The sequence below is a fragment of the Sphingomonas phyllosphaerae genome, assembly GCA_036946405.1.
Taxonomy (GTDB): domain Bacteria; phylum Pseudomonadota; class Alphaproteobacteria; order Sphingomonadales; family Sphingomonadaceae; genus Sphingomonas; species Sphingomonas phyllosphaerae_D.
Genome location: JAQIJC010000001.1, coordinates 1921202 through 2612500, shown reverse-complemented (window position 1 = coordinate 2612500; position 691299 = coordinate 1921202). Strand labels below are relative to the sequence as shown.

Genomic DNA, 691299 nt, shown 5'->3' with positions numbered 1-691299 from the left:
AACAGCTCACTGGTCTAGCTAAGGGTTCCTGCGGCGAAGATGTAACGGGGCTCAAGACGTGCACCGAAGCTTAGGGTGTGTCGCAAGACACGCGGTAGCGGAGCGTTCCGTAAGCCTGCGAAGCGATCTGGTAATGGGTCGTGGAGGTATCGGAAGTGCGAATGCAGACATGAGTAGCGATAAAGAGGGTGAGATGCCCTCTCGCCGAAAGACCAAGGGTTCCTGCGCAAGGCTAATCCGCGCAGGGTGAGCCGGCCCCTAAGACGAGCCCGAAGGGGGTAGTCGATGGGAATGCGGTTAATATTCCGCAGCCTGGTGGTGTGTGACGGATGGTGTGTGTTGTCTGACCTTAACGGATTGGTCAGGCTTCGAAACTGTCCCGGGAAATAGCCCCACCGTATAGACCGTACCCGAAACCGACACAGGTGGTCTGGTAGAGTATACCAAGGCGCTTGAGAGAAGTGTCCTGAAGGAACTCGGCAAATTGCCTCCGTACCTTCGGAAGAAGGAGGCCCCATGTCAGCGCAAGCTCTCATGGGGGGCACAGGCCAGGGGGGTAGCGACTGTTTAGCAAAAACACAGGGCTCTGCTAAGTCGGCTTCAAGACGACGTATAGGGCCTGACGCCTGCCCGGTGCCTGAAGGTTAAGTGGAGGGGTGCAAGCTCTGAAATGAAGCCCAGGTAAACGGCGGCCGTAACTATAACGGTCCTAAGGTAGCGAAATTCCTTGTCGGGTAAGTTCCGACCTGCACGAATGGCGTAACGACTTCCCCACTGTCTCCAGGACATGCTCAGCGAAATTGAATTCTCCGTGAAGATGCGGAGTACCCGCGGTTAGACGGAAAGACCCCGTGCACCTTTACTGCAGCTTCAGAGTGGCAGTGGACAAGAACTGTGTAGCATAGGTGGGAGGCTTTGAAGCATTGGCGCCAGCCGGTGTGGAGCCATAGGTGAAATACCACCCTGTTGTTGTCTATTGTCTAACCTCGATCCATGAAACTGGATCAGGGACCCTCTGTGGCGGGTAGTTTGACTGGGGCGGTCGCCTCCTAAAGAGTAACGGAGGCGCGCGAAGGTGGGCTCAGGCCGGTTGGAAACCGGCTGTTAGAGTGCAATGGCATAAGCCCGCCTGACTGCGAGACTGACAAGTCGAGCAGAGACGAAAGTCGGTCATAGTGATCCGGTGGTCCCTCGTGGAAGGGCCATCGCTCAACGGATAAAAGGTACGCCGGGGATAACAGGCTGATAACCCCCAAGAGCTCATATCGACGGGGTTGTTTGGCACCTCGATGTCGGCTCATCACATCCTGGGGCTGGAGCAGGTCCCAAGGGTTTGGCTGTTCGCCAATTAAAGTGGTACGTGAGCTGGGTTCAGAACGTCGCGAGACAGTTTGGTCCCTATCTGCCGTGGGCGTCGAAATTTGAGAGGAGTTGACCCTAGTACGAGAGGACCGGGTTGAACGTACCTCTGGTGTACCTGTCGTCGTGCCAACGGCGCAGCAGGGTAGCTATGTACGGACGGGATAACCGCTGAAAGCATCTAAGCGGGAAGCCTCCCTCGAGATAAGATTTCTCAGGACGGTCGAAGACCACGACCTTGATAGATCGGATGTGGAAGCGCGGTAACGCGTGAAGCTAACCGATACTAATCGTCCTATTCGCGCTTGAGAGCACACACCCCCAACAACAGCGTTGGAACAGGTGATCGACCCTCAACCAGATAACAGTGCATCGATTTGAACCCGTCTCCCCCGCCTTACCCGGCCGGGGAAGACACATGTGCAGGCTCCATTGCCTGGTGGCCATAGCGTCGGTGAACCACCCGATCCCATCCCGAACTCGGACGTGAAACCCCTCTGCGCCAATGGTACTATCGCTCAAGCGATGGAAGAGTAGGTCGCCGCCAGGCATTGCAGCTTCGCACATCCCATGAACCCATTCACTCACTCACCTCGGCGCGGGGTGGAGCAGCCCGGTAGCTCGTCAGGCTCATAACCTGAAGGTCACAGGTTCAAATCCTGTCCCCGCAACCATCTATACCACGACAGCCCCGTCTCCCATGAGACGGGGCTGTCGTGCTTTGCGCCGATGGCGCCGTGCCATCGAGGCAGGCACGTCAGGCACAAACATCGGTATCGAGGCCGGCACGGCTTACCCGTACACATTGTCGCGAAGCTCGAGCGTGATCCATCAAAGCTGAATTGGAGCCGCCACCCGTCACGCCGGATCCGTTCCGGCATCCACCTTTCCGCCAGCACACCGGCGGATGCTCTTGCGGGACGGTAGACCCCGGAACAAGGCTCTTCTGAGCTTGTCGAAGGGGCCGGGGTGACGGCGGACGCTGGCTCAGGCCGGGTGGATCAAACACTAAAAGCCGGGATGCCGGATCTGCCCGTCACCGACATCGCCCGCAGCTCTGTCACGGCTGTCCGATCGGCGAACTGTCGCGACAGGCGCTGCTCTACCGCCGGCTCAGCGGACGTGCTCCCCGGAAATCATACCATTGAATAGGTTAGTTCGTCAGATGGAGACGAGCGATGCGGCAACGCCTTGCGAGCACGAGGCTGGCGTGAAGATCGCGCAATTGTCTCGCAAGCGCGGCAACAGCGATAACGTTCGACCATTGACCAGCAATCGACAGGATGCCCGTGTCGGGACCGGTGCGGTTGCGGTTGTAGGCGCACGAAGCGACCATCGAGGGTGTCGAGCAGCGCGAACCGACCACACTGGCCTGCGTCCACATAGCAACCTCGGCGGCATCGCGCCCGCCAGCTAGCTGTCAGCGGAGCCGGAAGAGGGGGGCAGGTCAGTAGCTACCAGGAAACACCCGCGAGCGCCTCGCGGCAAGATAGCGACGAGGCGCGCCGCCTACAGCCGCCCACGGATGCCGAAAAAGAACGCCCGGCCCGAATATTCGTAGAAGTTCGGCACGTTCCGGAAATCGTTGAACCGCTTGATCGCTTGCCCCAACAGGTTCGATCCCTGCACATAGGCGGTCAGGTGGCTTGTCACATCATAGGACAGCGTCGCCGACACTTCGTGATACGGATCTTCCTTGACCGGGAGATAGGCGAGATTGCCCGATTGCGCATAGGTGAAGCGCGACTGGAACGTGTAAGATAGCTGCGCCCCGACGCCGTGATTCTCATAGAACAGCTTGCCATTGGCGGAGAAGGGGATCGCGCCGGGAAGGTCGGTGGTGACGTCCCCCGACGTGGCGCGCGAGTGATTGTACGTCAGGTTTGCCTGCACGCCCAGGCCATTGTCGAGGAAATACTGTCCGCCGACTTCGATGCCATAGACGTCGGCGCTGTCGCCGTTACGCACCTGATATTCGACGAAATTGAAGTTCTGGACCTGATTGGCCGGCTGCGCGGTCGGTGTGACGACGACATCGACCGGCACCGTCGCGACGAAGTTGGTGATGTGCTTGTAGAAGGCCGCCGCGGTCAGCGCGAGGCGGTTCGACGGATAATATTCGATCGAGGCATCGAACTGGTTGGCCTCGGTCGGTTTCAGGTTCGGATTGCCCGCGTCATAGATGATGTACGTCCCCGATTGCGCCGACGTCGCATCCTTGGCCGGGGACAGCTCGGCGAAGGTCGGCCGTGAGATCGCCTGCGACGCCGCCAGCCGCAGCCGCAGGCCGTCGCTGAGATCATAGGCGAAATTGGCCGCGGGCAGCAGCCGCAGATAGTCGCCACCGCCGGTGATCGGCTCGACCGGGTTGAAGCTGACCGCATTGTCCTGCGTGCCGGCGCGCGGGATGATCGTCGCGATCGACGCGCCATAGCCGACCGACGAAACCTTGGTCGCGACCAGCCGTCCGCCGATATCGGCGCGCCAGCGCGCACCCTCGAGATTGAATTGGACGTAGCCGGCCCAGGTCCGCTCCCCGATCCGGTAGGAGGCGGGCAGGTCGTCCTGGATGATCTGCGTCGAATAGCCGGCCGGATAGGGCGTCAGCGAACACCCGGGGATCGTCGCGCCGCTCGCGTCGAGGCAGCTGTTCGGGTTGAGGATCGCGGGATTGTTGTCGGCGCGCGGCAAGGCGGCCAGATAGGTGTCGATGTCGAAGTAAGGGAAGTTTCGCGGAAAATTGCCGCGACGCTTCTGCAGGATGTCCGCACGTCCCGGCTTCACCACGTCCGCGCCGATCGCGCCGAAGGTGAACGGATAGCCGCAATAGTTGCACGACGTCGTATATTGGTTGTCGACGGTCGTCACATCCTTGTTGCGGTCGGTCCATGCGACGCCGAAGCTGATCGCCTTGAACACGCCATTGTCGACGCGATACTCGCCGTCGATCTTCGCGCTCTTGATATCGTCGCTGATATCCTGGCCCTGGATGCCGATGTAATGCGCGCGGAAATCGTCGTTGGTCGCCTGGTCGAGCGTGCGGCCACCGGGCAGCGTGATCGCGAGGTCCGGCAACCCGTTGTCGCGCGCCGCGAAGGTCGCGGAGGCGCCGGGGATGCCGGCGACGACGAAGCGATTGCGTCCGCCGGTGTTGTTGGTCGCCTTCCCGTAATAGCCGTCGAACGCCAGCTTCAACTGCTCGACCGGCCGCCAATCGACACGGCCGCCGATCTGCCACGTCTGGCTCTGCCGCGGTTCGTCGGTGGTCAGCACCTCCGCGACCATGTCGGTCTTGGTGAAGCCAGTGACGACGTTGTTCGCATCGACCGAGATCGACGCCGGGTCCCAGCGCGGCGTGCCGTCGTCGCCGAGCGGGTTGAGGTAATTGGAGGAGCGGTAATTGTGCTGGCTCACGTCGAAATGGCTGTAGATGCCGTCGATCGTCACCTCGAAGTTGCTCGACGGCTTCCATTGGAACGCGCCGGCCGCGCCGATCCGCTCGCGCTCGCCGCTGACATAGCCGACGCTGTAATAATCGGGCCAGATATAGGCCGGGCCGTTCGGGTCGGCGTCGACGCGCCCGTCGCGGTTGAAATCGATGCCATAGCCCGCCTCGGTCCCGTCGGTGATCGAATATTCGCCGAGATTGTCGGTGCGAAACTTGTACTTGTTGTAACTGGCGCCGAGCAGGATTCCCATCGTGTCGTCGGCGAAGGTCGTGCTGACGACGCCACTCAGCTTGTAACCGCCCTTGTCGACCAGGTCGTTATACTGGCCCTCGACCGCTGCCGAGGCGTGGAAGCCCGATCGGTCGAGCGGACGGGCGGTGCGCAGGTCGACGTTGCCGCCGATGCTGCCTTCCAGCTCGGAGGCGCGCACCGCTTTTTTCACCTCGGCGCCCGAAATGATCTCCGACGGCAGCACGTCGAACTGGAACGAGCGGTCGGTGCCGTCGGTCGGCAGGATGCGGCCGTTGAGCGTGGTGATCGCGAAATTCGAACCGAGCCCGCGCACGGTGATGTCGCGCCCTTCGCCGCGCCCGTCGCGCCCTACCGTCACGCCGGGGATGTTGGCCAGCGCCTCGGCGACGTTGCGGTTCGGGAACTTGCCGAGTTCCTCGGCGGAGATCGCATCGACGATCGTGTCCGCGTTGCGCTTGGCCTGGATCGATCGCAACAGGCTGCCGCGGACGCCGCGCACGACCACCTCGGTCGGGGCGGCGGGTTCGCCGGTTTCGCCGGGCTGCTGGCCGGGATCGGACAGGATCGCCTGCGGATCGGGCGAGGCGGTCGAGGAGCGCTGCGCCGGATCGACCGACGGGCGCGCGTCCTGCGCGGCGGCCTGACCCGCCACCAGCAAGGCGATGAGGCTGACCCCCGTCAGGGTGGTCGCGTGCCAGCGGTTCGGATGCATCATGGCCACTCTCCCGATCTATCGCAATTAATGCGAAACATTGCGGACAGGTATCTTTCGCTTCGCATCGCTGTCAAATGGAAAAGAAACGAAAGCGGGAGTGATATTGTGGCGGGGCGGGCGCGCTGATAAGGATGCTGTTCCACGGAGGGGTGACATGTCCACGGTTCGGGACACCAGCGGCAGACGGCAGCAGATCAGTGTCATGGTGCGTGAACGCGGCAGTGTTCAGGTGGCACCGTTGGCGGAGCGGTTCGGCGTTTCGATGCAGACAATCCGCAAGGATTTGCATTTCCTCGCAAAACGCGGCGTTGCGGAGCGTTCCTACGGCGGCGCGATCGTCGCCGATGCCGTCAACGTTATCGCCGAGCCGCCGGTCGAGGCCAAGCGTGCCAGCCATGTCGATGAGAAGGCGCGGATCGGCGCGCTGGCGGCGGCGATGGTGCAGCCGGGTGATTCGGTTGTGCTCGATTCCGGCACCACGACGTTGCAGATCGCGCATCATCTGCCCGATCACGAGGAGATCACCGTCCTCACCAACGATCTCGATATCCTGTCCGCGCTCGCACGCAAGGAGCGGATCCGGGTGGTGATGCTGGGGGGTACGCTGCGCCGGCGCAATCGCGCCTTCTACGGCGCGCAGACCGAAAGCGCGCTCGACGATCTGCACGTCGACAAGCTGTTCCTCGGCGTCGACGGCTTCGATATCGAGCGCGGCATCACCACGCATTACGAACCCGAAGCGATGCTCAACCGCAAGATGGTGAAGGCGGCGCGGCAGGTCATCGCGGTCACCGACCGTTCGAAGTTCGGCCGCGTCTGCCTCCACCGCATCCTCAACGTCGCGGAGATCGACGACCTCGTCATCGACGATACCGCGCCCGAGGGAATGCAGGCGGCCGCCGACCGCCTCGGCTTCCGCCTTCACATTGCCTGACCCGGACTGACGCCCGATGTCGCTCGGGCCCCGGAATCAATCGGCCCCCCTTGTCACCCACGGCGAAACGTAGGCGGGAGATCAGGACCTGATAGCTTCAACTTATTTCGTCATTGCGAGCGTAGCGAAGCAATCCAGGGCCGGATAAGGACGCCCTGAATTGCTTCGCTACGCTCGCAATGACGGCTGAAGTGGATGTCCTCTCATCCTAACCCTTCAGACGAAAGAAGCGTCGCGCATTCTGCCAGTAGATCTTGTCGATCACCGCGCGCGGCAGGTTCAGCCCGACCGCATCGGCGTTGATCGCCTCGACGCGCTGCGAAAGCGGGGTCGCCAGATATCGCCAGTCGGCACGCCAGACCCGATCCGCCTCCTTGGCGAAGTCGTTGGTCGCGGGCGGATTTTGTGCGCGTGCCGCCGGATCGGGCGGGCTGTCGGTCAGGTCGGTGCCATACAGGATCCGATCCTGATATTTGACGAAGAACGCGCGCACCTTCGCAGGGTTGGCGTTCGACTGGACCTGCAGGTTCGATAGCCGCGCGGCCAGGTCGACGACGGTGTTGGGATAGGCGTCGAAGAAGCGCGCCAGCTCGTCGACGCTCCATTCGAGACTCGCCATGTGCGCACCGTCGAACGCCAGCTTCGGATGTCGCGCGACGAACCGATCGCGCGCCGCCATCAACGTTTCGTAACGCGGCTCCTCGGGGTGCAGGTACATGTAATATTCGGGATGCGCCTTAAAATAGGCGCGGTCGTTGTCTGTGGTCATCTGGTCGAGCGGCAGCCAGCAATTCTTCGGCTCGGCCTGGTGCGCGATCAGCGGAATGTTGCGCCGTTCGAGATGCGCCATCACGCCATCGAAGCGCGGATCGTCGAGGAAGACGCGCTTCCCGCTTGGATCGGTCGCGACCATTCCGATATTCTTCCACACCTTCACCGCGATCGCGCCGCGCGCGAAGGCGGCGTCCAGATGTGCGATGGTGCGCTCGGTCCAGCCCGGCGTGCCGAAGCCGTCCATCGAGAAGGTCGTGGCGTAGCGGAAGTCGATCGGATCGGCGGCGCGCATGGTGTGCGCGATCGCGGCCTGCTGCGCGAGCGGCGGGAAGTCGGGATAATCGACGTTGATCGCCAGCACCTCGAACCGGTCGCGCTTCGCCAGCGCCAGAAAGCGTCGGTCGTCGACATTGGCGTGGAAATGCGCGTCGAACTTCGCGACGCGGGCGAAGTCCGCTTCGGTATAATGCGCGCTCGTCGATGCCGCGCCGGCCAACAGCAAGGCCGCGATCATCCCCATGTCACTCTCCTCTATCGATCATAACGAAAGAAAACGCGCTTTCGCATTGCGCTTTTTGTTTGCGCGCCCGCTCCGGTTGGTGCAAGTTCTTTCTCATCGAGCCAGCGGCGCGCAGCGTCGACGGCCCGCAAAGGAGAGAGTCCGTCATGTCGTCCAGCCCCGTTACGCGCCGCTCGCTGCTCGCCCGCCTGATGATGGGCGGCGCGACGCTGGCGCTGCCTGACTGGGGCGACGCGGTCTGGGCCGCGGCGCCGTCGGGCGTCCACCTGACCGACGGCACGCTGACGATCGACTATGATCGTGCGATGCGGGCGCAACTGTCGTTCGGGGGCAAGGCGATCACGACGCGTGGCACGTCGGAGGCGCTGTTCGTCAGCGGCCGGCCGCTCGGCACGTTCCTCCTGCTCGATCATACCGAGGCGCCGGTGTCCGGCGCGCATGGCAAGGGACGGCGGCACCTCCTGCGCGCGACCGCGGGCGGGCAGGTCGAGCAGTCGACCGCGGTGACCTTCCTCGACGCCTATCCTGGACTCGCGCTTTACGAGGTCAGCTATCGCAACACCGGCACCGCGCCGTTGGCAGTGTCGGGCTGGCGGGTCGCAACCCACGATCTGCGCGCGCATCGCGATGGCGCATGGACCTTCGCCGGCGCCTCTTATCCCGATCGGCGCGACTGGATCCAGAAGGTCGCGCCCGGTTTCGAGCAGCGAAACTTCATGGGGATGAACGCGTCCGATTATGGCGGCGGCACGCCGGTGGCGGTGGTGTGGCGGCGCGACGTCGGTCTGGCGGTTGGCCATGTCGAGACCAGCCCGCGGCAGGTCGCTCTGCCCGTCTCGATGCAACCGGACGCGACCCGGCTCGGTCTGAGCGGCGATCAGACCGCCCTGCTTGCGCCCGGGGCGACGATCACGCTGCCATTTTCGTTCCTGATGGCGCACGAGGGCGATCATTACCGTCCCCTCGATGCCTATCGCCGCCTGATGGCGGAGCGCGGCATGGCAGCGCCGTCGATCCCCGAATCGAGCTACGGTCCGATCTGGTGCGCCTGGGGCTATGAGCGGGATTTCACGCTCGATCAGGTATATGGCACGCTCCCCAAGGCAAAGGCGCTCGGGTTCGAATGGGCGGTGCTCGACGACGGCTGGCAGACCGCGGAGGGCGACTGGAAGCTCAATCCGGCAAAATTCCCGCGCGGTGACAAGGACATGCGCGCCTTCACCGATCGCATCAAGGCGGATGGGATGCGTCCGCGGCTCTGGCTCGCGCCGCTCGCGGTCGACCCGGGCACCGATCTGCTCCGCGACCACGCCGACATGCTGCTGCTCGATCGCAACGGCGCGTCGCAGAACGTAACCTTCTGGAATGCCTTCACGCTTTGCCCAGCCTACCAGCCGACGGTCGATTATTTCCGTGCCTTGGTGCGGCGGATTATGGTCGATTGGGGCTATGAGGGACTGAAGCTCGACGGCCAGCATCTGAACGGCGTCGCGCCCTGCTACAATCCCGCGCATCGTCACCAACGCCCTGAAGAATCGAGCGAAAAGCTCCAGGATTTCTGGAAGGCGATCCACGACGAGGCGATCGCCGCCAATCCGCAGGCGGTGGTGGAATTGTGTCCGTGCGGCGACAGCTTCGCGTTCCACAACCTGCCCGCCACCAACAACACCCCGGCCTCGGACCCGCTGTCGTCATGGCAGATCCGCTTGAAAGGCAAGACGTTCAAGGCGCTGATGGGGCCGTCCGCGCCCTATGCCGGCGACCATGTCGAGCTGAGCGACGGCGGCGCCGATTTCGCTTCCACCTATGGCATTGGCGCGATCCCCTCGACCAAGTTCACCTGGCCGAAGGACACGCCCAAGCCCATGGAAAAGCTGCCCCCCGGCGGTTTCGTCCTGACCCCGGCCAAGGAAGCGCTCTGGGGCAAATGGGTCGCGCTCTATCGCGAGCACATGCTGCCCAAGGGCCGCTATCTCGGCGGGCTCTACGACATCGGCTTCGACAAGCCCGAGGCTCATGCCATTGAGAAGGAAGGCGTCCTTCATTACGCTTTCTACGCCGATCATTGGTCGGGCCCGATCGCGCTGCGTGGGCTGGGCGAGGGCGATTACACGCTCGTCGACGGCTTCAGCGGACAGCCGCTCGGCACCGCCTCACGCGCGAAGCCGACGATCGCCGCGACCTTCGACCATGCGCTACTGGTACGCGCAACGCCGGTGACGGCATGACCGGGCGCGCGTGGCTGTTCAACGCGCTTGTCACCGTCGCGCTATGGGGTGTTTGGGGCGCGTTTTCAGGGCTTTCGCCGCAGCACGGTTTTCCTGAGACGCTCGTCTATTGCGTGTGGGCGCTGACGATGGTGCCCCCGGCGCTGGTGGTGCTGGCGCAGTCCGGCTGGCGGCTCGATCGCTCGCCGCGTGCCATCGCCTACGGGCTCGCGGTCGGTCTGCTCGGCGCGGGCGGGCAGATGCTGCTATTCTACGCGGTCGCACGTGGGCCGGCCTATCTGATCTTCCCGATCATCTCGCTGTCGCCGGTGGTAACGATCGCGATGTCGTTCCTGCTGATGGGGGAGCGTACCGGGCGGCTCGGCGCGCTGGGGATCGTGCTCGCCCTGCTGGCGCTACCGACCTTCGACTTCGCGCCCGGCGCGTCAGGGGCGTCGGCGGCATGGCTGCTGCCCGCGGTGCTGGTGATGCTGTGCTGGGGCGTGCAGGCGTTCTTCATGAAGGCGGCGAACCACGTCATGTCGGCGGAAAGCATCTTCGTCTACATGACGATCGCGGCGCTGGCGCTCGCGCCGGTCGCCTGGGCGATGACCGATACCACGCGGCCGATCAACTGGGGGCTCGACGGGCCGGGGCTCGCCGCGGCGATCCAGCTGCTCAACGCGATCGGCGCGCTGACGCTCGTCTTCGCGTTCCGCTATGGCAAGGCGATCATCGTCGCGCCGCTCGCCAATGCCGGCGCGCCGCTGGTCACCGCATTGATCTCGCTGGCGGTGCTGCACGTCATGCCGGGCCCGCTCAAGGCATTCGGGATCGTGCTGGCGCTGACCGCCTCGCTGTTGCTGGCGATCGAGCCCGACAGCGCCGATCCCGATACCGAGCCGGAGCCGGCCACCGCCTAGGCTCGGCGGACTTCGTTCAATTCTTGTGTGCGGACGACGGACGGTCGTTCGCGAAAGGAGCGGCGCGTGCATATTCTTCTGGATTTGGTGAGGCGGCACAAGGCGGGTGAGCGCGTCGGCGTGACCTCGGTCTGCTCCGCACATCCGCTGGTGATCGAGGCGGCGCTACGCCATGCGCTCGCGGTCGATCAGCCGTTCGCGCTGGTCGAGGCGACCTCGAACCAGGTCAATCAGGACGGCGGGTACACGGGCATGAAGCCCGCCGATTTCCGCGGATTCGTCGAGGCGATCGCGGCGAGGGTCGGCTTTCCGGTCGCGCGGCTGGTGCTCGGCGGCGACCACCTCGGCCCGAACGCCTGGACCGCTTTGCCGGCGGCCGAGGCGATGGCGAAGGCGCAGGTGATGGTCGCGGATTATGTCCGCGCCGGCTTCTCCAAGATCCATCTGGATTGTTCGATGAGCTGTGCCGACGACCCGGTGCCGCTGCCGGAGCAGACGATCGCCGAGCGTGCCGCGCAGCTCTGCCGCGCCGCCGAGGACGCCTTCGACGGCGCGGAGGCGGACGCACCGGTCTATATCATCGGCACCGAGGTGCCGGTGCCGGGCGGCGCGGCGGAGGATCTCGACGAGCTGGCGGTCACCACGCCGGAGGCGGCGATCGCCACGGTCGACATGCACCGCACGCTGTTCAGGACGGCGGGTCTCGATGCCGCGTGGTCGCGGGTGATCGCCACGGTCGTCCAACCGGGCGTCGAGTTCGATCACGACAAGGTCGTCGATTACCGACCCGAACGGGCGGTCGCGCTGAGCCGCGCGATCGAGCCGGTCGATCATCTGGTCTACGAAGCACATTCGACGGATTACCAAACGCCTGCCGCGCTCGCGGCATTGGTGCGCGACCATTTCGCGATCCTGAAGGTCGGCCCGGGCGTCACCTTCGCGCTGCGCGAGGCATTGTGGGCGCTGGATGCGATCGAACGAGAAACCGTCACCGCCAAGGCGCGCGCCGAGCTTCGCGCCGTGACGCTGGACCGGCTGCGCGCCGAGCCGAAGAACTGGGCCAAATATTACCATGCGACCGGGCCCGCGCTCGACCTCCAGCTTCAATACAGCCTCTCCGATCGCATCCGCTATTACTGGCCCGACCCGGTGATCGCGGCAGCGCAGGCGCGGCTGTTTGCCAATCTGCGCGACACGCCGCCGCCGCTCCCACTGCTCAGTCAGTATCTGCCGACCGCCTATGCCGCGGTGCGCGGCGGCGGCACCACGCTCGATCCCGCCGAACTGGTGATGGCGCACGTCGCCGCCACGCTCGATGCCTATCACGGAGCCTGTTTTCCCCATGACTGACACCTTGATCGCCGCGCCCCACCCGGATGAAAGCGTCAGCTGGACGCGGCGCGAGATCGCGCAACAGCCCGCGACCTTGCGTGCGACGCAGGCGCTGTTGCAGGCCGCGCGCGCCGAAATCGACGCGTTTCTGGCGCCGTTGCTGGGGCAACCGAAGCTGCGCGTCATCCTGACGGGCGCCGGAACGTCGGCGTTCATCGGCGAATGTCTCGCACCCTGCCTGTCGCATCACCTCGGCCGTACGGTCGAGGCGATCGCCACCACCGACATCGTCAGCGCGCCGCATCTCTACCTGCGCGGCGACGTGCCGACGCTGCTGGTGTCGTTCGGTCGCTCGGGCAGCAGCCCGGAAAGCGTCGCCGCGGTCGATCTCGTCGATCGCATGGTCGACGATGCGCATCACCTGATCGTGACCTGCAACGCGGCAGGCGAACTCGCGCAGCGTGGTGGCGCAAGCACGCACGTGATCGTCCTGCCAGAAGAAACCCACGACCGCAGCTTCGCGATGACCTCGAGCTTCAGCGCGATGATGCTGGCGGCGCTTTCGATCCTCGGCGGCGTCGCGGCGCTCGACGCACGCGTTCCGGCGATCGCGGCGGGTGTCGCCGACATGCTGACGCGCGCGGAGCCGGTGGTTGCCGATCTGGCGACGCGCGGTTTCGAACGCGTCGTCTATCTGGGCAGCGGCGTGTTCCGCGGGCTGGCGCGCGAAGCCGCGCTCAAGCTGATGGAGTTGAGCGACGGTGCGGTGGTCACCGCGTTCGACAGCCCGCTCGGCTTCCGCCACGGACCGAAGACGATCATCACCGACCGGACGCTCGCAGTGGTGTTCGTCTCCAACGATCCGCTGACGCGTCGCTACGATCTCGATATCGTCGCGGAACTGCGCGGCGATGCGCAGGCGGGGGCGGTGATCGTGATCTCGGCCGGAAAGGGCGATGACGCGACGATTGCGGTCGACGGCCTGTCCGACGCCGCGGACGCCGATCTCCTGTTCCCCTTCATCGTGCCCGCGCAACTGTTTGCATTGCATGTCTCGGAAGCGCTCGGCTTGACCCCCGATCGCCCGAATGCGAGCGGCACCGTCAATCGCGTGGTGCAAGGCGTGCGGATCCACGCCGTCGAGGCATGAGCACGGCCTGGTACCTGGGCGTCGATGGCGGCGGCACCAAGACCGAATTCGTCTGCATCGACGCCGCGGGCGAGGTGAGCGCCCGCGCGGTGACCGGCACGACCTATCATCTTGAGGTCGGCGTCGCCGAAGCGCTGCGGCGCATCGAGCAGGGTGTCAGGGATATCGGCAGCCAATTGGCTGTCGAACCCGGCGACCTGACCTACGTCTTTCTCGGCCTTCCCGCTTATGGCGAGGATCGTCTTGCCGATCCGCGGCTGGATGCGGGGGTCGGCGCGCTGCTCGGTCACGCCCGCTACCGCTGCGACAACGACATGGTATGCGGCTGGGCCGGATCGCTGGCGTGTGCGGACGGAATCAACGTCGTCGCGGGCACCGGCTCGATCGCTTATGGCGAGCGTGGCGGTCGCGGCGCACGGACGGGCGGATGGGGCGAGGTCTTCGGCGACGAGGGATCGGCCTATTGGATCGCGCAACGCGGCCTCGGTGCCTTCGCGCGGATGAGCGACGGGCGGCTTCCGCGCGGGCCGCTCCACGGCCTGTTCCGCGAGGAACTGGCGCTCGCTACCGACCTTGAACTGTGCGAGCGCGTCATGGGTGCCGACGGCATGGCGCGTGGGCAGATCGCCGCGCTGGCCGCGCTGGTATCCCGCGCAGCCGATGTTGGCGATGTTGCCGCACAGGCGATCCTTCATCGCGCCGCGGACGAGCTGGTGCTGCTCGCGACCAGTCTGCGCGAACGCCTCGGCTTCACCTCGCAGGAGCCTGTGCCGGTGTCGTGGTCGGGCGGGGTGCTCGCCAACCAACCGCTCGTCCGCGCAGCCTTCACAGCCGGGTTGACGAGTGCCGGGCTGACGCCGGTCACACCTCTGCACGCGCCGGGATATGGCGCAGCGCTCTATGCGCGGCATCTCGATCACCAAAGGCTCACAACTCGATCATTGTGGCACGATTAAAATGTTTCGCTTTCGCGCGAAATAATAAAATCATATCTTTATCGCTTGCGAATCTTTGTATTTCGTTCATTCTAAGCATCATCATCGAGCGATCTGGAAAGCGGACGCCGAAAAAAGGGGAGATAGGGGGATGAAGCGAACGCATCTTCGTGCCGGACTGGCGGCAGGGACCGCGCTGGCAATGGTGGCCGCGTGCGGTGCGGCGGCGGCGCAGGAAAGTGGCGCCATAGCCGGGCCGATGGGCGCCGGCGCCGATGCAGGCGACACGGTCGGCGACACCGATGTCGTGGTGACCGGTGTGCGGCGGGCGCTAGAAACGGCCGCGCGCAAGAAGCGCAACGCCGATACCGTCGTCGATTCGATCACCGCCACCGATATCGGTGCCTTCCCCGACAAATCGGTCGCCGAGGCGCTGCAGCGCGTGCCCGGCGTGACCGTCATCCGCTCGGCCGCCAAGGACGACGTGATGCATTATTCCGCGGAGCCATCGGGGATCGTGATCCGCGGCCTCCAGCAGGTCCGCTCCGAATTCAACGGTCGCGATACCTTCTCCGCGACGTCCGGTTACGGCCTCTCGTGGAACGACATCTCACCCGAGCTGATGGCGGGGGTCGACACCTACAAGAACCAGACCGCCGAAATGATCGAGGGCGGGATCGCCGGGACGGTCAACTTGCGCACGCGCCTGCCGTTCGACCAGAGCGGTCAGGTCTTCGCGCTGAGCGCCACGCAGAATTACGGCGACAAGTCGCAGCGCGCCACCCCCGACCTGTCGGGCCTCTATTCCAATCGCTTCGTCACCGGGATCGGCGAGTTCGGCATCCTCGCCAACGTCGCCTATTCGCACGTCATCACCAATTCGCGCGGTGTGACGCTGCCGCGGATGATGCCGTTCGCGCCGGGCACGTACGAGGCGGGAAAGACCACCTACATCCCGTCCGGGATCGGCTTCTCCGACACCAATTACGATCGCGAACGCTTCGGCGTGTCGCTCGCGGGGCAGTGGAAGAGCAACGACGGGCGGCTGGTCGCGACCGGGCAGTTCAATCGCTCGCAATATGACACGACCTGGGTCGAGCATCAGGCGCTCAGCTATTGGGCGTGGGTCGATCCGGCGAGCACCAACCATTCGACCGTCTGGACCGACGCCAGCATCCTCCAGCCGCCCGACGCACCGGGGCTCGGGTTCAACGAGGCCGGGGGCGGGACGCCCTTCACCTTCCGCGACGACGGGCTGTTCCAGAAGGGCGTCATCACGGGATCGCGCGGCGGCTGGGGCTATGGGGCGATCGACTGGGCGACCGGCGACCGCTACGTGCCGGGGTCGACCGACCAATATGGCGTCCTGCCCAACGGCCTGCCGCTGTTTCAGCCGTGCCTCAACTCGGACGTCAGTCACGCCAACCAGCCGTGCCGTGCCGGTGCGCCGATCGACGTCGCCACCCGTTATTCGAGCGAGAAGCGCGTCGTGGAGGACGCCGCCTTCAACCTGTCGTGGCAGGCGGGTGACCGGCTGACCTTCACCGCCGACTATCAGCATGTGAAGGCGACCAACTACAATTACGACATCACCTTCAACCAGCGCACCTATGCCGATGTCGCGCTCGACCTGACCGGCCGCTATCCGAAGATGACGTTGCTGTCGCCATCGGGCTACAACCAGATCGGCGACCAGCCGTTCGCCGATCCGCGCAACTACCAGCCGGCCTCGGCGATGGACCATATCACCGACAGCGAGGGGCAACTGGATGCCTTCCGGCTCGACGGTGTCTATGCGCTGGGCTCGCCGTGGCTGTCGGAGATCCATTTCGGCGGACGGTTTGCCAACCGTCGGCAGGAGCATCGCTGGTCGCTCTACAATTGGGCCAGCATCACCTCCGACTGGGGCGTCAACCCGGCGGACTCGGCGTTCCTGACCAGTGGTCCGACCTATAATGCCGATGGCTCGGTGCGTTTCCGCGGTTATGAACCCGGCTATTGGGAAGCGCTGAGCTACGGTCAGGACCTGCTCGGCGGCGGCTTGCTCGGCACCTCGCCGCTGGTGTTCATGCGTTCGGATATCCTCGCCGATCCCAGCCAGACCTTCAGCCGCTTCAGCGCCACCGCGCAGAGTCAGGGCGGCGCGATCGCCTCCTCGTCGTGGAACCCGATCTGCTCGCGTCCCGACGAGATCGAAGGTTCGTGCTTCACGCCCGGCGAATTGCTGTCGGTGCGCGAGCGGACGAAGTCGGCCTATGTCATGGCGAAGTTCGGGGGCGAGAGCGCCGACATCGCGGGGATCAACATCACCGGCAACGTCGGCGTCCGCTGGGTGAACATCCGCAACCAGAGCGCGGGTGCGCTCAACTATGCGGTGGCGTTCACCGAGGCCGACCTCAACTGCGTGCCCCTGACCCCTGAGGCGATTGCCGCGCTCCAGCCCGGGCAATATGCGGTCACGCCCGGATGCCTGGCCGCGGGCTCGACCGAGGACCGTGCCTTTGCGAGCGGCGGCAGCACACCGTCGACGGTGCGCGTCGACCATAATTACTGGCTGCCCAGCTTCAACCTGCGCGCCGGGTTGGGCAACGAATGGTTCGTCCGCTTCGCCGCCTCGCGCGCGATCTCGAAGCCGGACATCGGGTTGCTCAAGAACTTCACCGTGCTCAAGCGGTCGTTCGTTCCGCAGAGCGAAATCCGGCAGGGCAATCCCAATCTGATCCTCGGGCCGGACGGACAACCGACCGGGTTGCGCTACGGCTATACCGCGACCGCCGGCAACCCGCGCCTCAAGCCGATCAGCGCCGACCAGCTCGACCTGTCGATCGAAAAATATGACGGCAGCATCGGTTCGTTGAGCGCCGCCGCCTTCTACAAGAAGTTTCACGACTATATTCAGAACGGCATCTTCTCGGTGCCGATCGAGAACAATGGCGTGACGCGCGATGTGGTGGTGACCGGGCCGACCAACGGCGACGGCGCGTCGATCTACGGCTTCGAACTGGCGTTCCAGCGCTATTTCGACTTTCTGCCCAAGCCCTTCGACGGACTGGGCGTCCAGACCAACTATACCCGCATCTTCAACAAGGGCGTGAAGAACGCCAACCTCGTCGTCGATACCGTAGGTGGCGACAGCACGGTCGCGCGTTCCGCGCTGGCGGGGCAGATCCAGGTCGACCGGCTGGAAAACATGTCGGATCACGCGCTCAACGCGATCCTCTTCTATGAAAAGGGACCGCTCGGTGCGCGCGTCGCGTACAACTGGCGGTCGCGCTATCTTAACTCGGTCAACGATTGCTGCCTGGGCTTCCCGGTGTGGAACAAGTCGGAAGGCTTCCTCGACGCCTCGCTGCGCTTCGCGATCACGCCGAACCTCGAGTTCAACCTGCAGGGTTCGAACCTGCTCAACACCAAGATCCGCATGGAGGCGCAGGTTAGCGGGCCGACCAACGAAGACCCGAGCCGTCCGGTCAAATATCTGCCCGGCGGCTGGTTCGAGCAGGACCGTCGTTTCCAGTTCGGCGTCCGCGCGAAGTTCTGAACGATGCGCGCCCCGCTCCCGCACGATGAGACGCCGTGATGCAGCGGATCGTGATCCTCGGCGGGGGCACCGCCGGCTGGATGGCGGCGGCATGCGTGGCGCGCGTCCTGGGCGCGCCGGGCCGCACGATCACGCTGGTGGAATCGGCGGCGATCGGCACCGTCGGGGTGGGCGAGGCGACCATCCCGATGATCGAGAGCTTTCATCGCATCCTTGGGCTGTCGGCGGTGGACGTGCTGCGCGCGACCGAGGCGACGTTCAAGCTGGGGATCGAATTCGTCGACTGGACGCGGCTGGGCGACCGCTACTTCCACCCGTTCGGCGCGATCGGTAGCGATCTCAACGGTATCGGCTTCGTCCAGCATTGGCTCCGACATCGCGCCGACGGCGGCACCAGCGCGCTGCTCGCTTACAGCGCCGAGGCGCAGGCAGCGGCGGCCGGCAAGTTCGGGATGATCCAGCCGACAGGGCAGGTGACTGCCCCGCCGCTCCAATTCGCCTATCATTTCGATGCCACGCTCTATGCCGCGATGTTGCGTCGCTATGCCGAGCGGTTGGATGTCGTGCGCGTCGAGGGCGAGGTCGCGGCGGCGCGCCGGGACGCGGAGAGCGGCGACATCGCCGCGCTGCGACTGGCCGACGGACGCGAGATCGAGGGTGACTTCTTCCTCGATTGTTCGGGATTTGCCGGCGTCCTGATCGAAGGTGCGCTGGCGACGGGCTATGACGACTGGAGCCACTGGCTGCCCTGCAATCGTGCGCTGGCCCTGCCGAGCCCGGCCTTGTCGCCGCTGCCACCGTTCACCCGCGCCACGGCGCGCACCGCCGGCTGGCAATGGCGCATTCCGCTGCGTCATCGCACCGGCAACGGCCATGTCTTCTGCGACGCTTTCCTCGATGAGGATGAAGCGACGACGCAGCTTTGCGACGCGGTCGGCCATCACGATGCGACGCCGCGCGCGTTGCGCTTCACCACCGGGCGGCGGCGGCGCGCTTGGGTGCGCAACGTCGTCGCGCTCGGGCTGGCCGGCGGCTTCGTCGAGCCGCTGGAGAGCACCTCGATCTTCATGATCCAGTCCGCGCTCGCCAAGCTGATGACGTTGTTCCCGCGCGACGGGCGGATCAGCGCGCGTGTCGTCGATCAGTATAACGCCATGATCGCGACGGAGTGGGAGCGCGTCCGCGATTTCATCGTCGCGCATTACAAGGTCACCGCGCGCGACGACACGCCGTTCTGGCAGCATTGCCGCGCGATGACCGTGCCGGACTCGCTCGCCGAACGGCTCGCGCTGTTCGAGGAAGAGGGCGTGTTCGTCGAACAGCCGCACGATCTGTTCAAGGAAGCCAATTGGGTCGCGGTGCTGGCAGGGCAGGGGATGATCCCGCGCCGCCATCACCCGGTCGCCGATACGGCACCGCTGCCGGCGCTTGACGCGCAACTGACCCGGATGCGCGACGCGATCATTGCCCAGGTCGCCGCGCTGCCCGATCACGATAGCTATCTGGCGCGCTGCGTCGCCTGACCGTTCGAGGAAAATCGCGATGCGCCTTCCGCGCCTGACCCTGCCTGCGCTGGCCCTGCTGGCCGCTTCGACCCCCGCCTGTGCCGCGCCCGACCCGCTCGCCCCCGCCGGACGCTGGACGTTGCCCGAGCGCACGGCGGCGCGAACCCCGCCGATGGGCTGGAGTTCGTGGAACGCGTTCCGCACCGAGGTCGACGAGGCGAAGGTGCTCGGCGCGGCGCAGACGCTGGTCGACAGCGGGTTGGCACGGCTCGGCTATCGCTACGTCAACGTCGACGATGGCTGGTGGCTCAAGCGGCGCACCGCCGACGGACGGCTGCTGATCCGCACGCGCATCTTCCCCTCGGCAGAGGTGAAGGGCGGCGACAGCAGCTTCCGCCCGTTCACCGACCGGCTGCACGCGATGGGGCTGAAGGCCGGGCTCTACAGCGATATCGGCCGTAACGCCTGCTCGCAGGCCTATGACCTTCATTCCCCCAACCTGCCCGAGGGCACCACCGCGGAACGGGAGATCGGGCTGTACGGGCATGTCGATCAGGACATCGCCTTGTTCTTCCGCGACTGGGGCTTCGATTATCTCAAGGTCGATGCGTGCGGGATCAATGTCTATGCGCCCGGCGCGCCGGTGGTGGTGCAGAACGGCTATCGCGCCTTCCCGCCCCTGATCGATCAGGCATCGATCAATCGCACCGACGTGCCGCAGATCCGGTCGCTGTACGCGAAGGTCGCCGATGCGATACGGCGCTATGCCCCCGATGGCGATGCGATCCTGTCGCTATGCACCTGGGGCAGCGCCGATGTGCGCCGCTGGGGCAAGGACGTCGGCCATATGTGGCGGACCAGCCAGGACATCACGCCCGACTGGACGCGGATGCTCCACAATTTCGACAGCGCCTCGACCCGCGCGCTCTATGCGAAGCCGGGCGCGTGGAACGATCCCGACATGTTGTTCATCGGGCATGGCGACTTCGATGCCCGGCACCTGACCGAGGCGCGATCGCATTTCGCGCTATGGGCGATCATCAACGCGCCGTTGTTCATCGGCTACGATCTGCGCGATGCACCCAAGGGGCTGATGGACATCTGGGGCAACGCCGATATCGTCCGCATCAATCAGGATCCCGGCGGGCATCAGGGCGTCATCGCCTATGCGTCCGATGACGTGCAGACGATCGTCAAGACGCTCGGCAACGGGCACAAGGCGGTCGCGCTCTTCAATCGCGGCCTCGGGACCGCGACGATGGACTTGACCGCGGCGCAGATGAAGCTGGCCGCCGACGCGCCGGTCACGCTGCGCGATCTGTGGACGGGCAAGACGCTGCCGCCCTTCACCGGCGAAACCCGGTTCACGCTCGCCCCGCGCGAAACCCGCATCTTCGAGGTGTCGGGGACGCGGCGTCTGCGGGACGGCATGTACCTTTCCGAACTCCCCGGCGACGTGAACGTCGCGGTAGACGGCATCACCGCGCCCGAGCCGGACCCGATCGTGCATCGCATGAAGAGCCCGTGGAGCGGCACGCACGACACCGGGGAACGGCCGATCTATGCCGGCTGGGGCGGGGCGCAGGCCGATGCGACGCCCTACGACCAGACGTTGCAGATCGCCGGGCGGTCGTTCGACACCGGGCTCGGCGTGCTGGCGGGATCGCGGCTGGAGGTGCGCAACACGCGTGGTGCGGCGCGGATCGAGGCGCTGGTCGGGGTCGATGACTCGACCCGCAACACGCGCGATTCGGTCGAGTTCTTCATCTACGGCGACGGCCGCCTGCTCGCGCGCAGCGGGCCGCAGCGGTTTGGCGCCGGCGCGAAGGCGCTTTCGGCCGATGTGCGGGGTGTGAAGGTGATCGAACTGATCACGCGCGCGCCCCGACGCAGCAGCGATCTTCCGATCGTCACCACCTGGGCGGAGGCGGCGCTGCGCGGCGGGATCGCTCGATGATCGCGGTGGCCGCGATGCTGCTGGCGGCGATGCAGACCCTTACCTTCGCGCCGAGCGATGCGGAAATCGCCAACCCCGAACGCGGCTTCTACCGCGCCGGTGAGCGCGATCTCGCCGCGCTCGATCAGGCATCGCTCGCACGCGTCCATGCGGGGGGTGAGCGGCTGGTCTATGCGCGCATCGATCTTTCCCGCTATCGCAAGGGGCGGATCGCGGACGGCACGCTCACCGGGCTGGATCGTGGCTTCGCGGCGGCGCGCAAGGCGGGGATCAAGCTGATCGTACGCGCGGTCTACAATTATCCGCGCGGCGAAACCGATTATCACGCCGCGCAGGACGCGGCATTGCCGGTCGTGCGTGCGCATCTCGAACAGCTTCGGCCGGTGCTCGCCGCCAACGCCGACGTGATCGCTTTCTTTCAGGCCGGCTTCATCGGCGCCTGGGGTGAGTGGCATTCGTCTTCGAACGGGTTGACCGAAGCGCCCGTGCGTCGTGCCGTCCGCGATGCGTTGCTCGATGCGCTGCCACGCGACCGCTCGGTCCAGTTCCGCTACCCGCCGGATCTGATCGCCTGGGGGCCGCTGCCACGCGTCGGCTTCCACAATGATTGCTTCATGGCGAGCCAGACCGACGTCGGCACCTTTTCGGAAGACCCTGCGGAACGGGCGCGCGAGCAGGCGGCGATGGCGGCGCTCACCGCCGATGCGCCGTTCGGCGGCGAGACATGCAACCCCGCCGACGATCCCGGCGCAATGCCACGCACCGGCTGCGCGGCTATTCTCGCCGAAGGGGCACGCTATCACCTGACCTACCTGAATGCGGATTATTACCGCCGTCTCTTCCACGATCGCTGGACCGCGGGCGGCTGCATGGCGGAGGTGCGGCGGCGGCTCGGCTATCGCTTCGCGTTGATCGACGCCTCGCTCGCGCCGCAGGGCAAGGCGGGGCGGACATGGCGGGCGACCGTGACGGTCCGCAACCATGGCTGGGCGCGGCTGACCAACGCCCGCCCGCTGGAGATCGTGCTGATCGGGGGCGATCGCGGAACGGTGCGGCGCATCCCGGTCGCGGCGGTCGATCCCCGCACCTGGCTGCCCGGCGAGACCACCATTGTCGATCTGACCACGCGCCTGCCGGACGATCTCGCCAACGGTCGCTACGACGTCGCGCTGGCGCTTCCCGATGGTGCGCCGACCCTCCGCAACGATCCGCGCTATGCAATCCGCTTCGCCAACGCGGACCGCCCCGGTAGCGAGCAGGGCTGGGACGCCGGCGCGGGTATTTTCCGGCTGGGCGCCAGCGTGACGATCGGCCCAGCGCGGCAGGATTGACGCTTGCCGATCAGGCATCAGGCATAGCGGGGCATCGCTGCCCGAGCGGGGCAGACTTTGCGTCCGGATGCGTGTAGCCCCGCCCGATGATCGCTTTCGACGATGCTGCTGGCGGTGCCCAACCGACGCGCGCTGCCGTTCTCGTGGTGTATTGAGTTCGGTCGGGCATGTCTTTGCGGACATTTCTCATCGTTTCGGCGACGCTCGCCGTGCTCGTCGTATCCGGGATCGCGCTCCGTCACCTGCTCGCCGGGATCGTCTGGGCCGATGTCGTGACCGCCGTTCACGCCATTCCGAAGCCGGCGCTGATCGCTTCGGCGGTGCTGACCGGGATCAGCTACTTCATCCTCACCGGCTTCGACGTGCTGGCATTGCGGCTGGTCGGACGCCGCGTCCCGTACCGGGTGACGGCGCTGGCGGCATTCACCAGCTACATCTTCAGCCACAATCTGGGATTCGCCGCGCTGACCGGTGGCGCGGCACGCTACCGCATCTACGGCCGGCACGGCGTGCCGCTGGGCGACGTCGGGCAGATCATGATCGTCGCGGGCGTGACCTTCTGGCTCGGCGCCTTCCTCCTCCTCGGGGTGGCGTTCGTCGTCCTGCCCGATCTGCCCGCAATCGGCGACCGCGCCGTGCCTCCGGCGTTCCAGACCTGGGCGGGGCTCGCGACGCTCGCGCTTCTGGGCGGCTATATGGTCGCGCTCGCCTTCCTCGACGGGCGGTCGGTGCGGCTGTGGCGGTGGGAGGTGCGGCTGCCGACGTGGCGCATGGCGGTCGCGCAATTCGCGCTCGGCACGCTCGATCTGCTCGCGGCGACGGCGGTGCTGTTCGTGCTGCTGCCGGCGCCCGACATCGCACTCTATCCGACGGTGCTGGTCGGCTATCTGCTGGCGATCATCTCCAGCCTGCTCATCCACGCGCCCGGCGGGCTCGGCGTGTTCGAGGTGGTGATGATCGCGGCGTTGCCGCAGGTCGAACGCACCGGCCTCGTCGCGGCGCTGCTGACGTTCCGGCTCGTCTATTATCTGATCCCGCTGGTGATCGGAGCGATGCTGTTCGCCGTGCACGAGCTTCTGGCCTTGCGCGACCTGCGCGCCGCGCAGAGGCGTTCGGCGTGACCGGGGCCCGGTGCCTTTCCGTGCCGCGTGTCGTTGTGCGAGCGAAGATCGGAAGGCGGGCGATATGAAGGTGACGTTGAGGAGCATCGCGGCATTCGCCGTCGGCGCCGCGATGGCGGCGACCGCCGCGCTTGCCACCCCGGCCTCGCCACCCCGCGGCGGCACGATCGCGGTGGTCGCCGCGGAAGGCGACGAAGCCGACTCCGCGCTGGCGGCGATCGCCCGCGAGGCGGTGATGACGGCGCTCGGCGACAAGGGGTTCACGATCCTCGATGATCGCGATCACGCCGCCTATATCGCCGACGTCGTCGCCGGGCGGAGCAAGATCGGCACGTCGGTCGCGCGGCGGCGCGGTGCAGCGCCGTCCGTGATGGGAGCGGGGGTCAACATCCCGCTGGCGGCGAACGGCACGACGTTGGTGGCGATGCAGCGCGTCGTGATCGAGATACGCATCCACAAACGTGGCGATACCGCCAGCCTGTGGCACGGCGCCGCGGTGACGGTACGCTCCGGAGAGGCGTCGCCGGCCGTGGCCGAGCGGCTGGCGGTGCAACTGAGCCAGGCCGCGCTCGGCGCCTATCCGGTCATCGTCGGGTCCGCGATCAGCGTGCCCTGACGCGGCTCACCCACCAACGCCGCGCCGGACGCGCACGATCGCCGCATCCAGCGCCGACAGGAAGCGCGAGCGGTCTTCCTTTGCGAACGGCGGCGGTCCGCCGACGCGGTCGCCACCCGCGCGCAGGTCGCTCATGATCGCGCGCACCGCCACGGCATTGCCGATCGAACTGGACGTGAACGGTCGCCCGTTGGGGGCGATCACCGAAGCCGCCCCCGCCTTCAGGCAACGGTCCGCCAACAGGATGTCGGCCGTCACGACCAGCGCCGCGGCATCGACCTGTGCCGCGATCCAGTCGTCGGCCGCATCGAAACCATCGTCGACGACCACGCGTGAGATCAGCGGATGGACGGGAATGCGCAGGTGCGCGTTGCTGACCACCACCACGGGCACCGACACCCTGTACGCGACACGATAGATTTCCTCCTTCACCGGACAGGCATCGGCGTCGACGAGGATACGGGGGGCGGGCTTCATCGATTGCGCCATGCCATGCCGCGGCTGCGGCGACCAGCCGCGCTTCGTCGCCGACAGGGGACCCGTCGTGAGTTATTCTTAACTGGCAGCAAGTCGCTGTCAGGAAAGAGGAAATCGCATGACCATCCATCAGACCACGATCGCGGCGACCGCCGCGGGCACGCGTGCCCTGTTCGCCTTCGACCAATTGGAGGCGACGTTCGACCCGGCGCTCGATACCTTGTGGACCTATATGCGCCCGCGGGTGCGGCCGAGCTTCAACCCCGCGCTGCTGCATGACTTCATGCAATGGCAGGAGGACATCGACCTCGCGCATGGCAGCGGAGCGATGCCGATCCGCTATCTCGTGCTCGGTTCGCACTTCCCCGGCGTCTTCTCGCTGGGCGGCGACCTCGATCTGTTCGCGCAGCTGATCCGCGCGCGCGACCGTCATGCACTGGTGGCATATGGCAAGGCGTGCGTGCGGATCCTCCATCGCAACATGCTGGGGCTGGATCGCTCGATCATCACGATTGGGCTGGTGCAGGGCGACGCATTGGGTGGCGGGTTCGAGGCGCTGATGTCCTTCAACGTCGTCGTCGCCGAGCGCGGCGCGGGGTTCGGGCTACCCGAAACCCTGTTCGGGCTGTTCCCGGGCATGGGCGCGCACTGCTTCCTGTCGCGCCGGTTGGGTGCGGCACGCGCCGAGCAGATGATCATGAGCGGACGCACCTATCGCGCCGAGGAATTGTACGAGATGGGGTTGGTCCATGCACTGGCCGAGCCGGGCGAGGGACGGCGGGTCGTGGAGGATTATATCCGCGCCAATCGCCGCCGGCACAGCGCGCACGCCGCAATCTATCAGGCGTCGCGCGCGGTGAACCCGTTGCCGCTCGCCGAACTGGAGGCGGTGGTCGACCTGTGGGCCGATGCCGCGCTGCGGCTGGGAGAGGGCGATCTCAAGCTGATGCGGCGGCTGGTCGGCGCGCAGGAACGTCTGCTGGAGAAGGCCCGCTGACGCATCGCCGGCTACCTCCACCCATCGCGGGGGAGGTGGTCGGCATGCGCATCATCCGGTGGCCTGCCTCCCTTCGCCGGTCAGCATGGCGGAAACCATCGCGGCCGGCATCGGGCGGGCAAGCAGATAGCCCTGCACCGCGTCGCAGCGCGTGCGGCGCAACTGGTCGAGCTGCGCCTGCGTCTCGACCCCTTCGGCGATCGTCCGCATTCCCAGCTGCGCGCCGAGATCGACGATGGTCTGCACGATCGCGATCGACGCCGGGCTGCGTTCGAGATCGGTGACGAACGACCGGTCGATCTTGAGCGTCTGGAACGGAAAGCGCGTCAGATAGCTGAGCGACGAATAGCCCGTGCCGAAATCGTCCAGCGTCGTGCGCACCGCCAGCCGGTTCAGCGCCTCCAGCGCCGCAAGCGATGCCTCGACATCCTCCAGCAGCACGGTTTCGGTCACTTCGAGGTTGAGCCGTTCCGGCGGCAGCCCGCTGGTGTTCAGCGCGTCGAGCACCACCGCGGGCAGATGCGTCGCCCGAAGCTGGATCGGCGACAGGTTGACCGCGATCGACACGTCGGCGGGCCAGCGGCGCGCCACGTCGCACGCCTGATACAGCACCCAATGGCCGATCGCGTCGATCGTGCCATTGTCCTCGGCGATCGGGATGAACTCGACCGGCGACACCGCACCGTGATGGCGGTTGGTCCAGCGCAGCAGCACCTCGCACGACAGCACCCGCGCTGCGGCCAGATCGAAGATCGGCTGGAACAACAGATGGAATTCACCACGTTCCAGAGCACCGTGCAGCTCATAGTCGAGCTGACGGCGCCGCTCGATCTTCTCGTCCATCACCGGTTCGTAGAAATAGAGCTGCCCACGCCCGCTCTCCTTCGCGCGATACAGTGCAAGGTCGGCGTTCTTGAGCAACGTGTCGGCCTCGCGCCCGTTTTCCGGCGCGATCGCCACGCCAATCGACACGCTGGACCGCAGGCTATGCCCGTCATGCGCGATCGGGCGGCGAACCAGCGCCAGGATCGCGGCACCGATCGTCGCGGCCTCCTGCCGGTCGCCGACCGGGCACAGGATCGCGAATTCGTCGCCGCCCAGCCGCGCGACGACGCTCTCGCTGTCGAAGTGCGCGCGCAGCCGTCCGGCGACCGCCGCGAGCAGGGCGTTGCCCGCCAGATGCCCGAACGTGTCGTTGATTTCCTTGAAACGGTCGAGATCGAGCCAGTAGAGCGCCAGCTTGCTCCCGCCGGCTGGCAGCATCCGCAGTCGCTCCTCGAACTGCTCGCGGAACGCCGTGCGGTTGGCGATGCCCGTCAGGTCGTCGCGACGCGCCTGCGCGGCATGGTGCGCGGCGAGCGCGGCATTCTCGTGGCTGACCAGCGTGGCCTTCAGCAGCGCGCCATAGGTTTGCAGCGTGATATCGATCATCGCGACGACGAACAGCACGATCACCGCCGCGAGCACGAGCTTGAGCGGTTCGAGTCCGATCGACAGTCCTGCCGACAGCGGCAGCGACGCGAGGCACAATTGCGCCAGCGCGATCCGCGGCCGCCCCGCGTTGCGCCCCGCGATCCCGGCCGCATAGCCGATCGCGGTAGTAACCGCGAGCAGCTGGACCACGCCATCGCTGCTGCGCGTCAGCGTCATGAACCCGAACAGCCCGAGCAGACCGGAATAGGTGAGCGCCCCGGCGCGATAGCCGAGTTCCTGCCGCGCCGCTGCGTGGGTGTCGTCGGCGATCCCGCGTGGACGCAGCGCGTCGGCGATCCGCAGCGCACCGACGACGCCGATCGCCGTTGCGCCCGCCGCCAGGCACGCATCGCGCGTCGTCCACGCGACCACCGCCGCGATGGTCGTGCTGGTCAGCGCACCGATCACCAGCGATTGCGTGGAGGCATAGAGCGATTCCACAAGCACCGCCCGCACCTGAGTGGTGATGCGATGATCGGAATGCCGAAGCTCCCGCAGCCGGGTGACAAGTCGCGTCATGACATATCCATGCAGCGACAATTACTTGATTTTGGCTAAGGTGTCACAATTGCAGGTGAGGAAGAATGTGGTTTTTTCCTTACGGTTTCCGGCATTTTCGATCAGCGCGCCGCGGGGACGACGCCACGCGGCGCGCTGCTGAGTTGCCGGATCAGATCGGTTTCCGCGCGCCGATAGGGGGTGCCGTCACCCCGGAACACCTCGTGGAACCAGATCGTCGGCTCCTCGAGGACATACGGCTTCTTCCAGCTATCCCACGGCAGCCGCGTCTGCGTCTTGCCGTCGACGAACCCCCAGTTGATCATCGCCACGTCATAGCGCTTGCCGATCGGCAGTGATCCGTCGAACGTCGAGCCGTTGCCGCGCGCCATATATTCGGTGCACAGGATCGGCCGGTCATAGGGCAGCAGCTGCTTCACCCGCGCCTCGAACGTCTCGGGCCAGCTATAGTCGTGGAACGAGATGACGTCCGATTGACGCAGCTGGAGCGTTTCCATCGGCGTCAGCTTGCCGCCGGTCGGCGACCAGTCGTCATGCTGCCACACGCCCGAGGTCAGCGGTTGCGACGGCTCGGCGTCGCGTGCCCAGACGAACACCTGCGCGAGCAGCGCGCGGACCAGCGGCTCCTTGCCGTCCTGGCCCTTATACTGGTCGGCGCCGTTGTCGGGCTCGTTCCACAGGTCCCAGCCGAGGATACGCGGATCGTTGCGGAACGCGCCGATGACGCCTTGCACATAGCTTTTGTAGTTCGGATAGCGGCGCTTGTCGCGCAGGCCCGGCAGACCCGGTCCTTGCACCCAGCCCGAATTGTGGACCCCCGGGATCGGTGGATGTTGCGGGCCGAGCTTCGGATCGGGGTCCCAGCAACTGTCGAACAACACGAACAGCGGCTTGATCCTGTGGCGCGCGGCGATCGTCAGGAATTCATCGATCCGCCGCTGGAAACCGGCCGGGTCCTGCTGCCACAATTGATCGTGGAGGAAGACGCGCATCGTGTTCATGCCGATGCCCTGCGCCCAGCCGAGTTCGCGGTCGATCGCCTGCGGGTCCCACGTCTCGCGCTGCCACATTTCCAGCTGGTTAATCGCGGAAGCGGGGGTGTAGTTCGCGCCGACCAGCCACGGCTGCGCGCGATACCAGGCCTTGGCCTGTGCCTCGCTCCAGCGTGCGCGCGCGTCGGCGGGCAGCGCAACGGCCGTCGTCGTGACGGTCAGCAGGGCCGCCAGCAGTCGCCTGTTCATCGCTTCCTCTCCTCTCTTATCGGGGTTCCCGCACCGGACATACAACTCAACTATCGGCAAAGGCGAGGAATTATCCTATGATTTGACGATGAACCTTCACCACGCCCTCGCCGCCGCGCTGTTGCTCACCGCCTCCGCCGCGTTCGCCGACAATCCGCAGTTTCAGGGGGCGGATCCTCATGCGACGATGATCGATGGCGAGCTGTGGGTGTTTCCGACGGGCGGTCCGGGCGGCAGCTGGGCGGCGGATCGCTTCGGCGCTTTTTCGTCGCGCGACCTCAAGACCTGGCGACCGCGCGGCGAGCTGATCCGCCGCGACCAGATCGCGTGGATCGGCGCGGACGGCGCGCGCGACCACTTCCTGTGGGCGCCCGGCGTCGCATCGCGCGACGGCAAATGGTATCTCTATTATTCGGTCGGGCCGCAGAACCCGACGCCCAGCCGGATCGGTGTCGCGGTCGCGGACCGGCCCGAAGGACCCTATCGCGACAGCGGCCGCCCGCTGGTAACCGGCGGGCAGGGGTTCGAGGCGATCGATCCGATGGTGTTCGTCGATCCCCGGGACGACAAGGCCTATCTCTACGCCGGCGGCAGCGCGGGCGCGAAGCTGCGAGTCTGGGAGTTGAGCCGCGACATGACCGGGCTGGCGCGCGAAGTTCCGGTCGAAACGCCGCCGCAGTTCACCGAAGGCGCCTTCATGCACGAACGCGGGGGTATTTACTATCTTTCCTATAGCCACGGCCGCTTCAATGGGCCCGATTATTCGGTCCATTATGCCACCGCGCCGTCCCCGATCGGCCCGTGGCGCTACCGCGGCGCGATCCTGACCAGCGATTGCCGGCACAAGGGACCGGGGCATCACAGCTTCGTCGAGACGCCCGCTGGCGAGTGGCTAATCGTCTATCATCGCTGGGAAAACCCGAAGGGTTCGGCGCCATTCTCGGGGGAGCGGCAAGTGGCGATCGACCGGCTGCGCTATGCCGCGGATGGTCGTATCGTGCCGGTACGAATGACCGACGGCCCCGCGGCACCCACGCTTCCCCCAAGATAAACCGTTGCTTGCACCTTGTTTATAATACTGCATGGTAGCGGCAACGACGGGGAGGGGCGGGATGGACGACGCGGAAGCGGCACGCGTGGCGGCGGACCCACGATATCGCGAACTGGTGCGGCGTCGCGGGCGGATCAGCTGGACGCTGACTGGGGTCATGCTGGTCGCGTACCTCAGCTTCATCCTGCTGATCGCGTTCGATAAAGCCCTGCTCGCCCGCCCGATCGGCGCGGGTGTCACCTCGGTCGGGATCGTCGCAGGCTTTGCGGTGATCGTGCTCGCGATCCTGCTCACCGGCCTTTACGTCCGCCGCGCCGCCCGCGACTTCGATCCGCTGACCAACGCCTTACGCGCGGAGCATGACGCGTGAGGCGCCGCGCCGCGTCACTCGCGATCGCCGCCGCGCTGATCCCACTGCCAGCCTCGGGCGATGCGCTGTCGGGCCAGAGCGTCCAGCAACCGACCAACTGGACCGCGATCCTGATGTTCGCCGCCTTCGCGTTGCTGACGCTCGGCATTACGCGCTGGGCGGCGCGGCGGACGCGGACGGTCGGCGATTTCTACACCGCCGGCGGCGGGATCACCGGTTTCCAGAACGGGCTCGCGATCGCGGGCGACTTCATGTCGGCGGCCTCGTTCCTCGGCATCTCGGCGCAGATCTTCGCGGACGGCTACGACGGGCTGATCTATTCGATCGGCTTCCTCGTCGGCTGGCCAATCATCCTGTTCCTGATGGCGGAGCGGCTGCGCAACCTCGGCCGCTATACCTTTGCCGATGTCGCCAGCTTCCGCTTCGCACAGACGCCGGTGCGCAGCTTCGCGGCGATCAGCACGCTGACCGTGGTGCTGTTCTATCTGATCGCGCAGATGGTCGGGGCAGGGCAGCTCATCAAGCTGCTGTTCGGGGTCCGCTACGAATATGCGGTGGTGATCGTCGGTGTGCTGATGACGCTGTACGTGCTGTTCGGCGGCATGACCGCGACGACCTGGGTGCAGATCGTCAAGGCGGTGCTGCTGCTCGGCAGCGCGACGTTCATGGCGCTGGTGGTGCTTTGGCAGTTCGGTTTCTCGTTCGAGGCGCTGTTCGCGCGCGCGGTCGCGGTGAAGACCGGGCTCGCCGCTGCGGCCGGCGCTGACCCGGCAGCGGCGGCCACCAAGGGCCGGTCGATCATGGGGCCGGGCAATTTCATCAAGGACCCGATCTCGGCGGTGTCGTTCGGGCTCGCGCTGATGTTCGGGACCGCCGGGTTGCCGCATATCCTCATGCGCTTCTTCACGGTGCCCGATGCGCAGGCGGCGCGGAAGTCGGTGCTGTGGGCGACGGGGTGGATCGGCTATTTCTACCTGCTGACCTTCATCATCGGCTTCGGCGCGATCGTGCTGGTCGCGACCGCGCCGCGTTACCTCGATCCGGCGGGCGGATTGCTGGGCGGCGGGAACATGGCAGCGATCCATCTCGCGCACGCGGTAGGCGGCAACCTGTTCCTCGGCTTCATCTCGGCGGTGGCCTTCGCGACCATCCTTGCGGTCGTCGCCGGCCTGACCCTGTCGGGCGCGTCCGCGGTCAGCCACGATCTCTACGCCACCGTGCTGCGCAAGGGGGCGGCCGATCCGGCGGCGGAGTTGCGCGTCTCCCGGCGTACCGTGCTGGTGCTGGCGGTGGTCGCGATCCTGCTCGGTATCATCTTCGAGAAGCAGAACGTCGCCTTCATGGTCAGCCTCGCCTTCGCCGTGGCGGCGTCGGGCAATTTCCCGGTGCTGCTGCTATCGTTGTTCTGGAAAGGCTGCACCACGCGCGGCGTGGTGGCGGGCGGGGCGCTCGGGCTGGTGATGGCGGTCGCGCTGACGGTGCTGTCGCCCGCGGTATGGGAGAAGGTGCTCGGCTATCCCGCCGCGATCTTCCCCTATTCGTCACCGGCGATCTTCTCGATGCCCGCGGCCTTTCTTACGATCTGGCTCGTGTCGCTGTTCGATCGCAGCGGCAGGGCGGCGATCGATCGCGGTGGCTATGCCGCGCAGCATGTCCGCGCGGAAACCGGGATCGGCGCGGCCGGCGCCTCGTCACACTGAGGGTGCCGCCGCCGCTCCCGCGCTAGCGGTCGTCGTTGCCATCGACATAGGAGCCGCGATCTCCCTGCGCGCGGTGGATCGCCGCCCGCCCGCGGGAGGCGACCGCCTCCGCCTTTCGCGCGGCTTTGGAGGCGGTGTGGAGCACGCGGGTATGCCCGTGCATCGCCAGATTGTAGCTGACGAACCAGATCGCGCCCGACACCAGCAACGCCGTCGCGACCCAGTTGCGCTTGCGCTGTCGGGAACGATGATTGTGCAGCACCAGCCGCCTGCCGCACGCCGCGCACCGATAGACGGTCGTGCCCGGACGTGCGGTCGACTTTCCGGCCCAACGATGGAGCCCGAGATTGCAAAGGAAGCCCATGCGCGAAAGGCCTAACGTCAATCAGTCTAGCGCGCCAGCCGTCCGTCTTCCAGCGCGGCACGCTCGAACGCGAACAGCACGTCGGGATCGGCGACCGGCACTTGCCTGGCGACCTGCGCCGGGGCGATCTGGTGGACCAGATGCCGCAGGATCGCGATCCGGGCCGCCTTCTTGTGATCGGCATAGACGCAATACCATGGCGCCAGCGGTATATGGGTGCGCACCAGCATCGTATCGCGCGCTGCGGAATAATCGTCCCAGCGCGCTTGCGCCACCTTGTCCATGTCCGACGTCTTCAGTTGCTTGAGCGGATCGGTACGGCGGGCCTTGAGCCGCTTTTCCTGCTCGTCCTTGTCGATGTCGAGCCACAGCTTGACCAGCCGGATGCCGCTTTCGACCAGCATCCGCTCGAAATCGGGCGCGTCGCGCAGGAACTCGGCCTGTTCCGCGGTGGTCGAGAAGCCCATCACCACCTCGACCCCCGCGCGATTGTACCAGGAACGATTGAAGATCACGATCTCGCCCGCCGCGGGCAGATGCGCGACATAGCGCTGGAAATACCATTGCGTTCGCTCGCGGTCGGACGGCTTGGGCAGCGCGACGACGCGTGTGTAGCGGATCGAGAGATGCTCGACGATTCGCTTGATCGCGCCGTCCTTGCCCGCGCTGTCGCGGCCCTCCAGTACGATCACGACGCGCTCGCCGGTTTCCACCGCAGCAAGTTGCGCTTCGACCAGCGCGAGTTGCGCCTGCTCCAGATCGTGCTCGTACCGGTCGTCGCCCATCGCCTGCTCCTTGTCGTTCGCAGGGGAACCAAGCCCGAACATTCCGGTTCCTGCGATATACGGCGCACCGCGCGCCGCCCACCCGAGGATGGACATGACCCGCACGACCCTGAGCCTGTTCGGCACCGCCAAGACCGCCGCGACCCCGAAGCGCCGCATCAACGACGATCCGCTCGCTGGGCTGACCCCGGTCGAGCGCGCGATGGCGCAGCGCCTGACCACGACGCGCGGCTGACCCGCACGTCGCGGCTCAGATTTGTGAGTAGGCCGTCGGGCTCAGAATACGGTTGTCGATCCCGGTGGTGATCTCCGGATCGGTGAGTCCCGGCGTCGCGATCAGCGCCTTCCACGCCGGGTCCGACCCGAACGTGCGCCAGTTGCGTTCGCGTGTCGCCAGGTCGGGGAAGGTGAGCATATAGGTCAGGCTGGGCAGGCGCTCGCCCGTCAGATCCTGGGCGAAGAACACCGGGGTCAGGCCGGTCCGACGGAAGATCTCGATCTCGCCGCCGGTATCGAACATGGCGATCTTCGTCGCCCCGGCCTTGTCGCTGGGGCCGAAATAGGTGCGTAGTTCGAACAACCGCGCGGCACTGGTCGTGGGCACTTCGACCCGCGGCATGTGCGGGAAGGCGCGCATCAACTTCACGTCCATCGACGCGAAGCCGGGAGCGTCAGGCGTCGCGTCGAGAAAGGCCGCACCGCTCTGGGCGTGGCGGGCGTCGGCCGAGAGCCGGCCGGGCAACGCCGCGAAGTCCGCGAGAGTCGGGTGTGGGATCAGCACCAGCACGCCCGGACTGCTCTGCCCGATGCTGACCGTGAACACTCCGATCGGGCCGCAGCCCGCGCGCCGCGCCGCCGGAATGAACGCGTCGCGCAGATACGCGTCGAGCCGCGCGCGCATCGGGCCGTTGACGAGGTGATAGGTGCGAAGCTCGTAGATTTCCGGGGTCTTCGTCGCGCCACGCGACTGAGCCCGTGCGCTCCCGGCGGCAAGCGTCATGCCGCCCAATGTGGCGCCCGCCACCAGCGAGCGGCGGTCGATCCGATAAGACATTGATACCTCGCGAAGTCGTCTGCGCGCACGATGCCGATGCAAGCCGCACGGTCAAGCCGCGACCTTCGGCTATCGCGGGCAAACGCCGATCGGTGTTGAGCGATCGGCTCCGATCGCGCGTTATGCCTGCGAGGGGAGACGAATATGGCCGATCGGAACGATCACGAAGCGACCGAGGAGGAGGAGGAAGCCGAGGAGCGCAGCGCCCCCGCCGCGCGCGTCGTCCACGCCGCGGTCGTCGAACAGGGCGAGGACGAACTCGCCCGTCCCACCGCGTCGTTGTTCTGGTCGGGGTTCGCCGCCGGGATCGCGATCATGGCGTCGTTGTGGGTGACCGGTGCGCTGCACCATTATCTGCCCGACGCGCAATGGGCGGAGGCGGTGATCGCGCTCGGCTATCCGGCCGGGTTCCTGATCGTCATCCTCGGGCGCCTGCAACTCTTTACCGAGCATACCGCCGTGGCGGTGCTGCCGGTCGTCCGTCAGCCGACACGCGCGAACCTATTGTCGCTGGCACGATTGTGGAGCGTCATCTTCATCGCGAACATGCTCGGCGCCGCGGTTGCCACCGCGCTGGCGGTTCACGCGCATCTTCAGCCTTCCGACACCCTCCAGGGGATGCTGGCGGTGTCGGCCAAGCTGCTCGATCGGGCACCGGTCGACACGCTGATGCAGGCGATCCCGGCCGGGTTCCTGATCGCTTCGATCGCGTGGATCCGCTCGGCGGTGAACAGCGGCGACTTCTGGATCGTGTTCGCGGTGACCTACGCGATCTCGCTGGCCGGATTCGCGCACGTCGTCGCGGGCGCGTCGGAGGCGTTCCTGCTGGTCTGGGCGGGGCAGGCGAGTGTCGGTTGGGGAATCGGCAGCTTCGTGCTGCCCGCCCTGCTCGGTAATATCGTCGGCGGCACCGGCTTGTTCGCGCTGCTCGCCCATGCGCAGGTCAAGAACGAGATCCGGTGATCGTTCGTGTCGTGCGCTTAGGCGAAGGTCGCGATTGACGGGCGCACCGAAAGTGCGTTGTCTGCATCGATGAACGACCTTCGTCTCGCCGGCACCGGCCGCGCATGATCCTGTTCTCGATCGTCGCGGCGCTGGTCATATTGATCGTGATGGTGTCGCTGCGCGCGCCGCCGTTTCTCGCCTTCGTCGTCGCCGCCTTATGCGCCGCGTTGCTGCTCGGCGTGCCGCTGGCGCGCGTACCCGGCGCAATCGAGAAGGGCATCGGCGACACGATCGGCCCGGTGGTCATCACGATCGTGCTCGGCGCATTCCTCGGCAAGCTGATCGCCGACAGCGGCGCGGCGCAACGGATCGCCGACACGCTGATCGGATGGTGCGGACCGGCGCGGATGCCGATCGCGATGGCGGCAACGGGCTTTCTGGTCGGCATTCCGCTGTTCTACAACGTCGGCTTCGTGCTGATGGTGCCGCTGATCTTCTCGATCGTCCTGCGTTCGGGATTGCCGGCGGTGCATGTCGGCATTCCATTGCTGGCCGGGCTTTCGATCGCGCACGGCTTCCTGCCGCCGCATCCCTCGCCGACCGCGGTGGTGGCGCAACTCGGTGCCGATCTCGGCGTGACGCTGATCTACGGATTGATCGTCGGACTGCCGACGCTTGCGATCGCCGGCCCGCTCTTCGCGACGACGCTGAAGGGCATCGTCACCCCGCCGTCGCCGATGTTCGAGGCGGCGACGGCGACACGCGAGCGCAGGCTGCCGGGGATATTCGCGAGCTTCACCTGTGCGCTGCTGCCCGTGATCCTCATCGCCAGTGCGACCGCGCTCCATTATGCGCCGCTGTCGCAGCAAGCCGCGACCGCGATCGCCTTCGCCGGCCATCCCACCAACGTGCTGCTCCTGTCGATTGCGATCGGCATCGTCGCGCTGGGACGCAGCGCCGGGCTCACGCGGGTCGAGATCATGGACGGCTTCACGGTCGCGATCCGCGACATCGCGCCGATCCTGCTCATCATCGCCGGCGCGGGCGCGTTGAAGCAGGTGCTGGTCGAAAGCGGCGCGGACAAGATCATGGCCGCGCAACTCGCCGGCCTGCCGCTCCCGCCGCTCGCGCTGGGATGGCTGCTGGCGTGCGTGATCCGGATCGCGGTCGGATCCGCGACCGTCGCCGGGTTGACGGCGGGTGGCTTGATCCAACCGGTGATCGTCGCCACCGGCGCGGATGCCAATCTGATGGTGCTCGCGATCGGCGCGGGCAGCCTGATGTGCAGCCACGTCAATGATTCCGGCTTCTGGATGTTCAAGGAATATTTCGGATTGTCGCTGCGCGACACGTTCCGATCATGGTCGCTGATGGAGACGTTGGTCGGGGTGTTCGGCCTGATCTTCGTGCTGTTGCTCGACACCTTGCTGCGCTTCGTATGAACAAGCAGCAATCCTTCCGGGAATATTCGGTTGAGGCGAACGGCATCCGCCAGCACGTGACCGAGGCGGGCGAGGGTCCCGCCGTCCTGCTGTGCCACGGCTTTCCCGAACTCGGGATGTCGTGGCGGCATCAACTGCGCGCGCTGGCCGACGCCGGTTATCGCGCGATCGCGCCGGACATGCGCGGTTACGGGCAGACCGACGCGCCGGTGGCGATCGATCGCTACACGATCTTCCACCTGACCGGCGACATGGTCGCGCTGCTCGGCGCGCTCGGCATCGCGAAAGCCGCGATCGTCGGTCATGACTGGGGCGCGCCGGTCGCGTGGAGCGCCGCGCAAATGCGCCCGGACCTGTTCGAGGCCGTCGTCGGCATGTCGGTGCCCTACGCGCGCCGCGGGTCGATCAGCAGCCTCGCCAAGTTGCGACGCGCCGGGCTCGACGACTTCTACCAGCTCTACTTCCAGACGCCCGGGATTGCCGAGCGCGATCTGGACGCGGATGCGGATGCCGCCATTCGCCGCATGATGTGGACGCTCTCCGCCGGTCCGCCCGTGCCTTGGAGCGGGATGATCCGGGAAGGGGGCGCACTCGCCTCGTTTCAGGAGCCGGCTGGCGCGATCCCTTGGCTCGGCGACGAAGAGCTGGCGCGTTACGGTGCCGCGTTCCGGGCGAACGGCTTCGCGGGACCGCTCAACTGGTATCGCAACATCGACCGCAACTGGGAGTTGACCGCCGCACTCGATGGCGTGCCGATCGCGCAGCCGGCATGGTTCATCATCGGCGACCGTGATCCGATCCTCCCCTTCGTCAAGCCCGCGATCGAGGCGCTGCCGCAGACCGTCGCGGGGCTGCGCGGTACGACGACGCTTCCCGGCGTCGGTCACTGGCTCCAGCAGGAAGCCAGCGAAGCGGTGAACGCGGTCCTGCTCGCGTTCCTTGCAGGGGCCTATCCCGCCACATCGACCTGATCGGCGCGCCGGGCTGGACTTTATTCCAGCGCGCGCAGATCGCGACCGCGGGTCTCGCGTCCGAACCATGCCACCAGCACGAACGACAGCGCGGTCGGCACCATGATGAGCAGCGCGGACCTTCCCATCGACAGCGCCACGCCGCTGATCGTCAGCCCCTGTGCGATCAGTCCGCCCGCCTTGGTACAGGCCGCCACCCAGCCGGTGGCCCGGCCGCGCACGCGCATCGGAAAACTCTCCGCGGCATAGGGCAGGACGATGGCGATGATCCCGTTCGTCCCGACGATCAGCAACGCGACCGGCAGCACCGGGCTTCCGCTCTGCGCGAGTTCGAGCCGCAAGACCAGCAACAGCCCCGCCAGCGTGACCGCAATCATCGTCGCCAGCGCCCATTTGGTACTCCACCGGCTGTAGAGCAGCGCGGCGACGAACACGGTCGGAAAGGCGATCAGCGCGCTCTCGGCGAGCAGGCGGCTCGACACGCCGACGGAATAGCCCTTCGCGACGAGATCGGCCGGCAGCCAGAGCAGCAACCCGAAGTTGATCAGCCCCCACGAGAGGGCGCAGATGCTGAGTGCCGAAAGCTTGCCGTACAGATGGATGCCCTGAAGCGGTTGCGAGGACAGCGCTGCCGCCGTGGCCGCGGGCGAGGTGGTGCGAGCGGTCGCGCCGAAGCGGCGCATCACGACCTCGGCCTCCGAAACCCGGCCGCGCGCCAGCAGGAATTTCGCCGATTCCGGGATCAGCGCGCCGAGCAGCACCAGCGTCAGCCCGGTCGGCAGGTTCGCGAGCCACAGGATCCGCCAGCCGAACAGGGGCTGCAGCACTGCCGACATGCCGCTCGCCGCGAAATAGCCGCCGACCGCGCCCATCCCGCCGACCAGCACCAGGCTCCAGCCGCGATGCCGGTTCGGCATCATCTCGGCGAGCAGCGCATAGGTGACCGGCAGCATCCCGCCCGCCGCCGCGCCCATCATGAAGCACATCGCGATGTTCCACGCGAGGCTGGGCATCGCCCCGCAGATCGAGGTGCCGACGAACATCACCGCCGAGAGCAGGATCGACGCCTTGCGCCCATAGACGTCGGCGATCCAGCCCCACAGCACCGATCCGGTGACGGTCCCCGCCAGCGCGAAGAACGGCACCAGCGACACCGTCTTCTTCGCGACGCCATATTCGGCGACCATTCCCGGTACCGTGAAGCCCAGTGAGGCGGGCTTCATGACATCGATGACCAGCGCGATGACCAGCACCGCCATCAACCCCCAATGCGCCGGCCCCAGCGGCGCATCTTCGGGCGCGGCCACGACGATGTCGGCGGCGGCGGCGCGCTGCGCGGCAAGATCGCGCGGAAGCAGCCCGTATGCCGCGACCAGCGTGCCTAGCACGATCAGCGCCATTCCGCCGATCATCATGCCGTCCATGGGCATCCCGGCGAGCCGATAGTGCATCGCCCGCGCCATCGCGAACATCGGCAGGTGCGCGACGACGCCGATCGTCACCGCCACGCAGCCGAGCACGAACGCCCAGACCGCCTGCCGGTCCGACAACGTGCTCTTGATCGAACCCATAGCCCCCCCCCTGCGCCACCGCGGCGATAGCCGGGTTGCGCCGGGCGGGAAAGCCGCGTCGGTCGGGTCAGTATCGGGAGATCGTTGCTTCTTGTACCCCGGCGAATCGCGCTCTGAATCGAGCATCCCGCCCGGTGGTCACGATCGCCCTGTGGACGGGAGCGCCCGGTCATCACGCGTTTAGCGCCCCGTTAACCCGGCGGCCGCTATCATCCTCCGCATAAGCCGAGGGGATATCATGACTTTTCGTAATCTTTCCATTCCTCGAAAGCTTGCGCTCGCCTTCGCCTCGCTTATCGCCACCTTTACCGCGGTCAGCGTGGTCGTGTTCGTGAACGTCACGCGGCTGCATGAAGTCGCGATGCAGCGCGATCAGGCGAAGCTCGGTTCGGATCATGCCGACGACATGCTCACCGGCGTCGTCGAGGGCCAGAGCGCGATCCGTGGCTACGTGTTGCTCGGCAAGCAGGCGTTCCTCGACACCCACGAAGAAAATCGCGCCGCGATCGACGCCTCCGCTGCCCGGCTGAAGCAGGTCGCACCCCGCCCGGATCAGGTCCGTCGCGTCGACGCCTTCCTCGGCGAGGTGGCGAAGTGGCAGGCCCAGAAGGTCGCGCCGACGCTCGCCGCCTTCGAAAATCCGGCGACCCGCGAAACCGCGCGCGAACTGGCCGGCGCCAAGCAGCTGGGCGGCATCCGCAAGGTGCACAAGGAAATTCAGGCAGCGCAGGCCGAATGGATCGCCCGTCAGGATATCGAACAGCGGCACGCCGAACGGATGGTCGAACTGGCGCTGGCGCTGGGCGGATTGTTCGCGATCACGCTCGCGGGGGCGCTCGGCTGGCTGCTGTCGCGTTCGATGGCCACGCCGGTCGTCGACATGGCGGCGATCATGGTGGAGATGGCGTCGGGCCGCACCGACATCGCCGTGCCGAGCACCGATCGCGGCGACGAGATCGGCAGCATCGCCAAGGCGGTGCTTGTGTTCCGCGATGCCGCGGTCGAGAAGCAGCGCGCCGACCACGAGCGCCAGCTGGTCATGGACGACATGGCGTCGGGGCTGCAGCGGCTGGCGAACGCCGATCTCGGCGCGCGGCTTTCCGGCTTCCCGCCTGCGTTCGCGCGGCTCGAAACCGACTTCAATCGCGCGATCGAGGCGATGGCGCAGGTGATGTCGGCGGTGATGCGCGCCTCCAGCGATATCAAGAGCGGCGCGGCGGACATCCGCTCCGCCTCCGACGATCTGTCGCAGCGCACCGAGCAGCAGGCGGCCAGCCTCGAGGAGACGGCCGCGGCGATGGAGGAAATCACCAGCACCGTGCAACAGACGGCCAAGGACGCCGCGCAGGCGGACAAGATCGTGGCGGCCGCGCGGCACGAGGCGGCCGTCTCCGGTGACGTCGTGCGACGCGCAGTCGACGCGATGGGCGGCATCGAGCGCTCGTCGAGCGAGATCAGCGACATCATCAGCGTCATCGACGCAATCGCCTTCCAGACCAACTTGCTGGCGCTCAACGCTGGGGTCGAGGCGGCGCGGGCCGGGGACGCGGGCAAGGGCTTCGCGGTGGTCGCGCAGGAAGTGCGCGCGCTGGCGCAACGTTCCGCCGATGCGGCAAAGGACGTGAAAGCGAAGATCACCAGCTCGTCCGAACAGGTCGATCTGGGCGTCGGGTTGGTGGCCGAGGCGGGCACGGCCTTGCAGACGATCAACGCGCGGATCAGCGATATCAGCGCCTTGATGTCGGCGATCAGCGCCGCCGCCGAGCAGCAGGCGGTCGGGCTCCAGCAGGTCAACACCGCCGTCTCCGAAATGGACGGCGTCACGCAGCAGAATGCCGCCATGGTCGAGCAGGCGACCGCGGCGGCGCGTAGTCTGGCGAGCGAAGCCGACGAGCTGTCCCGACAGGTGTCGCGCTTTGCGATCGAGGAGCCCGGAGCGCGACGTTCGGCGGCCGACAGCGCCGTTCGTCTGGCTGCCTGAATTCCGCACCAGCATGGTCGACCGAGGATGGTCACGCTATCATCAGACCAATTGCGAACCAACTCGCTGAAATAGAGTCCTTTTTCATTGTTAAATCATCTTGGCAGTGACAAACCCGCCCGGCTGAGGTCGGAGGGTCAGCCGTTCACGATCCGCTGAAAAGGCGGGCGAGGGCCGATCACTCCGGACGCTTCAGGGAGCGTTAGGGGAATGAAGATGATGACGATGAGGACGATGCTGGCCGGCGGATGTTGCGCGGCCGCGCTCGTGGCAATGCCGTCGGTGGCGGCCGCACAGACCGACACGACGCCGGCGACGTCGATCGGCGATCCGGTCGCCTCGGCCAAGCTGGCCGCCGACGTGGGTCGCGCCGACGGTGCCACCAGTCCGCAGGATGTGGTCGTCACCGGGACGCGCATCGTCCGCCCGAACAATCGCTCGGCCGCGCCGATCGTGACCACCACCGCGTTCGACATCGCCGCACAGGGCGCAACGACGATCGAGGAAGTCGTCAACCGCTTGCCGCAGGTGCAGGTCAATTCGGAGCAGAACTTCAGCGATTCCGAGGGTCGCCAGCGCATCAAGCTGCGCAGCCTCGGTTATGAGCGTACGCTGATGCTCATCGACGGGCTGCGGATCGGCCTGCCGAACACCGTCGACGTCGGGATCATTCCCAATGCTTTGGTCGAGCGCATCGACGTGCTGACCGGCGGCGCGTCGTCGGTCTATGGTTCGGACGCGGTTTCGGGTGTCGTCAACTTCATCCTGAAGAAGAACTTCTCGGGCATCCGCATCGACGCCAACTACAGCTTCTTCAACCACGACAATTCCGCCAACGCCGTTACCGAGGCGGCGTCGCGCGCCGGCTTCGCCTCGCCGAACGGCCTGACCAACGACGGCGGGCGCAGCGACATCAGCCTTGCGGCGGGCACCAACCTGTTCGACGGCCGCGTAAATTTCAGCAGCTTCATCAACTATCGCCAGTCCAGTCTCGTGAAGCTCGGCGATCGTTCGACCGCGGTGTGCGAGGTGACGCAATCGGCGAACAACGCGCCGCTCGGCTGCAACCGCGCCAGCTTCACCCCCGCCGGCACGATCATCCCGCAGTCGGGCCCGCGCGCCGGGCAGCAGCTCGTCAACAATCCGAACGGCGACGGCACGTTCATTCCGATCAACAGCGGACCGTCGGGCGCGTCGGCGAACCCGTATGACGATCACGCGTTCCAGCGCCCGTTCGAGCGCGTCAATGTCGGCGGCTTCCTGACCGCCGAGATCACCAGTGACATCGAACTTTATGCCAATGCGCTGTTCTATCGCGACAAGTCATACAACACGGTTCTGAACCGCACCTTCAACTTTGGCGCCTATGGCACCGATCCTTATCAGGTGAATTGCGACAATCCGTTCCTGTCGGCCTCGCAGGCAAGCGACCTGTGCGGCGCCAACGCCGGGGTGGCGGGGCAATATGCGCCGATCGACGTCCGCTATCGTTTCGATGGCCTGCCGCTGGTCCGGTCGAAGTTCACCAACGAGGGTTACCGCATCGTCGCGGGTCTGCGCGGCAAGGGGCTCAACGACGTATGGACCTATGACGTCGCCGCGATGATCTCGCGTGCGCGGCTCGACACGATCGACCAGCCGTTCGCGCAATTCGCCAACGTCAACCGCTCGCTCGACGTCGTGAACGTGGGCGGCGTACCGACCTGTCGCTCGGTCGTGAACGGCAGCGATCCGAACTGCGTCCCGTTCAACGCCTTCGCACCGTTCAACAAGGATCAGGCGCTCAACAACTATCTGTACGGCGCGGCGTCGGGCGGGATCAGCACGCGCATTCCGCGGTTGCTGCAGATCCTCGCCACCACCAGCGGCGATCTCGGCAAGTACGGCATCACCTCGCCGTTCGCCGAACAGGGCGTCGCGGTCGCGCTCGGCGCGGAATATCGCGAGGAGATGGAGCGGACGGTCGTCAACCAGATCTTCATCGACAACAACGGCGGTCAGAACCAGCGCGTCACGCAGAACATCTTCGAGGCCAATGCCGAGATCCAGGCGCCGCTGGTCGAGAACCAGTCATGGACGCGGCTGCTGCAATTCAACGGCGGTTACCGTGTGTCGAAGTACAACCGCCTCGAAAACCGCTTCACCACGTGGAAGATCGAGGGGCTGTGGTCGCCGATCGAGGACATCACGTTCCGCGCCTCCTATAACAAGGCGCAGGCCGCGCCGGGCGTCGGTGCCGCGGCGGGTGCGTCGAACATCTTCTGGAACCAGGGCTTCTACGCCGATCCGTGCGCGCCGCGCGTCGACAGCAGCAACCCCAACGGTCCGCGTCTCGCCCCGCTGTATAGCGCGGCACAATGCGCCAACACCGGGCTGCCCGCCAACCTCTACGGCAGCACGACGTTGATCTGCCCCGACGATCGCTGCACGGTGCGCGAAGGCGGGTTCAACCTGAAGCCGGAAACCGCCTATACCAAGACGTTCGGCGTGGTCCTTCGCCCGCGCTTCATCCCCGGCCTGACGGTGTCGGTCGATCGCTGGCTGATCGATCTCGAGGATCAGCTGACCTTCCTCCAGCCGCAGGACATCATCAACGAATGCCTGACGACCGGGCTCGACTATTTCTGTCGCGGCATCATCCGCAATCCGGGCACCGGCACGCTGTCCAGCTCGCCGGCGACCAGCCCGGCGACCGGCTGGGTCGCGCGCGGCTCGTCGAACGGCTATAAGGAACAGTCCTACGGGTGGGACTTCCAGGGCCAGTACAATGTCGGCCTCGGCGGCGTCGGTCTGCTCGATGTCAGCTTCAACGGCACGCTGATGACGCGCAACGGCGGGCAGGCGTCGCCGGCCGCGGTCCGCCGCAACTGCACCGGCTATTTCAGCAGCGGCTGCGGCGAGAGTATGCCGCGCTGGTCGCACCAGATGCGCGTGACGTGGTTCGCGCCGGAACGCGTCGCCAACGTCTCGGTCAACTGGCGTCACCGCAGCGGGATGCCGACGACCTTCTACGCGCCGGCCAGCACCGGCATCCCGCAGCAGGACGAAAGCCAGCGTCGCGACCAGTATCCGGGCATCGCCACCTATGACTGGATCGATCTCGCGGTCGGCTTCGACATCAGCAAGCGCATGACGTTCCGCATCGCCGCGAACAATCTGTTCGACCGCGACCCGCCGATCGTTCCGGACAGCCGCTCGAAGATCGGGCTGCTGCGCGGCAATACGATCATGGGCTATGATCTGCTCGGCCGGCAGATCGTCGCGGGCGTCTCGCTCAGGCTCTGACCTGCGTCGCCGCCCGTCCCTGCCGGGGCGGGCGGCGCATCGTCAGGTCACGGGATCAGCCGCGCGTCGCGCAGCCGTTCGAACAACGCGTAGAACGCATCGTCGGTCGGCCGGTAGCCGGTGAAACCGAGCCGCCGGCTCTTGCCCATGTCGGTCACCACCTCGATCGGACGGCCGAGATCGGTGTCGGTGTGCCACGGCGAGGCGAGGCGATCGAGATCGGGCTCGGCCAATCGCTCGCGCACCGCGATCTCACGCCAGAGCGCGGCATCGTCCGCCATCTGCTGCTCGAGCGGTTGCACAACGCCATCGAACGCCGCCGCCTCGACCCCGAACCATTCGGCGATCCGTCCCCACATCCATTGCCAGCGGAAGACGTCGCCATTGACGACATTGAAGGCCTGATCGTGCGCCCCCGGCGTCTCGGTCGCCCACAGGAGGTGCGTGGCAAGCTGCCCGGCGTCGGTCATGTCGGTCAGCCCCGACCATTGCGCCGCCGAGCCCGGAAAGGTGAAGGCACGCCCCGTCTCGCGACATAGCGTCGCATAGACCGCCAGCGTCGTCCCCATGTTCATGGCATTGCCGACCGCCAGCCCGATCACTGTATGCGGGCGATGCACGCTCCACGTGAACCCGTCGCGCGCGGCGGCGGCGAACACCTCGTCTTCCTGCGCATAATAGAAGTTCTCGACGTCGAGCCGGCCCTGTTCCTCGCGGAACGGCGTCTGCGCCAGCACGCCCTTTCCATAGGCCTCGAACGGCCCGAGATAATGCTTCAGCCCGGTGACCAAGGCGACGTGCCGCGGGCCGGAAGCGCGCGGCAGAGCATCAAGCAGGTTGCGCACCATCGCGCCATTGACGCGGATATTCTCCGCCTCGCTGTCCTGCCGCGCCCATGTCGTGATGTACACCGCATCCGGGTTCACGTCGCGCAGCGCCGCAACCGTCGCCGCCGCATCCTGCAGGTCTGCCGCGACCGGAATCACGCCATGCTGCGCGACCGGACGCCGCGCGAGCCCGTGCACGGTCCAACCGCGCTCGACCAGCAGCGCCGCCGTCGCCGCGCCGACGATCCCGCTCGCGCCCACCACCAATGCCGTCTTCGCCATAAATACTCCTTTGTGGTCCGATAGCTAGGCAGCGCACGGCAGCGCTTCTAGACGGCACCATCCACGTCCCCAGGCACCCGAAGGTAACCACATGCAGCCCGGCTCACGCGATCACGAATGGCGCGAGGATTGCGCGCCGCGCCGCGTGCTGGAGCTGTTCGCCACCAAATGGACCAGCATGGTGCTCCACACGCTCCACGCCCGCCACGGCGGCGCGGCGCGCACCGGCGTGCTTCAGCGCAGTCTGCCCGGCATCTCAAGGAAGATGCTGACCCAGACCGTCCGCGACATGGAGGGGAGCGGACTGCTCAGCCGGCATGTGCATAGCGTCATGCCGCCGATGGTCGAATACCGGCTGACGCCGCTCGGCCGGCGCTTCGTCGAACCGATCGAGTTGCTCTACGACTGGGCGCGCAACAACGCCGACGCGCTCGACTCGCTGCGCCCACGCGCCCGCTCGCGTCGCAATTGATCGCGAAACCCTATCGCAGCGCAGCGCCGGCCAGATCGAAGACGATGCCAAAAAAGCATTTCAACGCAGTATCTTAGCCTGCGGCAGTATGACCGGAACAACCCTGATGTCGTTTAATAAAGCAAATTGACAGATTGAACAAAACACGCTTAATTGGCCTTACCAACAGGACAGGCCAATGAGCCATCGCGAGAGCGAGCGATCCTGTGCGGTGAGCCGGTGCAAAGGCACCGTAGGGGAGGGGAAGTTTGATGAGGTTCGCCGCACGCCGGCATCGGTCGTTCGATGCCATGCTACTCGCCGCCACGATGCTGGCCGGCACGCCCGCGCTCGCACAACAGGCTGAGCCGGCGGCCAATCCGCCGACGCCCACCGTCGCCACCCCCGCCAACCCGGACCAGAGCACCGCCGCCGATCCGCAGTCGCAGCCGGAGGCGATCCCACAGCCCGAGGGCGACATCGTCGTCACCGGGTTCCGCCAGAGCTACGCCGACGCGATCCGGTCGAAGCGCAACGATATCGCGATCACCGACGGTATCTCGTCGGATGGCCTCGGCCGCTTTCCCGACCTCAATGTCGGCGAGGCATTGCAGCGCGTCCCCGGCGTCCAGATCAACCGCGAGGCGGAGGGTCGCAACGCCACGATCAACCTGCGCGGCCTGCCCGGCGAATATGCTAGGCTGACGCTCAACGGGGTCGCCTTCGCCGAACCGATCCTGACCGAGGCCGCGCCGCTCGGCGCGTTCAATGCCGATATCTTCAGCGCGATCGTCATCGACAAGTCGCCGCTCGCCAACGCGCAATCCGGCGGGTTGTCAGGCAACGTCGACCTGCAGATCGCACCCGCGCTCAGCCGCAAGGAAGGCGGCTTCACCAAGGCGGCGCTGGAATACAACCAGCTCGGTGACAAGTTCGCGCCGGCCGCCACCGTCGGCTACAATCACCTCTTCTCCGACAGCTTCGGCGTGTTCGCGGTGCTCGCGTACAAGAAAGAGAATTTCCGCCGCGACACCGTCCAGTTCAACAGCTACTCCAGCTTCTCCGCGGCACAGGCGCAGGCCAATGCCAGCACGCTCGGCAGCTATTACGCGAAGTCGACGGCGTGCCCGTCGTGCACCGGCACGACCTCGACGAGCGGCGTGCTCTACAATTCGCAGCTCCGCCAATATTCGCGGCTCAACCCCGGCGACCTCTATACCGGCGCGGCGGGTGCCGAATGGAAGCCCGACGATCGCACGCGCGTCAGCCTGACCGGTTTCTACACCGACCGTCGTCTGCCGAAGACGATGCAATATATCTCGATCATAAGCCAGAACGACGCCAGCTTCCTGACCCCGACCTCGGCGCCGGTGAAGCTCGACGACGGCCGCTACGTCGTCACCGATTACGACTTCACCAACCCCGACGCGCGCTCATCGACACGCCGGCTCGGCATCCGCCAGAGCAGCTGGGGGATCAACGGCAAGGCCGAGTGGAGCGACGATTCCTGGCGGCTCTCGACCATCCTGACCGCCTCGCGTGCGAACAACCGGTCGGAAGAAACCTCGATCGACTTCGACCGGCTCCAGACCGCGACCGGCAACGGCGCGAGCGGGACCTTGCGCACCGGCGCGGGCGATGTCGGCGACATGTATTATGCGCTCGCGCCGCAGCCGCTCATCACCAGTGCGGTGCCGACATGGATCTGGGGCGGTGTCTCCGACCCGACCCAATATTACAACTCTTCGACCGCCTCGGCGCGCACCAATCGCTTTCAGCTCACCGGCACGCAAAGCTACGCCGAGAACCAGTTGCTCGCCTATCAATGGGACGTCGAACGCACCTTCCAGGACAGCGTCATCAGCGGCATCCAGACCGGCTTCCGCTTCGAGCACAACAAGTTCATCTCGCAGGGCTATCGCACCTCGGGCTTCGGGCTCCAGACGCAGAACATCGACGGCTCGTTCGTGAACACCGCGCCGGTCGCGGATGACTTCTTCGGCGGCAAGCTCGGCACCTACAGCACCAATTGGCAGGCGACGCGCTTCGACTATGCGCTGTCGAAGCTGCTGCCGGTCACGCTCTATCCGGGTGGTGCGCTGTCGCCGGCGGGGTTCAACATCCGCTACAACGACAACAATTACGCGCTCTACAATTTCACCAACCAGACCGATATCGCCTCGGGCTATGCGCAGGTGAAATATGCGATCGACGTGGCCGGCATCCGCATTCGTGGCAACGGCGGGCTGCGCTACGAATATGCGCGTAACACCATCGACGCGCTCGACCGGCTGTCGCTGACCGGCACGATCGGCTCGCCCGCCGACTTCCGCACGAACACCTATACGCAACGCTATGGCAAGCTGCTGCCGTCTTTCATTCTCGTTGCCGATCTGACCGACAAGTTGCTGCTGCGCGGTGCCGCCTACCGCACCTATGTCCGGCCGCAGCCGCGTCAGTTCACGCCCTCGACGATCGTCGGCAATCCGATCAACGGCGTCTATTCGCTGACGCTCGGCAACCCCGATCTGAAGCCGTATGAATCGACCTCGTTCGACGCCTCGCTCGAATGGTACAATCGCCCGAACGGCATCATCTCGGTCGCGGCCTTCCAGAAGCGTATCACCGGCCTGATCGCGCAGATCACCGATCCGACCCGGCTGTGCCCCGCCGATGGCGCGGCGCTTGGCCTTGGCAACCTGCGGGTGAACGGCGATCGCTGCGAAAGCGACCAGATCTACACCGGGGGGGCGGTACCGACGCCGTTCCTCGTCACCGCCGCCGGCTTCGTCAATCAGGACAATCCGGTCACCGTGCGCGGGGTGGAGTTCAACCTCCAGCAGTCGCTCGACTTCCTGCCCGGCGCGCTTCGCCATCTCGGTGGCGGCTTCAATTATGCCTTCACCGGGATCAGCGGCAAGACCGCGACCGGCGCGGCCGCGACGCTGCCCGGCGTGTCGAAGCACAATGCCAATGTCATCGGCTATTACGAAACCGATGCCGGCGGCATCCGCCTCGTCTACAACATCCGCAGCAAATACGATCTCGCCTCGGCCGGCACCTTCACCGGCGCGGCGCGGCAGGTGAAGGCGCGCGGGCAGCTCGACCTGTCGGCGTCGGCGAACCTCAGCGACACCGTCTCGCTGTCGTTCGACGCCTACAACCTGACCAACGCGATCCGCATCGAATATGAGAACGATCCGCGCCTGATCCGTCGCGCCGACTATGACGGTAGCACCTTCACCGTCACCGCCCGCGCCACCTTCTGAGTCCCTTCCCTGAGGGCGACTGCGGCGCTTCCCGTTCATGGAAGCGCCGCTTTTTTTGGGGACGACGGTCATGCGGGGAAGTGGATCAACAAACGGTTCGTCACCCCGGACTTGTTCCGGGGTCCACTGTTCCGCAAGCTCGGCACCTGATGCATTCGTCGACAGGTGGATGCCGGAACACATCCGGCATGACGGGCCGACGGCCGGACAGTTTTTCAAGATAAGGAACGCGCATGAAGATCAGCACCGGCGTCGTCCTCGGCCTCCTGCTCGCGGCGACCTCGTCGATGGCCGTTTCGGGCGACGGTCCGGGCCTGTTCCGCTACGTCGACCCGCGCGTCGGCAACGGCAATGACGATCAGGGCGATACCGTCCCCGGCCCGACGCGTCCGGCGGGATCGATCCACCCCAGCCCGCAGACATTGGTCGGCAGCAACGCCGGCTACGATCGCGACGCACCGCTCAGCGGCTTCGCGCAACTGCATACGCAGGGGTCGGGTGGGCGCACCACCTACGGCACCTTCCTGATCTCGCCGCAGACCGGCGCACCGGTGTTCGACGAGGCGCGCCACCTCTCGCCCAAAGCGGACGAGCGCGTCGCCGCCGACGCCTATGCCGTCACGCTGACCCGCTACGGCATCCGCGCCGAGGTGACGCCGGCGCCCTATGCCGCGATTTATCGCTTCACCTATCCCGCCGGTCGGCCGGCGACGATGGTCTTCGACCTCACGCGCAAGATCCGCGGCGAACTGGCGAGCGCCGGCTCCGACGTGACGATCGATCCCGCGCGCGGCCGGATCACCGGGCGGGTGCGGACCCGCAATTACTGGAACCCGGCCGAGGTCGACATCTGGTTCGTTGCGCAGCTCGATCGCACGCCGACCCGCTGGGGCGTCCACGTCGGTGAGGCGGATCGCGAGGGCGCGACGCAGGCGAGTGCACCGGGCGACACCCAACTCGCGGGCTGGTGGCAGTTCGACACCAAAGCCGCCACGCCAGTGCAGTTGAAGGTGGCAATTTCGTTCAGCAGCGCGTCCCGCGCCGCCGAATTGCTCGACGAAGACATCCCCGGCTGGAACTTCGAGGCGGTCCGCCGCGGCACGCAGGCGGCCTGGAACCGCGAACTCGCCCGCGCCACGATCGACGGCGTCGAAGATGCTGAAAAACGTCGCTTTTACACCGCCTTATACCATAGCGCGGTGCAACCACGCGACCGCACCCGCGATCAACCGCTCGCCGAGCGTAAGACCCAGTATTGGGACGATTATTACACGCTCTGGGATACATATCGCACCGGCTTTCCGCTGATGTCGCTGCTCCGCCCCGACGTGTATCGCGACAACGTCGCCTCGATCGTGCGCACCTACCGTCGCTTCGGCGCGGCGCATACCGCCTTCATTGCAGGGCGGAATTACCACGTCGGGCAGGGCGGGGACGAGGTCGACAATGTGCTCGGCGAGGCGCTGATCCGCGGCGTTCCCGGCATCGACTGGCGCAGCGTCGCCCCGGTCGCACTGCATAACGCGTTGAAAGAACGAAGCTCCCGCTATCGCGAACACGGCTGGTTCGCGGTCGGCGACCGCAGTCCCGAACCCGACAACCAGCGCGCCCGCTCCGGCTCGTCGACGCCCGCCTTTGCGCTCAACGACTTCTACGCCGCGCGCCTCGCCGATGCCGCGGGTGAGACCACGCAGGCCGCGATGCTCCGCACGCGATCGCTAGGCTGGCGAAATGTCTGGGATCCGGAGGCGACCAGCGACGGCTATCGCGGTTTCATCATCCCGCGCTACGCCGATGGCCGTTTCCAGCCGCTCGATCCCAAGATCGGCTGGGACGGAAAAAAGTACGAGAACGTCGGCTTCTACGAAGGCACGGCGTGGGTCTATTCCTATGCGATGCTCCACGACGTGCCGGGCATGATCGATGCGATGGGCGGCCGCGCGCTGTTCACCGAACGCCTGCGCCACGCGCTCGACGCCGGGCTGATCGACATCACCAACGAACCGAGCTTCGCGACTCCGTGGCTGTTCAGCGAGGTCGGCCGACCCGACCTGTCGAGCTATTGGGCGGACCGCATTTTCCGCCGCTTCACCGCCGACGCCTATCCGGGTGACGAGGACAATGGCGCGATGAGTTCGCACTATGTTTTCAATCGCCTGGGCTTGTTTCCAAAGCTGACGACCGACCTCTACTACCTTCACGCACCCCACCAGCCACGCGGCACGATCACCGGCACCGGCGGCAAGCGCTTCACGATCGTCGCCGACAATTGGCAGCCGGGCCGGATCTACATCGCCTCGGCGACGCTCGATGGCCGCCGTCTCGATACGCCGTGCATCCGTCAGCGCGACATCACTCGCGGCGGCACGCTGCGGCTCGTGCTCTCCGACACGCCGACCCGCTGGGCGCAAGGGAACTCAGGCGCGGTCCAGCCACGCCGCTAGCGACAGCGTGTCGCTCGCGGCGGTTTCGGCGCACATGCTGTGCCGCATCAGCTCCAGCGCCCATCGCTCATGCTCCTGCTGTTCGCTCGCCACGGTGTCCTCGGGCACCCACAAGTCATAATCGCGCATATGCGCATCGGCGGCGGTGAACAGCACGCAAATGTCGGCGGCGATCCCGGTCAGGATCAACCGACTGACGCCCAGTTGGGGCAGCAGCACCGGGAGGTTGGTGGCGTAGAACCCCGAGAACTGGGGCTTTACGACGAAATAATCGTCGTCGCGCGGGCGAAGCAGATCGATCAGCGGCTTGCCGCGGCTCGCTTCCGCACGGCAATGGTCGACGATCGCACCGCGCTCCGACAGCCAATGGCCGAAATTGTCGTTGACGTAGATCACCGGCACATCCGCCGCTTCGGCGGCATCGCGCAACGCGCGGATCCGCTCCGCCGCCGCGATCGCGGCGGGCGCAAGCTGCTCGCCGCCATCGAACGCCAGATCGTTGATCATGTCGATGATGAGCAGCGCGGTGGCGCCGGGCGAGGGTGTCTGGGCATCAGCCATGGCGCGCTTCCTTCTCGTAAGGCCGTGCACCGGAGGCATGGCGATGCCGCGCTCCGCTGTCATTGATCGCCATCAGCGGCGGTCAGACAAGCTCCTTCAACGGCTTGTCGATGTCGGCGAGCAGCGCGGGGTCGACCTGCGCGCCGGCGACGACCAGCGCGCGTCCCTGCACATAGTCCTTCACCACATTGACCGCATCCACCGCGATCACCCGTCCGCCGCGCAAGTAGATCACCGAGAACGATCGCGCGGCAGGATCACCGCGCAGCACGGCGACATCATACCCGATGGACAGGCCGATGGTCTGGAGCTTGAGGTCATATTGGTTCGACCAGAACCAGGGGACCGCTTCATAGCGTGCCTCCCGGCCGACGATCGTCCGCGCGGCGACCACCGCCTGATCATTGGCATTCTGCACCGATTCCAGTCGGATCACTGCGCCATCGGCGAAGCCGTTGGCATGGGCGGCGATGTCGCCGATCGCGAAAACATGCGGCAGGGTCGTGCGGCATTGTGCATCCACGAGCACGCCGTCGCCGGCCGACGCACCAGCGGCGACCAGCGGCGCGATTGCGGGCACGATCCCGATCCCGACGATGACGATCTCGGCGGGCAGCACTTCGCCGTCGGCAAGCCGCACGCCTTCGACCTTGTCCGTGCCCTCGACGCAGACCACGCGCGCGTTCAGCAGTACCCGTACGCCTCGCGCGCGATGCTCCGCCTCGTAGAAGCGCGACAGCGGCTCGCCCGCGACGCGCGCCAGCACGCGATCGCGTGTCTCGACGACCGTCACCGGCTTGCCGAGCTTGGTCAACGCCGCGGCCGCCTCCAGCCCGATGTAGCCGCCGCCGATCACCACGACATGGCGCGCCTCGGGCAATTCGGCGAGCAGCCGGTCGACATCGGCACGCGTGCGGACCGCATGAACCCCGCGCAGCGCATGGCCGTCGCACGTCAGCCGCCGCGGCGCGCCGCCAGTCGCCCAGATCAGCTCGCCATAGTTGATCGTTCGGCCGCTCTCGGTACGCAGCACCCGCCGGCCGGCATCGACCGCGATCACCGTCTCCGCGCGCAGGATCTCGATCTCCCGCTCGGCCCAAAAGGATGCTGGCCGGATCAGCAGCCGTTCGAACGGTTTGTCGCCGGCCAGATACTCTTTCGATAGCGGCGGGCGCTCGTACGGAAGCTCCGGCTCCGCCGCGACGATCGCGATCGTGCCGGTGAACTTCTCCTGCCGCAAGGCGATCGCGGCCTGCGCCCCGGCATGACCTCCGCCGACGATCACGACATCGTAGCGTGCGGCGGTCATCGCCGCGCTCCACGATGGCAATGGCACGGGCGAAGGCGAGGGGCGTCGATCATACGCACCTCCTATGCCAGGCCGGGCGGATTGTTGATCCGGAAAACGCCGTTAATAGATGTCGCGACGGTAGCGGCCTTCTTCCAGCATCCGCTCCAGCACGTCCTCGCCGAGAATGCCGGCGAGCGCGGCATGCACCCCGGGCGCCATGCCCGCGATGCTGCCGCAGACGTAGATCGAAGCGCCAGCCGCCACCGCCGCCGCGATGCGCTCCGCCTCGACGGTCACCGCGTCCTGTACGTAGCGCGGCCCATCACCATGGCGCGACCAGGCCGCGAAGGTTTGCGACAGGGCGCCCTGCGCGGTGAGCGCCGCGCGCACATCGGCAAGAAAATCGTCGTGCGCCGGATGGCGCTCGCCGAAGAACAACCACGACGGCGCACCTCCGTTCGCGGTGCGTTGACGCAGATGGGCTAGCAGGCCGGCGATCCCCGTGCCGTTGCCGATCAGGATCAGCGGAGTCGCCGGGTCGGCAGGCGCGTGGAAGGCGGGATTGCTGCGGATGCGCGCGCGCACCACGCCGCCGAGCGCAGCGCCGTCGGTCAACCAGCCGGAGCCCAGTCCCGCAAAGCCGTCCGCCGCCGTGCAGGCGCGGACGATCAACTCCACGCGACCGTCACCCGGCACCGATGCGATCGAATAGTCGCGATGCGGAAGCGGGTCGAGCGCATCCGGATCGAACCGTTCGTCCAGGGCTTTCGGCAGAAGCCGGGTCATCAGCGTGGCGCGTAGCGCCTGTGTCTCGGTGAGCCCGTGCCTTTGCAGGAACGCCTCGACCCGCGCCGCGTCCTGCTGCGGCAGCACCTCCAATATGTCACCGGCCTGCCATGTCGCAGCGCCATCGACCGGCACCAATGCGACAAGCCACGCGGCGCCGCCGTGACTGCCGGGATTGAGCAGCCGACGCTCGACGAGCCGCCAATCGCTCATCGGCGCGGGTGCCCAATCCGGCTGATCGGTGTGCGCGCCCAGCCCGGCGAGCTGTTGCTGCCATTGCCGCTGTGCGTCCGCGTCCTCGCCATCGGCCTCGATCACGTCGAACAGCCGCGCCGCGCCCGCGCCGTGCAGCCAGCGATCGACCCGATGACCGAAGGCGCAATAGTCGCGATATTGGCGGTCGCCCAGCGCCAGCACCGCATAGGACAGATGGGTCAGGTCGGGCGGGCTCCCGCCGATCGTCCGCGGGAAGCCACGCGCGGCATCGGGCGGCTCGCCTTCGCCATAGGTGCTCGCGACCACGAACAGCCGCTCGGCGCGCGCGAGCGTCGGCGCATCCAGCGCCGCGATCGGTAGCGCGGCGGCATCGGGTAGCGCCCGGGCGGTGAGCCGCGCGATCCGCTCGGCCGCGCCGGTCTGGCTGGCGAAGGCGACCAGCGTACCCGCCGCGCCCGCCGTTGCCGTGACGGGCGCGACCTGCGCCAGCGCGCGCTTGCGCCGCCGTCGCCCGAAATAGAGCAACAAGCCGGTGATCGTGAACAACGGCATCGTCAGGCTCGTCAGCATCATCACGATCCGGCCGGGAAGGCCGAAATAGGCGCCCCGGTGGATCTCGAGAACGCTGGCGACGATATCCTCGCCGACCGCCCGATCCGCATAGCGCGCGTCGGAGACGACCTTTCCACCCGCGCTGTCGATGGTGAAGTCATCGGACACGCGATCATGCCGCGCGCCGGGCAGGGTGGCGCGAAACTGCACCGCAGCACCGTCGCGATTGCTGGCGGTGACGCTGTCGTAGCGCTGCCCGTCGGTGGCGCGCGCAAACGTCTCCCATGCGCGCGACCAGTCGACGGGCGCCCCCTTGCCGGCCCGTCCGCGCGCTTCGTGCGGGCGCTCCACCGCCAGCAGATGCTGGACGCCGCTGCGGTACCAGCCATACGACCACCACAGACCCGTCGCCGCGCTGATGAGGTAGAACACCAGCACCCACCCGCCGATCACTGCATGCAGGGCCCGGTACAAATTCCGTCCGGTCATGCGCAGATCGAGAACCAGCCAGTTGCGCCAGTCGAGCGGTCGTCGCGGCCAGCGCAGGTACAGGCCCGAGAGCGCAAAATAGATCAGCGACAATGCCGCAAAGCCAGTGATCTGCCGACCCCAGCCGTTGCCATGCCCGGGCAGCGCCAGCCAGCGATGCAGATCCTCGATCACGCCGAAGAACCCGTCCCCACGCGCCACCCCGAGCAGCGCGCCGGTCGCGGGGTCGAGATAGATGCGGTGGCGCTCCTTCGAGCCCTTCGCAGTGAAGGTGAGCGCTGCCGCGCGGCCCGGATCGCGCTCCACCACCAGCCGCGTGATGCGGGCGCCGGGGCGCTGCGCCTCGAAACGGGCAATCAGCGCCGGGGCAGGAAGGGGAGTGCCTCCGGTGCGCGACACCGTGACGATGCCCGGGTTGAGCGCGGCGACGATCTCCGGCTCGAAGCTCATCAACCCGCCGGTCACCCCCATCACTGCCAGAACGAGCCCGGCGGTGATCCCGAGAAACCAGTGAAGTTGAAATAGAATCGCGCGCGTCATGTACCGGCACTTTCCCCGCTAGTGCGAATAAGTCGCGTTAACGGGCGAGTGCGAGCTGGTCAATGACGCTGGCGTCCCGGTGGCACCAGCGCCGCGTTGGTCAGGCGGGACGTCCCATGTAGCGTGCGACGTTGTCGGCGAGCACGTTGAGCGGCACGTTGCCGCCGTCGACGACCGCCTGATCGAAGTCGCGGAGATCATAGCGCGCACCCAGCGCCTTTTGCGCCCGCGTTCGCTGCGCGACGATTTCCGCGCGCCCGACCTCATAGCCGCACGCCTGGCCGGGCCACGCGCAATAGCGGTCGACCTCGCTTTCGGCGTTGCTGCGCGGCAATCCGGTCGCGGCGATGAACTCGGCCAGCGCCTTGTCGCGCGACCAGCCGATCGCATGGATGCCGGTGTCGACGATCAGCCGCACCGCACGCCATGCCAGACCCATCAAATAGCCCAGCCGCCCGGCGGGATCGCCTTCGTACATCCCCAGCTCGTCCGCGAGTTGCTCGGCATAGAGCGCCCAGCCTTCCGAATAGGCGTTGAACGCGAGGATCGACCGGATCAGCGGCAGCCGCTGCGCATATTCGCCCTGCCAGACATGGCCGGGGATCCCTTCGTGATAGACGAGGTCAGGGATGGTGACGCGATTGTGGATCGAGGGGTCGCCGAGATTGATCCATACCTTGCCCGGCTCGCGTCCGTCGATCGTACCGGGGCCGCCATAAGCGGCCGGCGCGCCCGCTTCCTGCGCGAGCGGCATCCGGCGGATCTCGAGGTTGCCGCGCGCCAGCCGCCGGAACGCCTGCGGCAGTTTTGGCCGGATCGCATCGATACGTCCCTGCATATACGCGATGATCTGGCGTCGCCCCTCGTCACCGTCCGGGAAGCCGATCCCCGGTCGTTGCTGATAGGCGATCGTGCGCTCGGCGATGCTGCCCTGCGTCAGCCCTTCCTTGCGCAGGATCACATCCATCTGCGCCTGCAAATCGGTCAGCCGTGCGCGCCCCATCGCATGGAGATCGGCGGCGCTGCGCCGCGTCGTGGTACCGGCGCGTAGCCCCCAGGCATACCATTGCTCGCCATGCGGGCGTGCGTTCATCCCCGGCGCCGTGGTGGCGATCGCGCGTTGTGCCCGTATCTCGTTCAACTGCCGGTCGAGCGCGGGCACGATCGCCCCGCGCACGATCGCGGCGGCGCGCTTGCTCCAGTCGCCCGGCACCGCGGCGCCCTTGCGCACCAGCGGCGCGATCAGCGGACCGTCCTCGCTCGCCGCCTCCGCCAACGTGCGCGTCATCCCGGTGATCGTCTTGTCGAGCAGAAAGGAGGGCGGCACCACACCCATCGCGCGTGTCTCACGAATGCGCACCGTCTCGCCGTCGAGCTGGGCGGGCATCGCCGCAAGACGCGCCAGATACGCCTCGGCATCCGCGGCGGTACGGACCGGCTGATCGCCGTCGAGCATCTGCGGCACATCGAGCCACGCGCCGACGTTCTGGACGACACCATAAGGCGTGTTGCGCCAGTCACCGATCGTCGCCACGCCATAAGGCAGCGCCATGCCGTCGAGGGCGGTGCGAAACGCACTCTCGATCACCGCAAGGCTGGTCGCGGTCGCGCTATCGATGCCATTGCGCGGCAGCTTCGTCAGATCGGCCAGCGCATCGGTCAGAAAGCGTCGCCGTGCCGCCACACCGGCCGGCGAGCGATCCTCCAGCCGGCGGCGCAATCCGGCATGGGCGCCTTCGTCGACGCCCAGCGTCGTCGCTCGCTCCGGCTGGAGGTCGAGCAACTGCCATGCAACGCGGTCGAGATAAGCTTGTGCGGTCTCGGTAGGCGTCGCAGCGCCACTGGCGCTGGCGGCGGTAACGGCGGTCAGGCCGATCAGGGTGTCACGGCGGGAAATGGACTGGTTCATGCGCCCGTGATGACCCGCGCGACCCGCCAGGTCAAACGGGGGCGGGCGGGCACGTGGCCCGCCCGTCCGACCGTCACGCCGCCGGGCAGGTCGCCCCGGCCGGATCGGTGGCGAGCCGAACATCCGAGATCGACACGCTGAACGGCGCATCGGCGTCGAGCGTCATCGGCGTCGCCACCTTCTCGACGGTCGCGCCGCGCTCGCGGAAGCATTTCAGCGGCACGCGCAGCACCTGCCATCCTGGCTTTCCGAGTAGCGGTGCGACGTTGACCCGGCCGCCGCCAAGCGCCAGGCCGACAGCCCCGGCTGCGGGCGCATCGACGCGATAGGTCACCTGCAGGTTCAGATCCGCATTGGTCTCGCGCACCAGCGACAGCTCCGGCCCGGCGATCCGCGCTGCGCCTTTACCCTTCCATGTCAGCCGTACCGCGCCTTCCTGCGCGGTCGCGCTGTCGACCGCTTCGCGCGTCACCGCCGCGTCGAGATCGAGCCGGAACGGGGCGGGGACTCGCCCGCGCGCGAAGAACAGGCTGGTGTTCGCGAGGCTCGCATCCACGCCCGCCACCTCGCTGAGCGCGCCGACCTTGCCGGGCCTGGCGTAGCTCAGCCCGTAGCCGAACGGGAACAGCGGGTCGTACCCGGGCGCGCCGCGGTTGAGCGTGAACTGCCCCGCCGTCTTCGGCCAGCTGAACGACAGGGTTCCGGCGAAATCGCGCTTGCCGCCGATCAGCACGTCGGCGACGCCTTCGCCTTCCGAGCCGGGGAACCACGAAGCGACGAACGCATCCGACTGGTTCAGCTCCGGGTTCACCCACAACGGCCGCCCGGACAGGAACACCGAAACAGTCGGAATGCCTGCCGCCTTCAATTTCTTCAGCAGCGCCATCGCCTGCTTGTCACCCGCCTCGAATTCCAGCGTGCGGACATCGCCGCGCATCTCGGCATAGGGCTGTTCGCCGAAGACGACGATCGCGACATCGGGCTTGGTCGTGAACCGGCCATCGGGCGACAACGTCGCGCTGCCGCCGCCCGCCTTGGCGGCCGCGGCAATCCCGGCGTAGATCGAGGTCGCGCCGGGGAAGTCGGCATTGGTGTTGCCGTCGCCCTGCCACGACAAGGTCCAGCCACCCGACTGGCGACCGATATCGTCGGCAGCGTCGCCGGCGACGAGGATATTGGCGCTCGCCTTCACCGGCAGCACGCCATTGTTCTTGAGCAGCACCAAGCTCTTGGCCACGGCTTCCCGCGCGACCGCGCGGTGCGCCGCCGACCCGACCTGCTGCGGCTGCGCCTCATAGGGACGCGCGGCGTCGAACAACCCCAGCTTCATCTTGACGCGCAGGATACGCCGCACCGCATCGTCGATCCGCGCCATCGGGATCTTGCCCGAGCGCGCGGCGGCGAGCGTCGTGTCGAAGAGGCCTTTCCAGCTATCCGGCGCCATCGCCATGTCGAGCCCGGCATTGAACGTCGCCGGGCAATCGGTGTTGGTGCAGCCGGGGATCTGGCCATGGCCGTTCCAGTCGCCGACCACGAACCCCTCGAACCCCATGCGGCCCTTGAGCACGTCGGTCAGCAGCGAGCGGTTGCCGTGCATCTTCTGCCCGTTCCAGCTTGAAAAGCTCGACATGACCGTCATCGCGCCGGCCTTGATCGCGGGCGGATAGCCGGCGGCGTGGACGCGGATCAGCGTCGCTTCGTCGACTTGCGTGTCGCCCTGATCGACCCCGTCCCTGGTGCCGCCGTCGCCGAGGAAGTGCTTGACGCTCGCGGCGACATGCCCGTGCTGGATGCCGCGGTCGCCGCCGACGCCCTGCAACCCCTCGACCATCGCGCCGGCATAGGAGGCGACCACCGCCGGGTCCTCCGAATAGCCCTCGTAGCTGCGCCCCCAGCGATCGTCCTGCGGCACCGCCACGGTCGGCCCAAACGCCCAGTCGATGCCGGCCGCCGCGGTTTCGGCGGCGGTCGCCGCGCCGATCTGCCGGATCAGCGCCGGATCGCGCATCGCGCCGAGCGCGATATTGTGCGGGAAGATCGTCGCGCCGACGACATTGTTGTTGCCGTGCACCGCATCGACCCCGAACATCAGCGGGATCGCGACGTGCCCGGCGCGCTGCTCCATCGCCACCGCATTGAACGCGCGCGAGGTCGCCACCCAGGGCGCGGCGGGCGAGCGGTCGGGGCTGCCGAGCGGCGGCGAGCTGCCCCCGGCGAGGATCGAGCCGAGCGGATAGGTGCGCAGATCCTCCGGCTTGATCGCGCCGATATCGGCCTGGATCATCTGTCCGATCTTCTCTTCGAGCGACAGCCGCGCGAGCAGGGCGGTGACCTTCGCCTCTGTCGCTGCATCGACCAGCCCGGTGCTCTTCCCGGCCGGCCAGCGATCGGGCTTCGCGACCTGCGCGACCGCCCCGCTTGCCGCGACCGTCATCAACGCCACCGCCAGATAGCTCACACCCCGCATCGTCATCCCCGCCTGCCTTGTTTCTAGATTGTGCTTCAACGATGCTGATATCGCTATCCAGCGACTCACGCCACTGCGGATCGTTAGGTATGCGACATCAAACGCTTGGTGGCGTCGATACTGGTATCAAGTCATGGCAGAGGTGTTGTTGGCGATGGCTCATCACATAGATTGACAAGCCAATGGTATACCATAAGCTTTACAGCCGTGAGACAAACGCTGCTTCTGCTGTCCGCTATGAGCGCCATGCCGGCTCTTGCGCAAACGCCTCCACAATTGGCTGCCACGGTAGCCGCGTGGCATGCCGCCGCCGAACCCGCAGTGGTCGACGGCATACCGGACTATTCACCCGCCGCGTTGACGCGTCGAACACAGGCGCTCGCGACGGCCCGTTCGACGCTGGCGAAGATCGACCGCGCGCGCATCGCCCCGGCGGCGGCGATCGACGCCGATCTGCTTGAGGCCGAGATGAACGGGCTCGACTTTCAGCTACGCGTGCTGCGACCGTGGGCGCGCGATCCGGGCTTTTATGCGACGGTCTGGTCCGAACAGAGCGACGTCCCCGCGCATGAAGGGCCGAACGCCCCGGTGATCGACCTGTGGCGATACAGCTACCCGCTGTCCGCCGCCGACGCGACGATCCTTGCGGCACAGCTGGCGAAGATCCCCGCGCTGCTCGACGCCGCCCGCGTCAATCTCGCCGCCAGTCAGGCGCACGATCTGTTCGCTTATGGCGCACGCGCGTTCCACGATCAGGCCGAGCTGCTCGCGCAGCTAGAGGCTGGCACGCTCGACCTGCGCTCGCTCGCCGGGCATCGCCGCGCTGATCTGTCGGGCGAGGGACAGCGCCTGTTGCCGGCGATCCGCGCCGCACGCGTGGCATCGGAACGTTTCGCCGATTGGATCGAGGCCGAGACGCCGCGCCGCACCGGCCCATCGGGGGTCGGTCGCGCCGACTACGACTGGGCGGCACGCCACGTCTATCTCTCCCCATACGATTGGGCCGCGCAGGAGGTGCTGCTCAAGCGCGAGCTGTCGCGCGCCTGGGCCGGGCTCGCGCTGGAGGAAGTCCGCAACCGCGCCTTGCCGCCGCTGGCGATGCCGGACGAGGCCGCCGCCTTCGACCGGCTGTCGCTGCAAAAAGCCAAGCGTTTCACGCAATTCCTGATCGACCGCGGCATGGTCGCCGACCGGCCATGGTATCGCGCCGCGATCCCCGCCCAACTGATCAGATACCGCGCGCCGTCGCAGCGCGACTTCTTCGGCCATGTCGTCGCGCAGGACCCGCTCCCGCTCTACAGCCATTTCTATCACTGGATCGAACTGGCCCGGATGGCGCATGAGCCGCACGCCGATCCGATCCGTCAAGGTCCGCTGCCGTTCAACATCTGGCAGGACCGGTCGGAAGGCGTCGCCACCGCGATGGAGGAACTGGCGATGCAGGCCGGCCTCTACGACGATCTGCCGCGCGGGCGCGAATTGGTGTGGATCATGCTGGCCAATCGCGCCGCGCGCGGGCTCGCCTCGCTCTACGTGCAGGACAATCGCATGACGCTGGCAGAGGCCGGGCGCTTCCACGCACGCTGGACGCCGCGCGGCTGGTCCGATCCCGAGAGCCGGCTCGTCGGCTTCGAGCAGCTCCTCTATCTTCGCCAGCCCGGCTACGGCGCCAGCTACATCGTCGGCAAGATCCAGCTCGACGATCTGCTCGCGCGTCAGGCGGAACGCGCCTCCCGCGCGGGCAAGCCCTTCGACGCCGCCGCCACCATCGCGACGCTCGCGCAGCCCGGCATCATGCCGCTGGCGCTGGTCGAGCGCGCCCTCGAGGCCGGCGCGGCCGCACACTGAATTCGGGGGAGAGCGGCCCGGACAGAGGCGCGCGCCCGGATACCCGCAGCAGGGACAGGGAACAAACGAAGAAGGGGAAAGCCGTCATGAAGAGAGTGAACCGAAACGTATGGCGACGCGCGATCGTCGGCGTCGCCTGGAGCGCGATGCTCTCCGCCGTACCGGCCAACGCACAGACCAGCGCCGATCCCGCCACCGACCCCGGCGAGGGCGATACGGTGGTCGTCACCGGCTCGCGCATCCGGCAAAATCCGCTGGCGCAGGCCGCGCCGATCACCTCGATCGAGGGAGCGGATATCGCCCGCACCGGCCTGTCCTCGATCGCCGACGTGCTGCAACGGCTGCCCGGCGCAGCGGGCGGGCTCAACTCGCGCTTCAATCGTTCGGGCAACAACGGCAACCCGCCCGATGGCGGCGGCGTCGGCGCGGGCTCGTCCGAAATCGACCTGCGCTATCTCGGCAGCCGCCGGACCCTCGTGCTGGTCGATGGCCTGCGCTTCATCAATGGCAGCGCCGCGAGCGGCGTCCCCGGCGCGGTCGACCTCAATGCTATTCCCGACAGCATGATCGATCGGGTCGAGGTGCTGCGCGACGGTGCCTCGACGATCTACGGCTCGGATGCGATCGCCGGCGTCGTCAACATCATCACCAAGAAACGTCAGAACGGCTTCGTCGCCTCGGCACAGGGCGGCGCCTATCCACAGGGCGACGGCGTCACGCAGAATTACCAGCTCAGCTGGGGGCATCGCGACGAAGAGGCCGGCGTCTCGTTCGTGGCCGGCGTGAACTACATCAAGCAGGGCTCGGTCTTTGCGGGTGACCGCAGCTATTATGCCTTCCCCGATCCCGGTGCGACCGCCTGTACCACCAGCTGCAGCTCGGGCACGCCGAACGGCCGATTCCTCATCAACAATCCGGTCACCGGCGCCGGCATGAACCTCACGCTCAAGTCGAACCCGCTCGGGCGTCCGCGCTTCGACCCGGCCGACCCGACCGGCGCCAACAGCGACTTCAAGCAATTCACCGTCGCCGACCGCTTCAACTTTCGTCCGTACAATTATCTGCTGACCCCGCAGGAGCGGTTCGGCGCGTTCGTCAACTTCCAGGGCGATCTCGGCGAAGACGTCCGGCTGACGACGCGGATGATCTATAACCGCCGTACCTCGGACAATCAGGCCGCGCCGCTGCCGCTGTTCGTCGGCCCCGACGCGGGCAACGGCAATCTGCTCGATACGATCTCGATCGACGCGACCAACCCGTACAATCCGTTCGGCGTCACGCTGGCGACCGGCAACGCCGGCCTCCCGCGCAACTACGACTTCATCGGTCGGCGCTTCGTCGAAAACGGCCCGCGGCACTACAGCCAGAAGGTCGAGACCATGTATCTCGGCGGCACGCTCGACGGGAAATTCGCGGTCGGTAGCGGGACGTGGTATTGGGACGCCAACGTCATCTACGCCTCCAACACCGCCAAACAGGTGGTGCAGGGGAACGTCAACGCCGCCAACCTCGCCCGCGCGCTCGGCCCGGTCGCCGATTGCACCGGCGAGTGCGTGCCGTTCAACATCTTCGGCGGCGAAGGCTCGATCACGCAGGCGATGATCGACTACGTCACGTTCCAGCAGCGTGACCGCAGCGAACAGTCGATGGTCGACGCGACCTTCAACGTCACCGGTACGTTGTTCGAGCTGCCCGCGGGGCCGCTCGGTCTGGCGGCCGGCTATGAATATCGTCGCCAATCGGGCTCGTTCTCGCCCGATCCGCTCGTCGCTGCCGGGCTTGGCTCCGACATCCCGGCGCAGGCGACGAGGGGCAGCTTCGACGTCAACGAAGTCTATGGCGAGCTGAGCATTCCGGTGCTCAAGGACGTGCCGTTCTTCCAGCTGCTCGAAGGGTCGTTCGCGGCGCGCTACTCGGATTATTCGACGAGCGGCAGCCGCACGACCATGAAGGCGGGGGTCAGCTGGAAGCCGATCGACGATCTGCGGTTGCGCGGCACCTGGGCGCAGGGCTTCCGTGCGCCATCGATCGGCGAGCTGTTCGGCACGCCATCGCGGTTCGACGGTGGCGTGATCGATCCGTGTTCCGCGGACGCGACCGGCACGTCGGCGACGGTACGGCAGAATTGCGCGGCGCAGGGTGTTCCCACCGGTTATGTGCAAACCAACCAGCAATTGCCGATCCTCACCGGCGGCAATCGCGCGCTGAAGGCGGAAACCTCGGAAAGCTGGATCGTCGGCGGCGTCTACAGCCCGTCATGGGCCAGCGGCGTCGGTCGCCTGTCGCTCGAGGTCGATTACTACACGATCAAGGTCGACAATGCGATCTCGTCGATCGGTGCCGACGTGCTGCTCGCCAACTGCACGCAGACCAACGATCCGGTGGCCTGCGGCGCGATCACCCGTTCCACTTCCGGAGCGATCACGCAAATCCGCGGGCTGCTCCAGAACATCGCCTCGCTCAAGAGCGAGGGGCTGGACGCGATTCTGACATGGCGCTCGCCGTCGGTCGGGGCAGGGACGTTCGGCCTATTGTGGTCGAACAACTTCCTGTTCGAATATTCGACCACGCTGCCGACCGCCACCGGCAGCCAGACCGTCCGCCGGCAGGGCACCGAGCGCGGCGATCAGGCGTATCCGCGTTTCAAGAGCAACGCGACGATCGACTGGTCGAGCCCCAACTTCACGGCGTCGATCACCGGCCGTTACATCGGACGCGTCGTCGAGCCGGCGTATGACGATCACGTCATGCGCCCGACGCTCTACCTCGACGCGCAGGTCGGCTGGACGCCGGGGATGTGGGACGATCGCCTGACGCTGACGCTGGGGGTCAACAACATCCTCGGCAAGCGGGCACCGGACTGTCTCAGCTGCGGCGGGTTCGATCCCACCACCTACGATCTGCCCGATCAGTTCGGCTATGCGCGGATCGCGGTGAAGTTCTGAACCAGAAGGGGCGGGGGGCTTCCGGCTCCCCGCCCCGACCGGTTTCACCACCAGGTCGCGTAGAGCGCGATCAGGATCAGCACGATGCCTAGGCACGCGACGTTGAACCCGGTCGTGGTGCGAAAGTCGACGTCCTGCACCGTCACGCGATTGGCGTCGGCGCGCGATTTCACCACCAGCGACAGCACCACCGCCAGCGCGAGGCTGAGCAGGAACACGAGGCTCATGCGGTTGAGGAACGGCAGGTCCGGCAGCGCCGCGCGCAGCACGTAGGACAGCACCACCGACGCCACCGCCGCGCCGATCGCCCCCGCTTCGTTCGCACGCTTCCAGAACAGACCCAGCAGGAAGATCACCGTGATCCCCGGCGTGAAGAAGCCGGAGAATTCCTGGATGAACTGGAACGCCTGATCCGATTGCCCGATCAGCGGGCGCGCGGTCAGCATCGCGATCACGATCGACACGCACGCCGCGACGCGCCCGACCAGCACCAGCCGCCGCTCCTGCGTCGGGTCGGCGCGGCCATCCTCGGCAACGGTCTTGCGGCCGAACTGCTTGGCATACAGGTCGAGCGTGAAGATCGTCGCGATCGCGTTGATCTTGGAGGCGGTGGAGGCGATGATCGCCGCGATCAAAGCCGCGAACACCAGCCCGAGCAGCCCGGGCGGCAGCAGCCGCAGCATCGCCGGATAGGCTTCGTCCGGCTTGGCGAGGTCTGGCGCCAGCACCACCGCCGCAATGCCGGGCAGAACGATGACCAGCGGCATGAGCAGCTTCAGGAAGGCAGCGAACACGATGCCCTTCTGGGCTTCCGGCAGGCTCTTCGCCGCGAGTGCGCGCTGGATGATGTACTGATTGAATCCCCAATAGCTCAAATTCGCGATCCACATGCCACCGATCAGCACCGCCAGCCCCGGGAGCTCCTTATAATGGGGGTTGTCGGAGGACAGGATCATGTCGAAGTGATCCGGAACGCGACGCGTCAGTTCGCCGAAGCCGCCGATGATCCCGGCGTCCCCCCCGATCGTCCGCAGCGTCAACGCGGAGACGAGCAGCCCACCGAACACCAGCAGCGTCACCTGCACGATATCGGTCAACGCCACCGCCTTCAGCCCGCCACGCAGCTGATAAAGCACGGCAAAAGCCCCAAGCCCGACCAGCGCCAGATCCTGATTGATCCCCGCCACCTGCGTTACCGCGATCGATCCCAGCCAGATGATCGAGGTCAGGTTGACGAAGATATACAGCGCCAGCCAGAATACCGCCATGATCGTACGGATCGACGTACCGTACCGCTGCTCAAGGAACTGGGGCATTGTGTAGATGCGGTTGTGGAGGAAGATCGGCAGGAAGAACTTGCCGACAATCAACAATGTAGCGCCCGCCATCCACTCGTAGGAGGCGATTGCCAACCCGATCGCATAGCCCGACCCGGCCATGCCGACGATCTGCTCGGCCGATATGTTCGCCGCGATCAGCGACGCGCCGACCGCCCACCACGGCAGGGCCTTGGAGGCGAGGAAATAGTCCGACGTGTCCTTGCTCTCGCCGGCTTTGTCGCGACTAACCCATTGGGCAAGCACGAAGATGCCGATCGCATAGCCGATCACCACGACCAGATCGATCGTCTGCAACGTCATAGAATTCCCTCCCCACGATTGTCAGCGACGCCCGATCCTTGCTCCCCTGTTTAGCGCGAACGACGATGGCGTCCACGACTCCCGCTTCGCAAACCTGTCCTCATCCGCGACGCGACGACCAAGGTCGCTGGTTTTTCGCGAGATTACAGCATTCTCCACGTGGACGCGGCTGACCCACTCCCGACCGCCGCGTCCGGTAACGGCGGCCCGAACACCAACAGCCGGTGCGACATGGTCGTCGTCAGCCTTGGATGGCCAACGCGAACGGTTTTGCTATAGCGTCCGCGCCATAATGGGGGTGTACGTGTCCGGATTTCGCTGCGCAGCCTTGCTGTCAGGTGCGTTGCTGTTCGCGACGCCTGCGTCGGCGCAGGTGGAGGACGAGCAGTTTTGGGAACAGGTCAACGTCAACGTGCCGCTGACGCCCGAGGTGCGGGTCACGCTCGAACAAATCGGACGATGGGGCGATCGTGCCGATGGGATCAGCCAGACCGAATATGGCGCGCTATTGGGCTGGAAAGTCAGCAAGCCGATCGAGTTAGGCTTTGGCTATCGGCGCGTTGGGCTCTTCACGGCGACCGGCCCGTCGGTGCATGAAAATCGCCTGCGCCAACAGGTCGTCTTCACCCACGGTAACCTGTTCGGGCGCTTTCGGGTCGACGAACGCTTCAATCCCGGCGGCGATCAGGTCGGGGTGCGAATCCGTCCGCTGCTCCGTCACAATTTCCCGCTGAAAAGCGGAAAGCTGGCGTTCTTCGCGTCGCATGAGAGCTTCATTCTTCCCAATTCGACGCGGTGGGGGCAGCGATCCGGCTATGAACGGATGCGCAACATGCTCGGGATCACGGTGCCGCTGATCGCGCGCAAGGCGATCCTCGACATCGGCTATCTCAACCAATTCCGCTTTGGTCGCGCCAGCGCGCGGCCCGTGATGGAACATGCGTTGAGCCTGCAACTGACGATCAACGCGATCGGGCCGATCCTGCACGATTGAACCCGACGCGCATCGTCGCCGGGGACGCTAGACCGTGCAGGTTCGAACCGCCTGCGCCAGCGCGGTCAGCGGATCGCCCGTCGGCACGAACTCGTGTGCGAAATAACCGTCGAACCCGAGATCGGCGACGCTCCGCGCCACTGCATGCCAGTTGACCTCCTGCGTGTCGTCGAGATTGTGGCGACCGGGCACACCACCGGTGTGGAAGTGGCCGAGCCACTTGATGTTCTTCTTGATGGTGGCGATCAGGTCGCCTTCCATGATCTGCATGTGGTAGATGTCGTAGAGCAGCTTGACCCGCGGCGATCCGACCTCTTCCGCCACGCGCACGCCCCAGGCCGTATGATCGGCCATGTAATCGGCGTGATCGACCTTGCTGTTGAGCAACTCGATGCAGATCGTCACGCCGTGGTCTTCGGCGATCCGCTTGACGCGATTCAGACCGATGACCGAGTTTGCGGCCCCTTCTTCATCGGACATGCCCTTGCGATTGCCCGAAAAGGCGATGACGTTGGGCACGCCGGCCTTGGCCGCTTGCGGGATGCCGACCCGGAACGCCTTCTCGACCGCATCATGATTCTCCCGTCGGTTGAGGCCGTTGGGGATCGTCATGATATCGGCGGCATAGCCCATCGTGCAGCGCAGCCCATACCGGCGCGGGATCTCATACTCTGCGGGTTGCAACAGGTCGATGCCCTGCAAGCCCATTTTCGCCGCGGCAGCGCAAAGCTTGTCCAGCGGAATGTTCTGATAACACCAGCGGCTGACCGACTGTTTCAGCCGACCGGCGCGCGGCGGCGCGGCTGCCGACCCTGCGGTTGCCGAGAGGGCCAGAGACGAGGCGACGATTTGGCGGCGGGTCATCATGCCGCATCAATACGTGAGATGACGCCTTCGTCAAATGGGCAAGGTGAGGCGGTCATTGTCCCGCCAGCGCGATCCGTGCGCCGACGTAGAAGAAGCGTCCCAGCGGCGAGATGGGGACATTGGTGCCGTAGGCGGCCGGGTCCGGCTTCTGGTCGGTCAGGTTGGTGATGCCGCCGTAGAACCCGAAGCCGTCGGGCACTTGATATGCGATCTGAAGATCATGCTGCCACAGCGCCGCGTTCCGCAGATATTCGGCGGCGGCGATGTCGGGGTTGGCGGCGGTTTCGTTGCGCGTGAAGGCGCGGGTGGCGTTCAGCCAGCGCAGATTATAGTTCACCGAAACGCGGTCGAGCGTCCACGTGGGGGCGAAATTGGCATTCCATTGCGGTGCGCCGAGCGTGTCGAGCCTGTTGGTGGGCGGCGCGCCGGGGCTCGCGATGATCGACAGCCGATTGAGGTAGCCGCCGATCAGCCGCAGGTCGAACGTCCCGATCCGCGCGGTCGGCAGGCGGTAAGTGACGTTGAGGTCGAGCCCCGCGGTACGGAAGCTCGCGACGTTCTGGGGGCCGACCGTGAAACCGTTGATCCGCCCGGTGCCGGACGCGCGCGTGTACGATCGGCAGAAGGCGTTATCGAGAGTGGGCTGGTCGACGCACAGGTTGATGACATCGCCAGCTTCAACGGTGTTGATCGCATCGGTCAGATTGATGTCGTACCAGTCCGCCGAGGCGGTCAGCCCGGGGAGGAAACGCGGGCGCAGGACGACGCCGGCGGTCCAGGTACGCGCCCGTTCCGGACGAAGCGCCAGATTGCCTTGCGATACCCCGTTGAGGACGAAGCCGGTATCGCTCTCTCCGAGCAGGGTCGTGCGGCCCGCGGCGGCGAGTTGCGCCCGGCAGTTCGCCTCGCGGAATTGCGTCCCATTCCCGACCGAGCGCGTAGTGCAGGGATCGTCGAGGAAGCCTTGCGCCGTGCTGCGTGGCTGGAACAATTCGCCGATGTTCGGCGCGCGTACCGCCTGGCCGTAGGAGCCACGGAAGGAGATGTCCCGGATCGGCGCATAGATGCCGGTGAACTGCCACGTCTCGGTGCGGCCGACCGTCGAGTAGCGCGAATATCGACCCGCGGCGCCGACCGACAGCAATTCGGCGAACGGACGATCGCGCATGATCGGGAGGTTAAGCTCGCCGAACGCTTCCCACACGTCGAAGCTGCCGCGGCTGGGCAGCACGACGGTTGGTTCGTCGCTGCCGAAATACGCGGCGGCGACGAGATTCGGGTTGGGATCGAACCGGCTGCTTTCACGACGATATTCGCCGCCGAAGGAGAATTGTACCGGGCCGCCGGGGAGGCTGAAGAACTGGCCGAAGTCTCCACTGACCGACGCGCTGGCCACATGCTGGTCGATACGCACGAAGCTCCGGTCGTTGCGCTGGAAATAGGCGAGTTGCGCCTCGCTGGTCGGCCCGGCCCCGAACGGATTGATCGGAAGGCAGCCGTTGTTCGGGTTGCTCAGCGTCGAGCGACAGATCGTAGAGCCGTTGGGTCCCGCTACGGCGTCGAGCGCCTCGAGATACGGCGCGGCAAGACGGCTGCCGAGCCGGGTGATGCGCACGTCGGTGCGACCATATTGATAGTATGCGTCATAGGTCGCATGATCGGACAGGCGCCCGGTGGCGGCGACAACCCCGCGATAGGTCTGACGAAGATCGTTCTCGCCAAGCCGCCCGAAATCGATGTTGTGACGATTGAAGAACAGGCCATCGGCCCCCGCGGCCGATGCCGCCGCGCGAATGCTCTGGGGAATGAACGGGTTGTCGAGTGCGATCGGCAGGTAATAGGTTTCGGGATACTGCCCGAAGGTGGTGGCGTCGGATCGCGCGTATTTGGCATCGACCGACAGCTTCAGCGCGTCCGATACCTCGAACGACGAGAGAAGGTTGACGACATGGCGCTCGATGCCCGGCGACAGGTCGCCCTGATAGAAGCCGGGCACGTCGGTGCTGACGCCACCTTGCCAGTAATAAGCGATCGGCTGACCCGGATCGTAGGGTCGGCCAAGTCCGTCGAAGCTGGGGTTCGACTCGCCACCCACGAAGATCGCGCCCAAGGGTGAGACATAGGTGTAGTGCAGATTGCCGGCGAGCACCTGATCGGGCACGTTGGGATCGTCGGGCTGGTCGGCCGGGTTCGGCACGAGATACCGGCGCCGGCCCTGCTGAAGGAACTTGCGCGCCTCATACGGCACGCGTTCCTCGCCGCTATATTCGTAGGCGAGCGTGACATTGCCGCGTCCGTCCGCGAAATTCCGTCCGGCGAGCAACGACGCGAAGCGGGTCGCGCCATCACCATATTGCGATACGCCCATCTGCGCCCGCGCACTCACACCCTGAAAATCGCGGCGCAGGATGAAATTGACCACGCCGGTGACGCCATCGGCGCCATAGATCGCGGACACCGCACCGGTCAGGACGTCGACCCGGCTGATGAGGTCGGTAGGAATGGCGTTGATGTCGACCGCGGCGTTGCTCGCCTCGGCGGCGACGTGGCGACGACCATCCACCAGGGTCAGCGTCCGGTTCGCGCCGAGATTGCGCAGGTTCAGCTGATTGAGCCCCGACTGGCCCAGCTGGGCGCTGGACACGGCATCGCCGCCGCCCGCGCGCGTGCTGTCACGCGAATTGACCAGCGCAGGGACGCGAACCAGGAAGTTGGTGAGATTGGTGTTCCCCGACTCCCGGATGTCCGCGGCATCGCTCGAGATGATCGGGCTGGGCGCTTCATAGTCCAAACGCTGGATACGCGATCCGGTCACGACGATATCGCCGGAGGCATTGTCGCTTCCCGACGGGGTGGCCGCAGGCGCAGGCGCTGCAGACTGTGTCGCCTGCCCAAGTGCCGGTTGCGCCAGCATCGTCGTGCTCATCAGCAAGGCAGCGATCGTTGTGTTGGTCATGTTGTGTTAGCCCCCTCCGCGTGCGGGCGGCCAGTTCGGGCGACTGCGCCTGTCCCGCGACATCTATCGATACGAATGAACCCGTCGACGGCTCCCGCGCAAATAATTTAAATATGCGATGTAGATAACAGTGCCTTTTCGCTGTTCGTCGTGGTCGGGCGCTGTCACAACGGTCGCAGATGAACGAACGGACAGTGGAGGGATGGACGCGGCGCTGCACGCTGCGCGCGATATCGGCCGCGGGTGCGACGATGCTGCTTCCCGGCTGCATGACGCGCCGCGACCCCGATGCGCTCACCTTCTGGGCGACCGGATACGAAGGCGACTATGCACCGCATCTGATGACGGCCTTCACCGCGCGCACCGGGATCGCGGTCGAAACCCAGTCTCTGCCCGGCACCGCCGCGCACGAGAAATTGCTGACCGCTCGCGCCGGAGGGGCGCTGCCCGACGTGATGATGCTTCCCTCGGGATGGGTCGGCGAGTTCGCGATGATCGGCGCCATCGCGCCGCTGCCGGACCCCACCTTTGGCGAGGACACGTTTCCCGACGTCATGCGCGCACTCACCTACGACGGGCGCGGTTATGCGATGCCGTGGTCGGTCGGGAGCCAGGTGCAATTTTACCGCCGGGATCTGCTTGGCGAACTCGGCTATGACAGGGCGCCTGCCGATTGGGACGGCTGGCGGGAGCTGGGTGCCAAACTGAAGCGCCGCCATCCCGATCGCTACGCGATGTTGATGCTTCTCAACTGGTGGGACACGCTGATCACCTTTGCAGGGCAGGCGGGTGCCTATCCGCTACGCGACAACGACACGCGGGGGAATTTCCGCACGCCCGCCTATCGCCGCGCGCTGGCCTTCTACGTCTCGCTCTTTGCCGACGGCTACGCGCCGTGCGTGGCGTCGAACGAGGTGCAGGATCCGGTGGCGGCGTTCGCGCAAGGGTGGTTCGCGATCTATCCCAGCGGGCCGACACTGTTGACCGACCTGCACCGTCGCACCGCGGAGATCGCGCCGGAACAATGGGGTGTGATGCGGATGCCCGGCCCCGACGGTCCGGGCGCGGTTTCGGCGATCAACAACAGCATCGCGGTGTCGGCGACGACGCGGCGCCCGGCCGCGGCATGGGCGTTGGCGCAGCATCTGACCTCCGCGGCGAGCGAGTTGCGGTTCCAGCGGATGATCGGCGTGCTGCCGGCGCGGCGCAGCGCGTGGAACAGCCCGCAACTCGCCGATCCGGTCCTTCGCCCGTTCGCCGAGCAGGTCGAGCAACCCGCACGCCAGCCGACGATCGTCGAATGGGAGCGCATCCGGCTCGAGGTGCAGATCATCGCCGAGCGGGTGGTGCGTGGCGGATTGACGATCGATGAGGGGCTGGTCGCAATGGACGCGCGCGTCGATGTCCTGCTCGCCCAACGGCGGCGACTGGTCGCCGCGGGGAAGATCGCATGACCCGGCAAGAGCGTTCCGCCTGGCTGTTCACGACCCCGGTGCTCGCGGTGATCGCACTCGTCTTCGTGCTGCCGACCGTCCTCGCGCTGGGGCTGAGCGTCACCGACTATAGCATCTATGCGCTGGCGGACTGGTCCAATCTGCGCTTCGTCGGCATTGGCAATTTCACGGATTTGCTCGCCACACCGCTGTTCTGGCGCGCCTTGGGGAACACCGCGATCTTCGCCGTGATCGGCGTGCCGATGGCGATCGGCACCTCGCTGTTCACCGCCTTGCTGCTCAACGATGCGACGGTGCGCTGGAAGCCGCTGTGGCGGGTGGCGCTGTTCGCCCCCTATGTCACCGGCATCGTCGCGACGGCAGTGGTGTGGCGCTTCCTGCTCAACACGCGTTTCGGCCTGCTCAACTGGCTGCTGGGGCAGGTCGGGGTCGCGCCGGTGGACTGGCTGGGCGATCCGCGCTGGTCGATCCCGGCGATCCTGCTGTTCGTGACGTGGAAGGTCTTCGGCTACAATATGATCGTGTTCACGGCCGCGCTGGCGGCGGTGCCGGAGGAGTTGATGGAGGCGGCGCGGCTCGACGGCGCGGGTCCGTGGACGCGCTTTCGGCACGTCACGCTCCCGGCGATCGGGCCGACCCTGTTGCTCGCCGCGGTGCTGAGCGTCGCGGGGTTCCTGCAACTCTTCGCGGAGCCCTATGTCATGACGCTGGGCGGGCCGTCGCAATCGACGGTCACGATCCTCTATTTCATGTTCGACGAGGGTTTCAAATGGTGGAACCTCGGGCAGGCCTCGGCGGTGGCGTTCGTGCTGCTGATCTTGATCCTGTCGCTGACGCTGATCCAGACGCGCATCGGGCGGCGGTACGAATGGCTTTGAACCCGCGTCGTCTGCGTGCGATCGTCCTGAACGCCGCTGTCGCCTGCGTGACGTTGGTGACGCTGCTGCCGTTCGTGTGGATGGTCATCGTCTCGTTCATGCCGCGGTATGAATCGAGCCGCTATCCGCCGCCGCTCTGGCCGAGCCGCTGGACCCTCGGCAATTATTACGAACTACTCGTGCGGCGGCAGTATGACGGCGCGTGGTTCGATTATCGCATCCTGCCGGCGATGGGAAACAGCCTGCTGGTTGCCGCGATCTCCACGTTGCTCGGGCTCCTGTTGACGGTGCCGGCCGGTTACGCCTTTGCCAAGCTGCACTTTCGTGGGCGCGAGCGGTTGCTGAAGATGCTGATCGCCAGCCTTGTGATACCGGGGCAGGTGGCGATGCTGCCGCTGTTCCTCATCTTCCGCGAACTGGGGCTGGTCGACAGTTACGCCGGGGTGATCCTGCCCAGCCTCGCCGGCATCTTCGCGATCCTGTTCGTCCGGCAGGCGACATTGGGCATCCCCGACGAGATGATCGACGCGGCGCGGCTCGACGGGGCTGGGGAGACCCGCATCTTCGTGTCGATCGTGCTTCCGCTGCTGATGCCGATTACCGTAACGCTGGCGCTGTTCCTGTTCCTCGGGAGCTGGAACGACTTTCTCTGGCCGTTGATCGTCCTGTCCGATCAGCACCATTACACGCTGCCCGTCGCGGTCGCGGCGATCTCGCGCGAACACGCCGCGGACGGTGAACTGATGATGGCAGCGGCGGTGGTGACGACGCTGCCCGTGCTGGCATTGTTCCTGGCGTTGCAGCGCTATTACATCGGCGGGCTGCTGGGTGGCAGCATCAAGGGGTAAGGCGGGGAAGCGCGCGCCCATCCGCTGCAAAGACGTGCAGATGCGCCGCATCGCCGCGGAATCGCAGCGTTTCGCCAAGGACGATCCGCCGGTCGCCGGGCAATTGCGCGACGATCGTCGTGCCCAGGCCCGGCGAGCCAAGATGCGCGAAGGATAACGGGCCAAGCCGCTCGAACAACTCGACCGCGCCGCCGAACGCCCCGTCATCGTCGGGGACCAGATGCTCGGGCCGGATACCCAGCGTGACCGGCTGTCCCGCTTCGCCCGCGGCCGCGACCGGCACGAGCGCGCCGCTCGGCAGCCGGACATCCACGCCATCGCTGTGCGCCGCTGCGATCGTCGCCGGTAACAGGTTCATGCGCGGCGCGCCGATCGCGCGTGCCACCGCCAGCGTCGCGGGCTTGGCGTACAGCGCCAGCGGAGCGCCGACCTGCTCGATCCTGCCCGCATTCATCACGACGATCCGGTTCGCCAGCGTCATAGCCTCGACCTGATCGTGCGTCACATAGATCATCGTCGCCGCGAGCTGCCCATGCAATCGTGCGAACTCGTGTCGCATCCTCACGCGCAAATCGACGTCGAGGTTGGACAGAGGCTCGTCGAGCAGCAACACCTTGGGCTCGCGAACGATCGCACGCGCGATCGACACACGCTGCCGTTGTCCACCCGACAGCGCGCGTGGTCGGCGCGACAGGAAGGCGGTGAGGCCAAGCGTCTCGGCAACCGCGCCGACGCGCTCGGCCACCTCCGACTTCGGTTTCCTGGCAACCCGCAGTGGGAAGGCGATGTTTTCGGCGACGGTAAGATGCGGGTAGAGCGCATAGGATTGAAAGACCATCGCCAGCCCGCGATCGGCCGGCGCGGCATCGGTGACATCGCGGCCATCGATCAGGATACGACCGGCGCTCGGCTCCTCCAGCCCGGCGATCAGCCGCAGTAAAGTCGACTTCCCGCACCCGGACGGCCCGACGATCGCGACGAACTCCCCGTCGTCGATCGAGAGAGTGCTGGGCTCCAGCGCGGTGATCGCGCCGAACTTCTTGGTCAGTTCGTTGAGGACGACGTCTGCCACCTGCAAATCCCATCAGCCGATCGCCGGCGTGTCGCTGCCGGGGATCGGCATCGCGCCATCTCAACGACGGGAGTGCGCCTATCGCCGCGTTCGACAGGAGGAAATCTCATTTACCCTAATGATAGGAAGTCTTACCGGGTAGTTCTGACGAGCGCCTTCTCGAACCCGACAACCCGGACCTTGTCTGGCGCACGGCCCTGGGTGTCGACTATGGCGACTGGCTGGCGCTCGACGCAAAAACCTCCGCGGATCAGACCACCTCTAAGGACCTGATCAGCACGGGCTTCTGGAAAGGCACCGCCGATCAGATGGCCGACATGCCGCGGGCCAGCGGGCCAGCGGCCGACGCGGCGCGCTATGCGGCATTGTCGACGAAGGTGGGAGACGCCTTCAACCGCACCTTCGTCAAGGCGGACGGGACAGTCGGCAACGGCTCGCCGACCGGCTATATCGTCGCGCTTCACTTCGACTTGTTGCCGCCCCCTGCGCGCGCCGACCGCGCATGTCGTCGGCGGGGGCGCGCTACGATTCGCGGCTCGGGCGGATCAGCACGCGGTGGAAGCAGGAGCAGAACCGGTTCACGCTTGACGTGACCGTCCCGTCGGCAGCGTGGCACGCGTCCACCTGCCCGCAGCAAACGGCGCGCGCATTCTCGAAGGCGGGAAGCCCGTGACCGTCGAACAACGCACCGCGCAGGAAGCGGTAATCGCGGTTCGTTCGGGGACGTACCGCTTTCAGGTCGGCTGACCGGATGCGGTTTGCGATATGATCAATAAGGCTGCGATACACGGCATCCGCAGCCACACAGCCGTTCGCTATCGTTTAGTACAGGAACTACCGCAGCAAAGCTGGCGAGCCGCAAGAAGGGCGATCGCTGGTGACCCCTACGAGAATCGAACTCGTGTTTTCGCCGTGAGAGGGCGACGTCCTAACCGCTAGACGAAGGGGCCGTGCGCGGTGTGAGGCGCGTCGTTAGGAGGCAGGGGCGGGCGCGTCAAGCGACTTTCGCGTCGCCCCTGCATTTATCTCCTCCAACGCGTTGACGCGATCACGCGGCCTTGCGGCGCTCCGCCATTTCGCTGTTCAGCATCTCGGCCAGCAGGAACGCCAGCTCGAGACTCTGCCCGGCGTTGAGGCGCGGATCGCAATGCGTGTGATAACGATCGGCAAGGCTCTGCTCCGTGACGTCGATCGCCCCGCCGGTGCATTCGGTGACGTTCTGCCCGGTCATCTCGGCATGAATGCCGCCGGCGTGCGTGCCTTCCGCGCGATGGACCGCGAAGAAGCCGCGCACCTCGGACAGGATGCGATCGAACGGCCGCGTCTTGTACCCGCTGGTCGCCTTGACGGTGTTGCCGTGCATCGGGTCGCAACTCCATACGACCGGATGCCCCTCGCGCTTCACCGCGCGCACCAGGCGCGGCAGATGCGCCTCGATCTGGTCGTAGCCATAGCGCGTGATGAGCGTCATCCGCCCCGCGACGCGCCCCGGATTGAGCGTGTCGAGCATCCGCAGCAGCGCATCCGGGTCGAGCGACGGCCCGCACTTCACGCCGATCGGATTGCCGATCCCACGCAGGAACTCGACATGCGCCGATCCTTCGAAGCGGGTGCGATCACCGATCCACAGGAAGTGCGCCGACGTATCGTACCAGTCACCGGTCAGCGAGTCCTGGCGGGTAAGCGCCTCCTCGAACGGCAGCAGCAGCGCCTCATGGCTGGTGTAGAACGTCGTCTGCGATAGCTGCGGCACGGTATCCGGGCTGATCCCGCACGCCTCCATGAAATCGAGCGCCTCACCGATCCGGTCGGCGGTTTCGGCGTACTTCTTGGCCCACGGGCTGCGGCCCATGAAGTCATGCGTCCAGCGATGCACCTGATGCAGATTGGCATAGCCGCCCTGCGCAAACGCGCGCAGCAGGTTCAGCGTCGCCGCCGATTGCGCGTAGGAGCGGATCATCCGTTCCGGGTCGGGGATCCGCGACTCCGCGGTGAACGCGATGTCGTTGACGTTGTCGCCGCGATAGCTCGGCAGCTCGACGCCATCGATCGTCTCGGTATTGGCGGAGCGCGGCTTGGCGAACTGCCCCGCCATGCGACCCACCTTCACCACCGGCAGCTTCGAGGCGAAGGTCAGCACCACCGCCATCTGCAGGATGACGCGAAACGTGTCGCGGATATTGTTGGGATGAAATTCGGCAAAGCTTTCGGCACAGTCGCCGCCCTGTAGAAGGAACGCCTTTCCTTCCGCGACCTTGGCAAGATCCGCCGTCAAGTTCCGCGCTTCACCCGCGAAGACCAGCGGGGGAAACGACGCCAGCCGCCGCGTCGCATCATCCAGCGCGGCGGCGTCGGGGTAGACGGGGAGCTGGCGCGCTTCGGCATTGGTCCAGCTATGCGGGGCCCAGGTGGCCATGGTATTCATCCTTCCAACTAACGCCCGCGCCTTGAACCAACCGCGCGCGGGCCGCAATCAACTTCCTCTTTACAGCACGCCGGGATAGGTGCCCCCATCGATCAGCAGACTTTGCCCGGTGATAAAGCCCGACGAGGCCGCACACAGGAACGCACAGGCGTCGCCGAACTCACGCGGATCGCCGAAGCGTCGGGCCGGAATACGTTGCCGCGCGTTGTTCTCGGCTTGCTCGACCGATATGCCGTTCGACTCCGCGTTGAAGGCGTGGACGCCGGCGAGCCGGCGCGTCTCGAACAGTCCGGGAAGCAGGAAGTTGATCGTCACGTTTGCGTGCGCGACCTGCCGTGCCACCCCGGCCAGGAAGCCGGTCAGCCCGACCCGCGCGCCGCTCGACAGATCGAGACCGGGTACCGGCGCCTTGACCGAGCCGGAGGTGATGCAGACGATCCGCCCGAACCGGCGCTCGATCATGCCATCGATCACCTTTTGCACCAGCCGGATCGGGGTGACCATATTGGCGTCGATCCCGGCATGGATCGCCTCGCCATCCAGCGCGCGAAAGTCGCGAAGCGGCGGTCCACCATTGTTGTTGATCAGAATATCGACCCGGCCGTCCGCGGCATCGAGCAACGCCTGCTGCACGCGCTCGTCACCGACGTCGCCGGCGACCGTCCGCACTTCTCCACCAGCCGCCCGCAAGGCTGATGCTGTCTCTTCCAACGCGGCGGCGTCACGTCCGTTCACGACCACCACGCAGCCGGCCTGCGCCAGCGCGGTGGCGCAGGCGCGCCCGAGCCCCTGGCTTGATGCGCAGACGATCGCCAAGCGTCCTGTCAGCCCAAGATCCATCACGAACGTCCTTCCCCTTGCCGTCAGATCGGCAGTTTCCAGTCCCAGCCGAGCGGATCGCCGTCCATCACCTCGACCCCGGCGGCGACGAGATCGTCGCGGATCGCGTCCGATCGCGCGAATTCCTTTGCCGCGCGTGCCGCCTTACGCTCTTCGAGCCGCGCTTCGATCGCGGCTTCGTCGATCCGTGCTTCCTGCGGGCGCACCCGCAAGGCCGCCCGTTCGAGCCGGCCGAGGTCGAGACCCAACATGTCGTCGAAGGCGGCGAGCGTCGCTAGCCGATCCGCGGCCGGCACCTTCTTGTCGCCCAGCAATGCGTCGAGAACGGGAAGCGCACGCGGCGTGGCCAGATCGTCGCTGAGCGCGGCGTCGAGCTGGTCGATATACGCCGCGACCGGCGACCCTTCGCCCTCCGCGCGCGCGCGCACTGTCTCTACGGCATGAACCCAACGCTTCAGCCGCACCTGCGCCGCCGCGAGGTTCTCCCACGAGAATTCCAGCTCGCTGCGATAATGCGCCTGAAGGCACATCAGCCGGTAGGAGAGGGGATGGAACCCGCGCTCCACCACACGCGACAGGGTCAGGAACTCGCCAGAGGATTTGCTCATCTTTCCCGTGCGATCGACGAGGAAGTTGTTGTGCAGCCAGAAGGTCGCGCCGGTGTCGGCACATCCGCAATGCGCCTGGTTCTGCGCGATTTCATTGGGGTGGTGGATCTCGCGATGGTCGATCCCGCCCGTATGGATGTCGAACGCCACGCCCAGATATTTCGCCGCCATCACCGAGCATTCGAGGTGCCAGCCCGGCGCGCCGCGTCCCCACGGCGAGTCCCACTCCATCTGGCGCGCTTCGCCGGGCGGGGTGGTCCGCCAGATCGCAAAGTCCTGCGGATGGCGCTTGCCGGCCACGGTTTCAATTCGCCCCTGCGCGGCATCGTCGGCCGCCCCCGCCAGTCGCCCGTAATTCGGCACGGTGGTGGTATCGAAGTAGAGGCCGTCATCCAGCAGGTAGCAATGCTTTGCCGCGATCCGCTCGCCCCAGGCGATCATCTCGGCGACATGATCGGTGGCCAGCGGCATGTGTGTCGGCGTGCGGATGTTGAGGTCGCTCAGATTTTGTTTGAAGGCGTCGGTATAATGTCGCGCGATCGCCCAGATATCCCGCCCGCTGGCGCGCGCCGCCGCCTCCATCTTGTCGTCGCCTGCATCCGCGTCGGACGTCAGATGCCCGACGTCGGTGATGTTGATGACATGGGTCAGCGGCCAGCCTTTCGCCGTGATCGTGCGGCTGAGTGTGTCGGTGAAGACATAAGCGCGCAGGTTGCCGAGGTGCGCATAATGATAAACGGTCGGCCCGCACGAATAGATGCGGACGTTGTCGGGATCGAGCGGGCTGAACGTCTCGTGCTGCCGCGAGAGGCTGTTATAAAGCGTGAGGGGGGCACCGGTCATGCAGCGCTCTTAATCCGCCGACCGCATCGCGCCAACCATTTGCGGCCCGTGCGGCGGTGCAACGCTTGCGCCGATGATGCGCTTGCTGTTCGAGGCAACGCAGCAACGAGGAGCCATGCGTGACGAAGATTGCCGTCGTACAGACCACGACCGGGATCGATCCTGCCCAGAATGCCGCGACGCTGGTCGCTGCGATCGAAGAGGCGGGCAAGCAAGGTGCCGCCATGGTCTTCACGCCGGAGATGTCGGGGCTGCTCGACCGCGATCGCGCGCGTGCGGCGGCGTCGATCGTGCGCGAGGCGGACGACGGGGTGCTGGTGGCCGTGCGCGAGGCGGCGGCGCGCGCCGGCATCTGGGTGCATCTCGGCTCGCTGGCGCTTCGGCGGCCTGACGGGCGGTTTGCCAACCGGAGCTTCGTGATCGACGCGATCGGCAACATCCGCGCACGCTATGACAAGATGCATCTCTTCGATGTTGATCTCCCGACCGGCGAAAGCTGGCGCGAGTCGGCAAGCTATGCCGCGGGCGATCGTCCGGTGGTGGTCGGCACGCCGCTGGGACCGATGGGGCTGTCGATCTGTTACGACATGCGCTTTCCCGACCTTTTTCGCGCGCTGACCGACGCGGGCGCGCAGGTGCTGTCGGTTCCCGCCAGCTTCACGCGCCCGACCGGCGCGGCGCATTGGCACATCCTGTTGCGCGCCCGCGCGATCGAGGCGGGCGTCCATTTGGTCGCGGCGGCGCAGACCGGGGTGCATCCCGACGGTCGCGCTACTTACGGTCACTCGCTCGTCGTCGATCCCTGGGGTGAGATGTTGCTCGACATGGGCGAGACGCCGGGGATCGGCTATGCCGACATCGCGCCGGCGCGGACGGAAGATGTGCGCGCGCGTATTCCGGCGCTGAAGCATCGCCGGGTGGTGACCGCACCGATCGTGATCGCCTGAACGCTTGCGAGGCCCGGCACTTGCTGCTAGGGGCGGTGCGTTCGGCGCGAGCCTCGCTCGCCGCCGCATTACTTGTTTGATCCGGAGTTGAAGGTTCCAATGCAGATCATCGTTCGCGACAACAATGTTGACCAGGCCCTTCGCGCGCTCAAGAAGAAGCTGCAGCGTGAGGGCGTGTATCGCGAAATGAAGCTGCGCCGCCACTACGAGAAGCCCTCGGAGAAGCGTGCGCGTGAGCGTGCTGCTGCGGTGCGTCGGGCGCGCAAGCTGGAGCGCAAGCGTGCGGAGCGTGACGGCGCGCGGTAAGACGCTGCGTCGATCGTGGCGCTGCGCGATGCGGCGCTGCGATCACCCCGTTTCTGCCAGCGCGTCGTACCGATGACGCGTGCAAGCCTGAGGTTGCCCGCCGATGTCGACTGTCACTGCCGTCCCGATCGCCCCCGTCCGACGCGCTTATGTGTTCTGGCTGGTGGCGGGGCTGCTGATCGCTCTGGTGGCCGGCATCGCGTTGGCGCGCGCAGGCGACACCGGCATCGTGACGACGCCCTCCGGGCTTCGATATCAGGTGCTCAAGGCGGGTGACGTCAAGGGCGCACGGCCGACCGATACCGACGTGTCGCTCGTGAACTACGAGGGGCGGCTGGTGGACGGCACGGTCTTCGACAAGTCGCAGCAGCCGACGCCGTTGCCCGTCGCCGGCGTCGTTCCGGGCTTTTCCGAAGGCCTGAAGTTGATGCACAAGGGCTCCAAGTACCGGCTCTGGATCAAGCCGGAACTCGGCTACGGCGAACGCGCCAACGGCCCGATCCCCGCCAATTCGACGCTGGTCTTCGACGTCGAGCTTCAGGATTTTCTGCCCGAGGCGACCGTGCGTCAGCTGCAGATGCAGCAGAGCATGATGGGCGGATTGCCGGGCATGGGCGGTCCGGGTGGACCTGCACCCTCGGGGCGCTGAGCGGCGACACGAATGGACTGATAAAGGGCGGCCGAAAGGTCGCCCTTTTGTTTATGGTCGATGGCTCGAACACCTCCGAAATCGAGGCCCTGACAAACAGGCACTCCTGTTCGGAGCGTGATCCGTCGAAGCTGAATTTGAGCCGCCCCCGTCATGCCGGACTCGTTCCGGCATCCACCGATCCGCCAGCACAAGGGCGGTTGCTCTTGCGGGACGGTGGACCCCGGAACCAGTCCGGGGTGACGGCGGTAGATGGTTCAAGCGGGGTGCCGTTCACCGCCGTGTCGAGCGACGAACCTGCGCACGCCGCTATGGCAGCGCAGCCGGTGTTGCGGCAGCGAGCGGCTCTTCACGGCGCCGCACCCCGTCCAACGCACCGGGCCCACGCAGCACCGGCGTTGTGCTTGGGGAGGGAGCAGGCACCACCTGCCGTCGCATGCACAGCCCGGGGCCGGTGCGCGGAAACTCCCGGCAATTCCACAGCTCGCGCTCCAGCCCGGCGTCCTTGTCGCGCAGATAGCTGAACGACATGCCCGCCATCTGCGTCGCCGTCATCGGCGTACCGCCGGGCAGCATCGCGCGATCCGTCCAGCCGAGGAACTTGCACTTCGTACGCGCGCCGCAAGCGGATTTCGCGATCGCCGAATATCCCTCGGGCGCGATTGCCGGCAACAGCGCGGTGAAGCTATCCGGCTCGCCGGGCACAATGCTGGTTGCCACCGGCGCAACCAGCGTCCCCGGTTCGGCCGCCGCAGCGACCGCGGCGGCAGCCTCGTCGAGCGCACCGCCAAGCCGATGCGCCGCCGAAATCGTGCCGAGCTTGGCGATGACCGGCTCGTCGCTCGATACCACCCGCCGGAACGCGGCGGGCGTGCCCCACCAGCCGGTCCAGCGGAAGAACAGGTGCGTGTTCACCTCGGCAAGCTTGTCGAGGCTGGCGCTCCAATACGGCACCACCCAGTCGGTATGGTAGTGGGTGGCATAGCCGACCTTGGCGAACACCGCGCCGTTCAACGCCTTGGTCGCGATCTGTCGCGCGCGCTCCCATGCGGGCTCGGACGGCCGCCGGGTCAGCGCGCCATCGCACGTGAAGGTGAACTGGCAGCCGGTCGTGCGTTCCTGCCCCTGGAACACGACACCGCACACCGTCTTTGGGAAGGCGGGGTGCCGCAGCCGGTTGAGCACGACCTGTACCACCGCGCGCTCGCCGACCGGATCATCCCCGGCTTCGTACCAGGCGGCCGCGGCGAGACAATCGGTCGCTCGCCCGCGCTGCGTCTCGTCGCCTGCGAAGAGGAAAGGCCGCGCCGCCGGGCGCGGGCCCCGCACGAACGGGATCGCCGCGTTGAAGAGCCGGGCGTCGGCAGGGGTAAGGTCCTGAAGCTCCACCGGTTCGACCGTCGGAACCTCGCTCGCCGCCACCACGCGCTGCGGGCGCACGACCTTGGCCGCGATCGCCCGCGGCACCTCGGGTGTGTGACGGGCAATGAGGGCGGGCGCGACGAGCGCCGATGTCGCGATCCCGCCGAGGATCGCGCGCATCTTCCAGCTCAGACCGGACAGATCAATTCTCCGGCAGGAAATCCGGCACCGACAGATATCGCTCGCCGGTATCGTAATTGAAGCCGAGCACCCGCACGTTGTCGGGCAGATCGGGCAACTTCTGGAGGATCGCCGCCAGCGTCGCACCTGACGAGATGCCGACCAGCAATCCTTCCTCCCGCGCCGAGCGTCGCGCCATGTCCTTCGCGACCGCGGCGTCGACTTCGATCACGCCGTCGAGAACCTGCGTATGCAGGTTCGACGGGATGAAGCCCGCGCCGATCCCCTGGATCGGGTGCGGTCCGGCCTGTCCGCCCGAGATCACCGGCGACGCCTGCGGTTCGACCGCGAAGACCTTGAGGTTCGGCCACTCCTTCTTCAGCACCTCGGCGACGCCGGTGATGTGCCCACCGGTGCCCACGCCGGTGATGATGACGTCGACCGGGGTTTCGCGGAAATCGTTCAGGATTTCCTGCGCGGTCGTCCGGACATGCACGTCGATGTTCGCCGGGTTCTCGAACTGCTGCGGCATCCACGCGCCGGGGGTCTGCTCGACCAGCTCGAGCGCGCGCTCGATCGCGCCCTTCATGCCCTTCTCGCGCGGGGTCAGGTCGAACTCGGCGCCATAGGCCAGCATCAGTCGGCGCCGCTCGATGCTCATGCTCTCCGGCATCACGAGCACCAGCTTGTACCCCTTGACCGCCGCGACCATCGCCAGCCCGATCCCGGTATTGCCGCTGGTCGGTTCGATGATCGTCCCGCCGGGCTGCAACGCGCCTGACGCCTCTGCCGCCTCGATCATCGCGAGCGCGATGCGATCCTTGATCGAGCCGCCGGGGTTCGCCCGCTCCGACTTGATCCACACTTCCGAGCCGGGAAACAGCTTCTGGATACGGATATGCGGCGTGTTGCCGATCGTCGCGAGGACGTTCTGGGCCTTCATGGCTGCGCTACTCCATGTTGTGGTGGGATATCGATGATGTCGGGCGGATCAAAGGTTCGCGCGCGGCGGAGTTCCGGGAACAGCCGCGACCACAGCAAGGTCACCGCGATCGCGCCGACGCCCCCGAACACCACCGCGCCGACCGGGCCGAGCAGCGAAGCGAGCAGCCCGCTCTCCGCCTCTCCCAACTCGTTCGATGCCGAGATCGTCAGCTGCGACACCGCGCTGACCCGGCCGCGCATCGCGTCGGGCGTGTGGAGCTGGATCAGCGAGGTCCGGACATAGACCGACACCATGTCCGCGCCGCCCGCGACGATCAGCGCAAGCAGGCTGATGACGAAATCGACCCGGATGGCGCCGCCCGCGCCGACGCGTGTGACGCCCAGCAGCTCGGTCAGCTGCGTCGCGATGCCGAAGCTCAGGATCGCAAGACCGAAAACGACGACGGCCGCCAGCATCTTGACGCCGACGTTCGACGTCAACGGGCGAAACGAGAACCAGACCGCGGTCGTGCCCGCGCCGATTCCCATTCCCGCGGCAAGGAAGCCGAGGCCGCTGGCACCGACATGCAGGATGTCGCGCGCGTAGATCGGGAGCAACGCCGTTGCCCCCGCCAGCAGGACCGCGAAAAGGTCGAGGGTAATTGCCGCCAGAACCAGTCGGTTACGGCGCACATAGGAGAAGCCGTCGAGGATGCGCTGGATCGGCCGGCGATCCTTCTGCGCGGCCGGCTGCGGCACCTTGCCGATCATGAACATCGTCGCGAGCGCGAGCAGGAGCAGGCCGGAGATCACACCGTACGCAAAATCCGGGTGGATCGCATAAAGCAGGCCGCCAATGCTCGGCCCCGCCACCGTCCCGAATTGCCATGCGATCGACGAGATCGCGATCGCGGTCGGCAGGCTCTCCTTGGGAACGAGGTTGGGCGCCAGCGCCGAATAGGCCGGCCCGGAGAAGGCGCGCGCGATCCCGATCAGCACCGCCGCACCGAACAGCGCCGGCAACGAAAGATTACCTGACCAGGTCAGCACCCCGAGCACGCCGGCGTTGATGCACAGCAGCGCCGTCGTTCCGCGCACGATCCACCGCCGGTCGACACTGTCCGCGACGAGGCCGACGACCGGGGTTAGCAGGAACAAAGGGATAAATTGTACCAGCCCGATCATGCCGAGCATGAACGCGGCCTGCCGGATGTCCATCGTCTCGCGGGCAAGACCGTATACTTGCCAGCCGATGATGATCGCCTGCGCGCTGACCGCGATCGTGCCGGCGAAGCGGGAGAGCCAATATGCGCGGAAATTGGCGATCCGCAGCGGATGTCGCGGGGCAGGCGAGGGGTCCGGCACATTCATCGCCCTTCGCCTAGACCGCGCCCCAATCCCTTGCAAGTCGGTGGGGTTTGCAGTCTGTGCCGTGCCGTGGCTATAGGCCGCTACGTCTTTCAAGAAACGAGGTAGTGTCCATCGTGGCAAAAGCCCCAGCAGCACGCAGCGAAGCACCGGCTGCCGACCCGCAGAAAACGAATCGCGAGCGTCCCGCCGAGCCGCGCCCCTATGAGGCGAGCAAGGACGAACTCCTTAAATTCTACGAGGACATGCTGCTGATCCGCCGTTTCGAGGAAAAGGCCGGCCAGCTGTACGGCCTGGGCCTGATCGGCGGCTTTTGCCACCTGTATATCGGGCAGGAAGCCGTGGCGGTCGGGCTCCAGTCGGCGCTGACCGAGAAGGACTCGGTCATCACCGGCTATCGCGACCACGGCCATATGCTGTTGTGCGGCATCCCACCCAAGGACGTCATGGCGGAGCTGACCGGACGTCAGGCCGGCATCTCGAAGGGCAAGGGCGGCTCGATGCACATGTTCAGCGTCGAGCATAAATTCTACGGCGGGCACGGCATCGTCGGCGCGCAGGTCTCGCTCGGCGCGGGCCTCGCGTTCAGCCACAAATACACCAACGACGGTGGCGTGTGCCTTGCCTATTTCGGTGACGGCGCCGCCAATCAGGGTCAGGTGTACGAAAGCTTCAACATGGCCGAGCTGTGGAAGCTTCCGATCATCTTCGTGATCGAGAACAACCAATATGCGATGGGCACCAGCGTCAATCGCGCCTCGTCCGAGGACCAGCTGTATCGCCGTGGCGAGAGCTTCCGCATCCCGGGTCTGCAGATCGACGGCATGGACGTGCTGGCGGCGCGTGGCGCGGCCGAAGAGGCGCTGGCGTGGGTGCGCGCGGGCAAGGGGCCGATCATCCTTGAGATGAAGACGTATCGCTATCGCGGCCACTCGATGTCCGATCCGGCCAAGTACCGCTCGCGCGACGAAGTGCAGGCGGTGCGCGACAAGTCCGACCCGATCGAGCACGTCAAGAAGCTGCTGACCGAAGGCCACGGGGTCAAGGAAGAGGACTTCAAGGCGGTCGAGCAGCGCATCCGCAAGCAGGTCGCCGAGTCGGCCGATTTCGCCGAAAGCACGCCGGAGCCGGATCCGGCCGAACTGTATACCGACGTTCTGGTGGAGAAGTACTGAGATGGCGATCGACATCAAGATGCCGGCGCTGTCGCCCACCATGGAGGAGGGCACGCTCGCCAAGTGGCTCGTCAAGGAAGGCGACACGGTGAAGTCCGGCGACATCATGGCCGAGATCGAGACCGACAAGGCCACCATGGAGTTCGAGGCGGTCGACGAAGGCACCGTCGCGAAGATCCTCGTTGCCGAGGGCACCGACGGCGTGAAGGTCGGCACCGTCATCATGCAGCTCGCCGGCGAGGGCGAGGAAGCCGGTGCGGCGACCAAGGACGATTCGCCCAAGGCCGAAGCGGCGGCGGACGAGAAGAAGGCCGATACGGTCGAGGATTCGGCGCACCCGGCGCAGGAGAAGGTCGACACCGGCGCGCGCCAGCTGTTCGAGGCGGCGAGTCACAAGGCGGAGGTCACCGATCCGGCGATCCCGGCGGGCACCGAGATGGTGAAGGTCACGGTCCGCGAAGCGCTGCGCGACGCGATGGCCGAGGAAATGCGCACCGACGAGCGCGTGTTCGTGCTGGGCGAGGAAGTCGCCCAATATCAGGGCGCGTACAAGGTCACCCAGGGCCTGCTCGACGAGTTCGGCGACAAGCGCGTCATCGACACGCCGATCACCGAATACGGCTTTGCCGGCGTCGGTACGGGCGCGGCGATGGGCGGGCTGAAGCCGATCGTCGAGTTCATGACCTTCAACTTCGCGATGCAGGCGATCGATCACATCATCAACTCCGCCGCGAAGACCAACTACATGTCGGGCGGGCAGATGCGCTGCCCGATCGTGTTCCGTGGTCCGAACGGCGCGGCGAGCCGCGTCGGCGCGCAGCACTCCCAGAACTACGGTCCGTGGTACGCCTCGGTGCCGGGGCTGATCGTGATCGCGCCCTATGACGCGGCCGATGCCAAGGGGCTGCTGAAGGCCGCGATCCGCAGCCAGGACCCGGTCGTGTTTCTCGAGAACGAGCTGCTCTACGGTCGCTCGTTCGAGATCCCGAAGCTTGACGATTGGGTGCTCCCGATCGGCAAGGCGCGGATCATGCGTGAGGGCAAGGACGTGACGATCGTCAGCTATTCGATCGGCGTCGGGCTCGCGCTCGAAGCCGCGGAGACGCTGGCGGGCGAGGGCATCGAGGCGGAGGTCGTCGACCTGCGCACGCTGCGCCCGCTCGACAAGCAGACCGTGCTCAAGTCACTCGCCAAGACCAACCGGCTGGTGGTCGTGGAGGAAGGCTGGCCGACCTGCTCGATCGCTTCGGAAATCGCCGCGATCGCAATGGAGGAAGGCTTCGACGACCTCGACGCCCCGGTGCTGCGCGTCACCAACGAGGACGTGCCGCTTCCCTATGCGGCGAACCTCGAAAAGCTCGCGCTGATCTCGACCGACAAGATCGTCAAGACGGTCAAGAAGGTCTGCTACCGCGGCTAACCGATCGTCCGACCTCTCCGTCGCCGCTCAGGTGGCGGAGAGGTGGGCGGCGTCGCACAGGCGGCGTTTCGCGTCGGGCATGTTGGTGGTGTTGGTCAGCGTCTGTGACGCGCGATCGCGGACCGTGAAGGACTGGAGCGACGTCATCTCACGCGCGGCCAGGAAGCCGGCGCCGACGATCGGCCGATAGGTGTAGCGCAGCTCTGCGAAGATCAGCGCCGTATTGTTGACCGGCTTGACCTTGTTCGCTGCCGGTCCGATGCCGTTCGCCAGCGTCGCGTCGCTGGATCCTGCGCCTTCGAGGCCGTAGGACGACGCAACGTTCATCGCGCCGAAGCAACGCTGCCAGCTGATCTTGTAGCCGGCCTGGGTGCCGGTTTGCCCGTTGCTTTCGACGGTCGAGACGATCACTCGACCTTGCTGGCCGAAGTCGATCCCGCGACCTGCGAAGGCAACCCCCGTCATCACTTCGTCGACCTGCGCTTCGTCGATGCCGCCGCGATATCGCGCGACATTGTCGGACACCATCATCGCAAGCTGGTTCAGCCGCAACGTCACCACCGCGAAATTGGCCAGTTCGATTCCGGTCAGCGCGATCGGCAGCAGGAACATCAGCGACAGCGCGAACTCGATCATCGCGACTCCGGAGCGCTCGCGGCGCAGCCGCCGCCACCGATCAGCCGATCCCTCCGCCCCGCTCACGAACATCTCACCCGGATCTGCTGGTCGCCATAAGGCTGGTTGCGGACCAATGTTCGCGCCCCCACGACGGTGAACGGATCCAGTCCGATCGCGGCGGCGAACGGAAACAGCCGCGGCACCTTCACGAGTACGTCGTAATAGATGACGTCGTCCGCGGTCCCCATGTCGTCGCCACCGCCGAACGTGGCGTCATAGCGGCCGTTGTGGTTGCGATCCTCGTAGCAGTCGGTCGCATTATACTGGCCGACCGGCGCGGTATCGGCGACGATCCGCTCGCCTTTGCCGACCGAGGCGAAATTGGTGTAGCTGAGCGGGGTCACCGTCACCGCCGCGGGATCGTCACGGCTGCCCCGGGGCAGGATCGTGCGGATCTCCGCACGGATCGCCGCCACGACCTGATCCTTGCTGATGCTGCCGACCGTCGCGCGACGTGCCGCGCGCTCCATCGCGCCGTTGGTGAGTGCGCTGAGATAGACCTGAAAGCCGACGTCGAGCGCACCCATCAGCAGCGTCAGGAACGGCATGACCACCAGCCCGAACTCGACCAGCGTCGCGCCATCCGACGCCCGCATCAGCCGCGCGAAGGAGCGCCGCCCGCGCTTCACGACGACAACCGCAAGCCGCCGATCGTCTGCGCGATCTTGGCGAAGGACTGCCGAAGGGCCGCGGTGTCGGTGGCAATCGACCAATGATCCGGGTCGGTCGCACATTCCTTGAGCTCCTGCGACAGCCCTTGATTGCCGAAGCCGACGATCCAGATGATGAAACCGCGCTTCTTCATTTCGTTACAGATGATCTGCGTACGACGCAGATGGCTCGCGTAAATGCGATCCTCGCCGGCCGAAGCCGGCGCGACGGCATTGTCCGCCTGTACCTTGTCCATCAGGGCATTGACTCCCCACGCGTCGGCCAGTTTGGCGTCGGTGTCCAACTGGCCGTCGGTCATGAAGACGATGTGGCGAGACACTTGATAGCCACCCGGCGCGACGGAGTCGGCGTTCGTTGCGCCATAGATGCCGTCGGGCGCGAGAAGGCGCGCTCCCCAGATCAGGCCGATGTCATGGTAGGTCTGCCCCGTCGGCTGAAGGGCGTTGACATAGGTATTCAGGCTCGGAGAGCTTTTCGACGTTGCGTTATAGTCGCTCGTGTACTGCCGTAGCGGGCCGGCCTCCTTTGGGCAGCTATAGCCAATCGTCTGTAACTTGTCGTTCGGCCAAGGATATTGCTGATATTGAAGTTGCGACAAAGCCGGCTTCCAGCGCGTGGCTGCACTGTTCGGCTTCAGATCGATCTGAAGATCATATGCACCTGACGGCGGTTCGAGCGAGGATGTCGAAGTTATGTTCTGTACCGTACTCGCTTCACGGATACAGCCGTCCCATGCAAAGGAAGAAGGCGCATAATCGTCTGGGTCTTTAGGGTTGCTCTGCATATATGCTGGATTGGCGACTTTGCCGCTTGCTTGAACCCACGGTCTCACGTTGACCGACAGGTTCGCCCACGACCAATCGACGTCGAAGCAATTGGAGTTGCTGCGGTCCGCGCAGGTTTTCGCCACGGCCTTGCCTCGACGCGAAGGATAATTGACGTTCTCGTCCCCCGACCCGCCGGCGATATAAGCGGGATTGAGCGCATAGAGCACGCGCCCGACGTTGACGTTCGAGGAATAGGGCACGAAGCCGTAGCGGATGCGGCCGGCGCCCGTCGACGGGCCGGGGCCCAGCGCCGCGTAGAAGTCCTTCACCGCCTGCTTTAGCCCATCCATCTTGCTCGGGTTCTGGCTGGTTGCCGCGCCACCCGCCGGATTGGCCGACATCGATCCCGTGACGTCCAGCACGAACATGATGTCAGTATTCGGAATATGCAGTTCCGCCTTGCACGTCGTGCTGACCGGAATCGCGCCGAAGCCGAACATCCGCATCAGCGTCGTCGGCATCGACAGCGACGCGCGGCCGACCACGACACCGTTCGCGCCTTTGTCGAAGACGGCGGTGACCTTCTCGGCCGAATAGGTGCCGGCGGGAAAGTTGAAGCGGAAGAATTCGCTCGCCTTGGCCTTTTCGGCATCGGTCAGGGTGGTGACGTTCGCCATCGCCTTGCGCCCGGCGAGCGCGCCGGCGTCACATGCCTGTTGCAGGCGCGTCGCGGCCATGTAGGTACGGCTCGCATCGATCGCGCCACCGATCATCGCCAGCAGCGGGATCACCGCAAACGCCGCCATGATCGCGACGTTGCCGGCGACGTCACGTAACAGGTGAGGCAGGGGACGTGGTAGGGTAAACGGCACGCGAAGATCTCGTCACGGTCGATCGGCGGAGGCACGAAGCCATGCGGCAGGAACGGGTAAGGATGGCTGAAGCGGGATGGTTAATGGACAAGTGACCCAGAGCGTCGGCGACCCGGAACGAGCGTTGGCGATGACCTACGCCGCGCCCGCACATCGCGCGGCGCTGGATGCGCTGTGGCAGCTCGACGATCGGCTGGCCGCGATCCTGCGCACCACGCGCGAGCCGATCGTCGGCCAGATGCGACTGACGTGGTGGCACGAGGCGTTATCGGCGCTGGACAACGCCCCGCCGCCCGCCGAACCGGTGCTTCAGGCACTTGCACGCGACGTCGTGCCGCACGTTCCCGGCCATCGCCTCGCCGATCTCGTCGAGGGGTGGGAGGCGCTGCTCGAACCGACGCTCGATCGGGAAGCGATACAGGCTCATGGCACGCATCGCGGCGGTGGGATGTTCGCGGCGATGGCGACGATCGTCGGAAGCGACGATTCCGCGATCGTCGTGTCGGGAACGGGTTGGGCGCTGGCCGATCTGTCGCGGCATCTCGAAGCGCCGACAGCCGCCGCCCTGGCGCGCGACATGGCACGCGACGCCTTTGCAACGGCCGCCGCCCATCGCTGGCCGGTCGCCGCGCGCGCGATCGGCGCGGTGGCACGATCCGCCCGCCTCGACCTCGCGCGCTATTCCAAACCCCGCGGTCATCCTGCGCGTGCGGCACGCCTGTTGTGGTTTCGGGTCACTGGCCGCTGAACGCCATCTTGCCCCGGCTAGAGCGCGCGCTAGCCTGCGCGTGGGTCAAAACGGGGGGGGCAACGGTAGATGTGGCGTTATCTGGTCGGCGGCGTCGCAGCGCTGGCGCTGGTCGGGGCGGGATGGCTGATCTTCGACGGGTCGGCGCGCCCCGATGCTCGCTCGGTGCCGGCGGCCCCCGCGCGCCAGGCCGCCGATGCCGTAGTGGACGATCCACAAGCGCTCACGCTCCCCGAAGCACCGGCGCGGGACCGCGAGCAGAAGCGCTTTGACCGCTACGACAAGGATCGGGACGGCAAGGTCACCCGCGACGAATATCTCGTTCCTCGTCGCAAGGCTTTTGCCAAGCTCGATGCGAACGGCGACGGGCGATTGTCGTTCGACGAATGGGCGATCAAGACCACCACCCGCTTTGCCGATGCCGATCACGATCGCTCGGGCGCGATGGATGCCAGGGAGTTTGCGACCACCGCCCCGAAGCGCAAGACGCCACGCCCGTCCAGCCGCTGCGACGATGCCGGCAAAGCGGAGGAGTGACGCCGACGATCAGACCGGCGCCTCGATCTCGAACCGCGCACCCGATGGAGGATAGCTCATTGCCGCCTTGCCGCTGACGTGACCGGCCAGCACGCGTTCGATCATCCGCGTGCCGAAGCCGGTTCGCGTCGGCGGCTCGACCACCGGCCCGTCGCGCTCGATCCAAGAAAAGCGAAACCGCCGCTGCCCCGCGCAATCCGCCAGCGCCCAGCGGATCTGCACCGATCCGTCGGGAACGGACAAGGCACCATATTTGATCGCGTTGGTCGCAAGCTCGTGCAAGGCCATCGACAGCGCCAGCGTGATCTCGGGCGACAGGCGGATCGACGGCCCCTCGATCGAAAAGCGGCTGCCCCCGGAATCGATGAACGGTGCCAGCACGCGCTCGACGATCTCGCTGATCGCCGCTCCCTCGACCTCATCACGCACCAGCAATTCATGCGCGGTGCCGAGGCTGGCGATCCGGCCCGCGACCGCTCGCCGTCCTTCGTCCAACGAGCCGGCATCACGAAGCGTCTGGCTGACCACCGCGCCGACCGTCGCGAGCGTATTCTTGACCCGGTGCGTCAGTTCGCGTGCGAGCACCGCGCGATGCTCCTCCGCGAACTTGCGCACCGAGATGTTCGACGAAAAGCCGGACAGGACCAAGGGCGATCCATCCGCGCGACGTTGCAACGCTCCCTGCGCATGGACCCAGCGTTGCTCGCCAGCCGGAGTCAGCACGCGATATTCGATGTCGTACGAGGCACCGTTTTCGACGGTCTCGGTCAACGCTGCGCAGACGCGTTGATAATCCTCGGGATGCAGGCGCCGCTCGAAATCCGCGAAACTGAACGGCTCGCCGGCCGACTGACCGAAAATGTCGAGATAGGCGGGGGAAACCGTCAGATGGAGATCGGGCAGCGCCAGCGACCATGTTCCGAGCCCGCCCGCCTTCAGCGCCATGGCCAGCCGCGCCTCACGCTCCACCAGCGCCGCCTCGCGACGTTCCACTTCGGCGTTCAGCGCGTCGCGATCTTCTTGCAACTGGCGCAGGCGATGGCGTTCGATCGTCACATCGAGTTGCGTGGCGACGAAATAGCGCAATTCGCCGGCCGGATCGAAGACCGGCGCGACCATCAAGCGGTTCCAGAACGGCGTCCCGTCGCGGCGGTGGTTGAGCAGGTCGATATCGATCCGCTCGCGCCGCGCGATCGCCGCTCGCAAGCGCCGGATATCCGCTTCCTCGGTCAGCGGCCCTTGCATGAAGCGGCAATTGCGGCCGATCACCTCGCTGGCGGTAAAGCCGGTCAGCGCCTCGAACGCATGGTTGACGAAGATCAGCGGATTGTCGGGCAGTCGTGGATCGCTGACGACCATCGGCGTGATCGAGTGGGTCACGGCGGCCAGGAACGGGTCACCGGGGTCCAGCGAGGCGGCGAACGCAGTGATCGCTGCGCCGATCTCGGGCGGCGCAACATATGGCGTGACGGGCTGGGGGGCGAGCGGGGAACGATCCAAGGTGTGCCCAACCTAAATCAGTAAGCATTGCGATACAATGTCATGCCCGGTTGTTGGCGCGTTTTATTACGTTGCTGCCGATCAACCGCCGGTCTGCCGGCCGTCAATCTGCCTCGCCGCGCTCCACAACATGACGTAGCCGAACAGCCCGGCGATCAGCGAGGCGGTCAGGATCGCCAATGCAGCGATCTCGGTGCGTTCCGCGCCGGCAAAGGCCAGTTCGGCGATGAACAGCGAGATCGTGAAACCGATCCCCGCAACGCCGCCGATGCCGACGATCATCCGCCACGTCACGCCCTCCGGCAACTTGCCGATTCCGACCGCTGCGGCCGCCCAGGTCGCCGCAAAGAAGCCCACGGGCTTTCCGATCACCAGCCCGACGACAATCCCCAGCGCCAGCGGCGAACGCAGGGCGTCGCCGATCAGGTCGGCCGACAGATGGATGCGGACGTTCGACAGCGCGAAGAGCGGCAGGACGAAGTACGACACCCACGGCGTCAGGATGCGAACCAGCCGTTCCGCAGGCTCGTCGGTCGCCGCCGCCATTTCATGGATGTAGCCGAGCTGACTTTGCGCCTCCTCGCGCCCGCGTTCGGCCGTCTCGTCGTCGGTGGCGGTGCTCGCCACGCGTTGCGCACGGCGCAGCCGGTCGACCGGACGCTGCACGCGCTCGACGAAGCGTTGCTCCGACAGCCGCGAACTGGTCGGCAACAGCAAGCCGATCGCGACCCCTGCGATCGTCGGGTGCACGCCGGACCCGAGCACCCCGATCCACACCGCACCGCCCAGCAGTACATAGGCCACCGACGCGACCCATCCGAGCCGTAGCAGAAGCAGGATGCCGATATAGCCCGCCGCCGCCAACAGCAGGTAGCTGGCCTGCAACGTTTCGGTATAGGCGAAGGCGATCACCAGCAGGCCGAAGACATCGTCGATCGCCGCAAATGCCAGCAACACCGCGCGTACTGCCGGGGGCAGGCGGGTGGTGAACATCGCCACGATCGCAAGGCTGAACGCCGTGTCCATTGCCGCGACGACACCCCAGCCGTGCTGCGTGTCCGTCCCGTGATTGAACGCGAGATAGATACCGATCGGGACGATCAGCCCGCCGATCGCGCCGGCGACCGGCAGGACGGCGGTCTTGACCGACGAGAGCGACCCCTTGCTGAACTCGCGCTTCACTTCGGTGCCGATGATGAGGAAGAACAACGGCATCAGCGCGTCGTTGACCCATTCGGCCAGCGGCAGCGCGATCGACTGCCCGCCGTAGCTCAGTCGCAACGGTGTGTCCCAGATGTGCTCATAGCCGCCGCCCAATGGCGAATTGACGAGGACGAGTGCGATCAGCGAGGCGATCAGCAGCGGACCACCCGAAACCTCCCCGATCGCAAAGAACGGCGCGGCGCGCTTCAGCAGGCGTGCCGCACCGGAATGATGCGCCCGGGCGGCAACCTGCCCGGAAAGGCGCGGGGTGAGCGCCATCAAGTCCCTCTATGATGTGTCGGGACTATACGGCTCACCACCGACGCCGTTCCGGCCAGCACGCGCCCGCTTTACTCACATCAACGTCAATTCAGGCTCATCAGGCTGGCATTGCCGCCGGCGGCGGTGGTGTTGATCGACGTCGAGACTTCCTCGACCAGCCAATCGAGCCGATAGCCTGCGCTCGCCGCCTGCGGGAGCACGATCGGCCCCGGCAGCGCCGCGAGCGTCGCCAATGCCGTTCCCACCCGTGCGGCATCGCCCTCGATCAACGCACCCGCGAATGCGGGCTCGTTGCGCCAGTCGTCGGCGACGCGCACCCGCGCCGCCGCTGTCTCCGGGAGCAACGCCAGCGCATCGCGCACATCGTCGGCGTCGCCGATCACCACGTCGTTGCCGGTCGCCAGCGCGACACCCAATTGCTCCAGCAAGCCGTCGCGCGTCTCGGGCAGTGCCAGCACCCGCCCGCGCGGATGCAGCGCGTACAGGTTGCGCTCGCCGACCGGCCCGCCAAGCTCGACCTCTGCGCCCAGCATCGACGCCGCGATCGCCGCACGCACCCGCGCTGCCGCCGCGTGCTCGCCGCGCTCTTCCAGCCGCATCGCCAGATCGCGCGCCGCCGGATCGGCATGGTCGCACACGACCGCGGGGGGCAGGGCCGCACCGCCGACGAGCCGTCCCAGATACAACGGCCCGCCCGCCTTGGGGCCGGTTCCGGAAAGCCCGCGGCCGCCGAACGGCTGGACGCCGACGACCGCACCGATGACGTTGCGGTTGATATAGAGGTTGCCCGCTTTCACCCGGCTGGTGACATGCGCGATCGTCTCGTCGAGCCGGGTGTGCAGCCCGAAGGTCAGGCCATAACCGGTGGCGTTGATCCGGTCGATCAGCCGGTCCAGATCGGCGCGCCGGAAACGGACGACATGAAGCACCGGGCCGAAGATCTCGCGCTCCAGCTCCGCAATGTCACTCAACTCTATGATCGTCGGCGGAACGAAGGTGCCGTTCGCGATATCGCCCGACAGCGCCACCTGCTCGACGCGATGCCCCGCCGCGCGCATCCTGGAGATATGCGCCTCGATCGTCGCCTGCGCCTCCGCTGAGATCACCGGACCGATATCGACCGCCAGCCGGTCGGTACGGCCGATCGACAGCTCGTGGAGCGCGCCGCGGATCATCGTCAGCGTACGATCCGCGACCTCTTCCTGAAGGCACAGGATCCGCAATGCCGAGCAGCGCTGCCCGGCGCTGTCGAACGCGGAGGCGATCACGTCAGCGACCACCTGTTCGGCGAGCGCGGACGAGTCGACGATCATCGCATTCTGCCCGCCGGTTTCCGCGATGAACGGGATCGGCGCGCCATCCGGAAGCAGCCGCGTCGCCAGTTCGCGCTGGATCAGCCGCGCGACCTCGGTCGAGCCGGTGAACATCACGGCCGACGTCCCGGGTGCCGCGACCAGCGCCGCACCGATCGCGCCGTCGCCAGGGACGAGGTGCAGCACGTCGCGCGGCACGCCGGCCTCGTGCAGGATCGCGACTCCCTGCGCGGCGATCAGCGGCGTCTCCTCCGCGGGCTTGGCGAGCACCGCGTTGCCCGCGACCAGCGCCGCCGCGACCTGACCGGTGAAGATCGCGAGCGGGAAGTTCCACGGGCTGATGCACGTCACCACCCCGAGCGCGCGGTGCCCGGTGCCCAGAGTCGAGCGCGCCTGTTCGGCATAATAACGCAGGAAGTCGATCGCCTCGCGCACTTCGGCGATCGCATTGGGCAGCGACTTGCCCGCCTCGCGGACGATCAGCGCCAGCAACTGCGGCATCCGCGCCTGCATCGTATCGGCAGCGCGGTCGAGCGTCGCGGCGCGCTCGGCAGGAAGGCGTGCCGCCCAGCCTGCCGCAGCGCCGACAGCACTCTTCGCCGCGTCGAGCGCCTGTTCGACCGACATGTCGCACACCACGCCCACCTGATCGCGATCGTCCGCCGGGTTCAGCACCGCCCGCCCGGTCCCGACCGCGCCGGCCTGCCACGGCCCCTCTGCCGTCAGCGTCGCGCTCAGCGACGCCAGCACCGTCTCGTCGCTGAGGTCGAGACCCGCGGAATTGAGCCGCGCGCCGTAAAGCTCGCGGGGCAAAGCGATCTGCGGGTTCTTCTGCCCCGGCGCCGCCATCCGGCGCACCGTCTCGACCGGGTCGGCGACCAAATCCGCGACCGCCACGTCGGGATCGGCGATGCGATTGACGAACGACGAATTCGCGCCGTTTTCGAGCAGCCGTCGGACGAGATAGGCCAGCAGCGTCTCATACGTCCCGACCGGCGCATAGATGCGGCACGGCCGGTCGAGCTTCGCCGCACCCACGACTTCGTCGTACAGCGGCTCGCCCATGCCGTGCAGGCACTGGAACTCGTAGTCGCCGATCGTGAAGGCCGGACCGGCGAGGTGGTAGATCGCACTCAGCGTCTGCGCATTGTGCGTCGCGAATTGCGGGAACACCGCATCGCGCGCCGCCAGCAGCTTGCGCGCGCAGGCGGTGTAGGCGACGTCGGTATGGACCTTGCGCGTATAGACCGGGAAGTCGGCAAGCCCGTCGACCTGCGCACGCTTGATCTCCGCATCCCAATAGGCGCCCTTGACCAGCCGGACCATGATCCGCCGCCCCGCGCGCCGCGCGAGGTCGACGATCCAGTCGATGACGAACGGGCAACGCTTGCCATAGGCCTGCACCACGAAGCCGAGCCCGTTCCAGCCGGCAAGATCGGGATCGGTCGCGAGGCTTTCGAGCAGGTCCAGCGACAGCTCGAGCCGATCGGCCTCTTCGGCATCGATGTTGAAGCCGATGTCATGCCCTTTGGCGAGCAAGGCCAGCGCCTTCACGCGCGGCAGCAATTCGCCCATCACCCGCTCGGCCTGCGCCCGCACGTACCGCGGGTGGAGCGCGGAAAGCTTGATCGAGATGCCGGGGCCTTCGTAGATCCCTCGCCCCGCCGATGCCGCGCCGATCGCGTTCACGGCCGTCTCGTAATCGCGATAATAACGATCGGCATCCGCTGCCGTGGTCGCGGCCTCGCCTAGCATGTCGTAGCTATAGCCGAAGCCGCGCGCCTCCAGCGGCCGCGCGCGCTTCAGCGCCTCGCCGATCGTCTCGCCTGTGACGAACTGTTCGCCCATCATCCGCATCGCCATGTCGACGCCGCGACGAATGACCGGCTCTCCGGCGCGCGCGATCAACCGGGTCAGCGCCGCGCTCAATCCGCTATCGTTGACGCTGCCCGTCAGCTTTCCGGTGACGACCAGCCCCCACGTCGCGGCGTTGACGAACAGCGAGCGTCCATCGCCGACGTGGCTTCGCCAGTCGCCACCGGAAATCTTGTCGCGGATCAAGGCGTCGCGCGTCGCGACGTCCGGAATGCGCAGCAACGCCTCGGCGAGACACATCAATGCCACGCCCTCCTGGCTCGACAGCGCATATTCCTGGACCAGGCCTTCGACGCCTGTTCCCTTGTGCTTGGCGCGCAGCGCGGTGACGAGCGCGGTCGCCGTCGCCGCGGTCGCCGCCCGAACGTCGTCGGGGAGCGTCGCTGCGTCGAGCAGCGGCGCGAGGCATTCGGGCTCATTGCGGCGATAGGCGGCCGTGATCGCCTGCCGCAGCGCGCTTTGCGCACGAATCGGCGGAGCGAAGTCGGCGAACGGGGGCAAAGCGGCGCGCATCGCGGAATATCCTCTCGTGGTCAGCGCTCCATAGCGGATGATGTCGTGGCGATCCGCCCGGTTTTCGCGGACCAATGCGCCGAATGATGCTATTTGGGCGGTCATGACGAACCGAACGGACCAGAAAACGCCAGCAGTCGGGCCGATCGACGCGTTCGACCGACGGATCATCGAGACGCTGCGCGCGGAAGGGCGGCTGTCGGTCACCGAGCTGGCGAAACGGGTCGGGCTGTCGAAGACGCCCTGTCAGGTCCGGCTCCGGCGCTTGATCGACGGCGGCTACATCCTCGGCTTCCGCGCGATCGTCGATCCGGCGCGGCTCGGGCTCGACCACATCGCCTTCACCGAGGTAAAATTGTCCGACACCCGCGAAACCGCACTCGAGGAATTTCGTCGCGCGGTGCTGCGCATTCCGGAGGTGGAGGAATGCCACATGATCGCCAGCAGTTTCGATTATCTGCTCAAGGTGCGCACCGCCGACATCCGCCGCTACCGCGAAGTGCTCGGCGAGCGCATCTCCTCGCTCCCACATGTCGCGAGCACCTCGACGTTCGTCGCGATGGAGACGATCCGCGACGCCGCGGTCTGAACGGCGGTGCTCAGCTTCGCAGTGCGAACAGGCACAGCCCCGCACCGGCAAGTCCGATACCGATCAGGACGATCATGAACACGAACGCCTTGGTCTGTCGACGCAGGCGCCGGGGACGACGATACCGGCTATAGATGGCGCAACCTCGATCTCTTTTTATTCGTCATCCTACCGCGACGCAGCTTGACCGTCGATGAAGCGCGCGGCCTGACCCGGTCATCGGCCGCAGCCACCGTTGGTGACGATGGCATCATGCGCGGATCGCTGCAGCGCGACGGTTTCCGCTTCCGAAAAGCCCAGCTCACCCGCCGCCGCCTCGCGTCCGCCAAGGGTGAGCGGATCGACACCGGTCACGCGCGCGAACACGACCAGCGCTTCCAGATAATAGCCATAGCTGCTGGCATGATAGTGATCGTAGGACCACAGCGGCACGCGGGTATAATCGATCCCGTCATAGGGGTTCGCATCCGCGACGCCGTCTCGGATCGCGCACGTGAACGCCTGTCCGACGGGCGCGACATCCGCTTTCGCGCGCCGGGCCGCGGTGTCGATCACGCGCCGCACGTCGTTGGCCATCCGCTCGACCGGGGTCCCCGACCAGCGCCTGTCAGGCAGGAAGACGAGGTCGGGTCGCGTCCACGTCGCCGTCATCGTAATCGCGACGTTGGGGTTCCGCGCGCGCAGCAGTTCGGCGATACGCCCCGCGTCCGCGATCGTTGCCGCACCGTCACCGGGGCGTGCCGGATCGAGCGTGCTATATTCCTGCAGGACGACATGATCCCACGCCCGGTCGATCACCGCGCGCCGCTCGGTCAAATGCCAGCCCAGCGTCTTGCCGCCCGACGTTTCGAGCGAAACCTGCCAATCGAGCCCGGCCTGCTCGGTGAAGCGTTTGAAGAGCCCGGGAACGCCGCCGATCCGTTCGTTGTTCAAATCGGTGACGCGGTCGGCGTTCAGCACCCGCACCGGCGTATTGGCGCCGAAGGTGAAGCTGTTACCGACAAACAGGATCGTCTCCGCCCGGGCCTGCGGGATGGTGGAGAGAAGAGCGGCCAGCCCGAGGAAGATCGTTCGCATGGCGCTTCTGATAGCGCCGCCGCCGCGATCCGTGAACCGCGACGGCGTGCGGGCTTTACCAGGTCAGGTTGAGCCGGCCGTAGATCTGCCGGCCGTTGAACCCGAACGGCGAATAATAAGGGAAGGCAGTCACGCCGTTGTTGTTGAGAGCCGTCGGCGTGGTGTTCGGGTAGACGTCGAACAGATTTTCCGCGCCGAGCGCCAGCGTGACATTGTCGTTGAAGCGATAGCGCCCCTCGAGGTCGATGATCGTGCGCCGCCCGGTGTAGACGTCGTTCGCGACCACGGTGCCGGGCTGCAGCACGTTGCCGTAATGCACCGCGCGAAGCGTCGCGCCGAGCGCCTCGCCGCGCCAGTCGACCGCGCCGACGATCTTGGTCCGCGGCGTGCCCTGTTCGATCGTCAGGATGCGGTTGCGGCCGAACAGGCTTGGGGCCGGGTTGAGCGACGCGGTCGAGGTCGGCACGCGATCGACCGAGATATCGTTCAGGTTCGCTGCCGCGCTCAGGTTGAAGCTGCCGAGGTTCTGCGTGCGCAGCGTATAGGCGGCGACGATGTCCAATCCCTTGGTAGTGGTCTGGATGCCGTTGATGAAGAACCGTGCCGCCTGCACCCGGAACGGCGCGAGCAGGTTGGCGACCTGCGTGCTCGCCATAGCCTGGATGTTCTCCGACAGCGCGATCTGGTCGCGGATACGGATGTGATAGCCGTCCACCGTCAGGCTGAACCCGCCGAACCGCACCACCGTACCGGCCGAATAGTTGCGCGACTTCTCGGGATCGAGCGGCAAGGCGCCCAGCGCCCGCGCGATATCGCTCGACACCGGGTAGAGGCCCGTTTCCTGGAGAACGTTCCCGTTCACCAGCGATTGGGTCGAGGTATAATATTGCTGCTGGAGCGACGGCGCGCGGAAGCCGGTCGACACCGAACCCCGGAACGCCAGCCACGGCGCGACGTCATAGCGTGCCGAAAGCTTGGCGGTCGCGGTCTCGCCGAAGTCCGAATAGCTCTCGCCCCGCGCCGCCGCGCCGAACGTCAACTTGTCCCACAGCCGCGCCTCGACATCGAGGTACAGGCTGCCGTTGCTGCGGTGGACGTCGACCTCGTTCTCGGGCCGGAAACCGACGAAACCCTGCGCCCCCGACGCCAGTCGCGTGTCGGCTCCCGCCGCGCGATTGTAGCTCTCCGCCTGTCCGGCGCCGATCGCAAAGCCCTCGCGGCGATATTCGCCACCCGCCGCGATGTTGATGACCGCCGCGCCCAGCGAATATTCGCGTGCGAGGTCGAGCCCCGCGGTCAGCTGGTCGTAGCGAAGCCGGCCGCTGTCGAAGTCGCGCGGCGAGGCGTTGCCATAGGTCGCGTTGCCCGAGTTGCGCGTCTCGAAATCTATCGTGTTGCGACCATAGCTGACGGTCAGGTCGGCGTTCCAGCCGCCCAGCTCCCCGCGCACGCCGGCGGTCGCGTTATAGTCCTTCGAGCGCGATCCGATCAGCGGCAGGAAGCCGTCGGGATACAGGCCGATCAGCGCATCCGCGTTCAGATTGTTGGCATTGACCACGCGCGGGAAGGCGCCGCTCTCGCTGTCACGCTGCTGGAACCCGCCGTTGGCATAGGCCGTCCAGTTGCCGTCGCCGAGCGGCACCGCGGCATTGACGTAGACCGTGCCCTGTTCGACCTCCGGATCGCCGAAGCGCGCACGGATCCGCTTGGTGCTCGTCCCGCGCGGATCGATATCGGCGCGATTGGTCGGCTGACGCGAGACATATTCGCCCGACACCGTCAGAAAGCCCTCGCTGCCGAGCGCAAAGCCCTTCCACCCGCTGAACGTCGCCGTCTCGCCGTCGCGCACCGATCGCGACGTCCGCGCCGCGTCGTACCTGGTCGCATAGGTGCCGAAAGTGACGTTCGCACCGCCACCCTCGCGCGCTTCGCGCAGCCGGAGGTTGATGACCCCCGCGATCGCATCCGAGCCATATTGCGCCGACGCACCCTCGCGCAGCACTTCGACGCGGTCGAGCGCGACGGTCGGGATCGTGTTCAGATCGACCGCCGCCGATCCGCGCCCGATCGAGCCGTTGATGTTGAGCAGCGCCGACGTATGCGCGCGCGTGCCGTTGATGAGCACCAGCGTCTGGTCGGGCGACAGCCCGCGCAGCGTTGCGGGACGGATCGCATCGGTGCCGTCGACCGCCGCTTGCCGTGGGAAGTCGATCGACGGCGCGACCGTCGACAGCGCATCGGCCAGCTCGGTCGTGCCCTGCGCGCGCAGCGCGTCACCGGTCAGCACGTCAACCGGTGACACCGTGTCGAGCCGGCTGCGCCCCGGCGCGCGCGTCCCGGTGACGACCACCTCGTTGGCGGCACCGGCCTCGGCATCCCCGGACACGTCAGCGGCGGTCTGCGCGACGGCCGGCGTGAACAGCGCCGGCATCAACAGCGCGGCGCCAGCGAGCAGCGCGGCTCGAGTGGTGCTCATGCGAATTCCCCTTATGGTTATCATGCGACGGTCTTTGATCCGCCATTCCCTACCGCCTGGCGGGTGATTGCGCGTCCAATGCTTGCTTTCCGGCGCCTAAGCGCGGCTTGGCGCAGGGGAGGGGATGGCGGAAGAGGTGGGATTCGAACCCACGGAGAGCTTGCACCCTCGCTGGTTTTCAAGACCAGTGCCTTAAACCGCTCGGCCACTCTTCCCGTCGCGCGGTGGGCAGTGCCTATGGCAGCAAGGCTCGGCCGGGTTCAAGCCCCTGCGCGACGCTGCGGCCATCCGTGCGCGTCCCGCGACGATTTGCGGTACCGCCGCCGCACGCGCTGTGTCAGAACCGCGCGATCATGAAAGCGGTAACAACTCTCTCGCGCGGACTGGCGGCGGCCATGTGCCTGATCGCGCCAACGGCGGCATCGGCGCAGGACGACAGCGGATTCCGCACCTATCTGGCGCAGGTGCGCGGGCGTGCGGCTGCGGCGGGCGTGACGACCGCCACGCTGGACAGCGTGCTCTCCGCGCTGACCTTCAACCCCCGGGTCGTCGCGCTGGACCAGCAGCAACCGGAGGCGCGGCCCAACGCGCCGGTTCCCCGCTTCGCGCCCTACCGCACCACGCACGTCGACACCGCCCGCATCTCGCGCGGGCGCACCACCTACGAAGCGCAGCGCGCCCGGCTCGCGCGCGTCGAGGCGGCGACCGGCGTGCCCGAGCAGGTCATGGTCGCGATCTGGGGCCACGAAACCAATTACGGTTCGTACACCGGCAATTTCGACACGGTGCGCAGCCTCGCCAGCCTCGCCTATGAGGGCCGGCGCCGCCCGCTGTTCGAGGGCGAGCTGATCGCGGCGCTCAAGATGATCGACCGCGGCGTGTCGCGCACGCAGCTCACCGGAAGCTGGGCCGGCGCGATGGGCAATCCGCAATTCCTCCCCTCCGTCTACCTGCGGCTCGCCCGCGACGGCGATGGCGACGGGCGCGCCGACATCTGGAACTCCGCGGCGGACACGCTGGCATCGATCGGCAATTACTTCGTTCAGGCCGGCTGGCGGCGCGGCCAGCCATGGGGCGTCGCGGTCAACGTGCCCGCCAGCTTTGACCGCAGCGAAGTCCGCAACCGGCTCGTCTCGCCGCGCTGCCCGCGCGTGTTCGAGCGGCACAGCGCGTGGCGCTCGATGGGCGAGTGGCGCGCGCTCGGCGTGTCGGCGCAGGGCCGCACGCTCGCCGACGACGTGCAGGCGACGCTGATCGAGCCCGACGGCCCCGGCCAGACCGCCTATCTGCTGACCGGCAATTACCGCGTGATCCTCGACTACAATTGCTCGAATTTCTACGCGCTGTCGGTCGGTCTGCTCGCCGATGCGATTGCGTCATAGCGGCGGTGCGCTATGGCATGACGCCGATCAATTCCCATCGCCTCGACACACGGAACCATCAATGACCAAGCTGCTGACCGTCCTCGCGCTTCCCGCTGCCGTCGTCGCGCTGGCGATGCCCGCCGTCGCCGCCGCGCCGCAGTTCGACACGCCCGCGCCGGTCGCGTTCCTCGAGGATCTGTCGTCGGGCGCGGTGCTGTTCGCGCGTGATGCCGATCGCCGGATGCCGCCGGCATCGATGGCGAAGATGATGACGGTCTACACCGCGTTCGAGATGATCAAGCGCGGCGACCTGAAGCTCGATACCGAGTTCGAGGTCCGGCCGGAGACGTGGCAGAAGTGGCACGGCCCCAAGGCGGGGTCGACGATGTTCCTGTCGTCGGGCGAGCGCGTGTCGGTCGCCAACCTGCTCTACGGCATCGTCACGCTGTCGGGGAACGACGCGTGCATCGTGCTGGCGGAGGGCATCTCGGGCACCGAACAGGCGTTCGTCGAGCGGATGAACGAGGATGCCGCGAAGCTCGGGCTGAAGAACAGCCATTTCGGCACCGCGAACGGCTGGCCGGACGGCGGGGTCACCTATGTCACCGCGCGCGATCTCGCCACGCTGGCCGCCGCGACGATCCAGCAGCACCCGAAACTTTACAAGCAATTCTATTCGCGCCGTGATTTCACCTGGGGCAAGACGATGGGCGCCGGGCAGGCGATCACTCAGGCGAACCGCGACCCGTTGCTCGGCCGCGTCGCCGGCGCCGACGGTCTCAAGACCGGGCATACCGAGGAGGCCGGCTATGGCTTCACCGGCTCGGCGGAGCAGAACGGCCGCCGGCTGGTGATGGTGCTCGCCGGGCTGACCAGCTTCAACCAGCGCGCGAGTGAATCGGTGCGCTTCATGGAATGGGGCTTTCGCGCGTGGCAGGCCAAGCCGGTCGTGAAGGCCGGGCGCGAGGTCGGCACCGCCACGGTCCAGCTCGGCAGCGCGCGCGAGGTGAAGCTCGTCGCGCCGAAGGACCTGACCGTCACGATCCCGTCGGGCAGCCGCCCGAAGCTCGCCGCCAAGATCGTCTATGACGGCCCGATCAAGGCCCCGATCAAGCAGGGCGCCCATATCGCCGATCTCGTCGTGTCGTCGCCCGGCCTGCCCGAGCAACGGATGCCGCTGGTCGCCGGTGGCGATGTGGGCGAGGCGGGCTTCTTCGGTCGTGCGTGGCAGGGCCTGTTCGGCTGACCGGCAGCAGGGGGATGACGAGCGGTCGGTTCCTCAGCCTCGAAGGCGGGGAGGGGGCGGGCAAGTCGACGCAGGTCCGCGCGCTCGCCGCCGCCCTCGCCGAACGCGGCATCGACACCGTCGTGACCCGCGAACCGGGGGGCAGCGAGGGTGCGGAGGCGATCCGCGCCTTGCTGATGCACGGCGATGCAACCCGCTGGAGCGCACGCGCCGAGGCGCTGCTGTTCGCCGCCGCGCGCGCCGATCATGTCGAGAAAGTGATCCGCCCCGCGCTCGACGCGGGGCGCTGGGTGATCTGCGATCGCTACATCGACTCGACGCGTGCGTATCAGGGGGCTGCGGGCGAGATCGACGATGCCGCGATCGTCGCGCTTCATGCGTTCGGCGCGGCGGGGCTGCTCCCCGATCGCACTTTCCTGCTCACGCTCCCGGCGGAGATGGGTGCCGCGCGCGCCGCCGCACGCGATGGCGTCGCCGCCGATCGCTTCGCACGCCGCGATCCACGCTTCCACGCCACGGTCGCCGCGGCCTTTGACGCCTTCGCTGCCGATGACCCGGCGCGATTCCGCCGGATCGACGCGGCCTTGCCCGCCGCTGCGGTGACCGCTGCGATGCTCGACGCGCTGACGGATTTGCTGCCGTGACGGCGCTGCGCGGCCACCGTGCCGCGATCGAGGCGTTTCTGGCGGCCAGCACCGGCGGCGCGCTGCACCATGCCTGGCTGCTCGCCGGACCGCTCGGGGTCGGCAAGGCCACCTTCGCACAGGCCGCGGCGCTGCGGCTGCTCGCCGATGCGATGACGCCCGGCGCGCTACCGCCCGGCCTCGACGTCCCGGACGATCACCCCGCGGCCAAGCTGATGGCGGCGGGCTCGCACCCCGATCTGCGCGTGCTGCGGCGGCTCGCCAAGAAGGACAAGGAAGACGAACTCGCGCGGTCGATCACGGTCGACCAGATTCGCAGCCTGGGCCCGTTCCTCGGCACGATGCCGTCGCTGTCGCCGCGCCGCGTGATCGTGATCGACGCCGCCGACGATCTCGAACGTCCCGGCGCATCGAATGCGCTGCTGAAGAGCCTCGAGGAGCCGCCCGCCGGAACGATCTTCCTGCTGGTCAGCCACGCGCCGGGCCGGCTGCTCCCGACGATCCGCTCGCGCTGCCGATTGCTGCGGTTCGACCCGCTCGACGACGCCGACATGGCCGGGGTGCTCGCGGAAGCGTTGCCCGAAGCGGACGCCGACGAGCGCGCGGCGTTGGTGCGGATCGGGGAGGGCGCGCCCGGCCGTGCGATCGGCTATGCCGGGCTCGATCTCGGCGCGCTCGATACGGCGGTGGAGGCGATCGGGCGCGATGGCGATCCGATGCTCACCCGCCGCGCCGCGCTTGCGCGTGCCCTGTCGCCCAAGGCCGCGCAGCCCCGCTACGAAGCGTTCCTCGATCGCGTCCCCACCGTCATCGCGCGCATGACCACCTTGCGCGTCGGTGCCGATCTGCGTGCCGCGCTCGATGCCTATGACGAGGCGCGCTCGGTGGCAGCCGCCGCCCGCAGCCTGTCACTGGACACGCAGGGCACCGTCTACGAACTGACCGGCATCGTCGCGCGCCTCGCCCCGTCAATCCGCTAACCTCGGCAATACCGCCGTCGCCCCTGCGAAGGCAGGGGCCCATATCTGCTCAATCTGCCACGAAGCGTCCCGCACGGGCCGAACGGCATGTGTCGACATGCCCTTCGCACGCGTAGCCCGACGACGGTCCTTGTTGCCGCCGATCTCACGCCCTAGTGAAGCGCCATGGCCGAGCCCTTCTACATCACCACCGCGATCAGCTACCCCAACGGCCGTCCGCATATCGGCCATGCCTATGAAGCGATCGCCGCCGACGCGATCGCACGCTTCCAGCGGCAGGCCGGGCGCGACGTCCGCTTCCAGACCGGCACAGACGAACACGGGCTGAAGATGGTCCAGACCGCCCGCGACAAGGGCGTCGAGGTCCGCACGCTCGCCGACGAAATGTCAGGACATTTCAAAGTGATGTGCGACGCGCTAAATATCAGCTATGATCGCTTCATCCGCACCACCGACCCCGATCATCACGTCGCCAGCCAGGCGTTGTGGCGCGCCATGGCGGCGGCGGGCGACCTGTACCTCGATCGCTACGAGGGCTGGTATTCCGTGCGCGACGAGGCGTTCTACGACGAGAAGGAGCTGGTGGAGGGGGGAGGGGGCGCCAAGCTCTCGCCGCAGGGCACGCCGGTGACCTGGACCGCGGAGGAGACATGGTTCTTCCGGCTGTCCAAATACCAGCAGCCGTTGCTCGACTTCTACGCCGCCAATCCCGACTTCATCCGCCCGGAATCGCGCCGCAACGAGATCCTGCGCTTCGTCGAAGGCGGCCTGTCCGACCTCTCGGTGTCGCGGACCAGCTTCGACTGGGGCGTGCCGGTTCCCGGCAGCCCCGGGCACGTCATGTACGTGTGGGTCGATGCGCTGACCAATTATCTGACCGGTGCCGGATACCCCGATGGCCCGATGCCGCATTGGCCTGCCGACATCCACCTGATCGGCAAGGACATCGTCCGCTTCCACGCGGTCTACTGGCCGGCGTTCCTGATGTCGGCCGGCGTCCCGCTGCCGAAAACGGTCTTCGGACACGGCTTTCTGCTCCACCGCGGCGAGAAGATGTCGAAAAGCCTCGGCAATGTCGTCGATCCGCTCGATCTGGCGAACGCCTTCGGTGTCGACGGGCTGCGCTATTTCCTGCTTCGCGAAGTGAGCTTCGGACAGGACGGAAGCTACGCCGCCGACGCGATCGTGACGCGCGTCAACGCCGAGTTGGCGAACGCCTTCGGCAATCTCGCGCAGCGCACGTTGTCGTTCATCGCCAAGAACCTCGGCGGCGCGCTTCCCGAGCCAGGCCGTGCGGACGTGGCCGACGCGCAGTTGATCGAGGAAGTCGTCGTCGCCTGCGCCGGCTTCAAGGCCGCGTTCGGCGACCTGCTGCTCAGCCAGGGCATCGAGGCGTGGATGCGCGGCGTCTTCGCCTGCAACCAATATATCGACGCGCAGGCGCCATGGGCGCTGCGCAAGACCGATCCCGAGCGGATGCACGCCGTGCTTGGCACGCTCGTCCGCGCGATCCGGATGCTCGCGATCACGATCCTGCCGGTGGTGCCCGCTGGGGCGGGGCGGGTGCTCGATCTGCTCGGCGCCAACGATCGGACCCACGCCGCGGTCGACGACGACGGCTGGTATGCGCGGCAGGCGGCGGCCGGCTTCGTGCTCGCCGCCCCGAACCCGGCCTTCCCGCGGCTCGAGATGCCCATCGAAGCGGAGCCGGCCTGATGCTGGCGGACAGCCATTGCCACCTCAACTATAAGGGGTTGGTCGAGGATCAGCAGGCGGTGCTCGAACGCGCCCGCGCGCGCGGCGTGACCGCGATGCTCAACATCGCCACACGCGAGAGCGAGTGGGATGACGTGCTCGCCACCGCCGAACGCGAGCCGGACGTCTGGGCGACGGTCGGCATCCACCCCAACGAGGCCGACGCCCATCCGCACGTCGACACCGCCAGGCTGGTGGCGCGCGGTCGGCACCCGCGTGTGGTCGGCGTCGGCGAGAGCGGGCTCGATTATCATTACGAGCATTCCGACCGCGCGCGCCAGCAGGCCAGCTTCCGAGCGCACATCGCCGCCGCACGCGCGTTGCAGGTTCCGATCGTCGTTCACACGCGCGACGCGGAAGATGACACCCTTGCGATCCTGCGCGAGGAAATGGAGCAGGGGACGTACACCGGGGTCATCCATTGCTTCACGGGCACTGGTATTTTCGCGGACGCTGCGGTCCAGCTCGGATTCTACATCTCGATTTCCGGCATCGTCACGTTCCGTAATGCCACCGACCTTCAGGAAACCGCGGCGCGATTGCCTCGCGAGCGGCTCCTGATCGAGACCGATGCGCCGTTTCTTGCTCCCGTTCCGAACCGCGGCAAGCCGGGGGAGCCGTCCTTCGTCGCCGACACCGCGGCGTTCCTCGCAAAGTTGCGCGGTGAAGAAGTTAAGGAATTACAGGAATATACAGCGGATAACTTTCACAAACTCTTCAGCAAGACGCTGCCCCGGTGAAGGTCCGCATCCTCGGGTCGGGCACGTCCTCCGGCGTCCCCCGGATCGGCAACGACTGGGGCGACTGCGACCCAACAGAGCCTCGTAACCGACGGAAAAGATCGTCGATTTTGATCGAGCACGACGGAACGCGCATCCTCGTCGACACCAGCCCCGACATGCGTCAGCAATTGCTCGACGCCGACGTGAACAGGCTCGACGCGGTAATTTGGACGCACGAACACGCCGACCATGTCTTTGGAATTGATGATCTTCGTCAGGTTTACCACGCGCTCGGAAAGCCCGTGGAGGGCTACGCCCGTCCGCGGACCGCGTCAGCACTTCGACGTCAGTTCGGCTACGTGTTCGAAGGCAACCGTGGCTATCCGCCGACCGTCAATCTCAATGACTTGCCGGATAAACTTCGCATCGGCACGATCGACATCAGCATCGTAGACCAGCCACACGGCGGCATCACCTCGGCAGGACTACGCTTCGAAGCCGGTGGCCACGTCATCGGCTATGCGACTGATATCAGTGCGATGACCGCGGAGATGCGGCAACATTACCAGAACCTCGATGTCTGGATCGTCGACGCCTTGCGCCGCCGTCCGCATCCCACGCATCCCGACCTCGCGACGGTGCTCGGCTGGACCGAGGAATTGCAACCACGCCGAACCGCGCTCGTACACATGGACCAGTCCATGGATTTCGCCACGCTTTCCGCTGAGTTACCCGCGAATGTTGAGCCCGGGTTTGATGGCTGGGAATGGTCGGCGTGAACGATGTACCGATACAGGCTGCCATCCTGTTGCTGGTGCTGATCCTGCCACTCTCGGCGCTAGTCGCGCGGCGAGTGCCATTTGCTACCACGCTGAAATACGGCGCTATCTGGCTTGCCATCCTAGCAATTCTCGGAGCTGCGATGCTGGTATTTACATAACGTGGCTTATCAGGATCGAGACTGTGCCGGCGAGCTGCCTCTATTAACCCGGCGTAGCGCGGGTCGCCTTTGCCTCTGCGGTCAGCACCAGCTCCGCTGCCAACAAGGCGCCGGCCTGATCCTGGGCTACCGACGTTCCTTCAACCAAGTCGTTGATAAACTGGGGTCCGAACGGCAACGGCACCTTCGAGCAATCGATGTAGCGCGTGCCTTTGCGGTCCGCGATAAAGAGGTGGTTTCCGCCGGGTTTTCCAGCGATATCAACGTATTTGCGTAGTTCGATATATCCCTCGGTGCCGAGAATGAAGAGCCGGCCGTCGCCCCAGGTCGGCAGACCGTCCGGGGTGAACCAATCGACGCGAATATAGCCCGCTCCGCCATCGCCGTGGAGCATCATATCGCCGAAATCCTCGAACTTCGGGTGCTCCGGGTGCGCGAAATTGCCGGTTTGCGACGCGAGCACCTGTGCGCGCGTGGTGCCGGTCAGATAGACGAACTGATCGGCCTGATGGCTGCCGACATCGGTGAGGATGCCACCGTTGCGCGCCGGGTCCCAGAACCACGCCGGGCGGTTGGGCGCCGACAACCGGTGCGGCGCGAGGTTGATGGTCTGGATCACGCGGCCGACCGCACCGTCATGCACCATCTGCCCGGCCATCACCGCGGCTGGCACCTCGAGCCGCTCCGAATACATGATCCCGTACTTCCGCCCGGTCTCCTTGATCGCACGACGAACGTCCGCGAGCTGCGCGAGCGTCGTCACCGCCGCCTTGTCGCTGAGATAATCCTTGCCCGCGCGCATCACGCGAATGCCGAGCGGCGCCCGCAGGCTGGGGATCGCGGCGCTGCACACCAGCTTGATCGTGCGATCCTGCAGGATCTCATCCTCGCTCCGCGCCAGCTTCGCGGCGGGATAGCGTTTGCGGAACGCCGCGATCTGCTGCGGATCGGTCGCGTAGAAGCTGGTGAGTACCCCACCCCCACGGATCATCGCATCGGTGATCCCGTAGATATGATTGTGATCCATCCCGATCACCGCGAACGGCACACGATACTTCGCCTCCGGTGCCGGCTTGGCGACGGCGGTTTCGGTCGGGGCGTCGCCGCGGGTCACGGATTGCGCCAGCGCATCGCCGGCCAGCCCCATCAGCCCCGCACTCAACCCCAGCCCCAGCACCGAACGGCGATCGGTATGCGTCATCGTCATTACCCCCTCAAATCGTAACCAGCGAGGTCGGCCAGGTCATCGCCTCCCCGCGGTCCATCGCCTGTTCGCCGAGCAGCGAGGCCACGCTGGCGTAATAGGCCTGTTGCAACAAGCCGGGCAGCGGCTTGCCCGAGCGCACCGCCTCGCCGAAGCCTTCGAACTGGAGCATCGTCTCGTCATACTCGCCCCAGCCGAGCGACTCGCCCGGGGTCGTCACCGGCAGTTCGGGGAACCACGTCGCGCCGCCGATCGGGATGGTGCGTTTGTGCCCGCGCTTCACGTCGGCCTGCATCCGCTGCAACGCCAACGCGCGCGCCGGCACTTCCTGATAGATACGGCCAAGCTCCGGTTCGATCGTGCCCTTGCTGCCCTGGATCTGCTCCTCGCATCCGTATCGCGCATTGTTGAGGAGCGACGTGTAGATGAGCTTCCGGCCACCGGCATATTCGTAGATCAGCGCGACATGATCGTAGACCTCGCGCCCATCCTTCCAGAAGCAGATGCTGCCCGAGCCGATCACCCGCGTCGGCACGCCATCGAGAAACCAGTTGCCGACCTGTAGCTGGTGTGTCGCCAGCTCGGTCATCAATCCGGCCGAGCTTTCGCGATACAACCGCCAGTTGATGCGGCGATCGTCGCTGTCAGCCGGGACCTTGCGGCGCCAGGCGTTGTTGCGGTGCCAGCTCGCGCGGATCTGCGTGATCGAGCCGATCTCCCCGGCCTTCACGCGGCGCAATGCGTTGAGATAGGTAGGGTGGAACATGCGCTGGTGGCCGATCTGCAGCACCTTGCCACGCGCACGCGCGCGTTCGACCATCCGCCCGCAATCCGCGATCGTTCGCGCCATCGCCTTCTCGCACCAGACGTGCAGCCCGGCGTCCATGGCATCGAACGTATGTTGCGCGTGCCGGTGGAGCGGCGTCGCGATCACCACCGCGTCCAGCCCGCGAGCGTCGAGCATCGCGCGATGATCGCTGAACTCCGGCGTGCCCGCCGCGACCCATTGCCGCGCCTTGCCGAGATTGGGCGCGTAATTGTCGCAGAGCGCGGCGACCATGCAATTGCGGGTCTTGGCGATGTTCTGGATCAGCGCGCGCCCGCGATCGCCGGTGCCGATGACGCCGAGCCGCACCTTGCCCGCCCCGGCGGTTTCGGCGCCGGCGGCGATCGCCGCCCATGGCGTCGCACCGGCCATCACGCTGCCGGCGGTGGCCATCAGCACACGGTCGAGGAAGGTACGACGCGTCACATCGAAAGTCTTTTCGGTCATCAAACGAACATCCTGGTCGGTGCGTCAGGCTCAAGCTCGAAGAGCATCCGCCTGGCGCCATCATGCAGCCGTCGCGCGGCGGCGTCATCCGCCACGATCAAGGCGGTACTCAACATTTCGGCCAGCGCGCCGCTGCGGTCGATCACGACCGCGGTGCGCGGCGCGACGATCGGCGTGGCATCGCCCGGTCGCAGCATCGCCCCCCGCTCGGGCGCAGCAATCCCGGCGCCGATCGTTGCCGACACCGACAGCGCCTCGTCGACCAGCGCGACCTCGATCAATGGCCGTCCGGCATCGCGCGGGTCCGGGATCGCGAACGACCATTCGCCTCCGAGGGGATGCTCGCCGATCACGGCGATCGAGCTCTCGCCCGCCGACAGCAACGCGCATCCGACCCCGGCATCACGCAACGCCGTTGCCGCGCGGTCGAGCGCATAACCCTTGCCGAAACCACCGAAATCAAGCGCGATCGGCGCGGCACAGGCGATCGTCGCCGCACGACGATCCAGCCGGATGTCGCGCCATCCGAACGACGCGTGCCGCGCATCGACGCTCGGGTCGAACAGCCCGGCCGTCACGTCGCGCGCGTCGTCGATCTGGATCAGCGCGTCGAACAGGATCGGATCCTCGATCGCGGCGGTCCGGCCATGGCGCAGCGCTTCGTTCATCGCCGTCGCGGACGAAGGCCGGTGAATGGTCAGTGCGTCGTCGACCAGCTCGATCGCCCGCTGCGCCATTGCCAGCGCCTCCGGTGCGCCGCCACCGAAGCGGTGCAGCTCGACGCGCGTTCCCATGGCGGCAAAGCACAGCTCGCCGGTCGCCGGGAGCGCGCGGGTCGAGACGGCCGCTTGTGTCAGGCCCTCACCTCCCAGCCCGGCTGATAGTCGACCGCCCACAATTTCATCGCCTCGGCGTTGCCGGGCTTGCCGGTCGCCGGGTCGATCGTCAGCACGCTATTGGTGCGATAGGCGATATTGCCGAGGTGGCAGAGCGTGGTGCTGATGTGCCCCTCCGCGATCGGCGACGCCAGGGCATTGGCCTTGCCGCGGATCACGTCGACGAAGTTGCGCGCGTGATAGACGTCGAGCACGCCCTCCCCGACCGTCCCGGTCGTCTCCGACGTCGCCGCCGCCTTGACCTGACGGGTCTGCTTGCCGGCCAGATCATAGAGTTCGAAGCCGTTGCGATCGACGATCGCCGATCCCTTGGTGCCGAGCAATAGCACCCCGCGCCCACGGCCGTACATCTGCTGTCCGTTGCAGCTTTCGCCCTTCCAGCGGATCACGCGATTATCGTCATAGGTGAGGTCGAGCGCGAGCGAGTCGTACATCTCCCAATCATCACCGGCGTGGAAGCGCTTCGCGCCGCGGGCGGCGACCGTCTTCGGATAGGTCAGCCCCATCAGCCAGCGCGCGACATCCAGCTCGTGCATCGCGTTGTTGCAGATCTCGCCGGTGCCGTACTTCCAGAACCAGTGCCAGTTGTAGTGGACGAGGTTCGAGCGATAGTCGCCGCGCGGGCGCGGCCCCTGCCACAAATCCCAGTTGAGGTTGGCCGGCGGCGCGACGACGTTGCCTTTTCCGATCGAGCCGCGATTATTGGCGTACCAGGTTTGCGCCTCGTAGATGTCGCCCAGCTCACCGGCGCGGATCAACGCGCCGAGCTGCTGCGTTTCCGGGCTCGAGCGCTGCTGGTTGCCGACCTGCAACGCACGTCCGGTCCGCTTCTGCATCGCGACCAGTGCCTCACCCTCGGCGGGCGCGATCCCGATCGGCTTTTCCAGATAGCAATGCCGCCCCGCATCCATCGCGTCGATCGCCAGCTTGGCGTGCCAGTGATCCGGAGTCGCGACCGTGATGACGTCGACGGCCTTGCGATCGAGCAACCGGCGATAGTCGCCCTCGGTCTTCACCGCGCTATTGCCCTTGGCTGCAAAGGCGGCGGCGCGCTTGGCGAGCACGTCCGAGTCCACGTCCACGAGGTGCGTGATCGTGACGTTCGGCTGCTTGCTGAAGGCGCTCATATGCGCCTGTCCGCGGCCGTTGACGCCGACCACCGCAACGCGCAGCCGGTCGTTGGCGCCCTTGATCTGGGCATAGCTTCGCGCGCTGATCGCGACTCCCAGCGCCGCGCCAGCCCCGGTCAACATCGTGCGACGATCGATCATCGGTGCATTCCCCTCAATATTCGCGGATCTTGATCGATCGGAAGTCGACCCGATCGCCATGGTCCTGCAACAGGATCGGGCCTTGCGCCCGTTCGCCGAACGACGGCCATTTGGCGTATTTGCTCTGCGCCACCAGCGCGCGGAACGCGGGCGAGCCGCGCTCATATTCGACCACCTTGAAGCCGTTGAGCCAGTGTTCGACATGTCGCCCGCGCGAGACGATCACCGCACGGTTCCACTCGCCCGGCGGATTGACCCGCTTGCCGGGGCTGCTCGGATCGGACAGGTTGCGCGCGGCGATCAGGTCGTAGAGCGAGCCGATCGTGCGGTTGCCGTCGCGCCCGCGCTTCGCATCGGGGTGGCGCGCGTCGTCCAGCAATTGATATTCCAGTCCGATCGCGGACCCCTCCCCCTTCGACAGGTCCGGGTCGACGAAATATTTCACGCCGCTGTTCGCGCCTTCGGTCAGGCGGAAGTCCACCGACAACTCGAAGTCCTTGTAGTCGCGCGTCGTGATGATGTCGCCGCCATTGGTCGATTCCGCGCCGTTGGCGCCTTCGACGGTCAACAGGCCGTTGCCGATCGCCCAGCCCTTCGTCGGGAAGCCGTTCGTCTTCGCGGCCTTCCACCCGGTGCTGGTACGGCCGTCCCACAACAGCTTCCAGCCCGCGCGTCGCTCGCCATCCGATAGGCGGTTCGACAGCCAACCCTGCTGCTCCAGTCCGGTTTCGGGCAGGGCGAAGCGTGCGGGGCGATCGGTAATCATGCGGACGTTGCGGAAGCGCGCCTCGGGATGCCGGGCGGCGTCGGCATCGGGAATGGCATGGACCTGAAAGGCGATGAAGCCGCGCGCGTCCATGTCGTCGACGACATCCGCCGCCGGCACGCCGTTGATCCAGGTGCGCAGCCGGTTGCCGATCGCCTCGACACGATAGTGGTTCCAGTCGCCCGAGCGGAAGGTCTTCCTCGCCGCCTCGTTGCGACCGAGCGTATAGAGCCACTGCCGGCGCTGCTCGTCATACAGCCCACCGCTCCACGCACGCTTCGATGGATCGATCTCGGCCTGGTAGCCGAAGACGACACCATTGCGATAATCCGGGCGGCTCTGCCCGCGGATCATCATGCCGGAGTTGAGCGCGGGATCGGTCTTCGCATCGAACTCGATGATGAAGTCGCCATATTGCGCGTCCGACACCAGCCAGCTGTTGGTCTTGCCCGGCTCGGCGCGCCCGACCAGCTCGCCGCCCGCAACATCGTACGTCGCATTCCCGCCGACCTTGTGCCAGCCGGCCAGCCCGGCGCGCGGCGTCACGTCGCGCCACGGTGCATTCTGCTGACGCGCTTGCGGCGGCCGCGCCGTTCCCGCGGTCGAGAGCGTCGTGGCGAGCAGTGCCGCCGCTGCGATTGTACGGACCTTCATCGACTATCCTGCCCTATTGCCGCGGTCGCGCCTTCGGCGGGGACCGTCCTGTTTCCGGATGCTTGTGCACCTCTTCCACTGCCGAGCCTAGGTCGCGGCCCGACCACTTGCAAGAGAGATGTCAGACATTGGCGTCTGCTTCGTGTTAGGCTAGGGTCGATTTTTCCGGCGCCGTCGCGGTCGATGCGCCCTGCTGATTAACGAGACCTTCGATGCGCAAGACAGAAAGTGGCGGCAAGCTGTATCGCGGGATCGTCGATGCGATCATGAGCGACATTGCCGACGGCATCTATCCCGTCGGCGCGCGCCTCCCCGCCGAGCGCGACCTCACCGAGCGGTTCAAGGTGAGCCGCCCCACGGTGCGGGAAGCGATGATCGCTTTGGAAATGCAGGGTATCGTCGAGGCGCGCAAAGGGTCGGGCGTCTTCGTGCTCGCGACCGGTGCGGTCGACGCGACTCGAGAACTCGACATCGGCGCGTTCGAGATCACCGAGGCGCGACGGCTGCTCGAAGGCGAAGTTGCCGCGGTCGCCGCCACCGAGATCGACGCCGCGCAACTCGCCGAACTGCGCGCCCTGCTGGCGCAGATGGAGCAGAGCGACGTCACGGTCGCCGAGGACGCCGACCGCCGTTTCCACATTGCCATTGCCGAGGCGACCGGCAATGCGGTCATCATCGCCGCGGTCACCGATTTCTGGGACATGCGGTTTCGCTCGCCGCTCGCGCGCGAAGTGCTCGTCAAGGCGGGTAGTCTCGGGACCGAGAGCCGCATGGCGGAACATGGCCGCATCCTCGCCGCGCTCGAGGCACGCTCGCCGGTCGACGCACGCAACGCGATGCGCGACCATCTGAGCCGGGTCATCGACCATTTGCTCGACGTCACCGAAACCGAAGCGGTCGAGCGCGCGCGGGCCGAGGCGACGCAACGTCGCCACGCGCTCGCCCGTCGCGCGGTTTAGGCCCATCGAATGCATTGTCAGCATGGACTGACAATGCTACCTGACAACTCGGGCAGGACACGCTCGGGCGACTGGCACAAGGCAGCGACCGAATTGCATGACGCAGCGTGCCGGCCGCCAGGGAGAGGGCCTTTGACCAGTCAGCACCGCTATAAGCGCCATCTGTATGTCTCGATCAGCCTGATGAGCATGGTCGCCGCCGCGCCGCTCGCCGCGCAGACGACCGCCGGCCAGGCGCCCTCACCCACCGCAGCCAGCGCCGATCAGGACCTGCCCGAGGGCCAAGTCGCCGACATCGTCGTCACCGGGTTCCGCGCCGCGCTGAACAACGCGCTCAATCAAAAGCGCAACGAAACCGCGGCGATCGACAGCATCGTCGCCGAGGATATCGGCAAATTCCCCGATTCCAACCTCGCCGAATCGATGCAGCGCATTCCGGGCGTCGCCTTGTCGCGCGGTGACGGCGGCGAGGGGCGCAACATCTCGGTGCGTGGGCTTGGCGCGCAATTCACGCGTGTCCGCATCAACGGCATGGAAGGCGTGTCGCAGGTCAGCGGCAGCGATATCCGCGGCGGCGTCGCGACCGGGCGGTCGTTCGACTTCGTCACCTTCCCGACCGAAATCTTCTCCGCGCTGTCGGTCCGCAAGACGATGTCCGCCGATGTCGAGGAAGGCTCGCTGGGCGCGACCGTCGACCTGCGCGCGCCGCGGCCATTCGACCAGAAGAAGGATTTCGTCCTCTCCGGCACCGCGCGCGGGATCTACAACGATATCAGGAAAGACGTCGACCCGCGCCTTTCCGCGATCGTGTCGAAGAAGTTCGGCGACACGTTCGGCATCCTCGGCAGCATCGCCTATTCGAAGCGGCACATCGACGAATATGCTTATTCGGCGGTCGATGTCGTGCCGACCTATGTCTACGGCCAGGCGGCGCCGACCGGCGCGGCGAACGCCGGGGTGATCTTCCCGTTCTGCACGCCGGTCGGCTACAGCTACCGCGGGCTCGCCACCAACAGTCCGGTGCCCGGCTATACGCAGCCCAACGGCGTGCCGATCGGTGCCGACGCCAACAATTGCAGCACCAACAACCCGCGCACCAGCACCGCCGCGGCGTACGACTACATCATGAGCCGCACCGGCGTTAGCGGGCGGCCGGGCGGTGGGGTCTACCTGCCGCGCCTCCCCCGCCCCGTGAAGAGCAGCCAGGACCAGCAACGTCTCGCCGGGACGCTGACCCTGCAATGGAAGCCGAGCGATAACACCGACATCTCGCTCGACGGCCTCTACTCGCGCTTCAAGGTCAATCGCCTCGACGCCTATTTCGATGCCCGCTCGTTCGGCCGCGCGATCTCGAACAATGGTCAGCCGCTGACGTCGGTGCGCGAGATCGAGGTCGACGACAACGGTTCGCTGATCCACGGCCTGTTCGACGGCGTCGACCTGCGATCGGAGATGCAGGAGGAGCGCTTCACGTCCGAATACCGGCAGGCGAACCTCAACTTCGACCATCGGTTCTCCGATACGGTCCGGCTGTTCGGCCTCGTCGGCATCAACGAGTCGCGGCTCGACGTGAACCGGCTTCAGGTCGCGATCGACTCGAACGACACACGCAACTGGTCGATCGACTTCCGCGACAATCCCGACATCCCGAAGATCGAATACGGGATCGACACCACCAACCCCGCGCTGTTCCGTTACGGCCCGCCGCTCACCAACGGCGACCAGCAGGGCCAGCTGTCCAACTTCATCCGCCGCAACGTCATCCTCAGCAAGACGTTCGAGCTGAACGGCGAGTGGGAGGCGGCACAGGGCTTTACCGTCGTGGCGGGCGGCCAGTACCGCACCAACAAATATACGGCGCGCGAACGCCAGCTCGGCACCACCACGCCGCTGACCCTGCCGACCGGCGTCTCGATCGCCGACTTCACCTACACCACATCGGGTATCGGCAAGAACCTCGACGGACAGTTGCAGGACTTCGTCTCCGTCGACCCGACCAAGTTCCGCAACGCCGTCGGGCTCGACAATTACGCCTATTGCAGCATCGAGTGCGCGCGCGGCACGTACGGCGGCGTCGACGAGAAATACAAGTCGGGCTATCTGATGGTCCGCTTCGACACCAAGGATGTGCTGCCCTTCGGGCTGCGCGGCGACGCGGGCGTCCGCTACGTCCACACCGATCTCGACACCTACGGCCCGATCACCACCGCCGCGCCGGCCGGATCGACCTATTCGTCGCGGTTCGTGATCTCGGAAGTGAGCCGGTCGTACGAGGATTGGTTGCCCGCGGTAAACCTCGCCCTCGACATCACGCCGCAACTGATCGCACGCTTCTCGGCCGCACGCGTGATGTCGCGACCGTCTTATGGTCAGCTCATTCCGGCAGGCTCGGCGAACCTCGTCATCCAGACCGCCTCGTTCAGCAACCCGTTCCTCGACCCGATCCGTGCCAACACGATCGACGCCGCGCTCGAATGGTATTTCTCGCCCGGCTCGCTGATTTCGGTCGGCTATTTCTACAAGAACATCGAAACCTACATCCAGGCGCTGCCGCAGCTGGTGCCGTTCCAGGATATCGGCCTCCCGCTGTCGCTGCTGTCGGGTACCCAATTGCGCCCGACCGATTTGTTCAGCGTGCAGCGTAACGTCAACACGCCGGGCGGGCCGCTGCGCGGGTTCGAGGTCAACGTCCAGTTGCCGTTCCGCTTCCTGCCCGGCGCGCTCAGCAACTTCGGCGCGCTCGGCAACTTCACGCGCGTCCGCTCGAACATCACCTATCTGCTCGGCAATGGCCGAACCCGCGTCGCGCCGCTGGTCGGACTGTCGGGCGAAACCGCGAGCGGCACGCTCTATTACGAAGACAGCAAGTTCAGCATCCGCTCGACGCTCAACTATCGTTCCTCGTTCCTGACGGCCGTGCCCAGCGGCTCGATCGACGCGGATTCCTCCTCGAATGCCAGCTCGATCTTCGTCGACGCCTCGGCCTCGTACAATCTTACCGAAAACATCAAGCTGATCGCGGAGGTTTCGAACATCACCAACGAAACCAATCGGCTTACCGTCGATACCGTCCGACAGGATCCGCTCTACACGGCCTATTTCGGGCGTACCTACGCGCTCGCGATCAACTTCCAGCTCTGACCTGACGGATGCCGATGACCGATCAACGACCTGCTCCACTCAAGGCCGGTGGCAACATCCGCTGGGTGATCTGCGCCCTGCTGTTCTTCGCCACCACGATCAATTACATCGATCGGCAGGTCATCGGCATCCTCAAACCGACGCTACAGTCGGAGCTCGGCTGGTCCGAGATCGATTACGGCACGATCGTCTTCTGGTTTCAGGCCGCTTATGCGATCGGGCTGCTGGCGTGCGGCCCGATCATCGACAAGGTCGGCTCGAAGCTCGGCTATGCCGCGGCGATCACCTTGTGGAGCGTCGCAGCCATGGTTCACGCGCTGGTGCGCAGCCCCGGTGGGTTCGCGATGGCACGTTTTGCTCTGGGACTGGGCGAGGCGGCCAATTTCCCGGCGGCCATCAAGTCGGTGGCGGAGTGGTTCCCCAAAAAGGAACGCGCACTGGCGGCGGGCATCCTCAACGCCGGTGCCAATGTCGGTGCGATCGCGACACCGATCGTCGTGCCGATGATCGCGCTTAGCTACGGCTGGCAGGCGGCATTCCTCATCACCGGTGGCTTGGGTTTTCTGTGGCTGGCGGCGTGGCTGCTCTTCTATCGAGCCCCCGCACAGCATCCACGGGTCGGCGCGCAGGAGCTGGCCTATATCACCGCCGATCAGGACAATGACGCTGGCACGGCGCCGATCCCGTGGGGGCAATTGTTTCGCCGCCGCGCGACCTGGGCGTTCGTGATCGCCAAGTTCCTGACCGATCCGGTCTGGTATCTGTTCCTCTTCTGGCTGCCCGACTTCTTCGCCAAGCGCCACGGGCTGGACCTCAAGACGTTCGGCCCGCCACTGATCGCCGTCTATCTGCTTGCCGACGTCGGCAGCATCGGCGGCGGCTGGCTCTCGTCGGCGCTCATCAAGCGCGGCTTCAGCGTCAACGCCGGGCGAAAGCTCGCCTTGCTCGCCTCCGCGATCTTGGTGACGCCGATCGTGTTCGCCAGCAGCGTATCGAGCCTGACGGCGGCGGTGGCGATCATCGGTCTGGCAGCCGCTGCGCATCAGGGCTGGTCCTCGAACCTCTACACGATGGTGTCGGACACCTTCCCGCGCACCTCGATCGCCTCGGTGATGGGGATCGGCGGCGCGGCCGGCGCGGTTGGCGGCATGATCATGGCCAAATACGTCGGCCAGGTGCTGGAAACGGTGGGCACCTATGTTCCGGTGTTCCTGTGGGCCGGCAGCGCTTATCTGATCGCGCTGTTGCTCGTGCACCTGCTGGTGCCGCGGCTGGATAATAAGGCAGCCCGCTGAATCGGCGTCGCCGCGGACCCTATCCGGGGCGACGACCCTCCCTTCGCTAGTTCCGTACCGACAGCGTCTTGGCCAGCGCCGCGTGCCAGCCTTCCGCCAGCGTCCGGCGCGCTTCCCCGGTCATCCTCGGCTCGAAGCACGCGCCACGCGCCCAGGTCGCCGCCAATGCGTCCTGATCCTTCCACACGCCCGTCGCCAGCCCGGCATGGAACGCCGCGCCCAGCGCGGTCGTCTCGAGATGCTGCGGGCGCTCGACCGGCACCTGCAACATGTCGGCGAGGAACTGGCACAGCCAGTCGTTGGCCGCCATCCCGCCATCGACGCGGATCGTCGCCGGCGGATCGCCGCCGTCGGCGACCATCGCATCGGCGAGATCCATCGTCTGATATCCGACCGCCTCCAGTGCCGCGCGCGCCAGATGCGCCTGCGTCGATCCCAGTGTCAGCCCGAAGATCGCGCCGCGTGCGTCCGGGTCCCAATGCGGCGCCCCCAGCCCGACGAACGCCGGGACCATATAGACGCCGTGGCTGTCGGGCACCTGTGTCGCCATATCATCGGTATCGCGCGCATGGGTGATGACCCCGATCCCGTCGCGCAGCCATTTCACCGCCGCCCCGGCGATGAAGATCGAGCCTTCGAGGGCGTAGGTCACCTTCCCGTCCAGCCGATAGGCGGGCGTGGTCAGCAGTCGATGCTCGGAGGTCACCGCCTCTTCGCCGGTGTTGAGCAGCATGAAACAACCGGTGCCATAGGTCGATTTGACCATGCCCGTCGCGAAACACGCCTGCCCGAACAGCGCCGCCTGCTGGTCGCCCGCCACGCCTGCGATCGGGATCGCCGTGTCGAACAGCCCGTCTGCGGTATGGCCGAAGATATGGCTGTTGTCGTGCACCTCGGGCAACAACGCCATGGGTACGTCGAACAACGCACACAGCGCCTCGTCCCAGCGTTGCGCATGGATGTCGTAGAGCAACGTGCGGCTGGCGTTGGTGATGTCGGTCGCATGGACCGCGCCGCCGGTCAGCCGCCACAACAGGAAGCTGTCGATCGTCCCAAACGCCAGTTCGCCCTGCTCCGCGCGCGCCCGCGCACCATCGACATGGTCGAGGATCCACGCCAGCTTGGTCGCCGAGAAATAGGGGTCGAGCAACAATCCGGTCTTCGCGCGCACGTCGCTTTCGTGCCCGGCTTCCTTCAATCGCGCGCACAGTTCGGCGGTGCGGCGGTCCTGCCAGACGATCGCGTTGTGAATCGCTTTGCCGGTGGCGCGGTCCCAGACCACCACCGTTTCGCGCTGGTTGGTGATGCCGATACCGGCGATGCCGGCCGCGCCGACGCCGCTGTCCGCCACCGCCTCGCGTGCAGTCGCCAGCGTGTCGCGCCAGATGTCTTCCGGATCGTGCTCGACCCAGCCCGGCTGCGGATAATGTTGCGCGAACTCGCGTTGCGCGGTCGAAACCGGATTGGTGCCGGCGTCGAAGACGATCGCCCGCGTCGAGGTGGTTCCCTGATCGATCGCCAGAATATGTTGCGGACCCGCCACCTTCTTCTCCTCGTCGGTCACGCGCGTGCGCGCGGCGGCAGATAGGGCCGCACCAGATATTGATAGATCGCCGCGCCGGTCACCCCACCCGCCAGCGGCCCGGCGATCGGCACCCACCAATAATTACCGGGCCCGGGCAGCGCGCTGTCTCCCCAGCCCATCAGCCAGCAGAACAGCCGCGGTCCGAAGTCGCGAGCCGGATTGATCGGCCAGCCCTCCAGATATCCCGCCGACGCCCCGATGCACGCGACGAGCAGCCCGATGATGAGCGCGCTGGCATTCGCCATCGGCGCCTGCGTGTTGAACTCGTCGGTGATCGCGAAGATGCCCAGCAGTAGGATCGCGGTCAGCACCACTTCGTCCCAGAAGGCATGGACCGGGGTGATATGCGCGCCCGGCGCGGTGAAGAACACGCCGGCCGCCCCTCCGCCGGCTCGGGTGAGGCCGTGCGCGGTGTTGAACGCCTCGATCACCGGGCCGAACAATTGATAGACCAGCGCCGCGCCGATCATCGCGCCGACCACCTGCGCCGCGACATAGGGCAGCACCTTGCGCTTGGGAAAGTCGCGGAAGATCGCCAGCGCCAGCGTCACCGCCGGATTGGCGTGCGTGCCCGACACCGCCCCGGTCACGTAGATCGCCAGCGTCACCGCCAGTCCCCAGGCGATGCACACGCCCCAATAAGCGGTCGCATAGGGACTGGGATCGTAGAGGATCAGCATCGCCGCCGCGGAATCGCCCAGCGTGATGATGATCGCCACCGCCAGCGCCTCCGCGATCAACTCGCCCCTGAAGCCATGCTGCCCCGTCACGCCTGTCCTCCCCTTGCGCCTCATGCGGGCGCTCCGCGATACCTTCCTGTGTTTGCGGCCAAGGTCAATGCAGGTTTGAAGCATCGAACCATCTTGCCGTATGTTATCGTTTATCAACCGTTATGAGGCGCCGTTCGTGCAGCATCCGACCCCACCCACCGTCACCGACGTCGACCTGCTGATCGTCGGCGGCGGGATCAACGGCACCGGCATCGCGCGCGACGCCGCGGGTCGCGGGCTGTCGGTGATGCTGGTGGAGCAGGACGATCTCGCCAGCCACACGTCGTCCGCCTCCACCAAGCTGATCCACGGCGGGCTGCGCTATCTCGAATATCGCGAATTCCGCCTGGTGCGCGAGGCGTTGATCGAGCGCGAGCGGCTGTGGCGGATGGCGCCGCACATCATCTGGCCGCTCGAGTTCGTGCTCCCGCAAAGCAACTCTCCGCGTCCGGCTTGGCTGGTGCGGCTCGGCCTGTTCCTCTACGATCACCTCGGCGGCCGTGAGCGCCTGCCCGCGACGCGCACCGTGGCGCTCGATCGCGACGTGGTCGGCAAGGGGTTGAAGCCGGGCGATCCCAAGGCGTTCGTCTATTCCGATTGCTGGGTGGAGGACAGCCGGCTGGTCGTGCTCAACGCGCGCGATGCCGCCGATCGTGGCGCGACCATCCTGACGCACATGCGGCTGATCAATGCCCGACGCGACGGAAAGGGCTGGACGGCGACGATCGCCGACGCCGGGGGGCGTCGCGAGGTGCGCGCTCGCGCGCTGGTCAACGCCGCCGGGCCGTGGGTGGCGGATGTGCTCGGCACGGTCCCAGACGCGCGTCGCGATCGCGGGGTTCGGCTGGTCAAGGGCAGTCATATCGTCGTGCCGCGCCTGTACGACGGCGACCACGCCTTCCTGCTGCAGAACCCCGACCGCCGGGTGGTGTTCGCGATCCCCTATGAGCAGCATTACACGCTGGTCGGCACCACCGACGAGGCATGGCAGGGCAAACCCGGCCGCGCCGCGATCGACCAGCAGGAAACCGATTATCTGCTCACCACGATCGCCCGCTATTTCGAGCGGCCTGTGGCCGAGGATGACATCGTGTGGAGCTATTCCGGCATCCGCCCGCTCTATGACGATCACGCCAGCAACGCCTCGGCGGTGACCCGCGATTATGTGCTCGATCTGGATACAGGTGCCGACGGCGCACCGATGCTGAGCATCTTCGGCGGCAAGATCACCACCTATCGCAAGCTCGCCGAGCACGCGCTTCAGGAACTCGCCGGCTTCTTCCCCGCCGCGGGACCGGCATGGACCGCAGGCGCGGCACTACCCGGTGGCGACATGCCCGACGCCGATTTCGGTCGTTACCTCGCAGCGCTGCAACACCGCTACCCCGCTCTTCCTCCCGACCTGCTCCGCCGACTGGCACGCGCGTACGGCACCAGGACGGAACACCTGCTTGGCGATGCGCAGAGTCTCGCGGACCTCGGCGAAGATCTTGGCGGCGGCCTGTCCAGCCGCGAAGTCGACTATTTGCGCGCGGAAGAATGGGCCAGCAGCGCCGAAGACATCCTCTATCGACGCAGCAAGCTCGCGCTGCACGTCCCGCCCGGCACCGCCGAACGCGTCGACGCCTATCTAGGGTGCGGTCAGTGAAGCAGCCCGTGGCGGCTCACCAGCGCGTTGAAGGCGTCGGCGGATAGCGGGGAGGCGAAGACGCAGCCGGCGACGAGATCGTCTGCCCACACCACCATCGCAGCGATCATGCCCAGCCCGGGCAGGTTGAGCCAGATCGGCTGGTTGCGATCCATGCTGGAGAAGGTGAGCAGCCGACACCCATGTTCGGAAAGGTCGACGACCTTGCAAAGCGTGCGGGCCATGCCGCTCTGCTCTGCGGGTGTTTCGAGCTCCAGTCGCGCACGCTTGCTGCGGCGGAACGGGCGGACGGCAGGGGTATATTCGGCTGCGAACATGGCGGCGAGCCTACGCCGCCATGCTTAACGCGAAGTTAAGGCTATCGCGATTACTTGCGCAGCGTGAGCCCGCCACCGAAGCGCTTGTTGAAGCGCGCGACCTGGCCGCCCGAGTCAAGCAGCTGACCACGACCACCGGTCCAAGCCGGGTGCGCCAGCGGATCGATTTCCAGCGTCATCGTGTCGCCTTCCTTGCCCCAGGTGGAGCGCGTCTCGTACACGGTGCCGTCGGTCATCTGGACCTTGATCATGTGGTAGTCGGGATGCGTGTCTTTCTTCATGGTCGTGCTCCGAAATGGCTGGTTCCGACCAGCCTGAAAGGAAGGCGCGCGCCTAATCGAAACGCGCGCCGAAGTCAAAGCCTGTTGTGGCGGGCCAAGGTGTGATCCATCCCGGCTGAAGTAGGGTCGCCACCCGTCATGCCGGACTCGTTCCGGCATCCACCGTTCCGCCAGCACACGGGCGGTTGCTCTTGCGGGACGGTGGACCCCGGAACCAGTCCGGGGTGACGGCGGGAGATGGTTCAAGCGGGGTGGATCACACCCTAGGCGCGCTTGGGCGGGTCTGCGATCATCGCCGTGAAATTGGCCTCCGCCGCCACCTGTCCGTCGATCCTGGCGACGCCGGCGAACTTGCACACCGACGAACGCTTCTGGACGAACTCGACCTCGAGCGACAGCAGCACGCCCGGTTCGACGGGCTTGCGGAACTTCGCACCGTCGATCGCCATGAAATAGACCAGCTTGCCCGATCCGGCCAGACCGAGGCTCTCGACCGCGAGCACGCCTGCCGCTTGCGCCAGCGCCTCGACGATCAACACGCCCGGCATGATCGGACGTCCGGGGAAATGGCCCTGGAAGAAGCCTTCGTTGATCGTCACCGCCTTGATCGCACGGATCGAGCGATCGCGCACGATCTCCTCGACCCGGTCGACCAGCAGCATCGGATAGCGATGCGGCAGCGCCTTCATGACGTCCACGATGTCGAGCGGGCCGATCGGCCCGCCCGTCGTGTCGGTGGTGTTCTCGCTCACCGGCCGGTGGGCGCGCGCGTCGTCGCCGCCGGGGCGGCAGGAGCGGTCGCCGCTGCGGCGGGAGCGCCCTCGCCCTGCTGGCCCGGCTGCCAGTTGGCGGGCGGGGTGATCCCTACGGTGGGGACCAGACGATCAAGCTCGGCGGTGATTGCCGAGGTGATGTCGGTGGTCGGCTGCGCGAACAAGGCCGCGTTCGGGCGCAGCAGCAGGCTGACGTTCTTGGCGCGCACCGCGCCGTTCACCGCGTCGGGCAGCTTGGCCGAGATCTGCTCGATCGCATAGGCCTGCGCACGGCTCGCCGGGGCGGTCAGCCGCTGCAGTTCGGCATTGGCGCTCTGCTCGCGGGTCTGGATCGCCTGGGCCTGCGTCCGCAGCGACGCCTCGGTCGCACCCGGAGCGGCGGCGGCCTTCTGATATGCGGCGACGAGCGGCTGCAGCTCGGTCGTGATCGCCTGCCGGCGCGTGTTCGCCTGATCGAGCTGCGCCTTGTAGGTGGTCTGGATCTGCGTGCGCGCGGTCGCCCAAGCCTTCGAGTTGGCGACGGCTGCCTCGGGATCACCGACCGCGATACCGGCGACCTGCGCGGTCGCGGTGGCGGCGGTGAACGCGGCCGGCGTCACGAGCGCGGCGGCGAGCAGGATATGCTTGAAGTTGGTCATCAGAACTGAGTCCCTACGTTGAAGGTGATGAGCTTGCGGTCGTCGCCTGCCTGCGACACCAGTGCCTTGGCGAGATCGATGCGCAGCGGCCCGAACGGCGAATTCCAGTTCACGCCGATACCGACCGACACGCGCGGCCGTGCCGAATTGCCGAGGAAGCGCTCCTCGAACGGCTGCGACGCGATCTGCGGAGAGTTGGGGACGATACCGTTACATCCGCCGTTGCCGTTTGGAATACCGGCGGCGCACGTCGTCGGCACCAGCACGCCCGCGGCATTGACGTACGAGTAGAGCGGATTGCCCGCGGTGTCCTTGACCGGCAGCGGCAGCACCACCGTGTTGCCACTGGCGTCGGTCGTGGTCGGGAACACCGCCGTCGGCAGCGGCCGGGTGATGTTGAACAGGCTGCCGAACTGCGCATAGATCGAAGGCCGCAGCCCCATCTCGCGCGCGCCTGAGCCGAGCGGAATCTCGACCTCGAACCGGCCGAGGTAATAAGCCGTGCCGCCCAGCGCGTCGTCGACCAGCTGGTCGCGATCGGTGATCAGCACCTGCTTGCCCGCGGCATCGGTCGTGTAATAACGCCGCTGCACGCGTGGACCGACGCCGCGAATGTCGAAGCCACGGAACTGCGGCTCGCCGAGATAGAAGCGGTCGTTGATGCGGATCCGGTCGACCCCCTCGCCCCGCGACTTCTCAAGCGACTTGATATAGCCGCCCTCGCCGACGAACGAGCCGATGAACCCGCCACCGATGTTCACGAACTTGGAGAAGTCGAGCTTCGAGCGAATGTACTTCACATCCCCGCCCAGCCCGGCAAAGTCCTGGCTGAACACGAACCGCTGACCGGCGGTCGGGCGCAAGCGACTGTTGAGGCTGTCGAAAATCAACGAATAGCCGACCGAGGACGTCAGGCGATTGCCCAGCGAATCGCAGAGATATCGCCCGGCCTTGAGCGGGTCGCACTTGCCGTTGGTATAGAAGCTGTTCTGGTCCAAACCGACTTCATCATATGAGAAGCCGTATCGGCCGGCAAGCTGCCAATATTCGGTCAGCGGCACGCCGGTCCGCACCTGAAAACCGGTCGAAACCTGGCTGTAGGTGGTGTTGCGGTTGGTCCCGATGAAATTGAACGCGTTGTAATCGCGACGAAAAACGTCGACGCCCAGCGCGATGTTCTTGTCGAACACATATGGCTCGGTGAAGCCGAGCTGGATCGACTTCGAATAGGTGGAATAGTTGACGCCCGCGCTGAGCGTCTGCCCCTTGCCGCGGAAGTTGTTCTGCGTGATGTTCGCCTGAATGATGAACCGCTCGAGGCTCGAGAAGCCGGCCGAGAGCTGCAACTGCCCGGTCGAGCGTTCCTCGACATTGGCGTCGAGTACGACGCGGTCCGGCGCCGAACCCGGGGTCTGCTTGATCTCGAACTTGTCCTGGAAAAAGCCCAGCGAGTTGATGCGGTCCTGCGAGCGCTTTACCTGGAAGCTGTTGAACGCATCGCCCTCGCCCAGACGCACTTCGCGGCGGATCACCTTGTCCTGCGTCTGCGTGTTGCCGGTGATGTCGACGCGCTCGACATAGGTACGCTGCGCCTGGCCGATGTGGAAGTTGATCGACATGGTCAGCGTTTCGCGGTCCCGCTGGAACTCGGGCTGCGTGTTGCTGAAGGCATAGCCGAACAGCCCGGCGGTCTCGCTCAGATTGTCGACCGTGTCCTCGACCGCCTTGGCGTTATACCAGTCGCCCTTCTTGATCGGCAGCCCGGCGGCGAGCTTCTTGCCGTCGAAATCGCGGATGTCGCTGTCGACGGTGACGTCGCCGAACTTATAGCGCGGCCCTTCTTCCACCACATAGGTGATGATGAAGTCCTTGCGGTCCGGGGTCAGCTCGGCCACCGCCGAGGTCACGCGGAAATCGGCATAGCCTTCGGTCAGGTAGAATTGCCGTAGCTTCTGCTGGTCGTAGGCGAGCCGGTCCTGATCGTAGGACGTGCCCGACGACAACAGGCGATAGAAGCGCGCTTCCTTGGTCGCCATCTGCGCGCGCAGCTTGCCATCGTCGAACACCTGGTTGCCGATGATGTTGATCTGGCGAACCTTGGACTTCGGTCCCTCGGTGACTTCGAAGATCACGTCGACGCGGTTCTGGTCGAGGCTGACCATCTTCGGCTGCACCGTCGCGGCGAAGCGGCCCTGCCGACGGTACAGTTCGATGATCCGCGCGACGTCGGCGCGCACCGCCGAACGGGTGAAGATCTGGCGCGGCTTGAGGCGGACCTCCTTGCCGATCTTGTCTTCCTTCAGGCGCTTGTTGCCTTCGAAGATCACGCGGTTGATGATCGGGTTCTCGCGCACGCGGATCACGATGTTACCGGTCGCCGCACCGTCGATCTGCACGTCGGCGAACAGGTCGCTGGCATACAGGTCCTTGATCGCCTGATCGAGCGTCTCGTTGGTGTAGCTGTCGCCCTGCCGCAGCTTGGTATAGCTGAGCGCCGTCTCGGGCTCGATGCGCTGCGTGCCCTCGACGCGCAACGTCGTGATCGTGCGCGCGGCGGGCTGCGCGATCGCCGGCGCCTGTGCGGCGTCGGCCGGAGCAGCGGCGGGGGTCGTGGCCGCGGCGCGTGCCGGCGCCTGGGCGGCCGGGCGCGTCTGGGCGGTCGCGGCCAGCGGCACACCGGCCAGCATGGTGCAGCCCAGCAAGGTCGCCGAGGCACGCGCCCGCGAAGTCGAAGTGTTCAACACCGTCACTGCAATCCTACCCGAGAGTAAACGCCGTCCAACCCAGCGCGGTCGACGGCGCGTGCGCCGCCCTGCCTTACCTTGCTCACCCGATCAACCCGGCCAGATGCCGCCACAGGCCGTAGTTGCCGAGATCGTTGAAGGTCACCAGCAGCATCAGCGCCAGCACCGCCACCAGCCCGCCGCGATATGCCCATTCCACCGCCTCCGGCGCCACCGGCCGACGCCGCACCGCTTCGATCGCGTAGAAGAGCAGATGCCCGCCATCGAGCATCGGCACTGGCAGCAGGTTGATGAACCCGAGATTGATCGACACCAACGCGATCAGGAAAACGAACGCGTCTGGCCCCAGCGTCATCTGCTCGCCGGACACCTTGGCGATCGACAGTGGCCCGCCGAGTTCCTTGACCGAGCGGCGTCCCGAGATGATCTGTCCGATCGTCTCCACCATCATCTCGACGATCTGGCCGGTGCGCCGCACCGCGATCACCGGTGCCTCGAGCACGCCGACCGGCTCGATCACAGGGGCGGCGGGCGCGATGCCGAGCAATCCGACCTTGTAGCTGTTGCCGAAACGGTCGCGCTGTTCCTGCGTCCCGATCACCGCCTCGACGCTGCGCGCGGTGGTGCCGCGCACGTAATCGACGCGCACCCGCTCACCGGCGCGGATCTTCACGAAGCGGACCATGTCCTCGAACGTCTCGACCGGCCGTCCGCCGAGCGCCGTCACGCGGTCGCCCGACTGCAGGCCGGCGGCCGCCGCGGCCGTGCCGGGGATCGCCTGCCCGACCAGACTCGGCGTGCGCGCATCGCCATAAGCGATCGCGAAGCCGGCGAGGATCAGGATCGCGAGCACGAAATTCACGAACGGCCCGGCGGCGACGATGATCGCGCGCTGCCACACCGGCTTGGCCTGGAACGTCTGCGCGCGCTCCGCGGCGGGAAGCGCCAGCCATTCGCCGGTCGGCTGGCTGGCGGGGTTCATGTCGCCCGCGAACTTGACGTATCCGCCCAGCGGCAGCCACGCCAGCTTCCAGCGCGTGCCCCGCTTGTCGGTCCAGCCCGCCACCTCTCGACCGAAGCCGATCGAAAAGGCGTCCGCCTTCACGCCGAACCAGCGTCCGGCGAGATAATGACCCATTTCGTGGATGAAGACGAGCGGACCGATCACCAGAACGAAGGCGAAGACGGTCAGCAATAGTCCGGGTGTCTGGATCAAGCCACGCAATCCTTCACGCGCTCGCCCGCCAATCGCCGCGCCTGCGCGTCGACGTGGAGCACCGCGTCGAGCGTTTCCGGCGCGGCCGGGTCGTAGCGCTGCAACGTATCGTCGACGATTGCGGCGATTTCAAGAAAGCCGATCGCTCCCTTAAGGAACGCGGCCACCGCCACTTCATTGGCGGCGTTCAGGATCGCCGGTCGCGCGCCCCCGGCCTCGACCGCGGCGCGCGCCAGCGCCAGCGAACGGAAGCGCATTTGGTCAGGTGCTTCGAAATCCAGCCTGCCAATCTTCACGAGATCGAGCGGGGCCATCGGCGTCGCCATCCGCTCCGGCCAGGCGAGGCAATGCGCGATCGGCACGCGCATATCGCTCGGCCCCAGTTGCGCGAGCATCGAGCCGTCGACGTAATCGACGAGGCTGTGAATTACCGACTGGCGATGGATGACGATCTCGATCCGGTCGGCGTCGATCGGGAACAGCGCCGCCGCCTCGATCAACTCCAGCCCCTTGTTCATCATCGTTGCGCTGTCGACCGAAATCTTCGCGCCCATCGACCAATTGGGATGTGCGACCGCCTGCGCCGGCGTCACCGCCGCCATGTCTTCCAGCGACCAGTCGCGGAACGGTCCGCCGCTCGCGGTCAGGATGATCCGCCGCACGCGATCGACCTGCGTACGATCGAGACACTGAAAGATTGCATTATGCTCGCTGTCGGCCGGCAGCAGCGTCGCACCGTGGCGTGCCGCGGCCGCGGTGATGATCGCGCCCGCCGACACCAGCGGCTCCTTGTTGGCGAGCACCACCGTCCCGCCCTGTTCGATCGCGGCCAGCGTCGGCCGCAAGCCGGCACAGCCGACGATCGCGCCCATCGTCAGGTCCGCGCCGTTCGCCGCCGCGTCGCAGACCGCCTGCGCACCCCCCGCGCTGGCAATGCCGGTGCCCGCCAACGCGCCACGCAGCGCGTCGAGGCACGATTCGTCGGCGACGACCGCCAGTTCGGCGCGGGTGCGGATCGCTGCTGCCGCCAGCCCGGCGACATCGCAATTCGCCGTGAGCGCACGCACCCGGAACCCCTCCGGCGCGCGTTCGACGAGGTCGAGCGTCGACGTGCCGACCGATCCGGTCGCGCCGAGGATATTGACCGTCTTCATCCCGATACGCCCGTCAAAACCAGCACCAGTGCCGCAGCGACCGGCGCCACCGGCACCAGCCCATCGAGCCGATCGAGCACACCTCCATGGCCGGGCAGGATATTGCCCGAATCCTTGACGCCCGCACGACGCTTGAGCCAGCTTTCGTAAAGGTCGCCGAGCTGCGCCAGCACCGCCAACGGCGGCGAACAAAGCGCGAGTCCGAGCGGCAAGCCCGCCGTGGCATGGAGCAACAGGCCCAACGCTCCGGCGGCGATCGTCCCGCCGATCAGCCCGGCCCAGGTCTTGTTCGGCGACAGCTTCGGCGCCAGCTTCGGCCCGCCGATCGACCGCCCCGCGAAGAACGCGCCGATGTCGCACGCCCATACCAGCGCCATCGCCCAAAAGGCATAGAGCAGTCCGTTCTCATCGTGCCGGCGCAGCACCACCAGCGCCAACACCGGCACCCCGCAATACAGGACGCCCAGCGCCAGTTTCGGCAGCCTGGTGACGATCACCACGAAGAACGCGGCCCCGCCGATCAGCCCAAGCGTGAAGAAATCATGCGGCTCGATGATGAGCCATGCCGGGGCCATCGTCGCCAGCGGCACGCTCAGCGCCATCTGCGCCAGCCGTTTGGTGCGCGCGTCGACATGATGCAGGTCCGACCATTCGGCCATCATGAACAGCGCGATGACGACCGCCAGCAGCCAGAAGGCGATATCGCCCACCACCAGCGCGATCGAGGCGACCGCGATCATGCCCACGCTGGCGATCATTCGCAGCCGCAGGTTCGACGGCGTCCGCAACTTGGCGTCCGGTGTCGGCGGAAGCGGAGCGTCGTCGCTCATGCCGGTCGGATCACAGCCCGCCGTAGCGGCGCTGGCGGCGACCGAACGCATCGACCGCCGCCGCGAGCGCGTCGGCATCGAAGTCCGGCCAGAGGGTGTCGACGAACAGCAGCTCGGCGTACGCGGCCTGCCAGAGCAGGAAGTTCGACAGCCGCTGTTCGCCGGAGGTGCGGATCAGCAGGTCGAGCGGCGGCAGGTCATGCGTTTCCAGCTGCGCCTCGATCGCCTCGGCGTCGATCGCCGCCGGATCGAGCGTACCGTTCGCCGCCCTCTCCGCCAACGATCGCGCCGCGGCGACCAGTTCGGCCTGCGCGCCATAGTTGAGCGCGATCGCGAGGATCGGACCGCGATTGTTCGCGGTGCGCGCCAGCGCGTCGTCGATCAGCGTGACGACATCCTCGGGGAAGCGGCGGTAATCGCCCAGCACGCGCAACCGCACGTCCTCACGCACCAGCTCGGCCAGATCGTTGCGGATGAAGAGCTTCAGCAGCTTCATCAGCCCGCCGATCTCATCCGCCGGCCGTCGCCAGTTCTCCGAGGAAAAGGCATAAAGCGTCAGCGCCTCGATCCCCATCGACCGCGCCGCGCGCGTCACCGCGCGCACCGCCTCTACTCCTGCGCGATGCCCCATCGCGCGCGGCAGCCGCCGGGCGGCGGCCCAGCGCCCGTTGCCGTCCATGATGATCGCCACATGACGCGGCAGGACGGCGGGATCGGCCTGCGGGATCGCCGCGGTCGCCATCAAAACCGTCCCCAAAGCGCGCGCGCCGTCACTTGTTGAGGATTTCCTTCTCCTTCGCCGCCGATACCGCATCGATCTCGGTGATCGTCGCATCGGTCAGCTTCTGGACTTCGGTTTCCAGGCGCTTGCGATCGTCCTCCGAGATGACGTTCTTCTTCTCGTCGGTCTTGAGCGCATCCATGCCGTCGCGACGCACGTTGCGCACCGCGACCTTGGCCTTCTCCGAATATTGCCCCGCCAGCTTCGCCAGCTCCTTGCGGCGTTCCTCGGTCAGGTCCGGGATCGGCAGACGCAGCGTCTGGCCGTCGTTGATCGGGTTGAGCCCGAGCCCGGCGGAACGGATCGCCTTCTCCACCGGCCCGACGTTGCTCTTGTCCCACACCTGCACCGACAGCATCCGCGGCTCGGGCACCGAAACGGTCGCCACCTGGTTGAGCGGCATGTGCGCGCCATAGACCTCGACCGCCACCGGATCGAGCAGCGAGGTCGAGGCGCGGCCGGTGCGCAATCCGCCCAGATCGCCCTTCAGCGCTTCGACCGCGCCGTTCATGCGGCGCTCGAGATCGGCCTTGTCATACGCGGGCATCGATAGTCTCCATCTTCTTCTGCACGACCGTCGACACGCCCTTCCCGTCCAGCACGGCGGCGAAATTGCCGTGCTCGCGGATGTTGAACACGACGATCGGGATATCCGAATCACGGCACAGCGCCACGGCGCTGGCATCCATCACCTTCAAATTCTTTGCCAGCACCATGTCGTAACTGACCGTGTCATAACGCTTCGCATCGGCGACCTTCTTCGGATCGGCATCATAGACGCCGTCGACCGAGGTGCCCTTGAACAAGGCGTCGCAATTCATCTCCGCCGCGCGCAGCGCCGCGCCACTGTCGGTGGTGAAGAACGGCGATCCCACGCCCGCCGCGAAGATCACGACGCGGCCCTTCTCCAGATGCCGCTCGGCACGGCGGCGGATGAACGGCTCGCAGACCGAATGCATCGGGATCGCGGATTGCACGCGCGTGTCGACGCCGATCGTCTCCAGCGCATTCTGCACCGCCAGCGCATTCATGACCGTCGCCAGCATCCCCATGTAATCGGCGGTCGCACGCTCCATGCCGTTCGCCGCGCCGGAGATGCCGCGGAAGATGTTGCCGCCGCCCACGACGACGCACAGCTCGTAACCCTTCGCGCGCACGTCGGCGATTTCCTCGGCGACGCGCGCGGTGACCGCGGTGTCGATCGCCAGTCCGCCCTGCCCCATCAGGACCTCGCCCGACAGCTTGAGCAGGATGCGTTTATAGGGAGAAGTGGTCATTTTGGTCCGTCGGCTCAGTGTCTGCGCGGCACAGGGCTTAGGCGGGGCGTGGCGGAGCCGCAAGGTTCGTTTCCATGTCGATAGCGGCACATCGGACTTTGCCGGTGTCGTGCCCACGATCATGGCTGCGCCTGGTCACCGACCCAGGTTGGTTAATCGTCTCATAACGATACAGGAACGATCTTGCCCTCCGAACCGCGGCGCTGCGAACCCTCGCGCCGGAAGTAAAAAAAGTCTGAAATATCCGAAAAGTAAGCTCCTGGGCTAGATGCGCGAAGTATCCGACTCCCCAGCCATGCGTCTCGGCAGTTTATACGTTGACCACTCCAAGTAGCGGTCACTAGTTGAACGGCAACGCAGCGTTACATACAAACAAGGGAGATTTCTGAAATGACGAAGAACTATATCGCGGTTGCTGTCATTGCCGCCCTCGCACCCGTTCCCGCGCTGGCCGCGCCGAATGCCGCTGATGTCTCGGGCTCGACCGAAGCAGTGTTCAAGAACTCGGCGCCGGGCACCGCAGTGACCACCGGCATCGGCACCAGCAGCATCACCTGGGGTGAAGCCATCGACAACGTCGGCGTGAACAAGCTGAAGTTCGACGCGACGACCTTTTCGAGCGGCTACAACTCGCCTTTCAAGGTCGGCCGGCTGACCTACTTCAACGGCACCGTCAAGAACGGCACAGAGATCAACGCCGTCGACCTCGCGCTTGACCTGACCTTCGCCAATCCGAACATCGGCAAGTTCTCGAGCCTGTTCTCGTTCGGCATCGTCAGCACGTCGAACACCGGCACGGCTGACGACAACGCCGATTATCTGACGCTTCCGTCGAATTTCTCGACCGGCACGTTCGTTGCCAACGGCACCACTTACGGCGTGAAGCTGACCGGCTTCGGCAACATCGACGGCGACGGCTTCGTTTCGAAGAGCGACACCGAATTCCGGGTCCGCGAGGGCAAGACCGCCTCGGCCGACCTGTTCGCGATCGTCACGCCGGCGGTGCCCGAGCCCGCCACCTGGGCGATGATGCTGGCCGGCTTCGGCGTGATCGGCATGGCGATGCGCCGCCGCAAGGTGCGCTTCCACACCGCGCAGATCGCCTGAGACGACACGACGAGCGACCGCTCGATCGTTGGGGGTGTCGGCACAAGCCGGCGCCCCCTTTTCGTTCGCGACGCAGGACCGCGGAGATCATCGTGTCGTGAGAAGGAGATCGTTGCGAAAGTCGCCTTCTTGTACCCCGGCGAAGGCCGGGGCCCAGTTGAGAGGCGATTGTTATTAGCTGGAATACCTTGTCCAACTGGACCCCGGCCTCCGCCGGGGTACGGCTTGAAAAGGGCGCGGTCCCAACCTTTCGCAACGATCCCGAGAAGGAGACGCGCTCGCGACGACGATCCGGGCGGTGAGTCGTTTTCGGGCAGTCGTGGGGAAGCGATTTGGGCTGCATACCATCACGCCGCCGCGACCAATCACGCGACCACACGACGATCCAAAAAAAATGCCCCGGCTTTCACCGGGGCACTTTATGTTCGGATGGCCAACCCAAAGGGTCGACCGGAGCCGATCAGCCCTGCGGCACGCCCGAAGCGGCGGCGACTTCGGCCGCGAAGTCCGACACTTCCTTCTCGATGCCCTCACCGAGCTGGAAGCGGACATAGTCCTTCAGCACGATCTCGGCACCGGCGTCCTTGCCGGCCTTGGCGACAACGTCGCTGATTTTGGTCTTGCCGTCCATGACGAACAGCTGGCTGACCAATGCGTGCTCCTTGCGGTACTTGGCGATCGAGCCCTCGACCATCTTGGCGATGATGTCGGCCGGCTTGCCCGACTCGGACGCCTTCTCGGTCGCGATCGCGCGCTCACGCTCGATCTCGGCCTCGTCGAGGTCGTTCTCGTTCAGCGCCTTGGGGAAGGCGGCGGCGATGTGCATCGCCAGCTGCTTGCCCAGACCCTGCAGAACCTCGTCGGAAGCCGTGCTCTCCAGCGCGACCAGCACGCCGATCTTGCCGAGCCCCGGCGCCTGCTGGTTGTGGACGTACGCCACGACCGCGCCCTGCTCGACGCTCAGCTGACGCGCGCGGCGGATCGACTGGTTCTCACCGATCGTCGCGATGTTGTTGGTCAGCGCTTCGGCGACAGTGGTGCCCGACGGCATCGCTTCGGCCTTGATCGCCTCGACGTCGCCGCCGGTCGCCAGCGCGATCTGCGTCACGTCGCGGACGAAGCTCTGGAACTGCTCGTTCTTGGCGACGAAGTCGGTTTCCGAGTTGACCTCGACCGCTGCGCCCTTGGTGCCGGCGACGGCGACGCCGACCAGACCCTCGGCGGCGGTGCGGCTCGACTTCTTCTGCGCCGCGGCCAGGCCCTTGGTACGCAGCCAGTCAAGCGCCGCGTCGGTGTCGCCACCGGTCTCGTTGAGCGCCTTCTTGCAGTCCATCATGCCCGCGCCGCTCTTCTCGCGCAGGTCCTTGACCATCGCTGCCGTAATATCGGCCATTTGACTGTCCTCAGCTTTGATTGCGTCGACGCGCGACGATCGGGTCGATCGCCGCGCGCCGAACGGGAAACAGGGAGGCCCCGGCCCTTACGGAGCCTCCATGACATTCGCGCGTCGCTTACGCGGCGGCGGGTTCGCCCTCGGCAGCGGCCGGCTCGGCGGCCAGCGCCTCTTCGGCCGGCGGCTCGCTCATCGCGCCCAGATCGACGCCACGGCTCGCCTGCTGCTGCTGGTTGCCGCGGGTCGAGGCGATCGCGATCGCCTCGCAATACAGACGGATCGCGCGCGCGGCGTCGTCGTTGGCGGGCACCGGGAACGCGATGCCGTCCGGCGACACGTTCGAATCGAGGATCGCGACGACCGGGATGCCCAGCGTGTTGGCTTCCTTGATCGCCAGCTCTTCCTTGTTGGCGTCGATCACGAACATCACGTCCGGAATGCCGCCCATGTCGCGGATGCCGCCCAGCGACAGCTCGAGCTTGTCGCGCTCGCGGGTGAGCTGCAGGACTTCCTTCTTGGTGAGACCGGCGGTGTTGCCCGACAGCTGCTCCTCAAGGCTCTTCAGACGCTTGATCGAGTTCGAGATCGTCTTCCAGTTGGTGAGCATCCCGCCCAGCCAGCGGTGGTTGACGAAATGCTGGCCCGCGCGGCGCGCCGCCTCGGCGACGGGTTCCTGCGCCTGGCGCTTGGTGCCGACGAACAGCACCTTGCCACCGGCGGCGACCGACTGGCTGACGAAGTCGAGCGCGCGCGCGAACAGCGGCACAGTCTGCGACAGGTCGATGATGTGGACGCCGTTACGCTCGCCGAAGATGTAGGGCTTCATCTTCGGGTTCCAGCGGTGAGTCTGGTGGCCGAAGTGCGCGCCGGTTTCGATGAGCTGCTGCATGGAGACGACAGGAGCCGCCATGATGTGTTTTCCTTCCGGTTGAGCCTCTGGGGAGCGAGTGACGCGACCTCGAAGGCCGGCGCACCGGTTGATGATGCTCCCCATGCGGGGTTGAGGCGCGCGCCTTAGCCGAAGCGGCCGGACGGTGCAACCCGCGATAGACCGTTGACAGCCGCGAACAAAGTTGGAACAAGGAACAGGAACGGAGCGCGAACCTTGCTGTTAAACGTCCGCTCTGAGGTTGATTCAGGAACCATGCCGCTGTGCAGGAATTTACAGCGGCACGGTTCGCACGATGTGCGAGGAGACGATCATGGCGACCTTTATGGCGGTAATGGTGTTTGGCGGCGCAGCGGCGCTCGCAGTCTTTGTGCTGGCCGCGACGGTGCTGCCGCAGGCGGCGCGGATCGCCGCCATCTTGCGTGGTCGCCCGTCCGCCGCGCGCTTCGAACCGTTGTCGACGCTGGTGCGGGCCGAGCGGCGGATCGCGGTCAGGCGCTGGGCGGCAGGTCCGACGCTGGTACCGATGACGCTGCGCTCGCGCGAAGCCGCTTGACACGCGCATAGCTCGCGACGCTGAACGGGAGCGCCAGAAGATAAGCGATCCCCGCCGCGGCGGCGGTCTGCCACGGCGCGCTGACCGCCGCGGCACCGACCGCAACCACCACCACGATCGCCTCGAAGCGGATGTTCGGCCGCAGCTTGAGCGAGCCGGTCGAGAAGGTGGCGAGGCTCGACACCATCAACAGCGCGACACCGATCGTCCACGGTGCCACCAATCGTGGATCGCGCAGCAACGGGGCCTCGGTCACGAACCACAGAAAGAGCGGTAGCAATGCGAGCGCCGCGCCCGCGGGCGCCGGGACGCCGGTGAGGAACCCCGCCGACTTGTGCGGCTGGTCGTCGGCATCGATATTGGCGTTGAAGCGCGCCAGTCGCAGCGCGCAGAAGACCGCCAGCACCAACGCCGCCATCCAGCCGAACCGCGGCAGCGCGTGGAGCGACCAGAGATAGAGGATCAACGCGGGCGAAACGCCGAACGAGATCGCGTCGGAAAGCGAATCGAGTTCCGCCCCGAACCGGCTCTCGCCGTGCAGCATACGGGCGACGCGCCCGTCCAGCCCGTCGAGCACGCCCGCGATCAGCACCATCACCACCGCCAGCTCCCATTGCCCGGAAATCGCAAAGCGGATTCCCGACAAGCCAGAGCAAAGCGCCAGTGCGGTAACGGCGTTCGGCGCGACCGCGCGCAACGGCAGCCCGCCGGGCGGGCGACGAAGCGGACGACGGATCGGTGCTCTCATGCCCGCGCGCCTATTGCGACTTGCCGGTGATGCGCGGCACGCCGAGGCGACCGAGCACCGTCTCGCCCGCCACTGCGCGTTGTCCGAGCGCGACCTGCGGCTCGTAACCCTCGGGCAGATAGACGTCGACCCGGCTGCCGAAGCGGATCAGCCCGATCCGCTGCCCGGCCGCCACGATGTCGCCGATCTTGGCGAACCCGACGATCCGCCGCGCGACCAGCCCGGCGATCTGCGTGAAGCCGACGCGTCGCCCGTCGAAACCCTCGACGACGAAATGCTGGCGCTCATTCTCCTCGGACGCCTTGTCGAGGTCGGCGTTGAGGAACTTGCCGGAGATATAGACCACCTGCCGCACTGTTCCCGCGATCGGCGAGCGATTGATGTGGACGTCGAACACCGACATGAACACCGACACGCGCACCATCGTCCCCTCGCCGAGATCACCGATCAACTCGCGCGGCACCGGCACGCGCTCGATCATCGTGATCAGCCCGTCGGCGGGCGAGACGATCAGGTCGTCGCCGGTCGGCGTGGTCCGCACCGGATCGCGGAAGAACGCAGCCACCCACAGCGTCAGTCCGAGGAACGGCCAGAAGAAGACTTTGGAGACGATCGTCATCAACAAGGTGATGCCGAATGCGATAGCGGTGAACTTCTGCCCCTCGGGATGGACGGCAGGAAAGCGCCACTTGACGGTGGTCGTGACGACCGGTGGCTTGTCGAGCGAAGTCATCGCTTCGTCCTATCTGCGTAAGCGCGTGGTGACAACGCCGTAGGTTGATCCCCGCCCCCCTTCCCCCTATCGCCGCACCAAACCACCCACTCGAAGGACAAGCGAGCATGGCGAAGATCAAGGTAAAGACGCCCGTCGTGGAGATCGACGGCGACGAGATGACGCGGATCATCTGGGAATGGATCCGCGAGCGCCTGATCAAGCCGTACCTCGACATCGATCTCGATTATTACGACCTCGGCGTGCAGGAGCGTGACCGCACCGACGATCAGGTGACGGTCGACAGCGCCAAGGCGATCCAGAAGTACGGTGTCGGCGTGAAGTGCGCGACGATCACCCCCGACGAGCAGCGCGTTGAGGAATTCGGCCTCAAGAAGATGTGGCGTTCACCGAACGGCACGATCCGCAACATCCTGGGCGGCGTGGTCTTCCGCGAGCCGATCGTGATGAAGAACGTCCCGCGCCTGATCCCGGGCTGGACGCACCCGATCGTCGTCGGCCGTCACGCGTTCGGCGACCAGTACAAGGCCACCGACTTCAAGGTGCCCGGCAAGGGCAAGCTGACCATGAAGTGGGAAGGCGAGAATGGCGAGACGATCGAGCACGAGGTGTTCGACTTCCCGTCGGCCGGTGTCGCGATGGGCATGTACAACCTTGACGAGTCGATCCGCGACTTCGCGCGTGCCTCGCTCAACTACGGGCTCGGCCGCAACTGGCCGGTGTACCTGTCGACCAAGAACACGATCCTCAAGGCCTATGACGGCCGCTTCAAGGACATCTTCGCCGAAGTGTTCGAAAGCGAGTTCGCCGAGCAGTTCAAGGCGGCGGGCATCGTCTACGAGCATCGCCTGATCGACGACATGGTCGCCTCGGCGCTCAAGTGGAACGGCGAGTTCGTCTGGGCCTGCAAGAATTACGACGGCGACGTCCAGTCGGATCAGGTCGCGCAGGGCTTCGGTTCGCTCGGGCTGATGACCTCGGTGCTGATGACGCCGGACGGCAAGACGATCGAGGCCGAGGCGGCGCACGGCACCGTCACGCGCCACTATCGCCAGCACCAGCAGGGCAAGGCGACCTCGACCAATCCGATCGCGTCGATCTTCGCGTGGACCGGCGGCCTGAAGTATCGCGGCAAGTTCGACGGCACGCCCGACGTGACGCGCTTCGCCGAGACGCTGGAGCAGGTCTGCGTCGAGACCGTCGAGAGCGGCGACATGACCAAGGACCTCGCGATCCTGATCGGCCCGGACCAGCGCTGGATGACGACCGAGCAGTTCTTCGAGGCGGTGCGCGTCAACCTCGAGAAGAAGATGGCCAACTGGGCCTGATCCGACGACGGGCGGCGGACGAACGATCCGCCGCCCTTTGTTGATTTTCAACGCTGGCGCAGAAGCGGCCGTCATTGCGAGCGTAGCGAAGCAATCCAGGGCGTCCTGATGCGGCCCTGGATTGCTTCGCTACGCTCGCAATGACCTGACGCTACGCCGCGCTGACGCCCTCGGCGGCGACGCGCCCCTCCCCACAGACGACGCCCTGCACCCGCACGCGCTTCTGGACATGGTCGACGGGCACGCGCGGCAGTTCCAGCACATAGCGGCCACCGCGGTCGCATTGCAGCACGAATGCGCCATGCTCGCGCACCAACAGGCCGGTTTCGTCGATGGGGGTGCCGATGCTGCTCATCCGTCGCACATGGCAACGTCATCGATGACGCGCAATGCGCGCCGCAGCGCGGTGGTGGGCCCGGCAGGACTCGAACCCGCAACCTAGCCGTTATGAGCGGCCAGCTCTAACCATTGAGCTACAGGCCCCGACCCCGCGCCGCCCGTTAGCGCCGCTGCCCGCCCGCTGGCAAGCGTCTACGTCGCCCCGCCCGTCGCGTGACCGGCCGCATCGGTTTCGACCGCGGGAAGCAACAGCGTGAACAGCCCCGGCGCGATCACGAACCGGCCGCCCAGCTGATGGGCGAGATTGCGCACCAGCCGGAGCGCGAATCCTACCCCAAGCAGCGGCGCGCCCTCGTCGCGAGAGGCATCCTCGTCGTCGAGCGCCAGCAGGCTCGCCTCGTCGCGCTCCGCGAAGGCGATCGGCGGCACCAGCGCGAGTGCCAGCGTCCCTACACCGCCGACCAGCGCGGTCGTCAATTGCTCGCCCGGTGCCGCGGCCGACAGCGCGGCCGACAACAGGCGCGCGATCAATCGCTCGGCATCGTACGGGTCGACCGCCCAGGTCGCGTCGCGCACCGTCGGCAGCGTCAGCTCCGCGCGGCGCAACGCGGCGAGCGGCGCAAGGTCTTCCGCGATCCGCTGCAACAAGGGTGACGCGGGGGTCACGCCCTCCCGGCGCTCCAGCGCACGGCCATCGATCCGGGCGGCGAGATCGAGGTCCTCGATCGCGCCGATCAGATCGGTGACGCGGTGCCGGATCTCGGTCGCACGATCGCGATACGGCGTGGCGACCGGCCCCAGCAATTGCTGCTCGATCAATTCCGAGAATCCTGCGATCGCGTTGGCCGGCGTGCGCAGTTCGTGCACCAGCCGCCGCAGTCCCTCGGCGCCGGCCGCACGCTCGCGCGCCACGCCGCGTTCGGCGCGCTCGTCCGCGCGTGGGCGACGCGCCTGCCCGCGCATCCCGGTGAAGGCGCCGGTCGCCTGGTCGAACATCGGGATGCCGGCGATCCGCCATTCGCCACCGATCGCCGATCCGCCCGGCACGCGTAGCCGCGCGCCGGAAAAGGGCGCGCGCTTGCGGAACGCGCCCGATGCGACGCCATCCACCGCCGCCCCCGCCCATACGCCGGCGCGATGGTCGAGCGTCAGCCCGATGACCGCCCCGCGCGGCCCGGCATCCAGCCAGCGGATCACCCCCGCCGCGTCGGTTTCGAACCGGAAGCCGTCCAGCGGGCGGATCGGGTCGGCTCCGTCGCGTTGATGCGCGGCGATCCGCTCGACCAGATCGGCGATCTCGAAGCGGACCACCGTTGTGCTCCCCTCCTCGCGCGGCGTCGCTTCACTCGGTGCATAGCCGAGCCGGAAGTCGGCCGGGCCGAAGCTGTCGAGCGCGCGTTCGACCGACGGCGGCAAGTCATGCCGCTGCCGCAGCACGCTCCGTCCGACCGGGTGCAATCGCGGGAGCAGGGTCTCCCACTCCGACGCATCCAGCCGCACGCCGCGCAAGGTCGCCACCGCCACGTCGCGAGTGTCGGTCGCGAACAGCGTCACGAGCGGCAGCGGCGCATCGAACAGCGCCAGCCCGCGCGCGCATGCGATCCGCACGTCCTCCGGCACGCGCTCGCGCAGCTTCGCCAGCCGCGTCAGGAGCAGGTCGTCCGCGGGCGCGCGGCGGCGCGCGATCAGGTCGACGAGCTGGCGATAGGTCGCGCGCGCTCCCAGCGCGGAGCGCGCCTCGGCTGCCAGCACGGTTCTCAGGCTGTCGTTGAAGCGCACGGAAACGATCGACCTCTTGTCTTTTGCGTTGTTATCCCACCGCGTTCGTAGAGATGCGCCCGGTTCGGAGCCATCGTCGAGTTTCGCGCACCATCCCGTATTGACGCAGCTTTCTACAATTGCGTTTCGACGCAACAATCCTATAGCCGTGCGAAAGGCAGCTATCGCGAAGATGCGCGGCCGTTGAGTGAGATATGATGACCCTGGACCGGATCGACCGTGAAATTCTCGCGCTCTTGCAGGAGGACGGCCGGATGACCAACGTCGAGCTGGCCGAGCGCGTCGGCCTGACCGCGCCGCCGTGCCTGCGCCGCGTCCGCGCGCTTGAACAGGCGGGCGTGATTCGGGGCTATCACGCCGAGTGCGACGCGACCAAATTGGGCTTCCCGATCACGGTCTTCGCCATGGTGAGCCTGCGCAGTCAGGCCGAGCAGGACCTCGCCGCCTTCGAGGCGCATGTCGCCGCGATCCCCGAAGTGCGCGAATGCCATATGCTCAATGGCGAGATCGACTTCATCCTGAAGATCGTCGCGCAGGATCTGGAGAGCTTCCAGCGCATCCTCACCACCAAGCTGACCTCGGCGCCGAACGTCACCAGCGTCAAGTCGTCGCTGACGATCCGCACCTTCAAGGCGCAGGCCGGCGTCCCGATCAGCTGATCGCGCCGCGCCGCCGACATGGAAAAAGGGGCGACCCGCAGGCCGCCCCGTTCGCTTTCGATCCGATCCGATGCGGCTTACGCGACCGGCGGGTGATCGAGGAAGTCGATCCACCATGCGGCGATGTCCGCGCGCGGCGTACCGGTCACCGCCTGGAACGCGGTCTTCGCGCCTGCCTTGTCGCCCGAGTTGGTCAGCGCGATGCCGAGCCGAGTGTTGACGACGTTGGCGTCGACACCACCCTTTTGCAGCGCGGCGCGGTACAGCGCGATCGCCTTGGGATATTCGCCGGTGCCGAGATAGGCGTCGGCGGTGCTGGCGGCGAGCTTGCCGTCCGCCGCCTTCATCGCGCGCGCCTCGACCGCCGCCATCGAGCCCTCGTTCGAGATCGACTTGTTCGCCGCCGCCAGCAGACTGCCCGCATCCGGGCTGTTCGCCGGGATCTTGCCCGCGGCCTTGCCCTCGGTCAGCACCGCCTTCGATTCCCACGGCAGGCCCTGATCGAAGGTCCACTGCGCGTAGATCTCGTAATCATACTGATCCGCGAGCGCCTTGCCCGAGCGCAGCAGGCGATACAGATCGACCTTCTGCGCCTTGTCGAGCGTCGCGATCGACTGCGGCTGGATGCCCCAGACCACCAGCATGTCGCGCCAGTTCTTCGCGGTCGGATAGGAGGTCAGGTAACGACGCATCCACGCGCGCGTCTCGGCGGCATTCTTCGCCTGGTTGTTGCGCGCGATCGCATAGCGGAAGATGTCCTCCGACGGCTTCTGCCCCGCGGCCATCTGCTCGTCGACCATCTTGGCCAGCGCCGCGGACCCGCCGGCGATATCGCCCGAGTCCATCTTCAGCTTGACGAGCTGCAACGGCAGGTTGGGATCGTTGTAGCCGAGCTGCTGCGCCTGCTCGAAGAAGCGCATCGCGCCCGCCGCATCCTTGGCATTCGCCTGGATCACGCCGCGCTGGTACGCATATTTCGCCTTGTCGGCCTGCGCGGTGCGCGGGCTGGCGATCAGCGCATCGAGCGGCGCGACGAGATTGGTGTTGTTCGGGCCACCCGGCTGGATCACCTCCAGATTGAGGCGCAGCGCGGCGGCGATATACTTCTCGTCGTCGGTCTTGGCGGCGGCCTCGACCGCGGCGACCAGCGGCGCGGCGGTCGCGACATCCTTGGCGGCGAGCGCGGTCTGCGCCTGCGCGGCCGGGCCGCGGACTTCGTTGCTGAGCTTGAGCTGATCGCCCTTCTGCTCTTCCTTCTTCTTCTGCGCCATTGCCGGCTGCGACAGCGCGACCGTCGCACCACCAGCCAGAAGCACAGCCATCACGGCGTTCGAAAGGGTCTTCATCGACACGTCTCTCCAGAATTCGCGGGCGTAACGCTCGGTCGCTGCTCTAGTGCCCAGCGCGCGCGTGTACAAGGAATGTACCGTTGCAATGCATTGCCGCCGCTGAACCGCGATTGAACGCAGGCCATCGCGCGCGTACGGCGCGACGATGATCGCCGTTCTCTCGCCGGCCAAGACGCTGGACCTCGACACCCCACCGCCCTTCCCCGCCACCCCCGCGCGGTTCGCGCCCGAGGCGGCGACGCTCGCGAAGGCCGCCTCGCACCTGACGCAGAAGCGACTGTCGGAGCTGATGAAGATCTCGCCCGCGCTCGCCAAGCTCAACGCCGATCGCTTCCGCGACTTCCCGGAAGCGGCGGAGCGCCCCGCGCTCTACACCTTCGCGGGCGACGTCTACACCGGGCTCGACGCGCCGACGCTCGACGAACCCGCGGTGCGCTTCGCACAGGATCATCTGCGGCTTTTGTCCGGCCTCTACGGCCTGCTGCGCCCGCTCGACGGGATGCGCCCCTATCGGCTGGAGATGGGCACGCGCTGGGCGCCGCGCCGCGACCGGCTCACCGACTGGTGGGGCCCGCGCATCGCCGACGCGCTCGCCGCCGACGTCGCGGCCGAGGGCTCGGGCATCGTCCTGAACCTCGCCAGCAACGAATATTGGGAGGCGGTCGCGGGCAAGCTTCCCGCCGACATCCGCGTCGTCGCGGTCGACTTCCGCGAGGCCGACAACCGCTTCGTCAGCTTCCACGCCAAGAAGGCGCGAGGCATGATGGCGCGCTATCTGGTCGAGCATCACGTCGCCGATCTGGACGGGATGAAGGCGTTCGACACCGCCGATTACCGTTTCGACTCCGACGCCAGCGACGAGGCGCGCTGGACCTTCCGGCGCGCGGCGTGATGCGCGCGGTCGTGATCGGGGCCGGCGGCGGCATCGGTGCCGCGCTCGCCGACGCGCTGGCGGAGGAAGAGAATGACGTCGTCCGCCTGACCCGCGCCGATCTCGACCTGCTGGAAGAGCCGACCATCGCCGCCGCAGCCGCCCGCGTCGGCAAGGCCGATCTGGTGATTGTCGCCACCGGACTGCTCCACGATGCCGGGCACGGGCCGGAGAAGGCGTTGCGCGATCTCGATCCCGCATGGCTGGCGCAGCAATATGCGGTGAACGCGATCGGCCCCGCGCTGGTCGCCAAGCATTTCCTCCCGATCCTGCCGCGTGCCGGGCGCTCAATATTCGCGGCGCTATCGGCGCGGGTCGGCAGTATTTCCGACAACCGGCTCGGCGGCTGGTACGGCTATCGCGCGAGCAAGGCCGCGCTTAACCAGCTGATCCGCACGCTGGCCGTCGAGGACAAGCGCCGCAACGATCGCGGCATCGTCGTCGCCCTCCACCCCGGCACCGTCGATACGCGCCTGTCGAAACCGTTCCAGCAGAGCGGTCGCGACCTTTTCCAGCCCGACCGCGCCGCGGTGCAGTTGCTCGACGTGCTCGACGCTCTCAAGCCGACCGACAGCGGCAAGCTGCTCGCGTGGGACGGGGCGGAGATAGCACCGTAGTGGTAAGCACCGTCCGCCCATCAACCGCCGTTCGCCCTGAGCTTGTCGAAGGGCGTGTTCCGGGCACGTGCTTCGACAGGCTCAGCACGAACGGTTTGGGTACGGGCAGTCCTTCGATGTGCCGCCCCGCAACGGCCTGACGGCTACGCGACCCAAACGGACGGCAGATGACCGCCCCGGGCGTGACTTTGCGCCTCATGCCGCCTAGACACGCGCCTGAAACGAATCCGTAAAAAGAAAGTACGTCCAGTTGGCCGACGACACCGTCCTCGCCGATCCTTCCGCTATCGCCCCCATCTCCATCGTCGAGGAGATGAAGACCAGCTACCTCGACTATGCGATGAGCGTCATCGTGGCGCGCGCGCTGCCCGATGTTCGCGACGGGCTGAAGCCGGTGCACCGCCGTATCCTGTTCTCGGCGAACGAAAGCGGCTTCCTCTACAACCGCCCGTATCGCAAGTCGGCGCGCATCGTCGGCGACGTGATCGGTAAATATCACCCGCACGGCGACAGCTCGATCTACGAAGCCCTGGTCCGCATGACGCAGGACTGGTCGATGCGCGTGCCGCTGATCGACGGTCAGGGCAATTTCGGCTCGATGGACCCCGATCCCGCCGCCGCGATGCGGTATACCGAGGCGCGGCTGGCGAAGTCCGCCAATTACCTGATGGACGACCTCGACAAGGACACGGTCGACTTCCAGCCCAATTACGACGGATCGGAGCGCGAGCCGCAGGTGCTGCCCGCGCGCTTCCCCAATCTGCTGGTCAACGGCGCCGGCGGCATCGCGGTCGGCATGGCCACCAACATCCCGCCGCACAATCTCGGCGAAGTCGTCGACGCCTGCCTCGCCTATATCGACAATGGCGCGATCACCACCGAGGAGCTGATGGAGATCGTCCCCGGTCCGGACTTCCCGACCGGTGCGATCATCCTCGGCCGCGCCGGCGCGCGCTCGGCCTATGAGACCGGGCGCGGCTCGGTGATCGTGCGCAGCCGCCACAAGATCGAGACCGGCCGCGGCGACCGCACCTCGATCGTCCTGACCGAAATCCCGTTCCAGCAGGGCAAGAATGCGCTGGTCGAGAAGATCGCCGAGGCCGCCAAGGACAAGCGTATCGAGGGCGTCAGCGACATTCGCGACGAATCGAACCGCGAAGGCGTCCGCATCGTCATCGACCTCAAGCGTGACGCGACCCCCGAGGTGGTGCTCAACCAGCTGTGGCGGCATACGCCGGCGCAGGGCTCGTTCCCCGCGAACATGCTCGCGATCCGCGGCGGCCGCCCCGAACTGCTCAACCTGCGCGACATCATCAGCGCGTTCGTGCAGTTCCGCGAACAGGTCATCACGCGCCGCGCCAAGTTCGAGCTGAACAAGGCCCGCGAGCGCGCGCACATCTTGCTCGGCCTCGTCATCGCCGTCACCAACCTCGACGAGGTGGTGCGGATCATTCGCGGCTCGTCGAGCCCGGCCGAGGCACGCGCCAAATTGCTCGCGCGCGAATGGCCGATCGCCGAGATCGCGCCGTATCTGCGGCTGGTCGAGGCACTCGAAACCGATGTCGCGGGCGACACCTACCGCCTGTCCGAAGTGCAGGTCCGCGCGATCCTCGACCTGCGCCTGCACCGCCTCACCGCTTTGGGCCGTGACGAGATCGGCGACGAGCTGAAGGCGCTGGCCGATTCGATCGCTGAGCTGCTCGCGATCCTCTCGGACCGCGTGAAGCTCTACGAGGTGATGCGCGAGGAATTCCGCGACGTGCGGGCGCAATTCGCGACGCCGCGCCGCACCGAGATCGCCGCCGCCGCCGACGGGATCGACGACGAGGACCTGATCGAGCGCGAGGACATGGTGGTGACCGTCACCATGGCCGGCTACATCAAGCGTACTCCGCTCGACGCCTTCCGGGCGCAGGCGCGCGGCGGCAAGGGCCGCGCCGGCATGGCGACCAAGGACGAGGATGTCGTCACCAAGCTGTTCGTCACCTCGACGCACACCCCGGTGCTGTTCTTCTCGACGCTCGGTCGCGTCTACCGGATGAAGGTCTGGCGCCTGCCCGAGGGGGGCCCGGCAACGCGCGGTCGCCCGATGATCAACCTCCTCCCGCTCGAGCAAGGCGAGACGATCTCGACGGTGCTGCCGCTGCCCGAGGACGAGGCGGAATGGGGCAAGCTCCACGTCATGTTCGCGACCGCAAAGGGGTCGGTGCGTCGCAACTCGATGGACGCCTTCACCAACGTGCCGTCGAACGGCAAGATCGCGATGAAGTTCGAGGGCGAGGATGCCGACGACCGGCTGATCGGCGTGGCGTTGCTCGACGAGGGCGACGACGTGCTGCTCGCCACCCGTGCGGGCAAGGCGATCCGCTTCGCCGCTGACGAGGTGCGCGAGTTCCAGAGCCGTAACTCGACCGGCGTGCGTGGCATCGCGCTCAAGGGCGACGATCAGGTCATCTCGCTGTCGGTGCTGCACCGCGTCGGGGTCCGCGATCAGGAAGAGCGCGACGAGTATCTCCGGAACGCGCCGTGGAAGGAACGCGAGGGCGAGTTGACGATGCCGCTCGACCGGTTCGAGGAGCTGCGCGCGCGCGAGCAGTTCGTGCTCACGGTCTGCGCCAACGGTTATGGCAAGATCAGCTCGGCCTATGAATATCGCCGCACCGGCCGCGGTGGGCAGGGCATCACCAATATCGACAATATCGCGCGCAACGGCCCCGTCGTCGCCAGCTTCCCGTCTACCAAGGCCGAGCAGCTGATGCTCGTCACCGATCAGGCGAAGATGATCCGTATGCCGCTCGGCTCGCTGCGCGTCATCGGCCGCGGCTCGGCGGGCGTGCGGCTGTTCAACGTGGCGAAGGACGAGCATGTCGTTTCCGCCGCTCGGATCGACGAGGAGCCCGAGCCCGAGGATGCCGCCGAGGCGCTGGTCGCCGGGGAACTGGCCGGCGACACGGCGGTTGCGCCGGTGGATGATGCGACGATCGGCGACGATGCCGCCGCCGGCCCGGAGGATGGTGAATGACCGACACGCCGCTGACCGCCTATAAGGTCCTGACCGCCGAACAGATGGCGACGCTGGAGCGGGACGGGCGGTTCTGGGGCGCGCCGGTCGACGTGGCGGACGGCTACATTCATCTGTCGACCGCCGAACAGCTTGCCGAAACGATCGACAAGCATTTCGCCGGGCAGGCCGATTTGCACATCGCCGCGGTCGACCTCGCCGCGCATGGCGACAAGGTGAAGTGGGAGGAGTCGCGCGGCGGACAGCTCTTCCCGCATCTCTACGGCGAGATGCTGCTCGAAACGGTGATCGCCTACGCCCCGCTCGACCACCGTCCCGACGGTACGATCAAGCTCCCCACCACCGGCTGACCAAAACTCCTGCGCGGGCAGGAGCGACGATCAGACGTAGAGATCCACCGCCTCGCGCCCCTCGCCCACCGCCTGCAACAACAACGTCCGGTGGCAATGGCACGGATCGCGCTCGAAACAGAGCAGCGCGCTCGGCATCTCATCCGCCAGCGCCAGCATCTGCGCCGCCTGCGCCTGCGCCTCGGGCAAGTCGAGCTGCACGTCATACACCGCAGTCAGCGTCGCGACGTCGCCCTTCTTCGCCGCATCGCGCCCGCGCTTCGGCGTCCCGAGCGCCTTCAGGTGTATATAATCGATCCCCGCCTCGCGCAGCGACGCTGCCAACGGCGACTTGGAGAACCCCGGCCGCCGCGACAGCGGGAGTGCCCGCACATCGATCACCCGCCGTACGCCTGCCGCCCGCAACGCCGCGATGAACCCGGCCATCGTCGCGCCTTCATACCCGATGGTATAGATCGTCATGCCCGCCGAGGTGGTCGCGCGGCGCTGACAAGACAAGGCGCACCCGCTATCCGCGCGGAATGACGTACGACATTCATATCGTGGGCGGCGGGCTCGCCGGGTCGGAAGCCGCGTGGCAATTGGCCGAGGCCGGCTTCAAGGTCCGCCTGTCGGAGATGCGCGGCGGCGGCGACACCACCCCCGCTCACCACACCGAAGACCTCGCCGAGCTGGTCTGCTCGAACAGCTTCCGCAGCGACGATGCCGACAGCAATGCGGTCGGCCTGCTTCATCAGGAGTTGCGCGCGCTCGGCTCGCTGATCCTGCGCGAAGGCGACCGGCATCGCGTGCCCGCGGGCTCGGCACTGGCGGTCGACCGCGACGGCTTCTCGGCCGGCGTGACGGCGGCGGTGGCGGCCCACGCCAACATTACGGTCATCCGCGAGCGCATCGACACGCTCCCCGACACCCCCGCGATCATCGCCACCGGCCCGCTCACCGCGCCGGGTCTGTCCGAGCAAATCGCCGCCGAGACCGGCCGCGACTCGCTCGCCTTCTTCGACGCGATCGCCCCAATCGTCCACCGCGACTCGATCGACATGGACACGGCATGGTTCCAGTCGCGCTGGAACAAGGGTGAAGGCACCGATTACATCAACTGCCCGCTCGACAAGGACCAGTATCACGCCTTTGTCGCCGCGCTGATCGATGGCGAGAAGACCGAATATCGCGAGTGGGAGAACGTCCCCTATTTCGAAGGCTGTATGCCGATCGAGGTGATGGCGGAGCGCGGGCCTGAGACCTTGCGCTTCGGCCCGATGAAGGGGGTCGGTCTCGACGATCCGCGCACCGGTCGCTGGCCCTATGCCTGCGTCCAGCTCCGCCAGGACAATGCGCTCGGCACGCTCTGGAACATCGTCGGTTTCCAGACCAAGCTCAAGCACGCCGAGCAGGTCCGGCTGTTCCGCACCATCCCTGGCCTCGAGAACGCCGAGTTCGCTCGACTCGGCGGGCTGCACCGCAACACCTTCCTGCGCTCGCCCGAGCTGCTCGACGAAACGCTGCGGCTCCACTCGCGCCCGAACATCCGCTTCGCCGGGCAGATCACCGGCTGTGAGGGCTATATCGAGAGCGCCTCGATCGGCCTGCTCGCCGGCCGTTTCGCGATCGCGGAGCTACGCGGCGAGACGCTCGCGCCGCCCCCGGTCGAAACTGCGCTCGGCGCATTGCTGTCGCACATCACCGGCGGCGCGGAGGCGGACAGCTATCAGCCGATGAACGTCAATTTCGGCCTCTTCCCGCCGATCCCGGGCCGCACCAAGAAGGCCGATCGCAAGAAGATGTACACCGACCGCGCGCGCTCGGCGCTGGCGGAATGGCTGGCGGCGTAAGCCGCCCCCCGGCCTCGAACCACCCCGTTCGTGCTGAGCTTGTCGAAGCACGTGCCAGAAACACGCCCTTCGACAAGCTCAGGGCGAACGGTGATGTGGCCCGATCTACACCGGAATCGCCGTCGTATATTTCGTCATCGACAGCGCGAAATGTGACGACGCCCCCGCCACCGACGGATGCCCCAGCATCACCTGCATCAGGAAGTGATTGTAGTCGCTGACATCCGCCACGACGATCCGCAGCAGATAATCCCATTCCCCCGACATCGAGAAGCTCTCGACGATCTCCGGACGCCCGTCGACGAATGCCTCGAACGCCTGCCGCGCCTCGACCGCATGGCTGCGCATCCGCACGTTGCACAGCACGTTGACCCCGCGCCCGACCGCCGCCGGATCGACCAGCCGCACCGTCCGCGTCAGCACCCCCGCCGCCTCCAGCGCCTTGACCCGGCGCCAGCACGATGCCGACGACGCCCCGACGCGCTGCGCCAGATCGGCGTTGCTTAGCGTCCCATCCTCCTGCAACGCCGAAACGATCCGGCGGTCGATGGCATCGAGTTGATCGATCTGGTTCATGAAACGGCATCCTAACGCCTCATCCGTTTCACCGAAAGCCTTGGACGCCGTCATTCTGATAAGCATTGATCGCGCCCATATGCGATCGTGCCGTCATGGCAGACACAGCGCTGATCCGGCCCGAGGGCGCCGCCGCCGACTGGACGATCCCGCAAGGCTGGGACGCGTACACCGCCGAGGAACACGCCACCTGGGACACGTTGTTCGCGCGCCAGATCGCGATGCTCCCCGGTCGCGTCACCCCTGAATTCACCGCCGGCCTCGACGTGCTCCGCCTGTCGAAGCCCGGCATCCCCGATTTCGACGAACTCTCCGAGCGGCTGATGAAGGCGACCGGGTGGCAGGTCGTCGCGGTCCCCGGCCTCGTCCCCGACGATGTCTTCTTCGACCATCTCGCCAATCGCCGTTTCGTCTCGGGCAATTTCATCCGCCGCCCCGACCAGCTCGACTATCTTCAGGAGCCCGACGTCTTCCACGACGTGTTCGGCCACGTCCCGTTGCTCGCCAATCCGGTCTTCGCAGACTATATGCAGGCTTACGGGCAAGGCGGGCAGCGCGCCGCGGCGATGGGCGCGATCGATCGCCTGTCGCGGCTCTACTGGTACACCGTCGAATTCGGGCTGGTGCGCGCCGGCGACGGCCTCGCGCTCTACGGCGCCGGCATCGTCTCCTCGCGGTCCGAATCGATCTTCGCGCTCGACGACGCCTCGCCCAACCGCATCGGCTTCGACCTGAAGCGCGTCATGCGCACCCGCTACCGGATCGACGATTTCCAGCAGAGCTACTTCGTCATCGACAGCTTCGAGGACCTGCTCGACCAGACGCTCAACACCGATTTCGCGCCGCTTTACGCCGAGCTGGAAGGCCAGCCGGATCACGATCCGGAGACGATCCTGCCCGATGACCGCGTCTACACGCGCGGCACGCAAGCGCACGCGCGCCGTTAATCCCTTCACCTGAAAGGCCCGACCATGACCGATCCCGCCAATCCGCTCGGCCTCGCCGGTTTCGAATTCTGCGAATTCACCTCGCCCGATCCCGACACGCTCGCCGGCCAGTTCGAACAGATGGGCTTCGTCGCCGCGCACCGGCACCCGAGCAAGCAGGTGACGCGCTACGTCCAGGGCCGCATCAACCTGTTGCTCAACCGCGAACCGACCGGTCAGGCCGCCGATTTCCGCGCGCTCCACGGCCCCTCGGCCAGCGGCATGGCGTTCCGCGTCGCCGATCCGCAGGCCGCCTATGACCATGCGCTCGCCGAGGGCGCGACCGCGGTCGACGCATCGGCCGGCACGCTCGGCGACGGCAGCTTCCCGATCGAGGGGATCGGCGGCAGCTACCTCTATCTCGTCAAGGCCGGCGAAGACCTCTACGCCGATTGGGAGGAAGTCCCCGGCTGGCGCGAGGCCGCCGAGCAGAACAATGTCGGGCTCGATATTCTCGACCACCTCACCCACAACGTCCGCCGCGGCGAGATGCGGACGTGGTCGAGCTTCTACGGTCGGCTGTTCGGGTTCGAGGAGCAGAAGTTCTTCGACATCAAGGGCAAGGCCACCGGCCTGTTCAGCCAGGCGATGATCGCCCCGGACCTCGCGATCCGCATCCCGCTCAACGAGAGCAAGGACGAGACCTCGCAGATCGAGGAATTCATCCGCGAGTATAATGGCGAAGGCATCCAGCACCTCGCGCTGACCACCGACGATATCTACGAGACGGTCGAGAAGCTGCGCGCGCGCGGCGTGCGGCTGCAGGACACGATCGAGACCTATTACGAGCTGGTCGACAAGCGCGTCCCCGGCCATGGCGAGGACCTCGAACGCCTGAAGCGCAACCGCATCCTGATCGACGGCAACGTCGGCGACGAGGGCATCCTGCTCCAGATCTTCACCGAGAATATGGTCGGCCCGATCTTCTTCGAGATCATCCAGCGCAAGGGCAATCAGGGCTTCGGCAACGGCAACTTCCAGGCATTGTTCGAGAGCATCGAACTCGATCAAATTCGGCGCGGCGTGGTCAAGGTCGACGCATAGGCGTCGACCGCGACGCGCAGGTATCTGCGCCCGCGCCCGGCCGCTACGGCCAGCCGGGGCATAGGGCCCGGCTTGGCCGGGTCCGACGCTCCGGCGGGTTGATAAAAGGAGAGAGCCATGACCGAAACGCCCCGCTACCACCCCGGCTTCGGCAACAACGTCTCGACCGAGGCTGTCCCCGGCGCGCTCCCGGTCGGTCGCAACTCGCCGCAGCACGTCCCGTTCGGCCTCTATACCGAACAACTCTCCGGCACCGCCTTCACAGCCCCACGCCACGAGAACCGCCGCAGCTGGCTCTACCGCCTCCGCCCGACCGCGCAGCACCCCGCCTTCACCCGCTACGATGGCGCACCGCATCTGCGCGCCGCGCCCTTCGACACGCCCCCCTCGCCCAACCGGATGCGCTGGGACCCATTGCCATGGCCCGATGCAGCGACCGACTGGCTCGACGGCCTCGTCACCTACGGCGGCAACGGCAGCGTCGCCGAGCAGACCGGCGTCGCGATCCATCTCTATGTCGCGACCGCCGACATGGATCGCGCCTTCTTTTCGGCGGATGGCGAGCTGCTGATCGTGCCGCAGGAGGGCGCGCTGACGATCGACACCGAACTGGGGCGGCTCGACCTCGCGCCGCTCCAGATCGCGGTAATCCCGCGCGGGGTACGCTTCCGCGTCCGCCTCGCCAACAACGGGCGTGCACGCGGCTATGTTCTCGAAAACTACGGCGCGCCTTTCCGTCTCCCCGACCTCGGCCCGATCGGCGCAAACGGACTCGCCAACCCGCGCGACTTCGAGACACCCACGGCGTGGTTCGAGGACCACGACAAGCCCTGCGCGGTCATCCAGAAATTTCAGGGCGGGCTGTGGCAAACCAAGCTCGACCACTCGCCATTCGACGTGGTGGCATGGCACGGCAACCTCGTGCCGTATCGCTATGATCTAAAACGATTCAACGCGATCAACACCGTGTCGTTCGACCACCCCGACCCCTCGATCTTCACCGTGCTGACATCGCCGAGCGACACCCCGGGCACCGCCAATTGCGACTTCGTGATCTTCCCGCCGCGTTGGATGGTCGCAGAGGGCACGTTCCGCCCGCCGTGGTTCCACCGCAACGTCATGAGCGAGTTCATGGGCCTGATCGCCGGCGCCTATGACGCCAAGGAAGGCGGCGGTTTCGTCCCCGGCGGCGCCAGCCTGCACAACCAGATGAACGGCCATGGCCCAGATCAGGCGAGCTATGAGAAAGCCGTCGCAAGCGACTTGAAGCCGGTAAAAATCGACGGAACGATGGCGTTCATGTTCGAAAGCCGCCACGTCGTGCGCACCACCGCCTGGGCCCAAACTTCGCCAACCATGCAGCTCGACTATGACGACGTGTGGCGCGGCTTTCCCAAGGCGACACTGCCGCGGTGACCGGTCGGACTGGAAAATACCGCCGACCCTGCTAGCGTACCGGTCATGCAGTTTCTCAAGATCCTGTTCTGGTCGCTGCTGGCGTTCGTCGCCGCGGTGTTCACGTTCGGCAACTGGACCAATGTCACCATCCAGCTGTTCGGCGGGCTGGTCGCGGAGGTGAATCTGCCGCTGCTGCTGCTGGTCACCTTCCTGCTCGGCTTCGTGCCGACGCTGATCTACCAGCATTGGGTGCGCTTCCGCCTGCGCCAGCGGCTGACCGCCGCGGAGCGCGCGACGGAGAGCGCGCTCGCCGCCGTGCGCGGGATCGAAACGCCGACCCCTTACATGCCGCCCGCGGCCCCCCCGACCGGAGCCGAATGATGGCCAACCGCATCTTCGTCGCCCTCGACACGCCCGATCTCGATCGTGCCCGCGCGCTGGCGCAAAAGGTCCGCCACCATGTCGGCGGCATCAAGCTGGGGCTGGAGTTCTTCTGCGCACACGGGCCCTCGGGCGTCCGCGCGATGGAGGAGATTGGCCTGCCCGTCTTCCTCGACCTCAAGCTCCACGACATCCCCAATACCGTCGCCAAGGCGGTGCAGTCGCTTGCGGGGCTCGCCCCGGCGGTGCTGACCGTTCACGCCAGCGGCGGGCGTGCGATGCTGGAGGATGCCAAGGCCGCCGCGCATCCCTCGACCAAGGTCGTCGCGGTGACGATGCTCACCAGTCTCGACGAGGACGATCTCGCCGCAACCGGCGTTGCCGGCAGCGCGCACGACCATGTCCTGCGCCTCGCCGAACTGGCGCGCGAAGCGGGGCTCGACGGCATCGTCTGCTCGGGCGCCGAGGTGAAGGCCGCGCACGCCGCGTGGCCGAAGGGCTATTTCGTCGTCCCCGGCGTCCGCCCCGCCGACGGTGAGGTCGGCGACCAGAAGCGCGTCGTCACCCCGCGGATGGCGATCGACCGCGGCGCATCGATGCTGGTGATCGGTCGCCCGATCACGCAGGCCGAAGACCCCGACGCCGCCGCCCGCGCGATCGCCGCCACGCTCTAACGCGATATTGGCAGGGTGCGGGCAAGCGCCTAAAGCCGCGCGATGCCCGTCACCGCCAAGATCTGCGGCCTCTCGACTCCCGAGACGCTCGACGCCGCGCTGAAGGGCGGCGCGAGCCACGTCGGCTTCGTCGTCTTCCCGCCCTCGCCGCGCCACCTGACGCTCGACCGCCTCGCCGAGCTGGCGACGCGCGTCCCGGCGCACGTCCGCAAGGTCGGCGTGTTCGTCGACCCGGACGACGAGCTGCTCGCCGCGACCATCGCGGCCGGCAAGCTCGACGCGATCCAGCTCCACAAGACCACGCCCGCCCGCGTCGCCGCGCTGCGCCGCCTGTCAGCACGCGAGACATGGGCGGCAATCGCGGTAAAGACCCGCGCCGACCTCGCCGCCGCATCCGCCTACAGCGATGCCGCCGACCGCCTGCTCTACGACGCCAAGACCCCGGAGGGCGCCACGCTGCCCGGCGGCATGGGCGTCCGCTTCGACTGGCAATTGCTCGACGGCTTCCGCCACGCGCTTCCCTGGGCGCTGTCCGGCGGGCTCGACCCCGCCAACGTCGCCGAGGCGATCGCGCGGACCCGCGCGCCGCTGGTCGACGTTTCGTCGGGCGTCGAGTCCGCGCCCGGCGTCAAGGACGTGGACAAAATCGCCGCCTTCCTGCAACGGGTTTCCGCATCATGAACGCACCCAATTCCTTCCGCGCGCAGCCGGACGAGCGCGGGCATTTCGGCCCCTATGGCGGCCGTTATGTCTCCGAAACGCTGATGCCGCTGATCCTCGACCTCGAGCGCGAGTATCGCGCCGCCAAGGAGGATCCGGCCTTCGCCGCGCAGTTCGACGATTTGCTGGAACATTATGTCGGCCGCCCCTCGCCGCTCTACTACGCCGAGCGGCTGACCGACACGCTGCGCGACAGCGCGCCCGACGGGATGGGCGCACAGGTCTGGTTCAAGCGCGACGAGCTGAACCACACCGGCGCGCACAAGATCAACAATTGCATCGGCCAGATCCTGCTCGCGATCCGCATGGGCAAGACGCGGATCATCGCCGAAACCGGCGCCGGCCAGCACGGCGTCGCCACCGCCACGGTCTGCGCGCGCTTCGGGCTGCCGTGCGTGATCTACATGGGCGCCAAGGACGTCGAGCGGCAGCAGCCGAACGTCTTCCGCATGAAGCTGCTCGGTGCCGAAGTGCGCGCGGTCGAAAGCGGCGCGCGCACGCTGAAGGATGCGATGAACGAGGCGCTGCGCGACTGGGTCGCCAACGTCCACGACACCTTCTACATCATCGGCACCGCCGCCGGCCCGCATCCCTATCCGGAGCTGGTGCGCGACTTCCAGAGCGTGATCGGTCGCGAGGCGCGCACGCAACTGCTCGATCGCACCGGTCGCCTCCCCGACCTGCTCGTCGCGGCGATCGGCGGCGGATCGAACGCGATCGGGCTGTTCCACCCGTTCCTCGACGATGCCGATGTGAAGATGCTCGGCGTGGAAGCGGCGGGCGAAGGGCTGGAGGCCAAGCACGCCGCCAGCCTCGCCGGCGGCTTCCCGGGCGTGCTCCACGGCAACAAGACCTATCTGTTGCAGGACGACGACGGCCAGATCACCGAGGGGCATTCGATCTCGGCTGGCCTCGACTATCCCGGCATCGGCCCCGAACATGCGTGGCTGAAGGACAGCGGCCGCGTCGACTATACCGCCGTCACCGACCGCGAGGCGCTCGACGCCTTCCAGCTGCTGTGCCGGACCGAAGGCATCATCCCCGCGCTCGAACCGTCGCACGCGATCGCCGCCGTCGCGCGCAAAGCCAAGGAAATGCCGGCAGATTCGATCATCCTCGCCAACCTCTGCGGCCGCGGCGACAAGGACATCTTCACCGTCGCCGAAGCGCTGGGAGTGCAGATTTGACCCGCCTCGCCGACGCCTTCATCGCCGATCGTCCCGCGCTGATCTGCTTCGTCACCGCGGGCGATCCGTCGGTCGCCGCGACGCCCGCGATCCTCAATGCGCTGGTCGAGGGCGGCGCGGACGTGATCGAGCTGGGCATGCCGTTCACCGATCCGATGGCGGACGGCCCCGCGATCCAGGCGGCGAACATCCGCGCGCTCGATGGCGGAGTCACCACCGCCGACATCCTGCGGATCGCCAAGGACTTCCGCGCCCGCCATCCGCTCACCCCGCTGGTGCTGATGGGCTATGCCAATCCGATGCTGCGCCGGGGGCCGGAGTGGTTCGCCACCGCGCTGCACGACGCGGGCGTCGATGGCGTGATCTGCGTCGACGTGCCCCCGGAGGAGGACGATGCACTCGGGCCGGCGTTGCGCGCGATGGGCATCGACCTGATCCGGCTCGCCACGCCCACCACGCGCGACAAGCGGATCGGCGAGGTCCTGAACGGCGCCAGCGGCTTCATCTATTACGTCTCGGTCGCCGGCATCACCGGCAAGCAACAGGCGCAACAGGCGTCGATCGAGGAAGCGGTCGCACGGCTGAAGCACGCCACCGACCTGCCGGTCGCGGTCGGCTTCGGCGTCCGCACCCCCGAACAGGCACGCGCGATCGGTCGCGTTGCCGACGGCGTCGTCGTCGGCTCGGCGATCGTCGAGATCGTCGCGGAGCACGGCCCTGCTGCCGCCGCGCCGGTCGCCGCCTATATCAAGACGCTGTCGGCCGCGCTCGCCGACGCACGAAAGGTTTCCGCATGAGCTGGCTCAGCAACGTCCGCAACGCTTTGTCCGGGATCGTCCCGGGCGGTGCCAGGGCGCAAACCCCCGATCACCTCTGGCACAAGTGCAAGGGCTGCGGGACGATGGTCTTCACCAAGGAGCTGGAGGAGAACCTCTACGTCTGCCCGACCTGCGACCATCACGAACGGATCGGCCCCAGCGAGCGCTTCGAGCATCTGCTCGATCCGGCCAGCATCGACGTGCTGCCCGCGCCGCGTTCGCCCGAGGATCCGCTCAAGTTCCGCGATTCGAAGCGCTACGCCGATCGCCTCAAGGCCGCGCGCGCCAGCACCGGCGAGCAGGACGCCTTCGTCAACGCGCGTGGCACGATCGACGGCCACCGTGTCGTGATCGGCGTGCAGGATTTCGCGTTCATGGGCGGATCGATGGGCCAGGCGGTCGGCGAGGCGTTCATCCAGGGCGTCGAAACTGCTGTAAAGGACCGCGCACCCTTCATCGTCTTCACCGCCTCGGGCGGCGCGCGGATGCAGGAGGGCATTCTCAGCCTGATGCAGATGCCGCGCAGCACCGTCGCGATCCAGATGCTCCACGATGCCGGGCTGCCCTATATCGTCGTGCTGACCGACCCGACCTCGGGCGGCGTGATGGCAGCCTATGCGATGCTCGGCGACGTCCACATCGCCGAGCCGAAGGCGACGCTCGCCTTCACCGGACGCCGCGTGATCGAGAGCACGATCCGCGAAAAGCTGCCCGACGACTTCCAGACCAGCGAATATTATCTGGAGCACGGCATGATCGACATGGTCGTGCATCGCCGCGAGCTGCGCGCCAAGTTGGCGACCGTGATCGGCTATCTCTGCGGCGAACGAAAGGCCGCCTGACTCCCCTCCCCTTCAGGGGAGGGGCCGGGGGTGGGGAATCCAACGAGGGCGGCGTTCGTGGAAGTGCTCGCCCCGCCCCCTCTCCCAAGGAGGAGGGGCTTCGATCCGACTTGAACCATCTCCCATCGTCACCCCGGCGAAGGCCGGGGTCCAGGTGGGAAGGCCTGCGACATGAGGCGCGACGTACATCATCAGCGTCCCGCAACTGGGCCCCGGCCTTCGCCGGGGTGACGCTTCAGATTGGATGCATCACACTCTAGAGCCGGATGAATCAAGCTGTGACGACGCCCCCGACCCCTGCCGATCACGCCGTCTCCAGCGATCCCGCCGTGCAGGCACAGCTCGACCGCCTCTGGTCGCTGTCGCCGGGCGCGGACGTGCTCGGGCTCGACCGGATCACGCGCCTGCTCGCACGGCTCGGCGATCCGCACCTTGCGCTCCCGCCGGTTTTCCACGTCGCCGGCACCAACGGCAAAGGCTCGACCTGTGCTTTCCTGCGCAGCGCGCTGGAGGCGTCGGGCTACCGCGTCCACGTCTACACCAGCCCGCATCTGGTCCGCTTCAACGAACGCATCCGCCTCGCCGGTCAGTTGATCGACGACGCCGCGCTGGCCGCGCTGCTGGCGGAGGTGCTCGACCGGGCCGACGGCATCGGTGCGAGCTTCTTCGAGATCACGACCGCCGCCGCCTTCCTCGCCTTCGCGCGCACGCCGGCAGATGCCTGTGTGATCGAGGTCGGACTCGGCGGACGGCTCGACGCGACCAACGTGCTGCCCGCGCCGGTCGCGTGCGGGATCGCGGCGCTGGGGATCGATCATCAGGCGTTTCTCGGCGATTCGCTCGAACGCATCGCGGCCGAAAAGGCCGGGATCGCCAAGCCCGGCGTGCCGCTGGTGACGATGGCCTATCCGCCTGCGATCGCCGCGCCTGTCGCGCAGGCGGCGCAGGCGTGCGGTGCACGCTGGTATCCAGAGGAGACGACGTGGCGCTACACCGCCGACGATCGGCTTCGCTATCAGGACGCCGCGGGCACCCTCGCCCTGCCGCTGCCGTCGATGCCCGGCGCGCACCAGGACGCCAATCTCGCGCTGGCGGTGGCGATGATCCGTCATCAATCGCGCCTGTCGGTGCCGATCGACGAACTCGCTGTCGCCGCCACGAAGACCCGCTGGCCCGCTCGGCTCCAGCGCCTGTCGACCGGTCCGCTGACCGCACCGCTGGGCGACAGGCCCGTTTGGCTCGATGGTGGGCATAATGTCTCGGCGGGAGACGCCATCGCCGCGGCGCTCCCGCACGTGATCGGCAGCAACGGCGCGCGCGTGCTGGTCGTGGTGCTCGGGATGCTCGCCAACAAGGACGCCGCCGGGTTCCTCGCGCCGTTCGCCGACATGATCGACACGCTGGTCGCCGTGCCGGTGCCCGGCCACGCCTGCCATGCGCCGGTCGAGCTGATCGCGGTCGCCGCTGGCCTCGGCATTCCCGCTCGCCATGCCGCTCGCGACATCCCGGCGGCACTTGCGCAGGTCGCCGGTGCGGAGCGCCCGGGTCAGCCGGTGCTGATCGCCGGATCGCTTTATCTCGCCGGTGAAGTGTTGAGGGCGAACGACGAAAGCCCGACCTGACGTAAATTCTGCGATTGACTTGCAATAGCGTACAGGCGACCTTGCGCGGGCAAGAGGAGTCGCCTGTTCCATGACCCAGCTTCCCGCCCCCGTTCTGACCGCCAACGCCTTGCCGCATCCGCTGCCCGACTGCCCCAATGCGCGCATCATCCTGTTTGCGATGCGCCGCATGGGGGCGCACGGCCTGTCGGACGCGCGCGCGGCGCACGGCTTCTTCACGGCATTCGGCGAGGCGTTCCGGCGCCCGTTGCTGTTGATGCGCGCGTTGATGGCCGATCTGGCCGGCAACGCGACGGTGCCGATCGCCATCGCCCCGTGCTGCTGCGCGCGGATGACCGCTTCGGAGCAGGTGTTGCTCGCCATCCTCGCGCGGGTCGAGACGCGCACCGATGGCGCGCGCCTGCTGATGCAGGACCTGCTGGGCCAGCGTCACGTCGACGGCGTGCTGGCCAGCGCCGCCGCGCTCGCTGCCGCCTTTGCCGACGAGGGCCGGCCGGTCAGCGTCTAGGGTGCGGTGCCATCGCGTGCGTCGCCCGGCCCTTCGGTGCCGGCGCTCCCGACCGATCGGTCGACCAGCCCCGACCGGCTCATCCACCAGAACAGCGCCACCCCCGGCAGCGCCAGCACGACCGTCAGCAGGTAGAAATTGACGTAGCCGACCCGCTCGACCAGCGCGCCCGCGCTCGCCCCGGTCACGATCCGCCCGACGACGCTCGCCGCCGCCGAGATCAGCGCATATTGCGCGGCGGTGAAGCGCAGGTCGCACAGCGCCGAGAAATAGGCGACCACCGTCACCCCGCCGATCCCGGACGCGATGTTCTCGAACGTCATCGCACCGGCGAGTCCGAGGTTGCTATGGCCCGCTGCCGCAAGCGCGGCGAAGCTGGCGTTGGAAACCGCCATCAGCACCAGGCTGATCAGCACCGCCCGCTTCAGACCCAGCCGGGCGTACATGACCCCGCCCAGGAAAATCCCGATCAGATAGGCCCAGAAACCCACACCGACGTCGTACAAAGCGATCTCGTCGTTGGTAAATCCGGTATCATTGAGCAACAGGCGCAGCACCAGCTGTCCCAATGTGTCGCCGATTTTGTGGATCAGGATGAACAACAGCACCACGAACGCGCCGGGACGCGCAAAGAATTGCAGGAACGGCCGCCAGATCGCAGCCAGGGCCGCCCCGACCCCGCGCCGCGGCTCGACGTCGCGATGCCGCCGCGGCTCTCCGAGGACCAGACCCGCTACCATCGCCGGCAAGGCGAGCACCGCGGTCGACAGATAGGCGAAAGTCCAGCCGTGCCGGGCCGCGACCAACAGCGCCAGCGATGCCGCCCCCGCCGATCCGATCCGCCAGCCGTACTGGCTCATCCCGGACCCGACACCCAATTGACGCGGCTCGAGAATTTCGATGCGAAAGGCGTCGATGACGACGTCGAACGTCGATCCGGCCACCGCGACCAGGATCGCTGCGGTGACGGTCGCGCCGATGCTCGCTCCGGGATCGACGAGCGCCAGATTGGCCACGGCCGCGATCACCAGCACCCCCGCCGCGATCAGCCACGATACCCTCTGCCCCAGCGCGCCGAGCACCGGCAACCGCACGCCATCGACGACCCACGCCCACAAGAACTTGATGTTATAGACGAGAAACGCGAGGCTGAACGCCGTCACCGTCTTCTTGTCGATCCCGCTCTGCGCCAGCCGCGTCGTCAGCGTCGCGGCGATCATCGCATAGGGAAAACCCGACGACACGCCCAGCGCGAAGGCAGCGAGCGGCCCGCGCTCCAGATAGGGGCGCACACCATCCACCCAGGTTCGTCCGTCCACCCGCGCCGCCATCCACATCGCCCTCATCCGTCAGGCGCACGGCTTAGCGCGAAATCGCGGTCAGGTAAGCCCGGTCATCGACGTTCCGCCTCCGAACAGCCGCAATCCGCCGGGAACGCGCGGCGGCGATCGCCCCTCCGCGGCCGTCTCGATCGCGTCGATCGAGCCGACAAGATCCCGTTGCGTATAGGGTTTCGAAAGACAACCGACCGCCACGACCTCGGCATCGACCGGGCAGGCGCCGGTCACGAACAGCACCCGGATCCCGCGCGCCGCTGCCGACCGGGCGACGTCGATGCCGCTGCCATCGGCGAGGTTGATGTCGACCAGCACCAGATCGATCGCCGCGCCGGCCTCGATCACCCGCACCGCGTCGGCGACCCGGTCGACGGTCGCGACGATGGTGAAGCCTTGATCGCTCAGCATCCGCTCGGTGTCGAACGCCACCAGCGGCTCGTCCTCGACGACGAGCAACTTTTCGATCGACCGCTGCCGCCGTCCGAACAACATCGCCTGTTCCGCCCCCGCTAATCTGCCATCCGCTCAACCCCGCTGGGCGGTTTTCTTTCCCGCGTGCTTCGCGCGATCAGAATCCTTGTTGCCGGCGCGCGCAGCCCGTAAGCGACCGGGATGGCCGACGAACGTTCCCCGCACCGCATCGCCAAGCTGCTCGCCCGCGCCGGCGTGGCCTCCCGGCGCGAGGTCGAGCGGATGATCGCCGAGGGGCGCGTCGCGAAGGACGGTGTCGTGCTCGACACGCCGGCCACGGTGCTGCCGTCGCTCGACGGCGTTACGGTAGACGGGGAGCCGGTCGCCGCGGCCGAGCCTACCCGGCTGTTTCTCTTCCACAAACCGACCGGTGTCTTGACCGCCGAGCGCGATCCGGCCGGTCGCGCGACGATCTACGACCGCTTGCCCGCCGATCTGCCGCGGCTCGTGCCCATCGGCCGGCTGGATCTCAATACCGAGGGGCTGTTGCTCCTGACCACCGATGGCGAATTCAAGCGACAACTCGAACTGCCCGCGACCGGCGTCGAGCGCAGCTATCGCGCGCGCGCCTACGGGCAGATCAGCCAGGCACAGCTCGAGGATCTGATCCACGGCATCGAGATCGACGGCATCCGCTACGGCGCGATCGACGCCAATCTCGAGCGCCGCACCGGTGCCAACGTCTGGATCGAGATGACGCTCAGCGAGGGCAAGAACCGCGAGGTCCGTCGCGTGCTCGAACATCTGGGGCTGCGCGTCAGCCGCCTGATCCGCACGCGGTATGGCCCGTTCGTGCTCGGCGACCTGCCGGCCGGCGACATCGGAGAGGTTCGCGTCGCGGACCTGATCGCTTTCCGCCAAACCCTGAAGGCCGCCGCCAAGCTGCGCCCAAAGGTAGCGGATGTCGCCGTGCCCGGCACCCGCCGTGCGCCTGCCTCGCGTCAGCCGACCGGCGCGCGCGCTCCCGCTGGGCCACGGCCCGCGCCCGGCGTGGCGCGAGCGGCTGCGCCCCATCGCGGCACCAGTGCGCCGCAGCCTCCGCGCACCGGCGAGCGCGCGCCCGTGAAAGCCGTCGCCACCACGTCACGCCCGCCGCGCGCCGCGCCGCGGCCGACAGCACCGAAGGCCGAGGAACAGCCGGTCACGCCGCAGCGGCCCGCCCGGATCAAGCGCCAACCCGGCTGGGCCAAGCCGAAGCCCAAGCCGGGCGCGCGTCCGCGGGGGCGCAAGTGAGGATCATCGCCGGCCAGTGGCGCGGTCGTCCGCTCGCCGCGCCCAAGGGCGACGCCACCCGCCCCACCGCCGATCGTACGCGCGAGGCATTGTTCTCGATGCTCGCCAGCCGCGTCGGCAGCTTCGAGGGGCTGGCGTGCGCCGACCTCTTCGCGGGCTCCGGAGCGCTCGGACTGGAGGCCCTGTCGCGCGGCGCCGCAAGTTGCCTGTTCGTGGAGCAGGACAAGCCGGCGCTCGACGTGCTGCGCGCCAATGTCGCGAAGCTGGGGGCGACGGGCGCCGACATCCGGGCCGCGTCGGTGATGGCGCTCGGCCCGGCGCGTGCGCCGCTCGACATCGTGATGATGGACCCGCCCTATGCGACCGGCGCGGGTGCGGTGGCTGCCGACAAGCTGACCCGGCTCGGCTGGATCGGTCCGGCGACATGGGTCTCGATCGAAACCGCGAAGGGTGAGGGCGAGATACCGGCGGGCTTTGTCGTCGACGCCGATCGCACGCACGGCCGCGCGCGCCTGATGCTGTTACGGCTTGGCTGAACGTCAGGCGGCGGGGTCGCGCGGTCGCATCGCCAGCAGCGCGACCAGACTGACCAGCGACATTCCCGCAAGATAGCCGCTGACCAGCGACAGGCCGCCGTGCCGCGCCAGCGTTTCCGCGGCGACCGGGGTCAGCCCGCCGCCGATGATGCCGGCCATGTTGAAGGCAAGGCTCACCCCCGTGTAGCGCACCCGCGCCGGGAACAATCCGGGCAGCCACGCACCCAGCGGTCCGTACACGAACCCCATCGCGAACAGCGCCACCGACAGGCTGGCGAAGATCAGCGGCGGCGATCCCGACCCCAGCCCCGGCGCCAGCACGAATCCGGCGATCACCGCGAAGACGCATCCCCAGGTCAGCACATGCCGTGCGTCGCGGCGATCGGCCCAGATGCCCGACAGGACGATCCCGACCGCCATGAACAGGATCGCGCCGAGTTGCATCGACAGGATCGTCGGCCGCGCAATCCCCAGCCGCGTCGTCGCATAGCCAAGCGCGAACGCCGTCGCGATATAATAGACCGCGAAACAGGCGATCGCCCCCGCGGTGCCGCCCAGCGCCGCACGCCAGTGATCGTGCAGCAACTCACCCATCGGCACTGCTGGCGGCGGCCCTTCCTCCAGCACACGTGCGAACGCCGGTGTCTCGGCGATCTTCAGCCGCACCCACAGGCCGAGCCCGACCAGCACGACCGACAGCACGAACGGAATACGCCATCCCCAGGCCACGAAGTCCTCGGCACTCATCAGCAGGCCGAGCAGCAGGAACAGCCCGTTGGCGGCGATGAATCCGACCGGCGCACCGAGCTGCGGCACCATGCCATAGCGCCCGCGCCAGCCCGGCGGCGCATTCTCGACCGCGAGCAACGCCGCCCCGCCCCATTCGCCGCCCAGCCCGAAGCCCTGGCCGAACCGCAACAAACACAGCAACACCGGTGCGAGGTAACCGGCCTGCGCGTAGGTCGGCAGGAATGCGATCGCGAGCGTCGATCCGCCCATCAGCATCAGGCTGACGACCAGCGTCGACTTGCGCCCGATCCGGTCGCCGTAATGACCGAACGCCCAGGCACCGACCGGCCGTGCGAAGAACGCCACCGCCAGGCTCGCATAAGCGGCGAGCAATTGCGCGGACGGATCGCCAGCGGGAAAGAACAATGGCCCGAACACCAGCGAAGCAGCGGTCGCATAGATATAGAAGTCGTAGAACTCCACCGACGTGCCGACGAGGCTGGCGAGCAGGATACGGCGATGCGAGGCGGCCGGAAGAGCGGAAGAGGACATGCTCCCTTTCCCCGCAGCCGGCTTCCCGCGTCAACGCACAAAATTATGTCGTTGCAGTCACGAAAACGGGTTCCAAAGACACACGACAGCAATGTTGACGCGTTATATGATGCCTGTGCGACGCCGCCTTCGGGTGCGTGACGCATATTGCCGGGCAATTCCCCCTCGCCCGGCCATTCCCTGAACTACGGGGCGGTCCTTCCGGGCCGCCCCGATTTTTCTCGCTCATCCCGCAAGGGCGGCGCGAAGCTGCGCCTTGTTCATCTTCGATCGTCCCGCGATCCCGCGCCTGCGCGCTTCGGCATAGAGCGCCTCGCGGGTGCGATGATCGCGGGCGCTCGCCGTCTTCGTGGCGACATCCCGGGGTTGTGCCGAGAACTGCCGGCCCTTGCGAGTGTCGGCGCGCTTCTTGTCCGACGTTCGCGCATATTCCTTGTCGGTCAGTGCGTCGCGCGCGTCTTTGGGCAGATAGCGCTCGCCCGTCTCGCCGCTCGGCTTCCCGGACTTCGTCGCCCAATCTTCTTCGGTCCATTGGTGGAGCGAATTGTCGTCGTCCTTGCCGCCCTTATACCCGCCGCCGCGCTTCTTGTACGCGGCGACCGCCAATTGCGCCTTCCGCGCCGACCATTGGCCCTTCTTGCCGCCCTTCGCACCGGCGATGACCTCTTCCTTCACCTTCTCCCACAACGCAGGATCGGACTTTTCGGCGGTTTCGGACATGGAAGCACCTCCGGTGCCTCAACCAGCGCAACCGACGAAAGTCGCACGATCAACCGGCGGTGACGAAGCTGTCCATCACGCGCTTGCGTCCGGCCTGCTCGAAATCGATCTCCAGCTTGTTGCCCTCGATCTCCGCGATCGCGCCATAGCCGAACTTCTGATGGAACACGCGCTGGCCCACCGACAGGTCGCCGCGGCCCTTGTTTCCCAGGCTCACAGCCGAGGATCGACTTTCGACGACTCGCGCCGGTTCGCGCGTGAACGTGCGGCTCGACCACTCGCCGCCCGGCTTGGTGCCAAGCGTCCCGGCGGCGCGCTGCCACCCGGGCCCGCGGCCGGTGCCGCGCGCGACATCCGCAAACGGATCGGCGCGCTCCGACCAATTGGCGCGCCACAGGCTCTCGCCGCCCGACATGCTCGTCTCGCTCTCGACATGCTGCGGCGGCAACTCGCCGACGAAGCGCGACGGGATCGAACTGGTCCACTGGCCATAGATGCGGCGGTTGGCGGCATGGAGGATCGTCGCCAGCCGCCGCGCCCGCGTGATCGCGACATAGGCCAGCCGGCGCTCTTCCTCCAGCGAGCGCGTGCCGCCCTCATCAAGCGACCGTTGCGACGGGAACAGCCCCTCTTCCCAGCCGGCGAGGAAGACGGTGTCGAACTCCAGCCCCTTGGCGGCATGGATCGTCATGATCGTCACCTTGGGATCGTCGCGCGTCGCCTCATTGTCCATGACGAGGCTGACATGTTCGAGGAACGCGCCGAGGTTCTCATATTCCTCCATCGCGCGGACCAGCTCGGTGAGGTTTTCCAGCCGCCCCGCTGCCTCGGTCGACTTCTCCGCCTGATACATCGCGGTATAGCCGCTCTCGTCGAGGATCTGTCGCGCCAGCTCCGGATGCGGCAGGTCGCGCGCCATGTCCCGCCATCGCGCGACATCGCCGACGAACCGCCCGAGTGCTTTCCGCGCCTGTGGAGTCAATTCGTCGGTGTCGAGGATCCGGGCCGCCGCGATCGACAGCGGCACGCCCTCCGCCCGCGCGAGCTGGTGCAGTTTCGCGATCGCCTTGTCGCCCAGCCCGCGCTTCGGCGTGTTGACGATCCGTTCGAACGCCAGATCGTCGGCGGGTTGGTTGACGACGCGCAGATACGCCAAAGCGTCGCGGATCTCGGCGCGTTCGTAGAAGCGGAATCCGCCAACGATCCGGTACGGCAGCCCGATCGCGATGAAGCGGTCCTCGAACTCGCGGGTCTGGTGCTGCGCGCGAACGAGGATCGCGATCTCGTCGAGGCTCTTGCCGCTACGCTGCACCGATTCGATCTCGTCGCCGACGCGACGCGCTTCCTCGGGACCATCCCAGACGCCGAGCACGCGCACCTTCTCGCCGGCATCAAGCTCGGTCCACAGCTCCTTGCCAAGCCGCCCGCCGTTGTTCGCGATCACGCCCGACGCCGCGGCGAGGATATGCGGGGTCGAGCGATAGTTCTGCTCGAGCCGGATCACCCTGGCGCCGGGAAAGTCCTTCTCGAACTTCAGGATATTCTCGACCTGCGCGCCGCGCCACGAATAGATCGACTGATCGTCGTCGCCGACGCAGCAGATGTTGCGCCGCTCCTGCGCGAGCAGCCGCAGCCACAGGTACTGGACCGAATTGGTGTCCTGATATTCGTCGACCATGATGTAGCGGAAGCGCTGCTGATAGTGTTCCAGCACCCCGCGGTCGCGCTTCAGGATCGTGAGGACGTGCAGCAGCAGGTCACCGAAGTCGCAGGCGTTCACCGCCTTCAGCCGGTCCTGATATTGCTGGTACAGCTCGCCGCCGCGCCCGTTGGCGTAGCGTTCGCTTTCGCCGGCATCGATCTCGGCGGGCACGAGCCCCTTGTTCTTCCACTCGTCGATCAGCCCGGCCAGCGATCGCGCCGGGAAACGCTTTTCGTCGATGTCCGCGGCCAGGACGAGTTGCTTGAGCAGGCGCAGCTGATCGTCGGTGTCGAGGATCGTGAAGTTGCTCTGCAATCCGACCAGCTCGGCGTGACGGCGCAGCATCTTCGCGCCGATCGCGTGGAAGGTGCCGAGCCACGGCATCCCCTCGACCGCGTCGCCGACCAGCCGCCCGACCCGCTCGCGCATTTCGCGTGCGGCCTTGTTGGTGAAGGTCACCGACAGGATCTCCGACGGATAGGCGCGCCGCGTCCACAGCAGATGCGCCAGTCGCGCGGTCAGCGCCGCGGTCTTCCCGGTGCCCGCGCCCGCCAGCACCAGAACCGGGCCGTCGGTGGTCAGCACCGCCTCGCGTTGCGGGGAGTTGAGCCCGGCCAGATACGGCGGGTCCTGCGTAGCGGCGGAGCGTTCGGTCACTTCGAACAGTTAGGGAACGGGAGCGTCCCGGGCAAGCGAAACGGCGACGTTCTGGCGTCATCGAAGCGACGCGGTCCCGACGCGATGCGGTAAATTGCCGCGTCTAGGCGCACCGCATCGGCAATTCGCCGCACCGGACAGTCACTCGCCTGCGGGGCAGAAGCGACATCCGGCCAGGCTGCCGATATCCTCCAGGAGTAACGTCGATGAACCGCTTCGATCGCGCCGCGCTTACGGCCTTGCTGACGCTCGCTTTTTCCTCCTCGCCCGCCCTGGCCCAACCGGATCGCGTAACGTTCACCGCACGAGTCGCGGTCAACGATCTCAATCTCGCCACCGTCGCCGGCCAATACCATTTCCGCCAACGCGCCCGCCGCGCAGCCATCAAGGTCTGCGGTCATCCCTTTGATATCCGTGACCGTTTTGACGTGCTCCGCTGCCAGGCCGAGATGGGCAAGGACGCGCAGCTACGGCTCGCCGCGCTGACGCACGCACGCGGCGTTGAACTGGCGGCGATCACCCGCCGCTGATCGGCAAGCAAGGGGCCGGATGTTCTCCGAAGTATCCGGCCGCGGCTTGCCCGGCGGCGGGACTGGTCGTTCGACGCACAAGTTACGCGAAACAAACGACTTTCCCCACCTCTACCGGGACGGGCTGACCTCCTTAATTCGCGAGCTTCGCATTAAGACAGTGCGTCGGTCATCAAACTGTCACGGTATACGCCGAGAGCGAGACTCGTCATGGCATCCAATGTCCTAGAGGCGTCGCCTTCGTCACCGCCCGCGGCGACGCGCTCGTTCGACGGTCCGGTTCATCCCGTGGCCCGTGTCGCCTTTCTGGCCATTGTCCTGATCGGCTTCGGCTATGCAGGGGTCAGCGTGTTGATCGACACGCAGCAGGTCGGGGAGCAACTCGCGCTCGGCGTGTTCGCGTTTCTCGGTCTCGCGTTGCTGATCGCACTCGGATTCGAGTTCGTGAACGGCTTCCACGACACGGCCAATGCCGTCGCGACCGTCATCTACACCAACGCATTGCCCGCGCATTTCGCGGTCGTCTGGTCGGGCTTCTTCAACTTTCTCGGCGTGATGCTCTCCTCGGGGGCGGTCGCCTATTCGATCATCACCCTGTTGCCGGTAGATCTGATCCTGAATGTCGGATCGGGCGCGGGCTTCGCGATGATCTTCGCGCTGCTGTTCGCGGCGGTGCTCTGGAACCTCGCGACCTGGTATGTCGGTCTTCCCAACAGTTCCAGCCATACGCTGATCGGTTCGGTGCTCGGTGTCGGGCTCGCGAACCAATTGCTGACCAGTGACACCGGCGGAACGTCGGGGGTCGACTGGTCGCAGGCCACGAAGGTGCTAACCGGATTGTGGATGGCGCCATTGATCGGGTTCGGCGCGGCCGCGCTGCTGCTGCTCGTCATCCGACACATGACCCGCAATCCACAACTGATGACCCCGCCGGAGGGCGACACGCCTCCGCCGCGCGGCATCCGGGCGCTGCTCATCTTCACCTGCACGGCGGTGTCGTTCAGCCACGGGTCCAATGACGGTCAGAAGGGCATGGGGCTCATCATGCTGATCCTGATCGGCTGCGCGCCCACCGCCTATGCGCTCAATCGTACCCTGCCGGCCAGCGAAACGCCCGCCTTCGTGCAGAGTGCGGCGGACGCCCGTGCGATGCTGGTCGCCCATGGTGCGACGCCGGTCGATCCCGATCGTGCACGCGCCGTCCTCAAGACGTCGCTGAAGAAGCGCGAGGTGCTGAACGGCCAGACTTATGGGGCGGCAATTACCGTTTCGGACCAACTCGCCCGCCGCGTCGCCAGCTATGGTTCGCTCGGCCAGGTCCCTGCGAGCGCCGCGCCCAACATCCGCAACGACATGTATCTCGTCATGGATACGACGCGGATGATCGCCGCCGCCAAAGACAACGGCTTCAACGACGGCGAGAAGACCGTGCTCACCGATTATCGCACGCGGCTGGAGCGGGGAACCCGCTACATCCCACTCTGGGTGAAGGTGGCGGTCGCGCTCGCGCTCGGACTTGGGACGATGGTCGGCTGGAAACGGATCGTCGTCACGGTCGGTGAGCGGATCGGCAAGCAGCACATGACATATGGGATGGGCGCATCCGCCGAACTCGTGGCCGCGGCGACGATCCTCGCCGCCGATCGCTTCGGCCTGCCGGTGTCGACGACGCACATCCTCTCGTCGGGCGTCGCTGGCGCATCGGTAGCGAGCGGGCACGGCCTGCAGCGTCGCACCTTGCTGCAGCTCGCCGCGGCATGGGTGATGACCTTGCCGGTAGCAATGCTGCTTGCCGGCGGGCTCTATTGGTTGTTGCTATCGATCGTCAGGACGGGCGGGCTCTAAAAACCGCCCGTCAAAGTGAGCCGGATCGGCCGTTTCAGGCCTCTACGGACAGCAGGGTGACCCCGACGTAGCGTTCCTCGCCCGGGACGAACAGCTCACTAGGCTTGAAGCGGCGCGGCGTGATCCGGAGCGCCGAAAGACCCGCCAATTTGAACGCGCCGATCTTGGGCTCCTTGGGTGGCACACCGTCGCGCTCGAGCGTCAGGGCGTCGAGGTAGATTTCGCCGTGCTTGGTATAGAGGATATGCGGGGCCAGTGTGACGCTGCCCCGGTTGTACATCGCGGCGATCGCCTGCAATTTGACGATCGCCTCGAAGACGACGGGAACGCTATCGGGCACCACCGGCGCAGGCCGGCTTTCGGTTTCAGCAGTCATCGCGCGCCTCTTAGCCGATCATGCCGCATCGCAGCAAGATCGACGAGAGAAACGCTGCGTTCCCATCCTCAGGGTTGTCGCGACCCGATCAACTTTTGCGCGAAATAGGTCATCTGCAACGCCTGCAAACGCGCTCCTTGCTCGATATCGGCATCGCCCGAGTGGCCGCCCGCCGTATCCTCGTAGAAAAGGTACGGCAGCTCATACTCCTTGAGCCGGGCCGCGAATTTCCGGGCATGCTGCGGGCCGACACGATCGTCCTTGGTCGTGGTCCAGATGTACGGCTCGGGATAGGACACGCCACGCTTGATGTTGTGGTACGGCGAGATCGTCCGCAGGAACGCCCGCTCCGCCGGCACCGAAACCGAGCCATATTCGTCGACCCATGACGCACCGGCCGCGATCTGCTCGTAGCGCAACATGTCGAGCAGCGGCACCTGGATCGTCACCGCCTTCCAGAGATCCGGATGCTGGTTGAACTCCACCCCCATCAGTAGGCCGCCGTTGGATCCACCGTAAATCCCAAGCTTGGCGGGGCTGGTGAGCCGCCGGGCGATGAGGTCGCGGGCAACCGCCGCGAAGTCGTCGTAGATGATCTGGCGCTTGGTCTTGCGACCGGCATCATGCCACGCCGGCCCGAACTCGCCCCCGCCGCGGATGTTGGCAAGGACATAAGCGCCACCGCGCTCCAGCCACAATTTGCCGGTGATCGCCGAATAGCTCGGCAACATCGGCAGCTCGAACCCGCCATAGGCGGTCATGATCGTCGGCGTGCTGCCGTCGCGCGGTGCGTTGCGCGGATGGACGATGAAATACGGAACCTTGGTGCCGTCGCTGGACGTCGCCTCGAACTGGTCCACGACCAGTCCGGATGCATCGAACTTGGCGGGGAGCGCCTTGACCTGCACCGGCGCGGCATCGCTGCCCGCAGTAAACCGCGCCAGGGTCGTGGGCGTCAGGAAGCCGGTTGTCGCCAAGAACGCGGTGTCGTTCCGGTCCGATGTGCCGACGATGCCAAAGCTCGCATTGTCCGGCAGCGCCATGGCCTTAGCGGTCCAGCCGGTCGCCGACGGCGTATAGACATTGACCCGCCCCCGAACATTGTCGGTATAGTCGACGATCAGGTGATGACGGGTCGCATCGACACCGCCGACGGCCTGGCGCGGCGTCGGCGCGAAGATCAGCGTCGGCGTGATCCGGCCCGCCTCGAGCGCCTTCAGCGGCACGGCGGCCACCGCGCCGGTCGGGATCGCGCCCCACGGCTCGCTGGTCGTGAAGACGACCTGACCGTCCACCATCGCCGCAGGCGCGGTGCGCGCGGGCAGATCGAGTTTCGTGACACCGGAGGCGGTCAGAAGCAGCCGGTCCGCCCCGAAGAAGGTCTTCTGCCGCTCGATGAACACCGCGCGGTTGCCCGCGCCATCGGTCATGACGCTCGCATAGGTGCCGAGCTGATCGTCGGGCGCGCCGCGATAGACCTCCACGGCCTGAGTCAACGGAGCGCCCCGCGTGACCTTCTTGACGACGAACGGATAGCTCGACGTGGTCATCGTCCCCGCGCCCCAATCGCGGCTGACCAGCAGATGGTCCTCGTCGAGCCACGCCGCTCCCTGCTTCGACGTCGGCAGCACGAAGCCGTTTGCGACGAACTGGCCGGTCGATAGATCGAATTCACGATAGGTGACGGCATCCTCGCCGCCTTCCGACAGCGCCACCAGGCACAGCCGCTCGTCAGGCGAGAGGCAGTTCAGCCCCTTGTAGACCCACTTGCGTCCTTCCGCCTGGCTGAGCGCGTCGACGTCGAGCAACGTACGCCATTCGGGTTGCGGCGCGACGTAATTCTCGGGAGTCGTCCAACGAAGAATGCCCTGCGGATGATCGGCGTCGCGCCAGAAGTTGACGATCCGCCCCATCACCTGCTGGGGCATCGGAATGCGATCCTTGGCCGCAGCGATCGCCAGCGCTTCGGCATGGAATTGCGTGTAGCGCGGATCGCGTTGCAGGCGCGGCAAGGTGCGGGCATTCTCCGCCGCGACCCAGCGTTGCGCGCGCGCGCCGTCTTTGTCCTCGAGCCAGATATAGGGATCGGTTTCCGCCGCGCGCTGCGCCCATGCCGCCCCCGCGGCCACCGTCAACGCCACACCCGCGAGCCACCATCCGATACGCTTACTTTTCATTCTGCTCGCTCCACTCGTCATCCCGGCACTCTGCGGCACCGGCCTTGCGGGAACAACCCCGACCGCGGCGCGTCGTCGCGCGCACATGAGCGATCTGCCACAGGCCGGCGACGGTCTCCCTCTTCCACGCCGCTACGCAGCGATCGGTGCCCTTTCATTCGGCACCGCATTGGTCATCATCGATGGCGGCGTGGCGAACGTCGCGTTGCCGACGATCGCGCGCGACCTGAACGTCGGATCGGCATCGGTGGTGGCGATCGTCACCGTCTATCAGTTGATGCTCGTGATGCTGATGTTGCCGTTCGCCGGGCTGGGGGACAGGATCGGGCTTAAACGCATGTATCAGCTCGGCCAGATGATCTTCACGGTCGCAACCTTGCTGTGCTTCTTCGCGAAGAGCTTGCCATTTCTGCTCGTCGTTCGGGCCGTTCAAGCGGTGGGGGCAGCCGGGGCGCTTGCGGTGGCGTCGGCGCTGATCCGGCAAACCTACCCCGCCGCGCAGCTCGGCCGCGGGCTGGGCATCAATTCGGTTGTCGTCGCATCGTCGGCCGCCGCGGCGCCGACGATCGGCGGGCTGGTGCTGTCGATCGCACCCTGGCCATGGGTCTTCGCAAGTGCGATCCCGTTCGCCATCGCCTCGCTGTTGCTCGGGCGCGCGCTGCCCGATTCGGCCCCGCGGGACCGGCCGTTCGACGTGGTAAGCGCGGTGATGTGCGCGGCGATGTTCGGACTCGTCATTGGCGGCGCGGAAAGTGCGGTACATGGCGACAGCCCGGTCGTGTCGCTCGCGATCGTCGCGCTCGGAATCATGGTGGGGCGGTTCTACATCCACCGCGAGCGGGCGGCGGCGCAGCCGATCCTGCCGATCGATCTCCTTTCGCGTCCGGTGATCGCTCTGTCGACGATCGGCGGCTTCACCGCCTTCACCGCGTCGATGACATTGTTACTGTCGACGCCGTTCCGGTTGACGCACAGCTATGGGATGAGCGCGGCCGCGGTCGGCGCGGTGATCGCGCCATGGCCGCTGACCAACATGGTCGTCGCGCCGCTGATGGGCTGGCTCTCCGATCGCGTGCCGGCGGGATTGCTGGGCGGGATCGGCATGGCGATCTCGACCACGGCGCTGCTCTTGCTCGCCTTCATGCCCGCCGATCCGTCATGGTTCGACATCGCGTGGCGCATGTCGCTGTGCGGAGCGGGGTTCGGCACCTTCCTCCCGCCCAATGCCCGCCTCATCATCGGCTCGGCCCCGCGCGAGCGCGCCGCGGCGGCGGGCGGGCTGGTCAGCACGGTGCGGCTGGTCGGGCAAACGACTGGCGCCACGCTGGTCGCTGGTCTGCTCGCGCTGGGTGTCGGTGCAGGCGCGACTGCGCCGCTGGTCGCCGCCGGGCTGGCCGTGGTTGCGGGAATGTGCAGCCTTGCACGGCTGCGGCCGTCGATCCGCGATCCCGAGCGCGGCGAGGTCGAGGAGGTGCAGCCCGCCGCCGCTACCCGATGATGCGTCAGCCGCGTGCGCCGATCCACGCCAGCCACAACCAGCCCGCGATCAGCAGTGCTCCGCCGATCGGCGTCACTGCCCCCAGCCAGCGCGGCAGCCCGATCGCCATCAGGTAGAGCGTACCGGCGAAGATCGCGCCGCCTGCGACGAACAACCACGCTGGCCCGCGGGCCTCGAAACGCAAGGCGACCAGTGTGGCGACCGCGTGGACCAGCTGATAGTGCGCACCGGTCTTCAGCCATTCGACCGCCGCGCCTGACGCGCCATGCGCGCCGAACGCGCCTGCCCCGACCGCAGTCGCGCCCGACAGCGCCGCCAGCAACAGGATGGCGTTCACGGTCGTTCTCCCCCGCCCCACGGATGCTGTTCCGCGATCATGGCCCGCGCGGTATGCGGATCGCTGGCCTCGATCTGGATGCGCAGCCGCTCCTTGTCGCTGGCGCGATACATCTGTTCGGCGCGCTCGATCTCACCGGGGGCGATGCCGAGCCCGTTCATCGCCAACCGCGCCATCTTCACCGCCGACTCGAGGACCTCCCGCACCACGGCGCGCGCCGGACCGTTCTTGAGCTTGACCAAAGCACGGCGGTCATAGGCGCGGACGTAGAGCGCGGCATTCGGGAAGGCTTCGTGGACCGCCTCCAACTGCTCGAGCGTCAATTGGTCGCCGTCCATGCAAAAAAGGATCAGCTCCGCCTCAGCCGCCCCCGCCTGCCGCAACAGGTCGAGCCGCGTGCCGTCACCATAATAGACCTTCGATCCCAGCTCGCCCGCGATGTCGATCATCTCAATGTCGGTGTCGATCAAGGTCACGGGAATATCCTGCGCCATCAGCATCTGCCCGACGGTTTGCCCGAAGCGGCCATAGCCGACGATGATCGCGTTCGCGCCGTCCGCGCGCGGCCCGTCGCGGTCGGTCTGCGCGGCGATCGGCTCCTCGCGGAAGCGGCGGGTGAACATCATGAGGAACGGGGTCGTCGCCATCGATAGCGTGATGATCGCGCCGAACAGGCTGGCGGCATCGGGCGCGATCAGCAGCGCCTGCTGCGCCTGCGCGAGCAGCACGAACCCGAACTCGCCACCCTGGCTGAGCAGCAGGCCCAGCGCGAGTGCCGGACGCCAGCCCATCCGGAACACGAGTCCGAGCGCGGTGATGATCCCCGCCTTGGTCGCGATCAGCGCTGCGGCCATGGCGATGACGAAGAACGGGCGCTCGGCGATCGCATCGAGGTTGAGCATCATGCCGACCGCAAGGAAGAACAATCCGAGCAGGATCGCACGGAACGGCTCGACATCCGCTTCGAGTTCATGCCGGTACGGACTGTCGGCCAGCATCACGCCGGCGACAAACGCACCGAGCGCGGTCGACAATCCCAGCCGCTCCATCACCGCGGCGGCGGCGATGACGGTGAATAGCGCGGCGAACACGAACATCTCGCGCTCGCCCAGATGCCCGATCAGCCGGAACAACGGTCGGAGCACGAAGCGTCCCGCCGCGACCAGTCCGGCGATCGCGAGGACCGTGTATAGCCCGAGCACCCAGCCTTCCGGTCCGCTGGTCGCAGCCGGGTTGCGGCTCATCGCGGCGATGATCGTAATCATCGGGATGATCGACAGATCCTGGAACAGCAGGATCGAAAAGGCGCGTTCGCCGAAGGGCGTCCGCAGCCGTCCCGAGGATTGCAGCATCGGGAGGACCTGCGCGGTCGAGGATAGCGCGAGCGGCATTCCGACCGCGAGCGCCGCCGCCAGCGAGAAGCGTGCGGCGAGCGCGAGGATCGCGGCCAGCGCGATCCCGCACGCCACGACCTGGATCAGCCCCAGACCGAAGATATCCTCCTTGAGCCGCCACAGCCGCTGCGGGCTGAGTTCCAAGCCGACGATGAACAGGAGCAACGTGATGCCGAGTTCGGCGAAGCCCAGCTTCGCCTCGGCATCGCCGACGAGCCCGAGCAGGTGCGGGCCGACGACCGCGCCGGCGACGAGGAAGCCCAGGGTGGCACCGAGACCGAGGCGGCGGAACACCAGCACGAACACGAGCCCGCTGCCGAGCAGGATCGTGCCGTCGCGAATCATCGAAAGATCAGCGTGTTCCATCAATCGCCCCGTGCGGCACGCGCCTGCGACGCGGCCTCGGCCGCCGCCTCGAACGCGAGGCGGATCGAGGGATGACGTGCGGTCAACTTCAGCCCGGGCGTGAAGATGTCGAGCCCCGGCCAGTCGGGCAGGTCGCCGTCGCCGGCCAGCCAGTGCGTCAAGGCATCGCGCGCGGTGGCGAGCTCCTCGACCGAACGGCCGACCGCGTGGCGCGCCAGCAACGTCGAGGACGCCTGACCGAGCAGGCAGGCGCGGACCTGCGTGCCGAGTGCGGCGACCCGCCCGTCATCGTCCAGCCGGACATCGACCGTCACCCGGCTGCCGCAGATCGGCGACCGGCGCTCGGCCGAGCCGTGCGCGTCGGCGAGACGATCCGGGAAGGGGTTGCCGATCGCCAGCGCGCTGATGTTCGGGGTATAAAGGTCGAGGCTCATGACCGTCCGTCGCTGTTGCCGGCAGGGATTCGCGGACCAAATACCGGTTGCCCCTTTCGGCGGCGATCGACGAAGTCGGCCACCGCGCCGCTGGTCGCCACCAGCAGCGGGAAGGTGCGCGCGTCCTTCAGCCACGTTGGCCGACGCGTCGGCCCGCCGCCAGTGAGGTCGAGCATCAACACGAGGAACAGGAAGGCGAGGCTGGCAAGGATCAATCCCTTGAGCGCACCGAAGCCGAAACCGAGCGCGCGATCGATCGGCCCAAGCACCGACGTGCGGGTCCGCGCCGCGATCGCGTTGATAATCAAGCGGCTGACCAGATAGGTGCCCCCGGTCAACAGCACGAACGCCAGCACTGCCGCGCCTGAGACGCTGGCGATCGAACCTGCCAGCACCTTAGACAGCGGCAGATGGAAGATCTTGAGCGCGAAGATCATCGCCACCCAGGCGAACAGCGCCAGCACCTCCCCCACGAATCCGCGTCGCGCGCCGCCGATCGCGGTCAGCGCGACGAGCACGAGGACGACGATGTCGAGCGGCTCCAGGTTCATGCCCCCTCCTTTATGGCGCGATCCCGCGGTCGGCTAGGGCCGGATGTTGGCGAAGGTTGCGCAAAACGGTGGTTGCGCGCGGGTCTTCGCCGAAGACGCCGCTGCACCGTACCGCCAGCCTAGCTGATGTTGGACGGTGTAGGACAGCCCCACTTACCCGCGACCGAGCAGATGATCGACGAACTGACCCAAGGTCCGGAACGCCGACTGCCGCATCGCACCGCGATCGACCGCCGCGGGCAGCAACGCGCGCTCGAAGCCGAGCTTCGCGGCTTCCTTCAGCCGTAGCGGTGCGTGCGCGACGGGGCGCAACTCCCCCGACAACGCGATCTCGCCGAACGCCACTGCCTCCGCGGCGATCGGGCGTTCGCTGAGCGCGGAAACGAGCGCCGCCGCGACGGCGAGATCGGCAGCGGGATCCTGAATGCGATAGCCGCCAGCGACGTTGAGATAGACCTCGCAGGTCGAGAAGCTGAGCCCGCACCGCGCCTCCAGCACCGCGAGGATCATCGCCAGCCGCGCCGAATCCCACCCGACCACCGAACGACGCGGGGTCGCACCGCTCGCCACGCGGACGACCAGCGCCTGGATCTCGACCAGCACCGGCCGCGTACCCTCCAGCGCCGGGAAGACCGTCGCGCCGGTCACGCCCTCGTCACGTTGGGTCAGGAACAGGGCGGAAGGGTTTGAAACCTCGACCAATCCGTCCCCGGCCATCGCGAAGACGCCGATCTCATCGGTGCCGCCGAAGCGGTTCTTGAGGCTGCGCAATATGCGATATTGGTGGCTGCGCTCACCCTCGAAGCTGAGCACGGTGTCGACCATGTGTTCGAGCACGCGCGGCCCCGCGATCGAGCCGTCCTTGGTGACGTGCCCGACCAGCACCACCGCGGTCCCGCGCTCCTTGGCGAAGCGGATCAGCTCCTGCGCGGTGGCGCGCACCTGGCTGACGGTGCCGGGTGCCCCTTCGATCAGGTCCGAATGCATCGTCTGGATCGAGTCGATCACCAGCAGGCGCGGCGGCGTGCCGTGCCCCAACGTCGTCAGGATATCGCGCGTGGATGTTGCCGCCGCGAGCCGCACCGGTGCATCGCCAAGCCCCAGTCGTTGCGCGCGCAGCCGCACCTGATCCGCCGCTTCCTCGCCGGAGACATAGGCGACGTCATGCCCGGCGCGCGCCAGCGCCGCCGCCGCCTGCAATAGCAAGGTCGATTTGCCGATGCCGGGATCGCCCCCGATCAGCGTCGCCGATCCGGCGACCAACCCGCCGCCCAGCGCGCGGTCCAGCTCCGCAAGCCCGAACGGCAACCGATCGGGCAGGACCGCCTGTGTATCGAGCGCGGTCATCGCGATCATGCGGCCGCCGCCCTGCAGATTGTGCTTCGCCTGAAACGGCGTCGCGTTGAGCGGCGCTTCCTCGACCAGCGTGTTCCATTCCGAACAATCGCCGCATTGCCCCTGCCAGCGATGACTGACCGAGCCGCACGACTGGCACACAAATCTCTTCTGAACCTTCGCCATTGTTCACACCTAGCGCATCAGGAACGATCAGGGAACACGCATAAGGTGAACAAGACGTTCATCGCAGGGCAAGGCGGATTGTTACAGGTTCGGAACCCTGCCGGGCCCGAACCGTTTGGACCCGACCCAGATTTTTGCCAACGAGTATAGGAGTTCCTCGTGAAGCATTTCGCCATTCTCGCCCTTGCTTCGGCCGCACTGATCCCGGGCGCCGCCGCGGCGCAGGCCCCGGCCCAGGCGCCCGCTGCCGGGCAGGCCGCACCGGCGGCGGGCGGCGCCGTCACCACGGGCGCAACCGTTTATGACACGTCGGGCGGCGTGGTCGGCACGGTCGAGTCGACCGACGGCACCAACGCCGTCGTCAACACCGGCACCGTGAAGGCTGCGATCCCGCTGACCTCGCTGGGCAGCGGCGCGCAGGGCCCGGTGCTGGCGATGACCAAGGCACAGCTCGAGGCGGCCGCCGGCCAGCAGCAGGCGCAGGCTTCGGCCGACTTCAAGGCCAAGCTGGTGCCGGGCGCGACCGTCTACGGGACGGGTGGCGCGCAGCTTGGCACGATCAAGTCGGTCGACGCCAGCGGCGTAACGCTGACCACCGCCGACGGTGATGCGGTGTTGCCGGTCACCGGCTTCGGGCCGGGGCCGCAGGGCATTCTGCTCGGCATGACCGCGGCGCAGCTCAAGGCGGCGATGGCGGGAGCGGCGCCGTCGGGCGGCGCGACCGCCGCAGCGGGAGCCACGGCGGATGCGACGGCGGCAACCGCCGACACCGCGACCGCGGCGACGACCGAAACCACGGCGCCGGCGAAGTCGAAGCGCAAGCCGCGCTGAGTTAGAAGGCAGCGGGGTTTCGGCCCCGCCGCTTTCTTGGCGAGACGCCGTCCGTGCGGTCAGGCACGGGCGGCGTTTCGTTTATCGGGGTGCGGCCTTCCGGGCCGAACCGAGGATGACAGCTTCCGGGTCTTCGCCACGAGATAGTCTATCGTCATTGCTTCGCTGACAATGACGGAGAAAGCGGGACCCCGGATCAAGTCCGGGGCGACGAAGAGCTAGGCGACTTGGCCTTATGCCGTAACCGTGCGCGCTTCCAGCGCGATGCGGATTGCGGCGACGGCGTCGGTGGCCTTGTCGCCATCGGGACCACCACCCTGCGCCATGTCGGGGCGGCCGCCCCCGCCCTGCCCGCCGAGCACCGCCACCGCCTGACGCAGCAGCTCGACCGCGCTGATCTCGCCAGCCAGATCGGCGGTGACGCCGACCGCCACCGAGGCCCGGCCATCGTTGACGGCGACCAGCGCCGCCACACCCGAGCCGACGCGCGCCTTGGCATCGTCGACCGCGCCGCGCAGCCCCTTGGCCTCGAACCCGTCGAGCACCTGGCCGACGAAGCCGACGCCGCCGACCGTTTCCGGGCCAGCAGGCGCACCGCCGCTGCCGCCGCCGAGCGCCAGCGCCTTCTTCGCCTCCGCCAGCTCGCGCTCGAGCCGGCGACGGTCCTCGACCAACGCGGCGACGCGGGCGGGGACTTCATCAGGTGACGCCTTGAGCGTTGCCGCCGCCTCGCGCAGCTTTTCGTCGCGGGCGTTGAGCCATTGCCGCGCCGCCTCGCCGGTCAGCGCCTCGACGCGGCGCACACCCGACGACACCGCGCTCTCGCCGACGATCTTGAACACGCCGATGTCGCCGAGCGCGCGGACATGCGTGCCGCCGCACAATTCGATCGAATAGGTCTTGCCGTCTTCCTCGGTGCCCATCGACACGACGCGTACCTCGTCGCCGTATTTCTCACCGAACAACGCCATCGCGCCTTCGGCGATCGCCTCGTCGGGGGTCATCAGCCGCGTCTCGACGCTGCCGTTGCGGCGGATCTGCGCGTTGACCGCGCGTTCGGCCTCGGCGAGTTCCTCCGGGGTCATCGCGCTGTTGTGCGAGACGTCGAAGCGCAACCGCTCGGGCGCGACCAGCGAGCCCTTCTGCGCGACATGCGTGCCGATCTTCTGGCGCAGCGCCTCGTGGAGCAGGTGCGTCGCCGAGTGATTGGCGCGGATCGCGGCGCGGCGCGCGACGTCGATCGCGAGCTTGACAGTGTCACCGACCTTCAGCGCGCCCGCGGCGATCGTCGCATGGTGGACGAACAGCTTGCCGAGCTGCTTCGAGGTTTCGGCAACATCGGCACGCAACCCATTGTCGCTACTGATAATCCCTGCATCGCCGACCTGCCCGCCACTCTCGCCGTAGAAGGGGGTCTGGTTGACGATCACGTCGACCGTGTCGCCGGTCTCGGCATGGTCGACGCGCGTGCCGTCCTTGACCAGCGCGAGCACCACGCCTTCGCCGACATCGCTGCTATAGCCGGTGAATTCGGTCGCGCCGACTTCCTCGACCAGATCGAACCACAGATCGTCCGACGCCTTCGCACCCGAGCCCTTCCATGCGGCGCGGGCGGCGCGCTTCTGCTCGGCCATCGCGGCATCGAAGCCGGCACGGTCGACCTTGAAGTCCTGCGCGCGCAACGCGTCTTCGGTGAGATCGTAGGGGAAGCCGTAAGTGTCGTAGAGACGGAAGGCGGTGTCGCCCGCCAGCGTGTCGCCAGGCTTCATTCCCGCGGTGGCGTCGTCGAGCAACCGCAGCCCCTTGTCGAGCGTCTGGCGGAAGCGCGTCTCTTCCTGACGCAGCGTCGCCTCGATCAAGGACTGCGCGCGGATCAGTTCGGGATACGCCACCCCCATCTCGGCGATCAGCGCCGGGACCAGCCGGTGCATCAACGGCTCCTTCGCGCCGAGTAGATGCGCGTGGCGCATCGCGCGGCGCATGATCCGGCGCAGCACGTAGCCGCGACCTTCGTTGGCGGGCAGCACGCCGTCGGCGACGAGGAAGCCCGAGCAGCGCAGGTGATCGGCGATCACGCGGTGGCTCGCCTGATTGTCGCCGGTGGTCGCGGTGTGGGTCAGCGCGCCCGAGGCGGCGATCAGCGCCTTGAAGGTGTCGGTGTCGTAATTGTCGGTGACGCCCTGCATCACCGCCGCGATTCGCTCCAACCCCATCCCGGTGTCGATCGACGGACGCGGCAGGTCGCCGACGATCGCATCGGCCTCCTGCACATGCTGCATGAACACGAGATTCCAGATTTCGACGAAGCGATCGCCGTCCTCATCCGGGCTGCCCGGAGGCCCCCCGAAGATGTGCTCGCCATGGTCGTAGAAGATCTCCGAGCACGGGCCGCACGGCCCGTCCGATCCCATCGCCCAGAAATTGTCCTTGGTCGCGATGCGGATGATGCGGTGATCGGGAAGCCCGGCGATCTTCTTCCACAGATCGAACGCCTGATCATCGGTGTGGAAGACGGTCGCGGTCAGACGATCCGGGTCGAGCCCCCACTCCCGTGTGAGCAAGGTCCAGGCGTGGGTGATCGCCTGTTCCTTGAAATAGTCGCCGAAGCTGAAATTGCCCAGCATCTCGAAGAACGTATGGTGGCGTGCGGTATAGCCGACATTGTCGAGATCGTTGTGCTTGCCGCCCGCGCGCACGCACTTCTGCGACGACGTGGCGGTAGAATAGTGTCGCGATTCCAGCCCGGTGAACACGTTCTTGAACGGCACCATCCCGGCGTTGACGAACATCAGCGTCGGATCGTTCTGCGGCACCAGCGGGGCCGAGGGCACGATCTGGTGCCCGGCCGAACCGAAATAGTCGAGGAACGAGCGGCGAATGTCGTTGGTAGCGGTCATGGCGTCGACTTAATCCGCGAAGGCCGCGCTGCCTAGAGCCTCGCGACGGCTGCCGACACGAGATGCGTAGTTGCCTGAATTAACCATGTATGCAAAGCCCGCCGGCGAAGATTCGGGGGAAGATCAATGAAGTTTGTGCTGGCGCTGGCCGCGATCGCCACGGTGTCGACCGTGTCTGTCGCCGATGCGGCAACGATCGTGCAGACGGATTCGGAACAGGGCGCGCTGACCGGCTTTAAGGGTTTCGATACCCGGCTCGGCACGCTCGACAGCGTGACGCTGGCGGTCGATCTGGCGAAATGGCGCGGATGGCGAGTCACCGCCCCGGCCGGCGAAACGACCGCCAATCTGTCGTGGACGATCGACGGACGGTGGCAGCTCCGCTCGGCCAATACCGCGCTACCGCAGCCGTTCGTCGCGCTGACCGGGGCGGGCACCAGCGTCGTCTCGCTCGACCGGCGCAGCGGGCAGACCAATTTCGGCTTCTTCGAGGTCCTCGCGACCGGCTCGGCCAGTTTCTCGCTCGACCCCAGTCAATTCCTCAATCGCGACGTGCTCTTCAATGGCTATGATTACGGGCAGACGATCGGATCGGGCGACACCCTCTTCAGCGGCGTGCCGGTCGGCGGCACGGTGACCCAGCTTCAGGGCGGGTGCATCGTCGTCAACGGCACCCCGCTCTCGCCGGGTGAGGATTTCTGCGGCAGCGCGAATTACAAGCTGACCTACACCTATACGGCGGCGTCGGCGGCGGTGCCCGAGCCGGCGAGCTGGGCGTTGATGATCGCGGGGTTTGCGACCACCGGCGCGGCGCTGCGGCGTCGCCGTCGGGTCGCAGCGGTGGCCTGACGCTTTAGACCGGACGGTCGAGCGAGGCCGGCGGGGTGCTGAACCACGCCGGCCCGCCCGGCGTCATGTAGAAGCAATCCTCCAGCCGCACCCCGAACTTGCCCGGCAGGTACAGGCCGGGCTCGTCCGAGAAACACATGCCGGCCGCCAGCCGCGTCGTCTCGCCATGAACGAGGTTGACGGGTTCGTGGCCGTCCATGCCGATCCCGTGCCCCGTGCGATGCGACAATCCGGGCAGGCGGTAGCCCGGGCCATAGCCAAGCGCCTCGTACGAGCGGCGTACCGCATCGTCGATCGCGCCCGCCGCCACGCCGATCCGTGCGGTGCGGAATGCCAGCGCCTGTCCGGCCTTCACCTGATCCCAGACCTTCCGCTGCTCGATGGTCGCGCGACCGTGGACCCAGGTACGCGAGACGTCGGATTGATAGCCCTGCACGGTGCAGCCGCAATCCATCAACACGACCTGCCCGTCGGCGACGCGCGTCACCTCGCGGCTGCCGTGAGGGAGTGCGGCGGCGGGGCCGATCAGCGCCAGCGCGAATTCGGGATCGCCGCCCAGCTTCCGCGTCGCGGCGTTCATGAGCGCGCCGATCTGCGCGCCGGTCATCCCCGCCTCGACGCGCGGATAGGTCCAGCGATAGGCGGCGATCGTCACGTCGGTCGCGCGTTGCATCAGCGCGATCTCGGCCGGCGTCTTGATCATCCGGCAGCCGCGCACGACCGAGTTGGCGCTGACCAACCTTGCGTCAGGCAGTGCCCGCGCCAGACCATCGAAGGCGAAGAAGCGCGCGCTTTCCTCGATCCCGATCGTGCGCCCGGCCAGCTTGTGATCGCGCAGGAAGCCGGCGACGACCTTGAGCGGATCCTCATCCTCCTGCCACACGCGAACCTCGGCCGGGACGGCAAGCGTCTGACGAACCGAGGGTTCCTCGAAGAACGGCGTGACGATGCACGGCTCCCCCTCGACCGGGATCACCGCCGCGGTCAGCCGCTCGCTACGGTGCCAGACGACCCCGGTGAAATAAATGAGGCTCGACCCGGGCTCGATCAGCACCGCGCCGATGCCGCTGGCGCGCATCAGCGCCTGCGCACGCGCCAGCCGCGCCTGTCGTTCCGCCAGACCGATCGGCACCACGTCCGCGGTCATGTCGGTCAGCCCGGCGAGATCGGGCTCGGCGGCGCGGACCACCGACGCGGCGAGCAGCGCGGCACCGCCGCCCAGAAGGGCGCGGCGCGATGGGCGGAAGGTCGAGGAGAACATGGTTGCGAACGATACGGTGCTTGACCGCGCGACCGCAATCCCCTTCCCTGTACGCACATACGGGAGCGATGAATGGCCAAGCGGCTGACCCTTTATATTCTTGGCGGGCTGGTGCTCGGGCTGATCGTCGGGCTGGTGCTCAACACCTGGCTGGACGACGGCAGCGCGGCGGCACAGGCCCGGACGACCGAGATCGCCGGCTATTTCTCGATCCTGACCAGCATCTTCCTGCGTCTCATCAAGATGATCATCGCGCCGCTCGTCTTCGCGACGTTGGTCTCTGGGATCGCGCAAATGGGCGACACCGCCGCGCTCGGCCGGATCGGCGCGCGGAGCCTCGCGTGGTTCATCTCCGCCAGCCTGTTGTCGCTGACGCTGGGGCTGGTGATGGTCAACCTGCTCCAGCCCGGCGTCGGAATCGGGCTGGCGCTGCCACCCGCCGGCCAGTCGAGCGGGCTGGAGACCGCCGCATTCAACCTCAAGGACTTCTTCACGCATATCGTCCCCGCCTCGATGGTCGATGCGATGGCGAAGAACGAGATCTTGCAGATCGTCGTAATGTCCGTCTTCGTTGGGGTCGCGATCACTGCGGTCGGCGAGAAGGCGGCGCCGCTGGTCAAAGCGATCGACGCGCTGGTGCACGTCATGTTGCAGGTCACCGATTACGTGATGCGCGTCGCGCCGGTTGCGGTCTTCGCGGCGGTGGCGGGGACGCTGACCGAGCGCGGCCCGGCGGTGATTGGACAGCTCGCCTATTTCATGGGCAGCTTCTATTTGACGCTGCTGGTGCTGTGGGCGGTGCTGCTCGGGATCGGCTTCCTGTTCATCGGCGCGCGGATCCGCGAGCTGATCCGCTACGTCCGCGAGCCGTTGCTGGTCGCCTTTTCGACCGCCTCGTCGGAGGCGGCGTACCCGCGGATGCTGGAAGCGCTCGACCGGTTCGGAGTGCCACCGCGCATCGCCAGCTTCGTGCTACCGCTCGGCTATTCGTTCAACCTCGACGGGTCGATGATCTACATGACCTTCGCGTCGATCTTCATCGCACAGGCCTATGGCATCGACATGTCGCTGGGGCAGATGGTGACGATGCTGCTGGTGCTGATGGTCACGTCCAAGGGGATCGCGGGGGTGCCGCGCGCGAGCCTGGTGGTGATCGCGGCGACCTTGCCGATGTTCAACCTGCCCGAGGCGGGGTTGCTGCTGGTGCTGGCGATCGACCATTTCCTCGACATGGGCCGCACCGCGACCAACGTGATCGGCAATGCGGTGGCGAGCGCGGTCATCGCGAAATGGGAGGGCGGGCTCGACCCGCGCGAATCGCCGGTGATCGCCGGGGCCGCGGCGCCGTCGGGAGACGGGCCGGCGCGCGAGGTGGAGAGTTTTCGGGAGGTATGAGGGTTTGGTCGCTTACTCGCGACCGCCCCGTCATTCCCGCGCAGGCGGGAATCCAGAACCTCTGACGTTCAGCTTCTATCGACGGACCTGCGCGTCTGGATTTCCGCCTTCGCGAGACCTCTGCGAAAGTGCGGGCCACATCCGTCGTAAGCCGTTCCCCGGCGGAGGCCGGGTTCCGGTGGGAAGGTGTTTCAATTAGTTACAAGCCTCCCCCAACTAGGCCCCGGCCTTCGCCGGGGAACGGAAAGCGGGTTTCGCAGAGGTCTCGCCTTCGCGCGAATGACGGCAATGGTTTTGCGGCAATCAGCGAGTCAATTCCGTGGTGGTTGCCGCCGGTAGCTCAGCGCCTCAGCGATATGGATGCGACCGACCGAGTCGGACCCGGCGAGATCGGCGATGGTGCGTGAGACGCGCAGGATGCGGGTGTAGCCCCGCGCCGACAGCTTCATTGCCACCGCCGCCTGCGCCAGCAGCTCGCGGCCTGTGGCGTCGGGTGAGGCGAAGCGTTCGAGGCTGTCCCCATCGAGTTCGGCGTTCGTCCGCATCCCGCTGTCCGCCAGCCGCGCCGTCTGGATCGCGCGCGCCGCCGCTACACGGGCCGCGACCTCTGCCGAGCCTTCGGCGGGCGGCGGAAGGGTGAGGTCGACCGCGCTCACCGCCGCGACGTCGACGTGCAGGTCGATCCGGTCGAGCAGCGGGCCGGAAACCTTTGCCTGATAGTCCGCCGCGCATTTGGGGGCGCGGGCGCAGGCCAGCGACGCATCGCCGAGGTGCCCGCAGCGGCAGGGGTTCATCGCCGCGATCAGCTGCACCTGCGCCGGATAGGTGACGTGCGCATTGGCGCGTGCGACGCTGACGATCCCGCTCTCCAGCGGCTGGCGGAGCGAATCGAGCACGGCGCGCTGAAATTCGGGGAGTTCGTCGAGAAACAGCACCCCGTGATGCGCAAGGCTCACCTCGCCCGGTTTCACCTTCAACCCGCCGCCGGTCAGCGCCGCCATGCTCGCCGAATGATGCGGTGCGCGGAACGGCCGCGTGCGGGTCAGCATGCCGCCGGGCAAGATGCCGGCGACCGACTGTACCATCGACACCTCCAGTGCCTCGGCTGGGTCGAGCGGGGGCAGGATGCCGGGCAGGCACGCGGCCATCAGCGACTTGCCCGCGCCCGGCGGGCCGACGAACAGCAAATTGTGCGCGCCGGCCGCGGCGATCTCCAGCGCTCGCTTGGCGACCTCCTGTCCCTTCACCTGCCGCAGATCGGGGCCGGCGCGCGCCTCCTGCACGTCGCCGGGCTTCGGCAACGCGAGCAGGCCATGGCCCTTCAGATGATTGAGCAGCGCGAGCAGATCGGGCGCGGCGACCACCTCGATGCTGCCGCTCCACGCCGCCTCGCTGCCCTGCGCGGCGGGGCAGATCAGCCCCCTGCCCGTCTCCGCAGCGTGGAGCGCTGCGAGGAGCACGCCGGGCGACGGCGCGAGCCGCCCGTCGAGCCCCAATTCGCCGACGATCACATAGTCCGCCAGCGCCTCGGCATCGACCACGCCCATCGCCGCGAGCAGGCCGAGCGCGATCGGCAGGTCGAAGTGCGAGCCTTCCTTGGGCAGATCGGCGGGCGAGAGGTTCACCGCGATCCGCTTCGGCGGCAGCGACAAACCCATTGCCGCGATCGCGCCACGCACCCGCTCGCGGCTTTCGCCGACCGCCTTGTCGGCCAGCCCGACGACGTTGAACGCGGGCAGGCCCGGGATCAACTGGACCTGTACCTCGACGCTGCGCGCCTCCAGCCCCAGATAGGCTACCGTCGATACGATCGCGACCATTCTCACCCCAGCCAAGCGCGCGCCATCGCCGCCTCGCGACGGCGTGAGAGGGGTGAGAGTGACTTGCAACTGCAATACACCTGCGCCACATCACCGACATGACCCGCCGCCATCCGGCCCTGCGATATGCGCAATTGCTGCTCGGCGGGCTGTTGCTGTTACTCGCGGCGGTGATTGCGCCGCTGCCCGGCCCCGGCGGCGTGTTCCCGATGGCGGCGGGGCTGGTGCTGATCCTGCGCAACTCGCCACGGGCGCGCAGCTGGTTCGCGCGCGCCAAGCGACGCTGGCCACGAGTCGGCGGGATGGTGGATGTCGCGCTGCGACGGCGCAGCGCATTGCGGCGTCGCGCGCGCGATCGTGCCGCGGCGCGTTGACTTTGGCAGCAGCCTCCCCTAACGGCGTCCTTCTTTCGGGCCGTCCGCGTGGGCGGCCCTTCGACATTCGATTTCGGGACATGAACGATGAAGCGGACCTTTCAGCCGAGCAATCTGGTGCGCGCCCGCCGTCACGGCTTCCGCGCGCGGATGGCCACGGTCGGCGGCCGAGCGGTGATCCGGGCGCGTCGCGCACGCGGTCGCAAGAAGCTGTCGGCGTAAGCACGACGGATACCTGCCCCTCCGCGGCTTCGGCCGCGGTCGGGCGGATGACCAGACGGCCAGACTATCTGGCCGCGAACGCCGGGCGTCGGGTGCCGATGCCCGGCTTCGTGCTTCTGGTGCACCCGCGTGGCGACGATGACCCGGCGATGCGGATCGGCATCACGGTCACCAAGAAGGTCGGCAACGCAGTCGTGCGCAATCGCATCAAGCGACGATTTCGCGCGCTGGCGCGCGAGATCCTGCCCGACCATGGCTGGCCCGGTGCCGATCACGTGCTGATCGGGCGCGAGGCGGCGCTCACCTCCGATTTCGCGGAATTACGCGCGCATTTGGCCAAGGCGCTGGCGAAGAGCCGCAGCGTCGCGCCGGGCGGCAACCGGTCACGGCCGAAACGGTGATCGCACGCGTGCTGATCCTGCTCGCACGCGGGTGGCAGCTGGGGCCGTCGGTCCTGCTGCCGCCGTCGTGCCGGTTTCAGCCGTCATGTTCAGCCTATGCAATCGAGGCGCTTCGCCGCTATGGCGCGGGCAAAGGTAGTTGGCTGGCAATACGCCGGATTGCGCGGTGCCATCCCTGGGGCGGGCACGGCCATGATCCGGTGCCATAAGGAAAGCGTGGGACGCTGGTGAAGGACGAGAGCAAGAACTTCGTGCTGTTCGCGGTGATCGCGGCGCTGATCCTGTTCGGATGGCCGCTGATCCAGAGCCGCGTCTTCCCGACGGCGAACCCGCCCGCGACCAAGATGGTCGATGGCAAGAACAAGCCGCTGCCCAACCCCGCCGCGGACCCGACCGCCGATTCGCCCGCCGCGATCCGTGATCGCGCCGTCGTGCTGGCGGAGAGCCCGCGCGTGCGGATCGACACGCCCGCGTTGAAGGGCTCGATCAACCTGAAGGGCGCGCGGATCGATGATCTGGTGCTGACCCGCTACAAGGAATCGCTCGCCAAGGACTCGCCGCCGATCCGGCTGTTCTCGCCCGCCGGGACGCAGGACGCTTACTTCGCCGGCTTCGGCTGGCGCGCCGACAGACTGACCCCGCCCGCCGCCGACGCGGTGTGGAGCGCCTCGGCACCGGTGCTGACCCCGGGCAAGCCGGTGACGCTGACCGCCAGCAACCCGCAGGGGCAGCGCTTCGCGATCGAGATCGCGGTCGACAACGACTATCTGTTCACCGTCAAGCAGACCGTCGCCAATGGCGGCGGTGCGGCGGTGCCGGTGGCGGCCTATGGCCTCGTCAGCCGGGTCGGCGTGTCGAAGGACCCGGACAGCTGGACGATCCACACCGGGCCGATGTCGGTCAACAACGGCGCGGCGCATTACAATCCGAACTTCAAGGACGTCGACAAGGAGCCGACCCGCTTCACGACGACCGGCGGCTGGCTGGGCTTCACCGACAAATATTGGCTGGCGGCGCTCGTCCCCGATCAGGGGCGGGCGTTCGACGGGCAGTTCCGCGCCGGGGCTAACAGCGCCTATCAGGCGGACTTCACCACCGCGCCGCAGCTGCTGCCGCCCGGCCGTCAACTGACGCAGACCGCCAAGCTGTTCGCGGGCGCCAAGGAAGTGAAGCTGCTCGACCGCTACACCGATACCGGTGCGGTGACGAAGCTCGACTATGCGATCGACTGGGGCTGGTTCCGGTTGGTCGAGAAGCCGATCTTCTATTATCTCGACTGGCTGTTCCGCATCGTCGGCAATTTCGGCGTGGCGATCATCATCCTGACGCTGACGATCCGTTTGCTGGTCTTCCCGATCGCGCAGCGCCAGTTCGCGAGCATGGCGGCGATGCGCGCGCTCCAGCCGAAGATGAAGGCGATCCAGGAGCGCTTCAAGGACGACAAGCAGCGCCAGCAGCAGGAGATCATGGCGCTCTACAAGGCGGAGAAGGTCAATCCGCTCGCCGGCTGCGTCCCGTCGCTCATCCAGATTCCGATCTTCTACGCGCTCTACAAGGCGCTGATGCTGACGATCGAGATGCGTCACCAACCGTTCGCGCTGTGGATCAAGGATCTGTCCGCGCCCGATCCCGCGACGATCCTCAACCTGTTCGGCTATATTCCGATCGCGCTGCCGCACTTCCTCGCGATCGGCGTGGTGCCGGTGCTGCTGGGCATTTCGATGTTCTTCCAGTTCCGCCTCAACCCGACGCAGATGGACCCGGCGCAGCAACAGGTGTTCGCGATCCTGCCGTGGGTGCTCATGTTCGTGATGGCGCCGTTTGCGGTCGGGCTGCAGATCTACTGGATCACCACCAACTGCATTTCGATCCTGCAGCAGAAGTGGCTCTACAGCCGCCATCCGCAGCTGAAGAACGCGCCGGCCAAGTGAGCGACATCAATCCCAGCTTCGACGAGGAGGCGATTGAGACGGCCCGCAAGCGCTTCGCCGGACCGATCGAATTCCTGAAGTCGGCGCCTGCGCTCACCTTCCTGCCCGCCGACGAGGTGCCGGAGGTGGCGTTCGCAGGGCGGTCGAACGTCGGCAAGTCGTCGCTGCTCAACGCACTGACCGGGCGCAAGGCGCTCGCGCGCACCTCGGTGACGCCGGGGCGGACGCAGGAGCTGAACTTCTTCGACGTCGGCGATCCGCTGGCGTTCCGGCTGGTCGACATGCCCGGCTATGGGTTCGCGAAGGCGCCCAAGGATATCGTCAAGAAGTGGCGCTTCCTGGTGAACGATTATCTGCGCGGGCGGCAGGTGCTGAAGCGCGCGCTGGTGCTGATCGACAGCCGGCACGGGATCAAGGACGTCGATCGCGAGATCCTCGAGATGCTCGACCGCGCGGCGGTCAGCTATCGGCTGGTGATGACCAAGGCGGACAAGGTGAAGGCCAGCGATCTGGCGGTGACGGTCGCCGCGACCGAGGCCGAGGCACGCAAGCGGGCGGCGGCGCATCCGGAGATCATCGTTACCTCCAGCGAGGGCGGCATGGGGATCGCGGAACTGCGTGCGGCGGTGGTCGAGGCGATCGGCTGAGTCTTACCCCGCTGTCCTCCCGGACTTGATGCGGGATCCCGCTAGCGCAGAGGCGGCGGCGAAGAAGCGAGGCCCCGGATCAAGTCCGGGGCGACGCTGAGTTGGCGGCGAGTTCCTACCAGATCGTCGCGCGGCGGGCCGTGCGGGCGGCTTCGATCTGCTGGCGGAGCAGTTCCGAGCGGCTCGGGGCCGGCGCATCGGCCGCGAACACGAAGGTCGGCGCCTGGACGAACGCTGGCGTCGAGGCGCTCAGGGCGGCGTCGGTCGGGGGAATGCTGGCCATGGCAATGCTCCTTCGGTGACGATCCTTCTCTTCTGTCCGGGATAGGCGCACATTCCTGCCAACCGGTGGACGAGCCCGGTTAACGTGCCGCTCGCCAAAATTCCGCGCAGCGTTGCCCTCGCCGTGATTGCCGCCTACGCCGAGTGCCATGAAGCTCATCATCGGTAACAAGGCCTATTCCTCCTGGTCGCTGCGTGGCTGGCTCGCGTGCCGGCAGTCCGGCCTTCCGTTCGAGGAAGTGGTCGTGCCGCTCTATGACGACGAATGGGATCGCCGCCGCGAGGGTGACGAGTTCGCGCCCTCGTCGGGCAAGGTGCCGATCCTGTGGGATGGCGAGGCGGTGGTGTGGGACAGCCTGGCGATCGTCGACTATCTCGCCGACAAGGTCGGGCGCGATCTGTTCTGGCCGGCCGACGAGGCGGCGCGCGCGATGGCGCGGTCGATGGCGGCCGAAATGCACTCCAGCTTCGCCGCGCTGCGCCGCAAGCACACGATGAACATCCGTCAGGTCTATCAACCCGTACCGCCCGACGACGATGTGCGCGCCGACCTGACGCGGATTTTCGAGCTATGGGCGCAGGCCCGCGCACGGTTCGGCAGCGGGGGCGACTTTCTGTTCGGCGCATTCGGTGCCGCCGACATCATGTTCGCGCCGGTCTGCACCCGGATCGTCACCTATTCGCTCCCCACCCCGCGCTTCGCCGCCGCCTATGTGCTGGCGGTGCTCCAGCATCCGTTCATGCAGGACTGGATCGCGGGCGCGCAGGAAGAAGAATGGGTGATCGAGAAGTTCGAGCAGCCCGTCGCCTGATATGTCAGTCGCGTGCGTAGCCGGCGTCGGGCGACCAGCGCATGGCGATATCGGGATAATGGACCGTCGACCGTTCGGGCAAACTGACCGCGAACAGCACGCATGGTGCATCGCCGTCGTTGCGCAGGTGGTGCGCGTTGGCGTCACCCTTGCGGAATACCGCCACGTCGCCGGGGTGCAGGACGGTCGCGCCAGAATCGTCGACCAGCGTCGCGGTGCCGGCGAGCACGACGAGGATCTCGTCCTCGCCCTCATGCCAGTGCCGCTGCGACGACCAGCCGCCCGGCGGGACCGTCACATGCGTCGCGACGAAATCCGTGAGTCCGGCCGCCGCCGCCAGATCGCGCACCAGCCGGCCAGACGCCGCGGCGGCGAACGGCGGCGGATAATCGCTGCCGGTGGCAGGCGGTATGGCGTCGACGTCCAGCTTCGGCATCGGGAGTGCTCCTTGTGATCGATGTCGTTCACCTCGCCAGTCTATTGATCGGGGCGGAGAGCGTCACCCCCGCGCGCGGCCCGGTGTTCGACGTGCTGGAGACGGCGCTGGCGCCGCTCGGCTTCGCGGTCGAGCGGCGGATCAGCGGCGATGCGCCCGATGGCCCGGTCGAGAACCTGCTCGCCACGCGCGGTACGCGGGGAGCGCACCTCGCCTTTGCCGGGCATGTCGATGTCGTGCCGCCCGGCGAAGGGTGGAGTGCCGATGCCTTCACGCCGCAGCAGCGCGACGGCCTGCTGGTCGGGCGCGGTGCGGTCGACATGAAGGGCGCGGTCGCCGCGTTCATCGCCGCCGCGGCGCGCGTCCCGGCCGATGCGGGGCGGTTGACGCTCATCATCACCGGCGACGAAGAAGGTCCGGCGACGTTCGGGACCGTGTCGCTGATCGAGCGGATGCGCGAGCGCGCGCTGCTACCCGACCTGTGCCTCGCCGGCGAGCCGACCTCGGTCGCCGCACTTGGCGACATGGTCAAGATCGGGCGGCGCGGCTCGGTGAATATCTGGATCGAGGTGCCGGGGCGGCAGGGGCATGTCGCCTATCCGCACCTTGCCGACAATCCGATCCCGCGGCTGGTCGCGATCCTCGCCGAGCTGGACGCCCTCGTGCTCGATCAGGGCAGCGACTGGTTCCAGCCGTCCAACCTCGAGATTACCGATGTTTCGGTCGGCAACCCGGCGACGAACGTGATCCCGTCGCGCGCCACCGCGCGGATCAGCATCCGCTTCAACGATCTCCAGAGCGGACAGGCACTTGCCGAGCGCGTTGCGGCGATCGTCCATGCCCATGCGCCGGAGGCGATCGTCACGCCGCGCATCTCCGGCGAGGCGTTCCTGACCGAGCCGGGGCAGCTCTCCGCGTTGGTGTCCGCGGCCGTGCTGGAGGTGACCGGGCGGACGCCGGAGCTGTCGACCACCGGCGGCACCTCGGACGCGCGGTTCCTGCGGGCGCTGTGTCCGGTGGTGGAGTTCGGGCTGCTCAATGCGACGATGCACAAGGCCGACGAGGCGGTGTCGATCGAAGACCTGCACCAGCTGACCGACATCTACACGCACATCATCCAGCGCGCCTTTTCAGCGCCGACGGCGTAGCACCACGTACAAGGCCCCCGCCCCGCCGTGGCGCGGATGCGCGTTGCGGACGGCGGCGATCGCACCGGAGAAGGCCGAAAGCCGCAGCCAGTCGGGGATCGCGGCGCGGATCGCCCCGCGGGCATGCGGGCGCTGGCTCTCGGGGCGCGGCGGCTTGCCGGTGACGAGCAGGATGACGCGGTCGCCGTGCATCAACGCCTGACCCAGCCCCATCTCGAGCGCGGCATGGGCGCTCGCCAGCGTATGGCCGTGCAGGTCGATCGTGCGATCGGGCGCGACCACACCGCTCGCGAGCCGACGATCCCAGCCGCCATCGAGCGTGTGACCCGGCTCGCGGCGCGGGTGCGAGGGCGGCGGGGTCGGAACGCCGGAGACCTGCATCGCCTTCATGGGCGCGGGAAGCGGGAGCCGCTCCGGCGCGGGTGCGGCGACCTTCCGGCCCGGCATTGCGCGCACGGTCGCGCGCACCCGCGCCCACAGCGCCTCTTCGTCAGGGCCGAGGCGTCGTGCCGCCACTCGCCGCCTGCCCTGCCCGCCAGCGCGCATAGCTGCCACGCGGCAACAGCACGAACGCCGTGCCGCGCGCGCTCATCCCGCCGGCGATCGCGCGCGCTTCTTCACCCGCGCCCCAGAAGGTGTCGAAGCGGTTGCTGCCCTTGATCGCGCCGCCGGTGTCCTGCGCGATCCAGATGCCGTTGGCATCGGTACGGTCCATCGACAGCAGCACCGGCGCGCCGAGCGGTACGAACTTCGGATCGGCCGCGACGGTCGCGCCGCCGTTGACCGGAAGGCCGAGCGCCCCCTGCGGCGCGCCGGTCAGTTCGCGGAAGAAGACGTAGCTCTTGTTCTCGCGCATGATCGCGCGACCTTCGTCGGGATGCGCGTGCAGCCAGGCGACGATGCCCTGCATCGACGACTGGCCGGGGCCGAGCAGCCCGCGGCTTTTCATCAGCGCGCCGATCCCGGTGTAGTCGCGGCCGTTCTGCGTGTCATAGCCGATGCGGAGCACGCCGCCTTCGTCGAGCCGGATGAAGCCCGAGCCCTGCACCTGCAGGAAGAACAGCTCGACCGCATCCGCGGCATAGCCGAGAATCGGCGCGCGGCCGTTCAGCGCGCCTTCCTCGATCGCAGTCCGGTCGAAATACGGCACCAGCGCCTGGCCCTGCACGCGCCCGCGGATCTTCTTGCCCGCCCAGGTCGGGGAGAACGCGCCGAGATCGACCTCAATCAGGTCGGTGGGACGTCCGTAGATCGGCACATAGCCGGCACGCGGGCGGCGCGATCCGGCGATCTCGGGAATGTAATAGCCGGTGGCGAAGGCGCGCCCGTCGCCGACCTGCACGGCTTCGAACCAGCGCTGGAAGAACGCCGCGGCACGGGCCGGATCGGTGCGCACCGCTTCGGTACAGGCGGCCTGCCAGTCGGTTGCGATCGTCAGCCCGGACGTATCGGTGCGGCGCACGAGACTGGGGCATGAGATGCGGAACGCGTCGAGCGCTGCGGCGGCCTGCGCCGCGTCGAGCGGCACGGTCGCCAAATCGATCGCGGGCGTGAGTCCGGCCATCGCCGCACTCGTTGCGCCGGGCACGACCGCGGTCGCGATGGCGGGAAGCGGGACCGACGCTATTGGCTGGCGCACCGCCAGTGGTCGCGACGGGAGCGTCGTCGGCCGCGGCGCCGCAGCGACGGGACGTGGGGGCGACGGCGGCGGCGTCGGCGTCGGCACCGAACGGCCGCCCGGACCGACGCAGCCAGCCATCAACAGGGCGCCCGCCACCGCGAGCGTCGCTTTGCTCCGCAACCCGTCCCCCTCTTCTACTTTATTCGGTCAGGCTTCGTCGGTGTCGGCGAGGATCCAGTTCGGATCCGAGGCACGGACGGTGCGCACGAACGTCCATACATCGTGCGTCTGCACCGCATCGCTGGTCGAGCCGGCGATGACGTTGCCGTCCGCATCGCGTGTCACCGCTGCGATATCGGCATCGAACCGCACCGCGACCCGCGCCTCGCCGTTCGCCACGCCGGCCGAGACGATCGTCGTGCGCTCGATCGCGATCAGCCGATTGTCGAGCACCTGCCCCTGTGCGTTGCGCGCCTCGATCGCCTCCGCGAAGGCGGCGTGGACATCGTCGCTGACCAGATCGCGCAGGGCCGCCTCGTCACCGCGCCAGAACGCCTCGAGGATCATGCGATACGCCGACTTCGCGCCTTCGAGAAAGCGGGAGACGTCGAAACCCGGCTCGGCCGAGACGATCGCGCGCAGCCCGGGCTCGGTCGCGCTGTCGAACGGGCGTGCGGCCGGCTCGCGGATCTCCGCCGTGGTTTCGACCGCGCGCGGGACCGCCGCCGTCACCACCCGCTCCTCCGCGGGCTTGGGAAGCGGCTGTTCGTGGCCGGAGCGCTTGCCCAGAACCGAATAGAGTCGCAGCGCCAGAAAGCCGGCGACCATGGCGAGCAGGACAACGTAGAACACGGCAACTCCAGTAAGCTGGTGTGCGTACATAGGCGCGTGGGCACCGAACATCAAATCGCCAAGTCCCGCATTGTATCCGCCGCGTGCCGCATCCGCGATTGTCACATCGGCGGGGCGCTGCTAACCGCCCGACACTTTCCCGCGCAGCGCCGCACCGGCGCGCGCCTGGCCTGACGATAGGGGTAGGACGATGGACGAATTTGGCAATGCCGGCGGCGAACCGCTCGCCAACGGTGCCGACACGGCGCCGGCCGCGGGGCTGATCTCGCAATATGTGAAGGACCTGTCGTTCGAGAACCCGAACGCGCCGGCGATCTATCAGGAGCCGCAGGCCCCCGAGATCAACGTCCAGTTCGACATCGGCGCGGCACAGGTCGCCGACGAGGTCCACGAGGTCACGCTCAAGATCGAAGTGCGTGCGACGACCGGCGGCAAGACCGCGTTCATCGCCGAGCTTTCCTATGCCGGGCTGTTCGGGCTGCGCAACGTGCCGGCCGATCACGTCCAGCCGTTCCTGCTCGGCGAAGGGCCGCGCCTGCTTTTCCCGTTCGCGCGCCGCGTCGTCGCCGATGCGATCCGTGACGGCGGCTTTCCGCCGCTGCTGCTGGAGCCGATCGACTTCAACGCGCTGTTCCTCCAGCAGGCGCAGGCGCAGGGCGTGTCGTTCGGCGCCGAAGACGCCGGTCAGGCGTAAGCCACACGCGCGGGTGAGGATCGGCGGATGAACCTCGCCCGCGCTTTGGGGTCGATCGGCGGGCTGACGTTGGTCAGCCGCGTGCTGGCGCTGGTCCGCGACACGTTGCAGGCGAGCTATGTCGGCGCGAGTTTCGCGTCGGACGCCTTCTTCGTCGCGTTCCGGCTGCCGAACATGTTCCGCGCACTGTTCGCGGAAGGTGCCTTCTCCGCGGCGTTCATCCCGTTGTTCAACCGCAAGGTCGCGGAAGGCGGTGGGACCGCGGCCGGGGTCGACTTCGCCGAGCGCGCGCTGGCGCTGCTGTTCCCGGTGCTGCTGGCGATGACCGCGCTGATGCTGGCAGCGGCATGGCCGTTGACCTGGGCGCTGTCCGGCGGGTTCGACCGCCAGCACCCGACCGCCGAGCAATTCGCCTTTGCGGTGACGCTGTCGCGCTTCACCATCCCTTATCTGCTGCTGATCTCGCTGGTGTCGCTGCTCGGCGGCATCCTGAACTCGCTGCATCGCTTCTGGGTCAATGCCGCCGCGCCGATCCTGCTCAACATCGCGATGGTCGGCGCGCTGATCTTCTTTCACGGCGGCGACCCCTATGCGACCGCGCGGGCGCAGGCGATCTCGGTGACGGTCGGAGGTGCATTGCAGCTCGCTTGGCTCTGGTGGGCGTGCCAGCGCGCGGGCGTGAGCCTGAAGCTGCGCCGACCGCGTATCGACGACGACGTCAAGCAGATGCTGAAGCTGATCGTCCCCGCGGCGACCGGCGCGGGCGCGGCGCAGATCAATCTCGCGATCTCGACCGCGCTGGCCGGCGGGCTGCTGTCGGCGGGGTCGATTTCGGCGATCTATTATGCCGACCGGCTCAACCAGTTGCCGCTGGGCCTGATCGGGATTGGGCTCGGCACGATCCTGTTGCCGGTCGTCTCGCGCTTGCTGTCGCAGGGACGCGAGGCGGAGGCGATGGAGACGCAGAACCGCGGGCTCGAACTCGCGCTGTTCCTTACCCTGCCCGCCACCGCCGCGTTCGTGTTCGCCGCCGAGCCGATCGTCCGTGGGCTGTTTCAGCATGGCGCCTTCGATGGCGGCGACACAGTGCGCGCGGCACAGGCACTCGCCGCCTTCTCGCTGGGACTGCCGAGCTATGTGCTGGTCAAGGTGCTGACGCCGGGCTTCTACGCGCGCGCCGACACGAAGACGCCGGTGCGGCTCGCGCTCTATTCGGTCGCGATCAACCTCGTCGGCAATCTGATCCTGATCCCGACGCTGGCGCACTGGAACATCGGGCAGATCGGCCCGCCGCTGGCGACCGCGCTCGCCTCGACGGTCAACGTCGTGTCGCTCTATGTCGTTCTGGCAAGGCGTGGGCATTTCGCGCTCGATCCGCAGGTCAGGCGCAAGGTGCCGCGGCTGGCACTGGCGGCCTTGTCGATGGGCGCGGCGCTGCTGCTCGTGACGCCGTATGTCGATCCCTATCTCACCGGCACGCTGGCGGTCCGGGTGACCGGGCTGATCGTGCTCGTCGGCGCGGGCGTCGCCATCTATGCGCTGGCATGCGTCGTCACCGGCGCGTATCGCCTCGCCGATCTGAAAACCGTTCTTCGTCGCAGAGCTTCCACCTGATGACCAATATGCGCGTCCTTTCCGGCATCAAGCCGACCGGCAATCTTCACCTCGGCAATTACCTCGGCGCGGTGAAGCAATGGGTGGCGATGCAGGACGATATCCAGGCGTCGGGCGGCGAGACGATGTACTTCATCGCCGACCTTCACGGCCTGACCGAGTTCATCGCCCCCGCCGAGATGACCGCCAACACCGTCGAGATGACCGCGACGCTGATCGCTGCCGGGATCGATCCGGCGCGCTCGATCGTGTTCAACCAGGCGCGCGTCCCCGCCCATGCCGAATTGGCGTGGCTGCTCAACAACGTCGCGCGGGTCGGCTGGCTCAATCGCATGACGCAATTCAAGGACAAGGCGGGCAAGAACCGCGAAGGCGCGTCGGTCGGGCTGTACGATTATCCGGTGCTGATGGCGGCCGACGTGCTGCTGTACAATTCGACCCACGTTCCGGTCGGCGAGGACCAGAAGCAGCATCTGGAGCTGACCCGCGACATCGCGACGAAATTCAACACCGATTACGCGACCGAGCTGTTCACGCTGCCCGAACCGTTGGTCAGCAAGGCCGCGCCGCGCATCATGTCGCTGCGCGATGCGAGCGCGAAGATGTCGAAGTCGAACCCGTCCGAGCAATCGGTGGTCAAGCTGATCGACAGTGACGAGGTGATCGCCGACAAGTTCCGCAAGGCCAAGACCGACCCCGACCTGTTGCCGGCGACGATCGCCGAGCTGGAAGGGCGGGCGGAAGCGCGCAATCTGCTGACGATCTTCGCGGCGCTCGCCGACCGCACCCCGGACGCGGTGCTGTCGGACTATGCGGGCAAGGGCTTCGGACAGTTCAAGCCCGATCTCGCCGATCTGGCGGTCGCGAAGCTCGGCCCGATCCGCGACGAGATGCTGCGGCTGCTGAACGACCGCGGTGCGATCGACGCGATCCTGCGCGACGGCGCCCGACGTGCGGCCGCGCTGGCGGCGCCGACCTTGCGCCGGGCGCAGGAGGCCATGGGGCTGTTGATCTGACCATCTGGCGCGCGACGCCATGTCGCGCGCCAACCTTCGGCAATCCACGCCACGGCGTGGCGGAAAAGTGCGCCGAAAACAGCGCTTTTTTCCATTTGGCATCGGTCTTGCTGAGCATCCCGTAACAACGGAGCGAGACATGACCGACCACATCGACACCCCCGCCGCTGCCCCCCGCGACAATTTGTTCGGCGTGTGCGCCGCGCTCGGCGAGGATTTCGGCTTCAACCCGCTGTGGCTTCGGCTCGGCTTCGCGGTGGCGTTGCTGTTCTCGCTGGAGAAGGTGCTGCTGACCTATGCCGCGCTTGGGGTGCTGGTGCTCGTCAGCCGGCTGCTGTTCCCCAATCGCGTCCGCACGGCGACGACACAGGCCCCTGTGGCAGCGGCAAACGAGGTCGGGGAGGATGAGTATCGGCAGGCCGCCTGACCGCTTGACGGGGGTGGCGTTGCGAAGAAGCGTCACCCGGGTTCACGCCCGGGTCGTCATCAAAAGGCTCAAGCCTCAAGCTGCCCCAGCAACATATGTACCGCCTGATCGACCTCACGGTCGCTGTCGCGCAACGCCTCGATGCGGCGGACGGCGTGGATTACCGTCGAGTGATCGCGGCCGCCGAACTTGCGCCCGATCTCAGGCAGCGACCGCGTGGTGAGCCGCTTGGCAAGATACATGGCAATCTGCCGCGGGCGCGCCACCGCACGCGCGCGGCGGGCGGAGAGCAGATCGAGCGGCTTCAGCTCGAAATGCTCGCAGACCAGCTTCTGGATCTGGTCGATCGTCACGCGCCGCTGGTGCCCGCGGAGCATGTCGCCCAGCGTCTGCGTCGCGAAGTCGAGGTCGATCGCCTGGCCGGTCAGCATCGCATAGGCGGTGACGCGGGTCAGCGCGCCCTCCAGCTCGCGAATGCTGGAGCTGATACGTGCGGCCAGCAGGTCGAGCACGTCGCCGGGCACCCGTGTGTCGGGCATTTCGGCGACCCGCCGGGCGAGCACGGCGTGGCGTAGCTCGGGCGATGACGGACGGATATCGACCACCAGCCCCGATCCGAGCCGGCCGAGGATGCGCGGCTCGATGCCGTCCAGCGTTTGCGGTGCGCGGTCAGCGGCGATCACCAGCCGCTTGCCCGCCGCCATGATCTCGTTGACGGTGTGGAAGAACTCGTCCTGCGTGACGTCCTTGCCGGCGATGAACTGCAGGTCGTCGATCAGCAGCAGGTCGCAGCTGCGCAGCTTGGCCTTGAACGCGAACGTGTCGCGCGCGCGCATCGCGGCGACGAACTCGAACATGAAGCGCTCGGCCGACATCAGCATCACGCGTGCTTGCGGGTGATCCGCGAGGAAGCGATGCGCGATTGCGTTGAGCAGGTGGGTTTTGCCCTGGCCGGTGCCGCCATGGAGGAACAACGGGCTGAAGCGTACCGCGCCCGGCGCTGCCAGCGCCTGCGCGGCGTTCAGCGCCACCATGTTCGATGCGTCCGCGACGAAACGCTCGAAGGTCAGCCGCGGATCGAGCGACGGCCGCTCGGCGGTGACCGTATGGGCGACAGGCTCAGCGGTCGGCAGGGCTGTCACGGCGGCGACGGGCGCGGCAAGCACCACCGGTGCAGCAGGCCGCACCGCGGTGTCGATCGCGACGCTGCGCACGCCCGGCAACACGGTGCGGAACTCGTGCACCAGCCGATCCGCATAGTGGCTCTTGACCCAGTTGGTCATGAACGCCGAGGGCGCGGTGAGCCGCACGTCCAGCGCGTCGTCGCCATCCGCCAGCGCAATCGGAGCAAGCCATTGATCGAACACGCGTGCACCGGCCGAGCGGCGCAGGTTGGCGCGGACCCGGGCCCAGGCCCGGGCCAGTTCGCTCAACCCGTCATCGGCTTCGACCATCGGCGCCACGCACAATTCTCCTGTTGCCGCAACCACATGGTTCGCGGCCCGCGCATTCAAAAAGTCAAACGTCCCCCCGCCCGCGGCCCCTAGCGCGTAGGCTTCCAGACATTGTCCTTGTGCCGCGCAGCACGGACGGCGGCGCGGTTCGAGAGGATTAGGAACAGGCGGGTGAGTCGATCAAGCCCGCGAACGGGTACGATCCCGAAATAAAGCGGATTGACTCGTCGCCAGCGGCACAAATGCGTCATAAATCTCGTAAGCCATTGATATCTCTAGGGTATTTTGGAGATCATCGAAAGTCGCCATACGCGAATCGCAGGAATTCCAAGCCTTTTGGAGAGGTGCTGTTTTGTTCCTGAGGCGGCTGATCGCACACGCAAAAACGCCCGCCGGGCAAACCCGACGGGCGTCGATGTCGTCCGTGTTGTCGCCGGCGATCAGGCCAGCGCGGCAACCCGCTTGGTCAGACGCGAGAACTTGCGCGAGGCGGTGTTGCGGTGAAGGACACCCTTCGCCACGCCGCGCTGCATCTCCGGCTGCGCCGCTGCCAGCGCGGTCGTCGCCGCGGTCTTGTCACCCGCTGCCAGCGCGGCCTCGACCTTCTTCACGAAGGTACGGATACGGCCCACACGGGCACCGTTGATCTCGGCCCGGCGCTGGTTGCGGCGGATGCGCTTCTTGGCTTGCGGCGTGTTCGCCATGAACGTCCTCTGATAAGTTTCGAATCGATGGAAAAAGGCGCTGGGTAAGCCCTGCACCCTCGTAAGGCGCGGCCCATAGCCCGGCCACGCACCAGCGTCAACTCCGCTGGCAGCGCGGACACCAGAAGGTCGAGCGTCCGCCCTCGGCATAGCGCTCCACCGTACCGCCGCACGCGCACGGCTCGCCGGCACGACCGTAGACCGCGAATTGCTTCGAGAAATAGCCCAGATCGCCGTCCGGCCGCGCATAATCGCGCAGCGTCGAGCCGCCCGCCTTGATCGCCGCCTCCAGCACCAGCTGGACCGCAGGCACCAACCGCGCGAGCGCCGGCGCGTCGAGCGACCCGGCGGGGGTGTGCGGATCGATGCGCGCGTCGTACAGCGCCTCGCACACGTAGATGTTGCCGAGCCCGGCGACGATCCGCTGGTCGAGCAGCGCGAGCTTGATCGACAGCCGTCGCCCGGCCAGCGCGAGCCGCAGGTGCTCGGCCGTGAAATCCGCGCCCAGCGGCTCGGGGCCGAGCAGGCGGAACGCCGGAAAGTCCGCTATCTCGGCGGTAGGCAGCAGGTCGACCGAGCCGAAGCGCCGCGGGTCGTTGAGCGCCAGCACCCGCCCCGCTCCGGTCGCGAGCACGAGATGGTCGTGTGGCAACAACTCGGTCGGATCGACGCGCCAGCGTCCGGACATGCCGAGGTGGAAGATCAGCGAATCATCGCGATCGGTGTCGATCACGCCATATTTGGCGCGCCGCCGCAGCCCAGTGACGCGCGCCCCGGTCAGCCGCTGGCGCAGGTCGGCGGGAAAGGCGCGGCGTAGATCGTCGCGGCGCGGCTCGACACGGGTCAGCACCTCGCCTTCCAGCACCGGGCGCAGGCCCCGCACGGTGGTTTCAACCTCTGGCAATTCCGGCATGTCTGCCCTCTAGCCGCTCGCTATCATGGCGGCTAGAGCGAGCGCCATGAGCGAAACCGTCTCCTTCGGCTACGAAGACGTCACCCCGACCGAGAAGACCGCCCGCGTACGCGGGGTCTTCTCCAATGTCGCCAGCCGCTACGACCTGATGAACGACGCCATGTCCGGGGGCATGCACCGGCTGTGGAAGGACCGCTTCGTGCGGCGCGTGAAGCCGCGTGCGGGCGAGCAGATCCTCGACATGGCCGGCGGCACCGGCGACATCGCCTTTCGCCTCGCCGAAGGCGGCGCCTCTGTGACGGTCGCGGACATCAATCCGGAGATGCTGGAGGTCGGGATCGGCCGCGCGCAGCAGCGCGGGATCGACGGGCTGGTGTGGACCGAGGCCAATGCCGAGACGCTGACCTTTCCGGATCGCTTCTTCGACGCCTATACGATCGCGTTCGGGATCCGGAACGTCACCGATATCCCCAAGGCGCTCCGCGAGGCGCATCGCGTGCTGCGCCGCGGGGGACGGTTCTTCTGCCTCGAATTCTCGACCAACGTCTGGCCGGGGTTCGCCGAGGTCTATGACGCCTATTCGCACCATCTGGTGCCGAAGCTTGGGCAGCTGCTGGCCAACGATGCCGACAGCTACCGCTACCTGATCGAGTCGATCCGCCGCTTCCCGGACATGCCGACGTTCGAGCGAATGGTCGCCGACGCCGGGTTCGTTCAGACGAAGGTCGAGCCGATCATGGGTGGGCTGGTCGCGATCCACAGCGGCTGGAAGATTTGACCTCCTCGCTCGTCCACACCTGGCGGCTCCTGAAATGGGGGCGGACGCTGGCGCGCCATGGTGCGCTGCGCGGGCTGGAGCGCGACCTCAATACGCCGCCGCGGTTGCGCCGTCTGCTGCGGGTGGCGCGGCTGGGTGCGCGCGTGCCCGAGGTGCCGCGCTATGCCGATGCGTTCGAGGCGCTGGGGCCGGCGGCAATCAAGTTCGGCCAGACGCTCGCCACCCGCCCCGATCTGGTCGGCGAGGCGGCGGCGGCAGACCTGTTGCGGTTGCAGGACGCGGTGCCACCCGTCCCCTATGCGACGATCGCGCAGACGATGCGCGGCAGCTTCGGCCGCCCGCTGGAAACGTTGTTCAGCGAGATCGACGAGGTGCCGGTCGGCGCGGCGTCGATCGCGCAGGTACATCGCGCGGTCACCACCGACGGGCGGCGAGTCGCAGTCAAGGTGCTGCGCCCCGGCGTCGAAGACGATTTCGCGCGCGCGATCGAAACCTATGAATGGGCGGCGGCGCAGATCGAGCCGATGGGCGGCGAGATCGCCCGGCTCCAGCCGCGTCTGGTCATCGAGACGTTCAAGCGCTGGACCGCGCGCGAACTGAACTTCACCCGCGAGGCGGCGTCGGCGTCCGAGCTGGCCGAGACGATGACCTCGGAGCGCAACTTCTTCGTCCCCGCGGTCGATTGGGCGCGCACCACCGGCGAGGTGCTGACGATCGAATGGATCGACGGCATCAAATTGTCCGACCGCAAAGCGCTGGTCGCGGCAGGCTATGACCTGCCCGAGCTGGCGCGCGTGCTGGTCCATGCCTTCCTGCGGCAGGCGATCGCCGACGGCTTCTTCCATGCCGACATGCACCAGGGCAATCTGTTCGCATTGCCGGGCAATTGCGTCGCCGCGATCGACTTCGGGATCATGGGGCGGATCGACCGACGTGCACGGGTCTGGCTCGCCGAGATCCTCTACGGCCTGATCACCGGCAATTACCGCCGCGTCGCCGAGATCCATTTCGAGGCGCAATATGTCCCTTCGCACCACAGCGTCGAGGAATTCGCGACCGCGCTGCGGGCGGTCGGCGAGCCGATGCGCGGGCTGCCGGTCAAGGACATGTCGATCGGGATGATGCTCGACGGGCTGTTCGGGATCACCCGCGATTTCGATATGGTGACGCAGCCGCACCTGCTGCTGCTGCAAAAGACGATGGTGATGGTGGAGGGTGTCGCGACCGGGCTCGATCCCGACATCAATCTGTGGGTGACCGCCGCGCCGCTGGTCGAGGACTGGATCCGGACCGAACTCGGCCCCGAAGCGGCGATCGCCGACCGGCTGGTCGCGGACGTGCGGACGCTGGCGCGGCTGCCCGAGCTGGTGCGGCGGATCGAGGCGCGCTTCCCTGCCCCCGGCGGCGCACCGCCGCGCCCGCCGCTGCGCGAGATCGAACGCGTCCGTGTCGGTGGCGGGTGGCGCTATGCGCTGGTCGGCACGCTCGGCATGCTGGCAGGCGTCGCGGGCATGATGCTCGCGGGCGGATGGTAGCCGCGCCGGGGCGATCCGGACCGGCGGGGCGCTGGCTGGTGACCCCGGACCGGCTGACCGGACTCGGCTACAGCTCGGCCCGCGCGCTTCTGGCGTCCCTGCTGTCGGCGCTGGTCGTCGCGGCGTTGCTGCTGCGCGGGGCCACCACGCCACCGGAGTTCCTGCACGACGCGATCGTCGCGACACTGCGTCATGGCGGCGACTATTACGACGCCGCGCGCGACCTGCTGCGCACCGAACCGGACGCACGCGCCGCCCGGATGCTGCCATCGACGCTGGCGGTGGTCGCAGGGGCGATGCCACCCTGGGCGCTGACCGCGCTGGTCGCGACCGGGCTGACGATCTTGCTGTGGCTCGGCGGGTTGCGGCTCGGCGCGCTGCTGGCGCGTAGCGGCGGGGCGCTGTTGATCGTCAGCCTGCTCGCCTTCGGGATCGTGGCGACGGCGGCGCTATGGCTGACGGCACCGCACGCCGGCGCCGCGGCCTTGCTGTCGGCCATCGCATTGGTCGCACGAGACCGCAAACGGGTGGCCACATCGGTCGCCGTCGCCTGCGCCGCGGCGCTGATCGATCCAGCAGCGTTGGTGACCTTGATGGCGATGGGTGCGCTGGCGCTGCTTGACGGCGACCGTGGCGAGCCGCTGCATTGGCTGGCCGCGCTGATCGTCGCGGCGTGCGCGCTCGGCCTGCATCTTCATACGCTGGGAACACCCCATGCTCCGGCCGTGACATTGGCGCCCGAGGGTGCGCTGGCGCGGCTGGTCGGGGCCGCCTTCCCCGATGCGCCCGGCGGGATCGGCGCGCTGCTGCTGGTGCTCGCGGTCTTCGGCTGGGCGGTACTTGCCGATCCGCTGGGCCCACGCGTGCTGGCGCTGCTGGTGGCGGGCGTGGCGCTGGACGGCGTGCTGGGGATTCGATCGGCGACCCTCGCGACGGCGCTGGTTGCGCCCGGTCTGGCGCTCGCCCCCGCCGGTCTGGTGACGCTGGTTCGCCGCACGGTCGTGCGGCGACGAATAACGGTGACGAGGATGACGCGATGAGCAGGATCCTGTTGATCGTCGGCGGCGGAATCGCCGCGTACAAGGCGTGTGAGCTGATCCGCGGTTTGCGCGCCGCGGGACATGACGTTTGTTGTGTCCTGACCGACGGCGGAGCGCATTTCGTCACCGCCATGACCCTTGCGGCGCTGAGCGAGAACAAGGTCCATACGACATTGTGGGACCTGAAGGACGAAGCGGAGATGGGGCATATCCGCCTCAGCCGCGAGGCCGATCTGGTCGTCGTCTGCCCCGCCACCGCCGATCTGATCGCCCGCATGGCGGGCGGATTCGCGAACGATCTGGCCACGACCTTGCTGCTGGCGACCGACAAGCCGGTACTGATCGCGCCGGCCATGAATGTCCGGATGTGGCTGCACCCGGCGACACAGCGCAATGTCGCCCAACTCCGCGCCGACGGCATTACGGTGATCGAGCCCGACGAGGGCGCGATGGCATGCGGCGAATTCGGACCGGGTCGCCTGCCGGAGGTCCCGGCGATCGTCGCGCGAATCACGTCTGCGCTGGCACCGCCGGTTCGTTCGCTGGCGGGACGACACGTCATCGTCACCGCCGGCCCGACCCACGAACCGATCGATCCGGTACGCTACATCGCCAACCGCTCGTCGGGGAAGCAGGGGTTCGCGATCGCGGCGGCGCTGGCGCGGCGGGGCGCGCGGGTCACGTTGATCGCCGGTCCGGTCGACGTGCCGACCCCCCTGAACGTCATCCGGCAGGATGTTCAAACGGCGTCGGAAATGGCAGATGCGGTTGCGACGGCGCTGCCCGCCGATGCAGCGGTGATGGTCGCCGCCGTGGCGGATTGGCGGGTCGAGCAGATCGCCCCGCAGAAGCTGAAGAAGGGCGAAGAGGCGCCCGCGCCGCTTCGTCTCGCGCGCAACGTGGACATTCTGGCCACGCTGGCGCATGATCCGCGTCGGCCGCGATTGCTGATCGGGTTCGCGGCCGAAACTGAGCAGGTGCTCGACCATGCGCAGGCCAAGCGGCGGCGCAAGGGTGCCGACTGGATCGTCGCCAACGACGTATCCGGCGATGTGATGGGTGGCGATGCCAATACCGTCCACCTCGTCACCGCCGAGGGCATCGAAAGCTGGGAACGCCTTCCCAAAACCGCTGTAGCCGAACGACTTGCCGACAGGATTGCCGATGCGCTCTGAACCGATCAGCATTGCGCTGCGCCGCTTGCCGCATGGTGAGGGACTGCCGTTGCCCGTCTACGCGACAGCGGGCGCGGCCGGGATGGACGTGGTCGCCGCCGAGGACGTGACGTTGGCACCTGGCGCGCGTGGCGCGATCGCCACCGGCTTCGCGATCGCCATTCCGGCCGGGTTCGAGGTTCAAGTGCGCCCGAGGTCGGGGCTGGCGTTGAAGCACGGCATCACCTGCCTCAACACGCCCGGCACGATCGACGCCGACTATCGTGGGGAAATCAAGGTGATCCTCGCCAATCTTGGCAACGAGCCTTTCGAGATCCGTCGCGGCGAACGCATTGCGCAGCTCGTCCCGGCCACCGTCACGCTTGCCAGCATGATCGAAGTCGATGCGCTCGACCCGACCGATCGCGGTGCGGGCGGGTTCGGGTCGACAGGTCGATGATCCTCGCCGCGCTGTTGCTGCTCGGGCAGCTTTCCTCGCTTAACCCGCCGACCGAGTGGACGTCGCTGCCGCGGCTGCAACTTGGCCTTGCCGCTGCGCCGCCGGCACGACTGACCGAGTTCGTCCGGCGAGAGGTAGCGGCGGCGCGCTGCACGTTGCCGTCGGAAGCGCGGATGCTCGATCTGGTGGTGTTGATCGCGCAGAGCGGCCAAGTGCGCCGGATCGTGCCACGCGCGATCGGTTGCCCGGTAGTGGAACAGTTCGCCGCCGGTATTGTTCTGAGTGCCGCGCGGGACAAGATGCCCCCGCCCTCTTCCGACACATGGTATGTCACGACGGTCGCCCTGAGCGAGCCATGACGCTCGGCCCCGACGAACTCGCACGCTATGCGCGCCATATCGTGCTGCCTGAGATCGGCGGCGCCGGGCAGCTGCGGCTGTCGCGCGCGCATGTCCTGGTGATCGGGGCCGGTGGGATCGGATCGCCGGTGATCCAGTATCTGGCGGCGGCGGGGGTCGGTCGTCTGACGATCGTCGACGACGATCGGGTCGAGTTGAGCAACCTGCAACGCCAGACGCTGTTCACGACCGCGGATGTCGGACGTGCCAAGGCCGAGCTCGCCGCCGAGGCGGTGGCGCGGCTCAACCCGCACGTCTCCGCGCAGGCGATCGTTGCGCGAGTGGCCGCGGAAACCATCGGATCGATGCTGCACGATGCACCGGCCGTCATCGCCGATGGTTGCGACAATTTCGACACCCGGCTGCTGGTCGCCGATGCCGCACTGACGCGTCGCATCCCGCTCGTCTCGGCGGCGGTCGGGCGGTTCGAGGGACAGCTCGGCGTCTATCGCGGCTGGGAGGCAGGCAAGCCGTGCTACCGCTGCTTCGTCGGCGATGCGCCGGCGCGCGATGCACTGACCTGTGCGGAGGAAGGCGTGCTGGGACCGGTGACCGGGATCGTCGGCAGCATGGCGGCGCTGGAGGCGATCCGCCAGATCGCGCCGTTCGGCGATGACAGCGCCGGACGGTTGATGCTGCTCGACTTCCTGTCGCTGCGCTTTCGTACGCTGGTCTTGCCGCCCGATCCCGCGTGCCGCGCGTGCGGCGCGACACGCGGGTAAGGATCAGCCGAGCCGCGCTTCGGCGAAGCTGCGCACCGCCGGGCCGATATCGCCACGCGCCATCGCCAGCGCGAGGTTGGCGGTGACGAAGCCGGTCTTGTCGCCGCAATCGAACCGCTCACCGTTGAAGGTGAAGCCGTGGAACGGCTGCTGCCCGATCAGCTTGGCCATCGCGTCGGTCAGCTGGATCTCGCCGCCAGCGCCCTTTTCCTTGGCGTCGAGGATCTTCATCACCTCGGGCTGGAGGATGTAGCGGCCGGGGATCATCAGGTTCGACGGCGCGCTGCCCTTGGCGGGCTTCTCGACCAGCGCGGTCACCTCGGTCAGCGCACCGTCGCGCGCGCCCGGCGAGATGATGCCGTATTTGTCGGTTTCTTCCGGCGCGACTTCGAGCGCGCCGATGACGTTGCCGCCGACCTTGTCATAGGCCTGCACCATCTGCGCCATGAAGTTCGGCGTGCCGACCATCAGCTCGTCGGGGAGCAACACCGCGAACGGCTCATCGCCGACGATGTCGCGCGCGCACCACACCGCATGGCCGAGCCCGAGCGGCTCTTGCTGGCGGACATAGACCGGCGAGCCGGGCTGCTGGCGGATGTTCTCGATCACCGACAGGCTCTTGCCGCGCGCGCGCATCGTCGTCTCGAGCTCGAACGAGATGTCGAAATGATCCTCGAGCGCGCCCTTGCCGCGCCCGGTGACGAAGATGATCTGCTCGATCCCCGCCTCCAGCGCTTCCTCGACGGCATATTGGATCAGCGGCTTGTCGACCACCGTCAGCATTTCCTTGGGCATCGCCTTGGTGGCGGGCAGGAAACGGGTGCCGAGCCCCGCTACGGGGAAAATCGCCTTGCGTACCGGCTTGATGGTCATTCGGTCCTCCTGTTGGCGCGGGCTCTCTACCGGGGGCCGATCGCGTAAGCAATTCGATAGCATAGCGATCAGGCGTCCCGCGCCTCACAAGTGCCGCGCTTGCGATCGCCGGGCGTTTCGCCTAAGCACCCGCTCCATCCCGACATCGCCGGTTTTTGCGTTCTCCATGCTCAAGAAGCTGTTTCGTTCGTCCCGCGTCGCTCCCGGCCCTGCCTTCGCGCCAGAAGCGGGAAGCCGAATTTATGCGATCGGCGATATCCACGGCTGCCGTTTCGAGCTGGACCAATTGCTGGAGATGATCGACGCCGACGACGCAGCGCGCGGCGCCGCTGAAACAACGTTGATCTTCCTCGGCGACCTGGTCGATCGCGGCCCCGACTCAGCGGGCGTGATCGCGCGGCTGATGGCGCTGGCGGAGCAGCGACCCCGTATCCGGTTCCTGAAGGGCAACCACGAGGAGTTGTTCCTGCACGCACTGGACGGCGCCAAGGACGCGCTACGAATGTTCTGTCGCGTCGGCGGCAAGGAAACGGTGCTCAGTTACGGCATCGACAGCGCCGAATATGATTCGCTCGATTACCCACAGCTTGCCGAACGGCTGTCGATGGTGGTGCCGGCCGAGCATCGCGCGTTTCTCGACGGGTTCGAGGACCTGATCGTCTCTGGCGACTATGCGTTCGTCCATGCCGGGGTGCGGCCGGACGTACCGCTCGACGAACAGAAACCCAGCGACCTGCGCTGGATTCGCGACAGCTTTCTCGAACATCGCGGGGCGCATTCGAAAATGATCGTGCACGGTCACACGATTACCGCGGAGGTCGATCGTCGACCCAACCGGATCGGCGTGGATACGGGCGCTTATGCCTCGGGCAAGCTCACGGCGCTGGGCATCGAGGATCGTGAAACATGGATCCTGAACACATGATGCACCGCGGCAATCGACGCTTGCATTTCGCGCACGCGTAGTTATGAGATGCCCTGCACGCAAAGGGAGTTCATCATGCGTATTGCCAAGTATATGCTCGCTGCTGCCGCCGCCACGATGGCGGTTGCTCCGGCGATGGCCGCGCCTGCCAACTCGGCAGCCAGCCTGTCGGTCGCCAAGTCGGTCCGCGCTTCGGCTCCGTCGGCCAAGAAGAACGAGCTCGCCGGTGGCGGCGTGATCGTTGCCGTTCTGGCAGCTGCGGCCGTTGTGGCCGGTATCGTCGTCGTCGCTGACGAAGACGATAGCTCGGACAGCAACTAAGCTGACCTGCTCCTCCGGGGGTAAGGAATAGCGGCCTTCGGGCCGCTATTTTTTTGCCCGTTGTTCCGGCTAAGACGACGAGCTGCACGCCACGCTGTACATCGGCGACGGATTGTCGCCGAAGCCCCGCCTGTCGTTTGTTATTGCGGGCGCAGCGAAGCAACCCGGAGCCGGATCAGGACGCTCTGGATTGCTGCGCTACGCTCGCAATGACAGCAGGGTGGGCCACAGCCATGCAGCCCCGCCCACTCGCGACAAATCACGCCGCGGCAAACATCTCCGGCGGCAGCGCCATGATCGCCTCCGACCCACCTTCGATCTGCCGGCGCAGCGAACCCGCTTCAGGCAGCACACGCTCGGCGAAGTAGCGCGCGGTGACCAGCTTGGCGTCGAGGAACGCGGCATCGCCCTGCCCCTCGTCCTTCAGCTTCGCCGCCGCGGTCGCCATGCGCAGCCACATCAGCCCGGTCGCGACCGCGCCGACCAGATGCATGTACGGCACCGCGCCCGCACCGACGTTGTTCGGGTCCTTCATGCCGTTGGCGAGGAACCACATCGTCGCCGCCTGCAACTCGCCCGCAGCCTTCTCAAGCCGCTGCGCGAGATCGGCAACCGCGGGGTTGTTCTTGCCCTCCACGATCTCTTCCATCACCAGCCGCCCGAACGCCTGCACCGCGCGGCCGCCGTTCTGCGCCAGCTTGCGGCCGACCAAGTCCATCGCCTGCACGCCGTTCGTGCCTTCGTAAATCATCGCGATCCGCGCATCGCGGACGTACTGCTCCATCCCCCATTCGCGGATGTAGCCGTGGCCGCCGTAAACCTGCTGCGCGTTGGTCGCGATCTGATAGCCGCGATCGGTGCCGACGCCCTTGATGACCGGGGTGAGCAGCCCGAGCAGATCGCCTGCCAGCTGACGATCCTCCTCGGCAGCGGCATTGTGCTCGAGATCGGCCTGAAGTGCGCCCCACAGACACAAGGCGCGCAGCCCCTCGGTCCACGCCTTCGCATCCATCAGCATTCGGCGCACGTCGGGATGAACGAACAGCGTGTCGGCCTTCTCGCCCGGCTCGGCCGGACCGGTCAGCGCGCGCCCCTGCCGGCGATCCTGCGCGTACTGCACGGCGTTCTGGTACGCGGTTTCCGCCACACCGAGGCCCTGCAAGCCGACGCCCAGTCGCGCCGCGTTCATCATGATGAACATCGCGGCGAGCCCCTTCATCTCCTCGCCGACCAGCCAGCCGGTCGCGCCGTCATAGTTCATGACGCAGGTCGAATTGCCGTGAATGCCCATCTTGTGCTCGATCGAGCCGCACGACACCGCGTTGCGCTCGCCCAACGATCCATCGTCGTTGACCAGCACCTTGGGCACCACGAACAGCGAGATACCCTTCGAGCTGTCCGGCGCGCCCGGCGTCTTGGCGAGCACGAGGTGGATGATGTTGTCAGTCAGATCGTGCTCGCCCGCCGAAATGAAGATCTTGGTGCCGGTGATCTTGTAGCTGCCGTCGGCCTGCGGCTCGGCGCGGGTGCGGATCAGCCCGAGATCGGTGCCGCATTGCGGCTCGGTCAGGTTCATCGTGCCGCCCCATTCGCCCGACACCATTCGCGGCAGATACTTCTGCTGCTGCTCGGGGCTGCCCTTCACGACGAGCGCGGCGATCGCACCGTGCGCGAGGCCGGGATACATGGCGAACGCCATATTGGCGGAGATCATATATTCCTGGAATGCGGTCGAGACGACATGCGGCATCCCCTGCCCACCGAACGCCTCTGGCGCGCTGAGCGTGCCCCAGCCCGACTCGACGAACTTGGCATAGGCTTCCTTGAAGCCCTTCGGCGTCGTCACGCTACCGTCCTCGTGGCGGGTGCAGCCTTCCTGATCGCCCGACTGGTTGAGCGGGAACAGCACTTCGGCAACGAACCGACCGCCTTCCTCCAGCACCGCCTCGACCGTGTCGGGAGTCGCCGCAGCGAAGCCGGCGACGTTGGCGTAGCGGTCCAGCCCGACGACATGTTCGAGCACGAAGCGGGTGTCGCGGATCGGCGGCGTGTACTGCGGCATCGTCTCACTCTTTCTTGCTTGCGCCACCATCGAGCACGCCGACGAATTCGGTCAGCTCGGTGATGGCGGCGTCGAGGTCGTGCTTCTGCTGTTCGAGCGCCGCGATCCGGTCGCGACAGCGCTGGATCGCCACCGCACGCTGCGTCTGGCGGCCGTCGCCGAGATCGTAGAGGTCGATCATCTCACGAATATCGGCGAGGCTGAACCCGACGCGCTTGCCGCGCAGGATCCACGCCAGCCGCGCACGATCACGGTGCGAATAGATGCGGACCAGCCCGCGCCGCTCCGGCGCGATCAGCCCCTCGTCTTCGTAGAAACGCAGCGCACGCGGCGTAACGCCGAACTCCGCCGACAGATCGGTAATCGTGAAGCTGTCGCGGTCGGGCCGCGGGGAAACAACGGCATAGGCAGCAGAAGCGCTCATGGAACCCGACATACCTTCCCCTTACGTGAACGTCAATCAGCGCACAGTAACTTGCCGTCCGCCCCGCGCAACCGCGTCGCCTCGCCACTTGCCTCGCTCAGCCGGTCGAGCGCGAGCGTGTCGAGCGTCGCGCGACCTTGGCAATATCGCGCGCAGCCGGCCGGGGCGCGGACCGGGAACAGCAAGCGATCGCCATTGTGGGTTGCCGTAAGGCGGCAGCCGTCACCGAGGTCGATCGCCAGCGCGCCCCTTCCCTGTGCCGTGCCGTGCGCGATACAGCGCTGTCCGTCGCCGAAGTCGACGCTGACGCCGATCCGGTAGCGCGGCGCTGCGCCGGTCATGCAAAGCCGGTCCTCACCAACCGCGTAGACGCCGGTCGCATCGGCGATGTCGCCGACGATCCCCGCCTTGTGCGCCGCCGCCTCCAGCGCCCTGCCCGCCGCGTCGTCGTCGACCGGTTCGGGGGCGGACGAGCAGCCTACGAGCAACAGCGACAGGACGATCGCCGCACGCATCATCAGCCGACGCGCTCCAGCCCCGAATCGGTCAGGCGCCGATAGAAGCAGCTCGGTGCGCCGGTGTGGCAAGCTGGGCCGGTCGGATCGGCGATGATCCACAGCGCATCCTGGTCGCAATCGACGCGTATCTCGACCACCCGCAGGATATTGCCGGAGGTTTCACCCTTCTTCCAAAGCCTTCCGCGGCTGCGAGAGAAGAAGGTGGCCTCTCCGCTCGCGCGTGTGGCTTCGATCGCTGCGGCGTTCATGTGCGCGACCATCAGCAATCCGCCACTGGCCCGATCGGTCACGACCGCCGTCACCAGTCCGGCGGCATCGAATTTGGGCAGGAAATCACTGCCATCTTCACGCGGATCGCTCATGCGGAAACCGCGTAGAACAGGCGAAGGCGCGTCACAACGCACGATATCGTCGACCGATCCCCGGCAATTGATGACATTTGCGCGACCGTCGCTATATGCGGCCCCGCACAACGCGAGCCCCCACCGCTTATGCTGACGACACATCCGTTCGACGACGATCATCTCCACGAGGAATGCGGCATCTTCGGTGCCTCCGGCTCGGAGGGCGCGGCCGCGCTCGTCGCGCTGGGCCTCCATGCGCTCCAGCATCGCGGCCAGGAGGCCGCGGGCATCACCAGCTTCGACGGCCACCTCTTCCATACGCATCGCGCGATGGGCCATGTCGCCGGGAATTTCGACCGCGACGAGGTCATCCGCGCCCTTGCCGGCGACGTCGCCTGCGGACACGTCCGCTATTCGACGACCGGCGAAACCGCGCTGCGCAACGTCCAGCCGCTCTACGCCGAATTGCAATCGGGCGGGTTCGCGATCGCGCACAACGGCAACATTTCGAATGCGATGCGCCTGCGTCGTGAGCTGGTGCGGCGTGGATCGATCTTCCAGTCGACCTCCGATACCGAGACGATCATCCATTTGGTCGCGACCAGCCAGTATCGGACGTTGCTCGACAAGTTCATCGACGCGCTGAAGCAGGTCGAGGGCGCCTATGCGCTGATCGTGATGACGCCGGACGGCATGATCGCGTGCCGCGATCCGCTGGGCATTCGTCCGCTGGTGATGGGCAAGCTGGGCGACACGTACATCTTCGCCAGCGAGACGGTCGCGCTCGACGTGGTCGGTGCGACCTTCGAGCGCTCGGTCGAACCGGGTGAGCTGGTAATCGTCCAGAACGGCGAAGTGCGTTCGATCCGCCCGTTTGAGCAGGTCGCGGCGCGTCCGTGCATCTTCGAGTGGGTGTATTTCTCGCGACCTGATTCGATCGTCGACGATCACTCGATCTATTCGGTGCGCAAGAACATCGGCGCGCAGCTGGCAATCGAAGCGCCGGTCGACGCCGATCTCGTGATCCCGGTGCCCGATTCGGGCGTCCCCGCCGCGATCGGTTATGCGCAGGAATCGGGTATCCCGTTCGAACTCGGCATCATCCGCTCGCACTATGTCGGGCGCACCTTCATCCAGCCGGGCGACAAGGTTCGTCACCTCGGCGTCAAGCTGAAGCACAACGCCAATCGCGCGCTGATCCAGGGCAAGAAGGTCGTGCTGATCGACGATTCGATCGTGCGCGGCACCACTTCGCTGAAGATCGTGCAGATGATGCGCGAGGCCGGCGCGGCGGAGGTGCACATGCGCATCGCCTCACCGCCGACGCGGCACAGCTGCTTCTACGGCGTCGACACGCCGGAGCGCGCCAAGCTGCTCGCGGCGAAGCTGGATCTGGGGGGAATGACCGACTTCATCCACGCCGACAGTCTCGCGTTCGTCTCGATCGACGGGCTCTACAAGGCGTTGGGCGAAGCGCAGCGCGCCGACGGACGGCCGCGTTATTGCGATGCATGCTTCACCGGCGACTATCCGAGCACGCTGACCGACCACGACGAGTCGAGCGCGGTCGACCAATTCGCGATGCTCGCCGAACGGGTGAACTAGGCTTCTGCCATCATGCTGGGCCCGTCCCGGCATCCACCGTGCCGCAAGAGTGGCGATCAACAGGTTCGCGGGACGGTGGATCCCGGAACGAGTCCGGGATGACGTCCATGAACAAGCAGCTTGCCGACAAACTGGCGCTGGTGACCGGCGCCAGCCGTGGGATCGGCGCGGCGACCGCGATCGCCCTGGCGGAACTGGGCGCGCATGTCGTGCTGACCGCGCGCACCGCCAGCGGGCTGGAAGAGGTCGAGCAGCGGATCTTCGACGCGGGCGGATCGGCGACGATCGCGCCGCTCGATCTCGCGCAGAGCGACTCGATCGCCCGGCTGGCGACCGCGATCGGCGAGCGCTGGCAGGCGCTGGACGTGATGGTGCTCAACGCCGGGATGCTCGGATCGCTCGCGGCGGTGCCGGCGATCGACGCCAAGGAACTCGCGCAGGTGCTGACGCTCAACGTCTCGGCACAGGTGGCGCTGATCCAGGCGTTCGATCCGATGCTGCGCCGCTCGGCCGGCGCGCGCGTGATCGGCGTTACGTCATCGGTCGGGCGTACGCCGCGGGCCTATTGGGGCGCCTATGGCGCGTCGAAGGCGGCGTTCGAAACGCTGCTGGAGGCATATGGCGATGAAACCGCCGAGGTGAGCAAGATCCGCGTGGCGGTGCTCGATCCGGGGGCCACGCGCACCAAGATGCGCGCGCGCGCCTATCCGGGTGAGGACCCCAATTCTGTCAAGCCGCCCGAGACGGTCGCGGCGCGGATCGTGGCGTTGGCGGCCGAGGGGTTCCCGGTGAACCATCGCGAACGGGTCGGCTAGGCTGGGCTCGCCTTCACCAGCGTCACTTGCATGACGTCGATCCCGCCGCCGCGGAAGCCGCCTTCGCAATACATCAGGTAATAGCGCCAGAGCTGCTGGAAGCGCGCGTCGAAGCGTGGCGGAAGCCGGCCATCGGCCGCGGCGCGGTCGAAGCGGCGGCGCCAGTCGAGCAGCGTTTCGGCATAGTCGATCCCGAAGCGATGTTCGTCCTGCCACAAAAGCCCGTGCGCCTCGGCAAGCGCGCGAAAGCGGCTTGCGGAAAGCAGCGACCCACCCGGAAAGACATAGCGCTGGATGAAGTCGGCGCTGCCATTATAGGCATCCCAGATATCGTCGGCGATCGTGATGAACTGCAAGGCGGCGCGGGCGCCCGGCTTCAGCACACGCGCGATCGTCGACAGATAGGCAGGCCAATATTCGGGTCCGACCGCCTCGACCATTTCGATGCTGGCGACCGCGTCATAGCGGCCGGTGACGTCGCGATAATCGGTCAGCGCGACCGTCACCCCCTCCAGCCCACGCGCGAGCACATGGTCGCGCTGCTCGGTGGAGAGCGTCAGCCCGTGCACCGCGACGCCGGCCGCAGACGCGGTCGCTGCGAACGATCCCCAGCCGCAGCCGATCTCGAGGATCGATTGCCCGGCGCTGGTTGCGGTGCGCGTCAGAATCGCATCGAGCTTGCGCTGCTGCGCTGCTTCCAGTGGCTCGCCTTCGACCACATCGAGCGCACTCGAATAGGTCAGCGTCGCATCGAGCCACTCGCGATAGAAGTCGTTCCCCAGATCGTAGTGCGCGGCGATGTTGCGTCGCGCCCCGCTGCGGTGATTGCGGCGCAGGCGATGGCCGAGCCACACCGCAAGCCGCGCGACATGCTTGGCGCGCGCGACATTGCCGAGCGCGGCGCGGTTGCGCACGAACAGATCGAAGATCGGCACCAGATCGGGGCTGGTCCAGTCGCCGGCCGCCCAGCCTTCGTACCAGCCGATCGACCCGGCGGTGACCAGCCGCCACAGCGCCCGCCACCGCACCAGCCGCACCACCGCGACCGGCCCCGGCGCATGGCCACCGAGCAACCGCTGCGTTCCATCGGGTAGCTGCGCCTCGATCGCGCCCTCCCGCAGTCCGCGACCGATCCGATCGAGGATGCGGCGCCAGATCGGCGCAAATAGCCGCGCACGACCCCGGGCAGGCGAAGGATGAGAGGTGGCCGCGTCCATGGCGGACGCGCCCTAACGCACCTTCTTGCCCGCCGCCAGCGCGCGTTCACGCGCTTCGCGATGCCCGATCAGCTTGGCCGGGTAAGAGTCGGGACGACAGCCGGCGGCATCGGGATCGTGGATCGCCTCGTCCGGCACATCCTTCAGCTCGGGAACCCACCGGCGGATGTAGTCGCCCGCGTCGAACTTCTCGGACTGGGTCAGCGGCGCCATGATCCGCCCGAACATGTTGGCGTCGATCCCGGTGCCGGCGACCCATTGCCAGTTCACCGAATTGTTCCCGTAGTCGGCGTCGACGAGGCAGTCCCAGAACCAGCGTTCGCCCTCGCGCCAGTCGATCAGCAGATGCTTGATCAGGAAGGAGGCGGTAATCATCCGCACGCGATTGTGCATCCAGCCGCTCTGCCAAAGCTGTCGCATTCCGGCATCGACGATCGGATAGCCGGTCTGCCCGGTCTGCCAGGCGCGCAAATCGGTTCTGGCACCCTTGCCGGTACGCCATGGCAGCTTGTCGAAGGCCGAACGACCGTTCTTGTCGGCATAATCCGGCAAGGCGAGCACGACGCCATCGGTGAAATCGCGCCACGCCAGTTCCTTGCGAAACGTCACGTCGTGCGCGCCGCTGGCATGCCAGACCGCGCGGGGCGATACCTCGCCGAAGTGCAGATGCGGCGAAAAGCGCGACGTGCCTTCCACGGCGGGCATGTTGCGCCGATCGTCATAGCCCTTGAGGTCGAGGGAAGCGATCTTCCGACATGCCGCGTCCTCGCCCGGCGTCCAGTCGAAACCGCCCGACCAATCCGGCTTCGACGGCAACAGGCGCCAGTCGGCGAGCTTGTCGCTTTTCGGCCACTTCTTGGGCGGTGGGATCTCGTCCGGCGCGGCGAGCGGCTTCTCGGGCGGCAAATGCTCCTGCAACCCTTTCCAGAACGCGGAATAGATGCGGAACTGACCGCCGGACCCCGTCGTGACCTGCTCCGGCGGGGCGAGATGATTGCCGTCGTGGAGGCATAGCCGCTCGCCGAGCGCCGCCTCCGCCTTGCGCCACCACGGTTCGTAGTGACGGATCGCGTGGATCGCCTCGGCCCCGGTCGTCTCCACCAATTCGTCGAGGATCGACACCGCATTCCCGCGCCGCAGGATCAGCCGACTGCCCTTCTCGCGTAGCGCCTTGTCGAGTGCGGCGAGGCTGTGATGAAGCCACCACCGCTGCGCCCCACCGATCCGCCAATCGCCCGGCGCGTCGTCGTCGAGGATATAGACCGGGATCACCGCGCCCTGCTGCGCGGCGGCGACGAGCGCCGGTTGATCGTGAAGGCGCAGGTCCTGTCGCAGCCAAAGCAAAGTAGTCATCGTTCGCGCTACGTACAATTCCCCCGCGCGGTTCCGGCGAATGCTTCGCCGAGCGTCGAAATCACGCGAACATGGCGCGCCGCAATCGCCATCACGTCGTCGCCGTAGCCGCCACCGACCGTACAGGCGAGCGGGATGCCGGCGGCGTTCGCCAGTCGCGCGACGAGCCGGTCGCGCCGGACGAGTCCATCCTCACTGAGCGCCAGCCGGCCGAGACGGTCGCCTGCAAACGGATCGACACCGCCCTGATAGAGGATCAAGGTCGGCTGCCAGTCGGCGATCATCGGCGCGAGCGTCTCTTCGAGCACCGCCAGATAGGCGTCATCGCCGATCGCATCGGCGAGCGGCACGTCGAGCGTCGATCGCGCCTTCCGCACCGGGAAGTTCTTCTCGGCATGGATCGAATAGGTGGCGATCTGCGGATGCCCGGCGGTCAGCGCCGCGGTACCGTCGCCCTGGTGAACGTCGACATCGACGATCAGTATGCGCGCGGTCGTCCCCTCCTCCACCAGCCGAAGCGCGGCCACTGCCAGATCGTTGAACACGCAATAGCCTGCGCCGGTGTCCGACAAGGCATGATGGCTGCCCCCGGCGGTGTTGGCAGCGAAACCTTGTTCCAGCGCGAGCACGGCGGCGAGATAGGTCCCGCCGGGCACCATCTGCGCGCGGCGCGCCACGACCGGCGTCACGGGAAAGCCGATCCGCCGTTCCTTGACGGCAGGCACCCGTGCGGCGAGCACTTCGGCCACATATTCGGGATCATGCGCGGCCTCCAGCCAGCGCTGCGGCATCGGCTCGGGCTCGTGCCACACGATCCGTTCGCCCTCGGCGCGGAGCAGATCGCGGATCGCGCCATTCTTACCCCATCGATAGCTGCTGCGGGCCGGCGCCTCGGTGACATAATCGGGATGGTGGACGATGGCGATCATCGACCTAAGATAGGCATTGGCACGCCCGCGCAGGAGTAGCGAATGACCGAACCGACCATCGCCGCACAACCGTTCGTCCGCCCGGACGTGGCGAGCTTCCTCGGCTATCTCAACAACCTCCCCGGCCCACGCACGCATGAGATGAGCGTCGCGGACGCGCGCGCGGCGATGATCGCGATGAAGGACGTCACCGACTCGCCACTCGGCGAGTTGGGATTGGTGCGGGAATTGACGATTCCCGGTCCATCCGGCGCGTTACCCGCGCGGCTGTTCGATGCGCGCGCGACGCGATCGGCCGGACCGGCGGTAGTGTTCTACCATGGCGGCGGCTGGGTGGCCGGGAATGTCGCCAGCCACGCCAGTCTCGCCGCGGAGATGGCCCGGCAGCTGGACCTGCCCGTGATCTCGGTCGAATATCGGCTGGCCCCCGAAGCGCCCTTCCCCGCCGCGGCCGACGACGCCGAAGCGGCAGCGCGATGGGTGGCGGGAAGCCCCGCCGAACTGGGTCAAGCCGTCACTGGTCTGGTACTGAGTGGCGACAGCGCAGGCGGCAATCTGGCGATCGTCGCCAGCGTGGCGTTGCGCGACATGCCCGCTGACGCACCTGTGCTCGTCCAAGCACCGATCTATCCGGCGACCGACGCGACGCGCCGCTACCCATCGTTCGACGCCTTCTCCGAAGGCTATCTGCTGACGCGCGAGATGATGAGGTGGTTCGGCGACCATTATCGACCCGACCCGCACGACGCGCGCTACTCGCCGATCATCAACGACCTTCGCGACCTGCCGCCCGCCGTGATCGTCGCGGCCGGGCTCGATCCGTTGCGCGATCAGGCGCGCGCCTATGCCGCCGCGCTCGCGCTGGCGGGCGTACCGGTCACCTATCAGGAGGCGCGCGGCAACATCCACGGCTTCGCGACGCTACGCCGCGCGATCCCCTCCAGCCAACGGGATCTCACCGCGTATCTGACGGCCGTGCGCGCAGCGGTCGCGACCGCGACTCACGATATCGCAAATGCGAAGGCACCGGGTTGAAGCACTTCGAGACGCAGCCTATTCGACCGGCATGACTGCGCCAGACTCCCTGCCCTATCGCCCTTGTGCGGGCGTGATGCTCATCAATCGCGACGGACAGGTGTTCGTCGGTCAGCGCATCGATAACGTGCTGGAAGCATGGCAGATGCCGCAGGGCGGGATCGATCCGGGCGAAGATGCACAGGCCGCGGCGACGCGAGAGTTGTGGGAAGAAACCGGGGTCACCGCCGACAAGGTGACGTTGCTCGCAGAGGCACCCGACGACTTCTTCTACGACCTTCCACCCGAAATGGTCGGCAAGGTCTGGAAGGGCAAGTATCGCGGACAGCGGCAACGCTGGTTCCTGTTCCGCTTCGACGGCGAGGACAGCGATATTCATATCGACACGCCGCACCCGGAGTTTCGCGCGTGGCGGTGGGCCGCGCCCGCCGATCTCCCGCAGCTGATCGTGCCGTTCAAGGCGCAATTGTACCGCGACGTGCTCGCCGCCTTTGCCCCGCATCTGCCGGGTAACGACGCTACGCCGCCGCGCTGATCGGCAGGCCGTACGATGCTGTCGGTGTTGATCGGGACGGTGTGTCTCGCCGCGTTGCCGGAGCCGGCGGTCGCCCAGACGCGCCGCCGCGGCCCGACGACCCGGCGTGTGCGGCGCCAGACGACACTCGAGCGGCCCGAGCTGGAGGTAGAGCCGGTTTTCATCACCGCGCCGCCGCTCGACGTGTCGGAGCCGGTGCTCAACGATGTCGGCGTCGTGCTGGGCAGGATCCCCGGGCCGGAGATCTCGCCGGAAATGCGCGCGATGCTGGATGCCGCGATGCAGGCGGGCGACGAGGCCGGCGTCGACACGCTCGTCAAATATGCGCGCAACGGCGATCCGGGGGCGCGCGATCTGGTGCTGCGCCGTGCGACCGAGTGGAAGGAAGCGCGTGCCCGCGCCCGCAACGAGCGGGTGCGACAGGCCAGCGCGTTCCAGCTTTGGAGCGGACGGGTCGAGGCGGGCGGGTTCGTCTCGACCGGCAATTCCGACGTCACCGGCCTCACCGGAGTCGCCGACCTCACCCGCGAGGGCCTGCGCTGGCGGCATCGCGTCATGGCGCAGGCGGATTTCCAGCGCACGGCCGGCGTGACCAGCCGCGAACGGTACGCGCTCGGCTATCAGCCGAACTACAAGCTCAACGACCGCGGCTATATCTACGGAAACGGGCAATATGAGTCCGACCGCTTTCTCGGCTATTTCAACCGCTACTCGGCCTCGGTAGGCGCCGGCTACAGCGTGTTCCGCCGCAACGGCCTGACGCTCGACATTGAGGTGGGGCCGGCCTTCCGGCAGACCGACTTCACCGACCGCACGATGCAGGGCAGCATCGCGGCGCGCGGAAGCATGGAGCTGAACTGGACGCTGTTCAGCGGGCTCACCGCGACGCAAAGCGCCTCGGCGTACTGGGAACGCTATAACAGCACGATCCGCAGCGTCTCCGCGATCGAAGCGAAGCTGCTCGGGCCATTGTCGGCGCGGCTGTCGTACACGCTGCAATATGAAAGCGAGCCGCCAGCCGGGCGGGTGACGACCGACACGACCAGCCGCGCGTCACTGGTCTACGCCTTTTAGGCACCGACCGCCCGCGACCGGGGGCGATCAGCCCTGTGTTTCGTTTCGGCCATCGTCCCGCTACGATGCCGGAATGAACAAGCTTTCGCCCGTCGAACGGGCATCTCTGGAGAGGATCGACGCCGCCGCGATGCTGTTGCGCGTCGAGCGATGGGCAGCGATCAACAGCGGGACGCGCAACGTCGCGGGCTGCGCGGCGATGGCGGCGGATTTGGCCGATGCCTTTGCGGCGCTGCCGGGGGAGATCGAGCTGATCGAGCCGACCGCGACCGAGAGCGTCGGGGCGGACGGGCAGGTCGTGCCGCTGGCGCATGGCCGCCATCTGCGTCTGTCGGTCCGCCCCGACGCGCCGGTCCGGCTGCTGCTGACCGGGCATATGGACACGGTCTATCCTGCCGATCACCCCTTCCAGACGTCGCGCTGGCGTGAGCCCGGCATCCTCAATGGCCCCGGTGTGGCGGACATGAAGGGGGGATTGTCGCTGATGCTCGAAGCGCTGCTCGCGATCGAGGCGGGCAAGCCGCAGCTCGGTTATGATGTGGTCATCAACGCGGACGAGGAAACCGGATCGCTGTCGTCCACTGCGTTGCTGGCCGAGGCGGCACGGGGCAAGATCGCGGCGCTGACCTACGAACCCGCGCTACCCGACGGGACGCTGGCCGGCGCTCGTGGGGGCACGGGAAACTTCTCGATCGTGATCCGCGGTCGGTCCGCCCATGCCGGGCGCAATCCGGAGGACGGCCGCAATGCGATCGTCGCCGCGAGCGCGCTGGCCGTGCGGCTGCACGAAGAACGCTCGCCGCGGCTGGCGGTCAATCCGGCGCGGATGGAGGGCGGCGGTCCCAACAATGTCGTCCCCGATCTCGCGGTGCTCCGCGTCAACTTTCGCCCGGCCGACGCCGCCGAAATCGTGCGCGCGCGCACCGCGATCGATGCCGCGGTCGCCGCGGTCCGGACCGCGTATGACGTCGGCATCGAGGTCCATGGCAGCTTCAACCGTCCGCCCAAGCCGATCGACCATGGCGCGGCGCGGCTGTTCGCGCTGGTCCGCGACGCAGGGGCCGACCTCGGCCAGCCGATCGCGTGGCGCGACACCGGCGGCGTCTGCGACGGCAACAATATCGCCGCCTTTGGCGTGCCGGTGGTCGATACGATGGGCGCACGCGGCGGCGCGATCCACTCCGCCGACGAATTTCTGATCGTCGACAGCCTTGCCGAGCGCGCCGCGCTCTCGGCGGTGACGATGCTGCGACTGGCCGAGGGAGCGCTGGCATGACGTTCGTGATCCGCGCCGCCGATGCGCACGATCTGGCGCACCTCTACGAGATGGCGAAGCTGACCGGCGGCGGTTTCACCAACCTGCCCCCGGATCGCAATGCGCTGACCGCGAAGCTCGAGCGCAGCGCACGCGCGTTCGGACATGACGACACCTCGCTGACCGACGAATTGTTCGTGCTGATGCTCGAGAACAACGTCACCGGCGAGGTGCGCGGTACGTGCCAGTTGTTCACGCATGTCGGGCAGCAACATCCCTTCTACAGCTATCGGCTCGGCACGCTGACCCAGCACAGCCGCGAGCTGGCGCGGACATTCCGGGCCGAGATGCTGTCGCTGACCACCGACCTTGAGGGCGCGAGCGAGGTCGGCGGGCTGTTCCTGCATCCCGGTGAACGCGCCGGCGGGCTGGGGCTGTTGCTGGCGCGCAGCCGCTACCTGTTCATTCGCGCGCATCGGCCGCGCTTCGCGGATCGGACGCTTGCAGAGCTGCGGGGCGTGATCGACGAGGCGGGCGGGTCGCCGTTCTGGGACGGGCTCGCCGGGCGGTTCTTCGGCATGGGGTTTCAGGAGGCCGACGAATTTAACGCGGTACACGGTCACCAGTTCATCGCCGATCTGATGCCCAAGCATCCGATCTATACCGCGATGCTCTCCGACCATGCCCGCGCGTCGATCGGCCTCCCGCATCCTTCCGGCCGCGCGGCGATGCGGATGCTGGAGAACGAGGGGTTTGCCTACGAGAATTACATCGACATCTTCGATGGTGGCCCGACGATGACGGTCAAGACCGACCAGATCCGCACCGTCCGCGACGCAAAGGATGCGACGGTCGTGGCGGTGCGCGAGGGCGGCAAGAACGAAGCGCTCGTCGCGACCGGACGGCTCGCCGATTTCCGCTGCGCCTACGCCCGCATCGGGACGGTCGACGGGGGTGTGACGCTGGACCCGGCCGCGGCCACGGCGCTACGGCTGCGCGAGGGCGACCGCGTGAGCTGGATCGGACGGATATGATACGCGAGATCAACTTCGACGGGATCGTCGGCCCCAGCCACAATTATGCAGGGCTGAGCCTCGGCAATCTCGCCGCCACCGCCAATGCCGGACAAGTCGCGCATCCGCGCGCCGCGGCGTTGCAGGGCGTGGCGAAGATGCGCGCCAATCTCGCGCTCGGGCTGGTGCAGGGCGTGCTGATCCCCCCGCCCCGCCCCGATCACGCATGGCTGGCGCGGCTGGCGATCGATTATGATGACGCCCCGGCGCACCTGAAGGCGCAGGCCCTGTCCGCCTCGTCGATGTGGGCCGCCAATGCGGCGACCGTCTCTCCCGCGCCCGACACCGCGGACGGGCGCTGCCACCTGACCATCGCCAATCTGGTGACGATGCCGCATCGCAGTCACGAATGGCGCGCGACGCTGGAGCAGTTGCACGTCGCGTTTGCGGATGTCGCGCATTTCGTCGTGCAACCGCCCGTCCTCCCACCGTTCGGCGATGAGGGCGCGGCGAACCACATGCGGCTGTGTACCGCGCATGATGCGCCGGGCGTGGAGGTGTTCGTCTACGGCGTCGCCGGTGGCGCGTTTCCGGCGCGGCAGCATGTCGAGGCCAGTCGCGCGATCGCGCGGCATCATGGGCTCGACCCCGCGCGGACGCTGTTCGTCCAGCAGTCGGTCGAGGCGATTGCCGCCGGCGCCTTCCACAACGACGTGGTCGCGGTCGCCAACGAGCGGATTTTGCTGGCGCACGAGCAGGCATTCGCGGATCGCGATGGCTTTTACGCCGATCTCCGCCGCTTGCTGCCCGAGGTCGAAATCGTCGAGGTGCGGGCGGCGGAAGTGAGCCTGAGCGATGCGATCGGCTCCTACCTCTTCAACGCGCAACTCGTGACTCCGCCCGATGGCGTGCCGACGCTGATCGTGCCCGAAGAAGCACGCGCCAACCCACGCGTATGGCAATGGATCGGGGCGCATCTCGCCGGCAACGGGCCGATTCGCCGCGTCGAGGTGGTCGATGTCCGCGAGTCGATGGCGAACGGTGGCGGCCCGGCGTGCCTGCGGCTGCGCGTCGTCTGCGATCCGGCGACCGTCGACCCGCGGTTCCTCGTCGACGACCGTCGGCTCGATCGCATCGCGATGGTGATCGAGCGTCATTGGCCCGAGACGATCGCGCCCGACGACCTCGGCAACCAGGCGTTGCTCGGACAGATCGCGACCGCCCGCACTGCGCTGGTCGACGAACTTGGCCTGATGGAGCTTCGCGCATGACCGCGCGGGTGCAACGCTGGTGGCGCGGGTTCGCGCGGCTGTTCGTCGTCAAGACCAAATTCGAGGCGTTCATGCTGATCTACGCGATCGCCACCGGCGCGGTCGAGCGGGGAATGACCTATCTCCACCGCTTCCCCGGCACGCCGGGCTGGATCATGTTCGTCGCATGCACGATCGTCGTGTTCATGGCGGGCGGCAAGATCATCGACGGGGTCGAACGCGACGCGAACGGCTGATTCTATCGGCTATTGATATGTTGTAACATGGCGCTATGGGGGACTCATGATGGAGTCGCCAATGAAGACCATGTTGTTTGCCGCCGTCGCGCTTGCACCGCTTGCCCTGCCCGCTGCCGCCCAGACGGCCGGTTCCGCGCGGCAGTCCGATCCGCACCGTTCCGACGAGGTGATCGTCACCGCGCCGATCCAGACCAGCGAGGCCGACGTCCTGCAGGGCACGTCGGTGCTGACCGGTGCGAATCTGACCCGCGAACTTCGCCCGACGATCGGCGAGACGCTTGCACGATTGCCCGGCGTGTCGGCGACCTCCTTCGGCCCGAACGCGTCGCGGCCGATCCTGCGCGGTTTCCAGGGTGATCGGATCCGCGTCCTGACCGACGGCATCGGGTCCATCGACGTCTCGAATACCTCGGTCGACCATGCGGTGGTGATCGACCCGCTGCTTGCCGAGCGCGTCGAGGTGCTGCGCGGTCCGGCGGCGCTGCTGTACGGCTCGTCGGCGGTCGGCGGCGTGGTCAACGTCGTCGACCGGCGCATCCCCCGTGCGCTGCCCGAGAACGGCTATCGGGTCGATGCGATCGGCACCTATGGCAGCGCGGCGAACGAGCGCTCGATCGGCGGCGCGGCGGACGTGACCGCGGCCGGTCCGCTCGTGTTGCACGTCGACGGATCATATCTGAAGGCGGACGACCTGCGCACTGGCGGGTTCATCCTGTCGCGCGCCGCGCGCCGCGCTTCGCTGGCGCTGGCGGGCGCACCGCAGGACGGTGACGAGCCGATCGACTTCGCCGGCAACGCCGCGCTGAGCGGCAAGCTGCCCAACAGCGGAGCGGAGACGTGGACCGCCGGTGCCGGCGCGTCGATCATTACCGATGGCGGGATGCTTGGCGTCTCCTACGGCCATTACGACAGCCTCTACGGCGTGCCGGTGCGCTATGCGACCGCGCTCGGGCAGGAGCAGGAAGCGCCGCGGCTCGATGTCGTGCAGAACCGCTACGACCTGCGCGCCGAGGTGACGCCGCACGGTTCGCTGATCGACGCGATCCGCATCCGCGCCGCGCATGCCGATTACCGGCATTTCGAGCTGGAGGAAGACGGCTCGGTCGGCACCGCCTTCTACAACAAGGGGCTCGAGGCGCGGCTCGAAGTCGTGCAGGCGAAGCGCGGCGCGTGGCAGGGTGCCAGCGGCGTGCAATATTTCAGCCGTGCGTTCGACGTGGTCGGCGACGAGGCGTTCCTGCCGCGCAACCAGACCGAACAGACCGGGCTCTTCACCCTCCAGCAATTCGAGGACGGCCGCTTCAAGGCGGAGGGCGGGCTGCGCTATGAACAGACGCGGCTCACGGCCGATCCCGGCTTTCGCGAAGGAACCGAGCGGTTCACGGGTGCAGATCGTAGCTTCGAAACGTGGTCGGGGTCGCTGGGTGCGGCCTACACGATCGCGGACGGGGTACGCGTCGGGTTGAACGGGTCGCGCACGGCGCGCGCGCCCTCCGCCGAGGAATTGTTCGCCAACGGACCGCATGCCGGCACGCAGGCCTATGAGCTGGGCAACCCCAACTTCCGCGCGGAAACCTCGTGGGGACTGGAAGCGACGCTCCACGCGCACAACCAGATCTTTAGCCTCGATGCGTCGGCCTATTACAATTGGTTCGACAACTACATCTATGAGTCGCAAGTCGACGAGGCAGCGTGCGTAACGGCGGCGCAGGGTGAGGTCGAGCTGCCGTGCTTCCGCTACGATCAGGCGAAGGCACGCTATTACGGCTTCGAGGCGGATGCGTCGGCACGGCTGGCGACGATCGGCACGCATGTCATCACCGCCGATCTGCTCGGCGATTACGTCCATGCCGAGGTCGTGGACCGCAGCCCGGTGCCGCGGATTCCGCCGCTGCGTCTGCTTGGCGGGATCGAAGCGCGCAACGACACCAGCGGCGCGCGTGTCGAGGTGGAGCGCGCCTTCTCGCAGAACCGCACCGCCCCGTTCGAAACGCGGACCGATGGCTATACGATGGTCAACGCCTCGCTCTCCTTCCATCCTTGGGGCGGAAGCGACCGGCGCAGCATCCTCTTGGCGGCGAACAACATCTTCGACGTCGAGGCACGTCGCGCCGCGAGCGTGCTCAAGGACTTTGCGCCATTGGCCGGTCGCGACGTGCGCGTGACGTTCCGCATGGGGATTTGATCGTCGATGCCTTCGGCGGCTTCGGACGAAGCCGTCGATTGCCTCGTGGCTGATGAGCCTGCGCCCGGTGCGGGGCGCAGGCGGCGCGCGATCTGCCCCCGCGCCGAGCCGGCGGCCGGACCAACGGCGTGCGCCAGCGTAGCTTGGCGTCACACGCCGGTTAACTGCCGCCTCTATCGGGGCAGGCTTGTTGACGATTCAGTGCGGGGCCAATCGTCCGGCTTCATGACCCCGCGCAACGCCGCATCCGGCGCGCGCCATCTTCAGCCGCTTGTCGACCGCGTGCGGAGCGATGCCCTCTTCGGCGATCTGCGGCAGCCAGCAGCGACGAGGGCGCTCCTTCCCGCTTTCCGTCAGCCGCGCGAGCGCCTCGGTCGTTCGCTCATCACTGTCGATCGCGACGACCTTGATCCGCCGCCACGAGCATAGCTATTCCGCCGCATCCTCTACCGCGACCAGCTTGGTCAGCGGGCGGGCGGCCTGTTCGCCGACCGGCAATGTATCGATCGTCTTGTTGCCGGTGTCGATGTTGAGCGATTCGAAGCGGCGCGCGCTGGTCAGCACCTGACTCTCCAAACTGCCGACGAAGCTGTTGTACGCGCCCATCGCGGTGTCGAGATTCTTGCCGAGCCGCGCGACATGCCCGCCCATCACCGCGAGCCGCTGGTACAGTTCCTTGCCGAGCGCGCCGATCTCCTGCGCTTCGCGCGCCAGTTTCTCCTGACGCCACACCGCCGAAACGGTGCGGGCGATCGCGATCAGGTTGGTCGGGGTGGCGAGCAGCACGCGGCGCTCGAACGCGTAATCCCACAGCCCGGCGTCATGTTCGAGCGCGGCGGAGAGGAAATGCTCGCCAGGGACGAACATCACGACATATTCGGGCGCGTCGTCGAACTGTGTCCAATAAGCCTTGGCGCCCAGCGCGTTGACGTGCGTGCGCATCGATGCGGCATGCGCGGCGAGCCCCAGCTGCCGCTCCGCCTCGTCCACCGCGCCGAACGCGTCCTGATAGGCGTTGAGCGACACCTTGGCGTCGATGATCAGCGACTTGCCGCCCGGCACGCGGACGATCGCGTCGGGACGGAGACGCGCGCCTTCCTCGCCGGTGACGCTCACCTCCATGCGGAAGTCGGTGTGCTCGGCGAGTCCGCACGATTCGAGCACGTTGCGGAGTTGCTGCTCACCCCAGCGCCCGCGCGCCTTCGGGGCGTTGCGGAGCACATTGACCAACTTGGCGGCCTCGCCCGAGACACGCTCCTGCCCGACGCGCATCGCCTCGATCTGGCCGCGCAGCTCGCCGAACGCGTCGCGGCGCTCGGCCTCGATCTTCGCGACGCCCTCTTCGTAGCGGAGCAGTCGATCGTTGACCGGCTGAAGCAGCGCGCGCAGCCCCTGCCCCGATTGCTCCTCGGCCTGCCGAAAGCGCGCCTCGGCACGTTCGAGGAACTGCTTCTGCGCCTCGCCGAGCGCGTTTTGCGCGACCTCGCGGAAGCGCAGGCTCATCTCGTCGGCGGCGGCGCGCAGGTCGGCGATGCGCTGCTCGGCGGCGCGGCCCTCCGCCTCCAGCCGCGACACCTGCAAGCGCGCGGTCTCGCGCTCGTCGCGCGCCTGGGTCAGTTCCGTGCGGAGCGTCTCGGCGGCGCGAGCGCGTTCCTCCGCGCTGGCGAGGTCGGTGATCGCGCGCTTGAACTGCTCGACCTGTGCGTCGCGCTCCTGACGGAAGCCGGCCGCCTCGCGCTTGCCCGCGAGCCAGCCGAGCAGAGCACCAAGGGCGAGCGCCAAGAGAGCGACGAGGACATATTCAAGCATTGCCGGAACATAGATCGAACGAGGCGCCGGCGACAACCGTTAATTGCCGCCACGCGCGGCCAGAGGATCAGCCCCGGCGGAGCTTGTCGAGCTTCTTGAGCAACATCCCGCGCTTCAGCCGCGAGATGTGATCGATGAACAGCACCCCGTTCAGGTGATCGATCTCGTGCTGCATACATGTCGACAGCAGCCCGTCGAACTCCGCCTCCTGCGTTGCACCGGTGGTGTCGAGCCACTTGACCCGGCAGCGCGTCGGCCGGGTAACCTCGGCATATTGCTCCGGGATCGAGAGACAGCCTTCGTTGTAGCTCGAGGTTTCCTCGCTAAGCCACGTGAGTTCCGGGTTGATGAACGCGCGTGGATCGCGCGCCGCCTCACGCGGCTCGCCTTCTTCCAGTTCTCGTTCCTGCAGATCGATCACGACGATCCGCTGCATGATGCCGACCTGCACCGCCGCCAGCCCGATGCCATGCGCGTCATACATAGTGTCGAACATATCGGCGACGATCGCGCGCACGGCATCGTTCACGTCCGCGACGGGCTCGGCGGTTTCGCGCAGGCGCGCGTCGGGGACTTCTACGATCGGGAGAATGGCCATGGCGCGGGGCTAGAAGCGCGTCGCCCGCCCGTCAAGCGACCGGGCGGCGCGCGCGCAGCGCCTGCGCGAGCGTACCTTCGTCGAGATAATCCAACTCGCCACCGACCGGCAGCCCGTGCGCAAGCTGCGTGAGCCGAACCGGAAAGCGCTCCAGCCGCTCAACCAGATAATGCGCGGTGGTCTGGCCTTCGAGCGTGGCGTTCATCGCGAGCACGACCTCGTCGACCGCGCCATCGGCGACCCGCGTGATCAGACCCTCAATTGCGAGATCCTCCGGCCGGACGCCCTCCAGCGCCGACAGCCGCCCGCCCAGCACGTGGAAACGGCCGGGGAACAGCCGCCCGCGCTCCAGCGCCCACAGGTCGCTGACATCCTCGACCACGCACAGGCTGCGCGGATCGCGGCGCGGATCGGCGCAGATCTGGCACGGGTCGCTAGTGTCGACGTTTCCGCAAATTCCGCAGGTTGCAAGGCGTTCCTCCACCGCCGTCAACGCCGCGCGCAACGGCACCAGTGATGCCTCGCGGCGCTTGAGCAGATGAAGCACCGCGCGCCGCGCCGAGCGGGGGCCGAAACCGGGGAGCCGCGCCAGCGCGCTCGTCAGCGCCTCGATCTCGGGGGATGCCATGCGGAACAGATAGGGGGTTGCGCGGCGCGCCGCCAGCGTGTCGAGAGAAGCGATGCGGATCATCTTCATGGGAACTCCGGCGTTCGCGGTGCCGACGCTGGAGGCGCTGGTGGCGGACGGGCATGACGTCGTGGCGGCGTATAGCCAGCCACCGCGGCCGGGCGGGCGGCGCGGCCGCGAGCTGGTGCGCTCACCGGTGCATGCCCGGGCGGAGGAACTGGGCGTACCGGTGCGAACGCCGGTGACGTTGCGCGACGCCGAGGCGCAGGCGGCGTTCGCGGCGCACGACGCCGATGTCGCGGTCGTCGCGGCGTATGGGCTGATCCTGCCACGGGCTGTGCTGGACGCACCGCGGCTGGGATGCCTCAACGTTCATGGCTCGCTGCTGCCGCGCTGGCGGGGCGCGGCGCCGGTACAGCGCGCGATCCTCGCCGGCGATGCCGAGACCGGAGTCGGGATCATGCAGATGGAAGCCGGGCTGGACACCGGGCCGGTGCGGCTGGAGGGGCGGACGTCGATCGATGGCAAGAACGCCGGACAACTGACGGAAGAACTAGCAATAATGGGCGCGCATCTGATGGCGGAGGTGTTGCGCGACCCCGATGCCTACCCGCCCGTTGTGCAGCCGGAGGACGGCATCACCTACGCCGAAAAGATCCGCAAGGACGAGGCGCGGATCGATTTCGGAGCGGGTGCCGCGCAGGTGGTGCGGCAGGTTGCGGCCTTTTGTCCGGTGCCGGGCGCGTTCTTCGAGCATCAGGGCGAACGGATGAAGGTGCTCGAAGCCGAAATGGCGGCGGGGGACGGGCCGCCGGGTGAGGTGCTCGACGACATGTTGACGATCGCGTGCGGCAATAGGGCGATCCGGCCCACGCGGGTGCAGCGCGCCGGACGCGGGGTGATGAGCGTGGCGGAGTTGTTGCGCGGCTTTCCGATCCCGGTCGGTACGCAGCTGTGACGCGTTATGCGCTGACCGTCGAGTTCGACGGCCGGCCGTTCATGGGCTGGCAGCGGCAGGCGCATGGGCCCAGCGTTCAGCAGACGATCGAGGAAGCGGCGCTCGCGGTCACCGGCGAGCAGGTCGTGGTGCATTGCGCGGGGCGCACCGATGCCGGCGTCCACGGGCTGGGGATGCGCGCGCATCTGGACATCGCCAAGCCGATCGGTGCGTTCCGGCTGGGCGAGGCGCTCAACGCGCGGCTGCGGCCGGCGCCGATCGCCATCCTCGACTGCGTCGAGGTGGACGAAGAATTTCACGCGCGATTCTCGTGCCTTGCGCGCGCTTATGAATATCGGATCGTCAATCGTCGCTCCCCGCTGACCTTCCAGAAGGGGCTCGCGTGGCAGATCCCTCAGCCGCTCGACGCCACCGCGATGCACGCGGGCGCGCAGGTGCTGGTTGGCGCGCATGACTTCACTACCTTCCGTTCGGCGCATTGTCAGGCGGCGAGCCCGCTCAAGTCGATCGACTGGTTCGAGGTGGTGCGCGACGGCGACCGGGTGATCGCCCGGGTCGAGGCGCGGTCGTTCCTCCACCATCAGGTGCGCTCGATGGTCGGCTGCCTCGCGCTGGTCGGGATGGGCCGATGGTCGGTCGACGATCTTGGCGACGCGCTGCGCGCCGCAGATCGCGGGCGGCTGGGGCTGAACGCGCCGCCCGACGGGCTATTCTTCGTGAAGGCGCTCTACCCCGGCGACCGGCTGAAGCGCGACGCCAGTTCGACGTGCGTCGACCAGCGGAACTGACCAACCGGCTGCACCCAGTCGAGCGTGTAGCCGCCCTTACACAACTCCTGCGCATCACGCGCGAAGCTGCCGGGATTGCAGGAAATATAGCCAATCCTCGCGACCTTTGACGCGGCGAGTTGCAGCACCTGCTCGCGTGCTCCGGCGCGCGGCGGGTCGAGGACGATCGCGTCGAAACGGTCGAGTTCGGCCGTGGTCAACGGGCGGCGAAACAGGTCGCGGTGCTCGGTGAACACTGGCCGCTGCGCACGCCCCGCCGCGGCCTTGAGCGCCATGATCGCGTCGCGCGCGCCCTCTGCCGCATAAACGCGCGCGTCGAGCGATAGCGCGAAGGTGCCGAGGCCGGCGAACAGATCGGCGACGACCCGCGCGCCCTGCACGGCTTCGCGCGCGGCCGCGACCAGCGCCGCCTCGCCTTCGACGGTCGCTTGCAGGAACGCGCCCGGCGGTAGCGGCACCGCGACGCCGCCGAGCGTGATCGTCACCGGCTCGGGCTCCCAACGCACCTCCGGTCCCATGCCGTCGTCGAAGGCGATGCGGGCGACGCCGTGCGCCTGCGCGAAAGCGGTGAGCGCATCGTGATGCGCCAACCCCTCCGGCGCGACGCCCTTCACCAGCACGTCGACGCCCTGGTCGGCGAGCGTCAGATGGACGTCGAGCCGCCGTTTCGCCTTGAAAGTCGGGAGCAAGCGCTTGAGCGGGCGGACCAAGGCGAACAGCTCGGGCGCGAGCACATGGCATTCGTGAAGATCGACGATCTGGTGGCTGCGCTCGGCGGTGAAGCCGATCCGGCCCGACGGCTCGACGTGCAGCGAGGCGCGGCGACGCGTGCGCGGCGGCGAGAGCGCTGGCGCGCGGATCGGTGCGCGCACGCCCTGCGCCTCGAGCGCGGAAGCGATGCGATCGACGATGAATCCGGACCAGGCGACATCGTCGAGATGCTGGAGCTGGCAGCCGCCACATTCGGGATAATGCCGGCACGGCGGGTCGAGATGGTGCGGGCCACGAACGACCGTGCCATCGGCGGCAAGCGAGTCGCCCGGCGCGGCGAACGCTACATGCCGGCCATCGTCAGCAATGCCCTCGCCGCGCGCGGCGACGCGAACGATCGTGGTCATGCGCGCGCTCCCGACAGGGCCGTTACGAGGTCGTCGGCAATGAACGCGGGGCCGAGCCGGCGGGCCGCCGCGGCGTGCAGCCAGACTCCGGCCGCCGCAGCGTCGAGCGGCGCGCGTCCCCCCGCCAGCATCGCCGCGATCGCGCCGGCGAGCACGTCGCCGCTGCCCGCCGTCGACAGCCATGAGGTCGCCTCACCGGCCATGATCGCACTACCATCGGGCGCGGCGATGACGGTATCGGGTCCCTTGAAGACCACGATGGCCTGTGCCCGCATCGCTGCGTCGCGGGCGGCGGCAAGCTTGCTGCCGGTCGGCGCGCCGAACAAGGCGGTGAATTCGCCGGCGTGCGGGGTGAGGATCAGCGGCGCGCTACGCTCGCAAAGCCGCTCGGGGCTGACCAGATGAAGCGCGTCGCCGTCGATCACCAGCGGGTGATCGGTAGCGAGCGCCTGATCGAGCAGCACGCGCGCCGCGTCGTCCCGGCCGAGCCCGGGACCGATCAGCAGCGCCGCGATGCGTGGATCGGCGAGCGCCTCCGCATCGCAGCGGCGGCGGACCAGCGCATGCGGCGCGCCGGGGATCGTCGCACCAAGCAGTTCGACATACCCTGCGCCGGCGTGCATCGCCGCGCGCGCCGCCAGTTGTGCGGCGCCGGCCATCCGCCCCCGAACGACCGCGACCATCCCGCGCGTGAATTTATGCGCGTTGACCGCCGGAGCGCGAAGATCGGGTCGCGCGAGGATGTGCGTGGCGCTTCTGGCTGCGACGCCGATCGGGATCACGCGCACCGCGCCGCAGCGCGCGGCGGCGGGCTGGAGCAGGTGCGCGGGCTTGGCCGCGCCGAGCGCGAGCGTGACGTGGAAGGTCGGAACGTCGCCGAGCAGCGCGCCATCGTCGGTGGCGACGCCGCTCGGCACGTCAACCGCGATGGCCAAATTAGTCTGTTCAACCAAACGTTTGAGCGACGAACCTGTGTCTTCTTCTAGCGCGCGCGACAGGCCGGTGCCGAACAGCGCATCGACCAGCACGGGTGCGGGGGCGACCGTCGCGAGCGGCTCGACCGCGCCCGTCCACAAGGCGCGGGCGGCGATCGCGGCGGGCGTGCGAGGTTCGGCGGAGGCGGCGACGCGAACCGTGCGCCCCGCGGCGTGCAACCGCGCGGCGGCGACATAGCCGTCGCCGCCGTTGTTGCCGGGACCGCACAGGACCAGCACCTCGTTGACACCGGCCAGCCGCCGGACGGCGTCGGCGATGCCTGCGCCGGCACGCTGCATCAGTGTATCGACGCTGGTGCCGCTGGTGATGACGGCGGCTTCCGCCGCGCGCATCTCGGCGGCGGTAAGCACGGGGGTTCCGGCGATCGGGATCATCACCGCCGCCTACCCGCTGGCGGCGGCGGAGTGAAGCGGTTCGTTCGCCAACACTCGTCGCCCCGGACTTGATCCGAGACCCCGCTTCATTGCGTCAGAAGTAAGAAGCGGGATCCCGGATTAAGTCCGGGATGACGAATTGAGAGACATGTGCGCCCCTCAGATATCCGCGAAGACGTGCCGCTCCGCCTTGGCGCCGGGGTGCGTCACCGCGCCCTTGTACGCCGGGCCGACGTTCTGCGCATAGCGCCACAGCGCGCCCGCGCCATAGTCGTTCTCGCGCCCCTGCCAGCGGGCCCGCCGCTCGGCGAGCAGGCCCTCGTCGACGAGCAGGTCGATCGTCCCGGCCTCGGCGTCGATGCGGATCGGGTCGCCGTCCTCGACCAGCGCGATCGGGCCACCCTCGGCCGCCTCCGGCCCGACATGGCCGATGCAGAAGCCGCGCGTACCGCCCGAAAAGCGCCCGTCGGTGATGAGCGCGACCTTCTCGCCCATCCCGAGCCCGTAGAGCGCGGCGGTGGTGGAGAGCATCTCGCGCATCCCCGGCCCGCCCTTGGGGCCTTCGTAGCGGATGATGATGACCTCGCCCTCGGCGATCTGCCGCGCCTCGACCGCGGCGAAGGCGTCCTCCTCGCAATCGAAGCAGCGCGCCGGCCCCTCGAATTGCAGGCGGTGCATCCCCGCGACCTTGACGATCGCGCCGTCGGGGGCGAGCGAGCCGCGCAGCCCGACGACGCCGCCGGTCGGGGTAATCGGGGTCGCGACGTCGTAGATGACCTTCTGGTCGGGGTTCCACGTCACCTCGTCGATGTTCTCGCCGAGCGTCTTGCCGGTGACGGTCAGGCACTCGCCATCGAGCAGCCCGCCGGCCAGCATCGTCTTCATCAACATATAGACGCCGCCGGCCTCGTACATGTCCTTGGCGACATACTTGCCACCCGGTTTTAGGTCAGCGATGTAAGGCGTTGATTTAAATGCCTCGGCAACGTCGAACAGGTCGAAGTCGATCCCGGCCTCGCTGGCCATCGCGGGCAGATGCAGCGCGGCGTTGGTCGAGCCGCCGGTCGCCGCGACGACGCGCGCGGCGTTGACGAACGCGCTGCGCGTGCAGATGTCGCGGGGCCGCAGGTTGCGTGCGACCAGCTCCATCACCTGCGCGCCGGCCGCGACCGCGATCTGTTCGCGGGTCGTGAACGGCGCCGGGACCATGTTGCTGTTGGGCAGCGACAAGCCGATCGCCTCGCCGACGCACGCCATCGTGTTGGCGGTGAACTGCCCGCCGCACGCGCCGTGCCCCGGGCACGCGACCTTCTCCAGCTCGTGCACCTCGGACAAGGGGCAGGCGCCGGCCGCGTACTTGCCGACGACCTCGAAGACGTCGACGACGGTCACGTCGCGATCGTGGAAGCGGCCGGGGAGGATCGAGCCGCCGTAGACGAAGATCGACGGCACGTTGAGCCGCAGCATCGCCATCATCATGCCGGGCAGCGACTTGTCGCAACCCGCGAAGCCGACCAGCGCGTCGTAGCAGTGGCCGCGTACCGACAGCTCGACCGAATCGGCGATCACCTCGCGGCTGACCAGCGAGGATTTCATCCCTTGGTGCCCCATCGCGATCCCGTCGGTGACCGTAATCGTGTTGAAGCGGCGCGGCATCCCGCCGCCCTGCTCGACGCCGCGCCGCGCGGCATCGGCCTGCGCGTTGAGCGTGGTGTTGCACGGCGCGCTGTCGTTGCCCGCGGAGGCGAGCGCGACGAACGGGCGCGCGATCTCCTCCTCGGTCAGCCCCATCGCATAATAATAGCTGCGGTGCGGTGCGCGTTCGGGGCCGACCGACACGTGGCGGCTCGGCAGGCGGGACTTGTCGAAGGTCTGGGTCATGATGCGCACGCCTATGTCGCCGAAGGCGGGCGTTGCGCAAGTATTATGCGTCAGGCGAGTTCGCTGAGCGCCTTGTCGACACCGTCGATCGTGAACGGCTTGGCCAAACGCGGGCGCTGACGATGCGTCACGGCGATCTCGTCACCGCCGCCGCCGGTCGCAAAGACGAACGGGATGTTGCGCTCGGCGAGGGCGTCGGCGATCGCGAAACTCTTCTCCCCGCCACGCAGGTTGACGTCGAGGATCGCGGCGTCGAAACCGCCCGCCTCGACCATCGGCAGCGCGGCGGCGACGCTGTCGGCCGTACCGGCATGGGTCTTGTCGAGTGCGTCGAGAAAATCCTCGAGCATCATCGCAATTAACGGTTCGTCTTCGACCAAAAGCACACGCATCGTCATGGCGGAATGCCATAGCGCGCTCTCGCGCACACGCAACCGCTGTCAGATGGCCAGTACGATACGAAAGATCACCAATTTCAGGCAGCTGTTTACGCCTCGGGCCGCGATGCCCCATCCTGCGCGACCAGCACGTCGCGGGTCGCCTCCGCAAGCTGCTGCACCGAAAAGGGCTTGGGGAGGAAGGCGACGTTGTCGAGATCGATCGAGCGCCGCAATTGCTCCTCGGCATAGCCGGACATGAACAGGATCGGGATTCCGGGATGGATCTTGCGCAGCTGCCGCGCGAGTGTCGGACCATCCATCAACGGCATCATCACGTCGGAAATGACCAGCGTCGGCCGGTCGACGCCCTGCATCAACTCCATCGCCGCCTCGCCATTTTCCGCGGCGAGCACGGTATAGCCCTGCCGCGCCAGCGCGCGCTCGGCGACCGCGCGGACCATGTCCTCGTCCTCGACCAGCAGGATCGTGCCGCTGCCCCACAGGTCCCCCGAACGGTGGCGCGCGGCCTGCTTGGCTTGCGCAGCGACGGTCACCGCATCCGGAACGCCGGCGGTGTGGACCGGCAGATAGATGGTGAAGGTCGCGCCGCGTCCCGGACGCGAATCGGCGAAGATGAATCCGCCGGATTGCTTGACGATGCCGTAAACGGTCGAGAGCCCGAGCCCGGTGCCCTTGCCCACTTCCTTGGTGGTGAAGAACGGCTCGAAGATCTTGGGCAACACTTCCGGCGGGATGCCGGTGCCGGTGTCGGAGATTTCCAGCGCGGTGTAATCGCCCGCCGGAATGATATCGCCGCGACGGCGGATCTCACCGATCGGCACCGAACGGGTCTGGATCGTCAGCTTGCCGCTGGTGCCGGTGCTGAGCATCGCGTCGCGCGCGTTGACCGCCAGATTGACGACCACCTGCTCGAGCTGCCCCGGATCGGCACGTACCGCACCGAGATCGCGCCCGTGCTTGACCTCCATCGTCACGGTTTCGCCCATCAGCCGGCGCAACAGGTTCGACACCTCGGAAACGACGTCGGGCAGTTGCAACACCTGCGGCCGCAGTGTCTGCTGGCGCGAAAAGGCGAGCAACTGCCGGGTCAGGCTGGCGGCGCGGTTCGAATTGGCGCGAATCTGCTGGATGTCGTCGTAATCGCTGTCGCCAGGCGAATGGCGCATCAGCATCAGGTCGCAATGCCCGATGATTGCGGTCAGGATGTTGTTGAAGTCGTGTGCGACACCGCCCGCCAATTGGCCGACCGCCTGCATCTTGGTCGCCTGCGCCACCTCGCGCTTCAGACGGTTTTCCTCGCCATTGTCCTTGAGGCTCAGCAATACCGCAGCGTCGCCCAGCCCGCGCGCGGCGGCGATCGACAGCGCGACCGGCTCGTCGGGATGCCCCTTCAGGCGCACCGCCAGATCGGTCGAGCGCGCCGCGGTGCTCGCGAAGCGGCGGATCGCATCGGCAACCGCGCTCTTGTCCTCGCGCACGACGAGATCGCCGGGGTAGATCGGCGGCGCACCGGCATTGACGTTGGCCGCGCGCGCGAACGCGCTGTTCATCTGGAGAAAGCGCCCCTCGCGATCGACCAGCGCGACACCGAACGGCATCAGCATCAGCAGCGCCTCGATCCCGTCGCCCGACGCGCCGGCGATCGATGGATCGCTATCGATCAGCGCGACGAGGATCGTCGCTTCCGGATCGTCGGCAAGCGGAATCTGCACGAGCCGCAACGGCGTCGCGGCGCTTCCCTCCGCGACGAAACGGACCAGCCCGGCCTCGTCCTCGGCCAGGAAACCGGCGAGATCCTCGCCGATGATCCGCCGATCCGCGGACGGCGCGGCGCGTATCTGCAGCACCGCGTTTGCCGAGATGACATAGCCCTCGGCCGTTATGAGCGCGGCCATGACGCCCGCCGCACCGAGCTGCGCGCCGAGCACCCCGTCCAGCGCCTCCATCAATCGTGCCGGCAGCCCCGGCGACACGGTGCGGCTCGCGAAGCGCCAGATCAGCACATCCTGCTGCTGCCCCGCCCGGACGATCGTCGCCTCGATCATCCCGACCGCGCCCTTCAGCGTGACATGCGCCTTTCCGTCGCGCCAGGCGGTGCGCCCCGCCACCTCCAGCTCGCCCGCGCCATCGCCGGCCAGCGGTAGCGACGGCGGGGTCGGAAAGCCCGCGAAGAGCTGCTCATATTGATCGTTCGCGCACACCAGCCGCCCGCTGCGGTCGGTAATCGCGACGCCGTCCGGGCTCGCCTCCGCCATGACCCGCAGCAATTCCCAGTCATAACTGACCAGAACCGCCGCGTCGGTGGCGCGTCGCAGCCGCACGACCGCTGCGCCCGCGCCTGCCAGCACCAAAGCCGCCGCGAGGAAGCCGCCCGCGACCAGCGCATCGCCCACCAGCCACAGGATCAGCGCGGCCGCGGCCATCCCGGCGACGCCGGCGATCGCCAGCGCGGCGACTCCGCCGTCGAGCCACCGGCGTTCCTTCTCGATCGTGGCGAGCCGCATCACCGTCGGTCAGCCGATCACCAGATCCGCACCCGCGCATCGGGCGCGAGATACAGTTTCTGGCCGGGCTGCGGATTATAGGCCGAGTACCATGGATCCATGTTGCGCACGATATTGCCGCGCTGCTCCGACGGCGCGTGCGGGTCGGTGAGCAGGCGCTGGCGCAGGTTCGCCTCGCGATAGTTGCGCCGCCACACCTGCGCCCAGCCGAGATAGAAGCGCTGGTCGCCGGTGAAGCCATCAATCACCGGCGCGGGCTTGCCGCCAAGCGTCGCGACATAGGCATCGTGCGCGGCGGCGAGACCGGCGAGGTCGGCCGAATTCTCGCCAAGCGTCAGCTCACCCTTCACATGCATCCCCGGCAGCGGCTCATAGGCGTCATATTGCCGGGCCAGCCGCTCGCTGAGCGCCTTGAACTTTTGGACATCGCCATCGGTCCACCATTGCGTCAGCCGCCCCTTGCTGTCGTACTTGGCACCCTGATCGTCGAAATGATGGCTGATCTCGTGCCCGATCACCGCACCGATCCCGCCGTAGTTGACCGCCGGGTCGGCCTTTGGATCGAAGAACGGCGGCTGGAGGATCGCCGCCGGGAAGGTGATTGCGACCAGCCCGAAATTGGCCTGCGCATTCACCGTCATCGGCGCCATGCCCCATTCCCAGCGATAGATCGGCTTGCCGAGCTTGGTGACGTTATAGTCATGCCGCCACTGGTTGGCGCGCAACATGTTGCCGAACGCGTCATTGGCGCGAACCTCGAGGTTCGAATAATCGCGCCATTGGTCCGGATAGCCGATCCGCGGCGTGAAGGCGGCCAGCTTGGCCAGCGCCTTCTGCTTGGTTTCGGGCGCCATCCAGTCGAGCTTCTCGACGCGGTGGCCGAGCGCGGCGAGCACGTTCCTGACCATCTCGTCCGCCGCCGCCTTGGTTTCGGGCGGAAAATAGCGCGCGACATAGACCTTGCCGACCTCGTCGGTCAGCGCCTCCGAGGTGAAGCTGACGCCACGCTTCCAGCGCTCGCGCTGCTGCGGCGTGCCGCTCAGCACCGTACCGTTGAACGCGAAGCTCTCGGCATCGATCGCCTTGGGCAGCACGTCGGCGAAACCGTCGAGGCTGCGCACCAGCAACTGGTCGCGCAGCACCGCGATCGGCGTGGCGGCGATCAGCCTGGCGGTGCCGGTGATCGCGGTCGGCTGCGCGACGATCAGCGTCGGCGCGCTCGCCTTCTCGGCCTTGAGGAAGGTCGCGAAGTCGAAGCCCGGCGCGCTCTGGCGCAATTGCTCCAGCGTCATCTTGTTGTACGTCTTGTCGGCGTCGCGGCTGTCGATGCGCGTCCAGTGGACACGCGCCAGCTCGGTCTCGAACGCCACCAACGCGGCGGCGCGCGCCTCGCCGTTCGGCTCGCCCGCCAGCGTCAGCAGCTTCGCAAGGTGCGCCTGATAGGCGGCCTTGGTCTGCATCAGCTTGGCGTCGGTCGACAGATAATAATCACGGTCGGGCATCCCCAGCCCGTTCTGCATCAAATTGACCGCATAGGTGTCCGGGTCCTTGTCGTCCTGCCCGACGTACAGGCCGAACGGAATGTCGACGCCGTTGCGGTCGGCCTCGGCGAGCAGCGCGGGATAGCCGGCCTTGTCGACCTTGCGGATCTTCGCCAGCCACGGCTGAATCGGTCTCAGCCCTGCGCTTTCGATGCCGGCGGTGTCGAGAAAAGCCGCATAGGCGGTGCCGATCTTCGAGCGCGGATCGCCCTTCGCGCCTTCGAGGATCGTGCGGGTCCGTTCGCGCGACAGGTCCTGCAGCACGTTGAACGCGCCGTAGTTCGACTCGTCGGCGGGGATCGCGGTGTTCTTCGCCCAGGTGCCGTTGACGAAGCCGTAGAAATCGTCGCCCGGCTGCACGCCCCGGTCCATCCCCGCGGCGTCGAACCCGAAGGTGCCATAGGTGGGGCGATCGGCGGCAGCGGCTGGCGTGGCCGTGGGCTGTTGCGCGGCTTGAGCGAGCAGGGCCGCGGGGACGAGCGCCAGAAGCGACGAAACGGTGATGGTGACCAAACGCATTTACCAGGCATCCTTCGGGAAAGCCGCTGAATGCCGGGTTTGTAACCAGCCGTGACCGCCTGCGCTAGTTACCGTGGTGACGGTGTCGCCACTTGCGCGCGATCCACAGCCGCCACAACAATGCCGTCAAACCGTAACCGAGCAGCGCGCCGATCACCGAGCAGACGACCATCCCGACCGCCGTCGCCGGCCCGACGTCCTGCAACAGCCAGTCGATCCAGCCCGGCGCCGCCTGCACCGCATCGCCCAGCGGCTGCCCGGGCACCGAGCGATCGAGGTGCAGCAACCAGTCGCCGACCTTGTAATACATCACGAACAGCAATGGCGTGGTCAGCGGATTGGTGAAGAAGGTGGTGAGCGCCGCCGCCGGCACGTTGGCACGCAGCGGCAGCGCGAGCACCGCCGAGGCCGGGATCTGCCCGAGCGGGATCAGGATGCCGGTGAACATCCCCAGCGCCACCCCGCGCGGCACCGATCGACGCGTGAAGCGCCACAGCTCGGGCGCGAGCACGCGATGCGCGACCGGCCGCAGCACGCGGCTGTTCGCCATCGACTCGCGTGTCGGCAGGTTGCGGCGGCTCCACGCCGCGAGACGTTCCCACAGGGTCACGGGCCGGGTCGCCATGGTCAGCCGTGATCGCGCAGGATGCGCCCGGCCTCGCGCTTCCAGTCGCGTTCCTTGATATGTTCCCGCTTGTCATGCGCTTTGCGGCCCCTGGCGAGTGCCAGTTCCACCTTCGCGCGTCCTTGCCCGTTGAAGTAGACGGTCAGCGGAACCAGCGTCATGCCCTCCCGCGCGACCGCACCGTGCAGCTTGTTTATCTCGCGCTCGTGAAGCAGCAGTTTACGCGGGCGCTTGGGTTCGTGGTTGAAGCGATTGCCGTGGCTGAATTCGGGAATGTTCGAATTGACCAGCCACACCTCGTCGCCCTTCACCTCGGCATAGCTCTCCGCGATCGAGCCTTCGCCGAAGCGCAGCGACTTCACCTCGGTGCCGGTGAGCACGATCCCCGCCTCATAGGTGGTGTCGACCGCATAATCGAAGCGGGCGCGGCGGTTCTCGGCGACGATCTTCTTCTTGTCGAAGGTGGCGGGTTTGGGACGCGACATGCGCGCGATGTAGGCGCGACCGGCGTGAGGGGCAAACGGCTAGCGCCGAGATTTTCCGAGCGGGATCTTGAGCCGGATCATCGCGCGGTTGCTCTGCACGCCGCCGACCGTCGCGGCCTCGGCCTCCGCCGCCAACGCAGCGCGACCGCCGAGAATGCCGGTTTCGGCTTTCGGGATGGCCGCGGCATCCGGGTCGTAGCGATCGGAGAGCGGGCGAAGGCGGTAGCGTTCAGGATCGGGACGCCGACCGCAGACGACCACGTCGTTGCCGGTCGGCGCGCGGCACGGGTCGGGCGCCACAGGCTTGTCGAGCAGCGGGCCGGCGACGGCGGACTGGAGGATCAACCAGAACGCCGTCATTTGTTATCGCCGGAAAGAGTTTGTCATTGCGAGCGCAGCGAAGCAATCCAGTGCCGGACCAAGACACCCTGGATTGCTTTGCTGCGCTCGCAATGACGGAAGTGTCATGTCAGAGCCCCGCGCGCTCCAGACCGGCGTCCACCGCCGCGCGGCTCGCCTCGGACGGCCAGGTCATCGGCAGGCGCAAGCCATCCGGGAAACCGGAGCGAACCCTAGTCATCGCGTACTTGACCGGGCCGGGCGAGGCGTCGGTGAACAACGACGTATGAAGCGCGAACAGCCGGTCGTGGAGGTCACGCGCGGTGGCATAATCGCCGGCGGCACAGGCGCGCTGGAAATCGGCACACAGCCGCGGCGCGACATTGGCGGTCACCGAGATGCACCCCGTCCCGCCATTGGCGTTGAAGGCGAGCCCGAGGTCGTCATTCCCCGACAGCTGGCAGAAGTCCGCTCCCAGCCCGGTGCGGTGCTGCGTCACGCGGGTCAGCACGCCCGAAGCGTCCTTGACCGCGACGAACACCTTCGGAAAGGCCGCGACGATGCGGATCAGCGTGTCCGGCTGGATATCGGTGACGGTTCGCGCGGGCACGTTGTACAGAACGATCGGCAGCGGCGCGGCGGCGGCGAGCGCCTCGAAATGGCGATAGATGCCTTCCTGCGACGGACGATTGTAATAAGGTGGCACCATCAGCGCGGCATCCGCCCCCGCCTCGCGCGCGGCGTGCAGGTTCGCGGCGGCGACGCGCGTGTCGTTCGATCCCGCCCCGGCGATCACCGGCACGCGGCCCTTCGCCTGATCGACGCAGACGCGGACGATCGCGAACTGCTCCTCCTTGGTCAGCGTCGCCGCCTCGCCGGTGGTGCCACACGGCACGAGCGCGGACGAACCCTCGGCGATCTGCCACTCGACCAGATCGCGGTACGCCGACTCGACGAAATCGCCCTGCGCATCGAACGGCGTGACCAATGCCGGGATGGAACCTGAGAACATGAGACGAATTTGCTCCTGACACGCGTTTGGGGGACGCCGTTCAGCGCAGATACGGCTAGGGCTGCTATGCTGTCCACCACGGGCGTCGGTCAAAAACAGTGAAGGCGGGTGCGTTGATCCTTTTCGTTGCAGCAGCAGGAACCCTGGCGGTCGTCGCCGGGCAATATGGCGCGGTGCCCGCGACCCAGCCGGCGCAGCCGCCGGTCGCGACGGCCCCGCTCCCCGGCATGGCGCAGCCGGTCGCGCAGTGGAAGGCACTGCAGCAGACCGACGCCTTGCCGTTCGACAGCTATTTCTCGTTCATCAGCGCCCACCCCGGCTGGCCGGGCGAGGCCGGGTTCCGGCGCACGCTGGAGCGCAAGGCCGCGACCGACCCGAACACGCCGGTGACCAGCATCGCGGCGTTCTGCCGCCGTTGGAAGCCGTTGACGGCGGCCGGCTGGATCGCCTGCGCGCGCGCCTATCAGGCGACCGGCGCGACGGTGGACGCGCAGGTGGCGGCGCGCACCGGCTGGCGGCTCGGCAACCTGTCGCCGCAGGACGAATCGACCGTGCTGACCCAGTTCGCCAGCGCGCTGTCCCCCGCCGACCATGACGCGCGCCTCGACGCCTTGCTGTGGCAGGGCGCGACGAGCAGCGCGCAGCGGATGCTGGCTTATACCAGCGCGGCGGCACGCCCGCTGTTCACCGCACGGCTGGCGTTCCGCAGCAATGCGGAGAACGCCTCGGCCCTCGCCGCCAGCTATGACGCGATCGGCGCCAGCGATGCCGGTTACATTGCCGACAAGGCGATGTGGCTGCGCAACTCGGGCGCGAGCCCCAGCGCGCGCGGCTGGCTGGCGCGCACCCGCAGCGGCATGACGCGGCCCGGCAATGTCGAGAAATTCTACGAGGCGTTGCTGGTCAACGCGCGTGCGGCGGCGGCGGACGGCCAATGGCAGACCGCCTATGACATCGCGCGGCAGATCGACGACGCCTATCCGGCGGGCACCGACGTCTCGACCAAGCCCTATGGCGAGCGCGACGATTACACCTCGCTGGCGTGGCTGGCAGGTCAGGCGGCGCTCAAGCTCGGCCGCCCCGCCGATGCGCGCGCGATGTTCGAACGCTACGGGCTCGGCAGCCAGTCGCCGCAAACCCGCGCCAAGGGGCTGTACTGGGCGGCGCGCACCGCCGAGCAGGCGCGCCAGCCCGACGCCAACGCCTTGTTCGAACGCACCGCCGGCTATCGCGACCAATATTACGGGCAATTGGCGATCGAGCATCTCCGCCGCCCGCTGACCGCGCCCCCCGCCCCGCCGACGCCGGTGATCGCCGCGACCGCACGCTCGGCTTTCTACGGGCGCGAGGTAGTGCGCGCGGCGCAGTTCCTCGGACAGGCCGGGCAATATCAGGACCAGACCGCGTTCGTGAAGCAGATCGCCGCCGACGCGACCAGCGACACCGACCATTATCTCGCCGACGAATTGTCGCGCGCGCTCGGCCGCCCCGATCTCGGCGTGCTGCTGGGACGCAGCGCGATGCAGAACGGGTTGACCGAATATAGCGCCAACGGCTTCCCGACCGTCGCGGTGCCGAGCGGATACGAGGCGGAATGGCCGATGATCCACGCGGTCGCACGACAGGAGAGCCAGTTCGACCGCATGGCGCGCAGCCCGGTCGGCGCGAGCGGGCTGATGCAGCTGATGCCCGGCACCGCGCGCGAACAGGCCGGCAAGCTCGGGCTCGGCTACGATCCGGTGCGGCTGACCAGCGATACCAATTACAACATCCAGCTCGGCTCGAGCTATTTCCAGCGGATCTTCGCACTCTACGGCAGCTACCCACTGGCGATCGCCGCCTATAACGCCGGGCCGGGGAACGTGAACAAGTGGCTGCGCGCCAACGGCGATCCGCGCACCGGCGCGGTCGACGCGGTCGACTGGGTCGAGGCGATCCCCTACGGCGAAACGCGCAACTACGTGCAGCGGGTGCTGGAGAATGCGGTCGTCTACGACCTGATGAACCCGGCGCGCGCCAAGAGCCGCGGACCGAACAATCTCAGCTGGTATCTCGGGCGGTCGCGCGGCGGATGACCGATCGACCCAATTACATGACGCCCGCCGGCTATGCGAAGCTGCGCGCCGAATATGAGCAGCTCTTCGCCACCGATCGCCCGGCACTGGTCGAGACGATCAGCTGGGCGGCGGGCAATGGCGACCGCTCCGAGAACGGCGACTATATCTACGGCCGCAAGAAGCTGCGCGAGATCGATCGGCGGCTCGGCTGGCTGTCGAAGCGGATGAAGGCCGCCAGGGTCGTCGATCCCGCGCAGCAGCAGGACCGCACCCGCGTGTGGTTCGGCGCGTCGGTGACGATCGCGGACGAGGACGACAACGAACGCGTGCTGACGCTGGTCGGCGACGACGAGGCCGAGGCGGGCGCCGGTCGCGTCGGCTGGAACGCGCCGCTCGCGCGCGCCTTGCGCGGCGCGGCGGTCGGCGACCTGCGGCGGGTCATGCTGCCGGCGGGCGAGCGGGAGTATGAGATTGTGGCGATCGGCTATCCCGAGCCGGAACGAAGGTGACGTCGCTGCGCCCGCCGACAAAGATTCGTCATTCCCGCGCAGGCGGGAATCCAGAACCTATGACCTTCCGACTCCATCGACGAACCCGCGCGTCTGGATTTCCGCCTGCGCGGAAATGACGACGTGGAGGAGAATCACGACGACATTGACCCAGCCCGTCCCGCAGTCGATGCAGCGGAGATGGCTGCCGACGACAATCCCAATCGCAACATCGCGCTGCTGATCGACGCCGACAATGCGTCGTGGCAGGCGCTCGACCCCGTGCTAACCGCGCTCGCCGAGTTCGGGCGCGTCAACGTGCGCCGCGTCTACGGCAATTGGTCCAAGGAAGGGCTGAAGGGCTGGCGCGACATGAGCGTCAAGCACGGCATCGAACCGCAGCAGCAGTTCGACCTGACGCGCGGCAAGAACGCGACCGACATGAAGATGACGATCGACGCGATGGACCTGCTCCACCGCGGGCGCGTCGATGCGTTCGGGATCATGTCGTCCGACAGCGACTTCATGCCGCTCGCCACCCGCATCCGGCAGGACGGGCTCGACGTCTATGGCTTCGGCAACAGCAACACGCCGGCGGGTTTCCGCAACGCCTGCACGCGCTTCATCGACGTCAACGCGCTGATGGAAACGACCAAGCCGAAGCGCGCGCGGCGCGTCGAGGTCCCGATCGGCGAGTCGGTACCGCCGCCGATCGGCGTGCCGGCGAGTGCATCGCCCCCTGCCCCCGCCCCGGCGGCGACGCGGCCGGCGGACGATCCCGAATTGCTGCAATTGCTTCACGACGCCTATGACTCGCTGAAGCCCGATGCCAAGGGCTTCGTGCGGCTGTCGGCGCTGGGGCAGCGCGCCGCCAACCGGTCGAGCTTCGACGTGCGCAATTATGGCTACAAGCGGCTGTCCGACCTGGTCGATGCGATCGGGTCGATTGATGTCGATCGCCGCGAAAATCACGTGCTGGTACGTTGGAAGGATTGATGATGCGGCTTTCTCTTGCGCTGGCGCTGGCCGCGACGATCGCCACTCCGTTGCTGGCCGAGAATGCCGCGCCGCAGCGGTTGTCCGATGACGTGCGTGTGCTGGCCTCTCCGGAATATGGCGGGCGCGCGCCGGGGACGGCGGGGGAGAAGAAGACGCTCGACTGGCTGGTCGCGCGCTTCACGGCATTGGAGCTCCAGCCCGGCGGGCCGGACGGACAATGGCTGCAGAAGGTGCCGCTGATCCATACCCGCGTCGCGCCCGACGCCCGGATGACGATCGGGCGCACGACGCTGACGCAGGGCAAGGAGATTGCGGTCACGACGGTGCGCGATGCCGCGACGATCGCGATCAAGGACTCGCCGATGGTGTTCGTCGGCTATGGCGTGTCCGCGCCGGAGGCCAGCTGGGACGATTTCAAGGGCATCGACCTGCGCGGCAAGACCTTGGTCTTCCTCGTCAACGATCCCGATTTCGAAGCGGCGGCCGGCGACGACGCCAAGGGCAAGTTCGGCGACCGTCGCATGACCTATTACGGGCGCTGGACCTACAAGTTCGAGGAAGCCGCGCGACGCGGGGCGGCGGCGGCGCTGATCGTTCACGATACCGGCGGCGCGGGCTATCCATGGTCAACAGTCAACGCCTCAAACGGCGAGAATTACGACATCGTCCGTGCGGCGAGCGATCGCCGCGTGCCGTTACAGGGCTGGATCGACCATGACATGGCCGACCGGCTGTTCGCCGACGCCGGGCTCGATCTCGCGAAGCTGCGCGTGGCGGCGCGGTCGAAGGCATTCCGGCCGGTCGCGATGACGCCGCGCTTCTCGGCGGCGGCGACGGTCGCGGTCGAGCGGATCGAGAGTGCCAACGTACTGGCGAAGATCCCCGGCACGAAGCGCCCCGACGAAACCGTGATGTTTGCGGCGCATTGGGACGCTTACGGCGAAGGACCGGCGGATGCCGCGGGCAAGACGTTGCGCCCTGGCGCCAACGACGATGCGCTGGGCACGGCCGGCGTGGTCGAGCTGGCGCGGCTGTTCAAGGCGGCGCCGGCGCCGGACCGGACGTTGGTGTTCGCGCTGTGGACCGGCGAGGAGCGTGGGCTGCTGGGCTCCGAACATTATGCCGCGCATCCGGTTTACCCGCTCGCCAGGACCGCGGCGAACCTGACGCTCGACATCCTCCAGACCGCCGGCCCGGCGAAGGACGTGGTGCTGGTCGGTCAGGGGCAATCGTCGCTCGACGGATTGCTGGCGGACGCGGCGCGCGCACAGGGGCGCACGGTGACGCCGGAGACGTTCAGCGAGCGCGGGCTGTTCTACCGCGCCGATCATTTCTCGGTGGTGCGGCGCGGGGTGCCCTCGCTGCTGCTGATGGCGCTGGGCGGCGCGGCCGACCTGCGCGACGGCGGGCGTGCGGGCGGGCAGAAGTGGCTCGACGAGTACATGGCCTGCTACCACAAGACCTGCGACGCTTGGGATGCCGGGTGGAAGCTGGACGGCGCAGCGGCGGACGTCGACCTGTTCCACGCGATGGGGGCGCGGCTGTCGAAGGCGGGCGTGTGGCCGACGTGGAGCGCGGGCAGCGAGTTTCTCGCGCTGCGCGACAAGAGCGCGGGGGAGCGGAAGTAGCCGCGGCTTGTCGCAAGACAATTCGATGATAATCTACCCACGATGACGGTGCAGGAACGCCTCCGCCCCGGGAAATACCGACTGACGGTCGAGGACTATCTTCGATTGGCAGCGGACGGAACGTTCGGCGATCGACGGACCGAATTGATCGAGGGGGACATCTGGATCATGAGTCCGGCGTACACGCCGCATGCCCGGATACAGGCCGCACTTGCGTTGGCGATCGGGCACGCCTTGCGGCGCGATCCCGGGCTGATGCTGCTGATCGCGCCGTCGGTCAAACTGTTCGACGACACGATGCCCGAGCCAGACCTTGTGGTGGCAGCCGACCATGGCGACGGTATGTTGCCGGGTGAGAAGGTCCGTCTGGTAATCGAGGTCGCCGATAGCACGCTTGCTAGCGATCTGACGCTGAAACGGGCGCTTTACGCCCGTGCCGGGATCGCCGAATATTGGACCGTCGACGTCAAGGGCGGCGTTATCCACCAGCTATGGCAACCGTCGGGTGAGGACTATGCCGAACGTCGCGTCGTGCGGTTCGGCGACGTCCTTACCGCCTCGACTTTACCCTGGCTAACCGTGGCGACGACTGACCTTTAGGGCGGTTGTTCGCCAACCCGGCGAGAAGCGGAAACTGCTCCGGCTCACGTCCGGAGCCCCACCATCATGACCATGGGCGCAAGCAAGCCGGACGGAGCGCCCCTGCGCCCCGCCCTGCCCCGATCAGCGCGTCAGCTTCTTGTACGCCAGCCGCGTCGGGCGGTCGGCGGCGTCGCCGAGCCGGCGGCGCTTGTCTTCCTCGTAGCTTTCGTAATTGCCCTCGAACCACTCGACGTGGCTGTCGCCCTCGAACGCGAGGATATGCGTGCACAGCCGATCGAGGAAGAAGCGATCGTGGCTGATGACCACCGCACAGCCCGCGAACGTCTCCAGCGCCTCTTCCAACGCGCGCAGCGTCTCGACGTCGAGGTCGTTGGTCGGTTCGTCGAGCAGCAGGACGTTGCCGCCCTCCTTCAGCATCTTGGCCATGTGGACGCGGTTGCGCTCACCGCCCGAGAGCTGGCCGACCTTCTTCTGCTGGTCCGGCCCGCGGAAGTTGAACGCGCCGACATAGGCGCGCGTCCCCATCTCCTGCTTGCCGAAACGGAAGACTTCCAGCTCGTCGGAGATTTCCTGCCAGACGTTCTTGTTCGGATCGAGGTCGTCGCGGCTCTGGTCGACATAGCCGAGCTTGACCGTCGAGCCGACCTCGATCGTCCCCGCATCCGGCGATTCCTGCCCGGTGATGAGCTTGAACAGCGTCGACTTGCCCGCGCCGTTCGGCCCGATCACGCCGACGATCCCGCCCGGCGGCAGCGTGAAGTCGAGGTTGTCGAACAGCAATTTGTCGCCGTACGCCTTGGTCAGCCCCTTGGCCTCGATCACCTTGCCGCCCAGTCGCGAGGGAAGCTGGATCAGGATCGCGGCCTTGCCGGCGACGCGATTCTCCTGCTTCTCCATCAGCTCGTCGAATGCGCGGATACGGGCCTTGCTCTTGGTCTGGCGCGCCTTGGGCGTCTGGCGCATCCACGCCAGCTCGTCGGCGATCGCCTTCTGCTTGCCGGCTTCCTCGCGCTCTTCCTGCTCGAGCCGCTTCGCCTTCTTCTCGAGATAGCCCGAATAGTTCGACTCGTAGGTGTAATAGCGCCCGCGATCCAGCTCGAGCACCCAGTTCACGACATTGTCGAGGAAGTAGCGATCGTGGGTGACGAGAATGACGTTGCCGGTATATTCCTTGAGGTAGTTCTCCAGCCACGACACGCTTTCGGCGTCGAGGTGGTTGGTCGGCTCGTCGAGCAGCAGGATGTCGGGCTTCTCCAGCAACAGCTTGCACAGCGCGACGCGGCGCTTCTCACCGCCGGACAGGTTGGTGACCGCGGAGTCGCCGGGCGGGCAGCGGAGCGCCTCCATCGCCTGTTCGAGCTGGCTGTCGAGTGCCCAGCCGTCGACCGCGTCGATCCTCGCCTGAAGATCGCCCATCTCCTCCATCAGCGCGTCGAAATCGGTGTCGTCCTGCGGATCGCCCATCTCCGCCGAGATCGCGTTGAAGCGATCGACGAGGTCTGCGACCGGGCGCACGCCGTCCTTGACGTTGCCCATCACGTCCTTGGTCGGATCGAGCAGCGGCTCCTGCGCGAGATAGCCGACGCGAATGCCGTCCGCCGCCCAGGCCTCGCCGACGAAATCGGGGTCCATGCCGGCCATGATCTTCATCAGCGTCGACTTGCCCGAGCCGTTCGGCCCGATGATCGCGATCTTGGCCGACGGCAGGAACTGCAGGTGAATGTTGTTGAGGACGGGCTTGTTCGCGCCCGGGAAGGTCTTGGTCAGACCCTTCATGACATAGGTATACTGGACGGCCATCTGGCGCGCGGCTCCGTAAAAGAGAGGGTGCGGCGAAAAAATCGTTGGCGCGCATGTAAGCGCAGCCCGCGCCGTTGGCAAACCGCAGCGCGCCGGTTACGCCGCGCTCCATGAAGCATCTTCGCCCGCTGACGCTCGCCCTGCTCCTCGCCACCCCCGCCGCCGCGCAGCGCAGCGCGCCGCCGACGCCGCCCGCGGTCGATCCACAGGTCGCCGCGCTGCGTGATGCCGCGCTGAAGGACGACGTCGCCTATGACATCGTCGAGGGGCTGACGACTGAGGTCGGGCAGCGACTGGCGGGCACCGAGGCTGAGGCGCGCGCGCGCGACTGGGCAGTCAGGAAGCTGACCGCGCTCGGCTTCAGCAACGTTCGCGCCGAGCCGTACCGGATGCCGGTATGGGTGCGCGGCGACGAAACCGCCGAGATCGTCGCGCCGGTGCCGCAGAAGCTGGCGCTCGCCGCGCTCGGCAATTCGGCGAGCACCGGCCCGCGCGGGGTGACCGCCGAGCTGGTGGTCTTCCCCTCCTACACCGAATTCGCCAACGCCCCCGCCGCCGCGATCCGCGACAAGATCGTCTATATCGGCAATGCGATGCAGCCGACGCAGGACGGGTCGAGCTATGGCAGCAGCGGCACCGCGCGCTTCACCGGGCCGGCGACGGCATCGCAGAGGGGCGCCGCGGCGATCGTGATCCGCTCGATCGGCACCGACACGCACCGGCTGCCGCATACCGGCACCACCACCTTCCCCGCAGGCGTCAAGCCGATCCCGGCCGCCGCGCTCTCCGCGCCCGACGCGATGCTGATTGAGCGGCTGGCAAAGCGCGGGCAGCCGATCCGCCTCAAGCTGCTGCTGACCCCGAAGATGATCGGCGAGCGCGAATCGGGCAACGTCATCGCCGAGGTGCCGGGCACCGATCCCGCGGCCGGCGTGGTGCTGGTCGGCGGGCATCTCGACAGCTGGGATCTCGGCACCGGCGCGATCGACGACGCGAGCGGCATCGCGATCACCGCCGCTGCCGCGAAGCGGATCATGGACAGCGGACAGCGTCCGCGCCGCACGATCCGCGTCGTGTGGTTCGGCGCCGAGGAAGTCGGCGGCTTCGGCGGTGCCGCCTATGCCAAACGGCATGGGACCGAACGCCATGCCACCGCCTCCGAAAGCGATTTCGGCGCCGATCGCGTCTGGCGGTTCGAGACGCAGCTGCCCGACTCCGCCAGCGCGGTGACCGCGCGGCTGGCCAGCGCCCTCGCCCCGCTCGGCATCGTCGCCGGCAGCGGGCGCGCGGGCGATGGCACCGATATCGCACCGACGATCGCGACCGGCGTGGCCGGTGTCGACCTCAACCAGTCCGGGCAGCGCTATTTCGATACGCACCACACGCCCGACGACACGCTCGACCGCGTCGATCCCGAACAATTGCGCCAGAATGTCGCGGCTTGGACGACGATGCTCGCGATCGTCGCCAACGCACCCGAAGAGATCGGCGCAGTACCGCGACCGTGAAAGGCGCGTGAAAAGGGAGCCTGAACGGGTCACCATTCGTCGCAAGCTTTCGCCAAGGTGAATTTTGCTTATTGACCCCCCCGGTTGGTAGGGTATTGCGAGCGTTCGCGACGGCGCTGGGGTCGGGCGCGAGTTTTTTTATGTAATGCTTGGGAGCATTCCGATGAAGAAGATCCTGCTCGTTGCCGCCGCCGCTGGCCTGATGTCGGTCGCTGCCTGCTCGAAGTCGCCTGAAGCTTCGGCGGTCGAGAACAACGCCGACATGATGGCGGACAACATGGACGCGATGGCGGCCAACGTTGCCGACATGTCGAACACCACCGCGAACCCGTTCGCCGAGGACAACGCCGAGGCGGTTGCCGAGAACATCCACTCGGCCGCGGACAACGTTCGTGACGCCGGCGAGGACGCCGCGAAGAACATGTAATCGACGGGAGCCGTGCCGGTGGTCATGCGGAAGCGCCTTCCCCTGCTCGCGATCGCGCTTTGCGGCGTGACGGCGTGCAGCGACCGATCCGGCACGGCTTCGATCGGTAACAATGCCGAGGCGATGGCCGATGCGCTGGAGCGCAAGGCCAACGATCTCGATGCGATGGCTGAAGCCACCGCCAACGACAGCGCCGCCGCCATGCTGGAAGGTGCTGCCGACAATCTCGCGGATCAGGCGGACAATGTCCGCGACATGGCCGAGGATGGTACTGCGAAGCGCTGAGCGCTTGGTGGTTTGGCGAAGGTGATCCCGTTGCGAGGCGCCCCCGGGCGCCTCTTCTTTTTGCGAGGGAGCGATCCGACGCTTGCACGCGGCGGATGCCCGGCCTAGGCCGATCCCCTCACCCGCGTCGGGGAGTGGCGCAGTCTGGTAGCGCGCCTGCTTTGGGAGCAGGATGTCGCAGGTTCGAATCCTGTCTCCCCGACCATCCGCATCTAAGTCGCTGATTTCACGTCGCCTAACTGGCGATCGAGAACCGTTGTACCCACGGCTGTACCCCTTGGGGGTGACGGAATGGGATTACGGACCCTGCAGCTACGTGGCGGCACTGTCATTAGCGACGCAAGATCGCGGTGGCGGGCATCCACGTGCCCCTGTGCTTTTCCCTTCGAACGGGAATTATAAACATGGGCGGTGTATGGCCGATCGCCTGAAGGTGGCGGTCTAGGGGGTGCGCATCGCCTATGGCCGATCGACGGGGATGAGGCGGATCAACTGAAGAAGGTGTTCAGCGATGCGCTGCGCAGGCAGACACAGCGCATCCTGGAAGATCAGGCGGGCACCACCGCGCCAGCCGATGATCACGCGTCGATCAACACCCTCTACCGCGATGCACGACCGCGCCGATGCGGACGGCGTCCAAACCGAGCCATGCCGCCATCCGCTCGAGCTCGACCTCAAGCCGGGGCAGCGTATCGGCGGGCGCTCCCGGTTCCAGCGTGATGCGGTGCGCGAGCAGCAGCCCGGCCTGCCGATCCGCCTTGAGATCGACCCGGGCGACCAGCGCCTCGTCCATCAGGAAGGGCAGCACGTAATAGCCGTGCGTGCGCCGATCCTGCGGCACATAGATTTCGATGCGATAGTGGAAGCCGAACAGGCGTTCGGCGCGGGCCCGCTCCCAGATCAACGGGTCGAACGGCGCGAGCAAGGCAGCGCTGCACACCCGACGCGCCATGGTCGCGTCGCGATGCATCCATGCCTTCTGACTCCAGCTCTCGACCCGGACCGGCACCAGCACGCCATGCTCCGCCAGATCGGCGATGGCGTGATCGGCTTCGGCGGGCTTCAACCGGAAATAGTCGCGCAGATCACTGGCGGTAGCGACGCCCAGCGCACGGGCACTCCGTTCGATCAAGGCGCGTTGCGCCGCCTCAACCGATGGCGTTGGGAGCGCCAGTACCGCTGGCGGAATGACCCGTTCGGTCAGGTCGTACAGGCGCGCGAAGCTGCCCCGCCGGGTCGCGGTGGTGATCTGCCCGGACCAGAACAGCCATTCGAGCGCGTGCTTGACGTGGCTCCATTCCCACCATCCACTGCGGCTGGCCCCGTTCTCGAAGTCGGCCGCCGCCAGCGGGCCTTCGCCGGTGATGCGTTCGAGCACGGCATCCGCCTCGGCCCGGCGCTCGGTCGCGAACCGCCGCAGCGCCTGATAGCCGATCTCGCCACGCTCGGCCCGCGCCATGCGCCAGCGGAGCAGCGGGTGGAGGTCGAGCGGCAGCAGCGATGCCTCATGCGCCCAATATTCGAACATGCGCCGCTGGCGTTTCGGCCCCCACGCATCGCCCTCCAGAAACGCACGGTCATAGCTGCCGAGACGTGAGAATGCCGGCAGATAGTGCGCCCGCGTCAGCACGTTGACGCTATCGATCTGGAACAGGTTAAGCCGCTCGGCGGTGCTGCGCAGGTGGCGAACGGACGGACGGTCGGGACGCGCGCGACCAAAGCCCTGAGCTGCCAAGGCGATCCTGCGGGCTTCGCGGAGGGAAACGCTCATAGTGGGGAGAAGGACTGTAATTGGGCGGCCGTCAATCCAGCGGGCCGGCAGCGTGTGAGCCCCTGCCCTGCATGGCGTTTTGAAGGATCGTCTGCCAAATTCCGCCCGGACGCCGCGTGTGTCCGCCGAGGAGGAAGCATTGAAGATCGGGGTTATTGCCGACGCCCATGGAAATCTGGCCGCTCTGGAGGCCGTCCAGGACGCGATGACCGCCGCCGCGCCGGACCTGATCGTCAATCTGGGGGACCTTGTGTCCGGCCCGTTCGATCCGGCGGGAAGTGCTGAGCTTCAGATGCGTTCCGGCTATCACACCATCGCAGGGAACCACGAACGGCAGTTGCAGGATGACAGCCAAGGAGCCTTCGACGTTCTGGCGCGGCCGCTCCTGACCCAAGAGCATTGGGCATGGATCGAGCGCCTGCCCGCGACGCTCACGCTTTGCGACGGCGACGTCTTCGCCTGCCATGGCAGCCCGGCCGGCGGAGATCTGGAATATCTGCTCGAGGACGTGACATCGGGCCGCGCGACGCTGGATGCTGACGTCGTCATCCGGCCGCGCTTGCAGGGGATCGGGTCGGCCAGTCTGGTGCTGTGCGGGCACACGCATACGCCGCGCATGGTGGCGGTCGATGGCGTGCTGATCGTCAATCCCGGTAGTGTCGGGATGCCGTGCTACCGGGATCGGGGCGCGACCCCACACGTCATGGAGGCGGGCAGCCCGCTGGCGCGCTACGCCATCGTCGAACGTCGTCACGCCGGATGGGCCGCCCAACTGCACGGCGTACCCTATGACTATGAGATCGCGGCGCGTCAGGCGGAGGCTTTCGGCTTTTCGGCCTTTGCCCATACCGCCCGGACCGGTCGTATCCCGCCCGGCTGATCCGCCGCCTGTTCGAACGCTAGGTCGGAGCGGTGAGACGGTCGAGAAGCCATCCCACCGATCCTGCGACCGTCAGGCGCGATAGCCGCCTTGGCGCTCCAGCATCCAGCCAGGATATTCCGCTGGCAGCTTGGTCACCGCATCGAGCGCGGCGAGATCGTCCGCGTCGAGCGAAAGCTGGGTCGCCGCGATATTGTCGGTAAGCTGGTCGACCCGCTTGGCCCCGACGATCACGCTCGTCACCACCGGCTGCTGGAGCAGCCAGGCGAGCGCGACCTGCGCGACGGTGCAGCCCTTCGCCTCGGCGATGCGGCGCATCTCCGGGATCACCATCGAACCACGGGTACGATCGACCGGCGGAAAGTCGAAGTTGGCGCGCCGGCCATCCGCCGCCTGACCTTCGCCATCGTACTTGCCCGACAGATAGCCGCCCGCCAGCGGACTCCACACCATCAGCCCGATCTTCTCGGACCGCAGCATCGGGACGATATCTCGCTCCAGATCGCGCCCGACCAGCGTGTAATAGGCCTGGAGCGACAGGATCGGCGCAAGCCGCCGCGCCTCGGCGATGCCGACCGCCTTCACCACCTGCCACGCCGCCCAGTTGGACAGGCCGAGATAGCGGACGTGACCATGGCGGACGAGCGTGTCGAGCGCCTCCAGCGTCTCCTCGATCGGCGTGGCAGGGTCGAAGCCGTGGATCTGGTAGAGGTCAATATGATCGAGCCCCAGCCGCGAGAGGCTCTGCTTGCACTGGCTGAGGATGTGGCCGCGCGAGGCGCCGCGCGCATTGGGTCCGTCGCCCATCGGTCCCAGCACCTTAGTCGCGATCACGACATCATCGCGAGCGACGCCGATATTCTTGAGCGACTGGCCGAGGATGCGCTCGCTCTCGCCGCCGGCATAGACATTGGCGGTGTCGATGAAGTTGATGCCCGCATCGAGCGCGGTCCGGACCAACGCATCGGCTTCGTCCTGGCGAAGCTGGCCGATCTGGCCCCAGATGCCCTCGCTGCCGCCGAAGGTCATGGTGCCCAGGCAAAGTTCGGACACGAACAGGCCGCTATGGCCAAGCTGGCGCATACGCATGGGATGATACTCCTGGTGGAATGGATGAGCCGGAGATACGCCGCGAACGTTCGGCGCCGCGACGCCGATCCGATCAAAGTCCTGCCCGATCCTATCAAAGTAACGCGGCCGCCGGTGCTTTCTGCGCGCGGCGAAGCTACGATCTCTGCCATGACGACGCTATCAGACCTTGCCCGACTGATCGAGCGCCATTGGTTCGCCCATGGTCGCGAAACGCCGATCCCGGGCCTGCTCATCACTCGCGCGGAGGAGCCGACCGGCATTATCCGCACGGTCTATCGGCCGTCCTTCTGCCTCGTTGTGCAGGGCGCGAAGATGTCGATGCTGGGGCCGATGCCCTATCATTATGCCGAGGGCCAATGCCTGCTCGCCTCGGTCCACCTGCCAGTCACGTCACGCATCGTGCGGGCGAGCGCCGACGCGCCCTATCTGGCACTATCGCTGGCGATCGAGCCGGTGACCGTGGCTGAACTGGTGGCGGAGCAGGCAAGCGCGCCGGGGCCGGCCCCCGCGTTCAACGCGCTGGCGACCAGCGACCATGACCCGGCGCTGCGCGATCCTCTCAGGCGGCTGCTCGATCTGCTCGACCATCCGGCCGACCAGGCGGTGCTCGCTCCCCTGATCCGGCGCGAGATCGTCTGGCGGCTGCTCGGCGGCACGCTGGGGCCGGCGTTGCGCCAGATGGGTCTGGTCGACACCCAAGCCGCGCGCATCGGGCGCGCGACGGCGTTCATCCGCGATCATTATGCCGAGACGCTGCGCGTGGCCGACCTCGCCGCGCTGGCGGGCATGAGCGTCCCCGGCTTCCACCGCCATTTCTAGGCGGTGACGACGATGACGCCGGTGCAGTTCCAGAAGCAGGTCCGCTTGCAGGAAGCACGCCGCCGCCTGGTCGCCGCCGAGGAGGTCGCGAGCGTCGGCTTCGCGATCGGTTACGAAAGCCTGTCGCAGTTCAGCCGCGACTATCGCCGCCTGTTCGGGGCACCGCCGGGGCGCGATGCGGCAGCGATGCGCGCGCAACTGGTGCCGGAGCCGGCTCTCCCCTGATACTTGACTCCGTCAAGTAAACTGATCCAGCATGGTGGACATGGAAGATGCAGACGTCACCGCCATCCGCCGGTTCAACCGCTTCTACACCCAGACGATCGGCGCGCTCGATGCACGTTTCCTCGGCACCGAGGCGAGCCTGCCCGAAGCCCGCTTGCTGTTCGAGATCGCCACGCGCGAACCCGTCACCGCCAGTGGGTTGCAGGATGCGCTGGGCATCGACGCGGGCTATCTCAGCCGCCTGGTCGCACGCTTCGAGAAGCGCGGCTGGATCGTGCGCGTGCGCCGCGACAATGACGCCCGTGCGCGTGACCTGCGGCTGACCGAGGCCGGACGTGACGCTTTCGCCATCATCGACCACCGCCAGAGTCATGCCGTCGGCGATCTGCTCGCGGCGGTCGACGGACAAGCGCGGCGCGATTTGGTCGAAGCCCTGACGCGCGCGCGGCTGCTGCTGGATCCCGCATCGGGTGGGCCGTTCGTGATCCGGCCCTTCCGCACCGGCGAGCCCGCGCTGATCGCCGCGCGCCAGTCGCTCCTCTATGCGGAGAGCCATGGTTGGGGTCGCGAGCTGGAGGTGATCGAAAGCGAGGTGACGGCGGCGTTCCTGCGCGACTTCAACCCCGAGCGCGAGCAATGCTGGGTCGCCGAAATCGATGGGGTGATGGCAGGCGCGGTGTTCGTGACGGACGAAGGGGACAGCGTCGCCCGGCTGCGTCTCCTCCATGTCGAACCCTTTGCCCGCCGCCGGGGCATCGGCGATGCGATGGTCGGCGCTTGCGTCACCTTCGCACGGGAAACGGGCTATCGCGCGGTGACGCTATGGACCCACACCGTGCTGGAATCCGCGCGCCGCCTCTATGCCGCGCATGGTTTCGTGTGTGTCGAGACGGCGATGCATGAGCGGTTCGGCATTCCACTTCAGGGCGAGACCTGGCGGCTGGAGTTGGCGGCGTGACCGGCGGCCTGACAATCCGCCTTGCGACCGAAGCCGACCTCGCGGCGCTGCGCGACCTGATGACGTTGTCGATCGATTGCGGACAGGCGGCGGTGCTGACCCCGGCGCAGATCGTCGCCAGCCGGGCGGTGATGGGGCTCGACACGCAATTGGTGCGCGACGGCACGTACTTCGTCGTCGAGGATCATGGCGTGCCGGTCGGCTGCGGCGGATGGAGTCGGCGTGCGACCCTCTATGGTGGCGACCATAGCGCCAAGTTACGCGACCCGGCGCTGCTCGATCCGGCCAGGGACGCTGCCCGCATCCGCGCCATGTACACCCACCCGGACCAAGTCCGGCGGGGGATCGGCCGGATGATCCTCGACCGCTGCGAACAGGCAGCACGGGCTGAGGGGTTCGCCGCCGTAGAACTGATGGGCACGGCTGGCGGCGTGCCGCTCTACGCGGCCTGCGGTTACGTGCTGGTCGAGCGCGCCGATACCCATGTCGACGAAGTCGTCGTACCGCTGACCCGGATGCGCAAGCGGCTGTGACCCAAGGTTTACGTCGCCCGCCCGTCAGGCCGGGCAGGCCTTGACGCTCGGCCGACGCTGGAACGCCAGCAGCATCGCCAGCGCCACCGCCGCCATCGCCGCGCCCGCCAGCGATACGGCGGGCAAGCCCAGCCCGGCCCCGATCACACCCCCGCCGAGCGCCGCGCCGATCGCGTTGCCGAGGTTGAAGGCACCGATATTCATCGCGGAGGCGAGGTTCGGCGCGTCCGCGGCCGCATCCATCACCCACATCTGCAAGGGCGGCACGATTGCGAAGCTGGCGATGCCCCAGACCAGGATGGCGAAGGCGGCGGTCACCGGCCATGGCATCAGCACCGTGAACGCAAGCAGCGTCAGCGCCATGATCGCCAGCATCGTCAGCAGCGCCCGGTCGACCGAACGGTCCGCCAGCCGCCCGCCGACGCCATTGCCGATCGTCGCGCCGACACCGAACAGCATCAGCATCGCGGTGACATAGCCGGTCGAACCATGCGTCACATCGCGCAGGATCGGCACGATATAAGTGAACATGGTGAAGACACCGCCAAAGCCGATCGTGGTCAGGGCCAGCGCCATCACCACCGGCCCGCGCGTCAGCACCCGCAGCTCGGCGCGCATGTCCCTCCCCGGCCGCGGGGCCGATCTCAACGATGCCGAGCAGCAGATCGCCGACCAGGGCGCACCGCGCGGACGGCTGCGGATCAGTGCGGCGCTGGCGCATGGCCGGTTGTGCGTCGTGCCGCTGTTCGGCGACTTCGCGCGCGCCTATCCGCACATCCTGATCGATATCGCGCTGACCGACACGCTGGTCGACATCGCTGGCGGACAGGCCGATGTCGCGATCCGCTTCGGCCCCCTCGCCGATAGCGGACTCACCGCCCGCAAATTGTCCGAGGCGCGGCGCGTGATCGTGGCGTCGCCCGACTATCTGGCGCGGGCGGGCATGCCGACGGTGCCGGAGGACCTGCACGCGCGCAATTGCCTCAACTTCAACTTTCGCCGCGCCGAGCCGATCTGGCCGTTCCGCCGCGACGGCCGGGATTTCGCACTGTCTGTGGACGGCGGCATCGTCGCCAATAATGGCGAGACGCTGGGTCAGCTCGCCGCTGCCGGGGTTGGCATCACGCGGGTCGGCCGCTTCAGCGTCGCGGCCGAGATCGCGGACGGGCGGCTCGTGCTGCTGCTGGAAGAATACAATCCAGGCGACGTCGAGCTGATCCACGCGGTCTTCGTCGAGGGCTCCACCACCCCTGCACGAGTGCGGGTGTTCGTCGACTTTCTGGTCGAGCGCTTAGCCAGCCGGTTCGAGTAGCGGGCACGACACGGTCTTTTCCAGAAAGGCGTACAGTCGATCATCGTCGCTCATGGCGACGTTGAAGCGCATGTGATCCCGCCAGCCTCCCGTGGTGCTGAACACCGGGCCCGGCGCCAGGACGATCCCTTCGGCGATCGCCCTGCGCGCAAGATCGACGGCATCGACCCCATTTGGTAATCGCGCCCAAAGAAAGATCCCTGCCGCCGGATCGGTCCACGGCTCGATACCGACAGCCCGCAGACGTTTCGCCACCCGGGCCGTCGCTCGGGCCAGCCGGGTCCGGACACCGTCGACGTGGCAACGCTAGCCATCCGACGATCCCGGCGACGCCCGACATGCGCCACGCTCGCTGTGCGTCCGAACCGCTCCCGGACGCGACCGCGTGCCCTGCCCCGCCCCGCCCCGGCGCGACACCCGATCGGGCCATCAGCCGGGCGCAAGACGCGAAGAACCCGACCAGCCGGAAGGCTGACCGGGTTCTTCCGTCGCGACATCGGACGGCCGCTGCGGAAACGACTTACAGCATCGCGCGCGCGTAATTCCCACTCCGCCGACGCGAGCGGGCGGTGTAGCCGATCACCCCGAATCCGGCGACCAGCATCATCCAAGTGGCCGGCTCGGGCACGGCTGCGGTGCTCGCGGTCTCGAATCGGAATCCCGACGGGTTGATGTTGGCGTTCTGCCCCGGCGCATTGTTCGAGATCACAAACGTCAGGGTGTTCAACCCGGCGGTCAGCCCCGAAATGCTGCCCGACGAGAACGAGCGGTACGAGTTCGACAACACCGCGCCGACCTCGACGCCGTTCAGAAGCACGCGCGACAGTTTGTCGTCGGCGGCGAAGTTGAAGTTCAGCACGTCGTCGGCCGCGGCGCTGAACGTGTTGCTATACGAATACCAGCCGGGGCTGCTCGCCGCATTGGCTGCGGTCGAAACCCACTTCGACATGCTGTCGCCGACGAGCCAGTTCTTGACGTTCGCGGTCACCACCACGGCGGTCTTCGCGCCATCGGTCGACAGCGCCTGCGCGTTGCTCGGGCTGTTCAACGTGTCGCCCAGGAAATTGACCGTCCAGTTCGAATCGACCCCAGTGTTCCCGATCGTCGGCATCGCCAGCGCAGGTGCCGCGACGAACGATGTCGCCGCCGCGATAGTCAAAACGAATGAACGCATACTCTATCCTCCACATCTCTCCGCAAAACCCCCGACTTCGGGTTGCAGCACCATCGGGATAGACCGCGACTCGCTGAATTGGGACGTTTTTCTTCGTTCCACAACGAGATATCAAAGCAGGGAACCAACCCGGATCATGCCGGTTTATCTACCCCTTCGCGGATCGGCACGGTGAACGTTCAGTCATCGCGCCAACGCAGCGCGAGCGACCTCGACCGTCGGAACAGCATGATCATCCCGCCGACGATCCGTATTGCGGCCAAGGCGGACCTCGCGGTGCTCATGACGTCAAATTGATCCGCCATTGCGAGCCTAGCGAAGCGATCCAGAGCGTCCTGGTCCGGCCCGGGTTTGCTTCGCTAGGCTCGCAATGACGAACCGTCATATGCAACGTCACGTCATCACACTCCAAGGCGCAGCTTGGGTGTGACGCACCGAAACTTGGTCAATCACCATCGTCACCCCGGATTTGTTCCGGGGCTACCGCCCCGCAAGAGCAACCGCCTTTGTGCTGGCGGACGGGTGGATGCCAGAACGAGGCCGGCATGATGTCCCCCGTTTCGAAGCGGCCGCAACCGGATCTAGGCCGGCACGCCCGGCATCTGCTCCTCGTCCCCCGCGACCACCTTGGCCTGCTTTTTGGCGAGGCGCTTGGCGCGCCGCTCCGCCTCGGCGTCGGCCGCGACGTTCTCGGCCAGTCCCAGCCCCAGCCCCAGCAAGACGAAGATCAGGTGCTGGACCGGATACATGACGAACGCCCACTCATATTTCAGGTGCAGCCCGGCCGTCAGCAGCGACATGCCGATCCCGATCAGATACTCGCCCCGCTTGTCCTTTCGGTTCCTGAACGCGGTCCGAAGGATCGTCACGATGCCGCTGCCGATGAAGAACACCAGCAGGATCGTGCTCACCATCCCGGTCTCGGCGGTGATGAGCAGGTAGCTGTCATGCACGTTGGTCGAGCGGCTGCCCGATGTCGCATTGACCCCGGCGCGCGACGCGTAATTGCCGATGTTGGTGATGACGACATAGCAATTGGCCCCGACCCCGGCCGGATAATCCCTGATCATCATCCACGCCGCCTTTTTGAACGCGGCGCGCTCGGCATTGCTGCTCTCGACGTTGTTCGAATGCGCGCGCTTGCTGATCGTCGCGATCGCGACCGGCGTGATGATGACCGCCGCCACGGTCGCCAGCGCGAGGATCTGGCGCTTTTGCGGTGTCCAGCGCCAGATGCTCGACAGCACCAGCAGCGCGCCCATGCCCGCGGCACCGAAGGCGAGCGTCGCGCGCGACGCCGTCAGCACATCGATGCCGAGCGCCATGACCGGGCCGAGCTTCGCATACCAGCCACGGGTCTTTGCCATCGCCAGCGACAGCGCAGGAATGCCGACGAGATTGGTCACCAGACCGAGCAGGTTCTGCGCGCCCATGCTCCCGGTCGCCTGCAACACCCCCGAGAAATGCTGTTGCAGCGCGAGGACGAACTGGATGCACAAGGCCGCCACGCCGCCGGCGACGATCGCCTTGAACGCGTGCGGATTGCTCGACAGCCGTCGCGCTGCGAGCAGGATCAGCAGCATCCGGACGAGCTGCGCCGCATAGCCGAGCGCCGCCAGCTTGTCGATCGCCCAGCCCGCGCTCGCTGCGGCGATGACGATATAGGCGATGAACAGCCAGACCCACGGCACGCGCTTCTTGCGACGCGGCGTGGCGACGAGCACCGCGATCGCCAGTGCATCGACGATCGAAACCTCGATCCCCTTCGTGTGCCCGGGCCAGTAGGGAAACGAAACCGGCGCGACATAGAGGTGAAGCGGCGCGAGCAGGAACGGCAGCGCGCCCAGCGCGAACATGATCGCCGGCTGGTAACGCGGTTGGCGGGCATAGGTGACCAGCAGGGGGCACAGGCCCATCAGGAGTAAGAGAAAGACCCACTTCAAGGCGACGCGACTCCAGCACTCGACGGGCGCCACGGCGCGACGACCCCGCCGTCGCCGTCATCGTCGGTCACCATGGAGTGGCCGATACAGGCCCGAAAGCCCGATACAACCGAAAACTCCACCGCCGGCGTCATGGCGCCAACAGGCAGAATATCCGGTTAACGGGGCGGCGGCGATCCATCCGGCGCCGGTCGGCCGGCACGGCCGGCGTGGATCGTGCCACGCCGACCGCCATGAAGGTCAGATCACGCCGGCCTTCATCTGCTTGACCGCATGATCGGCCGCGCGCGCTGTCATCGCCATGAAGGTCAGCGATGGGTTGACGCACGATACCGACGCCATCTGCGCGCCGTCGGTGACGAACAGGTTCGCGGCGTCATGCGCCTGGTTCCAGCCGTTGAGCACCGAGCTGTTGGGATCGCGCCCCATCCGTGCGCCGCCCATCTCGTGGATCGCCTCACCCGGAACATGCTTGCCGCGGCCACCGGTGACGTTGACCAGCCCGGCGCGGCGCAGCATCAGCTGCCCCTGCTCCAGCGCGTCGTCCATCATCTTGATCTCATTGTCGCGGAACGTCACGTCGAAGCGCAGCAACGGGGTGCCGAAACGATCGGTCTTGCCGAAGTTCAGCATCACCTTGTTGTCGTCATAGGGCAGGCACTCGCCGAACGCGCCCATCGAGAAGCGCCACGGACCGTATTCGCGCATCCCGTGCTTCATGTCGGCGCCGAAGCCCTCGACCATCGCAGGCTGACGGAACGCCTGTCCCTGATAGCCATAGCCGCGCTTGAACGGCAGCTGCTCGGACACGAGGTTGCGGAAGCGCGGGACATAGACCCCGCCGGGCCGCCGGCCATATTCGATCAGGTCGGTCATGCCGGGAATCTCGCCCTGCACGCCGACGCGGAAGATATGGTCCATCACCTGGCTGCCCAGCGCGCCGTTCGAATGGAACCAGCTCCGCTCGCTGTCCTTCGGGCGCGAGTTGAGCAGGACATGGAGCGAGCTCATCGCCGAGGCGCACAGGAACACCATCCGTGCCTGCACGACTTCGGCGCGGCCGGTCTTGGCGTCGACCATCCGCACGCCGGTGACGCGCTTCTTCGCCGGATCGTATTCGAGGTTGGTCACCCACGTATCCGACCGCAGCGTCAATCGCCCCGTCGCGCGCGCCGCCGGCAACGTCACAGCCTGCGTCGAGAAATACGCGCCGAAGCTGCACCCATGGCTGCACTGCGAGCGCTTCTGGCAGCGCGTGCGGTTCTGCTCGGGCTTGTCCTCGGTAATGTTGCTCAGGCGCGCGTTGATGAGCTTGCGGCCGGGGAACTCGCCTTCCAGCCGACCCTTCAGCCACTTCTCCGCCACGTTCATCGGGAACGGCGGCATGAACTCGCTGTCGGGCAGATAGTCGAGGTTCTCCTTGCCCCCCGACACGCCGATATATTTCTCGACATAGCTGTACCACGGCGCGACGTCGTCATAGCGGATCGGCCAGTCGACCCCGACGCCCTCGCGCTTGTTCGCCTCGTAATCGGTCGGCGCCCAGCGGAAGCTCCACCGCCCCCAAGTCAGCGACTTGCCGCCGACCACCGATGGCCGCACCCAGTTGAACTTGTTCGGGGCGTCATAGTCATAGGGGTTGAGCCGGTCGTTGATGAAAAACGGCTGCGTGCTCGGCGATACCCAGCCGTTGAGCGCGAAATAATCGCGCTTGGCCAGCGCGGCGGGCATCTTGTCGCGCGCCGGAATCTCATAGGCGGGCTTGCCGTCGAACGGATAATCCTCGCCATGTTCGACCATCCGGCCGCGATCGACCATCAGGACGCGCAGGCCCTTTTCGGTAAGCTCCTTCGCCGCCCAGCCGCCGCTGATGCCGGAGCCGATGACGATTGCGTCGAAACGATCTGTTGCTGCCATGATCTGTATGCCCGCCATAGGAAGGTTCGGGAGGAAAGGCGGCGTCCGGCCGGACGCCCGCGTCGGTCAGGCCGAGAAGATGCGCTTGACCTTCGCATAGGGGTAGGCGCCGTCATATTCGCCGGGCACCGGCAAATATTCGCGCTCCTGCGTGATCCCGACCTCGGACGTGTAATAGCCGGTGATTACCAGCTGCTTGAACGCCGGGAAGAAGTCCGTCGCGCTTGGCAGCTTGTCGTTCATCGCCAGCGTCAGCAACGCGTCCTGCTGCGCCGCGCTCGCCTTCACCGCCGGCACGCGGTAATCCGCCATGCTCCGCGCATCGATCGCGGCAAGCCCGCCGAGGATCGTCGCCCGATCGTCGTCGACTGCCCAGTCGCCCATCATGTGCTCGATATAGTCGGGGACACCCGCGGTGATCGCGCCCGGTGTATCGGTGGTCGGCATCACCCGCTCGCTGAGCGCTGCCACCAAAGCGCGTTGCGCGGCGGTGAAGACCGGCGCGGGCGGCCCGGTATTGATGACGGGATCGGGCTGGTAAGCGACCGCCCGCGCGAGCGGCGCGAACGCGCTCGCTCCAAACGCCGCGACCATCGCGGCCAGCGTCTCGCGCCGGCCGATCATCGCGACGCCTCGCGCCCGCGACATGCGTGAGCCTGGCTCATATCTCTCCCCAACCCGCAATTTGTTAGCGCAATCTTTTCACGCTCCGGCCGCCCCGTCAATGCGGCGAACGTCTGAGCCAGATCAGCGGCACACGCCGTCGTTAACCTTATTTCAGCAAGCATTTGTCATTGACGAGCTACACCCGGCTCGTTCGCGGGCGCTACATCCCGACAGGCCGGTCGCTCCCGACCCGCCATCTGCCCGATCCGGGAAGGAGGTTCTTGATGACGACACGCGGCCTATCGGCATGGTTCGGCTTGGGTTCCAGCCTCCTGGCGATCCTCGTCGCGGTCGAGCGCCCGCACTGGTTCGGTCTGACCTCCAGCGCCCAGGCACCGACCACCACCGCAGCGGCGGCCGCGCCCGACGCGCGCACCGCCCCGTGGCTCATCAAGCGCGACGTCGTCCGGGCACGCTGACCCGGCCGGTCACTGTCCCGCCGCGCGTTGCTGTGCGGCGCGTTCGGTCAGCGTCTTCAACGTCTCGTCGAACCGCCCTTCCCGCTCGGCCTGCCGCAGGAACTGCACCTCATCAACAAGGATTTCGCGCGGGGTCGGCTGCTGCAGGAACTGCGCGGCGACGGCATCGGCGAACGCCTCCAGCGGCATATAGCCCGGTCGCTGCGCCTGTCCCGGCGTCAGGTCGGTCTGCACCCCCGGCGGCGCCAGCTCGATCACCTCGACCTTGCCCTCCAGCTGCGTGCGCAGCGACACCGTGTATGAATGGATTGCCGCCTTCGTCGCCGAATAGGTCGGCGCAGCGACCAGCGGCACATAGGCCAGTCCGGAAGTAACGGTGACGATGGCGGCATCGGGCTGTGCGACGAGATGGTCGGTCAGGGCATTGGTCAGCCGGATCGGGCCGAGGATGTTGATCTCCACCGTCGCCTCGGCATCGCGCAGGTCGCGGCGTGCGGTCAGGTCTTCGAACTTCATGATCCCGGCGTTGTTGAACAGCACGTTCAGCGCCGGAAAGTCGGCCACGATCGCCGCGGCGAACGCCTCGACAGCCTTCACGTCCTCGACATCGAGCGTCCGGACATGGATGCGCTCGCGACCCGCCGCAGCCTTCTCCAGCGCCTCGCGCCGCCGCCCGGCGATGATGACGGTATCGCCGCGATCGTGGAAGCGGTGCGCCAGCGCCTCGCCGATACCGCTGCCGCCGCCCGTCATCAGGATCGTATTGCCACTGGTCTTCATCGTCGCTCGCTCCGCCTGCACCGGCGCGCCACGCGACCGGCGGACGGCATAACGTCATGAAGATAAGGGTTGTTTCCATCCGCCACGCGGCTCGCCGCGCCGTGGAGCCGGGTCGACGACCGGGTGCGGCCGCCCTTCCTCATCCCGGATCATCAGGCTAGGTCGCGCGTTGATTTTGCCCGAGCATCACCGGAAACAATGACCGATCCCTCCCCGACCATGGCCGACGATCTTCCACCGGAGCTTGGCTTCCTGGCCGGGGGTGGTGCGGCGACGGCGTTGATCCTCGCGCGCGACTGGCGCGATCACCCGCTCGGTCCGCCGCAGAGTTGGCCGTCAACCTTCAAGACCGCGCTCAGCCTGCTGCTTAACTCGCCCGAATCGATGATCCTGTGCTGGGATGCGGACGAGCTGTTCTTCTTCTTCAACGAAACCTATTTCCCGCTGCTCGGCCCGCGGCTCGACTGGGCGATGGGCACCCCGATGCGCGAGGTCTGGGCGGATGCGTGGGAACAGGCGCGCCCGATCGTCGATGATGCCTTTGCGGGGCGAAGCCAGCGGTTCGTCGACCTGCCGTGGAAACTCGCCACCGATCGCGGCGCGGCGGATACGTGGTGGAGCTTCTCCTATTCGCGCGTCCTCGACGATCATGGCGGCAGGGCCGGGCTGTTCATCTTCACCAACGAGACGACGCAGCGCGTGCTCGCGGACCGCGCGCTGTCGGAAAGCCGTGCCGAGCTGGTCCGCCTCAACGCCGATCTCGCCCGCCAGGTGGCGGAACGCACCGCCGAGCGCGACCGGATGTGGAACGCGTCGCCCGATCTGATGGTCGTGGTCGCGCCGGACGGGCGCTATCGCTCGGTCAATCCGGCATGGACCGACATCCTCGGCTACAGCGCGCAGGAGTTGATCGGGATCGACGCGGTATCGCTGGTCCACCCCGACGATCTGCCCGCTGCGGTCGAGGCGCTCGCCGCGGCGCAGGCCGGTACGATGCCGACGTTCGAAACCCGCTTCCGCCACCGCGACGGCAGCTATCGCTGGCTGCAATGGGTCGCCGCGCCCGGCGAAACCGAAGTGTTCGCGGTCGGCCGCCACATTACCGACGCAAAGGAAGCGGCAGAGCAGCTCAGGCGCACCACCGAACAGCTCAGCCAGGCGCAGAAGATGGAGGCGATCGGACAGCTGACCGGCGGGGTCGCGCACGATTTCAACAATCTGCTGACGATCATTCGCGGATCGGTCGAGCTGCTGCGTCGCCCCGCCCTGTCGCTGGAGAAACGTGATCGCTACATCGAGGCGATCGGCAACACCGCGGCGCGCGCCGCCAAGCTGACCGGGCAATTGCTCGCCTTCGCCCGGCGCCAGGCGCTGACCCCGGAGTTGCTCGACATCGGCGCCGCGGTCGGCGAGATCGCCGAGATGGTGCAGACGCTGATCGGCGCGCGCGTCATGCTGCACGTCGATGCGCCATCGACCCCGTGCCTCGCAGAGGTCGATCGCAGCCAGTTCGAAACCGCGCTGGTCAATCTCGCGATCAACGCGCGGGATGCGATGGATGGTCAGGGTACGCTGCGGATCACCGTGTCGCCGGCCGTGGAGATTCCGTCACTGCGCGGGCATCACGGGATCAGCGGCGATTTCCTGTCCGTGGCGGTGATCGACGATGGCGCGGGCATCGCGCCCGAGGCACTGCCGCACATCTTCGAACCGTTCTTCACCACGAAGGGCGTCGGCCGGGGCACCGGGCTGGGGCTGAGCCAGGTGATCGGCTTCGCCAAGCAATCCGGCGGCGACGTCAGCGTCGCCAGCGAGCCCGGTCGCGGCACCACCTTCGCCCTCTATCTGCCACGCGTCGCCGAGGGACGCGCCGCCGCCACCCGGATCGAGGACGATGGTCCCGCCGATGGTCAGGGCGCCTATGTGCTGCTGATCGAGGACAATGAGGAGGTCGGACGGTTCGCCACCACCGCGCTCAACGAACTCGGCTATCGCAGCCTGCTCGCCACGAACGCGATCGATGCGCTGGCGCTGCTCGAAACCGACGCCGCGCGCTTCGATGTCGTCTTTTCCGATGTCGTGATGCCGGGAATGAACGGCGTCGAATGTGCGACGCGCATCCGTGCGAACCATCCCGCCCTGCCGATCGTGCTGACCAGCGGCTATGCGCATGTGCTTGCCGAGAACTGGCAGCATGGCTTCGAGCTGCTCCACAAACCGTATTCGATGGAGCAATTGTCGCGCGTGCTGCGTCGCGCCGTCGCGCGCGGCACGCGCTTTCGGCGCGAATAAGGAACCCTTGCCCTCACCTCGCGTCTCGCACCCAACGAAGGAGACGGCGTGGGCGAGACGGACAAAAAGGGGTGGCGCGACAATATCGTGCTGTTCGGCGCGCTCGCCGCCAATCTGGGGATCGCAGTGGCCAAGTTCGTCGCGGCGGCGATCACCGGTTCGTCGTCGATGCTGACCGAGGGCGTGCACTCGGTCGTCGACAGCGGCAATCAGGTGCTGTTGCTCTACGGACAGCGCCGCGCACGACGGCCCGCCGATGCCGCCCATCCGTTCGGCTACGGACGCGAGCTGTATTTCTGGGCGTTCGTCGTGGCGATCCTGATCTTCGCGATCGGCGCGGGCGTCTCGATCTACGAGGGCTATCTCCACATCATCGAGCCCGAGCCGCTTACCGACCCGCTGGTCAACTATATCGTGCTTGGTGTCGCTATGCTGATGGAGGGTGCCTCCTGGACGATCGCAATGCGCGAATTCAACCAGACGCGTGGGGACATGGGCTGGTGGCAGGCGATCCACGAATCGAAGGACCCCGCCGGCTTCATGGTGCTGTTCGAGGATAGCGCGGCATTGATCGGGCTGGTCGTGGCGGCGATCGGCGTGTGGTGCAGCCATTATCTCGACGATCCGCGGCTCGACGGTGTCGCCTCGATCGTGATCGGCGCGATCCTCGCCGCGGTGGCGGTGCTGCTGGCGCGCGAGGCGAAGGGGTTGCTGATCGGCGAGCGCGCCGATCCGGCGGTGATCGCCCGCGCGCGCGCGATCGTGGCGGCGCATCCGGAGATCGTCGCGGTCAACCACGTCCGCACGGTGCATACCGCGCCCGAGATGGTGTTCGCGGCGATCAGCGCCGATTTCGACGACGACCTGTCGATGGGCGCCGCCGAAACGCTGATCGAGACGATCGAAACCGAACTGCGCACCGCCTTGCCGCAACTCAAGTCGATCTACATCCGCCCGGAAAAGCGCGACGACGCCGTGACGTTCTGACTCCCCTCCCCTTCAGGGGAGGGGCTGGGGGTGGGGCAGTGTCTCACCAAGACCAGCGCTCATGCCTCAGGCTCGCCCCGGAACATGATGAGTCGCGTCTACCCGTCATCGCAAGCGCCCCGAAGCAATCCAGAGCGTCCTGGCGGTGGTCCCGGACAGCTTCGCTACGCTGCCAACGACGATGCGGCAAACGTGATGTCATCACGCTCCAAACCGCATCTCTCACACTCCGACCGATCCCGCTCGCCGCGCCGCCGCGAACAACCGCGCAAACGCCGCCGCGTCGATCGCGCCGACCGCGAGCAAAGATCCCGCGAGATAGCCCGGCGTGCCCGGCAGCGCGATCGATGCCGCCTCCGCCGCGTGCCGCGCGAGCTGCGCGTCGATCTCCGCCGCGTGCGCCGCCAGGTCGGCGACGACGCGCGTCCAGTCACCACCCGCCGCGGCCACCGCCTTGCGCAGGTGCGCCGTGTCGAGCGGACCTGCCTCGGTCATCAGCATGTGGTGCAGCCTCGGGTAAATGCCCTGCCGCGCGGCGCCCAGCGCCACCCGCGCCGCACGCTGCGACGGCGCACCGAAGATCGGCCAGTCCTTGAACAGCATCCGCACGTCGCCATCCCTCGCCACCGCCGCGGTCAGCGCGGCGTACCCATGGCGACACGCCGGGCAGCGGTAATCGCTGAACACCGCCATCCGCAGCGACGCCGCCGCTGACCCGGTCGCCGGCGCGCGCGGATCGTCGAGGATTTCCGCCACCGCGCCTGACGCACGCACGTCGCGCCCGACCGGCGCGCTGCGCGCCAGCACGCGCCCGACCGCCCAGCCGCCGACACCCGCCGCGCCCAGCGTCAGCAGCGCGCGGCGGTCGATGCGCCGTGGGTGGTGTGCGGCCGGCTTCATGGGCGCGAATGGTCGCGCAAGCCGCGCTCCCGGACAAGCCCACGAAGCGTTCCGGGCCGTCCCGACACCACGCCGCGCTTATGGCGCCGCGGCGATGCCGTAGAAATCGAGCGCATGGCCACCGAAAATCCCCTCGGCGGCTTCGGGACAATGCCGCTCCACATAGGCGGCGATCACGTCGTGCACCGCACCGTAATCGGCCGCGAGCAGGGACACCGGCCAGTCCGATCCCCACATCAGCCGCTCCGGCCCGAACGACGCGAAGACATGGTCGAGATAGCGTTCGAGATCGTCCGGCGTCCAGCGCGCGTGGTCGGCCTCGGTGACCAGCCCCGACACCTTGCACATGACGCCCGGGCAGGCCGCGACCGCCGCCAGCCGCTCGGCCCACGGCTGCCACCCGCGCGTTGCGATCGCGGGCTTGGCGGCGTGGTCGAGCACGAAGCGCCCTTCCCCGACCCGGTCGAGGAACGCCGGCACCGTCGCGAGCTGCCGATGATCGACGAGCAGGTCGTAGCTGAGTCCCTGCGCCGCCACGGCGCGCACCCCGCGGACGAAGGCGTCGCCCAGCAGGAAGTCGGCATCGGGCTCGTCCTGCACGATATGGCGGTAACCGACCAGCGACGGCGCGATGCTGACCGCCAGCCGCTCGGCGATATCGTCGGCGCGCAGGTCGATCCAGCCGACCACGCCGACGATCGCGGCACAACGCGCCACCGCAGCCAGCAGCATCTGCGTTTCCTGGGGCACCTGCCGCGCCTGCACCGCAATGGCGCCTGCTATTTTCCGCGATGCGAGCGCACCGGCGAGCGCATCGGTGTCATAATCGCGCGCGATCGCGCTACCGGGATCGATCCAGCCGAACGCCGCCGGATCGTAGCGCCACAGGTGGTGATGCGCATCGATGCGCGGTGTCCGGGTCATCGCCTGTCCTTCATGCCGCGGGATGATGCCCCAGCGTCAATGAGATACGCGCCGCGGCCGCCTGCAACAGCCCGTCGACCGCGTCCAGCTTCACCCGCTGCGATCCGTCGATCAGTTCGAGGTACGGCACGGTCAGCGCTCCCACGATCTCACCACTGAACGCGAACACCGGATAACTAACGTCGGTAACTCCGTGGGTTACCGGGCTTTGCCGCCGGTCGAACCCTTGCCGCCGGACAGTCGCAAGCCGCTCCTCGAGCCAGTCCGGATCGACCGGCTGGCCCTGCGTCGCCGCCGCCGCCGCGACGATCCGCGCCACGCGCTGCGGTGACGAAAAGGCGAGCAGCACCTGCCCCGAACAGCTGCGGATCATGTCGATCGCCGCGCCGAGCCGCAGCGAAAAGCCCCGCATTCCAGGATTTTCCTCACGCGCGATCACCAGCCCATAGGCGCCGTTCGGCACCACGAAATGGCACGATTGCTCGGTCTCCGCGGCGAGCTGCTGCATCTCCGGGGTCGCAGCACGCGTCAGATTTTGCGCCGGCGTGGCGCGATAGGCAAGGTCGAGGATCTTGTACGACACGGTATAGCGATCGTTGACCGGCGACCGTTGCAGATACCCGATCTGCTCCATCACCACGACGATCCGGAACAACTCGCCCACCGAGCGGCCGAGCGCCGCCGCCATGTCGGTCACCAGCGCACCCTGCGGATAGGCGGAGAGCAGGTCGAGGATTTCGAACGCCTTTTCCAGCGCAGGCGCGGCATAGGTGGTCTGCTTAGGTCGCACGTCGGCCTGTTTGCGCCCCACCGGCATCAGCCCTGTGCGCGGGCGCGGACCGCATAGGTCAGCACCACGAGGAAGCACGCTGCCGGGACCAGCATCGCCGCAGCGATCCCGGCGCGGTCCGAGACGAAGCCGATCACCCCGGTCAGCACTGCGCCGCCGATGATCGCCATGATGATCAGCGACGAACCGAGCCGGCGCAGCGGTCCGAGCGTCTCCACCCCAAGCGCGAAGATCGTCGGAAACTGGATCGACATGAAAAAGCTGGTCGCCACCAAGGCGTAAAGACCGATCGTCCCACCGACCAGCGCCGCGGTGGTGGCGAGCAACGCGGACACGCCCGCGAAGGTCGCGAGCAGCCGCGCCGGCGCGATCCACGTCATCAGCGTCGTGCCGACGAACCGCCCGCCCGCGAACAGCAGCAGCGAAACGAACAGCATGTCCGCTCCCTGCCGCTCGTTCCAGCCGAGCGCACCCTGCGCATAGCGGATCGTATAGCTCCACAACCCGACCTGCGCGCCGACGTAGAAGAATTGCGCGATCACCGCCCCGATCAGCCGTGGATGACGCAACAGGTCGGCGAAGCGCTGCGTCTTCGCCGCTTCGGGCACGTCCCGCGCCGCGGTATTGCGCGGAAAAGCGGTGAGCGCGGCGGCGAAGGCGAACAGCAGCACGATTGCCGCAATCGCCAGATATGGGGTCGCGACCGCCTGCACCTCGTTGCGATAGAAGGCTTCGCGTGCCGCGGCGTTCATCCCGGCGAGCGTCGCCTCGTCATGCTCGATCCCCGACAGGATGAAGTTGCGCCCGATCAGGATACCGGTGATCGCGCCGAAGGGATTGGCGGCCTGCGCCCAGTTGAGCCGCCGCGTCGCGGTCGAAGGATCGCCCAGCTCGGTCATCAGCGGATTGGCCGAGGTCTCGAGGAACGCCAGCCCGGCCGCGATCACGAACAAGGCGAACAGGAACAATTGATAGGCGCTGATCGCCGCGGCTGGATAGAAGAGCAACGCACCGACGCCGTAGAGCAGCAGGCCGGTGACGATCGCCGCCTTGTACCCGAACCGCCGCAGCACGATCGACGCCGGAATCGCGAACACGAAATAGCCGAGATAGAACACCTGCTGTACGAAACTGGTGCCGAAATCCGACAGCGTGAACGCCTTCTTGAACTGCGCGATCAGGATATCGTTGAGGTTGTTCGCCATCCCCCACAGGAAGAACAGCGAGGTGGTGATGACGAGCGCCGGCACCCAGCGCCCTGCCCCGCCGGGCGCGGGTGCGCTGGCGGCACGGGGATGATCCTCCAGCGGGGGGGAGCCTTGCCACGCCATGTGCCGTCATCCTCTTTTATTTTCGCCGAGCCGGGTCGTTGCGCCCGGGGTTCGTCAGAACGTTACGATCGCCTTCAGAACATGGTCCGCCTCGGCGATCAACTGCGGCATGCGCACGGGCAGGTCGTCGGCGTCGACGCTGTGGGTGTTTAGCGCGTCGGTCGGAATGTCGCCGCTGCGGATCGCGGCGAGCACACGTGCGAAGTCGCACGACAAGGCATTGCGGCTGGCGATCAGCGTCGTCTCGCGGCGGTGGAATTCGGGATCGGCGAAGATCAGGTCGTCGGGGACGACGCTGACCAGCACGTAACTGCCCCCGTTCGCGACATAGTGGAGTCCGGCGCGCATCGCCTGGATGTTGCCCGTCGCGTCGAACACGCAGTCGAAGAAGTCGCCGTCGGTGCGCGCCGCCAGCGCGTCGCGGATCGTGTCGTCGACCGTCACCACATCCTCGAACCCCAGCCGGGTGCGCGCATAGTCGAGACGCGACACGCGCGTGTCGATGATCGTCACCTGCGCGCCGTCGAGCCGCGCGAACAGCGACACCGCAATCCCGATCGGCCCGGCACCTGCGACCAGCACCCGGCCGCCCGCCGACAGCCCGGCGCGTGCCACCGCATGCGCACCGATCGCGAGAAACTCGACCATCGCCGCCTGTTCGAGCGTCAGGTCGTCGGCGGGGATCACCGCGCGTTCGGGCACCGCAATCACGTCCTGCATCCCGCCGTCGGTATGGACGCCGAGCACCGCGATCCGCGCGCAGCAATTGGGCTTGCCCTTGCGACATGCCACACATGTGCCGCACGCCAGATACGGATTGATCGTCACCCGCTGACCGACGCGCAGCGCCGATCCCTCCGGCACCGCCGCGATCTCGCCCGCCAATTCGTGCCCCATCACGCGCGGGTAGGAGAGGAACGGCTGATTGCCCGCGAAGATATGATAGTCGGTGCCGCACAGACCGACGCGCCGCATCCGTATCAGGACCTCACCCACTGCCGCGACCGGCGCCTCCCGCTCGACGCGTTCGAGCGCAAATGGCTCGCGGCACACAATCGCGCGCATCGGTAAAGTCCTCTTCCTACTTCGCTTTCATATATGAGACCTTATTTACCGACAGGCAACATGCGCCTGCGTCATTGATCGACCGGCGGCGAAAGCGGGCCAGCTCCTATCCCATCCGCTCGCGCACGACCTGCTCCAGCACGGTCAGCGGCATTGCGCCCAGCGTCAGCACGCGGTGAAAGTCCTTCGGATCCCATTTCGCGCCCGCCTTGCGCTTCGCCTCGTCGCGCAGCCGCGTCCAGACGGTGTGGCCGATCTTGTAGCTGCACGCCTGCCCGGGCCAGACGGTGTAGCGGTCGATCTCGCCCTGGCTCCGTCCGCGCGCGATCCCGGTGGCGGCGATCAGGTAATCGGTCGCCTTCTCGCGGCTCCAGCGCTTGGCGTGCATCCCCGAGTCGACCACCAGCCGCGTCGCGCGGAACAGCAAGGATTGCAAATAGCCGACCTGCCCGAGCGGATCGCCGTCGTACATCCCCATCTCGTCGGCAAGCTGCTCCGAATAAAGCGCCCAGCCCTCCGAATAGCCCGAGTAGAAGCCGCGCCGCCGGATCAGCGGAATGTCCTGGCTTTCCAGCGCCGACATCACCTGCAGATGATGCCCCGGCACCGCCTCGTGATAGCTGAGCGTCGCCAGCCCGAACTTCGGCCGGTCGAACGTATCGCGCAGGTTGATGAAGTAGATCGCCGGCCGCGACCCGTCGAGCGATGCCGACTGATAATAGCCCCCCGGCGCCCCGGCCTGGATCGCCTCGGGCACGCGACGCACCTCGACTGGCGCGCGTGGCAGGATCGCGAATTGCTCGGGCAGCCGCTTCGTCATCGCCGCGACCTGTGCGCGGAGCTGTTCGAGCAGCGCCTCGCGCCCCGGATCGGTGTTCGGGTACAGCTGGTCGGGACGCTTGTTGAGCGCGACCAGCCGCTCGCCGACCGTGCCCTGCGCCATGCCCTGTTTTCGCAGGATGCCGTCGATCCGCGCGCCGATCTCCGCGACCTGCGCGAGCCCGAGCCGGTGAATCTCGTCGCCGGTCATGTCGGTCGTCGTCGCCGCGCTCGCCGCCGCCGCATAATAGGCTTCGCCATCGGGCAGCCGCCATACGCCGGCATCGTGCACCGCGCGCCCGCGCAGCTCGGTCACCAGCGCGCGCTGACGGTCGAGCGCGGGGAAGACGCGTTCGGTCATCAGCTTCGTCACCGCCGCGGCGCGATCGGCGGGCAGGTTCGCCGCCTTCAGCTTGGCGGCGAGATCGGTGGCCGGGCCGGTCGCATCGGCGGCCTTGTCGCGCACCGCGGCGAGCTGCTTCAGCGTCGTGTCGAGGATGTAGTCGGGCGCGAACACGCCCTTGCGCGCATCGGCGCGCTGGCGTTCGGTTTCCGCGTCGATCACCGGCCCCCAGGCGGCGACGCGCGCGACATAGGCGTCGGCGTCGGCGGCGTCGCGCACGCGGTGCTGGTTGGCGAGGAAATCGGGCACGTCGCGGTATGCGCCGGTCAATTGCGTCAGCACGTAAGGCGCGTAGCGACCTGCGCTCGCGCCATAATCATAGCGTTCGCCCGCCAGCATCCGGTCGAGGCTGTAGGCGACGATGTCATAGTCGAGCCGCGCCGCGTCGCCGAGCGCGTCGCGCGGGATCGCGCGCAGTGCCGCACGTTCGGCGCGCGCACGGGCGAAGTCGCGCTGCTCCCCGGCGCGGCTCGCATCCGACAGCCGCGACTTGAGCAACGCACGCGCACCGGTATCGAGCCCCAGCGAGGTCGCCTGCTCGGGACTTTCGTCGAGCCGCGCGTAGAAGAAGCGATCGAGCAACGCGCGCAGCTCCGCGTCGCGCGCCCCGGTCTTGGCGGCCGCAGCGGGCGCGCCCGGCAGGACGGCGAGCGCGGCGGTGGCGCTGGCGGAGGCGAGGAACTGGCGACGACGCATGCGAACTCCCGATCTGGTTATGGCAGCCAGACTGACGTTCGCACCCGGCTTTGTCGAGCATCGGCAGCCACTTGACCGGCAATCCGCATTTTTCGGGTCACGAAGGGCGACAAACCACATTTCGCCTGCGTACAGTCCCTTCCATGGCGATCGGACTGCACAACGAAGGCTTCTCGGACGCATTGGTGGTGCTGGGTGCCGCAGGGCTGGTGATCCCGGCGTTCGCACGTTTCCGGATCAGCCCGGTGATCGGCTTCATCCTCGTCGGCGCGCTGGTCGGCCCCGCCGGGCTCGGCGCACTCGTGCCGCGCGCGCCGTGGCTCTATTACTTCACGATCTCCGACCCGGAATCGATCGAGCCGTTCGCCGAGTTCGGCATCGTGCTGCTGCTATTTTCGATCGGACTGGAGCTGTCGTTCCGACGACTATGGGCGATGCGGCAATTGGTGTTCGGCACCGGACCCGCGGCGCTGGTCGGCTGTGCCGCGCTGGTCGGGGTCGCCTTGCACCTGATGGGGCAGAGCTGGGGCGGCTCGGCCGGGCTTGGGCTCGCGCTCGCGCTGTCGTCGACCGCGTTGGTGCTGCCTTTGGTCGGGACGACCAGCCCGGTCGGACGCGGTGCCTTCGCGATCCTGCTGTTCCAGGACCTCGCGCTTGTCCCGATCATCTTCGCACTGGGGGCGATGGCGCCGACCGCCAGCGACGAGGGCTGGGTCGGGATCGCCGGGGTGGCGCTGCGCGGCGGGCTGACCGTGGTCGCGATGTACGTCGGCGGTCGGCTGGTGCTGCCGCGGCTGTTCGCACAGGCGGCGCGCACCAAGAGCCCTGAGCTGTTCCTCGCCGCCTCTTTGCTGGTCGTGATCGTCGCCAGCGTCGCGACCACTGCGGCGGGGCTGTCGCCGATCGTCGGCGCGCTGCTCGCCGGGCTGCTGATCGCCGAAACCGAATACCACACCGAGGTCGAGGTAATGACCGCGCCGTTCAAGGGGCTCGCGCTCGGCGTGTTCCTCATCACGGTCGGCATGAGCCTCGATCTCGGCGCGATCGCGCGCAACTGGATGCCGCTGCTCGCCGCGGTGCTCGGCGTCGTTACGGTCAAGGCGGTGGTCACCTATCTGCTGCTGCGCGTCGCCAATGCGCGCCCCGGTATCGCTGCGGAAACGGGGATGCTGATGGGCAGCCCGTCGGAAACGACGCTGATCGTGCTTGCTACCGCGGCGCAGGCGCAGCTCATCACCGCCGCCACCGCCAGCTTCTGGCAGACCGTCACCGCGATCGGGCTGACGATCACACCCTTGCTGGCGCTGCTCGGCCGCCTGATCGCGCGACGGATCGAGAAGCGCGACGGCTTGCGCCCCGATACGCTCGATCACGTCGAGGGGCAGCGTGCGGTGGTGTTCGGGTTCGGCCGTGTCGGGCGGATGGTCGCCGACATGCTGGCACGCCACGAACAACGCTATGTCGCGGTCGAGGCCGACATCGACGCGGTGACGCAGGCGCGCGCCGGCGGCTACCCGATCATCTTCGGCGACGTCGCGCGCGCCGAATTGCTCGATCGTCTCGATCTGGCGAGCGCGCGCGTGCTGATCCTGACGATGGACGATCCAGTATTGACGGTGCGACTGACAAAGCGATTGCGCGCCGCTTTCCCGGCGTTGCCGATCATCGCCCGCGCGCGCGACACCGCGCATGCCGCCGAACTCTACAAGGCCGGGGTGACCGACGCGGTCCCGGAAACGCTCGAAAGCTCGCTGCAATTGTCGGAGGCGGTGCTCGTCGATCTCGGCGTCGCGATGGGGCCGGTGATCGCCTCGATCCACGAAAAGCGTGAGGAATTGCGCGAGACGATCCGCCGCACCGCGATGCTGGAGCGGCAACCGCGGATCCGGCGCATCCGGCGCAGCGACGAAATCCGACCCGCTTGAGGACAAACGGTCGCGATTTTGCCGCACATCGCGGCTAGCGGGCGGATCATGAACCCGTCCGACCTGCGTGTCGCCTTCGTCAGCGGCAATTACAATTACGTGCGCGACGGCGCGAACCAGGCGCAGAACCTGCTGGTCGGCTACCTCCTCGATCAGGGGGTGCAGGTACGCGTCTACTCGCCGACCACGCCGACCCCGGCGTTCGAAGCGCGTGGCACGGTTGTCGACGTCCCCGCGATCCCGATGCCGGGCGGGCGCGGCGAGTATAAGCTGGGGCGCGGACTTCCCGCCAGGCCACGCCGCGACATGGAAGCGTTCGACCCGCATCTGGTGCATGTCTCGGCGCCCGAGTTCCTGGGCCATGCGGCGGTCACCTGGGCGCGACGGCGCGGCGTACCGGTGGTCGCGACGGTCCACACCCGCTTCGAAACCTATTTTCAATATTACGGCCTGTCGTTGGTCCAGCCGCTGATCGTCGCGATCCTGCGCCGCTTCTACAATCGCGCCGACCGCGTGCTGGTGCCGACGCCATCGATGGCGCAGGTGGTGCGCGACCTGGGAGTCACCTCGCCGATCTCGATCTGGGGTCGCGGGGTCAACCATCGCCGCTTTCACCCCGATGCGCGCGATCTCGCCTGGCGACGGTCGCTGGGGATCGCGGATGACGAGGTGACGATCGGCTTTCTCGGCCGGCTGGTACTCGAAAAGGGGCTCGGCGTGTTCGCTGACGTGCTCGCCCGGCTCGACGCGCTCGGCGTTCGTCACCGCGTACTGGTGGTCGGCAAGGGACCGGCGCGCGACTGGTTCGCCGAGCGCGTCCCGCAGGCAGCGTTCGCCGGCTTCCAAAGCGGCGACGATCTCGGCCGCGCGGTCGCGTCGATGGACCTGCTGTTCAATCCCAGCGTCACCGAGACCTGGGGACAGGTGACCTCGGAGGCGATGGCAGCCGGCGTCCCGGTGGTGGCAGCACGCGCGACCGGCGCGGTCGACCTGCTGGAGGACGGGCGCACCGGCTTCCTCGTACCGCCGGAGGACCTCGACGGCTATGCCGCCGCGATCGCGCGGTTGATCTCCGACCCGCTGTTGCGGGCGGCGATGGGACGGGCCGCACACGACCGCGCGCAAGACTTCCGCTGGGACACCGCCAATGGTGCGGTGTTGCAGGCGTATCAAGAGGTGCTTTCGTCTCCCCGGACGTGATTGCTCCCAACCGTTCGTGCTCAGCCTGTCGAAGCGCGTGCTCCGCAACACGCCCTTCGACAAGCTGAGGGCAGACGGTCGGGAGGCGGGGCTTACATCACACCGCCCGCCAGTCGAAGGTCAGCGGCGCCTCGCGAAACGCGAAGCGGTCAAGGTGGCTCGCCACCACCTCCTCCATCCGCGCCACCACGCCCTCTTCCGGCACCGCCAGCCGCACGTCGAGCGTCTCGCTGTCGGCACGCAGCTCGAGCGTCGCGCCATTCGGAAAGGCGATCGTCGCCGCCTGTTCGGAGAAGCTGACCTCCATCTTGTGGCTCCAATGCTTGGCGAGCTGCTGGAGATAGCGGCTCGCCGAATGCGTCGGCACGCGCGCCACGCGCACCGTCACTTCAGCCGCTCCACCTTCTGCGCCACCTCGTCGATCAGCGCGGCGATCTCGTGGAGCAATTCCGGCGAGGCGTCATCGCGCTTCACGCGATCCATGACCGCGTGGCGGAGGTTGTGCATCGCGCGGCGGACCGGCGCGCCCTCACCTTCGCCCTGCGCGCGCTGTGCCGCTAGCGCCTCCAGCCGCGCCATCAACGTCGCGACCACCTCTGCCTGTTCGTCGAGATGCGCACGCCCGGCGTCGGTGACGGCGAAGCGCTTGCGCGACCCCTCGCTGGCCTGCTCCGCGATCAACTCCATTTCGTCGAGCAAGGTCAGCGTCGGATAGACTACCCCCGGGCTCGGCGCATAGGCACCGCCGGTCAACGTCTCGATCGCCTTGATGAGTTCATAGCCATGGCGCGGCGTGTCGGCGATCAGCTTGAGGAGCACCAGCCGCAGCTCCGAGCCATCGAACATCCGCCGGCTGCGCCCGCCGCCTCCGCCGCCGCCACGACGATGCTCACCGTCGTTGAGGCGCTCGATCCAGTGGAAGAACCGCTCGGGATCGAACCCGCCACCGCCGCCGCGCGGTCCGAAATGATGATGGCGGCCGCGGCCACCGTGCGAAAAACCGAACATCCGATCGACTCCATTCTGTGTCATGATGCAGCAAGATATATCTTGAAGCATTTAGCACAAGAGCATCCAAGATATATTTTCGCTTTCTCGCATGACGCGGCCCCGCGCGCACCTTACATGAGCGTACATGGCCGACCTGTTTGCCGGGTTCGATCCCGTCGATCCCCCCAGCCCCGCTCCGTCCGACGCCCATGCCCCGCTCGCCGACCAGCTGCGCCCGCGCGCGCTCGCCGACGTGATCGGCCAGCGCCACCTGCTCGGCCCCGACGCGCCGCTGGCGATGATGATCCGCTCACGGCGGCTGTCGTCGTTCGTGCTGTGGGGGCCGCCGGGCGTCGGCAAGACGACGATCGCGCGGCTGATCGCGGCCGAGGCGGGCTATGCCTTCGTCCAGCTCTCCGCGGTGTCGACCGGGATCGCCGATCTGCGCCGCACGCTCGCCACCGCGCGCGACCTGCGCGCCGCCGGCAAGTCGACCGCCTTGTTCATCGACGAGCTGCACCGCTTCTCGCGCCCGGTGCAGGATGCGCTGCTGCCCGCGGTCGAGGACGGCACGATCGTGCTGATCGGCGCGACCACCGAGAACCCGAGCTTCAGCCTCGTCGCGGCCTTGCTGTCGCGCGCCAAGGTCTTCACGCTCGACCGGCTGTCCGCCGCCGACCTCGACACCGTTATCACGCGTGGCGAAGCGCAGCAGGGACGGACATTGCCGCTCGATCCCGATGCGCGCGCCGCGCTGATTGCAATGGCCGATGGTGACGCGCGCTATCTGCTCGGCCTCTGCGAGACGCTGTTCCTGATCGAGTCCGACGTGTCGATCGACACCGCCGCGCTGGCGGCGATCGTCCAGAAGCGCGCGCCGCTCTACGATCGCGGGCAGGAAGAACATTTCAACCTGCTGAGCTGCTTCCACAAGAGCCTGCGCGGCAGCGACGCCGATGCCGCGCTTTATTGGGCGGCGCGGATGGTGCGCGGCGGCGAGGATGCCGGGGTGATCTTCCGCCGGCTCTGCTGCGCGGCGTCGGAAGATGTCGGCATGGCCGATCCGCAGGCGCTGGTGCAGGTGATGACCGCCTGGCAGGCGTTCGAGCGCGTCGGGATGCCGGAAGGCAGGCTGTTCCTCGCACAGGCGATCAATTACGTCGCGACCGCGCCGAAGTCGAATGCCTCCTACGTCGCGTTCGATCGCGCGAGCGCGCTGGCACGCGACACCGGCTCGCTGCCGCCGCCGAAGCATATCCTCAACGCGCCGACGAAGCTGATGAAGGAACTCGGCTATCACGAGGGCTATCGCTACGACCACGATTACCCCGATGCCTATGCCGCCCAGGATTTCTTTCCGGCGGAGATCGGCGACGACCATCGCTTCTACGAGCCCAGCGAGCGCGGCTACGAGCGCGAGATCCGCAAGCGGCTCGCCTTCTGGACGACCGCGCGCGACCGACGCGCGGATTGAACGCGCAAGCGATTGCGTCACGACAAGAAGCAGATAAGCCGCGGCGCGTGAATCGCATCCGTCTTGTCGCCGCAACCCTGCAATCGCCGGGCCGAAATCACTGCACAGGCGTTGAGCGCGGGTAATGCGTGTCACGCCCCATATCGCCGCGATCGGCACCGCCGTGCCCGAACACGACATCCACACCGCCTTCGTCGACTGGGCCGCGCAGCGCTTGCCCGATCGCGAGGCGCGCGTGTTCGCGCGCATGGCGGCGCGCGCCGGGATCGCGCAGCGCTGGTCGGTGCTCCCCGCCGAGCAGGGCTCGCCGGTCGGCGCCACCGGCTTCTACGCCGCCGAGCCGCATCCCGGCACCGGCGCGCGCATGGCGCTCTATGCGAAGGCGGCACCTGCATTGGCGCTGGCGGCGATCGCCGACCTGCGTGCACAGGTCGAGCTCGACGGCATTACGCATCTGGTGGTCGCGAGCTGCACCGGCTTCGTCGCGCCCGGCGTCGACCAGATCCTCGCGCGTGCGCTCGACCTGCCGGGCAGCGTCGAGCGCACGCTGATCGGCTTCATGGGCTGCTATGCCGCGGTCGCCGCTCTGCGGACCGCGCGGCACATCATCCGCTCCGAACCGGCGGCGCGCGTGCTGGTCGTCACCGTCGAACTTTCGACACTTCACCTTCAACCCGAACGCACGCTCGAGCCGCTGCTCGCCATGCTGCAATTTGGCGATGGCGCGGCAGCCGCTTTGGTCACCGCAACGCCGCAGGGGCTGGCGATCGGCGCGCCATTCAGCGCCACCCTGCCCGCAGCGGCCGGGCTGATCCGCTGGGACATCACCGACCACGGCTTTGCGATGCATCTGTCGGGCGAGGTGCCGGGGCGGATCGGCGCCGCGTTGCGCGACCCGGCGCTGGTCACCACGCTGACCGGCGGACGCGCGGTCGATCGCTGGGCGGTCCATGCCGGCGGCCGCTCGATCCTCGACGCGGTCGAGCACGCGCTGGCGCTGCCCGCGGACGCGCTGAAGGACTCCCGCGCGGTGCTCGCCGCCAACGGCAACATGTCGTCGGCGACGCTGATGTTCGTGCTGGCGCGCGTTCTGGCTGGTCGGCCAGTCGAGCATGGCATCGCGCTCGCCTTTGGTCCCGGCCTCGCCGCCGAAGGGCTGGCGTTTGAAAGCGCGGCGTGATGCTCGACCAGCGCGCCACCGCCGAGGAACTGATGGACGCCGATGACCTGCCGGCGGACGTCTATACCGCGGTCGTTGCCGATCTGGCGCGGGTCAATGTCGTGACGATGGCGGCGCGACCGACGCTGGCATTCCTCGAGCGTCTGACGAAGCCCGGCGAGCGCTACCGGCTGCTCGATGTTGGCTATGGCGACGGCGACATGCTGCGGCGGATCGCGCGCTGGGGCGAACGACGCGGGGTCGGCTTCGATCTGGTCGGCGTCGACCTCAACCCGCGCAGCGAGGCCGCGGCGCGCGCGCATACACCGGCGGACCTCGCGATCGACTGGCGCACCGGCGACTATGCCGATCTCGCCGGCGACGGCTGGGATTTCATCATCTCCAGCCTCGTCGCGCACCATATGACGCAGCAGCAGTTGGTCTCCTTCCTGCGCTTCATGGCGCACGAAGCGCGCGTTGGCTGGCTGCTCAACGACCTGCACCGCCACGGCTTCGCCTATCACGGCTGGCCGCTGCTCGCCGCGCTGTTCGGCTGGCATCCGATCGTGCGGCATGACGGACGGCTGTCGATCGCGCGCAGCTACCGCCCCGATGAATGGCCGTCGTTGCTCAATGAAGCCAAGGTGAGCGACGCCCGCGTGTTCCGCACCTTTCCGTTCCGGCTATGCGTCGCGAGCCGCTGATCCTCGGCGGCGGCCCGGCGGGCAGCGCCGCGGCGATCACGCTGGCACGGGGCGGCGCGCGACCGCTGGTGATCGAGCGTACACGCGACACCGGCGACGCACTGTGTGGCGGGTTCCTGAGCTGGCGGACGCTGGAGACGCTCGCGCGGCTCGGCATCGCCGCCGATGCGCTCAACCGTGCGCGGGTGACACGGGTGCGCATCTTCGCGCGCGCCCGGATGGTCGAAACGGCGCTCCCCGCCCCCGCGATCGGCGTGTCGCGCGCGCGTCTCGACGCGCTGTTGCTGGCGCAGGCGGAGGCGCGCGGCGCCGCCATCGAACGCGGCGTCGTCGCGCGCGCGATCGAGGATGGGGCGCTCCGCACCGGAGATGGCGCACGGCTGGCGAGCGACGCGCTGTTCCTCGCCAGCGGCAAGCATGACGTGCGCGGCGCAGCCCGCCCCGCCGCGGCGCGTGGGTCCGATCCGACGCTCGGCCTGCGCACCCGCCGCCGGGGTGCCGCCGTCGCACGATACGTTGGGGATGCGATCGAGCTGCACCTGTTCGACCGCGGCTATGCCGGCATCGTGCTACAGGAGGATGGCAGCGCCAACATTTGTCTCGCCATCCGCCGCTCGCGACTGACCGAGGCGGGCAGCGCCGATGCCCTTCTCGCCGCGCTGGCCAAGGAGCTGCCCGCGTTCGGCGATCGGCTCGCGGGCGACGCCACCGCAATCGAGGCGATCGCCAACGTGCCCTATGGCTGGCGGGCACATGACGGGACGGACGGCTGTTACCGGCTCGGCGATCAGGCCGCGGTAATCCCATCACTGGCGGGCGAAGGCATGGGCATCGCGCTGGCGAGCGGCGTGTCGGCGGCGCAGGCATGGCTGGCCGCCGAGCCGTCTACGGCATGGCAGAGGCGCTTCGCCCGCCAGGCAGCCCGCCCCGTTACGATCGCCACCACGATCCGCGCCGCGGCCGAATGCCCCTCGATGATCGCGCCGTTGCTCCCGATCGCGGTCTGCCTCGGCCTGATCGGCGCGGCAGCCGCCGCGACGCGGATAGCACCGGCCTGAGCCGGCTCTCCGCATCACCCCGCCGTCATCCCGGACTTGATCCGGGATCCCGCTTCTTCCTTCCATCGCCTGGCCGCGGGGCTCTGGATCACGTCCACTGTGACAGGGCTGGGGGTGTTTGGTTAGAAAGCCAGCGATCCAACGAAAAAAGGCGCGGCGGTCGCCCGCCACGCCTCTTGGCAATACCCCAACGGGGCCGGACCGATTACTCGGCCGCGGCGGCCGGGCGCGTGTCGCGACGCTCGGCGATACGCGCCGACTTGCCGGTGCGGCCACGCAGGTAATACAGCTTGGCGCGACGCACCGCGCCCTTGCGCACCACCTCGATCGAATCGACGTTCGGCGAATACAGCGGGAAGACGCGCTCCACGCCCTCGCCGAAGCTGATCTTGCGGACGGTGAACGACGAGCCCATGCCCTTGTTCGAGCGCGCGATGCACACGCCCTCGTAATTCTGGACGCGGGTGCGCTCACCCTCGACCACCTTTACGCCGACCTTCAGCGTGTCGCCGGGGCGGAAATCAGGGATCTTCTTGGTTTCGTTGAACTTGGCGATCTGCTCGGCTTCGAGCGTCTGGATCAGGTTCATGGTCAGTCCTCAGTCCGTTGCCGCGCGCCAGAGGGCGAGCCGACCCGAGCGCCCTCATGACGCTCCCAAAGGTCTGGCCGCCGTAGCCGTGTGTCGATCTCCGCCTGGCGTTGCCGCCAGGCCGCGATCTTCGCATGATCCCCCGATCGCAGCACTTCGGGGATCGTGCGCCCCTCCCATTCGACCGGTCGGGTATAATGCGGATATTCGAGGAGGCCGCTTTCGAAGCTTTCCTCGACTCCGCTGGAAGCCGCGCCCATTACGCCGGGAAGCAGCCGAACGCAAGCGTCGAGCAGCACCAGCGTCGCCATCTCGCCGCCGGACAGGATATAGTCGCCGATCGAGACCTGTTCGATCCCGCGTGCCTCCAGCAGCCGCTCATCGAAGCCCTCGAACCGCCCGCACAGGATCACCGCGCCCGGCCCCGCCGCCAGCTCGCGTACCCGCGCCTGCCGGAGCGGCGTACCCCGCGGCGTCATCGCGAGCAGCGGCCGGCCATCGGCCTGCGCATCGACCGCGCGCGCGAGGATATCGGCGCGCAGCACCATCCCCGCCCCGCCCCCCGCCGGCGTGTCGTCGACGGTGCGGTGCCGGTCGGTGGTGAAGTCGCGAATATTGACCGCGTCGAGCGACCATTTCCCCTCCACCAGCGCCCGCCCGGCGAGCGAGGTGCCGAGCGGGCCGGGAAACATCTCGGGATAGAGCGTCAGGATCGTGGCGCGGAAGGTCATCGACGTCCCAATGAAGTGACGATGCCGGCCGCCGCCGCCGCACCGAGGAGAAACGCACCGGCCGCATAGGCCAGCCCGAAGATCGCGAATGCCATCGCCATCCCGCACGCATCGACGCCGCACCGCGCCGGCGGGGACAGTGCGGCGTCGACGAACAACCCGATACACAGCAGCGCGCCGAGCAGCGGCAGCGGCACGGACGCGGTCAGGATGACCCGGCGCCGCGACCAGCCGCGGTCGAGGCGCACCAGCAACACGCCGGCCAGCACCGCCGCTAACGCCGCGGGGAAGCCGACCAGCCACAGCAGGTCGCTTGCAGTCATCACGGCTGGGTCCAGTTCTCGATCCTGAGATCGGGAATGTCGGCGAAGTCGCGTTCGTTGTTCGTGACGAGGGTCAGATCGACCGACAGCGCGTGCGCTGCGATCAGCATGTCGAAACTGCGCCGCCGAAATTTCAGCTGCGCATAGATCCGAGCGGCCTGCAGATCGAACGGCACAATCTCGAACAATCTTGGCAGCTGATCCAGCACGATGAGGGATGGCCGCTTGCCGTTCCAGCTCCCCAGTGCGACTTCGGCGAAAGCGATCGAGGAGATTGCAATGTCGCCGGGCCGACACGCTTCGACCCGCTCGCGCAACACATCGGGGCCGCCACCGAGAAGTGCAATGACGATATTGGCGTCGAGCATGAACGTCACGCGGCCGGGTCCTCACCCCAACCCTGCCAATTCGGATCGTCCCAAACACGCGGAGAGTGATCGAATTCGCGCTCCTCCGGCGTCAACGGTTTGAGATCAGGGCAGGAACCCCAAAGTCCGGTGAGATCGATCCGCCCCTTGTCATCCACCGACTCGAACGAGAACTTGCCGGCTTCCTCGCGGACCCGGACCTCCTGCCCCGCCTCAAAGCCGAGAGCCTTGGGCAGCCGCAACGCGACAGAATTGCCAGACTTGAACACCTTGGCGCGATATTCGTTACCCATCGCCGGCCTCCTGTATGTACGGCATGTATATACGGGCAGCGAGGCGTGCAAGGCGGAGGGTTCGTGGACGATTGCATCATCATCGGCGCCGGGCCGGCCGGGTTGACCGCCGCCATCTATCTGGCGCGCTATCACCTCGACATCCGCCTGTTCGACAGCGGATCGAGCCGCGCGGCGATGATCCCGTGCACCCACAATCATGCCGGCTATCCCGACGGGATCGCCGGCAAGGACCTGCTCGCACTGATGCAGGCGCAGGCCGAAAAATATGGCGCACGACGCGAACAGGTTAAAGTGACCGGCCTCGCCCGCGACGGCGGCGACTTCGTCGTCCGCACCGATAACGGCACGCACCGCGCGCGCACCGTGCTGCTCGCCACCGGTGTCGTCAACCATCGCCCCGCGCATCTGCTCCCCGAGGTTCACGATCCGGCGCTGGCGCGCGGGCTGCTCCGCTACTGCCCGATCTGCGACGGCTATGAGGTCACGGATCGCCGCGTCGCCGTCATCGGCACCGGCGATCACGGAATGCGCGAGGCGCTGTTCCTGCGTGGCTTCACCCGCGACGTGACGCTGGTGTCGCCCGAAGCCGAACACGCGCTCGATCCGGCGTGCGCACGAGCGCTCGACGAGGCGGGAATAGTGCGGATCGAGGGACCGTGCGGCGGCTATGCGATCGAGGGCGAACAACTCGCGTTCGACACCGCGCGCGGACGGATGGCATTCGACAGCGTCTACCCGGCACTCGGCTCACGCATCCGCTCGCGGCTCGCGGTCGAGGCCGGCGCGCGCGCCAGCGACGAAGGCTGTCTCGAGGTCGACGACCACCAGCGCACCAGCGTGCCCGGCCTGTTCGCGGCGGGCGATGTCGTGAAGGGTCTCGACCAGATCAGCCACGCGATGGGCGAAGCCGGAGTGGCGGCGACCGCGATCCGCAACCTGTTGGCGGAGCGCGGGCCGATCAGGAGATAGTGAGCCGCGTCTTCCCTCCCCGTTCGTACTGAGGAGGCATTGAGCTGGCCGAAATGCCGTCTCGAAGTACATGCCCTTCGAGACGAGGCTTCGACAAGCTCAGCCTCTCCTCAGGACGAACGGCGGGAAGAAGCGAGGTTTACGGCTCGACGAAATCGGCCTCGATCACAAGCCGCACGTCATTCCATTCCGGCACCGCCGAGATCGGCACCATGAAGGTCTTGCCGTTCGCCCGCCGCACCTCGACCACGTCGCCGGCACCGAAATTCTCGACCGCCGCGACGACGCCCAGTTCCTCGCCGGTCGTCGAAACAGCAGCGAGCCCCAGCAGATCGGCGTGATAATATTCGCCCTCGCCCAGCGGCGGCAGCGCATCGCGCGGGACGGTCAGCACCGTCCCGCGCAACGCCTCCGCCGCGGTACGATCCGCGACTTCGGCGAAGCGCGCGATCGTACCGTCACGCAGCTTCACCAGATTGAGCGCGCCGTCGTTGAACGAGCGGTGCGCCGCCAGATCGTCGGCAAAGACCTTTAGCCGCACCTCCCCTGCCACGCCATGCGCGCCGGTGACCGCGGCGAGCACGATCGCGCCGGCCGGTACCTCATTCGCGGTCGGGCGAGTCGCCGTCGCCGCCGGGGGCGTCGTCGCGCCCTTCGGCGGGGTCGTTGGCGGAGACGCCTTGGTTGGTCGCGTCTTCATGGTCCTCGGGTGCGGTGCGCGGATCGGGATCGGCGGTCATCATGCGCTCTCCTGTTCGAGTGAACGGGGCCAACGCACGACGACCGCGATCGGATGCTTATTCGGCGGTCGCCTCGGCCTCGGCCGCAGGAGCTTCCGCCTCGGCCGCAGGCGCCTTGGCCGCCTCTGCCGCGGCTTCCTCGGCCGCCTTCTGCTTCTCGGCACGCTCCTCGGCGCGCTCCTTGGCCTTCTCGCCCGGCTCGGCCTTCTTCGGGTTGTTGCGCGCCGCGCGCTCCTTTACGCCGGCCGCGTCGAGGAAGCGGGCCACGCGGTCGGTCGGCTGCGCGCCCATCGCCAGCCAGTGCTTGGCGCGCTCACCGTCGAGCACGATGCGCTTCTCGTCGTCCTTCGCGAGCAGCGGGTTGTAGTTGCCAAGCTTCTCGATGAACTTGCCGTCACGCGGGCTGCGCGCATCGGCAACGACGATGCGGTAATACGGACGCTTCTTCGAGCCGCCACGCGACAGGCGAATGCTGAGTGCCATTGTTCTTCCTTGCCTTCTAATCCGTCGCCCCTGCGGAGGCAGGGGCCCATTTCTGCTTCAACGACCGGCGCCCCTCGTCAGGGAGAGACCTCAAGCCCCTGCCTCCGCAGGAGCGACGATCGCTATCTCTTGAACTTGAACCCGCCGGGCCCGCCCGGAAGGTTGCCGGGCAGCCCGGGAAACCCCGGGCCGCCACCCAATCCGCCACCGGGCCCGCCCAGCTTGCCCATCATGTCGCCCATGTCGGCGCCACCGATCGCATTGCCGAGCCCGCCGAGCCCGCCCTTGCCGAGCATCGCCATCATGCCCTTCAGACCGCCCATCTTCTTGATCTTCTTCATGGCGGTCGACATTTCGAGGTGCATCTTCAGGAGCTTGTTGACCTCCTGCACCGTGGTGCCGGAACCCTTGGCGATGCGGATCTTGCGCTTGGCGTTGATCAGCTCGGGCTTGGCGCGCTCCTTGACGGTCATCGAGCCGATCATCGCGTCGAGATGCACCAACATCTTGTCGCTGCCCGGCGTCGCGTCCATCGCGGCCTGCGCCTTCTTCATCCCCGGCAGCATCCCCGCCAGCGCGCCGAGCCCGCCCATCCGCTTCATCTGCGCGAGCTGGCTACGCAGGTCGTTCATGTCGAACTGGCCCTTGGCGAGCCGGCTCGCCATCCGCTCGGCGTCTTCCTGCTGGATCGACTCCGCCGCGCGCTCGACCAGCGAGACGACGTCGCCCATCCCGAGGATGCGCCCGGCGACCCGCGACGGGTGGAAGGCTTCGAGCTGATCCAGCTTCTCGCCGACGCCCGCGAACTTGATCGGCTTGCCGGTGACCGCGCGCATCGACAGTGCCGCGCCGCCGCGCGCATCGCCGTCCATCCGGGTCAGCACGACGCCGGTCAGCGGCACCTGCTCGGAGAAGTTGGTCGCGACGTTGACCGCGTCCTGGCCGGTCAGCGAGTCGACGACCAGCAGGATTTCCTGCGGCTTCGCGACCTCGGCGACCGCCTTCATCTCGTCCATCAGCGCCTGATCGACGTGCAGGCGGCCGGCGGTGTCGAGCATCAGCACGTCGAAGCCCTGCAGCTTCGCGGCCTGCACCGCGCGCCGCGCGATCTCGACCGGCTGCTGCCCGGCGATGATCGGCAGCGTCGCGACCTCGACCTGCGTGCCGAGCGTCGCCAACTGCTCCTGCGCCGCCGGGCGATTGACGTCGAGCGACGCCATTAGCACCTTCTTCGCGGAGCGGCCGGTCATCGAGCTGCTCGACAGCCGCTTGGCGATCTTCGCGGTGGTGGTGGTCTTGCCCGAGCCTTGCAGGCCGACCATCATCACGATCGCCGGCGGCGTGACCGCAAGGTTCAGCTCGGCGGCCTCGGGATCGTCGCCGCCCAGCATCCGCACCAGCGCGTCGTTGACGATCTTGACGACCTGCTGCCCCGGCGTGACCGAGCGAAGCACGTTCTGCCCGATCGCCTCTTCGGTGACCTCGTCGACGAACTGCCGCGCGACCGGCAGCGCCACGTCGGCTTCGAGCAGCGCGACGCGCACCTCGCGCATCGCCTGACGCACGTCGGCTTCGGTGAGCGCACCACGCCCCCGCAGCCGGTCGAAGACGCCGCCAAGACGATCGCTGAGGCTATCGAACATCGAAACTCCTTTCACCCGCCGCAAAACGCAAAATACGCCGGCGGGCGAAACCTCGCCGGCCAGCGTGCGCCACAGGAGCGCTTGATCCTTCGCGTCCCACCACGGAACTTGGGTGAGCCGATAGCCGAATGCGGTAGCGGAGGCAAGTTGGTTCGGACGTTGCCTCCCGCCCCTACCGTCATCCCCGCCTCTCCACCCAGCCGTCATCCCCGCGAAGGCGGGGATCCAGAACCTCTGACGGTCGTGACTCTTGCGAAGACCTGCGCGTCTGGATTCCCGCCTACGCGGGAATGACGGTTGGTCATCCTACCAGCCCCCACCCGCCTCCAGATACGCCCGCTCCGCCTCGGTCGTCTCGCGCCCCAGCGCCGCATTGCGCGAGGGAAACCGCCCGAAGCGCGCCAGCACCTCGGCATGATCGCGAGCGAACCGGATATTCTCCTCGATCCCCAGTGCCTCGAACATCGCGACGCTCTTCTCCTGCCCTTCCGCATTTTCGGCATGCATCAGCGGCATGTAGAGGAACACCCGTTCCTCCTTCGACAGCTCAGCATCCCACCCGCGCGCGATCGCCAGCTCCGTCAGCTCACGCGCCAGCGGATCGGCCCTGAACGCCTCCGCCTCTCCCCGGAAAAGGTTGCGCGAAAACTGGTCCAACACGATCACCGCCGCCAGCAGCGTGTGCGGATCGTCCCGCCACCCCGCCGCTCCACTCGCCAGCACCCGATCGCGCAACGCCCCGAACCGCGCGCGGATCGCCGCATCCAGCGCATCGTCCTTCGCGAAGTGCTGCTCCGTGGTCAGCCCTAACCAGAAGTCGCGCACTTCGCGCGCCGCGGAGTCGACTTCATCCCTCGTCATAACTAGATCGCCCGCCATGTCCTTCTCCACCCAGCCAGAGGTCGTGACGCTCGGCTGCCGCCTCAACATCGCCGAAAGCGCGGCGATCCGCCAGCTCGCGGGTCGCGGGCAGGTGGTGGTGAACGGCTGCGGCGTCACCAACCAGGCGGTCAAGGACACCCGCGCCGCGATCCGCCGGCTGCGCCGCGCGCGCCCCGACGCCGAGCTGATCGTCACCGGCTGCGCCTCCGACATGGACCGCGACGGCTTCGCGGCGATGCCGGAAGTCGACCGCGTGATCGGCAACGCCGCCAAGCTGCTCCCCGCCACCTGGGGCGCGCGCCCGAACGCGCCGCGCCCGCTCCCGCAGACCCGCGCGTTTGTCGGCGTCCAGAACGGCTGCGACCATCATTGCACCTTCTGCGCGATCCCGCAGGGTCGCGGCCGCAACCGCGCCGAGCCGATCGCGGCGGTGATCCCGCAGATCGCCGCGCTGGTCGAGGGAGGCCAGCGCGAGGTGGTGCTGAGCGGCGTCGATCTCGCCAGCTACGACGATCGCGGCGCGCGGCTGGGCGCGCTGGTCGAGCGGTTGCTTGCCGAGGTGCCGACGCTCGAACGCCTGCGTCTCTCCTCGCTCGATCCCGCCGCGATCGACGATCAGCTACTCGCCTTGCTCACGCAGGAGCCGCGCGTGATGCCGCACGTTCATTTGTCCGTGCAGGCCGGCGACGACATGATCCTCAAGCGGATGCGCCGCCGGCACACGCGCGGCGACGTGCTGCGGCTGGTCGAGCGGCTCAGGGCGGCGCGCGACATCGCGATCGGCGCCGACCTGATCGCCGGCTTCCCGACCGAGGACGAGGCGATGTTCGCCAACACGCGTGCCCTGATCGACGAGGCCGACATCACCCACGCACACGTCTTCCCCTATTCACCCCGCAGCGGCACCCCGGCGGCGCGGATGCCGCAGGTTGCCCCCGCCGTCGCCCGCGATCGCGCGGCGCAGCTACGCACCGCCGCCGCTGCGCGGCTCGTCCGCCGCCTCGCCGCGCAGGTCGGCACCGTCCAGCCGGTGCTGGTCGAGAGGCCCGGCGACCGCGGCCATGCGCCGGATTTCACCGCGGTGCGCCTGCCCGCCCCTTCTCCCATCGGCGGCATCGTCGCGGTAAAAATCACCGCCGCCGCCCCCGACCATCTGACCGGAATCTTCGCATGAGCACGAGCTGGCACGACAAGCTGCTGGGCGGTTTTCGCCGCACCTCCGACCGGCTGGTCGGCAACCTCGCCGGGCTGGGCGGCGCGCGGCTCGACGAGGCAACGCTCGACACCGTCGAGGAAGCGCTGATCGCCTCCGACCTCGGCCCCGCCACCGCCGCCAAGGTCCGCAACCGGCTGGCCGAGGGCACGTTCGAGCGCAACATGGAGGAACTCGGCATCCGGCTCGTCGTCGCCGAGGAGGTCGAGAAGGTGCTGCGCGACGTCGCCAAGCCGATCGGGATCGACGCCTTCCCGCGCCCGCAGGTGATCCTCGTCATCGGCGTCAACGGCTCGGGCAAGACCACTACGATCGCCAAGCTCGCGCATCTGTTCCTCGAACAGGATTATGCGGTGATGCTCGCGGCCGGCGACACGTTCCGCGCCGCCGCGATCGGCCAGCTCAAGACCTGGGCGGAGCGGATCGGCGTCCCGATCGTCACCGGGCCGGAGGGCGGCGATGCCGCCGGGATCGTCTGGGACGCAGTGAAGCAGGCGACCGCGATCGGCACCGACGTGCTGATCGTCGACACCGCCGGACGGCTCCAGAACAAGCGCGAGTTGATGGACGAGCTGGCGAAGATCCGCCGCGTGCTCGGACGCCTCAACCCCGCCGCGCCACACGACGTGCTGCTGGTGCTCGACGCGACCACCGGACAGAATGCGCTCAGCCAGATCGAGGTGTTCAAGGAGGTCGCGGGCGTCACCGGCCTCGTCATGACCAAGCTCGACGGCACCGCGCGCGGCGGCGTGCTGGTCGCCGCGGCCGAGCGCTACGGCCTGCCCATTCATGCGATCGGAGTCGGCGAGCAGATGGACGACCTGCGCCCGTTCGACGCGCGCGAGGTCAGCCGGATCATCGCCGGCATCGACGGGGGCAAGCAACGATGAGCACGCCGCAGAACGACGGCCACGGCGGCGTCCGCGCGCTGGTCGATTACGGCCCGCTCGCCTTGTTCTTCGCCGCCAACTTCCTCGTCCCCGCCGAGACGGCGCGCGGGATCGTCGCGCATTTCACCCCGATGCTCTCGACGCTCAAGCAGGTCGAGGCGCTGTTGCTCGCGCGCGTGATCCTCGCCACCGCGGTGTTCGTGCTCGCCAGCGTCGTCGCTTTGGTGATCGCGCGCGTGAAGCTCGGGCGCGTGCCGCCGATGCTGCTGATCTCGGCCGGTCTGGTGATCGTGTTCGGCGGATTGACGATGTATTTCCGTGACCCGCGCTTCATCCAGATGAAGCCGACGATCGTCTACGCCCTGCTGGCCGCGGTGCTCGGCTTCGGGGTCGCGACCGGCCGGCCGTTGCTCCAGCAATTGATGGGCAGCAGCTATCCCGGCCTGCGCGAAAGCGGCTGGCGGCGGCTGACGATCAACTGGGTGTGGTTCTTCGTGGTGATGGCGTTCCTCAACGAGGCGGTCTGGCGCGGCGCGGCGGTCGCGGTCGGCGCGCAGCGCGGCTGGGATTTGTGGGCGATCTACAAGGTGTGGGTGGTGATCCCCGCGACGATGCTGTTCGCGATCGCCAACGTACCGATGCTGATGCGCCACGGCCTGACGCTCGGCGACGACGCCCCGCCGGTCCCGCCGGAGGGATAACACCCCGTCGCCCCGGACTTGATCCGGGGCCCCGCTTCTTGCCCGCGGGTTGAAAGAAAGCGGGACCCCGGATCAAGTCCGGGGCGACGGACTCAACCCGGCGTCAACCGCGCGCCCGGCCGCTCCCCACCGCCGCGCTGGTCACCGCCGGCGTCACCCGCCACACCGTGTTCGACAGATCGTCCGCGATGAACAACGCCCGCCGCGGCGCGTCGTAGAGCACGCCCACCGGCCGACCGCGCGCCTTGCCGTCCGCCCCGATGAACCCGGTCACCAGATCGCGCGGCTCACCCGCCGGGCGCCCGCCGGCGAACGGCACCCAAACGACCTTGTAACCCGCCAGATCCTGCCGGTTCCAGCTGCCATGCTCGCCGACGAACGCGCCCTCGCTGAACGCCCCGCCCCAGCCGCCGCCGGTCACGAACGACAGCCCCAGCGCCGCGACATGCGAGCCGAGCGCATAGTCCGGCGCCACCGCGGTCGCGACCAGATCGGGTCGCTGCGGATGCGCGCGCGGATCGACGTTGCGTCCATAGTAACTGTACGGCCAGCCGTAGAAGGCCCCGTCGCGCACCTGCGTCAGATAATCGGGCACCAGCCGCGGCCCCAATTCGTCACGCTCGTTGACGACGCTCCACAAGGCATTGGTGGTCGGCTCGATCGCCAGCGCGGTGGGATTGCGGATGCCGGTCGCGATCGCGCGGTGCGCGCCGGTCTGGCGGTCGATCTCCCATACCACGGCGCGATCCTGCTCGACCTCCATCCCGCGCTCGCCGACGTTGCTGTTCGAGCCGATCCCGACGTAGAGTTTCGACCCGTCGGCACTCGCCGCCAGCGACTTGGTCCAATGATGGTTGATCCGCGACGGCAGCTCGGTCACCACCGACGCCGGCGTGGTGATGCTGGTCGCCCCCGGCACATAGGCGAAGCGCTTGAGCGCGCCCTGTTCTGCGACGAACAATTCATTGCCGACCAGCGCCATGCCATACGGCGCATCCAGCTTGTCGATGAACGTGGTGCGCAGCTCCGGCCGCCCGTCGCCATCGGCGTCGCGCAGCAACGTGATGCGGTCCCCGCCCTTGACGCTCGTCGTACCGAGGCTCTTGATATAGCCGGCGATCAGGTCCTTGGGCCGCAGCTTCGGCGCATGGCCGCCCTTGCCCTCCGCCACCAGCAGGTCGCCGTTGGGCAGCACCAGCATCTGCCGCGGCACCTTCAGGTCGGTCGCGACCGCGGTGATCGCAAAGCCCTTCGGCACGGTCGGGCGGGTATCGCCCCAGCCGGTCGGCTTGGCGATCTTCATCGCCGGGATCAGCGAGGGTTGCTGCGCAGGCAGCTGCGGGTTCGGCCCGGTCTGGCGAACATCGTCCGGCTGGCTCCCGCAGGCTGTGAGCAGAGTCAGCGTGGCGACGGTGGCGACGACGCGGCTCATCGCACCGTCTCCCGCACCACCACGCGGCGCGCGCCGAGTGCCAGCCATCCCGCCGCCAGTATCGCGCCGCTCGACACCAGCGACAGCAACAACCCGCCGACCCCAACCGATGCCCACGCGTCCTGACTATGCTGGAAGGCGTTGACCAACCCGGCCACCCACGCCAGCCCCAGCAGCAGCGGATACAGCCATGACGCACGCCGCCGCAGCGCCGCGAACACGCTCAACGCCAGCGCCGGCGCGCCGAACACGAGCGCGCCGGTGATCGCCCAGGCGGCCATGTTCGACCATTGCATCTCGGCGCTGCCCAGATAGGTCACGTCCGCCGCCAGCGCCGCCGGAAACAATGCCACGGGGAAGGCGAGCAGGATGCCGTGGAGCGGGTGGATGCGCCACGGCGCGGCGGTGGGTGCGAGCATGGGGGCCTCCGCACGCCCGAACGCGGGCGCTCGAAGCGACAATGATTTCACGCTCGCATGGTTGCCCGTCTTGCGATCGCCAGAGAATACCTCGCCCCGCCCACGCCGTTCGTGCTGAGCCTGTCGAAGCACGGGCCTCGCTGTACTGCTCGACCGAGAAAAAGCGTTTCCCTCGCCTCGCGCGGCCCTCGTTGTGATCCATCCCGCCCGAACCATCGCCCTCCGTCACCCCGGACTGGTTCCGGGGTCCACCATCCCGCAAGAGCAACGGCCTGTGTGCTGGCGGAACGGTGGATGCCGGAACAAGGCTCTCCTGAGCTTGTCGAAGGGTCCGGCATGACGGATGACGGATGACGGATGACGCTCCACTTCGCGACTCGCCCCTAGAACCGCGCGCGAACCCCCACCGTCGCGGTCCGCGGCGCGCCCGGCTGCACCCACACCGGAGCATAGCTATTCGCATACCATTGCGCGTCGAACAGATTGCTGACCGACGCGAACAGCGCCGCATCGGGCGTCAGATCGACCTCGCCGAACACGCGCGCCACCGTATGCGCGGGCAAGGTGAACGCGGTTCCGGTCTGCCCGCTCCGCTCACCGACATATTGCACCCCCGCCCCCAGCAACGCCTCGCGAGCGCCGAATGTCACATGCCTGGCGATCTGCGCGTTGGCATTGTGCCTGGGGATGTTGATGAGCGGATCGCCCGGCAGGAGCTGGAACGAGAAATTGGGATCGCGCACCCGCGACCGCGCCTCGGCATCGGTATAGGCGTAGCTCAACAACAGGTCCACGCGCCCCGGCAACTGCCCGTTGACGTCCAGCTCGATCCCGCGGCTGCGCGCCTTGCCGATCGCGACCGAGAAGCCGGGATTGGCGGTATCGGTCGCCAGCACGTTCGCCTTGTCGAGCTGATAGACTGCCAGCGTCCCGCTCAATCGGCCGCCGAGCGCCGCCAGCTTCACGCCCGCCTCGATCGATCTGCTGGTTTCGGGCTCGAAGACGTCGCCGCGCGCATCGGTGCCGATATTGGCGCGATAGCCTTCGCCATAGGCGGCATAGAGCGACAGCGGCGCGGCCACTTCATAGACGATGCCGGCCTGCGGGCTGAACCGTGCGCGGCTGCGCCGGCCTTCGGTGTTCAGCAACCGGTTGTCGACGCGCAGCAGGAAGCTGTCGACACGCCCGCCGACGCGGACCTGCAAGCGCTCGGTGAGACTGATCTGGTCCTGAACATAACCGCCCAGCGTGCGCTGCACGTCGAGCCGGTCGGTGGTCGGGGTGCCGGTCGGCACCGGCCAGCGGCCATAGACCGGGTTCCGGATATCGATCGCATAGCTCTGCCGGTCGGTGGTCGACGCAGTGACGACGGGGCCGCGGAAGCGCGTGAAATACTGGTCGGTATCAAAATGATCGATATCGCCGCCGATCAGCACCCGGTGCCGCACCCCGCCCGTCGCGAACTCCCCCGCCACTTCGGCACGGAACACGTCATGCGTCGAGGTATAGCGGCGCGTGCGGCGCTGTCGCGACAAGGTATGGCCGTCGACGAACAGCTTCTGCCGTGCGGTTGCGGTTTCGGCGTCGGACGAGGCGCCTGACAAGTCGGTGTCGCGGTGGCTCGCGCCGAGCAACAGGCTCCACCCGCCACCGAAATCGTGCTGGAGCCGCAACTGGTGACCGAAGGCGCGCGCGACCGTATCGCCGTCACTCGGCTCGCCGAGGAAGCGCGAGCGCGGCAAGGTATGGAAATCATTGTCGAGCACGACGATCCCGCGATCGAACGGCACCGCGGTCCGCGTCCACTCCATGTCGTAGATCAACCGCGTGTCGTCGCCGATCGCCAGCGCGATCGACGGCAGGAAGCCCCAGCGTCGCTGGCTGATCGTATCGCGGAACGTATCGCCGGATTCCGCATAGCCGATCAGCCGCGCGGTCAGCGTGCCGGTCAGCGCGACGTTCGCGTCTCCTTCGGCGCGCACCGTGTCGAAGCTGCGATACTGCAGCGACGCGCTGCCGAACGTCCGCCCGATCTCGGCCTGCTTGGTCACCAGATTGATCGATCCGCCCGGCTCGCCGCGCCCCAGCACCGCTCCCGCCGGCCCCTTGAGCACTTCGACGCGCTCGATCCCGGCCACGTCGCGCTGCCCGCTGAACCCGCGTCCGGCGTTGAACCCGTTGACCAGATAGCCGCTCGGCAGATTTTCGTCGCCGGCGAAGCCGCGCACCGCGAAACTGTCCCACAGCCCGCCCAGCGTGTTCTGCCGCGCGACCGAGGCGTTGAGGTCCAGCGCGTCGGTCAGCCGCAGGATGTTGTTCTCCTGCAAGGTCGCGGCATCGATCGTGGTGATCGCCTGCGGGATCTCGCGTAGCGCGAAGCTGCCGCGGTACGGCTGCCGCACGCCTTCGACCGTGACGTCGTCCCGATCGGTCGGCTCGGGATCGGCGGCGGCCGGCGTCGACGCCGTCGCGAGCATCAGCGCGAGCGGCAGACCGGCGATCATCGCGGCGGAGCGTTTCGGACGACGACGCACGATCTTCTTCCCTCCGTTGGCGGCGGCTGGTCGCTCGTATCGCTCCCGCTCTCAAAAGATCGTTAACGGCGCATCCACCATGATCCGCCGCGCATGAAAAAGGCCCGGGGATCGCCCCGGGCCTCGTTCGTCGTTGCTATTTTCGGGCTCAACCGTGCGCCGCGTCGTACCGGCGCCCCGCCTCGTCCCAGTTCACCACGTCCCACCACGCCTTCAGATAGCCGGGGCGATCGTTCATGTAGGTCAGGTAATAAGCGTGCTCCCACACGTCGTTACCCAGGATCGGCGTGCCCTTCTCCTTGGCGTCGTCCATCAACGGATTGTCCTGGTTCGGCGTCGACGTCACCTTCAACGCCCCCGACGAATCCGCGATCACCCACGCCCAACCCGAACCGAACTGGCCCGCGCCCTTGCCGTTGAAATCTTCCTTCAACTTGTCGAGCCCGCCATAAGCGTCGATCGCCTCGGCCAGCTTGCCCGATGGCTGGGTCGAGCCCTTCGGCCCCATGATCTTCCAGAAGAAGTCGTGGTTCCAGAACCCGCCGCCATTGTTGCGGATCAGCGGCGGCAGCGACGAGACGCGCGCCAGAATGTCCTCGATCGACAGCCCTTCCAGCGACGGATCGGCGGCGACGCCCTCGTTCAGCTTGGCGGTGTAGGCGGCATGATGCTTGTCGTGGTGGAAGGTCATCGTCTCCTTGGAGATCACCGGCTCCAGCGCGTCATAGGCGTAAGGCAGCGGCGGCAGTTCGAAAGCCATAAATCCTCCTCAAGGTTCGCGTCGGCAACGCGATGCGCCCCAAATGGCTCCACGACACTCGTTACGCAACCGCTCCGATCAGATCGTGCCGCCGCAGCGCGTGGCGGAGCTGGTCGTAGCTGAGGCCCAGCGCCTCGGCGGTCGCGCGCTGGTTGAAACGATGCTCGGCGAGCGACTTGGTCAGCAATTCGCGTTCGAAGAGCGCCACCCGGCTCTTGAAGTCGGACGGCCCGACCTCGCAGGCCGCGACCTCCTCGTCGTCCTGCTCTCCGGAAGGCGGTGCGGTAGGTGCAGGCGCGGGCGGCGCCGCCGGGCGCTTGCCGTTCGCGCCGGAAGGCCGATAGGGCGAGTCGAACGGATCGAACTCGATCGCGCCGACCGGCCCGGCGCGCTCCCAGCGATAGACCGCACGCTCGACGACGTTGCGCAACTCGCGGACGTTGCCTGGCCAGCGATAGTCGCGCATCGCTTCCTCCATCTCTGCCGAGAAGCCCGCCCATTCGTCGCGCCCCAGCTCCGACGACATCCGCCGCCCGAAGAAATCGGCGAGCACCGGTATGTCGCTCTTGCGCGCGCGCAGCGGCGGCAGCGTCACCACCTCGAAGCACAGCCGGTCGAGCAGGTCGGCGCGGAACGTATTGTCCTCGACCCGGTCGGGCAGATGCTCGTTGGTCGCCGCGACGATCCGCACGTCGACGCGCAGCGGACGCGACGCGCCGATCCGCGTCACCTCGCCATATTCGACCGCACGCAGCAGCCGCTCCTGCGCGCCCATTGACAAGGTGCCGAGTTCGTCGAGGAACAGCGTTCCGCCATCGGCTTCCTCGAACCGCCCCGCGCGCGCCTTGGACGCGCCGGTAAATGCCCCCGCCTCGTGGCCGAACAATTCCGCCTCGATCAGCGTCTCCGGCAGTGCCGCGCAGTTCATCGTCACCAGCGGCTGATCCCAGCGCGGACTGAGATGGTGGAGTCGCTCGGCGACCAGCTCCTTGCCGGTCCCGCGCTCGCCGATCACCAGCACCGGCCGATCGAGCGCCGCAGCGCGGCTCGCGCGCTCCAGCGCGTCGAGGAAGACGCCCGATTGACCGATCACCTGCGTACTGCGCTTCATGCACCAAGGATTGGCGCAATTCGCCAGACGATAGCAACCATCAGTTTTTGCAATTGCCGCCCGAACAAGGAAAAGTTCAGCATTTCCGCTACAAATTCGATTTGGCACGCCTCCTGCAATGCTTCTGGCGACAACGCATTCAGGGAGTTTCCACCATGACCACCACCTTCACCAGCAAGCTCGCCGCCCTCGCCCTCACCGTTCTCGTCAGCGCCACGATGGTGCTCGGCGCGGTCGGACCGGCGACGGCGCTGGCGAACACCCCCATTGTTTCCGCCCGCACGATCGCGTGAGCGGAGGACGGGGTGCGGGAACAGACCCTCCCCGTACCCCGTCCAATCCGCTAAGAAGGCGCGAATACCCAAGGAGTCCGTATCGAATGGGCATTTTCTCCCGCACTCGCGACATCGTCGCCGCCAATATGGCCGAGTTGCTCGACCGTGCGGACGATCCCGCCAAGATGGTCCGCATCATCATCGCGGAGATGGAAGACACGCTGGTCGAGGTTCGCGCCTCCGCCGCCCGCACCATCGCCGACCAGAAGGAGATGCGCCGCCACATCGCCAAGCTGGCGGAGCTGGAGGCGAGCTGGACCGAAAAGGCCGAGCTGGCGCTGTCCAAGAACCGCGAGGATCTCGCCAAGGCAGCGTTGGTCGAGCGTCGCAAGGCCGCCGACATGGGCGCACAGCTTCGCGAGGAAGTCACCGGGCTCGACGAGGCGCTACGCTCCTCCGAAGAGGATATCGCCAAGCTGCAAAACAAGTTGCGCGAGGCGCGTGCCAAGCAGAATGCGATCGCGACGCGGCTGGAGAGCGCCAACACCAAGGCGCGGCTGCGCGAGATGTGGAACGGCCCCAAGACCCACGAGGCGTTCAGCCGCTTCGAGATCCTGGAACGCCGCGCCGACGAGGCGGAGGGTCGCGCCGAGGCGATGGGCCTCACGCCGCGGTCGCTGGAGGATGAATTCAACGAGCTGCGATCGAACGACAAGATCGACGCCGAGCTCGAAGCGCTGAAGAAGCGCCTGAACAAGGAGGGTTGAGATGGATTTGACCGGCGTCATCGCCATTCTGGCATTCATGATCGGGTTGCCGTGGCTGATCCTGCACTATGTGACCAAGTGGAAGACCGCGCCCAAGATGACCGGGGAGGACGAGCAATTGCTCGACGAGATGTATAATCTCGCCCGCCGGCTTGAGGACCGCGTCAACACCGTCGAACGGATCGTCGCCGCCGACAATCCCGATTTCCGCCCTGGAGTCGCCGATTATCGCTCGGCCCCCGACTATCGCCTCGATCAACCCACGTCGCAGCGGAGGAACTGATGTCCGACAGCCGCACCAATTTCTATCTCGATCCGCAGAACGGCAAGTGGAAGGGCGTTTGCGCCGGGATCGCCGACTACATCGGGATCGAGGTCCTGTGGGTTCGCCTCGGGATCGCCGGGCTGACGATCGTCGCGCAGCAATGGTGGATCCTGCTGGCCTATATGATCGTCGCCTGGATCGTCGATCCGAAGCCGACCGGCCTCTATCAGGACCATGACGACCAGAAATTCTGGCAGGGTGTCCGCGCCAATCCGAAGCGGTCCACCGCCGAGGTCCGCGCCAAGTTCCGCGACATCGACCGCCGGCTCGCCGATATCGAATTGCACTACACCAGCCGCAATTCCTCGCTGGCCAAGGAAATCGACAGCCTGCGGTAAGCACGGCGTCAGCAAAGGGTTAGGTCATGAACATCAGTCCGCTACTCATCCCGATCTTCGCGCTGCTGATCCCGATCACCGCGATCATCGCCACGACGGTCGTCCGCCCGTGGCTGGAGATCCAGCGCCGCCGGCTCGAGATCGATGCCGAGCGCACCGCCGAGAAGGCGGCGCAATATGCGGCGCAGACCGAACGGCTCGAGGCGCGCGTGCGGGTGCTCGAACGGATCGCCACCGACAAGGGCGTGGCGCTCGCCGACGAGATCGACGCGCTGCGCACCGTGCCGGACCAGCGTCCGCTGAACTGAACCGAACGAAGACGAAAGAGGGAGGAAGTAACGTGCCGTGGTCCGTAGCAACGATGGTGGTCATGATCGTGATGATCGTCACCATCGGCAAGGTCAGCCGGGAAAAATGGCGCGCGATGGCGATCAAGGCGCAACAGCCGGACGCCTTCGTCGACGATCGCCGCTCCCCCGACGACATCCGCCAGCTCAAGGAACGCATCGCGGTTCTGGAGCGCGTCATCACCGATCAACACGGCCGCAGCGATCTGGAACGCCAGATCGAAGAGCTGCGCGACCGCTGACCTCAACGCCAGCACAGGAGAAGGCAGCCATGTCCGATCCCCAGATCACCCTCACCCTCGCCGTCGCGTCGCTTGCCGGACTGGCGATGCTGATCTTCGCCGCGCTGAACGGCTGGCGCAGCTGGCTCCAGCTGAAAAGCCAGGAGATGCGGCTCGCCAGCGCACCCGCCCCCGCCCCGGCCGCCGGCGCGCGGATCGAGATCGCCGACCTCAAGGAGCGCATCCGCAAGCTGGAGGCGATCGCCGCCGGGGTCGACCTCTGAACGGTTGCGGGCGGCGCGCCGGGGCGGTAGCGCGCCCGGCATGACCGAAGCCGCTGCCACGCTCGACGACGTCCGCGACGAATATGCCTTCCTCGAAGGCGACGACCGCTACCGCTTGCTCGTCGACCTCGGCCGCACGCTGGAGCCGATGCCGGAAGCGCTCAAGACCGATGCGACATTGGTGCGCGGCTGCTCCGCCTCGGTCTGGGTCTATCCCGCGGTCCGCGACGACGGTCGGCTCCACTTCCTCGCCGACAGCAACGCCCACATCACGAAGGGTATCATCGCGCTGGTGCTGCTGACGGTGCAGGACCGGACGCCCGCGCAAATCCTGTCGACCGATATCGAGGGCGAACTGGCCTCGTTCGACCTGAAGGCGCAGCTCAGCTCGAACCGCACGCAGGGCATTCCGAACATGATCGCCCTGATCCGCGAAACCGCGGCGCGCTACGGGGCCTGACCTCGCCCACCGTCATTCCCGCGAAGGCGGGAATCCAGACGCGCAGGTCCGTCGATAGAAGCGCAAGGTCAGAGGTTCTGGATTTCCGCCTTCGCGGGAATGACGGTGATGGTAGATGTGCGGTCGCCATCCGAAAACTCTCACCCCGCCATCGGCAGCCGCAACCGCACCAGCAACCCGCCCAGATCCTCGCTTTCCTCCAGCGTCACCGTCCCGTCGTAGATTTCGGCGACGTCGCGCACGATCGCCAGCCCCAGCCCGGTTCCCGGCTTGCCGGTATCCAGCCGTACTCCGCGGTCGAAGATACGGATGCGATCCGCCTCCGGAATCCCCATCCCGTCGTCCTCGACCTGGATCTCGACGAACCCGGCCTGCGCGCCGACGGTCACGAACACGCTGCCGCCGCCGTATTTGGCGGCATTCTCGACCAGATTGCCCATGATCTCGTCGAGGTCCTGCCGCTCGATATGCGCGACCAGATCCTTCGGCCCGCTCATGTCGATCCGGACGTGCGGATAGAGCCGCTGCACCGCGCGCTCGACCGACTCGACGCTCGGCCACACCTGTGCGCGGCTGTGCGCCGACCCGCGCCGGCCCACCGCGCGCGCGCGCGCCAGATGGTGGTCGACCTGCCGCCGCATCGTCCGCGCCTCGCGGATCACGGTATCGGCGAGATCGTCGGACTGCGCGGTCGCGGCATTCATGATGACGGTCAGCGGCGTCTTTAGCGCATGTGCGAGATTACCGGCATGACGCCGCGCCTCCTCGGCCTGCGTCTCGTTGTGCGCGACCAGCGCATTGAGTTCCTCGACCATCGGCAGCAGTTCCAGCGGCATCGCGCCGCTGATCCGGTTCGACCGCCCGGCGCGCATCTTGGCGATCTCCAGCCGCAGCCGTCGCAGCGGCAAGAGCCCGTAGAAGGTCTGGAGGGTCGCCAGCACTGCCAGCCCGACGCCCAACAGAACGAAACTGCGCACCAGCGTCCGCCGCAACACCGCGATCTGCGCCTCCAGCGCATCGCCCCGGCTTGCGACCTGAAAGCGCCAGCGGACGTTCGAGCCCGGCAGCGTCACGTCGCGCTCGATCACACGCAATTTCTCGTCGGGGAACTGACTGCTGTCGTACTTGCGGATGTCGGACCCGCTATGCGGCTTCCCATACGCCAGCTCGCGATCCCACAGCGACCGCGACGGGAACGTCTCATGCCCGGGCGCCGACACTTGCCAGTACAGTCCCGAATAGGGTTCGAGGAAGCTCTGATCGGCCGGCTGGCGGTTGAAGCGCACCTCGCCGATCGGGTCGATCTCCGCCGATGCCAGCAACGAGCGCAGCACATATTGTAACTGGTCGTCGGCATTGGCGGTCACCGCGCCGACCAGCACGCGATCGAGCGCGAACCCCCCGCCGACCAGCAGCGCGGCGATCCACGCGAACGCGATCAGGATCATCCGCCGCGAGAGCGACCCGCTCGCGCGCGGCTGGCCAACCTCGCCCTCGGTCATCGTGTCAGGCGTCCGGGTCTTCCAGGCTGTAGCCGAGCCCACGGATCGTGGTGATCACGTCCTGACCCAGCTTCTTGCGGATCCGCGTCACGAACACCTCGATCGTGTTCGAATCGCGATCGAAATCCTGATCGTAGATATGCTCGATCAACTCGGTGCGGCTGACCACCTTCCCCTTGTGGTGCAGCAGGTAGCTGAGCAGCTTATACTCCTGCGCGGTCAGCTTCACCGGCTCGCCGGCGCGCGTCACCTTGCCCGAGCGCGTGTCGAGCCGCACGTCGCCCGCGATCAACTCCGACGAAGCGTTGCCCGAGGCGCGGCGGATCAGCGCCCGCAGCCGCGCGATCAGCTCCTCGGTCTGGAACGGCTTGGCGACATAATCGTCGGCACCCGCGTCGAGCCCGGCGACCTTGTCGGACCAACTGTCGCGCGCGGTCAGCACCAGCACGGGGGTGACCTTGCCTTCCTTGCGCCAGCGGTCGAGCACGGTCAGACCGTCGATCTCGGGCAGACCGAGGTCGAGCACGATCGCATCGTAGTTTTCGGTCGAGCCGAGAAAATGCCCTTCCTCGCCGTCGGTCGCCAGATCGATGGCATAGCCCGCGCCCTCCAGCGTTGATTTCAACTGCTGCCCCAGATTGGGCTCATCCTCGACGATCAGCACGCGCATCGGTGGTGGGGCTCCTGAAGAAAACGATTGTCTGGCGATCGGGCTAGCACGAAAGCCGCCCGCTATGGAATTGCGGCTTTCACCGCGCTGAACACCTGCTCAGCGGCCGGTCCGTCCCAAAATCTGACCGGTGCGGCCATCGACATCGACCCAGATCACCGCCCCGTCGCGCAGGAACTTCAACGTGTAGATCCCGCTCGGCATTTCGAGATCGAAGCCGATATATTGCGCGTCGCGCATCGTCGGCACCACGCGCCGCTCGATCTCGGGCAGCGGCAGCAACCGCCCCTGCCGCCGCGCCTGCAACGCCACCGACCCGTCGCGCACCTGGTCGGGCAGCGGCGATGGCAGCGGCTGGGCAATCGCCGGGGCGGCCAGCCCGCACAGAAGAAGCGAAGGAAGCATTTTCACCGGTGTAGGCGTAGCGGGGGCGGCTTGAACAGCCTGTGAATGAGGAAAGCGGCGCATGTGTCCTCGGCGCAACTTGCTCCCGCCCTCGCGGTTCCCTAGGTCGCACGCCATGGCCGCACCTATATTGTCGTATGAAGACCTTGGGCTCGTTCAGGGGGCCGGGTGGCTGTTTCGCCACCTCGACCTCTATGTCGGCGAGCGCGACCGGCTGGCGCTGATCGGTCGCAACGGCGCGGGCAAGTCGACGTTGCTCAAGCTGATCGCGGGCGTCATCGACGCCGACGAGGGGCGACGGACGATCGTGCCCGGCACGAAGGTAGTGATGCTGGAGCAGGATCCCGACGTCAGCGGCTTCGCGACGCTGCGCGACTATGCGCTGGCCGGCAATGACGCGCCCGAACATTATCAGGCCGATGCGATCGCCGACCAGCTCGGCATCGATCTGTCGCGCGAGGCGTCCTCCGCCTCCGGAGGCGAACGCCGCCGCGCCGCGATCGTCCGCGCGCTGGCGATGGACCCGGACGTGCTGCTGCTCGACGAGCCGACCAACCACCTCGACATCGCCGCGATCGAATGGCTTGAGGACTGGCTGAAGCGCTTTACCGGCGCGTTCGTCGTCATCAGCCACGACCGGACCTTTCTCACGCGGCTGACCCGCCAGACCCTGTGGCTCGACCGCGGCGAGTTGCGCCGCGCCGAGGTCGGGTTCGGCGGCTTCGACGCTTGGACCGAACAGGTCTATGCTGAGGAGGAGCGCAACGCGCAGCGGCTCGACGCCAAGCTGAAGATCGAGGAGCATTGGCTGCAACGCGGCGTCACCGGTCGTCGCCGCCGCAACCAGGGCCGGCTATCGAAGCTGAAGGAGATGCGCGCCGAACGCGCCGCGATGATGGGGCCGCAGGGCGCCGCCGCGCTCCAGATGGCGAGCGACGACAACAAGACCAAGGTCGTGATCGACGTCGATCATGTCTCGAAGAGTTTCGGGGACCGCCCCATCATCCGCGACCTCAATCTGCGCGTCGCGCGCGGCGATCGGATCGGCGTCGTCGGGCGCAACGGCGCGGGCAAGACCACCCTGCTCAAGCTGCTGACCGGCGAGCTGGAGCCCGACACCGGCACCGTCAAGCGCGCGAAGACGCTCGACGGCATCTTCATCGACCAGCAGCGCAGCCTGATGGCACCACAAAAGACGGTGCGCGAGGTGCTGGCCGATGGCGGCGAGTGGATCGACGTGTTAGGATCGCGCAAGCACATCCACGGCTATCTCAAGGAATTCCTGTTCGATCCCTCGCTAACCGAGGCGAAGGTCGGCACCTTGTCGGGCGGCGAGCGCTCGCGCCTGCTGCTCGCCCGTGAATTTGCCCGCGAGTCGAACCTGTTGATCCTCGATGAGCCGACCAACGACCTCGATCTCGAAACGCTCGACCTGTTGCAGGAAGTGATCGCCGATTACGGCGGCACCGTGCTGATCGTCAGCCACGATCGCGACTTTCTCGATCGCACCGTCACGATCACGCTCGGGCTCGACGGATCGGGGCATGTCGACGTCGTCGCAGGCGGTTACGAGGATTGGGAGCGGCAGCGCCGACCGCGGGTCGAGGCGACGAAGAAGGCCGCAGCAAAGCCCGCCGCTTCCCCGCCGCCCCCCGCCCCGACACGGGTCAAGCTCAGCTACAAGGACCAGCGCGATTACGATCTGCTACCCGGGCGGATCGAGGAACTGGACGCGCGCATCGCGGCAGACGAGGCGGCGATGGCCGATCCGGGACTATACGCGCGCGATCCCGCCGCCTTCGACCGTCTGAGCCGCACCATCGCGACGCTGCGTGAGGAGAAAGATGCCGCCGAGATGCGCTGGCTGGAATTGGCCGAGATTGTAGAAAATGCTTAGAAATCAAAGAGGGAAGCTTACCCGCCCTTAACCGTTCCCGGCTATCGCTCGCCGTACGGAGGAATGCTGTGAGCGGATCGGAACCCATCGACTTCGAACAACGTCTGGCCGCGTTCGGCTATACCGAACGCAGCTATGCGACCTTCCCGGTGGTGCGGCGCGCGATCGAGCGTCACGCCCCGACCGCGCTGGTCGCGCTCTACAAGCATATCGCCAGCACGCCGGCGATCAGCCGCATGTTCCAGTCGCAGACGCGCATGGATCACGCCCGCGACAAGCAGCTCGAACATTGGCGCAAGCTCTTTTCCGGCCCGATCGATCGCAACTATGCCGCGGCCGCCTCGCACATCGGGCAGATCCACGCGCGGATCGGCCTCGCGCCGACCTGGTACATCAGCGGCTATGCGCGGATGCTGGAACATGTCCTGCCCAAGGTCATGCTCGGCCGGCTGCTCTGGCCGTTCGGCGCGCGCCGCCGCGCGCGTGCCGCCACCGCGCTCGTCAAGGCATCGCTGATCGACATGGACATCGCGCTCGCCGCCTATTTCGAGGCCGAGCAGGCGGGACGTCGCGCAGTGATCGAGCGCTGCGGGCAGGTCTTCGAACGGATGGCGCATGGCGACCTGACCGAGACGCTCGATGGCCTTCCGGCCGAATATCAGGCGCTCGCCGACAGTTTCGAGGCGATGCGCACGCAGATGTCGACGACGCTGGGCGTGGTCACCCGCTCGAGCCTCCAGATCCGCACCGGCTCAGGCGACATTCGTCAGGCGTCCGACGACCTTTCGCAGCGCACCGAGCAGCAGGCCGCCTCGCTCGAGGAAACCGCCGCCGCGATGGACGAGATCACCGCGACCGTCCGCCAGACCGCCGATGGCGCGACGCAGGCCAACCGCATCGTCGGCGAGGCGCGCGACGAGGCGGAGGAATCAGGCCAGATCGTCCGCCGCGCCGTCGAGGCGATGGGCGGCATCGAACGCTCGTCGGCGGAAATCAGCGAGATCATCACCGTCATCGACGGTATCTCGTTCCAGACCAACCTGCTCGCGCTCAATGCCGGCGTCGAGGCGGCGCGCGCCGGCGAGGCCGGCAAGGGCTTCGCGGTCGTCGCCTCCGAGGTCCGCGCGCTGGCGCAACGTTCGGCGGATGCCGCCAAGGACGTCAAGACCCGCATCCTCGCGTCGTCCGAACAGGTCGGGGTCGGCGTCGATCTCGTCAACGAAGCGGGTCAGGCGCTCCAGCGGATCATCGGCCGCATCGGCGAAATCAGCGACCTGGTCTCGCGCATCGCCACCTCGGCCAGCCAGCAATCGGTCGGGCTCGGGCAGGTGAACACCGCGGTATCGGAGATGGACAACGTCACGCAGCGCAATGCCGCGATGGTCGAACAGGCCACCGCCGCCGCGCGCACGCTCGCAGCGGAAGCCGAAACGCTCTCGCGCGAAGTGGCACGCTTCCGGCTTGGCGAGGCGGAGGGCAACCCGGTGCACCGGATGCAGCAGCGCCTCGCCGCCTGAGCGACGGGAGTAAGTCACGGCGGGGTCGATCGACCTCGCCCTTCCCAACCGATCACCGTCGCTGCTGATTTCGCTCACCTCTCACGTCGTCGCGGGCTTGGTCCGCGACGACGCTTCCTTTCGACCGACGGCTCGATACACGACCTTCGAACCGCATTCGTGCTGGGTGACATGTCAAAGTCACGGATATACTTACAATAGCTTGCTGTTTGCTCGACTTGGCTGCGGGCGAAGCGTAATCTTCTCCGCCGGGGGGATGGATCATGACGAAGCGTCGGTGGATGATCGTTGCAGGTGCGGCGGCGATCGTCGCCGCACTCTGGTTCGCCGGTCCGTTCGCCTACATGCTGTGGATGGTCTACTGGCACGGCCCGCCGGCACTTGAACGCCTGCCGGTCAGCACGCCCGTCGCTACGCTTCATTACGGCCCCGCCCCGCAGCAGTTCGAGGAACTGCGCTTGCCGAAGGGCGGCGGCCCGTTCCCGGTCGCGGTGGTCATACATGGCGGTTGCTGGGATGCGTCGATCGGCGGCACGGCGCGCGGCATCGCCGCGCTGGCCGACGCGCTGACGCAACACGGCATCGCGTCGCTGAACGTCGAATATCGCCAGCTTGGTCAGTCGGGCGGCGGCTGGCCGGGCACCTTTCGCGACGCCGGGGCGGCGATCGACACATTGCGGCCGCTCGCCAGACGCTACCCGCTTGACCTGTCACGCGTGATCGTCGTCGGCCATTCGGCAGGCGCGCTGCTGGCGACGTGGAGTGCGGTGCGGCCGCGCCTCGCACCGATGAGCGACATCTACGCCCCCACCCCGATCAGGCCCGCCGCGGTGGTGGCGATCGACGGCCCGAGCAGCCTCGCCGAATTCATCGGCAAGGATCAGGAGATCTGCGACAAGCCGGTCATCGTGCCGCTGATGGGTGGCACGCCGGCGCAGGTGCCGCAGCGCTACCGCGATGCCTCGGCGCAAGATCATCTCCCGCTCGGCATGCCGCAGGCCGTTGCGGTGGGTGCGTTCGCCGACCTCATGACACCCTATATCGCGCGCGTCCGTCGTGCCGGCGATCCGCTGCAGGTCTATCGAACCGAGCGCCCTTCGCACTTCCGCATCATCAACCCGACCGAGCCCGAAGGCACGGGCACGGTAGCATTGATCGTCCGCACCGCCGCGGCGATGAAACGCTGATTGCCCGCGATCAGTCGAGCCGTTTCCCCGCGCGCCCGGCGACCTCGACGACATATTGCCACGCGACCCGGCCCGAGCGGCTCCCGCGCCGCGTCGCCCATTGGACCGCATCCGCGGCATCGAACGGCAAGCCGTAGCGCTCGGCATAACCGCGCACGATCGCCAGATAGCCATCCTGATCGACGACATGAAAGCCGAGGCTCAGCCCGAAGCGATCCGCCAACGCCATCTGGTCATCAACCGAATCGCGCGGATTGATCGCGCTTTCCTGCTCCTTGATATCGCGCGTCACCAGATGCCGGCGATTGGACGTGACGATCAGCCGCGCGTTCGCCGGCCGCGCCTCCGCCCCGCCTTCCAGCAGTGAGCGCAACACCCGCGCCTCCGCCGCCGCATCGAAACCGAGATCGTCCAGGAAAATCACAAAGGCGCGCGGCTGCGCCGCGACCACGTCGAACAGCCGCGGCAGCGTCTCCAGCCGATCCGCCGCAACCTCGACCAGCGCCAGCGCACCGCCCGCCGCCTGCACCGTCCCGACGGCCGCCTTCACCAGCGCCGACTTGCCGGTCCCGCGCGCGCCCCACAACAGCGCATCCTGCGCCGGCAACCCCTCCGCCAATCGCGTAAGATTGGCGAGCAACGCCGTCTTCTGCGCCTCCGCTCCCTGCAGCAACGCCAGCGGCAACGGCGCGAACGCGCGTGCCGCGACCAGCGCGCCGTCGCGCCAGACATAGGCGGGGTGCGCCAGCGGATCGGCGCTGGCGGGCGGCGGCGGCGCGAGCCGCTCCAGCGCGGCGGCGATCCGGTCGAGGGCGTCGGTCATGCGCACCGGCTAATCCGCTCGTCACGTTGCCGCAACGGAAGAACGTGCATAAGGAAACCTTGCACGATCAAGCGTGTTGATGCGTCGGAGGTGCAGCTGTGCCTCCACGGGGGAACAGGAGCAGCAATTGACCGAAATCGTGCCGGTGATCCTTTCAGGCGGATCAGGTACTCGCTTGTGGCCGATGTCGCGGCCGGAAAAGCCCAAACAGATGCTCGCGCTCACCGCGAGCGAAACCATGTTGCAGCTCACTGCGGCGCGGGCGCACGGCGACGCCTTCGCCGCGCCGATCGTCGTCGCCAATGCCGCGCACGCCGATGCGGTAGAGGAACAGCTCGGCGCGATCGGCACCTTGCCCAGCGCGCTGATCCTCGAACCCGCCGGGCGCAACACCGCGCCCGCGATCGCGCTCGCCGCGCTCAGCGCCGGGGCGGATCAGGCGATGCTGGTCATGCCGTCCGATCACGTCATCGCCGATCGCGAGGCGTTCCACGCCGCGATCCACGCCGCTTTGCCGCTCGTCGAGCAGGGCTGGCTTGTCACCTTCGGCATCACCCCCGACGCGCCAGAGACGGGATACGGCTATATCAAGGTCGGCGAGGAGATCGCCGCCGGCGTCCACCGTGTCGCGCGCTTCGTCGAGAAGCCGAAGCGCGACGTTGCCGAGGCGATGATCGCTTCGGGCGACCATGCCTGGAACGGCGGGATCTTCCTGTTCCGCGCCGACGCCTATCTGGCAGCACTAGAGCAATTCGCGCCCGCGATCGTCGACTCGGTTCGCAAGGCGTGCGCCGGCGCGCGGCGCGAGGGCGTGCGGGTCTATCCCGATGCCGACGCGTTTGCGGCGTCGCCGTCGGACTCGATCGACTATGCGGTCATGGAAAAGGCCGATCGCGTCGCGGTGGTGCCGGTCGCGATGGGCTGGAGCGACGTCGGCAGCTGGGACGCGCTCCACGCGATCAGCGAGGGCGACGCACGCGGCAACGTCGTCAACGGCGAGGTCATCATGCTCGACAGCAGCAACTGCCTCGCGCGCAGCGACGGTGTGCGGATCGCGATGGTCGGGGTCGAGGACCTGATCGTCGTCGCCAGCGGCAACGATGTACTGATCCTGCCGCGCGGACGCAGTCAGGACGTCAAGCTGTTGCTCGAAGCGATGAAGGGCTGAACTATAGCGTCACCCCGGATCATCTCCGGGGTGACCTATTCCAGCATCACCCATGCCCAGCACGCCGCAAGCCCCGCGCATCCCAACAGCAATTGCGGCGGACGCAGTCGGGCGAAATGCGCCGGCGCATTCCCCGCCAAGGCCGCGCGCCGGTCGAGCAACGCCGCCAGCGCATAACCCGCCGCCAACAGCGCCAGCGACGTGCTGACGAACGGCACCACCAGCGCCAGCCCGGCGATCGTGAAATAGCCGACCGCCGCGACGATCTCGACCAGCGTCGACGCGCCCGGCGTCGCGAACCCGAACCCGCGCCGCACGCCGCCGATGAACGACAGGATCAACGCGCCCCACACGATCGCCAGCCGCACCGCGATCAATCCCCAGCCGGGCGCAAGCACCCATGCGCCGATCCCGGCGGCGACGAGCGGGAGCATCGGGCCATAGCCGAACACGATGCTGTCAATGGGAATGCGGCCACGCTGGTTCATGCGCGCTGAACGCACGGCCGCCCTGTCAGTCGCGTGCGAAGATTTCCGCGTGTGGGATGGTGAGGTTCAGCGTGGAGAGGACGAGATCGCATCGCGCGGGCAGGCTGTCGAACCAGCCCGCTTCCGAGCGCGCGCTGACTGAGATGGTTTCTGCGTCGGGATCAACGAAGACGATCGCTTCGATACTCGGAAGCGCCTGATATTCCGCCTTCTTCGATCCCAGATCGATGGTGCGCGTCGATGGCGACAGTACCTCGACGATCACCCTGGGCGCGGAGAGATAGCGGTCCCCACCACTGTCGCCGGGCTGCCCACAATCAATGGTGACGTCTGGGTATCGCACCGACGCGTCGTGGGTCAGGATCGCCATGTCGGACCCATAGGGTCGGCAGCCTGATCCACGCAGCCGGTTACCCAGCGCGATAAGGATATTGGCCTGCACCCGCGCATGGTCGCGGGAGCCGCCCGCCATCATGCGGATCACCCCGTTGTCGAGTTCGGCCTTCAGGTCCGGTCCAAAGTCGATCTGCAGGAACTCCGCCGCGGTCAGCAAGCGCGGTTCACCGAGGCTGAGCAGCGTGGCCATGCGGAGAGTATAGGGGATCGCCGCACGCAAACAAAGGGCCGGCGGATCGCTCCGCCGGCCCTTCGCTCTACGCTTGGGCGGCAGCGGCAAAGCCGCTGCCCGGGACGTCAGACCGGATCGGCGCTGCCGACCGGCTGTCCGCGCCGCGGCGAGTCCTGCGCCAGCCACGCTGGCGCAGGCCGCCTTCGGCTTAGAAGTCCATGCCGCCCATGCCGCCCATGCCGCCGCCGGCGGGCATGGCCGGAGCCTTGTCCTCGGGCAGCTCCGAGACGGTCGCCTCGGTGGTGATGAGCAGACCCGCCACCGACGCGGCGTTCTGGAGCGCGGTGCGCACGACCTTGGTCGGGTCGATCACGCCGGCCTGCACCAGATTCTCGTAGGTGTCGGTCGCGGCGTTGAAGCCGAGCGCGGTGTCGTTGCCGTCGAGCAGCTTGCCCGACACCACCGCCCCGTCGTGACCGGCGTTCTGCGCGATCTGACGGACCAGCGAGGTCAGCGACTTGCGGACGATGTCGACGCCGCGCGTCTGGTCGTCGTTCTCGCCGGTCAGGCCGTCGAGCGCCTTCGACGCGTACAGCAGCGCAGTGCCGCCGCCCGGGACGATGCCCTCTTCGACCGCGGCGCGGGTCGCGTGCAGCGCGTCATCGACGCGATCCTTGCGCTCCTTCACCTCGACCTCGGTCGACCCGCCGACCTTGATGACCGCCACGCCGCCCGCGAGCTTCGCCAGACGCTCCTGGAGCTTCTCGCGGTCGTAGTCGGAGGTGGTCACCTCGATCTGCTGGCGGATCGCCTCGGTGCGGCCCTTGATCGACTCCGCATCACCCGCACCGTCGACGATGGTGGTGTTGTCCTTGTCGATCGTCACGCGCTTGGCGGTGCCAAGCATACCGAGCGTGACGCTCTCGAGCTTGATGCCGAGGTCCTCGCTGACGACTTCGCCCTTGGTCAGGATCGCGATGTCTTCGAGCATCGCCTTGCGACGATCGCCGAAGCCCGGCGCCTTGACCGCCGCGACCTTCAGGCCGCCGCGCAGCTTGTTGACGACGAGCGTGGCGAGCGCCTCGCCCTCGATGTCCTCGGCGATGATCAGCAGCGGACGGCCCGACTGCACCACCGCCTCGAGGATCGGCAGCATCGCCTGCAGCGACGACAGCTTCTTCTCGTGGATCAGGATGTAGGGGTCGTTGAGCTCGACCTGCATCTTCTCCGGGTTGGTGATGAAGTACGGCGACAGATAGCCGCGGTCGAACTGCATGCCCTCGACGACGTCCAGCTCGAACTCGAGGCCCTTGGCCTCCTCGACGGTGATGACGCCTTCCTTGCCGACCTTTTCCATCGCTTCCGCGATCTTCTCGCCGACTTCACGGTCGCCGTTGGCGGAGATGATGCCGACCTGCGCGACTTCCTGCGAGCCCGAGACGGGCTTGGAGCGCGCCTGGATGTCGGCGACGACCTTGGTCACTGCCAGGTCGATGCCGCGCTTCAGATCCATCGGGTTCATGCCGGCCGCGACCGACTTCATGCCCTCGCGGACGATCGCCTGCGCCAGCACGGTGGCGGTGGTGGTGCCGTCACCCGCGATGTCGTTGGTCTTCGAGGCCACTTCGCGCACCATCTGCGCGCCCATGTTCTCGAACTTGTCCTTAAGCTCGATTTCCTTGGCGACCGACACACCGTCCTTGGTGATGCGCGGTGCGCCGAAGCTCTTGTCGATCACGACGTTGCGGCCCTTCGGCCCCAGCGTGACCTTCACCGCGTCGGCGAGGATGTCGACGCCGCGCAGGATGCGCTCGCGCGCGTCACGGCCGAATTTCACGTCCTTGGCTGCCATGTGGCTACCCTTTCAGATGAACGAATGTTGGGAAAGTTGAGGCGGTCGGAAAGCTCAGGCGATGATGCCGAGGATGTCCGATTCCTTCATGATGAGCAGGTCTTCACCGTCGACCTTAACCTCGGTGCCCGACCACTTGCCGAACAGGATGCGATCACCGGCCTTGACGTCGAGCGGGGCGACCTCGCCCTTGTCGTTCTTGGCGCCCGCACCGGCGGCGACGACTTCGCCCTCCTGCGGCTTTTCCTTGGCGGTGTCGGGGATGATGATCCCGCCGGCCGTCTTCTCTTCCGCCTCGACGCGGCGGACGAGAACGCGGTCGTGCAACGGACGAAAGTTCATTGCTCAGTACCCCTCTGAAGGTATGTGACAGTTCTTTGGCACTCGACCCAGCCGAGTGCCAGCGGGTCGCATATGTGGGTGCCCCCCGCCGCGGTCAACGCCCGCGCGCAAATTTTTGGGAACCGTCGGACAGGCCGTGCGTGCGATCAGGTCGCGCGTGGCGACAGGTGCAGCCGCTCGCGCGCGCTCCACCGCCAGATCAGCAGCGCGGAAACGACGCCGAGCCCGACCGCCAGCCCCCACCAGATCCCCGCCGCGCCCCAGCCGAGCCCGAAGCCGAGCAGCAACGCGGTCCCGAACCCCGCGCCCCAATAGCCGGCGATCTGGATCAGCATCGGCACGCGCGTGTCCTGCACCCCGCGCAGCACGCCGGCCGCCACCGCCTGCGCGCCATCGACGAGCTGGAAGATCGCCGCAATCCCCAGCAACGCCACCGCCAGCGACGCCACGGCGCCCTCACGCGCCGGATCGACGTACAGCCGCACCAGCCAGTGCGGCACCGCCCAGAACACCATCGCGCTCAGCGCCATCACCGCGATCCCGGTCACGATCGCGACATTGCCCGCCCGCGCCACCCACGCCCGGTCACCTGCGCCGAACGCGAAGCCGACGCGGATCGTCGCCGCCTGCGCGAGCCCGAACGGGATCTGGAAGGCGATCGCGGCGATGTTGAGCGCCACGGCATGCGCGTCGATCGCCGCGACCGAGATCAGCCCCATCAGCAGCCCCGCGCCGCCGAACAATCCGCCCTCCGCCATCCAGCCGAGCGCGATCGGCGCGCCTAGCCGCGCGATCTCCGCCATCCGCGACCATTCCGCGCGCCACCATTTGCCGAGCAGGCGATAGCGCCGCAGCCGGCGGTCGGTCAGCAGGATCACGACATAGGCCGCGCAGGTCGCGGTCGAGACGATCACGCTCGACAGCGCCGAGCCTTCCAGCCCCAGCGCCGGGAAGCCGGCATTGCCGAACACCAGACACCAATTGGCGAGCAGTGCGACGCCCAGCGCCAGCGCGGTGACCATCAACGCCCAGCCCGGCCGCCCCAGCGCCGCCGCGGTCAGCCGGATCAGCGCCGCGAACACGGCTGGCAGCACCGCGAGCGACAGCACGCGGCAGAACGATCCGGCGCGTGCCGCCACCGCCGCGTCCTGTCCGGCGAGCCGCAGCAACGGCGCGGCGCAGTTGAGTACGACGATCACGACGAGCGAGCCGAGCACCGCCAGCCACATCGCCATCCGGAACGACCGCCGCACCTGCCGCACCGCGCCGACGCGCCGCCCGAGCGCGGCGGCGATCAGTGGCTCGGCCGCGCCGACCATCCCGATCAGCCCGAAGCCAAGGATATGGAAGAAGAACACCCCCAGCGTCGCCGCGGCGAACTCGACCGGCCCGAGCCGAGCGACGAACACCACATCGACCGCGAACACCGCCATCTGGAGCAGATTCGCCCCGATCAGCGGCCCCGCCAGCGCGGCGAGCGCGCGCAGCTCCGCACGCCACGTCGGCGGCGGCGCCTGCGTCAGCGGCGCGAGGGTGGCGTGGGCGGTCATGGGTGGAGCCCCTAGCCGAGCCTGCCCTTCATTGCGAGCGGAGCGAAGCAATCCGGGGCGTCCTGGTTCAACCCTGGATTGCTTCGCTACGCTCGCAATTGTCTGTTGGAGATGACGTAGGGGGGGTGGTGTCCTGCATGAGCGGGATGCCCGGCATCAGGTGGCCACCTGATGCCGGGCGCGGGCAACCGGGCCGTCTCGCAATAGGGCTTTTCGCCCGTCGTCATCCCGGTCGGTTGCCCGCTTCCCGTCACGCCTGGTGAGTTGCAGGGGCCGCTCGACGACGCCCGCAGACAATCGCAGGCTATCGCCGAGGATAACCGTCATGACCCGCTCCGCCAACCCCGCCACTGACGCCGCCGCCACCACGCCGACCGGGTTCGTCGGCTGCGACGTCGGCAAGGCCGGCATCGCCGTCTTCGACAGCGTCACCGGCCGCGCCACCACCATCGCCAACACGCCGCTTGCGCTCGACGCCTTTGCCGCCGCGCTGCCGCCCGGGCGCCTGCTGGTCTGCGAGGCGACCGGCGGCTACGAGGCCGCGCTGCTCGCGGCGGCGTCACGCGCCGGCCATGCCATCCACCGTGCCGATGCCCGCCGCGTCAAGGCGTTCATCCGCTCGCTGGGAACGCTGGCCAAGACCGATGCGCTCGATGCCCGTGCGCTCGCGCGCTACGGGCAGGAGCGCCACGAGCGCCTCGACCGCTGGCACCCGCGCGATGAACACCGCCAGGAGCTCGCGACGCTGGTCAACACCCGCAGCGATCTCGTCCGTGCCCGCACCGCGTGCACCAACCGCCTCAAGGCCCCCGGCGCCGGCCCGGTCGCCGCCGAACTGCGCGCGCTGGTCGCCGCGCACGACCAGGCCATCGCCGCGCTCGAGGCCCGGATCGAGGCGCTGCTCGCCGGCTGCGCATCACTCGCCCGCACCGCCAGCGTCCTGCGCACCATCCCCGGCATCGGCGCGACCACCGCCGCGGCGCTCATCGCCCTCCTGCCCGAACTCGGCACGCTCGGACGGCGCCAGATCGCCAGCCTCGCCGGCCTTGCACCCCATCCCCGCCAAAGCGGCACCGTCGATGGCTATCGCCGCACCCGCGGCGGCCGCCCGGAGATCAGGCGCGTCACCTTCATGGCTGCCCTCTCCGCCGTCCGCTTCGCGCCCGACATCAAGGCCTTCTACCTGCGCCTCCGCGACAGCGGCAAAAAACCCATCGTCGCCCTAACCGCCGCCATGCGAAAACTCATCACCATCGCCAACGCTAAAATCCGCGATGATCACGCCGCTCAACTGAGTTGATGACGTATGCTGCTCATGCCCTCCGTCATCCCCGCGCAGGCGGGGATCCAGACGCGCAGGTCTGGCGACAGAAGCGAAACGGCCAAGGTTCTGGATTCCCGCCTCCGCGGGAGTGACGAAGAAGGCCATTCACCCTCAAAGCGTATTGCCCCGGTCATACACGCCGCGCTACGGTCGCCGCCACGCAACGAAGGTGGCAAGAACGATGAAGCTGGTACGCGGCGCCTGGAAGCTGCTGGTCGGGATCAAGGACGCGCTGGTGCTCGTCGCGATGCTGCTGTTCTTCGCGACGATCTTCGCCGCGCTCAATGCGCGGCAGCGCCCGGCGGCGATCGGCGACGGCGCGCTGGTCCTGAGATTCGACGGCCCGATCGTCGAACAGCCCGAAGAGGTGCCGCTCACCGCGCTGCTCAGCGGGCAGCAAGTCGGCAAGCAATATCGCCTCCGCGACGTGCTGCGCGCGATCGACACCGCGCGCACCGACGACCGCGTCAAAGCGATCGTCCTCGACCTTGATCGCTTCGGCGGCGCCTATCCGGCGGTGCTCGGCGAGGTGCAGGCCGCGTTGCTCCGCGCGCGCACCGCGGGCAAGCCGGTGCTCGCCTATGCCACCGCCTATACCGACGGCGGTTATCGCCTCGCCTCGGCGGCGAGCGAGATCTGGATGGACCCGCTCGGCGGCACCTTCTTCGCCGGCCCCGGTGGCAACCAGTTGTTCTACAAGGGGCTGATCGACAAGCTCGGCGTCAACGCGCACGTCTATCGCGTCGGCAAGTTCAAGTCGGCGGTCGAGCCCTATACCCGCACCGACCAGAGCCCCGAAGCGCGCGAGGCGAGCCAGGCGCTCTACGGCACACTGTTCGACCAGTGGCGCGAGGCGGTATCGACCGCGCGACCCAAGGCGCAGCTCGCGCCGTGGCTCGGCAACCCGGCGCAGCTCGTCACGCAGGCGCAGGGCGACGTGTCGCGCGCCAATCTCGCCACCGGGCTGGTCGACAATCTCGGCGACCGGGTCGCGTTCGGCCGCCGCGTCGCGCAGCTGGCCGGCGGCGACGCCAAGAAGGTCGCCGGCTGGTTCAAGACGATCAACTACAATGCCTATGTCGCCGCCAACCCGGTCCCGAAGAAAGGCAAGGTCGGCGTGCTGACGATCGCGGGCGAGATCGTCGACGGCGAGGCCGGTCCCGGCAAGGCGGCGGGCGATACCGTGTCGAAGCTGCTCTATGACGGACTCGTCGACAACGACCTCAAGGCGCTGGTGGTGCGCGTCGACTCGCCCGGCGGCTCGGTGCTGGCGTCGGAGAAGATCCGGCTCGCGATCCTCGAGGCCAAGCGGCGCGGGCTGCCGGTGGTGGTCTCGATGGGCGGGCTCGCCGCCTCGGGCGGCTATTGGGTGTCGACCCCCGCCGACGTTATCTTCGCCGAGCCGGGCACGATCACCGGCTCGATCGGCATCTTCGGGATCATCCCGACCTTCGAGAACACGCTCAAGAAGATCGGCCTGTCGACCGACGGCGTGAAGACGACCCCGCTGTCGGGCCAGCCCGACGTGCTCGGCGGCACCACCCCCGAACTCGACCGTATCGTCCAGGCCGGGATCGAGCATGGCTATCTACAATTCCTCACCCGCGTCTCGCAGTCGCGCAAGCTGCCGATCGCGCGCGTCAACGAGATCGGTCAGGGCCGCGTCTGGGTCGGCGGGATCGCGCAGCAGCTGAAGCTGGTCGACCGCTTCGGCGGGCTCGACGACGCGATCGCCGAGGCGGCGAAGCGCGCGAAGCTGGACGATGCGCAACCGGTGTGGCTGGAGAAGAAGCCCGGCTTCGCCGCGCAGATCGCGCAGCAGGTCGCCAGCCAGGAGGACGATGACGACGCCAGCGCGCCCGACGCGCTGTCGCGGCTGACGTGGCAGCGCCAGCAGGCGTTCGCCGCCGCTTTGGGCGATGCCAAGCGCATGCTGGGCGGGGCGGCGGTGCGCGCGCAATGCCTCGAATGCGTCGGGCTCGGCCCGATCGCGGCGCGCGCCGAGGACCGCAACCTGTGGCAGCTCGTCGTCGCGCGGATCGGGTTGTGATGTCGCAGGGCCCGATCACGATCCGCGCCGCGACCGGCGACGACGCCGCGGCGATCGCCGCGATCTACGCGCCGTTCGTGCTGTCGGGCACCGTGTCGTTCGAGAGCGACGCGCCCGACGCGGCGGCGATGCGCGAGCGCATCGCGGCGTCGGACGGCTATTATCCGTGGCTGGTCGCGACCAGCGGCGACGCGGTGCTGGCCTATGCCTATGCGACGCGCTTCCGCGATCGTCCGGCGTACCGCTATGTGGTCGAAACCTCGATCTATGTCGGCGGCGCGACGCACGGGCAAGGCGTCGGGCGGCTGCTCTACGAAGCGCTGGTCGACACGTTGCGCGCGCAGGGGTTCACGCAGGCGATCGGCGTCATCACGCTCCCCAACGACGCCTCGATCACGCTCCACGAAGCGGTCGGCTTCCGCCGCGCGGGGGTGTATCGCGAGGTCGGCTACAAACAGGGGCGCTGGATCGACGTCGGCTTCTGGCAATGCGAGCTGAACGACAGCGCGATCCCGCCGGTCGAGCCGAAGCCGTTCAGCGTCACGGGCGTCCGCCGCGACTGACGTCACCGTCGATCAAGCCGTCGCCCCTGCGCAGGCAGGGGCCCATGGCTGTATCATGCGTCGAGCCAAGTGACACACGACCCAACGTGCCTGTGTCAAATGCCTCACCAAGCCGAGACAGACATAGGCCCCTGCCTGCGCAGGGGCGACGAGGTGTGTGTCCTCCTCAATGGCGCTACGGCGCCGGCCGCTCAGGCTGCGCCTCGGCGAGGATCACCGCGAACTTGCCCTCGGCATCGGTCCATTCGCGCACCGGCGTCCACCCGCCCGCGCGCAGCAGGATGCGCGCGTCACGCTCGCCGTATTTGTGGCTGTTCTCGGTATGGATCGACTCGCCCGTCGCGATCGAAAACTCGCGCCCCTCGACCGTGAAGGCGACATCGCGAGTCGCGACCAGATGCATCTCGATCCGAGCGCGATCGTCGTTCCAGCGCGCCTCGTGCGCGAAGGCGTCGACCGGCAGCGTCCCGTCCAGCTCGCGATTGATCCGCTCAAGCAGGTTGCGGTTGAACGCCGCGGTCACGCCCTGCGCATCGTCATAGGCCGGGATCAGCACCGCCGGGTCCTTGATCCGGTCCATCCCGATCAGCAGCATCGCGCCCTCCCCGAGCGACGAACGCATCGCACGCAGCAGGTCGATCGCCGCCAGCGGAATCAGGTTGCCGATCGTCGATCCCGGAAAGAACCCCAGCTTCGGCGCAGCGCTGATCGTATGCGGCAAGGTCAGCGGGCGGGTGAAATCGGCCTCGAACGGCAGCACCAGTAACTCGGGAAACGCATCCGACAGCTCGCGCGCCGACTGCCGCAGGAAGTCGCCCGAAATGTCGATCGGCACGTACGACGACGGCTTCACGCAGCGCAGCACGATCGGGGTCTTGGTCGACGATCCCGACCCGAACTCGACCACCGCGCGCCCCTCGCCGACGATCTCGCGCAACTCGGGGCACAGCCCCTCGAGCAGCGCGGTCTCGGTCCGCGTCGGATAATATTCAGGCAAATCGGTGATCTGCTCGAACAGTTCCGACCCGCGATGATCGTAGAACCACCGTGCCGGGATCGCGCGCGGGCGGCGTTCCAGCCCGGCGAGCACGTCGGCGCGGAACTGCGGGTCGGCGAGCGTCACCTGCCCGTCCTCGATCTCAGGCTTCAGCATCAAAGGTCCTTTGCCAACCGCACGCCGGTGAATTGCCAGCGCTGGTGCGGGTAGAAGAAGTTGCGATAGCAGGCGCGCGCATGGCCGCGCGGCGTCGCGCAGCTGCCGCCGCGCAGCACGAACTGCCCGTTCATGAACTTGCCGTTATATTCGCCGACCGCGCCTCCGACCGGGTGAAAACCGGGGTATGGGCGATAGGCCGACCCGGTCCATTCCCACACGTCGCCGAAGAACGCCGGCCCGCCCGCGGACGGTCGCGGCTCGATCGCGCCCGCGCCGTCGAGCTGGTTGCCCGCGCTCGCGTCATGCGCTGCGGCGGCGGCCTCCCATTCGAACTCAGTCGGCAGCCGCGCGCCGGCCCAGCTCGCAAAGGCATCCGCCTCGTAGAAGCTGACGTGCGTCACCGGCGCCGCCGGATCGACAGCCCGCCGCCCGTCGAGCCCGAAGCGCGTCCACGCTCCCTCGCGATGCTCCCAATAGAGCGGCGCGCCGACGCGCTCGCGCTGCACCCATGCCCAGCCGTCCGACAGCCAAAGCCGCGCGTCGCGATAGCCGCCATCGGCGATGAATGCCGCCCATTCGCCGTTGGTGACAGTCCGGTCGGCGATCGCATGGGGGAGCAACAGGGTGCGATGCCGCGGCCCCTCACAATCGAACGCGAAGCCGCTGCCATTATGCCCGACCTCGACCACGCGCTCGCCGCTCTCGATCCACGCGACCGGCCCCGGCATCGCGACCGGCACCTTGCGCTCGGGGGACCACACCGCCGGCTCCAGCGGGTTCTCCGAAAAGAGATGCAGCACGTCGGTGACGAGCAACTCCTGATGCTGCTCCTCGTGATGGCAGCCCAGCGCAATCAGCTCGAGCGCCGCCGCCGGCAACGTCGCAAACGCCTCCAGCAAAGCAACATCGACGGCGCGGCGATACGCCAGCACCTCGTCCAGCGTCGGCCGGGTAATCATTCCGCGTCGCCCGCGCGCGTGCCGTCGCCCTTCGGCCTCGTAATAGCTGTTGAACAGGAACGGAAAGCGCGCGTCGTGCAGCGCATAGCCGGGCACATGGTCGCGCAGCACGAACGTCTCAAAGAACCACGTCGTATGCGCCAGATGCCATTTCGCCGGCGAGGCGTCGTCCATCGACTGGACGGTGGCATCGGCATCGGACAGCGGGGCGACCAGCGCCTCGCTCAACCGCCGCACCTGCGCATAGCGCCGCACCAGCGGGTCGGTCCCGGCGTCGAGCCGGGGGAGCGCTTCCATGGTCGTCCTCCTGCAGCCGCCCGGGAGATCGGGCGCGCACGGGACTGCCTATGTTATCGGTTTGCCCCTGCTACCCACAGAACGTCCCCACCTGCGTTAAGGTTCACCGATCGGCAGGCGACGAAAAGAAAATCCGACAGGCGGTTCAGATAGATCAACGCCTGCGGATTGACATGCGGTGCCAGCGCGACCGCCGACCGCTCCGCACGCCGCACGATCGCGCGCGCGAGATGCAGCGCCGCCGCCGCGCCGCCGGGCAGCACGAAGCTGGTCAGCGGCGGGACATGTTCGTTGAGTGCGTCGATCTCCGCTTCCAGCCGCGCGACCTGCGCGGGCACGATCCGCAGCGTCATCTCGCCGGGTTCATAGTCGTCGCCCGGCGTCGCGAGATCGGCGCCGAGATCGAACAGATCGTTCTGCACCCGGGTCAGCTGCTCGACCAAGGCAGCGTAGCCCAGCCCGGCGATCGCCACCCCGATCGCGCTGTTCGCCTCGTCGACGTCGCCGATCGCCTGCATCCGCGCGTCGGTCTTGGCGATGCGGCTTCCGTCCGACAGCCCGGTCGTGCCGTCGTCGCCGGTCCGCGTGTAGATGCGATTGAGCCGGACCATCAATTACGCCCGGCGGCGAACAGGAGCACGACGACGATCAGCACCGCCAGCGTCTGATAGAAGATGCGCATCTGCATCATCCGGTTCGATTTGAGCTGCGCCGCGGTCGGCCCCTCACCGCGCGCCTCGGCCGAGGCGCTCTGGAGGAACGAGACGATGCCGCGCACCAGCGCGACCACCGTGGCGATCATCGCCGCGACCAGCAGGATGACGAGGAAGGTATTCATGAACCGATGCTAAGACGCGGCGGCGCAAACGGCAATGGCCATCCCGTCGCCCCTGCGAGGGCGGGGGCAACGGCGCGCGCCGGAAGGTTTCAACGCTACTCCACTCGCCATCTGCCGCCGGACACATCGCCGCATCCAATCCCGTCGCCCCCGGCGCAGGCAGGGGCCCATGTCTGTCGCGTCAAGGAGAAAGGCTGACACACACGCCTCGCTCAATGTGTCGAGCCGTCCACCAAGCCGACACAGCCATAGGCCCCTGCCTTCGCAGGGGCGACGGTGCACATGGCGAGTTGTGAGTGTTCCTCCACCCGCCATGGCTCCCTACCAACGGCGAACCCGGCGGCGGGCGCTATACCGCCCCCGCCCGCAACCTGGCCGCGACCTCGCGCCCATCCACCCTCGCCTCGCGCAGCGCCGCGAGCGTCGGCGCACCATGCCGCTTCGCCAGCCGCGCGCCATCCGCCCCGACGAGCAAATCGTGATGCCACCAGCGCGGCACCGGCAGCCCCAGCAGCGCCTGCAACACGCGGTGCACATGCGTCGCCGCGAACAGGTCGCGCCCGCGCACCACATCCGTCACGCCTTGCGCAGCATCGTCGACCGTCACCGCCAGATGATAGCTCGCCGGCGCATCCTTGCGCGCCAGCACCACGTCGCCCTGCGCCAGCGCTCCGTTCGCCACCACTCGCCCGTGATCGGACCACGACAGGTCGCCGCAGCGCGCCACCGCCGCCGCCATATCGAGCCGCCAGCAATGCGGCGCGTCACGCTCCGGTGCATCACGGCACGTTCCCGGATAGGCCGCCACCGCCCCATGCGGCGCACTCAGCGCCTCGGCGATCTCCGCACGCGTGCAATAACAACGATATAGCAGCCGCAGCTCACGCAATTGCTCAAGCACGGCGGCATAAACATCCAGCCGCGCCGACTGGAATGTCACCGCCCCGTCCCACGTCAGCCCCAGCCAGCGCAGGTCGTCGACGATCGTTGCGACATGCTCCGGCCGGCTGCGCGTTCCGTCGATATCCTCGATCCGCAGCAGGAATTGCCCTCCGCGCTCTCGCGCGAAATCGTGCGCCCGGATCGCCGAAAACGCGTGACCCATGTGCAGCCGTCCGGTCGGCGAAGGCGCAAAACGGGTGACGACGCTCATGCCGCGCGATGTGCGCCGTGCCGCGCGTGCCGACAAGAGGGTGACGTTTGGCAATATCGCGCGTTAGGAAGCGCCTATGACCGAACCTATGCCCCCCGTCGCCGCCACCCGCCCGCATAGCTTCACGATGCATGGCATCACGATCGACGATCCCTGGGCGTGGCTGAAGGATCCGAACTACCCCGACGTCACCGACCAGGACGTGCTCGCCTATCTCGAGGAAGAGAACGCCTGGTTTGAGGCGCAGATGGCACCGCACCGCCCGCTGGTCGACCGGCTCTACGAAGAGATGAAGGGGCGCATCAAGGAGGACGAGAGCAGCGTCCCGCAGAAGGATGGCGACCATCTCTACTGGACCGCGTTCGAAACCGGCGGCCAGTATCGCAAATGGTGGCGCAGGCCGGTCGCGGGCGGCCCCGACGAATTGCTGCTCGACGAACCGGCGCTGGCCGAGGGCAAGGAATATTTCCGGCTCGGCGCACTGTCGATCAGCGAGGATGGCACCCTGCTCGCCTATTCGACCGACGACGATGGATCGGAACGCTATACGATCCGCTTCAAGAGCCTGAACGGTGCCACCGATGCGCCGGAGACGATCGAGTCCGCCGCCGGCAAATGGGGTGATACGTCGATCGAGGGCACGATCGGCAACATCGTCTTCACCAGCGATGGCAGCGGCATCCTCTACGGCCTCACCGACGACCAGTGGCGCACGCGCACGATCAAATTCCATCGCCTCGGCACCTCCAGCGCCGACGACGTGACGCTCTATTATGAGGACGATCCGGTCTTCTCGGTCGGCGTCAGCCAGACCAGCGACCGCAAGTGGATCGCGCTCGTCGCCAGCAGCCACGACACCAGCGAGATCCGGCTCTACCCCGCCGACGACCCCTTCGCCGCGCCGATCCTGATCGCGCCGCGCCAGCCCGGCCGCGAATATGACGTCGACACGCACGGCGACACGTTGTTCATCCACACCAACGACATCGATCCGATGTGGCGGCTGGTCACCGCGCCGATTACCGCGCCCAGCGAATGGACCGAGCGGATCGCGCCCAGCCCGCATTTCTACATGACCGGGGTCGAATGTTTCCGCGACTTCTTCATCGTCGAGGGCCGCGAGGACGGGCTCGACCAGATCGAGATCCACGCCTACGACCCCGCCGCCGCCCCGCGCCGCATCGCCTTCCCCGAAGCGAGCTACGCCGCGGGCCTCGGCGATAATCCCGAATATGATCAGACGGTTCTTCGTCTCGGCTATGAGTCGATGGTAACGCCCGGCACCGTCTACGATTATGACACCGCGACCGGCGCGCTCACCACGCTGAAGGTGCAGGAGATCCCCAGCGGCTATGACGCGGCGAAATACGATACGCAGCGGCTGAAGATCACCGCGCGCGACGGCACCGCGGTCCCGGTGTCGATCGTCTACCCGCGCGACTTCCCGCGCGACGGTTCGCGGCCGTTGTTCCTCTACGCCTATGGCGCCTACGGCCATGCGATCCCGCCGGGCTTCTCGACAGGGATCCTCAGCCTGCTCGACCGCGGCTTCGCTTATGCCATCGCACACATCCGCGGCGGCGACGACCTCGGCCAGCAATGGTATCGTGACGGCAAGCTCGAGAAGCGTGTCAATACATTCAACGACTTCGTGGACGTTGCGAAGGGATTGGTCGAACAGGGCTGGACCAGCGCTGGACGGATCGCGATCGCCGGCCGCTCGGCGGGCGGCGAGCTGATGGGCGCGGTGGTCAACTCCGATCCGCAGCTGTGGGGCGCGGTGATCGCCGACGTCCCGTTCGTCGACGTGCTCAATACGATGCTTGACGAGACGCTGCCGCTGACGCCCGGCGAATGGCCGGAATGGGGCAACCCGATCGAGGACCCGGCGGCCTTCGAATTGATCCGCAGCTATTCCCCCTATGACAATATAAGGTCACAGGATTATCCGCCACTCTTCATCTCGGGCGGGCTCAACGATCCGCGCGTGACCTATTGGGAGCCCGCCAAATGGGCCGCGAAGCTGCGCGCCACGAAGACCGACGCCAACCTCCTGCTGCTCAAGACCAACATGGGCGCCGGCCACGGCGGCAAGTCGGGTCGGTTCGAGAGCCTGCGCGAAGCCGCCGAGGAACATGCCTTCGTGTTGTGGCAATTGGGCGTGGAGCCGTGACCGCGGCATGACGATCGAGGCGATCGTCGCGCGTTATGGCCTCGCCGCGCTGTTCGCCGGCGCGGCGCTGGAGGGCGAGGCCGCAGTGATGGCGGGCGGCATCCTCGCGCACAAAGGGCTGCTGTCGCTGCCATTCGCGATGCTCGCCGCCGGGCTCGGCTCCTACACCGCCGATCAAGGCTGGTTCTACGCCGGCCGGCATTTCCGCGACCGCAAATGGATCGCCGCCGCGCGCGCCAAGCCCGCGTTCGCGCGCGCGGTCGCGGCCTTCGAGCGCCACCCGACCGCGTTCATCTTCGCGTTCCGCTTCCTTTATGGCCTGCGCACCGTCAGCCCGATCGCGATCGGCTCGACCAGCGTTTCCGCCAGGCGCTTCGCGATCGTCAACGGCGCGTCGGCGACCTGCTGGGCAATCCTGTTCACCGGGATCGGCTATCTGTTCGGCCATGGCTTCGAGCAATTGCTCGGCCGGATCGTCGCCGACCGGCATCTGTGGTGGGCGGTCGGCGCGCTGCTCGCGGCGGGCATCGCCTTCGCAGGCTGGCGCTGGTACAAGGCGCGTCACGCATGACCTTCACGCAGACCTTCACCGCGCAACCCGCCGACATCGACGAACTCGGCCACGTCAACAATGCCGTCTGGGTGCGCTGGATTCAGGAACTGTCGGTCGCGCATTGGGCGGCGATCGCCCCGCCCGCGCATCAGGCGGCCTATGTCTGGATGATTACCCGCCACGTCATCGACTATCGCGGCAATGTCGTGGAGGGCGAAACCGTTACGGGCGAAACCTGGGTCCCCGATCCGCCACGCGGCGCGCGCTTCGACCGCCACTTCCGCTTCCTCGGCACCGATGGCAAGCTGCGCGTCGAGGGCGTCACGACCTGGGCGCTGCTCGACCGCGCGACCGGGCGGCTGCTGCGGATCACGCCGGAAATCGCTGCGCCGTTTCTGGCGTAGCTCTTTCGCACGCCCACCCATCCGTTCGTTCTGAGGAGGGGCTGAGCCTGTCGAAGCCCCGTCTCGAAGGAGCTGCGCGACATAAGTGCTTCGAGACGCCATCTCGACTTCGCTCGATGGCTCCTCAGCACGAACGGTGTGGTCGAGGCGAGCGGTTACAAGAAGGGCGGAGGCCGTCACCGACCCCCACCCCATCCCTCACGCAGCAAATCACGCGTTCGCGGGCTGCTTCGCGCCGATCACCTTCAACAGATCGTCGAACGACTTGGAGAAGCTCGCCACCCCCTCGTCGACCAGCGTCTTGGTCACACCGTCCAGATCGAGCCCGAGCCGCGCCTGCTCCGCGATCATATGCCGCGCGCCATCGACGTCCTGCGTCAAGGTCTGCGCCACCGTGCCATGGTCGCGGAACGCATCCATCGTCTTCGGCGGCATCGTGTTGACCGTCTCCGGCCCGATCAGTTCATCGACATACAAGGTGTCGGGATAGTCCGGATTCTTGGTGCCAGTCGACGCCCACAGCAGCCGCTGCGGCTGCGCGCCCTTCGCCGCCAGCTTCTGCCAGCGATCCGAGGCGATGAACTCCTGATACCAGGCATAGGCCAGCTTGGCGTTGGCGATCGCGACCTTGCCCTTCAGCGCCTTGGCCTCATCGCCACCCTGACCGGCGTCGATCGCGTCGTCGATCTTGCTGTCGATCCGGCTGACGAAGAAGCTCGCCACGCTCGCGATGCGCTCGATCGGCAAGTCCTTGGAGACGCGCTCTTCAAGTCCCTCGACATAGGCATAGGCGACCTTCTTGTACGCCTCGACCCCGAACAGCAATGTCACGTTGACGTTGATCCCCTTGGCGATCGTGTCGCGGATCGCGCGCACGCCGTCGTCGGTCCCGGGGATCTTGATCATCAGATTCGGACGATCCACCGCCTGCCACAGCCGCTCGGCTTCCTCGGCGGTTTCCGGCCCCTTCAGCGCCAGATACGGCGACACTTCGAGGCTGACATAGCCGTCCTTGGCATCCAGCCGGTCATAGACCGGGCGCAGCGTGTCGCACGCCGCCTGGATGTCCTTGATCGCCTGCGCTTCGTAGCGCGCCATCGGCTCGGCGCCCGGATTGGCCTTGTCGAACTCGGCAAAGCCGGCGTCATAGGCGTCGCCCGCGCCCATCGCTTTCTCGAAGATCGTCGGGTTGGAGGTGACACCGGTCAGCCCGTCCTCGTCGACCAGCTTCTGGAGCCCGCCCTGTTCGAGGAACTTGCGGTCGACGAAGTCCAGCCACACCGCGGTGCCGGCGTTGCTGAGGTCCTGTAGCTTGCTCATCCCGATCTCCCGTCGCCCCCGCGCAGGCGGGGGCCCATGTCTCTCACCACGAAAGGCGACGCTCGTGGATATAGTGATCGGCCCCTGCCTTCGCAGGGGCGACACTCACGCCATTGCTTCCTTCGCCACCTTCACGACATTCTCGACCGTAAAGCCGAACTTGTCCTGCAACTTGGCGAGCGGCGCCGACGCGCCGAAGGTCGACATCGTGATCTGCCGCCCTTCATAACCGACGTAGCGATCCCAGCCGAGCGACCCGGCCATCTCGATCGCGACGCGCGCCTTCACCGCCTTGGGCAGCACGCTCTCCTTGTAGGCGGCGTCCTGCAATTCGTAGCGATACCAGCTCGGCATCGACACGACGCGCGCCTTCACGCCCTCGGCGACCAGTCTCTCATAGGCCTGCACCGCCAGCGACACTTCCGATCCGGTCGCGATCAGGATCACGTCAGGCGTCTCGTCGCCGCCCGCCAGCACATAGGCGCCCTTCTCGACGCCATCCGCGCTCGCGTACTTCGAGCGATCGAGCGTCGGCAGCGCCTGCCGCGACAGGATCAGCGCCGCCGGGGTGCTCGCATCCTTCATCACCGCACGCCATGCCGCCGCGACCTCGTTGGCATCGCCCGGCCGGAAGGTGTCGATCCCCGGGATCGCCCGCAACGTCGCGAGATGCTCGATCGGCTGGTGGGTCGGGCCGTCCTCGCCGACGCCGATCGAGTCATGCGTGAACACCCAGACCGCGCCGATCTCCATGATCGCCGACAGCCGCACCGGCGCACGCATGTAATCGAGGAACACGAGGAAGGTGGAGCCATAGGCACGCAGGTGCGACAGCGCCATGCCGTTCACCACCGCGCCCATGCCATGCTCGCGCACGCCGAAGTGCAAGTTCGAACCGCCGTAATTGTCGGGCTCGAACGATGCCGCGCCCTTGATATCGGTCTTGGTCGACGGCGACAGGTCGGCCGAGCCGCCGAGCAGCCACGGCACCTTCTTGACGATCGCGTTGAGCACCTTGCCGCCCGCGTCGCGGCTCGCCACGCCCTTCTCGTCCGCCTCGAAGGTCGGGATCTCGCTGTCCCATCCTTCCGGCAGCTCGTCCTTGAGCAGCAGGTCGAGTTCCGCCGCAAGATCAGCATGTTCGCTGCGATACTTGTCGAACAATGCGACCCACTCGTCGCGTGCCTTGCCGCCGCGGTCCTTGACCGCCTTGCCGAACGCGTCCTTCACGCCCTCGGGCACGAAGAAGTCCTCCGCCGGCCAGCCGTACGCTTCCTTGGTCTTGGCGATATTCTCGGCGCCCAGCGGCTCGCCGTGCGCCTTCTCGCTGCCGGCGCGCGGCGAACCCCAGCCGATCACCGACTTCACGACGATCAGCGTCGGCGCCTCGGTTTCCTCGCGGAACGCCTGAAGTGCCTCGGTCAACGCCTTGATATCGTTGGCGTCGTCAACATGAATGACGTTCCAGCCATAGGCATGGAAGCGCGCACCGACGTCCTCGTCGAACGCCAGATCGGTGTCGCCCTCGATCGAAATCTGGTTGCTGTCATAGATCCAGCACAGATTGCTGAGCTTGAGATGCCCGGCCAGCGACGCCGCCTCGGCGGAGACGCCCTCCATCATATCGCCGTCACCGCAGACGACATAAACGTCGTGGTCGAACAGCGCGAAGCCCGGGCGGTTGTAGCGCGCCGCCAGCCAGCGCTCGGCGATCGCCATCCCGACCGAATTGCCGCAGCCCGCGCCCAGCGGCCCGGTCGTCGTCTCGACGCCCGTGGTATGGCGATATTCGGGGTGGCCCGGCGTCTTGGAGGAGAGCTGGCGGAACTGCTTGATGTCGTCCAGCGACATCGCCGGCTTGCCGGTCTTCTTCCCCTCGGCGTCGATCTCCTCGACCCCGGCGAGATACAGCAACGAGTACAACAGCATCGAGGCATGGCCGACCGACAACACGAAGCGGTCGCGGTTCGGCCAGTCGGCATGCGCGGGGTCGTAGCGCAGGAACTGCGTCCAGATCGTCCAGCCGACCGGCGCAAGCGCCATCGGCGTGCCGGGGTGCCCCGAATTGGCCTTTTGCACGGCGTCCATTGACAGCGTGCGGATCGTGTCGATCTGCAGCCGCTCCGGGCTGCCGTCCTCGTGGAAACCGGCGGGCGAGCTGGCGGTATCGGTCATGCAATCCTCATGTCGGGAGTCACGGGGTCGAACGCACCGGCGCGACGCCGGTTGCCGAGTCCCGTCTCCCTTAACCGTTGAGGTCCGCGCGTTCCAGCCGCGTAACGACGCCGCGATCCGCGACATAGGTCGCATCCACTTCGTCGAGGAACAGCCCATGCCCCAGCACGCCGGGGGTGGCGTCCAGCGCCGCCGCCAGCGCCCGTGGCTCGGGGAAGACGGCAAACCGGGCGTCGAGCACGAGATTGCCGTTGTCGGTCACACCATCGCGCACCGTCACCGTCGCGTCGAGCATCGCCAGCCGATCGGTCACATAGCCACGCGCGAACGGCAGCACCTCGACCGGCAGCTTGGCCGTGCCGATCGCCGCGACGCGCTTGGAGGCATCGGCGATCACCACCATCCGCGTCGAGGCCGCCGCGACGATCTTCTCGCGCAGCATCGCCCCGCCCGCGCCCTTGATCGCCCACAGCCGCGCGTCGATCTCGTCGGCACCGTCGATCGTCAGGTCGACCCGCGCCACCTCGGCGAACTCACGCATCACGATGCCGAGCGCCGCGGCGCGTTGGGCGCTGTCGATGCTCGTTGCAACGGCGGTGATCCGCAGCCCTTCGGCGACCCGCCGCCCGAGCGCCTCGATCGCAAAGCGCACCGTCGATCCGGTCCCGAGCCCGACCAGCATGTCGGACTGCGCCTCGGCCACTGCGGCTTCGGCCGCGGCGCGCTTGTCGTCATCCTGCGTCATCATCGCCTCAGCGCATCAGCAACGCCCCCGGTTGCACCAACCGCCTCCCGTCATCCCGGACTTGATCCGGGATCCCGCTTCTTCTTTAACGACCGCCACGAAGAAGCGGGGCCCCGGATCAGGTCCGGGGCGACGAAGCAGGGAAGGCTGTCGGTCCGGCCCAGCCCCCGTCAAGAACGCGGCGCGAAGATCTTCCCCACCAGCAACTCCGCCGCCCGCGCGAACGCCTCGCCCGGCTCGGCATGCGCCGCCTCGGGCTTCGCGCCGTCAGCCTTCCCGCCCCGCTCCGCCGCCTTCGCGGCCTCGCGCGTCAGCGCCGCGGTCGCCACCGCGCCGACCACCGCCGCCAGCGCCTGCTTGCCCGCTGGCCCCTGCACCTGTTCGATCAGCCGTTCGCCGGCCTTGCGCAGCTCCTTGGGCACCTTCACCCCCAGCACTTCCTTGGGCAGCTTGCCCTTCTTCTTCTTGGCCATCGCCTCGCGCCTCCAGACTGTAACATCCATATAAGACACCACGCGCGCCCCGCAACCGTCGCGCGCGTGGCGCGTCTTGCCGCAGTGCGGCACCCGCCCCACATCGCGCGCTCGCCGCCGGGCTGGACGCGGCCGAACAGATATGGAACAAATTCCCTCATGGCATTGACGACGATCTCCGTCCGCGGCGCGCGCGAGCACAACCTCAAGGACGTGAGCGTCGATATCCCGCGCGATACGCTGACGGTGATCACCGGGCTGTCGGGGTCGGGCAAGTCGAGCCTCGCCTTCGACACGATCTATGCCGAGGGGCAGCGCCGCTACGTCGAATCGCTCTCCGCCTATGCGCGCCAGTTCCTGGAACTGATGCAGAAGCCCGACGTCGACCATATCGAGGGCCTTTCGCCCGCGATCTCGATCGAGCAGAAGACCACCAGCCGCAACCCGCGCTCGACGGTCGCGACCGTCACCGAGATCTACGACTATATGCGCCTGCTGTGGGCGCGTGTCGGTGTGCCTTATTCGCCGGTCACCGGCCTCCCGATCGCCGCGCAGACCGTCAGCCAGATGGTCGACCGCGTGATGGCGCTGCCCGAGGGCACGCGCCTCTACCTGCTCGCCCCGGTCGTGCGCGGGCGCAAGGGCGAGTATCGCAAGGAACTGGCCGAGTGGCAGAAGGCCGGCTTCACCCGCGTGCGCATCGACGGCCAGATTCACGAGATCGACGAGGCCCCCGCGCTCGATAAGAAGTACAAGCACGACATCGAAGTGGTGGTCGACCGCCTCGCGGTCAACGAGAACGCCGCCACCCGCCTCGCCGACAGTTTCGAGACCGCGCTCAAGCTCGCCGACGGGCTCGCCTATATCGACCCGGCCGACCCGGTCGAGCCGCGCACCCCCGAAAGCGTCGTCCTCGGCGACCACGCCCCGCCCGGCCGCATCGTCTTTTCCGAGAAGTTCGCCTGCCCGGTCAGCGGCTTCACCATCGCCGAGATCGAGCCGCGGCTCTTCTCGTTCAACGCCCCGCAGGGCGCGTGCCCGGCGTGCGACGGACTCGGCGAGAAGCTGGTGTTCGACGAGGATCTGATCGTCCCCAACCACGAACTGTCGATCAAGAAGGGCGCGGTCGTCCCCTGGGCCAAGTCCAACCCGCCCTCGCCATACTACATGCAGGTGATGGCCAGCCTCGCGCGCGAGTTCGGCTTCTCGCTCGACACGCCGTGGAGCGAGCTGCACCCCGAGATTGCCGACAAGATCCTCTTCGGCACCGAGGGCAAGGCGGTGACGCTGACCTTCATCGACGGCAAGAAGAGCTACGACGTCAAGAAGCCGTTCGAGGGCGTGATCGGCAACCTCAACCGCCGCCTGCTCCAGACCGAGAGCGCGTGGATGAAGGAGGAGCTGTCCAAATACCAGTCGAGCCAGCCGTGCGAGGTCTGCAAGGGCGCGCGGCTCAAGCCCGAGGCGCTGGCGGTCAAGATCGCCGGCGAGGACATCAGCCACGCCACCCGCATGAGCGTGGTCGACGCGCTCGCCTTCTTCACCGATCTGCCCAACCATCTCGGCGATCAGCAGCGCGCGATCGCCGAGCGCATCCTGAAGGAGATCATCGAGCGGCTCGGCTTCCTCAACAACGTCGGGCTCGACTATCTCAACCTCGACCGCACCAGCGGCACGCTGTCGGGCGGCGAGAGCCAGCGCATCCGCCTCGCCAGCCAGATCGGCAGCGGGCTGTCGGGCGTGCTCTACGTCCTCGACGAGCCGTCGATCGGGCTGCACCAGCGCGACAACGATATGCTGCTCGCCACGCTGCGCCGGCTGCGCGACCTCGGCAACACCGTGATCGTCGTCGAGCATGACGAGGATGCGATCCGCATGGCCGATTACGTGATCGACATGGGGCCGGGCGCGGGCGTCCACGGCGGACAGATCGTCGCGCAGGGCACCGTCAAGCAATTGCTCAAGAGCAAGACCTCGGTCACCGCCGATTACCTCAACGGCACCCGCGAGGTCGCGGTCCCGGCCAAGCGCCGCAAGGGCAGCGGCAAGAAGCTCACGGTCCACAACGCCACCGCCAACAACCTGACCGGCGTCACCGCGTCGATCCCGCTCGGCACCTTCACCTGCATCACCGGCGTGTCGGGGTCGGGCAAGTCGAGCTTCACGATCGACACGCTCTATGCCGCCGCGGCGCGCACGCTCAACGGCGCGCGCATTCTCGCGGGCAAGCACGACAAGATCACCGGGCTCCAGCATCTCGACAAGGTCATCGACATCGACCAGTCGCCGATCGGCCGCACCCCGCGCTCCAACCCCGCCACCTACACCGGCGCGTTCACGCAGATCCGCGACTGGTTCGCGGGCCTGCCCGAGTCACAGGCGCGCGGCTACAAGCCCGGGCGTTTCTCGTTCAACGTCAAGGGCGGCCGCTGCGAGGCGTGCCAGGGCGACGGCGTGCTCAAGATCGAGATGCACTTCCTCCCCGACGTCTATGTCACCTGCGACGTCTGCCACGGCGCGCGCTACAATCGCGAGACGCTGGAGGTGAAGCACAAGGGGCACAGCATCGCCGACGTGCTCGACATGACCGTCGAGGATGCCGCGAGCTTCTTCGCCAACGTCCCCCCGATCCGCGACAAGATGGCGATGCTGGTCGAGGTCGGGCTCGGCTACGTCAAGGTCGGGCAACAGGCGACGACGCTGTCGGGCGGCGAGGCGCAGCGCGTCAAGCTCGCCAAGGAACTCAGCCGCCGCGCCACCGGCAACACGCTGTATATCTTGGACGAGCCGACCACCGGCCTGCATTTCGAGGACGTCCGCAAGCTGCTGGAGGTGCTCCATGCCTTGGTCGAGCAGGGCAACACCGTGGTGGTGATCGAGCACAACCTCGACGTCATCAAGACCGCCGACTGGATCGTCGACCTCGGCCCGGAAGGCGGCGTGAAGGGCGGCGAGATCGTGGCCGCCGGCACGCCCGAGGAGGTGGTGAAGGAGCCGCGCAGCTTTACGGGGCGGTATCTGGCGCCGTTGTTGGGGAAGGGTGCCGCACAGGTGGCGGCGGAGTGACGACGCCACGCCCGCTTAGTATGCGACGAGAGGCGCAATGAAAACGGAGGCAACGGCCATGGCGTCGCCAGACCCGAAGGTGAACAGTGCCGGCGATTGGCCGGGGCGTGTCGTCGCATACCGCGATTTTGCGGCCGACCTAGCCGCACGACGCCGTTCGCTCTGCGAGCCGGAGGTGCCGCGAAATACGGGCAATCGACGCACCGTCAGCAAGCGGGCGCTGTTGGGAGCATTGGATCAGCTTGGCGCAAAGTGGTGATGGCACTCGGTATTGAGCAGCACGATCGGGTAGCGAGGCGGGCAACACCGCGGTGATCGAGTAAAATCTCGACGTTATAAAGACCGCCAACTGGATCGTTGATCTGCGCCGAAAACCCGGCATGAAGGTCGACGAGATCGTCGGCATCGGCATGCCCGAAGAGTTGGTGAAGGGGCCACGGAGCTTTACGGGGCGATATCTTGCGCAGTTGTTGGAGAGGCGTCTCTAAAATTCAGCTTTACACCTACTCTAATCAGCGTATCCCTCAGAGCCGTCCGCTTCGGCAATCATGTTGTCCCATGGCCACTTCACGGTAGCGTATTTGCGATAAAGCAGGACCTGCCGATCCACGACGTGGATTTCGTCTGTTGCTTCATTAAAGCTGAGAACCAAACCGCGCCCATCCTCATCGATCTGTAGACCCTCAAATTTCTCAAGCACAGTCCGTAGATTCCCTTTTTTGATTCTCGGTTGTTTGGCGTTTGCCTTCGCGAAAATCGTATGGAGATCTAGACCCTTCTTTAGATCATCGTCGCTCTCTCCCATGATGACCGCCATGGCATGAGCGTAAATCCCGGTCGCATCGGTTCGACTACGTATTCCCGAAGATACCCGCTTCGCGAACTGCTGATACGCAGGATTGAGTTGCTCCGCGTACTTCATGCCAGCCGCCTCACCGGCATTGATGTTATCAATAATAAGAGGATTCTCCTGCTCCTCTGTGACATCAACCTCATCAAGGGTGTTGAGCGCTAGCTTCTGCAACAATCCTGCATTTCCAAAGGAATCTTCAACTAGACGGCTTGCTAGCGCAACCGAAAATGAAACATTCAATGCACACGAGCCTTTTTGAATTACGGCTTTCAAGTCTTCATCTGACCAGTAAATAGAGATTTCCTCAATTCTTCCAGAGAGATCAGGATTGAGGTAAATTAGCATATTGCTTTGCGACCAAACTCCCACGACAATTAAGTATGTTTCGTAGTCCCACATTGCCTTCATATCGAACGAAAATGCCTTTCGCTCGTCCACAGACATGTAATGGAAATCCTCAATAACAACTCTTCTTCCGGATGCCTTTATAGCCTCGCAGATAAATTTCAGGTCGTTCTCACCTTTTCCCAATACCTTATACTTATTAGCAGCTTCGGCAGCAAGGCTGGCCCCTAACTTTGCACCGATCTTTGCGATGATTGATCGCCCCATCTCACCACTTACTTCTACTGAAGTAGCTCCCGTGAGTTTGTCCGACTTCTCCGTGATTATAGAAATTCCCAACTCAGCAAGAATGTCTTTGTAAATGTCAGCCGAGGTTTTCTTTAGCCTACATTGCACGACGATCGCATCGGGAACATTCCTCTTCCTTATCCATGATTTTCCACATTTAGACTCACCCCTCAGGGCAATATGATTTCTTCTTCTAAGTTGCTTTTGTATCTCAGCGTCGAGCGACCCGCGATCAACGTAAGAGTCAACCAAGATTTCGGCAGAAATACCGAAAACGTCTGAAGACTGCTTTTTAGGTCGACCAAATACACGCACAATCGGGCCTCTCAAATGCGATCATCTAACCCTATCAAAATTGACGTTTAGGGCAACCACTCTCATTGATCGGCGCGACTTGGCCCTTACGACGTTACACACAAACCCCGAAAATCCGTGGAGCGACGATAAGGGCTCCGCCAGCCTGGGCAGACACACCGCTACCGCCTTGGCGCGGCGCGCTGTCCTACACCCTCCAACATAAGCCACCCTCTCGCACCCTTTCCGCAGGAGGCGCACGCAAAATGACCGTCACGACCCCGATGGAAGGCATCACCGCCCCCGCCCGCCGGGCCACGACGCCGCCCCCCGCCGTCACCCTCCCCGCCGATACTACCCAATCGCGCCGCCACGACGGCTGGTCCGCCACCAACCAGCGCACCTTCCTTGAAGCGATCGCCGAGGGCCATGGCGTCGACGCCGCCTGCGCGCGCGTCGGGCTGTCCGCCACCTCCGCCTACGCCTTCCGCCGCACCGCCAAGGGCGCGGCGTTCGCGCTCGGCTGGCGCGCCGCGTCGCTCGTCGCGCGCGAGGTCGTCGCCGAGACGCTGATGGTCCGCGCGCTCCACGGCCAGACCGACACCTACACCCGCGCCGACGGCACGACCGTCACCCGCCACCGCCACGACAACCGCCTCGCGATGAGCCTGCTCGCGCGCCTCGACCGGCAGGTCGAGGCCACCCCCGACACCGATGTGAAGGCCGCGCGGCTCGTCGCGCAGGAGTTCGACGCCTATCTCGATCTCGTCGCGCAGGACGCCGGCCCCGCGCGCGCCGGGCTGTTCCTCGCGCAGCGCTGCGGCACGCTCGCCGCCGACGCCGAAAGCGCCGCCGATCTCGCCCCGCTCTACGCGCTCGCCGCCGCGGATCGCTTCGTGCGCACCGGCCACGCCACCGCCGCCGACGTGCCAGTCGCCGATCTCGACCCCGCGCAGCGCCAGCACTGGACCGCCGAGCAATGGGTGCGCGCCGAGGCCGCCGGACTGGTCGCCTTCGCCGCCCCGCCCGCACCCGACGCACCCCCGCCAGCGTCTCAACTTTCGCAACATTCGCCGCCGGTCGAGGACGATCCGGTCTGGTGGGACGAGGATGTCGGCGAGTGGCGCACCGCCTTCCCGCCGCCCGACGATTTCCTCGGCGAATGGGAAAGCGAGCCCGCCGCACCCGACTACGAACGCTCGCTGACCGATGAGGAGGCGGAGCGTATGGGGCCGCCGCCCGATCATCTCGATGGCGCGGCGCTCGCCCGCCGCGCCGCCGCGCGTGACGCCTTCTTCGGCTTCGCGCCCGCGCCCTCCTGCCGCGCCGCGCCCGTCGCGGCGGTCGAGCCGTCCTTTGCGCCCCCGCCGCCGCCCGCGCCGCCAGCGCCACCCGGCATCCGCTGGTTCGTGCCGGAGGCGCTGGCCCCGCCGGTTGCGGCTGAACCTTCGCCGCAGCCCGACGTTGCCCCGGCATTCGTCCACGATACAGGAACGCTTGCGACATGAGCATCTTTGGCGCGATCAAGAAGGCGATCTTCGGCGACCACGGCCCGCTCGGCGGTCAGTTCGGCGGCAAGAAGGACGCCCCCGCCGCGCCCCCCGCGCCCACGGCGTCGACCGCGCCCGGCGCACCGCCTGCCGCCGCCCCCAGCCCCGCGCCGGCGCCCGCCCCCAGCACGCCGCAGCAGCCGGTCGACGTCGAGGCGGTGCTCACCGGCATCGCGCAGCGCAAGGGCAACCCCGATCTTAATTGGCGCACGTCGATCGTCGATCTGATGAAGCTGCTCGATCTCGATTCCAGCCTCGCCAACCGCAAGGAACTGGCCACCGAGCTGGGCTATACCGGCGCAACGGACGGCTCGGCCGAGATGAACATCTGGCTCCACAAGGCGGTGATGCGCGAGCTGGAGAAGAGCGGCGGCACGGTGCCGGCGTCGCTCAAGGACTGACGAACGGGCGGACGGCGACGCTCAGTCGTCGCCGTCCAGCTCGGGATAATGCCGGAAGATGCCGTCGGTGTTGAACGCAACCCGCCGCACGCTCGCCAGATAGGCCGCGACCCTCGGCAGCGCCGCAACCGCATCGTGCACCGCCGCCAGCCGCGGATAGTGACCGGCCAGCGCCGCCATCCGCCGCGGGAACATGTAGCGCAGCCCGGCAAGGATCTGGAACAACGCCATGTCGACCCCGCTCCACGCCTCGCCCGCCACGAACCCGCCGTCCTCGGCCGCCAGCGCCGCCTCGAAATGGTCGAGGAACTTCGGGAGGCGCGCCGCCCGAAACTGCGCCGCCGCCCGCGCCGCCTCGCCGCGCTGCTCGTCGAAATACGCCATCGGATCGACCGGGTGATGCACCGCATGAACCTCCGCGACCAGATCGGCGACCGTCAGCTGCAGCTGGTGAAGCCAGTAGCGCGTCGCCGCATCCTCCGGGCCAATGCCATGGCGATCCTGCAGGAACAGCACGATGTTCGCCACCTGCGCGACGGTCACGTCGTCCGCGACCAGATACGGCGGCGCGAACGGACCGCGCGGCCCGCGCCCCGCCATGTCGCGCAGCATCGCCTCCGCCCCGTCCTCGCGCGCCCGGTCGCGATATTCGATCCCGCCCGCCTCCAGCACCAGCCGCACGAACTCGCCGCGCCCCTGGATCGTCGGCCAATACCAAAGGTCGTAGCTCATTCGCCCGGCGCCTTCGCCTGGATCGCCAGCGCATGGATTCGCTCGGCGAGCAGATCGGCCAGCGCGCGGTTCACCAGCCGCTGTCGCGCGACGCGCGACTGCCCCGCAAACGCCGCGCTCTCGACGATGACGCGGAAGTGGCTCTCGCCGGTCCCGTCATCGCCGAGATGCCCGCGATGCTGCGCGCTCTCGTTGATGACCTCCAGCCGGGTCGGGGAAAGCGCAGCGGTCAGCCGCTCGGTGATCAAGGTGGCGATGTCCGTCATGCGACCCCATATAGCGCGTCTTGTGCGTCAAGCGACGAGTGAGTGGTGAAGCCCCAGAACGATCGACCCCATACGCGTTTCCATGGCCGGGTGGCGGACTCGGACAAACCCTGCGCGCATCCCGGCTGTGCCGAGCCCGGCGAGTTCCGCGCGCCGCCGCTGGAGGGCGCCGGCGCGCACGACGGCCCGCCGCGCTTCCGCTGGTTCTGCCTCGACCACGTCCGCGCGTTCAACGCCGGCTACAATTACTTCGACGGCATGACCGCCGACGAGATCCACCAGGCGCAACGCCCGATGGCCGGCTGGGAGGGCGAGACGCGCGCCTTCTCGCGGACGCGGATGGGCGATCAGGGCCCACGCTGGGCCGATTTCACCGACCCGCTCGACGCGATCGGCGCCAGATATGCGCGCACCGCGCCGCGCACGGACGGTCGACCGCTGTCGCAGGAGGATCGCCGCAGTCTGGAAGCGCTCGGATTGTCGTCGGATGCCGATCGCAGCGCGCTGCGCAAGCGCTATTCCGAACTCGTCCGCCGCTATCACCCCGACCGCAACGGCGGCGACCGGAGCCACGAGGCGGCACTCGGCAAGGTCATCGCCGCCTATCAGCACCTCCGCCGCGCCCCGGCCTTCGCGTGACCGTCAGATGATGTCGAGCACCAGCCCGAGCGCGCGCGCCTCGGCCGCCTCGATATACCAGTTGTTCGGCGCGCGCTCCTTCAACTCGTCGAGCGACACCTTGCTGCCGCGCACCAGATCGGCGAAGCCTTCTTCCTGGATGCGGATCGAATCCTCGATCTCGTTGAGCTTGGCATGGAGCACCGGCGCCAGCGTGTTGAGCGGCCCCGAGAGCTGGATGGTCGAGTTCATCAACCGTTCGTGGATCATGATCCGCGAGTTTCGCGTCAGGAACCTCTTGTCGACCGGAAAGGCCGACATGAACGTCGCTCCGGCCGAATAGACCGCGACCTTGCCGAGGAACAGCGCCTCGCGTCCGGTATATTCGCGCAGCAGCCGAATGGTATCGCCCATCGCCCGCGCCATCTCCGGGTCGCCGCCCAGCGTGGTGATCGACACGACGATCGGCCCGTCGCCCGGCGCGGCGGCAAGCTGGTCCTTGAAGGTGGCGTACATCGTCTCGTCGACGGTGCCGTGGAGCTGGATGTGCGGCACCGCAAGCAGCGGATAGGCGGCGGCGTTGTGGTTCTCGGTCATGCCGCGCTCAAGCCACGAGCCCGGCGCGAGTTCCGCGGCTGTCCTACATCGCAGCGATGCGGTAGGTGGAGCGTGACATTCGGCACACGCTCTTTCTCAGCAACGATAGGCGCAGTAACCAACCCGACCGGTCGGTTTCGGCCTTGACCAGGACCTCCGCGGGAGGCTGGACATCATTCAGAACACTCCGTCATCCCGGACGTGATCCGGGGTCCACCGATCCACGAAACCAACGGCTTAGCCGTTCGCGGATCGGTGGATGCCGGAACAAGTCCGGCATGACGGTCAGGATCTCGCCGGGACGACGAAACCGACCTTAATAAACGCGCTTCTTCGGCTTGATATACTCGACGTCGTCGGTGAGCGTGTAATCGTGCACCGGGCGATACTCGATGTTCGTCGCGCCGCCCTTGCCGCCCCAGCCATCGAAGGTGGTGATGGTGTGCTTCATCCAATTGGCGTCGTCGCGCTCGGGGAAGTCCTCGTGCATGTGCGCACCCCGGCTCTCCTTGCGATTGTCGGCGCTCTTCATCGTCACGACCGCCTGACCGATCAGATTGTCCAGCTCCATCGTCTCGACCAGATCGGTGTTCCAGATCAGCGAGCGATCCGCGACGCTGACGTCGTTCATCCCCTGATAGATCGTCTCGATCTTGCCGACACCCTCGCGCAGCAGCTCGCTGTCACGGAACACCGCGCAGTGGCGCTGCATCGTGCGCTGCATCTCGGCGCGCAGCTTGGCGGTCGGCGTGCCGCCCTTGGCGTGGCGGAAATGGTCGAGCCGGCCGAGCGCCATCTCTTCCGAGCCCTTCGGCAGCGGATTGTGCGGCGTGTTCGGCTTGAGCGTGTCCTTGAGCCGCAAGCCCGTCGCGCGGCCGAACACCACCAGATCGATCAGCGAATTTGAACCAAGCCGGTTGGCGCCATGCACCGACACGCACGCCGCCTCGCCGACCGCGAACAGCCCCGGCACCACCGAGTCCGGATCGCCGTCCTTCAGTCGCACGACCTCGCCGTGATAATTACAGGGGATGCCGCCCATATTGTAGTGTACCGTTGGCGTCACCGGCAGCGGCTGGCGCGTCAGGTCGACGCCCGCGAAGATCTTCCCCGTCTCGGTGATCCCCGGCAGCCGCTCGTGCAGCACCTTGGGATCGATATGGTCGAGGTGAAGGTAGATGTGGTCCTTGTCCTTGCCGACGCCGCGGCCCTCGCGCATCTCCATCGCCATCGAGCGCGCGACGACGTCCCGGCTCGCCAGATCCTTGGCGGACGGAGCGTAGCGCTCCATGAAGCGCTCACCCTCGGAGTTGGTGAGATACCCGCCCTCGCCGCGCGCGCCCTCGGTGATGAGCACGCCCGCGCCATAGATGCCGGTCGGGTGGAACTGCACGAACTCCATGTCCTGCAACGCGAGGCCGGCGCGCAGCGCCATGCCGTTGCCGTCGCCGGTGCAGGTGTGCGCCGAGGTCGCCGACTGGTAGACCCGCCCGCCACCGCCAGTCGCCAGCACCACCGAATGCGCGCGGAAGCGGTGGATCGAGCCGTCTTCCATGCACAGCGCGATCACGCCGCGGCACGCACCGTTTTCCATGATGAGGTCGAGCGCGAAATATTCGACGTAGAAGTCTGCGTCATACTTCAGGCTCTGCTGGTAGAGCGCGTGAAGCATCGCATGGCCGGTGCGGTCGGCGGCCGCACAGGTGCGCTGCACCGGCGGGCCCTCGCCCATGTTCTGCATGTGGCCGCCGAACGGCCGCTGGTAGATGGTGCCGTTATCGTTGCGGCTGAACGGCACGCCGGCGTGCTCCAGCTCGTAGACCGCGGCGGGTGCCTCGCGGACCATATATTCGATCGCATCCTGGTCGCCGAGCCAGTCGGAACCCTTGACGGTGTCGAACATGTGCCACGACCAATGGTCCGGCGTGTTGTTGCCCAGCGACGCCGCGATCCCGCCCTGCGCCGCCACGGTGTGGCTGCGGGTCGGGAACACCTTGGTGATGCACGCGGTCTTCAGCCCGCTCTCGGCGATGCCCATCGTGGCGCGCAGGCCCGAGCCGCCCGCACCGACGACGACCGCGTCATAGGTGTGGTCGATGATCTTGTAAGCGTCGGCGGACATCAGGCGGCGGCTCCGAAAGCGACCTTGAGGATCGAGAAGATGGCGGTGCCGGCGGTAGCCAGCGTGAAAACGTTGACGAGGACGGTCAGCACGAAACGGCTTTCCTTGTGCGAATAATCCTCGATCACCACCTGCAGGCCGAGCCGGAAGTGATAGAAGACCGACGCGATCAGCAACGCCATCGGGATCGCGGCCCACGCCGAATGCAGCCACAGCCGCACGGTCGCATGATCATAGGATGGCAGCGTCGCAATCGACGCGAGCAGCCAGACCATCAGCAGGAAGTTGGTGCCCGCGGTCAGCTTCTGGTGCCACCAATGCTGCGCGCCATGCCCGGCGCTGCCAAGCCCGCGGACGCGGCCGATCTCGGTACCCATCACTTGTTCCCCAGATAGAGCCAGAAGGCGACCGTCAGCAGCGTCGATGCGACGAAGGTCAGCAGCGCCAGCCGCTGGTTCACCTTCAGCTCGAACGCGGCGCCGGTGTCCATCACCAGATGGCGGATGCCGCTCATCATATGCTGGAACAGCGACCAGGTCAGCCCGACGCCCACGATCCAGCCCAGCACGTTCAGCGACCCGGTGGAGGTGGTGAACACGTCGAGGAACACGCCGTACGCCGCCGGCCCCGCCGCGATCGCGGCCAGCCACCAGACCAGCAGCAGCGTGCCGACCGTCGCCATCCCGTCGCCGGTAACGCGGTGCAGGATCGACGCGGTCATCGCCGGGCTCCAGCGATAGTGCAATTGCATGGGACCGCTGAACAGGTGCGGGCTGCGCGGGCGGGCGGGTTTCGAGGCCAAGCGCGAAATTCCTTGAATATGGGCCGGTGCTGGCGAGTTTGCGGGGGTCTATGCGTCCGCAGCGGGCGCGATGCAAGCTTGGCGGTCCGCGCGCGGCCACCAAAGACCGCCTCGCTCCCTAACCCGCTGTTAACAGATCGTTGTTAGTCCGGTGCCGGAACCCATTACTGTACGGAGCAGATGTTGCCCAACGATTTGCCGCCGATCGGATCCGTCGCCGCCGCGCTGGACCTCAATGCACGTTTCGACGTGTTCGATCTGGACGGCGAGCTCACGCGCGCCGCGCGTGACGCATGGGAGACGCTGCGCCCGCAGGCGCGCACCATCGCGGACGCTTACTGGTCGCATTGGAAGCGGTGCTTCGGCACCACGGCCAACCATGCCTCCTATGAGAACGAGCGGATGATCGAGCTCGGGGTCGCGTTCCTCGAAAACCGCTTCCTGCGGACCCGCGAGCGCGCGTGGGTCGAATCGATCGAGCGGTCGGTCGCCTCCGCCTACGCCGCGGGTGTCTCGCCGATGGCGCTGCTGGCGATGATCAGCGCCAGCGACCGTGCGGCGCTCGGCGTCTTGATGGCGGCGGTGCCACGGGACGATGCCCGCCTGCCGATGCTGATCGACACGCTGATGCGGCTGTCGGCGCTCGAGGGTGAACTCACCGTCGCGATCTATTCGATTTATTCGACGCACAGCGCGCAGGGCGCACGCGACAAGCTCGCCGCCGATTTCCGCAACGAGATCGCGGTGACGGTCGAGGCGACCACGCACGAGGGGCACAGCCTGCGCTCGCAGGCGTCGGTCGCCTCCTCGTCGGCGCGCGGGATGCTCGGAAAAACCAGCGAAGTCGCCGCCGCCGCCGAACAATCCGCGGTCGCGATGCGCGACGCCGCCTCCACCGCCGCCGGGCTCATCCGCGCGATCGAGGATGCGCGCGCCGAGGTCGAGGTCGCCGCCGACATCGCCACCCGTGCCGCCTCGCAGGCCGGCGACGCGGTGACCGTTTCGGGCGCGCTGAGCGACCATGCCAAGTCGATCGAGTCGATCCTCGGGCTGATCCGCGACATCGCCGGCCAGACCAACCTGCTCGCGCTCAACGCCACGATCGAGGCGGCGCGCGCCGGCGACGCCGGGCGCGGCTTCGCGGTCGTCGCGCAGGAGGTGAAGAGCCTCGCCAACCAGACCGCGCGCGCCACCGACGATATCGCCGCCAAGATCGCCGCGATCCAGGCCGCCACCCGCGTCACCGTCGACACCTCCGCCTCGATCCGCAATACCGTCGCCGAGGTGCAGGATTCGGCGACGCGCATCCGCCACGCGATGGAGTCGCAGGCGCAGACGGTCACCGCGATCACCGCCGCGGTCGACGAAACCGCGCTGGCCGCCGACTCGATGTCGCACACCATCGCCACGATCCGCACCGATACCGAGGCGGTCGCCAGCGAGATCGACCAGCTCGGCACCGGCTTTGAATCGCTCGCCAGCCGTCTCGGCGACCTCGACACCCGCGCCGGGAACTTCGCGACTCGCGTCGCCGCCTGACGCTTCGGGGGAAGCCTCCAAGATGCACTCGCTCGTCCACCACGACCTGCGCCCGCTCGCCGAGCGTGCACGCGACTTCGACCCCGACGGTCGCGTGCTGGCGGACTGCGCGGAGATCGCCACGATCCTCGCCGAGCGCGACGCCTGAGCGGAGATCGCGGTGACGTTCTGGGATCATCTCGCCTCCCGCTCCACCGTCCCTGCCACGGTCCGCGACCTGTCCCCGGCCCGGCGCCAGAGCCGCGTCGAGGCGGCGATCGGCTATACCCGGCTCCGCTACCGCGAACCGCTCAGCATCGCGTGGCAGGAAATGGTCGTCGCGCAGGTCAACGATTCGCAGGCCGCCGGCATCCCGCTGACCGCGCTGCTTTCCGGCCTGTCGGCCGCGCATTGCCGCACGACCGAGATCGTGGCGGCGGCGGTCGGTGACGACACGCCGCGGCTGCTGCGGCTCGGCAATGCGCTGTTGCGGCTGGCGATGCTGGAGTCCGACCTGCTGACCACGCAGCTCGGCATCATCGGCGTCGCGCGTGCCCGCGCGCAACGCGCCGAGCACGCCGCCGCCTTCCGCACCCGGATCGGCACCGGCATCGACGCGATCGCCGCCCGCGGCCGGGTGGTGCGGGACCGCGCCCGCTCGACCGGCGGCGCGGCGAGCGGCATGATCGACAAGACGCGTGAAGTGTCGGTCGCCGCCGAACAATCGGCGCTCGCGATGCGTGACGCCGCCTCGACCGCCGCGGGCCTCATCAACGCGATCGGCAGCGTCCAGCGCGACATGCAGGTCGCGACCCAGACGCTCACCGCCGCGACCGATCAGGCAGAGGGGGCGGTCGCCGCCTCCGCCGCGCTCGACGAGCACGCCAAGTCGATCGAGTCGATCCTGGGGCTGATCCGCGACATCGCCGGCCAGACCAATCTGCTCGCGCTCAACGCCACGATCGAGGCGGCGCGCGCCGGTGACGCCGGCCGCGGCTTCGCCGTCGTCGCGCAGGAGGTGAAGAGCCTCGCGAACCAGACCGCGCGCGCCACCGACGACATCGCCGCCAAGATCGCCGCGATCCAGGCCGCCACCCGCGTGACGGTCGAAAAGTCCGCCTCGATCCAGACCAGCATCGAACAACTGCGTGGTGCCGCCGCGCAGATCAACGATTCGATGTTCGAACAGGCGCGCACCGTCACCGCGATCACCGCCGCGGTCGACCAGACCGCGCTGACCGCCGACTCGATGTCGCACACGATCGCCGCGATCCAGGAGGGGACGCAGACCGTAGCGGGCGAGGTCGAATCGCTCAGCCAGTCGTTCGAGATGATCGCACAGCGTTTCGAGACGTTGCGCGCCGAGGCGGACGGCTTCGCCAACGTAGCCTGATCGCCGCGGCGTCGTTACAGACGGCGCCATGACCAACATCCTCATTACCGGCGCCAGCCGCGGCATTGGTGCCGCGATCGCCGAGACGCTGGCGACGATCCCCGACGTGGTGGTCGCCGGACAGGGCACCAGCAGTGGCATCGCCGCCGATTTCGCCGATCCCGCCGCCCCCGACGCGCTCTGGGCCGAGGCGCTTGAGCGGCTCGACGGGCGCATCGACGTGCTCATCAACAATGCCGGCGTGTTCGAGGCCAACCCGCTCGACGCCGATGATGCCGAGTGGCTGGCCGGCTGGGAGCGGACGCAGCGCATCAACCTCACCGCCGCCGCGCAGCTTTCGCGCCACGCCGTCCGCCACTGGCAGGGCAATGGCGGCGGGCGGCTGGTCAATGTCGCCAGCCGCGCCGCCTATCGCGGCGACTCCCCGGCGCACTGGCATTACGCCGCAGCCAAGGCCGGGCTGGTCGCGATGACCAAGACGATCGCGCGCGGCTATGCCCGCGACAACATCCTCGCCTTCGCGATCTGTCCGGGCTTCACGATGACCGGCATGGCGGACGACTATCTCGCCAGCCGCGGCGGCGACAAATTGCTCGCCGACATCCCGCTCGGCCGCGTCGCGCAGCCGGAAGAGGTCGCGACGCTCGCGCGCTTCTGCGCGATTGACGCCCCGCCCTCGATGACCGGCGCGGTCCTCGACATCAACGGCGCCAGCTATGTCCGCTGACATCGACAGCTGGCGCGTCACCCTGCCCTGCACCCGCGCCGAGGCCGAAGCGATCGACGCCGCCGACGATCTCGCGATCGACGCGGTGCTGATGACCACCGAGGAGGTCGAGGACGATCGCGAGCACTGGCGGCTCGACGCTTATTGCGAGCATGAGCCCGATGCCGCAATGCTCGCCGCGCTCACCGCGCTCGTCCCCAGCGCCGCCGGCACCGCGCCGACCGTCACGCCGCTGACCGCGCAGGATTGGGTGACGATGAGCCAGGCCGGGCTCGAACCGATCCGCGAAGGCCGCTTCGTCGTCCACACCAGCGCGCATCCGGTGGACCCGCCGGTGGGAGGCCGTGCCTTCCTCATCGACGCCGGGCAGGCGTTCGGCACCGGGCACCACGCCACCACCTCGGGCTGTCTCGCGATGCTCGACGGCCTTGCCGACCGCCCCGTCACCAACGCGATCGATCTGGGCACCGGCACCGGGCTGCTCGCCTTCGCCGCCGCGCATCTCTGGCCCGCCGCTACGATCACCGCTACCGATATCGACCCCGCCGCGATCGACGTCACCCGCGAGAACATGGCCGCCAATAAGGTCGACGGCATCGAGCTGGTCGTCGCCGATGGCGCGCTATCGGAGGCGATCGCCGCACGCGCGCCCTACGACCTGCTGATCGCCAACATCCTCGCCGGCCCGCTAATCTCGATGGCGCCCGAAGTCGCGTCGATCGCCGCGCCGCACGCCGCGATCGTGCTCGCCGGCCTGCTGGAGACGCAGCGCGCCGAGGTCGAGCGCGCCTTCACCGCCTGCGGCTGCACGGTCGAGGCGGTCGATCGCCGCGGCGATTGGTCGATCCTGCGGCTCACCGCCGCCGCCGAGCGCTACGTCCCGACCCGCCCGATCGACCCCAAAGGCCGCGACGGCTGGGCGCTCGACCTGTGACGCGGTGCCGCGCACGTTGAGGCGCATCGCGACGATCGCGGCGCGCGCCCTCGGCGTGCTCGCGGTCGTCGCCTTCGTCTATCTGCTCGCCGGCACCGCGCTCTCGACGATCCCGCGCAATCGCGATTGGCGCGCGCCAACCACCGGCGGCGTGACGATCTGGATCGAGGACAATGGCGTCCATACCGGCATCGTCATGCCCAAGGTCGCCGCCGGGGTCGACTGGCGCGGCGACTTTCCGGCCGGTGATCTGCCCGAGTCGCGCTACGCCGCGAACGACCATGTCGCGGTCGGCTGGGGCGAGCGGAACTTCTTCCTCGGCACCCCGACCTGGGCGGATGTGCGTCCCGCAATCGTGCTGCACGCGGCCTTCGGCAGCGATGAAACGCTACTCCACGTCGAACACATCCCCCGTCCGCACGTCACCGGGGATGTGCGAGCGATCGTCCTCCGCCCCGACGAATACCGCCGCCTCGCTGCCGCGATCCGCGCCAGTCGCGCGGACGGTAAAGCAATCCGCGGCTACGCCGGCTACGACGCCTTCTATCCCGCGTCGGGCCGCTATGACGCGATCAGGACCTGCAATGCGTGGACAGGTAATCGCCTTGCGGATGCCGGAGTGCAGATCGGCTGGTGGACGCCCTTCTCGGCATCCGTGATGCAGTGGTTCCGATAGAACCGTCGCCCCGGACTTGATCCGGGGCCCCGCTACTTCCTTCTGCCAAGGTTGAAGCGGGATCCCGGCTCAAGCCCGGGAGGACGATCAGCGAAAACTCACCCGTTCGACGAGCCCGTCTGGTTCGCCATCTCGCCGCGCGTCGCCGCCAGCGTCGGCGCCGGCCCGGTCGCCGGCCGCAGCCCGTCGCGCTCCGACGCCGGGACCGGCGCGGTCGGATCGGGGCGGAAGGCCTCGGGCGCGCGCGTCGAGCCCGGCGTCGGCGCATCGGCGGCGAGATCGGGCGCGTCATGCTCGGCGTTGCCAGTCGGCAGGAAGCGGTCGAGCCATCCCATGCCGAACGCCGCCCCCACGCCCGCGATCACCGCGCCGACCGCGCTCGCCGCGACGATCGCCCGCGTCCGCCGGGCTTCCTGCGCCTTCACGGCGCGCGATTGCTGCTTTTTCTTGGTCATGCCCGCCACAACCCCTCCATCCGCGTCCGCGTTCCCACGGGAGCGACGCGCTCGCCCGCGCGCGCCTTCGCTGCTAAGGCGCCAAAAACGCTGACGGAGGAAGCGCATGTCGACCCGCGACGATCTGGTGCTGCAGACGCTGGAGCCCGCCACCCACGACCTGGGCGGGTTCAAGGTCTATCGCACGCTGCCGCATCGCGAGCGGACGATGGTTGGCCCGTTCCTGTTCTTCGACCAGATGGGGCCGGCGCACCTCCCGCCCGGCAATGGCGTCGACGTCCGCCCGCACCCGCATATCGGGCTGTCGACCGTCACCTATCTGTTCGAGGGCGCATTCCAGCATCGCGACTCGCTCGGCAGCGATATCCGCATCACGCCCGGCGCGGTGAACCTGATGACCGCCGGCGCGGGGATCGTCCATTCGGAGCGCTCGCCCGACGACGTCCGCATCGACGGCCCGCGCCTCGACGGTATCCAGACATGGCTCGCGCTCCCAGACGGGCAGGAGGATCGCGCACCCGCCTTCGAACATGTCGCCGCCGACAAGATGCCGGTCATCGACGCGCATGGCGCCACCGCACGCGTCGTGATGGGCTCGCTTTGGGGCGCAACCTCGCCGGTGACCGCTTATGCGGAGACGATCTACGCTGACATCGTGCTCGCCCCCGGCGCGGCGGTGCCGATCGACGACAGCACCGACGAGCGCGCGATCTATCTGGCGAGCGGCGAGGCGACGCTCGACGGCCTCGCGCTCGAACCGCAGCGGCTGTACGTGTTGCGCCCCGGCGTCGCCGCGACGCTCCACTCACAGGCGGGCGGCCGCGCGATGCTGGCGGGCGGCGCGGCGTTCGCCACCCCGCGGCATGTATGGTGGAATTTCGTCCATTCCTCGCGCGACGCGATCCGCGAGGCCAAGCGCGCGTGGAAGGCCGGCGAGTTCGCCAGCGTCCCCAATGACAGCGAGTGGATCCCGCTCCCCGAGGTGCCGAAGACCGTCAGCTATCCGTAAGCTTGGCGCCGTCGAGCAGCGCGTCCTTGCGCGCCTGTTCGGCGGCGTCGGCGGCCTTTTCCGCCTTGGTCCGCCCGAAGGCGGCGCGGTTGGCGGCAGCCTGCGTCTCCTTTGCGGCGCGCGTCTTGGCCTTGCGCGCCTGCCTGAAGGAGACGACATCGCCCATCGTCAGGCGCGGACCTGCTTGCCGATCGCGTCGAGCAGGCCGTTGACGAACCCCGCCTCCCGCTTCTGATAGAAAGCGTGCGCGACATCGACATAGGAGCTGATCGCGGCACCCACCGGCACGTCGGCACGTGCCAGCAGTTCGTAGGTGCCCGCGCGCAGGATCGCCTTCATCGGTTTATCGAGCCGCTCCAGCGTCCAGCCGGCGCTCAGCTTGTCCTCGACCAGCGCGTCGATCTCGCCGGCGCGCGCGGTGACGCCCTTCACCAGATCGTCGAAGAACGCGACGTCGGCCTCGGCATATTCGACGTCCTCGATCGTCGCGCCCAGCCGGTGCTGGTGAAATTCGTGGAGCAGCACGGGGATGGCGGTGCCTTCCATCTCATGCTGATAGAGCGCCTGGACGGCGGCGAGGCGCGCGGCGGCGCGGGCCTTGGTACGAGCAGCGGTGCGGGACATAGGCCGCGCGCCATAGTCGCTTGCCGCGCGTTCGTCACCCCCTGCCGCGTCTTTGACCTCGATCAGCCACTTTGCGCGCAACGCTCGCGCCGCCATCTCGTTCGTCGCAGGTCATTCCACCCGAGGAGACCGAACATGGGCCTGTTCACCAAGGACATCGCGACGCTCGAGGATCTGTTCCTGCACCAGTTGCAGGACGTCTATTACGCCGAGAACCAGATCACCAAGGCATTGCCCAAGATGATCGAAAAGGCCACCGCACCCGAGCTCAAGAAGGGCTTCGAGACGCATCTGCGCGAAACGGAGGGCCAGATCGCGCGGCTGGAGCAGGTGTTCGAGGCGCTCGACCAGAAGGCGAAAGCGGTCACCTGCCCGGCGATCGACGGCATCATCAAGGAAGCCAACGAGGTCGCGGGCGAGATCGCCGACAAGGCAGTGCTCGACGCCGCGCTGATCGCCTCGGCACAGGCGGTCGAACATTATGAGATCACCCGCTACGGCACGCTGATCGCTTGGGCGACGCAGCTCGGCCACGACAATGTCGTCTCGCTGCTGCAAGCGACGCTCGACGAGGAAAAGGCCACCGACGACAAGCTGACGACGCTCGCCGAGAAGAAGGTGAACAAGAAAGCCGAACTCGCCAGCGCGTAATTAGAGGATGGAGGGCCAGCCCCTCCCTCCCGTCGCCCCTGCGAAGGCAGGGGCCCATGTCTGTGAAGTCAGTCGGACGGCCAGACACAGAGCGCGAAGCTGCTGTGTCAGACTCATGACCAGGACGAAACAGCCATAGGCCCCTGCCTCCGCAGGGGCGACGGGAAGGGATCAACCGCCCGACCCCAACCGTCGCCCCGGACTTGATCCGGGGCCCCGCTCTCCGGCAACATCGGCAAGAAGCGGGGTCCCGGATCAAGTGCGGGACGACAAAAATCTCAACGGTTCGTCCGAATCCGCAACGCCACCGACTGCGCATGTGCCGGCAGCCCCTCGGCGCGCGCCAGCGCGATCGTCGCCGGCCCCAGCTCGTTCAACGCCGTCTCGTCCAGCTGCAAGAAGCTGGTCCGCTTCATGAAATCGCTCACCCCCAGCCCGCTCGCGAACCGCGCGCGGCGGCCGGTCGGCAGCACATGGTTCGGCCCCGCGACATAATCGCCGATCGCCTCCGGCGTATGCCGCCCGAGGAACGCCGACCCGGCATGCCGCAACAGGTCGAACAGCGCCCGCGGATCGTCGCACGCCAGCTCGACATGCTCGGGCGCGAGCCGATCGACCAGCGGCATCGCGTCCTCCAGCGTCGGCACGATCACGATCGCGCCATTATCCTCCCACGCCACCCGCGCCACCGCCTGCGTCGGCAGTGCCTGCAACTGCCGCTCGACCGCTTCGGCGACCCGCTCGGCAAAGCCACCGTCATCGGTGAACAGGATCGACTGCGTCGTCGTGTCATGCTCGGCCTGGCTGAGCAGGTCGGCGGCGATCCATTCGGGGTCGTTCGCGCCATCCGCGACGACGACGATCTCGCTCGGCCCCGCGACCATGTCGATCCCGACCACGCCGTACACCTGCCGCTTGGCCTCGGCGACCCAGGCGTTGCCCGGCCCGGTCACGACATCGACCCGCGCGATCCGCTCGGTCCCATACGCCAGCGCCGCAACCGCCTGCGCGCCGCCGACCCGCCACACCTCGTCCGCCCCGACCAGATGCGCGGCGGCGAGCATCAAAGGATTGACCTCGCCATCCGGCGTCGGCGTCACCACCACCAGCCGCTCGACCCCCGCGACCCGCGCCGGGATCGCGTTCATCAGCAAGGTCGAGGGATAGGCCGCGCGCCCGCCGGGCACATACACGCCCGCCGCATCGACCGCGCGCCACCGCGCGCCGAGCCGCACGCCCGCGGCATCGGTATAGCTGACATCCTCGGGCCGCTGCTTCTCGTGATAGGCGCGGATGCGCGTCGCCGCCAGTTCCAGCGCCGCCCGCAATTCCGGCTCCAGGCCCTCGAACGCCGCCGCGCACGCCGCCGCATCGACCCGCCACCCGGTCTGGTTCAGATCATGCCGGTCGAGCTTCTGCGTGAAGGCGTGCAGCGCCGCATCGCCCTCGTCGCGCACCGCGCGCACGATCGTCGCCACGTCGCGCGCGACATCGCTCGCCGCCTCGCGCCGCGCATCGACCAGCGTCTCGAACCGCGCCGCGAAATCGCCGTCCTGCGTGTCGAGCCGGATCATGCCGCCACCGCCGCGCGGAACGCCTCGACCAGCGGGAAGACATGCGCGCGGGTCTTCATCGCCGCGCGGTTGACGATCAGCCGCGCCGACACCTCCATGATCCGCTCCACCTCGACCAGTCCGTTTTCCTTCAGCGTCTTGCCCGACGACACCAGATCGACGATCCGCGTCGCCAGCCCTAAGGTCGGTGCCAGCTCCATCGCACCGTTCAGCTTGATGCACTCCGCCTGCACCCCGGCGCGCGCGAAATGCTGCGCGGTAACGTGCGGATATTTGGTCGCGACCCGCACATGGCTCCATCCGCGTGGATCGTCGTTGGCCGCCATGTCGGAGGGCTCGGCGATCGACAGCCGGCAATGGCCGATGTTCAGATCGACCGGCGCATACAATTCGGCATAATCGAACTCGGCGAGCACGTCGGACCCGACGATCCCCAGTTGCGCCGCACCGTGCGCGACGAAGGTCGCGACGTCGAACGCGCGCACGCGGATCAGCTCGATCCCGTCGCGATCGGTGCGAAAGCGCAGCGCGCGGCTTTTCTCATCGCCGAACGCCGGCTCGGGGACGATCCCGGCGCGCGCCAGCAGCGGCAGGGCTTCTTCGAGGATACGCCCCTTGGGAACGGCGATAACGATCGGATCCGACATGCGCGCGGCTTTACGAAGGCACCGCGACCGGCGCAATGCGGTGCGCATGGCAGACGAGTCGACCAACCGCGCCGCCTTCGAGGTTCAGGCGCAATATTGCGACGCGATGGCCGCGCCGCAGACCGCCGCTTTGTGCCGCGCGCTCGCCCGCGTGCTGACCCGCGACACCGCGGTCGGCGCGCGGCTGCTCGACTGGACGGGCGAGCCGGTCGCCGATGCGACGGTGCTGCGGATCGTCGGCGGCCTTCACGCGCTGGCCCGCCGCGGCGTCGCTGACGCCTTCGCCGCCGACGACCCAACGCTGGCGACGATCCTCGCCACCCACGACGCCGCGCTGCTCCCGTGGCTCGACGGCCCGCCGCAGACCAACGAGGCGCAGCGCTCGGCGGGGCTGATGACCGGGCTGCTCCACGTCGCCGCCGCGCACGGCCCGCGCATCGAGGTGCTGGAGATCGGCTCCAGCGCCGGGCTCAACCTGCTGATCGACCGGATGCGCTTCGATCTCGGCGGGGTGCACGTCGGCGCGGCCGACTCGCCGCTGGCGATCGTCCCCGAGTGGCGCGGCCCGCCGCCGCCCGCCGCGCCGATCGCGATCGAACGGACGCGCGGCGTCGACATCGCCCCCGTCGACGTGCGCGACCCGGCGCAGGCCGAGCGGCTCGCCGGCTATGTCTGGGTCGACAATCACGACCGCCTCGCCCGGCTTGCCACTGCGCTCGACATGGTCCGCGCGCGCGCGGTCGATCTGGAGCAAGGCGACGCTGCCGACTGGGTCGAGGCGCGCCTCGCCGAGCCGCAGGAGCCGGGCATCACGCGCGTGCTGATGCACTCGGTCGTCTGGCAATATCTCCCGGCCACGTCGCGCGACCGTATCCGCGCCGCGATGGCCGAAGCCGGCGCACGCACCAGCGCGGACCGCCCGCTCGGCTGGGTGATGATGGAGCCCAACCGCGACCTCCACCGCCACGAGGTGCGCGTGCAATATCGGCCGTCGCATCAGCCGATGCAGCTGGTCGCGCTCACCCACGCACATGGCGCATGGGTCGAAGGGCTACCCGCACCCTACGAAACCCGCGACTATGTCATGCGCCGCGGTGCCTATGAGTGACACCGTCCCGCCCACCCCGTCATTCCCGCCTAACCCGTCATTCCCGCGAAGGCGGGAATCCAGACCCGCAGGTCCATGGACAGTAGCGCGCCCTCAGAGGTTCTGGATTCCCGCCTTCGCGGGAATGACGACGTGTTGTTGCGCAGACGCAAACAAATGAGCGAAGCCGACTTCCTCGCCCGCCTGCGCACCCTTCCGCTCCACCCCGGCGCGCGTGGCCTCATCGACGACACCGCCACGCTCGCCGGCCTCACCATCACCACCGACACGCTGGTCGAGGGCATCCACTTCCTCCCCACCGATCCGCCGCAGGACGTCGCGTGGAAGCTGGTCGCCACCAACCTCTCCGACCTCGCCGCCAAGGGCGCGCTGGTCGAGGGCATCCTCCTCAACTACCCGCTCGGCGACGAAACATGGGACGCCGCCTTCCTCGACGGCCTCGGCGAAGTGCTGACCACCCTCGCCTGTCCGCTCCTCGGCGGCGACACCGTAACGCTCCCCGGGAACGCCCCACGCATCCTCACCGTCACCGCCTTCGGCCGCGACGCCCCCGCCCCGCTGCGCGCGGGCGCAAAGCCCGGCGACGCGCTCTACGTCACCGGCACGATCGGCGACGCCGGGGCCGGGCTCGCCATCGCCCGCGCCGGCAGCGGCGACCCGGCGCTGCTCGCCCGCTACCGCCGCCCCGTCCCGCGCCTCGCCGAAGGCCGCGCGCTCGCCTCACGGGTCCATGCGATGATGGACCTCTCCGACGGCCTGCTGATCGACGCCGCGCGCATGGCCGCCGCCAGCGATCTCGCGGTCACCATCGACCTCGCCGCCGTCCCGCTCGCCCACGGCGTCACCGATCCGCTCGCCGCCGCCACTGCCGGCGACGATTACGAGCTGCTGTTCGCCGCCCCCGCCGGCCGCGCGCTCCCCGTCCCCGCCACCCGCGTCGGCACCTTCGCACCCGGCACCGGGCTGACGTTGACCCAGGATAGCCGATTGCTCCCGCTGCCCGCCTCGCTCGGCTACCAGCACGGGTTGCGCTGACGCCGCCACCTGTTAGCCTCCACCCCCCGCGCGACGTACCGGCGACAGACCGGACGCGCCACTAGGAGGGATGAAGGGCATGACGATCGTCTATCTTGCCATCGTCTGCGGCCTGATCGCCGTACTCTATGGCTTCGTGACCAGTCGACAGGTGTTGTCCGCTTCGCCGGGCAATGAGCGGATGCAGGATATCGCCGCCGCCATCCAGGAGGGCGCGCGCGCCTATCTCGGGCGGCAATATACCACCATCGCGATCGTCGGCGTCGTCGTCGCAATCGTGCTCTTCGCCACCTTAGGCACGCTCTCGACGATCGGCTTCGTCATCGGCGCGTTGCTCTCGGGCGTCGCCGGGTTTGTCGGGATGACGATCTCGGTCCGCGCCAACGTCCGCACTGCCGAGGCCGCGCGCGGCTCGCTGCAGGGCGGGCTGACGATGGCGTTCCGCTCCGGCGCGGTCACGGGCATGCTCGTCGCCGGGCTCGGGCTGCTCGCGATCGCTTTGTTCTTCTGGTATCTCACCGGCCCCTCGAACCTGCTCCCCAATGACCGCGCGATCGTCGAGGCGCTGACCGCGCTGGCGTTCGGCGCGTCGCTGATCTCGATCTTCGCGCGATTGGGCGGCGGGATCTTCACCAAGGCCGCCGACGTCGGCGCCGATCTCGTCGGCAAGGTCGAGGCCGGCATCCCCGAGGACGATCCCCGCAACCCGGCGGTGATCGCCGATAACGTCGGCGACAATGTCGGCGACTGCGCGGGCATGGCCGCCGATCTGTTCGAAACCTATGTCGTGACGCTCGGCGTGACGATGGTGTCGATCGCGCTGCTGATCCAGGCCAGCCCTGCCGAGCTGATGCGCCTCATGAGCCTGCCGCTCGCGATCGGCGGGGTCTGCATCATCACCTCGATCATCGGCACCTATCTGGTCCGGCTCGGGCGCGGCACGATCATGGGTGCGCTCTACAAGGGCTTCTGGACCTCGGCCTTGCTGTCGGTGCCGGCGATCTGGGCGGTAACGCAATGGACGCTCGGCGACATGCATCAGGTGATCGGCGGCGCAGGCTTCCTCGATGCCGACCGCGACGCCGCCTTCGACGCGATCACCACCGGCAGCGCCGACGCGGCGACCGCCGGCGTTCCCGCCGCGACGGCGTTCACCGGCACCGACCTGTTCTGGTGCATGATGATCGGCCTCGCCGTCACCGGGCTGATCGTCTGGATCACCGAATATTACACCGGCACCAACTATCGCCCGGTCAAGTCGATCGCCAAGGCGAGCGAGACCGGCCACGGCACCAACGTCATCCAGGGCCTCGCGATCAGCCTCGAGGCGACTGCGCTGCCGACAATCGTGATCGTGATCGCGGTGATCGCCGCCTACAAGCTCGCCGGGATCATCGGCATCGCCTTCGCCGCGACCGCGATGCTCGCGCTCGCCGGCATGGTCGTCGCGCTCGACGCCTACGGTCCGGTCACCGACAATGCCGGCGGAATCGCCGAAATGGCCGGGCTGGAGGACGAGGTCCGCGAACGCACCGACGCGCTCGACGCGGTCGGCAACACGACGAAAGCGGTGACCAAGGGCTATGCGATCGGCTCGGCGGGGCTGGCCGCACTGGTGCTGTTCGGCGCCTACACCACCGATCTGCGCACCTACTTCCCCGACCTCACCGTCGATTTCTCGCTGAGCAACCCCTACGTGATCGTCGGGCTGCTGCTCGGCGCATTGCTCCCCTATCTGTTCGGCGCGTTCGGGATGACCGCGGTCGGTCGCGCGGCCGGCGCGGTGGTGCAGGAAGTCCGCGAGCAGTTCCGCGACAATCCCGGCATCATGCAGGGCACCAGCCGCCCCAATTACGGCCGCACCGTCGACCTCGTCACCCGCGCCGCGATCCGCGAGATGATCGTGCCGTCGTTGCTCCCGGTGCTGTCGCCGATCGCACTCTACTTCATTGTCCGCGCGGTCGACGGGCAGGCGAGCGGCTTTGCGGCGCTCGGCGCGATGCTGCTCGGCGTGATCGTCTCGGGGCTGTTCGTCGCGCTGTCGATGACCAGCGGCGGCGGCGCGTGGGACAATGCCAAGAAGTATATCGAGGACGGCAACCACGGCGGCAAGGGCTCGGAAGCACACAAGGCCGCGGTGACCGGCGACACGGTCGGCGATCCGTACAAGGACACCGCCGGCCCGGCGGTCAACCCGATGATCAAGATCACCAACATCGTCGCGCTGCTGCTGCTCGCGGCGCTGGCCGGCCACGGCTGACCTGAAAGCCCCTCCCCTTCAGGGGAGGGGTTGGGGTGGGGCCTGTCCACGAGCGCAAGGTCTGCGGAACTGCCCCACCCCCCGGCCCCTCCCCCGAGGGGGAGGGGTGAACACAGCTCGCGCAACTACCTCCATTACGGCGCGATCCGCCCCCAGCACGCAAGCCCCAACCCGCTCCGCAACGGCCCCACCTCCCCGCGACAACCCCGCCGCGCCCCGCTCCAGTCGCGCGTATGTCCAGCGCGAACCGGCCCACCAACCACCTCTATTACGGCGACAACCTCGACGTGCTCCGCCGCGAGATCGGCGACGCGACGATCGACCTCGTCTATCTCGACCCGCCCTTCAACTCGAACGCCAGTTACAACATCCTCTTCCGCTCGCCGACCGGCGACGGCGCCGACGCGCAGATCGAGGCGTTCGAGGACACGTGGTGCTGGAACGACCGCGCCGAGGACGCCTTCGACCAGGTCGCGCGCAGCGGCCACACCAAGGCGTTCGACCTGCTGAACGCGATGCGCGCGTTCCTCGGCGAAAACGACATGATGGCCTATCTGGCGATGATGGCGGTGCGCGTGATCGAGCTGCATCGCGTGCTGAAGCCCAGCGGCAGCCTCTATCTCCACTGCGACTCCACCGCCAGCCACTACCTCAAGCTGCTGCTCGACGGCGTGTTCGGCGCCGATCGCTACCGCAACGAGATCATCTGGAAGCGCACCACCGCGCACGCCGATGGCGGCCGCTGGGGGCGCAACCTCGACACGTTGCTGTTCTACACGCGCAGCGCCGAGCATGTCTGGCACCCCGCCTATACCGCCTACGACCCGGACTATGAGGCGCGCTTCAGCCAGAGCGACCCCGATGGCCGCCGCTGGACCGACGACAATCTCACCGCCAAGGGGCTTTCGGGGGGCGGCTACACCTATGACTATAAAGGCGTGACCTCCTTGTGGCGGATGCCCGAGGAGACGATGCGCCGCCTCGACGCCGAAGGCCGGCTGCATTTCACGCGCAGCGGCGGCATCCGCCTCAAACGCTATCTCGACGAAGCGAAGGGGATGCCAGTGCAGGCGCTATGGGCTGACATCCCGGCGCTCAACTCACAGGCGCAGGAACGGCTCGGTTACCCGACCCAAAAGCCGATCGCGCTGCTCGAACGGATCATCGCCGCCTCCTCGAACGAGGGCGACGTCGTGCTCGACTCGTTCTGCGGCTGCGGCACCGCGGTCCATGCCGCGCAGAAGCTCCACCGCCAGTGGATCGGGATCGACGTCACCCATCTCGCCATCTCGTTGATCGAGAAGCGGATGCAGGCCGCCTTCCCCGGCGTCGCCTTCACCGTCGAGGGCACGCCCAAGGACCTCGCCTCCGCCGAGGACCTCGCCCGCCGCGACAAGTATCAGTTTCAATGGTGGGCGGTGTCGATGGTCGACGCCATGCCGTATGGCGGCCGCAGGAAGGGCGCCGATGGCGGAGTCGACGGGATCATCTACTTCAAGCCCGACGGCCGCCGCACCGAACGCGCGCTCGTATCGGTGAAGGGCGGCGATCACGTCGGCGTGACGATGGTCCGCGACCTGCATTCCGCAATGATCCGCGAGAAGGCCGCCGCCGCCGTCTTCGTCACCAAGGCCGCGCCATCGCGCCCGATGGAAAAGGAAGCCGCCGCCGCCGGCCGCTTCACCTCCGCGGTCACGGGCAAAAGCTACCCGCGGCTCCAGATCATCACCCTCGCCGAGCTATTCAGGGGCCGCCGCCCGGACCTGCCCTATGTCGACGCCACCGCGGCGTTCCGGCAGGCCCCGCGCGAAAGCAGCGCCCGGCAGGGGTCGCTGTTGTAAAGCAACTCAACCCACTCCATCGCCCCGAACTTGATCCGAAGCCCCGCTCCCTTACCTGACGTGAGGTAAATAGCGGGACCCACGATCAAGTCCGGGGTGACGAAGTAAGCTGTACCATCACTTGCCGTCGGTCGCCCCATCGATCGCCGACCCCGCCTTGTCCGCGGTGCTCTCGACGCTCTTCGCCGCCGAGGTGATCGCATTGTTCTTGGCCGTCTCGCTGTCACCGCGCGCGATCATGAAATAGGCCGCGACCGCCACCACGATCAGCACCGCCAGACCGATCAGCAACCCGCCACCGCCGCCGCCACGGCGCTCGATGATCGTGGTGTGCGGGGTCTGCGTCACGCGATCGTCACTCATGGCTCTCTCCCTCTCGAATGATAGGGCCATGAATGCGACCGCGGCAGCAATGTTCCGTTACCGGAAGGACTTGCGACTGTCCCGATCCGGATCAGAACGGCAGCTTGAATCCCGGCGGCAGCGGCAGCCCGCTGGTCATCTTCGACATTTCGGTCGACGACGCCGCATCCGCCTTGGCACGCGCATCGTTCAGCGCCGCCGCGATCAGGTCCTCCAGCATCTGCTTCTCGGACGGCACGATCAGCGAGTCGTCGAGCGCGACCGAAATGATCCGCCCCTTGGCCGACGCCTTGACCTTGACCAGCCCACCGCCCGCGACGCCCTCGACCTCGATCGTGTCGAGGCTGTCCTGCGCCTTTTGCAGTTCGTTCTGGACGTTCTGGGCCATCGCCAGAATGTCGTTGAGATCCTTCATGTAATGCTCCTTTGCGCGGGTTTCGGATCGATCAGTTCGGCGCCCGGAAAGGCGTCGAATGCGGCGGCGACGATCGGATGCGCGCGCGCCGCGTCATGCCGCGCCTGCACCACGTCCTGCTCGGCTTCGAACATCGTCGGCGCGCCGGGCAAATCGGCCATCGCCAGCTTCCACGGCGTCCCCGTCGCCTCGCGCAGCACCGCCGCCAGCTCGGTCAGCGTATCGGTCGACAAGGGCCGCGTCCCGCTGAACACGATCTCGGGCGGCGCATAGCGGACGAGGCTCGCGCCGCGCCGCAGCCGCACCAGCAGGTCGAGCTTGCCGCGCTCGTCGAGCAACGCCAGCACCCCCGCGAATTCCTTCGGCGCGCGATCCTCCGGCGTCGGTGGCGCGGTCGGCGCAGCAGGCGCGCTGGGCGCCGCGACCGGCACGTCCCCCGCCGCCAGCCGCCGCGCCAGCTCGCCCGGATCGGGCAGCGTCGAGGCATGGATCGCGCGCAGGATCGCCATCTCGGCGGTTTCGATCGGCAGCGCCGCGCGCCCGACCTCCTCATGCCCCTTCAGGAACAATTGCCACAGCCGGTGGAGCGCCGGGAACGACAGCTTGGCAGCCCACTCCCGATACGCCGCGCGCTCCTCGGCCGGCTGCGCCGGATCGTCGGGCGCGCCGACCTTCACCTGCGTCACGCCGTGCACCGCCTCGAGCAGCGCGCGCATCACGCCGAGCGGATCGACCCCCAGATCATATTGCCGTCGCAGCGCCGCCAGCGCGCCCGGCGCATCCGCCGCCAGCACCAGCGCCAGCAGGTCGCGCACCGCATTGCGATCCGACAGCCCGAGCATCTCGCGCACCGCCTCGGCGCGCACGCCCCCGCCTTCGAGATCGGCATGCGCGATCGCCTGATCGAGGATCGACAGCCCGTCGCGCGCCGACCCTTCCGCCGCGCGCGCGATCAGCGCCAGCGCCTCGGGATCGGCCTGCGCGCCCTCGGCCTCCACGACACGCCCGAAATGCTCGGCGAGCAATTGCGCCGGAATGCGTCGCAAATCGAACCGCTGGCAACGCGACAGCACCGTCACCGGCACCTTGTTCACCTCGGTGGTGGCGAACAGGAATTTTACATGCGCCGGCGGCTCCTCCAGCGTCTTGAGCAGCCCGTTGAACGCCGCCTTCGACAGCATATGGACTTCGTCGATGATATAGATCTTGTAGCGCGCCGACACCGCGGCATAGCGCGACGCCTCGATGATCTCGCGCACGTCGTCGATGCCGGTATGGCTGGCGGCGTCCATCTCGATCACGTCGATATGCCGCCCCTCGGCGATCGCACGGCACGGCTCGCACACCCCGCACGGATCGATCGTCGGCCCGCCCTGCCCGTCCGCGCCGATGCAATTGAGCGCCTTGGCGATCAGTCGCGCGGTCGAGGTCTTGCCGACCCCGCGCACCCCGGTCAGCAGAAAGGCATGCGCGATCCGGTCGCGCTTGATCGCGTTGCCGAGCGTCTGGACCATCGCGTCCTGCCCGATCAGCGCGGCGAACGTCTGCGGCCGATACTTGCGCGCCAGCACGCGATAAGGCTGCGCGCTTGCCACGGGCTGCGGCGGCGTACCGAGGTCGAGAGAGTCGGACATTGCCGTGGGATATAGGAGCGCACGGGCGGCTTGTCGAAGGCTTCTCCCCGTGGGCGAGAGGGACGCTCCTCCCTCTCCCCCACGGGGAGAGGGCCGGGGTGAGGGGCCGCCGTCGCCGGAACACCCGCCGATAAGCGACCGCCAGATTTCACCCACGGTCGCCCCTGCGAAGGCAGGGGCCCATGTCTGTAAAGTCTCGATATCCGCTCGCCGGCCAAACAATCGCCGATTCGTCAGAAGAAAACCGCCGCGGCAAAGCCGCGTCATCGGCCGAACCTGCGCCCCGCCGCCCGCGCTTGCGCGTCTGGCGGCCAGCATGGCCGACTGCGCGATGCGCTATCGTCAGACCGACGCGCCCGTCAGATACCCGCACCACGCCGGCCAGACCTCCGCGACCGCGTCGACAGCGGCCTGACTGGGCGCAAGCTGCCCGTGGGAGTCTTGTGCGGCACGGTAAACGGGATGATCGAAGCGTGCGACGATCACCGGAGCGTACCCGAACTGATCGGCGGTGATGTCGACGATCTGTCCGTCGGCTTCAACCCATGCATGACTCTCCCAACAGCCAGCCACGCGTATCCCGAAGCCGTTGCCACGCCCACTGCGCAGCGTCGCGCTGATGCCGCGTCGGTTGAAGGTGTCGGTCAGCATCAAGCTCGATCGCACGCAAGTCCATTGCGACAGGGTTTGTGGCACCGGTGGTCCCCATGTCTCGTGCCAACGCCGCCAATGCGGGCGCAGGAACGATCTGGCGGCCTTGGCGATGATCCACATCATCCGCCGACTATCCGCTGCGCAGACGCCAGCTTCAACAACGTTCCGGCGGCAATCAGCCCGTCGCCCCTGCGAAGGCAGGGGCCCATGTCTGTAAAGTCTCGCGATCCGCTCGCCCGGCAAACCGACACCGATGTGTCAGAAAAAAACCGCCGCGGCAAAGCCGCGGCGTCGGTCGGAGCTGCGCCCCGCCGGCCGCGCTTGTCAGCGTGGAGCGGCAACGCCGCTCTCTCGCTGTCTGCGCGGTGGGAGCCGGAACGACCCGCGGCGAAATCGTTGTGGCTGCTTCCGTCAGGACCTGACCAGGTTGGCGACGACCACGTCCGCCCGACTCCCGCGCGCCCTATGGCGGAGCCGGGCGGCCCGATCAAGTCAAAGCATCAAACCGTTAGCGACGCACGCGGAAACAGCGGCGCTGCGGCCCATAATAACCGTCTACCCAACGGCACACGGTCTGCGTGCGCGGTCCGCGATAGCCGTTCCACGCATAACGATCCCCGCGCCAGCCGCGATGGCCGCGCCACCCGCGGTCACCACGCCAGCCACGGTCACCACGCCAGCCACGCCGATCGTCCCAGCCGCGGCGATCATCACGCCGATCGTCCCAGCCGCGACGGTCGTCCCAGTGATGCCGCGGTCCCGGCTGCGCGGAGGCCGCGGTCGGCACCAGCGTCATGGCGGCCATCAGGCCCGCGAAGCTCAAGGTCATCAGTTTCATACGCTCTACTCCCGAAATCCCCTGCCCTGTCCGGCAAGATGATCCGGCGGCGCTGCACCGACCCTGAACCCTATGGTAAGCTAACAGAAAGCTTGTCGAATTCCGGCGTCAGCACGATCTGGCACGCCAGCCGGCTGGTCCGCCGCGCATCGGCGACGAGGTCGAGCATGTCCTCCTCTTCCTCGCGCGCCGCCGGCAGCTTCGCGAACCACTCGGCGTCGACGATCACATGGCAGGTCGCGCACGCCAGATCGCCGTTGCACGTCCCCTCCAGCGGCAGCCCGTTGCGCCGCGCGACGTCGAGCAACCGCTCCCCCGCGCACGCCGGCAGCTCGTCGCCATCGAACAAGACCTTCATGCCGCCACCTTCTGCGCATCCGCCGCCGCCACCAACCGGTCGAGCGCCGCCAGCACTTCATCCTCACGCGTATAGCGCCCGAAGCCGACGCGGATCGTCGATCGCGCCTGCGCCTCGCTCAGCCCGATCGCGCGCAGCACGTGGCTTGTCCGCCCCGACCCGCTCGCGCACGCCGACCCCGCCGAGAACGCCACGTCGCGCACGTCGCTCATCAATCGCGCGACATCCAGCCCGTCGCGCCGCACGCTCAGATTGCCCGGCCAGCGCTGGTCGTCGGCGCCATTGAGCGTCCACCCGCTCAGCCGCGCGCGCGCCACGCCGAACAGCCGCCCCGCCTCCACCGCATCGTCCGCCATCCGCGCCTTCGCCAGTGCCGCCGCCGCCCCGAACCCCGCGCACAAAGCCGGACTCAGCGTCCCCGATCGCCCGCCTTCCTGATCCCCGCCATGCAACAACGGCATCAGCGTCACGCCGTCGCGCACCCACAAGGCGCCGATCCCCTTCGGCCCATGGATCTTGTGCGCGGAGATCGCGACCATGTCGCACGCCTCCGGGATCGCAACGCGACCGAACCCCTGCACCGCATCGCACAGCAGCAGCGCACCGAGCGGCTTCACCGCCGCCGCAATCTCCGCGACCGGCTGGATCGTCCCGATCTCGTTGTTGACCAGCATCACCGCCACCAGCCGCGCGCCCGTCTCGCGCACCGCCGCTGCGACCGCGTCCGGGGCGACCCGCCCGCCGCCATCGACCGGCAGCACCACATGCGCGCGCCTGCTCGCCGCCACGGTGTCGAGCACCGCGGCATGTTCGGTCGCCTGCGTCACGATCGCGCCGCCCACGCCCTTGATCGCCCAATTGAGCGCCTCGGTCGCCCCGCTCGTGAACACCACGCGCCCGCCAGCGGGCAACAGCGCCGCGACCTGCGCGCGCGCCACCTCGACCGCCGCCTTCGCCGCGCGCCCGGCGCGATGCGGCGAATGCGGATTGGCATGGCCGTCGCGCAGCCACGGCAGCATCGCGTCCAGCGCCTCTGGCGCGAGCGGGGTCGTCGCCTGATAATCGAGATAGGTCACGCCGCGAACCGCCCGGTCGCACGCGCCACCCCGCGCCACGCCGCGATGAAGCGCTCGACGTCGTCATCGCTCGTCGTCCGCCCGAAGCTCACCCGCACCACCTCGCGCGACGCCTCCTCGCTCCACCCCATCGCGCGCAGCACATGGCTGGGCTTGAGGCTCCCGCTCGCACAGGCGCTTCCCGCCGACACCGCGATGCCTGCCAAGTCGAAGCGGATCAACTGCGCCGCCGACGCGACCCCCGGCATCCGATAGGCGCCGATCGCCGGGTGCCGCGCGGCATCTTCCGCGACGACGATCCCGCCCGAGCGCCGGATCGCGTCATCAAGCCGCGCGCGGCGCTCGCCATGATCCGGCTCCGCCTCGTCCAGCGCCGCGGCATGGCCGAGCACGCCCGGCAGATTCTCGGTCCCCGGCCGATAGCCGCGTTCCTGCCCGCCGCTCGGATGCAAGGTCGCAACGTCGCGCACCAGCAGCGCGCCCGTTCCCGGCGGCCCGCCGCGCTTGTGCGCCGACACCGCCACGAAGTCCGCCACGTCCGCCAGCTCATCCGACGCCGGCATCTGCGCGGCATCGACCAGCAGCAACCCGCCGCCCTCCTGCACCGCCGCAGCGATGTCGGCGATCGGCTGCCGCACCCCGGTTTCGCTGTTGCACCATTGCACCGCCACCAGCGCGCCCGATACATCGCCCAGCGCCCCCGCATCGACCCGCCCCAGCGCATCGACCGGCAGCACCTCCGCGCGCCCGCCCGCACGCAGCACCGCATCATGCTCCACCGCCGACACGATCCGCCGCGCGAGCGTGCACCGTCCCAGCGCGATCGCCAGCGACTCGCTCGCCCCGCTCGTCAGCAACACCTCGTGCCGCCAGCCATAAGCGGCCCCGATCCGCCCCCGCGCCGCCTCCAGCGCCGCGCGCGCCGCGCGTCCGGCGGCGTGCGGCGAGGACGGATTGGCCCACATCCCCATCCCGTCCCGTACCGCCTGCACGGCCGCGGGGGTCATCGGAGTCGTCGCGGCGTGGTCGAGGTACAGCGGCTCGGTCAAGACACATTCCATTTTCGGCGTTCGGGCCTATATAGCGCGCTTCCCGCCGGCCCCAACGGCTGCCTGTCCAAGCACAAGGTCATCATGCCAGAAGTCATCTTTCCCGGACCCGAAGGCCGCATCGAGGGGCGCTTCGCCCCCGCCCCGCGCCCGCGCGCGCCCGTCGCGATGATCCTCCACCCGCACCCGAACGCGGGCGGCACGATGAACAACAAGATCGTGCAGGAATTGTACAAGACCTTCCAGCGCCGCGGCTTCGCCACGCTGCGCTTCAACTTCCGCGGCGTCGGCAAGAGCCAGGGCACGTTCGACAATGGCATCGGCGAACTGTCCGACGCGGCTTCCGCGCTCGACTGGGTGCAGAGCTTCCATCAGGAGGCGCAGACCACCTGGGTCGCCGGCTTCGGCTTCGGCGCGTGGATCGCGATGCAGCTGCTGATGCGCCGTCCGGAGATCCGCGGCTTCATCTCGATTGCGCCGCCCGCGAACCTGTTCGATTTCTCGTTCCTCGCGCCGTGCCCGTCGTCGGGGATCATCATCCAGGGCGCCGAGGACGAGGTCGCCACCCCGCTCGCCTCGCAGAAGCTGGTCGACAAGCTGCGCACGCAGAAGCACATCACGATCCACCACGACGTGATCCCGCGCGCCAACCACTTCTTCGAGCACGAGATGGACGACCTGATGAAGTCGGTCGACAATTACCTCGACATGCGTCTGGACCCGAACTCGCCGATCAAGTGAGCCGCGCCGAAGCGCAGGCGACCGCCTGCGCCCGCCTTCCGCGGCTCACCGGCCGGCGGCGCCCCGCGCGGACCGACGACGCGGGCTTTGCCCGCGGCCCGTTCTCCGTCATTCCCGCGCAGGCGGGAATCCAGACGCGCAGGTCGTCGCAAAGGCCGAAACCCCAGAGGTTCTGGATCCCCGCCTTCGCGGGGATGACGACCGTGGGGAAGGTGGCGCGCCAAACCAACCGCCACCCTCACCCACCCTCACCCACCCTCACATCGTCCAGATCAGCACATTCCCCACCAGCACCGCGGCCATCACCAGCATCAGCACGCCCTTCAGCCGCTGCCGCCGCTTCACCAGCAAATATCCCCCGCCGATCGCGCACGCGAACGCCGCCAGCATCGCCACCGCCGGCGCGACCGCCGCGATGCCGCTCAGCGAAGCAGCGTTCACGCCCCTTCCCCCGCCAGCACGCGCGCATAATCCGCCAGGTCGACGTTCCCGCCCGACAGGATCACCAGCATCCCCGGCTCGACCCCGACCCGCCCCGCCAGCACCGCCGCCAGCGCCACCGCGCCGCCCGGCTCGACCACCAGCCGCAGCTGCGCCGCAGCCCAGCGCTGCGCCGCGCGTATCTCCGCCTCGCTGACCGCCACCCCGGTCGCATCGCGCCGCGCCAGCACGTCGAAGGTCAGCGGCGACACCTGCCGCGTCTGCAACGCGTCGCACGCAGTCGGCGGCGGCGCGTCGCCGACCGGCTCGATCCAGCTCGCCTCCAGGCTGCGGCGCATGTCGTCCCAGCCCTCGGGCTCGACCACCGTCACCCGCGCCTCGGGCAACGCCAGCGCCAGCCCCGCCGCCAGCCCGCCCCCGCCGCATGGCACCACCACATGCCGCGGCGCGCCGAGCCCGGCCGCCGCCATCTGCGCCGCGGCCTCGATCCCGGCGCTGCCCTGCCCCTCGATCACCCACGGATCGTCGAAGCTCGGCACCAATGTCGCCCCGCGTGCCTCGGCCAGTCGCGCCGCGATCGCCTCGCGCGACTCCGTGGCACGGTCGTACGGCACCACCTCCGCGCCGAGTGCGAGCGTCGAGTCGCGCTTGGCGACCGGCGCGTCGGCGGGCATCACCACCGTTGCCGAAATACCCAGTCGCTTCGCCGCCCAGGCGATGCCCTGCGCATGATTGCCCGACGAGAACGCCACGACGCCGCGCTGCCTCGATTCGTCGCTCAAGGCGGTCAGCCGATGCCATGCCCCGCGCACCTTGAAGGCCCCGATCGGCTGAAGACACTCCGCCTTCAAGACGACATCCATACCCCTGATTTCATGCGACAAAATCGGCGTCGGCGGGAGCACTGCCGCCACCTTGGCCGCGGCGTCACGCACCCCGGCGCGGGTCGGCTGTCGCATAATCGTCACGATTGAACCTTTCGTCGCAATGGACACTTTACATCCACGTCCAGCGATCATATTTCGCGCCTCCGCTGCCCCATGGGACTTCCAACCGCAAGGCAGCTTTTTGTCACCGTATGCCGAAAGGCAATTGGAGGTCCCTTGAGTTGCACCAGCATCATCGCGCGCTGGGGTTAGCGCCCCTCTCGACCGTTCCCGCCGATTCCGTCGCCGGGGCCATCGACATCGCCATGCGTCAACCGGTCCAGCCGGTGACGATCGTTCGTCCGCACGCCGCGGCACGGGCCGCCCGCTTCTTCACGGAGAAGTTTCCGGGCCGGACCATGTATGCGGTCAAGGCGAACCCGAGCCCGGAGCTGCTACGCACGCTCTATGACAACGGTGTGACGACCTATGACGTCGCCTCGATCGCCGAGGTCCGTCTGGTCGCCCGCACCCTGCCGGACGCGACCCTGTGCTTCATGCACCCGGTCAAGGCCGAGGAAGCGATCGCCGAGGCGTATTACACGCACGGTGTCCGCACCTTCTCGCTCGACAGCATGGAAGAGCTGGCGAAGATCGTGCGTGCCACCCGCGGCGCGGCGGACCTCACGCTCTGTGTGCGGCTGCGCGTCTCGTCGGAGCATTCGAAGCTCAGCCTCGGCGCCAAGTTCGGCGTCGCGCCCGACGAGTCGAAGGAGCTGCTGCTCGCCACGCGTCAGGTCGCAGATGCGCTCGGCATCTGCTTCCATGTCGGTTCGCAGGCGATGACCCCGGATGCCTATGCACAGGCGATGGAGCGCGTGCGTCAGGCGATCGTCGGTGCGGCGGTGACGGTCGACGTCATCGACGTCGGCGGCGGCTTCCCGTCGGTCTATCCGGGCATGACCCCGCCGCCGCTGGAGCGCTACTTTGAGACGATCCACCGCGCGTTCGAGAGCCTGCCGATCAGCTATTCGGCCGAACTCTGGGCGGAACCCGGCCGTGCGCTCAGCGCCGAGTACAGCTCGGTCGTGGTGCGCGTCGAGCGGCGCCGCGGCGAGGAACTGTACATTAACGACGGCGCCTATGGCGCGCTGTTCGACGCGGCGCACATCGGCTGGCGCTACCCGGTCGCGCTGCTGCGCGAGCCGGAGTCGACCGTCCGCGATCATGCGTTCAGCCTGTGGGGTCCGACCTGCGACGACATGGACTATATGCCCGGTCCGTTCCCGCTCCCCGCGGACGTGACCGTCGGCGATTATGTCGAGGTCGGGATGCTCGGCGCGTACGGCGCGGCGATGCGCACCGCGTTCAACGGCTTCACCTCGGACGAGACGGTGGTCGCCACCGACGAGCCGATGGAGTCGCTCTACATCGAACTGCCGCGACAGGTTACCGGCAACGTCGTGAAGCTGTAACCTTCCGACTTCAGTGATCCGGTGACGGCGTGCGGACATTCCGCACGCCGTCATCGTTCGGGTTTTCGCGTCCCCATTGAACGACGTGTATTTCCCTGTGGGAGCCCCCATGACCGACACCACCATCAACGACACCCGCAAGGCGGAACTGCTGTCGAAGCAGGTCAAGCACATCGACATCAAGAGCTTCGACGCGCGCCCGATCGTCGACGCGATGAGCGACATGAGCTTCACCAGCCGCGACCTCGGCCGCGCGACGAAGATCTACAACCAGATGCTCGGCGACAAGGACTGTACCGTCGTCCTCGTCATCGCCGGATCGACCTCGGCCGGCGGCTGCATGGACCTCTATGCCGAGCTGGTGCGCAACAACATGGTCGACGTGATCGTCGCCACCGGCGCCACCATCGTCGACATGGATTTCTTCGAGGGCCTCGGCCACAAGCATTATCAGGCGCTCGAGGTGCCCGATGACGACACGCTGCGCTCGCTCTACATCGACCGCATCTACGACACGTACATCGACGAGGAGCAGCTTCAGGACTGCGACCACACGATCTACGAGATCTGCAATGCGATCGAACCGAAGGCCTATTCGTCGCGCGCCTTCATCCGCGAGATGGGCAAGTATCTCGTCGAGCACGGCAAGAAGGAGAACAGCCTCGTCAAGCTCGCCTATGAGCATGACGTGCCGATCTTCTGCCCGGCGTTCGTCGACAGCTCGGCGGGCTTCGGCCTCGTCAAGCATCAGGTCGACCGTGCGAAGGAAGGCAAGCCGTATCTGATGATCGACGCGGTCGCCGACTTCCGCGAGCTGACCGACATCAAGATCAAGGCCGGCACCACCGGGCTGCTGATGATCGGCGGCGGCGTGCCGAAGAACTTCATTCAGGACACCGTCGTCTGCGCCGAAATCCTCGGGCACGAGGATGTCGAGGTGCATAAGTATGCGGTGCAGATCACCGTCGCCGACGTCCGCGACGGCGCCTGCTCGTCCTCGACGCTGCAGGAGGCGGCGAGCTGGGGCAAGGTCAACACCGGCATCGAGCAGATGGTGTTCGCCGAGGCCGGCTCGGTGATGCCGCTGCTGGCGTCGGACGCCTACCACCGCGGGCTGTGGAAGGACCGCCCGACCCGCAAGTGGGCGACGCTGTTCGACACCAAATGATGTGATGCGGGGGGAGAGTCACAGTCGCTCTCCCCCTTTGTCATTCCCGCGAAGGCGGGAATCCAGAACCTCCGATGTCAGTGGCTGTCACGACGGCCCACCCTCGTTCGTCGCCCCGGACTTGATCCGGGGCCCCGCTTCTTCGTGACAGTCGAGAAAGAAGAAGCGGGATCCCGGATCAAGTCCGGGATGACGATGTGGTATTCGGAGCGCGCAAGCCCGCCGAAACGACAGCCATGGTTGCACCCACTCTTCAACCCCTGCCATAACCCTCTCGAAAACAACGGAGGGACACGGATGCCAATCGACCGGCGCGCCTTGATCGGCGGAGCGGCCAGCCTCGCCACCCTCACGCTCGCAAAGCAGGTGTCCGCGCAGGACGTCACCCAATGGCCGCCACGCGAGCATTTCACGCTCTGGCCGAACCGGCCGCCCAACAGCCCGCGCCGCCTCCCCACGCCGAACAACGAGATGAGCGGCCAGCCTCCGCGCCGCGAACTCCACCTGCGCGGCGTCGCCGAGCCCGTCGTGGGCGTCTACCGCCCCACGCGCCCCGATGGCCGCGCTTTGCTGTCGCTCCCCGGCGGTGGCTATCGCTACCTCTCGGTCGAGAACGAGGGGATCAACGTCGCGCGGACCTTCAACCCGTTCGGCGTCACGGTCTTCGTCCTCGCCTATCGCCTCCCCGGCGAAGGCTGGCTGGAGCCGCAGGACGTGCCGCTGCAGGACGCGCAGCGTGCGATGCGGCTGATCCGCGCCCGCGCCACCGATTTCGCGATCGATCCCGCCGGGCTGGGCGTGGTCGGCTTCTCGGCGGGCGGGCTGCTCGCCGCCAGCATCGCCACCGCCTACGCCGACCCGGTCTACGCGCCGCTCGACACCGCCGACGACCATCCCGCGCGTCCCGCTTATGCCGGGCTGATCTACCCGGTCGTCACCGGCGACCGGATGCGCGTCGGCGCGCTCGGCGCGGCGCGCTTCGACACCGACCGGCGCGTCAATCGCGACACGCCGCCGATCTTCATCACCCACGCGCTCGACGATCCGGTCGTCCCCGCGGCGCAGCCGATGGCGATGCTCGCCGCCTGTCAGGCCGCGCGCGTGACCGTTGAGGCGCATTTCTTTCAGGAAGGCGGCCACGGCTTCGGCCCCGCCTATCTCCCGCCCGACCTCCCCGGTTCGCACTGGCCGCAGCTGTTCGACCTGTTCATCAAACGGACGCTGGCCAGCCGAACAACCGGCTGAGGCTCCGCTCCAGCACCAGCAACCGCCACAGCAGCAGGTCGCGCGATTCGTCCCCGCCGCGGTGTCGCTTGATCCACGCCGCGATCCGCGCCGTGTCGAACCACCCCAGCTCGGCGAGAAGCCGCGACCGTTCCAGCCGCGCCACGTCCGCCGCCAGCGCCCCCCGCAACCATTGCGACACCGGCAGCGACGGCGCGGTGACGGGCATCGCCGGCAGATGCCGCGCCATCGCCCCGACCAGCGGCGAGGTCCGCGCCCCCCGCACCCCGGCCGGCAGCGACAGCACGAACGTCACCAGCGCCGGATCGGCGAACGGCGTCCGCCACTCCGCTCCCGCCGCCATCCCGGCGCGATCGGCGATCGTCAGCACCTGCCCCGGCAGTCGCGTCGCCAGATCGGTGCGCAGCGCGGCCTCCAGCGGATCGCCCGCACCCCATGCCGCCCCGAACCGCTGCGCGAGCGCCTGCGCCCGCCACACCTCACCCACGTCCACCGCGCCGACCGCCAGCGCATAATCCGCCCGCGCCTCGCCCAGCCCCGGCAGCGTCCACCGCCACCGCCGCCAGCGCTCGCGCCGTGCGAACCGCCGCCAGCGTCCGCCGTCCAGCAGCAGCGACGCGCCGGCCCCCGACATCACGACCGGCCCGCTCCCGCGCGCCGCGACGATCGCCGCCAGCGCCGCCGGATCGCCGCACGGCTCGTCAAACGCCGCCACCAGATCATCCAGCAATCCCGGCAGGTCATCGAGCGCCGCTTGCCGATGCGCGGTCGCGAACCGCGCCGCCACCCCACCTTCGTCGCCGACACCGACCGTCGCCACCGCCTTCGCGCTCGCCTCCGCCGCCAGCGCGACCACCGCCGCATCGCCCAGCCCGCCGAGCAGCAGCGCCACCGGCCGCGCGGCGGCGGCCCCCCGCGCCACCGCCGCGCGCAGCTCGGGCAGCAGCGCCTCTGCCGGTGCCTCGCCCGCGTCGGCCAAGCCCCACCACCGCCGCGCGCCGCGCACCGGCCGCCCGCGCTCGACCAGCAGGAAATGCCCCGCCGGCAGCTTCTCCACCCCCGCGATCACGCAGGCGTCGTCGGGCACATACCCCAGTGTCAGATAGTCCCCGACCGCCGCCGCATCGGGCACGCGCCGCAGCAACGGATGCGCGAGCAACCCCTTCAGCTCGGATGCGAAGATCAGCGCGCCATCCGGCAGCATCGCCAGATGCAGCGGCTTGGCCCCCAGCCGGTCGCGCGCGAGGAACAGCGTCTGCGTCGCCGCGTCGTGCACCGCGATCGCGAACGCCCCCTCCAGCCGGTCGAGCAACGCCGGCCCCCACGCCGCAAAGCCGTGCAGCACCACCTCCGCATCGCCCTCCCCCGCGAAGCGATGCCCCAACCCGCGCAGCTCGTCGCGCAAAGCCGCATGGTTCAGGATCGTCCCGTCGAGCATCGCGGCATAGCGCAGGTCCGCGGTCGCGACCGGCTGCGTCGCCGCGGCGCCCCCGATCACCGCCAGCCGCCGGTGCGCGAAGCCGACCCCCGGCGCGGTCCATTCGCCCGCGCCGTCCGGCCCGCGATGCGCCATCGCCGCCGCCATCGCGCGGACGCGCGCCGGATCGACCGGCTTGGGGGTCGAGGGATGGAACAGCCCGGCGATCGCGCCCATCTCAGCCGCGCCCCGCTGCCACGCCGTCACGCACCGTCATATCTCCACGCCCGTCACCGATGACCGCCGCGCGCTATCACGCGCGGTGCGGTTCAGCGACCCCGTTCGGCGGCAGCCGGGCGCGGCGGCGCGTCGGACCCCCGCCGCACCAGCGTATAGTCCAGCGTCACCTGCTTCGCCGCACCGCGTCCCGCCTCGCGACGCTCGGACAGCATACCGGCCAGCAGCTCGATCGCCGCGCGGCTCATGTCCGCGATCGGCTGGCGGATCGTGGTCAGCTCGGGCCAGATCGTCGTCGCCAGCGCGCTATCGTCGAACCCGCACACCGTCAGGTCGCGCGGCACGTCCAGCCCGCGGCGATGCGCCACCGCCACCGACGCCGCCGCCATATCGTCGTTGCTTGCGAAGATCGCGGTCGGCGGCTCGGCCATGTCGAGCAACCGCTCGGCGGCGACCAGCCCGGAGCGGTAATCGAACAGCCCGTTCGCGACCAGCGCGTCGTCGGGCGCCTGCCCCGCCGCGATCAGGGCGGCGCGATAGCCCGCCAGCCGCTCGGCGCTGGCATGGATATTGTCGTTGCCGCGGATGAAGCCGATCCGGCGATGCCCCAGCGCGAGCAGATGCGCGGTCATCGCCGCCGCCGCGCCGCGGTCGTCGATCGCCACCGCGCCGACCTGCGGCGGCGGCGCGCTGGTCGCCACCGCGACGGTCGGAATCCCCGCCGCCAGCAGCACGTCGAGCACCACCGGCGAATCGCACAAGGGCGGCGGCAGGATCACGCCGTCGATCCCGCCCGCGATCAACCGCGCCGCGACATCGCCCTCATGATCGTCCAGCTCGCATTTCTGCACGATCAACTGGATGTCGGACCGCCCCGCCTGATCGAGGCTGCCGAGCAGGAAGGCGCTCAGATACGATTCGCTGGGATTGCTGAACAGCAGCCCGATCCGCAGCTGCGCCGCGCCCGCCAGCCGCCGCGCCGCCGGGTTGGGCGAATAATCGAGTTGCCGGATCGCCGCATTGACGGCGTCGCGTGTTTCGGCGCGGACATTGCCCTCGGCATTGATGACGCGCGACACCGTCATCTGCGACACGCCGGCCAGCTGTGCCACATCGGCGATCGTCGGCACGCCCGAGCGTCGCTTGCGTCTCTCCCCCGTCATCCGCCCTGCTTAGCATCAACCTTGCCGCAGGTAAGTCACTCCCGCACATTTTGATGATAGCGTTCACAGGTGAGTGTCTTCTGCCCTCGCCCCTCGCAGAGGGGAGAGGGTTGCGCAGACTTAGGCTTTGCGCAGCAAAGTCTTAGTCGGAGCTGGGTGAGGGGTGAGCGCTCGCGGATGCGAGCGCGCGAGCCCGCCGGGCTCGCTCGACCCCTCACCCTAGCTACGCTAGCCAGCGGGCTGGCAAGCTTCGCTATCCCTCTCCCCTGTCCAGGCGCGAGGGAAACCGATGCCACCACCTTGTTGCAACCCCACACAAACCCTAAGCGAAGCGCAATAATCCTCGGAGAGAGATAGCATGGCCGCGACGATCGACGCCCCCACCCGCCGCGCGCTGCTCGCCGCACTTGCCGCTGCCCCGCTCGCGCCCGCGATCGTCGCCGCGCAAGCAGGCGACGAGACGCTGCCGCTCTGGCCCGCCTCGCCACCCGGCGCACCCGCCACGCTGCCGACCCGCAAGGTCGAACAACGCTCGAAGACCCCCGGCTTCAACGACCGCTGGCTGACCGGCATCGCGATGCCGACGCTCACCGTCCGCCGTCCGGCGCGGCCGAACGGCGCGGCGGTGATGCTGATCCCCGGCGGCGGCTATGGCTTCCTCGCCTGGGACAACGAGGGCGAGGAGCAGGCGCGCTGGCTCACCGCGCGCGGCGTCACCTGCTTCATCCTTACCTATCGCCTGCCCGGCGAAGGCTGGCGCGACCGCGCGCAGGTGCCGCTGCAGGACGCGCAGCGCGGGCTGCGGCTGATCCGCGCCCATGCCGCGCGTTACGGCGTCGATGCGAAACGCGTCGCGGTGATCGGCTTCTCGGCCGGCGGGCATCTCGCCGGCAGCCTCGCGACCCGCCATGCCGAACGCACCTATGCGCCGGTCGACGCCAGCGACCGGCTGTCGGCGCGTCCCGACCTCGCCGGGCTGATCTACCCGGTCGTCTCGCTCGCCGAACCGTTCACGCATGTCGGCTCGCGCGACAATCTGCTCGGCATCCCCTCCGATGAGGCCGCCCGCCGCGCCGCCTCGGTCGAGCGTCATGTCGACGCGCAGACCGCGCCGATCTTCCTCGCGCACGCCAGTGACGACGGGCTCGTCCCGATCGCCAACAGCCTCGCGCTCTATCAGGCGCTGCTCGCCGCACAGCGCCCCTCCGAGTTGCACGCCTTCGACAAGGGCGGCCATGGTTTCGGCGTCCGCCTGCCCGCGGGCACGCCGGCGGCGGCCTGGCCGACGCTCTTCTCCGCTTTTGCAACGCGGCTGAGCATTTTCCCCGCGGCACCGGCGACCTGACTCGCACTGCCACCCCAAGGACGATGATGAAACGCCTGTCCACCGCCCTGCTGCTCGCCGGCACGCTCACCACGCCGGCCGCCGCGCAGGAGGGCGAGGAGGTGGTCGTGCGCGGCCGCGGCCTTTCGCCGCGACCGGGCGACAAGGCCGCGTCGGTCGTGACACTCGACGCCGCGCGCATCCGCGAGAACGCCAGCAACCGCCTTGAAGGCGTCCTCGCCGACGTCGCCGGGCTCCAGCAATTCCGCCGCGCCGATTCGCGCTCGGCCAACCCCACCAGTCAGGGCATCTCGCTGCGCGGGGTCGGCGGCAATGCCTCCAGCCGCGCGTTGCTGATCCTCGACGGCGTGCCGCAGACCGATCCATTCGGCGGCTGGGTGCCGTTCCCCGCTTATGCCACCGACCGGATCGGCGCGATCCGCGTCACGCGCGGCGGCGGCAGCGGCTATTTCGGCCCGGGCGCGCTGGCGGGCACGGTCGAGATCGACAGCGGCGGCCCGCGCGACCAGCCGGCGCTCGCCGCCGACCTCGTCTATGGCAGCCGCAACGCCCTCGACGCCACCGCCTCGGCGCTGCTCGAACGCGGCGCGGGCTTCGCGACACTCTCTGCCGCTTATGCGCGCGGCGACGGCTTCATCCCCACCGTCGCCGCGCAGCGCGGCCCCGCCGACCGCCCCGCGCCCTATGAGCAATTCTCCGCCGCCGCGCGCACCGTCGTCACCGTCGCGCCCTCGACCGAGGTGCAGGCCAACGTCTCCGGCTTCACCGACACGCGCGCGCGCGGCACCGCCTTCACCACCAACCGCAGCGAGGGCGCCGACGCCAGCCTGCGCTTCGTCGGGCGCGGTGCGCTCGGCTGGTCGGCGCTCGCCTATCTCCAGACCCGCGCCTTCGCGTCGCAATTCGCAAGCGTCGATGCCGCGCGCCAGACCGCGACGCAGACGCTCGACCAGTACAACACGCCGGCGACCGGCGTCGGCGGCCGGATCGAGCTGGCGCCGCGGCTTGGCACCGGGCGCGACCTGCGCTTCGGCGCCGACATCCGCCGCGTCGACGGGCGGACGCAGGAACTCTATACCTATGTCGCCGGCCTCCCGACCCGCCGCCGCGTCGCGGGCGGCGCGGCGCGCAACTGGGGCGTGTTCGGCGACGGCACGCTGACCGCCGGTGCGCTGACGCTGACGCTCGGCGGGCGCGTCGATCGCTGGCAGCTGACCGACGGCCGCCTGCGCGAGACCGCGCTCGTCAACGGCGCAGCGCTGACCACCAGCGACTTCGCCGACCGCTCGGGGACCGAATGGACCGGGCGTGCCGGGGCGGCGTGGACGATCGCGCCGCCGCTGACGCTGCGCACCTCCGCCTATCGCGGCTGGCGGCTGCCGACGCTCAACGAACTCTACCGGCCGTTCCGCGTCGGCACCGACGCGGTCGCCGCCAACGCCTTGCTCTCGCCCGAGCGGCTGACCGGCGTCGACGGCGGCGTGACCCTGGTGCCGGTCGGCGGGGTCAGCCTGACCGGCACCCTGTTCTGGAACCGCCTCTTCGACGCGATCAGCAACGTCACCGCCGGGCGTGGCCCCGGCACCTTCCCCGGCGTCGGCTTCGTCGCGGCCGGCGGCACCTACCGCGTGCGCCAGAACCTAGATGCGATCGAGTCGACCGGCGTCGAGCTGGATGCGCGCTGGGACCACGGCCCATGGTTCGCCAGCGCCTCGTGGAGCCACGTCAATCCGCACGTCCGCGCCTCGGGCAGCGCCGCCCCGCTCGACGACCTCCGCCCGGCGCAGACCCCGCGCGATCTGGTTTCGGCCGCACTCGGCTGGCGGCAACAGGACGCCGCGCTCTCGGCGACGCTCCGCCACAGCGCCGCGCAATTCGAGGACGACCAGAACAGCCGCACCCTCGCCGCCGCGACGACGCTCGACGGCTATGCCGCGCTCCCGCTCACCCGCCGGATCGCGATCGAGGCGCGCGCCGAAAACGTCTTCGACGCCCGCGTCGAGGCGGGGATCAGCGGCACCGGCGTGGTCGAGCGCGCCACTCCGCGAACGCTGTGGATCGGCGTCCGCCTGCGCTCGTGATGACAAGCGCCGGTCCGCGCCCGTAAGGGAGGCGGCATGAACGAGCATCTCGACGTGCTGATCGTCGGCGCCGGCCTGTCGGGGATCGGCGCGGCCTACCGCATCGGTCACGATCGCCCCGACCGGCGTTGGGCGATCTTCGAGGCGCGCGACGCGATCGGCGGCACCTGGGACCTGTTCCGCTATCCCGGCATCCGCTCGGATTCGGACATGACGACGCTCGGCTTCCCGTTCCATCCGTGGCGCGGCGAGAAGACGATCGCGGACGGCGCCGACATCCTCGCCTACCTCCGCGACACCGCGCGCGCCTTCGGTATCGACCACCACATCCGTTTTCGCCACCGCGTCACGGCTGCCGAATGGTCGAGCGACGCGGCGCGCTGGACCGTCCGCTACGAGGTCGACGGCACTTTCGCACAGATAACGTGCCGTTTCCTGTTTTTCTGCTCCGGCTATTACGATTATGCGCGTGGCCATGCCCCGGAATGGCCCGGCATGGGGGTATTTTCGGGCAAGATCGTGCACCCGCAGGCATGGCCGGCGAACCTGTCCGTCACCGGGCAACGCGTGGTGGTGATCGGCTCCGGCGCCACCGCCGTCACGCTCGTCCCCGCCCTCGTCGCGCAGGGCGCGGCGCACGTGACGATGCTCCAGCGTTCTCCGACGTTTATCGTCGCGATGCCCGCCCGCGACCGCGTCGGGGCGGCGCTCCACCGCATCCTCCCCGCGCGGCTGGCCGATACGCTAACCCGCTGGAAAAGCATCGCTTACGGCATCGGCAGCTACACCCTCGCCCGCCGCCGGCCGGAGCTGGTCAAGCGCCAGATCGCCAAGCAACAACGCACCGCCCTCGGCGACGGCTATGACGTCGCCAAGCATCTGACGCCGAAGTACAATCCATGGGACCAGCGGCTGTGCCTCGTGCCCGACAGCGACCTGTTCACCGTCCTGCGCGACGGCCGCGCGGCGATCGTCACCGACACGATCGACCGCTTCACGGCGAACGGTATCACCCTGACATCAGGCGACATTCTCCCCGCCGACCTGATCGTCACCGCCACCGGCCTACGCCTGAAGCTGATGGGCGGCGCCACTCTCTCCGTCGACGGCCGCCCGATCGATCTCCACCGCCACCTCGTCTACAAGGGCGCGATGGTCAGCGACGTCCCAAACATGGCCTTTTCAACGGGTTACACCAACGCGTCCTGGACATTGCGCAGCGACCTCAGCGCCCGCTTCGTCGCCCGCCTGCTCGACCACATGGACGCCACCGGCACGACCATCGCCACCCCCGTGCCGCAAGCCGCGGAGGAAGCCACCACCCCGATTCTCGACCTCAATTCCGGCTATATTCAACGCGTTGCCGAATGGCTGCCCCGCCAGGGCAAGCGCGTTCCATGGCGGGTCCAGCAAAATTACGTCCGCGACGCACTGACGATGCGCAGCCGCCTCGACGACGGCGTGCTGCATTTCCGCTAGCCTTATTCGACCGTTACGCTTTTCGCGAGGTTGCGCGGCTGGTCGACGTCCGTCCCCTTCGCGACCGCCACGTGATAGGCAAGTAGCTGCACCGGCACCGCATAGACGATCGGCGCGATCAGCGGATGGACCTTGGGCATGGTGATCGTCGCGACACAGCCATCGCCCGCCGCCTCGACCCCGTCGTAATCGCTGATGAGCAGAACTTTTCCGCCACGCGCCTGCACTTCCTGCATATTGCTGACGGTCTTGTCGAACAACGGCCCGGAAGGGGCGATCACCACAACGGGAACATTCTCGTCGATCAACGCGATCGGCCCATGCTTCATCTCGCCCGCCGCATAACCTTCGGCGTGGATGTAGCTGATTTCCTTGAGTTTCAACGCCCCTTCCAGCGCCAGCGGATAGTCGGTGCCGCGTCCTAGATACAGCACGTCGCGCGCACTCGCGATCACCCCCGCGATCGCCTCGATCGACTCGTCATACGCCAGCGCGCCGTTGATCGCGGCCGGTGCCTCGGCGAGCTGCCGCACGATGCTGCGCTCCTCGCTCTCGCTCAGCCGCCCCTTCGCCTTGGCGAGGTTCGCCGCCAGCGCCGCCAGTACGGAAAGCTGGCAAGAGAAGGCCTTGGTCGATGCGACCCCGATCTCCGGCCCGGCGTGGGTGGGCAGGAGCAGATCCGCCTCGCGCGCCATCGTGCTGGTCGGCACGTTGACGACGACGGCGATCGTCTGCCCCTCCGACCGGGCGTGGCGCAGTGCAGCCAGCGTGTCAGCAGTCTCACCCGACTGACTGATAAACAACGACAATCCGCCCTCTTCCATCACCGGCGCGCGGTAACGGAACTCGCTGGCGACATCGAGATCGACCGGCACGCGCGCGAACTGCTCGAACCAGTATTTGGCGACCATCCCGGCATAGAAGCTGGTTCCACACGCCACGATCGTCACGCGCTTGATGCCCGACAGGTCGAAGTCGGGGATCGGCAGCACGATCTTGCCCTCGAACCGCTGGAGGTAGCTGCGCAACGTCTGCGCGACCACGATCGGCTGTTCGTAGATCTCCTTCTGCATGAAATGCCGGTGATTACCCTTGTCGATCAACGCCCCGGTCACACCCGAGATCGTGACCGGCCGCTCTACGGCCACGTTGTCGCGATCATAGACCTGCGTGCCGTGGCGCGCGCAGACCACCCAATCGCCCTCTTCCAGATAGGCGATCCGCTGCGTCAGCGGTGCCAGCGCCAGCGCGTCCGAGCCCAGATACGTCTCATCGTCGCCATAGCCGACCACCAGCGGCGAGCCGAGCCGCGCGCCGATCAGCAAGTCCGGGTGGCTGCGAAACAAAATCGCCAGCGCGAACGCGCCGTGCAGGCGCGGCAGCACCTCGCGCACCGCCTCGACCGGCGACTTGCCGCCCTCGACCTGCTCGCTGATCAGATGCGCGACGACCTCGGTGTCGGTCTCGCTGGTGAAGACCCGCCCGCGCGCCTGCAACTCCTCACGCAGCGTCTTGAAGTTCTCGATAATCCCGTTGTGAACAACCGCAACTTCGTCGGTCGCGTGGGGGTGCGCGTTGTTGGTGGTCGGCCCGCCATGCGTCGCCCAGCGCGTGTGTGCGATGCCGGTCGTGCCGGGCAGCGGATGCGCGGCGAGTTCCTTGCCGAGGTTGACCAGCTTGCCCGACGCGCGCCGCCGCTCGATCGCGCCATCGACGATCGTCGCGATCCCGGCGGAGTCATAACCACGATATTCGAGCCGCTTGAGCCCGTCGAGCAGGCGATCGGCCACATCGTCATGGCCGAGGATACCGACGATACCGCACATCTTACTTGTCGCCCTTCTTCTTCGCCGTCATCGCATCGCGAAAGCGCTTCGCCCAACCCTCGCGCTCTTCCTGCCGACCGCGTGCCAGGGCAAGTGAATCCGCGGTAACATCCCGGACAACAACCGAACCTGCCCCGACCACCGCCCCTGCGCCGACCGTCACCGGCGCGACCAGCGCGCTGTTCGATCCGACGAACGCGCCCTCGCCGATCACGGTGCGATATTTGAAGAAGCCATCATAATTGCACGTGATCGTGCCCGCGCCGATGTTCGCGCGCGCGCCGACCTCGGCATCGCCGATGTACGACAGATGGTTGACCTTCGCGCCGACCCCGACCTGCGCCTTCTTGATCTCGACGAAATTGCCGACCTTGGCGCTCTCCGCCAGCATCGCGCCGGGCCGCAGCCGCGCATAGGGGCCGACGTCCGCGCGCGCGCCCACGCTCGCGCCTTCCAGATGACTGAACGCGCGGATCGTCGCACCATCGGCGACCGACACCCCGGGGCCGAACACCACGTTCGGTTCGATCGTCACGTCGCGCCCCAAACGCGTATCATGCGCGAACCACACCGTTTCCGGTGCGATCAGCGTCGCGCCGTCCGCCATCGCCTGCGCGCGGCGCGCCTGTTGCCACATCGCCTCGACCGCCGCGAGTTCGCCGCGGCTGTTGACGCCGGTCACCTCGTCGGCGCTCGCCTCGACCACCACCGCCGCACCCGACAGCTCGACGACGTCGGTCAGATAATATTCGCCCGCCGCATTGTCGTTGCCGAGCCGCTCCAGCAGGTCGAACAGCAACTCCCCGCGCGCCGCCATCAGCCCGGAATTGCACAGGGTTACCGCTCGCTCTGCGACATCGGCGTCCTTATATTCGACGATCTTTTCCAGCCGGTCGCCACCCTCGGCGACGATCAGCCGCCCATAGGCCCCGGCGTCGGCGGGCCGGAATCCCAGCACTACGACGGCGGGCGCATCCGCGGCGTCGAGCCGCGCGATCATCGCCCGCATCGTCTCGGCGCGCACCAGCGGCACGTCGCCATAGAGGATCAGCACGTCGCCCGCGAACCCCGCCAGCGCCGCGCGCGCCTGCATCACCGCATGGCCGGTGCCGAGCTGTTCGGCCTGGACCGCGATCTGCGCGCCGAGCGGCGTCACCGCCGCCTCGACCTGCTCGCGCCCTGCGCCGGTCACCACCACCGTCCGCTCCGGCGACAGCGTCGCGGCGGAGGCGAGCAGGTGCAGCAGCATCGGTCGCCCGGCGATCGGGTGCAGCACCTTGTGCAGGTCGGATTTCATGCGGGTGCCCTTGCCCGCGGCGAGGACGACGACGGCGATCTTGCGGCTCGACATGGCGACCGCCCTGCCACCCTTTGCTTGCCAATTCCAGTATCGCACGGCAACGCCCGCGACCGATGACTGACTTCCCCTTCCGCATCGTCGGGTTCGATCTCGACGGCACGCTACTCGACACGTCGGGCGATCTCGCCGCGGCGCTCAACCACGCGCTCGCCAGCGCCGGCCGCCCGACGCTGTCGGTCGAACAGGTCAAGCCGATGATCGGCGGCGGCGCCCGCCACATGCTCGCGCAGGGCATGGCGGCGACCGGCGGCTGCACCGACGCCGAACTCGACGTCCTGCAACGCCGGCTGCTCGATCATTATCAGGCGAATATCGCCGTCCTCACCCGACCCTTCCCGCACGCGCTCGACGCGCTCGACCAGCTTGCCGCGCAGGGCGTGACGCTGGCGATCGTCACCAACAAGCTCGAAGCGCTCGCCCGCCAGATCCTGGCCGACCTCGGGCTCGCCGATCGCTTCGCGACGATCATCGGCGGCGACACGATGGGGCCGGGCAACGGCAAGCCCTCACGCCTGCCGATCGACGCCATGGTCGCGCGCTGCGGCGGCGGGCGCGCCGCGTTCGTCGGCGATTCGATCTACGACATCACTGCCGCGCACGCCGCCGGGTTGCCCGCGATCGCCTGTTCGTTCGGCTTCCTGATGCAGCCGGTCGAGGAGCTGGGGGCCGAGCTGGTGATCGACAGCTTCGCCGAACTGGTCCCCGCGCTGGAGCGACTGGCATGACCGAGGTGCGCGTTCCGTGGTTCTTCGCGCTGATCGTCGCGACGTCGTTCGCGGTCGGCATGGCGCTGATGCCGCATCCGGTGCAGATCGCCGAGGTCGGCGACAAATGGCAGCATATGGCGGCGTTCGGCACGCTCACCCTGCTGTCGGTGCTCGCCTTCCCGACCAGTTCGCTGCTGCGCATCGGCGAGCGGCTGTCGTTCCTGGGCGCGATGATCGAAGTGCTACAGTCGATCCCCTCGCTGCATCGCGATTGCGACATCATGGATTGGGTGGCGGACACCACGATCATCGTCGCCGTGCTGATCGTGGTACGGATCGGGCGCGGCGCGCAGCGGCGCTGAAACGCTCTGCCTTTCGTCGCATGGCTGCGCTATCGCGGTTCACGTGATCGACGAACTTCCCTTGCGCACCTGGCTGGCGGTGGCGATCGCCGTCGCGACGGCTGCGGTCGTCTTCCTGCTGTCGCGTGACGGTCAGGCGGCGCTGGCGGCGCTGGCCGGCGGCGCGGCGCTGGTGGTCATCATCGCCACCATTCCGGAAGAGCAGGCTGCCGAGAGCGACGAAGCTCCCGCCGGGCCGCACGATCTGCCCGCCGCCGCCATCGTCGAGGCGGTGTCGGAGCCGGTGCTGGTGCTGCGCGGCGGTCGGGTCGCGCTCGCCAACGTCGCGGCACGAACTCTCCTCGGCGCGCATATCGTCGGTGAGGATGCACGCGTCGCGATCCGCCACCCCGGCGCCGCCGCACATCTGGCAGAGGACGTGGCCCAGCCGGTCGATCTCGTCGGCATCGGGACGCTCGATCAACGTTGGGAGATGCGGGCCGCGCCGATCGGGCAGGATGCACGGCTGGTGCAACTGGTCGATCGCACCGGGCAACATGCCGCCGAGAAGATGCGCGTCGACTTCGTCGCCAACGCCAGCCACGAACTCCGCACCCCGCTTGCCTCCATCCTCGGCTATGTCGAGACGCTCGCCGACGAAGCGGGCGACGACCCGGGCCTGCGCAAGCGTTTTCTCGCGATCGTGTTCGACGAGGCACGCCGGATGGAGCGGCTGGTCGAGGATCTGATGAGCCTCTCGCGGATCGAGGCCGAGAAGTTCCGCGAGTTGCGCGATGCGGTCGATCTCGCCGATCTCGCGCAGGAGGCGTGCGACGCGCTCATCACCACGCATGGCGATCGGGGCGCGGACATCCACCTCGACATCGCCGAGGATCTGCCGCCGGTCACCGGCGACCCGATCCAATTGTCGCAACTGATCCACAATCTGATCGGCAATGCGATGAAGTACGGGCGTGCCGGCACCCCGGTCGAGGTGTCGCTGCGGACACAGGCGCAGAACGTCTGCCTGCGCGTCGCCGACCATGGCGACGGCATTTCCCCCGAGCATCTGCCGCGGCTGACCGAGCGCTTCTACCGCGTCGATCCGGGCCGCAGCCGCTCGGTCGGCGGCACCGGGCTCGGGCTCGCGATCGTCAAGCACATCGTCGAGCGCCACCGCGGCCGACTCGACATCGCCAGCACCGTCGGCGTCGGCACGCGCGTCACGGTCACGCTTCCCGCCCCGGCGCCGAAGCCGCTGTCATGAAGGCGTAACCTCTATGTCACACGGCGCGCTGCATGAGGGCTGCCGTGTCGGCAAACGCCCGTGCGGGGGATCCATGTCGCGCTTCGTTCAGGCGCTCGCAGCCATGCTGCCGCTCGCCCTGGCGAGCGGGCTGGCGGCATGCGTCGATCAGGCGGCGGGCGGCAGCGCGGGCGCGCGTGACCAGATCCGCGCGGTCGGTTCCTCCACCGTCTACCCGTTCACCACGATCGTTGCCGAACGCTTCCTCGCCACGGTGCCGCACGCGCGCCCGCCCGTGATCGAATCGACCGGCACCGGCGCGGGGATCCGCTTGTTCTGCACGGGAGTTGGTGCCGCGCATCCGGATCTGGTCGACGCCTCGCGCCGCCTGCGCCGCGCCGAATATGCGGAATGCGCGCGGCACGGCGTCGACCAGATCATCGAGGTGCAGATCGGCATCGACGGGATCGCCTTTGCCGAGGCGCTGCAAGGCCCCGGCATGGCGCTGGCCCCGGCGGACATCTATCGCGCGCTCGCCGCCGCCCCGCTCGGCCGGCGCAATGTGGCGCGGCTATGGCGTGACGTCGATCCGGCGCTCCCCGCGATCCCGATCCAGGTGTACGGGCCACCCGCGACCAGCGGCACCCGCGATGCGCTCGCCGAGTTGATCCTCGCCAAAGGGTGCGAGGCAGTCGAGCCCGATACGGTCGGGCTGCACGAACGCGATCCGAACGCCTTCGCAACCCGTTGCCAGCGACTTCGCGAGGACGGCGCCTATGTCGATGCGGGCGAGAACGACAATCTGATCGTCCAGAAGCTGCGCTCGAACCCGAATGCGCTGGGCATCTTCGGCTACGGCTATCTCGAACAGAATGCCGGTGTCGTCCGCGGCGTGCCGTTGAACGGCGTCGCCCCGACCTATGCGACGATCGCCAGCGGCGCCTATCCGGGCGCGCGCCCGTTGTTCGTCTACGTCAAGAAGGCGCATCTGCGCGCGATCCCGGGACTGCGCGCGTTCCTGCGCCAATATGCGGCCTTGTGGGGCGCGGACGGTCCACTGGTGAAGCGCGGTCTGATCGCCGCACCGTTGCCGGTTCAGCGTCGCGCCGCCGCGATTATTGCCAACGAAACCGCACTCGACCCGCGCGAGCTGCACTGATGTCGGCGCTCGCACTCCTTTTCCTGATCGCGGCGCTGGGGCTGATCGGCTGGGTCGTCGCGCGCGCCCGCGCCGCCCGCTTCCGCAGCGCGACCACCCGTCGATTCAGTTCCTTGCCCCAGCATCACGGCTGGTATGTCGCGATGTGGACCCTGCTGCCCGCGCTGATGTTCCTGGCCGTCTGGCATTCGGTCGCGCCCGCGTTGGTCACCGACGCGGTGATCGCCACGCCGATGGCCGCCGCCCTCCCCCCGCCGGGGCTGGACCGCGCCGCGATCCTCTCGGAGGCACGCAACCTCGCCGAGGGCGAGGCGTGGGGCGCGTTCCATCCGCTGTCGGAGCGGCTCGCCCCCGCCTATGCGGCCGCGCAGGCGCGCTATGACTGGATCGCCACCACGATCGCGCTGCTGCTCGCCTTCTCCGGGGGAGCCGTCGCCTTCCTGCGCGTCCGCCCCGGCTTTTCGGCACGCTCGCAAGTGGAGCGCGTCGTCATGGGCCTGTTGCTCGTCGCCTCGCTGATCGCGATCCTCACCACGATCGGGATCGTCGCGTCGCTGTTGGTCGAAAGCGCGCGCTTCTTCCGGATCGTGCCGATCACCGATTTCCTGTTCGGCACGCACTGGAGCCCACAGGTAATTGACGCGCGCGATCCCGGCGCCGCGCTGGGCGCGGTGCCGTTGTTCTGGGGGACGTTCTTCATCGGCGCGGTGATCGCGATGGCGGTCGCGGTGCCGCTCGGGCTGATGAGCGCGATCTACCTGACGCAATATGCGCATCAGACGACCCGGCGCTGGATGAAACCGATGCTGGAGATCCTCGCCGGCGTGCCGACCGTCGTCTACGGCTATTTCGCCGCGCTGACGGTCGCGCCGGCGGTGCGCGACCTCGGGGTCGCGCTCGGCGTCCGCTGGGCCTCGTCGGAGAGCGCACTGGCCGCCGGTGTGGTGATGGGCGTGATGATCATTCCGTTCGTTTCGTCGATGGCCGACGACTCGCTTTCCGCGGTCCCCGCCGCGATGCGTGACGGCAGCCTCGCGATGGGCGCGACCAGTTCGGAGACGATCCGTCGCGTGCTCGTCCCCGCCGCTCTGCCCGGCGTGATCGGCGGCGTCCTGCTCGCGGTCAGCCGCGCGATCGGCGAGACGATGATCGTCGTCATGGCGGCTTCCGGGGTCGCCTCGCTGACGCTGAACCCCTTTGCGAGCACGACGACCGTCACCAAGCAGATCGTCGACCTGCTCACCGGCGAGGCGGAGTTCGATTCCGCCAAGACGCTCGCCGCCTTCGCGCTCGGGCTGACCCTGTTCGTCATCACGTTGCTGCTCAACGTCGTCGCGCTGATCGTCGTGCGCCGCTACCGCGAAGCCTATGAATAAGCGCGCAGCCTCCCCCGCGCGCCAGCCGACCGACTGGCAGACGCCCGCGATGCAGCGCCGGGTTCGCCGTCGCTACGCCGCGGAACGCCGCTTTCGGCTGCTGGGATTGGCGGCAGTCTGTGCGTCGGCGGCGTTCCTCGTCTACCTGCTCGCCACGATGATCGCGCAGGGCGCGAGCGGCTTTACCGAAACCCGGCTCGCGCTGCCGCTCGATCTTCGCGGTCATGTGGTCGTCAGTCCGGCGCAACTCGGCGGCCCCGCCGCCGACCTCGCGCTGGCCGGCGCGGGGCTGGAGAATGCGGTCGACGCCGCTGCCGATCGCGCCTACCCCGCGCAGGGTGGCGCCGCGCTGTTGTCCGATGGCGCATGGCTGCGCGTCCGCGACGCGATCAAGCACGATCCACAACTGCTCGCCGCACCCGTGACGCTCGACGTGCCCGTGGCGACCGATCTCGACATGGCGTACAAGGGCAGCGGTACGCCCGGGAGCGAGGCAGCGGTGACCGCACTAGGCGCGCATCTGTCGCGCGGCCTGAACGTCAGCTTCTTCACCGGCGCCGACGCCACCGACCCGACCCGCGCCGGCATCTGGGGAGCGCTCAAGGGATCGCTGCTTACGATGGTCGTCACGCTCGCGCTCGCCTTTCCGATCGGTGTCCTTTCGGCGTTGTATCTGGAAGAATATGCTCCCCGTAACCGCTGGACCGACCTGATTGAGGTGTCGATCAACAATCTCGCCGCCGTCCCCTCGATCATCTTCGGTCTGCTCGGGCTCGCCGTGTTCCTCGGCACCTTGCACATGCCGCGGTCGGGCGCGATCGTCGGCGGGCTGACGCTGGCGCTGATGACGATGCCGGTGATCGTGATCGCCGGGCGCAACGCGATCACCGCGGTGCCGCCGTCGATCCGCGACGCCGCGCGCGCGCTGGGGGCCTCGCCGATCCAGGTGGTCTTCCACCATGTCCTGCCGCTCGCCCTGCCGGGCATCCTGACCGGGACGATCATCGGCATGGCGCGCGCGCTCGGCGAAACGGCACCGCTGCTGATGATCGGGATGCGCGCGTTCATCGCCGCCCCGCCGGGCCGGCTCACCGACCCCGCCACCGTGCTGCCGGTGCAGATCTTCCTGTGGTCCGACGACGTCCAGACCGGCTTCGTCGAGAAGACCTCGGCGGCGATCATCGTCCTGCTCGTCGTGCTGCTCACCATGAACGGCCTCGCCATCTACCTTCGCAATCGCTTCGAGACCCGCTGGAAATGAGCAACGCCCATGAAGAGGCCGCCGTCCTGCGGGCGGCGGATGGCCCGAAAATGACCGCCACCGGCGTCAACGTCTTTTACGGACGCAAGCAGGCGATCCGTGACGTCTCGATCGACGTGCGCCGCGAGGACGTCACCGCGTTCATCGGCCCGTCGGGCTGTGGCAAATCGACCTTCCTGCGCACGCTCAACCGCATGAACGACACGATACCCGGCGCATGGGTCGAAGGCGACATCCGGCTCGATGGCGAGGACATCTATGCCAGGGCGATGGACGTGGTCCAACTCCGCGCGCGCGTCGGCATGGTTTTCCAGAAGCCGAACCCGTTCCCGAAATCGATCTTCGAGAACGTCGCCTACGGCCCGCGCATCCATGGGCTGGCACGTTCGAAGGCCGACCTCGCGCAGATCGTCGAGCGTTCGCTCACGCGCGCCGGCTTGTGGGCGGAGGTCAAGGACCGCCTCTCCGAAAGCGGCACCGCGCTGTCGGGCGGCCAGCAACAGCGGCTGTGCATCGCGCGTGCGATCGCGGTCGACCCGGAAGTGATCCTCATGGACGAGCCGTGCTCGGCGCTCGACCCGATCGCCACCGCCAAGATCGAGGAACTGATCCACGAGCTGCGCGGCCGTTACGCGATCGTGATCGTCACCCATAACATGCAGCAGGCGGCGCGCGTCAGCCAGCGCACCGCCTTCTTCCATCTCGGTCAACTGGTCGAATACGGCGACACGTCGGACATCTTCACGAACCCGCGTCAGGATCGGACGAAGGACTATATTACAGGCCGGTACGGCTGAGGATCGCAGGCATGGGGAACACGCAGGAACATACCGTCAAGGCGTTCGACCAGGACATCGGCCAGCTGCGCGGGCTGATCTCGCAGATGGGCGGACTGGCCGAAAGCGCGATCGCCAACGCGATGATCGCGTTGCAGCGCGGCGACGCCCTGCTCGCCGAGCGGATCGCCGCCGACGACAAGCGGATCGATGCGATGGAGGCCGAAGTCGAGCGTACCGCGGTCCGCATCATCGCGCTGCGCGCCCCGATGGCCGACGACCTGCGCGAAGTCGTCGCCGCGCTCAAGATCGCCAGCGTGATCGAGCGGATCGGCGACTATGCCAAGAACATCGCGCGCCGCGTCCCGCGGATCGAGAGCGAGCATCGCATCGAGCCGCTGTCGATCCTGCCGGCGATGGGGCGCATGGCCGCCGCGATGGTCCACGACGTGCTCAACGCCTTCGCCGCGCGCGATCCCGAGGCGGCGTTGGCGGTGTGCCAGAGCGACAATGCGCTCGACGATTTCTACGACAGCATCTTCCGCACCCTGGTCACCTTCATGGTCGAGAACCCGAAGACGATCAGCGAGTGCGCGCAATTGCTGTTCGTCGCCAAGAATCTCGAACGGATCGGCGATCACGCCACCAACGTCGCCGAGATGGTCTATTTCGCCGCAACCGGGGTGCGGCTCGTGGAACGCGAAAGAGGAGTCGATTGATGGCCAAGGCCCGCATGTTGCTGGTGGAGGACGATGCCAGCCTCGCCGAGCTGCTGGTGTGGCATTTCACCCGCGAGCATTTCGACGTCCAGCATACGATCGATGGCGAGGAAGCGTTGCTGCTCGCCAAGGAGACCCCGCCGGACATCGTGCTGCTCGACTGGATGGTCGAGGGCATTTCGGGGATCGAGGTCTGCCGCCGCCTGCGCCGCGCCGCCGAAACGCAGAACGTGCCGATCATCATGCTCACCGCGCGCGGCGAGGAAGAGGATCGCGTCCGCGGGCTCGAAACCGGTGCGGACGATTATGTCACCAAGCCGTTCTCGCCGCGCGAGCTGGTCGCACGCGTCGGCGCGGTGTTGCGCCGCGTGCGTCCTGCGCTGGCGGGCGAGCAGCTCACCTATGCCGATCTCGAGATGGACACGGTCGGCCACAAGGTCCGCCGTGGCGGCGACGTCGTCGCGCTCGGGCCGACGGAATTCCGCCTTCTCAAGCACTTCCTCGAACATCCTGGCCATGTCTTCTCGCGGGAGCGTCTGCTCGACAGTGTCTGGGGGCATGACAGCGACATCGAAAGCCGTACCGTCGACGTCCACATCCGTCGCCTGCGCAAGGCGATCAATGAAGGCGGGCGTCCCGATATCATCCGTACTGTCCGCTCGGCAGGCTACGCGCTCGACACCGGCCACTGAATCTTTCCGGTGCCGCAACAACGGACCTTTTTTCTGTCGTGGGGCGTTGCCCGGACCGCGTGATAACAACGCGTTTCTGACCGAACGCACACGGCAGGAGAAAGATAAGATGAAGGCCATTCTTCTCGCGGCAGCCGCCGTCATCGCCATCCCGACGATGGCGGTCGCGCAGGACACGCCGCAGACCACGACGACGGCACCGGACACCGGCGCCGCCCCGGCGACGACCGCGGATCCGAGCATGCCCGCCGATCCGGCCGCCCCGCCGCCGACCGACGGCACGATGCCCGCGCCGACGACGCAGGCCGATCCGGCTGCACCGGCCCCGGAGGCCAACGCCCCGATGACCCCGCCGGCCGGCGGCGCGATGACCCCGCAATCGGGTGGCGCGATGGGCACCGAGAGCGCAGGTGGTTACCAGCCGTCGCAGCCGGCCGTGTCGGGCACGCCGCAGCCGGGCGCGACCGTCCGCTACCAGGCCGCTCCGTCGCCGTCGCAGGCCTATCCGGCACCGGCGCCCAAGGAGAGCTACCCGATCTGCAAGAAGGGTCAGTATGACGGCTGTATGCAGGCCAGCGACGCGCGCAAGTCGACCCGCCGCCGTCGCTAGGCAAGCCGGTTTCGGACGGGCATTGCGCCCGTTCGAAGACTAGGTATGGAAGGCGCTTCATCCGTTCAGGAGGGAGCGCCTTTTCCATGTCGATCCGTTTCGACGATCGCGTCGCCATCGTCACTGGTGCGGGGGGCGGCCTTGGCCGGCATTATGCGCTCGAACTCGCCCGGCGCGGCGCGCGCGTTGTGGTCAACGATCTCGGCGGCGACCGGAGCGGCACCGGCGCTTCCGACGCCGCGCAGGCGGTGGTCGAGGAAATCCGCGACGCGGGTGGCACCGCGATGGCGAACGGCGCCAGTGTCGCCGATTACGACCAGATGGCCGAGATGGTCGCCCGCGCGACCGAGGCGTGGGGCGGCGTTCACATCCTCATCAACAACGCCGGGGTGCTGCGCGACAAGTCGTTCGCGAAGATGGACCCGGCCGATTTCGCCTTCGTCGTTCAGGTCCATCTGCTCGGCAGCGCCTATGCCACCAAGGCGTGCTGGGAGACGTTCCGCGCGCAGAACTACGGCCGCGTGCTGATGACCTCGTCGTCCTCCGGCCTCTTCGGCAATTTCGGGCAGGCCAATTACGGCGCAGCCAAGCTCGGCATCGCCGGTCTCGCGCGGACCTTGCATCTGGAAGGCGCGAAGCACGACATCCGCGTCAACACGATCGCGCCCACTGCGGGCACCCGCATGACCGAGGGGCTGTTCCCCGACGCCGCCTTCGCTGCCTTTGCGCCCGAAAAGGTCGCCCCCGCCGCGCTCTATCTGGTCAGCGACGACGCGCCCTCCGGCCAGATCGTCGGAGCCGGGGCCGGGGTGGTACAGGCCAGCTATATCACGCTCACCCCCGGTGTGGCGCTCGACGGCGAGGACCTCTCGCCGGAAGGTGTGGCGCGGCACTGGGCCGCGATCACCGATCGCGCGGGCGAGATCGTCCCCAATTCGGGCGCAGAACAGGCGATGCTGATCGGGCGGACGTTACAGGAAAGATAGAGCGTAGGTTTAAGCTCCACTCGCCATGCCGGATCAACTTGACGTTGTTTCGCTCTTGGGTTGAATTCATCCCGCCTGAACCATCACCCGCCGTCACCCCGGACTTGTTCCGGGGTCTACCGTCCCGCAAGAGCAACCGCCTGTGTGCTGTTGGAACGGTCGATGCCGGAACGAGTCCGGCATGACGGGTGGCGGCTCCACTTCAGCTGTGATGGATCACACGCCAGTCGGTCCGCATCACCCCGAACTTGATCCGCGTACGGCCTTGCTACCGAAATGGATCGCATGGCGAGCGTGGATCGCACGAGCGCTGCGGCGACGGGGCGGCCTTGAGGCTGTCCTGTCACGAGAGAGGTGCCGTCCGCGCGCAAAAAAACGCCCGCTTCCCTCCCGGCCGCATGGCAGCGGGGCGCGGAACACGTCCGGGGGAGACGAAATCAGATCAGTCGTGCGTAGATGAGGTCGTCGTGCCAGGTCGCGCCGACGAGGAAGCGCCGCGTCCCCGCCACCGCAAAGCCCTGCTTTTCGTAGAAGCGTCGCGCGCGATCGTTGCCGCCGTACACGCCGAGGAGCAGCCGGCGATGGCCGGCCGATCGCGCATCCTCGACCGCTCGCGCCATCAGCGCCGGCCCCATGCCGGTGCCGTGCGTCGGGAAGAGCGCGTAGATGCGCTTGAGTTCGATATCGCCCGGCTCCGGCGCGATGGGCAGGTCGGGCGCGGTGAGCAGGCTGTACCCGAGTGGCGCGCCGCCGGGGTCTGCCGTGGCGAGCGTCGCGATCGCGCCGCCGGCCAGATAGGCCTCAAATGCGGCCGCGCTGCTGTTGCGGGTGACGTGCGCGATGATATCGGTGCCGTCGAGGATACCCGCGAACGCTTCGAGAAAGGTGGCGCCCGCTACCAGCGAGAGCGCGGCGGCATCCGCCGGCCCTGCACGGTGCAGGCGCCACTTCATATCAGCCGACGATTTCTTCCGGCTTGAAGAAATAGGCGATCTCGATCGCGGCATTCTCGTCCGAGTCCGAACCGTGGACGGTGTTCGCCTCGATCGACTCGGCCAGTTCCTTGCGGATCGTGCCCGGCGCGGCATTCTCGGGGTTGGTGGCGCCCATGATGTCGCGGTTGCGCTGCATGGCGTTCTCGCCTTCCAGCACCTGCACGACGACCGGGCCCGAGGTCATGAACGACACCAGATCGTTGAAGAACGGGCGCTCCTTATGGACCGCGTAGAAGCCCTCGGCCTGCTCCTTGGTCATCTGGATGCGCTTGGAGGCGACGACGCGCAGGCCAGCCTCCTCCAGCATCTTGGTGACCGCGCCGGTCAGGTTGCGGCGCGTGGCATCGGGCTTGATGATCGAGAAGGTACGGTTCGCGGCCATGACGGTCACGGGCTCCTGAAATGAATAGGATGGAAGTGGCGCCGCCCTAGGCGGACGCGCGCGGCGATGCAAGCGAGCGCTCAGGCCGCCTGTTCCCAGCGTCCCGCCTCGTTCTGCTTCCAGTAGCGACGCTCGACGCCGTCGCGCGCCGCCAGCTCCTTCCACGCCGCACGCGCCGCGCGGATATGGTCTTCGTCGAAGAAGTGGAAGGCGCGGTCGAAATCGAGCGCGGCGTCGCGCCACTCGCCGTCGACCAGCGCGATATGACGGGCGCGGTTGGCGGGATCGACGTCGGCGGCGATCAGGATCGGCTGGCGCTCGTCCGCCGCCCCGCCTTGCTGCGCGTGCGGCAGGAAACTGTCGGGCGCATAGTTCCACAGCAGCCGGTCGAGCGCGGCGCGCCGCTCCTCATCCGCGGCGACGATCAGCAACCGCGCGCCCGACGCCACCACCTTCGCCGCGATCTGCGGGAGCGCACGCTCCAGCGGCATCCGGGTCAGGTGGTAGAAGTCGACCTGCATCGCCGTGCCTCAGCCCTCGCAGGTGTCGGCGACGAACCGGTCGAGGACGCGCACGCCATAGCCGGTCGCGCCCTTCGCCCAGGTCGGGCCGTCCTTGTCCGCCCACACCATGCCGGCGATGTCGAGATGCGCCCAGGCGACGCCGTCGTCCACGAAGCGTTGCAGGAATTGCGCGGCGGTGATCGAGCCCGCGCCGCGCGGCCCGACATTCTTCACGTCGGCGATCGGCGAGTCGATCAGCTTGTCGTAGGCGTCCGACAACGGGAAGCGCCACAATTTGTCGCCGGTGGCGAGGCCCGCCTCCAACAGCTGCCCGGCGAGCGTATCGTCGTTGCTGAACAACCCGCCATATTCGTTACCGAGCGCGACGATCATCGCTCCGGTCAGCGTCGCAAGGTCTACGATGCGCGTCGGCTTATGGGTATTTTGGACCCAAGTGATGCAATCGCATAGCACCAGACGTCCCTCGGCGTCGGTGTTGATGACCTCGATCGTCTGCCCCGACATGCTGGTCACCACGTCCCCCGGCCGCTGCGCATTGCCGTCTGGCATGTTCTCGACGAGGCCCATCACGCCGATAACATTGGCTTTTGCCTTGCGCGCGGCGAGCGTCAGCATCGCGCCGGCCACCGCCGCCGCGCCGCCCATGTCCCACTTCATGTCTTCCATGCCAGCGGCCGGCTTGATCGAAATCCCTCCAGTATCAAAGGTTACGCCCTTTCCGACCAGCGCGGTCAGCGGCGCATCGGCACCCGCACCCGACCACTTGAGCGCGAGGACACGCGCTTCCCGCCGCGACCCCTGCGACACCCCTAGCAGCGCCCCCGCGCCAAGAGCCGCAAGTTCCTTCTCGCCGAGCACAGTCACTTCGAGCCCGAGACCATCGACGGCTTCCAGCACGCGCGCGACGAAGCTTTCCGGATAGAGGATGTTCGGCGGCAGCGTCGCGAGCGTGCGCGCAAGACCCAGCCCGCGGGTCACCGCCTCACGCCCGCTCCATTCGGCGTCGTCGCCGACGATCGTTACCGTGGTCAGCGTCGGCTTCTGCTTTTCCGGGAGCTTGGTGCGATATTCGTCGAAGCGCCACGCGCGCTGCGCCACGCCCGCTGCGAAGCGCGCGACGGCGAGTGCCGGCGCGCCGTGCAGATCGGCCACCGCGCTGGCGACGTCTGAGGTGAGCAGCCGCGCAGTCAGCGCGCCACCGGCGCGCTCGAAGGCGGCATCGTCGCCGCTGCCGACGCCGAGCAGCAGCACGCGCTGCGTCCCCTGCCCCGCCGTGACGAACGCTTCCGCGACGCTACCCGCCTCGCCGGTGAAGCGCTGCCCCGCGGCAGCGGCGGTCAGCAGCGCATCCGCACCGTCGATCAGCCCGGCGACGCCGGCATCCTTGCGGATCGGCAGCGCCAGCACCCCAGCGTCGGCGGGGCGGTCGGCGGTGAAGGCGATCTGCATTCCTGTATCCTCTTGCAACATGTCGCCTACCTAGGCACCGGACCGTGAAATGGCAAAGCGTTGCAGGCTCGGCGTGGCGATGCGATAGGCGGCAAAAGCGTTGCCGCCATTTCCGGCCGGTCGCGCAAACGGGGCAGCGACGACGACGTGATGCGTTTCGATCTTCTCGCCGGCGGCGTGCTGTGTCTGGCGCTCGCGGCACCGACCGCGGCGCAGTCGCTTCAAGACCGCGCAGGCGACGCCGTCGCCCCGGCGTCCGTCCCCGCCGCGTCCACTGACGGCGATCAGGTTCAGTTCAGCGCCGGCGCGCTCGAATATGACTATCAGGCCGATGTCGTAACCGCGACCGGCGAGGTCCGGATGAGCCGTGCCGGCGAACGGCTGCGTGCCGAGAAGGTCGTCTGGAACCGCAAGAGCGGGCGCGTCGTCGCGACCGGCAATGTCGCGGTGACCAACCCGCAGGGCGATGTCGCTTACGGCGATTCGATCGAGCTGACCGACACGCTGAAGGATGGCGTGGTCGACAACCTGCTCGTCGTGCTCGAACAGGGCGGACGGCTAGCGGCGGTGCGTGGCGTGCGCGAAGCCGACGGCACGATGAATCTTGACCGTGCCGTCTACTCTCCCTGCGCGGTGACCGGCTCGGACGGCTGCCCGCGCGAGCCGACGTGGAAGATCACCGCGGTCAAGGTCATCTACCGCCCCGACAAGGAGCGCGTGTACTACGAAGGTGCGCGTTTCCACCTGTTCGGACTGACCAGCCCGGCGCTGCCGCGCTTCAGCAATTCGGTCGCCGCGAGCAACGACACCGGGCTGCTGACGCCGTCGATCGGGTTGACGCGCCTCAACGGCGCCGAGTTGGTGCTCCCGTTCAACCTCGCGCTCGGCCCCAATCAGTCGCTGGTCCTCGCGCCGCACATCTTCACGTCGGAAGTACCGATGATGGAGGCACGCTACAGCGGGCTCAACGAGCTGGGCGCCTATTCCATTCGCGGCTTCGCGACGAGCAGCCGACGCACCCAGAACCTCGCCGACATCACCACTTCGGACACCGAGCGGGCGTTCCGCGGCTATCTGGACGGCGTCGGCCGATTCCAGTTCGATCCCAATTGGAGCCTGACGGGTTCGCTGCGGCTGGTGACCGATCGTACCTTCCTGCGCCGGTACGACATTTCGAACGAGGACCGCTTGCGAACGACGCTGGCGCTCGAGCGCGTCGATCCGAACAGCTATCTGTCGATCGCCGGCTGGGCCGTGCAGACGTTGCGGGTCGGCGATCAGCAAGGGATGCAGCCGGTGGCGCTTCCCGAAATCGACTATCGCCGCCGCGTGCCCGATGCACTGCTCGGCGGGACGTTGCAGATCCAGCTCAACTCGCTGGCGATCGGGCGCAAGGCCGGTCAGGACACGCAGCGCGCGTTCGGCAGCGCCCGCTGGGACTGGCGGGGGATCACCGTCATGGGTCAGGAAGTGACGCTGACCGCGTTCGGCCGTGCCGACGCCTATGACACGCAGAACGTCGCGGCGACCTCGATCGCCAGCTATCGCGGGATCGAGGGGTTCCAGACGCGGTTCATCGGTGCCTTGGCAGCGGATGTCCGCTGGCCGTTCGTCGGCGAACTGTTCGGGGGCTTCCAGCGCTTCACCCCGCGCGTGCAGATCGTCGCCACGCCGAAGACGCGCAACATCCAGGTGCCCAACGAGGACGCACGCGCGGTCGACCTCGAGGACTCCAACCTCTTCGCGCTCAATCGCTTCTCGGGCTATGACCGCTGGGAGGACTCGAGCCGCGTGACCTATGGCGCGGAGTGGGCACTCGATCTGGATCGGATCGCAATCTCGGCCAATGTCGGCCAGAGTTATCGCCTCAACGAGCGGCCGAGCATCCTGCCGGACGGGACCGGGCTGTCGGATCGCTTCTCCGACATCGTCGGGCGTACCAACATCCGCTTCGGCGAGCTGGTGACGCTCACGCATCGCTATCGCATCGACAAGGACAATTTCTCGGTGCGCCGCAATGAGATCGATGCGACGGTCGGCACGCGCCAGACCTACGCCACGGTCGGCTACCTGCGGCTCAACCGCGACATCGACGTGCTGGAGGATTTGCAGGACCGCGAGGAAGTGCGTGTCGGCGGTCGCGTCGGCATCACGCGCTTCTGGTCGGCATGGGGGTCGGCGATCGTCGACCTTACCAATCGCGCCGAGGACCCGCTGTCGACCTCGGACGGTTTCAGCCCGATCCGCCACCGCATCGGAGTCGCATACGAAGACGATTGTCTCAATCTGGGGCTGGCGTGGAAGCGGGATTACCGCAACGTCGGCGACGCGCGGAGCGGCAACAGCTATCTCTTGACGCTTTCCTTCAAGAACCTCGGCCGCTAAGCCGCGGTTCAGTTGGTTCCCGCCACAAGCGCCGTGGCGGCTGCGGGCGCACCTCATCGGGATTTCGAGACGGACGTGATGATCAAAACGAAAGGCGCGGTGCTGACCCGCCGGTTGCTGGGGACGATCGTAGCGCTGGGCGTGACGGGCGCTGCCCTGGCGCAGGACGCCGCACCCGCGCGCGACACGACCGGGCTGAACCTGCCCAAGGATCTCCAGATCTTCGGCAAGGTCGATCCGAACATCCGCAAGGCGACCGCGATCGTCAACGAAGCGATCATCACCGGCACCGATGTCGACCAGCGCGTGAACTTCATCGCGGCGGCGAACAATGCCAAGCTGAACCCGGAGGAGCGCGAGAAGCTGCAACTGCAGGTGCTCCGCCAGTTGATCGACGAGACGCTGCAGATCCAGCAGGCGAAAGTCGCAGATATCACCGTCACCAAGGGCGAGATCGATCAGGCGTTCGCCGGCGTGGCGCGAAACCTCCAGAAGACGCCAGCGCAGCTTACCACGTGGTTGCGCGAGCAGGGCTCGTCGGATCGTTCGCTGCGTCGCCAGATCGAAGGCGAGCTGGCGTGGAACCGTTACCTCAGCAAGCGCGTCGAGCCGTTCGTCAACGTCGGCGACGAAGAGGTGAAGGCGATCCTCGACCGGCTCGAGGCCGCCAAGGGCACCGAGGAATATCACCTCAACGAGATCTATCTCGCCGCGACGCCGGATCGTCAGCAGCAGGTGTTCGACAACACCAAGCAATTGATCGCCGAGATCAGCAAGGGTCAGGCACCCTTCAGCTACTTCGCGCGCAACTTCTCCGAGGCGTCGACGCGCGGCGTGGGCGGCGATCTTGGCTGGGTCCGCGCGGCGCAGCTGCCGGGTCCGCTGGCGGAAACCGCGCAGACGATGCAGGTCGGGCAGGTCGCCGGGCCGGTCGCCACGCCGGGCGGCTTCTCGATCCTGTATCTCGTCGACAAGCGCCAGGTGCTGACCGCCGATCCACGTGACGCGCGGCTGAGCCTGAAGCAGCTGACGATCAAGTTCCCGGCCGGAACGACACAGGCGCAGGCAACGGCGCGCACCAGCGCATTCGCGACCGCGATCCAGCAGCTGCAAGGCTGCGGCTCGGTGGCGAAGGTCGCGGCGTCGCTGAACGCCGAGGTGGTCGACAACGACGCGATCCGCATCCGCGATCTGCCGCCGCCGTTGCAGGCGATCATGCTGAAGTTGCAGGTCGGACAGGCGACCCCGCCCTTCGGTTCGCCAAGCGAGGGCGTTCGCACGCTGGTGATGTGCGGCCGTGACGAGGCGTCCGGCGGCCAGTTGCCGGGTGCGCAGCAGATCCAGAACCAGCTCGAGCAACAGCGCGTGAACCTCCGCGCGCAGCAGGCGCTTCGCGACCTTCGGCGCGATGCGGTGATCGAATATCGTTGAGGAACAGAGCATGACCGGCCCGATCGTCATTTCCATGGGCGATCCCGCGGGGATCGGGCCGGAGACGATCGCCAGGGCATGGGATGCGCGGGACGAGCGCGCCTTGCCGCCGTTCGTGGCGGTAGGCGACCGGCGCGCGATCGCCCGTGTCTGGAACGGCCCGGTCGCGTCGGTCACCGACCTGAACGCGGTGCCGGAGGTATTCGGCGAGGCGCTGCCGGTGCTGACCGTGCAGGATGCCGGCGACATCGTTCCCGGCAAGCCCGATCTGGATGGTGCCCGGTGCGCGGTGCGCGCGCTCGAACTGGCCACCGGGCTGGTGCGTTCAGGGGCCGGACGGGCGCTGGTGACCGGGCCGGTATCGAAGGCGCAACTTTATCAGACCGGTTTCACCTATCCGGGACAGACCGAATTCGTTGCCGAGCGCTGCGGGATCGCGCGCGACAATGCGGTCATGATGCTGGCCGGGCCGGGATTGCGCGTCGTGCCGCTGACGACGCATGTCCCGCTTGCCGAGGTGCCGGCGCTGCTCACCATCGAGTTGATCCTCGCCAAGGCACGGGTGACCGCTCGCGCGATGACGCGCAACTTCGGGATCGAGCGGCCGCGGCTCGCCTTCGCCGGGCTCAACCCCCATGCCGGCGAGAATGGCGCACTCGGGCGTGAGGAGATCGAGGTCATGCAGCCCGCGATCGAGCAGCTGCGCGACGAAGGCTTCGATGTCAGCGGGCCGATGGCGGCCGACACGATGTTCCATGCGCGGGCGCGGGCGCGGTTCGACGTCGCGCTCTGCCCTTATCACGATCAGGCGTTGGTGCCGCTCAAGACCTTGTTCTTCGACGACGGGGTCAACATCACGCTGGGGTTGCCGATCGTGCGGACCTCGCCCGATCACGGCACCGCCTTCGGGATCGCCGGCACCGGGACGGCGCACCCGGGCGCGACGATTGCGGCGATCCTGATGGCCGCCGAGGCAGCGGCGCACCGCGCCGGCGCATGAGCACATCGGAGCTGCCGCCGCTGCGCGACGTGATCGCGCGGCATGGTCTGTCCGCGTCCAAGGCGCTGGGCCAGAACTTTCTGTTCGACGCGCAATTGCTGGCGCGGATCGCGCGCATCCCCGGCGACCTGAGCGACGCCGAGGTGCTGGAGGTCGGGCCGGGCCCCGGCGGACTGACGCGCGCGTTGCTGGCGCAGGGGGCACGGGTCACGGCGATCGAGCGCGACCGGCGGTGTATTCCGGCGCTGGCCGAACTGGAGGCGGCCTATCCGGGCAAGCTCCGTGTGATCGAGGGCGATGCCATCGAGATCGATGCGCGGACGCTGTTCGAGGGCGCGCCGCATATCGTGTCCAACCTGCCCTACAACGTCGGGACCGCGTTGCTGATCGGGTGGCTGTCCGCGACGTGGCTGCCGTGGTGGAAATCTCTGACGCTGATGTTCCAGCGCGAGGTGGCGGAGCGGATCGTCGCGCCGGTCGGTGGCGACGCCTATGGGCGGCTGGCGGTGCTGGCGCAGTGGCGGTCGACCGCGCGGATCGCGATGCCGGTCCACCGCTCCGCTTTCACCCCGCCGCCAAAGGTGATGTCGGCGGTGGTGCATATCACCCCGACCGACGCGCCCGACGGCGTGGCACTGGCGGCGCTGGAGCGGGTGACCGCCGCCGCCTTCGGGCAACGGCGCAAGATGTTGCGCCAGTCGTTGCGTGGCGTAGCCGGGGCGCTGGACGCGCTGGAGGCCGAGGGAATCGAGGCGACGCGGCGGGCGGAGACGGTGAGTGTCGCCGAGTTCGTCGCCGTCGCCAAGCGGTTGGGTTAGCGCCTCAATCGTCCGAGGTCGGCGTCGTCCCCGTGGCGGCGGTCGTGGTGTTCGCACCAACCTGCGCAGTGGTGATCGGCGGACCCTTGGCGATCACCGAGGCGAGCGTCGTCGCTTGCGGGCACGTGCCCTTGCACAGCGAGCGCACCTTGGCGAGGTTCTGCCGCGCCCGCTCGACCGCGCCCTTGGCGACCATCGCCTCGCCCTGCCCGGCCAAGGCATTGACGTCATTGGGTTCGAGCAGCAGCGCCTCGCGATAGAAGCGGATCGCCTTGCCCGGCAGCCCGCGTGCTTCCGCCACGCCGGCCAACGCGACGAATGCCTGGCGATTGCGCGGGTCGACCGTCACTGCGGTTTCGAGCAAGTCGGTCGCGCCATCGAGGTTGCCCGCCGCGCGCGCCGCCTTGCCCTGTTGCAGCAACGCCATGCTGCGCGCGTCGATCTGGTCGTCAGGCCGCTGCCCGTGAAGCGCGGTGGAGATCGACACCAGCGCCAGCGAGGCGGCCATGGCGATGGCGGTGAAACGCATGAACGGCTCCAGCTTCGACACGATCCGGCCCGGTTAGCATGGCGCCCGCAGCCGTGCGACGAAAAAACCGTCGGTGCCGTCATGTGCGGGGGTCAGGCGGGTGCCGGCGTGATGCGGGCGTCCGACGGGGAGCGCCAACGGCTCGGCGTGCCAGCCGGGATGCGCGGCGAGGAACGCATCGACCTGCGCGGCCCCTTCCCCGTCGAGCAGCGAGCAGACGATGTAGACGAGCGCCCCGCCCGGCTTCACCGCGCCCGCGCCGATCGACAAGACGTGGCGCTGCGTTTCGATCAGCCGATCGAGCCGCGCCGGGGTGAGCCGCCAGCGCGCCTCCGGGTTGCGCCGCCACGTGCCGGTGCCCGAGCACGGTGCGTCGATCAGCACGACGTCGGCCTGCACGTCGGCCAACGCCTCGGCTTCGTGATGGGGGTCGAGGAGCCGCGTCTCGATGATCGTCGCGCCGGCCTTTTCGGCACGTGGAGTAAGCCGCGACAGCCGCGCACGGTCGACATCGCTGGCGACGATCCGGCCCGCATTGCCCATGTCCGCGGCCATCGCGAGGCTCTTGCCGCCCGCGCCGGCGCACAGATCGAGCACGGTCATGCCCGGTGCGACCACCGCCGCGAGGGTCACCGTCTGGCTGCCGGCGTCCTGCACCTCGAGCTTGCCGGCGTGCGCGGCGATGTCGCTGCCGGCGGGCAGCCGGCGCGCGAGCGGCAGGCCGGGGATCGGCAGCGCATCGGGGAGGTCGAGGTCGGCATGATTGGGATGGAGGCGCACGTCGAGCGGCGCGCGGTCGATCAGCGCGACTTGCTCGGCATCGTCGAGCCCGGCGGCGGCCAAGCGCTCGCTGAGCCAGCGCGGATGGAGCCCCTCGGCGGCCGGGGCTTCGTCGCCGATCGGCGCGGGACCATGGGTGGAGCCGTCGAAGGTCGCGGCGAGCGCCGGGTCGGTCGCGGCAAGCGCGAGCAGCGCGGCGCGGCCGTCGGCGGGGCGTTCGCCGAGCCGGCGGATCGCGGCGTAGACCAGCTCGCGGACCGCGCGGCGATCCTTGGAGCCGGCGTAGCGGCGTTGTGCGAAATAGCGGGAGATCAGCGTGTCGGCAGCGGCCCCGCCCTCACGCGCGGCGATGACGATCGCATCGAGCAGGTCGATCGCGGCTTGCGTGCGGGCGGCGGGGGTCATTGCGGGGCTTTCGGCATGGAGTGCGGGGCGGCGGTTGTGGGCGGCGGGCGGGGGCGAATGTTGCGAATGTTGAGACGCTGGCGGGGTGGCGGCGAGGTGCTTAGCCCACCTTCACCATCACCCCGGCGAAGGCCGGGGTCCGATTTGGAGGCGCTGCGTGGCTGCGACCATCGTTCCGTAACTGGGCCCCGGCCTTCGCCGGGGTGACGGATCGGGGCCGGGATGAAACTTGGACCTTCGACTTCAGCCGGCAGGTTTGAGCGATCGTCATCCCGCCCTTTTGCCAGACCCGCGCCACGTAGGACAGCGGCGTCCCCGCGCCCTAGCGGGTCGGATAGTTCGGCGCCTCGCGGGTAATCGTCACGTCGTGGACGTGGCTTTCCTTGAGCCCCGCGCCGGTGATCTGGACGAACTGCGCGCGCGCCTGCAAGTCCTTGATCGTCGCCGAACCGGTATAGCCCATCGCCGCCTTGATGCCGCCGACGAGCTGGTGGATCACATCGCGCGCCGGGCCCTTGTACGGCACCTGCCCCTCGATGCCCTCGGGCACCAGCTTGAGCTGATCGCGTACCTCACCCTGGAAATAGCGATCGGCCGAGCCGCGCCCCATCGCGCCGACACTGCCCATGCCGCGATAGGATTTGTACGCACGCCCTTGATAAAGGAAGGTTTCGCCCGGCGCTTCCTCGGTGCCGGCGAGCAGCGAACCGACCATGCACGTCCCCGCGCCCGCCGCCAGCGCCTTGGCGAGATCGCCCGAGGTGCGCAGCCCGCCGTCGGCGATCACCGGCACGCCGGCCTTCGCCGCAGCCTCGGCGCAGTCCATCACCGCGGTCAGCTGCGGCACGCCGACGCCCGCGACGACGCGCGTGGTGCAGATCGAGCCCGGGCCGATCCCGACCTTGATCCCGTCCGCGCCCGCATCGATCAGCGCGCGCGTCGCCTCGCCGGTCGCGACATTGCCCGCGACGACCTGCACGGCGTTCGACAATTTCTTGACGCGCTCGACCGCGCGCGCGACCTCGCTGTTGTGGCCGTGCGCGGTGTCGATGACGATCAGGTCGCATTCGGCGTCGACCAACGCCTCGGTACGGCCGAAGCCCTTGTCGCCGACCGTGGTCGCGGCAGCGACGCGCAGGCGGCCGGCGGCGTCCTTGGTCGCCTCGGGGTACATGACCGCCTTTTCGATGTCCTTGACGGTGATGAGCCCGACGCAGCGATAGGCGTCGTCGACGACCAGCAATTTCTCGATGCGGCGTTGGTGGAGCAGGCGGCGCGCCTCTTCCTTCCCGACACTGGTCGAGACGGTGACGAGCTGCTCGCGCGTCATCAGCTCGGCGACCGGCTGGTTAGGGTTTTCGGCGAAGCGCACGTCGCGGTTGGTGAGGATGCCGACCAGCTTGCCATCGCTCTCCACCACCGGGATGCCGCTGATGCGGTGCGCGGCCATCAGCGCCTGCGCCTGCGCGAGCGTCGCCTGCGGCGCGATCGTGATCGGGTTGACGACCATCCCGCTTTCGAAGCGCTTGACCTGCCGCACCGCCGCGACCTGCTCGTCGACGGTCAGATTGCGGTGGAGCACCCCCATCCCGCCGAGCTGCGCCATGACGATCGCCATGTCGGCCTCGGTCACGGTGTCCATCGCCGAGGACAGCACGGGGATGTTGAGCGAGATACCGCGCGTCACCTGCGTCCGCGTATCGGCCTCACCGGGAAGCACGCTCGACTCCGCGGGCACGAGCAGCACGTCGTCGAAGGTAAGGCCGAGGCGGATGTTCATGGAACGCCGAATCCTGTGGGGGTGAGGAAGTGGCGCGCCATGTAACCGCGATGCGGCAAAATCGCTAGGGGGCAGCAGCGAGACGCGATTGCCGACCGATGAGCCACCATTTAGACACAAGGTGTTAACGGGGGAATCATCATGAATTCATTGTTTTGGGCGGCGAGCGTCGTCGCCGTCGTCGCGCCTGCGGCGGTGCAGGCCGAGATTGTCGATGTGACCATTTCCGGGACGGTCACCGGTCACCAGATGCCGAACGGCAATCCGGGCTATGAGAGCAACCCGACCGCACTGAACGCCTTCGTGGCGAACTACGCGCTCGGATCGAGCTACCGGCTAACCTTCTCCTACGACACAGCCGCCGCGCCGGTGTTCTCGTCCGCGACCTATGCGTGGTACAATGGCGTTCCCGTCGGCGGCATCTTCACGATGGGCAATGCCGCGGCCGCGCTGCCGGTGGCGGGCCTTTCGGTCGGTTATGATTCGATGTCGGGTCGGCAGCGCTTCGCGTTGTTCGGGAATGCCGCCTCGCCGTGGACCGGTCCCTTTGCGGGGTTTTCTCCGATCGACTTCAGCTTCGAGGCGACCGCCACCCAGCCGATCGGCCCGGCCCTGCCGACCGAACTGTCACTCGCGAAGAGCCCGGCGAATTATGCGCGCGTTCGCTTCATTCGTAACGATGTCGGCGAAACCGGCGTGCTGTTCAGCATCGACTCGCTCGTTGCGTCGCGCGGCGCCGCCGTGCCGGAGCCGGCAAGCTGGGCGATGATGATCGTCGGGTTCGGCGTTGCGGGCGCGGCACTGCGCCGCCGCGGCGCGCGGTCGGCCATCGCCTGAACGAGGGGGCCGCCCGCAGGCGGCCCCACCTGGTACGTCAGGCGGCGGCCTTCACCGCCCTGGGTGCGGCCTCGCGGACGCCCTGATCGACGTGCTCGGCGAATTGCGCGAAATTGTCGTTGAACAGGTCGACCAGCTTCGCCGCGGTCGCGTCATATTCGGCCTTGTCCGCCCAGGTCGCGCGCGGATCGAGGATCGCGGTGTCGACACCGGGCACGGACACCGGCACCTTGAACCCGAAATTGGGATCGGTACGGAACTCGGCGTCGTTCAGGCTGCCGTCGAGCGCGGCGTCGAGCAGCGCGCGGGTCGCCTTGATCGGCATCCGGTGCCCGGTGCCGTATTTGCCGCCGGTCCAGCCGGTGTTGACCAGCCAGCAATCCACCCCGCCCTTCGCGATCCGCTCCTTGAGCAGATTGCCATAGACCGACGGATGGCGCGGCATGAACGGCGCGCCGAAACAGGTCGAGAAGGTCGCATCGGGCTCGGTCACGCCGATCTCGGTGCCCGCGACGCGCGCGGTATAGCCCGACAGGAAGTGGTACATCGCTTGATCCGGGGTCAGCTTCGCGATCGGCGGCAGGATGCCGTAGGCGTCGGCGGTCAGCATCACGATGCTGCGCGGCGTGCCGCCCATGTTTTCTTCCGAGGCGTTCGGGATGAAGTCGATCGGATAGGCCCCGCGGCTGTTCTCGGCGAGGCTGTTGTCGTCGAGGTCGAGCTGGCGCGTCACCTCGTCCATCACGACGTTCTCGAGCACGGTGCCGAACCGCTTGGTGGTGGCGAAGATCTCGGGCTCGGCATCCTCCGACAGGCGGATCATCTTGGCGTAGCAGCCGCCCTCGAAATTGAAGACCGCATCGTCGGACCAGCCATGTTCGTCGTCGCCGATCAGCGTGCGCTTGGGATCGGCCGACAGCGTGGTCTTGCCGGTGCCCGACAGGCCGAAGAACACCGCGGTGCGCCCGTCGGCGCCCATGTTCGCCGAGCAGTGCATCGGCATCACGCCGGTCGGCGGGAGCAGATAGTTGAGGATGCCGAACACCGACTTCTTCATTTCGCCGGCATAGCGCGTGCCGCCGATCAGGATCAGCTTCTCGGTCATGTTGACCGCGATCACCGTCTCGCTGCGGCAGCCGTGACGCGCGGGATCGGCGCGGAAACCGGGCAGGTCGATGATCGTGTAATCGGGGACGAAGCCCTTCAGGTCCTTCTCCTCGGGACGGACCAGCATCGTGCGGATGAACAGATTGTGCCACGCCAGCTCGTTGATGACGCGGACGCGGACGCGGTGCGACGGCTGCGAGCCGCCGTACAGGTCCTGGACGAACAGGTCGCTCTTGGTGCCGAGCGCGGTGAGGAAATCTTGCTTGAGCGCGGCGAACTGCGACGGCTCCATCGCCTTGTTCGACTTGCCCCACCAGACGGTCGATTCGGTTTCGGCATCGCGGACGATGAACTTGTCCTGCGCCGATCGGCCGGTGTGCGCGCCGGTTTCGACGACCAGCGGGCCGTCGGCGGACAGCTTGCCCTCGCCACGCGCGACCGCGGCTTCGGTCAGCCGCGCGGTGACGAGGTTCCAGTGCAGCGTGGCGCGGGTTTCGATGCCCTGCGTCTCAAGCCCGGCGTCGGGAATGCGATGGCTCAACGGGTCGTCCTCCAATGGGCGCTTGCGGAAAGCGCGTTCGATGGCAGCGGGATACGATGCTACAAGGCTCGCGTCAAACACGTTAAACAAACGAGTGGGACGATGTTGTGATTGAGCGGCGTCGCGCTTTGGCTTACCCCTGCGCGCGTGATGACCGGGACCAATCCATGACCGCCACGATCGCGCTGGTCGACGACGATCGCAACATCCTGACCTCGGTGTCGATCGCGCTGCAGGCCGAGGGATTCCTGACCCGGCTGTATTCGGACGGCGAAGCGGCGCTGAAGGCGCTGACCGACAACCCGCCCGATCTCGCGATCTTCGACATCAAGATGCCGAAGATGGACGGGCTGGAACTGCTGCGGCGGCTGCGCGAGAAGAGCCGGCTGCCGGTGATCTTCCTGACCAGCAAGGACGACGAGCTGGACGAGGCGCTGGGTCTCGCGATGGGCGCCGACGATTATATCGCCAAGCCGTTCAGCCAGCGGCTGCTGATCGCGCGGATCCGCGCGATCCTGCGCCGCACCGAGCCGGCGCAGGCGGGCGCGGAGGGCGAGAGCGAGACGCAGGGACCGATCGAGCGCGGACGGCTGGTGATGGACCCGGCGCGGCACCGCGTCACGTGGGACGGCAAGCCGGTGACGTTGACCGTGACCGAATTCCTGATCCTCGAGACGCTCGCGCAGCGGCCCGGTATCGTGAAGACGCGCAACCAGTTGATGGATGCGGCCTATCAGGACGACATCTACGTCGACGATCGCACGATCGACAGCCATATCAAGCGTGTGCGCCGCAAGTTCCGCGAAGCCGACCCCGCCTTCGATTCGATCGAGACGCTGTATGGCGCCGGCTACCGCTTTTCGGAGGAGTGACGCTGCCGAGCAGGCACGCGCGTGGTCGGGCAAGGTCTCGCTCACGCCGCGTATCCTCGCGGTCAACGTCCTCGCGCTGCTGTTGCTGGCCGGCGGGTTCTTCTATCTCGAGTCGTTCCGCAGCCGAATCCTCGACCAGCGCTCGACACAGGCGGGGCGCGAGGTGCGGTTGATGACCGAGGCGCTGGCGCCGATCGCACGGGACGCGCGCGACGCGACGATCGCGCGGCTGGCGCGCGAGACGGGCACGCGGGTGCGGCTGTACGATCGCGGCGGCGCGCTGCTGGCGGACAGCCGCGCGCTGGGGGTCGCCAATTTTCGGCTCGACGATCCCGACGATGATCCGATCGCGCGGCGCAGCGCGCGCTGGCTCGACGCCGCGATCGACCGGATCGTCCGCGCGCCGCTCGCGCCCGGCTATCGCGAGCAGCGTGACGGGCGGCGCTGGCCCGACGTGCGGACGGTGTTTGCGGGCGCGGCCAGCGCGCAGACCTTGTGGCGCGCCCCCGATCGCACCCCGGTCATCACCGCCGCGGCACCGCTGGGCGACGGGTTGGCGCTGCTGACCGCGGTCAACGCGCGCGACGTGACCGAGCGGGTGCGCGCCGAGCGCTACCGGCTGAGCGTAGTGGTGCTGGTGGCGAGCGTCATCTCGATCGGGCTGTCGCTGTTCCTGGCCCGGACGATCGTGGTGCCGTTGCGGCTGCTGGCGCGCGCGGCGGTGCGCGTGCGGCTGGGGCGCGCACGTGAGGTGACGGTGCCGCGACTGCCCGAGCGCCGCGACGAGATCGGGATGCTGGCGCGCGCGCTGTCCGACATGACGCTGGCGCTGCGCGCGCGGATCGATGCCACCGAGGCGTTCGCGGCCGACGTGACGCACGAACTGAAGAACCCGCTTGCCTCGCTCCGCTCCGCGACCGATGCGCTCAGCCGTGTCGAGCAGCCGGAACTGCGCGCCAGATTGCTTGCGATCGTCAACGACGACGTCCATCGGCTCGACCGGCTCATCAGCGATATCTCCGAGGCATCCCGGCTCGACGCGCAATTGAGCCGCGCGACGTTCGAGCCGGTCGATGTCGCAGCGATGCTGGCGGCGATGGTCGCCGACCGCGAGGCACGTGGCCCCGCACACGACGTGCGCGTGCGTTTCGATCCGCTCGACGACGATCTGGTCGTGGCCGGCGAAGGCGCGCGGCTGGAGCGCGTGTTCGCCAATCTGATCGACAATGCGATCTCCTTCTCGCCCGAGGGTGGCACGGTGACGATCGCGGCGCGTCGCGATCGCTCGATGCTGGAGGTCCGGGTCGAGGACGAAGGCCCCGGTGTTCCCGAGGAAGCGCGCGAGACGATCTTCCGCCGTTTTCATTCGGTGCGCCCGGCGCAGGAGACGTTCGGTCAGCATTCCGGGCTGGGTCTGGCGATCGCGCGGACGATCGTCGAGGCGCACCAGGGCGAGATCGGGGTCGAATCGCGCGAGGACCGGCTGAGCGGCGCGCGCTTCGTGGTGCGGCTGCCGCTGGCGGCGCGCGCGTGACCGCGACGATCCACGCGACCTGCGTCGCGATCGGCACGCGCGGCGTGCTGCTGACCGGCCCGTCGGGCGCCGGCAAAAGCGATCTGGCGATGCGACTGATCGACCGTGGCGCCGTTCTGGTTTCCGATGATTATACACTGCTCTCACAAGAAGATGGCATGTTGATCGCCCGGTCCCCGGCGACGATCGCGGGCCGGATGGAGGTGCGCGGGATCGGGATCGTCGCGCGCCCCGCCCGCCCCGCGATCTCGGTGTCGCTCGCGGTCGTGCTCGCCGGCGAAGACGAGCGGATGCCAGAGCCGCGCACGATCGTGATCGACGGCGTCACCATCCCCGAGGTCGTGATCGATCCGCGCTGGCCGTCCGCGCCGATCAAGGTCGAATGGGCGTTGGCAGAACAACCGCCGGGCGAAGGGGGCGAGCGATGAACGAGGTGCTGCTGGTGACCGGCATGGCCGGGGCGGGCGTGTCGACGGTGTTGAAGACGCTGGAGGACCTCGGCTGGGAGACGATCGACAACGTCCCCTTGTCACTGTTGCCGCGCGTCGTGGCCCCCCCGACCGATCCGGACGAGACGCCGCGCCCGCTCGCGATCGGTTTCGGCACGCGGACGCGCAACTTCGACGCCGACACTGCGCTGCGCCGCTTCGAGGAATTGCGCCAGCGCGGCGACAATGTCGGGATGCTGTTCCTCGATTGTTCGGGCGAGGAGTTGACGCGGCGCTTCGCCGAGACGCGCCGCCGCCACCCGCTCGCCGACGATCGCCCCGCCGTCGAGGGCATCCAGCGCGAGCGGCGGCTGTTGGCCCCGCTGCGCGAGCGTGCCAACCGGCTGATCGACACGACGACGTTCAAGGCCAACACGCTGGCGCAGCAGGTACGCGAGATGTTCACGCGCGACGCCGGGGTCGGCACGACGCTGACGATCGAGTCGTTCGGCTTCGCGCGCGGCATCCCGGCGGGTGTCGATATGGTGTTCGACATGCGCTTCCTGCGGAATCCCCATTGGGATCCGGCACTTCGTCCCCATACGGGACAAGACCCGGCGGTGGCGGCCTATATCGCCGCCGATCCGGCCTATGAAGAAGCGGTCGGACGGATCGAGGACCTGTTGCTGCTGTTGCTGCCGCGGTATCGCGCCGAAGGAAAGCCCTATGTCACCGTCGCGATCGGCTGCACCGGTGGCAAGCACCGCTCGGTTCACGTCGCGGAGCGGATCGCTGGACGGTTGCGTGATGCGGGATTATGCCCCACCATCGTGCATCGGGACCTTGCGGCGGCCCCGCAGGATGCGCTCGAGGGACGCCCACACGGTCAATGAACGGATTGTCGAAGCAAATGTCGGGGCCAGTGATCGGTTTGGTGCTCGTCACCCACGGGCGTCTTGCCGACGAATTCGTCGTCGCGATGGAGCATGTCGTCGGCCCGCAGCGGCAGGTGCGCACCGTCGCGATCGGGCCGGAGGACGATATGGAGGCGCGCCGCGCCGATATCGCTGCGACCATTGCCGAGGTCGATGAGGGCCGCGGCGTGATCGTGCTGACCGACCTGTTCGGCGGCACCCCCTCCAATCTCGCGATCTCGCTGATGGAACGCGGTCGCGTCGAGGTGATCGCGGGGATCAACCTGCCGATGCTGATCCGGCTTGAATCGGCGCGCAAGGCGATGACCGTCGTCGCGGCGGTCGCGGCCGCGCGCGAGGCGGGGCGTAAATACATCTCGGTCGCGTCCGAGGTGCTGGGCGAGGCCGCGGCATGACGGTGTCGCGCACCGTCGAGGTCACCAACCGCCGCGGACTGCACGCGCGCGCCAGCGCCAAGTTCGTGACGCTCGCCAGCGGACAGCCCGCGCCGGTGAAGGTCGCAAAGGGCGAGTCGGAAGTGATCGGGACGTCGATCATGGGGCTGATGATGCTCGGCGCCGCCAAGGGCGACCATATCACCATCTCTGCCGAGGGCGAGCAGGCCGAGGGCGTGGTCGAGACGATGTGCGCGCTGGTCGAGGGCAAGTTCGGCGAGGACTGATCCTCCGCCATCGTCGCTTATGCCGAAAGTCATTACCTCCTTCTCCAATCCGTTGGTCAAGCGCGTGCAGGCGCTGCGCGACAAGCGCCATCGCCGCGAGGACGGGCTGTTCCTCGCCGAGGGGCTGCGCATCCTGACCGAAGCGCTGGAAACCGGGCGCATTCCGCGCATCCTGTTCTTCGCGGCGGCCAGCGCCGGGCATCCGCTGGTGCGTGCGTTGATCGATGCGGTCGAGGCGGATTACGGCGAGGCGGTCGAGACGACGCCGGACATCCTTTCGAAACTATCGGGCAAGGACAATCCGCAAGCGGTGGTCGGCGTCTTCGACACGTTCGAGACGACGCTCGATGCGCTCGACCGCAGCGCCGCACCGATCTGGCTGGTCGCCGAGCGGCTGCGCGATCCCGGCAATCTTGGCACGATCCTGCGCACCGGCGATGCGGTCGGCGCAGGGGCGCTGATCCTCGTCGACGAATGCGTCGATCCGTTCTCCACCGAGGCGGTGCGCGCGAGCATGGGGGCGCTGTTCACGGTGCCGATCGTGCGCGTGATCTGGCCCGAATTCCTGTCGTGGCTGCGCGAGGGGCCGGGGCAGCTGGTCGGGCTGAGTTTGCAGACCGAAAACAATTACCGCGACGCGCCTTATGCTACGCCGACCTTCCTGCTGACCGGCAACGAGGCGCAAGGGCTTCCGGACGAATATGAGGCCGAGTGCGACCTGCTGGTGAAGATGCCGATGCTCGGCAAGGCGGATAGCCTCAATGCGGCGGTCGCGACCGCGGTGATGGCCTATGAGGTGCTCGCGCGGCACCGGTGAGTGGATGACGGTGCAGGCCGACGCGCGGTCGCCCTCCGCCGTTCCGCACCAGTCGGCGTGGCGGCGATTATTCCTCGACCAGCTTCATCAACCGCCGCTCGACCGGCGCGAGCACCGGGCCAAGCTCATGCCCGCGCCGCACCACCTGCCCCGCCTCGCCGACCAGCGCCCACATGCCTTGCCGGTTGCGCAAGGCCGGGCGTTTCTCGACGCGGAACTCGGGACGTTCGGTGGCGCGGCGAAAGGCCGAAAACACCGCCGCGTCGCGCCCCAGGTCGAGCGCATAGTCGCGCCAGTGGCCGGCGGCGACCATGCGGCCATACAGGTCGAGGATCCGCATCAGCTCGGCCCGATCGAAGGCGACCTGCCGCGGCTGGCCGGCCCCGGCCGGAAAGGGCGTGACGATCCCCATCAGGCGCGATCGCGCTCCGCTCCGTCGGCGGGCTCTTGCTCGGCAATCAGCGCGTCCAGCCGCTTCTTCATCGCCTCCAGCTCGCAGCGCAGCGACTCGACGCGCTGCGTCGCCGGATCGAACATCTCGCGACACGGCGTGCCATAGGGGACGAAGCGCGGTTCCGGGGCCGCTCCCCCCTCGACGACGGTCGGGCGCGCCGGGATCCCGACCATCACCGCGCCCGCCGGCACGTCGCGCGTCACGACCGCGTTCGCGCCGACGCGTGCGCGCGGCCCGACCGTGATCGGCCCCAGCACCTGCGCGCCCGAACCGATGATCGCACCATCGGCGATCGTCGGATGCCGCTTGCCCGCCACGCCGTTGTCGGGACTGGTCCCGCCCAGCGTCACGCATTGATAGATGGTGACGTCGTCCCCGATCTCCGCGGTTTCGCCGATCACCACGAATCCGTGATCGATGAAGAAATTGCGCCCGATCGTCGCGCCGGGGTGGATGTCGATCGCCGTCAGCGCGCGCGAGACATGGTTCACGATCCGCGCCGGCAAGTAGAAACCTGCGCGATACAGCCGGTTGGCGACACGATGCCACGCCAGTGCCCACACGCCCGGATAGGTCAGCACCTCGAGCCGCGAATGCGGCGCCGGATCGCGCGCGCGGATGGAATCCAGATACTTGGTCAGTCGCGACATCCGCGTCCCCTTTGGTCTTCGCCGCAAGATAGAGCGTCGCCGCGCCGGTTTCCATAAGCAGCGCTATCGAGCGAGAAACCGGATTTTCCTATCGCCATTATGGGATATGACCGATGAAGGCTGCGCGATCCTTTCCGATCGTGCTGGGGAGACCGGATGCAGGCGCTGACGCAACTCGATTTTTCCGCACTTTGGCCGTTCATCGCGGTCGGTTTCGGTGCGCAGCTCGTCGATGGCGCGCTCGGCATGGCCTTTGGAGTCATCTGCAACACCTTGCTCGTCGCCGTGATGGGCCTCCCGCCGGCGCGGGCGTCGGCCAACGTCCATATCGTCGAAACCTTCACCACCGCGATCTCCGGGATCAGCCATGCGATCACCGGCAACATCGACAAGGGGCTGTTCCTGCGGCTGCTGATCCCCGGCGTGATCGGCGGCGTGGCGGGTGCCTATGTCCTGACCAATATCGACGGCGCGGTCGTGAAGCCGTTCGTGCTCGCCTATCTGGTCATCATCGGCATCTATCTGCTCGTCCGCGGGCTGATGTTCCCGCCGAAGGTCAGCAAGCCCAAGGTGGTCGAACCGCTTGGGCTGCTCGGCGGGTTCATGGACGCGGCGGGCGGCGGCGGCTGGGGGCCGATCGTCACCTCCAACCTGCTGGTGCAGGGCGTCGAGCCGCGCAAGGTGGTCGGCACGGTCAGCGCGGTCGAGTTCTTCCTGACCGCGGTCGTCTCGGCGACCTTCATCTATCATCTGGGCGTCAAGGATTTCGCGACCGCGACGGTCGGCCTGCTGATCGGCGGCGTGTTCGCCGCACCGCTCGGCGCGTTCTTCGCCAAGCGCATTCCGATGAAGATCATGCTGGTGATGGTCGGCACGGTGCTGACGATCACCAGCACCTACGGCTTCGTCCGCGCGGTGCTGATGTAGCCGGGCGGCGACATGCGTCACCGCCGTCATTCCCGCGAAGGCGGGAATCCAGACACGCAGGTGCTCGCAAGAGCCGCGACGTTCGCGCTTCTGGATCCCCGCCTTCGCGGGGATGACGGGAGTGACGTTACGCGCTGACCGCGTGGACCGTCGCGACCGCCTTCATCACCGAGGCGATGCGCGCGGCGGTCTGGATCATCTCGGCGGTGACGCCAGCCTTCTTGAGCACCTGCTCATGGCTGTCGATGCACATGCCGCAGCCGTTCATCGCGCTGACCGCGAGGCTGAACAGCTCGAAATCGACCTTGTCGATCCCCGGCGCGCCGATCACGTTCATGCGCAGCTTGGCCGGCATCCGGGCATATTCCTCGTTGCTGGCGAGGTGCGTGAAGCGGTAATAGACGTTGTTCATCGCCATCACCGCCGCAGCCGCACGCGCCGCGGTCGCCGCCTCGGGCGACAGCTTGTCGGCGATCTCGGCTTCGGTCGCCTCAACCAACGGCTTGTAGCCCGAGCCATGCGCGCAGGCGAGCAACGTGCCATATTTGCGCTGGTCGTTGAGCACCGTCTCGTTCAGCAGCGAGCCGACGTTGAGGCGGATGTCCTTGGCGAAATCGGGCAACGTGCCCGCGAATTCCTTGAGAGCCATGTCATGTCTCCGACCACGACCCGTCATTGCGAGCGCAGCGAAGCAATCCAGAGCCCAGCGCGTGACGCTCTGGATTGCTTCGCTGCGCTCGCAATGACGGGCGGGCGATTTCTTTAGAGAAAGAGGGCGGGACCGATCGGCCCCACCCCCGGGTAACTCAGGCCGCGACCTGCAGGACGTCGTCGCCCTTGTTCCAGTTGCACGGGCACAGCTCGTCGGTCTGCAGCGCGTCGAGCACGCGCAGCGTCTCGGCCGGGTTGCGGCCGACGTTCAGCCCGTTGACCTGCACCGCCTGGATGACGTTGTCCGGATCGACGATGAACGTCGCGCGGAACGCGACATGCTCGTTCTTGTCGACGATGCCCAGCGCGTCGGCCAGCGTGCGGCCATTGTCCGCCAGCCACGGGAAGTCGGCTGCGGCGAGATCCGGGTCCGACTTGCGCCACGCGAGATGGACGTGCGCGGTGTCGGTCGAGGCGCCGATCAGCACCGCGTCGCGATCCTCGAAGTCACCCTTGATCTGGCTGTAGCCGACGATCTCGGTCGGGCAGACGAAGGTGAAGTCCTTCGGCCAGTAGAACAGCACCTTCCACTTGCCCGGATAGGCGGTGGTCAGGTCGAGCGTCTCACCGTTGGGGAGCGCGCTGGTGCCCTGCTGGACGGGGACGGTGATGGCGGGGAAGATGTCGCCGATGGTCAGCATGTCTGGCTCCTTTGAATAGAATGCGGAGTTCCAGCCATCCTCTCTGCCGGGGTTGCGTCATCGCGCCGCCTCTCGTTGCGAAAGCGATATAGGGGGCTTCGCGTAATCGAACAAATCGTCTATTCCACGCGCAGTGATCGGTGGAGACGATGAATGGCGGCGACCTATCTGCCGACGTTGAAACAATTGCAGTATCTGGTCGCGCTCAAGGATCACGGCCATTTCGGCCGGGCGGCGGAGGCGTGTTTCGTGACGCAGTCGACGCTTTCAGCGGGGTTGCGTGAATTGGAGACGCTGATCGGCGTCACGCTGGTCGAGCGGACGCGCCGCGTCGTGCGCTTCACGCCGCTCGGCGAGCAGATCGCCGCCAAGGCGCGGGTCGTGCTGCGCGAGGCGGAGGAACTCGGCGATCTCGCGCGCGCCGCCGGGCGTCCCCTGTCGGGCGAGATGCGGCTGAGCGTCATTCCGACGATCGCGCCCTTCCTGCTCCCGCGCATCCTGCCGCGGCTGCGGCGCGACTATCCCGACCTGAAACTGTATCTGCGGGAGGAGCCGAGCGGCCCGGCATGCGAGGCGCTGCACAACGGCCGCACCGATTGCGTGCTGCTCGCCCTGCCCTATTCGTGTGGCGAAGTGACGGTGCTCAAGCTGTTCGACGATCACTTGTTCCTCGCCTTTCCCGAGGGCGAGATGCCCGCCGGCCTCGCCGCGGTCCGCCCGGAAGAGATCGATGAGACGCGACTGCTGCTGCTCGAGGACGGGCATTGCCTCAAGGAACATGCGCTGGCGGCGTGCAACCGTGCCGAGCTGCGTGCGGAGGCGACGATGCTCGGCACGTCGCTGCACACGATGGTGCAGATGGTCGACAATGGCCTGGGCGTGACGATGCTTCCCAAGATCGCGCTCGATGCGGGCATCCTCGATCATACCAAGGTCGTCGCGCGCCCGCTCGACGCCGCCGCGCCGGTCCGCACGCTGGCGCTGGTCTGGCGTCGCGCCTCGCCGCGTGAACGCGACTTCCATCTGCTCGGCGAGGTGCTGAAGGCCGCCGCCTGAATGGGTCATCGTCGCGATTGACGCGCAGTCGCAATCGGCGCAGCTTCGTTTTCTGGAGCTCGTCGTTCGCCGGGCACTTTGTCCGTCGTGGCGCCTCCGGTCGGGAGGTTGGTCGCATGGCTTACGCAAATCGGATCGACAATTCACGGCGTCTCACCACGATCGCGGGCGTCGCCGCGATCCACGGGCTGATCGGCTATGTCTTCATCAGCGGCATGGCCGCCGACTTCGTGCACTCGGTGTCGAAGCCGTTCATCACCACCAACATCCCGATCGAAACGCCTCCGCCGCCCGACATCACCCCGCCCAAGCTGGAAAAGGTGACACCGCAACAGAGCAGCGTCGCCACGCCACGCGTCACCGTCACGCCGATCGCCCCGTCGCAGCAGAGCACCAACACCTTCGTGCTCGTCGACACGCCACCGCTTCCGCCGCTTGCGTCCGGGAACGACGGCGTGACCGTCGACCAGCCCGCGACGCAGCCCGCGACGGTCAGCAAGGCAAGCGGCGTGCTCGCCCGGGGCAATCGCAACGACTGGATCACGACGGACGATTACCCGCCGTCGGCGATCCGCGCCGAGGAGGAAGGCGTGGTTGGCATTTCGTTGCGGATCAACGCGGACGGGCGGATCGACTCGTGCAGCGTCACCGCGTCGAGCGGCCATGCGTCGCTCGATCAGGCGACGTGCCGGCTCTATCAGCGCCGCGCGCGCTTCACCCCCGCGCGCGACGATGCCGGGACGCCGGTCGCCGCGACCTTCACCGATCGCATCCGGTGGCAGCTGCCGCGGTAATCACGTCCAGCGCGCCGCCGCATGATCGTCGGCGGCGCGCGCCTCCACCCAGCGCGATGCGCCGTCGACCGTCTCACGCTTCCAGAACGGCGCATCGGTCTTGAGCCGATCGATCAGGAACGCGCAGGCGTCGAGCGCGGCGGCACGATGCGCCGAACAGGTACCGACGAACACGATCCGCTCGCCGGGCGTCATCGGGCCGACCCGGTGGACGATCGTCGCCGCGGTCAGCGACCAGCGCGCGCGCGCCTCTTCGGCGAGCCGCGTCAGCGCTGCCTCGGTGGCGCCGGGATAATGTTCCAGCTCCAGCGTCGCGACGCCATCGTCGGCGCGCACCAGACCGGTAAAGGTCGCTACCGCCCCGCCCTGCTCCACGCGCGCGAACTCGCCCGCGATGTCGATCGGTTCGCGTGAGACGAGCACACGGATCATCCGCCCGTCACCGGCGGGAAGATCGCCACCTCACGCGCGCCTGCCACCGGCGTGTCCAAGGGCACGAACGCCTGATCGACCGCCGCACGCAGCCGCGCCGGATCGGCGAAGGCGGCGGCATGGCCGGCGCTGCGCGGCGCAAGCCACGCGACCAGATCGGCGACGGTGGCGACGTCGGCCGGCGGGGTCACGTCTTCCTCGGCAAGGCCGATCCGTTCGCGCACCCAAGCGAAATAGAGTAGTTTCATCGTCGTCCCACTAACCCGTCCGTCGAGAGGTTGTCCCGCCCTGCACCTTCTCGACATGCCGCCTCGACGACGCTCGACGGCGGCTCGAAGCGAAAGGAGAGGCTCAATCCATGTGCTTCAGGCCAACCCGCAAATAATCCCAGCCGGTGACGATCGTCAGCGCGGCCGCCCCCCACAGGCTGGCGAGGCTCACGACCTTGATCCACGCCTCGCCGGGCAGCGCACCCGACAGGATCAGACCGCCCAGCGAGACGAGCTGCAACGTCGTCTTCCACTTCGCCAGTCGCGATACCGGGAGCGACACCTGCAATCCGGCGAGGAACTCGCGCAAGCCGCTGACCGCGATCTCGCGCAGCAGGATCACCAATGCCGCGATGATATGCACGCCGGTGATCGCCGCAACGTCGTCGTGACGCGTGCCGACCAGCATCAGGATCACCGCGGCGACCATGATCTTGTCGGCGATCGGATCGAGGAACACGCCCAGCTTCGACACCGTACCCTGCGCGCGCGCGAGATAACCGTCGAAATAATCGGTGACGCCCATCAGGCAATAGAGGCCGAACGCGACCCCGAACCCGAACCGCCAGCTCGGCCACCAGAGGAACGCCACCAGCAGCGGCACCGCGACGATCCGCGACAGCGTCAGGATGTTGGGCAGGGACAGCATGGGTGCGACGTGGACCCGCGGCGCGGACAGCGCAAGCGCCCGTCGACCGAAAATCGCCGTTGGATCGCGGCGGGGCAGCGGCTATGGCTCGGCGAATTGCCAACAATCCGGGGGCCGGGTCCCGCGTCATGATCAATGCCCTCGGGCTTCTCAAGCGGCGGCGTTTCCTGCCGCTGTTCACCACGCAGTTTCTCGGCGCCTTCAACGACAATCTCTTCAAGACCTCGATGGTGCTGTTCGCCACCTATGAGATCTTCGCCGACGAGACGCAGGAGAGTTTCTTCAACGCGTTGACCGCGGCGCTGTTCATCCTGCCGTTCTTCGTGCTGTCCGCGCTGTCGGGCCAGCTCGCCGATTCGAGCGACAAGGCGCGGATCATCCGGCTGGTAAAGACGGTCGAGATCGCCATCATGGGCGTCGGCGGTGCCGGGCTGATGCTCGCGCGCACCGGCGCGGTGACGCTTCCGCTCGTGCTGATGCTCGCTGCGGTCACCGGGCTCGGCGTGCATTCGACGTTCTTCGGCCCGATCAAATATGCGATCCTGCCGCAGCATCTCGATGAGGACGATGTGCTCGGCGGCACCGGGCTGGTCGAGGCCGGGACGTATCTTTCGATCCTGCTCGGCACGATCCTCGCCGGCTTCGTCTACAAGTCGCCGTTGCTCGTCACCGCGCTGACGCTCGGGGTCGCGCTGCTCGGCTGGCTGACGGCGCGTGCGGTGCCGCCTGCGCCGCGGCTCGGACCGAAGCTGGTGCTCGACTATAATCCGATCCGCGCCTCATGGCGATTGATCGCCGAGACGATGCATATCCCGCGACTGTTCCTCGCGATCTGCGCGATCAGCTTCTTCTGGACGATCGGCTCGGTGCTCATCATCGTCTTCCCGCCGCTGGTCAAGAACGTCCTGACCGCCGATGCCAGCGTCGCCAGCCTCGTGCTCGCGGTGTTCTCGATCGGGGTCGCGATCGGGTCGGTGGTCATCAACCTGATGCTGCGCGGGCGAATTTCCGCGCGCTTCTCGCCCGCCTCGGTGATCGCGATGGGGCTGGCGGTGCTCGCCTTCTGGTGGGTCGTCGGGCTGTGGACTCCCGCGCCGGAGGGCCATTTGTTCGACATGGCCAGCTTCATCCGGCAACCCCATGCGGTGCTGGTGCTGCTCGCGCTGCTCGGCGTCGCGATCTTCGGCGGGATGTTCGTGGTGCCGCTCTACGCGTTCCTGACCACCACCGTGACTAAGGACCATACCGCGCGGACGGTCGCCGCCAACAACGTCGTCAATGCCGGGGCGATGACGTTCGGTTCGGTCGCGGTGGCGGGGATCACCGCGCTGGGCGTCACGCCCTCCCAGCTGTTGCTGGTGGTCGTCGGGATGTGCGTGATCTCGGCGCTGATCGCGCAGCGGCTGCATCGCGCCTGCGATTGACCGCCTAGAAGAACAGCGTCGAGAAGGTGATGAAGAAGGCACCGAAGCTGAGCAGGAACAGGCGCACGTCCTGATCGCCCGGCTTCGTCGCCTGCTGCGCCGGGGGCGGCGGAAGGGTGCGGCGGAAGGGGTGTCGCGCACCCTCGTTCGTCAGGACCAGTCGGCGTTGCATAGCGATCTCTTAACGCGCCGTTTACATATTCGGCCACCATCCCCTGTCGCGGTCCATGTGTCGCGACGGGACAACCGGGGAACGAAGCGATGCCGCTCTATGCCTTCAAGGGACAACGCCCCACCCGCGCCGCCTCCGCCTGGGTCGCGCCGAGTGCCGACGTGATCGGCGACGTGGTGCTCGGCGAGGAGGTCGGCGTCTGGTTCGGCGCGGTGATCCGCGGCGACAATACCACGATCGCGGTCGGCGCGCGCAGCAACGTGCAGGAGGGCGCGATGCTCCATTCGGACCCCGGCGCGCCGCTGACGATCGGCACCGAATGCACGATCGGCCATCATGCGGTGCTGCACGGCTGCACGATCGGTGACCGGACGCTGATCGGCATGGGCGCGATCGTCCTCAACCGCGCGGTGATCGGCGCGGACTGCATCGTCGGCGCGGGCGCGCTGGTCACCGAAGGCAAGGTCTTCCCGCCGCGCTCGCTGATCGTCGGCAGCCCGGCGCGCGTCGTGCGCGAGCTGGATGATGCGACGGTCGCGGGGCTGCGGCTGTCGGCGGCGCATTATGTGGAGAATGCGCGCGCGGCGGCCGAGGGGCTGGAGCGGGTGGAGTGACGACCCCGTCATCCCCGCGCAGGCGGGGATCCAGACGCGCAGGTCTTCGCAAGAGTCACGGCGTCAGATGTTCTGGATTCCCGCCTGCGCGGGAAGGACGGTGTAGAAAAAACCCGCGCCACCTGACGTGGCGTCAATCTTGCCACACTCCTGCCCGCCCCACATAACCCCGGGCATGTCGATCCCCCCGCTCCTGTCGCGCCTGCGTCTCCCCGTGATCGGGTCGCCGCTGTTCATCATCTCCAACCCGGATCTGGTGATCGCGCAGTGCCAGGCGGGGATCGTCGGATCGTTCCCCGCGCTCAACGCGCGCCCCGCGGCGATGCTCGACGAATGGCTCCACCGCATCACCGAGGAACTCGCCGCGCACGACCGCGCGCATCCCGAATCCCCCGCCGCACCGTTCGCAGTCAACCAGATCGTCCACAAGTCCAACGACCGGCTGGAGGCCGATCTCGCGGTCTGCGCCAAATGGAAGGTGCCGATCACGATCACCTCGCTCGGCGCGCGCGAGGAACTCAATCAGGCGGTGCACGCATGGGGCGGAATCACGCTCCACGACGTCATCGACGATCGCTTCGCGCGCAAGGCGATCGAAAAGGGCGCGGATGGACTGATCGCGGTCGCAGCGGGCGCCGGCGGCCACGCCGGCCGGCTCTCGCCCTTCGCGCTCGTGCAGGAAATTCGCAGCTGGTTCAATGGTCCGCTCGCCCTGTCGGGTGCGATCGCCAGCGGCGATGCGGTGCTGGCGGCGCAGGCGATGGGGGCGGACTTCGCCTATGTCGGCTCGGCCTTCATCGCGACGCACGAGGCGAATGCCGATGAACGCTACAAGCAGGCGATCGTCGAGGGACGCGCGGCCGACATCGTCTATTCGGACCTGTTCACCGGCGTGCACGGCAATTACCTGCGCAGCTCGATCGTCGCGGCCGGGCTCGATCCCGACAACCTTCCGCACGGCGACCTCAAGACGATGAGTTTCGCGTCGGGCGGCGCGGCCAAGGCGTGGCGCGACATTTGGGGCTCGGGCCAGGGGATCGGCGCGATCGACACGATCGTCTCCGCCGCCGAGCGCATCGCACGACTGGCTGCCGAATATCGCGCCGCGCGTAAGCGGTTGCTGGCGTGATCCGGACAGCCGCGACCATCCCTGCGCCGACGCCGATCCGGGCGACGGGCGGAAGACCGAGGGTGTGATCGATCCCGCCTGAACCATCTCCCACCGTCACCCCGGACGTCTTCCGGGGTCCACCGTCCCGCAAGGGCAATCGCCCGTTTGCCGGCGGAACGGTGGATGCCGGAACACGTCCGGCATGACGGATGACGGCTCCACGTCAGCTTGGATGGATCAACAACCTAGAACGCCGTCGCCAACCGGTCGAGCATCGAGCGCGCCGGGCTGACCATCGGCGCCTCTCCCGCCAGCGCGGTATCCAGCAGCGCGACCCGGCGGTGCAGGTCGACGCTGCTCCAGATCAGCCCGCGCGCCTGCGCAGGAAAGCGTGCCAGTAGCTCGACATCGGTGGTCGCCGCCACACCCAGCCGCTGCGCCGGATCGAGCGCCCAGTTTTCCGGCAATTCGCCGGCAGCGATCGCGCGCTGCGTCAGCAACCACGAGATGACGTGCATCAATCGCGTCGTCACCTTCAGCGATTCACAACTGAACGCCACGCGCTCCATCGGCGGCAATGCCTCACGCTCGGCCCGCCCGCCTTCGTCGAAATAATGGCGCGCCTCATCCGCCAGCACCATCGCCTCCGTATAGAAGGAATCGACCAGGCGGCGTTGCAGGCGGGGATCATGCGCATGTTCGGCCATGATATTTCAATGCCATGGCCGTCGGCACCCCGCCAAGCGCGTTTATCGCATCGCCAGGGACGAACCGTCCCGAAACGCGCCAGTTCCGACTGGTTGGTCAGGCGATGATGTCGGGGATCAGCTGATCTTCCAGCGCCGCGATCTCATCGCGAAGCCGCAGCTTGCGCTTCTTCAGCCGCATCAATTGCAACTGGTCCGACGAACCGCCGCCCGCCAACGCGGCGATCGCCGCATCGAGGTCGCGATGCTCCACGCGCAGCATCTCCACGCGGCGTTCCACCTCGGCATCTTCGCCCCTGTCGTTCATCCCGGCACTCCCGACGCCTGAGTCGCGCCTGCATAGCCGCCGCGCCCGTGTGGCGCGACCTGTCGTACGAAAGTCGCAGATGATCGTGTGCAAGCAAAAGTCACGGGACATATGTCCCATTTCGTGATTTCCTTCGTTTCCCTCTCAACCACGAAGGAGACTGCCATGCAGACTGCGCACATCTCGGCCCTCGAGGCCAAGCATGCGACGATCGACCAGCGCATCGCCGCCGAGTCGCAACGTCCCGTGCCCGATACGATCGTGCTTGCGGATCTGAAGAAGCAGAAACTACGGTTGAAGGAGGAAATCACCTCCTCGCACTAAGCGGAGCAAGGTGGCGCCCGGTGGACACGTTCCGCCGGGCGCTTTGCCCTATCCCGCGCAGCCGATCAGCCCGGCGAGCGGCACCACCAACGTATCACGACCCTCGCGATCCAGCCGCAGGGTAGCCACCGGCACCGCCGCTCCGGCGGTCAGGTTCTGACGCATCTCCACAGTCATTTGCATTGTCGCAACGATGTCGCCGCTGCGATAGACGTTCTCGGCATTCAGGCCGAGGGTTGCCGCCCCGGTCGCGCCCGTCCGCGGCAGGTCGATCACCTTGCCGTCGATCGAGATCCGCAGCGTCGCCGGGTCGGCCGTCGCCATCGCCGCGAGCACCCGCGTCGTCCCCGTCGAGAAGAGATAAGCAGCACAGCCGCGTGCGGGCAGCGCCTGTTGGGGCAGCGCGCCGATTGGCAAGCCATCGATGCCGGACGCGGGCGCAGCCGCCTGCGCCGCCATCAGCAGAAACGCGAACATCATGCCACCAGCCCTACCATGAGCAGCCACGCCGGGTAAGCCGCGATCGCGAGCAGCGTGCCGAGCGGCACGGCATCGTCGGCGGCGATCGTCCGCCCGCGCGACCGTTGAACGACCACCCAGCCAAGCCCGACCAATCCCGCGACCAGCAGCACCGTCGGCAACATCCGCCAGCCCAGCGCAAGCCCGATCGCGCCGAACAATTTCGGATCACCGCCGCCCAGCCCCTCGCGGCCGCGCCACCGCCGATACCCCGCACCGACCAGCCACAGCAGCACGAAGCCGCCAATACCGCCGATCAGGCGTTCGCCGGGCGTGGGCGGCGCAAGCCACGCGCCCGCCGCCGCGACCAGCGCCAGCGCCGCGACCAGCGGATCGGGAAGCCAGAAGTCCCTCGCATCCATGACGGCGAGCAGCAGCAGCAACCATCCGAACGCCGCGCCGGCCAGTGCCGCCGGCCCCGGCGCCGCGATCGCCGCCGCCACACCGACCAGCGCGCACCCCAGCTCGATCAGCGGATGCAGCGCATCGATCCGCGCCCCGCACGTCCGGCACCGTCCGCGGGCGAAAAGCCACGACAATAACGGTATCAGCTCACTGGCGCGCAGCGTTCGCCCGCAACCGTCGCACGCCGATCGCCCGTGCACGACCGATCGCTCCTGCGGCCAGCGCAGCGCGATCGTTGCGAGGAAGCTGCCGATCACGGCGCCCAGCACGCCCAACCCGAGCACCCACATCCACCGTCTCAGCCCTGCTTGCGAATCAGGTATCGATATACGCCGAAGCTGTTGATGCCGAGCAAGACGCCATTCTGCACACCCAGTGGTTCGTCGCCGGTCAGCCATGCGCCGGTGATCCACGCGATCGACGAGGTGACGAAGATCGCCATGCCCCATCCGGTCACCCGTCGTCCATTGTCGAGCGATACCATGAACGCGGCCGCGATCCCGCTGAGCGCCGCATACCATTTCAGCGCTTCGTCGATGGCGTGCATGACGGCGTGCGTAGTCGTTTGCGCCCTGCCGGACGAGCGCTTACATGCCGATCGAGATCAAGCGAGGAACCGCGGAATCATGGCTACCGACCCCATCGTCATCCTGTCCTATGCGCGCACCCCGATGGGCTCGATGCAGGGCAGTCTCGCCGCCTTGTCGGCCAGCGAACTCGGCGCTGCGGCGGTGAAGGCCGCGGTCGAACGCGCCAGTGTCGACGCCGCCGCGATCGAGCGCATCTACATGGGCAACGTCCTGTCGGCGGGTGTCGGACAGGCGCCAGCGCGACAGGCCGCGATCAACGCCGGGCTCGGCGAGCATGTCGAGGCGACGACGCTCAACAAGGTCTGCGGCTCGGGAATGCAGGCGGCGATCCTCGGTGCCGAGGCGCTGGGTGCGGGCTCGATCGACCTGCTGGTCGCGGGCGGCATGGAGAGCATGACCAACGCGCCGTATCTGTCGAAGGCGCATCGCGGCGGCGCGCGCTTCGGGCATGACCGGCTGTTCGATCACATGGCGCTCGACGGGCTCGAGGATGCCTATCAGTCAGGCACCGCGATGGGCGTGTTCGCCGACGACACCGCACGCGACTATCAGTTCACCCGCGAGGCGCAGGACGAATTCGCGATCGCCTCGCTGACCCGCGCACAGAAGGCGCAAGCGTCGGGTGCGTTCGATCGCGAGATCGTCCCGGTCGAGGTCAAGGGCCGCAAAGGGACCGTCACCGTCGCGACCGACGAACAGCCGACCAAGAGCGATCCCGCCAAGATCCCGTCGCTGCGCCCCGCCTTCGGCAAGGACGGCACCGTCACCGCCGCCAACGCCTCGTCGATCTCCGACGGCGCCGCGGCGCTGGTGCTGACCCGCCTGTCGGTCGCCGAGAAGCTCGGCATCACGCCGGTCGCGCGGATCGTCAGCCACGCCGCGCACGCGCACGCCCCGGCGCGCTTCACCACCGCCCCGGTGCCCGCGATGCGCAAGGCGCTCGAGAAGGCCGGCTGGTCGGTCGGCGATGTCGATCTGTGGGAGGTCAATGAGGCGTTCGCCTGTGTCGCGATGGTCGCGATGCAGGAACTCGCGCTCGATCACGAGAAACTCAACATCAACGGCGGTGCCTGCGCGCTCGGCCATCCGATCGGCGCGTCGGGCGCCCGCATCCTCGCCACCTTGCTCGGCGGGTTGCAGACGACCGGCCAGAAGCGCGGCGTCGCCTCTTTGTGCATCGGCGGCGGTGAAGGCGTGGCGATGGCCGTCGAACTGATGAACTGAGTTTCCGCGGGCTGAACCTTGTCGTCGCGGCGCGCCCTCCCTTCGTCGCCCCGGGCTTGACCCGGGGCCCCGCTTCCTTTGTCGACGCCAAGGTAGAAGCGGGGTCCCGGATCAGGTCCGGGACGACGGATACCTCCTTGGGACGGCTCGCCCTCCCCAAGACAAATCATTGCAGCGACCCGGATCAGCGCCCTGAACGGTTGCGCCCGGCGCCACTTCCGGCGATCCCCTCCTCATCCCCATGCCGAAGGAGGCTGCGCGCCTTGGAAGTCGTCTCGATCGTTCTGTTGTTGTTGTTTGCCGTCGTCATCAGCGGCGCGATCGCGCGCATCCTGCCGATCAACATCCCCGCTCCCCTGGTCCAGATCGCCTTCGGCGCAGCGATCGGCATGGCGGCAAACCTGCGGGTGACGCTCGATCCGGAGCTTTTCCTCCTCGTCTTCCTGCCCCCGCTGCTGTTCATCGACGGCTGGCGCATCCCGAAGGACGAATTGCTGAAGGACGTGCCGGTGGTCGTCGAGCTGGCGCTGGGGCTGGTCCTGACCACCGTCGTCGGGGTCGGCTTCTTCATCGACTGGCTGATCCCGGCAATGCCGCTCGCGGTGTCGTTCGCGCTTGCCGCGGTCGTGTCGCCGACCGATCCGATCGCGGTATCGGCGATTGCCGCGCGCGTCCCGATCCCGCGCCGGATGATGCACATCCTCGAGGGCGAGGCGCTGCTCAACGACGCCTCCGGCCTCGTCTGCCTGCGTTTCGCGATCGCCGCGGCGCTCACCGGCGCCTTCTCGCTCGCCGATGCCGCCGGCAGCTTCGTATGGCTTGCCGCCGCCGGGATCGCGATCGGCGTCGTGACCACGCTGGCGATCACGCGCGCCAAGGCGTGGGTGTCGCGCCGCTTCGGCGAGGATACGGGGTCGCAGGTGCTGGTCAGCCTGCTGATCCCGTTCATCGCCTATATCGCCGCCGAGCACGTCCACGCCTCGGGGATCCTCGCGGTCGTCGCCGCCGGGGTGACGATGACTTTCGCCGAATTGTCGCGCCAAGCGCTCCCGGCCACGCGGATGCGGCGCAATTCGGTGTGGGACACGATCCAGTTCGCGCTCAACGGCATCATTTTCGTGCTGCTCGGTGAACAACTGCCGGTGATCCTCGCCGGCGCGCGCGAGACGGTGCGGCTCACCAACCACGACAATCCGTGGTGGCTGGCGCTGTATGTGCTGGCGATCGTCGCGGTGCTCGCCGGGCTGCGCTTCCTCTGGGTGTGGGTGTCGTTCCGGCTGACCGTGCTGCGCCGCGGTGTCGACGACTCGCCGTTGCGCAGCCCGGACTGGCGGGTGTTCGCGGCGATGTCGCTCGCCGGAGTACGCGGGGTCATCACGCTGGCGGGCGTGCTGACGCTGCCGCTTGCGCTGAGCGACGGATCGCCCTTCCCCGCGCGCGACCTCGCGATCGCACTCGCCGCCGGGGTCATCATCGTCTCGCTGGTCGCCGCGAGCATCGGGTTGCCGCTGGTGCTGCGTGGGCTTGCGCTGCCCCCCGAACCGTCGAAGCAGGGCGAGGAAAACCGCGCGCGCGTCGCCGCGGCGCGCGCCGCGATCCGCGCGGTCGACGGCGCGCAGCACGACCTCTCGCGCGACCGCGACGACGCCGACGTCTTTGCCGAGGCGGCGACGCGGATCATGGACCTGTACCGCGAGCGCATCCGCGTCCGCGTCGACGGCGAGCCCGAATTGGCGGTGATCCAGCAGAACGAGCGTATCGACCGCGTGTTGCGACTGGCGGCGATCCGTGCGGAGCGCGAAGAGGTGTTCCGACTGGAACGCGCCCGTGCGATCGGCAGCGAAACCGGCCGCAAGCTGACCCGCGAGCTGGACCTACTGGAGGGCCGGCTGCGGGGCTGACGAAAGCGCCCCGTCGTCCCGGGCTTGACCCGGGACCCCGCTTCTTACCCACGCATACGACAGAAAAGCGGGGTCCCGGATCAAGTCCGGGACGACGGGTGAATCATTGCTCCGCCAGCGAGAATATCCGCCGCGCCTCTACCCACTTCACCCCCGGCGCGGCCCACGGCAGACGCCGCTGGTACGCGTCCATCTTCGCCTCCCACGCCTGCACGTCGGGATCGGCTGCATCCGCCGCCGCCTTGACCGCGGCATCGAACGTCTCATCCGTCTCCATCACCATCACCAGCCGCCCGCCGGTGCGATAGATGTCCATCGCCACGATCCCCGCCGCGCGGATGCTCGCGATCACCGGCGCCGGCACCGCGCCGGCGGCGTGCCACGCCTCATAGGCCGCGACCGCCTCCGGCTCGTCGGCGATATCGACCAGCAGGACGTGGCGTTCGGTCATGCCTGATACGCCACGACGGTCTGGCGCTGCTGCCCAAGCCCTTCGATCCCGAGTTCCATCACGTCACCCGCCGTCAGGAACACCGGCGGCTTCTGCCCCATGCCGACGCCCGGCGGCGTGCCGGTCGAGATCACGTCGCCGGGCTGGAGCGACATGAACTGGCTGACATAGCTGACGAGGAACGCCGGCTTGTAGACCATCGTCGACGTCGACCCGTCCTGATAGCGCTGGCCATTGACCTCCAGCCACATGCCCAGCGCGGTCGGATCGGCGACCTCGTCGCGGGTCACCAGCCACGGCCCGATCGGCCCGAACGTGTCGCAGCCCTTGCCCTTGTCCCACGTCCCCTGCCGCTCAAGCTGGAAGGCGCGCTCCGACACGTCGTTGATGACGCAATAGCCGGCGATATGCCGCTCGGCATCCGCCTCGTCGACGTAGCGCGCTTCGCTGCCGATCACGATCCCCAGCTCGACCTCCCAGTCGGTCTTGGTCGAGCCTTTCGGGATTTGGACATTGTCGTCGGGGCCGATGATCGCGCTGGTCGCCTTGGTGAAGATCACCGGCTCGCTCGGCACGGTCGCGCCGGTCTCGGCGGCGTGGTCCGAATAATTAAGCCCGATGCACAGGAACTTGCCGACCGCGCCGACGCACGGGCCGTAGCGTTCGACCTCGACCACCGGCAGCGTCGCCGGATCGATCGCCGCCAGCCGCGCCAGCTCGGCATCGCCCAGCGCCACGCCCGCGATATCGGAAACATGCGCCGACAGGTCGCGAACCTGCCCCTGAGCGTCGACCATCCCGGGCTTCTCGGCGCCCGGCGCCCCGTAACGTACCAGCTTCATGCGATTTTCCTCAATTGACCCAGCCGCCGTCGATGACATGCACCGCGCCGGTCGTGAAGGCGGCGTCATCGCTGCCCAGATAGGCGACCAGCGCCGCGATCTCCTCCGCGCGCCCCAGCCGCCCCATCGGCTGCCGCGCGACGAACGCCTGTTGCGCCGCCTCGTAATCGCCGGTGTCGCGCAGCCGCTGCTGAAGCGACGGCGTATCGACCGTGCCGGGGCAGATCGCGTTGCAGCGGATCCCCTGCCCGACGAAATCGGCCGCGACCGCCTTGGTGATCCCGATCACCCCCGCCTTGGTCGCGGTATAGGCGAAGCGGTTGGGGATGCCCTTCACCGAACTGGCGATCGACGACATGTTGACGATCGCCCCGCCGCCCGCCGCGAGCATCCCTGGCAGCACCGCGCGGATCGTCCGCATCATCGCGGTCATGTTGATCGCAATTGCCTGCTCCCACTCGGCATCGCTCATGTCGAGGATCGTGCCCGCATGGACGATGCCCGCGATGTTCGCGAGCACGTCGATCCGCCCGACCTCTTCGACCAGCGCGGCAATCTGCGCCGCATCGGTGACGTCGAGCGCCCGCCGTTCGCACCCGTCGAGCCCGGCCAGCGCGCCCGCATCGATATCGGTCGCAATCACCCGCGCGCCCTCGGCGGCATAGCGCAGCGCGGCGGCGCGCCCGATCCCGTTGCCCGCCGCGGTGATCAACGCGACCTTGCCCTTCAACCGGCCTTCCATTGCTTAGCTCCGTGCAGCGACCGGCAGGCACGCCGGCCCCACCGGGTCGAACGCCTTGTAGGTCAGGATGAATTCGCGATGCCCGAGCGCCTCGGACACGCTCGGCTGGCCGCCGGCCACCGCCATGATCGCGTCGACGATCTCCGCGCCGACCTCGTCGAGCGTCGCGTCGCCTTCGAGGATACGCCCGGCGTTGATGTCCATGTCCGCCGCCAGCCGCTTCGCCGTCTCGGGGTTGGCGCAGATTTTGATGACCGGCGCGATCGCCGATCCGACCACCGACCCGCGACCCGTCGTAAACAGCGTCAGGTGACACCCGCACGCGATCATCTCGACGATTTCGGCATTGTCGGAAATGTTCGGAAAACCGAAGCGCGGCTCGCCATCGGGCACGACGTCGAGCAGATACAGCCCGCCCGCCGGCGGCACGTCGCCGGGCTTGATGATCCCGCTGATCAGCGACGATCCCGATTTGGAATACGCCCCCATCGACTTTTCTTCCTGCGTCGTCAGTCCGCCCTCGGCGTTGCCTGGCGCGAAGCTGCCGAAGCCCATGATCGTGTAATATTCCTCGGCCTTGCGGACGCAGGCCATGATCTCCTCGCCCAGCTCCGGGGTCAGCGCACGATCGGCCATGATCCCCTCGCACCCGACCAGCTCGCCGGTTTCCTCGAAGATGCAGGTCGCACCGTCCGCCACCAGTCTGTCGAACGCGCGTCCGACCGCCGGGTTGGCGGTGATCCCGCTGGTCCCGTCCGAGCCGCCGCAGATCGTGCCGACGATCAGCTCGTCGACGCGCATCGGCACGCGCGGCACGTCGGCGATCTGCGCCTTGACGCGCGCGACGGCGTCCAGCCCGGCGGCGATCGTCGCCGCGGTGCCGCCGGTCTGCTGGATGACGTACAGCTCGACCGGGCGGCCGCTGTCGCGGATCACCTGTTGCAGGCGCTCGCGATCGAAGCTTTCGCAGCCCAGCGACACGATCACCACGCCACCGACATTCGGGTGCGTCGTCACCGCCTCCATCACCCGCGCGGCATAGGCGTTGGGGTAGCAGCCGGGAAAGCCGATCAGATGCACGTCGGCGTCGTCGGCCTTGTCGACGATCTTGCGTGCCACATGATGCGCGCACTCGACCAGATAGGCGACCGCGACGGTGTTGCGGATGCCCTTGCGCCCGTCGGCGCGTTGCCATGCCTCGATCATGCGCGCCGCTCCGTCATAGTGCTGCGCGTATGGCTGGCGATATAGTCGCTCTTCATATTGTGCATATGGACCCATTGTCCGGCCGCCGCGGCGTCGGTCATCGACCCGATCGGCGCGCCATATTTGATGACCTTGTCGCCCGCGTTGAGCGGGCGGCGCGCGATCTTGTGCCCGACCGTCACGCCCTCGCGCGCCGGGATCGTCCCGCCCGACACCGGCAGCAGGTCGCCCGCCGCGATCGGCGCGACGCAGATCATCACATTGTCGTCGGGGTGGAGCAGGATCAGCTGCTGGGGCGCGCGCGCCTCCAGCGCCGGCCACAGATCGTCCGGGATCGGCGCGGCGATCCGCTCACGCAGATCGGCGACCTCTTCGGGATTGCCGAGGCCGGCGAGCACGCACGCCACCGCCGGGTGCCGCAGCGGAAACTGGATCGCGGCGGCGGGCAGCGCCGCGCCCGCGGTGGCGCAGGTCCGCGCGAGCGCGCGGGTCCGCTCCACCAGCGTCGCGGGGGGGGCGGCGTAATCGTAATGCGACTGCGCTGGGTCGGCGTCCGCCGGATCACGCGCGAGGATGCCGCTGTTGTACGCGCCGCCGATGATGACGCGCACACCCTGCGCTGCACAGCGATCGAGGAACGGCTTCGCGCTGCGATCGAGCAACGTGTAGCGCCCCGCCAGCAGGATCACGTCGAGCGGCACGCGATCGAGCAATTCCTCGCACACCGCAACCTCGTTGACGCCCACCCCGATCGCGCCGACCGCGCCGGTTTCGCGCAACGCCACCATCGCGGCATAGCCGCCGTCGAGAAAGTCGCGCAGGTGGCGCTCATGCGCCTCGCCATGCGTCAGCCGCCCGAGATCGTGCGCCAGCAGCACGTCGACGTGATCGCGCTGCAACCGCGCACAGCTCGCGTCGAACGACCGCCGGATCCCGTCGGCGGTATAGTCGAACACCGGCTCGAACGGATCGGCATCGACGAAACCATGCCGCACCCCCGCCGCGTCGGTCGGCGCGAGCACGCGCCCGACCTTGGTGGAAACCGCACGCGTTCGCTCCGGATCGAGCCGCGCCAGCGCCGCGCCGAGCCGCCGCTCCGCAAGCCCGAAGCCGTAATGCGGTGCGGTGTCGAAGTAACGGATTCCGGCGTCCAAGGCCGCGGCGACGGTCGCCTCCGCCGTGGCGTCATCGATCGCGCGATAGAGGTTGCCGATCGCCGCCGTTCCCATCCCGAACCGCGGCAAGGCATCGCACCGCCGATCGGGCGGCGATGAACCGGGGGCCAAGTGTTGGAACATGCACGCTTCCTCTCTCGGCTTGATCTTGTCGCGCGATCACCGAACCGGCAACCTAGAAGGCTGATCAAGCAATTGAAATATGAAAGATGCTTTCATTCGCGCGACCGTCTCTTTGCTGGCGTGGTCGGTTCCGCGAAGCTAGGATACGCCGACCATGACGACCCCGCCCCGCTATCAGGCTCCCGCGCTCAAGAAGGGGCTGGAGATTCTGGAACTGCTCGCCACCTCCGAACAGGCCCTGACGATGTCCGATATCTCCGGCGCGCTGGGCCGATCGGTCGGCGAGATTTTCCGCATGCTCCAGGTGCTGGAGGAGCATCGCTACATCGCGCGCGACGATGAGGGATATCGTCTCACCAACCGGCTCTTTGCGCTCGGCATGGGTCGTCCGCCGGTACGCGATCTCACCATCACCGCACTGCCGGTAATGCAGGGGCTTGCGCGGGCCACCGGGCAAAGCTGCCATCTGGCGGTCGCATCGGGCGCCGAGATGGTGGTCATCGCCGGTGTCGAGGCGCCCGGCCTGTCGGGTTTCGCAGTGCGCGTCGGCTATCGCCGGCCGCTGCACCGCTCGAACTCGGGGCGCGTGCTGCTCGCCTTCCAGCCGACGCCGGTCCGCGCGGCGATGGTGGCGGAAGTCCGCGACGCGGGGGGCGACATCGATCCCGCGCTCGACGAACGGCTCGACGCGCTGGTCGCGGAGGGCGATGCGGTCACCCCCAGCCCGATGCTGGAAGGGATCACCGATCTGTCGGCACCGGTGCTCGAACACGGTGCCGCACGCGCCGCGCTGACCGTCCCGTTCGTCGCCGGGCGTGCCGCACGGGTGTCGCTGGACGAAACCCGCGCGCTGCTTCGCGACGCGGTGCGCTCGGTCAGCGCGCAACTCCAGCCGACGATCGACTGAGCCACCTTCCGTCGGACGTCGACATCACCCCATCATCGCCAGCATGATCCGCGTCGAGCAGATCGAGCAATGCAGCGCCCGCGCCGCGCCCTCCGGGCAGTCGATGCACGCGCGCTGCGGCCGCGATCCGTCGAGCAGGTCGACCAGCATCCGCTCGTCGGCCGATAGTGCTGCCGCGGTCCCGACCGCGAAGTCGCGTCCCAACGCCGCCTCGTACAACGCCATCAGACTGTCGAACACCGGCGCGAGCATCCCGGTCCCATGCGGCGCGAGCAAGCGGTGCAGGCGTTGCTGCGTACAGGCATGGCGATCACGTGCCGCGCGCCACCCGCGCGCAAGCGTCGGCAGCAGATACGCAATCCCGCGCGACGGCGACGATAGCGGCGGTGCGACGACACTCATGCCCGATCCTCCACAACCGGATCAGTGCATAGATTAGATGAGAATGATTATCAATAGATCAATCCGCACCGATCGCCTCAAGCGAGCGCTGCTTTGTCTCTGGGAAGAACAACCACACCACCACGAATTGCACCGCCATCATCGCCGCGAACACCACGAACGGCAGCCCGCGCGTGTGCGCCGCGATCACCGGAAAGGCCATCGCGATCACCGCATCCATCGCCCAATGCGTCGAGGAGCCGAGCGCCTGCCCGCGCGCGCGGACGTCGGTCGGGAATATCTCGCTGATATAGACCCAGATCACCGCGCCCTGGCTGAACGCGAAGAAGGCGATGAACGCGATCAGCAGCGCCAGCAGATACTGCTGCCCCTGCCCGGTCAGGAACACCGCCGCAGTTCCAGCCAGCGCCAGCGTCAGCCCGACAGATCCGATCAGCAGCAGCGTCCGCCGCCCCAGCCGGTCGATCACCAGCAACGCCAGCGCGGTGAACACGAAATTGCACAGCCCGATCGTCACCGCCTGCCGGTCCGCCGACACCGCGTCATAGCCCGCCGCAGCGAAGATATCATTGAGATAGTAGAGGATCGCATTGATCCCCGAGAGCTGGTTGAACGACGCCACCGCAAAGGCGAGCAGGATCGGCTTGCGATGCCGCGCCCACGACAGTCGCGGCGCGCTACCCACCGCCACCGCCGCCGCGGCGCGCGCGTAGCTTTCCAGCTCGCGCCGTGGATCGGTGACGCCCAGCCCGACCAGCACGGTCTCGGCCTCGTCCTCGCGCCCCTTTGCCGCCAGCCAGCGCGGGCTGTCGGGGATCGTGAACATCAGCGACAGCAGCAGCAGCGCCGGCACCGCGCTGACGCCGAGCTTCACCTGCCAGTCGCCCGCGCCCAGATCGAAGCTGCCGACCACCGCGTTGCTCAGATAGGCGGCGAGAATGCCGAGGACGATATTCAGCTGGAACGTCCCCACCATCAACCCGCGCCGCTCGGCGGGCGCGATCTCGGCGAGGTATACCGGTGCCAGCACCGATGACGCGCCGACTGCCAGCCCGGCCATGACGCGGAACACGATCAGCGCCGGCCAGCTCCACGCGATCAGGCACCCCAGCCCCGACAGGCAATAGAGCAGCGCGATCCCCTTCAGCGCATTGCGCGCGCCATAGCGATCGCCCGGCAAGCCAGCGAGCAACGCCCCCGCCAGCGTCCCCCACAAGGCCGCCGACACGGTGATGCCGACTCCGCTGGCGTCGAGCGCGAAGGCGGTGCGAATCCCCTCGGTCGTCCCCGCAATCACCGCTGTGTCGAAGCCGAACAACAGCCCGGCCAGTCCGCCCACCAGCACGCCGCGCAGCAAGGTCGTGTTCAAAAGATCGTGCTCCGCCCGCATCGTCCGCCCCGCGCGGCCCGCTCGTGCACAGGGACCGCAAACCACGCGTCCCGTCAACCCGCACGCGCTCTTGGCAAAGCCGGATGCAGCCGATACTTGTCTTACAAAATGACTTAATCGGGAGGATTACCGTGCATCACGTCGGCCAGCGCCGGAGCGCTGTTCTTGTCGCAGCGTTGCTCGCCAGCGTGTCGGCCCATGCCGCCGCCCAGAACGTACCGCTCCAGCCGCAGATCGATCCGCAGCGTCCGGATTGGGAGAACCCGGCCGTCAACTACATCGGCCGGATGCCGGCGCATGCCACCGGCTTTCCGTTCGAGACGCGCGACAAGGCGCTGGCCGGCCATCGCACGGAATCGAAGCGGTTCCTGTCGCTCAACGGCCAATGGCAGTTCAGCTTCTCGCCTGACGCGGACAAGCTTCCGACCGGCTTCGAGCGTCCCGATTTCGATGCCTCGCAGTGGAAGACGATCAAGGTTCCCGCCGACTGGCAGACCGAGGGCTATGATCAGCCGCGCTACAACAACATCACCTACCCCTTCCCTGCCAATCGCCCGCTGATCCCGCACGCCACCAACCCGGTCGGCTCGTATCGTCGCACGATCGACCTGCCCGCCGGCTGGTCCGGGCAGGACGTGGTGCTGCACATCGGCGCGGCGGGCTCGGCCTATAAGGTGTGGGTCAACGGCCAGCAGGTCGGCTATTCCGAGGATAGCAAGCTCCCGTCCGAGTTCGACGTCACGCGCTTCGTGAAGCCGGGTGCGAACACCGTGGCCATCCAGGTGTTCCGCTGGTCGGACGGCAGCTATCTCGAGGATCAGGATTTCTGGCGCGTCTCGGGGATCGAGCGCGAGGTCTATCTGATGGCTGCACCGAAGACGCGCATCCGCGACTTCTTCGTTCACGCCGGGCTCGACGAGAATTACCGTGACGGCAAGCTCGCGGTCGACCTGTCGGTCGCGCCGGGTGCGGCGGTCAGCGCGCGCTACGTCCTGATGGATGGCGACCGGATCGTCTCGCAGGGTCGCGCGCCGCTCGCTGCCGGTGACGCCGATCGCAAGACGACGCTCTCCGCCACCGTCGCCGGGGTGAAGCCGTGGAGCGCCGAGACGCCCAACCTCTACATGCTGCTGGTCGAGCTGTACGACGCCAAGGGCGCGATCATCCAGTCGACCTATCAGCGGATCGGCTTCCGCACCGTGGAGATGAAGAACGGTCTGGTCAGCGTCAACGGCAAGCCGATCACGATCCGCGGCGTCAATCGCCACGAACACGATCCGGAAACCTTCCACGTCGTCAGTCGCGAGTCGATGGAGCACGACATCCAGCTGATGAAGCGCAACAACATCAACGCGCTGCGCACCTCGCACTATCCGAACGACCCGTATCTCTATGAACTCGCCGATCGCTACGGCCTGTACGTGATGGACGAGGCCAATATCGAGAGCCACGCCTATATGGAGATGGGCAATCGCTACCCGCGCCAGCGCAGCGTGTACCAGCTCGGCTTCGACAAGGCGTGGCAGTCGGCGCATGTCGACCGCGTGCTCAACATGGTCGAGCGCGACAAGAACCATCCCTCGATCATCTTCTGGTCGCTCGGCAACGAGGCGGGGATCGGCCCGAACTTCGCGACCGCCGGCACCGCCGCCAAGACGCGCGATCCCGGCCGGCTCATCAGCTATCTCGGCTGGGGCACCTATGAGGGCGTGCAGCAGCACCGCCCGAACTGGTTCGCCGACATCTACGCGCCGATGTACGATCCGGTCGCCAAGATGGAGGATTACGCCACCAACTGGAATTACAAGCAGCCGATGATCCAGTGCGAATATGCGCACATGATGGGCAATTCGGGCGGCAACCTGAAGGAATATTGGGACACGATCTACGCGCACCCCGACAAGCTGCAGGGCGGCTTCGCGTGGGACTGGGTCGATCAGGCGATGTACCGCTATACCAAGGACGGGCGGCGCTACTGGGGGGACGGCGGCGAATACGGCCCCAACCCCGGCGGCGACATCGAGTTCGGCGACGGGATGCTCCAGGCCGACCGTACCCCCAATCCGCAGCTGTACGAGGTCCGCAAGGTCTACGCGCCGGTCCAGTTCACCGGGTACGACGCGAACGCCGGCCAGCTGACCGTCGCCAACCGCCACGACTTCCTCGGTGCGGAGGCTTACGACTATAGCTGGGAAGTGCTCGAGAACGGCGTCGCGGTCGCCCGCGGCACGCTGCCCGCGCCGACTGTCGCCGCGCACCAGAGCGCGCGCGTCGCGCTCGCGCCGACCGGCTTTGCCCGCCGCCCCGACGCCGAATATTTCCTGACCGTCAGCTACCGCGCCAAGGCCGGCACCACCCCCGGTGTTGCCGCGGGGACACTGGTCGGTTGGGAGCAGTTCCCGCTCAGCGCTGCCCCGACCGCTGCGACGATCGCCGACAACGGCCCGGTCAAGCTCGACAATAGCGGCGGCACCGTCCGCCTGTCGGCGGGCGAAACCGCGCTGGTGATCGATCGCAAGACCGGGCTGGTCGATCGCTATGCGACCGGCGGGCGCGTGCTGCTGTCGGGCGGCGCGCCCAACTTCACCCGCGCGCTGACCGACAACGACCTCGGCGTCGGCAGCGAGCGGCGCAACGTGCCGTGGCAGCGCGCCACCGACGAACGCGTCGTCGAGGGCATCGACACGCAGAAGCTGCCCGGCGGCGGCGCGGCGGTGACCGTCCGCTGGCTGACCGGCGGCAATGTCGCGCGCTTCTCGACCCGCTACCAGATGGCGGCGGACGGCAGCGTCGCGGTGACGGGCGACTTCCAGCCGCTCGACACGACGCTCGGCGATCCGCTGCGTGTCGGCCTGTCCTACGTCACCCCGCGCGACTATAAGGTCGTGCAATGGTACGGGCGCGGGCCGCACGAAAGCTACAGCGACCGGAAGACCTCGGCGCCGATCGGCCTGTGGCGCGGCGACATCGCGGCGCAGAACCATGACTATCTCCGCCCGCAGGAAACCGGCAACAAGGTCGACGTGCGCTGGATGGAGCTGGTGCGCGGCACCGATGGCGGCCTGCGCGTCACCGGCGACCAGCCGCTGTCGATGAACGCGCTCGCCTTCCCGTACACCGAGCTGAACCGCCGCGAGCCCGGCACGCGCAAGAGCACCGACATCGTCCCCGGCGCGAACGGCAGCCTGCTGGTCGATGCGGTGCAATCGGGGATCGGCGGCGATACGCAATGGAGCGACTGGGGCCGCCCGCTCGAGCAATATCGTATCAAGGTCGCGCCCTTGCGCTACGGCTTCACACTGTCGCCGGTCGCCAGCGACGCGCACGGCGCGGGCGCGAAGCCGGCCAGCGCGACGGGAGAAGAATAAGACAGCCGCACTACCCGCCCCGTCGCCCCGGATACGATCCCGAACCCCGCTTCATCGCAACGACCGTCGTTGAGGAAGCGGGACCCGGCCCGAGGGGGGGGCGTCAGGCCATGGCGGAGCGCAGGCCCAGATGCGCGACGAACGGCACGAAGTCCCGGTCGCTGTAGAGAAGCGGAACGCCGTCGATGATGCAGCGGGTGGCGATCAGCGTATCGATCGTCTTGCGGATCGTGATGCCCCGGGCACGCAGCGTGCGATAGTTGCGGGCCGCCTGAAGCGCCACGACGTCGTCTACGATCGGTATCGAACGAAAGCTGCCGAGCGCGGTGCGCAGCGTCTCGAATTGACGATCGGTGCGGCAACCTTGCAGGACTTCCACAAGGATCAGATCACCGATCAGGAACCGTCGCCGCGACAGTTGCGCATCGAGCCACTCTGTTTGCAGCGTGCGCGCGCCGCCGAAATAGTCGATCCACACGCCGGAATCGACAAGGATCACGTGTCCGCCGGAATGTATTTGCTGGTGCGCATGTCATCGAGATCGCCGACCCAGTCGATCGCGCCGCGCAGACTGCGGATTTCGGCTTGCTGGTCCAGTTCCACGAGCCGCGCAAGCGCCTCATGGACGGCATCACGCTTGGTCTTCTTGCCAGTGATCCGCATGGCCTGTGCCATGAGGCGATCGTCGATGTCGATATTGGTCCGCATGTGTATGGCTCCGCAGAGCCATACACATAATCGGTGGCGCGCGCTTACGCCAGACCGGCGCGCGCGATCAGGTCCGTGGTGGACGGGTCGAAGTCGCCGCCGCCCTTCGCCGCCGCCTTGGCCATTTCCTTGCCCAGCTCGACCCCGAACTGGTCGAACGAGTTGATGCCGAGCAGCACGCCGTTCACGAACACGCGGTGCTCGTAGAAGGCGATCAGCGCGCCGAGCGTCCGGGCGTCGAGCCGGTCGAGCAGCAACGTCGAGGACGGTCGGTCGCCGGGATAGCTGCGCGCGGGATCATCGACCTGCTTGCCCTGCATCAACGCTGCGCCTTGGGCGAAGGCATTGAGCAGCAACTGGCGGTGATGTTCCGCGGGCAGGGTGTCGCCGGCCTCGATCACCGCGAGGAACTCGACGGGGACGAGGTGCGTGCCCTGGTGGAGCAGCTGGAACACCGCATGTTGCGCGTCGGTGCCGACCCCGCCCCAGGTGATCGCGGCGGTCGGGCGGCCGACCGGCTGGCCATCGACCGTCACGCCCTTGCCGTTCGACTCCATCTCGAGTTGCTGGAGATAGCTCGGAAGCAACCGCAGCCGTTCGTCATAGGCGAAAGGCGCGCGGGTCTCGGCATGGCGGACTTGGGTGTAATAGAGGTCGGCGAAGGCGGCGAGCGCCGGCGCGTTCTCGTGGAGCGCGGTCAGCCGGAAATGGCGGTCCATCTCGGCGGCACCGTCGAGCAGTTCCTCGAACTGCTCCCAGCCGAGCTTGATCGCGGCCGGAAAGCCGATCGACGACCACAAAGAGTAACGCCCGCCGACGCCCTCGGAGAAGGGCAGGATGCGCGTTTCGTCGACGCCCCACTCGATCGCCTTCTCGGGCGAAGCAGTCAGCGCGACGACGCGGCCATAGGGGTCCTCGACGCCCGCCCCGGTCATCCACGCGATGACGCTCTCGGCATTCATCATCGTTTCGGTGGTGGTGAAGGTCTTCGAGGCGACGACCAGCAGCGTGGTGGCGGGATCGAAGCGGTCGAACACGTCGTCGAGCGCCATGCCGTCGACGTTCGAGACGATCGCGACGTCATAGCGGTCGCTGTCGCGACCGAGCGCGTCGATCAGCAGATGCGGCCCGAGCGCCGACCCGCCGATGCCGACGTGAAGGACGTGGCGGATCGGGCCGAAGGCGTCGGCCTCGATCGCGTCGATCACCGCACGCATCCGCGCGTGATAGGAAGCGGCGCGTGCGACGCTCTCATCCTTGCCCTCGCCGCGTTCGGCGGTGTGCTCGACCGGGCGATCCTCGGTGACGTTGACGTTCTGCCCGCCGAACATCGCCTCGCGCTTGCCGGCGAGGTCGGTTTCCTTCGCCAGCGCCTCGAAGGCGGCGACCGCCTCCGGGGTCAGATGCGTCTTCGACCAGTCGAAATGAATGCCCGCGACGTCGAGCGACAGCTTCGCCAGCCGATCCGGGTCGTTCGCGAACAGCGTCTCCAGCCGCTCCTTGGGGAGCGCTTCGATCCTTGACCAATCCGCCACGTGCGTCTTCCTTCCGAGCAATTGCGGGTCACAACCGTTCGCGCCGGCCAAGGCTCCGCTTGACGAAGCGCGGGCATTGCGCGACGCGGTGCTTCATGGCCACCCCTGCTGCCCCCGGCAAGCCCGCGCGTTCCGAAACCGGCGAAACGATCCGCTTCCTGCTGAAGCTGGCGTTGTTCGTGTTCGTCCTGCGCAGCTTCATCTTCTCGCCCTTTTCGATCCCGTCCGAATCGATGCTGCCGCGCTTGCTGATCGGTGACTATCTGTTCGTGTCGAAGTGGAACTACGGCTATTCGCGCTGGTCGCTGCCCTGGGGTATTCCGCTGATCCCCGGGCGCATCTTCGCCAGCACGCCGACGCGCGGCGACACGGTGGTGTTCCGCTCGCTGGGACCGGACGATCACGACGTCATCAAGCGCGTGATCGGGCTGCCTGGCGACACGATCCAGATGCGCAACGGTCAGTTGTTCCTCAACGGCAAGGCGATTCCCAAGCAGCGCGTCGCCGACTTCATCGTGCCGCTCACCCCGAACTTTCCGGCCGAGAAGTGCGGCGCGGAGTTTCAGGACGTCGACGCGACCGGGCAGCCGATCTGCCGCTACCCGCGCTTCCGCGAGACGCTGCCGGGCGGGCGCAGCTATGAGGTGCTCGATCAGGGCAATTTGCCGATCGCTGACGATACCGACGTGTACACCGTCCCGGCCGGCGACGTCTTCCTGATGGGCGACAATCGCGACGACAGCGCCGACAGCCGCTTCGCGCCGCCGGAGGGGATGGGCTACATTCCGATGGAGCGCATCCAGGGCAAGGCGCTGGTCACCTTCTGGTCGACCGACGGCTCGGCCGAGTGGATCAAGCCGTGGACCTGGGTATCGGCGGCGCGGTTCAGCCGGATCGGTCACGGCTTCTGAGCGTGAGCGACGATGTCGCGTCATGGGTGAGCGAGGTTCTGGGGGTTCACCCTGAAGACCCGGCGTTGTTCAAGCGCGCGCTGACGCATTCCAGCCACACCGGCGAAAGCTACGAGCGGCTCGAATTCCTGGGTGACCGGGTGCTCGGGCTCATCATGGCCGAGTGGTTGAGCGAGGTGTTCCCCGACGAACCCGAGGGGCAATTGTCGAAGCGCTTCAACGCGCTGGTGACCGGTGCGGTTTGCGCGGAGGTGGCGCGCGGGATCGGTGCGGTCGCGCATGTCCGGCTCGGCAAGCAGGCGCGCGACGATGGCGCGCAGCATGGCGACAACCTGCTCGGCGACGTGATGGAGGCGCTGCTCGGCGCCTTGTATCTGACCGCGGGGCTCGATGCAGCGCGCGCGGCGGTGCGGCGGCTGTGGGCGGATCGCATCCACAGCGACGACAAGGCGCCGCAGCACCCGAAGTCGGCGTTGCAGGAATGGGCGGCGGCAAACCGGCGTGCGGTCCCCGCCTATGAATTGATCGACCGCGCCGGTCCCGGCCACGCGCCACGCTTCACGGTACGCGTGACGGTCGGCAAGGACGAGGTCAGCGCGGAGGGCGCCAGCAAGCAGGAAGCCGAAACCGCGGCGGCACAGGCGTTGCTGGACGTGCTGAGCGCGCAGGCGACGCCGCGGCGCAAGCGACGGCGGTAGGACCATCTCCCGCCGTCACCCCGGACTGGTTCCGGGGTCTACCGACCCGCAGGAACAACCGACCGTGTGCTGGCGGAACGGTGGATGCCGGAACGAGCCCGGCATGACAGGTGACGGGTGACGGCTCCACTTCAGCTTTGAGGGATCACGCTCCAGACTGGCCGCAGACAAGGAAAAGGGCGAGGCCATCCGGCCCCGCCCTTTTCTCCCCGCACGAAACGCAACTGGTGCGGCCCGGTCGCCTGGTGCTCCCTTGGCGACCGGAAACCTTTCGTCAGCGCCTTAGAAGTGCGCGACGATGCCCAGCGTCGGACGGAAGCTGTTGGTCCAGCCGTAGCTCGACACTTCGCCGCGCAGGCGGATGCCCGAGTTGCTGGTGATGCCGCCGAGACCGATGTCCTTCGGGCCGACCTCGAAGCCGATGCCGTAGGTCATGTCGTGGAAGTCGCGATCGGTGTTGACGCGCTTGTCGAAGTTCACCCACTGGTAGCCGACCTTGCCGTAGATCAGGCCGCTGTCGCCAGCGCGGAAGCCGAAGCGGCCCGCAGCACCATACTGCCAGTCGATGTCGCCCGAAATGCCCTTGGCGACGTTACCCTCGGCGCCCACGAACACCGGCCCGAGCGGGATGTTGACGCCGGCCAGACCCTCGACCAGCGAGCCGTTCAGCTTGTTCTGGCGCGGGGCGCCCGGGACGCTGTCGCTCTGGAATTCTTCCCAGCCACCGCGCACGGCGACATAGGGCTCGATCCCGAACGCGCGGGTGCCGTCCGGCGCGGTCGCGGTCGCGGTGTCGGTGGTCGACATATCCTGCGCGAGCGAGGGGGTGGCGACGAACGCGGCGGATGCAGCAACGGCCGCAAGAACGAGCTTACGCATAAAATACCTCAATACAGTTTCGTTGCCCGGTTTGTCGCAGCACCAGGTGCGGCCGGGCCGGGGACTGCTCTAACCACGCCTCCCCGGCTTGGTTGCGCGAAAAAACGCCATTTTGGCATGGAACTCGGCAGGTGTTGCGGGAAAGACACGCAATCTGTCGAGAAGATGAATGAACGTGCCGTATCCCTGCCACCGTCCGGATGCTGCGCCGCAATATGGCCTTATTACAAGTCGCTTCGACGATGGCGGGTGGGCGCGTGAAAGTCGGCGGGCTTGTCGGCGATCCACCGCAGGAAGCGACTCAGCGCGGGGATGTCGCGGATCGCGTCGAGCGTTCCGGCGCGCGCCAGCGCCGGATTGTCGGCGGCCGCGTGGATTGCACGGTGGCAGATCGGGTGGAGCGGTACGGTGTCGGTGCCGCCTTCGCTGCGCGGAACGACATGGTGCCACTCGACACGGGATCCGAGCGGACGGCCGCATAACGCGCAGCACGGCGCCGCGTCGTTCGTATCGCGCGCACGCGCCTCGGCTTCGGCGAGCCCGGCCTTGCGCCTTACGCGTCCGACCATGCGGTTGCGGTCGGACGCGAGAGGATGAACGATGCGCAGCCGATCATCGCGGCGGCGACGAGCAGCGCGAGCGGCAGCTGCGGCTGCGCCGTGGCGAGAAAGATCATATAGCCGGCTGCGATGCCGGTGCAGGCCAACAGCTTGGCGCGGCGGGGGATCGCACGATCACGCCGCCACGCGCGCAGCGTCGTGCCGAAGCGCGGGTGATCGAGCAGCCAAGCCTCGAGCCGGGGCGACGAACGCGCGAAGCAGCCGGCGGCGAGGATCAGGAAGATCGTGGTCGGCATCAACGGCAACAACGCGCCGATCACGCCCAGTGCGATGAAGAAGAATCCGAGCGCCAGCCAGCCGTAGCGGGCCGCGGCGTGCAGACGGCCGGGCTTGATCGGGTCGGCGGGGAGATCGGTCACGATCGTGTCGGTTCCTCTGCGGCGGAGCGGGAACGTCTGGCGTGGCCGTTCGGTGCCGTGCCTGGGAGCAGCGCCCTGCAATGATCCGTGGTCACCTCGCGGATTTCGCTGCGAAAGTCGCCTTCTTCTTCCACGGTGAAGGCCGGACCTCAGTTGAGAGACGATTGTAACCTCTCCATCTGGGCCCCGGCCTTCGCCGGGGTAGGGGTTGCAAAGGGCCCGGTCCCGACTTTTTGCACCGATCCCCTCGCGCGGACGGAGCTTTCGATGCGCCGATCGAAGCCCGCCCTGTCCTACGTCACGCCGCGCTGCTAACAGCGGCACCATCCGGCGCGCCGCTGGTTCTCGGTTCTGAATCCAACGCGCGATCGTCTCAACATTCGCAACATTCGCGTCCAACGGAGCCTGTCCATGTCCGACTTCGACTACGACCTTTTCGTCATCGGCGCCGGCTCCGGCGGCACGCGCGCCGCGCGCGTCTCGGCGGCGCACGGCGCAAAGGTGGCGGTGGCGGAGGAATATCGCGTCGGCGGCACCTGTGTGATCCGCGGCTGCGTCCCCAAGAAGCTGCTCGTCTACGGCGCGCATTTCGCCGAGGATCTGCGCGACGCGCGTCACTTCGGCTGGGACGTTCCCGACGACTGCGCCTTCAGCTGGCCGCGGCTGCGCGACAATGTGATGAAGGAGGTGGACCGCATCAACAAGGCGTACACCACCACGATCGAAAGCTCGGGCGCCGAGATCATCCACCAGCGCGCCACGGTTTCCGGCCCCAATGAGGTGACGCTCGCCGACGGCACGAAGAAGACCGCGAAGACGATCCTGATCGCGGTCGGCGCGCATCCCGCCATTCCGGAGTGCCCGGGCCACGAACATGGCATCACCTCGAACGAGGCGTTCCATCTCGACAGCATCCCCAAGCGCATCCTGATCGCAGGCGCGGGCTATATCGCCAACGAGTTTGCGGGCGTCTTCCATCAGCTCGGCGCGCACGTCATCCTGATGAACCGCACCAAGGAAATCCTGCGCGGCTACGACCTGCAGATCCGCGACCGTCTCCTTCAGATCAGCATGATGAAGGGGCTCGAGTTCCGCTTCGACGCCGCCTTCCAGGGGATCGACAAGGGCGAGGACGGCTGCCTTACCGTCCATATGTCTAACCATGAGCCGGTCACCGTCGACCTCGTGATGTTCGCCACCGGCCGCAAGCCCAACACGCATGGGCTAGGGCTGGAGACGGCGGGGGTGGAACTGGACGATCACGGCGCGGTCGTGGTCGACGACGATAACCGCTCCACCTGCGCGTCGATCTATGCGGTCGGCGACGTCACCAATCGCATACAGCTCACCCCGATCGCGATCCGCGAGGGGCAGGCGTTCGCCGACAACATGTTCGGCGGCAAGGCGACCAAGGTCGATTACGACTGCGTGCCCTCCGCGGTGTTCAGCCACCCGCCGCTCGCCGGTGTCGGAATGACCGAGGCGCAGGCGCGGCAGAAGCTTGGCTCGGTAAAGGTCTATTCGTCGGACTTCCGCCCGATGAAGAACGTCCTCGCCGAACGCGACGAACGCGCGCTCTACAAGATGGTGTGCGACGGCGAGACCGACCGCGTCGTCGGCATCCACATGATCGGCCCCGACGTGCCCGAGATCATCCAGGCCGCCGCGGTGGCGGTGAAGGCCGGGCTGACCAAGGCGCAGTTCGACGCGACGGTCGCGCTCCACCCGACGATGGCCGAGGAACTGGTGCTGCTGAAGTAACTCCTCGTCATCCCCGCGACGGCGGGGATGACGGGTGCGCAGATCACCCCACCACCCCCCGCCCCGCGGCGATCACCGCCGCGGTCATCCGCGCGAGGCACACCAGCCGCTCGGCCTCGTCGGTCACCCGGATCGTCCACACCTGCGACGACCGCCCGCGCGCCTCGCTGGTCGCGGTGGCGTAGACGAACCCCTCGCCGACCGGGCGCAGATGGTTGGCGTTGATCTCCATGCCGACCGCGGCGGAGGTCGCCGGATCGAGCGTCGCCATTGCCGCGACCGACGCGACCGTCTCAGCCAGCGCGACCGAGGCACCGCCATGCAGCCGCCCATATGGCTGACGCGTGCGCTGGTCGACCGGCATCCGCGCGCGCAGCCAGTCGTCGCCCGCCGCGACGAACGCGATCCCGAGAAAACCCGGCATCGAACCCGCACAGGCAGCGGTCAGCGCATCGAGGTCGAGGGGGGAATGCCAGATGCTCACGCACGATCTCCGAACGGCAGGATGGTTTCATAGCGCGCCAGCTCCGGCGCACCCGGCACGATCGCACCGTGCCGCAACAGAAAGGCATGACGAACGATCTCGGCCTGTTGCTCAAGGCCATAGCGCTCCAGCCGCCAGCCGGGCCGGATCGCATAATCGTAGCGGCAGAACGGATGGCGCTTCAGCGGCAGGAAGATGCCACGCTGATGCTGCCAGATGTGGCACATCTCGTGGATGAACAGCCCCTGCCGGTCGAGCGAGGCGGCACCGAAATCCTCGCACCACAGGTCGCCCTTCGGGTGGAAGTGGATGCAGCCACGCGGCGCCATCACCACGTCGCGCGGCTGAAAGAACGCCCATTTGCTGTTCGCCAGCGACACCGCCCGATAGTCGATCGCATCGCCATACAGCGACCGCGCCAGCGCGATCTCCGCCGCGGTCAGGGATCGCCGGTCTTCTATGGCCATATTTCGGCCAGCAGCAGCAACGGGCTCGTTCCGGTGCGGCAATGACAGGAACACTCCAGCCACACGATCGACAATCCGCCGAGCACGACCGGAAGGGCGATGCCGAGTGCGGCGATCATGTCGATCGTCTCGCGATCATAGCAATGAAGCACGATCAGCGCGGCGATGGCAGCGGTCGCCAGCTCGGCGAAAAGCGTCAGAACGAAGCGAAGAACCGCCGGGGCTCCGCTCAGCTCCTCATCCGGCGGACGAAAGCCCGGCTCACTCCGGTGCGACATCGCCCGCCGCGATCACCTTCGCCTCGACCTGCGTCGATGCACCATCCGCGAAGCGCAGCGTCAACGGCAGCCGCGATCCCGGCGTCACCGTGCGCGGCACGTCGAACAGCATCACGTGCCGCCCGCCCGGCGCGAACGCGACATCGGTCCTGGCCGGCACCGGGACGTTCGCCAGCGACTCCATCGTCACCATCCCGTTCGCGGTCATCTTGCTGCCGTGCATTTCGGCGCGAGAGACGCCCGGCGCTTCCACGCGCACCAGCGTCGTGTCCTTGCCCCCGCCACGCAGCGCGAAATAACCCGCCGCTGGCCGGTCCGGCACGGCCGCCAGCCGGACATAGCCGTCCTCCGCCACCGGGGCGGCGCCCTGCGCCGAACATCCCGCCGCGAGCACCGAAACTGCCATCATCAAGCGGCGCATGACCGTCTCCCCGTTCGACGCCCGGATGTACGGTCGCCCGACAAGGCGGGCAAGCGGTAACGGCCGGCCGCACCGCCCCCGTTCACCTGCCACGCCGCGCATCCGCATTCTTGGTGCGGAGTGTCGGCGCGGCGGCAGCCGGATCGTCGGGCCACGGATGCCGCGGATAGCGCCCGCGCATCTCGCGCGCCACGTCACGCCAACTCCCTGCCCAGAAGCCGGGCAGGTCGCGGGTCGTCTGGATCGGTCGTCCGGCAGGCGAGGTCAGCGACAGCACCAGCGGCACCCGCCGCTCGCCGACCACCGGATGCTCGGCCAGCCCGAACAACGCCTGCACGCGCAACTCGACGGTCGGACCCGCCTCGGCACCATAATCGATCGCGTGCGTCGAACCGGCCGGACTGGTGAAGTCACCCGGCGCCAACCGATCGATCTGGCGCAGGGCATCCCAGCCGAGCAGCGTGCGCAATGCGTCGGTCAGCGCGCCCGGCGCGACGGCATCGAGCCGCCGCTTGCCTGCCACCAGCGCCGGCAACCATTCGTCGAGCCGCTCGACCAGCGCTTCGTCGTCGAGCGGCACGCCCGCATAGGCCGCCCGCGTTCGCAGCGCTCGTGCCCCTTCGGACCACGGCAACAAAGCGACGCCATGCACGCGCACCCCCTCGACCAGTGCCGCCGCCACCGCCGCCGGGTCCGCCTGGCTGTCCGGCCCGCTGGAGACCCGGATGGCGCCGATCCGCCGCTCGCGCAGTGGCTGGACGCCGCCGGTCGCCGGATCGAACACCGCGGTTCGGCGCGTTTCGATCCGCTCGGCGAACAGCGTCTCGACGTCATCGGCATCGATCGTCGCGGCCGAAAGAATGCGCGCGCCCGCCGCCATTCCCTGCGTTTCCGCGACCGCCAGCCACTCCGCGCGCGCCAGCGACGAGGTCGCCTCGAGCCGGAACCCGCGTCCGCCCGCCGACACCCAGCGCTCGCCGCTCGCATCGCGCCGCCGCGCGACGCGATCCGGGAAGGCCAGCGCCACGCACGCCGCAATCGTATCACCGCTGCCCTCGCCTCCCGCCATCGCTGCCCAGCGCTTCGCCAGCGCGCGCGCATTCTCCGCCTTGGGCGAGCGATCGCCGCGCCAGCGCCGCAGCCGCAGTTCGAGATCGGCGTCCTGCCCGCCCAGTCCGCGCTCCTGCAACAGCACCGCAATCTCCGCCGCCAGCCGCTTGTCGCCCGCGCTGAGCAGCATATGCGCGAGCCGCGGCGTCATCGGCAGCCGCGCAATTCGGCGACCATGCGCGGTCGGCCGCCCGTCCGCGTCGATCGCCCCCAGCCCGAGCAGCCGCGCGCGTGCCTCGTCGATCGCCACCGCCGGTGGCGCGTCGATCCAGCGCAGCGCGCGCGGATCCGCGACACCCCACAAGGCGCACGCCAGCACCAGCGCCGACAGATCGGCCTCAAGGATCTCCGGTGGGTCGAAGCGCGGGATGCCCGCAGTCGCCGCCGCCTCCCACAAGCGATACGCGACCCCCGGCTTCTGCCGCGCGGCACGCCCGGCGCGCTGCGTCGCCGCCGCCTGGCTCGCGCGCTCGGTGACCAACCGGGTCATCCCCGCGGCGCGATCGTAGCGCGGGCGGCGCGCGAGCCCACTGTCGACCACCACGCGAATGCCGTCGAGCGTCAGGCTCGTCTCGGCGATCGAGGTCGCGAGCACCAGCTTGCGCGCACCGTTGGACTCGGCGCGGATCGCCGCGCGCTGCGCCGCCGGGTCGAGGCTGCCATGCAGCCGGTGCAGCCGGACGCCAGGCAGCTCACCGATCCGCTCGGCGGTGCGCTCGATCTCGGCGACACCGGGCAGGAAGGCGAGCACCCCGCCGTCTTCCTCGGCCAAGGCGCGCCGCACCGCGGACGCCATCGCCTCCTCGATCCGCGCCTCGGCGGCACGGCCGACATGCCGCAGCTCGAGCGGATGGCTCCGCCCCTCGCTCTCGATCATCGGCGCATCGTCCATCAACGCCGCGAACCGCGCCCCGTCGAGCGTCGCCGACATCGCCACCACCCGTAGATCGGGCCGCAGCCCGGCCTGCGCGTCAAGCGCCAGCGCGAGCCCGAAATCGCCGTCGAGGCTGCGCTCGTGCACTTCGTCGAACAGGATCGCCGCGACGCCGGTCAACTCGGGATCGTCCTGTAGCCGCGCGGTCAGGATGCCCTCGGTCACGACCGTCACGCGCGTGGCCGCCGACCGCTTGCTGTCGAGCCGTGTCGCATAGCCGAAAGTGCGCCCGACCGGCTCGCCCGCCTGCGCCGCCATCCGCTCCGCCGCCGCCCGCGCCGCGAGCCGGCGCGGGCTGGTAACCAGCACCTCGCCCGTGCACCACGGCTCACCGATCAGCGCAGGCGCTACCGCGGTGGTCTTGCCCGCCCCCGGCGGTGCGATCAGCACCGCCGACGACCGCTCGCGCAGGGCGGCGAGCAGGTCGGGCAGGACAGCATGGATCGGCAGCGAGGTCACGCGCGGGTCTGTGGCAGATCGACGCGTGCTTGAGAACCGCTGACCCTCCCGTCGCCCCTGCGCAGGCAGGGGCCTATGTCAGTGGAGTTGGGATAAGACCCCGACACACGCACGCCGCACCTGTGTCCACGGGCATACTAGACGACATAGTCATGGGCCCCTGCCTTCGCAGGGGCGACGGGAGAGAACTGATCCCCCGCCCGACGTTAAACCCCCGCGGTGATCGCCTTCAAATCGACGATCGGCCGCGCGCCGAAATGCTGGATCACCTCGGCCGCACAGATCGCGCCGAGCGTCAGCGACGCCTCCAGCGACTTGCCCTGCGCCTGACCGTGCAGGAAGCCCGCCGCGAACAGATCGCCCGCGCCGGTCGTGTCGACCACCTTGTCGATCGGCTGCGCCGGCACCACAACGCGCTCGCCGCCCGCGACCGCCATCGCCCCGCGCTCGGCGAGCGTGACGACGACCAGCGGCACCTTGCCCTGCACCGCCGCCACTGCCGCGTCGACCGTGTCGGTCTGCGTCAGGAACATGATCTCGGTCTCGTTCGCGAACAGCACGTCGATCACCCCCTGATCGATCAGCGCGTGGAAAGCGTCGCGGTGGCGATCGATTACGAACTCGGCCGACAGCGTGAAGGCGACCTTGCGACCCGCCCCGCGCGCAATGTCGATCGCGGCGCGCATCGCGGCGCGCGGCTCTTCGGGATCCCAGAGATAGCCCTCGAGATACAGATAGCGCGCATCGGCGATCAGCCCGGCGTCCAGCGCCTCGGCCGGCAGATAATGCGAGGCACCAAGGAAGGTATTCATCGTGCGCTGCCCGTCGGGCGTCACGAAGATCAGGCAGCGGCCGGTCGTCGGCGCACCGGCGCGCGATGCGGTGTCGAAGCGGATGCCCGCCGCACGGATGTCGTGCGCGAAAACCTCGCCGAGCTGATCGTCGGCGACCTGCCCGATGAACGCGCACTGGCTGCCCAGCGCCGCCATCCCCGCGATCGTGTTCGCGGCCGATCCGCCCGACACTTCCTGCCCCGGTCCCATCTTCGCATAGAGCGCGTCGGCTTCCTCGGGCGAAAAGACCAGCGCCATCGCGCCCTTGGTCATGCCATTCTCGGCGATGAACGAGTCGGTGGCGGGCGAGAGGATGTCGACGATGGCGTTGCCGATCGCGACCACGTCATAATGGGGTTCGGTCAAGGTGCTGGTTCCTGGAAGCGCGCAAAGCGCCCGACTAGAGTGCGGTCGCGGCTTGCGCAACGGGCAAGCGAGGCGCATCGCCGCATGATGATGCGCGCATTCTGGCTCTCGGTGCAGCAACTCGGCGACGCTGCGATCCTGCGCGTGCTCGCACTGTCGCTGGCGATCACGCTGGGCATCTTCGTCGCGCTTGGTGCCGGCGCGTGGTGGCTGATCGACACCGCTCTCGCCGGAGTCAGCGGGCATGGCACGCTCGCCGGCGTCGCCGCCACGTTGCTGGCCGTGTTCGGCGGGTGGCTGCTGTTCCGGGCGGTGGCGATGCTGGTTGTAGGGCTGTTCGCCGATACCATCGTCGAGGCGGTCGAACGGCGGCATTACCCGCAGGCGCTGGCGACAGCGCGCCCGGTATCGCTGGCAGGCGGCGTGCGGATGGGGCTAGCCTCGGCCGGGCGGTTCGTCGCGGTCAACCTGCTCGCCGCGCCGGTATATATCGCGCTGCTGGTCACAGGGATCGGCACCGCGGCGGCATTCTTCGTCGTCAACGGCTGGCTGCTCGGGCGCGATCTCGGCGAGATGGTCGCGGCGCGTCATCTGCCCGCTGCGGCGATGCGAGACTGGCGCGCGGCGACCGCCGGGCGGCGCTTCGTGCTGGGGCTTGCCGCGACCGGGCTGTTCGTGGTTCCGCTGCTCAACATCCTCGCGCCCGTGCTGGGCGCGGCGATGGCGACGCATCTGTTCCACGGAAACCGCCGATGAAGCTCCTAGACTCCGCCGCGCTGCTGCTCCTGCCCATGCTCGCCGGGTGCGCGACCACCACTGCACAGCGCCCGGCGGTGGCGCGCGCGGTTCCGGTCGCACTCCCGACACTGGGGCTGGAGGCGGTGATGGGACAGGATGCCGCGCAACTGACGCGCAGCTTCGGTCAGCCCGACGCCGACGTGCGCGAAGGAACGGCGCGCAAGCTGCAGTTCTCGAGCGCGATCTGCATCCTCGACGCCTATCTCTATCCCACCGCCGATCGCGCCGAGCCGCGCGTCACCTGGGTCGACGCACGACAGCGTGACGGCAGCAGCATCGATCGCGCCAGCTGCGTCGCGGCGCTCACCCGCAAGACCGGCGGCCGATAGCGCAAACATCGTCGTTGAGCGCGCCGACCTCTCGCGTTAGCCTGCGCAAAACGGGTGGGGATTCGTGATGGCACCGGCGCAGCTCAGCGTCCTTTTCTTCATGCAACTGTTTGCGATCGTCGCGGTATCTCGCGGCGTCGGCTGGCTGGCGAAACGCTATCTCGGACAACCCCAGGTCGTCGGCGAGATGATCGCGGGCGTCTTGCTCGGACCGTCGCTGCTCGGGCTGCTCGCCCCGGAGTGGCAGGCGCTGCTGTTCCCGAAGGAGACGCGCGGGCTGCTCTATGCGGTCGCGCAGCTCGGCGTCGGGCTCTACATGTTCATCGTCGGGCTCGGCTTCCGCGCGGACCATTTCCGCAGCAACGCACGTAGCGCCACCGCCGTGTCGCTGTCGGGAATGATCGCACCATTTGCGGTCGCGGTCGTGCTCGCCCCGTGGCTTCGCTCGATCCCCGGACTGTTCGGCCCCACGGTCACCGCGACGCAGGCCGCCTTGTTCACCGGCGCGTGCATCGCGATCACCGCCTTCCCGATGCTCGCCCGGATCATCCACGAACGCGGGCTGTCGGGCACGCCGCTCGGCACGCTGTCGCTTTCTTCGGGCGCGATCGACGACGCCGGGGCGTGGACGGTGTTGGCGGTGGTGCTGGCGACCTTCGGTGACGGAGCCGGCGTCGCGATCAAGGTGATCGGCGGCGCGGCGATCTTCGCGGTCGTGGTGCTCGGCGTTGGCCCCCGGCTGTTGCGCCCACTCGGCGCGCGGGCGGAGCGGACCGGAATGGTGGGTCAGACCGAGACGGGCATTGCGCTGATGCTGTTCCTGCTTGCCGCCTTCGCGATGGATGCGGTCGGCATGCACGCGGTGTTCGGCGGCTTCCTGCTCGGCGTGGCGATGCCGCGCGGCGCCTTTGCAGAAGGTTTGCGGCGGCAGCTCGAACCGATGACCGTGCTGCTGCTGCTACCGTGCTTCTTCACGTTCAGCGGGCTCAACACGCAGCTGGCGCTGGTGGCCGATCCGGCGCTGCTCGTCGTCACGCTGGTGGTGCTCGCCGCGTCGATCGTCGCAAAGGGCGGCGCATGCTGGGCGGCGGCGCGGCTTACCGGGCAGGACAATGCCACTGCGCTCGGGGTCGGCGCGCTGATGAACGCGCGCGGACTGATGGAGCTGATCATCATCAACATCGGGCTGGCACGCGGCATCATCGGGCCGGCACTGTTCTCGATGCTCGTGCTGATGGCGATCGCGACGACGCTGATGACCTCGCCGTTGTTCGAATTCGTCTATGGTCGCCGTGCCCGTGCACGCGGCGAACTGGGCGCGCTCGACGACGAAGGCGCAGCGCCTGCTCCGGAACGGGCGCTGTCCTGAACCGGAGCGGCGACGGCGCGTGCCTCAGAGGCTGATGTCACGACGCCGCATCTCGGCCTCGGCGATGTCGCGCAGCGGTGTCGCTTCGCGCTCCGAAAAGATGTCGGCGAAGTCGAGAAGATCCTCGTCATCAAGCGCGATGATCGCCGCCTTCACGGCAGCCAATCGCGCGACGGCTCGCTTGGCTTCGATCGCGCGGCGCTTCTCTCTGACTTTCAGCATGAGAGACTGCTAGCAGGATTCATCGAAATGCGAAGGATTGCATGACGATACACATGCGACCCCGGCATCGGCAGGCGTTAAGGACGATCAAAAGCCAAATCTCTGACGATCAATGGTTTTTAGTGGTTTGACAGTAATTGTCGCTTACCACACCCCTAGCGAGAGGGTTGACATGGGCAGCCTCGACGGAAGGGGATGCGCATGGATGCCGCAGGGATTGTCGCACATGTCGGCCGCAAGGGGCTGCGCTTCGCGCTGACCGACAGCGCCGGGGAACTCGTTCCCAGCAGTATGCGGCAATATGGGTCCGAGCAGAGTTCGAGCGTCTCCGGGGCGCTCTCGACGTTCCAGCACGATTCGCGGCTGGCGCGGCTGCCCGCCAATCTGGCGATCGCCGTCGCGGGGTTGCCCCGCGGCGACGCGATTTCCATCACCCACACCCGCTGGTATGTCTCGCGGTCGGGATTGCAGGCGATGCTCGGGCGGCCGCCGCTCATCCTTAACGATTTCGAGGCCGAGGCGTGGGCGCTTTGCGGCCATCGCCACCACACGTTGCTGCCGCTCGGCTCGATGCCGGCGGTCTGCCTGCAACGTCCGGGCACCTATTGCGTGATCGGCATGACCTCGGGACTGGGCGTGTCGGTGCTCGTCCATGAGCCCGACGGCAGCGTGAACGTGCTCGCCACCGAAGCCGGACATGCCGGCTTCGCCCCGGCATCGCGGAAGATGGCCGATCTCGTCGCCGCGATCTTTCCGGAGCGTTATCCGGTCGTGGCCGAGCATCTGATCTCCGCCACCGGCCTCGTCGCCATCTACAACGAGCTGGCGCGCGCGCAGAAGCTTGAGAAGCGTTTCACCAAGCCCGAGGATATCACGCGCCTCGCCGGCATCGATCCGCTCGCGCGCAGGGCATGCGAGCTGTTGTGCGAAGCGTTCTGGACCTACACCAGCGGACTGGTGCTCGGCTTCGGGGCGTGGGACGGCGTGATCGTCACCGGGAAACTGGCGGTTGCACTCCGCGAGATCCTTGCACTCGCGCCGATGGCGGCGGTCTTTCAGGGTACCGGCAAGTACATGCGGCTTCTCGCATCGGTGCCGCGGTCGGTCACCGCGTTGGAGCATGGCGAACTCAACGGCGCCGCACATGCCTTGGCCCGTCACGCGTTCCGCGAGGCAGGCGCGTCGCGACCGTCGGGGCGATCGTCCGACCTGCCGATCTCCCCGCGCCCTCCGGAACGAACGCCGGTCCTTCCATCATAATCCCGCGCGGTCGATCATCGTCGCGATTTCGGCCGGCAAGGTGGCGTCCTTCTTCGGCAACAGCCGGTTGAGCGCCGTCTGGACGCGCGTTCTTGCGACCTGATACGTCTTGTGACGGACCGCCCGCGTCGCGTTGGTGCGCCACGACGGGCTTTCACCAAGCAGCTTTTCCCATTTCGCCTCTTCGGCTTCAAGAATCGACAACGCCTGTCGCAGTCCGTCGCGGCGTCCGCGCGCATAATCCTCGGTTATTGGCGGCTTTTCCATTTCCCGCTCCATCGGCCACGCAGCGCCGCTTGGCAACGGCCGCACCCGGAAACGGCTCGGCGTCGAAGCCGAAGCGCGGTTATTTGGAGGTTTCAGCCGTCATATTGAACCCAGTCCGGGATCCACCGCGCCGCAAACGGCGGTTGCGGAACAATCGTCATTCGGAGCAGGTCTGCGCCATGATGAAGAATGGTTCGAAAGCGTGTTTGCGCCCGGGGCATCAAGCACGCGTGTCCTTACAGACGCAACCGTGAGCCCCCCCGACGCCGGCTGCGATCGATGGCGCTCACGGTAAGCGCCATCAGCGCCCGGTTGATGACGCCGTGTGTTGTTCCGGCTGCGGCTCCTGCGCGAACAGCGAACCGATCCGGCGCAGCGAGAACAGATGCGCGAAGATCAGCGCCAGCGCCCCCGACTGGACGAGCTTGCGATATTGATCGCCGCGCAGGCTCTTGAGCTTTTCTTCCGATACCATCTGGAATCCGCGGAGTACGCGCGGCGTGCCGTCTTCGCCCGGCATGCTCGCTTCCGCCTCGATCAGGAGATCGAGATCCTGCAATTCGCGCACGAAGTTTTCGGTGCGGCGGATCGCACCTTCGAACTGCTCGCAAAAACCGAGGACGTCGCGGGTCAATGCCGTCGGCTCGTCACCATCGAACAGATTGCCGTCATCACCCTCGACGAAACGATCACTTTCGCTGTCGAAGCATAGGGTCAGATCGGTCGCATTCTCGTTGAGCTTGGCGAGCAGGAACGGATAGCGGCGCACATAGGCCGGAATGTACCGTTCAGCCGCCCACTGCCCGTCCGCATCGACGTGACGGTTCGTGGCGCCCGGCATTCCCGTCAGCACGACCGGCATCGGGGTTTCGGCGCTCGCGAAGACGATCGGATAGTCCGCTTCCGCCGGGATGAACTCGTCGGTCGTCAGGACGATCGCGGGGCTTGCCGCGCCGAAGCGATAGTCGGCGGGATCGCGATCGCGAAAAATCAGCTTCTGGTGAAGCTGGCTGAGTAACGGCGTCACCGCTCTGTAGAATTGCGGCAATGCGGCGGGGGTCGCGTCAGTCATATCTATCACTTCGCCTGGGCTATAGGGATCAAGCTGCTTCGGTCGTTTCGGTAGTGCCGACCGCCAGGCGCTGGCCGAGGTGACGCAGCGAGAAGAGGTGCGCGAAGATCGCCGCCTGCGCGCCCGTGCTCATCAACTTGCGTAGCGGTTCTGCACGCAATTGCCGCAGGCGCTCCTCGTCGACCATGCTGAACCCTTTCACGGGCACCGCACGCCCTGCACTGTCGACACGCACCAGATCCACCAACAGCTCGAGTTCCAGCAGTTCGTCGATGAAGAAGCGCGTCCGGCGCACCGCTGCCTCGTAATTCTGACAAAATTCGAGGATCTGCCGCGTCGTCTCGCTGGGATTGTCGCCGTCGCTGAACAGATTGCCTTCGTCATGGTCGCGCAGCCACGGACAGGCGCCGTCGAAGCACAGGCTCATTTCGTCGACTTCGGGATCGAGACGCGCCAGCAGGAACGGATAACGCCGCACATAGGCCGGGATATAGGCCTTGTCGCGCCACGAACCGTCGTCATTGATGAACTGGTTCCGCTGCGTGTCCGGCTGGCCCGTCAGCACCATCGGGCGCAACGCGTCGCCGCCACCGAACACGATCGGGTAATGCATGATCGCTGCCGGAAACTCATCGATCGTCAGGTCGATCGTCTCGGCGCGCGCGGCAAAGGTGTAATCGGGCGTTTCGGGCATCTCATAGGTCAGGTGGCGGTGAAGCCTGCTGATCAACGGCGTGACGAAGCGATAGAAACGCGGAAGCGGCGCACTGGTCATCGGAAGCATCGGGCTTGGTCCTTTGGCTTATTGTTGTTTGCCGAGGGTGATCGGAGCCTTGGCGGGAGGTGGAGTGGTTGCGGCGGGCGCCGGATGCTTGGCGCTCCACGCCTGGTTGCGCGTCGTCATCACCTGCATCGCCTGCGCGAAGCCGTTGAGCGACAACGGCAGGACGACCGGCTTTCCCGCGCGATCGGCAACCGCGACCAGCCCCTTGGCGGCCTTGAAGAACGGCTCCAGCTCCGCTTTCGTCATCACGCGATCGATGAAGCAGCCTTCGGCTTCGCAGCGCGTGACGCGGAAATCGGAGAGGTCGGTCTTGTCGTCGAGCCGGATCAGCGGCTGCACCTGAACCAGAATGCCGAGCGGCACCTGGAACTGGACGCCGTACCGATCCCCCTGCCCGGCATAGGCGAAGGAGAAGCGCAACGGCTGGCTCGCCGCGTCCTTGGGTTGCAGCCCCTGCACCGCCTCGCACGGCGGTAAGTCGGTGCGATCGACACACAGCACCGACCAGTCGCCATAATGTTCGCTCTTCGGGGCAGCCGTCGATTGTGCCGGCGCAGCGGTAGCAACGGATTTCGGCGGAGTGGCGGCTGGCGGCGTGATCGCCGAAGCCAGCGCCGTCGCGGCCAGGAACGGGGTCATCGTATCTTTCCTTGTCTGTGTTGAATTACTTACGCCTTGCGCCGCGATCACAGTGTTGCGCCCGATCATGTCGGCGATAGCATCCGCCAGACCATTCACCGTCAAAGGAATGTTCAGACGTCCCGCTTTTGGGTCATCGAACGTTATCTTCAACCGGCGCGCCCGCGCGATCGTCGCCGCGGTTTCGAAGGGCAACACGGCTCCCGCAAGGCAACGAGCGGCGTCGCAATCGATCATCGGCAATTCGAGGGGCTTCTCCTCATCCTCTTGAAACAGCACCACTTGACCTGTCCGCAACCGCGGCGGCAACTCCGCTTCGATTGCGCACCGTCGTTGTTCAGCCACGCAACTTAGCGACAACAGGAGCACCGGGCGCTCTTTGAAATTGCTTTCAACCTGTTGCGCGATTTCACAAAAGCCGGCGCGCGCGCCCACGCGACCACACCGGACCGCCCAATTGCCATGAGCGGCGATTGCCGATGGCGCGGGCGGCGCCGCGGCGCAGCTGTCCGGCATCGCCAACCAGGCTCCGACGAACAGCGATATCGCCCGCACGCTGGAACGAAGATGTGCAACCATGGTCCGTCGCTCAGTTGCCGACGTAGTACACGTCATCGCCCAGGTTCGCGCGCGGCAGCACGCGGTGATAGGCCGCACCATCATCCTTTTCGTCAAAGCGCGCGGTCACATAGGTCGTGTCGGCCTTCCCCATCGCGTCGGTATCGGCGAGCATCCGACCGGCGCCGTCGGCACTCGTGACGCCGGTGGGTGCGGTGGACAGGACTTCGGCGGCACCGGCGTTGGCGCGTCCGGTATCGGCCTTGGCCGGCGCTTCATAAGCCGGGGCGGCAGACGTCAGGACATCCGCCGTGGAGGTCGATCCTGCGACCAGCCCGCCCGCAACCAGGTTGCCCGTTCCCGTCGACGTGCTGAGACGCCCCGCCGACACCGCGCCGACCGTCGCGGCGCGGCCGACGATCTTGTCCGCCAGCCCACGCAGCTGATCGATCGCGCCACCTGACGTGCACGCCCCCGCGATCTTGCCGCTCGTCGACGTGCACGAGACGGTCCCGCCGAAATGATTGCCGGTGTTGCTGAGGGTGATGTCCCCCACCGACTTCACTACGGCGTCGCCCGAGACGGTGACGTACTGATCCTGCGTGATCGCACCGGTGCCGCTCTGCCCCGCCGTCACCGACAGATTGCGCCCGACCTTCGTCGGACCACCCAGAACCGCATCGCCGCCGGCGACGATCGTCAGATCGCGCGAGGCATTCGTGTCACGCACGCGCACCGCCTGCGTGCCGGTCAGCGTTATGTCACGACCGGACACGGACAGCGTCTCCAGATCGCCGCTCCCCTGATAGACGGAAACGTCGCCCTTCATCACGATCGAACCACCGGTCTGGGTGAAGCTGTCGAGCACCGTGACCGAGCCGGCACCTGTCAGCCCGCCGCCGCGCTGTACCAGCGTGTCGATGGTCAGGTCCTTGTCGACCACGAGGTTGCCGCGCAGCAGATCCAGCACCGTGTCCGTGCCGCTCGGCACGGTATCGGCATCGGGCGAGGTGACGAGGCGGTCGATCGACACCTGCTGCGTGCTGTCGAACGTCAGCTTCGTCGCCGCCGGCAGCACGACGTCCGCCACGTTACTTCCGTCGGGTATCGCGCCGCCCGCCCAGTTCGCCGGATCGAACCAGTTCTTGCCGTCACCCTTGCCCGTCCAGGTGACGCTTGCCAGGCGCGTGACGCTGGTCGTCAGCCCGGTCGGTTGGACGAGGCTGTAATTGCCCGCGTCGGGACCGGTCAGGGCGTAACCCGACACCGTCACCGCCTTGTTCGCGCCGACGTTCTTGCTGTCGAAATTGGCCGTTGCGCCGGTGGTGACCAAGGCGACGATATCCGGGCCGAGCGCGGTCACCATCCCGCCGGTCAGCGCGACCGATGTGCTGCCGTCGTAGACCTTGCCGACTGCCGTGATCCCGGAGATGGAAAGGCTCGCGGGGGTGATGTCGACCGTCATTCCGCCGGGCTGGACCACGGTGTAATTGGCCGCGTCGGCACCGGATAGGGTGAAGCCCGACACGGTTACGGTCTTGCCGGCGCCGGCATTCTTGTCGGCCAGCGCGCCCACCGCGTGGGTGGCGTTCAGCGAGACGATGTCGCTGCCGAGGGGTGTCACGCTGCCGCCCGACACGCCGACGACCGTGCTCGCATCATAGGCCCTGCCCTGCGCTCCGGCCCCGACAACCGCGAGCCGGGCGGGTTCGATCTCGCCAACCAGGTTGGTCGGCGCGAGCACCTCATAGTTCAACGCGTCCGTCCCGGTCAGCGTGAGGCCGCTGACCCGCACCGCCTTGCCGCTGCCGGCATTCTTGTCGGCGAAGCGGGCGTCGACTGCCGACGTGTTCAGACGGACGTCGTCGCCGCCCAGCGGCTGCACGCTGCCGCCCGCCACCGTCGCCCCGGCGGTGGCATCATAGGTCTTCTTCGTGATCGTCATGTCCCTCACCATCAGACCGGCTCGTGCAACATCGACCGTCAGGCCGACCGGCTGGACGATCGCGTAATTGCCCGCGTCCGCCCCGCTCAGCGCATAACCGGTCGCCGTCACCGCCTTGGCGGTACCGACGTTCTTGTCGTTCATCCTCCCGGAGGCGCCTGCGGTCACCAGCGACACGGCGTCGCGACCGAGCGCCTGCACCGAGCCGCCGGTCAGCCAAACGACGTCGGTCGCGTCGTAGACCTTGTTGATCGTGGCGACGCCGGTGACCGCCAGGCTCGCTGGCGATATCGCCGCGGTCGAGGAAGCGGTCGCCGTCGCGAGGCGGTAGTTGGCGGCGTCCACGCCGGCCAGCGCCCCGGCAAGGCTCAGCGTCACGACCTTGTTGCTGCCGACGTTCTTGTCCGCGAACGTGCCGCTCGCGCCTTGCAGGTTCAATCGGACATCGTCCCGAGCGACGGCGTTCAGCAGGTTCAGGCCGCGCGCGTCGACCGCGGCGTTCGTCGTGGCGTCGTACACCTTGGACTGTGCGGAGAAGCTGCCCGCGACACTCAGCGTGCGCGCGTTGATCGCCGCGGCCAGACCGATCGGCTGCAGCAAGGTGTAATTGCCGGCGTCCGCCCCGGACAGCGCAAAGCCGGAGACGTCCACCGCCTTGCGCACGCCGGCATTCTTGTCGGCGAACGCACCGCTGGCATTGGACGTCACCAGCGTGACCGCATCGCCCGCCAGCGCGGTGACCGAACCGCCCGAGACGGTCGCCGCCGTCGTCGCATCATAGACCTTGTCGGCAACGGTCACGCCCGCCACCGATAGCGCCATCGGCGTGATGGTCGCCGTCAGCCCGGTCGGCTGCACCAGCGTGTAATTGCCCGCGTCCGTCCCCGAGATCGCATAGCCCGTCGCCGTCACCGCCTTGCCGGTGCCGACATGCTTGTCCGCGAACGTGCCGCTTGCGGCAGAGGTCGACAGGCTCACCGAGTCGCTGCCCAGCGCGCTCACCGACCCGCCCGACAGGCGCGCCGCCGTCGTCGCGTCATAGACCCGGTTCGTGGCGCGCACGCCGGTCACCGCGAGATTCGCCTTTGTAATGTCCGCCGTCAGCCCGGTCGGCTGGACCAGCGTGTAATTGCCCGAGTCCGTCCCGGAGATCGTATAGCCCGTCGCCGTGACCGCCTTGACGCTGCCGACATTCTTGTCCGCGAACGTGCCGCTCGCGCCCAAGGTCGACAGGCTCACCGTGTCGCCGCGCAGCGCGGTTACTGACCCACCCGACAGGCTTGCCGCCGTCGTCGCGTCATAGACCCGGCTCACAGCGCTCACGCCGGTCACCGCCAAATTCGCCTTTGTGATGTCCGCCGTCAGCCCGGTCGGCTGGGCCAGCGTGTAATTGCCCGCGTCCGTCCCGGAGATCGTATAGCCCGTCGCCGTGACCGCCTTGCCGGTCCCGACGTGCTTGTCCGCGAACGTGCCGCTCGCGGCCAAGGTCGACAGACTCACCGTGTCGCTGCGCAGCGCGGTCACCGACCCACCCGACAGGCTCGCCGCCGTCGTCGCGTCATAGATCCGGCTCGCGGCGCTCACGCCGGTCACCGACAGGCTCGCCTTGATAACGTCCGCCGTCAGCCCGGTCGGCTGCTCCAACGTGTAATTGCCGGCATCCACCCCCGAGATCGTATAGCCCGTCGCGGTCACCGCCTTGCCGACGCCGACGTTCTTGTCCGCGAACGTGCCGCTGGCGGCCGACGTCGACAGGCTCACCGCATCGCTGCCCAGCGCGGTCACCGACCCACCCGACAGGCGCGCCACTCTCGTCGCGTCATAGGTGCGGCTGGCCGCCGTGACACCCGACACCGCCAGCGTCGCCGGCGTGATGTCGGCGGTCGCGGTCGGCGCGGCCGTGGTGATGAAGGTGTAATTGCCCGCATCCCGGCCGGTCAGCGCCCCGGCCGTGCTCAACGTCACGGTCTTGCCCGTACCGACGTTCCTGTCGGCGAACGTGCCGGTCGCGCCGCCGAGATTCAGCTGCACATCGTCGTTCGCGACCGTGTTCGACAATCTCAACCCGGTGGTGTCGACCGTGGCCACGACGCCGGCGTCATACACCTTGCTGGTGGCGGTGAGCCGGCCGGTCAGCGCCACGACGCGGGGATCGACCACCAGATGCCCGCCGACATAGGTGAACGCGTAATTGTTCGACGTCAGCCCGCTGACGTCGATGCCGTATCGGCCGGCCCGGACCGCCCCCTGCGCACTGCCGGCATAGGACAGCGCGCCGCCGAGCACCGCATCCGTCTCGTGGTTGACGAAGCCGTTGTAATCGACGCCGTTGCCGCCCGACCACGACTGCCCGTCGTAGGTCCGCGACGCATCCTTCGCCGTGACCGTCAATGCCGCCTTGCCGACGACCAGCGCACCGTCGACGAACGTGATCGCGTAATTGCTGGCGGTCAGGCCGTTCGGCGTGATGACGTAGCTGCCCGCGTTGACCGCCCCTTGCGACGTGCCGGCGTAGGACAGCGTGCCGCCAAGCACGGTGTCGGTTTCGCCGTTGACGAAGCCCAGATAGGATACGCCGTTGCCGCCGGAATAGCCCTGCCCGTCATAGGTCTTGCTCGCGTCGGTCGCGGTGACCCGCAACGCCGCCCTGGTCACCTCATAAGCGGTGGCATTGCCGGCCGCCTGCTGCGCGGTGATCGTATAGTTCCCGCTGGTCAGCCCCGAACCGGCGATCGCATGATGCCCGACCCCGGTCGTTGCGGTAACCGGCGTCGTCCAGCTGGCGCTGCCGCCGAGGTCGGCGATGGTTTCATTGCCGGCGAAGTTCGATCCGGACACGTTGCCCGTGACGCTCGCCGGGGCCGAGCCGTAGACCGAGGTCGCCGCCGCCGCGGTATAGGTCAGCGTCAGCGCTCTCTTGTCGATCGTCAGCGCGCCGTTGGTGTAGGCGATCGTGTAGTTCGACAACCCGGTGCCGCTCGCCCCCGAAAGGCTGTCGGCATAGATGCCGGCGTTCGTACCCGATGCCAGACCCGACACAGACGTCACCTTGTCGCCGTTGACCAGCCCGCTCGTGGTGAAGCCATTGGTCTGCGCCGCGCCGTTGTAGATCGACGATCCGCGGTCGCCCGTGACCGTCAGCGCCGCCCTGGCCACCTCATAAGCGGTGGCATTGCCGGCCGCCTGCTGCGCGATGATCGTATAGTTCCCGCTGGTCAGCCCCGAACCGGCGATCGCATGATGCCCGACCCCGGTCGTTGCGGTAACCGGCGTCGTCCAGCTGGCGCTGCCGCCGAGGTCGGCGACGCCCTCGCCCGCGGCGAACGCGTTGCCCGACACCGTGCCCGACACCGCGGAAACCGTCGTGCCATAGACCGATTGCGCCGCATCCGCCGTATAGGTCAGCGTCAGCGCCTGCGGCGTGATCTTCGCCGTCGCCGTCGGCGCACTCGCCGAGAAGCTGTAGTTGCTCGTATCGACACCCGTGATCGACCCGGACGTGCTGAGCGTCACCGTCCGCGCGATGACATTGCCGCTGCCGTCGTACGCGACGTTCCTGCTGTCGAAGCTGCCCGTCGCGCCGCTGACGTTCAGGTTGACGTCGTCGCCGTTGATCTTGCCCGCCAGCGTCAGCCCGGCGGTGTCGATGGCCGCGACCGTGGTGCCGTCATAGGTCTTGTTCTGCGCGGTGAACGAACCGCCGATCGTCAGCGCCTTGGGCGTAAGCGTCTGACCGACGGTCTGGCTGGCCAGCGTATAATTGTCCGGCTGCCCGCCGTTCGTGCCGCCCATCAGCGCGTAGCTGACCGTGGCAGTCGGATTGTCGCGGATGTTCTTGCTCGACAGCGCGCCCGCTGTGCCGGTGACCGTCACCCGCTCGTTGCCCACCCAGTCGGTCACGGTGCCCAGCGTCACGGCGCCCGCCGTGGTGGTCCGGTCATATTCGCGGCTCGCCAGCGTCGTGCCGCTGATCGATAGTGCCCTGGGCGAGACGGTCGTCGTCACCGTATCGGCGGCCAGCGTGTAATTGTCCGGCTGCCCGCCGTTCGTGCCGCCCGTCAGCGCATAACTGACGCTCGCCGTGCGAGTGCCGGCGTTCTTGTCCGACAGCGCCCCCGCTGTCCCGGTCACGGTAACCGCTTCCGAATCAACGAAACCGGTCACCATGCCGAGCGTCAGCGTACCCGCGGTGGTGGTGCCGTCATAGGCCTTGCCGGCGATCGTCGTGCCGGTGATCGTCAGCGCCTTTGCGGTAATGTCCGCGGTCAGGCCGGTCGGCTGCACCAGCGTGTAATTGCCCGCGGCCGTCCCGGAGATCGTATAGCCGGTCGCGGTCACCGCCTTGCCGATGCCGACATCCTTGCCCGCGAACGTGCCACTGGCGCCCGAGATCGACAGGTTCACCGTTTCGCCGCTGACCACGCCCGAGAGCGAGCCTCCCACAAGCGCGGCTACGATATTGCCATCGTAGGTCTTGCTCGTCGCCGCCGCGCCGGTGATCGACAGCGCCGCGGCCGTGATCTTCGCCGCAACGCCCGTACTCGCGGCCAGCGTATAGTTGCTCGCACTCCCGCTGCCGTTGTTCAGCGTATACCCGACCGTCGTCGTATAGCTGCCGACATCCTTGCTTGACAGCGCCGCCGCCGCGCCGCTCACGCTCAGCGTCTCGCTGCCGATCAGCCCGCTCAGCGACCCCACCGTCAGCACCCCCGCCGCGGTCGTGCCGTTATAGACCTTGTCCGCGATGCTCGGCGCGCCGATCGTCAGCGCCTTGGCCGTGATCGCCGCCGCCACCCCCGTGCTCGCGGCCAGCGTATAGTTGCTCGCACTCCCGCTGCCGTTGTTCAGCGTATACCCGACCGTCGTCGTATAGCTGCCGACATCCTTGGACGACAGCGCCGCCGCCGCGCCGCTCACGCTCAGCGTCTCGCTGCCGACCAGACCGCTCAGCGACCCCACCGTCAGCACCCCCGCCGCGGTCGTGCCGTTATAGACCTTGTCCGCGATGCTCGGCGCGCCGATCGTCAGCGCCTTGGCCGTGATCGCCGCCGCCACCCCCGTGCTCGCGGCCAGCGTATAGTTGCTCGCACTCCCGCTGCCGTTGTTCAGCGTATACCCGACCGTCGTCGTATAGCTGCCGACATCCTTGCTTGACAGCGCCGCCGCCGCGCCGCTCACGCTCAGCGTCTCGCTGCCGATCAGCCCGCTCAGCGACCCCACCGTCAGCACCCCCGCCGCGGTCGTGCCGTTATAGACCTTGTCCGCGATGCTCGGCGCGCCGATCGTCAGCGCCTTGGCCGTGATCGCCGCCGCCACCCCCGTGCTCGCGGCCAGCGTATAGTTGCTCGCACTCCCGCTGCCGTTGTTCAGCGTATACCCGACCGTCGTCGTATAGCTGCCGACATCCTTGGACGACAGCGCCGCCGCCGCGCCGCTCACGCTCAGCGTCTCGCTCCCGACCAGACCGCTCAGCGACCCCACCGTCAGCGTCCCCGCCGCGGTCGTGCCGTCATAGACCTTGTCCGCGATCGTCGGCGCCCCGATCGACAGCGCCTTCCTGGTGATCGTCAGCGCGCCGTTGGTGTAAGCGATCGTATAGTTCGACAGCCCGGTGCCGGTCGCCGCCGACAGGCTGTCGGCATAGGTGCCGGCGTTGGTGCCGGATGCCAGACCCGACACGCCGGTGACCGTGTCGTCGTTGACCAGCCCGCTGGTGGTGAAGCCGTTGGCCTGTGCCGCACCGGTATAGACATGCGTCGTGGTATCGCCGGTTACGGTCAGCGCCGCCTTGGTGACGGTATAGGCCGAGCTGTTCGCCGCCGCCTGACTGGCGGTGATCGTATAATTCCCGCTCGTCACCCCGCTGCCGGTAATGCCATACGTCCCGGCGGCGCTCGTCGTAGCGACGGGAGATGCCCACACGGCGGCCCCGCCCAGATCGGTCACGCTTTCGTTGGGCACGAAGCCGGTGCCGGTCACGGTGCCGCCAAGCGTCGCCGGTGTCGCGCCATAGACCGAGGTCGCGGCGTTGGCGGTATAGACCAGGGCCAGCGCCGCCTTGTTCACGGTCAACGCACCGTCGACGAAGGTGATCGCATAATTGCTGCTGGTCAGGCCATTCGGCGTGATCGCATAGCTGCCCGCGTTCGTCGCGCCCTGCGCCGTGCCGGCATAGCCGAGCGTTCCGCCCAGCACGGCGTCGGTCTCGCCGTTGACGAAGCCGGCATAGGTCACGCCGTTGCCGCCCGACCAGGCAGTGCCGTCATAGGTCTTCGACGCCGCGGTAGCGGTCACCGACAGGGGCGCGGTGGCGATCGTGCTGCCGGTGTTCTGCAGGTTCGATGACAGCCTGTAACCGTAAACCGGCTTGCCGTTACTGGTGGCCGTGATTGCAACGTCCGCTTTGCGGAAGGTCACGGTCTTGTTGCCCGCCCCCACATCCTTGGAATTGAACGTGCCGGTCGTCGAGGTGTAGCCGGTGATCGTGTCGGCGCCATAGCCGGTGACCGCATCGCCGGTGAAGGCGCAGACGGTGCAGGTCACCGCGCCCGCGGGCAGCGTCGCCGCAGTCGTGCCGTCATAGGTCTTGGTGACCGCGCCCAGTGTCGCCGTCAACGTCGGCGCGCCCAGGTAAATCAGCCCGTTCTTGCCCGCATCCTGAACCAGATGCTGCGCGGCGTTATAGGTTTTGAAGTCGAACGGCAGTCCGTTGACATAATCACCGGTCGGCGAATTCGTCCAGACCTGCCAGTAACCATTCGGCGCCGACAGCGCGGCCGCGCCGGCATTGTTGGTCAGCTTCTCGGCCATCAGGTCGAGGGCGAAACCGGTATCGCTGGCGGTCAGCCTGGCGCCGCTGTTGAGGATGATGGCATTGCCGCTGTAGTTGATTCCGCTGGTGATCAGGATCGCCTTGCCGGTGATCGAGTTCAGCGTGATATCGCCGAGCAGATTGCTGGAACTGACACCACTAAGCATTCCGATGTTGACATTGCCGGCGGTTCCCGCGTCGATCGCGGTGCCCGCGGCCATGGTGATGACCGCCCTGCCCGCGTCGCGGTGCTCGGGGATCACGCCATAGCTGGTCAGATCGTTGGCGATCAGACCGACGTTGCCACCCTTCGTCGTGATGCTGGCATTGAGCAGGATCGACCGTCCCGCCTGCAAGGTCAGCGCCCCGACGCTGGACGGCGTGCCGAACACCGTGATCGGCTTGTTGACGGTGATGTCGTTCGACGCCTGAAGCGTGACGGCGGTGCCGCTGGCGAGCTGTGCGGAGATGGCCGCCGCGCCGACCGTGACGGTATCGGCCGGGGTCAGGGCATAGGTCTGGTTCAGCGAAACGCCGTCCGACCCCGCGATGCCGAACAGATAGACCGCGCCGCTCTGGCTGGAGACGTTGGCCGCGCCGCCGTCGTACATCGCCCCCACGGCCATCCGGTTGCCGACCGCGTTCAGCGCGACCGCCGAACCGAACCGTCGCTCGCCTCCAGCGCCGGGACATTGAGCGTGTTGCCGCCGCTCAGGCCCTTGCCCAACTGCGCCTGGATCGAGCCGCCCGAGAAGTTGCCGTCGATGAAATCGATGACATAGACCGCGCCCGTCTGCGACAGGCTGTTGCCGCTACCGTCGGCGCCGTTGAAGGTCGGTGCACCGACCGCGAGCCGGTTGCCCTGCGCATTCAGGGACAGTGACGTTCCGAACCCGCCATTGCTTTGCAGGCCGTCGATGCTGACGTCCTTCAGCGCCGACGCCGTCGGGGCATAGCCCAGGCCCAGCTTCGCCGTCAGCGACCCACTTTTGAAAAGGTTCGTGCTGACCGAATTGTCGAAGCTGTAGAGGTATGCCGCGCCGTAATCGCCGGTCGTGTTACCCTGACCATCGTCTCCGGTGACGCCGACCGCCAGACGATCGCCGGCGGCATTCAGCGCGACCGAAGAGCCGAACTTGTAGGACGGCCCGAGGGTTGACACTTCGACGTTGTTGTCGATGCCGCCATAGCCCTTGCCCACGGTCGACCATTTCGTCCCTCCCGAGAAACCGGTGGCGCCGTTGGTCGAGGTGAAGCTGAACAGATAGACGGCGCCGAGGCTGGTTCCCGTTCCGTCCGAACCCTTGTTCTGGGGCGCGCCGACCGCCAGCAGGTTTCCCTGTGCGTTCAACGAGACGCTGCCGCCGAAATTCTCCCCGGCGCGCAGCGTGGAGATATCGCGGTCCGCCGCCAGGCTGCCGGCATAGCCGCTGCCCGTATAGCCTTTGCCCAGCCGCGCCTTCAGCGTGCCGCCGGAAAAATTCGTATCCGAAAAGCCGAAGAGATAGACCGCACCGTAATTATTGTCGGCGGTGCCCGGCGATATGCCGGCGCCATCGTCGCCCTGCGCACCGACCGCCAGACGATCCCCGGCCCCGTTCAGCGCGACGCCGGTGCCGAAGGCATCGCCGCCGTCCGGCGCCGTGAGACTGACGTTCTTGCCACCGGTATAGCCCCGGCCGATGATCCCCTGCAGCACGCCGCCGCTGAAACTCGCGTCCGCGAAGCTGAACAGATAGACCGCGCCGGTCGATGCCTGATCGTTGGCGACCCCGGAATCGTCGGGCGCCCCCACCGCCATGCGGGTGGCATCGGCATTGAGCGCGACGGAAGAACCGAAACGGTCGCCTTGATCGAGCAGCCCGCCGATATCGATGTTCTTGTCGTTATACCCCTTGCCGATCGTCCCCGCCTGCGCGCCGCCGGCGAACTTGTTGTCGGCGAAGGTGAACAGGCACACCGTGCCGCTGCCGAAGCTGTTACCGGTCGCGTCGACGTCGTTGACCGCGCCGACCGCCAGCCGCGTCGCGTCGGCGCTCAGCGCCACCGCGCTGCCGAAGCTGTTGCGGGCGGTGCCACCGACGATCGGGATATTGGGCGTCGAGCCGACGATCCGGCCCGCGGTCGCGTTCAGCGTGACGCCGTGGAACGCCGACGTCCCGTCGAACCGGAACAGATAGACCGCGCCGCCCGTCGTCTCGCCGGTGCGCGTCGGCGCCCCGACCGCGAGGCGATCGCCGGTCGCGTCGAGCGCGACCGAGGTCGCGAACCGGTCATATTGCGACAGCGTGACCTTGTTCGCGCCGGCTTCGCCGTTGCCCAGCTTGCCGATCAGCGACGCGCCGGAAAAGTCGGTGGCGGAGGTGAAGCCGAACAGATAGGCGGCACCGGTCTGGAGCAGGCTCGCGCCGGTTTCGATCGGCGCACCGACGGCCAGCCGGTCCCCCGTCGCATTCAGCGCGACGCCGGTGCCGAACTGCGCCCCGGCGACCGCGCCCGTCACGCCGATGCCCAGATTGTTGCCCGCGCTGCCGCTGCCGCCATAGCCCGACCCGATCGTCGCCAGCAGTGACGGCGTCTTGAACGGCGTCGTCAGATCGGACTGGTCGAAGCCGAACAGATAGACGGCGCCATAATCGGCGGAGGTGGAACCCGCGCCGCTGCCATCCTCGAGGGGCGCGCCGATCGCCAGACGATCGGCCGCCGCGTTGAACGCCACGCTGCTGCCGAACCGGTCGCCGATATCCAGCCCGGCGACGGCGATCGTATAGCCGCTGCCGATGACGCCGCGCTGCATCGCATTGCTGAAGTCGTTATCGCTGAAGCTGAAAAGGTAGACGGCGCCATAATCCTTGTTGGTGCTGGACGCGTTGCCGCTGCCGTCGTCGCCACTGGCGCCGACCGCCAGCAGATTGCCCGCCGCGCTCAGCGCGACGCCGCTGCCGAAATTGTCCGACGCCTCCAGCGCCGAGACATCGAAGTTCCTGCCGCCGGTATAGCCCTTGCCGATGATCCCGCGCAGCGTGCCGCCGTTGAAGCCGCCGTCGCTGAACCCGAAGAGATAGACCGCACCCGCGTCGGTATAGCCGTTGGAGAATCCGTCGTCGCCGACCGCCCCCACCGCCATGCGCGTCGCGCTGGCATTCAACGCGACCGACGAGCCGAAATTGTCGGTGGAGGACGCGACGGCACTGTTGGCGTCGTAATATTTTCCGTAGACCGCGCTTCGCGTCGGGCCGCTGAACGCGGCGTCGGTGAAACTGAACAGATAGGCGGCACCCGATCCGGTGAGGGCGTTGCCGGCGCCGTTGTCGGTCGGCGCGCCGACCACCATCCGGTCGCCGGTGCCGTTCAGGGCCACCGACGTGCCGAAGGTATCGTTCGCCTCCAGACCGTCAACGTCGAGGCTCCCGGTGCTCGTATACCCCGCGCCCAGGATGCCGGTCTGCGTCCATTCCGGCCCGGTGCTCGAACCGCTCTTGGTGAAGAGGAAGACGGCGCCTGTGGTGGTCGTGCCGCTGGCGCTCTTGGTGAACGGCGCGCCCACCGCCATCACGGTGCCGGTGGCGTTCACCGCCACCGACTGGCCGAACCAGCCGCCGCCCGTCATGCCGGTCACCGACGTTCCGCGCGCGCCGTCCGTGCCGAAATTATAGCCGATCGTCCCCTTCTTCGTCGGCGTGGTGAAGTTGGCGCCGAACGAATAGGTGTAGATGGCCCCCGCATTGCCGCCGCTCAGCGATCCGTTGTAGCCACCGTTCGCGACCGCGCCGATCGCCAGGAAGCTGCCGTCCGAGCTGAGCGCGACACCGGCGCCTAGCGCGGCCCCGACACCCCCCGTCGGATCCAGGTCACCGTCGACCGTGATCGTCTTCGCCAGCGAGCCACCGGTGAAGGCGCCACTGGCTTCCCCGAAATTGTACAGATAGACCGCGCCGGCGTTGGTCCTGTTATTATTGATGCCGTCATATTGATAGGCACCGACCGCCAGCTGGTTGCCGGTGCCGTTCAGCGCCACCGCGCTCCCGAACCAGTCGCTCGTGCGATAGGGAGAGGGGCCGCCCAGATTGTTGCCGCCGGAATAGTTGCTGCCGACCGTCGCCGCGAGCGCGCCGCCGGAAAAATTCGTATCGGTGAAGGTGAACAGATAGACCGCGCCATAGTCGTTCGATCCGGCGGCGCCGGGGCCGTCGTCGAACGGCGCGCCGACCGCCAGCCGCGTGCCGTCGGTGTTCAGCGCCAGCGACGTACCGAATTCGTCGTTCGCATCCAGCGCGGCGACATTGACGTTCTTGCCGCCGGTATAGCCCTTGCCGATGATCCCCTGCAGCGCCGATCCGCCGAAATTCGTATCCGCAAAGGTGAAGAGATAGACTGCGCCGGTATGACTGGTGGCATTGAGCGGACCGGAATCGTGGTGCGCGCCGATCGCCATGGCCTTGCCATCGCGGCTGAGCGCGACGCCGCGACCGAAATTGTCGTCGGCGTCCAGGAAGCCGGTCAGTCCGCCGATGCCCCGCAACCCCTCCAGCGCGGGCAGCGCGCGATTATAGCCGCGACCGATCGTGCCCGCCTGCGTGATGCCGCCGGAGTACCTACCAAAATCGCTCCACGAGAGGGTGAACAGCCGAACTGCGCCGGAGCCGCTTGCGTCCGCGAGCGCGCCCTTGTCGCCCGGCGTTCCCACGGCCAGCCGTAAACCGTCCCCGCTGAGCGCCAGCGCCGCGCCAAAGTTGCTGCCTGTATACCCGCTGATGCTGTCGGCGAAATTCAGGTCCTGAAGATCGAGCCTGTTGCCGTCATTCCCGGATCCATTACTGTTCCCCCGGCCGATCCAGGCGGCAGTACCGCTGACCGTTGTGCCACCCTCCAAGTCCGTTAATTGCAAGTCGGGTCGCACGTTGACCAGATAGGCGCGTCCACTGCCCGATCCCGTGGCGGCAGGATCGCCCAGACCGGGTGCGCCGATGAATAGCTTGTTTCCCGCCGCGTTCAGGGCAACCGCCGCGCCGACCTGTCCCCCATCACGGAATTTGACGTCAAGCCGCGCATATTTTCCGGCAACGTTTTCGATCTGTGGTATCGCTGCGACAAAGGATCCGAACGTCGGCGCGCCCGTCGCTGCCGAATAGGTCGCGTCGCTCGATTTTATCAGGAAGACGGCGCCAGAATTGTTGACCGACGCTGGCGTTAGACTCGTATAGTGGGGCGCCCCGATCGCCAGTATCTTTCCGTCACCGGACAAGGCGACGGCCCCACCGAAAGCCGTGCCACTCGTCAAACTCGGCCTAGTATAAGTAAGAGGAAAATTGGCCCTGTCGATATATCCGGTCAGGCTGCCGGCACCCGAATCCATCCCGGACCAGGTGTAGACGGCACCCACGTCGGTGGCGTTGTTCGTGCTGTCGTCGGCGTCGACATAGTCGGTCTTCGGCGCACCGACGGCCATGACCTTTCCGTCATTGAAAATGGCGACCGCACTGCCGAACGCGTCGCCGGCGTTGAGCAAGGGATTGGAACTGCCATCTACGACATTGGAGCTGGTGAACCCGTTGTAATTGCCTCCGTAATTCGACCCGCCCCAAAGATAGGCCGGAGTGATATTCGCGTTGGAACCCACGTTGAATTTGTAGACGGCCCCGCGATCCTTGTTGGCGGCGGATGCCGTAGCATCGGAATATCCCCGGCCATCGTCACCCGGCGCACCGACGTAGAGCGCGGTCGCGCTGCCATTCAGGGCGACCGCGGACCCGAATTCGTCGTTCGGGTCGAGCGACTGGGCCATGTCGTAATTGGTGCCGCCGGTATAGCCGACACCGATAATCCCCTTCAGCGCCGCGCCGCCGAAACTGGTGTCGGTAAAGCCGAAGAGGTAGACCGCACCCGCATTCGTCGACTGGTTGAGCGAACCGCTGTCCCCCGGCGCGCCGACCGCCATCACCGTCGCATCGCTGTTGAGCGCGACGGCCGCACCGAAGCGGTCGTTCGTCTCCAGCTGCGCAATGCCCGGCAGGGCGTACCATTTGCCGATGATCCCCTGATACGCCCAGGACTGCGCCTGCGCGGCGTCGCCGATGATGATGTTCTTCGGGTCGAGCAGCAGGTTGCCGCCGCCGGTGGCCACCCGGTCCAGCGCGACGTGGCGCAGGTCCTGCGCGGAGGACAGCTCGACCGCGCCGCCGCTGCCCTTCGCGCCGCTGCCGCGCGCGTCGATCGCGCCCATGAAGGTGGTCTGCGCGTCCGACCAGACGACCGCCGTGCCGCCCTGCCCCTTGCTCGCGCGCACGTCGATCCGCGTGCCGTCGTTGACGAAGGCATGGCCCGCCGTGGCCAGCGCGGGCAGGTCGCCCCAGCGGCCGACGAAGCTCTCGTAATAAGGCTGCGCGGTGTCGGGCGTCTTGCCGCCCTGGAACGCCCCGCCGATCCGCACCAGACCGCCGCCGCCACGCCCGGTCGCGGTGACGTCCGCGCTGAGCAGCCGCAAATCGGTCGCGGTCATGTCGATCCGCCCGCCCAGGCCATAGAGGCCGTCGGCGGCATAGCGGCCCGAGGTCATCGCAGTGTCGGTGATGATCGAGCGGATCGTGCCGCCGTCGATCAGGCCCGACACGTCGGTCCGCCCGTCGCTGTTCTCGAACAGGCGCGCCGCCTGATAGGTGACGCTGCCGCCCGAACCCAGTGCGCTCGTCGCGGTGACGCTGCCGCCCAGCGACAACAGGCTGTCGGACCTGACCGCCACGCTGCCGCCGGTCTGGTGCGCGCCGGTCGACGAGGCGTCGATCGCGCCGCCCAGCCCGACCGCGCCGCCCGCGACGGTGACGCTGCCGCCGGTCGCGCCCGCCGCGGTGATGACCGACCTCGCCTCGGTGGTGATCCCGCCCGATCCCGACAGCGTGATCACCCCGCCTTGTGACGAAACGGCGTCCGCGCGCACGATCCCCGCGACGTTGACCGAGGCGTTGACCACCTCGCGCGCGGCGGTCGCGGTCAGCAGGATCTTGCCACCGCGCGCCGCGATCGTGCCGTCATTCTCGACCAGCGCCTTCACCGGCTGGCCCTGCGCATCCTTCAGCGTGCCGGTGATCGCGTCCGACGCGGCGAAGCGGACCAGCCCGTCGCCATACAGGTCGATCCCGAAGCCCTTGCCCGCCGCCAGCGTCACCCGGCCCATATCGGCCTGGATCAGCCCGGAATTGCGGACGTGCGGCGCCACGAACGCCGCCATGCCGGCGTCGCGGATCGTGATGCGGCCCTCGACCACCACCTCGGCCTTGTCGTTGCCGCCATCGGTGAAGCGCAGCAGCGAATCGCCGCGCAAAAATCCGGTCGCGTCAATGTCGTGCGTCGACACGATCAGCCCGGCGGTGTCGACCTGCGAGCCCTTGCCGAACAGCACGCCGTTACGGTTGATGAGGACCACTTGGCCATTGGCCTTGATCGACCCCATGATCGCCGAGGGATCGCCACCGATCACGCGGTTGACGGTGATCGAACGGGCATCGGGCTGCTGGAAGACCGCGACGTCGCCCGCGCCCAGCGAGAAGCGGTCCCAGTTCAGGATCGCGCGATCGCTGGTCTGCGTGATCGTGGTCTGCGACGTGCCCTGCCCGGCGATCGTCGCCTGACCGCCGACGACCTGACCGCCCGTGACTTGCGCAAACGCCGGGGCGCTGCACACCAGCGCCCCGGCGGCCACCGTGATCGCAATCCCGCTTACGCCGCTGTGCCAGCGCTTGCCCCTGTTCGTCATCGCGTCAAACCTTGCCAGTCAGTCGTTTCATGTCTCGGCCGGAGCCTGTCCCCGGCCGGCGTTCAGAAGCGGAAGGAAACGTTGCCGAGCAGCCGCGGACTTCGATCCAGCGAACTGCCCTTCACCGTCTTGATGATCCGGCTCACCTCGATCCCACCGCTGATGTGGTCGGTCAGGCTCAATCGCAGCCCCAGCCCCGCCGAGGCTGCCGATTCCTCGCGCCGTTCGCCGGGCAGCAGGCGCCCCTGCTGCCAGACGCGCCCGGCGTCCGCGAAGCCATAAGCCTGCAATCCCACCGGCAATCCGGCGATCGACGCCGGCATGCTCCAGCGCAGCTCGATGCTGGAGAGCAGGCATTGATCGCCGACGATCGACCCGGAATCGAACCGCCGCCCGAACCGCCGGCCGCCGTAGCTGCACTCCGCCGAGCTATAGAGCGGCCCCTTGGCCGAAACCTGCCCCTGCGCGGCGATCAGCGTCGAGATCTGCCCGCTGCCCAGGCGCGCGATCGGTTGGAGCCGCTGCACCTCCAGCGTGAGCAACAGATAGTCGAGCCGCCCGTTGAAGCGGCTGTTGGCGGTCGCGCCGAACAGCTTGAAGCCCTGTTCCATTCCCAGGCGTAGCGAACTCGCCGCCAGATGCGCATCGGTGACGTCGTAGGTCAGCGCCGTGACCGTCGAGCGCAACCGGTCGCGCAACTCTGCACGCCCCAGCAACTCGGAATCGGTATGCGCCAGCGCCGCCCCGACCTCGAGCGACAGGTTCTGCGTGCGCGACCGGATCACCGGATAGCTCAGCGCGACGCGACCGGTGGTCGCGCTGCCCTGATAGCCGAGCAGGTGCAGCAGCGGCGTGGTCGGGCGGGTGTGCGCATAGCTGCCCGACACCGACAGCGAGAGCCCGTCGTGGTCGAGCACGGTGGCGTAATCGCCCGCGACGTTCCAGTAGGCGTCGCTGGTGACGCTCTGGTACGCCCCGACCCGCAGCCGGTCGCCGCCGGTCAGTAGCGCATTGCCCTCCACCGTGCCGCCGACGACATGGGTGCCCAGCGACTTGGGCATGAAGCTGTTGTAGCCGACGTCCATCGAGCGTCGCTTGCGCGTGATGTCGATCGTCAGGATCGAGCCGCCGAGCACGTCGGGCGATGGCGACAGCGTCGCGCGCGCTGCCACACCGGGCACGTCGTTGATGAGCAGCAGATAACGCTCGAGATCGGCGTTGCGCAGCGGCCGCGACCGGCGGATGCGGTCGGCGATCCCCGCGACCGGACCATGCCCGAGCAGCCCGCGCGGCAATTTGTCGCCGGTGAAGTCGATCCTGTCGACGAAGCCCTCGACGACGCGGAGCGTGACCACGCCGTCCTTGATCTGCTGCTGCGGGACGACCCCGAACGACAGCGCGAAGCCCTTCTTCGCATAGACCCGCGTCACAGCATTGGCGAAGCGGAACACGTCCTCGACGCTGACCTCCTCCCCCGGCGCGTGCTTCCACTCGCGCATCAGGCGCGCCACCGGGATGACGGTCGCGCCTTCGATCCGCACCTCGGTCCACGCGAAGCGAGTGGCCGCCGCCGCCTCGGGCGCGACCTGTTCGGGAGCGGCCTGCACCACCGGCGGCGCCGCGGGCACCGGCTCGGGAGCGCGCGCGATATTGTCCTGAACCCGGTTGGGATCGAGCGTCGGCGGCACGATCTGCGGCGGCAGCGCCTGCGCCCTGGCCATCGGAACGAAGCCGAAGGCGATCGGCAGCGCCGCGCGTGCGAGACCGTCTATGGTGATCCGGCAACGGATCGATCGGGGGCGTGCCGGGCGTTGGGGAAGCATCAAAACGAAAGCCTTGGTCGATAAAGCGGAAAATGATGGTGCCGGGGCCGCGGATCGCATCACGCCCCCTGCAGACGAAGGACGACGGCGCTGTCTGGAAGCCGCCAGGGACGCTCGGCGGACGGAACACCCACCAGGAAACCCTGCTGCCAGTTCGCCTCGGTCGTTCGCACCAGTTCGGCCTGCATCGGCGTCTCGACGCCCTCGACCACGACCTCGGCCCCGAAGGACCGGGCGAGTCCGACGATCCGACGAAAGATCGTGCCGTCCTGCTGCGTCTCCATCGCCCGACCGAGATAAAGCTTGTCGATCTTGATGATGTCGGGCGAGAACAGCCGCAGTTGCTGGATGGACGCGAAGCCGACACCGAAGTCGTCGAGCGCCACCTTGCAGCCGCGCGACTTGAAGGTTTCGATCAGCGCGACCGCCGGAGCGAGATCAAAGACGTGCGTCGTCTCCGTAATCTCCCACACCAACCGCCGCGCGACATCCGGACGCCGCCGCAACCGCGCGTCGATCTCGCCCCACCAATGATCGCAAGCGAGGCTTTGCGCGGAAACGTTGATCGCCAGCGTGACGTCGGGCGTCGCCTCGAGCTCGTCGAGCACCGCCGAGGCGACATAGCGATCCAGCAGGCAGGCGAAGCCAAGGCGCTCGAGCGCGCGCATCAACGTTTCCGACGACTGGAAGGCACCATCGCGACCGCAGGGACGCAGCAGCGACTCATAATAGAGCGTCGAACCGGGACCACTGTCGACGATCGGCTGCCAGTAGAGGAACAGCCCTCGCCCATCCTTCATCTTCACCGTCGCGTCGGGAAGCAGCAGCGGCATCAGGTCGGCGGCGAGTTCCATGTCGGCGCGGTAGTGCGCCGCCGCCTCGATCGAATCTTCGACCGGATGCCCACCGAAGGCGAAGAGCCGGCCGTTCTGGCAGGTCGAAACGTCCCAGTCTCCGGAGAGCCAGACACAAAGCCGCCCCGCCCGGGTTTCCACCGGGCTTCCCATCACCGCCGAGCAAAAGGTCGGGAACCACGCCAGTATGAGCGCGGCAATGACGTCATCGGCAAGTTCGAGGTCATCCCCCAAGGTCGCGAGCAGAATGCCATTCGGCCGCTGCGCGATTCGCGCCGACGAGGGCAGTGCCAGACCAAGTCGCCGAGACAATTCCGCGACGACGTCCTCCGCGACATCTTCGCCATAGGCATGAGCGATATGCGCGTAATTACAGATACGTAGAGTAAGCCGGATCGGTGTCGCATTGGCATGACGGACACTCAGGCCCGGGCCGAAGGTTCGCGCCATCGCACGAACCATATTCTGCCACCCCACTTCCATCATGCCCGCTTCCCCCGCGGGATGCCTGTCAGGTCATCACGCAGACGATGACCTAGACATAATTATACTTGCGAGCAAGTTTGTAATTTTTTCAATAGCTCATTTGTGAGTAGATTTTGAAGTTGCTGGATATTTTTTTACCAGCCCCACTCAATTCAATATTCAGACACATCATATTTTAACTATGTTGTCGTAAGCGCGACCGCAGACAAAATTACCTTTGAATGTCAGTATTTTGCCGCCAGATGCCCGGCGTTGACCGGTAGATGTCACGGTGCAAGAGGACACTTTCGACGCCCCCTCCCGCAAACTTGATCGGAATCAGTTCGAGCGTCTCTAATTGCTGCCGGAAGGATTCACAAAGCAATTTCACCATGTAGGATGAATGAGCAGAACTCCGGATCCTGCGGCAATCCTGTCGATCATGCAACAGTGACTTTCAGAATCCCAAGTTGTTGCTTTGACTAAGTTTCTAGAGCGGCACGTACATCCAAGCACTTCTCGATCGCCCGCCGAACGCGGCCTTTGCCGCTGACCGCAACCTCCCTCCACCGGGCGCCGCTGAAAATCTGCACAGCGCCCTGTTGCGAATCCCTCGCATTTGTATATGCCGCCGCGACGGGGGAAATCACTATGAAGACGTTCACCGGCGGTTTGCTGGCAACCGCGGGCCTGTCGCTCGCATCGACCGTTCACGCCGCGCCGCCTGCCGCTGCGGGCCTTGCTGCCGCCTCGCCTGCGCCGGAGGCGACCGGACAGGAGGTGGTGGTCACCGGCCGCGCCTCGCCCGCCCCGAAGACCGCAGACGATCGCTACAAGCCGACCCCCGATGCCTCGACGTTGCGCAGTGCGGCCGATCCGCTCGACACGCCGCAGACGGTCAACATCGTACCCGCGCAGGTGCTGCGCGACCAGCGTCCACGCTATCTCGACGACGTGCTGACCAACGTCAGCGGCATCACGCAAGGCAATACGCTGGCGGCGACGCAGGATACCGTGCTCAAGCGCGGCTTCGGCGGCAATCGCGACGGATCGGTGATGCACAACGGGATGCCACTGGTGCAGGGCCGCGCATTCAACGCCGCCGCGCAGAGCGTCGAGGTATTGAAGGGCCCGGCATCGCTGCTCTACGGCATCATGGACCCGGGCGGCGTTATCAACATCGTCTCGAAGAAGCCGCTGCTCGATCCGCAGCTGACCGTCGCACTGACCGGGTCGAGCTATGCGGCGGCGCGTAGCGGGCTGGAGGCGATGGCCGATCTGACCGGCGCGATCAGCGGCGATCTCGCCGCGCGGCTGGTGCTCGATCACCAGGACGAGGATTACTGGCGCAACTTCGGGGTCCGCCGCGACACGTTGATCGCACCGTCGCTCGGCTGGTACGGCGGCGCGACCCAGGCAGTGCTCTGGTACGAATTCCGCCGCTTCGATTATCCGTTCGACCGCGGCACCGCGCTCGATCCGCGCACGATGCAGCCGCTGGCGGTGCCGCGCCGCCGCCGACTCGACGATCCCAACAACCGGATGACCGGCGACAGCCACCTCGTCCAGCTCGCGGTCGATCACCGGCTGGGCGGCCGGTGGGCGGCGCACCTTGCCGCCAGCCTCAACAGCGAGCGCTATGACGCCGGGCAGTTGCGCGTCACCGGCGTCACCGTCCAGCGCGGCACGTTGACGCGCAGCAACGACGCCACGATCGGCGCGCTAAGCACCGACGCCTATCTCCAGACCTATATCGACGGCGGGTTCGACGTGGCCGGGACGCGCCACGCCGTCATCTTCGGCGCGGAGGGGGAATACCGCCGTTACTACCGCCGCGACCTGATCCGCCAGGCAGTGCGCAACACGTTCAGCTACCTCGCCCCTGTCTACGGCCGCGAGCCATTCCCGACCAGCGTTTCCGCCACCGACAGCGACCAGACCGACCGGCTCTGGAACTATTCGCTGTTCGGGCAGGATTCGATCCACCTCGACGATCGCTGGATCGTCGTCGCGGGCGGGCGACTGATCGGCTTCGACCAACGCGCCGGACGCGGACGGCCGTTCGTCGCCAATACCGATCTGACCGGATGGGCGTTCGTCCCGCAGGCCGGGCTGGTGTGGCGCGCCGCGCCCGCCGTCTCGCTGTACGGCAGCTACACGCGTTCGCTCAAGCCGACCTCGACGATCGCGCCGCTGGCAAGCGGGGTGACCATCACTTCGTCGGTCGCGCCGGAACGCGGGCGTTCGTTCGAGCTTGGCGCGAAGCTCGACATGCCCGATCGCCTTTCCGCCACGCTGGCGCTTTACGACATCGACAAACGCAACGTGCTGGTGTCGCAGTTCAATCCCGCCACCTTGCTGACCGACTATCGCACCGCCGGACGCGCCACCTCGCGCGGTGTGGAGCTGGATCTCGCCGGCCAGGTGACCCGCACGCTCAGCCTGATCGCCAGCTATGCCTACACTCGCGCGCGGACGGTCGACGATCCCGTGTTCGCGGGCAAGCGATTGGCGAACGTCGCGCCGCATACTGCCTCGCTCTCGCTCGCCTATGACGTGGGTGCGCTGGCCGGCGACGATCGGCTGCGGGTCGGTGCCGGCGGCCGCTATGTCGCGCGCCGGCCCGGCGACAGCGCCAACAGTTTCTGGCTCGACGACTATGTCGTGGCCGACGCGTTCGTCACCTATGATACGCGATTGGCCGGCCGGCGTGTGACGCTCCAGTTCAACCTGAAGAACGTCTTCGACGCGACCTACTATACCTCGGCCGTGAACCAATATGGTGTCGCGATCGGCGATCCGCGCCGCGCGATCGGAACGCTGGCCTTCGCCTTCTGACGTGCCGTCCCGCGCTCCGTCTACTCCGCGGGATCGCCGTACATGATGCCGCGTCCGTCCGTGCCGACATAGACGCGCCCGAACCGCCGCGGATCGCCGCTGATGACGCGCAGCCGCAGGCCCCATTGGTGCGCGGCGTCGTTGATGCGCGTCCAGCGCGCCCCGCCGTCGATCGAGCGATAGATGCCGCGTGCATCCGCGATCGACCCGATCGCGTAGAGCGCTGGCCATGGCGCGCCCGTCGCCGCCTTGCCGACTCCATAACGCGCGATCGTGATGCCGTTGGTCGCGCGTACCCAATGCTCACCGAAGTCCGCGGATCGATAGAGGTCGCCGCCGACCAGCAGCCACAACGCCCCGGCGCGTCCCGGCACCGCGACCAGCGGATTGGCAGCCTCGCGCCCGACCGCGCGTGCTCCCGAAAGGTCGGCGGGCAGCCCCAGGCCGGCGGCCGCATGGAAGCGCGCACCGCCGTCATCGCTGCGCAACACCCGCCCAGCCTCCGCATCCACCGCGTAGAAGCGGCGAGCGTCCGCTTTGTCGGCGGTGACCCGCGTTCGCGTCGGCAAGCCCTCGACCGGGTGCCAGCTCCGTCCGCGATCGCGCGTCAGCAACGGCTGTTCGGTCTCGACCACGAAGGTCGCGCCATCGGCGGAAACCGTGATCGCCGCGCTGCCGGTCTGCGCGCGCGACGGTGTCCCGTCCTCACCGCGCTGCACCGGGACGCGCAATGGTTGCCACGTCGTGCCGCCGTCCGCCGACCACGCCAGCGACGTGTCGGGAACGACCGGCTTGTGCGTGTTGCCGCTGCGCACCATCACCTGCGGCGCGATGCCGGCGTAATCGAGCGAATTGGTGTTGGTCAGCATCGGGTTGCGGTGCACGTGCGACGGTGAGCGCGTCAGATCGTCATGCCGGAAGCCGCCGAGGTCGCCGAACCCCGACACCAAAGGCGCGCCACCGGTCGGGCTGACCAAAGTGATGATCGCGGTCTGCTCGATGTCGCGCGTCCACGGTGCCCAGCGCATCGCGTGCGACGCGGCGAAGTCGTCGGTGGCATAGACGGTCGCGCCGGTGACATAGGCGGCATGGCCGGCATCGAACGGATCGATCGCCAGCCCGGCGATCCAATGTCCGAAATCCGCCTTGCCGTCGAAATCGAGGAACGGCGTGGCGGACACATCGCGGACGCTGTCGCGCGCCAGCTCGCGCCATGTCCGCCCGCCATCTTCCGACCGCCACACCGTGTCGCCGAGGCGATAGCGATTGACCGTCGCCACCGCGATGACGCGCGGATCACGCGCGGCGACCGCGACGCCCATATAGCCGCCGGGCACCACCGCCGCGCCCTTCAACGGGGTGACATCCTGCCACGCGCCGCTGCGCGGGTCGAAGCGCCACACCGCGCCGCGCGTGATCCCGTTCGGGCCGATCGCGTCGCAATAGGTCAGCGTCAGCACGCCGTCCGCATCGATCACGCCCTTCACCGGCAACAGGTCCGCCGCCGGACCGCCCGCCACCGTCTGCCAGTGCGAACCGCCGTCATCGGAGCGGAACAAGTGTTGCGCGCCGGGGTCGGCGCTGGCGACGAAGATGCGCCCGCGCTGCGCCGGATCGAACAGCACGAACGACAGCCCGCCATGCGTCACGCGCGGCCGATCCGGCCGCCCGAGACCGGCGAGCGGAAACGAAGCGACCTTCTGCCAGTGCGCACCCGCATCGTCGCTGCGCCACAGTCCGTCGTGACGTGATCCGAAGATCAGCGTCGACGTGCGATGCGGGTCGATCGCCAGCCGTTCGCCCAGCCCGCGTCCGTCCTCGTTGCCGCCCATCGCGAACGGCACGATCGTCTTGCGCCAGTGCGCACCACGGTCAGAGGAACGAAAGATCGCCGCCGGCCCCCGCGCCGACATGCCGGCGGCCAGATAGACGACGCTCGGGTCGTGCGGATCGGGCGCGATGCTCTCGATCCCCATGAAGTTCGACTCCGCCTCGTCGTCCTGCAACGGCTGCCAGCGGCGGCTGCGCGCGTCCCAGCGATACGCGCCCCCCATGTCGGTGCGCAGATACGCCAGCCCGCGCTCGACCGGGCTGAAGACGATCCCAGGCGCAAAGCCGCCCCCGCCGACGACGACATTCTGCCAGCGATACGGCGTCGCCGGCGGCGGGGCCGCGCCGGTCGCGCCGAACAGCGCGAGCGCGACCAGGATCGGAAGCCGCATCGCCGTCATCTCCCGTGCGCGCTCGCGCAATGCCGCGCGATGAACGCGGCGTGATCTGGCATCGCCGCGGCGGTCTGCGCGATCACGCCGCGCAAATGGGTGAGGAAGCGTCCCGCCATCGCCCGCGGCAAGGCGGCGAGCAGCGGATCGAGCGCCTTGGGCGCGGCATCCTGACCCGCGAGCACCGCCACCCAGCTGTCGTCGGTGAACAATTCACCCGGCTCGGGCAACACCCGCCCGCGCGCGCGCCACAGCGCCAGTTTCCCGGCGAGCGTGTCGGGCGGCGTCATCGTGCGACAATGCTGCCAGAACGGTGAGTCGTCGCGCTCGGTCGCGTGGTAGTGGAGGATGATGAAGTCGCGGATCTGGCGATATTCGGTGTCGAGCAGCCGGTTGTAGGTGTCGCGCTCGACCACGGCGCGCGCGTCGCCGGGAAACAGGCTCATCAGCCGCGCGATCCCCGACTGGATCAGATGGATGCTGGTCGACTCGAGCGGCTCGAGGAACCCGCCCGCCAGCCCGATCGCGACGCAATTGCGCTCCCACAAGCGTTCGCGCACCCCCGCGGTGAAGCGCAGCGCGCGCGGCTCGGCCAGCGCCGCGCCATCAAGCCCGCCGAGCAGCGCGTCCGCCGCCTGCTGGTCGTCGACGAACGCGCTCGCGTAGACATGCCCGTTGCCGATGCGATGCTGGAGCGGGATTCGCCAGCGCCAGCCGGCCTGCTCGGCAGTCGCGCGGGTGTACGGCAGCAGCGGCGCGGTGGCGGCGCTCGGCACCGCCAGCGCGCGGTCGCACGGCAGCCAATGCTGCCAGCTCACGAACGGCACGCCCAGCGCCTCGCCGAGCAGCAGCGAGCGGAAGCCGCTGCAATCGACGAAGAAATCGCCCGCGATCCGTCGCCCGTCCGCCAGCACCACCGCCGCGATGTCGCCGCTCTCCGAGGCCAGTTCGACCGTGCCGATCCGTCCTTCGACGCGCGTCACGCCCTCGCCGACCGCGCGCTCGCGCAGGAACGCGGCGTACAATCCGGCATCGAAATGAAAGGCATAGCGCAACGACGACAGCACCGCCGCCGGATCGCGCGACGGTCGCGTGAAGCGCGCCTTCCGCGCCGCGACCGCGGTCAGGCAATAATCCTCCAGCGCCCCCGCCGCGTCGCCGTCGCGCTGCGCGCGCGCCCAGAGCTGGTGGAACTTCACCCCCTGCACGTCGCGGCCGAACGTGCCGAACGGGTGGAGGTAGCGTTCGCCGAGGCGCCGCCAGTCGACGAACTCGATCCCCAGCTTGAACGTCGCGCTCGTTGCGCGCACGAACGCATCTTCGTCGATGCCAAGTCGTTGATTGAAATCGTGAAGCGACGGGATCGTCGCCTCGCCGACGCCGACCGTTCCGATCTCTTCAGACTCGACCAACGTCACCGACATGCCCGCATCGGTCAATCGTGCGAGGACCGCGGCGGTCATCCACCCGGCCGTGCCGCCCCCGACGATGACGACCCGCTTCACGCCGCGCCGAACCCGCGAACACGTGCATAATCAATGAGTTGCCGGTTGCTCGGCAGGTTTGCGACCGCGAACGCCGCCTGCCGCTCGACCTCGGCAAAGGCGCGCCGCGCTTCGTCGGCGTAGCGGTAAGCCCCGGCACGCGCTGACAAATCCGTCTTCCAGCCCATGCCGTACAGCACATATTGCCAGCTGGCGTCGGTGAAGATGTCGACATTGGCGTCCATGTCGATCTCGGTCGGGGGACGGAAACGCCAGCGCTCGAGCATGTCGTGGAGGCTGTCCGGGATCGAGGACGCCGCGATATTATCCCGCCAAAAATCGGAATCGCGCCGTTCGGTGATGCAATAATGCAATTTGATGAAGTCGCGGGCGCGTTCGTACCGCTTCAGCATGTTCGCATTGAACTGCCGCGCCGACGTCTCGTAATCGCCGCCCCACGGGAACAGGTTCGCGACCATCCCCGCCGCGACTTCGGAGAAGACGATGCCTGTAGCCTCCAGCGGCTCGAAGAACCCGCTCGACAATCCGATCGCGACGCAATTGCGGTGCCAGTTGACCTCGCGATAGCCGGCCTCGAAGCGGATCTTGCGCGGCTCCAGATCCTGCCCGGTATAGCCGCGCAGCAATTCCGCCGCGCGCGCATCGTCGGTGTGGGCCGACGAATAGACGTGCCCGACCCCGCGGCGGCGATCGAGGCCGATGTCCCACATCCAGCCCGACTCCTGCGCGGTGGCGACGGTGTAACTCACGATCGGCTCGCGCTCGTCGCGATACGGCACCTGCACCGCCAGCGCGCTGTCGCAGAACAGCACGTCGCGACACGATCGGTACGGCATTCCCAGCGCCTTGCCGATCAGTTCGGCGCGGAAGCCGGTGCAGTCGATGTAGAGATCGGCGGTCAGCGTGCCGTGGCGATCAGTCACGACCCCGGCGATCGCGCCGTCCTCGCCGACGGTGACCTCATCGACACGCCCGTCGAGATGCGTCACCCCGCTCGCGACCGCCTTGTCGCGCAGCAGCGCGGCGAGCGCCACCGCGTCGAAGTGGAAGGCGTAATTGAGCGGCGCGACATAATCGGGGTGGCTGGGCAGCTTGGGCGCGCGGTGTGCGTCGGCGGCCTTTTTCTGCGGGCTGCACACCGCATCCCAATTGTCGGTGCCGCCGTGGCCGAGCAGCCAATAGGGCAACAGCTCGACGCCGTTGGCCGCCTCGGCGACCTGGAACGGGTGTGTATAATGGTCCGGCCCGGCCGTGCCGGGGGTGAAGCGCCAATGCGCGAACTTCGCGCCCTGTTTGAAGCTTGCGCCGCAATGCCGGACGAGATCGGCCTCGCTGATCCCGATCGTCGCCAGCGTGTTGCGGATCGTGGGGAAGGTCCCCTCCCCCACGCCGAGGATGCCGATGTCGGTCGACTCGATGAGCGTGATCGCCGCCCCGCCGGGCAGGTCGGCGCTCAGCCGTTTCGCGAGATAGCCAGCGGTGAGCCAGCCGGCGGTCCCGCCACCGACGATCAGGACGCGCTTCTTCATCACCGACTCCCTCGCAGGCTCGCCCGACCGGGCGAGCCTGCGCATCCTATCAGAACGACAGGTTGATGCCGGTACTGATCCGGCGATCCGCCTGGAACCAGCTCCGCCCGACCAGCTCGCCGCCGGGATAGCCGCCCATTACCGTCCGCTGCGTCGCGGCGGTCAGGTTGGTCCCCTGAATACCGAATGAGAAGTTCTCGGTCACCTTGAAGCGGACGCCGGCGTCGAGCGATCCGTAATTATCGCCATAGACCGGCAGCGCGATCTGGATCGGCGTCGAGGTGCCGGCGGCCGTGTAGTAATTGTAGGTCGGGTTGGTGCCGTTGCTGTTGGTCGACTGCAGGTAGCGCGAGCGCCACGAATAAGCGACGCGGAACGAGATCGGGTTGCGCTCGTACAACAACGTCGCGTTGAAGTTGTGCTTCGACAATCCCACCAGCGGCGCGTCGTTCTTGATGACGCCGTTGATGTCGCGATAGAGATCGCCGGGGTTCTTGCTGTCGATGAAGGTGTAATTGCCTTCGAACCCGAAGCCGCTCAACCAGCCCGGCAACATATCGAGGAAGAAGCGGCCGCCCACTTCGACACCCTTGACCGTCGCGGCTTTGGTCGCATTGCTGTAGTCGGACGCGGCGATATTGGCGAGTTCGGTGGTGCCGTCCGAGAAGACGACATTCACCTGACGCTGGGTCAGCGAGAAGATCGGCAGATCGGTCAGCCGCTTGTAGAAGGGCGCGATGTGGAACGACGTACCCGGCTTCAGATAATATTCGAACGACAGATCGACGTTGTTCGACATCGTCGGCTTGAGCAACGGATTGCCGGTTTCGGTCGTGAAGTTGGTGAAGTTCGGCAGCCCGCCCGGTGTGCTCGCCGGGGTCGTCGCCACACCGACCGTGCCCGAGGCGCGCAGCGCATTGAACGACGGAAGATCGAGCGTGATGTTATATCCGGCGCGGATCTTGCTCCGGTCGGTCGGCGCAAACTCAAGGTTGATCGACGGCAGCACGCGCGTGAACTCGGCCTTGCCGCTGCGCGGCACCGCGTCGTTGGTCAGCGTGGCGGTCGCACCGTTGCGGATGAACGTCGTGCCGTTCTGACGGATGTAGCCGCTGCCCTCGTTCGTAATGTTGACGACGCGCACGCCGACGTTGCCCGAGATACCCGGCCCGTCGCCCTGCGGGCCGAAGCGTACCAGCGCGTACGCCGCCAGATTGCGGGTCTGGTTATCGACCCGATCGTCGGGCAGGACGAAGCGGACCGGGCGGATACCCGATGCGCCGCCATAGCCGCTGCCGGCCGGCAGCGCGCCCGATGACGAGCAGTTCGACCATTGCGGGTTCGAGATGGTCGCGCCCGGATTGTTGGGATCGGCGATGGTCGCCGGGCCGCAGAAGCCGGCCGGCGGCGACTGGACCAGTCCGGTGCGATCGGTGTTGTACCGCGACGCCAGCGCCTCCGACGCAAACATCAGATTGCCGGGCAAGGTCGTCTCGCCGCGGAAGAAATCGTTGAAGGCGTGGTACGAAATGTCGCCGGGCGCCGCATTGGCATAGGTGAGCTGCGGATCGCCGTTCCAGCCTCGGCCCAGCGCGGTCCAGTTGTAGCCGTTCGCGAAATCGCGCTCGGTCCGCTTGGCGGCGCGGCCGCCGATCTTGACCGAACGGAAGAAGCTGTCGTCGAACTTGTATTCGGCATCCACCTGCGCGGTGTCGAGCCGGCCCTTGTTATCTTCGTTGTGCGGCATCGACGCCGACCAGAAGTAATTGGACGGATCGGCGAACGACGCCTGTGTCGACGGCCCGACCGTGATGCGCGGCAGGTCGCCGGTCAGGTCCATGCCGAAGCCCTGACCGAACCCGATCTCGCGGAAGATGTCGATCCGGTCGTAGATCTGCTGCGAATCGACGCGCTGCAACGCGCCCTTGATCGTCAACGGGCCGTCGTCCGGTGCCCAGACGAACGACAGCGAATAGTCGCGCGTCCGCGTGTTGCTGGTGACATAGCCCTTGTTGCCGCTGCTGTTCACCTGTCCGCTGCTCGGCAGGAAGGTGCCCGTGTCGCGGTTGAACAGCGAGTTGGTCTTGAGCAACAGGCCGTTCTCGTCGAACTCGCTGGTCGCCGGATCCACCGACAGCGTCTGCGACGACACCTGCGCGCCGTAATCGCTCGACTTGCTCTTGTAGCGCGACTGGAAGAAGCTGCCCGTGAAGGTCAACGAGTCCAACGGCGCCCATTGCACCGCACCGTAAATGCCGTAGCGGCGATACTGGAACGCCTCGTCACCGTACGTGAAGCCGCCCGGGATGTAATAGTCCTTCGAGTCGATCCGCGTCTTGAAATAGGGTTCGGTACGGATGAACTGCGACAGCGAGCTGAACTGGCTGTACGCAACATCCGCCAGCACACCGATCCGGCCGATGCCGGTGTCGAACGACTTGGTGACCAGCACCGACCCCATCGGATCGGCCTTGTTCGCCATGTCGCCGAGGCTCAACTCGCCGGTGCCCGCGACATGCCAGTCGCCGTTGAAGTCGAACGGCATCTTGGTGCGCAGGTCGATCTGGCCACCGGTGCCGCCCTCGATCAGATCGGCGGTGGACGCCTTGTAGACGTCGACCGCGGCCATCAATTCCGGCGTCACGTCGCTCCACAGGATCGCGCGGCCGTTATTGGCGCTGAAGATCTCGCGGCCGTTCAGGCGCGAGGCGACGCCGGTCAGGCCGCGCACCTGCACGCCCGAGCCCTGCACCGAATAGTGATCGGGATCGCCGAGCGCGGCGAAGCGGACGATCGACACGCCCGAGACGCGCTGCAACACTTCGGTGATCGAATTGTCGGGGAGCTTGCCGGCGTCGTCGGCGACGATCGAATCGACGATCGTCTCGCTGCGGCGCTTGCGCTCGTCGGCGGCCTGCAACGCGGCGCGGCGGCCGGTGACGACGACATCGCCCGCGCCCGTTTCCTCACCGGTCGCTTCCTGCGTGGTGCCGACCGACCCCTGCGGTTCGACCTGCGCCTGTGCCGTGGTAGCGAAAACAACCGCTGCGAGCGCGAGCGTCGATGCGCCGCGACGGAGCGCGCGTGCGTGATGATGTGACAGCATATCCCCCCCTTCAATGATCCGTGCCGCGCTTGTCGCGCTTTCGATAGCGCTCCCAATATCGCCGGGCGTTTCGAAAAACAAAGCATTTTAATCTTACATTCTCTTCCGAACCGGCGCGCAAACGTGTGCAAACCCGCCGGCCTACGGATTTGCGCGGATGGTAGCGTAACCATCTCCGAGCAATTTTTTTGCCGGCGATGCTTCATCCGGCCGACCCGATCAGCAAATGGGTCACCAAGCACTTCCCACGTTTAACTCCGACATTTAGAAGGGCGCGATAAAGTTGCAGCGAGAGGGGATGACGTGACGAGCACAGGGATCAACCGGCGCCAGGCACTGGTCGGCGCGACGGCCGCCGGCGTTGCGGCGATGACGACGACGTCCGCCACCGCGGCGCAGGGCGGCGCCACGACAGCCGACAGCGGCGCGGCGATCCTTGCCCCGCGGCCCCCGATGGGCTGGAACAGCTGGAACAGCTTCGCGACGACGATCACCGAGGCGCAGGCGCGCGAAACCGCCGCGATCATGCGCGCGAAGTTGCTGCCGTTCGGCTATGACGTCTTCACCGTCGACATCCAGTGGTACGAGCCCGAGGCGTCGAGCTACACCTACAATGCCAAGCCGACGCCGGCGATGGACGGCTATGGCCGGGTGATTCCGGCGCCGAACCGCTTCCCGTCCAGCGCGGACGGATCTGGCTTCACGAAGCTCGCCGCCGACGTTCATGCGATGGGCATGAAGTTCGGCATCCACGTCATGCGCGGCATCCCGCGGCTGGCGGTCGAGAAGAACCTGCCGATCCTCGGCACCCGTTATCGCGCCGCCGATGTCGCGGACAAGAACAGCATCTGTTCGTGGAACCCCGACATGTACGGCGTCGACATGACGAAGCCGGGCGCGCAGGCCTATTACGACAGCATCTTCCGCCTTTATGCCGATTGGGGCGTCGACTTCGTCAAGATGGACGACATGAGCCGCCCCTATGACGCGCACGCGCCGGAGATCGAGGCCGCGCACAAGGCGATCGTCAACAGCCGACGCGCGATCACGCTCAGCCTGTCGCCCGGCGAGACGCCGGTGATCCGCGGCGGGCATGTCCGCGACTATGCGCAGATGTGGCGCATCTCCGACGATTTCTGGGATGATTGGGGGATGCTGGAGGCGCAGTTCACGCGGCTCGAAAACTGGAACCCGTGGCGTCGCCCCGGCGCGTGGCCCGATGCCGACATGCTGCCGCTCGGCCGGCTCGCGCTCGGCCAACGCGACACGAAGTTCACGCCCGACGAACAGCGGACGTTGATGACCCTGTGGTCGATCGCGCGCTCGCCGCTCATCATGGGCGGCGACCTGCGCCACCTCGACGCCCCGACGTTGGCGTTGCTCACCAACCGCGCGGTGCTGGCGGTCAATCAGGCGTCGACCGGCAACCAGCCGCATTTTATCGCGGACGGCACGCGGATCTGGTCCGCGCGCCCCGAGGATGCGCCCGCCGACCGCTATGTCGCGCTGTTCAACACCACCGACCGGCCGAAGGACGTCGGCATCGCGCTGCGCGATCTGGAACTCGGCAACGCCGCGACGGCGACCGACCTGTGGAGCGGTGCGACGCTCGGACGCGTCACCGGCCGCCTCGTGCAGCGGCTGCCCGGGCATGGCGCCGGTCTGTATCGCCTGACCGCCTGAGCGACCGCCTGCCCCGGTGCGCGCGCATCGGGGCAGGCGTCACGTTGACTCGTCGGCGAAAAACCCCATATTTCCAGCATGACCGCCGCTGTCGTTCATCAGCGCTTTCGCGACCACGCGGGACAGCTCGCCGCACGCGGCTAGCCCGGACCCGGCGGCGCGCCGCCCGGGTTCGGGACGATCTCGCCGATCCGATGCGGCCGCGTCAGCCCGACGCCCGCGCCTTCGAGCCAGCGGAAGCCCTGCCATGAACAGCGACCTGTTGCCGCGCGACACCGCGCCGTCCTCCCCCGCCCGTCCGGCCGCGATCGTGCCGCCCGCCGATGCCGCGCCGCCGCCCGCCGACCGGGCGCTCGCGGTCGGACTGCTGCTCGCCATCCTCTTCTTCGGCCTTCCGCTGCTGCTCTACTGCGTGCTCACCGCCGGGTGATGCGTGCGTGGACAGCGCCCGCGTCGCTTGGCAGAAGGCGCGGGCCTTGGTCCCGGAGTCTCCGTCATGCGTTTGCGTCTTGCCGCCTTGCCCCTTCTCGCGCTCGCCGCCACCGCTCCGGCGCAGACGATCGTCGCGCCGGTCGCGCCGATTTCCGAACAGACGCTCAAGGACGTGACCAGGGAGCTGTCCTCGGACGCCTATGAGGGCCGCGCGCCGGGCACCGCGGGCGAGGAGAAGACCGTCGCCTATCTCGCGAAGCGCTTCGCCGCCGCCGGGCTGAAGCCGGGCAACAAGGGCCGCTGGTATCAGGACGTGCCGTTGGTCGAGCTGACCGCGAAGAACGTCTCGCCCTTGGTGTTCACCGGCGCGGGCGCGCCGCTCAGCCTCAACTACGGCCCCGACATGGTGGTCGGCACGTGGCGGATCACGCCGCGCGTCGAGGTCAAGGACTCGCCCGTGGTGTTCGTCGGCTACGGCATCAACGCGCCGGAGAAGGGCTGGAACGACTATGCCGGCGTCGACGTGCGCGGCAAGACGGTGCTGATCCTCGTCAACGATCCCGACTGGCGCACCCCTGATCTGGTCGGCCCGTTCGGCGGGCGCGCGATGACCTATTACGGCCGCTGGACGTACAAGTATGAGGAAGCGGCGCGACAGGGCGCGGCGGCGGCGATCATCGTCCACCAGACCGAGCCCGCCGCTTATGGCTGGAACGTCGTCCAGTCGAGCTGGACCGGCCCGCAGCAGGTCGCCGACGCCGCCGACAATCATGCCCGCGACAGCGCCGCGATCGGCTGGATGCAGGAAGCGCAGGCGCGCAAATTGTTCGAGCGCGAGGGGCTCGACTTCGACGCGCTCGCCGCCGCCGCCGCGCGCAAGGGCTTCCGCGCCCGCCCGCTGAACGGCGTCCGTGCGTCGGTGTCGTTCGACGAGAACGTTCGCCGTCACCAGTCACGCAACGTGATCGGCATTCTGCCCGGCACGACGCACCCCAATGATTACGTCCTCTATTCCGCGCATTGGGATCACCTCGGGCATTGCGAGGCCGCGCCCGACGGCGACGACATCTGCAACGGCGCGATCGACAATGCCACCGGCACCGCCGCGTTGGTCGCGCTCGCCGAAGCGAACGTGAAGGCCGGCCCGACCCCGCGCAGTCAGGTGTTCGTCGCAGTGACGGGCGAGGAGAGCGGGCTACTCGGCTCCGAATATTATGCCGCCAATCCGGTCTACCCGCTCAGCCAGACGGTCGGCGGGGTCAACATGGACGCGCTGTCGCTGGCGGGCCCGGCGAAGAACGTCGTGGTGGTCGGCAAGGGCAAGTCGGAACTCGACGCCTATCTCGACGCCGCGCTCAAGACGCAGAACCGCATCGCCAGTGCCGAGCCGACCCCGGAAAAGGGCTTCTATTATCGCTCGGACCACTTCAGCCTCGCCAAGCGCGGCGTGCCGATGATCTATTTCGACGGCGGCGACGATCTGGTCGCGGGCGGCAAGGCGGCGGGCGCGGCGGCGGCGAAGGACTATGAGGAACATCGTTACCACGGACCCAAGGACGAATATGATCCGAACTGGAACTGGGCCGGTACGGTGAAGGACGTGCAGCTCTATTACGGGATCGGCCGCGCGCTCGCGGAGAGCAGCGCGTGGCCCAATTGGGTGGCCGGCGACGAATTTCGCGCGATCCGCGACAAGAGCCGCGCCGCGGCGACCGCCAAGTAAGAGGGACGACGATGACCAAGACCCCGCCGCCCGAATGGGCTCCGCACGCCGCCGTCTGGATCGGCTATCCCAGTCATCCCGAATTGTGGCTGGAGGACCTCGACGAGGCGCGCGACGAGGTGACCGCCTTCGCTCGTGCCGTCCACGCCGATGGGCGTGGCGAGCAGGTGCTGCTGGTCGCCGCCGATGACGAGGCCGCCAGCGACGCGCGTCAGCGCGCGCCGTTCGCGGAGGTGGTCGTCGAGCCGTTCGGCGATATCTGGCTGCGCGATACCGCCCCGATCGTCGGCGGCGACGGCAAGGCGCGCGATTTCGGCTTCAACGGCTGGGGTGGCAAGTACGAGCTGGAAGGCGACGACGATATCGGCGCCCGGCTCGGGCGCGCGCGCGGGCTGACGGTCTTGCCGTGCGGCTGGATCCTCGAAGGCGGCGCGATCGATGGCGACGGCACCGGTCTGGTGGTGACGACCGAGCAATGCCTGCTCAATCCCAACCGCAACCCGCGCATGTCGAAGGCGGAGATCGAGCAGCGCCTTGCCGACGACCTCGGGCTGACGCGCGTGCTGTGGCTCGGCAACGGCCTGCTCAACGACCACACCGACGGGCACGTCGACAATCTGGCGCGGTTCGTCGCGCCGAACCGGCTCGCGCTGCCGCGCGCGGAGGAGAACGATCCGAACTGGCAGGTCTTTCAGGACGCCGCGATCCGCGCGCGCGCGATGGGGATCGAGGTGGTCGAGGTGCCCTCCCCCGGTCGCGTGCTGCGCGACGAACAGGTCGTGCCGGCCAGCTATATGAACTTCTACATCGGGAATGCCGCAGTGGTCGTGCCGGTCTATGGCACCGAATATGACGACGCCGGGGTCGCGGCGATCCGCGCCTTGTTCCCCGGTCGCGAGGTGGTCGGGCTGCGCGCCGACGCGATCCTGACCGGCGGCGGCAGCTTCCACTGCATCAGCCAGCAAATCCCGGCCTAGCCGCGCCCGCGCGGCGCTGCGCGGGCCACCGGCCCGCGCAAGGCCGGGATCGGCCGGCGCGCGGCACCGCCGCGCGTCCGACGTAAAGGCGGCGGCTTTGCCGTCGCCCTGCCCTGATCCGGCGCGCGCTTCTCCTCGGCTAATCCTAGAGTGTAATCCATCCAAGCTGAAGCGTCACCCCGGCGAAAGCCGGGGCCCAGTTGGGGGACGCTGATGATGTAGGTCGCGCCTTGATTTCGTAGACCTTCCCAACTGGGCCCCAGCCTTCGCCGGGGTGACGATGGGAAGTGGTTCAAACCGGGTGGATCACACTCTAGCTGTAACCCGTCACTGCGAGCGCAGCGAAGCAATCCAGGGCCGGATCAGGACGCCCTGGATTGCTTCGCTGCGCTCGCAGTGACGGGCAGCCAACGATGTCCCGGTTCAAGCACGGTACGACGATCCAATCGCCGGCCCGCCCCATCCCCCGTTCGTGCTGAGCTTGTCGAAGCACGCGCCCCGCAACACGCCCTTCGACAAGCTCAGGGCGAACGGAGAGATGGGGGCACGATCATGCCAAGCGAAATGCTGTATCTCTCACGTCTTACCGATACATCGCCGCCGCATCGGCCTTGAAGGACGCGCCGCTATCCGTCCGGCTGTAGAACATGTGCCCACCCGGATAGACGCGCAGTTGCACGCGCTCGGCCACGCCGAACGCCGGCATCTGGTCGACGATCAGCCGCGAGGCGAAGAACGGGCACGACAGGTCGTCCCAGCCGTGCACGATCATCACGCGCATCTTCGGATCGTTGGCGATCGCCTTGCGCAGGTCGGACACGGGCGTATCGGCGGGCTGCCCGCGATCCCATGCCGCATTCACCGCATAGGACAACGCATTGTAGCGCGCGTCGGTCTTCCAGCCGACCTCGCGCGTCACGAAATCGACCATCGCGCTGGTGGTCGGCGCGATCAGCGAGTCGAGCAGCGGATCGTTCGACTCCTGCCGCGGCGACCACGGGAAGGGATCGAACGCGGTGACGTTCGAATCATAGATGCTGCCGATCGTCGCGTCGTTCCGATGGACTTCGCGCAGGAAGGTGCGGCTGTCGACGCGCCCGCCCATCCGCTGCACCAGCGCCGGGTCGAGCCCGGTCAGCCGCGTGACGTTGCTGACGACGCGCTGTACCGCCTCGGCGTTCGCGCGGCCTAGCAACAGGTCGCGCGCGAAGTCGCCGCGCGTGTAGGCCTCGACCTCGGCCATCGCCGCCGGGGTCAGCTGCCCCTTGCGCTCCAGATTGGCCGCCGCCATCGACGGCAGGTCGATCATCCACGGCAAGGGCGACAAAGCGGTCGCGCCATCACCCGAGGCCGGATCGAGATAGGGCGACACCATGATGAGCCCGTTGATCCCGACGCCGATCTGCGATTGCAGTTCATAGGCGATGCGCGGCGCGCGATAACCGCCATAGCTTTCGCCCATCACATATTTGGGCGAGCGCAGCCGGCCTTCCTTGACCAGCCAGTCGTACACCACCTTCGACAGATATTTGATGTCGGGATCGTTGGCGTAGAACGCCTTTTTGGTCGCATCGGCATCGACCAGGCTGCGGCTGAACCCGGTGCCGATCGGATCGATGAAGACCAGATCGGTCATGTCGAGCCAGCTATTGGGATTGTCGCGCGCGATCGGCGCGTCCGATGGCGAGTCGCCCTGCGCGCCGAACTGCACGCGCTTCGGCCCGACCGCGCCCATGTTGAGGTAGACCGACGCCGCGCCGGGGCCGCCGTTGAATGCGAAGGTGACGGGGCGCGCGGCGTCGCCACCGGGCACGGTATAGGCGGTGTAGACCACCTGCCCGATCTCCTTGCCCTTCTCGTCACGCACCGCGATCGTGCCGACGGTCGCCTTGTAAGTTATCGCGCGACCGCCGATCCGCGCGGTTTGCGTGATCGTCTTGTCGGCAGGCAGCGGCGGTTGCTGCTGCTTGTCGTCCTCCTGCTTCTTCTCGACGGTAGTGGTGGTCTTGTCGGTCTGCGCCAGCGCAGGCGCGGTGGTGGCGAGCAACAGGGCGGCGAGCGACAGCGGGCGAACGATCATCGGCAGGGTGGCATCCGGGATGTGGCGGACCGGCGGGTTGCCGGTGCCTGATCCGGCCATGCTACACCCTCGACCGGCCCGCGCAATCCGCCGCTTACCCGGATTGATACGGGTGTTTCTCCAGTCGTCGCCCCGGCCGCGAGCCGGGGGCCCGCTTTTTTCGCGCATCCGAGGCAGAAGCGGGATCCCGGATCAAGTCCGGGATGACGAAGAAGGGAGGAGGCCGCCCTAGCCGCCCCGCACCACGGCGCGATAGGTCGTCACCTCATAGGTCGCTCTCTGGCACTCGGCGATCACGCGCTCCTCGGCCAGCCGGAAGCGCGCGCCATCCCAGACGAAGTCGCGTCGGACCCCACAATCCCGCCCTGCCGTCGCCGGCAACAGCACCGCATAACGTCGCCGCGCCGGCTCCCACGCGCCGGTCGCGGGCAGGTCGACGGCGGGTCGGGTGTCGCCCTTGTCCGGGGCGACATAGGGCAGCGCCCCCGCCCCACGACACGGCGACACCACTTCCAGCAGCGTGTGCGCCGCATCCAGCCGGTAACCGCGCGCATAGACCGTCGCGCAACCTTTGGCGGGCTTGCCGACCAGTTTCTCCAGCTGCTTACGCGACAGACTGCGCGGCGCGTGCGCCCCGACCGGCGGCATGTCGATCACGGTTTCCGTCGCCGGCACCGGGCGCGCGTCGGCAAGCGCGGACATTGCCGCAGTCAACCCGGTGAGCCAGACCCGCGAGCGCACCCGCCCACCCGGCTCAGCCAGCGTCAGCATCCGCCCCCGACGCAGCGCACCGGCCAGCTTGCCCGAAAACGGCAGCGACAGCCCCGTCCCGCCTCCCGGCGCAATCAACTGCGCAACCGTCCGCCCGTCGATCGCCACCGTCATCCGCGTTCCCGCCGCGACCGACGGCGGGATCGGAAGGTCGATCGCCGCGACCGCCCCGTCGCGGCGCAGCACCACCAGCGGATAGGCGTCGGGCTCGCCGCCGTTCGGCACCTGCGACAAGGCGACGCAGCGCCGGCGATCGTCGCAGATCACCCGCCAGTCGCCCGTCTCCGCCGCCCCTTGCAGCGCCAGCCACAGCGCGACGCTCACCCGCGCACCACGCGCGCGCGCCACACCGGCAGGTAATCGGGGTTGCCGCGGCATTCGCCCATGCTGCGCTGCTCGACCAGCCGCAATCGCGCGCCATCCCACACGAACGACTGCATCACGCCGCAATCGCCGAGCCCGCGCCCCTTGGCATAGCTGTGCAGCACGCCGCCCTCGACGTCGCCGTTGATGACGCTGTGCACCGGGGTCTGCGAATCCGCGCCGGTTTGCTCGAACCCGGCGGGCGCATCGATCCCGGCCGGCGTCGCCTTGCCGTCACGCACGACGAACAAGGCGTCGATCTCGTTATAGGCCCCCGCCGAACACGGCAGCAGCACCAGCGTCGCCCCGTCGGTCAGTCCATGCGCACGCGGCGCCGGCCCAGCGAACGACGGGTCGCATTCCGCCGTCCGGCGCATCCCCGCCAGCAACGCCGGCGTCAGAGTCGCCGCCTCGCCCGCGAACGCGACCGCCCGCACGCGGGGGGCGGCGTGCGCCGGTGGCACCTTCGTCGCCGGCCCGTCGCCGCGGGCGACCAGCGCGGTCACCGTCCCCGCACGCCCCTGCTGCGCATCGATATAGCGCAGCGCCGCGGACGCACCCGCCGCCGGGATCGTGCCGAGCCGCTTGCCGCTTCTGTCGAGCGCCTCGATCGTCGTCGCCTCGGCGAGCGCGCGCGCGATCGTCGCCGCCGCCGCACCGCTCAGCCCGTCCCCCGCGACCGCGAACGCCTGCCCGTCGATCCGCAGCGTCGCGGGCGCATCGCCGTCGCCCTGCGGCATGGCGAGCGCGACCTCGACCGCGCCATCCGGCCCGGCGGCGCGCGCGACCTGCATCGTCACCGCCGGAAAGTCGGCATCGGTGCCCAGCGACGCCATCGCGCAGTGCGCGACATTGTCGCACGCCACCGTCCAATCGCGGAACGTCTTCTGCTCAGCCGGCCGCGGCACCGCATGATCGTCGCCGGCCGTCGTGGCCACAGGGGTCGGGCGCCCCGCGACCGTGGAGGTAGCGGTCGGCGACGGGGCGTCGGCGGGCTGCCGCGAACAGGCGACCAGCGCCAGTACGGCCCCGAGTGCCACTCTTTTCATCGCCTTGCCCCCTGCTGCTGGCGCATCGTCACCGCGGCAGGTTAAAGGCGCGTCAACATGAATAGGAGATGGCAGATGCAGGTGGTCGGCGTAATCGGCGCGGGGCAGATGGGCGCGGGTATCGCACAGGTATCCGCCGCGGCGGGCTATCGCGTGCTGCTCAGCGACGTGGACGCGGCGCGTGCCGAGGCGGGCAAGGCCGGGATCGCCAAGCGGCTGGCGCGCGCGCTCGACAAGGGCCAGATCGACGCGGAAACGCGCGACGCCACGCTGGCGCGGATCGAGCCGGTGGCGGGCGCCAGCGACTTCGCTCCCTGCGACCTCGTGATCGAGGCCGCCACCGAGCGCGAGGAGATCAAGCGCCGGATCTTCGCCGATGTCGGCGCGGTGCTGCGCCCGGAGGCCTTGCTCGCCTCGAACACTTCGTCGATCCCGATCACGCGGCTGGCGCAGGCCGCGCCCGACGCGGCGCGCTTCATCGGCGTGCACTTCTTCAATCCGGTGCCGGTCATGGGGCTGATCGAGGTGATCCGCGGCCTTGCCACCGCCGATGCGACCGTCACCGCGATCGAGCGCTACGCCGAGCGGCTCGGCAAGGCGGTGGTGCGCGCCAACGATGCGCCGGGATTCATCGTCAACCGCGTGCTGATGCCGATGCTCAACGAGGCGATCTTCGCGCTCGGCGAGGGCGTGGCGACGATCCGCGACATCGACCTCGCCTGCCAGCTCGGGCTCAATCACCCGATGGGGCCGCTGACGCTCGCCGACTTCATCGGGCTCGACACCTGCCTCGAAATCATCCGCGTGCTCTTCGAAGGCACCGGCGACCCGAAGTTCCGCCCCGCCCCGTTGCTCGTCAAATATGTCGAGGCCGGCTGGTACGGCAAGAAGAGCGGCCGCGGCTTCTACGACTATTCGGGCGCGGAGCCGGTGCCGACGCGTTGACGCGAATTTTCCGCTGCCCCCCTCCTTTCCGGCGCGACCTTTCTTGCGCCGGGGGGTTGGGGTGCGTAACAGCCGGGGAATGAACGACAACGTGCAGCCGTCCGATCCGAACCAGCACGACGATGTCGATCCGACCGGCCTTGCCGCGGGTCGCCCGGCCGAGGGCACGATGGACGTCGGCGCGAGCGAGCCGATCGCGCGGATCGGGCTCCACCATTGGCGTGAAAGCACGATCACCAACCCGAACCTTCAGGATCGCGGCGGCGTCTTCTTCGCCGCGATCGAGATGACGCGGATGCCGATGCTGCTCACCGATCCGAGCAAGCACGACAATCCGATCGTCTTCGCCAACAAGGCATTCCTCGACCTGACGGGCTATGAGGAAGATGAAGTGCTGGGGCGCAATTGTCGCTTCCTGCAAGGCGCGCAGACCGATCGCAATGCGGTCGCCGAATTGCGCGAGGCGGTCCGCACTCGCTCGTCGGTCGCGCTGGAATTGCTCAACTATCGCCGCGACGGCTCGCCGTTCTGGAATGCGGTGTTCATCGGCCCGGTCTATGACACGCAGGGCAAGCTGCAATATTTCTTCGCCAGCCAGCTCGACGTCACCCGCCGCCGCAATTCGGAGCAATCCTATCGACAGGCGCAGAAGATGGAGTCGATCGGCCAGCTCACGGCCGGGCTCGCGCACGATTTCAACAATCTGCTGCAGGTCGTGAACGGCAATCTCGAATTGGTCACGCACACCAGCGATCCGGAACGCGTGAAGCGCTACGTCGCGGCGGCCCAGTCGGCGGCCGAGCGCGGCGCGAAGCTGACGCGGCAATTGCTCGCCTTCGCGCGCAAGACCCGGCTGGAACCACGCCCGCTCAATCTCACGCATCTCGTCTCCGAATTCAGCGACCTGATCGAAAGCTCGGTCAACAAGCAGATCGACATCCATCTCAGCCTGCGTCGCGGCTTGCAGCATGTCGTGGTCGATCCGGACCAGCTCGAAATGGCGCTGCTCAACATCGTCAACAACGCGCGCGATGCGATGCCGAATGGCGGGCTGGTGACGATCTCCACCCTTCCCCGCCACCTCAACGGCGACGCCGCCGCGCACGATCTGCCGTCGGGCGATTATGTCGTGGTGCAGGTCGAGGACAATGGCGCGGGCATGAGTCCCGAGGTGCTGGAGCGCGCCACCGAGCCATTCTTCACCACCAAGGGCACCGGCAAGGGCACCGGGCTGGGGCTGGCGATGGCCAGCGGCTTCGTCCGTCAGTCCGGCGGGCGGCTGGAGATCGAGAGCACGCCCGGCAAGGGCACGGTGGTGCGGATGCTGTTCCCGGTCATGCAGGCCGACCGCACCCCCGACACCGGGCAGGTCGAGGCGGAAGCCGCGACCAGCGCCGCGCGCGAGGGGGCCGAACATATCCTCGTCGTCGAGGACAATGACGAGGTGCTGGCGATCGCGCGCGAGATCCTCGAGGCCGCGGGCTATCGCGTGTCGACCGCGATCAGCGCCGAGGCGGGGCTGACCTTGTTCGATGCGGTCCACCCGAAGGATCGCTTCGACCTGTTGTTCACCGATCTGGTGATGCCGGGTGGAATGAACGGATTGATGCTTGCCGACGCGGTCGTCGAGCGCGACGCCGCCGTCTCGGTGCTGATGACGACGGGCTATAACGAGGAACTTGTGGTCGGCGGCCCGCGCGCGCGCGCCACCGACGTGCTGAGCAAGCCCTATCGCCGCTCCGAACTGCTCGACCGCGTCCGGCTGGCGCTCAACCGCGGCGGCGAAGGCGGCAGGCGCCGCTCGCGCTCCGACTTCGGCGCCGTAGAGGCATAACCCGCAAACTCTAAAAAGCTCCCCTCCCCTTCAGGGGCGGGGCCGGGGGTGGGGCAGTGTCTCACCGAGACCAAAAACGAAGCAAATCCGCCCCACGCCGCCCATCGCAAGCGCAGCGACGTGACGACGGATCAGTCACCTGCTCAGGCCCTGCCCCTGCGCCGTCTTCAGGACCGGCGCAGCACCCGGCGGACCGGATAGAAGACCGCGCCCGGCGCCACCGACAGCGCCAGCACGACCGCCACCGACGCGATCGATGCGCAGGTCAGCAACCGCACCCAGCGCTCACCGTCCAATGGTGTGCCGACGCGCATCAGCGCCAGGGCGATCAGCACCGCCGCGCCGCTGCGCAACGCGCGTACCGCACGCTCGCCGGAGATACCCGCCTCGCGCCGGAACTTGTACGACGCCGCGGCCAGCAACACGAACGCCAGCGCGCACAGCAAGACGCCTTCAAACATGTACAACCCCTTGTGTCCGTCGCGGCGCGCGCCCCGCCGGCCGCCGTGCCGCCCGCCATGCCGCGATGCCCAGCAGGGCGGCGACGCCCAGCATCGCTAGATCGAAACCCATGAACAGTCCGTCACCGGCGCGCCACGACGCCAGCAGCCCGCGCGACGTGGTCAGCGCGTTCGCGATCGGGATCGCCGCGAAGACCGCCGCGCCCGCGCCGAAGAGGATCGCCCATGCCTGCCTTGCCGGGCGCAGCAATTGCAGCACCGCCGCGCCGCCCCAGACGTAGAACATCGTCGCCACCTCGGTGCTCGCCCGCCCCTCGGCCGCCGCGGGGACGACCCGGTTGGCGAGCAGATAGGCACCCATGCCCAGCGGCAGTCCGGCGATCGTGGCGATGTTCAACCGCTCGACCAGCCGCAACCCGAAGAACGGCGTCGCACCCGGCTTGCGCCGCGCCGCGGTCCACAGCAGCAATCCGGTCCCGACCATCGCCGCCCCGGTCAGACCGAGCAGGAACAGCACCCAGCGCAAGGTCGGCGCCGCGAAATTGGCGAGGTGCAGCCCCAGCATCACCCCGGCGGTCGACAATGCCGGCCCACCGCCCGTTGGCGGCTGGAGCAACGCGCCGGTCGCACCCGAATAGACCACCGTCCCGGTGCGCGCGTTCAGCCGTGCTCCCGAGCTTCCGGTGACCGCGACGGTCGCGGCGGCGTCGCCGGGCTGCTGCACCACGAGGCGCGCGGCCGGCATTCCCAGCCGCGCCTCGGCGTCGCGCACCAGCGGCGCGATCGGCACCAGCCGCGCAGCCCGCCCGCTCGCCACCGCGTCGCCCGGCAGCCCGTAGGCATCGCGTCCAAAGTCGAGCGGCTGCTTGTAATTGATCGCGATCGGATACGGCAGGTACATCAGCACCAGCGTCATCAACCCGGTGTAGGTGATGACCGCGTGATACGGCAATGCGAGCACCGCCGACACGTTGTGCGCGTCGAGCCAGCTGCGCTGCCCCTTGTTCCAGCGCAAGGTGAAGAAGTCGGCGAAGATGCGCTTGTGCGTCACCACGCCCGAGATGATCGCGCCCAGCATGAACATCGCGCAGACACCCGCCAGCCAGCGACCCCAGGGATGCGGAAGCTGCAACTGGAAGTGGAAGCGATAGAAATGCTCGCCGCCGCGCGTGTCGCGCGCGTGGATCGCGGCACCGGTCGCGGGATCGAGCACCTGCTCCGCCGCGCGCTTGCGCCGCTTGCCGGGCCGCTCGTCTGTCGCCTGCGCATCGGGCTTGGGCGTCGCATAGACGTGGGTCACGACATCGCGCGCGTTGGGCAACTGGATGAACCATTGCTGGTCGCGGATGCCGTCGCGCGACAGGCTGGCGACCGCATTCTGCGCCGCATCGGCGCCCGCGGTGCGGTTCATCGGCAGCTCGGGCTGCATCCAGCGCGTGATCTCGGGACGGAAATAGCTCGCCGTGCCGGTCAGGAACATCGCGAACAGGATCCAGCCGGCCAGCAGCCCCAGCCAGCTGTGAATCCACGCCATCGACTGCCGCAGCGATCGCGTCACGGCCGCACGCCCAGCAGCCACAGCGCGACCCCCGCGACGATCGCCCCGCCCCACACCGCCGCTGCGGCACGCGCCAGCCGTGGCTCGTGGAAGCACCACAGCCCGACCGTCGCATAGAAGAGGAAGGCGGGGATCATCCCCCAAATCGTCGCCTCGACGCGGGAGATCGGCAGCACCCGCGCCACCAGCGTGGCGACGGTCGCGGTCAGCACGTATCCGCCAAGGAACGCAGTCAGGCAACGCGCCAGCATCGCCAGCGCCGCGACGCGAATGTGACGCACGCGCGGCGTCGGCGTCACGACCGAATCCGCCCGCTGCATCAGCATCCTTGACCATCCCCTTGCCCGTGAACGACCGCGGCATAGCAGCGATTGCGACTGACTAGCAATAGTGCCCGGCAAATTTCGCGACCGAATCGCATCACGGGACGGCCGACAGGCGCGCGGTGATCGGAGCGCCATCGTCTCTTGCGCCGCAGGATCGCCGCAACGCTAGGATTTTGTTCAGCATTCGCTGGGATATGGGTGTCGGGAAAGGGACATCGGACCGGCGTGTGAGGCCGCCCCGCGCTGCGGGCGCGCCTCGCACGTACCCCGTCGCCATAGCGAAACCGAGATGCTAGGCGTTGGTTCCATGACGATCACCGCAAATCCGGGTGCTGCCGGTCCGATGCGCGCGGCCTTGTCGCTGTGCCGCCGCCATATTCTGGCGGCGTTCGGCTTCAGCGCGCTGGTCAACGTCCTCTATATCGCGCCGACGCTCTACATGCTGCAGGTCTACGACCGCGTCGTGCCGACGCACGGCCGCCTGACCTTGTGGTTCCTGACCGCGGTGCTGCTGTTCGCGCTCGTCACGTTGTCGATGCTCGACCGGGTGCGGACGCGGCTGCTGGTCCGCGCCGGGGTCCGGCTCGACGCGACGCTCGCACCGCTGCTGCTCGATGCGACGATCGGCCGTCCCGACCAGCCGGTCGCGCGTCAGGCGCTGCGCGAGTTCGATAACGTCCGCCAGACGCTCAGCGGCCCCGGCGTGCTCGCACTGTTCGATGCGCCGTGGACGCCGATCTATATCGCGGTCTGCTTCCTCGTCCATCCGGTGCTCGGGGTCGTCGCGCTGGTCGGGGGCACGATCCTGCCGCTGATCGCGTGGCGCAACGAGAAGGGCACGCGCACCGCACTGGAGCGCGCGCAGATCGCCGCCACCACCAGCTACGCCAGCCAGGAAGCGATGCTCGGCGGCGCGGAGGCGGTGCGCGCGCTCGGGATGCGCCGCGCGATGGTGTCGCGGCAGCTGCGCTATCGCGAGGCGATGCTCGCGCTCCAGACCCGCGCCGGCTTCACCGGCGGCAATTACATGACCGCCACCAAGTTCGTCCGCCTCGCGCTGCAAAGCCTCGCGCTCGGGCTCGGCGCGCTGCTGGCGATCGACAACCAGATCTCCGGCGGCTCGATCTTCGCCGCCTCGTTCCTGATCTCGCGCGCGCTCGCCCCGATCGAGATGCTGATCGGCAGCTGGAAGGGGATCGCGCAGGCGCACGGCAGCTACCTGCGGCTCGACAAATTGCTGACCGAAACGCAGGCGACCGGCGCGGTGACGCAGCTCCCCGCCCCCAAGGGCACGCTGCGGCTCGAGAACGTCACCTTGTTCAACGACGCCCGCGACGGCACGATCATCAGCGACGTCTCGCTGCCGATCGCGGCGGGCGAGGTGATCGCGATCGTCGGCCCGAGCGGCGCGGGCAAGTCGACGCTCGCGCGGATCATCGCCGGCGCGATCCGCCCCGATCGCGGCCGCGTCCGCATCGACGGCGCCGACGCCACCGACTGGGATCCCGAGCTGCTCGCCGAGCATATCGGCTATCTCCCGCAAGACCCGTCGCTGTTCGCGGGCACGGTGAAGGAGAATATCGCGCGCTTCCGCACCGAGCTGTCGCACGACTCGGCCGCGATCGACGCCGCCGCGATCACCGCCGCCGAGCGCGCGCGCGCGCGCGAACTGATCCAGCGGCTGCCCGGCGGCTTCGACCATGAACTCAAGCCGGGCGGACGCGGGCTGTCGGCCGGTCAGGCGCAGCGCGTCGCGCTGGCGCGCGCGATGTTCGGCGATCCTGCGGTGCTGATCCTCGACGAGCCCAACGCGCACCTCGATGCCGAGGGCGATGGCGCGCTGCTCGCCGCGATCGACCATTACAAGAAGGCCGGGCACACGATCCTCGTCGTCAGCCACAAGCTCGGCATCCTGCCGGTCGTCGACAAATTGCTGGTGATGCGCCGCGGCCGGGTCGAGATGTTCGGCCCGCGCGACGAGATACTGCCCAAGATCGCGCCGCAACGCCCGCGCGCGGTGCCGCGCCCGACCCCCTCGATCAATGCCCCCAGCGGGAGCGCCTGAGCCATGGCCACCCTTCCCCTTGCATCCCCCCCGGCCCTGACCGGCGACGACGCGGTCCACCTGCCCGCCGATCCGCGCAGCGACATCCGCAACGGTCTGATCGTCGCGGCGCTGTTCTTCATCGGCTTTCTCGGCTGGGCGGCGTTCGCGCGGCTCGATGCCGCCGCTTATGCCGAGGGCGTGCTCGCGGTGTCCGGCCAGCGCCAGGCGGTCCAGCACCGCGACGGCGGGGTGGTCGACAAGATATTCGTCCGCGACGGTCAGCGCGTCCAGCAGGGCCAGTTGCTGATCCGCCTCGGCACGCCGGAAGTGCTTGCCAACGAGCGGGCACTGGCGTCGCAGGTCATCCGCCTGCTCGCGCAGCGTGCGCGGTTGCAGGCCGAACAGCTCGGCCAGTCGCGCATCCCCACCCCGCGCGAATTCGCGACGCTCGACGCCGAGGATCGCGCCGAGGCCGCGCTGGCGATGCGCCTCCAGCAGACCGAACTCAGCGCGCGCACCGCGACGCTGACCGCGCAACGCGACGCGCTCGGGCAGCGCGCCGCCCAGTCGAACGAGCAGGGCCGCGGCTTTGGCGAGCAGGTCGTCTCCGCGCAGGAGCAGTTGAAGCTGCTCGACGCGCAGCTCGATGCACTGCGCCCCGTCGCCGCCAAGGGCTTCGTCTCGCAGACGCGCCTGCGCGAGCTGGAGCGGATGCGCGCCGAATTGCAGGGCCAGCGCGGCCAATATTCCGCCAGCGTCGCGCAGACCCGCGAGGCCGCGCGCGAAAGCCAGATCCAGCGGCTGGAGGCCGAACGCACCTTTACCGAGCGCACCGCCGCCGATCTGCGCGACGTCGAGGTACGGCTCGGCGAGCTGATGCCGAAGCTGGGCGCGGCGCGCGAGCAACTGGCGCGCACCGAGATTCGCGCCCCCGCCACGGGCGCGGTGGTCGGGCTGACCGTCTTCACCCCCGGCGGCGTGATCCAGCCGGGGCAGAAGCTGATGGACATCGTCCCAGAAGAAGCGCCGCTGCGCATCCAGGCGCGCATCTCGCCCGACGACGCCGACGACCTCAAGGTCGGCCAGCACACCAGCGTCAAGTTCCCGAGCCTCCACGAACGCGACATCCCGCCGCTGAACGGCACGATGACGCGGCTGTCGGCGGACAGCTTCACCGACGAGAAGACCGGCGTCAGCTATTTCACCGCCGAGATCACGGTGCCCCCGGAAGAGCTGCACGTCCTCGCGCGCTTCCGTGGCGAACAGTTCAAGCTTCGCCCCGGGATGCCCGCACAGGTGCTGATCCCGCTGCGCCGCCGCACCGCGCTGGATTACGCGCTGGAACCGCTGGTGGGCGCCTTCTGGTCGTCGTTCCGCGAGCATTGATCCGTCGCCGGACCGAAGGGATTACTCGTCTTCGTCGCTCCGGACCTGATCCGGTGCCCCGCTTCTTAGAGTGTGATCCATCCAAGCTGAAGCGTCACCCCGGCGAAGGCCGGGGCTCAGTTGGGGGACGCCGATGATGTAGGTCGCGCCTTGATTTCGTAGACCTTCCCAACTGGGCCCCGGCCTTCGCCGGGGTGACGATGGAAATGGTTCAAACCGGGTGGATCACACTCTAAAACGTCTGCGAACGTCGAGACGTCGTACGATGGAAGTCGTCACCCCGGACTTGTTCCGGGGTCCACTGTTCCCCGAACTTCGAGGCTTGAGCGTTCGCGGAACGGTGGATGCCGGAACAAGCCCGGCATGACGGACATGGCGCAACGGACTCGTCCTATCACCCGGGCACGCTTCGTTAACCATCCTCCTTTACGGGGGCCACTGACGGCGGCCGTCTGCGGTCCCGCCCCGTCTCTCCTTATCGTTTCCATGAGTTGGCCATGCCCCAATCCGCCAAATGCACGTCCGCCGAACGCACCCGCTCGCCCCATGTCGTCCTCCGCGCGCTCAAGCTGCTCCGTCCGGAGCGGCTGAAAGCCGGCTCATTGCTCGCGGCCGGCGCGTTGGTGGCGTTCCTGCAGGTCGCCGAACCGTTGCTGTTCGGCAAGGCGGTCAACGGCCTCACCACCGGCGCCAACCCGATGCGCTACGTCGGCCTGTGGTGCGCGATCAGCGTCACGGTCTTTGCCGCCGGCGTCGTGATCGCGCTGCTCGCCGATCGCATGACGCACCGCCGCCGGTTGATCGCGATGTCGACCTATGTCGAGCATCTGCTCGCGCTGCCCCCGGCCTTCCATACGCAGGCGCGTTCGGGCCGGCTGATGCGGATCATGATCTCGGGGTGCGAGGGACTGTTCAACCTCTGGCTGCCGTTGCTGCGTGACCAGATCACCAATCTCGGCATCCTCGCGCTGCTGCTGCCGATCGCGATGATGACCAACTGGCGGCTCGGGCTGGTGCTGGTCGTGCTGATGCTCGTCTATTCGGCGGTCAATCTGGTGGTGATGCGCCACACCGCCACCGGGCAGGCGCGCGTCGAGGATCGCTTCACCGATATCTCGGGCAATCTCGGCGACCTGTTCGGCAACGTCACCGTGCTTCAGAGCTTCCTCGCGGTGCCCGGCGAGATGGGCAACGTCCGCCGCTCGCTCCACGATCTGCTTCACGCGCAATATCCGGTGCTCAACTGGTGGGCGGTGTCGGCGGTGCTGACGCGCGGCGCCTCGTCGATCGCGATCGTGTCGGTGTTCGGCTTCGGCGCGGCACTCATCACCCGCGGGCTGGCGACGATCGGCGACGTCGTGTCGTTCGTCGGCTTCGCGACGCTGATGATCGCGCGGCTTGAGACGGTTACCGGCTTCATCGTCAACGTCGCGCAGCGGCTCCCTGCGCTCCGCCAGTTCTTCGACGTGCTCGACCAGCAGAGCCACATCACCGAAGCCGCCGACGCGGTGCCGCTCGCGATCGGCGACGGCCGCGTCACCTTCGAGAATGTCTCGTTCCGCTATCCGACCGGCTCGGGCGCGGTCCACGACCTCAACTTCGAGGTCGCCCCCGGCGAGACGGTCGCGATCGTCGGCCCGACCGGCTCGGGCAAGTCGACCGCGCTCGGGCTGTTTCAGCGCGCTTGGGATCCGGAAAAGGGCCGCATCCTCGTCGACGGTCAGGACATCAACGGCGTCACGCTCGCCTCGCTGCGCGCCGCGACCGGCGTCGTGTTTCAGGAGGCCGGGCTCTTCAACCGCTCGATCGCCGAGAATATCGCGATGGGCAATCCCGACGCCACGATGGAGCAGATCGAGGATGCCGCGCGAATCGCGGGCGCTTATGACTTCATCATGCGCAAGCCGGACGGCTTCGCCACCGCGGTAGGCGATCGTGGCGCGGGCCTGTCGGGCGGCGAGCGGCAACGGATCGCGATCGCGCGCGCCTTGCTGAAGAACGCGCCGATCCTGTTGCTCGACGAGGCGACCAGCGCGCTCGACGTCGCGACCGAGGCGCGGCTTCAGGAAAGCCTCGAGCGGCTGCGGCAGGGCCGCACCACCTTCGTCATCGCGCACCGCCTCTCGACGGTGCGCGCGGCCGACCGGATCGTCGTGCTCGATCAGGGGCGGATCGTCGAACAGGGCGGCTTCGACGAACTGCTCGCCGCCGGCGGTGCCTTCGCGAAGCTTGCGCAGGACGGCGGACTGTCCACGCCGGCCGCCAACGACGACGCGGGATCACGCGCGGCCGCCTGACGTCATCCGGACGAAAGCCTTCTTGCCGTTCCCCGGCGAAGGCCGGGGTCCAGTTGGGAGACGCCGGCAAATGACCGACCGGCCTCCCCACCTGAACCCCGGCCTCCACCGGGGAACGCGTGCGCCAATAGCGATTGGCGGCACGAACCCGCCCCGCTACGTTGCACCGCGACAGGGGGAAGCACGCGTGACATCGACTGATTACGCCGTCATCGCCGACGGACTGGTGAAACGATACGGCGAGCGGCGCGTGGTCGACGGGGTCGGCCTCTTGGTGCCGGCCGGCATGATCTATGGCGTGCTCGGCCCCAATGGCGCGGGCAAGACGACGACGTTGCGCATGACGCTTGGCATCATCGAGCCGGACGAAGGCGCGCGGAGCCTGCTCGGCAGCGCGCACCCACGCGAGGTTGGCGACCGGGTCGGTTATCTGCCCGAGGAGCGCGGGCTGTACCCGTCGATGAAGGCGCGCGAGGCGGTCGCGTTCATGGGCGCGCTGCGCGGGCTCGACTGGCAGACCGGCCGCGCGCGCGCCGCCGAGATGCTCGAGGCCGTCGGGCTCGGTCATGCGGTCGACGAGAAGATCCGCAAGCTGTCGAAGGGCATGGCACAGCTTGTCCAGTTGCTCGGCGCGGTCGTTCATCGCCCCGATCTGCTGGTGCTCGACGAGCCCTTCTCGGGGCTCGATCCGGTCAATCAGGAACGGCTCGAAGGGCTGATCCTCGCCGAGCGCGATCGCGGCGCGACGATCCTCTTCTCGACCCACGTCATGCAACACGCGCAGCGGCTGTGCGACCGTCTGGCGGTGATCGCGGGCGGACAGCGCCGCTTCGAGGGGACGGTCGACGAAGCGCGCGCCTTGCTCCCGCAGCAGGTCCATTACGTCCCCACCCATGCCGACGCGCACCTCGCCGCGATGCTGCCGCTCAACGCGCGGCACGAAGGCGAAGCGTGGCGCTTCGCCTTGCCCGAGGAAGGCATCGAGGGGCTTCTGCGCCGCCTGATCGACGCCGGCTATGGCATCAAGGCACTTTCGATCGAACGCCCCGGCCTCCACGATGCGTTCGTGCGGATCGTCGGACAGGCCGCTGCGGAGTCGAACGCATGAGCCCGCTACGCCGCCAGATCCGCCAGACGCTGACGGTCGCCCGCCGCGATTTCACCGCGACCGTCTTTACGCCGATCTTCCTGCTCTTCCTCTTTGCGCCGGCGATCATGGGCTCGTTGAGCGTGGTCGGCGGCGTCAGCGCCGCGTCGGTCACGCAAGGGTCGTCCGACAAGGCCCGGCTGGTCGCGATGCTGCCCGCCGCTTCGGCGAAGGCGCTACGCAGCGCCGATGCGCAACTGCGGGCGCTCGTGCGGGGTGAGGCAGCCCCGCCGCCGTTGGCGCTGCACCCGTCGGTCGAAAACGCGCAGATTGTATCCCGCGCGATGCTCGATGCGCCCGGCGCCGACGTCAATGCGGTTTTATACGGCACGCTCGCGCAGCCGAGGGTGGTATTTTCGGGCGGAAATCGGGACGACGCCCGTTATCTTGCCGCCCTCGCGCGACAGGCCGCGTTGATCGAGCGCGCTGGCGTCGATGCCCCGACGGTGCGGATCGAGCGTGTCCGGACCGCCGCTCCGACGCGCGGTGATCGCCATGCCGCCGCGTTCCTTGCAGTGTTCGGTATCTTCTTCCTGACCCTGTTCCTCTCCGGTCAGGTGGTGGGCACGATGGCCGAGGAGCGCAACAACAAGGTCATTGAAATCCTTGCCGCAGCGGTGCCTCTGGAGAGCGTTTTCCTTGGCAAGCTGCTCGGCATGTACGGCGTCGCGCTGCTGTTCGTTACATTCTGGGGTACGGTGCTCAGCCAGATCGGCTTGGTCGCCGCCGGGGCCTTTGGCGACAGCTTCATACCCCCCGCCCCGGCGATCGGCTGGGTCGGCTTCGCGTGCTTGTTCGCCGCCTACTTCACGACCGCCTTCCTGCTATTAGGCTCGGTTTTTCTAGGGGTTGGCGCGCAGGCGGCGACGATGCGCGAGGTGCAGATGCTCTCGCTCCCGATCACGATCATCCAGGTCGCGATGTTCGGCCTCGCCTCCTCCGCCGTATCCCACCCGGGCAGCCTGCTGGCGACGGCGGCGGAACTTTTCCCGCTTTCCTCGCCATTTGCGATGGCCGGCCGCGCGGCATCGGGCGCGCAATGGTGGCCTCACCTCGCCGCGCTCGCCTGGCAATTGCTGTGGGTCGCGGTGTTCATCACGATCGGCGCACGACTGTTCCGACGCGGCGTGCTCCAATCCGGCAGCGCCAAGCCCGCCTGGAAACGGGTTTTTTCCCGAGGCTGACCGCTGCGGGACAAGAATGCTGTCGCTTTTTTGCAACGCCGCACGAGCTTCTTGCAGCGGTGCAGCAATCGACTCGTAAGTGTCACGCAACCTTCACATAGTGCGCCCATCGGCGCCCCAACGACGAAGCTGTCGCGGGTCGCACTGCGGCAAAAAGGGGACAATCTTTCCGATGCGCAACAATCTGTTCGTAGGCGTGGCTGCGGTCGCGCTGGTGATTCCGGCCGCCGCGATGGCGCAGGAGACCACCTCCTCGATCCGCGGCACGGTGACCGCGAACGGCGCACCCGTGGCGGGCGCGACGGTCACGATTTTGAACGTTCCGACGGGGGGCACGACGAACGTGACCACCGACGCCGCCGGCAGCTTCAACGCCACCGGCCTTCGCGTCGGCGGCCCGTACACCGTCACCATCGCCGCACCCGGCTACGCCTCGACGCAAGTCACCGACATCCAGACCGTCGTCGCGCAGAGCTTTGAGTTGCCGATCGAATTGACGGCCGAGACCGTCGGCGGTGGCGACATCGTCGTTACCGCGTCGCGCCTGCCGAACGCACGCAACCTCAGCCAGGGGCCGGCAACCGTCCTGTCGGCCGCGCAGATCGCCAGCGTTGCGTCGGTCAACCGCGACGTTCGCGATCTGATGCGTCGCGACCCGTTCGCGCGGCTCGACTATTCGGAAGGCAACGGCCGGGCGGTCAGCTTCGCGGGGCAGAACGCGCGCTACAACCGCTTCTCAATCGATGGCGTGCCGGTCACCGACAACTTCGGCTTGAACCCGGACGGCCTGCCCACGCGCCGTTCGCCCGTCCCGTTCGACGCCATCGGTCAGTTCCAGACCAAGGTCGCGCCTTATGACGTCCGCGAAGGCAATTTTCAGGGCGGCGCGATCAACGCGATCCTGAAATCGGGCACCAACGAGTTCCACGGCACCGGCTTCTATGCCTATTCGGCCGATGAGCTGACCGGCAAGCGCACGAAGGCCGGACCGGGCGTACCGACCGGTCGCGTCACGATCCCGAACTTCAAGTATGAGAATTATGGCGCCGAATTGTCGGGGCCGATCATCAAGGACAAGCTGTTCTTCATGGTCGCGGGCGAGCGCGTCCGCGCCGGAACGCCGATCGTGGAAGGCACGCCAGGCGACAACGCCGGCACCGTCATCCCGAACATCACCGACGCCGCAGTCCAGCAGATCCAGCAGATCGCGCAGAGCCGGTATGGCTACAACACCGGCGGCGTCCTGAACAACTCGGACGATCGCGACGATCGCTTGGTCGCGAAGCTGGACGCGAACCTCTCCGACACGCAGCGCGCGTCGGTGACGTACATGTACACCAAGGATCAGATCCGCTTTAACCAGAACACCCAGGTCGGCCCGGCGAGCGCCACGGCCAATGCCCCGGGCCTGGGTCTGGAGTCGAACGGCTATGTCGGATCGAACCGCCTGCATGCCGGCGTCGTCCAGTTGAACTCGGACTGGTCGGACGAATTCTCGACCGAGGTCCGTGGTTTCTACAAGGATTACAAGCGCGGGCAGGATCCGATCCTGGGTCGCGGCTTCGCGCAGTTCCAGGTCTGCACCGCGGCGCAGTCGGATCGCAGCAGCTTCGGCACTGGCGGCAGCACGGCGACGGGCATCGACTTGTCGACCAACTGCGCCAACGGCTCGGGAGTCGTGTCCTTCGGTCCGGACATCTCGCGCCAGTCGAACGAATTGACCAGCCGCACCTGGGGCGGCACGGTTCAGGCACGCCTGACCCGTGACGACCACGATCTGCGCATCTTCGGTGAAATGTCGGACACGAAGATTGTCAACCTGTTTGTGCAGCGCACGGCGGGCGACTATTATTTCGACTCGATCGCCGACTTCCAGGCAGGCAATGCCCAGCGCCTGCGTTACCAGAATGCCATCCCGTCGCTGAACCCGATCGATGGCGCAGCCCGCTTTCAGTATCAGTCCTATGCCTTCGGCATTCAGGACAATTGGCGGATCAACGATCTGCTGACGCTGTCGTACGGCATGCGGTACGACATGTACGGTGGTCACGGTCGCCCGGCGCTGAACCAGAATTTCGTCAGCCGCTACGGCTTTACGAACCAGGAGTATATCTCTGGCAAGGGCGTGTTTCAGCCGCGCATCGGCTTTGACTTCAAGGCGACACCGCAGCTCACCTTCCGCGGTGGCATCGGCATCTTCTCGGGTGGTTCGCCGGACGTCTATATTTCGAACAGCTATTCGAACACCGGCTTCCTGACCAACAGCATCGACGTTACGCAGTCGAATAACGGAAGCTATTCGGTCAGCACCGGCAATCAGATCCTGACCAACGTCAGCGGCACGACGATCCCGACGGCGGCCAACGATCTGGTGAAGAATGCGTCGACCGCCACCGGCGCGCCAACCAACGCGCTGGCACGTAACTTCCGCCTGCCGTCTCAGTGGCGCGGCACGCTGTCGGCCGACTACGACAGCGACTTCGGCGGTTTCCTGGGCGGCGGCTGGCATCTGGGTGCCGACTTCCTGTGGTCGGAAGTGCGCGATCAGGTCTATTTCGCCGATTATCGCGTCGCGCCGACCGCGCTGACCACGCCGGACGGGCGCGTTCGTTACCAGTCGGTGACGTCCTTCAGCGATCGTTTCCAGGACATCGTGTTGACCAACACGTCGCGGGGCCGCGCCTATATTGGCGTCGCACGTCTCGATAAGTCGTTCGACAACTGGCTGAACATTTCGGCCAGCTACACTTACCAGGACGTCAAGGACAAGACGCCGGCTACCTCGTCAACCGCAGGTTCCAATTATGGCAACGGCGCGTTCTTCGACGGCAGCGGCACCACTTATGGCGTGTCGAACGATCAGGTCCGCCACTTCATCAAATATGGCGCAACGTTCGACCATGCCTTCTTCGGCGACTACAAGACCAACATCGCTATCTTCGGGGAAACCCGCATCGGCAAGCCGTACAGCTATACGATGCAGGATACGTCGTCGAACCGCAGCCCGATCTTCGGCAACGTCGGTACCCAATCGCGTTACCTGCTGTACGTGCCCACCTCGACTACGGACGCACTGGTCAGCTACGGCGACACGATCGTGAACGGCGTCGTCACTCAGACCGCTGCACAGACGGCGCAGAACCTGGACGCGCTCATCAATTCGAGCGGCCTGTCCAAATTCCGTGGCAAGATCGCGCCGCGTAACGCCTTCAACTCACCGTGGTTCACGAAGGTCGACCTGCATATTTCTCAGGAAATCCCGACCGGGCTGGGCGGCAGCCGCGTCACGCTGTTCGCGGACGTCGAGAACGTCGGCAACCTCATCAACAAGAACTGGGGGCAGATCCGCGAGTATTCGTTCCCGTACACCACGGCGGCGATCCGGGTGCAGTGTCTGCAGGCGCCGGTTGCCACGGGCACGAACCCGACGAGTGCGCAGACGACGCAGAACACCGGTCAGGCCTGCGCCCAGTATCGGTACACAGCGCCGTCGGTTGCCCCGGCTCAGCAGAACGTGATCTCGTCGCGTCAGTCGCTCTACTCGGTTCGCATCGGCGCGCGCTTCACCTTCTGATCCGCACCGAACGCACCCGACAGGGCCGCCGTCTTTCGCAAGACGGCGGCCCTTCTTTTTGCGCGCGGCTGCCGGTCGGTGTAGAGAGGCCGCGATGGCGACTTCCGCGACTTCCGTCTCCGCTGCTCCTGCCTCGCCTGCCTATGCCGGCACGCCCGAGCGCCCGCTGTTCGTCCGGCCGTTCTTCGAGAACAAGGCCTCGGCCTTCTGGAAGCTCCAGGCGGTGGGCTGGACCGGCTATCTGGTGCTGCGGCTGGTGTCCTCGCTCAGCAGCAATGCCTCGTTGCAGGTGATCGGCTCGGTGCTGATCGAGTCGATCATCGGCTATTGCATTACCCTGCTGCTGTCGGTGCTCTACGGGCACTATCGCCAGTTGCCGCGCGTGACCGGAATCCTGCTCTCGATCTTCACGCTCGCGGCGGCGACGTTCCTGTACGCGACGCTCTACGCATTCTCGTTCAGCTTGATCCGGCTCGCCGCGCCGGGCGTCGACCTGACGCTGCTGCTCGCCGCGCTATTCCTCAGCTTCACGACGCTCGCCGGCTGGTCGGCGCTGTATTTCGGGATCAATTTCTACCTGATCCTTGAGGATCAGATCGACCAGATGGAGCATCTGGAAAATCAGGCGTCATCGGCGCAACTCGCGATGCTGCGCTACCAGCTCAACCCGCATTTCCTGTTCAACACGCTCAATTCGATCTCGACTTTGGTGTTGCTGAAGCAGACCGAGCGTGCGAATGCGATGCTGAGCCGATTGTCGTCGTTCCTGCGCTACACGCTCGCCAACGAACCGACCGCGCACGTCACCGTCGCGCAGGAGGTCGAGACGCTGAAGCTGTATCTCGAAATCGAGAAGATGCGTTTCGAGGACCGGCTGCGTCCGAAGTTCGACATCGACCCGGCTGCGGAAAAGGCGCGGTTGCCGTCGCTGCTGCTCCAGCCGCTGGTCGAGAATGCGATCAAATATGCCGTGACGCCGCAAGAGGATGGCGCCGAAATCTGCGTCACCATTCGGCTCGTCGGTGACAGGGTGCTGCTCGGCGTATCCGACACCGGCCCGGGTTTGATGCCGACGAAATCACGGCCAAGCCTTTCAACCGGCGTGGGCATCGCCAATATCAGGGAGCGGCTGGCACAGGCTTACGGGCCGGACCACCGCTTCGATGTGCGGGCCATGCCGACGGGCGGGTTCGGGGTCGAGATCGAGATCCCGTACCAGCTCGAAGTACCGAACAGAGAGGTGTGATGACCATTCGTACCATCCTCGTCGACGACGAGCCGCTTGCGATCCAGGGGCTCGAATTGCGGCTGCAGGCGCACGACGACGTCGAAATCATCGCCAAGTGCCAGAACGGGCGCGAGGCGATCAGCGCGATCAAGACCCACAAGCCCGACCTCGTCTTCCTCGACATCCAGATGCCGGGGTTCGACGGCTTCTCGGTCGTGCAAGGGCTGATGGACGTCGAACCACCGTTGTTCGTGTTCGTCACCGCCTATTCCGACCATGCAATCCGCGCGTTCGAGGCGCAGGCGACCGATTATCTGATGAAGCCGGTCGAGGAATCGCGGCTCGCCGACACGCTCGACCGCGTGCGCCAGCGGCTGTCCGAGCGGCAAAGCGCGGGCGAGGCCGAGAAGCTCAAGGAAGCGCTGGCCGAGCACGCACCCGAGGCGGCGGCGGAAATGGCCGATGGCGGCGACGCGGTGAACGCCAGCCGCTTCGAAAAGATGATCAACATCAAGGATCAGGGCCAGATCTTCCGCGTCGACGTCGACACGATCGAACGGATCGACGCGGCCGGCGATTACATGGTGATCTACACCGGCGACCGGAACCTGATCCTGCGCGAGACAATGAAGGACCTCGAGAAGCGGCTCGATCCGCGCCGTTTCCAGCGCATCCACCGGTCGACGATCGTCAACCTCGATCTGGTGAAGCAGGTCAAGCCGCACACCAACGGCGAATGCTTCCTCGTGCTCGATTCGGGGGCGAACGTGAAGGTCAGCCGCAGCTATCGCGACGTGGTGGCGCGCTTCGTCCATTGATCCGGGTTTCGGCGCTCTATCGCTTCGCGCGCTTCGACGATCCGCACGCGCTGCGCGAGCCGTTGCTCGCCACCGCGCGTGCCGCGGGGATCAAGGGCACGTTGCTGCTCGCGGGTGAAGGGATCAACGGTACGATCGCGGGCGCACCGGAGGCGCTCGACGCGGTGATCGCGCATCTTCGCACCCTGCCCGGCTGTGCCGAGCTGTCGCTCAAGCACAGCTGGACCGACGCGATGCCGTTCCACCGGCTCAAGGTGAAGGTAAAGCGCGAGATCGTGACGATGGGGGTGACGGTCGATCCGCTGACCGACGCGGGCACCTATGTCGCCCCGGCCGAATGGAATGCGCTGATCGCCGATCCCGAAACGTTGGTGATCGATACGCGCAACGACTATGAGGTGGCCGTCGGCACCTTCGCGGGCGCGGTCGATCCGAAGACCGCCGGTTTTGCGGACTTCCCCGACTGGTTTCGCGCCCGGCGCGAAACGTTGCTGGCCGGCAAGAAGCGGGTGGCGATGTTCTGCACGGGCGGCATCCGCTGCGAGAAGTCGACCGCCTTCCTCAAGGCGGAGGGCGTCGAGCAGGTGCATCATCTCGACGGCGGCATCCTGCGCTATCTGGAAGAAGTGCCGGCGGTCGAGAGCGCGTGGCAGGGCGAATGCTTTGTCTTCGATCAGCGCGTCGCGGTTGGCCACGGTCTCGCACCGGGAACGCATCTGCTGTGCTTCGCGTGCCGGATGCCGGTCGGCCCGGCAGATCGGGCCTCTCCCGCCTATGTGGAGGGCGTGAGTTGCCCGGCCTGCATCGGCAAGCGGACTGCGGAGGAACGCGCCGGCTATGCCGAGCGGCATCGACAGGAACAGCTTGCGATCGCACGCGGCGAGGCCCACGTCGGCCGGACGTTCGATACCGATTGACGTCCCGCTCGGCACCGTTGCGCACCGTCCTGCGGACCTAATGCAGATCGGTAGCGTTTCCCCCACGTAACAACACGACGAAACCGGGGGCTTCGTACATGGCGATCGATCGACAGCGCGTCGAGAACGGCGGGCTGATCCTGTTCCTGCTACTGATCTCGGTCGGGTTGCTGCTGGTCGTATCCGGCTTCCTCGGCGCTTTGTTGTGGGCCGCGCTGGCGGCGCTGCTGTTCCAGCCGATTTTCCAGCGCTTTTCGCGGCACTGGCCCGGACGACGCAACATGGCGGCGGCGCTGACGTTGCTGGTCATCACCTTCGCCGTCGTCATTCCGGCCCTGATCCTCGGCAGCATGATCGTCGACCAGGCCGCCGGCGTTTACGAGCAGATGCGCAATGGTCAGATCGACTTCGCGCAATATTTCAAGCAAATGCATGACGCGCTTCCCGGGCGTTTGCAGCAATTGCTCGACAGCGCCGGGCTCAACAGCCTCGAGCGCGCACAGGCGCGCGTCACGGCGACGCTGAGCAACAGCGCGAGCGTCCTCACGCGACAGGCCTTGTCGATCGGGGCGAATGCCGCGGCATTCCTGCTGGCGTTCGGTGTCGGACTGTACGTCACCTTCTTCCTGCTGCGCGATGGCGAACGGATCGGCCCGGCGGTCGTACGCGCGCTCCCGCTCGAACGACCGGTCGCCGAGCGGCTCGCGGAGAAGTTCGTGACGGTCGTCCGCGCGACCATCAAGGGATCGGGGGTTGTGGCGCTGGTGCAAGGCGCGTTGGGCGCGATCACCTTCTGGATCGTCGGCTTGCCTGCCGCCTTGCTATGGGGCGTGCTGATGGCGGTGGCGGCGCTGCTGCCCGCGATCGGGCCGGCGATCATCTGGGGACCGGTCGCAGTGTATCTGCTCGCGACCGGTGCGATCTGGCAGGCGGTCGTGGTGATCGTCTCCGGCGTGTTCGTGATCGGGCTGGCCGATAACGTGCTGCGTCCGATCCTCGTCGGCCGCGACACGGGGCTGCCCGACTGGCTGGTGCTGGTGACCACGCTCGGCGGCATCGATCTGCTGGGGCTCAGCGGGATCGTCGTCGGGCCCGTGGTCGGGGCATTGTTCCTGACCGGCTGGACGATCCTTTGCGAGCAGCGTGGCGTGGGTGCGCAAGGCGATGATCCCGTCTCCGGATCGTGAGGACGATACGCACCACTCTCGTATCCCGGCGCTGATGCCCCTCCCTTTCCCGATCCGCCGCGTTCGGCTACAGGCGCGCGCATGCTTTCTCTCAACGGCATCACCGTGCGGCTTGGCGGCCGCACGATCCTCGACCGCGCCAGCGCCGCGCTTCCTCCTGGCAGCCGTGTCGGGCTGATCGGGCGCAACGGCGCGGGCAAGTCGACGATGGTGCGCGTCATCGCCGGTCTGCTCGAACCCGACGAAGGCTCGGCCGACATGCCGCGCGGCGCACGCATCGGCTATATCGCGCAGGAGGCACCCGCCGGCGATGCCACGCCGCTCGAAACCGTGCTCGCGGCCGATACCGAGCGCGCCGCACTGCTCGCGGAAGCCGAGGCGTTCGACGGCACCGGCTGCATGGACCGGCTCGGCGAGGTCCACGACCGGCTGATCGCGATCGACGCCTATTCTGCGCCATCGCGCGCCGCGCGTATCCTGGTCGGACTGGGCTTCGATGAAGAAGCGCAGAACCAGCCGCTCGACAGCTTCTCGGGCGGATGGAAGATGCGCGTCGCGCTCGCGGCCTTGCTGTTCTCGCAGCCCGACCTGCTGCTGCTCGACGAGCCGAGCAACCACCTCGATCTCGAAGCGGTGATGTGGCTGGAGGACTTCCTCAAGAGCTATCGCGCGACGATCGTCGTGGTCAGCCACGAACGCGACTTCCTCAACAACGTCGTCGACCACATCCTGCATTTGCAGGGCGGCAAGACGACGCTCTATCCCGGCGGCTATGACGCGTTCGAGCGGCAGCGCGCCGAGCGGCTGGCGCAGCTCGCGGCGGCCAAGGCCAACCAGGACGCGCAACGCGCCAAGCTGCAGGATTATGTCGCGCGCAACTCGGCGCGCGCCTCGACCGCGAAACAGGCGCAGAGCCGCGCCAAGATGCTCGCCAAGATGCAGCCGATCGCGGAGGCGGTGAACGACCCGACGCTCAGCTTCGATTTCCCAAACCCGACCGAGTTGCGGCCGCCGCTCATCACGCTCGATCACGCCGCGGTCGGCTATGGCGAAACACCGATCCTGTCACGGCTCAACCTGCGAATGGATCCGGAGGACCGCATCGCGCTGCTCGGCCGCAACGGCAACGGCAAGACGACGCTGGCGCGGCTGCTCGCCGCGCAACTGACGCCGATGGCCGGCGACATGAGCGCCACCGGCAAGATGAAGGTCGGCTATTTCACGCAATATCAGGTCGAGGAACTCGAGGCGGACGACACCCCGCTCGCGCATATGACTCGCGTGATGCCCGGCGCGACCCCGGCGGCGGTGCGCGGACAGCTCGGGCGATTCGGCTTCTCGGGCGATCGCGCGACGGCGCGCGTCGGCAGCATGTCGGGTGGCGAACGCGCGCGGCTGGCGCTGGCGCTGGTGACGCGCGAGGCGCCGCACCTGCTGATCCTCGACGAGCCGACCAACCACCTCGACGTCGATGCGCGCGAGGCGCTGGTGCAGGCGCTCAACGCCTATACCGGCGCGGTGCTGCTGGTCAGCCACGACCGGCATATGGTGGAGCTTAGCGCCGACCGACTGGTGCTGGTCGACAATGGCACCGCGAAGGAGTTCGACGGCAGCCTCGACGACTACATCGCCTTCGTACTGGCGGGCGACGGCAAGGGCGCGGACAAGCCGAAGGGCACGAAGCAGGATCGCAAAGCCGCGGCCGCCGCGCGCGAGAACGACAAGGCGCTGAAGAAGGAGGCGCGCGATGCCGAGGCGGAGTTGGCGAAGCTGACCGCCGAACGCGCCGCGGTGGATCAGGCGATGTTCGATCCGTCAAAGGCGGAAGCGAAACTCGCCAAGCTGACGATGACCGAATTGATGAAGCGCCGCGCCGACCTGAACGACCGCATCGAGGCGGCGGAAGCGCGCTGGATGGCGGCGAGCGAGGCGCTGGAGGCGGCGTAGAACCTCAACCCACGTCATTCCCGCGTAAGCGGTAATCCAGAACCTCTGACGCTCGTACTTCTAACGACGGGCCTGCGCGTCTGGGTCCCCGCCTTCGCGGGGATGACAATAGGTGGTGGGGCGACCTTACACCTCGTCCTGATCCGCGCCCTCGGGCTCACCCGCGGCGGCATTCTCGAAATAGGCCTCGACAGGGCCGGTCAGCTTGATCGTCAGCGGGCGCCCGTGCCGGTCGACCTTCTTGCCAAGCGCGACGCGCACCCAGCCTTCTGACATGCTATATTCCTCGACGTCGCGGCGCTCGACGCCCTTGAAGCGGATGCCGACGCCGCGTTGCAGGGCGTCCTGGTCGAAGAACGGGCTCGACGGATCGATCGACAGATGGTCGGGAGGAGTATCGCTCATGCCGCGCCCTTGCCGCAAAGCGGCGCGCGCGGCCACAAAAAACGGCGCGGGGATCGTCCCCCGCGCCGCCTTTCGCATCACCAGCCGTAATAGCCTGGTGCGTCATAGCCGCGATAATAGCCGCGCGGCTCATAATAGACCCGCGGGGGCGGCGGAGCGTAATAACGCTCGCGATAATAGACCCGCGGCGGCGGCGCGTAGTAGGAACGATCGTCGTAGTAATAGCCGCGATCGTCATAGCGGCGATCGTAGTAGCGATCGCGATTGCTCGACGCGATCGCCGCACCGAGCCCCAGCCCGATCACGCCACCGATCAACGCACCGGCTGCGGTATCGCCGCCGCGATCGCGATGACGCCAGTAACGCTGCGCCTCCGCAGGCGCGGCACTGGCCAGGGCTGTCGCCATCAGGCCGGTGGCCAAGACGGTCTTCTTCAACGCAGACATAAACCGGACCTCCTGCACTCGCTCGCTGATTGAACTGAACGCATATGTGTACGAGCCTGTGCCGTGGCTATGGACCGAGGCGGCTGAACCGGTGCGGAATGGCGCATTCATCAGCGGTTTAATCGCATTCCGGAAACCGGCGAAGGCCAAGCTGACAGAAGCAACCTGCGGGAAATATTTCGCAATACTTCATCATCTCGACACATTCGCCGCCTAGCCGCCACCAACAGGAAGCCGTCAACATCGCCGGAGATCAGCGCCGCAGCAGCCGGCGTGCCGGCGGCGCGACCTTCCTGTCGTTTCTCAAGGGGTTCTCATGCGTCGTTCGTCGAAATCGATCCTGCTCGCCAGCCTTGCCGCCGGCGTGGCGCTGTCCGCCATACCCGCCGCCGCGCAGACCGGCGGCACCGTGCCCGCCGCGACCGAGGCGACGCCCGGCGAGGCGGATGCGGGGCTCGGCGAGGTGGTGGTGACGGCCGAGCGCCGGACCGAGAACCTGCGCCGCGTGCCGGTGTCGGTCGCGGTGGTCAACGGCGACGACCTGCGCACCTTTCAGGCGGGTGGCGAGGACGCGCTGGCGCTCGCCGGGCGCGTGCCGGGCCTGTATGCCGAGACGACCACCGGCCGCATCTTTCCGCGCTTCTACATCCGGGGGCTCGGCAACATCGACTTCTATCTCGGCGCCTCGCAGCCGGTGTCGATCATCCAGGACGATGTCGTGCTGGAGCATGTCGTCCTGAAGTCGAATCCGGTCTATGACGTCGCCAATGTCGAGGTGCTGCGCGGGCCGCAGGGCTCGCTGTTCGGGCGTAACACCACCGCGGGCATCATCAAGTTCGATACGATCCGTCCCGGCCAGACTTGGTCGAGCCGCTTCAATGCGTCCTATGGCTCGTACAACACCGTCACCTTCGACGCCGGCGTCGGCGGGCCGATCGTGCAGGACAAGATCGCGGTGCGGCTGTCGGGCCTGTACCAGCATCGCGACGACTGGATCGACAACAGCTACACCGGCGCCAGCCGGGACGGCACGCGCCCGGGCCGCGACGCGATGGGTGGCTTCGACGAGCGCGACGCGCGCCTGCAGGTGCTGCTGACCCCGACCGAGACGCTGTCGGTCAACCTATCGGGCCACGTCCGCTCCTATGAGGGCACGTCGACGGTGTTCCACCGCGGCGCGCTCATCAAGGGGCAGAACAACATGAACCTCGAACCGCGCGACCGCGTCGCGCTCGACGAGGGCGCGAACAACCCGCAGGCGTACAAGACCTATGGCGGGTCGGTGAACGCGGCGTGGGATTTCGGCGCGGCGACGCTGACCTCGATCACCGCCTATGAGACGACCTCGGGCTACAGCCGCGGCGACACCGACGGTGGCGCGGCGACCAATTTCGGCGGGGCGGGCTATGGCGAGAGCATGGGCCGGGTCCGCGACCTCGACCAGTGGACGCAGGAAGTCCGTCTCGCCAGCAACGGCGATGGCGCGTTCAAGTGGCAATTCGGCGGCTTCTATTTCGATAGCCGCGACGACACCGAATTCTACCAGCGCGGCTATTTCCTGTCGCCGGGCGACCCGCAGCGCAACGTCAACAACTGGGTGCGGCTGCACAACGTCAACACCAGCTGGGCGGTGTTCGGGCAGGCGAGCTACCGCCTTGCCGAGCGGCTGACGCTGACCGCCGGCGCGCGCTACACCGAGGACGACAAGGAGACGCGGCTGGTGCGCGCCGGGCGGAACGCCGCGGGCACCGTCGACACCTTCCCGGCGACCGCACCGCGAGCGATCAAGCTGACCGGCAAGGAACCGAGCTGGGATCTGTCGGCGCTGTACGAGATCGATCCGATCGCGAGCATCTATGCCCGTGTCGCACGCGGTTTCCGCGGCCCGACGATCCAGGGGCGGTCGGCGGTGTTCAACACGCCCTTCTCGACCGCGAACAGCGAGACGATCATGTCGTACGAGGCGGGCGTGAAGACCCAGCCGACCTCCAAGCTGCGCGTCAACGCCACCGCCTTCACCTACCGCGTCAACGACATCCAGTTGAACGGCAATGACGCGAACGGCAACGGCACGCTTTTCAACGCCGATCACGCAAATGCCTATGGCGTCGAGGCCGAGATGGACTGGCGGCCGATCCGCAACATCACCTTCTCGCTCGGCGGCAGCGCGATCCACACCGAGATCAAGGACAAGCGTGTCTTCGCACAGGTTTGCGCCTTCAATGGTCAGGTGACCTGTACGGTGCTCGACCCGACGGTGAGAGCGACGATCTTCGGCGCGCCGGCAGTGCTGGCGCAGATCGACGGCAATCCACTGCCGAACGCGCCGCGGTGGCAGGTCGATGCGGCGGTCCGCTACGACATTCCGCTGTCGGATCGCGGCAACTTCTTCGTAGCGAGCGACGTCAACATGCAGGGGTACACCAACTTCGTCCTGTACAAGACCCGTGAATTCTTCGCGAGCGACAATCTGGAGCTGGGGCTCAAGGCCGGCTTCACGACCGCCGACGGCCGCTATGAGATCGCGGCGTTCGCGCGCAACATCACCAACGAGAAGAACCTCAAGGGCGTGATCGAGAACTATAACGCCGCGGTGTTCAACGAACCGCGGATCGTCGGTGTCTCGCTGAGCGGCAAGTTCGACTGAGGTGACACTTGGGGGGGCTTCGGCCTCCCCACCTTTTACGTCATTCCCGCGCAGGCGGGAATCCAGACGCGCAGGTTCCCGGAAGAACCGCTACGTCAGTGGTTCTGGATTCCCGCCTGCGCGGGAATGACGAATATCAAATGCCCCCGATCTCCTCGATCCAGCCCGGCAACTCCGCCAGCCGCGACAATTGCCGGAAGCGCGGGTGGTCGGTCGGGGCCGTCGCCACCTCGTGCGCCCAGGCCAGCGGCTGCGGGATGTAGGCGCCCCATGCCCCCGCCTCCAGCGCGGGGAGCACGTCCGAGCGCATCGAATCGCCCGCCATCAGCGCGCGTTCGGGCGCGCAGCCATAGCGGTGGAAGACGCGAACGAACGTCTCGGCACGCTTGTCGCTGACGATCTCCACCCCGGTGAACAACTGCCCCAGACCTGACGCGGCAAGCTTCACTTCCTGATGGAGCAGATCGCCCTTGGTCACCAGCACCAGTCGCCCGATTGCGGCCAACCGCTCCAGCGTCTCGCCGATGCCGTCGAGTAACTCGACCGGATGCGCGAGCAGTTCGCGGCCGATCGCGAGAATGCGGCGCACGCTCGCCGCCGGCAGGTCGTCGCCTGCCAGTTCGAGCGCGGTTTCGACCATCGAGAGCGTGAAGCTCTTCGCGCCATAGCCATAATGCCGCAGGTTGCGGATCTCGATCGCCTGCATCCGTTCGCGCGCCGCAGCATCGTCGGCATAGGGCGCGACCAGCTCGGCGAACGCCTGCTCGGCAGCGGCGAAGAAGCGCATGTTGTGCCACAAAGTGTCGTCGGCATCGAGGCAGATGAGATCGATCGGCATGGCGCGCTTCTACCGGCGTCAGAGTTCGCGCACCAGCCGCACCCCGAGCGCAGGGCGCACGCGGTGGTGGCGGTGCTTCTCGACGCCCGCCGCGGCCTGCACGTTGATCTTGTCGGCCAGCCGCTGGTGCAGCTGCGGTGCGACGCGGACCAGCCGTTCCGCACCACCTGCGACGTTCAGTTCGACACCGGCCACCGTCTTGGCACTGACGTCGTAGAAGGTCGCATGGTTGAGCAACAGCGCGTTGCGCCCGTTTCGGCGCTTGAGGGCGATGTCGTCGAGGCCGACCATGTTCATCATGCTCCAGCGCGCGTCGAAGCGATGCCCGGCCATATAGAGCAACGCATTGCTGTACCGGCCGGTGTCACGGTCGTAGATGCCGAGATATTGCACGCCATGCGCGCTGCGCCCGTCCGCCGACGCGCCGAACGCCGCCTGCAAGCCGAGCTTGAGCGCCTCCAGCCGTGCGCCGTTGAAGGGCAGCTCGAACTCGATCGCCTTCCCGTCCGCGAACGCATATTCCAGTTCGGGTGCCCACTCCGCCTCGCGCGGACGGAACGGCGAAGTGGTCATCGCCAGCGCATTGACCTCCATTTCGCCCTTCTGCGCGCCGAGCGGGCGCATCATGTCGAAGATCATCGGTTCGGGGATCGCCGGATAGGTGGTCTGTGCCGCCGCTCCGGTGGCGGTGATGAGCATGGTGGCGAGCAGGGTCGTGGCGGTGGCGATACGCATGGAGGGCTCCGCGGGAAGAGAGAGCCGTGCTCCTATCCGGGTGGCGCGGCGCAAGCATGGATGGTCGGTGAGGATATGTTGCCGCTCCAGTGTGTTGCCGGCGCGAATGTTGCGAATGTTGAGACGATGGCGGGGTGTTTTCGTGGAGCCCGATCGGGCCGAAGGTCTGACGTCGCGCGGTGGGTGAGCGAGTTGGCATCGCCGGGATGTATCATGCGACTCCGGGTGTAGGACAGGCGCGCGGCCGGCGTCGTCGGGCGTGACAGGCGATCCGACCGCCTCCCGCGTCGTCGCCCCTGCGCAGGCAGGGGCCTATCGCTGTCGCGTCGTGCGGGGCGGCTGACACAGGGGCGACATGGATGTGTCGGCGGTATCGACGCACGAGACAGACATGGGCCCCTGCCTGCGCAGGGGCGACGGGGGGTGGTCGCGTCACGCCTTGATCTCGAAGTGGCCGCGATCGTGCCATGTCGCGATGGAATGCTGACGCCTCGGAAGCGTTGGGAACGAAAATGCGCAGGGCCTTGTGGATCACCTTCGGCGTAACAGCGCTGCTGCTGACGGGCGCTATCTATCAACACCGCGGCGAGCGGATCGATGCGGTGGAGCATCCCGCGCCCGGACAGTTGATCTCGGTCGGTGACCATCGACTGCACCTATGGTGCGCCGGCGAAGGAACACCGACCGTGCTGCTGCTGTCAGGCGACGGTACACCCTCGGTGACGATGTACGCCGCGCAGCGCCGGATCGCTGCCGATACGCGCGTGTGCAGCTACGACCGCGCCGGGCTGGGGTGGAGCGATCCCGCGCCGCATGCGATGGGGCTGCGCGAGCAGGTCGACGATCTCGAACGATTGCTGGCGCGCGGCGGTGTCGACGGGCCGCTCGTGCTGGTGCCGGAGTCGGGCGGCAACGTCATCGCCCTCGCCTTCTTCCGTCGCGCGCCGCAGCGGGTGGCCGGAATGGTGACGGTCGACGGATCGGAGCCGGCGCTGTGGTTCCGCGGCATGCCGGACAAGTTTGCGATGCTGCGGCTCACCGACCCGCTGTGGCAGGCCGGCTGGCGGCTCGGCATCGTGCGTTTGATCCTGCCATATGCGGTGCCTTCGTGGGTCGAGGATCTGCCGACCGATCTGCGCGGGCAGTTCGACGCGGTCTGGTCGCGCGCGATGCCGGGACAGGCGCGCGATCCGATCGACAGCTGGGAGCGAACGCCGACGGGCGATCGACCACAGGCGATCGCGGGCATGCTGGGCAGTCGGCCGCTGATCGTGATCCGCCATGGCCTGGCTGGCGGCATGGGGGTGCCGGAGAAGTACGAACGCGAATGGCCGGCGGCGCAGGCACGGCTCGCACAGCTGTCGCGGCGCGGCGAGATGGTGGTGGCGACGCACAACCATCATCCGATCGCCGAGGAGAATCCAGCCTTGGTGAGCGCGCAGGTGCGCAGAATGGTGGCGCGGGTACGGTTGAGGGAATGAGAACGGCCACCGCCGGGTGGGCGGTGGCCGTCTTTCCGTCGCTTGACCCGCCACGGGCAAAGCTCGTGTCGTCGGACGGCGCTGTGGCGCCGCCGGCCGGGCGAGGCTTTGGCGCGCGCGCAGCGTTGCTGCCCGCTGGCCGCCTCGCCTTACGCCGCCTTGGCGCGGCTCGCGCGCTTGCGCTCGTTCGGGTCGAGGTAGCGCTTGCGCAGGCGGATCGTCTTGGGGGTCACTTCCACCATCTCATCGTCGTCGATGTACGCGATCGCCTGTTCCAGCGTCATCTTCTTCGGCGGGGTCAGGCGGATCGCATCATCCTTGCCGCCCGAGGCGCGGAAGTTGGTCAGCTGCTTCGCCTTCATCGGATTGACCTCGAGGTCATCCGTCTTGGCGTTCTCGCCGATGATCATGCCCTCGTAGAGCGCCTCGCCGTGACCGACGAACAGGATGCCGCGATCCTCGAGCGGGCCGAGCGCATAACCCTGCGCCTCGCCCGCGCCGTTCGAGATCAGCACGCCGTTCTTGCGGCCCTCGATGTTGCCCTTGTGCGGGCCGTACTTTTCGAACAGCCGGTTCATGATGCCGGTGCCGCGCGTGTCCGACAGGAACTCGCCGTGATAGCCGATCATCCCGCGCGACGGCGCCGAGAAGGTAATGCGCGTCTTGCCGCCGGTCGACGGGCGCATGTCGGTCATCTCGGCCTTGCGGAGGTTCATCTTCTCGACGACCGTGCCCGAATGCTCTTCATCGACGTCGATGATGACGGTTTCGTACGGCTCGGTCTTCTTGCCGTCCTCATCCTCGCCGAACAGCACGCGCGGGCGGCTGATCCCCAGCTCGAAGCCTTCGCGGCGCATCGTCTCGATCAGCACGCCGAGCTGAAGCTCGCCGCGGCCGGCGACCTCGAAGCTGTCGCGGTCGGCGGCCTCGGTCACCTTGATCGCGACGTTGGTCTCGGCTTCGCGCATCAGGCGGTCGCGGATCATCCGGCTGGTCACCTTGCTGCCCTCACGCCCCGCCATCGGCGAATCGTTGACCGCGAAGCGCATCGACAGCGTCGGCGGATCGATCGGCTGCGCCTGGATCGGGGTCGACACGGTGGTGTCGCAGATCGTGTTGGCGACGGTCGCCACCGCCAGACCGGCCAGCGAGATGATGTCGCCGGCACGCGCCTCTTCGACCGGCACGCGCTCCAGCCCGCGGAAGCTCATCAGCTTCGACGCGCGGCCGGTCTCGATCACATTGCCCTGATTGTCGAGCGCGTGGATCGGCTGGTTGAGCTTGACGACGCCCGACTGGACGCGGCCGGTGAGGATACGGCCGAGGAAGTTGTCGCGGTCGAGCAGCGTAACGAGGAAGCTGAACGGTGCGTCCTGATCGAGCGACGGCGGCGGCACGTGATCGACGATCTTCTGGAACAGCGGGGTCAGCGTGCCCTCGCGACGGTCCATGTCCTCCGAGGCATAGCCGTTGCGGCCCGAGGCATAGAGCACCGGGAAGTCGAGCTGCTCGTCATTCGCCTCCAGCGCGACGAACAGGTCGAACACCTCGTCGAGCACCTCCTGGATGCGCGCGTCCGAACGGTCGACCTTGTTGACGACGACGATCGGGCGCAGGCCCAGCGCCAGCGCCTTGCCGGTGACGAACTTGGTCTGCGGCATCGCGCCCTCGGCGGCGTCGACCAGCAGGATCACGCCGTCGACCATCGAGAGAATGCGCTCCACCTCGCCGCCGAAATCGGCGTGGCCGGGCGTATCGACGATGTTGATGCGCGTGCCTTCCCACTCGATCGAGGTCGGCTTGGCGAGAATGGTGATCCCGCGCTCCTTTTCGAGGTCGTTCGAGTCCATCGCGCGTTCCTCGACGCGCTGGTTGTCGCGGAAGGTACCGGACTGGCGGAACAACTGATCGACGAGGGTGGTCTTGCCATGATCGACGTGCGCGATGATGGCGATATTGCGCAGGTTCATACGGGTTCCTGAGGGTGGCCCGCTTGTCCGCAGGCAGTTTCGCCGCGGCGCATAGCGGAAAGTTCCGTCGGATGCCAGTGCCTCGACAGCCGCCACTTGGCGTATTACATGAACAACACAGTTGAAAGCCGGGCGCGGACGAAGGACAAGGGCCGCGCAAGAGAAGGATGACGTGACGATGGCGACCGCTCCGAACGACGCGACCGAGCCGACGTTGGTGCTCACCCCGCCCGATCCGGTGCCCGAGGTCCGCGCCGAAAAGGCCGCCGGGTTGGTGCCGGTCGACGACACCAAGCGCAGTGAGCTGGAGCGGCGCGTCGACGCGTTTGTCGAGCAACTCGTCAACGAGGACGTCAACTCGCCCGAGTTCGGCAGGCGCGTCGATGCGATCACTGCGATGGGGCAGAAAGAGATCCGCGATGCGGCGGGGCAGTCGAACCGCTTCCTCGACCGTCCGGTGCGCGCGATGGATCAGGAGGCCGGGGTCGGCAAGGACCTCGCCGAGCTGCGCCGCGTCGTCGAGGACCTCGATCCGGGCAAGCGCGGCAAGCTGACCGCGCCGCAGAAGCTGTTCGGGGTGATCCCGTTCGGCAACAAGGTCCGCAATTATTTCGACGGCTACAAATCCTCGCAGACTCATATCGCCTCGATCCTGAAGAGCCTGGGCAGCGGCAAGGACGAGCTGCTGATGGACAATGCCGCGATCGATACCGAGCGCGCCAATCTGTGGTCGGCGATGGGGCGGCTGGAGCAGATGATCCATCTGTCGCGCACGATGGACGCGCGGCTGGAGGACAAGGCCAACGAGCTGGATCACACCGACCCCGCCAAGGCCAAGGCGATTCGCGAGAGCGCTTTGTTCTACGCACGGCAGCGGACACAGGACCTGCTGACGCAGATGGCGGTGACGGTGCAGGGTTATCTGGCGCTCGATCTGGTCAAGAAGAACAATGTCGAGCTGATCAAGGGCGTCGATCGCGCGAGCACCACGACGGTCGCGGCGCTGCGCACCGCGGTGACGGTGGCGCAGGCGTTGACCAACCAGAAGCTGGTGCTGGAGCAGATCACGCAGCTCAACACCACCACCGCCGGGCTGATCGATTCGACCGGCAACCTGCTGCGCCAGAATACCGCGCGGGTGCATGAGCAGGCGGCGGCGTCGACGATCCCGCTGGAGACGCTGCAGCGCGCGTTCCAGAACATCTACGACACGATGGACGCGATCGACACGTTCAAGCTGAAGGCGCTCGACACGATGAAGGTGACGGTCGACACGCTCGGCAACGAGGTCGAGAAGTCGCGCGGCTATATCGCGCGCGCCGAGGGGGCGACGCAGAAGCGCGTCGCGGGCGGGGCCGAGCAGTTCAAGCTGGAGTCGCTGTGACAGACGTCGACGACGCGATCGCCGAAGCGCAGGTCGCGCGCGAGCGGCGGCGCGGCGGTGCGGTGATCCCGCTCCAGCGCCGCCCGCGGCGCGGGCGTGGCGGGCGGCGCAAGCGCGCGGCCGCGGTGGTGATCGGCGCGGGCGTGATCCTGACGGTCGCGATGCTGATGGGGCTGGGCGCGTTCGGGATGGTCGCGGTGGCGGCGCTGATCGCAGCGCTGACCCTGCTGGTGCTGTTCGCCCCCGCCACGCCGGTGCCGACGCCCGAGCGGATCGTGAAATCGGAGGTCAAGGCGGTGCCCGCGCAGGCGGCGCGCTGGCTGGATGCGCGACGTTCTGCGCTGCCGGCACCCGCGCAGGGGGTGCTCGACCAGCTCGACGTGCGGCTCGATACGCTGGGCGTGCAGGTCGCGGCACTGGACGAGGACAGTCCGCTGGCGGCGGAGCTGCGACGGCTGGTCGGCGAGCAACTGCCGAGCTTCGTCGCGGACTATACGCGCGTGCCCCCCGCGATGCGCAACAGCCCCCGCAACGGCATGACCCCGGACCAGCAACTGGTCGAGGGATTGGGCGTGATCGAACGCGAGCTGGGCGAGATCAGCGAGCGGCTGGCGCAGGGCGATCTCGACGCGCTGGAAACGAAGCGCCGCTATCTGCAGGTCAAGTACGAAGAGGGCGCGGCGTCGGGGGAGTGACACCGCTCGATCCGTCCTTGCGAGCGTAGCGAAGCAATCCGGAACGTCTTGGTCCGGCGCTGGATTGCTTCGCGACGCGCGCAAGGACGGAGGAAGGACTCCAGCCCACGTCATCCCGGATCAGGTCCGGGACGACGCATAAGGGCAAGCGATCAATGAATGTCGATCGGCGCCAGCGGGACCGCGCCCCCTTGATCCTCGACCGGACGACTGTATGGAGAGCGTTCCGACGGGGCAGCACCAAGTGCCCCGCATCGGGCGCTTAGCTCAGCTGGTAGAGCGGCTCGTTTACACCGAGTAGGTCGGCGGTTCGAACCCGTCAGCGCCCACCATCCCCTCACACGAACGGCAGCCGCGCCTCGGCCAGCGTGGTGACATAGCGGTGCATCGCATCGCTCGCCTCATCGGTCAGCGCGACGAAGGCGCGACGCCCGTCCTCGGGATCGGGCGCGCGCGCGAGCAGGCGTGCAGCGGTGAGTTTGCCGATCCAGCGCAGCGCCGTGGTCGGGGCGACCGCGGCGGCGATGCACAGGCTCGACACCGACACGCGTGTTCCCTCAAGCTGCGCGGCGAACAGATCCAGCAGCATGTCCCATGCCGGGTCCTCGAACAGCCCGCCCTCGAAGAAGCGATCGCGCAGCCGGCGTGCGCGCAGCACGTCGCGCACCGTCGTCGAGCTGATGTCGCTGGTCGAGGATGCCGGCGCGAAGGCGCGATGGCGATCCTCGGCACGCGCGCCGCCGTCGCGCTCGGTGATGCGCGTCAGCATCTCGGCGATACGCGCCACCTCGGCGCTGAGCCGCGTCAGCTGGTCGCGCTCCTCATCGGCGGCACGTACCGATCCGGGCTCGCGTGCCGCAGCGACCGCCAGCGTCCCGAGCCACTCGTGCTGGTCAGGCGCGCAAAGCAGCTGCACCGAGTCGGCGGCATCGCCGAGCGCGGCCATCACCAGATCGATCTGTACGACGTTCATCGCCACGATGCAGCGCCACGCCTGCGCCTGCGCGAGCATCCCGACGACCGCGACGACATCGTGCGCGAGTTCGTCGGATGCTCCCTCCAGATCGAGCACCACTACCGGGACGGGATCGGGCGTCGCGACCAGCGCCGCCGGCGCCTCCTGCAACGCGACATGCGCGCGCAACGCGCCACCGATCAGGGCGATCGCCTCCAGCGCCGCGGCACCGCCGCGCGCGTCCATCGACGCCAGCACGAACGACGTCGTGCGGGCGCCGGCAAAGCCGAACGGGGTCGCCATGGCTCAGTCCAGCGCCTTGACGATATCCTCGACCATCTTCTTCGCGTCGGCCAGTAGCATCATCGTATTGTCCCTGTAGAAAACGTCGTTGTCGACGCCGGCATAGCCGACCCCGCCCATCGAACGTTTCACGAACAGGACCGTTTTGGCCTTTTCGACATCAAGCACCGGCATCCCGTAGATCGGCGAGGTCTTGTCGGTCTTCGCCGCCGGGTTGGTGACGTCGTTCGCGCCGATCACGAACGCGACGTCGGTCTGGGCGAACTCGGAGTTGATGTCCTCCAGCTCGAACACCTCATCGTAGGGGACGTTCGCCTCGGCCAGCAACACGTTCATATGCCCCGGCATCCGCCCCGCGACCGGGTGGATCGCATATTTCACACGCACGCCCTCGGCCTTCAATTTGTCGGCCATCTCGCGCAGCACGTGCTGCGCCTGGGCGACCGCCATGCCATAGCCGGGGACGATGATGACCTGCTCGGCCTGGCTCATCAGGAAGGCGGCGTCCTCGGCCGAGCCGCGCTTCCACGGTCGATCCGTTTTGGCGGCACTTGCGCCGCCGCCGCCCGCCTCGGCGCCGAACCCGCCCGCGATCACGCTCACGAAGCTGCGGTTCATCGCGCGGCACATGATGTACGAGAGAATCGCGCCCGACGAGCCGACCAACGCGCCGGTGATGATCATCGCGCTGTTGTGGAGCGTGAAGCCCATCGCGGCGGCGGCCCAGCCCGAATAGCTGTTGAGCATCGACACCACGACCGGCATGTCCGCGCCGCCGATCGGGACGATCAGCAGGAAGCCGATCGCGAACGACAGGATCGTGATGGTCCAGAACACCCACGGACTCTGGTCGAGCGTAAAATAGCCGACCAGCGCGACGATCGCGGCGAGCACGCCGAGGTTGATGACGTGCCGTCCCGGCAGCAGGATCGGCGCGCCGCCCATGTTGCCGTTGAGCTTGAGGAAGGCGATCACCGAACCCGAGAAGGTGATCGCGCCGATCGCGACGCCCAGCCCCATTTCGATGCGGCTGACCGGGTTGATGAGCGCGACCGCGCCGTCCGGCGTGAGCACCGGCAACGCGATCCCGAACGCGACCGGATTGAGGTAGGCGGCGGCGGCGACCAGCACCGCGGCGAGCCCGACGAGGCTGTGGAAGGCGGCGACGAGCTGCGGCATCGCGGTCATCGCGATCCGCCGCGCGGTGGTCAGCCCGATCGCCGCGCCGAGCGCGATCGCGGCGACGATCTCGAACACCGCGACAACGTCGATCGCCGAGAGCAGCGCGGCATAGTCATAGCCCTCCACCAGCACGGTGATCGTCGGGACATGCGTGACGAGCGTCGTCAGCACCGCAATGCCCATGCCGATCATGCCGAAGCGGTTGCCGCGCTGGCTGGTGGTCGGGCTCGACAGGCCGCGCAGCGCGAGGATGAAGCACACGCCCGCGACGAGGTACGCGAAGGCGACCCATGGATTGACGGCGTGTTGCACTAGGCTCTGCTCCCCCGACTTCGTCGCCCCTGCGCAGGCAGGGGCCTGTGTCCACTTGGGGGCTATGCTCCCCCGCACGTCGCCCCTGCGCAGGCAGGGGCCTATGGCTGTTTCGTCCTGTTTCGCGGCCTGACACAGGATCGTCCGGCATGTGTCAGGCGATATTCTTCCACTCTACAGTCATGGGCCGCTGCCTCCGCAGGGGCGACGGCCTTGAATGACGGTCACTTCGCCGCCGGCCGCTCCTTCTTCTTGTACATCGCCAGCATCCGCTGCGTGACCGCGAAGCCACCGAAGATGTTGATGCTCGCCAGCACCACTGCCAGCAGCCCCAGCCACTTGCCGCCGATGCTTCCCACCGCCGCGCTGGCGATCAGCGCGCCGACGATGATGACGCTGGAGATCGCGTTGGTCACCGCCATCAACGGCGTGTGCAGCGCGGGCGTCACCGACCAGACGACATAATAGCCGACGAAGCACGCCAGCACGAAGATCGACAGGATCGCGATGAAGTCCATGCTGGCCCCTTTCGTTCAGCGCGGCGCCGCGGCCGTCCGGTCGCGCAATGCCACCATCTCGGCGAAGATCCGGTCGCCTTCGGTGAAGATCTCGGTGCGGTCGCGCTTCGCCTCGGCCGCGACGAGCCGTGCCGCCTCGCGCTCGGCGCGGCGGCGTTGCGCCGCGGTTCGGCCGGTCGGCGCGGCGCGCGGCGCGGTGGTCGGCTGACAATCGTAGACGGTCTTGCGATCGTGCTTCTCGCGATCCGCCACCGCGCGCCTATAGACGCCGGCAAGCTTCGTCCCCTGTAACGACTGGACGAAGGCGGCGTCGCGCGCGGCGTTCTGCGCGCGATAGGCGGTGATGATTTCGGGCTCGCAATGCGGCACCACGAACATCTGATAGCGATCGACCATGTCGTAGAAAGCCTGGCGATCGGCCTTGTCCGGCGCGGCGGCCTGCGCCGTCGTCGCCAACAGCAGTCCGGCGAGCGCCCCCCAACCGCGCCTCACGACAGCAGCCGCGCGTTCACGACCTTCCCGTCCTTCGTCAGCCGGATCGCGTCGCCGATCTCGGCATCGAGCACCGGGCGCGCCTGTTCCTTGTCCCAGAAGGTCGAGAGAAAGTTGTAGAGGTTGCGCGAGAACAGCGCCGAGGCGTCGGCGGGCAGCCGGCCGGCGACGTTGCGGTGCCCGACGATCTTGACGCCGTGCCGCTCGACCACCTCGCCCGAGACCGCGCCCTCGACATTGCCGCCCTGCTCGACCGCGAGATCGACGACCACCGAGCCGGGGCGCATCGACGCGAGCTGCGCATCGCTGACCAGCCGCGGTGCGGCACGGCCGGGGATCAGCGCGGTGGTGATCACGATGTCCTGCTTCGCGATGTGCGCCGACACCAGCTCGGCCTGCGCCGCCTGATATTCGGGCGACATCTCGCCGGCATAGCCGCCCGAACCCTCGCCCTCGATCCCGGCGACGTTCTCGACGAAGATCGGCTTGGCCCCGAGCGACTGGATCTGCTCCTTCGTCGCCGAGCGGACGTCGGTGGCCGACACCTGCGCCCCCAGCCGCCGTGCGGTGGCGATCGCCTGCAACCCGGCGACGCCGACACCCATCACGAACACGCGCGCGGCGCTGACGGTGCCGGCCGCGGTCATCATCATCGGAAAGGCGCGGCCATATTCGGCGGCGGCGTCGAGCACCGCCTTGTACCCGGCGAGGTTCGATTGCGACGACAGGATATCCATCGACTGCGCGCGCGTGATGCGCGGCATGAACTCCATCGCCAGCGCCTCCAGCCCGGCGGCGGCATAGCCATCGACCCGCGCGCGCTCCCCGAACGGGTTGAGCCCCGCGACCACCCAGGCACCGGGCGCGACCCCGGCGAGCGACGCCGGCTCCGGCCCCTGCACGCCGAGCACGATGTCCGCGCCGGCCAGCGTCGCGGCGCGATCGCCGATCGTGGCGCCCGCAGCGGCATAATCGTCATCCGCGAACGACGCCGCGGTGCCCGCGCCTGCCTCGACCGCCAGCGTCGCGCCGAGCGCCGCAAATTTTTTTACCGTCTCCGGCGTGGCGGCGACACGGCGCTCGCCTGGCGCCTGCTCACGGACGATCGCGATCTTCATCGCGGATTACGAGATGAGCCAGATGACGAGAAACGCGAGCAGGAAACAGACGACGGCACCGTATTTTAGCAATCCGATCATGCTCGTATACGTTGCCTCATGCCTCTTCAGATCGGCAGGTTCGGCCATGATGATCCTCTTCCCCTTGAACGGTTCATGAGACCGTAGTTAAGCAATCAGCAACAGGCAATATGGTGTTGGCGCCATCACTGTCCGATTTAAGTCCCCCTTTACTCAAGGGCGTTACGGCAGCATCGGACGAAACATGGGGCCGGGCCAGACTATGACGCGCAACGGACAACGTCTGCTGATGCTGATCGACGCCGAAGCCGCGCAGCGGCGCGTCGTGGCAACGATCGCGGCGCGCGGCGGCTGGCGGACGATCATCGCGGAGGATGCGGCGGGCGCGCTGGCGACGCTGGCGACCGAGGACGGGATGCAGCTCGACGCGATCCTGCTCCACCACGCCGAGGTCGATGTCGAACCCGCGCCCGTGATCGCCGAATTGCGCGCCTATCGCCCGCAACTTCCGATCCTGTTGCTGACCGCCCACGCCTCGGTCGCCAGCGCGGTCGAGGCGATGCGTGCGGGCGCGACCGACTATCTCAGCAAGCCGCTCGCCCCCGAGCGGCTGCTCCACGCGCTGGAGGCTGCGGTCGGCGCGACCGCCGGCGGCGAGCTGCGCCCGCTGACCGAGAAAATCCCGGCGATGCTGGAGTTCGACGAGATCGTCGGCACGGCCCCGGAATTCCGCGCCGCGCTGTCGATCGCCGCGAAGGCGGCACGCGCGCGCGTCGCGGTGCTGATCGAGGGCGAGAGCGGCGTCGGCAAGGAAGTGGTCGCCGAGGCGATCCATGCCGCCTCCCCGCGCAACGCACTGGAACGCGTCACCGTCAATTGCGGCGCGGTGGCCGCCAACACGATCTCCAGCGAATTGTTCGGGCACGAGCCGGGCGCGTTCGCGGGCGCGTTCGAGCGTCGGCAGGGCCGCTTCGTCGCCGCGCATGGCGGCACGCTGTTCCTCGATGAGGTCGATTGCCTCCCGCTCGACGCGCAGGCGCTGCTGATGCGGGTGCTGCAGGACGGCGAGGTGCTGCCGCTCGGCGCGCGCCACACGCAGGCGGTCGACGTGCGCGTGATCGCCGCCACCAACAAGCGGCTCGCCGATGAAGTGGCGGCCGGGCGCTTTCGCGAAGACCTGTTCTTCCGGCTCAACGCCGTCACCGTCCCGATCCCGCCGCTGCGCGAACGTTCGGGCGACATCCCGGCCCTCGCGCGCCATCTGCTCGACCGGATCGCGCGTCAGCCGGGATTGCGCCAGCTCGGGATCAGCGACGACGCGCTGACGTTGCTGATGAACTACGACTGGCCCGGCAACGTCCGCCAGTTGCAGAACGCGCTCTTCCGTGCCGCGGTGCTGTGCGAGGGCGATACGCTGACCCGCGCCGACTTCCCGCAGATCGCGGCGCTCGGCAGCCGCCCCGCCCCGCGGCCGCGCGGCGAGATGCCGGGCGTCCAGCTCTTCGGCCCCGACGGACATCTGCGCCCGCTGGAGGATATCGAATCGGACATCATCCGGCTGGCGATCGCGCATTATCGCGGACGGATGACCGAGGTCGCCCGACGGCTGGGGATCGGGCGGTCGACGCTCTATCGCAAGCTCAACGAGCTGGGGATCGACACCGCCGCCTGAGCACGGGGCTCCGGCGCGCGTGGGTGCTAAGGCTTCGTGACGTCACCACAACACGCCCGTCTTGTCGGGGACCATCGGCTCCGGCGCTTCGTCACCGATCGACTGAAGCAGATCGATCTCGATCGTGCGGCACATCGCGCACAGCGGCAGATCGTGGACGGTGTTCGCGAACGGATCGACCAGATCGTCGCCGATCGCCAGCACCGCGAGGAACATGAGCCCCGCCACCGTCGAGCCGAGCGGCGTCGCGAAGCCGAGGGTCTCGACCAGTCCGATCGGGAGCAGGATGCAGAACAGGTGCGTGAAGATCGTCGGGAAGAACCGATATTGATTGGGGAGCGGCGTGTTCTTGAGCCGCTCCATCCCGCCCTGCGCATTGGCGATGTCGATCAGCACGCTTTCCATCGACGTCTGCTGGATGGTGTCGATCCAACCCTTCTCGCGCGCCTCGTTGATGCGGCGGCCGGTGCCGTCGACGATCCCGTTGGCGGTGTTGGTGCGCGACAGCGCGAAATCCGCCTCGCCCTTCGACAGGAAACGGAGCACCGCGTCGTCGACCTTCTGCTTGCGCAACTGGCAGCGCAACGCGTTCACATAGGCGATCTGGCGCAGCACGATCGTGCGCTTCATGTCCCGCGCTTCGGGATCGGGAAGGAAGTTGCGTGCAGCACGCGCGAGATTGCGGCTGGCATTGATCATCAGCCCCCACAGCGATCGTCCTTCCCACCAGCGTTGGTAGGCGGAGTTGCTGCGAAAACCGAGGAACAGCGCCAGTGCCGAGCCGAACAGCGTCAGCGGCAGTTCGGGCGCACGGAACGGCAGCAGGATATAGGTTCCGGTGACGATCACATCCCAGACGAACAGGATCGTGAGCGGCTTCCAGACCTCGCGAACGATCTGGGTGAGACGGGGTACGGCGGTAACGATCATGCCCGGCTAACGCACATCAAAACGATCCGTGCCAGTGTCATTTCATTGCCGTCACGACGTGGCCGACAAGGCACGGTCGCGCAAGCCGCGCCAGACGCGCAACGCCTGCACTGTCTCGGCAACGTCATGGACCCGCAGCAGCTGCACCCCCGCCTGCGCCCCCGCCAGCGCCAGCGCGACCGACCCGCCAAGCCGCGCCGCGACCGGCGCCTCGTTGTCGAGCGCGCCGATCAGCCGCTTGCGGCTGGCGCCGAGCATGATCGGGCAGCCGAGGCCGTGGAACAAGGCGAGGCCGTTGAGCAAGGCGAGATTGTCGGCGAGCGACTTGCCGAAGCCGATCCCGGGATCGACCATGATCCGCGCCCGGTCGACACCCGCCGCGACCACCGCATCGATGCGCGCTTCCAGCCAGTCGAACACCTCGGTCACCACGTCGCGATAGGCCGGGCGCCCATGGCCGCCCGCTTTCGGGTCGGGCGAGTGCATCAGGATGACCGGCGCCCCGCTGCGGGCGACGATCTCCAGCGCGCGTTCGTCCCACAGCAGCGCCGACACGTCGTTGACGATCGCCGCGCCCGCCGCGAGTGCCGCCTCGATCACCGCCGCCTTGCGGGTGTCGACCGAAACGAGCGCACCGGCCCGCGCCAGCCGCTCAACTACGGGCGCGACGCGGCGCGCCTCATCCTCTTCCCAGACCAGCGCCGCGCCGGGCCGCGTCGATTCGCCGCCGACGTCGATCACCGCCGCCCCCGCCGCGGCCATCGCCATCCCGGCCGACGTCGCCCCTGCGGGATCGTCGACGTGCGCGCCGCCGTCCGAGAAACTGTCGGGGGTGACGTTGAGGATCGCGGCGACCTGCGGCTGGTCGAAGCGAAGCGTGCGTTCGCCGAGCACCCACGGCGCGCGTGGCGCGGTGACGCGCGCGTGGAGCGTCGCGGCGCGGTCGCCGAGCTGTGCGATGTCGGCGACGGGGACGATGCGGCGGCCGGCGGGCTCGATCACTTCATAGGCGGCGAACCACTGCAACCCACCCGCCAGCCGCGCGACATGGCCATCGGGATAGGCGAAGGGGGCGTCGGTGAAATGGGTCGGGCGTAGGTGCATCGTCATAACTCCCCCCTCCCTTCGCGGGAGGGGATTGTCGGGTCGAAATGCCCCCCGGGCATTTCTGATCCATGCAGGGCATGGATTACCCGATAGTGGTGGGTGGCGTGCTCGCGGTATGGCGATCGTTCGCGCTTAGGGCGGCGTATTACCAGGCCTCCACCCACCCCAACCCCTCCCTTGAAAGGGAGGGGCTTGAATGCACCGCCGTCGCGCCTGCGGAGGCAGGGGCCCATGGCTGTGTCGTCGATCGGGTCGGGTGGACACACGACCGACGCTCATGTGTCACCGTCGCGCAACGACGACACAGACATCGGCCCCTGCCTGCGCAGGGGCGACGGGACTACGGCTGCGTCGCGAGCAGGTACGTCTGGCGCAGCGCGTCGATCGGCTTCAGCGCGCCCTCGGCCTCGTAATGCCAGAAGGTCCAGCCGTTGCACGCCGGTGCGCCCTGCACCGTCGAGCCGACCTTGTGGATCGAGCCGTTCGCACCGCAAGGCGACGACAGCGAGCCGTCGGCGCGGACCATCGCCTGCCAGCGGCGCTTGGTGTCGACCAGCATCGTGCCGGGCGCGAGATAGCCGTTCTCGACCAGCACGCCGAACGCCACCTTCGGCTGCGACTTGGGGCTCTGCATCGTCGCAAGCGCCGATTCGTCGAGCGGCAGCGCGGCGGCGATCCGCTCCTCAGCGGCAGCGATATAATCGCCCTCGCGCTCGATCCCCATCCAGCGGCGGCCGAGCCGCTTGGCGACCGCGCCGGTGGTGCCGGTGCCGAAGAACGGGTCGAGCACCACGTCGCCTGGCTTCGTACAGGCGAGCAGGATGCGGTACAGCAAAGCCTCGGGCTTCTGGGTCGGGTGGACCTTGACCCCGTCCTTCTTCAGCCGCTCGCCACCGCCGCAGATCGGAAATTCCCAGTCCGAGCGCATCTGAAGCTCATCGTTGAGCGTCTTCATGCTGCGATAGTTGAAGGTGTATCTGGCCTTCTCCCCCTTCGACGCCCAGATCAGCGTCTCGTGCGCGTTGGTGAAGCGCGTGCCGCGGAAGTTCGGCATCGGATTGGCCTTGCGCCACACGATGTCGTTGAGGATCCAGTAGCCGAGATCCTGCACCGTCGCGCCGACGCGGAAGATGTTGTGATAGCTGCCGATCACCCAGATCGTACCGTCATCCTTCAGGATGCGGTGCGCCTCCGCCAGCCACGCGCGGGTGAAGGCGTCATATTGCGCGAACGTGTCGAACTTGTCCCAGTCATCGGTGACAGCGTCGACATGGCTACCATCGGGGCGGAACAGCTCGCCGCCGAGTTGGAGGTTGTACGGCGGATCGGCGAAGATCATGTCGACCGACTTCGCGGGCAGCGCCTTCATCTGCGCGATGCAATCGCCACGCAGGATCTGGTCGAGCGGCAACACTGCCGGCGTTTCCGCCAGCGTCGCGCGACGCCCGCACACGACCTTTTCCATGACCCCCATCGAATTCCTGCTCCCCGTCTACGAGCCCCAAAAGGGCGGGAAAGCGCGAGTCCGTCAAGAGTCGTGCGGCGAAGCGAGTCCGCGTTCCGTTCGTTGTCATGGCGGAACAAGACGAGTCCGTTTCTACATATTGAGTCTTGGACGACTCCAAAGACTCAAGCGGTGGTGGTGTGGCCGAAACGACTCAAAACGGCAAAATGCACTGCGCGACCGGCGCGAAGCTGCGGCGGTGGAGTGGCGACGGTCCGTGTTCGCGCAGCGCGGCGAGATGCTGCGCGCTGCCATAGCCCTTGTTGGCGTGCCATCCGTAATGCGGATGTGATTCGGCGGCGGCGATCATGATCTGGTCGCGAGTGTGCTTGGCGACGATCGACGCGGCGGCGATCGAGCGGCTGTGTGCATCACCCGAGACGATCGCGGTCGCGGCATAACTCCAGCGCGGCAGGCGGTTGCCGTCGACCAGCACATGGCCGGGCGCGCAGCCCAAAACTTCGACCAGCCGGTCGACCGCGAGCGTCATCGCCTTCATCGTCGCCCAATAGATGTTGAGCGTATCGATCTCGGCGGACTCGACGATCCCGACACCCAGCGCCGCGCAATCGCTGAGCCGCGCATACAGCCGCGCGCGCTCGGCGGCGGAGAGCTTCTTCGAATCGTCGATCCCGCGCGGCACGCCTCTGGCGGGCAGCACCAGCGCACAGGCGACCACCGGCCCGGCGAGCGGCCCGCGTCCGGCCTCGTCGACCCCCGCGACCGGCGGCAGGCAGGCGCGTTCGTGCTTCAGGCCGGGCATCCGCGCTCCCACAGGTCGAACGGCGCGTCGCCGAGCGCATGGCCCATCGGCCCGTGCCCTGCCCCCAGCCCCGGCGCGGCCACCAGCGCGGCGCGGACGTAGCGGATCGCGCGCGCGATCGCGGGTTCGAGCGTCCGCCCCGCCGCCAGCCCGGTCGCGATCGCGCTGGCCAGCGTGCAGCCGGTGCCGTGGCTGTGGCGCGTGTCGATGCGCGGGTTGGCCCATTCGGCGATCACCCCTTCGGCGCCGATCAACCGGTCGATGACCGTCGCGCCTTCGGCATGGCCGCCCTTGACCAGCACCGGCGCGCCGATCGTCGCGGCATAGTCGCGCGCAGCGGGCTCGATATCGACGCCATCGAGGTGATCGCGGGCGACCAGCGCCGCGAGTTCGGGCAGGTTCGGCGTGACGAGCGTGCTCATCCGCGCGAGCCGTGCGAAGCCGGCGATGGTCGCCGGGTCGGCGAGTTGCGCGCCGCTGGTCGCGACCATTACGGGATCGAGCACGATCGGCGCGGCGTACAGGCCGCTCGCGAGTTCGTCGGCCACGGCGGCGGCGATCTCGGCGCGACCGAGCATCCCGATCTTGACCGCATCGACGCCGATGTCCTCGACCACGCAGGTCATCTGTCGGCGCACCATTTCCGGCGACAGCGCCGCCACCGCCTCGACGCCCAGCGTGTTCTGCGCGGTGATCGCGGTGATCGCGGTCATCGCATGGCCGCCAAGCATCGTCACGGTCTTGAGATCGGCCTGGATCCCCGCGCCGCCGCCGGAATCGGAGCCCGCGACGATCAGGACGCGCGCGATCGTCATGCGCGGTGATGCCGCTGGACCGCGGCGGGATATTTCTTCAGCGTCTTGCCGACCCGCGCCGGGCGGTCGAGCAATTCGCCGCCGCAATTCGGGCAGGTCTCATCCAGCGCATCGGCGCATTCGGCGCAGAAGGTGCATTCCATCGAGCAAATGAACGCGCCGCCTTCGTCGGCGGGCAGGTCAACGCCGCAGCGTTCGCAATCGGGTCGCATCTCGAGCATGGCGGGCGTTTAGCGTGCCTGCTAGCGGCCGTCACCCCGGCCGCACAATCCCGACCTGTCGTCGCCCCGGACTTGATCCGGGGCCCCGCTTCTTGACCAGAGAAGAAAGAAGCGGGATCCCGGATCAAGTCCGGAATGACGGAGAAGGATCAATCCACGAACGCCCGCTCGATGACGAACTGCCCCGGATTGGCGTTCGAGCCCTCGACGAATCCCTTGTGCTCCAGCACCGACGCGATCTCGCGGATCATCGCGGTCGAGCCGCACAGCATCACACGGTCGCTCTCCGGATCGAAGCGCGCGTCGCCGTTCAGCCCCTCGAACAAGCGCCCGCTCTCGATCAGCGCGGGGATGCGGCCGGTGGTGTGGAAGTCCTCGCGCGTGACCGCGGGGACGTAATGGAAGCGCGTCGCCGCCTCATCGGCGACCAAAGGATCGTCGGCCAGCCGCGCGGCGAGCTCGTCGTGGAAGGCCAGATCGTTGACGCGGCGCACGCCGTGGACGACCACGACCTGATCGAAGCGCTCGTACACGTCCGGATCGCGCGCGACGCTGAGGAACGGCGCAAGGCCGGTGCCGGTCGATAGCAGGAACAGCCGCTTGCCGCCGAGCAATGCGTCGAGCACCAGCGTGCCGGTCGGCTTCTTGCCCAGATAGACCTGATCGCCCGGCTCCACCGCCTGCAACCGCTCGGTCAGCGGGCCGCCCGGCACCTTGATCGACAGGAATTCCAGTTCCTCGGCCCATGCCGGGCTGGCGATCGAATAGGCGCGCATCACCGGCTTGGCAGGCTTGTCCTCGGTCCCGCCCTCGCCGGGCAGGCCGATCATCACGAACTCGCCGGAGCGGAAACGGAATGACGCGGGCCGCTCGACCGCGAAGCTGAACAGATGCTCGTTCCAGTGTCGCACCCATTTCACCGCCACGCTGTTGAAGGCGGTCGATTCAGGGATAAGCACTGGCGCACGCAGGTCGGTCATCGGCGATCCGGTCTGATATGAGGATTTCTTGCGAATGGCGCGCATTATGGTGCGGCGCGGGAAGGGTCAACCATAGCTGGGCTTGGGCGCGGGCAAGGTGGCGCGCACGGGGCGCGTCAATCGCGCTGCGCGAGCGGCGCCTGGACGAAGCGCAATGCCACCCACTCGGCGGCGGTCGCGAGTTCCTCGGCAACGCGTGGCGCGCCGCTGTCGGCGACCAATGTCGCGGCGATCCGGCGCACCGCCACGCCATCGCCGTCCAGCGCCGCGGCAAACATCGCCAGCAGCGTCGCCTCCGCTTCCGTCACATGCTCCGCGCCCGGCATCCCGAACCGCATCCAGCGCAGCGCGTGGGTGTCCAGCAGCGCCATCAGCTTCGTGAAGTCGGGCAGCGCCGCCATCACCCCGCGCCAGCCGAACCCCGGCGCCAGCGCCGCGCACGGGCAGCGCCCGGCGCGCGCTGCGGCGGTCCATTGCCGCATCGCACCCAAAAGAAAGTGGAAATGCTCGTCGAGGTTGGGCGGCAGTCGGTCGAGGAAGCGGTACATGGATCACCTCGATTTGCGATTGCCTCGCAGTAGCTGACGCAGAACACATCGTCAACGCGCCCTTTCGCCGCGCCGCGGCTGCGCCCATATTGCCGCGCATGGCGATCCAGATCCGCACCAACCTTGCCGAGCCCGAAACTGATGCGGCGTTCGTCCCGCACCGCCCTGCCCGCCCCGAAAAGGTCGAAGGCGGCAAGCCGTTCAAGCTGGTCAGCGAATATCAGCCGTCAGGCGACCAGCCGACCGCGATCCGCGAGCTGGTCGACACCGCGCGGGCGGGCGAGAAGGATCAGGTGCTGCTCGGCGTCACCGGCTCGGGCAAGACGTTCACGATGGCCAAGGTGATCGAGGAAATGCAGCGCCCGGCGCTGATCCTCGCGCCGAACAAGATCCTCGCCGCGCAATTGTACGGCGAGTTCAAGTCGTTCTTCCCCGACAACGCCGTCGAATATTTCGTCAGTTACTACGACTATTATCAGCCCGAAGCCTATGTCCCGCGCTCCGACACCTATATCGAGAAGGAGTCGAGCATCAACGAGGCGATCGACCGGATGCGCCACTCGGCGACGCGCTCGCTGCTCGAACGCGACGACGTGCTGATCGTCGCCTCGGTGTCGTGCCTGTACGGCATCGGCTCGGTCGAAACCTATTCGGCGATGATCTTCGACCTGAAAAAGGGACAGAGCGTCGACCAGCGTGAGATCGTCCGCAAGCTGGTCGCGCTGCAGTACAAGCGCAACGACGCGGCATTCCAGCGCGGCAACTTCCGCGTCAAGGGCGACAATCTCGAAATCTTCCCGTCGCACTATGAAGACAGTGCGTGGCGCGTGTCGTTCTTCGGCGACGAGATCGAGGAGATCGTCGAGTTCGATCCGCTGACCGGCAAGAAGTCGGCGAGCCTGAACTCGATCCGCATCTACGCCAATTCGCACTATGTCACGCCCGGCCCGACGATGAAGCAGGCGACCGAGGCGATCAAGCACGAGCTGTCGGAACGGCTCAAGGAACTGGAGATCGAGGGCAAGCTGCTGGAGCGGCAGCGGCTGGAGCAGCGCACCAATTTCGACCTCGAGATGATCGCCGCGACTGGCAGCTGCAACGGCATCGAGAATTACAGCCGCTTCCTGACCGGCCGCCTGCCCGGCGAGCCGCCGCCGACGCTGTTCGAATATCTGCCCGAGAACGCGCTGCTGTTCGTCGACGAAAGCCACCAGACGATCGGCCAGATCAACGGCATGTCGCGCGGCGATCATCGCCGCAAAATCACGCTCGCCGAATATGGCTTTCGCCTGCCGTCGGCGATCGACAACCGACCGCTGCGCTTCAACGAATGGGACGCAATGCGCCCGCAGACCGTCTGCGTCTCGGCGACGCCGGGCACGTGGGAGATGGAGCAGGCCGGCGGCGTGTTCGCCGAACAGGTGATCCGCCCAACCGGGCTGATCGACCCCCCGGTCGAGATCAGGCCGGTCGAGGAACAGGTGCAGGACCTGATCGTCGAATGCGGCAAGACCACCGCGCTCGGCTACCGCACGCTCGTCACCACGCTGACCAAGCGCATGGCCGAGGATCTGACCGAGTATATGCACGAGGCGGGGATCAAGGTCCGCTACATGCACTCCGACGTCGAGACGCTGGAGCGCATCGAGCTGATCCGCGACCTGCGGCTGGGCGTGTACGACGTGCTGATCGGGATCAACCTGTTGCGCGAGGGGCTCGACATCCCCGAATGCGGGCTGGTCGCGATCCTCGACGCCGACAAGGAAGGCTTCCTGCGCTCCGAAACCTCGCTGATCCAGACGATCGGGCGCGCGGCGCGCAACGTCGACGGGCGCGTGATCCTCTATGCCGACCGGATCACCGGCAGCATGGAGCGCGCGATGAACGAAACCGCGCGCCGCCGCGAGAAGCAGGAGGCGTATAACGCCGAGCACGGCATCACCCCGACCACGGTGCGCAAGAACATCGGCGACATTATCGCGCATGTCGCGTCGAAGGATCAGGTGACCGTCGAGATCGACGAGGACCGGCCGCACATGGTCGGGCACAATCTGCGCGCCTATATCGAGGAACTGGAGAAGAAGATGCGCAAGGCCGCATCCGATCTCGAGTTCGAGGAAGCCGGGCGACTGCGCGACGAGATCCGCGCGCTGGAGCAGGAAGAGCTGGGGCTGCCGGTCGAGCAGCAGAAGCTGCCGATCATGGGGCGCAGCAACGAGGGCAAACCGGGCACCCGCAAGACGCGCTTCGGCAAGACGCAGCGGAAGTTCGGGAAACGGTAGGGGCTTCCGGCCTGCGTGCCCCGGCGAAGGCCGGGGCCCAGTTGGGAGACGTCGCCGCATTCGAGCGCGACAGCCGTCCCGCTTCTTCTGCAGACGTCCCCCAACTGGGCCCCGGCCTTCGCCGGGGTACGCCAGCGGTTAGGATGAGCGGCGATCACTCCCGGTTCAGCCACCCAGCCCTATATTCCCCACCATGTACGCGCAGCCTCCCAGTGAGCGGATCGGACCGGCCATCGCCGCGGCGGCGGTGAGCGCGGCGCTCGGCTGGGCGCTGTTCGTGGGGCTGGCCGGCGCGCCGCTCGCGCAACGCGTCGAGGAGGGGCTGGCGGTATTCCGCGTCGCGCCCCCGCCGTCACCACCCGCCAAGGTGATACCAAAACGCACGCACACGTCACGCCCCTCGGGCCGTGCCGCGCCGCCCAACATCCGCTCGCAGGCGACGCAGGTCGCCGCGCCGGTGCCGATCGTCGTCGTGCCGCTGCCGCCACCACCGATCCCGGTCGCGCTCAAGCCATTCGCGGGCGACGCGGCGACGCAGGGCGCGACGAGCAAGGTCGGCCCGGGCACCGGTGCGGGCGGGGTCGGCAACGGAACCGGTAGCGGCGGCTGGGGCGATGGTGATGGCGGGCCAGGCGACGAAACGCCGCCGGTCTGGAAGCGCGGCCGGCTGACCGATGCCGATTATCCGCGCGATATCGGCGACGCGGGCTTTCAGGGCACGGTGGCGGTCAAGTTCCTCGTGTGGAGCGACGGCCGGGTGCGCGACTGTCACGTCACGAGCAGCAGCGGCAATGCGACGCTCGACGCGACCACCTGCCGGCTGATCCAGCGCCGCTTCCGCTACGACCCGTCGCGCGACGCGGAAGGTCGCCCGGTGCCGGCGTGGATCGTCGAGAACCACGAATGGATCATCGTGCCGGAGCCTGCCGCCGGTCGGTGAGGACGTTATCCCGGACGTGATCCGCGATACCGCTTCTCGCTGGCTCCCGCCGATCGATCACACGATGCTGTTGTCATTGCGAGCGTAGCGAAGCAATCCAGGGTCGGACCAGGACGCCCTGGATTGCTTCGCTACGCTCGCAATGACGAACGATCTATTTCCCTCCCCGGGTCAAGTCCGGAGCGACGGGTCAGCGATCCTTCGCCGGTTCCGCATCGGTCGTTTGCGGCGGGGGCGTGCTGTTGCCCTTGTCCGGCGCGTCCGGGTCGGTAAGCAGTTCCTCTACCGCTTCCTGAACGTCGTTTTCCTTACGCTCGCTCATCACTCCGCTCCTCACGCGATGTTCAGGTTCTCGCCCTGCACCTGATAGTAACTGGCGACGCGATCGGCATACGCCTGATCGAACACCGGCGCGTTGTTCGCCCAGCTCGGGCCGCCCTCCAGCAAGCGCCGGTCGATCGTAACGACATAGCGATCGCGCACCGGATCGAATTGCAGCAGCGAGAAGGGCAACGGATAATAGCTTTTCCCCATCCCCAGAAAACCGCCGAGGCTGAGCACCGCATGCGTCGCGCGCCCGGTCGACTTGTGGACCATGAACGCCTGCACGGTGCCGAGATGATCGCCGTCGCGCGTGTCGACCTTCATCGTGTCGCTGAGGGTGGACTGCACCAGGATCTGGGTCGGTGCGTCGTCGGCCATGACGGGATTCTCCTATGTTAAGCGATCTTGCGCGGTGAACCGTCGTGCCGGTGCGGCGGTTCCGGGCATGGCGGTTGAGCACGCGGCAGCGATCGGTCATAGCGTCGCGGGTGACCCGTCATCTCTCTTCGCTGCCGCTCGCGATGGTCGTACTGGCGAGCGCCGGCTGCGTTCCGCGCGCCGTGCCGCCCGCGCCCATCGTACCAGTACCCGCCCCGAGTCCCGCGCCCGAACCACTCCCCGCGCCCACCCCGGTCGCCAATTGGCAGGATTGGCCGTGGACGCCGGGCGCGTGGCGCTATGTCCGCGATGCCGCGGGCACGCGCGCCAGTTACGGCGGGGCCGGCCAGACTCCCGCGGCCGAACTACGCTGCGACCGCGCGGCGCGAGCGGTGTTGCTGTCGCGCCCGGGCAGCAATCCCGGACCTTTCACGATCCGCACCAGCGCGGCGACGCGCAGCGTCCCGACGCAGGTCGTCGCCGCCGCCGTGCCGCAGGTGTTGGCGCGCTTCGCCAGCGACGACCGGCTGCTGGATGCGATGGCGTTCACGCGCGGGCGCTTCACCGTCGAACAATCCGGCACCCCACCGCTGGTGCTGCCGCCCTGGGCGGAAGTGGGGCGGGTGATCGAGGATTGCCGCGGCTGATCCGACGTTGCGGACGGGGGCGCGAAGTCTGAAATGTTCGTCCAGAACGGGACGCATTACAAGCCTTGTATCGCATCCGCATTCGTCTCACATTGCAGGTGCGGCTTACGCGGTCGCAACTGTTATCAACCAGCGAAAGGAGGTGATCCGATGTCTCATGGTTCAGCAATGGGGTCGGTTCAGTTCGTTCGGGAGATGCGCTTCTAAGGATCGCTGCCCCGCTGCGGGAGGACGCTTCCTCCCTTCAACGTAGCGGGACCGGCGGTTTTTGGAGGCAACATGGTCTCCCGGGCTGGAGCTCTCCGGCCGCTGACCATGTCAAGGGGTTGTCGGGTGTCCGTTTGCGGGCGTTCGGCAACCTCTTCTCATATCTGGCGTAGGCCGGATCAAACGCGCTTTCCTCACACGCCGTCGCCCTGCGCAGGCAGGGGCCTATGTCTGTGTGGTGTGGCGAAACAGCTGACAAAGACAGGTCGGTCGCAAATGCACGGTCGGTGCAGAACGAGACAGACACGGGCTCCTGCTTTCGCAGGAGAGACGGCAGCCTGAAAGTTATTGATACTCACTCGCACTGACGATAAAGCCCCGCTCGATCAAAGGGGTTTCCATGTTCGTCCGTCATTCCAGCAGCATCCTCACCGTCGCCATTCTGCTCGCCGCCGCCCCGGCGGTAGCGCAGCAGCGCAGCGACACCACGACGCCCGACGACGTGATCGTCACCGGCCGTCAGGCGCCCGATCTCGCCAGCGCCGGGACCAAGTCGGCGCTGCCGCTTGCCGAGACCGCGCAGTCGATCACCGTTGTCACCGGCGACCAGATCGAGGCGCTCGGGCTGCAGAACCTCAACCAGGCGCTGCGCTTCGTCGCGGGCGTCACGCCCGAGACGCGCGGATCGAGCGCCGAGGTCTACGACCAGTTCAAGCTGCGCGGCTTCGACGCGCCGGTGTTCCTCGACGGGCTGAAGCAGTTCGGCAGCACCACCGGCTATGCGATCCCGCAGGTCGACGTCTCGCGGCTGGCGCGCTTCGAGGTGCTCAAGGGACCGGCCTCGACGCTCTACGGCCAGTCGAGCCCCGGCGGGCTGGTCGCACAGTCGAGCAAGCTGCCGGTCGACGTGCCGCTCTACGGCGCGATCGCGGGCACCTATGGCGAATACAACCTCTACCGCGTCGATGCCGATGTCGGCGGCGCGGCGGGCAGCGACGTGCTGTGGCGCGTCTATGGCAGCGCGAACGGCAGCGACACGCAGCAGCGCTTCGCCAAGCGCGAGCGGCAGACCGTCTCAGGCGCGGTGACGATCGGCAACGGCTCGCGCACGACCTTCACCCTGCTCGGCACCTATTCGCACGATCCGCATAACGGCGCCTATGGCGTCTTCCCGGCGCTCGGCACGCTGGTCGACAATCCCAACGGCAAATTGTCGACGGGCTTCGACGGCGGCGAGGCGGGCAACCGCTACCAGCGCGAACAGGCGGCGGGGACGTACATCTTCACGCACGATTTCGGCGGCGGCTGGCGCTTCCGCTCGTCGGGCCGTTACCAGAACGTCACGTCGCAACTCGGGCTGGTCTATGTCAGCGGCGCGCCGGTGGCGGGCAGCACGCGCGTCTACAACCGCGCCAGCTATGCGACCGACGAGGAGCTGAACAACTGGACCTATGACAACCAGCTCGCCGGCACCGTGCGCACCGGGCCGGTCACGCACCGGTTGCTGTTCGGCGTCGACCGGCAGGTGGCGCATTCGACCGAGGTCGGCCAGTTCGGCGGCGCGACCCCGCTCGACGTCTACAATCCGGTCTACGGCACGATGACGGTGCCGCGCACCCCCGCGCAGGTTCCGGACGGCTTCGGCCTGTTCACGCTGGATGCGCGACTGCGGCAGCAGGGCGTCTATGCGCAGGACCAGATGGAACTGGGCGCGTTGCGCGTCACGCTCGGCGGCCGGCAGGATTGGGCGTGGGGACAGCAGGACGGCGGCACCCCGAAGAAGGATGACAAGTTCACGTGGCGTGCCGCGGCGCTCTACACCCTGCCCTTCGGCCTTGCGCCCTATGTCAGCTACTCGACCTCGTTCGAGCCTCAATCGGCGACGGTGCGCCGCGGCGATGGCTCGCTCGGGATCGCCGACCCGTCGTTCGGCAAGCAGATCGAGGCGGGCGCGAAGTTCAGCGTGCCCGGCACGCCGATCCTGCTGTCGGGCGCGTGGTTCCGCATCGACCAGACCAACGTCGTCACCTCGACCCCCGATTTCTCGATTTCGCGCCAGACCGGCGAGGTCCGCTCGACCGGTGTCGAGTTCGAAGGCAGCGCGCCGCTCGGGCTCGGCTTCACCGCGCGCGCCGCATACAGCCGCCAGCGCGTGCGCGTGACCAGCGACCCGCAGGATCCGTCGCGGGTCGGGCGCGGGCTGGAAACGGTCGGGCGCGGCGGCGCGTCGCTGATCCTCGACTGGGCGCCCGAGCGCGGCACCTTCCAGGGGTTCGCGCTGGGCGGTGCGGTGCGGCACGTCGACGAAGTCTATGCTGGCGTCTACACCCCGCCCGAAAACCCTTCGGCGGCGGCACCGCTCAACAGCCCGTCCTACACCGTCTATGACGCCTGGGCGCGGTTCGATCTCGAGCGGCTCAGCCCGTCGCTCAAGGGGCTGACCGCCTCGGTCAACGCCTCCAACCTGTTCGACAAGACCTACATCACGTCGTGCTTCGCCAATTACGCGTGGTGCTGGTACGGCAACCGCCGCGTCGTGCAGGGAACGATCGCCTACCGCTTCTGATCGCGATCAACGCCTTAACGATGAACCTCTGATCGTCCCGCCCGTTCGCGCCCGGATATCGGGAGAGTTGCGACATGGACGATCAGGGCACCACGCGCCGTTCCATTCTGGGCGGCGCCGCAGCGGCAGGGCTGGCGCTCGGCGGCGCGGGCAGCGCCGCGGCGCAGTCTGCCGGGTCGAGAGCGGCGGTGCCGCTGCGCGATCCACGCAGCAAATACACCAGTCAGCCTTTCCCCGAGCAGCGCCAGCCGTGGCCCGCATTGCAGGGCAAGATGACCCCGCGTCCCGACAGTGGCGAGACCAGCTACCGCGGCTCGGGCAGGCTGACCGGGCGCAAGGCGCTGGTCACCGGCGGCGACAGCGGGATCGGCCGCGCCGCCGCGATCGCGTTCGCGCGCGAGGGGGCCGATGTTGCGATCAATTACTATCCGACCGAGGAGCCCGACGCGCGTGAGGTCAAGGCGCTGATCGAACAGGCCGGACGCAAGGCGGTGCTGCTGCCCGCCGACATCCGGACCGAGAAGGCGTGCACCAAGCTGGTCACCGATGCGGTGCGCCAGCTCGGCGGGCTCGACCTGCTCGTCAACAACGCCGCCTATCAACAGAGCAAGGCCGATATCTCGGAGATCAGCGACGAGCAGATGGTGCGGACCTTCGAGACCAACATCTTCGCGATGTTCCGCATCGCCAAGGCGGCGATCCCGTCGATGCCGCCGGGGTCGGTCATCATCAACACCGGCTCGGTCAACAGCTACGACCCCGGCGAGGAGTTGCTCGATTACGCAACTACGAAGGGTGCGATCCTGATCTTCACCAAGGGGCTGGCCAAGCAGCTCGCCAAGAAGGGCATCCGCGTCAACATGGTCGCGCCCGGCCCGATCTGGACGCCGTTGCAGGTGGCGGGCGGGCAGTTGCCGGGCAAGATGGGCGAGTTCGGGCAGGACACGCCAATGGGCCGCGCCGGGCAGCCCGCCGAACTGGCCCCGCTGTACGTCGCGCTGGCGGAGGACGGGACGAGCTTCTCGACCGGCACTGCGGTCGGGGCGCATGGCGGCAAGGGAAATCCCTGACCACCCCGCTTGGACGCGAGCCGCCCCCGACCACCACCGTCATCCCCGCGAAGGCGGGGATCCAGACGCGCAGGTCTTCGCAGGAGTTCAGCCGTCAGAGGTTCTGGATCCCCGCCTTCGCGGGGATGACGAGTGAGGGATGACGGTGAAGCGGCAACCTCACTGACCCAGATCAACGCACGGCTTTTCCACGGAACGCCCCTCCCCGACCGGCCATTGACGGCGCGACAGGAAAGGAGCCGCCATGGCCGATGACGCCCCGCTCGCCGCCGCCAAACACGACAAGCCGACCGCGCTTGCCGCCCGCGCCGTCACGATCAACCAGCCCGTCGCCGAGGTCTATTCGCGTTTCCGCGACTTCGCCGCCTGGCCCGCGTTCATGGAGAACGTCGTGCGCATCGACGTGCACGACGAACGCCGCTCGCACTGGGTCGTCAAGGCGCCCGGTGGCAGCCATGTCGAATGGGACGCGCGGATCACCGAGGAAGTCCCCGGCAAGCTGCTCGCGTGGGAAAGCGAGCCGGGAGCCGAAATCCCCAACCGCGGCCGGGTCGAGTTCCGCGACGCCGGGGCGCGCGGCACGGTGATCGTCGCGACGATCGACTATGACCCGCCCGCCGGAGTGATCGGCAAGGTGATCGCCAAGATGTTCCAGCGCGAACCCGCAATCCAGGCGCGCCGCGACCTGCGCCGCTTCAAGCAGCTGCTGGAAACCGGCGAGATCGCCACCCCCGCGATGAACGCCAAGCAATTCGAGGAGATGGGGCTGTGAAAGCGATCGCCTGGCACGGCAAGCACGATGTCCGCGTCGACACTGTCGACGATCCCGGGATCGTTAATCCGCGCGACTGTATCATCAAGGTCACCTCGACCGCGATCTGCGGGTCGGACCTTCACCTCTACGACGGCTACATCCCGACGATGCAGTCGGGCGACATCCTCGGCCACGAATTCATGGGCGAGGTGGTCGAGGTCGGCGCGAAGTCGACGCTCAAGAAGGGCCAGCGCGTCGTCGTGCCGTTCACGATCTCGTGCGGCAGCTGCTATCATTGCACCAAGCAGCAATTCTCCGCCTGCGACAACGGCCTGCCCGCCGACAATCAGGACATCGCGCAGGAACTGTACGGCCAGCCGATGGCCGGGCTGTTCGGCTACAGCCACATGACCGGCGGCTATGCCGGCGGGCAGGCCGAGTATGTCCGCGTGCCGTTCAGCGACGTCGGTCCGATCGTCATTCCCGACGGGGTTGAGGACGACAAGGTGCTGTTCCTCTCCGACATTCTCCCGACCGGCTGGATGGCCGCGGAGAATGCCGACATCGAGCCCGGCGATACCGTCGCGGTATGGGGCTGCGGCCCGGTCGGGCTGTTCGCGATTCAGTCGGCGTTCCTGATGGGCGCGGAGCGCGTGATCGCGATCGATCACTTCCCCAACCGGCTCAAGCTGGCCGCGCAGTTCGGTGCCGAGACGATCAACTTCGAGGAAAGCGCGGTCTATGAGGCGCTGATGGTGATGACCGGCGGGATCGGCCCCGATGCGGTGATCGACAGCGTCGGGCTGGAGGCGCACGGTTTCTTCGTCGACAACGTGCTCGACCAGATCAAGGTGTCGACCTTTACCGGCACCGACCGGGCTCACGCCAACCGCCAGGCGATCATCGCGTGCCGCAAGGGCGGGCGTGTGTCGATGCCGGCGGTCTATGGCGGGTTCGTCGACAAATGGCCGCTCGGCGCGTTCATGGAAAAGGGGTTGCAGCTCAAGACCGGGCAGACCCACGTCCAGCGTTACCTCCCCGCATTGCTGACCGCGATCCTCGAGGAGAAGATCGACACCACCTTCCTGATCTCGCACCGCATGCCGCTGGAGCAGGGGCCGGAGGGGTACAAGATGTTCCACGACCAGCAGAATGACGTGACGAAGATCGTGCTGAAGCCGGGGATGTAAACACATCGTCATCCCCGCGCAGGCGGAGATCCAGAACCTCCGACGTCTCGGCTCAAGCAGCCACCTGCGCGTCTGGATCCCCGCCTGCGCGGGGATGACGGAACACAATTGGAGAGACATGATGCCCAACAAATTCGCGATCATCACCGGCGCCTCGACCGGCATCGGTTTCGAACTCGCCACGCTCGCGGCGAAGGACGGTTACGACATCCTCGTGGTCGCCGACGAGCCGCTGATCGACGCCGCCGCCGCCGATTTCAAGCAATTCGGCACCGAGGTCTCCTCGGTCGAGGCAGACCTGTCGACGATCGACGGCGTCGACAGGCTGCTCGCCGCCGCCGAAGGTCGCCCGATCGACCTGCTCTGCGCCAATGCCGGCAAAGGGCTGGGCCGCGGGTTCCTTGATCAGGACGTCGCCGACTGGCGGCGCGTGGTCGACACCAACATCACCGGCACGCTCTATCTGCTCCAGAAGGTGCTGCGCCAGATGACCGAACGGCATCAGGGCAAGGTGCTGGTCACCGGCTCGATCGCAGGGTTCATTCCGGGCAGCTTCCAGGCGGTCTATAACGGCACCAAGGCGTTCGTGGATTCGTTCACCGATGCGCTGCGCGACGAGCTGAAGGATCACGAGGGGATCACGCTGACGACGCTGATGCCCGGCCCGGTCGACACCGAATTCTTCGATCGCGCCGACATGATGGACACCGACGTCGGCACCTCGGACAGCAAGTCCGATCCGGCCAAGGTTGCGCAGGACGGCTGGGACGCGCTGATGGCGGGCAAGCATTCGATCGTCTCGGGCTGGAAGAACAAGCTGCAGGTCGCCGCCGCGCACATCCTGCCGCCCGAAGTCACCGCACACCAGCACCGCAACATGGCCGAGCCGGGCACCGCGAAGGAGTAGACGTCGTCCCGGACGGGCGTGACCGGATCGCGTCACGTACCGTTCGTGCTGAGCCTGTCGAAGCACGTGCCCTGCCACGCGCCCTACGATGAACGGTGAGAGAGAGGCGCAACCTGCGCCCCGCTCAATCCCCGGCAAACGTCCATCCCGAGATCGCCCGCTCGCGTTCGTTGACCAGCAGTGCCCGCCCAACCGGCGGCGCCGAGCGCTGCGGGCACGCCATCCGGTGACACGCCCGACATCCCAGCCCGACCGACGTCGCCGCGCCGGTCAAGTCCAGCCCGCGCGCCGCTGCGAGCGTCCCGGCCACTTCGGCGGGCACCCCGAGTGCGACCGCGAACCCGCTCTCGACCCGGTTCGCGCCCGCGCCCACGGAAGCGCCGGTCACCGCCACCGCCAGCGTGAACCAGCGCGCGCCATCCTCCAGTTCCAGCACTTGCGGCACGACGCTCCCCGGCCGGTCGAAGGCATGGTGGATGCGCCATAGCGGGCAGCGTGTCTCGCTTGCGAGCAACGGCGTGTCGCTTGCCCCGGCGAAGCGCTTCGACGCCTGCCCGGCCCGATCGACGCGCAGCAGGAAGAACGGCAGCCCGCGCGCACCCACCCGCTGCAAGGTCGTCAGCCGGTGCGCAACCTGCTCCAGCCCTGCGCCGAAGCGCCGCTGCAACAGCTCCAGATCATAGCCGCTCGCCTCGCACGCGCGCAGGAACCGCGCGTACGGCATCATCACCGCCGCCGCGAAATAGCCGGACAGGTGCCGCCGGAACAACCGCTCCGCCACACGGTCAAGCGCCGCGCCGCGCACCAGCGCGTCGATCTCCGCGCGTGCCTCGATCAACCCGCATTGCACCGCCAGCGCGAAGCTCCGCGACCAGGGCGCGAGCCGCTCGGCGAGTTGCACCTGCCGCGCGTGCAGGTCGATGCGGACGAGATGATCGGGCAGCGCCTCGACCGGCAGAATGCGGATCGCCAGCCCATGCCGGACCCGCAGCCGCTCGACCAGCGCACCGTAAAGGTCCGCGCCGACCAGCCGCAGTTCGTCTGCGAGCGTCTCGGCCGCGGCGTCGAGATCGGGGAAGTGGTTGCGCCAGCGCTCGATCTCGCGCCGCACCGTGACCGCCGGATCGTCGAGCGTCGGCGCGGCCGCACCGCCCTGCCCGCGGTCGAAGGCGCGCGCGAACGCCTCCGCCCCGCCCGGCGCGGCGGCGAGCCATTCCTCGACCTCGCTGCGGTCGACCTCCAGATCGGCGAACAGCGGGTCGGCCAGCCGCCGCCGGATCGCCGACGCGCCGCCGCCCGGCTCGCCCGCGAGCAGCACGCGCGGATCGAAGTCGAACCGGTCGGCCAGCGTGACCAGCAACCCGGCCGGCACCGCACGCTGGTTGCGCTCGATCAGGTTGAGATAGCTGGGCGAAATGGCGAGCATCTCGGCCATCGCTGCCTGTGTCAGCCCGTGGCGTCGCCGCAACCGCCGCACTGCATGTCCCGCCAGCAGCTTGTCCCGGCTCACCCGCCCCTCCTGTAAATCCCTTTACAACTTGACGAACTATAGCGGCCCGCGACGGACGAAGCGACATGAATTGCCTGTGAATTGCTGACAGCTTGCGGGTGCGAGCCGCTACGATGCTTCCATCCCAAGCAAGGAGCAGTCACCATGCCGCACACTGAACCGCAGCGCAGCCGCGCGGTCTTCTCGACCGAGGACTTCGGGCTGATGAAGGAAGCGGTCGCGAACTACGTCCGCCAGATCGCCGACGACCCGCGCTCGTCGAAATTCTCCAATCTGTATCATCGCCTCGGACGGCTCGGCTGAGAGGATCGCCATGACCTATCAGGACAGCGTCGCCGCCGCGCAGCGCACCATCACGCAGGCCGGCCCCGGCTGGCACGACATCCAGCCCGAGGCGGTGGCACGGATGCGCTTGCAGAACCGCTTCCGCTCCGGGCTCGACATTGCGCGCCACACCGCGGCGGTGATGCGGCGCGATATGGCGGCTTATAATGCCGACCCGAGTGCTTACACTCAGTCGCTCGGCTGCTGGCACGGCTTCATCGCGCAGCAGAAGATCATCAGCATCCGCAAGCATTTCGGCACCACCAAGGGGCGCTATCTCTATCTGTCGGGCTGGATGGTCGCCGCGCTGCGCAGCGACTTCGGCCCGCTTCCTGACCAGTCGATGCACGAGAAGACCGCGGTGCCGGCGCTGATCGAGGAAATTTACACCTTCCTCAAACAGGCCGACGCGCGCGAGTTGAACCTGCTGTTCCGCGACATCGACGCAGCGCGCGCCAGCGGCAATGCAGTGGAGGCGCAGCGGCTGATCCACGCGGTCGACCATTACGAGAGCCATGTCGTTCCGATCATCGCCGACATCGACGCCGGCTTCGGCAATGCCGAGGCGACCTATCTGCTCGCGCGCAAGATGATCGAGGCCGGCGCCTGCGCTCTCCAGATCGAGAACCAGGTCTCCGACGAGAAACAATGCGGGCATCAGGACGGCAAGGTGACGGTGCCGCACGAGGACTTTCTCGCGAAGGTTCGCGCCTGCCGCTACGCCTTCATGGAACTGGGCGTCGAGGACGGCATCATCGTCGCGCGCACCGACTCGCTTGGGGCCGGCCTGACCAAGCAAATCGCCTATTCGCGCGCGCCCGGCGATCTCGGCGACCAGTATAATAGGTATCTCGACGCCGATCCGGTCACGGTGCCGGAGCGTGGCGACGTGCTGATCGAGCGCGACGGGCAGTTGCTGCGACCGAAGCGGCTTGCCTCGAACCTGTTCCAGTTCCGCGCCGGCACGGGCGAGGATCGTTGCGTGCTCGACTGCGTGACCGCGCTCCGCCACGGGGCCGACCTGTTGTGGATCGAAACCGAGCGCCCCGACATCGCGCAGATCGCCGGGATGGTCGATCGCATCCGCGCCGAAGTGCCCGACGCCAAGCTGGTCTACAACAATTCGCCCAGCTTCAACTGGACGCTCAACTTTCGCCAGCAAGTGTTCGACCGCTGGCGCACGGAAGGCCGCGACGTCGCCGGCTACGATCGGGCGCGATTGATGGACGCCGGCTACGACGAAAGCCCGCTGGCGGTCGAGGCGGACGAGCGCATCCGCACCTTCCAGCGCGACGCGTCGCAGCGCGCCGGCATCTTTCACCATCTCATCACCTTGCCGACCTATCACACCGCGGCGCTCGGCACCGATCTGTTGGCGCGCGACTATTTCGGCGCAGCGGGAATGCTCGGTTACGTCAGGCATGTGCAACGTCGTGAAATTCGAGAGGGGATCGCCTGCGTCCGCCACCAGAACATGTCCGGCAGCGATATCGGCGACGACCACAAGGACTATTTCGCCGGGGACGCCGCGCTCAAGGCCGGGGGAGCGCACAATACGATGAACCAATTCGCTGCGTGACTCACTTCTAACCCGCTGCGGTGACTTTTCGTCGCATTGTAATATTACTGCCGTTGCATGATGCACTGCGGCGTGGGAATAGCCGAAGGCCCTGAGGGAGATGTTTGTATGAAGAAGTTTCTGATGGCGGCTGCGGTCGCGTCGCTCGCCACCGTTCCGGCGGTTGCGGCTCCGGTCAACTCGGCTGCCAGCCTGTCGGTCGCCAAGTCGGTCCGCGCCTCGGCGCCGGCTGCAAAGAAGAACGAGCTGGCCGGTGGTGGTCTGATCGTTGCGGCCGTCGCGGCGGCGGCGGTGATCGCCGGCATCGTCATCATCGCTGATGACGGCGACGATTCGGACAGCAACTAAGCTGTCTTGAGCCAAGGAAGGAGGGAGCGGCGCCGGCGTCGCTCCCTCTTTTCTTATGTCCGCGCTTACCCGGTCGCGACCGCCGGCACCGGCGGCGGCGTTTCGCGCCCGGCATCGGTCACGAACACCCCGACGCGCGCCGCGCGCACACCCCAGCGCTCGCTGGCGGTCCATTGCACGATCAACGGCGACAGCAGCAGCCCGGCGGTGACCGGCGCCAGCCACAGCGCCGCATGGGGCATCAACGGCGACAGCGCCAGCAGCAACATGCCCAGCAGCACATGCCAGCGATAGCGCGGCAGGATCGCCGCCATCGGCAGCCCGTCGACGCGACGGTTCTGCGCATGCCACTCCGCCTTGCGCTGCGTCGCGATACCGAGCAGGTCGATCGTCTGCGTCAGCGCAATCCCCGGCGCGGCGAGCGTCGACAGCGGCACGTCGACCAGCACCGATCGCAGGATCCCCCCTGCCCCGCCCAACGCGCGGCGGCGCTGCGCATCGCCCAGCGCGTGGATGATGCCGAGCAGCTTCGGCCCGAACAGCAGCGCCAGCGTCAGCTCGAGCACCATCCCCGAGGGATCACCCGACATCAGCCCCGGCTCGCCGCGCACCGCCTGCACGACGCTGACCGCGATCAGCAGCAGCCACAGCGGCGAGGCGAGATACCCCGCCGCGCCGAGCAGCAATTGCAGCCGGTTGATCCAGTGAAATCCCGATGCGCCCAGCAGTTGAAGATGCTGGAGATTGCCCTGCGCCCAGCGGCGATCGCGCACCCCGGCGTCGATCAGCGTCGGGGGATATTCCTCGAACGTCTCCTCGGTCATCACCATGTGCACGCGCCAGCCGCGCCGCCGTAGCAGCGCCGCCTCCACGACGTCGTGGCTCATGATCGTTCCCCCGAACGGCGGCGCGCCCGGCAGTACTGGCAACCCGCAACTGTCCGCGAAGGCGCGGACGCGGATCAGCGCATTATGCCCCCAGAACGTCGCCTCCGCCCCCGACCACCACACCAGCCCCGCGGTCGCGGCGGGGCCGTAGATCCGGCTGGAGAATTGCATCCAGCGCTGGAACAGGGTCGAGGCGCCGATCACCTGCGGCACGGTCTGGAGCAGGGCGACGCCGGGGCGGCGATCCATGATCTGGGTCATGCCAACGATCGTCTCGCCCCCCATCAGGCTATCGGCGTCGAGCATCAGCATATAGTCGTAGGCGGCACCGTGCGCGCGCAGCCAGTCGGCGATATTGCCCGGCTTGCGCCCGACATTCTCGACGCGGCGGCGATAATAGATCGCGCATTCCGATCGCTCGGCCAGCGCCCGCCACGCCGCGACTTCGGCGGCTTCGTTCTCGGCGGCGGAATCGCTCAGGATGAAGAAGTCGAACGCGCCGCACGACCCTGTCCGTGCCAGCGCGTCTGCCATCTGCGCCAGCCGCCCGCACACTTCGCCGATATCCTCGTTATGGACCGGCATCAGGATCGCGGTGCGGCCCTTCAGCGGCTCCGACCAGCGCGGCATCGGGGTGAAACCGGGGTGGAGCCCGGTCGCCAGCACGATATAGCCGACGACGGTGTTGATGAAGCCGAACGCGAGCAGCGCGAACAGCGGAAAGAACACCGTCAGCAACAGCATGTCGCTGATTGTCAGCCCGTCGGTCAGCACCGATTCCTTGAGCGTCGTCGACGCGGCGAGCGCCAGCACCAGCGTCAATAGCACCAGCAAAGCGCGCCGCGCGAACGTGTCCGCCCCCGACCCGATCGCGCCATCGAACGGGTCCGGCGCGCGCTCCGGCGGCGGCGGTCCGTCGAAGCGCTGCTCGGGCATGTCGAGCGGCGCGGGGGCGGGCAGTCGCGGGCGAGGTTCGCTCATGGACGGTAGAGCGGCATCAGCAGCGTCTCGCTGAGCGTCGCAGTGCCGCGCTTCAGGAACAGTCGCACGTCAGCCGGCCCGCTACCGTCCGGTGCGATATCGGCGGTGACGCGCCAGCGGTTGCGCTGCCCGACGACGGGATAGGCCGCGCTTTCCAGCAGCTTTCCGCGCGCAACGCCGATCTCGGCACTTACCCCGCTCTGCCGCGTCAGCCCGGCCAGCCCGTCGCCGACGAAGTCCGCCACCAGCTTCACCGCACCCGCGATCGGCTCTGCGCCGGGCCGCCCCGCGCTGCCGGTCCAGCTGTCGACGACATGCGCGACGCGGTCGAGCGTCGGGTCGTCCCCGCCCCACGTCAGCCGATAATCGTAGGCGAGCCGCTGCCCCGCGCGCACCGGCGCGCCCGGTGTCCAGAAACACACGACATTGTCGGTCGTCTCGCCCGCGGTCGGAAAGGCGTAGAGGATCACGCGCCCGCTCCCCCACTTCCCCTGCGGCTCGATCCACAAATTGGGGCGGCGATCGTAGAACGCGCCATCGTCCTGATAATGGTCGAAATTACGGTCGCGCTGGAGCAAGCCGAACCCGCGCACGTCGTCGGCGGCGAAGCTGTCGGTGGTCGGCTGCGCCGGGTTGCGCAGCGGCCGCCACACCCGCTCGCCGCCGGCAGTGCGCATCGCGAGCCCGTCCGAATCGTGGATCTCGGGCCGCCAGTCGGCCGCGGTCTTGTGGCTGCGGTCGTCGTACCAGAACATGCTGGTCGCCGGTGCGATGCCGAGCCGCGCGACCGGCTTGCGGAGGAACAGCACCGACGACACGTCCTGCACCACCGCCTTCGGGTGGCGCGAGACGAAGCGATATGCGCCAGTCAGGCTCTCGCCGTCGAGCAGCGCATAGATCGTATAGCCCCCGTCGCCGAGCCGCTCGATCCAGAACTCGGTGAAGACCGGAAACTCTTCCTTCTCCAGCCCGGTGTCGATCGCGATGCCGCGCGCCGACAAGCCATATTGGTCGAGCGCGCCCGCCGAGCGGAAATAGGAGGCGCCCATATAGGCGAGCCAGTCGCTGTCCTTGCCTTGCTCCATGACGCGGAAGCCCGCGAAGCCCGGCGCAGGGGTGACACCCGGCTTGGTCTCGAACAGCGACGGCGCGTAATCGACCCGCGTCGCGCGGCCATCGGCAACGACGTTGAGCGTGACCGGCACCGGCGCATATTTGCCGAGCGGGAACGGACGGATACCCCCGGCCAGCGTCTTGTCGGCGCGGTAGCGGATGCCGCCGACCGCATCATAGTCGAGCGCGGCCGCGGCGGCGACCGGCGGCACCGCGCGATAGGGTTGCTTCGCCAGCGCCGCCGCGCGTTGCTGAAGAACTTCCCAGGAGAAGGGCGTCGAGCTACCCGCGCGCGCTTGCGCCCGGACCAGCGCCGGCCAGAGCGCCGCAGCGCCCGTCGCCAGCATCGCATCGCGTCGGCTGAAAATCGTCATGGCTGCGAAACAAGCTACGCGGCCGATTGTTGCAACGCAAAACGCCCGCGACACACTGCCGCGTGCGCGCGACGGTCAGACCGACACCGCCGCCTTGATATGCGGTTGCGCCTCGTAACCAGTCAGCACAAAATCTTCTGGCTCATAGGCGTCGATCGACGCCGGACGCCGCGCGAAGGTCAGCGTCGGCAGCGCGGTCGGGGTGCGTGCGAGTTGCGTTTCGGCCTGCTCGAGATGGTTGAGGTACAGATGGCAATCGCCGCCGGTCCAGATGAACTCGCCGACCTCGAGATCGCATTGCTGCGCGAGCATGTGCGTCAGCAGCGCATAGCTGGCGATGTTGAACGGCACGCCGAGGAAGATGTCGGCCGAGCGCTGATACAATTGCAACGACAGCCGGCCGTTCGCGACATGCGTCTGAAACAGGCAATGGCACGGGCTGAGCGCCATTGCGTGCAGCTCGCCGGGGTTCCACGCGGTGACGATCTGCCGCCGCGACGCCGGGCGCGTGCGGATCTCGTCGATCAGCGCCGCGATCTGGTCGATGTGCCGCCCGTCCGCCGCCGCCCAGTCGCGCCATTGCTTGCCATAGACCGGGCCGAGATCGCCGCTCTCGTCGGCCCATTCGTCCCAGATGCTGACCTTGCGCTCCTGCAACCAGCGGACGTTGGTGTCGCCGCGCAGGAACCACAACAGCTCGATGATGATCGAGCGCAGATGGAGCTTCTTGGTGGTGAGGACCGGAAAGCCCTGCGCCAGATCGAAGCGCATTTGATGCCCGAACACGCTGAGCGTGCCGGTGCCGGTCCGGTCGTCCTGCCGCACGCCCGAATCGAGCACGCGGCGCATGAGGTCGAGATATTGCTGCACGGCTGGGGTGGTAGCGCGGGCCGGCGGCTCGCGCCACCGTCGGACGATAGCTAAGAGCGACCACAGTCTTAACCGTCATTCCCGCGAAGGCGGGAATCCAGACGCGCAGGCTTTCGATAGAAGCGCGACGTCCGAGGTTCTGGATTCCCGCCTGCGCGGGAATGACGAAGCCATCAGACGTCGAATCAACCGTCACTTCATCCGGCACGCGACGATCTCCGCCGGATCGGGCCGCCGCCCCGCCGCGCGGAACGTCGCGAGATAGCCGCCCGCCGACCGCAGCTCCCGAAACCCGACCTGCGCATAGCCGACCGCCGCGAACTCGCAGCGCAGCAGCCGTGGCGGCGTCCCGTGCTGCTCGGTCGGCCGGTCGGCGTCGACCACCACCACCAGCCCGTCGCGGCGCAGCGAAGGCCGCATCCGCCACAGGAATTCATACGGCTGCTCGATCTCGTGGTACATGTGCACCATGAAGATCCGGTCGAAGCTGTTGTCGGGCAGCCGCGGATCGGCGGGCATCCCCAGCCGCACGCTGACATTGTCCAGCCGCTCGCGCGCGACGCGTTCCGCCAGCGCCTCGTGCACTGCCGGCACCACGTCCTCCGCCAGCACGCGCCCGTTCTCACCGACGCGCGCCGCCAGCCGGATCGTATAATAGCCCTCGCCCGCGCCGAGATCGGCGACGGTCATCCCCTTGCGGATCTCGGCGAGGTCCATCACCCGCCCGGCCTCACCCAGCCGGTCGCGCGTTTCCTCGTTCGACCAGCGCGGCGAGACGATGTTCGCGATCGGGCGATCGGCGGCCGGGAACGGCCCCGGCTCCTTGGTCTTGTGCTTGATGAGCGGCTGCGACCCGTCGCACGCCGCCAGCAGCAACAACGCCACCGCCGTCAAGGCGAACACGGGCGCGCGCAAGGCCACTTAGTCGACGTCCTCCACGACTACTGCCTCGCCGGTCACGCGCTGCGAGAGCGCGGCGGCCATGAACTCGTCGAGGTCACCATCCAGCACGTCGCCAGGCGAGGTACTGGTCGCGCCGGTGCGCAGGTCCTTCACCAGCTGATACGGCTGGAGCACGTAGCTGCGGATCTGGTGACCCCAGCCGATGTCGGTCTTGGTGGCGTTCTCGGCGTTCGCGACCGCCTCGCGCTCCGCCAGCTCGCGCTCATACAGGCGCGCGCGCAGCTGGTTGTAAGCCTCGGCCTTGTTCTTGTGCTGCGAACGCTGGTTCTGGCACTGCACGACGATCCCGGTCGGCAAGTGCGTGATGCGCACCGCGGAATCGGTGGTGTTGATGTGCTGCCCGCCCGCGCCCGACGCGCGATAGGTGTCGATGCGCAGGTCGCTCTCGTTGATCTCGACCTCGATATTGTCGTCGATCACCGGATAGACCCAGACGCTCGAAAAGCTCGTGTGGCGGCGCGCGGCGCTGTCGTACGGGCTGATCCGCACCAGCCGGTGGACGCCGGATTCGACCTTGGCATAGCCATAGGCGTTCTCGCCCTTGACCAGCAGCGTCGCGCTCTTGATCCCCGCCTGCTCGCCGGCGTGATAGTCGATCAGCTCGACCTTCAGCCCGCGCCGCTCGGCCCAGCGCGTGTACATGCGCTGGAGCATCCCGGCCCAATCCTGGCTCTCGGTGCCGCCCGCGCCGGCGTTGATCTCGATATAGCTGTCGTTGGCATCCGCCTCGCCCGCCAGCAGCGCCTTGACCTTGTCGGCCTGCGCGCGATCGGCGAGCGTCTTGAGCGCGGCGACGCCCTCATCGGCCATTTCGGCATCGCCCTCCGCCTCGGCCATCTCGATCAACTCGACCGTGTCGGACAACTCGCGCTCGATATCGCGCGTCGCGGTGATCGCCTCGTCCAGCCGGCGACGCTCGCGCATCACCGCCTGCGCTTCCTTCGGGTTGTTCCACAGCGCCTGATCCTCGACGCGCGCGTTCAGCTCGTCGAGGCGACGCAACGCGCGGTCCCAGTCGAGGAAGCGGCGCAGCAGCGCCAGCGCCTCGTTGATGCTGTCGACATGGGCCTGCGCTTCGGCGCGCATAACTTTACTCCAAGGTCACGCCGCGCCGACCAGAAGGGAATCCCGACCGGCACGAGCGGGGCTGGTGACCGGGGAATCCCGGCGACTGGCTGGGACGACGAAAGAACGTTCTGGCGACGACTTAGTAGATGCCCCCCTGCCTCTGCAAGAAGTCGCTGTCTCCCGGGGCGGCACTGGTCGCGCTGGCGGTCGGGCGCGTCGACGGGGCAGCGGTCGGCGCGGTACGGCGCGCGCGGCGTGCCTCGCTCTGCGGCTTGAACGCTTCCCAGATCACCGCCGGCTTGGGATCGCTGTCGGTCGGGAAGGTGCCGAACACCGGCCGCCCGCTAGCACGGTCGATCCGCACCATGCGGATGCCCGGCGGCGCACGGAACGGGATCGGCGGCAACCCGGCATAAGCCTTTTGCGCCCATTCCTTGAACACCGGCACCGCGACCGTCCCGCCCTGCGCATAGCCGCCAAGGCTGCGCGGACTGTCGAAGCCCATGTAAAGCCCGGCGATCATCTGCGGCGTGCCGCCGATGAACCACACGTCAGTGGGGCCATTGTTGGTGCCGGTCTTGCCGAACATCGGTCGGTTGAGATCGCGCAGGCCCGTGGCGGTCCCGCGCTGGATCACGCCCTCGGTGATATGCACCATCTGATACGCGCTCATCGCGTCGAGCACCTGCCGCCCGCCGGTGGCGGGGCGCGGCATCGCGCGCCCGTTCCAGTCACGCGCGTTGCAGCCGTCGCACGCCCGCCAGTTCTCGGGCCAGATCACCTGCCCGTGCCGGTCCTGCGCGACGTCGATCAACGACGGATCGTGCCAGCGCCCCCAATTGGCGAGCACGCCATAGGCGTTGACCATCTTCGTCACGGTCGTCTCGCCCGCCCCCAGCGCATAGGAGAGATAGGGTGAGTAATCGCCGATCCCCATCGCCTTGATGAGCTTGACGACGCGTCCCATGCCGGTCTGCGCGGCGGTGCGCACCGTCATCAGGTTGCGCGACTGTTCGATGCCCCAGCGCATGGTGTGCGGCCCGGCGCCGCGCGAATTGCCGAAGTTGCGGAAGCATTTCTGCCCCAACCGCGCGCCCTGGTCGACGCAGAACGGCCCGTCGATAATGATCGATGCCGGGGTCATGCCGTTCTCCAGCGCCGCCGAATAGACGATCGGTTTGATCGTCGAGCCCGGCTGGCGGAACGCCTGCGTCGCGCGGTTGAACGACTGGACGCTCGACTCGAACCCGCCCTGCATCGCCAGGATGCGCCCGGTCGCGGGCTCCTGCACGACGAACCCGCCCGAGATGCGCGGGACCGAGCGGAGCGCGAACCGCCCCGCCCCGCTCGGCGCGACCGCGATGATGTCGCCGGGCTTGATCGCGGCAAAGGCGGCACCGCCCTGGTTGCGCACCGGCATCTGCGCCGCGTCGCGCGCCATCGTCCCCGTCGATCCGTCCGCGAAGCCCAGCCGCCACGCGTCACCGTCGCGCGCGATCGCGATCGCCGCGCGCCAGTTGTCGTGGTCGAGCATGATGTTGCTGCCGATCAGCGGCCCCTGCCACGCGTCGCCCTCGATCTCGACATGCCGCAATGGCCCCGACCAGCCGCGCCCGGCGTCGAAGCGCAGCAGGCCGTTGCGCAGCGCCTCGGCGGCATATTGCTGGATATTCTTGTCGAGCGAGGTGCGCACCCACAGCCCGCCGGCATAGACGCTGTGCGGCCCGTCCTCGGACTGTTCGCCGAATTTGGCGATCAGCTCGCGGCGCACTTCCTCGACGAAATAGCCGCCGACGCGCTCGAACTTGGGCGTGCGATGCGTGATCGCGCCGATCGGCTCGGCGGCGGCCGCCTCGGCCTGTGCTGCGGTGACGAAGCCATTCTTGACCATCTCGCGCAGCACGTAGTTGCGCCGCTCCAGCGCGCGATCGGTGTCGCGGAACGGGTCGTAGTTCGAAGGTCCCTTGGGCAGGATCGCCAGATAGGCGAGCTGCCCCAGTGACAGCTCGTTCAGTTCCTTGTCGAAATAGGCGTGGCTCGCCGCCTCGACGCCGTAGGCGTTACGCCCGAGGAATATCTGATTGAGATACAGCTCGATGATCTGCGGCTTGGTGAGCGTTTCCTCGATCTTATACGCCAGCAACGCCTCGCGAATCTTGCGAGTCGGGGAATATTCGTTGCCGATCAGCAGGTTCTTCGCCACCTGCTGCGTGATCGTCGAGCCGCCGCGCGCACGCTGCCCGGTGCCGAACTTGCGCGCATAGTCGAACACCGCACCCGCCAGCCCGGGGAAATCGACGCCGTGATGCTCGAAGAAGGTCTTGTCCTCCGCGGCGAGGAACGCCTTCACCAGCAGCGGCGGATATTCGTTGTACGCCAGCTCGACGCGGCGCTCGCGCGCGTAGGAATAGATCGGCGCGCCGTCCGCGCCGCGCACGTTGGTCGGCAGCGGCGGCTCATAGGCCTTGAGCTTGTCGACCGACGGCAGGTCGCGCGCGAACACCAGCCAGAAGACGCCGAGCGCCACCACCAGCAGCCCCAGCAGATAGGTGCCCCAACGCACCCACCAGCGGCGCCACAGCGCGCGGGGGGAGAGACGCCGAACGGGCACGGCAGCGGTCGGATCGGAAGCCATGTCGGTTTCGGCGTGTACGGTCTCGCCGGCCAAACGGCAACTCGCTCAGGCGGGCGCGAACAGCTTCGTGCCGACGACCCCGACGATGATGAGCGCGATGAAGCCGATCTGCGCGGGCGCGAGCTTCTCGCCGAACAGGAACACGCCGAAGATCGTGACGCCTACCGCGCCGAGCCCGGTCCACACCGCATAGGCGGTGCCCGCCGGCAATCCCCGCATCGCCATCGCCAGCAGCCCCATGTTGACGAAGCTGAGCGTGATCGGAACGGCGGACGCCAGCCACGATCCTTGCGTGGCAGCCCATTTGAGGCTGAGCGCCCAGACGATTTCGGTGACCACGGCGACGCCGAGGATGAGCCACGCCATGGCGGGGATCTCCTTGATTGCGGGCTCGATTGAGGAAGCGCAGCGGCCGGAAACCCGTAAGAGGCGTGCGCGGCGGGTCGATTAGGGGCTGATCGTCCACGAGTCCACCCCGCGCGCCTCGCCACAACCAACCGTCATCCCCGCGAAGGCGGGGATCCAGAACCTCGGACCTCTCGCTTCTATCGACAGACCTGCGCGTCTGGATTCCCGCCTCCGCGGGAATGACGAACAGCGGGCGCCGCAAGCCGCCTACCGCTCCGCCATCCGCCGCGCGAAATACACATCCACCGCGCGCCGCACGCTTTCGGCGATCTTCTCGCGCCCCTCCTTGCTGTCGAGGAACGCCGCGTCCGAGGCGGTCGAGATATACCCCGTCTCGAACAGGATCGACGGCATGTCCGGCGCCTTGAGCACCATCAGCGAGGCAGTGCGGTGAAAATTGCTCTTGATCGGGATCAGCGGCCGCGCCTCGCGCCCCAGCAGTCGCGCGAACCCGGCCGAGGCGTTCATCGTCTCGCGCTGCGTCAGGTCGATCAGGATCGACGACACGTCGGGATCGCGATCGAGCGTCACCCCCGCGATCACGTCGGCGCGGTTCTCGCGCGCCGCCAGCCGTGCCGCCTCGCGATCCGATGCGACGTCCGACAGCGTATAGGCGGTCGCGCCGGTCGGCGTGCCCGTCCCGACGCTGTCGCAATGCACCGAGATGAACAGGTCCGCCTTCAGCCGCCGCGCGATCCCGAACCGCTCGCGCAGCATGATGAAGCGGTCGTCGTCGCGGGTCAGTGCCACGCGCACCCGCCCGCTGTCGACCAGCGCATCGCGGATCGCGCGCGCGATCTTCAGCGTCACGTCCTTCTCGCGCAGCCCGGCCGCCGGATTGACAGCGCCGGGATCGTTGCCGCCATGGCCCGCATCGATCACCACCAGCGGACGCCCCGCCGCGCCGGTGATGCGCGGCAGCCGCACGCCGCGCGCGGGCGGCGGCACGCGCACCGTCACCTTGCGCGGCGTGGCGTCGCGGTGCGACTTCCACGGCAGGAAATCGAGCTGCGGCAACGGATCGCCGCCCGCCACCGGCGCGGCAAGCGCCAGCAGCGCCGCTGCGACCATCGCTCCCGTCCTGCCCTTCATCGCCCCTTCCCGCTACGCTGCACGCCTGTGCCCGGGAGCTTAGCCCGCCGATCTTCCCGCATGATTAACGCGTTCGGATCATAAAAACGAGCCGGTTGAAGCCAAGGCATTGCGATGCTACGTGTCGCGATGACCGGAAATGTTGCGCGAAGGTCGCGCGACGCAGCTTTCGGTGCCACCCCCCGCCCGGCGACATGCCGGCCCCGGGGTCATCAGGTTGACGTTCGCAATGCCGCATTCCGCCCGATCGCTGTTCCGCCCGGCCCGTGCCGGCGGCGGCACGATCGCGGACGGCCTTCCCCGCTCGATGGAGCGGGCGGCAGCGCGAACCGCAGCAGACATCATCATCATCCGCGCCGCCGACCCCATCGGGCGGTCGGCCGCGCCTTATCGTCGCGCCCCCTTCCCTTCGGCGGAGGGCGGCGCGTGGAGAGTTTTCAATGACCACGCGTATGCTGATCGACGCACGCCACCGGGAAGAAACCCGCGTGGCGGTCGTCAAGGGTAACCGGATCGAGGAATTCGATTTCGAGAGTGCCGAGCGCAAGCAGCTCAAGGGTAACATCTATCTCGCCAAGGTGACGCGCGTCGAGCCGTCGTTGCAGGCGGCGTTCGTCGATTACGGCGGCAATCGCCACGGCTTCCTGGCGTTCAGCGAGATCCACCCGGATTATTACCAGATCCCCAAGGAGGATCGCGAAGCGCTGCTCCGCGAGGAGGCCGAGCACGCCGCCGAGGAAGCCGCGCTGCGCGCCGAGCAGGACGCGCTCGACGACGGTGAGTTCGAGGGCGATGCCGAGGGCGACGATCACGACGACGCCGACCACGATCACGACCATGACGATGCCGAAGAGGGCGACGCTCCCGCGCCGCGCCGTCGCGGCCGGTCGGGCGGCAACGACGATCAGGTCGAGGCGCTGCGCCAGCGCCGCATGAACCTGCGCCGCCGCTACAAGATCCAGGATGTCATCCATCGCCGCCAGGTGCTGCTGGTGCAGGTCGTCAAGGAAGAGCGCGGCAACAAGGGCGCGGCGCTGACTACCTATCTGTCGCTCGCCGGCCGCTATTGCGTGCTGATGCCCAACACGTCGCATGGCGGCGGGATCAGCCGCAAGATCAGCAACGCCGCCGATCGTAAGCGCCTGAAGACGATCATGGCGGACCTGCAATTGCCGTCGTCGATGGGCTGCATCGTCCGCACCGCCGGGCTCCAGCGCACCAAGACCGAGATCAAGCGCGACTTCGACTATCTCGCCCGCCTCTGGGACGAGATCCGCGAAAAGACGCTGACGTCGAGTGCGCCCGCTTTGGTGTACGGCGACAGCGACCTGATGAAGCGCGCGATCCGCGACATCTACAACAAGGACATCGACGAGGTCATCGTCGAGGGCGACGACGGCTATCGTCAGGCGCGCGAGTTCATGCGGCTGCTGATGCCGACGCACGCCAAGAAGGTGAAGCATTACAGCGACCCGGTGCCGCTCTACCAGCGCGCAGGCGTCGAGGATCAGCTCGCCGCGATGTACCACCCGGTCGTCCAGCTCAAGTCGGGCGGCTATCTGGTCATCAACCCGACCGAGGCGTTGGTGTCGATCGACATCAACTCCGGCCGCTCGACCCGCGAGCACAATATCGAGCAGACCGCCACCGCGACCAACCTCGAGGCCGCGCAGGAAATCGCCCGTCAGCTTCGCCTGCGCGACATGGCAGGGCTGATCGTCATCGACTTCATCGACATGGATAACGGATCGAACGTCCGTAAGGTCGAGAAGGCGATGAAGGAGGCGCTCAAGAACGATCGCGCGCGCATCCAGGTCGGCCGCATCTCGGGCTTCGGGCTGATGGAGATGAGCCGCCAGCGGCTGCGCACCGGCGTGCTCGAAGCCTCGACCCGCCCCTGCCCGCATTGCGAAGGCACCGGCTTCGTCCGCACCGCCTCGTCGTCGGGGCTGTCGGCGCTGCGCTTGCTCGAGGATGAAGCGGCGCGTGGCCGTGGCTCGGTGCTGACGCTGCGCTGCAGCCAGGAAGCGGCCTTCTACGTGCTCAACCGCAAGCGCGCCGACATCGCCGAGATCGAGGATCGCTACGGCGTGACCGTCGAGATCATCCCCGATGGCGAAGAAGAGGGCGCACGCATGTCGGTCGAGGCCAGCGGCCCGCCGCCCGCGCATCCGCCGAAGTTCGATCGCCCGATCGTCGAGGAGCCCGAGGACGATCTGGTCGAGGACGAGATCGACGAGGAGGAAGAGGCCGAGGACGAGGACACCGTCGAGCAGGTCGCCGCGCCCGAGGGCGAGGGCGGCCGTAGCGGGCGTCGCCGCCGTCGTCGTCGCGGGCGTCGCGGTCGCGACCGGGTCGAGGGTGAGGAGCGGACCGAAGAGGCCGGCGAGGAAGAGGCCGACGAGGCTGAACCCACGGACGCCGAGCCGGAAGCCGCGGCCGATGCCGATGTCGACGTCAGCGAGGAAGCCGAGCGCGAGGGCGGCCGTCGTCGTCGGCGCGGGCGTCGCGGTCGCCGCCGTGACGGTGAGCGTGGTGGCGAGCAGGCCGCCGAGCCGGCCGAGGCGCAGGTCGAGGTCGTCGAAGACGCCGCGATCGAGCCCGAGCCGGTCGTGGCCGACGCGGGCGCCGAGGAAGCGCCTGCGGTCGAAGAGCCCGCCGCGCCCAAGACGCGCCGTCGTCCCCGCGCGCGCGTCGCCGCCGAGCCGATGCCGGCACCCGCGCCGAAGCGTGGTCGCAAGGCAGCGGTCGCCCCGGCTGCCGAGCCGGCACCCGAGCCGGTCGCCGCCGAGGAACCGGTCGCCGAGGAGGCGCCCGCCAAGCCCAAGCGCACGCGCCGCAAGAAGGTCGCCGAGCCGGTGGTCGAGGCAGGCGATGCCGGTCCGGTCAACGACGGCCTGCCCGCGCCCGAACCGGTCGCCGAGGAAGCCCCGGCCAAGCCGAAGCGCACCCGTCGCAAGAAGGTCGTGGAGGAAGCGGCCCCCGAACCGGCGGCCGCCGACGAGCCCGCCGTTGCCGAGGCACCGGCCGCTGACGAGCCGGCCGCCGACGCCGCCGCGCAACCGCGCCGCGGCTGGTGGCAGCGCACCTTCGGCGCGTGATACGATCGGCCGGGCTTCAGCGGCGGTTCAGTCGAACCGCCGCAAAGCCCGGCCGATGAGCTTCATTCGTCTGCATCTTCATCGTCATTGCGAGCGTCGCGAAGCAATCCGGGGCCTCCTGATCCGGCGCTGGATTGCGTCGCTGCGCTCGCGATGACGAAGGCAGGCTTCCGGCCGATGTCTTCGCGTTCCACGGCCCGCTCCATGCGTCGCCCGATCGCACCCCCGACCACCATCGCTCTGGGAACGCCCCGCTCACCCCCGTTCGTGCTGAGCCTGTCGAAGCACGTGCCCCCGAACGCACCCCGCCGGGTCGACGGTCCTGCCACGCCTCCCGCCGTCATTGCGAGCGTCGGGTCGATCGGCAGGCACCCCTCACCTGTTTCCTTACCTCATCCCGGACTTGCTCCGGGATCCCGCTTCTTGCCACGGTCGCAAAGAGCGGGACCCCGGACAGAGCCCGAGGCGACGAACAAGGTGAACGTTCCGGTGAAAAACACCGACGCGCCTTCCGGCCCCTGTCGTCATGCCCTAAGACCCACCCCATGCGCCGCCTGATCGCCGCCGTCGCCACCACCGTCCTGCTCCTCGCGCAGCCCGCGCAGGCGCAGTCGCTGCTGCGCGATGCCGAAACCGAGGCGCTGCTCAAGGACATGTCCGCGCCGCTCGTCACCGCCGCGGGCCTGCGCCCCGCCGACGTGTCGTTCGCGCTGGTCAACGACGATTCGATCAACGCCTTCGTCGCCGGCGGGCAGACGGTCTATATCCACACCGGGCTGCTCCAACAGGCCGACAGCGCCAATCAGGTGCAGGGCGTCATCGCCCACGAACTCGGCCATATCGCCGACGGCCATGTCATCACCGGCGCGCAGGCGCAGAAGCCTGCGATGGGCGTCTATCTGCTCTCGATGGTGCTCGGGCTCGCGGCGATGGCGGCGGGCGGCGGCGAAGCCGGCGCGGGCATCCTCGCCGCCGGGCAGCAGGTCGCGATGGGCAAATACCTCGCCTTCAGCCGCGTGCAGGAAGCGACCGCCGACGCCTCGGCGGTCCGCTATCTCGACACCGCCGGGATCACCGGCAAGGGGATGCTGGAGTTCTTCAAGAAGCTGCAACAGCAGGAATATCGCTACGGCACGAAGAATATCGACCCGTTCATGCAGTCGCACCCGCTGTCGGGCACGCGCGTCCAGACGCTGACCGCCGACCTGCAGGCGTCGAAGGCGTGGAGCAAGCCGGCCAACAGCGCGCTTCAGGAGCGTTTCCTGCGCGTCCGCGCCAAGCTCGACGGCTATCTGATGCCGCCGCCGCAGGCGCTCCAGAAATATCCCGACAGCGACCAGACCGTCTATGCGCATTACGCGCGCGCCTATGCCTATCACCGCGCCGGCTATCCCGAGAAGGCCGATGCCGAGGCCGAGGCACTGGTCGCGAAGGAGCCCGATGATCCCTATTTCCAGGAGATCATGGGGCAGATCCTGCTGGAGGCCGGCAAGCCGAAGCTCGCGCTCGCCCCGCTCAAGCGCGCGACCGAGGGCTCGCGCGCCAACCCGCTGATCGCGACGACCTATGGCCATGCGCTGATCGCGACCGAAGACCCGACGCATTACGACGAGGCGAAGCGCGTGCTGCGCACCGCCGTCGCGCGCGACGACGAGAATCCGTTCGCCTGGTTCCAGCTCGGCACCGTCTACGAGCTGACCGGCGACGAGGCGCGCGCCGCGCTGGCGAGTGCCGAGCGTGCGAGCATGATGGGCGACGACCGCACCGCCGCCGACCGCGCCCGCTATGCGATGGCAGGCATCCCGAAGAACACCCCCGACTGGATCCGCGCGCAGGACATTGCGATGACCGCGCAGAATGCCGTCGACAAGAACGGAAAGAAGAAGCGGCGTTGAACCGGTTGATGGTGTTGGGGCTGGTCGCGATCGGACTGTTGTTCGGCGCGGGCGGCATGTGGCTTGCGGATCGCGCGGCGCCGGTCGGCGCGGCGGACGAGGCGCGGATCGGTCGCGTCGTGCGCGAATATGTCCTCGCACACCCCGAATTGATCCCGGAGGCGATCGAACGGCTGCAACAACGCGACGCGACCCGCGCGATCGCTGCCAATCGCGGGGCGATCGAGGCACCCTATGGCGACGCGTGGATCGGAAATCCGAACGCCGATGTCACCCTCGTCGAATATTACGACTATAATTGCGGCTTTTGCCGCGCCAGCCTGCCCACGATCGAGAAACTGGTCGCCGCCGACAAGAACCTGCGCGTCGTCTTCAAGGAACTGCCGGTGCTCGCCGAGAGCAGCCGCACCGCCGCCCGCGCCTCGCTCGCCGCGGCATCGCAAGGCAAATTCAAGGCGTTCCACGATGCGCTCTACGCCGCCGGCCCGGTCAGCGACGCGACGATCGCGCAGGCCGCCCGCGCCAGCGGGGTCGATCTCGCCAAAATGCCCTCCGACGCCGACGAAACGCTGCGCGCCAACCTCGAACTCGCGCAAAAGCTTGGAATAAATGGCACCCCGGCGTGGGTGGTCGGCGACCAATTGCTCAGCGGCGCCCTCCCGCTCGATCGCTTGCAGGACGCGGTGGCGAAAGCGCACGCGTCCTAGCCGCGATCCGCCCCCTGCCCCAGCCGCCAGCGTAGCAGCCGCACGAACGCCTCCGGTTCGTCGAGCCGGAACGCGACCCGCACCACCGGCGGCTTGCGACGCCATAATGAGCGAGCCGGGAGCGGAATGCGCAGCCGTAACACCACGTTAGGCCACGCCAGCAATGCAGCGTTGAGCGTCGCGGCGTCGCGCATCTCGTCACCGCGCACATCGCCATCGACGCCCGCGATGGCCTCCAGCGGCACGAAGCGGTCGATCAGCAAGCCGGCGCGCACCCGCACGCCGTCGCGCATCAACAAAATCGGGCGCAACCGGAATGACTTGATGAGCCCGACCAGATAGACGAACCCCATATCGCTCAGCACGAACATCACCACTGCCCCCGCCCGGCTCCAATGCGCGAGCAGCAGGTGATAGACCGCCATCTCGATTGCCGACAGGACCAGCAACGCCGCACACATCGGCGCAAGGTGCCGGTGATAGGCGAAGCCGCGCCCGTCGGCGGGGATCTCCGGCGCGCCGCCCCAGCGGAACAGGGCGAGATGCAGCACCGTCCATTCCGCCGCGGCCAGTCGCACCAGCATCGGCGACAACAGCGCCGACGCCATCCGCTCGTACCGTTCACGCGCTCCCGCGTCCGGGGCGCGCCACGCCTGCCGCGCCGATCGTCCCGCCGCCACGACATGCCCGACGACCACCGCCGCCATGACCGTCACCAGCCACGGCATCTCCCACAACGTCACGCGCAACGCCGGTGGCGCCCCTGCCACGACGATCAGACAGGCCCCCGCGAGCGTCCCCAGCACGGCCGGCGCGGGCGGCCTGCGATGCGTGCGGGCGAGCAGCGCCAGAGTCAGCGTGTCGGCGACGATCCACAGGAACAAGAGCAGCGCGGGCAGCGGATGCGCGGCGGCGAGCGGCGTTCGTACCGCCAGCCCCGCGCCGGCCGTGATGACGGCTGGCACCACGATCGTCGCCGCCCGTCGTCCGATGCTGTCGGCCACCCCGACCACCCGTCACCTCCCCACGGTAGATACGATGATCTTCCCATAGACTTCGCGGCCGAACATCACCATCTGCACGCGACCGATCCGGGTCGGAAACGACGACGACCATGCCGAGCGTCGATCGGCAGCAGCAAGGGGGCGCAATGCCGGAACCGATCCTCACCGTCGCAGGTGTGTCGAAGACCTACAGGAACGGCCCGACCGCGCTCGGGACGGTGGACCTGACCGTCAACCGCGGCGAGATCTTCGCGCTGCTCGGCCCGAACGGCGCGGGAAAGACGACGCTCATCAGCATCATCTGCGGGATCGTCACGCCCAGCGCCGGCACCGTCACCGTCGCCGGCCACGACGTGACCCGCGACTACAAGGCCGCGCGCCGCGCGATCGGGCTGGTGCCGCAGGAACTGGCGACCGACCAGTTCGAAAGCGTGCTGGCGACCGTCACCTTCTCGCGCCGCCTGTTCGGGCGCTCGGGGCATTCCGCCTATATCGAGCAGGTGCTGCGCGACCTGTCGCTGTGGGAAAAGCGGCATTCGAAGATCAAGGACCTGTCGGGCGGGATGAAGCGGCGCGTGCTGATCGCCAAGGCGCTGGCGCACGAGCCGCAGATCCTGTTCCTCGACGAACCGACCGCCGGGGTCGACGTCGCGCTGCGCCGCGACATGTGGAAGCTGGTCCACCGGCTACGCGAACAGGGCGCGACGATCATCCTCACCACCCATTATATCGAGGAGGCGGAGGAAATGGCCGACCGCGTCGGCGTCATCACCGGCGGCAAGCTGCTGCTGGTCGAGGAGAAGAACGCGCTGATGGCCAAGCTCGGCAAGCGCCAGATGGACCTGACGCTGGTCGAGCCGATGACGGCGATCCCGGCGGCGCTGTCCGACTGGTCGCTGTCGCTGGAGGATGAGGGACACAAGTTGCGCTACGTCTTCGATGCCAAGGCCGAGGATACCGGCATTCCGCGGCTGCTCGAACGACTGGCGGAGCACCATATCGCCTTTCGCGATCTCGAGACGCGCAAGTCGAGCCTCGAAGACATTTTCGTCGATCTGGTGGGAGAGCGCGCATGAACCTGCATGGGATCTGGGCGATCTATCGCTTCGAGATGGCGCGGTTCGGGCGGACGATCTGGACCAGCCTGGCGACGCCGGTCATCACCACCACGCTCTATTTCATCGTCTTCGGCGCGGCGATCGGCTCGCAGATGCGCGGGATCGACGGCGTCAGCTACGGCGCGTTCATCGTGCCCGGATTGATGCTGCTGACGATCTTTTCGGAAAGTATCTTCAACGCCAGCCTCGGCATCTACATGCCGAAGTTCACCGGCACGATCTACGAGCTGTTATCGGCCCCCTTGTCGCCGATCGAAACGGTGCTCGGCTATGTCGGCGCGGCGGCGACCAAGTCGATGGTGATCGCGATGGTGATCCTCGCCACCGCGCATCTGTTCGTCGATCTGCCCATCGCGCATCCACTGCTGATGTTGCTCTATCTGCTGCTGGTCACGGCCAGCTTCGCGCTATTCGGCTTTTGCCTCGGCATCTGGGCGAACGGGTTCGAGCAATTGCAGATCATCCCGCTGTTGGTCATCACCCCGCTGACCTTCCTTGGCGGCGCCTTCTATTCGCTCGACGTCTTGCCCGAACCATGGCGGACCGTGACGCTGTTCAACCCGGTCGCCTATCTCATCAACGGCTTCCGCTGGACGTTCTTCGGACAGAGCGACGTATCGTTCGCATTGTGCGTCGCGGTGACGCTGGGGTTCGCGGCGCTGTGCCTCGCCGCGGTCGTGACCATCTTCCGCACCGGCTGGCGGCTGAAGAGCTGATGCCGCATCCACGTCCGTCATTGCGAGCGGAGCGAAGCAATCCAGGGCGTCCTGGTCCGACACTGGATTGCTTCGCTACGCTCGCAATGATGAGCGGAATTTTGCGGCGTTCTGCGCCTACTTACTCACAGGCACTACCGGCCGCTGGCACGGCGGGTTCGGCCCGGCGAAAGCCGCGAAGTTGCCGAAGTCGCTTCCGGGAGCGGCGACGTCGACAGACGGCGTGCCGCGCGTTTCGAACACATAGGCCTTGTTGTTGTCGAACTTGGCGATCGCATCGTTCAACAGCCGCGCCTGCGTCGCGCTGATCTCGCGAACGTCGGTCCGCCGCGTCCGGGTGACATGCACGACATCATTCTCGAACGTCGCGATCCGCCAATAGGTCACCCCGCCCAAGGTCCGGTCGACCGGCTTCGACGAAAAGCTCCAGCGGAATCCCTTGCCTGCCGCCGGTACCTTCACTGTCGCCGAATAGCAGGTGAAGCTTGGATAGTCGGTCGCCCACGGCGCATCCTGCGGCTGGTCCTTCGGCCGATTCAGTTCGTTGGGGGGCGTATAGCCGGCGTAATAGACGTAGTGCGTGTGCCCGCCCTTCGCGTCGCCCTCCCACTCGACCTTGCCGGTGCCGGTCATCGACAGGACCAGCAAGCGGTGCTCGTCATCGAATTTCCAGCCGGTCGTGGTCGCCTCGACACCGGGAAGCTGCTGTCGCCAGTAAGCAGCGACCGCACGCTGCGCGTCCGCGTCGGCCAGCCCGGCCAGTTGCGCGCGGATCGTGAAGATCTCGTCGCCGCGCAGCACGTGCTGCGCCCGGTACATGCCGGGCTTGTCGAAGCCCGCGCTGGCATCGATGTCGATCGCCTCGATCCGGTCGGGCAATCGGGGCGGCATCGCGGGCAGCGCTTCCAGCGGCGCGCCGTCACCACGCAGCGCCAAACCCCAGCGCGACGCCGGTGGCGGCAGGTCGGCCAGATGCCGATCGCCCAGCCGCGTCGCATCGAGCCAATAGGATGCGCCGCCCGCGGTGGCCCGCACGATGACATGATCGAAGGCACCGGGCGTCGGTAGCCGTTCGTCGATCCCGTCACCGCCGTTGCTCGCCACCAGCACCGGCTCGGCCGCGATATCCAGTTCGCGCAGGATCGCGATCAGCAAGGCGGTCTTCGCCTTGCAGTCGCCGAACCGTCGCTGCCACGTTTCGTCCGCCGTCGCCGGGACGTAATTGCCGCCGTCCAGCCCGACATAGACGTAACGGATGCGATCCTCGACGACGCGCAGCGCCGCCTCGATCCGCCGCGCAGGATCGCTGGTTTCCGCCGCGATCCGCGCCGCTTCCTGTCTCACCGGCGACGCCGCGCCGAGCATCGCGGCCCGGGTGAATAGCGGTGCAAAGGTCTGGGATACGGTGCGCCAGTCGTCATAACCGCTGAACTGCACGGCGCGCGTCACCCCGAAGCGCGGCGGGGCCTGTTCGGGCAGCACCGCGCTGGCCGGATCCGACAGCGTGTAGCGCCGATCGGTCAGCGGCCCGGCCCGCTCGATGACGGGCGCGGGCAGATCGCCGATCGCCTTGACGACCACGTTCTGCCCGGCCGGTTCGAGCAGCCGCCACCGCCACGCACCGCGCATCCCCATGATCGGGAACTGCATTCCGCCCTGCGGCCGCTCCCCCCATGCAGCGTCGCGCGACGCGCGCGTAAACGCGAAGTCGAGCTCGTCACCGACCTGCAATCCGCTGGCCTGGAGCGCCGCGGTCAATTGCCCGTCAAGCATCGACTGTTCGAGGTTGCTTTCGCGCTGAAGGATCGCGAACTTCTGCGTCGCCAGCACGTCGATCGGCTTGCCGTCGCGGATGATCTGCAAGCGGTGGACCGTCAGCACGTCGCTTCCCGGCGACCACGCGACCGAGACGTTCCCGACCGCCAGCGCCTCGGGCGCCAGCACCTTGAAGCGATACGCCTCGTAGGACTCGCTGCCGCCCGGCACCAGCCGCACCTGCTGGTCGACATACACGACCCGCATCGGCGCACCCGGTGGCAGCGGCGCATCGCTCGCCGACGGCGGCGCGATCACCCAGCCCGGCGCTGGCGCATAACGGACATCACGCGCCGCATCCGTGGCCTGTCCCGCAACCGTCGACGCCACCACCATCGAGGCGCCTGCCGCACCCCATGCCACCCACCGATTCACCGACGACCCCCCGCCCCTTTGTCGTCAGTGTAGAGGCTGTCGCAGGGCGCGCAACTCGGTTGATGACGCCCGCGTCAATCGACGCGCAGCGTGTCGTACACCGTCACCTTGCGCCACAGCGGCTCGCAATCGGCGACGAACTTCCGGTGGATCGGATGGTCCTGGTACGCCTTCTGGTCGGCGACGGTATCGAAGAACATCAGCTCCGACACCTGATAGCTTCCATCGACCACATCGCGTGCCTCGGTATCGGCGGGGACGCCGATGTGCAGCGCGCGGATCACCGGGATCGCCGCCAGCGTGCGCAGCCCCGCGATCAGGCGATCGCGGTCGGCGGTCGAGGTCGGGTCCTTCAGCCAGAAGAACACATGATGCACCACCTTGGCGGGCACCACCGCGGCGGCCGCCTGCGCCTCGCCGCCGGTAACGGCTCCCACGATCCCTGCCCCGCCGATCGCCATCATCGCCATCATCTCCCTGCGTCCTGCATCCACGACCCGTCTCCCTGACTAGCGGCCGGATGTGCCTTGCGCGGCAAGGACTTGCCAGTCCCAAATAGTCGTACGGCGCGGCAGGATCGCTCCCACCGCGCCGTCCGTCAGCGCCAAACCGGCAAGCCCATACTCAGGCGGTGCGGGTCCCCGACAGCGGGAAGCTTCCGAATGCACCGGCGCCGACGCTGCCGGTCACCGTGTCGCCATCGACGGTCGCGGTGATATCGAGCGTCATCGGCATCGGCACCGTCATCTGCTGCTTCCATGCCAGCGTGTTGCCATCGACGGTGCCGTTCACGTCCGACGCGCCCATCGCGCCCGACGCCTGGCCGGTGAACGTCTCACCCGACTGCGTGACGGTCAGCGTCATCTTCTGATCGCCCAGCGGCGACTTCACCGTGCAATCGTAGGTCCCATCCACTCCGGCCATCGTGTTACTCCTTACTTGGCGGCGGGCGCCGGACGCGTTCCGGCCACCGCAGCAGCCGGCATGACCTCGACCGGCAGCCCCAGCGAGTCAAGCTGCGGCTTCACCTTGGCCGCCTCGCCGACCACCACCCACACGAACTTCGCGGGATCGATCGCCGCCCTGGTGGCCGCATTGACCTGCGGCAGCGTCAGCGCGCGATATTTCTGGGTGATCGTCGCGTAATAATCGTCGGGACGCTTGAACAGGTCGTTGGCCTGCATCGCGGTCAACACGTCGCCCGACGTCTCGAAATTGCCCGACAGCGAGCGCGTGCCGGCGTTGATGGCGCGCGCGAACTCCTCCTGCGTCATCGGCTTGCTCGTCAGGAACTGCGTCACGTCGGCGCGCAATGCCGCCACCGACGGGCCGGTCTGGTCGGCCTGCACCGGCGCGTACATGATATAGGGCGCAGCCTCCGCATTGCGGGTGAAATTGCCGCGCACGCCGTACGACCAATGCTTGTCCTCGCGCAGGTCCATGTTGAGCCGGCCGAGGAAGCTGCCACCCAGCGCATCGTTGCCGACCTGTACCGGCAGCAGATCGTCGGTGCCCTTCAGCCCGGTCTGCACCGCCGCCGCGATCATCGACTGCGGGCTGGCGGAACGGTCGACCAGCACGATCCGCGGCGACACTGCGGTCGACGCCGGCGGGAACACCTTGGCACCGGCCGCGCCGACCGGCTTCCAGTCGCCGAACCGCGCCTCCATGACCTGCCGGATCTCGGCGAGCGGCCGGTCGGAGACGACGAAGATCTTCGCCTTGTCCGGGCGCAACCATGCCTGCTGGAACGCGATCAACTCGGCGCGGGTCAGCCCCTGCACCGCCGCCGCATCGCCCGAGCCCTGCGCCTTGGCATAAGGCGAATTCGGCGCCACCAGCTTCGGCAGCACGCGCTGCACCAGCCCCTGCGGGCTGGTCAGCTCCTGCGCGATCTCGGTCAGTTGCTGCGTCTTGACGCGAGCCAGCTCGCTTTCGGGAAAGGCCGGGGTGCGCGCGATGCCCGCCCACAGGTCCGCACCCGCCGCGAGGTTCGCGCTCGGCACGCGCAGCGACAAGGTCGTGCGATCCGGGCTGCTCCCGCTCGAGATCGACGCGCCCAGCCGCTCGCGCGCCTCGGCGATCTGGATCGAGTTCAGCGCCTTCGTGCCCTCGTCCATCATGCTCAGCGTCAGCTGCTGCGTGCCCAGCTTGTCGGCGACATCCGCCGCCACGCCCGCGTCGAAGCTGAGCACCGCCTGCGTGATCGGCACGACCGCGCGGTTGGCGTAGACCAGCTCGATACCGTTCGAGAGCCTTGAGCGCTCGACCTTCGGGAACGACAGGCCGGCGACCTCGCCGACGGCCGGGATTGGGCCGCGCGTGCCCTTCGCGGGCTGTTCGGGCGCCTCGACCACCTTGGCCGGGGGCACCGCCTTCGACTCGGCATAAGCGTCACGGTCGCCGTTGACGATGTCGATCTGGTAGGAAGGCCGCGTCAGCCACTTGGCCGCGACCGCCCTGACGCTTGCGGGGGTCTGCGCCGCCAGTTCGGCGAGCTGCTTCTTGTAGAAACCGGGATCGTTGGAATAGAGCGCGCCCTCCGCGAGCGCGACCGCCTTGCCGCCGAACCCGCCGACTGCTTCCAGTCCGTCGATCCGGCCCGACACCGTGCTGGTGACGTAGCGATTGACCTCGTCGGCGGTCGGACCGTTCTTGATGAAGTCGGCGACGAGCTGGTCGATTCGCGCCGAAACGGTTGCGGGATCGACGCCGGGGCGCACGATCGTCGTGATCCCGAACGTCCCGACCTGCGCGAACGACTCATATTCGGCCTGCGTCTGCACCGCGAGCTTCTCGCCCTTCACCAGCACGTTGCTCAGCCGCGAGCTGGCCAGCCCGCCGAGCACGCCCGCGGCGACCTCCAGCGACGCCGAATCCTTGTCGTTGAGGCCGGGCACCGCCCATTCCTTCATGATGAGCGTCGCGGCGACACGGTCCTTCATGACTTCCTTGGCCGGCCCGGGCAGCGACGCCGGGATCGGCGCGGGCGGCGCGACGCTCTTCGGCCCGGCGGCGATCGCGCCGAAATACTTCTCGACCAGCGGCCGGGCGGTCGCGACATCGACGTCGCCGGCCAGCACCAGCACCGCATTGTTCGGCCCGTAATGGCTCTTGAACCAGTTCTTGACGTCGGCAAGGCTCGCCTGATCGAGATCGGCCATCGAACCGATCGTGGTATGGCCATAGGGGTGCGTCGCCGGGAACAGTCCCTCGGTCGCCTTGTAGCGGAGCAGGCCGTACGGCTGGTTGTCGCCCTGCCGCTTCTCGTTCTGCACCACGCCGCGCTGCTCGTCGAGCACGCCCTGCGTGATCGCGCCGGTCAGATAGCCCATGCGGTCCGATTCGAGGAACAGCGCGCGCTCCAGCGCGGCGGTCGGCACCGTCTCGAAATAGTTGGTGCGGTCGAAATAAGTCGTGCCGTTGAAGTCGGTCGCGCCGACCTGTTGCAGCGGCTCGAAGAAATCGCCCGGCGCGTTCTCGCTGCCGTTGAACATCAGATGCTCGAACAGATGCGCGAAGCCGGTCTTGCCCTGCGGCTCGTGCTTCGACCCGACGTCATACCACACGCTGACCGCCACGATCGGCGCCTTGCGATCGGTATGGACGATCACGCGCAGCCCGTTCTTCAGCGTAAACTGCTGATACGGAATGTCGACCGCCTTCACCAATTGCGACACCGGCGCCGGGGCGGCAGCCGGGGCCTTCTGCGCCAGCACGGGGGTCGTCAAAGCCGCGAGCGCCGAACCGGCGGCCAGAAATGCGCGATAAGCCAACGTTGATGCTCCCCCGGGGAAATGAAGTGTCGACCGAAACCATAGCGACCGGCGCATCCGCCGCAAGCGCGACGACTGACCCGGAACCAGCAATGTTACGAAACAAAGTCATTGACTGCCCCGGCAATGGTTGCCATGGCAACATTCATGAGCTTCTACGATCCCGACAGCTACACACCGGATCGATCGATCGGTTACCTCATCAAGACCTGTAACCAGACGATGACCGCGCTGCTCGACCGCATCTTGACGGACGAGGAGCTGAACACGTCGCAATGGTCGGCGATGATGACGATCCATCACGGTGAGGCGCCGACCTGCGCGGCGCTGGCGCGCGGGATGGCGCACGACAAGGGCGCGATGACGCGGCTGATCGACACGCTGGAGGAGAAAGGGTTCGTCGAGCGGACCCGCTCCGCCGACGATCGCCGCGTGGTGCATCTTTCACTGACCCCCGCCGGACGCGCAGCCACCTTCCGCTGCCGCGACATGGTGATCGACCATTGGAATCGCTGCTTCACCGGCTGGACCGACGCCGAGATCGAGACGCTGATCGCGCAGATGCAGAAGCTGCGCCGCACGCTGGAGGACATCGCCACATGCCCCTGACCCCTCCCGCCGGGCACGCGCCCCCCACGCCGCGCGCGCTGTGCAGCCTCGCGCGCGCCCGCGCCGGGTTGGCCGCGGCGGTGGCGTTGCTCTTCGCCGGTTGCGCCGCCCCCGCCTCGCACACGTCGGTCGAGGCGAAGACCCCGGCCGCGCTGGCGCTCGCCGGCCCGTCGGTGCAGCTCGCCCCCGACTGGTGGCATGCGATCGGCGATCCGCAGCTCGACCGGCTGGTCGCCGACGCGCTCGCCGGCAACCCGTCGCTCGACATCGCCGCGGCGCGCGTCCGTCAGGCGCAGGCGGCCCTCGAACGACAGGATGCCGAGCGCCGTCCGTCGATCGACGCCGATGCACAGGTGCAGGGCACGCGCCTATCGGGCAATTACACGATCCCGCCGCCCTATGCCGGCACCGTTCGCGCGCTCGGCACGGCGCAGGCCGGGCTATCGTGGAACCTCGACCTGTTCGGCCGGCAGAAGGCCGCGATCGAGGCCGCCGCGGCACAGACCCGCGCCGCCGGCTATGACGTCGCCGCCGCACGGCTGATGCTCGCCGGCGCGGTGGTGCAGAATTACGTCGAGGTCGCGCGCGCCGAGCGCCGCGCCGCGATCGCCGCGCGCACGATCACGGCGCGCGAGGGCTCGTTGTCGCTGGTGCAGGCGCGCGAACGCAGCCAGCTTGCCAGCCGTATCGACGTCACCGCCGCCGGGACATTGCTCGCGCAGGCGCGGCTCGCTTTGGTGCAGGCGCAGGCGGCGCGCGTGCTCGCCACCAACGCGCTCGCGGCGCTCGCCGGGCGCGGCAGCGACTATGCCGCGACGATCGGCGCGACGCAGCTCGCGACCGACACCGCCTTGCCGGTGCCGACCGCGATCCCCGCCGACCTGCTCGCGCGCCGCGCCGACATCGCCGCGGCGCAGGCGCGGATCGCCGCTGCCGGGGCCGAGCGCCAAGTCGCGCGCCGCGCTTTCTACCCCAACATCAACCTGTCGGCGCTGGTCGGGCTGCAGGCGATCGGGTTCGGCAATTTCGTCGATCTCGACTCCGGCACGGCGGGCGGCGGCGCAGCCTTCCACCTGCCGCTGTTCGACAGCGGACGGCGCCGCGCCGATCTGGCCGGCGCCACCGCGGCGCTCGACGTCGCGACCGCGCAATACAATGACGCGGTCGTCACCGCCGCGCGACAGGTCGCCGACGCCATCGCGCAGGTCCGCGCCACAGATACCGCGCGCGTCAGCCAGCGTCAGGTGACCGCCGGCTTTGCGGAGACCAACCGCCTCAACACGATCCGCGTCGCCAGCGGGCTCAACAGCCGGCTCGATCTGGTCGACAACGACGTCCGCCTGCTCGACGCCGAGCTGGCCGACGCCAGCCTCTCCATCGACGCGCTCGCCGCGCGCGCGCAACTCGCCACCGCGCTCGGCGGCGGCTTCGACCCCGTTCAGGACGCTGCCCGATGACCGACACCGCCACTCCCGCTCCCACACCCGCGCCTGCTCCCGCCGGAAAGCCCGCCGCGCGTCGCCGTGCGCTGACCATCCTCGCGGTGCTGGTCGCGATCGCCGCGATCGTCTGGGCGGTGATGCACTTCTTCTTCAGCCCGCCTGAGCAGGAAACCGACGACGCCTATGTCGCGGGTGACGTGGTCGCGGTCACCGCGCGCGATCCGGGCACCGTCACCGCGTTGCGCGCCGACAACACGCAGGCGGTCAAGGCCGGGCAGCCGCTGATCGACCTCGATCCGACCACCGCCGACGTCAACGTCGCCGCCGCCGCCGCCGAGTTGGCGCGCGCGGTACGCAGCACCCGCGCCGACTTCACGCGCGTCGGGCAGAGCGACGCCGGGATCGTCCAGGCGCAGGCCGAATTGTCGCGCACGCAGGCCGATTATGCGCGTCGCCGCTCGGCCGCCGCGCAGGGCGCGGTGTCGGGCGAGGAACTGTCGCACGCCGCCGATGCGGTGAAGGTCGCGCAGGCCAATCTGCGCCTCGCGCGCGAGCAGCGGCGTCAGGCGCAGGCGACCGTGCAGGGCACCGACGTGAACACCAACCCCGCGGTGCTGAGCGCGATCGCCGCCTATCGCCGCGCCGCGATCACGCGCAGCCACATGCACATGACCGCGCCGATCGCGGGCGTGGTGGCGCAGCGCACGGTGCAGGTCGGGCAACAGGTCAACGCCGGCACGCCGCTGATGGCGATCGTCCCGCTCGACCGCGTGTGGGTCGATGCCAATTTCCGCGAGACGCAGCTGAAGGATGTCCGCATCGGCCAACCGGTCGAGCTGACCTCCGACATGTACGGCGGCGACGTGAAGTTCCACGGCCGCGTCGTCGGCCTGTCGGCGGGCAGCGGCAACGCTTTCGCGCTGCTGCCGCCGCAGAACGCCAGCGGCAACTGGATCAAGATCGTCCAGCGCCTCCCCGTCCGCATCGCGCTCGACCCGCGCGAACTCCGCTCACATCCGCTGCGCATCGGCCTGTCGGTGAAGGCGACGATCGACACCGCCGACACGCGCGGCGCGCAACTCGCGCAAGCGGCGACCACGCCCTATCAGGGCGACACGACCACCGGCACCGATCCGCAGGTCGAGACGGCGATCCGCCGCATCGTGGCGGCGAACCGGTAATGAGTCCCGCCCCCGTCGGCCATTCTCGCGAAAGCGGGAATCCAGAACTTCGAGAGCGTCAGAGCGTCGCTGCGCGCCAGTTAAGCCCCTCCCCTTCAGGGGAGGGGTTGGGGTGGGGCCTATCCCCGAACATCAGACTCGCGAGAGTCCCCCACCCCCTGGCCCCTCCCCTGAAGGGGAGGGGTGAGTTGATCTCTCGTCATCCCGCTCGATCCTCGGGACTCCAGCCAAACCGTCAACATGTCTGGATTCCCGCCTTCGCGGGAATGACGGTGATGGTGAGGGAAGACGAGCGGAGCGTAGACCATGGCTAGCGCACCTCCCGCCGCGCCCCCGCCGCTCACCGGCGCACGGCTCGGCGTCACCGCGCTCGCGCTCGCGCTCGGCACCTTCATGATGGTGCTCGACTCGACGATCGCCAACGTCTCGCTGCCGACGATCGCCGGCAATCTCGGCGTCTCCAGCGACAACTCGACCTGGGTGGTCACCGCCTTTGCGGTCGCCAACGGCGTCGCGGTGCCGCTGACCGGCTGGCTGATGCGGCGCTTCGGCGTGGTGCGCGTCTTCTGCACCTCGGTTGCGCTGTTCACGCTCGCCTCGTTCCTGTGCGGGATCGCCTGGGACCTGCCGTCGCTGATCCTGTTCCGCGTCATGCAGGGCGCGGTGTCGGGGCCGATGATGCCCGGCAGCCAGGCGCTGCTGATCGCGATCTTTCCGTCCGACAAGCGTTCGACCGCGCTCGGCATCTGGTCGATGACGACCCTGGTCGCGCCGATCATGGGGCCGATCCTCGGCGGCTACATCTCCGACAATTATCACTGGTCGTGGATCTTCCTGATCAACGTCCCCTTCGGGATCATCACCGCTTTCATCTGCTGGACGCGGCTGCGCGACCGCGAGACGCCGACCGCGCAATTGCCGATCGACACCGTCGGGCTCGGGCTGCTGGTGCTGTGGGTCGGGTCGTTGCAGGTGATGCTCGACCTCGGCAAGAACGCCGACTGGTTCAACGATCCCTTGATCATAGTGCTGTCGATCGTCGCCATCATCGGCTTCGTCGCCTGGGTGATCTGGGAGCTGACCGACGCCAATCCGACCGTCGACCTGACGCTGTTCGCGCGCCGCAACTTCTGGATCGGCAACCTCGCCTTCTCCTTGGGCTATGCAGTATTCTTTGCCAACATCCTGATCCTGCCGCTGTGGCTCCAGACGCAGATGGGCTATACCGCGACCTGGGCCGGGCTGGTCGCCGCGCCCAGCGGACTGGTGGCGGTGATCCTGACCCCGCTGATCGCGCGGCTGTCGGGCAAGATCGACGCGCGCATCCTCGCCACCGTCGCCTTCGCCGGCTTTGCGATCAGTTACTGGATGCGCTCGGGCTTCACGACGCAGGCGACCTTCGTCGACCTGATGCTGCCACTGCTGGTGCAAGGCGTGTCGATGGCGACCTTCTTCCTCGCGATGCTGACGATCCTGCTCGACGGCATTCCCCCTGAGAAGATCCCCTCGGCGACCGGCATCTCGAACTTCGGCCGGATCGTCGCGGGCGGGTTCGCCGCCTCGCTGATCTCGACCGCCTGGGACCGCCGCGAGGCACTCCACCAGTCGCGGCTGGCCGAGGCGATCGGCAACGGCATCGGCTGGCAGATGGCGGCGGAGAAGCTGGGGAAGCTGGGCATGAGCACGCAACAGGCCGCCGCGGCAGTTACGCGCCAGATGGTCGGGCAGGCGTATCTCTTGTCCTCGACCGACCTGTTCCGGCTGTCGGCATGGCTGGCCGCGGTGCTGATCGTGCCGATCTGGCTGTGCCGCCGCCCGAAGCCGCAGCATGGGCCGGTCGCGGCGGATTGAGCCCCCGTCAATCGTCGCCCTGGCCTTGAGCCGGGGCCCCGCTTCTCCTTGGCCGGCGAAGAAGCGGGATCCCGGATCAAGTTCGGGATGACGGAAGGAAGGGCTTTCGTCGCCCCGGCAACAATCCTACCCTGCGCGCATGACCGATTTCGCCGCCACCCACGCGCTCTTCCACCTGCCCGACGGCGTGATCTACCTCGACGGCAACTCGCTCGGCCCGTTGCCCATCGCTGCCGAGGACCGCGCCGCGCACGTCCTCCGCGCCGAATGGGGCGACCGTCTGATCCGCGCGTGGAACGACGCCGACTGGACCACCCTCCCCGCGCGCGTCGGTGACCGGATCGCGCGGCTGATCGGCGCGCCGGCGGGCAGCGTCACCACCGGCGACACGCTGTCGATCAAGGTCTTCCAGGCGCTCGCCGCCGCGCTCGCGCTCCGCCCCGACCGCCGCGTCGTGCTGTCCGACACCGGCAATTTCCCGACCGATCTGTATATCGCCGACGCGCTGACGCAGGCGTTGAACCGCGGGCTCGAGGTCAAGGTCGTCGCCCCCGAAGACGTCGCCGCCGCGATCGACGACAGCGTCGCCGTCGTGATGCTCACGCAGGTCGATTATCGCACCGGCCGGCTCCACGACATGCCCGCGCTCACCGCCCGCGCGCACGCGGCGGGCGCGCTGACCGTCTGGGATCTCGCGCATTCGGCGGGCGCGCTGCCGATCGACCTTACCGCGGCGCGCGCCGATTTCGCGGTCGGCTGCACCTACAAATATCTCAACGGCGGCCCCGGCGCGCCGGCCTTCATCCATGTCGCGCCAGAGCATGCCGATGTCGCGCAGCCGATCCTCGCCGGCTGGTTCGGGCATGACGCACCGTTCGCGTTCGAGCGCGGCTACCGCCCCGCGCCCGGCGTCGCGCGGATGCGCGTCGGCACGCCGCCGATCGTCGCGCTGTCGATCCTCGACGCCGCGCTCGACGCGTGGGATCAGGTCGACATGGCCGACCTGCGCGCCGCGTCGATCCGCCTGTCGGAGCGCTTCGTCCGCGACGTCGAGGCGCACTGCCCACAAGTCACGCTCGCCTCGCCACGCGACCCGCACGCGCGCGGCAGCCAGGTCAGCTTCACGCATCCGCACGCCTATGCGGTGATGCAGGCGCTGATCGCGCGCGGCGTGATCGGCGACGTCCGCGCCCCAGAGGTGCTGCGTTTCGGCTTCACGCCCTTGTACCTGACCGAAACCGACGTCGCGCAGGCCGCGGCGATCCTTGCCCACATCCTCGCGACCGGCGAATGGGACCAGCCGTACTTCCACCAGCGCGCTAACGTGACATGACCGATACCCACCACGACGCCGAGCTGAACTTCGCCGACCGCATGGGCTATGGCGACTATCTCGCGCTCGACCGCGTCCTCGACGCACAGCACCCGCTGAGCGACGCGCACGACGAACTGCTGTTCATCATCCAGCACCAGACCAGCGAATTGTGGATGAAGCTCGCGGTCCACGAACTCGAAAGCGCACGCGACGCGATCCTGTCGGGCGCGCTGCCACAGGCGTTCAAGCTGCTGGCGCGCGTGTCGCGCATCCTCGAACAGCTCAACGGCGCGTGGGACGTGCTGCGCACGATGACGCCGAGCGATTACACCACCTTTCGCGACGCGCTCGGCCGGTCGTCGGGCTTCCAGTCGTGGCAGTATCGCGCGATCGAATATCTGTGCGGCAATCGCACCGCCGCGACGCTCGGCCCGCACCGCCACCGGCCGGCGACGCTCGCGCGGCTGGAGGCGATCCTCGCCGCGCCGAGCATCTACGACGCCGCGCTCACCCGACTCCACGCCGCCGGGCTGCTCGCCGAACCCGCGCGCGACTGGCGCGCGCCGCACGTGCCGGCCGAGGCGGTCACCGCCGCCTGGGCGACCGTCTACCGCGACCCGCAAGCGCACTGGCCGCTTTACGAACTCGCCGAGAAACTGGTCGATCTCGAGGATTATTTCCGCCGCTGGCGCTTCAACCACGTCACCACCGTCGAGCGTGTGATCGGGCTCAAGCGCGGCACCGGCGGCACCGCCGGCGTATCCTACCTGCGCCGCATGCTGGAGGTCGAGCTGTTCCCCGAATTATGGGCGGTGCGCACGCAGCTGTAGACCGGGTATACAAACCTACCGAGCGCCCGCCGTTTCTCGTCATCCCGGACGTGATCCGGGATCCCGCTTTTTACCGCGGTCGCCAATAAGAAGCGGGACCCCGGATCAAGTCCGGGGCGACGAAACACGGAAGCCCGTCGATCGAAATGAGGCCGATCAATCGTCACCCGCATCCCGCTACCCTCACGTCGTCGCAGCTGTTACGATCCCCGCAAAGAAGGGGATCGATCCGATGAAGACCTTGCTGCTCGCCTCCGCGGCGTTGCTGTTCGCCGTGCCCGCCGCCGCCCAGACGCCGGAGGTGCCGCTCGGCCGCCTGACCGATGCCGCACGCCCGACCGCCTATCGCCTCGCGCTGACCATCGACCCGACGCAAGCACGCTTCACCGGCCATACCGAGATCGACACGCAGGTCGCGCGCGCCACGCGCTCGCTCTACCTTCACGGCAACGACCTCAAGGTCACCCGCGTCACCGCCACCGCCGGCAAGCGCACGCTCACCGCACGCTACGCGCAGGTCGACCCCTCGGGCGTCGCGCGGCTCGACTTCGATGGCGAGCTGCCGGCCGGCCGCGTCACCCTGACGTTCGATTACGATGCGCCCTTTATGACCGGCGGCGAGGGGCTGTACCGCGCCAAGGTCGGCGCCGACTGGTACGCCTGGACGCAATTCGAGCCAATCGACGCGCGCCGCATGTTCCCGTCCTTCGACGAACCGGGCTTCAAGACGCCGTTCACGCTGACGATCACCGCGCCTACCGCGCAGAAGGTCTTCGCCAACACTCCCGAGATCGCACACGGCACCGCCGGCGGCGGGCTGACCGTCCACAAATTCGCCGCGTCGAAGCCGCTACCGACCTATCTGGTCGCGCTCGCGGTCGGCGCGTTCGACGTCGTCCCCGGCGACGCGCCTGCCAATGCCGTCCGCAAGACCGCTTTGCCCTATAGCGCGATCGCCACCAGAGGGCAGGCAGCCCGCCTGCGCCTCGCCGCCAGCGAGGGACCGAAGATCCTCGCGCTCCACGAAGATTATTTCGGCATTCCCTATCCCTTCGAGAAGCTCGACCAGATCGCCTCACCCGAAATGAGTGGCGCGATGGAGAATGCCGGACTGATCACCTACGCCGACACGCTGCTGCTGCTCGCCCCCGATGCACCGCCCTCGCAGCGGCGCGATTTCGGCATGGTCGTCGCGCACGAGATGGCGCACCAATGGTTCGGCGATCTCGTAACGCCCAAATGGTGGACCGATCTGTGGCTGAACGAAAGTTTCGCCGAATGGGCCGGCAATCGCGTTGGCGAGATCTGGCAGCCGGGGCTCGGCACCGAAGTCGGGCAGCTCGCCGAAGCACTGGCGGCGATGGATACCGACAGTCAGTCGGTCGGCCGCCCGATCCGGCAGGAGATCACCCGCAACGATCAGATCGCCAGCGCCTTCGACGCGATCACGTACCAGAAGGGCGGACAGGTGCTGACGATGGTCGAGCGTTATCTCGGCCCTGACCGCTTTCGCCGCGGCGTTCAATACCATCTCAACCGCTTCCGCTACGGCAATGCCGACGCCAACGACTTCTTCGCCTCGATGGCGAAGGGCTCGGGCGACCCCGGGATCGTCCCCGTGTTCCGCAGCTTCGTCGAACAGACCGGCGTGCCGGTCATCAGCATCCGGCAGGACGGCGCCGGCTGGCGCGTCGCGCAGGCGCGCTACCGCCCGATCGGCGTCGCCGCGGTCGCGCCGCAGACGTGGAACGTGCCGGTCTGCGCGCGGCAGGGCGCGGTGCGCAGCTGCACGCTCCTGACCGGCGCAACCGGCACGCTCGCGCTCAAGGGCAGCGGGCTGGCGGTCCCCAATGCCGATGGCGCGGGCTATTGGCGCTACAGCCTCGACGATGCCGGGTGGCAGACGTTGATGGCCGGCGCCGCCGCGCTCCCGGCGCGCGAGGCGATGGTGGCGGCCGACAGCCTGTGGTCGGACTTCACCGCGGGGAACGCCGGCTTCGCGCGCGTCGTGTCGAGCGCCCGCATCCTCGCCAACCATCGCGAGCGCTCGGCGACCTTGCTGCTGCCGTCGGCGATCGACGGCGTCGAGCGCTTCGGGCTGACCCCCGCAGCCGACGCCGGGCTGCGTCGCCTCGCGGGGGAGCTGTCGCTGCCACGGCTGCGCAGCCTCGGCGCGCTCAAGCTTGCCACCGGCGCGTATGCGGGCGAAGAATCTGGGCAGAGCCAATTGCGCCAGTCGCTCGTTTCCTATGCCGCGTTCGTCGCCAAGGATGCCGAGGTGCGCCGCCAGCTCACCACCGCCGCCCAGGCGTCGCTGCGCGGTGACGCACAGGCGCTCGACCCGAGCTACCGCGCGGTCGCGTTCGTCGCGGCGGTGCAGGATCTCGGCGTGCCGTTCATGGACGCGCTCCGTACCGCGCTGCTCGCCAGCACCGATCCGCTGTTCCGCCAGCAGGCGGTGCGCGCGCTCGGCGCGGCTAACACGCCGGCGGCAGTGACGCGAGCGCTGGCGCTCACCGAAGATCAGGCGCTGCAATCGAGCGAGCGGGTGTCGATCCTGCGCACCCTGCCCACCCGTCCGGCCGGGCGCGACGCGGTGTTCGCGCGGCTGCAGCAGAATTTCGACGCGGTCGCCGGCAGCATCCCCGCCTTCAGCCGCCCGCGCCTGCCGCTGTTGTTCGCAGGCTATTGCAGCGCCGATAAGGCCGCCACGATCGAGGCGCTGTTCCGCCCCAAGCTGGCGGTGCTCGGCGGCGGCACGCTCGAACTCGGCCAGACGCTCGACGCGATCAACCAGTGCGTCGCGCTCAAGGTCGCCAAGGGCGCCGAGATCGAAGCGGTGCTGACCAAGGCGGGTTGATCAAAGCCCCTCCCCTTCAGGGGAGGGGTTGGGGTGGGGGTGTCGCAGGCACTGCTCACGGTGTGACACCTCCCCACCCCCGTCCCCTCCCCTGAAGGGGAGGGGCAAGTTCATTTCACTTGGACTGCTCTACCCCTGCATATCCTCCAGCTCGCGCCCGCGCGTTTCGTGTACCATCTTGCGCACGAAGAAGAACGAGATCGCCGCGAACAGCGCATAGCCGGTATAGGTCACCGCCAGCCCCGGCGACACCGCCAGCGCCGGGAAGGTCACCGAGATCGCGGCATTGGCGATCCACTGCGCGAACCCCGCGACCGCCAGCCCCGATCCGCGGATCTGGTTCGGGAACATCTCGCCCAGCATCACCCACATCACCGGGCCCCAGCTGGCGTTGAAGAAGATCACGTACAGGTTCGCCGCGACCAGCGCGATCACGCCGTTGTTGCCCGGCAGGCTCACCGCGCCCGCCGCGTCGGTGACCGCGGTCGAGAACGCCCAGGCGACCACCGCCAGCGTCACCGCCATGCCCGCCGAGCCGATCAGCAGCAGCGGCTTGCGCCCGATCCGGTCGACGGTGAAGATCGTGAACACGCACGCCGCGATCGACAGCACGCCCGACAGAATATTGGTCTGAAGCGCATAATCCTCGGAGAAGCCGACCGCCTCCCACAGGGTCGCGCCATAATAGAAGACGACGTTGATCCCGACGAGCTGCTGGAACACCGCCAGCCCGATCCCGGCCCAGACGATCGGGCGGATGCGGCCGGTGGCGCGGTCCTTGAGGTCCGACAGCTTGGGGCGGTGATGATCGGCGGCGAGGCTGCCGCGGATCTCGCCGACCTTGCGATCGGCCTCGGCGGTGCCGAACAAGCGCGTCAGCACCTTGTGCGCGTCGTCCTCGCGCCCACGCGCGACCAGATAGCGTGGACTCTCCGGGATCACGAGCAGCGCGAGCAGATAGATCAGCGCCGGCACCGCCTGCAGCCAGAACATCCACCGCCACGCGGTAAAGCCGAACCAGAAGCTCGCGGTCGATCCGCCAGCGTAGCGCGCCAGCGCGAAGTTCGCGACGAACGCCCCGGTCAGCCCGGTAATGATCATCACCTGTTGCAGGCTGGAGAGCCGCCCGCGGATCGCCGCCGGGGTCACTTCGGAAATATAGACCGGCGAGATGACGCTCGCCGCGCCGACGCCCAGCCCGCCGACGATGCGCGCGAGGATGAAGATGAACGACGACGAGGCCGCCCCCGCGACCAGCGCGCTGATGAGGAACAGGAACGCCGATCCCATCATCACGCCGCGCCGTCCGATCCGGTCGGCCAGCCGCCCGGCGCCGAACGCACCGATCGACGAGCCGATCAGGATCGCCCCGACATTGACGCCGATCCCCAGCTTGCCGAGGTCGAAGGCGCTTTCCAGCCCCTTCTGCGTCCCGTTGATGACGCCCGAGTCATAGCCGAACATGAAGCCGCCGATCGTCGCCACTGCGACGATCGCGGCGATGAAGCCCATGTTGACCTGCCCCAATGCGGCATCGCGATCCGCCGGTCCACCCGGCTCCATCATCACCATCGCCATCCCAGTCCCGCTCCCATCCGTGTTTTGATTCTTGTCGTGCCGCCGGTCGGTTCAGCGCCAGCCCGCATCGACGAAATATTCGTGCCCCGTGCACATCCGCGCATCGTCGGAGGCGAGGAACAGGGCCAGCGCCGCGACGTCGGCGGGCTGGATGCGCCCGTCGAGGCATTGCGCCGCGACGATCTCCGCTTCGCCCTCGGGCGTGTACCATTTCTCCTGGCGCGGGGTCTGGACGTTGCCGGGCACGATCGTCGTGACGCGGATGTTGTCGCGCCCCAGATCGCGCGCCATGCTGCGCGTCATCCCCTCGATCGCCGCCTTGGCGGTTTGATAGAGCACCAGCTCGGGCAGTCCGAGGTGCCAGCTAATCGACCCGAAATTGACGATCGCGCCGCCACCCGCCGCCTTGAGGTGCGGCACCGCCGCCTGTGCGGCGAAGAACAGGTGGCGCAGGTTCACCGCCATCCGGTCGTCCCAATAAGCCGGCGTGACCTCTTCGATCGTATGGCGGTCGTCGTTGGCAGCATTGTTGACGAGGACGTCAAGCCCGCCGAGCGTCTCGACCAGCGCCGCGATCGTCCCCGGCAGCGCCGCGATATCGGTCAGGTCGCAACGCCGGAAATGGGTCTGCTCGCCCAGCTTTTCGGCAAGCGCCCGCCCCGCCTCTTCCGCCACATCGACGAACGCGACATGTGAGCCCTGCGCCGCGAACGCCTCGACCAGCCCCGCGCCGATCCCGGTCGCGCCGCCGGTGATGAGGACGCGCTTGCCCGCCAGCGACGGATAATTTGCGCGACCGCTCACTTGGCATTCCCCAGCAACCCGCGCCCCGCGAGGTTTCGGAACAGCGCGCCGATCCCGTCGGTCCACGGCGCGGCGTCCTTCGAGGTCACGACGCGGTTGATGAGCCGGCCCAGCTTCGCGCTTTCGATCGTGACGACATCGCCGACCTTGTGCGTGAAGCCACGGCCCGGCTCGTCGCGATCCTGCACCGGCGCGAACAACGTGCCCAGGAACAGCACGAAGCCGTCCGGATATTGGTGTTCCGACAGAGTCTGGCGCACCAGGTCGAGCGGATCGCGGCTAATTTCGGCCATGTTGCTGACCCCGTCGAGGTCATAACCGTCCTCGCCGTGAATATTCAGCCGCACCTCGGCGTGCCGGACATCGTCGATCGTGAACCCATCGTCGAACAACCGCACCAGCGGCCCCAGCGAGCAGGAGGCGTTATTGTCCTTCGCCTTGCCGAGCAGCAGCGCCGACCGCCCCTCGAAATCCCGCAAATTCACGTCGTTACCCAACGTCGCGCCGATCGCCTCCCCACGACTGTTCACCAGCAGCGCGACCTCGGGCTCCGGATTGTTCCAATGCGAATCGGACCGGATCCCGATCTCCGCCCCCGCCCCGACCGTCGCCAAAACGGGTGCCTTGGTGAACACCTCGGCGTCGGGGCCGATCGCAACCTCCAGATATTGCGACCAAAGTCCGTCCTCGATCAGCGCGCGCTTCAGCTCGGCGGCCTCGGGCGTGCCGGGCACGACCGAGCGGATCGACCCGCCCATGCGCGCCTCGAGCCGCCCGCGGATGGCCGACGCCGCCGACCAGTCGCCGCGCGCCCGTTCCTCGATCACGCGCTCGATCGCCGAAACCGCAAACGTCACACCGCACGCCTTGACGCACTGAAGGTCGACCGGGCTGAGCAGCTCGAGCCCCGCCTCATCGAGCGCGCCAAGCGAGCGTCCGCCCGCGCCCGAGAGATCGCCGGCCTCGACCAGCATCGACACCGTCGGCGCTACCCCCGACATGTCAAAGGCTTCGCCGCCGATCACCAGCAGCGGGATCGGACCAGCCGGGGTCGACGCGCGCCCCACGAACCGTCCCGAACGCCAATCCTGCGGCAAGCCCGACGCGATCGCGTCGTTGAGCTGCGCCATCATCCCCTCCACCTTCTCAGTCTGATAGCGCTAACAACACCGCAATCGCATGTGTGTCAAGCGGCCGCCGCAACAATGCGGCGCGCACCGGCTATCGGTAACGTCGCGTCGAGGCACGTCAACGGCAGATACGTCACAGGTGCGTCACCGGCGCACAAGCGCGCGGGTGTCAGGAGCGCGCAACCCATTGTGTCGTAACGGGACGCGCGCTGAGCATCGCCGCGGGATCGGCGCAGTGGATCGCCTCCCGCGACGGGTGGCCGATCAGGAATCCCTGCGCTTGCGGGATCCCCCATTCGCGCAACCGCGCGAGCTGCGCCGCTTCTTCCACCCCCTCGGCGACGATCGCGATGCCGAGGCTCGCCCCCAGCGCCGCGATGCTGCGGACGATCGATCCCGACGGCGCATGGTCGAGCATCGTCGCGACGAAGCTGCGATCGACCTTCAGTTTGTCGAACCGGAAATCGCGCAGGTTGCCGAGCGAGGAATAGCCCGTGCCGAAATCGTCCATCACGATCGCCGCGCCGTGATGCTGCAAGGTCCGCAACACCGTCAGGACCGGTTGGCGCCGTTTGTCGAGCAGCGTCGCGCTCTCGGTCACCTCGAATTCGAGTCGCGTCGGCGCCAGCCGGTGACGTCGCGCCAGTGCCAGCAATTCGTGCGCCAGCGCGGGTTGACGGAACTGGATCGCGGACAGGTTCAGCGCGAGCGTGATGTGATCGGGCCAGCGGCTCGCCGCCGCCATCGCCTGATCCGCCATCCAGAGCCCGATCGTATCGATACGCCCGCTCGTCTCCGCCAGCGGGATGAACTGATCGGGTCGCACGTCGCCCAGCTCGGGGTGCGCCCAGCGCAGCAGCGCTTCCTGCCCGATCACCTGCAACGTATCGGCATCGACGATCGGCTGAAATGCGAGGTACAGCTCGCCACGCTCGGCGGCGCCGTCCAGATCGCGTGACAACCGCCAGCGCAGCCGTACCTCTTCCTTGAATTGATCGTCGAAGAAGCGTGCGGTCTGCCGGCCCTCCGCCTTGGCGCGATACATCGCCATATCGGCGAGATTGTAAAGCTCCTCGCCTTCCTGCTCGACACCCGACAATGCCACCCCGATGCTCATTTGCACCGGGACGGTGTCACCCGCGGTCGCCTCGCACGCGCGCAGGATGCGCTGCACGAGCAACTCGGCCGCGGCCGGCTGGTCGCCGCCCATCTGGACGATCGCGAACTCATCCCCGCCCAGCCGCGCGACCATGTCGCTGGCGCGCACGCACGCACTCAGCAATTGCGCCGCTGCCCGCAACGCCGCGTCGCCGCCGGCATGGCCGAAGCGATCGTTGATCGACTTGAAATCGTCCAGATCGATCGCGAACACCGCCACGCGTTCGCCGGTGCGCGGCGCGCGCAGCAGGTCGTGCGCCAGTTGCTCCTCGAACAGCAGGCGATTGGGCAGACCGGTCAGCATGTCGTGATGCGCAAGGAACTCGACCCGCCGTTCGGCGCGACGCCGCTCTTCCACTGCGCTGCGATAGTCGGTGATCCCGCGCGCCAGATCGCCGACCTCGTCGCTGCGGTTCGCTCCGGGCACGTCGAGTGGCGCATCCTCGCCGTGGCTGAGCTGCCGAACGCGTTCGGCGATCGCGACCAGCGGCCGGATCACGCGGCGGCGCAGCCACGTCATGCACAGCAGCAGCACGCCCAGCGCCGCGATCGCGCCGATCAATCCTCCTTTGAGATTGGTGGCCAGCCCCCCGGCGCTGCGCCGCAGTTCGGTATCGATCCGTTCGATCAAGGTTCCACGCAGCGCCGAACGCGAAGTCTCCAGCTTGCGCAGCGCAGCGAGGAACTTCGGCATGTGCTGCGAGATCCGCTCCGGCGAATCGCGCGCATCCTGGAGCAGGTGCAAGCTCAGCGTCGCGAACTCGGCCTCCGCCGCTCGCCGGGTGCGTACCGCCGATCCCAGATCGCCGGGTGCCGCCAGGCGCGGCGAGAGATGCGCATTGCCGTGATGGAAGTCGCGAAGTGCGCTACCCACCGACGCCCATTGCGTCTGCGATATCGGTCGCCCTTGCTCGGCCAGCCGGGTAACCTCACCGACACCCAGCCGCAATCGCCGCTGCAACTGGTCCTGCCGCTCCTCCATCTGCAGCAATCTGGTGAGTCGTTCGAGCGTCTCGTTCTCGGCGTAGATCGCGCGGCCGAGCATCATGCCGCCTGCGAGCAATGCCAACCCCAGCACCAGAACGGCGCCGAAGGCAGCAGCAACTCGAGTCGATATGGATGTCGGTAGCACACAACCTCCGCGGTCGTTCGACGTACACGACGAATTATTACTCGTTTATGAGCGACACCCGCCGCCGGCAAACAACCTGCATCAAGGAAACGACCCGCAGAAGCGCCAATGTACCGGGGATTAACGAAGGTCAGGGCCTCCGTTGGTTGACTCCTCCGGACGTCACTAAGAAAGTGACGCATTAACAAATGGATGCAGCTGGATGCTCATGGGAGAATCGATGATCGCCGTCGATGAGACCGCACGACAGGCTGCGGTAGATCGCCTCGATCTCCCGTCGAAGCGTTGGGACGAGCGATTGCAGCGGATCGCCGAACGCGCGGCGGATATCGCGAGAACGCCGATCGGCGCGATCTCGGTGGTGGATCGATCGCGCCAGTGGATGATCGCCAAGCGCGGTCCGGTCGACGACGAGGTGCCGCGCGCACTATCGTTCTGCGCGGCGGCGATCCAGCGGCCGGGCGAGACGATGGTCGTACCCGACGCGGCGCTGGACCCCCGCTTCGCGAGCAATCCTTTCGTCACCGGCTCGCCCCCGATCCGCTTCTATGTCGGCATCCCGCTGGTCGACCGTGCCGGCTATCCGCTGGGGGCGTTGTGCGTGGTCGATCACGCGCCACGCCAGCAACTGCCGGACCTCTACGACCTCAGTGCGCTAGCACGCGAAGCCGAGCGGATCGTAACGCAGCCGAATTAATCACCCGAATTGGCGACGCGGCAACCTCCCCGTCGCTTTCACGCTTGCGGTACATGCGTTGCGCGGGCAGCTAAGCGCATGAAAAAGCGGACTGCTCCGCAAACGATCTCGGAGGACGGGTGCCGCAGCGAAAACGCATCATGCTGGTCGAGGATACGGCCAGTCATCGCAAGCTTTACGCCTCGTGGTTGCGGATCGGCGGCTATGATCCGCACGTTCTTGCCGACGAACGTTCCGCGCGGGAGATGGCGCAGGAAGTACGCCCGGCGGCGATCATCGTCGATATCCGCCTTCCCAATATCAGTGGGCTCGACGTGATCGAGGGACTGAAAAGCGACGAGCGCACCCGCGCGATCCCGGTCATGGCGCTGACCGTCCTCAACAGCGCAAGCGACCGCAGCGCCTGCCTCGCCGCCGGGGCCGACGTGTTCGTGACGAAGCCCGACAGGATCGCGACCTTCCTCGACCGGATCGCGGCCCTGCTCGCCGACGTCAGCGGCGCGAACGCCGCAAGCGCGGCTCGGTAAAGCCAGCCTCCATCAGATTGGCGACCAGCAGGTCGCGCTCGGCGCTGGTGGGCGCCCCCATCACCACGACGATCATCCGCTTGCTGCCGCGCCGCGCCGACGCGGCGAGGTTGAAACCCGCCTCGACGGTATAGCCGGTCTTCAGCCCGTCCATCCCCTCGACCTTGCCGAGCAGCTTGTTGTGGTTGGGGCGCACCTGCCGCTCCCAGGTGATCGTGCGGGTCTTGAATAGCGCATAATGTCTGGCCTCGGCACGGATCAGGTGCCGCGCGAGCACCGCGATGTCGCGGGCGGTAGTGCGCCCGGCGCTCGGCGCGAGCCCGGTGGCGTTGCCGAACCGCGTATGCTCCATGCCGATCGCCGCCGCGCGCGCGTTCATCTTCGTTACGAAGGCGCGCTCGCTCCCCGCCAGCCGCTCGCCCATGGCGACCGCGAGATCGTTGGCGGAAATTACTGCGATCGCGCGCAATGCCGCATCGACGCGCATCGTCCGCCCGCGCCGCAGCCCCAGCCGCGATGGCTGCTGCCGCTCGCCCGCCGCGGTCATCCGCAGCATGCCGCCGGGCTTGAGCGTCCCGTCGTCCAGCGCTTCGAACGCGAGCAGCAGCGTCATCATCTTGGCAAGCGATGCGGGCGGCCGCTCGCGATCGGCATTCTCTTCCTCCAGCACCTGCCCGGTCCCGGCATCCATGACGATCTGGGACACCGGCGCGCGGGGAGCGGCGGTCGTCGGGACGGCGGCGAACAGCGCCAGGCCCGACATCGCGATACGCAACACGTTTGACATGGTGCCGACGCCTAACCGCTCGGTGCACCGACGACAACGCCGCGCCGCGGTTCATACGCCATCGCGAGGCACCATATCGGTCAGATGAACCACAGCTTCTTTGCGCGCGATGTCGTGACGGTGGCGCGCGCGCTGATCGGGACGACGATGACGATCGACGGTGTCGGCGGCACGATCGTCGAGACGGAGGCCTATGACGCCTCCGATCCCGCCTCGCACAGCTTTTCCGGCCCCGGCCAGCGCAATGCCGCGATGTTCGGTCCGGCAGGATCTGCCTACATCTACCGGATCTATGGGCTGCACCATTGTCTCAACGTCACCTGCGGCGGTGGCGCCGCGGTGCTGATCCGTGCGCTCGCACCGACCGATGGCGTCGAGGTGATGCGGATGCGCCGCGCGACGACGCAGGCCGAGGCGCTGCTCTGTGCCGGTCCCGGGCGGCTGTGCAAGGCGCTCGGCGTCGATCTGTCCTTGAACAACGCACCCTTGGACCGCGCGCCGTTCGCATGGCGTGATCGCACCGCCGAACCTTCGATCGCCGCCGGCCCGAGGATCGGCATTACCCGCGCCGCCGAGGTGCCGTGGCGCTTCGTCCTCGCCGGCTCACGGTCCCTCAGCCGCCCGCCCTCAAGAACGCAAAAAGCCCCTCCATCTTCAGCGGAGGGGTTGGGGTGGGGTCTGTCCAAATGTGCCAAGCGCCCGGGACTGACCTACCCCTGAACCGAAGCGCCGACCCCTCAATCCTTCAGCTCGCGAATCCAGATGTTGCGATAGCTGATCGGCTGGCTGGGATCACCGTGGTCCTGCAGCTTGATGGGCGCGCGTCCGTGGGCGACATATTTCGGCTTGCCGATATAGACCGTCCCGCCGCGCACCTCGGTATGGTTCTGCGTCAACACGCCGTTGATATAGGCCGTGACATAGGCCGGCCGCGTCACTGCACCATCGGCACCGAACTGCGGCGCGGACCAGGTGACGTCGACCGTCTGCCATTCACCGGGTTTGCGCGCCGGATTGGCGAGCGGCGGGGTCTGCTTGTAGATCGCGCCCAGCTGCCCGTTGACGTAGGTCTGGTTGTTGTAGCTGTCCATGATCTGCATTTCGTACCCGTCGTCGCCCTTGCCGGTCGACGCCAGGAACAGCCCGCTGTTGCCGCGCGCCTGTCCCTCGCCAGTGATGTTCGCCGGAATGCGATATTCGAGATGCAGCTGATAGCTGCCGAAGCTCTGCTTCGTCTGGATGTTACCGGTGCCCTTCTTCACCGTGAACGCGCCGTCCGCGACCGTCCAGCCCGCCGCGCCACCGGTGTTGACCGCCGACCATTTGTCGAGGTTCTTGCCGTCGAACAGCACCACCGCGTCGGCCGGCGCGTTCCAGCCGGCGAACGCACCCGGCGCGACCACCGGCACCGCCGGCGACCATTGCTCGGTCGCCTTCGGATCGCCCTGCGGCGCCTGCGCGACTCCGGCGGACGCGACGAGCAACAGCCCGCCGCCCAGCACGATACCCTTCATAGCTCCCATCCCTTTCGATACTCCCGATCCAGATAGCGGTTCGCATCCGCGACATTGGTAACGCGGGATGCGCTGCCGTCATAGTCGATTGGCTGCCCGGCCTTCAGCGCGACGACGCCCAGCAGCATCGTCTCGGTGAGCGGCACCGCGGTCGCGAATGGGCTGGAGATCGCCTCCTGCCCGCGGATCGCGCGGATCCAGTTCATTTCATGACCGCCCATCCCGCCCTGGATGCGCGGCAGCGTCTGCGCCACCGCCTGCGCCCGCTCGGCGACGCCGTCACCGATCAGCGTCGGCTTCTCGCCATAGGTTTCGTGCATCAACATGCCCTGCTCGCCGATGTAGAGCACGCCGCCGCCCGGATCCATCCGCGCGCCCGCCGGCATCCCCGGCGGCGTCGGCGGCATCAGCCCGCCGTCATACCAGGTCATGCGGATCGGCCCGCCCTTGGCGTTACCGAAGTCGAAATAGGTAACGGTCGCCAGCGGATAGCTGCCGTCGCCGGGGTTCTTGGGATTGCCCCACACGCTGTGCCGCGTCTCGACGCGCGTCGGCAACCCGAGTTCCAGCGCCCAGACCGGGAAGTCGACCAGATGCGCGCCCATGTCGCCCAGCGCACCAGTCCCGAACGGCGCCCAGCCGCGCCAGTTAAAATGCGCGTAGATCGGGTTATAGCCCCAGTCGACCGGCGCCGGGCCGCGCCATGCGTCCCAATCGAGCGAGGCCGGCGCGGCCACCGCGTCGGGGCGCGCGACACCCTGCGGCCAGATCGGACGGTTGGTCCACACCTGCACCTCGCGCACGCGCCCGATCGCGCCGCCGCGCAGGATCTCCACCGCGCGCCGCCCATCGTCACCCGAATGGCCCTGATTGCCCATCTGCGTGACGAGCTTGGCATTGTCGCGCGCCAGCCCGGCGAGCACGCGTCCTTCGCGTACCGTGTAGGTCAGCGGCTTCTGGACATAGACGTGCAACCCGCGCTGCATCGCCCATTTCGCCGCCACTGCATGATGATGGTCGGGCGCGGCGATCACCACCGCGTCGAGATCCTTGCGACTGTCGAGCATCCGCCGGTAATCGCTATACTTTTCGGCCTTGTCGTAGGCGGCCTTGAGCGCGGCGCGCTTCGGATCGGACACCGACTTGGCGACATGCGCCAGATCGACGTCGCACATCGCGACGATATTCTGCGAGGTCAGGTTGGCCATGTTGGCCGCACCCATTCCGCCGGCGCCGATCACTGCCAGATTGACTCGATCGTTCGCGCCGCGTCGTCGCGTGCGCGCCGCGGCCGAGACGGGCGTGCTGCCCAGCCCCGCCGCCAGAGCCGCCGCCCCGCCCAGCCAGCTTCGCCGGTCGATCGTCATTCGTGCCTCTCCCGCTATGTTGCGGGCACGATGATCGGAAAGGACAGGAAGCACAACCCATTGCGCAAGTCTCCCTCCCCTTCAGGGGAGGGGCCGGGGGTGGGGGAGTCTCGCAACGATAGCGCGCGCGGATCTGCCCCACCCCAGCCCCTCCCCTGAAGGGGAGGGGCTAAGCAATCGCCCTTAAGGCAACGGGTACGGCCCCTTGCCGCCATCCTTGATGAAGCGGTCGACGCGCTGGTCGATCATCGGCAACGGCACCGAGCCGAGGCTCAGCATCGCATCGTGAAAGGCGCGGATGTCGAACTTCTCGCCCAGCGCCTTCTGCGCCTTGGCCTTGGCGTCGAGGAACGCGAGCTCGCCCATATAATAGCTCAGCGCCTGCCCCGGCCACGCGATGTAGCGGTCGACCTCAGTGGTGATCTCGTGGTTCGACAAAGCGGTGTTGTCGCGCAGGTACTTTTGCGCCTGCTCGCGCGTCCAGCCCTTGGCGTGGATGCCGGTATCGACCACCAGCCGCGCCGCGCGCCACATCTGGTACGACAGCATCCCGAACGTCTCATAGGGCGTCTCATACATCCCCATGTCCTCGCCCAGCGCCTCGCAGTACAGCGCCCAGCCCTCGCCGAACGCCGAGATATATTCGTCGCGGCGATAGGCGGGCAGGTCGGTCAGCTCCATCGCGAACGGCATCTGGAAAGCATGCCCCGGCGCGCTCTCGTGCAGCGTCAGCGCCGGCAGCGAGTAGAGCCCGCGCGACGGCAGGTCGTAGGTGTTGACCAGATAGATCCCCGGCCCGCCGCGCCCGCTGGTGTAGAAGGGCGCGATATCGGGCGCGACCGGCTTGATCGCGAAGCGCATCCGCGGCAGCCGCCCGAAATAGGTCCCAGCCTTGCCGTCGAAGGTCTTGGCGATCCACGCCGCGCGGTTGAGCAGGTCCTGTGGCGTCTTGGCATAGAATTGCGGATCGGTGCGCAGATAGTCGAGGAACGCGGGGAGGTCCTTCTTCCATTTCACCTGGCGCATCACCTCCAGCATCCGCGCGCGGATCTTGGCGACTTCGGACAGCCCGATCGCGTGGATCTGCTCGGGCGTCAGGTCGCGGGTCACGAACTCGCGGACCTTCGACTGATAATAGGCGCGCCCGTCGGGCATGTCATAGGCGGCCAGCGACACGCGCGCGTTCGGGATGTACTCGTCGCGCAGGAACGCCTGCAATTTCTGGTGCGCAGGCACCACCGCCGTCGCGATCACGCGCTTCGCCTCGGCACGCAGCGCCGCCTGCTTGTCGGCGGGGATCGTGGAGGGCAGCGTCTTGAACGGCGCGTAGAACGGCGAATCCTCGCCCGCCCCCGCCGCGACAACCTCGGCCACGCCCTTGTCGCGCCCGTCCAGCGTCACCTTGGGCGGGGTGAAGCCGCGCTTCAGCCCGGCGCGCATATTGGCGATCTGCTGGTCGTAATAGCGCGGCAGGCTGGCGAGCTGCGACAGGTAGCGGCGCAGCGCCGGCTCGTCGCGATAGGTCTCGCGCGCCATCCCGCCGACGCTCATCCAGAAGCTGGTGTCGGCGTTGAGCGGCTTCTCGAACTCGCGATATTGCTGCTCGGCGAGCAAGGCGCTGATCTGCCCGCGATAGACGGTGTAATCGTCGCGCGCCTGCGGCGACAGCTTTGCGGGGTCGATCCGGTCGAGCGCCGCCATCGTCTCGGTCCAGCGCTTCGTCATCGCCGCCTGCGCCGCCGGGCCGACATCGGGCAGCGTCGCATTCTGGCTGGCCGGCGCGTCCTCGTCGGGGCCGTTGAGCGTCCGCCGCCACGCATACTCGCTCTCGGACAGCTTGCGGAACGCCGCATCGCTCGCGCGCGCCGCCGTGCTCTTCGCCGCGGGCGGGGTGGCGGGCTGGGCCGCGGCGGGCGCCGCCAGCAACAGCGTCAGCGCAAGCGTGATCGTCATGCCTTCTCCTTCGTCACTTCGTCGATATCGTCGAGCAGCTGGCGCGAGACGAATACGCCGTCCCGCGCGCTGATCGGGCGCAGCCTATGCCGCCGTGCGCCCGAAACTCGTGCCCCCTGCCCTTCGATCGCCGCGAACACCGTCTCGGCGCGCGCGAGGTGCTCCGCCGCCGCCGCGCCGAGGAACCCGGCCGGATCGAGCGCGAGGATCAACTCACCCCCCAGCGGCGATCCCTTGCGACCGGCGTCCCAGGCGATCGACTCCGCGCTGGTCAGGTCGCCGATCAGGGGTCCGGCGAGCAGTTCGACCATCAGCGCCAGCGCCGATCCCTTGTGCCCGCCGAACGTCCGCATCGCGCCCGCCAGCACCGCGGCGGCGTCGGTCGTGTCGCTGCCGTCGGGCGCATGGCCCCAGTCGGCCGGCACCGGCTTGCCAGCGCGACGGTGCAATTCGATCTCACCCCGCGCCACCGCACTCGTCGCGAAATCGAACACGAAGGGTGCCTTGTCCTTGCGCGGCCAGCCGAACGCGATCGGGTTGGTCCCGAACACCGGCTGCGTGCCCCCGGCCGGCGCGACCCACGCATGATTGGGGGTCACCGCCAACGCGACCAGACCCTCCTCGACCAGCGCTTCGACTTCCGGCCACAATGCCGCGAAATGCACGACATGGTTGATCGCCAGCGCCGCGATGCCGTTGGCGCGCGTCGCCGCCACCAATGCCTCGCGCCCGGTCTCGAACGCCAGTTGCGCAAAGCCGCCCTTGCCGTCGACCCGTACGACGCCGCTCGCGCGCTGCTCCAGCACCGGCACCGCGTCAGGCACCACCACACCGGTCGCCACCGAATGCGCCGCAACCAGCAGCCGGTAAAGGCCATGCGCCCCGCACCCGTCGCGCTCGCCCGCCACGATCGTCTCGGCGACCGCCGCGACATGCGCGGGTGCCAGTCCGACGCGCGTCAGCGTGGCGCGCGCATAGGCGCGCACCTCGTCCAGCGTCATCCGGACGTGGCCCTCGCTCATGCACGCGGCTCCTGCTTGGCGGTGAACAGCCGCACGCCGAACACCGGCCCGGCGGTGTTCTTGTCATGCGGCACGAAGCGCACCTTCACCTTCGTCTTGCCCTTGGTCAGCGCCTCCGGCACCGGATAGTCGACGTCGAAGAACGCCCCCGGCTTGTTGGCGTCCAGCGTCTGGGTGGCGATGCGTTGATTGTCGACCAGAATGTCGAACGACCGCTTGGTTTCCTCGCCCCAATAAACCGCCTGCAGGATCAACGGCCCCGGCTTGACCGCCATCGTGAACTCGAAGAACCCGCCCGTGCGCGCATCGCGGCCATTCCGTCCGCGATAGGCGAGCGGGTACGAAATCTCCGACGTCAGATCGTGATCGCGCTCCGGCTGCATTTCGCCCAGATGCATGATGTCGACCGAGCGCGCGGCCAAATCCTTTTGCCGCGCCTGTTCGGCGAGGAAGGCAGCTTCCTCCACCTTCCACTGCGCATCGGTGAAGCGCTTGAAATACACCGCGCTCCGCCGATCGTACTGGCGATAGAAGGGCACGAACGTGAGGTCGGCAGGGCGGATCAGCCCGGCAGTCGCATATTGCGCGCTCTCTTGGTCGACGGGGCGGAAGGCGGCGAGCAGGTCCTGCCCGACCATCGCCGGCTCGGGATGATCCCAGTCGCCATCCGCACGCCCGAGATCGGCGGCGAGCACCAGCGGCCCGCGCAGCACCGCGATCGTCTGCGCGTCGCCCGGCGTCGGTTCCAGCCGCAAGTCGAGCGGCAGCCGGATCGTCACGCTGTCGCCCGTCTTCCAGCGCCGCGTCACGATCGCATAACCGCCGGCCTGCGTCGCATCGGCGGGCTTGCCGTTGACCAGCACCTCGTGCCCTTTCGCCCAGCCCGGCACGCGCAGCGCGACCGGGAAGCGCCCGGGCTTGCCGAGCCGCGTGAAGGTCAGCGTCGCCGCGCCGTCGAACGGATAGACGGTGTCGAGCCCCAGCGTCGCGTCACGTTCCTTCCACGTCGCGTCGGCGGGGATGTAGAGGTTGACGATCAGCGTGTCGTCGCCGGTCCAGAAGATGCTCTCGCCATGTTTGGAGTGGCTTTCCATGCCGGTGCCGACGCAGCACCAGAATTCCTCGCCCTCGCGCTCGGAATAGGCGCGCTTCGCCCCCGACATCAGCGGCATCATATAGGTGAAGCCGCCGTTCACCGGCTCTTGGTGCGCCATGATATGGTTGAGGTGCGCGCGCTCGTAGAAATCGAACAGTGCGCCGTCGGGCTGCCACGCGAACAGGTGCCGCGTCAGCTTGAGCATGTTGTAGGTGTTGCAGCTCTCGCAGGTCTGGTCGGTGATATGCTGCGCGATCGTGTCCGCGCCGCTGAAATATTCGCGGTCGGCATTGCCGCCGATCACGTAGCTGTGGTGCCGCGTCACCTGCTCCCAGAAGAAGCGCGCCGCGGTCGCCTGCTCGGGCTTGCCGGTGATCTCGTGCAGCCGCGCCAGCCCGATCAGCTTGGGCACCTGCGTATTGGCGTGGAAGTTGGCGAGCTTGTCCACCTTCTGCGTCAACGGATCGAGGTTGCGCTTGTCGTAGATGCGCTCCGCGAGCCGCAGCCAGCGCGCATCGCCGGTGCGCACGTGCAGTTCGGCGAAGCTCTCGTTCAGCCCGCCATATTCGCACGCCAGCATCACCTGCACCTGCTCGTCGTTCAGGCTGGCGAACACGCGCTCGATATAGCCGCCCAGCGCGACCGCGATCGCCATTGCCTGTTCGTTCGGGCCGATGTGATCGACGATGTCGAACAGCCCGGTGTAGAGCTTGTGCCAATTGTAATAAGGCACCCAGCAGCCGTTGAGATCGAACCCGGCCGAGCGGATCTCGCCGCGCATGATCTCGGGGAAGATCTCCTTGCCGTTGACGACCGTCCCGTCCTTGCGCTTGCGCGAGAAGCCCGCGACATAACCGTCGCCATGCGCCGCCTGACAGCGCGCCAGCTCGCCGAGGATGTAAGTGGCGCGCTCGACGCAGTCGGTGCAGCCGGTCTGCGCGTGCATCAAGGCCAGCGCCGACAGATAATGGCCGAGCGTATGACCCGCGATCGTGTCGCTCTCCCACCCGCCATAAACCTCGGCCTTCGGAGTCAGTCCGGCGAATGCGTGATAATTGTGCAGCAGCCGATCGGGTGATAGTCGCAACAGATAGGCACGGTTGACGTCGACGGCGCGTGCATAGTCGGAGGGCCGCAAGCGCACCGCCGACAGCGGAAAGGCTTTGGCCGAGCCCGGCAACCCGGCACCCGCCTGTGCTGCCGCCGGAACGGCCAGCATCGGCAACGTCGCCGATGACATCAGAAATCCGCGACGCCCAACAAGCATTTCCATCTCCCCGGAATATGGTATACGATACGGTACGTGGGTGCGAAGTCAATCGAACCGCAAAGAAAAAGGGTGAGCGATGCGACGGGTGGCATATTATCTCGCGGGCGCCGCGCTGGCGAGCGGTGCGCTGCTTCATGCGGCACCCTTGCGGAAAACTGGTGCTGCGGGCGGTGCCTTGACCCTGACGCTCGATCCCGCCAGCCAGACCCTGCGCACGCTGTCGCCGCGGGCCGAGCCCGGCTTCGACTTCTTGCCGAGCGGCCGCGCCGCCAGCCGCAGCGGCGACGGCTTCAACCAGATCGGCGACCTCCATCTGCGCGTGCGCAGCGCAGGCGGCGCATGGCGCGACTTCTCCTCGGCGCAGCATCGCGTGCCGGTCCGCGCGCTCGCCGCCACCGGCAACGTCATCGCGCGTGCGGACATCACCACGACGATGGGCGAAGGTTTCCCGCTCACCGTCGAACGGACGTGGCTGCGCGACGAGGGCGCGCCGGTGCTGCGCTTCACGCTCGCCAACCGCGGCACCACGCCGGTCGAGGTCGGCGCGCTCGGGATGCCGATGGTGTTCGACAACATCATCACCGACCGTTCGCTCGAACAGGCGCATGCGCAGGCGAGCTTCGTCGATCCCTATATCGGCAGCGACGCCGGCTATCTTCAGGTGACGCGCCTCAACGGCAAGGGACCGGCGTTGCTCGTCCTCCCCGACGGCCGCACCCCGCTCGAACAATATCGCATCCTCGACGATGCCCGGCGCAAGACCGCCACGCCGATCTTCACCGATCGCACCCCGCGCCAGCAGACGTTCGAGGGTTTCTACGACTGGATGGTCGCGAGCAGCGCGATGGCCGACAAGGGGCAGCCGTGGAACCCCGCGACCGGCTTCACGCTCGCGCCGGGCGAACAGCGCACGTTCGGCGTGCGGCTGGTCGCCGCGCCGTCGATCCGCGCGATCGAGGCGACCTTGGAGGCCGAGCGCCGCCCGGTCGCGGTCGGCATCCCCGGCTATGTCGTCCCCAACGACAGCCCCGCCGACCTGTTCGTCCGCGCCGCACAAGCCGTGCGCGACGTCGAGGTAACGCCCGCCGACGCGCTGACGCTGACGAAGGTGCCCGGGCCGCAAGGCTGGAACCGCTGGCGCGTCACCGGCACCGGCTGGGGCCGCGCGCGCGTCGCGATCACCTATGCCGACGGCAGCGTGCAGAGCGTCCATTACTACGTCACCAAACCGCTGGCGCAGGTCGCCGCCGACCTCGGCCGCTTCAGCACCACGAAACAATGGTTCGACGACGCCGGCGATCCGTTCAAGCGTGCGCCGTCGATCCTCACCTATGACCGCGAGGCGAACCGCATCGTCACGCAGGACCAGCGGGTATGGATCGCCGGGATGAGCGACGAGGGCGGCGGCGGCGCGTGGGTCGCGGCGACCATGAAGCAGCTCGACAATCCCGACGCGGATGAGGTCGCGAAGCTGGAGCGGATGGTCGACGAAACCGTCCTTGCCAAATTGCAGTCCCCGGACGGCGGCGTGAAGAAGAGCCTGTTCTACTACGATCCCAAGGCGTTCGGCTCTTACTATGACAAGGGCATCGACTGGTCGACCTGGGCATCGTGGGACAAGAAGCAGGCCGACGATCTCGGCCGCTCGTACAATTATCCGCATGTCGCGATCGGTCATTGGGTGCTGTACCGGCTCGCGCGGCATCATACCGGACTGGTGACGCGCCACGACTGGCGCTTCTATCTCGACCATGCGTACCGCACGACCGTGGCGATGATGCGCGACGCGCCGCATTACGCGCAATTCGGGCAGATGGAGGGCGAGATCTTCCTCGAGATCCTCGCCGACTTGAAGCGCGAGGGGCTGACCACACAGGCTGCCGAGGTCGAGGGGCTGATGAAGGCGCGTGCCGACCATTGGCGCACGCTCGCCTTTCCGTTCGGCAGCGAGATGGCGTGGGATTCGACCGGCCAGCCCGAAGTCTATGCATGGATGCGCCACTTCAACCATCCGAAGGAGGCGGCGGTCACGCGCGAGGTGATACTCGGCTACGACCCGACGATCCCGCACTGGGGCTATAACGGCAACGCGCGCCGCTATTGGGATTTCCTGTACGGCGGCAAGGTCAAGCGGATCGAGCGGCAGATCCACCATTACGGCTCGGCGCTCAACGCGGTGCCGCTGTTCGACGCCTACCGTCGCGACCCCGCCGACCTCCATTTGCTACGCGTCGCATACGGCGGGTTCATGGGCGGCATCACCAACATCGACCGCGAGGGCTTCGCCTCGGCGGCGTTCCACTCCGAACCGGACATGATGCGCTGGGACGCCTACACCGGCGATTACGGCATGGGCTATTTCGGTCACGCCTACGCCGCGGCGACCTATCTAGTGAAGGATGCGACATTCGGCTGGCTCGGCTTCGGCGGCACGGTGCGCGAGGACGGCGCGGCGGTCGAGATCGTCCCGCACGATGGCGCGCGCACGCGGCTGTTCGTCGCGCCGGCCGGGCAGTGGATCACGCTGGCGGCGGGCAAAATCGCCAAGGCGCGCTGGCTCCCCGCGACCCGCCGCATTGAACTGACGCTCGACCCGGCAACCGCAACGACGCCGGTGGCGCAGCTCTCGGTGGAGGCACCGGCAGGCGGCGCGGCCTATGCGATCGACAAGGGCAAGGCGGAAGGCGGCTTCACCACAATCGCGCTGTCACCGAGCGCAACCAACGTGACCCTCACGCCCCGCTAACTAACCCGCCGTCGCCCCGGACTTGATCCGGGGCCCCGCTCTTTACTGGCCGTCGAGAAGAAAAGGCGGGGCCCCGGATCAAGTCCCGAGGCAACGATAGATGATCGTCATCCCCGCGAAGGCGGGGATCCAGAACCTCTGACCTCAGCGGGTCAAACGAAAGCCTGCGCGTCTGGATTCCCGCCTTCGCGGGAATGACGAAGAAAAGAACTACCGCGCCCCACCCAGCGCGCGCAGGAAGAAGTCATACTCCCGCCGCTGCCCGTAAGCGACTGGCCCGGTCGACCGCCCCACGGCATGTTCGCCGTTCGGCACCACCAGCAGCTCGAAGTCCTTGTCGGCGCGCACCAGCGCATCGACGACCTGCATCGTCGAGGCCGGATCGACGTTCGAATCCTGCTCGCCGACCACCAGCAGCAGCTTGCCCTGCAACTTGGCGGCATGGACGACCCCCGACGCCGCCAGATAGCTCGCGTCGACCGGCCAGCCGAGCCATTGTTCGTTCCAGTCGATCTTGTCCATGCGATTGTCGAAGCAGCCCGCGAACGCCACCCCGGCCTTGTAGAACTCCGGGTGGAACAGCAAAGCATTGAGCGTGCTCTGCCCGCCCGCCGACCCGCCATAGATGCCGACCCGCGACAGATCGACCGACGCATCCTTCGCCGCCAGCGCCTTCATCCATGCGATGCGATCGAGAAAGCCGCTGTCGGCGAGGTTCTTCCACGCGACGTCATGGAACGCCTTCGAGCGGTTCGCCGTCCCCATCCCGTCGATCATCACGACGATGAAGCCGAGATCGGCGATCTGCTGCATCCCCATCGCCTTGTCGCCGCCCGAGAAAGCGCCGAACGGCCAATAGCCCTTGGGCACGAAGCTGTCGTGCGGCCCGGCGTAGATATTCTCGATCACCGCATAACGCTTCGCCGGATCGTAATCGCGCGGCCGCACCACCAGCCCATAGATGTCTGTCGTGCCGTCACGCCCCTTCGCGACGAACGGCTCGGGCGGGCGATAGCCGGCGTCGGTCAGCGCGCGCACGTCGCCGCGCTCCAGCGTCGCCAGCACCGCACCCGTCGTGGCATCGCGCACGTCCGCGACCTCGGGCACATCGGTACGCGAATGGACGTCGACGAACGTCCGCCCGTCCGGCGCGAAACTCGCCTCATGCGTTTCGTTGCCATCGGTCAGCCGCGTCAGGTTGCGCCCGTCGAAGTCAACGCGGAACCAGTGCTTGTGATACGGATCCTCGCCCGGCGTCACCCCGCTCGCCGAAAACCAGATCCGCCGCTGCCCGTCATCGACGCGTGCAATGTCGCGTAACACCCACTGGCCGCGCGTGATCTGCCGCTTCACCCGACCGGTCGTCGCGTCGACCAGATACAGATGCCGCCACCCGTCACGCTCCGACGCCCAGATCAGCTCGCGCCCCTCATCCCCCACGTCGTGCGCAAAGCGCCGCTCGTTGAAGATGAACGTCTTCGCATCCTCGCGCACCGCCTCATGCGCCGCGCCGGTCGCGGCATCGACCGCGATCACCGCGGCGTGCTGGAAGCCACGCCGCATATAGTCGAACGAAAAGCTTCGCCCATCCTTGCGCCAGCTGATCGCGCCAAGCTGCCACGGGTTCGGGAACAGCGCGTCCGACACGTCGATCCGCCGCCCGGTCGCCGCCTCGAAGAGCACTGGTCGTTCCTGATCGATCGCATCGCCGGGCTTCGGGTACAGCTGCTCGGCGAGCGTCGGCTGCACCTGTCCCTTGGGTGAGGAAATCACCCGCGTCACGATCCGCCGATAGCCGGGCCGCACGCGATACAGCGCCACCCACCTCCCGTCGGGCGACCAGCTGATCGTCTCCGGATCGTAGAAGTCGCCGGGGCTGCCGTCCTGGCTCCGCCACGCCTCCGCGCCGCCGCCCGCCGCGCGCAGCACGAGATTGTCGTCGAGCACCAGCGCCTCGCGCGCGCCATCGGGCGAGCGGTGCGGCACGTTGCGCGCGGGCACCTTCAGATCGCGCACGACCCCGAAACCGCGCGGTCGCGGCCCACCGCCTTCCACCGGGGCGCAGACGTAATCAGTCAATGTGCAACGCCACGGCGCATAATCGATCGCAAAGTCGATCGCGCGCCGCTCGCCGGCGAACGCGAAATGCTCGAACGGCAGCCGGCGCGGATCGACCGGCCGCGCCAGCGCCTTGCCGAGCCCCTTCGCGACCGCCGCCGCGTCGAAGGCCGTCGCTTTGGCACGCGTCGGGGCGTCGACGTCGACGAACGCGAACCCGCCCTCGACGGTCTTGCGATAATGGAAGTGCCGCCCGTCCGCGTCCCATTCCGCCGGGAAGGCGATATCGCGCGTCAGCCATTGCCACTGGTCGCGCAACGCGATCGAGCGTGCCACGCGCGGATCGGTCTGCGCCAGCGCCGGCGTGGCGAGCAGCGCAATCGTCAGCAGCGCGCGCCTCACTGCGCCGCCCCCAGCACATAGGTCCATTCGACCGGCTGGAGCGGCACGCGATATTTCATGTGCGGCCGGCCATCGAGGCTCCAGCCCGTATCGCCACCGACCCCGCTTTGCGCGGCGTCGATCAACAGCGTGCCATCGCCGTGCGCGCGAATGTCGCTGCTATGCGCCTTGGCCGGCGGCTTCTCCATCAGATCGGCATAAGGGAACGGCAGCGCGTTGATCGCCAGCGGCCGGTCACCGCTGACCCGCACCCCCGCGCCGTTCGCGCCGGTCACGTCGAACCAGCGTACATCCTGCTTGGTCCCCGATTCCTGCGGGCGCGCATAATCGTGATATTGCTCGGCCAGCGCGCCGCGCCACTCGCCGATCAGCGCCGCGGTCTTGCGATCCGCGTAATTCTCCCACGGCCCGCGCCCGTACCAGTGCAGCCGGTCGAGCGTCGGGGTCATGTGGAACTGCACGCCGACGCGCGGCGGATCGGGCAGGTCGTCGCGGATCGGCACGAAGCGCACCGCCGCGCGCGCCTGTCCCTTCGTGTCCATCGTCCAGCGCGTGATGACCTTCACCGATCCGACGCCCATGTCGTGCGTCACGACGATCGCATCGCCGTCGACCGCCAGCCCGTCGAGCCGCCGGGCCTTGCTGAACTGCTCCCACACCTTGTGCGTCTTGGTCACGCCGGTGCCGACGTCATTGTCGGTCGGCGCGCGCCAGAAGTCGGGCGCGCCGCCGGTCAGCAAGGTCACCCCGCCGCGCGCATAGCGCTTCACCAGCCCGGTCGCCTTGTCGATCTCCAGCACCGCATCGCCCGCCGCCAGCCGCCACGCATCGCCACCATCGACCGGCGCGACGCTGCCGACCGGCGCGGCGAGCGCGCGCGGTGGCGACAGCGCGAATTGCTCATAGCCGACGACATGCCCCGCCTCGACCAGCGGGATCGCCCCTTTGGTCGCGCGTGCGCGCAGCACCAGCATCCGCTCCGCCCCCGCATCGCGCGCCGCCGGCAATGCCAGCGCCAGCGGCGCGCGCGCGCCCGGCGCGACCTGCGGCATCGGCACCGATCCGCGCGCCACCTCGCGCCCGTCCTCCAGCACCGCATAATCGAGCGTGAAGCGCGACAGATCGATATGATCGTGCCGGTTCACCACCACATAGCCCGCGCCCTCACGCTCGAACTGGATCGGCGCATAGACCTTGGCCAGCTCGTAATATTCCGGGTCCGGCGTCCGGTCGGACTGGATCACGCCGTCACCGACTGGACTGTCGTCGCCATCGGGCACGAAATCGCGCCCCTGCGCCCAATAGTCGCGGCCCTGCGCATCCTTCTTGATGATCGTCTGGTCCACCCAGTCCCACACGAACCCGCCCTGCAGTTTCTTGTGCGCGTGGATGACGTCCCAATAATCCTGGAAGTTGCCGAGGCTGTTGCCCATCGCATGAGCATATTCGCACAGGATCAACGGCTGGGTGAACTCCGGCCGCTCGGCATAATCGACCAGCTTCTCGACATCGTCGTACATCGGCGCGAAGATGTCGACATAGGCGTTGGTCGGGTGCCGCCACCCGCTCATGCTATGGCCGAGAAAATTGATCAGCCGCGTGTTGTCGCGCGCCTTCACCCATTTCGCCGCCGCCTCGAAGCTGCTGCCGATCCCGGTCTCGTTGCCCAGTGACCAGAAGATGATCGATGGATGATTCTTGTCGCGCTCCACCATCCGCTCGACGCGATCCAGATGCGCCGCCTTCCACTCGGGCTTGTAGCCGAGCAACGTGTGTTCAGGATCGCCGTTCTGCTGCGCCTCCGCCAGATAGCCGTGGCTCTCGATATTGGCCTCGTCCATCACATACAGGCCGAACTCATCGGCCAGATCGTAGATGCGCGGATCGTTGGGATAATGCGACAGCCGCAGCGCATTGACGTTCGCCGCCTTCATCAGCTCCAGATCGCGGCGCAGCGTCGCGTCGGAGACGACATGGAAGGTGTGCGGATCATGTTCGTGGCGGTTGACGCCGCGGATCGTGACGCGCCGTCCGTTGACACGCACCTCACCATCCTCGATCGCGACGGTGCGGAAGCCGATTTTGCGCGCGGTCGCCTCGACCACCTTGCCCTTCGCGTCGAGCAACTCGACCAGCAATGTGTAAAGCTCCGGCGTCTCCGCGCTCCACGCGCGCACCGCCGGGATGGTGCCGTCGAGCCGCACGTTGCGCTCCGCATCCGGCGTCCCCTCGCGCGTCAGCAGCACGCGCCCGCGATCCAGCACGGTCGCGCGCACCCGCACCGGCGCCGTGCCGCCGCCGACCGCGACGTTCAGCGCCAGCGCGCCGTCGCGATAGTCGTTGGCCAGCCCCGCGCGCACGTCGATGTCGCGCAGGTGCGTCGCGGGCGCGGCATAGAGCGTCACGCTGCGCTCGATCCCATTGACCCGCCAGAAATCCTGATCTTCCAGATAGCTGCCGTCAGCGTATCGATACAACTCGATCGCCACCGTGTTGCGCCCCGGGCGCATCGCCTTCGTCACGTCGAACTCGGCGGGCAGCTTGGAATCCTCCGAATAGCCGACCCGCTCGCCATTGACGAAGAGATAGTAAGCCGCCCCCGCCGCCCCGACCGTCAGCAACAGCCGCCGCCCGGCAAAATGCGCCGGCACCACCACCTCGCGGCGGTACGAGCCGACCTCGTTCAGCTTGTGGTCGATCCACGGCTGGTTGCGCGGGAAGGGGTAGCCCGCGCCGACGAACACTGGCGTGCCCTGCCCCTCGGCCTGCAGGATGCCGGGCACCGCCACCTTGCCCCATGTGCTCACATCATAATCGGGCTTCTCGAACCCGACCGGCCGCTCTTCCGGCGTCGGCGAGTGATGGAACGACCATTGCCCGTCCAGCGACAGGCGGTAGCGCGACCGCGCCGGATCGTCGCGCAACGCCGCGGCCTTGCTCTCGAACCCCGCGAAGGTCGCATGCATCGGCTCGGCCCCGACGCGGATCACCTCGGGCCGTTCCCATTCGGCGGGGGTCGGAGTCTGGGCCGTCGCCTGCGCGATCGCCAGCGTTGACACCAGCACGGCAAGTGCGACCCGACCCGTCATCATTCTTCCTCCCACGACGACGGCCGACGCTCATGCGCCGGCCGCCCCCTCATTCCACCATCCTCAGAACTCGGCCGACAGACCGACGAAGAAGGTGCGCCCGGCGACGTCGTACACGCCGGGATAGGTGTTGCCATTACCAAAGGACGCCAGAACGCCCTGGGCGATCGCAGGTGGGTCACGATCCAGCAGGTTGTTCACGCCGATCCGGAACGTCAGCTCCTTCGTCACGGTCGCGGTGGCGGCCAGGTCGAAGTAATTGGCGACCGGCAGGCGCGAGTTGATGACATAGGTCGCGCTGCCGGGGAATTGCGCCTTGTCGTTGAACGACACCTTGGTCGGGCCGATGTAGCGCCAGTTGAGCGAGATCGAGCCCTTGTCGTCCGGCGCCGTCCAGGTGAAGCGCGCCTGATGGCGCCATTCGGGGTTCGGCTGGCCGCAGGTGCCACCGAACAGCCCCTTGCAGTCGTAGGACGAGAGACCCGGCAGCGGCTCGGTCGTCAAATCGTGCAGCCACGTGCCGACGAAGCTCGTGCTCAGCGCGCCGATCCCGGTGCGGAACGTGTAATCGGCGGTAAAGTCGATGCCGCTGGTCGCCAGCGAACCGGTGTTCTGCGTCGTCGACAGGACGTAACCCGCCGTGTTGGCGTCGCCGGAGAACAACACGCCGTTGCGCGGATTACGGTTGAACAGCGAGCAGAAGAACGGATTGCCGGTTCCGATGCACTGGTCGATCGTCAGCTGCATCGGGATCGAGTTGATGTAGTTCTTCACCTTGATGTTGTAGTAGTCGACCGACAGCATCAGCCCCCTCACGAAGGCCGGGGTCAGCACCACGCCGGCGGTATAGGTATCCGCCTGCTCGGGCTTCAGCGCCGGATTGCCGCCGAAGAAGCCGGTGCACTGCTCACTCGGGCACTCCGGGATGCGGCCGTACTGCGCGGCTGTTACGCCAGTGAGGGCGCATTGCGCGGCCGTGGCAGTCGGCGTTGCGCCGGCGCACGGGTCCTGCGTTCCGACATTGCCCGGGTATTGCGGCGAGTACAGCTCGGTGATGTTCGGCGCGCGGATCGCCCGATTATACCCGCCACGCAGCCGCAGGTCGCGTGTCGGTGCCCACGCCAGTTCGCCCTTGTAGGTCGAAATGCCCTTGCCGTTGGTGCTGTACTTGGAGAATCGATAGCCACCCGTCAGCGACAACTCCTCGAAGAACGGCCGGTTCTCGACCAACGGCACGCGCACTTCGGTGAAGCCTTCAGTCACGTTGAAGGCGCCGGCATTCTCCTTGGTACCCTTGGCGAGCGCCAGCGCATCGGCCTTGAACTCCAGGCTTTCACGGCGATGCTCGACGCCGACCACCACGCCGATGCCCGTGTCCGCCCAAGGCAGCTTCGCGCCATATTCGCCGCCGTCGAAGGTTACCGTGCCGGACAGCACCGTCTCCTTGTCCAACCCTTCGGTGCTGGTCGGCGCGTAGATGTAGCCGAGCGCCTCGGCGGATGGCCCGCCATACTGGAAGACGTTGAGCGGAACGCAACTCGGGTCCGACTTGTCGATAACCGACTGACAGGTCGGCACGCCGTTGACCAGGTTGACCTTCAGGGCGCGATTGGCTCGCGCCGGGTCAATGTCATTTTGATAGGTCTCGTTATAGATCACGGTCGAGAACAAGGCGTTCGCGTCGTAGCGGATGCCCTTGGCGATCTCGCCACGCACGCCGCCGGTCACGCGATAGTCGGTGTGACGCAGGTCGTCGCGCCGCGGCTGCGCGGGCGCGGCGACCGGACGATAACCGATATAGGTGTCCTGGTTGACGCTCTTTCCGGCATTGTCGCCGCAGAGCAGCCCGGCCTGCTGCGCGCTCATCAGCGGATTGTCGCAATTCACCGAATAGCCATAGCCGTAGAACAGCGCCGATGGCGCGACCTGCGAATTGGTGCGGTCGTCCATGAACATGAAGCTACCGTACATCTCGACGGCAGGCGTCACTTCATACTTGGCGAACGCACCGGCAGTGATCCGCGTATCGTTACGCTGAAAGTAGTTCAGCGGCGAATAATTGTAGCGGAAGCTGTTGTCATACGGCACCCACGTCTTCTGACCGTCCTTGGTGTTGTTGAAGTCGCCGGCACCGTCGCGTTGCGGCGTGAAGCGACCATATTCATTGTTCGACGAACCACCGCAGATCAATGCGGTGCGCGTGCCGTTCGGATCGAGCGCACAGGCGGAAACGTCGCGATTGTATTGCAGGATCGGCTTGACGTCGCGATAGCCGAAATAGGCGGTCACATTGCCACGATTGTCCGCGAAATTCGCGCCCATCGCGATGTTCGCGTCGAAGCGCTGCCCATCGACCGGCGTGTCGGGTGCGCGGCTGAATCCGGCGCCGGCCACACGGTCGCGGTTCGTGGCGTTGTCGTTGTGATGTGCCGAGAAACCATATTGCACGTTGCCCAGCACGCCGTTCAGGTCGTCCCGCAACACGAAGTTGATGACGCCCGATACTGCGTCAGACCCGTAAACCGCCGATGCGCCGCCGGTCACCACGTCGATACGCTTGACCATGAACGACGGGATGAAGTTGAGATCGGTCGCCTGAATCGGCAACAGGCGCTGCCCGTTGACCAGCGTCAGGTTGCGGTTGGAGCCCAAGTTGCGGAGATTGACCTTCGCGGTGCCGTCCGATCCGTTCGAGACGTTCTCGTTCGCGTCCGGCGTGATCTGCGGCAGGCGGTTCAGCACGCTCTCGATGTTGGTGGCACCCTGCAGGCGGATTTCGCCCGCGTCGACGGTCGTGATCGGGCTGTTGCTCAACACGCCCGGCTGCGCGATGCGCGTGCCGGTCACGACGACGCCCTCGCCTTCCACCTCGCTGGCCCCTGCAGCCTGATCGCTCGTCGCAACCTGCGCAGCAGCTGGCAGCGCCACGCTGAGCGCCAACGCGCCGAGTGCGGCCGACGAGAGCCACTTCGTTGCTCCAACCATGGTTTCCCCCTTCTTTTCATCTGCTTGATCCCGCGACCATACAGTTAAGAAAGCGTACATCAAATATATTATACGAAAGATCGTCAAAAAAGTTTCGGTGCATCAACTCGTTGCGGAGCCGTGATGGTTGCTAAGTGACAAACTCGTCGAACTTGACCCGTCGCGATCAGCTACCATCCAGATTGCTGACGCTGCGAAACTCACGCCGCAGGTCCAGCACCGTCTGCTCGATATGCGCGTACATGCGCTCTCGCACCGCCGCGGTGTCACGCGCCATCCAGCTTTCCAGCAGCTGCGCATGTTCGTCGTTGGCGCGCTGGTCACGTCCCAATGGCTCGAGATGCTTGCGCACATAACGTTCGCCCATCACGTGCAGGCGCTCCAGCATCGTCGTCGTGATCGGCTGACGTGACGGACGCAGCAGTGCGAGGTGAAAGGCGCGGTTGAACGCCCCGACGCCGTCGCCGTGCGCGTTCGTCGCCTCGTCGAGCTGCGCCAGCAACTGCACCGCCACGTCGCGCTCCTGCTGGGTCGCGTTCGCGGCGGCCTGCGCCGCGACCTCCGGTTCCAGCTTCAGCCGCAACGCATAGACTTCCTCGGCCTCCGCGATCGTCAGTTCGCGCACGAAATATCCGCGGTTCGCGCGTGAGCGGACCAGCCCTTCCTGCTCCAGCCGGGTCAGCGCCTCGCGCAGCGGGATCTTGCTGACGCCCAGTTCGGCGGCGAGCGCATCCTGCCGGATCGCACGATCCGCCTCGACCTGGCCGGTCAGGATACGGTCGCGAACCAGGTCGACGAGTTGTTCGGAAAGATTGCGGACGATGATGCCGGTCATGTAAAAGCCCCAACCGGCAACGATATACCGGTAAATCATCTAACCCGCCCGTCGCGTGCCGCGCAATGGCTGCCGCGGAACCGGACCGAAATGGGCAAGAATACCTGCCGCTTACGTTCGTCCCCCCACCGGCGACGGGAGGCGCGACGGCATCACTGACGGCGACCTACCCCACAGGGTCGGCGCGGCGTCGGATGGTTACCCGAAGCGTGCCAGATCGAACGGGGTCAAGTCATAGGCCGGCGTCTCATCGTGGAGCAACGCCGCCAGCGCCTCCCCGCTGGTCGCCGACAGCGTGAGGCCGAGATGCTGATGCCCGAACGCATAGGCCACCGCGCCCCGCCGTCCGATCGCGGGCAGATAATCGGGCAACGTCGGCCGCGCACCCATCCACGGTGCGACGGGCTCCTGCAATGGCAACCCCAGCGCCGCGACATGCGCGCGCAACCGCGCCCATTTGCGGGGGTCGGCGGGTGTGGCGATCGCTGCGAACTCGACGATGCTCGCCGCGCGCAGCCGTTCGGCGAAGCGCGTGACGATCATCGCGCGATCCTCGAACACGACCGGCGGTTGGTCGACCGGCCAGTCGCCCGGATCGCCCTCGATATGATAGCCGCGCTCGGCGATCAGCGGCGCGCGCAGCCCCAGAGGGGCGACGAGCGGTGCCGATGCCGCACCCGCCGCCACCACCACGACATCGGCGTCGAGCGGCGCACCCTCGTCCAGCGTGACACGCACCCCGCCGGCACGCTCGATCACGGAGCGGGCGCTGCCATATACCCTTGCGCCGCCCGCCGCGGTGAAGCGCGCCGTCAACGCATCGCCGAGCGCGCCGGTATCGGTGATCTGTCCGCTTCCCTCGACGCGCAGCGCACCCGCGATCGGCAGCGTCGTCAACCGGGCGAGTTGCGCCAGTTCGTCACGCGTCGCGTCACGCACCGTCGCCGTGCCGGTGTCCGCCGCCTGCCATGCCGCACGGCCGCGCGCCGCGCTGTCGGCGGTTTCCCAGACGATGAAATGTCCGTCGACGCGCAGCAGTTCGGACGCCCCCGCCTCGGCCAGCACGCGTTGCCACGCCGGGATCGCGGTGGCGAGCATCGCCGACAGCGCCGCCTTGCCCTTGGCGAAGCGCGCGGGCGTGCTGGCGCGCAGCAGCCGCCCCGTGAACGGCAGCCAGTGCCGGATCGCGCGCGCCGGCAGCGCCAGCGCCCCGCCGCGCGAGAACAGCCGCTTGGGCACGCTCTTCACCGTCGCCAGCGACGCGAGCGGCTCGACCTGTTCGACCGCGATATGCCCGGCGTTGCCCCATGATGCGCCGCGCCACGGTGCGTCAGGCGCGACGATCGTCACCTGCGTGCCGCGCCGCTGCAGCGCAAGCGCGACGTTGAGCGCCACCACGCCATCGCCGACGACGATCGCCGTGCGAATCATGCCTGTGCCCGCACCAGGCTGCGCGCGCGGCCGTAGGCGAGATAGAAGACCACGCCGAGGACGTTCCACAACGCGAACCGCTCCAGCGTATGCGTCGGCAGGCTGACCAGCAGGTAGATGCAGCCGAGGATCGCCAGCGTCCCCACCACCATCGGCGCCGGGCAGCGGAATACGCGCTTCAGTTCGGGCGCACGCTTGCGCAGCACCATCATGCACGCCGCCACCGCGATGAACGCCAGCAGCGTGCCCGCATTCGCCAGCTCGGCGATTTCGTCGAGCCGGAAGAACCCCGCCACCGCCGCGACGAACACGCCGGTCACCATCGTCACCAGCGCCGGCGACCCGGTCCGCGCCGACACGCGGCTCAACGATCGCGGCAGCAAGCCGTCGCGCGACATCACGAAGAAGATCCGGCTTTGCCCGTACATCATGACGAGGATCACCGACGGCAACGCGATCAGCGCCGCCAGCCCGATCGCCCATGCCGCAAACGGATGCTGAAGCGTGCGCAACACATAGGCGAGCGGCTCGGCCGACTTGCCGAGATCGATATAACTCACCGCGCCAATCGCCGCGATCGCGACGCCCATGTAGATCGCGGTGCACGCCGCCATCGATCCGACGATCCCGATCGTCAGGTCGCGCCCCGGATTGCGCGCCTCTTCCGCCGAGGTCGCGACCGCGTCGAAGCCATAGAAGGCGAAGAACACGATCGCCGCCGCCGCCATCACCCCGCGCGTCGCGCCATTCTCGACATGGCTGCCGAAGCCATAGGGCATGAACGGCTCGAAATTGCCGCCGTTGAACGCCGGCAGCGCGAAGACGACGAACACGCCCAAGGCGACCATCTTGATCGCGACCAGCACGATGTTGAAGGTCGCGCTCTCCCGGGTGCCCGCGACCAGCATCCCCGCGATCCCCAGCGCGACGAGCACCGCCGGTAGGTTGACGATCCCCCCGCCATGCGGTCCCGACAGCAATACCGCGGGCAGATGCACGCCCGCGCTCTGCAACCAGCCGACCAGATAGGCCGACCAGCCGACCGCCACCGTCGAACAGGCCAGCGAATATTCGAGGATCAGGCTCCACCCGACGATCCAGGCGATGCTCTCGCCGATCACCGAATAGGTATAGGTATAGGCACTGCCCGCGGTCGGGATCAGCGTCGCCATCTCGGCATAGGCTAGCGCCGCGCACGCACAGACCGCCCCGGCGATCGCGAACGACAGGATCACCGCTGGCCCCGCCCGATCCGCGCCGACCCCGGTCAGCGTATAGATGCCGGTGCCGACGATCGCGCCGATCCCCAAAGCGATCAGATGCGGCCAACTCAGGGTCTTGCGCAGCTTGCGGTCTGGATCGGCTTCCCGCGCGTCGAGCGGCTTCAGCGGCCCCAACAATCCTCGTGCCAAATGCCCCTCCCCGTTACTCGTTTGTTTCGCACCTCTGTCCGTCATCCCCGCGAAGGCGGGGATCCAGAACCTCTGACCTTTCGGCACTTGCGAAGACCAGCGCGTCTGGATTCCCGCCTTCGCGGGAATGACGGAGAGGACGCTCACACCACCGTGAACCCGCCCCAGAACGGATCCTCGCGGTCAATCCAGATCGTGTTGAACCCGGTCGCGATCGCCGAACCCTCGATCGACGGCACGATCGCCGGCTGCTCGCCGATCATCGTCTCCGCCTCGACCCGCCCGATGAAGCGGCTGCCGATATAGCTCTCGTGCACGAACCGGTCCCCGACCGTCAGCCGCCCGGTCGCCGCCAGATGCGCCAGCCGCGCCGAGGTGCCCGTCCCGCACGGGCTGCGGTCGATCGCCCGCTCGCCGTAGAACACCGCATTGCGCCCGTCCGCGCCCTCGCCCTTCGGCGTGTCGGCCCAAAGCACATGACTGACCCCGCGGATCGTCGGCTCCAGCGGATGGACCGGCTCATACACCGCGCGCACCAGCTCGCGGATCGTCCGGCTCAGCTCGACGATCCGCGCCGCGCCGAGGTCGTCGAGCCCGGTGTACGCGCCCTGCGGCTCGATGATCGCATAATAATTGCCGCCGTACGCGACATCGATCGACAGCGCGCCGAACCCCGGCACGTCGATCTGCAAGCCTCGCGTCGCGAGATAGGCAGGCACGTTACGGATCTTGACCGATCGTACCCGGTTGCCCTCCGCGACGTAATCGATGTCGATCACCCCGGCGGGCACCTCGACGCGCAAGCGTCCCGGCTCGCGCGGGGTGATCAGGCCGTTCTCCAGCCCGAAGGTGATCATCCCGATCGTCCCGTGCCCGCACATCGGCAGGCATCCGGACGTTTCGATGAACAGGATCGCCGCATCCGCATCGCCGCATGGCGGATACAGGAACCCGCCCGACATCATGTCGTGCCCGCGCGGCTCGAAACACAATCCGGTGCGGATCCAGTCGAACCGCGCGAGGAAGTCCTGTCGCCGCTCCGCCATGCTGGCGCCCCGCAACAGCGGGGCGCCGCCGGCCACCAGACGGACGGGATTGCCCGCCGTGTGGCCGTCGATGCAGAAGAAGGTGTGGCGCATCAGGCCGCGACTGCCTCCTTGAGGACCGGACGCGTGGCCGCACACTTTTCGACCATCGCGATCACCTCGGCGCGGCGCGCGCCCTCCAGCGGGAGACGCGGCAGACGCACGCGCTCCGACCCGCGGCCCATGATCTCTTCGGCCAGCTTGATCGACTGCACCAGGTCATGCTCGGCATCGAGGTGCAGCAGCGGCATGAACCAGCGATAGATGCGCCGTGCCTCTTCCCAGTCGCCACGATAGACCGCTGCGATCAACGCCACCGACTCCTGCGGGAAGGCGCTGGTCAGCCCCGACACCCAGCCGCTCGCGCCGAGCAACATGCCCTCCAGCGCGACGTCGTCCAGCCCCGCCATCACGACATACCGGTCGCCGAAGCGATTGATGACGTCGGTGAAGCGACGCGGATCGGGCGCGCTTTCCTTGACCGCGACGATGTTCTTGACCGGCTCCAGAAGCTCCAGCGTGTTGAAGTCGACCGACACGCGATAGGCGGGCGGGTTGTTGTAGAGCATGATCGGCAGCCCGGTCGCCTCGGCGACGGTGCGGAAATGCGTCGCCAGCTCGTTGGGCGTCGGGACGTAGACCATCGCGGGCAGCAGCATCAGCGCGTCGACGCCGATCTCCTCGACCTCCTTCGCGAACGCCGCAGCGCGACGGGTGGTGAATTCGGAGACACCGCAGACCAGCGGCACGCGCCCGCCGACCGCCTCGACGCCCGCGCGCAGCACCGCATGCTTTTCCTCGACGTCCAGCGAGTTGTTCTCACCGCAGGTGCCGAGCAGGATCAACCCGTCGACGCCATCCTTGACCAGTGCCACGAGCCCGCGTTGCGTCGCATCGATGTCCACCGAACCGTCAGCCGCGAACTGCGTCGTCGCCGCAGGGTAGACGCCCGTCCACATGCTCGAACCAGAAACCACATTATCCTCCTGAATAGTGGTATTCGTATACGATATAAAGTCGAACGTACCAAGCTATTTATTGAGGGGCAGCGCAAAGGTGCGCGCAAGGCCGTGATACAATTTTTCGCGGCATATGAATTGGCTGGCGCCATCGGCTACGAAGGCGGTGGCGAACATCGGCAGCATCAGCCCGCGACTGCCTGTGGTTTCGGCCAGAATGATGACCGCCGTCAATGGCGCGCGCACCACCCCCGCGAAATAGCCGACCATCCCCAGGATCACGACGGCGGAGGCGGGCGAGTCTGCGAACAGCGGGCGCAGCAGATTGCCGATCCCCGCCCCCACCGCCAGCGATGGCGCGAAGATTCCACCCGGCAGCCCCGCGACTGCGGTCGCCAGCGTCGCGAGCAGCTTTGCAGGTCCGAACCACAAGGGCGCGTCGACACCACCGATCATCGCCCGCGCCGCGCTATAGCCGGTCCCCCACGTCAACCCGGTCCCACAGCCCAGCAATGCGACGACCACGCCGCACATCACCGCGAACCGGATCGGATAGCGCTTGCTCCACGCGGCGAGCGGATGCGCCCCCTGCGCCAGCGCCAGCATCGCGCGCGCGAACGCCCCGCCTGCAACACCGCCGACCAGCCCGGCCACGCCTGCCACCACCAGCGCGGAACCGATCGGCATGTGCGCGCCGACCAGCCCGAAATACAAATAATCGCCCTGGACCGATTGCGCGACCATCCCCGCGATCACGATCGCGCCGACCACCAGCAACGTCACCTTCTGCTCATAGGCGGAGGCGAGTTCCTCGATCGCGAACAGCAATCCGGCCAGCGGCGTGTTGAACGCCGCCGCCACCCCTGCGGCGCCACCTGCGATCAGCACGCCTGCGCGCAACGGCACGCGCAGGATACGATGCGTCAGCCCCATCACGGCCGCGGCGATCTGCACCGTCGGCCCTTCGCGTCCCACCGACGCACCCGCCAGCACCGCCGCCAGCGTCAGCGCCGCCTTCCCGATCACGGTCGGCAACGACACCAGCGAGCGCGTCGCCGCCTCGGGATCGGCCTGCGCCGCCATCACCTGGGGAATGCCCGATCCGCGCGCCAGCGGCACGTACCGCCGCGTCAGCCACGCCAGCGCGCCGAAGGTCAGCGGAGTCGTCAGCATCGGCACCCAGCGATGCTCCCGGGCGAGACCGGCAAACAGCTCCCCGCACGCGTCGGCGGCCAGTGCGAAGACCGTCGCCGCCAGCCCGATCGCCACCGCACCGATCAGGATCGCCAGCCGCGCGCGCAGCCGTCGCGCGCGTGGGCGTTGCGAGCGGAGCAACGCGCGCCATCGCGCCGGCGTGCCTTCGAGACGAGGGCGACGCGATGAAGATTGCTCCGACATATCGATGCCTTACACGTCCGCGCCGCAAATTGGCCAGCATGGACCCCGCCGCGCCACCGACCGTTTGATCGCTTCACGGGTGTAACGAACCGGCAGAACGAGCCTTGACCGACGAACCGACGACGACGAAGACGCTAACGCCGGGCGCCCGGCGCCAGAAGCTGCGGCGCTGGTGGTCGATGTGGGTGACGGGCGGGGTCGATCACGACGCGGTGCTGCGCCAGATCGCCGGCGATTCGGGCTGGTCCGGGCGCTATGCCTTCCTGATCGTCATTTCCGCGGCCATCTCGCTGCTCGGTTTGCTGATGCCCTCGGTGGCGGTGCTGATCGGCGCGATGCTGCTGTCGCCACTGATGATGCCGATCATCGGGCTCGGGTTCGGCATCGCCACCTTCGATACCGTCGCGATGCGGCGCAGCGCCACCGCGCTGCTCGCCGGCTCCGCACTTGCGATCGCGCTGTCGGTGGTGTTCGTCGCGCTCTCCCCGATCCAGACCATCACCGGCGAGATCGCCGGGCGTACCCGCCCGACCCTCTTCGACCTGCTGGTTGCGCTCCTCTCGGCGGTCGCCGGCGCCTATGCGTTGATCCGCGGCCGCGGCGGCACGGTGGTGGGCGTCGCGATCGCGATCGCGCTGATGCCGCCGCTGGCCGTCGTCGGCTTCGGGATCGCGACCCGCAACTGGACCGTCTTCGCGGGTGCGACGCTGCTGTTCACCACCAATGCCGTGACGATCGCGCTGACCGCCGCGCTGGTCGCGCGTCTTTACGGCTTCGGCGGGCACCTGTCGCGGCATCACACCGGATGGCAACTCGCCTTGTTCGTCGGCGCAGTCGGGCTGCTGTCGGTTCCGCTCGTGTCCGCGTTGCGGCAGATCGCGTTCGAGGCGGTCGCCCAGCGGCAGGTGCGCGACACGATCCGCAACCGCTTTCCCGACGCGGCGCGGCTCAGCCAGCTCGATATCGACTATGCGCGCGATCCGATCCGCGTGCGGGCGGTGGTCCTCACGCCATCGCTCGATCCGCAGGCCGATCGCGTATTGGTCGCCGATCTGCGCGCGCGGCTCAAGCGCCCGATCGACCTCCACGTCGACCAGTTGCGCGTCAGCCCTGACGCCAACGGCGTGGAGGCCGCGCAAATCGCGCGCGCCGCCGAGCCCCGCGACGATTCCGCCGGCGCGATCCGCGACCGTGCCGTCGCCGACCTCGCGCTGATCGCGGGCGTCACGCCTGACAAGATTGCCGTCGATACCGGCGACCGAACGCTGCGCACCACCGCCGCGCCGCTACCCGGGCTGGGGCTGGCCGGCTATCGCGCGCTGGAGGCGCGGGCGGACCGGCTGCTGACGCAATGGCGAATCCTGCTCGCGCCGCCCGACGACGTAGCGCCGTCGCCGGTCCCGATCGTCGAGGGTGTGGTCGACATCACCGCACTCGACGCGCTGGCCTGGGGTGCGATCCGCCTCGCCCGTCCGCTGGCGATCGACGGCGGCACGCTCGCGCAACGCCGCGCCGTCGCGGCGGCGCTGATCGCCCGTGGTGCGCAAGCGACGGGCGGCACCGCGGGAGGACGCCTGCGCGCGTCATGGCAGGTCGAGCCTGCCACGCCGGCCCAGCAATCAACCGGAGCAGCGGCGGGGCAAAGCGTGATCCCTCAAAGCTGAAGCGGAGCCGTCAGCCGCTACGTCATGCCGGACTTGTTCCGGCATCCACCGTTCCGCCAGCACATGAGGCGGTTGCTCTTGCGGAATGGTGGACCCCGGAACCACTCCGGGGTGATGGGGAGAAATGGTTCAAGCGGGAGAGATTACACCCTCGATCATGATGACAGGAAACCGATACCGGTCGTCATTGCGCTTTGGAAGCGCCGGGCGCATGGCAGGCTCGGCCGCTCAGCCGTCACATCTCCCCGCGCGCCCGCCGGATCGCGTACCACTTCTTCACATTGGCATTATGCTCGGCCAGCGTGTCCGCGAACACATGTCCGCCGCTGCCATCCGCCACGAAGTACAGCGCCTTGGTCTGCGCCGGGTCGAGCACCGCGTCGATCGACCGCCGCCCCGGGTTCGCGATCGGCCCGACCGGCAGCCCCGCAGAGGCATAGGTGTTGTAGCCGTTCTTCGCGCGCAACTCCGACTGCCGGATCCGCCGCCCCAGCGGCCGCCCCTTGGTGATCGGGTAGATGACGGTCGGATCGGCCTGCAACGGCATCCCCATCCGCAGCCGGTTGCCATAGACTGCCGCCACCGTCCGCCGCTCTTCGGGCTTGCCGGTTTCCTTCTCGACGATCGAGGCGAGGATGATCGCCTGTTCGGGCGTCCTGACCACCGCACCCGGCTTGCGCGCCTTCCATGCCGTGGCGAGATACGTCTTCATCGCCGCCTGCATCCGGGCCAGCACCGCCGCACGCGCTTCGCCACGCTCGAACGTGTAACCGTCGGGCAGCACCGAGCCTTCGGCGGGCACTTTGACGTCACCGGTCAGCGTTTCGGCCTTCAATATCGCGTCGCGAACCAGCACCGACGGCAGTCCTTCGGGCACCACCACCAGCCGCTGCACCGCCTTGCCGCCCTGCAGGATCGCGAGCACCTGCGCCGCGCTGGCATGATCCGGGAACGCATATTCGCCCGCCTTGATCGGCGCGTCGGATCCGAAGATGCGCGCCTGCAAGCGGAATTTCCGGGCCGAGCCGATCACCCCGGCCTTCTCCAGCGTCCGCGCCGCTGCGGCCAAACTCGACCCTTCGGCGATCTCGACATTCGCGGCGCGCGGCAACGGCCCCGCGCCCTTCCAGCCGTACCCGACCCAGAAGCCGGCCGCGATCAGCAGCAGGCCGGCGACAAGAGCGAAGCAGCCGAGCCTGCGCATGGGTCGAGCCTCAGATCGCCTTCATCACCAGCGACGCATTGGTGCCGCCGAAGCCGAACGAATTGTTCAGCACCGCGCGCACCTCGCGCTTCTTCGCATGGTGCGGCACCAGATCGACCCCCTCGGTCCCCTCGTCGGGATTGTCGAGGTTGAGCGTCGGCGGCACGATCTGGTCGCGCAGCGCGAGGATGCAGAAGATGCTCTCCACCGCCCCCGCGCCGCCGAGCAGATGCCCGATCGCCGACTTGGTGCTCGACATCGACGCCCCAGACAGATCGTCGCCGAACACGCGCTTGGCCGCCGCCAGCTCGATCGTGTCGGCCATCGTCGAGGTGCCGTGCGCGTTGATATAGTCGATGTCGGCGGGCTCCATCCCCGCCTTGCGCAGCGCCATCCGCATCGCCAGCTCCGCGCCCTTGCCCTCGGGGTGCGGCGCGGTGACGTGATAGGCGTCGCCCGACAAGCCGTAACCGACCACCTCGGCATAGATTTTCGCGCCGCGCGCCTTGGCGTGCTCATATTCCTCGAGCACGATCACCCCCGCGCCCTCGCCCATGACGAAGCCATCGCGGTCCTTGTCATAGGGGCGGCTGGCCTGTTCCGGCCGATCGTTCATGCTGCAGTTGAGCGCACGCGCCTGCGCGAAGCCCGCCACGCCCAGCGGGTTGACCGTGCTCTCCGCACCGCCCGCCAGCATGATGTCGGCGTCGTCGTCGCGGATCATCCGCGCCGCGTCGCCGATCGAATGCGCGCCGGTCGAACAGGCGGTGACCACCGCGTGATTCGGCCCCATCAGCCCGTATTTGATCGAAACCTGCCCCGAAATCAGGTTGATGAGGCGACCGTGCACGAAATGCGGGCTCACCCGCCCCGGACCGCGCTCGTGAAGATTGACCGACTCGATCTCGATCCCCGGCAGTCCGCCGATCCCCGAGCCGATCGACACGCCCGCGCGCATCCGCGTCGCTTCGTCCATCTCGGTCAGCCCGGCGTCTTCCAGCGCCTGCCCCGCGGCGTCGATGCCATAGACGATGAACGGATCGACCTGCCGCTGGACCTTGTGGTCGACGCGCTTGTCGGGATCGAAGCCGAATTCATGATCCTTCGGCTTCACCTCGCACGCAATCAGGCATTTCTGCCCGGTGGTGTCGAAGCGCGTGATCGGACCCGCGCCCGATCTACCGGCGATCAGGTTCGCCCAGGCGGTTTCCACGTCCGCCCCAAGCGGGGTGACGAGGCCAAGTCCGGTGACGACGACGCGACGCATAGGCTTCCCTTCTTCCCGCCCCTTGCGCCTCTCCCACGCATCCGGCGGCCTTCATAAACGAAACGGCTCCCCATCCTCTAGCGAAGGATGGGAAGCCGCTCAAATCGTTCGACGGCCGGGCGATGGCAAGGGCGAAGCCCCCGCAGCCCGGCGCATCAGGGCGTCAGCCCTTGTGCTCGTCGATATAGGTGATCGCGTCCTTGACGGTCGAGATCTTCTCGGCGGCATCGTCCGGAATTTCCACCCCGAACTCTTCCTCGAACGCCATGACCAGCTCGACGATGTCGAGGCTGTCCGCGCCCAGATCGTCGATGAAGCTCGCGTCCTCGGTCACCTTGTCGGCTTCGACGCCGAGATGCTCGACGACGATCTTCTTCACGCGGTCGGCGGTCTCGCTCATAACTTTCCCTCTTTCGATTTGGGGGGGTGATTTAAATTTCCTGAACGCAGGTAGAGCCCGTGAACCCGCCTGACAAGTCCGCGTGTGCGGCGCCCGGCAGGCAGATGGCTCAAACCATCGCCATCCCGCCATTGACGTGGATGGTCTGCCCGGTGACGTAGCCGGCCTCCTTTGACGCCAGATAGACGACCGCCGCGGCGATATCCTCGCCCGTTCCCAGATCGCCCGCCGGGATGCGCGCGGTCAACTGCGTCTTCTGCGCCTCGGGCAGTCCGTCGGTCATCGCCGACCGGATGAAACCGGGCGCGACGCAATTGACGGTGATGTTGCGGCTGGCCAGTTCCTGCGCCAGCGCCTTGGACATGCCGACCAGCCCGGCCTTCGACGCGGCATAGTTCGCCTGCCCCGGATTGCCCGTCTGCCCGACGACCGAGGTGATCGAGACGACGCGGCCGAAGCGCTGCTTCATCATCGGCTTGGCCGCAGCGCGGATCAACCGGAACGCCGCCTCCAGATTGACGCGGATCACCTGATCCCATTCGTCGTCCTTCATCCGCATCGCCAGATTGTCGCGGGTGACGCCAGCATTGTTGACGAGGATATCGAGTCGTCCGCCGAGCGCCGCCACCGCCTGCGGCACCAGCGCGTCGACCGCGGCGGCGTCCGAAAGGTCGCAAGGAACGGCGACATGCCCATCGCCGCCCAGTTCGCCCAGAAACGCCTCCAGCTTGGCGACGTTCGATCCCGACACCGCCACCCGCGCGCCCTGTGCCGCAAGCCCTCTGGCGATCGCCGAACCGATCCCTCCCGATGCGCCGGTGACCAATGCGGTCATGCCTGACAGGTCGAACATCTCTGATCCTTCACAATGACACGCCCGCTTTATCGCCTCGCCGCCGCCCGACAAGTCCCGCAACGGACAAGCGGGCGTAACGGCACGCTGGAAGTCCGGCGCTTATCGTCCTAGGCCAACAGGATCGTCCGGGGGGACGTTGACAGGGGAACAAGGCGGGTGACGTTCAATCCGGCCGGCGATGCGCTCGCCGACGACATGCCGCACGCCGATGACCGGCCGCATCGCCGGCACCGCGGCATCGACGGCTGGCGCGCGATCGCCGCCGGGTTCGTGGTCTTCTCGCACGCGATCAACTTCCGCTTCACCGTGCCGCCGGGTGCGGCGATGCATCTGGTGCAACGCGTGTCCGGACCGCTCGCGCAGATCGGCGTCCAGCTGTTCTTCGTCATCAGCGGCTTCATCATCACCTCGCTGATGCTGCGCGAAGAGACGAAGCGTGGCCGCGTCAGCATCGCGGCCTTCTACGCGCGCCGCTTCTGCCGTATCTTGCCGCCGCTACTCGCCTATTTTGCGGCAGTCGGCCTGCTGACCGCCACCGGTGCCCTCACGCTTCCCGCAGACAGCTTCGCGAGCGCGGCGACCTTCACCTGCAACATCGGCTTCGTCGACTGTGACTGGTGGGTGGCGCACACCTGGTCGCTGGCGGTCGAGGAGCAATTCTATCTGGCGTGGCCGCTGCTGATCGTGCTCGCCCCGCCGCGCTGGCGCGTGCCGTTGCTGATCGCCGCGCTGATCGGCTGCACGATCGGGATTTCGGCGAACCCCTTCGTCTTTCACAGCAACTACACGTCCTTCGGCTGCATCGCCGCCGGCGCGCTCTACGCGCTCAGCCCCGTGGTGCGACAGGCGTGCCAGCGCGCAACCGCCACGCCATTGTGGCTGGCCGCGATCGCGCTGCTCGTGCTCGGACCGCTGACGAGGCTCGGCGTGATCGCGATCGTCTCGCTGCCGTTCCTCGTCACCTACATCATCTTCGCCGGCAACGCGCTGCGCTGGGTGCGCGCGATCCTCGAATGGCGCGTGCTTCAGATCATCGGTGCGGGATCGTACAGCCTGTATTTGTGGCAGCAGCTCTTCCTCGCGCCGCCCGCCCATTACACGTCAGGACCGTTCCCGATCGTGCTGCTCCCGATCGTCGTCTTATTGTCGGTCTATCTGGTCGAGCGCCCGTTCATCCACCTCGGCCGCCGCCTCTCGCGGCGGTTCGAGGGCGCGCCCGGCTAACAACCGATATCACCCGCGCCGTTCGTGCTGAGCTTGTCGAAGCACGTGCCCGACAACCCGCCCTCGAAAAGGCGGGGCGCGAACCGCGCGCGTCGACTCACAACCGCTTCAGCAACGCCTCGATGTCGTCCATCGATACCACGCTCACCGCCTCGACGTCCGGCGCGATGCGCTTGACCATCGGCGACAGCACCTTGCCGCCGAACTCGACGAACTCGGTCACTCCGGCCGCGACCATCGCCAGCACCGATTCGCGCCACCGCACGCGCCCGGTCACCTGCTCGACCAGCAAGCGCCGGATCGCGCCGGGCTCGGCGACCGCCACCGCGTCGACATTGGCGAACACCGGCACCAGCGGCGCGCGCAGATCGGCCTCGGCCAGCGCACCCTCCATCACCCGCGCCGCATCTTCCATCAACGCGCAGTGGAACGGCGCCGACACCGGCAGCAGCACCGCCCGCTTCGCGCCCATCTCCTTGGCCAGCGCCACGGCGCGCTCGACCGGGACACGATGACCGGAGATCACCACCTGCGACGGATCGTTGTCGTTTGCGACGGTGCACACCAACGTTTCGCCGGTTTCGGTCAGGGTCAGGTCGACCGCCGCGCCGGCGATCGCCTGTGCCTTCTCGACGTCCGCTCCCAGCAGCGCCGCCATCGCGCCCTCGCCGACCGGCACCGCCGCCTGCATCGCCCGTCCGCGTGTCTTGAGCAGCCGCGCGGTCGTGCCGAGGTCGAGCGCCTCCGCCCCGCACAAGGCGCTATATTCGCCCAGCGAATGTCCGGCGACGTAGTCGGCCTTCTCGGCCAGCCGCACATTGCCCTCGCGCGTCAGCACGCGGAGCGTCGCGATCGCATTGGCCATGATCGCCGGCTGCGCATTCTCGGTCAGCGTCAGCTCGTCGGCCGGGCCTTCCGCCATCAGCCGGCGCAGATTCTGCCCGAGCGCCTCGTCGACCTCGCCGAACACCTCGCGCGCCACCGCCGAGGCGTCGGCCAGCGCCGCGCCCATGCCGACCGCCTGGCTGCCCTGACCGGGAAAGATGAACGCGCGCATGAGGATCTCCGTGACAATCGCCCGCGCTGCTAGGCCGCACGCGCGCATCCGGTCAACCACTGGCGAGTCGGCGCGCTTTCTGGTATCAGGATGTCACAAGGCCGGAACGTTGAATCCAACGCGCGATCGTCTCAACATTCGCAACATTCGCGCCTCAACATTCGGTTGCGTCGGACGCGATTTGGCGTCATAGCGCGACGGCGTCGGGCGGAAGGGAATCACCCTTGCCGCCCTTTGCCGTTGGAACGACAGCCGGAGGGGCGTTGCACATGGGGTGCGCGTCAGCGATCGGCCAACATGAAGGTACATGCATGGCTCTGTACGAGCATGTGTTCCTTGCGCGCCAGGATCTGGCACAGGCGCAGGTGGACACGCTGGCGGAAACCGCCACCAAGATCGTCGAGGAACGCGGCGGCAAGGTCGTCAAGACCGAGACCTGGGGCCTGCGCTCGCTCGCCTATCGCATCGCGAAGAACCGCAAGGCGCACTACGTGATGCTCGAGATCGACGCACCGGGCGACACCGTCGCCGAGCTGGAGCGTCAGACCAGCATCAACGAGGACGTGATCCGCTACATGACCGTCCGCGTCGACGGCCATGAAGAAGGCCCGACCGTGATGATGCGCAAGCAGGAGCGCGATCGTGAGCGCCGCAGCGACCGCGAAGGCGGCCGTGGCGAGCGTGGTGACCGCGGCGATCGTGGCCACCGTCGTGACCGTGAAGAGGAGGCCGCATAATGGCGCGTCCGTTTTTCCGCCGCCGCAAGTCGTGCCCGTTCAGCGCCAAGGATGCGCCCCGGATCGACTATAAGGACGTCCGTCTGCTCCAGGGCTTCGTGTCCGAGCGTGGCAAGATCGTTCCGTCGCGCATCACCTCGGTGAGCGCCAAGAAGCAGCGCGAGCTGGCGCAGGCGATCAAGCGCGCCCGCCACCTGGGCCTGCTGCCCTACGTCGTGAAGTAAGGAGAAGAGCAGATGGATATCATCCTGCTTGAGCGCGTCGAGAAGCTCGGCGGCATCGGCGACGTGGTGAAGGTCAAGGACGGGTTCGCCCGTAACTACCTGCTCCCGAACAAGAAGGCGCTGCGCGCCAACGAAGCCAACCGCAAGGTGTTCGAGGCGAACCGCGCCCGCATCGAGAGCGAGAACGCCAACCGTCGCGGCGAGGCCGAGAAGGAAGCGGGTTCGTTCAAGGACGCGCAGATCACGCTGATCCGCCAGTCGTCGAACACCGGCCAGCTGTACGGTTCGGTCGCGGTGCGCGATCTGGTCGAGGCGCTGGTGGCCGACGGTCACAAGGTGACCAAGAGCCAGGTGGTACTGGACCGTCCGATCAAATCGATCGGCCTGTACGACGTCAAGGTGCAGCTGCACCCGGAAGTCGCCGTGACCGTCAAGGTCAACGTCGCGCGCTCGCCCGAAGAGGCCGAGATGCAGTCGGCGGGCGTCGACGTCATGCAGCAGGTCTTCGAGGAAGGCCGGGATCAGGGCGGCTTCACCGAGGATTACGATCCGAATGCCGAGCCGGGCGCGACCGCCGAGGTTCAGTCGGACGACGCGCAGGGCTGATCGGCCCGGCGCATCGCCCGCAGCAAGAAAGGCCCGCCCGGATCGCTCCGGGCGGGCCTTTCCTTTTGGCGCCGCCATTTCGGGGGGGGGGGGGGACGGCGGCACCTCGGGGGGGGCCGGGAATTAGTGGTTTAAGGAACGTTCCAGACGGCACCAACCACTGCGACCAGCGGAAGGAGCGCAAGAGCGAGCGGTGTGAATTGCTTCAGCATGGCGACCTTTGCGAGCCATTATCGTTGATGGCTGCACAATCGTCGCCGTCGCCAAAGGTTGCGGCAGGGTGAACAAAATTGATCGGCTCGCCAGCATCATAGGTGCGACGAAGCGAGGGGTGGTGAGGGAACACAGCGGCAGGCGGCAGGTTCTTTGCCGGACAGCCACCGATTGCGCCGTGGCTTCAATGTCGAAGCGTAGGAATATCGTCGTGCAGGCCAAGGAGCGGGAACGTCGCGAGCAAGTCAGCACGATGGGACGTGCGCTTCGGTCGAGCCTGCGGGTGCCCACGGACACCTATATCACCGGCGAAATACCTACCTTGTTGACGCTATTGTCGCAGATACCGGCGGTTCCGGAGCGCAAACGCGACTGATCGGTCGCGTTCAGTCACAAAATCGTCGCGGTGCATAGCGCCCGGCATCCAGCCCCGCCGGCACGGCCGCGTCCAGCAGCAACGCCGCACCGATCCGCGCGGCGGCGGGAGCGGTCTGGATCCCGAACCCGCCCTGCCCGGCGAACCAGAAGAATCCGGCCTCCGCCATGCCGTAGACGGGCAGCCGGTCCGGCGCGAACGATCGCAGCCCCGCCCAGCGTCGCTCCACCCGCATCACCCGCCAGTCGACGGCTGTCTCGAGCCGGTCGATCGCGACCGCGATATCGAGTTCCTCCGCCGCGACATCATGCGCCACGACCGGATGCTCGTCATGCGGGCTCAGCCACAAGCGCCCGCCCGCCTCGGGTTTGAAGTAGAAGCCGCCGCGCACGTCGATGACGAACGGCAGCGTCGCGGGCACCGGCGGGTCGGTCTGCAACTGCGCCATCGTCCGACGATACGGCGTGATCCCGATCGGCCGCACGCCGCTGCGCACCGCGACGTCATCGGCCCACGCGCCCGCCGCATCGACGAGAACCGACGCGTCGAACGTGCGGCCATCCGCGATTTCGATCCGCCATACGCCGTTGCGTCGGGCCGCGGACGACAGAAGCGCCGAGGTCACCGTGGTGGTCCCGCTCCGTGTCGCCTGCGCCAGATAGTCGCCATGCAGCCGCGCCACATCGATATAGGCGCAGGTCGGCTCGCTGACCCCGAGCGTCCACGCCGCGCGCAGTCCGGGGATCAGTGGCTGTGGATCGACCGCCGAAAGCGCAACCGGGGTCGCGGCGAATTCGTCGAGCAACGCCGCGATCGCTGCGGCATCCCCATCGCGGCCAATATGGACCGCGCCGAGCGGATCGAGGTAGCCGCCTGCGTGCAGCGCCGGGCCGGATGCGGTGGTCAGCGGCTGGATATCCGGCCCGCCATAGGTTTCCGACCAGAAGGCGGCCGAGCGCCCCGTCGCGTGGTAGCCGGGACGCTCCTCGCCTTCGAGCAGCAACACGCGCGCGCGGTCGCCGATCGCCGCGGCGAGGCTGGCGCCGGCGATCCCGGCCCCCACGATCGCAATGTCGTACGTCATGCCGCGTGACGATCGAGAAAGGCGTCGATCGCCGTCATCGCCCGCATCCGAACCGGATCGGCTTCGCGCAACAGTTCGTGCGCCGCCCCGGCCCCGAACCGCACCAGTGTCGCATCCGGCAGACGGGCCGCGACCTGCACCGCAGCCCGTGGATCGACGAGCCGGTCATCGTCGGCGAGCAGCATCAACACCGGCGTCGACAGCGTGGCGAGTCCGGGATCGGCCCGCAGCCGCGCGGTCGCCGCAAACGCCTCCGCCAGCCACGCCCAGCTCGGCGGGCCGAGTCGCAGCTCCGGCTGGGCGGTCAGCCACCATTCCTCGTCGGCATAGCGCGCGTCGTCTCCGGTCAGCAGCCGTTGCCGGGGCATCATGCCGGGCCGCTCATGGCTCTTCCACGCCGGGCGCGCCGGATCGCCGAACCGCCGCATCGCCTGTGCCACGCGCGTCCCCAGCCACGCGCCGACGGGTGAGCGCAACCCGAGCATCGGTGCGACCAGCACCGCCGCATCGGCGCGAATGACGCCATCGAGCAGCGCGCGCAGCACCAGATAACCGCCCATCGAATGCCCGACGATCACATGCGGCCCATGCTGCTGCGCGGTCCAGCGACGCCAAACCTCGGCCAGATCGGCGATCAACGGTGCGAAATCGTCGCAATGGCCGACATGCGGGTCGCCGCCGAGTCGCCCCGACCCGCCCTGCCCGCGCCAGTCGAAGGCGGTCACCGCCCAGCCGCGATCGTGCCAGTCGCCGAACGCCTCCAGATACTTCTCGATCATGTCGCCGCGGCCAGCCTGGAACATCAGCGCTCCACGCCCCCGCCCGTCGCGCGCAAAGCGCCGTAGCCGCCATCCGTCCGCCGCGACATCGAAGGACAGCCGCGCGTCGGCCGGCAGGGCGCGGCGTACCGCGGCGGGATCGGTCGTGATCGACATCGCCGGCATGGTTACGGTTTCTCAAACCATTCCGTCTAGCGCCATGCGGCATGGGCTGGGGATTTCTTACATGGCTGTTGCCCGTGCTGATGGGGGTGCTGCTGCTGTCGGCAGGGATCCAGGACGTGCGCTCGCGTGAGATCGCCAATTGGAAGAATGCCGCGATCGCGCTGCTCGCCCCGCCATGGTGGATCGCGATCGGACTCGATCCCTGGCCGGGCATGGCGGTACAAGTCGGCGTCGCAATGCTGGTCTTCGCGCTGTTCGTCGGCGCGTTCGCGATGGGGCAGATGGGCGGCGGCGACGTCAAGCTGATCGGCGCATTGTCGCTGTGGCTCGCGCCGCTGCACCTGCTCGACATGTTGCTGGCGATGTCAGTGATCGGCGGCGCGCTGACGCTGGCGATGCTGATCGAACATCGCGTGCGGCGCAGCGCCGACGCGATCGAGGTGCCGTACGGCGTCGCGATCGCGATCGCCGGCCTGCTCGCGCTCCGCGAACCGCTCTTTAACCAATTTATCCAATAATCGCAGTCACACAGGCGCTGCAGGTGCGGCGCGGGGACAGGGTCATTCATGGACAGTCGCAAGCTCATTCTGCTGGTCGGTGCGCTGATGGTCGCCGCGATCACCGCGTTCGCCGCGCGCACGATGCTGGTCGGCTCGCCCGCCCCCGAAGCCGCCGCGATGGAGGCTGCCGCGCCGCGCATCGACGGACCGGAGGTGCTGGTCGCCACGCGCGCGCTGCCCGTCGGCACGATCCTCGACGCCAGCGCGCTGAAGTTCCAGCCGTGGCCCAAGGAGCTGGTCGAGAACGCCTATTACCTACGCAGCGGCACCGACATGGCGAAGCTGATTGGCACGGTCGTCCGGCTGCCGATCACCGCCGGGCAGCCGGTGACGCAGGGGCAGCTGGTGAAGCCGGGTGATCGCGGCTTCCTGGCCGCGGCGCTCGGCGCGGGGATGCGTGCGGTAACGGTGCCGGTGTCGGCGCAGACCAGCGTGGCGGGGTTCGTCTTCCCGGGCGATCATATCGATCTGATCCTGACCCAGTCGGTCGAAGGCGACGGACCGCCGCTGCGCGCCAGCGAGACGGTGATGCGCAACCTGCGCGTGCTTGCGACCGACCAGCGCACCACCGATCAGAAGGACGAGCAGGGCAATACCGTCGTCCAGACCTTTTCGACGATCACCGTCGAGGCGACGCCGAAAATCGCCGAGCAGATCGCGGTCGCGCAGACGATCGGCACGCTGTCGCTGTCGCTGCGGTCGCTCGCCGACAATGCTTCCGAACTCGATCGCGCGATCGCCTCCGGTGCGGTCAGCGTCGGCGAGGCGCATGACGCGAATGCCGAGGAAGCGGCGATCGACCGGCTCGCCAACATGCCGCAGACCGGCAACACCACTTATGCGGTCGGTGCCGATGTCTCGCGCTTCCAGCGGCGTACCGCGCCGCCGCGCAACAACGCATCGGCTCCGCCCCCATCGATGCCGGGGATGCCGGTGGCGGTCGCCGCGTCCGGCGCGATCGCCGCCGGTCCGAAGGTCCGGATCGCCCGCGGCAATGCCGTGACCGAAGTCTCCGTCGCAGGAAAGAACTAAGATGCGCTCCTCCCTGTTTCACGGCGCGGCGCTGGCCGTGGCGCTGACGGCGGCGCTCACGCCGGGCTCGATCGCTGCCGCGCCGCGCGCGGCGCAGCGTCCCGCCGCGGCGACGCGGCCGGTGGTGCGCAGCGGCCTGCCGCCGGTCGGCGTGACCAAGCCGAGCATCGAGAAGTGGCTGTCGATCGGCGAGGGCGAGCTTATCACCCTTCCCGCCGCGGTCAGCGAAGTGTGGACGTCAAACGCTGCCGCAGCGGACGTCTATGTCGCCAACCCGCGCCAAATCCACCTGTTCGGCAAGGCCGATGGCGAGGCCACGATCTTCGCCACCGATCGCGGCGGCGCGGTGATCTATGCCGCGACGATCCGCGTCGCGCAGAATTCGACGCAGATCGACCGGATGCTTCAGGCGGCGCTGCCCGGCAGCGACTTCCACGTCACGCTGGTCGGGCAGATCGCGGTCCTCAACGGCAATGCCGTTGCGCCGGCCGACGCCGAACAGGCGCAACGATTGGTCACCAGCCTGCTCAATCCCGGTGTCGATCCCAGTGCGGACAACGCTTCTCTCAAGATGGCCGTCATCAACCGCATCAAGGTGGCGACGCCGCTGCAGGTCAATCTGCAGGTCAAGTTCGCCGAGGTGAGCCGTTCGTTCCTCAAGAACATCGCGAACAACATCACGACGCGCACGCTGGGGAACCGCAACCCGATGCTCGGGCTCGGCTTCGGCCGGCAGGGCACGATCACCAACGTCCTGCCCGGCACCGATCCGAACATGCCGAACGGCGGCACCAGCTTCACGCTGCCGTCGGTCAACAGCGGTGGCGGGACGTTCAGCCTGTTCGGGCGGCTGCTCGGAACGGACTTCATCAACGCGCTCGACCTCGGCGAGACATTGGGTCAGGTGACGACGCTCGCCAACCCGAACCTGACCGCGCTGTCGGGCGAAACCGGCACGTTCCTGGCGGGCGGTGAGATCCCGATCCCGATCGCGCAGGCGCTGGGCACCAATTCGATCGAGTACAAGCAGTTCGGCGTCAGCCTCGCCTATACACCGACCGTGCTGTCGGACGGGCGGATCTCGCTGCGCGTCAAGCCCGAGGTGTCGCAGCTCGACTATGGCAATGCAGTGTCGGTAGGCAGCGCGCGGGTCCCGGCGCTGACCACGCGCCGCGCGGAGACGACCGTCGAGCTGGGTTCGGGGCAGAGCTTCATGATCGCCGGCCTGATGCAGAACACGCACAACAACAGCTATACCAAGACGCCGGGTGTCGGCGATCTGCCGATCCTCGGCGCGCTGTTCCGGTCGAACGGCTTCCAGCGCAACGAGACCGAGCTGGTGATCGTCATCACGCCGTATCTCGTCCGGCCGGTCAACGCCGCCGACGTCAAGCTGCCGACCGATGGCTACAAGGCACCGACCGATCTCGAGCGCGCGTTCCTCGGCAAGCTCGACAGCGGCAATCGTGCCGCCGACCGCCCGAAGCCGAAGCTCGACACCCCCGCCGCGCCCCCGGCGCCCGGCTTCTCGATCAAGTGAGAGAGCATCCCATGACCTCGCGTCCGCTCCTGCTTCTCCTCACGCTCGCCGTCGCGACACCGCTTTCGGGGTGCGGCGGCTATCGCGGGGTGGAGACCGTCCACCAGCCGGTCGTCTCGCACGCCGATTACGCGCTCGATCTGCTCGCAGGCCCCGATGGTCTTGGCGGCGGCGAGGCGCAGCGCCTGCGCGGCTGGCTCGATGTGCTTGCGCCCGCCCCCGGTGCGATGATCGCGATCGACGATCCCGCGGCCTCGCCCACCGCGCGCAGTGAGATCGCGGCGCTCGCCGCCGCCCGCGGGCTTCGGATCGCGAGCGACGCGCCGGCGCATGGCGCGACGCCGACGCCGGGCACGCTGCGGGTCGTCGTCACGCGCAGCACCGCGTCGGTCCCGAGCTGTGCGGTGCCGGCCGCGACCGCCACGCTGGTAAACTTCGATGCCCATACCAGCAGCGCGTTCGGCTGCGCGATCAACGGCACGCTGGCGGCGATGATCGCCGATCCCGACGATCTGATCCGCGGCAAGAACGATGACGGTTCGATGCCCGCGATCACCGCCACCAAATCGATCGGCGTGTGGCGCAAGGCAGCGCCGACCGGCGGCGGCGGCGCCGTCGTGAAGAGTGAATCGACGGGGGGCCGCTGACATGAACGCACCGTGGAAAGTCGCGGGCGCGGCGGCACGCGCGCCCTTTCTCGCCTTCTGCTGCGACGACAATGCCAGCATGACGCTGCGCGCGGTCGTCGACGAGCTCGGCTGGCCGCAGGAGAACGTCTACAAAGGCGGGCTGCGGCAGGCGGTGCAGACGCTCGCGGTGTCGTCGAGCCCGCAGCTGCTGTTCGTCGACCTGAGCGAAACCAGCGATCCGCTCGCCGACATCAACAGCCTCGCCGAAGTCTGCGAGCCGGGGACGATCGTGATCGCCGCCGGGCAGGTCAACGACGTCCGCCTCTATCGCGACCTGCTGGCGAGCGGCATCCACGACTACCTGCTCAAGCCACTCGGCGTCGATGCGGTGCGTGACGCCTTTGCGTCGGCGCAGGCGATGCTCAACTCGCCGCGCTATACCGATCCGTCCGCGGAACGCGTCCACTCGGCGCTGGCGGTGATCGGTTGCCGCGGCGGCGTCGGCGCGTCGACGATCGCGACCTCGCTGGCGTGGCAGATGAGCGAGGCCGGCAAGCGCTCGACCGCCCTGCTCGACCTCGACGTGCACTTCGGCACCAACGCGCTGGCGATGGACATCGAACCGGGGCGCGGCCTGATCGACGCGATCGACAATCCCAGCCGCATCGACGGGCTGTTCCTCGAACGCGCGCTGGTCCGCGCATCCGACAAGCTCTCGGTGCTGTCGGCGGAAGCGCCGATCAGCCATCCGATCGTCACCGACGGCACCGCTTACTATCAGCTGCAGGAGGAGCTGCGCAGCGCCTTCGACATGAGCATCATGGACCTGCCGCGCGCGATGCTGATCCAGCATCCGCACCTGATGACCGAGGTGCAGGCCGTGGTGCTGGTGACCGACCTGACGCTGGCGGCGGCGCGCGACACGATCCGGCTGCTGTCGTGGCTGCGCACCAACGCGCCGCAGGCGCAGGTCTGCGTCCTCGCCAACCGCGTCCAGCCGGGTGCGCAGCAGGAGGTGACGCGCAAGGATTTCGAAGGATCGATCGAACGCAAAATCGACGTCGTGCTGCCCTACGATCACCGGCTGGCATCGCAGGCCGCGAAGCTCGGCAAGACGATGGCGGCGGTCGGCAAGGGGTCGAAGACCATGGCGCCGCTGGTCGAACTCGCCGGGCGATTGCTGGCGGCGACCGGCGACGATCCGATGCCGCTGAACCGCGGCGGGGCGCGTGGCGGCTCGCTGATCGCGCGCATCGCCGAGCTGATCGCGAAGAAGCCGGCCCAGAAATGACGACCCACGCCCCTCATCCCGCGGAGCCGTCATGTCGCCGCTGATCCTGCTGATCCTGGCCGCGGGGATGACGCTGGGGCTGTTCGTCTTCGCGCTGGCCGGACCGTCGACGCAAAAAGCTGGCGCGCGTCGCCTGGCGGTGCTGCGCGAGCGGCACGTTGCCGCACCGACGAACACGATCGAGGCGCAGATGCGTCGGATCACCGGGCGGAGCGCGACGCGCGCCGACCTGGCCATGACGCGCATCCTGCCCAACGCCGCCGAGTTGCGGAAGCGGCTGTCGATGACCGGCAAGGCGTGGACGGTCGGGCAATATGGCATCGCCGCAGGGACGATCGCGGTGGTGACGCTGCTGCTGCTGCTGGTGCAGGGCGTGACGGTGCTGATCGCCTTGCCGGTCGGCATGATGCTGGGCGCGATGATCCCGCATGTCACGGTGGCGTTCCTCATCAAGCGGCGGGTCACGGCGTTCATCGCCAAGTTCCCCGATGCGATCGAATTGCTGGTCCGCGGGCTCCGCTCGGGCCTGCCGATCTCGGAGACGATGCAGGTCGTCGCCGCCGAGGTGCCGGGTCCGGTCGGCGAGGAATTCCGCTCGGTATCCGACAAGATGCGGATCGGCCGCGGGATGGACGTCGCGTTGCAGGAGACCGCCGACCGACTGATGACCGCCGAATTCCAGTTCTTCGTCATCACGATCGCGATCCAGCGCGAAACCGGCGGCAACCTGGCCGAGACGCTCCAGAACCTCGCGACGGTACTACGCCAGCGCGGGCAAATGAAGCTGAAGATCAAGGCGATGTCGTCGGAATCGAAGGCGTCCGCCTATATCATCGGGTCGCTGCCGTTCATCGTCTTCGCACTGATCTATTCGATCAACCCGCCGTACATGCAGACGTTCTTCAGCGACGCGCGACTGTCGATCGCGGCCGTCGGCGGCCTGATCTGGATGTCGATCGGCGCCTTCATCATGTCCCGTATGGTAAGCTTCGAGATCTGATATGCCCACGCTGTTCGGCCTCGATGTGCTGCTACTTGCGACGCTGCTGCCCGCGCTTGGCGCCGCACTGCTCGTCGGTGGCTATGCCACGCGCGCGTTGCGCGATCCGATGACGCGGCGCGTCCGCACGCTCAACGATCGCCGCGAGCAGCTGAAGGCGGGCATCACCGCCTCGACCGCGAAGCGGCGTACCAAGCTGGTCCACCAGAGCAATGCCGCCGACCGCGTCCGCGCCCTGCTGTCGTCGCTGCGCGTCTTGCAGGACGAACAGGTCAAGGATGCGCAACGCAAGCTGATCCAGGCCGGCATCCGCAACAAGGAATGGGCGGTCGCGGTGATCTTCGGCCGGCTGGTGCTGCCGATCGTGTTCGGCGGCCTGATGGTGATCTGGGTCTATCTGCTCGACGCCTTTCCCGAATGGGGCGCGCTCAAGCGCTACGGGCTGGTCGCGGGCACGTTCGTGCTCGCCTACAAGGCACCCGACATCTATCTGAAGAACAGGATCACCAAGCGCACCGACGGGATCCGGAAGGGGCTTCCCGACGCGCTCGACCTGCTCGTGATCTGCGCGGAGGCCGGCTTGACCGTCGACGCCGCCTTCCACCGCGTCTCGCGCGAGCTGGGCAAGGCCTATGCCGAACTGGGCGAGGAATTCGCGCTGACGGCGATCGAGCTGGGGTTCCTCACCGATCGGCGGCAGGCGTTCGAGAATCTCGCCAGCCGGGTCGACCTCGATGCGGTGCGCGGCGTCGTGACGACGATGATCCAGACCGAAAAGTACGGCACGCCGCTCGCCAGCGCGCTGCGCGTGCTCTCGGCGGAATTTCGTCACGAGCGGATGATGCGTGCCGAGGAGAAGGCGGCGCGGCTGCCGGCGATCATGACGGTGCCGCTGATCATGTTCATCCTGCCGGTGCTGTTCATCGTCATTCTCGGCCCGGCGGCTTGCTCGCTCAACGACTCCTTCATCAACGCCAAGCCGTAGGAACAGCCGCTCCACTGCGTCGTTCAGCCACGATCACGAGTGGAGGTCCGTCATGCTGTTCACCACGACGACGCAATATATCGCACTGGCGATCGCGCTGGTCGCCGGCTGGTTGTTCGGTCTGGCAAGTCATCCCGGCGGGCGGAAGTGGAAGGCGCGCTATGTCGCCGAACGCGACGCCCATGCCGTGACCAGCAAGCGGATTACCGAACTCGAGCGCGATCACGACACCGCCACCCGCCGCGCGACGGAATTGGAACGCGACCACGGTACCGTCGGGACGCGGGTTACCGAGCTGGAACGCGAACGCGATCTCGCCAACGAACGCGTCGCGGAGCTGAAGCGCGAGAACGACGAGCTGGAGCGCGAGAACAGCCGCCTTTCGGCCGCGCGTCCCGTCGCCGAGGATCGCTTCATTCGCGACGACCGGCCGTATGATGGCGATCGCTACGATGGCGATCGGCTGGCACCCGGGCATCCGCGCGATCGCGGCTTCATCTGACAGGGTTTCAGGGTGTGATCCTTCCAAGCTGAAGCATCACCCCGGCGAAAGCCGGGGCCCAGTTGGGGACGCTGATGATGTAGGTCGCGCCTTAATTTCGTAGACCTTTCCAACTGGGCCCCGGCCTTCGCCGGGGGTGACGATGGGAAGTGGTTCAAACCGGGTGAATTACACTCTAGGGTGTGATCCATCCCGCCTCAACCATCTCCCGCCGTCATCTCGGCATGATACCTGAGGTGAGATGACGTAAGGTTGGATACACGGTTCGTCATTGCGAGCGTGGCGACGCAATCCCGTGCCGAACCAGGACGCTCTGGATTACTTCGCTACGCTCGCAATGACGGATCAATTAGACCTTATCATGCTCTGGGGGACTGTGTGGTGCGATCGGCTTCGATCAGTCGATGCGCCAACGCGCGCGCGATGGGTTGGCCGGTTGCATCCTCGACAAACAGCCACTGGCCGGCCGGATTGACCTCGAGGAACACCCATTCGTCATTGTCGGTCACGCGAAAGTCGGCGGCACCATAGACGATCCGCAATGTGCGCATCAGCGCCATCATGGCGGTCCGTACCTCTTCAGGCACATCGATCGGCGTGATTGCCGTGTTGAGCACGTCCATGCGGAAATCGAGCGGATAGCGGCTTTGCTGGCTGTGGATCGCCGCCGCGAACAGTTCCTCTCCGACGATCGTCAATCGCACGTCATAGCGTGCCGGGACGAACGCCTGAAGGATGAGCGGAGCGAAGCGGAACGCGGACAGGTCTCCGGTCTGCTCGGGGCGAAGCAACCGCGTCTCGCGCCAGTCCGCCTCGGTTCCGCCGAACGCCTTGTAGATCAGCGCCTGACCCGCGTGCTGCGCGATGAACGCGGCTGCGGCGTCGGGATCGCTGGTCATGCACGTCGCGGGGACGGTAAGCCCGCACTCACGGGCAAGCTTCAGCTGCAAGGGCTTGCGATGCGCGCGCTCGTCCCACAGCGGCGGATTGATCCACTCGGCGTCCAGGAGATGCCAGAGTCCTGCGATCGCATCACCGCATTCGCCGGCCGCGAACGAACCGTAGCCCGGGTCGGCGAGTTCCGGGTGCAGCCGGAACGGCTGTGGTCGTCGCCACCACACGGCACCGACCGCATCGAAATCGAGCGTCTCGCCGTCGTCGGGCCAGCGCATCGACAGCGCCGGATCGGCGACACCGTCCATCGTCATGGTCAGATGCGCGCGACACGGGAAATCGGAGAGGTTCAATATTCGTGCGCTGCCGCCCGCGCCAGCGATCTCGGCGATCACGGCGCGGGCGTGCACGTCGTCCGGGTGACTGACGATCAGGATCACGGCGTCGGGCGCTGACCGTAAGCCGCGACCAGTTCGCTGTAGCTGGCCGCCACGGCATCGAACTCGGAGGTCACTTCCGCCAGTTGCGCCTGCGCCTGAGCGATCGTCTCCGACAATTCGTGCGCGGTTTCGTTGCACTGCTGAAGCTGCGCTTCATAGCTTTCGATGATCGCCGCATATTCCGCCGCCTCGGGACCGCCGTCCGCCGCGTCGTCACCGAACGGCGTGTCGGTCGCCTCATGCGGGTGCTGGAGAACAAATGGAGAAGGGCCTCGCCCACTACCATTCGCTCCGAACTCCTGCCCCGGGCGTCCGGGATCGATCGGGATGCGCGGTCCGACATCGCCGGAAATCGATGTCGTCGGACGGTCGATCGCACCGATCGTGCCGCGGTCGGCGGTGACGATGGTGATCCGGTCGGTGACCGGGCTGGTCGCAATTCGATCGATGATCGGGCGCGTGATCGTATCGTTGATGCTGCCAGTGATCGTGTCGCTGGTCACGATCGTGATGCGGTCCGATGTGGGCGAGGTGATCCGGTCCGCAATGATCCCGGTCAGCACGTTGCCCTTGATATGGGCGACCGCCGCCTTGCCCTGGACGATACCGCTGCCAGAATGCTGGTCCCACCCGCCGGGGCCGATGTTCTTGGCGGTGGCCTTGAGGCTCGCCTTAATCTTGGCCTGCGTCGCCGATGGCTTGGCCTGCTTCATCAGCGCCACCAGCCCTGCCACCACCGGGCAGGCGGCGGAGGTGCCGCTGTCGGATCCGAAGAACCCGGTGAAGTGGGTGATGCCGCAGATATCGGGCTTCTGCGGATGCAGGGCAGCCGGGCCCTGACTGCTATAGCCGACAAATTGTTCCAGCCGATTAACCGCGCCGACGGTGATGACCTTCTCGTGCCCGTTCGCGCCCCAGATGTCCTTGCCCGGGCCCTTGTCCGCGGCGCATTTGGTGCCGCCGCACGTCAGCCCACAATTGCCCGCGGCGAACAGCACGATCATCCCGGCGTCGATGCACTCCACCACCTTCTTGGTGAAAGGGTGGTCGGGATTGGTGGCGTAATCCGGTGCCCAGGCTTTCTGCCACATGCCCCAGGAATTGGACAGGATCTGGGGCTTGCCGGTCGATTTGAACAGGTTGAGCGCCCATTGATAGGCCTGCAACGCCTGTCCCACCGATTCGCCATCGCTGATGCGCATGTCGTAGATCTCGGCCTCGGGTGCCATGCCCAGCGCGTCGGTGGCGGTCATGTTGCCGTGCCATCCCCACGACGCACCGGTCGTTCCCCAATCGGCGACCGGCCAGCCCTTGGTGACTTGCGGGATCAGCTTGTTGGGCCAATCGGGATGCGTGGTGTCGCTGTTCCTGATCGTCCGCCCCGCCGCGGTGATGCCGCCGTCGACGATGCCGATCGCGATACCGGCCCCCTTGGTCCCCTGTGCCCAGACCTCGTTGATCTTCAGATACGCGACCACATCCGCGATCGTCCCCTTCGGCACGTTCGATGCGCAGTCGCACGGCGGGATCGGACAATCACCGGGAGCGAAGCTGCTATCGTTGCCGGGACCATCGACCTCGTCCGTGCCGAAATGGTCGATCGGTGCATCGCTCCAGACCGCCACGACATCGGGCTGCGCGCGGAGCGCCTCGATCTGGTCGGCATCGATCGTACCGCGGACCGTGTAGGTCGTGTCCTCCGCCCCCATGCCCGCGGCAGCGATCCCGGCCGGTGCGGCGCCGGGGACCGGCTGGAACGATGGATCGATCTCGACCGGTGGTCCGCCCAGCCCGCGCGCGCTTTCCATCGCGAGGATGCCGGGCGTACCCGACTGCACGCGCATCTCGATCAACACGGTCATCCGGCCGCCGTCCTGGCGCGCCATTTCTTCGGTCATCATGCCCTCCCTCGATGAGTTGCCGGCACACGAACGCCACCACGACCGGTTGCCGGAACCGGTCGGCCGCAATAATCCTATTTGTTCACTTCACGAAATCACGCGCAAGTCGAAGAACGCCGAGTCTTTCTTGCTTTACGCTACGGAAAGTACACCCGTCGAAAGGTCGCTGGAACAGCTTTTATTTACATGATCTTCGCGGCACAGAAGGTGATCTTTTCCATGAAGTGGCAGCCCTTCTGCCACAGTCACGGTTGCTGCCGGGGCGAACGTCGACAGCTTTCCCATAAAGAACCGCTTCGGGCATCACCGACCCGTCTGCGTCGGGCTACGTTTGCGACATGGGAGGATCGTGTCGGCAAGACTTGCCGAAGCCGCCGACCGCCTTGCGGTGCGCACTCGGCACAGCCGGCGGGCGAACGACTGCGATGAGGCACGACGGGCCGCGATATGGCTCCGCCGCCCGCGACGCCGGCGTCGTCCGAGCCGATTGCCTTTGCCGGGGTATCGGGTCTTACAGAGCCCTGAAGGGCTGGTCCGTCTCGATCGACGCCACGCCCGGAACGCGGCGCATCGTGGCGAGGTCGGATGTCCGAGCCTCGCCGGCGATCACGCCGCCGAGTTGGAAGGTCTCCACGTCGTCAAGACCGCATTCGGCGAGCCTGGACGCGATCTGATGCAGAGAGCCCTCGACGCTTTGCTGCTCGACAGTGACGAGCACCCGCTGCTTCTCTTCGGCTCGGTTGACCATTTCGCGCACCATGCAGTCGATAACCTTAGCGAATATAGTGTCTCCCGCTCGTTTCGCCTAGGGGCGATCAGACTTGCGCCAGCCCCGCGCCCGTATCGCTGGCGGGGAAGGACAGCGGGCTCGCGCGCGACACGAGCAGGCGCCAGAGGTCCCCGGCCGACATCGTCGGGTTGGCCTCCTTCAGCAGCGCGGCGATCCCGGCGACATGCGGCGTCGCCATGCTGGTGCCGCTGATCGTGTCGTATTGCGCGGCCCATTGCCGGAAATGGGGAGGCTGGATCGGTGCCGTCGGCTCCGGGGCCGAGGAGTAGATTTCCACGCCGGGTCCGGCGATATCGACCGCGGCGTCGGGATTGATCGCGGCGTTCGAGAAATCCGCGACCCGCAGGTTACGGTCGACCGCCGCCACCGCCATGATCGACGGGCAATTGGCGGGATTGCTGACCGGCTTGATGACGCCCTGGCTACGGCGACTGTCGTTCCCTGCTGCCGCGATGATGAGCGACCCTTGCTGAAGCGCAGCCCGCGCGGTGTTCTCGAACGCCGCCGAATAGCTCTGCCCCGGCAGCACCAGCCCGCCGAGCGACATCGAGATGATGTGGCAGCCGTTGCGGACCGCCCATTCGATCCCGGCCAGCGTCGACCGCCCGAGAGCGGAGCCCTGGTTGGTGAGCACCTTGCCCACGAAGATCTCGGCCTCGTGCGCGATGCCATAGCGTGGCCCGCGGATCGGCGTCTTCGGACCGCACGCGGTGCCGGCGCAATGGGTACCGTGTCCGTTGTCGTCCTGCACGTCCTGCCCGGGGATGAAGGAGGCGTGCGTCACGGCCCGTCCGCGAAAGTCGGGGTGATCGAGGTCGAGCCCCGTGTCCAGGATCGCGACCCTGACGCCGCGGCCTGATAGCAGCGAGGTGTCCACCTTCGTCGCCTGCAACCCCCATGTCGTCTGCTGACTGTCCGCATAGCCCCCGACGCCGCTGCCGGCGATCAACCCGGGCGTGGCGCCTCTCCCTTCGAAGGCCCGGCTGTAAAGATGGTCGACGGCATCCTTGTAGCCGCGCAGATACGCCCCGAAGTCGTTCGGAAGATCGTCGGCGAAGGCGAAGAAGATCGGTTCCGGCTCGACCGCGCGCACCGGCGCGGGGGACGCCGGAAGGCTGGCCACGCCGACCTCCTGATCCGGATCGAGTTCGGCGATGGCGACTCCCAGATTGGCGAAGACGGTCATGCCGGCACCGCGAAGCCGCTCCACGTCGACGGCGGTGCTGAAGTCCGCCGCATAGGCGACATCCTTCACCCCGGCGCTGTTGGTGATCGCGGCGACCGCATCGCCGACCGACTCGGGCTCGAAGGTAATGAGCATACCGGGCGTGAGATCATAGCCGCCAACCTTGATCGGCTGGGCGCGCGTGCCGGGTCGTCTCGACATGTCAATGCTCCTCGCTGTGTGCCGGGGTGTGATAGACGCCCCACGGATCGCCGTTTTGCCACCGCGCCTGTCCGTAGCGGCGCAGGCACGCCATCACCGTGGGGCTGAACACCTCGCTCTCTTCGTCCTGCGGCGCCTCGCAATCATGCCCCGCGGCGGTCGCGACCTTGGTGGTCATCCCGGGGAAGCGGCTCGCAACCGCGAAGACCGAAGAAAGCTCGACCTGGTTGAAGACGATGCTTCTGAGGCGATTGACCGTCGGGAGCAGCTTGGGCGGAAGCGCGGCCACACGCGTCGGCGTCACGTCGCCGTTCATCAGCACGTAGATGGTTCCCTTGCGCGCGCCGGCATCGAGCGCGCGGCCGGCGGCCTCCTGGATCTCGGTCACGAACACCGACTGCCGGACTCCGCCATCCAGATACGGCTTACCCGAAACCTGAACTTGCCTGAAGACGATCGGAACGGCAGCGGAGGAAAGCAGCGCGCCGACGTAGCAATCCTCGCGCTCCGGACCGGTCAACTCGCGCGCCATGCGCGTCAGATCGAACGCGTACATCCTGCCGTCGAGCCCATCGACCGCACCGACCAGCAGCCGCCGCCCGGCATTCTCCGGGGCCGCGACCTGATCGAGCAGCGGGCGCAGTCGTGTGCGCAGGTATCCTTCGAGCGGGCCGATGTCGGCCATCGACGCATGGTTGAGGAAGAACAGGTTTCCATGCCGTCGCACCAGCTGACGCTCGTTCGTGATCGAATAGGCGTCGAGCAGGGCCTGATCCTGCCCGCGACCGAGGAAGGCGAAGGTCGCCTGAAGCGCCCCGGTACTGACGCCAGTCACCACGTCGAAGCGCTCGGGTCTCGTCGAAGCACCCGTGCCCCGCTCGGACCAACCCTTCAGAAAGCCGGCACCGAATGCTCCCCACTGCCCGCCTCCGGAAAGCACCAGAAAGCTGGACGAACCCTCGCTTCCGGCGGCCGCGGTCTGCGGGAAGGATTGCGCGAAGACCTCGACGAGCGGCGAACCGACGGTCGCGGCACCGATATCACCGCCCGACCCCGGCGTCTCGCCGACCGGTATGCGAAACCGGTCGAACGAGCCGCACCTGATCGCGAGCGGACGATCCGTCGCACAGCCCGCCAACCCGAGCGCCAGGAAGATCGTCAACAACTTGCCCTGCATGTCTATGCCCCCTGCTTGTCGACACCATCGACGCGTGCGACGACCTGCGGCGCGATCCACGCCCAGACGAGTGCGAGCGCGGCTGCCACCGCCCGGGCGGCCTGCGTCGGCTCGTTGCCGGGAAGGATCCAGTCACCGAGCATCACGACCCAGATCAGGAACGAAACGACTGCGGCGATCACGGCCGCATATTGCGGCCGGCCGCCAGCGACCGGCTGGGTCGCGATCCACCGCACCCATGCGACCGCAACGGCCACCACCAGCGCGAACCACCAGCGCGGGACGTCCACCATCCGAAGGAAGGCAGCGCCGGCCGGGTAGACCGAGAGCGCCTCGGCCGGAAAGAGCTTGGCCAATTGCGCCAGCATCTGCTCGCGTCCGCCCGCTTCGCCGGGCGCGCCCTGCGCCGCCATCCCGCCGCGCCCTTCAGGGCCGACCCGCAGCGCTCCACGCAGCGCCCATTTGCCACGCGGCTCCCCGGCGGCGTTCGCGACGGTCCGGCTGGTCGCCACGTCGATCGCCGCGGCCGCCTTGTCACATGCCGTCAAGGCGGCGTTGAGCGACCGATCGTCTTGCGGATCGGCCGCGCCCACCACCGTCGTGGCGTCGCGGCACAGGGTCACCAAAGGATCATAGGTGGGCGAGTCGCCACCATGCGCCGGCGACGCCGAGAAGTCGCGCATGACGGTGACGAGCCGCAGATGATGCGTAAGGACGATCTGCCGCCGGTCGAAATCCAAGGCCCGCCCGGACATGGCGTACATGGCGTCCGACACCGTCCCGGCCGCAGCCACCACCTGAGCAACGCTTGCCATGCTCTCCTCCCCTCAGAATGCCGAGACGATCGCGCCGACGGCAGTGAATGCCCGCCAGAGCCGCTTGCGAACGAGCGCGGCGCGCTCGCGCTTCTCCTTTTCATTGAATTTGCCGGCGAGAACCCGGCGCAGGTCGCGCTGCGCATCGAGCACCCGGTCCAGCGACCCGGTCAGCGCTGCCCCCAGCGCGTCGGCCGAGTCGGCGGCACGCCGCGCTTCGACAAGACCGACGATGAGCACGCGCCTGCTCTCGAAATCCTGCGGCCGCCACGGAGCGCGTTCGGCGATCGCATAAGCCTGCGCGGCGTGCTGCAGGTCGGGTTTCGCCCAGACCGTTTGCCATTCCATGATCTGGGCCTTGAGCGAGGCGACGACGGTGTCGAGTCGACCCGCATTGTCGGCCTCGAGCCGTCGAAGCCGTCGCGCCTTGGCTTGCTCGACGGAAAGATCGGTCGCGAGTTGCAGCAGGTCGGTGGCGGCCTTTACCTGTGCGTCCGACAGGCTCTTCAGCTCGGGCAGCTGCACCCCCACCGCCTGCGCCGTGGTTCTCGCGTCTGCGATGTGCCCTTTCAGCTCCGCGACGTCCTTCGCGACGTCGGGCGTCTTGACCTGCAGGATGGTGTCGAGAATTTCCAGATATTCCGACATTGCCACCACCAGCGCCAATGTCGGCTCGAGCGTCCGCTTGCTGATCGGCGCGATGGGGAGATCGAACGCGCTGTAGCCCGGCGGTACGGGCGCTCCGCGCGCCAGACACATCGACCGGACCATTTCGCCGGTCACGAAGCGATCCCGCACGGCGATGCGGATCTTGTCGCCCCATTCGCAGCCCGGATCGCTGGCGACGAGCGCGACGTTCGTGGCAAGGTTTTGCTGCTGGACCCGGTCCAGATAGGCGCGCACATCCCGTGCTGCCGCCGCCCCGGCGACGGACACGTCCTGCCCGCGGTCGAGCACGATCGCGTTTCCCGCGCAGCCCGCCAGAGCGACAGACAGAGCCACTGCCATCAGCGGCCGGCGTCGTCGTCCGGCCCGTACAGGTCGCTTGCTTTCCGCCCCCAGCATCCGACTTCCCCCTCCGTCGCCCGGGTGGAGGACATGCACCAGACTCAACCGCAACGCGTGAATGCGGAGTCCGCCAGGCGTGAAAAAGCGATGGCGTTCAGCAAAGTAGCTGCTAGCCTTGTGCAAACCGCAGAGGGGGGCTCTGACAGGTGGGGGGAGTTTTTCGACTCAGGTTGCTCGGGCCATTCGCGCTGTTCGCGCCATCCGGCGCGCGCGTGGCGATCCCGAGCCGCAAGTCCGTGGCCCTGCTCTCGCTCGTCGCAATGGCACGGGCCGGTGAGCGGGATCGCGCGTGGCTCCAGAACCATCTCTGGTCGAACCGTCCGGTCCAACAAGGCCGCGCCAGCCTTCGGCGCGAACTGGCGAATCTTCGGACGCAGCTCGTCGCCGCCGACGCCGGTCACCTGCTGGAAACCTGCCATTCGCGCGTGCGGCTCAATCTGGTCGACCTGATCGTCGACGTTCGCGAGCTTGAACGGGAGTTGGCAGCGACCGGGGGCGCGACAAGCGCCGTGCCCGACGAATTGCTCGAAGGCATCGACTTGCCCGGCGAGGAACCTTTCGAAGACTGGCTCCGCGAGCAGCGGTTGTGGATCACGGAGGTCGTCGGTCGCGCGTCGCGGGAGGCTCGCGCTCGCCAGACGCCCGGTGTCGCGAAGGACAGCGGATCGGCGGCCCCTTCCTGCGACGACGCCCCGGTCGCGATGCACGTGCGGCCGTCGGTTGCGGTGCTTCGCCTTTCCTCCGCGTGCGACATTCTGGCCGACGCGGTCGGCGAAGGCATTACCGACGAAATCGGCGTCGCGCTGTCACGCTTTTCGACGCTGTCGGTCGTAAGGGGCGGGCTGCCACCCCCTGCAAAATGTGCCGACCGCGCACAACTCTGTCGCGAGTTGAAGGTGCGCTATCTCCTCGAAGGTGGCATTCAACGGTGCGGGGGCGACGTGCGCGTGAACGTCAGGCTGATCGATGGCGTGGCGGGAGAGCAAGTCTGGGCCGAGCGGTTCGACGGCAATCTGGCCGAACTCTTCGCCTTTCAGGACCGCATCGGCGAGGCGGTGTCGCTGCTTGTCGATGCGTCGATCGAGCAGGCGGAGCGGCAAAAGGCCGTGCATGGCCCCCTCGCGCCTGACGACGCCTGTCGCCTTTATTGGCGTGCCAGCGCGCTCCTGCGAAGCTTCGATCGCGACTCCATCGTGCAGGCAGCAAGACTGGCCGAGCAGGTACTCGACGTCGAGCCGGACAATGCATGGGCATCGTCGCTCGCGGCCTTCTGCCACGCGATTTCGTGGGCCGACGATGCGGCCACCGCACGGGCGCGTGCGCTCGCGCTCCACGAGCATGCGATGCGCCACGGCGGGAATGACCCTGTCGTGCTCGGCTATGCCGCCGGTACGATCCTGGCGCTGTCGGGCGACGTTGCGCTCGCCGATCATCATATCGAGCGAGCGTTGAAGATTCAGCCACGCTCGGCGACCACGTTGTTCTGGGGCGGCTGGGTTGACCTCGCAGCCGGACGGACGGCCCGCGGCCTGCTACGCTTCGAAGCGGCGCTCGGCCTCCATCCGCGTTCGGGGGTCAGGCCACTCGCGCTGACCGGCATGGGGCTCTGTCTGCTGCTGTCCGGCAGGTATGACGATGCAGTCGTGCCCCTCCTCGAAGCCGAGCAGCATCTACCAGGGCACGGCCCGATCGTGGCGGCGCGGGCTCTGGCGCTGCTCGGCACCGGCAGACGGGCGGACGGCATGGCCTGCCTTCAACAGCCGAATGCCGTCGGTGGCGTGACGACGATCGCTCGCTTCCTACGCTCGGCACCGCATGTCGAGCTGCTGGCGACGTTGCTGGCGCCGCTACGCATCGAAGGCGAACCCAACGCTCGCGGGCGAAAGGTGGGATCGTAGCGCCGTTCGTGTCAGGCGGTCACGGCTGCCAGTTCGGTCGATAGCGCGGATCGAGGCATCGGTCGGTGAAATAGGCCGCGCTGATGAAGGCGAGATGCGTCAGCGCCTGCGGGAAGTTGCCGAGCGGCTGGCCACGTCGATCCAGCTCTTCCGAAAACAGCCCGAGCGGATTGGCATAGGCCATTCCCTTGGCGAGCACCAATTGCGCCTCGTCGGTGCGGCCGGCGCGCGCAAGGCATTCGGCGTACCAGAAGGTGCAGGTGGTGAACGCCCCCTCCCCTCCTTCCAGCCCGTCGGCGTTGCAATAGCGGTAGATCAGCCCATCGTCGCGCAAGTGCGTGCCGATCGCGTCGAGCGTCTTCAGCCACACTGGATCGGTCGACGACACGAACCGCACCAGCGGCATCATCAGCAACGCCGCGTCCAGCTCGGTGCCGCCACGCGACTGGACGAAATAACCGTGTTCGGGATGGCGGAAGTTCGCCCAGACATCCGCGACGATCGCATCGCGGCTTTCCGCCCAGGCGACCAAAGGCGCAGGCAACGAGCGCTTCTTGGCCAGCCGGATCGCGCGATCGAGCGCCACCCAGCACATTACCCGTGAATGCAGGAAATGGCGGGGCTCGCCGCGCATCTCCCAGATGCCGGCGTCGGGCGCTTCCCAATGCGCGATGACGTAATCGACGACATTGCAGAGGTGCAGCCAGCCATCGTGGCTGATCGCCGCGCCGTATTTGTTCGACAGGTAAACGCTGTCCAGCAATTCGCCGAAGATATCGAGCTGGCTTTGCGCGTGCGCTGCGTTGCCGATCCGCACCGGTCTGCTGCCGGCATAGCCCGCCAGATGCGGCAGTTCCTGCTCGTCAGCCGCCTCGCTACCGTCGAGCGCATACATGATACGGATGGGGTCGTCGGGTCCTGCCGCCATCACGCGCGCACCGGCCCAGCGGCGAAAATGCTCGGCTTCCTCGATGAAACCCAGCCGCATGAACGCGTAGACGGTGAAGGACGCATCCCTGATCCACGTCGCGCGATAATCCCAATTGCGTCCCGCGCCGGTCGCCTCGGGCAACGAAAAGGTCGCCGCCGCCGCGATCGAGCCATGCCGCGCCGATGTCAGCAACTTGAGCGCCAGTGCCGACCGCAGCATGTCCTCGCGCCACCGTCCGGTATACGTCGAGCGCCCCACCCAGCGCCGCCACGCCGCGGTGGTCGATATCACTTCCGCCTCGATCAGCGCGTCGTCGGGCGCGACGAGCGTGTCTTCGCCCAAGACGAACCAGGCGCTCTGCCCCGCGGCCAAGGTGAAGTCGGTCGCCGCGCGCCCGTCGTCGCAGCCGAGCGGCACCGACGCCAGCAACCGCATCGCCAGATCCTTACCGGCAAAGCGCACCCCGCCGTCGATCGGTGCGACCTGCGGCACCTCACGCGCATAATCGAAGCGCGGCGCGCACGACGCGGCGAACGTGATCGTCCCGCGCGTTACCGTGACCCGCCGGATCACGCAGCGCGCGCCGCGATCGGGATGCACGCGCGCCTCGGGATGCGGCATCAGATCGACCAGTTCGGCGCTGCCATCCTCCGCCATCCACCGCGTCATCAGGACGTTCGTGTCGGGAATATAGAGCTGCATCACCTCAGGTTCGGCGAGATCCGGCCGGATCGAGAATGCCCCGCCCTCGCCATCGAGCAGATCGGCGAACACCGTCGGACTATCGAGCGAGGGCCAGCACAGATAGTCGATCGTCCCGTCGCGCGCGACGAGCGCGGTGGTTTCGAGATCGCCGATGATCCCGTGATCGCCGATGCTGCGCAGCGCCGGCACGGTGCCGCCGCGGCTATCCATTGTCGCGGAATTCAGGGTAGAGCGACATGCCGCCGTCGACGAACAACGTCGTCCCCGTGACGTAATCCGCCGCATCCGATGCCAGCCAGACCGCGGCGCGCGCGACGTCCTCCGGCTCGCCGATCCGCCCGTACGGGATCAGCCGCAGCAGCTTCTCGAGCGCCGCGTCGCTCTCCCACGCGTCCTTGTTGATCGGAGTGCGGATGGCGCCCGGCGCGATGGCGTTGACGCGGATGGCGTCCCCCGCCACCTCCTGCGCCAGCGAGCGCGTCAGCATCCGGATACCGCCCTTGGCGGCGGCATAATTGACGTGCCCGGCCCATGGGATGACCTCGTGGACCGAACTCATCGCAATGATGGTTCCCGCGCTGCGCGCCGGGCGCGCTGCCGCGGGCTGCGCACGGAAGCGACGCACCGCTTCGCGCGCGCAAAGAAACTGGCCGGTCAGATTGATGTCGATGACGGCATTCCAGTCGGCGAGCGACAGGTCGGCGATCGCCGCATCCTTCTGCACGCCCGAGTTGGACACCAGCACGTCGACGCGCCCGAATGCCTCGGCAGCAGCGTCGAACAACCGCACGACGTCCGCCTCGTCGGACACGTCCGCCTGCACGGAGATCCCCTGCCCGCCGCGCGCGACGATCCGCGCGGCGAGCGCCTCGGCACTGTCGCGATCGGACCGGTAGTTGATCACGACCGCCGCCCCCGCGCCCGCCAGCGCGTCGGCCACGGCGAGCCCGATCCCCGAACTCGCCCCGGTGACGATCGCCGTATGCTGCGCCAACGGCTGCTTCGCGTCGGACATGACCGATCCTTTCGTCGCCAGAACTCGATCAGTCACCGGTCGGTGGGGCGGCGTTGACAGGATCGGGCGCCGACACCGCCCGCAGCGTCTGCTCTTGAACATCGGGATCGATCCGCCGCGTGCGCCCGACCGAGGCGATCTTCACCGCCTGCTTCGTCTCGAGCGCCGCGACGATCGCCTCGATCACCAGCAAGTCGGCAAGCCCCTCTTCGCCGTCGGGCTCAGGCAGGCGATCCTCTAGGATGCAGTCGGAGAAATATTTCAGCTCGCCGCCGAACTGGTCGGTGGCCTTGAACGTCTCCGCACTGTCCTTTTCACCGATACGACGACGATGCGCGAGACCCTGGCCGAAGCCGAAGGCCGGATCCATCTGGATCGAGCCCTTGGTGCCGGCGATCGTCAGGATGTCGACGTTATTGGCATAATAGCTGACCGTGAATTGCGCGAGGCGGCTCCCCGGCATCCGCAGCGTCACCGCAAAAGTGTCGTCGAGGTCACCGAACCCCGCGTCCGGATGGCGCGTCGCGACCGCCGACACCACCTCGAGCGGTTCGGCCCCGAACAGATAGCGGATCGCGTTGATCGGATAGGGTGCCATGTCGAACAACGGCCCCGCCTCGATCCCGTTGGTCACGCGATGGTTGGCGGGATCGACCATCTGCGTGAAACAGGCGGTGAAGGCGATCAGCTCGCCCAGTTCGCCGGCCCGTATCCGCCGGATCGCGTCGAGCGTCGCCGGCTCGAAATGCAGGCGGTAGGCGGTCATCAGCTTCGCCTTGCCCCTGTCGGCAGCCGCCATGATCTCGCGCGCCTTCTCGGACGACACGTCGAGCGGCTTTTCGCTCAACACATGGATGCCCGCCTCAAGCGCCGGCACCGCGAATTCCGCGTGTCGCCAATTGGGGGTGGCGAGATAGATCGCATCGATCTCGCCCGATGCCAGCAGTGCCGGAAACTGATCGTAGCTATAAAGATGCTTGATGCCGTAATGTTTACCCAGCTTGTCCAGCTTCTCGGGATCGCCCGACACGAGCGCGGTCATCGTCGAATTGCCGGTATGCGACACACCCGGCATCAACGCTTCCTGCGAAATGTCGCCGAGCCCGACGATAGCGTAGCGGACCTTTCGGCCGCCAAGGCCGAGTGCCGAAGCGATGCTCATACGTAACTCCTGATCGGGCAAGTCGGGCGAAACCGCGCCACCCCCGCGGATGGTTCCCGCGGGATCAAGGTTTTGTATGGCCGCGCGCCCGGCCGCTACGTCAGGCGTGGGCCTTCAGCGCCGCCTGCGCCGCCGCCAATCGTGCGATCGGTACGCGGTAGGGCGACGCCGAGACGTAATCGAGCCCGACCTGTTCGCAAAAGGCGATCGATGCCGGATCGCCGCCGTGCTCGCCGCAGATACCCAGCTTGATGCCGGGGCGGGTCTTGCGCCCGCGCTCGGCGGCGATCTCGACCAGTTCGCCGACCCCCTCGACATCAAGGCTGACGAACGGGTCGCGCGCGTAGATGCCCTTTTCCACATAGGCGCCGAGAAAGCGGCTGGCATCGTCGCGGCTGACGCCCAGCGTCGTCTGCGTCAGGTCGTTGGTGCCGAACGAGAAGAACTCGCCCGCCTCGGCGATCTCGCCCGCGCGCAACGCCGCGCGCGGCAGCTCGATCATCGTACCGACCAGATAGTCGAGCGTCCGCCCGCGCTCGGCGAATACCGCTTTGGCGGCGGCGTCGACGACGATCTTCATCAACTCCAGCTCGCGCTTGGTGCCGACCAGCGGGATCATCACCTCGGGGATCGGCGCCTCGCCGGATTTCTCGGCAACGTCGATCGCCGCCTCGAAGATCGCGCGCGCCTGCATCTCGTAGATTTCGGGATAGGTCACGCCCAGCCGGCAGCCACGATGCCCGAGCATCGGGTTGAATTCGTGCAGCTCGGCCGCGCGGCGCTTCAGCTGGTCGACCGACAGCCCGGTCGCACGCGCGACCTCGGCGAATTCGTTTTCCTCGTGCGGCAGGAATTCGTGGAGCGGCGGGTCGAGCAATCGCACCGTCACCGGCAGCCCCGCCATCACCTCGAAGATCGCGGTGAAATCGGCGCGCTGTTCGGGGAGCAGCTTCTCCAGCGCCGCCCTCCGCCCCGCCTCATCCTCGGCAAGGATCATCTGGCGCACCGCGGTGATCCGCGCCGCGTCGAAGAACATATGTTCGGTGCGGCACAGCCCGACGCCCTCCGCACCGAAATCGCGCGCGGTGCGGCAATCGAGCGGCGTCTCGGCATTGGCGCGGACCTTGAGACGGCGCACGCCGTCAGCCCATTCCATCAACGTCCCGAAATCGCCGGCCAGCTCGAGCTGGATCGTCGCCACCTCGCCGACCATCACCTCGCCGGTCGCGCCGTCGATCGTCAGCGTCTCGCCCTCGCGCACCTCGCGGGCACCAACGCGCAACACCTTGTCCTTGGCGGAGATCGCCAGCGAGCCAGCGCCCGACACGCACGGCCGCCCCATTCCGCGCGCCACCACCGCGGCGTGGCTGGTCATCCCGCCCCGCGCGGTGAGAATGCCCTTTGCGGCGTGCATCCCGTGGATGTCCTCGGGGCTGGTCTCGGTACGGACGAGGATCACCGCCTTGCCGTCCGCCGCCATCCGCTCGGCGGTGTCGGCGTCGAACACCACCAGCCCGCTTGCCGCACCCGGCGAGGCGGGCAGCCCCTTGGTCAGCACGTCGCGCGCCGCCTCGGGATCGAGCGTAGGGTGGAGCAACTGGTCGAGCGCCTGCGGCTCGACACGCGCGATCGCTTCCTCGCGCGTGATAAGTCCCTCGCTCGCCATCTCGACCGCGATCTTGAGCGCGGCCTTGGCGGTGCGCTTGCCCGAGCGGGTCTGGAGCATCCACAATTTGCCGCGCTCGACCGTGAACTCGATGTCCTGCATGTCGCGGTAGTGCGTCTCGAGCTTGTCGAAGACCGCCGCCAGCTCGGTATAGACCTCCGGCAGCGCCTCTTCCATCGACAGCGGCTTGGCGCCGGCTTCCTCGCGCGCCGCTTTGGTCAGATATTGCGGGGTGCGGATGCCAGCGACGACGTCCTCGCCCTGCGCATTGATGAGGAATTCGCCGTAATAAGCGCGGTCGCCCTTGGCGGGATCGCGGGTGAAGGCGACGCCGGTCGCGCTGGTGTCGCCCATGTTGCCGAACACCATCGCCTGCACGTTGACCGCGGTGCCCCAGTCGCCGGGGATATGGTTGAGGCGGCGATAGACCTTGGCGCGCTCCGACTGCCACGAGCCGAACACCGCGCCGACCGCGCCCCACAGCTGGTCATGCACGTCCTGCGGGAACGGCTTGCCCCATTCCTGCTCGACCAGCCGCTTGTATTCGGCGACCAGTTCGCGCCAGTCCGCCGCCGACAGCTCGGTATCGAGCGTGTAGCCGCGGTCTTCCTTGGCGATCTCCAGCGCTTCCTCGAACGCGCCGTGGTCGAGTTCGAGCACCACGTCCGAATACATCTGGATGAAGCGGCGATAGCTGTCCCAGGCGAAGCGTTCGTCGCCGCTCGCCGTCGCCAGCCCCTCGACCGTCTGGTCGTTGAGCCCGAGGTTGAGGACGGTGTCCATCATCCCCGGCATCGACACCCGCGCGCCCGACCGCACCGACACCAAAAGCGGATCGGCGGCGTCGCCAAACCGCTTGCCGGTCACGCGCTCGATATGCGCGATCCCCTCGGCGACCTCGGCCTTCAGCGAGTCGGGGAAGCGCTCGCCTTCCTCATAGTAACGCGCGCACATTGCGGTCGAGATCGTGAAGCCGGGCGGCACCGGCAGGTCGATCGACGCCATCTCGGCGAGGTTCGCGCCCTTGCCGCCGAGCAGGTTCTTGTCGCCCTTGCCCCCGTCGGAGACGCCGCCACCGAAGCGATAGACGTAACGCTGGGTCATCGTGCCAAGTCCTTGATCTCGCGTCGATTGCCTACGCGAATGTTGCGAAAGTTGAGACGCTGGCGCGGTTTGTCGTCAGCCCTCGATTCTCGAGAAATCGGCGACCTTGTGCACTGCGGCGCGGATGCGCGCCAGCAGGATTAAACGTGTTTTACGCTTTTCCTCATCCTTGTCGTTGACGGTAACGCTATCAAAAAACGCATCAATTGGCGCGCGGAGTGTCGCGAGCGCGGCCATCGCGCCCTCGAAATCCTCGCGCGCGATCGCCTGCGCCGCGGCGGGCTCGGCGGCGTCGAGCGCGGCGATCAGCGCAGCTTCGTCCTTTTCGGGCGTGTAGGACAGGGGGTTGTGGGTTCCCTCGGACGACACCGACTGATCGAGAGAGACATGGGCCCCTGCCTGCGCAGGGGCGACGGGGACGTTTTCTTTCTTCAGGATGTTGGCGGCGCGCTTGTAGCCGGCGAGCAGGTTCGCGCCGTCGTCGGTGCCGATGAACGACTGGAGCGCGCGGACGCGGGCGAGCAGACGGACGAGATCGTCCTCGCCGCCGAGTGCGAAGACCGCGTCGATCAGGTCGTGGCGGACGCCGGCCTCTCGTTGCTGAACCTTGAGGCGGTCGGCGAAGAAGTCGAGCAGGTCGGCCGGCACACGATAGCGCAGGTTGTTTTCGGTCATCAGGCGGATGACACCCAGCGCCGAGCGACGAAGCGCGAACGGGTCCTTCGAACCGGTCGGCGCCTGTCCGATCGCGAAGAACTGCTGGAGGCTGTCAAGCTTGTCCGCCAGCGCCACCGCCACCGTCACCGGATCGGTCGGCACCTCGTCGCCCTGCCCGACGGGCTTGTAATGGTCGCGGATCGCGTTCGCGACCGCTTCGTCCTCGCCCTGCGCGGCGGCGTAATAGCCGCCCATCAGGCCCTGCAATTCGGGGAACTCGCCGACCATGCCGGTGACGAGATCGGCCTTTGCGAGTCGGGCGGCGCGTTCGGCTTTAGCGGCGAGTTGCTCCCTCTCCCCTGCGGGGAGAGGGAGGGTCGGGTCGTCCATGCTCCCAGCATGGACTGAACGATGCGGGGCATCGTTCACCCGACCCTGGTGAGGGGTTGGTATCTCATCGAGACCGGGCTCTCGCTGAGACACCGGCCCCTCACCCACACCCTCTCCCCTGAGGGGAGAGGGCTTAATGACACCCTCTTCCACCAGCCAGCGCGCCAGCTTGGCGACGCGCTCGACCTTATCCGCCACCGTTCCCAGCTTCTCGTGGAAGACGATCCGGTCGAGCTTCGTCGCCTGCTCCGCCAGCGGCACCTTCAGATCGGTGTCGTAGAAGAAGCGCGCGTCGCTCAGCCGGGCGGCGAGCACCTTGCGGTTGCCCTCGACGATCTTCGCGCCGCCGTCGTGCGCGTCGATGTTAGCGGTACAGACAAACGCATTCGCCAGCTTGCCGTCAGCACCGCGGCACACGAAATATTTCTGATTCACCCGCGCGGTCAGCTGGATAACCTCGGGCGGGACCGACAGGAAATCCTCGTCGAAGCGGCCGAGCAGCGGCACCGGCCATTCGGTCAGCCCGGCGTTCTCGGCGACCAGCCCCTCGTCCTCGACCAGCACCAAGCCCGCTTCGGCGGCGAGCGCGGTGGCGCGGTCGCGGATCAGCGCGGCGCGCTCGTCCTGGTCGACGATGACGTGGCAGGCGCGCAGCTTCTCGACATAATCCGCCGCCGAGCCGATCGTGATCGCGCCGGGATGGTGGAAGCGGTGCCCTAGCGTTGCCGCGCCGCTCTCGACCCCGGCGATCGACACCGGCACGACCTCTTCGCCGAACAGGGCGACGATGCCCTGCAGCGGGCGCACCCAGCGCAGGCTCTCGGTCGACAGTGAGGCCGCGCCCCAGCGCATCGACTTCGGCCACGGGAAGGCGCGGATTACCGCCGGGACCGCCTCGGCGAGCAATTCGGCGGTCGCACGGCCGGGCTTTTCGGTGATCGCGTAGAGCACGCCGTCACGCTCGGTAAGCTGCCCGGCGGTCAGTCCGGTCTTGCGGAGGAAGCCTTCCAGCGCCTGCGGCGGCGCGGAGGCGCGCGGGCCCTTCACTTCCTCGCTGACCGCCTGCGTGGCGTCGGGCAGGTCGCGCAGGATCAGCGCCAGGCGGCGCGGCGTCGCATAGGTAACGGTCGCGGCGGCGGTGAGCCCGGCCTTCGCCAGCTCGGCTGCGAACAGCCGCGCGAGATCCTCGCGCGCCTTGCCCTGCATCCGCGCCGGGATTTCCTCCGAGCGGAGTTCGAGAAGAAAATCGCTCACGCCGCCCACCCGTTCTTTTCCATATATGCGGCGCACGCCGCCTTCGCGAGATCGCGGACGCGGCCGATATACGCCTGCCGCTCGGCGACCGAGATCACGCCGCGCGCCTGCAACAGGTTGAAAGTGTGGCTGGCCTTGATCGCCTGTTCATAGGCGGGGATCGGCAGCTTCGCCTCAAGGCTACGCTCGCACTCGGCCGCGGCCTTCCTGAACAGGTCGAACAAGGCGTCGGTGTCGGCGACCTCGAAATTCCACGTCGACATCTGCCGCTCGTTGTCGAGGAACACGTCGCCGTACGACACGCCGGCATCGTTGAACGCCAGATCGTAGACGTTGTCGACGTTCTGGATATACATCGCCAGCCGTTCGAGCCCGTAGGTCAACTCGCCCGCGACCGGCTTCATGTCGAACCCGCCCATCTGCTGGAAATAGGTGAATTGCGTCACCTCCATCCCGTCGCACCAGACCTCCCAGCCCAGCCCCCAGGCGCCGAGCGTCGGGCTCTCCCAATCGTCCTCGACGAAGCGGATGTCGTGCAGCCCGGTATCGACGCCGATCGCGGCGAGGCTGCCGAGATACAGTTCCTGCAGATCGGGCGGGCTCGGCTTCAGGATCACCTGATATTGGTAATAATGCTGGAGCCGGTTGGGGTTCTCGCCATAGCGGCCGTCGGTCGGGCGGCGGCACGGCTGGACATAGGCGGCGTTCCACGTCTCCGGCCCCAGCGCGCGCAGCGTGGTGGCGGGGTGGAAGGTGCCGGCCCCCATTTCCATGTCATAGGGCTGGAGGATCGCACAGCCGCGCTCCGACCAATATTGGTGGAGCCGCAGGATCATCGCCTGAAAGCTGAGCGGGCGGGGAGCGCTGATGTCGGTCATGGTGTCGGTCACAGGGCCGAGCCTGTGGCGCAAGGGCAGCACGGAATCAACAAAAGGGTGACGCTTCCCTTTCGTGTTGGGGCTCGGCATGGAGAGCGCCATGAAGATCACCGCTCCGCTGTTCGCGCTGTTGCTCGCCTTGCCGCTGCCCGCCTGTGCGCAGCCGGCCCCCGCGCCCGCCGCGACGGCGCAGGATGCCGATCCCGCCTTGTGGGTGGTCAAGGACAAGGACACGACCATCTATCTGTTCGGGACGATCCATGTCCTGAAGCCGGGGCTGTCGTGGTTCGACGAGGCGGTGAAGAGCGCGTTCGACCGCTCGCAGACATTGGTGCTGGAGATGGTCGAGCCCGACGCCGCCACGCAGCAGCGCGTGGTGAGCGCCGCCGCCTTCGACCCGAACGGCACGCCGCTGACGCAGCAGCTGTCACCCAATTATCGCGCCGCCTTCGCCAAGGCGATGGGCGACGGGCAGGTCCAGCCCGCGGTGTACGAGAAGATGCGTCCATGGTTCGCGGCGGTGACGCTGTCGCTGCTGCCGGTACGCCAGCTCGGCTATGATCCGGCGAACGGACCGGAGAAGGTGCTGACCGACGCGGCGAAGGCGGCGGGCAAGCCGGTCGTCGGGCTGGAGACGTTCGAGGGGCAATTGGGCGTGTTCGGCAAGCTGTCAAAGCCTGCGCAGGTGCAGTTGCTGGAGAGCACGCTCGACGAGCTGCCCAAGGTCGATGCGACCTTCACGACGCTGGTCGATGCGTGGGCGAGCGGCGAGCCCGAGGGCGTGGCGAAGGAGATGAACGAGTCGCTGAAGGACTCGCCCGAGGTCGCGAAGGTGCTGCTCACCGACCGCAACAAGCAATGGGCGGCGTGGATCGCGGAGCGGATGACGCGGCCGGGGACGGTGTTCATCGCCGTCGGCGCCGGGCATCTGGCCGGCGCGGGCAGCGTGCAGGACCAGCTGGGGGCGTACAAGCTGAAGGCGGTGCGGGTGACGTATTGAGGCCGTAGGATGCCGTCGCCCACGTATCGTCGCCCCTGCGGAGGCAGGGGCCTATGGCTGTGTCGTGCTCGTGCGACTTGGACACATAGCCCGATCGCTTTGTGTCAGACCTTGATGCGCGACGATGCAGACATGGGCCCCTGCCTTCGCAGGGGCGACGGCGTGGGGGGGGCGATGGTGTATGACGGCGTATATTGCATTTCCCGCCCTGCCCGGCTAAGCGCGCGGGCTTCCGGTCATGGTCATCCCTGGAGGCGTGGTCCGGAAAGCATATCACCGTATTTCGGAGCATTTGAGATGAGCGACACCATTACGCTCGCAGCCGAGACGCGTGACCGGGTTGGCAAGGGAGCCTCCCGTGCACTCCGTCGCGACGGCCGCGTCCCCGCCGTGATCTATGGCCAGAACAAGGAGCCGACCTCGATCCATCTCGAGGAGAAGGCACTCGTCAAGGCGCTGATGACCGGCCACTTCATGAACTCGGTCATCATGGTCGACGGCACGCGCACGCTGGCCAAGGACGTGGCGTTCCACCCGGTCACCGACCGTCCGACGCACGTCGACTTCCTGCGCATCGGCGAGCACGAGACCGTGACGATCGCGGTGCCGGTCGTGTTCACCGACGAGGACGACGCGCCGGGCATCAAGAAGGGCAATGGCGTGCTCAACATCGTCCAGCATGACGTCGAGCTGGTCGTCGACGCCGCCGACATCCCCAGCGAGATCACCGTTTCGCTCAAGGGTCTCGAGATCGGCGACACGATCCACATCTCCGACCTGAAGCTGCCGAAGGGCGCGAAGCCGGCCGCTGAGGGCGAGGTCGCTGTCGCCACGCTGGTGGCGCCGACCGTCCCGACCGCAGCGGACGAGCAGGCCGACGCCGAAGTCGCCGAGGCGCAGGCTGCCGAAGCCGCCGAGGAAGCCGGCGAAGGCGAGGACAAGGGCGAGTAATCGCCGGTCCGCCGGTTTCGTGCGGACCATCTTCGGGGGCAGGGCAGCGGCGACGCTCCCCTGCCCTTTGCTTTTGGAGAGAAGGATCAGCGATGCACTTGTGGGTGGGGCTCGGCAATCCGGGCGCGCAATATGCGATGCACCGCCACAATGTCGGCTTCATGGCGGTCGACGCGATCGCCGAGGTCCATGGCTTTGCTGCGCCGTCAAAGAAATTCCAGGGCTGGTTGCAGGAAGGCCGGATCGGCACGACCAAGGTGCTGCTGCTCAAGCCCGCGACCTTCATGAACGACAGCGGCCGCTCGGTCGGCGAGGCGCTGCGCTTCTACAAGCTCGGCACCGACGCGCTGACCGTCTTCCACGACGAACTCGACCTCGCGCCGATGAAGGTCAAGGTGAAGCAGGGCGGCGGCACCGCCGGGCATAACGGGCTGCGCTCGATCGACCAGCATCTGGGTGCGGACTTCCGCCGCGTGCGGATCGGGATCGGGCATCCCGGGCACAAGGATCGCGTGACCGGCCACGTGCTCGGCAATTACGCCAAGAGCGAGATCGACGCATTGAGCGACGTGCTGGGCGCGCTGGCCGCGGAGGCGGCGTGGCTCGCGCAGGGGGACGACGTGCGGTTCATGAATGACGTGGCGCTGCGGTTGGGGTGAGCGCCCCCTTCCGTTCGCCCTGAGCTTGTCGAAGGGCGTGTGCCGGGCCCGTGCTTCGACAAGCTCAGCACGAACGGCGGGAAAGGTCGCGGCGTCGCGAAAACCGTCGTAAGGACCCCCATCATGCCGACCCGCCAGCTCTTCCCGACCCTGTTCTACGAAGCCGATGTCGCCGACGCCGATCTGCTCGCCGACCTCGACACCTCGTGCCGCGCGCTGGCGGACGAGGATGTCGCGGGGAAGCGCTGGTCGAAGGCGCATGGCTATCGCGGGTACACCAGCTACGCCTCGCTCAACGATCTGCCGATGCGCGATCCGGTGTTCGCCGACCTCAAAAAGCTGCTCGACCGCCATGTCGCCGCCTTCGCCAAAGAAGCCGGGTTCGATCTCGGCGGGCGCAGGCTCAAGCTCGACAGCCTGTGGGTCAATGTCATGAAGCCGGGCGGCACGCATTCCGGGCACCTGCACCCGCACAGCGTCGTCTCCGGCACCTTCTATGTCGCGGTGCCCGAAGGGTCGGGGGCGCTGAAGCTGGAGGACCCGCGGCTGCCGATGCTGATGGCCGCCCCGCCGCGCGACGGCACGTTCGTCTATGCCGAGCCGCGCGACGGCGCGCTGTTCCTGTGGGAAAGCTGGCTGCGGCACGAGGTGATGACCAGCACCGCCAAGGCCGAGCGGATCAGCGTCAGTTTCAACTACCGCTGGTAGCGTCGGGGTAGTCAGCGCCGAGCGCTTCGTCGCGCAGCCCCTCGATCTCCGCGACCCGCGCGCGCAACCGCTCGGTCACCGCATCATAGCCCCATTTGCCGAGCACCAGATGCCGCGGCGGCGCCTCGCGCATTACCGCGGCGATCATCGCCTCGCCCGCGCGCACCGGGTCGCCCGGCTGGTTGCCCGAATAGCCCTTGGTGGTCGCCATCCGTGCCGCGGCGGTATCGGCATAATCGGCGATGTGGCTCTCGGTCTGGCGCAGCGAGCGGCCCGCCCAGTCGGTGCGGAACGGCCCCGGCTCGACACAGGTCACGGAAATGCCGAGCGGCGCGACCTCGGCGGCGAGCGCGTCGGAGAAGCCCTCCACCGCATGTTTCGAGGCGGCATAATAGCCCGACGACGGGAAGCCGACGAGCCCGGCGACCGAGGTGATGTTGACGATCGCGCCCTGCCGGCGCGCACGCATCCCGGGCAGCACCGCGCGCGTCATCGCGAACAGGCCGAAGACGTTCGCGTCGAATTGCGCGCGGATCTCATGCTCCTCGCCCTCCTCGACGCTCGACTGGTAGCCATAGCCGGCGTTGTTCACGAGCACGTCGACGCGGCCGAAGCGATCCTCGGCGACCTTCACCGCAGCGGTGATCGCGGACGCATCGGTGACGTCGAGCGCCAGCGCGAGCAGCCGATCGTCGTGACCCGACGCGAGGTCCGCAACCCGCGCCGCATCGCGCGCGGTCGCTACCACGCGCCAGCCTCTCGCGAGCACCAGCTTCGCCAGTTCGCGACCGAAACCGGTCGAGCAACCGGTGATGAACCAGACCGGATCGGCGGGAGGCGTCATATGAAAATTCCATGATGGGCAGGAGTGCTGTCGCAACGCGACGCCGTCCCCTGCGTTCCCACTGGCAATTGTCGGCTGAAAGGTCCATGTGGGAGCCTTCATGGACTTTCCGAATCTCCCCCCCGCGCTCGCCAGCGCGCTCGCCACGCGTGGTTACACCGCGCTCACTCCCGTTCAGGCCGAGGTGACCGCCGAGGTCGCGCATGGCCGCGACCTGCTCGTGTCCGCACAGACCGGCTCCGGCAAGACAGTCGCCTTCGGCCTTGCGATGGCCGAGCAATTGCTGGGCGAGGACGGCAATCTGCCGGTCGCCGGCCCGCCGCTCGCGCTGGTGATCGCGCCGACGCGCGAACTGGCGTTGCAGGTCGCCAAGGAACTGACGTGGCTCTACGCGGGCGCGCGCATCGCGACCTGCGTCGGCGGGATGGACGCCAGCCGTGAGCGTCGCGCGCTCAATCACGGCGCGCATATCGTCGTCGGAACCCCCGGCCGATTGCGCGACCATGCCGAACGCGGCGCGCTCAACCTGTCGCAGATCCGCGCCGCGGTGCTCGACGAAGCGGACGAGATGCTCGACATGGGCTTCCGCGACGATCTGCAGGCACTGCTCGACCAGACGCCGACCGAGCGCCGCACGCTGCTCTTCTCCGCCACGCTGCCGCGCCCGATCGTCGCGCTGGCCAAGGCGTACCAGCGCGACGCGCTGCGCATCTCGACGGTCAGCGAGCAGCGCGGGCACGGCGACATCACCTATCGCGCGGTGACCGTCTCGCCGTCCGAGATCGAGCACGCCGTCATCAACCTGCTGCGTTTCTACGAGGCGGAAACCGCGATCCTGTTCTGCGCGACGCGCGACAATGTCCGGCATCTCCACGCCGGGCTGGTCGAGCGCGGTTTCGCGGCGGTCGCGCTGTCGGGCGAGCATTCGCAGAACGAGCGCAACCATGCGTTGCAGGCGTTGCGCGATCGCCGCGCGCGGGTGTGCGTGGCGACCGACGTCGCCGCGCGCGGGATCGACCTGCCGACGCTCAGCCTCGTCATCCACGTCGAGATGCCGCGCGATGCCGAGGTGTTGCAGCACCGCTCGGGCCGCACCGGGCGCGCGGGCAAGAAGGGCACCGCGGTGCTGATCGTCCCCTATCCGCGCCGTCGCCGGGTCGAGATGATGCTGCGCGGCGCACGGATCGCCGCCGAGTGGGGCGATGTACCGAGCGCCGAGGCGATCCGCGCCAAGGACCGCGAGCGGTTGCTGGAGCGGCTGCTCGCGCCGGTCGAGGTCGACGACGACGATCAGGCGCTGGCGGCGGAACTGCTCAAGCAGCGCAGCCCCGAGGAAATCGCGGCGGCGCTGGTCGCGGCGCAGCGCGCGTCGCTGCCTGCGCCCGAGGAACTCGCCGATCGCAGCGAGATGACCGAGCGCCAGCAGAAGGGGCATCGCGACGGCTTCGACGACGTGGTGTGGTTCCACATGAACGTCGGGCGGCGGCAGAATGCCGATCCGCGCTGGGTGCTGCCGCTGCTGTGCCGCCGCGGGCACGTCACCAAGGCCGAGATCGGCGCGATCCGCATCGGCGCGACCGAGACGCAGTTCCAGGTGCCGAGCGCCCTCGCCGCACGCTTCGCCGCGGCGGTGAAGGCGACCGCCAATGCCGATGGCGAGGACGAGAGCGGCATCCGGATCGAGCGGATGCCGAGCGGCGCCACCCCGATCCGCAACGCCGGCGGCCCACCGCAGCGACGGCACGGCGGTGGTGGTGCGCCGCGTGGGGGGCCGCGTCCGCGGCGCTAAGAAGACCGCATTTACGCACCAGCTGTCATTGCCGCGCAGCCATTCCGTCATTCCCGCGTAGGCGGGAATCCAGAACCGCTGACGTGAAGGCCATTCACGCGAACTTGCGCGTCTGGATTTCCGCCTGCGCGGGAATGACGAAAGACGCAAACGGCGACCGTAGCCCTTCCGCTACAGTCGCCGTCTTCACATCGGCTGCGGACGTTACAGCCCGACCACCCCGCCGTCGTTCTTGGTGATGACCACCGTGGCCGAGCGCGGACGGCCGGTGCCGGTGCCGGTCGCCTGCGTCTGCGGCCAGTGCGAGGTGATGTTGTTGTAACCGCCGTCTTCACCCGGATGCTGAATGTTGATGAAGATCGAGCGGCCATCGGCGGTCGAGGTGATGCCGGTGATCTCGCACTCCTTCGGACCGACCAGGAAGCGCTTGAGCTTCGCGCCGGGCTTCGCACCGATCCGCGCGGTGGTGGTGGCGGTCCCGCCCACGGAGCTGGTGACGGACTTGGTCGTGCCGTCGCCGACGCGACCGGGCATGCCGATCAGCAACATGCAGTTGGTCACGTCGGTATAGGCGCTGTCGTCGGTTTCGACGAACAGCAGCGGCGACACCTGCCCGCCCGCGTTGGTCGGCAGCCCGAACCACAGGCCGTCCGGCGACGAGAAGTCGTTGGTGTCGTCGAGCCCCGACAGGTTGACGTTCGCCGCATCCGCCCCCGAGCGCGCGCCGAACGCATAGACGTCCCAGGTGAAGGTCAGCGATTCGGTCGAGTCATTGGCTTCGCGCAGCCGGACGATATGGCCGTTGGCATTGCCCGAGTTGGTCTTGGCGTCGGTGCGGGTGTCGACATAGGCACGGGGGTTGGCGGGATCGATCGCGCGCTGGTTGCTGCTGGTCGGGACGCCGACACGGTTCGAATTGTTGGTCAGCGTGCAATACATCTCGCCGTTGACCGGGTTCACCGCGGTCCATTCCGGGCGGTCCATCGGCGTCGCACCGAGCGCGTCACCCGCTAGCCGCGCATTGGCGAGCACGTCGGCCTGATTGGCGAACGGATAGCGCGTGTTGTTGGCGTCGAGCCCGTTCTGGCCGAACACCAGCGGCAGCCACTGCCCGGTGCCGTCGGCGTTGAACTTGGCGACGTACAGCGTGCCGGTGTCGAGGTACTTGTCGCCGGTGGCGAGGCGATCCGACGGGGTCGCGTCCGCTGCCGACCAGGCGGTGGCCGAGACGAACTTGTAGATATATTCGTTCCGGCCATCGTCGCCCATGTAGAACGCCGGCTTGACGCCCGCGATCACCCGGCCCGGCATCACGCCTTCATGCGCCATGCGGCCGAGCGCGGTACGCTTGCGCGGAGTCGAGGCCGGATTGAACGGATCGATCTCGAGCACCCAACCGAAGGTGTACGGCTCGTTGCGGAAATCGGCGGTGCCGTCCGCCGCCAGCGACGCCGAGGCGGTCGCGTTCCAGCGGCGATAGACGGTGCTGGTGGCATCGGCCGGCGTCACCGTCGACCACAGGTGGTTGCCCTTCGCCGCTTCGCCGATGCCGTAGCGCGACAGCGAAACGTTCTGCTTGGTGTTGCCGGCGGCGACGCGCACCGCGGCGTCGCCGGTGTCGCGTCGGAAATAGCCCGCCCAATTCTCCTCGCAGGTCGCGTAGTCGCCCCA

The 691299-nt window shown here is 67.5% G+C and carries 607 protein-coding genes, 6 tRNA genes, 2 rRNA genes, 1 other RNA gene and 3 pseudogenes (2 of these 619 only partly in view); 296 read left to right on the top strand and 323 right to left on the bottom strand.

All coding sequences use genetic code 11. The features are described 5' to 3' along the window. The 3 genes from PGN12_12420 to PGN12_12410 form a co-directional block, all read left to right on the top strand. Window positions 1-1669: ribosomal RNA gene (locus PGN12_12420) — 23S ribosomal RNA — on the top strand; it begins 1111 nt to the left of the window's first position. Between the two features lie 125 nt (window positions 1670-1794). Further along, window positions 1795-1909: ribosomal RNA gene (gene rrf / locus PGN12_12415) — 5S ribosomal RNA — on the top strand. Window positions 1910-1956: 47 nt separating this feature from the next. Continuing rightward, window positions 1957-2033 (top strand) — tRNA-Met (locus PGN12_12410). Window positions 2034-2868: 835 nt separating this feature from the next. Here PGN12_12410 and PGN12_12405 read toward each other — a convergent pair. Then, a complete protein-coding gene (locus PGN12_12405) occupies window positions 2869-5775 on the bottom strand; it encodes a TonB-dependent receptor (GenBank protein MEH3104698.1) in 2907 nt (968 codons plus the stop codon). Window positions 5776-5929: 154 nt separating this feature from the next. Between PGN12_12405 and agaR the strand changes: the two genes are divergently transcribed. Then, a complete protein-coding gene (agaR, locus tag PGN12_12400; GenBank protein MEH3104697.1) occupies window positions 5930-6709 on the top strand; it encodes a transcriptional repressor AgaR in 780 nt (259 codons plus the stop codon). Between the two features lie 208 nt (window positions 6710-6917). On the opposite strand, the gene PGN12_12395 is transcribed toward agaR, so the two are convergent. Then, window positions 6918-8003, bottom strand: a complete 1086-nt coding sequence (locus PGN12_12395) for an amidohydrolase family protein (GenBank protein ID MEH3104696.1) — start codon at window positions 8001-8003, stop codon at window positions 6918-6920. A 146-nt stretch (window positions 8004-8149) separates the two neighbouring features. Between PGN12_12395 and PGN12_12390 the strand changes: the two genes are divergently transcribed. The 11 genes from PGN12_12390 to PGN12_12340 all read left to right on the top strand — a co-directional run bounded on the left by PGN12_12390 (window position 8150) and on the right by PGN12_12340 (window position 24621). Then, complete coding sequence (locus PGN12_12390) at window positions 8150-10231, top strand: alpha-galactosidase (GenBank protein ID MEH3104695.1); 2082 nt, start codon at window positions 8150-8152, stop codon at window positions 10229-10231. After that, the gene (locus PGN12_12385) at window positions 10228-11133 is read left to right on the top strand and encodes a DMT family transporter (protein MEH3104694.1); all 906 of its coding nucleotides are present in this window, start codon (window positions 10228-10230) and stop codon (window positions 11131-11133) included. Before PGN12_12390 ends, PGN12_12385 begins: the two co-directional genes overlap by 4 nt. A 66-nt stretch (window positions 11134-11199) precedes the next feature. Beyond that, complete coding sequence (locus PGN12_12380) at window positions 11200-12483, top strand: D-tagatose-bisphosphate aldolase, class II, non-catalytic subunit (protein MEH3104693.1); 1284 nt, start codon at window positions 11200-11202, stop codon at window positions 12481-12483. After that, window positions 12476-13615 carry an SIS domain-containing protein gene (locus PGN12_12375; protein MEH3104692.1) on the top strand — a complete coding sequence of 380 codons (1140 nt, stop codon included), beginning with the start codon at window positions 12476-12478 and terminating at the stop codon, window positions 13613-13615. Before PGN12_12380 ends, PGN12_12375 begins: the two co-directional genes overlap by 8 nt. Continuing rightward, window positions 13612-14571: an N-acetylglucosamine kinase gene (locus PGN12_12370; GenBank protein MEH3104691.1), complete on the top strand. Its 960-nt coding sequence runs from the start codon at window positions 13612-13614 to the stop codon at window positions 14569-14571. Before PGN12_12375 ends, PGN12_12370 begins: the two co-directional genes overlap by 4 nt. Before the next feature lie 130 nt (window positions 14572-14701). Next, entirely contained in the window at window positions 14702-18091 is a 3390-nt protein-coding gene (locus tag PGN12_12365; protein ID MEH3104690.1) for a TonB-dependent receptor, read from the top strand. 38 nt (window positions 18092-18129) lie between these two features. Continuing rightward, window positions 18130-19614 carry a tryptophan 7-halogenase gene (locus PGN12_12360; protein ID MEH3104689.1) on the top strand — a complete coding sequence of 495 codons (1485 nt, stop codon included), beginning with the start codon at window positions 18130-18132 and terminating at the stop codon, window positions 19612-19614. A 19-nt stretch (window positions 19615-19633) separates the two neighbouring features. Continuing rightward, entirely contained in the window at window positions 19634-21553 is a 1920-nt protein-coding gene (locus tag PGN12_12355) for an NPCBM/NEW2 domain-containing protein (GenBank protein MEH3104688.1), read from the top strand. Beyond that, window positions 21550-22884, top strand: coding sequence for a DUF4832 domain-containing protein (locus PGN12_12350; protein MEH3104687.1), 1335 nt, complete (start codon window positions 21550-21552; stop codon window positions 22882-22884). Before PGN12_12355 ends, PGN12_12350 begins: the two co-directional genes overlap by 4 nt. A gap of 173 nt (window positions 22885-23057) precedes the next feature. Beyond that, window positions 23058-24005 carry a lysylphosphatidylglycerol synthase domain-containing protein gene (locus PGN12_12345; protein MEH3104686.1) on the top strand — a complete coding sequence of 316 codons (948 nt, stop codon included), beginning with the start codon at window positions 23058-23060 and terminating at the stop codon, window positions 24003-24005. A 64-nt stretch (window positions 24006-24069) separates the two neighbouring features. Then, window positions 24070-24621, top strand: coding sequence for a hypothetical protein (locus PGN12_12340; GenBank protein ID MEH3104685.1), 552 nt, complete (start codon window positions 24070-24072; stop codon window positions 24619-24621). 6 nt (window positions 24622-24627) lie between these two features. Here the strand turns inward: PGN12_12340 and PGN12_12335 are convergent, their stop codons facing one another. Beyond that, window positions 24628-25098 (bottom strand): YaiI/YqxD family protein, encoded by a 471-nt coding sequence (locus tag PGN12_12335; GenBank protein ID MEH3104684.1) that lies wholly within the window; start codon window positions 25096-25098, stop codon window positions 24628-24630. 118 nt (window positions 25099-25216) lie between these two features. On the opposite strand from PGN12_12335, the gene PGN12_12330 reads away from it, so the two are divergent. Beyond that, window positions 25217-26095: a crotonase/enoyl-CoA hydratase family protein gene (locus tag PGN12_12330; protein MEH3104683.1), complete on the top strand. Its 879-nt coding sequence runs from the start codon at window positions 25217-25219 to the stop codon at window positions 26093-26095. A gap of 51 nt (window positions 26096-26146) precedes the next feature. On the opposite strand, the gene PGN12_12325 is transcribed toward PGN12_12330, so the two are convergent. Beyond that, a complete protein-coding gene (locus PGN12_12325; protein ID MEH3104682.1) occupies window positions 26147-28087 on the bottom strand; it encodes an EAL domain-containing protein in 1941 nt (646 codons plus the stop codon). 101 nt (window positions 28088-28188) lie between these two features. Then, entirely contained in the window at window positions 28189-29328 is a 1140-nt protein-coding gene (locus PGN12_12320; protein ID MEH3104681.1) for a 1,4-beta-xylanase, read from the bottom strand. 88 nt (window positions 29329-29416) lie between these two features. On the opposite strand from PGN12_12320, the gene PGN12_12315 reads away from it, so the two are divergent. The 3 genes from PGN12_12315 to PGN12_12305 all read left to right on the top strand — a co-directional run bounded on the left by PGN12_12315 (window position 29417) and on the right by PGN12_12305 (window position 32449). Beyond that, complete coding sequence (locus tag PGN12_12315) at window positions 29417-30379, top strand: family 43 glycosylhydrolase (GenBank protein MEH3104680.1); 963 nt, start codon at window positions 29417-29419, stop codon at window positions 30377-30379. A 61-nt stretch (window positions 30380-30440) separates the two neighbouring features. Then, window positions 30441-30749, top strand: a complete 309-nt coding sequence (locus PGN12_12310; GenBank protein ID MEH3104679.1) for a DUF485 domain-containing protein — start codon at window positions 30441-30443, stop codon at window positions 30747-30749. Next, entirely contained in the window at window positions 30746-32449 is a 1704-nt protein-coding gene (locus tag PGN12_12305) for a cation acetate symporter (GenBank protein ID MEH3104678.1), read from the top strand. The genes PGN12_12310 and PGN12_12305 overlap by 4 nt, the downstream gene beginning before the upstream one ends. Before the next feature lie 22 nt (window positions 32450-32471). Here the strand turns inward: PGN12_12305 and PGN12_12300 are convergent, their stop codons facing one another. Further along, window positions 32472-32813: a hypothetical protein gene (locus PGN12_12300; protein ID MEH3104677.1), complete on the bottom strand. Its 342-nt coding sequence runs from the start codon at window positions 32811-32813 to the stop codon at window positions 32472-32474. A 26-nt stretch (window positions 32814-32839) separates the two neighbouring features. Then, window positions 32840-33598 carry a polyphosphate kinase 2 gene (gene ppk2, locus PGN12_12295; protein MEH3104676.1) on the bottom strand — a complete coding sequence of 253 codons (759 nt, stop codon included), beginning with the start codon at window positions 33596-33598 and terminating at the stop codon, window positions 32840-32842. Between the two features lie 94 nt (window positions 33599-33692). On the opposite strand from ppk2, the gene PGN12_12290 reads away from it, so the two are divergent. Then, window positions 33693-33833 (top strand): hypothetical protein, encoded by a 141-nt coding sequence (locus PGN12_12290; GenBank protein ID MEH3104675.1) that lies wholly within the window; start codon window positions 33693-33695, stop codon window positions 33831-33833. 15 nt (window positions 33834-33848) lie between these two features. Here the strand turns inward: PGN12_12290 and PGN12_12285 are convergent, their stop codons facing one another. Then, window positions 33849-34652 (bottom strand): NIPSNAP family protein, encoded by an 804-nt coding sequence (locus PGN12_12285; protein ID MEH3104674.1) that lies wholly within the window; start codon window positions 34650-34652, stop codon window positions 33849-33851. Window positions 34653-34796: 144 nt separating this feature from the next. On the opposite strand from PGN12_12285, the gene PGN12_12280 reads away from it, so the two are divergent. The 3 genes from PGN12_12280 to PGN12_12270 all read left to right on the top strand — a co-directional run bounded on the left by PGN12_12280 (window position 34797) and on the right by PGN12_12270 (window position 38010). Continuing rightward, window positions 34797-35615: a formate/nitrite transporter family protein gene (locus tag PGN12_12280; protein ID MEH3104673.1), complete on the top strand. Its 819-nt coding sequence runs from the start codon at window positions 34797-34799 to the stop codon at window positions 35613-35615. A 104-nt stretch (window positions 35616-35719) separates the two neighbouring features. After that, window positions 35720-37039, top strand: coding sequence for a gluconate:H+ symporter (locus PGN12_12275; GenBank protein ID MEH3104672.1), 1320 nt, complete (start codon window positions 35720-35722; stop codon window positions 37037-37039). Beyond that, complete coding sequence (locus tag PGN12_12270) at window positions 37036-38010, top strand: alpha/beta hydrolase (GenBank protein MEH3104671.1); 975 nt, start codon at window positions 37036-37038, stop codon at window positions 38008-38010. The genes PGN12_12275 and PGN12_12270 overlap by 4 nt, the downstream gene beginning before the upstream one ends. A gap of 20 nt (window positions 38011-38030) precedes the next feature. On the opposite strand, the gene PGN12_12265 is transcribed toward PGN12_12270, so the two are convergent. Then, window positions 38031-39581: an MFS transporter gene (locus PGN12_12265; GenBank protein ID MEH3104670.1), complete on the bottom strand. Its 1551-nt coding sequence runs from the start codon at window positions 39579-39581 to the stop codon at window positions 38031-38033. A 238-nt stretch (window positions 39582-39819) separates the two neighbouring features. Between PGN12_12265 and PGN12_12260 the strand changes: the two genes are divergently transcribed. Together PGN12_12260 and PGN12_12255 are read left to right on the top strand one after the other, a co-directional pair. Then, complete coding sequence (locus tag PGN12_12260; GenBank protein MEH3104669.1) at window positions 39820-41562, top strand: methyl-accepting chemotaxis protein; 1743 nt, start codon at window positions 39820-39822, stop codon at window positions 41560-41562. A 225-nt stretch (window positions 41563-41787) separates the two neighbouring features. Further along, window positions 41788-44847, top strand: coding sequence for a TonB-dependent receptor (locus PGN12_12255; GenBank protein MEH3104668.1), 3060 nt, complete (start codon window positions 41788-41790; stop codon window positions 44845-44847). 47 nt (window positions 44848-44894) lie between these two features. On the opposite strand, the gene PGN12_12250 is transcribed toward PGN12_12255, so the two are convergent. Further along, window positions 44895-45956: an SDR family oxidoreductase gene (locus PGN12_12250; GenBank protein MEH3104667.1), complete on the bottom strand. Its 1062-nt coding sequence runs from the start codon at window positions 45954-45956 to the stop codon at window positions 44895-44897. A 91-nt stretch (window positions 45957-46047) separates the two neighbouring features. Here PGN12_12250 and PGN12_12245 point away from each other — a divergent pair, with 91 nt between their 5' ends. From PGN12_12245 to PGN12_12235, 3 genes are all read left to right on the top strand, one after another. Further along, entirely contained in the window at window positions 46048-46428 is a 381-nt protein-coding gene (locus PGN12_12245; GenBank protein ID MEH3104666.1) for a helix-turn-helix domain-containing protein, read from the top strand. Window positions 46429-46679: 251 nt separating this feature from the next. Then, window positions 46680-49676 carry a TonB-dependent receptor gene (locus PGN12_12240; protein MEH3104665.1) on the top strand — a complete coding sequence of 999 codons (2997 nt, stop codon included), beginning with the start codon at window positions 46680-46682 and terminating at the stop codon, window positions 49674-49676. A 233-nt stretch (window positions 49677-49909) separates the two neighbouring features. Next, on the top strand, window positions 49910-52120 hold the full coding sequence (locus PGN12_12235) for a GH92 family glycosyl hydrolase (GenBank protein ID MEH3104664.1): 2211 nt from the start codon (window positions 49910-49912) through the stop codon (window positions 52118-52120). On the opposite strand, the gene PGN12_12230 is transcribed toward PGN12_12235, so the two are convergent. The 5 genes from PGN12_12230 to PGN12_12210 all read right to left on the bottom strand — a co-directional run bounded on the left by PGN12_12230 (window position 52094) and on the right by PGN12_12210 (window position 60898). Next, the gene (locus PGN12_12230) at window positions 52094-52681 is read right to left on the bottom strand and encodes a cysteine hydrolase (GenBank protein ID MEH3104663.1); all 588 of its coding nucleotides are present in this window, start codon (window positions 52679-52681) and stop codon (window positions 52094-52096) included. The two genes, PGN12_12235 and PGN12_12230, sit on opposite strands and share 27 nt — an antisense overlap. Window positions 52682-52763: 82 nt before the next feature. Continuing rightward, the gene (locus tag PGN12_12225; protein ID MEH3104662.1) at window positions 52764-53990 is read right to left on the bottom strand and encodes an FAD-dependent oxidoreductase; all 1227 of its coding nucleotides are present in this window, start codon (window positions 53988-53990) and stop codon (window positions 52764-52766) included. A gap of 102 nt (window positions 53991-54092) precedes the next feature. Beyond that, on the bottom strand, window positions 54093-56555 hold the full coding sequence (locus tag PGN12_12220) for a sulfite reductase flavoprotein subunit alpha (GenBank protein MEH3104661.1): 2463 nt from the start codon (window positions 56553-56555) through the stop codon (window positions 54093-54095). 100 nt (window positions 56556-56655) lie between these two features. Continuing rightward, window positions 56656-58464, bottom strand: a complete 1809-nt coding sequence (locus PGN12_12215) for a DUF885 domain-containing protein (protein ID MEH3104660.1) — start codon at window positions 58462-58464, stop codon at window positions 56656-56658. Between the two features lie 73 nt (window positions 58465-58537). Next, complete coding sequence (locus PGN12_12210) at window positions 58538-60898, bottom strand: glycoside hydrolase family 3 C-terminal domain-containing protein (GenBank protein ID MEH3104659.1); 2361 nt, start codon at window positions 60896-60898, stop codon at window positions 58538-58540. Window positions 60899-61207: 309 nt separating this feature from the next. Between PGN12_12210 and PGN12_12205 the strand changes: the two genes are divergently transcribed. Both PGN12_12205 and PGN12_12200 read left to right on the top strand, forming a co-directional pair. Beyond that, window positions 61208-62779, top strand: coding sequence for a DUF885 family protein (locus PGN12_12205; GenBank protein ID MEH3104658.1), 1572 nt, complete (start codon window positions 61208-61210; stop codon window positions 62777-62779). A gap of 86 nt (window positions 62780-62865) precedes the next feature. Next, on the top strand, window positions 62866-65724 hold the full coding sequence (locus PGN12_12200) for a TonB-dependent receptor (GenBank protein ID MEH3104657.1): 2859 nt from the start codon (window positions 62866-62868) through the stop codon (window positions 65722-65724). Between the two features lie 44 nt (window positions 65725-65768). Here the strand turns inward: PGN12_12200 and PGN12_12195 are convergent, their stop codons facing one another. Beyond that, on the bottom strand, window positions 65769-67364 hold the full coding sequence (locus tag PGN12_12195) for a sodium/solute symporter (GenBank protein ID MEH3104656.1): 1596 nt from the start codon (window positions 67362-67364) through the stop codon (window positions 65769-65771). A gap of 304 nt (window positions 67365-67668) precedes the next feature. Between PGN12_12195 and PGN12_12190 the strand changes: the two genes are divergently transcribed. Further along, on the top strand, window positions 67669-68358 hold the full coding sequence (locus PGN12_12190; protein ID MEH3104655.1) for a DUF2490 domain-containing protein: 690 nt from the start codon (window positions 67669-67671) through the stop codon (window positions 68356-68358). Window positions 68359-68385: 27 nt separating this feature from the next. Here the strand turns inward: PGN12_12190 and PGN12_12185 are convergent, their stop codons facing one another. Together PGN12_12185 and PGN12_12180 are read right to left on the bottom strand one after the other, a co-directional pair. Next, window positions 68386-69222, bottom strand: coding sequence for a TIM barrel protein (locus PGN12_12185; protein ID MEH3104654.1), 837 nt, complete (start codon window positions 69220-69222; stop codon window positions 68386-68388). Window positions 69223-69277: 55 nt separating this feature from the next. Further along, window positions 69278-72181 carry a TonB-dependent receptor gene (locus tag PGN12_12180; GenBank protein ID MEH3104653.1) on the bottom strand — a complete coding sequence of 968 codons (2904 nt, stop codon included), beginning with the start codon at window positions 72179-72181 and terminating at the stop codon, window positions 69278-69280. Window positions 72182-72360: 179 nt separating this feature from the next. Here PGN12_12180 and PGN12_12175 point away from each other — a divergent pair, with 179 nt between their 5' ends. From PGN12_12175 to PGN12_12165, 3 genes are read left to right on the top strand one after another with little or no spacing between them, the layout of a single operon-like run. Beyond that, the gene (locus PGN12_12175; GenBank protein MEH3104652.1) at window positions 72361-73635 is read left to right on the top strand and encodes an extracellular solute-binding protein; all 1275 of its coding nucleotides are present in this window, start codon (window positions 72361-72363) and stop codon (window positions 73633-73635) included. Continuing rightward, the gene (locus tag PGN12_12170) at window positions 73632-74513 is read left to right on the top strand and encodes a sugar ABC transporter permease (GenBank protein ID MEH3104651.1); all 882 of its coding nucleotides are present in this window, start codon (window positions 73632-73634) and stop codon (window positions 74511-74513) included. Before PGN12_12175 ends, PGN12_12170 begins: the two co-directional genes overlap by 4 nt. Further along, window positions 74504-75361 carry a carbohydrate ABC transporter permease gene (locus PGN12_12165; protein ID MEH3104650.1) on the top strand — a complete coding sequence of 286 codons (858 nt, stop codon included), beginning with the start codon at window positions 74504-74506 and terminating at the stop codon, window positions 75359-75361. The genes PGN12_12170 and PGN12_12165 overlap by 10 nt, the downstream gene beginning before the upstream one ends. Here PGN12_12165 and PGN12_12160 read toward each other — a convergent pair. From PGN12_12160 to cysS, 6 genes are all read right to left on the bottom strand, one after another. Next, a complete protein-coding gene (locus PGN12_12160) occupies window positions 75351-76433 on the bottom strand; it encodes an ABC transporter ATP-binding protein (protein MEH3104649.1) in 1083 nt (360 codons plus the stop codon). The genes PGN12_12165 and PGN12_12160 overlap by 11 nt on opposite strands. A 522-nt stretch (window positions 76434-76955) precedes the next feature. Beyond that, complete coding sequence (locus PGN12_12155; protein ID MEH3104648.1) at window positions 76956-77237, bottom strand: hypothetical protein; 282 nt, start codon at window positions 77235-77237, stop codon at window positions 76956-76958. 71 nt (window positions 77238-77308) lie between these two features. Then, window positions 77309-77383, bottom strand: a tRNA-Glu gene (locus PGN12_12150). A 98-nt stretch (window positions 77384-77481) separates the two neighbouring features. Next, window positions 77482-78849: a 3-deoxy-7-phosphoheptulonate synthase class II gene (locus PGN12_12145; GenBank protein ID MEH3104647.1), complete on the bottom strand. Its 1368-nt coding sequence runs from the start codon at window positions 78847-78849 to the stop codon at window positions 77482-77484. 69 nt (window positions 78850-78918) lie between these two features. Continuing rightward, the gene (locus tag PGN12_12140) at window positions 78919-79698 is read right to left on the bottom strand and encodes an SDR family oxidoreductase (GenBank protein MEH3104646.1); all 780 of its coding nucleotides are present in this window, start codon (window positions 79696-79698) and stop codon (window positions 78919-78921) included. Between the two features lie 23 nt (window positions 79699-79721). Next, a complete protein-coding gene (gene cysS / locus PGN12_12135; GenBank protein MEH3104645.1) occupies window positions 79722-81149 on the bottom strand; it encodes a cysteine--tRNA ligase in 1428 nt (475 codons plus the stop codon). A 119-nt stretch (window positions 81150-81268) separates the two neighbouring features. Between cysS and PGN12_12130 the strand changes: the two genes are divergently transcribed. From PGN12_12130 to PGN12_12120, 3 genes are all read left to right on the top strand, one after another. Then, a complete protein-coding gene (locus PGN12_12130) occupies window positions 81269-82096 on the top strand; it encodes a carbon-nitrogen hydrolase family protein (GenBank protein MEH3104644.1) in 828 nt (275 codons plus the stop codon). A 99-nt stretch (window positions 82097-82195) separates the two neighbouring features. After that, on the top strand, window positions 82196-82402 hold the full coding sequence (gene rpsU, locus PGN12_12125) for a 30S ribosomal protein S21 (GenBank protein ID MEH3104643.1): 207 nt from the start codon (window positions 82196-82198) through the stop codon (window positions 82400-82402). A gap of 103 nt (window positions 82403-82505) precedes the next feature. Beyond that, complete coding sequence (locus PGN12_12120) at window positions 82506-83051, top strand: FKBP-type peptidyl-prolyl cis-trans isomerase (GenBank protein MEH3104642.1); 546 nt, start codon at window positions 82506-82508, stop codon at window positions 83049-83051. Between the two features lie 309 nt (window positions 83052-83360). Here PGN12_12120 and PGN12_12115 read toward each other — a convergent pair whose 3' ends face one another. The 3 genes from PGN12_12115 to PGN12_12105 are packed head-to-tail and all read right to left on the bottom strand — an operon-like array spanning window position 83361 to window position 86888. Next, entirely contained in the window at window positions 83361-84593 is a 1233-nt protein-coding gene (locus tag PGN12_12115; GenBank protein ID MEH3104641.1) for a cell wall hydrolase, read from the bottom strand. Window positions 84594-84615: 22 nt separating this feature from the next. Beyond that, window positions 84616-85536, bottom strand: a complete 921-nt coding sequence (gene cysK / locus PGN12_12110) for a cysteine synthase A (GenBank protein MEH3104640.1) — start codon at window positions 85534-85536, stop codon at window positions 84616-84618. Beyond that, the gene (locus PGN12_12105; protein MEH3104639.1) at window positions 85533-86888 is read right to left on the bottom strand and encodes an MFS transporter; all 1356 of its coding nucleotides are present in this window, start codon (window positions 86886-86888) and stop codon (window positions 85533-85535) included. The genes cysK and PGN12_12105 overlap by 4 nt, the downstream gene beginning before the upstream one ends. Before the next feature lie 113 nt (window positions 86889-87001). Between PGN12_12105 and pdhA the strand changes: the two genes are divergently transcribed. Together pdhA and PGN12_12095 are read left to right on the top strand one after the other, a co-directional pair. Then, a complete protein-coding gene (pdhA, locus tag PGN12_12100) occupies window positions 87002-88060 on the top strand; it encodes a pyruvate dehydrogenase (acetyl-transferring) E1 component subunit alpha (protein MEH3104638.1) in 1059 nt (352 codons plus the stop codon). Window position 88061: 1 nt separating this feature from the next. Further along, window positions 88062-89480 carry a pyruvate dehydrogenase complex E1 component subunit beta gene (locus tag PGN12_12095; GenBank protein MEH3104637.1) on the top strand — a complete coding sequence of 473 codons (1419 nt, stop codon included), beginning with the start codon at window positions 88062-88064 and terminating at the stop codon, window positions 89478-89480. Between the two features lie 27 nt (window positions 89481-89507). Here the strand turns inward: PGN12_12095 and PGN12_12090 are convergent, their stop codons facing one another. The 3 genes from PGN12_12090 to PGN12_12080 form a co-directional block, all read right to left on the bottom strand. After that, window positions 89508-90116 carry a pilus assembly protein gene (locus PGN12_12090; GenBank protein MEH3104636.1) on the bottom strand — a complete coding sequence of 203 codons (609 nt, stop codon included), beginning with the start codon at window positions 90114-90116 and terminating at the stop codon, window positions 89508-89510. Window positions 90117-90178: 62 nt separating this feature from the next. Further along, window positions 90179-90754 (bottom strand): pilus assembly protein, encoded by a 576-nt coding sequence (locus PGN12_12085; GenBank protein MEH3104635.1) that lies wholly within the window; start codon window positions 90752-90754, stop codon window positions 90179-90181. Window positions 90755-90783: 29 nt separating this feature from the next. Beyond that, window positions 90784-92469, bottom strand: a complete 1686-nt coding sequence (locus PGN12_12080) for a TadE/TadG family protein (GenBank protein MEH3104634.1) — start codon at window positions 92467-92469, stop codon at window positions 90784-90786. A gap of 130 nt (window positions 92470-92599) precedes the next feature. Between PGN12_12080 and PGN12_12075 the strand changes: the two genes are divergently transcribed. Together PGN12_12075 and PGN12_12070 are read left to right on the top strand one after the other, a co-directional pair. After that, window positions 92600-93217 carry a hypothetical protein gene (locus PGN12_12075; GenBank protein MEH3104633.1) on the top strand — a complete coding sequence of 206 codons (618 nt, stop codon included), beginning with the start codon at window positions 92600-92602 and terminating at the stop codon, window positions 93215-93217. Window positions 93218-93286: 69 nt separating this feature from the next. Beyond that, window positions 93287-93754, top strand: coding sequence for an EF-hand domain-containing protein (locus PGN12_12070; GenBank protein MEH3104632.1), 468 nt, complete (start codon window positions 93287-93289; stop codon window positions 93752-93754). Window positions 93755-93763: 9 nt separating this feature from the next. Here PGN12_12070 and PGN12_12065 read toward each other — a convergent pair whose 3' ends face one another. The 3 genes from PGN12_12065 to putA form a co-directional block, all read right to left on the bottom strand. Continuing rightward, window positions 93764-95254: a PAS domain-containing protein gene (locus tag PGN12_12065; protein ID MEH3104631.1), complete on the bottom strand. Its 1491-nt coding sequence runs from the start codon at window positions 95252-95254 to the stop codon at window positions 93764-93766. A gap of 81 nt (window positions 95255-95335) precedes the next feature. Next, window positions 95336-96736, bottom strand: coding sequence for a Na+/H+ antiporter NhaA (nhaA, locus tag PGN12_12060; GenBank protein MEH3104630.1), 1401 nt, complete (start codon window positions 96734-96736; stop codon window positions 95336-95338). 86 nt (window positions 96737-96822) lie between these two features. Beyond that, window positions 96823-100440 carry a trifunctional transcriptional regulator/proline dehydrogenase/L-glutamate gamma-semialdehyde dehydrogenase gene (gene putA, locus PGN12_12055; protein ID MEH3104629.1) on the bottom strand — a complete coding sequence of 1206 codons (3618 nt, stop codon included), beginning with the start codon at window positions 100438-100440 and terminating at the stop codon, window positions 96823-96825. Between the two features lie 103 nt (window positions 100441-100543). Here putA and PGN12_12050 point away from each other — a divergent pair, with 103 nt between their 5' ends. Beyond that, window positions 100544-101029, top strand: coding sequence for an Lrp/AsnC ligand binding domain-containing protein (locus PGN12_12050; protein ID MEH3104628.1), 486 nt, complete (start codon window positions 100544-100546; stop codon window positions 101027-101029). Between the two features lie 216 nt (window positions 101030-101245). On the opposite strand, the gene PGN12_12045 is transcribed toward PGN12_12050, so the two are convergent. From PGN12_12045 to PGN12_12035, 3 genes are all read right to left on the bottom strand, one after another. Next, window positions 101246-102106 (bottom strand): SGNH/GDSL hydrolase family protein, encoded by an 861-nt coding sequence (locus PGN12_12045; protein ID MEH3104627.1) that lies wholly within the window; start codon window positions 102104-102106, stop codon window positions 101246-101248. 55 nt (window positions 102107-102161) lie between these two features. After that, on the bottom strand, window positions 102162-104582 hold the full coding sequence (locus tag PGN12_12040; protein ID MEH3104626.1) for a TonB-dependent receptor: 2421 nt from the start codon (window positions 104580-104582) through the stop codon (window positions 102162-102164). 125 nt (window positions 104583-104707) lie between these two features. Next, a tRNA-Ser gene (locus tag PGN12_12035) sits at window positions 104708-104797 on the bottom strand. A gap of 138 nt (window positions 104798-104935) precedes the next feature. On the opposite strand from PGN12_12035, the gene PGN12_12030 reads away from it, so the two are divergent. The 8 genes from PGN12_12030 to PGN12_11995 all read left to right on the top strand — a co-directional run bounded on the left by PGN12_12030 (window position 104936) and on the right by PGN12_11995 (window position 112233). Continuing rightward, window positions 104936-105964 (top strand): lytic murein transglycosylase, encoded by a 1029-nt coding sequence (locus PGN12_12030; GenBank protein ID MEH3104625.1) that lies wholly within the window; start codon window positions 104936-104938, stop codon window positions 105962-105964. Between the two features lie 61 nt (window positions 105965-106025). Further along, entirely contained in the window at window positions 106026-107192 is a 1167-nt protein-coding gene (locus PGN12_12025; GenBank protein MEH3104624.1) for a D-alanyl-D-alanine carboxypeptidase, read from the top strand. A gap of 14 nt (window positions 107193-107206) precedes the next feature. Then, window positions 107207-107836, top strand: coding sequence for a dTMP kinase (gene tmk, locus PGN12_12020; GenBank protein MEH3104623.1), 630 nt, complete (start codon window positions 107207-107209; stop codon window positions 107834-107836). Beyond that, entirely contained in the window at window positions 107833-108816 is a 984-nt protein-coding gene (locus PGN12_12015; protein ID MEH3104622.1) for a DNA polymerase III subunit delta', read from the top strand. Before tmk ends, PGN12_12015 begins: the two co-directional genes overlap by 4 nt. A 165-nt stretch (window positions 108817-108981) precedes the next feature. Next, window positions 108982-110532: a methionine--tRNA ligase gene (metG, locus tag PGN12_12010; protein MEH3104621.1), complete on the top strand. Its 1551-nt coding sequence runs from the start codon at window positions 108982-108984 to the stop codon at window positions 110530-110532. Then, a complete protein-coding gene (locus tag PGN12_12005; GenBank protein ID MEH3104620.1) occupies window positions 110532-111311 on the top strand; it encodes a TatD family hydrolase in 780 nt (259 codons plus the stop codon). Before metG ends, PGN12_12005 begins: the two co-directional genes overlap by 1 nt. Further along, window positions 111308-112072, top strand: coding sequence for an MBL fold metallo-hydrolase (locus PGN12_12000; GenBank protein ID MEH3104619.1), 765 nt, complete (start codon window positions 111308-111310; stop codon window positions 112070-112072). Before PGN12_12005 ends, PGN12_12000 begins: the two co-directional genes overlap by 4 nt. Beyond that, the gene (locus PGN12_11995; GenBank protein ID MEH3104618.1) at window positions 112069-112233 is read left to right on the top strand and encodes a hypothetical protein; all 165 of its coding nucleotides are present in this window, start codon (window positions 112069-112071) and stop codon (window positions 112231-112233) included. The genes PGN12_12000 and PGN12_11995 overlap by 4 nt, the downstream gene beginning before the upstream one ends. Before the next feature lie 43 nt (window positions 112234-112276). Here the strand turns inward: PGN12_11995 and PGN12_11990 are convergent, their stop codons facing one another. The 5 genes from PGN12_11990 to PGN12_11970 are packed head-to-tail and all read right to left on the bottom strand — an operon-like array spanning window position 112277 to window position 118297. Next, on the bottom strand, window positions 112277-113434 hold the full coding sequence (locus tag PGN12_11990; GenBank protein ID MEH3104617.1) for a Gfo/Idh/MocA family oxidoreductase: 1158 nt from the start codon (window positions 113432-113434) through the stop codon (window positions 112277-112279). A 13-nt stretch (window positions 113435-113447) separates the two neighbouring features. Then, window positions 113448-114710 (bottom strand): Gfo/Idh/MocA family oxidoreductase, encoded by a 1263-nt coding sequence (locus PGN12_11985; protein ID MEH3104616.1) that lies wholly within the window; start codon window positions 114708-114710, stop codon window positions 113448-113450. Beyond that, on the bottom strand, window positions 114710-115504 hold the full coding sequence (locus PGN12_11980; GenBank protein MEH3104615.1) for an FAD:protein FMN transferase: 795 nt from the start codon (window positions 115502-115504) through the stop codon (window positions 114710-114712). The genes PGN12_11985 and PGN12_11980 overlap by 1 nt, the downstream gene beginning before the upstream one ends. Before the next feature lie 59 nt (window positions 115505-115563). Next, a complete protein-coding gene (locus PGN12_11975; GenBank protein MEH3104614.1) occupies window positions 115564-116877 on the bottom strand; it encodes a Gfo/Idh/MocA family oxidoreductase in 1314 nt (437 codons plus the stop codon). A 13-nt stretch (window positions 116878-116890) separates the two neighbouring features. Further along, window positions 116891-118297: a DUF1080 domain-containing protein gene (locus PGN12_11970; protein MEH3104613.1), complete on the bottom strand. Its 1407-nt coding sequence runs from the start codon at window positions 118295-118297 to the stop codon at window positions 116891-116893. Window positions 118298-118509: 212 nt separating this feature from the next. On the opposite strand from PGN12_11970, the gene PGN12_11965 reads away from it, so the two are divergent. From PGN12_11965 to PGN12_11955, 3 genes are all read left to right on the top strand, one after another. Continuing rightward, entirely contained in the window at window positions 118510-119256 is a 747-nt protein-coding gene (locus tag PGN12_11965) for a FadR/GntR family transcriptional regulator (protein ID MEH3104612.1), read from the top strand. 132 nt (window positions 119257-119388) lie between these two features. Then, entirely contained in the window at window positions 119389-122397 is a 3009-nt protein-coding gene (locus PGN12_11960; protein MEH3104611.1) for a TonB-dependent receptor, read from the top strand. Window positions 122398-122411: 14 nt separating this feature from the next. Next, window positions 122412-123692 (top strand): MFS transporter, encoded by a 1281-nt coding sequence (locus PGN12_11955; protein ID MEH3104610.1) that lies wholly within the window; start codon window positions 122412-122414, stop codon window positions 123690-123692. A gap of 46 nt (window positions 123693-123738) precedes the next feature. On the opposite strand, the gene glpK is transcribed toward PGN12_11955, so the two are convergent. Further along, window positions 123739-125235, bottom strand: coding sequence for a glycerol kinase GlpK (gene glpK, locus PGN12_11950; protein MEH3104609.1), 1497 nt, complete (start codon window positions 125233-125235; stop codon window positions 123739-123741). 17 nt (window positions 125236-125252) lie between these two features. After that, window positions 125253-126047, bottom strand: a complete 795-nt coding sequence (locus PGN12_11945; protein MEH3104608.1) for an aquaporin family protein — start codon at window positions 126045-126047, stop codon at window positions 125253-125255. A 136-nt stretch (window positions 126048-126183) separates the two neighbouring features. Here PGN12_11945 and PGN12_11940 point away from each other — a divergent pair, with 136 nt between their 5' ends. After that, window positions 126184-127695, top strand: a complete 1512-nt coding sequence (locus PGN12_11940) for a glycerol-3-phosphate dehydrogenase (GenBank protein ID MEH3104607.1) — start codon at window positions 126184-126186, stop codon at window positions 127693-127695. On the opposite strand, the gene PGN12_11935 is transcribed toward PGN12_11940, so the two are convergent. The 11 genes from PGN12_11935 to pyrH all read right to left on the bottom strand — a co-directional run bounded on the left by PGN12_11935 (window position 127689) and on the right by pyrH (window position 137706). Beyond that, window positions 127689-128012, bottom strand: coding sequence for a PilZ domain-containing protein (locus tag PGN12_11935; GenBank protein MEH3104606.1), 324 nt, complete (start codon window positions 128010-128012; stop codon window positions 127689-127691). The two genes, PGN12_11940 and PGN12_11935, sit on opposite strands and share 7 nt — an antisense overlap. Window positions 128013-128062: 50 nt before the next feature. Further along, window positions 128063-128293 carry a 50S ribosomal protein L31 gene (gene rpmE / locus PGN12_11930; protein ID MEH3104605.1) on the bottom strand — a complete coding sequence of 77 codons (231 nt, stop codon included), beginning with the start codon at window positions 128291-128293 and terminating at the stop codon, window positions 128063-128065. A gap of 263 nt (window positions 128294-128556) precedes the next feature. Further along, entirely contained in the window at window positions 128557-129045 is a 489-nt protein-coding gene (gene fabZ, locus PGN12_11925) for a 3-hydroxyacyl-ACP dehydratase FabZ (GenBank protein MEH3104604.1), read from the bottom strand. Beyond that, window positions 129042-129704 (bottom strand): OmpH family outer membrane protein, encoded by a 663-nt coding sequence (locus PGN12_11920; protein ID MEH3104603.1) that lies wholly within the window; start codon window positions 129702-129704, stop codon window positions 129042-129044. Before PGN12_11920 ends, fabZ begins: the two co-directional genes overlap by 4 nt. After that, a complete protein-coding gene (bamA, locus tag PGN12_11915; protein MEH3104602.1) occupies window positions 129704-132391 on the bottom strand; it encodes an outer membrane protein assembly factor BamA in 2688 nt (895 codons plus the stop codon). The genes PGN12_11920 and bamA overlap by 1 nt, the downstream gene beginning before the upstream one ends. Before the next feature lie 139 nt (window positions 132392-132530). After that, window positions 132531-133664 (bottom strand): M50 family metallopeptidase, encoded by a 1134-nt coding sequence (locus tag PGN12_11910; protein MEH3104601.1) that lies wholly within the window; start codon window positions 133662-133664, stop codon window positions 132531-132533. Next, window positions 133661-134818, bottom strand: coding sequence for a 1-deoxy-D-xylulose-5-phosphate reductoisomerase (locus tag PGN12_11905; protein ID MEH3104600.1), 1158 nt, complete (start codon window positions 134816-134818; stop codon window positions 133661-133663). Before PGN12_11905 ends, PGN12_11910 begins: the two co-directional genes overlap by 4 nt. Beyond that, window positions 134815-135648 carry a phosphatidate cytidylyltransferase gene (locus tag PGN12_11900; protein ID MEH3104599.1) on the bottom strand — a complete coding sequence of 278 codons (834 nt, stop codon included), beginning with the start codon at window positions 135646-135648 and terminating at the stop codon, window positions 134815-134817. Before PGN12_11900 ends, PGN12_11905 begins: the two co-directional genes overlap by 4 nt. Before the next feature lie 10 nt (window positions 135649-135658). Further along, window positions 135659-136390 (bottom strand): isoprenyl transferase, encoded by a 732-nt coding sequence (locus PGN12_11895; GenBank protein MEH3104598.1) that lies wholly within the window; start codon window positions 136388-136390, stop codon window positions 135659-135661. 28 nt (window positions 136391-136418) lie between these two features. Beyond that, the gene (gene frr / locus PGN12_11890; GenBank protein MEH3104597.1) at window positions 136419-136976 is read right to left on the bottom strand and encodes a ribosome recycling factor; all 558 of its coding nucleotides are present in this window, start codon (window positions 136974-136976) and stop codon (window positions 136419-136421) included. Further along, on the bottom strand, window positions 136963-137706 hold the full coding sequence (gene pyrH, locus PGN12_11885; GenBank protein MEH3104596.1) for a UMP kinase: 744 nt from the start codon (window positions 137704-137706) through the stop codon (window positions 136963-136965). The genes frr and pyrH overlap by 14 nt, the downstream gene beginning before the upstream one ends. Before the next feature lie 390 nt (window positions 137707-138096). Here pyrH and PGN12_11880 point away from each other — a divergent pair, with 390 nt between their 5' ends. Further along, window positions 138097-138813: a choice-of-anchor K domain-containing protein gene (locus tag PGN12_11880; GenBank protein MEH3104595.1), complete on the top strand. Its 717-nt coding sequence runs from the start codon at window positions 138097-138099 to the stop codon at window positions 138811-138813. A 460-nt stretch (window positions 138814-139273) separates the two neighbouring features. On the opposite strand, the gene tsf is transcribed toward PGN12_11880, so the two are convergent. Next, window positions 139274-140206 carry a translation elongation factor Ts gene (gene tsf / locus PGN12_11875; protein MEH3104594.1) on the bottom strand — a complete coding sequence of 311 codons (933 nt, stop codon included), beginning with the start codon at window positions 140204-140206 and terminating at the stop codon, window positions 139274-139276. 118 nt (window positions 140207-140324) lie between these two features. Beyond that, complete coding sequence (gene rpsB / locus PGN12_11870) at window positions 140325-141116, bottom strand: 30S ribosomal protein S2 (protein MEH3104593.1); 792 nt, start codon at window positions 141114-141116, stop codon at window positions 140325-140327. Window positions 141117-141408: 292 nt separating this feature from the next. Between rpsB and PGN12_11865 the strand changes: the two genes are divergently transcribed. After that, window positions 141409-141651, top strand: a complete 243-nt coding sequence (locus PGN12_11865; GenBank protein MEH3104592.1) for a hypothetical protein — start codon at window positions 141409-141411, stop codon at window positions 141649-141651. Here the strand turns inward: PGN12_11865 and PGN12_11860 are convergent. Further along, window positions 141587-142399, bottom strand: a complete 813-nt coding sequence (locus tag PGN12_11860) for a phosphatidylcholine/phosphatidylserine synthase (GenBank protein MEH3104591.1) — start codon at window positions 142397-142399, stop codon at window positions 141587-141589. The two genes, PGN12_11865 and PGN12_11860, sit on opposite strands and share 65 nt — an antisense overlap. A gap of 10 nt (window positions 142400-142409) precedes the next feature. Next, window positions 142410-143132: a phosphatidylserine decarboxylase gene (locus PGN12_11855; GenBank protein MEH3104590.1), complete on the bottom strand. Its 723-nt coding sequence runs from the start codon at window positions 143130-143132 to the stop codon at window positions 142410-142412. A gap of 107 nt (window positions 143133-143239) precedes the next feature. Here PGN12_11855 and PGN12_11850 point away from each other — a divergent pair, with 107 nt between their 5' ends. Beyond that, entirely contained in the window at window positions 143240-144460 is a 1221-nt protein-coding gene (locus PGN12_11850) for an NADP-dependent isocitrate dehydrogenase (protein MEH3104589.1), read from the top strand. Window positions 144461-144611: 151 nt separating this feature from the next. On the opposite strand, the gene PGN12_11845 is transcribed toward PGN12_11850, so the two are convergent. The 3 genes from PGN12_11845 to PGN12_11835 all read right to left on the bottom strand — a co-directional run bounded on the left by PGN12_11845 (window position 144612) and on the right by PGN12_11835 (window position 146578). After that, window positions 144612-144815, bottom strand: coding sequence for a DUF5818 domain-containing protein (locus tag PGN12_11845; GenBank protein MEH3104588.1), 204 nt, complete (start codon window positions 144813-144815; stop codon window positions 144612-144614). Window positions 144816-144867: 52 nt separating this feature from the next. Then, window positions 144868-144943, bottom strand: a tRNA-Ile gene (locus PGN12_11840). Window positions 144944-144991: 48 nt separating this feature from the next. Then, complete coding sequence (locus PGN12_11835; GenBank protein ID MEH3104587.1) at window positions 144992-146578, bottom strand: sensor histidine kinase; 1587 nt, start codon at window positions 146576-146578, stop codon at window positions 144992-144994. A gap of 197 nt (window positions 146579-146775) precedes the next feature. Between PGN12_11835 and PGN12_11830 the strand changes: the two genes are divergently transcribed. Beyond that, a complete protein-coding gene (locus PGN12_11830) occupies window positions 146776-147237 on the top strand; it encodes an Lrp/AsnC family transcriptional regulator (GenBank protein MEH3104586.1) in 462 nt (153 codons plus the stop codon). A gap of 77 nt (window positions 147238-147314) precedes the next feature. On the opposite strand, the gene PGN12_11825 is transcribed toward PGN12_11830, so the two are convergent. After that, complete coding sequence (locus PGN12_11825) at window positions 147315-148559, bottom strand: hypothetical protein (GenBank protein ID MEH3104585.1); 1245 nt, start codon at window positions 148557-148559, stop codon at window positions 147315-147317. A gap of 172 nt (window positions 148560-148731) precedes the next feature. Between PGN12_11825 and PGN12_11820 the strand changes: the two genes are divergently transcribed. The 4 genes from PGN12_11820 (at window position 148732) to PGN12_11805 (ending at window position 153506) form a co-directional block, all read left to right on the top strand. Beyond that, on the top strand, window positions 148732-149478 hold the full coding sequence (locus tag PGN12_11820) for a peroxide stress protein YaaA (protein ID MEH3104584.1): 747 nt from the start codon (window positions 148732-148734) through the stop codon (window positions 149476-149478). After that, complete coding sequence (locus PGN12_11815) at window positions 149478-150134, top strand: SDR family NAD(P)-dependent oxidoreductase (protein MEH3104583.1); 657 nt, start codon at window positions 149478-149480, stop codon at window positions 150132-150134. Before PGN12_11820 ends, PGN12_11815 begins: the two co-directional genes overlap by 1 nt. A 250-nt stretch (window positions 150135-150384) precedes the next feature. Next, window positions 150385-153156: a DNA gyrase subunit A gene (gene gyrA, locus PGN12_11810; protein MEH3104582.1), complete on the top strand. Its 2772-nt coding sequence runs from the start codon at window positions 150385-150387 to the stop codon at window positions 153154-153156. After that, window positions 153153-153506: a DUF952 domain-containing protein gene (locus PGN12_11805; GenBank protein MEH3104581.1), complete on the top strand. Its 354-nt coding sequence runs from the start codon at window positions 153153-153155 to the stop codon at window positions 153504-153506. Before gyrA ends, PGN12_11805 begins: the two co-directional genes overlap by 4 nt. Window positions 153507-153536: 30 nt before the next feature. Here the strand turns inward: PGN12_11805 and PGN12_11800 are convergent, their stop codons facing one another. Continuing rightward, a complete protein-coding gene (locus PGN12_11800) occupies window positions 153537-153968 on the bottom strand; it encodes a DUF488 domain-containing protein (GenBank protein ID MEH3104580.1) in 432 nt (143 codons plus the stop codon). 59 nt (window positions 153969-154027) lie between these two features. On the opposite strand from PGN12_11800, the gene trmFO reads away from it, so the two are divergent. Beyond that, window positions 154028-155338 carry a methylenetetrahydrofolate--tRNA-(uracil(54)-C(5))-methyltransferase (FADH(2)-oxidizing) TrmFO gene (gene trmFO / locus PGN12_11795; protein MEH3104579.1) on the top strand — a complete coding sequence of 437 codons (1311 nt, stop codon included), beginning with the start codon at window positions 154028-154030 and terminating at the stop codon, window positions 155336-155338. A 105-nt stretch (window positions 155339-155443) separates the two neighbouring features. Here trmFO and PGN12_11790 read toward each other — a convergent pair whose 3' ends face one another. Further along, window positions 155444-155914 (bottom strand): Lrp/AsnC family transcriptional regulator, encoded by a 471-nt coding sequence (locus tag PGN12_11790; protein ID MEH3104578.1) that lies wholly within the window; start codon window positions 155912-155914, stop codon window positions 155444-155446. A 95-nt stretch (window positions 155915-156009) separates the two neighbouring features. Between PGN12_11790 and phhA the strand changes: the two genes are divergently transcribed. The 11 genes from phhA (at window position 156010) to PGN12_11735 (ending at window position 166094) form a co-directional block, all read left to right on the top strand. Next, on the top strand, window positions 156010-156861 hold the full coding sequence (phhA, locus tag PGN12_11785) for a phenylalanine 4-monooxygenase (protein MEH3104577.1): 852 nt from the start codon (window positions 156010-156012) through the stop codon (window positions 156859-156861). Window positions 156862-156885: 24 nt separating this feature from the next. Beyond that, entirely contained in the window at window positions 156886-157944 is a 1059-nt protein-coding gene (gene hppD / locus PGN12_11780; protein MEH3104576.1) for a 4-hydroxyphenylpyruvate dioxygenase, read from the top strand. A 117-nt stretch (window positions 157945-158061) separates the two neighbouring features. Next, window positions 158062-159360 carry a homogentisate 1,2-dioxygenase gene (gene hmgA, locus PGN12_11775; protein ID MEH3104575.1) on the top strand — a complete coding sequence of 433 codons (1299 nt, stop codon included), beginning with the start codon at window positions 158062-158064 and terminating at the stop codon, window positions 159358-159360. Between the two features lie 45 nt (window positions 159361-159405). Continuing rightward, window positions 159406-159723 carry a lipopolysaccharide assembly protein LapA domain-containing protein gene (locus tag PGN12_11770; GenBank protein ID MEH3104574.1) on the top strand — a complete coding sequence of 106 codons (318 nt, stop codon included), beginning with the start codon at window positions 159406-159408 and terminating at the stop codon, window positions 159721-159723. Beyond that, window positions 159723-160397, top strand: a complete 675-nt coding sequence (pyrF, locus tag PGN12_11765) for an orotidine-5'-phosphate decarboxylase (GenBank protein MEH3104573.1) — start codon at window positions 159723-159725, stop codon at window positions 160395-160397. The genes PGN12_11770 and pyrF overlap by 1 nt, the downstream gene beginning before the upstream one ends. 42 nt (window positions 160398-160439) lie before the next feature. Next, window positions 160440-161078 (top strand): phosphoribosylanthranilate isomerase, encoded by a 639-nt coding sequence (locus PGN12_11760; protein ID MEH3104572.1) that lies wholly within the window; start codon window positions 160440-160442, stop codon window positions 161076-161078. After that, a complete protein-coding gene (gene trpB / locus PGN12_11755) occupies window positions 161075-162304 on the top strand; it encodes a tryptophan synthase subunit beta (GenBank protein MEH3104571.1) in 1230 nt (409 codons plus the stop codon). Before PGN12_11760 ends, trpB begins: the two co-directional genes overlap by 4 nt. Further along, window positions 162301-163101, top strand: a complete 801-nt coding sequence (trpA, locus tag PGN12_11750) for a tryptophan synthase subunit alpha (GenBank protein MEH3104570.1) — start codon at window positions 162301-162303, stop codon at window positions 163099-163101. Before trpB ends, trpA begins: the two co-directional genes overlap by 4 nt. Further along, on the top strand, window positions 163098-163964 hold the full coding sequence (gene accD / locus PGN12_11745; GenBank protein ID MEH3104569.1) for an acetyl-CoA carboxylase, carboxyltransferase subunit beta: 867 nt from the start codon (window positions 163098-163100) through the stop codon (window positions 163962-163964). Before trpA ends, accD begins: the two co-directional genes overlap by 4 nt. 278 nt (window positions 163965-164242) lie before the next feature. Beyond that, the gene (locus tag PGN12_11740) at window positions 164243-165586 is read left to right on the top strand and encodes a bifunctional folylpolyglutamate synthase/dihydrofolate synthase (protein ID MEH3104568.1); all 1344 of its coding nucleotides are present in this window, start codon (window positions 164243-164245) and stop codon (window positions 165584-165586) included. A 70-nt stretch (window positions 165587-165656) separates the two neighbouring features. Beyond that, a complete protein-coding gene (locus tag PGN12_11735) occupies window positions 165657-166094 on the top strand; it encodes a hypothetical protein (GenBank protein MEH3104567.1) in 438 nt (145 codons plus the stop codon). Here PGN12_11735 and PGN12_11730 read toward each other — a convergent pair. Further along, a complete protein-coding gene (locus PGN12_11730; protein ID MEH3104566.1) occupies window positions 166091-167413 on the bottom strand; it encodes an MFS transporter in 1323 nt (440 codons plus the stop codon). The genes PGN12_11735 and PGN12_11730 overlap by 4 nt on opposite strands. A 60-nt stretch (window positions 167414-167473) precedes the next feature. Further along, the gene (locus PGN12_11725) at window positions 167474-167923 is read right to left on the bottom strand and encodes a response regulator (protein MEH3104565.1); all 450 of its coding nucleotides are present in this window, start codon (window positions 167921-167923) and stop codon (window positions 167474-167476) included. A gap of 120 nt (window positions 167924-168043) precedes the next feature. Here PGN12_11725 and PGN12_11720 point away from each other — a divergent pair, with 120 nt between their 5' ends. Next, window positions 168044-169135 carry a pseudouridine synthase gene (locus PGN12_11720; protein MEH3104564.1) on the top strand — a complete coding sequence of 364 codons (1092 nt, stop codon included), beginning with the start codon at window positions 168044-168046 and terminating at the stop codon, window positions 169133-169135. Further along, window positions 169132-169671 (top strand): 16S rRNA (guanine(966)-N(2))-methyltransferase RsmD, encoded by a 540-nt coding sequence (gene rsmD, locus PGN12_11715; protein ID MEH3104563.1) that lies wholly within the window; start codon window positions 169132-169134, stop codon window positions 169669-169671. The genes PGN12_11720 and rsmD overlap by 4 nt, the downstream gene beginning before the upstream one ends. Window positions 169672-169674: 3 nt before the next feature. Here the strand turns inward: rsmD and PGN12_11710 are convergent, their stop codons facing one another. From PGN12_11710 to PGN12_11700, 3 genes are all read right to left on the bottom strand, one after another. Further along, window positions 169675-170952 carry an MFS transporter gene (locus PGN12_11710; GenBank protein ID MEH3104562.1) on the bottom strand — a complete coding sequence of 426 codons (1278 nt, stop codon included), beginning with the start codon at window positions 170950-170952 and terminating at the stop codon, window positions 169675-169677. A 225-nt stretch (window positions 170953-171177) separates the two neighbouring features. Further along, window positions 171178-171672, bottom strand: a complete 495-nt coding sequence (locus tag PGN12_11705; protein MEH3104561.1) for a hypothetical protein — start codon at window positions 171670-171672, stop codon at window positions 171178-171180. A gap of 49 nt (window positions 171673-171721) precedes the next feature. Next, complete coding sequence (locus PGN12_11700) at window positions 171722-174031, bottom strand: UvrD-helicase domain-containing protein (GenBank protein ID MEH3104560.1); 2310 nt, start codon at window positions 174029-174031, stop codon at window positions 171722-171724. 206 nt (window positions 174032-174237) lie between these two features. Here PGN12_11700 and PGN12_11695 point away from each other — a divergent pair, with 206 nt between their 5' ends. Continuing rightward, the gene (locus PGN12_11695) at window positions 174238-174561 is read left to right on the top strand and encodes a UrcA family protein (GenBank protein MEH3104559.1); all 324 of its coding nucleotides are present in this window, start codon (window positions 174238-174240) and stop codon (window positions 174559-174561) included. A 210-nt stretch (window positions 174562-174771) separates the two neighbouring features. Beyond that, a complete protein-coding gene (locus PGN12_11690) occupies window positions 174772-176406 on the top strand; it encodes an inorganic phosphate transporter (GenBank protein ID MEH3104558.1) in 1635 nt (544 codons plus the stop codon). Window positions 176407-176440: 34 nt separating this feature from the next. Here PGN12_11690 and PGN12_11685 read toward each other — a convergent pair whose 3' ends face one another. Continuing rightward, window positions 176441-176782 carry a hypothetical protein gene (locus PGN12_11685; protein MEH3104557.1) on the bottom strand — a complete coding sequence of 114 codons (342 nt, stop codon included), beginning with the start codon at window positions 176780-176782 and terminating at the stop codon, window positions 176441-176443. Window positions 176783-176850: 68 nt separating this feature from the next. Then, a complete protein-coding gene (locus PGN12_11680; protein MEH3104556.1) occupies window positions 176851-178959 on the bottom strand; it encodes a prolyl oligopeptidase family serine peptidase in 2109 nt (702 codons plus the stop codon). A gap of 85 nt (window positions 178960-179044) precedes the next feature. On the opposite strand from PGN12_11680, the gene PGN12_11675 reads away from it, so the two are divergent. Further along, window positions 179045-180457 carry an MFS transporter gene (locus PGN12_11675; GenBank protein ID MEH3104555.1) on the top strand — a complete coding sequence of 471 codons (1413 nt, stop codon included), beginning with the start codon at window positions 179045-179047 and terminating at the stop codon, window positions 180455-180457. A 4-nt stretch (window positions 180458-180461) separates the two neighbouring features. Here PGN12_11675 and PGN12_11670 read toward each other — a convergent pair whose 3' ends face one another. From PGN12_11670 to radA, 5 genes are all read right to left on the bottom strand, one after another. Next, window positions 180462-180794 carry a DUF423 domain-containing protein gene (locus PGN12_11670; GenBank protein MEH3104554.1) on the bottom strand — a complete coding sequence of 111 codons (333 nt, stop codon included), beginning with the start codon at window positions 180792-180794 and terminating at the stop codon, window positions 180462-180464. Then, window positions 180791-182554: a cation:proton antiporter gene (locus PGN12_11665; GenBank protein ID MEH3104553.1), complete on the bottom strand. Its 1764-nt coding sequence runs from the start codon at window positions 182552-182554 to the stop codon at window positions 180791-180793. Before PGN12_11665 ends, PGN12_11670 begins: the two co-directional genes overlap by 4 nt. Beyond that, the gene (locus tag PGN12_11660; GenBank protein MEH3104552.1) at window positions 182554-182988 is read right to left on the bottom strand and encodes an iron-sulfur cluster assembly scaffold protein; all 435 of its coding nucleotides are present in this window, start codon (window positions 182986-182988) and stop codon (window positions 182554-182556) included. Before PGN12_11660 ends, PGN12_11665 begins: the two co-directional genes overlap by 1 nt. After that, window positions 182985-183539, bottom strand: a complete 555-nt coding sequence (locus PGN12_11655) for a CvpA family protein (GenBank protein ID MEH3104551.1) — start codon at window positions 183537-183539, stop codon at window positions 182985-182987. The genes PGN12_11660 and PGN12_11655 overlap by 4 nt, the downstream gene beginning before the upstream one ends. Before the next feature lie 153 nt (window positions 183540-183692). Then, window positions 183693-185060 (bottom strand): DNA repair protein RadA, encoded by a 1368-nt coding sequence (gene radA / locus PGN12_11650; protein MEH3104550.1) that lies wholly within the window; start codon window positions 185058-185060, stop codon window positions 183693-183695. A gap of 159 nt (window positions 185061-185219) precedes the next feature. Here radA and PGN12_11645 point away from each other — a divergent pair, with 159 nt between their 5' ends. Then, entirely contained in the window at window positions 185220-185891 is a 672-nt protein-coding gene (locus tag PGN12_11645; protein ID MEH3104549.1) for a hypothetical protein, read from the top strand. 233 nt (window positions 185892-186124) lie between these two features. Here the strand turns inward: PGN12_11645 and alaS are convergent, their stop codons facing one another. Further along, the gene (gene alaS / locus PGN12_11640) at window positions 186125-188788 is read right to left on the bottom strand and encodes an alanine--tRNA ligase (GenBank protein ID MEH3104548.1); all 2664 of its coding nucleotides are present in this window, start codon (window positions 188786-188788) and stop codon (window positions 186125-186127) included. A gap of 126 nt (window positions 188789-188914) precedes the next feature. On the opposite strand from alaS, the gene PGN12_11635 reads away from it, so the two are divergent. Then, the gene (locus PGN12_11635) at window positions 188915-189637 is read left to right on the top strand and encodes a choice-of-anchor E domain-containing protein (GenBank protein MEH3104547.1); all 723 of its coding nucleotides are present in this window, start codon (window positions 188915-188917) and stop codon (window positions 189635-189637) included. 4 nt (window positions 189638-189641) lie between these two features. Here the strand turns inward: PGN12_11635 and PGN12_11630 are convergent, their stop codons facing one another. Beyond that, a complete protein-coding gene (locus tag PGN12_11630; protein ID MEH3104546.1) occupies window positions 189642-190898 on the bottom strand; it encodes a Xaa-Pro peptidase family protein in 1257 nt (418 codons plus the stop codon). A gap of 72 nt (window positions 190899-190970) precedes the next feature. Between PGN12_11630 and PGN12_11625 the strand changes: the two genes are divergently transcribed. Further along, complete coding sequence (locus PGN12_11625) at window positions 190971-192293, top strand: dicarboxylate/amino acid:cation symporter (GenBank protein MEH3104545.1); 1323 nt, start codon at window positions 190971-190973, stop codon at window positions 192291-192293. A gap of 311 nt (window positions 192294-192604) precedes the next feature. Here PGN12_11625 and PGN12_11620 read toward each other — a convergent pair whose 3' ends face one another. Further along, window positions 192605-194113, bottom strand: coding sequence for a YifB family Mg chelatase-like AAA ATPase (locus PGN12_11620; protein ID MEH3104544.1), 1509 nt, complete (start codon window positions 194111-194113; stop codon window positions 192605-192607). A 98-nt stretch (window positions 194114-194211) separates the two neighbouring features. On the opposite strand from PGN12_11620, the gene PGN12_11615 reads away from it, so the two are divergent. The 6 genes from PGN12_11615 (at window position 194212) to yihA (ending at window position 197688) form a co-directional block, all read left to right on the top strand. After that, complete coding sequence (locus PGN12_11615) at window positions 194212-194487, top strand: hypothetical protein (protein ID MEH3104543.1); 276 nt, start codon at window positions 194212-194214, stop codon at window positions 194485-194487. Window positions 194488-194574: 87 nt separating this feature from the next. After that, window positions 194575-194709: a 50S ribosomal protein L34 gene (gene rpmH, locus PGN12_11610; protein ID MEH3104542.1), complete on the top strand. Its 135-nt coding sequence runs from the start codon at window positions 194575-194577 to the stop codon at window positions 194707-194709. 47 nt (window positions 194710-194756) lie between these two features. Next, complete coding sequence (gene rnpA / locus PGN12_11605) at window positions 194757-195110, top strand: ribonuclease P protein component (protein MEH3104541.1); 354 nt, start codon at window positions 194757-194759, stop codon at window positions 195108-195110. Next, window positions 195107-195319 (top strand): membrane protein insertion efficiency factor YidD, encoded by a 213-nt coding sequence (yidD, locus tag PGN12_11600; protein MEH3104540.1) that lies wholly within the window; start codon window positions 195107-195109, stop codon window positions 195317-195319. Before rnpA ends, yidD begins: the two co-directional genes overlap by 4 nt. Before the next feature lie 18 nt (window positions 195320-195337). Further along, the gene (gene yidC / locus PGN12_11595) at window positions 195338-197041 is read left to right on the top strand and encodes a membrane protein insertase YidC (GenBank protein ID MEH3104539.1); all 1704 of its coding nucleotides are present in this window, start codon (window positions 195338-195340) and stop codon (window positions 197039-197041) included. Further along, a complete protein-coding gene (gene yihA / locus PGN12_11590) occupies window positions 197038-197688 on the top strand; it encodes a ribosome biogenesis GTP-binding protein YihA/YsxC (protein ID MEH3104538.1) in 651 nt (216 codons plus the stop codon). Before yidC ends, yihA begins: the two co-directional genes overlap by 4 nt. A 115-nt stretch (window positions 197689-197803) precedes the next feature. On the opposite strand, the gene PGN12_11585 is transcribed toward yihA, so the two are convergent. Next, complete coding sequence (locus PGN12_11585) at window positions 197804-197971, bottom strand: hypothetical protein (protein MEH3104537.1); 168 nt, start codon at window positions 197969-197971, stop codon at window positions 197804-197806. Window positions 197972-198119: 148 nt separating this feature from the next. Here PGN12_11585 and PGN12_11580 point away from each other — a divergent pair, with 148 nt between their 5' ends. Next, entirely contained in the window at window positions 198120-198782 is a 663-nt protein-coding gene (locus PGN12_11580; protein ID MEH3104536.1) for a glutathione S-transferase family protein, read from the top strand. Between the two features lie 4 nt (window positions 198783-198786). On the opposite strand, the gene PGN12_11575 is transcribed toward PGN12_11580, so the two are convergent. After that, on the bottom strand, window positions 198787-199218 hold the full coding sequence (locus PGN12_11575; GenBank protein ID MEH3104535.1) for a cupin domain-containing protein: 432 nt from the start codon (window positions 199216-199218) through the stop codon (window positions 198787-198789). Window positions 199219-199223: 5 nt separating this feature from the next. Between PGN12_11575 and dapE the strand changes: the two genes are divergently transcribed. Continuing rightward, complete coding sequence (gene dapE, locus PGN12_11570) at window positions 199224-200366, top strand: succinyl-diaminopimelate desuccinylase (GenBank protein ID MEH3104534.1); 1143 nt, start codon at window positions 199224-199226, stop codon at window positions 200364-200366. On the opposite strand, the gene PGN12_11565 is transcribed toward dapE, so the two are convergent. The 3 genes from PGN12_11565 to PGN12_11555 all read right to left on the bottom strand — a co-directional run bounded on the left by PGN12_11565 (window position 200349) and on the right by PGN12_11555 (window position 202839). Continuing rightward, entirely contained in the window at window positions 200349-200882 is a 534-nt protein-coding gene (locus PGN12_11565) for a Smr/MutS family protein (protein MEH3104533.1), read from the bottom strand. The two genes, dapE and PGN12_11565, sit on opposite strands and share 18 nt — an antisense overlap. After that, a complete protein-coding gene (locus PGN12_11560; protein MEH3104532.1) occupies window positions 200857-201930 on the bottom strand; it encodes a murein transglycosylase A in 1074 nt (357 codons plus the stop codon). The genes PGN12_11565 and PGN12_11560 overlap by 26 nt, the downstream gene beginning before the upstream one ends. 264 nt (window positions 201931-202194) lie before the next feature. Continuing rightward, window positions 202195-202839 (bottom strand): Tim44/TimA family putative adaptor protein, encoded by a 645-nt coding sequence (locus PGN12_11555; protein MEH3104531.1) that lies wholly within the window; start codon window positions 202837-202839, stop codon window positions 202195-202197. Window positions 202840-203029: 190 nt separating this feature from the next. On the opposite strand from PGN12_11555, the gene secB reads away from it, so the two are divergent. The 4 genes from secB to PGN12_11535 all read left to right on the top strand — a co-directional run bounded on the left by secB (window position 203030) and on the right by PGN12_11535 (window position 206590). Beyond that, window positions 203030-203533, top strand: a complete 504-nt coding sequence (gene secB, locus PGN12_11550; GenBank protein ID MEH3104530.1) for a protein-export chaperone SecB — start codon at window positions 203030-203032, stop codon at window positions 203531-203533. A gap of 27 nt (window positions 203534-203560) precedes the next feature. Then, entirely contained in the window at window positions 203561-205147 is a 1587-nt protein-coding gene (gene murJ, locus PGN12_11545) for a murein biosynthesis integral membrane protein MurJ (GenBank protein ID MEH3104529.1), read from the top strand. An 8-nt stretch (window positions 205148-205155) separates the two neighbouring features. Continuing rightward, window positions 205156-206163: a tryptophan--tRNA ligase gene (trpS, locus tag PGN12_11540; GenBank protein ID MEH3104528.1), complete on the top strand. Its 1008-nt coding sequence runs from the start codon at window positions 205156-205158 to the stop codon at window positions 206161-206163. A 139-nt stretch (window positions 206164-206302) separates the two neighbouring features. Continuing rightward, entirely contained in the window at window positions 206303-206590 is a 288-nt protein-coding gene (locus PGN12_11535) for a PspC domain-containing protein (protein MEH3104527.1), read from the top strand. A gap of 68 nt (window positions 206591-206658) precedes the next feature. Here PGN12_11535 and dnaA read toward each other — a convergent pair whose 3' ends face one another. From dnaA to mutM, 3 genes are all read right to left on the bottom strand, one after another. Further along, window positions 206659-208044, bottom strand: a complete 1386-nt coding sequence (gene dnaA, locus PGN12_11530) for a chromosomal replication initiator protein DnaA (GenBank protein MEH3104526.1) — start codon at window positions 208042-208044, stop codon at window positions 206659-206661. Between the two features lie 440 nt (window positions 208045-208484). Next, window positions 208485-208748, bottom strand: a complete 264-nt coding sequence (gene rpsT / locus PGN12_11525; protein MEH3104525.1) for a 30S ribosomal protein S20 — start codon at window positions 208746-208748, stop codon at window positions 208485-208487. Window positions 208749-208845: 97 nt separating this feature from the next. Further along, on the bottom strand, window positions 208846-209661 hold the full coding sequence (gene mutM, locus PGN12_11520) for a bifunctional DNA-formamidopyrimidine glycosylase/DNA-(apurinic or apyrimidinic site) lyase (GenBank protein MEH3104524.1): 816 nt from the start codon (window positions 209659-209661) through the stop codon (window positions 208846-208848). Window positions 209662-209707: 46 nt separating this feature from the next. Between mutM and PGN12_11515 the strand changes: the two genes are divergently transcribed. The 7 genes from PGN12_11515 to PGN12_11485 are packed head-to-tail and all read left to right on the top strand — an operon-like array spanning window position 209708 to window position 215748. Continuing rightward, window positions 209708-210439, top strand: coding sequence for a class I SAM-dependent methyltransferase (locus tag PGN12_11515; GenBank protein MEH3104523.1), 732 nt, complete (start codon window positions 209708-209710; stop codon window positions 210437-210439). After that, the gene (ubiB, locus tag PGN12_11510; GenBank protein MEH3104522.1) at window positions 210436-211974 is read left to right on the top strand and encodes a 2-polyprenylphenol 6-hydroxylase; all 1539 of its coding nucleotides are present in this window, start codon (window positions 210436-210438) and stop codon (window positions 211972-211974) included. Before PGN12_11515 ends, ubiB begins: the two co-directional genes overlap by 4 nt. After that, the gene (locus PGN12_11505) at window positions 211968-213014 is read left to right on the top strand and encodes a hypothetical protein (GenBank protein MEH3104521.1); all 1047 of its coding nucleotides are present in this window, start codon (window positions 211968-211970) and stop codon (window positions 213012-213014) included. The genes ubiB and PGN12_11505 overlap by 7 nt, the downstream gene beginning before the upstream one ends. Next, entirely contained in the window at window positions 213011-214189 is a 1179-nt protein-coding gene (coaBC, locus tag PGN12_11500) for a bifunctional phosphopantothenoylcysteine decarboxylase/phosphopantothenate--cysteine ligase CoaBC (GenBank protein MEH3104520.1), read from the top strand. Before PGN12_11505 ends, coaBC begins: the two co-directional genes overlap by 4 nt. After that, window positions 214179-214628, top strand: coding sequence for a dUTP diphosphatase (gene dut / locus PGN12_11495; protein ID MEH3104519.1), 450 nt, complete (start codon window positions 214179-214181; stop codon window positions 214626-214628). The genes coaBC and dut overlap by 11 nt, the downstream gene beginning before the upstream one ends. Continuing rightward, window positions 214625-214987 (top strand): hypothetical protein, encoded by a 363-nt coding sequence (locus PGN12_11490; protein MEH3104518.1) that lies wholly within the window; start codon window positions 214625-214627, stop codon window positions 214985-214987. Before dut ends, PGN12_11490 begins: the two co-directional genes overlap by 4 nt. Then, window positions 214984-215748, top strand: coding sequence for a HesA/MoeB/ThiF family protein (locus PGN12_11485; GenBank protein ID MEH3104517.1), 765 nt, complete (start codon window positions 214984-214986; stop codon window positions 215746-215748). Before PGN12_11490 ends, PGN12_11485 begins: the two co-directional genes overlap by 4 nt. Window positions 215749-215751: 3 nt before the next feature. On the opposite strand, the gene galU is transcribed toward PGN12_11485, so the two are convergent. Continuing rightward, complete coding sequence (galU, locus tag PGN12_11480) at window positions 215752-216621, bottom strand: UTP--glucose-1-phosphate uridylyltransferase GalU (GenBank protein MEH3104516.1); 870 nt, start codon at window positions 216619-216621, stop codon at window positions 215752-215754. 166 nt (window positions 216622-216787) lie between these two features. On the opposite strand from galU, the gene PGN12_11475 reads away from it, so the two are divergent. Together PGN12_11475 and PGN12_11470 are read left to right on the top strand one after the other, a co-directional pair. Beyond that, window positions 216788-217546, top strand: coding sequence for a metallophosphoesterase family protein (locus PGN12_11475; protein MEH3104515.1), 759 nt, complete (start codon window positions 216788-216790; stop codon window positions 217544-217546). 75 nt (window positions 217547-217621) lie between these two features. Further along, a complete protein-coding gene (locus tag PGN12_11470) occupies window positions 217622-217867 on the top strand; it encodes a hypothetical protein (GenBank protein MEH3104514.1) in 246 nt (81 codons plus the stop codon). 259 nt (window positions 217868-218126) lie between these two features. Here PGN12_11470 and PGN12_11465 read toward each other — a convergent pair whose 3' ends face one another. The 4 genes from PGN12_11465 to hisI are packed head-to-tail and all read right to left on the bottom strand — an operon-like array spanning window position 218127 to window position 221233. Next, a complete protein-coding gene (locus PGN12_11465; GenBank protein ID MEH3104513.1) occupies window positions 218127-219929 on the bottom strand; it encodes an acyl-CoA dehydrogenase C-terminal domain-containing protein in 1803 nt (600 codons plus the stop codon). Between the two features lie 4 nt (window positions 219930-219933). Continuing rightward, window positions 219934-220353, bottom strand: coding sequence for a MerR family DNA-binding transcriptional regulator (locus tag PGN12_11460; protein MEH3104512.1), 420 nt, complete (start codon window positions 220351-220353; stop codon window positions 219934-219936). Between the two features lie 32 nt (window positions 220354-220385). Continuing rightward, window positions 220386-220871, bottom strand: a complete 486-nt coding sequence (locus PGN12_11455) for a hypothetical protein (GenBank protein ID MEH3104511.1) — start codon at window positions 220869-220871, stop codon at window positions 220386-220388. After that, the gene (gene hisI, locus PGN12_11450; protein ID MEH3104510.1) at window positions 220871-221233 is read right to left on the bottom strand and encodes a phosphoribosyl-AMP cyclohydrolase; all 363 of its coding nucleotides are present in this window, start codon (window positions 221231-221233) and stop codon (window positions 220871-220873) included. The genes PGN12_11455 and hisI overlap by 1 nt, the downstream gene beginning before the upstream one ends. Window positions 221234-221362: 129 nt before the next feature. Between hisI and purF the strand changes: the two genes are divergently transcribed. Both purF and PGN12_11440 read left to right on the top strand, forming a co-directional pair. Next, window positions 221363-222820, top strand: coding sequence for an amidophosphoribosyltransferase (gene purF, locus PGN12_11445; protein ID MEH3104509.1), 1458 nt, complete (start codon window positions 221363-221365; stop codon window positions 222818-222820). Between the two features lie 107 nt (window positions 222821-222927). Further along, the gene (locus tag PGN12_11440) at window positions 222928-223635 is read left to right on the top strand and encodes an SDR family NAD(P)-dependent oxidoreductase (protein ID MEH3104508.1); all 708 of its coding nucleotides are present in this window, start codon (window positions 222928-222930) and stop codon (window positions 223633-223635) included. On the opposite strand, the gene PGN12_11435 is transcribed toward PGN12_11440, so the two are convergent. Genes PGN12_11435 through PGN12_11425 form a run of 3 tightly spaced genes read right to left on the bottom strand, consistent with a single transcriptional unit; the run spans window position 223632 to window position 227134 of the window. Continuing rightward, window positions 223632-224852: a cyclopropane-fatty-acyl-phospholipid synthase gene (locus PGN12_11435; GenBank protein ID MEH3104507.1), complete on the bottom strand. Its 1221-nt coding sequence runs from the start codon at window positions 224850-224852 to the stop codon at window positions 223632-223634. The two genes, PGN12_11440 and PGN12_11435, sit on opposite strands and share 4 nt — an antisense overlap. Before the next feature lie 12 nt (window positions 224853-224864). Further along, entirely contained in the window at window positions 224865-226205 is a 1341-nt protein-coding gene (locus PGN12_11430) for a deoxyribodipyrimidine photo-lyase (protein MEH3104506.1), read from the bottom strand. An 8-nt stretch (window positions 226206-226213) separates the two neighbouring features. After that, a complete protein-coding gene (locus PGN12_11425) occupies window positions 226214-227134 on the bottom strand; it encodes a histone deacetylase (protein ID MEH3104505.1) in 921 nt (306 codons plus the stop codon). Between the two features lie 42 nt (window positions 227135-227176). On the opposite strand from PGN12_11425, the gene PGN12_11420 reads away from it, so the two are divergent. The 8 genes from PGN12_11420 to PGN12_11385 all read left to right on the top strand — a co-directional run bounded on the left by PGN12_11420 (window position 227177) and on the right by PGN12_11385 (window position 235741). Next, window positions 227177-228169: an alpha/beta hydrolase gene (locus PGN12_11420; GenBank protein ID MEH3104504.1), complete on the top strand. Its 993-nt coding sequence runs from the start codon at window positions 227177-227179 to the stop codon at window positions 228167-228169. 31 nt (window positions 228170-228200) lie between these two features. After that, window positions 228201-228704, top strand: a complete 504-nt coding sequence (locus PGN12_11415) for an RNA pyrophosphohydrolase (GenBank protein ID MEH3104503.1) — start codon at window positions 228201-228203, stop codon at window positions 228702-228704. 15 nt (window positions 228705-228719) lie between these two features. Beyond that, window positions 228720-229778, top strand: a complete 1059-nt coding sequence (locus PGN12_11410; GenBank protein MEH3104502.1) for a DUF481 domain-containing protein — start codon at window positions 228720-228722, stop codon at window positions 229776-229778. A 73-nt stretch (window positions 229779-229851) separates the two neighbouring features. Then, window positions 229852-231054 (top strand): hydrolase, encoded by a 1203-nt coding sequence (locus PGN12_11405; GenBank protein ID MEH3104501.1) that lies wholly within the window; start codon window positions 229852-229854, stop codon window positions 231052-231054. Continuing rightward, a complete protein-coding gene (locus tag PGN12_11400; GenBank protein ID MEH3104500.1) occupies window positions 231051-232067 on the top strand; it encodes an arginine N-succinyltransferase in 1017 nt (338 codons plus the stop codon). Before PGN12_11405 ends, PGN12_11400 begins: the two co-directional genes overlap by 4 nt. Next, the gene (locus tag PGN12_11395) at window positions 232064-233317 is read left to right on the top strand and encodes an N-succinylarginine dihydrolase (GenBank protein ID MEH3104499.1); all 1254 of its coding nucleotides are present in this window, start codon (window positions 232064-232066) and stop codon (window positions 233315-233317) included. The genes PGN12_11400 and PGN12_11395 overlap by 4 nt, the downstream gene beginning before the upstream one ends. Continuing rightward, complete coding sequence (locus tag PGN12_11390) at window positions 233314-233553, top strand: hypothetical protein (GenBank protein ID MEH3104498.1); 240 nt, start codon at window positions 233314-233316, stop codon at window positions 233551-233553. Before PGN12_11395 ends, PGN12_11390 begins: the two co-directional genes overlap by 4 nt. 61 nt (window positions 233554-233614) lie before the next feature. After that, the gene (locus PGN12_11385; protein MEH3104497.1) at window positions 233615-235741 is read left to right on the top strand and encodes a TonB-dependent receptor; all 2127 of its coding nucleotides are present in this window, start codon (window positions 233615-233617) and stop codon (window positions 235739-235741) included. 429 nt (window positions 235742-236170) lie between these two features. On the opposite strand, the gene rmuC is transcribed toward PGN12_11385, so the two are convergent. From rmuC to recR, 3 genes are all read right to left on the bottom strand, one after another. Then, the gene (gene rmuC / locus PGN12_11380) at window positions 236171-237550 is read right to left on the bottom strand and encodes a DNA recombination protein RmuC (GenBank protein ID MEH3104496.1); all 1380 of its coding nucleotides are present in this window, start codon (window positions 237548-237550) and stop codon (window positions 236171-236173) included. A gap of 67 nt (window positions 237551-237617) precedes the next feature. After that, window positions 237618-238148 (bottom strand): peptide deformylase, encoded by a 531-nt coding sequence (gene def, locus PGN12_11375; GenBank protein MEH3104495.1) that lies wholly within the window; start codon window positions 238146-238148, stop codon window positions 237618-237620. Window positions 238149-238179: 31 nt separating this feature from the next. Then, on the bottom strand, window positions 238180-238776 hold the full coding sequence (gene recR, locus PGN12_11370) for a recombination mediator RecR (protein MEH3104494.1): 597 nt from the start codon (window positions 238774-238776) through the stop codon (window positions 238180-238182). A gap of 52 nt (window positions 238777-238828) precedes the next feature. Here recR and fmt point away from each other — a divergent pair, with 52 nt between their 5' ends. Then, on the top strand, window positions 238829-239734 hold the full coding sequence (gene fmt, locus PGN12_11365; protein MEH3104493.1) for a methionyl-tRNA formyltransferase: 906 nt from the start codon (window positions 238829-238831) through the stop codon (window positions 239732-239734). Then, window positions 239731-240522 (top strand): tRNA pseudouridine(38-40) synthase TruA, encoded by a 792-nt coding sequence (gene truA, locus PGN12_11360; protein MEH3104492.1) that lies wholly within the window; start codon window positions 239731-239733, stop codon window positions 240520-240522. Before fmt ends, truA begins: the two co-directional genes overlap by 4 nt. On the opposite strand, the gene PGN12_11355 is transcribed toward truA, so the two are convergent. The 10 genes from PGN12_11355 to dapA all read right to left on the bottom strand — a co-directional run bounded on the left by PGN12_11355 (window position 240462) and on the right by dapA (window position 252317). Beyond that, complete coding sequence (locus tag PGN12_11355; GenBank protein MEH3104491.1) at window positions 240462-241640, bottom strand: class I SAM-dependent RNA methyltransferase; 1179 nt, start codon at window positions 241638-241640, stop codon at window positions 240462-240464. The genes truA and PGN12_11355 overlap by 61 nt on opposite strands. Beyond that, window positions 241637-243010, bottom strand: a complete 1374-nt coding sequence (locus PGN12_11350; GenBank protein MEH3104490.1) for an NAD(P)H-hydrate dehydratase — start codon at window positions 243008-243010, stop codon at window positions 241637-241639. Before PGN12_11350 ends, PGN12_11355 begins: the two co-directional genes overlap by 4 nt. Before the next feature lie 159 nt (window positions 243011-243169). After that, window positions 243170-244891: a dihydroxy-acid dehydratase gene (gene ilvD, locus PGN12_11345; protein MEH3104489.1), complete on the bottom strand. Its 1722-nt coding sequence runs from the start codon at window positions 244889-244891 to the stop codon at window positions 243170-243172. Window positions 244892-244941: 50 nt separating this feature from the next. Next, on the bottom strand, window positions 244942-245289 hold the full coding sequence (locus PGN12_11340) for a response regulator (protein ID MEH3104488.1): 348 nt from the start codon (window positions 245287-245289) through the stop codon (window positions 244942-244944). 89 nt (window positions 245290-245378) lie between these two features. Continuing rightward, entirely contained in the window at window positions 245379-247796 is a 2418-nt protein-coding gene (locus PGN12_11335; GenBank protein MEH3104487.1) for a response regulator, read from the bottom strand. 17 nt (window positions 247797-247813) lie between these two features. Next, window positions 247814-249856 carry a M13 family metallopeptidase gene (locus tag PGN12_11330; protein MEH3104486.1) on the bottom strand — a complete coding sequence of 681 codons (2043 nt, stop codon included), beginning with the start codon at window positions 249854-249856 and terminating at the stop codon, window positions 247814-247816. A gap of 64 nt (window positions 249857-249920) precedes the next feature. Beyond that, window positions 249921-250481 (bottom strand): DUF2062 domain-containing protein, encoded by a 561-nt coding sequence (locus tag PGN12_11325; GenBank protein ID MEH3104485.1) that lies wholly within the window; start codon window positions 250479-250481, stop codon window positions 249921-249923. 2 nt (window positions 250482-250483) lie between these two features. Continuing rightward, window positions 250484-250966, bottom strand: a complete 483-nt coding sequence (smpB, locus tag PGN12_11320; GenBank protein ID MEH3104484.1) for an SsrA-binding protein SmpB — start codon at window positions 250964-250966, stop codon at window positions 250484-250486. 39 nt (window positions 250967-251005) lie between these two features. Then, window positions 251006-251326: a hypothetical protein gene (locus PGN12_11315; GenBank protein MEH3104483.1), complete on the bottom strand. Its 321-nt coding sequence runs from the start codon at window positions 251324-251326 to the stop codon at window positions 251006-251008. Between the two features lie 109 nt (window positions 251327-251435). Next, window positions 251436-252317: a 4-hydroxy-tetrahydrodipicolinate synthase gene (gene dapA, locus PGN12_11310; protein ID MEH3104482.1), complete on the bottom strand. Its 882-nt coding sequence runs from the start codon at window positions 252315-252317 to the stop codon at window positions 251436-251438. 113 nt (window positions 252318-252430) lie between these two features. Here dapA and PGN12_11305 point away from each other — a divergent pair, with 113 nt between their 5' ends. The 5 genes from PGN12_11305 to PGN12_11285 all read left to right on the top strand — a co-directional run bounded on the left by PGN12_11305 (window position 252431) and on the right by PGN12_11285 (window position 258089). Next, window positions 252431-254392, top strand: coding sequence for a lytic transglycosylase domain-containing protein (locus tag PGN12_11305; GenBank protein MEH3104481.1), 1962 nt, complete (start codon window positions 252431-252433; stop codon window positions 254390-254392). Beyond that, window positions 254389-254883 (top strand): transcription elongation factor GreB, encoded by a 495-nt coding sequence (greB, locus tag PGN12_11300; protein MEH3104480.1) that lies wholly within the window; start codon window positions 254389-254391, stop codon window positions 254881-254883. The genes PGN12_11305 and greB overlap by 4 nt, the downstream gene beginning before the upstream one ends. Before the next feature lie 180 nt (window positions 254884-255063). Beyond that, window positions 255064-255858 carry an NYN domain-containing protein gene (locus PGN12_11295; protein ID MEH3104479.1) on the top strand — a complete coding sequence of 265 codons (795 nt, stop codon included), beginning with the start codon at window positions 255064-255066 and terminating at the stop codon, window positions 255856-255858. Next, window positions 255858-257489, top strand: coding sequence for a M28 family peptidase (locus PGN12_11290; protein ID MEH3104478.1), 1632 nt, complete (start codon window positions 255858-255860; stop codon window positions 257487-257489). The genes PGN12_11295 and PGN12_11290 overlap by 1 nt, the downstream gene beginning before the upstream one ends. Window positions 257490-257531: 42 nt before the next feature. After that, a complete protein-coding gene (locus PGN12_11285) occupies window positions 257532-258089 on the top strand; it encodes a Uma2 family endonuclease (protein ID MEH3104477.1) in 558 nt (185 codons plus the stop codon). Between the two features lie 123 nt (window positions 258090-258212). Here the strand turns inward: PGN12_11285 and ettA are convergent, their stop codons facing one another. Further along, window positions 258213-259892, bottom strand: coding sequence for an energy-dependent translational throttle protein EttA (gene ettA, locus PGN12_11280; protein MEH3104476.1), 1680 nt, complete (start codon window positions 259890-259892; stop codon window positions 258213-258215). Between the two features lie 110 nt (window positions 259893-260002). On the opposite strand from ettA, the gene PGN12_11275 reads away from it, so the two are divergent. The 4 genes from PGN12_11275 (at window position 260003) to PGN12_11260 (ending at window position 262317) form a co-directional block, all read left to right on the top strand. Next, window positions 260003-261400, top strand: a complete 1398-nt coding sequence (locus tag PGN12_11275) for a M20/M25/M40 family metallo-hydrolase (protein MEH3104475.1) — start codon at window positions 260003-260005, stop codon at window positions 261398-261400. A gap of 163 nt (window positions 261401-261563) precedes the next feature. Continuing rightward, window positions 261564-261827: a hypothetical protein gene (locus tag PGN12_11270; protein ID MEH3104474.1), complete on the top strand. Its 264-nt coding sequence runs from the start codon at window positions 261564-261566 to the stop codon at window positions 261825-261827. Window positions 261828-261851: 24 nt separating this feature from the next. Beyond that, window positions 261852-262112: a hypothetical protein gene (locus PGN12_11265; protein ID MEH3104473.1), complete on the top strand. Its 261-nt coding sequence runs from the start codon at window positions 261852-261854 to the stop codon at window positions 262110-262112. A gap of 128 nt (window positions 262113-262240) precedes the next feature. Next, a tRNA-Pro gene (locus tag PGN12_11260) sits at window positions 262241-262317 on the top strand. 254 nt (window positions 262318-262571) lie between these two features. On the opposite strand, the gene PGN12_11255 is transcribed toward PGN12_11260, so the two are convergent. Beyond that, window positions 262572-262694: a hypothetical protein gene (locus PGN12_11255; GenBank protein MEH3104472.1), complete on the bottom strand. Its 123-nt coding sequence runs from the start codon at window positions 262692-262694 to the stop codon at window positions 262572-262574. A 7-nt stretch (window positions 262695-262701) separates the two neighbouring features. Then, window positions 262702-263847, bottom strand: a complete 1146-nt coding sequence (locus PGN12_11250; protein MEH3104471.1) for a winged helix DNA-binding domain-containing protein — start codon at window positions 263845-263847, stop codon at window positions 262702-262704. A 175-nt stretch (window positions 263848-264022) separates the two neighbouring features. Here PGN12_11250 and PGN12_11245 point away from each other — a divergent pair, with 175 nt between their 5' ends. Then, window positions 264023-264763 (top strand): metallophosphoesterase family protein, encoded by a 741-nt coding sequence (locus PGN12_11245; GenBank protein ID MEH3104470.1) that lies wholly within the window; start codon window positions 264023-264025, stop codon window positions 264761-264763. Window positions 264764-264835: 72 nt separating this feature from the next. Here the strand turns inward: PGN12_11245 and PGN12_11240 are convergent, their stop codons facing one another. Then, complete coding sequence (locus PGN12_11240; protein MEH3104469.1) at window positions 264836-265852, bottom strand: aldo/keto reductase; 1017 nt, start codon at window positions 265850-265852, stop codon at window positions 264836-264838. A 150-nt stretch (window positions 265853-266002) separates the two neighbouring features. Between PGN12_11240 and PGN12_11235 the strand changes: the two genes are divergently transcribed. From PGN12_11235 to PGN12_11220, 4 genes are read left to right on the top strand one after another with little or no spacing between them, the layout of a single operon-like run. Then, on the top strand, window positions 266003-266674 hold the full coding sequence (locus tag PGN12_11235) for an AraC family transcriptional regulator N-terminal domain-containing protein (protein ID MEH3104468.1): 672 nt from the start codon (window positions 266003-266005) through the stop codon (window positions 266672-266674). Between the two features lie 12 nt (window positions 266675-266686). Next, window positions 266687-266899: a helix-turn-helix domain-containing protein gene (locus tag PGN12_11230; GenBank protein MEH3104467.1), complete on the top strand. Its 213-nt coding sequence runs from the start codon at window positions 266687-266689 to the stop codon at window positions 266897-266899. Between the two features lie 40 nt (window positions 266900-266939). Then, the gene (locus PGN12_11225) at window positions 266940-267857 is read left to right on the top strand and encodes a helix-turn-helix domain-containing GNAT family N-acetyltransferase (GenBank protein MEH3104466.1); all 918 of its coding nucleotides are present in this window, start codon (window positions 266940-266942) and stop codon (window positions 267855-267857) included. Beyond that, window positions 267854-268390: a GNAT family N-acetyltransferase gene (locus PGN12_11220; protein MEH3104465.1), complete on the top strand. Its 537-nt coding sequence runs from the start codon at window positions 267854-267856 to the stop codon at window positions 268388-268390. Before PGN12_11225 ends, PGN12_11220 begins: the two co-directional genes overlap by 4 nt. Before the next feature lie 24 nt (window positions 268391-268414). Here PGN12_11220 and PGN12_11215 read toward each other — a convergent pair. Continuing rightward, a pseudogene (locus PGN12_11215) lies at window positions 268415-269011 on the bottom strand (MFS transporter). On the opposite strand from PGN12_11215, the pseudogene PGN12_11210 reads away from it, so the two are divergent. Beyond that, window positions 268974-269702, top strand: a pseudogene (locus PGN12_11210) (LysR substrate-binding domain-containing protein). The pseudogenes PGN12_11215 and PGN12_11210 overlap by 38 nt on opposite strands. On the opposite strand, the gene PGN12_11205 reads toward PGN12_11210, so the two are convergent. The 5 genes from PGN12_11205 to PGN12_11185 form a co-directional block, all read right to left on the bottom strand. After that, window positions 269682-269957, bottom strand: coding sequence for a hypothetical protein (locus tag PGN12_11205; GenBank protein MEH3104464.1), 276 nt, complete (start codon window positions 269955-269957; stop codon window positions 269682-269684). The pseudogene PGN12_11210 and the gene PGN12_11205 sit on opposite strands and share 21 nt — an antisense overlap. Window positions 269958-270222: 265 nt before the next feature. Continuing rightward, a complete protein-coding gene (locus PGN12_11200) occupies window positions 270223-270876 on the bottom strand; it encodes a PEPxxWA-CTERM sorting domain-containing protein (GenBank protein ID MEH3104463.1) in 654 nt (217 codons plus the stop codon). 581 nt (window positions 270877-271457) lie between these two features. Further along, complete coding sequence (locus tag PGN12_11195; GenBank protein ID MEH3104462.1) at window positions 271458-272792, bottom strand: O-antigen ligase family protein; 1335 nt, start codon at window positions 272790-272792, stop codon at window positions 271458-271460. Window positions 272793-273059: 267 nt separating this feature from the next. Beyond that, window positions 273060-274736: a GMC family oxidoreductase gene (locus PGN12_11190; protein ID MEH3104461.1), complete on the bottom strand. Its 1677-nt coding sequence runs from the start codon at window positions 274734-274736 to the stop codon at window positions 273060-273062. Window positions 274737-274802: 66 nt separating this feature from the next. Beyond that, complete coding sequence (locus PGN12_11185; GenBank protein MEH3104460.1) at window positions 274803-275384, bottom strand: gluconate 2-dehydrogenase subunit 3 family protein; 582 nt, start codon at window positions 275382-275384, stop codon at window positions 274803-274805. Between the two features lie 242 nt (window positions 275385-275626). On the opposite strand from PGN12_11185, the gene PGN12_11180 reads away from it, so the two are divergent. Beyond that, window positions 275627-275821: a hypothetical protein gene (locus PGN12_11180; GenBank protein ID MEH3104459.1), complete on the top strand. Its 195-nt coding sequence runs from the start codon at window positions 275627-275629 to the stop codon at window positions 275819-275821. A gap of 9 nt (window positions 275822-275830) precedes the next feature. On the opposite strand, the gene PGN12_11175 is transcribed toward PGN12_11180, so the two are convergent. Further along, window positions 275831-276601, bottom strand: coding sequence for an SDR family oxidoreductase (locus tag PGN12_11175; protein ID MEH3104458.1), 771 nt, complete (start codon window positions 276599-276601; stop codon window positions 275831-275833). A gap of 219 nt (window positions 276602-276820) precedes the next feature. On the opposite strand from PGN12_11175, the gene PGN12_11170 reads away from it, so the two are divergent. Both PGN12_11170 and PGN12_11165 read left to right on the top strand, forming a co-directional pair. After that, entirely contained in the window at window positions 276821-278893 is a 2073-nt protein-coding gene (locus PGN12_11170; GenBank protein ID MEH3104457.1) for a PAS domain-containing protein, read from the top strand. Between the two features lie 48 nt (window positions 278894-278941). Continuing rightward, on the top strand, window positions 278942-279880 hold the full coding sequence (locus tag PGN12_11165; protein ID MEH3104456.1) for a cation diffusion facilitator family transporter: 939 nt from the start codon (window positions 278942-278944) through the stop codon (window positions 279878-279880). Between the two features lie 222 nt (window positions 279881-280102). Here PGN12_11165 and PGN12_11160 read toward each other — a convergent pair whose 3' ends face one another. From PGN12_11160 to PGN12_11135, 6 genes are all read right to left on the bottom strand, one after another. After that, entirely contained in the window at window positions 280103-280780 is a 678-nt protein-coding gene (locus tag PGN12_11160) for a DsbA family protein (protein ID MEH3104455.1), read from the bottom strand. Window positions 280781-280858: 78 nt separating this feature from the next. Next, complete coding sequence (locus PGN12_11155; protein ID MEH3104454.1) at window positions 280859-281704, bottom strand: amidohydrolase family protein; 846 nt, start codon at window positions 281702-281704, stop codon at window positions 280859-280861. Between the two features lie 10 nt (window positions 281705-281714). Further along, a complete protein-coding gene (locus PGN12_11150; GenBank protein MEH3104453.1) occupies window positions 281715-282515 on the bottom strand; it encodes an IclR family transcriptional regulator in 801 nt (266 codons plus the stop codon). 5 nt (window positions 282516-282520) lie between these two features. Next, window positions 282521-283825 carry an L-fucose:H+ symporter permease gene (gene fucP / locus PGN12_11145; protein ID MEH3104452.1) on the bottom strand — a complete coding sequence of 435 codons (1305 nt, stop codon included), beginning with the start codon at window positions 283823-283825 and terminating at the stop codon, window positions 282521-282523. A 54-nt stretch (window positions 283826-283879) separates the two neighbouring features. After that, window positions 283880-284890, bottom strand: coding sequence for a zinc-binding alcohol dehydrogenase family protein (locus tag PGN12_11140; GenBank protein MEH3104451.1), 1011 nt, complete (start codon window positions 284888-284890; stop codon window positions 283880-283882). Between the two features lie 106 nt (window positions 284891-284996). Further along, window positions 284997-286808 (bottom strand): DUF885 family protein, encoded by a 1812-nt coding sequence (locus PGN12_11135; GenBank protein ID MEH3104450.1) that lies wholly within the window; start codon window positions 286806-286808, stop codon window positions 284997-284999. A 143-nt stretch (window positions 286809-286951) separates the two neighbouring features. On the opposite strand from PGN12_11135, the gene PGN12_11130 reads away from it, so the two are divergent. Together PGN12_11130 and PGN12_11125 are read left to right on the top strand one after the other, a co-directional pair. Beyond that, window positions 286952-288733, top strand: a complete 1782-nt coding sequence (locus PGN12_11130; GenBank protein MEH3104449.1) for a cation:proton antiporter — start codon at window positions 286952-286954, stop codon at window positions 288731-288733. 48 nt (window positions 288734-288781) lie between these two features. After that, the gene (locus tag PGN12_11125) at window positions 288782-289933 is read left to right on the top strand and encodes a glycosyltransferase family 1 protein (GenBank protein MEH3104448.1); all 1152 of its coding nucleotides are present in this window, start codon (window positions 288782-288784) and stop codon (window positions 289931-289933) included. Window positions 289934-290030: 97 nt separating this feature from the next. Here PGN12_11125 and PGN12_11120 read toward each other — a convergent pair whose 3' ends face one another. Together PGN12_11120 and PGN12_11115 are read right to left on the bottom strand one after the other, a co-directional pair. Continuing rightward, window positions 290031-290321, bottom strand: a complete 291-nt coding sequence (locus tag PGN12_11120; protein ID MEH3104447.1) for a DUF2218 domain-containing protein — start codon at window positions 290319-290321, stop codon at window positions 290031-290033. After that, window positions 290318-290941, bottom strand: a complete 624-nt coding sequence (locus PGN12_11115) for a PadR family transcriptional regulator (protein ID MEH3104446.1) — start codon at window positions 290939-290941, stop codon at window positions 290318-290320. The genes PGN12_11120 and PGN12_11115 overlap by 4 nt, the downstream gene beginning before the upstream one ends. Window positions 290942-291068: 127 nt before the next feature. On the opposite strand from PGN12_11115, the gene PGN12_11110 reads away from it, so the two are divergent. From PGN12_11110 to PGN12_11095, 4 genes are all read left to right on the top strand, one after another. Continuing rightward, window positions 291069-292397 carry a replication-associated recombination protein A gene (locus tag PGN12_11110; protein MEH3104445.1) on the top strand — a complete coding sequence of 443 codons (1329 nt, stop codon included), beginning with the start codon at window positions 291069-291071 and terminating at the stop codon, window positions 292395-292397. Window positions 292398-292521: 124 nt separating this feature from the next. Then, on the top strand, window positions 292522-293577 hold the full coding sequence (locus PGN12_11105) for a type III polyketide synthase (GenBank protein MEH3104444.1): 1056 nt from the start codon (window positions 292522-292524) through the stop codon (window positions 293575-293577). Beyond that, the gene (locus PGN12_11100; GenBank protein MEH3104443.1) at window positions 293574-294260 is read left to right on the top strand and encodes a methyltransferase domain-containing protein; all 687 of its coding nucleotides are present in this window, start codon (window positions 293574-293576) and stop codon (window positions 294258-294260) included. Before PGN12_11105 ends, PGN12_11100 begins: the two co-directional genes overlap by 4 nt. Continuing rightward, entirely contained in the window at window positions 294242-295318 is a 1077-nt protein-coding gene (locus PGN12_11095) for an FAD-dependent monooxygenase (GenBank protein MEH3104442.1), read from the top strand. Before PGN12_11100 ends, PGN12_11095 begins: the two co-directional genes overlap by 19 nt. 205 nt (window positions 295319-295523) lie before the next feature. Here the strand turns inward: PGN12_11095 and rplS are convergent, their stop codons facing one another. The 5 genes from rplS to PGN12_11070 are packed head-to-tail and all read right to left on the bottom strand — an operon-like array spanning window position 295524 to window position 297622. Next, window positions 295524-295907, bottom strand: a complete 384-nt coding sequence (gene rplS, locus PGN12_11090) for a 50S ribosomal protein L19 (protein MEH3104441.1) — start codon at window positions 295905-295907, stop codon at window positions 295524-295526. 2 nt (window positions 295908-295909) lie between these two features. Further along, window positions 295910-296638 carry a tRNA (guanosine(37)-N1)-methyltransferase TrmD gene (gene trmD / locus PGN12_11085; protein MEH3104440.1) on the bottom strand — a complete coding sequence of 243 codons (729 nt, stop codon included), beginning with the start codon at window positions 296636-296638 and terminating at the stop codon, window positions 295910-295912. Beyond that, window positions 296635-296961: a hypothetical protein gene (locus PGN12_11080; GenBank protein MEH3104439.1), complete on the bottom strand. Its 327-nt coding sequence runs from the start codon at window positions 296959-296961 to the stop codon at window positions 296635-296637. The genes trmD and PGN12_11080 overlap by 4 nt, the downstream gene beginning before the upstream one ends. Beyond that, a complete protein-coding gene (locus PGN12_11075; protein ID MEH3104438.1) occupies window positions 296961-297338 on the bottom strand; it encodes a type II toxin-antitoxin system VapC family toxin in 378 nt (125 codons plus the stop codon). Before PGN12_11075 ends, PGN12_11080 begins: the two co-directional genes overlap by 1 nt. Further along, the gene (locus PGN12_11070; GenBank protein MEH3104437.1) at window positions 297335-297622 is read right to left on the bottom strand and encodes an AbrB/MazE/SpoVT family DNA-binding domain-containing protein; all 288 of its coding nucleotides are present in this window, start codon (window positions 297620-297622) and stop codon (window positions 297335-297337) included. Before PGN12_11070 ends, PGN12_11075 begins: the two co-directional genes overlap by 4 nt. Window positions 297623-297685: 63 nt before the next feature. On the opposite strand from PGN12_11070, the gene PGN12_11065 reads away from it, so the two are divergent. Next, complete coding sequence (locus tag PGN12_11065; protein ID MEH3104436.1) at window positions 297686-298594, top strand: NAD(P)/FAD-dependent oxidoreductase; 909 nt, start codon at window positions 297686-297688, stop codon at window positions 298592-298594. Window positions 298595-298733: 139 nt separating this feature from the next. Here the strand turns inward: PGN12_11065 and rimM are convergent, their stop codons facing one another. From rimM to PGN12_11040, 5 genes are all read right to left on the bottom strand, one after another. Next, the gene (gene rimM / locus PGN12_11060) at window positions 298734-299180 is read right to left on the bottom strand and encodes a ribosome maturation factor RimM (protein ID MEH3104435.1); all 447 of its coding nucleotides are present in this window, start codon (window positions 299178-299180) and stop codon (window positions 298734-298736) included. Window positions 299181-299196: 16 nt separating this feature from the next. Then, on the bottom strand, window positions 299197-299334 hold the full coding sequence (locus tag PGN12_11055) for a hypothetical protein (GenBank protein ID MEH3104434.1): 138 nt from the start codon (window positions 299332-299334) through the stop codon (window positions 299197-299199). A 57-nt stretch (window positions 299335-299391) separates the two neighbouring features. After that, entirely contained in the window at window positions 299392-299817 is a 426-nt protein-coding gene (rpsP, locus tag PGN12_11050; GenBank protein MEH3104433.1) for a 30S ribosomal protein S16, read from the bottom strand. 122 nt (window positions 299818-299939) lie between these two features. Beyond that, a complete protein-coding gene (gene ffh, locus PGN12_11045) occupies window positions 299940-301460 on the bottom strand; it encodes a signal recognition particle protein (protein MEH3104432.1) in 1521 nt (506 codons plus the stop codon). A gap of 306 nt (window positions 301461-301766) precedes the next feature. Continuing rightward, window positions 301767-302321: a DUF924 domain-containing protein gene (locus PGN12_11040; GenBank protein ID MEH3104431.1), complete on the bottom strand. Its 555-nt coding sequence runs from the start codon at window positions 302319-302321 to the stop codon at window positions 301767-301769. A 16-nt stretch (window positions 302322-302337) separates the two neighbouring features. Here PGN12_11040 and PGN12_11035 point away from each other — a divergent pair, with 16 nt between their 5' ends. The 3 genes from PGN12_11035 to PGN12_11025 are packed head-to-tail and all read left to right on the top strand — an operon-like array spanning window position 302338 to window position 305146. Next, window positions 302338-303516 carry a MiaB/RimO family radical SAM methylthiotransferase gene (locus PGN12_11035; GenBank protein MEH3104430.1) on the top strand — a complete coding sequence of 393 codons (1179 nt, stop codon included), beginning with the start codon at window positions 302338-302340 and terminating at the stop codon, window positions 303514-303516. Further along, window positions 303513-304445: a signal recognition particle-docking protein FtsY gene (gene ftsY / locus PGN12_11030; protein MEH3104429.1), complete on the top strand. Its 933-nt coding sequence runs from the start codon at window positions 303513-303515 to the stop codon at window positions 304443-304445. Before PGN12_11035 ends, ftsY begins: the two co-directional genes overlap by 4 nt. Further along, window positions 304442-305146, top strand: coding sequence for a septation protein IspZ (locus PGN12_11025; protein MEH3104428.1), 705 nt, complete (start codon window positions 304442-304444; stop codon window positions 305144-305146). Before ftsY ends, PGN12_11025 begins: the two co-directional genes overlap by 4 nt. A 103-nt stretch (window positions 305147-305249) precedes the next feature. Here PGN12_11025 and PGN12_11020 read toward each other — a convergent pair whose 3' ends face one another. The 5 genes from PGN12_11020 to pspF all read right to left on the bottom strand — a co-directional run bounded on the left by PGN12_11020 (window position 305250) and on the right by pspF (window position 311402). Next, a complete protein-coding gene (locus PGN12_11020; GenBank protein MEH3104427.1) occupies window positions 305250-306578 on the bottom strand; it encodes a sorbosone dehydrogenase family protein in 1329 nt (442 codons plus the stop codon). Continuing rightward, window positions 306575-306997 (bottom strand): hypothetical protein, encoded by a 423-nt coding sequence (locus PGN12_11015; GenBank protein MEH3104426.1) that lies wholly within the window; start codon window positions 306995-306997, stop codon window positions 306575-306577. The genes PGN12_11020 and PGN12_11015 overlap by 4 nt, the downstream gene beginning before the upstream one ends. Before the next feature lie 383 nt (window positions 306998-307380). Further along, on the bottom strand, window positions 307381-309474 hold the full coding sequence (locus tag PGN12_11010) for a TonB-dependent siderophore receptor (protein ID MEH3104425.1): 2094 nt from the start codon (window positions 309472-309474) through the stop codon (window positions 307381-307383). A gap of 205 nt (window positions 309475-309679) precedes the next feature. Next, window positions 309680-310291: a superoxide dismutase gene (locus tag PGN12_11005; protein ID MEH3104424.1), complete on the bottom strand. Its 612-nt coding sequence runs from the start codon at window positions 310289-310291 to the stop codon at window positions 309680-309682. A gap of 61 nt (window positions 310292-310352) precedes the next feature. Beyond that, complete coding sequence (gene pspF, locus PGN12_11000; protein ID MEH3104423.1) at window positions 310353-311402, bottom strand: phage shock protein operon transcriptional activator; 1050 nt, start codon at window positions 311400-311402, stop codon at window positions 310353-310355. Between the two features lie 155 nt (window positions 311403-311557). On the opposite strand from pspF, the gene PGN12_10995 reads away from it, so the two are divergent. The 8 genes from PGN12_10995 to PGN12_10960 all read left to right on the top strand — a co-directional run bounded on the left by PGN12_10995 (window position 311558) and on the right by PGN12_10960 (window position 314419). Then, window positions 311558-311695: a hypothetical protein gene (locus tag PGN12_10995; GenBank protein MEH3104422.1), complete on the top strand. Its 138-nt coding sequence runs from the start codon at window positions 311558-311560 to the stop codon at window positions 311693-311695. An 86-nt stretch (window positions 311696-311781) separates the two neighbouring features. Then, a complete protein-coding gene (gene pspA / locus PGN12_10990) occupies window positions 311782-312444 on the top strand; it encodes a phage shock protein PspA (GenBank protein ID MEH3104421.1) in 663 nt (220 codons plus the stop codon). Window position 312445: 1 nt separating this feature from the next. Next, window positions 312446-312727, top strand: a complete 282-nt coding sequence (gene pspB / locus PGN12_10985) for an envelope stress response membrane protein PspB (GenBank protein MEH3104420.1) — start codon at window positions 312446-312448, stop codon at window positions 312725-312727. Continuing rightward, complete coding sequence (pspC, locus tag PGN12_10980; protein ID MEH3104419.1) at window positions 312727-313107, top strand: envelope stress response membrane protein PspC; 381 nt, start codon at window positions 312727-312729, stop codon at window positions 313105-313107. Before pspB ends, pspC begins: the two co-directional genes overlap by 1 nt. A 26-nt stretch (window positions 313108-313133) precedes the next feature. Then, complete coding sequence (locus tag PGN12_10975) at window positions 313134-313415, top strand: hypothetical protein (protein ID MEH3104418.1); 282 nt, start codon at window positions 313134-313136, stop codon at window positions 313413-313415. Window positions 313416-313477: 62 nt separating this feature from the next. Then, a complete protein-coding gene (locus PGN12_10970) occupies window positions 313478-313696 on the top strand; it encodes a hypothetical protein (protein ID MEH3104417.1) in 219 nt (72 codons plus the stop codon). Between the two features lie 29 nt (window positions 313697-313725). Beyond that, complete coding sequence (locus tag PGN12_10965) at window positions 313726-313959, top strand: hypothetical protein (GenBank protein ID MEH3104416.1); 234 nt, start codon at window positions 313726-313728, stop codon at window positions 313957-313959. 40 nt (window positions 313960-313999) lie between these two features. Then, window positions 314000-314419, top strand: coding sequence for a SufE family protein (locus PGN12_10960; GenBank protein ID MEH3104415.1), 420 nt, complete (start codon window positions 314000-314002; stop codon window positions 314417-314419). A gap of 140 nt (window positions 314420-314559) precedes the next feature. Here PGN12_10960 and PGN12_10955 read toward each other — a convergent pair whose 3' ends face one another. From PGN12_10955 to PGN12_10945, 3 genes are all read right to left on the bottom strand, one after another. Continuing rightward, a complete protein-coding gene (locus PGN12_10955) occupies window positions 314560-315921 on the bottom strand; it encodes a HAMP domain-containing sensor histidine kinase (GenBank protein ID MEH3104414.1) in 1362 nt (453 codons plus the stop codon). A gap of 4 nt (window positions 315922-315925) precedes the next feature. Next, entirely contained in the window at window positions 315926-316591 is a 666-nt protein-coding gene (locus PGN12_10950; protein ID MEH3104413.1) for a response regulator transcription factor, read from the bottom strand. A 99-nt stretch (window positions 316592-316690) separates the two neighbouring features. Continuing rightward, window positions 316691-316996 (bottom strand): hypothetical protein, encoded by a 306-nt coding sequence (locus tag PGN12_10945; protein ID MEH3104412.1) that lies wholly within the window; start codon window positions 316994-316996, stop codon window positions 316691-316693. Between the two features lie 115 nt (window positions 316997-317111). Here PGN12_10945 and PGN12_10940 point away from each other — a divergent pair, with 115 nt between their 5' ends. The 3 genes from PGN12_10940 to PGN12_10930 all read left to right on the top strand — a co-directional run bounded on the left by PGN12_10940 (window position 317112) and on the right by PGN12_10930 (window position 321597). Next, window positions 317112-318893: an ATP-binding cassette domain-containing protein gene (locus PGN12_10940; protein MEH3104411.1), complete on the top strand. Its 1782-nt coding sequence runs from the start codon at window positions 317112-317114 to the stop codon at window positions 318891-318893. 68 nt (window positions 318894-318961) lie between these two features. Next, entirely contained in the window at window positions 318962-320410 is a 1449-nt protein-coding gene (locus tag PGN12_10935) for a methyl-accepting chemotaxis protein (GenBank protein MEH3104410.1), read from the top strand. A gap of 263 nt (window positions 320411-320673) precedes the next feature. Continuing rightward, window positions 320674-321597 carry an alpha/beta hydrolase gene (locus PGN12_10930; protein ID MEH3104409.1) on the top strand — a complete coding sequence of 308 codons (924 nt, stop codon included), beginning with the start codon at window positions 320674-320676 and terminating at the stop codon, window positions 321595-321597. A 10-nt stretch (window positions 321598-321607) separates the two neighbouring features. Here the strand turns inward: PGN12_10930 and PGN12_10925 are convergent, their stop codons facing one another. After that, window positions 321608-322420, bottom strand: a complete 813-nt coding sequence (locus tag PGN12_10925) for an ATP-binding protein (protein ID MEH3104408.1) — start codon at window positions 322418-322420, stop codon at window positions 321608-321610. A gap of 79 nt (window positions 322421-322499) precedes the next feature. On the opposite strand from PGN12_10925, the gene PGN12_10920 reads away from it, so the two are divergent. Continuing rightward, window positions 322500-323588: a mannose-1-phosphate guanylyltransferase/mannose-6-phosphate isomerase gene (locus tag PGN12_10920; protein MEH3104407.1), complete on the top strand. Its 1089-nt coding sequence runs from the start codon at window positions 322500-322502 to the stop codon at window positions 323586-323588. A 35-nt stretch (window positions 323589-323623) separates the two neighbouring features. On the opposite strand, the gene PGN12_10915 is transcribed toward PGN12_10920, so the two are convergent. The 5 genes from PGN12_10915 to PGN12_10895 all read right to left on the bottom strand — a co-directional run bounded on the left by PGN12_10915 (window position 323624) and on the right by PGN12_10895 (window position 328388). Further along, window positions 323624-324091, bottom strand: a complete 468-nt coding sequence (locus PGN12_10915) for a DUF3429 domain-containing protein (protein ID MEH3104406.1) — start codon at window positions 324089-324091, stop codon at window positions 323624-323626. A 10-nt stretch (window positions 324092-324101) separates the two neighbouring features. Beyond that, complete coding sequence (locus tag PGN12_10910; GenBank protein MEH3104405.1) at window positions 324102-324662, bottom strand: Uma2 family endonuclease; 561 nt, start codon at window positions 324660-324662, stop codon at window positions 324102-324104. A gap of 190 nt (window positions 324663-324852) precedes the next feature. Further along, the gene (groL, locus tag PGN12_10905; protein MEH3104404.1) at window positions 324853-326496 is read right to left on the bottom strand and encodes a chaperonin GroEL; all 1644 of its coding nucleotides are present in this window, start codon (window positions 326494-326496) and stop codon (window positions 324853-324855) included. A 54-nt stretch (window positions 326497-326550) separates the two neighbouring features. Then, a complete protein-coding gene (gene groES / locus PGN12_10900; GenBank protein MEH3104403.1) occupies window positions 326551-326838 on the bottom strand; it encodes a co-chaperone GroES in 288 nt (95 codons plus the stop codon). A 146-nt stretch (window positions 326839-326984) separates the two neighbouring features. Continuing rightward, window positions 326985-328388 carry an MATE family efflux transporter gene (locus PGN12_10895; GenBank protein MEH3104402.1) on the bottom strand — a complete coding sequence of 468 codons (1404 nt, stop codon included), beginning with the start codon at window positions 328386-328388 and terminating at the stop codon, window positions 326985-326987. A 325-nt stretch (window positions 328389-328713) separates the two neighbouring features. Here PGN12_10895 and PGN12_10890 point away from each other — a divergent pair, with 325 nt between their 5' ends. From PGN12_10890 to PGN12_10880, 3 genes are all read left to right on the top strand, one after another. Next, window positions 328714-329688, top strand: coding sequence for an IS110 family transposase (locus PGN12_10890; GenBank protein ID MEH3104401.1), 975 nt, complete (start codon window positions 328714-328716; stop codon window positions 329686-329688). Between the two features lie 205 nt (window positions 329689-329893). After that, the gene (gene sppA, locus PGN12_10885) at window positions 329894-331762 is read left to right on the top strand and encodes a signal peptide peptidase SppA (GenBank protein MEH3104400.1); all 1869 of its coding nucleotides are present in this window, start codon (window positions 329894-329896) and stop codon (window positions 331760-331762) included. Beyond that, window positions 331762-332325 carry a GNAT family N-acetyltransferase gene (locus PGN12_10880; protein MEH3104399.1) on the top strand — a complete coding sequence of 188 codons (564 nt, stop codon included), beginning with the start codon at window positions 331762-331764 and terminating at the stop codon, window positions 332323-332325. Before sppA ends, PGN12_10880 begins: the two co-directional genes overlap by 1 nt. A gap of 175 nt (window positions 332326-332500) precedes the next feature. On the opposite strand, the gene egtD is transcribed toward PGN12_10880, so the two are convergent. The 5 genes from egtD to gluQRS all read right to left on the bottom strand — a co-directional run bounded on the left by egtD (window position 332501) and on the right by gluQRS (window position 336728). Then, window positions 332501-333478 (bottom strand): L-histidine N(alpha)-methyltransferase, encoded by a 978-nt coding sequence (gene egtD / locus PGN12_10875; protein MEH3104398.1) that lies wholly within the window; start codon window positions 333476-333478, stop codon window positions 332501-332503. Next, on the bottom strand, window positions 333478-334737 hold the full coding sequence (egtB, locus tag PGN12_10870) for an ergothioneine biosynthesis protein EgtB (GenBank protein ID MEH3104397.1): 1260 nt from the start codon (window positions 334735-334737) through the stop codon (window positions 333478-333480). Before egtB ends, egtD begins: the two co-directional genes overlap by 1 nt. A 53-nt stretch (window positions 334738-334790) precedes the next feature. Then, complete coding sequence (locus PGN12_10865) at window positions 334791-335348, bottom strand: cob(I)yrinic acid a,c-diamide adenosyltransferase (protein MEH3104396.1); 558 nt, start codon at window positions 335346-335348, stop codon at window positions 334791-334793. After that, complete coding sequence (locus tag PGN12_10860; protein ID MEH3104395.1) at window positions 335348-335575, bottom strand: twin transmembrane helix small protein; 228 nt, start codon at window positions 335573-335575, stop codon at window positions 335348-335350. The genes PGN12_10865 and PGN12_10860 overlap by 1 nt, the downstream gene beginning before the upstream one ends. 349 nt (window positions 335576-335924) lie before the next feature. Next, window positions 335925-336728 carry a tRNA glutamyl-Q(34) synthetase GluQRS gene (gluQRS, locus tag PGN12_10855; GenBank protein ID MEH3104394.1) on the bottom strand — a complete coding sequence of 268 codons (804 nt, stop codon included), beginning with the start codon at window positions 336726-336728 and terminating at the stop codon, window positions 335925-335927. Between the two features lie 76 nt (window positions 336729-336804). Here gluQRS and PGN12_10850 point away from each other — a divergent pair, with 76 nt between their 5' ends. Genes PGN12_10850 through PGN12_10840 form a run of 3 tightly spaced genes read left to right on the top strand, consistent with a single transcriptional unit; the run spans window position 336805 to window position 339858 of the window. Next, the gene (locus PGN12_10850; protein ID MEH3104393.1) at window positions 336805-338901 is read left to right on the top strand and encodes a S9 family peptidase; all 2097 of its coding nucleotides are present in this window, start codon (window positions 336805-336807) and stop codon (window positions 338899-338901) included. Between the two features lie 7 nt (window positions 338902-338908). Continuing rightward, entirely contained in the window at window positions 338909-339472 is a 564-nt protein-coding gene (locus tag PGN12_10845; GenBank protein MEH3104392.1) for a DedA family protein, read from the top strand. Continuing rightward, the gene (locus PGN12_10840; GenBank protein ID MEH3104391.1) at window positions 339469-339858 is read left to right on the top strand and encodes an acyl-CoA thioesterase; all 390 of its coding nucleotides are present in this window, start codon (window positions 339469-339471) and stop codon (window positions 339856-339858) included. The genes PGN12_10845 and PGN12_10840 overlap by 4 nt, the downstream gene beginning before the upstream one ends. 210 nt (window positions 339859-340068) lie before the next feature. On the opposite strand, the gene tal is transcribed toward PGN12_10840, so the two are convergent. From tal to PGN12_10820, 4 genes are all read right to left on the bottom strand, one after another. Beyond that, window positions 340069-341178: a transaldolase gene (tal, locus tag PGN12_10835; GenBank protein ID MEH3104390.1), complete on the bottom strand. Its 1110-nt coding sequence runs from the start codon at window positions 341176-341178 to the stop codon at window positions 340069-340071. A gap of 105 nt (window positions 341179-341283) precedes the next feature. Continuing rightward, on the bottom strand, window positions 341284-343353 hold the full coding sequence (tkt, locus tag PGN12_10830; GenBank protein ID MEH3104389.1) for a transketolase: 2070 nt from the start codon (window positions 343351-343353) through the stop codon (window positions 341284-341286). Between the two features lie 70 nt (window positions 343354-343423). Beyond that, complete coding sequence (rpiA, locus tag PGN12_10825) at window positions 343424-344101, bottom strand: ribose-5-phosphate isomerase RpiA (GenBank protein MEH3104388.1); 678 nt, start codon at window positions 344099-344101, stop codon at window positions 343424-343426. A 167-nt stretch (window positions 344102-344268) separates the two neighbouring features. Then, window positions 344269-344571 carry a hypothetical protein gene (locus tag PGN12_10820; protein ID MEH3104387.1) on the bottom strand — a complete coding sequence of 101 codons (303 nt, stop codon included), beginning with the start codon at window positions 344569-344571 and terminating at the stop codon, window positions 344269-344271. Between the two features lie 159 nt (window positions 344572-344730). Here PGN12_10820 and uvrA point away from each other — a divergent pair, with 159 nt between their 5' ends. Next, the gene (uvrA, locus tag PGN12_10815) at window positions 344731-347637 is read left to right on the top strand and encodes an excinuclease ABC subunit UvrA (protein MEH3104386.1); all 2907 of its coding nucleotides are present in this window, start codon (window positions 344731-344733) and stop codon (window positions 347635-347637) included. 508 nt (window positions 347638-348145) lie between these two features. Here uvrA and PGN12_10810 read toward each other — a convergent pair. After that, entirely contained in the window at window positions 348146-349438 is a 1293-nt protein-coding gene (locus tag PGN12_10810; protein MEH3104385.1) for a hypothetical protein, read from the bottom strand. Window positions 349439-349683: 245 nt separating this feature from the next. Between PGN12_10810 and PGN12_10805 the strand changes: the two genes are divergently transcribed. Both PGN12_10805 and PGN12_10800 read left to right on the top strand, forming a co-directional pair. Then, on the top strand, window positions 349684-350925 hold the full coding sequence (locus PGN12_10805) for a hypothetical protein (protein ID MEH3104384.1): 1242 nt from the start codon (window positions 349684-349686) through the stop codon (window positions 350923-350925). Continuing rightward, window positions 350922-351368: a DUF3597 domain-containing protein gene (locus PGN12_10800; protein MEH3104383.1), complete on the top strand. Its 447-nt coding sequence runs from the start codon at window positions 350922-350924 to the stop codon at window positions 351366-351368. The genes PGN12_10805 and PGN12_10800 overlap by 4 nt, the downstream gene beginning before the upstream one ends. A gap of 21 nt (window positions 351369-351389) precedes the next feature. Here the strand turns inward: PGN12_10800 and PGN12_10795 are convergent, their stop codons facing one another. Continuing rightward, window positions 351390-352100, bottom strand: a complete 711-nt coding sequence (locus PGN12_10795; protein ID MEH3104382.1) for a glutathione S-transferase — start codon at window positions 352098-352100, stop codon at window positions 351390-351392. Beyond that, window positions 352097-352366, bottom strand: a complete 270-nt coding sequence (locus PGN12_10790) for a BolA family transcriptional regulator (GenBank protein ID MEH3104381.1) — start codon at window positions 352364-352366, stop codon at window positions 352097-352099. Before PGN12_10790 ends, PGN12_10795 begins: the two co-directional genes overlap by 4 nt. A gap of 45 nt (window positions 352367-352411) precedes the next feature. On the opposite strand from PGN12_10790, the gene PGN12_10785 reads away from it, so the two are divergent. Further along, complete coding sequence (locus tag PGN12_10785; GenBank protein ID MEH3104380.1) at window positions 352412-353005, top strand: J domain-containing protein; 594 nt, start codon at window positions 352412-352414, stop codon at window positions 353003-353005. 3 nt (window positions 353006-353008) lie between these two features. On the opposite strand, the gene PGN12_10780 is transcribed toward PGN12_10785, so the two are convergent. From PGN12_10780 to sdhC, 4 genes are all read right to left on the bottom strand, one after another. Next, window positions 353009-353581: an ATP-dependent Clp protease proteolytic subunit gene (locus PGN12_10780; GenBank protein MEH3104379.1), complete on the bottom strand. Its 573-nt coding sequence runs from the start codon at window positions 353579-353581 to the stop codon at window positions 353009-353011. A 316-nt stretch (window positions 353582-353897) separates the two neighbouring features. Beyond that, window positions 353898-355703 carry a succinate dehydrogenase flavoprotein subunit gene (gene sdhA / locus PGN12_10775; protein ID MEH3104378.1) on the bottom strand — a complete coding sequence of 602 codons (1806 nt, stop codon included), beginning with the start codon at window positions 355701-355703 and terminating at the stop codon, window positions 353898-353900. After that, window positions 355703-356080, bottom strand: coding sequence for a succinate dehydrogenase, hydrophobic membrane anchor protein (gene sdhD, locus PGN12_10770; GenBank protein ID MEH3104377.1), 378 nt, complete (start codon window positions 356078-356080; stop codon window positions 355703-355705). Before sdhD ends, sdhA begins: the two co-directional genes overlap by 1 nt. Continuing rightward, window positions 356080-356505: a succinate dehydrogenase, cytochrome b556 subunit gene (gene sdhC, locus PGN12_10765; protein MEH3104376.1), complete on the bottom strand. Its 426-nt coding sequence runs from the start codon at window positions 356503-356505 to the stop codon at window positions 356080-356082. The genes sdhD and sdhC overlap by 1 nt, the downstream gene beginning before the upstream one ends. A gap of 180 nt (window positions 356506-356685) precedes the next feature. Between sdhC and PGN12_10760 the strand changes: the two genes are divergently transcribed. The 6 genes from PGN12_10760 to PGN12_10735 are packed head-to-tail and all read left to right on the top strand — an operon-like array spanning window position 356686 to window position 361753. Next, entirely contained in the window at window positions 356686-358044 is a 1359-nt protein-coding gene (locus PGN12_10760) for a methyl-accepting chemotaxis protein (protein ID MEH3104375.1), read from the top strand. 22 nt (window positions 358045-358066) lie between these two features. Beyond that, window positions 358067-358192, top strand: coding sequence for a hypothetical protein (locus tag PGN12_10755; protein ID MEH3104374.1), 126 nt, complete (start codon window positions 358067-358069; stop codon window positions 358190-358192). 12 nt (window positions 358193-358204) lie between these two features. Then, window positions 358205-359416 carry a methyl-accepting chemotaxis protein gene (locus tag PGN12_10750; GenBank protein ID MEH3104373.1) on the top strand — a complete coding sequence of 404 codons (1212 nt, stop codon included), beginning with the start codon at window positions 358205-358207 and terminating at the stop codon, window positions 359414-359416. A 28-nt stretch (window positions 359417-359444) separates the two neighbouring features. Next, a complete protein-coding gene (locus PGN12_10745; GenBank protein MEH3104372.1) occupies window positions 359445-360143 on the top strand; it encodes an SDR family NAD(P)-dependent oxidoreductase in 699 nt (232 codons plus the stop codon). Next, the gene (locus PGN12_10740; GenBank protein ID MEH3104371.1) at window positions 360133-361077 is read left to right on the top strand and encodes a 50S ribosomal protein L11 methyltransferase; all 945 of its coding nucleotides are present in this window, start codon (window positions 360133-360135) and stop codon (window positions 361075-361077) included. Before PGN12_10745 ends, PGN12_10740 begins: the two co-directional genes overlap by 11 nt. Before the next feature lie 16 nt (window positions 361078-361093). Next, complete coding sequence (locus PGN12_10735) at window positions 361094-361753, top strand: TIGR02117 family protein (GenBank protein ID MEH3104370.1); 660 nt, start codon at window positions 361094-361096, stop codon at window positions 361751-361753. Window positions 361754-361851: 98 nt separating this feature from the next. Here the strand turns inward: PGN12_10735 and PGN12_10730 are convergent, their stop codons facing one another. Further along, entirely contained in the window at window positions 361852-362208 is a 357-nt protein-coding gene (locus PGN12_10730; protein MEH3104369.1) for a hypothetical protein, read from the bottom strand. A gap of 106 nt (window positions 362209-362314) precedes the next feature. On the opposite strand from PGN12_10730, the gene PGN12_10725 reads away from it, so the two are divergent. Continuing rightward, a complete protein-coding gene (locus PGN12_10725; GenBank protein MEH3104368.1) occupies window positions 362315-363217 on the top strand; it encodes a pirin family protein in 903 nt (300 codons plus the stop codon). On the opposite strand, the gene PGN12_10720 is transcribed toward PGN12_10725, so the two are convergent. Continuing rightward, on the bottom strand, window positions 363204-363383 hold the full coding sequence (locus PGN12_10720) for a DUF4169 family protein (protein ID MEH3104367.1): 180 nt from the start codon (window positions 363381-363383) through the stop codon (window positions 363204-363206). The genes PGN12_10725 and PGN12_10720 overlap by 14 nt on opposite strands. A gap of 2 nt (window positions 363384-363385) precedes the next feature. Next, window positions 363386-363841 (bottom strand): transcription antitermination factor NusB, encoded by a 456-nt coding sequence (nusB, locus tag PGN12_10715; GenBank protein MEH3104366.1) that lies wholly within the window; start codon window positions 363839-363841, stop codon window positions 363386-363388. 135 nt (window positions 363842-363976) lie between these two features. Between nusB and PGN12_10710 the strand changes: the two genes are divergently transcribed. Then, window positions 363977-364492 (top strand): ferritin-like domain-containing protein, encoded by a 516-nt coding sequence (locus tag PGN12_10710; GenBank protein MEH3104365.1) that lies wholly within the window; start codon window positions 363977-363979, stop codon window positions 364490-364492. Between the two features lie 278 nt (window positions 364493-364770). On the opposite strand, the gene hisD is transcribed toward PGN12_10710, so the two are convergent. Next, complete coding sequence (hisD, locus tag PGN12_10705; GenBank protein ID MEH3104364.1) at window positions 364771-366066, bottom strand: histidinol dehydrogenase; 1296 nt, start codon at window positions 366064-366066, stop codon at window positions 364771-364773. Then, window positions 366063-366713 (bottom strand): ATP phosphoribosyltransferase, encoded by a 651-nt coding sequence (gene hisG, locus PGN12_10700; GenBank protein MEH3104363.1) that lies wholly within the window; start codon window positions 366711-366713, stop codon window positions 366063-366065. The genes hisD and hisG overlap by 4 nt, the downstream gene beginning before the upstream one ends. Window positions 366714-366759: 46 nt before the next feature. Between hisG and PGN12_10695 the strand changes: the two genes are divergently transcribed. The 4 genes from PGN12_10695 to PGN12_10680 all read left to right on the top strand — a co-directional run bounded on the left by PGN12_10695 (window position 366760) and on the right by PGN12_10680 (window position 372957). After that, window positions 366760-367821 (top strand): DUF2332 family protein, encoded by a 1062-nt coding sequence (locus tag PGN12_10695; protein ID MEH3104362.1) that lies wholly within the window; start codon window positions 366760-366762, stop codon window positions 367819-367821. Window positions 367822-367977: 156 nt separating this feature from the next. Next, window positions 367978-368856, top strand: coding sequence for a thiamine-phosphate kinase (gene thiL / locus PGN12_10690; GenBank protein ID MEH3104361.1), 879 nt, complete (start codon window positions 367978-367980; stop codon window positions 368854-368856). 79 nt (window positions 368857-368935) lie between these two features. Beyond that, complete coding sequence (locus PGN12_10685; protein ID MEH3104360.1) at window positions 368936-371116, top strand: sodium-translocating pyrophosphatase; 2181 nt, start codon at window positions 368936-368938, stop codon at window positions 371114-371116. A gap of 233 nt (window positions 371117-371349) precedes the next feature. Beyond that, window positions 371350-372957, top strand: coding sequence for a DNA methyltransferase (locus PGN12_10680; GenBank protein ID MEH3104359.1), 1608 nt, complete (start codon window positions 371350-371352; stop codon window positions 372955-372957). Between the two features lie 117 nt (window positions 372958-373074). Here PGN12_10680 and PGN12_10675 read toward each other — a convergent pair whose 3' ends face one another. The 9 genes from PGN12_10675 to PGN12_10635 form a co-directional block, all read right to left on the bottom strand. Continuing rightward, a complete protein-coding gene (locus PGN12_10675; protein ID MEH3104358.1) occupies window positions 373075-373320 on the bottom strand; it encodes a hypothetical protein in 246 nt (81 codons plus the stop codon). 91 nt (window positions 373321-373411) lie between these two features. Beyond that, window positions 373412-373735 (bottom strand): YbaB/EbfC family nucleoid-associated protein, encoded by a 324-nt coding sequence (locus tag PGN12_10670; protein MEH3104357.1) that lies wholly within the window; start codon window positions 373733-373735, stop codon window positions 373412-373414. Next, a complete protein-coding gene (locus tag PGN12_10665; GenBank protein MEH3104356.1) occupies window positions 373732-375369 on the bottom strand; it encodes a DNA polymerase III subunit gamma/tau in 1638 nt (545 codons plus the stop codon). Before PGN12_10665 ends, PGN12_10670 begins: the two co-directional genes overlap by 4 nt. A 342-nt stretch (window positions 375370-375711) precedes the next feature. Further along, window positions 375712-376146, bottom strand: a complete 435-nt coding sequence (locus PGN12_10660) for a lasso peptide biosynthesis protein (GenBank protein ID MEH3104355.1) — start codon at window positions 376144-376146, stop codon at window positions 375712-375714. A 238-nt stretch (window positions 376147-376384) separates the two neighbouring features. Beyond that, window positions 376385-376482, bottom strand: an RNA gene (gene ffs, locus PGN12_10655) — signal recognition particle sRNA small type. 49 nt (window positions 376483-376531) lie between these two features. Continuing rightward, entirely contained in the window at window positions 376532-376861 is a 330-nt protein-coding gene (locus tag PGN12_10650; protein ID MEH3104354.1) for a hypothetical protein, read from the bottom strand. A gap of 70 nt (window positions 376862-376931) precedes the next feature. Continuing rightward, window positions 376932-377219, bottom strand: coding sequence for a 2Fe-2S iron-sulfur cluster-binding protein (locus tag PGN12_10645; protein MEH3104353.1), 288 nt, complete (start codon window positions 377217-377219; stop codon window positions 376932-376934). Continuing rightward, window positions 377216-378295 (bottom strand): cysteine desulfurase family protein, encoded by a 1080-nt coding sequence (locus tag PGN12_10640; protein ID MEH3104352.1) that lies wholly within the window; start codon window positions 378293-378295, stop codon window positions 377216-377218. Before PGN12_10640 ends, PGN12_10645 begins: the two co-directional genes overlap by 4 nt. Then, entirely contained in the window at window positions 378292-379356 is a 1065-nt protein-coding gene (locus PGN12_10635) for an aminotransferase class V-fold PLP-dependent enzyme (protein MEH3104351.1), read from the bottom strand. Before PGN12_10635 ends, PGN12_10640 begins: the two co-directional genes overlap by 4 nt. A gap of 72 nt (window positions 379357-379428) precedes the next feature. On the opposite strand from PGN12_10635, the gene PGN12_10630 reads away from it, so the two are divergent. After that, window positions 379429-380085, top strand: coding sequence for an alpha/beta hydrolase (locus PGN12_10630; GenBank protein MEH3104350.1), 657 nt, complete (start codon window positions 379429-379431; stop codon window positions 380083-380085). Window positions 380086-380343: 258 nt separating this feature from the next. Here PGN12_10630 and PGN12_10625 read toward each other — a convergent pair whose 3' ends face one another. Together PGN12_10625 and PGN12_10620 are read right to left on the bottom strand one after the other, a co-directional pair. Beyond that, window positions 380344-380526 carry a hypothetical protein gene (locus PGN12_10625; protein MEH3104349.1) on the bottom strand — a complete coding sequence of 61 codons (183 nt, stop codon included), beginning with the start codon at window positions 380524-380526 and terminating at the stop codon, window positions 380344-380346. Beyond that, the gene (locus PGN12_10620) at window positions 380523-381485 is read right to left on the bottom strand and encodes a threonine/serine dehydratase (protein ID MEH3104348.1); all 963 of its coding nucleotides are present in this window, start codon (window positions 381483-381485) and stop codon (window positions 380523-380525) included. Before PGN12_10620 ends, PGN12_10625 begins: the two co-directional genes overlap by 4 nt. Before the next feature lie 149 nt (window positions 381486-381634). Here PGN12_10620 and PGN12_10615 point away from each other — a divergent pair, with 149 nt between their 5' ends. The 3 genes from PGN12_10615 (at window position 381635) to PGN12_10605 (ending at window position 385280) form a co-directional block, all read left to right on the top strand. Continuing rightward, window positions 381635-382867 (top strand): type III PLP-dependent enzyme, encoded by a 1233-nt coding sequence (locus PGN12_10615; protein ID MEH3104347.1) that lies wholly within the window; start codon window positions 381635-381637, stop codon window positions 382865-382867. A gap of 109 nt (window positions 382868-382976) precedes the next feature. Next, window positions 382977-384035, top strand: a complete 1059-nt coding sequence (locus PGN12_10610; protein MEH3104346.1) for a deoxyhypusine synthase — start codon at window positions 382977-382979, stop codon at window positions 384033-384035. A gap of 297 nt (window positions 384036-384332) precedes the next feature. Beyond that, window positions 384333-385280 (top strand): alpha/beta hydrolase, encoded by a 948-nt coding sequence (locus PGN12_10605; GenBank protein ID MEH3104345.1) that lies wholly within the window; start codon window positions 384333-384335, stop codon window positions 385278-385280. Here the strand turns inward: PGN12_10605 and PGN12_10600 are convergent. Beyond that, complete coding sequence (locus PGN12_10600; protein MEH3104344.1) at window positions 385246-386964, bottom strand: asparagine synthase-related protein; 1719 nt, start codon at window positions 386962-386964, stop codon at window positions 385246-385248. The two genes, PGN12_10605 and PGN12_10600, sit on opposite strands and share 35 nt — an antisense overlap. A gap of 62 nt (window positions 386965-387026) precedes the next feature. Beyond that, on the bottom strand, window positions 387027-388097 hold the full coding sequence (locus PGN12_10595) for a LacI family DNA-binding transcriptional regulator (protein ID MEH3104343.1): 1071 nt from the start codon (window positions 388095-388097) through the stop codon (window positions 387027-387029). A 358-nt stretch (window positions 388098-388455) separates the two neighbouring features. Here PGN12_10595 and PGN12_10590 point away from each other — a divergent pair, with 358 nt between their 5' ends. The 3 genes from PGN12_10590 to PGN12_10580 are packed head-to-tail and all read left to right on the top strand — an operon-like array spanning window position 388456 to window position 393002. After that, window positions 388456-389442 carry an alpha/beta hydrolase gene (locus PGN12_10590; protein MEH3104342.1) on the top strand — a complete coding sequence of 329 codons (987 nt, stop codon included), beginning with the start codon at window positions 388456-388458 and terminating at the stop codon, window positions 389440-389442. A gap of 23 nt (window positions 389443-389465) precedes the next feature. Further along, on the top strand, window positions 389466-391523 hold the full coding sequence (locus PGN12_10585; protein ID MEH3104341.1) for a TonB-dependent receptor: 2058 nt from the start codon (window positions 389466-389468) through the stop codon (window positions 391521-391523). A 36-nt stretch (window positions 391524-391559) separates the two neighbouring features. Then, the gene (locus PGN12_10580; GenBank protein MEH3104340.1) at window positions 391560-393002 is read left to right on the top strand and encodes an NAD(P)/FAD-dependent oxidoreductase; all 1443 of its coding nucleotides are present in this window, start codon (window positions 391560-391562) and stop codon (window positions 393000-393002) included. A 2-nt stretch (window positions 393003-393004) separates the two neighbouring features. Here PGN12_10580 and glmS read toward each other — a convergent pair whose 3' ends face one another. Together glmS and glmU are read right to left on the bottom strand one after the other, a co-directional pair. Beyond that, window positions 393005-394828, bottom strand: coding sequence for a glutamine--fructose-6-phosphate transaminase (isomerizing) (glmS, locus tag PGN12_10575; GenBank protein ID MEH3104339.1), 1824 nt, complete (start codon window positions 394826-394828; stop codon window positions 393005-393007). Window position 394829: 1 nt separating this feature from the next. After that, on the bottom strand, window positions 394830-396179 hold the full coding sequence (gene glmU / locus PGN12_10570) for a bifunctional UDP-N-acetylglucosamine diphosphorylase/glucosamine-1-phosphate N-acetyltransferase GlmU (GenBank protein MEH3104338.1): 1350 nt from the start codon (window positions 396177-396179) through the stop codon (window positions 394830-394832). A gap of 62 nt (window positions 396180-396241) precedes the next feature. Here glmU and PGN12_10565 point away from each other — a divergent pair, with 62 nt between their 5' ends. From PGN12_10565 to PGN12_10515, 11 genes are all read left to right on the top strand, one after another. Continuing rightward, a complete protein-coding gene (locus tag PGN12_10565) occupies window positions 396242-396913 on the top strand; it encodes an HAD-IA family hydrolase (GenBank protein MEH3104337.1) in 672 nt (223 codons plus the stop codon). After that, a complete protein-coding gene (locus PGN12_10560) occupies window positions 396910-397257 on the top strand; it encodes a hypothetical protein (GenBank protein ID MEH3104336.1) in 348 nt (115 codons plus the stop codon). Before PGN12_10565 ends, PGN12_10560 begins: the two co-directional genes overlap by 4 nt. 43 nt (window positions 397258-397300) lie before the next feature. Continuing rightward, the gene (locus PGN12_10555) at window positions 397301-398503 is read left to right on the top strand and encodes an ATP-binding protein (GenBank protein ID MEH3104335.1); all 1203 of its coding nucleotides are present in this window, start codon (window positions 397301-397303) and stop codon (window positions 398501-398503) included. A gap of 73 nt (window positions 398504-398576) precedes the next feature. After that, window positions 398577-399641, top strand: a complete 1065-nt coding sequence (locus tag PGN12_10550) for a substrate-binding domain-containing protein (protein MEH3104334.1) — start codon at window positions 398577-398579, stop codon at window positions 399639-399641. Further along, window positions 399641-401017 carry a phosphate ABC transporter permease subunit PstC gene (gene pstC, locus PGN12_10545; protein ID MEH3104333.1) on the top strand — a complete coding sequence of 459 codons (1377 nt, stop codon included), beginning with the start codon at window positions 399641-399643 and terminating at the stop codon, window positions 401015-401017. Before PGN12_10550 ends, pstC begins: the two co-directional genes overlap by 1 nt. Further along, on the top strand, window positions 401010-402278 hold the full coding sequence (gene pstA, locus PGN12_10540; GenBank protein MEH3104332.1) for a phosphate ABC transporter permease PstA: 1269 nt from the start codon (window positions 401010-401012) through the stop codon (window positions 402276-402278). Before pstC ends, pstA begins: the two co-directional genes overlap by 8 nt. Continuing rightward, window positions 402275-403075 carry a phosphate ABC transporter ATP-binding protein PstB gene (gene pstB / locus PGN12_10535; protein ID MEH3104331.1) on the top strand — a complete coding sequence of 267 codons (801 nt, stop codon included), beginning with the start codon at window positions 402275-402277 and terminating at the stop codon, window positions 403073-403075. The genes pstA and pstB overlap by 4 nt, the downstream gene beginning before the upstream one ends. A gap of 11 nt (window positions 403076-403086) precedes the next feature. Beyond that, window positions 403087-403773 (top strand): phosphate signaling complex protein PhoU, encoded by a 687-nt coding sequence (gene phoU, locus PGN12_10530; GenBank protein ID MEH3104330.1) that lies wholly within the window; start codon window positions 403087-403089, stop codon window positions 403771-403773. Then, window positions 403773-404465 (top strand): phosphate regulon transcriptional regulator PhoB, encoded by a 693-nt coding sequence (gene phoB / locus PGN12_10525; GenBank protein MEH3104329.1) that lies wholly within the window; start codon window positions 403773-403775, stop codon window positions 404463-404465. The genes phoU and phoB overlap by 1 nt, the downstream gene beginning before the upstream one ends. A 109-nt stretch (window positions 404466-404574) precedes the next feature. Beyond that, a complete protein-coding gene (locus PGN12_10520) occupies window positions 404575-405075 on the top strand; it encodes a hypothetical protein (protein MEH3104328.1) in 501 nt (166 codons plus the stop codon). An 86-nt stretch (window positions 405076-405161) separates the two neighbouring features. After that, window positions 405162-406061 carry an SDR family NAD(P)-dependent oxidoreductase gene (locus PGN12_10515; GenBank protein MEH3104327.1) on the top strand — a complete coding sequence of 300 codons (900 nt, stop codon included), beginning with the start codon at window positions 405162-405164 and terminating at the stop codon, window positions 406059-406061. Between the two features lie 437 nt (window positions 406062-406498). On the opposite strand, the gene PGN12_10510 is transcribed toward PGN12_10515, so the two are convergent. The 4 genes from PGN12_10510 to PGN12_10495 form a co-directional block, all read right to left on the bottom strand. Next, window positions 406499-407014, bottom strand: coding sequence for a GNAT family N-acetyltransferase (locus PGN12_10510; GenBank protein ID MEH3104326.1), 516 nt, complete (start codon window positions 407012-407014; stop codon window positions 406499-406501). A 1-nt stretch (window position 407015) separates the two neighbouring features. Continuing rightward, complete coding sequence (gene ndk, locus PGN12_10505) at window positions 407016-407438, bottom strand: nucleoside-diphosphate kinase (protein MEH3104325.1); 423 nt, start codon at window positions 407436-407438, stop codon at window positions 407016-407018. Window positions 407439-407518: 80 nt separating this feature from the next. Beyond that, window positions 407519-407959, bottom strand: a complete 441-nt coding sequence (locus tag PGN12_10500) for a DNA polymerase III subunit chi (GenBank protein ID MEH3104324.1) — start codon at window positions 407957-407959, stop codon at window positions 407519-407521. Window positions 407960-407968: 9 nt separating this feature from the next. Beyond that, window positions 407969-409411: a leucyl aminopeptidase gene (locus PGN12_10495; GenBank protein MEH3104323.1), complete on the bottom strand. Its 1443-nt coding sequence runs from the start codon at window positions 409409-409411 to the stop codon at window positions 407969-407971. Between the two features lie 150 nt (window positions 409412-409561). Between PGN12_10495 and lptD the strand changes: the two genes are divergently transcribed. From lptD to rsmA, 4 genes are all read left to right on the top strand, one after another. Continuing rightward, window positions 409562-411796 carry an LPS assembly protein LptD gene (gene lptD, locus PGN12_10490; protein MEH3104322.1) on the top strand — a complete coding sequence of 745 codons (2235 nt, stop codon included), beginning with the start codon at window positions 409562-409564 and terminating at the stop codon, window positions 411794-411796. Between the two features lie 78 nt (window positions 411797-411874). Then, window positions 411875-413227, top strand: coding sequence for a peptidylprolyl isomerase (locus PGN12_10485; GenBank protein ID MEH3104321.1), 1353 nt, complete (start codon window positions 411875-411877; stop codon window positions 413225-413227). A gap of 10 nt (window positions 413228-413237) precedes the next feature. Further along, a complete protein-coding gene (pdxA, locus tag PGN12_10480) occupies window positions 413238-414227 on the top strand; it encodes a 4-hydroxythreonine-4-phosphate dehydrogenase PdxA (GenBank protein MEH3104320.1) in 990 nt (329 codons plus the stop codon). Further along, entirely contained in the window at window positions 414224-415045 is an 822-nt protein-coding gene (rsmA, locus tag PGN12_10475) for a 16S rRNA (adenine(1518)-N(6)/adenine(1519)-N(6))-dimethyltransferase RsmA (protein ID MEH3104319.1), read from the top strand. The genes pdxA and rsmA overlap by 4 nt, the downstream gene beginning before the upstream one ends. A gap of 4 nt (window positions 415046-415049) precedes the next feature. On the opposite strand, the gene PGN12_10470 is transcribed toward rsmA, so the two are convergent. From PGN12_10470 to guaB, 3 genes are all read right to left on the bottom strand, one after another. Beyond that, on the bottom strand, window positions 415050-415574 hold the full coding sequence (locus PGN12_10470) for a hypothetical protein (protein ID MEH3104318.1): 525 nt from the start codon (window positions 415572-415574) through the stop codon (window positions 415050-415052). Between the two features lie 33 nt (window positions 415575-415607). Further along, window positions 415608-416759 carry an RsmB/NOP family class I SAM-dependent RNA methyltransferase gene (locus tag PGN12_10465; GenBank protein ID MEH3104317.1) on the bottom strand — a complete coding sequence of 384 codons (1152 nt, stop codon included), beginning with the start codon at window positions 416757-416759 and terminating at the stop codon, window positions 415608-415610. A 322-nt stretch (window positions 416760-417081) separates the two neighbouring features. Then, entirely contained in the window at window positions 417082-418539 is a 1458-nt protein-coding gene (gene guaB, locus PGN12_10460; GenBank protein ID MEH3104316.1) for an IMP dehydrogenase, read from the bottom strand. A gap of 141 nt (window positions 418540-418680) precedes the next feature. Between guaB and PGN12_10455 the strand changes: the two genes are divergently transcribed. Continuing rightward, window positions 418681-419376 carry a PEPxxWA-CTERM sorting domain-containing protein gene (locus PGN12_10455; GenBank protein MEH3104315.1) on the top strand — a complete coding sequence of 232 codons (696 nt, stop codon included), beginning with the start codon at window positions 418681-418683 and terminating at the stop codon, window positions 419374-419376. A gap of 37 nt (window positions 419377-419413) precedes the next feature. Here PGN12_10455 and PGN12_10450 read toward each other — a convergent pair whose 3' ends face one another. Beyond that, entirely contained in the window at window positions 419414-421024 is a 1611-nt protein-coding gene (locus PGN12_10450; protein MEH3104314.1) for a phosphoenolpyruvate carboxykinase, read from the bottom strand. A gap of 167 nt (window positions 421025-421191) precedes the next feature. Here PGN12_10450 and PGN12_10445 point away from each other — a divergent pair, with 167 nt between their 5' ends. The 7 genes from PGN12_10445 to PGN12_10415 are packed head-to-tail and all read left to right on the top strand — an operon-like array spanning window position 421192 to window position 426271. After that, a complete protein-coding gene (locus PGN12_10445; protein MEH3104313.1) occupies window positions 421192-421896 on the top strand; it encodes a response regulator transcription factor in 705 nt (234 codons plus the stop codon). Continuing rightward, entirely contained in the window at window positions 421865-423430 is a 1566-nt protein-coding gene (locus PGN12_10440; protein MEH3104312.1) for a stimulus-sensing domain-containing protein, read from the top strand. The genes PGN12_10445 and PGN12_10440 overlap by 32 nt, the downstream gene beginning before the upstream one ends. Continuing rightward, window positions 423427-423858, top strand: a complete 432-nt coding sequence (locus PGN12_10435; GenBank protein ID MEH3104311.1) for an HPr kinase/phosphatase C-terminal domain-containing protein — start codon at window positions 423427-423429, stop codon at window positions 423856-423858. The genes PGN12_10440 and PGN12_10435 overlap by 4 nt, the downstream gene beginning before the upstream one ends. Continuing rightward, window positions 423855-424751 carry an RNase adapter RapZ gene (gene rapZ, locus PGN12_10430; GenBank protein MEH3104310.1) on the top strand — a complete coding sequence of 299 codons (897 nt, stop codon included), beginning with the start codon at window positions 423855-423857 and terminating at the stop codon, window positions 424749-424751. Before PGN12_10435 ends, rapZ begins: the two co-directional genes overlap by 4 nt. 29 nt (window positions 424752-424780) lie before the next feature. After that, window positions 424781-425188 (top strand): PTS sugar transporter subunit IIA, encoded by a 408-nt coding sequence (locus tag PGN12_10425; protein MEH3104309.1) that lies wholly within the window; start codon window positions 424781-424783, stop codon window positions 425186-425188. Beyond that, entirely contained in the window at window positions 425185-425454 is a 270-nt protein-coding gene (locus PGN12_10420) for an HPr family phosphocarrier protein (protein MEH3104308.1), read from the top strand. The genes PGN12_10425 and PGN12_10420 overlap by 4 nt, the downstream gene beginning before the upstream one ends. Before the next feature lie 19 nt (window positions 425455-425473). Beyond that, complete coding sequence (locus PGN12_10415) at window positions 425474-426271, top strand: RNA methyltransferase (GenBank protein MEH3104307.1); 798 nt, start codon at window positions 425474-425476, stop codon at window positions 426269-426271. 67 nt (window positions 426272-426338) lie between these two features. Here PGN12_10415 and PGN12_10410 read toward each other — a convergent pair whose 3' ends face one another. Together PGN12_10410 and PGN12_10405 are read right to left on the bottom strand one after the other, a co-directional pair. Next, a complete protein-coding gene (locus PGN12_10410) occupies window positions 426339-426683 on the bottom strand; it encodes a DUF2794 domain-containing protein (protein MEH3104306.1) in 345 nt (114 codons plus the stop codon). Further along, window positions 426683-427375 (bottom strand): serine acetyltransferase, encoded by a 693-nt coding sequence (locus PGN12_10405; GenBank protein MEH3104305.1) that lies wholly within the window; start codon window positions 427373-427375, stop codon window positions 426683-426685. Before PGN12_10405 ends, PGN12_10410 begins: the two co-directional genes overlap by 1 nt. A 156-nt stretch (window positions 427376-427531) precedes the next feature. Here PGN12_10405 and PGN12_10400 point away from each other — a divergent pair, with 156 nt between their 5' ends. Beyond that, window positions 427532-428302, top strand: coding sequence for a sulfite exporter TauE/SafE family protein (locus tag PGN12_10400; GenBank protein ID MEH3104304.1), 771 nt, complete (start codon window positions 427532-427534; stop codon window positions 428300-428302). A 127-nt stretch (window positions 428303-428429) separates the two neighbouring features. On the opposite strand, the gene PGN12_10395 is transcribed toward PGN12_10400, so the two are convergent. Together PGN12_10395 and PGN12_10390 are read right to left on the bottom strand one after the other, a co-directional pair. After that, window positions 428430-428951, bottom strand: a complete 522-nt coding sequence (locus tag PGN12_10395) for a carboxymuconolactone decarboxylase family protein (GenBank protein ID MEH3104303.1) — start codon at window positions 428949-428951, stop codon at window positions 428430-428432. Between the two features lie 157 nt (window positions 428952-429108). Continuing rightward, complete coding sequence (locus tag PGN12_10390) at window positions 429109-429654, bottom strand: peroxiredoxin (protein MEH3104302.1); 546 nt, start codon at window positions 429652-429654, stop codon at window positions 429109-429111. Between the two features lie 153 nt (window positions 429655-429807). Here PGN12_10390 and PGN12_10385 point away from each other — a divergent pair, with 153 nt between their 5' ends. Together PGN12_10385 and PGN12_10380 are read left to right on the top strand one after the other, a co-directional pair. Further along, the gene (locus PGN12_10385) at window positions 429808-430710 is read left to right on the top strand and encodes a hydrogen peroxide-inducible genes activator (GenBank protein ID MEH3104301.1); all 903 of its coding nucleotides are present in this window, start codon (window positions 429808-429810) and stop codon (window positions 430708-430710) included. 116 nt (window positions 430711-430826) lie between these two features. After that, the gene (locus PGN12_10380) at window positions 430827-431504 is read left to right on the top strand and encodes a TonB family protein (GenBank protein ID MEH3104300.1); all 678 of its coding nucleotides are present in this window, start codon (window positions 430827-430829) and stop codon (window positions 431502-431504) included. Here the strand turns inward: PGN12_10380 and PGN12_10375 are convergent, their stop codons facing one another. The 3 genes from PGN12_10375 to pgsA form a co-directional block, all read right to left on the bottom strand. After that, window positions 431505-431936 carry a molybdenum cofactor biosynthesis protein MoaE gene (locus PGN12_10375; GenBank protein ID MEH3104299.1) on the bottom strand — a complete coding sequence of 144 codons (432 nt, stop codon included), beginning with the start codon at window positions 431934-431936 and terminating at the stop codon, window positions 431505-431507. Beyond that, a complete protein-coding gene (gene moaD / locus PGN12_10370) occupies window positions 431933-432184 on the bottom strand; it encodes a molybdopterin converting factor subunit 1 (GenBank protein MEH3104298.1) in 252 nt (83 codons plus the stop codon). Before moaD ends, PGN12_10375 begins: the two co-directional genes overlap by 4 nt. Before the next feature lie 103 nt (window positions 432185-432287). Further along, entirely contained in the window at window positions 432288-432854 is a 567-nt protein-coding gene (gene pgsA, locus PGN12_10365; GenBank protein MEH3104297.1) for a CDP-diacylglycerol--glycerol-3-phosphate 3-phosphatidyltransferase, read from the bottom strand. Window positions 432855-432982: 128 nt separating this feature from the next. Between pgsA and PGN12_10360 the strand changes: the two genes are divergently transcribed. After that, entirely contained in the window at window positions 432983-434278 is a 1296-nt protein-coding gene (locus PGN12_10360) for an MFS transporter (protein ID MEH3104296.1), read from the top strand. A gap of 4 nt (window positions 434279-434282) precedes the next feature. Here PGN12_10360 and PGN12_10355 read toward each other — a convergent pair whose 3' ends face one another. Beyond that, window positions 434283-434450: a hypothetical protein gene (locus PGN12_10355; protein ID MEH3104295.1), complete on the bottom strand. Its 168-nt coding sequence runs from the start codon at window positions 434448-434450 to the stop codon at window positions 434283-434285. An 89-nt stretch (window positions 434451-434539) separates the two neighbouring features. On the opposite strand from PGN12_10355, the gene PGN12_10350 reads away from it, so the two are divergent. Continuing rightward, entirely contained in the window at window positions 434540-435064 is a 525-nt protein-coding gene (locus PGN12_10350) for a gamma carbonic anhydrase family protein (protein MEH3104294.1), read from the top strand. A gap of 175 nt (window positions 435065-435239) precedes the next feature. Beyond that, the gene (locus PGN12_10345) at window positions 435240-436193 is read left to right on the top strand and encodes a nitronate monooxygenase family protein (GenBank protein ID MEH3104293.1); all 954 of its coding nucleotides are present in this window, start codon (window positions 435240-435242) and stop codon (window positions 436191-436193) included. Window positions 436194-436420: 227 nt separating this feature from the next. On the opposite strand, the gene PGN12_10340 is transcribed toward PGN12_10345, so the two are convergent. Continuing rightward, window positions 436421-436882, bottom strand: coding sequence for a DUF1465 family protein (locus tag PGN12_10340; GenBank protein ID MEH3104292.1), 462 nt, complete (start codon window positions 436880-436882; stop codon window positions 436421-436423). Window positions 436883-436979: 97 nt separating this feature from the next. Next, window positions 436980-437189: a DUF465 domain-containing protein gene (locus PGN12_10335; protein ID MEH3104291.1), complete on the bottom strand. Its 210-nt coding sequence runs from the start codon at window positions 437187-437189 to the stop codon at window positions 436980-436982. 165 nt (window positions 437190-437354) lie between these two features. On the opposite strand from PGN12_10335, the gene PGN12_10330 reads away from it, so the two are divergent. Continuing rightward, window positions 437355-437513 carry a YdcH family protein gene (locus PGN12_10330; GenBank protein MEH3104290.1) on the top strand — a complete coding sequence of 53 codons (159 nt, stop codon included), beginning with the start codon at window positions 437355-437357 and terminating at the stop codon, window positions 437511-437513. Window positions 437514-437561: 48 nt separating this feature from the next. Here the strand turns inward: PGN12_10330 and PGN12_10325 are convergent, their stop codons facing one another. From PGN12_10325 to PGN12_10315, 3 genes are read right to left on the bottom strand one after another with little or no spacing between them, the layout of a single operon-like run. Beyond that, a complete protein-coding gene (locus PGN12_10325; protein MEH3104289.1) occupies window positions 437562-437993 on the bottom strand; it encodes a hypothetical protein in 432 nt (143 codons plus the stop codon). Then, a complete protein-coding gene (locus PGN12_10320) occupies window positions 437990-438727 on the bottom strand; it encodes a prepilin peptidase (GenBank protein ID MEH3104288.1) in 738 nt (245 codons plus the stop codon). Before PGN12_10320 ends, PGN12_10325 begins: the two co-directional genes overlap by 4 nt. A gap of 8 nt (window positions 438728-438735) precedes the next feature. Next, window positions 438736-438984: a hypothetical protein gene (locus PGN12_10315; protein ID MEH3104287.1), complete on the bottom strand. Its 249-nt coding sequence runs from the start codon at window positions 438982-438984 to the stop codon at window positions 438736-438738. Window positions 438985-439063: 79 nt separating this feature from the next. Here PGN12_10315 and PGN12_10310 point away from each other — a divergent pair, with 79 nt between their 5' ends. Together PGN12_10310 and PGN12_10305 are read left to right on the top strand one after the other, a co-directional pair. After that, on the top strand, window positions 439064-440251 hold the full coding sequence (locus PGN12_10310) for a thiolase family protein (protein ID MEH3104286.1): 1188 nt from the start codon (window positions 439064-439066) through the stop codon (window positions 440249-440251). 263 nt (window positions 440252-440514) lie between these two features. Beyond that, window positions 440515-442152, top strand: coding sequence for a Na+/H+ antiporter (locus PGN12_10305; protein ID MEH3104285.1), 1638 nt, complete (start codon window positions 440515-440517; stop codon window positions 442150-442152). A gap of 103 nt (window positions 442153-442255) precedes the next feature. Here the strand turns inward: PGN12_10305 and PGN12_10300 are convergent, their stop codons facing one another. From PGN12_10300 to PGN12_10280, 5 genes are read right to left on the bottom strand one after another with little or no spacing between them, the layout of a single operon-like run. Then, complete coding sequence (locus tag PGN12_10300; GenBank protein MEH3104284.1) at window positions 442256-442603, bottom strand: L-rhamnose mutarotase; 348 nt, start codon at window positions 442601-442603, stop codon at window positions 442256-442258. Then, entirely contained in the window at window positions 442600-443445 is an 846-nt protein-coding gene (locus PGN12_10295) for a fumarylacetoacetate hydrolase family protein (protein MEH3104283.1), read from the bottom strand. Before PGN12_10295 ends, PGN12_10300 begins: the two co-directional genes overlap by 4 nt. Before the next feature lie 10 nt (window positions 443446-443455). Continuing rightward, on the bottom strand, window positions 443456-444187 hold the full coding sequence (locus PGN12_10290; GenBank protein ID MEH3104282.1) for an SDR family oxidoreductase: 732 nt from the start codon (window positions 444185-444187) through the stop codon (window positions 443456-443458). Between the two features lie 3 nt (window positions 444188-444190). Continuing rightward, entirely contained in the window at window positions 444191-445393 is a 1203-nt protein-coding gene (locus PGN12_10285) for a UxaA family hydrolase (GenBank protein ID MEH3104281.1), read from the bottom strand. Further along, entirely contained in the window at window positions 445390-446691 is a 1302-nt protein-coding gene (locus tag PGN12_10280; GenBank protein MEH3104280.1) for an aldo/keto reductase, read from the bottom strand. Before PGN12_10280 ends, PGN12_10285 begins: the two co-directional genes overlap by 4 nt. A 154-nt stretch (window positions 446692-446845) precedes the next feature. Here PGN12_10280 and PGN12_10275 point away from each other — a divergent pair, with 154 nt between their 5' ends. Continuing rightward, window positions 446846-447598 carry an IclR family transcriptional regulator gene (locus PGN12_10275; protein MEH3104279.1) on the top strand — a complete coding sequence of 251 codons (753 nt, stop codon included), beginning with the start codon at window positions 446846-446848 and terminating at the stop codon, window positions 447596-447598. A gap of 24 nt (window positions 447599-447622) precedes the next feature. Here the strand turns inward: PGN12_10275 and PGN12_10270 are convergent, their stop codons facing one another. Further along, window positions 447623-448000: a hypothetical protein gene (locus PGN12_10270; protein MEH3104278.1), complete on the bottom strand. Its 378-nt coding sequence runs from the start codon at window positions 447998-448000 to the stop codon at window positions 447623-447625. 58 nt (window positions 448001-448058) lie between these two features. After that, entirely contained in the window at window positions 448059-449369 is a 1311-nt protein-coding gene (locus PGN12_10265; protein MEH3104277.1) for a sugar porter family MFS transporter, read from the bottom strand. Window positions 449370-449521: 152 nt separating this feature from the next. Between PGN12_10265 and PGN12_10260 the strand changes: the two genes are divergently transcribed. Continuing rightward, on the top strand, window positions 449522-452758 hold the full coding sequence (locus tag PGN12_10260) for a DUF4981 domain-containing protein (GenBank protein ID MEH3104276.1): 3237 nt from the start codon (window positions 449522-449524) through the stop codon (window positions 452756-452758). Window positions 452759-452861: 103 nt separating this feature from the next. Here PGN12_10260 and PGN12_10255 read toward each other — a convergent pair whose 3' ends face one another. The 3 genes from PGN12_10255 to pgi are packed head-to-tail and all read right to left on the bottom strand — an operon-like array spanning window position 452862 to window position 455001. Next, window positions 452862-453257, bottom strand: a complete 396-nt coding sequence (locus PGN12_10255; protein ID MEH3104275.1) for a PIN domain nuclease — start codon at window positions 453255-453257, stop codon at window positions 452862-452864. Then, on the bottom strand, window positions 453254-453466 hold the full coding sequence (locus PGN12_10250; GenBank protein MEH3104274.1) for a type II toxin-antitoxin system VapB family antitoxin: 213 nt from the start codon (window positions 453464-453466) through the stop codon (window positions 453254-453256). Before PGN12_10250 ends, PGN12_10255 begins: the two co-directional genes overlap by 4 nt. Window positions 453467-453510: 44 nt before the next feature. Further along, a complete protein-coding gene (gene pgi, locus PGN12_10245; GenBank protein ID MEH3104273.1) occupies window positions 453511-455001 on the bottom strand; it encodes a glucose-6-phosphate isomerase in 1491 nt (496 codons plus the stop codon). 95 nt (window positions 455002-455096) lie between these two features. Here pgi and lepB point away from each other — a divergent pair, with 95 nt between their 5' ends. Beyond that, window positions 455097-455912, top strand: coding sequence for a signal peptidase I (lepB, locus tag PGN12_10240; protein ID MEH3104272.1), 816 nt, complete (start codon window positions 455097-455099; stop codon window positions 455910-455912). A gap of 2 nt (window positions 455913-455914) precedes the next feature. Beyond that, window positions 455915-456610 (top strand): ribonuclease III, encoded by a 696-nt coding sequence (rnc, locus tag PGN12_10235; protein ID MEH3104271.1) that lies wholly within the window; start codon window positions 455915-455917, stop codon window positions 456608-456610. 282 nt (window positions 456611-456892) lie between these two features. Here rnc and PGN12_10230 read toward each other — a convergent pair whose 3' ends face one another. The 3 genes from PGN12_10230 to PGN12_10220 all read right to left on the bottom strand — a co-directional run bounded on the left by PGN12_10230 (window position 456893) and on the right by PGN12_10220 (window position 458468). Next, window positions 456893-457489, bottom strand: a complete 597-nt coding sequence (locus tag PGN12_10230) for an opacity protein (GenBank protein ID MEH3104270.1) — start codon at window positions 457487-457489, stop codon at window positions 456893-456895. A 224-nt stretch (window positions 457490-457713) separates the two neighbouring features. Further along, entirely contained in the window at window positions 457714-458058 is a 345-nt protein-coding gene (locus PGN12_10225) for an HNH endonuclease signature motif containing protein (protein MEH3104269.1), read from the bottom strand. Beyond that, on the bottom strand, window positions 458043-458468 hold the full coding sequence (locus tag PGN12_10220; GenBank protein MEH3104268.1) for a YbaN family protein: 426 nt from the start codon (window positions 458466-458468) through the stop codon (window positions 458043-458045). Before PGN12_10220 ends, PGN12_10225 begins: the two co-directional genes overlap by 16 nt. Window positions 458469-458879: 411 nt before the next feature. Between PGN12_10220 and gorA the strand changes: the two genes are divergently transcribed. Continuing rightward, entirely contained in the window at window positions 458880-460229 is a 1350-nt protein-coding gene (gorA, locus tag PGN12_10215) for a glutathione-disulfide reductase (protein MEH3104267.1), read from the top strand. Window positions 460230-460272: 43 nt separating this feature from the next. Here the strand turns inward: gorA and PGN12_10210 are convergent, their stop codons facing one another. From PGN12_10210 to PGN12_10185, 6 genes are all read right to left on the bottom strand, one after another. Continuing rightward, window positions 460273-460713 carry a hotdog fold thioesterase gene (locus PGN12_10210; GenBank protein MEH3104266.1) on the bottom strand — a complete coding sequence of 147 codons (441 nt, stop codon included), beginning with the start codon at window positions 460711-460713 and terminating at the stop codon, window positions 460273-460275. Further along, window positions 460710-461180: a vgr related protein gene (locus PGN12_10205; GenBank protein MEH3104265.1), complete on the bottom strand. Its 471-nt coding sequence runs from the start codon at window positions 461178-461180 to the stop codon at window positions 460710-460712. Before PGN12_10205 ends, PGN12_10210 begins: the two co-directional genes overlap by 4 nt. After that, on the bottom strand, window positions 461171-461458 hold the full coding sequence (locus PGN12_10200) for a hypothetical protein (GenBank protein MEH3104264.1): 288 nt from the start codon (window positions 461456-461458) through the stop codon (window positions 461171-461173). The genes PGN12_10205 and PGN12_10200 overlap by 10 nt, the downstream gene beginning before the upstream one ends. Beyond that, complete coding sequence (locus tag PGN12_10195) at window positions 461442-461879, bottom strand: copper chaperone PCu(A)C (GenBank protein MEH3104263.1); 438 nt, start codon at window positions 461877-461879, stop codon at window positions 461442-461444. The genes PGN12_10200 and PGN12_10195 overlap by 17 nt, the downstream gene beginning before the upstream one ends. An 82-nt stretch (window positions 461880-461961) precedes the next feature. Continuing rightward, entirely contained in the window at window positions 461962-464382 is a 2421-nt protein-coding gene (gene hrpB / locus PGN12_10190; GenBank protein ID MEH3104262.1) for an ATP-dependent helicase HrpB, read from the bottom strand. 206 nt (window positions 464383-464588) lie between these two features. Beyond that, complete coding sequence (locus PGN12_10185; protein MEH3104261.1) at window positions 464589-465581, bottom strand: adenosine kinase; 993 nt, start codon at window positions 465579-465581, stop codon at window positions 464589-464591. 87 nt (window positions 465582-465668) lie between these two features. Here PGN12_10185 and PGN12_10180 point away from each other — a divergent pair, with 87 nt between their 5' ends. From PGN12_10180 to PGN12_10170, 3 genes are all read left to right on the top strand, one after another. Beyond that, a complete protein-coding gene (locus tag PGN12_10180) occupies window positions 465669-466337 on the top strand; it encodes an EI24 domain-containing protein (protein MEH3104260.1) in 669 nt (222 codons plus the stop codon). Beyond that, the gene (locus tag PGN12_10175) at window positions 466334-466708 is read left to right on the top strand and encodes a hypothetical protein (protein ID MEH3104259.1); all 375 of its coding nucleotides are present in this window, start codon (window positions 466334-466336) and stop codon (window positions 466706-466708) included. The genes PGN12_10180 and PGN12_10175 overlap by 4 nt, the downstream gene beginning before the upstream one ends. 67 nt (window positions 466709-466775) lie before the next feature. Continuing rightward, window positions 466776-468077, top strand: coding sequence for a cation:proton antiporter (locus PGN12_10170; protein MEH3104258.1), 1302 nt, complete (start codon window positions 466776-466778; stop codon window positions 468075-468077). 24 nt (window positions 468078-468101) lie between these two features. On the opposite strand, the gene PGN12_10165 is transcribed toward PGN12_10170, so the two are convergent. Then, window positions 468102-468299 carry a hypothetical protein gene (locus PGN12_10165; GenBank protein MEH3104257.1) on the bottom strand — a complete coding sequence of 66 codons (198 nt, stop codon included), beginning with the start codon at window positions 468297-468299 and terminating at the stop codon, window positions 468102-468104. Window positions 468300-468500: 201 nt separating this feature from the next. Between PGN12_10165 and PGN12_10160 the strand changes: the two genes are divergently transcribed. Beyond that, complete coding sequence (locus PGN12_10160; protein ID MEH3104256.1) at window positions 468501-469559, top strand: glucokinase; 1059 nt, start codon at window positions 468501-468503, stop codon at window positions 469557-469559. On the opposite strand, the gene PGN12_10155 is transcribed toward PGN12_10160, so the two are convergent. The 8 genes from PGN12_10155 to PGN12_10120 form a co-directional block, all read right to left on the bottom strand. Beyond that, window positions 469554-469826: a hypothetical protein gene (locus PGN12_10155; GenBank protein MEH3104255.1), complete on the bottom strand. Its 273-nt coding sequence runs from the start codon at window positions 469824-469826 to the stop codon at window positions 469554-469556. The two genes, PGN12_10160 and PGN12_10155, sit on opposite strands and share 6 nt — an antisense overlap. Window positions 469827-470127: 301 nt before the next feature. Next, entirely contained in the window at window positions 470128-470898 is a 771-nt protein-coding gene (locus PGN12_10150) for a SapC family protein (protein MEH3104254.1), read from the bottom strand. A 28-nt stretch (window positions 470899-470926) separates the two neighbouring features. After that, window positions 470927-471682, bottom strand: a complete 756-nt coding sequence (locus tag PGN12_10145; GenBank protein MEH3104253.1) for a SapC family protein — start codon at window positions 471680-471682, stop codon at window positions 470927-470929. 18 nt (window positions 471683-471700) lie between these two features. Beyond that, the gene (locus PGN12_10140) at window positions 471701-472900 is read right to left on the bottom strand and encodes an invasion associated locus B family protein (GenBank protein MEH3104252.1); all 1200 of its coding nucleotides are present in this window, start codon (window positions 472898-472900) and stop codon (window positions 471701-471703) included. 10 nt (window positions 472901-472910) lie between these two features. Further along, complete coding sequence (locus PGN12_10135) at window positions 472911-482261, bottom strand: YDG domain-containing protein (protein MEH3104251.1); 9351 nt, start codon at window positions 482259-482261, stop codon at window positions 472911-472913. Window positions 482262-482278: 17 nt separating this feature from the next. Further along, window positions 482279-489385, bottom strand: a complete 7107-nt coding sequence (locus tag PGN12_10130) for a filamentous hemagglutinin N-terminal domain-containing protein (protein ID MEH3104250.1) — start codon at window positions 489383-489385, stop codon at window positions 482279-482281. Window positions 489386-489447: 62 nt separating this feature from the next. Beyond that, on the bottom strand, window positions 489448-491106 hold the full coding sequence (locus tag PGN12_10125) for a hypothetical protein (GenBank protein ID MEH3104249.1): 1659 nt from the start codon (window positions 491104-491106) through the stop codon (window positions 489448-489450). Window positions 491107-491267: 161 nt separating this feature from the next. After that, window positions 491268-492548 carry an EAL domain-containing protein gene (locus PGN12_10120; GenBank protein MEH3104248.1) on the bottom strand — a complete coding sequence of 427 codons (1281 nt, stop codon included), beginning with the start codon at window positions 492546-492548 and terminating at the stop codon, window positions 491268-491270. A 630-nt stretch (window positions 492549-493178) separates the two neighbouring features. On the opposite strand from PGN12_10120, the gene PGN12_10115 reads away from it, so the two are divergent. Continuing rightward, window positions 493179-495365, top strand: a complete 2187-nt coding sequence (locus PGN12_10115; GenBank protein ID MEH3104247.1) for a TonB-dependent siderophore receptor — start codon at window positions 493179-493181, stop codon at window positions 495363-495365. A gap of 20 nt (window positions 495366-495385) precedes the next feature. Here the strand turns inward: PGN12_10115 and PGN12_10110 are convergent, their stop codons facing one another. From PGN12_10110 to PGN12_10095, 4 genes are read right to left on the bottom strand one after another with little or no spacing between them, the layout of a single operon-like run. Beyond that, a complete protein-coding gene (locus tag PGN12_10110) occupies window positions 495386-497587 on the bottom strand; it encodes a hypothetical protein (protein MEH3104246.1) in 2202 nt (733 codons plus the stop codon). A gap of 5 nt (window positions 497588-497592) precedes the next feature. Continuing rightward, window positions 497593-499092, bottom strand: a complete 1500-nt coding sequence (locus PGN12_10105; protein MEH3104245.1) for a tryptophan 7-halogenase — start codon at window positions 499090-499092, stop codon at window positions 497593-497595. Then, the gene (locus PGN12_10100) at window positions 499089-500621 is read right to left on the bottom strand and encodes a tryptophan 7-halogenase (GenBank protein MEH3104244.1); all 1533 of its coding nucleotides are present in this window, start codon (window positions 500619-500621) and stop codon (window positions 499089-499091) included. The genes PGN12_10105 and PGN12_10100 overlap by 4 nt, the downstream gene beginning before the upstream one ends. Before the next feature lie 49 nt (window positions 500622-500670). Beyond that, window positions 500671-503727: a TonB-dependent receptor gene (locus PGN12_10095; GenBank protein ID MEH3104243.1), complete on the bottom strand. Its 3057-nt coding sequence runs from the start codon at window positions 503725-503727 to the stop codon at window positions 500671-500673. Window positions 503728-504096: 369 nt separating this feature from the next. Between PGN12_10095 and PGN12_10090 the strand changes: the two genes are divergently transcribed. From PGN12_10090 to PGN12_10075, 4 genes are all read left to right on the top strand, one after another. Beyond that, window positions 504097-505410, top strand: a complete 1314-nt coding sequence (locus tag PGN12_10090) for a glycoside hydrolase family 27 protein (protein MEH3104242.1) — start codon at window positions 504097-504099, stop codon at window positions 505408-505410. A 247-nt stretch (window positions 505411-505657) separates the two neighbouring features. Next, window positions 505658-505840 carry a hypothetical protein gene (locus PGN12_10085; protein MEH3104241.1) on the top strand — a complete coding sequence of 61 codons (183 nt, stop codon included), beginning with the start codon at window positions 505658-505660 and terminating at the stop codon, window positions 505838-505840. Window positions 505841-505906: 66 nt separating this feature from the next. Further along, on the top strand, window positions 505907-507565 hold the full coding sequence (locus tag PGN12_10080; GenBank protein MEH3104240.1) for a M28 family peptidase: 1659 nt from the start codon (window positions 505907-505909) through the stop codon (window positions 507563-507565). Window positions 507566-507576: 11 nt separating this feature from the next. Continuing rightward, window positions 507577-508542, top strand: coding sequence for an agmatine deiminase family protein (locus tag PGN12_10075; GenBank protein ID MEH3104239.1), 966 nt, complete (start codon window positions 507577-507579; stop codon window positions 508540-508542). Between the two features lie 583 nt (window positions 508543-509125). Here the strand turns inward: PGN12_10075 and PGN12_10070 are convergent. The 3 genes from PGN12_10070 to PGN12_10060 all read right to left on the bottom strand — a co-directional run bounded on the left by PGN12_10070 (window position 509126) and on the right by PGN12_10060 (window position 512805). Next, entirely contained in the window at window positions 509126-510622 is a 1497-nt protein-coding gene (locus PGN12_10070; protein MEH3104238.1) for a peptidase S10, read from the bottom strand. Window positions 510623-510850: 228 nt separating this feature from the next. Next, window positions 510851-511717 (bottom strand): hypothetical protein, encoded by an 867-nt coding sequence (locus PGN12_10065; GenBank protein ID MEH3104237.1) that lies wholly within the window; start codon window positions 511715-511717, stop codon window positions 510851-510853. Beyond that, window positions 511714-512805 (bottom strand): DUF1176 domain-containing protein, encoded by a 1092-nt coding sequence (locus PGN12_10060; protein MEH3104236.1) that lies wholly within the window; start codon window positions 512803-512805, stop codon window positions 511714-511716. Before PGN12_10060 ends, PGN12_10065 begins: the two co-directional genes overlap by 4 nt. Window positions 512806-512880: 75 nt before the next feature. Here PGN12_10060 and PGN12_10055 point away from each other — a divergent pair, with 75 nt between their 5' ends. Next, window positions 512881-513750: a 3-hydroxybutyryl-CoA dehydrogenase gene (locus PGN12_10055; protein ID MEH3104235.1), complete on the top strand. Its 870-nt coding sequence runs from the start codon at window positions 512881-512883 to the stop codon at window positions 513748-513750. Between the two features lie 79 nt (window positions 513751-513829). Then, window positions 513830-515584, top strand: coding sequence for a histidine kinase famiy protein (locus tag PGN12_10050; protein MEH3104234.1), 1755 nt, complete (start codon window positions 513830-513832; stop codon window positions 515582-515584). Between the two features lie 167 nt (window positions 515585-515751). On the opposite strand, the gene PGN12_10045 is transcribed toward PGN12_10050, so the two are convergent. From PGN12_10045 to PGN12_10035, 3 genes are read right to left on the bottom strand one after another with little or no spacing between them, the layout of a single operon-like run. Next, window positions 515752-516045 carry a hypothetical protein gene (locus PGN12_10045; protein ID MEH3104233.1) on the bottom strand — a complete coding sequence of 98 codons (294 nt, stop codon included), beginning with the start codon at window positions 516043-516045 and terminating at the stop codon, window positions 515752-515754. Beyond that, complete coding sequence (locus tag PGN12_10040; GenBank protein MEH3104232.1) at window positions 516038-517603, bottom strand: PepSY-associated TM helix domain-containing protein; 1566 nt, start codon at window positions 517601-517603, stop codon at window positions 516038-516040. Before PGN12_10040 ends, PGN12_10045 begins: the two co-directional genes overlap by 8 nt. Then, complete coding sequence (locus tag PGN12_10035; GenBank protein ID MEH3104231.1) at window positions 517600-517923, bottom strand: hypothetical protein; 324 nt, start codon at window positions 517921-517923, stop codon at window positions 517600-517602. The genes PGN12_10040 and PGN12_10035 overlap by 4 nt, the downstream gene beginning before the upstream one ends. Before the next feature lie 313 nt (window positions 517924-518236). On the opposite strand from PGN12_10035, the gene PGN12_10030 reads away from it, so the two are divergent. The 11 genes from PGN12_10030 to PGN12_09980 all read left to right on the top strand — a co-directional run bounded on the left by PGN12_10030 (window position 518237) and on the right by PGN12_09980 (window position 535661). After that, a complete protein-coding gene (locus PGN12_10030; protein ID MEH3104230.1) occupies window positions 518237-519994 on the top strand; it encodes a type I secretion system permease/ATPase in 1758 nt (585 codons plus the stop codon). A 3-nt stretch (window positions 519995-519997) separates the two neighbouring features. After that, window positions 519998-521362 carry an HlyD family type I secretion periplasmic adaptor subunit gene (locus PGN12_10025; protein MEH3104229.1) on the top strand — a complete coding sequence of 455 codons (1365 nt, stop codon included), beginning with the start codon at window positions 519998-520000 and terminating at the stop codon, window positions 521360-521362. Window positions 521363-521859: 497 nt separating this feature from the next. Beyond that, window positions 521860-523659 carry an ATP-binding cassette domain-containing protein gene (locus tag PGN12_10020; protein MEH3104228.1) on the top strand — a complete coding sequence of 600 codons (1800 nt, stop codon included), beginning with the start codon at window positions 521860-521862 and terminating at the stop codon, window positions 523657-523659. Between the two features lie 187 nt (window positions 523660-523846). Next, on the top strand, window positions 523847-524767 hold the full coding sequence (locus PGN12_10015; protein MEH3104227.1) for an ATP-binding cassette domain-containing protein: 921 nt from the start codon (window positions 523847-523849) through the stop codon (window positions 524765-524767). Next, window positions 524764-525990 (top strand): ABC transporter permease, encoded by a 1227-nt coding sequence (locus PGN12_10010; protein ID MEH3104226.1) that lies wholly within the window; start codon window positions 524764-524766, stop codon window positions 525988-525990. The genes PGN12_10015 and PGN12_10010 overlap by 4 nt, the downstream gene beginning before the upstream one ends. 172 nt (window positions 525991-526162) lie before the next feature. Then, window positions 526163-529564 carry a carboxypeptidase regulatory-like domain-containing protein gene (locus PGN12_10005; GenBank protein ID MEH3104225.1) on the top strand — a complete coding sequence of 1134 codons (3402 nt, stop codon included), beginning with the start codon at window positions 526163-526165 and terminating at the stop codon, window positions 529562-529564. A 94-nt stretch (window positions 529565-529658) separates the two neighbouring features. Next, the gene (locus PGN12_10000) at window positions 529659-530810 is read left to right on the top strand and encodes a histidine kinase (GenBank protein MEH3104224.1); all 1152 of its coding nucleotides are present in this window, start codon (window positions 529659-529661) and stop codon (window positions 530808-530810) included. Next, the gene (locus PGN12_09995) at window positions 530810-531610 is read left to right on the top strand and encodes a LytTR family DNA-binding domain-containing protein (protein MEH3104223.1); all 801 of its coding nucleotides are present in this window, start codon (window positions 530810-530812) and stop codon (window positions 531608-531610) included. The genes PGN12_10000 and PGN12_09995 overlap by 1 nt, the downstream gene beginning before the upstream one ends. Beyond that, complete coding sequence (locus PGN12_09990) at window positions 531607-532527, top strand: rhodanese-related sulfurtransferase (GenBank protein ID MEH3104222.1); 921 nt, start codon at window positions 531607-531609, stop codon at window positions 532525-532527. The genes PGN12_09995 and PGN12_09990 overlap by 4 nt, the downstream gene beginning before the upstream one ends. Window positions 532528-532625: 98 nt before the next feature. Further along, complete coding sequence (locus PGN12_09985) at window positions 532626-533714, top strand: AI-2E family transporter (protein ID MEH3104221.1); 1089 nt, start codon at window positions 532626-532628, stop codon at window positions 533712-533714. An 81-nt stretch (window positions 533715-533795) separates the two neighbouring features. Next, window positions 533796-535661 (top strand): ABC-F family ATP-binding cassette domain-containing protein, encoded by a 1866-nt coding sequence (locus PGN12_09980; GenBank protein MEH3104220.1) that lies wholly within the window; start codon window positions 533796-533798, stop codon window positions 535659-535661. A 126-nt stretch (window positions 535662-535787) separates the two neighbouring features. On the opposite strand, the gene PGN12_09975 is transcribed toward PGN12_09980, so the two are convergent. Together PGN12_09975 and PGN12_09970 are read right to left on the bottom strand one after the other, a co-directional pair. Continuing rightward, window positions 535788-536066, bottom strand: coding sequence for a DUF3297 family protein (locus PGN12_09975; GenBank protein MEH3104219.1), 279 nt, complete (start codon window positions 536064-536066; stop codon window positions 535788-535790). A gap of 77 nt (window positions 536067-536143) precedes the next feature. Further along, window positions 536144-536512: a hypothetical protein gene (locus tag PGN12_09970; protein MEH3104218.1), complete on the bottom strand. Its 369-nt coding sequence runs from the start codon at window positions 536510-536512 to the stop codon at window positions 536144-536146. Between PGN12_09970 and PGN12_09965 the strand changes: the two genes are divergently transcribed. Both PGN12_09965 and PGN12_09960 read left to right on the top strand, forming a co-directional pair. Continuing rightward, window positions 536481-536729 (top strand): hypothetical protein, encoded by a 249-nt coding sequence (locus PGN12_09965; GenBank protein MEH3104217.1) that lies wholly within the window; start codon window positions 536481-536483, stop codon window positions 536727-536729. The two genes, PGN12_09970 and PGN12_09965, sit on opposite strands and share 32 nt — an antisense overlap. A gap of 99 nt (window positions 536730-536828) precedes the next feature. Next, the gene (locus tag PGN12_09960; protein ID MEH3104216.1) at window positions 536829-539159 is read left to right on the top strand and encodes a TonB-dependent receptor; all 2331 of its coding nucleotides are present in this window, start codon (window positions 536829-536831) and stop codon (window positions 539157-539159) included. A gap of 136 nt (window positions 539160-539295) precedes the next feature. Here the strand turns inward: PGN12_09960 and PGN12_09955 are convergent, their stop codons facing one another. Continuing rightward, window positions 539296-539997 carry an HAD family hydrolase gene (locus PGN12_09955; protein ID MEH3104215.1) on the bottom strand — a complete coding sequence of 234 codons (702 nt, stop codon included), beginning with the start codon at window positions 539995-539997 and terminating at the stop codon, window positions 539296-539298. 18 nt (window positions 539998-540015) lie between these two features. Next, a complete protein-coding gene (locus PGN12_09950; GenBank protein MEH3104214.1) occupies window positions 540016-540732 on the bottom strand; it encodes a hypothetical protein in 717 nt (238 codons plus the stop codon). A gap of 512 nt (window positions 540733-541244) precedes the next feature. Between PGN12_09950 and PGN12_09945 the strand changes: the two genes are divergently transcribed. Then, the gene (locus tag PGN12_09945; GenBank protein ID MEH3104213.1) at window positions 541245-542213 is read left to right on the top strand and encodes an alpha/beta hydrolase; all 969 of its coding nucleotides are present in this window, start codon (window positions 541245-541247) and stop codon (window positions 542211-542213) included. Window positions 542214-542362: 149 nt separating this feature from the next. Here PGN12_09945 and typA read toward each other — a convergent pair whose 3' ends face one another. Next, window positions 542363-544183: a translational GTPase TypA gene (gene typA, locus PGN12_09940; GenBank protein MEH3104212.1), complete on the bottom strand. Its 1821-nt coding sequence runs from the start codon at window positions 544181-544183 to the stop codon at window positions 542363-542365. 178 nt (window positions 544184-544361) lie between these two features. Here typA and PGN12_09935 point away from each other — a divergent pair, with 178 nt between their 5' ends. The 3 genes from PGN12_09935 (at window position 544362) to PGN12_09925 (ending at window position 546594) form a co-directional block, all read left to right on the top strand. Further along, window positions 544362-545567, top strand: a complete 1206-nt coding sequence (locus tag PGN12_09935; GenBank protein MEH3104211.1) for a toxic anion resistance protein — start codon at window positions 544362-544364, stop codon at window positions 545565-545567. Further along, window positions 545564-546262, top strand: coding sequence for a hypothetical protein (locus PGN12_09930; protein ID MEH3104210.1), 699 nt, complete (start codon window positions 545564-545566; stop codon window positions 546260-546262). The genes PGN12_09935 and PGN12_09930 overlap by 4 nt, the downstream gene beginning before the upstream one ends. Window positions 546263-546518: 256 nt before the next feature. Beyond that, window positions 546519-546594: transfer RNA gene (locus tag PGN12_09925), tRNA-Val, on the top strand. Window positions 546595-546599: 5 nt separating this feature from the next. Here the strand turns inward: PGN12_09925 and PGN12_09920 are convergent. From PGN12_09920 to PGN12_09895, 6 genes are all read right to left on the bottom strand, one after another. Next, window positions 546600-547520 (bottom strand): winged helix DNA-binding protein, encoded by a 921-nt coding sequence (locus PGN12_09920; protein ID MEH3104209.1) that lies wholly within the window; start codon window positions 547518-547520, stop codon window positions 546600-546602. A gap of 3 nt (window positions 547521-547523) precedes the next feature. After that, window positions 547524-549014, bottom strand: a complete 1491-nt coding sequence (locus PGN12_09915) for an NAD(P)(+) transhydrogenase (Re/Si-specific) subunit beta (protein MEH3104208.1) — start codon at window positions 549012-549014, stop codon at window positions 547524-547526. Window positions 549015-549238: 224 nt separating this feature from the next. After that, window positions 549239-549532 carry an NAD(P) transhydrogenase subunit alpha gene (locus PGN12_09910; GenBank protein ID MEH3104207.1) on the bottom strand — a complete coding sequence of 98 codons (294 nt, stop codon included), beginning with the start codon at window positions 549530-549532 and terminating at the stop codon, window positions 549239-549241. 15 nt (window positions 549533-549547) lie between these two features. Continuing rightward, on the bottom strand, window positions 549548-550024 hold the full coding sequence (locus tag PGN12_09905) for a hypothetical protein (GenBank protein MEH3104206.1): 477 nt from the start codon (window positions 550022-550024) through the stop codon (window positions 549548-549550). After that, window positions 550021-551142 carry an NAD(P) transhydrogenase subunit alpha gene (locus tag PGN12_09900; protein MEH3104205.1) on the bottom strand — a complete coding sequence of 374 codons (1122 nt, stop codon included), beginning with the start codon at window positions 551140-551142 and terminating at the stop codon, window positions 550021-550023. The genes PGN12_09905 and PGN12_09900 overlap by 4 nt, the downstream gene beginning before the upstream one ends. A gap of 6 nt (window positions 551143-551148) precedes the next feature. Beyond that, the gene (locus tag PGN12_09895; GenBank protein ID MEH3104204.1) at window positions 551149-551271 is read right to left on the bottom strand and encodes an aa3-type cytochrome c oxidase subunit IV; all 123 of its coding nucleotides are present in this window, start codon (window positions 551269-551271) and stop codon (window positions 551149-551151) included. A gap of 154 nt (window positions 551272-551425) precedes the next feature. On the opposite strand from PGN12_09895, the gene PGN12_09890 reads away from it, so the two are divergent. Next, a complete protein-coding gene (locus PGN12_09890; GenBank protein MEH3104203.1) occupies window positions 551426-552835 on the top strand; it encodes a sigma-54 dependent transcriptional regulator in 1410 nt (469 codons plus the stop codon). 42 nt (window positions 552836-552877) lie between these two features. Here the strand turns inward: PGN12_09890 and PGN12_09885 are convergent, their stop codons facing one another. The 8 genes from PGN12_09885 to PGN12_09850 form a co-directional block, all read right to left on the bottom strand. Beyond that, window positions 552878-553765, bottom strand: a complete 888-nt coding sequence (locus tag PGN12_09885) for a bestrophin family ion channel (GenBank protein ID MEH3104202.1) — start codon at window positions 553763-553765, stop codon at window positions 552878-552880. A gap of 51 nt (window positions 553766-553816) precedes the next feature. Further along, on the bottom strand, window positions 553817-554875 hold the full coding sequence (gene folP / locus PGN12_09880) for a dihydropteroate synthase (protein ID MEH3104201.1): 1059 nt from the start codon (window positions 554873-554875) through the stop codon (window positions 553817-553819). Between the two features lie 337 nt (window positions 554876-555212). After that, window positions 555213-556337 (bottom strand): site-specific DNA-methyltransferase, encoded by a 1125-nt coding sequence (locus PGN12_09875; GenBank protein MEH3104200.1) that lies wholly within the window; start codon window positions 556335-556337, stop codon window positions 555213-555215. A gap of 193 nt (window positions 556338-556530) precedes the next feature. Then, window positions 556531-557139 carry a ribonuclease HII gene (locus tag PGN12_09870; GenBank protein ID MEH3104199.1) on the bottom strand — a complete coding sequence of 203 codons (609 nt, stop codon included), beginning with the start codon at window positions 557137-557139 and terminating at the stop codon, window positions 556531-556533. Continuing rightward, window positions 557127-557954, bottom strand: coding sequence for a bifunctional hydroxymethylpyrimidine kinase/phosphomethylpyrimidine kinase (gene thiD, locus PGN12_09865; GenBank protein MEH3104198.1), 828 nt, complete (start codon window positions 557952-557954; stop codon window positions 557127-557129). Before thiD ends, PGN12_09870 begins: the two co-directional genes overlap by 13 nt. Then, on the bottom strand, window positions 557951-558175 hold the full coding sequence (locus tag PGN12_09860) for a DUF1272 domain-containing protein (protein MEH3104197.1): 225 nt from the start codon (window positions 558173-558175) through the stop codon (window positions 557951-557953). The genes thiD and PGN12_09860 overlap by 4 nt, the downstream gene beginning before the upstream one ends. Before the next feature lie 149 nt (window positions 558176-558324). Then, complete coding sequence (locus PGN12_09855; protein ID MEH3104196.1) at window positions 558325-559155, bottom strand: ferredoxin--NADP reductase; 831 nt, start codon at window positions 559153-559155, stop codon at window positions 558325-558327. A gap of 116 nt (window positions 559156-559271) precedes the next feature. Beyond that, complete coding sequence (locus tag PGN12_09850) at window positions 559272-559703, bottom strand: hypothetical protein (GenBank protein ID MEH3104195.1); 432 nt, start codon at window positions 559701-559703, stop codon at window positions 559272-559274. Window positions 559704-559801: 98 nt separating this feature from the next. Here PGN12_09850 and uvrB point away from each other — a divergent pair, with 98 nt between their 5' ends. Beyond that, window positions 559802-561985, top strand: a complete 2184-nt coding sequence (uvrB, locus tag PGN12_09845; protein ID MEH3104194.1) for an excinuclease ABC subunit UvrB — start codon at window positions 559802-559804, stop codon at window positions 561983-561985. Between the two features lie 193 nt (window positions 561986-562178). Next, window positions 562179-562925: a TonB family protein gene (locus tag PGN12_09840; protein MEH3104193.1), complete on the top strand. Its 747-nt coding sequence runs from the start codon at window positions 562179-562181 to the stop codon at window positions 562923-562925. 190 nt (window positions 562926-563115) lie between these two features. Here the strand turns inward: PGN12_09840 and PGN12_09835 are convergent, their stop codons facing one another. Together PGN12_09835 and PGN12_09830 are read right to left on the bottom strand one after the other, a co-directional pair. Further along, the gene (locus PGN12_09835) at window positions 563116-563247 is read right to left on the bottom strand and encodes a hypothetical protein (GenBank protein ID MEH3104192.1); all 132 of its coding nucleotides are present in this window, start codon (window positions 563245-563247) and stop codon (window positions 563116-563118) included. A gap of 11 nt (window positions 563248-563258) precedes the next feature. Beyond that, window positions 563259-563627 (bottom strand): PRC-barrel domain-containing protein, encoded by a 369-nt coding sequence (locus PGN12_09830; protein ID MEH3104191.1) that lies wholly within the window; start codon window positions 563625-563627, stop codon window positions 563259-563261. A 110-nt stretch (window positions 563628-563737) separates the two neighbouring features. On the opposite strand from PGN12_09830, the gene PGN12_09825 reads away from it, so the two are divergent. The 6 genes from PGN12_09825 (at window position 563738) to PGN12_09800 (ending at window position 570968) form a co-directional block, all read left to right on the top strand. Then, window positions 563738-564274, top strand: a complete 537-nt coding sequence (locus PGN12_09825; protein MEH3104190.1) for a hypothetical protein — start codon at window positions 563738-563740, stop codon at window positions 564272-564274. A 607-nt stretch (window positions 564275-564881) separates the two neighbouring features. Continuing rightward, a complete protein-coding gene (locus tag PGN12_09820) occupies window positions 564882-567047 on the top strand; it encodes a TonB-dependent siderophore receptor (protein ID MEH3104189.1) in 2166 nt (721 codons plus the stop codon). A gap of 74 nt (window positions 567048-567121) precedes the next feature. Further along, window positions 567122-568117 (top strand): SDR family oxidoreductase, encoded by a 996-nt coding sequence (locus tag PGN12_09815; GenBank protein MEH3104188.1) that lies wholly within the window; start codon window positions 567122-567124, stop codon window positions 568115-568117. Between the two features lie 244 nt (window positions 568118-568361). Further along, window positions 568362-568889 (top strand): SRPBCC family protein, encoded by a 528-nt coding sequence (locus tag PGN12_09810; protein ID MEH3104187.1) that lies wholly within the window; start codon window positions 568362-568364, stop codon window positions 568887-568889. Further along, window positions 568886-570061 carry a glutathione-dependent formaldehyde dehydrogenase gene (locus PGN12_09805; GenBank protein ID MEH3104186.1) on the top strand — a complete coding sequence of 392 codons (1176 nt, stop codon included), beginning with the start codon at window positions 568886-568888 and terminating at the stop codon, window positions 570059-570061. The genes PGN12_09810 and PGN12_09805 overlap by 4 nt, the downstream gene beginning before the upstream one ends. Window positions 570062-570182: 121 nt before the next feature. Next, window positions 570183-570968, top strand: a complete 786-nt coding sequence (locus tag PGN12_09800) for an SDR family NAD(P)-dependent oxidoreductase (protein MEH3104185.1) — start codon at window positions 570183-570185, stop codon at window positions 570966-570968. Between the two features lie 124 nt (window positions 570969-571092). On the opposite strand, the gene PGN12_09795 is transcribed toward PGN12_09800, so the two are convergent. Beyond that, complete coding sequence (locus tag PGN12_09795) at window positions 571093-572478, bottom strand: short-chain fatty acyl-CoA regulator family protein (GenBank protein ID MEH3104184.1); 1386 nt, start codon at window positions 572476-572478, stop codon at window positions 571093-571095. Between the two features lie 144 nt (window positions 572479-572622). Here PGN12_09795 and PGN12_09790 point away from each other — a divergent pair, with 144 nt between their 5' ends. The 3 genes from PGN12_09790 to PGN12_09780 all read left to right on the top strand — a co-directional run bounded on the left by PGN12_09790 (window position 572623) and on the right by PGN12_09780 (window position 574729). Next, window positions 572623-572781 (top strand): hypothetical protein, encoded by a 159-nt coding sequence (locus tag PGN12_09790; protein MEH3104183.1) that lies wholly within the window; start codon window positions 572623-572625, stop codon window positions 572779-572781. 10 nt (window positions 572782-572791) lie between these two features. Then, window positions 572792-574381 carry an isocitrate lyase gene (locus PGN12_09785; protein ID MEH3104182.1) on the top strand — a complete coding sequence of 530 codons (1590 nt, stop codon included), beginning with the start codon at window positions 572792-572794 and terminating at the stop codon, window positions 574379-574381. Window positions 574382-574489: 108 nt separating this feature from the next. Next, window positions 574490-574729 (top strand): hypothetical protein, encoded by a 240-nt coding sequence (locus tag PGN12_09780; GenBank protein ID MEH3104181.1) that lies wholly within the window; start codon window positions 574490-574492, stop codon window positions 574727-574729. Window positions 574730-574794: 65 nt separating this feature from the next. Here PGN12_09780 and mdoH read toward each other — a convergent pair whose 3' ends face one another. From mdoH to PGN12_09740, 8 genes and pseudogenes are all read right to left on the bottom strand, one after another. Then, the gene (gene mdoH, locus PGN12_09775) at window positions 574795-576597 is read right to left on the bottom strand and encodes a glucans biosynthesis glucosyltransferase MdoH (GenBank protein ID MEH3104180.1); all 1803 of its coding nucleotides are present in this window, start codon (window positions 576595-576597) and stop codon (window positions 574795-574797) included. Beyond that, complete coding sequence (locus PGN12_09770) at window positions 576594-578084, bottom strand: glucan biosynthesis protein (protein ID MEH3104179.1); 1491 nt, start codon at window positions 578082-578084, stop codon at window positions 576594-576596. The genes mdoH and PGN12_09770 overlap by 4 nt, the downstream gene beginning before the upstream one ends. A 75-nt stretch (window positions 578085-578159) precedes the next feature. Next, window positions 578160-578954 (bottom strand): thymidylate synthase, encoded by a 795-nt coding sequence (locus PGN12_09765; protein ID MEH3104178.1) that lies wholly within the window; start codon window positions 578952-578954, stop codon window positions 578160-578162. A 192-nt stretch (window positions 578955-579146) separates the two neighbouring features. Next, window positions 579147-579857 (bottom strand): class I SAM-dependent methyltransferase, encoded by a 711-nt coding sequence (locus PGN12_09760; protein ID MEH3104177.1) that lies wholly within the window; start codon window positions 579855-579857, stop codon window positions 579147-579149. An 18-nt stretch (window positions 579858-579875) separates the two neighbouring features. Next, entirely contained in the window at window positions 579876-581003 is a 1128-nt protein-coding gene (gene prfB / locus PGN12_09755) for a peptide chain release factor 2 (GenBank protein MEH3104176.1), read from the bottom strand. Between the two features lie 121 nt (window positions 581004-581124). Next, window positions 581125-583620: a transglycosylase domain-containing protein gene (locus PGN12_09750; GenBank protein ID MEH3104175.1), complete on the bottom strand. Its 2496-nt coding sequence runs from the start codon at window positions 583618-583620 to the stop codon at window positions 581125-581127. Window positions 583621-583665: 45 nt separating this feature from the next. Next, window positions 583666-583986 (bottom strand): multidrug efflux SMR transporter, encoded by a 321-nt coding sequence (locus PGN12_09745; GenBank protein ID MEH3104174.1) that lies wholly within the window; start codon window positions 583984-583986, stop codon window positions 583666-583668. Window positions 583987-584235: 249 nt separating this feature from the next. Then, window positions 584236-584988 (bottom strand): annotated as a pseudogene (locus PGN12_09740) (N-acetylmuramoyl-L-alanine amidase). Window positions 584989-585572: 584 nt separating this feature from the next. Between PGN12_09740 and PGN12_09735 the strand changes: the two are divergent. Next, a complete protein-coding gene (locus PGN12_09735) occupies window positions 585573-588221 on the top strand; it encodes a ribonuclease E/G (protein MEH3104173.1) in 2649 nt (882 codons plus the stop codon). Window positions 588222-588283: 62 nt separating this feature from the next. Here PGN12_09735 and PGN12_09730 read toward each other — a convergent pair whose 3' ends face one another. Further along, window positions 588284-588415, bottom strand: coding sequence for a hypothetical protein (locus tag PGN12_09730; GenBank protein ID MEH3104172.1), 132 nt, complete (start codon window positions 588413-588415; stop codon window positions 588284-588286). Window positions 588416-588766: 351 nt separating this feature from the next. On the opposite strand from PGN12_09730, the gene PGN12_09725 reads away from it, so the two are divergent. After that, window positions 588767-590116 carry a M48 family metalloprotease gene (locus tag PGN12_09725; GenBank protein ID MEH3104171.1) on the top strand — a complete coding sequence of 450 codons (1350 nt, stop codon included), beginning with the start codon at window positions 588767-588769 and terminating at the stop codon, window positions 590114-590116. Then, complete coding sequence (locus PGN12_09720) at window positions 590113-590823, top strand: DsbA family protein (protein ID MEH3104170.1); 711 nt, start codon at window positions 590113-590115, stop codon at window positions 590821-590823. The genes PGN12_09725 and PGN12_09720 overlap by 4 nt, the downstream gene beginning before the upstream one ends. Here the strand turns inward: PGN12_09720 and PGN12_09715 are convergent. Then, window positions 590820-591827, bottom strand: a complete 1008-nt coding sequence (locus PGN12_09715) for a hypothetical protein (GenBank protein ID MEH3104169.1) — start codon at window positions 591825-591827, stop codon at window positions 590820-590822. The two genes, PGN12_09720 and PGN12_09715, sit on opposite strands and share 4 nt — an antisense overlap. Window positions 591828-591973: 146 nt before the next feature. On the opposite strand from PGN12_09715, the gene PGN12_09710 reads away from it, so the two are divergent. Beyond that, the gene (locus PGN12_09710; protein ID MEH3104168.1) at window positions 591974-592903 is read left to right on the top strand and encodes an ABC transporter ATP-binding protein; all 930 of its coding nucleotides are present in this window, start codon (window positions 591974-591976) and stop codon (window positions 592901-592903) included. After that, window positions 592900-593661 carry an ABC transporter permease gene (locus PGN12_09705; protein ID MEH3104167.1) on the top strand — a complete coding sequence of 254 codons (762 nt, stop codon included), beginning with the start codon at window positions 592900-592902 and terminating at the stop codon, window positions 593659-593661. The genes PGN12_09710 and PGN12_09705 overlap by 4 nt, the downstream gene beginning before the upstream one ends. Before the next feature lie 117 nt (window positions 593662-593778). Here the strand turns inward: PGN12_09705 and PGN12_09700 are convergent, their stop codons facing one another. From PGN12_09700 to PGN12_09685, 4 genes are all read right to left on the bottom strand, one after another. Beyond that, window positions 593779-595851 (bottom strand): DUF3857 domain-containing transglutaminase family protein, encoded by a 2073-nt coding sequence (locus tag PGN12_09700; GenBank protein ID MEH3104166.1) that lies wholly within the window; start codon window positions 595849-595851, stop codon window positions 593779-593781. Window positions 595852-595925: 74 nt separating this feature from the next. Continuing rightward, window positions 595926-596345, bottom strand: a complete 420-nt coding sequence (locus PGN12_09695; protein MEH3104165.1) for a Dabb family protein — start codon at window positions 596343-596345, stop codon at window positions 595926-595928. 130 nt (window positions 596346-596475) lie between these two features. Then, a complete protein-coding gene (locus PGN12_09690) occupies window positions 596476-596775 on the bottom strand; it encodes a hypothetical protein (protein MEH3104164.1) in 300 nt (99 codons plus the stop codon). Between the two features lie 11 nt (window positions 596776-596786). Then, window positions 596787-599684, bottom strand: coding sequence for a pitrilysin family protein (locus PGN12_09685; protein MEH3104163.1), 2898 nt, complete (start codon window positions 599682-599684; stop codon window positions 596787-596789). A gap of 90 nt (window positions 599685-599774) precedes the next feature. Here PGN12_09685 and PGN12_09680 point away from each other — a divergent pair, with 90 nt between their 5' ends. From PGN12_09680 to PGN12_09650, 7 genes are all read left to right on the top strand, one after another. Next, window positions 599775-600236, top strand: a complete 462-nt coding sequence (locus tag PGN12_09680) for a MarR family winged helix-turn-helix transcriptional regulator (protein MEH3104162.1) — start codon at window positions 599775-599777, stop codon at window positions 600234-600236. Then, on the top strand, window positions 600227-601693 hold the full coding sequence (locus PGN12_09675) for an efflux transporter outer membrane subunit (protein ID MEH3104161.1): 1467 nt from the start codon (window positions 600227-600229) through the stop codon (window positions 601691-601693). Before PGN12_09680 ends, PGN12_09675 begins: the two co-directional genes overlap by 10 nt. Beyond that, window positions 601690-602859: an efflux RND transporter periplasmic adaptor subunit gene (locus tag PGN12_09670; GenBank protein MEH3104160.1), complete on the top strand. Its 1170-nt coding sequence runs from the start codon at window positions 601690-601692 to the stop codon at window positions 602857-602859. The genes PGN12_09675 and PGN12_09670 overlap by 4 nt, the downstream gene beginning before the upstream one ends. A gap of 306 nt (window positions 602860-603165) precedes the next feature. Beyond that, complete coding sequence (locus PGN12_09665; protein ID MEH3104159.1) at window positions 603166-604710, top strand: DHA2 family efflux MFS transporter permease subunit; 1545 nt, start codon at window positions 603166-603168, stop codon at window positions 604708-604710. 139 nt (window positions 604711-604849) lie between these two features. After that, on the top strand, window positions 604850-606043 hold the full coding sequence (gene kynU / locus PGN12_09660; protein MEH3104158.1) for a kynureninase: 1194 nt from the start codon (window positions 604850-604852) through the stop codon (window positions 606041-606043). Further along, the gene (gene kynA, locus PGN12_09655) at window positions 606040-606855 is read left to right on the top strand and encodes a tryptophan 2,3-dioxygenase (GenBank protein ID MEH3104157.1); all 816 of its coding nucleotides are present in this window, start codon (window positions 606040-606042) and stop codon (window positions 606853-606855) included. Before kynU ends, kynA begins: the two co-directional genes overlap by 4 nt. A gap of 232 nt (window positions 606856-607087) precedes the next feature. Next, entirely contained in the window at window positions 607088-609715 is a 2628-nt protein-coding gene (locus tag PGN12_09650) for a M1 family aminopeptidase (GenBank protein MEH3104156.1), read from the top strand. Between the two features lie 129 nt (window positions 609716-609844). Here PGN12_09650 and PGN12_09645 read toward each other — a convergent pair whose 3' ends face one another. From PGN12_09645 to PGN12_09630, 4 genes are all read right to left on the bottom strand, one after another. Continuing rightward, window positions 609845-611287 (bottom strand): sugar porter family MFS transporter, encoded by a 1443-nt coding sequence (locus tag PGN12_09645; protein ID MEH3104155.1) that lies wholly within the window; start codon window positions 611285-611287, stop codon window positions 609845-609847. Window positions 611288-611344: 57 nt separating this feature from the next. Then, a complete protein-coding gene (locus PGN12_09640; protein ID MEH3104154.1) occupies window positions 611345-612097 on the bottom strand; it encodes an SDR family NAD(P)-dependent oxidoreductase in 753 nt (250 codons plus the stop codon). Then, complete coding sequence (locus PGN12_09635) at window positions 612094-613230, bottom strand: fumarylacetoacetate hydrolase family protein (GenBank protein ID MEH3104153.1); 1137 nt, start codon at window positions 613228-613230, stop codon at window positions 612094-612096. Before PGN12_09635 ends, PGN12_09640 begins: the two co-directional genes overlap by 4 nt. A gap of 166 nt (window positions 613231-613396) precedes the next feature. Further along, entirely contained in the window at window positions 613397-615463 is a 2067-nt protein-coding gene (locus PGN12_09630) for an EAL domain-containing protein (protein MEH3104152.1), read from the bottom strand. A 274-nt stretch (window positions 615464-615737) separates the two neighbouring features. On the opposite strand from PGN12_09630, the gene PGN12_09625 reads away from it, so the two are divergent. Both PGN12_09625 and PGN12_09620 read left to right on the top strand, forming a co-directional pair. After that, the gene (locus tag PGN12_09625) at window positions 615738-616214 is read left to right on the top strand and encodes a GAF domain-containing protein (protein MEH3104151.1); all 477 of its coding nucleotides are present in this window, start codon (window positions 615738-615740) and stop codon (window positions 616212-616214) included. Between the two features lie 140 nt (window positions 616215-616354). Beyond that, entirely contained in the window at window positions 616355-616741 is a 387-nt protein-coding gene (locus tag PGN12_09620) for a response regulator (protein ID MEH3104150.1), read from the top strand. Here PGN12_09620 and PGN12_09615 read toward each other — a convergent pair. Beyond that, entirely contained in the window at window positions 616707-617528 is an 822-nt protein-coding gene (locus PGN12_09615) for a D-alanyl-D-alanine carboxypeptidase (protein MEH3104149.1), read from the bottom strand. The genes PGN12_09620 and PGN12_09615 overlap by 35 nt on opposite strands. A gap of 84 nt (window positions 617529-617612) precedes the next feature. Between PGN12_09615 and PGN12_09610 the strand changes: the two genes are divergently transcribed. Continuing rightward, window positions 617613-618248, top strand: a complete 636-nt coding sequence (locus PGN12_09610; protein MEH3104148.1) for a DNA-3-methyladenine glycosylase — start codon at window positions 617613-617615, stop codon at window positions 618246-618248. Window positions 618249-618265: 17 nt separating this feature from the next. On the opposite strand, the gene PGN12_09605 is transcribed toward PGN12_09610, so the two are convergent. The 5 genes from PGN12_09605 to PGN12_09585 form a co-directional block, all read right to left on the bottom strand. After that, entirely contained in the window at window positions 618266-619042 is a 777-nt protein-coding gene (locus PGN12_09605; GenBank protein ID MEH3104147.1) for a DUF1080 domain-containing protein, read from the bottom strand. Continuing rightward, window positions 619039-620409, bottom strand: coding sequence for a Gfo/Idh/MocA family oxidoreductase (locus PGN12_09600; GenBank protein MEH3104146.1), 1371 nt, complete (start codon window positions 620407-620409; stop codon window positions 619039-619041). The genes PGN12_09605 and PGN12_09600 overlap by 4 nt, the downstream gene beginning before the upstream one ends. 183 nt (window positions 620410-620592) lie before the next feature. Next, window positions 620593-622362 (bottom strand): DUF885 family protein, encoded by a 1770-nt coding sequence (locus PGN12_09595; protein ID MEH3104145.1) that lies wholly within the window; start codon window positions 622360-622362, stop codon window positions 620593-620595. Then, a complete protein-coding gene (locus PGN12_09590; protein MEH3104144.1) occupies window positions 622359-623384 on the bottom strand; it encodes an Ldh family oxidoreductase in 1026 nt (341 codons plus the stop codon). The genes PGN12_09595 and PGN12_09590 overlap by 4 nt, the downstream gene beginning before the upstream one ends. After that, entirely contained in the window at window positions 623381-625720 is a 2340-nt protein-coding gene (locus PGN12_09585; GenBank protein MEH3104143.1) for a glycoside hydrolase family 127 protein, read from the bottom strand. Before PGN12_09585 ends, PGN12_09590 begins: the two co-directional genes overlap by 4 nt. A gap of 106 nt (window positions 625721-625826) precedes the next feature. On the opposite strand from PGN12_09585, the gene PGN12_09580 reads away from it, so the two are divergent. Beyond that, the gene (locus PGN12_09580; protein ID MEH3104142.1) at window positions 625827-628496 is read left to right on the top strand and encodes a DUF5695 domain-containing protein; all 2670 of its coding nucleotides are present in this window, start codon (window positions 625827-625829) and stop codon (window positions 628494-628496) included. A gap of 210 nt (window positions 628497-628706) precedes the next feature. Here the strand turns inward: PGN12_09580 and PGN12_09575 are convergent, their stop codons facing one another. The 9 genes from PGN12_09575 to PGN12_09535 all read right to left on the bottom strand — a co-directional run bounded on the left by PGN12_09575 (window position 628707) and on the right by PGN12_09535 (window position 644150). Then, complete coding sequence (locus PGN12_09575) at window positions 628707-630956, bottom strand: DPP IV N-terminal domain-containing protein (GenBank protein MEH3104141.1); 2250 nt, start codon at window positions 630954-630956, stop codon at window positions 628707-628709. Next, the gene (locus PGN12_09570) at window positions 630953-634045 is read right to left on the bottom strand and encodes a DUF4981 domain-containing protein (GenBank protein ID MEH3104140.1); all 3093 of its coding nucleotides are present in this window, start codon (window positions 634043-634045) and stop codon (window positions 630953-630955) included. The genes PGN12_09575 and PGN12_09570 overlap by 4 nt, the downstream gene beginning before the upstream one ends. Window positions 634046-634108: 63 nt before the next feature. Next, window positions 634109-637030 (bottom strand): TonB-dependent receptor, encoded by a 2922-nt coding sequence (locus PGN12_09565; protein MEH3104139.1) that lies wholly within the window; start codon window positions 637028-637030, stop codon window positions 634109-634111. 166 nt (window positions 637031-637196) lie between these two features. Next, on the bottom strand, window positions 637197-637865 hold the full coding sequence (locus PGN12_09560) for a GntR family transcriptional regulator (protein MEH3104138.1): 669 nt from the start codon (window positions 637863-637865) through the stop codon (window positions 637197-637199). 198 nt (window positions 637866-638063) lie between these two features. Continuing rightward, window positions 638064-639296 carry an FAD-binding oxidoreductase gene (locus tag PGN12_09555; protein ID MEH3104137.1) on the bottom strand — a complete coding sequence of 411 codons (1233 nt, stop codon included), beginning with the start codon at window positions 639294-639296 and terminating at the stop codon, window positions 638064-638066. After that, the gene (locus tag PGN12_09550; GenBank protein MEH3104136.1) at window positions 639293-640708 is read right to left on the bottom strand and encodes an amino acid permease; all 1416 of its coding nucleotides are present in this window, start codon (window positions 640706-640708) and stop codon (window positions 639293-639295) included. Before PGN12_09550 ends, PGN12_09555 begins: the two co-directional genes overlap by 4 nt. A 143-nt stretch (window positions 640709-640851) precedes the next feature. Then, window positions 640852-641847, bottom strand: coding sequence for a 4-hydroxyproline epimerase (locus tag PGN12_09545; protein MEH3104135.1), 996 nt, complete (start codon window positions 641845-641847; stop codon window positions 640852-640854). Further along, entirely contained in the window at window positions 641847-642752 is a 906-nt protein-coding gene (locus PGN12_09540; GenBank protein ID MEH3104134.1) for a dihydrodipicolinate synthase family protein, read from the bottom strand. Before PGN12_09540 ends, PGN12_09545 begins: the two co-directional genes overlap by 1 nt. 72 nt (window positions 642753-642824) lie before the next feature. Further along, the gene (locus PGN12_09535) at window positions 642825-644150 is read right to left on the bottom strand and encodes a chloride channel protein (GenBank protein ID MEH3104133.1); all 1326 of its coding nucleotides are present in this window, start codon (window positions 644148-644150) and stop codon (window positions 642825-642827) included. Between the two features lie 104 nt (window positions 644151-644254). Here PGN12_09535 and PGN12_09530 point away from each other — a divergent pair, with 104 nt between their 5' ends. Next, window positions 644255-645814, top strand: a complete 1560-nt coding sequence (locus PGN12_09530; protein ID MEH3104132.1) for a DUF389 domain-containing protein — start codon at window positions 644255-644257, stop codon at window positions 645812-645814. A 235-nt stretch (window positions 645815-646049) separates the two neighbouring features. Here the strand turns inward: PGN12_09530 and mltG are convergent, their stop codons facing one another. The 4 genes from mltG to fabG all read right to left on the bottom strand — a co-directional run bounded on the left by mltG (window position 646050) and on the right by fabG (window position 649538). Further along, window positions 646050-647018: an endolytic transglycosylase MltG gene (gene mltG / locus PGN12_09525; GenBank protein MEH3104131.1), complete on the bottom strand. Its 969-nt coding sequence runs from the start codon at window positions 647016-647018 to the stop codon at window positions 646050-646052. Window positions 647019-647028: 10 nt separating this feature from the next. Beyond that, window positions 647029-648285 (bottom strand): beta-ketoacyl-ACP synthase II, encoded by a 1257-nt coding sequence (gene fabF, locus PGN12_09520; protein MEH3104130.1) that lies wholly within the window; start codon window positions 648283-648285, stop codon window positions 647029-647031. 163 nt (window positions 648286-648448) lie between these two features. Then, window positions 648449-648685: an acyl carrier protein gene (locus tag PGN12_09515; protein ID MEH3104129.1), complete on the bottom strand. Its 237-nt coding sequence runs from the start codon at window positions 648683-648685 to the stop codon at window positions 648449-648451. A gap of 109 nt (window positions 648686-648794) precedes the next feature. Next, window positions 648795-649538, bottom strand: coding sequence for a 3-oxoacyl-[acyl-carrier-protein] reductase (gene fabG, locus PGN12_09510; protein MEH3104128.1), 744 nt, complete (start codon window positions 649536-649538; stop codon window positions 648795-648797). A 159-nt stretch (window positions 649539-649697) separates the two neighbouring features. Between fabG and PGN12_09505 the strand changes: the two genes are divergently transcribed. Further along, window positions 649698-650765: an acyltransferase gene (locus tag PGN12_09505; protein MEH3104127.1), complete on the top strand. Its 1068-nt coding sequence runs from the start codon at window positions 649698-649700 to the stop codon at window positions 650763-650765. Between the two features lie 97 nt (window positions 650766-650862). Here PGN12_09505 and fabD read toward each other — a convergent pair whose 3' ends face one another. Continuing rightward, a complete protein-coding gene (gene fabD, locus PGN12_09500; GenBank protein ID MEH3104126.1) occupies window positions 650863-651822 on the bottom strand; it encodes an ACP S-malonyltransferase in 960 nt (319 codons plus the stop codon). A 311-nt stretch (window positions 651823-652133) separates the two neighbouring features. Between fabD and rpsF the strand changes: the two genes are divergently transcribed. The 3 genes from rpsF to rplI are packed head-to-tail and all read left to right on the top strand — an operon-like array spanning window position 652134 to window position 653389. Then, the gene (rpsF, locus tag PGN12_09495; protein ID MEH3104125.1) at window positions 652134-652559 is read left to right on the top strand and encodes a 30S ribosomal protein S6; all 426 of its coding nucleotides are present in this window, start codon (window positions 652134-652136) and stop codon (window positions 652557-652559) included. Then, complete coding sequence (gene rpsR, locus PGN12_09490) at window positions 652559-652783, top strand: 30S ribosomal protein S18 (GenBank protein ID MEH3104124.1); 225 nt, start codon at window positions 652559-652561, stop codon at window positions 652781-652783. Before rpsF ends, rpsR begins: the two co-directional genes overlap by 1 nt. A 12-nt stretch (window positions 652784-652795) precedes the next feature. After that, window positions 652796-653389 (top strand): 50S ribosomal protein L9, encoded by a 594-nt coding sequence (rplI, locus tag PGN12_09485; GenBank protein ID MEH3104123.1) that lies wholly within the window; start codon window positions 652796-652798, stop codon window positions 653387-653389. 599 nt (window positions 653390-653988) lie between these two features. Here the strand turns inward: rplI and PGN12_09480 are convergent. Beyond that, window positions 653989-655062: an FAD-binding oxidoreductase gene (locus PGN12_09480; protein MEH3104122.1), complete on the bottom strand. Its 1074-nt coding sequence runs from the start codon at window positions 655060-655062 to the stop codon at window positions 653989-653991. Continuing rightward, the gene (locus tag PGN12_09475; protein MEH3104121.1) at window positions 655059-655997 is read right to left on the bottom strand and encodes an alpha/beta hydrolase; all 939 of its coding nucleotides are present in this window, start codon (window positions 655995-655997) and stop codon (window positions 655059-655061) included. Before PGN12_09475 ends, PGN12_09480 begins: the two co-directional genes overlap by 4 nt. A gap of 50 nt (window positions 655998-656047) precedes the next feature. Here PGN12_09475 and PGN12_09470 point away from each other — a divergent pair, with 50 nt between their 5' ends. From PGN12_09470 to PGN12_09435, 8 genes are read left to right on the top strand one after another with little or no spacing between them, the layout of a single operon-like run. Next, window positions 656048-656524: a prepilin peptidase gene (locus PGN12_09470; protein MEH3104120.1), complete on the top strand. Its 477-nt coding sequence runs from the start codon at window positions 656048-656050 to the stop codon at window positions 656522-656524. Window positions 656525-656572: 48 nt separating this feature from the next. Further along, a complete protein-coding gene (gene cpaB, locus PGN12_09465) occupies window positions 656573-657598 on the top strand; it encodes a Flp pilus assembly protein CpaB (protein ID MEH3104119.1) in 1026 nt (341 codons plus the stop codon). 1 nt (window position 657599) lies between these two features. Next, entirely contained in the window at window positions 657600-659138 is a 1539-nt protein-coding gene (locus PGN12_09460) for a type II and III secretion system protein family protein (protein MEH3104118.1), read from the top strand. 11 nt (window positions 659139-659149) lie between these two features. Next, window positions 659150-659785, top strand: coding sequence for a CpaD family pilus assembly lipoprotein (locus PGN12_09455; protein ID MEH3104117.1), 636 nt, complete (start codon window positions 659150-659152; stop codon window positions 659783-659785). Window position 659786: 1 nt separating this feature from the next. Next, window positions 659787-661058 (top strand): P-loop NTPase, encoded by a 1272-nt coding sequence (locus PGN12_09450; protein ID MEH3104116.1) that lies wholly within the window; start codon window positions 659787-659789, stop codon window positions 661056-661058. Window positions 661059-661089: 31 nt separating this feature from the next. Next, window positions 661090-662058, top strand: a complete 969-nt coding sequence (locus PGN12_09445) for a type II secretion system F family protein (protein ID MEH3104115.1) — start codon at window positions 661090-661092, stop codon at window positions 662056-662058. 1 nt (window position 662059) lies between these two features. Then, on the top strand, window positions 662060-663043 hold the full coding sequence (locus PGN12_09440) for a type II secretion system F family protein (GenBank protein MEH3104114.1): 984 nt from the start codon (window positions 662060-662062) through the stop codon (window positions 663041-663043). Between the two features lie 52 nt (window positions 663044-663095). Then, entirely contained in the window at window positions 663096-663545 is a 450-nt protein-coding gene (locus PGN12_09435) for a hypothetical protein (protein MEH3104113.1), read from the top strand. A 359-nt stretch (window positions 663546-663904) separates the two neighbouring features. Here the strand turns inward: PGN12_09435 and PGN12_09430 are convergent, their stop codons facing one another. From PGN12_09430 to PGN12_09400, 7 genes are all read right to left on the bottom strand, one after another. Further along, window positions 663905-664879 (bottom strand): hypothetical protein, encoded by a 975-nt coding sequence (locus PGN12_09430; protein ID MEH3104112.1) that lies wholly within the window; start codon window positions 664877-664879, stop codon window positions 663905-663907. Continuing rightward, window positions 664876-666777, bottom strand: a complete 1902-nt coding sequence (locus PGN12_09425; GenBank protein ID MEH3104111.1) for a S8 family serine peptidase — start codon at window positions 666775-666777, stop codon at window positions 664876-664878. Before PGN12_09425 ends, PGN12_09430 begins: the two co-directional genes overlap by 4 nt. Before the next feature lie 514 nt (window positions 666778-667291). Next, window positions 667292-667540, bottom strand: coding sequence for a hypothetical protein (locus tag PGN12_09420; protein MEH3104110.1), 249 nt, complete (start codon window positions 667538-667540; stop codon window positions 667292-667294). A gap of 55 nt (window positions 667541-667595) precedes the next feature. Further along, the gene (locus PGN12_09415) at window positions 667596-668957 is read right to left on the bottom strand and encodes a S8 family serine peptidase (protein ID MEH3104109.1); all 1362 of its coding nucleotides are present in this window, start codon (window positions 668955-668957) and stop codon (window positions 667596-667598) included. Between the two features lies 1 nt (window position 668958). After that, window positions 668959-670134: a patatin-like phospholipase family protein gene (locus tag PGN12_09410; GenBank protein MEH3104108.1), complete on the bottom strand. Its 1176-nt coding sequence runs from the start codon at window positions 670132-670134 to the stop codon at window positions 668959-668961. A gap of 2 nt (window positions 670135-670136) precedes the next feature. Continuing rightward, window positions 670137-670949 carry a hypothetical protein gene (locus tag PGN12_09405; protein MEH3104107.1) on the bottom strand — a complete coding sequence of 271 codons (813 nt, stop codon included), beginning with the start codon at window positions 670947-670949 and terminating at the stop codon, window positions 670137-670139. Window positions 670950-670961: 12 nt separating this feature from the next. After that, window positions 670962-671957 carry a hypothetical protein gene (locus PGN12_09400; GenBank protein ID MEH3104106.1) on the bottom strand — a complete coding sequence of 332 codons (996 nt, stop codon included), beginning with the start codon at window positions 671955-671957 and terminating at the stop codon, window positions 670962-670964. A 230-nt stretch (window positions 671958-672187) separates the two neighbouring features. On the opposite strand from PGN12_09400, the gene PGN12_09395 reads away from it, so the two are divergent. Beyond that, window positions 672188-673915, top strand: a complete 1728-nt coding sequence (locus PGN12_09395) for a hypothetical protein (protein ID MEH3104105.1) — start codon at window positions 672188-672190, stop codon at window positions 673913-673915. A 19-nt stretch (window positions 673916-673934) separates the two neighbouring features. Here PGN12_09395 and PGN12_09390 read toward each other — a convergent pair whose 3' ends face one another. The 6 genes from PGN12_09390 to PGN12_09365 all read right to left on the bottom strand — a co-directional run bounded on the left by PGN12_09390 (window position 673935) and on the right by PGN12_09365 (window position 683677). Then, window positions 673935-675761: a glycoside hydrolase family 15 protein gene (locus PGN12_09390; GenBank protein MEH3104104.1), complete on the bottom strand. Its 1827-nt coding sequence runs from the start codon at window positions 675759-675761 to the stop codon at window positions 673935-673937. Further along, complete coding sequence (locus PGN12_09385) at window positions 675754-676566, bottom strand: glucose 1-dehydrogenase (protein MEH3104103.1); 813 nt, start codon at window positions 676564-676566, stop codon at window positions 675754-675756. Before PGN12_09385 ends, PGN12_09390 begins: the two co-directional genes overlap by 8 nt. A gap of 28 nt (window positions 676567-676594) precedes the next feature. Beyond that, on the bottom strand, window positions 676595-677728 hold the full coding sequence (locus PGN12_09380; protein ID MEH3104102.1) for a Gfo/Idh/MocA family oxidoreductase: 1134 nt from the start codon (window positions 677726-677728) through the stop codon (window positions 676595-676597). 100 nt (window positions 677729-677828) lie between these two features. Further along, complete coding sequence (ppdK, locus tag PGN12_09375; protein MEH3104101.1) at window positions 677829-680498, bottom strand: pyruvate, phosphate dikinase; 2670 nt, start codon at window positions 680496-680498, stop codon at window positions 677829-677831. 75 nt (window positions 680499-680573) lie between these two features. Next, window positions 680574-682799, bottom strand: coding sequence for a glycine--tRNA ligase subunit beta (glyS, locus tag PGN12_09370; GenBank protein ID MEH3104100.1), 2226 nt, complete (start codon window positions 682797-682799; stop codon window positions 680574-680576). Then, complete coding sequence (locus PGN12_09365) at window positions 682796-683677, bottom strand: glycine--tRNA ligase subunit alpha (protein MEH3104099.1); 882 nt, start codon at window positions 683675-683677, stop codon at window positions 682796-682798. The genes glyS and PGN12_09365 overlap by 4 nt, the downstream gene beginning before the upstream one ends. A 100-nt stretch (window positions 683678-683777) precedes the next feature. Here PGN12_09365 and PGN12_09360 point away from each other — a divergent pair, with 100 nt between their 5' ends. The 4 genes from PGN12_09360 (at window position 683778) to PGN12_09345 (ending at window position 686995) form a co-directional block, all read left to right on the top strand. Beyond that, window positions 683778-684677 carry a TraB/GumN family protein gene (locus PGN12_09360; protein MEH3104098.1) on the top strand — a complete coding sequence of 300 codons (900 nt, stop codon included), beginning with the start codon at window positions 683778-683780 and terminating at the stop codon, window positions 684675-684677. Between the two features lie 297 nt (window positions 684678-684974). Beyond that, a complete protein-coding gene (locus PGN12_09355; protein ID MEH3104097.1) occupies window positions 684975-685628 on the top strand; it encodes a 50S ribosomal protein L25/general stress protein Ctc in 654 nt (217 codons plus the stop codon). 92 nt (window positions 685629-685720) lie between these two features. Next, window positions 685721-686287, top strand: coding sequence for an aminoacyl-tRNA hydrolase (gene pth, locus PGN12_09350; GenBank protein ID MEH3104096.1), 567 nt, complete (start codon window positions 685721-685723; stop codon window positions 686285-686287). Window positions 686288-686410: 123 nt separating this feature from the next. Beyond that, the gene (locus PGN12_09345; protein MEH3104095.1) at window positions 686411-686995 is read left to right on the top strand and encodes a TIGR02466 family protein; all 585 of its coding nucleotides are present in this window, start codon (window positions 686411-686413) and stop codon (window positions 686993-686995) included. Here the strand turns inward: PGN12_09345 and PGN12_09340 are convergent. Continuing rightward, window positions 686979-687839, bottom strand: a complete 861-nt coding sequence (locus PGN12_09340; protein MEH3104094.1) for an oxidoreductase — start codon at window positions 687837-687839, stop codon at window positions 686979-686981. The two genes, PGN12_09345 and PGN12_09340, sit on opposite strands and share 17 nt — an antisense overlap. A 100-nt stretch (window positions 687840-687939) precedes the next feature. Here PGN12_09340 and PGN12_09335 point away from each other — a divergent pair, with 100 nt between their 5' ends. Beyond that, window positions 687940-689628: a DEAD/DEAH box helicase gene (locus PGN12_09335; GenBank protein ID MEH3104093.1), complete on the top strand. Its 1689-nt coding sequence runs from the start codon at window positions 687940-687942 to the stop codon at window positions 689626-689628. Between the two features lie 204 nt (window positions 689629-689832). Here the strand turns inward: PGN12_09335 and PGN12_09330 are convergent, their stop codons facing one another. Beyond that, window positions 689833-691299, bottom strand: the 3' portion of a protein-coding gene (locus PGN12_09330; GenBank protein MEH3104092.1) for a DUF839 domain-containing protein. The gene runs 1032 nt beyond the window's last position; only the last 1467 of its 2499 coding nucleotides appear in the window; its start codon lies beyond the right edge, outside the window; it ends in the stop codon at window positions 689833-689835.

What these genes read in the sequence shown, in the direction of transcription:
- tal (MEH3104390.1), bottom strand. Translation starts at nt 341,178, where the DNA reads ATGAGCAAGCTACAGGACCTCAGCAACGCCGGCACCGCGGTGTGGCTG.
- PGN12_09540 (MEH3104134.1), bottom strand. Translation starts at nt 642,752, where the DNA reads ATGTGGACGGGCGTCTACCCTGCGGCGACGACGCAGTTCGCGGCTGAC.
- PGN12_09725 (MEH3104171.1), top strand. Translation starts at nt 588,767, where the DNA reads ATGCGCCGCCTGATCGCCGCCGTCGCCACCACCGTCCTGCTCCTCGCG.
- PGN12_12315 (MEH3104680.1), top strand. Translation starts at nt 29,417, where the DNA reads ATGAACCTTCACCACGCCCTCGCCGCCGCGCTGTTGCTCACCGCCTCC.
- PGN12_11340 (MEH3104488.1), bottom strand. Translation starts at nt 245,289, where the DNA reads ATGACGATGCGTGTGCTTTTGGTCGAAGACGAACCGTTAATTGCGATG.
- PGN12_12385 (MEH3104694.1), top strand. Translation starts at nt 10,228, where the DNA reads ATGACCGGGCGCGCGTGGCTGTTCAACGCGCTTGTCACCGTCGCGCTA.
- PGN12_09975 (MEH3104219.1), bottom strand. Translation starts at nt 536,066, where the DNA reads ATGAGCGATACTCCTCCCGACCATCTGTCGATCGATCCGTCGAGCCCG.
- typA (MEH3104212.1), bottom strand. Translation starts at nt 544,183, where the DNA reads ATGAACCTGCGCAATATCGCCATCATCGCGCACGTCGATCATGGCAAG.
- PGN12_10520 (MEH3104328.1), top strand. Translation starts at nt 404,575, where the DNA reads ATGAAGGCCATTCTTCTCGCGGCAGCCGCCGTCATCGCCATCCCGACG.
- PGN12_09960 (MEH3104216.1), top strand. Translation starts at nt 536,829, where the DNA reads ATGCGTCGTTCGTCGAAATCGATCCTGCTCGCCAGCCTTGCCGCCGGC.
- PGN12_11800 (MEH3104580.1), bottom strand. Translation starts at nt 153,968, where the DNA reads ATGACGATCTATACCATCGGGTATGAAGGCGCGACGATGGCCGGGTTC.
- hisG (MEH3104363.1), bottom strand. Translation starts at nt 366,713, where the DNA reads ATGTCGGATCCGATCGTTATCGCCGTTCCCAAGGGGCGTATCCTCGAA.
- PGN12_10140 (MEH3104252.1), bottom strand. Translation starts at nt 472,900, where the DNA reads ATGGTTGCACATCTTCGTTCCAGCGTGCGGGCGATATCGCTGTTCGTC.
- rpsB (MEH3104593.1), bottom strand. Translation starts at nt 141,116, where the DNA reads ATGGCGGCTCCTGTCGTCTCCATGCAGCAGCTCATCGAAACCGGCGCG.
- PGN12_09750 (MEH3104175.1), bottom strand. Translation starts at nt 583,620, where the DNA reads ATGGCTTCCGATCCGACCGCTGCCGTGCCCGTTCGGCGTCTCTCCCCC.
- PGN12_10975 (MEH3104418.1), top strand. Translation starts at nt 313,134, where the DNA reads ATGAACATCAGTCCGCTACTCATCCCGATCTTCGCGCTGCTGATCCCG.
- PGN12_12025 (MEH3104624.1), top strand. Translation starts at nt 106,026, where the DNA reads ATGACCAAGCTGCTGACCGTCCTCGCGCTTCCCGCTGCCGTCGTCGCG.
- PGN12_12185 (MEH3104654.1), bottom strand. Translation starts at nt 69,222, where the DNA reads ATGACCCGCCGCCAAATCGTCGCCTCGTCTCTGGCCCTCTCGGCAACC.
- PGN12_10160 (MEH3104256.1), top strand. Translation starts at nt 468,501, where the DNA reads ATGGATGCCGCAGGGATTGTCGCACATGTCGGCCGCAAGGGGCTGCGC.
- PGN12_12230 (MEH3104663.1), bottom strand. Translation starts at nt 52,681, where the DNA reads ATGGCTGATGCCCAGACACCCTCGCCCGGCGCCACCGCGCTGCTCATC.
- PGN12_12250 (MEH3104667.1), bottom strand. Translation starts at nt 45,956, where the DNA reads ATGGCGAAGACGGCATTGGTGGTGGGCGCGAGCGGGATCGTCGGCGCG.
- PGN12_12300 (MEH3104677.1), bottom strand. Translation starts at nt 32,813, where the DNA reads ATGGGCTTCCTTTGCAATCTCGGGCTCCATCGTTGGGCCGGAAAGTCG.
- PGN12_10275 (MEH3104279.1), top strand. Translation starts at nt 446,846, where the DNA reads ATGACGACCCCGCCCCGCTATCAGGCTCCCGCGCTCAAGAAGGGGCTG.
- pspA (MEH3104421.1), top strand. Translation starts at nt 311,782, where the DNA reads ATGGGCATTTTCTCCCGCACTCGCGACATCGTCGCCGCCAATATGGCC.
- PGN12_11135 (MEH3104450.1), bottom strand. Translation starts at nt 286,808, where the DNA reads ATGCGTCGTCGCCAGTTCCTCGCCTCCGCCAGCGCCACCGCCGCGCTC.
- phoB (MEH3104329.1), top strand. Translation starts at nt 403,773, where the DNA reads ATGGCCAAGGCCCGCATGTTGCTGGTGGAGGACGATGCCAGCCTCGCC.
- PGN12_10580 (MEH3104340.1), top strand. Translation starts at nt 391,560, where the DNA reads ATGAACGAGCATCTCGACGTGCTGATCGTCGGCGCCGGCCTGTCGGGG.
- PGN12_10685 (MEH3104360.1), top strand. Translation starts at nt 368,936, where the DNA reads ATGACGATCGTCTATCTTGCCATCGTCTGCGGCCTGATCGCCGTACTC.
- PGN12_10910 (MEH3104405.1), bottom strand. Translation starts at nt 324,662, where the DNA reads ATGGCCACGCTGCTCAGCCTCGGTGAACCGCGCTTGCTGACCGCGGCG.
- prfB (MEH3104176.1), bottom strand. Translation starts at nt 581,003, where the DNA reads ATGCGCGCCGAAGCGCAGGCCCATGTCGACAGCATCAACGAGGCGCTG.
- lepB (MEH3104272.1), top strand. Translation starts at nt 455,097, where the DNA reads ATGGCCACCCCTGCTGCCCCCGGCAAGCCCGCGCGTTCCGAAACCGGC.
- PGN12_10375 (MEH3104299.1), bottom strand. Translation starts at nt 431,936, where the DNA reads ATGATCCGTGTGCTCGTCTCACGCGAACCGATCGACATCGCGGGCGAG.
- PGN12_11985 (MEH3104616.1), bottom strand. Translation starts at nt 114,710, where the DNA reads ATGACCGAAAAGACTTTCGATGTGACGCGTCGTACCTTCCTCGACCGT.
- PGN12_12355 (MEH3104688.1), top strand. Translation starts at nt 19,634, where the DNA reads ATGCGCCTTCCGCGCCTGACCCTGCCTGCGCTGGCCCTGCTGGCCGCT.
- PGN12_10860 (MEH3104395.1), bottom strand. Translation starts at nt 335,575, where the DNA reads ATGAATACCTTCCTCGTCATCCTGCTGGTCGCGGCGATGATCGCCACG.
- PGN12_11325 (MEH3104485.1), bottom strand. Translation starts at nt 250,481, where the DNA reads ATGGCGACCCGGCCCGTGACCCTGTGGGAACGTCTCGCGGCGTGGAGC.
- PGN12_10320 (MEH3104288.1), bottom strand. Translation starts at nt 438,727, where the DNA reads ATGTGGGTGCTCGGGTTGGGCGTGCTGGGCGCCGTGATCGGCAGCTTC.
- PGN12_10010 (MEH3104226.1), top strand. Translation starts at nt 524,764, where the DNA reads ATGAGCCCGCTACGCCGCCAGATCCGCCAGACGCTGACGGTCGCCCGC.
- PGN12_10795 (MEH3104382.1), bottom strand. Translation starts at nt 352,100, where the DNA reads ATGAGCTACGACCTTTGGTATTGGCCGACGATCCAGGGGCGCGGCGAG.
- PGN12_11615 (MEH3104543.1), top strand. Translation starts at nt 194,212, where the DNA reads ATGACCCGCCGCCATCCGGCCCTGCGATATGCGCAATTGCTGCTCGGC.
- PGN12_12200 (MEH3104657.1), top strand. Translation starts at nt 62,866, where the DNA reads ATGAAGAGAGTGAACCGAAACGTATGGCGACGCGCGATCGTCGGCGTC.
- PGN12_10630 (MEH3104350.1), top strand. Translation starts at nt 379,429, where the DNA reads ATGCCAGAAGTCATCTTTCCCGGACCCGAAGGCCGCATCGAGGGGCGC.
- PGN12_10965 (MEH3104416.1), top strand. Translation starts at nt 313,726, where the DNA reads ATGTCCGATCCCCAGATCACCCTCACCCTCGCCGTCGCGTCGCTTGCC.
- PGN12_12215 (MEH3104660.1), bottom strand. Translation starts at nt 58,464, where the DNA reads ATGAACCAGTCCATTTCCCGCCGTGACACCCTGATCGGCCTGACCGCC.
- PGN12_12255 (MEH3104668.1), top strand. Translation starts at nt 41,788, where the DNA reads ATGAGGACGATGCTGGCCGGCGGATGTTGCGCGGCCGCGCTCGTGGCA.
- PGN12_12040 (MEH3104626.1), bottom strand. Translation starts at nt 104,582, where the DNA reads ATGAGCACCACTCGAGCCGCGCTGCTCGCTGGCGCCGCGCTGTTGATG.
- PGN12_09890 (MEH3104203.1), top strand. Translation starts at nt 551,426, where the DNA reads ATGACGCGCAACGGACAACGTCTGCTGATGCTGATCGACGCCGAAGCC.
- PGN12_10805 (MEH3104384.1), top strand. Translation starts at nt 349,684, where the DNA reads ATGACCGTCACGACCCCGATGGAAGGCATCACCGCCCCCGCCCGCCGG.
- PGN12_10075 (MEH3104239.1), top strand. Translation starts at nt 507,577, where the DNA reads ATGACCAAGACCCCGCCGCCCGAATGGGCTCCGCACGCCGCCGTCTGG.
- PGN12_09665 (MEH3104159.1), top strand. Translation starts at nt 603,166, where the DNA reads ATGGCTAGCGCACCTCCCGCCGCGCCCCCGCCGCTCACCGGCGCACGG.
- PGN12_11920 (MEH3104603.1), bottom strand. Translation starts at nt 129,704, where the DNA reads ATGACCAACTTCAAGCATATCCTGCTCGCCGCCGCGCTCGTGACGCCG.
- PGN12_10205 (MEH3104265.1), bottom strand. Translation starts at nt 461,180, where the DNA reads ATGGCCATAGAAGACCGGCGATCCCTGACCGCGGCGGAGATCGCGCTG.
- PGN12_09950 (MEH3104214.1), bottom strand. Translation starts at nt 540,732, where the DNA reads ATGCGTATCGCCACCGCCACGACCCTGCTCGCCACCATGCTCATCACC.
- PGN12_09470 (MEH3104120.1), top strand. Translation starts at nt 656,048, where the DNA reads ATGGGCTGGGGATTTCTTACATGGCTGTTGCCCGTGCTGATGGGGGTG.
- PGN12_09815 (MEH3104188.1), top strand. Translation starts at nt 567,122, where the DNA reads ATGGACGATCAGGGCACCACGCGCCGTTCCATTCTGGGCGGCGCCGCA.
- PGN12_10745 (MEH3104372.1), top strand. Translation starts at nt 359,445, where the DNA reads ATGACCAACATCCTCATTACCGGCGCCAGCCGCGGCATTGGTGCCGCG.
- PGN12_09565 (MEH3104139.1), bottom strand. Translation starts at nt 637,030, where the DNA reads ATGGTTGGAGCAACGAAGTGGCTCTCGTCGGCCGCACTCGGCGCGTTG.
- fmt (MEH3104493.1), top strand. Translation starts at nt 238,829, where the DNA reads ATGCGGATCATCTTCATGGGAACTCCGGCGTTCGCGGTGCCGACGCTG.
- PGN12_10325 (MEH3104289.1), bottom strand. Translation starts at nt 437,993, where the DNA reads ATGATGTTCGCGTTTCTGCTGATGGCGGCGCAGGCGGCTGCGCCCGCG.
- PGN12_10465 (MEH3104317.1), bottom strand. Translation starts at nt 416,759, where the DNA reads ATGACCCCCGCCGCCCGCACGCAAGCCGCGATCGACCTGCTCGATGCG.
- PGN12_09535 (MEH3104133.1), bottom strand. Translation starts at nt 644,150, where the DNA reads ATGTCGGAGCAATCTTCATCGCGTCGCCCTCGTCTCGAAGGCACGCCG.
- PGN12_09620 (MEH3104150.1), top strand. Translation starts at nt 616,355, where the DNA reads ATGCTGGTCGAGGATACGGCCAGTCATCGCAAGCTTTACGCCTCGTGG.
- fabD (MEH3104126.1), bottom strand. Translation starts at nt 651,822, where the DNA reads ATGCGCGCGTTCATCTTTCCCGGTCAGGGCAGCCAGGCGGTCGGCATG.
- PGN12_10820 (MEH3104387.1), bottom strand. Translation starts at nt 344,571, where the DNA reads ATGGCCAAGAAGAAGAAGGGCAAGCTGCCCAAGGAAGTGCTGGGGGTG.
- PGN12_09425 (MEH3104111.1), bottom strand. Translation starts at nt 666,777, where the DNA reads ATGACCGAAGAAATGGCGCGCCAGGACGGCGGCCGGATGACCGTGTTG.
- PGN12_09595 (MEH3104145.1), bottom strand. Translation starts at nt 622,362, where the DNA reads ATGACGATCACGCTTGCGCTGACGCTGTTGCTGGCGGCGCCCGCCGCG.
- PGN12_12280 (MEH3104673.1), top strand. Translation starts at nt 34,797, where the DNA reads ATGGCCGATCGGAACGATCACGAAGCGACCGAGGAGGAGGAGGAAGCC.
- PGN12_10380 (MEH3104300.1), top strand. Translation starts at nt 430,827, where the DNA reads ATGGCTTACGCAAATCGGATCGACAATTCACGGCGTCTCACCACGATC.
- PGN12_12350 (MEH3104687.1), top strand. Translation starts at nt 21,550, where the DNA reads ATGATCGCGGTGGCCGCGATGCTGCTGGCGGCGATGCAGACCCTTACC.
- PGN12_12310 (MEH3104679.1), top strand. Translation starts at nt 30,441, where the DNA reads ATGGACGACGCGGAAGCGGCACGCGTGGCGGCGGACCCACGATATCGC.
- PGN12_09345 (MEH3104095.1), top strand. Translation starts at nt 686,411, where the DNA reads ATGCCGACCCGCCAGCTCTTCCCGACCCTGTTCTACGAAGCCGATGTC.
- PGN12_11290 (MEH3104478.1), top strand. Translation starts at nt 255,858, where the DNA reads ATGATGCGGCTTTCTCTTGCGCTGGCGCTGGCCGCGACGATCGCCACT.
- glmS (MEH3104339.1), bottom strand. Translation starts at nt 394,828, where the DNA reads ATGTGCGGTATCGTCGGTATCCTCGGCCATGACGATGTGGCCGATCGC.
- ppdK (MEH3104101.1), bottom strand. Translation starts at nt 680,498, where the DNA reads ATGACCCAGCGTTACGTCTATCGCTTCGGTGGCGGCGTCTCCGACGGG.
- rplI (MEH3104123.1), top strand. Translation starts at nt 652,796, where the DNA reads ATGGATATCATCCTGCTTGAGCGCGTCGAGAAGCTCGGCGGCATCGGC.
- PGN12_10930 (MEH3104409.1), top strand. Translation starts at nt 320,674, where the DNA reads ATGACGAAGCGTCGGTGGATGATCGTTGCAGGTGCGGCGGCGATCGTC.
- PGN12_09360 (MEH3104098.1), top strand. Translation starts at nt 683,778, where the DNA reads ATGAAGATCACCGCTCCGCTGTTCGCGCTGTTGCTCGCCTTGCCGCTG.
- PGN12_10635 (MEH3104351.1), bottom strand. Translation starts at nt 379,356, where the DNA reads ATGGAATGTGTCTTGACCGAGCCGCTGTACCTCGACCACGCCGCGACG.
- PGN12_10145 (MEH3104253.1), bottom strand. Translation starts at nt 471,682, where the DNA reads ATGCTTCCGATGACCAGTGCGCCGCTTCCGCGTTTCTATCGCTTCGTC.
- PGN12_11850 (MEH3104589.1), top strand. Translation starts at nt 143,240, where the DNA reads ATGGCGAAGATCAAGGTAAAGACGCCCGTCGTGGAGATCGACGGCGAC.
- PGN12_10345 (MEH3104293.1), top strand. Translation starts at nt 435,240, where the DNA reads ATGTCGATCCCCCCGCTCCTGTCGCGCCTGCGTCTCCCCGTGATCGGG.
- pth (MEH3104096.1), top strand. Translation starts at nt 685,721, where the DNA reads ATGCACTTGTGGGTGGGGCTCGGCAATCCGGGCGCGCAATATGCGATG.
- PGN12_09480 (MEH3104122.1), bottom strand. Translation starts at nt 655,062, where the DNA reads ATGACGTACGACATTGCGATCGTGGGGGCCGGGATCGCCGGCGCCAGC.
- ndk (MEH3104325.1), bottom strand. Translation starts at nt 407,438, where the DNA reads ATGGCCGCGAACCGTACCTTCTCGATCATCAAGCCCGATGCCACGCGC.
- rpiA (MEH3104388.1), bottom strand. Translation starts at nt 344,101, where the DNA reads ATGATGACGCAGGATGACGACAAGCGCGCCGCGGCCGAAGCCGCAGTG.
- tsf (MEH3104594.1), bottom strand. Translation starts at nt 140,206, where the DNA reads ATGGCCGATATTACGGCAGCGATGGTCAAGGACCTGCGCGAGAAGAGC.
- trpB (MEH3104571.1), top strand. Translation starts at nt 161,075, where the DNA reads ATGAACGCACCCAATTCCTTCCGCGCGCAGCCGGACGAGCGCGGGCAT.
- PGN12_09885 (MEH3104202.1), bottom strand. Translation starts at nt 553,765, where the DNA reads ATGATCGTTACCGCCGTACCCCGTCTCACCCAGATCGTTCGCGAGGTC.
- ftsY (MEH3104429.1), top strand. Translation starts at nt 303,513, where the DNA reads ATGAGCACGAGCTGGCACGACAAGCTGCTGGGCGGTTTTCGCCGCACC.
- PGN12_11535 (MEH3104527.1), top strand. Translation starts at nt 206,303, where the DNA reads ATGACCGACCACATCGACACCCCCGCCGCTGCCCCCCGCGACAATTTG.
- PGN12_09585 (MEH3104143.1), bottom strand. Translation starts at nt 625,720, where the DNA reads ATGTCATCGGCGACGTTGCCGATGCTGGCCGTTCCGGCGGCAGCACAG.
- PGN12_10300 (MEH3104284.1), bottom strand. Translation starts at nt 442,603, where the DNA reads ATGACCGAACGCCACGTCCTGCTGGTCGATATCGCCGACGAGCCGGAG.
- PGN12_12365 (MEH3104690.1), top strand. Translation starts at nt 14,702, where the DNA reads ATGAAGCGAACGCATCTTCGTGCCGGACTGGCGGCAGGGACCGCGCTG.
- PGN12_12390 (MEH3104695.1), top strand. Translation starts at nt 8,150, where the DNA reads ATGTCGTCCAGCCCCGTTACGCGCCGCTCGCTGCTCGCCCGCCTGATG.
- PGN12_12090 (MEH3104636.1), bottom strand. Translation starts at nt 90,116, where the DNA reads ATGATCGAGTTCGCGCTGTCGCTGATGTTCCTGCTGCCGATCGCGCTG.
- rpmE (MEH3104605.1), bottom strand. Translation starts at nt 128,293, where the DNA reads ATGAAGAAAGACACGCATCCCGACTACCACATGATCAAGGTCCAGATG.
- PGN12_12195 (MEH3104656.1), bottom strand. Translation starts at nt 67,364, where the DNA reads ATGACGTTGCAGACGATCGATCTGGTCGTGGTGATCGGCTATGCGATC.
- pstA (MEH3104332.1), top strand. Translation starts at nt 401,010, where the DNA reads ATGAATAAGCGCGCAGCCTCCCCCGCGCGCCAGCCGACCGACTGGCAG.
- smpB (MEH3104484.1), bottom strand. Translation starts at nt 250,966, where the DNA reads ATGTCGCGTCCCAAACCCGCCACCTTCGACAAGAAGAAGATCGTCGCC.
- PGN12_11455 (MEH3104511.1), bottom strand. Translation starts at nt 220,871, where the DNA reads ATGATGCGTGCGGCGATCGTCCTGTCGCTGTTGCTCGTAGGCTGCTCG.
- rplS (MEH3104441.1), bottom strand. Translation starts at nt 295,907, where the DNA reads ATGAACCTGATCCAGACGCTCGAAGCCGAGCAGATCGCCAAGTTCAAC.
- PGN12_11275 (MEH3104475.1), top strand. Translation starts at nt 260,003, where the DNA reads ATGAAGCATCTTCGCCCGCTGACGCTCGCCCTGCTCCTCGCCACCCCC.
- hisI (MEH3104510.1), bottom strand. Translation starts at nt 221,233, where the DNA reads ATGAGCGATCCGCGTGAAGATGGCAGTGATTTCCTGCCCAAATTCGAT.
- PGN12_12260 (MEH3104669.1), top strand. Translation starts at nt 39,820, where the DNA reads ATGACTTTTCGTAATCTTTCCATTCCTCGAAAGCTTGCGCTCGCCTTC.
- coaBC (MEH3104520.1), top strand. Translation starts at nt 213,011, where the DNA reads ATGAGCAGGATCCTGTTGATCGTCGGCGGCGGAATCGCCGCGTACAAG.
- PGN12_11630 (MEH3104546.1), bottom strand. Translation starts at nt 190,898, where the DNA reads ATGTTCTCCTCGACCTTCCGCCCATCGCGCCGCGCCCTTCTGGGCGGC.
- pstC (MEH3104333.1), top strand. Translation starts at nt 399,641, where the DNA reads ATGTCGGCGCTCGCACTCCTTTTCCTGATCGCGGCGCTGGGGCTGATC.
- secB (MEH3104530.1), top strand. Translation starts at nt 203,030, where the DNA reads ATGGACGAATTTGGCAATGCCGGCGGCGAACCGCTCGCCAACGGTGCC.
- PGN12_10115 (MEH3104247.1), top strand. Translation starts at nt 493,179, where the DNA reads ATGAAGACGTTCACCGGCGGTTTGCTGGCAACCGCGGGCCTGTCGCTC.
- PGN12_10890 (MEH3104401.1), top strand. Translation starts at nt 328,714, where the DNA reads ATGACCCGCTCCGCCAACCCCGCCACTGACGCCGCCGCCACCACGCCG.
- kynA (MEH3104157.1), top strand. Translation starts at nt 606,040, where the DNA reads ATGACCGATACCCACCACGACGCCGAGCTGAACTTCGCCGACCGCATG.
- PGN12_11880 (MEH3104595.1), top strand. Translation starts at nt 138,097, where the DNA reads ATGACGAAGAACTATATCGCGGTTGCTGTCATTGCCGCCCTCGCACCC.
- groL (MEH3104404.1), bottom strand. Translation starts at nt 326,496, where the DNA reads ATGGCAGCCAAGGACGTGAAATTCGGCCGTGACGCGCGCGAGCGCATC.
- PGN12_10725 (MEH3104368.1), top strand. Translation starts at nt 362,315, where the DNA reads ATGTCGACCCGCGACGATCTGGTGCTGCAGACGCTGGAGCCCGCCACC.
- PGN12_11025 (MEH3104428.1), top strand. Translation starts at nt 304,442, where the DNA reads ATGAGCACGCCGCAGAACGACGGCCACGGCGGCGTCCGCGCGCTGGTC.
- egtD (MEH3104398.1), bottom strand. Translation starts at nt 333,478, where the DNA reads ATGCTGAAGCCTGAGATCGAGGACGGGCAGGTGACGCTCGCCGACCCG.
- PGN12_10850 (MEH3104393.1), top strand. Translation starts at nt 336,805, where the DNA reads ATGACCGAACCTATGCCCCCCGTCGCCGCCACCCGCCCGCATAGCTTC.
- PGN12_09545 (MEH3104135.1), bottom strand. Translation starts at nt 641,847, where the DNA reads ATGCGCCACACCTTCTTCTGCATCGACGGCCACACGGCGGGCAATCCC.
- putA (MEH3104629.1), bottom strand. Translation starts at nt 100,440, where the DNA reads ATGCGCGCCGCTTTGCCCCCGTTCGCCGACTTCGCTCCGCCGATTCGT.
- PGN12_10920 (MEH3104407.1), top strand. Translation starts at nt 322,500, where the DNA reads ATGCGTCGGAGGTGCAGCTGTGCCTCCACGGGGGAACAGGAGCAGCAA.
- PGN12_12075 (MEH3104633.1), top strand. Translation starts at nt 92,600, where the DNA reads ATGACCTACGCCGCGCCCGCACATCGCGCGGCGCTGGATGCGCTGTGG.
- PGN12_11515 (MEH3104523.1), top strand. Translation starts at nt 209,708, where the DNA reads ATGAGCGAAACCGTCTCCTTCGGCTACGAAGACGTCACCCCGACCGAG.
- PGN12_11435 (MEH3104507.1), bottom strand. Translation starts at nt 224,852, where the DNA reads ATGGACGCGGCCACCTCTCATCCTTCGCCTGCCCGGGGTCGTGCGCGG.
- PGN12_11935 (MEH3104606.1), bottom strand. Translation starts at nt 128,012, where the DNA reads ATGTTCGCAGCCGAATATACCCCTGCCGTCCGCCCGTTCCGCCGCAGC.
- PGN12_09920 (MEH3104209.1), bottom strand. Translation starts at nt 547,520, where the DNA reads ATGGCGACCCCGTTCGGCTTTGCCGGCGCCCGCACGACGTCGTTCGTG.
- murJ (MEH3104529.1), top strand. Translation starts at nt 203,561, where the DNA reads ATGAACCTCGCCCGCGCTTTGGGGTCGATCGGCGGGCTGACGTTGGTC.
- PGN12_10865 (MEH3104396.1), bottom strand. Translation starts at nt 335,348, where the DNA reads ATGGTCCGGCTCAATCGCATCTACACGCGGACCGGCGACGACGGCACG.
- PGN12_10390 (MEH3104302.1), bottom strand. Translation starts at nt 429,654, where the DNA reads ATGCTGACCATCGGCGACATCTTCCCCGCCATCACCGTCCCCGTCCAG.
- PGN12_10590 (MEH3104342.1), top strand. Translation starts at nt 388,456, where the DNA reads ATGGCCGCGACGATCGACGCCCCCACCCGCCGCGCGCTGCTCGCCGCA.
- PGN12_11140 (MEH3104451.1), bottom strand. Translation starts at nt 284,890, where the DNA reads ATGCGCGCGATTGTGTGCCGCGAGCCATTTGCGCTCGAACGCGTCGAG.
- PGN12_11970 (MEH3104613.1), bottom strand. Translation starts at nt 118,297, where the DNA reads ATGAAGGTCCGTACAATCGCAGCGGCGGCACTGCTCGCCACGACGCTC.
- PGN12_10710 (MEH3104365.1), top strand. Translation starts at nt 363,977, where the DNA reads ATGGGCCTGTTCACCAAGGACATCGCGACGCTCGAGGATCTGTTCCTG.
- PGN12_11020 (MEH3104427.1), bottom strand. Translation starts at nt 306,578, where the DNA reads ATGAGCCGCGTCGTCGCCACCGTCGCCACGCTGACTCTGCTCACAGCC.
- PGN12_09570 (MEH3104140.1), bottom strand. Translation starts at nt 634,045, where the DNA reads ATGACGGGTCGGGTCGCACTTGCCGTGCTGGTGTCAACGCTGGCGATC.
- PGN12_11460 (MEH3104512.1), bottom strand. Translation starts at nt 220,353, where the DNA reads ATGAGCGCTTCTGCTGCCTATGCCGTTGTTTCCCCGCGGCCCGACCGC.
- PGN12_09995 (MEH3104223.1), top strand. Translation starts at nt 530,810, where the DNA reads ATGACCATTCGTACCATCCTCGTCGACGACGAGCCGCTTGCGATCCAG.
- PGN12_10035 (MEH3104231.1), bottom strand. Translation starts at nt 517,923, where the DNA reads ATGCAGCGGGCGGATTCGGTCGTGACGCCGACGCCGCGCGTGCGTCAC.
- PGN12_11105 (MEH3104444.1), top strand. Translation starts at nt 292,522, where the DNA reads ATGCGTGTCACGCCCCATATCGCCGCGATCGGCACCGCCGTGCCCGAA.
- PGN12_11845 (MEH3104588.1), bottom strand. Translation starts at nt 144,815, where the DNA reads ATGAGCAGCATCGGCACCCCCATCGACGAAACCGGCCTGTTGGTGCGC.
- PGN12_10495 (MEH3104323.1), bottom strand. Translation starts at nt 409,411, where the DNA reads ATGCAGATCGCCTTCACCGCCGACCGCCCCGCCGACGCTGGGGTGCTG.
- PGN12_10880 (MEH3104399.1), top strand. Translation starts at nt 331,762, where the DNA reads ATGTCGCAGGGCCCGATCACGATCCGCGCCGCGACCGGCGACGACGCC.
- PGN12_10455 (MEH3104315.1), top strand. Translation starts at nt 418,681, where the DNA reads ATGAATTCATTGTTTTGGGCGGCGAGCGTCGTCGCCGTCGTCGCGCCT.
- PGN12_11465 (MEH3104513.1), bottom strand. Translation starts at nt 219,929, where the DNA reads ATGCCGCAGTACACGCCGCCGATCCGCGACACCCGCTTCGTGCTCGAA.
- PGN12_12030 (MEH3104625.1), top strand. Translation starts at nt 104,936, where the DNA reads ATGAAAGCGGTAACAACTCTCTCGCGCGGACTGGCGGCGGCCATGTGC.
- ilvD (MEH3104489.1), bottom strand. Translation starts at nt 244,891, where the DNA reads ATGACCCAGACCTTCGACAAGTCCCGCCTGCCGAGCCGCCACGTGTCG.
- PGN12_11080 (MEH3104439.1), bottom strand. Translation starts at nt 296,961, where the DNA reads ATGACTGCAAGCGACCTGCTGTGGCTGGTCGGCTTCCCCGCGGCGTTA.
- PGN12_10080 (MEH3104240.1), top strand. Translation starts at nt 505,907, where the DNA reads ATGCGTTTGCGTCTTGCCGCCTTGCCCCTTCTCGCGCTCGCCGCCACC.
- PGN12_12070 (MEH3104632.1), top strand. Translation starts at nt 93,287, where the DNA reads ATGTGGCGTTATCTGGTCGGCGGCGTCGCAGCGCTGGCGCTGGTCGGG.
- PGN12_11180 (MEH3104459.1), top strand. Translation starts at nt 275,627, where the DNA reads ATGACGACACGCGGCCTATCGGCATGGTTCGGCTTGGGTTCCAGCCTC.
- ffh (MEH3104432.1), bottom strand. Translation starts at nt 301,460, where the DNA reads ATGTTCGATAGCCTCAGCGATCGTCTTGGCGGCGTCTTCGACCGGCTG.
- PGN12_11420 (MEH3104504.1), top strand. Translation starts at nt 227,177, where the DNA reads ATGACCGAACCGACCATCGCCGCACAACCGTTCGTCCGCCCGGACGTG.
- guaB (MEH3104316.1), bottom strand. Translation starts at nt 418,539, where the DNA reads ATGAACATCCGCCTCGGCCTTACCTTCGACGACGTGCTGCTCGTGCCC.
- PGN12_10610 (MEH3104346.1), top strand. Translation starts at nt 382,977, where the DNA reads ATGACCGACACCACCATCAACGACACCCGCAAGGCGGAACTGCTGTCG.
- mltG (MEH3104131.1), bottom strand. Translation starts at nt 647,018, where the DNA reads ATGCGCAGGCTCGGCTGCTTCGCTCTTGTCGCCGGCCTGCTGCTGATC.
- PGN12_10130 (MEH3104250.1), bottom strand. Translation starts at nt 489,385, where the DNA reads ATGACGAACAGGGGCAAGCGCTGGCACAGCGGCGTAAGCGGGATTGCG.
- PGN12_10200 (MEH3104264.1), bottom strand. Translation starts at nt 461,458, where the DNA reads ATGTCGCACCGGAGTGAGCCGGGCTTTCGTCCGCCGGATGAGGAGCTG.
- def (MEH3104495.1), bottom strand. Translation starts at nt 238,148, where the DNA reads ATGGCCATTCTCCCGATCGTAGAAGTCCCCGACGCGCGCCTGCGCGAA.
- PGN12_09685 (MEH3104163.1), bottom strand. Translation starts at nt 599,684, where the DNA reads ATGCGCCGGTCGCTATGGTTTCGGTCGACACTTCATTTCCCCGGGGGA.
- PGN12_10395 (MEH3104303.1), bottom strand. Translation starts at nt 428,951, where the DNA reads ATGGCTCTCAAGGAATTCGCGGGCACGTTGCCCGATTTCGCCAAGGAC.
- PGN12_12265 (MEH3104670.1), bottom strand. Translation starts at nt 39,581, where the DNA reads ATGGGTTCGATCAAGAGCACGTTGTCGGACCGGCAGGCGGTCTGGGCG.
- PGN12_11955 (MEH3104610.1), top strand. Translation starts at nt 122,412, where the DNA reads ATGACCGATCAACGACCTGCTCCACTCAAGGCCGGTGGCAACATCCGC.
- egtB (MEH3104397.1), bottom strand. Translation starts at nt 334,737, where the DNA reads ATGGAAGCGCTCCCCCGGCTCGACGCCGGGACCGACCCGCTGGTGCGG.
- purF (MEH3104509.1), top strand. Translation starts at nt 221,363, where the DNA reads ATGCTGACGACACATCCGTTCGACGACGATCATCTCCACGAGGAATGC.
- PGN12_10150 (MEH3104254.1), bottom strand. Translation starts at nt 470,898, where the DNA reads ATGACTGACGCGACCCCCGCCGCATTGCCGCAATTCTACAGAGCGGTG.
- PGN12_10355 (MEH3104295.1), bottom strand. Translation starts at nt 434,450, where the DNA reads ATGCAACGCCGACTGGTCCTGACGAACGAGGGTGCGCGACACCCCTTC.
- PGN12_09450 (MEH3104116.1), top strand. Translation starts at nt 659,787, where the DNA reads ATGAACGCACCGTGGAAAGTCGCGGGCGCGGCGGCACGCGCGCCCTTT.
- PGN12_09690 (MEH3104164.1), bottom strand. Translation starts at nt 596,775, where the DNA reads ATGGCCGGAGTGGATGGGACCTACGATTGCACGGTGAAGTCGCCGCTG.
- PGN12_11635 (MEH3104547.1), top strand. Translation starts at nt 188,915, where the DNA reads ATGAAGTTTGTGCTGGCGCTGGCCGCGATCGCCACGGTGTCGACCGTG.
- glmU (MEH3104338.1), bottom strand. Translation starts at nt 396,179, where the DNA reads ATGTCGAGCCGCAAGATCGCCGTCGTCGTCCTCGCCGCGGGCAAGGGC.
- PGN12_10170 (MEH3104258.1), top strand. Translation starts at nt 466,776, where the DNA reads ATGGCACCGGCGCAGCTCAGCGTCCTTTTCTTCATGCAACTGTTTGCG.
- PGN12_11230 (MEH3104467.1), top strand. Translation starts at nt 266,687, where the DNA reads ATGACGCCGGTGCAGTTCCAGAAGCAGGTCCGCTTGCAGGAAGCACGC.
- PGN12_12175 (MEH3104652.1), top strand. Translation starts at nt 72,361, where the DNA reads ATGAACGAACGGACAGTGGAGGGATGGACGCGGCGCTGCACGCTGCGC.
- PGN12_11315 (MEH3104483.1), bottom strand. Translation starts at nt 251,326, where the DNA reads ATGACGGCGTTCTGGTTGATCCTCCAGTCCGCCGTCGCCGGCCCGCTG.
- PGN12_11185 (MEH3104460.1), bottom strand. Translation starts at nt 275,384, where the DNA reads ATGTCGCGGGCGCGAGGCGTCGCGATGATCGGCCGGCGCGAGACGCTG.
- trmD (MEH3104440.1), bottom strand. Translation starts at nt 296,638, where the DNA reads ATGACCTTCCGCGCCACGATCCTGACGCTCTATCCCGAGATGTTTCCC.
- PGN12_11585 (MEH3104537.1), bottom strand. Translation starts at nt 197,971, where the DNA reads ATGGCCAGCATTCCCCCGACCGACGCCGCCCTGAGCGCCTCGACGCCA.
- PGN12_12340 (MEH3104685.1), top strand. Translation starts at nt 24,070, where the DNA reads ATGAAGGTGACGTTGAGGAGCATCGCGGCATTCGCCGTCGGCGCCGCG.
- PGN12_10410 (MEH3104306.1), bottom strand. Translation starts at nt 426,683, where the DNA reads ATGGGGATCGTCACGCCCTTTCCGGCCGGGGCCGGCCAGCCGCGGCAG.
- PGN12_09460 (MEH3104118.1), top strand. Translation starts at nt 657,600, where the DNA reads ATGCGCTCCTCCCTGTTTCACGGCGCGGCGCTGGCCGTGGCGCTGACG.
- PGN12_10970 (MEH3104417.1), top strand. Translation starts at nt 313,478, where the DNA reads ATGATCGTGATGATCGTCACCATCGGCAAGGTCAGCCGGGAAAAATGG.
- PGN12_10720 (MEH3104367.1), bottom strand. Translation starts at nt 363,383, where the DNA reads ATGGGCGATGTCGTCTCCTTCAGGCAGGCGCGCAAGGCCAAGACGCGC.
- PGN12_10960 (MEH3104415.1), top strand. Translation starts at nt 314,000, where the DNA reads ATGACCGAAGCCGCTGCCACGCTCGACGACGTCCGCGACGAATATGCC.
- PGN12_10560 (MEH3104336.1), top strand. Translation starts at nt 396,910, where the DNA reads ATGACCGAGGTGCGCGTTCCGTGGTTCTTCGCGCTGATCGTCGCGACG.
- PGN12_10030 (MEH3104230.1), top strand. Translation starts at nt 518,237, where the DNA reads ATGACGATCACCGCAAATCCGGGTGCTGCCGGTCCGATGCGCGCGGCC.
- PGN12_11395 (MEH3104499.1), top strand. Translation starts at nt 232,064, where the DNA reads ATGATACGCGAGATCAACTTCGACGGGATCGTCGGCCCCAGCCACAAT.
- PGN12_09455 (MEH3104117.1), top strand. Translation starts at nt 659,150, where the DNA reads ATGACCTCGCGTCCGCTCCTGCTTCTCCTCACGCTCGCCGTCGCGACA.
- rpsT (MEH3104525.1), bottom strand. Translation starts at nt 208,748, where the DNA reads ATGGCGAACACGCCGCAAGCCAAGAAGCGCATCCGCCGCAACCAGCGC.
- rpsU (MEH3104643.1), top strand. Translation starts at nt 82,196, where the DNA reads ATGCAGATCATCGTTCGCGACAACAATGTTGACCAGGCCCTTCGCGCG.
- PGN12_10165 (MEH3104257.1), bottom strand. Translation starts at nt 468,299, where the DNA reads ATGCTGAAAGTCAGAGAGAAGCGCCGCGCGATCGAAGCCAAGCGAGCC.
- pspF (MEH3104423.1), bottom strand. Translation starts at nt 311,402, where the DNA reads ATGAAGCGCAGTACGCAGGTGATCGGTCAATCGGGCGTCTTCCTCGAC.
- thiL (MEH3104361.1), top strand. Translation starts at nt 367,978, where the DNA reads ATGAGCGAAGCCGACTTCCTCGCCCGCCTGCGCACCCTTCCGCTCCAC.
- PGN12_10755 (MEH3104374.1), top strand. Translation starts at nt 358,067, where the DNA reads ATGCACTCGCTCGTCCACCACGACCTGCGCCCGCTCGCCGAGCGTGCA.
- PGN12_11735 (MEH3104567.1), top strand. Translation starts at nt 165,657, where the DNA reads ATGACCCAGCTTCCCGCCCCCGTTCTGACCGCCAACGCCTTGCCGCAT.
- radA (MEH3104550.1), bottom strand. Translation starts at nt 185,060, where the DNA reads ATGGCGAAGGTTCAGAAGAGATTTGTGTGCCAGTCGTGCGGCTCGGTC.
- galU (MEH3104516.1), bottom strand. Translation starts at nt 216,621, where the DNA reads ATGACCATCAAGCCGGTACGCAAGGCGATTTTCCCCGTAGCGGGGCTC.
- PGN12_10515 (MEH3104327.1), top strand. Translation starts at nt 405,162, where the DNA reads ATGTCGATCCGTTTCGACGATCGCGTCGCCATCGTCACTGGTGCGGGG.
- PGN12_10085 (MEH3104241.1), top strand. Translation starts at nt 505,658, where the DNA reads ATGAACAGCGACCTGTTGCCGCGCGACACCGCGCCGTCCTCCCCCGCC.
- pyrF (MEH3104573.1), top strand. Translation starts at nt 159,723, where the DNA reads ATGGCCAACCGCATCTTCGTCGCCCTCGACACGCCCGATCTCGATCGT.
- rpsR (MEH3104124.1), top strand. Translation starts at nt 652,559, where the DNA reads ATGGCGCGTCCGTTTTTCCGCCGCCGCAAGTCGTGCCCGTTCAGCGCC.
- PGN12_10090 (MEH3104242.1), top strand. Translation starts at nt 504,097, where the DNA reads ATGACGACGACGTCCGCCACCGCGGCGCAGGGCGGCGCCACGACAGCC.
- PGN12_09705 (MEH3104167.1), top strand. Translation starts at nt 592,900, where the DNA reads ATGAACCTGCATGGGATCTGGGCGATCTATCGCTTCGAGATGGCGCGG.
- PGN12_09830 (MEH3104191.1), bottom strand. Translation starts at nt 563,627, where the DNA reads ATGGCCGACGACGCACCGACCCAGATCCTGGTGCAGTCCACCCTCAGC.
- PGN12_10230 (MEH3104270.1), bottom strand. Translation starts at nt 457,489, where the DNA reads ATGCGTAAGCTCGTTCTTGCGGCCGTTGCTGCATCCGCCGCGTTCGTC.
- PGN12_12275 (MEH3104672.1), top strand. Translation starts at nt 35,720, where the DNA reads ATGATCCTGTTCTCGATCGTCGCGGCGCTGGTCATATTGATCGTGATG.
- PGN12_12370 (MEH3104691.1), top strand. Translation starts at nt 13,612, where the DNA reads ATGAGCACGGCCTGGTACCTGGGCGTCGATGGCGGCGGCACCAAGACC.
- PGN12_09900 (MEH3104205.1), bottom strand. Translation starts at nt 551,142, where the DNA reads ATGAAGATCGCGATCGTCCGTGAGCAGGCGCCAGGCGAGCGCCGTGTC.
- PGN12_09445 (MEH3104115.1), top strand. Translation starts at nt 661,090, where the DNA reads ATGTCGCCGCTGATCCTGCTGATCCTGGCCGCGGGGATGACGCTGGGG.
- PGN12_09735 (MEH3104173.1), top strand. Translation starts at nt 585,573, where the DNA reads ATGCTGATCGACGCACGCCACCGGGAAGAAACCCGCGTGGCGGTCGTC.
- uvrA (MEH3104386.1), top strand. Translation starts at nt 344,731, where the DNA reads ATGGCATTGACGACGATCTCCGTCCGCGGCGCGCGCGAGCACAACCTC.
- PGN12_11690 (MEH3104558.1), top strand. Translation starts at nt 174,772, where the DNA reads ATGGCATCCAATGTCCTAGAGGCGTCGCCTTCGTCACCGCCCGCGGCG.
- lptD (MEH3104322.1), top strand. Translation starts at nt 409,562, where the DNA reads ATGCGTTTCGATCTTCTCGCCGGCGGCGTGCTGTGTCTGGCGCTCGCG.
- PGN12_10270 (MEH3104278.1), bottom strand. Translation starts at nt 448,000, where the DNA reads ATGAGTGTCGTCGCACCGCCGCTATCGTCGCCGTCGCGCGGGATTGCG.
- PGN12_09415 (MEH3104109.1), bottom strand. Translation starts at nt 668,957, where the DNA reads ATGTCGAGACGACCCGGCACGCGCGCCCAGCCGATCAAGGTTGGCGGC.
- PGN12_11725 (MEH3104565.1), bottom strand. Translation starts at nt 167,923, where the DNA reads ATGTTGTTCGGACGGCGGCAGCGGTCGATCGAAAAGTTGCTCGTCGTC.
- PGN12_10315 (MEH3104287.1), bottom strand. Translation starts at nt 438,984, where the DNA reads ATGCACGCCATCGACGAAGCGCTGAAATGGTATGCGGCGCTCAGCGGG.
- PGN12_09810 (MEH3104187.1), top strand. Translation starts at nt 568,362, where the DNA reads ATGGCCGATGACGCCCCGCTCGCCGCCGCCAAACACGACAAGCCGACC.
- groES (MEH3104403.1), bottom strand. Translation starts at nt 326,838, where the DNA reads ATGAACTTTCGTCCGTTGCACGACCGCGTTCTCGTCCGCCGCGTCGAG.
- PGN12_11805 (MEH3104581.1), top strand. Translation starts at nt 153,153, where the DNA reads ATGACCGACACGCCGCTGACCGCCTATAAGGTCCTGACCGCCGAACAG.
- alaS (MEH3104548.1), bottom strand. Translation starts at nt 188,788, where the DNA reads ATGACCGCTACCAACGACATTCGCCGCTCGTTCCTCGACTATTTCGGT.
- PGN12_09870 (MEH3104199.1), bottom strand. Translation starts at nt 557,139, where the DNA reads ATGCCCGGCCTGAAGCACGAACGCGCCTGCCTGCCGCCGGTCGCGGGG.
- gorA (MEH3104267.1), top strand. Translation starts at nt 458,880, where the DNA reads ATGTCCGACTTCGACTACGACCTTTTCGTCATCGGCGCCGGCTCCGGC.
- PGN12_10155 (MEH3104255.1), bottom strand. Translation starts at nt 469,826, where the DNA reads ATGGAAAAGCCGCCAATAACCGAGGATTATGCGCGCGGACGCCGCGAC.
- PGN12_11170 (MEH3104457.1), top strand. Translation starts at nt 276,821, where the DNA reads ATGGCCGACGATCTTCCACCGGAGCTTGGCTTCCTGGCCGGGGGTGGT.
- PGN12_11965 (MEH3104612.1), top strand. Translation starts at nt 118,510, where the DNA reads ATGCGCAAGACAGAAAGTGGCGGCAAGCTGTATCGCGGGATCGTCGAT.
- PGN12_11240 (MEH3104469.1), bottom strand. Translation starts at nt 265,852, where the DNA reads ATGCGTATGCGCCAGCTTGGCCATAGCGGCCTGTTCGTGTCCGAACTT.
- PGN12_09680 (MEH3104162.1), top strand. Translation starts at nt 599,775, where the DNA reads ATGAGCTTCTACGATCCCGACAGCTACACACCGGATCGATCGATCGGT.
- pyrH (MEH3104596.1), bottom strand. Translation starts at nt 137,706, where the DNA reads ATGACCACTTCTCCCTATAAACGCATCCTGCTCAAGCTGTCGGGCGAG.
- PGN12_11235 (MEH3104468.1), top strand. Translation starts at nt 266,003, where the DNA reads ATGACGACGCTATCAGACCTTGCCCGACTGATCGAGCGCCATTGGTTC.
- PGN12_10420 (MEH3104308.1), top strand. Translation starts at nt 425,185, where the DNA reads ATGACGGTGTCGCGCACCGTCGAGGTCACCAACCGCCGCGGACTGCAC.
- rmuC (MEH3104496.1), bottom strand. Translation starts at nt 237,550, where the DNA reads ATGCTTGAATATGTCCTCGTCGCTCTCTTGGCGCTCGCCCTTGGTGCT.
- PGN12_09580 (MEH3104142.1), top strand. Translation starts at nt 625,827, where the DNA reads ATGCGACGGGTGGCATATTATCTCGCGGGCGCCGCGCTGGCGAGCGGT.
- PGN12_12045 (MEH3104627.1), bottom strand. Translation starts at nt 102,106, where the DNA reads ATGCGAACGATCTTCCTCGGGCTGGCCGCTCTTCTCTCCACCATCCCG.
- PGN12_09385 (MEH3104103.1), bottom strand. Translation starts at nt 676,566, where the DNA reads ATGTCCGACGCGAAGCAGCCGTTGGCGCAGCATACGGCGATCGTCACC.
- moaD (MEH3104298.1), bottom strand. Translation starts at nt 432,184, where the DNA reads ATGAAACTACTCTATTTCGCTTGGGTGCGCGAACGGATCGGCCTTGCC.
- PGN12_11770 (MEH3104574.1), top strand. Translation starts at nt 159,406, where the DNA reads ATGCAGTTTCTCAAGATCCTGTTCTGGTCGCTGCTGGCGTTCGTCGCC.
- PGN12_10175 (MEH3104259.1), top strand. Translation starts at nt 466,334, where the DNA reads ATGAAGCTCCTAGACTCCGCCGCGCTGCTGCTCCTGCCCATGCTCGCC.
- PGN12_12210 (MEH3104659.1), bottom strand. Translation starts at nt 60,898, where the DNA reads ATGACGGTCGCGGCAAGCGGGGCGGTCGCGCAGGTCGCGAAGCCCGAT.
- PGN12_09855 (MEH3104196.1), bottom strand. Translation starts at nt 559,155, where the DNA reads ATGACCGACCTGCGTGCGCCAGTGCTTATCCCTGAATCGACCGCCTTC.
- mdoH (MEH3104180.1), bottom strand. Translation starts at nt 576,597, where the DNA reads ATGAGCGAACCTCGCCCGCGACTGCCCGCCCCCGCGCCGCTCGACATG.
- PGN12_10070 (MEH3104238.1), bottom strand. Translation starts at nt 510,622, where the DNA reads ATGATCGTTCGCCCGCTGTCGCTCGCCGCCCTGTTGCTCGCCACCACC.
- gluQRS (MEH3104394.1), bottom strand. Translation starts at nt 336,728, where the DNA reads ATGAGCGTCGTCACCCGTTTTGCGCCTTCGCCGACCGGACGGCTGCAC.
- PGN12_09390 (MEH3104104.1), bottom strand. Translation starts at nt 675,761, where the DNA reads ATGGATAGCCGCGGCGGCACCGTGCCGGCGCTGCGCAGCATCGGCGAT.
- PGN12_11830 (MEH3104586.1), top strand. Translation starts at nt 146,776, where the DNA reads ATGACCCTGGACCGGATCGACCGTGAAATTCTCGCGCTCTTGCAGGAG.
- PGN12_12405 (MEH3104698.1), bottom strand. Translation starts at nt 5,775, where the DNA reads ATGATGCATCCGAACCGCTGGCACGCGACCACCCTGACGGGGGTCAGC.
- PGN12_09935 (MEH3104211.1), top strand. Translation starts at nt 544,362, where the DNA reads ATGGCGACCGCTCCGAACGACGCGACCGAGCCGACGTTGGTGCTCACC.
- PGN12_11680 (MEH3104556.1), bottom strand. Translation starts at nt 178,959, where the DNA reads ATGAAAAGTAAGCGTATCGGATGGTGGCTCGCGGGTGTGGCGTTGACG.
- PGN12_10060 (MEH3104236.1), bottom strand. Translation starts at nt 512,805, where the DNA reads ATGAAAAGAGTGGCACTCGGGGCCGTACTGGCGCTGGTCGCCTGTTCG.
- PGN12_10670 (MEH3104357.1), bottom strand. Translation starts at nt 373,735, where the DNA reads ATGAAGGATCTCAACGACATTCTGGCGATGGCCCAGAACGTCCAGAAC.
- PGN12_11865 (MEH3104592.1), top strand. Translation starts at nt 141,409, where the DNA reads ATGGCGACCTTTATGGCGGTAATGGTGTTTGGCGGCGCAGCGGCGCTC.
- dnaA (MEH3104526.1), bottom strand. Translation starts at nt 208,044, where the DNA reads ATGGTCGAAGCCGATGACGGGTTGAGCGAACTGGCCCGGGCCTGGGCC.
- PGN12_11710 (MEH3104562.1), bottom strand. Translation starts at nt 170,952, where the DNA reads ATGTCCTCTTCCGCTCTTCCGGCCGCCTCGCATCGCCGTATCCTGCTC.
- rpmH (MEH3104542.1), top strand. Translation starts at nt 194,575, where the DNA reads ATGAAGCGGACCTTTCAGCCGAGCAATCTGGTGCGCGCCCGCCGTCAC.
- PGN12_09895 (MEH3104204.1), bottom strand. Translation starts at nt 551,271, where the DNA reads ATGGCCGAACCTGCCGATCTGAAGAGGCATGAGGCAACGTATACGAGC.
- PGN12_12165 (MEH3104650.1), top strand. Translation starts at nt 74,504, where the DNA reads ATGGCTTTGAACCCGCGTCGTCTGCGTGCGATCGTCCTGAACGCCGCT.
- ettA (MEH3104476.1), bottom strand. Translation starts at nt 259,892, where the DNA reads ATGGCCGTCCAGTATACCTATGTCATGAAGGGTCTGACCAAGACCTTC.
- accD (MEH3104569.1), top strand. Translation starts at nt 163,098, where the DNA reads ATGAGCTGGCTCAGCAACGTCCGCAACGCTTTGTCCGGGATCGTCCCG.
- hppD (MEH3104576.1), top strand. Translation starts at nt 156,886, where the DNA reads ATGACCGATCCCGCCAATCCGCTCGGCCTCGCCGGTTTCGAATTCTGC.
- dut (MEH3104519.1), top strand. Translation starts at nt 214,179, where the DNA reads ATGCGCTCTGAACCGATCAGCATTGCGCTGCGCCGCTTGCCGCATGGT.
- PGN12_11990 (MEH3104617.1), bottom strand. Translation starts at nt 113,434, where the DNA reads ATGACGCATACCGATCGCCGTTCGGTGCTGGGGCTGGGGTTGAGTGCG.
- thiD (MEH3104198.1), bottom strand. Translation starts at nt 557,954, where the DNA reads ATGACGATCGCGCGCGTCCTGATCGTCGCGGGCTCCGATTCCGGCGGC.
- PGN12_10335 (MEH3104291.1), bottom strand. Translation starts at nt 437,189, where the DNA reads ATGAACGACAGGGGCGAAGATGCCGAGGTGGAACGCCGCGTGGAGATG.
- PGN12_10330 (MEH3104290.1), top strand. Translation starts at nt 437,355, where the DNA reads ATGCAGACTGCGCACATCTCGGCCCTCGAGGCCAAGCATGCGACGATC.
- PGN12_10940 (MEH3104411.1), top strand. Translation starts at nt 317,112, where the DNA reads ATGGCCGCACCTATATTGTCGTATGAAGACCTTGGGCTCGTTCAGGGG.
- PGN12_10290 (MEH3104282.1), bottom strand. Translation starts at nt 444,187, where the DNA reads ATGGAAGGCCGGTTGAAGGGCAAGGTCGCGTTGATCACCGCGGCGGGC.
- PGN12_10225 (MEH3104269.1), bottom strand. Translation starts at nt 458,058, where the DNA reads ATGGTCGGACGCGTAAGGCGCAAGGCCGGGCTCGCCGAAGCCGAGGCG.
- PGN12_10675 (MEH3104358.1), bottom strand. Translation starts at nt 373,320, where the DNA reads ATGAGTGACGATCGCGTGACGCAGACCCCGCACACCACGATCATCGAG.
- PGN12_12220 (MEH3104661.1), bottom strand. Translation starts at nt 56,555, where the DNA reads ATGACGCGCGCGATTCTATTTCAACTTCACTGGTTTCTCGGGATCACC.
- hisD (MEH3104364.1), bottom strand. Translation starts at nt 366,066, where the DNA reads ATGATCCGGCTCGACACGCAGGACGGCGATTTCGCGGCGCGGTTCGAG.
- trpS (MEH3104528.1), top strand. Translation starts at nt 205,156, where the DNA reads ATGCGCGTCCTTTCCGGCATCAAGCCGACCGGCAATCTTCACCTCGGC.
- PGN12_12140 (MEH3104646.1), bottom strand. Translation starts at nt 79,698, where the DNA reads ATGGATCTTGGGCTGACAGGACGCTTGGCGATCGTCTGCGCATCAAGC.
- PGN12_11405 (MEH3104501.1), top strand. Translation starts at nt 229,852, where the DNA reads ATGAACAAGCTTTCGCCCGTCGAACGGGCATCTCTGGAGAGGATCGAC.
- PGN12_11855 (MEH3104590.1), bottom strand. Translation starts at nt 143,132, where the DNA reads ATGACTTCGCTCGACAAGCCACCGGTCGTCACGACCACCGTCAAGTGG.
- PGN12_10665 (MEH3104356.1), bottom strand. Translation starts at nt 375,369, where the DNA reads ATGTCCGACTCTCTCGACCTCGGTACGCCGCCGCAGCCCGTGGCAAGC.
- PGN12_09410 (MEH3104108.1), bottom strand. Translation starts at nt 670,134, where the DNA reads ATGCAGGGCAAGTTGTTGACGATCTTCCTGGCGCTCGGGTTGGCGGGC.
- PGN12_09970 (MEH3104218.1), bottom strand. Translation starts at nt 536,512, where the DNA reads ATGTCTGCGTTGAAGAAGACCGTCTTGGCCACCGGCCTGATGGCGACA.
- PGN12_11675 (MEH3104555.1), top strand. Translation starts at nt 179,045, where the DNA reads ATGAGCGATCTGCCACAGGCCGGCGACGGTCTCCCTCTTCCACGCCGC.
- PGN12_11655 (MEH3104551.1), bottom strand. Translation starts at nt 183,539, where the DNA reads ATGAACCTGGAGCCGCTCGACATCGTCGTCCTCGTGCTCGTCGCGCTG.
- PGN12_10000 (MEH3104224.1), top strand. Translation starts at nt 529,659, where the DNA reads ATGGCGACTTCCGCGACTTCCGTCTCCGCTGCTCCTGCCTCGCCTGCC.
- agaR (MEH3104697.1), top strand. Translation starts at nt 5,930, where the DNA reads ATGTCCACGGTTCGGGACACCAGCGGCAGACGGCAGCAGATCAGTGTC.
- PGN12_10405 (MEH3104305.1), bottom strand. Translation starts at nt 427,375, where the DNA reads ATGTCGCGACTGACCAAGTATCTGGATTCCATCCGCGCGCGCGATCCG.
- PGN12_09860 (MEH3104197.1), bottom strand. Translation starts at nt 558,175, where the DNA reads ATGCTCGAGATGCGACCCGATTGCGAACGCTGCGGCGTTGACCTGCCC.
- PGN12_10945 (MEH3104412.1), bottom strand. Translation starts at nt 316,996, where the DNA reads ATGCTTCCTTCGCTTCTTCTGTGCGGGCTGGCCGCCCCGGCGATTGCC.
- PGN12_09400 (MEH3104106.1), bottom strand. Translation starts at nt 671,957, where the DNA reads ATGGCAGTGGCTCTGTCTGTCGCTCTGGCGGGCTGCGCGGGAAACGCG.
- PGN12_11350 (MEH3104490.1), bottom strand. Translation starts at nt 243,010, where the DNA reads ATGATCCCGATCGCCGGAACCCCCGTGCTTACCGCCGCCGAGATGCGC.
- PGN12_09945 (MEH3104213.1), top strand. Translation starts at nt 541,245, where the DNA reads ATGCGCAGGGCCTTGTGGATCACCTTCGGCGTAACAGCGCTGCTGCTG.
- PGN12_09625 (MEH3104151.1), top strand. Translation starts at nt 615,738, where the DNA reads ATGATCGCCGTCGATGAGACCGCACGACAGGCTGCGGTAGATCGCCTC.
- PGN12_10470 (MEH3104318.1), bottom strand. Translation starts at nt 415,574, where the DNA reads ATGCGTTTCACCGCCATCGCCATGGCCGCCTCGCTGGCGCTGGTGTCG.
- PGN12_09840 (MEH3104193.1), top strand. Translation starts at nt 562,179, where the DNA reads ATGTACGCGCAGCCTCCCAGTGAGCGGATCGGACCGGCCATCGCCGCG.
- PGN12_10415 (MEH3104307.1), top strand. Translation starts at nt 425,474, where the DNA reads ATGCCGAAAGTCATTACCTCCTTCTCCAATCCGTTGGTCAAGCGCGTG.
- PGN12_11195 (MEH3104462.1), bottom strand. Translation starts at nt 272,792, where the DNA reads ATGGGCCTGTGCCCCCTGCTGGTCACCTATGCCCGCCAACCGCGTTAC.
- PGN12_11430 (MEH3104506.1), bottom strand. Translation starts at nt 226,205, where the DNA reads ATGACTACTTTGCTTTGGCTGCGACAGGACCTGCGCCTTCACGATCAA.
- PGN12_11905 (MEH3104600.1), bottom strand. Translation starts at nt 134,818, where the DNA reads ATGAAGACGGTCAATATCCTCGGCGCGACCGGATCGGTCGGCACGTCG.
- PGN12_12120 (MEH3104642.1), top strand. Translation starts at nt 82,506, where the DNA reads ATGTCGACTGTCACTGCCGTCCCGATCGCCCCCGTCCGACGCGCTTAT.
- PGN12_11860 (MEH3104591.1), bottom strand. Translation starts at nt 142,399, where the DNA reads ATGAGAGCACCGATCCGTCGTCCGCTTCGTCGCCCGCCCGGCGGGCTG.
- PGN12_10840 (MEH3104391.1), top strand. Translation starts at nt 339,469, where the DNA reads ATGACCTTCACGCAGACCTTCACCGCGCAACCCGCCGACATCGACGAA.
- PGN12_10445 (MEH3104313.1), top strand. Translation starts at nt 421,192, where the DNA reads ATGACCGCCACGATCGCGCTGGTCGACGACGATCGCAACATCCTGACC.
- PGN12_11130 (MEH3104449.1), top strand. Translation starts at nt 286,952, where the DNA reads ATGGCGATCGGACTGCACAACGAAGGCTTCTCGGACGCATTGGTGGTG.
- PGN12_11620 (MEH3104544.1), bottom strand. Translation starts at nt 194,113, where the DNA reads ATGGTCGCGATCGTATCGACGGTAGCCTATCTGGGGCTGGAGGCGCGC.
- PGN12_10005 (MEH3104225.1), top strand. Translation starts at nt 526,163, where the DNA reads ATGCGCAACAATCTGTTCGTAGGCGTGGCTGCGGTCGCGCTGGTGATT.
- PGN12_09635 (MEH3104153.1), bottom strand. Translation starts at nt 613,230, where the DNA reads ATGATGGCGCAGCTCAACGACGCGATCGCGTCGGGCTTGCCGCAGGAT.
- PGN12_10310 (MEH3104286.1), top strand. Translation starts at nt 439,064, where the DNA reads ATGGCTACCGACCCCATCGTCATCCTGTCCTATGCGCGCACCCCGATG.
- PGN12_11270 (MEH3104474.1), top strand. Translation starts at nt 261,564, where the DNA reads ATGAAGAAGATCCTGCTCGTTGCCGCCGCCGCTGGCCTGATGTCGGTC.
- PGN12_10025 (MEH3104229.1), top strand. Translation starts at nt 519,998, where the DNA reads ATGGCCACCCTTCCCCTTGCATCCCCCCCGGCCCTGACCGGCGACGAC.
- PGN12_09615 (MEH3104149.1), bottom strand. Translation starts at nt 617,528, where the DNA reads ATGTCAAACGTGTTGCGTATCGCGATGTCGGGCCTGGCGCTGTTCGCC.
- PGN12_12235 (MEH3104664.1), top strand. Translation starts at nt 49,910, where the DNA reads ATGAAGATCAGCACCGGCGTCGTCCTCGGCCTCCTGCTCGCGGCGACC.
- PGN12_09560 (MEH3104138.1), bottom strand. Translation starts at nt 637,865, where the DNA reads ATGACCGGCATCATCGTCCGCAATCTTTCCGAACAACTCGTCGACCTG.
- PGN12_10695 (MEH3104362.1), top strand. Translation starts at nt 366,760, where the DNA reads ATGGCAGACGAGTCGACCAACCGCGCCGCCTTCGAGGTTCAGGCGCAA.
- PGN12_09780 (MEH3104181.1), top strand. Translation starts at nt 574,490, where the DNA reads ATGAAGAAGTTTCTGATGGCGGCTGCGGTCGCGTCGCTCGCCACCGTT.
- PGN12_11160 (MEH3104455.1), bottom strand. Translation starts at nt 280,780, where the DNA reads ATGAAGCCGGCCGCACACCACCCACGGCGCATCGACCGCCGCGCGCTG.
- bamA (MEH3104602.1), bottom strand. Translation starts at nt 132,391, where the DNA reads ATGCTGGCCGGTGTGCCGCTGGCCGCGACCGCCCAGACGCGCCCGGCC.
- PGN12_09790 (MEH3104183.1), top strand. Translation starts at nt 572,623, where the DNA reads ATGCCGCACACTGAACCGCAGCGCAGCCGCGCGGTCTTCTCGACCGAG.
- PGN12_10350 (MEH3104294.1), top strand. Translation starts at nt 434,540, where the DNA reads ATGCCGCTCTATGCCTTCAAGGGACAACGCCCCACCCGCGCCGCCTCC.
- PGN12_10440 (MEH3104312.1), top strand. Translation starts at nt 421,865, where the DNA reads ATGGCGCCGGCTACCGCTTTTCGGAGGAGTGACGCTGCCGAGCAGGCA.
- PGN12_11900 (MEH3104599.1), bottom strand. Translation starts at nt 135,648, where the DNA reads ATGAGCGACGACGCTCCGCTTCCGCCGACACCGGACGCCAAGTTGCGG.
- PGN12_12240 (MEH3104665.1), top strand. Translation starts at nt 46,680, where the DNA reads ATGAGGTTCGCCGCACGCCGGCATCGGTCGTTCGATGCCATGCTACTC.
- PGN12_09605 (MEH3104147.1), bottom strand. Translation starts at nt 619,042, where the DNA reads ATGAAGGGTATCGTGCTGGGCGGCGGGCTGTTGCTCGTCGCGTCCGCC.
- PGN12_09955 (MEH3104215.1), bottom strand. Translation starts at nt 539,997, where the DNA reads ATGCCGATCGATCTCATCTGCCTCGATGCCGACGACACTTTGTGGCAC.
- PGN12_11695 (MEH3104559.1), top strand. Translation starts at nt 174,238, where the DNA reads ATGAACCGCTTCGATCGCGCCGCGCTTACGGCCTTGCTGACGCTCGCT.
- PGN12_11390 (MEH3104498.1), top strand. Translation starts at nt 233,314, where the DNA reads ATGACCGCGCGGGTGCAACGCTGGTGGCGCGGGTTCGCGCGGCTGTTC.
- PGN12_11055 (MEH3104434.1), bottom strand. Translation starts at nt 299,334, where the DNA reads ATGACCGCCGATCCCGATCCGCGCACCGCACCCGAGGACCATGAAGAC.
- PGN12_10125 (MEH3104249.1), bottom strand. Translation starts at nt 491,106, where the DNA reads ATGGCCAGGGCGCAGGCGCTGCCGCCGCAGATCGTGCCGCCGACGCTC.
- PGN12_12375 (MEH3104692.1), top strand. Translation starts at nt 12,476, where the DNA reads ATGACTGACACCTTGATCGCCGCGCCCCACCCGGATGAAAGCGTCAGC.
- PGN12_12270 (MEH3104671.1), top strand. Translation starts at nt 37,036, where the DNA reads ATGAACAAGCAGCAATCCTTCCGGGAATATTCGGTTGAGGCGAACGGC.
- PGN12_11410 (MEH3104502.1), top strand. Translation starts at nt 228,720, where the DNA reads ATGCTGTCGGTGTTGATCGGGACGGTGTGTCTCGCCGCGTTGCCGGAG.
- PGN12_11980 (MEH3104615.1), bottom strand. Translation starts at nt 115,504, where the DNA reads ATGGGAACGCGCGTCGAGCTGCACCGCTTCGGTGGCGGCGCACCGGAG.
- pdxA (MEH3104320.1), top strand. Translation starts at nt 413,238, where the DNA reads ATGACCGGCCCGATCGTCATTTCCATGGGCGATCCCGCGGGGATCGGG.
- PGN12_09985 (MEH3104221.1), top strand. Translation starts at nt 532,626, where the DNA reads ATGGCGATCGATCGACAGCGCGTCGAGAACGGCGGGCTGATCCTGTTC.
- PGN12_11115 (MEH3104446.1), bottom strand. Translation starts at nt 290,941, where the DNA reads ATGTTCGGTTTTTCGCACGGTGGCCGCGGCCGCCATCATCATTTCGGA.
- PGN12_12395 (MEH3104696.1), bottom strand. Translation starts at nt 8,003, where the DNA reads ATGGGGATGATCGCGGCCTTGCTGTTGGCCGGCGCGGCATCGACGAGC.
- PGN12_09555 (MEH3104137.1), bottom strand. Translation starts at nt 639,296, where the DNA reads ATGATTCGCACGGCGATCGTCGTCGGCGATGGCGTGGTGGCGCTCAAC.
- PGN12_11070 (MEH3104437.1), bottom strand. Translation starts at nt 297,622, where the DNA reads ATGGGTAACGAATATCGCGCCAAGGTGTTCAAGTCTGGCAATTCTGTC.
- PGN12_11820 (MEH3104584.1), top strand. Translation starts at nt 148,732, where the DNA reads ATGATCGCCGTTCTCTCGCCGGCCAAGACGCTGGACCTCGACACCCCA.
- PGN12_09405 (MEH3104107.1), bottom strand. Translation starts at nt 670,949, where the DNA reads ATGGCAAGCGTTGCTCAGGTGGTGGCTGCGGCCGGGACGGTGTCGGAC.
- PGN12_12095 (MEH3104637.1), top strand. Translation starts at nt 88,062, where the DNA reads ATGGCGATCGACATCAAGATGCCGGCGCTGTCGCCCACCATGGAGGAG.
- PGN12_11720 (MEH3104564.1), top strand. Translation starts at nt 168,044, where the DNA reads ATGGCCGACGAACGTTCCCCGCACCGCATCGCCAAGCTGCTCGCCCGC.
- PGN12_10110 (MEH3104246.1), bottom strand. Translation starts at nt 497,587, where the DNA reads ATGCGGCTTCCGATCCTGGTCGCGCTCGCGCTGTTCGGCGCGACCGGC.
- dapA (MEH3104482.1), bottom strand. Translation starts at nt 252,317, where the DNA reads ATGTTCTCAGGTTCCATCCCGGCATTGGTCACGCCGTTCGATGCGCAG.
- phoU (MEH3104330.1), top strand. Translation starts at nt 403,087, where the DNA reads ATGGGGAACACGCAGGAACATACCGTCAAGGCGTTCGACCAGGACATC.
- PGN12_09435 (MEH3104113.1), top strand. Translation starts at nt 663,096, where the DNA reads ATGCTGTTCACCACGACGACGCAATATATCGCACTGGCGATCGCGCTG.
- PGN12_09590 (MEH3104144.1), bottom strand. Translation starts at nt 623,384, where the DNA reads ATGAGCGAGGGCCACGTCCGGATGACGCTGGACGAGGTGCGCGCCTAT.
- PGN12_11265 (MEH3104473.1), top strand. Translation starts at nt 261,852, where the DNA reads ATGCGGAAGCGCCTTCCCCTGCTCGCGATCGCGCTTTGCGGCGTGACG.
- PGN12_10045 (MEH3104233.1), bottom strand. Translation starts at nt 516,045, where the DNA reads ATGTTTGAAGGCGTCTTGCTGTGCGCGCTGGCGTTCGTGTTGCTGGCC.
- PGN12_12170 (MEH3104651.1), top strand. Translation starts at nt 73,632, where the DNA reads ATGACCCGGCAAGAGCGTTCCGCCTGGCTGTTCACGACCCCGGTGCTC.
- PGN12_10360 (MEH3104296.1), top strand. Translation starts at nt 432,983, where the DNA reads ATGATCAATGCCCTCGGGCTTCTCAAGCGGCGGCGTTTCCTGCCGCTG.
- PGN12_10295 (MEH3104283.1), bottom strand. Translation starts at nt 443,445, where the DNA reads ATGAAGCTGGTACGTTACGGGGCGCCGGGCGCCGAGAAGCCCGGGATG.
- PGN12_10585 (MEH3104341.1), top strand. Translation starts at nt 389,466, where the DNA reads ATGATGAAACGCCTGTCCACCGCCCTGCTGCTCGCCGGCACGCTCACC.
- PGN12_12320 (MEH3104681.1), bottom strand. Translation starts at nt 29,328, where the DNA reads ATGAACAGGCGACTGCTGGCGGCCCTGCTGACCGTCACGACGACGGCC.
- PGN12_11895 (MEH3104598.1), bottom strand. Translation starts at nt 136,390, where the DNA reads ATGGCGACCGCGGCGATCCCGCAGGCCGATCCCGCCGTCCTGCCGCGT.
- PGN12_12325 (MEH3104682.1), bottom strand. Translation starts at nt 28,087, where the DNA reads ATGACGCGACTTGTCACCCGGCTGCGGGAGCTTCGGCATTCCGATCAT.
- sppA (MEH3104400.1), top strand. Translation starts at nt 329,894, where the DNA reads ATGAAGCTGGTACGCGGCGCCTGGAAGCTGCTGGTCGGGATCAAGGAC.
- PGN12_11285 (MEH3104477.1), top strand. Translation starts at nt 257,532, where the DNA reads ATGACGGTGCAGGAACGCCTCCGCCCCGGGAAATACCGACTGACGGTC.
- PGN12_09675 (MEH3104161.1), top strand. Translation starts at nt 600,227, where the DNA reads ATGCCCCTGACCCCTCCCGCCGGGCACGCGCCCCCCACGCCGCGCGCG.
- fabG (MEH3104128.1), bottom strand. Translation starts at nt 649,538, where the DNA reads ATGTTCGACCTGTCAGGCATGACCGCATTGGTCACCGGCGCATCGGGA.
- PGN12_11295 (MEH3104479.1), top strand. Translation starts at nt 255,064, where the DNA reads ATGGCTGCCGACGACAATCCCAATCGCAACATCGCGCTGCTGATCGAC.
- PGN12_11575 (MEH3104535.1), bottom strand. Translation starts at nt 199,218, where the DNA reads ATGCCGAAGCTGGACGTCGACGCCATACCGCCTGCCACCGGCAGCGAT.
- PGN12_11490 (MEH3104518.1), top strand. Translation starts at nt 214,625, where the DNA reads ATGATCCTCGCCGCGCTGTTGCTGCTCGGGCAGCTTTCCTCGCTTAAC.
- cpaB (MEH3104119.1), top strand. Translation starts at nt 656,573, where the DNA reads ATGGACAGTCGCAAGCTCATTCTGCTGGTCGGTGCGCTGATGGTCGCC.
- PGN12_10500 (MEH3104324.1), bottom strand. Translation starts at nt 407,959, where the DNA reads ATGCAGGTCGACTTCTACCACCTGACCCGGATGCCGCTGGAGCGTGCG.
- PGN12_12330 (MEH3104683.1), top strand. Translation starts at nt 25,217, where the DNA reads ATGACCATCCATCAGACCACGATCGCGGCGACCGCCGCGGGCACGCGT.
- PGN12_10485 (MEH3104321.1), top strand. Translation starts at nt 411,875, where the DNA reads ATGATCAAAACGAAAGGCGCGGTGCTGACCCGCCGGTTGCTGGGGACG.
- pstB (MEH3104331.1), top strand. Translation starts at nt 402,275, where the DNA reads ATGAGCAACGCCCATGAAGAGGCCGCCGTCCTGCGGGCGGCGGATGGC.
- ppk2 (MEH3104676.1), bottom strand. Translation starts at nt 33,598, where the DNA reads ATGGGCGACGACCGGTACGAGCACGATCTGGAGCAGGCGCAACTCGCG.
- PGN12_09850 (MEH3104195.1), bottom strand. Translation starts at nt 559,703, where the DNA reads ATGTACCGCTTCCTCGACCGACTGCCGCCCAACCTCGACGAGCATTTC.
- uvrB (MEH3104194.1), top strand. Translation starts at nt 559,802, where the DNA reads ATGGCGATCCAGATCCGCACCAACCTTGCCGAGCCCGAAACTGATGCG.
- PGN12_12225 (MEH3104662.1), bottom strand. Translation starts at nt 53,990, where the DNA reads ATGACCGCCGCACGCTACGATGTCGTGATCGTCGGCGGAGGTCATGCC.
- PGN12_10780 (MEH3104379.1), bottom strand. Translation starts at nt 353,581, where the DNA reads ATGACCGAGAACCACAACGCCGCCGCCTATCCGCTGCTTGCGGTGCCG.
- PGN12_11010 (MEH3104425.1), bottom strand. Translation starts at nt 309,474, where the DNA reads ATGCTCGCGACGGCGTCGACGCCGGCCGCCGCCGATCCCGAGCCGACC.
- PGN12_10180 (MEH3104260.1), top strand. Translation starts at nt 465,669, where the DNA reads ATGATGCGCGCATTCTGGCTCTCGGTGCAGCAACTCGGCGACGCTGCG.
- PGN12_09440 (MEH3104114.1), top strand. Translation starts at nt 662,060, where the DNA reads ATGCCCACGCTGTTCGGCCTCGATGTGCTGCTACTTGCGACGCTGCTG.
- tmk (MEH3104623.1), top strand. Translation starts at nt 107,207, where the DNA reads ATGACGAGCGGTCGGTTCCTCAGCCTCGAAGGCGGGGAGGGGGCGGGC.
- pspC (MEH3104419.1), top strand. Translation starts at nt 312,727, where the DNA reads ATGTCCGACAGCCGCACCAATTTCTATCTCGATCCGCAGAACGGCAAG.
- PGN12_10250 (MEH3104274.1), bottom strand. Translation starts at nt 453,466, where the DNA reads ATGCGGACCAATATCGACATCGACGATCGCCTCATGGCACAGGCCATG.
- PGN12_10740 (MEH3104371.1), top strand. Translation starts at nt 360,133, where the DNA reads ATGTCCGCTGACATCGACAGCTGGCGCGTCACCCTGCCCTGCACCCGC.
- PGN12_11825 (MEH3104585.1), bottom strand. Translation starts at nt 148,559, where the DNA reads ATGGCTGTGCTTCTGGCTGGTGGTGCGACGGTCGCGCTGTCGCAGCCG.
- PGN12_09335 (MEH3104093.1), top strand. Translation starts at nt 687,940, where the DNA reads ATGGACTTTCCGAATCTCCCCCCCGCGCTCGCCAGCGCGCTCGCCACG.
- PGN12_10050 (MEH3104234.1), top strand. Translation starts at nt 513,830, where the DNA reads ATGAACGACAACGTGCAGCCGTCCGATCCGAACCAGCACGACGATGTC.
- PGN12_10730 (MEH3104369.1), bottom strand. Translation starts at nt 362,208, where the DNA reads ATGACCAAGAAAAAGCAGCAATCGCGCGCCGTGAAGGCGCAGGAAGCC.
- PGN12_11125 (MEH3104448.1), top strand. Translation starts at nt 288,782, where the DNA reads ATGAACCCGTCCGACCTGCGTGTCGCCTTCGTCAGCGGCAATTACAAT.
- greB (MEH3104480.1), top strand. Translation starts at nt 254,389, where the DNA reads ATGACCGATCGACCCAATTACATGACGCCCGCCGGCTATGCGAAGCTG.
- PGN12_12145 (MEH3104647.1), bottom strand. Translation starts at nt 78,849, where the DNA reads ATGGCCACCTGGGCCCCGCATAGCTGGACCAATGCCGAAGCGCGCCAG.
- PGN12_11175 (MEH3104458.1), bottom strand. Translation starts at nt 276,601, where the DNA reads ATGAAGACCAGTGGCAATACGATCCTGATGACGGGCGGCGGCAGCGGT.
- PGN12_12050 (MEH3104628.1), top strand. Translation starts at nt 100,544, where the DNA reads ATGACGAACCGAACGGACCAGAAAACGCCAGCAGTCGGGCCGATCGAC.
- PGN12_09475 (MEH3104121.1), bottom strand. Translation starts at nt 655,997, where the DNA reads ATGTCGATCACGACCGATCCCGCCGCGGTACGCCGCGCCCTGCCGGCC.
- PGN12_10120 (MEH3104248.1), bottom strand. Translation starts at nt 492,548, where the DNA reads ATGATGGAAGTGGGGTGGCAGAATATGGTTCGTGCGATGGCGCGAACC.
- PGN12_09420 (MEH3104110.1), bottom strand. Translation starts at nt 667,540, where the DNA reads ATGGTGCGCGAAATGGTCAACCGAGCCGAAGAGAAGCAGCGGGTGCTC.
- PGN12_11815 (MEH3104583.1), top strand. Translation starts at nt 149,478, where the DNA reads ATGCGCGCGGTCGTGATCGGGGCCGGCGGCGGCATCGGTGCCGCGCTC.
- PGN12_11035 (MEH3104430.1), top strand. Translation starts at nt 302,338, where the DNA reads ATGTCCTTCTCCACCCAGCCAGAGGTCGTGACGCTCGGCTGCCGCCTC.
- PGN12_09785 (MEH3104182.1), top strand. Translation starts at nt 572,792, where the DNA reads ATGACCTATCAGGACAGCGTCGCCGCCGCGCAGCGCACCATCACGCAG.
- PGN12_11225 (MEH3104466.1), top strand. Translation starts at nt 266,940, where the DNA reads ATGGAAGATGCAGACGTCACCGCCATCCGCCGGTTCAACCGCTTCTAC.
- PGN12_09910 (MEH3104207.1), bottom strand. Translation starts at nt 549,532, where the DNA reads ATGGACTTCATCGCGATCCTGTCGATCTTCGTGCTGGCGTGCTTCGTC.
- PGN12_09645 (MEH3104155.1), bottom strand. Translation starts at nt 611,287, where the DNA reads ATGGTGATGATGGAGCCGGGTGGACCGGCGGATCGCGATGCCGCATTG.
- rpsP (MEH3104433.1), bottom strand. Translation starts at nt 299,817, where the DNA reads ATGGCACTCAGCATTCGCCTGTCGCGTGGCGGCTCGAAGAAGCGTCCG.
- PGN12_11330 (MEH3104486.1), bottom strand. Translation starts at nt 249,856, where the DNA reads ATGCGTTTGGTCACCATCACCGTTTCGTCGCTTCTGGCGCTCGTCCCC.
- mutM (MEH3104524.1), bottom strand. Translation starts at nt 209,661, where the DNA reads ATGCCGGAATTGCCAGAGGTTGAAACCACCGTGCGGGGCCTGCGCCCG.
- PGN12_11505 (MEH3104521.1), top strand. Translation starts at nt 211,968, where the DNA reads ATGGTAGCCGCGCCGGGGCGATCCGGACCGGCGGGGCGCTGGCTGGTG.
- PGN12_09710 (MEH3104168.1), top strand. Translation starts at nt 591,974, where the DNA reads ATGCCGGAACCGATCCTCACCGTCGCAGGTGTGTCGAAGACCTACAGG.
- PGN12_11560 (MEH3104532.1), bottom strand. Translation starts at nt 201,930, where the DNA reads ATGGCCGGACTCACGCCCGCGATCGATTTGGCGACCGTGCCGCTCGAC.
- PGN12_11015 (MEH3104426.1), bottom strand. Translation starts at nt 306,997, where the DNA reads ATGCTCGCACCCACCGCCGCGCCGTGGCGCATCCACCCGCTCCACGGC.
- PGN12_09835 (MEH3104192.1), bottom strand. Translation starts at nt 563,247, where the DNA reads ATGAGCGAGCGTAAGGAAAACGACGTTCAGGAAGCGGTAGAGGAACTG.
- tkt (MEH3104389.1), bottom strand. Translation starts at nt 343,353, where the DNA reads ATGACCGATACCGCCAGCTCGCCCGCCGGTTTCCACGAGGACGGCAGC.
- PGN12_11705 (MEH3104561.1), bottom strand. Translation starts at nt 171,672, where the DNA reads ATGTCCGAAACCGCCGAAAAGTCCGATCCTGCGTTGTGGGAGAAGGTG.
- PGN12_09670 (MEH3104160.1), top strand. Translation starts at nt 601,690, where the DNA reads ATGACCGACACCGCCACTCCCGCTCCCACACCCGCGCCTGCTCCCGCC.
- PGN12_10340 (MEH3104292.1), bottom strand. Translation starts at nt 436,882, where the DNA reads ATGGCCGAACATGCGCATGATCCCCGCCTGCAACGCCGCCTGGTCGAT.
- rnpA (MEH3104541.1), top strand. Translation starts at nt 194,757, where the DNA reads ATGACCAGACGGCCAGACTATCTGGCCGCGAACGCCGGGCGTCGGGTG.
- PGN12_11200 (MEH3104463.1), bottom strand. Translation starts at nt 270,876, where the DNA reads ATGCGTTCATTCGTTTTGACTATCGCGGCGGCGACATCGTTCGTCGCG.
- metG (MEH3104621.1), top strand. Translation starts at nt 108,982, where the DNA reads ATGGCCGAGCCCTTCTACATCACCACCGCGATCAGCTACCCCAACGGC.
- PGN12_10285 (MEH3104281.1), bottom strand. Translation starts at nt 445,393, where the DNA reads ATGATCGAGGCATGGCAACGCGCCGACGGGCGCAAGGGCATCCGCAAC.
- PGN12_11665 (MEH3104553.1), bottom strand. Translation starts at nt 182,554, where the DNA reads ATGGAACACGCTGATCTTTCGATGATTCGCGACGGCACGATCCTGCTC.
- kynU (MEH3104158.1), top strand. Translation starts at nt 604,850, where the DNA reads ATGACCGATTTCGCCGCCACCCACGCGCTCTTCCACCTGCCCGACGGC.
- nusB (MEH3104366.1), bottom strand. Translation starts at nt 363,841, where the DNA reads ATGTCCCGCACCGCTGCTCGTACCAAGGCCCGCGCCGCCGCGCGCCTC.
- rapZ (MEH3104310.1), top strand. Translation starts at nt 423,855, where the DNA reads ATGAACGAGGTGCTGCTGGTGACCGGCATGGCCGGGGCGGGCGTGTCG.
- PGN12_09820 (MEH3104189.1), top strand. Translation starts at nt 564,882, where the DNA reads ATGTTCGTCCGTCATTCCAGCAGCATCCTCACCGTCGCCATTCTGCTC.
- PGN12_11975 (MEH3104614.1), bottom strand. Translation starts at nt 116,877, where the DNA reads ATGATCGATCGTCGCACGATGTTGACCGGGGCTGGCGCGGCGCTGGGA.
- PGN12_10800 (MEH3104383.1), top strand. Translation starts at nt 350,922, where the DNA reads ATGAGCATCTTTGGCGCGATCAAGAAGGCGATCTTCGGCGACCACGGC.
- PGN12_10790 (MEH3104381.1), bottom strand. Translation starts at nt 352,366, where the DNA reads ATGACGGACATCGCCACCTTGATCACCGAGCGGCTGACCGCTGCGCTT.
- nhaA (MEH3104630.1), bottom strand. Translation starts at nt 96,736, where the DNA reads ATGGCGCTCACCCCGCGCCTTTCCGGGCAGGTTGCCGCCCGGGCGCAT.
- PGN12_10100 (MEH3104244.1), bottom strand. Translation starts at nt 500,621, where the DNA reads ATGAAGAAGCGCGTCCTGATCGTCGGTGGCGGGACCGCCGGCTGGCTC.
- PGN12_12290 (MEH3104675.1), top strand. Translation starts at nt 33,693, where the DNA reads ATGACCCGCACGACCCTGAGCCTGTTCGGCACCGCCAAGACCGCCGCG.
- PGN12_10565 (MEH3104337.1), top strand. Translation starts at nt 396,242, where the DNA reads ATGACTGACTTCCCCTTCCGCATCGTCGGGTTCGATCTCGACGGCACG.
- rsmA (MEH3104319.1), top strand. Translation starts at nt 414,224, where the DNA reads ATGAGCACATCGGAGCTGCCGCCGCTGCGCGACGTGATCGCGCGGCAT.
- PGN12_11355 (MEH3104491.1), bottom strand. Translation starts at nt 241,640, where the DNA reads ATGACCACGATCGTTCGCGTCGCCGCGCGCGGCGAGGGCATTGCTGAC.
- fabF (MEH3104130.1), bottom strand. Translation starts at nt 648,285, where the DNA reads ATGCGTCGCGTCGTCGTCACCGGACTTGGCCTCGTCACCCCGCTTGGG.
- recR (MEH3104494.1), bottom strand. Translation starts at nt 238,776, where the DNA reads ATGGCATCCCCCGAGATCGAGGCGCTGACGAGCGCGCTGGCGCGGCTC.
- hmgA (MEH3104575.1), top strand. Translation starts at nt 158,062, where the DNA reads ATGACCGAAACGCCCCGCTACCACCCCGGCTTCGGCAACAACGTCTCG.
- PGN12_12115 (MEH3104641.1), bottom strand. Translation starts at nt 84,593, where the DNA reads ATGCGCGCGATCCTCGGCGGGATCGCGACATCGGCGCTCGTCGCGCCC.
- PGN12_10095 (MEH3104243.1), bottom strand. Translation starts at nt 503,727, where the DNA reads ATGCTGTCACATCATCACGCACGCGCGCTCCGTCGCGGCGCATCGACG.
- trmFO (MEH3104579.1), top strand. Translation starts at nt 154,028, where the DNA reads ATGACGTACGACATTCATATCGTGGGCGGCGGGCTCGCCGGGTCGGAA.
- sdhD (MEH3104377.1), bottom strand. Translation starts at nt 356,080, where the DNA reads ATGGGTACCGAGATCGGCCGCGTCCGCGGGCTTGGCAGCGCCGGGCAT.
- PGN12_11440 (MEH3104508.1), top strand. Translation starts at nt 222,928, where the DNA reads ATGAACAAGCAGCTTGCCGACAAACTGGCGCTGGTGACCGGCGCCAGC.
- PGN12_12085 (MEH3104635.1), bottom strand. Translation starts at nt 90,754, where the DNA reads ATGCGGGCGTCGGATGGCGCGACGCTGGTCGAGTTCGGGCTGGTGGTC.
- PGN12_09365 (MEH3104099.1), bottom strand. Translation starts at nt 683,677, where the DNA reads ATGACCGACATCAGCGCTCCCCGCCCGCTCAGCTTTCAGGCGATGATC.
- PGN12_10620 (MEH3104348.1), bottom strand. Translation starts at nt 381,485, where the DNA reads ATGCGACAGCCGACCCGCGCCGGGGTGCGTGACGCCGCGGCCAAGGTG.
- PGN12_09875 (MEH3104200.1), bottom strand. Translation starts at nt 556,337, where the DNA reads ATGGAAAAGGTCGTGTGCGGGCGTCGCGCGACGCTGGCGGAAACGCCG.
- PGN12_09600 (MEH3104146.1), bottom strand. Translation starts at nt 620,409, where the DNA reads ATGACGATCGACCGGCGAAGCTGGCTGGGCGGGGCGGCGGCTCTGGCG.
- PGN12_09515 (MEH3104129.1), bottom strand. Translation starts at nt 648,685, where the DNA reads ATGAGCGAGACCGCCGACCGCGTGAAGAAGATCGTCGTCGAGCATCTC.
- PGN12_11475 (MEH3104515.1), top strand. Translation starts at nt 216,788, where the DNA reads ATGCTCAAGAAGCTGTTTCGTTCGTCCCGCGTCGCTCCCGGCCCTGCC.
- PGN12_10925 (MEH3104408.1), bottom strand. Translation starts at nt 322,420, where the DNA reads ATGACCGACGCCCTCGACCGGATCGCCGCCGCGCTGGAGCGGCTCGCG.
- folP (MEH3104201.1), bottom strand. Translation starts at nt 554,875, where the DNA reads ATGACGATGCACCTACGCCCGACCCATTTCACCGACGCCCCCTTCGCC.
- PGN12_10895 (MEH3104402.1), bottom strand. Translation starts at nt 328,388, where the DNA reads ATGACCGCCCACGCCACCCTCGCGCCGCTGACGCAGGCGCCGCCGCCG.
- PGN12_11005 (MEH3104424.1), bottom strand. Translation starts at nt 310,291, where the DNA reads ATGGCTTTCGAACTGCCGCCGCTGCCTTACGCCTATGACGCGCTGGAG.
- PGN12_10550 (MEH3104334.1), top strand. Translation starts at nt 398,577, where the DNA reads ATGTCGCGCTTCGTTCAGGCGCTCGCAGCCATGCTGCCGCTCGCCCTG.
- PGN12_11385 (MEH3104497.1), top strand. Translation starts at nt 233,615, where the DNA reads ATGAAGACCATGTTGTTTGCCGCCGTCGCGCTTGCACCGCTTGCCCTG.
- PGN12_10510 (MEH3104326.1), bottom strand. Translation starts at nt 407,014, where the DNA reads ATGAAGTGGCGCCTGCACCGTGCAGGGCCGGCGGATGCCGCCGCGCTC.
- PGN12_12360 (MEH3104689.1), top strand. Translation starts at nt 18,130, where the DNA reads ATGCAGCGGATCGTGATCCTCGGCGGGGGCACCGCCGGCTGGATGGCG.
- phhA (MEH3104577.1), top strand. Translation starts at nt 156,010, where the DNA reads ATGGCAGACACAGCGCTGATCCGGCCCGAGGGCGCCGCCGCCGACTGG.
- PGN12_10995 (MEH3104422.1), top strand. Translation starts at nt 311,558, where the DNA reads ATGACCACCACCTTCACCAGCAAGCTCGCCGCCCTCGCCCTCACCGTT.
- PGN12_09770 (MEH3104179.1), bottom strand. Translation starts at nt 578,084, where the DNA reads ATGACGATTTTCAGCCGACGCGATGCGATGCTGGCGACGGGCGCTGCG.
- PGN12_10195 (MEH3104263.1), bottom strand. Translation starts at nt 461,879, where the DNA reads ATGCGCCGCTTGATGATGGCAGTTTCGGTGCTCGCGGCGGGATGTTCG.
- PGN12_10660 (MEH3104355.1), bottom strand. Translation starts at nt 376,146, where the DNA reads ATGATGTGGATCATCGCCAAGGCCGCCAGATCGTTCCTGCGCCCGCAT.
- PGN12_10400 (MEH3104304.1), top strand. Translation starts at nt 427,532, where the DNA reads ATGCAGGCGCTGACGCAACTCGATTTTTCCGCACTTTGGCCGTTCATC.
- PGN12_10845 (MEH3104392.1), top strand. Translation starts at nt 338,909, where the DNA reads ATGACGATCGAGGCGATCGTCGCGCGTTATGGCCTCGCCGCGCTGTTC.
- PGN12_11190 (MEH3104461.1), bottom strand. Translation starts at nt 274,736, where the DNA reads ATGGCAGCAACAGATCGTTTCGACGCAATCGTCATCGGCTCCGGCATC.
- PGN12_11760 (MEH3104572.1), top strand. Translation starts at nt 160,440, where the DNA reads ATGCCCGTCACCGCCAAGATCTGCGGCCTCTCGACTCCCGAGACGCTC.
- PGN12_10595 (MEH3104343.1), bottom strand. Translation starts at nt 388,097, where the DNA reads ATGACGGGGGAGAGACGCAAGCGACGCTCGGGCGTGCCGACGATCGCC.
- PGN12_11110 (MEH3104445.1), top strand. Translation starts at nt 291,069, where the DNA reads ATGGCCGACCTGTTTGCCGGGTTCGATCCCGTCGATCCCCCCAGCCCC.
- PGN12_11660 (MEH3104552.1), bottom strand. Translation starts at nt 182,988, where the DNA reads ATGAGCCTCGACCTTTATACCCCGAACATCAGCGCGCTGGCGATCGGC.
- PGN12_09610 (MEH3104148.1), top strand. Translation starts at nt 617,613, where the DNA reads ATGAACCACAGCTTCTTTGCGCGCGATGTCGTGACGGTGGCGCGCGCG.
- PGN12_10955 (MEH3104414.1), bottom strand. Translation starts at nt 315,921, where the DNA reads ATGACCGAGGGCGAGGTTGGCCAGCCGCGCGCGAGCGGGTCGCTCTCG.
- PGN12_10020 (MEH3104228.1), top strand. Translation starts at nt 521,860, where the DNA reads ATGCCCCAATCCGCCAAATGCACGTCCGCCGAACGCACCCGCTCGCCC.
- PGN12_11470 (MEH3104514.1), top strand. Translation starts at nt 217,622, where the DNA reads ATGCGTATTGCCAAGTATATGCTCGCTGCTGCCGCCGCCACGATGGCG.
- PGN12_09340 (MEH3104094.1), bottom strand. Translation starts at nt 687,839, where the DNA reads ATGACGCCTCCCGCCGATCCGGTCTGGTTCATCACCGGTTGCTCGACC.
- PGN12_11625 (MEH3104545.1), top strand. Translation starts at nt 190,971, where the DNA reads ATGGCCAAGCGGCTGACCCTTTATATTCTTGGCGGGCTGGTGCTCGGG.
- PGN12_11415 (MEH3104503.1), top strand. Translation starts at nt 228,201, where the DNA reads ATGACTGCGCCAGACTCCCTGCCCTATCGCCCTTGTGCGGGCGTGATG.
- PGN12_10055 (MEH3104235.1), top strand. Translation starts at nt 512,881, where the DNA reads ATGCAGGTGGTCGGCGTAATCGGCGCGGGGCAGATGGGCGCGGGTATC.
- PGN12_12335 (MEH3104684.1), bottom strand. Translation starts at nt 25,098, where the DNA reads ATGAAGCCCGCCCCCCGTATCCTCGTCGACGCCGATGCCTGTCCGGTG.
- PGN12_12105 (MEH3104639.1), bottom strand. Translation starts at nt 86,888, where the DNA reads ATGAATGTGCCGGACCCCTCGCCTGCCCCGCGACATCCGCTGCGGATC.
- PGN12_10280 (MEH3104280.1), bottom strand. Translation starts at nt 446,691, where the DNA reads ATGTTCCAACACTTGGCCCCCGGTTCATCGCCGCCCGATCGGCGGTGC.
- sdhA (MEH3104378.1), bottom strand. Translation starts at nt 355,703, where the DNA reads ATGTCCGCCGACGCTTACAAGATCATCGACCACACCTATGACGCGGTC.
- PGN12_10645 (MEH3104353.1), bottom strand. Translation starts at nt 377,219, where the DNA reads ATGAAGGTCTTGTTCGATGGCGACGAGCTGCCGGCGTGCGCGGGGGAG.
- PGN12_11155 (MEH3104454.1), bottom strand. Translation starts at nt 281,704, where the DNA reads ATGACCCGGACACCGCGCATCGATGCGCATCACCACCTGTGGCGCTAC.
- PGN12_12005 (MEH3104620.1), top strand. Translation starts at nt 110,532, where the DNA reads ATGCTGGCGGACAGCCATTGCCACCTCAACTATAAGGGGTTGGTCGAG.
- PGN12_12285 (MEH3104674.1), bottom strand. Translation starts at nt 34,652, where the DNA reads ATGTCTTATCGGATCGACCGCCGCTCGCTGGTGGCGGGCGCCACATTG.
- PGN12_10680 (MEH3104359.1), top strand. Translation starts at nt 371,350, where the DNA reads ATGTCCAGCGCGAACCGGCCCACCAACCACCTCTATTACGGCGACAAC.
- PGN12_12245 (MEH3104666.1), top strand. Translation starts at nt 46,048, where the DNA reads ATGCAGCCCGGCTCACGCGATCACGAATGGCGCGAGGATTGCGCGCCG.
- PGN12_11335 (MEH3104487.1), bottom strand. Translation starts at nt 247,796, where the DNA reads ATGCGGCTCGCCACGATCGAGAAGGAACGCCGGTGGCTCGACGGCGGA.
- PGN12_11425 (MEH3104505.1), bottom strand. Translation starts at nt 227,134, where the DNA reads ATGATCGCCATCGTCCACCATCCCGATTATGTCACCGAGGCGCCGGCC.
- PGN12_10950 (MEH3104413.1), bottom strand. Translation starts at nt 316,591, where the DNA reads ATGCGCGTGCTGATCGTCGAGGATGAGCCCAATCTGGGGCAGCAGTTG.
- PGN12_09355 (MEH3104097.1), top strand. Translation starts at nt 684,975, where the DNA reads ATGAGCGACACCATTACGCTCGCAGCCGAGACGCGTGACCGGGTTGGC.
- PGN12_11685 (MEH3104557.1), bottom strand. Translation starts at nt 176,782, where the DNA reads ATGACTGCTGAAACCGAAAGCCGGCCTGCGCCGGTGGTGCCCGATAGC.
- PGN12_11095 (MEH3104442.1), top strand. Translation starts at nt 294,242, where the DNA reads ATGCGTCGCGAGCCGCTGATCCTCGGCGGCGGCCCGGCGGGCAGCGCC.
- PGN12_10650 (MEH3104354.1), bottom strand. Translation starts at nt 376,861, where the DNA reads ATGAAACTGATGACCTTGAGCTTCGCGGGCCTGATGGCCGCCATGACG.
- PGN12_09980 (MEH3104220.1), top strand. Translation starts at nt 533,796, where the DNA reads ATGCTTTCTCTCAACGGCATCACCGTGCGGCTTGGCGGCCGCACGATC.
- PGN12_12180 (MEH3104653.1), bottom strand. Translation starts at nt 72,181, where the DNA reads ATGACCAACACAACGATCGCTGCCTTGCTGATGAGCACGACGATGCTG.
- PGN12_11580 (MEH3104536.1), top strand. Translation starts at nt 198,120, where the DNA reads ATGAAGCTCATCATCGGTAACAAGGCCTATTCCTCCTGGTCGCTGCGT.
- PGN12_10135 (MEH3104251.1), bottom strand. Translation starts at nt 482,261, where the DNA reads ATGGCCGTGGGGGCGATGTACGACGGCGGCGCGGCCAACGTCTCCAGC.
- pspB (MEH3104420.1), top strand. Translation starts at nt 312,446, where the DNA reads ATGGATTTGACCGGCGTCATCGCCATTCTGGCATTCATGATCGGGTTG.
- pgsA (MEH3104297.1), bottom strand. Translation starts at nt 432,854, where the DNA reads ATGCTGTCCCTGCCCAACATCCTGACGCTGTCGCGGATCGTCGCGGTG.
- PGN12_09380 (MEH3104102.1), bottom strand. Translation starts at nt 677,728, where the DNA reads ATGAGCATCGCTTCGGCACTCGGCCTTGGCGGCCGAAAGGTCCGCTAC.
- fucP (MEH3104452.1), bottom strand. Translation starts at nt 283,825, where the DNA reads ATGGCGTGGCAAGGCTCCCCCCCGCTGGAGGATCATCCCCGTGCCGCC.
- PGN12_10760 (MEH3104375.1), top strand. Translation starts at nt 356,686, where the DNA reads ATGTTGCCCAACGATTTGCCGCCGATCGGATCCGTCGCCGCCGCGCTG.
- PGN12_09650 (MEH3104156.1), top strand. Translation starts at nt 607,088, where the DNA reads ATGAAGACCTTGCTGCTCGCCTCCGCGGCGTTGCTGTTCGCCGTGCCC.
- PGN12_11400 (MEH3104500.1), top strand. Translation starts at nt 231,051, where the DNA reads ATGACGTTCGTGATCCGCGCCGCCGATGCGCACGATCTGGCGCACCTC.
- cysS (MEH3104645.1), bottom strand. Translation starts at nt 81,149, where the DNA reads ATGACCGGTGCCCCCCTCACGCTTTATAACAGCCTCTCGCGGCAGCAC.
- PGN12_11485 (MEH3104517.1), top strand. Translation starts at nt 214,984, where the DNA reads ATGACGCTCGGCCCCGACGAACTCGCACGCTATGCGCGCCATATCGTG.
- rpsF (MEH3104125.1), top strand. Translation starts at nt 652,134, where the DNA reads ATGGCTCTGTACGAGCATGTGTTCCTTGCGCGCCAGGATCTGGCACAG.
- PGN12_10385 (MEH3104301.1), top strand. Translation starts at nt 429,808, where the DNA reads ATGGCGGCGACCTATCTGCCGACGTTGAAACAATTGCAGTATCTGGTC.
- cysK (MEH3104640.1), bottom strand. Translation starts at nt 85,536, where the DNA reads ATGAAGGCCCAGAACGTCCTCGCGACGATCGGCAACACGCCGCATATC.
- PGN12_09745 (MEH3104174.1), bottom strand. Translation starts at nt 583,986, where the DNA reads ATGGCGTGGCTCATCCTCGGCGTCGCCGTGGTCACCGAAATCGTCTGG.
- PGN12_10605 (MEH3104345.1), top strand. Translation starts at nt 384,333, where the DNA reads ATGCCAATCGACCGGCGCGCCTTGATCGGCGGAGCGGCCAGCCTCGCC.
- frr (MEH3104597.1), bottom strand. Translation starts at nt 136,976, where the DNA reads ATGCCCGCGTATGACAAGGCCGATCTCGAGCGCCGCATGAACGGCGCG.
- PGN12_09800 (MEH3104185.1), top strand. Translation starts at nt 570,183, where the DNA reads ATGCCCAACAAATTCGCGATCATCACCGGCGCCTCGACCGGCATCGGT.
- PGN12_11040 (MEH3104431.1), bottom strand. Translation starts at nt 302,321, where the DNA reads ATGACGAGGGATGAAGTCGACTCCGCGGCGCGCGAAGTGCGCGACTTC.
- PGN12_11790 (MEH3104578.1), bottom strand. Translation starts at nt 155,914, where the DNA reads ATGAACCAGATCGATCAACTCGATGCCATCGACCGCCGGATCGTTTCG.